We start from the raw sequence: 922,746 nt of genomic DNA on the forward strand, positions 1-922,746 counted from the left end.
AGTGAAAAAGGATTAAATAAGAAGTGAGTAAAGAGGCAAACCTGTGATGCAGGTTTGCCTTTTTGAGAAGGAAAAATACCTAAGGCCAGAAAGTTGTTTATTCTTTCTGAACTTAGGTATTTTGTTTGTTATCATGTACATAGAAATAAAAATTAATAATTTTTTACAAAAGTGATAGAAAATGAGAATGAAATGCCAATAGTAAGTAAACGCGGCATAATAGCCGCTTTTTATCGTTTTATTTAGTATTTGATTTGAAATATTTTCCTTATGAAAGAAAGATTATTGCTAATTGTAAACTGTCAATAAAGTTATTTAAGTTTTGATATGGAATACCCCGTCGGAAAATACAGCAATAATTTCGTTTGAACATATCTGTTATTGCACGATCTAAAGCATCTTCTATAACAAGTTCAAACTTTCAATAAGAAGATAACCCCCTGTACAACTTAAAAGAATGTACGTAAATATTTTAAAAATCCGTTGATTAAGCCATTTAAAAATAATTTGACCTATAAACAAACCTAAAAATACAATTGGAATGGCATAAAAACTTGATTCCCAAATGGTTTTGTTTGTGCCAGTAAAGAGTATTTGAGTTACTAGACTAATGAAATATATAAACAGATAAAAAGCTAATGTAGTTGCTCTTAACTTCTCTTTTTCAGTATTAGTTCCTGTAAAATAAAGTAACAGGGGTGGACCTGGCATACCGATACTTGTCGTTAAAAGACCAGATAATCCGCCAGCTATGAAATCTCTAGATTGTGTTGATCTAACCTTAACGTTGCATATTAGCAACAATGTTAATAGTAAGAGTAGGATGCTAACTGCTAATTTAAAAGTTTTTATGTTAACGGAAATGAAAATTAAAATGCCAAAAGGAACACCAACTATACTTCCAAAAATAAACCTTTTCAGTAGAACAAAATCAACGTCCATTCTTATTTTCCAAATGAGTGAAATGGAGATAATTAAAGATAAAATAATGTTTATTTGTATAGCTTCTTGTGGTAGAAATAACATAAGTAAGAAAGGGGTTGCCATTATGGAAAAGCCAAAACCTGTACTTGCTTGCAGAATAGAAGCCACTAATATAATACATATGAAAAAGAATGTGATACCCAAAACAGCCCTCCTATTTAATCAAGTTTAACTAGTTAAAGTCTATTATTTAAGTGCAATGTTTCACAAACTTATTTGTATTTTAACATAAATATCTAGTTTTTTCTCAAATAGTGTTGCCATATAAGGCTCTTTAACTAAAAAATCTGACTTGTGTTTTTAAACAATTTTATTATGGGGAAACAAATAATGAATGGGATAAAAATGTATTGATTATCATTAAATTATTCACTGAGATCCCCGCGATAAAACAAGAACAGCCATATAAAACTTACAAAAATACAGCATGTAGCTAATAAACAGCCAATCATTTGAGGGGAAAGAATTTCTAACAGCCCTCCTGTAAAAAACATCGATAACTGAATAAGAGATCCGTAAATGGAATAATGGAATGAAAAAACTTTACCTATCATATTTTCGTGTGTGTAAGTTTGAAGTAATGTCGTATCAAGTGGAACGATGATTCCTCCTGCTATGCGCATACAGAATAAAGTAATGATACCGATAATAAGTTGATCGGATAGAATGAATCCGAGAAAGAAAATTCCTTGTAATAAGTAGGCCCAACCGAATACTTTTTTCATTTTTTCTTTATTATGGGATATATAAAGATTAACGAGAAGGCTTCCTATCATAAGCCCAGCCCCTTGAACCGTATATAAAATCCCAATGTTCGTATGGAAAATTTTTTCGGCATAGATCGTTAGAAGTAGTTGATAAGCACCTCCAATAATCCCCCATGAAATGCCGACAAGAATTAATGTTAAAATGATTTTTGTTTGTAATATGTATGTATAACCACCTTTTATATCAGTGAAAAATGCTTTGTTCTTGTTACAAGTATCATGAGCAGGAATACTCATGTTATAAATAAAATAGGCTGAAATAAAGTATGATAGGCTATTTACTAAAAAAGCGAACTCAATATGTAAAGATTGTGCAATTACTCCGCCCAAAGAAGCCCCCATAATAGACATAAAACCATTAATTGTACTAGAAAGAGAGTTAGCAGTTACGAAATGATTTTGGTGTACGATATTTTTTAGGGTTGCTTGTTTAGCCGGTTCAAATAAACAAGAAAGTACAGATAAACATATATTAGCAATGAAAATAATCTCAATTTTATAGCCTGCGAGTAAGTATGTAAGGACTAGAATTCCCCGTGTAATATCGGTGAAAATCATAATATTCTTTTTAGAGAAACGATCTACAATTCCGCCTATGAATGGACTAAGAAGAAGCTGTGGTAAACTTTTACTTATAAAAGTAAGTGCGATCATAAACGGCGATTCCGTTATGCTGTAGACAAATGTTAATAAAGCTACCGTATGGAACCAATCCCCAAGTACACTTAATGTTTGCCCATAAAATAGTTTATTGAAGTTTTTATTTGTTTTAAGAAGTGTGGAATAAGAAACTGACATAAATAGATTAATCCTTATGTAATGACGATGTTTGAATTTGTTCTTTCCACTCACTTAAATACACTTTTTCCGCTGTGGGAAGTCCAACAGGTAATTGTGCAATCAATTCTAAACTATTTCCATCAGGGTCGTTAAAGTATACGGCTGCATGTGCTAATTCCGGAAAAACAATCGGCTCAATTGGTTCCATTCCAAAGTCTTTTCGTGCTGAAATTCCTTTTTGATTTAGCCAATGAATCGCATTTTCTAAATCATGTAAACTTACTTGAAAGGCGATATGTCGTAAAGAGGGGTGATAATTCACTTTGTATTCTGTGCCTTCCTAAAGGCCGAGCCAACTCTCATTTTCTTTAATCCAAAAGAAAGCAATATTATCTCCTCTTTTATATAATTTTAGCCCTAGTGATTCATAAAAAGGTATTGATACTTTTAAGTTGCGGACAGGTAAATGTGCTTCGTAAAGACCTCTAATCATTGTAATCCCCCTTAGTAAAAATGTTTCTTATTCCATAGTAAACAATATGTTGCTAGTTGAAATCGCAAATAAGAGGGATATAAATTCATACGAAAGTATGAAAAAAACAGCTCATATTTGAGCTGTTTTTCTATAGTTTTTAGTTCGTTTTTCAAGGATAGGATATATTAATATCCGTATCCGCCGCCACCCCAACAGCTACATCCGATGATGATTAGAAGGATGAATAGTACGATAAGCAAAGCAAATCCACCGCCGAAACCAGCGCAACTTCCACCATAACTCATATGTTTTCCTCCTTTTTAGTAAGTTAATCTATATGGTTCATGGACTACTATATACAGTATGTTTTTTGTATAGAAAACGAGCCAGTCTCATTTATAATTAGACAAATGCCTGTAGATTCATTAGGATTGCATGTTAGTGATTTGTAAATAAGCCTTTACGTAATTCATAATTTAGGCATAAAAAATAAAAAATTGTAAAAAAAACCATTTTCTTATTTTTTTATGAGAGAATATGTACTATAATTTTACAAGTAATATTATGGGAAAAGGGAGTTTTAGTATAGAGATGGAGATGGGACAATTAAAAAATAAAATAGAAAACAAAAAGAAAGAGTTAATTCAACTTGTTGCGAGACACGGATTGGCTCATGATAAAGTTTTGTTATTTAGTCGTGATTTAGATATACTTATTAATAAGTTTATGAACATAAAAGACAAAGTGCATAAATAAAAAATTTATAGTTTTTTATATTAAGATGTTTCACAGAAAGGAGAGGACAGTAATTGGAACATTTACAGGAAGAATTGTATAAACAAATAAAAGAAGAAAAAGGTACAGTTACAATTTTCTTAAAGAGTGGCGTTAGAATAGTAGGAGAAGTTGTTGGAGTGGATAAATTTACAGTTTTAATCTTAGTGGATGGAAAACAACAGCTTATTTATAAGCAGGCTATATCAACAATAATGAAATAAGACACTCTTGTTGAGTGTCTTATTTCATTATTGCTTGCATGCCTCAACATCAATGCCGGCAGCAATTAACTTCTTTTCTCCATCTTGTTCAATAATTTTTTGTAATTTAGATAAGAAAGAATCAAAGTTTGTATGCTTTGCTACTTGGAACGTCATTTTATGTTCAATTGGTAGCCACGTATCAATATCAGCTTCGTTATGCTGGATTTTCACCTCAAGTTTATCGAGTGCATTAGCAACTTTTGCTTCGTACGTTTCTTTCGCTTCAAACTCCATCCATAAGTCATATAATTCCTCGCCGAGAGAACCTGTTAACGTTTGTTTAATATTTAAAATAGCCTCCAGTTCATTTTTTTGTTTTTGTAGCTGTAATTCGTGACTATTCATTGTATCAAAAGCAGGAATATCACCAGCTTCGGCTTCGACTAGGTCGTGAATAATAACCATTTTAAGTAATTTCTCAATACTTACTTTTTGATCCAAATAAGGTTCAACTAAAATGGCCATTAGAGACATCCGCCATGTATGTTCGGCAACACTTTCTTGACGTCCGTTGGAAAGCCAGCTATGTCGCATTTCATATTTTAGTTTTTCTGCTAATGCAATGACTTGTAAAATGTTGTGTTCCATCGTGATCCTCCTCATTTATTCATACCATAATTCTAATATAGAAATGAAATGTGTCAATTTTATGAGTATATTGCGATAAACAGATGATAAGCGTATAATACATGTTATATGTGAAAACGTATTATTAAAATAAAAAAATGTTATATAAAAATGGAAAGGAAAGGGCAGAAATATGGGAGAGAAAAATCAAGTATTAGCTAGACCACAAAGAAGAAAAAGGAAGTTTGATATTTCTAGCCCAGTGGGCATTATAGTAGGTTTCATTATAGTGATAGCGGCAATTATGCTTGGTGGCGGTGGAATAAAAGCTTTCAAAAACTTTTTAGATATTTCATCTATTTTAATTGTCATAGGGGGAACAACAGCGACAATTGTTGTGGCATATCGATTTGGAGAAATAAAAAAATATACGAAAAGCATTTTTACTGTTTTACATAGAAGAGAAGAAGATTTAGAACAGTTAACGGATTTGTTTGTCGATTTTTCGAAAAAGTCTAAAAAGAATGGCTTGCTTTCTTTAGAGGTAGATGGAGAGCAAGTAGACAATCCTTTTATTCAAAAAGGAATTCGATTAATGTTAAGCGGTTACGATGAAGATGAATTAAAAGAAGTGTTATTGAAAGATATTGAAACGGAAGTGTATGAGTTAAGAAAAGGAGCAGCATTATTAGATAAAATTGGTGATTTTGCTCCAGCTTGGGGAATGATTGGTACGTTAATCGGTCTTATCATTATGCTCCAAAACTTACAAGATACATCGCAAATTGGTACAGGAATGGCAGTTGCGATGTTAACGACATTATATGGGTCTGTACTTGCGAATATGATTGCAATCCCTCTTGCGGAAAAAGTATATCGTGGTATTGAAGATTTATATACAGAGAAGAAGTTTGTAATAGAAGCAATTTCAGAATTGTATCGTGGACAAATCCCTTCTAAATTAAAGTTGAAACTGGATACATACGTATACGAAACAAAGGTAAAAAAGGTAAAAGGAGCAGCCTAATATTTCAAGGAGTGGTATGATGAGTAAAGGACCGCAAAAGGGGTCGCCTCGTTGGATGACGACTTTTACAGATTTAACGATGTTATTATTAACTTTCTTTGTATTACTAGTTGCTACATCAAAGCAAGATGCAGTAAAATTGTCAAAGATGCTTGAAAAGTTTAGTGATACGGGGCAAGTAGATGCAAAAGTAATGGAAAATACAATACCGGATATTTCACATGAAAAAAATGATGAAAAAATGATTTCAAAAAAGAGAATGGATGAATTATATAAGAAGTTAAAAGCATATGTAGATAATAATGGTATTAGTCAAGTGAATGTATATCGAGAGGATACAGGGGTAAGCGTCGTTATAGTAGATAATTTAATATTTGATACAGGCGATGCGAACGTTAAGCCCGAAGCGAAAGGGATAATAAGTCAATTAGTTGGATTTTTTCAATCCGTACCTAACCCAATTGTTGTAGAGGGACATACAGATAGTAGACCTATTCATAACGAGAAATTCCCTTCTAATTGGGAGTTATCTTCAGCACGAGCGGCAAATATGATTCACCATTTAATTGAAGTGTATAATGTGGACGATAAAAGGCTAGCTGCGGTAGGATATGCAGACACAAAGCCAATTGTACCAAATGATTCACCGCAAAACTGGGAAAAAAACCGTCGCGTTGTTATTTATATAAAAGAGTAGTATATTATTATTTTAATAATAAAATAATAAAAACACGAAAATTCTTTTAAAAAAATATTAAATTTTATCATTTTATTTTGTATAATGAGTGAGAATGATAAGGTGAAATATTAAGATATATTTATACATAGAAGGAGAGAATTAAAAAGAATGGCACATAAAATTTTAGTAGTAGACGATGCGATGTTTATGCGAACGATGATTAAAAACTTATTAAAAAGTAATGCTGAATTTGAAGTTATTGGCGAAGCAGAGAATGGGGTAGAAGCAATTCAAAAGTATAAAGAACTTCAACCTGATATTGTAACATTAGATATTACTATGCCAGAAATGGACGGGCTTGAAGCATTAAAAGAAATTATTAAAATTGATTCAAGTGCAAAGGTTGTTATTTGTTCTGCAATGGGACAACAAGGTATGGTATTAGATGCAATTAAGGGCGGGGCAAAAGACTTTATTGTAAAGCCATTCCAAGCGGATCGTGTAATTGAAGCTTTAACAAAAGTAGCAAATAGTTAATATAGAAGGGGTGCCACAAGGAATCAAAACAGTGATAGCGGATCGACGTGTGGCCCCCTTTTTTCTCATTGTAAAACACTAAATTGTTATACATAAATGAAATGTTTGTTAGACAGGTAGGGGATAAAAATGCAAACAGATCTATTAAATATATTTTTCGAAGAGTCAGAAGAACATTTACAGTCGCTAAATGAAAATGTGCTAGTGTTAGAACAAAATCCTGCTGATATGGATGTTGTAGGAGAAATATTCCGATCCGCTCATACATTCAAAGGTATGTCTGCGAGCATGGAATTTACGGAAATGGCTGATTTAACGCATAAGATGGAAAATGTGTTAGATGAAATTCGTCATGGAAATATAGTTGTAAATGCGGATATTATTGATGTGATTTTTGAGTGCATTGATAATTTGGAGAAGATGGTTGCAGATGTGCAACAAGGTGGAATGGGCAATATTGATGTAGCCTCAACTAAACAGAAATTAGAAGCATTATTGAACGGCAATGTAGAAACTCCTACGGAACATATAGAGCAAAATCATATAGACACCGATGATGCAGTTTCGCATGAAGTGCATATAACAGTTGAACAGCAAGCAATTTTAAAAGCGGTACGTGCTATTATGTGTATTGAAGCATTGCAAAATGTAGGGAATATACAAAAAACAGCTCCGAGTATTGAAGAAATTGAAGCAGATGCTTTCGGATTTGAATTTACAGTATTTATGGATACGGATTGTAGTATAGAAGAATTGAAACAAGTAGTACTTCATGTTTCTGAAATTGAGAAAGTGGAAGTAAAGCAAGGAGAACCTATAGCGAAGGAAGTAGCTTCTAAAAAAGTCGTTACACAAGAAGTTGTGCAAGTAGAAGGAAAGCTACAACCAGCTGTGGCTACGCAGGTAGAATCACCAATAGAGGCAACGAATCAACCTTCAAGTGCTATGCCAGCTAAAAGTACTACAAAAACGAAAAATGCTAAAGTGGAGAATCGTTCAATTCGTGTTCAATTAGAGAAAATCGAAAGATTAATGAATATGTTTGAAGAAAGTGTAATTGAACGTGGGCGCATTGATGAATTGGCTCAAACGATTCAAAACAAGGAGCTAATTGAACATTTAAATCGATTAGGCGATATTTCAAAAGATATTCAAAATGTACTATTAAATATGCGTATGGTGCCGATTGAAACTGTGTTCAATCGTTTCCCGCGTATGGTACGTATGTTAGCGAAAGATTTAGGGAAAAAAATCGATTTACAAATTACAGGTGAAGATACTGAAGTAGATAAAATTGTTATTGATGAAATCGGTGATCCGCTCGTTCATTTAATTCGAAATGCAATCGATCACGGTGTTGAAACTGTTGAAAAACGACGTGATGCAGGTAAAAATGAGACAGGTACGATTAAATTAGAAGCCTTTCATAGTGGAAATCATGTCGTTATTCAAATTACGGATGATGGAAACGGTATTAATAAAGGGAAAGTATTAGAAAAAGCGATTAAAAATGGCGTTGTAACTGAAGCGGATGCGAATAGATTAACAGATCGTGAAGTGTTTGATCTTATTTTCCAACCAGGATTTAGTACAGCTGAAGTTGTATCAGATCTTTCTGGACGCGGTGTCGGATTAGATGTTGTAAAACATACGATTCATAGTTTAGGTGGACATTTAATTATTGATTCTGAGGAAGGAAAGGGAAGTACATTTAGAATTGAACTTCCATTAACGTTGTCTATTATTCAATCTATGCTTGTTCAAACGAATGATAAGCGTTATGCTTTACCTCTTGGAAATATCGTTGAAGCAATTCGAATTAAGAGAGAAGACATCCAATCCTTACAAGGAAAAGATGTGTTAAATTATCGTAATCAAATTATTGAAGTGAAACATTTAAGTACTGTATTTGGTGAAAAAACAGTAGATGAGGCGTTTGCGTCATATGATGGTCAAATGGTTCCTGTGTTAATTGTTCGTAACACACATCGCAGCTATGGACTTATTGTAAACACAATTATCGGTCAAAGAGAAATAGTCTTAAAGTCATTAGGTGACTTCTTTGCAGAGAGTTCTAACTATTTCTCTGGTGCGACGATTCTCGGTGATGGACGAGTGGTCCTCATTTTAAACCCAGAAGGTTTATAATAGGAATGAAGGAAAGCTCCCCACTTGTATACAATTGGGGAGCTTTTTGGCTAATCGTTACGAATCTAATAATGGATACATAGTAACGTTTTATACTAATGAGTTTGCTAAAATAAGAGTTTATATTATTTGATAGAAAAACAGAAATGAGGAGGCAGGAAAAATGCCTGAGCAACACACAAAAGGGGATACGAGCACGATTGTGCTAGAAAAAGAAAATGAGCATTTAACGCCTCAAGAATGCGATATTCTTGGCGAAATTGCAAATATATCATTTGGTTCAGCTTCGACTGTATTATCAACAATTTTAAATAGGCAAGTAAGCATTACTGCTCCTCGTATAGAGTTGGTAGATTTATATGATTCAAGAGATGTCGAAGTTCCGCATGTTGTATTAAACATTCATTTTACAAAAGGATTAGATATGGAAAACCTCCTTGTCCTTAAGCAAGATGTTGCATTGTCCATTGCTGATTTAATGATGATGGGAACAGGTGAAGTGGAGGACGGAAAAGAACTTGGTGAATTAGAGCTAAGTGCTGTACAAGAAGCGATGAATCAAATGATGGGATTCGCAGCTACATCTATGTCGGAATTCTTCCAAGATACAGTAGATATGTCTCCGCCGACGATTAAAGTTGTAAAGTTATCAGAAGAAATGGAGAAAATCTCTGAAATCGATGGGAATCATACGATTGTTAAAGTATCGTTTGATTTAAAGATAGATAATCTTGTAAACTCTAAACTTGTACAAATTGTTTCAGTTGAGCATGCGAAACAAATGGTAAATAAATTAATGCAATTATCTGGTGGAGTAGAAGAAACAGACGAACCAGCAGAAGTAGTGGAAACTGAGATTGTAGAAGAAGTTGAAAAAGAGCATTTAACACAAGAAGAGAAAGATGTGCTTGGTGAAATTGCAAATATTTCAATTGGCTCCGCTTCAACAGTATTGTCAACGCTTTTAAATCAGCCAGTTACAATTAGTACACCAAATGTGGAAGCAATCAATGTTCGTCATTATGATGGAGTACCAGTACCATTTGTTATTTTAAATGTCGACTTTGTTGAAGGGCTAAAGAATGAGAATGTATTTGTATTTACGAAAGATGTTGCCTTAACAATGGTAGATTTAATGATGATGGGAACAGGGGAAGTTGACCCAGAAAAAGAGCTTACTGAATTAGAACTGAGCGGTATTAAAGAAATTATGAACCAAATGATGGGTCATGCTGCTACGGCGATGTCAGAAATGTTTCAAGAAAAAATGGACATGACGCCGCCAAATGTTAAATTTGTAACGTTAAAAGAAGAAATGGAATATTTGGGAGAGTCAATGGAAGTGGACGAACTCGTTCAAATTACGTTCAATCTTGAAATTGGCGATCTACTTCAATCGAAGATGTATCAAATTTTGCCAATTTCCGAAGCGAAAGAAATGGTAAGGCGACTTCTGTATCCGATGGTGGAAGAAGAAGAGATTGCCACAGAAGAAATTGAAGAAGAAAAAATTGTAGAACCAGTTGTGCAACCTATTGAATTTAAAGAAGTAAAACAAATGGAACCAGTATATATGGACACGTCCATTCTACAAAATGTAGAAATGAACGTGAAATTTGTATTTGGAAGTACAGTGAAAACGATTCAAGATATATTAAGTTTACAAGAAAATGAAGCAGTTGTACTAGATGAGGATATTGATGAACCGATTCGTATTTATGTAAATGATGTATTAGTGGCGTATGGTGAACTTGTAAATGTAGATGGATTTTTTGGAGTAAAAGTGACGAAATCACTATAAGGCATTGAAATAGGAGTTTGAACTAGTAGATGAAAAACGTAAAGTTTTTTCTAATGAGTTGGCTATGCATACATGTGTGCTTGTTCTTCCCCTTGCAAAGTCAGGCTGAGGAACAAATTGAGTCAGATCAAAAAATAAATGAAGTGAATGTACAAGAAGAAAATAAGGAATCTCAAGAATCGTCAGAACAAGTGGAAACGAAGCAAGATGAAGAGAAACAAAAAGAAGCAGAGCAACAAGAAGTAGCAAATAAACAATTGAATGAAAGAAAGATAGAAACGGAACAGGGAATTATTACAGTAAATAAGCCGGAGCTTAAAGTTGGCGAAGAAGTGCGAATTGCTGTAGAACCAAATGGGAAAAACATTCAAAGTATGAAAGGTATATTGCAGCTACAAAAAAATGGCGAGCAATATGCGCAAGAAAGAATACTATCTTTTGAGTATGATGAAGAAACGAAGAGCTGGGTTGCTAACTATAAAGCAGGGAATTTTGATTTGCAAGGTGATTGGAATCTTCAGCTCGTTCAAAGTTACAAAGAGAATGAGAAAGAAGAAATCGTAAAAAATGAAGTGAAAGTCCCGCTCATTCGTATTAAAAATGAAACGCCAACTATAGATAAAGAATTGCCAAAGTTACAGAAAGTTACTATTGATGAAGTAAAAGAGAACTTAGTTGAACGAAAACAGGGAGATTCTATACATATACGAGTAAAAGCGTCAGATATAGAATCGGTTGTAAAAGAAGTGCGCGTTACATTAAAAGGGAAAGAAAATAAAGAGCTTTCGTTTTTGTTAGACTACAACAAGCATGATATGGATTGGCAAAAAGTATTTGAAATAACAGAAGCATTGCCGGCTGGGCCATACGAATTACTTGTAGAGATAATAGATGCAGCAGGTAATAAACTTGTTGAAGAAAGTGAATATACCATTTCTGTTTTGGCGCCAAAAAACGAAGATGATAAAAAGATAGAAGAGAAAGAGAAAGAGAAAGAAGAGAAATTAGATAATAAACTAGAAAATGAATTAGAAGATAAGAAAGAAAATGAGAAGCAAGAAGATTTGAAAATCAAAAACCCGCTTCTAGAAGAAAAATTGCCGGTTGTTCAAATTCCGAAGCAAGATGAGAAAGTAAATAAGTTTATAAAAGAACCGTTGAAAGAGAAAGAGAAATTTACTTACGTTATAAAAGAGCCGTTCGAAGACAACAAGGAAGTACATAAGGCGAAGGACCAAAAAGAGAAAAATAACAAACAAGTTGTCTCTAAAAAGAAAGAACAAAAAGAAGAAACGAAAGACAAGGAAGAAGAAAAAGGTGAACAGGGAGTACAAGCTTCGGATGTATTTACTATCATGTCAGGTTTGTTCGTACTGTTTTTAGTTTTAAAGAGTAATAAAGAATGGGGCTAATTATTTCATAGTAGTGGAGGCGCTTAAATGGAGATTAAACGTACGACAATTGAAGATAAGACGCTACAACCATTAAAACAGCCTGCAGCTATTTCGGAACATGAAATCCAGAAAGAACGAAAGCGTAGCAATTTAGTGTTTACTGGACAGTCTAAAATTATTTCGAAAAATAATGAGATAGGTATTTTACTTGCAAGTTTAAGTGATGGAAAGATTATGAAGGAAATGCTTTCTAAAGAGATGGATACAGTGTTACAACTTTTTAAAAAGTTACATACGTTATCTGAAGAAGGAAAGCAATCAGAAAAAGTGTTTGAACAAGTAATTAGAAGCCTGCAAGGACTTATTAAGCAGGCGCATATAAAAGAACTTCCTTTGTTAGATGGAACATATGATTTCGCTGAAGTGCAACTATCATTTGGTAGAAAAGTACATATTCCTTTACTAGATGTAAGTGCACTCATCTCTAGAGTGGAAAGTGATTCTTCAGAAGGAAATATAAATTTGATGGTAACGGTTATTACTGCTTATATAACGAAATTGTCTAACGAAACGATTTTAATTAGCGTTACAGACCGCATTGCTAAAGATCGGGATGTAAGTGTATGGAGAGCGCTTGCGGAAATGAACATGACACAATTATCACAGGCATTGAAACAAACGATGCAAGAACATAAATGGTCTATGACGTTTCTTTTTCTCTTCATATGGATTGTCGGTATTATTTTAATTCGAGTTATGTAAAAAGGTCGTCACTCCATTGTGACGACCTCTTTTATATTTTTTCGTAGAAGAATGTATCAAATCGCTGAAGATTGTAACGTTCGGGTGTTAAAATTTGTTCCGTACTACCAACAAATAGTACACCGCCTTTTCGTAAAGAACGACTAAATTTTTCGTAAAGTTTTATTCTTGCTTCTTCTGTGAAATATATCATTACATTACGACAAATAATCAAATCATAATTTGTATCGAATGACTGCATTAAAAGGTCATGTTGTTTAAACGAGACGTTTTGTTTAATGTTTTGATGCAATGAATATAGACCATTCTCTTTTGTGAAATGACGTTCTTTCAAATCAGTAGGTAATTCCTTTAACGAACGTTCTGTATATTGACCGCGTTTTGCAGTTTCTAAAATATGAAAATCAAGATCTGTTGCTTGAATTTCAAAACGGAATGGAGCTAGATGCTTTGATAAAATTAAAGAGAGTGTATACGGTTCTTCACCAGCAGCGCAAGCGGCACTCCATACCTTTAATTTTCCGCTATTTTGTTCGAGTAATTTTGGTAGTGCTTTCGACTCTAAAGTTTGCCATCGTTCTTTATTTCTAAAAAACTCTGAAACGTTAATTGTAATATAGTCAATAAAATTTAAAAATAAATTTTGATCAGCGCGTAATTTGTTTAAAAAATTAGTGTAGTTTTCGAAGCCTTTTCTCGAAATGAAAGCATCGATTCTACGGCGCATTCTATCTTGTTTATATGAAGCGATGTCCATATTGAATTGTTGTTTAAAACTCGCGATAAAATGATCATAATCTTGTTCAATTATCATATTTACAATGGGCACAATAATGGTATTGTGCCTCCCCCTTTACATCATACGAATTTTTTGTTCAAAGCTTTTTTTCATTTGCTTTTCATGTAATCCTGGTAAATCATAAATGACAGCATCAATACCTGCTTCTTTTGCAACATCGACAGGGATGACAGATGTATGTTTGTCACCATTATAAAAACAGAGAACTAAATCAGTGTCTTCAATAATTTGTTTAACAAAAAACATATAATCTGATCGGTAAATGGAGTCGGAAGGATGATCAAAAGCAACATATTCGGCTCCGTGTTTTTTTAAGTAATCAACGACTTCTTGAAATTCATCTGTTATTGCTGGCAATGGTTGCAGCGTGTAAAGGCATAAATTTTGAGCGAGTCTTTCATTCTCAACGAAAAAACGAAGAACCTCATTTTCAATAGATTTATAACATAATATGTAAATTTTATGTTTGTGAGCATAGTCAGTTAAAAATTTTTTAATTTCTTCTTGATCTAATGCTGTTAATTGATTTGAACCACAAAGGAAAATATTCATAGAATTGTGCCACCTCATGCTAAATTGTAACATATCTTTTATAAAAAATAACTGCAAAATATTACTGTTCAGAGTATAATTATAAATAACTGGATTTTACGATTAAGTTTAGGAAGAAATAAAAAAATAAATAGGTGATATATATGCTACGTTCTATCTCGCATAATCCAATTTTATCGCATATACCGCCTGCTACTCAAATGCCGAAAGAAGCAAATGTCAGGACAGGACTTGCATTTTCGGATAATTTGCATGCAGATCCGAAAAAAGATAAATTACTAGAACAAATGGAAGCTTTTGTCGATAATATTGGAGAAATTAAAGAGAAAATTGAAATGGAATTAACGCTTGATAATGTAATGGAATACAAAAATACAGTAAAATCATTTTTGAATTTTTACGTGGATAATGTATTGCAGTATAAAGATGTCATGTCTCGTCACCCGCGTTACGGATATTCACAGAAAATGACGATTGTGAAACAGGCAGAAATGGGATTGAATGAATTAGAAGATGTTATGAATTTAATTAATACGAAAACAGGACATTTAGAAATGTTAAATCAAATTGGAGAAATCCATGGTTTAATTGTGAATTTAGTCTTGTAAAAGAAAGGAAGCTATATGTACATACAATTATATGAAAAACTCGTTATTATTCAAAAAGCGTATGAAAATATTCAAGCGCTTGGAGAGCAAATATATGAGAATTTAAAAAATAAAAATGTAAATGCAGTTCAAAAGTTGCAAGTAGAGCAATTGCAGTACATTGATGGTTTAAAAGGGTTATCAAGCTCATTTGAAGAAATGGTTGTTCAGTTCTGTAAAGAACAAGGGGTTGAATCGTTTCGTGTAAGTGCGTTATTTTCGTATTTTTCTCAAGAAGAAATTGAAAAAATGGAAGAATTACAAAAAAACGTAACTGAATTAGAAGAGAATGTAAAAATGATTCTTTTGAAAAATCAATATTACTTAAACGTACTATTAAAAACTACAGAAAGTATTGTGGATTCTGTTTCTGAATATAACTTAGAGCGAAACAATAATTCGCAAATCTTTATGAATGAACTATTGTAAAGGAGAAGTGAAGCTTTATGAGATTATCTGATTATAATACACCGCTATCGGGTATGTTAGCGGCTCAAATGGGGTTACAAACAACGAAACAAAACTTGTCTAACATTCATACACCAGGTTATGTTCGTCAAATGGTGAATTACGGATCTGCTGGAGGAAGTAAAGGGTATGCACCAGAACAAAGAATAGGGTATGGTGTACAAACGTTAGGTGTTGATCGTATTACAGATGAAGTGAAGACAAAGCAATATAATGATCAAATGTCACAGTTCTCTTACTATGCATATATGAATTCTACTTTGTCGCGAGTAGAGTCTATGGTAGGAACGACAGGTAAAAATTCATTATCTAGTTTAATGGATGGGTTTTTCAATGCTTTTCGTGAAGTTGCAAAAAATCCGGAGCAATCAAATTACTATGATACATTAATTGCTGAAACGGGGAAGTTCACAAGTCAAGTAAGTCGTCTTGCGAAAAACTTAGATACAGTGGAAGCACAGACGACAGAAGATATTGAAGCGCATGTTAATGAATTTAATCGACTTGCTGCTAGTTTAGCAGAAGCGAACAAGAAAATTGGACAAGCTGGTACACAAGTACCAAATCAACTATTAGATGAACGTGATCGTATTATGACAGAAATGTCTAAGTATGCAGATATAGAAGTATCGTATGAAGCTACAAATCCTAATATTGCAAGTGTTAGGATGAATGGTGTTTTAACTGTAAATGGTCAAGATACATACCCACTTCAATTACAGAAGGATAAAAAGCCAATGTCTGTACAAATATCTGGAACAGATATCCCATTAAGTGGTGGAACAATTTTATCGGCAATTGATACGAAAGCAAAGATTACAAATTATAAAGATAATCTGAATGAGTTTGTAAATTCGTTAAAAAAACAAGTGAATAATACTATGAAGAAAGAGCTTTTTGTAGGAGAAGATGCGAAGAAGCTTGAATTGAACCCTGATTTTATAAAAGATATTTCAAAAATGAAAATTTCGGCTGAAACTGCCAACAACCTTGCGGCTATTACAGATAAAGGCTATAAGGATGGACTTACATATAAGCAAGCCTTAGATCAATTTTTAGTTGGTGTAGCCTCTGATAAAAGTTCAGTAAATGCATATCAAAATATTCATAAGGATTTATTAGAAGGTATCCAGCAAGAAAAGATGAGCATCGAGGGCGTAAATATGGAAGAAGAAATGGTTAATTTAATGGCCTTCCAGAAGTACTTCGTGGCGAATTCTAAAGCTATAACTACTATGAATGAAGTGTTTGATAGTTTGTTTTCGATTATTAGATAAGGAGTAGTCATGTATAGTTGGTAATTGGAAATATTTAAGGAGGAGATAGAAATGAGAGTATCTACATTTCAAAATGCAAACTGGGCAAAGAATCAGTTGATGGATTTAAATGTGCAACAGCAATACCACCGAAATCAAGTAACCTCAGGGAAGAAAAACCTTCTTATGAGTGAAGATCCACTTGCAGCAAGTAAATCATTTGCGATTCAACATTCATTGGCAAATATGGAGCAAATGCAGAAAGATATAGCGGATTCGAAAAATGTATTAACACAAACTGAAAATACTTTACAAGGTGTTTTGAAATCTTTAACAAGAGCAGACCAATTAACAGTACAAGCATTAAATGGGACAAATAGTGAAAAAGAATTGCAGGCTATTGGTGTAGAGATTGATCAAATTTTAAAACAGGTCGTTTATTTAGCGAATACAAAAGAACAAGGTCGTTATATTTTCGGTGGTGATAGTGCAAAAAATCCGCCATTTACAGAAGATGGTACGTACCAAGGTGGAAAAAATGATGTGAACTGGCAATTAAATGACGGTTATGAATTCAAAGCGTTCCGTAACGGAGAAGCATTATTATCCCCGGTTATAAAAACGTTAAAACAGATGAGTGAAGCGATGAAAAACGGTGACCAAAAAGCATTAAAACCGTTATTGGAAGGAAATAAGCAAAACTTAGATGGCATCATTAACCGTACAACTGAAGTTGGTTCGACAATGAACACAATGGAGACGTTTAAAACAATTTTAAACGAGCAAAATGTAGCACTTCAAGAAAACCGTAAAGAAATTGAGGATGTTGATTTAGCTGTCGCAATTTCTGATTTAGCTTATATAAACGCAACATACGAAGCAACATTAAAAGCTGTTAGTACGATGAGTAAAACGAGTATTTTAGATTACATGTAAATGATAAGGAGTGAAAAATATGGCAGGGACAATATCTAATTATGGTGACAGACAGCAAATATGGAATTTAGGAAATAACATAATAGATACAAAGAAGTTAGTAGATTTAGAGTTACAAGCATTGGAAATGAAAAAATCACCATACACTACACAAAAACAAACGTTAACAAATGAAAACAAAGTTTATGCGAGCATGAAAAAAGAGTTTGCAAATTTTGTGCAAGTATTCAAAGATTTAAACACATTTAAAGGTGATGAAAAGAAAACAACTTTATCCAAAGATGGTTTTATGACAGCGCAGGCGGATGCTGCTGCAATTCCTGGAACATATACAATTACAGTAGAGCGAGTAGCAGAAAGGCATCAAATAACTACAGCTCCACTTACTCCCCCAAAAACTCCTGAAGGTACGGAGCAAAAATTTAGTTTAGATTTAAAACTTGGAGTAGATGATGTATTTCAGATAAATGGAAAAGAAGTTAAAATCTCAAAAGATATGACGTATAAAGACCTTGTCAATAAGATAAATAATGGGAATTATGGTGCATCAGTATATACATTAGGAGATCAACTATTTTTCACATCAACTACTGCAGGAAAAGAGGGAGAGCTGAAATTAACAGATGGTGCCAATGGCTTCTTACAAAATATAGGGCTAGTTACTTCTGCGAAAAATACGGATGGAACGAATGCCATTGCACATCAAGTGACAGGAGCAGTAAATGCAGAGTATACAATAAATGGAATTAAAGGGACTAGTAAAACAAATAAGATTGATACAATTCCAGGATTAACTATTAACTTAGAAAAGGTAACTACAGAGCCAATTAAATTAACTATCGAAGATTCAGATATAAAAAATTCAATAGATTTAATCAAAAAAATGAAAGATGAGTATAATAACGCTGTTAAAAGTTTAGATTTATTTTCTGGTGAAAATGGAGTAATGCAAGGGAATAATGTTTCATTTGCTATCAGTAATGCAATGACAAGCATTTTTAGATTTTCACAAGATGATAAGTATTTATTTTCTTTTGGGATTCAAATTGATAAAACAGGAAATATGACTCTTGATGAAGAAAAATTGAAAATAGCTTTTAAAGAGAATCCAGAAGCTACAAAACAATTTTTCTTTGGCTTTAATGGTATTGGTCATGATATAGATAAAAAGCTCGAGGGAATCTTTGGGGATGAAGGGATTATCGGAAAACGCTCTAAAAGTATTGAAAAGCAAGTGACTGATTTAGAGAGAAAAATTCAAGATATTGATACAATTAATAAGAAAAAACAAGAATCAATTATTGATAAATATGCAAATTTGGAAAAACAGCTAGCATTGCTTGATAGTCAGCTGCAGACAATCAAAGCAATGACAAAAACCAAAAGTGATGATTAATGAAAGTTGAGGAAGTGATTATATGCAAGCATGGCAACGTTATATGCAAAATGATATTATGACGAGTAATCCGATTAAAAATACAATATTTATTTATGAAAGATGTATCGTAGAGTTTCGTAAATTAGAAGAACTTTTAAATACATTTAAACTTCAAGAAGGAGACGACCTTCTTGAAAAGTTAGAACGTATATTTGAAGAGTTGAAGCTTCAATTAAATCCTGATATTTCAAAAGATTTATATGACAGTCTATTTGGTTTATACGATTGGATTAGCATTCAAATTCAAACGATGAAAGTAACGCGTGAAGTAAAAGATATTGATGCCATTGTGCAAGTGCTACAGGATTTAATAGACGGTTACCGTGGAGCGCTCGAAAATGAACAATGATATTTATCGAACGTTTGTAGGCTGTTTTAATGAAATCGGTGAATTACAAGTGTCAGATGAAGAGTTTGCTGAGAAGAGTGAGATGTTAAATCGTTGGATGATGACACTAGATGAAGAAAGACGTGCACAAGTTGCAGCAGAAGTAAGCCCATTCATTATTAAGGCAGCGCAGCATATTCGAGATAAGCAAAAGATTTTGGAAGAAATGATTATGGAAAATGATGGGCGAATGAAGGCTAATTCATTTTACGGTAAATATTAATAATAACGTCTGGAAACAGATTCCCCTTTTAAAAGGGGGTCTATTCCTTCGGTTACATAAAGAACTCCGCTGATTGAGGTTTCATTTTATGACTGTGATGAAATAATAATTGTAATCTAAATAATAGAAAAATGGACTTTAGTTTGTAGTTTATATATTGAAATGTTCTATAGATTACTATGTGTATACAGTTTTTTGCATTCTTTTTTTATATTTTTGTATTTTTCTAAAGACAACAATGAAAAAATGGAATAAAATATGTAAGGGTACATAATAGTAAATATTTTAATAAACGCATATAAGAAAATAAATAATGAAGTGAAACTTCTATCAGTGGATCATTACGTTAGAAAAGGAAGGGTGTGGAATATGCCAGATTTAGTGAGTGATGTAAGCCATTATATGAATTATTTAGTGACGAAACGAAATACTGTTTCTAGTAATATTGCAAATGCGAATACACCTGGCTATAAAGCACAAGATGTAACATTTGCTGAGCAGATGAATAAAAGTAGTGCGTTATATAAAAATAATGCGGCTGATTTAAAGAGCAATCCAGATTTATATCAAACGAATGAAATGCACTTACCGACAGTAAATACGAAAAATACATATGCAAAGATTCAAACAAAATCAATGCAAACGAATAAAGACGGAAATAGTGTGGATGTAACGACAGAAATGCTAGATTTAATGAAAGCAAATCAGTTATACGGTATTTCAATTAACGCAATTAATACACAATATGCAATTAACCAAGCGGCACGCGGACGTTAAAAGTAGAAGGAGAGACAACGGATGTTTCAGGCAATTAATGCAAGTGGCTCAGGGCTAACGACAGCGAGAAAGTGGATGGAAGTTACTTCTAACAATATTGTAAATGCGAATACGACGGCGGCTCCGGGGGCAGATTTATATGAGCGTCGTAGTGTGGTGCTAGAATCAAACAATAGTTTTGCAAGTATGTTAGATGGGGCTCCTACTAATGGAGTAAAAATAAAAAGTATTGAAGCAGACAAAACGGAAAATTTAGTGTATGATCCGACGCATCCGCACGCAAATGAAGAAGGATATGTACGTTATCCAAATATTGATGTAACTGCTGAAATGACGAATGTAATGGTTGCTCAAAAAATGTATGAAGCGAATACGAGTGTATTAAATGCAAATAAAAAAATGCTTGATAAAGATTTAGAAATCGGCCGAGGATAAGGGGGAAGATAATAATATGAAAATCCAACCAATGTTACATACACAACCATTTGGAGCAATTCAGTCAATTGGTGCACCGAAGACTTCTCAAACATCTGTAGTTGAGGGGAAAAAGTTTATTGATTTATTGGAAGATATGAATCAAACGCAAAACAATGCGCAAACAGCAGTATATGATTTACTAACTAAAGGGGTAGGAGAAACACATGACGTTTTAATTCAGCAAAAGAAAGCTGAATCTCAAATGAAAACGGCTGCTCTCGTACGTGATAATCTTATTGAAAATTATAAGTCACTAATTAATATGCAAATTTAGGAAAGTGGACGGGTGTGTTTAAATGGAAAAGATGAAAAATGTTATCCAATCGTTAAAAACGTGGCATAAGTTAGTAATCGGTGCTGCGCTTTTAGCGATTGTAACAGGAGCACTTTTATACTTCACCTTGCCAGATAAATATGTTGTTGTATATCAAAATTTAAATGATGCAGATAAACAAGAGATTACAGCAGAATTATCGAAGTTAGGTGTCGATTATCAATTAGCGGCCGATGGTTCGATTCGTGTGCAAAAGAATGATGCTCCATGGGTTCGAAAAGAAATGAATGGGATGGGCTTACCGTTTAATTCGAAAAGCGGTGAAGAAATTTTATTAGAAAGCTCGCTCGGTTCAAGTGAGCAAGATAAAAAAATGAAGCAAATTGTCGGTACGAAGAAGCAATTGGAGCAAGATATTGTAAGAAACTTTGCGACAGTTGAAACGGCAAATGTTCAAATTACATTGCCTGAAAAAGAGACAATTTTTGATGAAGAAAAAGCAAAAGGAACAGCGGCGATTACGGTTGGAGTGAAGCGTGGACAATTGTTAACAGCTGATCAAGTTGCAGGTATACAGCAAATGATTAGTGCAGCGGTTCCTGGTGTGAAAGCAGAAGAAGTAAGTGTTATTGATAGTAAAAAAGGTGTTATCTCAAAAGGAGCAGATGAAGCACATTCTAGTAGTTCCTCTTCTTATGAGAAAGAAGTTGAGATGCAGCACCAACTTGAAGGTAAATTAAAGCAAGACATTGATGCAACATTAATGACGATGTTTAAACCGAATGAATATAAAGTGAATACGAAAGTATCTGTAAACTACGATGAAGTTACACGTCAGTCAGAGAAGTATGGTGATAAAGGTGTACTTCGTAGTAAACAAGAGCAAGAGGAAAGCTCTACTGCGCAAGAAGGGGCAGATACGAAGCAAGGTGCTGGTATTACAGCGAACGGTGAAGTGCCAAACTACGGTACGAACAATAATCAAAATGGTAAAGTTGTCTATGATAATAAAAATGGTAACAAAATCGAAAACTATGAAATAGATAAAACAGTTGAAACAATTAAGAAACACCCAGAATTAACGAAAACAAATGTTGTTGTATGGGTAGATAATGATACGCTAGTAAAACGTAGAATTGATATGACAACTTTTAAAGAAGCAATCGGAACAGCGGCAGGACTTCAAGCTGATCCGAACGGTAACTTTATAAATGGTCAAGTTAACGTTGTAACTGTTCAGTTCGATCAGCCGAAAGCCGAAAAAGAGAAAGAGCCAGAAAAAAGTGGTATGAACTGGTGGTTATTCGGTGGAATTACAGCTGGCTTATTAGCGATTGGTGGCCTAGTATGGTTCTTATTAGCAAGACGTAAGAGAAAGAAAGAAGAAGAGGAATATGAAGAATACTTAGCAGAAGAGGAAATTGCTGCAAGTAATGAAAGTATCTTGGAAATTCCTGAAGAAAAAATAGTGCCAGAGCCAAAACCTGAACCAGAAGAACCGAAAGAACCAACGTTAGATGAACAAGTGCAGGATGCTACGAAAGAACATGTAGAAGGAACTGCAAAAGTAATTAAAAAATGGTTAAACGGACAGTAAGGGAGGAACAACGATGTTAGATGAAATCTCCTCCAAAGAAAAAGCTGCCATCCTTATTCGTACATTAGAAGAAGGGGTGGCAGCAAAAGTCATTGAATATATGACAGCTGAGGAAAAAGAAGTATTACTTCGTGAAATCGCAAAGTTTCGTGTATACAAACCAGAAACGTTAGAAAATGTACTAGGAGAGTTCTTATATGAACTAAATGTAAAAGAATTAAACTTAGTCACTCCAGATAAAGAATACATTCGTCGCATATTTAAAAACATGCCAGAAGATGAACTGGAAAAATTATTGGAAGACCTTTGGTATAACAAAGATAATCCGTTTGAGTTCTTAAATTCACTTACAGATTTAGAGCCACTTCTTACCGTGCTTAATGATGAGTCACCACAAACAATTGCAATTATCGCTTCTTATATTAAACCGCAACTTGCGTCTCAATTAATTGAGAGATTGCCAGATCATAAGCGCGTTGAAACGGTAATGGGTATAGCGAAACTAGAACAAGTTGATGGTGAGTTAATTAATCAAATTGGTGAGTTGTTAAAATCGAAATTAAATAATATGGCATTTAGTGCAATTAATAAAACTGATGGCTTGAAAACAATCGTAAATATTTTAAATAATGTTTCACGAGGTGTTGAAAAAACAGTCTTTCAAAAGCTGGATGAAGTCGATTATGAGTTATCTGAGAAAATTAAAGAAAATATGTTTGTCTTTGAAGACTTACTTGGTCTTGAAGATCTTGCGCTTCGCCGTGTATTAGAAGAAATTACAGATAACGGTGAAATTGCGAAAGCACTTAAAATTGCAAAAGAAGAAATTAAAGAGAAATTATTTACATGTATGTCTTCAAACCGTAAAGAGATGATTCTAGAAGAATTAGATGGCTTAGGACCGCTTAAGATGACGGATGCTGAAAAAGCGCAGCAAACGATCACTGGTACAGTGAAAAAGCTAGAGAAAGAAGGAAGAATTATCGTTCAAAGAGGTGAAGAGGATGTCCTTATTTAAAAACAGAATTCCGAAGAATTCTGTTTCTTTTTCTGAAGAAACGTATGAATTACAATTTCCAAAACCAGCTTCAATTCAAATAGAAGAGGAAGAATTACAAGCTGATCATGCAGAACTTCGCGCCCAGCAAGAATCGTTACATATGGAAATGAATCAGCTAAGGCAAGAGAAGCAAATGCTAGAACGAGAGCGGCAGCAGTTATTACAAGATAAAGAACAATTTCAAATGCATATTCATGAGCAACTGGAACAGATGGAAGCAGCGCGTGTGCAATTTCAAAAAGAACAACAAGAAACAGCATATGAATGGACAGAGTTATTATGGGATCAATCATTTCATTTAGCAGAAAAAATCGTGAATCAAGCGGTAGATTCACGATTGCTTGATGTGTTACCTATTTTAACTGGCATCGTGCAAACATTGCCAACCTCGTTTGAAAAATTAATCATTACAGTACATCCAGAAACGTTTGAACGTATTCAAGAAGAGAAGGAAAATACGAAAGAATATTGGTTACTACAATTAGTAGAATGGAAATATGATTTTTCTCTGCAGTTTGGTGAATTTGTTCTGGAAGAAGAGAAAGAGTTCTTTGAATTTAAATTTGCACCTATATTTGCGAAGCTTCGTCAGAAATGGGAAGAAGAGAAGTTATTTGAGGAGCAAAATGTATGAGCCGCCTGTTAATGAATGAGAACGAAAAATGGAATAAGTTCATTGAAACACCGCTGTATACGAAAGTAGGCAAAGTTCATAGTGTACAAGAACAGTTTTTCGTAGCGAAAGGGCCGAAAGCGAAGATTGGTGATGTTTGCTTCGTTGGAGAACATAACGTCTTATGTGAAGTGATTGCCATTGAAAAGGAAAATAATATGCTACTTCCATTTGAACAGACAGAAAAAGTATGTTATGGAGATTCAGTGACATTAGTTTCAGAAGATGTTGTTGTACCACGTGGTAATCACTTGCTCGGAAAAGTGTTAAGTGCAAATGGTGAAGTGTTAAATGAGGAAGCTGAAAACATTCCATTACAGAAAATAAAACTAGATGCACCACCTATACATGCATTTGAACGTGAAGAGATTACCGATGTATTTGAAACAGGAATAAAATCAATTGATTCTATGCTAACAATTGGTATCGGTCAAAAGATTGGTATTTTTGCTGGGTCAGGTGTTGGTAAATCAACTTTACTTGGAATGATAGCAAAAAATGCAAAAGCTGATATAAACGTTATTAGTTTAGTAGGGGAACGTGGCCGGGAAGTAAAAGACTTTATTCGAAAAGAGTTAGGCGAGGAAGGTATGCGAAAAAGCGTCGTTGTTGTAGCGACGTCAGATGAAAGTCATCTTATGCAACTTCGTGCAGCGAAACTCGCAACGTCTATTGCTGAATACTTCCGTGATCAAGGTAATAACGTATTACTTATGATGGACTCTGTTACTCGTTTTGCCGATGCACGAAGAAGTGTTGATATTGCTGTTAAAGAGTTACCGATTGGTGGTAAAACACTGTTAATGGAAAGTTATATGAAGAAGTTGTTAGAGCGGTCCGGAAAAACACAAAAGGGATCTATAACAGGTATTTATACGGTGCTTGTTGATGGGGATGATTTAAATGGTCCTGTACCAGATTTAGCACGTGGTATTTTAGATGGACATATCGTATTAAAGCGTGAGCTTGCAACGCTTAGTCATTACCCTGCAATTTCAGTATTAGATTCAGTAAGTAGGATTATGGAAGAAATTGTTTCGCCACATCATTGGCAACTTGCAAATGAAATGAGAAAGATTTTATCAATTTATAAAGAAAATGAATTGTATTTTAAGCTAGGAACGATTCAAGAAAATGAAGAAAATGCTTATATTTTTGAATGTAAAAATAAAGTAGAAGGCATAAATACATTTTTAAAGCAAGGTCGATCGGATAGTTTCCAATTTGATGATATCGTTGAAGCGATACAGCATATAGTATAAGGCCTCTGCATAAGAGGTCTTATTTTTTTGTTTTTTAATATTTCACAGATTTTTTTGGAAAAAAACTATATAATAGAAAAAGAGAACGTTATAATAGAAAGGGGTTATGAAAACAGGTGGATAAACAGCAGTACGACACAATAAAATTGCAAATAAATCAAGAAAAAGAACATATTTTAAAAGAAGTGTATGAATTAACAGCTGAAAAAAGAAAAATAGAACAAAAAAAAGAATATGATTTATATGTTGTGAAATCGCGTAGTAAAGTCGTACAAACTGGGCAACGTATTATGGCTGGTATGCTTTCTTCACATACGTTTTCACCTGAAAGAATAGAAGAATGGAATCGGAAAATTAAAAAAACGGAAGGTTTTATTCAAAAAAATGAAAGTCTTTTAGAGCAAGTAAAAGAAAAAGAACGTGTCATTGATGAGATGTATCAAGAAGATTGCAAAAAGCTTGCGAAAGCACAAGAAAAGCTGGAAGAAAAAATGCTTCTGGATTTGAAAATGTGTATGAATGGATGAGGTGAATGTAGTGATACAGTCTGTATTACCGGTGCAACAAAGTTTACCTCCGCAAAAAGAAAAAGGGCTAGAAGTACAATCGAAAAATGAAGATTCTTCATTTGATCGTACGATGAGAATGGAAAATAAAAAGCAGCCGAAAACGGAGAAAACGAAACGAGAAGAAGCACCAAAAGAAGAGAAAAAAGAATATAACCTTTCTAAACCATCGGTAACGAAAGAAGAACCAATTGTAAAGAAAGAAGAAAAAAAAGAGACAGAACAGTTGTTATTAGCTGTATCTGAGCAAATGGTTGCAATTGAGCAATTACATGTGCAGCCGGAATTGTTATATCAATACATACAAAAAATACAAGAGCTATATAAAGAATATGGCAATATTAAACTTAATGAATTACCTGCAGCTGAATTACAACAATTACAAGAACTTCTTTCAAATATGAATATCAAAAATGCTATATGTTTAGAAGATACAATGCAAATGGTATTAGACAAAATGAAGATGCCAGAGCAAACGATGCAAGCATTGAAGGTTGTAGAAACAGAAACTTGTAATATTGCAAAGAAACAAGAAGAATTTAAAGATGTAGATCTTTCGAAAGCTGAGAGCGATGATGCAAAGGTAGAGTTGCCAGAAGGTGATGCATTAAACGATTCGAGCTCTGCAGGTGCAGAGTTATTAAATAAAACGACGAGTACCGAACAAATAGGGAAATCGAATAGTGGTGCTGAGAAAGTTTCATTACCTGACTTAGGAAAGAAAATGGAAGCGCAAGTAGAAGCCTTGCAAAAATTTGTAGTGAAACAAGAACGTGTTTTATTTCAGTTAAATCCAGAAAAACTTGGTACATTAACAGTGTTTATGAAAAAACATGGAGATCAAATTGACGTTCACGTAGAAATGGAAAAACACGATGCGAAAAAACGTGTTGAAATCATTTTTGATGAATTGAAATTAAAGTTAAAAGAAAAAGAAATCAATATTCAAATTAGCTATTCAGATAAAGATGAAAATCGTAAAGAACAGCGAGAACAAGAGCAAAGGCAAAAACAGAAATTAGCAAATACAAATCATGAAAAACAACAATCAACAGAATTTGCGGGATTATTGGAGGAATAACGCGTGCCAACAGTTGGATTAAATACAACGAGTACAAATCATATTCCGTTACAAGCAGGGGCGCAAACAAAAAACGCATCTGTAAATGGTGTGCAATCGCCAGTTCAACAAACAAACGGAGTATCAGCAAGTAATCAAAAAACACCCGGTATTATGGATAAAGATGATTTCCTGAAACTTTTTTTAGCGAGCTTTCAACATCAAGACCCGTTTAATGCGATGGATATGAACCAAATGATGAATCAAACGGCTCAACTATCGCTTATGGAGCAAGTACAAAATATGACGAAAGCAGTAGATAAACTACAATCAACGATGTATACGACAGCTCTTGATGGTGGGATGAAATTTTTAGGGAAGTATGTTAGAGGTATAAACAATAAGGGGGAGCAAGTGACTGGTCAAGTGGAAACAGTTCGACTTGCCGAAAATAACGATGTACAACTTATTGTTGATAATCAAGTTGTCTCACTTCGTTTTGTAGAAAGGGTTTCAGATAAACCGATAGCAGAAACAAATCCAGAAGATGAGAAGAAAGATGATATAGAGAAAAATGAAGAGGTTAAGCAAAATTAATAAAAGGAGTGTATATAGGTTATGATTAAAGCGTTATATACGAGTATTACAGGGATGAATGCGGCACAAAATGCATTAAGTGTTACTTCAAATAATATTGCAAATGCACAAACAGTTGGATATAAAAAGCAAAAAGCTATTTTTGATGATCTGCTATATAATAATACGGTTGGTTCACGTGGGGATGGTGCTTATGCTGGTACGAATCCAAAGAGTATCGGTAACGGTGTAAAGTTTAGTGGGACATCTACAGATTTTAGTGATGGTTCTATTACTTTAACTAGTGATAAGATGGAGACAGCTATAGAGGGAAATGGTTTATTTTTAGTTGGCGATCGTAATAGCGGAAATGTAGAGTATACGAGAAAAGGGTCTTTCGGTGTATCGAAAGATAACTATGTTACAAATACAAGTGGTCAGTATGTGCTAGGGTATGGTGTGAAAACAGGAACTCAAGAAATAGATTTTTCTTCACGACCAAGTCCAATTCATATTCCAATGGGATCAGCTGTTGGTGGGATTCAAACAGATAAAGCAACAATAGGTGGAAACCTTCCTAGAAATCAAAATGCATTATCTCACGAATTCACAGTTTTTGATGAGGAAGGGAACTCGTTAACGTTACGTGTAAATATTAAACAAAAGACTACAAAAGAGACTGTAGATGGTAAAGAAGTTGAAAAGCCTGTGCCAGGTGAATATACGTATACAGTTTCTATAAGAAATGATTCTAAAAACGAAAAAGAGTTTAAGCCGGTTGAAGGCATGACGGGCGAAAAAAATCTTAAATTTGATACATTAGGAAATCTAAAGGAGACAGATGAAGCTGTACAAAAAAATCCAGTAACTGGTGAAATTACTAAAGGTGGAACGGTTAAAATTCCTTTTGGTAAGGGACTGACACTGGACTTAAGTGGTTTAACAAATTATCCAACAGGGAAAACTATTTCTACAACAGAAGTAACGGGGCGTCCAGCTGCAATTGCAAATGACTATTCAATTTCTGACGGTGGTTTTGTTATGATGAGATATTCGGATGGTAGTATGAAGGTTGTAGGACAACTAGCTGTAGCTACATTCCCTAATTCAGGTGGATTAATGAAAACTGGGAATGGCAATTACATTGCCACACCATCAGCAGGGATTCCAGGGATTGGTGTGGCAGGTGAGAATGGTGCAGGTAATGTAAGAGGTTCAGCAAAAGAAAGTTCAAACGTAGATTTATCTGTAGAATTCGTTGACTTAATGTTATATCAACGTGGATTCCAAGGAAATGCGAAAGTAATTAAAGTGTCAGATGAAGTATTAAATGAAGTTGTAAACTTAATTAGATAATGTATTATAAAGAAAGATCGTAATGTAGTAGAAAGGGTTTTTATTCGTATGACAAGACAAGAACGAATTTTACAATTGCCATTTTTCGAGAATAAACGTGAACTTGCTGAGCAAGTGCTAAAAATGGAACGAGAAGAGCATGTATATTTACCAGATCAATTTGAAATTAAGCAAGTGCCCCCGTATTCATTTGCTGAAAAGAAAGCGATTATTGGTCGTATTCATGAGTTTTATTTCGTCAGTGTTGGTAATGATGGCGCATGGAAGTATCAACTGTTTAAGGACGAGATGAAGTGCCGTGAGTTTTTTGTTACATTATCAGGCATTACAGATCAGCAAATTGCGTTTTGGTTCAACAATATTGAGTTGCTTAAAGGCGCTTAAAAGTGTTTTTAGTCTTAGGTGGCTCGGAGCTGTAAGAAGAGAACTATAGAAATCTACTGGAATGGTTGAACAATAATCTCTTTATAGCAAGCCAGTATTTTTTTATAGTCTGTGAGTTGTGACAATAGGGCAATGAAATGAGAGTATGCTAGTTTCATTTTATATGTTTGTGATGATAGATTTTTATAAAAGGAGAGGTGAGGAGGATGGCGCAAAATAAGTATCGCGTTACATTCATTTCGCCGAGTGAGGTTGAGCAGCGGACTGTAATGGGGGCGAATAGTTTGCCAGATTTAATTCGTAAAGTAGAAAGTATTATCGCAGATCCAAATGGTTATTTTGTAAATGATAAAAAAAATAATTGCTATTTTAAAGTAATTAAAGAAAATGTTACGTTTATTCAATATGAGTTACTATTTTCGGATAAGGAAATTCATATTGAAAAATTAAAACATGTAGCACCGGTAGTATTAAAGCGATTATTCGAAAAAATAAATGACCCGGAATTATATGCACTTGCGCTACTTGATGTTGATATAGCAACGAAAGAATATGTGTTAACAGAAATGAATTCTGAGCTAAGAATAAGAGTAGAGACGGAGCTTTCGAAAAAATGGGAAGCAATGCCGACAGAAATTGTAGGGGCGCAAGAAGTGTTATTAGAAGCACTTGCTTCTTTTATACAAGATTAATTGTTTTTTAATAAAATGAATCGATCGACTATCTATATTTTTTATATAGGTAGTTGACTTTTTCTCTTTTATAAAGCTTAATAATTAGATATACGGAATTAATGGAAGGGGAGCGACACCTTTATGTCACAAGCACAAAGTATTTTATTAGAAAGCGGAACAAATGAATTAGAGATTGTTACGTACACTGTTGGTGAAAACCTATTTAGTATTAATGTAATGAAAGTACGTGAAATCATTAATCCATTTCCTGTTACAACTGTGCCAGAATCTCATCATGCAGTTGAAGGTGTTGTTCAAGTACGTGGTGAAATTTTACCTGTTATTAACTTGGCAATGGCTCTTAATTTAAAGTCAACAAAGCCACTTGATCAAACGAAATTTATCATCTCAGAATTAAACCAAATGAAAGTTATTTTCCGCGTGGATGAAGTGCATCGTATTCAACGTATTTCGTGGGAACAAATTGATGAACCAGCTTCATTATCTATGGGACTAGAAGAAACGACATCTGGTATTGTAAAACTAGATGGAAAAATCATCTTATTATTAGATTATGAAAAAATTGTATGTGAAATTAGCGGCACTGGTTATGACAATAAATCAATTGCAGGGTTAGAACAAAAAACAGATCGAGCTGAAAAAGTAATTTATATTGCAGAAGATTCAGCGATGCTTCGTCAAATATTAGAAGAAACATTATCATCAGCTGGATATACGAAAATGAACTTCTTCAGCAATGGTGCAGAAGCGTTAGCGCAAATTGAAAAATTAGCGAAAGAGCAAGGCGAAAAAATGTTTGAACATATTCACTTGCTAATTACAGATATTGAAATGCCAAAAATGGATGGACATCATTTAACGAAAGTGGTTAAGGATAGTGAAGTAATGAATCGTTTACCAGTCATTATTTTCTCTTCATTAATTACAAATGAATTATTCCATAAAGGTGAAGCTGTAGGAGCAAATGCTCAAGTAAGTAAGCCAGATATTCAAGAGCTAATTGGCTTAGTTGATAAGTTAGTGTTGTAAGAAAAGCACTTTTTTAGCTGGAATAGAGGAACTAGCTATGTGTGGCAGCGGTCAGTGCCTAATAGAGACCCATGCGATGTAAGACCAGAGATATGGAGTGTTTTTTAGGTAAATGGGACGAGATAGCCGCCGAGATAGCTTTAGAAGAAGCGAGACTTCAATTGAGGTTTTGAAGACTGGGTTTATAACTCTATTCTGTTAGAGAGAGGAAGGAATTAGCCAATGCTACATATGGCTAATTCCTTTTTAGTATTCTATACTTTAAACTGGTAGAAAAATGAAAGGTTTCTTGGGTGTTTGTCGCTGTATGTGTGAATAATCTTTATTTAGAGATTTTTGATTTAAAAATATAAGCAAACGTATTTTCGATTGTTATTTTAGTAATATTTCGTGGTAACGCAAATTTTTTCGGTGAAAAAACATTCAAAATACCATATAATATAATTAAATGTAATTAATATGCAATTTTGCATATTAATAAAAAAACATTTTCCAAATTTTTATACTTTCTATACATTTTTGTATGTTTATTATTTGACAGATAATTTCGAACTGTTATAATATGGATATGTAAAAATTGCTATTTTCTTAAAAGACATGGGAGTCAGATGAGAATTGTGAAAGGATGAGGGGGGAGTGGCACAGATTATGTATCACCACACAGCAATTAATGTATTAGGTCTTTTACAAAACATGTCAAATAATAAAATGAACGATATGCAACTAGAAGCGGAATTAAAAAAAATAGAAAAAGAATTCCAAGTAAAGTATGAAGAGTTAGTTGATTTACATAATAGAATGGTATTATTTCAAATAGATATAGAAAAAAATGGCGGGATGCGAGCATATGAAAAATCAGCAATTACATGGCTGAAGTCTGAACTAGAGCTACTGTATGAAGTGTATCAATTTTGTCAACGTCACGGTTTAAACATTTTAAATATTTCAAAATACGTAAGTAAAAATGAACTAAATCTTTTTCCAAAAACAGAAAGTCAATTGCAAAATACGTATTATAAATTGAAAAAACGTGAAATACCGTTTGAAAATATTGAAAAACAAAAACCAGGACGAAAGCGAAAATATATACCAGTAAAAGAGACAATCGTTGCAAGAAAACAAGAAAACGAGTACGAATTAAAAGAAGAAATCCAGCATAAAGAGGATGAAAAAAATCTTGTAACAGTTATATCTGGTATCGTTGATAACTTTGAAACAATTAATCAATGTAGTGAAAGGAAAGAAGACGAACTACATCAGTTTATGGAAGGTATTTATAAGCTTTCTAGCATGGCAGCAGGGCGTTCTAGAGAAGCAAAGAACACACGTAGTCTAGAAGGTGAATTGCAGTCGTTACAACTGGAAAATGAAAGGCTAAAAGGAGAGAAAGAAGAGCTTGTACAAGATATTAAAGGTATGACGCAGCTTTTAATTCATTTCATTACAAGTTCGGATATTGATCAAATACGTAAATTACCAACTTTCGTACAAGATTGTAAAATGGAATTACATAAACTAGGTCTATATAATGCACAAGACGGTAAAATGAAAATAATGGTTGACCGTAGCGGACAAGTTATGACGGTAACACAGTAATAAAATTTGGGTACAAAATAAAAGGGAGATACATAGTTTATATGTATTTCCCTTTTATTTTGTATGGAATCGTTCCAAAGAAGGAAGATTAATTTTTATGATTGTAGTAGTTTAGAGACCATTTGTGGAATTTGGTTCGCTTGTGAAACCATACTAAGTGCAACTTCAGTCAATAATTTGAACTTTAAAAAATCACTCATCTCCTGCGCCATGTCTGCATCTTCAATTAGAGATGCAGCATCTGTTAACGCCATACTTTGATTATTTAAATTTTCAATATTGAACTGTAAACGATTTATCATAGCTCCAAGATCAGCGCGATGAAGTGATACATTTTGTAAAGCCTCTTCAATTTTACGGATAGCCGTTCTTGCTTCTTGTTCTGTTGAAATCTTGATGTCATGTTGTGTAGGGGAAGGGGGAATATGTTTCGTCATATTTATTGTATGACCGATATCGTCTAATGTAATAGGACGGTTTTGACCGTCAAATACGGATAAATCATTAAACTCAGTCATCTCGCCAATATAGCCACTTTGTTCTATTAAAGACTGAAACTCTTTGCTCAGTAAATCACGATTTTTATTTGAATTTGTACCATTAGCAGATTGAACAGCTAAATCAAACATACGCTGCAAAATATTCGTCACAGTTTGAAGAGCAGCTTCTGCCGTGCGAAGCATCGATATCGCATCCTCATTATTACGAATCGCCACGCGCATACCACTTGCTCTCGCATACATACGAGTCACAATTGCAACATTAGCGGGATTATCCGAAGCGTGGTTTAACTTCTTACCAGTCGCCAAATGCTCCATTGCAACATTCATACGTTTCTCATTCTCATACAACGACTGCCTAGCATTCATACTTAAAACATTCGTACCAATACGCATAATAGACACTCCTTATAGATTGATATAGTTAGTATATTTTAATCTAATAAACAGTTATGGAAGGATAGAGGGGCTTATGCTTATTTACTGTTTGTGTTTTAACATAAGAGGGAATCAAGATAAGCACTGACCCCTTCTATGCACCGCAGATGCTCTCTTCCACATAAAAAAGAAAGTTTTATAAATAATCTATCTATATAGAAAAAATAAACCTCTCCGCAAGCAGAGAGGTTTATTCATGAAATTAATTCAAATGGCTTATTGTAATAATTTAGAAACCATTTGTGGAGTTTGGTTAGCTTGAGAAAGCATGCTGATGCCTGCTTCGTTTAAAATTTTGAATTTTGTCATGTTAGACATTTCTTTTGCCATATCAGCATCTTCAATTTGAGAAGCAGAAGCTGCCATATTAGTAGCTTGGCTCGTTACGTTGTTTAAGTTATGGTCTAAACGGTTTAATTGAGAACCGAAAGTTGCTCTAGCGTCAGCAATATTTTGAATAGCATCGTCAAGTTTTGTGATTTCATCTGCTGCAGTTGTAGCATCTAAAGCCTTACCTGTTCCTACTGCTAAAGTAGCAGTTGTTAATTTCTTTGTTTCAATAGCTGCGATTGTCATTGTATCACTTGAAGCATCAGAAAGTTGAATCGTGATATCTTTACCATCAGTACCTTTATTTAAAAATGCATTACCATTGAAATTTGTTTTGTCAGCGATATGATCAATTTCTTGTGCTAATGCTTGATACTCTTTGTCCATAGATGCGATATCTTTATCGTTGTTAGTACCGCTTGATGCTTGTGTTGCAAGATCACGCATACGAAGTAAGATGTTTGAAACTGAACCTAATGCAGCGTCACCAGTGCGTAAAGCAGACATAGCGTCTTGTGTGTTACGTGCTCCAACGTTTAATCCGCCTTCTTTCGCACGCATACGAGTAGCGATAGCTAAGCCAGCTGCATCGTCAGCGGCACTGTTGATTGATTTACCGCTAGATAAACGGTTCATAGATGTATTCATTTTGTCTTGGTTTTGTCGCATGTACTCTTGTGTACGCATGCTGTTAATGTTTGTATTAATTCTCATGTTAAGAACCCCCATTAATTTTTAATTATTTAAAAGAAAACTCTTTATATACTACAGAGAGTATATGTTCAAATGGTTTATTGTAATAATTTAGAAACCATTTGTGGAGTTTGGTTAGCTTGAGAAAGCATGCTGATGCCTGCTTCGTTTAAAATTTTGAATTTTGTCATGTTAGACATTTCTTTTGCCATATCAGCATCTTCAATTTGAGAAGCAGAAGCTGCCATATTAGTAGCTTGGCTCGTTACGTTGTTTAAGTTATGGTCTAAACGGTTTAATTGAGAACCGAAAGTTGCTCTAGCGTCAGCAATATTTTGAATAGCATCGTCAAGTTTTGTGATTTCACCTGCTGCAGTTGTAGCATCTAATTTCTTTGTTCCATCAGTTGCTAGAGTATCAGTTGTTAATTTCTTTGTTTCGATAGCTGCGATTGTCATTGTATCACTTGAAGCATCAGAAAGTTGAATCGTGATATCTTTACCCTCACCAGGATTAGTGCCTTTATTTAAAAATGCGTTACCATTGAAATTTGTTTTGTCAGCAATATGATTAATTTCTTGTGCTAATGCTTGATACTCTTTGTCCATAGATGCGATATCTTTATCGTTGTTAGTACCGCTTGATGCTTGTGTTGCAAGATCACGCATACGAAGTAAGATGTTTGAAACTGAACCTAATGCAGCGTCACCAGTGCGTAAAGCAGACATAGCGTCTTGTGTGTTACGTGCTCCAACGTTTAATCCGCCTTCTTTTGCACGCATACGAGTAGCGATAGCTAAGCCAGCTGCATCGTCAGCGGCACTGTTGATTGATTTACCGCTAGATAAACGGTTCATAGATGTATTCATTTTGTCTTGGTTTTGTCGCATGTACTCTTGTGTACGCATGCTGTTAATGTTTGTATTAATTCTCATGTTAAGAACCCCCATTAATTTTTAATTATTTAAAAGAAAACTCTTTATATACTACAGAGAGTATATGTTCAAATGGTTTATTGTAATAATTTAGAAACCATTTGTGGAGTTTGGTTAGCTTGAGAAAGCATGCTGATGCCTGCTTCGTTTAAAATTTTGAATTTTGTCATGTTAGACATTTCTTTTGCCATATCAGCATCTTCAATTTGAGAAGCAGAAGCTGCCATATTAGTAGCTTGGCTCGTTACGTTGTTTAAGTTATGGTCTAAACGGTTTAATTGAGAACCGAAAGTTGCTCTAGCGTCAGCAATTTCTTGAATAGCAGTGTCAAGAGCTGTGATTTCAGTTGCTGCAGTTGTAGCAGTTAAATTCTTAACTGCATCATCGGGATCAGCTCCAACTGCTAACTTATCAGTTGTTATAGACTTTGTTTGAATAGCTTTGATTGTCATTGTATCACTTGAAGCATCAGAAAGTTGAATTGTGATATCCTTCCCACCAGTACCACCTAAAAATGCATTACCATTGAAATTTGTTTTGTCAGCAATATGATTAATTTCTTGTGCTAATGCTTGATACTCTTTGTTCATAGATTTGATATCTTTATCGTTGTTAGTACCGCTTGATGCTTGTGTTGCAAGATCACGCATACGAAGTAAGATGTTTGAAACTGAACCTAATGCAGCGTCACCAGTGCGTAAAGCAGACATAGCGTCTTGTGTGTTACGTGCTCCAACGTTTAATCCGCCTTCTTTCGCACGCATACGAGTAGCGATAGCTAAACCAGCTGCATCGTCAGCTGCACTGTTGATTGATTTACCGCTAGATAAACGGTTCATAGATGTATTCATTTTGTCTTGGTTTTGTCGCATGTACTCTTGAGTACGCATGCTGTTAATGTTTGTATTAATTCTCATGTTAAGAACCCCCATTTTTTTATATTGATTTTTCTGTTAATTGTTAAACGTAAATATGCAAAAAAATCAATTTCGAGATTAATTGTAATCCTTGGTGTATATCGTGTCAACGAATAATTGTAATTAATGAATATAAAAAAATGATAATTTCCTATTTGTTCATTTTTTTATTACAATATTATCAAAAGGATTATTGCAAACTTTAAAAAAAAACTCTAATATTAGATTATCTTTGTTTACCGAAAAGGTGATATTATGTTAGTTGGAAATATAGTAAAAGAAGTGCTTGCATATAAAAAAGGACAAATTCAGCAAAAGCTAAGTAGTCCACAAGCATTTGTTAGTAGTCGTTTTCAAGAGAAGTTGCAGAGTGAACCTGCGAGGGAGACGAAGGCTACTACGCAGCCGGCAAAAATAGAAGATATGAGTCAGCCGGAACAATCTACGAAAATAGAAACGGTTGTTAATAAGCCGGAACAATCTATTAATAAAGTAGATGAAGCGAGTAAGCCCGAAGAAAAGGGTGAAACGAAGAAAGCAGATGAAGTGCAAGTTGCGCAAAAAGAGTTTGAACGACGTTTCCCAGAAACGAAAAATGAGGCTGCTGATACGTGGGGATTAACGAAGAAGTATAATATTCAAAAAATACGTTCTTCCAATGAAGGGAAGTATGAGGATATTATTGATCGAGTAAGTCGTACATACGGAATTCCAAAAACGTTAATTCAAAAAATGATTGAAGTAGAGTCTAATTTTAATCCGAAAACGGTGTCACATGCAGGTGCGATGGGTCTTATGCAGCTTATGCCAGCGAATGTGAAGGAGATGGGTGTGAAGAATCCATTTTCACCAGCTGAAAGTATTGAAGGTGGCGTGAAAGAGTTAAGCGGTTATTTAAAGAAAAATAACGGCGACTTAGTATTGGCGCTTGCTTCTTATAATGCTGGTCCTGGTAATGTGAGAAAGTACGGAGGCGTACCGCCATTTAAAGAAACGCGAGGATATATTAAAAAAATATTAAATATCGACGTTTCAAAATAAGAAGTTTCATATATAGAGAGAACATGAAATTTTCGTGAACATGATATGGGAGTTGGCTAGATTTGAAATTACAAGATGATATTCCGTTAACAATTTATTTTGAAATCGGAAATACGAAAAAGAAAATTGAAGATCTGCTTCATATTACGAAAGGTACATTGTATCGTCTTGAAAATTCAACGAAAAATACGGTGCGTCTTATGCTTGAGAATGAAGAGATTGGAACCGGAAAGATTTTGACGAAGAATGGGAAGATGTACGTTGAAATCGTTGAATTGAAAAGGTAGGGAAGGGGATTGTCATGAGTGGCGAAAAATTAAGCCAAGAGCAAATTGATGCCCTGCTGAAGGCGGTAAATGAAGGCGAGGAAATGCCAGCTTTCGCACAAGAAGCAGGAAAGCAAGAGAAATTTCAAGAGTATGATTTTAATAGACCAGAGAAGTTTGGTGTTGAGCATTTACGTAGTTTGCAAGCTATTGCTTCTACGTTTGGAAAACAGACGTCACAGACGTTATCAGCGCGTATGCGTATTCCAATTGAACTAGAGCCTTCGACAGTTGAGCAAGTTCCATTTACGAGTGAGTATGTGGAGAAAATGCCGAAAGATTATTATTTATATTGCGTGATTGATCTCGGTTTACCAGAGCTTGGAGAAATTGTTATTGAGATTGATTTAGCATTCGTTATTTATATTCATGAATGTTGGCTTGGCGGAGATAGTAAGCGTAACTTTACGATGCGCAGACCGTTAACAGCGTTTGAGTTTTTAACGCTTGATAATATATTCTTGCTTCTTTGTAAAAATTTAGAGCAATCATTTGAAAGTGTTGTTGCGATTGAACCGAAATTTGTAACGACGGAAACAGATCCAAATGCATTAAAGATTACGACAGCGAGCGATATCATTTCATTACTTAATGTAAATATGAAAACAGATTTTTGGAATACGACGGTGCGTATCGGGATTCCGTTCTTATCTGTTGAAGAAATTATGGATAAGTTAACGTCTGAAAATATTGTCGAACATTCTTCGGACAAACGTAGGAAGTATACGTCTGAAGTGGAAGTGAAAGTAAATCAAGTGTACAAACCTGTTCACGTTGCGATTGGTGAGCAGAAAATGACAATGAGTGAGATTGAACAAATTGAAGAAGGCGATATTATTCCGCTTCATACGAAAGTTTCGGATGAATTACTTGGTTATGTAGATGGAAAGCATAAATTTAATTGTTTTATTGGAAAAGATGGAACGCGTAAGGCGCTCCTATTTAAAAGTTTTGTAGAGTAGGAGGATCCATATGAAGCATGAAGTATCTCCTGTGTCATTAATGGGATTAGAAGATTTTGCAGGAAAGCGAAATGAAGCAGGTAAAGCACATATTGATACTGTTTCAGATATTTCGATTGAACTTGGTGTAAAGCTTGGAAAGTCATCTATTACACTTGGTGATGTGAAGCAGTTAAAAGTTGGCGATGTTCTTGAAGTAGAGAAAAACTTAGGACATAAAGTAGATGTGTATTTAAGTAATATGAAAGTCGGCATCGGTGAAGCAATTGTAATGGACGAGAAATTCGGTATTATCATTTCTGAAATTGAAGCTGATAAGAAACAAGCGGCGCTTATGAAAGCGCAAAGTCAAATGCAAGATAAAGAGTAGAGGAGGAGTCATATGTCGTATATGACGACCTTATTTCAAGTCGTTTTACTGTTTGGTGCGCTCGGCTACGGTGCATATTATATGACGAAAAAGACGCGCAAACAGCAGTTTTTTAAGCAGGGTGAAAATGGCCATATTCAAGTAAAAGACGGCGTGTATTTAAATCATCAAACGAGTGCCTTTTTATTTGAAGTGGACGGAAAGCAAGTGTTCACTGTTATTAGTAATAACGGTGTACAGTCTGTGCAATTAACCGGAACAGGAAATCAGTTTCAACAAGCGCTAGAAGACGCGGTGAAGACTGAAACGAAAAAAGTAGAGGATCCATCATGAGAATAAAGAAACAGTTATCATTATTAGCCGTTATTTTCGTATTTTCTATCGTTTTTTCAATTATTTTTGTAAATCCAGCGTATGCAGCCCCGAACGGTTTTATTAATTTCGAAAATGGAAAAGAGTTTACGAGTAATTCAAGTGTACAACTATTTGCGCTCGTTACCCTTTTATCATTATCTTCTTCTATCGTTCTATTATTTACACATTTTACTTATTTTATGATCGTTCTAGGGATTACACGTCAAGGACTTGGGGTAATGAATTTACCACCAAACCAAGTGCTTGTTGGACTTGCATTATTTTTATCACTCTTTACGATGCAGCCTGTACTCGGGCAACTGAAGAGCGATGTGTGGGATCCGATGACGAAAGAGAAAATAACAGTAAGCCAAGCTGCGGAAACGACAGCTCCTATTATGAAAGAATATATGTCAAAGCATACGTATAAGCATGATTTGAAAATGATGCTGAAAGTACGCGGAGAAGAGTTGCCGAAAGATTTAAAGGATCTATCCTTATTTACACTCGTACCATCCTTTACGTTAACGCAAATTCAAAAAGGTTTACTAACAGGGATGTTCATTTATTTAGCGTTTGTATTTATAGATTTGATTATTAGTACACTTTTAATGTACCTCGGGATGATGATGGTACCGCCGATGATTTTAAGTTTACCGTTTAAAATACTCGTTTTCGTATATTTAGGTGGGTATACAAAAATCGTCGACATTATGTTTAAAACGGTCGCCTGAAGCGTTTGATGCTATGTGATAGGAGTCATATAAATGAATACGTCACCAATTATAGATATTTTTCAAACCTTTTTTTATAAAGGGGTTATGATTTTAATGCCGGTTGCCGGCGTAAGTATGATTGTCGTTATTATCATCGCTGTCATTATGGCGATGATGCAAATTCAAGAGCAAACGCTGACGTTTTTACCGAAAATGGCGAGTATTGTCCTCGTTATTATCATTTTAGGTCCGTGGATGTTCCAAGAGTTAACGACACTTATTTTAGATTTATTTGATAAAATCCCATCGCTATTGCGTTCGTACTAAGATAGGTGAACTGAAATGAATATGGAATTATGGGCGGCAACGTTTTTTGCGTTTTGCCGCATTACTTCATTTTTATATTTTTTACCGTTTTTCTCAGGACGATCCATTCCAGCAATGGCGAAGGTTACAGTTGGACTTGCTCTTTCAATTACAGTGGCTGATCAAGTGGATGTCTCTCACATCAAGACAGTTTGGGACGTTGCAGCTTATGCAGGAACGCAAATTGTAATTGGATTATCACTTTCAAAAATTGTAGAAATGCTGTGGAACATTCCGAAAATGGCCGGGCATATTTTAGACTTTGATATCGGTTTATCACAAGCAAGTTTGTTTGATGTAAATGCGGGCTCACAGTCTACTTTACTATCAACCATTTTTGATATATTTTTTCTCATTATTTTTATTTCACTTGGCGGCATTAATTATTTCGTTGCCACGATTTTAAAGTCGTTTCAATATACAGAGGCGATTTCAAAATTGTTGACGACTAGTTTCTTAGATAGTCTACTCGCAACGCTATTATTTGCGATCACATCAGCGGTTGAAATTGCTCTTCCGCTTATGGGAAGTTTATTCATCATTAACTTTGTTCTAATTTTAATTGCAAAAAACGCTCCGCAATTAAACGTTTTTATGAATGCATACGTAATTAAAATTACGTGCGGTATTTTGTTTATTGCGATGAGTGTACCGATGCTCGGTTATGTGTTTAAAAATATGACGGATGTATTACTTGAAGAGTATACGAAACTATTTAACTTTTTCTTAACGAAGTAGGGGGACGCGCATGGCAAAGGATAATAAAACAGAAAAGGCCACCCCGCAGAAGCGTAAAAAATCGCGTGAAGAAGGGAATATTGCCCGGAGTAAAGATTTAAATAATTTATTTTCCATTCTCGTATTAGCAGTTGTCGTTTATTTCTTCGGAGATTGGCTAGGGTATGAGATTGCAAATTCCGTAGCGGTGCTGTTTGATCAAATTGGAAAAAATACAGATTCAACCGAGTATTTTTATTTAATGGGGATTTTATTACTGAAAGTATCGGCTCCGATATTAATACTCGTATACGCTTTTCATTTATTCAATTATATGATTCAAGTCGGCTTCCTATTTTCTTCTAAAGTCATTAAACCGAAAGCGTCACGTATTAATCCGAAAAACTATTTTACGAGACTGTTTAGTCGTAAAAGTTTAGTAGATATTTTGAAATCACTATTTTATATGGGATTAATCGGTTACGTCGCTTACGTTCTCTTTAAAAAGAATTTAGAGAAAATTGTCAGTATGATTGGATTTAACTGGACTGCATCACTTACTGAAATTATTAGGGAAATTAAATTTATTTTCTTAGCAATTTTAATTATTTTAATCGTTCTTTCTATTATTGATTTCATTTATCAAAAATGGGAGTACGAGCAAGATATTAAGATGAAAAAAGAAGAAGTGAAACAAGAGCATAAAGATAATGAAGGGGACCCGCAAGTTAAAGGGAAACGAAAAAACTTTATGCATGCAATCTTGCAAGGAACAATTGCGAAGAAGATGGATGGCGCAACGTTTATTGTAAACAACCCGACTCATATTTCGGTCGTACTTCGTTACAATAAACACGTTGATGCAGCACCAATTGTCGTTGCAAAAGGGGAAGATGAGCTCGCATTATATATACGAACGCTTGCCCGTGAACAAGAAATACCAATGGTGGAAAACCGTCCGCTTGCTCGTTCTTTATATTATCAAGTCGAGGAAGATGAGACGATTCCAGAAGATTTATATGTAGCTGTAATTGAAGTTATGCGCTATTTAATTCAGACGAATGAACTTGAAGTATAATAGCGCGTTTGGAGGAGATCTCTTTGTTTAAGATAGATTCTGCAAGAACCTATTTTTCTATCTTTTTAGCAGCGTCATTCGTAGTGGCGCTCTTAATTCCACTTCCACCATTTATACTTGATATCATTATCGTTTTTTTACTAAGTATGTCAGTGCTTATTTATATGCGAGCGACAAGTATTAACGAGTGGGATGAATTAAAGTCATTTCCAACGATGTTGTTATTAATCGGGATTTTCCGCGTATCGATTAACGTTTCGACGACGCGAGCGATTTTGACAGATGGAAATGCAGGTCATGTTATTGAAGAGTTCGGCCAGTTCGTAATTGGCGGAAACTTATTAATTGGTATCGTTATTTTTACAGTATTAATCATATTCCAGTTTATCGTTGCAAACGGTGCGTCTCGTACAGCTGAAGTTGCAGCTCGTTTTACACTTGATTCTTTACCAGGGAAACAAATGTCTATCGATGCTGATTTAAACCAGCGTATTATTTCAGAAAAAGATGCACAAGCAAAACGAAAAAAATTAAATATGGAAACAGAGTTTTACGGGGCGATGGATGGTGCCGGAAAGTTCATTAAAGGGGACGTTATTTTCGGGATTGTCATTTTATTCGTAAACATTATTTTCGGTTTAATTGTCGGAATGATGCAGCAAGGGATGAGCTTTGCGGATGCGGCTCTTCATTATACACAGTTAACTGTCGGTGACGGAATCGTAAACCAAATTGGATCGCTTATGCTTGCAATTTCAACAGGTATTATCGTAACGCGTGTATTTGACGGTTCACCGGATACAGTAACAGAAGGTATCTTTAAAGAGTTATTAGCGCATGAAGTCGTTGTATATGCGCTCGGTGGTTTATTTATCGCAATGGGTATTTTTACTCCGCTACCGTTTCTACCATTCGCACTCGTTGGCGGAACAATTATCTTCTTAGGAATTCGTAATAAAAATCGAATAAAGAAAGAAAAAGAAGACGAGCTTCAAAAAGAAATAGAAATGATCCAAGGCGAAGATGAACAACTGCAACAAGTGGAAGATTCATTTGGAGTATTTACGGATAAATATCCAATTATAGTAGAACTCGGTTTAGATTTAGCAGCACTTGTAAAGCAAAAAATTAACGGGGAAACAGCGCGTGATAAAGTTGTTCTTATGAGGAAGTCAATTATTACTGACCTTGGTATTAACGTTCCTGGAATTAACTTTAAAGATAATACGAGCTTTAGGCCACGCGGACGTTACATTATTCGAATTAAAGGTGCGAAGGCGGCTGAAGGTGTTTTAAAATCAGGTTATTTATTAGCACTGAAAACACCAAACGTAATGGCTGATTTAGATGCAGAACCAGCGAAAGATCCAATTTTCGGTGAAGATGGATATTGGATTTTAGAGCATATGGTGCAAGATGCACAAATGAAAGGCTATCAAGTTTTAGAGCCACTTAGCATATTAATTACACATTTAGATGTTGTCGTTAGACGTAATCTTCATGAATTAATTCAGCGCCAACATGTAAAAGACTTAATTAACTCGCTTGAAAATGATAATGGCGTTCTATTAGAAGAGATTAAGAAAAAAGAAATTGATTTATCACTTGTTCAAAATGTTATTAAACAACTTCTAAAAGAAGGTATTTCTATTCGTGATTTACCAACAATTATTGAAGGTATTATTGACGGCAAAGAAATTTATCAAAACCACGTGGATGGTGTAACATCATTTGTTCGTGAATGTATTTCAAAAGTTATTTGTGAAAATGCGAAAAATCCGGACGGAAAAATATATGCAGCGCTCTTCTCTGATTCAATCGAGTTAGATGCGGATGTTGTGAATAATTCATATCAAGGTTACTTATTAAACTGGGATTTAGATTTAGAAACACGTGTCGTTGAGCAAGTGCAGCGCGTCTTTAAGCAAGCACGTTTAATGGGAAGAGAACCAGTGTTATTAACACGTAGAAAAGATTTTAGATTTGCGATTGTAAGACTGCTAGAACGTTATCAAGTGGAAGCACAAGTACTTTGTATTAGTGAATTAGCACCAGAAATTGTTGTGGATCAAATTGCCTATATTGAATAGTAGGGGGTGAAGTAATGGAAAGTACAGAAAAGAAAGAAGCGTTAATGCGAATAAAAGCAGCTTCGAAAAATGAATTGTATCGAAAGTTATTTGACCAATATGGTACAGATTATTATTATGTTGTCGATGAAAGTGTAAAACGAAATATACCGTTTTTTTGGAAAAAGGATTATGAAATGTTAGTTGCTTTTCCAGAAGAAAAACAGGAAGAAGTGAATGAAGGTACAGCTCAATTTCATGAACAGTTAATGGATGTTGTGAATGATCCTTCAGAACAAATTGTGAAGGCGAATGGAATTCAATCAGTACTGCACAATTTAGAAAACGTAACGACTTCTATGTCATACGCGGCGATGCAAACAGGAAATAGTGAAGAATGGGCAAGAAAAAAAGAGAAACTATTAAAGCTGTTTGAAAAAGGAATCGTCGTTGTGAAACCGATGAAAGAAACGGAAGTAACGAAAGTAACGAAAAAGAAAAAAGTTGTGAAACAAGTCGTTCCAGTAAAGAAAGAAGAAGTAGTTCCAAAGAAAGAAAATCAAGAATCTGTACCGTTTATTATTCAAAAAGTAATTCGGATGCTAGAACAAAACGATGTGGAACAATATTTCATTCATGCATATGCTGAAAAGTTAAAAATAAAGTTTGAAAATGCAACGATGATTACGGAAGAAGAAGTTATCAGGTACATATTGGAAGATATGAAATCTCATTTCAATACGGAAAACGTCTTTGAAAAAGAAGTACAAACAATTGCATTAATCGGTCCAACTGGCGTTGGTAAAACGACGACACTCGCGAAAATGGCATGGCAATTTCACGGTAAGAAAAAAACAGTTGGTTTTATAACGACAGATCATTCGCGCATAGGAACAGTACAGCAATTGCAAGATAACGTAAAGACAATTGGATCTGAAGTAATTGCTGTGCGTGATGAAGCTGCAATGACAAGAGCGCTTACGTATTTTAAAGAAGAAGCACGCGTCGATTATATTTTAATTGATACAGCCGGAAAAAATTATCGTACGTCAGAAACAGTGGAAGAAATGATTGAAACGATGGGACAAGTAGAACCAGATTATATTTGTTTAACGTTATCAGCTTCAATGAAAAGTAAAGATATGATTGAAATTATTACAAACTTTAAAGATATTCATATAGATGGTATTGTGTTTACGAAATTTGATGAAACAGCAAGTAGTGGCGAATTGTTGAAAATTCCAGCAGTATCATCAGCTCCTATTGTATTAATGACAGATGGCCAAGACATAAAGAAAAATATACATATCGCTACAGCTGAACATTTAGCGAAACAAATGTTACAAACATCGTAGAAAAGAGGTGAAGAATAAGGCGCTTGCCTTATTCAAACGAATATGAACGGTCTTTATATAGGTTCTATGGGCATGATGAATTACATGCAGCGCATTAATGTTCATTCGAATAACGTTGCAAATGCTCAAACGACAGGATTTAAAGCAGAAAATATGACGTCTAAAGTATTTGATGTACAAGACACATATCGCCGCGGAGATGGGGCGGTAACAAATATCGGTTCGGTCGATTACGCTGTAGTACCAGCTGCAACGCATGTGAATTTAGTACAAGGAAATATACAAATGACAAATAGCGCTACAGATTTCTTTTTAGATGACGGCGCGGCCGGCACAACATCATTTTTCGTTACTTCTAAAAATGATGAAACGTTTTTAACGAGAGATGGTAGTTTCACATTAAATAGTGATCGTTATTTACAAACATCATCTGGTGCTTTCGTAATGGGAGAGAATAATGAGCGTATTCGTATTCCAGAAGGAGCAAAGGTTGCTGTACAAGCAGATGGTACATTATATGATGAGGTAACACAAAATAATATTGCTCGTTTGCAAACAAAAACAGTAGATGCCGAAACGAATGCACGTCTCGTGCAACGTGAAAACAAAAGCTTTACACTAGCAGAAGGAAACATTGCTAATTTACCGAACGGAACAGGAATAGTAAAAAATCATATGCTAGAAAATTCAAATGTAGATATGACGAAAGAGATGGCAGATCTTATGACAGATCAAAAGATGATTCAAGCATCACAGCGCGTTATGACGTCATTTGATAAAATTTATGAAAAAGAAGCGAATGAAATATTGAGATAGTGGACTCCTAATAAAGGAGTCTTTTATTAATTTTAAATTTCAGAATTATCAATTGACTTCACGGAGTTTCTTTTTTATATTAGTAGGTATAACTATAACTACTAAAGAGGTGAGAGTATGACAACGGCATTATATTTAGAAGATGCATACAAAACGAGTTGCGAAACAGAAGTGATAAGAGTAGAAGGGAATAAAGTATTTGTAAAAGAAACAGTTTTTTATCCAACTGGTGGAGGACAGGAATGTGATACGGGTGTCATTGTACAAGATGGGTCTGTATTTGAAGTTGAAAAAGTAAAGAAGGAGCAAGGAGAAATAGTTCACTATATAAAAGATGAAGCTCAAGTAAAGTTAGGTCCAGTTAAATTAGAGATAAATTGGGAAAGACGTCATAATTTAATGCGTCATCACTCTTTACTGCATCTTATCGGAGCTGTTGTTTATGAAAAGTATGGAGCTCTATGCACCGGAAATCAAATTTATCCTGATAAAGCACGTATCGACTTTAATGAGTTACAAGAGTTATCGAGCGTGGAAGTAGAAGAAATTGTTGAGGAAGTGAATAAACTTATTAAGCAAAATAAAGAAATTTCCACTCGTTATATGAGCCGCGAAGAAGCAGAAAATGCTGTAGGAATGATTAAAACAGCAATAAATCTCCTGCCAACTACTATCCAAGAAATCCGCATTGTTACAATTGAAAATTTAGACGAACAAGCTTGTGGAGGCACACATGTGAAAAATACGAGTGAAATAGGAACACTTGTTATTGATAAAGTAAAAAGTAAAGGGAAGCAAAATCGTCGTTTTGAAGTAAGAGCGATTTAGATTGTGAGGGGTTACCGATGGATGAAATTATAAAGGAATTACAAAAGTTAGGATTTTCCCAATATGAATGTAAAGCGTATATTGGATTGTTAAAACATTCCTCAGTAACAGGCTATGAAGTAAGTAAACAAACAGGAGTACCTCGTTCTATGATTTACGAGGTACTCGGTAAGTTAATGGATAAAGGAGCGGTGCATATTGTACCTTCTGAACCAGTTAAATATGTACCAGTACCAGCTACGGAATTAATGAATCGAATGCGAAAAGACTTTGAGAAGTCCTTTGAGTTTTTAGACCAGAAATTAAATGGTTTAGAACAAGAAAGACAGATTGATGTAATTTCGCATATTCGCTCAAATGATCGTGTTTTAAAAGAAATATGCAATATAATTGGTAGAGCAAAGGAAGAGTTATGGATTTCTGTATGGGAAGATCAAGTGCATGAAATTGAGCCATACATACATCAAAAGGAAGAGGAAGGTGTGAATATATTCTCAATCTTATTTGGAGCTCCAGAAACAAAGATAGGAGCGACATTTCACCATAATTATATGACGCCCCACGTTGTTGAAAAGAGAATGGGTGGTCATTTAACTGTTATTGCTCGTGATGGAGAGGAAGTATTAATTGCGAACTTTTCAAATGATAGCACTTCATGGGCCGTTACAACGTATGACCCAGCGCTAGTTCTCGTTGCTACAGAGTATGTGCGGCACGATATTATGGTTGAAGAAATCACGAAGGAATTTGGGGCGGATAAGTTAGATACGTTATGGCGTGAAAATATAGATTTAGTTCATGTCGTAACAGGAAAACGAACTTTAGAAGGAATGGAGGATGATAAGGATGAGTAAAGCTCAGACACATGTAGCTTTGCAGAGCGATGATACATTTCAGCAAGGAGTAAAAGATTGTTTACCAACTGTATTTGGTTACTTGAGCATCGGTATAGCAGCTGGTGTAATTGCAAAAACAGCTGGTTTCTCTATCATTGAAATTGCGTTTATGTCCACTTTAATTTATGCAGGTTCTGCCCAATTTATATTAGCTGGTATGTATGCAGCCGGTGCTCCTGCTTCTGCAATTATTTTTACTGTATTTTTTGTTAACTTGCGCCACCTTCTTATGAGTGCTGCACTTGCGCCATACTTTATGAAACTGCCTCTATTTAAAAACTTACTAATCGGTTCTCAAATTACAGATGAAACGTTCGGTGTTGCAGTGCAGCATGCAGCGCAAAAAGGATATTTAGGCGAAAGATGGATGATTGGGCTAAATGTAACGGCTTATTTAAACTGGATTCTTGCTACTATTATCGGCGGGCTATTTGGTGAGTGGATACCAGATCCACATACATACGGGATGGATTATGCATTACCAGCAATGTTTATCGGATTATTTGTACTTCAGCTCATAAGTAGTAAACCAAAGCTAGCAATTCATTTAAGTGTTGCAATTGTAGCGATTATTATCGCATACGTTTCACACTTATTTATGCCAGATAGTATAGCGGTTATTATCGCAACATTACTAGCTGCGACGATTGGAGTGGTGATTGAAAAATGGAAATGAGATTAGACGTATTATTACTTTTATTAGCAGCAGGAGCTGTTACACTCGTGCCACGTATTTTACCTCTACTCGTATTTAGTAAACTACAAATTCCAGACTGGGGTTTAAAATGGTTAAATTACATACCAATTGCAATATTAGCAGCACTTTTAGCACAAGTTTTATTTATGCACGAGACGATGCAGTGGGATTATCTTATTGCAGCAATTCCAACATTTCTTGTAGCGATATATACTCGTAGTTTATTAGGTACAGTATTAACAGGAGTGATTGTGATTATTTTGTTACGTTTCTTTTTCTAAAAAGGATTACGCTCATATCATAGCGAAAAGTGTAATAACATAAAAAATATAGGGGTGGTGTTATGATACTTTTAACGATAGGAGCAATTTTGTTAACGTTGTTTATTTTCTTTATTATCGGTTTCGTTACGTTTATGATGTTTGTTGATAAGGCAACACCTCAAATATATTATACACCTTGTGAATCAGTGACAGTGAAAACTAAAGGTAAACATAGAAGGAAGAAAAGTTGAACGTTAGCTTTTCTTCCTTCTTCTATTACATCCCGGAAAGAACTAACAACAATAATCCAAATAAAAAACTAGTCAAGGAAAGAAAACCGATACATATGGAGAATACACGATTATTTCCCCATTCACGCCAGAAAGTTATAAAACCTAAAATACAAAGGAAAAACCAAATGGGTAAGAATATGAACTCACTAACTTTCTCGGGGAGTAGCGAATAAAAAGTTGTTACATATAAGATCCAATTAGTAAAAAATAAAATGCAAACGATAATAGATTGTAAGTAGGGGCGGTTGAAAAATCCTCCTTTTTTTACGGTTATAAAAATGATAGTTAGCGCTGAGATAAAGGCAATGAGTATGAAAACAAGTAAGAGTAATGTCAGCGTCATTTGAGTCTCCTTCATAAGCTTGTTTTTATCCTGCATTAACGGGCAGTAAGACCCCCGCCTCAAAATTCAGCGTAAGAAAAGAGGTTATGTGGGATGAACAACCCCCACTGATTAAAGTTTCACTTTACAAGAAATGAATCTATTAAATTGTATGCTTGTTTTGTAGAGTGCTCGTTATATTTTTCAGTGTACGGATTTAGAAATCCATGTTCACCGTGTAGTTGTTTTATTTCTAATAAAGGGTTATTCTGTTGCTGCAATGTTTGAATGAAAGAGGATACTGAAAAACTAGCTTCTTTTTCAGGGAATATAAGTAGTGTAGCGCATGTAGGCTTTATGTGAACATAGTCGCGTATACGAGAACCATAACATCCGATAATAAAATTTATTTTCGGATTGTTACTACATAGCCATGAGATGGTAGCTCCAACACTAAAGCCGATAAGTCCAATATGTGTATAACTACTAGAAAGATGAGAAATGAATTCTTCAATTTGCTTTTTTCCATCATCAAATCCAATATGATTTACAAAATGTTCATATGCCTTTTCTTCATCACGATAATGAAATGCATGTTGTAAGTGTAGAAGATTAGGACAGAATACGTCTATATGAGATGAAGTAAAGTGCTGGGTAACGTGATGCATATGGTCGTTCACACCATATATTTCATGAACAATAACGAGAGCTAATTTTTCCTTCATAGTTATAAAGTACCTCTATGAAACTTAAATTCTTTCTCAACAAGACAAATACGCAGGTGGAAGTTTTCATACCATTGCTCACGACCTCTTTTTTTCGCTTCTTTATGTAAGGTGTTCTTCTTCCAATTTTCAATCGCATCAAGTGATTCCCAATAAGAAATTGTTATTCCGAGTCCAGAATTATCTCGTGCACTTTCTACACCTAAAAATCCAGGTTGTTGCTTTGCAAGTTTCTCCATTTCTTCGGCAACGGTATTATAGTCAGTTGTATTATTTGATAAATTAGAAGTGAATATAACTGCATAATAAGGCTGGTTTTTTTCTAAATTAGATGCCATTATTTTTCCTCCTTAATGTATAGTACGAATAATTAATCCATAGTTTGTATTTTAGCAGGTCACAAAAAGAAAAGAAGTAGAAAATTCTTATTTTTTCAGCTCATGTAAAATAAAGAGTTGAAGAAATTTATAATAAGTAATCTGAAAGAAGAAAAATGCCACTTCAAAAGAGAAGTGGCATTTCTTATATTTCCTCTAAGCTATTAACTGGAACAGTTAATTCGCGTCCTGGGTTTTTTACTTCATATATGCGGGCGGTTTCATTGCTTTCATCGACGTGTTGAATCATAACAGGCATGCCTTGAAAATTGACATTGGCTTGTTCTGCTGACATAGAAAGCTCTATTGCACGTTGTATATTCATTTATATTCCTCCCATCATTATTATCTTTGCTAAAAAAGAGGAATAATATACCATTTAGAGACATTCTTAAAGTTTTTGTATTGTTTGTAATGTTTCTTTAATAAATGAAGTGAAGATGGAATCAGGATAGGCCTGTACGATTTCATATGCTTCTGTTACTTCTTCAAGAGCTCTTTTTTTATCATTAAGTTTCACATAACAAAGAGCGCGATATGCCCCAGCTGTTGTAAGCCGTGCGTGATCAAGTGGATGGTTTATATAATCTGGTATGATAGCGCGTTGCAATGTTTTTAAAGCTTCTTCGTATTGTTTTAAACCATACAAAGCTTTTCCTTTTTCAAGATAATATGATCCATCATCTTGAAAAATTGGCTCATCTTTTAATTTTTCTCGAAATTGTTCTAAATGTTCTAATGCAATTGTATATTCATTAGCAATTGTGTTGTAGTAGAAAGCTTTTAAAAGATCAATAACCGCTGCAGAGAAATTATCTTCTGTAAAAATGGCGAATTGCTCTGATTTTTTTATGTAATGTAAATATTGTTCTTTATCAGCCGTGATTACTTTTTGATAAGATAAAATACGATAAAATTCATCTGTTTTATAATACACTTGATGTTTTTTTGAAAATGCAAGTGCATCTAAAATGACACTTTCACATTGTTCGTAATCACCACATGCAAGAAAAATAATTGCTTCATATAAATATAATTCGATATGTATAATGAGATCCATTTCTAAATGTTTCTCTTCATAGTCATTTCGGATACTAGCTATAAGTTGTAAACATTCAGCATATTTTTTACGTGTGAATATCGTAAAGGATAATTTTAATTTTGTTTCCGTACTATCCCGGTATAACGTATATTTCTCAAAAATAGAAGTAGCCTTTTCAACGTAATATTCAATATTGTAATCTTTCATTTTAGCCGCAGCTGTTACAAACTGTTTATATAAACGAGCAGTATTCAAAGTGGGAGGTAGCTCTTTTTGAACGATCGGTAGTAAAACCTCATATACTTCATCGTACTTGTTTGCTTTTATTAGTTTCTCCGTTTGTTGAATGAGTTCTACAATTTCTACATCATCTTCTTCTAATAAAAAACTCGTTTCACATTCAAGTTTGTCAGCGATATATTGTAGTGTTTTCATAGAAGGTGTAGCTTTTCCATTTTCAATTTGACTTAGCATACTTTTTGTGAGTTCTGAACCTGCTAGATCAGTTTGAGTAAGCTTTTTTTCTTTTCGTAACGTTTTAATTTTTTCACCGAGAGTAGCCATACAATTGCTCCTTTATAGTTAGAAAGTTAAATGTCATTAAACTTTTTGTTGTAAAAATTGGAAAGTTAATTATATAATAAGTTTAACACAATTTAACTTTTAAGGGGAGAGTGTCAAAAATGGGGGATATAAGTATAGGACAAAATGATTCAAGAATGAAGATTGCAACGAGAAATATTATTTTAATGATGATTGGGAAAATGACGTCTTTGCTAGGAGCCGGTATTTATACGTTTGCAATGGGGTTATACGTATTAAAGACAACGGGTTCAGGAATGGGGTTTGCAACTACGCTTATTTGTGGATCGATTCCAAGGCTAATCTGTGGACCAATTGCTGGTGCTGTAGCTGACCGCGTCAATCGAAAATGGCTTGTCATCGGTACCGATTTGTTAAGTAGTTTAACAATGTTTATTATGTTTATCCTTGCAACTACTTTTGGGCCATCACTTCTGTTTATTTATGTTTCAGCAGCATTATTATCAATTTGTGCGAGTTTTTACTCTGTTTCATTAACTTCATCTATTCCAAGTTTAGTAGATGAAGGACGTATTCAAAAAGCGAGTGCCTTGAACCAGACGGCAGCATCTTTATCAAATATTTTAGCACCGATTATTGGCGGAGTTGTATTTGGTTTCTTTTCAATTAAATCGTTTTTCCTATTGAATAGCATTACATTCTTTTTAGCGGTTGTTGTGCAATTGTTTATCGTATTTGATTTATACAAAAAAGAAAAGGCTGAAAGTAAAGAGCATTTCTTGACGAGTATAAAAGAAGGGTTTTCATATGTGAAAAGACAGCATGAAATATATGGTTTAATGAAAATTGCAGTAGGGGTAAACTTTTTTGCGAGTGCACTTTTCGTTTCACTTCCATATATTATTGTTCAAAATTTGCATCTATCTTCGAAACAACTCGGTGTTGTAGAGGGAATGTTAGCAGTTGGGATGTTAATTGGTGCAATTGCGTTATCAGTACGTAAAGAAGTGAATAATCCGTTTCGCTCTGTTTATATTGGGTTGTTTTTATTTGCGAGTTTGAGTTTATGTACAGTGTTTCCATTAGTAGTCACCATCCCGAAAGTAGCAAGTTTTATTTACTATATCGCTTTTATGATGTTAACTGGTATATCAATGATGGTTGTAAATATCCCGATGCAAGTACATTTGCAAAAGACGACAGATCCAAGTTATTTAGGACGCGTTTTCGGCTTACTTGAAACAATTTCTACTGCAATCGCACCGCTCGGTATGATTGTGTATGGATTATTATTAGATATGTTGCCAACTAGCATTGTTATGATGACATTAGGCGTAGGTTTATTGTTAGTTGTATTAGTAGGAGTAAAGAAGCATGTAATGAAAAAGCAAGTGGATGTGTCTGTCTAAAAGGAAATGTGACTTAATAAAATAAAAATGACTAAATTAGTATTTTAGTTTTTGAAACTCTTTTTCATGTATGTTAAAGTAAAGTGAGCTTGCAAAGAAAAGGAGACAACAGCATGAAAAAATTAAGTTTTGTTATGCTTTTTCTATTAGTCGTAATGGCTGGATGTAGCAATTATGACACATATATTGAAACAGGTATGCAATCATTGAAAGATGAAAAGTATAGTGATGCAACAATGTGGTTCGAAAAAGCAGAAAAAGAGAAATCAGGAAATGAAGCGAAATCATATAAAGAAGTTGCTGAGAAAATGGATCATGGAGCAACAGCATTAAAAGACGGTAAGTATTTAGAAGCGAAAGACATTGCAAATGAAGTGTTACAAAAGAAAAAAGATGATGAACTTGAAAAAGCTGTAACATCAAATGCAGAGAATATGCTTCAAAAAGCAAAAGATGTGGAAGAGAAAGTAAATGAAAGAGTGGCAAAGCGTAGAAAGGTAGAAGAAGAAGGAATCGATAAAATTATTAAAGCTGTCGATAGTATAGATGAAGTGAAAGAAAAAGAGAAGAAAGTATCAGAAGCATTAGATAAGGCTGAAGAGGCGCAAGCAAAAATTGAGGCAAAGAAAAATAAATAGATTTATAGTTTAAAAGGCTGTCGTGCATAACGACAGCCTTTTAATTTTTTGTTGCAAATGAAGTGATGCTCTGTAATAAAAAAGAAATGATTTTAGAATTCCATCTGTCCTCATGATGAATCGTATAAATATTACGCTGAAATTCAAATTCAGGGATTGGTATATAGCATAGCTCATTTCGTTGTATTTCTTGTTCGATAGCAAGTTTAGAAATCAAGGCAATTCCATTACCATATTTTAAAATTTGTTTCATCGTTTCTAATGAATCTAATTCAATTTCTGATTGGAATGTAATGTTGTGCGCTAACGCCCATTGTGTAAGTAAATCTCTCGTTGTAGATGGGTTACGATGCAATAGTATGCGTTCCTTTTCTATATTTTGTAACGATACATTGTCTTTCTTTGAAAAATGATGTTCTTTGGAAAAAGCAAGAACAAGTGTATCGGGCATTATATTCGTTTGTTTTAAAAGTGGTTCATCAAATGGAGCAGCGGAAATTATCCCAAGATCGATTTCGTGATTTTGTAGCATCATTCGAATTTCAGGGGCTGTTTTCACTAGTAGCGTTATTTTTATATTGGGAAATTCACATTGAAATTGATGAACGACTGCTGGCAAAAGATAAGTCGCTGGTACATAACTAGCGCCGATTGTTATAGCACCTTTATGAAAATCTTTAAACTCTTGCGTGACACGTCTAGCTTCTTTCATAAGTGCATCTATTTTACAAGCATAATGGTGCAAAGCCTCACCAGCCTCTGTTAAGAAATACCTTCCAGAACGTAATTCGAATAAAGACACACCGAGTTCTTCTTCTAAGCTTTTTATATGAAATGTAATAGTTGGTTGTTTAACGCCAAGTTTTTCTGCAACGATTGTAAGCTTTTTGTATTTCTTAATAAGTACTACAATTTCTAATTTTAAGAGATTCATTATGAATTGCCGCCTTTTTTATCTTAACTATAGAAAAAATCTATAGAAATAAATAGTTTATTAGAAGTTTTTTAATTTAATCTTTACAGTACATTAACATTCAGTATAAATCTTCCATATAGAATGAAAGCAGGTTAAGAATGAGGGGAGAGAGGTGAAACGATGGATATTATAATTAGTGGATTAGAAAAAACATTTGGAAAAACACAAGCGTTAAAGCCGTTGCAGATTGTAATGAAACAAGGGGAATTCACTACACTTTTAGGACCTTCGGGATGTGGGAAAACGACTTTACTTAGAATGATAGCAGGACTTGAAGAACCGGATAAGGGAGAAATATATTTTGGAGACCAGTGCATGTATTCTGCTACAAAAAAGATAAAGACATCTCCTCATGAACGGAATATCGGTATGGTATTTCAAGATTTTGCTTTATGGCCGCACATGACTGTTTTTGAAAATGTTGCATTTGGTTTAAGAGCTACAAAGCAAACGAATCATTTACGAGAAAAAGTAGAGGATGCGATAAAGCGAGTTCGCCTGCAAGGTATGGAGAAAAGGTATCCACACGAACTTTCTGGTGGACAGCAACAACGTGTCGCATTCGCTAGAGCAATTGTAACAAAACCTCATTTTATTTTGTTTGATGAACCGCTAAGTGCACTCGATGCAATTTTGCGAGAAGAAATGAGAATAGAGCTTATGGATATCGTTCATTCCATTGGTTTAACTGCACTGTATGTCACTCACGACCAAACAGAAGCAATGTCAATGTCAGACCAAATTATTGTCATGAAACAAGGAGCAGTATTACAAAAAGGAACACCCGAAGATATTTATGTGAAACCGTCTCATAAATTTGTTGCCAAATTTGTTGGTAAGGCGAATTGGCTTGTAGAGGGTAAAAAAATGGTTCGTCCAGAGCATGTGAGCTGGACGAAAAATGAAGTGTGCGAAATGTATACAGGTGAAATTAAGCACGTTACATATGTAGGAGAACGGTATGAAATAAAAGTAAACATGGGGGCACTCGGAATATGGACAGCTTATCACAATAGTAAATTAAGCATCGGTAAACCAGTATCGTTATATGTGCCAAAAAAATGTATTCATCATATAGGGGGAGAATCGTATGAAGAAATTCAGTTCGCTTAAGTCTTTATTTGTATGTACTTTATTATTTTCGGCTGTAGTAACAGGTTGTAGTTCAAAGACAGGTAATGCAGACGCAAAAAGTACAAATACGAATGAAAAGAAAATTGTTGTATATAGTGCAGGGCCAAAAGGGTTAGCAGAAAAAATTCAAAAAGACTTTGAAAAGAAAACTGGTATAAAGGTGGAAATGTTTCAAGGGACAACTGGTAAAATTTTAGCGAGAATGGAAGCTGAAAAGAAAAATCCAGTCGTTGACGTTGTCGTACTCGCTTCCTTACCAGCGATGGAAGGATTAAAGAAAGAGGGTCAAACGTTAGCTTATAAAGAGGCGAAACAAGCTGATAAGCTGCGTTCTGAATGGTCAGATGATAAAGGACATTATTTCGGGTATAGTGCTTCAGCATTAGGGATTGTGTACAATACAAAAAATGTGAAGACAGCGCCTGAAGATTGGAGCGATATAACGAAAGGAGAATGGAAAGGGAAAGTGAATCTTCCAGATCCAGCACTTTCAGGTTCAGCTTTAGACTTTGTAACAGGATACGTGAAAAAGAATGGACAAGATGGATGGAATTTATTTGAGCAGCTTAAGAAAAATGAAGTTACAGTAGCAGGAGCAAATCAGGAAGCGTTAGACCCAGTTGTAACAGGTGCGAAAGATATGGTCATTGCGGGTGTTGATTATATGACGTATAGCGCAAAAGCAAAGGGTGAACCTGTTGATATTGTATATCCAAAAAGCGGAACAGTTATTAGCCCACGTGTAGCTGGGATTATGAAGGATAGTAAAAATGTTGAAGGTGCAAAAGAGTTTATTGATTATTTATTATCCGATGATGTACAAAAACAAGTTTCTAAAGCGTATTTATTGCCTGGTAGAACAGATATAAAAGCTGAAAATAGACCAAATGTAGAAGAGATTCCAGTATTAAATATTGATTGGAAAACAGTTGAGAAAGAGCAAGATGAAATAGGAAAACAATTTAAGAAAGTATTTCAATAAGATGGTGATTCCATGGTAAATCGATTCGTATCAGTAAGAAAAGTTGGAATGACGGTAGCGTTATTACTTGTGGCGATGTTAATCGTCATTCCACTTTTTCTTATTTTATTTTCTAGTGTATATGAAAATAGCAGTTGGAATTTTTTAAAGCCTTTTGAAGTGATGCAGAGTGGTGGATTAGCTGGGATTTTTCTAAATTCGATGCTTCTAGGTGCACTCGTTGTAATAGGTGCTACAATATTTGCATTTCCATTGGCATTTATTATGAGCAAAACAGATGTAGGAAAGTATAGTAAGTTAGATATTGTTTTTATGATTCCATTTATGACACCGCCGTATATTGGATCGATGGGCTGGATTTTGTTCATGCAACCTAACGGCTATTTTGAACAATTTTTCCCGATGTTAAAGACAGTTTCATCATCGTTTTTTAGTTTAGGAGGTATGGTATTAATTATGAGTCTGCATTTATTCCCATTCCTTTATTTCATGCTGAAAAACACGTTACTTCAGATTGGGAGTAGTAAAGAAGAAGCTGCAGCAGTTCATGGCGGAAGTTTTTTCTATCGCTTAAGAAAAATAATATTGCCGTTATTAGTATCAAGTTATGTAATGGGTGCTTTACTCATTTTCGTAAAGACGATTGCTGAATTTGGAACACCGGCTACATTCGGACGTAGAATAGGATTCCACGTGTTAACATCAGAAATTCATAAATTTATTTCGAGTTGGCCAATTGATTTCAGTAGTGCAACAGCATTATCTTCTTTATTACTTAGTGCTTGTATGCTCATTTGGTATATGCAAAATGTATTGAATCGAAAGTATTCATATGCAATGGTTAGTGGAAAAGGTGTGAAATCTAAAAGATATACTTTGTCTATATTTACGCGCGTTGTAGCATGGATGTATGTAATTGGTTTATTAATCGTATCAATTGGAATTCCATACTTTTCTATACTTATTGCTTCTTTTTCAAAATTAAGAGGCGGCGGTTTACATGTAAATAACTTTACAACAAGTCATTATGAGGCATTGTTTACAATGGGGTCTCCGGGATTAGAGGCTTTATGGAATAGTTTTCTTTTTTCACTCGTAACAGCGATTATTGCGGTAATTATTGGAGTCTTTTTGGCACTTATGATTCGAAAGGGGAAAAAAAACTCTGAAAAATGGCTTGATATGTGCGGTATGTTACCGAATATGGTACCAGGAATCGTTATGGTTGTAGGTCTTATTCTATTTTGGAATTCACCATATATGCCTATGTCAATTTATAATACACCAATCATGGTTATCATAACGTATGTTGTTCTGTTTTTACCTTACACGGTGCAATATGTAAAATCATCACTCGGACAAATTGATGATTCTCTCGTGCAGGCAGGAAGTATTTTTTCGGGAAATTATATTTATATTTTTAGAAAAATAATATTGCCTCTTATTATCCCAGGCATTCTTGCCGGATGGGCGATGACATTTACAATTTCAATAAGAGAGTTAGTAGCATCACTTCTCGTATTACCTCCATCAGTAGAAACGTCAGCAACGTTTATTTTTGCTCAATTTGAACAGGGTGAAGTATCTATAGGAATGGCGATGGCCGTTGTTTCTGTTGGACTTACAACAATGTGCTTATTACTGCTGCAACATATGGAGCAAAAACGAAAAGGGGTAGCATGATGAGAATGGAAGTATGGGGAGGAGCAGGGGAGTACGGTCGCTCCTGCTATTTTGTAAAAAATAAAGAGACGAAAATAGTATTTGATTGTGGTATTAATCGATCATATGAGAATAGTTATCCAAAAATAGAGGGAGAAGTTGTTCCATTTTTAGATGCGGTATTTTTATCACATATTCATGAAGATCATACGATGGGTTTACCTTTATTGGCGAAGTATGGATATAAGAAAAAAATTTGGACGACTCGTTATACGAAGGAGCAACTGCCGTTATATTATGAAAAATGGAGAAACTATAATGTGATGCAAGGGTGGAATTTACCTTATAGCGACCAACATATAAAAGATTTAAATTATGTATGTATTGATGAGATTAGTAATCCAAATGAATGGATACAAATTACTCCTACATTGCGGTTTCAGTGGGGGTATAGTGGGCATGTATTAGGAGCTGTTTGGTTTTTAGTTGATATGTGTAATACATACGTATTTTATTCAGGCGACTATTCAGCAGAGTCTAATATACTACGAGCTAATTTACCTGAGAAATTGGGCCACAATATAAAAGTTGCAATTGTAGATGCCGCTTATCACACAGATGATGTTTCGCAAAATGAAAGATTAGACGATCTATGTGCAGAAATTGAACGAGTTATGCAAAATAAAGGAATAGCATTATTACCGCTGCCACAACTTGGTAGGGCGCAAGATATAGTATTGTATTTATATGAACGATATAAAGAATTTCCGCTTATAGTAGATAAAGAAATTTTGGCTGGATTTGAAGAGATGTTCATATATAAAGGTTGGATAAAAAATAATGAAGAACTTAAATGGATTATGGAGAGTTTAAAAAGAAACATAATAGTTATGGATAATAACATTAGTATGCAAAATAGTTACGGAATAGTTGTAATGAGCGATGCGAATATGCAAACGAAACGAGCACAGTTATACTATGAACAGCTTCGGAATGAAAAACGGAATGCTATTATTTTTACTGGGCATATTGCGAAAGGGAGTTTTGCAGAAAGAGTTATGAAAGAACATGTAAGGAGTACATGTAGGGTGAAGCGAGTTCCGTATAAAGTTCACCAAAGTATAAGAGACGTTAAAGAGATGCTAAATACATTATTACCAGAACATACGGTGTTAGTGCACGCTTTGAAAGAGGATACGGATCGATTACAACAAAAGCTAAGTACAGCAGGATATGAAAATGTATATTCACTTGCAATGGAACGTATAGAAGTCATTTGAAATGTAAAGGGGATAGGTATATGAAAAAAGTATTTGTATTCGTAAGCATTTTCTTTTGTTGTTTCCTTTATAACGTTAAGGAAGGGTTTGCAGCTAGTCCAATGAAACCTAGTTTTGAAGTAAAGTTATTATTGAAGCCAGAACAAGTATTAGGTGATAACAAAGAGATGAAGCAAGAGGTGCTAGAATATTTCCAGGCTGGTACAAAATATGAAAGAATACAAGTGCAATTTTTAGATACTGCAAATAAAAGTTTAAGCGAGGAAGGTTGGTTTGCTAGAATTCGAAAGAAAGAATTTAGTAAAGATTTTGAATTAACATATAAAAAAAGATATCCTATTCCAAATGGTGTAATTCAAGATGCACTAGAAGTAGCTAAAAAAGAAGGATTCGATAGTAATACGGATAGTTATGAGGCGGAAATAGATTGGGGATTTGAGAAGAAAACATTAAGCATTTCAAATAAGAAAAGTTACAGCGCTAAAGGATATGGGATACTTGATTTACCAAATGAACAAGCTGCTCAAAACATGTTAATAGAAAAATTACCAGGGAAAATGAACAAATGGTTGTATACAAATTGGGGAGAGGAAATGTTAAAGAATTCCCGTATTTACGGTCCTGTATTAATGAAACGATATACAGGAGAGTTTGAAAACATAAAAGAAAATATTGAAATTTGGCCATTAAGTAATACCGGAAAATTAGAAGATGACTTCGTAATAGAAGTGTCATTTAAAACAAATGAAGAAAGTATTGCGACAAAACAAAGGGAATTATTAATGGCGAGTTTAGAGAAAAAAGGCTGGTTGTTACCGAAAGATAGTTTGAAGACAGAGCTTATTTTTCAGTAAATGAGAAAAAAAGGAATCCATATTTCTTGGATTCCTTTTTCTAATATATGAGTATTAAGCTAAGTCAGCTGACACGAACATATCACTATTTTGAAGGTTTTTAGAGCGTAAACTATAAGCAACTACCTTCTTTTTATATTGTTTTACAACATCAACATGCTCTTCATGACTGTAAATATAAAATGTGAAATCTTTTTTACCCCGTTTTGCATTGATAATTAAAGGCGTACCCTCATTGTGTGGTGGTGCATAATAGCGATCTAAAAATAAACCTTCGTTAAAATCATGAATAATTTTTGATTTCTGTTCGCCTTCTACGTTATTTCCGTGAATTGTAATAGTCACATTCTCTTCTTCAAGTTGTGGATGTGTTTCGTACTTGCTAATAATGGATTCAATAACAGTGTTAGGAAGGCTAGAAACGATAATTTTAAATGCCCCAAATACAACTAACATTACAATAAACCAAGTCGTCATAGTATATCATCCCCTTTATTCTATTTAATAATATAACTCATATGGTAATAGTACATATGGTGAAGTTTTGTATAATTTGTGAAAAATATGCCATTTTTACGAGCGAAATGTTAGAAAAATCAATTTTGTTACAAAAAGTTGAAATCGAAGTATTTTAAAAGAAAAAGGTTTATAATAAAAATATAACTAATAACCACATTACTAATTATAAGGAAGTGTAACTATGAGTACTGTAGCAATCGTATATGGTATTATTCTTTCCACAATTATTGTTTTGTTTTTCGTTGGGGTTTCACGTTATATTCATAAATGGAAAGAAGGCGTTGCGAAATTAAATCACATTGAAGAAGAACTTAGTGATTTAATGTTACATCATGGTAAGTAAACATTTATTTTTTAACTAAACAATGTGAAGAATATCACAAAACGTGCTTTCCTAATGAAGGCATGTTTTTTTGTTGTTTAAGAAAAGAAGTATTTTTGTATAAATAATCTAATTATTACTTAAAAAGGGAAATTTATTTAGTATAATATATAATATGTTTATTTTAGGGGGAGTATCATGAGGGGATTAAAAGTTGTTGGAATTATAGTTGGAATTACTATAGTAGGCTGTATAGCTTTCTTTTCAGTGAAGGAATATGTCAATTCCAAAGAAGACTCTAATTATGTGCTAAATTACATAAAAGAACATAAGGATGATAAAACAACTTCTTTAATTGTTAAAAGAAATGGTGAAACATTGACATCAATAAATGAAAAAGAAAAATTACCGCTAGCAAGTATGTCGAAAATCGTTATAGCAATTGAATATGCTAAGCAAGTAGCTGAAGGGAAAATAAGAAAAGACGAGAAAATTTCATTGAAAGAATTAGAAAAATACTATGTGAAAAATACTGATGGTGGTGCACACCCTGCATGGCTAGATGATGTAAAAGGTAAAGAGTTAGTGAAGGGTGGTCAAACTTCTTTAGAAGAAGTAGTGAAAGGAATGATCCATTATAGTTCGAATGCGAATGCATCATATTTATTGGACAAGCTTGGAGCAGCGCGGATAAATGAAAGTTTGAAAGAGTTAGGCTTAAATAGTCACGATGAATTTTATCCAACGTATACAGGGGCATTATATATGAGGGGCTATGTTGAAAAAGAACTGCATATTCCTCAAAATAAAGCATTGGACAAGCTACGTAATATGTCTAATGATGAATATGTTAAGCATGTATGGCAAATACATGAATGGATGAAAGACGAGAAAGAATGGACAAAACGCGAGATATCGTTAAAAGCCGATATGGATTTTCAGCGTATTTGGTCAGATCGGTTTATAGGTGCAAATGCGGAGGATTACATGAGTTTATTGGAAAAGATAAATAGCAGAAATTATTTTACACCACAAATGCAAGGTGAGGTTGAGAATATATTTAAAGGAACCGTAGGAGAGGGTATATTCGAATTTGCTGGACAGAAAGGTGGTTCTACGGCATTTGTATTAACAAATAGTTTCTATGGTACTGATAAAAAAGGGAATAAGATTGAGATTGTCTTTATGATGAACAATTTGAGTGAAAAAGCATTTGAAAAACTTCTAAGTAATATGGATTACTTTATTCGAGATATTGTCATAAGTGAGGAATTCAGAAATAAATTATAATGAAATAATTTTATTATGTAAACAAAGGGGCACTTATGAAAAGTGCTCTTTTGTAATACAGGATTTTCCAATCTTATTATTGAATATAGATGGAAAATAAGAAAGGAGGTTGAAAAATGACAACAATATATTTCGTTCGCCATGCCCATTCTACATATACAAAAGAAGAACGGGAACGACCTTTATCTGAAAAAGGGCACTGTGATGCAGAAAATGTAACGCATTTATTAAAAGATAAACATATTGATGTTGTTATTTCTAGTCCTTACAAAAGAGCAATCCAAACTGTAAAAGGAATTGCGAATACATATAAATTATCAATACAAACTGAAGAAGATTTGTGTGAAAGATTATTGAGCACAGAGCCAGTATCAAATTTTAATGATGCTATACAGAATGTGTGGAAAGATTGGAGTTTTGCATACGAAGGCGGAGAATCGAATACTGTAGCACAAAAGCGCGCTGTAATATGTATACAAAATATATTAAAAAAATATGAAGGTAAGAATATTGTAATAGGTACGCATGGAAATATTATGGTATTACTAATGAATTATTTTAATTCGAAATATGATTTGGAGTTTTGGAAAACACTTCATATGCCTGATGTGTATAAATTAAATTTTGATAAAAATCGTTTCATTTCTGCTGAAAGAATAGAGAAAACAGGTCATCGGTTAAATATTTTGTAAAAGTTTATCAAAAAAAGAGGAAAGAGAGAAGTTATTGTAGAAGTATGACTTTGTAACATAAAAATTATATGTTAAAGGAGGCTGTTTACATGTTTGAGAAAGAGAAAGAAGGGCTTATTGAAGTTCACAACGTATATGAAATTGCACCAGCAGATGGAACAATTATTGGTATGGCAACAGAAGAAGAAATGGAAATTGCTGCTGAACTAGAGCTGCAGTACTATGCCCATTCTCGTTTGCTAGAAGCAAATATTCAGTTAGACGGTTCCTCCTATAAAGAGTTACTTCAGGAGTTCCAGGAGTACGAAAGAAAATCAATGAGCTTTTGGCGAGCAATACATAAGCGTTTAGCTGTGCCATGGGCATGGGTATTACGTATTGATGTTGCGAATGGTCCTATTTATGTAAGTAATGGGAATGCTTATTACGAAGAAATCGATGATGAAGAAGATTATGAATAGATAAGTAAGGAAGCAACTTTAGTTGCTTCCTTTTTTTATTTATAGAGATTGAACAGCCCCAATAATAATGTCAGGCCGATCAATTTCGATTCCGTGACCAGCATGTTCGGCAAGTATATATTGGCTATGTATTGAGAGTTGTAATTGTTCATGGATCAGTTCTTGCCACATTGCTTCAAGTTGTGTTGCTTCCTCTTTTGGCATGCCACCATTAGTCAATTGAGTAATAGAATATTGAGGATCTCTACCGATAACGATTAATGGTATTTCTAATGTTTTACATAGCTCTTTTAGTGAGAGAGCACAGTTTTTCCACTCTGATAGTTCAGAAGCTGTCGCTTTATATAATGAAGGCGAGGTAGAGAATCCAATTTGCTGTTTTGATTGATCGGTGAGAATAGGTTTTAGTTCATTATAAAGTGTGTCTACATCCATTTTGGAATATATATTATATTTTTGAAACCAAACATCATCAGAATCAGTTTGATCAGAAATTGGTAAATGAAGTTCATCTAAACGGTGTAAGTTCATCGAAGTAGAATCAACTAAAATAAGTGCTTGCAGCTTATCTTCATGTAACATCGCAAAATGTTGTGCACATAATCCTCCATAGGAATGACCGATTAGAATAAATGGCTCTTGAATAGCTAGTTTGTTTAGTAACATATGTAGCTCTTTTGTAACTTGCCTTATTGTACGTGGCTGATTTCCTAGCTCACTTTTCCCGTAACCTGGGCGATGGTATGAAACAACTGTAAAGTGCTTTGAAAGCTTTTTTATAATAGGAAACCAATCATAAAATGAGCAACTCATTCCGGTTTGAATGACTACAGTTTGTTTACCACTTCCTTTTATATATACTTCTATATTTTGCCCCATTATTTCTACAAATTTATGAATGTTAATTCCTCCTAAGCTTGAAATAATTTTTGACAAGCAAAAACGATACACCAAACACCTATACCGAGTAGGACAGATGTACTAAGTGTAAATGAATTTTTTAAACCAATATAGACAATAAATAATAGTAGTGCTGATGCAGGGAATCCATATAATACCCCTAAAGCAAATTGACTCAATTCTTGTTTATTCCCGCCTTCGAATGAAATCCAAAATAGACTAAGTAAACTCACGAGAGGAAGGGCAGCAATAAAGCCACCTATCGTACTGTAGTGTTTAGCGACTTCAGTGATAACGCCGATAATAAGTGCCGAAACGATTATTTTAACGAGGAAATGCATATTTTGCCTCCTTCGCTAATAACGAAAATGCTTTTTCAATTAATTGTTGTTCTTCTTTTGATAACTGTGATTCTAATATTTTTATCTTTTCTTTATCTAGTAAAGTATGTTTTTCTAATACTTCAATTCCTTCAATTGTTAATGTAAGGTTTACCACTCTTTCATCTTTTTTATTTCTCTCTTTAACGATGAAACCCTTTTGAATAAGGCGCTTTATATGTTCAGACGCTGTGTTATGAGAAAGGCTAAGCTCAGTAGCGACTTTTCCAATTGTTATATCTTTCTCACGAGAAACGATTTGTAAAATACGAATTGCTTGGTGGGAAAGGTTGTCCTCGTATTCGTATCGTAAGTGATAATAAATGCTCTCCCAATGTTGATTAATGTTGTTCATAATAATAAATCCCCTTTTTTATATCGTATAGTAAGATATATTCGTCATTTTAGAAATAAAATCCTTTTATTTGGATAAAAAATGTTGAAAAAGTTTATTTTTATTGAAATATAAGGTAATCTATGTGTAAAGGTATACATTTAGCAAGAGAGAGGATGATAGCTGTGAATACATTCAAATGGATGAGTCATGAACAGATGTATGTAGATGAAATACATGTTGAAAAATGTGGTCCTCTTTCAGTCGGCGTATATGGGGGAAATCAAGAAAGTGATGCATATGAACGAGGAGATGCGGTACTTGCTTGGTGGGACCCTGAATTACAATTTGAATTTGTTATGATTTTTGATACACACCACAAAACAAAAAATATTGATTATATAATAGAAGCGATTTCAGAAAGAAAAGAGAAATTAAAAGAGTTATTTTCCTATCCAATACATTTAGCTTTTCATCATACACATATGTACTTATTAGCGTTATTTACAGATGAGTTATTTATTAAAAAGTGTGATCAAGATGATGAGGAACTCGCTTGCTTAATTTGTTTACGAAAAGGCGAATTTTTATATTGGTTATCAGTTGGTGATTGTTTCGCGTATTTATTCCATTCTGAGAAAACGAAAAATGGAAAAGGACGATTAAATAAACGGAAAAATTACGAATATATTGGCAGGAAAAATATTTTTGCAGCAAATACACCTTGCTTTACGTCAGGTGTAAGGGGATTAGAAAAAGGAATGAATCACATTGTAATGGTAACAGATGGTATTTTAGAGTGTGACAAACGAAGGTTTGATGATGATCAATCTTTAGTAGAAATATTACATGACGGGAATAGCTTACAGATTGAGCCAGTATTAACAAATGTACTGCAGTGGAAAGGTAGAGACTGTGCCACGATTATTGGATGGTCTATTGATACTGATAATAAACAATGTGCTAATTAATATAAAAGGAGTTCAAGGCTTTTATCCTTGAACTCCTTTTTGTTAAGCAATATGGATGTGATATGTTTTCAACCATTCATTTACTTGTAGCATATACTCCATGGCACTTCTTGCTTCAAAATTGTTAATCACTTTATTACTTTGATCAGCAATTGAAAGTAAGATGGAATGGTTAATAAGTGAGAAAATAGGGTTGTTTTTATTGTTACACATATCAAGTGTTAAATTACGGATTGTTTGTAAGTAGTGTGGATCTTGTGAAGTTGGATAAGCGCTTTTTCTTCTATTGCGTACATCGTCAGGTAAAGCTGGTTGTAGTGCTCTACGTAAAATGCCTTTTTCAATATTATCAATACTTTTTATGTTGAAAGGAACATTCCATAAATATTCAACTAATCTATAATCGCAAAACGGTACACGAACTTCAAATCCAACAGCCATACTCATACGATCTTTACGGTCAAGTAAGAAAGGAAGGAATCTTGTTAAAAATAAATAAAACATTTGACGTTGTTTCGCGGATTTTTTACTTTCGCCTTCAAGAGTAGGTACTTCAAGTATCGCTTCTTGGAATCGTGTATCAATATAGTCTTCTAGATTACATTGGTTACTTACTTCATTTAGTAGAAGAGGAGATGTATTTTTCCAATTTGTTAGCCAAGGAAACTTATCTACATATAGTAGTTCTTCTTGATGAAACCAAGGATATCCACCGAATACTTCATCAGCCGATTCGCCGGATAAAGCTACGGTCGCATCTTTTTTCATTTCGCAAAATAGTAAATATAGTGAAGTTTCCATTTCACCAGCACTCGGTAAATCTTTTGCATGAAGGGGAACGAATAAGTGATTTGCTAATTCTTCAGCATTCACAATGATATCATGATGCGCTGTCCCGACATGTTCAGAAACGCGTTTTACCCAAGGAGCGTCTAAACCAGTGCGAGCAAATGTCAGTTCGAAATCTTTTGCGCTATTTACAAAGTCAACAGAATACGTATGAAGTGTTTTATTTTCAGCAGCAAATTCTTTACCCGCAAGTGCAGTAATACCGCTAGAGTCTAATCCGCCTGATAACATACAAACGAGAGGAACATCGGCAATTAATTGTCTTTTTACTGTATCTTGTAAAATAGATAGAATATGCGAAGATGTATCTTCTATAGAGTCTGTATGGAACTTACTTTCTAAATTCCAATACTTCGTAACTACTTTTTTATGACGTGTAAATGTTATAGAATGTCCAGCACGTACTTCTTGAATATGTTTAAAGACGCCACATCCTGGAGTGCGAAATAAGCCTAATCCAAATATTTCATTTATTCCACCCGCATCAAGTTCAGCAGGGACAGATGGATGCGCTAATAATGCTTTAATTTCAGAACCGAAAATAATACTGCCATTTCTTTCTGTAAAAAAGAGTGGTTTTACACCTAAATGATCTCGTGCTAAAAACAATTGTTGCTTCTGATCATCCCATAAGGCAAAAGCGAAAATTCCGTTTAAATGTCGTACGCAGTCTTCTTTCCATTCTAAATAAGCATGTAGTAATACTTCTGTATCTGAATGGGTTTCAAATGCATGCCCACATTTTTGAAGCTGCTCTCTCAGTTCACGGAAATTATAAATTTCTCCATTATAAGTAAGAGCATACGTATAATCACCAGCACGAAATGTCTTAGGCTGTGTCCCGCCTTCTGGATCAATTACAATTAAACGCCGGTGTGCAAAGGCCGCATGAGGTGAAAACCAAAATCCTTCAGCATCCGGACCACGATGCTCAATACTATTTGCCATCTTTTTTAAAATAACATGTTGATTTGAAAGGTCTTCTTTCCAATCTACCCAACCTGTAATTCCACACATACACATCTCATCTCCTAATTTTTAAAATAGATTAATGAAATAAAATGTACACTAAATTAAAGAGTGACTATATAAATAGTGTACTACATGAATTAAATTACAGACTTGAGAAAGTTTTCTTTGAATGCATAGTTATGTGAGAAAATGGCTAAGGGAAAGTATTCCATTACATACAAAAAATAAAAAAGATGAGAGAAAAAATTTTCTCAGACGTTATATAGGGTGTAAAAGCTTTTACAAAACAATAAGGGGAATCGCTACATGAAATCAAATGAGAAAAATTTTATAAAAAGATTACAGCGGCAAAAAGAAGACGCGTTAGAATTCGTTGTCGATACATACTTACCACTCATAAAGGGGATCACGCATAAAGTTCTACTTCCCATTCAAAATGATGGACTCATAGAGGAATGTATAAACGATATATTTCTTTCCATTTGGAATAACGCAAATAAATTCCATGGAGAGCCGAGTGATTTTAAAAAGTGGATTGCAGCGATTGCGAAGTTTAAAGCAATTGATTATTACCGGAAATCGACTAAAACAGTAGAAATCATTTCAGATGAGTTTCATATCAGTACAGAAAAATCAGCAGAAGACGAATTAATCGTTATGGAAGATAGGGAAGAATTATTGAAGCTCATTAATCAATTAGAACCGCTAGATCAAAAGGTGTTCATTATGAAATATTTACTTGGTATGAAGACAGAGGAAATAGGTGACAAGTTAGGATTAACTCGGGCAGCAATTGATAATCGAGTGTACCGGGGGAAAAAGAAACTACAACAAAATGCTACGAATATTAGTTTTGGAGGTAGTGCAATATGAAAGACATTTATGAACTATTAAATGATATTGATATAGATGAAAAAGAACTAGAAGAAATTGAGGCTTCTGAAATTGAAAAGGAAAAAGTAAAACGAAATGTAAAACAATCGATACGTACGAAGAAAAAGATGAAAAGTTGGAAAAAAGGTGTCGCTGCTGCATCAATTTTAGTAGGGTTATCGGTTGCAACTCTTGGTATCGGTTTTCCTACATATGCCGGGGGATTGCCAATTGTAGGTGACATATTCCGATTTTTAGATAATGGTAGAACGGGATTATATGAAAATTATAAGGAATTTTCGACTGAGTTGAATATGACAAAAGAGAGTAATGGGGTTAAGGTTACAATTAATGATGCTGTATTCGATGGTAGAACAATTACAATTACATATTCTATTGAGAGCGAAAAAGATTTAGGAGAGAAACCGTTCCCATTTGGAAGTCCGCAAGTTATGGGCTTTGATGGCGGAGGAGGTAGTTCGAACGTTACAAAAGTTGGAGAGGGAAAATATGTAGGTATGACTACGATGAGTGGTCATGGTAGTGAAAGGTTAGATGTCGCAAATGTTTGGTGGGATATAGAGGCAATTGAGTTGGATTATGAAGGTAATGTAATAAAGGGAAACTGGAATTTCGCACTTAGTTTAAAAGCAATGGATAGTAAGGAAGTAAAGGTTAATGGGGTTTCTGAAAATGAATTAATAAAAGTAAATATAGACAAAATGGAAGTAACCCCGATGTCATTTATCGTTTTTTTCAATCAGGAAGAATCTAAGGTATTAAGAAGCATATGGGATAGTGCGGATGTTGAGTTAGAAATAAAAGATGATTTAGGAAATCATTATGCTGGTGAAGGAAATGGCGGAAGTAGTACAGTAGCAGAGCCACATAAAAGTAGTTGGAGTGCCACCTTCCAAAAACTAAACGAAAATGCAACAAAGCTTATCGTTACACCTCGCGTGCACTTGCGAGTACATACACCTGAAAATCATGGTGGAGTAGAGTATGTGAATGGGAAAGAGAAGAAAATAGAAGTGCCGAAAAAAGAAGCGAAGAGCAAAGATATTGTGTTAGATGATATTGTCATTGATTTAAAGAAATAAAAGAGAGACTGCCTAAAATCATTTAGGCAGTCTTTTTTCGTTAAGAACTAGTGACGAATAGTGCATGCGGATGCTGCGTTTTATACTCATCTTTCCACGGAATGTTTAGTTGTTCCCACGATTCGCCGCTATCATTGGATTGAAAGACGCCATTGTTATTTAACGTGTAGAACGTATGTGGTTCGGCTTCGTTTGTAGCAAACATCGAAATGACTGTACCGATTGCAGATGGTAGTCCTTGTTGTACTTGCTGGAACGGAGTATCTTTCGTTTTTCGATAAATATAAGATTCATAAGGGATACGATGATGAGCGAGATCAGCACTTGGCGCAGCAGAAACGAGAATCGTATCACAATCAGCTGGATCGATAGCCATGCTGTATAAATAATGATGTTCAAGTCCTGCACTACATGAGATCCAACTGTTTCCATTGTTATAACTCTCAAGATAAGCACGATCAGGTCCGCCCATAAATCCGTCACCACATGATGCATAAAGGCGATTTGGTGCTTTAGGGTGCATAAGTAATTGATGAGCATCGATAGGAGCACCGAATTTTTTATCAATCCATGTATGCCCTTTATCGTTACTTTGAATAACAGCACCAGCTTCGATTGAAACGTGTATTGTATTAGGGTTATTTGGGTCAACTGTAATCCAGCGTACGTGATGGGTAAAAGGTCTAGGCGGAAATGCCCACGTATAAGAAGATAATAATGATTTCATATTTTTAAGTTCAGTCCACGTTTCACCACCATTTTCAGAGCGAAATAAAGCGCTCGGTTCTGTGCCGACATAAACGACACCATATCCGTTAACTTGTTCATTTGAGCTTATTGTTATGGAAGTGATAGAGGAGTGCAAAATACCATCTTCTTTAGGGAAATCAAAGTAACGATAAGAATCTCCAATTGGTCTCCATGAATCCCCACTATCGTCACTTAACCATAGACCTCGTCCAAATGTTCCGCAATATACACGATTCTTTTGAAATGGATCAACAGCGATACAGGTAGGTTGCATATTTTGTAAGTGATAAGTCGTTTCATAGTTATCATTGTGTTCTTTCACTACAACAAGTTCACGTTCCATACAGAGAAATAAACGTTTCATTTAAGTAACCTCCTTAAAAATTCTTTCATTAGTAAACAATATGAAAATAAAAAAGAAGTAGTCTTGTTTTATTTGAGAAAAAGGGATTGTTTAAAAAATAGCGAAGTGTGTATACAGAGGAAGCGGGCGTTTACAATCAGTCAATTCGGGATAAAGATGGGGAGTTTGTTTCATACTAACATACAGATATTGTACTTAAAGGAGTATAAGTATGGGACATTCGCATGATCATGGTCATTCAAAAAATAAAAAGGCGTTACTAATTGCCTTCCTACTAACAACAAGTTTTATGATTGCAGAAGTTGTTGGTGGATTTGTAACAAATAGCTTAGCACTACTATCTGACGCGGGGCATATGCTAAGTGATGCAGTATCTTTAGCTTTAAGTTTACTTGCGTTTAAACTCGGAGAAAAAACAGCAACAACTGCGAAAACATACGGGTATAAGCGAGTCGAAATGTTAGCAGCATTATGTAACGGTGTCGTTCTTATTGTCATTTCGGTATACATTTTTATTGAAGCAATCCGTCGTTTTAAAGAACCAGTTGAGATTGCTAGTAATGGGATGCTCATTATTGCAGTCCTTGGTCTGCTTATTAATATTTTATCAGCTTGGATATTAATGAGAGGCGGAGATGTGAAAGGTAATTTGAATTTAAGAAGTGCTTTCCTGCACGTACTAGGCGATCTATTGGGTTCCGTCGGAGCGATTATTGCTGCGTTACTTATTAAATTTTTCGGATGGACTGCTGCAGATGCGATTGCTAGTATTCTTGTGTCTATTTTAGTCATTATTAGTGGATGGCGTGTAACACGTGATACGGTTCATATATTAATGGAAGGTGCACCACAGCACATAAATGTTGAAGAGGTAAAAAGTACGTTATTAAATATTCCGATTGTCAAAGAAGTTCATGATTTGCACATATGGTCTGTCACATCAGATTTTCAAGTATTAACATGTCATCTTATTATTAAAGGGAATGAAACGCAAAGTGTATTAAAAGAGGCTACGTATGTATTAAAGGAGAAATTTCATGTAGAACATGTCACCATTCAAGTAGAAATAGATGGTGAATTTAATCATGATGAGACAACTTGCAAAGTATGAAAGAAAAAGGATAAGAAAAAGTGTCATAACATTTTTCGCACGGCATACATATATATAATGTGGCCACAAGTACTTTGCAAGGTAAATATTTCATGAAATTACTTTACTTATAAAGAGTCATCTTTTATAATCAAAAGTGGTAATTGATAGAGATTATCATTTTCAATGATCGTAGAAAGGAGTTTTTTAAAAGATGAGTAGTCAACTCCGTTTTGCTGTTGAAAATCGTAAGAGGCATTTAATTGATGAGTTAATTGGAGCAGGTGTGTTTAAGATTCGCGACCGACAATTATACGAGCTGTCTTTAGAGGAATTGGAAAAAGAGTACGAAGATATGGAAGATTATGCGAATATTCAGGCGTAGCTATATAGATTAGTAAAAAGAGAGCTGGTTACGATTTTGTGTAACCAGCTCTCTTTTTATTTCGTAGAAATTATTTTTTGTATTTCTTTCATGGGACGGAGCCAGTTTTGGGTCATTATTTGTTCCATTTGTTTTTCGTCCTGCTTCTGTAATGCTTGAATGATAGAGTGATGTTCTTCAATAGATTGACTTGCTGGAACAAAGTTTTGGAAAAACAAATATTCAAGACGTAAAACGTGAAGTTGCATATTTTCTAGAAAGGGTTCAATATATTGGTTTTTAGCAATAGAAGAAATTGTATTGTGGAATTGTATATCTAATTCTAAAGCTTGTTTTGCGTTTTTTTTCTCTATAGATTGCTGAAAATGCTCATTTATTTCAGAAAGTAGTTGAATATCAGCGTTTGTAATGTTTTGAAGAGCTTGCTTTCCTATAATAGAGTGAAGACCAGCCATCGTTTCATAAATGATAGATACGTCGTCTAACTTAATAGGAGCAATTTTCGTTTTTTGCCCTGGTACCATTTCCACTAATCCAGAAAGCTCTAATATTTGAAGTGCTTCTCTTACAGGTGTTCTGCTTACTCCTAGTGCCTCAGCCAATTCCCCATCATTAATTTTTTCATTGGGCTTCAGTACACCTTCAATAATCCAATTTTGTAGTTGATTTAAAACGAGTGATTTTGCTGAAACTCTTCCTGGTTTTTTATAATTTTGAGGGACAGGCATAGTGAATTCAATCCTTTCATTGTATATTTTCCTTTTTTGCATGAACAAGCTTTAATTTTTGTTTCCCTTCATCCGGCTTTTGGCTTAAGATGAGCACCATTACAATGACACAAAAAGCGCCTAATAACTGAAAAGATTGAAATGGCACGTGTAATATAAGTACAGAAGAAATAATAGCTGCGAGTGGCTCTGTGCAACCAAATAATGTTGTTTCTTTCGGAGTCAGGTATCGTATGCTGTCTAAGTATAAATAAAAGGCAATAAGTGTCCCGAAAATGACGACAAATGTGATGAGCGGTAGGGTACTTAGTTTTACATATTTCATAGTTGATAATAAAATGAATTCGTTTGTAGAAATAAAGTGTACAATCGTTACACCAATACCCCCAATAATCATGCCCCATCCAACGATAACGGAAGAAGACCATTTTTCTAACAATTCCTTTGAATATAAACTATAAAAAGCGAGAGATAATCCAGATAAAATCCCCCAAATAATAGCTGGTGTAGAAACAGCCAAGTTATGAACAGACCCGTTTGTTAGTAAGAGAAAAGTGCCTACTAATGAAAGGGTAATTGAAATGAAATCAATTTTTGATGGACGAACGTTCCATTTGAAAAGTAAGTATACAGTGATGAATATAGGAGCTAAATATTGTAATAATGTTGCGACGGCAGCATTTCCTTCTTTAATTGAAGCGAAATACGTATACTGTACAGCAAGCATACCGAATAGACCAAACAAAATCATTTTAATAGCATCAGATTTTTGTTTCCAAATGCTAAATATCTCTTTTTTTCTCGTTCCGAATGAGGAAATAATGAGCAAAATAATTCCAGATATAAGTAAACGGATCGTAACTAACCATTCGGTTGAAACATTGTCATATTGAAAAAGTTGTTGTGCAGCTGTACCAGACAAGCCCCATAAACAAGCACCGATTATGACCATTATAATTCCTTTTAATCGATTTGAATCCATATGATCTAAAATTCTCCTTTCTAAAAATACAAATTGAATACAATATGCAATATATCACAGAATGACTTGTTAATAAACTGAAATTTCTAATTTTTTATGTATAGTAAAATATTGTAGAGGAGGGGGAGTATATGTTAGCTGGATGTTTAGTTTGTTTATTTGTTGGGTTACTTATCATTTTTTTAGGGTATCAAATACATGTGAAAAAGAGGTTGTTTTTGTTAGCAGGATATCAAGAAGAAACGTTTGTTGGAGATAAAAATAAATTAGCGAAGCTTTCAGGAGCATTTTCTTATATAGTTGGAGTTGCTACTATAATATTACCGCTTGGATTGGAAAAAATAGGTAATTTAGTTGGTATCGTATATGCTATATTAATTGTTTTAGGTACAATTGTATTCATAATTAAAGCAAACTTATTAAATAAGAGTACTATAAAGTAAAAAGGCTTCATTCTACTGAAGCCTTTTATTAATTGTTATGAAGTATAAGTAAAAGCCGGGATAGGATCAATAAATGTATTCCAGTTTTGTTGCATTTCTTTTTCTGTTAATAGACAATCATCTAATGATTGTTCAATTAACGAACGGTTCATATCAATTCCAATAAATACGAGTTCGGTTATTCGATCTCCATATTGTTTATCCCAGTTTTTCAATACTTCTGGTTCTTCTGTAATCATTTGATTTCTTTCAGTTTCAGGTAATGCCGCTATCCACTCACCGGCTCCTTGAATTGTAATAGAGGAACCTGCTTGAGATAGAAGCCCTATCATATTATTACGAGATGCCAGCCAGAAGAATCCTTTCGCTCTTACAACATCTAAAGGCCATCTTTCTAGCCAATTCATAAGGCGCTCGGGATGGAAAGGATATTTGCGGCGGTAAACAAAGGAATTGATACCGTATTCTTCCGTTTCTGGTGTATGATAGTCACTATTTAATTCTTGTATCCAGCCGGCCGATTGACTGGCTTCTTCATAATTAAATAGATTTGTGTTTAAAATTTCTTGTAATGGTACTTTGCTAAACGAAGATTCAAGAACTTTTGCATTAGGATTTAATTTTTTTAGTAAATGATGAAGCTCTATCACATCTTCTTTTTCTAGCAAATCTATCTTATTAAGAATAATTACGTTTGCAAATTCAATTTGATCTATTAATAAATCAATAACTTCTCGGGTATCATTCTCATCGATGGCTTGTTTTCGGTCTAATAAACTTTCTCCATCTGCAAAATCATCCCAAAATCTATTTGCATCTACAACTGTAACCATCGTATCGAGGCGACAATTTTTCGTTAAATCAATGTTAAGGACTTCGTCTGTATAAGTAAACGTTTGAGCAACTGGAATAGGCTCACTTATACCAGAAGATTCAATAATAATATAGTCAATATCACCATTTTCCACAAGACGATTCACTTCTATCATTAAATCTTCTCGTAGTGTACAACAAATACAGCCATTTTGAATCTCTACTAGTTTTTCCTCCGTACGTGAAAAACCACCCTTTTTTATAAGAGATGCATCAATGTTTACTTCGCTCATATCATTAACGATAACAGCTACTTTTAAGTTATTCTTATTAGTCAAAATGTGATGTAGTAAGGTAGTTTTTCCAGATCCTAAAAAACCACTTAATACAGTGATAGGTACTTTTTTCATGAAATGATCTCTCCTTTAAATCGTAATGATTACGTTTTATATTAAACGATAGGAAAAGAAAAATCAATAATAAATCATAATGATTACGATTTAAGAATAGAAATAGACTATAAAATTTGTGCTGTAGTATGAAGCATTTGGACAAGCACATGTTTACATGTAAATAAAATGGAGGCGAGAAGCTTGGTCTTTAATAGAGTTTCAAAAGAATTAGTAGGCATAGCTCTTATCGCTATGTTTCTCTTTTTATTATTTTTTGTAGATTTTACAAGTCTAGTAAATTTGCACACAAATATACCGCAGGAATGGCTGAATGTGAATACGGTATTTTTAAGTATCATTTTTGAAGCAATACCTTTTATTTTATTAGGGGTAATTGTTTCTTCATGTATTCAAGTGTTTGTGACGGAAGATATGATTCAAAAAGTAATGCCGAAATCTCCAATTGTTGCAATGATTCCAGCAGTATTTGTGGGAGTTCTTTTTCCAATGTGTGAATGTGTCATTATACCAATTGTAAGAAGGCTCATTCAAAAGGGGCTACCACTTCATGTAGGCATTGTTATTTTATTGAGTGCATCCATTATGAATCCAGTTGTTCTTTTATCTACTGTATATGCGTTTCCAAAAAATGATTACGTTGTATATGCACGCTTTGGGATAACAATTCTAGTTGCTCTATTCATAGGTCTAATTGTGTATTATTGCTATCGCGAAAGAAATGTTTTAAAAGACGTAGAGGTTTCAGTTCAAATAAGCAAAAAAAAGAGTTGGAAAGATGTTATGAATCACACTGTAGATGAGTTTTTTGATACTGGTAAGTATTTATTGATTGGTGCTTTTTTAGCAAGTGTATTTCAAACGTTTTTTGATCGGAATGTACTGGATGCAGTAGCACATAACGAAGTAATTGCTCCCATTATTATGATGGGGTTTGGTTATGTTTTATCAATTTGCTCTGCAGCCGATGCTTTTATAGCTGCGTCTTTTGGACATGTTTTCTCGGTAAAGGCACTTCTCGCATTTCTTGTGTTTGGGCCTATGCTTGATATGAAAAATACGTTAATGCTATTTGCGTATTTTCAAAAGAGATTTGTATTCTTTTTGATGGGAATTGTCATTGTATCTGTGTATACCATCGTGCAAATCATAATGTTATAGGAGGTGAGAAAGAATGGAGAAAGAGGAGCAGAAGGCATATCATCACTATATTCGTGGCATTATTTTAATTGGTTTAGCAATGCTCTTATTTAAACTACTTGTAACAGGGAATATTTATAATTTTATCGCTCCAAAAATGATCAAATTTACGTATATAGCTTTTGTAGTAATTTTAATTTTTGGTATTGTACAAGTTTGGGGAGATGGAAGAGAAAAACAGCATGATTATAATTGTTGTAAACATCATACAACATCAAAATCAGGGATAAAAAGTTTCTTTGTATATGTTTTATTTGTTGTTCCGATAGTTAGTGCTTTTCTCTTTGGAAGTGTAACAATTGATGGAAGTTTAGCAGGAAAAAGGGGTATGAATCAAAGTGTACAGGCGAGAAGTCTGGAAAGAAACGAAAAAGAGGGGAAACAGGTTAATTTTGATGGGCGAGAAGTATCAGTTGATTCAGAAGAAACATCAAATTTATTAACGACTTATAAAACGGAAGAGCAAGTAGTAAAAAGTATGTTAGGACAGCGTAAACTACAAGTAAAGGATAAGGATTATGTTCAAACAATGAATGTAATTGGTCAAAATGTTAATTGGTTTAAAGGGAAAGAAATTACATTCTTAGGGTTTATATATAAGGATAAAGATGTGACGGGGAATAAAGTAGTAGTGGCTCGATATGGCATAACTTGTTGTATTGCGGATGCATCAGTCTGGGGGATGATTGTTACCGGGAAAAATATTGAAAAAATTCCAGAAGAAACATGGGTAAAAATAACAGGATTATTAGATGAAACGACATATAAAGGAACAGTCTTTCCACTTGTAAAAGTAAACAAAATCGAAAAAATTAATAAGCCAACTGACCCATATGTATATGATGTTTTACCTCAATAGAAAAGAATAAATTCTTCATATTTTCATGAAATAGAATCATAATCAAGACGATAAAAAAATAAAGATAAGAGTAATTTGGTTTGTTAAAAATATGTGCAGAAGGAGTTATGCGATGAACTGGGTTACTCATAAACCATCATTTGAATTTGAAACATTTAGTCCTATTATTCGGTCACAATCTGCGTGGAGTGGACATTTAGATTTTGCATATGACTTAGTACGATTTGAAAAACCAGAAACTTTAGTTGAGTTAGGTACACATTTAGGAGCTTCCTTTTTTAGTTTTTGTCAGGGAGTAAAAGATGGAGGGTTATCGACTAAATGCTTTGCAGTAGATACTTGGGCTGGAGATGGGCATACAGGTCCATATGGAGAAGGGGTTTTTCAAATAGTAGAAAAAGTAGTGAGCGATAACTACCTTAATATAGGAAATTTAATTCGATCTACTTTTGATGATGCTGTAGACCGGTTTCAAGATGAAACGATAAATCTTTTGCATATTGATGGCTATCATACGTATGAAGCTGTTTCTCACGATTATAATACATGGCTACCGAAAGTCGCGAAAAACGGTATTGTATTATTTCATGATATTGAAGTTAGAAGTAGTGATTTCGGCGTATATAAGTTTTGGGATGAGGTAAAAGCGAAGTACCCTCATTTTCAATTTGCGCATTCATATGGACTGGGAGTGTTATTTCCGAAGGGTTGTAGTGATAAGTTTGAGGAAATACTTAAAAATAAAGAAGAAATACAAAATATGTATAAATAAAGATAGGGCATACATCATTTTTATGATGTGTGCCCTATTTTTTATGTAGAAAATAATGGTGTGAATTAAAAAGCGAAGATAGTTGTAAAAAGTTTTATTGCAGCAAATATTAAAAAAGTTAGTATGGGATTTTTCTTTGTAAATAAAGTGAAGCTTTAATACGTTCATATCAATTCGGAATTTTACAGTAGTTAATTTCTTACCTAAGTGCTTTGCACTTACTGAATTTTGAGACGGGGGTCTTATTGGCCGAAAATATCGGGATAAATAAAAATACAACATTTTTTATATTTTTCATTGCGAAAAACGTAATCTACTTTTACAATAGAAAGGGTTGTGAATATATTATACTGGAAAAATAAATCGAAATAATATGAAAATTTTGTTTTGTCTTCGCTAATTGTATATTACATACATGTAAGACGACATACGTCATGTTATCGACTTGTAAGGAGAGAAAAAAATGAAAAGTGTAAGATTACCATCGATGCTAGAAATCATAGTTCTTTTATTACTATTTCTTGCTGTTGTCTTTTCCTTCCAAACGATTTTTGATCTCCCAATTCAATTAGCGCTATTTATTTCATGGTTTTTAGTAATTGCGCTTGGATTAAGATTAGGATTTCGTTATCAAGAATTGCAAGATGCAATTACGAAAGGGATTTCTAACGGATTAGAAGCGATACTGATTTTAGTTGCAGTAGGTGCTTTAATTGGAACATGGATTGCTGGTGGGGTAGTACCAACATTAATCTATTATGGATTAGAATTTATTCACCCTAGCATATTCCTATTAGCAACATTAATTATTTGTTCTATAACTTCTATCGCAACAGGAACGTCTTGGGGAACAGTGGGAACAGCAGGTATTGCTATGATGGCGATTGGTGAAGGACTTGGTTTACCACTTCCGCTTGTTGCTGGTGCAGTTCTTTCAGGAGCTTATTTCGGCGACAAATTATCACCACTTTCTGATAGCACAGTTCTTGCAGCTTCTATGGCGAAAGTAGATGTTATTGCTCACGTTCGAGCTATGCTCGTATTAGATGTTCCAGCTTATATTATTACTAGTATTATGTTTACTGTAGCTGGTTGGATGTATGGCGGCGATAATGTAGATTTGAATCGAGTAGAATTTTTAAAAGAAGCTTTATTAAAGCAATTTGATATTAAAATATGGATGCTTGTTCCGGCGGTCATTGTTATCGTTCTATTAGCGATGAAGAAACCGTCTATGCCAACAATTGCAATGGGAGCTTTAATTGGTGCAATTTGGGCAACCCTTTTCCAAGGGATGAACTTTGGAGAGGCGATTGGAACAGCTTATAACGGATTCTCAATTCAATCTGGTGTTGAGTTTGTTGACAAGTTATTAAACCGTGGTGGAATTAACGGCATGCTTGGCTCAGTAGCCGTTATTATTTTCGGTTTAGGATTTGGTGGATTACTTGAAAAACTAGGTGTTTTAAAAGTAATCGTATCAAAATTTGAGAAGAAATTAAATTCTGCAGGTAATGTAACATTGTCTACATTAATCGTGGCATTCTTAGCTAATATATTTGGTTGTGCGATGTATGTATCACTAATTTTAACACCAAAAATTATGGAAGATAGCTATGATAAATTAAAAATAGACCGTCGTGTATTAGCGCGTAACTCAGAAGTAGGTGGAACGTTAACTTCAGGTATGGTTCCGTGGTCTGATAATGGTATTTTTATGGCTGGCATTTTAGGTGTAGCAACGTTCTCATACGTTCCGTTTATGTGGTTAAGCTTCGTATCGTTAATTTTAGCAGTTATTTACGGATATACAGGCAAATTCATCTGGTATGTAGATGATGCAGATAAAGGAAAGCAAGCATCATAAAATAAAAATCACCTTCTACAATATGTAGAAGGTGATTTTTTTATTTTTTAATAGCATTTGCTGAAGTTATTTCATTCTCATATTTAGCAATTTTTTGTTGTATCTTTTTTAAGTTTTTTTCAGTGTCTTGAATGAGCTGTAAGACATTGGTCTCCTGTTGTTTCATTAATTCTAACCTTTGAAGGATAGTAGATTCTCCTTCCATAGACCAGTCGATAAATTGTTTTATTTTTTGAATTGGCATACCAGTGTTTTTTAAACACAAAATCATCTCTAAATATTTCAGTGCTTCTTCATCAAAAACTCGATCTCCTTTTTCGTTTCTTTGCAGAAAAGGAAACAGTCCTTGTTTATCGTAATAACGTATTTGAGAAATAGTTAAGTGTTGCATTTTGGCGACTTGCCCAATTGTATAATACATATCATTCATCCTTTTATTACCAAGGTATAATGCCATCTTTGTTAAGTATTTTACCATTATAGTTTGTTTCACTTAATGCATATTTAATAATAATTTTAGCACTTTCAGTGGTTGTATGGCCACCGGGGGAATTTCCATTAAGATCCGTAGTTGTAAAACCAGGAGTTACCCCAAATACTTCTGGACCGTTAGTAGCAAATTCTTTACTAAAAGCTAATGTTAAAGCATTAATAGCTGTTTTTGAAGAATTATATCCTAGTGTATTAATTGGATGTGTTTCACCATTAGCAAACATTGTTAGTGAGGCCATGTCAGTTGTTACATTTATTATTTTACTGTTGCTTGAATTCTTTAATAATGGTAAAAAGGCTTGCATCATTTGGAAAGTTCCAAAAAAATTAACTTCAAATCCTTGGCGTAAAGTTTCAATATTTAATTCACTAGGTAGCATATTGAAGTCTAGCGCTATGCCTGCATTATTAATTAATAAATGTAAGTGATCAGTCGTTTCGTAAATTTTCTTTGTTGCTTCTTGAATGGATTGTGAATTTGAAATATCTACTTGAATATAGGAAACGTTTGAAACATTTAAAGATTCTACGGCTTGTTGTCCAAGTTGTTCATTACGAGCACCTAAAAATACGTGATAATCTTTTTCTGCTAATTGACGAACAAGTTCATATCCAATTCCTTTATTCGCACCTGTTATAAAAGCATATTTTTTCATATTGAATTCCTCCAGTAATGTTATAGTAGGTTACAATGGAAAGGATACAGCCTAAACTTAAGTTTAGGTCAAGAGGAATTTTTTTAAATAAATATAGAATATCTATATATAAGAGTGAGAATTCTTATCATTTAAGAGAAAGTCTGTTATTATAAGAGATGTAGGTATTATATTTTCAAGGGGATGAAAACATGGAGTACAGAATTGAAAGAGATACATTAGGAGAAATAAAAGTTCCAGCTGATAAATTATGGGCAGCACAAACACAACGTAGTAAAGAAAACTTTCCAATTGGAACAGAGCAAATGCCGCTTGAAATTGTAAAAGCATTTGCAATTTTAAAGAAGAGTGCAGCGCTTAGCAATCAAAAATTAGGAAAGCTATCAGAAGAAAAAGCAGAAGCAATTGTAGAAGCTGCGGATGAAGTGATTGCAGGGAAATGGAATGAACATTTTCCGCTTGTCGTATGGCAAACAGGTAGTGGTACACAGTCAAACATGAATGTGAATGAAGTAATTGCAAATCGTGGGAATCAAATTTTGAAAGAGAAGGGATCTGACGTACATATTCATCCGAATGATGATGTGAACATGTCACAAAGTTCAAATGATACATTTCCAACGGCGCTTCATGTAGCTTGTGTAATCGCAGTAGAAAATCACGTATTACCAGCAATTACGAAATTAAAAGAAACTTTAGCAGAAAAAGTAACTGCATTTGAACATATTATAAAAATTGGTCGTACACATTTACAAGATGCAACGCCGTTAACTTTAGGGCAAGAAATTAGCGGATGGCACCGTATGCTTGAAAAAACAGAGCGTATGATTGCAGAGAGCAATACATATATGAAAGAGTTAGCAATTGGTGGAACTGCGGTTGGAACAGGTATTAATGCTCATCCTAAATTTGGTGAGATGGTATCAGAGGAAATTAGTCAATTTACAGGTAAACAATTTGTTTCTGCACCAAATAAGTTCCATGCATTAACGAGCCATGATGAAGTTGTATATACCCACGGTGCATTAAAAGCATTAGCTGCGGATCTAATGAAGATCGCTAACGATGTACGTTGGCTTGCAAGTGGTCCACGTAGTGGTCTTGGAGAAATTATTATTCCAGCAAATGAACCGGGAAGCTCTATTATGCCAGGTAAAGTAAATCCAACGCAAAGTGAAGCGTTAACGATGGTTGTAGCGCAAGTAATGGGGAATGATGCAACAATCGGATTTGCTGCGAGCCAAGGTAACTTTGAGTTAAATGTATTTAAACCTGTTATTGCTTATAACTTCTTACAATCAGCTCACTTATTAGCGGATGCAATTGTTTCGTTTAATGACAATTGTGCAGTTGGTATTGAAGCAGATGAAGAAGTAATTAATGAAAATGTGAATCGCTCACTAATGCTTGTAACAGCGCTAAACCCACATATCGGATATGAAAATGCAGCGAAAATTGCGAAGCATGCTCATAAAGAAGGATTAACTTTAAAAGAAGCAGCATTGCAATCTGGGCTACTAACAGAAGAGCAATTTGATGAAATTGTAGATCCAAAGAAAATGATTGCTCCAAAAGAGTAATAGAAAAAGCCAGGGTTCTTAGTATAGAATCTTGGCTTTTTTGATGTTCATTTTTATGTTTCATCTACTTGCAATACTACAAGCTTCAAAATATATTATTTGTTAGCAGGCGTATTCATTACTTTCATCTGTGGGCAGTTCTCTTTTAAGAGTGAAATGAATTTTTCTTCTTCTAGTGGTATGAAAGTGGTCACTGAGTCAAATAAATTGTAATGGATTTCTAATTGTTGTCTAGTCCATTTTTTTGAATGAAGTTTTTTACCAGAGTATTTAACGTGACGAATATCTTCAAATGGAATTTCAGTATGAAAAATGAAACCGTGTTTTACAACAAGAGATGATTCCGTTACGTTGTAGTGAGAGAAATAGAATGAAGAAAGATTCACGATATTTAGCAGCATCATGAGAGTGAAAAAAATAGAATTTTCATTTTGGAAGAATAACGAAACGAAAAAAATAATTATAAATAATGTAATGAAAATGACGTGGAATGGATTTTTTTTCGCTTTAAATTTCAAGTTAGTCACCTCGGTATACTTGTTCTTTAAATAAATTAAATCATAACATTGTGATAAAACGTGTGAATATGCAGAATTGCATATTCACACGTTTTATTATTCATGTAAAATTTCTTGATGGGATAAATTCAAAAGAAGTTTTGTAATAGTGGAGTGGCATAAAGTGACTTACAAGAATAGAAAGATAGCGTTAGTCATAATTAGTTGTATGATGATTATGAGTAGTTGTGCTAATAAATTTGTTGAAGATAGAAATCGAAAGCATACATTTGTACAAGCAAGTAAGGTTTTAGTAGAGACTGTAAATAGAATATATAAAAAGTAAAGGATGTTTTCTTATACGAAAACATCTTTTTTGTAGTTAAAATTGAATACTGAAGTTTTGTAATGAGTGAATACCAGTTCCATATTCACTAATCGCATATGCGTTCTGTGCAATTTACTTAACGGTAAACCAAGGGTCTTGAAGAATATTCATGTTCTATTTTACATCCTATAAAATGAATTTGTATAAACATATTCGCTTTTCGTTGTATTAAATCCTTTCGATAGATGTTTTTATAAAAGTTTATAAAATGGGCAAACGAAACGTTGAAATGTTTGTTTGTGTTGTGATAAGATGATGAAGTAATAATAAACGATATAGCGATTTGTTTGGTTTTTAAATAAACATTTTGAAGGAGTGTTTAGTATGAGCGATATTTCAGAGAAGTTTTGGGATGCGTCAATAGAGGAATTAAAGAAAGGGTATGTGTTTGATGAAGAAAAAGAGGGGTACATTTGCTTAGCTTGTGGTGAAACATTTATTAAAGGTGTTATTTATCAAGATAATCAAGTTTTGTATGAAGCAGAGAAGTTCGTCCAATTGCATATTCAAAATGAGCATACGTCTATGTTTGATTATTTGCTAAATATGGATAAGAAATTTACTGGATTAACGGATTTACAAAAGAAAATGGTTCAGTTTTTCTATATGGGACTGAATGATAAAGAAATTGTAAAAGAGATGGATGGCGGAAGTACATCAACAATTCGTAATCATCGATTTACACTGCGAGAGAAAATGAAACAAGCAAAAGTATTTTTAGCGCTAATGGAATTATCAGAAGAAAAATCAAAAGTACAAACGAAATTTGTGCCAATTCATAGAACAGCAACGATGGTAGATGATCGATACAATATTACGGAAGAAGAAAATGATGAAGTATTAAAAGCTCATTTTACAGAAGGGTTAGATGGACCTCTCTCTAAATTTCCGAAGAAACAAAAGCGTAAATTAATTATATTGCGCCATTTAGTGAAGAAGTTTGATAGTAATAAAAAGTATACTGAAAAAGAAGTAAATACAGTGATAGAAAATGTATACCCTGATTTTGTAACATTAAGAAGATATTTAATCGAATATGGATTTTTAGATCGAACAGCCGATGGAAGTCAATATTGGGTGAAGTTATAATCATACGAAAAGAAAATGAATAGAAGCACAGTATTATAACAACTATACAAAGAGATAGAGATTGAAAATAGATGTTTAATAAAAGGAGAAATGAAATTTGAAACCACCTGCAGATAACAATAAAGAAGGTGCGGAGTCACATAAGTTGGAAAGTGAGAGTAAACCGATTTGGAAATCGATGTCGATGTTTTTAGTACCGTTATTATTAAGTAATGTACTACAATCAGTTGGACAATTATTTGGTATGGTAGTAGTAGGAAGATGGCTTGGAGTTAATGATTTAGCGGCTATATCAGCATTCTTCCCATTATTTTTCTTGCTCGTTTCATTTGTAATTGGTATCGGTTCAGGAAGCTCTATTTTAATTGGTCAGGCGTTTGGTGCTAAAAACGAAGATCGTTTAAAAGCTATCGTTGGTACGACGCTGACATTTACCTTTATTATTGGAGTTGTGTTGGCGATAATAGGAAGTATTTTTGCGATGGATATTATGCGTCTAATGGGAACACCAGAAAATATTATTGAAATAAGTGTACATTATGCACGGATTTTATTTATATCGATGCCAGTATTATTTTTATATTTCGCATATACAACATTTATGAGAGGTACAGGAGATTCTAAAACGCCATTTTACTTTTTAATTGTAAGTACAGCACTAAATATGATTTTATTACCAGTTCTTATTTTTGGATGGTTAGGAGCTCCGAAATTAGATGTGTATGGAGCAGCCTATGCATCTGTTATATCTACAGTTATTACGTTTATTGTCATGCTTGTGTATTTAAAGAAGAAAAATCACCCATTACAACTAGATGGAACGGTTAGAAAATACCTTCGAATGGATGGGGAGTTATTAAAGCTATTGCTAAGGCTCGGTATACCGGCAAGTATAAATATGATATTAGTTTCATTATCTGAGATTGCCGTAATCGCATTTGTAAATCGTTACGGTTCGGATGCAACAGCTGCTTACGGCGTTGTGAATCAAGTTGCAAGTTATGTACAAATGCCAGCAGTTAGCCTTGGTATTACAGTTTCTATTTTTGCAGCACAATCAATTGGGGCGAATCAATTTGATCGATTGCAGAAAGTTGTGAAGGCCGGAATTATTATGAACTACGTCATCGGTGGTGTGTTAATATCTCTTATTTATTTATTCTCAAGAGACATTTTATCACTATTTTTAACGAGTCAAACTACAATTGAAATTGCTCATAGCTTAGTTATGATTACGTTATGGAGTTATTTAATTTTCGGTCATGCACAAATTATTAGTGCGACAATGCGAGCGAGCGGTACAGTACTTTGGCCAACTGTTATTGGAGTTGTTTCAATTTGGCTTGTAGAAGTACCCGTAGCATATTATCTTTCTTACCATACAAGTCTTGGAATAGAAGGTATCTGGATTGGGTATCCAGCAGCATTTATTGTCAGCTTACTATTGCAGTATGCATATTATAAGCTTTCATGGCAAAAGAAACGAATTACACGATTAGTTAGTTAAATAGAAAAAATGTCCCTAAGTTATTAGACTTAGGGACATTTTTTCTTAAGTGCAGGTTTACAAATAGCTTTTTAAAGTTATATCAAAATGTTGTCTAATGAGAGTTTTATCACTCATATAAAACTCCCACGCTTTTTCTGATTCACCGATAATCTCAAAGGATTCCTCTGTAATATATAAAGCGCAATTATCCTCCAGTGCAATTCCTTCTATATTCCCTTGATGATTTTGTAAAAAGGAATGGAAGGCGTTCATTCTGTTTAATTGATTATAATGTGGACAAAATCTTTTATTAACAATACCCCATCCGTTACTCTCTATGTAACCAGAACCTTCATAATCTGATCGGATACTAGACGTGAACCAACACATAGCACCAGCGCTATAACCAGCAATAAGTGTTCCTTGTTGCAGAGCCAATAATAATTTTTTATCAAGTCTATGTTCTTTCCATTGCGTAAGCATGTGAATATAGTTTCCGCCACCTAGATAAATTAAATCGGCTGAATGAATCATCTCCTCTATTTCATACTTAGAAGGTGAATCTGTTGTAATGCGTAAAATTTGTACTTCACAATGTAATTGTTTTTCAAACGTGTCTAAAAATAATTTTATATAGCTTTCATCATCATGACTAGCCGTTGGAATAAACAATACTTTTGGATACTGTTTATTTGTTAATTCTATAAGGCGTTCATTAATAGGCAAGTGATTTGAATCTTGTAAATCACCGCCACCAATGACAGCTAATTTCATAGTAAAGCACCACCTAATTATTTTTGTTATATAAAAATTCGATAGAAGAGAGTTACATTCCTTCTCTATATGTAATGAATAAGTAGAAAATGTAGTTTAAGTATATCGGGATAGTAAAGAAACTACTGACTATATATACCAATGAATTAGAAACCATTCATTGATATATAATATTTCATACTAATGTTTCAAAAAATGGAAAAAATATGTTTAAATAGATGTAATGAAGCATTCATTCATATTGAATTTATACTTATATTTTAAAAGGGTATCGGAAATAATAGCGATTTTCTAAAACAGTTTTTACTTTTAATAGGAAGTTGTATTACAATATGGTAAAATTATTTCAATATATTTATTTAATATGAAATACAAAGAAGGAGCGTGAAAAAAGTGGATTTTCGATTTGAATTTACAACGAAGCTGAAAGAATACTTAGACGATGAGAAGGATGAAAAAATAATAAAAGATGGACATAGAGATGTAATTTTTCACTATTTATATGCGTTAGAGACTGAAATTGGCGTTGTTAAAAATCCTAATTTTACTTTTTTTGCATCAGGAAGACGTTCACATATAGTGTTAGAAAACGTTGAATTTAAAACAGAAGTAAATGTAAAAAGTAATATAATTGAAATTACAAAAATAGTGGATAATGTAGTTATTCCGTTAGATACTATCGTAGCGAAGGATCGGGAATTATTTGCCCTTGGGCGTAATGAGAAGTTTAGTGTACAAATATTAGAGCAGTATCTCTTTGATACATTTGGAGATAAGTTAGGCTTATAATGAATAGAATGAGGTACGTATTTATAGGTAGTGAATTTTAGTTTGTATTACTTGCGTTTGACCTCTCATTTAATTTGTACTACAATTCGTAGTGTGAAAGGAGTCATACGATGTTTACGCAAAACTATAGGTTAAATGAGCAAGGATTAAATCATTTCTTTGGACCGCTTGAAGCGAAGATTATGGAGATTATTTGGTCTACTGAAGGTATTACTATTAAAGAAGTCCAGCAGAAATTAAGTGAAGAATCGCCTGTGAATTTTAATACTGTTATGACAGTTATGAACAGGTTAGTAGAGAAATTACACTTAGAAAAACAGACTGTAAAAAGAAGTGGCATATATCGTGCTATACAAACGAAAGAAGAATTCTTATCCAATCAAACGAAGAAAATGACACAGGAATTAGTGGGGGAATTTGGAGATTTAGTTATAACACATATGATAGATGAGTTAGAGCAGGCTGATCCGAATTTAATAAAAAAATTAGAAGACAAATTGAATCAGTTAAAAAAAGAGGATCGATGAAATGAAATGGCAAATGCGTAAAATCGTATTGTTAGCGCTCATTGTTAGTACCCTCTTTTTCAGCTTGTTATTGTATTATGTTACATATCCATTTCTCTTTCAAAATAAGGCATTCTTCCTTTCAAAGTTTTGCTTGTTTCAGTTAGAAAAACATATGAAAGAACTATCAATGGTTCGTATTATAGTAGCGGGGTTATTATTAATTACTGTATTGATTGTGTGTAAAAGAATTTGGCGGCAATTTTTCTATAGTAAAAAAGTACAAAAAGTACTTATCCCATTTATTAGAAAAGGGAAACAAATATATATACTGCCGACTGCGGAAGTTGCAGCGTTTACAATTGGATTATTCCGTCCGAAAGTTGTCATGTCAGAAGGTTTGCTTCAGACGTTTTCAGATGAAGAGATTGATGCGATTATTTTCCATGAAGAATATCATCAAAATAATTGGGATCCGCTAAAATTATTTTGTTTTACGTTATTAGCAGAAGGAATGATGTACATCCCGATATTAAAAGAATTGTTACAACGATATCATACGTATCAAGAGTTAGCAGCAGATAAATATGCGATGCAAAAAATGGAATCTTCATTTGAGTTAGGTAGCGCGTTATTAAAATTAATTAAAATAAAGACAATGGAGAATCGATGTGTTACAGCTTCATTTGCAAAAACAGCAATAAATTTACGAATCGAGCAAGTGTTAAATGAAAAGGTTGCTAAGCTTACTATTCCGTTACATACGAACTCGGTATATGTAACAATAGGGTTATTCTGTGTGTCGATTGTACTTATTGTCGGAGAGTGCATATAGCCTCTTTTTTTAGGGTAAACACTACTCTATGTAGTGTGGATAGAGTGTTGTCATTTATATCATTATACTTTTTATCGCTATATATATCTTATTTATCATATATTACAGGTATTTTATTGTATACAAATCAAATGACGAAAATTACAGCACTCTTTATTCGTCTATTCGGTGGATTTACAGGTTTTTAAAAATGAGGAGGAAGAAAAGTGAAGAAACTAATTGCTATTATACTAGTAGGTGCTCTCGCTTGGGCGGGGGTTAACTTTTATAATTCAAAGAAAGAAGAAAAGGAAAGAAAAGCAAAGCAAGCAGAGTTACAAGAGAAAGAAGTATTACCACAAGTAGGTTTTAAAGCACCTGGCATCACATTAAAAGGATTAGACGGAAAGTTGCAGTCGTTAAATGATGCCAAGGGAAAACCATATATTATTAATTTTTGGGCATCATGGTGTGGGCCGTGTGAAATGGAGGCACCTGACTTAGTTCATATGTATGATAAATATAAAAAGGATGTTGAAATTTTTGCGGTGAATGCAACTGTTAGTGACCCAGTACAAGAAGCAAGCGCATTTGCTAATCGCTATGGGTTTGAGTTTCCTGTTCTATTAGATATGGACGGAGTAGCTGGACTAGATTATAAAGTATTCTCTTTACCGACGACATTTTTTGTTAATAAAGATGGAATTATAGTAGATCATGTACGAGGTGTATTACCACCAGATCAATTAGAAAAGAAATTTAAGAAATTGATTGAGAGCTAAAAGGGGATTTCGTGATGATGGAGTGGATCGTGAGATTACAACCCGTATCTCTTATAATTGGAAGTCTATTTGGATTTATGTTGATGAAACGAAAGATGAGGCATCAAAATGCATCATATGAAAAAATGATGGATGCCGTAACAAATGCGTTTATTATCATCGTATTTGTATGGAAGTTTGCACCAGCAATTTTAAATCCTGTATGGGCTTTTAAATCGCCATTGCAAGCATTATTAGCTATAGGAAGTATGCAACATATTGTAGTAGGATGCGTAATTGCTAGTGTATACATTGTTTGGAAAAGTAAAAAGGAACAATTTTCGCTTCGCATTTTACTTGATGTACTCCCTTTTGGATTGTGTGTGTGCATTATCTTTTATTTTCTATTACATCATGAAGTAGGTGTACAAACGACACTACCATGGGGAATGAATATATACGAATCTAAATTTTTGTATCATCCTATTTTTGTATATGAGATTATCCTCAACCTTTGTATAATGGGTTTGTTATGGATGAAAAATGAAAGGCTCGGAAATGGAAAGAATATAAGTATTTTTCTAATTGTTGAGGGGTTTGCTCAAATTATTATTTCGCTTGTTAGTGAACAAAATTCGGTACAGTTTGGTCTATCAGCACAGCAAATAATGAGCTTTTGTATTATTAGTTTAGGGATTTTGTTGGTGCCGAAAAAATAAAAGATATCCATGTACAGAGAGTATCTGTGTATGGATATCTTTTATAAGCGTATTTCTTCATCATATGCTAAATCATTATATTGTAGAAACCTAAAAACCCCTTTATTAGGGGTTTTTAGGTTTCTACAGGTCTGCATGTGTTTCTTGTTTATCTGTATCCCATTTTGGAAGTTGTTTTGCTTGTTGATTTTCAGTGAAATTATTAAAGCCAAAAGCAAGTATGCATGTAAAGGTTAAAATAGCTAAACTAATCTTTTTCATTATCTTAGTGCCTCCTTAGTTAATAATTTTTGTTTTGCTTCGTAAGTTTTGAAAAAATATTTTTGAGATTTCTCTATTTTATTCACTTTATGAAATTCTACTGCTAATAATTCGTAATATTCTTGTGCATAATCGTATAATTCTTTACTGTTAAAATATGTGGTGCCTGCAATGATTGCGTTTTCTAAGTCGTCTAGAATACCAGTGTGTTGTGTTTTTAAGATAGTGAAATGGTGTTTATATTCTTGATTATTTAATTCATTACAAATTTCTAAGCCTTTTTGAACCCAATCGTTTGCAAGTTCTTTTTCATTTAAACTAAAATGTTCTTTGGCTTGTAGAAAATTGGCTTTTAGGTGTTTAGGTAATTTGTTTGTAACTATTGTAAGATGTCTAATAGCAAGGGTTGATAGATTTTGAGAAGAGTAGAGCCAACCTAAGTTATTTCGAACTTTTAAGATTAGTGTATCGTCTTTCAGCTTTTGTAAAATATTGATTGCTGAATTATAGTTCTCTTCGGCTTGTTCGAATTGTTTTAAATAAACAGAACATGAGCCTAAAATGTTTTCGCATAGAGCTATTTTAATTTCATAACGTGGATATTTTGAGAAAATCTCTTTCGCTTGATTTGCATAATTGATTGCTGTAAGTGGTTTGTTTGTATGGTGATTAAATATAGCAAATTTATATTTATATTCAGCTTCTTCTAGTTCACCTGGTACATGTTTTAAAAGGGATTCAGCTTTTTCGTATTCTTTTTTTGCTTCATCATAATTTCCAATAATGGTAGCATGTTCAGCTTTAAAAAAGTGATAATAATAAGTAATAAAGTCTTCAGTTATTGGATTGTCTAAACGAACAATTTGACTAAAAGTATCATACTTAATGTTTGTCCAATCGGTTAGGACCTTATATTTAAAGTTTAGTAGGGAGTAGTAAAGCGATAGATTTTGATCAGCTTCAATTTTATTAATCTGTTTCTCTATTTTTTCTTTTAATTGTTTCGCTTCAATTAATTGCTCCGCTACCATTACTTGATATAAAATGTTTAATTCGTTGACAATCTGTTCATGCCCTTTTAATAACACACTCATTATATATTCCCCCATCCGATAAAAGTATTCTAATTTAATTATTTCTATAATAGCAAAATAGAAGAAGTATAAGAGTAATTTTACCATATTTTTCAACAAAATTCTGAAAAAACAATTAATTTTTACGTGTTTCTTATTTTTATGTGAATATTACAAGTGCCTCTGGTAGTGGTGGGATGAATCTGACTCATGATACGTTAGCATCAATGGGAGGGATAGCTTCACTTGTAAATATGTTTTTAGGAGGATTGTTCGGATTGGGTCCAACTGTTAAGTTTTTAACAAAAATTTCACTTTCTTATTTAATAAAAACAGGATAATCCGCATTTTATAAGAATCATCCTGTTTTTATTGATACATTAAAAAATCGGCGGAGTAACAGAAAATAAGACTATCGCATTTTTCTCAAAATGATTCACCCATTTATGTTTCAAATAAGCAGGTATCTTTACACTGTCGCCAGTTTCTAATACGTATTCTTCCTCGTTTAAATATAATGTGATTTTCCCATCTAAGACAAATGCTAATTCTTCTCCTTTATGTTCTAGCACATTTTCTGATGAAGCTGTATTAGGCGGGACGGTCATAATTGCTGTTGCTAAATTTCCAGTGAAATCAGGTGAAAGCATTTCATATGATAAATTATCGATAATCATTTTCTTTCGTTTATGGGAACGTACAATTAAATCGTCTGTATTTGTATCTTCAAGTAAAAAGCTAAATGTTGGCACATCAAGAGCTTTAGCAAGCACTTTTAATGTTTGAATAGAAGGGTTAGCGGACCCACGCTCAATTTGACTTAACATAGATGGTGTAATATCGGCCATCTTTGCTAGTTCTTTACTAGTTAAACCTTTTTCTTTTCTTTGTTTTTCAATTTTTTTACCAATATCTATATTTTCCATAATGAAAATCTCCTTAAGGGTTATTAAATTATATTTAAATAAATTAAATTAAATTAACTAAAGTTAACGATTTGTGTTAAACTATATTAAAATTAATTTAATTATAATTTATTATATGGTGAGCTACAAGGATATAAGGAGGAAACAAAATGAAAGAAATAGGGGCATTACAAGCAGAATACCCATTAGTGAATAAACTTATTGCAACAGAAGAAGTATTTTGGATAAATCCAAACATAGAAAAGTATGAAAGGGCAATAAAAGATTCACCACTTAATGAAGAGAATGTAAAAGATGCGGAAGAGAGATTAAAGCGTTTTGCACCATATATTGCGAAAGTTTTTCCTGAAACGAAAGGGACGAACGGCATAATCGAATCATCTTTAGTGAAAATACCTTCTATGAAAGAAGCTTTAGAGACAAATTACAAGCAACCTATTTTAGGAGAATTATTATTAAAATGTGATAGTCATCTTCCGATATCAGGATCAATTAAAGCTAGGGGCGGCATTTATGAAGTGTTGAAACATGCTGAACAACTAGCATTGCAGCATGGTATGTTAACAGAAGAAGATGATTATTCCATTTTAGATAGTGATACATGTAGAGAGTTTTTTGCCAAATATTCAATTGCGGTCGGTTCAACAGGAAATTTAGGGCTAAGCATTGGGATTATGAGTGCGAAACTAGGTTTTAACGTAACGGTTCATATGTCAGCAGATGCGAAACAATGGAAAAAAGATTTATTAAGAAGTAAAGGTGTAAACGTTATTGAGTATGAAGCTGATTATAGTAAAGCAGTAGAAGAGGGGCGTCAGCAAGCAGATGCCGATCCTAGCTGTTATTTTGTAGATGATGAAAATTCCCATGATTTATTTTTAGGATACGCAGTAGCAGCATTGCGATTACAAAAGCAATTAGAAGAGTTAGAGGTTGTAGTAGATGAAAATCATCCTTTATTTGTTTATCTTCCGTGCGGAGTAGGAGGAGGACCTGGCGGGGTAGCATTTGGTTTAAAGTTATTGTATAAAGACAACGTGCACTGCTTCTTTGCGGAGCCTACGCACTCTCCATGCATGTTACTCGGTTTAATGACAGGACTTCATGATAAAATTGCTGTTCAAGATATCGGGATTGATAATGTAACAGACGCGGACGGACTAGCGGTAGGAAGACCGTCTGGATTTGTCGGTAAAACGATGGAACCATTTTTGAGTGGGAATTACACAGTAAGCGATGAAGAGTTATATAGATTGTTAAAAGAACTAGCTGACACGGAGAATATTTATTTAGAGCCTTCTGCACTAGCAGGTATGATAGGGCCAGTGAAAGTATGTAAAGAAGATGAGTATTTACAAAAGCAACAGTTAACAGAGAAGGTGAAAAAAGGTACTCATATTGTGTGGGGAACGGGTGGAAGTATGGTTCCAAAAGATGTAATGAATGAATACTATAGGAAAGGTTTGGAATTAACGATATAAGAAAAATGAGGCTAGTTGTAGCCTCATTTTTTCATGTACATAAAAATCTTTGTTATTTTCACAATAGTTCTTTATAGTATATATAAAGGATAACTAATATTGAATAAATACAACAAAAAAGCTTTATTTTACATAATAAGAGGATGTGTATACGATGTCATTACAGACTAAATATATAGCGGGTATTTCGCTTGGGGTTATGGGTGTTGGCTTTGCGGCTTCTATCCCTTTTCAAGGAACGGTAGCAGGAGAGATTATACAAGGGGGGTTTGAAGCTGGATTGGTTGGCGGGCTTGCAGATTGGTTCGCGGTTACTGCTTTATTCCGTCATCCGATGGGAATACCAATTCCGCATACAGCTTTGTTACCTAAAAACCGTAAACGGGTAACGAAAGGGCTCATCAATACGTTAGAAAATGAATGGCTGACGAAAGAAAGTATTACGAATAAAGTAAAAGAGATGCAGTTAGCACAAATGGTACTGCAAATTGCTGAGAGAGAAATGCAGTCTGATGCTGTGAAAAAAGGCATTGTAACGATTGCTGAGAAAGCGATTGTTTCAATCGATACGGAAAAATTAGCGGTTATTATTGAAAAAGAATTAAAGACGTATTTACATACAATTAATACAAGTAACATTTTACAAGTGCTTGTTGATCAATTAGTAGTGCAAGAATATGATGAAAAGACACTTGATTACATATTAGTAAAAGTGAAAGAATGGACAGCGCAAGATGAAGCTCGATACCAGCTCGGAAGCTTAGGTATGAAGGCGATGGAAAATATAAAAGTAGATGGATTCTTGCAGTTTACATTGAAATCGTTTATGAATATTGTAGATGAAGATAAAATTGGCGGCATTTTGCAGAAATTTATTATTAGCAATATTAACAGCTTACAAGATGCAGATAATAGTACGAGACAACTTATTTTATCGAAAATTCGTCAAGAAATTATAAATGTAAAAGAAAATGAAGCGTTACTACAAGAATTAGAAAATTGGAAAGAAAAATGGATTGCCAATTGGAATGCTACTGACAAAATAAAAGAGATGCTAGAGCAAGTACAGCAAAGAGCAGTTTCTTTTGTAAATAATGAAGAATTTGCTGATAAATATGTTATTCCATTTTTACAAAAACAAATGAATAAAATAAAAGAAGATGAACAAACTGTTCAAAAAATAGAGAAGTGGTTACAAAAGCAAGTTGTCACACTTGTGGAAAAGAACCATTCGAAAATTGGTAAGCTTGTACAAGAAAACCTTGATAAGTTAGATGATAAGACGTTAATCGAAATGATTGAAAATAACGTCGGTAAAGATTTACAGTGGATCCGAGTGAACGGGGCGGTTTGCGGATTTATGATTGGATTAGTGTTAGAAGGAATTAAAGCGATTATATGAGAAAAACCTTCCGCAATTGCGGAAGGTTTTTTATTTTTCGAGAACACTCATATTCAAATTATAAGCTTTCTCAATATTTAACTTGTACGTCCCATTTCCAGTTTTAATCGAATTTTTATACCAATGTTCTTGGTTGTTTAATTCTGGATGTTCTTCTGAAGAAGTATTTTCGTTTTTCGTTAAATCTTCTACTTGTTCCCAAGGTGTACTTCCATGTGTTTCTTTTTGATTCGTTACTGCTGTTAAAGATACATCACTTTCTTTTGCAAGATGGACAGACACTCTTGAGCTTTCCTGTACAAACCAATTATTTTGTAATTGACCTGGATAAAGAGATAGTTCGTTATTTGAAGCACGGATTTCCACATTTTTATTTTGCGGAAGAACAAGCGTTGGTTTCACCTGTGGTGCTGAATTAAATAATGTATGCTGAACAGGTAAAGATTTTAAAGTGATATACATCGTTTCTCCAGCCGTTTGAACTGAAAGGAAATCATCTCGTTTTAAATTGAGTTTTTCATTTGCTTTCGTTGTCATTTCATAAGTTCCCAAAAGATGAATTTGATTTGTATTATTTCCCTCTATCGTTAGAGGCTGATGTCCTGCATCTACTACGATTTTTTTGATAGATTCAGGTATATCAAATTGTCCGTCTGGAATATTACTCGTTTGCCTCGTTGTGTTAATAGAGTGACGAACTTCTTCTAGTAATCCAGTTGATAATAAACAGTAAAAAGCAATTCCGACGCTTCCTAAAACGCCGATAAAGAAAATACTAAAAATATCATATTTAATAAATGATTGTTCCTTCTTAGAAAATAGAAGGTATAGTAAAACTTCGGCTCCAAGTATGATGAGTAAAACTGGCCACCATGCAGTTAGTGTATCTAATACTTGAATTCCTTTTACGACTGAAAATAGTAAAAAGCATCCTAACGATATAATAGAAAGCCCCATTGAGAATGTTCCAACACGCCAAGTCCTCATTCGCTTGTCCCACCTTTGTTTTCTTTATTTCCAAGTAACAATTTAAAGCCGCCGCCAATTAAAAGGAGCGCAACGATAGATGTTTGGAAATAGCGATAATATAGTTCACTAAGATGAATATTAAATATAGTTACAAAATAATCATTCAAAATAGGAAGGACTGTTTGATTTAATAAATAATAACCACCGAGTGTAATTAATCCGATACCGATCCATCTTTGATGATTTATAAAATAATCGATAATGGGTTCGTCTTGAACTCGTTCTTTTCCGTATTTTGCTGTTTGCTGTAACGCATCAAAAAAGCTATAGAACCAAATGATTGGTACTAAAAATAAAAACGCAGAAAGTCTTAATAAGTCGAGTAAATAAATAGATAGTAAGAAGGCTGCCATAAGCTGAAGACCACGGCGTTGTAAGCCTAAATACATATGACCTGCTCCAGGGAACATCGCTAAAATAGAAGCAAATGTTTTACTTTTCTTTCCCTGCTCTCGATGTTCTTCAAAATCTTCGAAAATAGTACGGTCAATTAATTGCTCGCCACGTTCTTTTTTCTGTAGTTGCTGAACAACGTCAAAGAAATTATAAATCCATAAAACAGGTAACGTAATAAGGAAGATAAGAAAACTTTCTTGCGATGTTAAAAGTGCAACGAAAATGATCATACTTCCGATTCCTGTGCAAGCTACTAAAAATGTAAGTCCGCGTTGCATAAGTCCTAATTGGAAATGGCCAAGTCCAGGGATGATGGATAAGAGAATGATATAAAATCGTTCGCTCTCTTTAGAGGAATTTATCACTTCTCCAGCTTCTTGCTTTTTCGTTTGGTTTATAATGGTGATAACTAAATCTAGTAAGTTAATTACCCATAGAACAGCTAGTAAAAATAGAGAAAGAAAAGCAATATCACGTTCTCTTACTACTATGGTACAAAATACTGCAAAGGAGAATAGAAATAGTGATCCTCCGCTATATAAAATAAACCGTCCTAGCTTTTTTAAGTATAAATGTCCAAGCCCAGGAATTAGCCCTAATACAAGTGCTAAAAAGGGATTTTTATTCATGCTTTGAACCTCCGTCCTTTTTCGATGTGTCTACCGATTTGTTTACAATTTGTTGTGAAATAGAAGACTCGTTATGTTTTGAAGATTTCTCTAAATTTGATGTCGCTGTAAAAATATACTGAAATAAACCACTTACCATAAAAATAATTGTAGCCGCAGTCGCAATTATGTAATGAATGATCGTGCGCTTTAGTGAGGTTGTTTTTATATTTTCATTAGACTGTAGTGTTTCAAAATTAATTTGCGTCATAACTTCGTTCGTAAATGAATCATCATTTATCATTGGAAGGTTTTCATGTTGTTCATCAATACTTTCCATATAAAGTGCTAAACAATGATCACATTCATAAAGATGTTCTTCCATAGATTCACGTTCATTACTTTCTATAAAATCTAATGTATAATTGCGCCAATCTTCTTTTGAATAATGCATCATAGAAACTCTTCCTCCTTCCAATGTTTTTTAATCCATTTTCGTGCTCGATACAGTTTCATTTCGACTGTTTTTACTTCGATGTTTTCCTGTAAAGCAATTTCTTGATAGCTCTTTTCTTCTAAGTAATGTGCGAGAACAACGTCACGGTAATTTTCGGGAAGTTCTCGCAGTTTTTGAGCAATGAGTAATTTTTGCTCTTTCGTCAATAATAAAGCCTCAATATTATGAGAGGACTGTATATTTTCCTCAGCTTCTTTACATAAGGAGAGTTCTTCACTTTCTCTAGCTTTCTTTCTCTTATAATCAATAGCGTGATTGGTGGCAATACGTGCCATCCACGTTTTTAATCCGCGAAATTGATAATTTGGGAGAGAGGTGTGAATTTTTACGAATACTTCTTGTGTAACATCTTTCGAATCTTCTTCATGTCTTAAAATAGAAAAGATAACTTGAAAAATATAATGACGATATGTTTGTACAAGGATACGAAAAGCATGCTCGCTTCCTTGCTGTGCTTTTTCAATTAATTGTTTTTCCTCAATCGGTCTCTCCCTCCTTTTTGACGCATTCTATTATATAGACGTAAAGAATGATAAGTCACCCTACACATTTTGTAAAAAAAGAATAATATATTTTTTGCGGGAGAGCTAGATGAAAAAAGGTGTGAAAAAATGGTAAAGAGAAGTATATAATGAGCAAGTAGGAAATGTTACACGGAGAAAGGATGTGAATGTTAGTAGGGAAAGGTCCATACTAACAAACATGAAAATTAAAATATTAATAGCAGATGATAACTCTTTTATTAGAGAAGGCATGAAAATTATTTTAAATACATACGAAGAGTTTGAAGTAGTAGATACTGTAAATGATGGGGAAGAAGCTGTAGCGTATTGTAAAAAGCATGAAGTTGATATTGCTCTTTTAGATGTTCGTATGCCAAATATGAACGGTGTAGAGGCGACGAAGTTCATTTGTGAAGAGACGAAAACAAAACCGCTTATTTTAACGACGTTTGATGATGATGAATATATTTTGGATGCAGTAAAAAACGGAGCGAAAGGTTATTTATTAAAAAATAACGATCCGGAGCGTATTCGTGATGCGATAAAAGGAGTATATAACGGTCAAACTGTTATGCAAGATGTTGTCCTCGATAAAATTAAGTCTAATTTAATGGAAAGTAAGGAGGAAGAATGTAAAATTGATAAGAGCCTTTTCACAGAAAGGGAGCTTAGTATTATCGCATTAATTGCAAAAGGTTTCTCAAATAAAGAAATTTCGAAACAGCTTTTTATATCTGAGGGAACAATTGCAAATTATATTACGTCAGTTTTAGGGAAAACTGGACTTGAACATCGCACACAAATTGCGATTTATTACTTAACAGGGAAAGTAGATTAATGATATGGAATTTTGGTTAACTGTAAGTAAATTAATTGTCTTTTTATATATTGTGTTCAGTTATATTTACGCAAATGTAGCAAATTTACCGTGGGTTATATTTACTTTACTTATTTACCTTTCTGTAAACGTAATGATTTCTATATTTAAAAAAGATACGTATAAAAAAATATTAATCTGTATGTCCATTGGCGTAGTTATGTTATTTACATGGAGGGTTCATCCATTTTTTATTTTGTTTTTACCTTTGAACTTATACGAAATTACATTCTATTACATAGAAAAGAATTGGCCAAGCTTTGTCGTTATGATGCTCCCAATTACGATTGCAGATGAAAGTATTCGAATGACTTATGGATTAATTGTTGCATTTTCTTTTCTCGTTTTAACTATTGCAGATCGATATATATCGCGTGTAGTAAAGCTTGAATCGCAAAATGATAAGATGCGAAAAGATATGCAACGACTTACGAAAAGCTTACATGAAAATAAAGAGTACATAAGACAATCTGAATACACATTTAAGCTAGAAGAGAGAAATCGGTTATCGCAAGAAATTCATGATAAAATTGGTCACTCGATGACGGGTGCACTTATTCAAATGGAGGCAGCAAAGAGGTTAATGGAAATAGATAAAGAAAAATCTGCGGAGTTATTACAAAATGCAATTCACATTTCAAAAGATGGAATTGAAAGTATTCGCATTACATTGAAAAATATGAAGCCACCAACTGAGCAAATTGGTATTCATCGTATGAAATTATTCATAGAGGAATTTGCCGGTAAGAATGATGTGAATATTCCTTTCGTTTATAAAGGGAACTTAGATATGATTTCTCCGATACAGTGGAAAATTATTGGTGAAAATGTTATGGAGGCATTAACGAACGCGATGAAGTATGCTGATGCGACAGTCATCTCAATTGATATTCATGTACTTAACAAGATGGTGAAAGTACAAGTGAAGGATAACGGAAAAGGTGCGGTTCTCGTTAAGAAAGGTCTCGGGATTATGGGGATGGAGGAGCGAACAGCGTCAGTAAACGGAAAAATTATTGTAGATGGAACAAGTGGTTTTGCAGTAACAATGTTGTTGCCGATATGAGGATGAATCATCTCATATGAAAAAAGTGAATAATCTCATGTGAAAAGAATGAACTTCTGCACTGAGCAGGTTCATTCTTTTTGTTTATACTAAAAGCAGAGAAACCGAAATAGGGGTGAAATGATGAATACATTAGAAATTAAAAATTTAACGAAAAAATTTGGTGATTTCATCGCAGTTGATAATATGTCTTTATCTATTAAAGAAGGAGAAATATTTGGCTTTTTAGGATCGAATGGTGCTGGTAAGAGTACAACGATTAATATGATTGCTGGTTTGTTAAGAAGTAATGAAGGCGAAATTAGCATACTAGGAAAAAATATAAAGAAACATAACCGATTTGCGAAGATGAATATCGGTATCGTTCCGCAAGATATTGCGATTTATGAAGAGTTAACTGCCTATGAAAATGTGAAATTCTTTGCTGGGTTGTACGGATTAAGAGGAGTTGAGCTAAAAGCGAGAGTGGAGGAAGCACTGCAATTTGTGGGGCTTAGCGATAAACATAAAAGTTATCCGAAAAACTTTTCTGGCGGGATGAAACGAAGATTGAATATTGCTTGTGCAATTGCACATAGACCGAAGTTAATTATTATGGATGAACCGACAGTTGGAATTGATCCGCAGTCAAGAAACTATATTCTTCAGTCTGTCCGGAAGTTAAATGAAATGGGAAGCACTATTATTTACACGAGCCACTACATGGAAGAAGTAGAAGAGATTTGTACGAAAATCGCAATTGTCGACCATGGTAAAGTGATTGCAGAAGGTACGAAAGAACAGTTAAAAGCGATTATTACAGATACGAAAGATATTTGGATTGAAGTGAAGTCAGTAGAAAATTTAGATGTAGAAAAGTTAAAAGAGATAAACGGTGTGAAAGCTGTTCAAATTGAAGAGAACGTAATCAAGGTAAACTCGGATGCAGGATTAAATAATTTAAATCAAATTATTCAGCATTTCATTAATCATGACATTGAAATTCGTTCGTTAGAGGAGCAGGCTCCAAACTTAGAAACAGTATTTCTTACGTTAACCGGAAGAAACTTACGAGATAAATAAAAGGTAAATGAAGAAAAGGTAAAGGGAGGTTCATCAATTGAACATCTTCAATATTGCAATTATGCATATTAAAAGAGATTTCAGAGACGTAAGAACTTTAGTTTTTATGTTAGCATTTCCGATTGTACTTATGCTTGTGTTAGGAACAGCGTTAACCAACGCATTTAATAGTGATAGTCATTCGATTAAAGATATACAAGTGCTATATAAAGATGAAGCGAGTAGCACGTTTTCTCAATCATTTGCAGCATTTACGAAAGAAGTGGATAAATCAGGTATTCATTTTAAAAAAGCTTCCGGCAGTATAGATGGGAAAGAAGAAGTGAAGAAAAATAAATATGCTGCTTATGTAGAGTTAAATAAAGATGGTGCAAAATTTTACGGAAGTGACAAAAGTAGTATTGAGGGGAGTATTGTGGAAGGAATGCTTACAACATTTGTTGATAAGTACAATGTAGCGGTCGAAGTTGCAAGAGTAGATCCTACTAAGGTGAGCACAGTTATTTCAAACGGAAACCATAATGATTATATAAAAGAAACATCTTTACAAGCTGCGAAAAAACCAGGTTCTATGGATTACTACGCGGTTGTAATGACAACGATGATTGCACTGTATGCTGCGATGGGAGCGAGTTCTTTAATTCGAGGAGAACGAATACGTAAAACAGGAGATCGTCTCATTGCTGCACCTATAAGTAAAGCTGAAATATTCATTGGAAAAGTACTTGGTAGCCTAGTAGCAAATGCCCTGTGCATATTACTCGTCATGTTATTTAGTAAATTTGTTTTTCAAGCGAATTGGGGCGACCATCTTGGAATCATATTTCTTATTTTATTAACACAAGTCTTTCTAGCAATTAGCTTCGGTTTAGGAATCGGATATATCACGAAAACAGCTGAAGCGTCTAGGGCAATTATTATGGTTGTTGTGCAATTAGCTTCTATTTTTGGAGGTGCATATTTCGTAGTAGAAGAAAATTTCGTTACGAATTTATCGCCATTAACTTGGGCAAATACAGCTGTTATGAAAATTATTTATGCAAATGATGTAGGGGCAGCACTACCAGTCATTTCTTTAAACATTGGAATTTCAGCACTCTTTTTATTAATTGCAATTATTGCATTACGTAGACGGGAGGGGCTATAGTATGAAGGATATTTTATGGCTCATACAAAAAACGTTATCTGTGCTTTTGAAAAATAAAAAAAGTTTACTAATTATAATTAGCTTGCCGATAATAGGGACGCTCATTTCCTTCTCGATATACGGAAATGCAGGGCAAGGAACGTTAAATATCGGGATTGTAAATAAAGAAAATGAGCCGATAGCAAATGATACGATAAAGTTTTTAGAAGGATTAAATCATGTGAATGTGAGTAAGGTTAAGGAGTCTCAAATAGAAGATAAACTCACTTCCAAAAAACTTGATGGAGTTATTACATTAGATTCTGGTTTTTCAAAAAGTGTTCGAGAAGGGAAACCAGAGCATATTGAAATTTCATCGATTAAAGGTGATCAAGTAACAGGATTTATAAAATCATATTTATATAATTATATTGATAATATAGCAGCTATTAGTAAAGTAGCCGGAACAGATCAAAGCACATTCGACAATATGTACGCAGGGTATCAAAAAAGTTCATTTAAAATGAAAACTGAGACGCTAGAAGATACTTCGAAAAATAAAGATATGACAAATCAAACGATGGGTTACCTTATTATGTTTATGCTGTTTTCAGCAGCGAACTTATCAGGTCATATTTTAAAAGAAAAAGAGAATAGAACGTACTTTAGACTATTATCAACGCCGATAGATGGGAAGAAGTTTATATTATCTAATGTCGGAGTAAATATCATAATACTAACAGTACAAATTTTGATTACAATCCTATTCCTAACGAATGTTTTTCATACGAATATCAATATGCCTTTCATAGTGATGATGGGCGTACTAATGCTATTTGCATTAATCGCAATTGGAATATCATTAGTCCTTGTAGCTTTTTCGAAAAACTCAGCATCGGCAAATGCGATGCAAAATATGATCATTGTACCAACATGCTTACTTGCTGGATGTTATTTCCCATATGACATTATGCCAAGTGCAGTACAAAAAGTAGCTAATTTTCTTCCGCAGCGCTGGTTGTTAGATACGATATCAAAACTACAGCAGGGAATACCATTCTCGGAGTTGTATTTAAATATTTTAATTTTATTCGCTTTCGCAATTGCATTCTTCTTAATTGCTATTTATAAGTTTGGAAGAAATAATGACGCGAGAAATTTTGTTTAATGTGAAAAGGTGTGGCTTAATGCCATACTTTTTTGTTTGAAACTTAGAGTATCTTTTGTAGTATAGGAATGCTTTTGTAGAGCACTTCGTTATGTGAAGCATGCAAAACATATTTATTTCCCTCTAGAAGAAAAACGCTATGTAGAACAGCGTTACCGTCACCATGTTTTGTAAGTAAATCACCGACGACTTTGCCGTCTGTCCATTTCAGTTTGGAATGTGAAGGGACGACTTGTAAATATTGAGTTGTTTCCTCTCCATCTCCGGCAATGAGTGTCGTTTCAATATTTCTTTTTTGTATAATAAATCTATTTGTATTTAATATATCGAGGAAAGGGTTTTTCATTTTCATCTTACTATAAGGAAGAAATGTAATAGAAGAGTCGGATTTTATAAATAAATAATTTCCGTAATCTTTACAAGGAATAACATCTTGTAATCCTGGAAAGTAAATGTGTATCGCCTCAACTTTATTGATTTTATGTAAGATGCTTAAGTAACAAATATATTGTTCCATATAAAAATGAACGATATTTATTTTAGAAGAGGCATGGATAGGGAGACTGCCTCCAGTCCAATAACTATAATTTGGTGGAGATCCAGCGTTTGGTGTGCAGAGTATTATAAGTTGATTCACATCATTTTTATATTCGTCACTTTGAACGTAAGAACGTCCAAGAAGGCCGCCCATACTATGACAAATTAAATTTAGTTTATCGCAACCTGTAATCTTTTTAGCATAAGCAATCGTTTGTAATAAATATTTTTGTGTAGAAAGAACAATACGCTGCCGCCAGTCATAAAAACAGATGAACAAGTCTTTATTTCGTTCGTACCCCATACTTTCTAGCATCATGATGAATGGTTCGTAAACAAATGCAGAAAGTCCAAAACTCCAATTACCAGTGCCGGGAATAATAATATTGCTCATTGAACCGAAAAGACCTGGGATAAAAACAATAGGAGTTTTTCCTTTTCTCATATTCGTATCTCCTTTAACTGTTTAGTATCAATAAAAATAAGAAATACATTTCGTATGAAAACATATTTAAATGAAACACTACGAAATAGTAAGGAATATGATTGGAAGGAAACCAAAATGATTAAAAAAATATTAAGAGTTACTTCTATTATTATTGCTATTTTCGTTTTTATTTTAATTTGTATGCATATCGATGTTACCTTAGGTAGGAAAATGGAAGCTGGAAAAAACATGCCGACAGAGTATGCGCCTCATTATAGTGATTTTCAATTATATGTAGAAGGGAAATCATTATATGAGCAGCTATTTGAAGATATTAAAAAAGCGAAAAGCTCCATCTACACTTATTTCTTCATTTTGTCGGATGATAAAAGTAGTCATACTTTTTTAAACTTATTAAAAGAGAAGGCAAAAGAAGGAGCAAACGTCTATTTATCAGTTGATCGCATGAATGATTTATCATTTGAAAGAAAGATGATAAATGAATTACGGGAAAGTGGTGTGCATTTTACATATAGTAGAAAACCTGCATTGCCATTCGGATTTTATTCACTTCACCATCGTAATCATCGCCGTATTACGACGATTGATGGGGATATTGGCTATACAGGCGGATTTAATATAGGAGATGAGTACTTAGGGAAAGATAAGCGATTTGGATATTGGCGTGATTATCATGTACGGCTTAAAGGAGAAGGAGCAAAAGATTTAGAACAGCAATTCGCTTTAGATTGGAAACGAGATACGAAAGAAGAGATAAAGAGGAGTACGAATAAAGCTAGTAAAGGGAATACATTACATACTATGACTAGTTACAATGGGCATTACGTTGCTGAAAAATATATAGAGCTCATAAAACAAGCTCAGCACTCCATTGTAATTGCAACGCCGTATTTTATAGCAAAAAATAAAGAGTCCATGAATGCTTTAATCGCAGCACAAAAGCGTGGTGTTACAGTAAAAATACTTTGGTCATATAAACCAGATCTACCTCTTATAAAAGAAGCGGCGTATCCATACATACGTCAAGCTGTTAATAATGGGATTACTGTATATGGGTATAAAAAAGGAATGTTCCATGGCAAATTAATGCTTATTGATAATGAATTAACCGTTATTGGTACAACAAACTTTACTTCGCGTAGCTTCAATATAAATGATGAAATGAATTTTTATATTTATGGTGGTCCTATTGTAGGACAAGTTAATAAGGCGTTAACAGAGGATTTTCATGATTCGAAAGAAATGACGAAAGAGTTTTTTGAAAAGTTATCTTTTTGGGAGCGTTGTAAGGAGAAAGTGGCGGGATTGGTTGAGTTCTATTTGTGATGATGGATTAGGAAAGGGTGCCTACAAAAGGCACCCTTTTTGGTGGGAAATCATTATTTTTCATGCACCAGCATCGTAACATCATCATTAATCAACGTCCCCACATGTTCACCTAAACATATTTTTTTCATCACTCCAGGCTCATCAAAGTTAAAGACATGTGCTGGTAAATTATAGTCCCGGGCAAGCAGTAATGCCGCTTGATCCATGACTTGTATATTTTGTCTAACGACATCATTATAGTTTAGTTTGCTGTACATTTTTGCTGATTTGTTATGCTTTGGATCACTTGTAAAAACACCATCGACACCTTGTTTTGCGACTAATATGGCATCACTATTCATTTCAATAGCCCTTTGTACACTTGGATAATCTGTTGTCACGAACGGTTGCCCGTTTCCGCCTCCAAAGATAACGATATAGCCGTTATCTAAATGGTGGACTGCACGTAAGCGAATGTATGGTTCAGCTACTGCATTAAATGGAATGGACGTCATAACGCGTACTTCTCTATTTGTTTTACTTGTTAAAACACCGCGAAGCATTAAGCTGTTAATGATTGTACCTAGTGTACCGATATTATCAGCTTCTACGCGATCAATTCCCCACTCTTCAGCTAGATGCCCCCTAAAAATATTACCGCCACCGATGACGATGGATACTTCGATACCTAAATCAACAATGGATAAAATTTCGTTTGCGATATGTTCTAATCGTTTGGAGTTAAAGCTATTTCCAGTTTGATCGGCAAGTGCACCGCCGCTTAATTTAATTAAGACACGTTTATATGGCCTCATAACAATTCCCCCTATATAGATCGCAATAAAAAAGGAACAAAGGCGAATGCCTTTGTTCCTTTTTAAGAAAATGAAAAAGAAAAGAAGAAGATAGGACGAATTGCTTTGTATAGTTTTTCATAACATCCACTCCTTTTCATTTTGATTTGTTTTAAGTATATATCTTTTTGATTATACGAAACAATCTGATTACTTATCAAGTTTATTTTATCGTTTTTTAACAAAATGGTGTCAATGAAAAAAAGAAGAAAAATATTTGAATTTTTTGTGACGAACTTGTAGGTTTTTGTATGATTTTGTAGGTTCGCTTATAAGATGTGTGAGTAGCTTTTATAAATTCAAATTGAAAGCGTTCGCATGAAGGGGATGAACATAAATGAAAAAATTCGGATTGGCAACACAAATTTTTGTCGCGCTTGTTTTAGGGATTGTAGTAGGGGCAGTCTTTTATGGCAATAAAACGGCGATTTCTTATATCACACCAATTGGGGATATATTTATTCACTTAATTAAGATGATTGTAGTACCAATTGTTATTTCAGCATTAATTGTTGCAGTAGCTGGTGTAGGAGATATGAAGAAGCTTGGGAAACTGGGTGGTAAGACAATTCTTTATTTCGAAATTATTACGACGATTGCTATTTTAATGGGATTACTTGCAGCGAATATATTCCAACCAGGTACTGGTGTTGATATGAGTAATTTACAGCAAAGTGATATTTCTTCTTATAAACAAACTGCAGATGCAACAGAGAAGAAAGGTTTCGCTGAGACAATTGTTCACATTGTACCGAAAAACGTATTTGAATCGATTGCACAAGGTGACCTATTACCGATTATATTCTTCTCAGTATTATTCGGCTTAGGAGTTGCGGCAATTGGGGAAAAAGGAAAGCCTGTCTTTAACTTTTTTGAAGGCGTACTCGAAGCCATGTTTTGGGTTACAAATCAAGTTATGAAATTTGCACCATTTGGTGTATTCGCATTAATTGCCGTTACGGTTGCAAAATTTGGTGTAGCAACACTACTTCCGCTAGGAAAACTAGTGCTAGCTGTATACGTAACTGTTATACTATTCGTTGTGATTGTATTAGGTATTAATGCACGAATGGTTGGAGTAAACATTTTTACATTAATAAAAATTTTAAAAGAAGAATTGATTCTTTCATTTACGACAGCAAGTTCAGAAGCTGTTTTACCTAATATAATGAGAAAAATGGAAGAGTTCGGTTGTCCAAAGGCAGTTGCCTCTTTCGTAATTCCGACAGGTTATACATTTAACTTGACTGGATCGGCTATTTATCAAGCGTTAGCGGCATTGTTTGTTGCACAAATGTACGGTGTGCACATGTCACTAACGGAGCAAATAACGTTATTATTCGTTCTCATGTTAACATCCAAAGGTATGGCGGGAGTTCCAGGTGCATCGTTCGTTGTTGTATTAGCAACGTTAGGTTCAATGGGGTTACCACTAGAAGGTATCGCATTAATTGCGGGAATTGACCGCATTTTAGATATGATTCGCTCATCTGTCAATGTATTAGGAAATGCATTAGCGGCCATTGTTATGTCGAAGTGGGAAGGCGAATTCGATAATGAGAAAGCAAAACAATATGTAGAAACAGTCAAAGAAACAAAAGCAGCATAAGAAATCGTTAAGGAGTGAATAATCATGGCAACATTAACTGAAGTTAAAAATGGTGTTCGAATTGAAAAAGATTTTTTAGGTGAAAAAGAAGTACCAAACTATGCATACTACGGCGTACAAACAATGCGTGCAGTTGAAAACTTCCCAATTACAGGATACAAAATCCATGAAGGTTTAATTAAAGCGTTCGCAGTTGTAAAAAAAGCTGCAGCGCTTGCGAATACAGATGTAGGAAGATTGGAATTAAACAAGGGCGGTGCGATCGCAGAAGCTGCTCAAGAAATTCTTGATGGAAAATGGCATGATCATTTCATCGTAGATCCAATCCAAGGCGGAGCGGGTACTTCAATGAACATGAATGCAAATGAAGTCATTGCCAATCGTGCTCTTGAATTATTAGGAATGGAAAAGGGAGACTATCATTATATTAGTCCAAATAGTCATGTAAATATGGCCCAATCAACAAATGATGCATTCCCAACGGCGATTCATATCGCAACGTTAAATGCATTAGAAGGCTTATTACAAACGATGGGTTATATGCATGATGTATTTGAATTAAAAGCCGAACAGTTCGATCATGTGATTAAAATGGGACGTACACATTTACAAGACGCTGTGCCAATTCGCCTTGGACAAGAATTTAAAGCGTACTCACGTGTACTTGAACGTGATATGAAACGCATTCAGCAATCACGTCAACACTTATATGAAGTGAACATGGGAGCAACTGCAGTTGGTACAGGCTTAAATGCAGATTCAGAATATATTGAAGCAGTTGTAAAACATTTAGCTGCAATTAGTGAATTACCGCTTGTTGGTGCAGAAGATTTAGTAGATGCGACGCAAAATACGGATGCTTATACTGAAGTATCTGCAGCGCTTAAAGTATGTATGATGAATATGTCTAAAATTGCGAATGACCTTCGCTTAATGGCATCAGGTCCGCGTGTTGGTTTAGCGGAAATTATGTTACCAGCTCGTCAACCAGGTTCATCTATTATGCCAGGGAAAGTAAACCCTGTTATGCCAGAAGTAATTAATCAAATTGCGTTCCAAGTAATTGGTAATGACCATACAATTTGCCTTGCTTCAGAAGCAGGACAATTAGAATTAAACGTGATGGAACCAGTACTTGTTTTCAACTTACTTCAATCGATTAGCATTATGAATAACGGTTTCCGTGCCTTTACAGATAATTGCTTAAAAGGAATTGAAGCGAATGAAGATCGCTTAAAAGAGTATGTTGAGAAAAGTGTAGGAATTATTACAGCCGTGAACCCTCATATCGGTTATGAAGCAGCAGCTCGCGTTGCGAAAGAAGCAATTGCAACAGGCCAATCCGTTCGAGAACTTTGTGTGAAAAATGGTGTATTGTCACAAGAAGACTTAGAGTTAATTCTAGATCCATTCGAAATGACACATCCAGGGATTGCAGGAGCAACTCTTTTAAAGAAAAATTAAAAGAAGAGGGGGGACAATCCCCTCTTTTTTGTTTACAATATAGAAATGCTATATATGAATAGAGGTAGGGATGTTATGAGCAAGTTTACAGTAGCTTCTAATGGTGCATTAGAAACAACATTAAGAGGAGCAGAAGTATTATCAACACCACTTTTAAATAAAGGGGTAGCTTTCACACAAAATGAAAGAGAAGAGTTAGGTTTAAAAGGGTTATTACCGCCAGCGGTTTTAACGTTAGAAGAACAGGCACGCCGAGCATACGAACAATTTAGTTCTCAGCCGGATGATTTATTAAAGAATGTATACTTAACTGCGTTACATGATCGAAATGAAGTATTATTTTATCGTATATTAACAGATCATTTACGTGAAATGTTACCGATTGTATATACACCAACTGTCGGTGTAGCAATTCAAAGATATAGTCATGAATATCGTAAACCACGTGGTGTTTATTTATCAATTAACGATCCATCAGGTATCGAAGAAGCATTCACGAATATCGGTGCAACAGCTGAGAACATTGATTTAGTCGTTGTAACAGATGGAGAAGGCATATTAGGAATTGGTGACTGGGGCGTTGGTGGTATTAACATCGCAATCGGAAAATTAGCTGTTTACACTGCTGCAGTTGGAATCGATCCTAGTCGTGTATTACCGGTAATTTTAGATGTAGGTACAAACCGTGAGGAGCTATTAAACAATCCATTTTATATTGGAAATCGTCACCCTCGTATAACAGGTAAAGCTTACGATGAATTTATTGATACGTTTGTACAAGCGGTAAACAAACAATTCCCGAAAGCACTTTTACATTGGGAAGACTTTAGCTCTCGTAACGCACGAAAAATTTTAGATAAATATCGTCATGATGTTTGTACGTTTAATGATGATATTCAAGGTACAGGTGCAGTTTCACTTGCGGCAGTATTATCGGCAGTGAAAGCTTCTGGTGTACCGCTAAGTGAACACCGCGTTGTTGTATTTGGTGCTGGTACGGCTGGAATCGGTATCGCAGATCAAGTTAGAGATGCGATGGTCCGCGTAGGCGTATCTGAAGAAGAATCATATAAGCGTTTCTGGTGTATTGATCGTAACGGGTTAGTTACAGATAATATGGAAGATCTTCTTGATTTCCAAATTCCGTACGCAAGAAAAGAAGTAGAAGTAAGTGGGTGGAAGCAAAATGATGTGATCGGACTTGCTGAAGTTGTGAAACATGTAAAACCGACAATTTTAATTGGTACATCTACTGTTGCAGGTGCATTTAAAGAAGAGATTATTAAAGAAATGGCTTCTCACGTAGAAAGACCAATTATTTTACCAATGTCGAATCCGACGCCACTTGCTGAAGCAAAACCAGCAGATTTAATCGAGTGGACAGAAGGAAGAGCGTTAGTTGCAACAGGAAGTCCATTTGAACCAGTTACATATAACGGTGTAACTTATGTGATTGGACAATCAAATAATGCACTGATTTTCCCAGGTCTTGGTCTTGGAACAATTGTAGTACGAGCAAGCGTCATGACGGATGGAATGTTCGCAGCAGCAGCTGAAGCAGTTGCAAGTATGGTAGATACAAGTCAGCCAGGAGCACCTATTTTACCAGAGGTCGAAGAATTACGTAATATCTCAGAAATGGTTGCAATTGAAGTAGCTAAAGTTGCAGTTGCAGAAGGTGTTGCAAGAGTGAACTTAAGTGATAACGATATCAAGATGGCAGTGAAAGAAGCAATGTGGAAGCCAGAGTATCGCCAAATAAAAGCGGTAGAAAAGGTTAGAATATAGAAAAAAAGCCCGTTTATAACAATAAGCGGGCTTTCGCTTTTACTACTGAAAAAAAGTATAGGAAGTGTCACCTTTGAATTGGAATCAATTATGGAAGAAAGATATGTCCCTTTTAATTATATTAATGGTCGTTGTTCCGATTGCTGGGGAGCTGAACTTTCATCCCTTTAATGATACGTTTCGAGTTAGCTTCGGTACACCGCTATTCTTCTTTTTATTATTATTTTTAAGAAGAGTACCAGCAGGAGTTGCAGGTATTCTTGTTGGTATATCTGTAGTCTTATTCCGAGTATGTCTTGACTGGATCATGCAAGGTTCATTTCATATGACAGAATCATTTTATTTGCGTTATCCTGTGTTCTTCTATTATTTTATTTATGGCAGTTTTTTTTCGCTTTGCAGGGTAAATAAGTTCCATCAGAAACCAATCATTATTGGATGCCTTGGAATTTCAATTGAAATTGTTGCAAGTATGTCAGAACTTGCGTTTTATCACATGTTAGTACTAGGTACAATAATAACGATTTCTGAAGTAAATAAACTCATCATTATTGCTATTTTTCGTAGTTTCTTTGCACTTGGTTTTTTAAATATGATGAATTTATATGAAACGAAATTAAAAGAATCGCAAGTTCGAAAAGAAAATGAAAATATGTTAATGCATCTTTCTAATTTATATGTGGAATCTGTTCATTTGAAAAAGACGTTACAAAATGCGGAGTTAATTACACAAGAAGCATATCAACTATATCGAAATTTACAAGTAAGCGCTGATTCAAGTAGTAAAACAGCATTGAAAATAGCGGGGGAAGTGCATGAAATAAAAAAGGATAATCAAAGGATATTTGCAGGATTATCTAAACTGTTATTAGATAAAAATGTGGCTGAATATGTAGAAGGACATGAGTTAGCAGAAATGATTGTTAGAATAAACGAGAAGTATGCTGAAATGCTAGAAAAGGATATACGTTTTTCTAAACATATAGAAGGTGAGCATGCTGCATATCACGTGTATACAGTTCTATCAATTTTTAATAACCTCGCTGCAAATGCAGTTGAAGCAATTGAAGATAAAGGTGTCGTTATTATTAAGCTATATAAAAGAGATCAACATATATTTTTTGAAGTAATTGACGATGGACCTGGTATTGCACAAAAGTATAAGAAATTAGTATTTAAGCCAGGGTTTACTTCCAAGTATGATCAAACGGGAACACCGTCAACTGGTATTGGGCTTTCTTACATAAATGAAATGGTAACAGAGCTAGGCGGAGAAGTGAGATTAGAAGGCCGAGAAAATAAAAGAGGATGTAAGTTTATCGTTTGTTTACCGGAGGGTAGTTTAAAGCGGGAAGGGGAATAGATTTGTTTTATTATATCGTAGACGATGATGAAGTTTTCCGTTCGATGCTTTCGCAAATTATTGAAGATGGAGATCTTGGAGAAGTAATTGGTGAGGCGGATGACGGAGCTTTTATTGAGGCGGATCAACTAAATTTTAAAAAAGTAGATATTTTATTTATTGATTTGTTGATGCCGATGAGGGACGGAATTGAAACAGTTCGTCACATTGCGTCAACTTTCACGGGGAAAATCATTATGATTTCTCAAGTGGAATCGAAGCAGCTTATAGGTGAGGCATATACACTTGGTGTAGAATATTATATTACAAAACCATTAAATAAAATCGAAGTTGTATCGGTTGTACGCAAAGTGATGGAGCGTATTAGATTGGAGCGTTCTATACACGATATTCAAAAATCATTGAATAACGTGTTTCAGTGGGAAAAACCGCAATTGCGTACTGAACCAGTGCAAGAAGGAAAAAAGATAGGGGATTTAGGGCGCTTTTTACTATCAGAACTCGGTATTGCGGGAGAGAATGGAAGTAAAGATTTACTTAGTATGCTGGAATATTTATATGGTCAAGAAAAGGCACAGACATTTGAGTTTGGCTTTCCTGCGTTAAAAGAAATTTTCCATCATATTACGATAAGAAAATTAGGGGATTTAGCTTTAGAGGCGGATATTGATAAAGAGAAAAAAGCGTCTGAACAAAGAGTACGTCGAGCTATTTATCAGTCGTTAAATCATTTGGCTTCTTTAGGATTAACAGACTTTTCAAATCCAAAATTTGAAAGCTATGCTCCAAAATTTTTCGATTTTACCGTAGTTAGAAAACGGATGACAGAAATGACGAAAGATGAACTCGCATCTTCTGGTCATACGCGAATTAATACGAAGAAGTTTATTCAAGTATTGTATTTTGAGGCGAAGAGGTTGATGGAGATAGAGTGAAGAAGATGCTTATAAATAAGCATCTTCTTTTGTTAAATCAACATTTTATATTTTCTCGTGGAGCATGTAAAATGTTAAGTAAGAGAAAATGGTTTTATATTAAGGAAGTGTCAAAGCGATGAGTTTCACATTGAATAAATCGATTATTAAAGAAGTGTGCGGAGAGACCTCATATAAAAGAGGTGAAGCCTATTATAAATCAAATAAAGTGATAATAGATCAGTACGATGAAAATAAAGAAATTTGTGAGGCGACAGTAAAAGGGAACGAGGATTTCCATGTTACAGTAGCAAAAGCCAAAAAGGGTGATGTTGTTGCAAAATGTAGTTGTCCTTCATTAGCGTCTTTTCAAACGTACTGTCAACATGTTGCAGCAGTATTAATACAAATAAACTATAATCAACAAACAGGTGGAATGAGCTCCACTAGTAGCAGAAATGATCAATTGACAAGTGGTATGTTTCAGCTGTTTGCAGACAAACCACTGAGGCCAAAAAGTAAACAACACCGTTTTGATACACGTGAAATATTAGATATTGAGTTTATATGTACACCAGTAGCTACGAGAAGTGGTGGGGCTCTTCTTGGAATTCAATTGAAACTTGCCAAAGTGTATTTCATAAATCATATTAGAGAATTTCTTTCTAAGGTGGAGAAAAGGGAATTTTTTCATTGTTCAAATGAATTTACATATACACCAGATGTACATAGTTTTAAACAAGAAACGGATGCAATTATTCAGCAGCTCATTAAAATGTATCATAATGAAAAAATGTATGAAGATACGCTAGAAGTACATGCGAAACAAGATGAAAGTATGATATTTATACCGCCAGCTTCGTGGAAGGATATGCTCTCTTCACTTTCTAAAGTTGAATATGTACAGCTGAAACAAAATGAACAACTGTTTCAGGGATTACAAGTTTCAAAAGGTTTGTTGCCGTTACACTTTGAATTTACGAAGGGAAATAATGGCGGATTTACACTTCATATAGATGGTCTAAATCGTGTACAAGTTATGGATATGTATAACAATGCACTTTACGATGGGAAATTATATCACTTACACATTGAAGATTGTATGCGACTTATTGAATTACAAAAGATGATGAGTCGCTCAAATAGTAATCAGTTTTATATTCCAGAAAGTAAGATGGAACATTTCGTCGCGAAAGTTGTACCAGGATTAATGAAGCTCGGAACTGTACACATTGATGAAGTAATATCGGATCGTGTTGAAACACCTTCGCTAAAAGCGAAATTGTATTTAGACCGCGTGAAAAGTCGCTTATTAGCAGGTCTTGAATTTCACTATGGGAACGTCATGATTAATCCGCTAGAAGAGGATGGACAGCCGTCTGTTTTTAATCGTGATGAGAAAAAGGAAAAAGAGATTTTAGACATTATGAGTGAAAGTGCCTTTGCAAAAACAGAAGGCGGTTACTTTATGCATAATGAAGAAGCTGAGTATAACTTTTTATATCACGTCGTGCCAACATTAAAAGGTTTAGTTGATATTTATGCGACGACAGCAATCAAATTGCGAATTAGTAAAGGGGATGCAGTTCCTCTTATTACAGTGAGAAGAAAAGAAAGAATTGATTGGTTGTCATTTCGTTTTGATATAAAAGGAATACCAGAAGCAGAAATTAAAGGTGTATTAGCGGCCCTTGAAGAGAAACGTAAATATTATCGATTGGCGAACGGTTCGTTTTTATCGCTAGAGAGTAAAGAGTTTAATGAAATTAATCAGTTTATAAAAGAATCAGGTATTCGGAAAGAATTTTTACATGGAGAAGAGGTAAATGTTCCACTTATTCGGAGTGTAAAATGGATGAACGGACTTCATGAAGGCAATGTTTTAAGTTTAGATGATTCTGTTCAAGAGTTAGTAGAAAACATTCAAAACCCGAAAAAATTAAAGTTTGCTGTGCCAAATACTTTAAATGCAGAAATGAGAAAGTATCAAGTATATGGGTTCGAATGGATGAAAACACTTGCTCATTACCGTTTTGGCGGTATTTTAGCAGATGATATGGGACTTGGAAAAACGTTGCAAAGCATTGCTTTTATAGATTCTGTTTTGCCTGAGATTCGAGAAAAGAAACTACCTATATTAGTCGTTTCACCATCATCTCTTGTTTATAATTGGTTTAGTGAATTGAAAAAATTCGCCCCGCATATTAGAGCAGTTATTGCAGATGGAAACCAAGCAGAGCGCCGGAAAATTTTGAAAGATATAACGGAATTTGATGTCGTAATTACGTCATATCCATTACTGAGAAGAGATATAAGATTATATGCAAGACCATTTCATACACTATTCCTTGATGAAGCGCAGGCGTTTAAAAACCCTACAACGCAAACGGCAAGAGCTGTGAAAACAATTCAAGCTGAATACCGTTTTGGGCTAACGGGTACACCTGTAGAAAATTCATTAGAAGAGCTATGGTCTATCTTCCATGTCGTCTTCCCAGAATTATTACCAGGAAGAAAAGAGTTCGGTGATTTAAGGCGTGAAGATATAGCGAAGCGAGTGAAACCATTCGTATTAAGACGATTAAAAGGGGACGTATTAAATGAGTTGCCAGATAAAATAGAGCACTTACAATCATCGGAGTTATTACCCGATCAAAAGAGTCTCTATGCTGCTTATTTAGCGAAGCTAAGGGAAGAAACGTTAAAGCATTTAGACAAAGATACGTTACGTAAAAATAAAATTAGAATTTTAGCTGGTTTAACGAGATTGCGACAAATTTGTTGTCATCCTGCTTTATTTGTTGATGATTACAAAGGAAGTTCAGCTAAATTTGAACAACTGTTAGAGATTTTAGAGGAATGTAGAAGTACAGGGAAGAGAATATTAATTTTTTCTCAATTTACGAAGATGCTTTCCATTATTGGTCGTGAGTTAAATCGACAAGCAATTCCATACTTTTATTTAGACGGGAGTACACCAGCACAGGAACGTGTAGAGCTGTGCGATCGGTTTAACGAAGGAGAAGGAGATCTATTTCTCATTTCTTTAAAAGCTGGTGGTACCGGACTTAATTTAACTGGTGCAGATACAGTAATATTATACGATTTATGGTGGAATCCAGCTGTTGAACAACAAGCGGCCGATAGAGCGTATCGAATGGGACAAAAAAATACAGTGCAAGTTATAAAGCTAGTAGCTCAGGGAACAATTGAGGAGAAAATGCATGAACTGCAAGAAAGTAAGAAAAATTTAATCGCTGAAGTGATTGAGCCGGGAGAAGGGAAATTGTCCTCAATCACAGAGGAAGAAATTCGAGATATTTTAATGATTTAATATAAAAAAGCTATGCCTTCAAATTTATGAGGGCATAGCTTTTTTGTTGTAATAATTATATTTTGTTTTGTACAAAGTAAAGAAATCAAATGTTATTTAAATTACTTCTTTGTACCTTTACTTTTGTATGGTTTGGCAGCTGCCTTTTTCTTTGCACTTGATTGCCAACGGTTCCATCCTTTACTTCCTGTACCTTGTCCTACACCTTTTTTCGGTTTTGCTTTCGTTTTACTCATATGATCACTCCGTTATATAAAAATCTTATTTGATAATAGTCAATGATTTAGAAAATACTCTTTATAAATGACTATGATTGCTTTAAGTAAAAATAAACTGCTTGAATGCTATAGTATATCATGAAATTGCAAGTAAACTGAAAGGAATTATAAAGAAAATGAAAATAATAAGAAATACTGCGGATTCTATATTCCGAACGATCACATTAATTATTGTGTATACGTTAGTTTCGGTCAGTGAAACATTTTTTGGATTGACGAGGCAGAAAAAGTAAAGATGTTAAATTAACAACAATCAATAAAGCCGTAAAATAAAGAATTGAAAAATATTTTAAAACTTTTTGTTGACTTTCTTTATTTTTTGTATAGAATAATCATTAATAAAATGTTTCAGAGATGTGACAACAAAACGACTATGAAAGGACGAGTAGTAGTAGGACGTAGTTTAAGCGAGTCAGGGGTGGTGTGAGCCTGATACGAAGCCTATTATGAAGAACCTCCTGGAGTTGCTAACCGAAATCCTTTATAGGAAAGTAGACTTAGCCGGGAACTTCGCCGTTACAAGAAGAACAGTATCGAGATATTTCATCTCCGTATTGTATAAGTGAGCAACCTCTGTTGCTAATTTGGGTGGTACCGCGGAACCAAAGCCTTTCGTCCCAGTTTTTTGGGAAAGAAGGGCTTTTTTTGTTGGCTTCTTTTCACAACATCCAAACATTTTAGGAGGAAACCACCATGTATCAATCATTAATGACAGTAAGAGAGACTCAAATTGCAATTAAGGAAGTTAAAACATTTTTCGAGGACCAATTAGCAAAACGCCTTGAACTATTCCGCGTATCTGCACCATTATTCGTAACGAAAAAATCAGGATTAAACGATCACCTAAACGGTGTAGAACGTCCAATTGAATTTGATATGTTACATTCAGGAGAAGAATTAGAAATTGTTCATTCACTAGCGAAATGGAAACGATTTGCATTACATGAATATGGATATGAAGCTGGTGAAGGTTTATATACAAACATGAACGCGATTCGTCGTGATGAAGAACTTGATGCAACGCATTCCATTTACGTTGACCAATGGGATTGGGAAAAAATCGTTCAAAAAGAATGGCGTACTGTCGATTACTTACAAAAAACAGTACAAACAATTTATGGAATATTCAAAGATTTAGAAGGTCACTTATTTGAAAAATATCCGTTCCTTGGAAAGTATTTACCGGAAGAAATTGTTTTCGTTACTTCTCAAGAATTAGAAGATAAATATCCAGAATTAACACCGAAAGATCGTGAACATGCAATTGCGAAAGAACATGGTGCAGTCTTCATTATCGGAATTGGTGATGCACTTCGTTCAGGTGAAAAGCACGACGGACGCGCAGCTGATTATGACGATTGGAAATTAAACGGTGACATTTTATTCTGGCACCCAGTACTACAATCTTCATTTGAATTATCATCAATGGGAATTCGTGTTGATAGTAAATCACTTGATGAGCAGTTAACGAAAACTGGTGAAGACTTCAAACGTGAGTATGATTTCCATAAAGGTATACTAGAAGACGTACTACCATTAACAATCGGCGGTGGTATTGGACAATCAAGAATGTGCATGTACTTCTTACGTAAAGCACATATCGGTGAAGTTCAATCTTCTGTATGGCCTGACGATTTACGTGCAGCTTGTAAAAAAGAAAACATTCATCTGTTTTAATAGAAGTGAGGGAATAGCTTAAATATAGAGCTATTCCCTCTTTTTTATAAAACATTACTTATTTATTACCGAGTTCTTCCGCTAAACCGATTAAAATTCCTTCGACTCCACGAATGTAGCAGAGACGATACGAGTTCTCATACTGAACTACTTCACCAACGAGCTCTGCACCATGCTTAGTGAGTCTCGATACCATTTCGTCAATGTCTTCAACGGTGAACATGACGCGTAGATAACCGAGGGCGTTTACAGGAGCATTTCGGTGATCTGATATAGTAGGTGGGGTGAGAAATCGCGAAAGTTCAATTCGGCTGTGGCCATCTGGAGTGACCATCATAGCGATCTCTACGCACTGAGAACCGAGTCCAGTTACGCGACCAGCCCATTCACCTTCGACATTGGCTCGACCTTCGAGATTCAAGCCAATCTCCTCAAAGAAAGAGATTGTGTTATCAAGGGATTCTACAACGATGCTGACATTGTCCATTCGTAGTAATTTGTTTTTTGCCATAGTCTTATCTCCTTATGTATAAAAGTCTATTATTTAATTATCCTCATAATTATACTACTAAGTAGTTACAAATTCCTTTCAGTCAAAAACACCTTGTCACAGTATAGGAAAATGTGACAAGGTGTTTTTTAATATGTCATATAGCATCGTGTTAACGAACAGCTTTTTATTTAATAGGAAGGTAATACATTAATATGATTTTTTTAGCATTACTAAATATATCAGATTAGCTCATTTGCACTAAAGGCTCAATTTTCGCCATAAATGATTGATGCAGCGCCTCAACGCCTGTTACTAAATGAAGGCGGTCAATAACGACAGACACTTTAATTTCTGATGTACTTACCATTTTAATATGAATATCTTCTTCTTTTAAAGTAGTGAACATATTTGCAGCGACACCTGGGTTAGATACCATGCCAGATCCTACGATTGATACTTTTGCTAAGTGATTTTCATGTTCTACAGATTCATAGTGAAGAGTTTCTTGATTTTGTTCCAAAACTTCTAAAGTTTCTCTTAAATCATTCGAATGAATGGAGAAGGAGAGGTGTACAGTTCCTTCATTTGTAATACTTTGAATGATGATATCTACATTAATGTGTGCTGCTGCTAATGTAGAGAAAACTGTTGAAAGGGAGCCTTGTTCTAATCCTTTAATTGTGACACGTGTAATGTTATCCTCAAATGCAATACCTTTAACGATTGATTGTTGTTCCATGTTACATTCTCCTTTTACAATTGTTCCGTTTTCTTGTTCCATACTTGAGCGAACTTCTAAAACTACATTATGATTTTTAGCAAACTCAACAGCGCGCGGGTGTAATACGCCAGCACCGAGATTAGCAAGCTCTAACATTTCGTCATAAGAAATTTCGTCTAATTTGTAAGCATCTTTTACAACTCGTGGGTCCGTCGTATATACACCTGTCACATCCGTATAAATATCACATTTTTTTGCTTTAAGTGCAGCAGCTAATGCGACAGCAGTCGTATCAGAGCCACCACGGCCAAGCGTTGTAATTTCATTTTCTACACTTATACCTTGGAAACCAGCTACGATAACAATCGTACCTTCAGCAAGATAAGATTGAATACGATCTGTATGAATGTCAGTAATCCGTGCACTACTATGTACAGATTCTGTCGTAATACCTGCTTGCCACCCTGTTAATGAAATTGCATGATAGCCTTTTGCTTGCAGTGCCATTGTTAATAATGAAATAGTTACTTGTTCTCCTGTAGATAGAAGCATATCCATTTCACGTTTACTTGGATTTTCTGTGATAGCGTTAGCGAGTGCGACAAGTTCATCTGTGCTTTTTCCCATTGCTGAAACGACAGAGACAATGCTATGACCTCGTTCATATTCTTCAATAATTAAATTTGCTACATGTTGAATGCGTTCGACGCTTCCGACAGAAGTGCCACCGAATTTTTGAACAATTGTTTCCATTACAGATTCCTTCTTTCGTCTATTTTTAAGAATAGATTAGGAAATATATAAATCCCAATACTCCTGTAGTTACCAGAAAGACAAACAAAAAACACCATCTCAAATAAGTGAGGATGGTGCTGTTACAGGAAAAGGGAAACAGAAAACGGAGCTAATAAAAAAACCGCCAAAAAAGGAATATCATAAAAAATGATATCTCTTTTTTGTAGATAGCTCTTCATACGTACACGTCTGTACATATGACAGTTCTGTTTCTATTCGAAAACAGCCCCAATTGATAAATGCAGAGAAATTTATCAATTTCGGCAATACTTCCTTTCATCTAAGTTCATAGACATCTCTGTGTCTCCATTAGAATACTCATAAGTATCGCAACCTCTATCTCACGTTTTAGGCGAGAGTGTTTGATTTATGAAGTTGTTGGTAACATTTGTTTTATAATAATTTAAATTTTTCGGGGAATCAAGTGTTTTATATATATTTTAAAAATTCTTTCTTTTCCTTAGAAAGTTTGTGAAAAATGTAGCAAAATAAATTCAATGCATGTACATTAAACTTATAGTGCATTGGAGGGGGAAGAATGAAGGGGAAAAAGCCTATTTATGTTTCGGCAGAAATGAACACAACAATGGAGAAATTATGGGAATACACGCAAGAACCACACATACATACAGAATGGGATGCTCGCTTTACTGAAATTTCGTATTTAGAGAAAAAAGAAGGAGAACCACAGAAGTTTTTATATAAAACAAAAATCGGATTTGGACTTGAAATAGCTGGAGAAGGTGAATCGATAGGTGAGATAAGAAAAGAAACAGGAGAACGGATTTCTTCTTTGAAATTTTGGACGGATAATACATTATCTCTTATTCAAATAGGGCGTGGTTATTGGAAGTATACACCCCGTAAAGAACACATTCATTTTGAGACGCAATATGATTATGATACGAGGTTTGGTCGTGTAGGGAATGTAATAGATTTCTATATTTTTCGGCCTTTATTAGGCTCTGCGACTGCTTGGAGTTTTGATGCTTTAAAATTATGGTTAGAAAAGGGGCTTCATCCTAGGTTGCTAATTAGAAGAACAATGACGTATTGGCTCGTATGTTCTTTATTTGCTTTTGTATGGATATATCAAGGGATAGTGCCAAAACTACTGTTTACTCATTCAGAAGAAGTAAAGATGCTTTCTTTATTAATCGGTTCAAATGAAAGTAGTGTATGTATACTTAAAATAATTGGGGGGTTAGAAATAATTTTCGGTGTCGTATGGCTGTTGCCACTAACAAAACGAAAATTATTTATACTGCATATTATTGTATTACTAGTTTTAACGTTAGCGGCAGGATTTACGAATATCGCAAGCTTTACAGGACCGTTTAATCCGATTACATTAAATGTTCTTTTAATGGGGTTATCAATTGTCGGTTATATAAATAGTTTCGATTTACCAAGCGCGAAAAATTGCAAGAGGGCGAGAAAGGGATAAGTATATGGCTAATATGTATGAACGATTATTAGGGGATACCTATAAAAATCTTCATCCTGAATTGCAGAAGCGTTATGCGATTACAGAAGAGAATAGTTTTACAGGGGAAGGAAAGATGGATGAAATTTACGGTGGCTCTTTTTTCGTGAAATTTATATTGAAAATTGCATCGAAGTTTCGAATGTTTTTCTCGGAACGAGGAGAGGAAATTCCATTTACGATACAAAACATAGCTGAGCGAGATGAATATGGACAAGAATTAGTAAGGTGGAACCGTACTTTTTATTTTCATAATAAGAAAAGATATTTTAATGCAGTTATGCAGTTTGATGAAAACGAAAATGAAATTGTAGATTATTTTGGTGAACCACATTTACTCGTTTCTACACTGCATTTTCATATCGATGAGTTAGGGGCAATGCATATTTCTTCAAAGAAACAATGGTTTTATATGTTTGGAAGAAAAATGCCGTTACCAAAATTTTTGTATGGTGAGGTAAAAATTGTTGAAAGTTATGATGAAACACTTCAGTGTTTTCGAATTCATGTACAAGTACGAAACCCGTTAATTGGTTCGCTTTTTTCATATAAGGGAACATTTGTGGAAAGGGAATAAACGATATGAAAAATATAATATTTGGGCTTGCTTGTTATGTTGTTTTTCTAATATGTGAGTGGTCGAATATAAATCCTGTTGAAGCAATTATATTATTATCTGTTTTATTATTTATACCAATGTCATTTTGTATTATTGATAAAAGAAAAAGAGATGGATCGCAATTATTATTTTATAAATTCGTATCATTTTTATATCCAATCGCAGCAATTTGTGCAATGCTAGCTTTCGTCACAAATCACTATTTATTTGCGCTAGTTTGGTTTGTATATACAGGAATTGTTGCGTTATTTGGTGTAAGTAGATTGCTAGAAAGAGGATGGAAGCCGTTAGAAGAGATCGCCATAGATAGTGCGTTTATTTATTTGTTTTTAGGTGGTTTTTGGTTTTCTGCTTCAGTAGCAAAACTTTCAATTATGCATTTTAGCTCTGACATTGTTTTACTCACAGCTGCACATTTTCATTATTCGGCGTTTCTATTGCCATTATCAGCTGGTTTAATAGGGAGAAAAAGAGAAAAGAGAAGTAAAGTGTATGATGCTATTATGTTTATCATCATGATTTCACCTATGACAGTTGCAATAGGAATTACATACTCAAGAATATTTGAATTTTTTGCAGTGTTCCTATATTTATGTGCAATTTATGGGTATGGATTTTACGTTTGGAGAGCAAAATTTAATGCTATCAGTGCAAAGATTCTTCTAATCGTTTCGTCTAGTACACTCATGGTTACAATTATGTTCTCACTTATATATTCATATGGAAATTTGAAGTATGTAATGACGATTACAATTGCTCAAATGGTTTGGATTCATGGTGTTGTCAACGGAATTGGAGTAGCTTTACCGGCATTTATCGGCTGGGTGATTGAAAAGAGTGTTCCGAATTATAAATACTATGGGAAACCAATGAGTAAGTTAAGAGGAAATGTGGCAATTGGTGAGGCTTATTTATATAGCAGCAATTTAGTAGACAGTAAGGAATACAACGGTTTAGTCGATAAAGTAAATGACTTTCATAGTGAGGCATTTGATGTGACGAAGGTTCCTTTAAGTATGATTCATTTTTATGAAAATACAGCAGAGTATGAATTGCAATCGAATATTAAATGGACTCGTTGGTTCCGTCCGTTAGCACTTTGCTATGAGAAAATGAGTAAGCGTGTAGAACAAATACATTTAGGGATGGGCGGCAATTGGGAAACGATGCATGGCTCTATCATTAGTGTAATAGATGAGAAAGATGGAAGAGAGAATGTAAGGGCTTGGATAAGGAAAAATGAAGCAGGTGAATCTATTTTTGTAGCTCTTTATTCAAAGCATACAAATAAGAATGAGACATATATGAATATCGCCTTACCTTTACCTTATTCGAATATGACTGGTATTTTGAAACTATATAATGATAGTCATGATTTAATCATTACTAGTAAGTTAAGAGAAAATGGTCAGGGAGATGAGGGGATTTATTTACATACTCGGTTCTTAACAATCCGTTTACCATTAGCAGAGACTTTTATTATAAAAGAGCGCACGGATCATATACTAGAAGCTAATCATAGAATGTGGATATTTGGAGTTGAGTTTTTAGAAATTGATTATAGGATTAAGAAAGTAGAGGAGAAGTAAGAAAAGCTTGGAAAAATTCCAAGCTTTTTTACGTATGTGTAATTGTTATAGCAACTTGTTTATCTAGCTCATTATCCCAAACACGTTGAATTTCAAAAGTGCCTGTTTCAAAAAATAATGGGAATCTTTCTTTAAACCAATCTTGCATAGGAAGCTTTAGTGCTGTATCAATTGGTATCCATAATAATTCGCCCTCAGGAGGGTTCAAAAGAAATTCACCTTCAAATGAGTCTGTCCAGTAGTTGAATACCATGTACCGAACATTCCCTTTCGGATTTACATATTCATCTAATCCCTTAAAAATTAAATCCGAAACAAGTAATCCGGTTTCTTCTTTTACTTCCCTTATAGCGGCTTGAACGATACTTTCGGGGAAATCTACTTTGCCGCCAGGAGCGATGTAGCCAGGGAAACCTCGATGGTTGGGGCGTTTTATGAGTAAAACTTCATTGTTGCGCTGGATCATACACATTGTATAGATCTGGTGTTCGATGTTATGTGAATTTAGAGGCATAATGATGTATTCTCCTTTGTATTTTTTTGATAATTTTACCATAACATAATTGTTTCTTATATAATTAGAAATATAATATTATAAATTTTCAGTCATATATTATGTATTCTATAGTCATTTGAAAAGAGGGGAGAGACATGCAAGGGGAAATACAAAAGGAGAAAAGTTTAGGTTATATTGGAAAATTATTATTACCAGTTAAAGTATCAACGCACTTTAAGTTTTTATGGATTGGACAATTACTCTCGGCCTTAGGTAGTTCGATAACTATGGTCATACTTCCAGTTGTTGTGTATTCATTAACTGGTTTAACAGTTGTAATGGGGATGACGATGGCAATGTACATGCTACCTAATATTCTTGCTTTACCGTTTGCGGGTTTAATTGTAGACCGAATTGATCGGGTTAGGTTAATGTTATTTACGGATATAATCCGCTGTATATTAATGCTATTACTTGCATCGCTTATATTTATGGATTTATTAACAATTACGATTTTATATATTCTCGTTGCCATATACGGGCTTATGGAAGGGATATTCCAACCAGCATATTCTGCTGTAAGGGCGAAAGTATTCGTCCCTGAAATTCGTAATGCAGCTAACGCACTCACTCAAATGAGTAATCAAGGTATACGATTAATTGGGCCAGCACTTGGTGGGTTAATCGTATCGGTTGCATCTGCAGGGATAGGTTTCGGACTAGATGCAGCAACCTACTTATTATCATTTTTATGTTTATTATTTTTAAAAGAAATTAAGTTTAAAAAAGTAAAACCCATTGAAAAGAGTAAGCTTAATTACAAACAAGAGTTTATGGAAGGTGTTTTAGTTTTAAAAAGTCATCCGTGGCTGTGGATTACAATTTTAGTTTTTTCTTTTATAAATATTTGTTATGCCGGCATTATCGTCGTATTAATTCCATGGTTATTTAATGTTCATCATCATTTTGAAGCTTACGTGTATGGACTTGGCATGGCCTTTTCTGGTGGTGGGGCTGTAATTGCCGCATTAATATTTGGTGGGAAAGAGCTGTGGCATAAAAGAGGATTACTGGCTTATGGAGGTGTTTTAATGAGTGGCATTGCTTTATTAATTATGCCATTCATTTCTTGGGCACCCGCTTTAATATTCTTAATGGCAATTGAAGGATTTGGCATGATGATATTTGGACTCATTTGGGAAACGAGTTTACAGGAGCTTGTACCAGAAGAAGCATTCGGAAGAGTGGCAAGCCTTGATATGTTGGGTTCTTTTGCTTTATTGCCATTAGGATACGTAGTTGTAGGCTGGTTAGCTACTGTCATAGGTGGCGAGATAACTATTATAACACTAGCTAGTTTAGTAATTTTAACAATTGGAATCGCATTGTCTGTACCGAGTATTCGTCGATTTAATTGATTATATGGGAAAAGAGGGCGATATGCATGACTATAGAAAACTTGAAAGATATAGTAACAAGGCAATTAGAGAGTAAATATATTTTGGAAGAAAAGGTCTTTGAAGCGAAAAATTTTACAGTCTATATCGCTACCAAAATAGAAAATAACTTAGCATATAATCAATTAGTATTAATAAAACATCTTTGTAATGAAAAACCGTCCATACATATTTGGCACAAAAAGATTAGTATGGAAGCAACAAAATTAGAAATCACAAAAGAAGTGACGGAAGCGATACAAGCAGGTTTCAAAAATGAAGAATAAGCCCTAAAGAAATTAGGACTTAGTCTTCATTAAATACAAATGTTTCTTTCATTTTTTTACCTTCATTTACCGGATGGCCGTTATAAGAGAAATTCTTTTCTTCCCAAGTGATCACAACTTTAAAATTATGACTATTAAAGTCTAATGGGAATACCATGTAGTCAAAGCTTGTATGACTTTTAGAAATATTTTCATTAGGTGTAGTAGGTTTAAAGGTAGCTTTAGAGGTAGGGTTGTTATCAAGTATTTCCACAGATACGTTTGATACATCATGACCGATGTTTTTTACGAGTAAACTATACGTATCAAATACACCTTGCTTTGGCTGGATTGCTTGCTTGTTTGAGTTATGAGATTTATCGATTTCGACATACCATTGTTTAGACTTTGACGCAATCGGTAGTGACTGAAATGTGTAAGCACTAGCTTGTATTGGTAGTGCTAAGCATAAAAGTGTAAAGAGAGTTAATATTTTTCGTTTCATTTTTTGAGTGCTCCCATTCTTTAATGGATTTACTTGTTATTATCTTCTTTTTACGAGTAAATATACCATATAATGTAAATTTGCTATAAGAGTAGTGAATCAATATCTTATTCAATACTCTTATAGCCGGCATAATTACGTATGTAGTAAGAAAGAATAAATTTGTTTTTCTATACTTAGATTGCTGCCCTTTTTAAAAGGGCTATTTTTACGTTTTAATAAAAAGAATATACTAAGAGTTCAGTATAAATTATTTATTTTAATGTAGTTAAATGTGCTTATATATGTGAAATTAGAGAAGGAAGCTGTGTAGAGATGTTTCTACACAGTTTTTTTAGGATATGAAAAAATTACCAAAAATATGTTAAAATAACATTGTCATACAACAAGGGGGATTTGTTTTATGGAAAATGGACATCTTGCTAAAGTAGACTTAACGAAAAAAATTGAATCAAAATCTAAGTACAACAAGAAACTCGAAAAATATCAAAGGCGCTTATTAACATTACAGCAAATTTTGAAAGAAGAAAAAATCGCGGTTATGCTTGTTATGGAAGGATGGGATGCGGCTGGTAAAGGTGGGGCAATTAAGCGGGTGACGGAACATCTTGACCCGCGTGGGTTCCAAGTAAATCCAATTGGAGCGCCTGTACCTCATGAAAAACGTTACCATTATTTGCAACGTTTCTGGCGCAAAATTCCACAGTACGGGCAAATCACCATTTTTGATCGCTCATGGTACGGTCGTGTGTTAGTTGAGCGTGTTGAAGGATTTGCTACAAAGGAAGAGTGGATGAGAGCATATGATGAGATTAATGATTTTGAAAAACTACTAACAGATGACCATTACATAATAGGGAAGTTCTTCTACCATATAAGTAAAGAGGAACAGTTAAAGAGATTTAAAGATAGAGAGAAAAATCCTTTGAAAAGATGGAAAATTACAGACGAAGATTGGCGTAATCGTGAAAAATGGGATGAGTATGTTGAAGCAATGGAAGACATGTTTGAAAAAACAAGTAAGCCAAATGCGAAGTGGCATATTATTGAAAGTAACGATAAATTGTATGCCCGTGTGAAAACGTTAAAAATCATTATTTCATTCATTGAGGATTATTTCTTAGAACATGGTATAGAATTGCCTTCTTATTATTATGAAATGAAAGAGGATATTGAAGTTTTGCAAGATGTAGGTGTTAAAGAGTAAAAAAGAAAATGGTCCTGTGAATTGGTGAAACCAAATTATGGGGCTTTTTTATTTAGAAACATTTTACAATTAACAGAATAAGGTATATAATCAATAATCATATTAACAATGTTAATATGATTATTGATTATATACTATGTGGGGGTTTTACTTTGAAGGGAAGAGATGTTGTTTTAGGTTTATTAATGGAAAAGGAATTGTCTGGTTACGATATTAAAATTGTGTTTGAAGACGTATTTACTCATTTTTTTGATGGAAGTTTTGGAATGATTTATCCAACGTTACGACAATTGGAGAATGAAGGGAAAATAAAAAAAGAGGTTGTCATGCAAGAGGGGAAGCCGAATAAGAAAATGTACTTTATTACGGATGAAGGACGTGAAGAGTTTTATCAATACATGCAGACGCCTATAGAGAAGGATGTTTTACGTTCGGATTTTTTAATGAGAATGTATTTTGGCAACTATAGTGATGATGTGAAAATAAAAAAATGGATTAAAGATGAAATTGAAAGAAAAGAAGCGTACATTGCAGATCTTCGATTGAAATATGAAAAGTGGAGAGTAGGTATTACTTTCGTTGAAGAAATTTCACTAGATGTAGGTATTGCATCGTATAGTGCACAAGTGGAGACTTTGAAGAGAAAATTAGAAGAGTTAGAGGCGAAAGAAAACAATAAAACAGAAGAATGAAAAACGCATTCACAATAAATAAAGGGGTATATAAAGATGGAGCAATCAAAGGGTATTAAGATTGTCTTTTTAATGTGTTTAGGTATCTTTCTTTGTATGATTGATACGACAATTATGAATATAGCTTTACCAGCAATACAATCGAGTGTAAATACTTCATTAGAAAAGATGTCCTGGGTATTAAATGTTTATACAATGACGATTGCAGTGCTTGCCATTCCGTTAGGGCGGATAGCTGATATCTTTGGAAAAGCAAAGATGTATATTTTTGGTCTGGTGATTTTTGGTGGTGGATCGGTACTTTGTGCTTTTGCTAATACAGGTGATTTTCTTATTTTTTCTCGTTTTATACAAAGTATTGGGGCAGCAATTTTATTTCCAACAAGTATGGTAATTGGTGTATCAGCTATGCCGTTAGCTAAAAGGCATGTTGCGCTTGCAATTTTAGGAGTAACACAAGGATTGTCAGCTGCTATGGGGCCAGTAATAGGTGGAATTATTACGCAAAATTTAGGATGGAGATGGGTGTTCTTCGTTAATGTTCCGGTTTGTATAATAGGAATCGTGTTATGTTGCATCATGCTACAAATAAAAAATGAAGAACGTATTATCTCAAAAATAGATTGGATAGGACTACTATTAAGTAGCACAGCAATTTTTTCATTTACTCTCATATTAGTAAAAGGTAATACATGGGGATGGCAAAGTAATATTGCTTTGTATTGTTATGCAATTAGCACTATTTCTCTTATTCTATTTATTTTAGTAGAACGAAAGATTCATAACCCAATGGTGAATTTAAAGTTATTTCAAGATCGAATGTTTGTCGGAGCGTCAATCGTTGTTATATTGAGTAATTTATTTTTAATTGGAGTTACTGTATTGCTTCCAACGTTCTTGACGAAACTACAAGGTCGAACGGAAATTGAAGCGGCTTTTTTAGTGACACCTATTTCAGCGATGATATTTTTTGTCTCACCAGTTGCAGCAACTTTAATTAAAAAACTCGGAAAAGTAACTATTATTTTGTCAGGGTTTCTTGTTATGGGGCTATCCTACTATTGGTTGCAAATGATTGATGTTCATTCAATAAATATAGAAATTATTATTCCATGTATGATATTAGGTGTCGGATATGGCTTAGTAGTGGGGCCAATTACAGTTTTAAGTGCGTCTTCGTTTGAAGGAGAATTATTAACTGCTTCTCAAAGTGTTGTATCAATGTTACGACAGGTTGGAATTGTATTGGCGGTCGCAATATTTGTCTCTAACTTAACTCATAATTTAACTATAAATAAAGAAAAAGTATATCATTATGCAGAAGAAAAGGTGCGGAATATTCATGTGAATAGTACTGAGCAAACTGAAATTTTACAAATGACTAAAGAAAAAATAGAGAATCAAAGTTTAGAGTCGAATATAAATAAGAAACAAAATGCAATGACAATGGGATTAAGTAAAGAGAAAAAGGAAGAATTGATTCGCGACAAGACGGATGAAATATTAAGAAAAGTTCCAGTAGAATATAGGGATGTAAAAAGAGAAGAAGTTATGAGGCAAGTAACAAAAGAAGTTGAAAAACAAGAGGAAAGTATAAAGAAAGAGGTACTCACATTTTCGAATGATGTGAATCATTATGCCAAGAATCAGATGGCAATGAGTTTTACAGATTTATATAAAGCAAGTGTGCCAATTATTTTAATTTGTGCTTTCGTAAGTTTGTTGTTTTGGGAAGGAAGAGCTTTGAGTAAAAAGAGCAGGGGAAGGATAGTAGAAGAAGTGTAAAGGGAAACAGGCTGCTATTAGCCTGTTTTTTCATTGTTTTCTCCTTGCATATTGTGAATAGTAGTATTTTTAATATAGCATGGGATAAGTCGAGTATGATTAGAAAGTTTTTTAGAATGAAAGGGATGAATGGAAAATGCCATTGAATATGTAACGTTATACATAGTACATTAACAAGAGGGATTAATTTTAAAAGGAGGATGGGGAATTGCTAGATAAGGCAGGGGCTTTAATAGATAATCATGTGTACACAGAAGAAGAGCAACAAAAACTATACAAACGAACGTTAATAATCGTCAGCATTTCACAAATGTTTGGCGGTGCAGGACTAGCTGCTGGTATTACAGTGGGAGCACTTCTTGCGCAGCAAATGCTTGGAACAGATGCATTTGCAGGATTACCAACTGCTATGTTTACATTGGGATCAGCATTAGCAGCTTTCATAGTAGGGAAGCTTTCGCAACGATATGGACGCCGGATAGGTCTTGCAACAGGGTTTATAGTAGGTGGATTTGGAGCAATTGGTGTTGTAATGGCAGCTTTAACGAATAGCATTATTCTTTTACTTATTTCTTTACTCATATATGGTGCCGGTACAGCCACGAATCTACAAGCTCGTTATGCAGGTACAGATTTAGCAGATAAGAAGCAGAGAGCAACGGCTGTTAGTATTACGATGGTAATGACGACTTTCGGTGCAGTTGCAGGACCAAATTTAGTAGGAGTAATGGGTAGTTTTGCGCATTCAATTGGAGTTCCTAAACTTGCAGGTCCGTTCATACTATCGGCAGCAGCATTTATACTGGCGGGTCTAGTTCTTTTTGTTATGCTTCGTCCAGATCCGTTAATTATTGCTAACATAATAGAAAGATATAAACAGGAACATACATATAAAGGGCAACCAATAACAGAAGAAGTGAAAGAAAATAAACGAGGTATTACAGTTGGAGCAATCGTAATGATACTTACGCAAATCGTGATGGTTGCGATTATGACGATGACGCCAGTTCATATGGGACACCACGGTCACGGTTTAAGTGCAGTAGGACTTGTGATAGGTTTTCATGTAGGTGCAATGTATCTTCCATCTCTCGTTACAGGAATGTTAATTGATAAAATTGGCCGAACTACAATGAGCATAGCTGGTGGAGTGATTTTACTTGCAGCGGGTGTCATAGCTGCGATAGCGCCAAGTGATTCTTTATTACTATTAATCGTTGCTCTGTCTTTACTTGGGCTAGGATGGAACCTCGGATTGATTAGTGGTACAGCACAAATCGTTGATTCCACAACACCGTCTACACGTGCTAAAACACAAGGGAAAATAGATGTTTTTATTGCGCTAGCTGGAGCTTCTGGTGGAGCGATGTCAGGTATGGTAGTAGCGAATTCAAGTTATGCGGCATTGTCATTGGCTGGAGGCGTGTTAGCGTTATTACTTATTCCTGTTGTGATATGGTCTCGAAAAGGGGCAAGAAATTAAATGAAAAAGAGGTTCTAGTTACTGACTAGAGCCTCTTTTTATACACTTAAATTAAATTCCACTCTACAATAAGCCCTAAATGTGTAAGACCACCACCGAATCCGTATAGTAAAAGTGTGTCTCCATTATTTAACTTTCCTTCTTTTATAGCTAAATCTAGAGCGAGTGGAATGGTGACTGAAGAGGTATTCCCCATATATTCCACGCTCGTTAATGTTTTTTGTATTGGAATTTGAGATTTTTCGCAAATAGATTCAATCATTCGTAAGTTAGCGCTGTGGGGTATGAACCAGTCTATATCATCCCCTTGCATATTTGCGTTATGTAATAAATTTTTTATGCCTTTTGGCACTGTTCGTGTTGCCCATTTATATACTTCTCTTCCATTTTGAACGATTTTTTCATTTGTTTGCAGTGGTGTGCCATTCATAGTAGTAGATAAGTTTGTTCTATATAGATGAATGCCGCCATCACCGTTTGTTCCCATGTGAGCAGCGATAAAGCTTGGGGTGTCTTCATCTCTTTCTAATAAAATAGCTCCAGCACCATCACCGAATAAAATACAGGTCGTTCTATCGGTATAATCAGTAACTTTAGATAATGTCTCTGTCGCTACGACAAGTATTTTTTCATGTGATCCAGAAGTGATTAAGCTATTACCGACGTGTAGTCCATATGTAAAACCAGCACAAGTTGCATTTAAATCAAAAGCTAGTGTATGAGGTATGTTGAAGTATTGTTGTATTTGGCAAGCAACACTAGGGAAAACGTAATCAGCAGTAGTAGTAGCGACAATGATACAGTCGACATCTTCTAAGTTTTTCTTATATGTTGTACATAAATTTTTAATTGCTTTAATGGCTAAGTTTGAGGAATATTCTTCTTCGCTAGCGATTCTTCTTTCCTTCATTCCTGTTCTTTGTACAATCCATTCATCATTCGTATGGACCATCTTTTCTAAATCGTTATTAGACAATATTTGATCTGGAACATAAGTACCAATTGCAGTAATACGAGATTTAGAATGCATAGGAACATCTCCTAATTTTTATTTTTATAACCTGATACTGATATTAGGTTATAAAAATGTCAATATAGATTTTTGTTGTATTAAAACGATAATACTTAACTTACTATGAAGGAATTTGGCGAGTGCTGTAAAAATAATATACGAGAAGTTTCTAAAATTGATAATTGCTTTTGTTATTTTTATTGTGAGAAAAACTCGCAAAAAATGACGATTTTCTTTAGTGTGATATAGGTTGTTAAACCTTGTGAAAGCGAATTACTTATGCTACACTTTATGTAACTTAAAATGAACGGAGGGGCTTCCTTTGATCTTAATCAGATTACGTCTCAATACTTTGTGCCAATAATTGAATAGCGCTCAAAGGCTCTGTCTGTGTACAGAGTGAACGGGATTGGTCTGCCTATTTTAAAGGAACCCTTTATTAAGCTTATATGTGAAAAAGAGGGAGGGACGAATACGCCCTCTTTTTGTTTTGCCTTTATAAATAGAATGGGATTGTATAGGTGAACGCTTATTGTGTATACGTATACGATCTTGGGACTTTTTGACTATAAAATAGGATGAAAGCATAGCTTTCTTCTATTTCTTTGGTGAACCCTTATCCGTTTACGAAAACACAGGCAGCGACCTGTGTTTTTTATTTTACGTAATCGAAATGGAGGAATAAATATATGGAAGAAGTATTACAAAGAGCAGTTTTAGTTGGAGTAAATGTAGGTAATGAAGATGATTTTGCATATTCGATGGAAGAGTTAACAAATCTTGCGGAAGCCTGTGATGTAGAGGTAATTGGGCAAGTAACGCAAAATTTACAACGAGTAAATCCATCGCATTATATCGGAAAAGGAAAGATTGAAGAAGTAGCAGCGTATGTACAAGAAATAGATGCGAATATGGTCATCTTTAATGATGAATTATCTCCTTCACAAATTCGAAATTTAGAAGAGGATTTAGATTGTAAGGTAATTGATCGTACCATTTTAATTTTAGATATTTTTGCGCAACGTGCAAAAACGAAAGAAGCACAGCTACAAGTAGAAGTAGCACACCTTCAGTACATGATGCCTCGTTTAATCGGTCTTCGTGAATCGTTAGGGAGACAGAGCGGCGGCGTTGGTACGAAAAATAAAGGTGTCGGTGAGAAGAAGTTAGAGTTAGACCGTCGTAAAATTGAAGAACAAATTTCAGTTTTGAATAAAGATTTAGAAGCGCTCGTTGCCCAGCGTCAAACGCAGCGAAAGCAACGTAAGAAAAATGAAATACCTGTTGTAGCATTAGTAGGTTATACGAATGCAGGAAAGTCAACGACGATGAATGCAATGCTTGAAATTTATAATGGTACAGAAGAAAAACAAGTATTTGAAAAAGATATGTTATTTGCGACGTTAGAAACATCTGTACGAAATATTGATTTGCCAGATAATAAATCATTTTTATTAACAGATACAGTTGGATTTGTAAGTAAATTACCACATCATCTTGTGAAGGCGTTCCGTTCAACGTTAGAAGAAGTAGCGGAAGCAGATTTACTTATTCACGTCGTAGATTACGCAAATCCAAATTATGAACAATTAATTGATATTACAAATGAAACGTTAAAGAAAATTGGAGTAGAAAATATTCCAACGATCTATGCTTATAACAAATCAGATATGGTGGATGTTGAAATTCCGAAAGTACAAGAAGACCGCGTGTATTTATCTGCGAAGAAACATGTTGGAATTGAAGAGCTTGTAGAAATGATTCGTTCCCATATTTATAAAGAATATACGAAATGTGAAATGTTAATTCCGTATGATCAAGGACAGGTAGTTTCGTATTTCAATAATCATGCGCACGTTTTATCAACGAGTTATGAAAATGAAGGTACGAAACTAGAAGTGGAATGTAAGACGAGCGATTATGAGAAGTATAAGCGTTTTGCAATTTAATGTAAGAGGCAACCCAGTTTGTGATTGGGTTGCCTTTTTCTATAATGTTTTACTGCTGAAAGTTACAAGGATGCAAGTCAATGATGGGAGTTAAGTTATATTTCTGGAAAAAGAAATGAAAGCAGTATAGAATAGAAATGTTTCAAAAGTCAGAATTTATTACACCTACTGTAATAAATATATATTTTGTACAGAAAGGAGCGATTCACATATGCAGGCAGTTTCACAAAAAAACACAGTAGAAACACCGACAATATATCGAATATTATTTGCGATTAGTTTCGGACATTTTTTAAATGATTCGATGCAAGCAGTTGTGCCGGCGTTGTTTCCTATTTTGGAAAAAACGATGAATTTATCCTATATGCAAGTGGGGTGGATTGCGTTTGCGTTAAATATGACGTCATCGATTATGCAACCGGTGTTTGGTATGTATTCAGATAAGAAGCCGTCACCATTTTTATTACCACTCGGTATGTTTTCAAGTATGCTTGGAATGATTGGACTCGCGTTTGCACCAAACTTTATTATTGTTATTATTTCTGTTTTATTTATTGGCTTAGGTTCCGCAGTCTTTCATCCAGAAGGCGCTCGTGTTGCGTATATGGCGGCAGGTGCAAAACGAGGGTTAGCGCAAGCGATTTATCAAGTTGGGGGAAACACGGGGAATTCTTTAGCTCCTATTTTTACAGCGCTAATTTTCGTTCCACTCGGTCAAATTGGTTCATTAGGTTTTACAGCATTTGCAGCAGTAGGAATTGCATTGTTAATTTTCGTATCGAATTGGTACAAAAATGAATTAGCAACCGGCGCTGTAAGAAGGAAGAAGAGAGCTGCGCTTGAGGCGGAAAATGCAATTGTAAGTACACACATTAAATTTGTTATTATACTTCTTGTTTTTCTTACTTTTGTGCGCTCTTGGTACGGTGCCGGTATCGGGAATTTCTATCAATTTTACTTAATTGAGCATTATGGTTTATCTATAAAAAATGCCCAGTATTTCGTATTCGCATTTATGATTGCTGGTGTGTTAGGCACTTTCTTCGGGGGACCGTTAGCAGATCGATTTGGTAAGAAAAACATCATCGTATTTTCAATGTTAGGTTCAGCGCCACTTGCGCTGTTATTACCACATGTCTCACTTGTGTGGGTCGTACCTTTATTTTTATGTATCGGTTTTATTAGTTCAAGTAGTTTTAGTGTAATTGTTGTATACGCGCAAGAGCTTGTTCCGGGAAAAGTAGGGATGGTATCAGGTCTAATTGTAGGTCTTGCGTTCGGCCTTGGTGCTCTAGGTGCTGTAGTACTAGGAAAGTTAGCTGATATATATAGCCTTCAGTTCATTATGATATTATGTAGTTGTTTACCGTTAATTGGACTTACTTCATGGTTATTACCAAGTGATAAGAAAACGATAGAATAGGGGATGCACTATGAAATTATGTGAAAACGTAACAGAATTAATAGGAGATACACCTGTCGTCCAATTATCTAAATTTATTCCGGAAGACGCAGCGGACGTGTATGTGAAACTAGAAATGTTTAATCCATCACGTAGTGTGAAAGACCGTGCTGCTTATAATTTACTTCACGTTGCAGAAGAAAATGGTCTCATTAAACCAGGGGATACAATTATTGAACCGACAAGCGGGAATACAGGAATTGGTTTAGCGATGAACGCAGCAGCTAAAGGGTATAAAGCGATTTTAATTATGCCAGACAATATGTCAAAAGAGCGTATTAATTTATTGAAAGCATACGGGGCAGAAGTAGTTTTAACACCAGCAGAACAAAGAATGCCAGGAGCAATTGCGAAGGCGTTAGAACTGCAAAAACAAATACCGAATAGTTTTATCCCGCAACAATTTGAAAATCCAGCTAATCCGAATATTCACCGTTATACGACTGCACTTGAAATTTACGAACAAATGGATGGAGAACTTGATGCTTTTGTTGCAACGGCAGGAACAGGCGGAACGATTACAGGGACTGGTGAAACGTTAAAAGAGAAATTGCCAAACTTATATATTGCAGTAGTGGAACCGAAAGGATCTCCCGTTTTATCCGGTGGTGTACCAGGTCCTCATAAACTAGTAGGAACAAGCCCAGGATTTATTCCGAAAAACTTAAATACAGAAGTGTATAACGAAATTATTCAAATTGCAGACGAAGAGGCTTTAACGATAATGAGAAACTTAGCTAGACAAGAAGGATTATTAGTTGGGCCATCTTCTGGAGCATCTGTTTACGCTGCAATCATGATAGCGAAACGTCTAGGCGTTGGTAAAAAAGTTTTATGTATTGCGCCTGATACAGGTGAACGTTATTTGAGCATGGGGTTATTTGAATAAAAAGGATAGAAACACCTTAATAGTGAATAGCTGCTATTAAGGTGTTTGTTTTATGGAATGAAGAGGGGGAGAAGAACAATGAAACTATTAAAACCAATCCATGAATATAGTGAGCGTATTACAGCGTATAGACAAGCGTTTTTACACTCAGGGGAACAACCACATGGAAGTAGTTCTTTACAAAACTTTGATTCTCTTGATGAATGGTTTGAAAAAGTGAGTAAACAAGAACTAGGAGAAAATTTACTAGCTAATCGAGTGCCATCTAGTCAGTTTTTAAGTTTTGAAAAAGGGGAACTTATAGGTTTTGTGAATATTAGACATAGATTAAATCCAGAATTATTACGGGAAAGCGGTCATATTGGATATAGTGTCCATCCGAATAAACGTCGCCACGGTTACGCTACGAAACAACTACAACTTGCATTAGCTGAAGCGCAAAAATTAGGATTGCAGAAAGTATTAATAACTTGCGATAAATCCAATATCGGTTCTGCTAAAACGATTCAAAAGGTTGGAGGTGTGTTAGAAAATGAAGTAGTTTCTTCTCGTACTGGTGAAGTTATTCAGCGCTATTGGATAGAAATATGATTAAGTAGGAATTTGAAAAGGTAATGCAAGCTGTAATATCGAAATAGATAAATGAAATATAGGGGATTACTGCAATTTTAGGGGGAAATGAAATGGGATTAAAAGAGAGAGCGATAGAGATGTCAGAGATTTATAGGCAAAATCCGAAAGTAGAAGCTATTATTTTAGCGGGTTCAGTAGCTAGAAAGCTTGAAGATGAACATTCAGATATAGAATTACATATTTTATGGTCAACACCGCCGGAAGATGAGGATCGTAGGGCCCCTATTTATCATATTGATGGGAAAATATTATCGTATCATCCGTATGAGGAAGAAGAATGGTCGGAAACGTATTTAACGAAAGAGGGAATTAAATTAGAGATTAGTAACTTTTTAACAGAGACAGTAGAGAAAGTAATTTCGGATGTGGTGGATCAATATGATATAAATTATGAAAAACAATGTATTGTATCATCCATTCATGATGGTGTTAGTTTGTATGGAGAAGGGAAAGTGAATGAATTAAAAGAAAAAGTAGCGGCATATCCAGATGAACTAGCAAAACTGATGATTTCAGAAAATCTATGGTTAAGTAATCGTTGGCACAATCGAAAGGCGCTTTTAAAACGGAAAGATTGGCTTATGCTTTATGACGTTATTTGCGAAGTACAAAGGAACGTATTCGGTGTTTTATTTGGTTTGAATAAAATGTACGTACATCATCCAGCGTTTAAATGGATGCCTAATAATGTGGAACGAATGACTATTAAACCTGAAAAATTATATGAACGTATGGCGGACACATTAATAGGGAATCCAGAAAAAAGTGTGCAGGAGTTAGAGTTGCTAATAGAAGAAGTGTTGCAACAAGTTCATACATACGCGCCAGGAGTAAATGTGGATGAGCAAGAAAAATCTATTTTTTATTTTGTGAAATAGAAAATAGTAATAAGGGGGAAGTTATGGGTTTTTTTAATAGGTTTTTTAAAAAAGTTGAAAAAGTAAATGAGCAAGAAGCTACTCTTCATGAATTAAGTGAAGAATTGTATGTTGAATCACCGGTAGAGGAAGCGACTAGTTACTGGGTATCAATGGCACAAAATATAATTGTTAATGCTGTAAAAGCGGCTGACAATGATGTGGAACGTGCCTTCGTGTTATTGAATTTGAAGAAAGGTGAGGCTTCATTTGATATTTTTTATCAAATAAATGGGCAATTGTATTTCTGGGATCAGCTAGAAAATGAGACGATAAGAAATAGAATTCAGAACGAGTTGTTACCGCAAGCTCCAGAAGTTTCAAATGCAGTAAATGAGCAATTTCGTGGAGCTGATCACCCTATAATTTCGTTCGCACAATTGCAGTTTGAATGGGAAACGAAAGCCTGGTTCTCACATATAATTTGGGAAGATAGCCTTGCTGCTCAATTGCCCAAAACTCAAATTCTAAATGAATGGTTTCGTGTAATTAAAGAAGAAACAAAAAATAGACCACTGGATAGTGATGCGAAATTTTCTTGGTATCCATCAAACTCTTAAAAAATGAATACAGAGAGACAGGTTATGTTTCTAGATGATTTGTATTATTGAATAAGTATCAATAATACGTAATTCTTTTTCTATTGCCTGTTAGAATTCGTTATGTACTAAGCTACTTGTTTTCTAAACTAAAACTTATATTTCGAATTTTTAAATAGATTGTAATACATAAAAATTCGAAATATAAGTTGACACTATTTTTAATGTGTGATAAAAATGATAGTAATCAATTCGGAAAATAATATTTGGGCAATGAAAGGGTATAGTAGTGAATATCTCCCTATTTCAGAGAGCTGATGGTTGGTGTGAATCAGTATATAGATTATTCATGAAGTTCGTCCTGGAGCATCTTTCATAAATCTCATATTTTGAGGAAATGAAAGACGGTAGTTTATACCGTTATCAAATAAAGTGGTGAAGATTTTTTCACAACTAGGGTGGTACCGCGATATTTATCGTCCCTACGTATTTACGTAGGGACGTTTTTTATTTAGGTCCTAACTTTGGTGTGGCTTCATAACTAGGGTGGTACCGCGATATTTTATCGTCCCTACGTTTTTGCGTAGGGGCGTTTTTATTTAGGTGGTTTCTTAGTGTTCTTCACAACTAGGGTGGTACCGCGATATTTTTGTCGTCCCTACGTATTTACGTAGGGGCGTTTTTTTATTATTAGGGAGGAAGTGAACGTATTAGAAAAGAGTATTGATAGAACAATATAAATACCGAATTGTAACAAAGAAAAAGAGATAGAGAGGAGATTAACAAATGAATTCACAGCAATGGACATCGAAATTAGGTTTCGTATTAGCTGCAGCAGGTTCGGCAATTGGTCTTGGGGCGATTTGGAAATTCCCATATATGGCCGGCATTGGAGGAGGCGGAGCGTTCTTCCTAATTTTCATCGGTTTCACATTATTAATTGGTTTACCGCTATTATTAGCTGAATTTGTTATTGGAAGAAGTACACAAAAAGAGGCTGTTGATGCATATAGAGAGATTGCTCCTAAAACGTTATGGCCTTGGTTAGGTAAATTAGGAATTGTAACATGTTTCATATTACTTTCTTTCTACAGTGTTGTAGGAGGCTGGATTTTATTATATTTATGGAATGCGATTACAGGTAGACTATGGGAAGGAAATGGAGCATACGAAGCTACGTTTGGTGAAATCATTTCCAATCCATATTTAGCAGTTGGATCACAGCTATTATTCATCCTTATTACTATTTTTATCGTAAGTAAAGGTGTACAAAATGGTGTTGAAAAAGTAAATAAATATTTCATGCCAGCACTATTCGTTTTATTCTTTGTATTAATCGTTCGTGCACTTACGTTAGATGGTGCTGGAGAAGGAGTTCGTTTCTTTTTACAACCTGATTTCTCACATGTAACATCAGAAGTTATTTTATACGCAATGGGGCAATCGTTCTTCTCATTATCTGTTGGGGTAGCCGTTATGGTAACGTATAGCTCATACTTACCGAAAGAAGAAAGCTTACCACGTTCAGCATTTTCTATCGTAGCCTTAACTCTTGTTATTACATTACTTGCAGGACTTGCAATTTTCCCAGTTGTGTTCGCATTTGGAATGGAACCATCTCAAGGACCGGGACTATTATTTATCGTATTGCCAGCTATTTTCAGTAAAATGGCATTCGGAAAATTATTCTTCATCGTTTTCTTATTATTATTCTTCTTCGCTACGATTACATCAGCAATTTCGATGTTAGAAATTAGTGTCGCATCGTTAACATCAAAAGGTAAAGGGAAACGTGAAAAAATGGCCTTAATCGTAGGGTTATTAATCTTCGTTGTTGGGGTACCATCAGCATTATCATTCGGTATATTAAGTGATCTGAAGATTTTCGGGAAGACAGTCTTTGATTTAGCGGACTATGCAGTAAGTAACGTATTAATGCCACTTGGTGTATTATTAGTTTCTATCTTTGTTCCTTTAAAAATGAAGAAAGATGTATTAATGAAAGAGCTAGGTGTAAGTAAAAATAAAGGTTATAAACTATTCGTATTATGGTTATTCTTACTTCGTTATATCGCACCAATTGCGATTATTATCGTATTCTTAAATGTACTTGGCATTATATAAACAGAAAGGTAGCGTATCATACAAAGATACGCTACCTTTTTATTTTGCTCTTTTTTGCAATTCATTTACTGTTACGAACTGATAGCCCTTCTTAGATAAAATTTCGTGCTTTAAGAAGGGTGTGGATGCAAGGAGAAGGAATTTATCATATAATAAAATGCAAAAGGTATATTAGGAGGTGTTTATATGGCGATTATAATTCAATTGCCAGACACTGCAACGTCTCATGCAAAGCCAAGTATGGAAATGGCGATACTTTGCGTGAGGTAGACAAGTAATATACAATCGCCTATATGAGCTCGTATCATTTTTTATATTTGGCTTTGCACCTTATTGAAATGAACCATAAAAAATAAGGGGCGAGCAGAAATGAAATACGTAAAAGCTAATGCTGTTTTACCGGAGAGTTTAATTACTGAAATTCAAAAGTATATACAAGGTGAAACAATTTACATTCCGAAACAAGAAACGAAACATTATAAATGGGGTACACGATCTGGCGGAAGAAAACAATTAGATGAAAGAAATAAAGCAATTAAAGAAGCGTTTAAAAGTGGGATTGCTATTCATCAACTTGCAGAAGAATATTTTCTTTCTGGGGAAACGATTAAAAAGATTGTGTATTCTAAATAAGAGGAAAAGAGTCTGATTCATATATTACTTTGAATCAGACTCTTTTTGTTTTATATGTATTGGATATATGAAGTGTGAACGGGCATGATAATAGAAAAAATGTGCCGTTTTTTTATTAAATGCTATACAGAACATTTGAAGAGTAGAAAGGTGAACATATATGAATCATATTGGACAAATAACGATAGAGCTTTTAATTGGTTTTTTTGTTCTATTAATTGCTACAAAAATATTAGGGAAAACACAAATATCTCAGCTAACGCCCTTTGATTTTATTTCTGCAATCGTCCTAGGTGAGCTCGTTGGAAATTCAATATATGATCCTAAAATTAAAGTATGGTCTATTTTATATTCAGTATTTGTTTGGGTAATTTTAATTTATACTATTGAAGTGATAACACAAAAAGTAAGAGGGACAAGAAGGTTTTTTGAAGGATATCCTTCAATTATTATTCGTAATGGAAAGATTGATCGTGAACAATTAAGCGTAAATCATTTGGATATAAACCAATTACAACAAATGCTTAGGCAACAAAAAGATATATTTTCAATCCGAGAAGTTGAATATATGATATTGGAACCTAACGGAAACATAAGCGTTTTGAAAAAAAGTAAATACGAATCTCCTACTGTAAATGATTTAAGTTTAAAACATAAGCCTGTATACTTACCAATTTCATTAATTAGTGATGGGAAAGTAGTTAAGGATAATTTGAGGGAAGCGGGATTTGATGAAGGGTGGCTTTATAAACAAATAAAGCAAAAAGGAATTACTAAATTTGAAGACGTATTATATGCGGAATGGAAAACGGATGATGGCTTCTTTTGTCAGGAAATGCAGCGGTAGAGAATAAGTGATATATGTAATGTTTGTTTCTAAGTTATCTTTTACATATCAAAAAACGTAATCATTGTATACAATAAAACTAGATCAACAATTTGTATGGAGTGATAAAGATGGAAGCGTTTATTAGAAGTGATCAATATAATTTTATAAAATCACAAGCTTATATTTTAGCAAACGGGCATGCAACGGCAAATGATAGAGGTGTAATTCAAGCGTTAAAATCGCTTGCGATTGAAAAGATAATACATGTATTTGAGAATTTAACGGATGAACAGAAAGAGTTAATTGATACGGTATTAACAGTTCAAAATAGAGAAGATGCAGAATCATTTTTAATGAAAATAAATCCGTATGTAATTCCGTTTCAAGAAGTTACAGCACAAACATTAAAAAAGTTATTTCCTAAGGCGAAAAAGTTAAAACTTCCTGATATGGAAGAAATAGATATGAAAGAAATATCTTATTTAAGCTGGATTGATAAGGGATCAAGCAGGAAATTTATTATAGCGAAAAATGATAAAAATAAATTTGTTGGTCTGCAAGGAACGTTCCAAAGTTTAAATAAAAAAAGCATTTGTTCATTATGTCATGGGCATGAAGAAGTAGGAATGTTTTTAGTTGAAATTAAAGGCGATGTACCAGGAACTTTCGTTAAAAAGGGAAACTACATTTGCAAAGATGGTGTAGCTTGCAATCAGAATATGAAATCGCTAGATAAATTGAACGATTTTATTGACCGCTTGAAGAAATAACGAGAAAACCTCTAGTATTTAAACTGGAGGTTTTTATTTTTTGAAGAAGTAAAATAAACTTTCTTTGTAAATGTAGATTTATAATGAAATTTGATAAAAATATCTATTATGATACAGTTGCTTATATGCAAGGAGGTAAAACATGGATTACCTTTTATCGAAAGAAAAAGTGAAGCGATGGCCCAAAGATATGATAGCGGCGGGGCGTTGTCATACTGTTGGCCTTAAATCGGATGGCACGGTAGTAGCGGTGGGCCGGAATAAAGAAGGGGAATGTAATGTAAGTGGCTGGCGAGATATTGAAGCAGTCGCAGTGGGCAATGTTCATATGGCAACGAACACGGGTAATGCTCATACAATCGGTCTTACATGTGACAGTACTACGGTAGCAGTGGGTTGGAATAAGCATGAACAATGTGATGTAAACGATTGGCATAATATTGTAGCGGTTGCGGCAGGGTGGCGTCGTACTATTGGCCTTAAATCGGATGGCACGGTAGTAGCGGTGGGCCGAAATAAAGAAGGAGAATGCAATGTAAGCAGTTGGCAAGGTATTGTGGCAGTCACAGCGGGTGACTGGCATACAGTCGGTCTCAAATTGGACGGCACATTGACGACTGTGGGGAATAATCGATATGGTCAATGCAATGTAAGTAGCTGGCGAGGTATTGTAGCGGTCAAGGCTGGGTATTTTCATACTGTTGGTCTTAAACGAGACGGTACGGTGACAGCAGTGGGGAATGATAAACATAACCAGTGTGATGTAAGTGGCTGGATAGATATTGTAGCAATAGCGGCTGGTACGAATCATACAATTGGACTAAAATCAGACGGTACCGTGGTGGCAGTGGGCTGGAATGAGTATGGTCAATGTAACGTAAGCGATTGGCGCGATATTGTAGCGATAGCGGCTGGTTGTGCACATACAGTCGGACTAAAATCAGACGGCACGGTGGTCGCGGTAGGTAATAATGAATTTGGCCAATGCGATGTAGGTAGCTGGCGCGACATTCGGTTGCCTGGCAAATAGTCAATTTACAATAAATGATTAGTAATATTATTCTATTTTAGGAGTAATTATGGAATAGGATATGTAGAAAATAATTAAACTTAAATCTACTGAATAAGAATCTCTTTTGAAAAGGGATTCTTATTATTTTTCATAAAATGAGGGTCTAAATGGAATTTTTGAACAAACTATATTTCAAAATTACAGTAGAAGATATAAATAAAGTATAGAGGAGATAAAGAAACGCTTAAAAAGTTTTTGCTTTCTTTACCGGATATTTTACTTATATGTATCGTTCTCTACATAACGTACACAAATTCTTTTAGTTTTGGACAGATGTTAGTAATTTCAATTGCAATCGGAATTATTGGTGGTCTTGTTATAAGGATTGGTAAGGATGTATTTATGTATATAAGGTGGACAATGAAACAGAGGAAATCTTGAATACGTTGTATTGCTATTAGGAGGAGATGAAATGACTAAGAAAAAGAGTAGAGTGAAAAATGAAGTAGCGCTTTGGGCATTAACAGCGGTTGTTCTCATCATTGTATGGTACTTTTATCAAAAATAAAAACGCATCGTATTAAAAAAGCACGATGCGTTTTTATTATTTTTTTTGCCAATTTTCTTTAATAAAGTCTTCACGACCAGATTCCTTTTGCTCAGTAGCATATTTCTCTGGATTCTTTTTATAGAAATGTTGGTGGTATTCCTCTGCTGCGTAAAAAGGTGCAGCAGGACGAATTTCAGTCACGATTGGATCTTTAAACATACCGCTTTCTGTAAGAGCTTGTTTTGATTTTTCAGCAAGCCCTTTTTGTGTTTCGTTATGATAAAAAATAGCGGTACGATAAGATGGACCACGGTCAAAAAATTGTCCGCCATCATCAGTTGGATCGATTTGTGGCCAATATAAGTCTAGTAATTTCTGATAAGGAAAAATAGAAGGATCGAATGTAATTTGAACAACTTCTAAATGTCCAGATGTTCCAGCTTTTACTTGTTCATATGTTGGGTTTTCTACATGACCTCCTGCATAGCCAGAAAGTACTTTATGAATACCAGGAAGTTCATCAAATGGTTTTACCATGCACCAAAAGCAACCGCCTGCGAAGGTTGCGAGTTCGTATGTTTTTTCGGACATTGCTGTAATCCTCCTAAATGTATATGTTTTATATAGTATTATATAAATTGTTTTATTGCGCAATAAAAAAGATTTGAAAATATATGTTTTTTATAAACAAGATCCTCCGCTCACATCAATTAATTGTCCAGTTACCCAGCGGCTGTCTGGAGAAGCAAGGAATGCAGCAGTATCGGCAATGTCTTCTACTTCACCTAAGCGATTGAAAGCGGAAATAGTAGTAGCGTACTGCTTCATCATCGGGTCGCTCAAGAGTTCTGCATTCATATCTGTTTTAATAAATCCTGGAAGTATTGCATTCACCGTTATTCCTCGTGCTCCAAGCTGTTTTGCTAGCGTAAAAGTCATTGTATTAATAGCGCCTTTCGTCATACTATATGCAACAAAATCAGGTAAAGAAATGCGGGTGGCAGCGGATGAAATATTAATAATTTGGCTATTGTCACGTAAACGTGGCAGTGCTTGTTGAATGATAAAGAATGGTGCTTTTGCATTTACTGAAAACATTCTATCAAAAAATTGTTCAGTCGTTTCTTCAATAAAAGCACCAGGATCAATGCCAGCATTGTTTATTAAAATATCAAATTGTGTTTCACCAGTGCGCTTTTGTAATTCAGTATCTAAAGCGTTATAAAGGTTTTCTACACCGTGTAAGGATTCTAAATTTGCGCCGATAGAAAAAGCTTGGCCACCATCTGATCGAATTTCATGAACAGTTTCTTCAGCGTCATCTTTTCGATTACCGTAATGAACAGCAACCAATGCACCGTCATTTGCTAAACGTTTAGCGATCGCTCGTCCAATTCCTCGGCTTGCTCCTGTAACTAACGCTACTTTCCCTTTTAACATAGTTTCCTCATCTCCTCATAAACTTTATAAGTTTTTCTTTATGTAGTAATGCAAACATACTTAAGTAATATATGAGTGTATGTAAGTAATGCATTCCAATTTTGATTTGAGAAAAAATAAATAGAATGAATTTTGATTTTTTTGAGAAAACATGTTGACAACGAAAAGAACAACGTCCTATAATACGTGTAACAAATAAAAGTTAATTAAGAATTTTCTAACTTTATATGTTGTATATGCAAAGAAGAGGAAAGTAGATGATTATGATCGTTTCAGAGAGCTACTCCAAGGCTGTGAGGGTAGTAACAATCGAATCATTGAAGATCACCTCGGAGCATCGCTTGCGAAAGGGAAACTGAGTAGAGGGCGGCGGCATCGTCTCCGGTAAAAGGACGGAGGTCTGATTGGACCTACAAAGCTTATATTTCGTGAGAAGTATAAGGAAGCTGAGTGGTAACGCGAAACTCTCGCCTCAGCAATCAAAGCTACTAAATTGTAGTAGTTGATTGCTGAGGCGAGAGTTTTTATTTTTAAAAATAGAAGAAGAGAATGCGTAGAAGAGGAGAGTAAATGATAAAGATTGTTTCAGAGAGCTGCCCCGAGGCTGTGAGGGTGGTAACAATTCACTCATTGAAAATCACCTTGGAGCACTACTTTTGAAAACTAGTAAAAAGTAGCGGGGTTGTTCCCGATAGAAAAACAAAAGTCTAATTGGACTTGCAGAGCTTATATTTCGTGAGAAGTATAAGGAAGCTGAGTGGTACCACGATTCCCTCGTCTCAGCAATGGATTGCTACAAGTATGTAAGTAATCGATTGTTGAGACGAGTATATTTTTAAGGTTTATATACTGAATATTCTGTTGAATTTACTCATCTCAGCAATCGATGTAGAAATAGATTGCAAAAATAGAGAAAAAAGAGGAGCGATGTGAGATGGGAAACCAGTACATTTACATGAATGGGGAATTTGTAGAAAAAGAAAAGGCAGTTGTTTCAGTGTATGATCACGGTTTTTTATACGGAGACGGTGTATTTGAAGGGATTCGTAGTTACGGAGGAAATGTATTTTGTTTAAAAGAACATGTGAAACGATTGTATGAATCAGCGAAATCTATTTTACTAACAATTCCAATGACGGTAGAAGAAATGGAAGAAGCAGTTTTACATACACTCCAAAAAAATGAATACGCTGATGCTTATATTCGCTTAATTGTCTCAAGAGGAAAAGGTGACTTAGGACTCGATCCGAGAAGTTGTGTGAAGCCGAGCGTAATTATCATTGCAGAACAATTAAAGTTATTCCCACAAGAATTTTATGATAATGGGCTAAGCGTTGTATCTGTTGCATCAAGACGTAATACGCCAGACGCGTTAGATCCACGTATTAAGTCAATGAATTATTTAAATAACGTACTTGTAAAAATTGAGGCGGCACAAGCAGGAGTGTTAGAGGCTCTTATGTTAAATCAACAAGGATATGTTTGTGAAGGTTCTGGCGATAATGTTTTCGTTGTGAAAGATGGAAAAGTATTAACCCCGCCATCCTATTTAGGGGCATTAGAAGGTATTACGAGAAATAGTGTTATCGAGCTATGTGAACGACTGAGTATTCCGTGTGAGGAAAGACCATTCACTCGCCATGACGTATATGTAGCGGATGAAGTATTTTTAACAGGAACAGCAGCGGAGTTAATTCCAGTTGTAAAAGTTGATTCGAGAGAAATTGGAGATGGGAAACCAGGAAGTGTAACGAAACAATTGACCGAAGAATTTAAAAAATTAACGAGAGAAAGAGGAGTACGTGTTCCCGGGCTGACGGAAAGCTTAGCATAAATAAGGAGAGGAGTTAATTGAAATGAAGCAGCAGTATACAGCGTATGAGAAGTTACAGTGTGAAGAAATGACAGGCGCTGGGCACGTGATTCAAGGTTTGAAGAAATTGGGTGTAACGACCGTTTTCGGCTATCCAGGCGGAGCGATTTTACCAGTATACGATGCGTTATACGAAAGTGGTTTGAAACATGTTTTAACTCGTCATGAACAAGCTGCCATTCATGCGGCTGAAGGATATGCGAGAGCTTCTGGGAAGGTCGGGGTAGTCTTTGCTACCTCTGGCCCAGGGGCGACAAATTTAGTTACGGGCTTAGCAGACGCTTATATGGATTCGATTCCTTTAGTTGTCATTACCGGCCAAGTTGCAACGCCTTTAATTGGTAAAGATGGATTTCAAGAAGCGGATGTTGTCGGAATTACAGTACCTGTTACGAAGCATAATTACCAAGTTCGTGATGTAAATCATGTATCACGAATTGTGCAAGAAGCTTTTTACATCGCCAAAAGCGGACGACCGGGACCAGTATTAATCGATATTCCAAAAGATGTTCAAAATGCAAAAGTCACCAGTTTCTTTAATGAAGAAGTTGATATTCCGGGGTACAAACCAGAACTTGTACCAGACAGCATGAAACTTAGAGAGGTGGCTAAAGCAATTTCAAAATCAAAGCGTCCACTTCTTTATATTGGAGGAGGTGTCATTCATTCAGGTGGATCCGATGAACTCTTCGAATTCGCAAGGGAGAACCGTATTCCAGTCGTTTCAACTTTAATGGGACTTGGTGCATATCCACCGGGAGATCCATTGTTTCTAGGGATGCTTGGTATGCATGGGACATACGCTGCTAATATGGCGGTAACAGAATGTGATTTACTACTTGCATTAGGTGTTCGCTTCGATGATCGTGTAACAGGGAAATTAGAACTTTTTTCTCCGCACTCGAAAAAAGTACATATTGATATTGATCCTTCTGAGTTTCATAAAAATGTAACTGTAGAGCATCCGATTGTTGGTGATGTGAAAAAAGCGTTACACATGTTGTTACATATGTCTATTTATACACAAACAGATGAATGGCTTCAGAAAGTAAAGGCATGGAAAGAAGAATATCCACTTTCTTATAAGCAAAAAGAATCTGAGTTAAAACCACAGCATGTGATCAACTTAGTAAGTGAATTAACGAATGGTGAAGCGATTGTCACAACAGAAGTAGGACAGCATCAAATGTGGGCTGCTCATTTCTATAAAGCAAGAAAACCTCGGACGTTCCTTACCTCTGGAGGATTAGGAACAATGGGGTTTGGGTTCCCAGCGGCAATTGGTGCTCAGCTTGCAAAAGAAGAAGAACTCGTCGTTTGTATTGCAGGTGATGCTTCTTTTCAAATGAACATTCAAGAACTACAAACAATTGCTGAAAATAACATCCCTGTAAAAGTATTTATTATAAATAACAGATTTTTAGGGATGGTAAGGCAATGGCAAGAAATGTTTTATGAAAATCGTTTATCAGAGTCAAAAATTGGCTCACCAGATTTTGTGAAAGTGGCAGAAGCTTATGGAGTGAAGGGATTAAGGGCGACAAATTCAACAGAGGCGAAACAAGTGGTGTTAGAAGCATTTGCTCACGAAGGTCCTGTCGTAGTTGATTTTTGTGTAGAAGAAGGTGAAAACGTATTTCCGATGGTTCCGCCAAACAAAGGGAATAACGAAATGATTATGAAGAGGTGGGAAGAATGAGTCATACTTTTTCACTCGTTATTCATAACGAGCCAAGTGTCTTATTACGTATAAGTGGAATTTTTGCTCGGCGTGGCTATTATATTTCTTCTTTACATTTAAACGAAAGAGATACGAGTGGCGTTTCTGAAATGAAACTCACAGCAGTTTGTACTGAAAATGAAGCGACATTACTTGTTAGTCAGTTGAAAAAATTAATTGATGTACTGCAAGTAAATAAATTATAAGGGGTGTATGGAGTATGAAAACGTATTATGAGAAAGATGCAAATGTAGAGTTATTACAAGGGAAAACAGTTGCGGTAATTGGTTATGGATCTCAAGGGCATGCGCAGGCACAAAATTTACGTGATTCAGGTGTGGAAGTTGTAGTTGGTGTTAGACCTGGTAAATCGTATGAAGTAGCAAAAGCAGATGGATTTGAAGTAATGTCTGTTTCAGAAGCGGTTCGAACCGCACAAGTTGTACAAATGTTATTGCCAGATGAACAGCAAGCACATGTATATAAATCAGAAGTAGAAGAGAATCTCCGTGAAGGACAAATGTTACTTTTCTCACATGGATTTAACATTCACTTCGGCCAAATTAATCCGCCAAGTTACGTAGATGTAGCAATGGTTGCGCCAAAAAGTCCAGGTCATCTCGTTCGCCGTGTATATCAAGAAGGAAATGGTGTTCCGGCATTAGTCGCAGTGCATCAAGATGCGACGGGAACAGCGCTACATGTAGCATTAGCGTATGCAAAAGGTGTAGGTTGTACACGTGCGGGTGTAATTGAAACGACATTCCAAGAAGAAACCGAAACGGATTTATTCGGTGAGCAAGCTGTACTTTGCGGCGGGGTAACTGCACTTGTGAAGGCCGGGTTCGAAACGTTAACGGAAGGTGGATATCGTCCTGAAATTGCATACTTTGAATGTTTGCATGAATTAAAGCTAATTGTTGACTTAATGTACGAAGGTGGATTAACGAATATGCGCCATTCTATTTCAGATACGGCAGAATTTGGAGATTATGTAACAGGATCGAGAATTGTTACAGATGAAACGAAGAAGGAAATGAAGCGTGTTCTGACAGAAATTCAGCAAGGTGGATTTGCGAAGAAATGGATTTTAGAAAATCAAGCAGGGCGTCCGACGTATAACGCAATGAAAAAAGCAGAACAAAATCATCAATTAGAAAAAGTGGGAGCAGAGCTTCGTGAAATGATGAGTTGGATTCATGCACCGAAAGAATTAGTAAAGAAATAGAGTGAGAGAGTATAAATGAAAAATATGTAAGAGGGGATTTGACAAGATGAGAAGTGACATGATTAAAAAAGGTTTTGATAAAGCGCCGCACCGTAGTTTATTAAAAGCAACTGGTTTGAAAGATGAAGATTTTGATAAACCTTTCATAGCGATTTGTAATTCTTTTATTGAAATTATTCCAGGGCATAAACACTTGAACGAGTTTGGGAAACTTGTAAAAGAGGCAGTTCGTGCGGCAGGTATGGTACCATTCGAATTCAATACAATTGGAGTTGACGATGGTATTGCGATGGGACATATCGGTATGCGTTATTCTCTTCCGAGTCGTGAAATAATTGCAGATTCAGTAGAAACGGTTGTAAATGCACACTGGTTTGACGGCATGATTTGTATTCCAAACTGTGACAAAATTACACCAGGTATGATGATGGCTGCACTACGTATTAATATTCCGACTGTGTTTGTTTCAGGCGGCCCAATGGCAGCAGGAAAAACATCTAAAGGAGAAGTTGTTGATCTGAGTTCCGTTTTTGAAGGAGTAGGAGCTTATCAATCTGGGAAAATTTCAGAAGAAGAATTAAAAGATATTGAAGATCATGGCTGTCCATCTTGTGGCTCTTGTTCGGGTATGTTTACCGCGAACTCTATGAATTGTTTATGTGAAGTGTTAGGTTTAGCTCTTCCTGGTAACGGGAGTATTTTAGCAATTGATCCAAGACGTGAAGAGTTAATTAAACAAGCAGCAGAGAAATTGAAAATTTTAATTGAAAGAGATATTAAACCAAGAGACATTGTAACGGAAGAAGCAATTGATGATGCGTTTGCGCTTGATATGGCGATGGGCGGTTCAACAAATACAGTGTTGCATACATTGGCGCTCGCGCAAGAGGCTGGATTAGATTACGATATGAACCGTATTGATGCCGTTTCAAGACGTGTACCACATTTATGTAAAGTAAGCCCTGCTTCCAATTGGCATATGGAAGATATTGATCGTGCGGGCGGGATTAGTGCAATTTTGAAAGAGATGAGCCGGAAAGAAGGAGTACTTCATCTTGATCGAATAACTGCTACTGGGCAAACATTAAGAGAAAATATTGCTGAGGCAGAGATTAAAGATAAGGAAGTTATTCACTCTCTTGAAAACCCTCATAGTGAGGAAGGAGGATTGCGTATATTAAAAGGCAACCTTGCGAAAGATGGAGCGGTTATTAAAAGCGGTGCAACAGAGGTAAAGCGTTTTGAAGGACCTTGCGTTATTTTTAATTCACAAGATGAGGCACTTGCTGGCATTATGCTTGGGAAAGTGAAAAAAGGAGATGTAGTTGTCATTCGTTACGAAGGACCAAGAGGTGGCCCTGGTATGCCAGAAATGTTAGCACCAACATCAGCAATTGCTGGAATGGGATTAGGTGCTGAGGTTGCATTATTAACGGATGGACGTTTCTCTGGAGCTTCACGTGGAATTTCAGTAGGACATATTTCACCAGAAGCAGCAGCTGGTGGAACGATCGCACTTCTTGAACAAGGGGATATTGTATGTATTGATGTTGAAGAACGCTTGCTAGAAGTAAGAGTGAGTAATGAAGAATTAGATAAGCGTAAAAAAGAATGGAAACGACCAGAACCGAAAGTGAAAACTGGCTGGCTTGGACGTTATGCACAAATGGTAACATCGGCGAATACAGGGGCTGTTCTGAAAATCCCACATTTTGATTGAGCCAATTTAAAAAAGATAAGGATGATATATAATGGTGCAAAAGGTAAAGGAGAGAGTGAAAATTGAAGATATCTTAATGGCTCATAATTGCATGAAAGATATCGTTATTAAAACACCGTTACAACGTGATACAGTTTTATCTGAGAAATATGATTGTGACGTTTATGTAAAACGAGAAGATTTACAATTAATTCGCTCTTTCAAAATTCGTGGTGCATACAATTTGATTCAAAGTTTACCGAAAGAAAAGTTACAAAACGGTGTTGTTTGTGCAAGTGCTGGTAATCATGCGCAAGGAGTTGCTTATACATGTAATTTATTGAAGATTCCGTCGAAAATATTTATGCCCACAACAACACCGAAACAAAAAGTATCACAAGTACAATTTTTCGGTGGTGATTTCGCAGAGATTGTATTAGTTGGTGATACATTCGATAGCTCTTTCCAAGAAGCACAGTGTTATTGTGAAGAAAATAGAATGACATTTGTTCATCCGTTTGATGATCCGTATGTAGTTGCTGGTCAAGGGACAGTGGCAGTTGAAATTATGCATGATATGGAGAAACCGGTTGATTATATCTTTACGGCAATCGGCGGTGGTGGATTAGCATCAGGTGTTGGTACATATGTAAAAGGTGTTAGTCCTACTACAAAGGTTATTGGTGTAGAACCGATGGGAGCTGCCTCTATGAAAGAGGCTTTTCTTCAAAATGATAATGTCGCATTAGAGAAAATAGATAGTTTTGTTGATGGGGCAGCGGTTAAAAAGGTAGGAAAGTTAACTTTTGAAACTTGTAAAGATGTAATTGATGACATCGTTTTAGTACCAGAGGGGAAAGTTTGTACGACGATTTTAGAACTGTATAAGAAAAATGCGATTGTAGCTGAACCGGCTGGTGCACTCTCTATTGCAGCACTTGATTTATACAGGGATGAAATAAAAGGTAAAACAGTTGTATGTACGCTAAGTGGTGGAAATAATGACATTGATAGAATGCAAGAAATGAAAGAACGATCTCTCATTTACGAAGGGTTAAAGCATTATTTCATCATTGAATTCCCACAGCGTTCAGGCGCGTTAAGAGAATTTCTTGATAAAGGATTGGGGCCAGAAGATGATATTACTCGTTTTGAGTATATTAAGAAACATAATAAGGAAAATGGTCCAGCATTAGTCGGAGTAGAGTTAAAACATAAAGAAGATTATGAGCAATTAATTACTCGCTTTAAAGAAAATAATATTCAATTTATGGAGCTTAATAAAAACCCTGTTTTGTTTGATTTGCTTATTTAATAGAAGGGAAGAATAAGCATCTAAATAAAAAAGATAGATACAAGCAAAGAAATATAGTGCTTGTTCTATCTTTTTTATAGTTAAACTAGATACTCATTAAATTCAAGAAGAATAAAGCTAGTTAACCAAAAAAATATCGCAATGCGAATAATTACATACATAGTAAATTCAAAGGTAGTAAGTTTTCGTTCGCGTTTTATTTTTTTTAGAAATCTAACAGAAAAAACTGAACATAAAAGTAGAACGGCTATAGACATTTTATAAATATTTTCTAACAAACTTACATTTTCTAATAAGTTTTTCAGCATGTTTATCACCTATTCTGTAAAGTAGATTACAGAGAAATAGATCTTGAGCTGTCTAGTTTCGTTTATTTTTTATTTTCCCTGTATCATCAATTTCTACATCAGTTGAAATTGTTTGTAAATATTGAAGAGCTTTTTTCTTTTCTTCCTCATTTACAGGGGAAACTTGGTTGTTGCGAATGATATAAGGATTGAATGACATTTGGACATCCTTTCCTTTAAAAGTTAAAGTTAATACGCCAGTTTCGGCGCTTTTTCCATTCACATAACTTGGGAATAAAAAGTTACCTAATGAGTAAGCGATAGGAACTTTATTATAATACTCAAACCCTTGTAACCAATGTGGATGGCTTCCGACAATCGCGTTAGCTCCTGCTTCAACCATTTTAGGTACATATTGCTTTTGGTATTCTACCGGACGGTTTGATTTTTCAACGCCCCAATGCATATAGACGATTAAATAGTCTGCATCTTGTTTTTGTTCTTTAATTGTTTTTGTTACAAGATTTAAATCATAGCCATTCGCAACGCCAGGTTTATTCTCACCAGCTACCCAATTAGAATCAGGCATAAATCGAACGAAGGAAAGAAATTTAAACTTTTTCCCTTTTACGGTCATTTCTCGTGCTGTATATGTATCTTTCGCATTTTTTCCGGCTCCAATGTAAGGGAACTTTAATTTTTCTACGTGAGAAATCGTATCTAATAATCCATCTTGCCCATAATCAAGTGTGTGGTTATTCCCAATATTTACGATGTCATATCCAGTGTTTTTAATAGCTTGTAGTGTAGATGGATCACTTTTAATCCAAAACAGTTGCCCAGGTGCTTTCTTTTCTTTCGTTGTAAATGCCGATTCTAAATTCACAAAAGAAATATCAGCTTTTTTTATTTCTTCTTTTACATGTTGGAATGGGTAATCAGCCCCATTCTTTTCGATTATAGGACGTAATTGCCAATCAAACATTGTATCACCAGAGAAGGTGAGTGTGATTTCTTGGTCTTCTATTTTCTTTTCGCTTTTTGAAGCGGTTTTACTAGATTTGTTTTGTAAATCGGGTTTGTCTTTTGCTTTTGAAATAAAAGAGTAATTGATTAATAAAACAATCGGTGTAATGAAAAAGGCTATTAACAAAAATCGTTTTAGTAAAGTTTTCATATATACCTTCCCTTTTAATATTATCCCGCAATTAAATTAACAATGAATCTATTAAAGGTAATTAAAGTTACAAAAAAACAGCGGGTTATGTAGTGGAAAACATTTGTTAATATTCTCAATATTAAGTTAACATATAGATAACCTGTAAATCAATGTATAAACCAAAATATAGAAATAAAGAATTCGAAGGGTGAAGAATGAGAAATGGTTATATTAGGAGCAGTTGTAAATGGAATTTGCATTATATTTGGTACTTTACTTGGTAAATTATTTAGTAGGATTCCAGAAAGTATGAAAGGAACGATAATGCATGCAATCGGTTTAGCGGTTACTGTGCTTGGGCTTCAAATGGCATTAAAAAGTGAAAACTTTCTTGTTGTTATACTGAGTTTAGTGATTGGTACGGTAATTGGAGAATGGTTACAATTAGAAGAAAAGTTAAAAAATTTAGGGGATTGGCTAGAAAATAAAGTTGGATCGAAGGGGAAAGGAAGCATATCAGAAGGTTTTGTAACAGCTACTTTAATTTTTGCAATTGGTGCGATGGGGATACTTGGTGCACTTGACAGTGGGATTCGCGGAAATCATAATATTTTATTTACCAAGGCAATTATCGATGGATTTATTTCTATTATATTAACGACAACTCTAGGAATTGGCGTAGTATTTTCGGCGATTCCAGTTGTTTTATATGAAGGTGGTATTGCAGTTTTTGCAACACAAATTAATAGTTTTGTCCCGGAAGAATTAATGAACCAATTTATAGTGGAGATGACGGCTACGGGCGGCATTATGATATCTGCTATTGGATTGAACTTGCTTAGTATTATTAAAATCAAGGTGGCAAATTTACTTCCAGGTATATTGGTAGTAGGTGTAATTGTTTCAATTATTTATGGTTACGGTTTGTTAGTAAATTAGTAGAGGGTGGAAACACATATGGAGGAATTTCAATTTACAAAACGTGTGCATAAAATATTGGAGATTGCAGCAGAAGAGAGTGAGTATAACATAATTCAACCAGTCCATCTGTTCATAGGTATGTGTAAAGAAGGTACAGGAGTTTGCGCTGAGTTATTTATGTATTTGTTTCATAAAGTCGGTCCAGATTTTTTAGAAAAACTTTCGTTACGAAAACGATTCGATTTACATCATCAAGAGTATAAAAAAATAGGGCAATATAAACTATCTTATAAGGCGATAGAAATTTTACAAATAGCGAAGAAACGTATGGAACGCTTTCAGCAAGTAGTAATCAATGAAGGACATGTTATGTATGCATTATTTCGTGTAGATACAGATATTGGTGAATTTATACATACACAAATGCAAAAAGATATATTACGTATTACAGCTGCACCGAGAGACTTAGCGGTTGATTTAAATAGTTTTAAATCTATTTATAATACATTATTTTGTCATGTAAGAAGAGCTAGTCCTTCTGATTTTGATAAGTTATCACGATTTGTGGCGGCTGAATTTGGTGAACGGTGGTTACAGTCGGTTGATTACGGATTTCGGACATATAATGAAAAGTTACCTATCTATATTGCACAGCAGGAGGAAGTAATAGTTGGTTTCGCCTGTTACGATGTAGTGAGAGGAAAGAAAGGATTGTTTGGTCCAATGGGCATAGCGAAACAAAATCGTGTGAAAGGTGTAGGAAAAGAATTATTGTATCATTGTTTATATAATATGAAGCAAGATGGATATGAATATGCGATTATTGGACAAGCAGGTCCCATTGAGTTTTACGAGAGAAATTGTAATGCTCGTTTAATACCGATAGATAATAAGTAACCAACTTCATATAGAGGAGTTGGTTTTATTATGAAAATGATGTAGAGATGTAGTGGTTTTTACTAGAAAATAGCGGGTTTTGTAGTAAATCTTGCATAAAAAGCAAATTACTAAACTTTTTACAAGAAAGGGTGTAGAATGGGTATCTAAAGAAAGAAGGTGTGAAAATGGCCAGCTGGAAACGAAATTTAATGATTTGTTGGCTAGGTTGTTTTACCACTGCAGCCGGTATGAGTTTAGTAATTCCTTTCTTATCTTTTTATATTGAGGAATTAGGAGTAACTGGCACTTCAAGTATTGCACAGTGGTCGGGACTTGCATTTGGTGTAACATTTTTAATGGGTGCGATCGTATCGCCAATATGGGGAAAGCTTGGTGATATACATGGACGGAAACTGATGCTTATTCGTGCTAGCCTCGGTATGGCGATTATTATGACGCTTATGGGGTTTGTAACGGATGTATATCAATTAGTCGCACTAAGATTTTTAATGGGAGCAGTATCTGGTTTCCTTTCAACCGCAATGACATTTATTGCAGCAGAAACTCCGAAAGAACATTCAGGTTGGGCAATTTCTACAATTTCAACTGGTGGCGTGAGCGGTTCTTTACTTGGTCCATTACTTGGTGGATATTTGTCTGAGTTAATTGGAATGCGTCATGTCTTTCTTGTTACAGGAGCTTTTTTATTCCTTTCCTTTCTCATCGTTTTTTTCTTCTTGCATGAAGAAAATCACTCTGCTCAAGCAAAAAAAACACAGCCGAAAAAAGTATGGACGATGGTCCCAGCGAAGCATTTAATTATTAGTTTATTTGTAACAACATTTATTATTCAACTTGCTAATATGTCAGTTCAACCAATTGTTACATTGTACGTGAAAAATTTAGTAGGTCCTCATACTGCACATATTGAAACAATTGCGGGAGCAGTTATGTCAGCAACAGGATTAGCCGTTATTTTGGCAGCACCAAGACTAGGAAGATTATCAGATCATATCGGTCCTCAAAAAACGTTAGTTGTAGCGTTATTTGCTGCAGGAATTATTTTTATCCCGCAAGCATTTGTAACCTCAGCTTGGCAACTATTAATTCTTCGATTTTTATTAGGTATCGCACAAGCAGGATTATTACCTTCCGTACAAACTCTACTAAAACAACATACACCAACCCATGTTACGGGACGGATATTTGGATATAATCAATCATTTCAGTTTTTAGGAAATATGATTGGTCCAGTGCTCGGGGGGCAAATTGCAGCACATGCAGGCTTCCAATATGTTTTCCTCTCTACATCATCACTATTATTTATTGCGTGTATCTGGGTTTATTTTCATAATAAGAACGAAGAGGTATCAGAGAAACAACATTTGGAAGTTAGTTAACTTAGTGAATAAAAAAAGGGTGAAGCAATGATTGCTTCATCCTTTTCTTTAAAATTTAAGACATAGATAGCTTAATGTACCAAGCTCATAACTACGGTGAATGACTTCACCGCTATTTTCACCACTTCCCATAGCGATAAATAAAGGAACAAAATGTTCTGCTCTTGGTACTGCTAATTGTGCATGAGGAGCATTTTTCTCCCAATTAAACAATGCATCTTTATCGTTATGCTGCATATGTTTAATAATCCAATCATCAAATTCAATTGCCCATTTTTCAGGTGTAGTTTGATTCCATTTCAAAGCTCGTAAGTTATGGACGGTAACACCACTCCCGATTACTAAAATATCTTCTTGTCCGAGTCCTTTAAGTGCTTCTCCAATTTCAAATTGTTCTTTTGCAGAAAGGAATGGATTGACTGATATTTGCACGACAGGAATATTTGCTTCTGGATACATGCGGTGCAGGAGTGTCCATGAACCATGATCTAAACCTCTCGTCATATTATGATGGACTGAAATACCTTTGTTCTTAAATTTTGTTTCTAACATAGATGCAATGCTAGAAGAGCCTTTCGCACGATATTTGATTTCGTATAACTCAGGGGGAAAACCTCCAAAATCATAAATTGTTTCATACTCGTTATCTGATGAGGAAATCGTTAATACTTCACTTTCCCAGTGAGCAGTGAAAATAACAATTGCTTTCGGTTTATATGTTTCTCCAAGTGTTTTTAAAAATCGTGTATAGTCTGTATCTTGAATAGCGAGCATAGGCGAACCATGTGCTAAAAATAATGATGGCATCATAATAGTAGAAACCTCCTAAAAATTATATAGTTACTTTATGTAAGTAACTATATAATTTTATTTTCGGTTCGTCAACATAATAGTTATTGAGCTAATTGGAAAAGTGAGTCATTTGTCATAATGAAGGCAATTGCATATAATACATAGTAAGAAAAATGAATCGATATTCATTTTTTAAGATACATAATAGAGTTGGGAGCTGACGAAATGAACGTACAGGAAAGTTTCGTTACGGCATTGGATGGATCAGAAATTTATTTACGCAAGTGGTTGCCAGAAGGTAAACCGAAAGGGATTATTCAAATTGCACATGGTATGACAGAACATGCAGGTGTTTATACAGACTTTATTGCTGCGTTATTAGAAGCAGGGTATGGTGTTTATGCACATGATCATAAAGGTCATGGGAAAACAGTGAAAAGAGAAGAAGATTATGGTCATTTTAAACCAAATGTAGGTTGGAATGAGGCTGTGTCTGATGTTATTTTTGTATCAGAAACGGTAAGAAAAGAGCAGACATGCCCGTTATTTTTACTTGGCCATAGTATGGGTTCTTTTTTATCAAGACGTGCTGTGCAACTTAGAGGCGAATTATATGATGGATTTCTGATTTCAGGAACAGGTGGAAATCCAGGGCTTTTAGGAGCTATTGGTCATAAAGTAGCAACAATCGAAATGAAATTGCGCGGGGCAAAAACGAAAAGTCCAATGCTAAACTTTTTATCTTTCGGAAACTTCAATTCGAACTTTAAGCCAAATCGTACAAAATTTGATTGGTTATCTTCAGATAATAATCAAGTTGATAAATATATTGCGGATCCGTTATGTGGTTTCATTTGTACGACAAGTTTTTACCGAGAATTATTTTCTGGTGTATTAGAAGTAAATAAACTAGAAGAATACAAGAAGACGCCAAAGAATCTTCCAATACATATATTTTCTGGTGATCGTGATCCTGTTGGCGATATGGGGAAAGGTGTAAAAGAAGTATATGAAAACTATAAAAAATGTGGTGTGAAAGACGTGACACTACGTTTATATGAAAATGGTAGACATGAAATGTTTCATGAAGTAAATAAGGATGAAGTATTTAAAGATTTAATTTCTTGGTTAGATGCGCATAATAAATGAGAAAGATAATCCCAAACTGTTTGTAGTTTGGGATTATTTATTTTACAGAAATACGGGCAATAAATTCTTAAATTCACTTTACTTAATAAAAAATAAATCTTATTCTATAGTCGTTAAAAAATAAAGAAATATTGTATGAGAGGAAACCTCACTTTTCTGAAGTGAGGCTTTTTGTAGTAACGAAGTAATAGTGAATAAAACTAATTTTAAAAGTAACTTAAAATCAAACTTTTTATAAAGCAACAGATGCTCGTTCATAATAGTAGTATAATAGTGAATGAGGTGTTAATAGAATGGAAGATAGAACATTAGGTTTATTACTAGATGTTGTTGGTGAATTATTTTCAGATGAAATTTCAATTGCTGTTTCGAATACGAAAGAATATATTTACTATCGGCCAAGTAAACGAATTGATTTAAAGATTAGCGCTGGGGATTCTATAAAGGAAGGAACGATTGCTCATAAAGCGATGGTGATGAATCAAAAAACATCTGAGTTTATGAATCGGGATGTTTTTGGTATTCCTTATCATGGAATGGCTGTACCATTTTCAAACAATGGAAAGCTTGAAGGGTGCGTAACGGCAATTTATCCAGCTTTAACGGATGGAAAGTCAGTCGTTACTTTAAAAACAACAGATGGCTGGATTCCGGTTCCTTTTTCAAAGGTTATGTATTTAGAGGCTAAAGATAAAAAGACGTACGTGAATTCAGAAGAGTTATCAGGAACACATAAATACTCTCTGCAAGAATTCGAATACTTGCTTCCTAAAGATTCATTTATTAGATGTCACCGTTCATTTATTGTAAATGTTAATCATATTAAAGCGATTTATCCTGATACCCATTCTACTTTTGTACTTTCGATGGATAATGGTGAGAGAGTACCAGTTAGTCAATCATACGCTAGTTATTTCCGTAAGCTTCTAGGATTCTAAATTTTTCTGCTTTAGAACCTAAATTTGCTGTTCTGTCTGAATTTTCGGCATTGTATACTAAAATCCCTATTTTGATAGTGTAAATGTGTAAAATAATTATGAATATTCAATGAGAGAGGGATTACATATGGAGAATAATTTAGATAGAATCAGAGATCAACGTCTAAAAGATCGGGTAGTTACACCTGAAGAAGCAGCTTCCTGGATTCAAAGTGGAATGACTTTAGGCTTAAGTGGGTTTACACGTGCAGGTGATGTAAAAGCAGTCCCATTTGCGCTTGTAAACCGAGTTAAGAATGATGAATCTTTTAAAGTAAATGTTTATACTGGGGCTTCTTTAGGCTCGGATGTAGACAAATTATTTGCTGAGGCAGGAATTTTAGGGAAAAGATTACCTTTCCAAGCTGACGCGACGATGCGAAAAGGAATTAATAACGGAGACTTTTTATTTGTGGATCAACACTTATCTCATACAGCAGAGTTACTCCGCGCTGACGTTCTGGATATAGATTTCGCTATTTTGGAAGCGGTTGCGATTACAGAGGACGGAATGATTATTCCAACCACTTCAATTGGAAATTCCTTAGCGTTTTCCTTAAATGCTAAGTCTATTATTATTGAAATGAATATGGCTCAATCCACGCAATTAGAGGGACTACATGATCTATATGAACCAGGTAAACAAGGGGAGAGGCTTCCAATTCCGCTTGTGAAAACAGATGACCGAATTGGAACAATCGGTATTCCAATTGATCCTGAAAAAGTAAAGGGAATTGTGTTTACGAATCAATTGGATTCGCCATCGACAATTGTTCCTCCGGATGAAGAAACGGTCATTATGGCACAGCATTTAATAGAATTCCTTCGAGAAGAAGTTAAAATAGGGCGATTAACAAATCGTTTAGCGCCGTTACAATCAGGAATTGGTTCAGTTGCTAACGCAGTATTGCATGGAATGTTAGATTCAGAATTTGAAGATTTAGAAGTGTATTCTGAAGTTTTACAAGATGCAGTTTTTGATCTTATGGATGCTGGAAAAGTCAATTTTGCTTCTTGTTGTTCTATCACGCTTTCTGAAGAGAAAATGCAACAAGTATTTTCTAACTTTGAAAAATATCGTGACAAATTAATGATGCGTCCGCAAGAGATTTCCAATCATCCTGAAATCATTCGTCGCCTTGGATTAATCTCAATTAATACTGCATTAGAATTAGATATATACGGAAATGTTAACTCTACTCACGTTTTAGGTACAAAAATGATGAATGGAATTGGTGGGTCTGGTGATTTTGCAAGAAATGCACGCCTAGCTATCTTTGTTACTAAATCGATTGCGAAAGGTGGTAACATTTCAAGTATTGTTCCTTTCGTTTCTCATGTAGACCATACTGAACATGATGTAGATGTTATTGTTACTGAACAGGGGTATGCCGACTTAAGGGGACTTGCGCCAAGAGAAAGAGTGGAACTTATTATTGAGAATTGCGCACATCCAATGTATCGTGATCAACTACGTGCTTATTACGAAGAAGCAAAAACAAGGGGTGGACAAACTCCTCATATTTTAGAAAAAGCTTTTTCTTGGCATACGAATTATGCTAAAAATGGAACAATGCTTGAAGCGGTAGTAGAAACTGTATAGGTTTGTATCGTACGAAATAGTAAAACGAATGAGTGAGTTTGAAGATTAAATTTTAGAAAAAGAGAACACCAACTTTTAGGGATGGTGTTCTTTTTCTTTAAAAAAATTGTACTGGTTATAATAAAGATTTATAAAAATAACCTCTAATTTATGAAAAAAAGGTTTTTTGAAGTGCTTTCCGAATCAATTTAGTAGTTTACATATCGAAGGTGAGGAGAAAGAATCATGAAGATAAGAGAAGCGTTATTAAGTGAAGCAAATGAATTAAGTGAATTCGCACTACAATCAAAAGCAACGTGGGATTATAGTGAAGAATTCATACTTGCTTGTAAGGAAGATTTAACAATTACAGAAGAATACATAAAAAATAATTTTGTATATGTTTTAGAAAACGATAATGCGAAGATTGGTTTTTTCTCATTTTTACGTAATGATAAAGCTCTCGATTTCTTGTACATTCATCCTGATTACAAAGGAAAAGGTTACGGGAAAATACTTTGGGAGTACGTAATAGAAAAAGCCAATGAACTAGGATTAAAAAGTTTTACAATTGATAGTGATCCGAATGCAAAAGGATATTACTTGAAAATGGGGGCACAGTTAATAGGAGAGACACCATCAACTGTCTTTAAGGGTCGTGTACTGCCTCTTTTGAAATATGATGTGTAAAACTATTAATAGTAGGGGAAGATTAGAATGGATGATGTAAAGGAAAAAAGAATATATGAAGCACTAATAAAATCGTGGTCGATTGAAACGAGTTCAAAGTGGACAATTGAAAACCCAGCAAAGGGACAGTGTGGTGTAACGGCTCTAGTCGTTCAAGACATATATGGAGGAGAAATTAAAAAGGCAAAAGTAAGAGAGGTATGGCACTTTTATAACTTTATAGATGGGCAGAGATTTGATTTTACAGAGACTCAATTCAATGGGAAATTGAATTATATGGATGTGGAATCAAATCGGAAAGAAGCATTTGCAGATACAAATGAAAAACAATATAGCATTTTGAAGGAAAAAGTAACGAAAGAATTCAAATTATCTTTTGACTCTTAATCTTTAATAAGTTACTATAATGGTGGTAACTTATTAAAGGGAACTTCATAGAGTTGAAAGGGGAAATACTTTTGAAAACAACTTATGTAAACGCTACAATTGTAACGATGAATGAACAAAACGAAGTGATAGAAAATGGATATATCATTGTAGAAAATGATCAAATTATAGATGTAAAGAGCGGAGAATTCGCTAATGATTTTGAAGTAGATGAAGTAATTGATATGAAAGGAAAGTGGGTTTTACCAGGGCTTGTAAATACACATACACACGTTGTAATGAGTCTCCTAAGAGGTATTGGCGATGATATGTTATTACAGCCGTGGCTTGAGACGAGAATTTGGCCACTGGAAAGTCAATTTACTCCCCAAATTGCGGTCGCTAGTACGGAATTAGGATTACTTGAGATGGTGAAAAGTGGTACAACATCATTCTCTGACATGTTTAATCCAATTGGAGTAGATCAAGACGCAATTATGGAAACGGTATCAAGGAGCGGGATGCGAGCTGCTGTTTCAAGGACTTTATTTAGCTTCGGAACGAAAGACGATGAAAAGAAAGCGATTGAAGAAGCTGAGAAATATGTGAAGCGTTACTATAACGAAAGTGGCATGTTAACTACGATGGTTGCACCACATAGTCCATATACATGTAGTACAGAATTGTTAGAAGAGTGCGCACGGATTGCAGTAGAGAATCAAACGATGGTTCATATCCACCTTTCTGAAACAGAGCGTGAAGTACGTGATATTGAAGCACAATATGGAAAACGTCCAGTAGAATATGCAGCGAGCTGCGGATTGTTTAAACGCCCAACAGTTATTGCACACGGTGTAGTATTAAATGACGATGAGCGTGCATTTTTAGCAGAACATGACGTTCGAGTAGCTCATAATCCGAATAGTAATTTAAAACTAGGTTCTGGTATAGCGAATGTAAAAGCGATGCTAGAAGCAGGAATAAAAGTAGGAATTGCAACAGATAGTGTTGCATCTAACAATAATTTAGATATGTTTGAAGAAATGCGCATAGCGACTTTACTACAAAAAGGTATTCACCAAGATGCAACAGCTTTACCAGTTGAAACAGCTCTTACACTTGCGACAAAAGGAGCTGCTGAAGTAATCGGGATGAAACAAACAGGATCACTTGAGATTGGAAAATGTGCTGATTTCATTACAATTGATCCGTCTAATAAGCCTCATTTACAACCAGCGGATGAAGTGTTATCACACCTTGTATATGCTGCTAGTGGAAAAGATATAAGCGATGTAATTATTAACGGAAAACGTGTCGTTTGGAATGGCGAATGTAAAACGTTAGATGAAGAGCGTATTATATTTGAAGCAAGTCGTTATAAACGAGGTTTGCAAAGATAACTAATTATGTGGCAGTTGAAAAAGCTATCCTTTTAAAAGGATAGCTTTTTTCTTGAACGAATAAATATTCAAAAGAATGTCGCATCTTTCTGTTCATATTTCTGCTATAATATATAACGCTTTATAATATTTTATACTTAAGGAGAACAACTCATGAAGCGAAAAAAGAGCCATTTAATGGTAATGGCACTTGTTACATCTTTATTATTAACAGCTTGTAATAATAAAGCGAATAAAAGTGATACAGAGGTTAAAAAACAAGTGTTAAATGTAACAGTATCAGAAGAAATTCCTTCTCTGGACACTGCGAAAACGATGGATGGTACATCAGCACACGTTATGCAAAACATATTTGAAGGGTTATATGTATTAAATGATCAAGATCAGCCTACTCCAGCAGTAGCAAAATCGTTTAAAAGAAGTGAAGATGGTAAGAAATATACATTTAACTTGCGTAAAGATGCAAAATGGTCAAATGGAGATAATGTAACAGCAAATGATTTTATATTTGCGTGGAAACGTGCAATTAACCCTGAAACGGCATCTCAATATGCATACATGCTCTTTTATGTGAAAAATGCGAAAGAGATTAATAAGGGAACAATGCCTCTTGATGCACTTGGGGTTAAAGCAATAAATAATTATACGTTAGAAGTTGAACTCGAACAGCCGGTTCCGTATTTTTTACAGTTGTTAGCACTACCTATATACTTACCACAGCATGAATCATTTTTGAAAGAACAAGGAAACAATTATGCATTGGAACCTAGTAATCTCATATATAACGGGCCATTTGTATTAGAAAAATGGAAGCATGAACAAGAGTTTCAATTAAAGAAGAATTCTGCATATTGGGATCGAAAGAAAGTGAAATTAGACGAAATAAACTTTCATATCGTAAAGGATACAATGACAGCTGTAAATTTATATGAAGCCGGAGATTTGGATCGAGTACCTATTAATTCGCAAATTGTAGACAAGTATAGAGGGAATAAGGAATTACATATGTCGAGTGATCCTGGAATTGCCATGCTTCGTTTTAATGAAAAAAATACCGCGTTAGCAAATAAAAAAGTGCGTCAATCTATTTCATTAGCGTTAAATAAAGATGATTTTGTTGCTCACTTTATTAATAACGGAGCAAAACCTGCAAGCGGGCTTGTACCAGTTGGTCATGTAAATGAAGTGACCGGTAAAGATTTTAGAAAAGAAAACGGAGATCTTTCTTCATATGATTTGCAAAATGCGCAAAAGATTTGGAAAGAAGCGAAAAAAGAGCTTGAAGTAGAGCAAGTAAACCTCGAGTTTTTAACGTTTGAACAAGATAATGCAAAACGGATGGCAGAATATATAAAAGGTGATTTAGAAGAGAATTTGCAAGGAATCGCGATACAAATTAAACAACAGCCATTTAAGCAAAAATTACAGTTAGAACAAGCAGGTGATTACGATATAACTATGGCAAATTGGGGGCCTGACTATAAAGACCCAATTAGTTATTTAGAGTTATTTACGACAGGGAATCCGAATAATAAAATGAATTATTCTAATGTTCATTACGATGAATTAATAAAGAAAGCGAAAACGGATTTTGTACTAGATACGGAAAACCGATGGGAAGCGTTGCGAGAAGCCGAACAGGTATTATTAGAAGATGCTGCGGTAGCGCCGCTTTATCATATTGGCTCAGCATATGTACAAAAGGATTATGTAAAAGGAATTGAAAAGCATCAATTTGGTGGTATTTATACTTATAAGAATGCTTATATTGCTAATGAATAAATACAAAAAACCTTACTTTTTAAAAGTAAGGTTTTTTACACATGAATTCTATTAAACCGATTTTAATAAAGCGTAAAAATTCGTATCATATGGGACATCATCTTGATACATATAATTTTTTAGAACGCCTTCTTTTTCAAAGCCTAATTTTAATAGTACTTTATTGGAAGCTTCATTTTCAAGAAATACAATTGCTCCAATCCGCTTTAAATGAATCGTATGGAAACCGTATGATATAACCTCAGAAACAGCTTCAGTCGCATATCCTTTTCCCCAGTGTTCAGGCAAAAAGGCATAACTTATATTGGCTCGTTTATGCTCAGAAGACCAATCGTGAAAACCAATGGTACCAATGAGTTCTTTCGTGTCTTTTAATTCGATTCCCCATTTTATACCGCTTCTTGCATTGTAACTCAACTTAAAATTATGAATGATTTGCTTCACTTGATCAATATCTTGTAACGGTTTTTGGCCATAATAGCGCAGTACATTAGTATTAGAAAAGCATTGTAGTATACGCGGTGCATCTTCTTCGGTAAGTTCTCTTAAAATGAGTCTTTCAGTTTTTAATAAAGGAAACATATTTTCGCTCCTTTTCACATGAAAATAGAATGTATTTGTTATTATATAATTTAATCTGAAAATAAAGATTATTCAAGGCGTAAGGAAGTTATTGGCTGGAAATAGATTATAAAATTTATTTTAAAAAGACTTTATAGGATTAATACAAATAATGAAAAAAGGGTATTCCAAATTAAAATTGGAATACCCTTTTTCATTATCCTACAAATGTTTGATACAGTAAGAAGATATTTAAAATGATAACGAGTGCTGCAATTATCCAAGCGATAAATGTTGTTATACGGTGGTTAACGAGTGCACCCATAATCTTTTTGTTACTTGTAAACATAATAAGTGGTACTAGCGCAAATGCAATACCGAATGATAAGACGACTTGGCTCATGACTAGAGCGTAAGTTGGATTTACACCTAAAGCGATAATAACTAATGGTGGAATCATTGTAATAAATCGGCGTAAGTATAACGGAATATGCATGCGAATGAAACCTTGCATAATAATATCACCCGACATTGTACCGACAGAAGAGCTAGATAGTCCTGCTGATAAAAGTCCAATCCCAAATAATGCAGCCGATACAGGACCTACTAAATTGGTAAATTGAGTGTAAGCAACATCTAAATCTTCAACGTGCAAGCCGTTTTTAAAGAATAGTGCAGCAGCAACAATTAACATACTTGCATTAATTGCTCCAGCAATAACCATTGCAATAATAATATCGATAAATTCGAAACGAAAAATCTTTTTCTTTTGTTCGTCAGTTGTTCCGACCACGCGGCGTTGTGTTAATGCAGAATGCAAGTATATTGCATGTGGCATAACTGTTGCACCTAAAATCCCTGCTGCAAGTAATATACTGTCTACACCTTGGAATTTTGGAATAAATAGTCCTGAAAGAAGGGGACTTAATTCTGGTTTTGCATAAAAAACTTGAATCCCAAAAGCAATTACTACAATGAAAATCATTCCTGTAATAATAGCTTCTAGTGGACGAAATCCTCTACGTTGAAACTCAAGAATAATAAATGATCCGGCTGCAGTAATTAAAGCGGCAGGTAGCATCGGGATTCCAAATAGTAAGTAAAGCCCCAAAGCAGCTCCAATAAATTCCGCTAAATCTGTAGCCATAATAACTAGTTCACCTTGTATCCATAAGCCGATAGACACAGGCTTTGGAAAGTTTTCACGAGCTATTTCGGGTAAATTGTTTCCTGTAGCAATTCCTAATTTAGCTGATAAAGTTTGGATTAATACAGCCATTAAGTTAGAAGCGAGTATAACCCATAATAGTAAATATCCATATTGTGAACCAGCTGCGATATTTGTAGCAAAGTTGCCAGGATCAATATAAGCAACGGACGCGATAAAAGCGGGTCCTAAAAATGGTAACAGTCTTTTCCAGCCTTTTGTTTCTCCACTTAAAGCTAAGTGAGCTGATTGTACAGTTGTACTTTCAGAAGGGAGATGTTCATCTTTTGTTATATCTTTATTCATAGTAGTTTTCCCCTTTAAAATGTTAACTTGATGAAATTATTGTATTTATTCTTACTCATTATTTCAATACATTTAAATATATTATATGGTAATTTCATTTGAACACGAAAGTTTCCTTAATGCAAATTATATGCCTTTATGCAATGGATGGTGTGATAACGTAAAATGAATTGGGAGTTTATGGTGTGATGACGTGGGGAAACATAGTGAATTAAAGGGCTGTTTTTGAAATTTATGTGAACATAAAGCCGATAATACAGCATATTAATTGATGGAATTGCATTTGTATGATATATAATATATTGGGATTACAACATAACCATAGTGTTTTGGTGTGTAATCTTGTTTTTTATTTTTGTTAACTGATAGAAAATAGTATAAAGAAAAGAAAATGGGATTCATTTTCTTATTATATATGTTTTGATATGAACGTTAACTTATACATGATTTAAAAAATTAGATAGGTGGTAGAAATACATTGGCAACTACAAAACCATACAGAGTATTACTATATTACATGTACACAACAATTGAAAACCCAGAAGAATTCGCGGCAGAGCATTTAGCATTTTGTAATTCACTTGAATTAAAAGGAAGAATTCTTGTAGCAAAAGAAGGTATTAACGGAACTTGTTCTGGAACTGTAGAACAAACAGAGAAATACATGGAAGCAATGAACAATGATCCACGTTTTGACGGTATCGTATTTAAAATAGATGAAGCTGATGGTCATGCATTCAAGAAAATGCACGTGCGTCCTCGTCCAGAGTTAGTTACACTTCGTCTAGAAGATGACATTAACCCGCACGAAATAACTGGGAAGTATTTAGAGCCAAAAGATTTTTATGAAGCAATGAAACAAGAAGATACAGTTATCATTGATGCACGAAATGATTATGAATTTGATTTAGGTCACTTCAAAGGTGCGATTAAACCTGATATCGAATCCTTCCGTGAATTACCAGATTGGATTCGTGAAAACAAAGAAGTACTTGAAGGTAAAAAGATTTTAACTTATTGTACAGGCGGAATTCGTTGTGAGAAGTTTTCTGGTTGGTTAGTTCGTGAAGGCTATGAAGATGTAAGTCAGCTTCACGGCGGAATTGTAACGTACGGAAAAGACCCAGAAGTACAAGGTGAGCTTTGGGATGGACAATGTTACGTGTTCGATGAGCGTATCGCTGTACCAGTAAACCAAAAAGAACATGTTATCGTTGGTAAAGACCACTTTACAGGTGAACCTTGTGAGCGCTATGTAAACTGTTCAAATCCAGAATGTAATAAGAAAATTTTATGTTCTGAAGAAAACGAAGCGAAATATTTACGTGCATGTTCTCATGAATGTCGTGTAAGTCCACGTAACCGCTACGTAATACAACATGAATTAACGGAAGAGCAAGTAGCTACTGCATTAGAGCAAATCGAAGCAGGGAAATAAATTGAATTCGTATAATAAAAAGGGGTACTCCAAGTTTTATTTTGGAGCACCCTTTTTTTATTATACGGTTCTGTCATTTGTCGGTTTTTGTCGGTAAGTCGATATATCTTGAAAATCGCTGATATATTTTGAGTTGCGCTGATATATCTTAAAAATCGCTGATATATTTCGAGTTGCGCCGATATAATCGGAAAATCGCTGATAAAAATTTCACTTACTGCAGCGCACCAAGAATTTGAAAATAACTTTCTTTAATTTTTATCTTCTTTCTCTTTAACGGCAGAAAGTACAGTTTGTTTTACCCAAGCTTTTCTTCGTTTATGCTGTAAACCCCATTGGTATAAACTTTGGGCTCCTAAAATAAGTGAAATGACAATGCCGCTAATCGCGATTAATAGAGCGAAAAATTCAAGAGGTGACGATATTTTGTTTGAATCGGTGTTTCTTAAAAGGTCAATCATAGTAAACCCTAACATTTGGCCCACTACAGAGTAGAGCGTTAAAATTAATAATAAAAGGCTATCTTTTTTAGAGGCGACATTTTCTTGATATTTAAACAAACTATCAAGATTTTGTTTCGCGTTCGAGTATAGAACCTCAATATTAAAAAGTTTTCTTAAGCGGAAGAAAATATCTTCACTTTGTGATTGGGATACTAATTCTAAAGAAAAATAATTAGCAGTGAACGAATTGATCGAATAAATTAATTTCTCTATTTCATTAGTATCTTTTTCAATGTTTAGCTCAGCATAGGCGTTTGCCATTTTTAATAAAACAATTTTATGGAATAGGTTTAATAATAAAGCGTAATAAAATTCTCCATACATTTGACTAGCAAGTTTAGCGATTTCGCGTTCTCCTTCATTTGTTACACATGTAAAAATATGTTCTTCCATTATGAAATAACGATTTGGAGCCCATCTCTGGTAAGCGTGTTTTTTTAAATAGTCATGAATGTAAGGAAGGTTATTTGCACTCACATATGGCTTACCATCACTTGTTAATCCGGAAAGACTAGAAGTACGATAAACATCCACTTCATTAAGTTCCATACCTTCTTTTAGTGACAATAAAGTTTGGACGTACATTCTTTGGTCTTCGAAGAATGGGAAGGTTTGAAAGTATGAACTTCTTAATCTCTTCTTTTCAAAGAAATCAGTTACGCCATGAAATAAATAACCAAAAATGAATTTTTCAACTTGGGAATACTTTTTTCCGTTACATTCAATACAAATAGTCTCATTTGTATCATTTTTAGTTTCAAGTACACGGAAGCGAGCAGCGAATTCGATTGCTTCAGATAAAGTCATGCTTGGAGCAGTGTTTACTTCTGTTCGAATTGTTAAGAAGCCAAGTTCATAAGGACAAAGTGTTACATCAATAGAGTGTATCTTGAATGGGATTGAAATAAGGTTTGTTGTTAAATGTCCAGTTAAGTTAAGGTCCTTTGAATAACGTTGCAAGCCCTTTTGATGCTCTGAGTGAGGAAAGAGAATTTTATTTGTAAATGAAAGATAGTATGCTTCCATATTTTGATGTGAAACTTTAAACTCCCCATAATATGTATTTTCATCATAGAGATGATCGAGCCGAAAAGGACGGAAATCGTTTTTTTGTAAGAAAGGGAACATATTTTGTTCATATCCAGCTTTAAACGAAAACGGGAATATAAATTGAAATATAGCTGTTGCTACATCTTTTTCCTCAATTGCTTGTATTGCCTCCATCTACATTGTTTCCTTTCCATATATGCTATAGAAACAACATGCCCAAATTTATTTGAAAATAACCACTGTTTTATACTCGATTGAGAGTGAAAATTCAGCTTATTTAGCAGAGGACATGTATAATGTTATGTATACTAAAAGTTATAAAATTGTATTTTGAAAAGGGGGATGCTGTATGCGGATTTTAGTATTAGGCGCTGGTGGAGTCGGAGGATTTTTTGGTGGCAGATTAGTCGAAAAGGGAGAAGATGTTACATTTCTTGTTCGTAGTAAACGGAAAAAACAATTAGAGGAAAGAGGACTTGTAATCCGAAGTGTTAACGGGGATTTCTCTTTCCAACCGAATTTAATAACGAAAGAAGAGAGAACTTCTCCATTTGATGTCATTTTATTTTCAACAAAAGCGTATCACTTAAACGAGGCAATTCAAGATTTGAAGCCGTTTGTTGGCGAAAATACTGTAATCATTCCATTGTTAAATGGTATCGCTCATTTATCGCTATTACAAAAAGAATTCGGCGAAGAAAAAGTACTTGGCGGTTTATGCTTTATCGAGACGACGTTAAACGATCAAGGAGAAATTGTACAAACTAGCGCTGCCAACAGACTTGTGTTTGGAGAAATTAAGTCTCAAAATTCAGAGAGAGTAAAGCATATTTCTAAAGCATTTGCAGGTACGAAATCTAGTTTTGTTTTAAGTGAAAATATCACGCAAGATATGTGGCATAAATATTTATTTATTACTGTAATGTCCGGTGTGACAACGTTAATGCGTGCACCAATTGGACCAATTCGTGAAAGTGAAGGCGGCCGTGATTTTATCCGTAATGTATTTGAGGAATCTGTACAAATTATGAAAGTATTAGGAGCTCCAATAAAGGTTAATATTGCCCAGGAACATATGAAAACAATTGATAAAATTTCGTATGATATGAAGTCATCGATGCAACGTGATATGGAGAAGGGTTCGTTTATTGAAGGGAAGCACTTGCAAGGATATTTACTGGATGTAGCAGAGCAATTTTCTATAGCGGCACCATTATTAGGCACTATATATCAAAATTTAAAGGTGTATGAAGAGATGACCTTTAACAGATCTGTAATAGAATTAGATGTATGAAAAAATAAAAAAGATAGCAATATATAAGTGTATTGCTATCTTTTTTATTTTTTTGTATGACAAATTATTTATTTCTTTTCGTTCTATCTGTCAAATTTATTTCCTGTTCACGTTTACCATATAACTGATTAATTTCATTTGCTACTGCATCTAAATATGAATCGGAAAAAATAGGCTTCTTTTCTTTAGACATAGGGGTCTCCTTTGCGGATTTTTTAGTATTCATTATGTATATTTCTCAGTGGATTATGCACAATCATTTTAATTTTTTTCTTATTAAAAATTTTTGTTTACTTTTTGAAAATAAAGGAGTATTATAATCCACAGTTTCAATTTTCTAAATCGCTGAAACCGCATGGTACGGGGGACCCGTTTTTACGGATTAGTACATAATCCGATGGGGTGAATCCTTAAAAAAGGTAGGGCTACTCATAGGCCCGAATCCGACAGCTAACCTCGTAAGCGTTATATTGAGAAGGAAGGTGGAGCTTGTGCGACAAAAAAAATAATGTCTACAAGTCTATTTCGCTATGGCTTGTAGACATTTTTTGTTTTCTGAGTAAATAGTTTACTGGCTGCAACAAGCAGAAAAGTTCGTACAAAATTATTGGAGAGTGGACAGCATTGGTTTCATCTATTAAAAGATTTTTAATTGGAAGACCGTTAAAATCAACGGAGCTTGGAGAACAAAAGCTTAATAAAACGAAAGCTTTAGCTATTTTATCTTCTGACGCATTGTCATCAGTTGCTTACGGTCCAGAGCAAATTTTAATTGCTTTAGCAGGTGTTGGAGCGATCGCTTATTGGTATTCCATTCCGATCGCTGTTGGGGTATTAGTATTATTGACAGCCCTTATTTTATCTTATCGTCAAATTATTTTTGCTTATCCGCATGGCGGGGGAGCGTATGTTGTATCAAAAGAAAATTTAGGGATGAATCCAGGCTTAATTGCTGGAGGATCTTTATTAGTTGACTATATTTTAACTGTTGCGGTAAGTGTGTCCGCTGGTACAGATGCAATTACGTCTGCGTTTCCTAGCTTACATGCACACAACGTAATTATTGCGGTTATATTTGTTATATTAATTACGATATTAAATTTAAGGGGAGTAACGGAATCAGCTTCCGTTTTAGCATATCCTGTTTATTTATTCGTTTTAGCACTATTTATATTAATTGGTGTGGGCATATATAATATTTTAACTGGTCATGTTTCACCCACTTTACATGCGCCAATTGGTACACCAGTTGCAGGGATTAGTTTATTTTTATTACTAAGAGCATTTGCATCAGGTAGTTCTGCTTTAACAGGTGTTGAAGCAATTTCAAATGCAATTCCGAACTTTAAAGATCCTGCGCCAAACAATGCTGCAAAAACATTGCTTGCAATGGGTGCATTACTTGCTGTGTTATTTTCAGGAATTGTATTTTTAGCTTATTATTACGGAGTGACTCCGAGTAAAGAAGTAACAGTTGTTTCTCAAATTGCTGAACAAACATTTGGACGTAATTTCATGTACTATTTCATACAAGGTACAACAGCTTTAATATTAATTCTTGCTGCTAATACAGGTTATTCTGCATTTCCTTTATTAGCGGTTAACCTTGCAAAAGATAAATTCATACCGAGAATGTTTACGATTAGAGGAGACCGCCTAGGTTACTCAAACGGTATTATTATACTTGGAGTTGCTTCGATTATTTTAATTGTAGCTTTCCAAGGGCAAACAGAACATTTAATTCCACTATATGCAGTAGGTGTATTTATTCCATTTACACTTTCTCAAACAGGGATGGTATTAAAATGGCTTCGCGAAAAGCCTGAAGGATGGGCTTTAAGATTAACGGTTAATTTAATTGGTGCAGTTATTAGTTTTATCGTAATGAGCATGTTCTTTTTAACTAAATTTGCACAAGTTTGGTCGATTCTTATTTTCTTACCAGTTATTATCTTCTTATTCCATCGAATTAAGAAGCATTATGATGCAGTGGGTGATCAATTAAGTTTAAAAACTTGCGAGCCTCTTATTCCAATTGAGGGGAATGTAATTGTCGTTCCTGTAGCAGGTATGACGCATGTAGTAGAAAATTCATTGAACTATGCGAAATCGCTTTCGGCAGATCAAGTTATCGCAGTATATGTTGCTTTTGACAGAGAAGAGGAAAAGAAATTTGAGGAGAAATGGAAGAAGTGGCAACCTGAAGTAAGGCTTGTTACATTACATTCTCATTATAGAAGTATTATTCAGCCGCTAACGAAGTTTATCGATACAGTGCAATATAAGGCAAGTGAATCGAATTACCGTGTTACGGTCGTTATACCACAGTTCATTCCGAAAAAAGGTTGGCATAACATTCTTCATAATCAATCCAGTTTACTTATACGTGCGTATTTACTTTATAAAAGAAATGTTGTTATTACGACAGTTCCATATCATTTGAAAAAATAAGAAAATTTTTTAAGGATAGCTTCGCGAAAATGAAGCTATCCTTTTTGTGTATATGCTATGCATAATTGCATATGGGGTTAAAAATTATACTAATATAACTTCATTGGTTATTTGAAAGTAGTGTTTTCTGTTGTGATATGTAGATATTTCAATCGATAAAGTGAATCGGATTATATTTTGAAATAAGGACATGAAAGCTTGAAAATAAAGGGAATGAAAATACTTCTTTACGATATATAAACAGCTGTGTTTAAATGACCTTACAGTACAAAACTTATATGAAAACAAAATGAAATTTCATATTTACGTATGTTGTTTAGTTTAAAATGAATAATATTTTTATGTAATATATTCACTGTGTGAATGTGGGAATTTCGATGAAATAGAAAATTTATACAATATTATTCATACTAAACACATATGAAAAATAATGAAATGTTTTGTGACGATAAGTAAGTACTGTAGCAATACGAGAGAGGTGGTTCATACATAGATCACGTTGAGAACGTTCTCTATTTTAACCATCTCAAATTATGGGCAAGAAAATAGAATAATAAAATGCGATAGTAATAGTTGCTAATACATAGGAGGAGTTAAAGTGAAAAAGACTTTAATTACAGGGTTATTGGTTACAGCGGTATCTACGAGTTGCTTCATTCCTGTAAGCGCTTACGCTAAGGAGGGGCAAACGGAAGTGAAAACAGTATATGCGCAAAATGTAATTGCTCCAAATACATTATCCAATTCAATTAGAATGTTAGGATCACAATCACCGCTTATTCAAGCATACGGATTAATTATTTTGCAACAGCCAGACATTAAGGTAAATGCGATGAGTAGCTTAACGAATCATCAAAAGTTTGCAAAGGCGAATGTACGAGAGTGGATTGATGAATATAATCCGAAGCTAATTGACTTAAATCAAGAGATGATGAGATACAGCACTAGATTCAATAGTTATTATAGTAAGCTCTATGAACTAGCAGGAAATGTAAATGAAGATCAGCAAGCAAAAACAGATTTTATGAGTGCATATGGAAAATTACAATTGCAAGTACAGAGCATCCAAGAGAGTATGGAGCAAGATTTATTAGAGTTAAATCGATTTAAAACAGTATTAGACAAAGATAGTAACAACTTATCAATTAAAGCCGATGAAGCAATAAAAACACTGCAAGGATCAAGTGGAGATATTGTGAAATTAAGAGAAGATATTAAAAGAATTCAAGGGGAAATTCAAGCTGAACTAACTACTATTTTGAATAGACCTCAAGAAATAATTAAAGGTTCTATTAATATCGGTAAACAAGTATTTACAATCACAAATCAAACTGCACAAACGAAAACAATCGATTTTGTTTCTATCGGTACTTTAAGTAATGAAATTGTAAATGCTGCAGATAGTCAAACGAGAGAAGCAGCTTTTCGCATTCAGCAAAAGCAAAAAGAGTTATTGCCACTTATTCAAAAGTTATCACAAACTGAAGCAGAGGCGACTCAAATTACATTCGTTGAAGATCAAGTAAATAGCTTTACAGAATTAATTGATCGTCAAATTACAACTTTAGAAACGTTATTAACGGATTGGAAAGTTTTAAATAATAATATGATTCAAATTCAAACAAATGTTGAAGAAGGCACGTATACAGACAGTAGTTTACTTCAAAAACATTTTAATCAAATTAAAAAAGTAAGTGATGAAATGAATAAGCAAACAAATCAATTTGAAGATTACGTTACAAACGTTGAAGTACATTAAATAGAAAAATAATTAGCGATATAGGGAGAGAAGAAAAATGACAAAAAAACCATATAAAGTAATGGCTCTATCAGCACTTATGGCAGTATTTGCAGCAGGAAATATTATGCCGGCTCATACGTATGCAGCTGAAAGTACAGTGAAACAAGCTCCAGTTCATGCGGTAGCAAAAGCTTATAATGACTATGAAGAATATTCATTAGGACCAGAAGGCTTGAAAGATGCAATGGAAAGAACAGGTTCAAATGCTTTAGTAATGGATCTGTATGCTTTAACAATTATTAAACAAGGTAATGTTAACTTTGGAAATGTATCGACTGTTGATGCAGCTTTAAAAGGAAAAGTGATTCAGCACCAAGATACAGCTAGAGGAAATGCTAAGCAATGGTTAGATGTATTAAAGCCACAGCTTATTTCAACGAATCAAAACATCATTAACTACAATACAAAATTCCAAAACTATTATGATACTTTAGTTGCTGCGGTAGATGCAAAAGATAAAGCGACTCTTACGAAAGGCCTAACTAGATTATCAAGTAGTATTAATGAAAATAAAGCGCAAGTGGATCAGTTAGTAGAAGACTTGAAAAAATTCCGAAATAAAATGACGTCGGATACGCAAAACTTCAAGGGTGATGCAAATCAAATTACATCTATATTAGCTAGTCAAGATGCAGGGATTCCACTTCTGCAAAATCAAATTACAACGTACAATGAAGCAATTAGTAAATATAATGCAATTATTATCGGTTCATCTGTTGCGACAGCTCTAGGACCAATTGCAATTATTGGTGGTGCAGTAGTTATTGCTACGGGCGCAGGAACACCGCTAGGAGTCGCATTAATTGCAGGTGGTGCAGCAGCTGTAGGCGGTGGTACAGCTGGTATCGTATTAGCGAAGAAAGAACTTGACAATGCACAAGCTGAAATTCAAAAAATAACTGGACAAATTACAACTGCTCAATTAGAAGTAGCTGGGTTAACGAACATTAAAACACAAACTGAGTATTTAACAAATACGATTGATACTGCAATTACAGCGTTGCAAAACATTTCAAACCAATGGTATACAATGGGATCAAAATACAATTCTTTACTTCAAAATGTGGATTCAATTAGTCCAAACGATCTTGTTTTCATTAAAGAAGATTTAAACATTGCGAAAGATAGCTGGAAAAACATTAAAGACTATGCAGAAAAGATTTATGCTGAAGATATTAAAGTAGTAGATACGAAAAAAGCATAATCGAATACGAATCGTTAGGGCGTTAAGTGTTGATGAATGATTTGAAGCTCCTGTTCAGTTGTGAGCAGGAGCTTTTGATATCCTTATAAAGAGAATAGGTGAAAAATATGCAGAAACGATTTTATAAAAAATGTCTTTTAGCGGTAATGATTGCTGGGGTGGCAACGAGTAACGCATTTCCTTTACATCCTTTTGCAGCAGAACAAAATGTAACGGTGCTACAAGAAAATGTGAAAAACTATTCTCTTGGACCAGCAGGATTCCAAGATGTAATGGCACAAACGACATCAAGCATATTTGCAATGGATTCATATGCAAAATTAATTCAAAATCAACAAGAGACGGATTTAAGTAAAATAAGTTTGATTAATAGTGAATTTAAAGGGAATATGATTCAGCATCAAAGAGATGCAAAAATTAATGCAGCATATTGGTTAAATAATATGAAGCCTCAAATTATGAAAACAGATCAAAATATTATAAATTACAATAATACTTTTCAATCGTATTATAATGACATGTTAATAGCGATTGATCAAAAGGATAGTGGAAAATTAAAAGCGGATTTAGAAAAGTTGTATGCGGATATTGTAAAGAATCAAAATGAGGTAGATGGATTATTAGGAAATTTGAAAGCTTTTCGCGATAGAATGGCGAAAGATACAAATAGTTTCAAAGAGGATACAAATCAGTTAACAGCGATATTGGCAAGTACGAATGCTGGTATTCCAGCTCTAGAGCAACAAATAAATACATATAACGATTCGATTAAAAAGAGTAATGATATGGTCATTGCTGGTGGCGTACTTTGCGTAGTTCTAATAACATGTCTTGCTGGCGGGCCGATGATTGCGGTTGCGAAAAAAGATATCGCAAATGCAGAAAGAGAAATCGCCAATTTAAAAGATAGAATTTCAGGAGCACAAGCAGAAGTCGTAATTTTGACTGATGTAAAAAATAAAACAACAAACATGACAGAAACAATTGATGCAGCAATTACAGCACTACAAAACATATCAAATCAATGGTATACAGTAGGTGCAAAGTATAATAATTTATTACAAAACGTAAAAGGAATTAGTCCGGAAGAGTTTACGTTTATAAAAGAAGATTTACATACAGCGAAAGATAGCTGGAAAGATGTAAAGGATTATACAGAAAAATTACATGAAGGTGTGGCAAAGTAAACAGTGGACTAGTTCTGCTGTTTATTTTTTATCCTGTTTTTTGTGAGAGTTGAGCTTGCAATTATATATAAGTTTGTCATGTGTTTTATCAATGTGGCTATTGGGTAATAGTTAATCAAATTGATACGAATAACCTAAATAAATTTCTGATCAAGTCTTTTATATGTAATGTTTTAATGAAAAAAGCTATACTGTAAGCAAAACTAAAAATTGGAGAGGAAATACTACAACATGGAAAATTATTTGTTATTTATCCTTACAGCAATGTTAATCATAATCATGCCTGGTCCTGGTTTTGCGCTAGTTACAAAAAATACTATCTCGCATGGTAAAAATGGCGGGATAAAGACTGTTTTAGGAACGATATCTGGAATGATGATTCATACAATAATGGCTACGTTAGGACTTTCTGCTATCTTAATGAAATTTGCTATGTTATTTACATTTATAAAATATGCTGGGGCTGTTTATTTAATTTATTTAGCTGTAAAGTCAATTAAAAGTGCCTTACATAAAAAAGAAGATATGTCAGGTTCAGCAGAAATGGACTCTAAGGATATTGGGGCAATTAAAAGCTTTAGACAAGGATTTACTACGGCAATTTTAAATCCAAAAACCGCTGTATTTTTCCTTAGTTTTTTACCCCAATTTATTGTGAGTAATCAAAATCATTTCTTCCAATTTCTTTTGTTAGGACTCACATTTACGACTTTGACAGCAATATGGTATTTACTTTACATCTCACTCATACGTCAATTAAGAACTTTTTTAAGAAAAGAAAGAGTGAACCGTACAATAGAGGGTATTACAGGCGCCGTATTATTAGTATTTGGAGTTAGATTGTTTTTCCAAAAATAAATATGTAGATAAAACGAGAAATAAAAAAGTTGATTATTTCTCGTTTTATTCTTTAAAATCTGCAACAGAATCAGGATTTCCCCTCAAAGTATAAATTCCAAGAGGAACCGTTTTTTTATTTACTTATATACGTACAGCTGTACCACTGACAGCAACCATTAACATTCCATCACGAACAACTTCGTAATCTACGTCAATACCAACGATAGCGTTCGCACCCTTTTCTTTTGCAAGTTCTTTCATTTCGCCCATTGCAATATCACGAGCGTCTTTTAGTTTACTTTCATAAGCACCAACACGGCCACCGACAACATCACGAACGGAAGCGAATACATCGCGGACAATATTTGCACCCATAATAGCTTCACCATTTACAATATCAATATACTCAATAATCTCTTTACCTTGAATTCCAGAAGTTGTTGTTACAATCATGACTGACACTCTCCTAATATTTTATAATTTTTGATTAGCTTTCTTATGTCATAGAAAAAGTAGTTCTGGTGCCAAAAATGCTTGATAGAAACATAGAATATTTTTGGCATCAGAAACAAGTCTAGTTTCTTACAGAATGAAAGCAAGGCAATTGTTTAACATGTGTATCGCTATAACATATGCAATGGATCTTTTAGAAATAAGATAAGCCGCAGTAAGTATCAACGATCCAGGTAAATAAATAGCAATATCCGCAAGTTGGTTCGTATGAAGAAGTGTAAAAATCATAATCGAAATGATAGATGCAATAGCAGTACCAATATGGTAAGAAAAACGATTTATTAATATGTGGCGAAACACAATTTCTTCAAGTGTTGGACCCAGAATACCAAATACAAGCAATGTAAATACAAGAGGTACCTCTGCACCCGTTTCAAGGAGCTGCTCTTGGTTCTCTGGTTGACCAGTTGCTAGAAAATGCATAACACATTGTTCCACAATTAACGTAAATAAAACTACCATAGGAATACTTACTATTTTCAAAATTGTCTTCTCTTTAAAATAAGTAAAACTTTCAATAATTTCTTTCCTAAAGCAAATGATTCCTACAATAGCAGGTACAGTAAAACCGATGGCACTAAGAACAAATTCTGATTCAACTAAATTGACATTAGCTAAAAGTGATATGCCAAATAATATGTACAAGCCAATTTGAAATGGTACAAACAGTGTAAAGATTATTAGCATAATGATTTCTTTTTTATTCATTTTTATAAAGTTCACTGTATTGCCCCCATAATTAAATTACCTATAATTTTTGATTTTTCTTTCTGCATAACGCTCTCCTTCTAAATATATTTATATAAGATTATAAACCGGACGGTTCGGTCCGAATCGAAATCTAATGATACTACAAGTTTCTAGTTTTTTAAACCCTTTTTATAAAGTATTAACAAAATCAAAATGGAAAAAAGCAAATATATTTATATTTTAGTTGCTTTGTTACAATTTAATTCCAGTAATCATTAATGGTTAATCTTTTATAGAATGAAGTGAAAGTGGGAGTAGTTCAAACACTTTAGCTAAACATATTGATAAAAATTATATATAATAATCATATGTCTATACATTAAAATTAACTATATATTTTTACACCTCTACGATTTTAGATAAAATTAGTTGTATAATATGACTGAATTAAACAATTGGTCATGTTGTTTTAACGGAAAATTCACTTAATTTATGTAGGTAATACAATTTGATTAACTTCTTTTCAAACTGTATTCTTTGAGGTTTCCATAAGATAGGGATTGATAAGATATTTCTGTTCCAAACTTATTTATACTTACAAAAAAATTAAGAAAATAGAGGGTAAACATTACCTAGAATATTAGGATCGTTTTCATTAGGAGGATTACAAAGCATGACTAAAGTTGATAAGGTTAAAGAAAAAATTATTGAAACATCTTTATATTTATTTAATACTAATGGGATAACTCGCACATCCATTCAGGATATAATGACAGCTACTGAACTACCTAAAGGATCTATTTATCGTAGATTCAAAAGTAAAGAAGAAATTGTCCTTGCTGCCTACGACAAAAGTGGTGAGATTATGTGGAGTCATTTTCATAAAGCAATGGAAAATAAAAAGACAGCAATTGATAAAATCCTTGCAATTTTCCTTGTATATCAAGATGCAGCTAATAATCCTCCTATTGCTGGAGGCTGTCCATTACTTAATAGCGCAATCGAAAGTACTGGAGTATTTCCAGAATTACAAAAAGCAGCAGCAAAAGGTTATGATGATACAGTAATGTTAATGGCTTCTCTCATAAAAGAAGGAATAGAGAAACAAGAATTTAAAGAAGATATAGAGGTTATATCACTCGCTTCCTTTCTTGCCTCTGCAATGGAGGGGGCTATTATGGCAAGTCGAGTATCTAACGATAATATACACCATCATTATTTTATTGAACAAATAAAACATCATCTTTTCACTTATTCTAAATAAGTGAGAACTTGCATTGTTTCCATCCAATTTTTATAAAATTAAATTGAGTAAATACCCCTTATAAATAGTAACTTCTGTTTATAAGGGGTATTTGAATAGTTTTTAGATGATGTTTCATGTTTCTTATTGAACGGCTTTGTTATCGTTACTACAGAAAAAATGTGAATTAAATGTTAATTGATTTACATGTTTCAAGCGTATCTATATTGAGTTTGTAAATCTACACAATAAGTTTTCATTATATATTAAGTGTAGTAGAAGTTCAGATAGATAAAATTCGGTAGTCGAATTTTTTTGCATAAAGCTGTATAATGCTTGTAACGAAAGGGAAATACAGGAAGGGATTTGTAATGAGTTACTATGGAAAAAGATAAACAACAATTAAGCGTTGAAGTTGCAAGATTATATTATCAATCAGATTATAGTCAGCAAGAAATTGCTAACAAATTAAATATTTCAAGACCAACAATTTCTAGATTGTTAAAGTACGCGAAAGAAAAAGGGTTTGTTCAAATTAGCATCGCTGATCCATTTGCGGATTTAGATAACGTCGGGAATTTACTGAAAGAAAAGTATAACTTATTAGAGGCACATGTTGTATTTTCTCCAGTTCCGGAATATGCAACGATTACAGAGTATATTAGCAAATATGCAGCTGAGTATATGGAAAAGACGGTTAAAAACGGTGATATTGTTGGTGTAAGCTGGGGAATGACGATGTATGAAATCGCTAGAAAAATCGTACCGCAACATGTAAAAGGGGTAGAGGTTGTTCAGTTAAAAGGTGGTATTAGTCATTCGAGTGTAAATACATATGCGAATGAAACAATCGCTTTATTTGCAGATGCTTTTCAAACGACGCCAAGAAATCTCCCCCTTCCAGTTATATTTGATAATGCAGTGACGAAAGAATTAGTAGAGCAGGATCGACATATTCATCACATTATCGAAATGGGGAAACAAGCGAATATTGCAATTTTCACTGTAGGAACAGTTCGAGACGAAGCGCTATTATTCCGATTAGGTTATTTCGATAAGGATGAAACGAGTTTACTCAAAAAACAATCGGTCGGTGACATTTGTTCACGATTCTTTGATGGGGACGGAAATATTAGTAGTGAAGAAATTAATAAGCGGACCATTGGAATTGAGTTAGAAGAACTGAAATTAAAGAAACGTTCTATTTTAGTTGCAGGTGGTAATAGAAAAATAAAAGCAATTGATGGTGCGTTACGTGGCGGGTATGCAAATGTATTAATTATCGATCAGCATACAGCGAAAGAATTATTACATTATCAAAAAGATTAGAAATAAAAGGCGTTCTCAAGATGTTAATTTTGAGAATGCCTTTTATTTTGTTATGTATGAATGATAGGAGTTTTTTTGAACACAAATTGCCTTTTTAAAAATAATTATGGATATGGAGATACATACTACCATTGTTAACATAAAAATTTTGATTATATATCTGAAATGTTCTTTGTTAGAATGCGCTTTATTTACTACAAGATGATTCCTTTTAAAAAAGAATGAACAAAATTTCAAAAGTGTATTTACATTTGTTCAACTAAGAGTTAGAATGAAGTTGTTAAAAGATATGAGGAGTGAAGATAATGAACATTGCAAAGTTAATTGACCATACAATTTTAAAAGCTAATACTACTAGAGAAGATGTTATGAAAGTAATCGAAGAAGCAAAGGAATATAAATTCGCTTCTGTTTGTATTAACCCAACATGGGTAAAATTAGCGGCTGATGAACTAGCTGGACATGATGTAGACGTTTGTACTGTAATCGGTTTCCCATTAGGAGCAAGCACGACTGAAACAAAAGCATTTGAAACAAAAGATGCTATCGCAAAAGGTGCAACTGAAGTTGATATGGTAATCAACGTAGGCGCTTTAAAAGATGGCGACAACGAACTTGTTGAAAAAGATATTTATGAAGTAGTACAAGCAGCAAAAGGAAAAGCTCTTGTAAAAGTAATCATTGAAACTTGCCTATTAACAGATGAAGAGAAAGTACGCGCTTGTGAATTATCAGTAAAAGCTGGTGCTGACTTCGTAAAAACTTCAACTGGATTCTCAACTGGCGGAGCAACTGCTGAAGATATCGCATTAATGCGTAAAACAGTAGGACCAAACGTTGGTGTAAAAGCATCTGGCGGTGTTCGTACACGTGAAGATGCAGACAAAATGGTAGCTGCTGGAGCTTCTCGCGTTGGAGCAAGTGCTAGTGTTGCAATCGTATTAAATGATGCAAAAGGTGCTACAGATAACTACTAATCATTAATGAAGTGAAGAGCAATAGATACACAAAGTAAAGTGTATCTATTGCTTTAATAATTGAAAAAATGTAAGCGGATACGAATGGGAGGAGACGGCTTATGAAATACTTAATTGGTATTTTTGGCCTCGTATTGATTTTAGGTATCGCTTGGCTTGCTAGTAATAATAGAAAGAAAGTCAAATATCGCCCAATCATAACGATGGTTATATTACAATTTATTTTGGGGTTTTTATTATTAAATACAAGTGTAGGGAATATATTAATTAGCGGAATAGCAGATGGTTTTGGAGAGTTATTAAAATATGCCGCTGATGGTGTGAATTTCGTATTTGGTGGATTAGTAAATCAAAAAGAGTTTTCGTTCTTTTTAAGTGTATTAATGCCAATCGTATTTATATCAGCTTTAATAGGTATTTTGCAACACATTAAAGTATTACCTATTATTGTGAAATCTATCGGTCTAGCATTAAGTAAAGTAAATGGAATGGGGAAACTAGAATCATATAATGCAGTTGCTTCTGCGATTTTAGGACAATCTGAAGTGTTTATTTCAGTTAAGAAACAATTAGGGTTATTGCCAGAGAAAAGAATGTATACATTATGTGCATCTGCAATGTCTACCGTTTCAATGTCTATCGTCGGATCATATATGGTGTTATTAAAACCGCAATATGTTGTAACCGCTTTAGTGCTTAACTTATTCGGTGGCTTCATCATTGCTTCTATCATTAACCCGTATGAAGTTACTGAGGAAGAAGATATGTTAGAAGTACAAGAAGAAGAGAAAAAGACTTTCTTTGAAGTATTAGGGGAATACATTATTGATGGATTTAAAGTTGCGATTACAGTAGCAGCTATGTTAGTCGGTTTCGTTGCTCTTATCGCATTCATTAATGCAGTATTTAAAGGTGTAATCGGTATTTCATTCCAAGAAATTCTTGGTTATGCATTTGCACCATTTGCATTTATTATGGGTGTACCTTGGCATGAAGCAGTTAATGCCGGAAATATTATGGCAACAAAATTAGTATCGAATGAATTTGTCGCTATGACAGATTTAGCACAAGGAAACTTTAATTTCTCAGATAGAACGACAGCGATTATATCTGTATTCTTAGTTTCATTTGCAAACTTCTCTTCAATTGGGATTATTGCAGGGGCGGTTAAGAGCTTAAATGAAAAGCAAGGGAATGTAGTCGCAAGATTTGGTTTGAAATTACTATTTGGTGCAACATTAGTAAGTTTCTTATCAGCAACAATCGTTGGCTTATTATTTTAATAGATTCGTATCATATAAAAAGGAATGGTGATTGTAATGAGAATGGTAGATATTATTGCAAAAAAACGTGACGGCAAAGAATTAACGACTGAAGAAATCAAATTCTTTATTAATGGATATACAGACGGAAGTATTCCTGATTATCAAGTGAGTGCGCTTGCAATGGCAATCTTCTTTAAAGATATGACAGATCGCGAACGTGCAGATTTAACGATGGCGATGGTTGAGTCTGGTGAAACGATCGACTTGTCAGCAATTGAAGGAATTAAAGTAGATAAACATTCAACTGGCGGTGTTGGTGATACGACAACATTAGTATTAGGACCATTAGTAGCTGCTTTAGATGTACCAGTAGCAAAAATGTCTGGTCGTGGTTTAGGACATACAGGCGGAACAATTGATAAATTAGAAGCGGTAGAAGGATTCCACGTTGAAATTACGAAAGAGCAGTTCATTGATATTGTAAACCGTGACAAAGTAGCTGTTATTGGACAAACAGGAAACTTAACACCTGCAGATAAAAAGATTTATGCATTACGCGATGTAACAGGAACGGTTAACTCAATTCCTCTCATTGCAAGTTCAATTATGAGTAAAAAAATTGCAGCAGGTGCTGACGCAATCGTACTTGATGTAAAAACAGGTGCTGGTGCATTTATGAAAACAGAAGAAGATGCAAAAGAATTAGCACATGCAATGGTACGTATCGGAAATAATGTAGGACGTCAAACTATGGCTGTTATTTCAGACATGTCACAACCGCTTGGTTTTGCGATTGGTAACGCTCTAGAAGTAAAAGAAGCGATTGATACGTTAAAAGGTGAAGGTCCAGAAGATTTAACAGAATTAGTACTTGTATTAGGTAGCCAAATGGTCGTACTTGCGAAAAAAGCAAATACGTTAGAAGAAGCTCGTGAAATGCTAATTGAAGTGATGAAAAACGGAAAAGCAACTGAGAAGTTTAAAGAGTTCTTAAGCAATCAAGGCGGAGATAGCTCAATTGTAGACAATCCAGAAAAAATGCCACAGGCGAAGTATGTAATTGATGTACCTGCAAAAACTTCAGGTGTTATTTCTAACATTGTTGCAGATGAGATTGGTATTGCAGCTATGTTACTTGGTGCAGGTCGTGCAACGAAGGAAGATGAAATCGATTTAGCAGTAGGATTAATGTTACGTAAAAAAGTTGGCGATGCAGTAAAAGAAGGCGAGCCATTCGTAACAATCTACGCAAATCGTGAAAATGTAGAAGATGTAAAAGCAAAAATTTATGAGAACATCTCTATCGCTGAAACAGCAGTGGCTCCTAAATTAGTTCATACAGTTATTACTGACTAATCATCATTTCGTTTACTTTGAGGGGGAAATAATATGGGTAAGAAAAAATATATTGAAGAAGCAAACAAGATGTTATCGAAAGCGTATATTCCGTATTCTAAATTTCCTGTTGGCGCAGCGTTAGTTACGAAAGAAGGGAAAATCTATACTGGTTGTAATATAGAAAATGCTTCTTACGGTTTATGTAACTGTGCAGAAAGAACAGCAATATTTAAAGCAGTATCAGAAGGTGAGCGCGATTTTAGTTACTTAGTTATTACAGGAGAAACTGATGGACCGATTTCACCATGTGGTGCGTGTAGACAAGTAATTGCTGAATTCTGTGATCCGAAAATGCCTGTATTATTAACGAATGTAAAAGGTGATGAAAAAGAAGTGACTGTTGAGCAGTTACTGCCAGGTGCTTTCTCAATAGAAGATTTAAAATAAATTGAAAAGCCATTCTACAATTATTATTTGTGGAATGGCTTTTTTATTTTCAAAAATTGAATGTAATATTTTGTTCATACTCCGTTCATAAACTTTGCTTAAAATAATTGCAGCGAATATAGAAAGTTTACAACAGGAGGAATAGAATGAAGAAATTATATAATGCGGCATTTATTTACTTAATTATTGGTTTATTATCAGGTGTATTTGCAAGAGAGTATTCGAAAGCACAAGGAATTAAAGGATCCACAATGTTGCAATTAGTGCATACACATGTATTAGTGCTCGGTTTTGTATTCTTTTTAATTGCTTTAGCCTTATGTAAAGTGTTTCATGTACAAGAAACAAAGAGCTTTTGTGCATGGTTTGTTGTTTATAATGTAGGAGTAATCTTTACTATTGCTACAATGCTATGGAGAGGTCTTCTACAAGTAAATGGAACTGACTTTTACGGTTTAAGCCATATGGCTGGATTAGGTCATGTTATTATAAGTGTCGGGCTCGTTTGGTTTATGATTTTGCTCAAAAAGTCTTTTAAATAGATAGGAGTGGGAAGAGTATGATAGCACTTTTATCAAGTATTTTAGCGGTTTGTATGGCTGTTGGTGTCATGTTTCTGCGCTTTAAAGCAGCGAAAAAGCCGGTAACGAAAAAGAAAATTATATTGCCGCCAATTTTTATGAGTACAGGCGCAACGATGTACTTTTTACCAGAGTTTCGATTAACATCGTTAGAAATAGTTGAGGCAATTAGTATAGGGCTTATCTTTTCTATTTTTCTTATTAAAACAACTAAGTTCGAAATAAAAGGCGAACATATATTTATGAAACCGTCAAAAGCATTCATATTTATTTTAGTAGGCTTATTAGCTGTACGCGTGGCATTAAAGTCATATTTAAGCCAATCAATTGATTTGGCAGAGTTAAGCGGCATGTTTTTCTTACTTGCATTTGCGATGATTGTGTCGTGGAGAATTGCGATGTATCGCTCGTTTACTAAATTAAAAAAGACAATAAAAAGAGCTGGAATTTCTATATAGGAAATCCAGCTCTTTTTATGTTTTATTAGAATTCTTTAGCGCGGAACTCATTTGCTTAATTTTAAACGTATTTGAGCATCTTGTAATGCAGCAGGTGTAACGTTAAGACCATTTTGATCAACAATTTTTGTGTTTAATAAAATGGAATCTAGGCTTCCACGAAATGTTTGTGTATAGTTTTGGCGCAACATTTGTTGTTCTTGTTTTTCATCAACTGTTAATCCATTCGCTTTTTCTTTTTTTGACAATTCGTTAATACGGAATAAAATGTTTTTCATTTGTTTCACCTCTAGTTAGATGTAATTACATTAGCTACTTACTAATGTATAGTTATTGTAACCTATCTTTTAATAAGTGTCAATGTCTATAAAATGCTTTGTTTTGTATGTGTATGGATGAGAGAGGATGTAAATGAATATTAATACTTGAAATAGAAAAGATGCTAATATACAATACTATGGTAGGGTATAAAGAGTTGTTGTTTTACATTATGAAAGTAATAAGTAAAAAGGAGTATGCAATAATGAATGCAGTAATTTCAAAGAAAGAAACAATCATCTCATATACGATTGCTATTTTATTTATTTTAGCTATGGTAACAGCTGGTGTGTTATTAAATGATCCGGAAGTCATTTTGCCGGAAATAGCAGCGATGGCAATTGCTTTATGGGCGTATCGCGAGCCAGGATGGTTAAGACAACCAGAAAAAATCTTTATTGCACCGTCAATAACAGCTGTTATTGGTTTTGCAGTGAATCAAATGGATATTTCCTATATAGGAAAAGTTAGCTTAACACTTATATTAATGATGTTGTTTTTATGTGTTATTCAATCCAATTTAGCACCATCCATTGCGACAGGTTTATTACCGTTAGTAACAAATGCGACGGAATGGTCATTTGTTATCGCGGTATTTGCTTTAACATTTATTTTAATGATAGGTGTTCTTATATTTAAATTGAACAACGGTATTGAGCGAAAAGTGCAAATACAGTATAAATATATGACTGTATTTCTAATACTAAATTTCGTATGGATCAGTTTATGCTGGATAACTGGTTATGAACAATTAGCAGTTATTCCACCAATATTAGTTGTTGTGTATGAATCACTTCAAAAGCCGATGTATAATGAAAAAATGGCTTTTAAACAAATATTAGTATTAACTGCATCGGCAACTGTTGGAACTTTATTGTATTTTGCAATTGATTCATGGATTGTAGTCACGTTATTAAATATGATATTAATGGTTATTTTATTAAAAATCGTTGGAGTACGTATTCCAGCAGCGTATGCATTTCCATTATTGCCACTCGTATTTCCTGATGAAATGATAAAAATGTTACCAGTAGCTTCATTTGTTGCGGGAGTATTTTTATTTGGTGCAGTACTACTGTATAAAAAGTGGGAGATGAAGCAAAAGGACATGTAGAAGAGTTAAATATAATTTTTAAAAAAGGTAAGTTCAAATGAATTGAACTTACCTTTTTGTATGTATTACCAATATAGAGCAGTATCATAAAGTCCGATTAAAATAAGGAGAACACCGGCTATACGTTGAATGTTTTTTCCTATTTTTCGGCTCTTTTTAAGTAGTGCCCCATTTAATCCTAGATAGGAGATGATGGACATTAATACGACGATAGGCAGAGCAGTTCCTATCGAAAAGAATGTAGGAAACAAGTACCCGTAATTATAGGGTAAAGATAAAGGGAGTAACGTTCCGAAAAATAGCACAAACATAGTCGGACAGAAAGCTAAAGAAAAGAAAAAACCAAGTAAAAATGAGCTGACTTCATTTTGTTTTCGAATAAATTTAATAGGGAAAAGGGTAGAGAAGAAATTTCTTCCTCTTATAATATCTGATAATATTAGACCTATTATTATTAATAAAGGTCCGATCAGTTTGCGTAACCATGGGAAATACAAAGTTAATGTTTGTTGAATTTCTTTTCCTAATAACCAGACTAAAAGTCCAAGTGTCGTAAAAGCTATTACTTTTCCTAAAATGAATAACAGTATATGTTTCCAGGTATGTCCCTTTTGTAAAGATTGATTTCCATAAAGTGTAATAGCGCTAATGTTTCCTGTTAATTGGCAAGGAGCAAGTGTACCTACAATGCCTAATAAAAATGCAAATAAAAGAGGTACAGATTTCGTAGCATTCGCGACATCTATTAAAGGAGACATGAGTTGATAGCTCCATGCACTAATTGTTGAAAACACGTCATATTCACCTTTCTAATTTAATTGTAATGTTCCCTCTTTAGTAATCTGTTTCCACGTTTTACCCTCATCGGTAGAAAGGAACACATTTGCTTTCATTGTAGCAAATACGATTTCAGCTGGATTTTGAGGGTTTTGTGATATATACATAATTGTATCTTTAGGATCTAAAGTTGGAATTTGTATGTTTGTCTCCTCATTTGTAGCAATTGTTTTCTTCGTTACGATTTGCTTATTGATAGGGGCGTAAATAACATCTTCATTACTTAATGTAATTGCGGTCGATTCAAGTGATTTAGCGAATAGTTCAAACTTATTTCCATAATCCGTAGATAAATATACACCGTCTTTAGCACTTACCACGACTACACTAGATTGATCCGGATGTACTGAAAAGGAATGAATCGTACTTGAAAGACCTTTTAACTTACTGTTTTTCCAATCTTGTCCGTTGTTCGTACTGAAATAAAAACCTTGTTGTAATTTAGAATTTGGACGCTCATTGTATAAATAAATTGCTTCCGTATTATATCCGACAGCAAGGTTATGAAAATCAGATTCTCCGTAAAACGCTAGCTTTTCAAGTGTATTACCGCCATCAGAACTTTTCATTAATCCTAAAGGATTTTTTAAATCTGCTCCTGGTTCAGGATGACCGCTGGCAAAGAACCCGTTCTTCGTTGCCTGAAACCCCATATAATCATGTAATCCAGTCTTAGTTTCAAGCCATTTTCCATTTTGATAAACTTTTATCCCGCTATGAGTGGCGATAGAAACCCCAGATATATTTCCTGCATAGCCAATTCCGTGAATGTGCTCGATTTTTCCAGATGTAATTTCTTTATAGAAGTCTTGCGGACTCGTATTTGCTGTTTCTATATTTTTTGATTCAGATTGCACCGTTTCTTTCTTCACGGGTGCTGTTTCGGTGTTGCTAGAACATCCAGTAATTATGAATAAGGAAGTAATTGCTAACCCTGTTGCTACATAATGTTTCAAAGTTGTGGCTCCTTTCCTATATATGAGATTTTAAGTATATGGAATAAATGTCAAGAAATTGTGGAGTGGTATGCATAATGTAGATTAGATGGGCACTAGTAAGGGGGGATTTTCCTTTTTCTATGAGTACTATTAATTGACGAAAAATTGTAACAATAATAAAATGAATTGATTAGATCATTAGTTTTTTAATCATACATAGAACGCTAGGGGGATTATCATGAAATCAACATTTTTTGCTCAAAATAGAGAACGATTTGCAAACACATTACCAGAGGGATCTATTACGATTTTATTTGCGGGACAAGCACCGCATATGTCAGCTGATGCACATTATAAATTTGTACCGAATCGTAATTTTTACTACTTAACGGGAATCGATGAACCAAATGTTATTTTTATGCTGAAAAAGGTTGGAAGTAGTGTTGAAGAAACACTTTTCATTGAAAAGGCAGATCCAGTAATGGAAAAATGGGTCGGTAAAACAGTTTCTAACGAAGAAGCAGAGAAAATTTCAGGTATAAAGAAAGTTATATATTTAGATAGCTTTGAAAAGACAATGTCAAATATACTTTTTACAGAAAATGCGAAGCATCTATATTTAGATATAGAACGTCGTGATTGGAATGGTACGGAGACAAAAACATTAGCATTTGCTAAACATGTAAGAGAAAAATACCCACACGTAACAATTGGTAATGTATATCCGAACATTTGTGAATTACGAGTATTTAAAACAGAGGAAGAAATTGAAATTATTAAAGAAGCGATTGCTATAACGAAAGACGGTATTTACAACGTACTTAAGCATGCAAAAGCAGGCATGATGGAGTATGAATTAGAAGCACAATTTGATTTTACACTGAAGTCATCTGGCATTAAGTACCATGCGTTCAATACAATTTTGGCGAGTGGGAAAAATGCTACAGTTCTTCATTATGAAGATAATGATGCACAAATTCAAAATGGTGACTTAGTATTACTAGATTTAGGTGCTCAAAAAGACTACTATAACGCTGATATTAGTTATACATTCCCGGCAAATGGAACATTCTCTAGTCGCCAAAAACAAATTTATAATATTGTATTAAAAGCATTAAAAGAAACAACAGAGATTATTAAGCCAGGATTAAAGTTCGCTGCATTAAATGAGCATACAAAAAAGGTACTGGCAGAAGAGTGTAAAGCAATTGGTTTAATTCAAGAAGATGAAGAGTTATCAAAATACTATTATCATGGTGTCAGCCATTTCCTTGGTTTAGATACACATGATGTAGGAACATATAAGGATAGAGTGTTAGAAGAAGGTATGGTTATAACAATTGAACCTGGTCTTTATATTGAAGGAGAATCAATTGGAATTCGTATTGAAGATGACATTCTTGTAACGAAAGACGGGTATGAAAACTTGTCAAAAGATATCATTAGGGAAGTTGAAGAAATTGAAGAATTTATGAGTGTAAATAATGAACATGTAAAAGGAAACCAAGCTGTAGTTAAATAATAAAAGAGTCATCACTAATTTATTTGAACTTTATCTCGAATCGTGGACAATTAAAAAATCCATGATTCGGGATAGGGTTCTTTTCTTCGAAATACTAATCTTTAATTATTAATCCTAATAAAGTAGCAAACTGAACAGCTTGATATGTCGATACTTTACATCCTCTTAAATCGTTCACTGAAACTGTAAGTGTATCAAAGGTAGAAGAACTAATATCTATCCCCTTCAGTGATGTCTGATCAAAATTAGCTTCATCAAGACTACATAATTGGAATTCAACTTTTTTAAGTTTACAGTCAAAAAAATCTGCATTATTTAATGAAGTTTCATTGAAGATGATTTTTTCTAGTTTAGAATTTCCAAATGCCGCTAAATTCAAAATTGAATTCTCAAATTTAACATTTCCTAAGCTAGATCCTGTGAAATTTACTCCGATTAATTTACTGTTTTTAAATTCGACTCTGTGAACAGAAGAATTGCTTAAATTAACATTTGATAAATCACAGTTTTCAAAACAAACATCTGTAATATCAATATTGCTAAAGTCTGTATTAGTAAACTTACAGTTTTTTATCACCGCATCATATAACCGCACTCTATCTACAGATTCATTTTCGAAAGTGGAGTCTATAATTTCACACACTTCCAATGTTGGATCTTCTTCATAAAAAATATCTTGAAAATTCTTTGAAGATAACTCTGGTGAAATTTTTGGTCTATCAATTTTCATCGTATATCAATCCTCTTCTATTTGATATATTTGTGTAATTTGAGTCCATTGTCTGTGAGGAACATTAGTTCTTATTATACAAAAATCTAAGTTCTTTTGTGAAGAGCATTTTAGCTACATTTTTCTTATTTAATAATAGCAGTGTTATTGTTTCTTAAGAAATAACGTCAAAACAAATACGAGAACGGCTAATATAGTCGCTACAAGGAAAGCATTTTGTATTACTAAAATATTCGTCTCTTGTAATGTCTCCGCTTTTAGTAATTTTCCAATTAGCTTACGTAAGATCTAATTACATCTCCTTATTTTCTTGAAAATCAACTTCTATAATGATTTTGAAAAAGAATAAGGAGGGATTGTCCATGAAGCGATTTGTATTAGCAGCCGTTACTGTCTCTGTAATATTTTTAATTGCTGCCTGTTCTGTGACGACAAATACAACAAATGATCATAAAAATATGAATGATAACAAAACACTACAGACTGAAACAGCTACAACACCATTGAAGGTTGAAAAAGGGCCAGAAGTTACTTTAATAGCGAAAGAAGAAAAGCAAAAATTAAGTAACGGTGTTATTGTTCCAGTCTGGACATTTAATGGCTCATCTCCTGGTCCAGAAATTCGGGTGAAAAAAGGTGAAAAGGTGAAAGTGACATTAAAAAATGAATTATCTGCACCAGTATCTATTCATTGGCATGGATATCCTGTCCCAAATAACATGGATGGAATTCCGGGCGTGACACAAGATGCAGTTGAACCAGGAAAAAGTTTTACTTACGAATTTGAAGCGAACGTACCAGGAACGTACTGGTATCACTCGCATCAAGATTCTGTAAATCAATTAGATAGAGGTTTGTATGGAGCGCTCATTGTAGAGGATACAAAGGAAAAATATGATAAAGATTACACATTACTGTTGGATGAATGGGTTACAGATAAAGAAGAAATTAAAAAGCAGTTAAAAGAAATGACAAAAGGGCAAATAGGTAATAAATCTAAAGGTGATGAAAATACGAAAAAGAATGATGATAAGAACGGCATGGATCATTCTGGTATGGACATGGGCAGTGATCAAAAAGACTCTGGCAATATGGCAGGAATGGACCATGGAAATATGAAGATGGAAGGTCATGATATGAGTATGTATGATTTATTCACAATCAATGGAAAAAGCGGTGATTTAGTAGTGCCATTGAAAGTGAATAAGGGAGATAAAGTTCGTCTTCGACTTGTTAATGCTGGTTATCTATCACATGATATACATGTTCACGGTCATGATATAAAAGTAATTGCGACAGATGGTCAACCAATAAACAATCCAAAAGTTATAAAGGATAAAGTAATTTCAATCGCACCGGGTGAACGTTATGATATTGAATTTACTGCTAATAATCCTGGGAAGTGGTATGTTGAGGACCATTCAAAAAATAAAGGTGCAAAAGGAATGAAAGCTGTTATTGAGTATGATGGCAGCAAAGAGATGAAAGATAAAGCAGATGAAAAGGGAAAATTAGCGAAATTAGATATGACGAAATATGGTGCTAAAAAATTAGGTAGTTTCACGTTAAATCAAGAGTATACTGCCACATATAATATGGACTTAAATACGCAAATGAATGAAAATGAAATGGTATATACAATTAACGGAAAGGTATTTCCGGATATTGACCCAATTCAAGTGAAAAAGGGTGATTTAGTAAAAGTGAAATTGGTAAATCGTTCTAAAATGGATGATCACCCAATGCATTTACATGGTCACTTCTTCCAGGTGTTGAGTAAAGATGGAAAACCGATAGAAGGTTCTCCAATTGTAAAAGATACATTGAACTTAAAACCAGGAGAAGAATATGAAGTAGCCTTTGTAGCAGACAATCCCGGTGAGTGGATGTTCCACTGTCACGACCTACATCATGCTTCAGCAGGGATGGTAACGGAAGTGAACTATACAGATTATAAATCTGACTATGTTCCAAACCAAAACATTCCTAATAAGCCAGAATAATAGGAAGCAGTTATCCTATGGATAGCTGCTTATTCATTTTTGTTGCAAGTACTAATGTATATGTTGATTATGCCCAGGTGAAGGTGAAGGTGAAGGTGAAGGTGCAGGAGTATGATCTGGGAATGTCGCGAATACGGCAACGATAATTACTACACTAATTGAAAGGAATAACAAAAAACGACGTTGGATAAAAGTAGAAAAGTTCTCCGATAACAATTGAATCACACAGGACATAGTAATCGTTATAGTAAGTAAAAGGCTAATGAACAATATACTATGAGCTTGTTGAGCGTTTAACATTTCTGTAATCATTGCTCCCATCATACTTGCCATTAATCCAGAGAACATTCCTTCTAAAGCAGTATATAGGTGAAAACGTAGACCCACTAAAAACCGATAAAACCACTAATTAAAATAGCAAGTAAAGTAGAATATAGTAATTCCCCCTTAAAGAGAATGCCTAAATAAAAACCAATACTTAAACCGATACTCATACTAAAAGACATAATAAATACCATATACTCCATTAGGGTACCCTTACGTTTAGAAATATTGGATACAATAAGAATTGAGGTACAGCAAAGTGTTAAGGTAGTTAACGTATAAGCAAACATTATGATACCTCCTTGTCCTATCGTTCATTTCATCATATGTGTACTTATGATAATTTATATCTGCATATTATCTGCACAATTTCATAGATGTAAGCAAAGGAACGCTTGATTTTTTAGGGCGTCTTTTTTAATTGTAAGCATGTGAAAGAAATTGTTATATTATGAGTTTCTATTGTGAAGCCATAAAGAATAAGCGTATAATATTATAGGTCTCCCATTTGCGAGACAAACCGCGAATGATAAATAAGATTGTTGTTTTATCATCGCTTCTAAACATATAGACAATGAAAGTAACACTGGAATACAGATAGGGAGTTATAAAATGAAATTAATTATTGCCGAGAAACCAGATCAAGGGTTGGCTCTTGTTTCACAGTTTAAATATCGCCGGAAAGATGGATATTTAGAGGTAGAAGCGAATGAGTTATTTCCAAATGGAGCGTACTGTACATGGGCAATTGGTCATTTGACGCAGTTATGTAATCCAGAGCATTATCACGCAGAGTGGAAAAAATGGTCACTTAATACATTACCGATGATTCCAGAGCGTTTTCAATTTGAAGTAACAAAGTCAAAGTATAAGCAATTTAACGTTGTGAAACAGCTGTTACATAATCCACAGGTAACAGAAATTATTCACGCAGGCGATGCTGGTCGTGAAGGGGAACTAATCGTACGAAATATTATTAATCTTTGTAATGTGCAAAAGCCTATGAAGCGTCTATGGATTTCGTCTTTAACGAAGCAAGCTATTTATCAAGGGTTTAAAAATTTACTTGATGAATCAGATACAATTAATACGTATTACGAAGCATACACAAGATCTTGTGCTGACTGGGTTGTTGGCATGAATGCATCACGTGTGTTTAGTATTTTGTTAAAGAAAAAAGGAATGAATGATGTATTTTCTGCTGGTCGTGTCCAAACACCAACGTTAGCATTGATTGTAAAGCGTGAGAAAGAAATTGAAAACTTTAAGTCAGAGCCTTTCTGGGAAGTGTTTGCAACCTTTAATATAGAAGGAAAGAAATATGACGGGAAATGGGAGAAGGATAATGAATCCCGCTTAAAAGACCCTGATATGGCGAATAAAATTGCGGCATTTTGCCAAGGGAAACCGACTGTTGTGAAGGAAATGAAAACGGAGCGTAAAGAGTTTCAGCCGCCGCTTTTATTCAACTTATCATCACTGCAAGCAACGGCAAATAAAGCCTTTAAGTTTTCACCGAAAAAGACGCTTGATATAACGCAAGCACTCTATCAAAAAGGGATTGTTTCTTATCCACGTTCAGATTCTAACTATGTTACTCAAGGAGAAGCAGCGACTTTCCCTGATATTTTACAGAAGTTAAGTCAGTTTGATGAATATAAAGGTTTATTACCGGCTCCGGTTGAATCCATTATGAACAATAAGCGTTATGTAAATGAAAAGAAAGTAACAGATCACTACGCGATTATTCCGACAGAGCAAGTTACAAACCCAAGCAGACTATCAGGTGATGAAAAGAAAATATACGATATGATCGTAAGAAGGCTTATTGCAGCTCATTATGAAGTTGCAATCTTTGACTATACAACGATTGTAACGCTTGTAGATGAACGTGCTGAATTCATTTCAAAAGGAAAACAGCAAATTCAAGAAGGTTGGCGTAAAGTTATTTTCCAAGACGATAAAGATGACGAAACCATTCTTCCAATTGTAGCTGAAGGTGAAGAAGGAAAAGTTGTAAAGGTGAAAGTGAAAGAAGGAAAAACACAGCCACCGAAGCGTTATACAGAAGGACAACTTATTACGTTAATGAAAACAGCCGGTAAGTATTTAGAGAATGAAGAGCTAGAGAAGGTATTGAAGAAAACAGAAGGTTTAGGTACGGAAGCGACCCGCGCGGGTATTATTACGATGCTGAAGGACCGTAAATATATAGATGTAAAGAAAAACCAAGTGTATGCGACTGATAAAGGAAAAGTATTAATTACCGCAATTGGTGACAAAATACTAGCTTCACCGGAAATGACTGCGAAATGGGAACAACGTCTTGCGGAAATTGGTGAAGGTACAGCTTCACCAGCTACATTTATGGAACAGACGAAAAAGCTATCAGCTAAAATTATTGAAGACGCAGTGGAAATGTCTGAGAAGTGGGATTTCACGGGACTACATGTTGAATCGATTGAACGAAAAGGATCGAAATTTACAACGGGTAAAAAGGTTGGTAGCTGTAAAAAATGTGATGGCGATGTAATTGATAAGTCAACGTTTTACGGTTGTTCTAACTATAATACAACGCAATGTGATTTCACCATTTCAAAGAAGATATTAAGTAAAACAATTTCGCAAAAGAATATGACAAAGCTCTTAAAAGGTGAAAAGACTGATTTAATTAAAGGTTTTAAAAAGGGCGAGAAAACGTTTGATGCGAAATTAGAGTGGAAAGATAATAAGATTAATTTTGTATTTGAGAATTAATTTGTTAAAAGAGCATGACATAAAACTGTCATGCTCTTTTGTTTTTTCTTTTATATAAAATTTAACAATAAAAAAAATCCTTTAAATAATAATTTTTTATTGTAAAACGATAAATTTTGTATTAAAATCATAATAAATGAGTGAGGTGCTTTTGTTAAAAGGTAACAACCTTATTTTTAAAATTAGAGGAGGTATAACTATGAATATTAACAATTTGATTGTTAAACATATGGATAACCCCCATGAGTTGGAGAAGATGTATAGAAAAGATCCGAAAGCTTTTAAAAAAGCATTCTCACAAGCATGGGCCCAAAACCCTGATTCTCAAATTCTAGGTGCTTGGTATGAAAGGTTGCATTTCAAGGAGAAAGTAAATAAAGAAAAAACATCTTTGTTTCAAAAAGGTTTCTTATTCATGGGCCTTTTAGCTATTTTGGCCGGCATAAGCACCAGGATCATTTTCCACTTTGTTGAGCAGGAAGCAATTGCTCCAATAAACTTGGCTTTTGGTGTAATTCCCTTTATTGCTGCTTATTTTGTTTACAATAATAAGCCGAAAAAAAGTATTATTTATTCCCTTATAGCGTTATTCCTAGTTTCCGGGGTGTATCTTAATACATTGCCAATAAATTATAAAGACAGTACCATACTTGCTTATTTACATCTTCCTATATTTTTATGGGTCTTAGTAGGGCTTGCATTTACAGGAAATGAATATTCAAAAGGCAGTACAAGATTAGCCTATATTAAATTTAATTTAGAATATTGTCTTCTCTACGGGAGCATGGCAGTGAGCGGAATGATACTAGCAATATTCACCATGCGTTTATTTAGCTTTGTTGACTTAGATATAGGAGAATTCTATTTTAGTAATGTTGTTTTATTTGGAGCAGCGGCTCTCGCTATTGTGGCTGCATACTTAGTATCAATGAATCTTAAGCTTGCTAAAAATATTACACCATACATATCTAAAATTTTTAGTCCTCTCGTCCTGATCACGTTGCTTATCTATCTTATAACGGTAATTTGGGTCGGGAAAAATCCGTTCTTGGATCGCAATTTCCTAATGGCTTTCAACGGAATACTCCTTGGTGTATTGGCTGTTACTATATTTTCTATCGTTGAAAGTGACTCGGACGAGAAAAAGAACATTTCAGATTATATAAATTTTTCCTTAATTGTTCTGGCACTTATTATTGACACTGTCGCATTGTCAGCCATAGTATTCAGACTTTCTTCTTACGGGATTACGCCTAATAGACTTGCTGTTTTAGGAGTAAATGTACTGATTTGGGCAAATCTCATTTGGATTATGTTTTCCTATATGCGTTTCTTGCAAAACAAATCAGGACCAAAAGCTATCCAAGATGCCGTTACGAAGTATTTGCCAATATACGGACTTTGGGCAGCTTTCGTTATATTTACGTTTCCTATCATTTTTAATTAGAAAGGATCTGTTAATGTAACGAAAGGTTAATTCTCTATAACATATAAAATTTTTAGAGCCCATCGTTTTATAATTGGTAGTATTATGTTTGTAGTTTCGGTAATTTCATTTGTAATGATAAATAAGAAATAAGTGTTGTATGTAATCTTTCCATAATAAAAAACGTCCCAAAATGGGACGTTTTTTATTATGCGTATTGCCGTTTTTTCTTAATAAGCAACAAAACTTGTGACACACAAGCTAGTACCGGTAACTCAATCAATGGTCCAATAACGAGTGCAAGTGCGATAAGAGGTTCGTCTGGAAAAGCGGTTACAGCGATAGCGAGTGCAACAGGTGAGTTTCTTGCTAACGTTGTTAAGCTTAGACTTACTGTATCTTTGTAAGATAAATGCATCATGCGCCCGATAAATTGTCCTAGTAAAAAATTGATGATGAAGAACAATAGAACAGGAACGAGTAATAATAAAACAACATTCATATTTTGTAGTAAATATTTACCTTGTGATGCAAACATCGCTACTATTGCTAAACTTAAAAATACAATTTGAGCAGAGCTAAAAAACGGAATGAGTTTATTCTCGAGAGGTTCAGCTTTTTTCATTTTATTCATAATGAATTTTGTAGCGTGTGCAAGTATAAATGGTAAGACGATTACGATAACAATACTTTCTACTAAAACAGAAACCGCTACAGTTTTCATGACACCAGCAAATAAAAATAAATAAATGGGAAGGAGCAGTACTTGCAAAATTAAATTTACAGGTAAAATTGCAGTAGAAAGTGCTACATTACCTTTCGCTATTTCAGTAAAGATTAAGTACCAATCTGTACATGGAGTAACCATTAACATTATAAATCCAACCCAAAGTGCTGGATGATCGGAAAGAAATAGTGCCCCTAACCCCCAAGCGAGTAAAGGTGTCCATAAGAAGTTAATAGTAAGACTTGTTCCAGCAAATTTTAAATTGCGAAATCCTTTTTTTATTTCTTTTAATGGGATGCTGAGGAATAATCCATATAGCATGAAAAATAAGAAGGGGACAATAAATTTGTCTGAATACGTATGTATCATATTAAATTGTCCGAGTACGATGCCGCATGTAACAGCAAAAAGAATAATAAAAGTTTGAATCTTTTCTATAGTGCTCATGAATAAATCCTTTCTATATATGAATTTTCCTCTCTAAGTTTATTATACAAGTAATAAAGATGTATTTGGTGTTCAATTGTATCTCGCTTAATATTTTTAAGTCGAGATTTTATTTTTTATTAAAAGTTACTTGACTAAAGTAAGTGGCTATATTACAATCACTTACATAAGGTAATTAAATAACAAAAAGTTGCAACGGCGTAACTTAAGGTATCTATTGGAACTTTTTCTTAGAATAAGAATTTTTATGATGATGAATAATGAATATGAAAAGAAAGATTAGGTGAAGAAAATGGGACTATTTAGCTCATTATTTGGTAAAAAAGAAGAAAATAAGAATGTAGAGGGGAATAAAAAAATGTCAAAAGTATTATTTGTAAAAGCAAACGATCGTCCAGCGGAGCAAGCAGTTAGTTCAAAAATGTATGAAACATTTGTAAGTACTTATAAAGAAGCAAATCCAAATACAGAAATTACGGAATTAGATTTATTTGCATTAGATCTTCCTTATTACGGAAATATCGCGATTTCAGGTGGATATAAACGTAGCCAAGGTATGGAGTTAACAGCTGAAGAGGAGAAGGCAGTTGCTACAGTAAATCAATATTTAAATCAGTTTTTAGAAGCTGATAAGGTTGTATTTGCATTCCCATTATGGAACTTTACAGTACCAGCACCATTAATCACATATATTTCATACTTATCTCAAGCTGGAAAAACGTTTAAATATACAGCAAATGGCCCAGAAGGTTTAGTTGGTGGTAAGAAAGTAGTTGTGTTAGGTGCTCGTGGTTCAGATTACTCTTCAGAACAAATGGCTCCTATGGAAATGGCAGTTAATTACGTAACAACTGTACTTGGATTCTGGGGAATTACAAATCCAGAGACAGTTGTAATTGAAGGACACAATCAATATCCAGATCGTTCACAACAAATTGTTGAAGAAGGTCTAGAAAACGTTAAAAAAGTAGCAGCAAAATTTTAATTCATGATAGTAAATGGAAAAACCAACATGGATGACCATGTTGGTTTTTTAGTCTATTTTTCATGTTAAAAAATGTATATTTATAAAATAAAAGAAAAGTTCGAAAATAGTATTGCAAAATATTATATAGCAAACTATAATGAATTCAAGAATAGTTGATACTTAAATTAAATATTCAGAAAATTCAATTAGTTAAAATTGGAAAATGAGATAAGGAAACTTGAATGGGGGTTATATTATGGCGAATAAAGTACCGTTTTCGTTCATAGTAGTTATTGGATTAATGTTATTTGCACTATTTTTTGGAGCGGGAAATTTAATTTTTCCAGCGATGCTTGGTCAATCAGCTGGAGAGAATGTATGGATTGCTAACGCTGGATTTTTAGTAACTGGTGTTGGATTACCATTACTAGGTGTACTAGCATTTGGTTTTTCAGGTAAAGATGATTTGCAGTCGTTAGCTAGTCGTGCTCACCCAGTGTTTGGGATTGTGTTTACAACAGTTTTATACTTAGCGATTGGTCCGTTATTTGCAATACCAAGAACAGGAAATGTTTCTTATGAAATTGGTCTTAAGCCGTTTATGCCAGAAGGAGTAGGTTCTACACCTTTAATTCTTTTCACAATTATATTCTTTAGTATCACTTGTTTTTTTTCGCTAAATCCCGCGAAAATTGTCGATATTGTTGGAAAAATCTTAACGCCAATTAAGTTGACTTTCATCGGTATTTTAGTAATCGTTGCTTTTATACATCCGATTGGAGATATGCAAGCACCAGTGGAAGCTTATACATCACATGCATTCTTTAAAGGATTCCAAGAAGGATACTTAACGATGGATACGCTAGCATCATTTGTATTCGGGATTATCATTATCAATGCTATTAAAGAAAAAGGTGCGAAAACGAAAACACAAATTATGGTCGTTTGTGCAAAAGCGACAATTATTGCAGCATCTATTTTAGCAATTATCTATACAGCACTTTCTTATATGGGTGCTTCAAGTGTTGCAAAGCTTGGACATTTAGAGAACGGCGGAGAAGTATTAGCGAAAGTTTCTAACTACTATTTCGGATCATATGGCGGAGTATTATTAGGATTAATGATTACAGTAGCTTGTTTAACAACTAGTGTGGGACTTGTATCAGCATGTTCTTCATTCTTCCATAAGTTATTCCCAAATGTTCCTTACAAAGCAATTGCAATTACGCTATGTGTATTTAGTGCAATTGTTGCAAACGTAGGATTAACACAATTGATCGCAGTTTCTGTTCCAGTATTAACAGCAATTTATCCACTAGCAATCGTATTGATTTTCTTAACATTCTTCCATTCATTATTTAAAGGAAAAGCTGAAGTTTATCAAGTAAGCTTAATCGTAACATTTATCATCAGCTTATTTGATGGATTAAGTGCAGCTGGAGTTAACATTGAAGTAGTAAGCCAAGTGTTCACTAAATTCCTTCCGATGCAGGAAGTAGGATTAGGCTGGATCTTCCCAGCGATTATCGGTGGATTTATCGGATATGGCATTAGCATTTTAAAAGTGAAAAACCAAGTTCAACCAGCAACTAGAGCGGATAAGAAAATAGGTTAAATAAAAAAAGTTATAGACTTGTTTCTATAGCTTTTTTTGTTACTATTAATAATGAGAAAAAATAAAGTAGTAGGGGAAATAAAATGAAAAAAACAATTGATCATATCGGAATCGCAGTTCGAGATATAGATAGTACGATACGTTTTTATGAAAATGTGTTACTAGGAACTTTAATAGATCGTTACGTAAGTGAAGCTCCTGGTGTGGAAAGTGAAGTAGCCATTCTTGAAGTGGCTGGAGATAGAATTGAATTACTTGCACCGACGAATAATACGACATCTCCAATTGCCCGTTTTATTAAACAAAAAGGTAAAGGTGTTCATCACGTTGCGTATCGTGTCGATGATTTAGATGTGGCTCTAGAAGAGTTAAAAGAACAAGGTATTCGGACATTAGAGCATACACTACGCATTAATAAGCATGGTAGAAGGTTAATTTATCTTAACCCAGCGGATACAGAAGGAACGATTATCGAGTATTGTGATTATCCGGAAGAGAAATAGAAGAGGGATATTTTTTTAAAGGTGTTACGCAATAACGTAACACCTTTTTATTTATGTATTTCACATTTTCTTCACAAATGATTCACGATAACTTTTCTTCTTTGATAACTTACATAAATATATTTTATGATATAATAACAATCGACTTTAAAAATGTAAGTTGTATCTATAGTGATAGTTACTATTATATTAGAAGTTTAGGGATGGAAGAGAAATAAGAGTTATACTTTATAGAAGTTTATATTTAATCAGGTTAATATTTCGCCCGAGAATCAAACTTCGGAAGTTAAAGTAATGAAAATAGAGCAATGAGGAAGAAAGAAGTGAAATGAGTGTGAAAGTAATGAGAAGATTAGGGACATGGCTATTACTTGTGTGTGTGCTTATCATATTGATACCGCAAAGTGCATCTGCTCATGCGTACGTTGTGAAATCAAACCCTACTGAAAATGAAACATTGAAGAAAGCACCATCTGTTGTAAAAATCGAATTCGATGAGGACATACAAGTTTCAAGTTTTAATACATTGTACGTGAGAGATACATCAGGTAAAAGGGTCGATTTAAAAGATGCTCATATTGATAAAAAAAATAAAAAGCTATTAGAAGCTGGATTAAAAGACAATCTCAAAAATGGTCTTTACTCTATTCAGTGGAAAGTGATTTCAGCTGATGGACATCCAATTCAAGGAGTTATCCCGTTCCGGGTTGGATTAGCGGAAGCGGAAACAGACGATATACAAGTGGAAGAGATGGGCTACGTCCCGCAAATCGATATGATTATGGAACGTGGAATTTTATATGCGAGTTTCTCGCTATTTTTAGGAGTTCTCTTCTTTAATCTTATTATGTATAAAGGGAATGCAACCTCGGTTCGATCAAGGAGTAAGAACATAATATGGATCTCTTTATTTGGGATATTGATTAGCTTGTTATTCAATCTACCACTGCAAGCGAAAATAAATGCTGATGTTTCATGGCTAGAAGCATTCAATCCTTTACTATTAAAAGAAACATTACAGCTTTCTGTTTTTGGTTATGTATGGATTACTCAAATGGTTCTCATTAGTACGCTTATAATTGTTACGTATTTTGCGGTGAAGCATGAGAAGTTTTCGTCGTTTAAAGTATGGAGTATTCCAATACTATTGTTTATAGGGCTACTTGTTATGAAGGCCTTTAATAGTCACGCATACGGTTTAAAGTTTAAAGACATTGCTGTCGTTATGGATTTTCTACATTTATTAGCAGCTTCATTATGGGTTGGTGGTTTATCATCTATTATTCTTCTTTTATGTAAAGAGGATAATAAGTGGCATATGTATTGGGATATGATTAAGCGTTTTTCACCGTGGGCAACAGGTGCTGTCATTGTGATTTTAATAACAGGCCTTTTTAATAGTACATTTTTTATTCCAACAATCCACTCGTTATTTGATACGAAGTATGGATTGGCTTTATTAGCAAAGATACTATTATTTATTTTCATGGGGATATTGGGAATTATTCATTATGTGAAAGGGAGAATAAGAGCGCAGCAAGGATTAGGAGCTACGGTGAAAGTAGAGTTTGTCATTGGAATTATCATTTTCGTAATCGTAGCTTTTATGACAAACGTACAAACACCACCGATGCCTCCTACTGGACCATTTACAGAGAGTAAGCAATTAGATAATGGATATGAACTTACGCTAAATGTAAGTCCGAATAAGGTAGGACAAAATAAATTCCATATTACACTAAAGGACGAAAAGGGACAGCCTGTTACTGATATGGAACAAATGATATTGACGACTCAATCATTAGATATGAACATGGGAAAAGGTTCATTTAAAGTTTCAGTAGTTTCACCAGGAGAATATGAAACAGAAGGTATGTATATTAATATGACAGGAAACTGGAATATACATGTTCATGGATTAACAAAATCTCTTGATAGTCTCGATACAGATTTTAAATTTATTGTCGGTGGCAGATAAAAAGAAGCTATGTATGAAAAGGAGCTAATAGAAAATGAAACGTATAAAAAAATTAGGAACAACAATGATCGCAACAATTATTGCAATGGGAATGTTTTCGTTACCTGTTAGTGCGCACGTCACTGTAAAACCAGCAACTTCTGACGTTGGTTCTTGGGAGACATATACGATAAAAGTACCAGCTGAAAAAAATGTAGCAACAACAAAAGTTACACTGAAAATACCGTCTGGAGTAGAGTTCCAGCAGTATGAACCAGTGCCAGGATGGAAAGTTGAGGAGCAAAAAGATACAGCTGGAAAAGTTAAAACTGTAGTATGGGAAGCAACAGGAGAAGGGATTTTACCCGGTCAGTTCCAGCGATTTACTTTCGTCGCTAAAAATCCGGATAAAGAGCAAAAAATAGCTTGGGACGCATATCAACAATATAAAGATGAAGAAATTGTTGAATGGACAGGCGATGAAAAAGCTGAAAAACCGCATTCACTTACTACAATTGCAAAAGGTACGTCATTAACAGGAGAACATGGTGAAGTGTCTAGTGTAGAAAAAAATGAAGGTACTAGTAATATGCAATTGATAGCAATTGTCTTATCTATTTTTGCCATAGTATCGTCGGTAAGTGCGTGTGTTTTTGTAGTACGTCGTAAAAAGTAAGACGTAAGAAAGAGCCTACAAACAGTAGGCTCTTTCTTACGTTTATTTCAATTCAACTTGCTGCCTTACAGCAAGTGTTTTCGGTTTTATATTTACAAAACAAATACTCACAACAATAAATAATAGTCCGATGAATAAGCTAATGGTAATAGCCTCATGTAAGAAAATTGAACTTACAATAATAGCTATTAGTGGAATGAGGAATGTATAAGCCCCAACTTTACTTGCTTCACCAGCTCCAACAAGTGTGAAGTATGCAAGCCACCCCATTGCAATAACAAAGAATGAAATAAAGAGAAGTACGCTAACAAATGGCATACTCCAAGCGATACTAGACCAGCTTTCAAACTCTGAACCAAATCCAATTAAGCAAAGACCACCAATAATAAGCTGAAGTGTTACCATCCAAATGGCATTAACACGGTGACCAGTCTTCTTAATGAATACTGTGCCAAGTGCCCAGCCAATAGCGCATCCTAACGCGAGAAGGATTCCAATAACAGAAATATGTCCTGTTAAACTGCTTGAGCTAATAACGCCTACACCAATAAATCCGAGAACAAGCCCGAAAATTTTCAAGCCGTACATTGATTCTTCAAGCCATATCCACGAGAAAATACCGAGTAAAACTGGTTGTAGAAATACAATGGCGGAAAATAACCCAGCAGGCATATATTGAAGGCCGACAGTTTGTAATCCGTAAAATATAATGATGTTAAGTAAGGAAGAAATAACGTATAAATGCCACGTTTCTTTTAAATGTAACTCTTTGTATTTCGGTAATGCGAACAGAAGTAAAATGAATCCTCCAATTAAAGTTCGAACGCCTGCAAATAAAACAGGTGGTGTATAATGCAGGGCAAACTTTGATAAAGGCCAATTGATTCCCCACATGAAAACGAGAAAGGTAAGGATGATGGCCGTCTTAGTTCGAGAAAGCTGTGTCACTGAAAGACCTCCTTGTTGTTATTCATTTCACTATGATATGATATCGACTGTAATAAATAAAATGAATCTTTTTTATGAGGAGTATAAGTGATTAGTTATGACCATTACACAACTGCAAGTATTAATAAAAACTGTTGATTTAGGTAGTTTTACGAAGGCTGCCAGGGTGTTAAATATGACGCAGCCAGCTGTTAGTCATGCGATTTCAAGTATTGAGTCAGAGTTAGGAGTTACTATTCTTATACGTGATAAACGAAAAGGGCTACTCGTTACGGATGTAGGAAATAGGATTCTTGTACATATTAGAGAGATTTTGAACGGTGTAGCGAAGATTGAACAAGAAGTTGCGATGGAGAAAGGACACGAAGTTGGGACGATTCGAATTGGGAGTTTTCCGAGCGCTTCTGCACATTTCTTACCCAAAATGATAAACCTTTTTAAGGAAAAGTATCCGAACTTAGAAGTAGTTCTTTGTGAAGGGACGATTAAAGAAGTTGAAGATTGGTTAGTATCGAGGGTTATTGATATAGGGATTGTTATTTTGCCTAATAAAGATATGGAGATTGTTCCATTAACGAAGGGGAAAATGGTTGCTATCTTAAGAGAGGATCATCCTCTCTGTAAGAAGGACGCTCTTACAATTTGTGATTTAGAGAATGAACCGATCATATTATGTAAGGGTGGATACGAACCACCCATTATTGATATGTTTAAACAAGCAAACGTACCACTTCGGGCTGAATATGTAATTTCGACAGTTACTACAGCTTTAAATATGATTCAAGAAGGATTGGGCATTGCAATATTAGCTGAATTATCTTTAACGAATTTACCAAAAAATGTGCAAACGAGAGAATTGGAACCACAAGTATGGAGAGAAATTGCTTTAGCTGTTCCTTCATTAAAGGATTCTTCAATCGCTGTGCAGCTATTTATTGAAGAATTTCAATCGCTATTTGCAGAATAAAAAGAGGTGTCTCATATATCATAATGGGACACTTTTTAATTTACTTATAAAAAATCTATGAAAAGGATTGACTTATTTTTTAGTTGTAACTATAATGATTACATCGAGGTGGTGATTACGATGAAAATTAGTAGCCGCTTTTCCATAGCTGTTCATATTTTATCTATTTTGAAAAACAATCCATCTTCACTTTGTACTTCAGACTATATGGCTGAGAGTGTTAATACAAATCCAGTAGTCATTCGTAAAATCATGTCGTACTTGAAACAAGCTGGCTTTGTTTACGTAAATCGTGGACCGGGTGGCGCGGGATTACTAAAGGATTTATATGAAATCACATTGTTAGATGTGTATCATGCAGTGAACGTAGTCGAAGAAGACAAGCTATTTCATATTCACGAGAAACCGAATCCAGATTGTCCAATTGGTGCGAATATTCAAGCGGTGTTAGAAATTATTTTAATTCAAGCACAATCCGCGATGGAAGAAGTTTTGAGAAATATTACAATGGGGCAGTTGTTTGAAACTTTGCAAGAAAAAATGAATGCTTAAATCATATTTATATTTTTTTGTCATTAATGTAACCAATTTGATTACAACAATAAAGGTAAGGTGTAAAAGTTATGACTGTAAAAATGAAAGTATACTCAGATTTTATATGTCCGTTTTGTTTTTTAGCAAAAGGTCCATTAGATGAGGTAGCGAAAGAGAAAGATGTAGAGATTGAATGGATGCCATTTGAATTACGTCCAAGTCCATATTCAAAAATAGATCCATGGAATGAACCAGAAAAATTAGGTTCATGGGATGCTTTCATTCTTCCGACAGCGAAGAAGTTAGGAATTGATATGCGCTTGCCACGTGTTTCACCGCATCCATATACACATTTAGCTTTCGAAGGATGTCAATTTGCGAAAGAACGTGGACTAGGTAATGAGTATCATCACCGCGTATTCACAGCATTTTTCCAAGAAGAGCAAAACATTGAAGATATTGATGTGTTAACAAAATTAGCGGTAGAAGTAGGACTTCCTGAGGCGGAATTTAAAGATGCTTTAGTAACTCGTAAATATAAAGAAAAGCATCAAGAAGCAATTCAACACGCATATGATGAAGCGAATATTATGGCTGTTCCAACTGTCATGATTGGAGATGAAGTCATTCAAGGGCTTGCTAGTAAAGAAACACTAGAAAGGGTCATTGATAAAGAAATTGAAAAGGATAAAACAAATTCATTTGAAGGTATGCAATGTAATACCGATGGATATTGCTAATTCGCTTGTTATGAAATAACAAAATAAATTATAAAACAAACATTTGGAGGAATTAAAATGTCAGCAACTACAACAAACTTAAAAGAAGCAATCGTGAACCGCCGTTCAATTCGTAAAGTAGCAAAAAACGATGCAATTACGAAAGAAAGAATTGAAGAAGTGTTAAAAACAGCTTTACACGCACCAACATCTTTCAATATGCAAAGTGGTCGTATGGTTGTATTAATGGATGGAGAGCATGAAAAGTTTTGGGATATCGTTAAAGAAACACTAAGAGCCCGCGTACCAGCAGAAAACTTTGAAGCGACTGTAGAAAGACTAAAAGGCTTCCATGCAGGTGTAGGAACAGTTCTATTCTTTGAAGATCAAGCAACTGTAGAAAAAATGCAAGAAAATGCGCCATTATATAAAGATCAGTTCCCATTCTGGTCTCATCAAGGAAATGCGATGTTACAACATACTGTGTGGATGCTATTATCTGCTGAAGGAATTGGAGCGTCATTACAACATTACAACCCAATCGTAGATGCTGAAGTGAAAGAAACTTGGAACATTCCGGCAGAGTGGAGCTTAGTAGGTCAAATGCCATTTGGTGAACCAAACGAACAACCAGCAGAAAGAACGTTCTTACCTACTGAAGATGTAGTGAAATTTTATTAAGAAATACAATATGTAACGAGAAGGAAGCTGTGCTTAAAAACAGCTTCCTTTTTTGTAGTGGTGTTAATTTATGCGTATTTAGGGAAGAAATATAAGAAATAATACGGTGAGAAGGGAATTAGAAAAATGAATGATGAGAAAAAATATACAGTGGTAGGTACTGATGTTGAGGAAGTAAAGCGTTTAAATAAAAATTCAGGGTTAACGTATAATCAAGTGAAAGAAATGTTAGCAAAGCAAATGCAAAAAAAGAAGTAATTAGATTGAAATCTTTCATTTTTTCATTTAGCATTTTGATTGGAGAGAGTTAAGTAAAAGGTAACTCTCTTTTTTGTATAGCTAAGCATCTTATAGAGTGGAGGAAGCAACATGAAGAAATGGGTAAAGGTAACGCTGTCTATCACTGGAGGCATTGTCTTATTAGCGTGTGCTGGTGGATATTACGTGTATAAAAATTATTTTCCAAAGGAACCTGAGCGTATTGTATATGATAAAGAAAGAGTGCTACAACCGATACATAATCAGCTTAAAGGAATCAATATAGAAAATGTAAAGATAAAAGAAAAAGAAGTCGTAAATGCGACTGTAGATGAGCTTCAAAAAATGATTGATGATGGAAAGTTGTCATATGAAGAATTAACGAGTATTTATCTCTTTAGAATACAAGAACATGATCAAAATGGAATAACATTAAATTCTGTTACAGAGATAAATCCTAATGCGATGGAAGAAGCAAGAAAGTTAGATCAAGAGCGGGGTAGAAACAAAAATTCGAATTTATATGGTATTCCTGTCGTTGTAAAAGATAATGTACAGACGGAAAAAGTGATGCCGACTAGTGCAGGAACTTATGTATTAAAAGATTGGATTGCAGATCAAGACGCAACAATTGTGAAGCAGTTGAAAGAAGAAGGAGCATTTGTTTTAGGAAAAGCGAATATGTCTGAGTGGGCGAACTATTTATCTTTTACAATGCCAAGTGGGTATAGCGGGAAGAAAGGACAAAATTTAAACCCGTACGGTCCGATTACATTCGATACTTCAGGATCAAGTTCAGGATCTGCTACAGTAGTTGCAGCAGATTTTGCACCGCTTGCAATTGGAACAGAAACGACGGGATCGATTGTTGCACCCGCGGCGCAGCAATCAGTAGTTGGGTTACGTCCATCTTTAGGTATGGTAAGCAGAACAGGAATTATTCCGTTAGCTGAAACTCTTGATACAGCAGGACCTATGGCAAGAACGGTAAAAGATGCAGCAACATTATTTAATGCAATGATAGGTTATGACGAAAAAGATGTTATGACAGAAAAAATGAAAGATAAAGAAAGAATTGATTATACAAAGGATTTATCGATAGATGGATTAAAAGGGAAAAAGATAGGGCTTCTTTTTTCTGTAGACCAACAAGATGAAAATAGAAAAGCAGTAGCAGAAAAAATTAGAAAAGACCTTCAAGATGCAGGTGCGATATTAACTGATAATATCCAGTTAAGTGCTGAGGGTGTAGATAATTTGCAAACATTAGAATATGAGTTCAAGCATAATATAAACGACTATCTTTCACAGCAAAAGAATGTACCGGTAAAATCGTTAGAAGAGATTATAGCGTTTAATAAAAAGGATAGTAAAAGACGAATAAAATACGGACAAACATTAATTGAAGGGTCTGAAAAATCTGTTATAACGAAAGAAGAGTTTGAAAACGTAGTGCAAACGAGTCAAGAAAATGCAAGAAAAGAGCTAGATAGGTATTTAGTAGAAAAAGGTTTGGATGCTCTAGTTATGATTAATAACGATGAAGTTCTTCTATCAGCTGTAGCTGGTTATCCGGAATTAGCGGTTCCTGCTGGATATGATAAAAATGGAGAACCAATCGGTGTAGTGTTTGTAGGGAAACAGTTTGGTGAAAGAGAGCTTTTCAATATGGGATATGCGTATGAACAGCAGTCTAAAAATAGAAAATCACCTAGTTTATAAAAAGATTATATGAAAAATAACTGGAGTCCACCGAAATATGTTGGTGGATTCCAATTAAACGAATCTAACAATATGAGAAGAAAAAAAGGATTCTTCTTAATTAGTAAGAAAGATTGTCTATAGGAGTTCATAAAATGTAATATATTCAATTTCCATCCATTGAAGGGGGAGGTTAATTCTTAATGAATGAAGTAAAGAGTTTTTTTCGAAGTAGAGGGTTTCAACGGTTTCTCGTTTTAATAATAGTAGCGCTTGTATTATATGCATTAAAAAGTATGATCAATTTAATATTAATTACGTTTATACTGACGTTTTTAATGGATCGATTTCAACGTTTTATTTCAAGGAAATTGAAAGTAAACCGGAAAATTGTTATTGCATGTTTGTATATAATACTAGTTTCCTTTATAGGCACAACGTTATATAAATATTTACCTGTGCTGACGATACAAATTTCACAATTAATTTATCAATTTAAACTATTTTTTCAAAATCCACCTGATAATGAAATCGTTAAATATGTACTTTCGACAATTAATGGGATGGAAGTATCAAAATATATAGAACAAGGTGTAGATGTTATATATCAATCAATAGCAAATATAGGGAAGGTAAGTTTACAAATATTATTATCTCTAATTTTAAGCTTATTTTTCTTATTAGAAAAAGAGCGTATTATTACATTTACATCTAAGTTTAAAGATAGTAAGTTAAAAATCTTTTATGAGGAAATTGCATATTTTGGTGAAAGATTTGCAAGATCGTTCGGAAAAGTAATTGAAGCTCAGTTTTTAATTGCCGTTGTAAATTGTATTCTTACTGTCATTGCATTAATTGTTTTAGGATTTCCACAGCTACTTGTATTAGCTGTTATGGTTTTCTTACTAGGGTTGATTCCTGTTGCAGGTGTGATTATTTCTTTGTTTCCACTTTGTATCATTGCTTACAACGTAGGCGGAGTTATGTACGTAGTATACATACTTGTGTTCATAACAGTAATCCACGCTCTTGAAAGTTATTTTTTAAATCCGAAGTTTATGTCTGCAAAAACAAATTTACCAATCTTTTATACATTTATGATTCTCATCTTCTCAGAGCATTTCCTCGGAATATGGGGGCTTATTATCGGGATACCAATCTTTATCTTTTTATTAGATGTACTTGATATAAATAATGAGGATGCGACTAAAAAATAAGAAATGATAGAAAATCACTAAAAAGTCATAGGAGATAATGAAAATAAAAAGCAATCCAAAATAAATTGGATTGCTTTTTATCTTAATTAAAGAACCGGAGCCATTGTTTCTTTCAATACTTGAACAGAGTGGTCGAATTTTAATTCTTCATCTTCACTTAATTCAACCTCTAAAATTTCACGAACACCGCCGCGATTTAAAACAGCAGGTACCCCGATATAAACATCTTTTTGACCGTATTGACCTTCTAAGTAAGCTGATACAGTTAATACACTATTTTCGTCGTTTAAAATTGCTTTTGTAACACGTAGAAGTGACATACCGATACCATAATAAGTTGCGCCTTTACGCTCAATAATATGGTAAGCTGCATCACGGACGTTTATGAAAATTTTGTCTAAATCTTCTTGATTATACGTGTTGTCTTTTTCAAGCAGTGTTTGTAGTTTTTGGATACCAACGGAAACATGGCTCCAAACTGGAAGTTCAGTATCGCCGTGTTCTCCGATAATATAAGCGTGAATGTTGTGTGGACCAATATCGAAGTACTCACCTAACATATAGCGGAAACGAGCAGAATCAAGCGTTGTACCAGAACCGATTACACGTTCTTTCGGTAAACCAGATTCTTTCCAAGTTACATAAGTTAAAATATCTACAGGGTTTGTTGCGATTAAGAAGATGCCATCAAATCCGCTACCCATAATACTGCGAACGATTTGTTTAAAGATTTTGGCGTTTTTCTCAACTAAATCTAAACGTGTTTCGCCTGGCTTTTGTGGTAATCCAGCTGTAATAACTACAAGGTCAGCATCTTTACAATCTTCGTAGCTGCCTTTCCATACTCTAGTTGGAGCTGGGGCGAATGGAACAGCATGACTTAAATCCATTGCTTCCCCTTCAGCTTTTGCTTCATTTACATCGACTAAAACAAATTCTTCAGCTACGGCTTGGTTAATCATGCAGTAAGCATAACTACATCCAACTGCTCCTGTTCCTACTAATACAACACGGTTAATACCTTTTTTCATTTCAAAATTCCTCGCAATTTCATTGGTTTTGTTATGTAAGATAATACGTCTTACTTCTATAGAGTCATATCTAGTTTATTACATTTTATAAAAGATATTCAAGTATTTGAAAATGTATCCGTGCAAATCTGCGAACAAAACATAGGAATTCAGTGAACCGAATATAATTCAGTAAAATCCTTTGTAAAAGGGGAAATGGTATGGGGAACCCATTAACAATGGAAGAAATGCTTCATATTATTCATGCAGGGCTTGTTAAAAAGAATAACCCAAAACGGATTACGATTGCAGGTGCAGGGATTTCTGGATTAGTTGCAGGTTCTTTATTAAAAGAGGCTGGGCACGAAGTAACGATTATAGAAGCAAATAACAGAATAGGTGGCAGAGTGTATACGATTCGGGAACCATTTAGTGTGGGTTTATATTTTAATGCGGGACCGATGAGAATCCCTGACACCCATAAGTTAACCTTAGCGTATATTCATAAATTTAAACTACCTTTAAACCTTTTTATAAATAAAACTTTTGCAGATATCATTTATACGAATAACATTCAAACGAGATTGAATGTGTTTGAAAATGATCCAAGTGTACTTGAATATCCGGTTTTGGATAAAGAAAGAGGAAAAACGGCAGAAGAGCTAATGATTGAGGTATTAGAACCAATACTAAATTATATTAAGAAGGATCCTGATAAAAACTGGCTTATCGTTGAAAAAAAGTATAAAACGTATTCGCTTGGTTCATTTTTAATGGAGTATTATTCAGATGGTGCAATAGATATGATTGGGGTACTTCTTGATATGGAAGCTTATATGGGAATGTCCTTAATTGAAGTATTACGTGAAATGATTTTCTTTACTTCAACAACGAAATATTATGAAATAACTGGTGGAATGGATAAGTTATCGAATGCATTCTTACCACAATTAAGGGAACATATTTTAATGCAGTATAAGGTTGATAAAATTATACAAGAAGATAATAAAGTAATGTTACAAGGAAATCATGAACAAACGTTAGAGCAATTTACAATAACAAGTGATTTTGCTATTATTACAATTCCATTTTCAGCGTTAAGGTTTGTAGAAGTTCAGCCATACTATTTATTCTCTTATTTTAAAAAAAGAGCAATTCGTGAATTAAATTATATTGCTGCAACTAAAATTGCAATAGAGTTTAAAAGTAGATTTTGGGAGAAAGCGGGACAGTGTGGAGGTAAATCTATTACTGATTTACCGATACGTTTTACATACTATCCGAGTTATGGCATTCATACTCCAGGACCAGCTATCGTTATAGCAAGTTATACGTGGGCAGATGAGGCGTTAACATGGGATAGTCTCCCGCAAAGAGATCGTATTCGTTACGCATTAAAAAATTTAGCGGAAATATACGGTGACATCGTCTATAGTGAGTTTGTCACTGGAACATCTTTTAGCTGGAGTAAAAATCCGTATTCTTGCGGTGCATTTACAGCTTTCGAACCAGGCCAAGAGCTCGAGTTATTTCCGTATATTACACCACCATCTGGAAAAGTACACTTTGCAGGAGAGCATACGACATTAACACATGGGTGGATGCAAGGGGCAATTGAGTCTGGAGTTAGAGTTGCATATGAAGTAAATGAACAGTGAATCTCTTATATTTACAAATGGTCATTCTTTTAATAAAATAATAAGTATAAATCGTAATTATTACGCTTTGAATACATTTGAAGTAAAGAAATGGATGGTCGGTTGAATGAATAAAGTGGAGATTCATATATTAGGTGGTTTTTTAGGTAGTGGAAAATCAACATTATTACAAAATTTATTGTTAGCAGAGAAAAAGAAGAATAGAAAAGTTGCAGTATTAATGAATGAAATTGGTGAATACTCAGTAGATACAGATATTATTGGAAAAGAGAATGTTTTAAGAGAACTTCTTAAAGGATGTATTTGTTGTACGTTAAAAGAAGAGCTCGAAATACAATTACATTCGTTATACCAACAAGAAAGACCAGATGTAATTTATATAGAAACGACAGGTGTTGCGCATCCAATTGAAGTGTTAGACGCGTGTGTCTCGCCAATTTTAGCTCCTTTTCTGGAAGTGAAATCAATTGTAGTCGTTTTAGATGCAGTAAGGTGGTTAAACCGAAGTATATTAAGTGCAAATGTACAACAGCTATTGCATGAGCAACTGAAATTTGGTAGTCACATTCTTGTTAATAAAGCAGATTTACTAACAGATGAAGATAAGAACACAGTATTTGAAGAAGTAAAGGCAATAAATGATCATGCGAAAATGTATGAGACAAAGTATTGTAATATATCTTTAAAAGATATAGAAGAAGCAGAATTTCCAAATGATGAGGAACATGAGACACTACATGTCAAACAGCATTTACATATACAAACGATGACATATCAATTTACGAAACCGATTGATCAAGACAAATTATATGAATGGCTTTCGAATTTACCAGATAGTATTTATCGAGTGAAAGGTTTTGTGAAATTCCGTGGAGATAAATACCCTCACCTATTCCAATATTCGTTCGGAGTACCAACTTTATTAGAACAAGACTTCGGTTTCCCGACAAACTTAGTAGTAATAGGAGAAGGACTAGATAAGAAACAATTGGCTGAAGGGTTAGAGAAAGTAGAACTTAACTCTAATTAAGGGGAAAAGACTAACTTAAAAATAAGTTAGTCTTTTTGTATGGTCATTACTGAAATGAAACAGTATTTTCAATTGGATTGCAGAATATATATTGATTGTATGTCCGTTTCCATTACATAGGAAGGTGATTATATATTTGTGCCGAATGTAGAGGGTACTACAAGAGTTTTCCATTATCTATCGAATTAGTTAGTCATGATTACGGACAGGGGATTTTGGCGTGTTTGATTCTATCAGAAAGTAAAGTATGGGGAGGATCACAATGTCGATGAAAAAACGTAAGTGGCTAAAGACAATGTTTACTGGTTGTGTTTTAGGTTCGTTATTAATAACGGCAGCTTGTTCAGGAAAGAAAACAAGTACAGAGGATGAAAAAACGATTAAGGTAGGAGTTCTTGCTTCTTTAACAGGACCGCTAGAATCGTATGGAAAACAAACAGTGAACGGATTTGAATTAGGGTTAGACTATGCAACTGGTGGAACTGGGAAAGTAGATGGGAAAAAGATTAAGTTTGTTGTAGAAGATACAGAAACGAAAGCTGATGTAGCAGTTAAAAAAGCTACGAAGTTATTAGAAGAAGAGAAAGTTGATTTTTTAGTTGGATCGTCTAGTTCAAGTGATACGTTAGCGGTTTTACCACTGGCCGGGGAATATGAAAAGATTATGGTTGTAGAACCGGCAGTTGCGGATAGTATTACCGGGAAGAACTGGAATAAATATATTTTTAGAACTGGAAGAAGTTCCTCACAAGATGCGATTGCAGGAGCAGCGGCAATTGCGAAAAAAGGTGTAAAGATTGCGACATTTGCCCCAGATAACGCTTTTGGTCGTGAAGGGATTGCTGCATTTAAAGCGGGTGCGAAAAAATTAGGTGCGAGCATTGTGAATGAGCAATACGCGGATACAAATTCAACAGATTTTACAGCGAATATTCAAAATATCATTAGTTCAAAACCAGATTATTTATTTATCGTTTGGGCAGGGGCAAATTCACCTTGGAAACAGTTGAAAGATATGAATGTGGAAGCGCAAGGTATTAAAATTTCTACAGGTGCGCCAGATATACCAGCATTAAAAACAATGGATGCATTAGTAGGTATGCAAGGTTTTTCTGTATATTATCACACACTTCCAAAAAATAAAGTGAATGATTGGCTAGTTGAAGAGCATAAAAAACGTTTTAATGGTGTAGTGCCAGATTTGTTTACAGCGGGAGGAATGTCAGCAGCAATTTCTATTGTAGAAGCCTTAAAGAAAACAAAAGGTGATACAGATGTAGATACCTTGATTAAGAAAATGGAAGGAATGGAATTTGATACACCGAAAGGAAAGATGAAGTTTAGAGAGAAGGACCACCAAGCGATGCAGACGCTGTATTCTATCACATTGAAAAAGCAAGATGGTGTTGATTATCCGGTGCCAGTGTTAGAGCGAGAATTAACGATGAAAGAAACAGAACCACCAGTTCAAAAAAATAGACTGAATTTTCTGTTGTTTTTGTATAAAGAGGGGGGACCCTCTTTATACATATTTCCTTCATACTCACGGCTTTAAAGGGAGGGATTTCGTGACACATTTGCTAGAGACGAAAAATCTTAGTGTATCTTTTGGTGAACATCAAGTTATTAAAGATGTAAATTTAACTGTCCAAAAAGGAAAGCTCATTTCTATTATCGGGCCAAATGGTGCGGGGAAGACAACATTATTTAATTTACTAAGTGGACAGATTTCACCTACAACAGGTGAAGTGTATTTTAAAGGGCAAGATATTACAAAACTATCGATTTCAGATCGAACACGCTTAGGAATCGGTCGCTCTTTTCAGCTTACAAACATATTCCCAGAATTAACGGTACTTGAAAATGTCCGTTTAAGTGTTCAATCATTCGTACAAGATTACTATAGTTTTTTCCCGAGTTCAGCAAAATTAAAGCAACAAGTTGGAGAGGCGAGACGTTTCTTAAAAACAGTATTACTTCACGAGAAAGAGAACATATTAGCGAAAGATTTGGCACATGGAGAGAAAAGAAAGCTAGAACTTGCGATGTTATTGGCTTTAAAAACGGATGTGTTATTACTTGATGAGCCGACGGCAGGTATTTCGGTTGAGGAAGTCCCTGCTATATTACAAGTAATTGAAAATATTAAGAAACATCCAGAGAGCACAATTGTACTTATCGAACACAAAATGGATATGATACTAGGTTTGTCAGATCATCTTATCGTTTTATTTCATGGAGAGTTATTGGCTGAAGGATTGCCAGAAGAAATTATGAAAGATGAGCGTGTACAAAGTGCTTATTTAGGGGGATTATATAGTGGCACTATTACAAGTGAATAATATAGAAACGTATTTAGATCAGTTTCATATTTTGCAAGGAGTATCTCTTGCTGTTGAGAAAGGGACGATTACTGTACTGTTTGGTAGAAACGGGGCAGGGAAAACAACGACATTACGTTCAGTTATGGGATTTCACCGCATTGCAGATGGTGAAATTTATTATGATAGTGCAAAAGTAAGTGGATTACCTACACATTTAATTTCAAGGAAAGGAATAGGGTATGTACCAGAAAATCAAGGTATTTTTCATGATTTGACAGTAGAAGAAACATTCGCTCTTGCTAGGGGAAAAAGTGAGGAAGTAGAAGGGAAAATAGAGTGGATGCTGGAACTATTTCCGGATTTAAAGCAGTTTTGGAATAAGAAAAGTGGGCTCTTGAGCGGAGGGCAAAAGCAAATGTTGGCTATTTCAAGAGCGTTTATTAATAGTGATGGATTATTACTTATTGATGAGCCGAGCAAAGGGCTATCCCCGATAATGGTGGAGAAATTAATGGTAGCTATTTTGAAGATGAAAGAGAAAACAACAGTTTTACTTGTTGAGCAAAATTTTATGATGGCTAGTCAAATTGGTGATTATTTTTACATTATGGATAACGGACGAATTGTTCATAACGGTTTTATGAATGAATTAAAAAAGGATAAGGAAATGTGTCATAAATATTTAGGAATCTCTTAACATGAATCCGAGGTGAAAAGGATGGATGTGTTAATCAATTTATTTGTAAATGGGATTTCAACAGGGATGCTCATTTTTTTGTTAGCATCAGGTCTTTCACTTATTTTCGGTCTAATGAGCGTTTTAAACTTTGCACACGGTGGTTTATTTGCATGGGGAGCATTTACAGGTGTTTGGTTATTTAATATGACAGGAAGTTATATATTAGCTTTAGTTGGAGCAGTAGCCATGGGAATGTTCCTAGGATTTATTTTAGAAAGGTTTCTTATTAGACCGGTATATGGAAATCATGTTCGACAGCTGCTCGTTACGCTTGGAGGAATGCTCGTTCTTAGTGAGTGTATTAAAATATTTTGGGGGCCAAACCCTATTAGTGCAAAATTACCGTTATGGTTACAAGGAAGTTTTACATTCGGAGGTATTATATTAATTAAATATCGTCTATTTGTTATTTTGATTGGGATAATTATTTACATCGCACTACTACTATTACTCAAAAAGACGAAGATAGGTCTTATGATCCGTGCAGGTGTAATGGATAAAGAAATGGTTCAAGCGCTTGGTATTAATGTAAAAGCGATATTTTCTTTCGTCTTTTTATTAGGAGCAGGGATGGCAGCTTTGGGAGGATTCTTATTAGCACCGTATTCGGGCGTTATTTTCGCCGAGATGGGCATGCAGTATGCAATTTTAGCTTTTATAGTAGTAATTATCGGTGGATTAGGAAGCGTACAAGGTTCAGCTATTGCTTCTTTAATTGTCGGATTAGCTGGTGCTTTTACAGCGTATTTTATACCAGATTTATCACTTGCAATTAATATGTTAATGTTACTATTTTTCTTAATAGTGAAGCCAACTGGACTTGTTGGTGAAAAGGGGTGAAATGGTGAACAACACATCGGACCGAATTAAAGTATACTTCGGAGTATGTATGCTCATTTGTTTAAGTGTATTTCCGTTCGTAAATGATTCACGGAGCCTGTTAATTTTGTTCACTCAAATCTTCATCTTTGCTATTTTTGCAATGAGTTTTGATGTATTGCTTGGGTATACAGGAATTGTATCGTTCGGTCATTGTATGTTCTTTGGGATAGGAGCATATGGGGTAGCGCTTTTATTTGATCGACAAGGCGTATCAATAACGAACTTTTTAATTGGAATAGTAGCTGCAATTATCGTTTCAGCAATCGTTAGTTATATAATTGGTTTGCTTTCTTTACGATTGAAAAGTCATTTTTATGCAATGTTAACACTTGCTATTTCACAGTTGTTTTTCGTCCTTGCTGAAAAATGGCGTGGGCTCACTCACGGAGGAGATGGTTTTACATTTGGGGTACCAGAAATATTCCGTGATCGTTTTACTTTTTATTATGTATCACTTGTATGTTTATGCTTCATTTTTATTCTATTACGTCTTTTTACAAAGTCTTCTATTGGGAAAGTATTAAAGGCAATTTCACAAAATGAACAACGTGTTGAAGCACTTGGATATAAAGTCCTCCATTATAAAATAATCGCAAGTGTAGTGGCAGGAATAGTAGCTGCAATTAGCGGTGGTTTATTTGTTATTACATTACGCTTTGTCAATACGACTGTATTTTCAATTGAAATGACACTAAATGCACTCTTGATGACAATGATTGGAGGAGTCGGAACATTAATTGGAGCTATTGCTGGATCTGGGATTATTGAATCCCTAAAATATTATTTATCAGAACTAGCGACGGAATATCCGATTTTTGAAAGGTGGACGATTATTCTAGGTTTATTGTATATTATCGTGCTACTCGTTTTTCCGAAAGGATTGGTTGGGACGGTTAAGGGACTGAAGAATATGAAACGGAATAAGAAGGAGAAAAGTGCAGAAGTGGAGCAAAATGTGTGAAAAATCAATTGTATACAAAATAAAAATCCCTCTTTTATACTCGTAAAAGAGGGATTTTTATTTTGAAAAAAGTATGTAATCAAAGTCATTTTATTAATCAAATAGTTCATCAGGGATATGCTTTATAAAGGTTTGATTCGTAAAAAAATGAACAGCTAAATTCTCAAGGGGAACATCTTCAATTATTACTAATGTATCATTTTTAATCGGTAAAAAAGCTATTCCTTTTCCATCATCAATAAACTCTTCTATAAGCGAATAAGAATCCAAATGTTGAAGTTGTCGCTGAGATAGATTGTTTTCTTTTAGAAATTGTATTGTCTTATTCCTAAAAGGGCACTTTTTGTCATTGCTAACGAAGAAAATTTCTTTTGAATAATCAATGGTACATTTTTCTTTCGCTGTTAATAAGCCTACAGAAATTGAGGTTGTGAACACTTTTTTAAACGATGCGTCAGGATAATCCTCATAAGTTATGACCATATCAACTTTTTGTTGCTGAAGTAATTTTTGCAAATGACTACTACTTTCTACATATATTTGATAATTTCTGAAGTTTTCTTCAATACGCTTACTTAAATAATTTGTCAAAATAGATTGTGACGTCGCTATTATATAAGAAGAACCACTCGTTTTAATTTCATCTTTTACTTCTTCTAATAGAGTTAATATTTTATTCGTGTAATCTAATAAAATGTCACCAGCAGGTAACAAGGAAACGCCTTTGTTATCTCTATGTAGTAAAGGCGTTTCTAATTCTTGTTCTAATTTTTTGATTCGCTCAGTTACGTTCGGTTGAACATATCCTAACTCTTTAGCAGCTTTACTAATAGAACCCTCACTGGCCACAGTTTTGAATATAATAAGATCATTTATTTCCATGTATCTCAGCCCCTTATGCACTATCATTATAAATGATACCAAACATAATTTATACCTATTTTACGTTAGTCAATCATCGGTTTATCATTATGTATATAGGATAGAAAGTGAGTGATAAACATGATTGGAATGCAATATAAGGTCATTTTGCCAAAGGATTATGATATAAAGATTATTAGGAATAGGGTAAAGGATAATGGGCATAAAACTGATGGTTTTCAAGACCTGAATTTTAAAGCTTATTTAATTACTGAGGTAGGTAAGGACGGGAATTTCTATAACTGTTATGCACCTTTATATATTTGGAATGGCCATGAAGGGATGAATAAATTTATCTTTGAAGGGTATTACGATAACATTTTACAATCTTTTGGATGGCAACAAATACATATAGGTGTTCCATTAGTGGTTAATCTAAGTGATGGATTTAAGAAAAGTAGATATGTTGTTGAATATGCAGGAAGTATTTCTCAAAGTAAAACACTGATTGGGACTCAATTAAGCACTATGAATGAAGATGTACAAAACAACGAAAAGTGTTTAGGGAATGTAATCGTTTATAATCCGGATAAATGGGGGTATAGTAGGTTTAATTTTTATGAGGAGAAGCCTGAAATTGTAGTGAATAAAGGTGTTACAGTATATGAGATTTTACACATTTCACGATGAAATTTTGTTGCATATTAAAAATAAGAAAAGGAATGAAAGTCTATGCCTTTTGTGAAGATTTATTATCCTGAAAACATATTAAATGAAGAAGAGTTGGAAAAAATGGGTGAATGTATCCATCTTTCATTAATTGAACATTTTAACATCCCTGAAAATGATTATTTTCAAATGTTCTTACCTTACCAAGAAAACAAATTTTTATATAATCCATATTATTTGTTGGAAAGAGGAGAAAAGAGAACAGAGAATATGATTTATGTTTCTATTACATGTGGACCGGGAAGAACAGTGCAACAGAAAAAAGATTTGTATCAATCGGTATCCTTAAAAATTACGGAATATTCCGATGTTAAAACTTCGGATATTTTTATTACATTAAATGAGACAGCTGCTGAAAACTGGTCATTTGGTCAAGGAATAGCAAAAATGGTGAAAATAAAGGGAGAAAAAAATGAACTTATTGAAGTACATATTAAAAAGAAAATGAGAGAAATGTCACCTGCATTTGCTCATTATAGTGAAAAGATATTATTTGAGGAAGTGTGGCGGGATGCCACTTTAACATTAAGAGAAAGAAGCTTGTGTACTGTGTCAGCACTAATCAGTCTCGGTAATACAGAACAATTACAATTTCATCTGAAGCTAGCTAAACAAAATGGGGTTATGGAGAATGAATTGGTTGCATTAATAACACATATGGCTTTTTACGTTGGTTGGCCAAAAGCTATGGCAGCTTTAAATATAGTAATGAATGAAAGGCAAAGTTAAGAATAATGATAAGTAAGAATTCATGTTTATATGAATTCTTACTTATCATTATTTATGCAATACTCTATCGATATATTTATTACATTTTTTCTTGCTTTTTTATCACTTGCGTAGTAAAGTGATAGTAAGATGAACGCTAGGAAGTGACAAAACATGCGTGATAATACGATAGGATCATTAATATGGTTACGTTTAATACGATTTGCGAACCAAAGTAATCAAATGTCAAATGAGTTTTTAAAACGTTTTGATTTAACGACAGCTCAATTTGATGTGCTTTTGCAAATACGTACGTATCAACCACTAACACAAATGGAGTTAGCTGAAAAGGTAACTGTTACACAAGGTGGCATTTCTCGAATGTTAACTCGTCTTGAAAAAGAAGGATATATTGTACGAAAACAAGATTGGAAAACGAAAACAATTAGTCTTACAGAGCAAGGAGAAGCAGCTTTAGAGAGAGCATTGCCAGAGCAACTTGCATTTCAATCTTCGTTTTTTGATGATGTATTAAATGAAGAAGAGCAGAAAATATTATATGAGCTGATGACGAAAGTTCATAAGCATAGTGAGAAAAAAGAATTACCGCAAGAGTAATTTTTTTTACACTATCAATTGACTAATCAAGTGAAGGCGTAGGTAATACGGAGATATACCTGACTTACCAACGTTTTTAGAAAAAAACTAATACTACTTTATTAAAGGGGAGAGTAACTATGGAAAAATACCGTATAGATATAAGAAAAGGAATTGAGTTTGGATTATATTCAATTGGTGATCATGTTTTAAATCCACATAATGGGGAGAAAATTACGCCAGAGAAAAGAATTCACGAACTAATTGAAACAGCTAAGTTAGCAGATGAGGCAGGGCTTGATGTGTTTGCTGTCGGTGAAAGTCATCAAACGCATTTTACAACACAAGCTCATACAGTTATTTTAGGAGCTATTGCACAAGCTACGAAAAATATAAAAATTGCAAGTTCAGCAACGATATTAAGTACATCTGACCCAGTTCGAGTATATGAGGATTTCGCTACAATTGACTTGATTTCTAATGGACGTGCAGAAATTGTGGCTGGTCGTGGATCTCGTATTGGGGGATATAGTTTACTTGGTTATGACGTGAATGATTATGAAGAATTATTCGAAGAGAAGATGGATCTTTTATTAAAAATTAATAACGAGGAACATGTAACATGGAATGGACAGTTCAGAGCACCGCTCGCACATGCATCGGTTATTCCGAGAGCGAAAAATAATAACTTACCAATTTGGCGTGCGGTTGGAGGTCCACCAGCTAGTGCAATTAAAGCGGGACGCGCGGGTGTACCAATGATGATAACAACACTTGGTGGTCCAGCAATTAACTTTAAAGTGTCAGTAGATGCTTACCGCGAGGCGGCTGTACAAAGTGGATTTGATTCAGCTAGTTTACCAGTTGCGACAACGAGTTTATTTTATACGGCAAAAAATTCACAAGATGCACTTAGTGAATATTACCCTCACATTAATGCTGGTATGCTTACACTGCGCGGTGGTGGGTATCCGAAACAGCAATTTACAAATGCAATAGATTACCGTGATGCTTTAATGGTTGGTAGCCCACAACAAATCATTGAGAAAATGCTGTACCAATATGAATTATTTGGCCAACAACGCTTTATGGCACAAATTGATTTTGGCGGTGTACCATTTGATAAAATTGAGAAAAATATTGAATTAATTGCTACTGAAATTTTACCAGCCGTTAGAAAACATACAGCAAAATAAATAAAAAAACTGAGAGTCTAATCGACTTTCAGTTTTTTTTATTTGTTCTGGAAAAATGACAAAAAAATGAACATTTAGTCGAGGAAGAGGGAAGTTATTTTCTATTTTTGAATAACATTATTTCGAGTTTGAATTTTAAAAATACATTTTTCACTTGACAAAAAACAAGCGTTTATCGAGGGTAGTTTCGAGGACATTTTTTCGGGTGAAAGTCAAGTGTATGAAGAGAAAAACGATTGTTTTATAGATATAAAAGTAAGAAGTATATTGAAAAAACACATTTTGCTAATGAGAAAAATCTGATTCAAAAAAATGACAAAAGACATATTTCGGACAAAATGATGTCAATAATACGTCAAAAATAACCTGAATTTACTATGCAGGTATATTATACAATTCGATTAACGAATAAAACACTACAGAAATAGTGAAAAGGTAAAAAATAGCATTACAATAGTTTGAAAAACTGAAACTTCATATTTTTCGACAATACATACAAAATGTTTTTGTCTTTTCGTATTTCTTAATAATTGAGTTTGATAAGATTGCTCAATTAACTTTTATTATAAAAACTATGAAGGAAGTGATTTTAGTATGGAAACGCTCGAATTGGCACGAATACAGTTCGCATCAACAACGATTTTCCATTACTTTTTTGTTCCGCTGTCAATTGGTTTAGCTTTTATTATTGCGATCATGCAAACGTTGTATGTGGTAAAAGGGCAAGAAGTATATAAGAAGATGGCAAAGTTTTGGACGCAATTATTCCTTATTAACTTTGCAGTAGGTGTAGTAACAGGTATTTTACAAGAATTCCAGTTTGGTATGAACTGGTCAACGTATTCACGTTTTGTAGGTGATGTATTTGGTCCATCACTTGCGATTGAAGGATTACTGGCATTTTTCATTGAGTCTACATTCCTGGGTTTATGGGTATTCGGTGAGGATAAATTACCGAAGCGAATTCACTTAATGTGTATTTGGCTCCTTTCAATTGGAACGATGTTATCAGCATTCTGGATTTTAACTGCAAGTGCATTTATGCAGTCACCTGTCGGGTATGAAATGGCAGCTGATGGTCGTGCGCAAATGAATGATTTCTTAGCCATTATTCAAAACCCACAACTATGGGTACAATTCCCGCATACAATTACAGCGGCAATTGCAACAGGTGCATTCTTTATTGCTGGTGTAAGTGCATGGAAAATTACAAAAGGACAAGAAACTGTAGTATTTAAAAAATCTTTCCGAATTTCTATCATTGTTGGAACAATTACAACGGCGCTTGTATTATTCTTCGGTCATGCACAAGCGCAACAATTAATTAAGACACATCCAATGAAGATGGCGGCAGCTGAAGCGCTATGGAATACAAGTGAGGATCCAGCACCATTTACAGTATTTTCGAAAATTGATACAGAGAAGAAAGAAAATTCGTTTGAAATTCAAATCCCTTATATGCTAAGTCTATTATCGTATGATAAGTTTAGCGGTCAAGTTGAAGGGATGAATCAAATTCAAAAACAATATGAGGAAAAATATGGACCTGGAGATTATATTCCTCCAGTGCATACAATGTTTTGGAGTTTTAGAGCGATGGTAATGAGTGGAACATTCATGCTTCTTCTAGGAGCTTACGGATGGTTCTTATCAAGAAAAGATCGTTTAGCGGAAAAAACGTGGTATTTAAAATTAATGGTGTATGCAATTTCTCTTCCATTCATCGGTAATACAGTAGGGTGGATTATGACTGAAATGGGTCGTCAACCTTGGGTTGTATTTGGTGTAATGAAAACAGAAGATGCTGTATCACCAAATGTAACATTCGGTGAAGTATTATTCTCACTTATTTCATTCACATCAATGTATTTAATTATGGGTGGAATTTGTGTGTACTTATTTGTTCGTACCATTAAGGGCCACAAGAATAAGAAAACGAAAAAGGATTATCAAAGCCATGATCCATTTGATAAGGAGGAAGAGTATGTTATCTCTTAATGAGTTATGGTTTTTAGTTATTGCAATCTTATTTGTTGGATTCTTCGTACTGGAAGGTTTCGACTTTGGGGTAGGAATGGTTTCGAGGTTTTTAGGAAAGAATGATTTTGAAAAACGAGTTTACTTAAATACAATAGGACCGTTCTGGCACGCGAATGAAGTATGGCTTGTTTGTGCTGGTGGAGCCATGTTTGCGGCATTTCCGCACTGGTATGCAACTTTATTTAGTGGTTTTTATATTCCATTTGTATTTATGCTTCTTGCTTTAATTTTAAGAGGTGTTTCCTTTAAATTTCGTGCGAAAATAGATAATCATAAATGGAAGAGTGCATGGGATTGGGGGATGTTTATTGGAAGTATGTTACCTCCTATCCTTTGGGGAGTTGCGATTGCAAACTTTATGGTAGGTGTACCTATTGATGAGAGTAAAAATGTTGTAGGGGGATTCCTGCAATTACTTCATCCATTTGCGTTACTTGGAGGAGTAATGTTTCTCCTACTATGTATTGTTCACGGATTACAATTTCTTACGATACGTACAACTGGTAAATTGAGAGAACGTGCACGAATTGCTGCAATAAAAATTGCACCATTTTCATTAATTACACTTCTTGTTTTTGCTGGTGTGGGGTTATGGAAAACCGACATTTTCACTGCTCATGGAACAGAATGGATTATGGTGCCAATCGGAGCTTTTGTAGCACTATTAGTGTCCACTTTATTAAATAAAAGAAGAAGAGATGGTTGGGCTTTCTTTATGACGAGTTTAACAATCATTTTACTAAGTGCGAGTGTATTTATCGGTATGTTCCCACGTGTTATGATTAGCTCTTTAGGAGCAATGAATGATTTGACAATTTACAACGCAGCATCAGGAGCTTATGCATTAAAACTTATGACTTACTTTGCGATTGCTATTTTGCCTTTCGTTATCGGAAGTCAAATATGGAGTTATTATGTATTTAGACAACCTGTTAAGTCAGACAACGATTTGGAGTACTAATGAAAAGAAAAAGAGGACTTCCGTCTTATCCCGGTAGCCGTATTTTATATGTAGCGTTAACGATTATTAGTATTTTAGAAGCTTTTAGTATTATTGCGCAAACAATCTTTTTAGCACGAGCTATTACGTTTTTATTTCATGGAGAGACAGTACAAACAATATTAAGTGAAATTGTTTATTTTGGTATCGCGTTTGCAGCGCGTCACATAGTAGTTCGAACATCACAAATATTAGTGGAACGTTTTGCTGAAAAAACAGGGTCGTTACTAAGAAAACAACTAATAGAGGCATATTTCACATTAGGTCCAAGGTATGTTCAAACTGTTGGAACTGGTCATCTGGTTACCTTATCAATTGAAGGGATTGAGAAATTTAAAACATATATTGAATTAACGATTCCTAAAATGATTAGAAGTAGCATCGTTCCAGGTCTAATTGTACTATACGTTTTTACGCTAGATATTGAGTCTGGAATCATTTTAGTTGTAACGATTCCTATCGTGATCATATTTATGATTCTTCTCGGATTAGCAGCGCAAAAAATGGCAGATAGTCAGTACGAGATATATCGTGTACTTTCGAACCATTTTGTAGATACGTTAAAAGGTTTAGAAACATTAAAGTATTTAGGAAAAAGTGAACAGCACGAAGCAAAGATTGAAAAAGTAAGTAAAAGGTATAGAAAAGCAACGATGCGTACTTTGCGAGTTGCTTTTCTTTCTTCTTTTGCATTAGATTTCTTTACGAGTTTATCAATCGCGTTTGTGGCAGTTGGATTAGGGATACGTTTAATAGATGGAACGATTATACTATTACCAGCCCTTACAATTTTGATTTTAGCTCCGGAATATTTTCTGCCGATTAAACAAGTGGGAGCAAATTATCATGCAACATTAGATGGACAAATTGCGATGGAGCAAATAGAAGAGATTTTGCAACAACAAAAAAGAATACAAAAGAAAGATTTAAATGAAGATATAGTATGGAATGCCTCTAGTAGCTTGAAATTACAAGACATCAAAGTTAATAATACTGAATCTGAAAAGGCTATATTAGAAGGAATTAATTTTACTTGGGAAGGTAACGGTGCTATTGGTGTTATTGGTGAAAGTGGTGCAGGCAAATCGACGTTAATCGACGTATTAGCAGGTTTTTTATCTCCTTCGAGTGGAAAGATGTTAGTAAATGGTGTAGAAGTTGATGGATTTACTCGTGAAGATTGGCAAAAAAATATCGCTTATATTCCGCAGCAACCTTATATTTTTCCGCTTTCATTAAAGGATAACATTCGTTTTTATGAAACAAATGCAACAGATGAAGAAGTTGAAAGAGTTATTAATGAAGTCGGCCTTCGTTCACTCGTTACATCACTTCCAAATGGGATGCACGAAAGAATTGGGGAAGGTGGACGTATGCTAAGTGGCGGACAAGAACAGCGTGTTGCTATGGCGCGTGCGCTTTTAAGTAAAAAACCAATCATTTTATTAGATGAGCCTACGGCACATCTTGATATTGAAACCGAATTTGAAATAAAGCAAGCGATGTTACGTCTATTTAATGGAAAGTTAGTATTTTTAGCAACCCACCGTCTACATTGGATGAAACAAATGGACCATATTCTTATTTTAAATAAAGGGGAAATGAAAGAAAGTGGGACGTATGAAGAATTTTTAGAGAATGAGACATTACATTTTCATAGGGAAGAGAGGGGAGAGAAATGAGTAACTGGGTTAAACCTTATATAAAACAAAATAAAGGTAGAATGACTTTAACTATTTTCCTTGGTCTTCTTGGAGTTAGTTCAGGAGCGATGTTACTTTTTATTTCAGGTTATTTGATCTCAAAATCTGCCCTTAGACCAGAAAATGTAATGGCTGTATATGTTCCTATTGTTGCAACAAGAGCGTTTAGTATAGGGCAAGCTGTATTTCATTATATAGAGCGCTTAGTCGGACATGATGTCGTACTACGTATATTAGAAAAAATGAGAACGAGGCTATATAGAATAGTAGAACCACAGGCGTTATTTTTCCGTTCTCGATTTCAAACGGGTGATATGTTAGGAGTGTTATCCGAAGATATAGAGCATTTGCAAAACCTATATTTACGTACAATATTTCCTAGCATATTAGCGCTAGTTGTTTATAGTATCTTCGTACTTGTTATCGGTGCATTTGATTTTGTTTTTGCACTTATTGTAGGTTGTATGTTAGCTATTATCGTTTTTCTTCTTCCGTTTGTATCATTACTTTTGATGAAGAAACATCATGTTACTTTAAAGCAAGGAAGAAACCGTTTGTATCAACAACTGACAGATGCTGTTTTTGGATTATCTGATTGGCAAGCAAGTGGTCGTAAAGATGAATTTATTAATGAGTATGTAAAACAAAATGATCAGTTGTTAAAAATCGAAAAGAGAGTGAAACGCTGGTATCATATTCGGGACAGTATCATTCAATTAGTAGTAGGTATTGTAGTTATTTCGATGATCATATGGACTGGGAATGAAGCGGCAAGTGAACAAATTGCTCCTACAGTTATCGCAGCTTTCGTATTAATGACTTTATCTGTAACGAACGCGCTTATTCCTATTGCAGATGCCATCGATCGAATACCGTCGTATGTAGAATCTACCCATCGTCTTAATGGCGTAGAAAGTGATAGTGTTTTACATGATGAAACGGATTTGCATGGAGAGAAAGATTATATTGAACCAAAACATGTAGATATTGAACTGAATCACGTATCGTATAGTTATCCAGATAGTAATGAGATTGTATTAAAAGATGTATCATTACAAATAAAAGCAGGGAAGAAAATTGCTATTTTAGGGAGAAGTGGGACAGGGAAATCTACTTTACTAAAATTGTTAACAGGGGCGTTAAGCCCAGTAAATGGCCAAGTTGTACTAAATGGTGAACGAGCTCATACGAATCTTTTATCTAAATATATTTCTGTATTAAATCAAAAGCCGCATTTGTTTGATACGACAATTGGAAATAATGTACGAATTGGCAAACCAGAGGCGACGGATGAAGAGATATGGAAAGCTTTAGAGAAAGCACAATTAGCTTCACATGTTACTTCTCTTCCAGCCGGATTACAAACAAAAATGCATGAAATGGGAAAGCGGTTTTCTGGTGGGGAAAGACAAAGGGTTGCTTTTGCTAGAACTCTTATGCAAGAAACACCAATTATTGTACTTGATGAACCGACTATCGGTTTAGATCCAAAAACAGAATTGTCTTTAATTGAAACAATGTTTTCTGCAACGGAAGAAAAGACGGTTATTTGGATTACGCACCATCTTGTAGGAATAGAACATGTAGACGAAGTTATATTCCTTGATCGTGGCCAAATTGTCATGCAAGGTAGTCATAAACAACTTCTGAAAGAAAATGAAAAGTATCGTAAACTTTATGAGTTAGATAAAGGAATATAATTTGAATAAGCAATAATTGTAAAAATAGCTACGCCTAATGGTGGAGCTATTTTTTTTGTTAGATTGCAGGTGTATATGATTGTTACGAATTAAAAATGAATTTCATATTATACATATAATGGAGGGGATGTACATGAAGGAGCAATATAAAATCATTGTTTTAAGTGATGAATTATCAGGGGATAGGATTCGAAATACGTTAGACAAAAATAAATGTAAAACAATAGTTCATGTTGTGGACGTTTCAGATGTTGTTCGTATAGAAAGTTCTTTTCAATATATAGTCATTTGGAGAGGGGACGCAGAAAAACTTACAAATGACTTGATAAATAGGGGCGTGCAAAGTTCAAAAATTATTAATTTAACAAAATACATGTATGAATGGAAGGATAAATTAATTTCTATCTATCAAATAAATCCGGATCTTATGTCTTTATACATTTCTATGAAAAAAGCAAAGAGTGATCCGACGTATGAATTGTTTGCTACCGGTTTGTCTTATCCGCATTGTGGCATAAGTACGGAGCTTCTCTCAAAAAAATCAATAAAATTAACACTTCCATCGCAAGATCTATACTATGATTATTTAATAGCGTCACAACTTTTATCAAACAATCATTCATTTCAATATTGTTTAATAGGAATAGCCTATTTCTCGTTTTACTTTGATATGTCGTTATCATCTGAATCATATAGAATTCACAAAGTATATTATCCATTGTTTCAAGATGGTCATCATACTGTAGTTCACTCTCCTCTACCCACTGATGGATTCTCCCATCTAAATACTCCGAAACCACTTCTTTCTATTTTTAATTTGCATTTTGAATATATTTTATTAGACGAACTAAAAGATGAATCATTGACGCTGCCTTGGATAAATGCTGAGTGGAATACCACTCCTCTTCACATTCCTTTTGAAGAACACGGGAAAATAAGAGCAACTTCACATGCTAAACTGTCGTACCCTCATACTTTAGTTGAAAATAAAATGATTTTTAAAAAATATTTAGATTTACTGTTAAAAAATGATATAAAGCCACTAATTGTTGTGTTCCCTGTTACTTCACATTATTTCAATTGTAGTAGTAAGAAATTAAAAGAAGATTTTTATAAAGTTATAAATGATTTTCAAACTCAATATTCTTTTCAAATCATAGATCTATTTGATTCGCCATTATTTTGTGACGATGATTTTTATGATAGTGATCATATGAATAAAAAAGGTGCAAATAAAATGTCCGCATTATTAAATATGTTTATTCAGGAACGAAAAGTATGATAATTTGTTTCATGTTTGCATAAAAGTATATAGGCTCCATACAGTTAAAGTAATGTGATTTTTGTGTCGCGTATATAAATAATATGCGAAGAGGTGAGAGAGTTAAAATGAGAACTCGTATTGAAAGAACTGAAGAGGTGGTAGAGCAACTTCCGTTGGTAAGTGTATTAATTCCTACGTATAATCGTCCTCGTTACTTTGAAAAGGCGCTATGTAGTGTGTTAGAACAAACGTACCCTAATATAGAAATTATAGTTGGAGATGACAGCACGAATGATGAAACAGAAAAAGTGTTACAAAAATACTTATGTGATCATTCAAATATTATTTATATAAAAAATAGATCAACTCTCGGACAATTTGAAAATGCGCTAATGTTATTTAATGAAGCGAACGGTGAATATATAAATTTTTTAATGGATGATGATGTATTTCATGTGAATAAAATTGAAAAAATGATGAAGTATTTTTTCGAGGATTTAGATAATGAAATTAAGCTTGTAACATCTCATCGTCAAGTCATTGATGATAAAGGGAAAGAGCTACGACATATTTATTCGACTGTCCGTTTATTTGAAGAGGATACCATTATAGCGGGAACAGAATTAGGAAATAAGGTAATTGTGGATCAAAAAAATTATATTGGAGAACCGACAACAGTTTTATTTCGTAAAAATGATTTACAAGAACCGTTTGGGATTTTTGATAAGAGGCGGTATTTATGTAACGTAGATATAGCTTCATGGTTATCTTTATTAAGTAAAGGAAAAGCTGTATATATAGCAGAGACACTTAGTTACTTTCGATTACATCCAGATCAACAGTTAAATGAATCTAATAAAATGATGGATGGGTTAGAAGATTTTTCACACAGTATTATAGCAGGAGAACAATATGGTTTCTTATCCACTGAAAAAGAGTTAGACAAAGCGATAACTAATTTTCTAGATTATGCAAGAAGGATAGTTCCATCATCAATATTATATACATTAGACTATTACCAAAAAATTAGAGCGAAGAAAATAAACATAGAAAAGAAAAAACAACATATAAATAATAATTCTTCTTTACCGAAAGTAAGTATACTTATTCCTGCATACAATAGACCTTATTACTTGGAATTAGCACTCAACAGCGCTTTGAATCAAACATATGAAAATATTGAAATTATTATTTCTGACGACAGTACAAATAATGAAGTCAATGCTATGATTCAACCGTACTTACGTGAATATGAGTGTATTACATATGTAAAAAATGAAACGCCGTTAGTTGCCGAAAACTTTAATAAGTGTGTAGAACTTGCGAATGGGGACTATATAAACTTTTTATTAGATGATGATTTATTTCATCATGAAAAGATCGAGAGAATGATGAAATACTTTTTGGCGTTAGAAAATATTTCATTTGTGACGTCATATCGTGAACTGATTGATGAGAATGGAGAGATATTACCACCTTCAACATTAAATATGAAAATCGCGAAAGAAACTACACTTTTTGAAGGAAAAGAATTAGGGAATTATATGTTAAAAAACTTGAAAAATGTAGTTGGTGAGCCGACAACTGTTTTGTTTAATCGGAATTTGTTTGACGGGAAGTTTGGATATTTTAAAGGAAAGGCTTATTCTGCTATTAATGACATTGCAACTTGGCTAGATATGATGAGGAAAGGAAAAGTAGTTTATATACATGAACCTCTTAGTTATTTTAGACAGCATAGTGGACAAAATCAAAAACAAATGCATTTTATTTTAATGACAATTGAAGAGTGGATTGAATTAATTATAGATGCATATAATAGTGGGTTTTTAAGCTCCGAAAGTGAGTATAAAGAGAGTTTATCTTATTGTTTAGAAAATGCGGGATTTATAGTTAAGGATGCAGTAAGAAATGGCGAACTAGATCAAATTTATAATGAAAAGATAAAAAAAGGCTTAAACAAGTTAGTTGCTCATATGTTCGAGAAAGAATGTTGTTATTGTCAATATTGCAATCAACAATTTGAAAAATTTTCACCTTGGCCAGCACATTATGATTTTCCGAAATATAAATTTGAAATGTGGAATAAAGATACAGGGATATGTCCAGTTTGTAATTCGATGGATCGTGAAAGATTGTACCGTGCGTACATTGAAACGGAAACGGACTTGTTAAATAGAAACTATACAATGCTTCATATTGCACCTGAAGCAAAGTTAAGAGATTGGTTTAACGAGTATAAAAATATTACGTATGTATGTGGTGACTTAGAACCAAAGGATCCATTAATGAAGGGAATTGATGTTACAAGAATTACATATGATAGTAATACTTTTGATGTAATATTATGTAGCCATGTGTTAGAACACGTTCCTGATGATGACAAAGCAATGCGAGAGTTATATAGAGTGTTAAAGCCAAATGGATGGGGAATTATTCAAGTACCAATCGTAATGAATGTAGATTTTATTATAGAGAATGAATTAATTGTAACACCACAATTGAGGAAATTAGCTTTTGGTCAAGAAGATCATGTGAGAATTTACAATCAATCGGGATTTATTCAACGATTAATGAATGCAGGATTTAAGGTAGAATTATATAACATAGCGGAAAAACAAGGAATGAAAAGTGCTAGGAAATTTGGATTATCTGAAACAGATATGCTCTATATTGTCCGAAAATGATAGGAAGGAATAGATAGATATGGAGAATATTCCTTTTTTACGTGCTTCAACTGTACCTGTAAGTGAGTATTTGGACGAATTGAAGGAAATTGATACATCTCACATATATACGAATTATGGACCTATAAATCAACGTTTTGAGGAAACAATTATGTCGTCATTTTTTCAAAACAGGGGAGCTGTTACAACAGTAGCAAACGCAACGTTAGGGTTAATGGCGGCTATTCAACTAAAGAAAAGAAGAAAGGGAAAGTATGCTCTCATGCCTAGCTTTACATTCCCTGCGACTGCCTTAGCCGCTATTTGGTGTGGATTGGAACCTTACTTTATTGATATTTCAATAGATGATTGGTATATGGATAAAACCGTACTTTTGGATAAGATAGGAGAATTAAAAGAAGAGGTTGCGATTGTTGTCCCGTACGCCACTTTTGGATCATGGATGAACTTAGAAGAATATGAAGAATTAGAGAAGAAGGGGATTCCGGTTGTCGTAGATGCGGCGCCGGGATTTGGATTAATGAATGGAGGGATGCATTACGGTCAAGATTTTAGTGGAATGATCGTATATAGCTTTCATGCAACAAAGCCATTCGGAATTGGTGAAGGAGGGCTCATATATAGTAAAAACGAAGAAGATATACAACGTATTAAAAGAATGGGGAATTTCGGATTTGATAAAAATCGTGAATGTACGATGATGGGGTTTAATTGTAAAATGTCTGAATACGCAGCAGCTATTGGGATTGCGACTATAAAAAAGTGGGATCAAAAATTAAAAGAACGTACCCGTATTTCTGAATGGTATAAACAGTTGTTACAAAATACTGGGTTAATGAAAAAAGGGTGGAAAGTCCAAAAGACAGAAGCAGTTATTCACCAATTTATGCCTATCATTTGTCCAGAAGAAGTTCGCAACATACAAGTAATTGAAGAACTGAAAAAACAGAAAATAGAAGCTAGATTATACTTTTCACCATCTTGCCACCAACAAGTTCTTTTTAAAAACTATAAGTCGACAGATTTAACAAAAACGAATAAAATAGCAAAACGAATCGTAAGTTTACCTTTATGGGAAGGAATGACGAAAGAACTAGTAGAGCAAATTGTAATCTGTTTAGAGCAGAAGGTGGTGTCGGTAGATGAATAGTTTTTATAGTCAAGAAGAACTAAAGGAAATTGGATTTTTATCTGTTGGGAAAAATGTATTGGTTAGTAAAAAAGCAAGTATATATAATCCGAGTGCTATATCAGTTGGCAATCATGTAAGAATTGATGATTTTTGCATTTTAAGTGGTAAAATCACAATTGGAAGTTATTCGCACATATCAGCGTATACAGCGTTATATGGAGGGGAAGTTGGGATTGAAATGCATGATTTTGCAAACATCTCAGCTAAAACAATCGTATATGCAGTACTTGATGATTTCAGTGGAAATACATTAATGGGGCCAACCGTCCCGAATCAATATAGGAATGTGAAAGCAGAAAAAGTTATTTTAAAAAAACATGTGATTATTGGTGCTAATTCTATTATTTTTCCAAATGTAATTGTAGGAGAAGGTACGGCAGTCGGCGCGATGAGTATGGTAAAAGAGAGTTTAGATGATTGGTATATTTACGCTGGAGTTCCCGTAAGGAAAGTAAAACCTCGTCAAAAAAAGATGCTAGAGTTAGAAATTGATTTTTTAAAAAGCATTTATTCTTAACAAAAAAGAATGAATGCTTTTTATTTTTATCCCGCTATTTGCCGATAAAGAGTCGACTTGTGAGGGCTAATTAAAGTTTCACTTTATGATAGAGCAGAGTGTATCTTAACTTATTATGTTTTAAATTTTGCTGACCAAGGCAATACTGAGCCATAGTGAATGTAAAGTTGGAGGGCGAGCGTATATGTTTGATGAGGATGGGATTGTTTTAATTATGGAACCAGCTGATGAAAGAAACTTGAGGAGATTTATTTTTTCAGTGCCAAAGTCAGTGTATGAAAAGAAGGGGCTTACATTACACTATGGAACAGCTATAGGACAAGGGTATATGGATATAATTGAAGATATTATAAGCGTACATATAGAAATAGATGTTGTAACGATAATAGGGCATGTAAGAGGGTAAATAGCTATTTGAAAAAGGTTATAAACAATTTAGCTAGAAGTTATGTATAGAGAAAATTACAGACAATTATAAGGACGAAGGGGGTCTAAAATGAAAATAAAATCAATTGTATTAGTATTCATAGTTTCAATTGGTTTAATGGGATGTTCAATAGTGGAAGAAGGAAAGAACTCCATAGATTATGCTCAAAAGGCGACAGACTATGTAAATGAAATAAGTGCATTTGCAAATGATGCACCAGCATTAGCAGAAAAGGCCGTTAATGATAGCGAGGCTCGAAAAGAATTAGAAACGAAGCTTAGTGAAATTAAACAAGATATACCCGCATTCAATGAATTAACGCCACCTGATGTAGCAAAGGATCTTCATCAACAAATCGTCGGATATAACGAAAAGTTAAATACGTTAATTGATACGGCGAAGACAAAGATAGAAGAAGGCAAAGTGGATGTAGAGCAATTTAAAAACTCTGAGCTTATGCAGACGGTAGATCAAGTTCGAGATTTGAAAGATAAAGTGCAAAATTTAGGTCAATAGTAAAAAGCTCCGTTTGTGATAAACGGAGCTTTTTGTATAAGTGATTACTTAATAAAATACACCACAACACCCATTAAAATGATAGTATTCCCAATTACTTTTCTTTTCGTTACTTTTTCACCTAAAAAATACCAACCGAAAATTAATATGATGATATAACTTAATGATTCTAATGCAGAGACTTGATTTATTGTCAGTCCCTTTAAGGCGATAATATTGAATCCTGCGTTAAGTACAAATAAAGAGTAACCGATGATTACATATGGATTTACATATTCTTTTAATTTAGAATCATATTGCTGTAAAGTAGCCTTTTTTAATAAAATTTGTGAGTAATTGGCCAATACGATTCCAAAGATCAATAACAACATATAACTATTCATCTTTTGTCACCACCACAATTCCGACGATAATAATAGCCGCACCAAGTAAATGATTCCACTGTATCGTATCTCCAAATAGAACTACTGACCAAAGCATTGACCACAGTATAATAATTCCGCGATGTGAATATGCTTTCGATATTTCGAAATGCTTAATTACTTGTTGCCATAAAATTGCATATCCGAATAAAAGTACAACTAGTCCGAAATAAGCAATAAAAAATGAGATGGAAGCAATGGGAAACTTAGCTGCCCATTTCATGTAAACCACAATGATAGAATATATCAAAAAAGCTACATGTAAAAATACGTAATTTTTAATAGTTGGTTTCATTTATTCACTCTCTTTTACATATAAATATATATTTATATCTATCTTTTCCTAATAATAGATATTGGAACGTATTTTGTTTAATCTTTCACATTCCAAATTATATAGTATCATGGCTTTTATTGTAAAACAATAGAAGCTATGCATTCATTTTTTCCAAGGTTCTACAACATGTATCGTTTTATTTGTTGCATCCAACTTTACTTGAATACCGATAGGCATGGTAATCATGGGATGTGTATGACAACAATCGAAGTCAGCTAGAAAAGGAATTCTTTGATTTTGAAGTACTTCTAATAGTATTTCAAAAGGTTTTCGATTTGTACCACAATCATCAAATTGCTCATGTTTTCCAAGAATGATACCTGAAATTTTATCGAATACACCGTTAATTTTAAGTAATGAAAAGCTTCTTTCAATAGTAGCTGCATCTTTTGAACTGTCCTCAATAAAGAGAATGTCGCCTTCTTGAATATGTGGCATATAGGGGCTACCCAAAATTCCTTGTATCGTGTTTAAATTCCCGCCAATAATACGCCCAGTAGCTTTTCCATCAATTACTGAAATCCAATCGTTTGGTCGAAGTTCTTTCTCCTTCGTCTTTTCTTCCCAATTAATAAATTCATCTGACCAAAATAATGGTTGTTTTATATGATAAGGAAGAGAATGATCATGTAGTAAAGTTTCAGCAAAATATTTGTATGTGCAATCAACAAAAGGTTCAAATTCGCCAAAGGAAGGGACGAGAGCTGGTCCATAAAATGTAGGGATTCCTGTTTTGGCGTAAATTCCTAGTAATAAAGCAGTTGCATCTGAATACCCAATCATTATTTTAGGGTTCTTTAGAAAAGCATCATAATCAATATAAGGTAATATTGAATTTGAATTCATCCCACCAATTGTTGACATAATACAAGAAACATTAGGATTTCTTATCAAGACATTTAGTTCCTCAGCACGCTCTTGTATACTACCAGAACGATAAAAATCATATCGACCTGTTAATGAACCTTCTAATATATGAAACCCTTTCTGTTGTAAGTAAGATTTTGCTCGTTCAAATCTTTTTGGAGAAGTGTAGGTTACTGGTGAAGAAGGGGAGTAGATCCCAATTGTGTCTCCGTATTTTAATGATTTTGGAAGTAGCATTTGTATGAATCCCTTCTATTAAATAGTTTATCTCGCTATTTGACGGGTAGCCCGATTGGGGGGCTGATTAAAGTTTCGCTTTATTTACGAGAATTTATTATTGAATATTCTTACGTTTCAATATTGTAAGTTTAACATAAATAAATTAAAATAATCATTGCTGTACTATGAATAAATATACCTTTTACCTTGACTATATAAAGGAATTGTTGTTAAGGTTAAATGTGAGTGTATAAAAGGTTTGCTAAAGGAGTTTTGAAATGAATCGGTTAAAATGGGGAAGGATGACAGTCCTATTAGTTATTATTTTAGGGATATGTTGGTTCTTATTCCAAGGAAATCAAAAGAGCATAGCGAATGTAGAGGGACAACCTTTGCAAGTGGCAGAACTACCTAAAGCAGGATTTACTGAAAAAGTAGTCCCGCCAAAGTACATCCCACCAGAAATTAACGCAAAAGCAGCTATGATTATCGATGCGAGTGATGGAGATATTATTTATCAATATAATGAAAATGAAGCTTTTGCACCGGCTAGTATGTCTAAGATGATGACAGCGTATCTCTTACTAGAGAGTATACATAACGGGAAAGTTCGCTGGGAAGATCCAGTAAAAATGAGTGCGAAGGCGGCACAAACAGAAGGAGCGAGAATCCCAGTACAAGTTAATGACACATTAACTGTTAAAGATTTATATCATGCATTAATGATTGAGTCAGCTAATAATTCGGCTGTGGCTTTAGCAGAACATATGGCAAAATCGGAGAAAGATTTCGTTCAGCTTATGGATGCAAAAGCGAAACAGTTAAAAATGTCGGAACATGCTAAATTTGAAAATGCTTCTGGATTACAAGAGCCAGATGGAAGTGAAACAAAAATGACGGCTGGTGATGTAGCACAATTGGCGTATCATCTTATAAAAGATTATCCGGAAATATTAGAAGTGACTCACTTACGTCAAAGTCAGCTAGCATTTAATAATATTAATGTTATAAGCACAAACGACATGTTAAACAAAAATAATAAAAGTTTATATATAGAAGGAATGGACGGACTAAAGACTGGATTTACAGATAGTGCAGGATACTGTTTTACTGGGACTGCAAAGCAAGGTGATAATCGAATTATTACAGTGGTCATGGGGACATCAAGTAAAACAAAACGTTTTACAGAGACAAATAAGTTAATGTCGTATGCATTTGGATTAGTTAATTAAGTAAGTAAAATACGAATCTAGATCGCTACATAAGTAAGACTGTTTGTTGTTACTAATTTTAGATAACAACAAACAGTCTTTTTATTTTTATTTTAAAAAGGAAAAATCTTCTAAATATAAGTGTTATTATTTGAGTTTGTTTGTTGCTGTGATATTATAAAGTTATAAGCTTATTAATAATAAGTTTGAGGGGCGTAATATGATATATACATATAAAATAGCCTCAATTGAAAATTGGAGGGAATTATGATGGCAAAAGATTTTTACTCAGCAATTGAAGACAGAAGATCTATTTATGCAATTAGTAAAGAGCAAGTAGTTTCTGATGAGAAAATTCAAGAAGTGATTTATCATGCTGTAAAACATACACCTTCAGCTTTTAATTCTCAAAGTGCTCGCGTTGTTGTTTTATTAGGAGAACAACATGATAAATTATGGGATATTACGAAAGAAACGTTACGAAAAATTGTACCTGAAAATAACTTTGCACCTACTGAAGAAAAAATGAATGCATTTAAAAGTGGTTATGGAACGGTTTTATATTTTGAAGACAGTGAAGTAGTGGAAAGCCTTCAAGCTAACTTTGCATTATATAAAGATAATTTCCCAACTTGGTCTCAGCAATCATCAGGAATGTTACAATTTGCAATTTGGACAGCTTTAGAAATTGAAGGGTTTGGTGCTACGTTACAGCATTACAATCCGCTAATTGATGAAGAAGTGAGAAAAGAGTGGGATGTTCCAGAGAATTGGAAACTTATTGCGCAAATGCCATTTGGTAAACCGGTAGTACATGCTGGTGAAAAAGAATTCCAACCGCTAGAGGACCGTGTGAAAATTTATAAATAATTTAAAAAGGTGAACAGGAATATAACCTGTTCACCTTTTTTATACGTAATAAGGGTTTTTTTGTCCTGCATTTTTCATCTGATTTTTTAATTCGTTTTTACGTGTTTCAATAGCTGATACTTTTTGTAATGTTATCATTGAAACGAATTGAATAAAAGCATAGTATAGCTCTATGTTTTTTTGTATTGGATCATCTATTATATTTCTCACAAATATGCCTCCTCTTTTTATTCCAATAAAACTCCGCATTAATGGGCAGCCCGAGTGGTGAGGGTTAATAATTAGCGGAGGATGTATAAAACCCTTCCTGATTAAAGTTTCATTTTATAAGGGAATGAAACTTTAATCAATTCGCTAAAATTCTTGTTTATTAAGATATGTATATAATACTATAAATATCCTATAAATTCCATTATAGGAAAAAGAGAACAGTTGATATAGTGTGTGTTTTCTTTAAAGGAGAAATGGCTTTTGTGAAATAAATCTTACAATTCGTCAAATTATTTCAAAATTGTAGATAGTATAGAAATTTAGTTTTCTAAAAATATTATACTATTGATAAATAGAGTGATTTTTGTCATGATGAAAGTATACGTCATGTAAGGAGCTTTATAAGGAAATACATACTTGAGTTTGTATTAGGTTAATAGAGTTTTTTATAATAGATAGAAAAGGGATATTTTATATTAAAATATTAAATAGAATGTCGAATTTTCATGCGATATATAAGAAATTTGAAAAAAACATTGCAAAAACACTGTGTTTAATGATAAAGTTCACATGAAGTTCACACGGATTTCACTTTGTTCATTTAAAATGAACTCTGTGTGAAAAATAAAACTCTTGCTAAAAAATGGAACTGGATGAATATTTTACTTTGATAATATTGTAAAGTATTAAAGTTTTAGTTTTTTTTAAGAGGATAGTAGGGAAAGGAAGTAAAGACAACTTATGAAAAAAGTAATTGCAGGTTTAGCAGCAGCTTCTGTAGCTGGCGTTGCAGTTCCAGGAATGGATTCTGCTCATGCACAAGTTTCAAATGAAGCGCTAAAAGAAATTAATGGACAAACTCAAACTCAAACTCAAACTCAAACGACTGTAACTGAAACAAAAACTGTAGAAACAACTTCTGAATTAAAATACACAGTAACTGCTGATGTATTAAATGTTCGTTCAGGTGCTGGTACAGGACATAACGTTATTTCTAAAGTAAAATCAGGCCAAGTGCTACAAGTAGTTGGACAAGAAAATGGTTGGTTCAAAGTAAACGTAAATGGTCAAACAGGTTATGTAAGTGGTGACTTCGTAACGACTGGTGGCAAAACAGGAACGACTGTTCAACAAGGAACAGGTACTTACACAGTAAACGTTTCTTCACTTAACGTACGTACAGGCCCAAGTACATCTCATACAGTATTAGGTTCTGTAAACAAAGGTAAAACAGTACAAGTTGTAGGTGAAGTACAAGATTGGTTTAAAATCAACTTCAATGGTGGAACTGGATACGTAAGCAAAGACTTCGTAACAAAAGGTGGTTCTGCTGTATCTAACGAAACACAACAACCAACTACAAACAACAATACTACAACAGTTCAAACTGGTGGTTCTTATGTTGTTAACACTGGTGCTTTAAAAGTACGTACAGGCCCAGCTACATACAACGCTGTAATCGGTGGAGTAACAAATGGTAAAGTATTAAACGTTACTGGTGCTGAAAATGGTTGGTACAAAATTAACCATAACGGCCGCACAGGTTACGTAAGTGCAGACTTCGTTAAGTTTGTAAAAGGCGGAGTAAACAACGTTACAAATAACAATAATGTTACAAATAACGTTCAACAACCAGGTAAAGACGTACAAAAACCAACAACAGGTGGAGATACATCTTCAATCGCTGGATTCGCTAGATCTTTAAATGGTTCACCATACAGAACTGCTGGTACAACACCTGCTGGTTTTGACTGCAGTGGATTCATTCACTACGTATTAAATCAAACTGGTCATAAAGGCGCTCGTCAAACAGTTGCTGGATACTGGAGCTCTAAAACAAAAACTAGCAATCCACAACCAGGTGATTTAGTATACTTCCAAAATACTTATAAATCAGGTCCTTCTCACATGGGTGTTTACTTAGGAAACGGTCAGTTCATTAGTGCAGAAACAGATGCAACTGGTGTACGTATTAGTTCTGTAAGTAACTCTTACTGGAGCAAGCACCTATTAGGTTACACAAAAGCATACTAAGAAAAAGTAGTTTTATATACTTTTCGTATAGAGAAAAGGCTTTCCAAGGAAACTTGGGAAGCCTTTTTATAGTTGAATAAATTGGAAGTTTAATAGTTTTTATTTTAACTTTCCATTTAAAAATCGATCATATAAGTCATGGAAATAGTTAGGACGAAATAAGTTCGCTGCATGTCCCGCTAACGGTATTTCCTTATATAGAACGTTAGGCAAAATAGATTTCAAATCAAATAGACAAGATTTATAGAGATGATCATGCTCTCCCATTACCCATAGTATAGGGTGAGGAAGTGATTTTAATTTAGATTTTAAATCGAATTCTAACCGATGTCGTAATGACTGGGCAATTATGGATGAATGTAATTGTAATCCGAAACGGTAGTAAATATTTCTTGAAATGACTGCGAACGGATTTGCTTTTAATATACCGCTTGGAAAAATAGTATTTGCGTATTGAGAGAGCCATTTAGAGTATTCATCTCCTCGCTTCTCCCAAAAATTTTGAAATACATTATATAAACGAGAAGGGTTATTGTAATGTCCTCCAATATGACAAATACTTAATACTTTTTCTGGATGCATTTGTGCAAAAATTGTAGAGATGTAACAGCCGTAACTTAGCGCACAAATATGTGCTTTTTTAATACCTTCTTGTTCATATAAGTTTAATAATTGATCTACGAGGCGCTGTAATGAAAAGTCGATTGCTTCTCCTTTATCATCACCGTGACCTAATAAGTCATAAGTTATAATGTTGTAGGAGGCAGAAAATCGTTTTTGCTCTTTTTTGAAGGCGCGACGATTACCAACTAATCCATGAATAAAAATAATTGTTTCCTTTTCAGAATGTATATTTGTTTGCAAAAAGGATACTCCTTTCACTAACTGGAGATTTATATCGTGTTTTAAATTATTTATCTATAATTTACATAGAATAATATTAAGTACCAGGTAATAATATCAGATGTTTATATCTGTTGTAAAGATGAGTTTTTATGTATATTTTGTAAAAATAGAAAAAGTGTGTTTACATTCAGTTTACATTTGTATCGTATTCTAATTTTAGAAAGAACAGTTTTGTTTAACGTGAGGAGATGAACAGGAATGGAAGTTAGAAATGAAATAAAGAAAAAAGGGAGTTGGAGGCAGTTTTTACGCCTTATTCAAGATACAAATCCTCCGAAAGGAATTTTAGTTTTTGCGTTGTTAATGAGTTTGCTTTCTACGGGAGCGAGTTTATTTATTCCTATGCTGACAAAAGGATTAGTAGATAATTTTTCGCTTTCTTCAATTAGTGCAGGACAAATTGTTGGGTTAATTGCTTTCTTTGTAATGCAAACTATTGCGGCAGGGTTGTCTATATATTTACTAAATTATATTGGGCAGAAGATTGTAGCGGGACTAAGAGAACGTTTGTGGAAAAAGGTACTTATCTTGCCGGTATCTTATTACGATCAAAATAGAACAGGTGATACGATTAGCCGTATGACGAATGATACAGGTGTTGTGAAAACGTTAATTTCTGAGCATTTGTCAAACTTATTAACAGGTGGTATTTCAATTGTTGGATCGTTAATTGTATTATTTGTTTTAGATTGGAAAATGACTGCGTTACTTTTAACGGTTATTCCGTTGTCTGTGTTAATTTTAGTTCCACTTGGACGAAAAATGTATAAGATTTCAAAAGCGCTTCAAGATGAAACTGCATCTTTTACAAGTGTGTTAACGCAAGTGTTATCAGAAATTCGTTTAGTGAAATCTTCAAATACAGAAAAGAGAGAATATGAAACGGGTAATACAGGTATACAAAAGTTATTACAATTTGGTTTGAAAGAAGGAAAAGTGCAAGCATTAATTTCGCCAGTTATGTCGTTTGTTTTAATGGCACTACTTGTTATTATCGTAGGGTATGGCGGGATGCGAGTTTCTAGCGGTGCATTAACAACCGGTGAACTTGTAGCGTTTATTTTGTATTTAGTTCAAATTGTAATGCCAATGAGTCAATTATCTATGTTCTTTACACAATTCCAAAAGGCAATTGGTGCAACGGAAAGAATTAGTACGATTTTAGAATATGAAGTAGAAGATCATGAAACTGGTGTGAAAGTGACAAATGCTAAGCAACCGATCGTTCTTGAAAATGTACATTTTGAGTATAACGAAGAAGAGCAAGTTTTGAAAAATATTGATTTCACAATTGAATCTGGAAAAGTGACAGCGATTGTAGGACCAAGTGGTAGTGGGAAAACAACGTTATTCTCATTACTGGAACGTTTTTATGAGCCAACTAGTGGCGCCATTAAATTAGGGGAAGAATCAATTACGAGTTATTCATTACAGTCATGGCGACGTCAAATCGGTTACGTATCACAAGATAGTCCGTTAATTGATGGAACAATTCGTGATAATATTTGTTATGGCGTCGAGGGCGAAGTAACGGATGAAGAAATTGAAAAAGTAGCAGCAATGGCATATGTTGATGCATTTATTCATGACTTACCAAACGGTTATGCAACAGAAGTTGGAGAACGCGGTGTGAAGCTTTCTGGGGGACAAAGACAGCGAATTGCCATTGCCCGAGCGTTACTTCGAAATCCGCAAATTCTTATGCTAGATGAGGCGACTTCAAGCTTAGATAGTAAATCTGAGTCTGTCGTTCAAAAAGCGTTAAATAACTTAATGAAAGGCAGAACAACGTTAGTGATTGCGCATAGACTTTCTACTGTTGTAGATGCAGATAAAATTGTCTTTATTGAAAAAGGGAATCTTACAGGTAGTGGTACGCATGATGAATTATTACAGACGCATGATATGTATCGTGAGTTTGCAACGCAACAATTGAAAATTAAAGAGGGTGCATTATAAAATATATTAGATGCTAAGTAGAAAGGAAATGGTTCCTTTGATACCTAAAATTTTAATAGTAGATGACGATCCACACATTAGAGAACTCGTTTCGGTATTTTTAGAACGAGAAGGTTTTCAAACATATGAGGCAATTGATGGAGTAGATGCACTTCAGAAAATGGATGACGTAAAAGTTGATATGGTTATTCTTGATATCATGATGCCAAATATGGATGGATTTGATGTATGTTTTGAATTAAGAAAATACTATGATATCCCGGTTCTGATGCTAACTGCCAAAGGGGAAACATCACAAAAAGTAAAAGGATTTCACCTTGGGACAGATGATTATCTTGTAAAACCATTTGACCCTATAGAATTAGTAGTGAGAGTAAAGGCATTATTGAAACGTTACCAAATTACAGTTTCCCAATCGATTCAAGTTGGAAATGTATTATTAAATCGTAAAACATTCGAAGTTACATCTGGAGAACAAACGGTTACATTACCGTTAAAAGAATTTGAGCTGCTCTTTACTTTAGGGTCTAAATCGGGAAGAACTTGTTCGAGAGAGCAATTAATTGAAGAAATATGGGGATATGATTTTGAAGGGAATGAACGTACACTAGACGTTCATATTAATCGGTTACGTGAGAAGTTTCAAGAAGAGCAGTCGAAATTTAGTATTAAAACAATAAGAGGATTAGGGTATCGCTTAGAGGTAAGTAAATGAGAAAAAGAAAACGAATGAGTAAGTTGAAGATGCTGAAAGTATTTGGAGCGGTATTAGCGCTCTTTTCTTTTCTTACTATAATTTGGTCTATCGCATTTTATGTAGCAACTAGTATATTGAATGCTTTTGACGTAAACGTATCGCCGTTTGTTGCTTTTCTAATTAGTGATACGGTCGGTTTTGTCTTTATTATTCTTATTTGGACATTGATTGGAATATTAATGAGACCAAAACGAGAGGCGATGATTTGGACTATTATTGAACCGATACAAAAAATTGCAAAAGGAGACTTCTCCGTAAAAATAAGAAATGAAGAAAAGTATGATGGTGAAATTGGCGTGCTCGTAAAAAGTATAAATGATATGACAGATGAACTGAATACGATGGAGAAAATGAGACAAGAGTTTGTATCGAATGTTTCTCATGAAATACAGTCACCGTTAACTTCTATAAAAGGATTTGCTAGAGCACTACAAGACGATAATCTTTCTGAGGAAAAAAGAAAGCATTATCTTACCATTATTGAAACTGAAACAACGAGATTATCTAAACTAAGTCAAAATTTACTAAAGCTAACTCTTTTAGAATCAGAAGAGTATACACCAGAAAGAGTGAGCTATCGATTAGATCAACAATTAAAGCAAATTGTGTTAAATAGTGAACCACTCTGGGCTGAAAAAGAAATTGAGTTAGAACTAGATTTAGAAAAAGTATATGTTATTGCTGACCAAGAAAGTATGAGTCAAGTGTGGATTAATTTAATTCATAATAGTATTAAATTTACTCCAAGCGGTGGTACGATTACTATTCAGTTAAAGGAACATGAGACAGTAGTGGAAGTGCGTATCCGTGATTCAGGAATTGGTATATCAGAAGAACAGAAACAACATATTTTTGAGCGTTTTTATAAAGCGGATTCTTCACGAAATCGTGCCTATGGAGGAAGTGGCTTAGGTTTAGCTATTGTAAAGAAAGTACTCGACCTTCATCAAGGAGAGATAAAAGTGGAGAGTGAGGAAGGAAAAGGTACTGAATTTATTGTGCGTATGCCGAATCATGAAGAGAAATAGTGTTAGAAGGAGAACCTTCTAACACTATTTCTCTTTAAAAATGCATTTACCGTTACTGCAATTATATTGAAAAGCTTTTCCTTCGCTTTTCATACTCATACACTCCCCTATGCTGGATTTGTTTTTATTTTACATGAATAATGGTAAAAAAATGAAACTTATAAATAAAAACTTTCTATAGTTACCTACAAGTAACCTACGCACATGAAAGTGCATCATTGCCTTTTTACATAAACATAGATACAATTTTAATATAATACATAACTGAGATGATTAAGGAGTGTTATACTTGGCAGAATTATTACAAGGTAAAAATGCTTTAATTACAGGAGCAGGTAGAGGGATTGGTCGCGCTGTAGCAATCGCATTAGCGAAAGAAGGCGTAAATGTAGGCTTATTAGCTCGTTCAGAAGAAAACTTAAAAGCTGTAGCAAAAGAAGTAGAAGCAGAAGGTGTAAAAGCTGTTATTGCAACTGCTGATGTTTCTTCATGCGAAGAAGTAACAACTGCGATTGAAACGTTAAAAAATGGTTTAGGATCTATCGATATTTTAATTAATAACGCTGGTATTTCTAAATTCGGTAAGTTTTTAGAACTAGACGTTGCTGATTGGGAAAAAATCATTCAAGTAAACTTAATGGGTGTATACTATGCAACTCGTGCAGCTTTACCGAGCATGATTGAACAACAATCTGGTGATATCATTAACATTTCATCTACAGCAGGACAAAAAGGTGCACCTGTAACAAGTGCATATAGTGCTTCTAAATTTGGTGTCCTTGGCTTAACAGAATCGTTAGCGATGGAAGTTCGCAAACATAACATTCGTGTAACAGCTTTAACTCCAAGTACAGTAGCAACTGATATGGCTGTAGATTTAGGATTAACTGATGGAAACCCTGATAAAGTAATGCAAGCAGAAGATATTGCAGAATTTATCGTAGCGCAGCTGAAATTAAATAAACGTACATTTATTAAATCTGCTGGGCTTTGGTCTACTAATCCATAGGAATTAAATTTAACTTTAAAAGAAGGGATATCTATTCTGTAAGGGGTAGATGTCCTTTCTTTATTTTTTGTATTCGAGACAGAATTTTCGGTATAATTAAAAGTGAATGGTAGAAAGCATTGGGAAATTGAAAGGGATGGCAGTTGTAAAAGAGTGATGTAAGGAGGAAAAAGGGATGAAAAAGAAGTTTCAAAAATTATAACATGTATCGTGTATAACGAGATTAGCTCGTGGACCTCCAATATACATAACACTATATTATATATTAAAAAATTGGAGGATATAAGTAGATGAGAACTGAAAAAGAAATGTTAGACGTAATTATAAATATAGCAAAAGAGGATGAAAGAATTCGAGCAGTTATCATGAATGGATCGCGTGTAAATCCAAATGTGAAAAGAGATTGTTTTCAAGACTATGATATTATGTATGTTGTAAATGATATACAATCTTTTACGTCTAATCATAATTGGGTTCATAGATTTGGAGAAATAATGATAGTACAAATGCCAGAAGAAATGTCGTTAGTTCAACCAGATGAAGATGGGAAGTTTCCATATTTAATGCAGTTCATGGATGGGAATCGGATTGATTTAACGCTAGTTCCAGTTGAGTTAATAAAAAAGTTCGTTGGACAAGATAGTTTAAGTAAACTGCTTCTTGATAAAGATAATTGTATGGAAGGATTCCCGCCAGCAAGCGATAAGGATTACTTAATAAAAAAGCCTACAGAAAAAGAGTTTTTGGATTGCTGTAATGAATTTTGGTGGTGTAGTACAAATGTGGCAAAAGGGTTATGGAGAGAGGAACTTTCTTATGCAAAAGGAATGCTTGAAGGACCAGTGCGAGATATGTTCATCGTAATGCTAGAATGGCATATTGGTATGAAAACAGACTTTACAGTTAATACAGGGAAGTTTGGAAAGCATTTCGAGCAATATATTGAAGAAGATATGTGGGAGCAATTTAAAAGGACATTTTCTAATGCTGAATATGAAAACATATGGGAGTCATTCTTTGTCATGAGTGATTTATTTAGGGAAGTGGCGAACGAAATCGCTAACACGTATGAATATCAATATCCGCAAGAAGATGATGATAAAGTGACGAACTATTTAAAACATGTGAAAACTTTGCCAAAAGATAGTACATCAATTTATTAATAATATAAAGCAGTAAGACTGTCCTAATTAAGGACAGTCTTATTTTTGTTTATGAATAACAATTTCTCTAACAAAGTGCAGATGAATCACATATGAAAATTTAGGGAGGTTTTTTATCATGTATTATTTTTATTCGCCACAAATGTTTACTCCATATCAATGGGGACTAGAACGAGATGTTTCGTATGCTTATATGCCATATAACTCACTTTATTATGGAGAATATATAAGCGCATTGCCATACGCATATATCCCTCAAAGCTATGAAGTACAAATGAAAGCAGATGATCGTGGATCGTGGACACCATTTTCATGGGTTGAAAAATATGCGTACGCATTTTCCGGACCGTATAATAAAGCGGAAGTAGCTCTTACATTTGATGATGGACCAGATTTAGAATTTACGCCAAAAATTTTAGATAAGTTAAAACAACATAATGTAAAAGCGACTTTCTTCTTACTTGGTGAAAACGCAGAAAAATTTCCGAACGTAGTAAAGCGTATTGCGAATGAAGGGCATGTAATTGGTAATCATACGTATAGTCATCCGAACTTAGCGAAAGTAAATGAGGATGAGTACCGTAATCAAATTATAAAAACGGAAGAAATATTAAATCGTTTAGCTGGTTATGCACCGAAGTTTATACGTCCGCCATACGGTGAAATACTTGAAAATCAATTAAAATGGGCCACAGAGCAAAATTTTATGATTGTACAGTGGAGTGTTGATACGGTTGATTGGAAAGGTGTGAGTGCTGATACGATTACAAATAATGTGTTAGGGAATTCATTTCCTGGAAGTGTCATCCTCCAACATTCAACACCAGGTGGGCATTTACAAGGATCTGTAGATGCACTAGACAAAATCATTCCGCAGTTAAAAACGAAAGGGGCACGTTTTGTAACACTTCCAAGTATGTTCCAGACATCAAAAGAAAGAAAGTAAATGTGTTATAAATTGGAAAAATAAGGTTTGTGTCGTATAATGAAAGTGTAAGTTAGGGGGGATATAATTGATTTATGCACTAGTAAACATAGGAATAAGCATATTGATTAGTATTATTTTTATACTTGCGGCAATTATTCTTCAAAAGAATCCACCGACCGATATTAATGCGGCATATGGTTATCGTACGAAACGATCTATGAAAAATAAGGAATTATGGGGTGCGGGTAACAGGTATAGTGCAGAAGTGATGAAGCAAAATGGATTCATCATGATGTTAATTGGAAGTGTTATTAGTATACTGTTTAGATACTCCCATACAACGTTAGCTATAATGATCTTTATGCTAGTACTAATCATTCGCTTATTCATACGAGTAGAGAAAAGATTGAAGGCACTTGAGCAATAATGAAAAATAGGACTCCACGCAATATAATGCTAAGAGTCCTATTTTATTTATAAACTATTATTTTTTAATAATTCTTTTCCTTTCTCTATAACAAATTCATAGTATGCAAGATCATACGGATAAATATCTTCAAATGTTATTGTAATTGGTTTATTGTTTAAAACAGAAATAGCTGTAAAAGATGAAATTTCACCATTTAATAGTTGTAGAAAAGAAGTTGCATGTACTTTCATCACATCGTCTACTTCTTCACCTGGTGCGAATGGAAGTGGATTGATGACATTGTGAAAATACATATGACAAAATTCACGATCAGTAAGATTTGAAATTTCATAATCTATTTTAAAGATTCCTTTGTATACTAAATCAGTAGTTTGAAAGGAAAGCCCCAATTCTTCTTCGATTTCACGAAGACCACCAATTTGTACATCTTCATCATGCATAATATGTCCAGCTGAAGTAATATCCCATATAAGTGGAGCTTCTTTTTTATTTTTAGAGCGTAATTGGAAATATAAGAATATATCTTTAGCATCTTTTTCTACAAACCAACAATGAAATGTTTCGTGCCAATCACCGTCACGATGCACTTCATCGCGTAATTTCTTCCCAAGTGTATTTCTTTCAGAATCAAATATTGTTAACCACTCTGTCATTTTAATTCCCCTTTCTGCAAATTTTATTATACAATATTCGTATTGAATTTTGGGAAAATAAAGAAAAAGGGGCGATTATAAGTGGAGATAGAGCGTATGGAAATAAAATCGATTATTTCAACAGAGGAAGAGTTACGGAAAATATTGGGGAAACCAAGTGAGCGAGCATTGAAAAAAGTTATTTCATCATTAGACCACCATTGTGTAGATTTCCTTTCTAAATCTCCTTTTCTAGTATTATCTACTGCAAATAAGTTGGGGGAGTGTGACGCCTCGCCGAGAGGAGACGCACCTGGATTTGTATACGTGCTCAATAATAATAAAATTATCATTCCAGAAAGGCCAGGAAATCGTCGTATAGACTCCATTTTGAATATTATTTCAAATCCACGTGTAGGACTAATCTTTTTTATTCCAGGTCTTGGGGAGACACTCAGAATAAATGGCCGAGCGTATATTACAAACGACGAAGAAATTTTGAAAGAAATGCAGGCGAATGGACGTAATCCGTTGCTTGGAATTGTTGTTGAAATAGAAGAGTGTTACATTCATTGTGCAAAAGCGTTTATTCGTTCGAAGATATGGGATCCAGAATCTTGGTTAAATAAAAAAGAGTTACCTTCAGCAGCAAAAATGTTGTTAGAGCATGCGAAAGTGAATGCTTCAGAAGAAGATGTTGCACGTTCTTTAGAAGAAAGTTATACAAAAAGATTGTATTAAAAATTTTATTGATATAATTTTGTAAGGTGAGTATGTACGGGTTTTAGAATGGGGATTTATCCCGCATTAACGGGCAGTAACACCCCTACCTCAAAATTCAGCGAAAGCAAAGAAGTTAGGTGGGGATCAACTGCCCGTAAAAGCCCGATTGGTGAAGGCTAATAATCAGTGGGGATGAACAAAATCCTCACTGATTAAAGTTTCACTTTATATATGAACCGTTGATTTATAAACTGGAGAAATGACAAAATAGGTAAATTGAGTGGCAGTTGCATAATGCTATTGTGAAATATAATAAAAAATTATTTTGAAAATAGTTAGTAAAAATAGGCTTGCTTTTTAAAAATTTGATAACTATAATAAGTTAACAAATAGACATGAATGAAAAAGTAATGATAAGGACACGAAATCATTTTTACGGTTTACAGAGAGGGAAGCCAAGGGTGTGAGCTTCCTAACACGAGAAATGATTTTACCACCTTTGAACTTCAATAGTGAACGAGTAATCTAGTAATTATTGGCGGTATCAGCCGTTATCTGAACTTGAGCAATCTAGAAGGAGATACGTCTAGATTGGAACAAGGGTGGAACCACGAAAACACATTCGTCCCTTTCCTAGGGATGAGTGTGTTTTTTATGGTATAAGAGATTGAAAATTTAAAATAATTAAAAAATAGTATTGATTTTGTTTTTTATGCGAGTATAATGAGTTAACAAATAAACATGAACGAAAAAGTAACGATAAGGACACGAAATCATTTTTACGGTTTACAGAGAGGGAAGCCAAGGGTGTGAGCTTCCTAACACGAGAAATGATTTTACCACCTTTGAACTTCAATAGTGAACGAGTAATCTAGTAATTATTGGCGGTATCAGCCGTTATCTGAACTTGAGCAATCTAGGAGGAAATACGTCTAGATTGGAACAAGGGTGGAACCACGAAAACACATTCGTCCCTTTCCTAGGGATGGGTGTGTTTTTTTACTTTGAAAGGAGGTGCGGTAATATGAAACGATTTATAAGTACGGAAATAACCACCACCTGCATGACAAAAAAGCAGAGTAAGGTGATTTATAGATGTAACAATTAAACTTTTAGGAGGAGATTAGAAGATGAATAACGTTATAAATGTTGGGGTATTAGGTTTAGGTACGGTCGGAAGTGGTGTTGTTCATATTTTGAAAGAACATTATAAAAAAATCGCACTTGATACAGGATACGAAGTGAAAGTGAAAACAGTCGTTGTACGTGATTTGGAAAAAGAACGCGATGTTTGTATTGATGGAATTGCAGTAACAAGTCATGCAGATGAAGTTCTAAATGATTCAAATATTGATATTGTAGTAGAGGTAATGGGCGGAATTGAAGAAGCAAAACAGCATATTGTTAAGGCTTTACGAAATAAAAAACATGTCGTAACAGCAAATAAAGATTTAATGGCTGTATATGGTGCAGAGCTTCTTCAACTGGCGAACGATAATGATTGTGATTTATGTTACGAAGCGAGTGTAGCGGGCGGTATTCCAGTGTTAAGAGGACTAACTGATGGGTTAGCATCAGATCAAATTGAAAAAATAATGGGAATTGTAAATGGTACAACAAATTATATGTTAACAAAAATGAGTCAAAATGGATGGTCTTATGAAGAGGCTTTACAGGAAGCACAAAAATTAGGCTTTGCAGAATCGGATCCGACAGCAGATGTAGATGGACTAGATGCGGCGAGAAAAGTAGCAATTCTTGCAAACTTAGGTTTTTCGATGAATGTTTCATTAGATGATGTGCAAGTAAGAGGGATTCGAAAGGTCGAAAAAGAAGATTTACAAATGGCTGAAAAGTTAGGATTTACTATGAAGTTAATTGGTAAAGCTGAAAAACAAGGACCAGCCATTCATTTAAGTGTAGAACCGACGCTTTTACCGAGCCAGCATCCATTATCAAATGTGAATAATGAATTTAATGCGGTGTATGTCCATGGCCAAGCGGTAGGAGAAGTGATGTTTTATGGACCCGGAGCTGGGAAGTTACCGACTGGTTCTGCTGTAGTAAGTGATATTATTTCAATCGTTAAAAATATGAATCAAGTTCCGAAAAATAAAAGTGCGTTAAAAGAACCAGTTCCTTATGAATTACAAGGTGATGAAGAAGTAGTTTCGAAATATTTCTTACGCATTTCATTACAAGATGAGCCTGGGATGTTACAAAAAATAACAGAATGTTTCGTTAATTATTCTGTAAGTTTAAAAGAGGTTATTCAATTACCTTTAAACCGTGAACTGGCAGAAGTCGTTGTTGTGACACACCGAACTTCCAAGTATCAATTTGAACGAGTTTTAGAAGCGATAGAAGCTGTCGCAAGTGAAATAAACAGTTACTACATTATTGAGGAGGAAAAACAATATGTATAAAGGACTATTAAAACAATATGCGTCTTATTTACCGGTGAATGAAAATACACCTGATGTCAGCTTAATGGAAGGAAACACACCACTTATTCCATTATTAAATATATCAAAACAATTAGGGATTCAGCTATATGGTAAGTACGAAGGAGCGAATCCGACAGGTTCTTTTAAAGATCGTGGTATGGTCATGGCAGTTGCTAAGGCGAAAGAAGAAGGTTCAGAAGCAATCATTTGTGCATCAACAGGTAATACATCAGCGTCAGCTGCAGCATATGCGGCACGTCTTGGGATGAAATGCATTATCGTAATACCAGAAGGAAAGATTGCACATGGAAAATTAGCGCAAGCGGTCGCTTATGGAGCTGAAATTATTTCAATAGAAGGGAATTTCGATGATGCGCTTAAGGCTGTAAGAAATATTGCTGCAGAAGAGCCGATTACGTTAGTAAACTCAGTAAATCCTTATCGAATTGAAGGGCAAAAAACAGCAGCGTTTGAAATTTGTGACCAATTGCAAAATGCACCAGATGTTCTAGCTATCCCTGTTGGGAATGCAGGGAATATTACAGCGTATTGGAAAGGCTTCTGTGAATATGAGAAAGAAAAAGGTTATAAAAAGCCAAGAATTCATGGCTTTGAAGCGGAAGGAGCAGCTGCAATTGTAAAAGGGCATGTAATTGAAGAGCCTGAAACAATTGCAACAGCGATTCGCATCGGTAACCCAGCAAGTTGGTCGTATGCAGTAGAGGCTGCCGAGCAGTCTCGTGGTGAAATAGATATGGTATCAGATGAAGAAATTTTACATGCGTATAGGTTATTAGCAAAAACTGAAGGAGTTTTCGCTGAACCAGGATCAAATGCTTCATTAGCCGGCGTAATTAAACATGTTCAATCTGGGAAAATCAAAAAGGGAGAAACAGTTGTTGCGGTATTAACTGGAAATGGTTTGAAGGATCCTGATACCGCTATTTCTTCAAATCAACTAGACATCGCAAGTGTGTCAAATGATATAGAACAAATTAAAGATCATATTAAAGGGGTGATTATGTCGTGATACCATTTAGCGTTCGTGTCCCTGCTAGTACGGCGAATGTTGGTCCTGGATTTGATTCAGTTGGAATAGCTTTGTCATTGTATTTAGGTGTGGTGGTTAAAGAAAAAGCTGATAAATGGCAAGTAATCCATTCCTTTGAAGAATCAATTCCGACAGACGATAAAAATTTAATCGTTAGCACGGCATGTAAAGTATGTCCTTCTATATCACCCCATATAATAGAAGTTACTAGTAATATCCCATTAACGAGAGGGCTAGGAAGTAGTGCATCAGCGATTGTAGCTGGGATAGAGCTTGCGAATCAACTAGGCAATTTGAACTTAACTGCTGATCAAAAAGTTCAAATTGCTACAAATTTTGAAGGACATCCTGATAATGTTGCTGCTTCTATATTAGGTGGAACTGTAATTGGAGCACTTGATGGAAAGGATGTTTCCGTCGTAAGAATTGAGAGCAAGGAATTGGGTGTAATTTCTCTCATTCCGAATGCAGAATTAAATACAGATGAAAGTCGATCTGTATTACCAAAGATGTTTCCGTTTCATGAGGCAGTTAAAGCTAGTGCGATAAGTAACGTATTAGTAGCTGCATTATGTCAAAAGCGGTGGGAAGTTGTAGGTGAAATGATGGAGAGAGACCATTTTCACGAACCATATCGTTTAGAACTCGTACCATTATTACCATCTATTCGTAAATGCGCAAAAGAATTTGGTGCGTACGGCACAGCACTTAGTGGTGCGGGGCCATCTATTTTTATATTAACGCCATATGAGAAGCGTCAAGAAATCGCTGAGCAATTAGCGAGAGTATTTACAGATATGAAAGTATGTGAGCTTGAAATCGACCATAAAGGTATTATTGTAAATAAGGAAGAGCATATTGGATCGTAAAGAAAGCTGGCATGGCTAGCTTTCTTTACGTTGCAAACCTATTTTAAATTAGGTTTTTTCGGAAAAATATAAAACAAATGTTGATTTTGAATAATGTAAGTAAAGAGTGCATTCATTTTGGAGGTGATTAAATGAATAAAGAGTCACCAGAAGAAAAAAGAGAGCGTATGAGACAAAGTGAATTAAAAAGTAATCCTACGGGTTCTTTACGTGACGGACTCAATAGAGCGGAAACGGGTAGTCCAGTTGATATAGCAGGCGGTATGAATTGGAAAGGTACAGGAATAATCATTTTAGTACTACTTTTAGGATACATTGTATACACTTATTGTTTCAGTTGAAGAATGCTTGTTAAAATTTTGATTTGTTTAGTTTCATAATTGTTGAGAAAAAATGTAGTTACTGTATTACATATCTTCTAAGCGAATTATAGTTGTTCATATCAACTTTTAATACTCCAAACAGAGCTAGCAAAATGCTAGCTCTATTATTTTTTGCCACATTCCTGTAACAAAGCATCTGTATATTCATTGGTGGAGGTGCAGAGGATGAAAAAAATGATAGCGATATGTCTTCTTACAACTATGTCGTTTTCGACTTTAGTCGGTTGTGACGTAAAAGGTAGTAATGCTGTACAAGAGTCTAAAATAAAGAAAGCGACGTATAAAGATTTTACTTATGATGTAAATCCAGAAACATTCACATTAACTGTAGAACATGAGGGGGCAAAGGAACAGGCATCACAACCCCTACCGAAAATGAAGGTATCGAATGTAAAAAAAGAAAAGGATCGTACATCGTGGGAATATCCAGATCAAAAAGTAAAAATAAAATTAGAAAAGAAAAAAGACCACTTAAACATTGAAGTGGAATCGACTGGTGCAGAAAGCTTTACATGGCCGAAAGTAGAAGCTGAAAATTATACACTTCCGTTATGGGAGGGTAAGCAAATTCCGAGCAATGATGAGAATTGGAAGAAGTTTTTAAAGGATGATGCATATTCATTTGCTGAATCATTTTCTATGAAGTTTTTCGCATTAAATGGTTCGAAATATTCAATTGTATATATTGCAACGAATATGTTTAATAATGAATTGAAATTTCATTCGGATCCGAAAATAGGATTTGATTTTACACATGAATTTCCGAGCATAAATAAAAATAAAACATATGGATTTCAATTATATGTGACAAATAATGATGCGGTAAGCATTGCTAAACTGTATAAGGATGATATTGTTCGAAAAGGTGAATTTAAAACATTACAAGAAAAGGCTAGAAAAAATAAAGAAATCGAAAAGTTATATGGAGCGGCGCATTTTTATTTTTGGAATCAAAATGGTTTATTAGAAAATAATATAAATTGGCCAAAACTAAGGGAGCAAATAAATAGCCCGCTGTTTAGTCATATAAAAGAACTTATTCAAAAGAATAGTTCCGAGCCTGGGGAACTGAATGTATTGGATCAAGTAAGTAAACAAGATTTCATTGATAAGTATCAAAAAAATGTTATTTTACGTTATATAAACGAAGTATTATCGATGAAGGAATTTTATAAAGAGGATATTTTTCAAAACGTTAATCAGGAAGCTAGTGTGCTATTAAAGAAAGGTGTAGGTCACTTAACGAATACAGAATTGTATAGCTTAAATAAGCATTTATTAAAGTCGCTACTTGGTGATGCGGTTGAAGAGGTAAGTAAATGGGGTAATGCAGATGGAACGGATATATTAAAGGAAATGAAAGAGGCAGGAATAGAAAAAGCGTGGATTGGTGTGCCGAACTGGGAACAAGGATTTATGCAACCTAATTTCGTGACAAAAGCTAAGGAAATGGGGTATTTAGTTGGTCCGTATGATTCGTATCATTCCATTCACGAAAAAAGTGATAAAAATTGGAACACAGCATCCTTTAATGACCCGTCATTATACGAAGAGGCTACTGTAACGAAGAAAAACGGAGAAAAGGTGCAAGGCTTTTTAGGAAGAGGTCGCAAGTTAAATCCGACTTTATCGCTGCCTAGTGTAAAGGAACGCATGAATGATATATTACAAAATGGTCCTAAATATAATTCATGGTTTATTGATTGTGATGCGACAGGTGAAATTTACGATGACTATTCAGCGAAACATATAACGACGCAAGAGCAAGATTTAAAAGCACGTTTAAAACGAATGGACTACATTGCGCAAGAAAAGGGTATGGTCGTTGGTTCTGAAGGCGGAAATGATTTTGCTAGTAGTACGATTGCATTTGCACACGGAATTGAAACACCTGTTATTAAATGGGACGATGAAGATATGCGGAAAAATAAAACAAGTCCGTATTATGTCGGTGGATATTGGTCACCAAATCAAAATGTGCCTGAAAAATATGCAAAACAAGTACCATTGAAAGAAGAATATAAACAAGTATATTTAAACCCAGTATATTCGGTACCATTATATAAATTAGTATACAATGATTCCGTTATTACAACGCATCATTGGGAATGGGGAAGTTTAAAGGTAAAAGATGAAGTTGGAAATCGAATGCTGTCTGAATTATTGTATAATGTTCCTCCGTTGTACCATTTAGATGAAGTAGAGTGGAATAAGCATAAAAAAGAAATTACAGAGCATCTAAAAGTTTGGAATGAAGTTCATGAAAAAGCAGTAAAAGAAGAGATGACGAATTTTGCGTATTTGTCAGAAGATAAGCTAGTACAATCTGTTTCTTATGGAAAAGATATTAAAATCATTGTGAACTTCTCAAATGAAGACATGGAAGTAGAAAAAACGAAAATAAAAGCAAAGTCGGCTTACATTGATAATCAGGGGAAGAAAAGTGTGTATACGCCGTTTGAGAAATAATAAAGTTAAATATACTGTATTCATAGAGATTTTATAATTAGCTGGATTCTTTATTCATATCGTTTGTTAGGAAAAAGACATTCTAATTTAAAATGAAAGAGTTAATAAATTTGTAAATCCGTATGTTGCGAAGTGCTAAATTTTTGAAATTGGTAAATAGTGACTTGCCAAAAATAAGTACGAGAGTATAATGTGAAATGGAATACGTATTGGGTTTAAGTAGTAACCTTACAAAATTGTAAGGTTAGTGAAAGGAAATTCAATATGAAGATAAATAGACTTACATTATACTTGGTAAAGAGAAAGAGAGGCGAATGGGTATGAGCTCTGAATTAGAACAAAATACGAGAAGTAATAAAAAGCGTTCTAAAAGAAAGTCAATAAAATGGTTCATATTAATTCCATTTTTCCTACTTATTTTTGGAGGAGTAGGATATGGTTCGTTTATATATAATAAAGCAAAAGCTGTTGTAAATGATGCGTATGCAAAAATTGATAAGTCATCAAAGCGTGATAAAGAAGTTGAACCTTTAAAGGATAATATTTCAATATTAATCATGGGTGTAGATGGAAGTGAAATGAGAAAAAGCCAATATGGCGAAGCAGTTCGAACAGATGCACTTTTATTAGCAACAATTAATAAAGATGATAAGTCTGTTAAGCTAGTAAGTATTCCACGTGATTCACGTGTTTACATTCCAACTAGAAAAAAATTAGATAAAATTACTCATGCTCACGTATTTGGTGGCGTAGAAAGCACACGTGATACGGTGGAAAGATTTTTAAATGTCCCTGTTGATTATTATGTGAAGTTTAACTTTGAATCATTCGTACAAATTGTCGATTCAATTGGTGGTATTGATATTGATGTACCAGTTACTTTCACTGAACAAGATAGTAAAGACCAAGCTGGTATGATCCATTTAGAAAAAGGTTACCAACATTTAAATGGAGAACAAGCACTTGCACTTGCAAGAACGCGTAAAATTGATAGTGACGCAATGCGTGGACAGAGACAGCAACTTGTAATAGAAGCAATTGCTAAAAAAGCGATGTCTGTTCAATCAATTAGCAAAATGGGCTCTTTACTGGATGCGGTTGATAAAAATATGAAAACGAACTTAACATTTGACGATATGCTGGCCATTACAAAAAATATGGCAGGATCTAATTTGGAAATGGAAAAAATGCAAATAGAAGGTACAGATAAACGTATCGGTGGTATTTATTATTACATTCCAAATGAAAAAAATGTAAAAGACATTTCCAAAAAATTAAATGATCATTTAGGTGTAACGCCAAAATCAGTCCGAAACGAATAATAAAAAAAGATTGGCTTTTGCCAATCTTTTTTTATGGGAATGTATTTGTAACTTTTTTGTAACGATTTTTTAGTTTAGAAAAATTATACTCATATGTATGAGTATAATGGATAGGTAAAAAAGTAAAAGGACATATTCAAAATTTGTGGTAAGGAAAGATATCATATGCAGAAATGGTTAAGCATGATGGGAATTATCTTTATATTGACTGGATGTAAAATGTCTGAGGCTCCAACAAGTCTAATGGAAGCTCCTACAAATGAAAAATGGATTAATGAATTAAAGGAACAAATTGATAAAGATTTACCTGTTAATTATCGCTTACTTACTCCAATGTCTAACAAAGATAAACAGATGATTTGGTCAATGAATTTTAAACAAGATAATAAGAAAGAAGCCATCTTATTTTATAAATTGCCGAATGAAGATCATAGCGTATATTTAGCCGTATATGAAGAAATCGGAAATGGCTGGAGAATAAAGTCCACACATAAATTTGATGGAGGAGATGTAGATATCGTTGAAGTCGGTGATTTTACAGGGAACGGGAAGAGAGAGTTGTTAATCGGAATCTCTGTAAATCGTGAATCGTTAGAACATGTTATGTATGTTTTTTCGGAAGAAAATGAAGAGATGAAGGAAATATATAATCGAAGTTATACGAAGTTATTCATAGAGGATCTAAATGAAAATGGACTGAAAGATATAAGCCTTGTTACATTTGAAAAAGATGAGAAGCTGACAGTTGAGTTCATGGAACAATTTAAGACTTTATCTGAAGTGTCATACGATCCATTTATAAATAGTATTCAAAGAATACAAATGGGTCGTATATCTAAATCACTAAAGGCGGTAGTAATTGATGCAGGAGTTGGCGCTCATTCAGGTATAACTTATGTAGCAAAATTTGATCAGGATCATTATGAAGTATTACCTATAGATGGGAAAGAAGATTTATTTAATGAATATGTTGTAGAAAGTAAAGATGTTAATGAAGACGGCATTATTGAATTTGTTCGTACTGTACGTCCAAAAGGTTGGGAGGATAAATCACATGGCGATAGTCCGCTTTTTGAACGTTACATACAGTGGAGTGAATCTGGAATTAAACCAATTGAAGAACGATATATAGATATAGAAAAAGGATATTATGTGAAAATTCCTAAAGAGTTAATAGGGAAAATTACAATACCAGATCAGCAAAAAGAATCAAATTCTCAAAAGTTTTTGGATACAAGAACAAATGAAATATGGCTTGAAGTTCATATTTTTAAGCGGAAAGAATGGTTCAATATAAAAGGCTACAGCGCAGCAATTAAAACAGCTTCTCACGTATATGCAGTACCGAAGCAATCGAAATTTGAAAAAGTGAAAGAATATATAAAACCGCTAGCGGATTATCAACAAGAGTAGGAGGTGGGAATTATGTCAAAAATTTTAGTTTTAGAAGATGAATTAACAATCCGTAGCTTTATTGTTTTAAATTTAAAACGTGCTGGATTTTATGTAATAGAAGCTACTACTGGAGAAGAAGCGTTACAGATTTTGAGTGAACAAACTGTTGATATAGCACTGCTGGATGTTATGTTACCGGGAATTGATGGTTTAGAAGTTTGTAAGGCTATCAGGAAAGAAAATGAAAAAATGGGTATTATTATGTTAACCGCACGTGTACAAGATGAAGATAAGGTGCAAGGACTAGGAATAGGGGCAGATGATTATATTGCAAAACCGTTTAGTCCAGTAGTATTAACTGCACGTATACAGTCTTTATTAAGAAGAATAGAAGTACATGAAGAAAAAACGAATATTGTTACGTCAGGTCCATTTTCGTTAAATATTATAGAAGAAAGATTGTATAAAGATGGACAATTAGTCGATTTAACACCTACAGAGTATATGATATTACAGTATTTAATGAATCAGGCTTCAAAGCCAGTTTCGCGTGATGAAATTTTAAATATGATTTGGGGAACCAATTACGTAGGTGAAACGAAAGTAGTAGATGTAAATATGAGACGGTTACGTCAAAAAATAGAATGTAATCCATCAGAACCTGAATTTATTCTTACGGTGTGGGGAAAAGGATATGTGTGGAAGGAAAGTATAAGATGAAACGGAAAGTGACTCTATATTTTATGACGGTCATTACACTTATGCTTGTATTATTTGAAGTTGTATTTTCAGTTTCAATTTATCGATACTATTATAATGGTATTGTGCAATATATAGAGTCTCATGCGAAAACGAGTACACGTTTTTTTTCAGAATACAATTCACTATACTTTATTCGATTACAAGAATATAGTGGTGACATAATTAGTAGCTTTCAATTAGAAGGAACAGAATTACAGTTAATTGATCGTCACGGCTCGGTTATACAATCTTCAAGTGGTGAAAAGGTAGAAGGTAAAGTGAATATTCCACAATCATTATTAGAAGGTGAAATGTATAATCAAGTTACTACGAAAGGTAATAAAAAACAACTAGAGGTGCTAAGCCCACTTATACATCAAGGACAAACTATTGGTGTTTTAAAATACACGACTGTTTTAATAAATGTAAATAAAAAGATTATTGAAATTATTACGTTTACTATTTCTGTAGGTATTGTTATTTCAGGAGTTGCCTTCTTAATTAGTAGACGTTTGGCAAATTCATTTGTTGAGCCAATTGAATCCATTATTCAAGCCTCTTCACAAATTGCAGAAGGCACATTAAAGCAAAAAATTAAAGAAGATTATCCTGGAGAATTAGGTGACTTGGCACATAGTTTAAATTATATGGCCTATAAAATAGATAAGGCTGAGCAGATGAAAAATGAATTCATTGCTTCTATTTCGCACGAAATACGAACGCCTTTAACAGGAATTAAAGGTTGGAGTGAGACGTTAAAAACAGTAGATCATTTAACAGAAGAAGAAATAAAGCAAGGTATGGGCATTATTTCAGGTGAGACAGATAGGTTGATTCATTTAGTAGAAGAATTGCTAGATTTTTCAAGATTACAATCAAATCATTTTAATTTATATAAACAAAAGGTGCAATTGTACGATATACTAGAGGAGACGATTTGGCAATTAACTCCTAAATCGGAAGAGAAGGAAATTCAATTTATTACTACTATAGACCGAATTGAATTGATGGGAGATCGAAATAGGCTAAAGCAAGTTTTCTTGAATATTGTTCAAAATGCAATTAAGTATTCACATGAAAAAAGCACAATACACATTGAAGCGACTAAAATAGAAGGACAAGCAGTGATTAAGGTAAGAGACGAAGGGATTGGAATTGCTAAAGAACATTTACCATATATTGAGCAATCATTTTACCAAATTAATAATCATGCTGCAGGTGCAGGTATTGGTTTAGCTATCGTTAAAAAAATGGTAGAGCTTCATGGCGGTGCGCTTAGTGTTACAAGCAAAGAAGGAATAGGAACAACAATTTTGATAAAACTCCCATTATAATACAAATAAAATCTATTTATATGGTGAAATAAAAATAAATAGATGTATAATTATATTGGGCGATTTATATATAAGATTAATAGGGAGAGGAATTCGATAGAATGGAAAAAGCTTTAAAAATTAAACAAATAGTAGTCGTTTTAATAGCGATTGCCGCAGTAGCTATTGGGTATTACATGTTTCAATCAATTACTTCACCAGCAAAAGCTGTTGCGAAACAAGAAAATGTAGTGCAGCTTGCAAGTGAACAGCCGAAAGTTGAAATGAATAAAACGGCACCAAGTCGTTTTAATGGAAAAGAAAGAAAAGTTGCTTATCTTACATTTGACGATGGGCCAGGGAAATATACGGCTGAATTATTAAATACGCTAAAACAACATGATGCGAAGGCGACGTTCTTTTTAATTGGAGCGAATGTAAAAGAATTTCCTGATTTAGTGAAACGTGAAAATGCTGAGGGTCATTATGTAGGCATGCATAGTATGACACATAATTTCGCAAAGTTATATAAAAATGGCGAGTATGTAAATGAGATGAAAGAAGATCAAGGTTTAATCGCTAATATTATTGGGAAATCACCTAAATTAACACGTCCTCCATATGGTTCGATGCCTGGATTAAATGAAGGTCTTCGAAATAAAGTGGTAGAAGGCGGATTTAAAGTATGGGATTGGACAATTGATTCATTAGATTGGAGATACAATAAAATGCCAGTTGATGCAGCTGCAGCACAAATTGCTCAAAATGTATTAACAAACGCAACAAAACCACAAGAAGTAATTTTAATGCATGATATTCACCCGCAATCAGTTGCTGCTGTGCCAGCAATTTTAAAAGGGCTAAAAGAAAAAGGTTATGAGTTCGAAGCTTATCATGAAGAAAGTCACTTCCCAGTGAACTTCTGGCATGATAACCGTATGTAATGGAGGAATGAACGTTGAAGTATGGAAAAGTTGCAGTAGTTGGAGCATTATCAGTAGGACTTTTAACAGGTTGTTTCGGTGAAAAGCCAGAAGAAAATCTATATACAGCTTTTGAAACAGCAGCAACACAAGAAAAATCTTTAGTGGATGAAGCAAAAAAATTAGAGCAGTTAGAGAAACAAGGGCAAGAATTATATGCTCAAATTTTGCAAGAAGGTAAAGATCATAATGAAGCAGTTGTGAAGAAAATAGAGCAAGCTACTGCAAATGTAGATGATCGTGAAAAAGTATTGAAAAGTGAGAAAGAAATGCTAGAAAAAGCACAGAAGGAAACGAAATCTGTTCAAAGTAATATAGAGAAGATTGAAGATAAGAAGTTACAAAAACAAGCAAAAGCAGTAGAAGAGTCGTATAAGAATCGTTATGATGCATTCCAAAAGATGAATGAAAATTACACGAAAGTGTTAGCGACTGAAAAAGAACTGTATGAAAAATTAAAAGTAAAAGAAACGAAATTAAAAGAAATCGGTGAAAAAGTTAAAACTGTTAATGAATTAAATGTGGAAGCACAAAAGTCGAAAGAGCAGTTTAACAAATTTACAAAAGAGTATAATGACAGTAAATTAGCATTCTACAAAGATGCAGAAATTAAGATTAAAGATCAGAAATAAAGAAGAATCTAAAGTGTAATAAAAAGCCGGAGAAACATCGTTATAAATGTTTTTTCGGTTTTTTACGTTAAATGAATAGAAAAGACTGGAATTGATATCATAAAAGAGTTATAGTGAGTTATTCTAAGGGAAACATTGTAAAGTAAGGAGAATGGGAATATGTCATATGAATTTTTACTCAAATTAGGTTTAGCACTCTTTTTAGGATTATTCATCGGGATAGATAGGCAGCTAAAGAATAAACCACTGGGTGTGAAAACAAGTATGGTTATTTCTGTAGCAAGTTGTTTAATTACGATGGTTTCAATTGAATCTGTGCATGTATATTCTGTTCCAGGACATACAAATATGGATCCGATGCGACTGGCCGCTCAAATTGTTAGTGGAATTGGTTTTCTTGGCGCAGGTGTCATTTTACGAAGAAGTAATGACGTTATTTCTGGATTAACAACAGCTTCTATGGTGTGGGCTGCTTCAGCTTTAGGGATCGCAATTGGTGCAGGATTTTATTTACAAGCGACAGTTGCTATGGTTTTAATTATTTTAGCGATTAATGTACTTCCGCAACTTGTGAAAATTGCAGGACCGTATTCATTAAGACAAAAGGATTTATCTATAAAAATTACTGTTAAAGAGCATCATGAGTTAGATGGTATATTTAAGCAAATTAAAAATTTAGGCATGCATGTGAAACGCGTGAAAATTAAAGATATAGATAGTGGAGCATTTCAGCAACTGGAGATGGTTATTTTAGCTCCAGAAGATTTATATACAACAGAGTTATATAGTTCCCTGAAAGAGATAGATCGAGTAGTTTCAGTTGAAGTGGAAAGTAGATAATTGTGACAAAAAAGAGTGAAGTTCAAATTCACTCTTTTTTATTTGGATTTTTAAGGAATGAAATTGATATAATGATGAGTAATAAGGGGAAGAGAAATGATGGGAATACATATTAGAAGAGCAATAGAGGATGATATACAAGGTATAGCAAAGGTGCATGTCGATAGTTGGAAAACAACGTATAAAGGGATATTTGCTGACGAAATTCTAGATAATATAGCATATGAGAAACGAGAAAAACAATGGGAAGATATTTTTCAAAAAGAAGGTAATCATCGATTTAGATTTGTAGCAGAGAATTTAAATGGAGAAATAGTTGGATTCATCGATGGGGGAGTAGAAAGAACTGGTACATATAATTGTGATGGAGAATTATATGCAATCTACCTTTTACAAGAGTATCAAGGAATGAAAATAGGACAAAAGTTATTTCAAACTTTATTATCGGATTGTATAAACAATAACATGCAATCACTTTTAGTTTGGGTTGTTACGAATAATCCTTCTAAAAAGTTTTATGAAAAATTTAACCCTGAAAAAATTGATACGAAATTTTTAGAGAGAGTAAGGGTAGAAGAAACAGCGTATTGTTGGAGAGATTTGAATTTGTTACAAAAACAAATAGCTATATAGATTGATACATATAATAATATTATGTAAACATATCATAGGGAAAGGTATACCTCATTTGGTGTACCTTTTTATTAATCCATCAAAAAATGGATTAATAAAAAATAGTAGGTAATTAGTTTGAAAGCAAGAATTTTTCTAGTGTACTTTTAACTAGATTAAAGAAAAGAAAGAAAAAAATAAAAATTTAATTTGATAAAAAATTCTGAAATATACTCTTGAATTGAATATCATTATCAATTAGAATCAGAATTGATAACGATATTCAATTATCGTTTATTATATAAAATTTCGATAGCTTTAATATAAAGAGGAGGACCAACATGCAGCATGCGAAACAAATCGCAGAACATGCAACATTACAAAGCTTTTTAAACTGTTATTTAAGAGAAACAGGGAGTGGAGAATGGATTACAGAGGATGAAAGAATGAAAAGTATCTTCAGTAATACGTTGAATAGAGATACAGTCCCCACATATTTATGTTGTCGGCTATCGGCACAGAACGTTACTTTGTATGGAGAAGTTATATATAAATCATCAACAGATCGCCATTTGTTTGGAGAACAATTTTATTATCAAATTGGAGATAGTAATTCCGTTATTACAGCAGATTACGTTACAGTTATTACGTTTTTAATAAAAGAGATGTCGATCAACTACGGAGAAGGAACGAATCCTGCGGAACTTATGCTTCGAGTTATCCGTAGTTGTCAAAATATTGAGGAATTTACAAAAGAGAGAATAGAAGATACATCCGCATTATACGGTTTCCATACAACTTTTATAGAAGCGGAGCAGTCTTTATTATTTGGGCATTTAACTCATCCTACACCAAAGAGTAGACAGGGAATATTGGATTGGAAAAGTGCAATGTATTCTCCAGAATTAAAAGGGGAATGTCAGCTTCATTATTTTCGGGCACATAAAAGTATAGTAAATGAAAAATCATTATTATCAGATTCTACAACAACGATTATAAAAGAAGAATTAAGTAATGATGAGATGGTTAGTAAGGAATTTATAGCGAAGTACTGTAAGGAAGATCAATATGCATTAATTCCAATTCATCCGCTTCAGGCAGAATGGCTCTTGCATCAAGCTTACGTACAAGATTGGATAATTCAAGAATTGCTTGAGTATATTGGTCCTGTAGGTAAGTATTATATGGCAACATCATCACTAAGGACGCTATATCATCCCAATTCGAAGTATATGCTTAAGTTTTCATTTCCGGTGAAAGTAACGAATTCAATGCGTATTAATAAACTGAAAGAACTTGAGAGTGGTCTTGAAGGGAAGGAAATGTTAAATACGGCTATTGGTGAAGTACGAGAAAGATTTCCAGGATTTGATTTTATTTGTGATCCGGCCTTTATTACATTAAATTATGGAACACAAGAATCTGGATTTGAAGTGATTATTCGTGAGAATCCTTTTTATAGTGAACATGCAAACGACGCAACATTAATTGCTGGGCTAGTTCAAGACGCTATACCTGGGGAGCGTACGCGGTTATCGAATATTATTCATCGCCTAGCAGATTTAGAAAGTAAAAGCTGTGAAGAAGTAAGCTTAGAGTGGTTTAGACGATATATGAATATTTCTTTAAAGCCAATGGTATGGATGTATTTACAGTATGGTGTTGCATTAGAAGCTCATCAGCAAAATAGCGTTGTTCAGCTAAAAGATGGTTATCCGGTCAAATATTATTTCCGTGATAATCAAGGATTTTATTTCTGTAATTCAATGAAAGAGATGCTTAATAATGAATTAGCTGGTATTGGAGAACGTACTGGAAATTTATATGACGACTATATTGTGGATGAGAGATTTCGTTACTACTTAATTTTCAATCATATGTTTGGCCTCATTAATGGTTTTGGCACAGCAGGATTAATTAAGGAGGAAATTCTTCTCTCGGAATTAAGGTCTGTACTTGAATCATTCCTTCCATATAACCGGGAACCTTCTACATTTTTAAGAGAATTATTGGACGAAGATAAGTTGGCGTGTAAAGCAAATTTACTAACGAGATTTTTCGATGTCGATGAGTTAAGTAATCCATTGGAGCAAGCTATTTATGTGCAAGTACATAATCCACTCGTTAGAGAAGTGGCTGTTCGTTCATAAATAACGTTAAAATTTCACGTAATACAAATAATGGTATTTTGTCATAAGGTGGAGGGTTTTATGAGAGTGGACATGTATCATACGAAAGTATTGAAGGCGCTCGAATCAGAAGATTACATTTCAGTACGAAGAAGAGTGCTACGTCAATTAGTAGAATCGTTAATTTATGAGGGGATTATTACACCGGTTCGCATAGAAAAAGAAGAACAACTTCTTTTTCTAATACAAGGACTTGATGAAGAAGGCAAAAGTGTCACGTACAAATGCTATGGCAGGGAACGGATGACATTTGGACGTATTTCGTTAGACTCATTAATAGTAAGAGTTCAAGATGAACAGCAAGAAATACAATCTGTCTCGCAATTTCTAGAAGAAGTTTTTCGGGTTACTAGTGTAGAACAAGCTAAATTAGATTCTTTTATACACGAATTAGAACAAACAATATTTAAAGACACGATTGCACAATATGAAAGAAATAATAAGAGAGAATATACTCAAAAATCTTACGATGAGTTTGAAAGCCATTTAATAGACGGCCATCCATATCATCCTAGTTATAAAGCACGTGTTGGATTTCGATATCGTGACAATTTTCAATATGGATATGAATTTATACAGCCAATAAAACTCATATGGATTGCAGCGCATAAGAATTATGCGGCTGTAGGTTATGAGAATGAAGTGATGTATAACAACCTTTTAAAAGAGGAGATTGGCGATCGTAAATTAGAAGAGTTTATGGAGCGAATTCGTAATAAGGGATGTAATCCAAAAAAGTACGTGTTTATACCTGTTCACCCATGGCAGTGGGAGAATTTCATCATTTCAAATTATGCGGATCATATACAGGGTAATTTTATTATTTATTTAGGAACATCAGAGGACGATTATTGCGCGCAACAGTCAATGAGAACGTTAAGAAATATTACGAGTCCAAAGAAACCGTACGTTAAATTATCGATGAATTTACTCAACACTTCAACACTCCGTACACTGAAGCCATACTCTGTTGTGAGTGCACCAGCAATATCAAATTGGTTAAATGATGTTGTAAGTAATGACGCCTATTTAATGGATGAAGCACGTTTAATCTTGTTAAGTGAGTTTTCAAGTGTAACGTATGACACGAATAAGAAAGCTATATATGGTTCATTAGGATGTATTTGGCGCGAAAGCATTCATAAGTATTTAGATGCAAAAGAGGATGCAATTCCTTTTAATGGTTTATACGCTAAAGAGAAAGATGGTACACCAATTATTGATGCGTGGTTGAACAAATATGGAATGAAGGATTGGCTACAATTACTTATTCAAAAAGCGATAATACCAGTTATACATCTTGTTGTAGAGCATGGTATCGCACTGGAATCACATGGACAAAATATGATTCTAGTCCATAAAGAAGGGGTGCCTGTTCGTATTGCGTTAAAGGATTTTCATGAAGGGCTTGAGTTTTATCGTCCATATTTGAGAGAAGTTGACAAATGTCCCGACTTTACTAAAATGCATAAAACATATGCGAATGGAAAAATGAATGATTTCTTTGAAATGGATCGCATCGAATGTTTGCAAGAGATGGTGTTAGATGCACTATTCCTGTTTAATTTAGGAGAATTAGCATTCGTACTTGCGGATGAATATGGATTGAAAGAAGAACATTTTTGGATGATGGTTGTTGAAGAAATTGAAGATCATTTAAGAATATATCCACATTTGAAAGGTAGATTTGAAAATATTCAATTATATGCACCTACATTCTATGCTGAACAATTAACGAAACGTCGATTATATATGGATCTGGAATCGCTTGTTCATGAAGTTCCAAATCCATTGTATAGAGTAAGAAAACTTATGAAACAAAAATCAGTTGTTACAGGGGGAAATTATGCTAATCGTTAATAAACAAGAGTATAGCAAAAGTGATTTTGAATTGAGATTACAAGTTTATGAGGAAATGGAACAATTTAAAGAAGCAGAAGGGAATAGATTTGCACTTTGTCTGAAAGATCCATTCGATATTATTACGATTGTGTTTTTCTTAAAAGAAAAGAAATCATCAGTATTACTTATACATGAAGATACACCAAAAGAAACAGCTATTGAAATGGCAAAGCGTGCAAATTGTGTAGGAATTTTATATGGAGAATATGGCGATTTTACAAAATTAGAAGTAGGGAACTTTTTACTAGAAGAGCCTTCTTTATTGCAATATAGTTCTGGAACTACAGGGGAACCGAAACTAATTCATAGAGCATGGACGGAAGTTGATACGGAAATTACCGCTTATAATGAAGCTTTAAACTGTGAAGTAGATGAAGTGCCAATCGTTATGGCTCCTGTTTCACATTCATACGGACTAATATGTGGTACTTTATCAGCAATTAAGAGGGGGAGCCAGCCTGTAATCATTACGAATAAAAATCCTAAATTCGCATTAAATATAGTTCGCAATACAGAAAAACATATTATATATGCAGTACCACTTATGTTACACATTATGGGGAGTTTTCCATTAGGAACGTTCCAGTTTCATAAAATTATGACATCAGGATCGCCTTTGCCAGAAGCACTATTTTATAAACTAAAAGAAATGACAACATATATGATGCAGCAATACGGTTGTTCTGAAGCAGGTTGTATTAGTATATGTCATGATATGAAAAGCCATTTAGATTTAGGAAACTCTCTACCTCATGTGAGTATAAGCATAGGTTCAGATGAAAAAGCACCGGAAGAAATCGTCGTGAAAATGAATGATAAGGAAATCTTCACGAAAGATTTAGGGTATAAATCTGAGCGTGGCATTCATTTTATGGGGCGTATGGACGATGTAATTAATGTTTCGGGATTAAAAGTCTTTCCTATAGAGGTAGAAGAAACGATGCTTCGATTGGAAGGTGTTGAAGAGGCAATTGTATATCGAGGGAAACATCCTGTCATGGGCGAAATAGTTAAAGCGAAAGTGATTTCTCATGTTGATCCAGTACAAATAAGAGAATGGTGTATTCAGCACTTACCTTCTTATAAAGTTCCGCATGAAATTGAAAGTGTAAATGAAATTCCTAAAAATAAAACTGGAAAAGTAAGTAGAAAGTTACTAGAGATGGGAGAGGTTACAACATGAGACGGGAAGCGTTAAAGAATGCCGTGTTAAAAATTATGATAGAAAAAATGGAACTGAAAAATGTAACGCATTTAGAAGAAACGATGCGCTTAAATCAAGATTTATATATAGATTCGGTAATGATGTTACAGCTTATTGTATACATAGAAATGGATGTAAAGCTATGCGTTCCAGAGGATGAGGTAGATCCAAAGGCATTTCTTACTGTAGGATCTTTGCTTGATTTTATGGAGGAGTTACAAGAAGTAAATGTGAATAACTAACCTTTAGGGAAGTGGATGAGAGTATGACTTCAATTAAAGTGCACTGTTTAGTGAGTTGTTTTTGTGAAATTATAAAAAGGCGTAGCGACATTGATTTTCGTCCATTTTATTTTGGACTATGGGATGGAGATTTTGATATAACAGAAGGCGGGATTATTTCATATCACTCTGAAAACATTAACCATGATCATTATTTACTTTGGTTTGAAAAATTGTACGGTATTAAAGTAAACGAATGGTATGATCATGCACAAGATAAAGATAGCAATGTAGAAACGTTTTTAGAATTAGTAGAAAACAAGCCGGAAAATCGTTATGTCATTGTAATGGTTGATATGTCTCTATTACCAGAGAGGGAAAATAAATTTCATCAAAAACCGTTTCCACATTATTTAATGATATCAAAAACAGAGAAAGAAGAAGAGTGGTTCATGCTAGATCCTGATTTTCGTTGGGAAGGAAATATGGAAAGAGAAAAAGTACTTCACTCTATTCAAGATAACCCATTTGGTGGAGGGTATTTCATTGATATAGAAGGAATTGGGGAGCCAACGCAAGAAACAGTAGCTAGTTATTTCACAGAAACATTCAAAAAGAACGACAATGAACTGACTATGGAGCTGAAAAATTTAATTGTAAAAATGGCAAATGAGGAAGAAGGATATGCGCTTTCTGGACTTGTAGCAGCAGTAAAACAAATACCAGTACTTGCAATTCGTAAATATAGTTATGAGCATGCCTTTGCATACTTCCGTGAAACGTTGCAATATTCGGAGCAAGAATTTGATTATTGGTGTGATCGGGTAGAGGATATTGTACAAGGATTTACAAATGTACAGTATCGTGCAATTAAAATGGCAATGACGAATAATAAAGGTATGCTAGTATCGATTATTGAAAAACTGGATGAAATGAATGCAATTGAACTGCAAATTAAGAAGGAATTAGAGAGACAGTTTCTATCATGGAAAGGTATGAAAACAAATCAGTCTGTCGCAACTTTTTAATAAGCTAACTGAATTTAAGATAGGGGAGTTTAATGCTATGAAATATTCGCTATGTACCATTTCATTTCGTCATCAATTAATTTCATTTACTGATATTGTTCAATTTGCATATGAAAACGGTTTTGAAGGAATTGAATTGTGGGGGACTCATGCACAAAATTTGTATATACAAGAACGCGAAACGACAGAACGAGAATTGACTTTTCTAAAGGATAAAAACTTAGAAATTACGATGATAAGTGATTACTTAGATATATCATTATCAGCAGATTTTGAAAAAACGATAGAGAAAAGTGAACAACTTGTAGTACTAGCTAATTGGTTTAATACGAATAAAATTCGCACGTTTGCTGGGCAAAAAGGGAGCAAGGACTTCTCGGAACAAGAGAGAAAAGAGTATGTGAAGCGAATACGTAAGATTTGTGATGTGTTTGCTCAGCACAATATGTATGTGCTGTTAGAAACACATCCCAATACACTAACAGACACATTGCCTTCTACTATAGAACTATTAGAAGAAGTAAATCATCCGAATTTAAAAATAAATCTTGATTTTCTTCATATATGGGAGTCTGGCGCAGATCCAATAGACAGTTTCCATCGATTAAAGTCGTGGACACTACATTACCATTTTAAGAATATATCTTCAGCGGATTATTTGCATGTGTTTGAACCTAATAATGTATATGCTGCAGCAGGAAGTCGTATTGGTATGGTTCCGTTATTTGAAGGTATTGTAAATTATGATGAGATTATTCAGGAAGTGAGAGGTACGGATCTTTTTGCTTCCTTAGAATGGTTTGGACATAATGCAAAAGAGATATTAAAAGAAGAAATGAAAGTATTAATAAATAGAAAATTAGAAGTAGTAACTTCGTAATGTGAAATGATGTGAGAGTCTCGTTTTAGAGGCTCTTTTTTTATGGTAAAAAATAACCAAAAATTTCCATGTATTTTAATTTGAATTTAACACAATTTATATATAAATAAGGAGGTGATTGGTAATGGCTAGAAATCGTAATTCTAATCAATTAGCATCACATGGAGCACAAGCAGCTTTAGATCAAATGAAATATGAAATTGCACAAGAGTTTGGTGTACAACTTGGCGCTGATACTTCTTCACGTGCAAACGGTTCTGTAGGCGGTGAAATTACAAAACGCCTTGTAGCGATGGCAGAACAACAACTTGGTGGCGGATATACTCGCTAATTGTAGAAGGTTATAGGAGAAAGGAAGGATTCTTCCTTTCTTTTTTTTTCAATTAATTGGTATGGATATATTGTGAACTGGATTCAAAGAATAGGAATAATACTATAATTTCCCCAATTTCTTTTGTTGTGAATGGGAAGTAGTAAAGATGTAATAGCCCTGGTGGAATGAAAAGTTACGTTCCAGCGGGGCTATTATATGGTAAGAAATATATGATGAAAGGTTTCGAAGCCAACATGTTAAAAAAAGAAAACTGTTGTTTAATTGCGCTTGCATCAGTTCCACTTGTTATGACATTAGGGAATTCAATGCTCATCCCAATTCTGCCGACTATTGAAAAGAAATTACATATTTCATCGTTTCAAGTATCCATGATTATTACAATTTACTCTATCGTAGCCATTCTACTTATACCGATTGCTGGTTATTTATCAGATAGATGGGGACGAAAGATGGTAATGGTTCCGAGTTTGCTGATTGCAGCTATAGGAGGAGCGATAACTGGTTGGGTATCTTGGAAAGTTGATAATCCCTACAATTGGATATTGATTGGTAGAGCGATTCAAGGTATTGGTGCTGCTGGTGCAATGCCAGTTGTTATACCGTGTGTTGGTGATTTATACAAAGACGAAAAACAAGTTAGTACAGGTTTAGGAATCATAGAAACATCCAATACATTTGGGAAAGTGCTGAGCCCTATTTTAGGGTCTGCTCTTGCTGCCGTTGTATGGTTCTTACCATTTTGGGCGATTCCAATTTTATGCGTAGTATCAATTGTTTTATTACTTGTTCTAGTAAAGGCAAAGAAACAAGAAGGAGAAGTACCACCACTTAAAGAGTTTATAAAATCTATTCTGTCTACGTTTCGAGAAAAAGGAAGATGGTTAATTGCCATTTTTGCATTAGGTGCAATTATTATGCTTATTTTATTCGGAATTCTCTTTTATTTGTCGACTATACTGGAATCAAAGTATGACATTCATGGTATATGGAAAGGGTGTGTGCTTGCTATCCCGTTACTTGTACTGTCACTTAGTTCATATATGGCCGGTAAAAAAATTGGAGATAATCAAAATGTTATGAAGAAGTGTATCTATATTGGTTTTTTAATGGCAGCTGCATCAGTCATCATTCCTTTATTTATAAAAGGGATTTATTTACTACTTCTTTGTCTCGTTATTATGGGGATAGGGATTGGTATGGCACTCCCATGTTTAGATGCCCTCATTACACAAGGAATTGAAAAGGAGCAAAGGGGAACAGTTACGTCATTTTACAGTTCAATGCGATTTATCGGTGTAGCAGCTGGACCACCTTTATATTCTTTTTTCATGAAAGGGGCGGACCATGAAGTGTTTTATTTGACTAGTATTTTCGCTGCCATTGGTGCTGTCATAGCAATCATTTGGATTAAACCAGCAAAGGATGCAAAGGCGGTAAAACAGAAACCGGAACCTACTTCATAATTTGTAAGAGAATTGCATGATGTTTTGAGTAACATGCAATTCTCTTTCGTTCATTAAGAATAAATAACTTGTTTTAACATATAAAGTGCGACACCCCATATGATGAGACCAGAAAATTTATTTAATAATAAAATTGTCTTTCCGGTTGAGTCTAGTCTTTTTAGAAATTTCCCCGCTAAAGCTAAGCTTATAAACCAAATCCAAGAAACGATAATAGTTGCAAGTGTGAAAGCCCATTTTTCACTTCCTATGTATTGAATAGAATTTGTTCCAATTACACCGATTGTGTCTAAAATAGCATGTGGATTTAATAACGAAACTGATGCTGCGAAAAGGATTTGCTTTTTTAAGGGCATACTTTTTTCTTGTGTTACATCGTTGGAAGGGCTACTTCTCCAAATAACAAAGCCCATGTATAGGAGAAAGAAAAATCCAATTATATATAATGAGTTAGTTAGCCAAGAAAAAGTAAGGAGTACAAGGGAGACACCTTGCACTGCAATCAATATGAGTAACGTATCACATATAGAGGCAGTTAATACTACAGGGGCTGCCCTCCAAATGTTTGGTTGGCTCGCACCTTGGTTAAAGACAAAAACATTTTGTACACCTAATGGAATGATAAGTCCAAATGCAAGAATGATACCATGAATAATTGCTTCACTCATCATATTACCTCCTATTTTAATTCATTATGATAGTGTATATTGTATAGAAGAAATGAAAATTTGTATCCATCCATATGGTTGGGGAGGTTACCAACCAAAAAGAATATAAGGTGATATGATGGAAAGATTCGTTTGGAAACCGGATATGTCTCTAGCGACGCCGCTGTATAAACAAATAGAAACGTATATAAAAGAAAGGATCGTTAATGGAGAATGGACCGTTGGAACGAAATTACCTTCACAAAGAGATTTGGCCCATACATTTGGTGTGAATCGAAGCACAATTGTAATGGCTTTCGATGAACTAGTTGCGAAGGGATATATTGAAGGGAATGGCAGGAAAGGAACAATTGTTGTAAATAATAATGAGAATGTTTCAACTTACGCACCCCCGCCTAATTGGCAGTCTTATGTAGAAACAGGACTTCATTATCCGAATCTCCCAGCTATTCAAGAGATTAATCAAGCTGAATTTTACCCACATGTAATTCGGTTAGGAACAGGTGAGCTCGCGCCGAGTCTCTTACCTGAGAAAAAGATGAAAGAAATTATGAATAACCTTTTAAAGTCAAATGTGACGCTTGGGTATGAAGAGCCGAAAGGAAATCTTTATTTAAGGGAAAAGATTTCCGAATACTTAAAGGAGCATGGCGTATATGTATCTCCTGACTCTATATTAATTGTTTCAGGAGCAATTCAAGCGCTGCAACTTATTTCTATGGGGCTTCTTTCGAAAGGGGCATCAATCTTATTAGAGAAACCATCCTATTTATATTCGCTTAATGTTTTTCAATCAGCAGGAGTACGTTTAATTGGAATCCCAATGGATGAAAGCGGGTTACATACATCATATATTAAGAAATATAAGAAGCAATTTAATGCCTCTATTTTATATACAATCCCGTCTTTTCATAATCCAACGAACTTTAGTATGAATGCGAAGAAACGAATAGAAGTGATGGAAATATGTAATGAAATTGGATTACCTATTATAGAGGACGCAGTGTATCAAGACTTATGGTTTGATGCACCTAGTTCGAAACCTTTAAAAGCCTATGATAAAAATGGAATCGTACTACATATTGGAAGCATGTCCAAAGTAATTAGTCCAGGTTTAAGAATTGGATGGATTGTTGGACCCGAGCCAGTAATTCAAAGATTGTCAGACATAAAGATGCAAACAGATTATGGTTCAAGCACTATATCCCAGCAAATTGCAGCAGAGTGGTTTACAAATGGTCTATATGATGAGCATTTGCGATTTGTAAGAAGTGAATTGAAAAAACGAAGAGATTTTATGTTACTAATGTTAGATAAATATCTTCGTGAAATAGCAACTTGGCATGAACCAACAGGTGGGTTTTATATATGGGTACATATAAAAGTACCCATTTCATATCGCAGTTTATTTGATAAAGCTCTGCAAGAAAAGGTTTTATTAAACCCAGGTACTTTATATGATAGAAGTGCAAATCAATTTTTGCGCCTATCGTATTCATACGCAACGTTAGAAGAAATTGAAATAGGTATAAAAAAACTTGCACAACTAATGAAAAAGTAAGAGGAGAAAGTAATGAAACAATATGTAATTTGCCAAATGATCAATGGAGAAAAATATTTAGCTGCTTATGCGGAGACGAAGCAAGAGGCGATTGAAAAAGCAGAACTGTTAGGATTAAGAACGGGAAATCGTTACATAGTTATAACTGCAGAAGAAGCCGAAGGCTTAACGTATCCTTAAACAATGTATGAGATTATATAGGAAGTAAATAAGTCTAGTAATATAAGAATTTACTAGGCTTATTTACTATTAAGTTGTTAAACGTTCTCGTATTTATACGCAAAGTAATAATATTATGAGTCAAGTTGACGAAAAAATCGATTTGTCTTTCGGTCTTGATTTCCTTTTCTATACTCATCAATATATTGCCTAAAGTTCCAAGCTTGTAAAAATTTATTAGCAGAGTTATAACCAGAATTGTAAAGCCAGTCTTTTTCTTCCTTCGTCAGTTCAAAATTAGTACTTGTAATCGTTCCTGTTGGAATTGTAATCGTTCTTGCTTTTGATTCCTTATCTAAATGACGTAAATCATGAGCTTGCATCATTGTTTTAAATAGTCCTTTGAACATAGAAATAGGCTCGTTATAGTGAGCAGGGTCAGCTTGAATCTCATCTTTTACAAAATGAAATCCGAAAGTCGGCCAGCGAGGAGCGGTAGGTGAATCGAAGATCCAAATTGGATAATTACTTAGAATTCCTCCGTCAACCATATAACAAGGCTGCTTCCATTTTGGAGTTCTCCATTTTACGGGTTCAAAGAAGAAGGGGATTGTACTACTCATTCTTACCGCTTTAGCGATAGAGAAGCGATAATTTAAAAATCCATAGTTTGGTAAGTCGTCAGGAAAGACAACCATTTTACCATTACTAATATCAGAAGCGATGATTTTGAGTTTGTTTAGATCCGGTAAATCAGTAAATAAATGAACACCTTTTTTTCGAAGTAATTCTTCAATCCATTCTTCTATAAATACATTAGAGTATATACCTAGAGTAGTCCATGCACTTAGTCCTTTTCCGATAAAGGGGATTTTGTCAATAAAGGTTTTCTTCGTAAATTTGTTATAATCGATATCAGTTATAATGGTTTTTAGCTCTGAACAAGAATATCCTGCAGCTAAAAGTGCCGCGATAATTGCACCAGCTGATGTTCCAGCTACACGTTCCCATTCATAACCTTTTTCGGCTAACGCGCAAATTGCCCCAACATGCGCAATACCGCGCACACCGCCTCCTTCAAAAACACCATCAATCTTCATTAAACATACTTCCTTTCAAATAAAAGATTTGGAAATGGCAAAAAAGCACGTATTGTACGTGCTTTTTTACAATGGTTTTTAAGTTTACTAGCAGCCTACAAAGCCGCCCCAACAGCTAGCTCCGATGATGATTAGAAGGATGAATAAAACGATTAATAAAGCGAAACCTCCGTAACCACAACCACCACAGCTACCGCCGTAACCGTAACCGCCGCAACTATATCCGTAACCCATGTGGAATTCCTCCTTATATTAAAAATAAAAATGAACGAGGGGAAAATGTACTGGAAGAACTAAAGAACTATCGTGTTTGTAGGAACAATGTATAGTATGCTTTTTTAAACTTGTTCGCGTACGAAGGATAAGCCCGTTTTTGGAGGCTTGTTGATTTTGTAAAGAATGAAGTATAATCTTTGTACTATGATATAAATAAGTATGTAAATGTAAGGAGAATTTATGAATAAAAAAATTGAAGTATTAATTGATAAATATGAACTAACACACTTGAAAGAGGAACTTATTAATACTGTATTTCCTTGTATAAAAGTTGTGCCAAAGCAGCAGGAAACTGTTGCGATAGGTAGTTCGAAAATGGGAGGAGTTCCTGATTTACCAGCTTTATTTGAATATCCAAAGCATAAAGGAAATCCACTACAATTTATCGCGCAATTTAACTTAAGTGATTTACAAAACGTTGGTATGGATCACAATCTTCCTAAGACGGGGATGCTGTATTTCTTTTGCATTGAAAATTATTTTGAAGAAAATGTGAAGCTAACAGAGGCTGGGCGTGTACTTTATTATGATGTTCCTGTAGAGCAATTACGAAGAGGAAATGAAGTACAAGCGAAATATAACCAGTGTGCAATTACTTTTGAACTGACATACAAATTACCAGAACTTTTCATTGAAGATGAGGCTGATTCAGATCGTTTCTTGCAATTACTTGAAGAGCTAATTCCGGATAACTACGATAACCATCAAATGTTTGGTGAGCCATTCTCTGTACAAGAAGAAGTGTTATATGAGACGGGAGAATATATGGGAGTAGACCCGCAGCAAATGACTCTTTTATTCCAAATTGATTCAGATCATAAAAATTGTAATATGGTTTGGGGAGAACTAGGGATGCTATATTTCTGTATTAGTAATGAAGATTTGAAAAATCAACGTTTTGAAAATACATGCTGCGTATTACAAACATGCTAATGAAAAAAGGTTGTTCTTTTAAAAAGAACAACCTTTTTATGTGAATTAGTTAATATGCATAATCTCATATGACCTATACGAAAAAGTATTGTATACTCTGAAACTATACGATACTTTTTCGTATAGTTATAGAATATAAGGAGTGACAAGATGGGAAAGACAAGTAAGTATGTGACAGCTGCCGCACTTTGTTCAACTATAGTAATGGGAGGCTTACAAGCGTCATCTGTATCTTATGCAGCTACAAATCCGACTACAGTGACAGCACAATCAGATGTAAAGTTATTAGATGATTTCAGAAAAGAATTAAAAAAACAGATTGATAATCGAGAAGAGAATATTACAATCACATATAAAACAAAAGATAGAAATGCTAGAAATATTATGGATCAATTGTATGGTGAGTTTAATAAAATTGTAGATGCTGATGAGTATGTAAAATATAATGTAGCGTCTACTAGATATTCTATTAAAGGAATGCCAGGGGACTATACGTTTACACTGCAAGTAAAATACCGTGAATCAAAAGAACAAACTCAATATGTAAAAGCTCAGGCGAAATCAATTGTTGGATCAATTGTAAAACTAGGGATGGATGAGCATGAGAAAGTAAAAGCTATTCACGATTACGTTGTTAAGCATGTGTCTTATGATACGTCTTATCAAGCGTATACAGCATATGAAGCATTAGCGAATCGTTCTGCCGTTTGCCAAGGATATACATTATTAACGTATGAGTTGTTAAAAGAGGCAGGTATTCAAAATCATATTGTAACAGGCACAGGAAATGGACAAGCTCACGCGTGGAATTTAGTGAACATTGAAAACAAATGGTATCACCTAGATACTACATTTGATGATCCAGTACCAGATAAAGCAGGGCGTGTAACTTACTCATATTTTAATATGTCTGACGAACAGTTAAGTAAAGATCATGAATGGGATCGTAGCAAATATCCAGCGGCAACTACAAGTTATTTTGGTGAATTAACAAATAAAATAAAAGCTGGTAGCTCAAAAACTGTCGTATATGAGCAGATGTTAAAAGAAACAAATTTACAATACTTATCTGCAGAATACGGAGCAGAAAATTATAATGAATTTAAGAAAAAGTTGCAGCAAAAGTTTGCAGCCAAACCAGAAAAAGTAGAAGTACGATATAAGCAGTCCATGGATGGGACGATGCAAGATATAAAGAAAGTATTAAATGAAATAAATTGGCCAAAAGGTGCAAAGCGTGTGTCTTATCAAGTAGCGCCTTACAGTGCATTGGCGGGTTATTCATTAGCGACAATTACATTTACGTATTAAGCAATGGGAAGAAGCATCTGTAAAAGGTGCTTTTTTTATTAATTGATTGCTTTTAAATATTAAGAATTGTGTGATAAAATAAAAGGATAAGGATGTGAATGTGGAATGAACTTGTTCGAAAGCAATATTTTTACATTGATATATACTTGTTTAGTAATCGGACTTATCGTTTTGTTTTTCATATCATTTACTTTGTTTATTAGAAGAGTATTACAAAGCAGTGCTGCAAAGAAACACCACGTGATTAATATGAACCAGAAGCTAGATCGAATCATTGAATTGCTTGAAAAAGATAAGAAATAGCGATAGAAGAAGTATGAAAAGGGGGAAAGAGAATGGCGAATTATATAAAAGAATTACGTGAAAAAGTAGGACATGATTATGTTTTTTTAAACTTTGCCGGTGGTTGTGTATTTAATAAAGAAGGAGAAGTATTACTGCAAAAAAGAGGAGACTTTAACGCTTGGGGATTTCCAGGTGGCGCAATGGAGATAGGGGAATCAGCTGCGGAAACTGCAATCCGAGAAATAAAAAAAGAAACCGGGTATGATGTAGAAATAAATGAGCTTATTGGAGTGTATACAAAATATTTTCAATCATATCCAAATGGAGACAAGGCCCAGTCAATTGTGATGTTCTTTTCATTCACAATAGTTGGAGGTGACAAAAAAGTAGATGGTGATGAAACGTTGGATTTGAAGTTTTTCCCGTTAGACGACATGCCACCGTTATTTTGTAAACAACATGAAGATTGCCTGCAAGATTTATTGGAGAAAAGAGTAGGGGTATATCGTTAACATATAAAAAAGAAGCTAAATGAAGATTAGCTTCTTTTTTATGTTTCATTTATTTCCACCAATCATCAAACATTGACGCTGGTACTTGTCTTTTATGCTCACTCACTGTGTAACGTTTTTCAATTTTCTCTGCAACGTCAGCTGGAACTGCTTTACCTTCTAAATAATCATCTAATTGATCATAAGTAATACCTAACTCTGTTTCATCAGCTTGACCTGGTTTTTCATCTAATAAATCAGCTGTTGGCATTTTTAAGTACAGTCGCTCGTCTGCGCCTAACTCTTGTAATAATGCACGTCCTTGGCGCTTCGTTAATCCCGTTAATGGTAATAAATCTGCACCACCATCTCCGAATTTTGTAAAGAACCCTGTTACAGCTTCTGCAGCGTGATCTGTTCCGATAACAAGTAGCCCTTTTTGTCCACCAATTGCATATTGAGTAACCATACGGATACGTGCTTTCACGTTACCTTTATTGAAATCTGTTAATGATTCACCCAATAAGTTTTCATATTGATTTGAAAAAGCATCAACAGTTGAAGCAATATCAAATGCAACAGATTGATCTGCTTGAATGAATTGTAATGCTAATTGTGCATCATCTTCATCTTTTTGTACTTTATAAGGAAGACGCACGGCGATAAACGTTGCATTACCACCTTCGTTACGAATTTCTTCAACTGCAAGTTGTGCTAAGCGTCCTGCTAATGTAGAGTCTTGTCCGCCGCTAATACCAAGTACAAATCCTTTTGCACCTGTTTTTTTTACATAATCCTTTAAGAAATCAACTCGTTTACGAATTTCAATTTTTGGATCAATTACAGGCTGAACATGTAATGCTTTCATAATCTGTTCTTGTAATGTCATTATGTTTCCTCCTATTCATATTAAAGCGGTAATTAAGTTTATATGTATAATGGTACATACTTCTATCCTTTATTATTTCGCAAAATTAACGAATATACAATAGGATGTGTGTATGAATATGAATGTAGTCATTATAAATAAAGTACTACGTATAAGCAATTTTTTTAAACCTTTCAAAAATGTAAGGTTTTTGTCATTTGAATCGATGGAAGGTATTTCCGCACTTTACTAATATAAAAACATAGATAGTAGAAGGGCGGAGAAGTAATATGAACATTAGAGAACTAGCATATCGGAATGTAACCCGAAATAGACGGACATACTCAGCCTATTTTTTGAGTAGTGCATTTGCAATTATGGCCTTTTTTGTGTATTCATTTTTTGCGTTTCATCCGGCATTAAGTGCAGGAGAATTAGGTCAGTACGTATTCGTAAGTATGTCTTTTGCACAGTCTATTATTTACTTATTTACATTCTTCTTTATTTTATATTCGATGGGAATGTTTTTAAAAACGAGAAAGCGTGAACTAGGGATTTTAATGATGTTAGGTATGACGAAATATCAATTAAAGCGTCTAATCTTTTTTGAAAATATTATGATTGGAATAGGGGCAATTATTTTTGGTATTCTTTCAGGTATGTTATTTTCAGGGGTATTACTATTTTTCGCTCCGATGATATTGAAACTAGATATCTCCTTATCCTATTACATACCGATGAAAGCAATTGTTGTAACGAGTATTATGTTTTTTATTTTATTTATGATCATATCATTGTTTAGTGCAGGAATGATTCGTAAAAATAAGATTATGAAGTTGTTTAGAGGATCGGCAGAGGCGAAACCTGAACCGAAAGCATCAATCATTTCTTCCATATTAGCAGTAGTATTGCTTAGTGCTGGCTATGTAGGAGCTCTTCTATCACATGGAGCAATGGTATTTATTATGATGATTCCTGTTACAACGGTAGTTATTATTGGGACGTATTTGTTGTACAAGCAGCTGAGTGTCTTTATTATTCGATTATGTAAAAAAAGTAAACGTTTCTATTGGACACAGACTAATATTATTACGTTATCAGATTTAGCGTATCGCATGAGAGATAACGCAAGAATGTTCTTTATTGTAACCATTATTTCTACTGTAGCATTTTCCGCAATAGGGACATTAGTTGGCTTCGCATCCATGACGAAAGGGATAATGGAGAGACCGATTTCGTTTCATTACCATTCTAAGCAAGGGAATAGTAACGAATCACAGCATATACAAATGATTGACAAAGGATTAAAGAAACATAGTATAGCAGCTTCAAAAACTAATATTTCGACAAAGAAAACGGAGGAACAGTCGTTAAGAAGCGCCATTTTTATAAAAGAATCAGACTATAAGAAATATGCAAAGTTAACAGGAGAACCATTTAATACTGTAGCAAATAAAGAAGTTGTATTTTTGTCAGCTAATATACCAGGGCCAACGATGAAAGAAAGAAAAGAAATTACTTTACCTAATATGAATGAAAATTTAAAAGTGAAAAAAGTTACTTCATCTTCATTGGGGAAAATATTAAGAGGAAATGTTTATGTAATCTCTAATAATCAATATGATTCATTACAAGATGGGTTTATAGAGACAAAAGATTATATGTATAAAACTGAAAGAACGAAAGATGAGATTGAAATTGGTAAAGAGCTTACGCATCAAATTAAACCGTATCAAGAATATTCAACGTTTAGTGCGGAAGAGTACGAGCAAAACCAAAGTTTACAAATTGCAGGACCGATTTTATTTGTAGGTTTCTTTATTGGTATAGTATTTTTCGTTTGCGCAGGAAGTTTCCTTTACTTCCGTTTATTCTCCGATTTGGAGGATGATGTTCGTTTGTTCGAAATGATTCGTAAAGTTGGATTGACAAGTAGGGAATTATCGAAGGTAGTTACAATTCGATTGGCGCTTTTATTCTTCGTTCCAATTGGTGTTGCAACATTACATGGAGCAGTAGCCTTAACGGCGTTAGGGCAAATGTTTGAGTACTCATTGTTTAAAGAAAATACAGTTGTATTAAGTATTTTCATAGGTATTCAAGTTGTATACTTCTTACTTATAAGATCCCGTTATGTAAAACAATTGAAAGAGAGATTACGTATGCATTAAATGTGTTTTTTTAACTCGAGTACAAAATTTTCTAAAAAGAGGCAAGTATTGTCAAAAAGTGATAAAATGGAAAAAGCGAGGTGAAAAAATTAATAGAGAGTAAGGGGGGGAGAAATATGAAAGCAACAGGAGTTATTCGAAAAGTAGACGAATTAGGACGAATTGTTATCCCTAAAGAATTACGCGATGTATTGGGAATACAAATCAAATCACCGCTTGAAATTTTTGTAGAAGCAGATAAAATCATTTTACAAAAATATCAACCTTACAATGCTTGCCAAATCACAGGTGATGTTTCAGGGCAGAATATTACATTAGCAAATGGAAATATTACAGTTGGCATAGAGGGAGCGGAATATTTAGTAAAAGAAATAGAAAAGTTTTTAAACAAGAGTGAGGTTTAGTCTTAATTTATATTATTTTTCAAATACATATCATTCTTTTAAAAGACTGTAAGAGGACCATTAATTGGTCCTCTTATTTTGGTTATTAGTTGAACGACTCGGGTTGTTACTTCCTACAAATCATAGGGAAAATAAAGAAGTATTATAGAGGTAGTAAATGATGTTGAGAAATATTTGAAAAGAAGGAAAACAAAAAGAATAAAACGAATGTTACATTTACACGTATTCAAAAGTGGTCTGAAATGAAAATAATACATTTTCAGGAGGGATTACGATGAGTAGTACAGTGAATAAACAAAAAGGTATACAATTGATTCCGTTTACCGTAAATAAGGTGGTAGAACAAGTAAATGAAATTCCACCAGGTGTACAACTGATTCACGCTCCGCAAGTATGGGAAAAGAGTGTGAAGGGGCAAGATGTAGTCGTTGCCGTATTAGATACAGGGTGTGATACTAATCATATAGATTTAAAAGATCGTATTATCGGCGGAAGAAATTTCACAAAAGATTATGAAGCTGATCAAAATGTGTATCTTGATAATAACGGACATGGTACTCATGTTGCGGGAACGATTGCCGCGACTGAAAATGGTGTCGGTGTATTAGGAGTTGCACCACTTGCTAAAATGTTAGTATTAAAAGTTTTAGCGGGAGATGGTTCTGGAAGTTATGAGCAAATTATTGAGGCAATTCATTATGCTGTAAATTGGAGAGGGCCGAATCAAGAGAAAGTGAGAATTATTTCAATGTCACTTGGTGGTCCGCAAGATGTTCCAGAATTACATGAAGCAATTCAAAATGCGGTAAAGCAGGATGTTCTCGTTGTATGTGCTGCTGGAAATAATGGAGATTGCGATGATGAAACAGAGGAACTAGACTTTCCGGGTGCGTACTCTGAGGTAATTGAAGTTGGTGCCGTTAATTTAGAGCGGAAGATTGCATGTTTTAGTAATTCAAATCAAGAAATTGATCTAGTAGCGCCAGGTGATGAAATATTATCTACGTATCCAGAAGGAAAATATGCTGTGTTAAGTGGAACTTCCATGGCGACGCCGCATGTTGCTGGAGCGCTCGCCTTGCTCATTAAACAGTGTGAGAAAGAATACGGTCGAAAGTTATCGGAGCCGGAAATATATGCACAACTCATTAAAAGAACTGTACCTTTAGGGTACGAACGTACATCTGAAGGGAATGGATTAATAGATTTATTAAAAGAATAGCCATATTAAAAAACATCTCATATTCATATGAGATGTTTTTTAATATGGCTCTGTCGTATGTAATAATTCCCTATTTAAAGAGTCTTATTGTTGTTGAATACTTTTTCTTTGTTTTATTTTTTGTGACAGGAATTTTGTTTGTATTAATGATGAGGCACTTACAAAACATGTCTAGTGTAGCAAGAGGAACAGGAGCCGCGCTTGCAAATGCTTCTATGTACATTGGTCAAATGATTGGTGCGGCAATAGCTGGAATGTTATTTGCAATATCTCACAATTTTATACTTATAGGTAGTTTTACTGCGTTACTATATATAGGAGCTTTATTTTTGTTTAGAAAAAGTGAAAAAATTACTGAAAATAGTGAAACAGGAATTGCATCATAAAGCTTGTATAAATATTTCGCAAATCAGAATTAATAAGAGTGTGAATACATGAATGTGCTTTTAATTAAAGTGGTTACTAAAAGTATAGAAATAGTAGAAGAAATGTATTGTAACAAAGTTATGAGGAATCAAAAAATAAAAATCCCTATAAAGATAGGGATTTATATATCGGCATATAGTTCCTTGGAAAAGGATATACTTAGTTTAACATATAGGAGTACTTATAATTGTGAAATAGATGTGAAAGTAATGTGAAAAGTATTGTAATAAAAAGCACTGTTTTAGCTAATGTAGCTAAAACAGTGCTTTTCTCTTTGATTGAACAGTTGCAGCATTTTCATCATGTATACCTGCATCTTTTATAATTCGTTGTTTTGCTTTATTTAATAGATGGTTTACTGCTTCGCCAAAATAGTTAGCTTCGCTTTTTGTGCGGGCTTCTCGTAAACATTTATAGTTTTCTAGCAGTTCCTCTTTTTCGGAGTTTGTTAAGAAATCTTCTATTTTCTTTTTTGTCATACGAAACACCCTTTCTCCTGACAAACGACGCAATAGAAAATATTTATTTCTCATTATAACAATAATTTTAAAAGAAAGTATACACTAACGTCGCAATAATTTGTCAATTTCTTGAATCTTCTCATCAGCTTTCCCAATTTGCGTATTTTTAGCCTGTTCGCCACCAAGAGCTTGATGTAGTAAAAAAGTTTGACCGGAAATAGCAGTTACAATGGATACTTTTATAATTTCTTTTATTGCGGTGACATCGAATAAAACGAGCCCAAGAAGTGCGGCTAGGCTACCAGTAAAAATATCAGTTAAAAATCCAAAATGAAAAAATGTTTTCAAACGGCGTGGAAGCAATAACTTACCTTGGTTATTGATTAGATGGGAAACGAAGCCGGTAATGCCACCAACGAGAACAGCGGTTAGCCATTGATACATCTCCATCGAATCCACTCCTTTTAGTGAATAAGATTCGATTATTTTATATTGATTCCTTTTAATATTTCATATAAGCATATTGAGAAAGTTTGTTTGGGTATAATTTGTATTCAAATTAATTGTAACAGAAAATTTAGATATATTTCAGTCTATTATATGAATCATTTTTACAATAATATGAATGCAGAAAGGGGTGCGTGATATGAATATAGATTATCGAATAAGAAGTGTAGATGGTTATACAAAAAAAATAGGGGAATTAGTAAGCCTGCTTGAGCATACGAGAGCTGTAACATTAGGCGAAGTAAAAAATTTATCAGTTGAGCAATTAGATTTAATTATGCAAAGCAGCGGAAATTCAATTGGCGCCTTATTAAAGCATATAGCAGCTATTGAAAAAGTTCATCAGCTTATTTCATTTCAAGATCATGACTTTACAAAAGAAGAATTAGAAATATGGGAAGATGCACTGTATTTAGGGGAAGCGGGTAGAGCAATCCGTGGTCATGAAATACAATATTATGTACAACTTCTACAAAGTGTTCGAGAAGAATCTCTGAAGTATTTAAGTGAACAAGGTGATGAGTGGCTCATGTTAGAAAGAAAGTGGCCTAACTATGGTTTCATGTGCTAGAAGATGAAATTAGTCATCGAGGACAAATTAGAATGCTCAAAAACAAGTTATTTGAAAATTACGTAAAATAATGTAGCTTTTTATAGGAGAATTCCATATAATGAGAATAATTAAAATAAGAACGGGGTGATGTATTATGGCGAAAATAACTTATATGAATAATCAACCAAATACAAAGGTGGATGGAAAGGGCGATATTATATAAGGTAATTCGCAATCCTTCCACTTAGTACAAACTAGGGAGGATATTTATTTGAATCAAAATATTTTAGAATCTTTCGGCTGGGATTCATTTTTTGAAGAACAAGTTACAGAGAAAAATTATGAAGTAGGTCGTATTTTACTTGAGCATAAGCATATATATCGCATTATTTGTAATGATGGTGAATATATGGCAGAACTGTCTGGGAAGTTTCGGCATGAAGCGATTACGAAAGGCGATTATCCAGCAGTTGGTGATTGGGTGTATATAAAGAAAATAGAAGATGAAAAGAAAGCGATTATTCATCGTATTTTCCAGCGAAGAAGCTCTTTCTCAAGACAAGAGGCTGGAACAAGAACAGAAGAACAGATTATAGCAGCAAATGTAGATTATTTATTTTTAGTGAATGCACTTAATCATGATTTTAATGTTAGAAGGATGGAACGTTATTTATTATTAGCGTATGAAAGCGGCGCTATGCCAGTTATTGTTTTAACAAAGAGTAGTATATGTAATGATGTGGAAGAGAAAATTGTAGAAACGGAAGCTATAGCAATTGGTGTTCCTATTTTCGTTGTTGATAGTTTAGAGCATACAGGTATAGATTCGTTGAAACAATTCGTTTCTTCAGGGAAAACAATTGCTTTAGTTGGATCATCAGGGGTAGGAAAGTCAACTTTGTTAAATGCTCTAATAGGAATTAATGTAGCAAAAACGGGAGATATACGTGAAGAGGATAGTAGGGGGAGGCATACGACAACGCATCGAGAATTATTCCAATTGCCTAGTGGCGCTCTCGTGATTGATACGCCTGGCATGAGGGAATTGCAACTTTGGGAAGGCAGCGAAGCGATTCAAACAGCATTCTCTGATATTGAAGAATTTGCGACAACATGTCGTTTCCGTGATTGTAAGCATGAGAATGAACCAGGATGCGCGGTGTATAGTGCAATTGAAAATGGACTTATTACGATAGATCGTTTGAAAAGCTATAAAAAATTACAAAGAGAACTGGCGTATTTTATGAGGAAACAAGATGCAATCCTTGCCAGAGCAGAGCGTGATAAATGGAAGAAAATTTCTAAACAACATAAAAAAATGTAAAAACCAAAGGGGCCCCTTTGGTTTTTTCTATTTGTAAATTTTATAATAATATTATTCGTATATATAGACAAAAGGAAATTAATTGTTTAAACTTTACAAAGTATTCACCATAATAGGTTATGAAAATAATAATTAGGGAACGGGAAATATTCATAATTAACTCAATTTAACTTTTAAATTTGAAAATTAGGAGGTTCATAATGGGTAAACTATTAAATTTGTTTCGTGATATGAAAGTAGCAAAAAAGCTATTAATTTCATTCTTTGTAATTTTAATTGCAGCCGTTTCTATAATCGGGGGTATGTCTTATCAAACTGCTAAAAAGAATTTTGAATCACAAATTACGAGTAGTGCTAACGATAATATAAAAATATTAGATAATTTAATCAATCAAATGATTGAAGCAAAATTTAACGATGTGAATAACTTTGCACGAGTAATTCAAGGGAATATGTATCAAGGGGATAATCAGGATGAGCTAAGAAAGACATTATCTCAGTATATCAATTTGAATATAGATGTTGAACAAGTGTATGTTGCCGGTAATGATAAGAAATTTGTACAGGAACCAAATATACAAATGGCAGCAGATTATGATCCAACAACACGACCTTGGTATAAAGATGCAGTGGCAAAACAAGGTGGTATTGTTGTTAGCGAGCCATATAAGGCAAAAGGAAATGGACATATTGTCGTAACGATTGCAAAACAAACAGAAGATAAAAATGGGGTTGTTGCGCTAGATTTAAGTTTAGACAATTTATTAAAAACAACAAAGTTAATCAATATTGGTAAAAAAGGATATGCCTTCATTTTAGATGGAAAGCAAAAAATCATTGCTCATCCACAAGAAAAATCAGGGGATAAAGCAGCTGATTCTTGGGCAAAGAAAATTTATGAAGATAATCATGGTGCTTTTACATATTCTTATGGTGGTAGTGAAAAGAATATGGTATTTGCTACAAACGTAAAAACAGGTTGGAAAATTGGTGGGACGATGTACGCAACTGAAGTAATTGAAGCTGCTCAACCTGTATTTTATAATATGTTAATTGTTATGCTTATTTCGTTAGTAGTAGGTGGAGTACTTATTTATTTTGTGACACTTTCAATTACGAAGCCTTTAAAGAGATTAGTTATCACTTCTAAAGAAATAAGTGAAGGGGATTTAACGCAAACAATTGAAATTCATTCTAATGATGAAATTGGTCAACTTGCGAAAGGTTTTAACGAGATGACAAATTCATTACGGACGTTAATTGGAAGGATTAACACTTCGGCAGGACATGTTGCAGCAGCATCAGAAGAACTAACTGCAAGTGTAAGACAAGCGAGTGAAGCAACTGAGCAAATTACAACAGCAATGGATGAAATATCAAGTGGGGCAACGACGCAAACAACAAGTGTAGAAAATGGTGCTATGTTACTGTTTGATGTAACGGAAGGAATTCAGCATGTAGCAAATAGTTCATCATCTATTAATATCGCTTCTGCTCATACTCGTGAAAAAGCAGAAGATGGTGGGAAACTAGTAGGAAGAACAGTAAACCAGATGCAGTCTATTGCAGAATCGGTTTCACAATCAGATGCTGTTATACAGTTATTAAATAATAAATCAAAACAAATTGGTGATATATTGGAAGTAATTCAAAACATTGCAGATCAAACAAATCTTCTAGCTTTAAATGCGGCAATTGAAGCGGCAAGAGCTGGTGAACATGGAAGAGGTTTTGCAATTGTTGCAGATGAAGTACGTAAATTGGCAGAGCAGTCTAGCATATCTTCCAGTGAAATTAGTAAATTAATAGGCGAAATACAAGACGATATGGGTAAGACAGTCAAATCAATGAATCATGTAAATGAAGAAGTTCAATCTGGACTTGTTATTGCAAATGAAACGAAGCAAAATTTTGCTGAAATTTTACAATCTACAAATGAAATAGCTAATCAAATTAAGACGATGGTTGAAACGGCTAATGGAATGTCAAAAGGGGCAAATGAAGTATCTATTTCAGTAGGACAAATTGCAATGACAGCACAAAATAATGCGACAAGCACACAAAATGTTGCGGCTTCAGCTGAAGAACAGCTAGCTTCGATGGAGGAAATTGGATCAGCGGCGGGTACGCTATCTCAAATGGCTGAAGAATTGCAAGTATTAATTGAGAGATTTAAAGTTTAATAGAGAACAGACTCCCCCTAGTAGCATTATGACACTAGAGGGTAGTCTGTTTTATTATGTAAAATCAAATGGAGATGTAAACTTCCTTTATGACGTTTAAAATGGTATTTTGCATAATATTTGTCGAAAAATAGAGGTGTTTGTTAGCTTTGTGTATAATTATTAACCTATAGAATACAAATAAAAGGAGAGTATTATGGGAGTGTATTGGGGGACAAAAAGACATTCTTGGCTTAGTTACGTCTCATTTTGGCTAAGTATTTCATTTTTTATTGTTTTTCTAATTGAAGTGTTTATATTAAAAACACTTTCGAATAGCTCGGTGCAAATTGTTAAATATTTTTATTTTATACTTGTACCAGTAAATATTTTTCTTAGTTTAAAGTTACTATTTAAGAAGAATGAAAAGAAAGCGTTACCTATTTTTAGTTTCATTGTCTCATTATTATTTGCAATTTTAATAATCGTATTAGTTTTAGCAGCTATAGGGAAGTTCTTTTAAGGGGAGTGGTATAAGTCACTCTCCTTTTTTATTTGTGGTAGTCTTACTATATGTAAAAGTGTGAATGCTGTGAGCTAATAAAAGCGGAGAGTAGACAATATTTGCATGGATTAAAGTCTGTCGTTATTTGAACTTGTAAGAGTGTATGGAGTAATGAGGTAATATACATAATAATGGAGATAGAATTAGTTATTTTATAAGTGTGTATGAAGTAAATGAATACGGTAAGAACGGTGATATATGGTACAATAGCTATGGATAGTGATAGAGATAAAGGGTATATAAAATACTCATCGTTTTTTAGTAAGAGAGGGGTTATCTTATGCTATACGAGGATTTGGAGACATTATTTCAAACAGCTCCGAAAGAAGATAGAGGCGGATGGAAATATATAATCCAAGAACAAAATGATACATTTAAAATTGGTGATGAAATACTGAAAAATCAAATGAGTGTCGAATTGTATTTTAATGAATACGATGAGGTGAAAATCACTTTATATAAAGATGGAATTCCCATTACGACTATGCAAAAAATTACGATTTCAAAAGTTGAATTAGACGAAGATGAAGAAGGTATTCAATTTGTTTTAGAACGCATGCCTAGTCGAATGATTCGGTTGCAGTTAAAGCCGTATTTAGCATTAGAAATGGGACCGTACTGGGAAGTATGTGATGATTGTGAATGAACATAAAAAAGCATCCAATAACATGGATGCTTTTTTATGTTTTTTGAAGTTGTTTAAACGCAATGATTGGAAGTATAACAATACTTACCCATCCGATGATAGGATATAGAATGTGAAGTAAGTCACTGTAACCGATGTAACTAAAGCAATAACTAATTAGTAAAATGAAGAAAATAATATTGTGATTTTTCCACCCAGTAATAGATTGCATCTGTTTTGTCATTCCGAACACATTACCAACTAAAGTTGTGAAAACTTCACCGAAAATAATGAGAACGAAGAAGAAGTGAAAAGTTGCATTAAATCTTCTTATGACTTCAGCCATTGGGATATTATATTGATAAAATTGATCGACTGATAAGATTGCTAAATGGCTGCATAATAAAATTAAAGAAAGTCCAGCACCACCTAAAATCCCACCCCAAAAAATGGCTTTTCGATCCTTTACTTCACTGGCTAATGGGACGAGAACACTTTGGGCGAGAGAAAGGTTTAAGGCGACATATGTAATAGGGCTAGTAATCCATTTCATATTCCAGCTCTCTGCAGGAATAGTGTTATTAATAGGAGGTGTACCGTGAAAAAAGGTTGTAATAGCAAGTCCGATAATAAAAATCATCATAATAGGTACGACAAGTGTATTTACTTCAAAAACACCTTGTAACCCGCGGCTACTTATAATGAGACAAGCGATAACTGTAATGAGAATACCGAGTTGTCTTGGTAAGCGAAGTTGCTCTTCAAATACTGCACCGGCCCCTGATAACATAACGCTCGTTACGCCGAATAAAACGAGTAATAATAATGTGTTTACAACATTCCCAAATACATCCCCAAATAAATATTTGTTAAAGTCTTGCGCTGAAAATGCCCCGATTTGTGATGAAAGTAACATCATCTTTGTGCCAAGCCAAATAAAAAAAAATCCACTTACACATATGCCAATTGTCCCGTATAATCCATTCACTGTGAAAAATTCAACAATTTCTCGTCCAGTAGCAAATCCAGCTCCAACGACAGTTCCGATATAAGTAGCAGCTACTTTCTTTGCTACTTGCCATTGTTGATTGTCCATGTTATCCCTCTTTCTACTATGATGAGCTTGATGTACTATTATGCATATGTATGAGCTTGGACAATTAGACGCATGAAGTGGTTGAAAAAATACATGAATTAAATGATATTAGGGAAGCCTTAAAGGTGTTAAAACTTTGTTACATATAAGCCAATTGTTCGAAAGGAAAGGGAATGTATGGTAAAATGTAATTAAGTTATTAAAAGATAAACATTACAAAATGATAAGAGGAGTGATTGTATGAGTACGAAAACAAATGTTGTTGAAGTATTAAACAAGCAGGTAGCAAACTGGAATGTGTTATATGTTAAATTACATAATTATCACTGGTATGTGACAGGGCCACACTTCTTTACATTACATGAGAAATTTGAAGAGTTTTATAATGAGGCTGGAACGTATATTGATGAGTTAGCAGAACGTATTTTAGCTTTAGAAGGTAAACCATTAGCGACAATGAAAGAATATCTCGCAACATCTAGTGTCAGCGAAGGGACAAGCAAAGAATCTGCAGAAGAAATGGTGCAAACATTAGTGAATGATTATTCTGCACTTATTCAAGAATTAAAAGAAGGTATGGAAGTTGCGGGTGAAGCTGGCGATGAAACATCAGCTGACATGCTGTTAGCAATTCATACAACATTAGAACAGCATGTATGGATGCTAAGTGCATTCTTAAAATAACGATAAATATATAGAAACCCATTGAAAAATTATTTCAATGGGTTTTTTTATGATTTTTCAGTTTTCTTTTATGCTATAATATAGTAAAAAGGAGGCGATGCGATGTTTCGCTTTTTCAGAACTGGAAAAGAAGAGCGGGAAATTACGAAAGATGAATTAGAACAAGCGATGGCTCAGTTTTTAGAAACGAATGCTAATATCGTTTATACAGTATTAGTAAATGATGATTATACAGTAAATTATGATTTGCTAAAACCATATTTACCTGCATTTCCAACAAATGTTTTTCTCATAACGAAGGAAACGCTTGAGGTATTTGAACATACAGCAGAAAATTTAAACCTAGTGAAAGAAATTGATGTCGTACAAAAAGCAGTAGATCAATACGTAACAGAAAAAGAAATGTTCCCAATTGTTGAAGGTAGCGAAGATCGCCTCATATGTGGAATGAAATTAGGACCTTACTTAAATCGTAGCTTAAAAAGAGACTTATATATTTCAGAAAAACATTATTTAGTTTCAAGTAAACCAGATAGAAAAAAACAAAAGAGTGGGTAGACGTAATGAAAACAACAATACATATATTGTTGTCTTTTTTTGTTTGTTAAAATATTGATTTTTCAGTCTATTCTTATTTATACTAAATGTATTGGACAGGGAAGAGCAACTATTAAGCATCATTCTGAGAATAAGGTATTGTTAGCGTGGGTTATACAAAGTGGTATAAAGATTCGCAAACAAATATTATAAAAGGTTTCGGGGGAATTGGTACATGAAAAATAGTATGACTTACATTCAATTATTAAATGAAACGTTACGTTGTTATGCAAATAAAGGAAGTTTTGAAGCGTACAATTATATAATGGAAAACGCTACAGGTGTAATAGGGAATGAGGCGCAAATATATAATTTTAAGTATGCACTCGCAAGTGCATCGGGACTTGAAAAAGAAGCATTACATTTAATGAGAGAGGCCATTATAGAAAAGGGATTCTGGTATGGAAATGAGTATTTAATTTCCGACGAAGATTTAAAATCACTACATAAATTTGAAGAATTTCATACAATGGTGCAATTATGTAAAGAAAGAGAAGAATTAGCACATAAAAAGGAAAGACCAGATGTGAAATATATATACAGTAAGAAAGAGGGAAATCTACTACTTACATTGCATGGTAACCAAGAAAATATACAAATAGTAGAACCATATTGGAAATCTGTTTTGATACAAGATTATATGTTAGCTTTACCACAGTCTTCACAAATTGAGTTTTCAGATGGATTTGTTTGGGAGGATATAGAGAGAGGGAAAGCGGAATTAAAAGAGCATTACAATAAGTTTATAGAAAATCATACAGTAGAAAGTGTAATCATTGGTGGTTTTTCTGCAGGGGCGAGAGTAGCTTTATATACGATTTTACAACAAGATATAAATGTAGATGGTTTTGTTTTTATGGCACCATGGATTCCCGAGATTGAAGAATGGGATGAGTTGCTAAGAGTGCTGAAGAATAAACATATAAAAGGATATATAGTATGCGGGGATCAAGATGAAGATTGTTTCGAATCCACGCAGCAATTTGTACAACTATTAAGAGAGAAAAATATAGAACATAAGTATAAAGTTGTGCCTGACTTAGATCATGATTATCCTATTAACTTTGAAGAGCTATTAAAAGAAGCTATTGAATATATAGGAAATGAAAACAATAAGTAGTAAGAAAAAGAGATGCATCACATGTGATGCATCTCTTTTTAGAATTATAAATTAAAAGCATTTGCTAGTAAGCGATAAGACTTTAATTTATGTTCAAATTGATGGGTAATCGTGACAATCATAAATTCGTCAGTATTGTATGCTTTGCTTAAGTTTATTATTTTTTCTTTTACAGAAGACGGATCACCAACAATCATACGTTGACGATTTTCTTTTATACGGAATAAATCATAAGCACTGTATGAATAATTTTGAGCAGTTTCAATAGAAGGTGTACCAGTAGTTCGTTTTCCTTGCTCTAATAATAAGATTGATAAATCTAAACTAGAAGCAATTTTTTCCGCTTCTTCATTTGTTTCTCCGCATATAACAAAGATGGCAACGATTGAATCAGGCTTATCTCCTAAAAATGAAGGCTCATATTGTTCTTGGTAAGCCCTCATAACTTCAGGGCCTCCGAAGCCATTAATAAATTGTGCAAATGCGAAAGAAGCTCCGTTGTTTGCAGCAATTTTAGCGCTCTCTCCGCTAGAACCGAGCATCCACATTTCAGGAGATGTTGGGATAACTGGAGTGGCTTTTAAGTTTGCATAGTGATGGTTTTCTGGTATTTGATCATGTAAGTACATTGCAACGTCTGCAATTTGTTCTGGATATTGATCAAGTGAGACCATTTTCCCTTCTTGAAGTGCGCGAGTTGCTATTGGCATACCACCAGGTGCTCTACCAACACCGAGATCGATGCGGTTCGGATACAATGCTTCTAGAACACGGAAATTCTCAGCAACTTTATATGGGCTATAATGCGGTAACATAACACCACCTGAACCGACTCTAATACGGTCCGTTTTTGCGGCAATATGAGAAATAAGTATTTCTGGACTTGAACCAGCTAAGCTTACGGAATTATGATGTTCGGATACCCAAAAACGTGTGAATCCGAGTTTTTCAACTTCTTGTGCAAGCGTAACTGTATGTGAAAAAGCTTGGGCTGCTGTGCTACCATCTGAAATAGGTGATTGGTCTAATACACTTAACTTGATCATAGAATATACCTCTCAATCTTAATGTACATCCTATTATATATTTACTTATGAAAAATGCGTAGTGAAATGCTCAAAATGAAAAGCGGATAATCTTATTTCCGCTTTTAACGAGAAAATCCGCGTTCATAATGATTCATTTCGACTAGATTTAAAATATATTCATAGTTGTCAATTTCACGCTTTAGTTGTTCACGTTCTTTTTCAGATAGTGTCATATTGCTAAATTTTTTACATAAGTTTTGTTTCTTTAATTCTAAATGTTTTTTTGTAGCATCGTAGTCATAAGTATGTTTCATTTTTAACCACTCCTTCTTTGTAGTTGCTATATTATACGAAGTATAAAGAAAAGTGAGATCTGTCTCTTATGTACTTTTAGTGAATATTCAAATTGCAATGGTGTTATGTTTATGGGGATTTATGAATAAAATGCACTAAACCACTAACGTCCATTTGATGAAGTAAGGGGTGGAATTGTGCAGAAAGATATAATGTATAACACTGAAATGGATGAAGCGTTAAAAGTTATAGATAAAGGATTGAAGAAGACGATAAGCCCAAAACAGATTATTGTAGTGGGAGCTGGTATGGCTGGGTTAGTTTCAGCATCTTTATTAAAGGCTGCAGGACATGATGTGAAAATTTTTGAAGCAAATAACCGGGTAGGTGGCCGTATAGAAACAGTGAGAATGGAAGATACCGGATTATATTTAGATGTTGGAGCAATGAGAATTCCGTATTCGCATACATTAACGATGGCATATATAAGAAAATTTGGGCTACAGGTGAGTCCTTTTATTAATAGGAATGAGACGGATATTATATACGTAAATGGACGGAAAACGACGTTAAAACAATATGAAAAAGATCCAAGTATTCTAAAATATCCTGTGGAAATGAATGAAGTTGGAAAAACGTCAGAGGAATTATTATTGTTAGCGGTACAGCCCATTATAAATTTTATAAAAAAGAACCCAGAAAAAAATTGGGATATTGTTGTAAAGGATTTTGGGAGATACTCTACTGGACAATTTTTAAAGTATCATCCTTATCAGTATAATACTTACTTTTCGCCAGTAACAATTGAGATGATTGGTGTTTTATTAGATTTAGAAGGTTTTTTGGAACGGTCGTTTGTAGAGACTTTACGCTTTCTATACATTATGCAAGAGGAGAGCGGATTTTGTGAAATTGTGGGCGGGAATGATAGATTGCCAAAGTCATTTTTACCGCAATTAGAAGAGAATATTATATATAATCAAAAATTAATGAAGTTACATCAACACGATAATGGTGTGACAGCTTTCTATCGGAACGAGGAAACTTTTGAATATAGTAGTATTACAGGAGATTTAGTTATTGTTACCATTCCGTTTTCGACAATGCGTTTTGTAGAAGTAGATCCGTTTGATTCTATATCTCATGAAAAATGGAAAGCAATTCGTGAATTACATTATATGCCTGCGACGAAAATAGGAATTCAATTTAAAAGCCGATTTTGGGAAGAACAAGGACAATTAGGTGGCAGAATTATAACAGATTTGCCAATTCGTTATGCCTATTATCCAAGTTATGGAATTGGGGGGGGAGGACCGGCTATGATGTTAGGTAGCTATACATGGTCTTATGACGCGTTGTTATGGGATGGTTTATCAAAAGGGGATCGTATTTATTACGCATTACACAACTTAGCAACAATATTAGGTGGTCAAGTGTATGATGAGTTCATATCTGGAATTTCAAAAAGCTGGACATTGGATCCGTATGCGCTTGGAGGATTTGCACTTTTTCAAGCAGGTCAAGAATCTGAGCTGCAACCAGCGATTGTCAAACCAGAGGGGAGAATATTCTTCGCTGGAGATCATACAACGCTATATCATGGATGGATTCAAGGTGCGATTGAATCTGGAATTCGTGTAGCGGTGGAAGTGAATGAGTAAAAGGTTTTCAATTCAGAAAATTCTTTACTATATAACTTGAGATGGATATTATTATATATAAAAGAAATATAGGGAGTGTTTACAGTGAATCCGTTATTATTCGATTTTCCTTCTGAATTTTATACTGACAGGCTTTTTATTCGAATGCCGAAACCAGGAGATGGTAAAGTTGTATATGATGCAATTCAGGCTTCAATACAAGAACTAAAACCTTGGATGGTGTTTGCACAAAAAGAGCAAACAGAGCAAGAAGTAGAAGAAAGTATTAGAAAATCACATATTCAATTTTTGCAACGTGAGGATTTAAGATTACTAGTATTTTCGAAAGAAACAGGTGAATTTATTGCTTCAGCCGGATTACATCGTATTAATTGGGATATACCTCAATTTGAAATCGGATATTGGATTGATACAAGGTTTAGCGGAAAAGGCTATATGGTAGAGGCTGCGAAAGGTATAACGGATTACGCTTTTTCTGAATTAAAAGCAAATCGTGTAGAAATTCGTTGTGATTCTTTCAATAAGAAGAGTAGAGCGATACCTGAGAAATTAGGTTTTAAGTTAGAAGGTACGTTAGAAAGTGCGAGTGTTGCGGTAGATGGAAACGGATTAAGGGATATGTGTGTATTTGCCATGACTAGAAATACATATGAAAAAGAAGAGCTGTAAAAAAACAGCTCTTCTTTTTATGCATTATGGTACAGGATGTCCATTAGAGCTTTCGAAAATTGTAAACCATTGTTGACGGTCTAAGTTAACTTTTGTAGCAAGAGCGGCAGTTTTTACGCGATCTAATTTACCAGAGCCAACGATTGGCATCATATTAGCTGGATGAGCAAGTAACCAAGCATACATAACCGTATCGATACTAGAAACACCTAGCTCAGTAGCAACTTTTTGCACAGTTTCACGTACACGTACGGCGCGTTCTGATTGACCAGTAAAAATCTCCCCACCAGCAAGAGGTGACCAAATCATTGGATTGATTCGTTTTTCTTGGCATAAATCAATTGTCCCTTTTTCAAAATGCTCAAGCTGTAATGCAGAAACTTCAATCTGGTTCGTAATAAGTGGGAAATCTAAGTACGAACTTAACATATTAAATTGTGAAGGTAAGAAGTTAGATACACCGAAGTGACGAACTTTTCCTTCTTGTTTTAATTGTGAAAATGCTTTTGCCACTTCATTTGGGTCCATAAAAGGATCGGGACGATGAATAAGTAATACGTCAATATAATCTGTATGTAAATTTTTAAGTGATGCTTCTACACTTTGCATAATATGCTCTGTACTAGTATTGTAGTGAGCAACATATCGCTCTGGAAATTTCGGTGATGGGGGAGCGATTCCACACTTTGTAATAATTTGCATGCTTTCTCGTAAGGAAGGCTTTAATTGTAAAGCTTCGCCAAATAACCCTTCACACGTATATGCGCCGTAAATATCAGCGTGATCAAAAGTAGTAATTCCCATATCCATACAATCTTCAATGAAAGAAAGTAATTCTTGTTTCGTCATATTCCATTCTGCTAAACGCCAAAATCCTTGAATAATACGAGAAAATTCTAGCGTCTCAGCCATTTGAACTCGCTCCATTATAAGTACCTCCTAGAAGAATAATAATGTTTTGAAAAGGCTTTCTTACTACATGTTATTATATAGTTAATTAGGTGTACAGACAATAAATATGTTTTGCTACAAAAACGATTTTCTCTATATGCTATAATGTAGAAACATATAGCTATAAGGAGATGTACGAAATGATTCCAGTAACAATATTAACTGGTTTTCTTGGATCGGGGAAAACGACATTATTAAATCGTATTTTATCAGAAAATCACGGTAAGAAATTAGCGGTGATTGTAAATGAAATAGGGCAAATTGGCATTGATAATCAGTTGATTATGAATGTGGAAGAAGAAATTATGGAAATGACAAATGGCTGTTTATGCTGTACTGTACGTGAAGACTTACTTGTTGCTTTAAAACAGTTATTGGACGTAAAAGCAGAAGGGAAAATGGATTTTGATGGTTTAGTAATTGAAACGACTGGCCTTGCAAATCCAGGGCCGATTATTCAAACATTCTTTTTAGATCCAGTCATCCAATCTGCTTACCAAATTAACGGTGTTGTAACGGTGGTAGATAGTTATCATATACATAAACATTTTGAAAAAGGATTAGAAGCAAAAGAGCAAATTGCGTTTGCTGATGTCGTTTTAGTAAATAAATTAGATTTAATTGAAGAGAATGAGAAAGAAAATCTCTTGCATGAAATTCAAGGAATTAACCCGACTGCAAAGTTAATTGAGGCGACTAACTGTGAGGTAGATATACCATCTTTATTACAAATCCAAACGTTTAAAACGAAAGATACGTTGCAAATTTACCCTCATAAAGAACATAACCACTTAGAAGGTGTGAAATCATTTGTATTACGTGAAGAACGTCCGCTGGATTTACAAAAGCTTAATGAGTGGATGTCAGCTGTCGTTCAAGAGCTAGGGGAATATTTATATCGTTACAAAGGAATTTTATCGATAGATGGAGTAGATAAACGTATCGTTTTCCAAGGTGTACATACGTTATTTGCTGCTTCGTACGATAGAGAGTGGCAAGAGGGAGAAGAGCGAGTAAGTGAAGTAGTTTTTATCGGAAGAGATATTAATAAAGAGTGGTTCCAAGAACATTTCGAGGAGTGTGTGAAATAAGTCTGCGTAAATTGCAGGCTTATTTTTTATGAGCATTCTATTAGATTGCAAAACAGAATTAAATAAGGGAGAGAAACTAAAAATTGATAAATGTATAATAAAAAGCCTGTTTTCACAGGCTTGTATTTTCGTCTATTAGTAACTCCATTACAACACCTACAACTGGACCTTCATCATCAATATCCCCATTTAAGCGGAAACCAAATGATTCATACAGTCCCATTGCAAGTTTGTTGTCTGGATGTAAACTTAAGTAAATTATTTTGCATTCAAATTTTTCTTGTAAGAATTGAATGAGTAAGCGAAGGAAACGTTTTGCGTATCCTTTTCCTTGATATTGTTGGTCAATCATAAAGCGATCGAGCCATACACTTTTATGTTTTACTGAATACCATCCATACATTGCGTATCCTACAAGTGTTTCTCCATCATATAAACCTACTGACGTTCCGTTTCCTTCATATAATGATTCTGCTAAAGAAAACGCGTTACTTTCAATAAATTGTTGCTGATCTTTTGCGACGTCTAAAGCAACTACTGAACGCCAATTTTTTGCTGTTACTTCACAAATGTGAAGATTCATAATTCCAACTCACCTTCTAAATTAATATAGCTTTAAAGCTAATATGGATAATTTTACTTGTTATTTTGGTCAAGTCAAGGATAAATACATAAAAAGGCAGCTGAATAACAAATTCAGCTGCCTAGAAAGTGTAATGGATTAGTTTGTTGCTTCTTTCAATGTGTTTACGTTTTCTTCCATTAAAGTAAAGTAATCTTTATTATTTTTTGCATCATCTTCAGAAATAGTAGCTAAGTGATTTAAGCGTAAAACTTTTGTACCAGTTTCTTTTTGAATTACGGATGCTACTTTTGGAGTAGAGAATGTTTCGAATAAAATATATTTTAGATTATGTTCTTTTACTGTTTTTGTAATGTCAGCAAGCTGCTTTTGAGATGGTTCATCAGAAGCTGAAATTCCAGCGATAGGAATTTGTTTTAGGCCGTATCGTTGTTCCCAGTAACCATAGGCAGCATGAGAAACTAAAATTTCTTTCGTTTTTGCGTTCGCTACAGCTGCCTTAAATCCATCGTCTAAATCAGTAAATTTAGTTTGAAGTGCTGCAAAGTTTTTTTCGAATTCTTGTTTATGTTCAGGTTGTAATTCTACAAGTGCATTTTTAATTTTTTCTGCCTGTTTCATTGCTAGAGTAGGATCTAACCAAACATGCGGGTCTTTATCGTGATGATGTTCATCTTCTTTATGGCCATCTCCATGATCATGATGTTCTTCTTCAGTAGAAGCACGAAGCTCAATACCTTTAGATGCATTTACAATTTTAACATTTTCTTTTTGTAATGTTTTTTCCATTTTTTCAGCAAATGGTTCTAATTCAGCGCCGTTATAAACAAATAAATCGGCTTTTGCAACTTGTACCGTTTGTTTTTGACTTGGTTCAAATGTATGTGAATCTGCACCAGGTGGGTAAATCGCTTCAACATTTACATAGTCGCCACCGATTTTCTTTGCGAAATCAGCAAGTGGGAAAATCGTTGTATAAACTGTTAGCTTTCCATCTTTCTTGGCATTACTTTCTTTTTTATTTGAGCAGCCAGCGAAAATTAAGGTAAAAATAAGTAAGAATGAAAATATAGTCAATCTTTTAGGCATGAAGTTCTCCTCTTTTCTTTTTTACGGATATATTTTCCCCAATAATAGAAGAAAAATATCATTTTAATACAAAACGGAATAATTACGTTTTAGTTTGCGAACTTAGTATAATACATCTTTAATAAAGTTGCAATAAATAATAATCATTCCGATTTGTTTTTGTTATAAAGTTGTCAAATATAGGGGTATTATTTTTGCAAATGCATGCATATGTGACAACGCTGTTTTCATATATTGAAAAGGAGGTAAAGAGGGGGATGAGCGCTTGGGTTACTTAATGGAAGCTATTTTATTAATATTAGCGGTAGTATTGCCATTATCTTTCGTATTAATTTTTTTAAGAAGATTAATAAGTAATTTAGGGGACGCTACAACAATAACGAAATTACAAGAGAGAGATGAGAAAAAAGAGTGAGTAAAGCACTATGCGTACGCATAGTGTTTTACTTGTGGTAAAATAAGAGCAGGAAACTCCTAAAGGTTGTATTTTACTAAAGGAGAGAAAAGTAAAATAAGAGGTATATGCATATATGAATAAGCGAACAGCGTTAATACTCGGTGCAAGTGGTTTAGTTGGACAAGAGATAACGCGTCTATTACTTGAATCAGATTACTACGATTCGGTTACTATTTTTGTAAGAGAGCCAATGCAATTGCAACATGAGAAGTTACAGCAGAAACAAGTTGATTTTTCGGTATTAGAGGAATATAAAGAGTTCTTTGCTGTGGATGATGTTTTTAGTTGCTTAGGAACAACAATAAAAAAAGCAAAAACAAAAGCAAATTTTAAAAAAGTAGATTATGAATATACGTTACGAGCTGCTTGTTTAGCTGAAAAACAAGGGGTACAAAATTTCCTTGTCGTGTCTTCTATGGGAGCGAATCCTAAATCATTCTTCTTTTATTCACAAGTGAAAGGAAAAATGGAAGAAGAATTGCAAAAGTTAGTGATTGGTGGTATTCACATTTTTAGACCATCATTATTAGTAGGAAATCGACAAGAATTTCGTTTCGGCGAACGAATGGCTGAAAAGTTATCTCGTATTATTCCGTTTATCTTTAAAGGAGCTTTCAAAAAATATAAACCAATTTCAGCTAAAGATGTGGCGAAAGGGATGTATATAACCGCGCTGCGAGAAGAATCGGGTATCCATACTTATAATTCAAATGAAATTACAACGATAGAATAAATAAAACCGAGAAGAATGACTTCTCGGTTTTATTTATTCGTATGAATTTTTCCTGGTGCTCGCTTATATTGGTGAGGTTCTTGCAATTCAAAGCCAAGTTCATTGGCCGCTATTCTCGGAAAATACGGATTGCGAAGTAATTCACGTCCGATAAAAATTAAATCTGCTTCGTTATTATTTAAAATTTGCTCTGCTTGTACTCCGGTCGTAATTAATCCAACTGCACCAGTTGCAATGTTAGCATGCTCTTTAATATGTTTGGCATATTGTACTTGATAACCAGGATACACATCAATATGTGCTGGTACAACTGCGCCAGAACTACAATCGATTAAATCTATTCCCTGTTCTTTCATCCACTTTGTATACTGAACGTAATCTTGAACCGTTAGCCCGTCAGGATGATAATCATTTGCTGAAATACGGACAAATATTGGTCCGTCCCAAACTTCATTTACAGAGTCGATGATTTCGCGTAAGAAACGATAGCGGTTTTCAGGTGAACCACCATATTCATCAGTCCGCTTATTGGAAAGCGGAGAAAGAAATTCATTAATAAGATAACCGTGAGCACCGTGTATTTCAATAACATCAAATCCAGCTTGTTTTGATCGTACTGCAGCTTGCTGAAAAGCTAATACAGTATCTTTAATTTGGTGTTTGCTCATTTCTATTGGCATTTTCATTGTTTCATTAAATGGAATGGCTGAAGGAGCTAACGCATCTGTTTCTAATTCTGCTTTTCTTCCGGCGTGAGCGAGTTGAATGGCAGCTTTTGCACCATTATCATGTATAAAAGTAGTCGTTTTATGTAAGCCTTCAATTAGGTTGTCATCCCAAATGCCTAAGTCTTTATTTGAAATTCGACCTTCAGGTAACACGGCTGTTGCTTCAATCATAACTAAACCAACTTGACCGGCAGCTCTTGTTCCATAATGAATGAGATGGAAATTCGTTACTTGGCCATCCCCGTTTTCCGATGAATACATGCACATAGGTGACATAACAATCCGGTTTTTTAATGTAACGTCCTTAATTGTATAAGGTGAAAAAAGTTCGGAATTCATCCAATAGCCTCCTAGATTGAATTTTCTTACATTGTATCATTCTCTTTTTTGTTTCTCTAATAAAACGCTTATACGAAAAATTTTGTATATTCGTGTTACAATGACTAATATGAACTGAATTGGAGGATGGCATATGTACCAGGCTTATTATGAAAGCGAAGTAGGTTTGCTTGAAATTACAGCGAATCAAGAAGGAATTACGTCTGTTATATTTGTTGATGAACGACAAGAAGAAAATAAAAATGAAATGATAGAACAATGTATAAATGAGTTAGATGAATATTTTAAAGGGAAAAGAAAAGAGTTTACGGTCCCGCTGTCTGCGGAGGGAACAGCATTTCAAAAAAATGTATGGGATGCACTTTATACTATTCCATACGGCGTAAGTGCTTCATATTTAGATATTGCAGAGAAAGTTGGAAATACAAAAGCTGTACGGGCAATAGGAGGGGCAAATAGTCGGAATCCAATTTCAATAATTGTTCCATGTCACCGTGTAATAGGGAAGAGTGGAAAGCTTGTTGGATATGCTGGTGGTTTATGGAGGAAAGAGTGGTTATTAAAACACGAAGGTATTTTGAAATGACGTATGGATGGGAAGAGGGATTGTTTTGAAATGTATAAATTGTGGGCAACCTTGCGAGGAGGAACAGTTAAATTGTGCAAGTTGTCAGCGAAACTTGGATAATGAACAAGATGAAGGTAGCTCGTTAATAGATAAAGAACTAGAAGTATATGTAGGGAGACAATATCCGTATTACAAAAGGAAATGGGAGCTTGAGAATAAGCGGATTGCTAGGTGGAGCTGGAATGGTTGGGCTGCTATTTTCAATATAGGCTGGCTAGGATATCGTAAGTATTATGTACCAGCTGCTTTATTTATGTTGTTATTAGTAGCGTGTGATGCATTTTCGTATTATATGGGATTTAATGTAGCGTTGCCAATCATTAATATGGTGCCTCTTACGTTTTTATTACTCATTTTTATTCTGTTTGGAATGGGGATTTTTGCAAATGGATTGTACTATCAATTTGCGGAAAGACGTATATACCGAATAAAAGCAAGAGAAATAAAAGATAAATCAGTTGAAAACTATCTAATCAATGATAGCGGCGGAACGAGCAAAATGGGAGCGACAATTGTTACTATTTTAGCAGTTGCTAGCATATTTTTTAGTCATTTCTTTTTTCCGACTGATCGAGACGTTATTCAAAAGGTTCGTACAAGCTCGCTTTATGAATATCCTTTCTTTTCAATAGGTGAATCTTTCGAAAATTATTTTCAAAATTCAGGTTGGATATATTATCGTGGAACGGAAGGGTTAGAATTAGTAGAATTCCAAGGATATAACACCGGAACGCCAAGACAAAAGGTGAAGATTCAATTTGTTGTCGATTATAAATTAGGTGAAGTGGAACCATACTCATTTATGGTTAATGGTGAATCTAAAACTGAAGAAGAGTTTTTGAAGCTAATGGAAGAAATATTTAAAGTTCAAAATCCATTTGATATAGAGGATGGATTACAAGTAAATGCTATTCAAGAAAGCGGCTGGAAAGAAATTTCCGATCGCTTTTTTCTATGTTTGTTAAAATAAATATTTAAAATAATCAGAATCTTTTGTATAATGAAATATATTATATAGGATTTAACTTATACATATAGATTGGGGGAAGGAAGAATGAAGAGAAAGACAACAACAATTGCTGCACTTGCGTTAACGACGAGTGTATTGGTTGCAGGATGTGGGAATGGTGAGAAGGCTTCGACAACGAAGAAAGAATCGAATAAGGGAATGGCCGATAAACAAGTTTTAAATTTGCTAGAAACAGCTGAAATTCCTTCAATGGATACATCTAAATCAACGGATTCTGTATCTTTCCGTGTATTTGTAAATGCAATGGAAGGTTTATATCGTCTAGATAAAGATAATAAACCAACACCAGGTATGGCAAAAGATGTGAAGATTAGTGAAGATAAAAAGACATATACATTTGAATTACGTGATGCGAAATGGTCAAATGGTGATCCAGTTCGAGCACAAGATTTTGTATATGCATGGCAACGTACATTAGATAAAGCAATAGCGGCAGAATATGCATTCATTTTATTTGATGTGAAAAATGCACAGAAAGTAAATAAAGGTGAATTACCAGCAGATCAATTGGGTGTTAAAGCGAAGGATGATAAAACGTTGGTAGTAGAATTAGAGCAACCAGCACCTTATTTTCTTGAGCTTACGTCGTTCCCTACATTTTTCCCATTAAATGAAAAATATGTGAAAGAGCAAGGAGATAAATACGGATTAGAAGCAGATAAATTAGTATATAATGGACCATTTACAATGAGTCAATGGAAACATGAACAAAATTATCAGTTAAAGAAAAATCCTAATTATTGGGATAAAGATACTGTAAAGTTAGACGAAATTAATGTAAGTATTGTGAAGGAAACAAGCACGGGAGTAAATTTATATGATAGTGATCAAGCAGATCGAGTTATTTTAACTTCTGAATTTGTTGATAAATATAAAAAGAATAAACCAGATGAATTTAAAACGAAGTTAGATCCACGCATATATTTCTTACGTTTTAACCAAAAAAATGCAACATTTAAAAACCAAAAAGTACGTGAAGCGATTGATTTAGCATACGATAAAAAAGGAATTGCTGATGTCATTTTAAATGACGGTTCATTGCCAGCATATTTCTTAGTACCTGAAAAATTCACGACAGGTCCGGATGGAAAAGATTTCCGCTCTGTAAATAAAAACTTCCGTGATAGTAAAGATAACGCAGAGAAAGCAAAAAAATTATGGGAAGAAGCGAAGAAAGAGCTTGGTCAAGATACAATTACGGTTGAATTACTAAACGATGATAACGGTAGCCGTAAAAAAGTAGGCGACTTTATTAAGGAAGAACTAGAGAAAAACTTGCCTGGTATTAAAGTGAATTTGAAACAGCAACCATACAAACAGAAGCTAGATTTAGAAAAGAAATTCCAATATGAATTCTCATTATCTGCATGGAGCCCTGATTATCCGGATCCAATGACTTATATTGATATGTTTGTTACTGGAAGCTCATTTAATGAAATGGATTATTCTAATCCGAAGTATGATGATTTAGTAGCGAAATCAAAAGGAGAGCTATTAAAAGATGATAAAGCACGCTGGAATGCACTTGCGGAAGCTGAAAAAATCTTAATTGGTCAAGACGCAGCAATTTCTCCTACGTACCAACAAAGTACAGCTTATTTAGAGAAGCCATTTGTAAAAGGCATTGCTAACCATACGTTTGGCGGGGACTTCAGTTATAAATGGGCATATATTACAAAAAAATAGTATAATAAAAGATGAGTGAATTTTCGCTCATCTTTTATTTGTATAAGGAGGAATTATAGTTGTTAAGGGGAATCAATCACATTTGTTTTTCGGTATCTAATTTAGAAAACTCTATTATGTTTTATGAAAAAGTATTAGAAGGAGAATTACTAGTTAAAGGAAGAAAATTAGCTTATTTTAACATATGTGGAGTATGGATAGCGCTTAATGAAGAGACGCATATTCCGAGAAATGAGATTCATCAATCTTATACGCACATTGCATTTTCTGTTGAACAAGAAGACTTTAAATGTCTAATACAGCGATTAGAAGAAAATGATGTTCATATTTTACAAGGAAGAGAACGTGATGTAAGAGATTGCGAATCTATATACTTTGTTGATCCTGACGGTCATAAATTTGAGTTTCACTCAGGGACACTGCAAGACCGTTTAAATTATTATAGAGATGAGAAACCTCATATGACATTTTATTAGGGAGGGATAGCATTTGCATGCACTTGTAATTGGTGGAACAGGAATGCTAAAGAAAGTTTCTATGTGGTTTTGTGAGAAAGGATTTTATGTTTCTATTATCGGGCGAGATGAAGTGAAATTAGAAAATGTTAAGCGAATGAGTTCTGCACCAGAAAATATTACATGCCTTTCGTTAGATTATCATAATGATGAAGATGTAAAGCTAGCTATTAAAAGTACAATTAAGAAAAATGGCCCGATCACATTAGTTGTTGCATGGGTACACACAAGTGCAAAGCATGCACTATCAAATATTTGTAAAGAACTAGATTTGTCGTCTAAAACATATAGTTTATTTCATATTTTAGGTAGTAAAGCATCACGTATGCCTGCACAAAAAATAGGGAGTACGCGATGTATTTATCATAGAATTATTTTAGGTTTTATTTTAGAAGATACATATGGAAGATGGCTTACTCATGAAGAGATAGCTGATGGAGTTATAAAAGGGATTGAAAGTAAACGAGCGGAGTGGATTGTAGGGAGAGTTGAACCGTGGGAATTACGACCAACATGGTGAGGGGGAGTAAGAAATGAAAACAACTATATATGTAACAAGGCATGGTGAAACAGAGTGGAATGTAGCGAAGCGAATGCAGGGACGGAAAAATTCTGCTTTAACTGAAAATGGTATAGTTCAGGCGAAACAATTAGGGAATCGAATGAAAGATTTACCAATCCATGCGATTTATAGTAGTCCGAGCGAAAGAACACTTCATACGGCAGAGTTAATAAAGGGGGAACGTGATATACCTATTATAGCGGATGAGCATTTCTATGAAATCAACATGGGTATATGGGAAGGACAAACAATCGCGGATATAGAAAAGCAATTTCCAGAAGAAGTACATCTGTTTTGGAATGAGCCACATCTTTTTCAGTCAACATCAGGCGAAAATTTTGAGGCCGTTTATGAAAGAGTAATTGAAGGGATGCAGCTTCTTTTAGAGAAGCATAAAGGACAAAACATATTGATTGTTTCTCATGCGGCAGCAGCAAAATTACTTGTAGGGCATTTCGCGGGAATTGAAATAGAAAATGTGTGGGATGATCCATTTATGCATAGTGCCAGTTTGAGCATAATAGAATTTGAAGAGGGTATTGGTAAAGTGAAACAATTTGCAGATATAAGTCACTTTCAATAAATGTAAAAAAGGCCGCAAAACGGCCTTTTTTGGGTGGTATAAAAACTAGCAGTTACGTTTTTTATACCAGAAGTGATCGAATTTCTTATTTTTGCAAGATGGGAATTTATGTCCGCCTTTGCAATCATTCCATTTGTGTCCGCTATCGTGACAGTCTTTACCATGATCACATGAATCATCGCAAGAGTGACCGTGTCTGTTAGGGAAGAATTCGCATTTTTTACAGAAACTTCGTTTTGTCCAGAAAAATTTCTTTTCAAAGCGTATGCATTTTGTAATGAATGTACAATGTTTTCTGCGAGTACGTTTTGTAACTAATACGCATTCTTTTCTACGCGTTACTTTCGTAACGAACGTCCATTTTTGAACACGTACACGTGTACATTTCGTAACAAATGTCCATTTTTTTACATGCGTACATTTTGTAACGAACGTACAATGTTTCACGCGAGTACATCTTGTTCTAGGACATTTACCCCCAGTTGTACATTTACATCCAGTTGTACAATGATGATGAGTGAATTTATCATCATCGCACTCAAATGTACTTGGATCTTGGTGTAAGAAATCCTCCATCCCAGCACTTTTGATTTCTTCGACAGCTTTTCTAATATCACGTTTCATAGAAATCCTCCTTATCATGTATTAAAGTGAAAAGGTATTCTTTTTCCTTAACATGATATGTATGTAGGCATCTTTCTGAACAGGACAAGAGTGTAATTTTATATAAATAGATGATTGCGGATGTATGGACAAGACAAGGCGCATACATTGAATGAAGAGAACTGAGAAGGGATGAGAAAACATGCTGCCTTCATATGATTTTTTTGTTCATCCAATGTACTTAGTGGAATTGAAAAAGGACATTTGGTCAGATAGTCCAGTACCAGCAAAATTGACTTATGGAAAAAAGAAGTATGATATTGATATCGTATACAGAGGAGCTCATATTCGCGAATTTGAGAAAAAGTCTTATCATGTTATGTTTTATAAGCCTAAAAAATTTCAAGGTGCGAAAGAGTTTCATTTGAATTCGGAGTTTATGGATCCGTCTCTCATACGAAATAAATTATCTTTAGATTTTTTTCATGATATTGGTGTACTTTCGCCAAAATCACAACATGTATTTATAAAAATTAATGGTCAAATTCAAGGTGTGTATTTACAGTTAGAATCGGTTGATGAAAATTTTTTAAAAAATAGAGGATTACCGAGTGGTTCTATTTATTATGCGATAGATGATGATGCGAATTTTTCATTAATGAGTGAACGAGATAAAGATGTTAAGACAGAGCTCTTTGCGGGTTATGAATTTAAATATTCGAATAAAAATAGTGAAGAACAGCTGAGTGAATTTGTATTTCAAGCGAATACTTTGACGAGGGAAGCCTATGAAAAAGAGATTGGGAAGTTTCTACATGTAGATAAATATTTACGATGGTTAGCAGGAGTTATTTTTACGCAAAACTTTGATGGTTTCGTTCATAACTATGCACTATATCATAACGATGAAACAAATTTATTTGAAGTTATACCGTGGGATTATGATGCGACTTGGGGGCGAGATGTACAAGGGAGACCACTTAATCATGAATATATTCGCATTCAAGGGTATAATACGTTAAGTGCAAGATTGCTAGACATACCTGTATTTAGAAAGCAGTATCGAAGTATTTTGGAAGAAATATTAGAAGATCAATTTACAGTTTCGTTTATGAGGCCGAAAGTAGAAGGGTTGTGTGAATTGATTCGTCCATATTTACTACAAGATCCATACATGAAAGAAAAATTAGAAACATTTGATCAAGAGGCTGATATGATTTATGAATATATAAATAAGAGAAGAAAGTATATACAAGACCACTTACATGAATTGGATTAATTTTGAAAGAGATTGAAACGTTATCAATCTCTTTTTTTTTTGTATAATAAAGATGTATCAATAAAAATGAAGTAATATATTTGATAGAGAATGGGGATGCGGATATATGACGATTAAATGGATTGATTGGGTAAAACAAATACAATCTATAGCTCAAGCAGGTTTAACGTATTCTAAGGATGTGTATGATATTGAACGTTTCCAGCAATTACGAGATATTTCTATTTCAATGATGTCACATTACACGAAAACAGATTGGGAAATCGTAGAGAAGTTATTTGCAAGTGAGACAGGCTATCAAACACCTAAAGTTGATATAAGAGCGGTTGTTTTTCAAAATGAAAAGTTATTATTTGTGAAAGAAAAAAGCGATGGGAAATGGGCATTGCCAGGTGGATGGGCTGATGTCGGTTATACGCCAACCGAAGTTGCAGCAAAAGAAGTTTTCGAAGAGACTGGTTATGAGGTAGATCATTTTAAGTTACTAGCTATATTTGATAAAGAAAAACATCAACCATCTCCATCGGCGACGCATGTATATAAGATTTTCATTGGATGCGAGATTATTGGTGGAGAAAAGAAAACTAGCATTGAAACAGAAGAGGTGGAGTTTTTTGGTGAAAATGAATTGCCTAATTTATCAATTGCTAGAAATACAGAAGACCAAATTAAAGAGATGTTTGCCTACATGAAAGACCCGCAGAAAGAGAAATTAATAGATTAATCCTGCTTGAATTGTACATATTGTTAAAATGAAGATATTGGCAGATTGCAGCCTTTATGTAATAATAGGATGGTATGTGAAGAAAAAAGGAGATAAAAAAGAACATGTTAGCAAACATAATAGATCAGTTATTGCAATTTTTTGCAAGCTTAGGTTACTTTGGAGTAGCTCTTGCTTTAATGATTGAAGTAATCCCGAGTGAAATTGTACTTTCGTATGCTGGCTTTTTAGTAGCAAATGGTAAAATTAGTTTTGTGGGTGCAGTTATCGCCGGAACGATTGGTGGTACTTTAGCGCAAATCTTTTTATACTGGCTTGGATACTACGGAGGGCGTCCGGTTGTAGAGAAATATGGGAAATATCTACTTATTAATAAACATCATTTAGACATAGCGGAAGGTTGGTTTAAGCGTTATGGAGCAGGTGTAATATTTTCTGCGCGCTTTATCCCAGTAGTACGTCATGCGATCTCTATTCCAGCAGGACTAGCTAAGATGCCATTAAAACTATTTACACTTTATACGGTTGTAGCGATCATTCCATGGTCAATTCTATTTATATACTTAGGTGAAAAACTTGGTGGGAATTGGCGACAAATTAAAGAGTATGCATCTGATTACACACATTACATAATTATAGGAGCTGTTCTTTTTATTGCTCTATACTTTGGTTTAAAGTATTTCAAAAAGAAAAAAGCAGCGCGTTAAAGTCAATGATTTTTCATTGGCTTTTTTTGTTTGTTTCGGTTCTAAAGAAAAGGAGTTGTCCATAATGTGTAATAATAAAGCGTAGCGGAGGAATGTGATGAAAGGGTCACCGTTTATACGTGGAACGATATTTTTAACGATGGCAACGATGATATCAAAAATGTTAGGGTTTATATATGTTATACCATTTACAGCGATGGTCGGTACGAGTGGTTACGTTCTATACACATACGCATATCGTCCTTATACCATCATGCTCAGCATAGCAACAATGGGATTACCGCTAGCTGTTTCAAAGATGGTATCAAAATATGATCAACTGAATGATTATCATACGGTTAAGAGAGTGTTGAAAAGTGGAATCGTGTTTATGTTTATAATGGGAGTCATTTCGTGTTTTACGTTATATATGCTAGCTCCGCATTTAGCTAAACTTGTCATCGATGGGAATGATCAAACGGGGAATAGTGTAGGAGCGGTTACTACTAATATTCGAATTGTAAGTTTTGCGTTAATACTTGTGCCAGTAATGAGTTTATTAAGGGGCTTCTTTCAAGGATTCCAATCGATGGGGCCTTCTGCATTAAGTGTCGTTGTAGAGCAATTTTTTCGGGTTTTAACCATTTTAATAGGAAGCTTTGTCGTTTTATATGTTTTAAAAGCTTCTGTTTCGCTAGCAGTTGGTATTTCAACGTTCGGTGCCTTTATGGGAGCTGTAGGTGGATTAACTGTTTTAAGTGCGTATTATATGAGAAGGAGAAGGCACTTAAAGAAAAAAGAAATGGCAAGTATACCACAAACAACGAAATCTTTTTTCTCGCTTTATAAGGAGCTCTTTACATATTCTATTCCTTTTGTTGTAGTAGGCTTAGCAATTCCGTTGTATCAGACGATTGATACATTTACAATTAATAAACTACTTATACAGATAGGGTATATGCAAGGCGAAGCGGAAAAAATTAATGCGATAATTGGCCTTGTTCAAATGGTTGTGCTTATCCCGGTATCCGTTGCGACAGCTTTTAGTATGTCTCTCGTACCAGAGATGACGAAAGCTTACACAGCAGGAAATACGAAGCTATTGTACAAACATTTTACGAGAACAAATGTATTAGTAGTAGCAATTACGGTACCGGCGGCAATTGGAATGATGGTGTTAGCCAAGCCTGTATATACCCTTTTATTTGGTGCTGGAAATGATCCAGAGATGGGGAGAATCATTTTACAGTATTATGCTCCTGCTTGCATACTATTTTCTCTTTTTACAGTAACGGCTGCTATGCTACAAGGAATCAATCAACAGCAGAAGACGGTGCTAGGACTAGTGATTGGAATTATTGTGAAGATAGTTTTAAATATTGTATTGCTTCCGTATTTCGATTATGTAAGTTTTATCATTTCAACATACGCGGGCTATACGATTTCAGTCGGGTTTAACTTGTGGATGCTTTCTAAATATGTTATAAAGGCAACATAAGCTTTTAAGGCAGAGAGCACTCTGTCTTTTTCTATGTTTATCCCGCTCTAACGGGCAGTAAGATCCTCATCTCAAAATTCAGCGAAAGAAAAGAAGTTTGGTTGGGGGCGGGCAGCCTGTAAAAGCCCGATTGGTGAGGGCTGAAAATCAGTGGGGGGATGAAGCCCCCACTGATTAAAGTTTCACTTTATAATATTTTTCTTATAAAAACGTTTTCAAAATAATTTTTCTATTGAAATTTAAACGTATGTTTCATATGCTGAGAATGGCGGTTTAAAAACTGTGATTTAAGAGAGGTAGATTCCTACATGTAAAAAGAATCGGGGTGATAGTATGTTAAATATATATTTAACAGACCGAAACGGAAAACTACAAGAGATTGAGGAAATGCAAAAGGGGTGCTGGATTAATGTACTTCATCCAACAGAAGAAGAAATTCAATATCTAGTACAAACTTTAAATGTAGACTTAGATTTCATTAAAGACCCTTTGGATGATGAAGAACGCTCTCGTATTGAAAAGGAAGACAATAATACTTTAATTATCGTCGATATTCCGACAGTTAGACATGACGAAGAAGGAAATTCGATTTATGACACGATTCCAATAGGTATGATTGTGATGCCGGATTGTTTTGTTACAATCTGCTTAGAAGAGAATCCAATTTTTGAACGTTTTATTAATCAACGTATTAAAGAATTTTATACGTTTAAGAAGACGCGCTTTGCACTTCAGCTCTTATATACAATTTCTACTTATTATTTAAGATACTTAAAGCAAATAAATCGAAAAACAATTGATTTAGAGCATCAATTAAATCAGTCAATGAAAAATAAAGAGATTTTCACATTGTTAGGCCTTGAGAAAAGTTTAGTATACTTTACAACGTCATTAAAGGCTAATAAAATTGTAATTCAAAAGTTAATGCGTAATAGTACATTTTTAAAAATGTATGAAGACGATCAAGATTTATTAGAAGATGTATTAATTGAAAATAAACAGGCTATTGAAATGGCGGAAATATATAGTCACATTTTAAGTGGAATGATGAATACTTTTAGCTCCGTTATATCAAATAATTTAAATAGTGTTATGAAACTGTTAACGTCAATTACGATCATTTTATCTTTACCGACGATGGTTTCTAGTTTCTTTGGAATGAACGTAAAGGTTCCGTTTGAAGGAGAAGCCCACGGTTTTGTAATTGTACTCATCATATGTGTAACACTATCTTTCACGTTAGCTTTTGTTTTTTGGAAGAAACGTTACTTTTAACGATAAGAAAGCTGCTCTAGCATAGTTATACAACTACGCTAGAGCAGCTTTTTTGCTATGAAATCTCAAATTTTGAATAGAATATAACTTGTACAATGTAATGTATATAAAGGGTATGTATTCCATATAAGCCTTGTTCAATTAATGAAATGGGGTTAAAATTACATATTGTTAATGAAAAGTTGGAGGAAATACATCATGGAATTGTTTCAATTACCGAAAGCATTCCTGCAAATGAATACAATTTTTATCTCCATATTGATCGAAGCACTTCCTTTTGTGCTCATTGGTGTATTTATTTCAGGATTCATTCAAATGTTCGTGACAGAAGATATGGTGGCAAAATGGATGCCGAAGAACCGATTTCTGTCTGTTTTATTAGCTACTTTTTTAGGTATGTTGTTTCCAGGTTGTGAATGTGGAATTGTTCCGATTGTAAGACGATTAATTGGAAAAGGCGTTCCACCATACGCAGGGATTGCATTTATGTTAACTGGACCTATTATTAATCCAGTTGTATTATTTGCTACTTATGTTGCCTTTGGGAGTAGTATGCACATGGTATGGTATCGTTCTATTGTAGCGATTATCGTAGCCATTATCGTTGGAATTATATTATCCTTTATGTTTAAAGAACATCAATTAAGAGATGATCACTTCCCAGAAGTGAATAATAAGCGTCCACTGCGTAAAAAAATGTGGGATGTATGTACACACGCTGTTGAGGAATTCTTCTCAATGGGAAAATATTTAGTACTAGGTGCGTTAATTGCAGCAGCAGTACAAACGTTTGTACAAACTTCAACACTTCTTGCTATTGGACAAGGTCCGTTTTCTTCATCAGCTGTTATGATGGGACTTGCTTACATTTTATCACTTTGTTCAGAGGCAGATGCATTTATCGCTTCTTCGTTCCAAAGTACGTTTTCAACAGCTTCACTTGTCGCGTTCCTCGTTTACGGACCGATGGTGGATATTAAAAATATGTTTATGATGCTTGCGACATTTAAAACGAAATTTGTAATTGTTGTTATAGTTACAGTTACTCTTGTTGTTTATGCAAGCTCACTACTCATTTATGCGATGGGGTGGTAGGTTATGTTTCGAGCATATATATTATTAGGTTTTACAATATTAATTGCGCAGCTTCATATTTCCGGTAACATTACGAAGTATATCAATATGAAGTATGCCTATTTATCAACAACAGCAGCAATTATTTTAGGTTTCTTAACGATTGTACAAATTATCGTCGTTTTCCAAAAAGAACACCAAAAGGAAAAAGAGAAAAATGATTGTAGTTGTGACCATGGTCATTGCGGACATGATCATTCAAAAGATGAGAATACATGGTGGAAAAAAGCATTTTCGTACTCATTGTTTTGTTTTCCAATTATCTCAGGGTTATTTTTCCCAATTGCGACGCTAGATTCGGATATTGTTAAAGCGAAAGGGTTTCACTTTCCTGTTGCACAAGCAGAAAGTAAGGATCCATTTATGACAAGACAATTTCTAAGACCTGATACGAGTATTTATTACGGGAAAGAAGGATACCGCGGTGTAATGGAAAAAGGGAAGAAAGAGTTTGTTACGAAAGATAATATTAATTTGAAAGATGAAGACTTCCTAAAGGGTATGGAAACAATTTATAATTATCCTGGCGAGTTTACTGGAAAAAAATTATCTTTTAAAGGGTTTGTTTTTAGAGATGATTCTTCTAAAAAAGAACAATACTTCTTATTCCGTTTCGGTATTATACATTGCGTAGCAGATTCTGGCGTGTATGGTATGTTAGTGAAAAAGCCAGAAGGCGTAGAGTGGAATAATGATGACTGGATTCAAGTAGAAGGAGAGATAACTACTGAGTTTTATCAGCCGTTTCATGCGAATATTCCTGTATTAGAAGTAACAAAATGGAATAAAGTTGAACAGCCGAAAGAACAATATGTATTTAGAGGAGCCGATTGATAAAATCGGTTCTTTTTTGTGGACTAAAAGTTCTGAATGTTGTTAATATTAAACGTGTAGTTCATTTAGTATAGTGATTATTGAAATATTAGGGATAGATCATTAAAGGGGTGATAACAATGACAGAAGTAAAGGGGAAAACAGCCAATGAGTCAAGGGTGTTCAAAACGAGCCGAGTCTTCCCAACAGATTTAAATGATCATAACACGCTATTTGGTGGGAAGATATTAGCGGAGATGGATATGGTTGCTTCTATTTCAGCATCCAGACATTCAAGAAAGGAATGTGTCACAGCATCTATGGACTGGGTCGATTTCTTACATCCTGTTCGTTCTTCAGATTGTGTTAGTTATGAATCTTTCGTAATTTGGACGGGAAGAACTTCGATGGAAGTGTTTGTGAAGGTAGTGGCTGAAGATTTAATTTCAGGTGAGAAGCGTATAGCGGCAACGTCATTCGTTACTTTTGTGGCACTTAGTAAGGAAAATAATCCAGTTCCTGTACCGCGTGTTATCCCTGAAACCGAAGAAGAGAAAGAATTACATCGTATTGCTGTGTTACGTGCAGAACAGCGTCATATACGTAAGGCAGAGAGTAAGAAAGTAGCCACATTGTTAACCTTTTGAGATGAATATTTAGCCATTTAAGTTACTATAGCAGTCGTAAATGGTTTTAAAATGAAAAGCGGACACCTAAAATAGGTGTCCGCTTTTATAGTTTTTTCATCCACATATCATATGACAGTAGCTACTTAGCAGAAGCAAGCAGCACCGACGATGATTAAGAGGATAAATAATACGACTAATAGCGCAAATCCATTACCATGTGCGAAGCCCATTGTTATTTCCTCCTTTTATTTTAAGATACAACATACAATATGCAAATGAGCTATTGTTTGATATGGACATATATCATGCAATGACATATTTTCTTGAATGATAATGTAATAAAAAAGGGAAGATATAGAAATAACAGTAAGTGGAGAAAGGAATTTATCCATGAAGCACTTTTTCGCTATAATCCTTTGTTTAATAGGTGTATTCATTTGGATGAACATCGATGTGGAAATGGGGAAGGAAATGGCTAGTGAATATGAATTAGGACAAGTTCGATTAGGTGAATTTCAACTATATACGAACGGTGAAGAGTTATATAGAAAATTATTTGACGATATAAACGATGCAGAAAAGTATATATATATCCATTTTTATATTGTAGGAAAAGACGAAATAAGCCAAGAGTTTTTACAGTTATTAGAGAAAAAAGCATCTAGCGGAGTAGAAGTGAAATTGTCAGTCGATCGGGTAGGCGGATATAAGCTGAAGAAAAAGGTAATTAGCCGATTAAAAGAAAACGGTGTGAAGTTTACATTTAGTAAAAAACCGAAACTGAAAAATATGTTCTATTCTTTGCATCAACGAAATCATAGACGTATTGTTACGATAGATGGAAAGGTATCATACGTCGGTGGCTTTAATATCGGAAAGGAGTACCTTGGACAAAATCCAAAGTTTGGGCCATGGCGTGATTATCACGTGCGTATCCATGGTGAGGGTGCAGCGGATATGGAAAGAAAGTTCGCCGAAGATTGGAAAGAAGATACAGGAGAAAAAATGCCTATACATGAAAGTATACCTACATTAGGGAATATAAAATATCAATATTTATTTTCAAATGGAAAAGGCTTATGGGAAAAGTATGGGGCACTTTTAAAAAAAGCTAAAAAGTCTTTAATTATCGCTACACCATATTTTGTACCAAGTAAAGAAATGGTGAAAGAGTTAAAAGCTGCATTAAATCGTGGTGTTAATGTGAAAATTCTCGTGCCATTTAAAAGTGATGCCATATTGTTAAAACAAGCTGCCTATCCATATTTGAAAGATATGTTACATGCTGGAGCGGAGATTTATCAATATCGAAATGGATTTTTTCATGGGAAAGTAACAATCATTGATGGAGAAATTGTTGATATTGGGACAGCGAATTTTGATAATAGAAGTTTTTATTTAAATTGCGAGTCTAACTGTATCATATATGATAAAACAGTTGTTGATGAAGTATGGAGTCGATTACAGGTAGACTTTCATAAATCAAAACGATCTTCTGAAGAAGATTTTGAGAAAATTAGTAGATGGGATTGGTTTTTAGCAAGAATAGCGAATGTTTTAGCATCATATTTATAGTATATGGACAAAAGAGAAGGGAGGCGCTTTAATGGACTGTATGAAAGAATTAATGAGATATAGTTATATGCTAATATACAAGGTTGGAGAGTATGCTGGAAAGGTCAGAGACGAAGAATTAAAAAATCTATTACAGCACCATTTACCATATATGTTACAAGCATATAATGAACAAGTAAATTTTCAAGAAGGAGAGAATGTGCAGCATATAACCTGTGAAACAACGGAGTTTGATTTGCATGAAATGGAAAAGGAAACAGTTAGTAAATATACAGGGGATATTCATATTGCAACCAGTTATATTGCGCACTTGAAACGATTAGCTTTAAAGTTTGCTCAAGTTGCAGTGGAAGTTGCTAATCCAGAGTTTCGCTCATTTTTGGAAAATTGTTTCCTGAAAATGAACCGTTACGCTTATAGTGTGTGGCAATATGTTATGAAGAAGGAATATAAGATTACACATCTATATGAAAATGAAAAGTTTGCATGAGAAACTAAGGCGAAATGGTATGCGCCTTAGTTTTTTTACGTCCATTGAGAGAAAAAACTAGTTTTATTGTGTATCGATTGGAAATGAAATATATAAATTAAAATTAGGATTTGTTATCAGAAGATTTACAAAAATTTACCGTATATTTACTGTTTTTCAATCTCTCCTTTAAAAATAGAGAGTAATATGAGGTTGTACATATTCTATCACAAGGAGGAAACGCAAATGAATAAATGGGTTAAATCATTAACTGCTATGGCACTTGCAAGTTCTTTATTAATGGTAGGTTGTAGTAAAGGTGAGGACAAGAAGAAAGAAGACGACACAACAACACAACAAGAGGATAAAAAGGATAAAGAAACAAGCGGAACCGAGAAGTCTACTGATTCTAAAGAAAAGAAATAAAGTAATAATAAAGCTTCCTCTCATATATGAGGAAGCTTTTTTGTTGTAAATTGACTGAGATTATTGAAAAATAGAAAGAGAATGAAAGAGGGGGAAAACAAATGAAAGTATGTATATTGGGAGCAACAGGACGAGTAGGTTCAAACATAATTAATTTAGCATTAAAGGATTCAGCTGAAGTGACTGCATTAGCGCGTGATTTAAATAGAATAGAAATACAACATGAAAGGCTACGAGTGATAGAAGGTAATGTATTGAACGAAAATGATATAAAGAAAGTGATAGAAGGAAGCGATATAGTAATTAGTGCACTTGGAACGGATCAAAATGGAACATTAGGGAAGAGTATGCCACAAATCATTAAGCAAATGGAAGAAGAAGGGGTTCGTAGAATCATAACAATAGGAACAGCTGGTATTTTACAAGCAAGAACAGATCTAAATTTATATCGTTTTCAATCAACGGAATCAAAAAGGAAAACGACAACGGCAGCGGAAGATCATTTGGCTGCATATAAAGTACTAAGTAATAGTAATAATTTATGTTGGACAGTTGTTTGTCCGACACATTTAATAGATGGTGAGGCGACAGAGGTATATCGAACTGAAAAAGATATATTGCCAGAGGGTGGATCAAAAATTACAGTGGGTGATACAGCACACTTTGCATGGGATCTATGTAAGAAAAACATATATGAAAATAGTCGAGTAGGTATTGCATATTAAAAAACCATCCCGAAGTCGGGATGGTTAAAAGATGATATAACACAAGAAGATGATAATCATAATGATTTGGAGAATTGCTTTCGCTACTGTACTGCTTAAAAAACCAACTACAGTAGCGACTCCAACTAGAAAGGCATCTTTTGGCGCTTTTTTATGCACTAGTTCTGTTATAAATACTGATAAGAACGGTATGATAATAAGTCCGAATGGTGGGAAGAAGAACGATCCGACAATGATAGAAATCATTCCGACACGTTCGCCCCATTTAGAACTACCGTATTTTTTTAAGAAATATCCATTTGCAATAAAATCAGCAACGAAAATGAAAAGAGTAAAAATGACTTGAATAATCCAAAAAGAAGTTGTTAATTCGCCTCCATTTATACCGAAATGGTAAATCAGATATCCAGCCCAGACAGCTAGTATGCCAGGGATAATTGGATAAATAAAGGCGAGAAATGAAACAACGAAACAGGCAATGATACAAATTGTTAATAAAACAGTCACTTTATAGCTCCTTTTTAATATCTAGTTTATGTACAGCAACTTTTTTGACTTGATGTCCATCAAGTTCTAATACTTTAAATTGAAAACCAGCATATTCAATGGAATAGCCAGCTTCAATATTTAAGTCAACTGCTTGAGAAAGAAGCCATCCTCCGATTGTATCTAAATCACTATCATCAATATGTAGGCCAAACATATCATTTACTTCAGAAATAAGCACCTTTCCATCTAAAACAGTAAGCTTAGGTGTACGCTTTTCAATCATAGGTGATTCATCCGCATCGAATTCATCTTGAATTTCTCCAATGATTTCTTCAAGAATATCTTCCATCGTTAAAAGTCCGGCAGTACCACCATATTCATCCATAACGATTGCCATCTGAACGCGATTTTTTTGAAGATGGACTAACGTTTTACGAATTGGAACTGTTTCAAATACAGTTAGAACAGGATGTATATAAGATTCAAGTGGCTTATAAATACCTTTCGTTTGATCATGGAATACTTCTTTCGTATTGATCATCCCAATGATATCATCTTTATCTTTTTCGATAATTGGATAGCGTGTATATTTTTCAGTAGCGACGATATCCATATTTTCTTCTAACGTATTTTCAGTAGATAAGCAAATCATTTCGGTACGAGGAACCATAATTTCTTTTGCAACTCGATCATCAAATTCAAAAATGTTATTTACATATTTATATTCGGTTTGGTTTATTTCACCGCTTTTAAAACTTTCACCTAAAATGAGTCGCAATTCCTCTTCAGAATGAGCAAGTTCACTTTCTTTCGCAGGTTCTAATCCGAGTAATTTTGTGAAAAATATAGCTGTACTATTGAGTAGCCAAATGAATGGGTACATAATTTTATCAAATAAAATAAGCGGTCTTGCAAATTTGAGTGTGATTGCTTCTGCTTTTTGAATTGCGAAAGACTTTGGAACTAATTCACCTAATACAACGTGGAAAAATGTAATAACACTAAAAGCAATAACAAAAGATAAAGTGTTAGCCATTGTTCCAGTAATATTAATTTTTTCAAAGAGCGGTCGTAGTATATGTTCCACAGTCGGTTCACCAAGCCAACCAAGCCCTAAAGAAGTGATTGTAATTCCGAGCTGACAAGCTGATAAATAAACATCTAAATTAGATAGGACGCTTCTTGCAGCTAAAGCTTGTTTATTACCTTCATTTGCAAGTTGGTCAATTCGACTTTTTCGTACTTTTACAACAGCGAATTCTGATGCAACGAAAAAGCCAGAAATAAGAATAAGTACAAAGATGAGAAAAATATTTAATATGTCCAAGCGTGTTCTCCATTCCAAGGTTTGGAATAAAGATGTCACCTCCTGCAATTATGTTATACTTTTATAATAAATCCAAATGAAAAGAATAGTCAAAGGAAAAGGGTAAATATTGGTATGTTTCTGTAATAGTTTTTGAATTTGCTGTTATTTTGTCCGCTATACAAAAGGAATAACCCCCTACTTTTAGATTATAGAGGGTTATTTTAAATTAAGGTTTTGGAACACTTCTCGTTAAAGTGTATGACTGTTGCTTGGAGTAGTTTGTGGTCCATAGTGTTTGAAGGAAAGAAAGTATGCTATATGGGATATAGAGTAGTAATAAGCCGATTGTAACAATTATGGGTGAATTTCCGCCAAATTGAACGATAAATTGTAACAGTCCATTTGCATGAAAAACGCATTCCATAAAAACGAATGAAAGAATAATGGAACCTAAAATTGATTTATGATTCGAAGTAAGCGCCAAAAACAATGTATCCACAAGAAAAGAATCATGTTTTATTTCATATTCATTTGTGTTTTTTAAGAAAGGAATCCATTTTTTTACTGCTTGCATAACGATAATCATGGAAGTACTACATACGATGATAAATGATGAGTAGTAAGGAAGGTTTATAAATTGTGCGATGTATAGAAGTAGTAATAAGACTGAACATTGTAATACTACAGTGCAAAAAGAGTAAGGAATCCATTTCAATACAGTAGTAAACTTTTTAAACGAGTTAGGTACTTTGAAAAATAAATGGCCGATACCCAAACTTATGAAAAATCCGATCGCAAGGGTAAAAGTAAAACGAACAATCGATATAAAATATATTTCCCATATGTAAGGGAATAATGGTGTTGAATGATTAGAAGTATGTATCATTTGGTTTGCTGAGAAAAAGATAGATTCATGCATCCAATCAACCTTTGGAATTGATATAGAAGAAAGCTGTGCGAAGTTTTGAAAAATGCTAATAAATCCATTTTGATAAGAATAATTGTGTGTAATAAAAAGAGCTGGAATAGGACTTATGGCAAAAATAACAATAATGCCAATTATAAATTTACATATATGTGAGCGTAATAAGGACATATAACCACCTACTCTTAGAATATTCAGAAAATTCTTATTCTTATTTTAGCTTTTTTTGAAAGAAGTTACAATATATTTTTCATTCAGTAATTCAGAGAGAAGATTTGATAGCAAAAATATGCAAGTGAAGGATTCATGAATAAATTATGACAAGAAAATGGATAATTTTCAGAAAAATAAAAATAAATTATTTATTTTTTTCTGAAAATATAATATAGTTATGGCACAGAAAGTATTTTAACATAAGGAGGCTTTTTATGAGGATTAAAGGGAATTACGTGCCGAAAAGGGAAGTTTTACTGTGCTCAAGTTCGATTACGATAGGGGAAGCGTTAGAGCATTTAAATAAAACGGGGTATCGTTGTGTACCAGTTTTAGATGAAAAAAAAGAGAAATTTTTAGGGAATATATATAAAGTAGATATTTTAGAATATAAAGGATCACTTGATGAGAGTGTAATACAATTATTAAACGATAAAGAAGGATTTGTGAGAGAAGATTCATCTTTCTTTAAAGTATTTTTTACAATAAAAAAATTGCCTTATTTATCAGTAGTTGATGAAAAAGGGGTTTTCCTTGGAATTTTAACGCATAAAAAAGTTTTTGAGTTATTAGAGGATGCATGGGGTGTTCACTCTAGTAAATACTCTGTCATGATTGGAACGCAAGACTATAATGGAGCAATCCAAAAGTTATCGACAGTTTTAAAGAAATACACTGGTATTCAAAGTTTGATGACTTTTGATAATGATGCCTTATTAGTTCGTAGAATTATGTTTACATTAGGAGAAGAGTTTAACGACGGTGAATTAGAGACATTATTGAAAGATTTAGAAGATCACGGATTTAGAGTTGTGTATGTGGAAGAGATGAAAAATCCACGTGAAGTTGAAACGATAGAGTAACATACAAAAGCCATCTAAATTATATTAGATGGCTTTTGTATGTTACGTGTATAAAGTTATTTGAAAATAACGATCGAATAATAGGTGAGATTATAACAATATTTGTGTAAGAGAATAAAAAATGTAGATAATTTCGATTTTCAAAAAAATCAATTTGAAAATATGTTTTTATTTTGCAACTAAATATGTTACTATATGTGTGATAAAAACAAAGAGGTCTGACATCTACACTCCACGTAATAACACTCTAATGATTTAAAAATTCAAAAAAATCAAAAATTAAAATAATAATTATATTAATGATTAGAGTAAAAATAAGGGGAATGGAGAAATTATGGAGAAAGACACTGCTTTGTAAGGGGCATATTTTATCATCTTGAGCAGAGAGGAGGATGCATAGCATATTGTAAAATATAGAGATAAACAATGAAAAAGTGCTATGCAAATGAAGAGCATGAAGGGACGTTTAAGGCCAGGTGATACGGTAGCAATTGGTTTAATGCTATTTGCATTATTTTTAGGAGCAGGAAATTTAATTTTTCCGCCAGTTTTAGGTCAACAAGCAGGAGAGAATGTTTGGATTGCTACAATAGGATTCCTTGTAACGGGAGTCGGATTACCCCTACTAGCTGTAACAGCTGTCGCGTTTGTAGAGGGGGACTTGAAAGCGTTATCTTCTAGAGTCCACCCTATATTTGCGTTTATTTTCCCATTGATTAGTTATTTAGCAATTGGACCATTTTTCGCGATTCCTCGTACTGGAGCTGTTTCGTTTGAAATGGGTATGAAGCCGTTTTTATCAGAGGCAATGGTTTCAGAGTGGTACATGCTATTTCTTTTCACGATAGTTTTCTTCGGAATAACGTGGTATTTATCATTAAATCCATCTAAATTAGTGGATTGGTTCGGAAAGTTTCTTACACCATTATTAGTATTAATTGTCGCTGTTATTGTCGGAAAGGCAATTATTGATCCAATTGGAGAGCCAGCTGCGCCGTTAGCTGCTTACAAAGAAAATGCTTTCTTTGGTGGATTTATTCAAGGATATTTAACGATGGATGCAATTAGCGCGCTCGTATTCGGAATTGTCGTTGTACAAGTTATCCGCTCTAAAGGGATAAAAGAGAGTAGTCAAATTGCAAAAATAACAGTAGTATCAGGTATTATTGCTGTACTTGGTTTAACGTTAATTTATTTATCACTTGCTTATCTTGGTTCAACAAGTACATCACTTGGTATCTCAGAAAACGGTGGTCTTATTTTAACGAATGTTGTAAATGAGCTATATGGGACGAGTGGTAAAATTTTATTAGGGCTTGTTATTATACTCGCTTGTTTAACAACTTCTGTTGGGTTAACATCTGCGTGTGCGGGTTTCTTTACAAACTTATTCCCAAAACTTTCGCATAAAACGATTGTAACAATGGTATGTGTATTTAGTTTAATTGTATCTAACCTAGGTTTAACACAATTAATCGCAGTAACATTACCTGTGTTAATGATCATTTATCCAGTTGCAATCGTATTAATTGTACTTTCGTATTTCCATAAGTGGATTGGGAAGCGTAATACAATTTATATTGGAGCTATTTTAGGTGCATTGTTAATTAGTTTCTTTAACGGTTTAGAAAGTGCGAAAATTAAAATTGACGCGATTTCTAATGTACTACAAATGTTACCGTTATATAACGAAGGAATCGGATGGTTAATTCCATCATGTATTGGCGGGATTCTCGGTTTCTTCTTCTATAAATCAAATGAATCAAGTGAATTACAAAAGAAAGGTGCTTAGGCACCTTTCTTTTTTTTGAAGGGGATTTTTGTATTTTGTCTAAGTAATAAGTGGGGGGAATGATAAATGGCTAATTTTGAAGATTTTTTAAATTTGGATTTGAGAATTGGAACTGTAATACATGCAGAGGAATTTAAAGAAGCGAGAGTACCAGCGATTAAACTAGCAATAGATTTTGGAGAAATCGGGATAAAGCAGTCAAGTGCTCAAATTACGAAAAGGTATAGTCCAGAAGATTTAATCGGTCAACAAATCGTTGCTGTTGTAAACTTTCCACCAAAGCGTGTAGCTGGATTCAAATCAGAAGTACTTGTGCTTGGTGGTGTTCCTGAAGCTGATGATGTTGTGTTACTTCAGCCTAATATGGAATTGCCAAATGGAACAAAAATTAGCTAGGGTGAAGGTAGGGGCTAATATGGATATCGGACGAGAATATTTGCAATGTGCGATTTCGAACTTTAAAGCAACAAAGAAACAAGGGGAACGGGCACTTTCTCAATTATCATATGAACAAATACAATGGTCTTCTCATGAAGAAACAAATAGTATAGCGATTATTATTAAGCATCTGCACGGTAATATGCGTTCTAGATGGACGGATTTTTTAACGTCTGATGGTGAAAAAACAGATCGTAATCGAGATGGTGAATTTGAAGGATGCTATCACTCAAAAGAAGAAACCCTTATAGCTTGGCAAGAAGGATGGAAATATGTTTTTAATACGATGAATACTTTAACGCCGGAACACTTATTGAAGACGGTATACATTCGCGGTGAAGCACATACTGTCATGCAAGCAATTGAAAGGCAAATTGCTCATTATGCATTGCATATTGGTCAGATTATTTACATTGGGAAGATGTTAAAAGAAAATGAGTGGGAATGTTTAAGTATTCCGAGAGGTCAGTCTACGCGTTCTGTAGAGAAAAAACGTTCAACATAATAATAAGAAAGAAACCGATAAAAAATGGGAAAAAAGAAAGTCAGCCAAATAATAGATGGTTCTGTAATCATAAGAATACTGCCAAAAATAAGTCCAAATATAATAAGAAAGAAATTGAAAAGTGTATTCACAGGGAGAAATCGTGAGATAAACACTTGCTGTCGTTTAAAACAATCACTGTGAAATAAATAAAAGCGGAAGTACCATGTGGCTGTAATAAGGTCTTTCTTTCTCACAATTCTTTTTTTGCATGTATGACAGATAAATGGTGGTTGCATTTCATTACGCTCCATTTTTTATTTTCATAATAATGTGAGACAAAAGTAGGTACAAAGTGTATGTTCCTATATACGCTCCTGCAATAAGGAAAAATGGATTCAGTAAAATTCCATGAATGCTCGTCATGAAAACTAAATCTTGTATTAAAACATCGTATATATTAATGGAAATAATTATACCGAGTACATACAGTGCCAAGTACGCAGAAATATGTAGCACAATAGCGATTTTTGGTTGCTTAGCGGACAAATAAAAAATGAATGATAGAGCGATTGGTAATATTCCTATTAATAGCTTCAATTCATTTCACCTCATTAACAATATAGCCGAAATTTTAACGGTCTATTCTCTAGGGCTTGTACATAACTTGAAATAGAGAGGTGATAGTATGAATCGGGGCTTTTTTTTTATGAAGTTTACAAGTATGCGTAAGTTAGTTTTATTTGTTATTACTACAATGCTAGCGACTTTTTTTCTTATTAGTATGATGGTAACCTCTATGAAAGAGACAAAGTCAACGTATTTATATAATTGGTTAAATGAGTTATCGATGAATGGTTACATGTATGTACTTGGAAAAGAGAATCATTATTTTACACAGGAGTATCGAAATTTGAATCAAGATTTTTCAATTTCTTCTTTTCTCTTTTCTATGGCTACAAATATTCGCTTTAATGATGTACGCAGTTTCGTCGGGAAAGAGCTCCCGGGGTTTGGTAAGTACGATACAGAAATTGTTATTGCGGGTGAGGGTACAAATTATTCTAACTTACCGATAGAGTCGAGTGTTCCTCTTGAAGAAGTGGTGAAGGAACGGACTAGTGGAACTGGACAAGTACCTAAACAAGATACGAGTAAAGAGAAAAAACAGCCGTCCCAAACGACTGGGAAGAGACAAGTTGCGTTTATTTATCATACACATAGCTGGGAATCTTATTTACCTTTACTTAACTTAACGAATGACCCGAATCCGAATAAAGCAACGAGTTCTGTATCGAATATTTCTATATTAGGAGATCGTTTCCGTGAACAACTAGAAGGTGAAGGGATTGGAGCTACTAACGATAAGAGTGATGTTGGTCAAAAGTTAATAAGTAAAGGTTTAAACAGTAATAGTTCGTATAAAATGTCACGAGAAATTGTGCAGCAAGCTATGGCTGGAAATAAAGATCTTCAATACTTTTTTGATTTGCATCGTGATAGTGCCCGAAAGAATGTAACGACAAAAACAATTGGAGATAAGTCATATGCAAAGCTTGCATTTGTAGTAGGGAAAGGAAATAAAAACTATGAAAAAAACTTACAATTAGCGACAGCTTTACATGAGGCGATTAATAAGAAATATCCAGGAGTGAGTCGTGGGGTCATTCAAAAAGGGTTCCAGACAGGAAATGGAATCTATAATCAAGACCTATCAGGACAAGCAATATTAATTGAAGTTGGCGGTGTAGATAATACAGAGGAAGAATTGAATCGATCAATTGATGCACTTGCTAAAGCATTTGGTGAATATTTTTGGCAGGCAGAAAAAGTGAATGGATAAAGTGAAACGTGAATTAGCCAGGACATCTATCGATAATTATTAGCGCACTTCAATCTTGAAAAAACGTAAGTGTAATGCTTGCGTTTTTTCTTTGTAATGGTGAGACGTCACAGAATAGACATAATTTGTCGTTGTTATAGTAATATCGAAATTTGTCAATTTATAGTAGGAGATTTACAAAGGAATTTTCGGGAAAGTAGAGAAAATCTTTTTATAAGGAAAACTTTTTATTATGAAACTGGTAGGGTGATTGAAGTGATTAGGGAAATCGAAATAGAAGATGCAGCATCATTTTTGCAATTAAGTAAGCAATTAGATGAAGAAACGAAGTTTATGCTATATGAACCAGGAGAAAGGAAAACTACAGCTGAGCAACAAGAAAAAATGATCCATCGATTTATGGAAAATGAATATGCAACAATATTTGTAGCAGTTGAAGATGAGAGAATAGTAGGTTTTATATTAGTGAATGGAAATAACATTCAAAGAAAGAGGCATGTGGCAAGCATTGTAATTGGTATTTTGCAAGAGTATAGCGGGCGAGGTATTGGGACGAGATTGTTTAAAGAGGTTGAGAAGTGGGCAAAATTACATGATGTATGGCGTTTAGAATTAACAGTAATGGCCCACAATACAAGAGCTCAGGCACTATATAAAAAAGCTGGATTTGAGAAAGAAGGTGTCAAAAAAGCTGCTCTTATTATCGATGGAAAGGGCATCGATGAGTATGAAATGGCCAAATTATTAAAATAAGAGGTCGTTATATGAAAAAAAGATGGGCACTACTTGGTATTGTAGCTGCAATAATTATTATTGGAGTAGCAGGAATCAATTATAAAATGTATAAGGATAAGCAGGCGCGGGAAGTAAGTGTAAATAGCATATTTCCGAAAGCGAAAGAAACGATTGCTAATATGGATGGGGATATTGCGGTAATTAATAATCCGAATTCAATGCTTGTACTTGTAAATAAAAGTAGGCGTTTACCAGATGGGTATAGACCGCCAGATTTAGTTATTCCGAAAGTGCGCTACTCTAGTGAAGGTGATCAAGAAAAGAAAAAGATGAGAAAAGAGGCAGCGAGGGCGCTTGAGGATATGTTTCAGCAGGCTGACAACGAGCGTATTTTTCTTTTTGCAGTTTCTGGATTTAGATCTTTTGATCGACAAAAAGCATTAAATACGATGTATAAAAAACAAGACGGGGAAGCAAAAACAGCAATGTCTAGCGCGGTTCCTGGCACAAGTGAGCATCAAACTGGACTAGCTATGGATATTACGTCTCAATCTGCTAAATTTCAGTTAGAGACGGTTTTTGGGGAAACGAAAGAAGGTCAGTGGCTTTCTGAAAATGCCCATAAATTTGGTTTTGTTGTTCGATACACAAAAGCGAAAGAAACGATTACGGGTTATCGGTATGAACCATGGCACGTAAGGTATGTGGGAAATCCACAAGCTACATATTTGTATGATAATCAACTGACGCTTGAAGAAGTAACAGAGTAAATGATTGAGGGGAGAGACGTATAATGACGATGTTATATAAGAAAAAAGTACATGCATATATTACAAGAGAAAAAGAGGGGGTTATGCAATTACTTGTTTTTAAACATCGTGATATACATGAAGCTGGTATTCAAGTGCCAGGAGGAACGGTTAATGAAGGTGAAACGTTAGAAGCGGCTATATTGCGTGAAGTACAGGAAGAATCCGGATTGCGTCATTTATGCATAGAACGTTTTTTAGCAGATTACATCATACATATGAAAGAAAAACAGGAATATGAAAAACGCCACTTTTTTCATGTAACTTTACTAACAGATGTAAAGGATACTTGGGAACATATTGTAAGTGCTGGTGAGGAAGATAAAGGATTAGTATTTTGCTACGAATGGGTTGATATTGCAAAATGCCCTGAATTAGCTGGGAAACAAGGTGAGTTTTTACATTTGTTAGATGAAGTATACGCACAGTAATGTAAGAGTCTGAAGCGAAGTTTAATCCGTTTCAGACTTTTTTTATTTTTCGGGAAATTAAAGGTGTTTAAATAAGGAAAGTGAATTTCTTTAAAGGAATATTAATTTAGGATGTGTTGAGGTGAAAAAAATGAAAAAGTAAGGGGTATACGCTAAAAAAGTTCATATAAGGGAGAATATAAATGGAAATTCAGTTTAATCCAATCTTAAAAAAGGAATTAACAATTCAAGATATTCAAAATGAAATGGAATCAGGAAAGTTAACTTCAAAAGAGCTAGTGATGTATTATCTTTATAGAATCGCAAAGTATGATCAAAACGGACCGAAAATCAATTCAATTTTAGAAATCAATCCAGATGCAATTTTTATTGCAGAAGCGTTAGATTATGAAAGAAAGACAAAAGGTATAAGGGGTCCATTACATGGAATACCTGTTTTGCTTAAGGATAATATTGAAACGAATGACTCCATGCATACAAGTGCAGGTACAATAGCTCTAGAACAAAATATAAGCAGTGAAGATGCATTTCTCGTTACTCAACTGCGAGAAGCAGGAGCGGTGATAATAGGAAAAACAAATATGACAGAATTAGCAAATGCAATGTCTTTTGAAATGTGGGCTGGATATAGTGCAAGAGGTGGTCAAACAATCAATCCATACGGAACGGGCAAGGATCCTATGTTTGTTGGCGGATCTAGTACAGGATCTGCAATAGCAGTTGCTGCTAACTTTACAGTAGTATCTGTTGGAACAGAAACCGATGCTTCTATTTTGAGCCCCGCTGTTCAAAATTCTGTAGTAGGTATTAAACCGACTGTCGGTTTAATTAGTCGTAGAGGAATTATTCCATTTACTTATTCGCAAGATACAGCTGGACCATTTGCTAGAACGGTAACCGATGCTTCTATTTTGCTAGGGAGTTTAATTGGGGTAGATGAGAAAGATGTTGCTACTCATAGAAGTGAAGGTAGGGCAGAGCATGATTATACAAAATATCTTGATGTTAATGGCTTAAATGGAGCGAAGATTGGTGTGTTTAACGCTGCACCAAAAGATTATTACGAAAATGGTGAGTATGATGAAATCTTGTTTAAGGAAACGATCCAAGTATTACGTAATGAAGGAGCGACAGTAGTAGAAAATATTGATATTCCTTCTTTTCATAGGAAATGGAGTTGGGGAGTTCCGCTTTATGAACTGAAGCATAGTTTAGATAACTATCTTTCTAAATTACCTTCTACTATTCCGGTACATTCTATTTCGGAGTTAATGGAGTTTAATAAAAACATAGCAGAAAGAGCTTTAAAATATGGACAAACCAAGTTAGAGGGAAGAAAAGACTTTCCAAATACGTTACGAAATCCAGAATATTTAAATGCGAGATTAGAAGATATATATTTTTCTCAAGAACAAGGCATTGATTTTGCATTGGAAAAATATAATCTTGATGCGATACTGTTTCCTTCCTATATAGGTTCTACTATATGTGCGAAAGCGGGTTATCCGTCTATAGCAATACCAGCAGGGTATATGGAAAGCGGGAGACCTTTTGGAATTACGATTGCAAGTACTGCCTTTAGTGAAGGGATATTAATTAAGCTAGCTTATGCTTTTGAACAAGCGACAAAGCATAGAAAAATCCCTAACTTATCATGAATAGAATAAACAAAGAGGACAGGAATCCCTGTCCTCTTTGTTTTAGTGATTAAAGTGAAATATCGTTCTGCTCTGTCTTATGATATTTTAATAAACTAAAAGATAAACAAGCGGAACATAAAATAAGAATAGAAGCGATGATATAAATTGTACGAACACCGAACATATCAGTGATAATGCCAATGCTAAGCATAGATAGTCCAGAGGCTGTTGAAAGAAGTGCACCATGTGCTGTATACATTTTGGATAATAAAGCAGGGGCGACACTTGATTGTAAAACAGTCGTTTGGGAAATATCTCTAATTTGATAACATGGTCCCATTAGAACACATAGAAAAAGCGCAATAAATCCGCTACTTGTCATACCGTATAAAAATGTAAGAATACTAAACATAAGAGAGCCAATCGACATAGATCGTATTAAATTGTTTTGAATATAGGAACTCATTTTCCAGGCTAATAGACCACCGATTAACGTGCCAACATAATAACTTGTATTAATATATCCCCACCATTCTTCGCCCTTATGAAGGATAGTCGTAACGTATGCCATCGTAATAGCACCAATCCATATTGTCCCTGCGAAAGTTTCGATTAAGTCCATATATGTAACGGTACGGAGAGAAGGATTTTGAAATAGGAGTTTCCAACCTTCCAATAAAACAGTACTTTTGGAAGAGGGAGAATCTGCTATTCTTTCAGTATGTATGGAACGTAATGAAAAATGTAATGCAATGCATCCGAAAATCATTAAAATGTTATTAATCATGAGTGTAGAAGTAGCGCCAATGAGAAGAACGACAATACTCGTAAATGAATAAGCAACGGCTTGCACAATTTGTGTTGAAAAGGAAAAGATACTATTTACTTTTACTAATTTTTCTTTCGGTGTAAGGCGCGGGAGAATACCGTATAATAACGGAGCACTCCACCCACTACATAATGAAATGACAAAAATAAAAGTTAATAGAGCTATAATGTTTGTGGATAAGACCGGGAACAAAATCATTAATAATAGTAAAAAGACTGTTTTCAGCCATTGGAGCGTATATAACAGCGTATAAGATGGAAAACGATTTATTATAAGTGGTGCAGAGATGTTAGCAATTAGATTTGTGATAACTTGTAATAATGGAAAAAGAGCAGTAATAGTAGCTGATTTAGTTGCTATATAAATATGAGTTGTAATAATCATTACATATACGATGTCAGCGAGAGTAATGCATATTTTGGAACCTAAATAGTAGATTAGTGACAGGTTTCTCAATAAGATTATCACCTCTATAAAAAATAGTATTTAGTAATTAGAATAATTGTAATTTAAAAATTAAAATTTTTAAAGAATTTAATTTTTTGTCACTTTTTGAAAGGGATTTTCATGTATAATGAAGAATATATCGATATAGTATTATATTAATGATCATTGTAACAGTGAGTATGTACAATAGCTTGTAGCAAACGCCCAAGTGTAAGAAAGGGCGGATAAACCATTCTTTTCTTCATATACATATAGAAAATGAGAAAGAAAGTGAGGGTTGCATATGGCTGCTTGGGTAATTTGGTTTATAATAGCTGGTATTTTATTTATCGCAGAAATGTTGTCGATTACATTTTACATGCTTTGGCTTGGAATTGGAGCTGTTGTCGGAGGTCTTATTGCTTTGTTTGCTCCTGATGCACTACTGTTACAAGTTACTGTTGGTGCAATTGTAAGTTTAACTTTGACATTCTTTACGAAAAGAATTTCAAAAAATTTTCGAGAAGCAAAAGGTTTTACTGATACAGTAGATATGCTTGTTGGTAAAAAAGGGATTGTTATGCAAGCGATTACAAATGAAGCGAATGGTATTGTGAAGGTGGATGGAGATACTTGGACAGCTATTGCAGATTCTTCAATTGATGCTGGAGAAAAAGTCGTTGTTATAAAGAGGCATAGTACTATATTACAAGTGAAAAAGGAGAGTGAATAAATATGGTAGCATTAACGTTAACGATTATATTCGCACTAATTGTAGTTACATTTATCGCATTAACAATTAAAATTATTCCTCAGCAAAAAGTTGGGGTTGTTGAAAGATTTGGTAAGTTTCAACGTATCATGCACCCAGGGTTAAATATTTTAATACCAATTGTAGATCGTGTTCGTGTATATCATGACTTACGTATTCAACAAACGAATGTACCACCGCAAAAGGTAATTACGAAAGATAATGTTCAAGTAGAAATTGATACTATTATTTTCTATCAAATTGTTGAACCAGAACTTGCGACATATGGTATTTCAAACTATGAATATGGTGTTCGTAATATTACTTCAGCAACGATGCGTCAAATCATCGGTAAAATGGAACTGGATGAAACGTTATCTGGTCGTGAAAAAATTTCAACAGAAATCCGTTTAGCGCTTGATGAAGCAACAGAAAAATGGGGCGTACGTATTGAACGTGTCGAAGTTGTTGATATTAACCCGCCAAAAGATGTGCAAGCATCAATGGAAAAACAAATGAAGGCTGAGCGTAATAAACGTGCGATTATTTTAGAAGCTGAAGCAGCAAAACAAGATAAAGTCCTTCGCGCTGAAGGGGAAAAGCAAAGTAAAATCTTGATGGCTGAAGGGGATAAAGAAGCGCGTATTCGCGAAGCTGAAGGTATAAAAGAAGCAAAAGAATTAGAAGCACAAGGGGAAGCACGAGCAATTGAAGAAATTGCAAAAGCAGAACAAAATCGTATTGAATTGCTTCGTGAAGCGAATTTGGATGAGCGTATACTTGCTTACAAATCATTTGAATCATTAGCTGAAGTTGCAAAAGGACCAGCAAATAAAGTCTTTATTCCGTCTAATGCAATTGAAACACTTGGTACTCTGGGGGCAATTGGAGAAATATTTAAAGAAAAACAAGCGAAGAAACTACCTTCAAATGATACAGGAAAAGAACAATAAAAGTGAGGAAGAGAAATGGGATACCATTTCTCTTTTTTTTGCGTATATTCCAAAAAGCTTGTACATATCCATGTATAAAGAAGGTGATGCAGTGAAAAAGTATGCAACTCGAATACATGGGAAGAAACTGATTTCGTTACTCCTTTTATATGGGCTAATAGTAATTATGATAGCGTCGATTTTGACGTCATTTTTACATACAATGAAATCGAATTATGCAAATCAATGGTTTGGAAAAGTATCGATGCAAGGTTTTGTTCAAATGATAGAAAGTGAGAATCGCTATTACGGATTTGATTATTTTAAGCAGAATAAAAGAGAGTCAGTTGGGAATTTAATGTTCTCTATTGCGACAGATTTGAAAATTAAAGATTTAAGAACATTCGTCGGTAAAGAAGTACCTGGTATGTCAAAGTATTATTCTAATATTATCGTAGCTGGGGAAGGGACAAACTTGACGAATATCCCAAATGAATCTAGTGTACCGATTGAAGAAGTAACGAAAGAAAGGGAAGTAGCAAAAGATAAAGTTACAGAAGCGGAAAAGAATAATCCGGTTCAGAAAAAGAACGGAGCGAAAAAAGGTGAAAGTGCAGTATATATTTATCATACACATAGCTGGGAATCCTTCTTTCCATTATTACCAGGGGCTACGGATCCATCAAGTCCAGATGTAAATGTGTCCTTACTAGGGAAACGTATGAAAGAGCAACTTGAAGGACAAGGAATTCCGGTAGTTCACGATAAAACGAATATGGGTGATTTATTAGCGAGTAAAAAATGGAAATGGCCGCAATCATATAAAGCGTCTCATGAATATGTAAAAGAAGTATTAGCACAAAATAATAAAATTGCGTTTCCAATTGATATACACCGTGACGATCAGCGTAAGAAAGTAACAACAAAAGTAATTAACGGAAAATCGTATGCAAGATTATATTTTATAATTGGGATGGAAAATGAAGGCCGTGCTGAAAATGAAAAAATTGCAAGAGCCATCAATAGTTATTTAGATGAAAACTACTACGGATTAAGTAGAGGGATTTTTCCAAAGTATAAAAAAGATGGAAATGGTGTTTATAACCAAGATTTATCGAAAAATGCGATGTTAATTGAAGTTGGTGGTGTTGATAATACGTTAGATGAATTATATAACACAATTGATGTGTTAACAGAAGCGTTTAGTAAATATTATTGGAATGATGCGGAAAAAGTGAATGGATGAGGGACGGGAGACCGTTCCTTTTTTATTTTGGAATCTTAAAAAGTGATATAATGGAATTTTATGAATGTTAAATAAAGGGAGAGAGAAACATGCAAATACTACTAATACGCCACGGAGAATCAGAAGCTGATATTTTACATGTGCATGAAGGTCGAGCTGATTTTGAGTTAACTGACAAAGGGAGACAACAAGTACAAAGACTTGTACAGAAAGTGAAAAAAGATTTTGCGCCAGATTTCATTTGGGCAAGCACATTAAAACGCGCTCGTGAAACGGGTGAAATATTAGCAGAAGCAATTGGTTGTCCAATTCAATTAGAAGAGGAATTAATGGAGTTTAATAATGGAGTGCAAGCAGGCTTATCATTTGAAGAAGCAAAGAAATATCCAGAGCCAAAGTTTCTTCATGACCGTTTTGAAAACGGAGAATCATTTATTGAGTTTCGAATGAGAATAGAAGGAATCTTTTCTAAAATTATGATAGAGAATACATATGATCGAATTGCAATTGTTGCCCATGGAGGCGTAATTAATAGTCTATTACGTGCATTTTTCAAAATGCCAATTTCAATGGACTACTATTTCAAAATGGGAGATACGGGAATAAGTTTAATTGAAATTGAGGGTGAACAAAAAACGGTGCATTTCATTAATGATACGAATCATTTGGACGGGATGTAAAGACTTATGTACAAAGTTGTATTTTTCGATGTTGACGGTACGTTATTAAGTGAGATTGATAGAAGCATGCACGAAAGTACAAAAGAAGCGATACGAAGGTTAATAGATAAAGGAATTCACGTAGTTGTTACAACTGGAAGACCGTATAGTTTATGCTCACAATTTAAGGAACTAGGTATAAATACGTTTATTTCAGCAAATGGTGCACATATAAAATGTGGGGAAGAAGTTATACATAAATCAGTACTTTCAAGCGAAATCGTTCATGATATTTCAAATTTTGCTGAATTACATGGTCACAGTGTTTCTTACTTTACAGAAGAATTTGCAATGAATAATATTGCTTCCAAAGATGAACGTGTCATGCGAGCGTTAAATGAAACTTTAAATTTAGAGCGGTATCCTGACAAAGTTAGAAACTTATCAGATGAGATGTATTGCATATGTCTGTATGCTGATGATACAGAAGCTCAAAAATTCATTGAAAGATATCCAGCACTTACGTTTGAGCGTTTTCATGGTTACGTTATAAATGTATTGGAAGATAGTAAAGTATCGAAGCTAACTGCAATTCAAAAAGTATTGGAACATTTAAACATTAGTAAATTAGAAGCCATTGCTTTTGGCGATGGTGGAAATGATATTGAGATGTTGCAGTATGTAGGATTAGGAGTTGCGATGGGAAATGGTGGAGAGGAGTTGAAGAGATGGGCTGATTTCGTTACAACGAAGGCGAGTGAAGGCGGAATTTCTTATGCCTTAAAGAAGTTGCGAATTATTTAAAACTAATAGTTAGTCAGTGTGAAAAATCCTGTTTTAATAATGGCTTTTGTTAATATGTATACTGTTTTAGGGAATTATTTGAGCTCTCCTACTTACAATTTAACTGCAGAACAAATCCTTTATTTTCGCTTAGCAGGGCTGTTTGGTATGTTGCTGTCACCACTTGCAGGTCGTTTAACAAAGAGGTTTGAAGTAAGAAAGGTTCTTCAAGGAGGATTGTTGATTGCTATTTTTAGTCTAAGTTCAATGGGCTTTGTTTCGGATCTATCTCTACTTGTAATGATGAGTGTCTGTTTTGTAATAGGTATTGCTATATCCGTTCCGTCTTTAGTTTCTCTTGTAGGTCAATTAGGAGGGAAAGCAAGGGGAATATACTTTTATTTTATTTTTAGGTACTAGTATAGGACCTATCATTTCTATTTATCTTATGAAAATAGGAGGTTATGCTCAAACATTTATTTTATTAGGAATGATACTTTTTATTGGTTTTGTAGCTTCTCTATTTATAATTAATGAATGAGTGGAAAATCACTCAAATAAAGGAATGCGAGGATCTTTCATATGCTCGCATAATAAAATATGAATTTGTCCACGATGATGATAAAAGTGTGCAACGATTTCAAGTAACCATTCAAAGCGCGAATAAGAAATCCCCCAATAGGCAGTCATAACTTCTGCTAATTCTATTTGGGAGTAGGAAAGAAATGTTTTAGAGAGAAGGTTGTATCCTTCAATCATCGTTTGTTGCATGTGAGCAACTGTTACGGGCGTATGTTCTATATAAAAGGTATGTAATTCTTTTTCTGAAATACCATTTAAAATGAGTAAATCAGCATGACAAATAAGAGAAAGATGTGCACACATTTCAAATAATGATCGTTTTGAGTGAATCGGTTGTATTTTTAAATCGTTTTCACTATATTGGTTAAGCATATAAATAGAAGTATCAATAGCAACTTTTAGTTGATGCAATGCAGATTGAACAAACATTGTAATTCTCCTCGTCTCCGTATATAATAGTTTCTTGAGGATATTATATCATACTCAAAATTCCGAAAATTCTAGTAGTTTGACTAGCATAATGAAAAGTATTATATTGTAAAAGGTCATATGAAACGTGAAATAGAATGGAATGCAATTATTGAGTTAGGAGTTAGACCAATGAGTTTGAAATATGGAAGAGATACAATTGTAGAAATTGACTTAAATGCTGTAAAACATAATGTAAAAGAATTTAAAAAACATGTAAATGATGAAGAAATTAAGATGATGGCTGCTGTAAAAGCGAATGGGTATGGCCATGGGGCAGTTGAAGTTGCCAAAGCTGCAATTGAAGCGGGAATACATCAACTTGCAGTTGCATTTGTAGATGAAGCAATAGAATTAAGAGAAGCAGGAATTACTGTACCAATTTTAATTTTAGGATACACACCAGTAGCGGCTGTAGAAGATGTAATTCAATATGACGTTATGATGACTGTTTATAGAGTAGAAGATTTACATGGTATAAATGAAATTGCAAACCGTCTTCAAAAGAAAGTACAAATTCAAGTGAAAATTGATACAGGAATGAGTCGTATCGGTTTACAAGAAGAAGAAGTTAAACCATTTTTAGAAGAATTAAACCGTATGGAGTATGTAGAGGTAGTAGGGATGTTTACGCATTACTCTACGGCAGATGAAATCGATAAATCATATACGAATATGCAAACAAGTTTATTTGAAAAAGCTGTTAATACAGCGAAAGAATTAGGAATTCAAATACCATATATTCATAGTTCAAATAGTGCGGGATCAATGGAATTAAGTAACACATTTCAAAATATGGTACGCGTTGGAATAGGAGTGTACGGTATGTATCCATCAAAAGAAGTGGATCATTCAGTCGTTTCTTTACAGCCTGCGTTGTCGTTAAAATCAAAAGTAGCTCATATTAAACATGCGAAGAAGAATCGTGGTGTAAGTTATGGGAATACGTATGTAACAACTGGTGAAGAATGGATTGCGACTGTACCAATTGGTTATGCTGATGGTTATAATCGTCAATTATCTAATAAAGGCTATGCGTTAATTAATGGGGTTCGAGTACCTGTTATTGGCCGTGTTTGTATGGATCAGTTAATGTTGGATGTTTCAAAAGCGATGCCAGTACAAGTAGGAGACGAAGTAGTATTCTACGGTAAACAAGGTGAAGAAAATATCGCAGTAGAAGAAATAGCGGATATGTTAGGTACAATAAACTATGAAGTTACATGTATGCTAGATAGAAGAATTCCGCGTGTCTATAAAGAAAATGACGAAACAACTGCAGTTGTAAATATATTAAGAAAAAACTGAATCATTTCGATTCAGTTTTTTTATTCATATCAAATGCGAATATACCCTCGTTATGTAATACGGAGTAAACTTTGCGAAACACACTTTTTAGTTCAACTAAATTAAACTATCACCGGCAGAGATGACCAGTCCCGCAACAAAGATCTAATATACGAGAGTAGGGAAGAGCATCTTGTAAAACGAGGCTGGATAGGAGTATTCAACAAAATGTCCCCAATGTTTATTATAGATGTCTGCTAAAATATCATAATTAGAATAAATTGTTTTTTTAACATATGTATTCACCTAAAAATTAATTAAATTATAATAGTCATGCCTCGTGTTAATTTCAAAACCACATTGTGTATATAGTTTTAAAGCGTGGATATTTTTCGTTTCGACGTCTAACTCAATTGTTGAAACTCCTTCTGTAATAAGAGTATGTACTATATTACAAAGAATATCTTTTCCGTATCCTTTACCTTGATAAGAAGGATGAACGGCGAATCCTGATAGTGTAGTAGATTGCTCTTGTTTAGAAACTGTAATTGTTCCTATCACTTTTCCAGCAATAAGGGCACTGTAAACTTGATGGGAAGATGAATTCATCATTTTTTGTAACCATGTAGCCGTATTTTCTACTGAATCACCAAAAGCTTTACTAGAAATTTCAATAAGATCAAGAAGTGATTCTGAAGGTGCAAGAGTAAGCTGTATATTATTATCTGTTGTTTTTTGAATTTCGTTTGTTTTGAACTCCATACTATATTCACTATATAAATATGGTAACTTCATATGTTTTACAAATTCATTCCCAGAAATAGAATCCCCATTAATAATAAGAAGAGCTTCATCTGTCTCTCTATTTTGTATTTCTTTCATTGCAGTTTGTAAAAGGATAGTTCCGAAACGTTGTTTTCTAAAATGAGGATGTACAAAGCCTATTAGTTCAAGCTTTGTTGGTCTTTCGAAATCATACATATTTAAAGCGCCAATTAATTGAGTACCGTTATAAAGAAGAAAATCGTTTATATAATCTTCATTTCGATTTTTTAAAAAGTTGATATGTAAATCTGAAGAGTAATCAAGATTGTCTTGTTGCCCACAAATATAAGCCAAATCCTTCATTTGCTGTATTTCACTTTCTGTTACATAACGCTTTTTCTGAATATCCATTGTATACTCCCTCTCATTTGTATTTAAAAATAGGATGGGTGACTTAACCATTTCTTTAATTCCACATTACCTTGCACAGATAACAGTCGGTATAAATAACGATAAGGCTGTCTATATTCTTCTAATTGAGGAATAGACATAATTGTTTCGTAACCACTTTTAAAGGCATGTGCTTCTTTTTCGGTAAGTACATATTCTAGTCCGATAAAATCAAGTTCTCGCGGAGCAACAGCGTAAGCTTCACTATCTACTAAACCCGTAATAGTTGTACCGTCAGATAAAAATTGAGTAGGATCCATATCAATTAAGACGAGTGTAGATTCCTTTGGTACGGACAGGGAAGAAAGTTGTGATTCAAAGGTAGGGAATGCATTTTTTATGCTTTCATCATTGGAATAAAACATATTCGCAAGCTCTTTACTCACGTTTAAAATATGTGATTGGAATTCATCTAGTGGAACTTGGAACGTGCCTGACGGATTTCCTATGAAATCGGCTTTAAATTTATGTATTTCTGCAAGTCCTTTTCCTAGGCTGAATAAAATAGAATCTGGTTGCTCGATAAAAGATTGAACTGTGTTACCTACTAACTTTTCGACCACCACAAATTCACGGCTATTTAAAACATGTTTTTCTAATATTGTTGGGATAGGAAGATTCGTATGTTCTTGCAGCAATGTATGTACAGTTTCTAAATGATGGACGTTCCTTGGATCAATTCCAAATAGATTTTTACATCCCCACCAAAAATCATTATTTGGTTCTTCATTCATTTTAGAAGCACGAACGATAACTTCTGTATCTTCTGTTTGAACGAGAAAAACATCACTTGCATGATCTTCATAACCTGGGTGCAAGGCTTGAACGGATAGAATAGGTGAATTGAATAGTTGTTGTAACATGAAAAGACTCCTTTTTCTGTAAATTCCATAAATTCATTATATAACAGATGATGTGTTATGAGGATAAAGATAAAAAGATTGAAAGCATACTTACATTTATAGTGAAAATTCATTAAAAATATTATATTTCTCTATTTTTGTATGAATTGTCTAAAAATAATGGTGGTAATACTTGAATGTAAGACTGGTATCTTTAAATCTATGAAGAGTAAAAGTAAAATTAAGCATTCATTTATAAGATTGTGAATCACAATAATGTAGACTATAGAAAATATTTCTCAATAATAAAATGAAGAGAAAAGCATGAAGAAGTAGAATGCATTCATTTATAATAGACTTAAATTAATTAATATAATTAATTGTTAATTTTATTATATTAATTGGATAGGAGAGAATGTTATGGCAAATGTACTCGTAATAAATTTTCCTGGGGAAGGTCATATTAATCCGACTTTAGCTGTTGTAAGTGAGTTAATTCAGCGAGGGGAAACAGTTGTTTCTTATTGTATTGAAGATTATAGAAAGAAGGTTGAAGCAACAGGTGCGGAATTCCGAGTGTTTGAGAATTTTCTCTCTCAAATTAATATTATGGAACGAGTAAATGAAGGTGGGAGCCCTTTGACGATGCTATCTCATATGATTGAAGCATCAGAGCGTATTGTTACTCAAATTGTAGAAGAAACAAAAGGGGAAAAATATGATTATTTAATATATGATAATCATTTTCCAGTAGGACGTATTATAGCGAATATTTTACAATTACCAAGCGTTTCATCCTGTACAACGTTTGCTGTTAATCAGTACATTAATTTTCATGATGAGCAAGAAGCGAGACAAGTAGATGAAATGGATCCATTATATCAATCTTGTTTAGCGGGAATGGAAAGATGGAATAAGCAGTATGGAATGAAATGTAATAGTATGTATGATATTATGAACCATCCTGGTGATATTACGATTGTATATACTTCAAAAGAATATCAGCCACGTTCAGAGGTATTTGATGAATCGTATAAATTTGTAGGTCCATCAATTGCTACTCGAAAAGAAGTGGGGAGTTTTCCTACCGAAGATTTAAAAAATGAAAAAGTGATTTTCATTTCTATGGGAACAGTTTTTAATGAACAACCTGCTTTGTATGAAAAATGTTTTGAAGCGTTTAAAGATGTTGATGCGACAGTCGTATTAGTCGTTGGTAAGAAGATAAATATAAGTCAATTTGAAAATATCCCGAAAAACTTTAAGTTGTATAATTATGTCCCGCAATTAGAAGTTTTACAGCATGCTGACGTATTCGTGACACATGGTGGTATGAATAGTTCGAGTGAAGCGTTATATTACGGTGTTCCATTAGTTGTAATTCCGGTAACAGGAGATCAGCCATTCGTTGCAAAACGATTGACTGAAGTAGGGGCAGGAATAAGACTTAATCGCAACGAGTTAACTTCTGAATTGTTACGTGAGACTGTAAAGAAAGTAATGGAGGATGTGACGTTTAAGGAGAATAGTCGTAAAGTGGGAGAGTCGCTTAGAAATGCCGGTGGATATCAAAGGGCAGTTGAGGAAATATTCAAATTAAAAATGAAGCCGTACGTAAAGATTAAATAGATGTTAAAAACACACTTACTTTTAATTTGTAAGTGTGTTTTTAGTATTACGCGTTACATGTGTTACATAAAAATAGCGATAAAGGAGAAACTTTTGTGTATATAAATCGATACCTTTGAATTAGTAGTAAAATTACGTTAAAATAATACTAAGAAAATATATAAGTTTTGGGGGTAATGAATGAAGAAAGTATTTGAATACGTATTATTAACAATTGGCTCAATTATAGTAGCAGGTTCATTAGAGCTTATTTTAGCACCTAATGGATTAGTAGATGGCGGGGTAACGGCTATTGCTATTATGGCAAATAAAGTCGCAGGATTGCCGCTTTATGGTGTGTTCTTAGGAATTAATATCCCAATTTTATTATTTACTGCAAAAGTAATGGGAAAGAAATTTTTTATCCGTACATCTTATGCGAATGTAGTTACAACACTCGGATTAATTTATTTAAAACCATTTCCAGCAATTACGACTTCTGAGTTATTAATTGTACTTTATGGTGGAGTACTGTTTGGAATTGGTGTTGGGATTGTTGTTAAAATGGGTGGAGCAATTGACGGTTCGGAAATGTTAGCAGTTTGGATGAATAAACACTTTAATGTACCGATTAGTACATTTTTACTTGCAGTAAATGCAGTTATTTTCATCTTTGTTGCCATTTTATTTTCAATCGAACAAGCGATGTTCTCATTAGCAATTTTCTATATTGTTACGAAGATGATTGATTTTATATTAGATGGTATTAATCAAGGTAAGAGCGTTATGATTATTTCTGGTAAGAATAAAGAAATAGGCGATTTACTTATGAAAGAATTGCAACTATCTGTTACGTATCTACATGGAGAAGGTGGTTTTTTAGGGGAGCATAAGAGAATCATTTATTGCATTACAAACCGATTCATTTATCCGAAAATGAAAGATCTCGTTCTCTCTGTAGATCCAGCCGCTATAATCGAAGCTTCCTATTCAACAGAAACGACTGGTGTGAAACGTCCGGGAAGGAAAGCTAGGTCAGGTGAATAACTAGAAGAAGGCTGTCCAAAAAGTTATTTTGGAACAGCCTTCTTTTTTATTTTGTTGAATTGTTAACATGTTACAAGTTAAATCCACTGTTAAAAAGTTTCCTTGCAACTAGGAAACCAAGCGTCTTTTAATAATGTAGCCAACGTTTCAATTTTATTTTCTGGAATACTACCAAAGCCGAGTAATACGTATGATTCCTTACGTAAATCATTCACGAAATCATATGGAGAAAGTGGGTATAATTTAACGCTTTGTTTTTTAGCGGATTCAATCAGTTCATTTTCATTCATACTGTTATGGACACATAAAACAATATGAAGTCCGGACTGTTCGCCAAGAATTTGAACATTAGCCCCCATTTCTTTCATAATGGATTTTACTAACGCATGATGTTTTCTTTTATATAGTGTACGACTCCGATTAAGGTGACGTTCCCAATTCCCGCTTTGTATAAAGTTAGCAAAAGCAAGTTGTTGTATTGTAGCGACTGTTTGTTTGAAAATTCCATGCAGTTCTTGATATGTTTTTAAAAGGTGTGGTGGTAAAACAACATATCCCATTCGTAAAGAAGGTAAAAAAGATTTTGAGAAAGTCCCCATATAAATAACGCGTTCATTTGAATCAAGACTTTGTAAAGAAGGAATCGGCTTACCAGCGTAGCGAAACTCTCCGTCATAGTCATCTTCAATAATGTATCCGCTGCAATCATTAGCCCACTTTAACAATTCTAATCTTCTAGATAAAGGCATAATAATCCCGAGTGGAAATTGGTGTGATGGTGTAACGTATGCGACATTGGAATTTGTATTGTATAAACTAGAAATATCAATCCCTTTTTCATCCAATGGTATGGGATGAATTTGTCTATCACAGCTTTTAATGATTGCGTGTATACGGTGAAATCCAGGGTTTTCAATGCCGTATTCTTTTGTAGGGCCAAGCAGTTGAAGTAGTAGCCAGAGAAGTGGCTGCGTTCCGGCGCCAATCACAATTTGATCAGGTGAAGAATGGACACCGCGAGAATGATATAAATATGTTGATATATGCTCTCGAAGAGCGAATTCACCTTGAGGGTCTTCTTTGGCAAATAGTGCATTTTCGTATGTAAGTATGGATTCTTGTAATGCTCGTTTCCAATTTGTAATCGGAAATGCATTTTGATCAATAAGTCCTTGGCTACAATCATATTCAAATTTTTCGTCTATCAAATTGCTCGTCTTCTTTTCTGCATTTCGTTTTTTATTTGGGATAACGTCAATATCGAAATTTGCTACAAAAATACCACGTTTCGGTTTACTTTCTGCATAACCTTCAGCTAATAATTGTTGATAAGCTGATTCAACAGTAATGCGGCTAATATTAAGTTGTGATGCTAAATTTCTGTGTGAGGGTAGACGTGTGCCAACAGGAATAGTCCCTTGTATAATTTCAGCTTTTATATATTCGTAAATTTGCAAGTAAATAGGTGTGTTACTTTGTAATTGCAATGGGATAGTAAAATCCATATAAAACTCTCCTTTAAAACTGGCCTTATAAAAAACACTTAAACTGCCACTTAAGTAAAGGGCAGTTACTTTCTATAATAATGATATAACATTTAGAAAATTATTTAAATAGTTAAGGGAGAGTTAAAAATGAATGTTAAAGAAGTAGTAACAGAAGAGCAATTACATGAAGTATTACCTGTTTTACAGCAATTAAGAACGAAACTTTCAAAAGAGGAAACAAGCTCTTTATTTCGAAATATGAAAGAAGAAAATTATAAACTATTTTCGCTGCGTAATGAGAATGGTGAAGTTGTTAGCCTTGCAGGTGTAGCGATTTGTACGAACTTTTATAATAAGAAACACGTTTTCGTATATGACCTTGTAACAGCAGAAGCACATCGTTCAAAAGGACATGGGAAAGTATTACTTTCGTATATAGAGAACTGGGGAAAGGAAAACGAATGTGAGTCTATTGTCCTCACGTCAGCATTTTCAAGAATTGATGCTCATCGTTTTTATGAAAGAGAAGGGTATGATAAGGTGAGTTATTCTTTTCATAAAGAATTATAAAAAATAAGAAGAAGTTGTCCCGCAAAAGTTGGGAACAGCTTCTTCTTATTTTTTAAGTTATTATTGAACCGTAAATAGGTTGTAAGTTATGGTATATGTATTTGAAAAGGTTATATAGTGTATTTTGTCGAATTGTTTTAATTTAATAAAGAGGATGATTGGAGCGCTTATACTTGAAAAAAATAAAGAAACTATCAATCCCTAATGATGCTAGAGTTATTGTCATATCTGATATTCATGGAGAATTAAATCTTTTAAAAGAAGCACTACATAAAGTTAACTTTAAAGATGAAGATTATTTAATTATTAATGGAGATCTTTGCGAGAAAGGACGAGATAGCGTAGGCGTAGTAAACTACGTTATGAATCTTGTAAAGAACAATTCAAAGGTTCACGTTGTTGAAGGGAATTGTGAAGTTTTAGTTGATGCTCTTCTAAATGAAAATCCTGGTCTTATTAATTATTTATGTACGAGGAAGCATTCAATTTTTAATGAATGGCTAGAGCAATTGGGTTTTTCAGTTCATGAGGGCACTTCAATTCGTGAAGTGAAAGAAGCATTGTTAAGTGAATTTTCACAAGAACTATATTGGCTAACAGAGTTGCCAACAGCGATTGAAACAGAAGATTATATTTTTGTGCATGCCGGTCTAGAAGATAGAGTAGATTGGAAAGAAACTGAGCGCAAAAATGCGATAGCAATGCCGGAGTTTTTCAATCAATCACATAAAGCAAATAAGTATGTAATAGTCGGTCATTGGCCTGTCGTGAACTATTCTGAAGAAGCACCGTCTAATAATCCAGTTATTGATAAGGAGAAAAAAATTATTGCAATTGATGGAGGAAATGCAATTAAAGAAGCAGGGCAATTAAACGTATTTATTATTCAGAGGAAACAAACGGGCGATACGTTTTCTTATACATATGTAGACTATTTTCCAGAGTACGAAGTAATAGCGGATTTTAATGCGAATTCAGAAATGCAGGGCGGAGTGACATATCCGTATTATTACATAGAGCCTATCGAGAAGATGCAAGATTACACCGTATGTAAACAAAAGGAAACGAATAATGTGCTCACTGTAAAAAATGAATATATGAAACAACTTAAGTCAGGTGAATATACAGTGAAAACCGATATTTCTTGTGCGCAAATAAGCGTTAGGAAGGGAGATATCGTTTCTCTCATTGATGATAGCTGTTCAGGATATGATTTAATTAAAAAAGATGGCGTAGAGGGTTGGATAGAGAAAGGGATTTTAGTTGAGATAGAAAAAGTGAAAAATAAAACATTAAGCTGAAATAGGAGTAGATTGCTTGCTGTCTTTAATAAGTAAATAAATCGTACTCGGCAGAATGATAAGCGTCATTCCTAAAAGAATTGCTAGTATAGCATAACCTCTATAGGGAGCAGAAACGATAAAAGGAAGTATCGCTAAAAAAATACCTGCTATCATCATTGAAATACTACTAATATTTGAAGCTCTTTTTTCAAGGTGCTTATCATTCCATTCTAATGAAACGGTTGATTTAGTCGTATCAATTTTGGAACTGAAATAACCTATTAATATAAATAAAAGCCCTAATGCTAAAAATATGAAATGATCAAGAGGAAGTGAAAAGCCAAGAGCGATGAGGGCGATGACAATATCGACAAAAAATAAGAATAGTAACATTGTGTTGCCGATCCAATGGAGAAATTTTTGGTTACTCGCTGCTTTAGATAAAGCTAAAAATACAAAGAATAAGAAGGAACATATAATTATATTTACGATTACAAAAGTGCTTTTATCCATTGTTGATGTAGGCGTTCCATTAAAGTTCCATTTCGTAACAATACTTAATGGTAAGAAGAAATAGAGAATAATATTTGTCGTAACAATAGTAAGAAATAAAGCAATACTAAATCGTTTATTCATTGAATCACCAGCTTTCTACATGAATAATTCGTACCTTATAACAAAATTATACAATATAATAAATGATATTTGTTTTGATTTTTCAGAAAAAATATTATAATTATATATGAAATAAAGAGGAGTGTAGGAGGAAATTATGAATAGCGTAATAGTAAAAGGGGATAAAGTAACAATTCGTACAATTGAAGAATCAGATATAAAAACATTATGGAATCTCGTGTTTAAAGAAGAAAATCCAGAATGGAAAAAATGGGATGCACCGTATTTTCCGTTTTCAATGCAAGAATACTCATCCTATAAGGAAAAGATGCAAACTCGTTTGCAAGAAGAACCACTGTCAAATTTAATTATAGAAAATAACGGTCAAATTATAGGGACGGTCGGATTTTATTGGGAGCATAAACCGACGCGTTGGTTGGAGATGGGAATTGTTATTTATAATCCAACTTACTGGAATGGTGGCTACGGTACAGAAGCGTTAACGTTATATCGAGATTTATTATTTGAAAAGATGGAAATTGGTAGAGTAGGGCTCACGACTTGGTCTGGTAATGAACGAATGATGAAAGTAGCGGAGAAAATAGGAATGAGCTTAGAAGGTAGAATGCGAAAGTGTCGTTATTATAACGGAACATACTATGATTCTATTCGAATGGGCATGATTCGTGAAGAATGGGAAGCGCTATGTGTAACGAAGGGGTGAGAAAGATTGTACGCTATTATTGCTACATTTGATCGTGTGTTTACTAATAAAATTACAGAACTGCAAAATGAATTAACAAATGTAATTGGAACAAATCAACTAGCTGGAGTAGAACCTCATATAACGATTGCGGATTATAATGAGTTAGATGTTCATTTGTATACTGAGAAACTAGGGGAGTTTGTAGCTATTCAAGAAAATATGGACGCAGTAACTTTTCTTTCTGTTGGAATTTTTCCTACTAATGGAACGGTCTTTCTAGCGCCGACCGTTACCGATGAATTGTTAAAACTTCATTATTCTTATCATGATTATTTTAAAACTTTTCATGACAACCCAAATTCATATTACGTACCGGGAAAATGGGTTCCGCATTGTACAATTGCAAATAGATTACATACAAAGCAGTTTTTAAGTGTAATGGAATATATTTATGGAAAGTTTGATTTTGCAACAGCTTCAATTGAGAAATTAAAATTAATTAAGGTGAATTATGAAAATGGTTTTGCCGTTTCTTCTAGTATATTAGCAGAATATAATTTAAAGAGAATGGAGACATCGAGATGACATATATAATTAGAGAAATGAAGCAAGAAGACATTCATGCTGTACAATCAGTAGCAAAAATAGCTTGGCATGATACATATGAAGGCATTATTCCAAGAGAAATTCAAGACAGTTTTTTAGACGAGGCATATTCTGATGAAAAAATGAAATATCGTCTTAAAAATACGCATTTATTCGTTGCGGAAGAAGAAGGAGAAGTAATAGGGTTTGCGAACTTTTCACCTGTTAGACTACAAAATGAAGCGGAATTAGGTGCGATTTATTTGTTACCAGATCAGCAAGGAAAAGGGATCGGAAGTGCTTTATTACAAAAAGGAATTAAAGCATTAAATGGGATACGGAAATTGTACATACATGTAGAAGCAGCAAATGAAAAAGGAAAACGCTTTTATGAAGCGAAAGGTTTTGCTGAATTAGAGCAATTTGAAGAAGACTTTGAAGGACATATGATGCAGACAGTAAGGATGGTTTTATACGTATAAGGAGAACTAGTAATGAAAATTTTTGATTTTAGTGAAAAAGTAGGAAAGCACCTATCAGTATTTCAATCTAATTTCATCATGTCGAAAATAGTAAACCATCGAGGAAATATACATATCGGTGCTATGCATTTACACGAGAATGGAATCATCGGTAATCATGAAGCAGTTGTATCTCAACTGCTTCTTATTGTGGAAGGAGCTGGATATGTATGTGGGGTAAATAAAGAAAAGATAAAGATAGAGGCGGGACAAGCTGTGTTTTGGGAAAAGGGAGAGCTCCATGAAACAAGTACAGAACACGGATTAACAGCAATTGTTATGGAAGCGGAGAATCTTGAACAAGCGATAGTAATGCCTATTATTCAAGGGGAGTTGTAAAAATGATAATTAAGGCGAATCAAGAAGATACCAATGAAATATTAAAATGTGCGGCTCAATCGCTTTTTGAAGGGACGAGAGGCAATTGTCAATTAAGTACCGAGAAAGCGATTGAAATTACAAAGCCGATTGTAGAAAAAGGAGCATACTATTTAATCGTTAAAGAAAAAAATAAAGTAATGGGATGGATATTAATAGGGGAAAATACAGACTATTTTTCTCGTGAAAAACTTGGATTTATATATGAATTGTACGTTTTCCCAGAATATCGCGGGAGAGGATTATCGCGAGAACTGATGGAAGCTGGTATTAAGGAATTAAAGGAGAAGTATTTAGAAATTCGGTTGAATGTATTTGCTGGGAATTTTGCAAAAGAGATGTACGAAGAGTTTGGGTTTGTTGAAAGGCAGGTAATTATGACTTTGAAGTGAGTATTATATTCTGAATGGGAGAAAACAATGATTTAGTGGCTACTTTATCGCTGGAATTTAAAGCGATAAAGTATAAAATAGATGGTTTGCCTTTATTTTATAGTCGATTTATAGAGTGTGCTTAAAAAACAAGTAAATTAGTATTATACAATATATCGTTATTATAGTAAAAGAGAAATTTTGGAAAAATATCATTTTTTTGTTTAGAAATTTTTAAATTATTGATATAATCAATTTGTAGAATTGATTATTGGTTAATTTTACTATTTTTTAATTTTAAGGGGGATTTAATAATGGCAGGACAAATTCGTATGTCACCAGAGGAGCTTAAATCGAAAGCGACTCGATATGGACAAGGTGCAAATCAAATTGAGGACATTTTACGTCAACTACAAAACTTACAAAATGAATTAAGAGGAGAATGGGAAGGTCGTGCTTTCGAAGGTTTTGACCAACAGTTCAATCAATTAAAGCCAAAAGTACAAAACTTCGCACAGCTATTACAAGAAATTAATATGCAGCTTAATAAAACTGCAGAAGCTGTTGCTAGACATGACGAAGATCTTTCTCGTAATTTCGGTCTACAATAAGACAGATAAAAAGAAATATATAATTTAGCCATGCAACCATACGTTGTATGGCTAAATTACTTTAAAACTAGAGTAAGATACGAAGTCTTTCATTAGATAGACTCGCAGTCGCAGGAGTGATAAGTAGTGAAAAAGTTCAAATGGAGCATCTTGTTGTTTATTATTTTAGCTCTTGTACTATCGACAGGGGTCTCCTATTTAGCATTAAATCAAAATGTTAAGAAAGCTAATGAGAATACTACACCAAAAATGACAGTTGCGTTGGTAAATGAAGATCAGGGCACTGTATTTGAGGGCAATAAAATAGCGTTTGGAGATCAATTTGTTAAAAATGTAAATAAAAATACGAAACAAGAATGGTACGTAGTTAGTCGCGGGGTAGCGGAAAATGGATTAAAAAATAATAATTACAATATGATGATTGTTATTCCAAATGATTTTTCTAGGAAGGCAGTTGCGATTGATTCAGAGATTCCAGAGAAATTAACGTTAAACTACAAAGTAAATGCAACTGGGAATAAGGATTTGAAAGCTGAGGCAGAAAATACAGCTTCTGTTATTTTAGAAGATTTCAATAAGCAAATAATTGACGTTTATTTTGCGAGTATTATCGGTAAGCTACAAGGTGCACAAGATAATATAGGTAAAATAATTGAAAAAGGAAACGTTCAAACAACTATGTATAAAAAAGATATACATAGTCCGTTAGCAAATTACACAAATCAATTTAAAACAGTACAGGATTATACAGGTGTTTCTGTTAATAGTTTCAAAGGATTTCAGGATGTTTTAAAAGGTTTCGGTCAAGCGTTAGATGAAGGGAATAAATCTAACAGTACGTATTTAGATGGTTTTAATAACTTTCAAAAAATGCAAACTGATAACAATTTGTTAGCGAATAATTTCACAAATCAATTCAATCAATATATGAATGATATGAATACAGGCGATGCTTTAAAGCAATTAAGTGCATTGGAATCCGCTAATAAAATTATTTCAAATCAATTTACGTTTTCAGAGAAAGAACCGAATATTTTAACTGATGCTGCAGCGATTCAAAAATATTTAGCAGATGTAAAAAAACAAGTGTCTGAATATGATACAGAACTTGCAGGAAAGTTAGAAAGTGATATTCAAGAGACGGTAATTAAGAAGTTAAAGCAATCTATGTCGAATGATGGAAAGCAAGAAATCTTCATAAATACATTAATGAAACAACCAGATGCTCGAATAAAGAAACAAATCGAGAATTTAATTGCGAAATTACCTAGTTTAAACATGGAAGAAATCGGTCAAAGTGATTTGCCAGATACAACGAAATTACAACTGCAAAATGTAATTCAATTTACAAAAAAATATAATAAAGAAAATAATTTTTATTATGATCCTGTAAATAAAATATCTTTAGGAAACGCTATTAAAGAAGTAAAGGATAGACTTTATACAGAGGGAATTACATTTAGTGATACTGCGAAAGTAATTAAAATGGAATCTCCGCAAATTTTGAAGATAAAGATTCCAGAAGAATTTAAACTAGATGGAAGTACAGGATTCTTACATATTGATGGTGAGGATCGTACAAGTGATTTTCTTCAAAGCGAAGCAGGAGAAATTACAATAGCTCCTCGTAATGAAGGGGATATAAAGATTGATCTGCATGTGAAGTTAAAAGATCCAAACATCAATATAGATGTTTTCTCTCCTGTAATGTGGCAGTGGGAATTGAGTGGGACTCATAAAAAAGAAACTAGTCCTGAAAAAGAAAAACCTAACAAAGAAGATAAAGGAACACAAACGGAAAATAGCAAGGTGGAAAATGTGGTTCATAAATCACAGTATGGCATAATGCCGTTAGTACACAATGCTAAAACGCCTATTATCAAAAAAATGGAAAACACAACAGGCAATAATGAAGGAAGCCAAGGAGGCGGAACAGGGAAAGATAACGGAACCGGAGGAAACCCAGGAGGCGGAACGGGAACAGACAACGGAACCGGAGGAAACCCAGGAGGCGGAACGGGAACAGACAACGGAACCGGAGGAAACCCAGGAGGCGGAACGGGAACAGACAACGGGACCGGAGGAAATCCAGGAGGCGAAACGGGAACAGATAACGGTAAAGTTACTGAAAGTACAACGAATCAAGTAGTACATCAAAAAGCAGAAGTATTAACAAAAAATATATCTAGTGTATTAATAAAAGAAGCAGTAGATACAGTCGAAAGTTATCAAGGTTTAATGAGCCTTTACGAAATGTATTATGGGATTGATTTAAGAACGAAAGATGTAGGTCCTAAGTTAGAAGAGGGAAGTTTAGATGCAATTGCGACGGATCAATCTTTGTACTACGTATTAAATAAACAAAGTTTAATTGATTTAATTTCAAATCTTGTTTCATCAAGTATTACTACAGAAATAAAGCAAGATATGTCAGGTTTAAAACAAAAAATAAACTCTTATCAACAATCTATTACTAGTGCGGATCAAAATTCTATGCTACTAGCGGAGAAATTAAATGGAACGACGCAACAAGCAACTAGTATGAATGAAAATTTAGGAGAGTATTTAAAAGGTTTAGCGAAATGGCGTGAGAATAGCTTAAAGCTAGTTGAAGAGCAGCAAGTATTAACAACAAATCATGCTGGTGAGCAAACAGCTATTTTATCGTTAGATTCTGGTATTAAATCATTAATGATGCAAAGTCAGTCATTGGTCGAAAGTTCGAAGCATAGTTTAGCAACTTCAGACGATGTATATAAAACATTTGATCAAATTAATGGACAAGCAAAAGAAATTCAAGACAGCGGAACGACAATTGTTTCAAAAGCTGATCTATTATTAAATGACTTTACGAAGAAAATGGAAGATGATAAATCATTCTCCAAAAACTTTACGAAAATTTTAGCGAATAGCCGTATTGGAGATCGTCAAAATGAGATGCTATATAACTTTTTAGCTAGTCCAGTTCAAAAGCAAAATGATGGAGTAATTGTAGCAGGAAATGCTTTTACACCGTACTTAATTGTATTAACTTGTTTCATTGTTGCATTATTTACAGCATACGCAATTGCGAATCAAGAAAAGAAACGAATGCAATCAGATCATTTTGAAGAGAAATTCTCATTAATTGATATGAATGTACCAACTACAGTAGTAGCTTTCGGTATATCAATTGTGGAAGGGATTAGTATAGGTATCATTTCTGGGCGTCTTTTAAAGTTCGGTCAGGATCAAAGTTTACTATGGATTGCGTTCATCACATTTATTATGATGGCGTTTGTATTGGTCTCAACCTACTTATTACGACAAATAAAAATGGTAGGAATGTTTATACTATTAGTATTTTTAAGCATGTACCTATTTTTAACTGAGGCAGTTGGAAGTAAAGTAGATCAAATGTCGTCTGTCGGAAAGATACGTCAATTCTCACCGCTTCAGTATATAGAAAGTTTTCTAAATGATTTTATTAGTGGTAAAGATACTGGGAAAGTTATTTTTGTCGTATTGTTTGTAATTGCCATTATTGGATTGGTTAGTAATCTATTTGTATGGCATAAGAAATGGGAGGAAAAAGAAGTAAATGATCAAACAATGGAGCATAGTGGCTAAGTTATCATTTCTCTCTATCCTTTTACTGTTTGTCGCGCTACCGATAAGGAGCGCGGCTGACAGTTATCTTGGTGATGATGGGAAGATTAAGTTTAAAGTGGATCGACTTGAAGAAAGCGACCAAGAAAAAAATAAAAAGGAACATAAAGAAACAGAATTAGATAAAGCATCGATTGAGTTATTTAACAAAGATATTGAGGAAGAAATTGAGAAAAAGAAAAAGAAAGAACAAAAAGATATGGAAGCTTTGCGAGATTCTCTTTTTACAAAAACAAAAGAGAATAATAGTGTTAAAGATACGAAAAATAGTTTGTTTAGCAGTGAATACATTGTCAGAAAAAGTGCAGATGAAGTAGCGAGTAATGAAACAATGAATGAAGAGCCAATTAGTATAACAATAATATTATTATTTGGCGGCGGCATTCTACTTATTTGCATCGGTATTTATACAGTTCTTCGTAAAAGTTGGAGGTAAAGCGATGGCAATACAAACACATATCAATGTGACAGTAGATTTTAGTAAATGGAATGGAAATACATATGATTTGCGTATTCCGAATCATCAATCTATTAAATATTTATTAAAAAACTTATTAGATACGCTAAAGATTGATAATCATGAAGGTTCACATTTTGTAATTAAAGTGAAAAATAAGTCAATTGTTTTAACAGATAATGATCGTTTAATTGATCACCAAATAACAGATGGAGATATTTTGCAAGTTTTATAAAGAATATTTTTTACTTTTAGTTATTTGAAAATAAGTTATTACGGGTTATAAAGAAAAGGAGAAGAGGATAAACATGACGGAAAAAATAATTCAAATTGATGCAATGAACTATCAATTTCAAATAGAAAAAGAAAATTGGAAATTGGAGATGACCAAATCTCAAACACGTATAAAAGACTTCCGTCAATTCGATATAATTACGGGCGAATCATCTGAATTTGTACCATTAACAATAGAAGAAACGGATGATATGTTTACGTTTCTATATCAAGTAGATAAAAAATTATATAAGTGGGACGATCTTAGCCGTTTTGGAAGAAATGAGAAATTAAGACTACTTCGGAATGTTGCGCAGTTTCGTAAATATTTAAATAAACGAATCACGTTCTTTTTACATCCAGACAATATAGTTTTTAATGCTAATTTAATACCAAGTATTATACATAGAGGAATTCGAGATATTGTTCCGCCAACCCCGTTATTAGAAGAGCAATTTTTAACACAATATAAGTGTCTAATTATTGCTTTATTCTCCCAAAAACATAACTTTGATGATTTGTATGCTGGGTTACTAAAAGATGCAAAAGAAACAACATTTGAACAGACCGTTGCTCAAATGGAAAGCTTAGATGCATTACTGCAGTTTCTTGATGACAGCTTTGAGAAGGAACAAACAAAAACAGAAAAAAATATGCAGTTAGTACCTAAAAAAAGCTATAAATCGTTTAAATACTTAGCTTTTTCCTTCATAGCGGCGACAGTTATTTTAGCTGCTCCTTTAATATATTTCACTTTTATAAAATTTCCTTACCAAAATAAATTGTTAGAAGCAAATGCAAGTTTTATAGCAACTGATTATGACAAAGTCATTACGCAATTGAATGAAGAGGAGTTTGAATCATTACCGATTGCATCTAAATATGAGTTAGCATTTGCATACATTACAGCTGAAAAACTAGGTGAAGCTCAAAAGAAATCAATTATGAAAAATATTAGTTTGAAAAGTGATGAAAAGTATTTGCTGTATTGGATGTATAACGGAAAAGGTAATTTTGATAAATCATTAGATTTAGCTAAGACACTTGATGATCCTCAGCTTATTATGTACGGCCTTGTTAAACAAATTGAATCACTGAAAAATAATCCAGATTTATCAGGGGAAGAACGTGATCAAAAGTTAAAAACATATGAGCAACAATTAGATGAATATAAAAAGAAATATGGCAATTCATCAAACGATAAAAATTTGTCGGACACAGAGAAAAAAGAGTAAGCAATTGATGAGACAGTTGAAAAGGAGCAGTGAACACGGATGGAGCAACTATTAGTATTGACTTATGGAGACAAAATATATAAGTGCACATTACATCCAAATGAGCAATCAATAGTGTCGATTGGAAAAGAGTGGACAAATGATATTACGAATCCAAGTTTAGAACAAGAAGTAGAGTTAAAGTGGAATAATGAAGTAAATGCTTGGATGGTACAGGATCAATTAATAGAATTCAATAAGGAAATTGAGATTGGGAAAACAAGAGATGTGAGCTTGAAAATCTTTATATCTATTGTTGGCACAACTAAAGTGTTTGATATTGGAACGAAACATTCTCTTACAGTGAGTCAAAACGATTACGATGATATTTCTATTACCGGGACTAGTGTAGATTTAATGCTATCTCGCGAAACGTTGTACGATTCTTTTAAAGTGAACGTGTATGGCGGGGATGTATTTCATAATTATACGAAGTTAAAAGATAGCGTTATGTTGGAATCAGGAGACGTATTATATTTTGATGGTATTTTATTGGAGATTGGTAGTGAAGACATTCAAGTACTTTCTTCAGAAGATAAAGTGAAATCTGCGTTACCTATTTTAGTAGAATCAGAAACGAATTATCAAAGTGGTTATCCAGACTATCATCGTTCACCACGTATTATTTACCGTGAACCAGAAGAGAAAATGACAATTGCAAAGCCTTCAAGTATGCCATCAAAACCAACGGAGCATTTAGCAAGAATCATTGCACCTTCACTTGTCATGATTGTCGTAACTGTATTACTTGCTATTTTCATGAAATATGGAATGTTTATTATCGCATCGATTGCGATGACATTAGTAACAATCATTGTTTCTGTCACATCGTATATTAAAAATTTGAAGCAATATAAAGTCGACATTGTTGAACGAGATAAAAGCTATAGAGAGTATATAAAACAAAAAACGAAAGATTTACATGCAGAAAGTGAAAAACAGCGTCACGCATTACATTATCACAATCCAAATGTAGAAGTAATACGTAATATGGCAGTTCAAGTAAATCCTAGAATTTATGAAAAAACAATGTTACATCATGATTTCTTAACATTTAGCGTTGGAACAGGACAAGCTAATACGAGTTTTGAAATTCAATTTAATGAAGAAGAATTTAGTCAAACGAAAGATGAATTAATCGATATAGCACGTGAACTAAGACAGCGTTATCTATCATTGGAAGATGTACCAGTTGTAACAGATTTAATGAATGGACCAGTCGGTTATATTGGCCAACGCTCTTTAGTGTTAGAGCAATTACAATTATTAGTTGCACAAACGGCTTTATTCCATAGTTATTATGACTTGCAGTTTATTACTATTTTTCCGGAAGAAGAAAAAGAAAAATGGGATTGGATGCGCTGGTTACCTCATGGAAGTGTTCGCGATATAAATGTACGTGGATTTGTATACCATGATCGTAGCCGTGATCAAGTGTTAAATAGTTTGTATCAAATATTGAAAGAACGAAAATTAAAACTAGATGAAAAAAGTTCTACTAATGAAAAAATGTACTTTGCACCGCACTATGTCGTTCTCATTACAGATGAAAAACTAATATTAGACCATGTTGTTATGGAATTCTTTAATGATGATCCGAGTCAATTAGGTGTATCACTTGTATTTGTACAAGATGTTATGCAAAGTTTACCGGAGCATGTGAAAACGGTAATAGATATAAGAGATGCAAAACAAGGGAACATCATCTTAGAGCAAGGAGAGCTTGTTAACCGTCAATTTAAACTAAATCACGTACCGAAAGGGTTCAATTTAGAAGATATTTCACGGGCATTAGCACCATTAAATCATTTGCAAAACTTAAAAAATAGTATTCCAGAAAGCGTAACATTTTTAGAAATGTACGGCGTTGAAAAAGTAAAAGAACTGAATATCACAAGTCGTTGGGAGAAAAATGCAGCGCATAAATCTTTAGCTGTACCACTTGGATTACGTGGGAAAGAAGATATCGTAAACTTAAACTTACACGAAAAAGCACACGGACCACACGGATTAATAGCAGGTACAACCGGTTCAGGTAAATCAGAAATTATACAATCGTACATTTTATCTCTAGCAGTTAATTTCCATCCGTACGAAGTAGCCTTTTTACTAATTGACTATAAAGGCGGCGGTATGGCGAATTTATTCAAAAACTTACCGCATTTATTAGGAACAATTACGAACTTAGATGGAGCACAAAGTATGAGAGCGCTCGCATCAATTAAAGCTGAATTACAGAAAAGACAACGATTATTTGGTGAAAATGATGTAAACCATATTAATCAGTATCAAAAACTGTATAAAGAAGGCTTAGTAAGTGAGCCGATGCCGCATCTATTTTTAATTAGTGATGAATTCGCGGAATTGAAGTCAGAACAACCAGAATTTATGAAAGAGTTAGTTTCAACAGCGCGTATCGGTCGTTCACTTGGGATCCATTTAATATTAGCTACGCAAAAACCAAGTGGTGTTGTAGATGATCAAATTTGGAGTAACTCGAAATTCAAACTAGCACTAAAAGTTCAAAATACGTCAGATAGTAATGAAATCTTAAAAACGCCAGATGCCGCTGAAATTACATTACCAGGACGTGCTTACTTACAAGTTGGGAATAATGAAATTTATGAACTATTCCAATCAGCCTGGAGCGGAGCAGACTATGTAGAAAACAAAGAGGATAAAGAACATTTAGACGCAACAATCTATGCAATAAATGATCTAGGACAATATGAAATATTAAGTGAAGACTTAAGTGGACTTGGTAGCAGTAAAGAAGTAATAAGCGTACCATCTGAACTGGATGCTGTTATTGACTACATTCACGATTACGCAGAAGTAAATGAAATTGAAGCGTTAGCTAGACCGTGGTTACCACCACTTCCAGAAAGCGTATATTTACAAGACTTACATGCTATTCAGTTCAAAGAAGCATGGACGAAAGAAAAGAAACCATTAAAAGCAACAATTGGTCTACTAGATCAGCCTGAATTACAATCACAAACACCATTAACACTAGATATTAGTAAAGACGGACACGTAGCGATCTTCTCAAGCCCAGGCTACGGAAAATCAACATTCTTACAATCAGTCATTATGGATGTAGCTCGTCAGCATAGTCCGGAGCATTTGCATGTGTATTTAGTGGACCTTGGAACAAATGGTCTTCTACCTTTAAAAGGATTACCTCATGTAGCGGATACGATTACAATTGACGAATCAGAAAAATGCTTAAAGTTTGTAGAAAGATTAACTCAAGAAATGAAAAATCGTAAACGATTATTAAGTGAATATGACGTTGCGAGTATTGAAATGTATGAAAAGGCAAGTGGGAAAGAAATACCACATATTATTATTGCAATCGACAATTATGATGCAGTAAAAGAAGCGAAGTTCTATGAAAGCTTTGAAATGCTAATTATGCAAATTGTCCGAGATGGTGCAAGTTTAGGAATTCATACCTTAATTAGTGCAGGGCGACAAAATGCACTTAGAATTCAATTGTACAATAATATTAAAATCCAAACTTGCCTATATATGATTGATCAAAGTGAAGTAGCTAGTATTGTAGGGAGATCTGATATAAAAGTGGAAGAAACAGCAGGAAGAGCGTTAATAAAACTAGAATCTCCTACATTATTCCAGGCTGCATTGCCTACGAAAGCAGAAGATGAACTACAACAAATTCAATTATTACAACAAGAAGCAAATGATATGGACCGAGAATGGGATGGAGAACGTCCGAAGGCAATTCCAATGATGCCAGAAATTATTGATATTGCTACTTATCGTAAAAATAAAGACGTTACAAAAGCTCTACAAGCAGCAAGAATTCCAATGGGGCTTGATTTTGCAAACGTAGAAGTTGTAGCTCATGATATTGCAGTGAATGATCATTTAATGATTTATAGTGTAGATGATAGTATGAGAAAACAAATTGTATCTAGTATCCTATCTCAATTGAATAAAGATTATTTTGAAAGTGTGACGTTGGTGGATACAGCAGAGTATAGTTTCGTTCAATATAAAGACGATGTGACGCACTACATTGTAGACGAAAATGAAATAAATATGCATGCAAAGTATTGGATGGAAGTAATTCGTGAACGAGCTCTTGAATTAGCACAAGCAAGACAAGAAGGTAGAGAAATTCCTGCATTCACAAAACAACTCATTATCATGACAAATGTTGAAGAGTTTAGTAAATTTGTTTATTTAGAAATGGAAGATGCAGCAACTTTAATTGATCTATCTCGTACAGTGGGCATTTACTTTGTATTAGCAGGTCACCACGACTACATGGACCGAAATCGTGAAGCTCTACCTATGAAAATGAGAAGTAAGCTAACAGCAGCAATTATCGCAATGCCATTAAATGATCAAAGTATCTTCAACATAAAATATATAAGCAACGAAGCGCCATTAGGTAAAGATGAAGTGTATTACTATCAAAAAGGGAACATAATGAAACTAAAAATGCCTAGAGTAACTAACGAGGTGACAGTATGAAATTAAAGAAGAAAGCTAAGGTGATGATAGTCGTGTCAATAGTGGCAAGTTTATTAAGTGGATGTGGTTTTGGAGAGACAAAGATAGAGTATGAGAGATTAGTAAAGGCGTTGGATGAAGGGGATATGAAGACAGTTATGTCTGCGAGTGATGATGGGTATGCGTATGTGAAAGAAGAGGTTAGGGATAGTACGTTTTGGGCGGAAAATGATAAACGCATTAACGTCGTATATCAAACGACAGGAGCGGTATACAATATCAAAGAAAAAAGGTTCTATGGGACAACTTTACAAGAAATTGCTAGTTCATTAAATAATGAGCAAAAAAAAGAAGAAACTATATATAGAACTAGTATTAAATATGAAGATAATCAATTGAAAAGTCCAGATCAAAGTTTGGATGTTTCGAATGTTCATTTTATATTTGATAGATTGAAGGGAATAGATAGTTTAAAACCCAAAAAAGATAAAAAAAGATTTAGTGAACCATCCAAGGTAACATATTACTTAACTGAATCGGAATTTCAAGAAATAATTAATGATAAGTTAAAGGTGGACTATGATAAATTTGATGAAGCAATATTATTATTGGAATTTAATTCGGCAAAAGATACAAAAGAAAATCCTATGGAATTCACTACGATAAGCATAACGATGGGGTATGAAAAAAAGAATAAAGAAGGTCAATTAATAAGACATGATCAAAAAATAGCAATCTATTTAAATACTAAAGAAGATAATAATGAAAATTCTAAAAACAAATATGAGGAGTATGAAAGACAATATATGAATAATAGGTAATGTATAAAATAGGAGGGAATAAGTGTGGGGAATAGTACAAATGATCTCCAAAGATTTAAAATAAACAGTGATGTAGGAAAATTAAGATTAGCAGCAGCTGATATTTATGCTTTTAATGAAAAAGAAGATGATTATAGTAATCCAGACTCAGGAAAAAATAAGAAAAGACTAGAAGATAACTTTGATGCCGAACTAATAGCAGAGGATGATCAACATCCTCAGACTGGTTTTGGGGCATACGCTCTAAAAGACAACCATACAGGTGAAATTTTTATAGTTTACGTTGGAACGCAACCGAGTCAAATAGGCGATTTAGCAACCGATGGAGCAATTGGACTGCATAATTTAACTAATTCACCTATATTTGGGTCATTAGCGGAGTTTCAGTATAGTCAAGCGGAAAGATTTTATGAAAAAGTCAAAGCGGATAATAAAGGAAAGAAGATAACTTTACTAGGGCACTCTTTAGGTGGCGGAGCAGCGAATACAGTTGCATTAAGACATCAAGAAGATAATATAAACGTATTAGCTTTAAATCCTGCGCCTGTTTTAAATAAAGATGTGGTTAAGTACGGATACGGGACCAATATGAAAAATTGCCGCAGTCTTATAAATGAATATGATCCTTTGTATGGCGCCATTAAAGCCGCAGATTTTGTAATACCTGGACAGGTTTATAAAATGGAAAATGGGGAAGGGCATTCTTTTTTATATGATCCAAAATTTTATTCTGGGAATGGGAATGTAGCAATAGATAAATTGAAAAAGGTTAGCGAAACAGGATTTGATTGGAAATTTGGTTTTTTAGAAATATCAGAATCTGCTGGGGACCTATATAAAGGAATCACTGGAAAAAAAACATTAAGTACAACAGAAGAAGTTGTAGTGGATTTAGTGGTAAATGGAACCCCAGTCAGTGCAATTCTAGTTGCAATAACAGTAGTGGGAGATACTAGTGCTCTAGCAACAAAAATAGCAAGTATAGGTGTAGAAACAGGAAAAAAAGCTTTGAAATTTAGTAAGGAAGTTATACAAGAAGTTAGAAATCAGGTGAATGCGGCTGTGGATTGGATAGAGAATAAATTAGCAAAATGTAAGGAAAAGGTACTTGAAGTGTTAGAATCAGTATTTAACGCAGCTGTAGATTTTTTAGTAGGATGCATCATTCTTTATTTATCCCGTGATGAAATTATAGCAATTGCAAAAGAAGTAGCATCTTCTCTTGTTCAAGATATTTTAGATGTATTTAAAGGTGACTTTGAAATTGATACAAATATTGCTTCAATTGCTGGAGATTATGTAAGAAGCCATCGCCAATCATTATTAAACTATTTTATGAATGATGGTAGTAGAGGGTTAAATCGTTCATTATTAGTAGAGATTTCTAGAGATGTGAACGAACTTTCAAATGATTTAAAAGAGTTAAGTCAAGATGTAACAGATGCGGTAATTTCTATGATAGCAAAAGATGAAGAGTTAGCTTCAGTTTCTTATTATTGATAAATGTTAAGGAAGGGGGTATGAGGATGGATTTACATATGATAATGTCGAGGGTTCATAGTACATTTCCGGACAGTGGTGGGCGAGATCAAATTATTAATGTTGTTATGCAACTTGAAAAAGCAGCTGTATCTTTGACCGGAGATATTAGAAGATTAGAAAATAGTATTGATAATAGTTTACAAGGTAAAACACGTGATGCTTTTATTGATCGTATCCGCCAATTAGAAAAAAGGCGACAAAAAATAGAAGAGAAAATTATCGTGTTAAAAGGATCGGTGAATTAATATGAAAGATTATATGGAGAAAGTTTTGCCTTTAGGAAGTGTAGTGAGGTTGAGTACTGAGGAAGAAAAAGATGTAGAGTATGTAATTACTACAAGAGGAATACTTCTCGATGAAGACACTTTCTATGACTATGGTGGGGTATTACACCCAGTAGGTTTGACGGGAGAGACATATAAATTATTCAATGACTTTGATATATCAGAAGTGAAATTTGAAGGGTATAAAAATTCTATTGAAGGAAATTTTGCTCATAATTTTAAAATATGGCGAAATGAATTTGTAAAAACGATAAAGAACAAGGCTGAAAATAATAAGTAACAATTATTAATAAAACAAAGGCTATAATATATTTGGAAATAAATAGACTTTCCTCTTCCAAAATGGAAAGAGGAAAGTCTATTTTTGATTGAATAAGAATCTAAATATCTAATATTACGTGGGAACAATATGAAAAAGAGCGCCAAGATGAAGTGACCCCTAAAAGTTAGACACGGTTATTTCATTAGGCAGCTTGATAAAAGTGAGTCCGGTATTGTACCGGGCTCATTTTTAATTTTGCCTTAATCCGTTTCATATTATAATAATCTATATATTTTTCTAATTCTATTTTAAAGTGCTCTACATTTTCAAATTCTTTTATGTAGAGGAACTCCGACTTCATAATCCCAAAGAAATTTTCTATTACTGCGTTGTCGTAACAGTTGCCTTTTCGAGACATACTCTGGACGATAGCTCTTGATTCAAGTGTCCGGACGTACTGTCTCATTTGATAATGCCATCCTTGATCCGAATGCATCAGTAGCTGGTGGGTTTCAGGTAAACGTTCCAATGCTTTCTCTAACATGTCTGAAACAAGCGAATACGTCGGTCTAGAACCAATTGTATAGGTAATAATTTCACCATTATACAAATCTAATACAGGTGATACATACAGTTTTTCTCCAAACAATTTAAACTCTGTGATGTCTGTTACCCACTTTTGATTCGGTGCATCTGTATGAAAATTACGCTCTAAAATATTAGGTGCGATTCTACCGACTTTTCCTTTATAGGATTTATATTTCTTCATACGCACGACACACTTTAACTCAAGCTCTTTCATAATGCGCTGAACCTTCTTGTGGTTCACTTTCTGGCCACGATTCGTTAATTCATCACGAATGCGACGGTAACCATAACGACCTTCATTTTCCTCATAAATCGCTTTAATCTCAGCTTTCAAATCGGCATCTACATCTGGACGATTCATTTTCTTTACTAAATCATAATATGTGCTTCGAGGAATAGTAGCTAGCTCCACAAGTGCCTTCACCGAATATTTATGCCTTAATTCATAGACTACTTGCGCTTTGTCTTGTTTTGTGATTTTTCCTTGTTTTGAACTAAGGCATTTAACTTTTTTAAGTACTCATTTTCCATCTCAAGCTGTTTAATGCGTGCTTCAAGTGCTTCGACTGACCCTTCAGCTAAAGGTTGTTTTAATTGTTTATTTGAATCTTTTTTCATGGATGGACGCCCCTTTTTCTTAGATTGAAGGGCATCAATTCCTTGTGTTTCGAGCTGTTTTTTCCAAACAGAAACCGTTGAAGGGGCAGGAATATTAAAAATAGCTGCCGTCTCAAATAAGGACATACCGTTTTCAATCATAAAGTTTAGTACGTCTAGTTTAAATTGTTGTGTGTAATTTGTACATCGTTTTAGAAAAGCTTCCAGACCATTCTGTTTATATTGGTTTACCCAATTCAAAATGATTGTGTCACTTATACCGAGCGATCTACCCATTTCTCGATAACTTTCATTCCCGTTCAAATAACGTAGAACGATTTGTATTTTTTCATCAGCTGTAAATTTAGCCATAGAAAAACTGCACCTCCAATTGTTAGACTGTGTCTAACAATTGGGGTGCAGTTCAAGAATTTATAGCGAATAGAAAAAGAATAAGAGAAAAAGAGCAAAAGCTGAAATAATATTTGTAAATAATAGTCATAGACTGTTTTTTATGGTGAAAATCTATCTGTGAAGAAATAAATCATTTTATACTGTACGATGAAAATGGGGATATTTCGGTATTTTTATAGTTAGGAAAAAGTTATTCTAAAAGGAGTATGTTGGGTGAATCATAGACGCAAGAAAAAGAAACCGAAACAAATAAGAAAAGAATCTGTTCAGATAAAATCGATAGTAGAAGAAAAACCGCTAAAGAAGAGTAGCAACAAGTTGGTCGATATTCTCCTAGGTATTCTTCTTTTTCCAATTCTTATATGGGCTGTCTTGGAAGGTTGTACAACACAAGTAAGCAAAGGGAAGACTTTCCTTATTATCGTTTTCTTTCTCTTAATTGCAATAGGGTTATCTATGATAGGAAACAAATAAGGGGGAGTTCAGATGTTTAAGAAGAAGGAGAAAAAAAAACATTTACGTTAGATTGGTAAACACACAAGGGGAAATCATTCGAGAGTTTAATTGTACAGAAAAAGACTTGCGAAAAGTAAAAGAAAATGGTACTGAAATTCGTTTGGTTGGAGATAACTCATATGAGATGGTAGCAACCGATGAACAACTAGAAAAACTAGCAAGAGCTGAAGCAGAAATCGAAGCGGAAGTTAAGGCATGGGAAGATGCTTTAAATGAGAGTTTGGATGAACGCGAAGAAAGAGAAGCGAGACAGAAGGAATTGAAAGAAAAGAATAAATGGAGTACAAAGAAGAAAGTAATCGTATTTGGACTGATATTCTTTGTATTTATTGGATTACCTATTATCGAAGGGTATCAAAATAGTAAACTAGTTGAAGAAGGTACATCATTACATGCAGAAATTGTAGGTAGGCATGTAGAGAAGGAATTCATGTTTACACACCCCACATTAGTAGTTGAGGTAGATGGTAAAAAGCATAATGTATGGGTAAGTGAAGAGACATATAACGGAGCAGAGTGGTTAGGTAGACTAAAAGTCATCAAAACAAAAGATGGTAAAGTTGAGAAAGACCCTAGATATGAGGGTGAAGACTTAATTACGAGTTATTAAGCAGTAGGTTTTTAATGTTTGCTCCTCAAATTAAACAACATTATTATTTGCAAAAATCGAATCCATTAAAATAAAAAACAAATTTTAAATAACTGTAATAACCTCCTAGCATATTGTCGATGGGAGGTTATCACCTTTCTGAAGATAAAATTAAAGAGCTATATTATCTCGATACAATTGTGATGACAGTAACGTTTTTACTAAGTGAGTGGAGTTTCAGGGAGTATGAGGGATATGCTTAAGTGAAAGAGAGAAGAATATTTAGAGCTTTTGAGGAGAAAGAAGGCTATTTGAACTATCAAAAGCATTCTGATTATGTACGGTAATTAATGTAGAGATAATATTATCTGAATATAGTTACGCAAAGATGAATGTATTTAAAAAGTTAGGAATGTAATGGGATGTTATTGAATGAAAATTATTTAAGCTGTATAGAGGTGAAACGTCAGGATGTGGAATATAAAAGAAGAAGATTTAGATAAGTTTAGGATGACATGTAATGATCGTTTAAGTCCTGAGGGTGCTACAGGATTTATGTTTGGAGGAATACTTTATAGTTCAATAGCCGTCTTTTCTATTATTGTATCAGGTGATTGGGATTACTGTATGGTTCTCCTTAATATAGGAATTGTTAAGCTGGAAGTGTTGTTATATGCTCTGCAAGTAATTTTTTTCATTTTATATTTATTTCCAAAAGCTCAATTTAAATTTCAAAAGCTACAAACACTTGTCGTATTATTATACGCACTTCAAATGGCTACTATATTACTTACAGTTTTAGTTGTTTCTGAAATAGCTAATAATTCAATGGATCGTATTACGTTGAATTATGTATGTTTGCTATATTTAGGAGCAGTAATTTTTCATATTGTAACAACAATAGATACATTTAAATTGGCAAGTGAAGGTGCGTTTAGTATGGATGAAAGATCCGTATCCTTTTTTAGTAAAACAAAAGGAACTATGATGAAAGTTGCTTCAATATACGCATTAATCATTCTTATTTTGATTTATTTTCATAATGATTATGCGTTTGATACTTTTATTGGATATGTAATAGGAACTGTTTTAATGTATACGATAGCCATAGGAGCAGCTGAATTTCAGCTATTAGCATATTGCAGATTTAAATTTCCATCATTTAATAAAACGTGGGAGCAACATAAAAGAGAGACTCCAAGATATCGAAAGAAAAATAAAAAAGGTAAAACGAAACGTAAGGCATAAAGAAAGTGCGTATTGTACGTTTTGATGATAGAAAAGTAATTATTTACAAGAGAGTATTTTAACTTCTAAAAGAAAATTTAATTATGTAAGGTGATTAAAGTGATTAGAAGGTTATCTGATCGAAAATGTAGAGTGGGTAGTGTGATGATGAAATGAACATAAAAAAGGTTTCTAAAATGATTACTATCATAATAACAATCAGCCTACTACAAGCATGCAGTTTTTTTGAAGAAAAGGTAGAGTATGAGCCATTTATTAAGGCATTGGATGAAGGTGACATGAAAAAGGTTATGTCTGCAAGTGATGATGGGTATGCTTTTGTGGAACAAAGAGGTATTTATAGTACGTTTGAGCAAAAAGAAGATGGAGAGCATAGTAAGACAATTCGTCAAACTACGGAAGGTGTATATAATACAAAAGATAAAAGTTTATATGGAGAGGCGATACAAACAGTTACGACTGATATAGAAAAAGACAAGGGAAAAAGGACAAATGAGAATTATAAAAAAGAAACTATTTATAGTACTCATGTTAAGTATGAAAATGGACAGGTGAAAAGTTCGGATTCAAATCTAGATGTTTCATACGTAAACTTAATTGTAGATCGTTTAAATGGGATAGGGAAACTAAAAATGAAGCCTGAAGATGATATGAAAAAGTTTGATCAGCCTAATTCAGTGGGATATCGACTAACTGAATCTGAATTTAAAAATATTATTAATAATAAATTAAAGATACAATACGATGAATTTGATGGAGCAACAATCGTATTGTACCTGGATGCCCCAAATAATCCAAAACAAATTTTGCAAATGAGGATAGATATAGATTTTAAAGAAAAGAATGAGGATGGAAAATTAATAGAAAATATGTTCCAAATAATAACGTATTTTAATAGAAAACAGGATAATAACCAAGATGCGAGACAGGAATATTTAAAATACAAGGCGCAGTACAACAAAAGAGATTGTTAAGAGTTGCGATGAAAATAAAAAGGTATAAAATCAGTGACTAAGAAAATTGCATCTTTATTTTGGTAATATACTATAGTTCGGGGAAAGGTGGAGTTAACAAATGTGGAACATAAAAGAAGAAGATTTAGATGAATTTAGAATTACATGTAGACATCGTTTAAGCCCTGAAGGAGCTATGTTGTTTATGTTTGGTGGAATGCTTTATAGTTCGTTATTGATGCTTTTTATTTTTGGAGCATTAATTAGATTTGGCTGGGATTACTATCCGACTCTTTTTGACACAGTAATAGTCAGAATGGAATTGTTGTTATATAGCCTACAAGTAATCTTTTTTATTATATATCTGATCCCTAAGGTACGTTTTAAATTTCAAAAACTCCAGACATTGGTGATATTATTATATGCGTTTCAGTTAGGTACTATAGGTCTTACGGCATTTGTTCTTCCAGGGATGAGTAATTATTCTATTAATTTTATTACGCTTATTTATGTAGGTTTACTAGTATTAGGAGCAATACTTGTTCATGGTGTAACAACAGTTGATACTCTTAAACAAGCAAGTAAAGGTGCATTTAGTATGGGAGAAAGATCTACTTCATTTTTTAATAAGGCAAAGAAAAATATAATGTTTGGTGTGGTAATTTATGTACTAATTCTTCTTGTTTTAATTTATATACAAAATAATTACTCATTGAGCATAATGTTTGGTTACTTTATATTTACGTTCATCATGTACGCGGTAGCCATAGGTGCAGCAGAGTTCCAATTATTAGCCTATTGTAGATTTAAATTTCCATCATTTTATATTTCGTGGGAGGAACATGAAAGGGAACGTCAGAAAAGACTAAAGCTTTATGAAGAGAAGGAAAAAAGAAAACTAAAGAAATAAAATAAGTTTTGGTTTCTGAAAATTCGAATAGAATATATAAACAATTAAGGATTGTATATAAATTAATGCTATTAAAAATTAAAGCATCTTCAATATAATCTGTATGAGTAAATAAATAGCAGTAAGTAAAGGTGAAATGTATTAATTTCCAAAAAGGAACATAATGAACTTAAAAATGCCTAGGGAAATCAACGGGGTGTCAGTATGAAGTTAAAGAAGAAATCTAAGATGATGATAGTTCTGTCAATAGTATCAAGTTTATTAAGTGGATGTGGTTTTGGGGAGACGAAGATAGAGTATGAGAGATTAGTAAAGGCATTGGATGAAGGTGACATGAAAAAGGTTATGTCTGCGAGTGATGATGGATATGCGTATGTGGAACAAAGAGGTATATATAGTACATATGAGCAAAAGGAAGATGGAGAGCATAGAAAAACAATCTATCAAACTTCGGAAGGGATATATAATACGAAAGATAAAAGTTTATATGGAAATACAACACAAGAGGTTACTTCAGCAGTAGACAGCAAAGATAATAAAGAAGAAGTTGTTTATCGTACCAATATTATGTATAAAAATGGACAGGTACAAAGTCCGGAATCGAATCTGGATGTTTCATATGTGAACTTAATTGTAGATCGTTTAAAAGGGATAGGGAAACTAAAGATGAAGCCCGGGGATGATATAAAAAAGTTTGATCAGCCTAGTACTGTTGGATACAAACTAACTGAATTAGAGTTTCAGAGTATCATTAATGATAAGTTGAAAATACAATATGATGAATATGATGGTGGATCAATCGCATTGCATATTGATTCTAAAAATGGTTCAAAGCAGATATTGGAAGTAAGTATTGTAATAAATTATAAGAAAAGAAATGATGAAGGCAAGTTAGTAAAATACATATCACAAATACATACATCTTTTGATAGTCACCAAGGTAATAACAAAGATGCGAAACAGGAATATATTGATTTTAAAGCAAAGTATAATAAGACGCAGTAATATTTAGAAGGGCATTTGTACGTAAAGATAATAGCGACATAAGTGTGATAAATGTTTCATAAATATAGTGGAAAGAATTTGAGGATAAACGCCCCAATTGCTGGAGTAGATGCAACAACTGGGGCGTTTATCTGTCTAAATTTAGCTTGAATACATGACATGTTTTAGTTAGGGGCACGGCTTTACAAGTAGTTTCTCCATCTTCATAATAACGGTGTGAGTTATTTTGTAATTTGCTTGTATTACTAAGTTACGACTATTTCCTCTTATAGAGTTACTTCTTATTATCGATACATCGTCCACATTCCAATGTCTTTAAATCCTAGTCGTTTATAAATTCGTCCAGCAACTGGATTGTTATAAAATAAACAAAGTGTTCGGCTTTCTTTCGTAAAGTCTTGAATCATTTTTTGTAATATGAGTGAAGCAAATCCATTTCCACGATAATTCGGGTGTGTACATACACCAACTACCATAGCGGATAATGAATTTTCAGCGGAAGTAGAGGTGGATGCGATGATCACGCCGTCTTTTTCAATATAGTATGTGCGTCCTGTATTCGTTTCGATAGCCTGCCTTAATATTTTCTCTGATTCATTGGTAGTCGGAAATTCAGCAATGTCACTTCGTAATTTCATAATTCGTTCTATATCATCGAGTGACGCAAGTTTAATCGTTTCATGAATAGGCGTGTCAGGTAAGTTGTTGTCATTTAGACATTCACAAAAATACATTTCATTTTTGACGCCTAATTGTAGAGTTGGAGCAGTTTCAAACTTTTCTACAATGGTTGACTTACCAGAGAGTTTAAGTGGCTTATATGCGGAAAGAAGTGCCTCATAATCAGTGGTAACAAAGTCTTCTTTACTATATGGTATAAATGAATCGTGGAATCGGAGTAAAATTGATTTTAATGTTCCATTCTCTTTAAATACTCCCCATAGTTCTTGAAAATCTGTGTCATAACCGAAAGCTTCAATATCTCCAATAATAAACAAGTTAAGGGCTGCTTCTTCTTTTAGATAAGCGAATACTTGTTCATGATCTTTCTTTGTTAATTTTCGCATCATAACGAATCGACCTCTTTTTTATTTTTCTAAATATTACAACTTAAGTTTTTTGAAATCAATATAAAATTTTATGTTTAGTTCACAAACTTTCGGAAAAACTAGGAAAGATATGACAAAGGAGGTTATGAACGGTGGATCATCCAATTCAAGGGTTAATGAAAGCAGCAATGGAAAATTTAAAAGAAATGGTTGATGTAAATACGATTGTTGGAGAGCCTGTTCAAACGGCTGACGGTGGTGTGGTGTTAACGGTTTCTAAAGTAGCGTTCGGTTTTGGAGCAGGAGGTTCTGATTTCCAAACGAATGATGGACAAAGAGCAAACGGTAACGCTGCATTTGGTGGCGGTAGCGCGGGTGGTGTTTCTATTACACCAGTAGCATTTCTTGTGGTGAATAAAGATGGAGTAAATATTCTTCATTTACAAAATGCGACACATTTAGCAGAAAAAATGATTGAATTAGCTCCACAAACAATTGATAAAATTCAATCGATGTTCCAAAAAGAAGAAAAGAAAGAGGGAAATCATCATCCTCAAAACCCTGATGAAATCCTTTAAAAACGCCTGCTTATGAGCAGGCGTTTTTTCTTGTAATCACTATGTAATAAAACACATGAAATTGTAAATAGTTTTTGAAGTTTTTTCTATGTTTCTAAAATTTTTCATGTTAAAATATGCTATAGAATTGAAACATATAAAACGAAGGTGGCTAGGTGCTTTGTCTGGAGGATCTGACCAAGTAAAGAATATGATATATATTAATGGTAATCGTCGAGGTCATTGTTTTATTACATCAGGAATTACGTTTAAAGAGTTTGCGAGTAACATCCCTTCACCGCTTCATCAAGTGTTGCTTTTGAAGCACAACTTTGAATGGACGGATTTTCATTATCATACTTTATTTGAATATGTTGAGGAAGAAAATATACATAAGTTAATTCAAGCAGAGATTGATGAATTTGATGAATTTTGTTGGGTAGATTTTGATGATGCAAGCGATTTAGATGAATTAGAGCCGAAAGAAATTGCAGAATTATTATATTTGGCTCACAAAAAAGAACCACTTGCAAGAACATTCTTTCCGCTGTTGAAAAATCGATTTGTTTATTTTTCACATGATGACGGATGGTACAACAAAGTGTATTATCGTAGAATTGCTGATTTTGTAGGAATGTTAAGTAAAGTCATTCCGTATAAACTCGGTGCTTTCGGTAAGAAACGTTTTTCTTTCTTCCAAAAATCAAAAATTTTCCCAGCAATTTCAAAAGAATTGATCATGGGACTGATTCCACTAATGGAAGATGGTCTTTACATAGATCTAGCAGGGAAGATTGAGTCAAGAAGAGGTCTTGAAATTCCGGTATATGTAGTTGGTTCGTATGAAAGTACGGATGAGGTGTTAGATAATATCGATGAATTGAAAGAGGAAGCAACAGAAACAGGTTGGCTCATTTTTGATAAGAAAGAACAAGAGTGGCAATGGGTTGTTGACTAAGAAAACTTGGCGTATGAAGTCAAGTTTTCTTGTCATTTGAAAGGAGTACAAATGAAGAAATATTATACAATTGTGGGTATTATAAGTATTATTCTCGTGGCAATATTACTTATAACTTGTCCGAAAGAATCAGATTTTAAAGTGTATGTAGAGGATAAGTATGCGTTGAATTGTAATGAGAGTAGTTTTGAATGCACGCAAAATGTAGATGGTAAAAAAGAAAAACTACAATTTGAAAGTACAGATGCACGAAATGGTGTATTCTTTATGACTGTAAAGCAAACATTTAAAACAGAAGCTGGTGTTTCAAAAGAATATAGCGGAGTAGGAATGTTTGGTACATTTCTTTTTGTTTCAGAGAAGACTTTCTAGTAATAGAAGGTCTTTTTTTTATGCTTATGTTCATATAGATGAAGTAAGACAAGCATAGGAGGGGTAGCGATGAAGAACACATGTATCGTTTGCGGTGGTGAGGAGTTTTTTTCCTCAACGTTATATGCACGTACGAAACAAGATTGGGCATATGCACCAAACATGTATCGATTTGAAAAAGTATTTATTGAGCATCGAGATGAAGAAAATTATCCAGTGTTTCAAGAAATTACAGCGAAACATTGTTGTGGATGCGGTCATATTATGTTGTATCATGAATGAACACACCAAGTATAACTTGGTGTGTTTTTTTAAAACGCTGACAAAGCAAGCGGATAAAGTAAAGTAAATAAAACAGAAAAACTACCAAAACCAATTGCTGTATATCCAAGTGTTCTTGCTCCGAAATTGACAGCTAATAGGCCAACTAAAATTGCTAGGGAGCCGAGCGTAACTGGATAAAAAGCAATGGAGAATAACGAAAGAAATAAAGCGACATAGCCTACCATTGTGCCGGTATTTGTACCTTCTATCTCATTTGCAATTTCTTTACGCTTATGTCTAATTGGAATGCCAGCTGGTGATATTTCAGCAGCATACTCTTCGTTTTTTTCACCACTTTTAAAATGATGATTTCTCTTTCTTCGCATGTACATCCCTCTCTTTCAATTGGGTGTATCTATAGTATCTTTCAAAATGAGAAGAGCATGAGTATGAGTTAAACCCAAGTAAAGCAAAAATTGGAGAATACGCATTCCATCGTTAACATATCCATCTCCTATTGAAGATAAAGTGTGGGATTTTTTCCACTAGGACTGATTATCAGCCAGCAACAATTGGATTTTTATGAGCAGTTCTCTCCCATTAACTGATCCGCATCCATTGAATTTTGAGGTAGGTGTCTTACTGCAAGCGGGATAAAACAGGAATTTTGGAAAATGATGTAGAATGAAATGAATGATAATACGTGAAGGTAGGGGAATGTATGACGAAATTTAATTGGCACGAGTCAGCGGAGAAGAAATGGGATAGTAGCGCAGAGTTTTGGAATCAAAATAGTCAAGAGATGTGGGACAGTGGTAGCAGAAGTACAATTATTCCGTTTTTTGAACAATACGTGAAGAAAGAAGCACAAGTGCTCGATGTTGGTTGTGGTGATGGCTACGGTACATATAAATTAAGTCGCGCAGGCTATAAAGCAGTAGGAGTAGATTTATCGGAAGTGATGATTCAAAAAGGTAAGGAACGCGGAGAAGGACCGAATTTATCTTTTATAAAAGGAGATCTTTCTGCATTACCATTTGAAAATGAGCAATTTGAATCAATTATGGCAATTAATTCTTTAGAATGGACGGAAGAGCCATTACGAGCGTTAAATGAAATAAAGCGTGTGTTAAAGAAAGATGGATATGCATGTATTGCAATTTTAGGACCGACAGCAAAGCCACGAGAGAACAGTTATCCTCGCTTGTACGGAAAAGACGTTGTTTGTAATACGATGATGCCTTGGGAATTTGAACAGTTAGCGAAAGAACAAGGTTTTAAAGTTGTAGATGGCATCGGCGTATATAAGCGCGGAGTAAATGAGAAGATGTTAGGTCAACTACCTACAGAGCTACAACAATCGTTAACATTCTTATGGGTATTTATGTTAAAAAACGTATAAAGAAATGAAAGAATTTTTAGGAGGTAAATAAGTGCAGAAAATACAAAAAACTGATACAATATCATCAGAACCAATTAAAGGGGGACTAGGGTATATGATAACTACTACAACAGTGAAATCCGATATTGAAATCGCACAAGAAGCGAGTATGAAGAAGATTCAAGAAATTGCAGCTGATTTAAATATTTTAGAAGATGAATTAGAGCCATACGGGCATTATAAAGGTAAGTTATCTCTTGATATTTTTAAGCGCTTACAAGATGAGAAAGACGGTAAAGTTGTTTTAGTAACAGCAATTAACCCAACTCCAGCTGGAGAAGGTAAATCAACAGTAACAGTTGGTTTAGGTCAAGCTTTTAACAAAATTGGTAAGAAAACAGTAATTGCACTTCGTGAACCATCTCTTGGACCGACGATGGGATTAAAAGGTGGAGCAGCAGGTGGCGGTTTTTCACAAGTCGTACCAATGGAAGACATTAACCTTCACTTTACTGGAGATATCCATGCGATCACAACTGCCAATAACGCATTAGCAGCGTTTATTGATAATCATATCCAACAAGGAAACACACTTGGAATTGATACGCGTAAAATCGTTTGGAAACGCTGCGTTGACTTAAATGATCGTGCCCTTCGTAACGTAGTAATTGGTCTTGGTGGACCTGTACAAGGTGTACCACGTGAAGACGGTTTTGACATTACAGTAGCATCTGAAATTATGGCCGTGTTCTGCCTTGCAACAGATATTCAAGACTTAAAAGCACGTTTATCTCGCATCGTAGTTGCCTATAACTTTGCAAATCAACCTGTAACGGTTAAAGATTTAGGTGTAGAAGGTGCGTTAACACTATTATTAAAAGACGCATTAAAGCCGAACTTAGTACAAACGTTAGAAAATACACCAGCTATCATTCATGGCGGACCATTTGCGAATATCGCTCACGGTTGTAACAGTGTTATCGCTACAACAATGGCAGCAAAATTAGGTGATTATGTTATTACAGAAGCTGGATTCGGTGCTGATTTAGGCGCTGAGAAGTTTTTAGATATTAAAGCTCGTGCAGCTGGCATTAAACCAGAAGCAGTTGTTATTGTTGCGACGATTCGTGCGCTTAAAATGCATGGTGGCGTTGCAAAAGATCAATTAAAAGAAGAAAATGTAGATGCATTAGCAAAAGGTATGGAAAACTTACAGAAGCATGTTGAAACAATTCAAAGCTTCGGTGTGCCTTTCGTAATTGCAATTAATAAATTCATTACAGATACAGATGCAGAAGTTACATACTTACAAGAGTGGTGTAATGAGCGTGGCTATGCAGTATCCTTAACAGAAGTTTGGGAGAAGGGTGGCCAAGGCGGAGTTGACCTTGCTGAAAAAGTACTAAAAGAAATCGAAAAAGGTGAAAACAACTACGCACCACTTTATGAATTAGAATTACCCTTAGAAGAAAAAATTCGTACAATTGCTCAAAAGGTATATGGCGCAAAAGATATTGAATTTGCTCCGAAAGCACGTAAGCAATTAGCTCAATATGAAGGAGAAGGTTGGAGTAACCTACCAGTTTGTATGGCGAAAACACAATACTCTCTTTCTGACGATGCAACAAAATTAGGTCGTCCATCTGACTTTATCGTTACAATTCGTGAGTTAAAACCATCTATCGGCGCAGGCTTTATCGTTGCGTTAACAGGTACAATGTTAACAATGCCAGGTCTTCCAAAACAACCAGCAGCACTTCAAATGGATGTAAATGAAGATGGAAAAGCAGTAGGTTTATTCTAAAAGGTTGTAATTCATCTCGTTTATCTGTAAACTATATATACATCAAGTGGCGCCTTTCCATCGAAAGGCGCCTGTTTTTTGGAGGAAATTATGTTTGATCCAACTGCTTTTGACAATTTAAAAGTAATCGTAGAAGGTGCTGTGTATGATTTTGATCTACATGGAGATATTCTTGTAACAGATCGAAAAGATATGATGGATCTTGCTTCATTAAGTCGTATATATCATATCTCATTTCAATTAACAGAACCGTTTGAACCATTAGTAGAAGCAACATTTTCATTATCTGTGGATGCAAAGAACTTGTCTGGTGAAATACTAGAAGTGCCTCAGTTTACACCAGGTTGTGAAATGAAGCTAGCATTTTTATTCCCGTTAGAACAACCAGAAGTAAAATGCGAAGGAATTGAAACATTAATGCGTTCTATATGGGGAAAAGAAAGAATGATTATGCAGAAAGTTTCATACGAATATAATAAGCAAGCGATTTCATATCATAATAAGGTAGAGGTTCTATTTCAAAAAGCGATTACAGAAGACCATGTTGATGATTTAATAGCTGTTATTTCACACATGATAGAAACGGTGCGAACAATACAGCATTTTCTTCAAAAATAGAGATAAAGGAGAAAAACAAATGATAAAAGATATGCAACCATTTTTACAACAAGCTTGGGAGAAGGCTGGTTTTAAAGAGTTAACTGAAATTCAAAAACAAGCGATTCCAACTATTTTAGAAGGACAAGACGTTATAGCTGAATCTCCAACTGGAACAGGAAAAACATTAGCGTACTTATTACCACTTTTACATAAAATTAATCCTGAAGTAAAACAGCCACAAGTTGTTGTTTTAGCGCCAACACGTGAACTTGTAATGCAAATTCATGAAGAGGTTCAAAAGTTTACAGCAGGAACTGAAATTTCAGGTGCATCTTTAATTGGTGGTGCAGATATTAAGCGCCAAGTTGAAAAATTAAAGAAACACCCAAGAGTAATTGTCGGTTCACCAGGCCGTATTTTAGAATTAATTCGTATGAAAAAGCTAAAAATGCATGAAGTAAAAACAATTGTATTTGATGAGTTTGATCAAATTGTAAAGCAAAAAATGATGGGCGCAGTGCAAGATGTAATTAAATCAACGATGCGCGATCGTCAATTAGTATTCTTCTCGGCGACAATGACAAAAGCGGCAGAAGATGCGGCACGTGATTTAGCAGTGGAACCACAATTAGTACGTGTAACACGTGCAGAATCAAAAAGCTTAGTTGAGCATACGTATATCATTTGTGAGCGACGCGAAAAAAATGATTACGTAAGAAGAATTATGCATATGGGCGATGTAAAAGCAGTTGCTTTCTTAAACGATCCATTCCGTTTAGATGAAATTACTGAGAAATTGAAATTCCGTAAAATGAAAGCGGCGGCTCTTCATGCAGAAGCAAGTAAACAAGAGCGTGAAGCGACAATGCGTGCTTTCCGCGGAGGGAAATTAGAAATTCTACTTGCTACTGATATTGCAGCGCGCGGTATCGACATTGACGATTTAACACATGTAATTCACTTAGAATTACCAGACACAGTAGACCAATACATTCACCGCTCAGGACGTACTGGACGTATGGGTAAAGAAGGAACTGTCGTATCTCTTGTAACTCCACAAGAAGAGCGCAAATTACTGCAATTTGCGAAAAAACTAGGCATCGTATTTACGAAGCAAGAAATGTTCAAAGGATCATTCGTAGAAACGAAACCGAAAGCACCAAAGAAAAAGAAACCAGCATTTACTGGGAAGAAAAAGCCTAGATAAATGATGGAGAAGGCGTAACTATTTGTAGTTACGTCTTTTTTGTTTGTAAACAAGTGATAATGGGAATTGTATTAGTGTTTTTAATGTGCCTATCATATATATGCTTCTACTGGGAGTATCGAAAAAAGGGTAGTTTATTTATTTGGTTTATACGAGGAAATAATATAAAAAAGTCGAATATTAAAATGATGCGAAATAATAAAAAGAAGGTACACATATGGATAGGAAATTAGGAATGTTTTTGAATACAAAATATATTGAAGTAAACGAAGGAATACAAAAAGCAAGGGAATGGGATTTAGAATATATTCAATTATATGCTATGAATCCGACTTTCAACTTAGCTAACATCTCAAAGATACAATGGAATACATTAAAAGAAAACTTATCTTTTAATGAGATTCAAGTCCCGTCATTAGCAATTAGCTTCGGAGAAAATGGAATAATAGGAACTGAAGCTGAATGTGTAATAGAGAGTTTTAAATATATTACTGATAAAGGGTTAAGGTTAGGAGCTAACATAGTAACAGCCCATATTGGGAAAATCCCTGATGATGAAAATAGTGAGTACTATGATAAAATGCTACGTGTTTGTAATGAAATAGGGGACTTAGCGTTCAGATTTGGAGGATTCTTCGCCATTGAGACGGGATCTGAAAAAGCAATAGTATTAAAACGATTTTTAGAAACTGCAAACTCGAAAGGACTAGCTGTTAACTTTGACCCAGCAAATTTAATAAGTGATGTAAATGAAAATCCGGGAGAAGGTTTATTACTATTAAAAGATTATATAGTACAAACTCATATTAAAGATTGTAAAGAAGTGAAAAGTGATCGTTCAACTAAGTATATAGAAGTCGCAGCAGGGAATGGTGAAGTAGATTTCGATATATTCTTCAAAGTATTAGATAAAATTGGATTCGACGGATATAACATGATTGAAAGAAATGATTATTTTGATGAACTGGATGGGATGAGTCAGTCGATAAATTTTGCAAAGAAGTACATACCAACTCAAAAGGAATAACGATAGTATTTGTAGAAAGCTACATAGAATATAAAAACCATTAGGGGGAAATGTAATGATCCATAAAGTAGGACAAATTATGTTATATGTAAATAATCAAGATGAGGCAGTAAATTTTTGGACGGAGAAGGTAGGGTTTCATGTAGTTGCAGAGGAAGATAATAAGCAAGGAATGAGATGGATTGAAATCGCTCCGAAAAGCGGTGCGGAAACGAGCATTATATTACATAATAAAGAAGTTATTTCGAAAATGAGCCCAGAATTGAATCTTGGTACACCGTCTTTAATGTTCTTCTCAGAAAATCTTGATCAACTATATACAGATTTAACAAATAAAAATGTTACTGTTGGAGAAATGGTAACTATGCCTTCTGGTAAAGTGTTTAACTTTGCTGATAGCGAAGGGAATTATTTTGCGGTTATGGAGAAGAACCAATAATAATATTGCTATGTGAAAATCCCCCTCAAATATATTTGAGGGGGATTAAATTTTTGAAGTGGATTTTTCATTAGAGAGTTGTTTAATAAAAAATACTCCTTTTTCAATAGCTGTCTCAATATAGCCAACGATTTGATCAAACGTAAATACTTGTAAGTCTTCATGCAAATGTTGCTTTGGATACAACATATCTTCAAAAAGATACTTTCGAAAAGCTAAAACGTTTTCTTTAGAAACCTCTTCAATATCCACAATGTGAGCCTCTTGATTGAGAAGAGAGAAAAGCTGTTGTTCTTGATCGTAATGATGAAGCAACTTTGCATTTAACAATTTAAAATCGTTATAGTACAGGGGTGCGATAGTTTCGTCATTCTCTATTCTATTTTTTAGCCAAGGTAGAAAAAATCCACTTAGCCAATTATCATCGGCAATGAGGTGGGTATAATAGCCTAAAATAAATGGGGAATCTATATGTGATTCATATTTATGAAAAAATGAATCATAATCTATTCTTCTCGTATAGTTCTTCGTTGTACCGGCATAAAAATGTGAGGTTCCTTTTTCTTTTTTTGAATGAACAGCATCAGGGGCTACAGCTCCAAGTAAGAAAGAAGTCTTATCGTGAATTGATAGTTTCTCAGCAATACCACTAGCGATAATAACATGCATAATTCGTGATCCCATGAATGCCACCTCTGTTTCCAGTATTCATTTCAGGAAGAGGACTAAACAGTTAGTATTACTTTCCCTGTACTTTTTCTACTTTCGACCCATTCATGTGCTTTCCCTGCATTTTGAAGTGGAAAAGATTTCGTAGCCTTAATTTGTAAACGTCCGTCACGCAAATAACGGAAAACTTCATTTGCAGTTTCTTGGAGCAGTTCAGGACGCTTTTTTCGTGTGGTTCCAAAGCTAAAACCGAGTATAGAGCGGCAACTTGCATGTAAATCTTTCGTTTGAAAGTTACCAATTTCACCGCTAGCATTACCGAAATGAACGAGGCGACCGTAATAAGCAAGGCAGTTTAAACTTCTTTCAGAAACCGTTCCAGAAATAGAGTCTAAAATTACATCAACCCCTTCACCATTTGTCAGTTCATTGACTTTCTCTACAAAATCTTCATCTTGATGACAAATAACATAATCAGCTCCAGCATCTAAAGCAATTTCTTTTTTTGCTTCACTTCCGACAGTGCCTATAACTGTTCCAGCCTCTAATAGTTTAGCAAGTTGAATAGCAGTAGTGCCAATTCCGCCAGCAGCCGCATGAATGAGTACAGATTCACCTTGTTGAAGCCTTGCAACATTTGCGAGTAAATTATAGCTTGTAAAAGATACGATTGGACAAGCGGCTGCAGTTTGAAAGTCAACTTCATGGGGTAATACGAAAGTAAGATTTTTATTTGCAACAACGTATTCTGCGTAAGATCCATTTTGAGGAAAAGCAATGACACGTTGTCCAGGGTGAATATTTTTCACATGAGAACCGACACGTTCTACAATACCAGTGGCATCTATACCTGGAATAAAAGGTAGTGCTTTATTTCCTTTTTTACCATAACGTGATTTAATATCAGCGAAATTTACACTAGTAGCAACAACGCGAATTAAAACTTGATCTTCTGAAATAGACGGTATATCCAAATCTGTATATTTCATCACTTCAGGACCACCGAACGACGTTACAACGATAGCTTTCATCATATATCCTCCTAAATTTGACTATATAAATTATTTTAAATCTTTATCAGAAATTGGAAAAATATATAATAGTTATGTGTGGTTATAAGTGAAGCTTATGAACTCAATGAATCATAATATTAATTTATATAAAAAAACTTTAAAAAAATCGAACGAAATATGAATTACCTGCCAATATATAGTGTAAGACAAAGGAGGGCTGGAATATGAAGGGTGAAATAGATTACGCACATTTAATCCAATTAACTTTATCAGGAAATAAAGAAGCATATAGCAAGTTGTATGATAAAACGATTCAAGAAATATATAAAACAGCACATTTTTTAATAGAGGATAAAACGGATGTAGATGATGTCGTTCAAGAAATATACATACAACTATATGAATCGCTTCGTAAGTATGATAGCGAGAAGCCATTTCGTCCTTGGCTAATTGGACTTGCGATTAAACAAATTCACTCTTATAGAAGAAAGAGGTGGATACGACTACGAATTATAAAAAAAGCAGAAGAGCAAAGAAAGTCAGTGCAAATTGATTTTTCTAACGATGTTGTAAGTAAAATATCAAACCAAAAACTAATTGAACTCATTCATAAATTACCGTATAAATTGAAACAAGTTATTATCTTAAGATACTTACATGATTATTCACAAGAAGAAGTAGCACAAATATTACATATTCCAATTGGTACTGTGAAATCTAGAATTCATGCGGCATTAAAGAAACTACGTCAAAAAGAGCAAGTAGAAGAAATCTTTTTAGGAGAGGTAGGGAATGTGAAATGAGTTTAGATTGTAGAGTTAGAGAATCTATACAAGAAGAATCGAAGGGAATTGTTGCCCCGCCGGAGTTAAAAGAAAAAGTAATTGTTCAGATTAAAATGAATCGCGGAGGGAACAAAAGGAAGAAGCGTCTTAGTGCAGGAGTGCTTGCAGCAGCTCTTTTAATCCCGACGACTGGTTTTGCGTATCAATCTATTATGGCGGATGGTATATACGGATCTTTCGAGAATTTAAAAAAACATGCCGGAACGATGACATTAGAGGCGTATATGCGTTTTAGTGCAAAATTATCAGAGGCGAAAGATGAAATGGGTACGAAGGAATATGAAGAGTTTACAAAAGAACTAAAAAAATTAACAAATGCAAAACTTACGTACGGAGATTCGAACGGTAATATTGATTATGATCAATTATTACCGGCTAAAAAAGAGGAATTGAAAAAGGTGGTAATGGAGCTTCATCCGTATTTTGATAAATTAAATGGCCATAAGTCTAGTAAAGAGGTATTAACTCCTGAAGAGTATGAACAATATATGGAAGCATTAATGTCATATCAAACCGTTTTAGTAAAAACGAAATCGAGTGGGGGGATAACAATAGAAGAAGTACCTGAAGCGTACAAAGAAAGATTTATTAAAGCAGAGCAGTTTATGGAATATGTAAATGAAAAGGTGCAATAATTAGAAAAGCTCATAGCCTTAGCTTTGAGCTTTTTTATTGAAACAAAAAAGAGTGTTCAATTATACTTTTTCATATTTGCATTATCTTTTTGTATAAAACAATCTAAAAGGGAATAACCAGCTATTAAACTAATTATCGTAACAAAAGTTGTATTTATTAGAATAATATTAACTAAATAAGGTAGGTATTCTGCAAGTGGTGAAAAGAGTAGTGCTGGGGAAAAGGAAATGAATAGTGTAGGCACTGTAATAGCAATAAATTTATCCGGTTGAAAGCTCCAGTTTTGTTTACTTGTTTCGCGATTAATAGATTGAAGGAATCGTAATAAAATGCCAACTATAAGAGGGAAGAGTGTAAAGTAGAATAATCTTGGATAAACGTTAAAGTTCACTTGCGTGTCTGTATCTAAATAAAATTGAATTTTTACTCCTACAAATAATAATAAGACGATAAATAATGTAAAGCAGAGGTATAGCATCACTTTTTGCATTATATTCCACCATCCTTTACTCAAAATATATTCAAAAAAAGAAGAGATATACAATAACTACTGTTGTATATCTCTTCTTTTACTGTTAGTTAATAGTGGAGTTTGCTTTTTCTTGCTTCGTGAAATAATCAATAATGCCCATTGCACTAATTTCTATATCTAGATGTAAAATATTATAAACGGAATGATCTGATGGAACGTTTAACTTTGTAAGATGAGAAGAGATTTTATCCATTAACAAAGTTTGTAAAGCTTTAGTCGCTTCATCGAAATCATTATACTTTTCAAAGACTTCCTTACCAGTCTGAACGAAAATAGGTAGCCAATGTTCCAGTTGATTGTATACTTCTGTAACATGAGAGGATGCGCCGTAATGACCGAAATAAATAGTATCTACATCCATACTTTGAATATGATTTTTAGAAGCAATCATCGCATCTGGTTGGAATTGTGAAGGGGACGTTGATGGTAGATATAACTCTACACCAACGTTTGCGAGTTCTCTATAATAAATTCCAATTGTATCACCAGTGAAAATCCCATTTGTTAATGAATCATGAATGCTAATATGGTGCTTCGCATGTCCTGGTGTATCATAAAATGTAAGGGTGCGGTCTTTTGCAATTTTTAACGTATCACCATGTTGTGCAATATGAACACGTTCTTCTTCAATTGGAAGAATTGGATCGAAGAGTTTATCGAAATCTTCTTTGTAGACAGCTTTTGCACCCAAAATAAGTTTTGTTGGATTAATCATATGACGAGCACCACGAGAATGCACATATAACGTAGCATTTGGGCACTTTTCCATCATTAAACCAGCAGCCCCTGCGTGATCTAAATGAACGTGTGTAACGATAATGTTTTTAACTGCGTTTAAATCAATATGTAATTGTTGTAAGCCTTCTAAAATATACGGAAGAGAAGGGGCTGCACAAGTTTCAATTAAAGTAATATCGTCACCTAATAAAACGTACGTACCAGTTCGTTCATTATGTTGTAAATCGAAATCATCAATCAGATATAGGTGAGAAGATAATTGCTCTACTTTTTTCATATTTACCACTCCTTATATACTGCATGTTTCTATTATACGCTAAAATAGAAAAAAGGCAGAAAACGAAGCTCGTCTTCTGCCTTTTTGTAATATTATTATTTCGTTTGTTGTTTATTAATAGACATAATGAACAGTCCAACAATCCCGCCTACTAATGGAAGCATAATTTCTCCTGCTAAATTAAAGTAGGAGCTTAAGAATAAACCATTTACATCGATTACCCAGCCAGTAACATACAATAACATCATATATAGTACGAAATAAAACTCGCGATTTGAAATCGTTTCATGTTGTGCAGTTTTCATAATGGACACCATCCTTTTCTTTTATAATGGAATATAAACTGTCACATTTTGTTCACATTTCAATTGTAAAACTTTCCATCATAAAAGTCTAGTAGTATGTGTCGAATTTTGAACGGAAATAAAGCGTTATCATTATATCTTATAAGTACGTAATAAGAGATGTATATTCACGAATGTAGTATAGTATAAACATAGAATGATAGTGAAGAGAGGGGCAAAGACAATGACAGTTTATGATTTTTCAGCTAAAACAATTACCGGTGAAGAAAAATCGTTAAAAGATTACGAAGGAAAAGCACTTCTTATTGTAAATGTAGCTAGTAAATGTGGTTTCACACCGCAATATAAAGGATTACAAGAGGTGTATGATAAATATAAAGACCAAGGACTTGAAATACTCGGATTCCCTTGTAACCAATTCGGAGGACAAGAACCAGGTACAGAAGCGGACATTACTAGTTTTTGTGAATTAAACTACGGTGTAAACTTCCCAATGTTTGCAAAGGTTGATGTGAAAGGTGATAAGGCTCATCCTTTATATACATACATGACAGAACAAGCACCAGGTTTACTCGGTATGAAAGCAGTGAAATGGAATTTTATGAAGTTTTTAATTGGAAAAGACGGGAAAGTAGTAGGGCGTTTTGCGCCACAGACGAAGCCGGTAGATTTAGAGGTTGAGATTGAGAAGGTACTTGGAGAATAATTAGGAGTTTCACTTTATTAAAAAACGTCTCAAAGAACAATGTAGTTCTTTGAGACGTTTTCTTTAAACTCACATTTTCAAGATTAAATAACTGTATCAAAGCCATCTGATTTAGGTAGAGAACCTGCTTTTTTCATAAGCACTTCCCATAAGTGTACGGATTTCTTCCATTCTGCTGCAGCCTGCCCCTGTTTATACATAGCGTTCTCATAACTGGCAGTAAGTTGTTGCATATCGGCCGAGTTGTAAAGTGTATCGATATGGAGAGCGTATTCTCGGAATGTTTGACTTTCACCCCGTGGTATGCCAATTCTCGCAAATTGTTTTAAAAGTGCACCGTAAGCTTTTTGATAAACAGCATCATCTTTTCGGTATTTATAGAAATGAATAATAAGAAATGTCCTCCATATCATTCTAGTGGTGAAGAGAATGTATCCCATAATACTAATTAGTATCGTAGAGAGGAATACGTACCACCAAGAAAAACTAGTTTGAGAATTTGTGACCTTTTTAGTAGAAGCTTCTTCTGTATTTTCTATTAAACTTTTAAGTTTTGCTTCATTATTTCGTTGTTGTATTTGCGTGTTATTAGAATTATTTGCTTCGCTATTTTGTGAAATAGGAGCAGGCGTATTATTTATAAAATTATAGGGATTAGTAAATCCTTTTGTTGGTTCGAATGGAATCCATCCGTATCCTGGGAAATATACTTCGACCCAAGAGTGTGCGTTATCGTTCGTGATTGTATAAACATCCTCACCTTCTGCAGAGGCAAGTGTATTGTCAAGAGTTCCTTCTGTATAGCCTTTTACCCAGCGAGCAGGAATCCCGGCAGAACGAAGTAGTACAATCATAGACGTCGAAAAATTATTACAGTAGCCGCTTTTTGTATCGAAAAGGAATTGATCTACATAATCTTGGCTTTTGGCAGGGAATAAGACATTCGTTGATTCGTATGTAAAAGAGTTGTCTGTAAAGTAATTTTCAATAGCTAATACTTTATCATATCGGTTGTCTTTATCATTTGTAAGATTGACAGCCAAGTCTTTTACGCGCTGTGGTAATGACTTGGGAAGTTGTGTGTACTTTGTCATAAAATAAGGATTTGTTTCTTGACCTTCATTTGTTTTTACAGCTTTCAAGTTTTCTATGGAAAACTCAGGGATCTCATATGTTACTTTATACGAATGTAAAGTAGTAGAAGAGTCTCCATTCATTGTATAAATTTTTTCTGAAAACGGGTCAACACTGTATGATACATCAGAAGCAGCCTCAACTGATACTAATCCTGCTGGATAGGTAAGATGAGGGTAACTTTTTTGCATGGTAATTGTTGCCTCAGTCGTTTTCATTTTTGTATTTTGTTCGTACCAGCTTACGACGTCGTTTTTATTTTTAAAAGAAATCTTTTTCGGATTTTCAGAAATTTCCCAGCCTTTTCCTGTATAAAAATCTTTTGTTTCTACTCTCCAATATTGTTTGTTTTGCGTTCGTGCTGTGAAAACAATTGTAGGATCCGCCTTAAAAGGACCGCCTAATCGCGAGTCATCTAAACCATACCCAATTGTAGAAACTTTTTGCTCTTTACTTGCTTCAGATGTGTTGAATTTTAAAAAATCCATTGGGTTTGGCCATTGAGGGCCAAATTTTGGAGCAAAGTATGCAATGGTTGCTAATAATACGATAAATATTGTAAGTGGTCTAAGTAATTTTGAGATTTCTCTAGCATAATTTTGTAAGTGTTCACGTTCTTTTATTCGTTCTACTTGAAGAAGACTAAGCATAAAAAAGCCGATGACAACAGTACGAATAATAGCGTAGTTTGCATTGTATAAATGTAAGTTATGAAAAGTTGCGATATAAATAATAGTCAATACAAGGAATAGAAACCCACGTTTTTTATGAATAATCCAAAATGAAGTGAAAGAACTCAAAAACCAAAATGAGAGAAAAAATAAAACCGTCGGAAAAACTGGAGAAATATCTAGTAAATTCCCTTGGAAAAACAGGGAGGAATTTCGAAACATATCAGAAAAGAATGTTGTTAGCCAAGATGGATTTATAAAAGCATTTTTATAATATAGGGAATGAATGATAAATAAGACTGTGACAATTTTTATAGGAATCTGCCACCTCGTTTGAAAAAAAGAGAGAGCGAAGCAAATTCCTATAAATGTTACGAAAATATCTAATCTACCTACATTTGTAATACCTATAAGAGGTCTTAGCCATTCTAGTAAAAGAAGAAATACACATGCATGCATGAAGAATCTGTTCGTATCCCACTTGTATTTTGCTTGTAATATCATCATTTGCTCACCTCAAAAAACACGTTTGTATACCGGTTTTCATAAACCGTGTTTACAAATATTTGTCGTTTTTTTAGAGTTTCTAGTATACTGAGTTCTCGGTGTGAAAGTTGATTCGCTTTTTCTTTCACGACAAAAACCATACATTTTCTATTTCTTATAGCAGCACAATCAGCCGCCTTTTGAATATCGGGAGAAAGATTACTGGTCACGAGTATAACCGTGACGGGCTCATAAATTTTTCTTAGTTCCATGTCTACACTCTGGGAGAGCGGAAATACACTGTCTGCTTGTACTTTTGCTAAATGACAAAGGATTTGTTGTAACTGCGTATCTCCATTGTCTAAAGGGAAAATAGTTTGTTCTTTTCCGATAGACACGAATGATGCTGGTGAATTTTGTTTCAAGACAGCCCTTACGATAGAGGCAGTAAATGTGACGACTGATTCGAATAGAGGAGACTCGGTTCTGTCTATGAATATCATGATATTATGGCTGCGCTGTTGTTCAAACTCTTTTGTCATAATATTGTTTGTTCGTGCAGTTGCTTTCCAATCGATCCATGAAAAGCGATCGCCAGGTTTATAGTCTCTGACACCGACCGAGATTGTAGAGTCTTTTGCTGAATTTATATTTGCTGAAAGCGCTCCTTGTTCGAAATGATTTTCCAATTGTCGATACGCTATATCTACATACTGAGGATAGACTAAAAATGTATTTGGAACTGAAAAAGTTACTTCTTTCTCCATCATGCCGAATAAATCGCCAGTTTTGACACGAACGCTTGAAAAAGTGTGCTCGCCTCTAGGGATTGTGTCAATAACATATTGAAACGAAATATTTCGTTTCAATCCTGGGAAGAGTACTACCTTATTCATCTTTATTTGTTTACAACTTATAAATTGTGGTGGCAGTTCATCTTCTATAACTAAATAAAGTAAGGGAAAAGGAAATTTTCTTTTTATTGTAATCGTGCTTACAAATTGTTCTCCTACTACATATCCATTTTGGTTTGTTATACGCTTTACTTCAGCGTCCCGTAAAGCGTAGAAGGGGAGTAGTAGTGAATAAAGAGCAATGGGAATTATGCTGTAAAATAAAAACCAACTGACAAACCCTCCTTGAAACATAGCGTACACAAATGTTAAGACTAGGCATAAAGGGAGTAGCAATAACTTCATAACGTGATATAGCGCTCGCAGCATTCGTTTCATCAAGGGTTCATTGTCCTTTGAGTAGGCACGGTAGTTCGTGCAACGATTTTTGCGATAACTTGTTCGCCAGTTATTCCTTCAAATTTTGCTTCCATTTTTATAATGAGTCTATGTGCTAAAACGTAAGGGGCTAAAAGTTTAACATCGTCTGGAATAACATAATTCCTGCCATGGATAAATGCATAAGCTTGTGAAGCTTTCATTAAAGCAATCGAACCACGTGGACTTGCACCTAACTGTATAGAACTGTACGTACGAGTCTGATTAACAAGCTTTACAATGTAATGCTTAATTGCTTTGTCCATACATACTACCCGTACGCTTTGTTGTAAATAAATTAATTCTTGTATTGTAGTAATGGTCTGTAATTGAGAGAGTGGATTTGTTTTTTCCATCCGGTTTAAAATTTCAAATTCTTCTTCTGGTGTAGGATATCCCATTTTTAGTTTCAATAAGAAACGATCGAGCTGAGCTTCTGGTAGAGAATATGTTCCTTCATATTCGACCGGATTTTGTGTAGCCATGACAAAGAACGGCTTTGGTAAAGGTCTTGTAATACCATCTATTGTAATATTGCCTTCTTCCATACATTCAAGTAAAGCAGATTGTGTCTTTGGAGATGTACGATTAATTTCATCAGCAAGTACAAGATTCCCCATAATTGGTCCAGGCTTGAACTCAAATTGGAGCTCTTTCGGATTATAAATAGAAACTCCTGTTACATCTGACGGCAATAAATCAGGTGTAAATTGAATTCGCTTATAATCAGCATCAATGGATTTAGAAAGAGCACGTACTAGCATTGTTTTTCCGACACCAGGAACATCTTCTAATAGCACATGACCTTCAGCTAAGAGAGCTGTCAAAACTAAGATGGTTTCTTTTCGTTTTCCGACCATTATTTTTTCAATATTATTGATTATTTTTTCTACAGTGGGATGTAATGAATCAAGCTGGGGCATCGTAATCCTCCTAATGTTATTATCGTTTTCTAATCTATTTAGTGGACATATTTCTAATTCTATTTGTAGATAGTAAAACTTCTACCTTTAATTCTGAGAATATTCAGATTATTTATTTTGATTATATCTAGTATAATTGTTTCCGTAACTAAGGGCAATACAGTAAATAATGATTTGTAGTTTTATGTAAAATCAGACTCGATATAAAATAATAACATTGGGAAAAATTTTTTTACATACAATTTATACTCTTTTCCTTATAGCAGTTTTGAAATAATATCAAAACTCTTTTTCTTTTGCAAAATAGTCGATACCTCAAAATACCATTCTCCTAATAATCACGATTAACCATAACCTTCACAACGGAACAAAAGGTTTTCTCACAAACTTATTCTCTAATAAATTTTTGACAATCTCTTGAACTGTGCGAAATGTCACATCTGTATTTTACAACCTCTCTTATAGTAAGGGTATGTAAGAGAGACGTATTAAAGGAGTGAACAGTATGAAGAAAAAAACTTCAGCACTAATGAGACGTTTAAAATATTTTTCACCAATAGATCGTTATAACGATAATCATACACAAGAAACATATGAAGATCGCGAATGGGAAAATGTGTACAGAAAGCGTTGGCAGCATGATAAAGTAATTCGTTCTACACACGGCGTGAACTGTACTGGTTCATGTAGCTGGAATATATATGTGAAAGATGGAATTGTAACTTGGGAAGGGCAGGAGCTTAACTATCCGACTACAGGTCCTGATATGCCAGATTTTGAACCGCGAGGATGCCCACGTGGAGCAAGTTTTTCTTGGTACATTTATAGTCCACTTCGTGTGAAATACCCGTATGTACGTGGTGTTCTTTGGAATATGTGGCAAGAAGAATTGCAAAATAACGAGTCACCATTAGAGGCTTGGAAAAGCATTGTGGAAAACCGTGAAAAGGCACGTACGTATAAGCAGGCGCGTGGTAAAGGGGGATTCATTCGTGCGAATTGGGATGAAGTGTTACAACTCGTTTCAGCTTCATTACTGTACACAGTAATGAAATACGGTCCAGACCGAAATGTTGGCTTTTCACCAATTCCAGCTATGTCGATGCTAAGTCATGCTGCTGGTAGTCGCTTTATGCAACTTATGGGTGGACCGATGCTTAGCTTCTATGATTGGTATGCGGATTTACCACCAGCTTCTCCTCAAATTTGGGGTGATCAAACAGATGTACCAGAAAGTAGTGACTGGTATAACTCTGGTTACATTATGACATGGGGTTCAAATGTACCAATGACGAGAACACCAGATGCACACTTTTTAGCAGAGGTTCGATATAAAGGAACGAAAGTTGTTTCTGTCAGTCCTGATTTCGCTGAATCAACAAAGTTTGCGGATGATTGGATTAGTGTGAAACAAGGTACAGACGGTGCACTTGCGATGGCAATGGGGCACGTAATCTTACAAGAATTTTACGTAGATAATCAAGTGGAATATTTCACAAAGTATGCGAAGCAATATACTGATTTTCCTTTCTTTGTCACATTGAAACAAAAAGGAGATCAATTCGTTGCTGATCGGTTCTTAAATGCTTCTGATATTGGACGAGAAACGAAGTTAGGGGAATGGAAACCTGTTCTTTGGAACGAGAATACGAATGATTTTGCAACACCTCACGGCACAATGGGGTCACGTTGGGATAATGAAAAGAAATGGAACTTGCGTTTAGAAGATGAAGAAACAGGTGAAAAGATTGATCCACGTCTTTCTTTACTTGGAATGGAAGAAGCGATTGGAACTGTACAAATTCCGTACTTCTCTGATGATGGAAACAAAGTATTAGAACGTACGATTCCAGTGAAAAAGGTTATGACAGAAGAGGGCGAAATGTTCGTTACAACTGTATACGACTTAACGTTAGCAAATTACGGTGTGAACCGAGGGCTTGGCGGACAAGAACCGAAAGACTTCAATGATGATATACCGTTTACACCTGCATGGCAAGAGAAAATGACAGGAGTAAAACGTGAGCTTATTATTCAAATCGCTCGTGAGTTCGCACAAAATGCTGTTGATACGAATGGTCGCTCAATGATAATTGTCGGAGCGGGTATTAACCATTGGTTTAACTCTGATACGATTTATCGCGCCGTTTTAAATCTTGTTCTTCTCGTTGGAGCACAAGGTGTAAACGGGGGTGGTTGGGCTCATTATGTTGGTCAAGAAAAATTAAGACCAGCAGAAGGATGGCAAACAATCGCGATGGCAAAAGATTGGCAAGGTCCACCGAAATTACAAAACGGTACATCCTTCTTCTATTTCGTAACAGATCAATGGCGTTATGAAGATACACCTGTTGGACATTTAGCGTCACCAGTTGAAGGTAACTCTCGTTATCAACATCACGGTGATTACAACGTATTAGCCGCACGACTTGGCTGGTTACCTTCTTATCCAACATTCGAGAAAAATGGAATTGAATTATATAAAGAGGCTGTTGCTGCTGGTGCAACAACGCAAGAAGAAATCGGAAAATATGTTGCACAAAAATTAAAAGAAAAAGAACTGAAATTTGCGATTGAAGATCCAGATAACAAAAACAACTTCCCGCGCAACTTATTCGTATGGCGTGCGAATTTAATTTCGAGTTCTGGTAAAGGACATGAATATTTCTTAAAACATTTATTAGGTACAACAAACGGGTTAATGAATGACGACAGTGATTCATTACGACCAGAAGAAATAAAGTGGCATGAAGAAGCGCCAGAAGGAAAGCTTGATTTACTCATTAATTTAGATTTCCGTATGGCTGGAACAGCACTGTATTCTGATATCGTCTTACCTGCTTCAACTTGGTACGAAAAACACGATTTAAGCAGTACAGATATGCATCCATTTGTACATCCATTTAATCCGGCAATCGGTTCACCGTGGGAAGCGCGCTCTGACTGGGATATTTTCACTTCACTTTCTAAAGCTGTGTCAGATTTAGCGAAGAAAATTGATCTTGAACCAATGAAAGAAGTTGTTGCAACACCACTTCTTCATGATACACCGCAAGAATTAGCGCAACCACTTGGCAAGATTAAAGATTGGAGTAAAGGTGAATGTGAACCAATCCCGGGTAAGACGATGCCACAAATTCACGTTGTTGAAAGGGATTATAAAACGATTTATGACAAAATGACTGCGCTTGGACCAAATGCCGGAAAACAACCGATTGGTACGAAAGGGATCTCTTGGTCAGCAGAAAAAGAGTATGAGCAATTAAAGAGCAAATTAGGAGTCGTTCGAACGGATTCTATCGCGAAAGGTTGTCCAGACATCAAAGAAGCAATCAATGCTGCTGAAGCGGTATTAACACTATCTTCTACAACAAACGGTCATATGGCAGTAAAAGCATGGGAAGCACTTGAAAAACAAACAGATTTAAAACTACGTGATTTAGCAGAAGAACGTGAAGAAGAATGCTTTACATTCGAACAAATTACAGCACAACCGAAAACAGTAATTACTTCTCCGGCCTTTACAGGTTCAGAAAAAGGTGGACGACGTTACTCACCGTTTACAACAAATGTGGAACGTCTCATTCCTTGGAGAACGATAACTGGTCGACAATCTTTCTACTTAGACCATGACATGATGAAAGAATTTGGTGAAACGATGGCAACATTTAAACCAATTCTGCAACATAAACCGTTCCGTAAATCACGACCTGAAGTAGAAGGGAAAGAAATTACATTAAACTATTTAACACCGCATAATAAGTGGTCGATTCATAGTATGTACTTCGATTCATTACCGATGTTAACGCTATTTAGAGGTGGTCCAACTGTTTGGATGAATAAAGAGGACGCTGCTGAAGCGGGTGTTGCAGATAATGATTGGATTGAGTGCTTTAATCGTAACGGTGTTGTTGTAGCGCGTGCTGTTGTAACGCACCGTATACCGAGAGGAATGGCATTTATGCATCATGCGCAAGATCGTCACATTAACGTACCTGGTACGAAATTAACAAGTAATCGCGGGGGAACGCATAATAGTCCAACTCGAATTCACGTAAAACCGACACATATGATTGGTGGATATGGTCAATTAAGTTATGGATTTAACTATTATGGTCCAACTGGGAACCAGCGCGACTTAAACGTTGTAATTCGCAAACTGAAGGAGGTAGATTGGCTTGAAGATTAAAGCACAAGTCGGAATGGTAATGAACCTAGATAAATGCATCGGCTGTCATACTTGTAGCGTAACATGCAAAAACACCTGGACAAATCGTCCAGGTGCTGAATATATGTATTTCAATAACGTAGAAACGAAACCAGGTATTGGTTATCCGAAACAATGGGAAGATCAGGAGAAATATAAAGGCGGCTGGGAATTGAAAAATGGTGAAATTCAGCTAAAATCCGGTTCGAAAATGAAACGTCTTATGAATATTTTCTACAATCCAGATCAACCAACGATTGATGATTACTTTGAACCTTGGAACTATGATTATGAAACGTTAACAAATAGTCCGCAGCGTAAGCATCAGCCAGTTGCTCGTCCGAAATCAGCAATTACAGGCGAATTTATCGACAAAATTGAATGGGGTCCAAACTGGGAAGATGACTTAGCAGGCGGACATATAACTGGATTGCAAGATCCAAACGTAAAGAAAATGGAAGAAGAAATTAAAACAGATTTTGAAAACGTCTTTATGATGTATTTACCACGCATATGTGAACATTGTATGAATCCATCTTGCGTATCATCTTGTCCATCTGGTGCGATGTATAAGCGTGAAGAAGATGGAATTGTTCTTGTAGATCAAAATGCATGTCGCGCATGGAGATTCTGCGTATCATCTTGTCCATATAAAAAAGTGTATTTTAACTGGCAAACGAATAAAGCTGAAAAATGTACAATGTGCTTCCCACGTATTGAAGCTGGTATGCCAACAATTTGTTCAGAAACATGTGTAGGACGTATCAGATATATTGGAGTAATGCTATATGACGCTGACAAAGTAAAAGAAGCAGCTTCTGTTGAAGACGAAAAAGATTTATATGAATCTCAGCTTACTGTTTTCCTAGATCCAAATGATCCAGAAATAGCAGCTGAAGCGAAAAAACAAGGCATTCCTGAAGAATGGATTAAAGCAGCACAACAGTCACCTATCTATAAAATGATTATCGATTGGAAAATTGCTCTGCCTCTTCACCCGGAGTATCGTACAATGCCGATGGTTTGGTATATCCCTCCGCTTAGCCCAATTATGAACATGGTGGAAGGGAAAGGTAGTAACTGGCAAGCAGAAGAGGTTTTCCCTGCAATTGATAATATGCGTATTCCAATTCAATATTTAGCGAATTTACTCACTGCAGGGGATGAATCACACATTCGTCTTACATTGAAAAAAATGGCTGTTATGCGAACACATATGAGAGCACTGCAAATTAATAAAGAGCCAAATGAAGCTGTATTAAAAGAACTTGGTTTAACGAAACAGGATGTAGAAGATATGTATCGTCTTCTTGCCATCGCGAAATATAAAGATCGCTTCGTTATCCCGACATCTCACCGTGAACAAGTGGCAGATTTATATAGCGAACAAGGAAGCTGTGGTTTATCATTCACAGGTGGTCCAGGCTCTTGTATGACAATTTCTTAAATAAAGGGGGCAGAAAATTATGAGACAAAGTTTACAAACAGCTTTTTCTTGTTCTTCTTTTCTTCTCTCCTATCCTGAACTAGGGTGGAGAGAAGCTTTAACTGAATTGCAAGAAGAGGTTGAAACAATAGAACAGGAAGACGTTAAAGCGTCACTTACAGCCTTTATAAAGCAAGTGCTAGATAAAACGAATGATCAACTCATTGATAGTTACGTATATACATTCGATTTTGGTAAGAAAACAAATATGTATCTTACTTATATGAACAATGGTGAACAACGAGAAAGAGGTATTGAATTACTAGAGTTAAAACAACATTATAAAAAATCAGGTTTTAGCGTAACAGATAAAGAACTACCTGACTATTTACCACTTTTACTTGAGTTTTTTGCAAATGCAAATGAGCAAGACAGTGAACCAATTATGAGTAAATACACGGAAAATATACAAGCATTACACGTTCAATTAAAAGAAGCGGGTAGTATGTATGAACCAATTCTTGCGTCTGTGCTACTCGCTATCGAAACATGGGGTGTACAGACAAATTAGAAAGGAGCGTTGTCAAAATGATGGATCAATTTCTATGGGTATTGTTTCCCTATATCATTTTTGCAATCTTTATCGGTGGACATATTTTTAGATACAACTATGATCAATTTGGATGGACATCAAAATCTAGTGAACTATTAGAAAAGAAAATGCTCCGACTCGGAAGTCTATTATTCCACTTTGGGATCATGTTCGTAATTGGCGGCCATGTTTTGGGGATTTTAATTCCAGAAGCTGTATATCGTTCAATAGGTATTTCTGAGCATATGTATCATGTAGTAGCAATTAGTTTTGGGCTTCCGGCAGGTGTTGCTTCTATTATCGGTTTAATTATATTAACGTACCGCCGTGTAACAGTAAAGCGTATCATTGCAACGAGTACAAAGGGAGATTATATTGCGCTTATTTTATTACTTATCGTAATGCTAGCAGGACTTTCTTCAACATTTTTAAATATCGATTCAAAAGGATTTGATTATCGTACAACGATTGGCCCTTGGTTCCGAAGTCTCTTTATTTTCCAACCGAAAGTTGAATATATGATGGAAGTACCAGTATGGTTTAAAATTCACATTCTCGCAGGGATGGGGCTTTTCGCGGTGTGGCCATTTACAAGACTTGTACATGTATTTAGTGCCCCAATTAAATATGTAAGCCGTAGTTATGTGATTTACAGAAGACGTATTCCTAATGAGTTGAAAAAATAATACTGCTGTAAACGGATAGGAGCTAATGGTTAAAACGAAACGAGGTCTAATATGGAAGGCCTCGTTTTTGTTTACATAGGGAATAAACGTTAATAAGTAGTTTAAATTGAAAAAAGATTAGCATCTAAATAAGATGCTAATCAATGCTACAAACAGAAGCAGAGCAATCTTCACAAGCAATTTCACATTTTAAAAATTGTAAATCGTGGATTGTAATCTTTCCTTTATGAATTGAAATTGTACCTTGCTTTTTTAATTCATTTAACATTCGATTTACACTTTCACGTGAAGTTGCACAGAAATTAGCGAGTTCTTGATTCGTTAATGGTAAATCGATGAGAATACCATTTTCTTTTAATACACCGTAACTATTTGTCATTCGTATAAGAGTAGAGTACAGGGCACCTTTTTTGCCGTGTAATACTAAATCTCGGAACTTCGTTTGCATTCTTCTTAAATGTTCACTAATCCATTTCATAAATTCAAATACAAGAGCGGGTTTTTGGAGTAATGCTTTTTCTAACGCTTCACGTTTTATTACACCTACTTCAACATCTTCAAGACATTTTGAGTTTAATAAATATTTTGCATTATCTGTGAACAATGTTAATTCTCCAATAATGTCATATTCCGAACAAATTCGAAGTGTTAATTCTTGTCCGTCAGCACTAAGTTTACTAATTTGTACTTTCCCTGAGTGAATGATATAGAGTTCTGTTGCCTCCATACCTTCTTGAAAAATAAAACTACCTTTTTTTATCTGCATTTTATATTCAACAGATGCAAGTAATTCTTTTAAATCTTGAGATAATGTCATACTGTTTGCCACAGTGATCACCTTTCTTCTTATAAGCAATACATTTCCTATTTTGAGTGTAAGTATGATGAAAATGCAAGAGCTATTTAAAAATAAACTGAAATTTCAATGACCGTAAGGAGGAGTGGCTAAAGATGTGAACAAAATGCGAACGGATTTGTGAAAATTTTTTGAATGGGGAAAGTGATGTGAGAAAAGTCACATTGAATATGTAGCTTCTTTTTTATAATGAAGGCAAATAAAAAAATGAAAGCTTACTAAGGATTGCAGCAGAAAAGAAGGGATAGAGATGCACGAGAATATGAAAGATTCTTTAAAGCGGCCACTTCAAGATTTACGCATTTCAGTTATTGATCGTTGTAATTTTAGGTGCATATATTGTATGCCTGCTGAAGTGTTCGGACCTGATTATGCTTTTTTACAGGAAGAGTGTTTATTAACATTTAATGAAATAGAAAGGTTAGCGAGATTATTTATAAGTATGGGAGTTAATAAAATTAGGCTTACTGGCGGTGAACCTTTATTGCGTAAAGACTTACCGAAGTTAATTGCAAGACTTACAAATCTAGAAGGCTTAAAAGATATTGGACTCACAACAAACGGAATTCATTTAGCAAAACAAGCTAAGGCGCTAAAAGACGCGGGATTAAAACGTGTAAATATTAGTTTAGATGCGATAGAGGACCATGTCTTCAAAAAAATTAACGGAAGAAATGTAAGTACAAAACCTGTACTGAAAGGAATAGAAGCAGCAAATGCTGCTGGATTAGAAGTAAAGGTAAATATGGTCGTAAAAAAAGGGATGAATGATAGTCAAATTCTTCATATGGCGCGTTATTTTAAAGAAAAAGAAATTCAGCTCCGTTTCATTGAGTTTATGGATGTAGGCAGTACAAACGGATGGAATTTTGAAGAAGTCATTACGAAGGAACAATTAATAGAGAAAATTAATCGTGTATATCCAATTGAGCCCGCTCAGCCTCGTTATTTTGGAGAGGTTGCGAAATTGTATCGATATGTAGGGAGTAATGCAGAAGTTGGATTTATTACTTCTGTTTCTGAGTCATTTTGTTCTTCTTGTACGAGAGCTCGTATTTCGGCAGACGGCAAGTTTTTCACATGCCTATTTGGAGCGAAAGGAACGGATTTGCGAACGCTTCTTCGAGAAAATATTTCTGATGCATCACTATTAAAAATTTTAAATGATACATGGCGATATAGAACAGATCGATATTCAGATGAAAGAACGGTTGAGAATACAAGTAAACGTCCAAAAGTTGAAATGTCTTACATTGGTGGATAGTGAAAGGAGGATTTCTTATGCAAGAGCGTTATTCAAGACAAGTGTTGTTTTCTGGAATTGGTGAAATGGGACAAAGAAAAATAAGAGAAAAGCATGTGCTCCTAATCGGTGCGGGTGCGCTAGGAGCTGCGAATGCAGAAGCACTTGCTAGGATGGGAATTGGGAAATTGACAATTGCTGATCGTGACTACGTCGAATGGAGTAATTTACAGCGGCAGCAGTTATATACAGAAGAAGATGCGCAGCAGTGTAAACCAAAAGCAATTGCAGCAGCAGAACATGTAAGAAAGATTAATTCTGAAGTGGAAATTGTACCAGTTGTAACAGATGTCACAATGCGAGAAATAGAAGAGTTAACAAAAGATGTGGATCTCATATTAGATGCGACTGACAATTTCGATACGCGTCTACTTATAAATGACATTTCACAAAAAGAAAATATACCTTGGATATATGGCGGATGCATTGGGAGTTACGGTGTAACGTATACAATTCTTCCTGGGAAAACACCATGTTTTCGCTGTCTAATGGATCATCCTATGGGCGGTGCAACATGCGATACAGCCGGAATCATTCAGCCAGCTGTACAAATGGTTGTTGCTCACCAAGTTACAGAGGCGATGAAAATATTGGTGGATGATTATGAATCATTAAGAGGGACGATGTTGTCATTTGATATTTGGAACAATCAATATCTCTCATTAAAAGTAAATAGACAGAAGAAAAGTACATGTCCTTCTTGTGGGAAATCACGAACGTATCCAAGCTTAATATTTGAAGCGCAAATGAAAACGGAAGTGTTATGCGGACGGAATACAGTTCAAATCCGTTCAGGAATAAAGAGAAATCTTAATTTAACCGAAATTCAAAAACGATTACAAAAAAGTGTACATGTCAAAAAAACGCCTTACTTACTATCATTTCTAGTTGATGAATATCGTTTTGTTTTATTTATAGACGGTAGGGCATTTATTCATGGGACAAATGATGTGAAAATAGCAAAACGATTATACGCCAAGTATATAGGGTGAACAGAAAAATCGTTTTTTCCTTATTAAAACGAGGTGAAAAAAGAATGTTAGATAAACGTATACCAATTCCAGTAGCAGAAGCAGTTGCTCGTGTAATGAAATATGCCTACCAAGGTGAAATGGAAAAGGTTTCTCTTATAGAAAGCTACGGTAGAACACTTGGAGAAGATGTTATTGCAGATCATGATGTTCCGCATTTTGATCGCTCTCCGTACGACGGGTTTGCGATTCGAGCGGAAGATACAAAAGAAGCGAGTAGTAGTAACCCCATTCAGTTTGAAGTAATTGGCGAAATTGGAGCAGGCTTTGTTTTTACAGAAGAAGTGAAAGAATTTCAAGCTGTCCGTATTATGACAGGTGCCGCAATTCCGGAAGGGTGTAATGCGGTTGTTATGTTAGAGCTAACGGAAGGATTTGAAGAAAACGAAAAGATTTATATGGTATTAAAACGCTCTTTCTCTTCTGGCGATAACATTTCTTTTAAAGGAGAAGATGTAAACCAAAATAGCATCCTTGTGAAAAAAGGGACTGTTATTAATCCTGGAGTAGCAGCGCTTCTTGCTACGTTTGGTTATAGTACGGTATATGTTGTAAAACAGCCAGTCATTGGAATTGTAACGACAGGAAGTGAACTGCTTGAAGTACATGAACAATTAAAGCCAGGGAAGATTCGAAATAGTAACTCTTATATGATTGCTGCTCAAATTGAACGAGCCGGCGGAGTTGTACAGTATTATGGGCAATTCGCTGACGATTTAGAGACGTGTTATAACACTGTAAAAAAAGCGATGAAAGAAGTCGATATTTTAATTACAACTGGTGGCGTTTCGGTAGGAGATTATGACTATTTACCTGCTATTCATAAGAGGTTACAAGCTAATGTACTTTTTAACAAAATAGCGATGCGACCAGGAAGTGTGACAACTGTAGCTGAGGTAGAAGGAAAACTACTATTTGGTTTATCTGGTAATCCTTCTGCTTGCTATGTCGGTTGTGAATTATTTGTTCAGCCAGTTATTCGAACATACTTGTATAAGAAAAATCCGCACGTATTTCGTGCAGAGGCAATATTACAAAAAGACTTTCCGAAAGCAAATCCGTTTACTCGTTTTGTAAGAGGGAGAGTGGAATTTGTAGATGGTCAATTACAAGTTACACCAGTTGGTTTAGATAAATCTAGTGCAATTTCTTCACTTGCAGAGGCGAACGCATTTATCGTCCTGCCAGGAGGAACGAGAGGATTTGAAGCAGGAATAACTGTTTCGGTACTGTTATTAGAATCAAACGCTGGAAGTGAGTGGCCGTGGGAAGAACCACTTCGATCATACAAATAATAGAAAAATAGATTACTAACTTATACAAAGATAAGAGGTGCAAAATGATACAAACGTATTATGAAGTAATTGATACACCTATTTCAATTGAGGAAGTTACAAACAAAGTAATTCGTCGTGAGTGTGGCGCAGTTACTACTTTCGTTGGTACTGTTAGAGCATTTACGAAAGGGCGTCGTACGCTACATTTAGAGTATGTAGCATATAAAACAATGGCAGAAAAACAACTTGAGAGAATTGGTACTGAAGTAGGAGAGAGGTGGCCTGGGACATTTGTCGCCATTACACATCGCATTGGTACATTACAAATTTCTGATCTTGCTGTTGTCGTCGCTGTTTCTACACCACACCGGAAAGCTGCATATGAGGCGAACGAATATATTATGGAGCGTATAAAACAAATCGTTCCAATTTGGAAGAAAGAATTTTGGGAAGATGGTGAATCATGGATTGGTGATCAGTTAGAGAATGTAGCATATGAGAATGGTGAACCTGAAGAGGAGATGAGAATATGATTGAAGTACTATTATTTGCACATTTACAAGAAGAAGTAAGTAAGCCAGCATTACAAATCGATTGTGAAAATATTACAGTTGCTGAACTAAAGAAGGTACTCATTAAGAAATACAACGTAGCGATTTCAAATGAAATCATGGTAGCTATAAATGAAGAGTATGCAAATGAGAATGACATCATTCAAACTGGTGATACTGTGGCGATGATTCCGCCAGTAAGTGGTGGTTGATTCTTTTCGACCTAATCATGTTACGACGTGATTAGGCTGGAGAGAATGAATATAACTATGCATACATAGGAGGGAACAGGATGAAAAGTCCTAATTTTCAATTAAGTTTACAAACTTCTAATCTAATTATAGGTTTTATGGTATGGGTCATTTTATCATCATTAATGCCCTATATTAAAGTGGATATCCCATTAACTGCGGGGCAAATTTCTATAGTAACAGCAGTACCGGTTATTTTAGGTTCTGTTCTTCGCATTCCAATTGGTTATTGGACAAATCGTTTCGGAGCAAGAAAATTATTCTTTATTAGTTTTATTCTATTATTACTTCCTGTCTTTTATATTAGTGTTGCCAATTCTATGATGGATTTAATTATTGGTGGATTATTTGTAGGAATCGGTGGTGCTGTATTCTCTGTAGGAGTAACTTCTTTACCAAAATACTTTCCGAAAGAGAGTCATGGTTTTGTAAATGGTATTTACGGTGTCGGTAACGCCGGAACAGCAATTACTTCATTTTTAGCGCCTGTTATCGCAACTTCAGTTGGCTGGAGAACGACAGTACAATGTTATTTAGTTTTACTTGCAGCATTTGCACTTATGAACTTTTTATTAGGTGATCGTAAGGAGAAAAAGGTGAATACACCATTAATGGAACAAATAAAAGGTGTATATAAAAATGAGAAACTTTGGTTTTTATGTATCTTTTACTTTTTAACATTCGGATCATTTGTCGCATTTACAGTATACTTACCAAACTTTTTAGTATCTCACTTCGGATTAGAGAAAGTAGATGCTGGTATGCGAACTGCAGGATTCATCGTACTCGCAACAATTATGCGTCCGATTGGTGGTTGGCTCGGCGATAAGTTTAATCCATTTAAAATATTAATCTTCGTATTTATCGGTTTAACACTTTCAGGTATTATTTTATCATTCATGCCTAGTATGAACGTGTATACATTTGGTTGCTTACTAGTCGCATTTTGTGCAGGCATTGGTAATGGTACAATCTTTAAACTCGTTCCAATGTACTTCTCAGAACAAGCAGGTATTGTAAATGGACTCGTTTCAGCTTTAGGTGGACTAGGAGGGTTCTTCCCGCCCCTAATTTTAACATTACTATTCCAACTAACAGGCCATTATGCAATTGGATTTATGGCATTATCAGAAGTCGCACTTGCTTGTTTAATCATTACAGTGTGGATGTATAGTCAAGAAAAGCTGTTAGTGATGTTAAAGAATCATTAATAAGGAAAAAGAACCATCCCAAAGTATTTTGGGATGGTTCTTTTAGTAATAGGCTTCAACATGTTTTTATTGATCTCTCAATAAACGCTTATTTTCTATAAGAATGTGCTTTTAAAATGAAGATGTCAAAAGTTATTCAATTAAAGGGCAGATTAGTTAAGGAAATCTTAAATCTATTCTAAAGATCGAACTCATTTTTAGAATGCAAATATTTAATTGAATCGGGATGTTTAGATGAAAAAAATATAAGTCCACTCAAGATAAACAAGTATCAGGTGTGTTAGGTAGTTTAAGCGACAAGTATAGGATTGATGCAAGTATCCTTCGCATAGTAACTGCATTATCAGATTTTTTTAGGGCCAAATTTTTTGGTAAGGTTAATGGATATTGTGAAAAAGTATACTTAAAATAAAGAAGATAGTTTAGGTCAATAAGATAAAATTATGAATTTGTATAAATAATCCATAATTTTCTTTATGAGTTATATTTGGTATGTTAAAGAAAAGAGAGGAGAGGAGAAATGAAATAAGAATTTTTGATGCACATTTTCATATTATCGGTTTAAGTTTTCTGATTATTGGGAATTGAAGGGGTTTCCGACTAATTAAATGTGATTCATATTTAGTAAAGTGTTTAATCCAACTAAAATATATTTAGAATGAGGTTTTAAATGTTTGTTTTTATTATACTAGACGTAATATTACCAATATTAATATTAATGCTGATTGGTGCAATCTTACAAAGAAAGTTCCAATTTAACTTAAAGCAGCTTTCTACACTTATTACTTATTGCTTAATGCCAGCGGCTGTATTTGTGAATATATATGATATTAGTATAGAGACAGGTTTGTTGCTCCAAATAATATACTATTTAATGCTTTATAGTCTGAGTCTGATCATAGTAAGTCATTTCATTTCAAAAACATTAAAGTTAGAAAAAGGAGAAAGTGCAGCTCTAAAAAATAGCATTTCGTTAATGAATTCCGGTAATTATGGGTTACCAGTAAGTCAATTGATTTTCAGTCACAATCCAGTGGGGGTCTCCATTCAGATTTTTATTGTGATTTTCCAGAATCTTTTAACTTATTCATATGGGATATATAACTTACTATCAGCAACAAAAACAATCGGAGGTATTATTCAATCATTTCTAAGACTGCCTGTATTTCATGCGCTCGTATTAGGGGTTCTCTTTCAATCTTTTAAAATTCAAATACCTAATTCTATCTTGCTACCTCTTAATCAGCTTGCGAATGGTTTTGTTGCAATAGCACTCATATTGCTAGGGGCGCAATTATCCAACATTAAACTTAATTTTTTCCATCGAGTCATAACATGGGCTTTAATTGGAAGGTTACTGATGGGACCATTATTAGCACTTGCTGTAATATACATACTAAACATCGATGGTATTGTTGCACAATCGTTATTTATTGCAAGTTCTTTTCCTACTTCAAGAAATACATCAACCATTGCTATGGAATATCAAATAGAGCCTGAATTACATGCACAAATCGTTTTATTTTCAACACTTTTCAGCATTATTACAGTAACTGTCGTTATTTATTTGTCATATATTTTGTTTTGAATATACGTGCAAAAACGAATAGATTTGAGGCGGTAAATGATGGACGGAAATCCAATCGATATGAGAAGAAAACAGTCTATGATATATTGGGGAGGGTTTACAATTGTACCGTGTCTGATAATCAAGTGGCTTAATTCAAAAAAAGGAAACTCGTTACGGGTTATTTCGTATGAAAATCTTTAAAGCATTTGCATATAGACTTGCGAAAAAAAGACACAATCTCGCTTATAATTAAAGTTATATGAGCTTAGGGTGATAGCGATGGGGTGGGAGTGTCAAGTAAGAATTTTATGCATAATTGCCACTAAGGGAGATGATTAAAAGTTGAGTAAACAGAATATCAGCACAATAGTTTCAGGAGATTTGATTGTTACCCATCTAATTGGCCAGATTAATACAGAGGATGTGTATGAATGGTTTAATGATTTTGAGCAGGTTTGTCAGCAATTTATTTCTGAGGGTCGGAAATACAAATTGTTGGTGGATAGAAAAGGGTATACCCCAAATCATTTTTCTGTTCAAAAAGTATGGAAAGATAAGTTCTTCAATGAAACCATTTTGAATCATAGTAAGGCAATTGCATTTCTTCTTGAAGAAGGAGAGATACTGAAGTATTTACAACAATCCAATACAAAAGAATCCGTGGAGTTTTTTGATGATTATGAACAAGCGCTAATTTGGTTGAATGAATATCCAATATAAAAACTGAATAGAAAGAGTTGCTCGTAATGTTACACTTGTCATGAAATTTATTTGTTTACAAGTTGCAAACACCATTTATTTTCTTCATAGATTGCTTGTGAAATAAAAGAACGGAACTACAACAAAAAGAACAAACGTCCCCTAAAAAACGTTTGTCCAAAGGTAATTACTATTTTAACTAAGAAATAGATTACAATTTATGTGTACGAGAAATCTTTTTTATAAGTTTAGGCAATATAGATGTTAGTTCTTGCTTCAAACGCTTCGTAAATGATGGATCTTTACCAGAAGTTGAAATAGTGACAACATAATCATTATTTCTTATAACGCCAGGTGTGTGAAAAGATGATTCTGTACCATCACTTACAACGTTAACCCACTGGAAATCATGAGCGGCCTGTTTGACCCTCATATTTACAGCGTGTTGATTTGTAGCTGCATAAATAAGGTGAGCATCTTTAATATCATCATTACTAAAAGCTTTTTGCTTCCAAGTAATATAAGAAAGTTCCTTCATTTCCTCGCAAATTTCTGGGCTGACAACAGTGACGAAAGCGCCTGTATCTTTTAATCCAGACGCTTTTCGATATGCAATTTTACCTCCACCAATGATAACAACCACTTTATTTTGTAGATTAAACATAAGAGGGTACATGTTATACATATATGCATTCCTCCATTCGTTCTAACAATGTTAGTTTCATATATGTATCAAACTGAAGACAGTTACAAGTCGTAACATGATTGTATTTTTTTGTATGCAATTCAATTTTTTGAAGTAATAATCCGGTAAAGAGAAGGTATGGCATGACATATACATGGGACGCAGTCGATGTTATAGCCTTGAGCTCAACAGCAAAAGAGGGAGTTCCTTTCGTTAAAAAGGAACAGGATACTGGCATACCAAGTTTTCGTTCGATGGCTGCTCCGATTTGTTGTAACTCATGTATCGGTTGTGTATCACTACTGCCTCGTCCTACGAGTAAAATACTACTATTTTGCATTGGCATAGCTTCACGTATTCTTTTCACTACAAGTTCCACCATATGTGGATGTGTACTAAAAGGAGGTACAACTGAAAATGTTATTTGTGGATATTTCTTTTGTAGTTGTTCTATTTCAAAAGGAATATCACGTTTATAGTGAGCTGCTGCAAATAATAAAACAGGTACAATCATTATTTCAGTTGCGCCCTCTAGTAATGTTTCTGTAACTGCATCCGAAATGGTAGGTGTCGTTAGTTCTAGGAAAGCAATTTTTTGAATTCTTTCGTTACGTTCTTTTATAACAGATTGAACAAAATGAATGAATTGTTCATTACCTTCTTGTAGCCGGCTCCCATGCCCAACATATATAATTCCTTTCATCGCAGCACCAAATCTTTCTTCATAATCATGTTTTGTAATTGCTCATCTACATGATGAAATCCAACTTTATTCGCATAGTGTAAAGTTGGAACGTCGGTATACGAGAAAGGGAGAGTAAGGATATCGATAAAGCCAAGTCGTTTTATTTCTGATAAAAATGTATCAATTGAGGCACGCCCTTCAAACACAATGCTTCCCCATGAGAATTCAGAAAGCATACGAGAATGAACTTCATCGAAGCGATCGTCAATAGTATATGCATGAGTCATCATATAAGAACCGGCACCAATTTTTTCTTGAATAACAGCAATTCGGTTAATGTTTCGTCCTAAATAAATCGTTGAATTCGAAGAAAATTGCGCAGGTTTACTTAACAATCCATATTGCATGAGCTTTTCTTGAATAGAAAGATTCATATACTGAAGTTCTGCCTGTAAGGAACGAATATCTTTATGATATTTACTGCATGATTGCATTAAGATGTCTACACTGTCAGCGGAACAAAATACAAGACGATCAACGGTAAAAATCATATTGATTTGTTCAGAGGTTAATGTGTATTCTTTCTTTTTGAAAGTTGGAATTTGATATATTTCTGCACCGGACTCTTGTAACATTTGCTTTATTGCGCTTTTTTTATTTGTTGCAGATGCAAATAAAACTTTCTTGCCGTGCAATGGCTTGCGTTCTTTCCAAGAGATTTGATCCCGTAAGGAAACGACATCACCAACAATTGTCATAGAAGGATTAGAAATATTTTCGTTTTTGACAATAGAAACAATGGTAGACAGTGTCCCTGTGACAACGCGCTGTTTACCAGTTGTACCCCATTCAATGACTGCTACTGGCGTATCTTCTTTTTTTCCTGCTTGTAGTAAGTTTTCACAAATTGTAGGTAAGTTTTTTATACCCATGTAGTAGGCAATCGTGTCGCTATTGTAAGATGAATTATATTTTCCATGATCGGTTAAAGGACCTTTTGCATGTCCGGTTAATAAAGTGACACTATTACTGTAGTCACGGTGGGTGAGGGGAATACCTGCATAGATACTAGCGGCGATGCTAGATGTAATACCTGGTACAATTTCATATGGAATATTTGCTGATGCTAAAGTTTCTGCTTCTTCACCAACACGGCCAAAAATAGATGGATCTCCGCCTTTTAAGCGGACTATGATTTTTCCTTCTTTCGCAAATTGAAGGAGGTGTGAGTTAATCATTTCTTGACGCATAGTATGATTCTTTGGCATTTTTCCGCAATAAATAAGTTCACATGTTTCTTTTGTATAATTAAGAAAGGAAGGGTTTAATAAGCGGTCATATAAGACGATATCTGCACGATTTAAGCACTCTATCGCTTTTTTTGTAATAAGCCCTTCATCACCTGGTCCTGCACCAACTAAATATACATATCCGTTCATATTCGCACCTCGTCTATTTTTATTTAAAAGGAAGCCAGGGGAGGCTTCCTTTTTTAAATTACATGTATATATAAATATCCCCGTCAATAACTTCTACTTCATACGTTTGAATACAACCGTCATCAGGTTTTTGAACTTCACCTGTTAGTAGTGAAATTTTCCAATCATGTAGGGGACAAAAGACGAATTCTCCAGATACAATACCTTCCGCTAATGGCCCTTTTTTATGAGGACAACGATTTTCTACAGCTCGAATATCGCCATTTGAAAGGCGGAATAGGGCGAAAGACATACCTTTCATTTGCACCTCTTTACCGATTTGAATAGGAAGGTCTTCTGCACGCATAACTTTTATTTTTTCTTTCGTTTGTATCATATAGATCACAGCTCCTTATTTCACAGTTTCTACTTCATACATCGCTTTTAATGATTTCGTTTCTAGTGCTTGTCCCCATGCTTCTTTATATGTGCCACGAGCTTTTTGGAAACGTTCATTTAACTTAGTGACCATATTTGCATCTTGCAGTATTTCCTTTATGTGATCGAAGCCTAATCGTTCTGTCCAGTAGGCAGTACGCTCTCCATAAATACCAGTTTCACGATAATATTGCATGTAAGCTGTAGCGATGCGAAGGACATCATCTTCAGTAGGGACAATCATTACAAAATCAGCTTCGCGTACTTCAGTACCACCATTTCCGCCAATATAAAGTTGGTATCCATTTTCGACACAAACAACGCCAAAATCTTTCGTCAGTACTTCCGCACAGTTACGTGGACAGCCCGTTACACCCATCTTCATTTTATGAGGTGTATCTACCATTTCTAATGATTGTTCAAGCAACATACCAAGTCCTAATGAATCTTTCGTACCGAAACGGCAGAAACGAGAGCCAACACATGATTTTACATTACGAAGAGATTTTGAATACGCATATCCAGAAGCCATATTTAATTCAGCCCATACGTTAGGTAAATCTTGTTTCTTAACACCGTATAAGCCAATTCGGCTCGCACCTGTAATTTTCACAAGTGGAACATCGTACTTTTTCGCAACTTCAGCAATTTTCATTAAATCATCTGCTGTTGTAACGCCTCCGTACATACGTGGAATAACAGAGAAGGTACCATCGTGCTGGATGTTACCATTCATTCTTTCATTCACGAAACGGGATGATTTATCATCTTCATATTCTTCTGGAATCGCCATACGTAAATAGTAGTTTAAAGCAGGACGACATTTCGAACATCCATCTTCATGTACAAAACCAAGAACGTTTCGTACTTCTTTTGGAGATTTTAAACCTTTCTCATGAATGGCCGCTACGACTTCATCACGTGATAAAGGTGTACATCCGCACATACCGGTAGACTGTGCAGAAGCATCAAAAGCATCTCCAAGTGTATGAGATAAAACTTGTTCTACAAGCGGACGACATTTACCACAAGACCCTGCGGCTTTCGTACAGGCTTTAACTTCTTCAAAAGTCTTTAACTCCTGTTCTAAAATGGCGTGAACGATTGTGCCTTTCGTAACACCATTACATCCGCAAATTGTGTCATCCGCACTCATAGTAGCAACGTCAAGTTCACATTCTTCACCAGCTTTGTGAAGAATGGAAGCTGGTGTATATTCTTGTATATCTTCTTCTTTCTTTAATATGCTAAAGAGGCGGGTACCGTCAGCTGTATCACCGTATAAAACGATACCGACGACTTTATTATCACGAATTAATATTTTTTTATAGGAACGTTTACATTCATTAAAGATGGATATTGCTTTCGTTTGATCATCTTCATAAATTTGGCCAGCAGAGAATAAATCACAACCAGCAACTTTTAATTGTGTACCGACGATACTGCCCGAATATCCATCAGTTTGTAAATTTGTTATATGTTTTGCTAATATCGCACCTTGTTCATAAAGAGGAGCAACAAGTCCATATGCGATACCGTCATGCTCTGCACATTCTCCAACTGCATAAATGGACTCATCATTTGTTAGCATATAGTCATTGACTACAATACCGCGATTTACAATTAGACCAGCATCTTTTGCTATTTGCGTATTTGGCCGTATTCCGACAGCCATTACGATTAAATCACAATCTACAACTTCACCGTCTTCAAATTGAATGCCCTCAACATGGTCTGTACCAAGAATTTTTACAGTTTTCTTTTCCATTAAAAACTTCATGCCTTGTGCTTCTAAATCTTCACGCAGAAGAGCAGCTGCTTTCGTATCTAGTTGTTGCTCCATTAAGCTAGGCATTAAATGAACAACATGTACGTCCATTCCTAAATCAATTAGACCTCTTGCGGCTTCTAAACCGAGTAACCCGCCACCAATGACAACGGCCTTTTTCTTTTCTTTAGCGGTATCTATCATAAATTGTGTATCTTCAATAGTTCGAAATCCTGTTACACCAGAAAGTGCGGAACCTTCAACAGGTAAAATAAAAGCACTAGAACCTGTTGCGATAATGAGCTTGTCGTATGTAAGAGTACGCTTCTTTTCTGTAATAATAATTTTTTCTTCTCGGTTAATACTTTGAACTCTTTCATTCGTATACAAAGTTATTTCGTTTTCTTCATACCAACTGTATTCATTCATAATGATATCTTGTATATTTGTTTTGCCTTGTAAAACATGAGAGAGCATAATGCGGTTGTAGTTTGGATGCGGTTCATCTCCAAAAATAGTAATCTCATATGAATCACTATCATGTTTTAAGATTTCTTCCATACAGCGAATGCCAGCCATACCATTTCCGATCATAACTAAACGTTTTTTCATTTTCGTTTCCCCTTTTTATGTGAAATATTGAACAAAGGATTATATTTTTATTATAGAAAATCAAATAAGGGGGAGATGTGATATTTATCACATCTTTATAATGATTCACAAATTGTTAAAATTCGGTTTTATGTGAAGGGGATGTGAATATTTTTCGCGAAACGAAAAAGCAGGCCATAAGTATTTACACTCATGTCCTGCACTTGATTTATGCTTTCGTAATGGCACGCGGAAATAAAATATTATTTTCTAAATGAATATGCTCAAATAAATCAGACTCTAGCGCTTCGAGGCGTTGGTAAACAAGTCGATAAGTACCGCAAGCACCTTCTGGAGGAGTAAAGTCATTTGTCACTTTACGAAGTTCTTTTATAATATTTCCAGCATGATTGTGCTCATTTTCTAGTTCATTTACTACTTTACGTAACTTAGTATAGTTTTCATTAGTTGGATTTTGTTCAAATTCTAAAATTAATGGAAAATCTTCCATTTCTTCTTTAATTAAATGCTGTTCTAATTCCATTCTAAGTTCATGAAATAGCTTATGAATTTGAGCAAAATGAGGCTGACTTGCCCCATGAACACGTAATACTTTTGTCACATATGGACTTAACTGTGGTAATTCTTCATTTAAATAGCGGTGATGCTTATTTATGACATAATCAATCAATTCACGATAAGAAGCATTTTTCCAATCAATTTCCGATTCATTTAATCGTTTCGTATTATGATAAAGCGTATTTAACTCTGTAAGCACTTCAGTAGCTGATAAATTTCTTTCATGAATTGCATCAATAAGTGGCTTATTACCGCCACAACAAAAATCTATTCTATATGATTTAAAAAGATCACTAGCTTTCGGAAATTGTGTAACAATCTCACCAACAATTGAAGTTTCAGTAAATGTATGTTCCATATGAATGCCTCCATAAAATTTTAATGTAATATCTGAATTAAGAATAGCGATAAATTAAAATCTATGTAGTGATTGAAATCACTTATTCTGTGTCGTTTTTGAGAATAATAAGAAGAATGTTATTAAAATAAGGGGGAAAGTAATAAGTGGTAATATTTTACGTTAATAAAAAAGAAGCTTAGTAAAAGCTTCTTTTTTATTACTATTTTTCACATGCAATTCCATCGCCATCACGATCAAGATGAGAGCTATAACCTGGTTGCCCTTTATGTAAAGGAGCTTTCCCAGCTGCTCTAACTGCAGCACAATTTTTGTAGTATGCACTATCAGTATTACCATTAGCTGGTTGTGTTTGAGCTTGCTGTGCTTTTTGTTCTTCTTGTTGTTTACGAGCTTGTTCATCAGCCTGACGTTTTTCATCCTCTTGCTTACGAGCTTGTTCATCAGCCTGACGTTTTTCATTCTCTTGCTTACGAGCTTGTTCATCAGCCTGACGTTTTTCATTCTCTTGCTTACGAGCTTGTTCATCAGCCTGACGTTTTTGTTCTTCTTGTTGTTTGCGAGCTTGTTCATCAGCCTGACGTTTTTCATCCTCTTGCTTACGAGCTTGTTCTTCGGCTAGACGCTTCTCATCTTCTTGCTTTTGAGTTTTTTCGTCCGCCTCTTTCTTTTCTAGCTCTTTTTTCTGTTCGCTATCTTTTGGCTCTTCATTATTAGAGGCAACTTTTGTACTAGTTGCTGTCGTTTTTTCAGAAGAAGGAGCTGAAATACCTAATAACGCAACAAAAATGACAAATAATACAGCTGTAATAATAAATTGTTTTTTCGCTATACCTGTTTTCTTAATAACAGATAAGATTGCTAGAACAAGGAAGAATATAAATAGAATGAAACTTAAAGTAGAAAAAAACTCGACGACGGGGTGTTCCGATTTTGTTGTACCGGCCGTTATTAATATAATAGAAATCATAAAAAGAATAACGGTAGGACGTCCATATTGTTTTGCTTTTCCATTTTTCTTAAAGAATGAAATGATACATAAGATTAAAAGAATAAAAGCAATAAAAAATAAAGCTGCACCAATATTACTTAAAATTGACATTTTCATACCTCCATTTGTAAGATTCTTCTTATTGGTTATATAGGAATTTATTGGATATTACACGTTTTGTATAAATTTAGAAAATTAATATTTTTAATAGACTCATAAACATTTATTTTATATATAAGGAAAAATGGATATATTTCCTATTACTTTTTGAAAGAGATTTCATAAATTATAGTATATCGATTGAAAGGAGGAGATTTGAATGGAATTTCAATTGTTGGTAACTTGTATATTACAAGAAGGTAATGCTTACTTTTTAGTAACGAAGGTAGATGATGTTATTACGTTAAAAGTACCGATTACTGCGGGAGTAGCAGGTTTATTTTTAGCTTTAGGTGTACCAAGATGTTCTTAATTTAAATCTCTATAGTAGAAGAGGAAGGGACATGCCTTCCTTTCCTACTATCACATAATATAATTATGCAAACTTAAATATCATATTTGTGATAGCACGTTTGAAATGGACATGCATATACTATAATGTTTCATTGGATGTTAGCGGTGAAAGGTAGTTTTAATAAGTGCATCCAGTGATATTTTTAAGCTATGAAAATAAAAGAGGTGCTATTATATATGAAAAGAAAAACATTGGATATTCCAGTTACATTGCGAAGAGAGTGGTTTTTAATAGAGTTAGCTCATTTAACGAAAAAATATGGAATTGAAATTGCAACTAGTAAAATGGATGCTGCACCGTTTTTAAGAGATCAAGTTACGGAGTCAAAGATAGGGAAAGGGCTACAATACGATAAATATGATGATGAGTATATAATTGAAAATTAAAGGGTAACAACAAAATTAAATTAATTTATAACAAAATATAAAATAAAGCAGATTCTAAATATAGAATCTGCTTTATTATGAAATACTTGTAGTCAACTAGCCTCTTTCTAGTGTTTTTCCTACATATTTCTCTTGCGTTATTCCAAAAGAGTCACGAAGAATGCGAGCATAATCTTTAGATTCTATTGGTCGTTTATTTTTGGTGCCTTTAAAGGTTTCTGTATAATTTTTATTTGTTAATGATATGTGACCATAAGTAGTTAATTTACAAGTGATAGCTCCTTTATTAAAAGGAGATTCTTTATGCTCTACAATCACTTTTTGAATCTTATTCACTTTTTTCTCATCTATTGGATCTACAGTGAAAGCATAGCCTATTTTCCATTCGTTTGAAGGTTCAGACTGTAAGAAACTTGTAGATTCCCCGTTAGCTCCTTTTCTCATTTCTAAAATATGCGTACCTTTTCGAGTATTTCGCTTACGAATTCGATATTCTCCTGTTTGAGAGGAGATGACTTCTCCGTTAAAAGGGACTGGATGTAAAGGGAGATGAGATGCAAAACCTGCATCCACAACATAATCTTTATCCTCATGACTTAATATGATAATGACATGACCATCATCGGGTTTCCATTTATTATCGTAAAGGTCATAAACAGTACCGGCTACTTTGTATACTTGAAACCCACAATCAATTAAAAAATAATACAATAGGGAGTTTAATTCATAACAAAGTCCACCTCGTTTTTGAATAAGTAACTTTTCTATTAAGTTATCTTTTGAGATATTTTTAATAGTACCAGCCATAATATCAAGATTTTCATAGGGGAGAATCATTCCCATTTTCAAGAGAATTTCATCTAAATCATCAAATGTTATTTCTTTTGCAGGAATTTCTAAGCGTTTAAAAAACTCCTTTTGTAATTTGGTCATCATAAAGTATTCTCCTTTCTTTTTACAGAATTTTCTTCTGTTCACCGATAGGTTAGTACTTCTAAAAAGTTAATTCAAGTGTGCGGAAATTATCATAATATATGTTTCTGGAAATATGATTTTCTATTCGGAAATTTCAGTTTAATTTTTAATCGTAGGAAAGTCTTATAATACAAGCTCCTTTAAAATTAGTTTGTATTTAATGAAAAGAAAGTACATATCTTTATTATATTTTTAAATAACTAACTAGTAATAAAATGTTTTTTTACTAAAATTTTTTCAAGATTTGTATGCTTTATATAAACAATAATGATTTAAAAAATATCTGGGTGTAGCGAAGGTAACAATTATTGAGAAACTTTTTTGTCGTATTCTATCAAAAGGAAGAGGTAGAAACAAAGAGAATAACGAGAGTTAAGGAAGAGGGTATACAACTAGTAACCTTCTAAAAATAGGGCTAACATCTTTTAAAAATAAAAGATTAGCTATTATTAAGGAAGGGAAAATATAAAATATTATAAAGAACACCTTCTTTCAAAAAAATAGGGGGAGTAATATGCGACTGATGAGAAGATGTGTGGCCTTACTAATTGTATTTTTTATCATGGCTCCAACGATTAGCACAAATGTACAGGCAGAAGTTATAAAAGAGCTTGGAAAGGGGTTTCCTGATACAGAAGTATTCACACCTGGAGAATGGTTTTTAGGCCAAAAACCTGCTAATTATGATGAGAATAAACCGCCAATTCTCTTTGTACAAGGAAGAAATGGTAATGCTGATAGTTGGTATGGAAAGACAGTATATCATGATATAAATGATATGTATGATTATGCTTTAAAAGCAGGCTATCAAACAGTGTTTATACAATTGTATGATGCTGCAGGGAAAGGTTCGGCTAGTCAGTGGGATAACGGAAAATTGTTAGCACAAAAACTTGAAGAAATATATAATCATTTCGGTAAAAAAGTTAATATTGTAGCGCATAGTAAAGGTGGTATTGATACACAAGCCGCATTAGTTGAATATGGTGCGAATCGATTTGTTGGTAATGTTATTACACTTGCTACACCGCATCACGGCTCAAATTTAGCAGATTTGTCATATAGTTGGTGGGCAGGTTGGCTTGCTTCTATATTAGGTCAAAAAGATGATGGTACGTATTCGTTACAAATAGGTGAAATGGCAAAGTTTCGTTCAATAATAGATAACAACCCAGCAGCTAAATTAAACCGTTACTATACGGCTACTGGAACTAGCTGGGGGCCAACATTTTCTGCATTATCTATGGGCGGGTTATATTTATCATCGTACGGTTCAAATGATGGACTAGTAAATGAATGGAGTGCGAAGCTATCGTACGGTACACATTTATTTACAGATTCCAGATTTGATCATGACAATATAAGAAAAGGATCAGCTGTTTTTGCACGAATTGAACCATATTTACGTACGACAAATGTGGGATTACCAGCTTTAGTAGCATCCAGCACTAGTTCAAATGAAGATCTAGAACAATTAAATACAACTTCAAATCAAAATATTTTAGGAGGCGAATTACCACAAAATCAGTGGATAGAGCAAAGTATTTCTGTTGATAAAAAGGCTGAAGGAATAGTTTCTGTACTAACTGCTTCTTCTGATGTAGAAGTACAAATGGTATCTCCAAAAGGAAAAATCTATGCAAATAAAGATAGCGCTATAACTACTGGTGAAGGCGAATCTTTCTTTAATGGGGCGACAATTAGAACATTTAAGTTTGATAAATTGGAAGTAGGCGAATGGAAAATCAAAATGATGGCGAAGCAGTCGAAAGATGCATATTTAGTTGTAAGCGATTACAAGGATGACGCACCATTTGTTCTTCGAATGCCTACAAAAGTTAAAGTAAATAAACCTGAGTATAAACTGAAAAAATCACCTGTAGCACCTGAAATGAAAGGGGATCTTTCCATAACAGTAAGAGTCGTTAATAAAGAAGGTAAGTTAGTCTCTGAATTTAATGAATTACAAAATGTTAATACGAATACATTTACAGGTGCTTTGAAAGATATAAAACAACCGGGAGTATATAACGTTACGATGGATATAAAAGGGATGAATAAAGAAGGAAAACCATATAATCGTACGATTGTTAAGTCGGTTTATGTAGAGAAATAAGGAAGAATAAATAAGTATAATAAAAAAGTGCAGAAATCTTGTGTTAGAAAGAATTCTGCACTTTTTTATGTGGGGAGAGATAATAAAAGTTGAAAAAACTGTTATTCAATAAAAAAAGATGCTGAAATAGCATCTGAATGTGAAGAAATAATTTTAACTTAGTTTTGTAACTGTTAATTCAACTGAATTTATACCATTGTCACAAGTTACAATACTTTGACGATTAAAACCACTATTATTTCTAAGTTGAAGAGTTGAATTAGCAGGCACTGTAACAATCGTTTCGCCAACGAGTTGAAGACATTCGTTATTTGATGAAGTATTCATTTGAATAGCGAAGTCACCTTGACTATTAGCAAGTGGATTGTTATTTAAAAATATAGTTATGACTGGGATATGTGGAAATACAGGATTTAAAGTAGTATTAATACTGGAAATGAACGAAACTCTATAATCACCAGCTTGTCTAAAGTGTATAGTAGTAGGATTTAGTAAGGAAACACCTCCTGCTAAAGGTCCAACGTGATTAAATGGAAAAGGATCTCCAAAAGGAACAGTTATAAATTCAGTTTGCCAAAAAGTTCCGTATGCAGGACAGCTTCGTTTATGTGAATGGTCACATGAACATTTTTTATTTGAACTGGAAGAAGATTTGCATGAGCATTTTTTATACGAGTTTGAAGAATGATAGTATGAACCCAAAATATTACCTCCTATTCTTAATAAATTTAAACCACATAGTAGTTTATGAAGATGAATCACAATTGGCGTGTATGCTTGTACTATAAAAGGAAATAGATTTGGAATATAAAGTGGTCAAATGATGAAGTGTAGTATTTGGGTATTACCTGTAACACCTTTTGAAGATGATAAGGTTTATAATTTGATAGAAAAATAAATGGAATTTCTAAATAGATTGAAGTAACGAGGAAACGTTTATCCCGCTATTTTCCGAGCAGTAAGACTCCCATCTCAAAATTCAGCGAAAGCAAAGAAGTTAGGTGGGGGATGAATTAAACCCCCACTCATTAAAATTTCACTTTACTATATTTATTTAGTCTGACAAAACAGAAATATTACCTTTAGCTGTATGGATGTTATCATTTGGTGAAGTTATAATATTTAGCTATATTTATATTAGGTTATTCAGTTTATTTTTTATTTGCGTAGCTGAGCAGGAAAAAGTCAGAAAATATAGAATAATATACATATGAAGCATCGTTTGTTTTTGGTGTGAATAGTAATTAAAGATACGCTAAAATATTTAAAATTGTAACGAAAGAGAGATTAAATAATAGAGGGAGCAACTTACATGGAAAATATATTAAAGGTATCTTCAAAATCAAGCCCAAATTCAGTCGCAGGTGCAATAGCAGGAGTACTAAGAACAAGTGGTAATGTGGAAATTCAAGCGATTGGGGCTGGAGCTATAAATCAAGCGATTAAAGCAATTGCGATTGCAAGAGGGTTCGTCGCTCCAAGTGGTATTGACTTAGCTTTTGTTCCAGCGTTTCAAGAGATTTCTATCAATAATGAAGAAAGAACAGCGATTAAATTAATTGTAGGCCCTAGAAAGAAAAGGTCTTAGTAGAAGAGAGCGTTACTATAAGGGAAAAAGGCCAATAGACTTCCCAGGTTAGATACGCTATTTTATGTAACCGATCCTTGGGGGTGGACACGGCATTATACCGGACTCATGTCTGTTAATTTCTCCTTAAATTTAGCGCGTGTTCTAGATACTTAAAAATGCCAAATCCTTTGTGATATAAGGGATTTGGCATTTTTGATGTTTTTAAAAATAAACAACCTTAAAACTGCTCATTTAGAAGATTTAGTTTTAGTAGCGGCCATTGAACGTTTTTATGATAGTTTACCTGATAAATGGTCTTTCTAATTCTTGCAGCTATAGACTGTTCGTGTTGGTATCTATTCAAGTCAATTTTATTACGCTCCATAACCTTTGTTTTAATTTGATTCAGTGTTCCTGCTCCATCTAGTTCGGTTAATATTGCTATAATTTCATCTAGCCATGAAGTGCTGTTGGACATACATATACCTCCTAATAAAACATGTGTACTTATTTTTATTTTAATCTTTTAAATTTATATATTCATATATTGATTCAATAAAATTAGCAAAATATAAATCTATTGATAATATTATTAAAGCGTTGAATGAGAGCTTTATTCTTTCTGAGGATGAGCAAGAGGAAGATATGTATCAGGCTAATATTGATTCGGATTTTAGTAAAGTAAAGATTGCAGAAGAAGAGAAACCGGAAAATCGAAAAAAAACTAAAATGGAATCTGGTAGGGAAGTATGGCCTCGTGATCCGAAAAAAGCTAAACAAGCTATTAAACAGGCAGAATTTAAATGTGAAATAGATGACACACATGAAACATTTGTATCGGAAGCCAGCCGAAAAAATTATATGGAGGCCCATCATCTAATACCGTTAAGAATGCAACATGATTTTGAAAATAGTTTAGATGTTGTTGGAAATATAGTTAGTATATGTCCGAACTGTCATAGGTTGATTCATTATGGAAGAGACAAAGATAAGAAAAAAGTTTTAGAACTTCTCTTTGAACAAAGAAAAGATTCTTTGAAGAAGTTCGGTATTGAGGTATCTCTCAAAGAGCTATTTGGATACTATGGAATTCTAAAATAAGAATATTCATAGCTATAGTGAAGGTAGAATGTTTCATACTTAAACATAGCTATTATTGTGATGGAAATTTAAATTTCGTCTTTTGAAAGTATCAATAATTTGTATTATTTTTATAGGGTTATATATTTTTCTTTTGCTCTGCTGTATAGCAGAGCTCTTTTTTTTTGTCGTACAAAAGCCACCTATATATGTGAAGTGCACCCCAATTGTTAGGCTGTGTCTAACAATTGGGGTGCACTTCAGTCCTGTCGGGCGGCTTCTTTTAATTTATATTCACCAATTCATCAAACTTAAACTTAGTATTCAAACCAAAGGCATCTGTACAATATATAGTTTTCGTCATCGGTTCAATATGTAATACATTTATGTACATGTCTTGCACCATTCCATCACGATAGTATGAGATATGTATTTCTTCTTCCTCGTGAAAAGATTGCATTAACGCTCTTTCTATTCGTTCCATAGTATCTTGTGTTAAAAAAGGTTTAGGTACTTTATATTGTTCCTCAAACATTCTATGTATTTCCTCGTATTGCTCCGGTATTGAAGCAAACGGATTCCATTTCACCATACCTCTTCCACGTACTACAGGAAAGCTGTTATATCCCATGATGTAATACCTCACTTTTGTTTTTTTAACGCCACTACAAACAAACATGTGTTCTTTTTTAAGGTTTGAAAAGGGACCATTTTGTTAACATGAATATTCAAAAATAATTTTTTCAAGTTAGAATATTCAAAAACTTATTTATGCAAACAAGCATGTCATGATAACATTTAACAAAAGGGGGTAGAAGTAGATGAGTGTTGACATTATTTCTAAAGAAGAAATCACAAAATTATTAAACGAATGGTATCAAGCTATGATTTCACAACGTGTATTACAGTCTCAGAAAATAAAAGAAGATATTGCAAATAAAATCAATAATATTAAGGAAGACCAAACAATATTAGTCTACTACGCTTTATTGAATGCACGGTATAAACTGCTAATTCGGGATATGGATAGTACAAAAGATATTCTGGACAAAATCGAGCCTTTACCAGAGTCTACAGAAACATTTTTAGAGTACTATCATCATTTATTTAAAGCAATTTACGCTATTAATAAAGCAAACCATAGTGAAGCAAGAATGCAATTTGAAAAAGCTGGAACGTTTTTAGAGTACATGCATGCTGAAATTGAAAAAGCTGAATTTAATTATTGGCTTGCAGTCCATTACTATCACGTATTAAAACCGATCCTAGCAGTTCAATTTGCTACAAAGGCGAATGAAGTATTTTCAATTAGTCCAGGGTATGAATTAAAAACTGCAGCATGCTTAAATACTTTAGGAATGGCACACATTCGACTAAATGAATTCGAAAGTGCAGAGGAATATTTACTTTCAGCACTAGGTACCTTCCAAAAATCTAATGATGAACTTCTTATTAAACGAGTTAAGCATAATTTAGGACTTTTATACGCAAGTCAAAACATGCCAGAGTTAGCAATTAAACACTTAGAGGATTCATTAGAAAATAACGCTAAAACTATGTTTCTTTTAGCAAGAGAACATTTTAAGTTAGGTTATAGTCATATCGCTAATGAATATATTGAGAATGGCTATAAGATTAGCGACTTATGTTATCGTCATCATTTCCGAATTTTAAAAGCAGTACATAACTATGTACCGCAAGAAGAATTAGAAAATGTGGTTATAGAAGGTATTTCGTATTTTGAAAAAGAAGAATTATATGATTGGGTAAAAGAATATGCTTCTCTTTTAGGTGAAAGATTCTATGGTTCAGAAAATCACAGAAAAGCAAGCAAGTATTTGCACATCGCTTTAGATGCAGACAAAAAGAGCATAGAAAGAAGGGCGCTAAAATGAAAAAAGCAATCTTATTAATGATGATGTTATCCGCTGTTTTTACTTTTGGTCTTACTAATGTAAAAGACATACCACAAAACGAAGCAATTGAAGTGTTTATGGATCATGGAGAACATATTTAAAACCTAAGGAAGAGGGCGCTTATAGTGTCCTCTTTTTAATATCTATTATTTATATGATGAGGTTGCAGGTACGTCTTTTGGTTATTGTTTGATAAACGTAAGATGTTTCTAAAAATGTGTATACAAAGGTGTAATTTTGTACTGTATATGTTCACGTACTATATAAAAAAGTATGAAAATCTATAAAAATAATTATTTCAATAAAATTTGTTTTAGATATTAAAAAGTGCCAAAACCCTTGTGGTATAAGGGGTTTGGCACTTTTGTGTTTTTTATATTTTATCAAATAAACAATTCTAAAACTGTTCATTCTTCTCCCAAGATTCAACGATATAATGTGCGATCGTCGGATTGAAGCCTTTACCAACTAAAAACATAATCGCAGCAACTTCTGTTAATGCGTGTTCATGTGATGTATGTTTTGCTTCATTTAAACCGTAATCTACCCATGGTTTTACGAAATCTAGTACGGGTTTCTTGAAAGGTAAAAACTGTGTACCGACAACTTGTTGAATTTGTTGTTGTGTTGGTTCAGTAATTGGTCCAGGTGGTAAGATTTGTGGTTGTGTAATGTCTAGTGTTGGTCCAGGTGGTAAGATTTGTGGTTGAGTTGGATCTATTGTTGGTGGTTTAGGTGGTGAGACACGTACGTCGTAGTTTGGTTGATACATTTGTTGTTGGTATTGCGGTTGTTGTGGTTGAGTTGTGTATGGATTTTGTTGATATTGTTGTTCTTGGTTTTGTGGTGCTACATATGGATTTTGTTGATATTGTTGTTCTTGGTTTTGTGGTGCTACATATGGATTTTGTTGATATTGTTGTTCTTGGTTTTGTGGTGCTACATATGGATTTTGTTGATATTGTTGTTCTTGATTTTGTGGTGCTGCATATGGATTTTGTTGATATTGTTGTTCTTGGTTTTGTGGTATTACATATGGATTTTGAGGATATTCATAATTTGGACGTGTTTCATATGGATTTTGTTGAAATTCAGTTTCTTGATTTTGCGTTGTTGCATATGGGTTTTCGTCATATTGTGGTTCTTGCTGTTGTAACTCTTGTTCTTCGTATTGTTCTGTGTATCTCTGTTCTTGTTGTTGAGGATACAATGGTTGCCTTGGATAAGGCGGTTGATTATTATAGAACATGTTTATTCCTCCTTCATGATGATGCCTACCACCTAGTGTATGGGCGGACAAGAAAATATGTGATGAAAAAATGCGGGCGTGTTACAATAAGTAACTGGGTGAAGATAAAATGACAAAACAAGAAAAAATTCAAAAAACAATTACTTTTGTAAAACATATTTTAGAAAAAGATGCGAGTGGGCATGATTGGTATCATATTGAACGTGTACATAAAATGGCGATTTCTTTATCTGAGCAAGAAGGTGGAAATCGTTTTATAATTGAAATGGCAGCATTACTTCACGATGTGGCAGATGAAAAGCTAAATGAAAGTGAAGAAGCAGGAATGAAAAAAGTTTCTGATTGGTTAGAAGAGCTACGTGTTGAAGAAAAGGAAAGTAAACATATTCTTCATATCATCGCCAATATGTCTTATAAAGGTGGCCATGGCGGTAAAGTGGATTCACTTGAAGGGAAGCTTGTTCAAGATGCGGATCGCTTAGACGCCCTTGGAGCAATTGGAATAGCTCGTACCTTTGCATATGGCGGGGCGAAAGGGAGATTAATGTATGACCCAACTATTCCGCCGCGTGAAGAAATGACGAAAGAAGAGTATAGAAAAAATAATGATCCATCTTTAAATCATTTTTATGAAAAACTTTTGAAATTAAAAGATTTAATGAATACGAATGCAGCAAAACAAGAGGCTGAAATTCGTCATCGTTATATGGAACAGTTTATTGAACAATTTATGAAAGAGTGGAATGCACAAATATGAAAATGTTAACTGTGGAGAACTTATCAAAATCATATGGAGAAAAGCCGTTATTTGATGGATTATCATGTAGTATTACAGAAGGACAACGTGTCGGAATTATCGGTGTAAACGGAACTGGTAAATCGACATTATTAAAAATAATTGCAGGATTAGAAACTCCTGATACAGGTGATATGACGTATTCACGTGGGTATACAATTAGTTATTTATCACAGCAACCAGAGTTTGATGAAAAACTAACAGTATTAGAGCAAGTGTTCCATGGTGATACACCTTTAATTCGTCTTCTTCGTGATTATGAAAAAGCACTATTAAATATTGAAAAAGATCCAAGTAATGAAAAAGTACAGGAACAATTATTTGCAGTGCAGCAACGTATGGATGCAATGAGTGCATGGGAAGCAAATGCAAGTGCGAAATCTCTTTTAACGAAATTAGGAATTACAGATTTCACTGCAATTGTTGGGAATTTATCTGGTGGACAGAAAAAACGTATCGCAATGGCACAATGTTTTATTGAAACACCTGATTTATTAATTTTAGACGAGCCTACGAACCATCTTGACCATGAGACAGTTGAATGGTTAGAAGAATATTTAGCAAGATATACAGGTGCGGTATTACTTGTAACCCATGATCGTTATTTCTTAGATCGTGTGACGAACCGTATTTTTGAATTAGATAATGGTAAATTATATAGCTACGAAGGAAACTATAGTACATTTTTAGAAGCGAAAGCACTTCGTGAAGAGCAAGAATTGGCACAAGAATCGAAACGCCAAAATTTATATCGTCGTGAACTTGCTTGGATTCGTCGTGGTGCAAAAGCCCGTTCTACGAAACAAAAGGCGCGTATTCAGCGTTTTGATGAGCTAAAGGAACTAGAAGGACCAGCTGCAAAACAGTCAGTTGATATTGCACTTAGCGGTAGCCGTCTTGGGAAAAAAGTACTTGAGTTAAAAGATGTAACGAAAAAATTTGGTGATAAAACGGTATTAAACAACTTTAATCATATTGTGAAACCAGGCGATCGCATCGGAATTATTGGAGCGAATGGAAGCGGGAAATCTTCGCTATTAAATATGCTTGCAGGTAAGTTATCTCCTGATAGTGGTGAAATTGAAGTTGGGCAAACTGTAAAAGTTGCTTATTATACGCAAGAAAATGAAGAGATGAATTTAAATCAGCGTATGATTGAATACATTAAAGAGATTGCAGAAGTTATTCATACGACAGATGGAAAAGTAATTGGTGCATCTCAAATGTTAGAACGTTTCTTATTCCCGACGCATTCACATGGTACACCGCTTGGTAAACTATCTGGTGGTGAAAGAAGACGTTTATATTTATTACGTATTTTAATGGGAGAACCAAACGTACTTTTACTTGATGAACCTACGAATGATCTAGATACACAAACATTAACAGTACTAGAAGATTATTTAGAAGATTTCCCAGGTGTCGTTTTAACTGTATCGCATGACCGTTACTTCTTAGATAAAGTAGTAGATGAACTGTTCATCTTTACTGGCGGAGGCGAAGTGCGTGAATTCCTAGGTAGTTATACAGATTATTTAGAAATGGAAAAAACGAGAGAACTTATGGAGAAAGCGGAAGTTCAAAAAGAGAAAAAAGTAGTAGAAGAAGCTCCAAAACAACAACGTAAACGTAAACTTTCATATAATGAGCAGCGTGAATGGGAAACGATTGAAGATACAATTGCCGAACTTGAAGAAAAAATTGAGTCAATTGGAGAAGAACTTGCGAAAGTTGGATCTGACTTCACAAAGGCACAAGAATTATCTGAAGCACAGCAGAAAACAGAAGAAGAGCTAGAAAAAAAGATGGAAAGATGGAGTGAACTATCAGACATCGTTGAAGGATTAAAATAAAAACAAGCTGCATATATTGAAAAGTAAAGAGAAAAACTTTACACTATTGGTAGAACCTATTTTAGGAGGGAAAAAATGAGAACATCTAATCCAATGTTGAAAAAAGAGGCATTCCGTAAAGAGGGAGCAAGCGCTTCTGCGATGACGATTGGCGGAACAGTAGGCAAAACGTTCATTATGCTTATCTTGCTACTTGCAACGTCTGTCTATTCATACATACAGATGATGCAGGGGACGATGAAGATGCCAGTATTAATTGGTGCTTTAATCGTTGCGGCAATCATCGCATTCGCGTCTATGTTCTTCCCGCGCATTTCACCTTTTGGTGCACCAATCTATGCAGCGGTAGAAGGGGTTGTGTTAGGAAGTATTTCAGCAGTTTATACAATGAAATTTGGCGATTCTATCGTTTTAAATGCTGTATTACTAACAATCTCAATTCTATTTGCAATGTTAGTGTTATATGCAACACGCGTAGTAAAAGTAACGGATAAATTCCGTACAGGCGTTATGGCAGCAACACTTGGAATTATGGTTATGTATTTAGTCGTATTCCTACTAAATATGTTTGGTGTAACTGTTCCATACATTCACCAAGGTGGTACAATCGGTATTATTATTAGTGCAGTTGTTATTGTAGTTGCTGCATTAAACTTATTACTAGATTTCGATTTAATCGAAAATGGTGTACGTAGTCAAGCTCCGAAATATATGGAGTGGTATACTGCGATGGGACTAATGCTTACATTAGTATGGTTATACTTAGAAATTCTTCGTTTCGTTTCTTACTTTACGAAAAATGACTAATAAAAAAATCCTGCATGAAAAATGCAGGATTTTTTTATTTTCAAAGATATATTGAATGTATGGTATAATATGGATGATAGCAACTTGAAGTGAAGGAGATGGAATATGATGAAAGAGAAGAAGGGGATTATGAAAAAATTATTTTCTAAAAGTTTTTTCATAGAACTAGATGAAGCTTTAACGTATCCATCATCAAAAGTTATTACTTCAGCGATTGAAGGATATGCAACTGAATGCAATGAAAGACTAAAATTTGAGAGTAAAGTTAAACCGATTACTTTCTACTTAGAAAATGCAATGTACCGTGCTGAAATAAAGATGGCTCGCGGAGGATATTACATATCTTGTACTGAAGTGTAATAAATTTTGAAACCATACATGTTTGAACTATGTATGGTTTCTTTTTTTGTTTTGTAAGGTCTAAAATAATACTTTTTACTTACGGATATATCATTTTGTACTTTTTACCATTCAAACATTTCTCCTTACAATGAAGAAAAACATGTGAGGTGGTATAACTTATGATGAATCGAGTTGTATTAATCGGTAGATTGACAAAGGAGCCAGAATTATACTACACAAAACAAGGCGTCGCTTATGCACGAATATGTGTTGCGGTGAATAGAGGATTTCGAAATAGTTTAGGTGAACAACAAGTCGATTTTATTAATTGTGTCGTTTGGCGCAAATCGGCTGAGAATGTAACTGAATATTGTAAGAAGGGATCACTCGTTGGGATTACAGGGCGTATTCAGACTAGTAATTACGATGATGAACAAGGCAAGAGAATATATAGAACTGAAGTTGTGATTGAGAGTATTACCTTTTTGGAGAGAAGGCGGGAGGGGGCATCGTAATAAAAGGTGATTTTAAGTAATAGCTTCGGAAAAAATTGTGGAAAGTATTTTAATAAACTTAAAGAGGGGATACCGCCAGCTTTTTTGAAAAAACAAGTAAAGAGTATACAAAATTTTATAACGTTTTTTGGCTAATCCAGTAACAAACGAGAACCATAAAACCCATCACAGGATAGGAATGTATAAAAAGATGAATCGAGTGATAGAAAATAAAAAAAGGGATTCCTTCTGAGAGTAAGGAATCCTCCTTTTTGTTGCAACCGATAATAGGACGTTATGTTAATTAGAAATGTATACGATATTCATAAAATCCGAACTGTTCAATTTGTTAAAAAAAACTATAGTTGAAATTCTTTCTTTATAATTTCAGCTACTTCTGTAGCATTTAAATTCGTATTATTGATCCTTATATAATTTTTCTCTGTAATTTCTCCTTCTCTTGAATTTAATCTAAAATTTTCAAATGTGCTTAATAAATTTTGTTCAGATTGTTCAATCTTTCTTTTCGTTGGCTTATGTTCAAGTCGATGAGGTGTTTTATTTCGTTGAAGTCTTTCTTCTACATCAGCTTCTAATTCAACAAAATAAATATCAACCCCTTGGGAACGAAAAATATTACATATACTTTCAACATCATCCCAATCTTTCTTTTCATTAAACGCCCATACGTATGTAAAAATCATTCCATAATGTTCACTCTTTGAAAATGATTGAAATATTTCCTTTCGGAAAAGATGGGTTAATCGCCACATTTCCGAAGAGAATCCATACAATGGCTCCAATAAATCAATTGTCATATGGTTATGAAATAATTTTAAATCAGTCATCTTTGCTAGTTCTTGTCCAACTGTCATTTTCCCAACTGCTTGTGGCCCAAATATCAAAACAAACTTTTTCATCGAATTCCCTCCAAAAAATAATAAGACATTAATTATAAAATAAGAGATTCTGTAAATGTATCACAATCAAAATATTTTGTAGAATCTATATACTTTTCTGCCTTTTGTATTTATAAAAATAGTTGTCTTCCAATAACGAAAATTATGTAAATAAGCTATCCATATGGATAGCTTATTATATTTTTTTGCTTAGCGTGTTTTTTTCAAAAATACTGGCGGTACCTCAAGAAATGGATAAAAAATAAAAATCATCGGAAACGAAAGCTTTTAAAATCCCGTTCCTAATTTAAAATGTAAAAAGAATGAAATAGTATGGTAGGGGGAAGAAAGTAGTAAAATTAAGCATCCGAGTAGGAGTATAGAGTGATAACATGTTACAATACAGCTAAGAACATGCAATAAAGGAGAGTTTTTTACGTGAAGATTAAAGCAATTGAACCGACGCCAAGTCCAAACACAATGAAAGTTATTTTGAATGAAGTATTACCATCAGGAGCACGTAATAATTATACAAATGAAAATAAAGAACAGGCACCAATGCAAGTGCAAGAAATTTTGAAAATTGAAGGCATTAAAGGTGTATATCATGTAGCCGACTTTTTAGCAGTGGAGCGAAATGCGAAGTATGACTGGAAAGTTTTATTACAACAAGTTCGTGCTGTTTTCGGCGAAGAAGTAGTGGAAGAAAGTGAAGAACAACAACTTGCTCATTTTGGAGAAGTGAAAGTGTTTGTTCAAATGTTCTTTACAATTCCAATGCAAGTAAAGTTAACAGATGGAACGACGGAAGAACGTGTTGGTTTACCTGATCGTTTTAAAGAATCAATTATGAAAGTGCAAATGTCTGCACCAAATGTTGTAAAAGAGCGTAAATGGGTGGAACAAAGTACACGTTACGGTAACTTTGAAGAAATCGGGAAAGAAGTAGTAGAAGAGATTGTTGCTGCTTATTCAGAAGAACGTGTAAATGAAACGGTTAAAGAATTATTAAATCAAGCAGGTGCTGTTGAAGTAACGATCCAAAAGCGTGAGCCATATAAAGTAACAGAAGAGATGATGAAAGATTCTGACTGGAAAAACCGTTTTGCAGCATTAGAACAAATGGATCCTACTGAAGAAGATATTCCAGTGTTGAAGATGGCGTTAGATGATGAAAAAGTTTCAATACGCCGTTTAGCAACAGCGTATTTAGGTATGGTAAAAGGTGATGAAGTATTACCGTTATTATATAAAGCTTTATTAGATCGCTCTGTAAGTGTTCGTCGTACTGCAGGAGATTGTTTATCAGATGTAGGTGATCCGGCAGCGATGTTCGTTATGATTAAATCTCTGAAAGATCCAAGTAAATTAGTACGCTGGCGTGCAGCTATGTTCTTATTTGAACTTGGAGATGAAAGTGCGATTCCAGCATTAAAAGCAGCGCAAGATGATCCAGAGTTTGAAGTAGCTATGCAAGCACGTCTAGCATTAGAACGTATTGAAGGCGGAGAAGAAGCAAAAGGTTCTGTATGGAAACAAATGACGGAGTCTCGTAAAGGGGAATAATATATGATTGTTTTCTATGATAGTTGGTGTCCGATGTGTACGGCGGTTGCAGAACGTACGAAAAAATTAGATAAAAAGGGTAAGATGAAATTTGTTTCATTTCGAGATGAAGATGTAGTTGAGAAGTATGAGCTTTCTCAAGAACTACAAAGTAAGATGGAACAAAGATTGTATATTTTTAAAAATAATAAGTGGTATGACGGCATTCATAGCATACATGTATTAGCAAAGGCCGTTCCATCTTATTGGTTTGCCGTTCCTTTTATAAAGCTATCTATCGTACTTGGTTTTGGAAGTAAAGTATACGATTATATCGCTAACAATAGAAAACTTGTTCCAGTGGGGCATTGCCGCGGTGGGGTTTGTGAAATCCCTACAAAAAAATGAAATCATCGTTATCTTTCTTTTGCACCTATTAATAGAGCGTGATATGATGAATTTGGAATGAAAGTTGAAGGAGAGATTACAAGATGTCAAATGCTTATGAAGAATACATGCGCCAAATGGTAATCCCAATGCGCCAAGAGTTAGTGCGTTCTGGGTTTGAAGAGTTAACTACAGAAGAAGCTGTAACAGAATTTATGGAAAATACATCAGGTACAACTTTAGTAGTTGTAAACTCTGTTTGTGGTTGTGCAGCTGGTTTAGCACGTCCATCAGCAGGTCAAGCGGTTGTTCGTGCTGAAAAACAACCTGATCATCTTGTAACTGTATTCGCAGGTCAAGATAAAGATGCTACTGCAAAAATGCGTGAATACTTCGGAGAAATTCCTCCATCTTCACCATCTATGGCATTATTAAAAGGAAAAGAAGTTGTTCACTTCATTCACCGTCATGAAATTGAAGGTGCAACTATGGACGAAATTATTACGAACTTAGAACAAGCTTTCGAAAAGAATTGCTAAAGAAGGGGGAGAGTAAATCTCCCTCTTTTCTTTATATAGAGGTGAAACAATGATCGTAACAACGGCAGGAAGAACGAATAAAGAAATGACAGATTATGCAAAGCAGGTAGCCGCAGAATTAAATCGTTCATTCGTTAAACGTAATGACATACCAGTACATAAGCTGCATGAGCAGTATGAACAAGATGTGCTTGTCGTAGGGAAGAACCGATTAGCTATTTATCCAAAAGGTACGGAAGAATCGTTTTTCTTTCATCCGAACTCAGCGATGTTTCGTGTGAAAAGGTTAATGCGTGGAGAACACGATCCGTTTGTACAAGCCACGCAATTAGAGAGAGGAATGACAGCGTTAGATTGTACGCTCGGGATGGCATCAGATAGTATTGTAGCTAGTTATGTTGTTGGTGAAAGCGGAAAAGTAACAGGACTTGAAGGCAATGAGTATATGGCTTATATTATGGAAAATGGTTTGAAAACATGGTCTTCATCCGTTTCTGAAATTGATGAAGCAATGCAAAGAATTCAAGTAAAGCAAACGGAGCATTTTTCATTTTTAGCGCAATGTGAAGACAATAGTTACGATGTCGTTTACCTTGATCCGATGTTTGAAGAAACTGTCATAGAATCCGACGGAATTAAAGGATTAAAACACTTCGCTTTGTATCATGATATTACTGACGAAACAATTGCGGAGGCAAAACGAGTGGCGAGAAAACGTGTCGTTTTAAAAGATCATTTTCGTAGTTCTAGATTTGAAAAACACAATTTTTATGTATACAAAAGAAAAAGTGCTAAGTTTCACTTTGGTGTAATTGACCCTTGCTAATTGTTTGAAAAGATGTATAATAAGCAATAATTAATTAAATATACTGTCTGTGATGAAGAAAGTAGTCTTTTTTAGAAGGAAAGCGAGCTAGGGATGGTGTGAGCCTAGTACGGAAGAAAAAGATGAAGCGCACTTCGGAGATGCTTCTTGAACGAATAGTAGAGAAAGCCGAGGCCCCCTGTCCTCGTTATAAACGGGAAAGTGGTTCGTAACGAACAACAAGGGTGGTACCACGGGTTAAAACTCGTCTCTTTTTTAGAGACGAGTTTTTTGTGTTTTAAAAAATAAGGAGGTTGTATCATGGATTATAAAATGCAGTTTGTGGAAAGTTTATCTAATATTTTCACGAATGAATTAACGCAAAAACAAATTTTAGATTTAATTGAAACACCGAAACAAGATGAATTTGGAGATGCAGCGTTCCCATGCTTTTCATTAGCGAAGCAATATAAAAAAGCACCAGCTCTTATCGCAAAGGAAGTTGCTGAGAAATTCAATGATCCGTTTTTTACGAAAGTAGAAGCCGTTGGTCCTTATGTAAATGTATTTTTCAATCGTGAAACTGTAAGTGATGCAGTATTAAAAACAGTTTTAGCGGAGAAAGAAGAGTTCGGTCAAAGCCACTTTGGCTGTGAAAAAACAGTAGTAATTGATTATTCCTCTCCTAATATCGCGAAACCTTTTTCGATGGGGCATTTACGTTCTACAATGATAGGAAATTCGCTGAAACATATCGCTGAAAAATGTGGCTATGAAGTTGTAGGGATTAATTATATAGGAGATTGGGGAACACAGTTTGGAAAGTTAATTACGGCTTATAAAAAATGGGGAAATGAAGCAGTAGTTAAAGAAGATCCAATACGTGAGCTATTTAAGTTATATGTCCAATTCCATGAAGAGGTAAAAGACGACGAAGAACTAGAAGAAGAAGGACGTGCTTGGTTTAAGAAATTAGAAGAAGGTGATGAAGAAGCGGTAGAGCTTTGGAATTGGTTCCGTCATGAGTCCCTTAAAGAATTTTCTCGCATTTATGAACTTCTCGGCGTAGAATTTACTAATTTTCAGGGAGAAGCATTTTATAATAATTTAATGGAAGATTTTATTGGGATTTTAGAAGAACATGAGTTGCTTGAAGAATCAGAAGGTGCATTAGTCGTTAATTTAGAAGAAGAAGGAATGCCGCCTTGTTTAATTAGAAAATCAGATGGTGCGACGATTTATGCAACGCGTGACTTAACGGCAGCTTTATATCGTCAAAACACTTATGGGTTTGATAAAGCGCTATATGTTGTTGGTCCAGAACAAAGCTTACATTTCAATCAATTTTTCACCGTATTAAAAAAACTTGGCTATACTTGGGTTGATGGTATGGAACACGTACCGTTTGGCTTCATTTTAAAAGATGGTAAGAAAATGTCGACACGTAAAGGAAGAGTTATTTTACTTGAAGAAGTACTCGAAGAAGCAATCGAACTTGCAAAACAAAATATTGAAGAGAAAAATCCAAACTTAAAACAGAAAGAAGAAGTAGCAAAGCAAGTCGGTGTTGGTGCAGTCATCTTCCACGATTTAAAAAATGAGCGTATGCATAATATCGAATTCTCATTAGAAAATATGCTGAAATTTGAAGGAGAAACAGGACCTTACGTACAGTACACACATGCACGTGCTTGTTCTATTTTAAGAAAAGAAAGTGTAGAATTTGAAACATGTACATTTGCTTTAAAAGACGATCATAGCTGGAGTGTCGTAAAATTACTTAATAAATTCCCTCAAGTAATTGAAGCGGCTTTCAATAAAAATGAGCCATCTATTATTTCGAAATATATATTAGATGTAGCACAATCATTCAATAAATATTACGGTAATGTTCGTATATTAGAAGAGAGCAAAGAAAAAGACAGCAGACTCGCATTGGTTTATGCTGTGACGGTTGTATTAAAAGAAGGATTACGTTTACTTGGGGTGGGGGCACCTGAGGAGATGTAACATAGTAGTAAACTGACAAACTGGGTCTAGTATAAACCTGGTTTGTTTTTTATTGGATATATATTTTTTTTGCAAAATCAATTAAAATCTTTTTAGAGAGGGTGATTCATATTGATTCGAACTTTTATTTTACAAATTCCTTGTCATAGAAGATTAGATAGGAGTTTTTTTAAACTACAAAAGTACATACCTTTATGTGCGCGTTGTACAGGCATGCTTATTGGTATTTTAATGTTTCCAATTTATTTTTATATGACACCTTCATTTCTTTTGGCAATCATACTATCATTTTTCGCTCAAATTCCGTTACTTATCGATGGGTTCACCCAAAAGTGGAAATGGAGAAGTAGCTCAAATTTGCTAAGAATAACTACTGGTGTATTAAGCGGTAATGGTATGGGATTATTCATTTCCTCTAGTGTTACATGGATATTATCTTAAGATATATAGTAATGGAGGTATTTACATAGATGTTCTGGATTTACTTAATTCTAATTTTTATTTCAGGCGGAAGTGGAATTGGTTTTATGACTCAAAATAAGTATACAGAAGCAATAATAGCTTTTGTTATTTGTATACTATTGTTTGGGCTACTGTATTATTATCTTAAAAGAAACAAAAGAAAGAGAAAAGCAGATTGTGACGATTTAGACTGTACGGATTGTTTTGATTGTGATTGTACTTGTTAAATTTTTATTCCAAATAAAAAGCTAGTGTATTATTAAAAATACACTAGTTTTTTTGCTTTGAAATTTTAAGAAAAGTGTAGGAATACGGCTATTATATAGAGAACTTTAGTTTTGTATATAAAAGGAGGCGGGAAAATAATCTGTTTTGAACCACATTGGATTTCTAATATGGCTTCTTATTTACTAGATGGGGAGAAACAATCGGAATTTATTCAGCTAGGTGTTTTGCAGAAATTATTTGAAAGTGATACGCAAAGAAATGGTAAAGATGGCAATATAGGCATGAAAATACCGATATATTTAAGTGAATTAGGTGTGAAAAATATTGAATGTAGAGTAAGCGATAAAGTGAACTTTTTAGATTCAAATATGCATCACAATGATAAAAACGATTTGTATCAATCATTAAAAGAAGAGGGGATTGCAGGTGATCCGGGTGATAAGCAACAATTTGTAGAACGTTTAATAGCCAGAGGATTAACATATGATAATGCGCTAGCTCAATATGAAGCTGAACTACGATTTTTTAAAATATTTCATGTGTATTCTTCTTTTGTATACGCTCCCAATATGAAAATTACATTTGGTGACATAGTTTGTTAAAAGGTATGATGTATAAGGCTTGTCGTTTAATGTCGATAAGTCGATATTCGACATATAATCGCTGATATATGTTAAGAATCGGTCGATATAATTTGAAAATCGCCGATAAAATGAAAGAATCGCTGATATATTTGAATTATCGCCGATATAATTTTATGTACTAATTTCAGCTTCTACAAGATTAAAACCGCATGTTACGTTATTCCATATAATTAAACAAAATACGGAGAAAAACAATCATTTTTACTATATTTTGTTATAAATTTGAATAATATTAATTAATAACATCTATTATAAGAGATTTTAGTTGAATACATACTATATGGTGTGTAAAATCTAAGCAAGTAGCAGTTTAAATATAAATTCGAGGTGAATGCATGCTAGATTTTAAGCAGTTAGAAACTTGTTTAAAAGACAAGAGATTTGTAGATGGATTACAGGAAATAAATAATGAAATTGCATATATAAAAGAAACGAATACTTTATCCTCTGTGAAGAATTGGCTTGCCAATATTCCTTCGCATAAGGAGTTCGATATATTAATTCGCCTTACTGATGAAGGGCTTATGCACCAATACAGTTCATTCCTCATTCGTTACGCTTATAAAAAATCCCCAAATATGAGAACGCTCTCTTTATATTGTGATGAGTTAATTGATGAGCGGAAAATTCTTGAAGCGGAGCAGTTGTTAAAATCTTCTTTAGAAGAGTTAAGTAAAGAAGAAATAGATGCAGATTTTTTAGCGAAAACATATTTTACGTTAGTACGATGTCTTTTAGAAATGAAACGAAACGAAGAAGCGTTAATGTATATGCAAAAAGCAGAGGAGTACAGTGCACGCGCAGTGTTTGATAAATGGGGCTACGTTTATATGCATACAGGTGAATGGGAGAAAGCGGAAAAACAATTTATTGCTGGCATGCAGCATGAAGATTGTGAAGAGTTATCTACCTATTTATTATCACAATTGTATGCGAATAAAGGAGAACAAAAACGCGCGATACAGTTAATCGATGATGCGATTGTAAAATTCCCACAAGTACCATATTTTCATTTTGAGAAGATAAAGTATTTATTAGATTTAGAGCAATATGAAGAGATGTTAGCGGTAATAGATAACATAAATACTCAGCTGCCATATCATGCCTATAATACTTACTTTGTACATTTACGTGCAGAAGCGCTGTACAAAATGAATAAATTTGCAGATTTACAAAAACTATTAAAAGAAGAAAAGAGTTTAAAAGAATCTTTATATCATAATTTAGAAAAAAATCCGGATGGAAAAAAGGTTCACTTGCCGATAGTTCCTATTGTACAAAAGGATAATTATTGTGTTCCGACAAGCTTAGAGATGATGTTGCGTATATGGGGAGAGAAACGTACACAAGATGAAATAGCAGAGTTTATTTTTGATATGACAGGTTCGAAGTTTTCAGATACTGTTTCTTATTTAGAAGAATTAGGTTATGAATATCGTTATTTTAAAGGGAATGAAGAGAATTATAAGAGACTGATTGACGAAGGAATTCCTGTTTTATTAAGTATAGATATTGAGCATGCTTCACACGTACAAGTTCTATCTGGATATGATGATACATTGCAAGCTTTCTATGTTCAAGATCCAAACTTTATAGAACCAGTTCTTGTGGAATATAGTAAATTACAAGAAAAATATCGTTATACAGGCTGTTTAGCAATCACGTTTGTTCCGAAAGAAAAGAAGGAGCAACTAGCGTTTCTAAGTGAAGAAGAAGATCGTTATTTTAAATCTATTTTTTCTCTTACGGATCATTTAGATGAACATGACAAAGAGGGAATTAGTAACTTAGTACAATTTTTAAAAGAAACGAGTGATAATCCAAATACGTGGTTATATACGATAAAGCACTTAGATGTTGAAGTAGATAAAGAATTTATTTTATATTGTATCGATAAGTTAATGGAAAAGTTTCCGAACTCGGACTTTGTTAAATTGCATGGTGCACAGTGTTTTATTCGTCTTCAGGAAGTAGAGAAAGCGGAGCAAATGCTGACAAGCGTTGAGAAGAAAAATAATCGTGCTTTATATCATTTAATAAACGGAAGATATGCGTTTGAACAGGAAAGTTATCTAGAAGCGATTTCAAGCTTTCGTTCATCGTTACAATTAGACGCAGATCAGCCTATTGCTTGGAGTTTTCTCGCTTTATCCTATATGTATATTGATCAATCTGAAAAAGCATTGCAATACTCTCAAGTTGCGTTAGAGCGTAGTCCTGAAAGGTTCACTTTAACAAATCACGGTTTAATATTAATAGATTTAGAAAGATATGAAGAAGCATATGAAATCTTTAATGACTTGTTAAAAGAGTATAAATATGAAGCGCATGTATGGTATGAACGAGCGAGATGTGCACATCAACTAGGGAAATTATATTTAGCAATAAAAGGGCTTAAAGTAGCGATTCATTTGGATAGTAATGCACCTTACATTTATACGAAACTTTCGGAAATATACGAATCTGATTTGAAGGATGAGGAAAGTGCGAAAGAAATTTTATTAAACGGTATTGAGAATTGTGATGATAAAGCACCTCTTTACGTAAAATTAGGTGACTATCATTTTCAAAATGATAGCTTGGAAGAAGCAGAAGTATTGTATAAGCGTGCTTTAGAAGAAAATGATGAGGATGTTTATTCTCACTTCGGACTTACACAAGTTTATATGGCAAGAGAACAATATAAGGAAGCAAAAGAATATATTCTTGGTCTTGAGAAGCAAATTGAAAAGAGCCAAGATTTCCTCATGAATGCAGGAATGGTTTTATGGGATGCTGAAATTGAACTTGGTGGAAATGAAGAAGGATTTAAAGTAGCGCTATCTAAGTTAGAAAATGGTATAAAGAAAAGTGATTATAATGTAGCAAGTGCGTTAGATGAATATGTGAATCGAATTAAAGGAACGGAATTTGTACAACGAGGTATAGCATTTTTAAGAACGTTACACAAAGAAAGAAATGAAGTAAGTGAGTACGGTTGTTATGCAGGTATTTTGTATGAATCTATTGGACAGTACGGCCAAGCGATGAAAAGATATAATAAGGCGATAGAACAAATGGAAACGGCATTACCGTATTACCGAATTGGCGAAACACTTATGGCATTAGGGCAATTGACGGAAGCAAAGCAGGCGTATGAAACATGTTTAGAGCTTGATGGGAATTTCGTAGGTGTACATTTACAGCTTGCGGAAATATACGAAAAAGAAGAAAACCGTTCTAAAGAACAAAGTCATATGGTTCAGGCGATGAAAGAAGAGCCGTTGCATATTAATATGGAATATTTGGCACAGCTTTCAGTAGAAATGAACCTTCAGGAAGAATTGCTGATTGAACTAGAACAATTAGCGGACGAAGTACCTGAAATATGGCGTTTAGATGCGATTGCATATGTGTACGGAGCGATGAATGAAACAGATAAAGAACAAGCACAGATTGAATACGCGCTACAATTAGATGGTGAGCATATAGAAGTACTATATCATTATGCAAAAGTATTAGTGAAAAAAAGAAATGTAAAAGCAATTGAAGTTGCAATGAAAGTAATACAAAAAGATTTTGATAATGAACGTATATTTGATGTTTATGTAAAAGCAGTAGAGCAACATAAAAAATTGTCTAACATACGAGATTTTCTTCATACGTTAAAGGTGAAAAAAGCAGAAAGAAGTGCAGCATTCATGTATGCTGCAGCTGCGGTTACGGAAATATGGATTGAACGCCAGCTGCATGAACAGCCGAAACGATCTATCATTACGAGAGCTTTTTATCATATGAAAAATCGTGCGAAAGAAATTTCAATGGTTACTATGATAATTGATTTATATGAAATCTCTTTAAAGTTAAATCCGAAAAATAGTATGGCAGCACAGCGATTTGCGCTATTTTATGAGAATGTAGAGATGAATAAAGAAGCAATAGAGATTCTGCACACGTCACTAGAAAATAAATGGGATTATGACGTAGCGAAGCAACTTGTAAATCTTTTCGTTGAGTGCGAGGAAGAAGATATGTTAAGAGATGCTTTGGAATTAACGAAACAAATGGTTCGAGAACTACCAGATGATTATGATACTCTTCTTCTGCAAGCACAAGTATTCTTTAAAGCAGGGGAAGAAAGAAAAGCAGAAAAGATTATCTTACAATTAACAGAGCAAACACCGTTTGTAAGTAGAGCATTTCTTGCTTTAGGAGAAATATATCAAAGTCAAGAAAGGTTTGAAGAGGCAATTCAAGTATTAGAAAATGCTTCTATACATCATCCAAATGAAACAGTAATTCTTCTTTCTTTAGCGTCTTCATATCATGGTGCCGGCCAAACACTAAAGGCAGAAAAAATAACAAATGAAGTATTAACAATGGATGCAAGTGATTTGTTAGCAAGATATGATCGTGCTTGTTATTTAGCACAGTTAAATAGAAATGAAGAGGCGAAGGAAGAGCTTGAAATTGTCCTTCGTGAGGATGACTCGGGATTCTTTGTTGAACTTATTGAGGATGATGAAAATTTAGCAGCATTGCGAGAATTTGAAAAGTAATTGTATAAGAATAGGGGAAAAAGATAAGGATATATTTTGAATTAGTTGACAATTAGTTGCTAAATGGCATAAAATAACTTTTAACAAAGTATACAAATCTGAAGACGAGAAAGAGTAAAATAGTGAGCTGTTCTCCAGAGAGCCGGTATATTGCTGAAAGCCGGTGTGCAGACGTTATTTGAAAATCATCTCCGAGGAGCTGAGGCTGAAAGTAAGTAAGCCCGGACGGATGTCTACCGTTACAAAGAACACGTATGATAGTACGTTGCTAAGTGCTATTAGTGAAAAAGCTAATAGAATTAGGGTGGTATCGCGGGTAAACCCGTCCCTACTTTATAGGGACGGGTTTTTTGTGTGCTTTAAAATATTCAAAGGAGTGATTGTATATGGAAAAAGTAGATGTAAAAGAATCAGCTGTAGGAAGAGAAATGCGAATTCGCAAACAGTGGAACGAACAAAATATTTTCGAACAATCAATTCAGAATCGAGAAGGCGCACAGTCTTTCGTATTTTATGAAGGACCACCAACGGCGAACGGACTACCGCATGTAGGTCATGCACTTGGACGAACAATTAAAGACTTAGTAGCAAGATATAAAACGATGGCTGGTTATAAAGTGTTAAGAAAAGCGGGATGGGATACACATGGTTTACCTGTAGAATTAGGCGTTGAGAAGCAACTTGGTATTTCTGGTAAACATGAGATCGAAGAATATGGCATTGAACCATTTATTCAAAAGTGTAAAGAGAGTGTTTTCACATATGAGAAGCAGTGGCGTGAATTCACTGAAAGTATTGGTTATTGGGTAGATATGGATGATCCATATGTAACTTTAAAGAATCCATATATCGAAAGTGTATGGCATATTTTGGGGACAATCCATGAAAAAGGATTGTTATATAAAGGACATAGAGTTTCACCATACTGCCCAAGCTGCCAAACCTCATTGAGCTCACATGAGGTTGCACAAGGGTATAAAACAGTAAAAGATTTAAGTGCAACTGTGAAGTTTAAAGTGAAAGATAGTGAAAATGAGTATTTCTTAGGTTGGACCACAACACCTTGGACACTTCCAGCAAACGTTGCGCTTGCTGTCCATCCAAATATGGAATACGTTAAAGCAAAACAAGAAAGTCATGTATACATTGTTGCGAAAGAACGTGTACAAGAAGTATTAAAAGAGAACTATGAAGTATTATCTGTTCATAAAGGCGAAGAATTATTAAACACATCTTATACAGCGCCATTTCCGATGAAAGAAGTTACAAATGGTTACCGCGTTATTGCAGCAGATTTTGTAACGGGAGATAGTGGTACAGGACTTGTTCATATTGCTCCAGCATATGGAGAGGACGATTATAGAGTCGTTCAAAGTGAAGGATTGTCATTCTTGCACGTTGTAGATGAAAAAGGTGAGTATACAGAAGCGGTACCATTTTTGAAAGGGAAATTTGTAAAAGATTGTGACGTGGATATCGTTCGTTATTTAGCGAAGGAAGGTTTACTGTATCATAAAGAAAAATATGAACATAGCTATCCGCATTGCTGGCGTTGTGATTCACCACTACTTTATTATGCAGGAGAAAGTTGGTTAATCCGAACAACTGCAATTAAAGATACATTTTTACAAAATAATGATTCTGTTACTTGGTATCCGGATCATATGAAACATGGACGTTTTGGTAAGTTTTTAGAAAATATGGTGGACTGGAATATTAGCCGAAATAGATATTGGGGAACACCATTAAACGTGTGGGAATGTGAAAGTTGTAATCATCAGTTCGCACCGAAGAGCATTGCCGAATTAAGAAAGCATAGTACGAAAGAAACACCGGAAGATTTGGAATTGCATAAGCCGTATGTAGATGAAGTGCAAGTCTGCTGCGAGAAATGCGGAGGAACAATGAATCGTACACCAGAAGTAATTGATGTTTGGTTTGATAGTGGTTCTATGCCATTTGCACAATATCATTACCCATTTGAAAATAAAGAGTTATTTGAAGAGCAGTTTCCAGCGGATGTTATTGCAGAAGGAATTGATCAAACACGCGGCTGGTTTTATAGTTTATTAGCAGTATCAGCACTATATACAGGAAAAGTACCGTATAAACGAGTGTTATCACTAGGGCATGTTTTAGATGAAGAAGGGCAGAAAATGTCTAAAAGCAAAGGAAATGCACTAGACCCAGTTGATTTAGTAGATAAATTTGGTGCAGATGCGCTAAGATGGGCTTTACTTGTTGATAGTGCCCCGTGGAATGCGAAGCGTTTTTCTGAAAGAACAGTACTGGAAGCGAAATCTAAATTTGTAGATACATTAGTCAATGTGTATAGCTTCTACGTTTTATATGCAAATTTAGATGAGTATAATCCGAAAGAAACGTATGATGTAAAGCTTACGAAATTAGACGAATGGGTATTATCAAGATTGCATAGTACAACGAAAAAAGTGAGAACGGCACTTGATGATTATCAATTTACGAATGCAGCTCGTGAAATTGCAGCACTTGTAGATGAAGTGAGTAACTGGTATGTAAGACGCTCACGTAATCGTTTCTGGGAATCTGGTATGAACGCTGAGAAAGCAGCTGCGTATGAGACACTTCATGAAGTACTTGTAACAATTAGTAAATTAATTGCACCATTTACACCATTTGTCGCGGAAGACATTCATCTGAATTTAGAAGGAAGCAGCGTTCATTTAGCCGATTATCCAGTTGTAAATGAATCACTACTTCAGCCGAAATTAGAAGCGGAAATGGATGCTGTTTTACAAGTTGTTGAACTTGGAAGAAGTAACCGTAATCAGCATTCTTTAAAAGTAAAACAGCCGCTAGCAGAACTTGTATTACTTGAGCATAACGAGAATGATATGGATTGGGAATCTTATCGTGATATCGTTATGGATGAGTTAAATGTAAAAGCGTTCCATGTTGAACTCGATGAAACAAAATACACATCATATCAATTGAAGCTTAATTTTAAAACAGCGGGGCCGAAGTTCGGTAAAAATGTGAATGCAGTGAATGGTTGGCTAAAACAATTATCACAAGAAGAAGTGCAAAACTTTGTATCAACAGGAAGAGCAGTTTACGAAGCAACACCAGGAGAAGAAGTAGTTGTAACTGCTGAAGATGTGTTAGTTGAGAAAGTTGCAAAATCAGGATTCTCTAATACGACTAACGGACAATATACAGTTATGTTAGATACGAATGTAACGGAAGAATTGTTGCAAGAAGGAGTAGCGCGTGAATTCATTCGTGCGGTTCAAGAATATCGTAAACAGTTGAATTTACCAGTTAATTTACGAGTCGATGTTATTCTTGATACAGAAGTAGAGCTACAGCGAACGTTAACGAACCATAAAGATTTATTGGAAGAAAACTTACTCGTTAAACAATTTACATTTGGTCACTTAACGAACGAAGACGATGAACTTTCTTTAGGTGAAACAAAACTTAGAATTAAATTAAGTGCAGCTAATTAAAGAAAAAAGGAAGTTGGAATGATTCCAACTTCCTTTTTGTATGATGGAAATTTATCCGGCTAATTTCCTCATAATCCATTCGATAGGACCTCTAGAAAATTTCTTTCTCCATAACACACTAATTAAAATGCTGAAAATGAAAAATGCAGTAGCAAATAATAAAACGAATAGTAGTGATTGATTTTCCATTCTATTTAATAGAATTAATGTCCCAATACCGATAAATACATGACTGACATAATGAGTTAATGTTAATTGTCCTGTTTGCACAATGGAAGTGACAAACCAATTATTTCTATATTTTTCAGCGATATAGAGGCAAATGATTAATATAGCAATAGAGGATCCTGTAGCAGATAAAATATATAATACATTTGGTAAGATGGGTCCTGTATTAAATAAAAATGTGGCGGTCTCTCTGCCGATGTATGGAATAAAAAAGTGTGTAAGTCCTTTTGATAAAAGTTCTGTCAATATTGTGATTGTAATACCGAGTAAGAGTAATCTTTTTTTTATTTTTTTATTATGAAGATCTAACCTGCCAATTAACATACCGATTAAGAAGAACGAGAACCAAGGGAAAATAGGGTGATAGCCATTAAAGAATAAGTTGCGAAGAAAACCCTTTATTGTCCAGAAGTCTACATAATTTATAAATGGAGTTGGACCTACCCAACCCTCGAAAGTATTGAAAGTAAGCTGAAGAGATTGTGCGAACAATAAAATAATGATAGAAAGAAAAAGTAATAGTTTTTTGCGTACTGTCATGAGTAATGCAGCAACGAAAAGGTAAACACCATAGTAGTGTAATATATCCCCAGTCCACTCCATTACATATAGTAGTAATCCTAAAATAAATAAGAAAAGTGATCGTTTCCATATGGTCTTTCGGCTATTAGAAATTTTTATTTGTTCATTGCTAGCAACGGCTGACCTAGTCATTAAAGTTATACCGATGCCAGCAAGTATAACAAACAAAGCAGAGGCTCTACCTTCAAATAGTGACATGAAGGTTATTAAAAAAGGGGGACCATTTCCTTCTGCACCTGTTATCACCATGAAATTAACAAGTAGCATACCAAACATCGCCCAAGCTCTAGCAAAATCTAAGCCGATAATGCGTTTTTTTGTATTCACTTCAACCCCTTCTTTCAAAAATGTTATTTACAGCTTCAATCCAAATTTGTTTATAATCTATCTTTGCATCAATCATCATAAAATTTCCGATATTATCAAGCACTAATGCTAACATATGAGCTTTTGAAACTAGATTTTTATTTTCAATTAATTGAAGTTCATTTGCTTTTATAAGGAGTACTTCAAATCCATGTAAGTATTCTGTTTGCACAGTTAGTAATCGATCTTTGTACATCTTGTTTCTTGAAGATAGTAATACATATTCTTGTAACACTCGGTTAAAATAAGGGTCGTTTCGCTGTTCATCAATTATTTTAAGGCCAATTGCAATACATTTTTCAATAAAATTTGATTTTGTAAACTCTTCTGTATGGAAATAAGAAGAGAACTGCATAGCTTTACATAATTCAGTAAAAATACATTCAATTAAAGCATCTTTAGACTTAAAGTAGTAATATATAGATGGTTTTGCGATACCAACCTCCTCACCAATCATCGTATAAGTTGTTTTAACAATACCGTACGTAGCAAAAAGGCGATAACTTGCTTCCATTATTGAAGAGAGTGTTTCTTCACTTTTACTCATATAGATCCTCCTAAAAAAAGGTTATTTAAATCGTATCACTTACAAGTGATTTTTTCAACCTACCGTTAGGTAAAAAAATAGTCTATTTTTTTAAACAGTAATATGAAAAGCTTTAGGGATAAGGAATGGATTTAGAAATTTCTTTCTAAAGTATTGTGTTCACTTTACACATAAATATTGAGAAAATTTCACTTACCCTAAATGGAAAGGTAATAGAAGTGTTCATAGAGAATTACTCGTAGATTCAATTTTTATCCATCCGTTTTGCGGGGAATGATTGCCTAGTGGTAATGGGATAAGGTTGAGCTACTTTATTAGGGGGAGTGGTTCTATGTTTAATAAAAAAATGGTGGCAATGGCAATGACCGTGCCGTTAGTAATGGGGACGATTTCTACGGTTTCGGCATTGGAAAAACAACAGCAAGTAAAGTTAGAAGCTTATTCGCCACAGAAAAAAGCAACTGAATATTTAAAAGAAAATGCTGCGCAGTATGGATTGAAAACAGATCTTTCAGACTTGCAATATATTTCTACAACAGAAACATCAGTAGCTTCATATGTTAGGTTCCAACAAGTTGTTAATGGTGCACCTGTATTTTCAAAACAAATAACAGTTACGCTTAACGGAGAGGGAAAGGGAGTACTCGCTGTTTCTGATTATCAGCCTGTTACAGGTGTGAAGGAAGTAACGACAAAAATTAGTGAAAAAGATGCAATACAAAAATCAATGGCGTATGTTGGAGAAGCAAGTGAGCAAAATTTATGGGCTCCTACAGATAAAGAGTTCGGATATATTGTTGAAGAAGGAATTGCTCGTCCAGTATATAAAGTTGTAGTCCATTCTAATAATCCATTTGGTGCATGGGAAACATTTATTGATGCAGAAAATGGAAAGTTAATTAAAAAGGTTGATATAAACCGAAAAGCTGAAGGGTCAGGAAAAGTATTTTTACCTAACCCAGTCGTATCTAGCGGTAGTAAAGTAGGCTTAAAAGATAATAACGATGCAGATTCAACAGCTCTAACGAACCAACTGAAAACTGTTACGTTAAAAGGTTTAGATGGAACAGGATTTTTAATTGGAGAATATGTAACGATTTCTTCAAAAGCGAAAACAAAATCTACGAATTTACAATTTAACTATACACGCGCAAATGATAGCTTTGAAGATGTTATGTCGTACTATCATATCGACACATTGCAACGTTACATTCAAAGTCTAGGTTTTAAAAATATTAATAACCGTTCGATAAAAGTGAATGTTAATGGTACAACTGATGATAACTCATTCTATTCTCCATCAACAAAAGCTTTAACTTTCGGTACTGGCGGTGTTGATGATGCAGAAGATGCTGGTATTATCGCACATGAGTATGGGCATTCGATTCAAGATAACCAAGTTCCTGGCTTTGGTAGTTCAGCAGAAGGTGGAGCGATGGGAGAAGGATTTGGCGACTTCTTAGGTGCTACATATGAAGATGCAGTATCGACTACTGGATATGGTAAAGCATGTGTTGGAGAATGGGATGCGACAGCTTATTCTAGTTCAGATCCAACATGCTTACGCCGATTAGATACGAATAAAGTATATCCGAAAGATATAACGAATGAAGTGCATGATGATGGTGAAATTTGGGCTCAAGGCCAATACGAAATGGCACAAGCTTTTGGCCGTGATGTAGCAACGAAAATTATTTTACAATCGCACTGGTCATTAACACCAAACTCTAAATTCAGTGATGGAGCGAAAGCGATTAAGCAAGCGGATGCTCTTTTATATGGCGGACAACATGCTGCTGATATCGATCGCATTTGGGCAGCGAGAGGCATTAGTACGAATTAATATAAAAAGTCGTGGCATTTATAAGCCACGACTTTTTAATTTGCTTAAGAACTGGTACTAGTAAATAAAGCTATATCAATGATAGTGTGAATATATCCGTATCGCATTTACTTTTTAGCTTCTTTAAAAACAAAATGCTCTTTAAATTTTCTAGATTCAACTTTTTGACCATTTCGCATCGATCGGAATGGGTGTTCTTGCCATGTAATAATAACATCAACTTCATCTGCTTTTGTAGCAACGGGTAAATTAGCGTGTTCAAATCCAGTTTTTCCGCTTGCCAAACGACTTTCCTTTAGGGAAAAGAGTTCATATTTCGTTTTCTTATTTGGTTCGTTGCGGAATACTTCGACGTTTACATTATATACTTCACTATTCCCGACATTCTTTACTGAAAAATGATATGTTTGAAATTCATCTTTTTTAGCTTGAAGCATATTCTTGTTTGTTTTTTTCGGTTTATCAATATTCACTTGCCATTGATCAGAGTTTTGAGAGATTGGTAAAGATTTTGGTGAATAGGCATACGTTTCGTTTACTACAATTAAGCAAAACAAAAGGAGAAAGAAACTAATTGCTTTTTGCATATACACACCTCGCTTTAAAATTTTTATTAATATGCGTAAATGAATTAGTTTTTATGTGAAAATTGGAAAATATTAAAGGTGTAATTTTGGATGTAATACATAAGAATATGTATTACAAAATTAACTTTTCACACTTTAGAAGAAGTTAGGAGTTATAAAACCAGAATGTTTCAAAAAAAGCTTGCGTTTTATAAGGCGAGGAGTTAGAATACTCTGTAAATATAAAAAGTGATGATCAGGAAAAGTACATGGTGCAAAGGTCTACAGAGAGCAGCCAGTTGCTGGGAAGGTTGCGATACCGCATGATGGAAAGACACCTGTGAGTGTTGCTTTGAACGTGATTATTAGTAAAAGCAAACGGTACCTACCGTTATCAGGGCTAAGATGGTCAGTATGACAATTTGGGTGGTACCGCGGAAAAAATCCGTCCCTATTTATAGGGGCGGATTTTTGTATTCTTTGAAAGGGGGTGAGTGACCGTGGATGATGACGATGACAACAATAACGTAAATAAATATAAAATTACTGGAGGGAAAAATAATGGATTCAATAATGAAGCGTTCACTCACAAAAGAATGTAAAAAGCAAAGTGGAAAGGTTGTATTACTTCAAGGATGGGTAAAAAAGATTCGACATCTTGGAAATGTTAGTTTTTTATTATTACGGGACAGAACAGGAGTAATTCAATGTGTATTAGAAAATGAATTGGCTGGATATAAAGTTGATGTAGAAAGTGTCGTCCACGTAATTGGTGAAATAGTCGAGACATCGAAAACAGAATTGGGTGTTGAAGTACTTGCTCATGAAGTGAAAGTAATAAACGGTGCAGAGCCACTTCCATTTGAAATAAATAAAAAGAAGTTACAAGTTGGCTTAGATCAACTACTTAATGAGCGAGTAATATCATTAAGGCATGAGCGAACCGCAGCGATTTTTAAAGTGAAATCTACACTCGTTCAAAGCTTTAGTGAATTTCTTATAGAGAACGATTTCACACGAATATTTACGCCGAAAATTGTTTCGCAAGGGGCAGAAGGAGGAGCAAATGTTTTTAAGCTTCCATACTTCCAAAAAGAAGCTTATTTAGCACAATCACCACAGTTCTATAAGCAAATGATGGTGGCAGGTGGGTTAGAACGAGTTTTTGAAATTGCACCTGTATATAGAGCGGAACATCATAATTCCTCCCGTCATTTGAATGAATATATATCGTTAGACGTAGAGCTTGGTTTTATTCATGATTTTTATGAAGTGATGCAACTAGAAACGGATGTTTTACGATATATGTTTCAACAAGTAGCGAAAAAATGTGAAATAGAACTACAACTATTACAAATAGAAGTACCTGTTATTACTGAAATACCTAAAATTACATTGTTAGAAGCACAAGAAATTTTGAAAAGTAAGTATCGTAAAGAATCTCCTGTAGGGGATTTAGATACAGAAGGTGAAAAGTTACTAGGGAAATATATGAAGGAAATATATAATAGTGAATTTGTTTTCATTACGAATTATCCGAAAGAAGCGAGACCGATGTATACGATGCCGAATAAAGAGAATCCAGCTATTACTGATTCATTCGACTTATTATATAAAGGATTAGAAATAACGTCAGGGGCACAGCGAATTCATAATTATGAAATGTTACTCGCTTCGTTTAAAGAAAAAGGATTACACCCAGATAAATTTCAATCTTATTTAAATACATTTCGATATGGTTGTCCACCACATGGAGGTTTCGGAATTGGGTTAGAAAGGGTTGTATATAAACTTTTAGAATTAACAAATGTACGAGAGGCGAGTGCTTTTCCGAGAGATTGTACTCGTCTCATACCGTAAAAAGAATCTTCGCGATTATCGCGAAGATTCTTTTTTTATAGTTCGTTTGAAAAGGTGAAAATATAGACTCTTTCTTTCTCTAATAAGCTTAGTAAAAGTCAGTTGAAATATGAACCATTTTGACAAAAAAATCAATATACCCTTGACAGTTACAAATATAACAGATATACTTCATATTAATTTCAAAAGAAAATATATTCTAAATATTAAAATGTGTTGAATAGGAGTAGTAAGGTCATGTATTTGTACAGAGAGCTATGGGTTGGTGTGACATAGTCAAATAACATCCTGAACTCGCCTAGGAGCAGTAAGGTGGAACGGAATCACATTCTTAGTAAATCTTAACGGTTAACCTTCGATATTAGGTTTGTAATCAAACGATTACTACTAAGGTGGATTCATAATGGAATCAATAAGGGTGGTACCGCGTTAAGTAAATGGCTTAGCGTCTCTTTATATAGAGATGCTAGGCCATTTTTTATTATATGGAAGAAGAAATGGAGGGTTTAATTGGATAGGTCTATAATATTTATTCATTTATATAAAGTGATTTAATTAGGAGGAAAATGAGATGAAACAGACGGAGCAATGGACTTCGAAATTAGGTTTTATAATGGCAGCAGCCGGATCAGCAATTGGACTTGGTGCGATATGGAAGTTTCCTTATATCGCTGGGAAGAGTGGGGGAGGAGCGTTCTTTTTAATCTTTATATTATTTACTGTTTTAATTGGACTACCGCTACTTATAGCTGAATTTATGATTGGACGCAGTACGCAGAAACAAGCAGTTGGAGCATTTAAAAGCATCGCACCAAATACAGGATGGCATTGGATTGGACGCCTTGGTGTTGGAACTTGTTTTATACTACTTTCGTTTTATAGTGTTGTAGGTGGATGGGTATTAATTTATTTATTCAGAGGAATAACTGGACAACTGATTACTCCAGGACAAAATTACGGTACATTATTTACTGAAACAATTGGGAATCCCGCTTGGGCTATTATGGGACATTTTGCTTTTATGTTCATTACGATATGGGTTGTATCAAAGGGGGTACAAAACGGAATTGAAAAAGCAAGTAAATATATGTTGCCAGCATTGTTCGTTTTATTTGTCGCTCTTATTATTCGTTCGTTAACACTTGATGATGCAATGAAAGGTGTGAAGTTTTTCTTACAACCAGATTTCTCAAAGATTACTTCGGAAAGTATTTTGTTCGCAATGGGGCAATCATTCTTTGCAATTAGTATCGGGATTTCAATTATGGTTACGTATAGTTCCTATTTAAATAAAAAAGAAAGTTTACCAAAATCAGCAATAACAATTGTTGGATTAAATTTATTTGTTTCATTATTTGCAGGTCTTGCTATTTTTCCAGCCGTATTTTCATTAGGAATGGAGCCAACAGAAGGACCTGGATTACTATTTATCGTATTACCATCTGTATTTAGTCAAATCCCATTCGGTGGATTTTTCTTAACAGTATTTCTTGCACTATTTACATTTGCGACATTAACATCAGCATTTTCTCTACTAGAAACTGTTGTTTCAGCATTAGCAAATGGTGAACAAGAAAAGAGAACGAAATTATCATGGCTGATCGGTTTCGGCATTTTCTTGGTAGGTATACCATCAGCGTTATCATTTGGAGTATGGAGTGATATTACGATTTTCGGAAAGAATATTTTTGATGCAGTAGACTTTTTATCTAGTAATATATTAATGCCACTTGGAGCACTATTTATTAGTATTTTCGTTTCATTCAAAATGGAGAAGAAGGTACTAGAAGCAGAGTTTTTTGTAGGTGGAAATTATGGAAAGAAAGTATTTACTTGTTGGGCATTTTTACTTCGATTTGTAGCACCACTTGCAATAATTATCGTCTTCTTAAATGTAATAGGAATTATTTAATATTAAATGTTATAATATTCAGTAAAAAAAGGGGGGTGGTGATCATAAAGGAAAATTTGATAGAAGCAGGGAAATACATGAATATTAGAGGGAAAAAGCTATACGTTGAAACACATGGAAATCCTAAAAATAAGCCAGTCTTATACTTGCATGGTGGACCAGGAGAAAGTTGTTATGATTTTTCATTTCATCAAGCGGAACGTTTAAAAGATTCTCTATATGTAATTATGATAGATCAAAGAGGTGTTTGTCGCTCAGAAGAAATAACTGAAGACGAAGCTTTTGGATTAAATGATTTGATTGAAGACTGTGAGGAATTAAAAAAAGTATTACAAATTGAGAAGTGGTCTATAATTGGACACTCTTTCGGTGGATATGTAGCATTGCTTTATGCGTCGATATATCCAAGTTCAATAGAGAAAATAATATTTGAAGGACCAACTTTTAATTTTGCATTAACAAGTAGGGCTTTGTTACAAAAGACAGGGCATTTATTAAAAAAGTATGGAAAAGAAGAAATTGCAAAAGAATGCTTTGCTTATTCATCTAGCGATGCTAGTTCAGAAGAGTTGTTAGAAGCTTATATAAGATTAAGCGCTGAATTAGAAGAAAAAAGAATGGAGATTTACAATAATAAGGAAAATAGGACAGATGAGAGTTTATACAGTGATGAAGAGTGGGAAATATTTTCAAATCGCTCCAAAATTCACTTTGATAGATTAAAATTAGAGGGAGCATGTCATACATCATTATTATCAAAAATAAAAGATGTACAAAATCTAATGTTATTAATAGTAGGAAAACATGATGTAGTAACGTGTGAAGAACAAATTAAAACATTTAATAAAGATGCCCGAAACGGCAAGTATATCGTATTTGAAGAGAGCGGTCATTCACCTCATTATGAGGAAGCAGATAGATTTGCAGAAACAGTCATACATTTTTTGAAATGAAGAAAAGGGTGCTTCTATAAATGAGAGGCACCCTTTCTAAATTTCTGGATATGTGATTGTGATGTTAGGCCACTTACTTTGCCAATTCTTTTTTATAACTCTGTTTTTGTACATATGTAATCGTTCTTTCGATTCAAGAAAATGAGCTGTTGGTTTCACTTGTAAGGAAAGGACATCTTCAATACCACATGGGGCTGTTAAGATAACGTTGTTTAGTTCATCAAGTGTAACTCCTAAAGCCGTTGCTGTTTCAGGGAATTTAGAAATAGCATTAACAGAAGAAGAATATGGTGGCATATTATTCACTACATGCATACGAGCTTGATTTTTTACAGACCAAGGGATAGTAGCATCAATATTCATTAATTTCGTTTCTAATGATTGTTCGTATATCTCATCTTGATGTAGACTATCATAATAAATCACATCAACATCAGGCATAGCCGTTTTAGCTTCATAGTCATGTAAAGTATCCCAAATTTTAGAACGAACAAATCCGGCACAAATCCACCAATCAGGTAGCTCTAGTGATTTTGCCATTTGTAATACATTCATCATCCATTCGTCGTTTTCTATTAAGCGAATTATATCTTTCTCTGTTTTGATCTTCATTGATAAATTCACCTTTCTAGTAAATTAATGCATCAGTTCAATAATCCATAAAATCCAGTAAGCACCTGGTACAAATAGCAGTTGTGCTAATAATGTGCCGAGAAGTCTAGAAATCATTAGCCAACCATACATTTTACTCATAGATTCAGCACCGCTTTCTGATTGTAGAGCACGTTCTGTTAAAAGAGCAATGCGTGGATCGAGTAATACAGTTAATAAAATAGTGGCGAAACCATTTACAAGGCCAGAAGCTGTACTTGCATTTGTTGCATAATCTGGATTTAAAAAAGAAGCGTAAAGGGCTGAAAGTACCCCTGCTGTATAAATAGCAGTAGCAAACATGTTAATAAGCATAATACGCTTTGGAATACCACCGATACGCAGTCTATGAATCATTTCTAACTTTGGAAAACGGACATATTTTTTTGTGTACTTTAATTTTTGAATGTTATTCGTTTTCATCATTCGAATGAAAGAACCGTCTGTTTCAAAGTTTTGAATGACATATCCAAATAATTTTGTCAAAGTTGGATAAAGAATGATCGCGATTAATGTACCGATAGAAGCCGATAATAGTACGAGTCGTATAATATGCTCTAAATTAATAGAAGAATCTAGTTTTGCTTCATCGACAATACCACCGATTAAAAAGGCTTGTAGTAAGTTTGATGTTCTTGAAATAAGTAACACCATTCCTACAACAGACAAGGCAACCGCAATCTTCTTTAAACGTACTCCAGCTAATCGAATACTATAAGAGCTTGTTTCAACTGCGTGGATCACAATTGTGAAAGCCATTATAAAAATTAACGTAATTGACATTTGTTTCACCAGTTTCTATTAAAATAATTGTAACTTTTTTACTGTATCATATCTATCGTATTTTGTAACTGAAAGTATGTGACATATGGAAATTGATTTTTCGAAAAAATAGATAATAATAGTATAATAGGTAGAAGTGGAAGAGATGTTAGCACTTATTTATACAGCAAATTAAGTGGAGGAATGAAGCATGTATAAAACATTTCTATTTGATTTAGATGGAACTTTAACGGATCCGAAAGAAGGGATTGTAAACTCGGTTTTATATGCATTAAAAAAAGTAGGAATTGAAGAAGTACATATAAGTGAGTTAGATTCATTTATAGGTCCTCCTATTCAGCAATCATTCATAGAGAGATATAATATGAGTGAAGGAGAGGTTGAACGTGCTGTTTTTTACTTCCGTGAGTATTTAAAGCAGCGTGGATTGTTTGAAAATAATGTATACGAGGGGATTCTGAAGCTCTTGCAACAATTAAAAAGTTCAGGGAATCGCATATTCGTAGCAACTTCAAAGCCCACTGTATTTGCGAAACAAGTTATAGAGCATTTTCAATTAACGAATTATTTCGAAGACATCATTGGAAGTAATTTAGATGGTACGAGAATAAAAAAAGAAGAAATAATTGCTCATATTTTACAAACACATGAAGAACTAAATAAAGAAGAAATGATAATGATTGGTGATAGAAAGCACGATATAATAGGTGCAAATCAGAATGGAATTGCTTCAATTGGTGTTTTATATGGCTATGGCTGTGAAAAAGAACTGACTGAAGTTAGTGCGACCTACATAGTGAAAGATGTTGAAGAACTGTATCATTTTTGTGTAGAGAAAAATTTAATACAGCAGTAAATATAGATTCTAGCAATCCCTTTATAACGTATGACGATGAATTCGTTTCTGTTTAAAGGGATTTTTCATATGTAATCGAATAATTATAATTAGACATTTTTAGCATAAAAATTTGTATGAATAAGAGGAGGGATGTCAGAATTGAAAGGTTAGTAGAAATTTATCAATAAAATTTAGAATATTCTGTTTAATGGAGGGGTAAAATTGGAGTTAGTTATTATATTATTAGCACTAAGTTTACTTATGTTCGTAGCATACAGAGGTTTTTCTGTTATTTTATTCGCGCCGATATTTGCATTATTTGCAGTATTTTTGACAGAACCTAGTTATGTATTACCTTTCTTTTCTAATATCTTTATGGAGAAAATGGTTGGATTTATAAAATTATATTTTCCTGTGTTTTTATTAGGAGCAATATTTGGAAAAGTAGTGGAAATGTCAGGAATTGCAGATTCTATCGCAAAAACAATTATTGAGTTAGTTGGTGAAAAACGTACTATATTAGCGATTGTATTAATGGGGGCTATTTTAACGTATAGTGGTGTTAGTGTGTATGTAGTAGTGTTTGCTGTTTATCCGTTCGCAGCTAAGTTGTTTCGACAAGCTAATATTCCAAAGCGTTTAATCCCTGGAACGATTGTTCTTGGAGCAGTAACGTTTACAATGGATGCGCTACCTGGATCACCACAAATTCAAAATGTAATACCTACAACATTTTTTAAAACGGATATTTATGCTGCACCGATACTTGGGATTGTAGGAGCAATTTTTGTTCTTACATTAGGTTTACTATATTTAGAGAGTAGACGTAAGAAGGCAAAAGCAGCAGGTGAAGGATATTTTGGTTTTAATGATGGAAATACTGAAATGGCAGCATCTTTGCAAGTAGAACAAAAAAATATGCCATTAATTAATAACATTGAAATCACAAGAGCGCAACAACTTATTGCATTTATACCACTTATTTTAGTAGGTGTAATGAATAAAGTGTTTACTATTATGATACCGAAGTGGTATCCAAGCGGTTTTGATTTTTCTGCAATTGGTATGAAAGCATTTGGAAAAGTAGAATTAAGTGCAGTAGTAGGAATTTGGTCTGTAGAATTGGCACTTATTATAGGGATCTTAACAACGTTATTATTATATTGGAAGCGAGTAGTAACAGGTTTCCAAGCTGGATTGAATACAAGTATTGGTGGAGCGCTACTTGCAACGATGAATACAGGAGCTGAGTTTGGATTCGGTGGTGTCATTGCAGCACTTCCAGGCTTCGCAATTATGAGAGATGGCATCTCTGCTACTTTCACAAATCCGTTAGTGAATGGTGCAGTAACGACGAATATTTTAGCTGGAATTACAGGCTCGGCATCAGGAGGAATGGGAATAGTATTAAGCGCAATGGGAGATAAATTTATTGCAGCGGCCAATCAATTTGATATTCCATTAGAAGTTATGCACCGTATCGTATCAATGGCATCAGGAGGAATGGATACACTACCACATAACGGGGCTATTATTACTATTCTTACAGTAACGGGATTAACACATAAACAGTCATATAAAGATATATTTGCTATTACTATTTTGAAAACGGTTGCTGTATTTTTAGTTATCGCATTCTATACTTTAACAGGACTCTATTAAAAAATTTGAATCGTAAAGATTCATCAAATCGATAATTTATATTATAAAATATTAATTAGGATAAGAAGGGGTGGGGGACTTGCAAGAGGTTTCTGAGTTTCGTATGCCAAAGTCGGTATTATATGGAAGGAATTCGCTTGAAAAACTGGGAGAACAATCAAAAAAGTTAGGGAAAAGAGCTTTTATAGTTACTGATACAATTATGGAGAAATTAGGATATGTTGAAAAGTGTATGCAACAACTAAATAAGAAAGGTATTATTGTTAGCACATATAATAAAGTGGATGCTGAGCCTACAAATATACACGTATTAGAAGCGTTATCTCTTTGTAAAGAGGAAAAGTGCGATTTTATTATCGGTATTGGTGGTGGAAGTTGTATTGATGCTGGGAAAGCGGTAGCGGTTTTATATACAAATGGTGGAGAAGTTGAGGATTATGTCCAAAAGGATATTGAAATAGAAAACAATCCACTACCACTTATTGCAATTCCAACAACTTCTGGTACTGGTTCGGAAGTTACAAGTGTAGCAGTAATTACGAATAAAAAAACAGATGTAAAAATGATGATGAAGCATCCTAGTTTTATACCGAAAGTAGCAATTATAGATCCAGTTTTGACAAGTTCGTTACCACCACAAATTACGGCAGCAACAGGAATAGATGCGTTATGTCATGCGATTGAAGCTTATATTTCTAAATTTTCACAACCACTTACAGATGTACTTGCTCTTTCAGCTATTGAAAGTATTATGAAATATTTACGTATAGCATATGAAGATGGACATAATATGGAGGCAAGAGAAGCGATGATGATTGCTTCCTTACAAGCTGGAATTGCATTTTCGAATGCATCAGTTACATTAGTTCATGGAATGTCAAGGCCAGTGGGAGCATTATTTCATGTACCGCATGGAATATCAAATGCCATACTATTACCTACAGTGTTAGAGTTTACAAAAACAAGTGCAGTGAAAAGGTTAGCAAAAATTGGACGTAACTTAAATAAGGATTTGTATTCGAATTCTGATGAGGAAGTAGCAGACTACACGATTGGGGAAATAAAAAAGCTTTGCTATGATCTTCGTATTCCAAATTTAAAAGAATACGGTATCGATGAAATTGAATTTGAAAATGCTATCTCTAAAATGGCATCAGATGCAATTGAAAGTGGTAGCCCAGCTAATAACCCACGTGTTCCATCATATGATGAAATCAAAGAGTTGTATCGAGAGTGTTTTAATTATAAGTATAAAGAATTTATAAAAATATCAGATTATTAATTTCAGAATATTCTATAAAAATTTCCTTGGAAATGAAAGTACAATTATTCTATATTTTACGTTAAAACAAGACTTTATATTCCAAACTTAAAGTCTTGTTTTATTGTGTATAATATACATAATAAAATGTTGTTATTAGTTTTATAAAAAAAGTTTAGGTAGGTGTTTATATGAAAACGATAGGTCTTATAGGTGGTATGAGTTGGGAATCAACTTCTGAATATTATCGAATTATTAATGAAGAAATAAAAGAGAGATTAGGAGGGCTACATTCAGCAAAATGTTTGATTAATAGTGTGGATTTTGAAGAGATTGAACGATGTCAGTCTAGCGGAGATTGGGATGGTGCTGGAGAAATTCTAGGGAATGCGGCATATTCATTACAAAAGGGAGGAGCAGACTTTATAATCATTTGTACAAATACAATGCATAAGGTAGTTGGAAAAATAAAGGCCAAAATTGATATTCCAGTCTTACATATTGCTGATGCAACTGCAAAAGAAATTAAAAGAAAAGACATTCAAAAGGTTGGTCTGCTTGGAACTAAATATACAATGGAGCAAGATTTCTATAAGTCACGTATTGAAGAGCATGATATAAAAGTAATAGTACCATCAGAAAAAAATAGAAAAGAAATAAATAAAGTAATATATACAGAATTATGTTTAGGAAAAATAGTATCTCAATCTAGAGAATATTATAAAAGAGTCATCGAAGAGTTAGTGCAAAAAGGAGCACAGGGAATCATATTAGGTTGTACAGAAATAGGGTTATTAATAAAGCAAGAAAACGTATCTGTCCCGATATTTGATACAACTCATATACATGCAATTGAAGCAGTCAAGGTAGCTCTAGATAGAGTATAATTATATTATGTAAACTTTATTCGTATATATGGAAAACATTCAGAAAATATTTTATAATGTAAGTGGTTACATTTAAGGGGGAATGCGTATGTTTTCAGTTCAACCAATCGCATTTGTACATAATGAAAGAAAGGAAATAAAAGATGATGAGTGGGGAGAAGTAAGATCTCGTATAACTTTAACTGAAATGTATGCAGAAGAGAGTATACAAGGGGTTGAAGATTTTTCTCATATTGAAGTTGTTTTTTATTTTCATAAAGTAACTGACGAGCAAATTCAGTATTTTGCTAGACATCCTAGAAATAATAAGGATTATCCTGAAGTAGGTATTTTTGCACAGCGCGGGAAAAATCGCCCAAATCGCATAGGTGTAACAATTGTAAAGGTGATCAAAAGAGAAGGTAAATCAATTATTGTTGAGGGATTAGATGCTATTGATGGCACTCCTATATTGGATATAAAACCAATAATGAAAGAGTTTATGCCGACAGAAGAAATACACCAGCCTAAATGGGCAACGGATATAATGAGACAGTATTGGAAGGGGAATGGAGTAAAATGAGAATATATGAGGCAACAATTGCAGATTTAGATGGACTAGCATCAGTTTTTAATAACTATCGCATGTTTTATAGGCAAGATTCTGATTTAGAAGGGGCAAAAGTATTTTTACGAAATAGAATTGAGAAAAAAGAGTCTGTTATTTTCGTAGCAGTTGAAGACGGCGAATATATTGGGTTCACGCAACTATATCCATCATTTTCTTCTATTTCAATGAAAGAATTATGGATTTTAAATGATTTATTTGTACAAGCGGCGAAGCGTGGAGCCGGAACAGGTAAAAAATTATTAGAAGCTGCTAAAGAATACGCATTAGAAAATGGAGCAAAAGGTGTAAAGCTGCAAACGGAGATTGATAATTTATCAGCACAACGATTATACGCTGAAAATGGTTATTTGAGAGATAATCGTTATTTCCATTACGAATTAACGTTTTAAAAAATTAAGTTGAAAGAGACATTTTCAAGAAAAAGAATTTCTTTGTAATGAGAAATTCTTTTTTATTTTTGCCTAAATTAAAAAACATGACGAAAATAAAACGATATTTATTTATTGTTAAACAATAAATATTGTGATAAAATTATGTTGCCATTAAATAAGTGAGGTATTGTAAATGAATCTTAAACGAAGTTCAACAACGTTCTTAAAAGTAATTATTTTTCTTGCTGGAATTTCAGTACTTGCTTTATGCATATTTTTAGTGCCGGAAATGGCGAATTTCGCAGCAAATTTGTATCCTAATATTGCTCCGATGAAATATCTTGTTTTCATTGTGATGTATGGAGCAGCTGTGCCTTTTTACGTTGCTCTTTATCAGGCTTTCAATCTTTTACAGTACATTGATGAGAACACAGCGTTCTCGGAATTATCAGTAAAGGCGTTAAAGAATATAAAGCGCTGTGCAATTACAATCAGTGGTTTGTATGTATTAAGTTTACCACTTTTTCATTTTATAGCGAAAAAAATGGACCCTCCTATTGGGCTAGTGGGACTCATTATCGTTTTTGCTTCGCTCGTTATCGCCGTTTTTGCTGCTATCCTCCAACGACTTCTACAAGAGGCAATTAACATAAAATCAGAAAATGATTTGACGGTCTGAGGTGGCGGATATGACAATCATTATTAATATTGACGTCATGTTAGCAAAACGAAAAATGAGTGTAACGGAGCTTTCGGAGAGGGTTGGAATTACGATGGCGAATCTTTCTATTTTGAAAAATGGGAAAGCAAAAGCGGTTCGTTTTTCAACATTAGAAGCGATATGTAAAGCTTTGGAGTGTCAGCCAGGGGATATTTTGGAGTATAAAAACGATGAGAATACTCAATAAAAACAGATAACAAATGTAAATAATAGAAGTCAATAAAGAAGGGATAGCCACTAAGCTATTCCTTCTTTACGTTAATTGCTGTTACTAATAAAAAATATAATTTGAATTGCAATGTTTGCGTATCAAAAGGGAACTTGCTACCTTTTGAGGTGATCCGTTTTGTGGAATACAATTATTTGCCAAAAAGGCTATTTTAACTATGTTTTAAATTATTTCGGGTGAATCAAAATTTTCATTTGTATTATAGTTGATTTAAAACCCAGTTTGTTGCATCTTCAAAGTTATCTGCAATGTAGTTTGGTTCAATATGTGCCCATTTGTCTCGGTACGTATGCAAAGCATCATACCCAGCGCCTGTTCGGACTAGAATCGTAGTCGCATTTACTTTTGCTCCTGCAACAATATCAGTCCAGCGATCACCAACTACAGCACATTGTGTTAAATTAAGTCCATGTTTTTTTGCTGCTTTAAGCAGCATGCCTGTACTTGGTTTACGGCATTCACAACCATCACCGTGTTTATGAGGACATACATAAATATCATCAAAACCGAAGCCTTCTAATTCTTGTACAAAATCGGCTACAGTTGCAATTCCATCTGCGATACCAGGTTGATTTGTGAAAGAGAAAATTTTTATATTTTTAGCTTTTAGTTTTTGCAAGGATGTTTTTGTGAATGGAAATAATGAAAAAGATCCTGGATAATGTATTGTAGTGTCACCACCAATTGTACCGTCACGATCAATGAAAATTGCTTTAATGTTTGTCATAGTTATAGTCCCTTCAATTTATAAGTAGTTTAAAAATGTTTTACAAATCTGTAGCCATTTACTTCATATCCTAATTTTTTGTAAAAAGGATGAGCTTCTACTCTTTTTGTTCCACTAACTAGCCATGTGCCAATGCAATTATGTTTCTTTGCTAATTGCTCGGCATAATCCATCAACACTTGTCCAATGCCTTTCCGTCGTATGTTAGAATCAACGCTAATAATTGAAATCTCTCCATAACGTGTTACATCTTCTAAATTTTCACGTATACGAAATCCAAGTAATCCAAATATAGCTTCTTCTTCCTCGTAAACATATAAAAAATCAAACGGACTCATTTGTACGAATTGTAATCGGTTGTTCATATCTTCATAGGAAATAGAGGAACCTTTTAATTCTTTCGTTAAAGAACAAAGTGCGTCTATATCATCTATCGTTGCTTCACGAATTTGAAAAGACATATTATCCACTCCAATAAAATGTAATCAAACATTTAATATTCTGTTAAAAAATGTTTTTTCCTGCTATGAAAATAAATATTTTATAATGATATATAGATAGTTATATGTTATTCTTTTCCTTGATTGTATTAGAAATGGAAAGAAGGGGAATGCATGTTAAAAGTAAATATCCGCTCAGCTGGATATGAAATAGGCGAAAAAATAATTCATGATATAGCTTTTTCTATCGAAAAAGGTGAACTAGTTGCTCTTATTGGAGCAAATGGTGCTGGGAAGAGTACGACGATTAAAACGATACTCGGATTACTTGTAAATATGGACGGTGAAATATCATTCGGTGAAAAGAAAAATCCGTATGCATACGTACCAGAACATCCAACATACTATGATTACTTGACGCTCTGGGAACATATTGAATTATTAATGGCAGCTCGTGGAAGTGAAATGGGAAGTTGGGAAGAACGAGCGGAACAATTATTACATACTTTTCGAATGAATAAGTATAAACATGAGTATTTATCAAAATTTTCAAAAGGCATGAAACAAAAATCGATGCTAATATTGGCGTTTTTAACTGAGCCAGATTTTTATATCATTGACGAACCTTTTATTGGTTTAGATCCGGTAGCTACGAAAGAGTTTTTAAATTATTTATATAAAGAAAAAGAGCGCGGGGCAGGAATTTTACTTTGTACGCACGTATTAGATACTGCTGAAAAAATTTGTGAAAGATTTTTACTCATTTCACAAGGTACATTAGTCGCAGATGGACATTTAGAATCTATTCAAATATTAGCGGAAATGCCGGGTAGTTCATTATTAGACTGCTTTGATGTAATTGTAAGGCGTGAACAACATGATTAAACAACAATTTTATAAGAGATTACGCCATGAACTTGAGCGGAAATGGAAGTCTATACGTTCGGTAACAGATTGGACAGTCGCATTATATATTATTATTCCAGCACTTATATTTATGGGAATCTATTATCGATCGCTATGGATAAATGAATTATCAACGGAAGAGACGATTTATTTCGGATTAGGATTACTCGCATTTTATCTAGTAACATATCCAAGAGGAGTTCGTTCATTTTTTGAGCAAGCGGATAGTTTATTTTTAATTTCGTATGCAACACATATGCGAAAATTAGTCCAGTATGGCATGATGTACACATTTGTTCGAATAGCGATAACGAATATAATAGTAGTCGTTATTATGTTACCGGTGTTGATGAAAAGTATCGAAGTAACAGAGATACAAGTCCTATTATTTTGGGTATTCTTTACTATATTTCGATTTATGTTGTCGTTGTTAACGAGATTTGTTCATGTACATGTGGGGAAACGATGGGTTTTATGGATTGTAAAAAATGTAGTATTTTCTATGAGCGTGTCCTTTTTTGGAATTAGTTTATTTTTTATTTATAAAAATCCGTTGTATTCAATTTTATTTATCGGTCTAGTAATTTTCTTAAGTAGTGTATTAGTAAAAGAGAAAATGAATTATAAAAAGTTCTTTTTTAAAGAAATCGAGAAAGAAAAGGAGGAAAGCATGCGCTGGACGAGCGGAATTATGCAAGTTGGTGGTCATGCGGCTAAACCGAGTAGTTCGAATAAAAAACCGTGGATGTTTCCGCGCTCTAAAAGACTTTTAGGGAAAAAAGCTGATTCTCGTATTGTCGAATCTTTTTTGAAAGAATTTTTCCGTACAAGTACTGCACGAATATTTTATATTCAAATTGTATGTATCAGTACTGCAAGTATAATTATGACTCCAAGGTGGATTGCAGCTATTGTTCTCGTATTTGCTGTAGTTGCAATTTCTCGCTATGCACGTGATTATTGGAATGAATTTACGAATAAGATGTTTCTTCGTTTATATTGTGATGAAGGGAAATTACTATTGTTAAGATGGAAGGCAGATCGTTATTTACTACTACCAGCAATACTTTTATATGGAATAGTTATACTTTCACAGTTTTATTTATTGCCAGCTGTGGTAGGCAGCGTTGTTTTTATTTTATTAATTGTATGGATTGTATTTCTACCATTAAAAAAGAGCCATTGACGGCTCTTTTTCTAGTCTGTAACACATTGATAAATAAAATATACTAAAACGAGTATGCTTGCGGCGGAATACATGACATCTAAAGTCATTCAAGTGCCTCCTCAATATCGTGGTATTAATATTGTATGAAATCTTACAATTTCATATTCAAGTGAAAAATATGTGAACGTTAACAAAATTGTAAAGTGCAAAAATTACAATCATTTTGTATAATAGAAGAAACCACCGTTATATAAAAAATAATGAGTGAAAGGGGAGGGAACATAAATGCCAAATTGGTTTAGAAAAACCTTAGTCGCATTAATTACCGTATTTACATTTGGTTTAGTGACGCCTCCTTCCATATTGCTTGATAATGCCAAAGCTGCGGACAAGCCTACGAGCACAGCTGGGCAACAAAGTTTGGAGAGTACGTCCTATACATATGAAGAAACGAATGACAGGTTAACCACCGATACTTTTATTACTTATGCGATGCAAGAAGCAGAGAAGCAGTCGATGCAAAAGTTTGGTACTAAAATTGGTCCAGTAATTGAAGATGAATTTAAAGATGTAATATTACCAAAGATTGAAGAGGCAATTGCTGAGCTTGCTAGTGATGTACCAGAAGATTCACTACAATCATTAGCGATTTCTCAAAAACCAGCTGGTGGGAATAATGAAAAGATTTTTCATGTCTACGATACGAAATCAGGAAATGATTTATTGCGTTTCCATGTAAGAAGAGATCATCCACCGCAAGATGGTTATTATTTTAATTTCCATTATCATCGTTTTGATGATGGATACTCAGGACATCATGAGTTAGGAAATATTTATTGGAATACGAATGTACCGCCGAAATGGCTTTCTTAAAAAGAACAAGAGAAAATCTTGTTCTTTTTTATTTTTATAGAAGGGACAGACAACCATGTTGTTGAATAACATAGGTTTAGAAAAAAGAAGCAAAGGGAGTATGGGAATGCAAAAATATATTGTTTTTGACTTTGATGGCACATTAGTAGATTCACAAAATATATTTGTACCAATTTATAATCAAATTGCTGAAAAGCACGGATATAAAACGGTAAGAGAAGAAGAAATTGAGTATTTACGCAAGTTAACGATGGCGGAGAGATGTAAACAACTCGATGTACCACTGTATAAACTACCGATATTAGCGCTGGAGTTTTATAAATTGTATCAACCTGCTATAAAAGATCTTATTTTGTTCCATGGGATGAAGGAAGTATTAGATGAACTACATAAAAAAGGCTACGGAATTGCAGTCATATCATCGAACTCAGAAGAGCATATTCGGGCGTTTTTACAAAAGAATGATATAGAAAATATACAAGAAGTGTATTGTTCTAAAAATTTGTTCGGTAAAGACAAGATGATAAAAAGATTTTTAAAATCGAAAAAGATAACAGAGAAAGATATGTTATATGTCGGTGATGAACAGCGAGACGTAGCAGCGTGTAAAAAGGCTGGAGTGAACGTAATTTGGGTATCTTGGGGATATGATGTTATTGAAACAGTGAAAAAAGATGCACCAGATTACATGGTTCATAAGCCGATGGAAATTGTGCAAGTAGTACAAGGAGCGTATTCTTAATATGAATACACTGCGAGCAGGCATTCATCATATTGAATTTTGGGTAGCAAATTTAGAGGAGTCCATTTCTTTTTATAATAAGTTGTTTTCCATAATTGGGTGGAGAAAGTTAAATGAAGTAGCATATAGCACAGGAGAAAGTGAAATATACTTTAAAGAAGTAGATGAGGAAATTGTAAGGACGTTAGGGCCTAGACATATTTGTTATCAAGCTATTCATAGAGAAGTAGTTGATGAAGTAGCAGATTTTCTTTCTAGTACGAAAGTGAAGGTAATACGTGGTCCAATTGAAATGAATCATTATTCGGAAGGTTACTATACGATTGATTTTTACGATCCGAATGGATTTATTGTAGAAGTTGCCTATACACCAAATGCAGAAATGTAAGGGGAATAGATATGAAGATAATTACAGCACGGCAAAGCAATATACAAATAGTAAAAGATGCAGCGAATATTGAAGAAATTTCTAAAGGTTTCTCTCCAGATAAGAAATATATAATTACGAATGCAAATAATGAAAAATATTTATTTCGGACAGGCGATATAAAAGAGTATGAAAGAAAGAAAATAGAGTTTCAAATTTTAAATGAAATAGTAAAACGTAACGTACAGGCACAAAGGCCAATTGAAATAGGTATATTGGAAGAAGAAGGTGTATGCTATAGTATTTTTTCATATTTAGAAGGGGAAGATGCGAAGAAGCTATTGCCTACGTATTCACCAAAAGAACAATATGATATTGGTATAGAGGCAGGAAAAGATTTAGCAAAAATGCATACATATGAAGCTCCTAATAATATACTTCCATGGTATGAAAGAGCTATGAAAAAACATAGTAAATATGTAGAGGCATATAAAACATGCGGAATAAACATAAAAAATGATGATAAAATCATAAAGTTTATTGAAGAAAATGAAATATATTTAAAGAACCGCCCGAATCGATTTCAACACGATGATTTTCACTTAGAAAATATAATTGTACGTGATGCGAGATATGTAGGTGTTGTTGATTTTAATGGCTACGACTGGGGCGACCCAATTCATGATTTCGTAAAAATTGCACTGTTTGCAAGGGATATTAGTATTCCGTATTCAATCGGACAAATAGAAGGATATTTTAATGGGAGAATACCAGAGGAGTTCTGGAATTTATATGCGGTGTACGTTGGCATGACAGTTTTCTCCTCAGTTGTCTGGACATTACTAGCAGCGCCGCATATGTTAGATGATATGTTAGAGCGTCTTACTATAGTTTTAGAGGATCATAATAACTTTGAGTTATCGAAGCCAATTTGGTTTCAACCAGATAAGATTGATATGACATAGAAAAGGTAGGTGTGATTCGCACCTACCTTTATTTTTTACCATCAAAATACTTATTTAATTTTCTTAAATGTAAGCGGCTGAGTACTTAATGTAGCTGGTACATGTAACTGAAGGGATGGGAATTCACCACTTACATTCATTTCATAAGCGAATAATAAGCTCATTTTCATTTGGAATAAGTCAACTTTTGTGGAGAAGATGTCGTAATGATGATGCCCTAATTGAATATCCATTTCCATAAATTGTACATATAACGAATCATCTCGTTTGTATACTTGTAATGTTCCGTATGCAGGATGTTCAAAAGTACCAGTATAATCCTCTAACTTGTGCGAAGGTGTAGTCCCTTTAATTTGTTCAGGGAGGGATTCAGTTGCTTCTTTCATCATTTCCTTCATTTTTTTAGTATCTTCTACAGCACGTTTATGCCAATCAATGGATTCTAATTCAAGTAGTTCGTCATAAATTTGATTAGCGAGATAAGTAGGAAGTAATGTTCCTCCAGCATTCGTTAAAATGACAAGGCCTATGTTTTCTGTTGGTATGAATGAAACAAGCGCTGAAAATCCATCGATATTACCGCCATGATGAATCACTTTTTTACCACGATAAGCGCTAATAAACCAACCAAGACCGTAACTATTTAATGGAGATTCAGGGAGTGATAAAACCGGTTGGTCTGGAATTGAATTGTGTGGTGTATACATTTGTTGTAATAATTCAGAGGAGATTAATTCATGATCTCCAAATTTTCCTTCATTTAAGTGGAGAAGTACCCAATTTGCCATATCTTCAATTGTGGAATTAATACACCCAGCAGCGCCAACTGTATCGATGTTACGGAATGGAACTGCTTTTATTTCACCGTCATTTTCAATGTAAGGTAAAGCGTAATCATCTGTAATTTGTGAATCGTTAACAGAGAAGTTTGTATGCCTCATATTTAAAGGTTCTAAAATATGTTCTGTAGTGTATTGCTCCCACGTTTGATTTGTAATGTTTTCAACAATGTAGCTAATTGTTGCATACATTAAGTTGTTATATAGAAATGCAGTCCGGAACGGTGCATCAAGTGGTAAATGTTTTATTTTTTCAACGAGATCTTTTCGAGATAAGGAAGAACTGTACCAAAGAGCCTCATGACGACTCACTCCAGTTCGATGAGAAGCTAAATCCCGTCCTGTAACTTGTGAGCTAGCAAGTAGTTCAGATAAAGTAAAGTTAGGTATATAAGACGGGACAGGAGCATCCCAATTAAACTTTTTTTGCTGTGCTAACAAGCTTAATGAAAGTGTACCAAACGCTTTCGTTGAGGAACCGATTGCGAATCGAGTATTCGGTGTAACAGCCTCTTTTGTTTCTATATTACGATAGCCGAAACCTTCTGAAAGAATAACTTCACCGTCTTTTATAACAGCGACAGCAACACCAGGAACATTTAAATCCTTCATCATTTTTTCAACCGTGGTTTGTAAAGAAGTCATAACAGGTGTTTCAATTTTAGACATATTTCTAACCTCCAAATATAAATTTTGATCTACCGCACTATACTTTCGGTAATAGAAAATGAAAACCTTTTAAAATATGGAAAGTTAATAATTTTGTAAGAATTAGCATAAGAAATTTTATTAATTAAGATTATTAAATTTACCATTTTTCATGTTATGATAAATTCCATATACGATTGAAAGAAGGTTTTCCTACATATGAAACATGCTGAAAATGAATACTTAAATTTATGCCGCCATGTAATGGAACATGGTACGAAGAAAGAAGATCGTACAGGGACAGGAACTGTATCTGTATTTGGATATCAAATGCGTTTTGATTTGAGCAAAGGATTTCCTTTATTAACGACAAAAAGAGTACCATTTCGCCTTGTAGCAAGTGAACTACTTTGGTTTATGAAAGGTGATACAAATATTCGCTATTTATTGCAGCATAATAATAACATTTGGAATGAATGGGCGTTTAAGAGCTGGGTAGAAAGTGATGAGTATACTGGTCCTGACATGACTGATTTTGGTCTTCGCTCACAACAAGATGAAGAATTTAAAGTACAGTACGATGAGCAAATGGAATTGTTTAAAAAGAACGTTTTAGAAGATGATGAGTTCTCAAATAAATATGGTTATTTAGGAGACGTTTACGGTAAACAATGGCGTGCTTGGAAAACGACAGCTGGTGAGACACTTGATCAATTAAAAGATGTAATTGAAATGATTAAAAAAACACCAGACTCACGTCGTTTAATCGTTTCTGCTTGGAATCCTGAAGACGTACCGAGTATGGCATTACCGCCTTGTCATACATTATTCCAATTTTATGTAGCGGACGGAAAACTTTCTTGTCAGCTATATCAAAGAAGTGGTGACATATTCCTTGGAATTCCATTTAACATCGCAAGTTATTCACTACTAACACATTTAATTGCACATGAATGTGGTCTTGAAGTAGGAGAATTTGTTCATACAATTGGAGATGCACACATTTATACAAATCATTTTGAACAAGTAGAAAAGCAATTGGCACGTGAACCACGTCCATTCCCGAAACTTACATTAAATCCAGATGTGAAATCTGTGTTTGATTTTGAAATGGAAGATTTAACGATTGAAGGATACGATCCGCATCCAGCAATTAAAGCACCGGTTGCAGTATAATTGTAGAGGAGATGAAAAAATGATTGTTTCATTTATGGTCGCGATGGACGAAAATAGAGTAATTGGTAAAGATAATAATTTACCTTGGCGTTTACCGAGTGAATTACAATACGTGAAGAAAACAACGATGGGCCACCCGCTTATTATGGGAAGAAAGAACTATGAAGCGATTGGTAGACCACTGCCTGGAAGACGTAATATTATTGTAACTCGTAATGAAGGGTATCATGTTGAAGGCTGTGAAGTTGTTCATTCTGTAGAAGAAGTATTTGAACTATGTAAAAATGAAGAAGAGATTTTTATTTTTGGCGGAGCGCAAATTTACGATCTCTTTTTACCTTATGTAGACAAGTTATATATGACAAAAATCCATTATGCATTTGAAGGAGATACATTCTTCCCAGAAATGGATATGACAAATTGGAAAGAGATTTTTGTAGAAAAAGGTTTAACGGATGAAAAAAACCCGTATACGTATTATTACCATGTATATGAGAAGCAACAATAATAAAAAAGATTGATGTGAGAATTCACATCAATCTTTTTATTTGTATTCACCAATATAAGTTTATAGATGAGATTCGATAGTGCTATAATGATAGGTAGCATGTAAAAATGCTAAAATTTTCAAAAGTACTAATATAGAAAGAGGAGGAGAATCGATTGAGAAAGATATGGGGGATTCTTTTTCTTTGCTTAACATTCATGTTAGTTGGATGTGGTAAAGAAGAAAAACCACAAGAAGCGTTTGATACATATGTAAAAGCGTGGAATAAACAAAAATTTGCAGATATGTATGATCAACTATCAAAAAATGCAAAAAAAGATATTTCAAAGAAAGAGTTTACTGAGAAATATGAAAAAATTTATTCTGGTATCGAAGTGAAAGACTTAAAGGTAGAAACAGGGGAAGTAAAAGAAGATAAAAAAGATGAAGGTCCTGTTCCTTTTAAAGTAAGCATGGATACAGTTGGTGGTAAAATCACATTTGGTCATGAAGCAAAAATGGTGAAAGAAAAAGATGGAGATAAAGAATCTTGGAAAATAGATTGGACTCCTGATTTTATTTTCCCTGGCATGACGAAAGATAGTAAAGTGCGTATGCAGACAACACAGCCAAAACGTGGTGAAATATACGATCGTAATGGAAAAGGTCTTGCAACGAATGGGAAAGCTTCTGAAATCGGATTGATTCCTGAAAAGTTAGGCGATACTGCTCCGCAAACGAAAGAAACAGTAGCGAAGTTATTAAATATGTCTGTAGAAGAAATTGATCAAAAATTAGCTGCTAAATGGGTAAAACCAGGGTATCTCGTACCAATTGGAATTTTGCCTGAAGGGGCAACACAAAATACGTACATTGATTTACCAGGTGTTTCAACAAAACCTGTAAATGTTCGTACATATCCGTTAGGGGAAGCGGCAGCTCATCTGACTGGTTATATTGGAAAGGTAAATGCTGAAGATTTAAAAACGCTACAAAAGAAAGGCTATCAAGCTGATGACCCAGTTGGTAAAGCTGGCTTAGAGCAAGTATTAGAGGAAAAGCTACGCGGTAAAAAAGGTGGCCGTGTCTTTGTAGAAGATGCGCAAGGAAAAGAAATTAAAAATTTAGCAAAAACAGATGCTGTTGATGGAGAAAATGTAACTTTAACTATTGATAGTGTTGTTCAAGAAAAAACGTATAATGAAATGAAGGGCGAAGCTGGTTCAAGTGCAGCAATTAATCCGAAAAGTGGAGAAACAATTGCACTAGTAAGTAGTCCAGCATATGATCCTAATATAATTGCACGAGGGACATCGAAGGCACAACGCGAAGCTTGGAATAATGATCCGAAAAAACCAATGACAAATCGCTTTACACAATTGTCGGTACCAGGTTCTGTATTTAAACCTATTACAGCTGCAATTGGTCTTGAAACGAAAACGATTGATCCAAAAGAAGAGTTGAAAATTGAAGGATTAAAATGGACAAAAGATTCTTCTTGGGGTAATTACTATGTAACGCGTGTGAAAGATGCAAATCCGATTGATTTTGATAAGGCGATGAAATACTCGGATAATATTTACTTCGCACAAGAAGCTTTAAAAATCGGAAAAGACAAGTTTATGAGTGAAGCAAAAAAATTCGGATTCGATGAGAAACTACCAATTGAATATGGATTCCCTGCTTCTAAAATTGCAAATGACGGCATTAAAAATGATATTCAAATGGCAGATACAGGATATGGACAAGGACAAGTATTAATGACTCCTCTTCATTTAGCTTTAACGTATGCGCCAATTGTAAATGATGGAGCGATTCCGTCACCGTATATTATTAAAACAGATAAACAACCAAAAGCTTGGAAAGAAAATGTAATTTCTAAAGGAAATCAGGATATATTAAAAACTGCAATGACGAAAGTAATTAATGATCCAGATGGTACAGGGAAAATTGCTAAAATTGATGGTATGACTCTTGCTGGAAAAACAGGTACAGCGGAATTAAAAGTATCAAAAGAGGCCGAAGGAAAAGAACTAGGTTGGTTCGCTGCATTTGATTTAAATTCACCAGATATGGTCATTACAATGATGATTGAAGATGTAAAAGGTAGAGGCGGAAGTAATATTCCAGCTGAAAAAGTAAAACATGTATTTCAAAAATAATATGTAATAGAAGGCTATCTCTATAAGTTGTAGAGGTAGCCTTTTTATATGAAAGAGTTCTTAATATCTGTATACTAAATTTTAAGGAAACAAAGTAAATCATTAACTTACGAAAAAAAAGTAGCTATTTTTTATTGACATTGATTAAAACTTTTTGTATTATACTTACATAAGGTAAGTTGTTAACTTTTAAAAAATAAATCTTGAATTAAAGATAAAGAGAAAAAAGGGAGAGAATACAATGACAAAAGTACTATTTATTACAGCAAATCCAAATTCAGCAGAAGGTTCTTTCGGAATGGCAGTAGGGGAAGCTTTCATCGAAGCTTATAAAAATGAACATCCACAAGACGAAGTTGTAACAATTGATTTATTCAATACTACAGTACCAGCAATTGATGCAGATGTATTTGCTGCTTGGGGTAAATTTGCAGCAGGTGAAGGCTTTGAAGCTTTAACTGAAGTTCAACAACAAAAAGTAGCAGCAATGAACACAAATTTAGAAACATTTATGAATGCAGATCGTTATGTATTCGTAACTCCAATGTGGAACTTTAGCTATCCACCAGTAGTAAAAGCATACTTAGATAACGTAGCAATCGCAGGTAAAACATTCAAATATACTGAAAATGGTCCAGTCGGCTTATTAGAAGGTAAAAAAGCACTTCACATTCAGGCAACAGGTGGCGTATATTCTGAAGGAGCATACGCAGCTGTAGACTTCGGTCGCAATCACTTAAAGACTGTATTAGGATTTGTCGGTGTAAATGATACTGAATATATCGCAGTTGAAGGTATGAATGCAAACCCTGAAAAAGCACAAGAAATTAAAGAAGCAGCAATTGCTAATGCTCGTGAATTAGCAAAACGTTTCTAATATAGAATGCTTAAAAAGTCCAAACACTTGCTGTTTGGACTTTTTTTCTTCTTTTTCCTTCGTTTGTCTAGTATAATGAAGGTCGGAATGATAATAGGTGGGGGTTCTGTATGATTCAAACGTTTTTTAAAATCTTTTATTTAATTTTAATCGTAATTGCGATTACACCGAGAATGTGGCGTCTTAAAAGACAAGTAAATACGATGGCGCCAAAAGAAAAAGATAATGCTGTGTATAAAACGACAAATTGGTTTGGTAAGAAAATGGTACGTGTAGCTGGAGGGGCAGTAGAAGTGAAAGGACTTGAAAATGTTCCGAAAGACAAGCCAGTACTAGTTGTAAGTAATCACCAAAGTAATATGGATATCCCTGTTTTACTAGGTTACTTAAATAAACCAATTGGATTCGTTTCAAAAGCAGAGATTAAAAAGTTCCCAGTTGTACCAACTTGGATGGAACTTATGAATTGTGTATTTATGGATCGTAGCGATCGTCGTCAATCTCTTCAAGCGATTAAAGATGGAATTGAACTATTAAAGAATGGACATTCTATCGTAATTTTCCCTGAAGGAACGAGAAGTAAGGGTGGCGAAGTTGGAGAGTTTAAGGCTGGTAGTTTTCATCTGGCAGTAAAGTCAGGTGTAGCAATTTTACCTGTAACGTTAGATGGTACATATAAGATGTTTGAAGCGAATGGAAATCGTATGAAGCCAGCTCATGCAACAGTAACAATTTCTAAGCCGATTACACCTGAAGATTATGCGAATATGGATATTAAAGAATTAACGAAGCATACACAGGAAGTTATCGCATCACAATTACATAAGTAATAAAAAAGGATTCAGCTTATAGTAAGCTGAATCCTTTTTTATTATGCTGTAGGTAAGACATAAAAGAGTACACAGAAGAACATCATCGCACTACCACCTAAAACGAACAGGTGCCATATGGCATGGTTGAAAGGTAGCTTTTCCCAAAGGAAGAATATAGCTCCGACAGAATATAAAATTCCACCTGCTAAAAGTAGTGAAAAACCATGTCCAGTTAGATTTTCATAAAGTGGTTTAATGGCAACGATTATGAGCCAACCCATAATGATGTAACATAAAGTTGAAGCCTTTATAAAGCGACGTACAAAGAAAATTTTGAAGACGATACCTCCGATTGCTAGTGTCCATATTATAGCAAGCAACGTCCATCCTAATGGGCCACGAAGTGTAATAAGTAGAAAAGGAGTATACGTGCCAGCAATCAATAAGTAAATGGCTGAATGATCTAAAATAGTAAATATTTTTTCTACTTTAGGATGATGAATGCTATGTAGCAATGTTGAAAACAAGTACAGTAAGAACATGCTTACACCATAAACAGTAAATGCAACTACAGCTGATGCGGTACCGTGCTTAGAAGCATGAATAATCAATATGATTAAGGCAGGGATGCTTAAAATGGCACCGATACCATGTGTAATTGCATTTGCAATTTCTTCTTTTACAAATTGGGTCATTCGTGTCATTTTTTCAGTCATAATGCAAATCCTTTCTACTATCATAAAATAATATGTCATTTCCCTTACCATATCATACACAAGAGCAATAGAAAATGAAATTTGTATAATTGATTATATTTTTGAATTTTTTTGACAAAAGACAATGGATTTGTTGACGTTTTCAAACTTTTTTGACAAAATAAAATTATGTAATAGTAGGACAAGGAAACTACTAATAAAGGGGATGGGGAAATGTTTTCAAATATTGGCTTTCCAGGGTTAATTTTAATTTTAGTAGCAGTACTCATTTTATTTGGACCTAAAAAATTGCCGGAAATCGGGAAGGCTTTAGGGGAAACGTTAAAAGAGTTTAAAAAATCAACGAAAGAATTGACAGATGACGCATTTCAAGAAAAGGAAAAGAAAGAAAAAATGTAGTGTATTTTCCTTGTAATGGATAAATAAAGTGTGGTGAACGAGATGGAAGATCGGGAAATGAGCGTAGTAGAACATATTGTTGAGCTTCGAAAAAGAGTAATATATACGGTGTTATCCTTTGTACTATTTTTAATTATTGGATTTACTTTTACAAAGGATATTTATTTTTGGCTTGTAAAAGATTTACCAATGAAATTAACTGTTCTCGGTCCAAGTGATGTATTGTGGATTTTTTTCTCGATTGCTACAGTATTTGCTATCGTTTGTACAATTCCTTTTGCTGCTATACAAATTTGGTTATTTGTAAAACCGGGTTTACATCCAAATGAACAAAAGATGACAATAATGTATATACCGGTATTGTCTATATTATTTCTCGCAGGTTTATGTTTTGGATATTTCATTGTAATGCCGTTTCTATTTCACTTTTTAACTACGATAGGTAATGAAATGTTTAATACGATGTTTACGACAGAAAAGTATTTTCATTTTGTACTTAATTTAACAGTTCCATTTGCTGTGATTTTTGAATTGCCAGTCGTTGTAATGTTTTTAACTAGTATTGGAATACTTACGGCGGAATTTTTAATAAAAATAAGAAGGTATGCTTACGTAGCATTAATTATCATTGCATCTTGTATATCACCGCCAGACTTTTTATCTCATAGTTTAGTTGCAGTGCCGCTTATTTGTATTTATGAAGTAAGTATTGCGTTATCAAAGGTTGTTAGTAAGAGGAAAAAGAAAAGAGAAGAAATGCAGTCGAAAAGTGCCTCGTTATAAAGGCACTTTTTTATTTATTTGTTATACTATAGCTATAAACGTATACAATATATAGAAGAAAAAAATTATAGAATCTCCAAAATTTAGACAAACTTTGCGCTTTTATAAGCTTATACTAAATGTATTAAACAATTGATGGATAATGAGATTCCCGTCTCAGAGATATTTAGGACGGGAAGGTGAATTAGGTGGAGATGAATAGAGTATAAATCTTCTAGCCATAAGGACTACAGAAATCATATAAGTCTGATTTTACTCCACTTTAAACAACGTGTTACAGCGCAAAGTAGAGGAAGTTCAAAAATCCAATGAAAAAGAGGATTGATATTGTGATTACGAAAAGTTTTTATTTCACTCATTCAACAGGGGATTGCATTAAAATATTCGAAATCCCTGTCCTACAGGCACAGCATCCATTATCGTTTCTAATTCAGTCTCGTCTTCAATTATTTATTGCAAAAATTCAAAGACAAAAACACCCAAGATTTTCGTATTCTTTCCGTGAATATTTACAAAATTGTTTGAAGTGGAATGATTATTTAAATGTATATAAAACAAATACCCTTGAAAAAAATGCATGATACGAAGTACGGACAGGGTTAGTAAACTCTGTCTTTTTCATTTTAGATATGAAAATATAATTAATTTGATGAAATTTCGTTCCAAATTGTTGAAAGCAATGGGAATACTAGTATAATAACAAGGAGAGCGTATTGGAAAGGGAAGAAGTATAGTATGCAAAAAATTAAAATTGTAACAGATTCAACGGCAGATTTATCACAAGACGTAATCGAAAAGTATGACATTCATGTTTTACCATTATCAATCTCTGTAAATGGACAAACATATTTAGATCGCGTTGATTTACAACCTGACGAATTTATTGAAGAAATGATTAAATCAGAGGAATTACCAAAAACATCACAACCAGCTATGGGTACATTTGTAGAAATGTATGACAAGCTAGGGGAAGATGGAAGCGAAGTCCTTTCTATCCATATGACAAGTGGAATGAGCGGTACTGTAGCAACTGCAAATAGCGCTGCATCAATGACTGATACAAAAGTAACAGTTGTTGATTCTCAATTTATTACACATGCTTTAGCATATCAAGTAATTGAAGCTGCAAAAATGGCAAATGACGGACGCTCACTAGAAGAAATTTTAAAACGTGTAGATGAAGTAAGAAAGAATACTCGTTTATATGTAGTAGTGGATACATTAGAAAACTTAGTGAAGGGTGGACGTATCGGTAAAGGAAAAGCGTTTATCGGTTCGCTACTTAATATAAAGCCAATTGCTAGTCTTGAAGAAGGTGTTTATAATCCTGTAACGAAAGTTCGTAGCCAAGGCCAAATTGTAAAAACATTAGCTAAGTTATTTGAGCAAGATACGGCTGGAAAAGTCGTAAAAGCTGTTGCAATTCCGCATGCGAAAGCAATTCCTTTAGCTGAAAGTATGAAAGCGGCGGTTGAAAAAGTGAGTGGATTTGCTCAATCAGAAATTTTCTATACAACGCCTATTATTAGTACTCATACAGGTCCGGGCGCAATCGGATTTATGTATTTAGCAGAGTAATAAAAAAGCTACTTGAAAATATATTTCAAGTAGCTTTTTTATGTAAATAGAAAGTAAGAAATAAGAAGAGCTACACAGGCACTACCGCTAATGATATAGCGAGTCTGTAAATATTCATTCATAGAAAACACCCTTTATCCCGCTATTTGCGGACAGTAAAACTCTCTACCTCAAATTTAGCTGGAGCAAAGAGGTTAGGTAGCGGGCTGCCCGTAAAAGCTTGATTGGTGAAGGCAAATAATCAGTGGGGATGAAGAAATCCCACTAATTAAAGTTTCACTATAGGATTTTCTATATTATATGTTGGATATAGAAAATCAGTCATTACGTTACACATGTAAAGTTTCAATTTTTTCGTTTATTTGCTTATCATTTGTTGCGTTACTATAAATAAAAGTTTGACCTAAAAAGAGTACATGCAGTTGTTCCCACGGTAACATGCGCAAATTCCAATTATTTCGAAGTCTAGTTATTGCTTCACGAGGTGTTTCATCGGCGAGTGCAAAAGCTCCGTAATGCATTGGTATAAAATGTGTAGCGTTTAAATCTAAATAAGCTTGCACGGCCTCTTCAGGTGAAACATGAGATACTTTCATAAACCATTCTGGTTCATAAGCGCCAATGGGCATAAGAGCAATATCAATTAAAAAGCGTTCACCAATTTCTTTGAAACCTTGGAAATAGCCACTGTCGCCACAAAAATATATGGTTTCCATAGTCGTTTCATTATCAATAATCCATCCGCCCCAGTGAGACGTATTCATATCAAATAAGGATCTTCTCGTCCAGTGCTGAGCAGGTACGAAGTGAAAAGAAACTTCGTTAATTATCGTACTTTCCCACCATTTATACTCTTCTACATGTTTAAATTTCTTACGAGTAAATAATTTTTTTAATCCAATAGGTACAAGATATAGAACATCATCATTCAACTGACGAAGAGTTGAAAAATCTAAATGATCATAATGACCATGTGAAATAAGGACAATATCAATTTTAGGTAGTGCTTCTATAGAGAGTCCAGGTTCTGTAAGTCTTGGAACTAGCTTTAATTTATTAGCCCATACTGGATCTGTTAATATATTAAGTCCATTCGTTTGGATAAGAAAAGTGGAATGCCCAATCCATGTGATAGTCGTTTTTTCAACATTACTTTGCAAAAATGCACTTTGTTTAACGGGTGATTGTTCTACTAAGAAAGAAAAATCTTTTTTGTTTTGCTTTCGTTCTTTACGCCAGCGTAAAAAAGAGCGAATTGATTTTTTTGTACTAACATTATCCATATTTTCATAGCGCTTTGCCATGAACATCACCTCATTTAAAATCGTTGTATTTGTATTGTACCGAAATGTTGTTAAGGAATACAGTGTAAAACATGGATTAATGTTTAAGGAATTGTTAAAAAATAGGGAGAGGTATTTACAAAAGTAACAATAAAATTAGTTTTATCACTTTTATTTAGAGAAATAATAGTAAAAAAATATATTTTGTCTAGTAATTCGCTTGAAATAAAGAAGTAACATACGTAAATTCGTACGATTTCGTGAACAAATGTAGTAAACAATTTTCTCGTAGTGTTAACTTTTGTTATTATAAACATAACCTATTTAAATTTAGGATAGAGAAAAGAGGTTTATAAATGAAGCGTTATCAAAAAATAATTGGTCTTATGGTTGTATTTTGTCTCTTTGTACTTGCTGGATGTAGTGAATCAGGTTCAAAGCTTCGTAAACCATTAAATTGGGATTTAGAAACCTTCCAATTTACAAATCAAGATGGAAAGCAATTTGGTACAAAAGATTTAAAAGGGAAAGTTTGGGTTGCAGATTTTATGTTCACAAATTGTCAGACAGTTTGTCCACCAATGACTGCAAATATGGCCAAGCTTCAAAAGATGGCAAAAGAAGAGAAATTAGACGTTCAGTTTGTTTCATTTAGTGTAGATCCAGACCTTGATAAGCCAGAAAATCTGAAAGCTTTTATTCAAAAGTTTACAGAGGATACTAGTAACTGGAATTTATTAACGGGGTATTCGTTAGAAGATATTACAAAGTTTTCAAAAGATAATTTCCAATCACTTGTAGATAAGCCGGAGAACGGTCAGGTCATGCATGGTACATCATTTTATTTAATTGATCAAAACGGAAAAGTAATGAAAAAGTATAGTGGCATTAGTAATACGCCATACGAAGACATTATACGTGATATGAAGCGATTAGTGGGTTAAAAATAAGGGTGCATAGCACCCTTATTTTTTTGCATTAGTCTATCGATAAAATGTCATGTTGCTGGGGAAGTTTCGGCGCCCGAATTTCTAATACGCCGTTTTGATAAGAAGCTTTTGCCGCTTTTTTATTAATTGAATACGGCAATTTAATCAATCTTGATGCTTCTGAAATGGAACGTTCTCGGCGATAATAGTTATGGGATGTTTGTTCTTCTTCCTCTTCAAGTATCTCTTCTTTTACAGAGACTTTTAAGTATTCACTTTGTATTTCAATTTGGATTTGTTCTTTTTGTATACCTGGTAGTTCAGCTGTAACAACGAGTTCTTCACCAACTTCATATAAATCTACAGGGAATGTTAATAAACGGTTTCCTTTTTGGAAAAAATGATTTAAATCAGCGATTACATTGCGAAGAGGTGTTTGCTCGAAGAAATCATCAATTTGCTTTAAGTAATTACGAACCGGTGGGCGAGAAGAATCTTTTTTTTCTTCACTCATGGTATTCCCTCCTAGAAATCAATTTGCAATATCATATGACAAAAGCGGAGAAAGGTGAGTGCCTAGTTTTCATGTTTTCATAAAAAATTGTTAAAAATGTGAAATGGAGTGATTTTTTTATAGTTTTTGGTCGCCATATTCAGTTGATTATGCTAGTATAAATAGGGTTGATATAGTAGTATAGAGACAGAATGAAAACTGAAAGAGGGTAAGAAGTATGTGTGGTTTTGTAGGATGTTTATGTGAAAACCCTAGAGAGTTTTCAGAAACAGAAAAACATCAATTTGAAAATATGAACACGATGATTTTCCACCGTGGTCCAGATGACGAAGGATATTTTCGTGATGAACATGTACAATTTGGCTTCCGCCGTTTAAGCATCATTGACTTAGAGGCAGGACATCAGCCGCTAACTTATGAAAATGATCGATATGTAATTATTTTTAATGGTGAAATTTACAACTATGTAGAATTACGTGAAATGTTACTTGAAAAAGGTGCAACGTTTGCAACGCAATCTGATACAGAAGTTATCATTGCATTGTATGCACATATGAAAGAAAAATGTGTAGACTACCTTCGTGGTATGTTTGCATTTATGATTTGGGATCGTGAAGAAAAGAAACTTTTCGGTGCACGTGACCACTTCGGTATTAAACCTTTATACATCGCACAACAAGGTGATACTACATTCTTCGCATCTGAGAAGAAAAGTATTATGCATGTGATGGAAGATAAAGGCGTTAATCCAACGTCACTACAACATTACTTTACGTACCAATATGGTCCAGAGCCAGAAACTTTAACAATTGATGTTAATAAAATCGAGCCTGGTCATTATTTCGTAAAAGAAATCGGTAAAGAGATGGAAATCCATCGCTACTGGAAACCTTATTTCAATGCTTCAAGTGCAACGAAAGAGGAGCATATCCAAGCAATTCGTGATGTGTTATATGATTCAGTAAAAGTGCATATGCGTAGTGATGTACCAGTAGGTTCATTCTTATCTGGTGGTATCGATTCATCTATCATCGCTTCTATCGCAAGAGAAATGAATCCAAATCTTTTAACATTCTCTGTTGGTTTTGAGCAACGTGGTTTCAGTGAAGTTGATGTTGCGAAAGAAACTGCTGAGAAATTAGGCGTTAAAAACCATAACGTATTCATTTCAGCGAAAGAATTTATGGATGAGTTCCCAAAAATCATTTGGCATATGGATGATCCTTTAGCTGATCCAGCAGCTGTACCATTGTACTTCGTTGCGAAAGAAGCACGTAAACATGTAACAGTTGTTCTTTCTGGTGAAGGCGCAGACGAGCTATTTGGTGGTTATAACATTTACCGTGAGCCAAACTCACTAAAAATGTTCTCTTACATTCCTAGCCCAGGTAAGAGCGTTCTAAAAGCATTAAGTGGTGCTCTTAAAGAAGGATTTAAAGGTAAGAGCTTCCTAGAGCGTGGATGTACACCAATTGAAGAGCGTTACTATGGAAATGCTAAAATCTTCCGTGAAGAAGAAAAAGCTGAATTAATGAAGTATTACAATGAAAGTGTTAACTATATGGATATCACGAAACCATTGTATAACGAGATTAAAGATTATGATGATGTAAGTAAAATGCAGTACATTGACATGTTCACATGGCTACGCGGTGACATTTTATTAAAAGCTGATAAAATGACAATGGCAAACTCATTAGAACTTCGTGTACCGTTCTTAGATAAAGAAGTATTCGATGTTGCATCTAAAATTCCAACTGAATTTAAGATTGCTAACGGAACTACGAAAGCTATTTTACGTGAAGCAGCACGCGGAATCGTTCCAGATCACGTATTAGATCGTAAAAAACTTGGATTCCCAGTACCAATTCGTCACTGGTTAAAAGACGAAATGCATGATTGGGCTATAAATATTATAAACGAAAGTAAGACAGAGCATTTAATCGACAAACAGTATGTATTAAACTTACTGGAAGCACATTGTGCAGATAAAGGCGATTATAGCCGTAAAATTTGGACTGTACTTGCGTTTATGGTATGGCACCAAATTTATGTTGAGCATAAATACGATACGAATAAGTTCCATGAAGAAACAAAACGTGCGTATAGCTTAGTTTAATTAGAAAAACCTTAAGATTGCATACGGTCTTAAGGTTTTTTTCATAAATAGGAAGTATTATTGATACAATAATAGTAAAAGGATGGACAACATATGATTACGTTTGAGAAAGTTACTGTAGAAAATGAAAGCGTTGTTAAAGAAATGTTTAAATCGCATAGTTTAGGTGAGAAAAAGGTACAGTACTGTGTGAAAGTTGATGATACATATATTGGTGTAATAGATTATAGTGTACAAGAGGAACGGGCTGTTTTATCACAGCTAATTATTCATTTTGATTACCAAGGTTACGGTTATGGTACAAATACGTATTTTACATTTGAAGAAATGATGAAACAAAGAAATGTGAAAGAAATAAAAGTGCTACAAGAGAAATTAACAGAAAAGGCGAAGTCTTTCATAGAGAGTTTTGGTTTTGCTTCAGAAGATGAAGAGTATGTAAAGAAAATATAACGATGATTATTTATGCGATACAATAAATATAAGGCAGGTGGATGTATGACGATGACTTCTGGTCTTGTATTAATTGGAGGGTGCTTTATAGTAGCAGAATTATGTCATATAATCATTCGGAAAAGAATGAGTAAGAAAAAAAAGCCGTATGAATTACAATACATCCCTGTCTTTTTCATTATGTTTTGTATGCTTAGTACATTACAAAATTTAATGAACTTTTCACCACTTGTAAATGTTTTTTTAAAGTTTGGTTTACTTTATAGTGGTGTTGGAATAGCACTTTTATTTATTTTATTTTGCATACGTTATGTTCACTATCAATCGTATATATTTATTTTAAATTGGTTAAAGCAAGATGATAGAAACCGCCTTACATAAGGCGGTTTTTTTATTTGCAATTGTAACAGAACCTGTACATTTCACATAAAATAGGACGAGTAGAAATGCAAACATATTACAAGAAAGGGGCGGGGCAATAAAATGAAACTTGTTATAGACGCAGGGCACGGTGGATATGATTCTGGTGCTGTTGGTAATGGTTTAGTAGAAAAAAACTTAACACTTCAAATTGCTAGACGCGTTCGAGACATTTTAACGGTAAATTACCCAATTACAATTAAAATGACACGTGATAGTGATGTGTTTATTTCTTTATCTGAACGTGCTAATATTGCTAATGCTTTCAGTGCGGATTATTTTATTTCATTTCATATTAATAGCGGCGGGGGTACAGGTTTTGAAAGTTATATTTATAATGCGTTATCCAATAGCAGCACTGCATATGCAAAGCAACAAAAAATGCATACAGCTGTCAATCCTGTATTAACAAAATATGGTCTTCGTGATCGAGGAGCAAAAAAAGAAAATTATGCGGTATTAAGAGAAACCACAATGGATGCAATTTTAACTGAGACTGCTTTTATTGATACAGCGTTTGATGCAAATTTATTAAAAAATCCACAATTTATTGAAGATCTAAGTCAAGCGTATGCAAATGGAATAGCAGCTATTTTTGGAGTAGCTCCAAATCCACAACCCCCTAACCCACAACCGACACCTCAAACGAAGGGAATCGCTTATATTCTTGGGAAAAATGTAAATTTAAGAAATGGTCCATCAACTTCTTCCTCAGTTATTCGTCAATTAAATTCTCCAGAATCTTACGTTGTATATCAGGAAAGTAACGGATGGCTAGATTTGGGGAATGGGCAATGGGTGTATAATGATCCTTCGTACATTAATTTTGTAAAGACAAGCAATAGTGATGGAAGCCCGATTGGGGTTGCATATATACAAGGGATGAATGTAAATTTAAGAAGTGGTCCATCAACTACATCTGCAGTTATCCGCCAATTAAATTCTCCAGAATCTTATTTAGTATATATAAATGAAAATGGTTGGTTAAACCTTGGTGGAAATCAGTGGGTATATAATGGCCCAGCGTATATTAAATATACTCAATATTAGGAATTAAAATGATAATGCAATATGGATGCGTATCCTTGTTATGTATAACAAGGATACGCATTTTAATAACAACATTTATTTTCATACTTATGCACTATGTTTTAAAAAGAAACATTAGAAAAGCGGATAGAATCTAAATAGTATATATTAAAAAAGTTTTCTTATATACATTGACAATGTATATAAGATACATTAATCTTTAAATGTTAATGATAATCGATTTCATCTAGGGAGGACATATGATACATACTAAAAAACTAATTATGTTCTGCATTATGATACTCATGGTTGTAATTGCAGGATGTAGTAAAGAAGAGAAAAAAGAAAATAATATATCAGCGAAAGCAAAAGATTCATATACGGTAAAGCATGCAATGGGTGAAACGACAGTAAATGGTACACCTAAAAAAGTTGTTGTTTTAACAAATGAAGGCGCAGAGGCTCTCCTAGCTGTGGGCGTAACGCCAGTGGGGACTACGAAACCACGTGCTGGTGATGAATGGTATCCTCATTTAGCGAAAGAGTTAAAAAACACGGAAGTTGTAGGAACTGAACGTGATATTAATTTAGAGGCTGTAATGAAGCTTAAGCCAGATTTAATTATCGGAAATAAAATGCGTCATGAAAAAATATATGATCAGCTAAAAGAAATCGCACCAACTGTTTATGCAGAAACATTACGCGGTGATTGGAAAGAAAACTTTACACTTTATACAAAAGCTGTAAATAAAGAAAAAGAAGGGCAAAAAGCTCTTGATGATTATAAAAAACGCATTGAAGGAATGAAAGAGAAGTTAGGCGATAAATTGAATTCTAAAGTTTCTATTATTCGTTTCGTGCCAGGTGATGTTCGTATTTATCAAAAAAACTCATTCTCGGGTGTTGTTTTAAATGATATTGGATTTAAACGACCACCATTACAAGATAAAGATGATTTTGCGATAAAAGGAATTACAAAAGAGCAGATTCCAAATATGGACGGAGACTACTTATTCTATTTCACGTCTGATAAAGATGCAGATAAGAATAATGAAGGAAATTCGTTAGCGAAGGAATGGACAGAAGATCCACTCTTTAAGCAACTACAGGCTTCTAAAAATAATAAAGTATTCCAAGTAGATGAAGTGATTTGGAATACAGCAGGTGGTATTGTAGCTGCAAATCTTATGTTAGATGATATTGAAAAATATTTTCTGAAGTAAATGAATAGTCGAGTGCATCCCTTTAAATAAGTGATGCACTTTTTTGTTTGTTAAAATACAGAAAATTCCTTCTTTTGAGTGTAGATAAGTTGTACAATTAAAACAATCATGTGATAAAGGAGTGGGGAAGAATGAAAGCTACTCATAAAGATTGGATTTTATTTAACGGAAGAATTGTAAATACGAAGGAAGAACAGCCGATGATTCCATTAGAGGAGAGAGGCTTTCAATTTGGTGATGGTATATACGAGGTATTCAGACTATATGACGGGAAGCCACATTTATTAGATTTACATTTAGAACGATTCTTTAACTCTATGGCAGAAATAAAACTAATTCCACCATTTACGAAGGAAGAATTAGTAGAAGAGTTATATCAAATGATTGAAAAAAATCAGTTTCAAGAAGATGGGAATGTATATTTACAAATATCAAGAGGTACACAACCGCGCAATCATGTATATGAATCAGATTTACAACCGACATATTTTGCAAATCTTGTTTCGTTCCCAAGACCAGTTGCTTCAATGGAGGCAGGGATTAAGGTGACAGTAGAAGAGGACATCAGGTGGAAGTTTTGCCATATAAAATCTTTAAATTTGCTTCCTAATATCATGATCAAAAACAAAATAAATGAACAAGGGTATCAAGAAGCAATATTAGTACGAGATGGTATTGTGACCGAAGGGTGTCATTCCAATTTCTTTATCGTGAAGAATAATAAGTTGATTACACATCCAGCGGATTATTTCATTTTACATGGTATTACACGTCACTACGTAATTACATTAGCGAAAGAGTTACATATCGATGTAGAGGAACGAGAGTTTTCATTACAAGAAGTATATGACGCTGAGGAGTGCTTTTTTACAGCGACGCCACTTGAAATATTCCCAGTCGTTCAAATTGGTGATGAACAGTTCGGGGCTGGTGAAAGAGGACCAATTACGAAAAAACTACAAGCTGCATACGAAGAGAGTATTCGTTTGTTTAAAGTGACAAATTAATCATGAAGAAAAAAGCTGGTATTCTTCCGGCTTTTTTTCATGATATAATTCAAGCATAGGACAAGTTTTGAAAACGCTGTAAAAAGGGGATTTAATATATGAATTATGAAGATTTTAAAGAAGTAATTCACGGAAGACGAAGTGTTAGAAAGTTTACAGATCAAGAAGTATCTACTAATGATATAAAAGAAATAATTGATTGTGCTCGTTACGCACCGAGTGATACGAATTCACAAACGTGGGAATTCTTAGTTATCATGAATCGAGAGAAGATTAAAGAAATTGAACAAATGACATGGGATGCATTACATAAACTTGCGGCAAAAGCAGCAGAAAATGGAGAAGAGAAAGCAGGGAAATTACTTACACGTTCTTTCGGACCATATGCAACAGCTTTCTCGGAGGCACCAGTATTAATTGTATGTTTGGCAACACCATATGAATCAAAGTTCCGTGAAAAGATATTTGATCCAATTGCTTTTGTTCCAGATTCCGTTTGGGAAGAAGAAGGCATTAAGAGTAGCTGTTTAGCGGCACAAAACTTAATGTTAGCTGCACATGCAAAGGGACTTGGTACTTGTCCAATGACAGGGCCAGTATTGCTAGCTCAAGATGAACTGCGCCAATATTTACAAATTGCGCCTGAAAAACAAATAAATATGGTTATTTCACTCGGATTTCCGAAAGATAAACCGAAGAAACTTCCAAGAAAAGAAGTAGATGAGATTACAACGTTTGTTTTTTAATTGCTGTATAGAAAAGACATTGAACTAACAATGTCTTTTTATTTTTGAGGGTATGTAATTCATATGTTGGGCTAAAATGATAGATAAGAGGGAATTACTATTTATTTCATAAAAAAAATTAATGTTCTATTAAGGAAAGTATGATACATTAATCGTGAGCAAGATTCTATTTGTTCATGAAAGTGTTGAAAGTAGTCTCAAAATTTAAAAGTTATTTTTGTATAATAAATTATAATGAAGTTACAGGGGGGATGAATTTTGAAAAAATTCATAATCACTGGATTGTCTGTATTGTTATTAGTTGGTTGCGGTGCTCCACAGGAAAAAGAGGACGCGCAATCAAAACAGGAAGAACAAGTTGTAAACGCAAGTGATGAGAATATGGTTGTATTTCCTGAAGGAGCAATGTCAATTGGAGAAGGGAAAGTAAAAGTTATTACTCCAGATGGTACTTCTGAAAACGGCAATATACCGACTGTATTCATCAAAAAGGATACGTTAATTCAGCAAGTTGAATTAGAACTTTCTAATTTTCAAAGTGATAAAGAAACATTCGTATTTGTAGATCAAATGTATACAGATAAACATCAAGTAACTAGTACAACGCAGACAACAGTGCAGTTAAAAGAAAAAACGCTGGAAACAGGTAGTCATACAATTACTGCAGTTCAGTATGAAAACAATGACCCGAAAGGAAAGGTTATTAGTTTTAATCAAGCAACATTTGAGACAAAACCTGCGTCTTAACAAGAATAAAAAGTACATTACTCAAAAAGTAGTGTGCTTTTTTGTTTGGACTAGAGTGTGCAAGAGTGAATAACTTATTTCATTTTCTAATACGATTAAATAGGAAGTAATCACTTGTTACTACTATGACAGAGAAAGAGGTTGAAGATGTGAATCGGTGTATTCGTATCGTCTTGATTAGTATGATGATGGCAGTATTTTGGTTTACGATACAAGAGATGATTCAAGCTACGCTCAATTATCAAATTCATGACTTATCAATAGGAGCTATTTGTTTTACCATTGTTTATCTATTATATCCCGCACTAACGGGCAGTAAGACCTTACCTTAAAACTCGGTATAGGTGAGGAGATTAGGTGGGAGATCAACTGCCTGTAAATGCACGATTGATGAGGGCTGATAATCATTGGAGATGAACAAACTCTCCAATGATTAAAGTTTCACTTTATGATAAACTCGGATTAAGGTGAGTTTTGCAAGAAAAATGTAGGTATTTCATTTGAAATGTCGAATAGTACATACGATGTCGTAATAACAAATTTTCTATTGTTTACTGTGAAACAGGAGAAGGAGAGATAGTAATGAAACGAGCTCTTATAAATATTGATTATACATATGATTTTGTAGCTGAGAAAGGCGCTTTAACATGCGGGAAACCAGGACAGGAAATTGAGAAGGAAATTGTACATATAACGAAGCAATATATTGAAAATGGAGATTACGTTGTCTTTGCTATTGATAAACATGAAGAAAATGATGTATATCATCCAGAATCAAAGTTATTCCCGCCTCATAATATAGCTGGTACAAATGGAAGAGATTTGTTTGGTGAATTACAAGATGTGTACGAAACATATAAAAATGCAGAGAATGTATATTACATGGATAAAACACGGTATAGTGCATTTGCAGGAACAGACTTAGAGATGAAGCTAAGAGAAAGAGGAATAGCAGAAGTTCATCTTGTAGGTGTTTGTACTGATATTTGTGTTCTTCATACAGCAGTAGATGCTTATAATAAAGGGTTTAAAATTGTAGTTTTTGAAAAGGCGGTTGCATCTTTTAATGCACAAGGGCATGAATATGCACTTGGACATTTTAAGTCATGCCTACATGCAGAAGTGAAGTGAAAAAAGAGGCCTTTAAAAAAGGTCTCTTTTATTTGTCCTTGTTCATTGAAAACAGCTACCGCAACGCCTAATAAATTGAGTGGTCTTGATCCGACAACTTCTCTAATTTCTTCGATATACCCCATTGTAGGTAACCTCATTAAGGAAAAATAAGAGCATATAAACTATTCGTTATTATATAAATATATTCCTCTTTATAAATGTAAGAGATGTCAAATATCTCATGTGTTTTATTTGGTAAAATATACATCAAAAAAGGTCAAACAAAAACTTTGACCTTTTTTGACCAAATGTTATAATAAAGGCAGAAAGAGATAATCTTTCATTCATAAATAATAAGGAGGAAAAAATATGCGTAATTTATTTCCAGAGATAACAAAACGTCAAAATGGTATTTTTGATTTTGGGCCTTCTTTATTAGAAGGGATGACAGATGCTTTCTTTAAGCCACTGAACATGGATACTTTTAAAGTAGATGTTCATGAGCAATCTGATAAATATACTGTGAAAGCAGATTTACCAGGTTTTCAAAAAGAAAACATTCAAGTTGATTTTGAACAAGATGTATTAACGATTCAAGCAACTAATCATAATGAAGTAGAAGAAAAAAATGAGAATGGCACATATATTTGTAAAGAACGTTCTATAGGTTCTGTAACTCGACGCTTTAGTTTTAAACAAGTTGAGGAAGAAAATGTTAGAGCAAATTATAAAGATGGCGTACTGACAATTGAATTGCCAAAATTGAAAGAAGAAAAAAGTAGTAAGACAACAATTAATATCGAATAAAAGAGCTGATAAATTCAGCTCTTTTTTTACGTAGTTAATGAATAAATGAGTTGAAATCGTAATGAGATGAATAAAGTTTTAACGTATAAAAAAATTTCACGATTTGCTCCCCCTTAGGTTATTAAAAAGGGTATATTTAAAGGGAAAGGAAAAAGAACAGCTAGACATACTGTTTAAAGTGAATTAGTAATAGAGTCAAAATACATAGTAAGGGTAGCGGCATTTTAGATTAGGATAATAGATTTTTCTGGAACAAACTTAGGCGATTATGAATTTTTTAATTAGTAAGGAAGTGGTTAAATGAGCTTATTAACGTATACGGAAGAATTTTTTAATTATGTAAGAGAGTTTTTACTTTTAAGATTTTTACTATTTGCTTTCGTTTTAATCATTATTTCTTTTGTAATAAACCGTATTATTGATTGGTTTTTTAGGAAATCAAGCTTTTTTGATGAAGAGATAGAGCAGACGATTCAAAGTGTAATTCGATCTATTTTTAGATATATCATTATCATCAGTCTTATCATATATTTAATTAGCCAATTTGTAGATATAAAAAGTATTATTGCAGGTGCAGGGATAGCTGGAGTTGTCATCGGTTTTGCTGCACAACAGATGCTAAAAGATGTTATATTAGGCTTTGCAAGATTAGCGGACAAAGAGTTTCGGGTTGGTGATTTTGTAACTTTTAACGGAACAAATTCAGGAACTATTGAAGAGATTAGTATTCGTTTTATGCAAATTCGTGAATGGTCAGGAAAACTACTTACCATCCCGCACGGAGAGATTAGAACGATACAAAATTTTAATAAAGGATGGATGCGTGTAATTGAACGCATCACGGTAAGTTATCAGGAAGATCCAACAAGAGTGAAGGAATTGTTAGAAGAAGTATGTGTTATATGCAATGAAAAATTGAATCAAACTCTTTATAGAGTAGAGGATGAGGCTGTTGAACCATTTAAATACGTCGGTGTTACAGACTTAAATCCTAACTTGAAATATGTTGGCTATGAATTTTGTATTACAGGTTTAATAAAGCCAGAAGATTATTTTGAAACTTCTAGACAAGTAAGATTTGAATTAATGTCTATGTTCCATAAAAATCAAGTGCAAATGCCAGCAGCGAATATGGTTGTTACTACTGAAGGTTTACAGCATATCCATGGTGGACAATCTTTATCGGACAGCTAAAGTAGAATCGTTTGTTAACAAAAATTCTGCTTCCAACATTGGATAGAATAACAATAATAAAATGATTGATATAAAGAAAGGGCTGAAGGAATTCGGTTCTTTTTTTATTTATAGAATTTAGAAATTTCTTAATGTTATAATTGTAGTTGGTGATGAGAATGAACTTTGAAGAAAAAGAGATGCGTCGTTTAGAAGCATTAAAAGAAATTGCTGAATTATTAAATGAAGCAACAAACTTACAGGATATGTTAGAAAAAGTGTTGCATACATTGTTACAAGTAATGAATTTACAAACAGGGTGGATATTCTTTATTGATGAAAGTGGAAAGCACAGTATGCTTGTAGACGAAAATTTACCAGAGGCTCTTACGTGGCAAAAGAAGAAGCCGATGTGTGAAGGAAACTGTTGGTGTGTAGAACGTTTTGTAAATGGGAGATTGGAAAAAGCGACTAATATTATTGAATGTAAGCGAATAGAAGATGCAATTGAATGTAATTGGGGAGAGACAGAAGATGTTACACATCATGCGACAATTCCGCTTAGGTCTGGATCAGAAAAATTTGGTCTACTAAATGTGGCTGCACCTCATAAGACTCATTTTTCTGAGGAAGAGTTAGCATTATTAGAATCAATTGCATTTCAAATTGGAACGACAATACAACGTATTCAATTAGTTGAGAAAGAACGTAAATATGTAGTGGTAGCGGAAAGAAATCGACTTGCACGTGATTTACATGATTCAGTAAAACAATTGTTATTTTCTATTATGCTAACAGCGAAAGGTACTCTGAATATGACGCAAGATAGAGAATTGCAAGAGATGTTAAGTTATATTGGGGAATTATCACAAGAAGCATTACAAGAGATGACGCTATTAATTTGGCAATTAAGACCTGAAGGATTGGAGAAAGGATTAGCAGAAGCAATTCAAAATTACGGGAAGTTATTAGGAGTTCAAGTGGAAGTTCGAATTGATGGGATGGTTTCAATGGGGGATGAAATAGAAGAAGTTTTATGGCGTATTAGCCAAGAGGCGCTACATAATTGTAAAAAGCATGCTTCGTGTGAAAAGGTACATATTCTTTTGAAAATAGAAAATAACCAGTTACATTTTTACATAGAAGACAATGGAATAGGATTTATACAAGAACAAGTAAGGGAATCAGCACTTGGCCTGAAAAGTATGAAGGAACGTATTCAGTTAATGAAGGGATCGTTTCAAATTATAACAGAGCTGAAAAAGGGTACAAAAATAGAAATTCAATTGCCGATTTGAAGGGGAGAATAAGGTTGAAGATTAAACTGCTACTAGTTGAGGATCATCATATCGTTCGAAGAGGACTTGTATTCTTTTTGAAAACGAGAGAAGAATTTGAAATTATTGGGGAAGCGGAAAATGGCGAAGAGGCATTACATTTCGTGCAAAAAGAAAGACCAGATGTCGTACTAATGGATGTATCGATGCCGAAAATGGATGGAATTGAGGCAACAAAACGTCTAAAGCAATATGATGAGACAATAAAGGTACTTATATTAAGTAGTTTTTCAGAGCAAGATTATGTTATACCAGCACTTGAAGCTGGAGCAGATGGTTATCAATTAAAAGAAGTACAACCTGAGCAACTTGTCGCTTCTATTATTGCAGTACATCAAGGAAATGCGAATTTTCACCCGAAAGTAACACCTGCATTAATGGGGCGTTCTGCAGTAAAGAAGGAAGTAGAAAATCCTTTTTCAATGTTAACGAAAAGAGAGCAAGAGGTACTTCGCGAAATTGCGAAAGGAAGAAGCAACAAGGAGATTGCAGCAGAACTTCATATTACAGAACAAACTGTGAAAACACACGTTTCAAACGTTTTAGCTAAATTGGAAGTGGATGATCGTACGCAAGCCGCATTATACGCAGTGAAACATGGAGAGAATTATTCATAAGCATGAATAATTCTGTTATATCGTATGACAGAATACATAGGAGCAATTAAAAATTATAGTAATCCCTAATATAGGTTTTTCTTCTTTCGATAATTAGGTACAATAAAGTGAAACTCTAATCAGTGGAGGACCATCCCCACTGATGATTAGTTCAACTAATCGGTTTTTACAGGATAAAGCTACGATGGAAGGGGAGGATATGCTATGCCTGGTACAAGAAGTGGGATTGGAAAGATTCAGGCTTCGTTAAATGGTTTATCACCGAAATTGCGAAGTATTGCCGAACATATTTTGAAACATCCACAAGATGTTGTACATAAATCTATTACAGAATTAGCTGAAGTTACGAATAGTTCCGAAGCTACGATATTCCGCTTATGTAAAAACCTTGGTTTGCAAGGTTTTCAAGATTTAAAGATTACATTAGCTCGTGAAATTGTACATACACCGATGCAAAATATCCATGAAGAGGTATCAGCAGAAGATAGTATGGTAACTGTTGCTAAAAAAGTTTTTCATTCGCATATTACAGGACTGCAAGATACTTTACATTTGCTTAATGAAACGGCACTTGAGCAGGCTGTACGAGCCTTACAAGAAGCAAGTCGAATTGAGTTTTATGGAAATGGTGGCTCTGGTATTATTGCAATGGATGCGTATCATAAGTTTATGAGAACGGGTATTTCTTGTATCGCTCATACTGATTCGCATTTTCAAATTATGGGGGCAGGTTTACTCTCGGAAAATTCAGTTGTTATTGGTATTTCTCATTCTGGTAGCAATAAAGGATTACTTGAAGCGTTAGAAGTAGCGAAAGCAAGAGGAGCCAAAATTATTGCGATTACGAGCTATAAGAAATCAGCATTAAGTCAACTTGCTGATATAACGTTATATACATCAACACGTGAGACTGAATTCCGCACAGAAGCAAGTTCATCACGATTAGCACAGTTAAGCTTATTAGATACTTTGTATGTAGGGTTGTCGTTGCAGCGACAAGAGGAAACTCTAAAAAATTTACAAAGTATACGTGAAACGATTTCGATGAAGCGAATATAAAAAAAGCTCTTCAAATGAAGAGCCTTCAGACTGTAGACAAACTATTTTTGGAGAGTTCAAATGCTAAAAATAGTTTGTTTCTTATTTTAGGGATAATTTATCCAATGGAATTTATATGTAGTGCTTTCTATACTATAATTTACTATAAGTGAGGAAGGTGTCTTATGAAAATATCTGTTTATGTTGCAAGTGCATTTAGCAAGGATCATAAAGGCGGAAATAAAGCAGGAGTGGTATTTATTGAGAATACATTGACCACTACTCAAAAAATGGAAATAGCCAAACAACTGGGCTATGCGGAAACCGCATTTATATCAGAATCTGAAATTGCTGATTATAAATTTGAGTATTTTACACCAAAAGAAGAAGTTGATTTATGTGGTCATGCCACAATTGGCTCTTTCGCGATACTGATGCATTTAAATAAACTTTTCAGGAATCGCTATACGATTGAAACGAACAGCGGTGTTCTTACTATTACTATAAAAGATGACATCATATTCATGGAACAAAATAAACCAATATTCTATGATGTTGTATCTCCAAACGAGTTCATCGACTGTTTTGATAGTAAAGATATAGAAAATAAATACCCAATTCAAATTGTCTCCACGGGCTTAAAAGATATTTTAATTCCTATAAAAAGCGAAACACAATTACATGCACTGCAACCTAATTTTGAAAAAATTAAAGAAATCAGCAAGTATCATAATGTTGTCGGGATGCATCTATATACTTTTAATGACAATCGAATTATATGCAGAAATTTTGCTCCGCTATACGACATCAATGAAGAAGCAGCGACTGGAACTTCGAACGGTGCATTAGCTTGCTACCTTTATGAACAGGACTACTTGAAAAAAGAAGTCTATGTATTTGAACAAGGTTATTCTTTACACTCGCCTTCTGAAATATTAGTTAAATTAGCAACCAATAGCAAAAATAAAATAGAAAAAGTTTATGTTGGTGGCAAAGGATATTACTGTGAAACTAAGTGTTTACATGTAGAAAATATTGAGTGAAGAGCTTTTTTATCGGTGAGAAGTTTGTTAATTTATTTTGTTTTAGAAATATGTGACTTACTTATAGTCAATGATAAACTCTCATTTTTAAAAATTTAAAATAAAGACCGATTTGTGTAATAATTCAAATATTGTTCATAATTTCACAAGTTGTTTATGAAGTGTCATGTTATGATGAAGATGTAATGATGATTGAACACTTAAATTTGGTAGAATAACTAGCCAAAGTAGTGAAGAAAGTAGTTGTGAGATAAACTCATTAAAATGCTAAAACACTAAAGGGGAGATCACATATGAAAGCAGTAGTGGTTAATAAAAACAGCAAAGCAAACATCGAAGTGATTGACAAAGAATTACGTCCGTTACACTCAGGTGAAGCGTTAGTAGATGTAGAGTATTGTGGAGTTTGCCACACTGATTTACACGTTGCGAATCATGATTTTGGTAACACTGATGGCCGTATTCTTGGTCATGAGGGTGTAGGTATTGTTACGAAAATAGCTGATGATGTTACTTCACTAAAGATAGGTGACCGTGTAAGTATTGCATGGATGTTCCAATCTTGTGGACGTTGTGAATATTGCGTAACTGGTAGAGAAACATTTTGCCGTGAAGTTAAAAACGCTGGTTATTCAGTGGATGGTGGTATGGCTGAACAATGTATCGTTACAGCTGATTATGCGGTAAAAGTACCAGAAGGATTAGATCCTGCTCAAGCATCATCAATTACTTGTGCTGGTGTAACTACATATAAAGCTATTAAAGTATCAGATATTAAACCTAGTCAACCTATTGTAATCTATGGCTGCGGTGGATTAGGTAACTTAGCTATCCAATATGCTAAAAATGTATTTGGTGCAAAGGTAATCGCAGTAGATATTAATGACGACAAATTAGCCTTAGCGAAAGAAGTTGGTGCTGATATGACTATCAATCCAATTTCTCAAGGTCCTGCTGATAAAATTGTGCAAGAGGAGTTTGGTGGCGCTTATGCTGCGGTAGTAACAGCAGTCTCTAAAGTAGCCTTTAACTCAGCAGTTGATGCAGTACGTGCTTGCGGTAAAGTAGTTGCAGTAGGGCTACCAGTAGAAACAATGGACTTAAACATCCCACGACTTGTACTGGATGGAATTGAAGTAGTTGGTTCTCTAGTTGGTACTCGTAAAGATTTGGAAGAGGCGTTTATGTTCGGGGCAGAAGGAAAAGTAGTGCCAGTTGTTCAAATTTGTTCTCTAGATAAAGTACAAAATGTATTCGAAGAAATGGAACAAGGTAGAATTCAAGGGCGTATGGTAATTGATTTTAAAAAACATAATTGTGATTGCAAATAATTCACTTTAAATATAAAAAGCATGAGTCTAGCAAATACATGTAAAAAAGTTAGACAGCATAAGAAGATGATCCCTGTATTTAATAGGAATCATCTTCTTTATTTTCTATAATATCAATGCCAATTAATACTTGATTAATGAGAAATGATTAAAGGTTTACTTTATTTGCAAACGAAAAGGAATCTTTATGTTTAACGAATTTTTTATGATCTGGAACGTTTTGAATTGCTACAATTTGCGAATCTCTTGCTTTCAGTGCATCTTGAATCCCGATGGTCATAAGCTTAATAAATAGAATCGTAATAAAGAATGAAGCGAGAGTATAAAAAATAATCCACCATGAAAGATTCATTTCATTACGATTTAATCCAATAAGACCTGCCCAATCATTAGATAGAGAAACAGGTTTGAGCACTCCGTCATAGAGTTCACGCATTTGTATGCCGCCAATTACAATGTTAAGCAACGCTAAATGGATAACGAGTATGAGTGTTTGGACGATATGTTCCATAAATAATACAAATAAGCGGTCAAGTAATAAGACTCGTAAGTGTTTTTTTATAATATGAAAACGACTAGCCCCCAGTAATTGTGAACTTAAGATGTAATCTTGTTTCATAAATTCATCAACTTCTGAGGATATGTATAAAGAAAGTGTAGGCAGAGCGACGAAAATAAGTACGAGTACTTGATAAAACGTAAATGAAATATTTGGATCTACCCCATCAGCATTTGATGTGATTATAATATTAACGGGCGTGATGAGTATGAATGCGATAAATAGAGTTGGAATATAATAAAAAACTTCTGAGCATGACTGGAAAAACCTCTTGAGTTTTGGAGCAAATAAACTTAAGAGGATTCCTATACATGTTCCGCATAAAATTCGAAAGAAGCTAATTGCCATGGCCAATAAAATAGTGAATTTTGCTCCTTCTACAATTTGTAAGAAAACAGACTCTCCAAAACGATCAGATCCAAAAGGTGGAATTAACGATGGCGGAAAGGGGGCCTTTCCAAGTAATTCGTTATTGTCATTGTAAAGTAACTGAGGAGGTTTTGGGATGTTATCTTTAAAGAACCAACTATAAATAAAACTAGCTGAAATAAGTATGAATAGATAAGTAAAGCCGATTAAAAAGCGTTTTGATTTCCAAATAGATTTCATAATGATACTCCTTTCAATTGCTTTTTCCATCTATTCATCATGAATGAGACTATTTGGAAAATGGCGTAAAATGGTAAAACAATCATAACAAGTGTGATAAATGCAGCTGGAGGTGAAACAAACGCCTTATTAAATAAAAATTGAATAATGCCTTCCATATTAAAAACAAATTCTAAAATGAATAAATTAGAAAGTAAGAAAACAAAAATCGTTTTTAAATGGTGGAAGAAGTGGATAGATATATTTTTGAATAAATGAATGCATAGTATATAACTTGATGAAAGGCCTTTTCCATATGCAACCTCTACGTAATGTTTTCCTTGCTCTTCTTTTATGTATAACACCATCATCCGAAACATTTGTAATGTAGGTAAGACAGCTAATGATAAAATAGGGAGTAAATAAGCTCGATTTTCATTAAAAGAAATAATAGTGACAGGAGATTCCCCAAATTTCTGAAGTACCCATATGAAAAATATTTGCAAACAAATCATCATCATCATATCAGGGACAGCTTCTAATATGAACACAACTCGGTTTATCCATTTTTTTATATAATCTTTTGCTAAAAAATAAAAAAATGCCATGCTAGATGATAAAAAGAGAGCAAGAAAAAAGGCTAAAAATAATATAGTAAATGAATATAGGTAAGGTTCTAAAACAGTTGGAAATAATGGTGTTTTTTTGAAATGGCCAAGCTTCGGGTCTGATCCTATAATCACTAATGATTCAGGGGAAAAAACCTGTTTTAACATAGTAACGGTCTGATTAAAAAAATAAATTGGTTGAAAGGTAAATCCTTGTTGAGTGATAAATAAATAAGGTAAATTTAATAATAGTAAGAGTGATAAAAGAATTGATGAAAGCTTAATTGTGAATTGAGATATTTTATTTAACATTAAATCCCTCCGACATCTTTTTACAACATTATACAATAAATTTCGTGTTATTGTTTTTATTTTTCTGAAAAATAAAAATACTTTTCGGTTTTATAGTATGCAAGATATATTTACAAGATAAAAAAGTGATAATAGGGGGCCACGCTCTATGTTTATCAAGATAAAAGACTAGTGAACCTAAAACAATAAATAAGAGCAAAATGCACAGAATTCTCATTCTGCGGTTAGTTACTTTTCTTGGCTTGATGGTGATGTTACGTGACCGCTAAAAATGAATATTGCTTTTCAACTCTTTCTTCAAGCAAATAAGTAGAACGTATGGAGGACTATGTATGTGTTGTTAATGAGAGGAAAGAGTGTATTGCGTAACGAATATAACGTAATTTTACCCCATGGAAAAGCTAAATGTAGTATATAAGTGAAATGGAATGAGGGGATTTATTTTTTGATATGAAAAAAATTTTCTTTTTATAACTTGATAAACGAAAAAATATTTTATATACTAATTCATGTAAACGGTTTACTAAATCGTATTTTGCTAGAAATGAAGGGAAGATTCGCATGGAAACAAGGGGGAGAGTAATCGGGATTGATATCGGTACCACAAGTACAAAAACGGTTGTGTTCACAGAAAAAGGAAAAGTCATTGCATCACATGCAATCGATTACCCAATTATTCAACCGAATGTAGGATGGGCTGAGCAAGATCCTGATGTAATATGTGCCGCTGTATACAAAAGTGTAAGCGTTGCCATTGAAAAAGGTAATGTATTACCAGAAGATATTTCTTCAATCGGTATTAGTACAGCTATGCACGCATTAATTGCAGTAGATGAAAATGGTGCGCCATTAACGCGTTCTATCATTTGGGCAGATAATCGAAGTACGAAGCAATCAGAAAAATTATTACAACAAATGAATGGGCATGAAATTTATAGACGTACAGGTACACCGATTCATCCGATGTCACCACTTTCTAAATTGTTATGGATGAAAGAAGAGGAACCAGAGTTATATACAAGTGCCTATAAATTCATTTCCATTAAAGAGTATGTGATTTACCAATTATTTTCACGCTACGTAGTTGATTATTCGATTGCTTCTGCTACGGGGTTATTTAATTTAGAAACATTAAACTGGGATAAAGATGTTTTAACTATGTTACATATGTCACCAGAAAAATTATCAACCCCTGTACCAACTACATATATTTTATCAGGTATGAAGCCAGAATTAGCACAGAAGATGGGGATAAGTGCAGAAACACCAATTGTCATCGGAGCAAGTGATGGGGTTCTTGCAAATGTAGGAGTTGGTGCGATATCACCGGGTGCGGCTGCAATTACGATTGGAACGAGTGGTGCGGTTCGAACAATCTCATCAAATATAAATACAGATGAGAAAGGGAGAACGTTTTGTTACGCATTAACAGATGAGCACTGGGTAATCGGTGGTCCAACGAATAACGGCGGAATATTACTGAGATGGTTACGTGATGAATTTGGTAGTCCAGAGCAAGAAGTAGCAAGAAAGCTCGGCATTGATCCTTATGATTTATTAATTAAATATGCAGAAAGCGTACCAGCTGGAGCGGATGGGCTATTGTTCTTACCTTTCTTATCTGGAGAACGCGCACCTTACTGGAATGCAAATGCTCGTGGTACATTCTTTGGAATCAATCTTCAGCATAAGCGAGAACATTTTATACGTGCAGTGATGGAAGGTGTTTGTATGAGTGTATATTCAGTAGCACTCGCAATCAGGGATTGTACAGGGCCACTTACTGAAATACGAGTTTCAGGAGGGTTTGCAAAATCTGCATTTTGGAGACAAATGTTGTCCGATATGATGGGAAAAGAATTGCTTGTACCTGAAAGTCATGAAGCATCTGCGCTTGGGGCAGCGGCAGTTGCTTTGTATGCTGTAGGAAAAATTGATTCTCTTGAAGAGGTAAAGGATTGGATTGATATTGTCCATCATCATGTACCGAATAAAGAAAATACGGCTATATATTTAGAAATGTTTTATATGTATGAACGACTTTACAATCGCTTGAAAGAAGAATTTGATTGTATAGCTGCTTTCCAACGTAAAAAATAGGGGGATTGGGAGAAATGGTAGTTGGGATCGTACTAGCGGCAGTTGTCATACTACTTTTACTTATTACGGTAGTAAAATGGCATCCATTTGTCGCATTAATTTTAACAGCAATTGGTGTAGGATTAGCAATGGGAATGCCTTTAATTGGAACTTCACCAAAAGATCCAGGAATTATTGATTCTATTAAACTAGGACTTGGTAATACGTTAGGATTTTTAGCAATAGTTTTAGCACTAGGAACGATGCTTGGAAAAATGATGGCCGAATCTGGTGGTGCTGAACGTATCGCTAACACATTAATTAATCGTTTTGGGAAGAAACGAGTTCACTGGGCGATGATGTTCGTTGCATTTTTAGTAGGGATTCCGGTATTTTTCCAAGTTGGATTTGTACTATTAATTCCGTTAGTATTTACAATTGCATTAGAAACAGGGGTATCACTTATTACAATCGGTATCCCGCTAGTAGCAGGACTATCCGTTGTGCACGGACTAGTGCCGCCGCATCCAGCGGCAATGGCGGCAGTTGGTATTTTTAAAGCAGATGTAGGGAAGACAATTTTATATGCATTAATTGTCGGACTTCCAACTGCTATTATTTCAGGTCCACTTTACGGGAAATGGATTGGTGCTCGTATACATAAGGAAGTACCATTAGATATAGCGGAGCAATTTATTGAAAAAGATAATAAAAAAGAGCTTCCAAGCTTTGGGAATACATTGTTTACAATTTTACTTCCAGTATTTCTTATGCTTGGTGCATCAATAGCAGAAGTTGCATTAAATAAAACGAGTCAACTAGCACAAGTATTACACTTTATTGGAGATCCGATTGTGGCTTTATTAATTGCAACCATTTACTCTTTCTTTAGTCTTGGATATGCAAAAGGTTTCTCAAAAGATAAAGTGTTACAATTTACAAATGATTGCCTTGGACCTATTGCAAACATATTGTTAGTGATTGGTGCAGGCGGAGCATTTAATAAAGTATTATTAGATTCTGGAATTGGAACGACAATTGCAGATATGGCGAAAGAATCACATATTTCACCGATATTATTAGGGTGGGGAATTGCGGCACTTATTCGAATTGCAACTGGATCGGCAACTGTTTCTATGATGACAGCAGCTGGTATTGTTGCGCCGATTGCAGCAAGCACACCAGGTGTAAATGTTGAATTATTAGCACTTGCAACTGGTGCAGGGTCATTAATTTTATCACACGTGAATGATTCAGGATTTTGGATGATTAAAGAGTATTTCGGAATGACTGTGAAAGAAACATTATTAACATGGACTGCAATGGAGACTATATTATCTGTAGTAGCACTTGGGCTAATTTCGATATTAAATATATTTGTATAGAATAGGAGATTGATTAATATGAAACTAGGTTTAATTGGATTAGGAAAAATGGGATTCCCATTAGCTGAACACTTATATGAAGACAAGCATGAAGTAGTTGTATACGATGTAAATAAAGAGCTTGTTGAAAAGGCAGGAAAACTAGGAATTACTGCACGTCATACATTAAAAGAAATGATCGCTGAACTAGAAGCTCCTCGTACAATTTGGGTAATGGTGCCTGCAGGAGAAGTTGTAGAGTCAGTACTAAAAGATGTTTATCCGTTATTAGATGAAGGTGATATCGTTATTGAAGGCGGAAATTCATTCTATAAAGATACGTTACGCCGTGCTGAAGAAGCAAAAAGCTTCGGATTACATTATGTAGATATCGGTACATCAGGCGGTGTAGAAGGAGCTAGATACGGTGCTTGCTTAATGGTTGGTGGAGAAAAAGAAATTTACGACCAATTAGAACCTTTATTTAAAGATTTAGCAGTAGAAAATGGCTATTCTTATGCTGGCCGTGTTGGTAGTGGTCATTTCTTAAAAATGGTTCATAACGGTATTGAGTACGGCATGATGCAAGCAATCGCTGAAGGATTTGAAGTACTAGATAAGAGTGACTTTGATTTCAATTATGAAGATGTTGCAAAAGTATGGGCGAACGGATCAGTTATCCGTGGTTGGTTAATGGACTTAACTGAAAAAGCATTTGCAGAAGATCCGAAACTAGATGGCATTAAAGGTGTAATGAACTCTTCAGGAGAAGGAAAATGGACTGTTGAAACTGCACTTGAACTTCAAGCTGCAGCACCAGTAATCGCTATGTCATTATTTATGCGCTATCGTTCTCAGGAAGATGATACATTCCATGGAAAAGTAGTTTCAGCACTACGTAATCAGTTCGGTGGACATGAAGTTGTGAAAAAATAAGGATGTTTTTGAAAAGAAACTTGTGCATAAGCGCAAGTTTCTTTTTTATAGTTTAAGAAACTACTAATTTAAAAATACCAATCAATCATTGTTTTTTTGTCACAAATGACAATAACCTCCTCTTAGACTTTGAAATGTACGGATTCCCGCATTATGTTTTTTTGTATTGATTGTATCAAATATAAAGCGCTGCATGAAATATATCTCAACATAAAAGTAAGAATAAATAAAATGAAGTTTTCATAAATAGTAAAAGGGTGCTTATGTCATCAGTATAGCTAAGAAATGTTGTTACATATGAGAAGAGCGTGTTAATAAAATATGAGGTGGTTAAATGGGAAATGAGCAAGTGAAGTCTGTAAAGGAAGAAAAAAAGTTATGTCTTTGTATGATCGTCAAAAATGAGTCTAGAATTATGGAAAGATGTTTAAATGCAACAAAATCAATTGTAGACTTTGTTTCTATTTGTGATACTGGATCGACGGATAATACGCCTGAAATTATTGAAAATTGGTGTAAGGAAAATGAGATACCTGGGACGGTTCATCATGAGCCGTTTAAAAACTTTGGTTATAACAGAAGCTTAGCTGTTTCGTTAGCGCAAAAAACATACCCAGAAGCAGATTATTTGTTAATATTAGATGCGGATATGATTTTAGAGGTTGATCCGAATTTCGATAAAACGAGCTTAACGGAAGATCATTATCTTACATTACAATATGATGTTCATATTAAATATTGGCTTACACGTCTTTTAAAAGCTTCTTTACCATGGAAATCTGTCGGTGTTACTCATGAGTATTGGGATATAGATCGTTCAAAAGTTGGAGCGAATTACAATACGAGGGTAGCTCGGTTAGAGACTCTTGTCGTGAATGATCCCGGAGATGGCGGGAGCAAAGCTGATAAATTTGAAAGAGATGAGAGGTTGTTGTTACAGGGAATAAACGACCCAGAAACAACGCCAGATTTGCATATAAGATATTTATTTTATTTAGCTCAGACTTATTTTCATTTAAGTCAATTTGAGAATTCAATTAAATGGTATAAAAAACGAGTGGAAGCAGGAGGATGGGTTGAAGAGGTATTCTATTCGTTATTGCGAATAGGATTTTGTTATGAGCAGTTAGCAAATCGTTCAGCAAATAAACAAAATGAAGTGACAGATGCTGATGAAAAAGAAACTGTTAAAGGGCAAGAAGAGCAATATTTAGCATTAGCTGTTTTTTATTTTCAAAAAGCTTGGGAATATAGACCAACCCGGGCTGAACCATTATACCAACTTGCAAGGTTGTATCGATTACGATCTCAAAACAATATTGCTTTGATGTATGCTCTGCAAGGGAAGGAAATTCCTTTTCCAAAGGATGATCTACTATTTGTAGATTATCATGTGTATGATTACTTATTTGACTATGAAATTTCTATTAGTGCTTTCTATATACCTCATAAAAAACATTTAGGGGCGGTGTCGCAAAAGTATTTGGAATCGATAAAAGAAAAGATTCCATTTCATATAGCAAATATAGTAGAGAATAATGCGAAATTTTATTAAATACATTTTCGATTAAAGGAGTAGTGGAGTAATCATGGAATTAATGCGATGGGCGATTGAACTAGGAGAATCGGTGCATGGAAATACGTATGAAGAATTGATGCCACTACTAGACTATTATTATGATCGTGATCATTTAAAAGCGTATTGTATCGCAAATCTTCTTTTAAACATGGATGTATTAGATGAGGACCGGGAAAGAATCGAATTAAGAAGATGCATCGCTGCTTATTATGCTGGATTATATAAAGTAGCAAGAAAACATGCAAATGAGTTGGTACTTAAACATCCAGATGTAGATTTATATAAAAATAATTTAAGATTAATGGAAGTTTATTTGAATAAAGAATATGATTATTGTCTTTTTATATGCCCAAAGACATACGGTAGTTTCATAGATGTTGCGCGAGCTTTAAAGTGGCGGTTGGAGCAGGAGGGAAATACAGTAATTATATCAGAAACAATACTGGAAAATGCAAAGAATACAGTTGTTTTTGGAGCACATACATACGCATATAACCCGAATCTTCTTCCGAAAGATGCAATTATTTATAATTTAGAACAGCTATACGAAGGAAGTCCATATGCGCATCCCCTTTATTTAATATTATTAAAAGATAGAGTGATTTGGGATTATAGTAAACAAAATATAGAATGGCTTCAACAAAAAGGGGTAGGAAAAGAAATAAAGCATGTAGAAATGAACTATGCTCCAACTTTGGAAATAAAAAAAGATGCGTTTGAAGATGAGATTATTGAAGATATTGATATTCTGTTTATAGGTGCTCTTAATCCGAGGCGACAAGCTATTTTTGATCATCTAAAAGCGATTGCCCCGAATTTAAATATAGTTTTTAAAAATAATGCGTGGGGAATTGTTAGAAATGAATTGATTGCTAGAGCTAAAATTATATTAAATATTCATTTTTACTTATCAGGAATTCTTGAAACACCTCGCGTGTCTTATGCAGTCGCGAATAAGAAATTTATTATTTCCGAAAATAGTAATCCAGAAGATGAGGTAGAGTGGCCAGGAATTGTATTTACTCCGTACGAAAAAATAATTGAAAACGTAATGAAATATATAGAATTACCAGAAGAACGGAAAAGATTAGCGGAAAAGGCATATAATCATTTTGAAGCAAATGAAAGTTTAGGTACATTGAGCATGAGAGATGAAACAAAGTAATTGTACGAAACTCATACGAAAGTATGAGTTCTTTTTTGTTTATCATACTATTTTATGAAACAAGTTAACTCTTTATATTGTATTTTGTATAGAAATTTCTGATAATATATAAGTAGAACTTGAAAACAAAGGGGAGAAATAATCATGAAACTAGTCGTTATTAACGGTACACCAAGAAAATTTGGTAGAACTCGCGTGGTGGCAAAATATATTGCGGATCAATTTGAAGGGGAATTATATGATTTAGCAATTGAGGAGTTACCTTTATACAATGGAGAAGAGTCGCAACGTGATTTAGAGGCAGTAAAAAAATTAAAAACGTTAGTGAAAGCTGCGGATGGGGTTGTATTATGTACACCAGAATATCATAATGCGATGAGCGGTGCGCTGAAAAACTCTTTAGATTACTTAAGTAGTAGTGAATTTATTCATAAACCAGTTGCATTGTTAGCGGTTGCTGGTGGCGGTAAAGGTGGAATAAATGCATTAAACAGCATGCGAACGGTCGCTAGAGGTGTTTATGCAAATGCAATTCCAAAACAAGTTGTGCTTGATGGATTACATGTGCAAGATGGTGAACTTGGGGAAGATGCAAAACCATTAATTCATGATGTAGTTAAAGAATTAAAAACATATATGAGCGTATATAAAGAGGTGAAAAAACAACTAGGAGTGGAGTGATATGTCCTCACTTTATCATGATTCTCGTTTGTATTACATTCTAGGAGCCAATAGTCTATCTGCTATTGGTTCCGGAATTGTTATGATAACGATTCCTTGGCTGTTAATTAAAGAGAGTGGAGGAGAGACAACATTTGGTTATGTTTCTATCATTGCAACCCTCATTATGTTTTTATTAACACCATTCATTGGGCAAAGTATTGATCGTTTTTCAAGAAAATCTTTATTGCTATGTAACGAAGGAATCGGAATAGCCGTAATCGGAATAATGGTTATATGGGGATTTGCTGGGCAACCTTATCATTCTATTCACTATATTCTTATTTATATAGCCGGATCATTCTACTATTTATTATTTTATCCTACAATATTTGCGTTCAACCAAGAGATATTTCAAGCAGAACATTATAAAAGTTTAAGTGGAACGATGGAAATACAAGGACAGTTAACACAAGTTATTTCTGGAGCGGCCGCGAGCTTCTTAATTGAAATTGTATCTTTGAAGTGGATTTTGTTAGTAGACATGTTAACTTTTGCTGGAGCATTTTTTCTTTTCTTATGTATACCGTACGTAAAGAAAAAAGAAGTGAAAAGAAAAATAACATTTAAGAAGCAATTGTTTGAAGGAATTCACTTTATGAAAAAACGTCCTAAGCTCTTTTGGTTCTTACTGGCCACTTATATGCCGTTTATAGGTGTTATGATGGCAAATTATTTAATACCAGTTTATATTTCGGATATACTTAAAGCCAATGCCTCTGTATACGCAATAGAGGGGATGATGTACGGTGTTGGAGCGGTTGTTGCAGGAATCTGTATTCCACTCATAATGAAATATGTAAAAACAGAAGTTTCAATCGTTATGACGATGTTCATTTATGTAATTTCAATTACCGCAATGATTATTGAACCTTCCGTAATTTTCTTATATGGACTTGCAATTTTTCAAGCAGTTGGAAATGCGGGTACAAGAGTGGCGAGAAATGTATTGATGATGGAGGAAATTCCAAACGAAGTAATGGGACGTGTAGACAGCTTATTTCGCCTAATTGGTACTGGAATACGAATTGTATTATTAATGCTGTTTACAGCGGGTGTATCTAAAGCCGGAGTAATGCTTCCGTTTTACGTATTAAGCTGCATATTGATCTTCTCATTAGGAATCGCTATTTATTATGTACTATCACAACGTAAAGTAGCGGCGAATGTTTCTAATAAATCAATCGTTTAAAAAAACACTTCTGCCTCCCTTTCTTTTTCTATATAATAAAAAGAAAGGGAGTGCAAACTTATTTATGAACAAATGGATCTTTCTTATCATTTTATTATTACCGCCACTATACATCATTTATATGACGTTTCGAATGAACAAAGTTGCTCGTGAAAAGTTGAGCTATCACTCTCCGTACGTTCTTATACTGGGTGCAAAGTTATTTGGAGATAGACCGTCTTTATCTCTTCAAAATCGTTTGGATGTAGCGTTGGAATATTTATTTTCCCATCCTGAAGCGAAAGTAATTGTTTCAGGTGGTCAAGGAGAAGATGAAGATATACCGGAAGCTCACAGCATGAGAAACTATTTAATGGTACACGGTATAGATGAGAGTCGTATTTTAATAGAAGATCAATCTACAAATACGTATGAAAACTTAAAGTTTAGTATGGATTTATATAATGTGAAACATGCGGTAGTTGTAAGTAATACGTATCATTTATATCGAACGAAAATAATTGCAAAGCGTTTAGGCATGAAGATGGAGGCACTAGCTGCTGAAACACCAATTCGTTCTAAGAGAAAAATGTATGTTCGCGAATATGCTGCTATTATGAAAACAATATTGTTCGACCGTTAGAGCTCAAATGTGAGCTCTTTTTTAATTTAAAAGCGTATCATTTGAAATGAATGCCATATTCCATCAAAATAAAGGAAACAACAGTAAAGGAGTTGTATTTGTGATTCAATTTAATCATGTGTCAAAATCGTATGAAGATGGCACGAAAGCAGTGGATTCATTGCATTTAGAAATTAAAAAGGGAGAATTTTTTGTTCTCATCGGTCCGAGTGGTTGCGGGAAAACAACGACAATGAAGATGATTAATCGTTTAATCGAAACGACTGAAGGATCGATTTTAATCGATGGAAAAGATATTCAACAATATAATATAAACGAATTACGTTGGGATATAGGATACGTGTTGCAACAGATTGCTTTGTTTCCTCATATGACAATTGCTGAAAATATTGCAGTTGTTCCTGAAATGAGGCAATGGAGCAAAAAAGAAATTAAAGCACGCGTCGATGACTTGTTACATATGGTTGGATTAGATCCGGATATTTATCGAAATCGTATGCCTGATGAATTGTCAGGAGGACAAAAACAACGTGTCGGTGTCGTGCGAGCATTAGCTGCAAACCCGAAAATCGTTCTTATGGATGAACCATTTAGTGCGTTAGATCCATTAAGTAGGGAACAGCTTCAGAAGGATATTGTACAGTTGCAAAAAAAGATTCAAAAAACAATCGTATTCGTAACACATGATATGCAAGAAGCATTATCACTTGGAGATCGCATTTGTATTATGAAAGAAGGAAAAGTTGTTCAACTAGATACACCAGAAGGAATTATACATAATCCGAAAAATGAATTTGTAGAGGAATTCATTGGAAATCGTGGGCGAACTTGGTATCAGGGGAAAAGTATAGCAGATGTATTGCCACTTGATCAAAGTGTGCAATTAGAAGGGCAGGCGCTATCATTACATTCTTCTTTACAAGAAGCGTTAGTTCGTGTGCGTGATGAGGAGGTCGTTCCAGTTGAAAAAAACGGTCAATATATTGGAGCGTTAACAAGTCGTCACATTGTCAATTACATTGTTGAACAAATGAAGGAAAGAGGCTAAACAGTGACTAATTTTATACAAACGTTCCAAGAACGAAAAATAGAATTACTAACTGCATTAAGTGAGCATTTACAAATATCACTTATTTCATTATTTTTTGCAGTAATTATAGCGGTGCCACTTGGCATCTTATTAACAAGAAAAGAACGAATGGCTGAATTTATAATAGGAACTTCTGCAGTAATGCAGACAGTGCCATCACTTGCATTACTCGGACTATTAATTCCATTAGTAGGAATCGGAAAACTTCCAGCGATTATCGCATTAGTTGTGTATGCACTATTACCTATTTTACGAAATACATATACAGGAATAAGGGAATTAGATGAATCTTTAATAGAAGCCGCGAAAGCTATGGGGATGAATAGTTGGAGAAGATTGTGGAAGGTAGAACTTCCTCTTGCATTGCCTATCATTATGACTGGTATTCGTACAGCGATGGTATTAATTGTTGGAACGGCTACATTAGCAGCTCTCATTGGTGCAGGTGGGCTCGGTAAGCTTATACTATTAGGTATAGATCGAAATGATCATGCGCTTATCATTTTAGGGGCCGTACCAGCCGCGTTACTCGCTTTATTCTTTGATATAGTACTTCGCATACTTGAACGACCGAAACGCTCTTCTAAGCGTGTTATATTGACGATATGTATTGTTTGTATAATGATTGCTTCTCCATTTCTTTGGAGTACAGAAAAGAAAGATATTGTTATTGCGGGCAAACTTGGATCAGAACCTGAAATTTTAATTCAAATGTATAAGCAGCTTATTGAACAAGATACAGATTTACACGTACAATTAAAACCAGGTCTTGGGAAAACAGCATTTGTATTTGAAGCGTTGAAATCAGGAGAAGTAGATATATACCCAGAATTTTCAGGAACAGCTTTATCTACTTTCGTGAAAGAAGAACCAAAGAGTACAAATCGTGATGAAGTATATGAGCAGGCTCGCATTGGAATGGAAAAGAAATATAATATGATTATGTTGAAGCCAATGGAGTATAACAATACATATGCACTAGCTATGCCGAAAAAAATAGCAGATCAAAAGAATATAAATACAATTTCTGATTTAGGGAATGTTGCGCAGGAAGCCAAAGTAGGATTTACATTGGAATTTGCTGATCGTGAAGATGGTTATAAAGGAATGCAAAAATTATATAACTATAAGTTCTCGAATGTTAAAACGATGGAGCCGAAGCTGCGTTATAGCGCAATTGAATCTGGAGATGTTAACGTAATTGATGCATATTCAACAGATAGTGAATTGGAGCAATACGGACTGAAAGTGCTAAAAGATGATAAAGGGTTATTCCCACCTTATCAAGGAGCACCATTATTAAGAAAAGAAACGTTACAGAAATATCCTGAACTTGAAAAGGTATTAAATAAATTATCTGGAAAGATTACAGATGAAGAAATGCGAAAAATGAATTATGAAGTTAACGTAAATGGTAAAAGTAGTGAAGAAGTCGCAAAACAATTTTTACAAAAAGAGAAGTTACTTCGTTAAATTTACAAGAAATATACAAATTTATATGTTTGAAATGGCCGTTCATTACAAAATGAGCGGTTTTTTTGTGCATACTTATACATTTTTTCAAAAAAGTATTCCATTTTTGCTCATTTTCTTTTAGAATAAGTAATGTTTTCCTGAAAAAATATAAGAGAAACGTCTATTAGAGAAAAAGGTGACTTTAATAGTTGAACGAACATAACACCTAGAATGACAGATGGGGTGGTACAAATAGAAAAGAAGTTAGGATTTTTTCCATTAATCGCATTAGTAGTTGGAACAATGGTTGGTGGCGGTGTTTTTAGTTTACCGCATGATTTAGCAGTAGGAGCAAACAGTGGTGCAATAATAATTGGCTGGTGTATTACAGCGATGGGAATGATTCCACTTGCGCTCGTATATCAAACGTTAGCAAGACAAAAACCGGAACTTGAAGGTGGAATTTATAGTTATGCACGTGCTGGTTTCGGTGAATATATTGGATTTAATAGTGCTTGGGGATATTGGCTAGCAGGAATCTTAGGTAATGTCGCAACAATTATGTTACTGTTTAGTACATTAGGTTATTTCTTTCCAATTTTCAAAGGAGGAAATAATGTTGCGTCTATCGTTGGGGCATCACTTTTATTATGGACACTTCATTTTTTAATTTTATTTGGAATTCGTGAAGCTTCTATTATGAATGTGATCGCAACAATAGGGAAGTTAGTTCCAATCGTTTTATTTATTGTTGTAATGGTAACAGCCTTTCGCTGGGACACATTTACACATGATTTTTGGGGAGAAGGAACGATCTCACTTTCCGCTATACTTGGTCAAGTGAAAAATACAATGCTTGTAACACTTTGGGTTTTCATTGGAGTTGAAGGAGCAGTTGTATTATCTGGAAGAGCGAAGAATAGTCGAGATGTTGGAAAGGCAACAGTATTGGGACTTATTTTAGTAATGTCCATTTATATTTTAATTTCTGTCCTGTCAATGGGAGCTATGACAAGAGGCGAACTTTCTGTGTTAGAAACCCCTTCAATGGGGCATGTATTAGAGCACGTTGTTGGTCCATGGGGTGCAGTTGCGATTAACATCGGATTAGTTGCTTCACTTGTCGGTACATTAATTGGTTGGTTTTTACTTGTTTCTGAAATTTCTCATGTGGCAGGAAAAGATGGCGTATTTCCGAAAGTCTTTACGAAAACAAATAAAAAGCAAACACCGCACATGGCATTATGGATTTCAAATGGTGTTGCCCAAACTATATTTATCATCGTTTTGTTTTCGGAATCAACATATCAAATTATGTATTTCATTGCCTCAACATCAATTTTATTACCATATTTATTATCAGCGTTATTCCAATTTAAATTAGTCATTACAAACGAGCTAAAAGACGCTAAATTAAAAAACGGAGCGTTAGCTTTAATTGCTTCTATTTACTCTGTATGGCTTCTTTATGCAGCTGGTTTAAAGAATTTACTACTCGTTTCAATTGTGTATGGAATTGGAATTATTGTTTACACATTTGCAAGAAAAGAACAAGGGAACCGTTGCTTTGTAGGTGCAGAGAAGTATGTGATGTGGGCAATTATTGTTGCGGCTATCACATCCATATATATGTTATTAACTGGAAATATAAAAATGTAAAAAGTCCTTTTCATTTAAAGGGCTTTTTTCTTTGTTTAGAGAATATTTACTACATAAGATATTCAGGAGGGATGAGAATGGAAGAAAAAGAACAGTTGTCTAGAATAATTGATTTAGCTAGTGAGTTAAGGAAAGTATTAGTGCAAGAATCTTTTTTTAATCATCATCCTGAACTAAGAGGAGTCATTGAAAATTTAGCAAGTTCTGTTGAAAATTTGGCGGAATTACAAATAAGTAAAGATGAAAACGCTGAAGATCGATTACGTTACGTACTTGCGAAAATGAAAATTGCTCATAATGCAATTTTACAGGAGAAAAAAGCATTTCCTTCTCATTAATATAAGTTTTTATTTTGAACCTGGCGGATAACGTCAGGTTTTTTATTTCTAGTTTTTCGTTTCTTTCATACACTAAGAATAGTATGAAAAAAGAAGGTGACTAAGGTGAAATTACATAAAGCTCTTCAGCCAAGTTTTATAAAACGAATGTACTATATGAGATTTTTAGGGAAATTTACAAAAGCTGAGAAAGAGAAGAGTGGAGAGAATTTCTTTGTACAATGCTTATCGCCAATACCATTCACTTTACAGGAACAATTTACAAATGAACCATATGTATTTGAAGGGTTATGTAGCAATAAAAAGAATGAAAAAATCTTTTCGGAATTAAAGAAGAGGAAATTAGAAAAGCAACTAGTAATGTTTCGTCTTTATTATGAAAGAGGAAATGTATACGTGGAGTTAATATGTACAGAAGAACCGAAAGAAATAGCAAGCAGCTATAAAATGATTCCGGCACCTAAAGTTACAAATAATAAAAAAAGAGAATCTTTAGAACGAAAACTTAGCAACGGTTATTTATCATTTCTTATGCCAAAATTTCCGAAAGACTTTGAGCCTCCCGAATTATTGTGGCACGATGGAAGACTTTACGGAAACATATCCCTAAAGTCATCAATTAGCTCAATCGCCTATTTTGAACAGAAACGTGAGTGTAAATATATAAACTGCAGTGACTGGACGAAGTATGTAGAAATAGCGGTAGAAGATCAATTATATTTTGTAAGTGATTATGTGTATGAGCAATTAAAAAAACGAATGCATGAAGAAGGTAAGCTAGTTGAAGTAGAGGATATAAAAGTACAAAAAGATGAATGGGAATGGGATGAGCGTGAATCGTCTTTTTTACAGTATGTACAAAGTATGGTGCATAATAAAGGGTTATATTTGGATGAAACGGATATTTATAATTTCCATATAAGTGTAAAAACAAATATGTTAACGATTCTTGGTGGTATACCGGGCGTTGGGAAATCACGGTTTGTGCAAACTTATGCAGAAGCATTAGGGTTACAGTATGGGGAAGAGTTGGTTTGGATTCCGATTTCGCCATCGTATCAAGAACCACATGATTTACTTGGTTACCTTCATCCAAATGGTACTTTTATTGAAAGTGAAACGAAGTTAGTTAGGACGTTAATGAAGGCGAAAGAAAATCCAAATCAACTGTATATAATCGTTTTTGATGAAATGAACATGTCTCATATTGAGCATTGGTTTACTCCGTTTCTATCTGTTCTTGAACTTGAAACAAAAAATCGTATTTTAAACTTGTATGAGGGTGTACAGGATATAGAGAATTCAATTCCATCAACAATTGAAATTGGAGAAAATATTATATTTGTAGGTACTGTGAATTTTGATGAAACAACAAAAGAGCTCTCTGATCGATTATTAGATCGAACGAACCTAATAACGTTACAGAAAATTCCGTTTTGTGAGATGGACATGGAACAGGGGAAAGTCGTATTACATCCACCTTTGAAAGTAACAGCGGGAGAATTTCGGATAAATTGGATGAGAAATAAAGCGATGATTGAAGTGTTTTCTGAAGAAGAATTAGAGCTATTAGATAAGTTGCATGTCGTATTGTCATCACATGACGCGTCTAAGGGAATTTCTTTCCGATGTGCAAATGCAATTGCGACTTATTTGCAAAACATACCGTTCCAAAATAATCATACCTATATGATCAGTAGAGAAGAGGGGTTTGATTTACAAATAAAGCAGCGTGTATTGACGAAAATCAGAGGGACCGAAATGATGGTTGGGCCTTTACTTTCTGAAGAAGCAAAAAGGGGAGCGACCTTAGTACCTCTTTTGCAATCTGCACTTGCAAACAGAGTATCTACATTTGAACACTCTTTAGCATATATACGAGAAAAACGTAGAGAACTGGAGCTGTATGGATATGCAAAATGAAGGGCGTTACGAAACAAAAATCGTTGATACGAATGAAACGCTCCCTTTTGTATTAAAGTTAATCATTGGAAATGAGGGGAAAGGAGATTATATTTTATTAAATCGTCTTTGTACATCTACTACAGCATTAGTTCAATGTATTTATAAAGTACAAGAATTAAAACCAATAAGATTGCAGTACAATTATGAAATTCCAATGAATATTACTTTTATATGGAATAAAGTATATGAGGGACAGAAAAATATAAAAGAGGCTCAATATGAAATAAATGAAAAAAAACAAAGAGTATTAATATATGAACATGGGAAAACAGAATTCTTTTATCCATGGCGCTGTGGTTTATACCATTTTGAAGTGCGTATAGAAGATACAACGTATTATGGCGCATTTCAAATCGTACCGAAAAACTTTTTTGATGATCAATTTGAAATGATTCAAGACTATGTGAAGTCAATTTTAAATGAGTTGATTTTGGATAGAGGTTACTATAAAAAGACCTTCTCTGCACTTAGCGATATTGAGGATTCTTCTTATTTAGTGTTACTTAGAAAGTTACCCCAAAAAATGAAAATGATAAAGCAAATCTTTAAGAAAATAGAATCAAGCTCAAAATTTATAAATGAATATAAATGGGAAGGAAAAGAGCGAAGGCCAACAAGAAAAGGAACTATAGTGGCAGAACGAAAACCTTATGCCAAACATTATAATCGTAAGTTTATGGAACAAAAAAATAGTAAGGAAAATGCATTTCTTAAATATAAAGCGATGCAATTTTATCATTATTTAATTGAAGCAAAAAGTTTTTTACGTCAAACAATTGAAATCTTAGAAAGAGAAAAAAAGAAAAAATCAGAAGAGTTTCAAGCCGTAAAAACGATTATACAAACAATTGAGCGTAATGGATCGGTAACTGATAGAGAGAAGCAAAAATATAAAAATATACATTTACTAAAAGAAGCCGATTTACGAAAGAGCTCAATGAAAATACAAGAATATAAAATATTGGCGCATATTGTGCGTGAAAATGTACAATACTTTCAAATGTTAATGCATTCTTCGTTTTGGAGGGAAGTTACTGAAACAAGTAACATGAACTTACATGATTTACCGATACCACATCAACAATTACTACATCATTTAGAAGTACTCCCGCAATATACGGATCAATCTCCATCGTTATTATTTGTTTATAAGCCAACGTTTTTAGTGTATGAATATTACGCTTTTTTTATCGTTATTTCAATTTTAGAGCAAATTGGTTTTGAAGCTAGAAACTCTATCCGTGAACAAATACAAGAACATTTTTATGTAGATGGATTACAAGATGGAACGACAGTAGTTTTAGAACGAGATGATATAAAGGTGCATGTTGCATTTAATGACTTAATTGAAACACATCCTCTTATTGCATTAAGTAAAGGTAGTAATTTTTACAATGGTGAGGATACGAAGAAGCCAGATATTCGCTTAGACTGTTATGTAAAAGAAGATGGGAAATACGTATATAAATCTTCTATTATTATTGAAGTGAAGTATAGTCCAATGTACAATATTTTTCAGCACGTCGGAAATACGAAAGCAACTGAGCAAATGTATAAGTACTGGTCTATAAAGTATGTAGAAGAACAGGATGGAAAGCGAGTCTATTATCGAAGGTCAATTTATGAAGTCATTTGTGTATATCCAGGAAGCCATATGCATAGTAAAAAAATTGAGTCTGGATGCGGTGTTTTCTTGCAGTTATATCCATATAAGACGAAACAAGGGGAAGAGAAATTAGCTGGAAAACATGGGATGGTACAAATTTTTGAAAAATGGTTAAAAAGCATTAAGAAGTAAAAGAAATCCTTTTTCATAAAGGATTTCTTTAGATTAAGAAGAATTATATGCTGAATGGAAAGAAACATAATGTAATTTAGATTTGAAAAGTGATACAAATGTGTTATTAAAAGGAATGTGAGCGCGGGATAAAAGTCGATTAAATTGGAATCTAATTCATTTTGCAGAATATAATAAGTCATAAATATTTTTAGTTGCATACGAAGATTTGTTCTTATATGATAGATAGTGAAAGCGTTATCAAAAACAGAGCGACGATGGGAAAGGCGGTTAAATATGTTCCAGCGTGTTCAAACAAAGGAAGAACATTTTGGGTTCGAGCAACTATGGGGAGATTTTTGTGAAGAAAGAAACTTAATGTTCGTAGAACGTAATTTAAATCCATCACGATTTTTATTAATAGAAGATGAACATCCTATTGGTACAGTGGAATGTATTAAGTATACGGTACCTGAACAATCAAATTCTGAGTTTTTCTATCCGTTTTCTAAAAATGATTTAGTAAAAGATTTGAAGAATGTATATGAAATAGGCAAGTTAAGTATTTCGAAAACGTCTCGTGGGAGAGGACATTTCAAAAGGCTAACAGCTATTTTATTTATACATGCGTTAGAAACAAAAGCTGAATGGTACATTGCAGCAGTAACAAAAAGAATGTATATGTATTTACTTACACTTGGTTTTCCAATTGAGCCAATAGATAATCCATTTCAGTTTCATGATACTTTACAAGGTGTACCAGTAAGAATTCATGCTCGAAAAGGGGTTACGCATTTGTATTCTTTAAAAGAATTTCGTGATGTGATTCAAGGGAATGCTCATGCACAGGCATTAATTGCAGAATACAGTAAAAATATTATGTTAACGAAATAAAGCGAAGTGAATATGTATAATAAAGAGAATAATATTTGTATAGGATATAACTCTTCATTAAAAAAGACCCTTATTATTTTAATAAGGGTCTAAAAATTATAATCCAAATATACTAAAAATCATTTTGCGGCGCTTCGGTTTCTTTTCTCGTTCATATGTTGGTTTTGAATCAGGAGTAATATAAATGGGTTCTTCTTTCGTTAGGGCAGCTTCTAACTTTTGAATTCGCTCTAACATTTCCTCCATTTCACGACGGTGTTGTAAAAGTTGGTACGTGACGACATCATTTGCCTTATCTTGCATTTGTTCTTCCATTCGATCAAGTCTTCTCGTAATAGTGTTTAATTGATCAGCTAATTGCTCAAAATCATTGGGTAATATGTTTTGAACAATTGTATTAACTTGAGTTTTTAATTCCTCAACTTCATTTGAGGAAGCCTTTTGAGTAGATTGAGAATTTTGAGATTGCTCTATTTGAAATCGATGGTGTTCTAACATTTGATCGACATCCTCTTGTGTGAAAATAAAGTGGCCATATTTGTTTTTCTCTATCGTAAGATTTAATTGTTGTGCGATCCGGACAACAGCCTTTGGGCTAACACCTAATTTCTTTGCGATAAATGGTGTTTTATATTCCAAAATAATCCCTCCTATATATATCCTGTTGAATGATTTCGAGCTATGAAGTAAGTTCCCTTCTAGTGCGACAAAAGAAGTGTGGAATCGGCAAAGAAAGTGTTTTTTCACGAAATTGAGTTGAGAAGAATAGTTCGTTTAAATAAAAATGTTTTATCGTAACATTTAGAATAATTTGACGAGTGTAAATGAATTAGATTATCATAATGATAAATATCTTTTTTATGTATGCATATAATATATAAAAAGGTGGTTGCTAATGTAGAATTTTGTTAGAGTATTAGAATGCTTACTTCACTTGAATAAAATTAAGTAGGAGGTGGCTTCCTTGCTTACAAAGTAAGTAAGGAAAAGTATTTGGACATATATAGTATAAGTATAGTGATTGTTTTAATTGCTTTAACGGCATTTTTCGTTGCAGCAGAATTTGCAATTGTTAAAGTGAGAAGTTCACGAATTGACTATTTAATTGCAGAAGGAAATAATCGTGCAACATCGGTCAAAACAGTCATTACAAACTTAGACGAATATTTATCTGCTTGTCAGCTGGGAATTACTGTTACAGCTTTAGGAATTGGGTGGTTTGGTAAACCTGCGTTAAAGCAAATGTTTGATACGCTTTTTGCAAATTGGAATATCTCTACTCAACTAGCAGACATTTTTGCTGTAATTTTAGTGTTTTTGTTAATTACTTTTTTACATGTTGTAATAGGTGAATTGGCCCCAAAAACATTTGCAATTCAAAAATCTGAACAAGTGAGTTTACTTGTTTCTAAGCCGTTAATTTTCTTTTATCGTATTGCATTCCCATTCATTTGGCTATTAAATGGTTCAGCTCGAATCATTACGAAGCTGCTAGGGCTGAAACCGCCGAAGGGACATGATGAGGTTCATTCAGAAGAAGAATTACGGTTGTTAGTTTCAGAAAGTTATAAAAATGGTGAGATTAATCAATCTGAATATAAATATGTGAATAAAATTTTTGAATTTGATGATCGCATTGCAAAAGAAATAATGGTACCTCGAACTGAAATGAATATTATAAGTAAAGAGATGCCTGCTGAAGAAGCTTTGCAAAAAATGTCTCGTGAAAAATATACAAGGTATCCAGTTGTTGATGGCGACAAAGACCACGTAATAGGTTTTGTGAATTTTAAAGATATTTTTACTGAATTTGTACAACATAAAGCTGTTAATAAGAAGACAGTAGAGCAATATATGAGACCAATTATTTTAGTTATCGATTCTATTCCAATTCATGATTTGTTTTTAAAAATGCAAAAAGAAAGAACGCATATTGCTATATTGATAGATGAATATGGTGGAACATCTGGACTTGTTACTGTTGAAGATATTCTGGAAGAAATTGTTGGAGATATTCAGGATGAGTTTGATACGGATGAGCAGCCAGAAATTCAAAAGGTTAGTGAAACGAAGACGATACTAGAGGGAAAAGTACTTGTTAGTGAAGTGAATATGTTATTTGGTTTAGGGATTGATGATGATGGTGTTGATACAATCGGTGGTTGGATTTTAACGAAGAATATAGAGATTGCTGAAGAGGATTCCATTGAAATTGAAAATTATAAGTTTTGTGTGAAAGAATTAGATGGACATTATATAAAAAGATTAGAAGTTACAAGGATAGTAGAATCGATTGTTATTTTAGAAGATGAAAAACAAATTTCGTTACAAGAGCAAATTAGCTCGTAAACTCTGCTATATAGCAGAGTTTTTTTGAGCATAATGTTTTTTGAGGGATAAGGGCTATGATACAATGACATAAGTCAAACCTTTCACTAGGTGAAGTATTGTTGTATACATATATTTGGAAGGAGAAGAAGTATGAAAAAGCATTTATATATAAATGGAGATTGGAAATCTGTAAACACGTATAAACCATTATATGCACCATATTCTGAAGAAACATTAGCGGAAATTGCACAAGGCACGGAAGAAGATGTAAAAGAGGCTGTTACCGCTGCAAAAAATGCAATGACAAAAATGAATACATTATCTGCATATGATCGTGCGACTATTTTAGAGAAAGTTGCACAAAAAATGGATGAAAGAAGAGAAGAATTTGCAGAGATTATTGCAAAAGAAGCTGCAAAACCAATACGTGCTGCAAGGGGAGAAGTAGATCGTACTGTTCAAACATACAAATTTGCAGCTGAAGAAGCGAAGCGTATATATGGTGAGACATTGCCATTAGACGCCGCACCTGGTGCAGATGGGCGTATTGCATATACAATCCGAAAGCCGATTGGGGTTATAGGGGCTATTACACCATTTAATTTCCCATTAAATTTAGTAGCGCATAAAGTTGGACCAGCAATCGCTGCCGGAAATACAGTTGTATTAAAGCCAGCTGATCAAACGCCATTATCATCTTATGCATTAGTTGAGTTATTTGAAGAGGCAGGATTGCCAAATGGAGCTTTAAATATCATTTCTGGTCCTGGCTCCACGGTTGGTGAGGCAATCGTCAAAAATGATTACGTTGCTTCTATTACTTTTACCGGAAGTCCAAAAGTTGGAATCGGAATAAAACAAAAGGCTGGGCTAAAACGAGTTACGTTAGAACTAGGCTCAAATGCTGCTGTTATCATTGATGAAGATGTAGAGTTAACAGATGAAATAATTGAATGTGTAAAATGGGGAGCATTTGTTAATAATGGGCAAGTTTGTATTTCAGTACAACGTGTTTTTGTACATGAAACGAAAATGCATGAATTTCTTTCGAAGCTAAAGAAAGCGATGGAATCAGTTGTTGTTGGTGATCCACTGCTTGAGGAAACGGATGTATCAGCTTTAATTTCAAAAAGAGATGTAGAGCGAATTGATATGTGGGTTCAAGAAGCAATTAAGGAAGGAGCAACTGTTTTATGCGGTGGTAAGAAGCGGGATGCAAGAATTTTTGAACCGACTGTATTAACAAATGTTCCAGATCATGTATCTGTGCAGTGCCAAGAAGTATTCGGTCCACTCATGACAGTAAATACATTTAAAGAATTTGATGAAGCGATTGAACAAGTAAATAATTCGCGTTACGGCTTACAGGCAGGTGTATTCACAAATAATTTATTTAAAGCAATGCGTGCAATTGATGAGCTAGAGGTTGGTGGTGTCATGATTAATGATATCCCAACGTTCAGAGTAGATCATATGCCTTATGGTGGTGTGAAAGAAAGTGGTACGGGGCGTGAAGGAATTAAATATGCAATAGAAGAAATGACAGAAATGAAATTAGTATGTATTAAAAAATAAAATAGAAAAACTTAAAACTTGCACTAAAAAACGAGTAGGAAATGTTTACGATTCCATACTCGTTTTTTACGCTTCTAGTAACTATTTAATTAAGTGTAACTTTTACTTCATTTCTTGTTTGAAAATAGTATCTTCTACATAAATTTGTTCTTTATCTACAGCAGTAGCATGAGTTAATACTAAACCGATTGGTGTTTTTGTATCTTTATTTTGAACAATTGTAAAAGGAACATTTTTTTCGTTTGCTAATTTAATGTATTTTGATAAATGTGGGTAAGCAATGCCACCATTTAGGAGGAGTTGTAATGATTGAGAAGGGCGCATGCTACCCGCCACTTCAGAGTATACATTACTTTGCATTACTTGACCGATCGTTAAAGCGATTTCCACACGCTCACGTAATGTAGTTAAATACATATTACGTTCTTCTGGTTTGTTTTGCTTTTGGCCGTAAATGCCTTCTTGGAGATAATCTTCCACATTTTTATTTACCATATTTTTCACACCTTTCATTTTCTATTGTACGCAAGAATTAAAAATGATGCAAAAAAAGTCGTTTTGACTACGGAAATAATGAAAATATGTGAAGGAAAAAGGGGATTTGCATACAATTAGTTAAATAAGAAAGAAAAAATAATTTTATCAACAGAAATTAACAAAATGTGACAAAAATCTATTAACGAATCGTATTTTTTGTGTTAATATTCAAAATATAAAGGGTATTCGTCGTATGGAAATGGAGGGAATGGAGGTTTTTCCAATCGATAAGGATATTAAAGAAATATTTTGTTCACACTTGAAAAACAATAGGCACCAATTCGTAGAGAACTGGAAAAACAAAATGATAATTTCCGAAAAAGATCCATTTAAACTAGAAGTAGTTCAAAATGGAGAGGATTTACTAGAGTTAATTATCGAACTTACTATGGAAGATAAAGATATAAATTATCTTCAACCGTTATGTGAGAAAATTGCTATTGAACGTGCTGGAGCAGATGCGAATATTGGAGATTTTGTTTATAACGCAAACGTGGGAAGAAATGAACTTTTCGAAGCGATGTGTGAATTAGATGTTAGCGCTCGTGAATTGAAACCAATTATGGCAAAAATACATACTTGTTTTGACAAATTAATTTATTATACCGTTTTAAAATACTCGGAAATTATATCGAAGAATTTAGAGGAAAAACAGCAATATATTAACGAAACACATAAAGAAAGACTGACGATTTTAGGACAAATGTCAGCTAGTTTTGTACATGAATTTCGTAATCCGCTTACTTCCATTATGGGGTTTGTCAAATTATTAAAGGCAGATCATCCGAGTTTATCGTATTTAGATATTATTTCGCATGAATTAGATCAATTAAATTTTCGTATTTCGCAATTTTTACTCGTATCAAAAAAAGAAATGTGGAATGAATCGGAACGGTTTTGGCTTAATGACTTGTTTCAAGACATTATACAATTCTTATATCCGAGTTTGGTCAATGCGAATGTTTTGATTGAAAAGAATTTACCGTATCCAATTCCGCTTGTTGGTTATCGGAGTGAAGTGAGACAAGTATTTTTAAACATATTAATGAATTCAATTGATGCTCTTGAATCAATGAAAGAAGAACGAAAAATTATCATTGATGTATTTGAAGAAGATCAAGCTATTCGAATTGTGATAAAAAATAATGGACCAATGATTCCAGCTGAAAATGTAGAAACGATTTTTGAACCATTTGTAACTACTAAAAAGTTAGGAACTGGTATTGGATTATTTGTATGTAAACAAATTGTGGAAAAACATAATGGATCCATTATGTGTCGATCAGATAACGATTGGACAGAATTTCAAATTGCATTTCAAAAATAAACAGTCTACACCAAATGAATGGTGTAGACTGTTTTAATTTGTGAGTATAACGGCTTCTAATTTAGGATCTTTAGTTGAATAACCTACTATTGAAATTGTATAAATAACATTTGGTTCAACATTGAATTTCGGTATAGTCAATAAAACGTTTTTATTATCTGCGAGTGAAATTTCAATATCTGCTGTACCAGGGCTAACTTGCAAAAAATCGGTTATTTGTTTAAAGAGTACATTTTCAAATAAATGATCTCCATCTTTTAAATCTACATTTACAACAGGGGTATCTGGAGAGAAATGTGCAAAGCGTATTTTTGCTTGACCAGCTGGTAAATGTGTATTATCAAGTATAGGTTGTAATTGTAGGTGATTATCACTATTTATTGCAGCAAGAGTATAAGTATGATTTCCCATTATTGGTACCAACGCTGAAAAGATTGGAGTTTCATTTCCGACAGGAACAATATCTATACGGTATTTACCTTGCACTAATGATAAATAAGGGCTGAATTGCTTAAATGAAATATTTTTAATAACCTTTTGTCCGTTTACTAAAATGTCAACCGCCGGTATATTTGGATCGGCATGAAAAATTCTTATATGTGATGGTAAAGCAGCTTCTTGTGAGTCTCTTGTTTCATACGCCTGTACAAGTTTTGATAGTGCATCGTAATATTTCATATATAATTCTATATATTTTTTAGGGTTACGAAACTGATAGTAACGTGCGAGCTGTTCGTATTGCGTAACTTCTTGTCCATATTTTTCGATTTCAGATTGAGACATGAACATTCCTCCTTTGTCATCATTAAAACTATATGCGAAGCAAGAAAGCGGTTATGCAAAAAAAATGATTTTATAAAGGGAAAATTAAAAAGTGACAACAAATATGTTTTCATAAAGAGGTGTTGGTGCTTACGAGAATTTCACAGAGTAAAGCAGTACATATGACTGTACGAAAGTAAAATAAATGCCAAATTGAAAGTGCATTTCAATTAACATATTGAATACATGTCCAAAAATCGCTAGAAAACTAGGGATTTTTTTAATTATAGGCAAATACACATACAAAGTGATAATTGTCCTACATAAATTATAAAGGAAAGATACTTTGAATCTGAGGAAAGGAGTGCCACTTCGGGATAGGGATATCCCGATAGTAATTGTGAATGAAGTTATGAAAAGGTTTTGTGTTATAGACTGTAGGATGAGTTTGTAAACTTCATTTTTCTATTTATTTTAGCAATTGACAGTATTAACCCATAAGAGAGCGTCATGACGAACTGATTAGTGTGGTTAATCGGTTCTTTTTTTATAGTTTAAAAATGAAAAGTTTACATAATGAATAGGAATCTGAATTGATTAGTAAGGTGGGTGTCGAAATTTGTTTTAAAATATGCAATTTAAAGTAGGATAATAGGAAGGAGTTTAACGGGAGTTCCGTCGAAGTGTACAGAATGTCGGTATTTAAGGACAGCTGGCATTATGCTATAAAAACATTTGGTGATGCAGTCATTTCATATAAAAAGGAGGGTCATTTGGGCGTATAGAAAAGGGTTGGTCTTCGGTTTTTTAGTTCTGAATTTTCTGTTTTATAAAATTTTTTAAGCACTCATTTGTATATTTTATAATAGTTTTTTGATAAATTCACTGCTTTTGCAGAGGATTCTTTTTTATGAAAGAAACGTCAATTTTCTTCATATATATACAAATTGGAGAAATGGGGGAGCGCTATGCGCGATTACTTAATTAAACCACTTGTTGGTCAGCCGTATCCAATGATTTCACATGGAAAAGGTGTTTATTTGTATGATCAAAATGGCAATAAATATTTTGATGGTTCGTCAGGAGCAATTACGGCAGGTATTGGGCATGGCGTAAAGGAGATTGCAGACGTTATTAAAAAGCAAGCTGAGGAGATTGCTTTCGTTTATAGATCACAGTTTACGAGTGAACCAGCTGAAAAATTAGCGAAGAAGTTAAGTGATTTAAGTGTAGGAGATTTGAACTGGAGTTTTTTTGTAAATAGTGGTACGGAAGCGAATGAAACAGCTATGAAAATTGCAATTCAGCATTTTCAAGAGCGAGGTATTCAAGGGAAACATAAAATTTTATCAAGATGGATGAGTTATCACGGTATTACGATGGGTGCTTTATCAATGTCTGGGCATCCACTACGTAGACAACGTTTCGTATCTATTTTGGAAGATTATCCGACTATACCAGCTCCATATTGTTTCAGATGTCCTGTTCAAAAGGTATATCCAACTTGTCAGCTGGCATGTGCGACTGAACTAGAAAGATCAATTGAAAGAATTGGTGCAGAGCATATTGCTGCTTTTATTGCTGAGCCGATTATCGGAGCAGCTGGAGGCGCGGTTGTTCCGCCGAAAGACTATTATAAAGTCATTAAAGATATTTGTAATCATTACGATATTTTATTTATTGCGGATGAAGTAATGACTGGGCTTGGTCGTACTGGAGCATGGTTTGCGATGGAGCATTGGGGCGTAGAGCCGGATATTATGACACTTGGTAAAGGGTTAGGAGCGGGATATACACCGATGGCAGCGACAGTTGTAAGTGATCGTGTTATGGAACCAATATTACGTGGATCACGTTCAGTAATGAGCGGTCATACGTTAAGTGCAAATCCATTGTCTGCAGCAACGGCTTTAGCTGTTATTGAATATATGGAGAAACATAATCTTCCTGAGAAAACAGCAGAAAAGGGAGAGTATTTAATAAAAGGCTTACAGAAAGTTCAACAACAATCGACAATCATTGCTGATGTGCGCGGAAAAGGGTTGCTAATCGGAGTAGAATTGCAACCGTTTACAAAAGCGTCGGAGCTTATTTCAGTTGCAGCTAAAAACGGCCTGCTTTTATATCAAGCAGTTTCAGGGCAAGCAGGAAAAGAAGATAGTGCGCTGCTTGTAGCACCGCCAATGACAACTACATATTCCGAGTTAGATGAATTACTTTCAATTTTCTCTAAAAGTGTGGAAGAGATGATGCAAAAAGGAGGGCATAGTATCGCATGACAACTATTACAAATACATTCGGTAAATTAAAAGAAATTGAGGAAGTAATTTCTTTGTTCCATGATGATATGACATTAATGTTTGGGGGATTTGGAGGGATTGGATCCCCTCCATCTTTAATACAGGCAATTTTAGAAAAAGGCGTTACAAATTTAAATTTGATTGGAAATGACACTGGATTTCCTGATGTAGGTATCGGTCGTCTTGTTACAAATGAAAGAGTTAAATCAATAATTACTTCTCACATTGGCTCCAATCCAAATGCAGGAAGGCAACTAAACGAGGGAAGATTACAAATTGAGTTTTCTCCGCAGGGAACATTAGCAGAGCGCATTCGCGCTGGTGGCGTTGGTCTTGGTGGTGTTTTAGTTGATGTTGGTGTTGATACGATTGTGGAAGAGGGAAAACGAACAGTTGAAATGAATGGTAAGACCTACTTAGTTGAAACAGCATTAACTGCTGAAGTTTCAATTGTATATGCAAAAAAGGCAGATCCGTTTGGTAACCTTGTATTTGACAAAAGTGCACGAAATATGAATCCTCACGTAGCGATGGCTGGGGATATAACAATTGTAGAAGCGGAAGAAATAGTCCCGCTTGGAAGTTTAGATCCAGAGGAAATTGTCGTTCCAGGTGTTTTCGTAAATTATATTGTACCGTCGGAAGGAGTGAACTGGAAATGGGTATGGGCGTAGAAGTGAGGGATAAGATTGCTAGGCGTGCGGCGAAAGAAATACAAAATGGTATGATTGTAAATTTAGGTATTGGCATACCATCGCTTGTACCAAATCATTTGCCTGACGATATAAATGTTATGTTTCATGCGGAAAATGGAATCGTGGGCATGGGACCAACGCCAAGTAAAGGGAATGAAGACGAAAATTTGTGTAATGCAGCAGGTTTACCAACTTCTCTTATAACAGGAGCGAGTTATTTCGATAGCTGCACAGCGTTTGGGATGATTCGAAAAGGTTTGCTAGACATAACGATTCTTGGTTCATTACAAGTAAGTGAAAATGGCGATTTAGCAAACTGGATTGTACCTGGAAAACGTGTTCCAGGTATTGGTGGAGCAATGGATTTAGCACAAAAAGCGAAGCGGGTCGTTGTTGTGATGAATCATGTTGATAAGTACGGAAATGCAAAAATTGTTTCAGAGTGTACATTGCCATTAACTTCAAAGAAATGTGTAGATTTAATTATTACTGATATGGCAGTCATGGAGGTAACTCCGAGTGGACTTATATTACAAGAATTAATGAGCCCATACACAGTAGAAGATGTAAAACGACATACAGAAGCTGATTTTCAAATTAGTTCTAACTTACTAGTAATTGAATGAAGGGAGATGTAATATATGGAGCAATTAAAAAAGCAAGTTTGTGATTATATTGAGAGCCATGAAGAGGAAAGTGTGAAATTTTTAAAACGATTAATTCAAGAAAAGAGCGTATCTGGTGATGAAAGCGGTGCGCAGGCAATTGTGATTGAAAAATTACGTGAATTAGGTTTAGATCTCGATATATGGGAGCCCTCCTTTTCTAAAATGAAAGATCATCCTTATTTTGTATCACCCCGTACAAGTTTTTCAGATAGCCCAAATATTGTAGCAACTTTAAAAGGAAGTGGCGACGGGAAATCTATGATATTAAATGGGCATATTGATGTAGTTCCAGAAGGGGATGTGAATCAGTGGGAACATCACCCTTATAGCGGTGAGAAAATAGGGAATCGTATATATGGCCGTGGAACGACGGATATGAAGGGCGGAAATGTCGCACTTATGCTTGCGATGGAAGCGATCATTGAATCTAGTATTGAATTAAAAGGAGACATCTATTTTCAAAGTGTAATAGAAGAGGAAAGTGGTGGAGCAGGGACATTAGCAACTATATTACGAGGATATAAAGCAGATGGTGTCATTATTCCAGAGCCTACTAATATGAAGTTTTTCCCGAAACAACAAGGTTCCCTGTGGTTTCGTCTACGTGTAAAAGGGAAAGCTGCACACGGTGGAACGCGCTATGAAGGGGTTAGTGCAATTGAAAAAAGCATGTTTGTTATAGAACATGTAAGAAAGCTAGAGGAGAAAAGAAATAGTCGAATTACAGATCCGTTATTTAAAGGAATTCCAATTCCAATTCCAATTAACATTGGCAAAATTGAAGGAGGGAGTTGGCCAAGTTCTGTTCCCGATGAATTAATTTTAGAAGGAAGATGCGGTGTTGCACCGAATGAGACTATAGAGGCGGCAAAAGAAGAGTTTGAGAATTGGATTGTTGAATTAAATGATGTGGACAATTGGTTTGTTGAAAATCCGGTAGAAATAGAATGGTTTGGAGCGAGATGGGTTCCTGGTGAATTAGAAGAAAATCATGAACTCATTACAACACTTCATCATAACTTTGTTGAAATCGAAGGGAACGAACCAATTATTGAAGCATCTCCGTGGGGGACTGATGGAGGTTTATTTACACAAATTGCAAACGTACCAACAATAGTATTTGGTCCAGGAGAGACGAAAGTAGCACACTATCCAAACGAATATATAGAAGTTGATAAAATGATAGCTGCCGCAAAAATTATTGCATGTACATTACTAGATTGGTGTGAGGTGAAAAAATGAAATACTATGAATCTTTTAGAGAACAGACGAATTGTTATACAGTAGAAGGCGTTTTAGATTATTTTAATAAACGTATCCGGGTAGATCACTATACAGGAAATGTTGAAAGTATTATACAGACAATTGACGAACTAGCAGAGAAACATTCTTTCACTAAATGTATTATTAAAGGAAAGGGAGAGCATGTTTCAACATGGCTCTCTTTCGGTTTTTTGTTGGAAGCAACGATACCTCATTATTTTCAAGGACACGATGCATACTTTTTTGTGAAATATAATAATGATGAAAGACGAAATAGTATGCATTGGACTGAGGAAGATACTATATTAAGCGGTGTAAAAGGAAAAGAAATAAAAGAAAAAGTAGTTCCAGAGAAATTTTTGCTGAGAAAAGCGACTGAAGAAGATGCAGAAGAATTAGCAACTGTCTTCGGAAAAGTATTTGAAGTGTATCCGACACCTTTAAATGAAGCGAGTTATGTATTACAGACGATGAAAGAAGACGATACAATTTACTACGTGTATGAATTTGAGGGGAAAATTATTAGTACAGCATCTGCAGAAATGAACATAAAGGAAGGAAATGCAGAATTAACGAATTGTGCTACTTTACCTGAATATCGTAAACATGGATTTATGAAAAGTTTACTAATTAAATTAGAGGAAGAGCTTCGAGAAAGATCTATTTTCTGCTCCTATACAATTGCTCGATCGCTTTCTTTCGGAATGAATGCTGCCTTTCATCAATTAGGCTATACGTATACAGGAAGACTGGCGAATAATTGCTACATTTTTGATAAGTTGGAAGATATGAATATATGGGTGAAAGATCTATCTAGTTATTCGAAAGCAGTAAAACTTCCGTCTCAAAATTTGGTTGTAAAGCAAAACAGTTAGGTGGAGCTGGGTGTTCGAAAAGCTGTACTAATTAGAGTTTCGAGTTATCTAATTAAAATATAAAATTGGTCAAAATTATAGAACGGAATCGCCATGCTTACAATCGCACATAGGTGTGCCGAAAATTCGGCATGTAATTGCCGGATTTTCGGCAAGAGGGGGGATGACATTGCTAGCAGTTTCGACACAAGAAGTCATTGAAGCGATTTTGGGCAGTATTGATGAGGCTATACACGCTGTAGATGAAAATGGAATTACAATATTTTATAATTCTGTAGCTGCAAAACACGATGGATCCAAGATTGAAAAAGTGTTAGGGAAACATCTGTTAGAAGCGTTCCCGTCTTTATCAAGGGAAACGAGTACATTGATGAAAGTACTAGATACAAAAAAACCTATCGTACATCAGGTACAACATTATCAAAATTTAAATGGTGAAGATGTTTGTACAGTAAATACGACGTTACCTATTTTTATAGATGGGAATATTGCTGGGGCTGTTGAAATTGCAAAGGATTACTCTACAATTCAAAAACTTACTGACACAATTGTTGACTTACAGTCGAAAATAAAGCGATCATCTAGAAAAAAAGTGATTAAAAAGCACGCTGCATTTGAGACGATAGTGACAAATGATACGCGGTTTAAACAGACGAAAGAGTTAGCACAAAAAGTAGCACCAACAGACGCGAATGTTTTAATATATGGTGAAACAGGAACAGGAAAAGAACTGTTCGTACAAGCAATTCATGAAGCTTCTAAAAGAAAAAACAAGCCATTTATTGCACAAAACTGTGCAGCTTTACCAGAGTCGCTATTAGAAAGTTTATTGTTTGGAACGACAAAAGGAAGCTATACGGGAGCGATTGAAAGAGCTGGGCTATTTGAACTTGTTGATGGTGGTACATTATTTTTAGATGAACTGAATTCAATGCCTCTTGATTTGCAGGCAAAAATGTTACGAGTGTTAGAAGATGGAGTCATTAGAAGAATTGGTGATAATAAGACGAGAAAAGTAGATGTTCGTGTTATTACTGCAATGAACCAGCCTCCAGAAATATGTTTACGAGAGAATAAAATTCGCACTGATTTATATTATCGCTTAAACGTATTTTCATTATATATCCCACCGCTTCGTGAAAGAACTGAGGATGTACTATTATTAGCATCTTATTTTTTGAAAGAATATAATAAAAGTTATAAAAAAGGTGTACTTCAAATTGATGAGGAAGCGAAAGATAGACTGCAAGCTTATCAGTGGCCTGGAAATGTCCGGGAGTTAAAACATACGGTTGAACATGCTGTTATTATTGCAGAAGGGAATACATTAACAGCCAATTGTTTACCACGTACATTTCGGAAAGAGAAGTTTTCGAAGAAGAAGGGTATAATGCCACTTAGAGAAGCACTTCATCAAACAGAAAAAGAATTAATAGATCAAGCGTTGATTGAAACGGAAGGGAATATATTACAAGCCGCAAAAATGTTGGGTATCCCTCGTCAAACGCTTCAATATAAACTGAGCAAGTACGACAAAACCGCCGAATAATCGGCGGTTTTTGTGTGTTTGCACCAATAAAAGAGCGTTTACATATATAAAAAGTAATGAATATGATGTTAAGTATTGATTTCATACAACGCTTAAAAATATTTTTTCGCTTATGTAATAGGGTTCTCCGCACATTTACTTATCAACAATGTAAAGTTGGCATAACTATTGCTTATATAAAGGATGAGCGTATAAAAAGGGGGAATAGCAATGTTACATGATGTATACAAACCAAATCGTCACTGGAAGGATATCGAATTATGGAAAGATGTTACTGAAGAGCAATGGAATGATTGGGTTTGGCAATTAACGAATACGATCAAAACGTTAGATGACTTAAGAAAAGTGATTAACTTAACACCTGAAGAAGAAGAGGGCGTTAAAATTTCAACGAAAACGATCCCGTTAAACATTACACCGTACTATGCTTGGCTAATGAATCCTGATGATCCACGCTGTCCGATTCGGATGCAATCAGTACCGATTTCGGAAGAGTTATATAAAACAAAATATGATTTAGAAGACCCACTTCACGAAGACGAAGATTCACCAGTTCCAGGGCTAACACATCGTTATCCGGACCGTGTACTATTCTTAGTAACAAATCAATGTTCTATGTATTGTCGTTACTGTACACGTCGTCGTTTTAGTGGACAAATTGGAATGGGTGTACCGAAGAAACAATTAGATGATGCAATTGCTTATATTCGTGAAACGCCACAAGTACGAGATGTATTAATCTCCGGTGGTGACGGACTTCTAATTAACGATAAAATTTTAGAATATGTATTAAAAAATTTACGAGAGATTCCGCATGTTGAGATTATTCGTATCGGAACGAGAGCACCAGTAGTATTCCCACAACGTATTACAGAAAACTTATGTAACATTATTAAAAAATACCATCCAGTATGGTTAAATACACATTTCAATACATCTATTGAAATTACTGAAGAATCGAAAAAGGCATGTGAAATGTTAGCGAATGCTGGTGTTCCAGTCGGAAACCAAGCAGTAATTTTAGCTGGTATTAACGACAGCGTTCCAATTATGAAAAAACTTATGCATGACTTAGTAAAAATCCGTGTACGTCCATACTACATTTATCAATGTGACTTATCTGAAGGTATCGGTCACTTCCGTGCACCAGTATCTAAAGGTCTTGAAATTATTGAAGGTTTACGTGGACACACATCTGGTTATGCTGTTCCGACATTCGTTGTTGATGCGCCAGGCGGAGGCGGTAAAATTGCACTTCAACCAAACTATTTAATCTCACAAAGTGCAGATAAAGTTGTACTTCGTAACTTTGAAGGTGTTATTACGACGTATCCAGAGCCAGAGAGCTATATTCCAGGAAGAGCGGAAGGATACTTTAAAGAGATTTATCCGAACTACGAAGAAAAACGTTCAGATGTTGGTATCGCAGGTCTTATGAGCGATAAGAAATTTAACCTCGTTCCAGACGACTTACAGCGTATGAACCGTCGTAAAGACTACGAAGATAATGATACTCATGCATCTTTAAAAGATAAACGTGATAAGCGCGATCAATTAAAAGATAAAAAATATCAAGCACAAATGGCTAAGTTAGAAGAAAACGACAAAAAAACTGAGGGTGATGCAGTATGAATTGTATGTGGTGTGACAGTACAGAAGCGAAAGAAAGCTTGAATACTGTATATTGGGAATTACCAGATGGTACGAAAGCCATTGAAATCCAAGAGACACCATGTATTTCTTGTTCCTCGTGCGGGATGGACTATCAATCAGACCATACAGTAAAAGAAATTGAAGATCAATTATTCTTAATTTACACGAAAGATTTACCAAAACAACTAACATATGAAGAATTAATGGGAAGACCGCGTCTATTAAAAAGAAATTATTTCGACTTTTAACCAGCTTTTATGCTGGTTTTTTTCTTTTTTGCCTTGTATAATGTACCCAAGTTAGAAAGGTAGGGAATATTTTTGAAAAAGACATTTTACCATTATATGATGAAGCATCGTGCAGCTTTATTTAGAAATGAAATTTCAGATTTAGCAGAGGCGATGTATGATGATTTAAGTTTTCCGAAGCAATCTGAAGACTATGATGAAATTAGTTCATACTTAGAGTTGAGCGGAATGCTAGAAAGTATGTCTATATTTGATGAAGCCTGGGATTTATACATACAAGATAGATAAAAACTATTTGAAAACATACAGAATACATTACTTTATTTAAAGTGAAGTATTCTGTATGTTTTTTTATTATGAAATTTGTTGATTTGAAGCTAGTCTAGTTACTAGCTTTTGTTTGAGTGTAATGTAAATTTTATAAGATTATATTTTTTATTGAAAAAATTTATGAATATAAGCTTCTGTGATAAGCGTTTTTATGTAGGTTGCATATACTGATATCAAAATCACGACGTCAAAAAAAGGAGAGATAGAGATGGCAAGAAAAAAACAACCTAAATACAACGTAGGGGACATAGTCGTGATTACGCTATATGGAACCGTTGGGAAAATCACAAATATGAAGGTTTTAGATGGAGTTTATGTATACGAAGTCAATAATCACGATGGATTTTACGTAGAGCAAACTTTGCAGCACGTTACAGAGCAAGATATGAAAAAGGGCGATACGGAGTGGATTGAATTAAATTATAATTTCACGTTTGGTGATCTTGTGCAAGTAACTGGATATGATAAAGATGTTTTCCGTATTGTTGGTTTTCGTACAGAAGTATGGAGATATAAGAATGACGCATGGGAAGATACAATTTATGAATTGTCACGGATTACGGATGGTGAATGGTTAGAAGCGGATGAATCAGATTTAACGTTACTCGCCAATGCTCAAACGGCAAATGCAATTTTGAAGAAAATGAAACAAGATAAAGCAGGTATGAATAAATTAGATTTAGGAAAGTTAAAGTCAATTAACAACTCGAAAAAAGTGAGTGTTAAGACGAATCGTCAAGAAATCATTGATGGATTACTTGACATTTATAACGATTATCAATTATTGTTCGATACATTTAAAGATGAAGAATATAAAATTGTAATGGATGTTGTTCATAATTATTTAGTTAAATTGACAGAGAAAAAATAGTTAACTAGAAAGAGAGAATAAATTGAACAACAACATATGCAGTATAAGGTATGCCTACAACTATTAAAAAAATAAAAAGCCACTTTATAAGAGAGTCTGCCCATTGATCTTCATGCATGAACTCTTCTTTTGTTTGTCCTACTTCATATTGATTTTCCATTATTATTTCCCCCTTTGAATAGCTTGTACTACAATCGTATGCATCTCGTCCAAAGCTTATGACCTATAAAAAAATAAAATCTATTTTTCTAATCTCATATACATAATTTTGAGATTTTTTCATAAAACAGAAATAAAGGAGTGATGCTCATGAAGGAAATTGAAGTCGTGATTGATACGGAAGAGATTGCGGAGTTTTTTTATGAGCAACTAATTGAAAGAGGGTACGTCCCAAAACGAGAAGAAATTGAAGATCTCGCAGATATTACATTTGAGTATTTATTAGAGAAATGCATGATTGATGAAGTTTTTGATGAAGAGGATGAATGAAAGTAACGACGGGCATAACTCGTCGTTTTTTACTCTTTACAAACCTGTCACAAGTATAGTCAATAATTATTGATATAATGAAAAGGAAATTTTACTCAAGAGGTGAAGGAATGTTCAAAAAAATTATTGATTCTTTATTAGGAAAGAAAAAATATCGTTCGTATTCAAGTAGTGATTATCGTCGTAGAGGGCGCTCGTATTCAAGTAGCGATTATAAACGACGTTCATCTGGTTATGGACATCAACATTATAAAAGAAAACGTAAAAGCCGTAGCTTCTTTTCAAGTAGCTGATGAAATGGCGTCGTGTACTAGCATTATTTGATAGACCACTGCGAAAAAATACAATTGTTGCAGAGCATTATAAAATTGAATCAGTAATTGGAATGGGCAGTTATGGGGTTACATATGTCGTTAATGATTTGCAAATAAATAGATATAAAGTCTTAAAACAATTAAGACAAAGTAAACAAAGATATGAGTCTGGTAGAAAATCATTTGAACAAGAGAAAATGATTTTACAAACATTAAATCATCATGCAATTCCTAGTCTATATGATCATTTCATATGGGAGAAAAAGAGCTTCTTTGTGATGGAGTACATGTCTGGTAAAAATTTTGAAGATTATATTTTCATAGATGGGTATGTATATACAGAACGTGAAGTTTTTGAGATTTTATATGAAACATTAGAAATTGTATCGGTGTTTCATAGTGAAGGCATTATTCACCGAGATTTACGCATTCCAAACATATTAATGAAAGAAAATCAAATTAGTATTATTGATTTTGGATTAGCTAAATGGAAAGGTGAGGATGATGAGCGAGCTACAACTTACGAAGGTGAACAAGCTTTGATGCGAGAAGTTCAATTTCGTAGCGACTTTTATGCGCTCGGTCATTTCTCATTATTTTTATTATATGCAGGATATGAATCTAATGAAAAACAGGAAAAACCATGGTACGAAGAATTAACTTTGGAAAATTATAATCGCGAAATGCTTATGCGAATGTTACAAATAAAAACGCCGTACTATGAGAATGTACAAGATTTAAAACAAGATGTAGCTTCTGCTTTAGAAAGGATGGAGACTCCATGTTTCAAAAGTTTTTAGCAAGCGTTGGTATTGGAAGTGCAAAGGTAGATACTGTTCTTGAAAAAGATGAGTATATTGTTGGGGAAGAAATAGTTGGAAAGGTTCATATAACTGGAGGTTCAGTTAGCCAACAAATTGAAAGCATTTACTTAACATTATCGACGTCGTATGTACGAGAAGTGGATGATAAAAAAGTAACAGCAACATATGATTTAGAGCGAGTACGCTTAACCGAACCTTTTTCTGTAGAACCAAATGAAACAGTTGACATTCCATTTTCTTTTCCAATGCCAATTGAAGCACCACTTACACTTGGTATGAAAACGGTATGGATTCATACAGGTCTTGATATTAAACGTAGTATAGACCCAAGTGACCGCGACTACGTTCAAGTGTTACCTAATGCATTATTAAGTAGTGTTTTAGATAGTGTAAATGAATTAGGGTTTAAAGCACGTCATATAGAATGTGAAGAATTACCGCACCGATTACGTAAACAAGTTCCATTCGCACAAGAATTTGAGTTTATTCCGGTTTCTGGAGAGTACTACGGCAGATTAGATGAATTAGAATTATTAATTTTGCCACGTGCATACGACCGATTAGAAATAATTATGGAAGTAGATAGAAAATCACGTGGATTAGCTGGTTTATTCGCTGAGGCACTTGATCTTGATGAGAAGGTTATTCGCTTCACTGTAACAAGAGAAGATATCCCTGAGATGAAGCAAAAAATTAATAATTATATTTTTTAATAAACTATGCATAAAAAAGAAATGGAGAGGAAAACTAAAACAACCGCTCCATTTTTTTGCATAGTGAGGTTATGTATGTGAAACGATATCGACATTTATACTTGCTAAGTTTTACGTTACTCATTTGTTTTGTCGTATTATCACTTTCGTATCATACCGCTTGTATTGAGAACTTTGACAATATAGTCGCACATTTTATTCAAAGCTTTCGAAACGATTATTTGACGACCTATTTTACTTGGGTGTCTTTTATCGGTTCCAAAAGAATATATTTTCCATTACTCATTATTCTTGTAATGTATTTTCTCGTTAGAAAAAAGTTGCTTAGTGCGTTACTTCTAACAATTAATTACTACGGATCTCGTTATTTAAACAGTATGCTTAAACTATGGTACGAACGAGCAAGACCTGATGTCACGCAGCTTGTTACTGCAACTGGATATAGTTTTCCGAGCGGTCATACGATGAATGCTACTGCTTTTTTAGGATTTATTGCATACGTCACAATTACTGAAGAGCGTATTTCGTTGCATAAAAAATTGTTAATTATTCTTATAGCAAGCTTTGTTGTATTATCTATTTCAGTTAGCCGAATATATCTTGGCGTGCACTATCCATCTGACATATTAGCAGGATGGGCAGCTGGTGGTAGCTGGCTCGTTTTATGTGTTATATTCCATAAAACGTTCATAAAAAAAGAACCTATGTCATAATAGGTTCTTTTTTCATTGGCTCAACATGAATGTGTGCATGGTAAATTCCAAACTTTTTGCGAAGCATAGCTTCGATGTTGTCGGTAATACAGTGACTTTCTCCAACATCCATGCGAGCATCTACTTCAATTGTAATATCAACGTACGTTTGATTCCCATACATACGTGCTCTAATATCTACAATGTTTTCCACACCGCCAATATGCTCAATAGCATCAGCGTATTCTTCCATTTTATCAGGATCAATTCCATCTGTAAGCATATGAGAAGATTCTACGAAAATCTCCCATGCAGTTTTACAAATAATAAGACCGACAATTAAAGCGGCAATAGGGTCTAAAATAGGCATTTGGAACTGAGAACCGACAATACCTACTACGGTACCAATACTTACGAGTGCATCTGATAAATTATCCTTTGCAGCGGCTTCTAATGATTTACTTTTTGTTCGTGCTGCAATTTTTTTCGTATACAAATACACGCAGTACATAACGACAGCAGAAAATAAAGCAACCCATGCAGCGAGTATATTAGGCGCTGCTTGTTTCGGATTTAAGAAAGATTGAATGGCACTAATAACAACTTCTAATCCGACTGTTGCCATAATGAAGGACGCAACAAGTGATGCGATTTGTTCGGCCCGCGAATGCCCATACGGATGATCTGGGTCACGAGGTTTACGAGATATTTTTAGACCAATTAATATCGCTAAAGAAGCACCGATATCCGTTAAGTTATTTAAACCGTCAGCACGTAATGCGCTAGAGAGGGTAATATAACTGATGATGATTTTCATAGAGGATAAAAATATGTAGGCCATAATGCTGACAATAGCACCTTTATCAGCTTCTTTATGAGAAAGAGTATCCATTTTAATCACTCACCTTTCTTTAAAGGAATTTCTTTCTATAAATAGAGTATCAAACGAAAGTCGTGTGGGTCTATACAAACATTGTTGACGTTTTATAGCTTTTTAAGAAGGGGATAACAAAGTTTCGTGAAGGAAAAATATGTTGAAAAGTACAAAGTTAGGGTGTGAACCTAATTAGAGTTTATTTACTAAAGAGATAGGAGGGTAGATGGATGAGGAAACGAGTACTTTTCTTACTACGTATTATTCTTATCATGACAAGGTGTAATTCATTAAACGATGAAAAACGTCAAAAGATAATTATGAAAACAGATGAAAGCCCTCTGAAAAATATTTTCCAGAGGGCTTTCAACTTAGTATGCTTCTAAAAACTCAGTAACTTGCTCTTCAGTTTTTGCATTAGCACTATGTAAGTGGCCTAGCTTCTCACCGTTTTGGTATACAAGTAAACTTGGAATACCCATTACTTGATACTCTTCAGCGATACTTGGAAACTCATCTTTATTAATAGAATACCATTCAAATTTATTGAACTCTTCCATTACATCTCCGATAAAGTTGTCCATACGTACGCAATCTGGGCACCATGTAGTAAAGAACTTAACAACTACTGGCTCCTCGCTTGCGATGATGTCTTTGAATTCTTGTTCTGTTTTAATTTCTTTCATAAGTAAAACTCCTTTCAATATCACACGAATTTATATGCAAAATTCGTATTTGCAAACATGTTGCAAACTTATTATTTGTTTTTTAGTTTTGTAGTTCGTTCACACTTATAAAATTGTATGTAACATGACTGCGCTACTAAGTGTGAAAATAACGGAACCTCACTTTTCTTTATAAGCTTTTTCCAGGATTGTGTCAAACTTTTGAATTTTATACAGAAATTAAAGAAGCCCAAACTTTGATTGAGTATGGGCAGAGTGACTAAAATTAATTGCTTATTAATTTCGAATAAATATTTAAATCGATAAGCTTTCCAGCTGATTTTTCGCTTTTTCTCAGAGTACCTTCAAAAGTAAAGTTTAATTTTTCTAATACTTTTATGGAATTTACATTTGCTGGTTTAACTTTTACAAAAATTGAATTAGGTTAGAAATTATATGGTTGTAATGGGAATTGAGGGATATGAATAAAAAAATTGTATCCCGCATTAACGGGCAGTAAGACCCCCACTGATTAAAGTTTCACTTTATTAGGGATTTGCCTTAAACATTTATTACAGTCAAGAATATTTATAATAATATGAACTAAAAAAGGTCCAATTTTTGTAATGTTGGAGGGGAGTATTGTGGACATAACTCAAAGCGTGGCAAGAATAGTGGTTAATGGGAAAGACCTTTCTTTCACTTCAGTTCAAACCTCTGCATGGAATCATGGACCTGTAAATGATTTAATCATTACGACGAATCAGAGGGTGAATGAGCTTTTTCAATTCATGTGGTCACAAGTACCGGTTACGATGTCGATATATTTTCTTCAAGGGGCGGATTTACTTAGGTTCGTTAGGGTTGCTGGAATCGATGAGCGTGTAACCGGAGAATATGTATATCATTTCATTTGGTAATAAGAAGAATTCAAAGTAGTCTAGCAGCTACTGTTTTATTTTGTCATTTGAATATAAGCGAGCGGACTAGCTTATAGTACCTACTGAAATAAAGAATCATAATATAATTTGTAATAAATTATACGGAAGTGAGTTGAAGATCATGTTTTATTCATATTTTAATTCTGAAGCTGGCATACGACCAGCGTATGGTACGTCTATAACGTATAGTGGAGCACAAAGTACAGTCCAAGCTATTCAACAAGCATTGCAAATGCAACAACAAATGCAAATGCAGCAGCAAGGAGTACAACCATATTACTCATCCGTAGAGTATTTTTATCCAGTACATCATGTTACACCGTACGGAAGTTCTTTTCTTACTATTCCATATGGAACTATATACAACTTATAACTAGTAAGGAATGAAGTGGTTTATATAAATAAGGGTGTAGATTAATAGCGCCCTTATGAATAAGAAAAATAGCTAGTCCAAACCTTATAAATCAATCTTACATAATATGTAGTAATAAGTTTGAAAGGGGAATTAGTATGTCTTGTTATTACTACTGTAAGTATTGTAAGGAGTATAAAAAGAAGCATCATGATTGTTGTAAGAACACTAGTAAGTGTCATGATAATAAGGACAATCTTGTTAGAGCATCGGCATTTAGAGCTAGAAATACTGTGAATCAAAATGTTCCTGCTAATACTTTTGTGAAAGTGTTATTTCAAAATGAACAATTTGATTTAGCGAATGAGTATAATCCAGCAACATCTATTTTTACGCCGAAGACTAAAGGTGTATATTCTATTATTGGAACGATTGGTTTCTTTCCAAACGATCCAACTTTAAATTATAGAGCGCGTGTAGAAATTCGTGTGAATGGAAACGCAGCGATAGCTATAGATAATGACTTTTTTGGTCCAATAAGTTTTGGAAATGTCGTAAGTGTTTCGACGATTGTTCAATTGAATGCAGGGGATGAAGTTGAGATTTATGCACAAAGTAGTATAGATGGGGTTTTAAGTCCTTTAGAAGATGGGGCACATTTTGAAGCAGCAAGATTTCCTTCTCCAATTAAATAAAACAGATCATTAAATGCTTTTTAGTAGGTTTAGTTAATCCCCTTACCAAATGGTGGGGGATTATTATTGTTTTTCTAAAATATATAAGTAAATAGGTAAAGCGTAGTTTAATTTGTAGGGGCTTCAACCTTCTTCAGATAATAAACAGAATAATAAGTAACATGCTTGTGAAAACTCATTGTTAGTAAGTTTACTAGTTTTCTTATAGAACAAGAAAGACGGAATACATAAAAGATCGTATCATTACGTTTTTTCTTTACTATATAGAAATTATATATTGAACATAGATTTGTGTAGGGAATGCTAATACACTGAAAAGAATAGCGTAAAGGCGATTACACTATATAAAAACAAAATCAATCCTAAGATGAGTAGTATCGGATGCAGCTTGAACATATTTGACCTCCTTGAGTATATAAAGAATTTTAATATATTGTTGGCCAATTTAGAAGGGGGACGGTTACATAAAAAAAGAGCATACATAATAAGTACGCTCCAAAGAAAGATAGGTTTTATGAGTGGATAATCTCCATACGATAATATATGTTCTTTTAATAAAAACGTGTAAAAAATCAATGAATTATCAATGGAATATCATAAAATGAGTAATTTTAGTCTAGGAATGCAGTTATTTTCTTTCTCAGTTATTTTTAGGTAACAAAGTTGTGAAAATCGTGCATTATGCGGACTAACAACGGGATAACGATCGTACTTCAGTTACATATTTCTTAAAGTCTGGATATTGCGTGATAGTTTGACATTTAGGGGTGCATAGTTGATTAATTATAGACACATTTGTAATTACTTCGTTACAAGGACCGAAAAATGTAACTTTTAGTTTTGAATTTGGTGGAATTTTAAACACGATAGGTTTTTTTTCCATGAAATCAGCTCCTAATATTGAGTATTATAATTTAAAGGATATAGAGTCGTATTAGTATAATATGAAATTTCAGTGGATTTGCTTATAATAAAGAATTTCATAGTAGTAAAAGTGCTTAAAGATGTAAAGGGGAAATTGAGAATGTGAAATAAAATGTTTAATTAATATAACTAATGCATTTTTTAGTTTGTTACATATTATGTTAGTAAGAATGGTATAAGGAGGTAGTATAAAATATTGGAAGAAAATGTACAAGTTCAGCTTTCGCCACCTTGGATCACAAATTTTAATGAATTAAAAAATTCAACATTTGACTTAATAATATATAGAAAATGAGTAGTGATTTTTATTAACTGAAAGGGAATTGATACTGGAAGTTTTAAGTTAATAATATAAGAGGATTTTTTCTAATATCTATAAAAATGTTCAATACCTAAATTGATAGGATGAGACTACATAACAAATAGTAAGGTATATTTCGAATATGAGAATATTTTTTGTGACATACATGTTAAAGCTAATAGAAATATTTCTGAAAGAGAATATATTTTGAAAAACAGTAAAGATTCTTTTTACTTATATTATAGATAGCTAGTTTTAGAGAGAGGAGGCTTACAATAAAACTAGCTATGAATAGGACATTCAAAAGGAGCTGGAATGTATGGGGTATATTGTAGATATTTCAAAATGGAATGGAACTATCAATTGGGATATTGCAGCATCTCAGCTAGATTTAGTGATTGCTAGAGTTCAAGATGGCTCTAATACGGTGGATTTTATGTATCAAAATTATGTTAGTGAAATGAAAAAGCATAGTATCCCATTCGGTAATTATGCTTTTTGTCGTTTTATATCTATTGCTGATGCAAAGAAAGAGGCACAAGATTTTTGGAATCGTGGTGATCAATCTGCTAAGTTTTGGGTAGCGGACGTAGAAGTTCAAACGATGGTAGATATGCAAGGCGGGACACAGGCATTTATTGATGAATTACGCCGTTTAGGTGCGGAAAAAGTAGGATTATATGTAGGGCATCACACGTATCTATCATTTGGAGCACGTAATATTGAAGCTGATTTCGTATGGATCCCTCGTTATGGAGGGAATAAGCCAGCATATCCATGCGATATGTGGCAATATACGGATTCAGGGAATGTTCCTGGGATTGGGAAATGTGATCTGAATCGATTAGTAGGAAATAAGTCACTTTCTTGGTTTATAAATTCGAACAAAGCAAATCAATCTAACATAGTGTATACACAGCAACCGAATGGCATTGGTATTGCAGTTTCGAAATATCCTGATGGATATGGAATAAATTTATATGAAAACCCCATGAATCCTCAATTTACAGGTACACTCACTCAAAAAATTCCATATTTAATCTTAGCAGGTTATTGGGGAGGCGGTGAGCAAGATATGATTTGTTTAGGGAACGATAAGCAGTGGGTATATTTAAAACATTTTAATGTGAAATGGTTTTATGCAACTTCAAAATATCCTGTCGGTTACGGAGTAAATTATTATGAAGAGCCTGAATGTATGAATTATAAAGGAAACATAGATGGATCGACATCTTTTCGAGTGTGGGGTAGAGTGGGAAATGCGGTAGATATCGGACAGAATAGTTGGATACCTGAAAAACATGTAATTATTAAGCAACTATAGAAGCTATATTTTTTTGAGAATTATATAAAGAGCCTTCTTACTATGCATAGTAAGAAGGCTCTTTATATTTAAAAATGAAAATACATGATACATAGTCAACTCATATGAAATGAATTACATGTAGAAAACACACTGTTTTCACAATGACTGTGTATAGTTAATTTGCATAATGATAAAAGTGAGGTATTTGAATTGAAAAAGAAGAAAATATTTATTGGAACAATTATTTCATGCATGATGCTAGCATTATCTGCATGTGGTTCCTCAGACAACGTAGTAACATCAAAAGTAGGAAATGTTACAGAGAAAGAATTAAGTAAAGAATTACGACAACAATATGGAGAAAGTACTTTATATCAAATGATGTTAAGTAAGGCATTGCTAGATAAATATAAAGTTTCAGATGAGGAAGCAAAAAAGAAAGTAGAAGAAGCAAAAGATAAAATGGGTGAAAACTTTAAATCGACTTTAGAACAACTTGGGTTGAAAAATGAAGATGAATTAAAAGAAAAAATGAAGCCAGAAATTGCATTTGAGAAAGCAATTAAAGCAACAGTTACAGATAAAGATGTGAAAGATAACTATAAACCAGAAATGAAAGTAAGTCACATTTTAGTGAAAGATGAAAAAACGGCTAAAGAAATAAAGGAGAAAGTAAATAATGGTGAAGATTTTGCTGCCTTAGCAAAACAGTATTCAGAAGATACTGGTTCAAAGGAACAGGGCGGGGAAATATCTGGTTTTGCCCCTGGACAAACAGTGAAAGAATTTGAGGAAGCTGCGTATAAATTAGATGCAGGCCAAGTAAGTGAGCCGGTTAAAACAACTTACGGTTACCATATTATTAAAGTGACGGATAAAAAAGAATTGAAGCCATTTGATGAAGTAAAGGATAAAATTCGTAAAGATATAGAACAACAAAGACTACAAGATACGACAGGTAAATGGAAACAACAAGTAGTCAATGATTTATTGAAAGATGCTGATATTAAAGTGAATAATAAAGAATTTAAAGATACATTTAAATTTCTAGAAAAGAAATAATGACTGTAATCATAATTAGAAAAGGGAACTCATATAGAGTTCCCTTTTCTAATTAGTGTGTGAGTTATAAATAGATAGTAAGACAATACAATATTACATTTAAATATTAAGAATTACAATGGAAAATTATGGATTATAATTATTTCAACGAAAGTGGATATTCTACGGTTTTCATTATGCAAGTTTATTACATATATTTACTCTTTAATAATGGATATCGAACATAATTTAAAAAATAATACATATAATGTCTTTGAATAAATATTTAACATGGATAATTAGTAAAAAGCTGAGCATTCGATTGGAAAGGATGTTCTTTTTCATATGAAAATTTTAGGATAAAGAATGAATCGTTTTAAACGCGTCATTTACCACATCAATAAATTAAGGTGGTGGAGAATATATGAAAGTAATCTTTCAAGGAGAGGGCGGCGCGAAAATTTTTGAGTCATATGATGAAAATGTAAGTGATTTATTAGCTATATTAAAAGAAACGAAAGGGATTAAAATCGGGATGGTTGAGTATAAAGTGTTAAAGTACGAACTTAATTATTTTCGTCATCCGAAAAAAGCGGATACAGAGAGAGAGTTACATATAATAGTACAACCTAAGTATATGTAATAAAATATAATAATAAAAATCATTGATTCAGTTTTGTAAAGTTCCATAGAGTATGTAAGAAAAGAGAGTGTTGTAAATGCTCTCTTTTCTTATGCTTTGTGAGTTCGTTCATCATAGTATATGTTTTCAGTTATAGATGGTTAATAAACGATAAAAATTTAAAACTTTTTCGTTTAGGCAGGGATTTTATATTTAAGTAAATAAATATACTATGAAGTATTTTTTATACGAATACTGGAGGAGTATAAAATGAGTTTAGCAAGTTACATAGGCTGTAATGTAGAAATTCCGTTAACGGATCCGGATTCTAATAATCTAATTGTTTTTGGACCGTGTTTTTCAGATGAAAGTATGCTTGAAATTGTACAAGATTATCAATTCCAAACAAATTACACATATGAGGTTTCAACTAGTTGGGGAATTGAACTTGTCGAGTGGCAAAATGTAAAGGAAAAAAAGAAGCGAAAGAAAAACTTTTAACTTTATGGAAGGTTATTTGGAAGATAGAGACTATTTCGAATTATTTAGTTGTTGGGTTGGTGATGAAGATAAGGAACGAGTAGGGGAATTGAACTTAAAAATAAATCATTTTAATATAGATGAATTATGTATTCCAGAAAGAACATTAGTTAGGATAGAAAAATAAGCTTTGAAATATTTTTTAGAAAAAGGCGATTTCACTTTGGGTGAAGTCGCCTTTTAGTTGTTATATGCATGTTATATAAGAAATGAGAAGTTTATTTGATAAAGGAAAAAAGTATGGAGATAAATAAAATTATGTTTTTTGTTAAGAAATAATAAGTATGGCTCTTCTCAAAAGAACGTAAGTTCGTGTATGATAGGAACGAATGTTCTTTTAAGAAGTAACCTAATTATAGTTTAGAAGTAAATCCGAGTTTAGTGAGTATTAAAAATAACTAAGGGATAGTATGGCTAAATAAATGTATAAATGATCAAGGAGATAAAAAATGAACGATGTAAAGATACAAAAAGAAGAAAGAGAGTGGGTTCCGTTTACAGTAATGTCCGAACAACTTTTAAATATGAGAAAGATTATTGGAGAGAAATTAAAAGTACAAAAACCGCTTTTAACAAATGAAGCAAAAGAGAGAATTTCTGATAAATTATTAACGTCATTATTGTCTGAGAAAGAAATATTGGTAACATATTTTGAAGATGGTTACATACTAACAAGCTACATGACTGTTGTACATATCAATCCGGTAAAACAAATTGTAATTTGTACAGACGCCTTTTATAAAACTTACGTATTTAACGCTATGGATATTATTGAAATAACGTAAAAGAAGCTGAATATTAAATGGCAGCTTCTTTTATTTCTGATTTATGAGACAAATAATACAAGAAAAAGCAGCTAGCTTCGTGCTAGCTGCTGAGCCCCAGGGAAAGGGAGAAAAAGATAGGGTACTCCAAAATCAACAAGAGCTGTCAAACAGCCTGATTATAGTATAGACAAATTAAAATTTTCTATACAGAAAGTTGAACATAAGATTAGGCTGTACCCACTTGGTTTTGATCTGCAAGGTCAGAATCAAATGTATTGGTCGCGCTAACACCGTTAAAAGTATTAACAACAAAACCAACGTTTGATGCGCCGGAACCATTATAAGCTTTCGTATTTTCTTTCGGAGATACGTTGTAGAAATCACCTAAGTTAAATGATCCATTGCTATTTTGTACAACTAAATTTCCTACAACTGATGGCATAATTTTCACCTGCTTTATAATAAGTTGTTAACATTACTATATGGAGTTATAGTCCAGATGGTTCATACAATAAAAATTGTGGAATAGTAAAACGTTTGGAGCGTGGATTTCAATAAAAGTGTGTTAAAATTAATATAATAAAGTTGAGTAATTTTTTTAAAAAATTTGTATAATTGATATATATGAAAATAAAGGAGGCAAAATGTAATGAAAGATATTATGAAAAAAGTTGATTTAACAGATGCCAAATCAAGTAATCTTGTTGCATTAATTTATAGTAATGAAGTTATATTAGTTGAAGACGCATTTTGTCCAAATGAAATAAAATTAAAGTTTAATGAAATTGCAATTTTATCTGCAATTAAAACAGCCCATATTGCGAAAGTGTCTATTAGGAAAGAACTTGAAGCGCTTTTTCATGACACGGGTGTTATATTAGTGAAACAAAATGTTGATTATGGCAGTAGCCAATCTATTACCATGCATTTTGAGCAATTTAAAAAATTGCAAGATGAGATTGAACATTTAAATAAAAGTATGTAATAAAGCAGCTAAATAAAGGTTCTATCATAAAGGTGGAATGTGTTGTGTTGAAAAAGTGGTTTAAAAATTATTTGGGTGAATCGCATTGTAAACATAAATATATTTTTATTAAGATGCAGGATAATGAGGATTTTAAAAAAGGTATATTAGGTGTAGTTTATATTTACCAGTGTGAGAAATGTGGAAAAGAGAAGTTGAAATGTAAAAACAATAATGAAATAAACAATGAATTTTTAGATATATAGCAAAAAGTAACCATGATGGTTACTTTTTTTGCTTATGTATGCAATATCAAAACCATTACTAAAGTATGAGTTGAGTTGATACTATAGTAAATCGCTGAATAAAAATGAAGAGAGTAAGATATAGGGAAGGAGGATGAGAGAAATGAAGCGAAAAGAAATTAGTAAATCTGTAATTATTACAGGTGTGACACAAGGGTTAGGACGTGCGATGGTTGATCGATTTCATGAATTAGGGTGGAACATATATGGTTGTGGACGTTCAAAAGATAAAATTGAAGAACTAAAAAAACAGTACAGTAAAATACATGATTTCCAAGTAATTGATGTTTCAGATTCTCAGCAAGTTGATAACTGGGCAAATTATATATTTAATAGACATACGGCTCCCGATCTGATAATAAATAATGCATCGATTGTAAATCAAAATGCACAACTTTGGAAAATTACGGCTCAAGAATTCGAAAATGTAATGAATGTAAACGTGAATGGTGTAGTAAATGTAATAAGAGCGTTTGTTCCCGCAATGGTAGCTAGGAAAGAAGGAATTATCATTAATATGAGTTCTAGTTGGGGGAGAGAAGGTGAAGCTGAGCTTGCGCCATATTGTGCCTCGAAATTTGCAATTGAAGGTATCACTAAATCTATGGCCCTGGAATTACCCCATGGCATGGCTGTAGTTGCTTTAGATCCTGGGGGGAGTATTAGTACTCCAATGCTGAAGTCATGTGCGCCACAATATATAAATGAATCGCCTACACCTGAAACTTGGTCACATAACGCAATTGAATATATATTGAATATAACAATAGATAAAAATGGAGATTCATTGACATGCCCAGCATGCGTATAAAAAGCACCTTTAAGGTGCTTTTTATATTAGTAGCACATTAGATCATTCACAAAATTACATCTGAAAAATAAAATAAAAGATTAAGGGTGAGATTTGTTTGTTTTGAAAGCTTTAGAAAATATTTGAATAGGTGATAAAAATGAATCCAAGCAGTTTAAAAGTGACAGGGGCATGGTTTCAAGTAGGGGGGAATCTTACAGCTGCTATTGGAACGACAAGAGGATTTATTGGAGAAGAGAAAGTTGAATCGGAACTTGTTATTGTAGGAAGCTCATTACAAGCCCTCGGGTATATATTACAAATCATTGCGAGCAATTATGATGATGGGGAAGAAAAAAGAGAGAATCAAAGTAAATTACTTGATCAAATAGGAATTGAGTTATTAGCATTAGGAAATATATCAAATGTAATAGGAATATATTTTAATATAAATGAACAATTGAAAGAAAATGATTATCTTATCATTACAGGGAACAGTTTACAATCGATTGGTGCTTTTTTAGGAGTAGAAGCAGCTTTGGTGGATATAAATGTATTACAGAAAATTATTATACTGGGTAACTCCATGCAAAGTTTAGGAGCTGGATTACAAGCGTATCAAGGTGTTTTAAATGTATTGAAAGATGAGAAAGAAAATAAAGATAGTATTTTTGATAAGAAGGATGAGAGAATCATTGCACTCATTGGTATTTGGATACAAGCGATAGGAACGTTAATTTCCGCAATTGGAATAACTGCAATAGAGGAAGAAAATAGGCTAGAAAACAATGAAAAGTCTGAAATACTTATATAAATAGAAGGAGATACATTGATTTTAGAGGCAGGTTAAGATTAAAATGGTAGTAGGTTTTTTTGCGTATATTTTGAAAAGTGATATATAAAATACAAAATAAGGAGTTTTCAAGGGATGATGTATTTATTAGCAATTTTTCTTCCACCTGTTGCTGTATTATTTTGTGGAAAACCAATTCAGGCAATCATAAATTTCATATTAACATTAATATTTTGGGTTCCAGGAGTTATACACGCAATTCTTGTAGTGCATGATAAAAAAGCTGATCAGCGTTTGAAAAAACAAATTCAAGCATATGATGAAATTAATAAGAGAAATCGAAGATAATTCATCTGCCAAATGTTTTTAAAAGAAAGGAGGATTAACCTCCTTTCTTTTTTTAGTGGGTGTTAAGTTTAAATTTTTGTGTGGCGGAAAGAATTTTTAATGTAAGTATTATGATAATAACTTTTAGATTGTGCATGTAATAGGCCAGTATAAATGCTTTCTGGTACATTAAAGAAATCATACATACCATGCTTTAATTGGATTCGCAAAATCATAGAAAAAGGATTATAACCAACAGCAACTATATTTTTTGAGGTAACCGGAGATAGCTTCATTATTATGCAACTCCTTATTTTTCATTTTTAATAATTCTTTGTAGGTAACGGTATTGTGGTGTTGAAATCTTTATAATTAAAGAGGTATTATACCTATATTCAATATATTTAATATTGGTTATACGTAATTATAAGTAAGTTCACACGAAGTTCATATCGATATGCTATTTTTATTTCACCTTTGATTTATTAATAAGAAAATATTGACCATTTGAAAAAAAGGTATATTATTTATACGAGGTAATAAAAATTCACTTCTTTCATTATTATGCTAAAAGGGGCAGCATTATTAGAAAATTAGAAGTGAAAATAGTATGTATAAGAGCCATTCTAAAATTTGTAATCTGTGAATTAGGAAAATATTGAATGCTCCAGGTCAGTACACTTTCTTGCCTAAACGTATTTACGAAAGTGACCTCAATATTTTTAATTAAATCAACGGGAGAATTGAAAGGCAGGAGAAAGTAACATGTCAGAAAATTATCGTTCTCGCGAGGAGCGACGACAAGTTAAAAAGAAAAAACAACCAGCTTCTAAAACACAAAAACCAAAAGGTAAAACATCATTTTTCCGCAAGTTTTTAATTACTTGTTTATTACTTGGTATTGTAGGTTTAGTGGCGGGGGTTGCTACCTTTTTCGTAATGATTAAGGACGCACCAAAACTGGAAAAAGCAAAACTTGTTAATCCGTTATCCTCAAAAATTTATGATAAAAACGGGGATTTGGTATATGAATATGGAAAAGAAAAAAGGACGAATGTTACGTATGATCAAATACCTAAATTAGTAGAAAATGCATTTTTAGCGACAGAAGATTCACGTTTTTATGAGCATAGCGGAGTAGACTTTAAAGGTACTGCCCGTGCTGTTTTAGTGAGTCTTAAAGGAGATTATGGCTCTCAAGGTGGAAGTACGATAACGCAGCAAGTTATTAAAAACTACTTCTTATCTATGGATAAAACACCAAAGCGTAAGGCGCAAGAAATATATTTAGCTTATAAGCTAGAGCAACAGTATTCAAAACATGAAATATTAGAGATGTACTTAAATAAAATTAACTTAGGTAATCGTTCATATGGTATCGCAACAGCAGCACAAAACTACTATGGTAAAGAATTGAAGGACTTAACATTACCAGAAGTTGCGATGCTTGCAGGTTTACCGAAAGCACCGAATAACTATGATCCAACGAAAAAAGAAAATGTTCAAAAAGCAACAGAAAGAAGAAATGTTGTTCTAAACTTAATGAATCGACATGGATATATAACAAAACAGGAAATGGAAGAAGCAATAAAAGTTGACGTAGAAAAGGGACTCAAGCCTGCAGCTCAACTACAAACAATGCCATACCCTGCATTTATGGATGCAGTTGTGAAAGAAGTAGAAAAAGAATTGCCAGATGCTAATATTGGTTCTGACGGTTTAGAAATTTATACAACGTTAGATCCGAAAGCACAGAAACTTGCTGATAATATTTTAAATAATAATATCATTGATTATCCAAACGATAAATTCCAAGGTGCATTCACATTTATGGATACGAAAACAGGAGAAGTTCGTGCTATAGGTAGTGGCCGTGGAGAAAATAAAGCTGTATTTAAAGGGCATAATATGGCAATTGAATTAGATCGTGCAGCTGGTTCAACGATGAAGCCAATTTTCGACTATGCTCCTGCAATTGAATATTTAAAATGGGCTACGTATCATCAAATCGATGACTCTCCATTTAAGTATTCAACGGGTCAAGAAGTTCGAAATGCAGATAGAAGTCATATGGGTCCAATTACGATGCGTGAAGCATTAAAAATGTCGCGTAATATTCCTGCAATTAAAACTGCAAAAGAAGTAGGGATTAGTAAATCAAAAGAATTCTCTGAGAAACTAGGTATTACATTTAATACAGCACCGACGGAATCGACAGCGATTGGTACAAATGAAGTATCGCCAACTGAAATAGCGGGTGCTTATGCGGCATTTGGTAATGAAGGTAAATATACGAAACCGCATTTTGTTAAGAAAGTCGTTTATCCAGACGGTAAGTCACAAAGTTTTGGACAAAAACCAAAACAAGTTATGACAGATTCTACCGCATACATGATTACTGATATGCTTCGTTCTGTAGTTACATCGGGTACTGGTACATCGGCAAATGTAGGCTCTTTAGATGTAGCTGGTAAAACGGGTACGACAAACTATTCATCAAAGCAATTAGCTCAATATAAAATTCCAGAAAGTGCAACTCGTGATAGTTGGTTTGCTGGATATACACCGCAATATACGATGGCAGTATGGACTGGGTATATGAAAGATGGTAAAGACGAGTATATTAGTAGTAAAAATACGAAAATTGCACAGTTGATCTTTAAAGAAATGATGAGCGAAATGGCTACAGATAAATCACGCTTTAAAATGCCAAGTAGTGTTATTCAAGAAGGTAGTGAGCTACGTATAAAAGGTGAAAAACGTGATTCATCGCCAAATACTAGCGTACCGGATACAACGGAGCAACCAAAACAAGATCAACAGCAAAAAACTGAAGAAGAGAAAAAGCAAGAAGAATTAAAGAAACAAGAAGAACTGAAAAAACAAGAAGAACAAAAGAAACAAGAGGAACTTAAGAAGCAAGAAGAACAAAAGAAACTAGAAGAGCAAAAGAAACAAGAAGAAGAAAAGAAACAAAATGAACAAAATAACGGAAATGGTCAAGGAACGACACCTCCAGCAAATAACGGAGGAGGCCAAGGAACGACACCTCCAGCGAATAACGGAGGAGGCCAAGGAACGACACCTCCAGCGAATAACGGAGGAGGCCAAGGAACGACACCTCCAGCAAATAACGGAGGAGGTCAAGGAACGACACCTCCAGCGAATAATAATGGAGGTCAAGGAACTCCAACCCCACCTGCAACAGTACAACCAAATAATGGTGGAAATGCAGGAGAGGTTCCTGCCAATAATGGACAATAAGAAAAATTTATAAAAAATATTAAAAAGCACTTAAGATTTGTGAAAATTACAATCTTAAGTGCTTTTTTCATTTTGCTACAGAAAATGTAATGTTAAGGGCTAGATAGAAGAAAAAGAGTGAATTAACGTAAAGAGAGAAAAGTCTACTTGCAAATGATGGTATGTGTTGGTTATCCCGCAAAGGGACTAACTATGATGAATCATATAAAGTATTAAATAAGTAAAAATTATATTCAAATCTTTAATAAATGTCTTTCTTTAACGGTTACTTTAGTTTGGAAAACAATTAAAAAGTCGAATTTCTTATTTAAGGAATTCGACTTTGTTATGTTGAAACTGGATTAAAGGTTCGCCTTATTAAAATGTAGGGGTAATACAGTGATAGCTATTAAATGTTAAACGTACCATGAAAATTTTGAAAAAAAATTGAAGGGAAATGATAAAAGACTTGAGTCGGAGGTAGTGGAGGATAACTATGGCTATGAATGGGAGTACTACTGGGGTGTGTACCATGATGCCAAAATGATGGGGTAACTTGACCGGGAATTTGATATTGCTGCCAAGTTGCGGGAAGTTCAATTCCTACATCGGAGCTAGCTGTATGAACTGCAGGAACATGTATCCCAGGAGTCGAAGGAACTACGGCAGTTACTCTTAATAATACCCACATGAAATATTCACTCCTAAGTTGAGTTAATAAATTAGTATATTCTTTTCACACGTATAAAGGTACATATATAGGACTTTCGTTTAAAACATGCGTACAAAGTCTTAAGACTAATGTAAGCTGATGGTGGACTATTTAATATGAAAAGATACGTCTATTTGCGGAGGGAAAAGAGATAAAAAAAATATACAATGAGGGTGTTAATCGTAATATTTTACGAGTGTATGGAGGTATTTTTATGGAACGATTATGGACGAAATCATTTATTCAAATGACTTTCGCAATGTTATTTTTATTTACAGGATTTTATTTACTTGTTCCAACGCTCCCGCTCTTTATTAAAGAGATAGGTGGCAATGAATCGCAAGTTGGACTTATGATGGGGATGTTTACAATAGCTGCTGTTGTAATACGACCGATTATTGGAGGAATGTTAGATCAATATGGTAGAAGATCCTTTATTATTTTCGGACTCATCTTTTTTGGCTTAACGATGTACTCCTATAATATAGCATCGTCTATTGTCCTTTTAGCTGTTTTACGTGTTATTCACGGAGTAACATGGGCTGTTTCTACAACAGCTGTTGGAACAGCAATAACGGATATTATTCCAGATTCACGCCGCGGTGAAGGTATGGGTTGGTATGGGATGGCGATGACAATTGCAATGGCGATTGGACCTATGATTGGATTATGGGTTGTGCAAAATTATTCATTTGATGGTCTATTTTTATTAGCGACGTTGTTATCTTTTATGGCAGTTGTATTATCATTAATAACGAAGATCCCATTTACGCCACAAAAAGAAAAAGGGAAAATTCAGCTATTTGAGAAATCCGTATTAACAATCACGATTGTAGTATTCTTTTTATCGTTTGCATATGGAGGAATAACAACCTTTTTACCGTTATTTGCATCATCAATTCATGTAAACCCGGGAACTTTCTTTCTTGTATATGCAATTGCATTAACAATTGTAAGACCAATTTCAGGGAAACTATTAGATAAGTATGGAGAAGTATTCATCATACTTCCAGCATTATGTATTACTATTTTAGCTATAGTTGTTTTAACTATCTCAAATGGTTTGATAGGTGTAATTATCGCAGCAACATTATACGGTATTGGATTTGGTTCAGCGCAGCCAGCTTTGCAAGCGGCAATGCTTACAATTGTCGATCCGAGTAAAAGAGGAGTTGCAAATGCTTCATTTTTTACAGCGTTTGATTTAGGAATCGGGTTAGGTGCTATTTTACTTGGAGTTGTTTCACAAATGTTTGGTTATCGTATTTTATTTTCAGGGAGTGCAATTTCAGCATTGATAGCCTTAATTATTTTCGTCTTCTTTGTAAAACAACGATTAGGAAAAAAAGAGTTTGCGTAAACTGGAGGAATAAAGATGAGAATTTCAATTGATCGTAAAGCTCTGCAATGGTTCCAGGAAGAATTACGTATAAAGCACGGTGAATCTGTACGTTTTACTGTAAGGTACGGAGGGGATAGTTCAATTCAGCCCGGATATTCTTTAGGGGTTGTTGCTGAGAAACCCGATGGCGAAATAGTGTCAGTTGAGAAGGAAGGTATTATATTTTTTGTAGATTCTGATGATCTTTGGTATTTTCAAAACTATGATTTATTTGTAAGTTATCATGAGGAAATGGAAGAAATTCAATTTAATTATGTAAAATAATAACTTTATTAAAAATGAATAAGTTTTATATAAAAATTATATTTAAGAGATAGTGAAATAAATATCATATAGTAACGAGCTGTATTTATGTACAGCTCGTTTTTTCTATTTCTCAAATAAAATTAGAATAATTGTATATTTGGCGGTGTTATATGAAAAATCTTTATATTTTGTTTTTGAAAATACGCAAAGAAGTCTATCCTTTCTTTATAAAATATAAGAATTATTTTCAAAAAATTGTATTGTTACAGTAAGAAAAGTGTAGGAAACTTATCATTATAAAATAAATTGAAATCTTCTAAAAACTCTGATACATTGAAATAGAAATGTAGTTTCACAATATTGTAAAGGCTTACAGTTATGTGCACGAAGATCTATTAGGATTGGAGGAAATAATGATGAAAGCTGAAGAGAAATTTTCCCCGGGATTAGATGGTATAGTGGCAGCGGAGACGAAAATCTCGTTTCTTGACACAGTAAAAGGTGAAATTGTAATTCAAGGGTATGACTTAATCGAACTCTCAAAAACAAAAGAGTATTTAGACATTGTGCACCTTTTATTGGAGGAACATCTACCGAATGAAGATGAAAAAGCAACACTTGAAAAGAAATTAAAAGAAGAATATGCAGTACCAGAAGGTGTGTTCAACGTACTAAAGGCATTGCCTAAAGAGACGCATCCCATGGATGGATTACGTACAGGTGTGTCAGCGTTAGCTGGTTACGATAATGATATCGAAAACCGCTCGTTAGAAGTGAATAAAAGCCGAGGGTACAAGCTGTTAAGTAAAGTGCCAAACATTGTAGCGAATAGCTATCATATTTTAAATAATGAGGAGCCAATTGAACCTCTTAAAGAATTATCTTATAGTGCGAATTTCTTCTATATGTTAACTGGTAAAAAACCAACTGAACTTGAGGAAAAGATCTTTGATCGTTCCCTTGTTTTATATAGTGAGCATGAAATGCCAAACTCTACATTTACAGCTCGCGTTATTGCATCAACACAATCAGATTTATACGGTGCTTTAACAGGTGCAGTTGCATCTTTAAAAGGAAGTTTACATGGCGGTGCAAATGAAGCGGTTATGTACATGCTTTTAGAAGCTGGTAATGTTGAGAAATTTGAAGAGTTATTACAGAAGAAACTATATAACAAAGAAAAAATTATGGGCTTTGGACACCGTGTTTATATGAAGAAGATGGATCCAAGAGCATTTATGATGAAGGAAGCTTTAAAACAGTTATGTGATGTAAAAGGTGATTATACACTATATGAAATGTGTGAAGCTGGAGAAAAGATTATGGAGAAGGAAAAAGGAATTTATCCAAATCTTGATTATTATGCAGCTCCAGTATATTGGATGCTAGGTATTCCAATTCAACTTTACACACCAATCTTCTTTAGCTCTAGAACAGTGGGGTTATGTGCGCACGTTATTGAGCAACATGCAAATAATCGTTTGTTCCGTCCACGTGTAAATTATATTGGCGAGCGACATGTACTTAGTAAATAAGAACAACTGGGGAGTTGTTAGCGCCGCCCGCCAGATGGGTGTTTGACCGACACCCATCATTAATAATAACGAATTTTCGACAGAAAGGGAAGGATAGCATGATTAAAACAAATGAAATTAAGCAAAAAGATGCATTATTAGAAGAGATTACCGATTATGTATTAAATAAAGAGGTTACTAGTGCAGAAGCATTCAGTACAGCCCGTTACGTATTACTTGATACACTTGGATGTGGAATTTTAGCACTGCAATATCCAGAATGTACGAAATTACTAGGACCAGTTGTGCCAGGAACAATCGTGCCAAATGGTACACGTGTACCAGGTACGTCTTATGTACTAGATCCAGTAAAAGGTGCATTTAATATCGGATGTATGATCCGTTGGTTAGACTATAACGATACTTGGCTTGCAGCAGAGTGGGGACATCCATCTGATAACCTAGGCGGAATTTTAGCAGTTGCAGATTATATTAGCCGTGTTCGTATTTCAGAAGGAAAAGAAGCTTTAAAAGTACGTGAAGTATTAGAAATGATGATTAAAGCACATGAAATTCAAGGCGTGCTTGCTTTAGAAAACAGCTTAAACAGAGTTGGTCTTGACCATGTATTATATGTAAAAGTAGCAACAACTGCAGTAGTTGCGAAAATGCTTGGCGGAACACGTGAAGAAATCTTTAATGCATTATCACATGCGTGGATTGATAATTCTAGTCTTCGTACATATCGTCATGCTCCAAATACGGGCTCACGTAAATCATGGGCTGCAGGTGACGCAACGAGCCGCGGTGTTCATCTTGCAATGACTGCTCTAAAAGGTGAAATGGGTTATCCAACAGCATTATCTGCGCCAGGATGGGGATTCCAAGATGTATTATTCAATAAACAAGAATTAAAATTAGCAAGACCACTAGAGTCATATGTAATGGAAAATGTATTATTTAAAGTGTCATATCCAGCAGAATTCCATGCACAAACGGCTGCAGAATGTGCAGTGAAGTTGCATCCGGAAATTAAAGAGAGATTAGATGAAATTGACCGTATTACAATTACAACTCATGAATCAGCAATTCGTATTATTGATAAAGAAGGTCCATTAAATAACCCAGCTGATCGTGATCATTGCTTACAATACATTACGGCAATTGGTTTATTAAAAGGAGATATCGTTGCAGACGATTATGAAGATGCAGTAGCAAACGATCCACGTGTAGATGAATTACGTAATAAGATGGTTGTTGTTGAAAACAAACAGTACAGTTTAGATTACCTTGACCCGAACAAGCGCTCAATCGCCAACGCTGTTCAAGTTCACTTTAAAGATGGCACAGTAACAGAAAATGTGGAATGTGAATATCCACTTGGTCACCGCTTCCGTAGAGACGAAGCAATTCCAAAAGTTGTTCAAAAATTCACTGCAAATATGGCAGGTCATTATTCTAGTAAGCAACAAGAACAAATTCATGAAGTTTGTTTAAATGAAGAAAAACTAGAAAATATGAATGTAAACGAATTTGTAGATCTATTCTTAATTTAATAATAGGGGGAATTTAGAATGGCTTGGGTTGTGAAAAAGCAGTCAACACAAGAGGAGCTTGCGAATCGATTCCGAGCTTTAGTAGAAGCAAATGAAATTTTGCAAATTCCAGGTGCTCATGATGCAATGGCAGCTCTTGTTGCAAAAAATACAGGTTTTTCAGCTCTTTATTTATCAGGAGCTGCTTATACTGCAAGTAAAGGCTTACCAGATTTAGGTATCGTGACGTCTACTGAAGTGGCTGAGAGAGCAAGAGATTTAGTAAGAGCTACAGACTTACCTGTTCTTGTTGACATTGATACAGGATTTGGTGGTGTACTAAATGTGGCGAGAACAGCTGTAGAAATGGTGGAAGCGAAAGTAGCAGCTGTCCAAATTGAAGATCAGCAATTACCAAAAAAATGTGGACATTTAAATGGTAAGAAACTTGTTACTACAGAAGAATTGGTTCAAAAAATTAAAGCGATTAAAGAAGTTGCACCGAGCTTATACATTGTAGCACGTACTGATGCTCGCGGCGTTGAAGGATTAGATGAAGCAATTGAAAGAGCAAATGCATATGTAAAAGCAGGTGCAGACGCAATTTTCCCTGAAGCGCTTCAATCAGAGGAAGAATTCCGTCTATTTAATAGTAAGGTAAATGCACCTTTGCTTGCGAATATGACTGAATTCGGAAAAACTCCATATTATAGTGCAGAGGAATTTGCGAATATGGGCTTCCAAATGGTTATTTATCCTGTAACTTCACTTCGCGTTGCAGCGAAAGCATATGAAAATGTGTTTGCTTTAATTAAAGAAACAGGTTCTCAAAAAGATGCACTTTCTAATATGCAAACGAGAAGTGAATTATACGAAACAATTTCATATCATGACTTTGAAGAGTTAGATACTGGTATTGCAAAAACAGTATTATCAGAAGATCAATAGATAAAGCAGCGAAGGCGATGAAAATACATCTTTGGCAAAATAAAATGCTTGATGTGAAAAATCATCGCCTTCTATTTTCAAAAAAGATATTCCACTCATCGTAGACGAGCATAAGCAAAAAGCTATGAAAGCCGAATGATAGGGGGATACATATGGAGAAAACGAAGTTACCATGGGATGAATTTTTTTCACATAATAAAGATATAAATCATACTTACTTTACACCAGAAGATTTTTCAGGTGATGAAGATTTAATCGCAAAAACGACAGAACAATTCGTTAAACAAGAAATTGTTCCACAAATGGAGAATATTGAACAACATAACTATAAAGTTTCTCGTCAATTATTTGAGAAAGCTGGGGAACTTGGATTATTAGGCATTGAGGTACCAGAAGATTATGGCGGGTTCGAGTTAGGAAAGGCTGTCTCAGGTCTTGTAGCAGAGAAAATGGGTTACGCTGGTGCGTTTAGCGTTTCTTTTAATATACACGCTGGTGTCGGTACATTGCCTTACATATATTATGGAACGAAAGAGCAAAAAGAAAAATATTTACCGAAAATCGCATCGGGAGAATGGATTGGGGCTTATGCTTTAACGGAGCCAAATGCTGGTTCGGATGCATTAAGTGCAAAAACAAGCGCCGTATTGAATGAAGAGGGAACAGCTTGGAAGTTAAATGGTGAGAAGCAATGGATTACAAATGCTCATATGGCAGATGTATACGTTGTTTTTGCGAAGACAAATAAAGGAATGACAGCGTTTATTGTCGAAAGAACATGTGAAGGTGTATCTATTGGATTAGAAGAAAAGAAAATGGGGATTAAAGGTTCTTCAACAGCGACTCTTATTTTAGAAGATGTTGTCATCCCTGCTGAAAATGTTTTAGGGGAAGTTGGGAAAGGGCATCACGTAGCCCTTAATATTCTTAACTTTGCTAGACTTAAACTTGCTTTTGGAAATATTGGAACAGCAAAACAAGCAATTGGTTTGTCGGTTCAATATGGAAAAGAGCGAAAACAGTTCCAAACGGAATTAGTAGACTTTACGATGATTCAAGAGAAAATTGCAAATATGATTATTGCTACATATGGAGCCGAAAGTGCAGCTTATCGTACAGCAGGTGTAATCGATGAAGCAATTCATGAGAGCGATGAAGATCTTATGAAGAAAATGTCCCAATTTGCAATTGAATGTGCACTGAATAAAGTAAATGCTTCTGAAACACTTGCTTATATCGTAGATGAAGCTGTACAAATTCATGGTGGTTACGGTTATATGCAAGAGTATGAGGTAGAACGATTATATCGTGATGCAAGAATTAGTCGTATTTTTGAAGGAACGAACGAAATTAATAGATTAACAGTTGCTAAAATGTTAATGAAGCAAATCGAACAATTAGAAGACACTGAAGTAGAAAGTGATGTAGCAAATGTAGAAAGAAACCATCGTTACATTTTATTAGCGAAAAAATTGTTGAAACAATCTTTGAAAACGCTCTCTAAAACTCCAGGTCTAAAAATTGACCAAGAACAAGAATATTCACGTGTAATATCAAATATGTTGACGGACGTGTACATCATGGAATCAGCGTTTTTACGTACGAGAAAAGCAGTACGTAAAAATGGAGAGGAAAAAGAACGTACGAAGCAACTCATAACGGATGTTATTTGTGAAGAAGGATACCGTAAAGTAGAAGAAGCGGCGATTTCTGTACTTTCAGCAGCTGTCACAGAAGAACAAGATAGAAATGTGATTTTAGCTGAAATCCGTCAATTATTAGTACCTTTATACACGAACGTATTTACGAAGAAGAGAGAAATTGCGAAAGCTATTATAAATCGTGGGAAATATATTGTGTAAATAGGAGGAAAGCGATATGAAAAAGATTGGTTTTATCGGTTTAGGTAACATGGGTCTTCCAATGTCAAAAAATCTAGTTAAATCAGGTTACACAGTATATGGCGTGGACTTAAATAAAGAGGCGGAAGCGTCCTTTGAAAAAGAAGGCGGAATTATCGGTCTATCAATCTCAAAACTAGCAGAAACATGTGATGTAGTTTTTACAAGTTTACCTTCACCTCGCGCTGTTGAAGCGGTATATTTTGGAGCAGAAGGATTATTTGAAAATGGTCACTCGAATATAGTTTTCATTGATACAAGTACGGTATCGCCGCAGTTAAACAAACAATTAGAGGAAGCTGCAAAGGAAAAGAAAGTAGACTTTTTAGCAGCACCTGTGAGCGGTGGTGTAATCGGAGCCGAAAACCGAACATTAACGTTTATGGTTGGTGGATCAAAAGAAGTATATGAGAAAACGGAATCTATCATGGGCGTACTAGGCGCGAACATTTTCCACGTTAGTGAGCAGATTGATAGTGGTACAACTGTTAAGTTAATTAATAACTTATTAATTGGTTTTTATACAGCTGGTGTGAGTGAAGCTTTAACATTAGCGAAAAAGAACAATATGGATTTAGATAAAATGTTTGATATTTTAAATGTAAGTTACGGTCAAAGTAGAATTTATGAACGTAATTATAAAAGTTTTATAGCACCTGAAAACTACGAGCCAGGATTTACTGTGAACTTATTGAAGAAAGATTTAGGATTTGCAGTTGACTTAGCTAAGGAAAGCGAACTCCATTTACCGGTAAGCGAAATGTTATTAAACGTATATGACGAAGCGAGTCAAGCTGGATATGGTGAAAACGATATGGCTGCTTTATATAAGAAAGTTAGCGAGCAATTAATTTCTAATCAAAAATAAATTATACAAAGGAGAGAATACAATGATTACAACTGAAATTAAACGAGTAAAAAATCACATTAACGGTGAGTGGGTTGAATCGACAGGTACGGAAGTAGAAGCAGTTCCAAATCCAGCGACTGGAAAAATTATCGCTTACGTTCCACTATCTCCAAAAGAAGATGTTGAAAAAGCTGTTGAAGCGGCAAAAGCAGCATTCGAAACATGGTCTAAAGTACCAGTTCCAAATCGTTCAAGAAATTTATATAAATATTTACAGCTATTACAAGAAAATAAAGATGAGCTTGCAAAAATCATTACGCTAGAAAATGGTAAGACGCTAACGGATGCAACAGGTGAAGTGCAACGTGGTATTGAAGCGGTAGAACTTGCAACATCTACGCCAAATTTAATGATGGGTCAAGCACTTCCGAATATCGCTAGCGGAATTGATGGATCGATTTGGCGCTACCCAATCGGAGTTGTTGCTGGTATTACGCCATTTAACTTCCCGATGATGATTCCGTTATGGATGTTCCCACTTGCAATTGCTTGCGGTAATACATTCGTATTAAAAACATCTGAAAGAACGCCACTTTTAGCGGAGCGACTTGTAGAATTATTCTATGAAGCAGGTTTCCCAAAAGGCGTATTAAATTTAGTACAAGGCGGAAAAGATGTTGTAAATAGCATTTTAGAAAATAAAGATATTCAGGCTGTTTCGTTCGTTGGCTCTGAGCCGGTAGCTCGTTACGTATATGAAACAGGTACGAAACACGGAAAACGTGTACAAGCGTTAGCAGGTGCGAAAAACCATGCGATTGTAATGCCAGATTGCAATCTTGAGAAAACAGTACAAGGTGTAATTGGATCTGCATTTGCAAGTAGTGGAGAGCGCTGCATGGCATGCTCAGTAGTAGCAGTAGTGGATGAAATTGCTGATGAATTCATTGATGTATTAGTAGCAGAAACGAAAAAATTAAAAGTAGGCGATGGCTTTAACGAAGAGAACTATGTTGGACCATTAATCCGTGAATCTCATAAAGAGCGCGTTTTAGGCTACATTAATAGCGGTGTAGCAGATGGGGCAACTTTATTAGTAGATGGCCGTAAAATTAATGAAGAAGTTGGAGAAGGTTACTTTGTAGGTGCGACAATCTTTGATGGCGTGAATCAAGAAATGAAAATTTGGCAAGATGAGATTTTTGCTCCAGTATTAAGCATTGTACGAGTTAAAGATTTAGAAGAAGGTATTAAACTAACAAATCAATCTAAATTTGCAAATGGTGCAGTTATTTATACGTCAAACGGTAAACATGCACAAACGTTCCGTGATAATATCGATGCTGGTATGATCGGTGTAAACGTAAATGTTCCAGCACCAATGGCATTCTTCGCATTTGCAGGAAATAAAGCGTCATTCTTTGGTGATTTAGGTACAAATGGCACAGATGGCGTTCAATTCTATACACGTAAAAAAGTTGTAACTGAGCGCTGGTTTTAATATAAAATAAACAGCCAAATTAGTTATTAAATGAAAACCACCACTATTAATAGTGGTGGTTTTCATCTTGTTAATTACTTTTTTCAAAAGCAAGTTTAATACCAAAACCAATTAAGACGACTCCCGTTAACCCTTGAATATAACGCTGCGTCTTCGGTTTTTTCATAAAAGCACTAATTTTATCAATTAAAAATATATAAAAAGCGAACCAAATGGCTGTTAAAACGAGGTAAGTAAGGCCCATTACGAGTAGTTGGATAAACGTATTATGATTTGGATTTAAAAATTGCGGTAAAAACGTTAAAAAGAATACTGCAACTTTAGGGTTTAATAAATTCGTAAGAAACCCTTGTCGAAAGCAAGAGGTGTGTTCATCTTCATTATTTAAAGATATATCGTTCGTATCAATGCCTTCTTTATTTCTTACTGCTAAAAGGGCTTTAATACCAATATAAATTAAATATAGAGCCCCAACGTACTTGAAAATAGAAAATAAAAGAGCTGACTTTACAATAAGTGCAGAAAGACCAATTACAGCAGCTAAAGTATGAATTAATAGTGCAATACATGTACCAAACACTGTTTTCACTCCACCGACTTTACCAGCAACCAATGTATTTTTCGTAGCCATTGCTGTATCTGGACCAGGTAAAATGATAAGGCAAATAGACATAATGATGAAAAGAAGATAATTTTCTATCATAGCCGCCCCTCCTTTTTATTTTTAGAATATTTGATTAAAATCAGTGTGGCACAAAAATGGATTTAATAAAATTAAATTTTGTTAAAAATAATTAAATAAAAAAGGCTATATAGTAGCTGTAATTACACTACTATATAGCTTCGATTTTATCCCGCTATTTGCGGGTAGTAAGATTTTCACCGCACAAGATTTAGCTGAAGCAAAGAAGTTAGGTAGGGGATGAACGAAACACCCCCTCATGACAATTTCATTTTATGCATTAAGTAAGTTAAAGAAACGATTCACATCTTCTTCTGAAACGTCACTTAACTGTTTATATTTATAATTCGGATTTTGATCTTTATCAACGACAACGGAGCGTACTCCTTCGAAGAAATCTTCATGTCTCATGAAATTTTTAGCAAGTATAAGGTCCGTAGCGAAACATTCTTCAACGGATTTATCTTTTCCATCAATAAACTGTTTTAATGTTACTTTTAGTGAAATAGGGGATTTTGATAACAGTGTTTCTTTCGTTTTTAGAGCAAAGGAACTTTCATCTTTCTCCAATGAATGGATGATTTCTTCAATTGTATCGAAAGCAAAATGTGAATTGATTACTTCTAATGAAGGAGCGAGCTCGCTTTCTAAGTTTGGAGCAGTTGCAAATGTACGAATAACTTCTTTTAAATTAGTATGTACATCATCTTCTTTATGCCAATTTACACTTTCAAGTTCAGTAAGAAACTCTGGTAATGAATCAGATGTCATAAAGTAATCAGCAGCATTAATAAATAATACGTCAGAAGCTTTTAAAATAGATGCTGTTAAAGCAACGAATCGTCCTGTATATCCAGGCGCTTTATTTAAGAAATATGCAGCTCCGACGTCTGGGAAGAAGCCAATATTCATCTCTGGCATTGCCCATTTCGTACGCTCAGTTACAATGCGATACTTCGCACCATTTGTAAGACCGACACCACCGCCCATTACAATTCCATCTAAACAAGCAATAATCGGTTTTGTATATTGATAAATATATGTATCAATTTCATACTCTTCTTCAAAAAAACGTTCTGCATGTTGCAATGCCACTTCATTGGAACGCGCTTCATAAAGAGTTTTAATGTCGCCGCCTGCACAAAAACCTTTTGTGCCAGCTCCTTTTAACACGATAAGTGCAATACGCTCATCGTGTTCCCACTCTTTAAGTTTTTGTCCGATAGGTTGTAACATGTCATAAGATAAAGAATTAAGTGCTTTTGGACGGTTTAAAGTAATTGTCGCAACGCCGTTTTCACTAACAGAAAATAAAACTTGTTCAGTCATAATGCATCCTCCCTTACATATCTTCTTATTCTTAATTCTTGATATGTACTGAAATGTCCTTTATAAATTTTGTCAAAAGTTGACGGTAAATATTAATTTGGTCACTGCATATTTTGACGAGTTATCTTTGCAGGATTTCAGAGACTGAGGGGGAATATTACAACATTACTGTAAGTGTAATTATTTGAAGTTATAATGATAAAAGCGCTATTATATAGGTGTGAAATGTTCATTATCAATTCTAAAAGTGTGTTTGAAGAAAAAATAAATCGTACAATTGTAATAAAAAATTTTACACTGAATTAGAAATAGAGAAAGGAGAAATCGGAATGCCAGGACCTTTACTATTGTCGGTTATTATTTTATCTTTTTTAATGATAGGAATAACGCAGTATTTTCATCATACAGATACGACAGAAGAAGTGAAGGATAAAGTACGTCTCGTATTTCCGATTTTTATAATATCTATTTCATTCTGTATTTTATTAAATAAAGATGGCTACATTGTCGCAGTGGTCTCATTTTTCGTCGCAATCGTCTTAATTACCGTTTTATATTATGTAATGAAAGACTTTATACAAAAATAAAGATGTCATAATAGACATTTTTATTTTGGGGAAAATATAAAATTTCACATACCGTATTTTATATAAAATACATAAAACATATAACAATAGAAAAGTGTGTACTTTGCTGTGTATGTACTTGTCAATCTTGCATAGCCACTATACTATTAAAATGTAGAGATTATAAAAAGGGGTTGTATCTATCATGAAATTTGAGATGCACACAAAAATTATTTCAAATGAAAAAGAAGTAAGATTACATATTGAAGAAAATATATTTCAATTAATATTGGATGGTTATCACTTATTTACAGTTCAAGAAATATTGCCTTTATATAAATCAAATGAAGAAAGAATTGGAAGTGCAACGATATTGAAGCTAGAGTGGGAGAACGGAAAAACTACAATAAACTATCAACTCGTTTCACTAAAATCAGTAAATTAAAAGGAGTAGAAAAATATGAAGTTATTTCATACAGCGGATTGGCATTTAGGTAAGCTTGTTCATGGCGTGTATATGACTGAAGACCAAAAGATTGTATTAGATCAGTTTGTACAGGCTGTTGAAGAAGAAAAACCAGATGCTGTAATTATTGCAGGGGATTTATATGACCGAGCAATTCCACCTACAGAAGCAGTAGACTTATTAAATGATGTGCTGCAAAAAATAGTTATTGATTTGCAAACACCAGTTATTGCGGTAGCTGGTAATCATGATAGTCCGGATCGTATCCATTTTGGAAGTAGTTTAATGAAAAAACAAGGATTACATATTGCAGGTCAATTTCAATTCCCGTATGAACCTGTTGTACTAAATGATGAATATGGAGAGGTTCACTTCCATCTAATACCGTATGCAGACCCAAGCATAGTGAGGCACGTGTTGAAAAATGAAGACATACGTTCTCATGATGATGCGATGCGCATTTTTATGAATGAGCTCTCTGAAACGATGGATAAAGAAGCTAGACATGTATTTGTTGGACATGCATTTGTAACTTCTTCAGGAGAAGCGGAGGAGAATACAAGTGATGCAGAACGACCACTTTCAATTGGTGGTGCTGAATATGTAAATAGTCATTATTTTGATAAGTTTCATTACACAGCGCTTGGACATTTACATCAAGCGCATTTCGTACGTAATGAGACGATTCGATATTCAGGTTCACCACTTGCCTATTCAATTTCTGAAGAGAAACATAAAAAAGGCTATTACATTGTACAACTGAATGAAACTGGTGAAGTAGCAATTGAAAAAAGGTTACTTTCACCACGTCGTAAAATGCGAACAGTAGAAGCGAAAATAGATGAATTATTACAGCACCCAGTAAGTGAAGATTACGTATTTGTAAAATTATTAGACGAAAACCCTGTCTTACAGCCAATGGAGAAAATACGATCTGTATATCCAAATGCAATGCACGTTGAAAGAGCGATGCAAAGGCGAGAACTCACAGATACAAATGAAGTAACTGTTTCAAGACATAAAACGGATGATTTATCTCTTTTAAAGGCTTTCTATAAAGAAATGAAGGGGTTAGATTTATCAGAAGAGAAAGAACGCCTATTTATAGATGTATTACAAACAGTGCAAGAACGGGAAGGTGAACGAGGATGAGACCGATTCAGCTTATTATGACAGCATTCGGGCCATATAAACAGAAAGAAATAATCGATTTTGAAGATCTTGGAGAACATCGTATTTTCGCTATTTCTGGGAATACAGGAGCTGGAAAAACAACGATTTTTGATGCGATTTGTTATGTGTTATATGGTGAGGCTAGTGGAGAAGAACGTAGTGATACGAGCATGCTTCGAAGTCAATTTGCTGATGATAATGTTTATACAAGTGTTGAATTAACCTTTCAGTTAAAAGGGAAACGCTATGAAATAAAACGACAACTTGGACATAAAAAACAAGGGAATAAGACTATTACAGGACATGCAGTAGAATTATATGAAGTTATTGATGGAGAAAACGTTCCAGCCGTCGATCGTTTTCATGTAACAGACGTAAACAAAAAAGTGGAAGATTTAATTGGGTTAAGTAAACATCAATTTAGCCAAATTGTTATGTTACCCCAAGGGGAATTCCGAAAACTATTAACATCTGAGACGGAAAACAAAGAAGAGATTTTACGTCGTATTTTTAAAACGGATCGTTATAAATTAATGCGTGAGTTACTTGATCAAAAGAGAAAACAATGGAAAGACGTCTTACAAGAAAAACAAAAAGAGAGAGAGCTCTATTTCCGTAATGTTTTTAAATTACCAATCCGTGATGGAGCATTATTAGAGACATTAGTGGCACAAGAACATGTAAATACGCATCAAGTAGTAGAAGCGTTAGAACAAGAAACAACCGTGTATAAGGCAGAGGTTGAGCAATTACAAGTAGAACAAGATGTTCAAACGAAGCAATTAAAGGATGCAGAAACACGTTTTCATGCAGCAAAATCTGTAAATGAGAAATTTATAGATTTACAACAAAAGAATGAGAAATATAACACTTTACAAGAGAACCGTGCAGCAATTGAAAGGAAAGAAAAATTCTTTAAACGTGCGGAACAAGCAAAGCACTTATTACCATTTGAACAATGGTATGAAGAAGCGATGGAAAATGAGCAGAAAGCTGAAAGTTTGTTAAAACAGATAATCGTCAAACAAGAACAGATAATGAATAGCTTTGAACTTGCTCAGGAGAAGTATGAAGTAGTAAAGAATAAAGAAGCTGAACGAGAAGAGGCTAAAAAACTTGTTCAAAGATTAGAAGAGTTACAAGCGATTATTGAATCATTAGCTGAGAGAAAGCTGAATTTACAAAATGCCGAAATTCAAATAGGGAAATTAAAAGAAAGTATGCAAAAGTTAGATCAACAACTAGAAGAGCATACAAACCAAAAACAGAGAATGTCTGATGAATTGCAGCAATTAGAACAAGCACTTGAGCAATATGTAGCTAAAGTGGAAGAACTAACGAATATGCGAGAAGATGCAAAAGTTTTAAAACAAGCATATGATGTTTGGCAAGAAAAACAAAAATTCGAGCAAGAAAAAGAAGCGGCAAATAATAAAATGCAAGTGGCAGTTCGTGCATATGAAAACATGGAGCGCCGCTGGTTAAGTGAACAAGCTGGTATATTAGCTCTTCATTTACATGACGGTGAATCTTGTCCGGTATGTGGTAGTACGAGTCATCCACAAAAAGCTACAGAGCAAAGTAATGCGATCGATGAAAAAGAGTTAAACGATTTAAGAGATAAGAAGAACATTGCTGAAAAATTCCATGTGCAAGTAGAGGAGAAATGGAATTTCTATCGACTACAATATGAACAAGTGATAGAAGAAGTTGTGAAGCGCGGCTACAATTCGGAAAAATTAGCTGAAACATATAGTGCACTTGTTCAAAAAGGAAAACAATTAGCTGCAGATGTTAATACGTTAAAAGCAAGTGAAGAAACACGTAAGCAGATTGCTGCGAACATGAAAAGCGTAGAAGAAAAAATAGAAGAACTTCAGAAACAAAAACGAGAATTGGAAACAATGCAGCACCGTACAGAAATGGAGTGTATGCAACTTCGTACGTCATATGAACATGATAAACGAAATATTCCAGAAAACTTACAAACAGTACAAGCTTGGAAAGCACAGTTTGACCAAGCTATGCAGGAACTTAGGTTAATGGAGGACGAATGGAAGAAAGTGCAGGAAGCGTATCAGCATTGGCAAAATGAAAATATACGTATTCAAGCAGAACAAAAAGGTGCTTCTAATCAATTTGAAAGTGCAAAATTAAAGAAAGAAGAGACTTTCGCACGCTTTATGAAAGAGCTAGAACAAAGCGGGTTTACAGATGAATTCACGTATAAAAAAGCCAAATTAAGCGATCCCGAGATGGAGATGTTACAAAAAGAAATTCAAGGTTATTATTCATCGCTTGAAGTGCTTGCAAAACAAATTGAAGAGTTAAACTCAGAATTAAAAGATAAAGAGTATATGGATATTACATCTTTAGGTGAACACATAAAAGAACTAGAAATTAATCTCGATATCATTAAAGAAAAACGTCAACGTGCGCAAAATGCGGTAACATATATTTCTGATTTACATGAAAACATTAGACGTATTGACGAACAAATTCACGAGGAAGAAAAAGCCTTCCAAGAACTTGTTGATTTATATGAAGTAATGAAAGGTGATAACGAAAGTCGTATATCATTTGAACGTTACATCTTAATTGAGTATTTAGAACAAATTGTTCAAATCGCAAACGAACGACTACGTAAATTATCAAATGGACAATTTTATTTAAAACGAAGTGAGCGAGTTGAAAAAAGAAACCGTCAAAGTGGATTAGGTTTAGATGTGTACGATGCATACACTGGCCAAACACGCGATGTAAAAACACTATCCGGTGGAGAGAAATTTAACGCATCACTTTGCCTAGCGCTAGGAATGGCAGATGTCATTCAAGCATATGAAGGCGGTATTTCCATCGAAACGATGTTCATCGATGAAGGGTTCGGTTCATTAGATGAAGAATCGTTAACGAAAGCGGTAGATGCCTTAATTGACTTACAAAAATCAGGCCGATTTATCGGTGTCATCTCACACGTTCAAGAGCTGAAAAACGCAATGCCAGCTGTATTAGAAGTAACGAAGCAGAAGGATGGGTGTAGTCAGACTAGGTTTGTGGTGAAGTAAGCTTAGAAAATGGAGTAGGGAATCTACCGATACTTTTAGTGTCATATGTATGAATAATAAAACGTCGTCTCTTCATATTGGAGGCGACGTTTTATTTTATAAAATATCTATGAATTATCTGTAGAAGGCGGCGTATTCTCCAAACGATTATAAGTTTTAAAGGCTGAAATTGCTGAGATAACCCCGCCTACTAAAAATAAAGCGGATCCTCCAACTAAGATGATACGACTGACATATGTTTCCCGTGCTTCTTCGACTTCTTCTTGTAACGCTGTAGGCATATGAATCCCCCTTTATAAAAGTTGTTTTATAAATAGTATATACAAACGCCTAAAATGTGTTAAAATAACTGATGATTTTATGCAGTGGGTAATTAGATGAGTAGGATGCGAGTGGCTAAGTAAATCTTCATCATAAATTTATGTGAACTTCACATAGAGCACATATTAACATTGTATTATGTATATGTACCAAATAAATAAATAAATAAAGTGAATGTAAGTTCTGTTTTCAAAAATTTAAAATCCTTTTATTTCTATATAAAAGTTTTAATCAAGGGTTTTAAAAAATTTGGAAATAGATCTTATGAATATGGAATTCATATAAAAGGGGAATGTCTTATGACAACATATACGAGTGAAATGAGAAAAACTTTAGTTTCAGAAGAAGATGTAGATATTTTAAAAATTATGGCGCATCCAATCCGACTGCAAATTGTAAATGAATTAAGTACGAGAAAAACTTGTAATGTAACACAATTAACAGAGTTACTGAATATTCCGCAATCTACTGTTTCACAACATTTATCAAAAATGAAGGGTAAAGTGTTACGAGCAGAGAGAAGAGGTTTAGAAATTTATTATCATATTAACAATTTAAAAGCGAGTAAGATTGTTAATGTTTTAGGGTATATAAACTAGTGAAATATTTTTATATAAAATAGCCCCTGCTGTTGAGCAGGGGCTATTTTGTGTTGTTTTATGTATTTGTATTTAAAACTTTATAGTTTTTATGATTTACAATTGTTCGATCAAATTCAAAAGTACCACCGCTTACATTTGTAATTTCAACTAAGACCGATTCAGTATAAAGTTTTAATACAGATCCTGTAATCTTTAAATTATTTCGTTGAAAAAGTATAGTATCCCCTACGTTTGCTTTCATAGTACCTCCTCATTAAAGACAAAAATATTTTTTTATTATATATATTAAACCACGGATAGATATATTAGTGAATATTTAGTTTTATTTATTGGAAAAAAATTTGTGATTTTATAAAAAATAAGGTGGATTGAAGTATAAAAAATTTTTCTATTGTATTTAATCAGTAGTTTTTTGTATTTCATCCTTCGTTTTTTGTAACTGATTCCATGTTTTTGACGCTCTATCTTGTAAGTGCTTACATAAACAAAAACATCTTATACAATGAAGGTGTCAAATCAAAAGAGGTGACCAAAATGAACATAAAAAAAGTAAATTTAGCGAATAGCATTGAAATAGAAAGAGGAGGCGGAAAGGTATGAAAAAATCAACTATTAATCCATGGCTTGTTGTCCTTGGCACAGTTATAGTACAAATGGGGCTTGGGACGATATATACATGGAGTTTATTCAATCAGCCTTTAGTTAGTAAATATGGTTGGAGTCTTAACGCTGTTGCGATAACTTTCTCAATTACTAGTCTTTCTTTAGCATTTTCAACTTTATTTGCGAGTAAATTGCAAGAAAAATGGGGACTTCGTAAACTTATTATGATAGCTGGATTAGCATTAGGACTAGGATTAATACTTAGTTCACAAGCATCCTCACTAATATTACTTTATGTACTAGCGGGAGTTGTTGTAGGTTATGCAGATGGTACAGCATATATCACTTCACTATCAAATTTAATAAAGTGGTTTCCAGAGCGTAAAGGTTTAATTGCTGGTATTTCTGTCTCTGCATATGGTTCAGGTAGCTTAATCTTTAAATACGTTAACGCACAGTTGATTGAATCAGTTGGTGTATCCCAAGCATTTATATACTGGGGTTTAATTGTTACAGCTATGATTGTAATTGGTGCTTGTTTAATCCATCAAGCTGCAGATCAAGGAGCAGTTCATGAAACAAAAACTGAGGAATACACAACGAAAGAAATGTTAGGCACAAAACAAGTATACTTATTATTTATCATGTTATTTACATCATGTATGAGTGGCTTATACTTAATTGGTATGGTAAAAGACATTGGTGTTCAACTTGTAGGACTTAGCGCAGCAACAGCAGCTAATGCGGTTGCTATGGTTGCAATCTTCAATACATTAGGTCGTATCATTTTAGGACCGTTATCGGATAAAATTGGGCGTTTAAAAATCGTTACTGGTACTTTTGTTGTTATGGCGAGTTCAGTCTTAGTTCTAAGTTTTGTAGATTTAAATTATGGTATTTACTTCGTATGTGTAGCAAGTGTAGCGTTTTGCTTTGGTGGAAATATCACTATTTTCCCAGCTATTGTTGGTGATTTCTTCGGTATGAAAAACCATAGTAAGAACTACGGAATTGTGTATCAAGGATTTGGATTTGGGGCGCTTGCAGGTTCCTTTATCGGTGCACTTCTAGGTGGATTCAAACCAACGTTCATGGTAATAGGTGTATTATGTGTCGTGTCATTCATTATCGCAATTTTAATTCAAGCACCTAAGCAGAAAAAAGAAAAAGAAGAAGAGTATCGCAGCGTAGCATAAGTATATAAATCTTCTATAACAATATGATTACGAAAAAGCATCCTATTCTATTAATTAGGATGCTTTTTTTATGAGTTATTTTAACAAGGTTAAATTACTTTTATGATTTTCATAGATGTAAAAGTGAGTGAAATGCCTATTTGGATTATATTGAAATACAATAAATTGATACATCGTATTCGAAATATATATTAAATCTTAAATGACAAAAAAGACATTCATTAGTATTTGTAAGATATATTTTCAGAAAAATATTGAGAAAATATATACTTGAGTTTTTCATAAAGCATTGTAAATGAACGTATCTCTAGTTTAGTTTCTTCAATTTTAAAAAGAGGACTTTGAATTTTATTTATAATATAAGTACTTTTAATGCGTTTACATATGATTTTATTAAGAAGCATTAAAATGGTTTATCTGAAAAATAAAAAAAGATTGACAAGTTTATTGAGAAACATTATCATTTCGGTGTAAGATGGTAAATGAAAAACATTATCAATAAAATGGATTTTAAAGTAATGCGCACTTGACCAATTAGTTTAGTAAGTGTATTATTTTTTACAACACAACTGATAATGAAAATCAATATCATCTGTGTTACTTAATGAAATTAATGTTTATGTGAAAGGATAGAGAAAATGAACTTAGGGGAATTTGATGGGAAAACAGTTTTAGTAACAGGTGCAGCACAAGGCATAGGCAGTGTCGTTGCCAAAATGTTTTTAGAAAGAGGAGCCACAGTTATTGCGGTTGATCAAAATGAAGAGGGGTTAAATGTACTCTTAAATCAAAATGAATTAAACAATACACGTATGAAAACGTTTCGTTTAGATGTGAGTGATAGCGCCGCTGTTGAAGACATGGTAAATCATATTGCAAATGAAATAGCGCCAATAGATATTTTAATAAATGTTGCAGGGGTTTTACGTATGGGACCAATTCATTCGTTAAGTGATGAAGATTGGAATAAAACATTCTCTGTAAATACGACAGGGGTTTTCAATATGTCCCGAGCGGTAAGTAAAAATATGATGTTAAGAAAATCGGGGGCAATTGTTACAGTCGGTTCAAATGCGGCAAATACGCCAAGAATGGAGATGGCTGCGTATGCTGCGTCAAAGGCCGCAACGACGATGTTTATGAAATGTTTAGGACTAGAGCTTGCGGCATACAATATACGCTGCAACTTAGTTTCTCCAGGTTCTACTGAAACTGAGATGCAAAGATTACTATGGGCTGATGAGAATGGAGCTAAAAATATAATTGCTGGTTCTCAAAATACATATAGACTCGGAATTCCATTACAAAAAATTGCACAACCTTCAGAAGTTGCTGAAGCAGTGTTATTTTTAGCCTCAGATAGAGCAAGTCATATTACAATGCACAATTTATGTGTTGATGGCGGTGCTACGTTAGGAGTTTAATAAAAATTCAGGAGGTTATTATATTATGAATGAACATATAGCTGTAAAGGAATTGTCAGAAAAACTTTTAGAAGATTATAAGACTGAATCTTCATTCTTTTTCGCTTCACCAACTCGAACGATATTAGCAGAAGGAGAGTTTACTACAGTAAAGCATCGTGAAATTGAAAGTTTCCCAGAGCTTGTGCAAGCGACATTAAGTAATGCGAAACAAGCTGGAAATCCAAATCCTATCGTTGTGGGTGCTTTGCCATTTGATCGTAGAAAAGAAGTCCAACTCATCGTACCAGAATATAGCAGAATTTCTGAGCGTTTACAATTGGATACAACAAATCAGCTTGAAACAAATGAGAATGTAACATTTGAAATGACACCAGTGCCAGACCCTGAAGTTTATATGAATGGTGTGAAGCAAGGAATTGAAAAAATACAGGACGGTGATTTAAAGAAAATCGTTCTATCCAGATCGTTAGATGTTAAATCTTCCGAAAAGATTGATAAGCAAAAACTTCTTCGAGAATTAGCAGAGCATAATAAGCATGGTTATACATTTGCTGTAAATTTACCGAAAGATGAAAAAGAGAACAGTAAGACGCTAATTGGAGCAAGCCCTGAATTACTTGTTTCACGTAATGGTATGCAAGTTATTTCTAACCCGTTAGCTGGTTCAAGGCCACGTAGTGAGGACCCAGTAGAAGATAAAAGAAGAGCAGAGGAATTACTTTCTTCGCCAAAAGATTTACATGAACATGCGGTAGTAGTTGAAGCGGTTGCCGCTGCACTTCGTCCGTATTGTCATACATTACATGTTCCAGAAAAGCCATCAGTTATTCATAGTGAAGCGATGTGGCATTTGTCTACAGAAGTGAAAGGTGAACTTAAGGATCCAAATACTTCTTCTTTACAATTAGCAATTGCCCTTCATCCTACGCCAGCAGTTTGCGGAACTCCGATGGAAAAAGCAAGAGAAGCTATACAGCATATTGAGCCATTTGACCGCGAGTTCTTTACAGGAATGCTAGGATGGAGCGATTTAAATGGAGATGGAGAATGGATTGTTACAATTCGTTGTGCTGAAGTACAAGAAAATACACTTCGTTTATATGCAGGAGCTGGAGTTGTTGCTGAGTCAAAACCAGAAGATGAGTTAGCAGAAACATCAGCTAAGTTCCAAACAATGCTAAAAGCTTTAGGGTTAAGAGATAGTTCACTTAATGAAAAATAGGGGGAAGAAAGAATGCTAGTAGGTTATACAGAATGGCCAAAAGAATTTGCCGATCGTTACCGAGAAGCAGGATGTTGGCTTGGTGAAACATTTGGAGGAGTGTTAAGAGAGCGGGCTGAGAAATATGGAGATCGAATCGCGGTTGTAAGTGGTAAGAAGTATATAACATATAGTGAACTTAATAAAAAGGTAGATCGTTTAGCAGCAGGTTTACTGAATTTAGGAATAAAGAAAGAGGACAGAGTTGTAATCCAGTTACCTAACATTATCGAGTTTTTCGAAATATGTTTTGCACTATTTCGAATTGGAGCGCTTCCTGTCTTTGCACTACCTTCACATCGAAGCAGTGAAATTAGTTATTTTTGTGAGTTTGGCGAGGCGAGCGCTTACGTTATTTCAGATAAGGCTCTCGGTTTTGATTATCGAAAATTAGCAAGAGAAGTGAAAGAGAAAGTGCCAACATTACAACATGTAATTGTAGTGGGAGAAGAAGAAGAGTTTGTGAACATAAATGATCTGTATATGGATCCCGTCTCATTACCAGAAGTTCAGCCAAGTGATGTTGCATTTCTCCAATTATCAGGAGGCACAACAGGTCTTTCTAAATTAATTCCTAGAACACATGATGACTATATTTATAGTTTACGTGTTAGCGCTGAAATTTGTAATTTGAATGCAGAAAGCGTCTATATGGCAGTTCTTCCAGTAGCACACAATTACCCAATGAGTTCTCCAGGGACATTTGGAACTTTCTATGCGGGTGGAAAAGTGGTATTGGCAACTGGTGGTAGTCCAGATGAGGCCTTTGCTCTTATCGAAAAAGAAAAAGTTACAATTACAGCGCTCGTTCCGCCATTAGCAATGATTTGGCTTGATGCTGCATCTTCTCGTAATGCCGATTTATCAAGCCTAGAGATTATTCAAGTAGGTGGTGCTAAGTTTAGCGCTGAGGTTGCAAAACGTATACGTCCTACATTTGGATGTACGTTACAGCAAGTGTTCGGTATGGCGGAAGGATTAGTGAACTATACAAGATTAGATGATCCGGAAGAATTTATTATTTATACACAAGGTAGACCAATGTCTGAACTCGATGAAGTACGAGTTGTTGATGAAAATGACAACGATGTACAACCTGGCGAAGTAGGTAGTTTATTAACAAGAGGTCCATATACAATTCGTGGTTACTATAAAGCCGAAGAGCATAATGCACGATCATTTACAAAGGATGGATTTTATCGCACAGGTGATCTTGTAAAAGTAAATGAACAAGGATACATCATTGTAGAAGGAAGAGATAAAGATCAAATTAACCGCGGTGGTGAGAAAGTTGCTGCGGAAGAAGTTGAAAATCATCTATTAGCACACGATGCGGTCCATGACGTAGCAATTGTATCTATGCCTGACGATTATTTAGGTGAACGCACCTGTGCTTTTGTTATAGCTCGCGGACAAGTTCCAGCAGTAAGTGAATTAAAAATGTTTTTAAGAGAACGTGGTATAGCGGCTTATAAAATTCCAGATCGAATTGAATTTATTGAAGCATTCCCGCAAACAGGAGTCGGAAAAGTCAGCAAAAAAGAACTACGTAAAGTCATTGCTGAAAAGCTTATTACAGTAAAACAATAATAAAAACCGGAAGGAAGTGATTAGATGGCTATCCCATCTATTTCAGTATATAAAATGCCAATTGAATCAGAACTACCAAAAAATAAAGTGAATTGGACACCAGATCCGAAACGTGCAGTACTTTTAATTCATGACATGCAAGAATATTTTCTTGATGCATATAGCGATAAAGAATCACCAAAAGTAGAACTTATTTCAAATATTAAAATGATAAGAGAAAAATGTAAGGAACTTGGTATACCAGTTGTTTATACAGCACAACCTGGTGGGCAAACGTTAGAACAACGAGGTTTATTACAAGACTTTTGGGGTGACGGTATACCTGCTGGACCAGATAAAAAGAAAATTGTTGATGAACTTACTCCTGATGAGGATGATATATTCCTCACAAAATGGAGATATAGTGCATTTAAAAAGACAAATCTATTAGAAATTTTAAATGAACAAGGAAAAGATCAACTCATTATTTGCGGTATTTATGCGCATATTGGCTGTCTTTTAACAGCTTGTGAAGCATTTATGGATGGTATAGAGCCGTTCTTTGTAGCAGATGCAGTTGCTGATTTTTCACTAGAGCATCATAAACAAGCATTGGAGTATGCATCTAATAGATGTGCAGTAACGACATCAACAAACCTACTGTTAAACGATTTACAAAGTGTAAAAGATGATGAGAGTGAAGGAATCACTATACAGGAAGTGCATGAACTAGTTGCACAACTACTTCGTGAGCCAGTAGAGAGTATTGATATTGATGAGGACTTATTAAATAGAGGGCTTGATTCGGTCAGAATTATGAGTTTAGTAGAGAAGTGGCGTCGTGAAGGGAAAGAAATCACTTTTGCACATTTAGCAGAACGTCCAACTGTTGCAGGTTGGTACAGTTTACTATCTTCACAAACAGCACAGGTGCTGTAACAAATAGACTACATAATAAAGGGGTAGTAAAGAATGCCTAACAGTCAAAAGATTCGTCATTCGTTATCATCTGCGCAGTCTGGTATGTGGTTTGCGCAACAATTAGATCCGCTTAATCCGATATATAATACTGGGGAATATGTAGAAATAAACGGGAATATTCATCAAGACATTTTTGAATTAGCTGTACGTAAAGTTGTAATGGAAGCAGAAGCACTTCACGTTCGCTTCGAAGAGGATGAAATTGGCCCATGGCAAGTTATTGAAGAATCACAGTTTCATATGCATTTTATTGACGTTCGGAAAGAAGAAAACCCTGAAGAAGCTGCTAAAGTATGGATGAAAAATGATTTATCTATGCCAGTCGATTTGAAAAAAGATACTTTATTTACTGAAGCACTTATTCAAGTTGAAAATAATCGTTTCTTTTGGTATCAGCGCATCCATCACATTGTGATGGATGGCTATGGATTTTCACTTCTTAGCCAAAAGGTAGCGAATGAGTATACATCACTTATAGAAGAAACAAATAAGAATGAAAAGCCATTTGGTTCTCTTGCAAAAGTTGTGCAAGAAGATATTGAGTATCGTGAGTCTAAACAATTTCAGGAAAATCGTACTTTTTGGTTAGAAAAGTTTGCAGATGCCCCAGAAGTTGTAAGTTTGGCAGAACGAGCACCGAGAACATCAAATGGATTTTCACGAGAAACAGCTTATTTATCTAGTTCTAGCACGAAAACTTTACTAGAAGATATCAATATTTCGTTAACAAGTTGGCCGGAATTCATTGTCGCTGTAACAAGTATTTATATGCATAAGTTAACAGGTGCAAATGATATTGTTTTAGGTTTACCGATGATGGGACGTCTAGGTTCGGTATCTATTCATACACCAAGTATGGTAATGAATTTAGTGCCACTTCGTATTACAGTAACTCCAAATATAACTCTTGCGGAATTATTGCAACAAGTTTCTAAAGAAATCCGAGATGTACGTCGCCATTATAAATACCGTCATGAGGAATTAAGAAGAGACTTAAAGTTACTAGGTGAAAATCAAAGGTTGTTTGGACCGTTAGTGAATGTTATGCCTTTTGATTACGGGCTAAATTTTGCTGGAAATCGTGGTATTACGCATAATTTATCAGCAGGACCTGTCGATGATTTATCAATAAATGTATATAAACGTTTTGATCAAAATGAGCTAATGATTCATTTTGATGCAAATCCTGAAGTATATAATGGCGCGGAGCTAGCATTGCATAAAGAAAGATTTATGAATCTATTTGAATTAGTAGTAAATAATTATGAGAAAAATGAGTCGATTGGAAAAATAAACATTACTCTGCCTGAAGAAAATCATAAAGTTTTATTGGAATGGAATGAAACGAAGGAAGACGATGAGTTAATCAGTCTGCCTATATCATTTGAAAAACAAGTGCAAAAAAATCCCAATAAACTAGCCATTACTTGTGACGGTGTAAACCTTACGTATAAAGAGCTAAATGAACGAGCGAATGAACTAGCACATTATTTAGTAGAAGAAGGAATACGACCAAACCAGTTTGTAGCTTTAGTATTCCCTAGATCAATAGAAATGGTAGTTAGTATGCTAGCAGTCTTAAAGGCTGGTGCAGCGTATTTACCAATAGATCCAGAATACCCAGCAGAAAGAATTAATTATATAGTAAATGATGCAAAACCAGTTTGTATCATAACACATTCATCTGTTTCATCTAAGTTAGTTATAGAAAATGATATGAAAAAAATTGTATTAGATGAAGAAGAAACGAAACTAGCGTTACATACATATTCTCGTATGAATATAGCATGTAAGAATGATGTATCACTTTTAAACCCAGCCTATACAATATATACTTCAGGCTCAACAGGAAACCCAAAAGGTGTAATTGTTCCTATGAGAGGTTTAAGTAACTTTTTAATGGCTATGCAACAAAAGTTTTCATTAAATGAAAATGATCATTTATTAGCAGTTACAACGTTTGCGTTTGATATTTCTGCTCTAGAAATTTATTTACCTCTTATTAGTGGTGCAAGTTTAACAATTGCGCAAAAAGAAGACATACAAGAGCCATCAGCATTAACGACACTTTTACAAGAAGAAAGAGTGACCATTATGCAGGCTACACCGACGCTTTGGCAGGCGTTAGTAACTGATTATCCAGAGAAGCTACAAGGGCTAAATATACTTGTTGGTGGTGAAGCTCTTCCAGCGCATTTAGCAAATAAATTAAAAGAATTAGGTTGCTCAATAACTAATTTATATGGACCAACTGAAACGACGATTTGGTCTACTTTCATGAACATTGATGAAGGTGAAAAGGGTATACCTCCTATTGGAAAGCCAATTTGCAATACAGAAGTGTATGTATTGGATGCAGGGTTACAACCAGTTCCACCTGGAGTTATTGGGGAATTATATATTGCAGGGGAGGGACTTGCAAGCGGATATTTAGGAAAACCGGAGTTAACAGCTGAACGGTTTATTGCAAATCCTTATGGAGAATCAGGGAAGCGCATGTACCGTACAGGAGATCTCGTGAAATGGCGTAGTGATGGTGCGTTAGAGTACATTAGTCGCGCAGATCATCAAATTAAAATTCGTGGATTCCGAATTGAATTAGCTGAAATTGAAACGGTATTACAACGACATAAAAATATTCAACAAGCGATAGTAATGGTACGAGAAGATCGTCCAAATGATAAGCGCATCATTGCGTATATCGTTGCAGAAGAAAAGGAACCGATTAATCTTTCAGAAATTCGTTCTTATGTTTCAGAAAGTTTAGCGAATTATATGATACCATCAGCATTTGTTGTGCTAGAAGAATTACCATTAACGCCAAATGGTAAGGTGGATAGAAAGAAATTACCTGCTCCTGATTTTAATGGAATGGACAATGAGAGGGTTGCTAGAAATCCGAAAGAAGAAATATTATGTGATTTATTTGCAGAAGTACTTGGTGTTTCTCGAATTAGCATTGATGATAATTTCTTTGAAATGGGTGGACATTCACTTCTTGCATCTCGTTTAATGGCAAGAATTCGTGAAACGTTAAGTGTGGAATTAGGAATTGGGAAACTATTTGAATCACCAACTGTTGCCGAACTGGCGAAACAATTAAACCATGCAAAAAGCGCAAGACCAGCTATTCAGAAAGCAAGTAGGCCAAATGAAGTTCCACTTTCATTTGCACAGCGCAGGTTATGGTTCTTAAATTGTTTAGAAGGTCCAAGTCCTACTTATAATATTCCGCTAGTCATTCGTATGAATGGAATATTGAATCGGGAAGCATTACAAGGTGCTTTTTATGATGTAGTTGAGAAACATGAAACACTTAGAACAATTTTCCCTAACGTATTAGGTAGTTCCTATCAGAAAATTTTAGATATGGAAAACTTAAATCTAGAAATGGTTATAACTAATACATGTAAAGATGAATTAGAAAGTGTACTTTCAGAGGCGGTAAGATATAGCTTTAACCTCGATTTTGAGCCGGCAGTTCGTTTGCAACTTTTTACAGTGAGTGAAAACGAACATGTATTATTAATTCTATTACATCATATTGTAGGTGATGGCTGGTCATTACAGCCGTTAACGAGAGATTTTACAGCGGCGTATAAAGCGCGATGTCAAGGTGACAGAGTTCAGCTGGAGTCACTTCCAGTTCAATACGCAGATTATGCACTTTGGCAACAGCAATTGCTAGGTGATGAAACGACACCAGAGAGTCTTATTTCAACACAATTAGATTTTTGGAAAGAAGAACTTAAAGGTTTACCAGACCAAATGGAGTTACCTACAGATTTCCAGCGTCCAATTGAGACGAGTTACCGCGGGGAAACAATTCATTTTCATATAGATGAAGGTATGCATAGTAGGTTAGTAGAGCTTGCACGTAAAAATGGAGTTAGTTTGTTTATGGTATTGCAAGCAGGGCTTAGTGCACTATTTACAAGATTAGGTGCAGGCACTGATATACCAATTGGAAGTCCGATTGCTGGAAGAAATGATGATGTACTTTCAGATATTGTTGGTTTATTTGTAAATACATTAGTGTTACGTACAAATACTTCAGGAGATCCAAGTTTTAAAGAATTATTAAATAGAGTGAAGCAGGTAAACCTTGCAGCTTATGAAAATCAAGATGTTCCATTTGAAAGGTTTGTTGAAGTATTAAATCCAGTACGTACTCGAAACAGCCACCCGTTGTTTCAAGTTATGTTAGCTTTTCAAAATACACCAGAAGCAACGTTTCATGTACCAGGTTTAGAAGCGAGCCTTGAAATTCAAAGCGTCGGTTCTGCAAAATTTGATTTAACATTTGAAATTAGTGAGAGTAACGGGGTTGATGGTACTCCGAACGGTTTACATGGATTACTAGAGTTTAGTACCGATTTATATAAACGTGAAACGGTTCAAAAACTAATAGAACGATTCATTTTGTTATTAGATGATGCAGCTACAAATCCGGATCAATCAATTGGCAGATTAGAAATATTAACTGTAGCAGAGAAAAATACAGTGTTAGAAAAGTGGAATGGTGGTTTTCAAATTGCACCAGAAATGACATTGCCACAATTGTTTGAAAAGCAGGTTCATATAAATCCAAATTCTATTGCTGTTGTCTTTGAAGATAAGAAATTAACTTATGAAGAGTTAAATAGAAAAGCAAATAAAATAGCTCGATTCCTAATAGCAAAAGGGATTGGTCCTGATCAACTCGTTGCTTTAGCGATGCCAAGATCATTAAACATGGTTGTAAGCTTATTAGCTGTTCTTAAAGCTGGTGCTGGATACCTTCCGTTAGATCCAGATTACCCAGCAGACCGCATTTCATTTATGCTACACGATGCGAAACCAACATGTGTTTTAACGAATTCAGAAGTGGAAATTGAATGTGATGAGGCACTAAAAGTTTTAGTTGATGATGTAAAAGTAATAGCAGAAGTTGAGAAATATAGTGAAGAAAATATTGATGAAGTGGAACGCATTAAGCCATTATCTCCATCACATATTGCTTACGTTATTTATACGTCAGGCTCAACGGGTAGACCGAAAGGCGTTATGATACCTCATCAAAATGTAGTAAGACTTTTAGGAGCAACTGATCATTGGTTCCAGTTTGGCGGAAACGATGTTTGGACGATGTTCCATTCATACGCTTTTGATTTCTCTGTTTGGGAAATTTGGGGACCTTTATTATACGGAGGGCGTTTAGTTGTAGTGCCACATACTGTAAGTCGCTCACCGAAAGAATTTTTACAGCTTCTTGTTAAAGAAAAGGTTACGGTTTTAAACCAAACTCCATCAGCGTTCTATCAATTGATGCAAGCAGATCGTGAAAATGAAGAGATTGGCCAAAAATTATCTTTACGATATGTTGTTTTTGGAGGAGAAGCACTTGAGCTAAGTCGCTTAGAAGATTGGTATAGTCGACATCCTCATAACGCACCAAAGCTTATTAATATGTACGGTATTACGGAGACGACAGTACATGTTAGTTATATTGAATTAGATGAAACTATCGTCTCTTTACGAGCAAATAGTTTAATTGGGTGCAGTATACCTGACCTTAAAGTGTATGTGTTAGACAACTATTTACAACCAGTGCCACCTGGAGTAGTTGGAGAAATGTATGTTGCAGGTGCAGGGCTTGCGCGTGGATATTTAGGAAGAGCAGGATTAACGGCTGAACGCTTTATCGCAGATCCATTTGGCAAGCCAGGTACAAGAATGTATCGTACAGGAGACTTAGCTCGCTGGCGTAAAGATGGGACGCTAGATTATATAGGACGTGCAGATCATCAAATCAAAATTCGTGGGTTCCGAATTGAATTAGGAGAAATAGAAGCAGTCATAATGAAGCACCCTAAAGTTGAGCAAGTAGCCGTTATTGTACGGGAAGATCAACCAGGGGATAAACGGTTAGTTTCTTATATCGTTGCATCAAATAATGAAGCGATTGATACGAATGAAATGCGTCAGTTTGCTAGTGGTAGTTTACCAGATTATATGGTTCCATACGCTTTTGTAGTAGTAAATGAGTTACCTTTAACTCCAAACGGTAAATTAGATAGAAAGGCATTGCCAGCTCCAGAATTTATCGCATCATCTTCTAGTCGTGGTCCAAGAACACCGCAAGAAGAAATGTTATGTGACTTGTTTACAGAAGTGCTAAGTGTACCTCAAATTGGAATTGATGACGGATTCTTTGATCTTGGTGGCCATTCACTCCTTGCAGTGCAGCTTATGAGCCGCATGAAAGAGGCGCTTGGAGTGGAACTAAATATTGGCACTTTATTTGCAGCACCGACTGTTGCAGGGTTAGCTGAAAGACTTGAGATGGGGAATGGTCAAAGTGCACTTGATGTGTTGCTTCCATTACGAGCAAGCGGGGATCAATTACCACTATTTTGTGTACATCCAGCAGGTGGATTAAGTTGGTGCTATGCAGGACTTATGAAATCTTTAGGAACAGATTATCCAATCTATGGTGTACAAGCACGTGGTATCGCTAAAAATGAAGAACTTCCAAAAAGTTTAGAGGAGATGGCGGCGGATTACTTGAAACACGTTCGTGAAGTACAGCCTCATGGACCATATCGTTTATTAGGTTGGTCGCTTGGAGGAAATGTTGTGCATGCAATGGCAGCGCAACTACAAAATGAAGGGGAAGAAGTAGAATTACTCGTTATGCTTGATTCTTATCCTGGACACTTCTTACCGAATACGGAAGCGCCTACTGAAGAGGAAGCGTTAATCGCATTACTTGCTTTAGGCGGATATGACCCAGATAACATGGATGGTAAACCACTTACAATGGAAAGTGCAGTTGAAATCCTTCGTAAAGATGGAAGTGCATTAGCAAGTCTTGAAGAAGAGACTATATTGAACTTGAAAGAAACATATGTAAATTCAGTAGGGTTGTTAGGGAAATATGTACCGAAAGTTTATAACGGAGATATCTTATTCTTTAGATCTACTGTTATACCAGACTGGTTTGATCCTATTTCTCCAAATACGTGGCTAAATTATTTAGACGGGCAAATTGTGCAGCACGATATTGATTGTAGACATAAAGATCTATGTCAGCCAGGTCCACTTACGGAAATTGGGCAAGTATTAGCGAAATATTTGCAGAATAAGAAAGGGGTAAGTAGAGTATGACGAATCCATTTGAAAATGATAATTACACATATAAAGTATTAATAAATGAGGAGGGCCAGTATTCTCTCTGGCCTGCTTTTCTCGATGTACCTATTGGCTGGAATGTCGTATATGAAGAAGCTAGTAGGCAGAGCTGCTTAGAATATGTTGAATATAACTGGAAAGATTTGAATCCACAAGGTAATCAAGTTCGCGAAAAAACATTAGTAGGAAAACGATAATGAAAGAAAAACTAAATCCAAAAGTAGTTGTAAGTATCGTTTATATAACTGCGATGTTTATGGCTGCGATGGACGCAACGATTGTAAATGTAGCACTGCAAACGATAAGTAGAGAACTACAAGTACCTGCATCTGCAATGGGGACGGTGAATGTTGGGTATTTAGTTAGTTTAGCTGTTTTCCTTCCGATTTCTGGTTGGTTAGGAGATCGTTTTGGTACGAAAAGAGTATTTTTAATTGCTCTTTTCGTATTTACAATTGCATCTGCTTTATGCGGAATGGCTAACGATATTACTTCATTGAATATTTTCCGTATTATTCAAGGTGCTGGCGGAGGGCTTTTAACACCGGTTGGAATGGCGATGTTATTTCGAACATTTTCACCCGAGGAAAGACCGAAGATTTCCCGGTTCATTATACTTCCAATTGCTGTAGCACCAGCAATTGGTCCTATCATCGGTGGTTTCTTTGTAGATCAAATGTCTTGGCGTTGGGCATTTTATATTAATCTACCGTTTGGAATCGTTGCATTGCTATTTGGACTTCTATTTTTAGCAGAACATGTTGAAAAATCAGCTGGTCGCTTTGATTCGCTCGGCTTTATTTTATCAGCACCAGGATTTGCGATGCTCATATATGCACTCAGCCAGGGACCATCAAAAGGGTGGATTTCTCCAGAAATTATGAGTACTGGGATAGCTGGGGTTGTATTCATTACATTGTTTATAATTGTAGAACTGAAAGTAAAGCAACCGATGTTAGATTTACGCTTATTAAAAGAACCAGTCTTTAGAAAGATGAGCATTATATCATTATTTTCATCAGCTGGTTTATTAGGAATGTTATTTGTTTTTCCTCTTATGTATCAAAATGTGATAGGAGTTTCCGCACTGGAATCAGGACTTACGACATTTCCAGAGGCGATTGGATTAATGATTTCTTCACAAATTGTGCCATGGTCATATAAGAAATTAGGAGCTCGAAAGGTAATTTCTATTGGATTAATATGTACGGCGGTTATATTTGTTTTATTGAGTTTTGTAAATCACGATACGAATCCGTGGCAAATCCGGGCATTATTGTTTGGTATCGGTATTTTCTTAGGCCAATCTGTCGGTGCGGTTCAATTTTCTGCCTTTAACAATATCACGCCGCCTTCTATGGGGAGAGCGACTACTATATTCAATGTGCAAAATCGACTAGGTTCAGCAATAGGAGTAGCGGTTTTAGCTAGTATACTAGCTGGTTTTGGAGGTAATAACGTTCAATCCGATTTTTTACCATATCAAGCAGCATTAATTGGGTCAGCAATATTTTTGCTCATAGCACTACTATTTTCTTTACGTATTTCCGATAAAGAGGTAATGTCAAAGAAGAAAGAAAAAACATTATCTGTATCAGAAAAAGAGAAAGTACTTGTCAATGAATAACAATATACGCATGCTTTCTTATGAAAATTGATATTCGTTGAATAAAGGAGAGTTTACATGATAGAAAGTAAAGTTGTAGATTCTATTCCAACTTTGAATGAGAATGATTGTCAAATATGGTGGGCAAGAATTTCAGATTTACAATCATGGCATTACAATTTACTAAATGATATAGAGCGAGAGAAAGCAAATTCGTATCACCATTCGGCAGATCGAGCTCGTTTTATAATAGGTTGCGTAATAAGTAGATTAGTTCTCGGTAAGATACTTTCTATGTCACCAGTCCAAGTACCAATTGATCGAATGTGCTCAGTATGTAAATTGCAGCATGGAAGACCACAATTACCAGAAGGTATGCCGCAATTATCCGTTTCACATTCAGGTGAGTGGGTTGTCGTTGCTTTTACAAAATCTGCACCTGTTGGCATAGATGTAGAACAAATGAATCCAAATGTAGATGTTATGAAAATGGCAGAAGGTGTATTAACAGACATTGAAATAGCGCAAGTTATGAAACTGCCAAATAAACAGAAAATAGAAGGTTTTTTAACATATTGGACTCGAAAAGAAGCGGTGCTGAAAGCGACAGGTGAAGGACTAATGATTCCGCCAGTACATATTACAGTATCAGCTCCAAATGATCCTCCAAACTTGTTGGTTTTTAAGGATAGACAAGAGTTAGCAAGTAATACAATGATGGAAGATGTAAGGCCTAGTTTAGATTATAGGGCCTCTGTTGCAATATTCAGTAAGGAAGTGACTGAAATTACGCAATTAGACGCGGCAGCACTTTTAAATCTTAAATAAAAAAATTATAGAAGAGGTGTTCCTCATGTTAGTAGCGGAAAATAGAAAGAATGAATTCACTTATAACGTACAAGCAATTAAAAATATTTTATTTTCTGGAGATACATCATCCATTCATGCTTTAGAAAAGCTTTTAAATGATACAGTTCAGTTTGATGTTCTTGAACAAGAGGCACTTGGTAGACAGTACATTCCGAAAGAAGCAAAGAATTTCTTTGATAAAGATGGAACATTTCTTTACCGTGTATCTAATGTTAGTTATAAAGGAAAGGTGTTATCTGAAAATCTAATTTTTGCAGACACTTCGTTTTTACCGGACGCAATAAAGAGTGAATTAGAGAGTGGAAATATTCCTGTTGAAAAGCTTATAGAAAAGATGGAAGTAAGAAGAAACGTATTATATGAAGGATATCAGCCATCTGGAAATATTATTGAATTGTTTGATGGATGTTCTGTTACAGCGAATGTGTATCCAACTAGAAAGTATCAAATTGTAAGTAACTGCAAATGTGTATTTTATATTTGTGAAGTGTATCATGCAGAGAATATAAAGCAATTGCTTAAATAAAAACAAGAAACCAGCCTATAAAATGGCTGGTTTCTTGTTTTTATTTAACAGCTTCTTTTAATTCTTTACCTGCTTTAAATGCAGGAACTTTACCAGCGGCGATTTGAATTTCTTCGCCAGTTTGCGGATTACGTCCTGTACGAGCAGATCTTTCGCGTACTTCAAAAGTTCCAAACCCGATTAGTTGAACTTTATCTCCAGATTGTAATGCATTAGCAATTGTGTCAAATACGGATTGTACAGCTGCAGAAGCGTCCTTTTGAGAAATATCAGCTGATTGAGCTACGTTTTTAATTAATTCTGTTTTGTTCATGTTTTCACCTCATAAAAAAATTTTTGGAATGAATGTTTTAGTATAATAGATAGTAAAGATAAAGCTATCACTATGATTAGAAAGAATACTATATAATTATGTTAATTTCGTTGCAAGAGACTGAATCCCTTCTATTATTTAGGGATTAATTAAGAATCGATGCATATAAAAAGCTTTAATATGAGGATGAGGGGGAGTATACGAATGATTTTTCGTGAAAAAAATGAGAAGGAAAGTATTTTAATTCGTCAACATGATCATGGTTTTTTGGCTGGAGAGATTGCAAAGCATATAAAAGAAGACTTTTTTGAAGATAAAACATATTTAAAAGAAACAGTTGATGCAATATATGAGCATGACAGAGGATGGATAGAGCTTGATAAAGTACCAATTTTGAATGATGCTAAAAATATTCCATATACATTTATGGATTGTCCAAGCCCATTACGTTTTGTTTTTTATACGATTGGATTGAATGAAATTGAAAATTCTAATCCATACGGGGCATTGCTTTGTAGTAAACATTTTTTATCATTTCCACTAAACGAGGAAGATGAAGAGATGATGTCATTTTATAAACATGAATTAGAACGACAAAAAAGAATTTTGAAAACGTTAACAAAGAAACAGTTTGCGATGTTCGATAAGCATTATAGATTATTAAAGTTTTGTGATGAACTTTCTTTATACGTATGTATGAATAAGCCTGGTGTCAAAAAGAAAGATGAAATTGACTTATTTAAAGATGGTTTTGAAGAAACAGAAATGTTTAATAGTAAAGAGGAGAAACTTATTCAAGCTGAATGGGTGGACGAGGAAACAATTCGGATTACACCATTTCCATTTCAAACAGAATTTTATACGTATGTAAAATATAAAACGATAAATAAGCATGAAATGAAAGAAAAAGGGATTGCAAAGGCTGATAGAGAATCAGAAATGAAGAAACAAACCATTCGTTTCATACAATAAGGAGGTAATATAAATTGAAAGATTATATATTAAAACAGTGTGATTATCATGCTTGGGCTAATACTAGATTATTCAATCGATTAAAAGAGTTACCAAACTATGAGACAATTTTTAATGAGCAGATACAGAGTGTATTCCCATCCATTAAGGATACTTTTGTGCATATTTATATTACAGATCAAGTGTGGTTACATATATTGCATGGTAAAAGTATGAATGAAGCAATACAAGACCGAGAAGATTTACGAAAACAAATTGAAACTAAATCGTTACATGAATTAGAAAAAATGTTTGAAAACATGGCAAATCAATATAAAGAGTTTTTAATTACAATACAAGATGTGAATGCTGTATTTGTTATTGAGAATCCATACGTAGGGAAATTAGAAACTTCGATTTTAGAATTAGTGCAACATGTCGTAAATCATGGTACATATCATAGAGGAAATATAACAGCGATGATTCGTCAACTTGGTCATTCATCGACAATGATGGATTTTGTACTGTATTTACATATGGTTAAAAAGCAGGGAGAGTAATATAGTTTGTAAGAAGGAGAGGCTTTAATTATAGAAGTCTCTCCTTCTATTTTATTCTGCATTCATGGTAGATCGACTGATTAAAGTTTTCTTAAGAAGCTTTATTTTCTTGTAATTGCTTAGCGTATTGTACAGCCTTATATGCATTGACTCTACCGTTTTTCCAGTACGTACCTGTACCACTAATTTTATCAGTAGTAGACTCAATAATTTGGCGGATTTGTGTATTGCTATATCCTTGATTTGCTAAAAGAGCTGCGACTCCTGCAACATGAGGTGTTGCCATAGATGTACCACTTAATGATTGATACGTGCTTCCTTTATATGTTGAATATATATTTGAACCTGGTGCTGCAACATCTACCCAGCTACCATAAGTAGAGAATGAAGATTTTCTATCTGATTGATCTGTAGAAGCAACTGCAATTACTTCGCTGTAATAAGCAGGGTAATTAGCTTTTGTATTTCCAGCATTTCCAGCAGCTGCAACTATAACAGAGCCTTTATTCCATGCATATTGAACGGCTTGTTGTAATGCAGTACCACCATTTGGAGCTCCTAAACTTAAACTAATTACTTTTGCACCCGAATCAGCAGCTTCTCGAATACCTTGCGCTACAGCATCAAGAGTACCACTTCCTTGATTATCTAATACGCGGACAGCATAAATTGAAGTTTGTGGGGCAACACCAGCAATTCCGACGCTGTTATTCGTAAGTGCTCCAGTAATTCCAGCGCAATGTGTACCATGACCATTACCATCATCAGATGTATTGTCGTTATCAACATAATCATGCCCATAAATTACTTTCGAAGCCAGGTCAGGATGTGAGCCTTGAACTCCTGTATCAATTATAGCTACTTTTACACCAGGATCACTTCGTTGGCTATCCCAAGCTTGTGGAGCTTGAATCTTTTGTAACCCGTATTGATTATTAAAATATGGGTCGTTTGGAGTCCAAAAGGCGTGAACGTAATAATTCGGTTCTGCATATTCCACATCTGGATTATTTTTATAGCTCTTTATTTTTTCTTTTACAGTACCTTTTGAAAATTGTACGACTTCAAAACCTAACTTATCATCTTTAGATAAGACATTAGCTCCGACAGATTTATGAAAAGATTGCACATTACTTAAAGATGCATTTTGTTTGAACTTAACGATTAATTGGTTAGGAACATAATCAGTAGATGATGCTTCAGCGCTTGAAGTATTCGTGTTAAAGAAGAAACCACCAATAATAAATGACAAAACAGATAGGAAAACGATGATTTTGTTTTTCAAAAGATTTTTCCTCCCTTTTCTTGGATGAGTTTTTCAGTGACACCTTAATGTCGCATTCCTTTTCAACTATATAGTTAGACCATACGATTTATGACATTTATGTGAAAAACTTTTGAAGGAATAAAAAGGAGTAAATATTGATATAAATATATTTTTAATGATAGTAATTAAGTAAAAGAGGAGATGAAAAAAGGAACGCTCATCATGTATGAGTCATTCCTTTTTTCATAGATTAACTTGCCTGTTTTTTATTATTTTCTTTCAATTTCTCTGCTTGTAAAAAGCGATTCGTTTCAGCAACAACAATACTACTTAATCCAATTAGACCAATCAAGTTTGGAATTGCCATAAGTCCATTTGCAATATCAGCAAATGTCCATACGATTCCTAGCTTTAAATTAGCACCAATTGCAATCATAACAATAAAGATTGCTTTATAATATTTAACTGCACTTTCTCCGAATAAATAAGCTACACATTTTTCTCCATAATACGACCAGCCTAAAATAGTAGAGTAGGCAAATAAAATAATTGCGATACCGAGAATCATACTACCAGCAGTACCAAATACAGATTGGAATGCAAGTGTTGTAGCTTCAACGCCAGTTTTACCAGATCTCCAAGCACCTGTAGTAATTAATACTAGTCCTGTAATTGTACATACAATAAACGTATCTAGAAAAGTACCAGTCATTGAAACTAAAGCTTGCTTTGCAGGCGAATCAGTTTTTGCCGCCGCCGCGGCAATAGGGGCACTCCCTAAACCAGCTTCGTTCGCAAATACACCACGCGCCATTCCGATTTGAATAGCTGATGCAACTGTTGCCCCAATAAAACCACCAGCAGCTGCTGTACCATTAAATGCACCAGAAAAAATAAGTGAAAAAGCTTCTGGAATTTGGTCGTAGTGATAGAAAATAATTATAAGACCAGCAATTATATAAAAGAAAGCTTTAATAGGAACGACATATCCCGTCACTTTCCCAATTTTTTTTACACCGCCTAAAATAACAATTGCGATTAAAAATGACATTACTATACCAGTTAAAGCAGGAGGGAAAGAGAAATTAATTCGCATTGCCTCTGCAACTGAGTTAGATTGCACCATATTACCAATACCGAAAGAAGCAGTTGTGCCGAATATAGCGAATAATACTGCCAGCCATTTCTTACCTAAACCACGCTCTAAATAATACATTGGTCCACCTGAATATTCACCATTTTCATTACTAACACGGTATTTTACTGCAAGTATTGCCTCGGCATACTTTGTTGCCATACCGAATAAAGCGGTAATCCACATCCAAAATATTGCACCAGGACCACCAATTGTAACAGCTGTTGCAACACCGGCTATATTTCCCATACCAATCGTTGCGGCCATAGCTGTCATAAGTGCTTGGAAGTGACTAATATCTCCAGAAGAAGAGGTATCTTCTGATTTTTTAAATGCTAGTTTGTGAGCGTATAATAGTTTACTAAACTGTAAACCTTTTAAACGCACTGTGAGAATGATACCTGTTCCAACGAGTAGCAACAAAGTTGGTAATCCCCACACGTATTGATTCATTTGTTCTAATACTTTACTTACTGTCTCCATCTTTATTCTCCTTTATTTAGAAAAAATAAAAACCACTTCAAGTAAATGAAATGGTCTCTGGAGAAACAAGGGATAGAAAAATAAACCGATACAAATCGGCATTTTCTTTCGCTTGTCTCTGTCCTTTTACCTGAGAGATTATCCGCTATAGTAGCGGATTTGCTCCTTCGGTGCTCGTTTTCCTCCACGCTCTATGAAAGCGAGAGGGAGTCTCTCCAGAGATTCGTCCCCATGCAGTTCTACTTGTAACCAAGACCTGAGAGTTTCAAAGCTGGTATAACAACTTTTTGCCCCGTCGGTAGATCAATAGACCTTCTCCTGAATGGTTCATCCGAATTATAAAATTTATAAACACATTGATTGTAAATCAATAAAAACATTATAGACATACAAATTGTGAATTGCAATCATTTTTTATTTTAAAATAGTAAATAGTTTTATTTTTTTGTAAGTCCTAATTTATCTTCAACTTCATTTAAAGTAGATAAAGCGATGACAATATGTTGATCCGCAAGTCCTAAAGCTTGTTTTGTTTTTTCAATAGTTTCATCGGTTGGAGTAGAGTTATTTGCTCCATCTATAATTAAATTTGCTGCATTTTTCATGAAATTTGATGCGGATTTAAACTGAGTTGTGAACTGAAGTAGTTGTTTTTGTATATCTATATCTGTTATGTTTTCTTCAATTTTAAGCGTGTCTATTTCGTTCATAATTGTTTCGTACTGCTTGGAAACAGCACTCATTGTAACTAATAGTTTATTTCGATCTACTGAATCTCCATTCGTGTTAATCTCTTCCCAGGCAGGTAACCAATCTTTTTCGATGATGTCATTATAATGAGTAGTCAATTCATTAATTTTAGGTTGTAATTTAGTTTTGAAAGTTTTTGTCTCCGCTGTTTCTACAGTTGCTTTTTCGTGGTTATTTTTAACATTAGTAACGTAGAAAATTGTACCAAAAATGATGAAAATAGAAATAATAACTGTCCATTTAGTAAAAAGTAATTTCTGCAATATGTAACGCCTCCAAAATTTAAAAACTTATAATTATAATATATAATAATGATGTTGTTTTAAGTAGAGAAAATAGGTTAGAAATGATTTAAAATATATCTTTTCTATACATAAATAATTAAAGTTAGTAAAATGATGAAAGTTATATGTGAGAAAAGAGGGTTTTTAGTGAAAATGAATAGAAGAAAACTAGTTTCAAGTATTTCAATGGTTATGTTATTAGTTGGTGTAGTTGCATTCATATTTATGAATAAAGAATCTAAAATTAAAGATTTTCCAGTGCCAATGTCAGCAATCCATATTAACGATGATAAGGAAGAGGACTATCAATATATAAGTGTAATGCCAATTACAAAGGCGAGTGGATGGGAGAACTTAGGGGAAAACGGGCATACTGTTAGTTTTAAAAAAGGGGAGCGGAAGGTAACGGTATTACATTATCCAGGAGACATTACGTATTATTTATTTGAGAAAAAGATGAATAAGGGAGATTAGCTAAAGATGTAATTCATTAAGAGTTACATCTTTTTCGTTCTGAATTATTTGAAATTAAATTCGATAGATGTTTTGATAGATGTAGTGATAAATATGATTAGTTCTATATGTCTATAAAGAGTATTAGGGTGATTATAAAAATATTATGCGAACTAATTATTGTGAGAAGAAGATAAATTATATGCTAAAGGGGGAATTAAAAATGCTACTAAAAACAATCTACTGTAAGGTGGAAGAAGAGAAAAAGGAATTGTTTTCAAATGCGCAAGGAAAATGGCGTGATATACGGCACCTAGATGGTTTTCATGGACAATTTGGTGGATGGTATGAAGATGAGGCATGTGTATTTACTTTATGGGAAGATAGAAGTACATATCAATCATTTATGAATGGTGCTCACGATACAATTTATTTAAATAGTAATCAAGAGGATACGTTTCTTTCATGTGAAATTGAATTATTTCAAACGTTGTATGATATAACTGATACGCATTTGAAAAACGTTTTTACAGAAGGATCATTCGTAAGAGTTGCTATATGTGATGTAAAGATGGAAAAGGAAAATCATTTTTTACATAAGCAAGAAACAATTTGGAATAAAGGAATGGAAAAAGCAAAAGGCATGTTAGGTGGAGTAGTTGGGAAGTCTTTAAAAAATAAAAATCGTTACATAGTGTTAACGTATTGGAAAGATGAAAAGACGCATCAACATTATGTGGAAGAGATTTTCCCAGGTTTATATAAATTAGCTAATATTCATGAAGAGATAGAAGAGATAAAAGGAAAACAAGCTGTATGTAAGGAAGAATGGCTTGTATATTAAACGCTGAAAAAGTGCATAAATGAATGTATAATAAAGATATTTTCTTATAAACAAGTAATTAATAGAAGACGTTATATACCCTTTCATGTTAATATATTTAAGTTATAATAGGAGGCTTACCCTTTTGTATTGTACGGTAGAAGCAGTGTGAGCTTGAAATTTTTTTTAGAAAAGGATGTGCCTAATTTGCGTATCAATAAATTTATTAGTGAAGCTGGAAAAGCGTCTCGACGTGGAGCGGATAAACTAATTAATGAGAGAAGAGTAATTATTAACGGTAAGGTTGCAAAAATTGGTGACCAAGTGAACCCAGGTGATGATGTACGAGTAAATGGAGAGCAGCTTCGAATTGCTCGAGATCACGTATATATCGCTTTAAATAAACCAGTAGGTATTACATGTACGAGTGAAAAAGCTGTAAAAGGTAATATTATCGATTTAGTGAACCATCCTTTACGAATTAGTCACATTGGACGTCTTGATAAAGACTCAGACGGTTTAATTTTGTTAACGAATGATGGTGATATTGTTAATGAAATTTTACGTGCTGAAAACAAACATGAGAAAGAATATATCGTTTCAGTAGATAAGCCAATTACACCTGATTTCTTAGAGAAAATGGCAGCGGGTGTTAAAATTTTAGGAACAAAAACGCTTCCTTGTGAGGTTACACAGTTATCAAAATATGAGTTCCAAATTATTTTAACACAAGGGCTAAATCGTCAAATTCGCCGTATGTGTGAAGCTTTAGGTTATCAAGTATACACGTTAAAACGTACGAGAATTATGAATATCGAATTGAATAATTTACCAGTTGGGCAGTGGAGAGATTTAACGAAGAAAGAGAAAAGACGTCTATTTGCAGACTTAAATTACGAACCACAAGATTGGTAAAATTGTGAAGTGAAACCAAAAAAAATTGGTTTCACTTTTTTAAATTAAATAAATAATTTTTTTAAACACTTGCAAAAATAAAATGAATAAGATATATTAAATAACAATAAATGGATGTTTTACAAAAAGCAAAGAAAAGGACACGAGTTATTTTACCCGGTTATACAGAGAAGGAAGGAAAGCTGAGAACTTCCTAACGCAGAAAAATAACTTACCACCTTAGAGCTGCACTAGGGAAATGAAGTATCTAGTGCCGTGTATGCGACGTTATCGCAAAAGAAGCCATTATGTTTTTTGTGATGGGAATCTGGGTGGAACCACGGATATAAGCATATTCGTCCCTATATTTAGGGATGAATATGCTTTTTTGCATTCAATTTCATAATAAGCGAAGAAAAGGACACGAGTTATTTTACCCGGTTATACAGAGAAGGAAGGAAAGCTGAGAACTTCCTAACGCAGAAAAATAACTTACCACCTTAGAGCTGCACTAGGGAAATGAAGTATCTAGTGCCGTGTAAACGACGTTACCGTAAATGAAGCCATTGTATATTTACAATGGGAATCTGGGTGGAACCACGGGTAAAAGCACGCTCGTCCCTATTTTAGGGATGAGTGTGCTTTTTATTATGAAATGGAGAGATGAAAAATGAAAGAACAAATGATTGAAATTAAATTTCCAGATGGTAGCGTTAAAGAATTTGTAAATGGAGTTACTTTAGAAGAAATTGCTGGATCCATTAGCAGTAGTTTGAAAAAGAAAGCAGTCGCGGGGAAAGTAAATGATGGATTATATGATTTACGCCGAAATATTGAAGAAAATGCGGAAGTGGAAATCATTACTATAGATTCAAATGAAGGGGTAGAAATTGCAAGACACTCCGCGGCACATATTTTAGCGCAAGCTGTAAAAAGATTGTATGGTGATATAAATCTTGGAGTAGGACCTGTTATTGAAAATGGATTTTATTATGATATGGATCTTCCAAGTAGTGTAAACATAGAAGATTTACGAAAAATCGAAAAAGAAATGAAAAAGATCATAAATGAAAATATAAAGATAGAACGAGTTGAGGTTTCTCGAGAAGAAGCAGCTAAACTGTTTCAAGAAATGAACGACCGCTTGAAATTAGAACTTTTAGAAGCAATTCCTAGTGGGGAAAGTGTAACACTATATAAACAAGGTGAATTTGTAGATTTATGTAGAGGACCACATTTACCATCTACAGGTTATTTGAAAGCATTTCAATTAACTCACGTTTCCGGTGCATATTGGCGAGGTGATAGTAATAACCAAGTGCTTCAGCGCATATATGGTGTTGCATTCTCTTCTCAAAAAGAATTAGAAGAGTATTTACATTTCGTTGAAGAAGCAGCAAAAAGAAATCATCGTAAGTTAGGCAGTGAGCTTGAGTTATTTATGTTTTCTGAAGAGGCTCCGGGAATGCCGTTTTATTTACCGAAAGGACAAATGATTCGTAACGAATTGGAAGCATTTTTAAGAGAAATTCAAAAAGAGTATAAGTATCAAGAAGTACGCACTCCGTTCATGATGAACCAAGAAGTATGGGAGAGATCAGGGCACTGGGGACATTATAAAGATAATATGTATTTCTCTGAAGTAGATAATAAAAGTTTTGCATTAAAACCGATGAACTGCCCAGGGCACATGCTTATGTTTAAAAATAAATTGCATTCTTATCGTGAATTACCGATTCGTATGTGTGAATTTGGTCAAGTACATCGTCATGAATTTAGTGGTGCGTTAAACGGATTATTAAGAGTACGTACTTTCTGCCAAGATGATGCACATTTATTTGTAACTCCAAAACAAATTGAAGATGAAATTAAATCAGTAATGGCGCAAATTGATTACGTATATAAAACTTTTGGATTCGAATATGAAGTAGAGCTTTCTACTCGTCCAGAAGATTCAATGGGTGATGATAAATTATGGGAGCAAGCAGAAGCGGCATTAGAAAATGTATTACAATCGCTAAATTATAAATATAGACTAAATGAAGGTGACGGTGCATTTTACGGGCCGAAAATTGATTTTCATATTAAAGATGCTTTAAATAGAAGCCACCAGTGCGGAACAATCCAGCTTGATTTCCAAATGCCAGAGAAATTTGATTTAAATTATATAGATGAAAATAATGAAAAGAAAAGACCAGTTGTTATTCACAGGGCAGTTTTAGGGTCATTAGATCGCTTCTTAGCAATATTAATTGAGCACTTTGGAGGTGCGTTCCCGGCATGGGTGGCACCAGTTCAAGTGAAAGTAATTCCAGTTTCAAATGCAGTACATGAACAATATGCCAATGAGATTGCACATAAATTAGCACAAGCTGGAGTTCGTGTTGAACAAGATGCACGAGATGAAAAATTAGGATATAAAATAAGAGAAGCACAAATGCAAAAAGTACCGTATGTTCTTGTTATTGGTGATAAGGAAATGGAAAACGGAGCTGTAAATGTACGTAAATATGGGGAAGAGAAGTCAGAAGTTATTGCGCTAGACGTATTTGTGGCAACTATTGAAGAGGAAATAAAGAATAGAAAATATTGATTGTAAAGAAAACACACTATTAGCAATTAGTGTGTTTTCTTTTTTATCTTACAAAAATGTAAGGTAAATGTAAGCGAAATCGAGGGAACGAGTTGTAGAAAAATGAGAATATGAAGTAGGAAAAAGGTTCATGTTACAGGTGTAACTCTTCTTGAATGAATAATTAAAAAATTCTTAAGAATTCACATGACAAAATAATAAGAAATATGTGAGAAATTAATTTTATACAAAAGGGATGGAGTGAAAGAGATGTCAACAAATGTAGTTACTGTAGAAAGTGTAGAAAAAACGTACGGGAAAAGAAATGAGAATCAGTCAAAAGCATTAAGGGGTGTATCGTTAAGTATTAAAGAAGGAGAATTTGTCGGGATCATGGGACCTTCTGGGTCTGGAAAAACGACTTTACTTAATGTGATAAGTACACTTGACCAAGCGACAGGTGGTAGTGTGACGATAGCTGGTACAAATATTACTTCTATGAAGGGCAATGCGTTATCTGATTTTCGCTCTCAAAAATTAGGTTTCATTTTTCAAGATTTTAATCTTCTAGAAAACTTATCAATTTATGAAAATATAGCTTTACCACTTTCTTTGCAAGGCGTACCGTCAAGTGAGATTACTGGAAAGGTAAATGACGTTGCGAAGAAATTAGGCATCACCGAAATTTTAACAAAATATCCGACGGCTGTTTCTGGAGGACAAAAGCAAAGAACAGCGGCGGCAAGAGCTTTAGTACATAATCCAGCAATTGTATTAGCAGATGAACCGACAGGTGCGCTTGATAGTAAAAACGCAAAAAGTTTATTAGAAGCGATGCAAGATTTACATGAAAATCACAATGTAAGTATTTTGATGGTTACACACGATGCATTTAGTGCAAGTTATTGTGAGCGTATTTTATTTATTCAAGATGGTCTTCTTTATAAAGAATTAAACCGTCAAGGTACTCGAGAGAATTTCTATCAAGACATTTTAGGTGTGCTCGCTCATATGGGCTCAGCTGCTGAGTCTAAGTAGGGGGTGAAACTATGTTATTTAAATTATCACGTCATAGTATGAAAAAGATGTTAAAAGATTATATGGTTTTACTTATTGGCCTCGTTATTAGTATTAGTATTTTCTACATGTTCCAAACGATGGCGATGAATAGTGAATTTACAAAAGATAATAGTCTAATTAGTAGTATAAGGCTCGTCTTCTGGGTAGGTGCAATACTATTATCCTTCATTACTGTATTTTATATTATATATGCCAACTCTTTCTTGCTCACGTTAAGAAGAAAAGAACTCGGTATGTACATGATGCTTGGTGCGAAAAAGAAAAAAGTAGCACAGTTATTATTTATTGAAACATTCGGTATGGGTATTGTCAGTATTATTATCGGTATTTTAGTAGGGATGTTACTTGCAAGTGTAGCAGGGAACTTTTTAATGAATGGAATGGAAATTTCAGCAAAAGGTAGTTACGCATCTGTATACACACCAGCAATTTTAGTTACAGCTATTTTCTTCTTAATATTATTTTTCATTACTGGCATAATGAACAGTGTCCGATTGTTACGAAAAACTGAACTAGAGTTAATTCGTGAAGATGAAACACTAGATGAAGTGAAGAAAAGTAAAACTCGCATTATTATAATGACAGTACTTGGTGTATTACTAGTAAGTACAGGGTACTATTTTATGATCAATGTAAAAATTTATGCTGAATTAGGTTTTATTATAGCAACCATCGTTACAACACTTGGAACATATTTTATCTTTAGTTCATTACTCCCATTTTTTGTGATGAAAATTAAGGGGAATAAAAAACGAAATGAAACTGGTCTAAATAGTTTTACATATGCACAGCTACGCTTTCGAGTAAATAGTTTATCGAGAGTATTAGGTACTGTAGCAATGTTAATTGCATTAGGCGCAGGTGCGATGACGGCAGGTATGGCGTTCCAAAAAAATGTAGGTATTATGACAGACTTTTCTCGTGTATATGATGTTGTAATTCATGATCCGAATGATCAAGACAAAGCTGCCTTAAAAGAAATGGAAATTGTTGAAGAAAGCAAGTACAAATATAAAGTAGATGGAGAAGCGGTTTATTATTTACGTAACGACTTAACTGCGAAACCGCCACTTGTTTCAGACCATTTTGATACAAAAACTTTAAAAGAGCCTGTTCGCAAACGTGTGACTGAACCTTTAACTGAACCTGTATATTCAGCTTTAGAGGCTCCTGAATTAGCAAAATTCCCTCAAATGCCAAAGGATTGGGAAGACGCAGTTGTAAGAGAGATACAAATTACGCATAATCAATTTAGCGGAAAACCAGTAAGGATTGCAGACGAAGAGCATTATAAAGGGATTCAAGGAACAGAACATACTGTAACATTAGCAAAAGTAGATGATATGAAAAAATATAAACCGTTATTGATCGAAATAGACAAGAGACAAAAAGCACAAATTGAAAAAGCAACAGGTGAAAAGGTAGACTTATTTACGAAAATGACAATTTATCAGTTTATGAACAGCTTCATGAGCGGAACAATGTTTATGGGATTTTTCCTCGGAATTGCCTTTTTAGCAATGATGGCAAGTTCCCTTATGTTCAAAATATTAACAGGTGCTTCTCGCGACGTACGCCGTTATGAAATGTTACGAAAAATTGGTGTGAGACGTAGTATGTTAACGAAAAGTATATATAAAGAAATTTCGTATTTATTTATCTTCCCAGCGATCATTGGCATTTCTCACGTTTTAGTTGGGCTTAACTTATTCAGCTTTATATTAGTTGACCCGTTTGTGAAAGTGTGGGTGCCAATAGGAATCTTCTTAGTCATTTATTTCATGTATTACTGGATAACTGTTCAACTTTATAAAGGTATGGTAATGCCGAAAAAAGAGGTAGCTAAATAGTTTATGAAAAGAGTCCTTGTGTTGAAAGCAAGGGCTCTTTTCTATGTGTTTTTATAAAAATGTGTATGCGAGATGTTTTCAAATCTTTCTGTAATGAATATAACTTGTTAGACGTAATTCGTTATAACGTTGGATTATCACATTCTCAAACTGTCTTATTAGAAAAGGATTTAAAAAATCCATTGCCTACTAAGCTTCATTCCATGCAGCGAAAACATATTTTGATAAGATAGAAGCAGATCAAAAACAATTTATTACTTTTGAGAAATCAGCTCATTATCCACAATTTGAAGAGAAAGAAAAATTCTATAAGTGGATGTGCGATACATTCATAAAATAAAGTATATCCGAACTTTAGAGAATTGAAATAGTTAGCGAGATGTATAAAGATTTTTAGATGCATAGTATTACATAGTATTAACTGAAGCGAAATTAAATAAAAAGACTCTTGATAAAAAATAAGAGTCTTAAGTACAACCAACTATGAATGACTTTTCTTTTTATAAAGAGATACAAAAATAAAAAAAGATAGCTGAAGACAAATTGTTTTCAGCTATCTTTTTTCGCCTAAAGTGGAGGTAAATCAATCTTACCTTCTTCAAATAATTCTTTTATCATATGCTTCGTATAACCAGCGGCTTGACCAAATGTGATTTTTGCTGGCATTGGTGCTTCGTTAGCATCTACAACTACATCAATAATACACGGTTTATTTTGTTTTACTGCATTTTCGAAAGCGGGAAGGAGTTCATCTAAATTCTCAACACGGTATCCAATACCTCTACACGCCTCTGCATATTTTGCAAAATCAGGGTTCGTTAAATCTGTTTCGAATTCGATATTACCCATGACTTCTTGCTCGAATTTAATCATCGCAATTTTATTATTGTTTAATACGACGACAACGATTGGTAATTTATATTTTACAGCTGTTACGAAGTCATTCATCGTCATTCCAAATCCGCCATCACCACAAACTGCAAATACTTGTTTATCCGGGAATGCAATTTTTCCAGCAAGAGCACCAGGTAAACCGCAACCAAGTGTTGCGAGCCAGCTAGAAATGACAAATTGCTGGTTTGTCATACGGAAGTGTCTTGCGGTCCATACTGTTACATTTCCGACATCGACTGATAGAATTGCGTCATCATGTGCTACTTGCTGCAGAGCATGCATAACGCGTTGTGGTTTAATTGGAATGGAAGAGTCTTCTTCTTGCTCGTGTAATTTTTCTTCCCACTTTTTCATCATTTCTTGGTGATGTTCTAAGAAGGAATGGTCTGTGTGTTCTTCAACATTTTCAATTAACCATCGTAATGTTTTATCAGCATCACCAGCTAAACCAATATCTGTCGCATAACGTTTCCCGATTTGGGCAGGATCTGTATCGATATGAATTGTTTTTGCTTTTTCAGGTAAGAAGCCGGTGAACGGATAAGAAGTACCGACCATAATTAAAGTATCTGCATGCTTCATTGCTTCATAAGAAGGTTTCGTTCCAATTAATCCTAATCCACCAATACAAAGAGGGTGTTCATCAGGAATAATTCCTTTAGCTGGTAATGTAAGTACGATTGGAGCACCAATTTGTTCTGCCAATGCAAGTAAAGATTCTCTCGCATGTTTTGTTCCTTTTCCAGCTAAAATCACAGGCTTTTTCGCTTCATTTATTGCGAGTTTCGCTGCATCTAAATCTTCTTTTTGTGGAAACAACTCAGGCAAAGTAAAAGAAGTATTTGTAACACGGGCACCATTTTTCATTTCGAATTTTGGGACATCATCTGGAATAGTAAGAACGGATACACCTTTTTTCGTATAAGCCATTCGAATTGCTTGATTCACTACGGCAGGTAGTTGCTCTGCTGACATAATACGCTGGTTATAAACCGCAACATCATCAAACATTCTTTCTAAATTTACTTCTTGGAAAAAGTCCGTTCCAAGTAAATCGGTTTCTACTTGACCTGAAATTGCTAGAACAGGGGCTTTATCGAGTTTCGCATCATATAAACCATTTAATAAATGAATAGCACCAGGTCCTGCAATTGCCATACAAACGCCAAGTTTTCCTGTTAATTTCGCATAGGCAGCCGCTGCTAATGCACCAGCTTCTTCATGGCGAACTTGAATGAATTTAATTTGATCTTGTTTTTTTCTTAAAGCTTCAATGATAGAATTAATGGAATCTCCAGGCATACCGTATATGTGCTCTACTCCCCAATCAATTAATAAATCAACTAATGCTTCACCTGCTGTTTTCCCAAACATAATTGTTCCTCCTTATAATAGGTAGATAACATTATGTTTTGAATAAAAAGGAAAAATATACAAGTAAGAAATTTATCTAGTTATTTGTAATCCAAGAATCAGTGTGGGAGGAACAAAAGTTTCGCTTTAGCAACTTTAATGATGACCAGCGAATAAAGTGAACACTGTTATTAGTAAAAAACCACTAGTTGCCCACATTAGAAATGTAAGGAAAGAGAGCTGTTTCTTAGCTTTCCAAAGCATTTCATGAATTGTGACATATCCAAGTGAACCGATAGCACTTCCCATAATGAGGCCTTGCAGGTGAAGAGCTTTTCCTTCCATCAAAATGCCAAAAACTGTGCCAGTACCGAGAATAAGAGAAAGTAATAAAGTCGTTAATAAAAAGGAAATATATTTATGTTTTGTAAAAAGAAATGGAATAATTAAAGCTAATCCTTCTGGAATATGGTGAACGACAATTGCTATTAAAAAGGGAATGGCAGAGTCATTATGATTTATAAAAGCTGTACCTAACGCAAATCCACTCGGTATATTATGAATAAATATAGCGAAAGAGAGAAAAAGGAAGGTTTGCCATGCTTGTTGATCTTTTTTATGTATCATTGGATGGTGACAATAGTTATCTAATAAGCTCATAACTAAAATACCGATAGCTATACCAAGTATAGGCCCAACCATTTCGTAGCTTGAAAATGTTTCAGGAATAATTTCAAGGGATAAAAGCCCAAGTAAAATACCACCACATAATGCGTATAAACGATGCATCTTTTCTTCAATAAGTTGGCGTGTTGCTACTCCAACAGCACCTCCCAATAGTAATCCACCGAACGAAAAAAATGTTACAATCATTGGAATCCATAAACGTTCCATAGTATCACACTCCGATTCTATTCCCTTATTTTTAGCTTACGAAAAGGAAAGTTAGATTAGTCCAAGTAATTGTGTTTGATTATAGAGAAAAAAGTAGTGATTCGTTATAATTTATATATTAATTTCAAGTGAGAAAATGAAAAGGGGAATTGGTTATGCAACAAATTAAAAAAATAGGAAACTCATTTTGGTATATGACACCTGTTTCTGAAACAGATAGGCCTATCTTAGGAATGGTCGTTGGACAAGAAAAAACGTTAATGATTGATGCAGGAAATTCAGAAGAACATGCACAATTATTTTTAGAAATGTTAAAAGAACAAAATGTATCGAATCCTAATTTTGTAGCATTAACGCATTGGCATTGGGATCATATTTTTGGATTATCTGTATTACAGAATGCATTAACTATTTCGCACGCTGAAACGAAAAAAGAAATGCAGGCAATAGTATCTTATGAATGGACAGATGAAGCGTTGGACGCACGCGTAAAAGAGGGTACTGAAATTGCATTTTGTGCGGATTGTATCAAGAAAGAGTTTGAAGAAAAAGCGAGAAATATTAACATTATTCCTCCAACCTTAACGTTCCAGGATCAAATGGAATTAGACCTTGGTGAAGTGACATGCGTATTAAAACATGTGGGCGGAGATCATGCGCATGATTCAGTTGTTATGTACATAAAAGAAGAAAAGATATTGTTTGTAGGAGATTGTATATATGCAGATATTTTTTCTTCAAAGTGGAACTATACGACGAAAAGAACGTTTAAATTGATAGATGAATTAGAGAAATTTGATGCTGAGACATATATTCTTTCTCATGGGGAAGCGATAAATCGAGAGGAGTTTTTACAAGAGATTCGCATGTTAAAAGCAGTAGGAACTTATACAGAAGCTCATAAGGGCGATGAAGAGAAGATAAAGGCAGCGTACAAACAAGAACTAGATAGAGAATTAAATGAAGATGAGTTAGAAACAATAACGTATTTTGTCAATGGTTATGAAATGCATAATCTGTAAGACACTACATTAATCAAATATAATTAAATTGCACAAAAAGAGTATTGAAATTTAATTCAATACTCTTTTAAATATTAAGTCCCAAGCAATTTCTAAATTTTTTGGCTGGTTCATCATCTGGATTTATACCACTTTCAAAACTGGTAGTGAAAGGTAACCACTGCCAATCTTCGCATCCTACAAAAGCTACTTTTGACCAATTCTCAATGAATTCAATGAAATTATTCGCAATCTTATACCCATGTCCTTCTCCATCGTCGTGGCTTAGGTAAATTATTGGAGCATCTATATCATCTTTCATATCAAATGCTAAATAATCTCCATTTCCCACTTCACAAAATGCTAATTTGTTGTGCCAAACTACATCATATTCATCATCTAGATTTGAAAAAAACTCGTCAACCAAGTCTTTACGTTCTTTTTCGAATTTAGAAAGACTTTCTAAACTCCAGTGGGGTGTTCCGCAAAAAATATCAGTAAATTCATTTGGTAGCTCTACATCGTCAGGTAAAAACCAGCGTAAGCTAAAATTTCCTGAGAACTCTAAAAGTACTTTTTTGAAGCTATTTGGTAGTTTAATATCCAGTTTTTCTTCTACTTGGATTATTTGTTCAAGGGAAGATGGTTCATCTATACAAACTTCTTGAACTTCACCACCTATGTATTTAATTCTAGAAGTTATAATTTCTATTCGTTCTTTTAGTAACTCATAATCCATCTTATCACCTCATGTTATATTAATTAAAGTATATCATTCTTAATAAATTTTTTTCGTGTTATTGAGGTTTCAAGTAGCAGCTTTTTTAGCTAATTTAGTAATATATTCAAAGAAAACATCGTGTTTTACATCGTAAACGACATTTACAGGTCGTCCATCAGCAGTTTCCTCTGTACGTCCTTGGCTTGGTCCGTATGTATGAACGATACTATTAATCGTTTCAGTTTTTGCAAGGCTAGTGTTTCCGACAAAAGCGGTAGTTAGTACATCCCATAAATAGTAAGTAGAGTTCGTTGAGAAGTGAACGAGAGGAGGGACCATTGCATAGCATTGACCAAGGAAATCCATACCAATATACTTTCGCTCTTTTGCCCACTGTTCACGTATGTTTATAGTTAACGGAACTTGGTTTGTACTTTCTAGTGTCACTAAGTCGATTTTAATTTTTGCATCCCATACACGAGCCACTGCTTCAGGGTCCCAAAACGAATTCCACTCAGCTGTTCCATCATGCTCTGGTTCATGTACATTGCCAGCTTTAAGAAATGTACCACCCATCCAAACAAGGCGTTCAATTTGATCTTCGATTATGGGAGCTTCATATAATGCACGAGCAAGGTCAGTTAGGGGCCCAGTAAATAATAAAGTTGTTTTTTCTTCCGTTTGTAGAAGCGTTTCTATTAAATGATGATGCGCAGGTTTTGCCGTCACGGGTGTTACAACTTTTCCAGACTCATTTAAAATTGGTAAAGCATCTACATAAAATGCATGCATCCGCCAGTCTTTCGGAAACGGGTTTTGCCCGCGAGAGTTTGAAGCGGCTACGGCAATATTACCTTTGCCGAAGCGATCGATAATTTTACGACTGGCAGACATTGCGGGTTCTAAATAGCAGTCTGCTGGGATAACAGATACACCGATAAGCTCAACGTTTTCCATTTGAAGTAATAAAAATAATGAAATTAAATCATCTACACCGCCATCATGATTGAAGTACACTTTTTTCTTCATTGTAATCTCCATCCTATATGATTTAGTTAGAAATTAAATATGAATTGAGGAAAAGTCATCAATAATTTCCACCACTTCAATTTCTCCATTAATCAGTAGCTCAGGAAGCTCATTTCTAATATTTCCTTTCCAATACTCTCTAGCTTGTTCGATTTTTTGAGAAAAAGGAATTCCATCTTCTTTCGGTAAAAGATTCCCGTCACCTTCAAAAGAACTTCCGATCACTCGTAGTTTAACAATCTGTAAAACTTCTCGATTGTAAGAATCAAATAGCGCTCTCCATTTCAAAGCATCCTCATAGCTTTTAGCAGCATATAAGCAAGATAATCTGGAAGGGTATTCAGGGAATTCTTGTAGTCTAACCATTTCTACAATTGTTTCTCTAACTGCTCTAATTGTTTGATCCATATAACTCATAACTACTTTAGTATTTTCATTATTTATATGTAATTCGTCATTTTATAGTGTTTATTTAAAATTTGTATGCCATCTTCACCACTAGCATTTAATTGTTCTCTTTCAAAAAAGAAGTGATATAGAGTATTGTGTTGATTTTTGTTAAAAGGAATGATTTGTCCGATATGCATTTTTTTCCTTGTTACGATGTGATATGCGTAAAATTCTGCTTCATTCATGGTTATCCTCCTAGTAATAGTGTAATGCAATGTTAAATTTAGTAATTCAACATTGCGATATATATAACCTCTATAAGTAAAAGTGAGAATTTGAGTAGAAAGGAAAAATGAAAACGCTTTAAATTTGTTCACAAAATGTTCACTTACGAAGGGGTTTCCAATGTCGATATAATGACAAAGACTCAAAGAGAAAGGATGATGAAATTTGCCAACAACAAGAAAGGAAAACCTCCAATTTGGCATGATGATGTGCCTTGGGATGGTTATCGTAATGACGTTTTACAATTTACTAATGAATGAAACAGGAGGACAAATTTATATTAAAGAGATTGCAGTAGAACTATTAATTGGCTTTATTATTGCACTATTAATTGAAATATGTATCGTTGGACCTTGTGCGAAAAAAATTGTATTCATATTGCCATTTGATAAATCTAAAAAAATAAATATTATCGTTGCAATGGCGACAACTATGGTAATTGGAATGGTGTTCTTTATGTCATTTTTCGGTATGGCTATGATGTATTTACATGGTGGACTACAAGGAGATTCATTTGTTTCCATTTATTTTTCGATTTTTATTAAAAATTTCATAATGGCATATCCATTACAATTAATTATTATGGGACCGCTTGTACGTTTCTTATTTGCAAAGTTTGTTATGAAAAAGAAATCTTTTAATGTAGCGTAATTTTAATTTATAAAACATTATATATAAATAATAAAAAAACACATCTCGCATTTTTGAGGTGTGTTTTTTTGTTCATTCCAAGTTATTTTCATAGTGATGTGACATTTGTCCTTTTGCCATTATAGGATGATGGTTTTTAATTAAGTCAGAAATAAAGGATGAGGAGATGATTTTTTGAAAGGTATTATATTTGCTATTTTTGCGGGGATATTTATAACACTTCAAGGAACCTTTAATGCGAAACTTAGTTCACATATCGGTATATGGTCGACGAGTATTATAACCCATTTAATTGGATTCAGTATTGCAACAACTGTATTTTTGTTAAAGAAAGAAGAGAAAATAACGGATTTAAAGAGTGTGAAAAAAATATATTTAGCAGCGGGTGCATTTGGTGGATTCATTATTTGTGCAGAAACTATGGCGATATATGCACTAGGAGTTACATTGACAGCTGGCACACTTATGGTTGCTCAATTGTTAACGGCAACAGTTATTGAAATGAAAGGACTATTTCATATAAAAAAGATACAGATGGAGAGATATCATATTGTGGGAACAATAATAATGATTATAGGTATTGTTGTATTTAATATGTAAATGAAAGGAGAAATGAATATGGAGGATAGATCAGGTTTAATTACGCATTATTTGAAAACCAATAAAACGCTCGAGGTTTTTTCAGAAATAGATACAGCTTATTTTCAATTAAATCACTTTGAAAAAGGCGAGCTCATTTGCAATATAGATGACGAAATGGATCGTTTATATTTTGTTGTTAAAGGTAAAGTAAAAGTTTATACGATTACACCTGAAGGGAAGAAACTAATTCTTCGCTTTATCAATCCATTGGCCATTGTTGGTGATATTGAACTAATTCAAAATAGCAAAGCACATAATGTCGTTGAGGCTTGTTCAGATGTTGTAGCAATCTCTATTTCTAATACGGTTATTAGAAACAAGTTATTACATGATCCTATATTTATAAAGTTCTTGCTTGAAAACATTGCGAACACGTTAAAAATATCGACTCGTTTTACTGCTCTTAATTTACTTTATCCTGTAGAAGTACGTGTAGCTAGTTATTTGCTTTCAATTTCAACAGATAGTAACGGGAATATGTATAAAGAGGATTTGTATGCAACTTCGGTAACGAGTATTGCGGATTTTATAGGGGTAAGTTATAGGCACATAATACGGGTATTACAAAGATTTTATAATGAAAAATTAATTGAAAAGAGTAATGGAGTTATTGTAATTAAAGATTTTTGTAGAATGAAGGAAGTCGCTAAAGATAATATATATGAGCAATGAAAGGGAGGGGTAGATTTTGATTGGATTTAGTTTAGCTATATTAGCAGGAATATTAATTAGCTTACAATCTGTTTTTAATGCAAAAGTAAATGAAAATGTAGGACAGTGGTTAACGACTACATGTGTCCTTGGAATAGGTCTCATTAGTTCTATTCTATTTTATATCATTACAGAAAACAGTATTAACATTAAAGTGTATACTACAAATTATTTGTTTTATGTAAGTGGACTGTTTGGCATCGGGTTAATTATTTGCATAATGGGTGCAATAAAGAGCTTAGGTCCAGCATATACAGTGCTAATTAGTCTTATTACTCAATTGGTTGTTGCGTTATGCATTGATACATTTGGATTATTTGGAATGGAGAGCATTCCATTACAAATAAATAAATTAGTTGGTATAGGTTTATTAATTGTGGGAGTAGGAATTTTTAAAAATCTATTTTTGAATAAGAAAGCTATTCATATAAATGAGGATAGTGTCTAAAGGATATAAAGGGGAAAAGTGTGAATGGTCAGAACTTATACATTTAGATAGTAATAAGTGAGCGATGAGGAGAGAGGATAAATGAATCAGTTAATGTTGCAAGATGGTGTACACTATTTGAAAATCAATGGGGTATTGCATTGGTGTAAAGTTGCAGGGGCAGCTCATAATACAGTTCCTCTCATTATTGTACATGGTGGTCCAGGTGGCAATCATTATGTATTCGAAAGAACACTTGGGTTGAGGTTAGAAGAAAATATGACTGTTGTTTATTATGAACAAAGAGGATGTGGTAGAAGTGAGGCACCACAAGATGACGGTGAGTACTCAATCAATACTCTAGTCGAAGATTTAGAGGAATTAAGAAAGCAATTACATGTAGAGAAGATAAATTTGTTAGGATATTCTTTTGGTGGACAACTTTGTTTAGAGTATGCTTTGAAATATCCGAAAAATGTTGAACAAATGGTATTACAAGCACCATCGTTAGATGATTTAAATGATATGTATACTGTGCAGATAGAAGGTTTTCTACAAGTAACGAAAGGAGAAATGAAAGAAGAAATATTGATAATAAGTAAGTCAGAAATTCCTTTAAAAGAAAGGTATAATCAAGTTTGGAGTATAGTTGATACAAAAGCTGTAGATCGATTATTGTTTAAAAATGAAGAATTTGCAAAGCTAAATCGGAGTCTTTGGGAGGAAAGTCAGTTAAGTAATACAGGGAAGATGAGCAAAGTTATTTTTGGAACAAAATCATCTTTACCGCTTATTGAGCGTATTAAAGGTTTAGAAATTGATACGTGTGTCATAGTTGGAGCGCATGACTATAACACGGGTGTAGGAATGAGTTATAGAATAACGAGACAATTGAAAAATGGTAAACTTGTTATATTTGAAAATAGTGGACATTTCCCAGATATCGAGGAGACGGATAAAGTATGTGAAACAATTATTGAGTTTTTGGAATAAAAGGGGGATATTAAGGTCGAACCGAATTAATAGAGTTGAATTGGTTATTGGGATATTAAATCATGTAATATGCTAATTGTTTACTTGTAATTGAGGAAGAATCAATTAGTGTATTTGGAAAATAAGTAAAAAAGACCTCGTAAGGTGGAGGTCTTCTTGATTTATTATTTAATATTTTGAACTTATATGAACTGAAGTAGAAGAGTATGATAAGCAATTTCAGGGAACGAGAATATAACCGAATATAAAATATTACTAAACGTATATAACTAATGAATACAATGTCTTTTTCAGTTATTAAGTTGTAAATCATTTTATGATAAAATCTTTTACATAATTTAATAAAGGGGTAGTATTCAATGGGTTATTTCTCAAATGGTTTATTAGTTTTGTTTGTGCTAATCGTATGCAGTTGTATATTTTTTGGTTGATAATATAATGAGAGTCTTATATAAAAGAAGTTATCTTAAGTGAGATAACTTCTTTTTATTTTATATTGAGAAGGAATTCTATCTCTCTTATTGAAGTTTGTTCTAGTTATTTTTACATCGATCAGATTTGTGTAAAGGGAATTTTATGAAATATAAACAAGCCAGAGAATAGGGAGTATTTACATGGAAAATAGTATACGCTACACAAGTGAACATCCTACAGATTTTAATGGATTATTATCCTTATACGAATCTTTAGGATGGAATTCTCTTAAATTAACGGTTAACGAGTTAGAACGAATGTGTAAGCAAAGTTGGTATGCAATTTATGTTTTTGATGATAAGAGGTTAGTAGGGATGGGGCGTGTCATATCAGATGGAGTAATAACAGGCATTATTTGTGGAGTTGGTGTATTGCTAAAATATCAGTCTAGTGGCATCGGAAAAGAAATAGTGAAACGATTAATCCAGCACTGTGAACAAAACAAGGTTATTCCACAACTTATGTGTGTAGAAAAATTGCAATCTTACTATGAATCTATAGGGTTTGAGGCATTCTCTATTGGGATGACAAAACATATTATAAGATAGAGGTGCTTTATCCTGCTATTTGTCGGGTAGTAAAACCCCACGGATTAAAGTTTCACTTTATATTTTCAGTTTACTTGTACATATTTTCAAACTTCAACATAAAGGAGAATGGCTGTATGGAGATTGCTAAAGGAGTAGAAATGTTACAACTTGAATTTCAAGAATTTGTTATTCATCCAATTCTTTTATGGAATGATGAAATGGCAGTATTAATAGATACGGGTTTCCCAGGACAAATTGAAGATATACAAGTAAAGATGGAAAAGGTTGGGGTATCATTTGATAAGTTAAAAGTCGTGATTTTGACGCATCAGGATATTGATCATATAGGTAGTCTTCCAGAATTGTTGCAGCGCTGTCGAAGTAATATTAAAGTTTATGCGCACGAACTAGATAAGCCATATATCGAGGGGGGATTTACCTTTATTGAAGGACGGAAATGTAGAGAACCGACCAAAAGGAAAAGTGAGTGATACTGTGATTGACGGGTAAGAACTTCCGTATTGCGGTGGAATACTAATTCTTCATACTCCAGGGCATACTCCGGGTCATATTAGTTTATATTTGAAACAAAGCAAAATTTTTATTGCAGGAGACTCTATGTATAGTGTGAATGGGATGTTAGGAGGAATTCACGCCCCAACAACTATAAATATTAAGGAAGCAAAGCAGTCTTTGAAGAAGTATTTAAATTTACATATTGAATCTGTAGTTTGTTACCATGGGGGATTAAGTAAGGAGAATATAAATGTTCAACTTCAAAATTTGTAAAGTTAAAATGGAGTTTTTTGTTAAGTGACGTTGAAGTATAATCTGGTTATTAGTATATAAATAAATTATAAAAGAGCATGTTTGAAAAAATTCAAACATGCTCTTTTATTAAAGCAAATCAGTTTAATATGAATGACCTAATCCGTTCCAATAAAAAGAAACGATTTCTTGTGCCAATTCATCTATATTTGCAAGAATAGGATTGTGATTTTCATCTTTAAAATTCCCAATTGATAATAAAGATACGAAAGCATGAGCCGCAAATTTAGCGTTTCCTTTCGGAATTTCTCCGATGTGCATCGCATTATCGAGTGCTTTTTCTAGTACTTCATACATATTATCTTCAGCATTTTTTAATTGTTTCAATTGTTCTTCAGATAACGACAGTTTTGCATCTTTCATAAAATTTTTCATATCAATATCCATCGTTGCGTGTAAGTAAACTTTAGCGAAGTCTAATAATCTTTCTTCTAAAGTTTTGTTTGTAGAGAGTATTTGAGACATATTCTCACGTATACGTACCATCATTTCGATCATAGTAGCGGTAAATAAATCGGCTTTTGTTGAATAGTAATAGTAGACAGTTGCTTTCGTAACACCACAAACTTTTGCGACCTCATCCATAGAAACGACTTGATAATTTTGTGTAAGAAATAAGCGGGTTGCTACTTCTAAAATGGTTTCTTTTGTAGATTTTGTATTTTTATTTTGACGCGGCCTTCCGAGAGGACGTTGTTTTTGTTCCAAATACATTCGCTCCTGACATTTATGATTGAGATAATTATAACATAATTTTCAATCATTCTTGATTAATTAACCGACCAGTATATATAATTAATAATGGAGGAAAAAAGGAAGGTGGGTTTTTATGAAAAAGCACCCGTTACATATGTTAGGGAGGCTTGTAGCAGGGAGAAATACGCAGTGGATCACTTTATCGGTGTGGGTTCTTATTACATTATTACTTTCATTTACGTTACCACAAGTAAACAGTACGAAAGAACCGAATCCGAAAAATTTACCTGAAACAGCTATGTCACAGCAAGCGGAAGCGCTTATGAAAAAAGAGTTTCCGAATAATGCAGGGAATCCATTGTTAGTAGTATGGTATAGAGATGGTGGATTACAGTCACAGGATTATAAACTCATACAAGACGTTTATAAAGAGTTAAAAGCTAGTCCTTTAAAAGAACAATCAACGTTACCACCATTTGATACAATCCCAGAGCAAGTATTATTAAAAAGTGCGTCAAAAGATGGTACATCATTTGTTACACCGGTATTTTTTAATAAATCTGCTGGTACGGATATATTAAAAGGAAATCTTGAAGAGTTTAGAAAAATAGTGAATAGTAAGGTGGATGAAGATCCATTTAAACAAAAAATAAGTGAATCTGGTTTACATGTTCGATTATCAGGGCCTGTAGGTATTCAAACGGATGCAGTTAGTTTATTTAGTCAAGCAGATGTGAAATTGTTAGTGGCTACTGTACTACTAGTGTTAGTTTTGTTAATTTTACTGTATCGTTCACCAATTTTAGCGATTTTACCTATACTTGTTGTTGGCTTTGCATACGGTATTATTAGTCCTACACTCGGTTTTTTAGCTGATCACGGATGGATTAAAGTAGATGCCCAAGCGATATCAATTATGACAGTATTATTGTTTGGCGCTGGAACGGACTATTGTCTATTTTTAATTTCGAGATATAGAGAGTACTTGTTAGAAGAAGAAAGTAAATATAAAGCATTGCAACTTGCGATTAAAGCATCTGGCGGTGCAATAATAATGAGTGCGTTAACTGTTGTACTTGGATTAGGAACATTACTACTTGCTCATTATGGTGCCTTTCATCGATTTGCAGTACCATTTAGTGTTGCTGTATTTATAATGGGAATCGCGGCTTTAACGATTTTACCAGCACTATTATTAATTTTCGGTAGAATTGCATTTTTCCCGTTTATACCGAGAACAACTTCAATGAATGAGGAGTTTGCAAGAAAGAAAAAGAGGGCTGTAAAAGTTGGAAAATCAAAAGGCTCCTTTAGTAAAAAACTTGGAGATGTAGTAGTACGAAGACCGTGGACAATAATTATGCTAACTGTGTTTGTATTAGGTGGATTGGCTTCGTTCGTACCACGTATTCAATACACATATGACTTATTAGAATCGTTTCCAAAGGATATGCCTTCTCGCGAAGGGTTTACGTTAATTAGTGATCATTTCTCGGCTGGTGAACTAGCACCAGTAAAAGTGGTTGTTGATACGAAAGGAAAAGAGCTTCCTATTAAACAAGAACTAGAGAAATTTTCTTTCATAAATACAGTGAAAGAGCCAAAAGAGGGGAAAGAAAATAAGCAAATACAAATGTATGAAGTTTCTTTAGCGGAAAATCCATACTCAATTGAAGCGTTAGATCAAATTCCTAAATTGAAAAGTAATGTAGAAAAAGTATTAAAAGATGCTGGGATTAGTAATGCTGAAGAGCAATTGTGGATTGGTGGAGAAACAGCTTCATTATATGATACAAAGCAAATTACTGAACGTGATGAATCAGTAATTATTCCAGTAATGATTAGCATTATCGCTTTACTATTACTTGTCTACTTACGATCGGTTGTTGCGATGATTTATTTAATTGTAACTGTCGTTTTATCATTCTTCTCAGCGTTAGGAGCAGGATGGATATTGCTTCATTACGGTATGGGAGCGCCGGCCATTCAAGGTGCAATACCGTTGTACGCATTCGTATTTTTAGTTGCTTTAGGTGAAGATTATAATATCTTTATGGTTTCAGAAATATGGAAAAACAGAAAGACACAAAATCACTTGGATGCAGTAAAAAATGGTGTAATACAAACAGGTAGTGTTATTACATCGGCAGGTTTAATTTTAGCAGGAACTTTTGCAGTGTTAGGTACACTTCCAATTCAAGTATTAGTTCAATTTGGTATTGTAACTGCAATTGGCGTATTACTAGATACGTTTATCGTAAGACCGTTACTTGTACCCGCAATTACAGTTGTGTTAGGCCGATTTGCTTTTTGGCCAGGTAAACTTTCAAGAAAGAGTGAAGAAATACAAAAGGTGGATGCATAGTTAAAAAAGCCAAGGGTATTTTCCTTGGCTTTTTTCAATGTAGTTAATTAATTTTTTGAAGTCAAATCATCAGCTGCAGCGTGATCAGCATCTTCAATTGTTGTTTCAGGTATTCCGTATAAGCCGTTCATTGCTTGTTCTTCAATAGTAAGGTTTGCAGTATTATTATTTTGAATAGATGTAGTATTTTCAGTAACATTTTCTTTTTTATTCATATTTTTGTTATTCATGTATGTATCCTCCAAATTTCATTTGATTTATCTATAGTATGTGGATGGATTTCAAGAAATATGTGAATTGATTCTTACATATGTTATATAATTAAATAAATAATTAGGGTGAAATGTAAACTGTTAGGAGTGAACAATTATGGTGAAAGCAAGGGAAATAGCCTTCTAAAATAAAAAGAAAATTTTAGGAGGCTATTAGAATGAAGTTTCATGTAATTGATAGAGAAGATTGGAATAGAGAGCAGTATTTTGAGCATTATTTAAAGTTGAAATGTACATTTAGTATGACTGTTAATGTTGATATCACGATGTTATTAGAGGAAGTATATCAAAAGGGAATAAAATTTTATCCCGTTTTTATATATTTAATTTCTAGAGTAGTAAATAATCATAAAAAATTTCGAACATGTTTTAACGATGAAGGAGTTTTAGGCTATTGGGAGGAAATGATACCGAGTTATACAATCTTTCATAAAGATGATAAGTCTTTTTCAAGTATATGGACGGATTATTCAAGTGATTTCCGCACTTTCTATAAAAATTATGAAGACGATATGAGATGCTATGCTAGTGTTCATGGTCTTTTCACGAAAGAAAATATTCCTCCTAATGTATTTCCGATTTCTAGCATACCTTGGACTAGTTTTACTGGATTTAATCTTAATATTAATAATGATGAAAATTTTCTATTGCCAATTATAACTTGTGGGAAATATTTTAACGAAGGAAATAAGGTTATGTTACCAGTTTCATTGCAAGTACATCATTCGGTTTGTGATGGATATGATGCGAGTCAATTTATAGAAGATTTACAGCAGTTAAGTAACACTTGCAACGATTGGCTTAAGTAATATCTAATTTTTAATTATATAAAGTGAAACTTTAATCAGTGGGGTGTCAGCCCCCGCTGATTATTAGCCCGACCCCCACCTAACTTCTTTGCTTTCGCTGAATTTTGAGATGGGGGTCTTACTGCCCGGCAAATAGCGGAATAAAATTGAAAATGAATAAAAGAAGAGACCATGTTGATATTACATGGTCTCTTCTTTTATTCATTAATACTAAGTAATTGTGGAAAATATAGGATGATTTGTAGTTTAATAGTAAAGAGAGTGATTAGTATTAATTTTCTTTGTTTTTAAAATTTTAAGTATGTAAATGTTTAACAGGGGGGAATAAAGTGAAATTCGTAAGCATTGAAAAAGATGAAATCTTAATTGAGGATATGGCAAAATTGTATTGTAAAGTATTTGAGAAAATAAATTTCAATGAAATGATCGAGCGAATGAATAGGCATATAGAATATACAGGTTTTAAAGGTATAGTAGCAATAAATGATGAAAATGAAGTAGTTGGCTTTACTTATGGTTACCGCTCAATCGAGGGACAGTACTATAATCAATTAATGAGAGAAGCATTACATCTAGAGCAAGTAGACGAATGGTTGCAAGATTGTTTTGAATTTGTAGAGTTAGCAGTTCACCCACAATATCAAAATAAAGGTCTTGGAACGAAATTACATAATGAATTACTAGAAGGGCTTTCAAATAGAACGAGTGTTTTAACAACACAAATAAACAATGAAAAAGCACGTTCGTTATATGAAAGATTAGATTGGGTAAATGTTTTAGAGCCATTTCATCCAAGTAAAAATGATGTTCCATATGTAATAATGGGAAAAGTATTAAAAATAAAAGTGAATTGATAATTATGGCATTCACAAAATGGTTGGTTTGTAATAATGAAGGGGAAAACGAAAATGACGAGAATATCTATAGAAAAAGCTACAATTTTAGATGCTGAGAAATTAACAGAAATAATGAAAAGAACATTTGATGCAGAAGCAAAACAATGGCTATACGGCCAAGATGATGTCATTGATTATAACATTCAACCGCCAGGGTACTCTTCAGTTGAAATGATGGAATATTCCATTGAAGAATTGGATTCTTTCAAAGTTGTAATGGATAAAGAAATAATTGGAGGGATAATAGTTACGATTTCTGGTAAGTCGTACGGTCGAATTGATCGTATTTTTGTAGATCCTGTTTATCAAGGAAAAGGAATTGGATCACATGTTATGAAATTAATAGAAAAGGAATATCCAAACATAAAGATTTGGGATCTCGAAACATCTAGTAGACAAATTAATAATCATCACTTTTATAAAAAGATGGGCTACCAAATGATTTTTGAATCGGAAGATGAGTATTGTTACGTGAAAAGAATAAAAACAAGCTCAAACAAAGAGAGTGTAGTTACAAATAAAGATATGAAAAATAGTCAATACGAAAACTGTAATTTAGCGAATACAGGGTATTATCAAGTGAATTTAAAAAACAGTTCATTTGTTGGTAGCAATATAATAAATATGAATATGAGTAATTGTAATGTAAGTCAATCAAAGTTTAGAAATATAAATTTTAGATGGTCATCATATGCAGATTTAAATCTTTCTGGCAGTAAATTTAATTTGGTGACTTTAGGTGGAGTGCAATTTAAAAATACAAGTCTCGGAGATGAGAAGGAACCTATTGTATTCGATAAATGTGATTTGGAAGGCAGCACTATAAGTAATAGTAATCTGAAAAATATTGAAATAGAAAATTGTAATATAGTCGGCATGAAACTAAATGGTATTCCAATTGAAAATTTGCTTAATTTATATAACGAGGCGAAAAGTTAACCAAATCCATATAGTTGTTAATCTTTTTGGAAATTAAGTATTATATCGAAATAATTATGTAAAAATGACATAAAGAAATACGAGTGAGAAGGTCATTCATACACGTTTCTAGAATACACACAAACAAATATATTGTTATTTATATGGAGGAGAGAAAGATGGGGATCAACGTTAGAGCAGTAGAAATACAAGATGCTAGAGCAATTCATCGTATATGTATACAGGATGACGTTTTACCGTATATGGTTTTCTTACCTAGCATGCGTGTAGAAGCTATGGAAAATAGAATTCGAAATTTAGCACCAAATCAATTTGAATTTGTTGCAGAATATGATGGAGAAGTTGTTGGATTTGTAGGTTTAACACAAAGTCCGGGCCGAAGATCTCATTCAGGCGATTTATTCATTGGGGTAGACAGTGAATATCATAATAAAGGAATTGGGAAAGCACTTCTTATGAAGATGCTTGATCTGGCTGATAATTGGTTAATGTTAGAGAGAGTAGAACTAGGTGTGTTAGAAACGAATCCAAAAGCAAAAGCTTTATATGAAAAATTTGGATTTGTAGAAGAGGGAGTAAAGATAGGGAATTTGAAAGCTCACGGAAAGTTTATTAATGAAATTATGATGAGTCGTTTTAGACCGAATGGTTTAATTGTACATAATGAATAGTTAAAAGCATGACAGTATACTGTCATGCTTTTTCATTAGAATTTGGCTGTAATAAAAATAATACTAAACCAATAAAAATAACGGTAATTCCTAGTCCTTGTTGTAAAGAAATAGTCTCATGTAATATAAAGTACGCTAGCATACAAGTGCCAATTGTTTCACCTAAAATACTCATTGAAATTACAGTAGCACTCATCCATTTTAATAACCAATTAAAAATGGTTTGTCCTAAAATTGTAGCAATGAAAGCTAATCCAATAAAGCACAACCAAGTTTGTGTAGAGTAATGGATGAAAGATTCTTGTTGCATGAAAGCAAATATGCTAAGAAAGCCAGCACTACTTCCATAACTAATTACCGAATATGGTATAAGTGACAAATCTTTACGAACGTGTTGGCTAATGAAAAAATAAGCAGTAATGATACCGGCAGCGATAAATGCTAAAATATCTCCATATAAAGCTTCTCCACTAATTTTGAAATCTTGCCAGCCAATGATGATACTACCTGAAATAGCGATGAGGCAACCAATAACCGCTCCTTTCGTAAATCTCTCCTTAAATAAAAAATAACCACCAATCATTGAGAACAAAGGTTGTAACGTTACGATAACTGTAGAGCTTGCTACAGAAGTATATTGTAATGATTCAAACCATAGTACATAATGTGCAGCTAAAAATAGCCCAGATGTGAATCCGAATGTCCATTGTTTTTTCGTTAAAGTTTTTAGCTCATTTCGACTATTTTTATTAAATAGTAATAACGGTAACAGGATCAGTGTGGCAAAGAATAATCGGTAAAAAGCAATGATTGTCGCAGGAGCATCTGCCAATTTTACAAAAATTGCTGAAGTTGATAAGGCGAATACACCAAAAAATAAGATGAAATATGAAAGAATAGGTGATTTCAAAGTTTGTCCCTCCGATAGAATGTTTATTATAATAAACTTAATGCGATATAATGTACAAAAGTAAGTATATAAGTCCCGGAGATAATAGGAAAGGATTATTTGCCTTTGTTTAGTATGTCAGCACAAAGACAATGAAATATGCATTATGATGGACGAAAGGAAGTTTTACTATGATACATGATAGGCTTGGACAAACAGTATTAAGTTATCGTAAGAAAAATAATATGACAATTCGTGAATTTGCTGATTATGCAGGGATTAGTACATCACTAATTAGCCAAATTGAAAGAGGACATGCTAATCCTTCTTTAAATGTTTTGGAGTTAATTGCAAAAGCATTAAATGTACCGCTGTTTACACTTTTTATTAATGATATCGATACAGATTCGCTCATTTCTAAGAAAAAAGATCGAAAAAAAGTATATCGGGAAAACAATGATCACATTGTATATGATGTATTAACACCTGATTTTATGAAAGCACGTATTGAAATGTTAATGATGGATTTAAATAAACAAGCAAACACAACAGAAAGTCATTATTCCCATGAAGATAAGGAAGAGATTGCTGTTATTATGAAAGGGGAAGTGTACGTAGAATTGGAGGGAAAAGAATATTTTTTAGAAGAAGGCGATGTTGTACGTATTCCACCAAATGTGAAGCATCGATTTTTGAATAAAAGTGATGAATCGAATCACATTTTATTTGTACTGACACCATCTTTAGGGTGAAAATATAGTGATTTTAACTAGAGGAGAAAGAAAATGGAAAACAAAAGTATTTTAAAAGGCGGCCTTTCAATTATTTCTCAATGTAAAAAAGAAACAAATGATATTTGGCATGCGCATTTTGGAGCAGCTGCAATTGCCAGTTATTTTAATCATATAAAGAGAGCTCCAAATTATAAAGATATAACATTAGAAAAATTATTCATTCTTAATGAACGTCAATAATCTGTAAAAGAAAGCTTAATCTAGTTTCTTTTTTTGTTAGTAGTATATTATTTTTTCAAATATGTAAGATTTTACATGCGTATTTTACTTTTACTAATTATGTAAGTAGGCTATACTGAAATACATACATTTTATTTTTGGAGAGATGTAAAACGACATGGAATTAGCGAAATTGGAAAAAGTAATTGAAATAAAAAAAGAAGAACTTTTATATTTAGTATCGGATTATGGAATTCAACATGAAAAAGTATTGGCATTGAGTCAAGAACTAGACAAATTAATCAATTACTTTATGTTTTTAAAATAAAGAGAACTATGACGTGGTTTGTATATGTTATAGTTCTTTTTTATTAGGTAATTTGAAAATATATTCAAATATATTGTCTAATTTCTTACAGAATGCGCAACTTGCTAGTCGAATATAAGGACTTTTGGTTATAATAAAAAGGAATTATTAATTGTATCGGTTAGGAGCGCAGCACATATGAAAACAGTTGTTGTTATCGGTGGAGGTATAACGGGACTTTCTACTATGTTTTATTTAGAAAAATTAAAAAAGGATTATAATATCGATTTAAATTTAATTCTTATTGAGAAAGAAGAGTATTTAGGTGGTAAAATCCATAGTGTGGAAGAAAAGGATTTCATTATGGAGTCAGGAGCGGATTCAATCGTTGCTCGTAATGAATATGTTATGCCACTTGTAAAAGATTTAAATTTAGAAGATGAAATGGTATATAATGAAACGGGTATTTCTTACATATATTCTGAAAACATGTTACATCCGATTCCTTCTGATACTATATTTGGGATACCGATGAGCGCCCAGTCTTTGTTTAGCAGTACGCTAGTCTCAACGAAAGGGAAAATCGTAGCTTTAAAAGATTTCATAACGAAAAATAAAGAGTTTACGGAAGATACATCACTTGCTCTATTTTTAGAAAGTTTCTTAGGGAAAGAGTTAGTGGAAAGACAAATTGCTCCTGTACTTTCAGGCGTATATTCTGGTAAGTTGAATGAGCTTACAATGGCATCTACATTACCGTATTTACTGGATTATAAAAATAAGTATGGAAGTATTATTAAAGGTTTTGAAGAGAATAAAAAACAATTTCAATCAGCAGGAAATAAAAAATTCGTATCATTTAAAGGTGGATTATCTACGATAATTAATCGCTTAGAAGAAGTGCTCACTGAAACTGTCGTAAAAAAAGGTGCTATAACGACGGCTGTAAGTAAACAAGAAGATCGATATGAGATTTCTTTTGTAAATCATGAAACAATACAAGCTGATTATGTTGTTTTAGCAGCTCCGCATGATATAGCACAAACTTTATTACAGTCTAATGAGTTAAATGAGCAGTTTAATACATTTAAAAACTCATCTCTTATAAGTATTTACTTAGGATTTGACATACTAGATGAACAACTACCAGCTGACGGCACAGGGTTTATTGTAACGGAAAACAGTGATTTACATTGTGATGCTTGTACATGGACAAGTCGAAAGTGGAAACATACATCGGGTAAACAAAAATTATTAGTAAGAATGTTTTATAAGAGCACCAATCCGGTATATGAAACAATCAAAAATTATAGTGAAGAAGAATTAGTACGAGTAGCTTTATATGATATTGAAAAGAGTCTCGGAATTAAAGGTGAGCCAGAAGTAGTCGAAGTTACAAATTGGAAAGATTTAATGCCGAAATATCATTTAGAACATAATCAAACGGTTCAAGCATTGCAAGAAAAAATGACGAATCTTTATCCAAATGTATATTTAGCTGGTGCCTCATATTATGGTGTCGGAATTGGTGCGTGTATTGGAAATGGAAAGAATATAGCCAATGAAATAATGGCTACATTAAATAAATAATACTGTAGAATAAATAAAAACTGTTCCTTCAGCAAAATGGAGGAACAGTTTTTATTTATTTTATTTGAATGGAAATTGTATTGTTTTTTACATTGTTTTCTTTTAATGTTAATGTTATTTCTCCAGACTCTTTAAATGAATACGGTGATAGTTGATAAATATCTTTTATATCATGTTTTTCTTGTAATTTATTTACCGGTATTGATACGATATTTGGCTTCCATGTTTCTTGTTTTCCTGAAGGATATTCTATAAGTATTACCGGATTTTTTAACTGTATTGTTTTCCAAGAGACGAAATATAGTTGTACTTCTGTATCTTTTTTTAATAATTCTTCGGAGAAATAACCGAATTCGCCTACATTACCGAAAACAGTATAGTTTTGATTTTTTAATTTAATATCTAAATAACTAGGTTTATATGTTACCGCATGATAAGTTCCATATGAAAGTGAGAGTATGGCAGCGATTAAAATACCGATTGAAAATGTCCTAAAGCTATTACCTTTAAAGCTAGTCATCATGAATGAGTTTGGTGTGAATTTTTTTGCGAATAAAAAAATAAGTAATATGAGTAAGAGGGATAAGCCGATGAATATATACATAGGAAATCTTCACCTCCACAATAAAATAATATATTAACTATATTTTACCATAAATGTATGAGGTAGGTTGGTTGTTGAGAAGGAGAAAATGAAGAAACAATTTCTTTACAGTTCTTGATAATTTAAAATTCGATTTATGGAAATTATAGCGTCATGTTTGAGGTGCAATCAGAAGGTATCTAATTCGTGTATATAGAATTAAGAGAGAATGTGCCATTAGAAATGTTTGATTTATGGAACAATAAGGACTTTACTAATTATACATATTTTTTCTGATATAATGAATGAGTAGAGAGAAAGGAGTGATCCTATGGCATTTCCTATACTAGAAACAGAACGCTTACGTTTAGTTGAAATAGAACAATCTTATTGTCAAAAAATATATGAAATCTTTTCATTGGATGAAGTGACGTGTTACTACGGTATGAATTCTTTTACGGAGTTTGGACAAGCTTCACGTATGATCGAATCTTTTTCAAAAAATTACTTTAAGAAAAAGGCAATACGATGGGGAATTGTGTTAAAAGAAACGAACGTTTTAATAGGAACAATTGGACTAAACAATTTACAATTATGGAGTAAACGATCTGAGATTGGATATGATCTGCATCCTCGCTATTGGGGAAATGGTTATGCTTCAGAAGCAGCTGGAGAAATTATTAATTATGGATTTAAAGATTTAGGTTTGTTTAGAATTGGAGCTATTACATATCCTGAAAATGTTACTTCTTGTAGAATGTTATCTAAAATTGGCTTCCAAAAGGAAGGGCTATTGCGCGGATATATTCATCAAGGAAATAAGCAACACGATGCATTATTGTATTCTATAGTGCGAACTGATGTTGAGGACATAAATTTATAATAAAAAAACCTCTTAATTAAAAGAGGGTTTTTTTATTATAAATTAACCTAATTTAGGTAATAAACGTTCTCCGCTTTTCATGCTACTTTTACATAAAGGGCATTTAGGCTCTTCTTCAAATGAAAAGTTCTTTCTCATCCATCCTAAACAATCCTCTGATTCACATTCCCAAACAGGGGTTTGTTCTGGTGGTACTTCTGCTACATCGTTCTTTCGATTGCGATACATGTAACCACTCCTTTTATGTAAAAAATTTTAGTTATATATTAAAAAGGTTGTTAACCTTGCTGGTAACAACCTTTTTATTGTTTGAATTATAGCTTTACAACGTTTTTAGCTTGAGGTCCGCGGTTACCTTCTTCAACTTCAAAGCTAACTTCTTGACCTTCGTCAAGAGACTTGAAGCCGTCGCCAGTGATAGCTGAGAAGTGAACGAATACATCGTTACCGTCTGCAACTTCGATGAAACCGAAACCTTTTTCGCTGTTAAACCATTTTACTTTACCTGTTAATGTCATGGTAATGCCTCCTAAAAGTAGAAAAATTACAATATGATCGGCCTTATTTGAATGAAAATAAAATTTCACATATTATCAAAAACCCATAAGGAGTACAAACTGTCCCCGATTGATACTTGATAATATGCAAAGAAAATATAGTGTTAAATTGGCCTTAATTACTATTTTACAACAAATGGTGGGAAATAGCAAGTGCTGGTAATACCACTGAGTAATCTGGGTGATAATAGTAAAGGCACAAAGGCACCTCTTTTATTTATATATTATTCCTAATTGGGATTTATGCAAAATCATGTAAGAAAAACTTAGAGTAAATATTAATAATATATTTTTCGTGGTAAAATATGGTTGGTTACTGTTGGTAGTTAAATATTATAAAAGGAGAAAAGAAAGTGAAAAATAATTCATTTATAATAATTGAAGCAGCAAAAGCAGGGAGAAAAAAGGTCCATCCAGTCTTTGCTGTAATATTAGCCATTATATTTTTGACTTTAGGCGAACTTTTTATGTTATTTATGTTATTTTTACCGAAAGCTGAAACGATATTCATGAAAGGTATTTATGACAATGTTAGAATGGTGTTAACGTTTGGCGGAGCTATATTTATTTTATTTATATGGGTTCGTTTTGTAGAAAAAAGACCTTTTTCATCCATTGGCTTTTGGAAAGAGAAATGGATGAGAAAGTATTTAAAAGGTGCGTTAATAGGGTTTTTATTTATTTCAACGCCAGTTATTCTACTATTATTAATGGGGAGTGTGAAATTGCAAGTACAACATATTACCTCAACAGTGATAGTAGGAATAGTAGGATCTCTAGTTGCATTTTTAATACAAGGGGCAACGGAAGAAATTATTGTACGAGGTTGGTTATTCCCGGTTCTTTCTGTTAGAAGTCGTATATGGGTTGGAATAATTGTAACTTCATTTTTATTTGGATTTCTTCATCTACTTAATCCAGGAATTACAATATTATCTATATCGAATATAATATTAGTGGGTGTTTTCGCAGCTTTATATGTATTGAAAGAAGACGGTCTGTGGGGAATATGTGCATGGCACTCAATTTGGAACTGGGCTCAATATAATGTATATGGTTTTGCAGTTAGTGGCACAACTGTATATTCTACTCCAATTTTTAAGTCTATAACAAATGGACCAGAAACATTGCATGGAGGCACGTTCGGAATTGAAGGTAGTATCATTACAACAATCATGCTCACTGTCGCTTCAATTGTTTTATGGAGAAAGTTATGGGGAAGAAAAGCGAAACAACGAAATTTTAGTTAATGAAAGAGGGAGAAACTATGGGGATAATAGCATTTGAGGGAGCAAGCGCTGTTGGTAAAAGTACCACGTGCCGTGAATTAGAAAAGAATTATGGTGCTTATATAATACCTGAAGTGAATTCTTTATTTGAAAGGCCAAAAAATGAACATAGAACATGGTATTTTGAAAAACAAGTTGAGCGCTGGAATATAGCTGTTCAGAAGTCAAAGCAATATGAATTAGTAATACTCGATGGCGATATTTATCAGCCACTTAGTTATAATTGGTGTTTTCATTTTGATATATTTAATCAGCCATTATCTTTAATAGAAAATTTTTATAAAGAAAAGATGATAAATAGGGAAATTGGCTTTCCGGATCAATATTTTTATTTATATACGAACGATGAAGAACTTAGAAAACGGAAAGTATCTGATGAAACGAAAAGAAGGAGAAACTTTGAAAAACATTTACATATATCAAAATCGTTTCAGCGTTATTATGAAAATTTAAATACTGTTACAGATGGGTATTGTAAATTAATTGAGGCAAAAAGTGTAAGAAATAATGAATTAGAAATAGTGAGAAACTCACAAAATTTGAACGTGTGTGAAGAAAGACGTTTTGATGTTTCGAAGTTAGATGCTATTACGAAGTGGTTAAAAGAAAATCGTGCATAAAGTAAAAACAACGAGTGTTGTAGAACGCGCTCGTTGTTTTTTTGTTTCTTTATAAATATAAAGGAAAAATTTGTAGAATATTTTCATTATTTAACAGAATAATCTTTCAATTTTAAAGAAAAAGAAATACAATATGAGGAAGTATATATAAATAATATGATAGGGGATGGGATGCGATATTTTGAATGAAGTAACAGTTTTTATATAAGAAATAATTAGGTAGTCAGAACGGAGATATTTGGGAGGAAACAAGCGAGATGAAAACATTTTTGAAAATAATAGGTGTTATAGCTGGTATGGCGGTAATTGGAGTAGGTTTAACATATGGTATGCTGCATTATTTAAATAATAGTAAACCAGCTGCGAAAAAGGCATCACCAGCTGCTCCAGCAGTAGAAGTATTAGCTGATAGTAACGTAAAAGCAGAAGATGCAAAGCTTTTAGAAAATGGAAATTATTCATTGCCGAATAGTGGTTTTAATAAAAATTTTAAATGGACAGATGAGAACATACAGACAGCATTACATGAAATGGCACATCAAAAAGCGAAAGCTGATCAAAAGTGGGGCTATATTTTTATTACACAAGAGCGGATTGAAAGCTTAATTGATATTGTAAAGAGTAATGATCTTGTACAGGGAAGTACATATGTAGAAATTTTAGAACGATGGAAACAAGGAAAATATGAAAAGGTTGATGGGGATCATAATAAGATTTGGAAATTACAAAGTGGGAATTTAGGAGAAGGAAAAGGAGTAATGTCGGAAGCTGAGCAAAAAGAATTAATTAATCAAGTGTTTATGAACAAAGGTACATATTCAGGTAGTAAATTAATTGCAGGTGGGGGACAGACTAATAAATAGTATACTAATTAATGAAAGAGAGTAATTGCTTATTAGGCAATTACTCTTTTTCTATGTACGTCTTAATATTTTAGTCTCGTTCAAGTAAGGAAAGGAACGATTGTAATACCGGGGAAATCCATCTAGATTTATGATAGATTACATAACTTTGAATAACTGTTGGAGTTTCGATAGGTTGAAAACATAGTTGTCCTTTTTGGCAACTTTCTTGTACAACGATATAAGGAAGAATTGAAATGCCTAACTCACACATAACGGATTGTTTAATGACTTCAACATTGGAAGTTTCAAATGTTTTAGCTGGAATATTTCCACTTTGACATAAAAAACGATCTACCATTGGCCTATAGCCGCAGCTTTGTTCTGTAAAAATGAACTGGGTGTCCTGTAATAACTGGAATGGATTTGTATGTGCAGCGGAATGATCTGGTAAAATCCATCCAAATATTTCATTACTCAAAGTACGCGTAATAAAATCATTATGTTCTATACTTTCTCCAATTATGAAGATAACGTCTGTTTCTCCTTCACGTAATTTTTGTAATGCTTGTTCATTTGTGTTTGTTTCAAGTACGATATTTACTTTCGGATTTTTCTGTTTGTAAGTACGTAATAATTGTGGTAATCGGTATACCGCTAATGATTCATTAGATGTAATACTTAATGTACCTTCTAAATAATCTGTATTTTGGGGGATTTCTTGCGCTTTTTCATATATTGAAAGTAATTCTAATGCATAAGGATGAAATTGATGACCTGCTTTTGTAAGTAGCACTTTTTTCCCTAACCGATCGAAAAGAGGAATATGTAAATCGTTCTCTAAAGCTTTCATATGTGCTGTAACAGTAGATTGCGCATAACCTAGCGCATGCGCAGCCTTAGAAAAATTACCATACTTCACAATGGCGCAAAATGTTTTAACATGTCTCATTTCCATAAGCGATCCCTCTTTTATTATCATGATTTGTGAATGATTATATCATGTATTTTAATTTTCCAAATGATTAAATTCTGTATAAAATGAAATTGTAGAAATATTCATTCAGGTAATATTGGAGGAGAAAAGATGATCAAAAAGGGCTATCATGTAGCTGTTGTTGGGGCTACAGGTGCGGTAGGACAAAAAATTATTGAACTGTTAGAGAATGAAATGAAGTTTAATATAGTTGAAGTTACATTGCTTTCGTCAAAACGATCCGCCGGTAAGAAAGTAAGATTCAAAGGACGAGAGATAATTATAAAAGAGGCAAAAACAACTAGCTTTGAAGGTGTAGATATTGCCTTTTTTAGCGCTGGGGGAGAAGTATCTAGACAATTTGTAACTCATGCAGTTTCTAGTGGTGCGATTGTAATTGATAACACAAGTGAGTACCGAATGGCGCAAGATGTACCGCTCGTTGTTCCGGAAGTGAATGCGCATACTTTAAAGCAGCATAAAGGTATCATTGCAGTTCCAAATTGTTCAGCATTACAGATGGTAACAGCACTTCAGCCGATTCGAAAATCATTCGGTTTAGAAAGAATTATCGTTTCAACATATCAAGCCGTATCGGGTTCTGGCATTCATGCGATTCATGAATTACAAGAGCAGGCTAAGTCTATGCTTGCTGGCGAAGAAGTGAAAAGTAATATATTACCGGCGAAAAAAGATAAAAAACATTACCCAATAGCGTTTAATGTACTGCCTCAAGTAGATATATTTACAGACAATGATTTTACTTTTGAAGAAGTAAAAATGATTCAAGAAACGAAGAAAATATTAGAAGATGAAAACCTGAAAATGGCAGCTACTTGTGTACGTGTTCCAGTTGTATCAGGGCATTCAGAATCGGTTTATATAGAACTGGAAAAAGAAGCAACCGTTACGGAAATTAAGGAAGTATTAATGGATGCACCAGGTGTTATTTTGCAGGATAACCCTAGTAAACAGCTGTATCCAATGCCATTATATGCAGAAGGGAAAATAGATACATTTGTCGGAAGAATACGTAAAGATCCTGATATGCCAAACGGATTCCACCTCTGGATTGTTTCTGATAACCTATTAAAAGGTGCGGCTTGGAATTCAGTTCAAATCGCAGAGACTTTAGTAGAAAAGGGAATACTTTAATCTAGTTTGAAAAACCGGGGAATCGATAATCATTTTCCGGTTTTTATCCCGCTATTTGCTGGGCAGTAAGACCCCCACTGATTAAAGCTTCACTTTATTTAATAATTGTTTTCTTTATTTCGCCCAACTTTAATTTAAATTAGTCGTTATTGAATTTTTATAAATATCTACTTTATGTGCAGTGAAGCGTAAGGTTTTGGATTCTGCATGAATTGTTAGGTTAATAATAATCGATAACGGCATTTCGACCGTTTTCACAATATCTTCTATAGCAATATACTCATTTTCTGCCTCGTTATTTTCAATGTCAATTTCACACATCATAGGGAATTTTTCACCATTATGTAAGAATAGTTCGCCTAGTACGATTGAACCGTTTAGCTCCTCTGTAAAATTAGTAGTTGCTGCTGGTTTTACCCATGTTTCGTCATGTTCTTCGTTTTCCTCTTCATCTATTGCCCATTCCCAAATGGGGTTTTGTTTTAGGTCTTCAATAGTTAATTCATCAATTGGTTTGCAATTGCTCATACATAAATCCTCCTTTTGCTTTGATAAATAAGTTTCTTAATCTCAAAAATTAGATGATTGCTTACGAGTAAGTTCAATATAGTATTTTGCTCATTTGATATTAAACTATTTTATTTTGAAGTAAAGCTTCTATAGCGATATTAACAAAAAAATAATTATTTAGTAAATAATTATTAGTGGAGGTTTTAAAGTGGCATGGAGTTAAGGTAGTAAAAAACATCAAGAATGAATGGGATTCATTTGGTACGATATGGATATGTTTAATAAGAGGGGGAATTTGATGTATCAAGTAAAGGGGTATTTTTCATCGCTCAAAGGAAGTCATTATGAAATTGGTAAGCAACAAGGTGAATTTGTGAAACAACATTCTTATCTTATTCCGCAATTTATAGAGCAAGAAAACTTAATATCGCATAACCATTGGACAGAATCTAGAAATATATTAAATCAATATTGTTCTGGAATTAATGAAGAAATTGAAGGTTTTTGTGAAGTGTTAAAAATTCCTTCAAAAAATATGATGTATTACTATCAAACACTATTGAAAGCAGGTTGTAGTCATTGTGCAGTATTACCTAAAAAGACAGATTCAACTCACACTTATGTATTAAGAAATTATGATTTGTCACCAGTAATAGATGATATGCGTTTTTGCTCGACGCATGTTGAAGGTGCGTATGCACATAGTGGCTTTTCTACTCAATATTTTGGTCGAACAGAAGGGGTTAACGAACATGGATTATCTGTTACATTTTCAGCATGTGGTCAACCAGTAGGAAACATTGCAGGTTTAAGAAAGCCAATGGTAAATGGTTTACAGTGTTTTGCGGTAATTCGATTGTTGTTGGAGAAATGTAAAAATGTGCAGGAAGCTAAATCACTAATAGAAGAAATACCAATTGCTAGTAATATTAATTTAATAGTAGCTGATCCTTTAAACGCAGCACATATTGAAATATTTGACGGTCATAAATCCACAACAACGATTGATGGTGACAACCAAGCTTTTATTGTATCAACAAACCATGCAGTTAGTTCATCAATTCAGAAATTAAATAATAGAAAATTAGAACAATCTACAAAGAGATATCATGTTTTACATGAGCATTTAAATGGATATGAACAAGTGAGCATAGAGTCTTTAAAAAAGTTAGTAGAAGAAGAATATCCTGATGGACTGACTGTACATAACTATGAAGAATGGTTTGGAACTTTACATTCTGTATTATTCGATTTACATGATCGTACAATGAAGATTTGTTTCGGATCACCACTTTTAAACGACTGGTACTCATTGAAAGTTGGAGGAAGTATGCCGTTTTCTGAGGTGAACGTGAACTTTAAAAATAAAACTTATACTGACTTTTGGAGGGAAGATAAGAATGAATTGATGCCTAAAAGATAAATGAGATAAGATGATAATGAAGAGAGTGCATTTACACTGGAGGGATTACCAATGCTAAAAGTTATGTTACTATTTGTTCTTATCTTTTTTCTTGTCATTGCGATGTATATTGCTTATCAAAAGAGAAAAAAATCTGGGATAAAAGGATTGAAAAGTGCGTTAACTTCTATTTGCTTCTTTTCACTCGCAATTTTAAATATGTTTGCATATTGGTTTCACTTTGGCGTTGCTTTTACTTGGTTATTTTCAATTGTATTATTGCTAGTTGGTGCATATTTTACTAAATATATTCCAATATCTAAAAAGGTACATTAAAATCTATAAGAGTTTAATATAATGTTTACTTTGTTTTGAAAAGAGATTATCCTATGAAACGGTTTCATAGGATAATCTCTTTTGTTTAGTTTTGGAAAGAACGTACTGTGCTTTTTAGTTGTTCAATAAATTCTTGAGTTGCAGCACACATATATTTATCTTTTCTATAAATTAACCCTATTTCAATTGTTGGAGTAGGGTTTTCTATTTTAATAGCTTGAATGTTATTATTTTGTAAAAAGTCTATATATGGTTTGGGTAACACTGTAATTCCCATTCCTTTGGAAACCATTTGGATTAAAGATTCCATCGTGCTAATTTCTAAAATTGGTCTTGGTTTAAAGTTGAATTTTTGACAATGAGATGTAATTAGTTCGGTTAAAAAGAAATTTTTAGGTAAAAGAATTAAAGGATAGTTCTGTAATTCAGCAATAGATACATGATTACGTTCAGCTAATCGATGACCAGTGGGCACGACTAATGTAAGATCGCTTTTGTATAGAGGGATAGAGATAATCTCTTTATCTTGCACCGGGAGAAATGTAATTCCAATATCTAGTTCGTTTCGTAATAATTTTTCACGAATATCTCCTGTGCGAAGCCCTAATACAGAAAGCTCTATATTGGGATATAAATTATTGAAATTTAAAATAGCTGGTGGTAGTAAATAATTTACGACGGTTAACAAAGCCCCTATTGTTAAGGAACCTTGCTGTAATCCGTTTAGATCTTGAATAGCTGAACGAGCTTGTTCGACTTCATGAAAAATGGTTTTACTATGTGATAATAAAATCTTCCCTGCTTCAGTTAAAGATATTTTTTTACCAATTCGATCGAAAAGTGGCATTCCTACTTCATGCTCTAATGCACGTATTTGTTGACTTAGAGAAGGCTGTGAAATATTTAATTTCTCAGCTGCTTTTGTGAAATGTAATTCTTTTGAAACAGCTAAAAAGTATTCAAGTTGTCGTAATTCGATTGGAATCACCTCAAGTATAATAATAGGTTATACCTATCATTATTATATAAATAATTGAATTGAACAATGATTTTAAAGGTTTTATAATCATCTTTATATAGCAGAGAGGGTTGTAAAAATTAATTGAGAGAAAATACATGTAACACCTTTAAAGGAGGAAATAGAATGGCTAATGAATATCAATTATTATCTTTAAATATAGGATTACCAAAAGAGGTTACATACGGTGGAAAGGTAGTTCATACAGGCATAAATAAGAAACAAGTAAAGGAACCGGTATATTTATCCTTTGTAAAATTTAATGGGGATGGACAAGCTGACTTAGTTCATCATGGAGGAGTAGATAAAGCAGTTTGTGTTTATACTGGTGATCACTATCCATACTGGGAAAAAGAATTGAATCAAGATCTTGTATATGGGGCTTTCGGAGAAAATATAACAGTTAGTGGTATGAGCGAAGAGGATGTTTGTATTGGTGATACATTTGAGCTAGGACAGGCAATCGTACAGGTAACACAACCAAGGCAACCTTGTTTTAAATTAGCAAAAAAATATAATATTCCAAAGTTACCACTATATTTTCAAGAAACAGGATATACAGGATTTTATTTTCGTGTATTAAAAGAAGGATGGGTATCATCAGTCGACACCTTAAAAAGACTACAGTCTGATCCAAAAGGTGTTTCAGTAGCATTCGCTAACCGTATTATGCATAAGGAAAAACAAAATATTGAAGGGGTAAAAAGGATATTAGAAGTAAATGCACTTTCAAATAGTTGGAGAAAGTCTTTTGAAAAGCGTATAAGTGGAGAAGAAATTAATACGAAGGAAAGACTTGAAGGGATAAAAGAATAAAAATATTTTATTATAAATAGTGTATTTCTATTAGTAAAAGCTAATTAGAAAGCGCTATTTTTATAAAATAAACTAATTAATATCCGAAAATCTTAATATTTTTTTATTCGACTTATTTTCAAATAGTCGAAACATAAAATTAATTAGACTTTTTTTCTATGTTTTATGATAGTATATTGATTGGTAAGACCTCTATTTTTAAGAGTAGGTCATATAAGTATATCTAATTTAATGGAATTTAACATTTGGAGGTACAACATGGGGAATGTTGAAAAATTGGCAAGTCTTCTAATAGAAGAACCGAAAAGAGAGCAGTTATTTCCTTTATTTGAAGAAGTGTTTGGAATTACAACTCAAACATTGAATGATTTTTCGGATAAAGGATATTGGGATGATACATATAAAGCTTTATCATTTTTACAAGAAGATAAAGTGATTGCAAATGTTGCGGCATTTTCACTCCCATTATTAATTAATGGTGAAAAAATAAATGCGGCGGGTATTCAATCAGTAATGACACACCCTAATTTCCGTAGACAAGGGCTAATGACACAATTAATGAGTAAAATGATAGAAGAAATTGATAAGAAATGTGAATGTGCATTATTGTTTACGGAAAAACCTGAACTATATACAGCATTTGGATTTAAAGTTGTGCAGGAATATTTGATGACTATACCATATGATAAAAATATTAATAATAACCATTCACTACTTAAAAAGTTAGATTTCTATAATATAGAGAATAGACAATTAATACATGAAACTATTGATAGTAGCCAAAGACTTTCAAATAGTTTTTCAACTTTAAACTTCCATCCTTCATTTTATTTGAATATGTATGATTCGGAATGGAATGAGAAATTGTATTATTCAGAGAAACTAGATGCTCTAATCGTTTATGAAGTAGACAATGAAAAGTTGAAATTATTTGGAGTATTTGCGCCAGTACTTCCGGTTTTAGATGAATTATGTGGAGAAATCAATGAAAGGTTTACGGAAATCGAATTTTATTTTTCACCGGATCAATTAGGGGTTGAGGATGTACAGTTTACAGAATTACAGTCTAGCAAGTATTTAATGGTTCGAAGTGATAAAGAGTTAGATTTTAAAGGTTATAAATTCCCAGTATTAGCGGAGTTTTAAATATTTGTATAAAGGTTTTATTATGGAGGAACTATGAATATATCATATATACCTAAACATGTTGAGCAGCTCACTATAATGAATGTCCCTGAATATTATAAAATTAATGACAAGCAGGCGTTTATTGTCCGTTCGAAAGCAGAAACAGATTTTTGGCTTAAAACACATTATGGTTTTGAAGTCATGAATGGTCATGTATTTTATAATGAAATGATGACAGACTTTCAAGCTGAAGTACAATTGTGTATGAATCCAAATTCAAAATACGATCAAGCAGGTCTTTTTGTTATGATTTCGGAAAAGTGTTGGTTGAAAACTTCATTAGAGTATATTCCAGATGGCCCTTCTCATTTAGGAGCTGTCGTAACGAATAATGGATATTCTGACTGGTCAACGCAAGATTATCCAACTGAAGCAGCTAAGCAACAACTTCGTTTTCGAATTATTCGAAAACGCGGTGATTATACAATATATGTGAAAAAGAGCCATCAATGGGAACGAATAAGAATCGCTCATTTAATGGAGGATATAGGGAATGAGCCTATTAAAATAGGTTTTTACACGTGTAGTCCTTCTAAAAATAAGGGATTTGAGACTGAGTTTTTAAATTTTACAATTGAAGAAATATAGATGAAAAAACCGTATTCTTTTCATTAAGAATGCGGTTTTTGTATTTACATAATATAAAGCACATTTATTGACCAGAAAGTCATTAATACTTATCATTTAATAATGTTAAATATTAATTTGCATAATATAATAAAAGTAATGAAGAAATTACAAAAAATATCAATTAAATAAGGAGGGATATGAATTATTCAGTGGTAATTTCATGGGAAAAGGAGATTATGTATGAAATCATTTCGTAAGTTATTACAGTATTTAAAACCATACATGTTCTTCGCTATTATTGGACCGCTATTTATGGTACTTGAGGTTGCGATGGACTTAATTCAACCGACTATTATGCAACATATCATTGATGTTGGGATTGCAAATCGGGATTTAAATTATGTAATAAAAATGGGGCTTCTTATGATAGGAGCAGCAGCACTCGGTTTAGTTGGAGGGCTTGGGTGTATGATGTATTCTACAAAAGCAGCTGTTAATTTCGCTACTGACATACGAAAAGATGTGTTTGCGAAAATAGAAACATTTTCTAGTAATAATCGTGATTCATTTGGAACAGGTAAATTATTAACGATCGTGACGAATGATATCACTTCCATTCAATCAGCAATGACAATGACATTACGTGTTCTCGTTCGTGGTCCGCTGTTATTTATGGGAAGTATAATTATTGTTTTTGTAACAGCAAGAGAGTTATTTCCAATATTACTTGTAGTTGTTCCGATTTTATTACTTGCGATTATTTTAATTGCAAGCAAAGCAAGTGGTACATTTAAAAAGGTGCAAGAGGCATTGGACAAAGTGAATACAAAGTTACAAGAAAATTTATCTGGTGTACGTGTTATAAAAGCGTATGTAAGACAAAAATATGAAATCGCTCAATTCGGAAGTGTAAATACAAATTTAACGAAGATAAATATTCGAGCTGTGCAACTTATTTCTTTAATGATGCCAATCATTATGCTAGTTGTAAGTGGCGGGATTGTCGCAACATTATGGATTGGTGGAGAAAAAGTATTCAATGGAACGCTTCAAGTAGGAGCGATTTTGGCATTTATTAATTACTTGAATATCATTTTAATGTCACTTATGTCGATTAGCATGGTATTTATTCAAATTGCGCGAGCTTTTCCATCTGCGGATCGTGTACAGCAAGTGTTAAATACCGAGGTTGATATTATAAGCGCAGCTAATGCAATCGAACCTGAGAAAATCGAGGGGGATATCGAATTTAAAAATGTTAGTTATAGCTATACGAAAAATAATGAATACGTTTTAAAAGATATTTCGTTTAGCATACAAAAAGGTGAAAAAGTAGGGATTATTGGATCAACTGGAAGTGGTAAATCTACCTTAGCGAAACTGTTACCACGTCTATATGATGTGGATCAAGGTGAAATATGTATAGATGGAATAGATGTTAAAACATATGATTTGCAAAAACTCCGTGCTTCAATAGGGTTTGTACCTCAGAAGGCTTTGTTGTTCTCAGGTAGTATAGAAGAGAATTTACGTTATGGTAAAGAAAATGCAACACATGATGAGCTGGAAGTAGCAGCTGCATCAGCTTGTGCGACTGAGTTTATTAATAAGCTGGAAGAATCTTATCAATATAATTTAACACAAGGTGCGACAAATCTATCAGGTGGACAAAAACAACGTGTATCAATTGCAAGGGCACTTGTGAGAAAACCACCGATTCTCATATTAGATGATTCTACATCAGCAGTTGATGCAAAATCAGAGGCTACTATTCAAACAGCTTTAAAAACAAAATATAAAGGCACAACGACTTTATTAATTGCGTCTAAAATTTCTTCCATAATGGATGCGGATAAAATACTTGTATTAGATAATGGTGAATTAGTTGGCAATGGTACACATGAACAATTGTTAGAACGAAGTGAGGTTTATCAGGAAATTTATCTTTCCCAAGGTGGTAATTTGCATAAAGAAGGTGGGGAAGAACATGCGTAATTTTCAAGGGCAATTTGCTAATAAAGGTGGACGAAACACACCAAAGATGGGAAAAGCTAAAAATGCCCAAGGAACTGTAATGCGGATATGGAACTATATGGGCTATCAAAAAGCTGCTCTAATGTTTGTTATATTTCTAGTCGTTGTTACTACTTTACTTGGATTATTAGGTCCCTATTTTATGGGAGTCATTATAGATCAATATATTGTACCGAAAGATTTAAGTGGTACAGCAAGAATGTGTATGTTACTTATCGCGATTTACGGTGTAACTGTACTTTTAACATGGTTACAAACATTTGTCATGATTAACGTTGCATTAAAAACAATTCAAAAAATACGACAAGATATTTTTGAGAAAATCCAAACGCTTTCTTTACGGTTCTTTGATGTGCGTTCTCAAGGTGATTTAATGAGCCGTGTGACAAATGATATAGATAATTTGAACCAAGCTTTGACACAAAGTGTTGTACAAATTATTTCATCAGCGCTAACTTTTATAGGTGTAACGATTGCGATGTTCGCCTTAAATTGGATTTTAGCAATTGTAACTTTAATTACAGTACCTATTATGTTTTACGTTACAAAAAAACTAGTTGCATATAGTGGTAAAAACTTTGCGAAGCGTCAAAAAGATTTAGGTGAATTAAATGGATTTATTGAGGAAGCAATTACAGGTGCGGATGTTACGACGTTGTATGGAAAAGAAAAAGAAACTGTACAAAATTTCAATAAAATTAATGAACAGCTAAGAGTTTCAGCTACGAAGGCTGATACATTTTCAGCTTTTATTTTTCCAAGTATGAACTTTATTAATAACTTAGGTATGGGGCTTGTCATTGGGACTGGATCAGTTATGGTCTTAAACGGAATGACAACAGTAGGTGTTATTGCGGCTTTTATTAATTATTCTCGTCAATTCTCAAGACCGTTAAGTCAATTTGCGACTTTAATGAATACAATTCAAGCGGCAGTTGCTGGTGGAGAACGTGTTTTTGAGATTATGGATGAGGTACCAGAAATTCAAAATAAAAAAGACGCATTTGTTGTACAAAATTTACAAGGGCATGTTGCACTTGAGAATGTTTCATTTGGCTATGCAGAGAATAAAACGATTTTAAAAGAAGTGAGTCTTAAAGCGCAGCCAGGAGAGACAATTGCTTTAGTTGGCCCGACTGGATCAGGGAAAACAACAATCATTAATTTGTTAACTCGCTTTTACGATATACAGCAAGGACAAATTCATATTGATGGAAAAGATATAAAAGATTATGATATTAATTCTTTACGAAGTAAAATAGGAGTAGTTTTACAGGATACGTATTTATTTGCTGGTTCGATTATGGATAATATCCGTTATGGACGCTTAGATGCTACTGATGAAGAAGTTATCACTGCAGCTAAGGCAGCATCTGCACATTCTTTTATTAAGCATTTGCCAAATCAATATGAAACAGAAATTGCTTCAGAAGGATCGAATTTAAGTCAAGGACAAAAACAACTTCTTGCGATTGCACGAGCAATTTTAGCAGATGCAGATATATTAATTCTCGATGAAGCGACATCTAATATTGACACAAGAACAGAATTACAAATACAAGCAGGGCTAAATAATTTAATGAGAGGTCGCACAAGTTTTGTGATCGCTCACCGACTTAAAACAATTGAAAAAGCAGATCAAATCCTTGTTATAAAGGATGGAAGAATTTTAGAAAGAGGGAATCATGAGTCTCTTATGGAAGATAGAGGGTTTTATTTTGATCTGTATACGAGTCAGTTTAAAATTTAATAAAAAAAATGAGGTTTCTCTAGAAAAGAGAAGCCTCATTTTTTTATTTGTAAACTTTATGAATTACTTTTCTAACCAAATTAATTATCCGACCTGAAAAATACTTATACTTGCAGATACATTTGTTAAAGAGCCACCATCACTATTTGAGAGAGTGATAGTACCTGCTGAAGAGGTGTTATTTATTAAAGTCAATGTTGAAGGAACAACTGTTACGGTAAAAGCAGCAGTACCTTGATTTATTGTATGTGGTGACCCCGTACCAAAACGTCCACCTGAAATTGGTGTACCATTTAGTTGGAGGGAGAATTGGTTTTCGCGAGAAGCTTGTAATTGAAACTCTGCTACATATGTTCCTAGTGTATTAATTATAATATTTCCAGTACCTGTGATGTGGCTAAGGGCAGTTCCTGTTATAGGTCCATTTGTGTTAAAAGTAACACTACTTCCTACTGCAATTGATTGGTTAGTAGTATCAAAAACATATAGATAGTTTGTTAATCCTACACTAGCCGCCCCGGTAGGCCCAGTGGAGCCAGTAGAACCAGTAGGCCCGGTGGAACCAGTGAAGCCAGTAGGCCCGGTGGAACCAGTGAAGCCAGTAGGCCCGGTGGAACCAGTGAAGCCAGTAGGCCCGGTGGAACCAGTGAAGCCAGTAGGCCCGGTGGAACCAGTGAAGCCAGTAGGCCCGATGGAACCAGTGAAACCAATGGAGCCAGTAGGTCCAGTGGAACCGGTAGCTCCAGTAGTCCCAGTGGAACCAGTAGGTCCAGTGGTCCAGTAGGTCCAGTGGAACCGGTAGCCCCGGTAGCTCCAGTAGCCCCGGTAGTCCCAGTAGCCCCAGTAGATCCAGTGGAACCAGTAGGTCCAGTAGGTCCAGTGGAACCGGTAGCTCCGGTAGCTCCAGTAGGTCCAGTGGAACCGGTAGCCCCGGTAGCCCCGGTAGCTCCAGTAGGTCCAGTGGAACCGGTAGCCCCGGTAGCCCCGGTAGCTCCAGTAGCCCCAGTAGCCCCGGTAGTCCCAGTGGAGCCAGTAAGTCCAGTGGAACCGGTAGCTCCAGTAGCCCCGGTAGCTCCAGTGGAACCAGTAGGTCCAGTAGGTCCGGTAGCTCCAGTAGAGCCAGTAGGTCCGGTGGAACCGGTAGAGCCAGTAGGTCCAGTAGGTCCGGTGGAACCGGTAGAGCCAGTGGAGCCAGTAAGTCCAGTGGAACCGGTAGAGCCAGTAGGTCCAGTGGAACCGGTAGCTCCAGTAGGAGAATGTGGGAGAATAATACGGTTAATATCTAAAAGTGAAAAGTTAATGAACATATCTTTGTTTTGATAATCTATCGAAATCACCTCACTAGCATGTTTAAAGAAATAGTAAAGTAATAATTTTTATAGGTATTTCATTTCTATATTATTAATGCAACTTATTTTGGAAACAGTAAATAGCTATTATGACTATAGGGTATTAATTTTTAACCTAAATTTTAATAAAACCTTTATTAAAGATAAAGAGCGCTTTTAAAGGCGCTCTGAGACAAGTTTCATGTTGAAAAAGGGAATGGAGGATATTATGTGCATACTGTTTTAGAATGTTGTAAATTTTTAATTAAAAATAAAAGGATCTTATAAAAATTTAAAATTTGTATTATTAGATAGTCACCATACAATAAAATATGCTTGTTTGATATAAATGTGTGTCAAATTTACCAAAATATATTTTGGCATGCATAAGAAAATTAAAATACTTTATTAGTAAATAATAGCGGCTTCAGTGACAGATGGTAGAAAGAGTTTATGTGGTATTGTAATAATTTCAAGCGCAATTTGCGCTGAATATAGGAGTATTTGAGTTAAATCTAAAGCGAGTGTTAAAAGTATTATGAAGCTTGTAAGAATTACAAAACTACCCCAAAAGAAACTTTTTGAAGTGTTGCGGAAATCTTTTATTAAGGAAAAGAAAGAAAAAGATGCGGTAACAATAAGAATGAAAATTTTATACTTATCAGACATTATAACCCTCCCAAAGAACAGTAATTTATATTATACTGTATTTTTCAATATTATTATAAAAAGATTTTAAAGTGAATAATAAGAAAAAAATAAAGCCATAACTTAAGACATTAGTTTAGGTTCTATTGTTTGAATACTTTGTTTTAGAAGGTATATAATCTGAAATTGAAAATTTTCCAAATGAATTGCCATTTTTTATTTCTAATCCAACATCAGGTACTCAATGAAATGGTATGAAAGATTATAGGCTGGTGATACGACATTAAATAAGAGGAATCTGCGCGCAGCAAGAGTCCTAGCTCAGATTTCTACTAGAGAAAAATATTTAGTTGGAGTTGATATGTTAATAAAAAACGGATGGATGTGGAAACTAAATATTCATGACATTAAGGATAAAGGTCAGGAAATATAATTTGGTATTCTGGGAATAACCGGAGGTCCGTAGTTAAAGTTGCATAGAATTTGTATTTTGTTTCTAATTTTTCAATTGTTGTTAAGTGATGAGAACCTAGTCCACGCTGTACACTATGTTGAGAAAGAGTCGGCCCAATTTGTAATTTTCGTTTTTTCATTGCATCGTTCCATGGACTATAAAAAAATTTAAAAATAAAAGCAGGTTCCATGTAAATGATATAAGGATAATGCGAACCATGTCTCCCGACTCTATAGTTCCCGTGCGAATTATTGTGAATTAATCTACCGTTAAGATATAGTTGGTTTGGATTAGGTTGAATTATTATGCCGTGATAACGTTGTTTAACAAGCGGAGAGCTATATCTTGGATTAGTGTAGCCATGAGTCGGTTCGTCAATCATCATAATCATTCTTATTGAAAACATATTGCCACCCATAGTGCTAAGTGATTTGAAAAATTGTTCTTTATTATAACAGCACAGGAATTCTGTCGTATTCAATACCATTTTCCATCCTGTAATTTCTCTTTCAATTTCCATAACTTCTTGATCAACTAAATAAGCATCAAATTCGAGTGATTTTGAGTTTCGTATTTCCCAATTAGGAGCGAATGTTTTACAGATTTCAACTGAACGATCAGTGGATCCACGATTAATAAGAATGCCATGATCAAATAGCTTTGTATGGTGCATTAACCACCATGGAAGTAAATATTCTTCATTGTAAAAATGAGAAATTAAAGTAGTCTTAATCAAAATCACCTCCGTATTTAACCTGCTTCTTATTTAATATGATATGGAAGGAAACCTATTGTTAGAAGGTTTCCTCTTAAAAGTTTTAAACCACATAGGGTATGTGGATGGATTAGTATATAAAGTAGTCTGATTGATAAAGAGTGGTATTAAAAAGTACAAAATCTAAAATGAGCATCGAATTAGTGTATAACGATTGAAACGGCACTGAAAACTAATAAAACAGCCATAATGATGTTGAATAATTGGTTATGTTTTACTAATATTTTTTGGAATATTGAACCAAATAAACTCCAACTAAATGTACTTAGTAAACCGACTATACCTAGAAATAATGAGAAAAGCAGAAAACTTGAATATGAATTGTAGTAGGGGAGTATGAAAGTCGATACTACAGTCAGTCCGAATAATATCCCTTTAGGATTAACGAATTGAAGAGAAATCCCCACAGTGAATAAGTTTTTATTATCTTTTTCAACGGGATTCGTACTGCTTTTACTAGTAAGTATTTTAATAGCTAAATATAACATATACGCTACACCTAAAATTTTTAAAGGGAATTCGATTATGGGTAAGATATTAAGTAGTACAACATTAAAGAAACTACATAAAGAAGTGAGGATGAAAAAACCAAAAGCTACTCCGAAGCAAAAGTTTATGCTTCTCTTTAATCCATGTTGATTTGCGTATGTCATAGCTAAGAAATTGTTAGGACCAGGTGTGAAGCTACTTATAAATACAAATAACAAAAAAGAAAATATAGGCATTTGAACCCCCCTAATTATTTTTGTATGTTATAATGACCGAAAAGAACAATATAACGTGCGCTTTTTATTATACATAACGGTCGTTATATTGTATATAGTGTGGGAGTGTTTTTTATGGAAGAAATTCAACTTATACTAGCGAAAAATTTAAAAACTATAAGAGAAAAAGAAAAATTAAGTTTGGAAAAAGTTTCCCAATTAACAGGTGTGAGTAAAACGATGATTGGACAAATTGAAAGAGGAGAATCAAGCCCGACACTAACAACAATATGGAAAATTGCAAATGGCTTGAAAGTTTCTTTTACCTCTTTAATCAACAATCCTCAGCCTGATACGAAAGTGATTTTAAGAAAAGATATTCAAGCATTGTCTGAAGACAATGGAAAATATAAAGTGTATCCTTCTTTTCCTTTTCAAGATGATAGACATTTTGAAATGTATACAGTAGAAATAGAAACAGAAGGGAAATTAAGTTCAGAAGGGCATAAAGAAGGCGCAGAAGAATTTATTACGGTATTTGAAGGTGAATTGACAGTAGAAGTGAATAACTGTCAATATACATTAAATAGTGGAGATTCAATTCGTTTTAAGGCCGATAGATCACACTCTTATTATAATTTAGGGGAATCTTTGACTCGATTAAGCATGACAATTTATTATCCAACTGCATAAGTTTACATTTATAGTAACAAAAGATAAAACCATCTTTAAGAGATGGTTTTTATTTTTTATTACTCACAAAAAAAGACACTCATCTGAGTGTCAACATAGTATTGCTCTCGCGTATAGGATTGGAGTACGTTTCTCAAATACGTATTGAGATGGTTCGTAAAAAAGAAACTGTCTTCATATTTAATGTAACATCGGTGGAAGTCAGTGTAAATTGATAATATATATACGGAAAATTTAGTATAGATAGTTTCTACTATGAATATAGTGCAATTTGTTCTTTAATGCGCCATCACTTTTATGAAATAATTGGGAGGTTCTTATCATGACAGACTTAGTATTTAATAATGTTTATTAGAAAAAGAATGAATCATTTTTAAATCGATTCGTATAATTGTTAGAGAGGCACCTGTTGAACCACCTCCAACCAAATTAACGATGTATAATACGCCGAATAATTGAAGTGAAATTGTAGTATCGGCAATTAAATTATTGTTATAATTTGAAGTTGATATAGCGGGAGAAAAAATAGAACCAGGAAGTGGAGTAGAAGCGTTTAATAGTGTTTTGTTCCAGCGAGTAGAGCAGTTGTCGTATTAACTTGATAGGTTAAATGATATCTTCTGGTTACAGGAATTGTAAATATATCGTTTGAGGCGTTAACTGTAAAATTACCGAGGCTTTGGTTATTAGAAAGAGGAATATTAGTTCCGCCTAATATCACAGTGATGGGATCACCTAATGTATTATTAGCGAACATAGAGTTTGTTGTAACTATTGACCCAGTATTTCTGGTAGGTTCAGTAAGTCTGTATGGAAGAATAATTTCAAGAGCCATTGATACTAGTTTTTCTATTCTTTTTTCATTTTTATCTTGAGTATAAATTACCTCATTTTTAAATTAGAATGCAATAAGTTTCGTGTTTTTGGAATGGAACTATCATTTTATTATATTAACAGGAGTTATAGCAACGGTAAAATGTTTAATAACTGTATGAATCATTTGGAAAGAAAAAAGAATAGTTATGAAAGCATTTCTTAATAATAGACTCATACTTATGTAAGTTAATTAAAAATATGTGGAATGAGGAATTAAATTGAAGCGGAATGATAAATTATCAATAAATAAAGGTAAGATAGAACCTGAGAATATTGGACCTACATTTTCAGCTCTTCCACCAATATATATTCCAACAGGAGCAACAGGAGCAACAGGAGCAACAGGAGCAACAGGAGCAACAGGAGCAACAGGAGCAACAGGAGCAACAGGAGCAACGGGAGCAACGGGAGTAACAGGAACAACGGGAGTAACGGGAGCAACAGGAGCAACAGGAGCAACAGGAGCAACAGGAGCAACGGGAGCAACAGGAGCAACAGGGACAACAGGAGCAACAGGAGCAACAGGAGCAACAGGAGCAACAGGGAAGTACGTGGAGACAACAGGAGCAACAGAAGCAACAGGAGCAACAGGAGCAACAGGAGCAACAGGGAGCAACAGGAGCAACAGGAGCAACAGGAGCAACAGGAGCAACAGGAGCAACAGGAGCAACAGAACAACAGTAACGGAGCAACGGGAGCAACAGGAACAACAGGAGTAACGGGAGCAACGGGAGCAACAGGAGCAACGGGAGCAACAGGAGCAACGGGTGTAACAGGAACAACGGGAGTAACGGGAGCAACAGGAGCAACGGGAGCAACAGGAGCAACAGGAATAACGGGAGTAACAGGTCCTACTGGGGGGATTGGCCCTATAACAACAACTAATTTGCTATATTACACTTTTTCAGATGGAGAGAAACTTATATATACAGATGCAGATGGCATAGCTCAATATGGTACAACGAATATACTATCACCTACTGAGGTTTCATATGTAAATTTGTTTATCAATGGAATTCTGCAACCACAACCATTCTATGAAGTTAGTACTGGTAAACTAACTTTATTGGATAACCAACCACCATCGCAAGGTTCTTCAATTATTTTACAATTTATTATTATTAATTAAAAAAGACAGATTCTTAATGTGAAAAGGAATCTGTCTTTTTTGTTCTGAATTACATTCGGTAACATTAAGTGACGATAAATTCAATTGTAATTGGAATTCCGCCGTCTAATGCATCCCCACCAGGAATTGTAATAGCACCAGTAGGACCAGTAGTAACACTGGAGTTCACGCTTGGTTGAAGAATACCGTTCACATATAAGTTGTAATACGTGAAAGTCGGAAAAGCGGTTGCAGTAGTACCCGCATCGTTTAAACAAGCTGTGGCAGCAATTGCAAAAGCTGCACCTGTACCTGTGCCGGCTCCTAGTGTAGATGTAAATCTTCTAGATGCCATAAATGGTTGAATGATAGGCAATTAATTTTCACTCCTTACAATATTTTATTAGAACGAAGTATAAAATAACTTGTCCACTATATTGTATGAGAGTTTTTTATAATAGAAACGGCTTCACCTTTATAAGGTGAGCCCAATTTTAGTAAGGAAATGTTCTTTATTTATATGAAAAAATGATGTTGTTACTTGCGGAATATATGTAAATCGTAAATTCGGTTTTTGTATTCAAATTAAAATGTGTCTTTGAACCTAAGAGATAAACGTGGAAAAATAAAATAAACTCTTAAGTTTAGGTATTTAATCTAAGCAGTCAATTATTAAAAACATATAATTAATATGTGAGTCATGAACATAATTAAATGACGTTTTCAAGTTTGATTATCATTCATGTTTCCTATTTTAAGAGAAACATATAACTCAACTACATTTTTCAATGGCATCTTTTATAGTACTTAGAATAGGAAAACACTCAACTATAAGAAAAGTAAGGAGGAAATAAATGAAACATAATGATTGTTTTGATCATAATAACTGCAATCCGATTGTTTTTTCAGCAGATTGTTGTAAAAATCCACAGTCAGTTCCTATTACTAGGGAACAATTAAGTCAATTAATTACTTTACTAAACTCATTAGTATCAGCTATTTCAGCATTTTTTGCAAATCCAAGTAATGCAAACAGATTAGTGTTACTCGATTTATTTAATCAATTTTTAATTTTCTTAAATTCCTTATTACCTTCCCCAGAAGTTAATTTTTTGAAACAATTAACTCAAAGTATTATAGTTTTATTACAATCTCCAGCACCTAATTTAGGACAATTGTCAACATTATTGCAACAATTTTATAGCGCCCTTGCACAATTCTTCTTCGCTTTAGATCTTATCCCTATATCCTGCAACTCAAATGTTGATTCTGCAACTTTACAACTTCTTTTTAATTTATTAATTCAATTAATCAATGCTACTCCAGGGGCGACAGGTCCAACAGGTCCAACAGGTCCAACGGGCCCAGCAGGAACCGGAGCAGGGCCAACGGGAGCAACAGGAGCAACAGGAGCAACAGGAGCAACAGGTCCAACAGGGGCAACGGGCTTAACAGGAGCAACTGGTGCAGCTGGTGGCGGAGCTATTATTCCATTTGCTTCAGGTACAACACCATCTGCGTTAGTTAACGCGTTAGTAGCTAATACAGGAACTCTTCTTGGATTTGGATTTAGTCAGCCTGGTGTAGCATTAACAGGTGGAACTAGTATCACATTAGCATTAGGTGTAGGTGATTATGCATTTGTAGCACCACGTGCAGGAACTATCACGTCATTAGCAGGTTTCTTTAGTGCAACAGCTGCATTAGCTCCAATATCACCTGTTCAAGTGCAAATACAAATATTAACTGCACCTGCAGCAAGCAATACGTTTACAGTACAAGGCGCACCTCTTTTATTAACACCAGCATTTGCCGCAATAGCGATTGGTTCTACAGCATCAGGTATCATAGCTGAAGCTATTCCAGTAGCTGCTGGAGATAAAATACTACTGTATGTTTCATTAACAGCAGCAAGTCCAATAGCTGCAGTTGCTGGATTTGTAAGTGCAGGTATTAATATCGTTTAATTTGTTACAATGTTTAGTAGGAAATTAAACAGGGGTTTGTATATAGTCCTTCCTAATAAATTTAGGAAGGACTATATTTTTTGGGGAAATAAGTAATAAATCAATTGAACAATTACTCTTTGTTAAGTTCGTATAAAAAAGTATAATTTACCCTTTCTCATTTTAGTAATAAGTTATGTAACTTTAAAAATTTCCGGTCAGTAAAAAAAGATGAATTCTTTTAAAAAAGAATTCATCCATAAAATAAACTATTTATTTTTATTACAGTTACATCCTTTTTTCTTTACATAGCCTTGCTCGGCTAATTCTCTTTGCGATTGGGAATTGGAAGATTGAGAATTGGAAGATTGAGAGGATGCTGAAGAGCTACTATTTTTATTATAAGAGTAGTTTTTTCGATAGTTATAATTACTCATAGTACTATCACCTCCAATTTAATATATAAATATTATATGTATGTACACTATCAATTGTTACTATTTTTAATAGGAAGAGAAGATACAATAAAAAAATCTCCTCGGTATTTTCCTAGGAGATAAATGATGATTCTTTTGAAAATTTACAAATTAATAGCCCCAGTAAAGAGGAAAGTAATAAGAATCTTGGTGATACAGATTATGTTGTTGAGCGAGGGGCTGGGTTGGATAATTTTTCATTTCACGGTTTTGATTGCAGTTTGCCGGAGGACCAATTACAGTAGTTGATTGAATAGGGGAAACCGCTTGTTTCCATTGTTGTTCATTGAGACAGTAAGTATGGGCCATCATATGAGCTGGAGTTAACCTTAAAATGTCAGAACCGAAAATAACTTCTGGAGTTGGAGCATTGAAAATAGCTAATAAATGAGTATTATTTGCTGTAGCAATTTCGTAATGCCACCACGCTTGTGGAATGTTGGCAACTTGCCCGGGTTTTATCGGTAAGTTTAATATTTGATTCGTAAATGGATTAAGTAAAGAAACAACAGCAGACCCTGAAATACAATAAACAAGTTCAGCTGCATTTTGATGAATATGTGGTTCTACAACATTTCCTGTACTTAAATAAATATCTAATAAAGAAGTATTTTCTAAAGTATTTAATTGTTTAATACCAAGTACATTTATATAATTTTGGGCATCTTTCCGAAAAAAATTACTTTTATTTACATCATAAGTAAAATTGGTTGTGGGGGAGGTATAGTCGATGTTGGCAGTCAATTGTATTACCCGCCTTTCTATAGGTAAGTTAGGTTACAAAATTAGGATATGTGTCTAGTCTTTGTTTTGTGCTGTTGTCGGTAGCTTAATAAATTCACTTATTCCATAAAGAATAAGGTGTTAAGACCAAACTATATTCGTATTCCCATTCATACTTTGGATTGATGGAAAAAAGTAATGAAAATGTTAATTTAAAATTACATCAATCATTTATAAGGAGTGAATGTTCATGTCATTTAGTGAAATGATTAGAAATGAAGTACTCAGCTGGGCGGGTGTTTCTGAAAAACCGCATCGATTTGGTGGTATTGAAATAAATTATGGCAAGAAAGAACTTGGCCATCTTCATGGTGATAAATTAGCTGATTTACCATTTCCGAAGTTAAAGCGAGATGAATTAGTGAAGCAAGGCTTGGTAAAACCACATCACGTATTACCTGAATCAGGATGGATCAGTTATTATTTAAAGAGTGAAGAGGATATTCCATTTGCAATTGAGTTATTTCGTATGCAATATGATCGAATTAAAAAGTAATGAAATAAAGTAGGATAATAAAAATTTATTTTTATGTCACATCCCTCCTTAATCGTTCGTCTTGTATGTAGAACGATTAAGGAGGGATTTTATTATGAATACATTTGATATAGCAATTGTTGGCGGTGGGCTTGCTGGATTAACAGCATCTATATATTTAGCGAAAGCTGGAAGGAAAGTGATTGTATTAGAAAAGTCCAGTCAATTCGGTGGCCGAGGGATGACTACAAATAAAAATGGAATCTGCATGAATCTTGGTGCACATGCTTTATATAGAGGCGGGGCAGCGTTTATAACTTTTAATGAGCTTGGTATGACTCTTCCAGGTGGAATACCATCTACAAAAGCACATGGAATATGGAAAGGGGATATATTCACTATCCCAACAGATTTTTACTCAATTTTATCAACACCACTACTTTCTTGGTCTGCAAAAGTACAATTCTCACGTCTTATGATTCGTTTAGGAAATTTAGATGTAGGAGAAGTTCCGAAAATGAGTCTAACTACATGGGCAGAAAATGAAATAAAAGATCCAATGGTTCGCAATATATTTTATGCGCTATGCCGAACAACAACATATACGTTTGTTCTTTGGGATTGCACAACGATTGACAGAAGAGTACACTGTTGATTTCAAAATGGTCAATGGTATACCAGGAGTTATAGTTACAATAAACAATAAAGTAACTTATGTTCTTTCGTTTGCATTTGAGGATGAGAAAATTTCAAATATTTATATGATGGTTAACCCTGAAAAACTTATGCATTTAAATGTAAAAATATAAAAAAGCGCATTTCTTCAGAAATGCGTTTTTTATTATTTTTCCAACATTTCAAGAGGTACATCTTTTTCGCCAGCTACCTCAAATTTAATTTCCCCGTCTTCTTCATAAATACGTGTAATAATCGGTATAGTAATCATTAATTTTTTATGCTGCTTTCGTTTTCGAGCAGCATCTAAGCTAATCACGTTCATTTGTAAGCATCCTTTCTTCTGGAAATATATAAACAAAGAAAATGCGTCCGAAAAGGGCGCTTAATTGAATTTGAAATACCGATTCATTTAAATGGGGTTTATATAATTTAATAACTGCAATTTTAATATGAAATAATATGAATGGAATAATTGCACGTAGAAATTAACTTTACCAAAAAACGAAACAATATGCTATAAAAAAATTCAAATCTTTGTCATATAATAGGAAAAAGGTCTTTGTTTCGCATATAATGAAAGTAGACGGGCAGCAAGAGCTTTTTCATCATATTGCTTTGGAAAGGCGATGAAAAAAATGGATACGTTAGATTCATTATTATTTCAACTTGAACAATATGGAGAAGAGCATGATCGAAATAAAAAAACACGGGAAGAAAAATTACGGAATATTACTCGTGAGATGGGGCAATTTTTATCAATTTTAGTAAAAGGGTGTAGCGCAAAAAACATTTTAGAAATCGGAACTTCTAATGGCTATTCTACATTGTGGTTAGCTAATGCGGTAGAAGAAACAAATGGAAATGTAACAACTGTAGAGCTTTCTTCAGAACGAGTTGGAGAGGCACTTGTCAATTTTGAAAAGGCAAACCTTTTACAAAGGATTGATGTTCATAATCAAGAAGCAGGGGCATTTTTAGATGCGCAATTAGATCATTCATTTGATTTTATTTTCCTAGATTCAGAGCGTACGCAATACATGTGGTGGCTTGAGCATATAAAACGCATTTTACAACCAAAGGGTTTTCTTGTTGTTGATAACGCAACCTCTCATGCAAATGAATTAGCCGAGTTTAAAAAAATGATAGAAGAAGATGAAATGTTTGAAACGGTGTTATTGGCATTTCAAAATGGAGCATTCGTAGCGCGCAAGAAGAAATAGGAGTGAGCGCAATATAATTATCACATTGAAAAAGGGTGTATGTCAAAAGATTGAGTACAGAAGGATAGGAGAACATAATTTATAGTAACATACGAAGAATCCGCCTTCAGCATGTCGTTCTCTAGGTCTTAAGTCTGAGGAAAATTATGTTGTTTACAGGTATACTTATAGTAAGAAACAGGGAATGACTGCATAAACAGGCATTTCTAAAAAAATCGATTTCAAGCAATCAGAATGTATATGAAATACGATATAATAGATGAAATATAGTGCATATAAATTCGCACATATAAATAAAGGAGCGATTTTGTTGACTGAACTCGAGAAAAAAGAACCTGTATCGATCGTGAAAGATAATAATGTAGAAGTAGTGGTTGATACAGTTATAAAAGATGCAGAATTAGAGGAACTGAATAAAGAAGCTGATCTTTATGTACAAAAGTTAAATAGCGAGCAAAATACAGATTTATCAAAAGTATTGTCTCAGCTAGGAGATTTAGGAGATAAAGAGCAACAAGCAGCAGGACAAACGTTGTCAGCATTAAAACGTCCTGTAACAGCGATGATGAATGGAAAGAACGAAGAAATTCCAAATACATTGTTAGAATTACGAAAAGTGGTATCAGAACTTGATCCGAATTCATTAAAAGCAAGTGGTATGAAGAAAATTATGTTTAAAGTATTCAAGAAAAATCCACTTGAAACATACGTGCATAAATATCAATCTATAGATAAGCAAATTGAGGAGATTATAAGATCCCTTCTAATTGGTCGTGACAACTTACAAGAAGATACAGTTGGTCTTGAAATGCTTAAAGAGCAATCGCATGATAAAATTCACGCTCTTGATAAGCAAGTATACTTAGGGAAAAAACTTGCTGGCATGCTGGAAGCTGAGAAACAAAATCCAGAACGTCAAAGAGATATTCCATTAATTAACGATGCGTTAGAAAAGATACTTGTACGTACACGTAATATGCAGCAAGCGAAAAGTGTTTTATTACAATCTATCGCATCTGTAGACATTATTAAGAAAAATAATGAAAAGTTAACAGAGGCAATTCGTAATGCAATTACGATGACGCAAAACGTTGTAACGGTTTCAGCTGCTATTCAGTTAGCGTTAACAAATCAACGGAAAACAATCGATGCAGTGAATGCGACAAATGAAGCAATTGAATCGATGGTATTAAGTAATTCTCAAGCGTTAAAACAAAATACAGAAGAAACGACAAAATTGCTTGAAAACCCTGCTATTAGCATGGATAAATTACGTGAATCATTCCAAAATGTGTTCGCTGCAATTGAAGCATCTGAAAAATCGTCAGAACGTATTATCGAGTCAAGTAAGAAGTTCGTTATTGAACTAGACACATTTAATGATGAGATGAAGCAGAAACTCATTCAGCGTCCAAGGAAATAACGGATTATTAGAGGAGGTGAACAAATGAGTTTCATTCAAACAGTATTATTACTACTCGGTACATTGCTTTTAATAGCATTTACTGTCGTTGTTTTAGTCGTATATTTCGGACGGAAGCTGTATTTTTCATGGACGAAGCCATATAAAAGAGCGCAAGATTCTTTAGACAAGTTATCAAACAAATCAATACCGTTTCTACAAGAATTTACACAACATCCACTGTTTTATCGCTGGATTCGCACTGAAGGAAAGAAAGAACAAAATACATTAAATACTCTATTTTGTGCATCAGGTCAACGTACGAGAGAACAAGTCTTCTCGATGTTACCGAAAGAAAAGCAGAAAAAAGTGCATGTAATGGCAAAAACTACGAAAAAGCTTACGAATGAAGATATTGATGTAGCTGCGATGAAAGTGAAAGATTTCTTAAGACAAGAGACACAGCAAACTGTAAAACCGACAGACTTATCATTTTACAAATTGTATTTTTATGACCGTTATCCAGACGCATTAAATACAATTCAAGCGTATAAACGCTCAATAAATCCTTCATTACAAAGAACGGTTGATGATATTACAATTTCAGTATTGAATGCACTTCCGTACTATCAAGAGCAACGCATGTTTGAACAACAACATAAACTTGAAACGTTCTTAATGAAAGATTTAACGGCCATGTTATCGTTGGTAGTACAATTACCACCTTCACAAAGACCAGAGAAAGAAGAAGAACTGAAAATCTACTTGGAAAATTTCCAAAAAGAAATGGAAGTAGTAGAGCGAGATATTCGCGACTCAATTGATCACGATTTAAATGTGAAGATGAGAGCAGCGACTGAGAAGTTTAAGAATAAATAACAAAAAGCGCCTTAAAAGCTAAGTATCACAGCTTTAGGGCGCTTTTTGTTATGAGATTTTATTTTGCACTAACGGTAGTATGACTAGAAGCCACACTTTCATTATGCAATCGATCAACTGCAGTTACGACATACGTATACGTTTCTCCAGAAATAACGGTTTTATCTACATAAATTTCTCCAAGTTTTGTTTTTCTTACAGTAGTAAGTAAATTTTTCGGATTTTGTATATCCACTTCATTTTTCCCATTCGCGCGGTAAATAGCGTAATAAGCAGAATCATTATCTCTATTGTCAATGATGCCAATTGCAATACCTTCATTTCTTGGAATGGCACCTTTTAAAGTCGGTTGTTTTGGTGGATCATGATCAATCCAAGGCATAGGCGGGATTAATGCAGGATGTTTATATATGTCTTTTGAGAGTCTATCTTTAACTCCAAGTGGATTGTTATTAATATCTTTTAAGCTAAAATGCATACTACCTTTTATTTCAGGATATAGCCGGTTTAATGCAATTTGTCTTGGATATTCTTCTGGATCAGACCAAGCAGGGACGGAGTTATTATTAATTTTATAGGCCGCTTGACCGATGTATAGGTGAATCGGTTTGTTATTTGTTTCTTTAACCCACCAATCTACTAATATGTCATATGCAGCTGGGGTGAAACCTATATTCCAATATATTTGCGGTGTAATGTAGTCAATATATCCTTTTTGTATCCACTCACGTGTGTCAGCATAAAGGTCATCATAGTTTCTTTGGCCTGCGGTTGTGTTAGAGCCAGTCGGATCGTCAGCTATATTTCTCCATACGCCGAACGGACTAATGCCAAACTTTACATATGATTTTTCTTGTTTTATAGCAGTATTTAAATCTTTTACAAGTTCATTTACATTGTTACGTCGCCAATCTTCTATATTTGTAAATCTACCGTTATTATATGTTTCGTACGTTTTCTGATCTGGAAATTCTTCACCGGCTACTTTATATGGATAAAAATAATCATCCATATGCAGCGCATCAATATCGTAATTTTGCACGATTTCTAAAGCACCTTCTGTTATAAATTTTTTCACTTCTGGAATACCGGGATTGTAATATAACTTTCCGCCATAAGGGACAACCCAATTGGGATGTTGCCTTGCAGGGTGATTATTTGATAATCGATTTATATCGGTGTGATTCATCGTTATTCGGTATGGGTTAATCCAAGCGTGGAATTCTATATTTCTTTTATGAGTTTCTTCAATCATAAATGCAAGCGGGTCATAACCAGGATCTTTTCCTTGTGTTCCTGTAATGTATTCAGACCAAGGACCGTAATTTGAAGGATAGAAAGCATCAGCGGTTGGTTTAATTTGTACAACAACTGCATTCATACCAGTGCTTTTTACATCGTCTAATAATCTTATAAATTCTTGTTTCTGTTTTTCAATGGGTAAGCCAGTTTTTGAGGGCCAATCAATATTCAGAACAGATGCAATCCATACAGCACGTAATTCATGTTTTTTGTATGCAGTATTTACTTCAGCATAAGTAGAGTGAGGGGGAATGAAAGAGAAAGGGATGAACAAGATGACGATACAACATATCATTAATAAACGTTTAACGATCATTTATACGCCTCCCTATCATATGATTATTTAAAATAATATAGGAGGCGAGGTTGACTTTGCAATAGAGAAAATTGCATATTGAAACATTAATTTAATAGGAAAAATATTTTTAATGAAATTTACTTTCATTATAACTAAATTCATTTACTACTTCATATGCTTGTTAGTAAAGTGAAACTTCCTTTCATTTGAAGGGTAATAAATTATAAGTATAGGAGGATTAATAAATGAAAGTTTTGTTCGTCTGTTCTGGAGGAATGTCCAGTGCAATTGTTGTAAACGCTTTAAAAAAAGAAGCGGAGAAAAATGGTGTGAACATGGAAGTGCATGCAATTGGAACGAATGAGGTAGAGGAAGAAGTAAAGAATGGCTGGGATGTCGTAATGGTGGCACCTCAAATAAGACACCGATTTGACTCTGTAAAAAAATTTGCAGAGGAGGAATCTATTCCGTGTGGCATCATTCCACCGCAAGCATACACGCCACTTGGAGGCCCGACTTTATTAAAAACTGTAAATGAATTAATTAGTTAGGAGGAAGCGTTATGAATAAGTTTGTCACGTTTCTTGATAAAAACTTATCTGGCCCGATGGCAAGGCTTTCTGAGCAGAGGCATCTACAAGCAATCCGTGATGGAGTTATTTCGGCGTTACCATTTATTATAGTAGGAAGCTTTTTTTTAATAGTAGCATTTCCACCACTGCCGAAAGATAGTTTCATATCGGTTTGGGCATTAAAGAATCAAACAAGTATATTGATACCATATCGTTTAACTATGTTTATTATGTCCTTATATATAGCATTTGGAATAGGATATAATTTAGCGAAAAGTTATAAATTAGATGCTTTATCAGGAGCACAGCTTGCGGTATGTTCACTACTTTTAACATTAACGCCTGAGTTAATTGATAAAAAAGGATTCATGCTTCCGATGACAAATCTTGGAGGTCATGGATTATTTGTGACGATGATCGTCTCTATTTTATCAGTTGAGATTTTAAGGTTTTGTAAGAAGAATAACGTAACGATAAAAATGCCAGAACAAGTACCACCGTCAGTATCACGTTCATTTGAAGCACTTATACCTGCAGCATTCGTTATTATTATGATGAGTCTTATTACAGTCGTTTTTAAAGTTGATTTACATTACGTTGTAGATAAACTAGCCGCACCGTTAGTAAAAGCTGGTGATAGTTACTTTGGCGTTATTATACCTGTATTTTTAATTACGTTTTTCTGGTCTTTCGGGATACACGGAGTATCAGTTGTAGGTACTGTGGCAAGGCCACTTTGGGATGTGTATTTAGGAAAGAACGGTGAAGCTGTAGCAAGTGGAGCGAGTCATTTTCCGTTTATTGCACCAGAACCGTTTTATCAATGGTTTATTTGGATTGGTGGTTCGGGTGCAACGTTAGGGCTTGTGTTAGCTATGATTATATTTGGTCGATCAAAATATTCAAAAGCATTATCGAGAACATGTATTGTCCCTGGGATTTTTAATATAAATGAACCGGTTATATTCGGTTTGCCGATTGTATTAAATCCAATTTTAATTATTCCTTTCGTCATTACCCCGTTAGTAACAGCTACTATAGCGTATGCTGCAACCGCAATGGGATTTGTAACACCAACGCATATTATGCCGCCATGGACATTACCTGCTCCAATTGGTGCATATTTAGCAACAGGTGGAGATTGGCGTGCGATTGTATTAGTTTTTATAAATATAACAATATCGTTCCTTATTTATTTACCATTCTTTAAAATGTACGACAAAAATATGCTTGAAATCGAAAAGAATGGTGACGGAGAGTCGGTTAATCCTTAATCTACATGCTGTTATTTTGAGTGATAGACTTTTTGTCTATCACTTCTTTCACATTAAAACTAGAAAGGGGGAAATAGAATGAATATAAAATTTAGTTATAAAGGTGTGTTTTTATTACTATTTGGAGTGATTTGTGCAAATTTACTTTTTGTTCCTTTATTAGGCATGCTAAATTTATCACAAATGCATAGTATTTGGCTCGTTACAAGTATTGCGGCAAGCGTTTTGCTTACGGTAGTTGTTTCTTTCATTGATGGATCGTTTGCATCGAAAGCTCAGTTGTTTTTTAGATTTATATTGTTTTCGATTGGTTGTACGTTGGTTACTTACATGATTGTTTTTTAGTAAATAGGAGGTCATGCATGTTATGTATGTTGCAGGGGTAATGTCCGGTACTTCGTTAGACGGAATAGATGTAGCACTCGTTCATATAGATGGAAGCGGTGTAGATTCTAAAGTTGAACTCATCCATTTTACTACTGTGCCATTTTGTAATGATATGAAAAATGATATCCAGCAGGCATTATCAATAGAAAATTCAAATGTACAACTTATATGCAGTTTGAATTTTAAACTCGGTTTACGCTTCGCAAACGCTGTAAAGGAAGTTTGTAAAGAGGCCAATTTTCCTTTGAGACAATTAGATTTAATTGGTTCTCACGGACAAACGATTTATCATCAGCCACAGCAAGATGGAGGTATGATTCCTTCTACATTACAAATTGGAGAACCAGCAATTATAGCGTATGAAACGAATACGACGGTTATTTCTAATTTTCGAACGATGGACATGGCAGCTGGAGGACAAGGAGCACCACTTGTACCATATTCAGAGATTATTTTATATCGTCACCAAACTAAAAATAGACTACTACAAAATATCGGCGGGATTGGTAATGTGACTGTAATACCAAGTCAACTAAGTGAGAAAAGCGTTATAGCATTTGATACAGGTCCAGGTAATATGGTAATGGATGAAGTATGTCAAAGGTTGTTTCAGTTGTCATATGATCAAAATGGTAACATTGCAAAACAAGGAGTAGTTGTAGAAGAGGTTTTGACATATTGTATGAATCATCCATTTTTGAAAATGAATCCACCGAAATCAACTGGTAGAGAACAGTTTGGAGAAGAATTTGTCAGTGAGTTATTAAAGCGGTTTGAAAAGCATAGTAAAGAAAATATATTGACGACTGTCACAAGGTTTACAGCAAGTTCAATTGTTTATCATTATAAGGAGTTTATTCTGCCGTATTATGAAATCGATGAGGTAATTCTAGGTGGTGGCGGAAGTTATAATGATACACTTGTAGAAATGATACGGCATGGATTGAAAGAAGAAAAATGTGCATTATTCCTTCAAGAAGATATAGGCTATTCTTCAGAAGCGAAGGAAGCAATCGCCTTTGCCATTTTAGCAAATGAAACATATCATCGTAATCCGAGTAATGTGCCGAGCGCAACAGGTGCTAAGAATTCCGTAATTTTAGGGAATATAACATTCCCTCCATACGCAGATGAAAATGAGGCGAACATATGAAGTATATGATTGGAGTAGATGGCGGGGGAACGAAGACAGAGGCAATTGCATTTGATCAAGATGGAAATGAAGTTGTAAGAGGTACGAGCAGATTTGGAAATGTATTAATAGATTTTGACCAGGCACTTTTGCATATTATGGAAGCAATTAATCAATGCCAGAAGAGTTTAATGAATGAGCATTGCGTTTGTATTTGTTTAGGATTAGCTGGTATAAGCGGAGGGAATACAAATGAATTAACATTACGTTTAAAAAAGAAATACGGAACAAAAATTGAAATTTTTAATGATGCAATGATCGCGCATGCAGCTGCTTTAAAAGGTAAGGAGGGAATATTAACTATAGGTGGTACAGGTGCAATTTGTATCGGAAAGAAAGGGGAAGTATATCAGTATAGCGGTGGATGGGGACATATTTTAGGAGATGAGGGGAGCGGATATTGGATTGCATTACAAGCTTTAAAGAGAATGGCAATTCAGTTCGATCAAGGAATCAGTCTTTGTCCATTGAGTTTGAACATTCAAAGGCAGTTTCAACTTTTGACACCGTCTCATATAAAAAGCTTAGTATATACTTCTTCTAAAGATAAAATTGCAGCAATCGCGCCATTAGTTATTCAGGAAGCGAGAAATGGCAATGATGATGCGTATGAAATTATGATGCAAGCTGGAAAGGAATTGGCAAGGATTACAGTAAGTGTTTATAACAAGTTGAACTTTAAGCACTCAACGCCAATTGCAGTAAGTGGCAGTATATTGCGTTTAGTTCCTGAAATATTTGCTGTATTTAAGAAATGCTGTGAAGATAGTATGAAAGAAATTACATTCGTATCACAAGCAGAAATGGCAGTGAAAGGAACATATTATTTAATGAGGGATATATATTTTTAAAAATAGTGTATGAGAATTTTTGTATGATTTGTAAAAATATGATGTTAAAATGTATAAAGGGATGTATGTTAAAAACGTACAATATACGTAATAATTGAATATTGTATATGTAATCCCATGTAGAAAGTGAATGATTACATGATTAATAGTATGCAGTTTTTATATTTGGTGGCTTCTTATTTAATTGGAAACATATTGACCGCTTATATAGTAACAAAATTGAGACATAACGTTGATATTAGGGATGAAGGAAGCGGAAATCCTGGCGCAAGAAATATGGGGCGCGTATATGGAAAAGGGTATTTCATCGCTACATTTTTAGGGGATGCGATTAAAGGGGCAATCGTTGTTGCTGTAGCAAAATATCTTTTTGAAGATCCTACATTCGTAATGTTAACATTATTGTCCGTTATTATTGGACATATTTACCCAGTTTTATTTAAAGGCAAGGGCGGTAAAGGTATTTCAACATTTATAGGAGGACTAATCGCATTTGATTATTTGATAGCGCTTACCCTCTTAGGCATTTTTATTGTATTTTATTTAATATTTAAAGGGTTTACGAAGCCAGGACTAATTACAATTGCTTGTTTACCAATTTGTATGATTCTTTATTCTTATTCTATTGTTACCACTATATTAAGTGGAATGATTATTGTACTTATTCTATATGTGAATCGAGAATAAAATGAATGTTTAATAAGTGGGGATAATCTCCACTTATCATTTTTTATTAAATAGATAAAGGAGATAAGGCATGGGGTTAATTTATAAAGTTGCTGATCAAGATTGGGAATTTGAAAGTATACATAAATTAAATTATAAAACTTTTGTGGAAGAGATACCACAACATGAAGAAACGAAAGACCGGTTTCGTATAGATCGGTTTCATAAAGAAAATACATATTTAATTTGTTTAGATGAGGATAGATTAGTAGGTATGGTCGCAGTGCGGGGAAAACGACCATTCTCGTTAGATTATAAAATCTCAAATTTAGATGTTTATTTGCAAGAGCATGGAGAAAAAATGTATGAAATTCGTTTACTTTCAGTAGAACGTGAATATAGAAATGGAAGAGCGTTGTTAGGATTAATTCGTTTTCTACATCGTTATTTGCTTCTAAATGGATATGAATTAGCACTCATTTCTGCAACAACACGTGAACTAGCTTTATATGAGCAAATGGGATTCAAATCTTTCCATACGTTAGTTGGTGCAGAAGAAGCAGCCTTCCAGCCAATGTATGTTACCCCTGCTATGTTTGAAGAGTCGAGTGTTGGGGGGATTATGACGAAAGAATATACGTTTTTACCTGGTCCAGTAGATATTGAAGAGAACGTTCGAAAGGCATTTTCTACGCGGCCTATTTCGCATCGCTCTAAGTCATTTCAAGTGATGATGGACAATGTGAAAAAACGGTTACTTTATATGACAAAAGCAAAACATGTACAGCTTATGTTAGGAACAGGGACGTTAGCAAATGATGCGATTGCTTTACAGTTACGTTCTTTAAAAGGGAAAGGACTAGTATTAACAAATGGGGAATTTGGTAATAGATTAGTTGGACATGCAAAACGAGCACAGTTACATTTTGATACGTATAAAAAGGAAATGGGAGATCCATTTATTTATACCGAATTAGAAGAAATCATGACAACTGGAAATTATGAATGGATTTGGTTTGTTCATCATGAAACATCTACTGGAATGTTAAATGATTTAAACGAGCTAAATACTCTTTGTAACGAGAATCAAATAAAACTATGTGTAGATTGCATAAGCTCAATTGGAGCAATACCATTAGACTTGAAGGATGTGTATTTTGCGAGTGGTGTTAGCGGTAAAGCGATTAAATCATATACAGGAATTTCTTTCGTTTTTTATAACCACATTGTAAAAATAAACGAGGCTGTGCCAGCCTATATGGACATTGGCATGTATGAAGAAAATGAAAACATTCCATACTCACAATCATGGAATTTAATTTATGCATTGCAAGAAGCGTTGAAGAGATTTGAAGATGAAAAGGTATTTGTAAAAATTAAAGAGACATACGAATATGTTGAAGAAGTTATTACTGATATGGGCTTAAAGCTTGTTTCACCTAAAGAACATGCCGCGCCAATTATACTTACTATTGTATTAAGCGAAGACCATTCTTCTAAAGTAGTAGGCGATGCATTAGCATTACAAGGATACATCGTTCATTATGAGTCATCTTATTTACAAAAGAATAATTGGATCCAAATTGCATGTTTAAATCATTATAAAGAACGCGATATGAAGAGGATGTTAAATTGTTTGCAAATGTGTTTATTTCAGAGTGGGGTACATATATAAAGATTTTTTCTTTTCGTATAAAGGAGCTACGACTTACGAAAACTTAGAAATAGAACTTTGGAAGAGGTGTCAGTATGATAACTAGAAAACTACCATTACATATAGACGATATTAAAAAAGCTCACAAGATTCTAGATAGAAATGCTCGTAAAACGCCATTAGTAAAATCTTTTTATTTGACTAGTAAAACGGGCGGAGAAATACATTTGAAATTAGAAAATATGCAATTAACGGGTTCTTTTAAATTTCGTGGCGCATTTAATAAAATGTCACGGCTCACGGATCAAGAAAAAGAAAGAGGTGTAATCGCATGTTCAGCAGGTAATCATGCACAAGGAGTTGCATTATCTGCTCATTTACTCGGTATTAAGAGTAAAATTGTTATGCCAATTTCTGCACCTCAGGCAAAAGTTGAAGCAACAAAAGGATATGGATCTGAAGTGATTTTACATGGTGAAACCTTTGATGATGCAAAGGTAAAATGTGAAGAAATTATAAGGGAAACAGGTGAAACATACTTACATCCATATGATGATGTAGAGGTAATGGCTGGTCAAGGTACAATTGGATTAGACATTCTTGATGATATGTGGGATGTAGATACTGTCATTGTACCAATAGGTGGAGGCGGAATTATTTCTGGTATTTCTGTAGCATTAAAATCTTTTAATCCATCCATTAATATAATTGGTGTCCAAGCAGATAATGTTCATGGAATGAAGGCATCTTACGATAAAGGCGCAATCGTAGAACATTATGAGGCCCCTACTATTGCAGATGGTTGCGCAGTTAAAATACCAGGAGAATTAACATTTGAAATTGTAAAAGAATTAGTAGATGATATTGTAACTGTATCAGAAAAAGAGCTGGAAGTAGCGATGAAAGATTTATTACAACGTGGGAAAGCTGTTGTAGAAGGTGCAGGTGCATTAGCAACTGCTGCACTTCTTGCGGGAAAAGTTGATAGTTATATAAAAGGGAAAAAAGTAGTGGCTGTTATATCTGGTGGGAACGTGGACTTACAGCGCATATCAAGTGTATGTGAGCACTTTTTTGTCGCTAATGAAGTGAAATAGTTTTATGAAAGAAGAGCTAAGAGAAATGATCTTAGCTCTTACTTTTTGTCTACCATTTACTGTAAGTAGTAATAAACTTGCAGAATTTGCTGTCTAATGAATTGTTTTATTTAAGCGCCTATTTTTACACATATCTTTAATGTTACAATAATTATTTCAATATTGTCGAAACGTAAGCAGAAATTTAATATAATAGTTTTAATGTGCTAATGAGCGGTGAGGAGGGCAGGTCATGAATAAAGAAGAACAGGTCATGAACGGTTTCAGGGAATTATATAATAAGCTGGTTTGGCTTAATAAAGATAAGATGGAAGAAGGTCTTAAAGGGTTTAAGTCTTCTGAAGTCCACTGTATTGAATATATTGAAAACAATGCAGATTCTAACGTGACACAACTCGCAGAGGCTTTTTATGTGACTCGCGGTGCTATAAGTAGAATGACTAAGAAGCTCATACAAAAAGGCCTTGTTGAAAGCTACCAAAAGTCAGAAAATAAGAAAGAAATTTATTTTAAGCTTACCGAACAAGGGAAAGAAATTTATAAAATCCATGAAGATCTGCACAAAGAGTTTCAAGAGCGGGATAAAGCTGTATTTGAGCAAGTAACTGAAGAAGAATTCGACAGTATAATTAGCTTTGTGGAAAAGTATAGTAGACATTTGGATGCAGAAATAAAGAAACAAGGTATACATATTAAATCGTAATACATTTTAATAATAAAATGGCAGCCTTACTCTAATATGAGAATAGGCTGCTTTTTTATTATTTTATCTTTGTTGACTAATCAACAAAACAGGGTTATCATTTTGTTGACAAAGCAACAAAATATTTTAAGGAGAGAAGTTAAATGTCTATATTTAGATCACAAAATGAAAGGGAAACTGAAAAAAGCATAGATAAACATGCTTTACTATTCGGACTTATTTCTGTATTTCTTTGTGGTATAGGTTTCAGTATCATCATGCCTGTAGTCCCATTCTTAGTACAGCCATATACAAGTAATCCGGAAGAACAAGCATTAGTTGTTACACTACTAACTTCCGTATATGCGGCCTCCGTGTTTTTAGCTGCTCCAGCACTCGGGGCTTTAAGCGATAAGTATGGCCGTCGTCCATTACTTTTAATATGCTTATTTGGTTCTGCAATTGGGTACTTAGTTTTTGGCATAGGAGGAGCTTTATGGGTATTATTTGCTGGACGCATAATAGAAGGTATAACAGGTGGGAGCATAAGTACTATCTTCGCATATTTTGCAGACATCATTCCGAAAGAGCAGAGAACGAAATACTTTGGATGGGTGAGTGCAGTTGTAGGTGTGGGAACTATTATTGGACCAACTCTTGGGGGCTTACTTGCAAAGTTTGGTCATTCTGTACCTTTATACTTTGGAGCGTTCATAACTTTATTAAATGTTTTATATGGTATGAAATACATGCCTGAGAGCCTTGACAAAAATAACAGGTTAAAAGAGATTACTTTTGTAAGGTTAAATCCTTTTGCACAGCTAGCAAATATACTTTCCATGAAAAATTTAAAATGGTTACTTATCTCAGCGTTTTTACTTTGGATACCTAACGGATCTTTACAAGCAATTTTCACGCAATTTACAATGGATACTTTCAGTTGGAAACCTGCATTAATCGGACTTATGTTTTCAATTTTGGGCTTTCAAGACATTGTTTCACAAAGTTTTATCATGCCAAAGCTTTTAATCAATCTTAGTGATAAACAAATAGCAATTCTTGGGATGGTTTCGGAGATTATAGGATACAGTTTTATTGCAGCATCAGCTGTATTTTCACTCTCTCCACTACTTATCGTTGGAATGCTAATGTTTGGTTTTGGGGATTCAATTTTCGGGCCTTCATTCAACGGGATGCTTTCAAAGTCTGTCAATTCTAATGAACAAGGAAGGATTCAAGGTGGAAGCCAATCTATTCAAGCTTTAGCAAGAATGATTGGTCCGATTATTGGAGGACAAATCTATGTATCACTTGGTCATGCCGCACCTGCTTTTATGGGTATGATTCTTATAGTAGCGGCAATAGCAGTTTTGTATAAGGGAACGTATGAAACTGTATAACAGATAGATATAAGAACAAATAAAAGGGAGTCAGAACTTAGGAACAAGTGCTGATTCCCTATTTGTTTACGGTTTGAGAGCTAAGAGAAATGCTTTTGTTTAGGAATTTATTCTGCTATGCTCTCATGGTGAAGGGTAATATTCAGTGAGGTGGAACTATTATTAATTACAGTTAGCTTTATTTGAAAGTAAAAAGGTAGGTAAATGACTAGATAATTTCATTATGCTTGTGCTGAAGTAAATAATGATTCCATCTTTACTTTGCTCTTCTCTCGAATTTCAGCATCTGCATGGCGCATCACATATTTATGCGCTACAGCGATTGCTAAAACATCATCTAATAAGCCAATCCCAATAATAGCAGCTATATCTGGAATGAAATCGATTGTTAATACGTAATAAGATAAAGCGGCTAATATTATGAATTCCGCCTTAGTAGGTAATTCTTTCTTTTTCATTGTGTAGAATAAAATAATACTTTCATATACGCTAGATTTACCGAGGTTTACAGAGCTTTTTTTGAACTTTTTCCAAAGTGTCTGTTTCTCCATATAAACACTCCTTTTACAAAACATAGATTTTTTAAAAGGATGGACAAAGAAGTGAGAGATTAATCAATTTTATTGTTTTTCTTAATTATATATTTCCATAAAAATAGGGGATTACCTGTTTAAAATAATATAATGTGGATTATGTAACGATTCATAGTGTTCCGTTACATAGTATATATATTGTAAAATGTATGTGGATGATTTAGTTATTATTATGCATTTTATAAGCGGTATGGGGGAAGCAAAATGAAAATAATAGAACTACCAATTGAATTCGAATTTAACGGGCAAAAACAATGTGTTTATCCAAGTTTAATTATAGTACATAATGAATTAACATTAGTCGATACAGGATATACAAGTTTTTTACCTTTAATTGAAAATGCAATATTAAAACATGGATATGAGATGAAAAACTTAAAAAATATAATTATTACTCATTATGATGATGATCATCTAGGGGCTTTATATGATTTTAAAGTGAAATATCCTCAAATTAATATTATTGCTAGTGAAATTGAATCTAACTATATTAGTGGTGATATAAAATCAGAGAGGTTAGTTCAAGCTGAAGTAATGTTAGAACGTATGCCAAATGAAGAAAAAGAATTTGGTAAATGGTTTATACAACAGTTAAAAAATATAAAACATATTTCCGTCGATGAAAAAGTGCATGATGGTCAAATGATTTTGAATAATGAATGTCAAATAGTAGCGACGCCAGGACATACTTCGGGGCATATTTCATTATATTTTCCGAATTTAGATTGTGTAATTACGGGAGATGCGGCTGTTCAAGAGAATAGTGAGTTAGTAATAGCTAATCCGAATTTTTGTTTAGATATAGAAAAAGCGAAACAGTCTTTAAATAGGATTAAAAGTTTTAAAGCAGCAGAGTATTATTGCTATCATGGAGGAAAGCTTACTGTATAAACTAATGAAAACCGGTCTTTCCTAAATCGAAAAGATCGGTTTTTTAGTTCATATATTTTGCGATTTCAACCAAATCAGTAACATTATATTTCGGTAAAATTGAAATATATATGTAAAGAAGAATATATATAATTTGAGCAAGGGTATAGGGGGGAGAAGATGGGTTCGTTATTTGCTGTAATAGCAAAATTAAGAAGTTCATTTTGTCTTCTACTAACATGGAAGCATTAATAAAATCTGAGAAAAAGCAAAAAGAATTTGTTCATCTAGTACAGGATGAATATAAAAAAAGAAGATAAGAATTTTTTTATTTTTCATATTTGGCGAAACAAATGGTACAATGAAAGCTAATGTGAAAAATAAGGAAAAGAAGTGGTCTATTTGAAAAACTTTTTAGAATTAGGAATTAGTGAAACTTTTAATCATACATTACGTGAAAATGGAATTACAGAAGCAACACCAATTCAAGAGAAGGCAATTCCTGTTATTATGTCAGGTAAAGATATTATTGGGCAGGCGAAAACAGGAACGGGTAAAACGTTAGCATTCGTGTTACCGATTTTAGAAAAAATCGATCCAGAGTCTAGTGATGTTCAGGCCTTAATTGTTGCACCAACAAGGGAACTAGCTCTGCAAATTACAACTGAAATTAAAAAAATGCTTGTTCAAAGAGAAGATATTAATGTACTAGCGATTTATGGTGGGCAAGATGTAGCACAACAATTGAGAAAATTAAAAGGTAATACACATATTGTTGTTGCAACACCAGGACGATTATTAGATCATATACGACGTGAAACAATTGATTTAAGTAATCTTTCAACGATTGTACTAGATGAAGCGGATCAAATGCTTTATTTCGGTTTCTTATATGATATTGAAGATATTTTAGATGAGACACCAGGTAGTAAACAAACGATGTTATTCTCAGCAACGATGCCAAAAGATATTAAAAAATTAGCGAAACGTTATATGGATGAGCCGCAAATGATTCAAGTACAAAGTGAAGAAGTAACGGTTGATACAATTGAGCAGCGTGTCATTGAGACGACAGACCGTGCAAAGCCAGATGCACTTCGTTTTGTTATGGATCGTGATCAGCCATTTTTAGCTGTTATTTTCTGTCGTACAAAGGTTAGAGCAAGTAAGCTTTATGATAATTTAAAAGGATTAGGTTATAATTGTGCTGAACTTCATGGTGATATACCTCAAGCGAAACGTGAAAGAGTTATGAAGAGTTTCCGCGAAGCTAAAATTCAGTACTTAATCGCAACGGATGTAGCAGCTCGTGGACTTGATGTAGATGGTGTAACGCACGTATTTAACTTTGACATCCCTGAAGATGTAGAAAGTTATATTCACCGTATTGGCCGAACAGGACGTGCAGGTGGATCAGGTCTTGCAATTACGTTCGTTGCAGCGAAAGATGAAAAACATTTAGAAGAAATTGAAAAAACGCTTGGTGCACCAATACAAAGAGAAATAATCGAACAACCGAAGATAAAACGTGTAGATGAAAACGGAAAACCGGTACCAAAGCCAGCTCCGAAGAAATCAGGTCAAAATCGTCAAAGAGATAGCCGCGAAGGTTCAAGAAGTGAATCAAGACGTGATTCAAGAAATAGCTCAAGAAGTGATTCAAGAAATAGTTCTAGAAATGAAAATAACCGATCATTTAATAAGCCAAGTAATAAAAAAGGTAGTACAAAGCAAGGTCAGCAAAGACGTGGCCGTTAAATAGTTATAATTGTAAAAGAGTCGCAAAATATTGTGGCTCTTTTTTGTTTGTATACAACAAGGATGATGGCAAGAAAAAAACAAAATTTCATTCACCGCATTTGAAATTTATAAAGGAAATTTTATAGTCCAAAACCATTAGAGCAAGGGTATTACTATCATTCAGCAGAACACTTTGATTAAAAGAAAAGGTATTGAAGCGAGCGAGTATTTTCATTACACATTCCGCAATTATCGAAATAGAACAAGAGAAGTTTATGAAGGATTAAACTCGTATTGGTGTACGATCGTTGGAAACTGGAAAACTAATTTGTTAGTTTTGATCAATGAGGAACTCGAGAAGTACCACTGCCATCCTTATGGGGAAATTGCTTATGACGATGAAGGTAATGTAGTGATAATATGCGAAATAAGAAAAAAGGACTAGCAGTCGTACCTGCCGTCCTTTAATAGGAGAAAAAGTAATCTTGTTTAGAACTACGCATAAACAGAAAATCTGCTTGTAATTAGTTTTACCCTAAATATACGTGTCTATACAAAAAAGGGATAAGTAAAAAATACTTATCCCCGGAAGGGAAATCCCAAGTACCAAAATGGCTCGTATTGGTCTGCAGGTTCAAAAGTAGTATATGTAAAACGAAAAATCTCATACAAAAAGCAGACAACGATTTTGGTTGTCTGCCAGTGAGTTCAATGAGTTAGCTAATTGTGATAATTTGCATCCCCATTGCGAGAAGAGTGAAGCTGCTAGTTCAAACAGCTTGTTGGTATTATTTTCGATTTCTTAAAAAATATACATCAAAAGAAAGAGGTATTAGCCATGGACACGGCGGCTTGAAAATAGTATGTATTTTTATTTGAAAAATATTCAAGGGGTGAAGAAACATGGAATGTTTAATAAAGGTGTTTGTTTTATTAATCAGTTAATTAATAAAACAAAATAGTTATTTGGGAGAAAGGGAAAATGAATATGAGATGAATTGAAGCTGTTGAAAAATTACTTGAAGTGATGAAAGAATGCTTTTGGAACGGAACATCTTTAAAGGGTGAAGCTAATGATTTTAATATTGTATCTTGGCTGATTGAAGAAGCGACGCGTAAAACAAAATAAAGATTTCATTTTGTAGCAATGGAGAATAGATATGTGTACTTATTGGGGGAAAGTAGATAAAGAGTTCTTTAAGAGGCAAGAACCGGAACAAAATAAAAGAGCGGCTAGCAAAAGCTAACTGCTCAATACAAGGAGATACAGAGAAGACTACTTTAAATGAATGTTGGCATACAGCCCACATTCAGTATTGACCGAATATTTATTTTAAATTCAATTTATTTAAAGTAAACATCCCAACAGATAAAATGGTTGCGCCTGCTACAGAACCTAGCCAGTCTCTCCAGCCTAATGTATTTAAAGATGCATCTGTTAAATCCGTAATTAAGAAGATAGCAAACATTAATACACCAAATGCTAAGCATCCCCAAAATGTTTGCAAATATTTAATCATCTTCTTTCGGAACTTGCTCATATAAATCACCCTTATTAATAATTTATATTTTTATAAATAAATTATCACATATACAAAAATTAAAAGTGCGAAATATGCAATATTACATATTGGAACTCAACAAAATACTCCATTGATAAGTACATAGATCGAACGGAGGCGTCGTTCTTTTCCTAAAATGAAAGGTGACGATAAGAAACATGAGATACGTTTTAAACAAATTGAGCGGACGTTAAAAAATAAAAATTTATAAAGGAAATAGAAAGTATGGTGTTGTATATGTACGATAACAGGAAACTTTTTGCAAACTAAACATATAATTTTAATAGACCGACAGTCGGTCTGATGGGAAGGAGAACTTGAATGCGAATTGTAAAGGAGTATGAGGAGCGTAGAAAGGAAATTTTAGAAACAGCTGAGCGTTTGTTTCTTACGAAAGGTTATACGAAAACAACCGTGAATGATATTTTAAAAGAAATTGGTATAGCAAAGGGGACGTTTTATCATTATTTTAAGTCGAAGGAGGAAGTAATGGATGAAATCATTATGAGGATTATTAAAGAGGATGTCACTAAGGCGAAAAGGATTGTCTCCAATCCCGATATCCCCGTTTTAGATAAGTTATTTAAAATTTTAATGGAACAATCACCAAAATCAGGAGATGTCAAAGAAAAAATGATTGAACAATTCCATCAACCAAATAATGCAGAAATGCATCAGAAAAGTTTAGTGCAATCCATTATACATTTATCTCCTGTATTAACGGAAGTTTTAGAGCAAGGAATAGAAGAAGGCATATTTTCTACTCCATACCCACAAGAAACAATTGAATTATTACTCTCTTCAGCACAAGTCATATTTGATGATGGTTTATTCCAGTGGAAACCGGAAGAAATGATGAGAAGAGCTAAGGCTTATATTAAAATGATGGAAGTATCTGTTGGAGCGAAAGAAGGGTCCTTTGATTATATGATCGAGGTTTTAATGAAACAGAAATAGCTTTTTTCTGTTTGGGTGTTATAGACCGGCAGTCGGTCTAGACTAAATGAAGGATGTGATGAAGATGCCAGCAAGTATTCAATCTTCCTTGAAAGATTTTCACTTAATGGTAAGTGGTCAAATTATTACTATTTTAGGTTCAACACTATTACGTTTTGCACTGTCTTTATATGTGCTAGATATAACAGGACGTGCCGATATATTTGCAGGGTTATATGCCATAACGAGTATCCCGTTTTTGTTAGCTCCTCTTGGCGGAGCGATAGCAGATCGTTTCAACCGCCGTAATGTAATGGTCATTTTGGATTTTATAAACGCTGCTATTGTATTAAGTTTTATAGTTTTGTTATTAACTGAATCGGTATCTATTTTATTGATTGGAGCAATTATGTTTTTACTAGCAGTCATTAGTGCAATGTACTCACCAGTTGTTATGGCAAGTATTCCGCAATTAGTTCCAGAGAAAAAGTTAGAACAAGCAAACGGTATCATAAATGGTGTGCAAGCATTATCTAATATAGTTGCACCTGTACTAGGAGGAATATTATATGGCATAATTGGTTTGAAAATGCTCGTAATAACAAGTTGTCTTGCTTTCTTTTTATCTGCAATTTTAGAAATGTTTATTACAATACCTTTTATAAAAAGAGCGCAAGAAAGCCATATCATACCGACAATTGTAAAAGATATGAAAAAAGGTTTTCTTTATGTTTTAAAGCAACCTTTTATTTTGAAGGCTATGTTACTTGCAGCTTTACTAAACTTAATTTTGACACCGTTATTTGTTGTTGGAGGACCTATTATGTTACGAGTAACTATGCAGAGTAGCGATACGATGTATGGAATTGGAATGGGATTAATTGATTTTGCAACCATATTAGGGGCATTGTCAATCGGTTTCTTTGCTAAAAAGTTACAGATGAAAACATTATATAATTGGATGCTTATCATAGCTTTATTAGTAATGCCAGTGGCACTATCAGTTACACCGTTTATTCTTAATTTAGGATACTATCCACCATTTATCCTCTTTATACTTTCTTCTCTTCTAATCGCAATGATTATGACAATTGTATCCATTTATGTGATTACTGTAGTCCAAAAGAAAACACCAAATGAAAATCTAGGAAAAGTGATGGCATTTATAACAGCGGTATCTCAATGTATGGCACCAATTGGGCAAGTCGTATATGGTTTTATGTTTGAAGGATTCAGTACGAAAATTTATTTACCTATATTTGCTATTAGTTTCATAATGATAATAATAGCGGTGGTGACGAAGAAAATATTAAGAAATGAAGGGAACTAGCTTCATATGCTTAGAGTATTAGCGAAACCCAATCCTAATCAATTCTTCATCATTTATTTCAATTACGAATCTATATTCTTTGTCTAATAGCCAGTAATAAAAACTGACTGCATCAACGTCAACTAGTGATTGGAATACTTTATCAAGATTTGTACTTACTACAGGGATTTCATAGTTATCCCGTATTATAAAAATCTGTTCGTCAAAATCTAGTTGGTTTGCTCTAATAAGGGAAATTAGTTGTTCTTTGTTCGAAGCTATGAATTGATTATCTATCTGTTCCCAATCTATTCTTCCCGAGACAATTATAGGAAATGAATTCATTAAAATAGTAGCAATCTGCTGGCTTTTTTCTTGGGAGAAAATGAGAGTTTCGTTTCCTAGGGATTCAAGGCATTCACTAAACAAAGGGTTTGTGTCATTGTTGTTTTTGGTTTTCAGTGCTCTTAACTTTTGTCGCAATTTCCATTGTCTTGACGATCTATCATCCATTTTTAACATTCCTTATACAATTACTTAAGAATGAGTATAGCATATAAGGGAAGTCTTTATGAAAAGGAACTTTTTAAATATAAATTAAACAAAAGCGTTATTTGAAAAAAGCCTTTTAAGGAAAGATAAGAGGCCATCAAAAAATATAACAACATGAAAATTTTATATTATGTATATACAATTTAAAGAGTTAGTGGAAATAATAAAATGTATAAAATTCTTATAAAAAAGCCCTAGGATTAGGGGATCTAGGGCTTCCTCTGTTGGTATATCTCACACGACATTATAAAAAGAAAAGAACTTAATGAAGATAACACATGAATGTTTCGTAAATGTATCAAAAAAGTGAACAAAAACGTTATTTTATTAGAAAAATATGATTGTATGAAATATCATGTATGAAAGAAGAGGCGTTAGCAAAAATATACCTTAACGAAATCGACTTTATTTTTCAGCAAAGTATTCTTCTTAAGTGACTCATGTTGTAAAGGTAGCAGCGAAAACAGAAAGAGTTCTTTTTTTGCAGACTGAGAAATTGTTAGTGAAATACGGATGGGGAAATATGAACATGATTATTTGAAAGTACGGGAAGAGAAATTGCTAAAATGGCAAGATGTACTTGGATTTTAAAGAAAAAACTCCTATTGAATGTAGGAGTTTTTTCTTTGTTTGAAAGTTCAAAAAGATATATAATAATTTTCTGACTATTAATTTGTGGAGGGGTATTAATGAAAAATGAAACGTTACACACACAAGAAGACATTTTAAAAATGCTTGATTCATTATTAAGACCTGCAGAACCATTTTGGAATGAATTTTATGAGAATAGAGAAAAGGATGTTCCGTTTTTTGGAAATGTCCCAGATGAGAACCTAGTTTCGTATATACAAAAAGAGAGAGTTTCAAAAGGGAAAGTATTAGAACTTGGGTGTGGTCCAGGTAGAAATGCCATTTATTTAGCGACTCAAGGATTTGATGTAACAGCAGTGGATTTATCTGTAGAAGGCATTAATTGGGCTAAAGAAAGGGCATTGGCAAAAGAGGTAGCAATTCATTTTATTTGTGATTCAATTTTTAATTTAGAGGTTCAAAACGAATTTGATTTTGTATACGATTCGGGCTGTTTGCATCACATTCCACCGCATAGAAGAATAAATTATGTGGATTTAATTAAAAACTCATTAAAATCGGGTGGTTATTTCGGATTAACATGTTTTGCGGCAGGTGATTTAGATGAGCGAAATGGATCGGAAATAACAGATTGGGACGTATATAGAGGGTGGAGTCTACAAGGTGGTCTTGCATACTCGGAAGAAAAGTTAAGAGAGATATTTAAAGAATTTGAGGTAATTGAGATTAGAAGAATGAAACAAATGAAACAACCGAAAGAAATGTTTGGAGAATCATTTCTTTGGACAGCATTATTTAAGAAGAAATAATAAAGTAGATAATTGACAAACTCATCGTTTTTATAGACAATATATTAAAAGGAACGTACGTTTGGTTTTGTTGGCGTATGTTTTACATAAATACATAACAAGGGGCTGTCTCCATATGAGTAACGCAAATCAAAAAATTACTACGTTTTTAATGTTTGAGGGCAAAGCTGAGGAAGCAATGAATTTTTATACGTCACTATTTGATCAATCAGAAATTGTAAGTATTTCTCGCTACGATGAAAATGGACCTGGTAAAGAGGGAACTGTAATTCATGCAACTTTTACGCTAAATGGCCAAGAGTTTATGTGTATTGATAGTTATGTAAATCATAATTTTACATTCACTCCAGCTATGTCTCTTTATGTAACTTGTGAGACAGAAGAAGAAATTGAAACGGTCTTTCATAAACTAGCGCAGGATGGAGCGATTCTTATGCCTTTAGGTTCTTATCCGTTTAGTAAAAAGTTTGGCTGGTTAAATGATAAGTATGGTGTATCTTGGCAGTTAACTCTTGCTGAATAAAAAAGAAAAAGCGTAGCTTATTTGTTTGTAAAAGATGTTCATCTTGTATGGAATGAAGTTTCTAGGGTTTTAAAGAATAAAGGTGTTCTTATTGCTGGATTTACAAATCCGTTACTATGGATTTTTGATGATAACCAAGAGCAAAAAGGTATTCTGGATGTTAAACATTCAATTCCTTCATCAACATTGGATTATTTACCAGAGGATGAAGTTCAAGATTACATCGATTCAAATCAAACAATAGAATATGCGCATACTTTAGAAGACCAAATCCAAGGCTAAATTGATGCTGGTTTTGCTATAACAGGTTTTTATGAGGATGATTTTGGTGGAACAAGGATATTGGATAAGCATATTAAAACATTTATTGCGACAAAAGCTATAAAATTAAAGATGGATTAAGAATTTTTGCTTGTCGCACGGGGCGTTAGTCGAAGAAGGCTCTTAAAATAGAAAAGGATGGTACTTTCCATCCTTTTCCTTATGTATTTTGAGTGTCGAAACGATTCTCAAAACAAGTTTTACACTACTAGTTGTATAATTAGGTTATGCTTTTATATTAAGAATTTTGCTGACCGAATCTTTTCCCGAGTTTAGCTAACAATTCAGGTTGATCGCTTTGGCTCATTATAACTTCAATAAAGATAAGTTGATTCTTATTAAAAATTATATTTGTTAAGACTTCTGCTAATTCTGCTTCATTTTCTACTTTAAATGTTAGACTTTTTTCTTCTGATCCAAATATCATTGATAGTTTATTGTAATCCCACATCTGTATGTCATTATAAGGTTGGTTTTGTCCGTGAATGGCACGTTCAACAGTGTATCCGTTGTTATTGATTAAAAATATAATCGGTTTTAAATTTTGACGTAGTATAGTTGATAACTCTTGGGCAGTTACTTGGAAAGAACCATCACCAATAATTAAAATGTTGCGCCGTGATAAATTGGCGAGCTGTGTACCAAGTAGAGCGGGCAGTGTATATCCGATAGATCCCCATAACGGTTGTCCTACATATGCAGTGTCATTAGGTAGAGGGATAGCAGCACTACCAAAGAAAGGTGTTCCTTGCTCTACAATTAAGACGTCGTTTTCTTGTAAGAAATGGTACATTTGCTGCCAAAAACGTTTTTGTGTGACCATTTGTGCTTTTGGATTGAACTCTTCAGTAAAAGGTGATGATTCTAAAATAAATGGCTTAACGTCAAGGGTATCTTTATTACGATGCTCAATTGAATCACTTAAATGTTGTAAAACATCCTGCATTACAACTGGACCGTATTTTTTATCTATAATTTTCACAGTGTAGGGATGGATTTCTATAACTTGTTCTTTTGTAAAACCTTGTGTGAAGCCGCCTGTAATAGTATCAGTTAACTTCACACCAATACTAATAATACAATCAGATTCATCAATTCTTTTTCGCAAGTACGGAGAACTTACATCACCAGTATAAACCCCTATAAATTGAGGGTGTTTTTCTGGGAATATTCCTTTTCCCATACTGAACGTCGCGATGGGAAACCCAGTTTTTTCTACGAATTGATGTAAATTTTCTTTAGCGTGAAATCGATCTACTTCAAAATCAGCTAAAATAACAGGTTTTTTGGCACTATTTATTTTTGAAATGGCATGTAGAAGCATTTTATTTAATGCTTCTTTATTACTTAAAATAGGTTTATTTATAATAGGTTCTGTCGGTTTATTAATTGGTTTATTATATACATCAATCGGCAAATTAATATGAACAGGGCGTTTTTCATTCCAACATGCACGTAAAACACGGTCAATTTCCTCAGCAGCATGCTCAGGTGTTACATTTGTTTGTGCTATAGTGATTTCTCGATACATATTGGAAAAGTGATCGAACTTTCCATCTCCTAACGTATGATGGACGATTGCTCCATTTTCCATTACTTTTGTTGGTGGCGTACCTGTAATTTTTATAACTGGCACGTTTTCCGCATATGAGCCAGCAATACCGTTAATAGCGCTTAATTCTCCAACACCGAAAGTAGTAATAAGAGCGGCGATTCCTTTTATGCGAGCGTACCCATCTGCTGCATATGCAGCATTTAATTCATTACAATTGCCAATCCACTTTAAATTTTTATGTGCTACCACATCATCTAAAAAGGCAAGATTATAATCACCAGGAACCCCAAATATATGTTCAATTCCTAATTCGTGTAGTCTATCCAATAAATATGTACTTACAGTATATTGTTTTTTCAAATGAATCATCTCCTAATTATGCAATGAATGTTTCAATAGACTGAACAAGTTCTAATGCGTTGATTAAAATATTCATTACTAGATTGTGGTATAATTTACATACAGGGGGAAAGTAGATGACACAACATAAAGAAGAACAGATGAATGAGGCATTAGCATTATTTTATTTTGCATATAAAACATTTACTGAAAAGCCAGATGAAATTATAAAAGAATATGGCATTCAACGAGTACATCATCGAATTTTATTTTTTATCGCACGTTTTCCAGGGATAAGTGTAAATGAGTTATTATCACTATTAGAAATAAGTAAGCAAGCGCTCCACGGACCGCTACGTCAACTTGTGGAAAAGGGCTTAATTGAGAGTAATGAAGCTATGCATGATCGACGTGTGAAACAGTTGTCTTTAACAGAAAAAGGTACAGATTTAGAGAAAAAACTGAGTGATGTACAAAGACAACAAATGGGTGCTATTTTTTCAAAATTTGGTGAATCATGTGAGGACAATTGGCACCAAGTTATGAATGAAATGGCAAATAGCCGATCAGGTTTTGATGCTTGGATATCGAAACGTGAAATACCAGTCGATCAAAAATAATGAAAAAACTTCTGTTTTTATCGTTTGAAAAAGAACAAATTTTATCCATACATTTGGCAACTATCGATTGGTCATAGAGTGAATGGATAAAAAGATACATTACTAGATACTTTATACGTGTACGCAATGGAACAATAAAATTCACATTTCCGAAAGGGGAATTATAATGATAAAACTTGTACTTATTCGTCACGGACAAAGCTTATGGAATCTTGAAAATCGCTTTACTGGATGGACAGATGTTGATCTATCAGAGAATGGATTAAGTGAAGCGAGAGAAGCAGGAGCAATATTAAAGAAAAACGGATATACTTTTGATGTGGCTTATACATCTGTATTAAAACGCGCAATTCGGACGTTATGGATTGTACTTCATGAGATGGATCTTACTTGGGTCCCAATACATAAATCTTGGAAGCTAAATGAAAGACATTATGGTGCATTGCAAGGGTTGAATAAAGATGAAACCGCTCAAAAATATGGTGAGGAGCAAGTTCATATTTGGAGAAGAAGTGTTGATGTAAGACCACCGGCTCTTACTGAAGACGATCCTCGATATGAAGCGACCGATCCAAGATATAAAACACTCAAAAAAGGTGAATTTCCATTAACTGAATGTTTAGAGGATACGGAGAAGAGAGTACTTGCTTATTGGCATTCAGAAATTGCGCCGACATTAAAAAGTGGTAACAAAGTAATTATTTCATCACACGGTAACACAATTCGCTCGCTAGTAAAATATTTAGACAACCTTTCAAGTGATGGTGTAGTTTCATTAAATATTCCAACTAGCATTCCGCTTGTTTATGAATTAGACGAAAACTTATGTCCGATTCGTCATTATTATTTAAGTATGGATGGAGAAGTACCTGAAGGGGAAATTCCGAAACATATTTCTTTTTAATACGAAAATTTGAAATGAATGCTTGTCTACATATACAATATAGACTCATGGTAAAGTGAAATTTTAATCAGTGGTGTCTTACTGCCCACAAATAGCAGGATAAAAGACGTGGTACCTTCTAATATATATGCGATGTAGCTAATTTTAGAAGCTTGTCCACGTCTTTTGTCATAAAGAGAGCAGCTTGCGCATGTAATGATATCGTGAGTAGTTTTTGAATGGAGGGTGATGTGATTAATGATCTCTAACATTCGAATTGGCTTATTTGTTTTAGCGATTGTCTTTGTAGTCCTTGTTTTCTTTTATTGGAAAAATGAAGAGTTGTACGAGGAGAAGAAGCAACGTATTAGAAAGACTTGGTATGGTTTGTTTATCATATCTGTCACCGTGTATTTCATGATAAAAGGAATCGATTTAACCCTCTGGAAAAATCTTTTAATGTTTACTGCAATGGTTATTTTTGTTGATATTTCGTTCATTTTAACGCCTAATATTTCAGAAATATGGGGTGCAAAATTTAGCGATATTGGCAAGACAGTTCAATCCATAAAACGATCATTAATTGCATCTAAAGCAAGAGGAGAAATATACACGACAATTATTCAAAATGTTAATCCAGCAGTATTCGGTACGATGGAATGGCATACGGAAGAGGAATATACAAAGAGCTTAAATGCATTTTTAGATTCATATGGGGAAAAGATTGGCGCGAAAATTGTTGTTTTTGAAGCTGCGAAGGAATTAAATACAAACTTTCGTGGTATTCGCTCACAATTTAGTATTATCGTCCCGTTAGAACATATCGAGCAATTGAATGAGCAGAAAGCGGTGCAAGTAGAAAATGTCGGGATTATACCAGCAAAAATAGTAAGTGACGTTTTCATTGTTATTGATGGAAAGAAAAATAACCTGCAAGATCGGGATTTTGAAAATGTATATAATTTAACAATACATCATAGTTATTTTAGTAAATAAGGACAGAATCTTTTTCTGTCCTTTTCTTCTATACATAAATTAAAAACAAAATCCGACAAAGTTGAATAAAATTGGACAATCATTCCTACACTAGCATGTAGAGGTGATTGTAGTGGTAAAAGATTATGACAATGATTTTTTTAAAGAAGATAACGAAGATACAACAGATTTCTCTTTAATAAAAGGGGATACGTTGCAGCAAGTAGAAGAATTAGAAGAAGAATTAAAAAGAAAATCATAAGTGTACACTCTTTCTACATTTGCTATATAATATAAATAAAAGGTTGTATCTTTTTGAAAAGGGGGAGAAGAGATGGCTGAAGTCAATGTACAAAAGTCTTCGTTTTTTAAAGAAAAAAAAGAAGAATCCAATACAGATTTCTCTCTTGTGAAAGGTGCATTAACGGAGAATATAAATCGGTTAGAGAAACTGATGAATAATAGTAGTTCAAAATATATACAGGTGAAAAGAACAAAAGAAAATGCATAGAGCATTTTCTTTTGTTTTTTTATTTAATAGTAAACTTATCTTTTACTTTTTTAGGTAAATCTGTTTTCTGAATCTCTTCATAGGACTTTACTTCAATTGATGATATTTCATTGTTGCTATTATCATCTTGATCTACATAAAGGCGTAAAAACGCGTCTTCATTTAATTTATGATTGTTTTCTTTTTTTGTACTTCTAAATGTAATTTGTTTTTTGACGCCATCTTCATCAAATGCGGACAGCGTATAGTTTCGTAAGTTTCTATGATCTACTTTTTCGATAGTTCCTTCGCCTTTTATCTGCATGTAATATACATCTTTACCAATTCTATTTAGTGACGCTCTCTCACAGCCAATAGTAAAACTAAAAAATAATAAACATAGTGTAATAATTGCTAAAAACTTTTTCATTTTCTTTATCTCCTTTAATGTGTTTCTTTAAAAAGTATACGACTATTATTAAATGAGAAAAATCGATGTAGATTACAACGCCCTTACAATGTTGTAAGAGTGTTGTACATAAAATGAACAATAAAAGTTAAAAGAAAGATAAAATAATGAATCATGGTATAATGATATGAGACTTACATATTATTTTTTCATTTTGAGAGGAGCTTGAAAAATGTATTCTACTTTAGAACAATTAACAAAGCACCCTGTATTTTTTCATTTTGCAGAAATTTCAAAGATTCCTAGAGGATCAGGTAATGAAAAGGAAATTAGTGATTATTTAGTGGGCTTTGCAAAAGAGCGTAACTTAGAAGTCATTCAAGATGAAGCATTAAATGTCATTATTAAAAAAGAAGCAACAGCTGGTTATGAAAATGTACCAGCTATTATTATTCAAGGTCATATGGATATGGTTTGCGAAAAAAATCAAGCAACAGTACATGATTTTGAAAAAGATCCAATTGAATTACGAATCATTGGGGACATGTTATATGCAAATCAAACAACTTTAGGTGCTGATAATGGTATTGCAGTTGCGTATGCATTAGCTTTATTAGATTCAAAAGAAATTCCGCATCCAGCACTTGAAGTCGTTATCACTACTGAAGAAGAAACGACAATGGGCGGAGCTTTTGCTATTGATCCAAATCATTTTGAAGGAAAGATATTTATAAATATTGATTCTGAAGAAGATCATAAATTACTTGTAAGTAGTGCAGGTGGTGCGAAAGCTGTTGAAACAATTCAAGTAATTTGGGATGAAACGCCAGCGAATATGGATGCATACCGTATATATGTTGGTGGTCTAAAAGGCGGCCATTCTGGTATGGAAATTGATAAACAACGCGGTAATGCGAACAAAGTATTAGGACGAGTATTACGTGATTTATCAGTACATACGGAGTTTTACATAAGTGAAGTTCACGGCGGATTAAAAACGAATGCAATTCCGCGTGAAAGTGTAGCTACAATTTTAATTCGTACAGAAGATGTAGGACAAGTAGAAGAAAAACTAGAATCATGGACACGTGTATTACAAGAAGAAATGCGTGCTGTTGATCCAGATGTTCATGTTACACTGACAAAATTGGATGAAAAAGTTGAAAAAGTATTTGCTAAAGAGACACAAAAGCAGCTTATTTCATCATTATTCTTAATTCCAAATGGCATTCAAAGTATGAGCATGGATATTAAAGGTCTTGTAGAAAGTTCAACAAATTTAGGCGTTATTGAAACGTTGCAAGATGAAATTAAATTACGTAACGAAGTGCGAAGTTCTGTAAGTAGTTTAAAACAACATGTTGCAGAAGAAATCAAATATATTGCTGAATTAGTTGGTGCTACATTTGAAATAGAGTCAGAGTATCCAGAATGGCCATACAATCCAAACTCACAAATTCGTAATTTATTTGAAAAAGTACATCAAGAAAAATACAATAAAGAAATTGAAATCTTCGCTGTACATGCGGGGATTGAGTGTAGCGCATTCGTTCAAAAGATGCCTGAGTTAGATGCAATTTCATTCGGACCAGACATTTTCAACGTCCACACTCCAGATGAACATATCAGTATCTCTTCTGTAGTGAATAACTGGGGATTCTTCATTGATGTAATGAAGGGTACGAAAGAATTAGCTAAGTAATAACGACGAAATAAAAAGGAGTCTATAAAAATTTATAGGCTCCTTTTTTGTATTGGAATTTATCCCACTATTTGCCGGGCAGCTCGATTGGTTCAACTAATAATCAGTGGGGGATGAATAAAACCACTACTGATTAAAGTTTCACTTTATGAGAAGTCATTTTTCGTTAGTATGTAATATTAAGCTTGAACAATTAATAAGGATGAATTGTTGATGTTTTTTAGTACTGATAAAGGGGTGGAGAAATGAAGGGAAGAAATCATTTTATTGTTTGTATGTTTTTATTGTTTTTCACATTTAGTTTTATTGGTGTTCAGAAAATAATAGCAGAAGAAGTTGAATTTTCAGGAACAACAGCTCCATTGAATGTAAATGTTAGAGAGGCAAAAAGTTTAAATGCAAATATTGTAGATGTGATTCCCGGAAATACAAAAGTATCTTTTAAAGGATGGGAGTATGGTGAAGCGGTTAAAGATTACTGGACAGGAAATTTAGATAATCGTTGGTTTTATTATTTTAAAGATGGAAAAAAAGTATATGTAACGTCAGCGTATATTAATGGAAATCCCCCAAGTACACCAACAGACCGTAAATTATCTGTACCTAACATATTACAAGAAAGATCAAATTGGTGTTGGGCAGGCACTTCGGTTTCGGTTTTAAATTATTTTGGGAAAACTCCTTCACAAGATCAGTACGTTAGGTATGTTAAGGGTGGATCATATAATAATCCTGCAACTTCACGTGAAATACAATATGGATTATCGGGATATGGTGTTAGCTCAGCTATAAGTTCTGGAGCAAAATCTTATGATTGGTTCAAAAGTCAAATTAATAGTAATCAGCCGATGATTGCACTCATTATGTGGCAAAATGGAGCTAACATCGGACACTTTCTAGTACTTGATGGATTTTATAAAGGGACAAATGGAACAGATTATATAACATACATGGACCCTTGGTATGGTGATCATTATAATCATAATTTCAGTACGTTCCATAACAATAATAATTTTTGGTGGAGTGAAACTGTTTATAATATCCATGCAAACTAATAATATTAAAAGCGGGGGTTCATAAATGGGAAAACTACTTAAGCTTGTGATACTGTGCATGTGCTTAATGACCGTTATTATTTTCGCTAGTAAAATTAGTTATGCATCAAAAAATAAAAGTGAATCAGTACAATCGATCGCATTAAAAGATTATCAATATAGTAAGGGAAGTTCTTCTGAAAATTTAAGTTTTGAAAAAATAACAACATCTCCATTTTCGTTACCAATCTATGAAACAATTCCAGCACAGCAAATTTTAAATAGCTCTGAATTTAAGAATTTACTATTACCAACAAATGAAAAGCTGTGGTTTATTATGAAGGGTGAGCAGCCAGAAGGACTAATTGTTGCGAATGATACTGAACCGATTCGAACGGGCGGAGAAAATAGAAGTAAAGATTTATATGGATTATATAAAGCAATAAAAAATAATACAAATGAAACAAAAGATATTAGTTATTTCGAATTTGAAGGGCAAGGAATATTGGTAGTAAATCAAAATAATGATCAAGAAATATACCTTAGTAAAGGTGCCGCTGCCATATTAAAACTTCCTGCTGGTCAAAAAGTATTGAGCAGTGAAGTAATACAGAAAATGAAAGAGAGAATTGTAACTGGTTTTGAATAGTGATAATATCTGATTTTTTTGTTTATACAAGGTTGAATAGGGAACAGGATCAATGGTAGCATTAGGGCATCTTTACTGTTTGAAACCTAATAGTGTATATAAAAAGGTTAGAGAAGTTAATTCTCTAACCTTTTTATATTAATGTCTGAAATTTAAAAAGTGATGGAGTAAACCAAATAATAAAAGTTTGTCTGCTCTTCTATTTTTATTTGCAATTTAAACTCGTTATATTCAGCTATCTATTGTACAACCTTTTTACATAGCTGAATTTTTTTATTTGAAAATAAGGGTGCATCTATAAAACCATAATGATAAACTAAAATACCTAATTCCACTCTAGAATTAATATGCCATTTTTCTTTAATATGATTAATTATCGTTGAAATTCTTCGAGGGGTAACATATATTTTTTTTGAAATTTCTGCATCTGTGTATCCTTTTGCTACATAAATAGCCACTTCTAACTCTCTTTCGGTCAACATTCTTTTCATAAAATACGCTCCTTCGAAATTATTTATATAAAAATCAAAAGAAACTATTAAAAGAAATAAAGGTGAAAAATCATATTTATTTTAATCCGGCTATTTGCGGGTAGTAAGACTCCGACCTCAAAATTTAGATGTGGCAAAGAAGTCGGACTCCCTGTAAAAGCCTGCCTGGGGTGGACTAATAATCAGTGGGGGTGAATAAAACGCACATTGATTATTAGTGAACCATATTTTAATAATTTCTCGTATTGTGATACAAGTTTGTAAAAGAAACTATAAATCCATATAATTAGTAATTGTAACTATATCAATTTTACATTACATTAAAAGTTGGAAAATATTCTTATACTCATAAAGTGTTACATTTGAGGGAGGAAAGATGGAATTCTACAATCTTGGTATTATTATTAAAGAACTTAGAAAGAAAAAAAACATGTCACAATCTGAATTATGTCATGGAATATGTTCACAAAGTCAAATTAGTAAGATAGAAAAAGGTATTATTTATCCATCTAGCATATTGTTGTATCAATTATCTGAAAGACTTGGTATTGATCCAAATTATATATTCGCACTAACCAAAAATAAAAAAATAAAATATATTGAAAATGTAAAATGTGTAATGAGAGATTGTGTAAAACAAAAACAATATAATGAGCTTTATGAAATAGTGAAAAAAGAGAAAAATGATAATAATTTCCAATCAAAAGAGGATAAACAATTTTTATTATGGCATGAAGCGATTGCTATATATTATGTAAATGGAGCAACAAGTAATGCTTTTGACATTTTAAATAGAGCACTAAAACAAACCTTAAGTAGTACTAACTTTTTATCAGAAAAAGAAATAAGCATAATGAATTCAATTGCTATAATACATGCAGAAAATGAAGAGTATGAGAAAAGTATAAATATATTAAAACAAAGTTTAATTAATTTTAATAAGATAGAATTTCCTAGAGAAAAAGAAATCAAATTAAGACTCATTCATACGTTAACAAAATGTTTACACCTTGCAAATCAATATGAAGAAGCAATAAAGTATAGTGAAATAGGTATAAAATTAGCCATAAATATGAATACTTTATACTTATTAGGTGAATTGTTTTTTGAAAAAGGTGCAATTTTATTGAAAGTTCAGCACTCTAATGAAGTTGGTTTAACAGACATAAAAAAAGCATTATTTATATTTGAACTAACTGAAAGAAAACAATATATAAAAATGATCAAGGAAAAATATATTAAAAATCAAGAATAAACAAGAAAGAATTTTAACATAAACTATTCCTAATTGTTATTTATTTCTAAAAAAAGTACTGTAATACGAACTATTCCTAATTGTTGTTTATTGCTAAAATGAATACCGTAATATTAGATAAATATAAAGGGTGGCATTTTATGAAATCAAGAGGAATTACTCGTAAAGCAGATAGTATGGGGCGTATTGTTATTCCAATGGAAATAAGACGGAGTTTAGGAATTGTAGAAAAAGATTCTCTTGAAATGTTTATAGAAGAGGATCAGATTATTTTACGAAAATATCAATCTCCAAGAGCTTGTGCACTTACAGGAGTTATTTCAGACAGCAATGTTTCGTTAGCGAATGGGAAGATTATCGTAAGTCCAAACGGGATGGAACTGTTAATAAAGAAGTTACAGCAATATCTTTTAAAGTAAAAGATAAGTAAGAACTTTAAAATAGAATATACTTGGAAAAAGTCCTCTATTCATTTAGGGGGCTTTTTTATTGTTATCAATAAAATTGAGAGGCCGTAGTTGGTTCAATGGAATACGGATTACCTTATAAATAGTCTGACTATTTTTTATAAAAAAACTATTTATTTACATTTTTTTGTTTCGTGTTATATTTTTAATGTTAACATAGTTGTATTGAAAATTCTGATTTTAAAATTAGGAAAACTTTAGAAAATGAAATACTCTTACTTGAATTGAAAATCATATAAACATAGTTTGAAAGTAAAGTATGAAAATGAATCAGATTTTCAAATTAAATTTGCCAAATCAATGGAGGTTCGTGGGGGAAATGTAACTAAGAAGAAATCTCTTATACTCCATGTTTTTTATTTGTAAATCGGTAATTCTAATAGCTCTGACGAAAAGTAAAGGAGTAAAAAAGAAGTGGATAGTTTGTTTAATAGAAGATAGGGTGTAAAAAATAAAACAACGGAGGTTTTATAATGAATAAAGGAATACTGCAGATTACAGAAATTGAAGAAATTACTATTCCGAATCTATTGAAGGATAAAATGAAGAATCTGATAGAAAATGAATTAAAAACTCATAATCCTTATACTTGTGATCAAGAAATAGCAGCATATTTTTCAAAAGAGTGGCTTAATTGTTTGATTGACTATTCAAAGAAAACTCCGAATTCAGACATGAAAAATCTACTACATATGATAAAAATAGCGAATTGTGGTGGGAGCGTACCGCCTATCCTTATTAAAAATACTCCATGTGATCCTATAGAAACACTATTACCTGGGGAAAATCGCAGAGGTTTTAATTATGGTGAAGACGAACACGATAGAATGAAAAAATATTTTTATGCAGAATGGGTCACCTGGCTTTTTGCCACACTTTTTAATTATGATGCTTTAATTCACCCATCCGAACATGCAGGGAAAAATAGATTTCATCTCATTTCACCTTTAAACAACGATGAAGTTTTGCGAAATGTCGGTGCAAGCACCGGTGGCGGGAACTTTTATCAACATAACGATGCCACAGTGTATACAGATATGAAAGACCAATCAGATATTGAAGCAAGATTGAAAACATTCAATACGAATTTAGAAATTGTATCAAATAGACTTAATAAATCCGTGGAACGAATAGTGTCTGAAATTACTTGTGGAAAATTTACTAGAGTTGATGCTCTTTTATTAAAAGGAGTGTTAAATTTAAAAACTCAAACTCATATTGGAACGCCAAAATTACTTCAAAAGCATCTTGAAGAAAATTTCTTCAGTAAAGATGACATATTGGCGATAAGTAAAATGCCTATTGCTCATATCGCAGGAATGGCTGATGGTGAAATATCGGGATTTGTAGGGGAAATAAACCAAATTATATTTTTAGATGATAATGGTGATATTATTGCAACTTGTTTAAATGGAGCAGAGAATAGATTGATTTATGTAGGAGAAAGTGAAGAAGAAAAATTGAAATTTGACATGTTTTTAGAACTCTTACGAACAACGCCTACTTATAAGGTTCCACTTACATCTGAAGATTTATTAATTATCCCAAATTCATACTATGGTAAACAAACAAATGTAACTCATGGTAGAGAAAGGTTATCTGAGGAAGAATATAAAATCCCGATTGGAAATAATAAATACGGAAGAAGAATTGTTTGCAGGCAATACGTTTCCAGCCGATTACGTGATCAGAAAGAAAGTTACTTTAAAGATTTAATTAACTAGTTTAAAGAGAGGAGGGAAGATGGGGAGGTTTGGGGTATAATAGCTCAAGCCTTCCCATATTCTTTGTATGGATTTTACTATTGAATTACTCATACTACTATTTTTAGTAGCTGTATTAGCAGGATGGATAGATACGATTGCTGGAGGCGGTGGTATGATAACTATCCCGATAATGTTATTAGTAGGTATGTCTCCTTCTGTAGCGATAGCAACTAATAAACTGCAAGGGAGTAGCGGAACTCTCATGGCAACAGTGTTTTTTATTAAGAAGAAAGAAATTAATCTTAAAGAAATGCGTTTGTCCATCTTAATGACCTTTTTTGGATCAGTTTTCGGTGGATGGCTTGTTTTACAGATACGAGCAGAATATCTAATTATGATATTACCTTTTTTACTTGTTTTTATTGGCATTTATTTTCTATTATCTCCAAATATAGCAAACGAAGATCGACCGAGAAAAATAAGTATGTTGTTGTTTGCGTTAACAGTGGCTCCGTTACTGGGATTTTATGATGGTTTCTTCGGCCCAGGAACAGGTAGTTTAATTGCTTTAGCGTTCATTCTTTTATGTGGATATAGTGCTACACGGGCGACTGCAAATGCTAAGATTTTGAACTTTACAAGTAATTTCGCTGCTTTGTTGTATTTTATTATTTTTGGCCAAATCGATTGGACAATTGGATTGATTATGATGCTTGGTCAAATAATAGGATCATATATTGGGGCGAAGATGGTGCTTACAAAAGGGACGGCATTAATACGACCAATAGTGGTTATTGTTTGCTTTGTCATGACAATTAAGATTTTTTTACAAAATATGAACTAAATGTAATCAATATATTATTTGTATCAAAGTTAGAGTGTTTTCATGTTCCTATTGCAGTATTACGCTGTTTAAGATGTGTTCAAAATTACACAATTTGACTAGTGTAATGTATTGCGTTATGCTTTTTTATAGTATAAAAGAAAGGCTTGAAGATAATGATTCGTCGTTTGAGAAAGCTAAAAAATGTAGCAGTCGTAGTAAGCTTCTAAGTAAATAGCAATATATATAATACTTAGAAGCGAGGAATAAAGTTATGAAGCATCCATTATTTAATCATTGGTCAGAAACAAAGTATATAAAAGATATAGTAACAAATCCACTCATTGAAGTAGGAGAGTACTCCTATTATTCAGGCTATTATAGTCATCAAAATTTTGAAGATGGCTGTGTAAGGTATTTGTGGGGAGATGCTAAGTCCCAAGCACTGTTCAATCCAATTGAACAGATGGGATGGCACCTTGACAAACTCATTATTGGGAATTATGTTTGCATAGCAAGCGGGGTAGTCATTTTAATGGGTGGTAATCATAATCATCACTCAGAATGGATTACAGTATATCCATTCGCTGAGCAAATTAAACAATCATATGAACCTAAGGGAGATACAGTCATTAAAAGTGATGCTTGGATTGGAATGAATGCTATAATAATGCCTGGCGTTACTATTGGTGAAGGTGCAATTGTTGCTGCAGGATCAGTCGTAAGTAAAGATGTTCCGCCGTATACAATAGTTGGTGGAAATCCTGCTAAGGAAATAAAGAAACGATTCACTGATACAGAAATAAACATGTTAATGGAAATGCGTTGGTTTGATTGGGATAGGAAATTGATTGAGAAGGCAATTCCGCTGTTATCTAGTCCATCCATCGAACCATTATTTGCTTTTTATAAAAATGAAGTGAAAAATAAATAAATCAGTTAGAAAAACTACATCCAGTATAGGGTGTAGTTTTTTATTTTTTGTAAATGTGGAACAAATGTATTATTTAGATTGTCTATTAACTGTAATCCTAAAAAAATATGAAAGTGTGAATCATTTTGAAAAATATAAGGGGATTAAAAATAAGGATATGTGTGGGAATACAAAGTATTAGCGCACCTAAAAATGTCGGATGAGATGGTCTATATGAAAGCGATTCTAACGTTTTATATGTATATACAATTTGAGAACACTTTCTATTTTTTTGCGGGATTATGTTAGAATAACGCTTTTTTTAAGTACAAAGAAATTGGAGGTAACAGAAGTGAAAGGTATGTTTTGCAATAGAGTTATTGCAATAGTAACAGTGCTTACAATATTTTGTAGCATGGTCGTTACAATTGGAAAAGCAGCAGCGGAAACAGATCCTGCTATAGACGTTGAAGCAGGGTCAGCAATTTTAATAGAAGCAAATTCTGGAAAAATTTTATATGAAAAAAATGCAGATGAATCATTGGCAATTGCTAGTATGACAAAAATGATGAGCGAATACTTAGTTCATGAAGCGGTGGATAAAGGAAAACTTAAATGGGATCAAAAAGTTAAAATCTCTGAATATGCACATAAGATTTCGCAAGATCGTTCACTATCAAATGTTCCATTAGAAAATGGTGGCTCTTATACGGTAAAAGAGTTATATGAGGCAATGGCAATTTACTCTGCAAATGGTGCAACAATTGCTTTAGTTGAACAGATTGCTGGTAAAGAGGTCAATTTTGTAAAAATGATGAACGATAAGTCAAAAGAGTTTGGTATGAAAGATTATAAGTTTGTAAACTCTACTGGCTTAACAAATCAAGATTTAAAAGGATATCATCTAGAAGGGACAACTCTAGAAGAGAAAAATAAAATGTCTGCAAGGGATTGTGCAATTTTAGCACAACGTCTTATTCAAGATTTCCCCCAAATATTAAATACAGCAAAAATTCCTAAAAAAACATTCCAAGAGGGTGGTAAATATCCAATTGATATGGCGAACTTTAACTGGATGTTAAAAGGCTTAATTAAGCAATATGAAGGTGTAGATGGTTTGAAAACAGGAACGACTCCAGAAGCGGGAGATTGTTTCACTGGTACAGTAGAAAGAAATGGTATGCGACTAATTTCTGTAGTGATAAAAGCAAAATCTCATACGGCACGTTTTGATGAAACAAAGAAATTATACGATTATGGATTTGCGAATTTTGAAGTGAAGAATGTCTACGGAAAAGATTCAGTAATAAAAGGACATGAAACAGTTCGAGTGGCAAATGCAAAAGACAAAGATGTAGTAGTTCAAACGAAGCAAGCTGTTTCACTTCCAATGCCGAAGGGCAATAAAGACATTTATAAAAAAGAATTTAAAGTATCGAATAGGGAACAAGAAGCGCCTATTAAAAAAGGTATAACAATTAGTAAAATGATTATCTCGTCTAAAGATAATACAGATCCTGGGTTCTTATCAGGTAATTCATTACAAATAGACCTTGTAACAAAATCTGATGTGGAACAAGCAAATTGGCTTACACGTTTTATACGTAAAACAGGATCTTTTTTTAGTGGTATGTGGGATCGTACGATTGATACAGTAAAAAGCTAATTTTATAGGATACAACTAAATATTAGTTTGAAACAAAAGGTTTACAAGCACTATAGATTCTTATGTGGATAGCTTGGAATGTCAGGGTGTAATTTTTTCTTCTTACTTTGTGCATTGCAATGACACTACTTTTTTCTATAGTTTCGTATCATTTAATCGAAAAGAAATGTATCAACTGGGCAAAACAAAGAACAACAAATTTTTTGAAAAAAGTATAATTCCTAGAGGGATTTTATTTCTTTAGTAAATATACGAATATGACCGATTCCTTAGTATACTTGGGAATCGGTCAATTTTGGATTCTAAATGTAAATATAGTAAAGTGGAATATAATTGAAATCGAAAACCACTTAGAAATAACAATTACGGTGTGAGCTATTGTATAGTATAGATATGTTTAAAAATAAAGGGGGAATACATATGTGGAAGCGATTTGTAGCAATTGGTGATAGTTTTACAGAGGGGATAGGGGATGAAGTTGAGGGAATTGCATTAAAAAGCTGGGTAGATCATTTTGTTCAACTGTGTGAAAAAGATATAGAATATGCCAATTTTGCAAAGCGTGGGTTAGTAACTGAAGAAATTCGCTTGCAGCAATTGGAAAAGGCGTTAACTTTTAATTCAGATTTGGTTAGTCTCATTGCAGGGGCAAACGATGTTTTAAAAGGACGTTGGAATCATGATGCATATAAGAACGATATGGAATTTATGATAGATACATTAAGTAAAGCAGGGGCTGATATTATTATAGCAAACCTTCCAGATTTTACAGTTAGGCTCCCTTTTGCTTCTGAAAAAAAACAAGTAATAAAAGAACAATTATTAGAGGCAAATGAAGTTATACATTCACTGAGCAGAGAGTATAAGCTTCATCATGTTGATTTTTGGAATCATCATTTAGTTAACGACAATACGCTTTGGTCTAAGGATTTAATTCATCCAAACTCAAAAGGATATGTAAAAGTTGCTGAATTAATTTTTAGTAGTTTGCCTGTACAGAAGACAAAATAATAGTTTGCAATGTAACGAATATGATATTAAGTGTATGAAGCTATGTTTTTTAGTAAATGGAAAGAACTAAACATTTAGCAAACAAAGCGTTTCTACGATATATTTCTACAGTAGTGCACAAATACAGAATCACAAAGAAAGATCACTTATGGAAATAGGTGGTCTTTAAATGTTTTTATAACTAAATTAGTATATACTGTATTACTAACAGTTTCGTACTACAAAAAAATTAAGTTCTCTTATAGAAAAACTGATATTATCTTAAAATATAATAACATGTTCAAATCATATTTTAGGTATGTATCCTAATTGTGAATGATGTGTAATTTTTTTGAAGTATAAATATCCAATAAATAAAATAGGTAGTAGGTGCAGAAGTATTAATACTATATTATTTAATTCTTGTTATGAGTACATTAGTGATTAGTAATATTATATTTTTTTATTATCAACTTTAGTTATTGGAATTAATTTGAATAGAAAATATGTAGGATAGGGAAAGGTACATATACTTTAATGTATATGTACCTTTTTTAGTAAGGATTTATAGTCTCTATAAACTATTATATTAATAAAATTAAAAAACTTTATTCTTAATATTCCTATGGTTAAAGCTATCTATAAAATGAAAATATAACCAAATAATAGTTTTGTTATGATTTGTGGATTTGGTTTTTTTATCCGAATTTTCTGATTCAAATATTTCAACTTTATGAATATAGTAGGTGAAATATTTGTGTGATAGTATTTGAGATAGAAAAAAGCCAACTTTAAAAAGGATGTGAATTGAATGTGCAAACGACTGTAAAGGGTTATATTAAGGCAACGTTTAGCTGTTATTAGTGTAAGGTAAAGATATATTTTGTAACAGTTGATATAAAAATGAAGAAATAGGTACGCTTTCGCTTGTCTGACTATTTTAAATATATGAAAAATAAGAGCGGTTTGAGTTTTGACGAAGTTAAATTCTAGGTGAGATGTCAATAATGATTAATTAAGTTTAATAAAGAGGTACCTTATACGCAAAAGCGTTTATATTAGTAACCTAAGGAGCTTGCTTTTATGAAAACTACTGATTCAAAAGGCCTATTAGGAAATAGGGTTTATTTACAAGTTTTCTCTGCCTATTCATTGCTTATGCTTGGTGTTTTTATTGATATGTTAGCGATTATGACTATAGTTGGGTTTGAATGGGAAGTAGATCCTACTATGATTGGATTGATTCCTGTTGCATATGCACTTCCTGGAATTATTTTTGGCTCATGGGCAGGTGTTATTGCAGATCGTTTTAGAAAAATTCCAATTATGATGTTCTGTAATCTAATGGTTGGTCTAATAACAATTGCTCTTTTATTTGTACAAGATATCCACTGGCTCTTAGTGGCATTAATGATTCGTTCCATTTTTATTGTTTTCTATTATCCTGCACAGCAAACACTAACAAGACAGATTGTATCCCCGGACTTGCTTACTAAAGCAGTAAGTATCAACGGAATAGTAGAGCAGGGTACAAAGATAGTAGGCCCACTTATAGGGGGCATGTTGTTGAGCTGGTTTCAACCAGAGTTCTGCCTCATTATAAGAGCTATAAGTTGTTTATTAGCTACTTTAGTTTTGATACCCACAATAAAATTTAAAGAAACTATATCGAAAGAATTTGTTGAAAAGCAAAAACAAAGTACTTGGACCGCTTGGGTACAAGGGTGGGGTTATGTGTTATCTAATCGGATAATATTATCAACCATGATTTTCGTTACAATAGCCATGGCGGTATTACAATTAGTAGACTCACAATTCCCAACTTTATTTAAGAGCTTATTCCCACATGATAAAAGTAAAATGGGATATATCATTTCTATTATTGGTCTTGGCGGAATACTTGGTGCATTACTAACTCAGAAATTAAAACAATTTCAATATGGCTGGGTAGTATGTGGAGGTATGGTTTTAATGGGAATTGGTTTTGGGGGGATTGGTTTGATAACGCCCGGTACGGTCTTCGTTTTAGCCTATTTAATTAGTTTTATCGCTGGTATCGGAAGTGGGCTGATGCTTGTATCTAATCAAGTCATTTTACAAATAGAATCGGATCAAGATCAAGTAGGAAGAGTATTTGGTATACAAAGCAGTTTAACAAACGCAGTTCTAATTATTTCTCCTGCTATGAGTGGTCCATTAGTGCATTTGTTTGGAGTAACTCAACTCTATGTTTATGGAGGGATTGGGCTTGTTATTATTGGAGTAATTGGAGTTTCACTGCAGAAATATTTATGGGCTAAACATAAACACGAACCTATAAGAGCAAATAATTTTTGAAGGGAAGATTTTTATGACCAATGAGGAATGTTATCCATTAAGCCATCCGCAGCGAAGAATATGGTATACAGAAGTTATTCATTCTGATAAAGGAATATGTAATTTAAGATTTTTATTTAAACTTCATCGAAAAATGAACTATTCAAAATTAAACCAAGTTGTGAATCGCGTTATCAGTGAAAATGACGGTCTGTGCATTAGGTTAAAAGAAAATGGGCATCAAGAACCTAAACAATATTTTATTAAACATGAAGAACAAGAATTTGAGTTTTTTGATTTCAGTAATGTGGAGAATACAAATTTGCTTGAGGAATGGATTGAGCAGAAAACAAAAGAAACGTTTACATTATTTAATTCGAATTTATACTATTTCGCTTTAATAAAATTAAACGATAATGAATGTGCGGTCTTTGGAAATGTTCATCATATTATTATGGATGGTTTATCAATTCAAATATTTACTGAGCAGATTGCAAAATATTATTATGACATGCATAACGAGAATGAGGAAGGCGAAATTAAAAATTCATATGTTCAATTTCTGACTAATGAACAAACATACTTGAATAGTAGTCGTTTTCAAAAAGATCAAAAATTCTGGTTAGAGGAATTTAAAACACTGCCATCTGTGACCGGGTTGAAGCCTTATAATACGTACCAAGTTAGTACCAAAGCATCACGTGAGACGTTTATATTAACGGAGCATTTGAAGAGAAAGATAGAAAAATTTTCTGAAGATTACAAATTTAGTTTATACACCCTTTTTGTTGCTGCTTTCTCGTTGTCCATGTATCGGTGGACCTCATCGCTTGATATTGGTTTAGGAATGGCTTACGGCAACCGTATGACTAAAATGGAACGAAAATTGATTGGAATGATGGTGAGTACAGTTCCTTTAAGAATGGATATTGATCCAGAAGAAGAAGTACTTTCATTTATTAGTAGGGTGTCCAGAAAACAAAGTAAATCATTAAGACACCAGAAATATCCATTTGATTTGTTATTAAAGCAGATTAATAAAGAGAATAACAGTAATGTGAGACTTTTCGGAACTACGATTGATTATAGGGATCGTGATGAAAGTGGTGACTCACTATGGATTCCAAACCGTGAAGAAGTACAAGATTTTGCAGTGCATATTGAAAATCTAATTGATATAGACTCTTTACATGTACATATTGATTATCGTGAGGAGCTATTTTCTAAGGAAGAGATAGAACGATTCTTTAACGTTATGCTAGTGATACTGGAAAATATTTTTGAAAACCCAAAGCAGAAGGTGGCTGAAATAGAAATCATTTCTGAGGAGGATAAAAGAAAAAGTTTAGTTGAGTTCAACAATCCTAAACTGGATGTCCCGCCTCAAGTAACTATTCATGAAATGTTCGAACGGCAAGCGATGATTTATCCAAATGCTATTGCAGTTACGTATGAAAAAGAAAAAATTACTTATAAGGAGCTTAATGAACGTGCAAACCAGTTAGCTCATTATCTGCAGAAAAAAGGAGTAGGACCTGATACTTTAGTTGGACTGTGCGTTGAACGTTCCCACGAGATGATTGTAGGTATTTTAGGGATTTTGAAGGCTGGTGGGGCTTATGTCCCACTTGATCCAACATATCCAGAGCAACGACTTCAATATATTTTAGAAGATGCTAGCATTCAGTTATTCGTAACGCAAGAAAGTTTAAAAGAATTGAACTGGTTACCAGAAAATGTTGAGTCGATTTGCCTGGATCGTGATCAAGATGAGATTGGGAAAGAAAGTAAGACTTTGCCGGTTTCTGGTGTCGGTCCCCAAAATCTGGCATATGTAATCTATACTTCGGGATCAACGGGAAATCCAAAGGGCGTTATGATAGAGCATCACAATGTCATTCGGTTATTTAAATCGACGGATTGTTGGTATCAGTTTAATGAAAAAGATACTTGGACGCTTTTTCATTCGTATGCATTTGATTTCTCAGTATGGGAAATTTGGGGAGCATTATTATATGGTGGAAAATTAGTTGTTGTTCCGTACTGGATTAGTCGATCACCTAAGGATTTTTATCAATTATTGGTGGAGGAAGAAGTCACAGTTCTAAATCAGACACCTTCCGCATTTCGACAATTAATACAAGTGTGTGAACAAGAAGATGAGAATAAAAATTTGCAGCTGCGTTATGTCATATTTGGCGGAGAAGCGTTAGAACCTACTAGCTTGTTACCGTGGTTTCAAAGGTATGGGGAGAAAAACCCACAGTTAATTAATATGTATGGAATTACAGAAACTACAGTTCATGTTACATATTATCCAATTACTTTAGATGATGTGCAGCAGGCTTCAAGAAGTAATATTGGAAAGCGGATTCCCGATTTAGAAGTGTATATACTAGACGCTTATCAACAACCTGCTCCTATAGGTGTTGATGGTGAACTTTATATTGGCGGAGCAGGGCTTGCACGTGGGTATTTAAATAGACCTGAATTAACAGCAGAGCGTTTTATATCTCATCCATTTAGTAGTGATCTGAAAGCAAGATTATACCGGACAGGAGACTTAGCGAGGTATTTGCCAGATGGGAATCTAGATTATCGTGGAAGAATTGATCATCAGGTTAAAATACGTGGTTTCCGAATTGAGATTGGGGAAATTGAGTCTACTTTACATACATATGCATATGTAAAAGAGGTAGTTGTAATTGTAAGAGAAGATCAGCCAGGCGATAAACGATTAGTAGCATATGTTGTAGGAGATGGAAATGTAGATGCGTGGAGAGAGTATCTTAAAGCGAAACTACCAAGTTATATGGTTCCTTCGGGATTTGTGGCGATGGAAGCTATTCCACTTACAGCTAACGGTAAAGTTGATCGTGAGGCCTTACCTATGCCGGAGGAAACGCAGATTAATAGTGAATGTGTTGGCCCTCGGAATAGTAACGAACAGATACTAACTACCATTTGGAAGAGAGTATTAGGTGTTAAAAAGGTGGGAATCTATGATAATTTCTTTGAAATTGGTGGCGACTCGATTCTCAGTATTCAAATCATATCTCAAGCAAGTCAAGTGGGGTTAAAACTTACTCCAAAGCAAATGTTTGAATGCCCAACTATCGCTGAGCTGGCACAAGTGGCTATAGAAACGCAGGGAGTACAAGCGGAGCAGGGAATTGTGATAGGTGATGTGCCTCTTACTCCAATTCAGTGCTGGTTCTTCGAGCAAGAACATCCACATACAGAGCATTGGAATCAATCAATGCTTTTAAGAGTAAAAGAAAGATTGGATGTGAAATTACTAGAGGGAGCGATATTAAATTTACTGAAACATCATGATGCTTTACGTTTCCGGTACGAACAGTTACCAAACGGAACGTGGAGGCAGAGAAATGAAGGGACTGATGAGCTGTCAGTACTCCATGTTGTAAAACGGAATCAAGTTAATGAAAAAGAGTGGAATAAAATAATACAAGAAGAGATGAATATTCATCAAGCTAGTTTCAATTTAATTACTGGTCCGTTAATGAAAGTAGTGTACTTTGAAGATAACTTGATTGAAAATGATCGAATATTCTGGGTGATACATCATTTATTAGTAGATGGAGTGTCATGGAGGATTCTATTGGAAGATTTACAGGTGGTATATAACCAGATGAAACAAGGTCAAGAAATTCGCTTACCTGCGAAAAGTACATCTTTTAAAGAATGGTCTGAACGACTTCAGACATACAGTGATTCGGGTATTTCAAAAGAAGTAAAGGATTATTGGAATGAACAAGTAGAAAAAGAAACGATGAAAATTCCAATGGACTATCCAATACAAGAAACGACAGAAGAATCGATTGATCAAGTGACGAGGACTTTAGGAATAGAAGAAACACAAGCATTGTTTCACGAAGTTCTAGTCACTCATAAGACAAGGATTGATGAGGTACTATTAACGGCATTAGGACAAGCTATCGTCGATTGTACAAATCAGCAAACCGTTTCTATTCATCTAGAAGGACACGGGAGAGAAGAGATGATTGAAGGTATTGATTTATCAAGGACAGTGGGCTGGTTCACGAGTATTTATCCCGTTCATCTCAATTTTCAAGGAACTCAGACACCTATTGAAGGGTTAAAGGCAGTCAAAGAGCAATTGCGTCGAATCCCAAATCGCGGAGTTGACTATGGTATTTTACGTTACTTGAATAAAGGATTACTTCCGTTTTATCAGCAAAAGCCTTCAATAAGCTTTAACTATTTGGGCCAATTTGATCAGGTGTTTTCAAGGGACTCTTTGTTTATGCAAGAGACAGGATTTACATTTTTAGATCATGCTCCAGATTCCAAACCATCTCATCTAATTGATGTTATCGGAATGGTGAAAGATGAAAAGTTACATTTTATTTGGATGTATAGTAGGGAACAGTTTTCTAAATTAAAAATTCAAGTGATAGCAGATGGTATGTTGAGGCATCTTCGTCAACTTATAAATAAACCAACAACAGAGTCTGCTTTTACGGTATCAGATTTTGCTGATGCAGAGGATCTTACGGAAGAAAGCTTGAGCAAAGTATTACTTAAATTAACAAAGAAGAGGGTGTAAAAATGGGAGACGTTATTGATATATATGGTTTATCACCTTTGCAAAAAGGAATACTGTTTCATACTTTATACGATCAAGATGATGAACATTCTTTTTCCTATATTGTACAAGTAGGTTTCTTGCTCGGGGGGCAATTGGATGTTGATACTTTTGAAAAGGCTTGGGAATATGTTATTAATCGACATGAGGTTTTACGTTCAGTATTTGTATGGGAGGAAGTAGAAAAGCCACTACAAGCGGTTTACCAACGTCTTCCTTTTACTATTCATCAAGAGGATTGGAGCATCTATCCACATGAGGAAAGGGTGAAGAAATTACAACAGTTTTTGAATGTAGATCGTAGAAAAGGATTTTTATTGGATGAAGCACCATTGATGAGAGTCACTGCGATTAAAGAAGCAAAAGAGGAAACGAGAATTATTTGGACACATCATCATATTTTGCTAGATGGATGGAGTGTGTCATTGGTCTTTAGTGAAGTGATGGAAGTTTATCTCAAGATGATAAAGGGAGAATTATTGACTCTTCCTAAATCTCTTCCTTATAAAAAATATATCCAGTGGATAAATAAACAAGATCAAAGTCAAGCAGAGGAATTTTGGAAAGAAGAATTAAAAGGGTTCTATGCACCTACGCCATTAGCAATGGAAAGAAAGGATCAAGGACAAGAGAAGGGCTATGGAGAGTGTGTTTATCAAGTATCTGAGAAACTTACTGAGAAGTTACAAGAGTGGGTACGAAATAGTCGATTAACGTTGAATACGTTAGTACAAGGTGCATGGGCTTATTTGATGAGTAGGTATAGCGGTGACAGTGACGTCGTATTTGGCGTAACTAGCGCTGGACGTCCTACTGATTTAATGGGAGCAGAGAATATGGTGGGGCTATTTATTAACACATTACCTACCAGAATTCGATTAACGGATAATACATCAGTAGTAGATTGGCTTCGTAAAATACAAATGAAAGAAATGGAACGAAGACAGTATGAGTATAATTCGTTGATAGATATTCAAGGCTGGAGTGAGGTTCCGCGAAATAGCTCCTTATTCCATACCTTGTATGTGTTTGAAAATTATCCAATTCAAGGTGAGAGAAATGATGATTTAAGATTACTAGATGTTACAAGCACGGAACAAACAAATTATCCTTTAACACTCATTGTAATGCCCGGTAAGAAAATTACTTTAAAGTTGATGTATGATCGAAGCTATTTTAATGAAGAAACAATAAATCTGATTCAGAATCACTTATTGCAAATATTAATTCAGATGACGAAGAGCCTAGATTCAAAACTATTTGAAATTACTCATTTAACAGAAGAAGAACAGATACAGTTACTAGAGGAATGGAATCATACTCAATTTAATTATTCGGCTGAAGGCATGATTCATACGATGTTTGAGGAGCAAGTTAAAAAAACACCGGAAGCAATCGCGGCTAGTTACGAAAATGAACAAATTACCTATAAAGAGTTGGAGAAGCGTGCAAATCAGCTAGCTCATTATCTACAAAAGCATGGTGTAGGCCCAGAGTCTCTAGTTGGAGTATATATGGAACGTTCATTACAAATGATGATAGCGTTATTAGGTATTCTAAAATCAGGAGCAGCGTATGTTCCACTTGACCCTACTTATCCAGAGAGTCGACTTCGATATATATTAGAGGATGCTGGAATCGAAGTACTAGTGACGGAAGAGGATTCTAAAAATTTGTTTGTATCTGAAAATATAGAAACGATTTGTATGAATAAAGATTACACTGCAATTGAAAAAGAAGAATCAACCCCATGTATAAGTGGTGTAACAGGAGAAAATTTAGCGTATGTTATGTATACTTCAGGATCTACAGGGAATCCAAAGGGAGTAATGATTGAGCATCATTCAGTAATTAATTATCTAGAATGGATGCAACATAAATATCCGCTTTCTGAAAAGGATGTGGTCTTGCAGAAAACGCCATTCTCATTTGATGTCTCTGTTTGGGAATTGTTTTGGGGCATTCACGTTGGTGCAAGTGTATCTTTCCTACCTCCAGGTGGAGAAAAAGATCCTTCTATTATAGCTGAAGTGATTAAACAACATCAGGTTACTATAGTTCAATTTGTACCTTCGATGTTATCTGTTTTCTTAGACCACTTCAATCATATTGAATTGAACATGAATTGTTCGTCCGTACGCCATGTATTTTCTGGTGGAGAAGAACTAAGTTCAGGGTTGGTTAGACGATTTCAACAGAAATGGAATTATAGTGGACAAGTGAAATTAACCAACTTTTATGGGCCAACTGAAGCCACTATTTATGTGAATGCATTTGATATTCAGCCTAATCAAGAATTTGTTTCTATTGGGCAGCCAATACAGAACACGCAATTATATGTATTAGACCAAAATCAACGCTTGCAATCAATAGGAATTGAGGGTGAGTTATATATTGGTGGTGCTGGTTTAGCACGTGGATACTTAAATCGTCCGAATCTTACTGCTGAAAAATTCGTTTCGCATCCATATCGATTTGGGGAACGACTATATCGAACAGGAGATTCAGTAAGATATTTAACTGATGGGAATTTAGAATTTATAGGTAGAATGGACCACCAAGTCAAAATGCGTGGTTTTAGGATTGAATTAGGAGAAATTGAAGCGACTTTAGAAAAATGTTCGTTTATTAAAGAGGCTGTCGTATTAGTTAGAGAAGATCGTCCAGGTGATCAACGATTGGTTGCATATGTAATAAGCGATGGAAATACCGAGGAGTGGAGAGAGTATTTACAAAAACAATTACCAAATCATATGATTCCAGCGCACTTTATAGATTTAGAACACTTCCCGCTTACTCCAAATGGGAAAATTGACCGAAAGGCCTTGCCAGCACCTGATGAGCAAGCTATTGAAGATTTAAATGTGCTACCTCGGACGCCATCGGAAGAGCTTATTGCCTCGGTTTGGAGTCAAGTGTTAGGAACAGAAAATATTGGCATTCAGGATTCCTTCTTTGAACGTGGTGGGCACTCACTACTTGCTACTCAAATTGTCTCTCGATTGCAAGAACTGTTCCAAATTAAAATTCCATTACGTGAACTTTTCAAGCACGATACAGTGGAAGCATTGGCGAAACGAGTGGATCAGTTACGAAAAGAAGATAAAAAACGAGAGGTTGCTCCTCTTGTACCTATGAAACGAGAAGAAGTTATCCCACTTTCCTATGCGCAGAAACGTCTATGGTTTATTGATCAATTAATGCCAAATAGTGCTATGTACAATATCCATGCAGCGTGTCGCTTAACAGGTGAATGGTCAATTGAAGCATTGGAGGTCGGATGGAATCAATTGTTGGAGCGTCATGAATCATTAAGGACGACAATTCTAGAACAAGAGGGTGAACCTTTTCAACAAGTTCAATCTCATGTGTTCAGGCATATTCCTCAAACGAATCTAACAGATCTTTCTTTGGAAGATAGGGAAAGAGAAATGAAACGCCTTATTCAAAACGAGGCGGAGGAACCATTTCATTTTGGACAAGGTCCTCTGATTCGAACACGAATATTGAAAGTGGACAGGGAAGAATGGGTTCTCATTTGTACGATGCATCATATTATTTCAGATGGATGGTCAATGGGAATCTTACTTGAAGAATGGATGGCTTTTTATGAAGGAGCACTAACCGGAAAACCAGTGGAATTGAAGGAGTTATCTATCCAATATGCAGATTTTGTTATGTGGCAGAAGGAATGGCAAAAAGAGGAGAGTTTGAATCAGCATCTTCAATATTGGAAGGAAGAATTATCTGGGGAACTACCGGTTTTACAATTACCGATGGATCGTCCTCGACCTGCAGTTCAAACCCATCGTGGTGCAAGTCAGTCCTTAATAGTGGCGAATTCCTTACAGGAAAAGCTCAAAGATTTAAGTTTGCAAGAAGGATGCACTTTATTTATGACATTGATGGCAGCGTATCAAAGCTTCCTTTCTCGTTATACAGGACAGGACGACATTATAGTTGGAAGCCCCATCGCTAATCGAAATGTGAAAGAGATTGAGGGATTAATAGGATTCTTTGCAAATACGTTAGTTTATCGAGCTGATTTCAGTGGAAATCCGACGTTCCAAGAACTATTGTCGCAGATAAGAAAAAAAGCACTAAAAGCATACGAGTATCAGGACATCCCATTTGAGAAAGTGGTAGAATCCGTAAAACCTGAACGGAATACAAGTCATTCACCAATATTCCAAACTATGTTTACTTTACAGAATACGAAACAAGAGTTTCTTCAGCTATCCGAAAGACAAATGGAACTCATGGAAAGCCATGTTTCTGTTGCCAAATTTGATTTGAGTTTATTTGCTTCTGAGACGGAAGAAGGATTATCACTAACCTTTGAATATAATACTGATTTGTTTAATGATACAACCATTAAACGTATGGTAAATCATTTTGAACATTGGTTAAATCAAATTGCCTCTTATCCAAAATGTTTATTATCAGAATTGAATATGTTATCGAAAGTGGAATATAAGCAACTACTAGAGGAATGGAATGAATCAGCCGTTATAGATATAGAAGATAGTACGATTCATACAATGTTTGAAGAACAAGTGGAAAAAACACCAGAAGCAATTGCAGTAGTGTGCGAAGATGAAGAACTAACATATCGAGAGTTGGACGAACGCTCGAATCAGTTGGCACATTATTTACAAAAAAATGGTGTAACATGCGAAACATTGGTTGGGATTTGCGTTACACGTTCATCCGAGATGATTGTCGGTCTCTTAGGAATTATGAAGGCGGGAGGAGCATATGTCCCAATTGATCCAGCGTATCCGGAAAGTCGACTGCAGTACATTTTAGAAGATGCTCAAATAAAGGTACTGGTGACACAGGAAAAGTTACAACAAAAAATGGTTATACCTACATTCGTTAACGTCATTTGTATTGATCGTAATCGAGCAGAAATAGAACAAGAAGTTACTACGGTATGCACGAGTGAAGTGACGGGTGATAACTTAGCCTATATTATCTATACTTCAGGTTCCACGGGAAATCCAAAGGGAGTAATGATTGAGCACAGGAATACAGTAACAATGATTCATTGGGCGCATCATACGTATTCTCGAAAGGAATTAGCGGGAGTATTAGCTTCAACTTCACTATCTTTTGATTTATCCGTTTTTGAAGTATTTGTTCCCTTAACGATGGGTGGTAAGGTGATTGTCGCTGAAAATGCTCTACATCTAGACAAGTTGTCTACCAAAGGTGTGACTTTGGTTAATACTGTGCCATCGGCAGCAAAGGAACTGGTTCGAGCAAAAACAATTCCTTCTTCAGTAAAGGTAATGAATTTGGCTGGAGAACCGTTACCATATCCGCTTGTTCAAGATTTATACGAGAGAAGTACGATTGAGAAGGTGTTCAACTTATATGGACCGTCTGAAGATACTACGTATTCCACGTATCTGGAATTAGAAAAGGGTGTCATGCATAGGGTACCACCAATTGGTAAACCAATCTTCAATACAGAAGTATATGTATTGAGTGCTGAACAAAAAATGGTTCCAATTGGTGTAGTTGGTGAGTTGTACATTGGTGGATCAGGGTTAGCACGTGGATATTTAAAACGCCCTGACTTAACGAAAAATCGATTTATACCGCATCCGTTTAAAGAAGACGAGCGAGTATACCGGACTGGAGATCTAGTAAGGTATTTGCCGGATGGAAATTTGGAGTATGTTGGACGAATTGATCATCAGGTGAAAATTCGTGGGTTCCGGATTGAACTAGGAGAAATCGAAGCGGTATTACAAAAGCATACATTAGTTAACGAAGCTATTGTGATGGTGCGGGAAGATTATCCTGGCGATCCACGTTTGATTGCCTATGTTGTAGGAGACGGTGATTCTCAAAAGTGGCGTGATTATCTCAAGGACCAACTACCAAATTATATGATTCCATCCTATTTTGTTGGATTAAATGCATTTCCACTCACTCCTAATGGAAAAATTGATAGGAAGGCTTTACCAGCACCAGAGAAGCAGGAGATAGCGAGTTGTTATATTGCTCCTCGTACGTCTACGGAAAAAACAATTGTTTCGATATGGCATGAAGTTTTAGGCATGGAAAACATCGGAATTCAAGATTCGTTTTTTGAAATTGGTGGACATTCATTACTTGCTACGCAAGCTGTTTCCAATCTTAAAGAGGCTTTTGGAATCGAGATACCATTGCATGATTTATTTATGTTTCATACGGTGCAGCAATTGGCAGAACAGATTGATCAATTGCTCGATAACAAAAATCAAGAAATGCAGAATGATAGTAAGGAGAATATAAGCCTTCAAGATTATATTCAAAAAGAAGCAGAAGTGAGTAATGATGAAGAATTACTGGAACTGCTTAAGCAATTAGAAGAGTTATCAGAGGAAGAAGCACAAGGGATATTTGAGAGTAATTTGATTGAGGAAGGGGTAAAAAAATGAGAAGTGATTTACTTGCAAAGCTGAGTTCACTTTCTCCTGAGAAGAGAGCATGGCTTCAGAAGCAAATGCAAAAAAAGGAGAATAAAGAAGCACTCCCGTTGTCTTATGCACAACAACGTTTGTGGTTTATGGACAGATTTAACCCAAACAGTTCTTTATATAATATTCCAACAGTATGGCATCTAAAAGGAAATTGGATACCTGAAGCATTAGAGAAGGGATTCAATAGACTCATTGAACGTCATGAATCATTACGAACTGTTTTTAAAGAAATAGGAGAACAGCCTGTGCAACAAATTGTCGAATTCCTTCCTAGAGCATTACCTGTAAGGGATTACTCTCAACTTCTTCTAGAAGTAAAAGAAAAAGAGGTAGATAGTTTAATTGCGAGAGAAGCGCAAGAACCATTTGATTTAATGAATGGTCCTTTAATTCGTAATCAGCTTGTTCAATTAGAGAAGGATGAATGGTTATTACTGTGTACGATGCATCATATTATTTCTGATGCTTGGTCCATTGGTATATTCATGAATGAATTCCTTGCTTTCTATGAAGAAGAAACGGGCGGAAATCCTGCTAAATTAAGTTCATTATCTATTCAATATGCAGACTTTGCGAAGTGGCAAAAGGGGTGGTTGCAAGGTGATGTGCTAAATCGTCAGCTTACGTATTGGCAGGAAGAATTGTCTGGTGAGCTTCCTATCTTACAACTGCCAGTGGATCGACCTCGACCGGTTAAGCAGACTTACTCTGGGGCTGCGCATCATGTGATTTTTCCTTATAAATTGCTCAGTCAATTGAAGGATATAAGTCGACAAGAAGGATCTACTTTATTTATGACTTTAATGGCCGCATACCAGAGCTTTCTTGCTCGTTATACGGGACAAAAAGATATTCTAGTTGGTAGCCCGATTGCAAATCGGAACCATAAGGGAGTAGAAGGATTAATTGGTTTCTTTGTTAATACGTTGGTTTATCGATCAGATTTGAGTGGCACCCCTACTTTTCGGGAGATTTTGAACCAAACAAAGAAAAAGGCGTTAAAAGCTTACGAATATCAAGATATACCATTTGAAAAAGTGGTAGAAGCCGTGCAACCTGAACGAAGCATGAGTCATTCCCCTATATTTCAGACCATGTTTACGCTACAGAATATAAAACAAGAACGACTAGATTTGCCTGATAGAAGTATTGAAATGGTAGAAAGTAATATGTCTATTGCTAAATTTGATTTGAGCTTAACTGCCTATGAAGTGGAAGAAGGTCTATTCGTCTCATTTGAATACAACACGGATTTATTTGATAGTAGTACCATTGCACGTATGGCAGGACATTTTGAGAACTGGCTAAATGAAATCACGTATCATCCAGATGAATCATATACAAAGCTGTCAATGCTATCGGATACTGAGCAAAATCAACTCCTAGAAGAATGGAATGATACGGACGTAGTTTATGGTCATGATTGTATGATTCATGAGCTATTTGAGCAGCAAGTTGCACGGACGCCTGATGCAGTGGCGGTAGTTTATGAGGGTGGAAAGCTAACGTATCAAGAACTAAATGAAAAATCGAATCAATTGGCACATTTTCTACAAAAACGAGGTATCGGACCTGAATCATTGGTTGGTATATGTATTGAACGTTCTCCTGATATGATTATCGGTCTCTTTGGGATTTTGAAGGCAGGTGGGGCTTATGTCCCACTGGACCCAAGTTATCCTGAAAACCGCCTGAGATATATTTTGGAGAATTCACAAATTCAAGCGCTGTTAACAAAAGAGGCACTACAGGACTGGTTACCTAAAGATATTCAAGCAATTTGTTTAGACCGGGATCAAGTGATGATTTCTAAAGAGAGTAATTTAGCTCCGGTAAGTGGAGTAACAGCAAATAACTTAGCCTATATTATATACACTTCGGGTTCGACGGGAAATCCAAAGGGGGTAATGATTGAACATCATTCCGTTATCAACCGCCTACAGTGGATGCAGAAAAAATACCCATTGTCCGAGGAGGATACAATCCTACAAAAGACACCGTTTTCATTTGATGTTTCTGTATGGGAATTATTTTGGTGGTCATTTGTAGGAGCACGTGTTTGTTTACTTCCACCAGGAGGAGAGAAAGATCCTGCGGTGATTGAGGAGTATATTGAACGATATCGCGTGTCCACCATGCACTTTGTTCCGTCGATGTTATCTACTTTCTTAGATTATATGGAACTATATAATTCGAAAAGGGATGTATCGTCTTTAATTCAAGTTTTTACTAGTGGAGAAGCGTTAAACACTGAGCAGGTTCGCCGGTTTAAGGGGATCTTTTACAATGTTCAGCAAACAAAGTTAATTAACTTGTATGGTCCTACTGAAGCGACTGTGGATGTGACTTATTACGATTGTGATTTAGAAAAAGAAGCAATGCTTATTCCGATTGGTCGTCCGATTGATAATACAGAGTTGTATGTGTTAGATCAATATCAACAAGTGGTCCCGATTGGTGTGGCAGGGGAACTTTACCTTGGAGGAGTAGGATTGGCACGTGGCTACTTCAATCGACCGGATTTAACTACTGAACGTTTTATTCCGCATCCTTTTAAGGACGGGGAACGATTATATCGAACGGGTGACTTGGTGAGATATATGAATGATCGTAACTTGGAATATATTGGAAGAGTAGATAACCAAGTTAAAATTAGAGGATTCCGAATTGAATTGGGAGAAATTGAAGCAGCTTTACATGATCACTCATCTGTAAAAGAGGCAGTCGTGTTGGTGAAGGAAGATCGACCAGGAGATAAGCAGTTAGTAGCTTATGTAGTGGGTGAAGGGGATACTGGGGAGTGGCGTGAATATCTCAAGAAGCAATTACCACATTATATGGTTCCCGCATACTTTTTCCAAATTGAAGGTATGCCACTCACTCCAAATGGTAAAGTGAATCGGAAAGCATTATTGGAATTAGAAGAACAGTTCATAAGTGAAGATATTACTTCATCACGAACACCAGTGGAGGAGCTCATCGTTTCCGTTTGGAGCCAAGTGTTAGGAATAAAAAATATTAGTGTTCAGGATTCCTTTTTTGAAATCGGTGGTCATTCACTACTAGCTACTCAAGTAGTGTCACGTTTACAGGGAATTTTTCAAATCGAATTACCAGTACGTGAACTATTTGAATATACAACGGTGGAGTCACTGGCAAAGCGATTAGAACAGTTACGTAAAGGAGATAAAAAACGAGAGATTCCGCCACTAATACCAATGAAACGAGGAGAAGCTATTCCACTATCTTATGCCCAACAACGTTTATGGTTTATTGATCAATTTACACCTAATAGTGCCCTTTACAATATGCCAATGGTATGCCGTCTTACAGGGAATTGGCTACTTGAAGCATTGGAAACGGGATGGAATCAACTAATAGAACGTCATGAATCACTGCGGACGGTCTTTCAAGAAGTGAATGGTCAACCCGTACAGCAAATTGAACCGTATGCTTTTCAATCAATTCCGAAAACGGATTTAACTATGCTTTCTCCTGAAGACCGAGAAGAAGAAGTTAAACGTTTAATTCAACAAGAAACAGAAGTGCCATTTGTTTTAACAGAGGGTCCATTAATCAGGACAAGTATTTTGCACGTGGGAGAGGAAGAATGGATACTCCTTTGTACTCTACATCATATCATTTCAGATGGATGGTCAATGGGAATCCTACTTGAAGAATGGATGGCATTTTATGAGAAAGCAACGGATGGAAAGGTAGCGGAACTTGAACCATTACCGGTTCAATATGCCGACTTTGCTCAGTGGCAAAAAGGATGGCTAAAGGAGGAGGTGCTTGATCAACAACTCCAATATTGGAGGGAAGAATTGTCTGGGGAGCTTCCTGTACTCCAACTTCCTGTGGATCGCCCGCGTCCCGCAATACAAACTCATCACGGATCGACATACACTATGGTTCTGCCAAGCACGCTACATGATAAATTGAATGAACTTAGTCGAAAAGAAGGGGCTACGCTCTTCATGACGCTTTTAGCTGCATATCAAAGTTTTCTATCTCGTTATACGGGACAAGAAGATATTCTGGTCGGAAGCCCAATTGCGAATCGGAATTATAGAGAAATTGAAGGACTAATTGGTTTCTTCGTTAACACGCTGGTTTATCGAGCTAATTTGAGTGGTAGACCGACATTTCAAGATGTACTGTATCAGGTTCGTCAAAAGGCATTGAAGGCGTATGAATATCAAGATATTCCATTTGAAAAAATTGTAGAAGTTGTGCAACCGGAGCGAAGTACAAGTCATTCGCCAATCTTCCAGACTATGTTCATCTTGCAAAATATGAAACAAGAGTTACCGGTGTTATCTAGTAGAAGTATTGAAATGATAGAAAGCCACAGTCCAATTGCAAAGTTTGATTTAAGTGTAATGGCAGTTGAGACGGAAGAGGGATTACTTTTTACTTTTGAGTACAATAAGGATTTATTCAATGCTACTACTATTGAACGGATGGCAGGACACTTTGAGAAATGGCTACATGAAGTTTCTCATCGCCCACAAAATCCGTTGCATAACCTGAGCATGCTATCAGAAACCGAGTGTACTTTGTTATTAGAAACATGGAATGACACTGTAATAGAAATGTCTCATCAGGGTCTTATTTGCGACAAATTTGAGGAGCAAGTAGCAAGGCGTCCTGATGCGATTGCGATAGTTGATCAAACAAAACAGTGGACTTATGGTGAATTGGATACACAAGCAAATCAGTTGGCAAATGTTTTACAGCGAAAGGGAGTAGCCCCAGAGTCAGTGGTAGGGGTTTATCTTCCGAGATCAGCTGAGCTGATGGTAAGTTTACTAGGCATTTTAAAAGCTGGTGGAGCTTATGTCGTTTTAGATCCGTTGTATCCAAAATCAAGGTTAGAATACATGATTGAAGATGCAGGAATTCAATTTGTAGTGACGGCGGAAGGACAAGACGGACATTTCGCACACGTCGAAATGGTGAGGTTAGAAGAATTAACGGTGGAAAGCGTAATCGCACCTACACGTCAAATAAATCCAGAGAACTTAGCCTATATTGTTTATACCTCTGGTTCTACAGGAAAACCGAAGGGTGTAATGGTTGAATATCGCTCATTAATGAATATGGTTTCTTGGCATCAGGAAGTTTATCATATTTCAGCAGAGGATCGTGCGACTCAGATTGCAGGGGTTGCTTTTGATTCGGCTGTCCAGGAGATCTGGCCGTATCTAACTGCTGGCGCAGCACTCTACTTGTCAACAGAGGAACTGAGAATTAATCCAGAAGCACTAAGGGACTGGCTCATTGATTCACGAATAACAGCTAGCTTTGCACCTACGCCTATTCTGGAAAGGCTCTTGAAATTATCTTGGCCAGATAAAACGGATCTTCGTTTTATCATTACTGGTGGGGATCAATTAACGCAGTACCCATCTAACGATATTCCTTTTGCGGTAATTAATCAGTATGGTCCATCGGAAAATACCGTTGTTACCACAGATTGTTATGTACCTGTAGGAGTGACAACAGGTACGCCATCGATTGGTCGACCGATTGCAAATACAGAAGTTTATGTGTTAGATTCTCATCTTCAGCTAGTACCAATTGGCGTAATTGGAGATCTCTATATTGGAGGGAAGAGTCTTGCACGTGGATATGCTAATCGTCCGGATCTTACAAAGGAAAAATTTATTCCACATCCTTTCAAGTCAGGAGAACGTCTCTATTATACAGGAGACAAAGCAAGTTATCTTTCTGATGGTAATCTCCAGTTCCATGGACGTATAGATGACCAAGTAAAAATTCGTGGTTTCCGGATTGAATTGGGAGAAATAGAAGCTGTTTTGCAGGCACATTCTTCTGTGAAAGAAGCAGTTGTATTGGTACGAGAGGATAATCAAGGTGATAAGAGATTAGTAGCTTATGTAGTTGGTGAAGGAAGTGTCCATGAATGGCGAGAACATCTACAAACACATTTACCAAATTACATGGTTCCAACAAACTTTATTGAGATGGAATTTTTATCACTTACACCGAATGGAAAACTTGATTTGAAGGCATTGCCTATACTTAGTGAACAATCCGCTGAAAATACTGTATACCCAAGAACTCCGCTGGAAGAACTTATCGCTTCAGTGTGGAGTCAAGTGCTAGGAATAGGAGACATTGGTGTTCAGGATTCTTTCTTTGAGCTTGGTGGTCACTCTCTACTTGCTACACAAGTGGTCTCACGCTTACAGGAAGTCTTTCAAATCAAATTGCCAGTACGTGAACTGTTCGAATATTCAACGATCGAGGCATTAGCGAAACGAATGGATCAGTTACGTAAGGGGAATGAAAAACGAGAAATTCCACCATTGGTGCCGATGGAACGTGGAAATAATATTCCACTATCTTATGCCCAACAGCGCTTATGGTTTATTGATCAATTTGCACCTAATAGTGCACTTTATAATATGCCAATGGTATGCCGTCTTACAGGGAATTGGTTACCTGAGGCATTGGAGTTGGGATGGAATCAGTTGATAGAGCGTCATGAATCTTTGCGGACTGTATTTTATGAAGAGGATGGCCATCCTGTGCAGCAGATTCAACCGTACGTTTTCCGTCCGCTTCTGCAAATGGACTTAACTAAGCTTTCATTAGAGGAGCGAGAAAGAAAGTTGGAGCAATGGATTCAAACTGAAGTCGAATCTCCATTTGATTTAGAACAAGGGCCATTATTCCGTGGGAAACTCATAAGAATTTCAGAAGAAGAATGGGTTCTTCTGTGTAATATGCATCATATTATCTCGGATGGGTGGTCGATGGAAATCTTGCTTCAAGAATGGATGGCATTTTATGAGAATGCGATTGGTGAAAAACAAGCAGAGCTGCAACCACTACCAGTTCAATATGCCGATTTTGCTCAGTGGCAAAGAGACTGGTTGAAAGATGAAGTACTATATCAACAGCTTGCATATTGGAAGGAAGAATTATCTGGTGAGTTACCAGTCTTAATGTTGCCAATGGATCGTCCGCGTCCGCCAGTGCAAACCCATCATGGATTAACTCATAATGTTTTGTTGTCACGCTCATTACTGGATAAATTAAACGAACTAAGTCGTCAAGAAGGGGCCACACTTTTCATGACCTTATTGGCATCGTATCAAAGTTTCCTTGCTCGTTATACGGGACAAACGGATATTATTGTTGGTAGCCCAATTGCAAATCGAAATTATCGAGAAATTGAGGGGCTAATTGGTTTCTTTGTCAACACTTTGGTTTATCGAGCTGATTTAAGTAATGCACCGGCATTTCAAGAGTTGTTATCTCAAGTACGGATAAAAGCATTGAAGGCGTATGAGTATCAAGATGTTCCGTTTGAGAAAATTGTAGAGGTTATCCAACCTGAACGAAATACAAGCCATTCTCCGATTTTTCAAACCATGTTTACTTTGCAAAATACGGGACAGAAGCTACCAGAACTACATGGAAGAAATATAGAAGTAATGGAAAGTAATGCTCCGATCGCTAAGTTTGATTTAAGTTTAACTGCTGCAGAAGTGGAAGAGGGTTTATTACTTACTTTTGTTTATAGAACTGATTTATTTGACAGCTTAACTATTGAATCCATGGCTGAACATTTTGGGAACTGGTTGAATGTAATCGTGGAGAATCCTGATAAATCATTAGCTAAGTTGCCTATATTATCAGGATTACAGCAAAAACAGTTGGAGGAGTGGAATAATAATACTGTAGCATATCCACAGGAAAGTACGATTCATCAGCTGTTTGAAGAGCGAGTAAATCGTACACCTGATGCGGTAGCAGTGGTAGATGAAAAACAGCAGTTAACATATCGAGAGCTGAATGAAAAAGCTAATCAATTGGCCCACTATCTTCAGCAATGTGGGATTGGGACTGAATCATTAGTTGGAATTTGCTTTGAGCGTTCAGTTGAGATGATTGTTAGTATTATGGGGATCTGGAAGGCTGGAGCAGCCTATGTTCCATTGGATCCATCATATCCAGAAAGTCGCCTACGATATATTTTGGAGGACACTGGAATTCAAGTATTAGTTACGAACGAGTCATTGGAAGATTGGATACCTAAAGAAATCAAGATAGTTTGTCTAGACAGGGATCAAATAATGATTTCACAAGAAAGCATTCTTTCACCAAAATGTGAAGTAACAGGAGAAGACTTAGCGTATGTTATCTATACTTCAGGATCAACGGGGAATCCAAAGGGTGTCTCGATACAGCATCATTCTGTACTAAACTTGTCGTATGGTTTACAAAAAGAGGTTTTCGAACATGAGATACCATCTAACATGCATGTCGGTTTAAATGCGTCAATTGCCTTTGATGCATCTATCCAGCAATTACAAATGCTGCTTTATGGTTCAAGTTTGTATATTATTCCAAGCGAAGTACGAAGTGATCCGGAGCAGTTTGTAGCTTATATTAGGGAGAACAAGTTAGAAATCTTTGATATAACACCTTCATTGCTTCAATTACTTATAGATGTCGGATTGTTAGAAACGTGCGATGGCGTTCATGTTCCAAGTAAGGTACTGGTTGGTGGTGAAGCAATTATGCCGTCATTATGGGAACAGCTAGTAGAGACTGATAAAATCCAGTTTTATAATGTATATGGTCCTACAGAATGTACGGTTGATGCAACATGCTATCATATCAAGAAAGGTAGTAAGAGAGTAACAATTGGACGTCCATTGCCTAACATCCAAACTTATGTATTAGATAGAAATAGGTTGTCAGTTCCAGTTGGTGTAATGGGGGAACTTTATATCGGAGGAGCAGGTCTAGCAAGGGGGTACTTGAATCGTCCAGAGTTAACATCCGAACGATTTATTTCTCATCCATTCAAAGAAGGCGAGAGGTTATATAGAACAGGTGATCTAGTGAGATATCTTCCTGATGGTAATATAGACTACTTAGGAAGAATGGATAATCAAGTGAAGATTAGAGGATTTCGAATTGAACTTGGAGAGATTGAGTCGACTTTACAAGAGCATGACTTAGTAAAAGAGGCAGTTGTAATGGTTAGGGAAAATCAGTCGGGAGATAAGAGGCTGGTAGCTTATGTAGTGGGCGAAGGCAGTTTAGAAGAATGGCGAGAGTATCTTAAAACAAAACTGCCAATCCATATGATACCTTCCTACTTTGTCGAAATGAAAGAATTACCGCTAACCATAAATGGAAAGATTGATCGGAAATCGTTACCTATACCAGATTATCAAGGAACACAAGAAGGATACGTGGCCCCAAGAAATGAACGTGAACATAAGCTTTCTATCATTTGGGAACGTGTGCTAGGTTCAAAACGTATTGGTATGAATGATAACTTCTTTGAAATTGGTGGAGATTCAATTCTTAGCATTCAGATTGTCTCGCGCGCGAAGCAAGTTGGTTTACAATTGACACCAAAACAAATATTTGAACACCAAACAATTGCTGAGTTGGCGCAAGTAGTCAAAGAAGAACAAGGTGTACAAGCTGAACAGGGAATTATAACTGGAGAGACGATACTTACACCTATTCAGCAAAGGTTTTTTGCACAAAATCATCCTAACCCACATCATTGGAATCAATCCATGTTCTTTAGAACGAAAGAGAAATTGGACATAGGATCACTGGAAAAGGCGGCAGGTAACCTTCTACTTCATCATGATGCTCTGCGTTTAAGATATGAACGTTTACCTAATGGGGTTTGGAAACAGTGGAATGAAGGAATAGAAGAACAATTGATGCTTACTGTCATTTCATTAGACGAAGTGCCGGAAGCTGATTGGCATCAGGTTATTCAAAAAGAGATTAATATTGCACAAGAAAGTTTGAATTTACATGATGGTCCGCTAATGAGAATGGTGTATTTTGATGAAGGTGAGCACGCTGGCCGATTATTTTGGACAATTCATCATTTAGCCGTGGATGGTGTTTCTTGGCGAATTTTATTGGAAGATTTGCAAACAGCATATACGCAAGTAGTCCAAGGGCAGAAAATTCAATTACCTATGAAGAGTACATCTTTTAAAGAATGGTCGGAGAAATTACATCATTACGCTGAAACTGGCCTATCAAAAGAAGTGCTACATTACTGGGAGGAGCAGGCTGAACAAGACGTAGTTAAATTGCCGGTAGATGGTACTATAAGTAATCCAGTAAGCGCAGTAACTGAGGAAATTACTGTGGTGTTAAATGAGAATGAGACCCGTATGTTATTGCAAGAGACTTTAAGCACTCACCGTGTCCAAATCAATGAAGTATTATTAGCAGCATTAGTACAAGCTACGGCAGCATGTACGGGGCAGCCGATATTGAGCGTAGATTTAGAGGGACATGGTCGAGAAGAGATTATTGAAGATGTTGATTTATCGAGAACTGTGGGATGGTTTACAAGTATTTACCCAGTTCATTTAAATATTACTAGTGCTAATACGCCAATTGAAGCATTAAAAGCAGTTAAAGAACAAGTTCGCAAAATTCCTAATAAGGGTGTTGATTATGGGGTGTTGCGTTACATGAACGCAACAATGTGTGAGCAATTAAGCTCCCAATATACACCGTCTATTAGTTTTAACTATCTTGGACAATTTGACCAAATGTTTTCTAGCGATGCAATGTTTATTCCGGAGAACGAATTTAAGCGTTTAGATCATGCTGCCGGTTCCAAGCGATCGCATGTAATTGATGTAATTGGGGTTGTAACGGATGGAAAACTTCAATTCACTTGGGTATACAATGTTGGACAATTTGCCAAATCAACGATTCAAAGTATTGCACAGAATATGCTATATCAACTGAGTACATTGATTCAATTTTCAGATAGAGAATCTGCACTGACCATTTCGGATTTTGCAATGGCTAATCTTAGCCAAGAAGGTTTGACAAATGTACTAAACAAAATGCATCGCGGAAAGAACAATCAGATTACTGATTTATATCCACTATCACCTTTGCAAGAAGGTATGATTTTCCACACATTGCATGACCAAGGGGATGAACATGTTGCACCGTATATAGTGCAATTGAGTTTTATGATTCGAGGAAAAATGAATATTCCTACATTTGAGCAGGCGTGGAAATCTGTAATTCAGCGGCATGAAATTTTTCGTACAGCATTTGTATGGGACGAAATTGAAGAACCTGTACAAGTGGTGTATGAAAATATCCCATTTAAAGTGAATAAAGAAGACTGGCGTACAATGACAAGTGAAGAGATAGAGGAAAAAAGAAAAGTCTTTTTGGCATTAGATCGAAAACAAGCCTTCCAATTTGATGAAGCACCATTGATGCGGGTAACAGTCATTCAAGAAGGTGAGGAAGAATATCGGATTGTTTGGACCCATCACCATATTTTACTGGATGGATGGAGTTTACCATTAGTATTTAATGAATTACTTACAGTCTATCAGAAGAGAATGAATGGAGAAGCTGTGAAGTTACCTAAGTCCTCACCATATAAGAAATATATCCAATGGTTAAGAGAGCAAGATAAGGAGCAGGCGGAACAATTCTGGAGAGAGAAGCTAAAAGGTTTTACTGCGCCAACTTTGCTGGGCTTAGAAAGTAAAGAGGAAGAAAAAGGTTACACAGAGAAGGTTACGTATTTATCAGAAGAGCAGACTCAAGCGTTACAAGGATGGGCGAAACGCAATAAACTTACTTTGAGTACAGTAATTCAAGGTGCATGGGCATATCTCATGAGCCGATATAGTGGAGAAAATGACATTGTTTTTGGTGTAACAAGCTCAGGGCGTTCTACGGAGATTATTGATGTTGAAAACATCGTAGGTCCTTTCATTACAACGTCACCGACGCGAATTCAATTGATGGATGATATAAAATTAATAGATTGGTTGCAGAAGATACAAGAGGAAGAGATAGAAAGAAGACAATATGAGTATGCTTCTTTGACAGAGATTCAGGGGTGGAGTGAAGTTCCTAGAGGAATACCGCTGTTCAATAGTTTATATGTGTTTGAAAATTATCCAGTGAAAGAGGAGTCTTCAGAAAATCTGGAAATTGGTGAATTGGAAGGGGTAGAACAAACCCACTACCCATTAGGGTTAGCTGTAGTTCCAGGAATCCAGTTATCGTTAAAGTTAATGTATGACCGTAGTAAGTTTAATAGAGTAACCATTGAACGAATGCTGGGTCATTTACACAAAGTGTTAATGCAAATGCTCAAAAACATTGATCAAAATCTATCGGAGCTAGTATATATTACGGAAGCTGAACAAAGAAAGCTATTGGAAGAATGGAATAATAATACTATATCCTATCCACGTGAGAATGCAATCCATCAACTATTCGAAGAGCAAGTAAATCGTACGCCTGACGCGTTGGCAGTGGTAGATGAAAAACAGCAACTAACATATCGAGAGCTGAATGAAAGAGCTAACCAATTAGCCCATCATTTACAGAAATGTGGAATTGGGACAGAGTCATTAGTTGGCCTTTGCTTTGAGCGTTCAGTTGAGATGGTTGTTGGTCTCATGGGAATTTGGAAGGCCGGAGCAGCCTATGTTCCATTAGATCCATCGAATCCGGAAAGCCGCCTACAATATATTTTAGAAGACACAGGAATTAAAGTGTTAGTTACAAATGAAGTATTACTAGGCTGGATTCCTAAAGACATTAAGACAGTTTGCCTAGATAGGGACCAAGCAATGCTTTCTCAAGAAAGCAAACTTTCACCAATATGTGAGGTAACAGGGGAAAACTTAGCGTATGTTATCTACACTTCTGGTTCGACAGGGAATCCAAAGGGAGCTTTAGTACAGCACCATTCTGTAATAAACCTATCATATGGTTTACAAAAAGAAGTTTTCTCACATGAGATACCTAGTAATATGCGCGTTGGTTTGAATGCATCAATTGCCTTTGATGTATCTATTCAGCAATTACAAATGCTGCTTTATGGTTCAAGTTTATATATTATTCCAAGTGAAGTTCGCACTAATCCAGAACAATTTGTGTCCTATATTAGGGAGAATAAATTGGAAATGTTTGATATGACACCTTCATTACTTCAATTACTAATAGATGGAGGATTGCTAGAAATAAGTGCTGATGTTCATGTACCAAGCAAGATATTGGTCGGTGGTGAAGCAATCATGCCGTCATTATGGGAACAGCTAGTAGAGACTGAAAAGATTGATTTTTATAACGTATACGGTCCTACAGAATGTACGGTTGATGCAACATGCTATCATATCAAAAAAGATAGTAAGAGAGTAACAATTGGACGTCCGTTGCCGAACGTTCAAACTTATGTATTGGATAAAAATTTGTTACCTGTTCCAGTTGGTGTAACAGGTGAGCTATATATTGGGGGTGCAGGTATAGCGAGAGAATACTTGAATCGCCCAGAATTAACAGCAGAGCGATTCATCTGTCATCCATTTAATGAAGAAGAGCGTTTATATCGTACGGGAGATTTGGTTCGTTATTTACCTGATGGTAATTTAGATTACTTGAGAAGAATTGATAATCAAGTGAAAATTAGGGGCTTTCGTATTGAACTTGAAGAGATTGAAGCGAGTATAGAGAGGCATCCATTGGTAAAAGAAGCAGTAGTTTTGGCAACAGAGGATAAATTAGGAGAGCAGAGATTGGTTGCTTATGTAGTTGGAGATGGTAGTATGCATGAGTGGCGTGAGTATCTCAAGACACAAGTACCAAATTATATGGTTCCCGCACACTTTATTAAGGTAGACGAGATTCCTCTTACAACGAATGGCAAAGTTGATCGAAAGGCATTGAACAATTTAACTATTCATAGAGAAAATAACTTCTCTACACCAATCATTCCAAGGGATGAAATTGAATATCAGTTGATTAAAATCTGGCAGGATGTGTTACAGATAGAAGATGTCTATGTAAATGATGATTTCTTTAATAGAGGAGGACACTCTCTCCTTGTAATTAAATTAGTTTCAAAAATTAGGGAGAAGTTTGGAAAAGAGATTAAGGTTTCAACATTGATTAAGAATCCAACATTGGAAGGAATCGCATGCCTTATTCGTGATAAGCATGATATGACGAAATCAGTAGCAGCGCTAGTTCCACTACAAGAATCAGAAAAAAGCCCTTTCTTCTGTGTTCATCCGTTTATGGGGAATGTATTCTGTTACATTCAACTAGCAAGATTACTTAAGAACCATTGTTCATTTTATGGTTTACAGAATCCTCTTATAGAAAAGGGAGAAATTGATGAATTGACCTTGCCGGAACTAATTCAACTTTACATTGAAGAAATCAAACGTGTTCAGCCAGAAGGCCCATATCGTCTTGGAGGATGGTCTTTAGGCGGTGCAATTGCTTATGAAATCGCAACTGTGCTAAAGAATCAAGGTGAGGAAGTTGAGTTGTTGATACTAATGGATACTAAAGTACCTTCAGAGCAAGATCGTAAAACAAGGGAGGATATGCTCTCATATATATCTGAACATTTCATTCCTAGAGATCTTACTGAGCAGGGGGAAGGCCTCTTCCATGAACAAGATATGCTTGTAGAGCGACTAATTATGGAGGGAGTACTCCCGCCTGATGCAGATCTTATGAATTTGAAGCAAGTTATCAATGCTCATAGGAAATGCCTGAACTTAATGGCAGAGCATGATTTAATACCATACTCTGGAGAAGTTCTCTACTTTAGTGCTGAGGAAGGAAAAGAGTTGTTTACAGATTGGGGACCTTTATTAAAAGGTAGAGTAAATAGGTATTCAGTCCCTGGATCACATGAAGAAATAGTGGATTCACCTGCAGTTGAAAAAATAGCTATGTATCTACTAAATGATTTTGAAGGAATAAAAGAAAGATCCATTTTATTAACGGAAAAGTAGAGAGTATAAAAGATGCAACGCTATGAACGAAAAGGGGAGACCAATACCTGCATATCAAGTGTAGGGAATAATGAATATATTAAGAGCATTACTTTTTAAGGGGATAATGTAAAAAGTAATTGGTAGAGACATAGAAATCTTTGTAATAGAAGCGAATGCCTGATGATATTACTGAGGAAAGGTGCATATTTTCATTGATATGTAAATATGCACCTTTCCTATTGTATATGCAATTTAGTAATGTGAATTTGAATTTATGTAACGTTCATATATGAAGTAATTCTTAAAAAAAGGAAGTGATTTATCATACAAATTCAAGCTGTGAAAATACCAAAGAATATTGAAAGTCATTTGTTTAAGCAACTTAGTAACTTAGTTTCAAATGAGAAGAAAGAACGAATGAAGCGTTTATTAAATTCATGCGACGTTAATAGGACCCTGATAGGGGATTTACTAATCCGATCTCTAATCTGCCAAAAGTATAAAATTAATAATGAAGAAATTAGATTTAAATATAATGAGTATGGAAAACCTTTTGTTGAAAATTTTTCTGACTTTCATTTTAATCTGTCACATTCAGGAGAATGGGTGGTTTGTACTACTGCTAATTTTAATGTGGGTATTGATATAGAAAAGATTTCAGAGATAGAGGCTCTTAAATTAGCAAAAGAATTTTTTTCAGCGGATGAATTTTATGATATATCTAATATGAATTCTGATGAACAAATTAATTGTTTTTTTGATTTATGGACATTAAAAGAAAGCTATATAAAAACGATTGGAAAAGGGCTTTATACCCCATTAAATTCATTCTCTATAAAAAAAGAATCACGAACTTTAATTTCATACAAGAATATACCTAAAAACTTTTACTTTAAACAATATAACATTGATCCAAATTATAAGTTATCTGCTTGTGCAACAAGGGATGAATTTCCGCAAGAGATAATAATTAAAGACATTTATGCAATTTGCCAAAATATATACAAATTTGAAAGTAAGGAGAAAATCAATGCAGAAGACTAAACTTTTTTGCTTTCCACATGCTGGGGGATCTGTGTTTAGTTACGCAAAATGGAAAAATCACTTTAATCCATATATTGAGGTAGTCCCGATAGAGTTAGCTGGTAGAGGATATAGAATTGAAGAAAACTTGTACCAAAGTATGGAAGAGGCAGTAAATGATGTCTACAATAAAATAGTTATGCAGATAGATGATTCGCCCTACATTCTATTCGGGCATAGCATGGGAAGTTTGATCGCCTATGAATTAGCCAGAAAAATAAAAGATTCTAAAAACGTATCGCCTGAATTTCTTGTTTTGTCCGGTAGAAATCATCCAAATAGTAAAATAAAAAATATCCGACATAATCTTTCTAATGAGCAATTTAAAAGAGAAGTTATTGCAATGGGAGGTACACCATCTGGGGTACTGCAATCAGAAGAATTAATGGAGATTTTTCTCCCTATTCTAAGAGCAGATTTTAAAATCGTTGAGACGTATATTCATGACAAAAATACACAACCATGTGATATTGATTTTCTTATATTTAATGGGGAAAATGATGAATTTACTACATATGATCAAGTAATAAAATGGGAACGATACACAAGTAAAACGTGTACTTTTCATTCTTTTGAAGGTAATCATTTCTTTCTAAATGAAAATATTGAAGAAATAGCAAATAGTATTAAAAGAAAGTTAGATTCTAAAAGATTATCAAATAGTTTTTAGTTTTTTAAGTATACTCATAGCTAACAAAGAAAAATATGAAAGATGAAAAATACAGGCATTGCTGAAATTTTATTGAATATATGCAGAGAATCCTAAACGAACTGTTTAAAGGCAGAGACTCTAAGCAAAATGTATATGAATTAACTTTAGTTTAAGTTGGCTTTACCTATAATACCATTTAGAGTCTTTATTATACTTAGTACAAAGTACATAACAGTTAGGGATGCTGTATGTAAAGCTAATGAATATGTGAAGTGAAAAGGCCGACTCTTATAATTATGAGTGGGCCTTTTGGTTTTATGGATATCAAATTAGTGAGCAACATTTCAAAGGGTATCTTGTGATATAACTAAGTAGATTTTTTTAAACAAGGGGATGATGAGATGAATAAATTGAAGGGGAAAATTGCATTAGTAACAGGGGCTAGTAGAGGGATAGGTCGAAGTATTGCCTTACATTTGGCACAGGCTGGTGCGTTAGTCGTTGTTCACTATAGCAAAAGAAAAGAAGAAGCAGAAAGTGTAGTGGATAAAATTAAAAAAGATGGCGGTTCCGCATTTGCGATTCGTGCAGACTTAAGTACTTTTAATGGCATTAATAAATTGTATTCAATGATGGATCAATCTCTTCAAAAATATATAGGTGATACTACATTTGATATCCTTGTAAACAACGCTGGAATTGGGCAGGTGTTAACGTTAGAGGAATCTACGTTTGAAATATATGTAATGTTTAGATACCTAAAGGAGTCTACGTTTTTTTAGTAGGCTCTTTCTAGCTAATGATAAGGTACCAGCAAATAAACTATTTTGTCTAATTGACAAATAGAAAGTTTACATAACGTTTTTCTGGTAAACAATTCTGAGTCAAATAGTGTGATCAATTAATTTATTTAGTCCTAAATCATAAGATTTTAATACAAAATACTATAATTTGATTAATAATAGTGGTGAAAAAAATATTAAATATATCTAAGTTTTAAAGCGAATATTAGAAGCTGGTGTACCGCATTCTTATTTCAATAGCACATATGCAAGTATTAAAGTCCAGAACTCATCTGGTAGCGTTATGTACAATAAGGAAATTATGGGAAATAGACAACAAAATGCTGAAACCCAAACAGTACCTGTAAAAGAGGGAGATTATATAGAATTTACTCATATAGAAGGGGAAGCAGCAAAGGAAAAAACACGCGCGACTTTAACTAACCTTGAGAATGGAAAACAGGAATATATCGGAAAGAAAAGAACATATCGGGTTACATCTACAGGATTAATAAGACAATAAACGTATAAAAAAGTTGGGGGAATCCCCAACTTTTTTATCGTTTTAGTCAAGAAGATTCCTTCTTCAAGGAATGCGAAGTGAGTAGGTAGAGGTAAATTGGCTTCGAATAAGGTATGGCAGGAAGCTTTATCAATAAGTATGCAAATATTTTAAAAACTAATTTTTATACAAAAAGTGTATACTTACGACAAAAAAATTTGCCTTAACCAACAATTTTGTTTTTAGTAAATTTAAGGTGTGTAATTAATATACATTTTTCGAGGAAAACGCAGAATTCTGTCAAATTATCTTCATTTACATGACTGTGAACGTGGTATAAAAATGAAGCATATCCAAAATTATTAAAGGGGCTGAAAAAATGATTAAAAAACTTATTATTGGTTCTATTGTTTTAGGAACAGCAATAGGAGTAAGTAAACCTACATTTGCTTCAACAAATTATTCTCCATCACAGTTTCAAGATAGGGGAGATGCCCAAGTTCAATCAATACCATCGCCATGGCAGTATTTAGGGCAAACCTCTAGGGAACTTCAAATTAAAACTAAGGATCCAAAAGTGCTTGCTTTTGAATTAGCAAAAGAAGCTCCATTTTACGAAGATGAATTAGTGGATGTGTGTTTTGCAATCTTAAGAGAAAATGTAGATGTAGTATATTGGACAAGTAAGGAATGGGCTAGATTTGAAGTAGGAAATTACGAGTTTAAACATGAAATGAAAATTTATAGAGATAAAGAACGTCAGCAATTAATTACTTCAATAGAATCATAAAAAAAGAAGCTATCTTTAGTAAGATATGCATCCAATAATGTAGACAGGAAAAGAGAGCACATAAAACTGTTGCGATATTGGAAAGTAAACTAAAAAAACAAGTATAATTACTTGTTTTTTTAGTTACAGTAATTATTTAGAAGGCTTAGCTTGTATATGTTCACATATATTTATTGGATAACCATAATCCTCTCTATACTATGATTGGGATACAAAAGCTAGAAATGTATCAATCCATTTATTCTTAAATTGAATTAACATTCCTCCGTCATGGTAGGTTTCGTTATATTTTGAAAAAAACACTTCACAAACAATATGTATTACTTTATGGGAACATTATTAAATTTGAACGATATTAACAATGCTTTGTTGATAATTAGCTAAAAAAGTATTGTACGATTAAATGTATTGTGTTACATTTGTGTTACAGGTTTGTTACGAAATGTTATAATTATTTCTATATCATTTCCTTTTGTTTCCTTAATGTTACGAAAGGTATAGATGTTTTATGTGTATAGGAGTGTGTGTAGTAAAGAGTCTGAGTTGAAAATACGTGCACACTTTAAATTTCCTTTCTGTCTGAATGAAGAAGACTACCAACTAATTAAAGGGTTCAAAGTAACAACTTTAAATAAAATGTGCTTCCTTTCCCACACACAATTGAGTACATATTTAAAGTACAGCCTAGTTGCTACACAGACTCTTGTACATATAAACATTAAGGTGAAATAGAGATAAGGATTTATTACATAATAAGCATTACTTAGCTAAACGTAAAAATATTATCTGTGCATTTTTATGAAATGTTAAAATGTCTAGATGATATTTTTTGAAGATTTCTTGGATGTGTTTATGAATAACAATTTCTAATACTTAATGATTCTCTACTACTGCAATATCCAATAATTTATGTAATAGGATTTATAAGGTGTATGTACATTCACTTATATAGGGAAAATGAGGTTTTTCATATGAAGTATAGTTATAAAGTGTTTATATTTATTTGGACAATTATTTTATTGTTTTTTCTGCTTTATTATGGTTACAGTGAAATTTCCGAAAACGAGCAAGTGCCAGTCATAACAATCAAACAATAAAAATAAGAAATACTACAAAAGCAAAACATAATAAAAATAGATACCCGAAAATGTTTAAGAACAGGAACAATTACATGCATAAACAACCTTACGATTTCCATGCATACCCCACGTCATTTGGGCAATAGGGGAAAAGTATTATTATTTGGCGTGCGCAATCTTCCATCACTAGTAGAAACGGAAAGTTCCGTATCCCTGCTGAAGGAGGAAGATGTCTACCTGCCAGGGGGCGGATCTATTCAGCATCTAGAAATATTGGAATTAAAAGTGTAGAAAACAAATAGTGAAAAGGGAACATATCTTGTGTTTCCTTTTTTATTCTTGTAGATAAGTCTGGGGAGAAAACGGGGATTTCTGCACGTAACATAGATCTCATCGGTATACTAATTGTGTTTTACGTATAGCTGGGAGTTGGTGTGATGGTATTTGCAATGGATGTGAGATTCCGTCATTCTTTTCATGAAATTGAATCATTAGACATTCCAAATATATTGTTTCCGAGTCAGTGCAGGAAATTGTATCAAGTGATTGGAATCGGCATTCAAGAAGAATTCCGCAATCCCTATGTCATTATAAAAGAGCAACATGGTTCCGTTACATTCCGATTACCAGAAGAATTATCAACATGGGTGCAGAACAAATTATTACTTGTTAAAAGGGGGCCAGTTTGTTTCCATACTGCATTTCAATTAGCCATGCGAAGTTTTGTGCCATTTTTTGATCTCGGATATAAAAAGAATAGTCTGTCAGGTTAGGTGAGGAGATGCCACCTCTGACTTTCACATCATACGTAGGATGTGGTGTAACTTGAATCAATTCAGATTTATGATTCTGAATAAACATTCTAACCTTTTCAAACTTGTTAATTACGGGCTGTATCTCCATTTTAAACCGATCATAGGGATATGTTTTATTTTTATTGTAATACCTATCCAGTTCAATCAACTCTGACACTGCTGTATCAAATTCACTCTTTACTTCAGGATTTACTTTTTGCAACCATTCTTTTGCATAAGAGCGGAATGAAGATTTATAAAACAAATTCATATCAAAACCAGCTAATGTGAGTGGCTTTCCTTTTTCTTTTTGTTCTTTCATATAGGTAAATAATTGTTCAAGTTCCTCAGTTTTCCATACAGAGTATAAGGATTGTTTCATCGCTTCTGTAGCGGTTGAGTTATCAAAATTTTGCTGAACAGCTGCTGCTTCCCAAAGCCCTATTTCAAATGCAATCACATCATATTCAAGGTGTAACAGCTTGGGAGGAAGTGCTGGAAGACGGGATCCCTAAGAAAGCAAAAAAACTTGGTGTGAAATAATCAGTTATTTGTGATGGTGGATTCTCCTAGGTGGAGGGTTCGCCGTTTTTTATTATATGTTATGTTGTGGTTTTTATATAAAGCATATTGAAAAGATGGATTAAATCTTCTGGAATGATGTCTCCATAATTAATAACTTGTACAATAACCTTTCAATTATCACTAAATCCATTCATATCAACAAGTTGTCCCATATATCCCTTTGTAGCAATATCTTTTAAAGTACGCTAAAAAATATCCTTTATCTTATCTTTATCTTATCTTTACCTTATCTTTAAATTTTTATATTAAACTTAAAACCTTAAAGTATTGATGTTTGAGTCTAAAAAGGGCGGGAGATAGATGTTCATTACATAGTTTGTAAATAACCAATTACCTTTGAAAAATTAAATTTTTTATACGAGGAGGAATATATGAAGGATACAAGTAAAAAACAAATTATAAAAGTGTTCCTTATTAGTATTTTAGGCTTAGGAATAATACTTGGAATGCTATATTTTAATCATAAAACCAATATTCAAAAAAATAAAGCGCTAGCCACCGAAAAACGTGTATTGCAATATGAATCTACCTTGAAGAAAGAATTAGAAAAATATAATTTAGGAGAGAAAACAGCAGTTTTATTAGGAATTATGTACCAAGAGAGTAGAGGTGAGGGAAACGATCCTATGCAGTCATCCGAATCACTTGGATTAAAGCCAAATGAAATTCAAGAGACAAGCTTGAGCATTGAACAAGGGGTAAAACACTTTGCTAAAATGTACAAATATGGAACGGACAAGGATGTTAGCATGGATACAATTATTCAAAGCTATAATATGGGGCCAGGTTATATTGATTTTGTTGCTAGTCAAGAAGTTAAACAACACTCGGAGGATTCAGCCAAAAAGTTTTCTAAGATGAAAGTTGATCAAAATCCAGCGATGTATACTTGTGGTGGAAATAAAAATAATTTTAGGTATCCATATTGTTATGGTGATTTCAAATATGCCACAAAGGTAAATGAAAAAACAAAACTTATTGAAGAACTTCTTCGAAATGTACATAGCGCTTCTAAATAAGTTGCAGAATGAAATATAATGATACCGTCAGTTAATAATAATAATAGCTAAGAAAAAACTACTTCCTTTCTTAATTCACATAATTTTCAAAAATAAATCCTGTGGATGTTAATATTTGTTATATAATATATTTGTCAAAGCATTACCCCTAAAGTTTCTACAGTCAATCTGTAAGATAGTTTGTTTGGCTCGTATATTCACCTTAAACTAAAAAGAACTTGTAGAGAGTCCTACAAGTTCTTTTTGTTTTAAGGGTTAAATGTGGATTTCAAATATAGTTGCAATTTTTTGAGGGGGAAAAGTAAATGTTTATAAAAACAGAAAGATTATTAATACGGAAATTTGAGTTCAAAGATTGGCAAGCTGTTCATGAGTATACATCAGATATCAATGTTATGAAATACATACCTGAAGGGGTTTTTACTGAAGAAAATACAAGAAACTTTGTGAATGAAAACATTGGTGAAAACGCTAAGAACTTTCCTGTAGTATTAATTGATAAAGATATTCTGATTGGTCATATAGTTTTTCATAAATATTTTGGTGAGCATACATATGAGATTGGTTGGGTGTTCAATCCTAAATATTTCAATAAAGGATATGCTTCTGAAGCAGCACAAGCTACATTGGAATATGGCTTTAAGGAAATGAAATTACATAGGATTATAGCTACATGTCAACCACAAAATACCCCATCATATCGAGTAATGGAGAAGATTGGAATGAGAAGAGAAGGCTATTTCAGGAAGTGTATACCACATGGGAATGAATGGTGGGATGAATATTATTACGCTATTTTAGAAGAAGAGTAGTGTTTCAGAATGCATCATTTAAATTGACACTCTTATTCCTAAATAGGCAAGTTGACTATCTTTATTGGGGATTCTTGCTACTAAAGGCGAAGTTTATTTTCAGTATCGCTGACGTGCAAAACTTTGTATAATCTGATCTTATCTCTAAATCACAACTGTTACCCCATCACCATCAAGTTAAAGTTTCATTTTATTTTGCTAACTTGATCGTGATGTGACGTAACCTTAATTATTTAAAAATTTTAAAAAGGCCCCTTAGTCATGTTAAAGGGACCTTGATCACGCAAATGATCTGTAAACCAATTCATTTTATATATATAGATCATTTGTATAATAATTTTTATAAATAATTGCTAAATAGTGAATTTACATAAATGCTTTTAGTAGTTCTTGAATTAATGGGATTGCTCCACCTATAAATTTTAAAACTGCCATTGCGATTTCCATATTATTCTCTCCTCTTTTTCGTATTAAGATGTAATAAATCTTTATAACCTTATTATAGTAAGCGCTTACAATTATAACAATACATTTTCGTATGCAATATTGCATATTTATACATTAGATCTCTATTATTCATTTTTTAATGGTACTATAGCGAGGTGAGAGTCTTTAAGGGTTCTGCTTAATAGGAGGAAATATGGAAAGAGTGCAAGCGATTTACAGTAATCAAAAATTTAAGAGTTGGGTTAAACAGGTATTAGCTGTAGGAGGAGTAATAGGGTGCTGTTATTTGGTGTTATATGTTTTCTGTTTCTTAGTTATCATGTAAATAGTATACAACTAAACTAGTAGAGTCTTGCCTAGAAAGGTAAGGCTCTTTTATTGTAGTACCTGGAGATGAGCAAACTACATACAATATCTCTCAGGTTTTTCAGATCACTTTGTACGGTTTCTTGTTTAGAACACTAATTCCTAGCATTGAAAACAGAATTCTATGGATAAAAAATATGTTTTTACTAGATACATATTAAAAAGACAAGCATAAATTATATTAGATTTTGACAAAGTCTTTTTGATTTCGAAAAGGATTTAAATCTTACTTATAGATTTGATTCCTTTTTATATAATATAATCCTTATATTGATACGTAAATATAATACAGTAATAATGATTTAAAAGCAAGAATTTTAGTAGCGGTACATTCACACATCCATCAACTTAAGATTTTAAAGTAGCTCTTAAACAAAAAAATTCTTTTTTTAATTAATTAATAGTAAACAAGAAAGATTGGCAAATTAACAACTAAAGAGATTTATTCAGGTAAAATCTATCAAAAGGTCCTTTACAAAATTTATACATAATTCAATTACAAAATAATGTAAAAATTATTCATTTTTGTAAAATAAATTCATTGACACTTGTGTATATAAGTAACTATACTCGTTACATCAAATTGGATGCGTGTTAATACGATTTCATTATTATGACAAACATGTAAATATAAAAATAGAAAATCTCAATTTGATAAATACAATGGTAGAGGTGTTTATTTTAATGAAGCACAAATTAATTGCAACAGGTATCCTTGCAGGAGCTATATTATCCTATTCTTCTAATATTTTAGCAGATACTCATAAATTCCCTGATGTTCCTACATGGGCTGATAAATCCGTTAATTATTTAGTTGATAAACAGGTATTAAATGGTTATCCAGATGGAACTTTTGGTTCAAATGACTCATTAGACAGAGCTTCGGCTACAAAAATTATGACAAAAGTTTTAGGTATACAAATTGATCCTAATGCAAAACCATCTTTTACAGATTCACAAAACCACTGGGCTACTCCTTATATTGCTGCTGCTGAAAAAGCTGGGATTGTTAAAGGTGAAGGTAATGGAATCTTCAATCCATCCGGAAAAGTAACTCGCGCTGCTATGGCTACGATGCTAGTAAATGCATATAAACTACAAAGCACACCAAATCATAATGATCAGGTTAGATTTGAAGATTTAAAAGGGCATTGGGGAGAAAAATATGCCAATATTTTAATAGATTTAAAAATCTCTAATGGTACCGAGAACGGTTGGCAACCAAATAGATTTATAACACGTGCTGAAGCTGCTCAACTTACTGCAAAAACAGATATGTTACAACAAAATTTAAACGATGAAAAAGAGGTTATTACTGCTACCTCATATGAAGATTTAAATTTAACAGTGGCTTCGAAAATTACAGCTCAAGAGATTGATAGTTTTATTGCGAAATATCACTCGGATAGTCCTTTAGTTGGACATGGGCAAGATTTTATCAATGCGCAAAATCAATATGGCGTGAGTGCTCATTATTTAGCAGCGCATGCGATTTTAGAATCTGGATACGGAAAATCAGAAATCGCATATCAAAAACATAATCTATTCGGTCTACGTGCATATGATGGAGATCCGTTTAAATATGCAAAATATTTACCAAGCTACGGGGATAGCATTGCTTATAACGCTAATTATGTACGAGAAAGATATTTAGAAGAAAGTGGTATGTATTATAACGGCCCAACATTAACTGGCATGAATGTGAAATATGCATCAGATAAAGGCTGGGCTAAGAAAATTGCGGGTATTATGGAACGTATTAAACCGTTTCATGTAGAAGACTATACATATGCAAAAAAATTACCAAAGAATCCTGAAACATTAGATGTCGACGCGTTATCGAATGAAATTCCATATAAAATGTATGCAGACGGTTCAAGCTCAAATGTTGTATCATCAGCTGCTTACTACCAGGTACCTTATCCATTTAATTTAAAAATTAAAAGTAGACCAGATGTAGCTGTCGAGGAGAATAAAGTTGGTACAGTAACCCCTGGAACAACCATCTTTATTTATCGTGAAGATCCAAATGGATGGGTAGAATTCTCTTTTGAAGCTAATGGAGAAAAATATTGGACATTAAAAAATAAATTAAGTATGTAATTAAAAAGATCTATTTCATTAGTTTTAATCGTTTAGATTTTAATCTCATATAATTGGGAGACAAGTTTTTTAATTTCTTAAAATAAAATTAAGTATACAAGAAAAGTTAGAGAATTATTTTCTCTAACTTTTCTTCGCTAGTATTTGAAATTAAAAAGATGGTGGAGTTACCCCAAATATAACAGTGACTTTGTTTAAAGAAGTGTTTTCCCATTTATGCTTTGTATAAGGTGGGATTTTAACACTATCACCTGTATTGAGAAGTAAAACCTCATCATTTAGATATAGTTTTACTTGTCCCTCCATAATAAATGCTATTTCTTCCCCTTTATGTGCCACAGGCTCCATAGATGAAGCAGTTTCAGGGAACAGATTCATTAAAGCCAATTCTAGTGCTCCATCTAAATTAGGAGATAATAACTCATATGAAACATTGCCGCTTTCAGGAAAAGTTATTTTTTTCCTTTGGTTAGCTCTTACAACTAATTCTTCTGTATTGGTATCCTCTAAGAAAAAGTTAAACAATGGAATATTTAGTGCTACAGAAATTAATTTTAGTGTTTGTAATGAAGGATTTGTGATTCCTTTTTCAATCTGACTTAACATGGAAGGTGTTATATCAGCTAACTCTGCTAAACGTTTACTGGTTAATCCGGCCCCTTTTCTAAATGCCCTAATTTTGTGACCAACATTAATATCGTTCATATATGTAATCCCCTTTAAATAAGTAAATAAAATTAAATTATTATTAATTTTATTTACTTATACTTAATATATTGTTAATATATACTTAATTATAATAAATTATTATTAATTTTAAAACATCATATGTACATATGGCAGCAGCTGCGAAAAAATGGGAAAAAGATTTAATTAGAAACAAAGGGGTTACTATTTTTAAATATACAGCGGGCTATAGTAAAGCAGTAGAAGAAGGAAGAATACAAGTTAATAAGAATCAAATGTGCTATTTGATTGACGATGAAAAATCAAAGCATTTATTTTAAGGTTATGCAGTAGCTGATACTCGTCTGAATAATTGATATACAAATAAAAGTTGGTGAATGGCATCCTCTATTTGTATATCTACCATGTGGAATAGGATTTGGTGGAGTTTCATTCAGTTTAAAAATTATGGTATGTGATCATGTACATGTAATTTTTGCTGGGCCTACCCATTCTCCGTATATGCTATTAGGTATGATGACCGGATTATATGATGGGATTTCCATACAAGATTTTTAATGAAAAGGAATCTAATAAGTAAAGGACAACTTAAGAGTAGACTTCAATGCTGTATTGTAAAATTTTTAAGGAAGTGAAAATAGTATGAAATCAGCTTTAAATAGTATTATGATCTCTTCGATTCTTGCAGTAGGAGGGATCATTGCGCTTTTGTTTAATTTAATGGGGGATCAAGATTGGATCTGGAATTGGGTAGGGCTATTACTGGCATATCTATCTTTGGGCATTTTAATCGGTTTATATAATAAAACTGTGGATCACAAAACATTTCCTAAAATACTAAAAAGAACTTTGTTTATTTCCTTTAATGCTACTATATTAGGGATAATAATAGGGGTAACATACCAACTATTAGGAAAGTGGAATCTTACTATAATGATGTATTATTGGTTGATAATTTTATTACTACATTTAATTACTATAATAACATTAGTCATCCTAGTATTTGAAAACCGTAATAGTAAAAATTATAGCTTACTATATAGTTTTATTATAATTTTAAACATTGTCCTTACCTTAGGACCAGTATTATTTCCAGTAGTTCTGACTATTATAGGAAATGCCATGAACGCTAGTGCAGGGCACTAATTTTCACCTATACAGATTATTATTAAGATAGAAAGAAGATTATAATATGAAAATTAAGCTTAAGAAAAAGAGAATTATAAGTGTATTGTTGGCTATTACTTTAGTAGCAATAGGGTATTACGTGTTTCAATCTATTACGAATCCTAAGCTGGTAAATGCGGAAGAGGCAAATAGTGTTCAGCAAGTGAGCAGTCTACCTAAAAATGAATTAAAAAAATTGATACCTAATCGTTTTGATGGTAAAGAAAGAAAAGTTGCATATTTAACTTTTGATGATGGACCTGGAAAATATACAGCTAATCTATTAGATGTACTAAAGAAAAATGATGTGAAAGCAACATTCTTTTTAATTGGCGATAATGTGAAAAGGTTCCCAGATTTAGTGAAACGAGAGCATGTAGAAAACAATTATGTGGGCATGCATAGTATGACACATGATTTTAAAAAGCTATACACCAATCAGGAATATGTGAAGGAAATGAAAGAAGATCAATCTTTAATTAGAAATGTTATTGGATACACACCGAAATTAACACGTCCACCATATGGATCAATGCCTGGCTTAAATGAATCACTTCGAAATGAAGTGGTAGGAAATAATTTGAAAGTATGGGATTGGACAATTGATTCTTTAGATTGGAAATACAATAAATTACCCGTTGATGTAGCAGCTGCAAAGATTGTTCAAAATGTCTTAGCAGGTGCGACGTCTTCAAAGGAAATTGTTTTAATGCACGATATTCATCCACAATCTGTCGCGGCAGTTCCAGCAATTATAAAAGGGTTAAAAGAAAAAGGGTACGAATTTGAAGCTTATGATGAGAACAATCATTTTCCAATAAACTTTTGGCATGATAATCGTATATAAAGAGATATATTAGTTAAAAGAAAATCAGAATGGAATAAGCAATTCATATAGGGTTTAAATATTTGTAAGAGCGTGTTTAGATAGATGAAAACACGCTCTTTTTACTGAACTATTTTATTGTAGATTTAAGTATAGGCTTTCTAATTTTAGAAAAATTTATATGATTTTTTCATTCATTTCTACATAAGCGTTGGATATTTCGTATGTTTGGCCAGAATGAAAAGAGTTTATTAAACCATTCATTATTCACGTTCTTCTTCATATATTTGTACCACAATTATTTTTTTGTTGCTAAAACTAGTTTTTAAGAAGCATATGTTTTAGCAACTGCAGAAATTCTGTATCACTTTTATCATTTTTTATATAATCCTGTTCGTAGTTAAAAATCATTCGTACTAACATAAAAGCTGTAAGCGGTAATGGTACCTTATGCAAAGCTCCTTGCTGATAACCTTTTTCGAGCAAATTACTTATCATGTTAATTGCTTCTTCTTCAGATTGTTTAAAACAAGTTGTAATTTCAGGTGAATGGTACTCTTTATATTCTTGAAAGAGTGTAGAAACAAACGGATCTTGATGATATTCTAGGCTGATATAATGAAGAATTTTTTGTATTCGAAGTAAAACATCTTTTTCTTCTTTATATAAATTAAATAATTGTGAGCGTTTGAGCTGAATATGACGCATATAGCAGTCACATAATATTTCAGTTTTATCTGTATAGTAATAATAAATAGTACCTTTACCAACTTTAGCTGTCTTTGCAATTTCATCAACCGTTGTGTTACGGACACCACGCGTAGAGAACAGTATTGTGGCAGATTGAATGATTTTCATTTTTTTATTTTCTTTTTCTAATTTGATCATTGTCTACACCCTATCCTTGAAATATTTAGCGAAGTTTTCTATCTTTACATTCTGTATTAGTTCATTTGTAATTTTGTAACTCCTAATAGAAAGTCCTCTATTTGCTTCTTATAGAATAACATACACCATTCTTATTTCTAGTATATAACTATAATAGAATGCAACTGTATCACTTAAGATAAAAATGAAAGTTTAAGGTAATAATTTTTTAATCGGACGATGATTTCTTTCTTGATTGAATTATTTGATTTTTTATTCAATTCATTTTATTATATAAACATGACTAAAAGATGTTTTTAGTCGGATTTTTTACGGAAAACCGACTGATATTCGATTTTAGTCGGTTTCTATACTATTTGAGAGAAGGTAGACACTATGTGTGGAATTGCAGGGTGGATAGACTGGTCTAAAGACCTGTCTAATGAACAAGAAACGTTAAAAAAAATGACAGATGCTATCATTCACCGAGGGCCTGATGCAGAGGGGCATTGGTTTTCAAAACGAGCGGCATTAGGTCATCGACGTCTCATCGTCATTGATCCTGAGGGTGGCCTTCAACCTATGCTGTATAAAGATGGAAATGATACGATTGGCCTTACGTTCAATGGAGAAATTTATAACTATCAAGAATTACGTAAAGAACTTGAGGAGAAAGGTCATGAATTTCAGACCAAGTCGGATACAGAGGTATTACTACACGCTTACTTAGAATGGCAAGAAGATTGTGTTCAACACTTAAATGGGATTTTTGCTTTTGGTATTTGGGATGAAAGATTTGGGAAATTGATGCTCGGTCGTGACCATCTAGGCGTGAAGCCTTTATTTTTCACTCAAAGGGGAAGCGCAATTCTCTTTGGTTCAGAGTTAAAAGTTTTACTTTCGCATCCATTTGTAGATGCTGAGGTAGATAAAGAAGGACTTTCTGAAATATTTTGTCTTGGACCAACACGTACTCCTGGTCATGCTATTTTCAAGGATATACATGAAGTGCGTGCTGGGCATTACATGACGTTTACCTCTAATGGCTCGACTACGACACAGTATTGGAAACTTGAAAGTAAAGAACATGTAGATGATATTGATACAACAGTTGAGACAATCCGTTCCATTTTACAAGATACGGTAAAACGTCAGTTAATTGCTGATAAACCAGTGGTATCTATGCTTTCTGGAGGTTTAGATTCCAGTGGTTTAACAGGTTTAGCAGGAAACGAATTTGGGAATAAAGGGGAACGTCTTCATACATATTCCCTGAATTTCATCAATGATGAAAAAGACTTTGAGCAAGACTTCCTTCGTTTTGATCGTGATGAACCTTGGGTGAAACGTGTGGCTGAATATGTAGGAACAAAGCATCATTCTATAGAGTTAGGATCAGATAGTTTAATAGAGCATTTATTAACTCCAATGCGAGCACGTGATCTACCTGGAGTTGGAGAATTAGAAACGTCTCTTTATTTGTTATTTAAGGAAATGAAAAAAGATGCAACAGTTGCACTTTCAGGCGAATCCGCAGATGAGGTATTCTCAGGATATCCATGGTTCCATCAAGAGAAGTTTCTAGATGCAGAGATATTCCCTTGGAGTGTTAATTTATGGTATAGTACAGAAATTTTATCAGAGGATTTTAAAGCGAAGATTAGCCCTGAAAAATATCAAAAACAAAAATTTGAAGATGCAGTTGCTGAGGTTCCCTTTTTAGAAGGTGAAAGTGATCTGCAAATGAAGCAACGTCAAATGTCTTACATGTTTATTACACGTTTCTTGCCATTTATGCTAGAACGAAAAGATCGCACAAGTATGATGAATGGCTTTGAAGTACGAGTTCCATTTTGCGATTACCGGCTTGTAGAATACCTATGGAATGTCCCATTCGAAATGAAAAGCATAGACAATATTGAAAAAGGTATTTTACGTAGAGCTTTTGAAAATGTACTTCCAGAGGATGTACGTTATCGCAAAAAAAGTGCATATCCAAGCACTAAGGATGCCTCTTATCTACAAGGTATTAGTGATTGGATGTTACATGTGTTGAACAATCCTGAATCACCTATTTTGCCATTAATTAATGTAGAAAGAGTTCGTGCTATTGCAGAAGGAAAAGACGAAGTAATTTCAGGTAATGATGCAAGAGGTATAATAGATTATTTACTTCAAGTTAATAGTTGGCTAGAGGAATATAATATTAAATTAATATGGTAGATGTAATTTTCAAATAAAGAGAATAGCTGAAACATCAATGACCTAAGTGAACCGCACCTCCAATGTATTAGATAGTTATCTAATAATTGGAGATGTGGTTTTATTATTTTGATTTGCAATAACCCTAATCAGTTAGTTAATTAGAATCAAATAAGAAACATAGAAATAGGGGTAATAATATGAATTGGAGGTTCCTTCCTGAGAATAGGGAGTCTCTTTAATCTCGCTACCGATAATTAAATAATATGTTAATTAGATTTGATTATTGTATGCATCGCCTTTTCTTCAATAAATATTAAGTGATAAACTTCATATATAGTATATAAGGTGATTATCTCATGGGTTATTTGTAAATATTAGATGGGGAGTATTTGACACATACATAACCTAAAGATTTAGATGAAATTAATATAGATAAGTATTTACTACGATTGCCTTCCTATTTTTCTTAGAATTTTTTTAGTGAATCAAAATTTAAATTGCGTATACATCTTTTGTACTAGTAGACCTAAGTCTAAAAGTATGTACAATTACACCATTTGACTAATGGGTAAACTTCACAAACTGATATATACTAGTATTGTGTCTTGCCTTTTTAGGTGTAGTACACAGCCGGTGATTGGCTAGTGGATGTTCTTCCATTTTGCCAGTGCCGGTTTTTTGTTGGATAATAGAGAAAATGAAGTTTTTATAAGGAAAGAAGGGGTTGTTTTGAAAGATGTAAATTCTATCTTTATGAGAGAAAAGATTGCTAGTTTTTATCTTTATTTTATTTCTTTTCTTGGTTTGGTTACTATAACTATATCTTTACTTGAAATTAAAATCCCTTCTCATCTAACAATACTAATATTGTTGTTACTTTTTATGGGGATTGCAGAGTATTTTCCTGTAAGATTTTGGAGAGGAACTAGTTCGCTTACCTTTCCGATAATTTACGCTATGAGTTGGCAGTTTGGAATCCATATAACTATTGTTGCTATTGTACTTGTGACGCTAATTATTCACCTGCATCGTCGTTCACCGATACAAAGAATGTTATTTAATAGTACTCAACATGCACTTAGTTTGATCTTTGCCAAATGGTTTTCAGACAAATGTATGTCCTTAATAATTAATAAGATAGGTATGTCAGTTCTGTATGAGAATTTAATATCTTTGTTATTATTTTGCATGTTTTTTTGTTTTTTCAACAATCGCTTTTACGATTTGTTAATGATACTTCTTCCGCAGCCATATTCAATTTATCAATGGTATAAAAAAACTATTACGGTATTTCTTTGCGAAACTTTTGGTTTCTCTTATGCGGCACTGATGCATGTACTAATTAGTACATATAGTGTGGAAGTAAACGAAGTTACAGTGCTGTTTTTCTTTTTTCCACTTGTAGCAACTTCCGTTATTAGTTCTTTTTCTGTACGGATAAGGATGGAGAAAGAACGATTATATGAGTTATTTCTTATTACGACCGAAATTAGTCGAGGATTAACTGGAGGAAACTTGAAGCATATTAAACAAGCACTTAAAGGTTTTTTTGGCATACAAGCATATGTAATATGGACAAAAGATGATGGAAACTGGAATATTCTATTAAAAGATGGGAAAGTTCGCCCTGATATTTCTGATCATTTAGAAAATTACGATGCGTTTGAGGGACTTTCTAAAAATCTTGTATTTAATGATTGGAAAATTGGTACGGCTCCTGGAGATGAAATATTTGAAAGTGTCATACGCTCACTTGTATATTTTCCTCTTATTGTTAATGATGAACTAGTCGGAATGTTTGTTGCAGGGAAAAGTAGAAATGCGGGCTTCTTTCCAGAAGATGTACAGTCGTTAGCTACATTTTCTAACCAATTAGCTAACGTAGTTAAAACAAGGATATTAATTTCTGAACAGGAAAAAAGAATGATTTTAGAAGAAAGAAATAGAATTGCTCGAGAAATTCACGATGGTATTGCGCAAACATTAGCCGGGGTGATATTCCAACTAGAATCCGCGCAGAAAAAATACCGTGATAAACCAAAAGATATGCAGCAAGTAGTAGAGAAAAGCATAAAAGATTTAAGAGGAAGCCTAGGAGAAGTTCGCTATTCTATTTATGCTTTAAAACCATATCCGACACAACAATTGGGACTTAAGCAGGCGATAGCAAGTAAAATAAAATCTTTAAGACAAGAATATGAACTAGACATTACATATCATGAAAGAGGTCATGCACGTGCGCTTAGTTTTTCAAAAGAAAGAGTTATATTTGATACATTACAAGAGAGTTTGCAAAACATTGTAAAACATGCACAGGCAAAAAAGGCTGATGTTTTACTCAGCTATCAAAGTGAACACGTGCTTTTAAGGGTTAAGGATAACGGAGTTGGCTTTTCACTATTTGAGTCTATGGTTAAAACGAAGAATGAGCCACATTATGGTATATTACATATGAATGAACAAGCTGACCAATTAGGGGCTACTTTACAGATTGATAGTTCTGTAGGAAAAGGGACAGAAATTACACTGTTAATTCCAGATTCACAAACAAGGGGTGCGTAAAATGATTAAAATATTAGTAGTAGATGATCATGCTTTTTTACGGGATGCAATTCGGAGCATACTAGAGGATGAATCTGATATGAAAGTGGTTGGAGAAGCTAGCTCTGGGGATGGAGTATTGGGAAAAGTAGAAGAATGCCGACCAGATTGTATTTTGATGGATATTAATCTTCCAGAGAAAAATGGGATTGAAGCTACAGAGTTAGTGAAAAAAAAATATCCGAGTTGCCGTGTACTTGTGTTTACAATGTATGAACATGACGAGTATTTAATGGATGCACTCCAGGCCGGTGCTGATGGTTATTTATTGAAGGATTCATCATCAGATCAGGTAGTAGCAGCAATTCGAATGTTATATCGAGGCGATTCAGTCATTCATCCGCGTATGACTAAAAAATTAATTACATATCATCAGCAAAAAATGAAAGTAGAATCAAATGAAAATGAACTGACGGAACGTGAAAAGGAAATTCTCTTTGAACTAGTAAAAGGACTTAGTAATAAAGAAATTGCTGAAGTTTTATATATTAGTGATAAAACAGTTAAAATTCACATCAATAAAATTTTTAAAAAGCTAAATGTGAAAAGTCGATCGCAAGCAGTGATTTATGCAGTCCGAAATCAATTAGTTCCGCTAGATTAAATAAGAAATCTATCAAAGAACTATCGTGTCGCTTTATTCTGTATTACAAAGAATAAAGGACAAGGTAGTTCTTTTGTACTATGTAGGCATAGAATCCTTAGAGAAAAGATACTCCTTTTGTTTGATTTTCAGAATAATCAAAATGTGAAATAATAAAAATAGAATTACATTTTAATCTTGTTAATAATTCATTTTGTGAAAATCTTTTGTTGGAAATAAATGACGGAGGGCTCTTATAGAAAGAGTAAAGTGAGTGGTTAGCTATGTGAGGTATGGGGATGGTAGTAGTGTTGGAAATCTTTCATGATACAAAAGATTAAGATTAATAGAGTTTCCAATGCTACATGGGAATTTAAGAATCAATTTGTTTCAAAAAATAATATTAATAATGGGGAGATGTAATATGAAACGAGGGAAATTTGGAAAGATTCTTATTGGAACGTTAACAGTTGGAATGTTATTGTCTCAAGGAATTCCATATAACGTATTAGCGGAAGAGGTAAATACATCTACTTTAACTGGAATTGATGATGCAAATGCTATCTTAAAAGGTCTTACAAAGGAACAACGTAATGCCTTAAAAACGTTAGATACAAAACCAGGTTTTGTTATTTCGCCAGGTATCAATACAACAAGTCCTAATAATGTGAATGTGATTATAGAATTTAAGCAAGCGCCTAGCAAAATAGAGGTATTAAAACAAGCGGCTAAAGGGAAAAAATTAGCTCTTTCAAATGCGGAACAAAAGGTAGAGGCATCACATAAAGGATTTAAAGCAGAGCTTGAGCAGCTTCAAAAGAATAAAGAGAAAGGGACAAATGTAAAATCTGCAAAAATAACAAGAGAATATAAGAATGCTTTTAATGGTGTAGCGATTTCTTTACCAGCAAATATGATCGAAGACTTAGTTCGTACCGGTATCGTTAAGCGCGTATGGGAAGATCATGAGGTTAAAATTGATTTGCCGAAAGAAACAACTAAGACTGTTGTTGAACCGAAAATGGCGGATAGTGTACCGCAAATTGGTGTGGACAAGCTGCATGATGAAAAAATAACAGGGAAAGGAATTAAGGTAGGTGTACTGGACACAGGTATTGATTACAACCACCCGGATTTGAAAGATGCATATAAAGGATATCGTGCAAAACAAGGTGAAGATCCAAGTAAAATAGATCCGAACTCCATAAAAGGATGGGACTTTGTTAATAATGATGCTGATCCAATGGAGACAACGTATAAGGATTGGCAAAATTCTGGAGGATATCCAGAGATTTATGAGGGGAGTGCATATTATACATCCCATGGTACGCATGTAGCTGGGACAATTGCTGCAGACAAACAGAATAGTGTGGATTATGCAGTGAAGGGTGTTGCTCCAGATGTAGATTTATATTCATATCGCGTATTGGGCCCATATGGAAGTGGACAAACAAGCGGTATTCTTGCTGCGATTGATAAAGCAGTGAAAGACAATATGGATGTTATCAATTTATCACTAGGTGCGTCTATTAATGATCCTTTATATCCTACTTCTGTCGCAGTGAACAATGCGATGTTAGCTGGTGTTGTTACAGTTGTAGCAGCAGGTAATAGTGGTCCGGAAGAAGGTACCATTGGATCACCTAGTGCAGCGGCACTTCCGATTACAGTTGGAGCCAGTAACGCTGCAATGAAAATCCCAACGTTTTCCGTCGATGCAGGTGATTTACATGTGGATAAGATGATGCTACTTGGAAAAAGCTTTACTGATAAGATTGAAGATTTGAAAGGTCAATCCGTATCAGTTGTATATGCAGGGCTCGGGAAATCAGATGATTTTACAGGAAAAGATGTAAAAGGAAAATTAGCTCTTATCCAACGCGGTGAGATTACATTTGATGAGAAAATTAAGCATGCTAAGGAAGCAGGCGCAAAGGCGGTAATCGTATATAACAATGTAGATGGTGAAATTACAAGTTATCTTGGGGAAAGTACTGCATCTATTCCATCGTTCCGCTTAACAAAAGTAGATGGTGAGAAATTACAAGCAAAAGCTGTACAAGGAGATGTGTCGTTAGCGTTTGGGGAACTAAGTAATATAAAAACAGAGGGAGATCACTTAGCTGATTTCAGCTCCCGTGGTCCTGCAACTAAGACAGATGATATTAAGCCAGATATTGTAGCACCAGGTGTGTCTATTTTCTCAACTGTTCCTGAATATATTAATGATCCAAAAGATGGAGAAAATTATTCGATAGCGTATGGACGTATGTCAGGTACCTCTATGGCAACTCCTCATACTACAGGGGTAGCGGCACTCATTTTACAAGAACATCCAAATTATAGTCCATTTGAAGTAAAAGAAGCACTCATGAATACCGCAGTTGACTTAAAAGAAGAGCGTTCTGTATTTGAGGTGGGCTCAGGACGAATTGATGCATACCGTGCAGTTCATGCAGATACATCAATCGAGGTTGTTGATAAAACATCAAACGTTGTAGATGATGAAGAAGTAGAAATTGAAGAAAAAACAGGTTCTATTGCATTTGGGTATAAAAATCAAATTGAAAATGGGCCTATTAAAGATAGTCGAAAAGTTTTAATTAAGAACAGCAGTAAAACAGATGGGAAAGAGTTTAAATTAGAGGTGAAATTTTCACCTACAAGTGTAGGTGTGCAAGATGCAGCGAAGAATGGTGTGAAGCTAAACGTACCAGATTCTATTAAAGTAGCTCCTGGTGCATCAGAGGAAATTAGCCCTGAAATTACCATTCCAGAAAACGCTGAATTTGGTAGATATGAGGGCTATATTCATATTTCAAATAAAAACAATGAAAAAGAAGTATATCAAGTACCATTTGCAGTTAAATTCACAGAAAAAGGGATTGCGTCTGTAGATTTACTGAGAGATGCAATGGCAACAGATGCTTCTAAATTCCATCCATTTATGGAAAGACCAAGTTCGCCGTTGACATTTAAATTAAATAGTCCTCTCGAAACCATTGATGCAATTGTAAAGGACCGAACGACAGGGAAGGCATTAGGAGTCGTTGGTACACTTAATGCAAGTAGTCTAACACCGAATGTTGAATATATGATGTTTTCTGGTATGGGAGGGTATGTACTTCCATTCACAGGAGATCCAGCTCATCCAATTGCGGATAAACCTGTTATGTTGCTTGATGGAGATTACGAATTGAACTTCGTTGGATATGATAAAGAAGGAAAATCTTATACAAAAGGCGATAGCATTATCATTGATAATGTAATACCTGAAATGAAATTTAAGGATGTACAACCTGGTATACACGAAGTCAATGATTCTATGTTTAAAGAAGAAGACGGCCAGCGTGCATTATGGGTGCATGGTAATATTTATGATTCTACAGTAGATGCATTAAAGGCAAAAGGCTTGCAATATGATCAAAAAGCGAATCAAATTGTATATTATCAAAACTCAGCCTTCCCATCAGGATGGTTGAATACAATTCAAGCAAATGGTGATTTTAAATTTGGAGTACTTCCAGAGGAAATAAATGAGCCGTTAAATTTAAAATTATTTGGATATGATCTTGCAACTGCCGGGAATATGGCAACTGGATATAAAGATTACGTCTTTGTAAAAGAAGGGACAGAATACGCTGTTCCAAGTTATGACAAAGATAAAATCAAATTAGGAGAGAAAATTACATTAACTTTGAATCTTAATAATGTAAAACAGCTTATGTCAGGTACATTTGAAATTCCTTATTACAAGCAGCTATTTAAATTTACAGATGTGAAACCAAATCCAGCACTTACGGAATATGTAGAACAACATGGATTGAACCTTAAATTAGAAGATCCGAAGATAAGTGAAGCAGGAGCTTGGGAAAACAAGGTGAAAGTTGGCGCATCATTGGAGGGAAAAGAATTTAAAGGATTGGATGGAGATAAACCATTTTTAGATGTTACATTCGAGATGACGAACGATGAATACTTTAATGATTTGACTGCATTTGGAGTAGATAAGTTCTCTTATACAAAAGTTGGTGCATCAGAAGGCATTGAGATTCCTGCGTTTAAAGATAAATCTTTTGCTATTGTTTCGAAACATTCAACGGTTACAGGATATATTGGCCCAGAAGCTTTCTTGAATGAAGAGGGGTATTTAGGTAAGAAAGACTATACAAAACTAGGAGCAAAAGTGTACGCAGTTGGCAAGGATGGAAAGAAATATACAGGAACGATTGGTGATAACGGACAATTTGAAATTCATAGTGTTCCAGTAAGCGATAAGGAATATGATATTTTCGTAGAAATGCCAGGTCATTTAAATAGTAAATTAACAACAAAAATAGGGAAAATGCAGGATGGAGAATTAGTGGGACAAAACTTTAGAGCTGACATGGATGATAACCTTGCAGGTGATGTAAACGGCGATAAAATGGTAGATATTCAAGATGCTAGAATAGCAGCTTTATCGTATGGAAAAGGAAAAGTATCTGTAAAAGATGGAGATATAAATCAAGATGGTGTTGTAGATGAAACGGATGTTCGTTTAATTGAGAAAAACTTCTTGAAAAAGGGCCCAGATGCTAAAGGAAACGAGAAACCGAAAGAAAATGTAGGGCCAGTGACGTTAGAGAAAATTTTACGCTCTATCGGTTTAGAACCAAAAAAATAAGTGGACAAACTTCTAGAGTAAATAAAGGCATCAGACAATGGATATTAAATGAAATGGATTGGTTAACAAATGACCGGTAATGATTTACGGTAACATTACCGGTCATTTTAAGAGTCATAGTCGTTTGGGTACATGAAGTAACTAGTTTAAAGTAAGTTCGCTTTCATTATGGGACAAGGAAGTTGCTTAATTATTATTGTTGTTTGTGGGATGGAAATAAGGTTTGTAGTTTAAACTTTAACAATAGGGGGACTTGTGAAATGGGTATGAAGAAAAAACTTGGTATGGGTGTTGTAACTGCAGTGCTTGGTTTATCCTTAATTGGCGGGGGAACATATGCATATTTTAGTGATAAGGAAGTATCACAAAACACGTTTGCAGCGGGTACTTTAGACTTGAGTGTGAATCCAGAAGTTGTTATTAATGTCGACAATCTGAAACCAGGTGATGAAATGGAACGTGGTTTTCAATTAGTAAACAAAGGAACCTTAGCAATAGGAGATGTGAAACTCCTGACAGATTACAGTGTAATCGATGCGAAAGGGGATAATGGAAATGCTGATTTTGGTGATCATATCCGTGTTGATTTCTTGTGGAACTTGGATAAAAATGAGGTTCCAATTTGGTCTACTACATTATCTGAATTAAAGGTAGCTACGCAAAATGGAAATATTCCTAATCTTGTAAAGAACGGTATTGTAGATCGAGAAGGAAATGGACTTGCTCCAGGTGATGATGATACATTTTATGTAATGTTTACATTCGTAGATAACGGTGAAGAACAAAATGTATTTCAAGGAGATGCGTTGAAATTAAATTGGACTTTTAACTCCATGCAAGCAAGCGGTGAAGAAAAGTAAGTGTAATAATTTGTATACTATATGTGTGAGACATATAGTATACAAATGAAGGCGTTTATCCTCAATGGTAAAACTCCTTATAAAAATATGGGTGAAAAACTTGATGATGATTTCCCTTTTAAAACACATCGTAAACATATTTTGCGATGTGTTTTGTTGTAAGTTGGAGAGTACAGAAATATTAAATGATTATCCAGCTTTTGAGATACTTTGAGGGAATTTAGCACCTTACGCTAGCTTAGCAGCTTTCCTGTCCCCTTTATCCCCAAGAAGACGTAATCCAGTTATGATGAGCATACATCCTCATACGCGAAATTGAAAGTAACAACTAGTGCATGCTCACAAAACTTTTCATCCTATGGCAGAGAAGTTCTAGAAAATCAAGAACACCCTGCAGAGAATAAGCTGAGGGACTTACTGGCTCATGTAAAAGAGAAGTATATGAAAGTGAAGGGCTAAATTTTAAAATTCTAAAAAGGGTGAATGGATGATGTTAGGGATAGGGTTGATTGTATTAAGTATTTTACTTGTCAGCATTGTATTTTTACCATGATGCTTTATTCCAAGTGAGACAGAAAACATGTAGTATTTTTATTCGTAATCATCCAAAAAAGAAAGAGGGATATTTGTTACAATCACGGCATTGTAGAAGAAATAGAATAAAAGAGGAAAATATATACTGTTACAAATTAATATTCCATGTGCTTTTTGAACATACATTACTTATCTTTAATGTATATATTGAATATATAAATATATTGTGTTATGATGTGAATTAGAAACTCGCGTGTTTCAAATACAACATTTTTATCTTTTTGATGACCTCTTATCTTTCCGTAAGAGGTCCTTTTTTTATCCCTCCGTATTGTATAGCCGCTAAAATACTATGAAAAGATACTAGAGACTACTACACTGTGATATCCTCTAGTATTTTTTCTTTATCTATATTATCTATTGTTAGGTAAACGACGAATTAGTACTTTTTGTATAATTTTCACAAAATAACTTTGAATCATTATTTATTTCAATATAAAGTAATGAAAGGACATATTTGACTATCGTCTTTAATTTTTCCGACAGCAAGCAAAGTTAGCATGTTTAATGCATAATCAGACGCCTGTAAATGAGCATTACTATTTAAATTTTTACCAGAGAGTAATTTAGTTAATTAGTAGAAAAAGGAAGGGGCCTATTTGGCTCCTTCCTTTTTCTCATACATACATAACGCTTGTTGACAACTTATGAAATAATAGCATTCATCGCTATTAAAATATAACATTAAAAGCAATTAATTAGATATGTAATTTTGCATATATTGTACTATTTCATGAATAGGAACAAAACTATTTATTCCTTTCTGTATGGAGACAAATAGATTTAGGTTTACTTAGGGTAAGAAGACCTGATCATTGATTGCTGGTTAAACCATATTTCTACGTATTTGAAACAAATTATTTCACTGAATTGTATGTTAAAGAGAGTGCGGGATTTATGAAATGTAGATTATTCCTTGATTTCTTACTCGTGATTTTACTTGGACATCGGAAAAGAAGTTACGTTATATACGATTTCAAAAGGGGATATTATTCAGTGCATCCAAAGATGCACTCCGTTTCCTGTTTCCTATCCTACTAAATTACCATTCCAAGCAAATTTCTTCTCTTTCAAACAATTCATCCATTGAATAAAGATAATTCGGCCATACGTATCGGAGGACATGAAACTTTCTTAATACCATTTGGAATATATTTCAATATACTTCCGATACTATAACAGATCGAAAATTTCTTTATTGGAGGTATATAATGGCATATCCATTTCGTAACTTAGTATTTGAAGGTGGCGGGGTAAAGGGAAGCGCTTATATAGGTGCCATCCGTGCACTAAATGAAGAAGGGATTTTACCAGAAATACAACGATTTGGAGGGACTTCAGCAGGAGCGATTACTGCATTACTTTTAGGTCTTTCCATTCCATTCGCAGATCTTGTAAAAATCCACAAAGACATGAATTTCAAAGCGTTTAAAGATGATGATTTTTCGATTGTACAAGATAACATTCGTTTGTTTTTTGATGGTTTTGGTATCTATAAAGGGGATTTCTTCACTGAGTGGGTAGGAAAGATCGTTGAAAAGTGGACAGGGAGTAAGGACACAACTTTTCAGCAGTTGTATGACAAAACAGGAAAAGACGTGTTTTTCCAAGGAACGAACGTTTCTACACACCAGCTTCGTACGTTTTCTCGCGAAACGACACCTGATGTCCCGTTAGTAGTTGCTGTGCGGATTTCGATGTCCATCCCATTCTTTTTTAAATCTGTGGAATGGGATAAAGATTATTATGTAGACGGAGGTGTACTCGATAACTACCCAATTCGTTTATTTGATCGGAAAAGTTTTGTGAATAAAGAAGAACACTTCACGACCACAGATACGATTGACGAGGTTAATAAACTGATAAGCAATATAGAGGATCATTCTACACTAAGAAGCTTACACACGAAATACAATGCATCTTTCTTTGATCCTACAGATGAAATTGTCTACAACAAAGAAACACTTGGTTTCCGTTTAGAATCTCAGGCGGAGGTTGCCATGTTAAAACATATCGCAACCTCAACAGAACATCATATTGGCCATTCTCTTATTCATTTTGCATGGAATTTGTCTCAAACCATGATCAAAGGTCATGAGAGCGGAAAAACCACCAAAGAAGATGCTGCCCGCACTGTATTTATTAATACATTCTTTACGTCGTCGTTTAATTTTGATATCACAGAAGAAGAAAAGAAAACACTCATGAATTCAGGTTATACTTCTACTAAAGACTATCTACATCAGTTTAATACGTCTGAAGTAAAATTGTTTAATCGACCATAAAGCCGAGTGCAATGCACTTGGCTTTTTTTTATCGTCCTGTAAATTCTTTTTTTAGTAGCTAATAAAAATTTAGATAGACTATGCATAGAACAAGAGAGAGGAGATAACAGAAAGTAATAAATATAAGTTTTGATGACTTCTTATTTTGTAAAACTAGGGTGTAGAAAGGGTGAAACAGGTGGAAGAAAAACGAATTATGATTTATACAATTTTTCGGCTAACACAGTACAAAAGAGAAGCCTAAAACGGTGGATAGGAATGTATCAAAAAATGAATAGAGTAGCAAGGCGGATTTATTGTGAAAGTAGGGATTTTCCTTTTCTTTCTACTGATAATAAAGCGTTATGTAGACTGGGAATGTATAAGGTATTCATTGCTATTCCTTCAAAATGCTGATGTTACATCATATTAAAATAACCTCTAATTTAAGTATTGAAATTCTCTAAATCTCGATGTATTATATTCTTGTATTTTCTCACTTTGCTAAGCCTAGAAAACATCATCACTTCTGAAAGAACTCGAACTCCAGCGGGTTCTTTGAATTTACTTGAACTTATTTTTGAATCATTGTATTATATTTCCGAGTCTTACTCATATAAATCATTATCAGGAGAATCTGCAAATTTGCAGGTTCTTTTTTATTTTATTGAAAGTAAAATTTTAGCCAGTCGTTTATTTTCATATTGTTGGTTTTTATACGTGTTTGGTAAAAATCAATGAGTTGCAAAAAAATACTATGCTGAAATCTAGTTCGGTATAGCAATGTGCATATAAAAGATCCCACTTTGCTATATCCCCTAAAAAGAGTCATAAAAATCTATATTTTTTTAATTCAGTTGCATACTACAAAACTTCTTTTAAAAGAAATGTATGTACATACACATTATATTTTGTTCCATAACTCTCTAACTTTCGTTCACGATAGTCTGTTAAGTACAGGATTATTGGCGGGTGGTGCAATAGGTGCAGAAGATGTGAAAACAAATGAAAAAGTACAAGTTGCTGTTGCAGGTAAAGAGGGAAATGTAACGTATAAAGAAATTGATAAAGCAGAATCTCCATTGTTATTTGGAATGTATCCTTTATGTTAAGATCCTAATAAGAAGTTAGTTTTTTTTGATAATTAATATTTATACAAAATGTATAATTAATATACTAAAACGTTTTTAAATTTTATAATGTATTCCTTTTCATATGAATGAATTATTTATTGCAACAGGTTTCCCGTTCAAAATAAGATGTTCAAACAAAAGACAATATAAGTATCTTTATAATGATTTTTCAATATAATCAATGTGTTTATGAAAGGAACTCTGTGTTATTTTTGCTTTTTTACTAACTAATACAGCTTCAAACAAAGGACACAATTGCTACATACTAAGTGTAATTTATTACCTATTCAAAATTCTGTCTATTCAATCTTTCTAAAAATAAAAAAAGATTAAACTTATAAATATACAAGTTATAATGAGGGCGTCGAGACACAATTTATTACCTCTAGAGAAAATATCAAACCTCGTTTTGGATTAAAAATTCTAAAGAACTTGCCAGTAATTTTTTAAAATTGGACATACTGATATGATTACTATACGGAGGATAGCGGATTAGAAGGGAAGTTTATTCAACTCAATAAAGAAAGCGTTATCAAATGAAACTTGTTTTGAATCGATCATTCTAATAACTTAGATTCAACTACAGCTAAAAATAATAAATTATGGGGGTGCTTATATGAACATGAATGTAGCATCTATTAAAGAAAAAAAGATTGTTAAATACAAAAGTTGTTTTGATGTGATTGGGCCCATAATGATAGGCCCTTCAAGTTCACATACTGCAGGTGCTTTGGCTATTGGAACAGTTGCTAATAAATTATTTCAAGGTCTTCCTAAAAAAGTTGTGGTAAAGTATTATGAATCATTTGCTGAAACCCATAAAGGTCACGGAACTGATTTTGCAATTATTGCTGGTATATTAGGCTTAGCTGCTGATGACAGCAAAGTGCCAGATGCTATTAAAATAGCAGAGTCTAAGGGAATTGACATTACCTTTATTGAACAATTGGGTAATAGTCCTGCTGGTCATCCAAATACGGCAGATGTATATGCAGAGGATGAAAGTCGAAGTATTAGAGTAATGGGTATTTCGGTCGGTGGTGGGTTGATTGAAGTCAAAAATGTTGAAATTGATGGATTTAGCTTAAATCTGCAGGGGCCATTGCCAGTTGTTATTGCGATTTCAGAAAGAGCTGACTTTGAATTTGTTTTACGCAGGATCTTTAAACAATATGATGTGGAAATTAACAACTTTCATAGTTTGGAAGATAAAACAAAATATTTATATGCATTCGCTTTGGATTCGATATTGCCAGGTAATGCTCAGAAGGAATTAGGAGATTTAAGCAATATAGCTAATCTTATTATTCTTTAGTCACATTAAGGAGTGAAAAATATGTATATGGCCATAAAAGAAATTGTGGATGCAGCTAATAAAAGCCAAAAGCAAATTTATGAATTAGCAATCGAACAGGAAATCAAACAAACTAAAACTTCTTATGAAGAAGTATGGAGTAAAATGGAACGAAATTTAGCGACTATGCAACATGCAATAAATAAAAGTATCGAGGGCGACGGTGTATTTTCTCCAACAGGTTTGACCGGAGGGGATGCTGTAAAAATTAAAAACTATCGAGAAAATAGGAAAACTCTTTCTGGAGATTTGATGGTGTTAGGGATTCAAAGTGCTATCGGTGTTAATGAAGTAAATGCTGCATTAGGAGCTATTTGTGCAACTCCAACAGCAGGTGCGAGTGGGACGATTCCGGGAGTCCTATTTAGTATTAAAGATACGTTGCAGTTAAGTCATGAAGATATGATTCATTTTCTATTCACTTCAGCGTTATTTGGAACGATAGTCGCAAACAACGCTTGTATTTCAGGAGCGTATGGAGGATGTCAAGCTGAAGTAGGAAGTGCCTCAGCGATGGCGGCTGCAGCTGCGGTAGAAGCTGCGGGTGGAACGCCACAGCAATCTTCTGAAGCTTTTTCGATTGCATTACAAAATTTACTCGGTTTAGTTTGTGATCCGGTCGCTGGTTTGGTAGAAATTCCTTGTGTAAAGAGAAACGCCATTGGAACGGCAAATGCTTTAGCAGCAGCGGACATCGCATTAGCTGGCGTAAACAATCTCATCAATGCTGACGAAGTGATTGAAGCCATGTATAGAGTTGGAAGACAGATGCCTCGCGAATTAAGAGAGACAGGTTTAGGTGGTATTGCAGCTACACCTACAGGAATTTCCATTAAAAATAAAATCTTTGGGGAGAAACAATCAAATCAATAAGTTATCGAATATATTGTGAAGTTTTTAACAATCTTTACTCTATTGTTCGCCTAAGGATGTCTGTATATTGGGGGAGTTATCAATAAAATATACTACTATATAATTAAAATATTTTATAAGTGGTAACAAACCCTTCAGGTTGATGCTTCGCTAATTTTTTGATTTTTATTAACCTAGAAGGGGGATATTCGTTGTGGGGCACTATATAAGCTATTCATTTTTCAAGAACGGTCTATATTCCTATATCTTAAAAAGAGAATTAAGAATAGGACACAAGGAGGAATTATTATATGGATGGGAATACTGCAAAAAACATAGAATTTCAAGCTGATAACACTGCAGTAAAAAATGAGAAATATCTAGACCCTAAAAAGTGGCATAAACAGGATACTACCTGGGCATTGAGCCTTTTTGGAACAGCAATTGGAGCAGGAGTACTCTTTTTACCGATTAATGCAGGTTCAGGTGGTTTATTATCATTGCTGTTAATTACCATACTTGCATATCCTGTTATGTATTATTCACATAGGGCGCTTGCTAAAATGATTTACGCTTCGAACTCTGCCGATGAGGGGATTACAGGTACAATAAGAGAGTATTTTGGAAATAAGGCAAGTATCATTTTTAATATTGTATATTTTGTCTCCATTTATACGATCGTGCTGATGTACTCGGTCGCACTTACAAATACCGCTAGTAGCTTTATCGTGCATCAATTGCACATGTCGGAGCCTCCAAGGTCCATTTTATCGCTTGTTTTAGTACTCGGTCTTATCGCTATACTAAATTTTGGTCAAGATATAACTGTAAAGATCATGAGCATGCTAGTGTATCCTTTTATAGCTTCTCTACTTTTTATCGCAATATCTTTGATTCCACAGTGGAATACGTCAATGCTTAGTTTTTCAGCTGTTTCTACTGCTTCAACAGGAACAGGATATTTAGGAACGATATGGATGATACTTCCAATCATAGTATTCTCGTTTAATCATTCGCCTATGATTTCGTCATTTGTTATGAAACAGAGAGCTACGTATGGAATAGATGCTACTGATGCTAAATGTGCTCAAATACAAAAAGTTTGTTATATTATGACATTCGTAGTTGTTATGTTCTTTGTTTGGAGCAGTACCTTAAGTTTGACTCCAAATGATCTTAAGGTGGCAAAAGAACAGAACTTGTCAATCCTATCATATCTTGCTAATGAGCTTAATTCGCCAGTAATCACTATTGCAGCTCCTATCATTGCATTTGTGGCTATTACAAAGTCTTTCCTTGGTCATTATATAGGAGCGTATGAGGTAATGCGTGACATGATTATCAAGTCCAGTAAAAAACGCGGGAAAGATATAGGAGAAAAAACAGTTAAGACAATGATTCTTACTTTTGTCGTATTAACATGCTGGTATGTTGCTTATACAAATCCAAGTATTCTTGGAATCATTGATGCCCTTAGCGGTCCGCTAGTTGCTGCTATCTTATGTATACTACCAATGTATGCAATCCATAAAGTATCAGTACTTGCTAAATACAAAGGGAAATCTAGCAATGTATTTGTCATTATTATAGGTATTCTTACTGTCCTAGCAAGTATTAAGTCATTATTCTAATCCACTATTGTTAGTATCGATGCAAAAACCGTGGGATATGGAAAAAAGAAAGATTCTTATCGGAACTGAATTCTATATTGTTAAACTAAAGAAATCATGGTTTTGGACAAACTCCTCACATTGGAGAGTTTGTCTTTTTTTATCATTTTAGCCAAGAAGACCCCTTCCTCAAGGAACGTAAAATAAGTAGGTGGGAGATGAATTGGCTAAAATGATAAACTGGTGACCCCGTATGTAGAAGTAAAAAAGGGGGAAACTATTGTATAATTATCGATAATTTAGGGGGCGCCAAATGAAGCATAATAAAGAAGTAACACTTGGGGATTACGTTCAATTTTCATATCGTAAAAATCCTAATTTGCAATTAATGGGATTTGTGGTGAATGTTTTACAAAATACAATTGTTGTAGATATTGCCGAAAGAATGGATATCCAGGTAGATGATTTTAGGCAAGTTGTAAAGCATGGTTATTATAATAAAGTGGTTCATAAGGAAATAAAGAATAGTGTTTCATAAAAAAGTGCTCCTATATAAATTTAGGAGCACTTTTTATGGAGAGAATTTCCGCAAAGATTTTTTTCTGAGGTATAAAATTTTCATATGAAAATACGTTTTGAAGATATTTTCTTATTTGTTAATTAATAATTTTTTCAATCTTTATAGCTGTTATGGATTTAAAATATTATTCATAAAGATTTCACATAATTTTATTAAAAAGAAAAATACTAATACTTGTTTTAATACTTTACTTCGAGTCATTAAAACAAATTTACTAACTACGAAACAAGGAGGCATCACTGTGGACATTCGTGAAGGATTAATTCCAACAGCTTTAGGTACAGCAGTGACAGCAGCAGGTTATGCTCTTAAACAAACTCGTGGAACTAATAAAATGATTGCAAATACAGTATTTGGTTTTGGTTTAGCACACGTCGTTTTAGGTGTAATCGATCTTGTTGAACATCGTCGTTAGAACGAAAGGCAAGCATTGATATATGCTTGCCTTTTTGGGAGTACATTTATTATTCATTTTTCAAAATATGTTTGTATGGCGTAATCATTATCAATGTAATTAAATAGTTACACTACAAGGAAATTAGAAAGTAAAACTGTGAGCATTGAATTTTATGAAATGAGATGGTGATGGAATGGAATTTTCTTCTGAAAGTAATACGTATCATGCTGGTGACATTGTCTATATTTTTTACCGAAATCCTCATACTCAAGACGTAGCTAACATACAAGCTGCAGCAGTTGTAAATAATCCTGAAAGACCTAATGAATTAGCACTATTTCTTTACGAAACGTATTATCCACTAACAAATGAGATGGCTATATATGCTACCGAAGATGAGGCAAACCAAGCGTACACTTACTATTATGGTGATATTTCAGAGGGGATGTTAGAATGAATAAGCCATTTATGCCTAAGCTCGTATATTTTGAACCTAAAGCATTAGATTATCCTTTGGGGAAAGAGCTGTTTGAGAAGTTTTCAAAGATGGATGTTGAAATTCGACATACTACTTCCCATAATCAAGTAAGAGATTTGCCAGGGGATAATGATTTTCAAAAGTATCGAGTAGCAAAATCCACGCTGGTTGTTGGTGTTAGAAAAACACTGAAATTCGATACTTCCAAGCCTTCAGCAGAGTATGCAATTCCTTTTGCAACGGGATGTATGGGACATTGTCATTATTGTTATTTACAAACAACGATGGGAAGTAAGCCTTATATACGAACGTATGTAAATGTTGAAGAAATTTTAGATGCTGCTGATAAATACATGAAAGAGCGTGCACCTGAAGTAACAAGATTTGAAGCGTCGTGTACTTCAGATATTGTAGGAATCGATTATTTAACGCATACCCTTAAACGGGCCATTGAGCATTTTGGAGAATCTGAATATGGGAAATTGAGATTTGTTACGAAATTCCACCATGTAGATCATTTACTTGATGCTAAACATAACGGAAAAACAAGATTTCGCTTTAGTGTAAACGCTGATTATGTGATTAAAAACTTTGAACCAGGAACTTCTCCCTTAGCTAAACGAATTGAGGCAGCAGGAAAAGTAGCTAGAGCTGGATATCCTCTTGGTTTCATTGTAGCTCCTATTTACCTGCATGAAGGCTGGAAGGAAGGATACTATCATATGTTTGAACGCCTAAATGCTGAATTACCTCTTGATGCACGGGATGATATTACATTTGAATTTATTCAACATCGTTTTACAAAGCCAGCTAAGAGAGTAATTGAAAAAAACTACCCGATGACAAAACTAGAATTAGATGAAGAGAAAAGAAGGTATAAATGGGGGAAATATGGAATCGGAAAATACATTTATCAAAAAAGAAGAAGAAGGATATAAAAAACTATCTGTATTCCTATATGAAACAGTTCTTTCCTAATGCAAAACTAGAATATTTTACATAAAAGAAACGAACAAAATTCATTACATCATCAATCTAAAAAATTACTCACTCAAAAAAGTGATATTGGTCAACAATTCGCTAATAAATCATTTGAAAAATTTATATACGAAAGTCTTTTATGTAAAAATATGTTTCATTATGAACTGAATCCCAACAGTTAAACAGAAAAATACAGCGGTTGTATGAATATAAGTCCGGTATTGTACCGGGCTCATTCTTTTTAACGTTGCATCAATTCTTTTGTGAACATATTAATTTGAACATGTTTAAAAACGAACCATCTTTTGACAATGGTATTAGCGCTTTAGAAAGAACTTTCATAAAAAATGGTACTAATAATCCCTCCAAGTATTACTCCCATAGTAGAACCTAATAACAAAAATCTAATTGTTTAATTAGTAATTCTAATCTACCATTTTTTGCTGTACTATCAACTAAAGAAACAGTAAATGGTTGTTGAAACATATTAGAAAATCGAGCAATTAAAGACATAATATTATATTTAGCAAAAGCCGATGCAACTAAAGCTAATTTCGCCCCAACAAGTTGAACTCCATATCCTAAAACTTCTATAGAAGTCATAAGCATTAAAAATAAAAAGATACAAATTACTTTAAAAGTAATAAACTCCATAATCATACCCCTTAAGTTTCTATAAATACATAACTCAATAATTATATTAAAAATATTCAATATTTTCATTAAAATATAAATCAATTTCTATTTTATAATCAAAAACTATACTCCTTTATTTTGAATGATGGCATCACCTTTTATTAGAATTGTCCCTTGGTTTAGCAAATGTTTTTTTGTAAATAATATATTTGTTAAACCATTAATTAAGGGGGACTAGTATGCCGCAGGATCGAAAAGAAGAAGTGCAAAACGATACATATGAAGGAAAAGAGGTTATGCCAGATAATCCACAATATCTACCGCGTCACGTGCAAATGGAGCTGCCTCCCGAATTTTCTATAAATCCTCTTTTTGCCCGCAAAGGAGAATCAGTCGTTCCGCGCTTTCACATGCCTGATGAAGGCATGTTACCAGAAACAGCGTATCAAATCGTCCATGATGAAATGACTCTTGATGGCAATGCACGCTTGAATCTTGCAACATTCGTTAGTACATGGATGGAACCTACCGCAGAGCACTTATATGCTAAAGCATTTGATAAGAACATAATTGATAAGGACGAATATCCACAGACAGCTGAAATTGAGGAGCGGTGTGTCCGCATTTTAGCCAACCTCTGGCATTCCCCCAGCCCCCTTACAACTATGGGCGTTTCAACAACTGGATCGTCGGAAGCCTGTATGCTCGGGGGGCTTGCGTTAAAGAGACGCTGGCAAAATGCACGAAAAAGAGAGGGTAAGCCGGTGGATCGGCCTAATATTGTGTTTAGTTCTGCTGTTCAAGTCGTTTGGGGAAAATTTGCGAACTATTGGGAGGTTGAACCACGCTATGTGAAGGTTAGCCCTGAGCATCCCCGATTAGATCCTCAAGGGGTCCTTGCAGCCGTGGATGAAAATACGATTGGTGTGGTACCGATTCTCGGTGAGACTTATACCGGACTTTACGAACCGGTTGCCGCCATTGCAAAAGCGTTGGACGATTTACAGGAGAGGACGGGACTCGACATTCCTATGCATGTAGATGCGGCTTCGGGCGGATTTATAGCACCGTTTCTTCAACCAGATTTAGTCTGGGATTTTCAGTTGCCGAGGGTGAAGTCCATCAATGTATCGGGACATAAATATGGATTAGTCTATCCTGGCTTGGGTTGGATAATTTGGCGGGAAGCTGATGATCTCCCCGATGATTTAATCTTCCGCGTCTCCTATTTAGGCGGAAACATGCCGACTTTTGCCCTGAATTTTTCACGTCCTGGCGCACAAGTGCTCCTACAATATTACAATTACCTGCGTTTGGGGAAAAGTGGGTACTATGATGTCCAAAGGGCTTCTCAGAAGGTCGCTCTTTTTCTTAGCAAGGCGATTCAGGAGATGGAACCGTTCGAACTTTTGTCCGATGGTTCGGATATTCCGGTTTTCGCTTGGCAACTGAAAAAAGGTTACACATTAAACTGGAACCTTTATGATTTATCTCGACAATTGCGTGTGTTCGGCTGGCAAGTACCCGCATATCCATTGCCTCCAGATCTAGAAGCAGTGACGATTATGCGCGTTGTGGTTCGAAACGGATTTTCTATGGATCTCGCGCATTTATTTTTGAGGAACCTCAAACAGGCCGTTGCCTTTCTGGATTCCTTGGATGGACCTATGCCACATGATACGAAATGTGATAATGGGTTTCATCACTAATTAGGGAGCAGCTCTCGTCGTCGTTAAGTTGAGCTCAACACCCATAACTTTTCGAGCTATCGACTGGGAAGTGGTACAGAAAAGCTGATGGTTTCAACCAAGGGATACATGATGATAGGTGATGAACAAATTGATGCCTGAGGGCTTTACAATATCAAATCATACGCCTAGTTTTCAGAAATCTATTGGCTTTTCTTCTGGTTTCAAAAGACACAATTCAAATCTGTTGAAGAGTTAAAGAAATTTGTAGCTAGTATTTCCTTTTGGGAGGTACCATTAGCTGCTTTAGGAGTTACTCCACCATTACATTGGATTTTAGCGGATAAATGGGGTAAATCTATTGTATTAGAATCGACAAGGAGTAGTGACTAATAGTCCTGAGTTTAATTGGCATTTATAAAATTTAAGACAATATATAGGTCTTAAATCGCAGCCATGCGCGGGGGATGTACCATTAAGTGCTTTTGGACAAGGTTCAGGTTCAATGGGACTTAATGGAGATTTCACCCCACCATCAAGGTTTATACGGGCAGCGTATGGTAAACAAAATATTCAGGGTATAGATAACGAAGAAGAGGGTATATCGGTCATTTTTCTTATTTTGTAAAATTGTGAGGTTCCAAAAGGAGGAGTAATAACGGAAGAAGATACATTAGATAATACTATTTATACAAGCGCAACGTGCATGGAGTCTGGTACATATTATTACCATATCTATGATTGTAGATAAATTATTGCCCTTCGATATTAGTAACAGGATAGCTGCTTAACGATAAAAATGAATTTGCCAATTTTCTTGCAAAATGTAACGGGTGCTCTACCGATTGGATATGAATATACATAATTAAGGGATTCATGTATAACCAGTGATTATGTAAAGCACTGACAATAATTCCTTGTTGTACAATTGATTTCATAAATGCAGGGATCTCTTCTTGTAGAACCGCGATTTCTCCTAAATTTAATGCATTGCCATTTTGATCCAACGATTCAAAACTTACTCCGACGGGAACTACATAGGCACTTGGTTTTCCTTGAACCAGGACCTTAAAATTGCGGTGAAAAGACACCGAACAACCACCTTGATTTATTTTACTCTTTCCTTTAAGAATTGCAGCAAATTGATCAGAAATGAAATTTAAATTAGACATAAGTTCAATTCCTTTCTCGTGCTAAATTTATTCATTTAGAAATTTAATTTAAAAAATGTAGTTCCTTCTTTTAAAGAAAAGAACTACTTATAAACAACTTTTCTCTAAAATAAACAGGCCGATATGTGCAATTTGTACCCTGTTTATTTTAGAAGAAATATAAATGCTATTTCCCAACAAACATAACTTAATGAACCCTTTCTATATATCATTATAAAGAACTCATAAAGTAGGCAATTGTACATCTTTATTTTATGTAGGTTAGATAAATATGTGCCTTAATAAGTCTGTGCTTTCTTTATGAAATTCTTATTGGTAATTAAACAATAAATTTAATATATTTTAATGATTGTATAGGGTAAAACTTAATTTGTTTTTTCATTGAGACTATTCGTTTTTTCCATATTTCATATGGGAGTAAAGCACAAATTATTAATCCTATTGTTCCTAAAAGTAGCTTTGTTAATTGAGCATCAACAAAATGTCTACTGTTATAACCGTAATGTTGGACAGCGACAATGGATGGAGGTTCTTCTGCTACGCTATATTTAGGAGGAAAGGTTATAAATTCACCGTCTACATTATCCCATGAAGATCGTTATTTACCGAACGCTTGGGTGGTAACAGCAAACCAAAAACAAAAAATAAAGATGACAATTGATGGGAGAAAAATAGATACCAAAACATCAGATGAATTTGATGCGAACATTTCAACGAATTTATGAATTATTAAAAATAGAACAAATACATGATTTTTATCTCGTTAGTTGGAAAATTAAAATTATTTTTTAAAATTAGAAATTATTATTTCATATTCATGATTTGCACAATATCAAACGAGAGTGATGAGGATTCCAAATTTACGGAATTCTTATCACTCTTTTTTAGTTTTTTGTAAATATGGAACAATATCCTTACTTTCACTGTCTATTAAGCGTTAAAACATTTTTTATTAAATAAATTAAGAAAGGAATCATCATTTTTAACTAAGGGAGAAGATTGAATTGAAAAAATTATGGATGCTGCTTTTCGTTTGTTTCGCGGTTATGTTGGTAGGATGTAATAAAAACGAACCGCCAAAACAAGCATTTGAAGAATATATCAATTTATGGAATGATAGAAAATTTACAAATATGTATGATCATTTATCAGATCATGCAAAAAAATCAATTTCTAAAAAAGAATTCACAGAAAAATATCAAAAAATCTATGAGGGGATTGGAGCTAAGAATTTAAAAGTTAAAATGAAAGGAGAGAATACGAAAGATAAAGAGCTTTTTCTTTTTGAAGTTAAGATGGATACCGATGTAGGATCAGTTTCATTCATCCATGAAGCAAAACTTGTGAAAGATAAAGAGTCTTGGAAAATAGATTGGACGCCAGACTTCATTTTTCCAGGAATGAAAAAAGATTACAAAGTACGTATGCAAATAGAGCAAGGAAAACGCGGAGAAATATATGATCGAAATGGAAAAGGGCTTGCAACGAATGGTAAAGCGACTGAGGTTGGAATTATTCCAGAGAAACTAGGCGAAACAGCAGCGCAAACGAAAGAAATAGTAGCACAATTACTTGATATGTCTATAGAAGAGGTCGAACAAAAGCTCACAGCAAAATGGATAAAACCAGACTCCTTTGTACCAATTGGTATTTTAAAAGAGGGAACCAGACAGAATGATTATATTGAATTAGAAGGAGTTTCATCTCACCCAGTAAATATTCGTACGTATCCATTAGGTGAAGCAGCGGCACACTTAACTGGATACATAGGAAAGGTGAATGCGGAGGAGTTAAAATCACTTCAAAAACAAGGTTATCAAGCAGATGATTTAGTAGGTAAGACCGGTTTAGAGAAAGTGTTAGAAAATAAATTGCGTGGTGAAAAGGGTGGACGCGTATTTATAGAAGATGAGAAGGGGAAAGAGATTAAAAACGTAGCAAAAAAAGAAGCAAAAGAAGGAGAAAATGTTACGTTAACAATTGATGCTGCAATTCAAGAAAAAATCTTTAATGAGATGAAAACTGAAGCAGGGTCTAGTGCAGCGGTCAATCCTAAAACAGGTGAAACAATCGCACTTGTAAGTAGCCCTGCTTATAATCCAAATATAATAGTTAGAGGAGCATCGAAAGCCCAGCGAGAAGCATGGAGTAACGACTCGAAACTACCAATGACGAATCGCTTTACACAAGCATTTGTACCAGGTTCCGTATTTAAAACGATCACAGGTGCAATTGGTTTGGAAACAAACACAATAAATCCGAAGGAAGAATTTAAAATTCAAGGATTGAAGTGGACAAAAGATTCGTCTTGGGGAAATTACTATGTAACGCGTGTAAAGGATGCAAGTCCAATTGATTTTGATAAGGCAATGAAGTACTCTGATAATATTTATTTTGCTCAACAAGCTTTGAAAATGGGAAAAGATCAGTATGTAAATGAATTTAAAAAGTACGGATTTCATGAAAAATTACCAATCGAATACGAACTTCCTATTTCAATCATTGCAAAAGATGGGATAAAAAACGATATTCAACTTGCAGACACGGGCTATGGACAAGGACAAGTATTAATGACACCACTTCATTTAGCATTAACATATGCACCGATTGTAAATGAAGGGAATATTCCGTCGCCACATCTTTTAAAAGAAGCAAAAGTAGCGGGGAATTGGAAAGAAAATGTGGTTTCTAAAAAGAATCAAGAGATATTAAAGAGTGCATTAATCAAAGTCATTAATGACCCTGATGGCGCAGGGAGAATTGCACAGGTTGATGGTGTGACGCTTGCTGGTAAAACTGGTACAGCAGAACTGAAAGAGTCGAAAGAAGCAGACGGAAAAGAACTGGGATGGTTCGCAGCTTTCGATGCAAATGCGCCAGACATGATTGTTACAATGATGATTGAAGATGTAAAAGGAAGAGGAGGAAGTAACGTTCCAGGTGAAAAAATAAAACATGTATTTCAGAAATAATACTTAATTATAAGGTGAATTTTTCACTAAATTTATTACATGTTTGCTTAACTCAAAGATATAAATTGGGGGAAATATAGAACAATTAAATTTCAAAAAAGCATTCTTTCTAATCGAGAATGCTTTTTTGCTGTCATTCTAGAAAAGTTGACATTGTTAATGGTAAATAGAAGGGAATAGCAAATTGAAATGGACAAGTAGAGTGTTACGTTAAATTCAAAAAATAGATTATTGTGAGTGGATTTTTATCATTGTATGCTTTACTTGTTTTTTAGTAGTATTATTCTGCCTGAAAAAAGATAAACAATGGAACAAATGAAACTTGTATTTTGTCTATATATTGAAACCATAATAAAAAAGTGAGGGCAGTTTTATGTTTATTCAAATAAGTTTGAGGTGTGGAAATGGAACAGACGTTTATTGAAAAGTGTAATCATGATGAGCTGGACTATGTTATAAAAGACTATTGGCAAGATGTATGGAATTATTCATTTATTATTACGAAAGATCCACACTTATCAGATGATATCACGCAAGATGTATTTATAAAGGTGTTTAAAAATTGGAATTCATTTCGAAAGGAGTCATCTATTAAAACGTGGATTTTAAAAATCACAAGAAATACGGCAATAAACTATTTGAAATCCTCCTATTTTAAAAGGATATCTTTAATAGGATTTTTTAGTGACGATAAGCAATCCCTGTCAGCAGAACAAGAATTTTTTAAGCAAGAAGAAATGAATGATGTGTGGAAGGTGGTATTAGAACTACCTAAAAAGCACCGTGAAATAATTATATTGGATGCAAAATATGAATTATCTTATGAAGAAATGGCTGAAACATTAGGAGTATCCATTGGAACTGTAAAATCGAGATTAAGTAGAGCGAGAAGTAAGGTTTCAAAATTAATAGGGGAGGGTAGTAGTGATGAACAATAAACAAAATCCTGACTGGTATAGAAAAATAAAAAAAGGCCCAATGGAGAATCGTAAAGATGAAGAAGAATTTATTTCTAAAATAAAGCAGTCTATATATGAAAATAATGAAGTGGATTTTGAAAAACATAAAAGACCATTTCGTAAAAAAGCATTACCTATTGTAGTTGTTTTGGTTTGTACAATGTTATTTTTCATTGTTCAACAACCTTGGCTTGATGATAATAAATCGCCGGTACAAAGTAGTACTCAAATTAAGCCTAAAACAAAAGATGAGTCTGCTCAAGATCCATCATTAAAACAATTTATGAATGAACTATATCAAAGTACGAACTCAAAAAATGAAAATAACTTGTACAAAGCGTTAAATGATGAAGTTCTATTTAAAGGAAAGAGTTATAGGAAGGATGAATTGAAGTTTGATGAAGATATCTTTCATGAGTTGCAAGTCGCCCTTACAATGGGAGGAGAGTTTGCAAAAGATACAAAGCAAGTATATAAAGTACCAAGTGGATTGACAGAAAGTAACCAACCAAACCAAGCGCATTTTATATATGCAACTGTTACTGGAAATAAAACGAAAATTTTAGCTGAACCAAAGCGAGAATCACAAGTTTTATATGAAGTATCTAATGAAATGGTAAAAGCTTGGATTCCAGAAAAAGTACAGAATAATGGATATATAAAAATATCTATAATTAACGGTAATACTGGATATGTACAGAAAGAGTATGTTTTAACTGATATTAAATATTCATTTATGTTCGAAAAGAATAATGAAGGTATATGGAAAATAATAAATATAGATTCTATATGGTAAAAGAGGAAGGTTCATTAAAGTGAACCTTCCTCTTTATTTTTATTTTCGTTTTGAAGAGTATTCCAGTACTCTAAAATTTCTGATGTAACGAGAGCGGCAATGTTTTTTTCTGAATTACTACCAGGGATAACGACAGAAACGGCAATTTGTGGATCTTCCGTAGGAGCATACGCAATGAAAAGAGAGTGATTTATCATTCTTGCTTGCTCATTCGGAAAACCTGTAATACCTGTTTTACCTGCGACGTCAAAGGGCAACTTTTTAATTTCCTCTATATTTTGACTCATCCCACCTTGCACGACACTCCAAAAGTTCATCGGGTAACGATTTGAACTTTCTAAAATGGGTTTAAACTTTTTGGTTTCCTTACCATCTTGACCAATAATCGCACTTACGATTTGAGGCTTATATTTGTCGCCTTTACTTGCCAAAGTTGCTGCATATTGAGCGAGTTGAAGAGGAGTATGCACTTCATTTCCTCCCCAAGAGGCATTTAATAAAGCTGAAATCCCATTTTCAAATTTATTAGATGGATGGAATTCATATTGTCCGTCTTCTTCAAAGGGTAAATCAATCCCAGTTTTAGAACGTAGGCCGAATTGCATTAAATAATCTGTCCATATATGTGCCACTTTTTCTATATTTCCATTATTTTGGTTGAATAAGGGCAGAGCTACTTTTGCTGTCATAAATGTGTTAGATGAATTAATGATAGCCTGCCTCGGTGTAATCTCCCCTGTTGGTGTTCCAGGCGCATTCGTAATGTTATTTTGATTATCATACTGAAAAGTACCTTTATCTAAATAAGTATCTTCTGGTTGGAAAAGCTTTTCATTTAATCCAATTAAAATAGTGAGTGGTTTTATAGTAGAAGCCATATTTACATAAGATTCACCATACTTTAATTTTTGAATTGCTTTATTTTGCGAAAGAGATTTAATGTTTTCTTTTCTAGAAGATACATGTGTATTTAATATATTTGGATTAAAAGCTACCGAGTTGGCCATAGTTAAAATTGCGCCAGTTTTTGCATCGCTCACTATAGCATAACCAGCTTTAGCATCAGGTGTTTTCTTAATTTGAGATTTTAATGCTTCTTCTGCCTTTTGCTGCAACTCAGAGTCTAAAGCTAGCCGCACATCTTTTCCTTTTTGTACTTTTTGAATGTTCCATAAGAACTTTTTATTATTCAATTTAAAAATAAGAGTTTTGCCTGGTTTTCCTTTTAAATCATTTTCATATTGCAGCTCAATCCCGCTTTTTCCAACAGCCATATGCTTGGACTTAAGGTCATTTTCTACATACCCAATTACTTGTGAACCAATTTCGTGTTTAGGGTAATATCGAATCCATTCATCTTTAATTATTACATTATTGGGTTTGTTTTTGTTTATGAATGCAAGTTCATTCTCATTTATATCAGAGTATAACGGTATATCATTCATAGTCTTCTTTTTACAAGATTGTTGTAATTGAGATTTTATGTTCTCTGTAGAAATATCATGTTGAAACTCGCTTGAAAATTGGTTAAAAAAAGCTAATGTGTTTGATGTATCTTGTTTCGATAGCTTTTCATCATTAGAAGTGCAATATAGAGACTTAACTTTCTTATTTGTAGCTAGCATTACACCATTTTTATCAAAAATCTTTCCTCTTTCAGCTGAAGAAGTTGCGATAGTAATTGAAAAGAAGTTGATTTTTAATAAAATTAGTAAAATCAAACCTACAATAGAAAGAACCGCAAAAAATCTCCATCTTCTTGTATGTAACATATAACCCTCCCTTATGTAGCCTATTTCATCTTATATTTAATTATTTTTTTTGTAAATGTGGAACAACTTTATTGTTTAGGTTGTCTATTAAGTATTACAGCATGAAGAAAGGAATAATTAGCATGAAAATTTACTAGCAAGTTTATATGTAAGTTTAATAAGAGTTATTATACAGTTTAGCACTTCTAATGCAAGTGGCAAAAAAAATAGAGAGAAAACAAGAAGGGAGAGTTATTAATTCCGTAGCTAAACGAAAAGGAATGGTTGCTTACAAGGATTAAGCAAAAAATTGAGGCGATATTTATAACCGATTATCGGTATCTAATATATAAGGAATGCTTTTAGTATTTGTAGCAATTCCTGAAAGGATTAAATGGAGGATTTATGAAAGGACAAAAAGGCAAGAAGCAGAAGACATATATATCTATTCGATTAAATATAATGTTCCTTTGCATATTTGTACTATTCTCAGCTATTATTATGCAGCTAGGAAAGGTACAAATCGTTGAGGGAGAGGCTTATAAGAACCAAGTGGAAAGTAGTCAAAATGCAATAACTAGTATTCCAGTTCCACGTGGACAAATTTTAGATCGAGAAGGGAAAACAGTTGTTAATAATAAATCTCTTCGCACAATTACGTATACAAGGGTGAAGGGAATTACGAGTGAAGATATTTTAAAAACAGCAAAAGACTTGGCGAAAGTACTTGAAATGCCTGAACAAGATATAAATAAATTAACAGATATCGATAAAAAAGATTTTTGGATGCAGTTGAATTTGAAACGTGCGGAGACAAAGATTACTAAGAAAGATATAGAAAAGTTTAAAGAAAAGGGTATAGAGGGAAAAGAGTTAGATAAAAAAATAGAAGACTTAAGACGAGGTCGTGTTACAGAGGTAGAATTAGCAGAATTAACAGCACAAGATTTAAAGGTGTTAGCTATTAAAAGTAAAATGAGTTCAGGTTATCAACTAACACCACAAATTATTAAAAAAGATGTAACAGATGAAGAGTATGTGCGGATAAGTGAAAACCTTGCGAATTTTCCAGGAGTAGATGCAACTGTTGATTGGGAACGTAATTATGTAAATGGTAATTTATTTCGTTCTGTATTAGGAAATATTACGAGTAGTGAAGAAGGATTACCGAAAGAAAATTTAGATTCTTATTTAGTACGTGGATATAACCGTAATGATCGTGTTGGAAAAAGTTATATTGAACAACGATATGAAGATGTATTACACGGCACAAAAGAAGAAGTGAAAAATATTACTGATAAATCAGGAAACATTGTTAGCACAGAAATAATCTCTAAAGGAAAAAGTGGTAATAGTTTAACATTAACGATTGATATGGAATTACAAAAGAAAGTGGAAGAAAGTATAGAGAAAAACTTGAGAGCTTTTAAGAGTTCAGAGCCACTGCTCGATCGAGCTTTTGTTGTCATGACGAATCCAAATAACGGACAAATTTTATCAATGGCAGGCAAAAAGATTGTAGAAAAAGAAGGAAGAATAGAGGTTGAGGATTTGGCATTAGGTAACATGACAACTTCGTATGAGCTAGGGTCAGCTGTAAAAGGTGCTACTTTATTAACTGGATATGAGACAGGGGCAATACATCCAGGAGATCAATTTTATGACGCGCCGATGAAATTTAAAGGTACACAAGCTAAGAAATCGTGGAATGTATCCGGATTTGGTAATATTAATGATTTACGGGCTTTACAAGTATCTTCGAATGTATACATGTTCCAAACAGCTTTAAAAATTGCGGGAGTCAATTACGTACCAAATGGCTCATTGGATATTAAACAAGGAGCATTTGATACGATGCGCTATTATTTCAAGCAATTTGGTTTAGGTGTCCCAACAGGTATTGATTTACCGAATGAAATAATTGGACAAACGAGAAAAGTAGATAGTCAACCTGGGTTTTTACTAGATTTTTCTATCGGTCAGTATGATACGTATACGCCGTTGCAATTAGCGCAATATATTTCAACGATTGCGAATGGTGGTTATAGAATGCAACCTCAAATTGTACAAGAAATACGAGAACAATCAATAAAAGAAGAGGTTGGCAAAGTTATACGTTCCATAGAGCCTGTCGTATTAAATCGAATTGATATGAAGAAAGAACATATTGATCGGATAAAAGAAGGGTTTAGATGGGTATTCCAAGAAGGTGATGGAACTGGCGTGAAATATTTCAAAAACGCGCCATATAAACCAGCAGGAAAGACAGGAACAGCCCAAACTGTATATGGTGGAGATGACCCGATTGGTAGAAATGCAAAAGGAGAACGTATGGAATGTTACAACTTAACGTTAGTTGGATATGCTCCATATGATAATCCAGAAGTAGCATTTTCCGTAGTAGTTCCATGGCTTCATGATGATAAAAATGGAATTAATTCTATAATTGGAAAGGAAGTATTAGATGTATACTTTGATTTGAAACAGCAACGTATACATGGTGAAGCTACTAGTACAGGTAGTTCTAAGCAAAATTAGAGTACTTTTCTCAGGGAAGAGACCCTGTTCATATAAAGCCATTTATAAGTAAAAAAATGAAATATGAAATAAGAGATAGAGGCGTCGTAGCTACTATCTCTTATTTTGTTAATAACTCTCATACTAGCTATAATTTTTTTAGTTTGTGGAACAAATTTGGTTCGGTGATTGTCTATTATGTGTACGTATAAAAAGGTGCTAAAAATTTGGAAGGAATGATGATTTTGAAAAATAAGAGGATGCTAAAAATAGGAATATGCGTTGGTATATTAGGTTTAAGTATTACAAGCCTAGAAGCTTTTACAGGAGGGGCACTGCAAGTTGAAGCGAAAGAAAAGACTGGACAAGTGAAACATAAAAATCAGGCGACGCATAAAGAGTTCTCACAACTTGAGAAAAAATTTGATGCTCGAGTAGGTGTATATGCGATTGATACTGGTACAAATCAAACAATCTCTTATCGATCTAACGAAAGATTTGCCTTCGCATCAACCTACAAGGCTTTAGCAGCAGGAGTATTACTACAGCAAAACTCAATTGATACATTAAATGAAGTAATCACATTTACGAAAGAAGACTTAGTGGATTATTCACCTGTTACAGAGAAACATGTAGATACTGGAATGAAACTAGGAGAAATTGCTGAGGCTGCTGTTCGTTCAAGCGATAATACTGCAGGGAACATTTTATTTAATAAAATAGGAGGACCGAAAGGATATGAAAAAGCGCTTAGGCATATGGGGGATCGGATTACTATGTCTGATCGCTTTGAAACAGAATTAAACGAAGCTATTCCAGGAGACATTCGTGACACTAGTACAGCGAAAGCTATTGCTACGAATCTTAAAGCTTTTACGGTCGGAAATGCACTTCCAGCTGAAAAACGTAAAATTCTTACAGAGTGGATGAAAGGAAATGCTACAGGGGACAAACTTATTCGTGCAGGCGTACCAACTGAATGGGTAGTTGGAGATAAATCAGGTGCTGGTAGTTACGGGACAAGAAATGATATTGCTATCGTTTGGCCTCCAAATAGAGCACCAATTATCATCGCAATTTTATCTAGTAAAGATGAGAAAGAGGCAACCTATGATAATCAACTCATTGCAGAGGCAACTAAAGTTATAGTTAAGGCTCTTAAATAGTATTTTAGTTTTCGCATTTTTAACATGAAAGTATTAAAAGTATAAAGTTAGAAAACGACTCTTTTCTTGTGATAAGAGTCGTTTTTGTATTCTTATTATTAAAAAGGTAAAAGTAAAAATATAACGAATATATATGACATATCTCATACGAAATTTCATGTACTGTATTATTATATTGATTTAAATAAATTTCAAGAAAGTATAATATAATTCAGTTAGCATATAGAAGTGTTTGATGAGAATGTAAAGGAGAAAATATGAAAAAGAAAATTAATAGAATTGTAATGATTATTTGTATATTAGTAGGTTTTACAATCTTTTTATATTTACAGAACAATTTAATAAGTATAACTGAGGTTAAAATAACCTCTAGTAAAATACCATCCTCTTTTAAAGGGTATAAAATTCTACAAATTTCAGACTTACACAATAAAAAATTTGGCGATAATCAAGATGTGTTAATTCAAAAAATAAAAAGTATAGACCCAGATATTATTGCGATTACGGGTGATTTAATTGACAGTAAATCATACGATGCAGAAGTGAGTATGCAATTAATACAAAAAATGGTAAATAAGTATCCTGTATATTTTGTGACAGGAAACCATGAACAATGGTCTGGAAAGTATAACAGTTTAGAAAAAGAGTTGAAGAAATATGGTGTCAATGTTTTAAGGAATGAACATGTAGGCATTCGAAAGGGTGAGCAAGAGATAAACTTGCTAGGTATTGATGATCCAGAGTTTGTTACTGGAAACCGTGATGAAGGAAATATTATAATAGATGAAATTAAAAAAGCAAAAATTGAAATGCAGCCAGATAGATATAATGTATTATTATCCCATAGGCCTGAATTTATAAAGGAATATACGAATGAGAGGTTGGATTTGGTTTTATCGGGACATGCTCATGGAGGGCAAGTTAGATTGCCATTTATCGGTGGATTAGTTGCTCCAAATCAAGGTGTTTTACCTAAATATACAGCAGGTTTATATGTAGAACAAAATACATCAATGGTAGTGAGTAGAGGATTAGGAAATAGTATCATTCCGCAAAGAATTTTGAATAGGCCAGAGATTGTAGTCGTGCAGTTAAATTAAGCTGTACGATTTTTTTATACAAAAGTGAGTAAAGAGATTTTATGTATTTTGCAGGAGTTAACATTACAATTTTGTTAAAAATTTTCTACGTTACATAAAGTAACAAAATTTGACCCTGATTGTTTGTTATAGTGTAAATAATCAAAAAACTTAAAATTTGTCGAGTGAAAATTGTGATAAGTAATTCATGTAAAAAACTTAAAGGGGTGTACACATGCATAAAGAATATGAAATTGAAGAATACACAGCGATTGAGGAACAAATACATTATTATTGTAAATGTTTATTAGTAAGTCATCCTGATCAAATAATAAAGTATTTAGAAAAAAGGTTAGAAAAATATGCAGAAACATTACAATATGCACATTTATATCCTGACACAGTTATTTTACCGTTACAGCAATTAGTTATTGAATATTCTTTAGATGTTGCTAGAATTCGGAAGTATATGAATTTAAAAACGTAAAGTGAAATTTATAGTTTAAATGAAACAGAGTCGACTTTAGGAAATGAAATTCTAATGTCGACTCTGTTTCATTGTTTAATATCGTTGATTGAACATACATACTAATCAATGAAGTTTGACATATAATTAAGCAAGGGTAAAATAAAAGTGAGTACTCACTCATTTTATTGGAAAAGGAGGATGAAACGTGCAACAACCTTCCATTATTTTACGGACTGTATCAAAAAGTTTTGGGAAAAAAGAAGTGTTACACAATCTTTCATTGCAAGTTGAAAAAGCAGAAATTTTTGGTTTTGTTGGACCTTCTGGATCGGGGAAAACAACGCTCATTAAAATGATTGCAGGTATTAATGAGGCAACGAAAGGTGAAGTGCTTGTTAATAATACTAATATGCCTAATTTAAATGAAATGAAAAGAATTGGTTATATGGCCCAGGCGGATGCATTATACGAAGAATTGTCAGCATATGAAAATGCAGATTTTATAGCAACGATGTATGGACTAAAGGGAAAACGTAAAAAGACAAGAATTGCAGAGGTTTTTGAACTTGTACAATTGTCTCAGTATATGAAAAAGCAAGTACAACAATTTTCAGGTGGAATGAAAAAACGCTTATCATTAGCAATAGCGCTCCTTCACGAACCAGAAATATTAATTTTAGATGAGCCTACAGTGGGGATAGATCCGCTTCTTAGAAAAACGATTTGGGAAAAATTTTATGATCTTAAAAAGAAAGGCACAACGATTATTGTAACGACGCACATTATGGATGAAGCTGAATTTTGTGAGCGTCTAGGGTTAATTAGAGAAGGGAAACTAGTTGCGGTTGGAACAACTGAAGAATTGAAAAAACGCGTGTCATCTGGACGGATTGAAGATGTCTTTTTGCTAGAAGAGGTGGTGCCATCATGAGAGTTACTGGTGTAATTATACGTATTATTCGTCAATTTTTTCGAGATAAGCGTTCGTTAGCAATGATGTTTGGAGCACCGATGTTATTACTTTGGCTTTTGTCACTAGTGTTTACACAGAAAGACTATATACCGCAAATTGCTGTTGTTGATATGCCCGCTCAAATAGTAAAAATGATGAAAAATCAAGAAGCGTCAATTTATGAATACAGTAAGGAAAAGGCGATTTCTGAGTTGGAAAAACAAAAAGTAGATGCAGTATTTCGTATAGAGAATGGAAAAATGAAACTTCTGTTGGAAGGTAGTGATTCGTCAAAAAATCGTGCTGTACTTCAAGTATTGCAAAAAAGCACAGAGAAGAATGATGTATCGATTATGAAACCTGAAGTAAATTATTTACATGGCTCTAAAGACTTTACGATGTTTGATGGGCTTGGTCCTGTATTAATTGGTTTCTTTACATTTTTCTTTGTATTTATATTATCAGGTGTATCTTTCGTAAGAGAACGTTTAAGTGGTACGCTAGAAAGGTTATTATCCACCCCAGTAAGAAGATGGGAAATAGTCGCAGGTTATATTATTGGTTTTGGAATCTTTGCCTTTATACAATCCATTATTATCGTAAGCTTTTCCGTTTATATTTTAGATTTATACGTAGCTGGCTCCATATGGCTAACGCTACTTATTACATGTATGCTCTCTTTAACTGCACTAACATTAGGTACGTTTTTATCAGCATACGCAAATAATGAATTTCAAATGATTCAATTTATACCGCTTGTTATTGTGCCACAAATCTTCTTTTCTGGATTGTTTCCAATGGAATCTATGAATAAGTGGCTACAAATGTTAGGGAAAGTATTTCCACTCACATACGGCGCTGACGCAATGAGACAAGTGATGATTCGGAATCAAGGGTTTACAGAGATTGCATTAGATCTTACTGTATTATTACTTTTTTCACTATTATTTGCAGTAGGAAATGTATTTGCTTTAAAGAAACATCGCAAAATATAATAATGACAAAAAGGAGCTTTATAAATGCAGAAGGATTGGCTGGAGGAATTAATAGCTGCAACTAATACGGATAAACGAAATGAACGTCAAATGCGAATATTAGAGGCGGCTGTTGATATGTTTGGAGAAAAAGGATACGCTTCAACTTCAACAAGTGAAATTGCAAAGCGTGCTGGTGTAGCGGAAGGAACCATCTTCCGCTACTATAAGACGAAAAAAGATTTATTACTAGCGGTCGTAATGCCAACTTTAACTAAGTTCGTTGCACCATTTTTCGTACAAACCTTTGCAAAAGAAATATTTAAATCAGAGTATGAATCGTATGAAGGACTTTTAAGGGTTGTAATTCATAATAGATTTAAATTTGCTCAAAAACACTTTCCTATGATAAAAATATTAATTCAAGAAGTACCATTTCAACCAGAACTAAAAAATGAAATACAGCAATTAGTAGAAACAGAACTGTTTTCACATTTCAAAAAGTTGATTGTGAAATTTCAAGAAGAAGGAGAGATTATTGAGATACCACCATCTTCCGTACTACGTCTTACTTTATCAGCTGTATTAGGTTTATTATTAACACGATTTTTATTATTACCTGAAGAAAAATGGAATGATGAAGCAGAAATTGAAAATACGATTCAATTTATATTGTATGGATTAACTCCACGAATTTAATCGTCGAAGTGTGAATTACATATATTACTTTTTAAGTAAAAATAAATCGCCTTTAAAAAGGCGATTTATTTTCGTTATATATTTTTGATAAATAAGTACTTGTTTATTAAAAACATTCTAAATCAGCGTGTTTCTTTGTCTCTTCTTCTAAGACCTAATAATCCTGCTAGTCCTAATAAACCAAGCCAAGCCCAATTATTATTTCTATCACGATTATCATTTAAATCATTTGTTGTATTTACATTTCGAGTTCTTACATCATTATTAACTCTGTCTAAATTATTGTCATTTACTCGAGTTGAAATATCAGTGTTATTCACTCTATTCATATTATTTCCATCGTATTCAGCTTGCGCAGATGTACCTAAAAACATAATAGAGAGTGCTAAAACACTTAAAATAGATGATAATTTCTTTTTCATAACAATTCCCTCCTTTCTTAATCATTAATTTCTCCGGAGCATCTGTGTATTATTCATTTCACAATATCTAAACCAGTATAATAGGGCGCACATTTATTGAAAATAGAGTTGAATGATTGTTAATATATTATTGGATATATATTTCTCATAAAAATAAATGAATCAAACTTTGCTTAAAATGTTAATCTTAGTACAATTTATAGTATACGGACTAGCACTAAGGAGGTAATGAGATGCGACAATTTGCAAAACCTACAATCGTCGTAAGTAAATGTTTAGAATTTGATGCTTGTCGATATAATGGAGAGATGATTCCAGATGTAACAATACGAAATTTGCAGCCATTTGTTACATTTATACCTGTTTGTCCAGAAGTGGAGATTGGATTGGGAACTCCTCGTGAAACGATACGAATTGTAGAAGAAAATGGTGAGAACAGACTTGTGCAACCGTCGACACGAGAAGATGTAACTGAAAAAATGGAGCAGTTTTCAAATGACTTTTTACAAACAATATCGGATGTGGATGGTTTTATTTTAAAGAATCGTTCACCAAGTTGTGGTACGCGTGATGTGAAAATTTATTCTGGTTTTGAAAAAGCGCCAGCAAAGGGAAAAGGATCGGGCTTATTTGGCGGAGCAGTAGTAAAAAAATTTTCGCATCTTCCTATTGAAGAGGAAGGCAGATTGTCGAATTTTATTATTAGAGAGCATTTCTTTACAAGACTATTTACAATCGCATATTACAAAATGATTAAACATAATAAAAATATGAAAGACCTTGTATCGTTTCAGTCGGACAATAAATATTTATTTATGGCATATAATCAAGTGAAACAAAAGGAATTAGGGCGTATAATTGCAAATCACAAAAATGAAAAGATTGAAGTTGTATTTGAAAACTATGAGAAGACTTTATATGAATTATTTATGCGCACCCCCCGCTATACATCGAATGTAAATGTATGCGAGCACATTTTTGGATACTTTAAAACAAAGCTAAAAAAACAAGAAAAAGATCATTTTATAGAACTGTTACAAAAGTATGCAGAAAAGAAAATACCACTTAGTAGTTTACTTACAATTTTAAAATCATGGGCCATTCGATTTGATGAAAAGTATTTATTAAGACAAACGTATTTCGAACCATACCCTGAAGCATTAGTAGAAATTTCTGATTCGGGAAAAGGTAGAGATTATTAAACAATAAATTACATAATTCGACACAAAATATCCTATGTTGTTGTAGAACAATGTAGGAATTTTTTTGTGCATTAGTACAGAATCTGTTTTAAAATTAAGTTATGACAGAATTATAGCAATTGTCTAACTAATATTCTTGTCTTTTAAGTTGTTATGTTTGTAGTAGAAACTCGCACGCTGTCGAAACTCAATATTCGATAAGGGGTGTGTAGCGGAATGGAATTTACTCTAACTCGCGAAAAACAAATGATTAAAGAAATGGTACGTGACTTTGCTGAAAAGGAAATCGCACCGAAAGCTGTATATTATGACAAAACTGCAGAGTTTCCATATGAAACATTTCAAAAAATGGGCGAACTAGGATTATTAGGCATCCCATTCCCAGAAGAGTATGGAGGTTCAGGTGGCGATACTGTATCGTATGCGTTAGCAGTTGAAGAAATTGGTCGCGCTTGTGGTGGCACTGGTTTAAGCTATGCTGCAACAATTTCATTAGGTGCTTCTCCAATTTATTATTTCGGTACAGAAGAACAAAAACAAAAGTATTTAGTTCCAATGGCGTCAGGTAAAACATTAGGTGCCTTCGGATTAACGGAGCCGAATGCTGGATCAGATGCAGGTGGTACTCAAACGAAAGCGGTACTAGATGGCGATGAGTATGTAATCAGTGGTGAGAAGTGTTGGATTACAAACGCAGAGTATGCAAATACCATTATTGTAACCGCTGTCAACGGTGTTGAAGAGAATGGTAGAAAACGCATTTCAGCATTTATCGTACCTACTACTAGTGAAGGATTAACGATTTCTAGTCCTTACGATAAAATGGGCGTTCGCGCTTCTAATACTTGTGAAATCGTACTTGATGGTGTTCGTGTACCGAAAGAAAATATTCTTGGTGATGTAAATAAAGGTTTTAAACAATTTTTATATACACTTGATGGAGGACGTATTTCAATCGCAGCATTGGCAGTTGGTATTGCGCAATCAGCCTTTGAACGTGCATTGCAATATGCGAAAGAACGTCAACAATTTGGAAAGTCAATCTCTAATTTCCAAGCGATTCAATTTAAATTAGCTGATATGGCGACTGAAGTAGAGCTAGCACGCAATTTAGTACATAAAGCAGCTTGGTTAAAAGATAACGATAAACCTTTCGGTAAAGAAGCGGCAATGGCAAAACTATTTGCATCGGAAGCGGCAAGCCGTATTGCGAATCAAGCAGTACAGATTCATGGTGGATATGGCTATATGCGTGAATATGAAGTTGAACGACATATTCGTGATGCGAAACTATTAGAAATTGGTGAAGGAACTTCTGAAATTCAACGTCTCGTAATTGCTAGACATTTAGGATGTAGATAAAAGGGAGGAATCACTATGTTTCAAAAAATATTAATTGCGAATCGCGGGGAAATCGCTGTTCGTATTATGAAAACTTGTCAAAAACTTGGCATTCGCACTGTTGCTATTTATTCTGAAGCAGATGAAAATGCCCTTCATGTGAAAATGGCAAATGAAGCTTACTTAGTAGGTGGACCGCGTGTTCAAGAAAGTTATTTAAACCTTGAAAAAATTATTGAAATAGCTAAGAAGACAAATGCAGAAGCGATTCATCCGGGTTATGGTTTATTATCAGAGAATCCGTCTTTTCCGGTTCGCTGCAAAGAAGAAGGAATCGTATTTATCGGTCCTTCAGAAGAAATCATTACGAAGATGGGAAGTAAAATCGAATCACGTATCGCAATGCAAGCAGCAGATGTCCCAGTAGTCCCAGGTATTACTACAAATATTGAAACTGCTGAAGAAGCAATTGAAATTGCAAAACAAATTGGTTATCCATTAATGCTTAAGGCATCCGCAGGCGGCGGAGGCATTGGTATGCAGTTGATGGAAACTGAGCAAACGCTCACCAAAGCGTTCGAAAGTAATAAAACAAGAGCGCAAAACTTCTTTGGTAACGGAGAAATGTATTTAGAGCGATATATAGCAGACGCGCATCATATTGAAATTCAGCTTTTAGCAGATACACATGGTAACACAGTGTATTTATGGGAGCGTGAATGTTCGGTACAGCGCCGAAATCAAAAAGTAATCGAAGAAGCACCTTCACCATTTTTAGATGAAGGTACACGAAAGGCGATGGGAGAAGTTGCTGTACAAGCTGCCAAAGCACTTGGTTATACAAATGCAGGTACAGTTGAGTTTCTTGTAGATGATCAGAAGAACTTCTATTTCTTAGAGATGAATACGCGATTACAAGTAGAGCATCCAGTGACAGAAGAAATTACGGGATTAGACCTTGTAGAACAGCAACTCCTTATCGCAAGTGGAGAGAAACTATCATTTACTCAGGATGATGTAAAACGTAGTGGTCATGCCATTGAAGCTCGTATTTATGCAGAGGATCCGAAAACATTCTTCCCATCACCTGGGAAAATTACAGATTTAACACTACCGTCAAATGTACGGATTGATCACTTCTTAGAAAATCATGTAACGATTACACCTTTCTATGATCCAATGATTGCGAAAGTCATTGCACATGGCGAGACTCGTGAAGAAGCAATTTCAAAATTACATGATGCTCTAGAGGAATTAAAAGTAGAAGGTATTAAAACGAACACACCAATGCTACTGCAAGTTTTGGAAGACGAAGTGTTCAAAGAGGGTATTTATACAACAGGCTTTGTAACGAAACAACTCGTTAAAAAATAAGATTTAACAATATTAAGGGGGAAAAAATGATGACGAAAGTATACGCATCGATGGCAGGAAACGTTTGGAAGATTGTTGTAGGAGTAGGAGATACAGTAGAGGAAGAGCAGGATGTCGTCATTTTGGAATCTATGAAAATGGAAATTCCAATCATTTCAGAAGAAGCTGGCACAGTTATGAAAATTAATGTGCAAGAAGGCGATTTTGTAAATGAAGGAGATGTATTATTAGAAATTGAATAGGGAGATATAGGGGGAAGCGAATTGAAACTACCTAATTTTGCTGTCATTAAAGAAGTCGGGCCACGTGATGGCTTACAAAATGAAAAAAAGATTGTTGGCACAAAAGATAAAGTAAAATGGATTCAACTACTTACAGAAGCGGGATTGTCGTATGTTGAAGTTTCCTCATTCGTTCACCCAAAATGGGTCCCTGCATTAGCGGATGCAAATGATGTATTTTCTGAGCTGAAAAGGGATCCCGATGTTACATATGCTGCGCTTGTTCCGAATCAAAATGGTTTGGAACGAGCTTTTTTGCAAAATGTAGATGAGGTGAATGTTTTTTTATCAGCAAGTGAATCTCATAATAAAAGTAATATTAATAAATCGATCAAAGAAGCATTAGTCGTAATTGAAGATATAACAAAACAGGCATTATTCGAAGGGAAAAAGGTAAGAGGCTATGTTTCTACTGTATTTGGATGTCCTTATGAAGGGAATATAAGTCTCGCAGCAGTTGACGAATTATGTAATCAACTATTTTCATACGGTATTTATGAAGTTTCTCTAGGGGATACAATCGGTGTAGCGAATCCATTACAAGTAGAACAAGTATTAGAACACCTATTAAAGAAGTATGATGCTTCGCAGTTTGCAATGCATTTTCATAATACGTATGGAATGGCTCTAGCGAATGTAGTTAAATCATTAGAATACGGTATTACAACGTTTGATAGTTCTTGTGGTGGACTCGGGGGCTGCCCTTATGCACCAGGAGCATCAGGTAATGTTGCTACTGATGACCTAGTACATATGCTCCATAAATTAGGAGTCCAAACGAATATAGACGAAGAAAAGTTATTGAGAGCTAGTCAATTTATTCAAAGTAAGTTAAATATCCAATTACCGAGTCATGTGTATAGAGCGCTTCAACATAAAACGATAAGTAGGTGAGAAGATGCTACAATTACAAAACATTTCAGTTGATTATGTAACACCTCACGTTGTAAAGATTTCGTTATATCGTGAAAGACAAGCAAACTCATTATCTTTAGCGTTATTAGAAGAGTTACAAAACATATTAACTCAAATAAGTGAAGAGTCCAATACGCGTGTAGTTATTCTAACAGGTGCTGGTGAAAAAGCGTTTTGTGCTGGTGCAGATTTAAAAGAGCGTGCCGATATGAATGAAGAACAAGTTCGCCATGCTGTTAGTATGATTCGCACTACTATGGAGATGGTTGAACAATTACCACAGCCAGTTATTGCTGCTATAAATGGAATCGCACTTGGTGGTGGTACGGAATTAAGTTTAGCTTGTGATTTTAGAATTGCTGCTGAATCTGCAAGTCTTGGTCTTACTGAAACGACACTTGCAATTATACCAGGAGCGGGTGGTACACAGCGCTTACCGAGATTAATTGGTGTTGGTAGAGCGAAAGAATTAATTTATACAGGTAGACGTATTTCAGCGCAAGAAGCAAAAGAATATGGTTTAGTAGAATTTGTTGTACCAGCTAATTTACTTGAAGAGAAAGCGATTGAAATAGCAGAGAAAATTGCTAGTAATGGACCTATTGCTGTTCGATTAGCAAAAGAGGCAATTTCAAATGGTATTCAAGTTGATTTACATACCGGATTACAAATGGAAAAACAAGCGTATGAAGGTGTAATCCATACAAAAGATCGAATAGAAGGATTACAGGCATTCAAAGAAAAACGCAAACCGATGTATAAGGGGGAGTAAATATGTTAGACCAAAAACAACAATCTAATTCATTTGAAGAACGAGTTGAAACAATTAAACAAGGCGGGGCACCGAAATATCATGAGCAAAATAAAGCAAAAGGAAAATTATTCGTTCGAGACCGTTTAGCGCTTCTATTTGATAATGGCGAATATGTAGAAGATGCATTATTTGCTAACTGTGAACAAACAGGCTTACCTGCGGATGGCGTTGTAACGGCAACGGGTAAAATACATGGTCGTACTGCGTGTGTAATGGCCAATGATTCTACTGTAAAAGCTGGATCATGGGGATCACGCACAGTTGAAAAGATTTTACGTATTCAAGAAACAGCTGAAAAACTACGTGTTCCGTTATTTTATTTAGTTGACTCTGCTGGAGCGCGTATTACAGATCAAGTAGAAATGTTCCCAGGGCGCCGCGGTGCAGGAAGAATCTTCTATAATCAAGTGAAGTTATCAGGTAAAGTTCCTCAAGTATGCTTGTTATTTGGACCTTCTGCAGCTGGTGGTGCGTATATTCCAGCCTTTTGTGACGTTGTAATGATGGTAGAGGGAAATGCATCTATGTATTTAGGATCTCCTCGTATGGCTGAGATGGTTATCGGTGAGAAGGTAACTTTAGAAGAGATGGGCGGAGCTCGTATGCATTGCTCTGTATCAGGATGCGGAGATGTTTTATGTAAGACAGAAGAAGATGCGATTACACAAGCAAGACAATACATTTCATATTTTCCAAACAACTATTTAGAAAAGACTCCATTGGTTACACCTCAAGAACCGAAACAATTCGATAAAACGTTAGAACAAATCATTCCAGAAAATCAAAATGCTCCTTTCAATATGAAAGATCTCATTAATAGAGTTATTGATGAAGGTTCATTCTATGAAGTGAAAAAATTATTTGCTCAAGAGCTAATTACAGGCTTAGCACGTATTGATGGTAAGCCAGTTGGTATTATTGCAAATCAGCCGCGTATGAAGGGCGGCGTATTATTCCACGATTCAGCTGATAAAGCTGCTAAGTTTATTAATTTATGTGATGCATATCATATTCCATTATTATTCCTTGCGGATGTACCAGGATTTATGATTGGCACAAAAGTAGAGCGTGCTGGTATTATTCGCCACGGTGCAAAAATGATTTCTGCAATGAGTGAAGCAACTGTACCGAAGATTTCTATCGTTGTTCGTAAAGCATATGGTGCTGGTTTATATGCGATGGCAGGTCCAGCATTTGAACCAGATTGCTGCCTGGCATTACCGACAGCCTCTATTGCGGTAATGGGTCCAGAAGCTGCGGTTAATGCTGTATATGCAAATAAAATTGCAGCTTTACCAGAAGAAGAGCGTGCTAGCTTCATTGCTGAAAAACGTGAAGAGTATAAGAAAGATATTGATATTTATCATTTAGCATCAGAGATGGTGATTGATGGTATTGTTCATCCAAACAATTTACGTGAAGAGTTAAAAGGACGTTTCGAAATGTATATGAGTAAATATCAAGTATTCACGGATCGTAAACATCCTGTATATCCAGTTTAAAAGCCCTATTTAGGGCTTTCTTGCTCAAAAAGTTAAGGAGGGGAAAACATTGAAACAAGCAGTTTGGTTTCCAACAGAAGAGTACAAGGAAAAAACACGTTTATATGGTTGGATGAAATCATTGGGATATGAAGACTATGAAATTTTTTATAATAAATCTATTGAGGAAACAGCTTGGTTTTGGGGAGAGGCAGAAAAAGCAGTAGGCTATCAATGGATGAAACCTTATACAGAAGTGTTAGATTTAGAAAATGGTACACCGTTTGCACAGTGGTATAATGGCGGAACATGTAACGTTGTAGAATCAGCTTTATCCCGCTGGCTTGCGGATGAAGAGACGAGAATACAGCCAGCACTTCAGTACGAAGGGGAAAATGGAACTTCAAAATCATTTACATATGAAGAGCTTGACAACTGGGTAAGCCGTGTTGCAAATGGTTTGAAACACGCGGGTATTGAGAAAGGTGACCGTGTAACAATTTATATGCCGATGATTCCAGAAACAGTTGTTGCGATGCTAGCTGTAATGAAAATCGGAGCAATTATTTCACCAATATTCTCAGGCTTTGCGTCTGATGCAGTTATGACACGTGTGCAAGCGGCAGGTTCAAAAATGATTATTACCGCAGATGGATTTTCACGTCGCGGTAAAATTGTTTCTTTAAAAGATGAAGTAGATAAAGCTTGTGAACATTGCCCAACTGTTGAAAAAGTTGTTATCGTTCGTCATGCAGGAAATGATTTTACACCACATAACTATGATTTTTCGTGGAGTACGCTAGAAAAAGAAAAACCATTCATACATGCCGAGGAAATGCAAAGTGATGATCCATTAATGCTCATTTATACATCAGGAACGACTGGTAAGCCGAAAGGAACAGTACACACGCATGCAGGATTTCCTTTGAAAGCAGCTTTTGATGCAGGATTTGGAATGAATATTAAACAAGGTGATCGTGTATTATGGGTAACTGATATGGGCTGGATGATGGGGCCGTTTCTATTATTCGGTTCACTCATTAATGGAGCAACGATGGTTATGTACGAAGGTGTTCCAGACTTCCCAGAAGCAGACCGGTTATGGGAGACAGTTGATAAATATGAGATTACTCATCTAGGTATTTCGCCAACGTTAATCCGAGCATTAATGGCAAAAGGTGATGAGTATGTCAATAAACATTCTTTAAAGAGTTTGGAAGTATTCGCATCAACAGGAGAACCTTGGAATCCTGATCCATGGATGTGGCTGTTTGAAACAGTTGGAAAAGGAAATGTTCCAATCTGTAACTACTCAGGTGGAACTGAAATCTCTGGTGGGATTTTCGGTAATGTTCTTATTAAGCCAATCGCACCGATTAGTTTTAACGCATCTTTACCAGGAATGGCAGCTGTCGTACTGGATGATCAAGGTAAACCAATTCGAGATGAAGTCGGAGAATTATGCTTAGAGAAACCTTGGGTAGGTATGACGAAAAGCTTCTGGGAAGATGATGAACGTTACGTGAACACATATTGGTCACGTTTTGAAAATAAATGGGTCCACGGTGACTGGGTCATTTACGATGGTGAACAATATATCATCACAGGGCGTTCAGACGATACGTTAAATATTGCAGGTAAACGTATTGGACCTGCTGAATATGAATCTATTCTTGTGAAACATAACGATGTAATTGAAGCTGCTGCAATTGGTGTACCTGACGAAGTAAAAGGTGAAGTTTGTCATTGTTTTGTAGTATTAAGAGATCATGTAACATTCACAGGAGAATTAAAGAAAGAATTAATGAGTTTAGTAAACTCTCATATTGGAAAAGCGTTGTGTCCTAAAGACATCCACGTTGTAGAAGATTTACCGAAAACACGTAACTCTAAAGTAATGCGCCGTGTTATTAAAGCAGCTTACTTAGGAAAAGAGTTAGGTGATTTATCATCGCTTGTAAATCCTGAAGTAGTTCCGTTTATTCAGGGGTTACAGTCTAGTAAATTATAAAGTTAGAAAGGATCTCTGTATAAATAGAGATCCTTTTTTATGTTTATAAAAAGAAAAGAAGTGAATTTGATGAAGAAGAAAAATTCTACTATTAGTGTTAAGTATGTCTGTTTTATAGTTTTTATTAAAATACGATACTGTGGCATGTTTATTCATTGGAGTAATTAAATTTTGTTAAGGATGAAATTCAATAAAAGCGTTATTTTAATAGGCTGTTACGAAATTTAATTTGAAAGGCACATCCAAATGATAAAAAAAGAGCACTATAAAATCAGTGCTCTTTTTATTAGAAATTGCTTAGTTCTTAAAAATAAAATCATTACGGACAATTCACAATGGTAATAATGACGCTAGCCATTGTTCCAGGAGAATCAAGAAGTGAAGCAGTAACGGTTACTGTTCCAGGCCCATTAGCGGCTAGAAATACAGCGGTAAAGTTACCTGAGGCATTGGTAATGACAGCAAGAGGAACCATGAAAGCAAGAGATGGGTTACTAAACGAAAAACTGACCACTACCCCTGGAGTAGGAATACCGTTTACTAATACTTGACCCGAAAAAAATAAAGTATTATTTCCTTGAGTGGATACACATGCTGTGGTTTCGTTAGAAGTCAAGGTAATAGATGCAGGTCCAGCAGGAAGATTAAATCCAGTTGGTCCAGTTGGTCCAGTTGGTCCAGTTGATCCGGTTGGCCCAGTCGGTCCAGTTGATCCGGTTAATCCAGTAGCTCCTGTAGCTCCTGTAGAACCGGTGGGACCGGTAGGGAATTGAAAAGGTTGAACAGTTGGAAGTGTAGGTCCAATAGAACCCGGATTAAGTGCAGCAAAAGATAAAAACTCGTCCATTATTTATCACCTCTAAAAATCGTATTACTAATAGTAAATGTAATGATAGAGCAAAGTGAAACGGACAAGCGGTTTTATTTTAACAAATTAAACAAAGTAGTTATATGATAGAAAGAGAGATTAGTATGATTCCTTTAGAAATTAAATATAAAAAGGCGATTATCTTCAAATCGCCTTTTAGGTAATGCCGTGTAATTTTATTCAGTTATTTGAAATATAGTTTCATTCGGTTTGGAAAATCCATACAGTTTCCTTGCGGATTTTAAAATTTCTTCTTCACTACTTGTTAAAGCCTTGACATCCTTGTTAAGGGAATGACCATCCTTCTTTACAGAAGATAATTTTTGTTGTTCCGTATTAAGTGTGATTTGTTTTTCTTTAATCATTTCTTGTTGGTTATTCAGAGAATATTGAAGGACAAAAATTATAGGTAATATAAAAGCCAAAGTAGTTATAATACGGCGTCTTGTTTTTTTAATACTACCTTGTTGGGTATTAGGATTCACTTGCTGTGAGGGTATATTAGGATTTGATTGGTGTGATGATACTTTTGGGATGTTTCCCATTAAAATGCCTCCATTACTGATTGTCGAATTTAAACCGTTTAATAGTATTATAAATGTTCAATAAGGATTTTAGAAGATATTTTAATATAGGTGAGTTTTGTAAAGTTTAAACAAAATCTTTATTTAAATAAAAGAAACCCCGCTTGTCTCTGGGGTTTCTGAAGGCAATGAAAGTACTCGACTAATTAAAGATTCCATGAATTTTTTGCTGAAAATACTGGTGAATTCGTCTGAAGTAATGAGGGCATCTAAAGCTTTATACGTACGTGAAGTAATTAAAAATCGATTTATAAGAGTTAGCTTGTTTTTTCTTAATAGCCCACCTAATCAGTAAATACATATGTCTGTTGAAATCTTTACGTGTTCATTGATAAAAAGCTGATTATATTCAGTCAGCTTTTTGTATAATACATTCTAGTATTTATCGGTTCCAAAAGACATATTCTTTCCTTTAAGTTGGCATCGAAAATATTACCAATTTTTCCTTTTACAATGGCAACAAATAAAGAAACATTTACAACGACACTTATTTCGTTTAGAACTCCAATCATCATCACAATGACAGTTTTCTTTAGATTTCCACCAATCATCATTACAATGTTTTTTCTGAGAACTCCAATCATCATCACGATGACACTTTTCTTTAGATTTCCACCAATCATCACAACAATGCTTTTTCTGAGAACTCCAGCAATCATTTTTCCAGGACATTCATTTCTACCTCCTTTTAATAGTGTTCATATTATTCTATGTTTTAATAAAAAAATGGCTTGTTTATTAACCTACTATTTTATCTTTATATGATAGAGTGTTTTCTACTCGATATAGAGTTTATACAAACTATGCAAATTTTTAAGATATAGTGGAGAGAACTACTACTAGTTATGGTATTTTTCAATAAACATTTGTTGAAGAAAGCGTTTTGATTACAAATAATATCTTATTTCGAGTACGCTTTTTTGAATGTATATTTCACAATAACAAAGGAAAAAACCGCAAATAAAGTCTATGGATATGTGAGCTAATGGGAAAATCTAGTGCGTTTTTAAGAAGCGTCTTATTTAAAAGAAAAAAGATTTGTTTTAGAGAATGGTGTCTAAACATTAAATGAAGTAGGACTAAATTCACGGCCCCTCATTAAACAAGCTTTTAATTAGGGGAGGTCTGTTTTTATAATGAATAATGAAAAGAAAGTTTGGTACAATGGTTTGTTTTTTTCTTTTTATGTGTTTGCCTCGTACCCTTTTAAGCTAGTGGACATACTTTACTAATAGAAATGATTAGGGGGTGAGGTATTGGGTTCTCGATTTAATAATTGTAAAAAGAAGTGTACATGTAAACAGGATGATTGTTGGGAAGTATTCGAAGAGTGTAAAAAAGAACAGCATGAGAAATGTGATAATTCTTGTGTACAAGGAATTAGAGATGAACTTAAGAAATTAATTAATCGAACAGTTCAAATTAACACAGAGGGACGTACTTATGTAGGTACTGTTTCGTCTGTAAGTTGTGATGTAGTTAAGCTTGCGGCTATTCCTGGATCGGTTGGAGTAATTATTTCCATTTGCAAAATTGAAGCAATTTTCCCACCTGTTACAACGGTTACGGCTGACTTTGATTTTAATGGTATTGATGTAGCAAACAAGGCATAATTATGCTGCTTTTTTGTAAAGCCATTCACATGAATGGCTTTATTTTAATTTCATATAAAAGGAGAATATATTCTTTATATAGAAATAAGTTTGAGGTTATAAAGCAAGATGTACGAAAGGAGCAAGGAAGTGATTAAACTAGAAACCTTTAAAAAATCTGATTTTAAACAATTAATAAATTGGATTAATTCCGAAGAATTTCTAATACAATGGTCAGGTAATGCCTTCACATTTCCTTTAGACGAACAGCAATTAGAGAAGTATATAGAAAGTGCAAATACATTCGCTTTCAAAGTGGTAGATGAAGAGACTTCAGACGTTATTGGTCATATTTCGCTTGGGCAAATAGATAATATTAACAAGTCCGCTAGAATTGGAAAAGTATTAGTTGGTAATACGAAGATGAGAGGACGTTCTATAGGAAAACATATGATGAAAGCAGTACTTCATATTGCTTTTGACAAATTAAAACTACATAGAGTAACTCTTGGTGTGTATGATTTTAATACATCGGCCATTTCATGTTACGAAAAAATAGGGTTTGTAAAAGAAGGCTTATTAAGAGAGTCAAAAAGAGTAGGAGAAACGTATTGGAATTTATGGGAAATGAGTATGTTAGAATATGAATGGAAGAAGTAGCAACAATAGTAATTTATAATTATATTATGTTAATAAGAGAGGCTTGGTGGGTATAGTGGATAATAAAACAAAAATAATTTCAATTGCAGCTGTTTCAGGGGAGAGCTAGTATATTAAAACTGAGAAAGAAACCATTTTTGAAAAAGGCCCACCTGCATTGTTTCTGAGGAATAAGAGGGCGAGCCCTAATTAAACGAAACTGAATGAATCTGTAAAAATTGTAACTAAAGTATGCATCAACAAGGTATTGAAAGGGATGAATAGTAACCTTTACAGATTATTCCATATATAACAAAACTGGTTAGCTTCTGATTTAAGCGCTACTAAATGATTATTATTAATAGAGTTATTCGTATACATTCTGTTCTTTTGGATGTTAAGTACCGTATAATTCACATCGTTTCGTTCATTTGAAAATGTTGATTCATTTAATAGTGTAAGTGTCGAGTTAATGTTGTATTTATCAATTCGCTCTTTTTTTCCTTTGAAAAACAGTTTGATAAGATGTGGCTCATTATTAATGAATAAGCCAAGTTCAGGCGATGAACGGACGATTAAATCATCTGATTTCCAATATGATTTACCTGGATCAAACCAAGAGATTTCTTTATTTTTAATGAATTTTTTGTATTGCTTTATGACATCAATGTAGTTTTGTTTTTTTTTCTGATCAACCGTTTGTACTAATGTTTCAAAACATTCAAAAGGTAGTTTGTTTTGATGAAATTTAATAACAGTTTCTCGTAATTGTTTCCAGTAATCAAAAGCTGGTTGATATTCAGGTTGGGATTTTAGATTTTTTATAAAGGTTGTTTTAGCTGTACTACCTTTCAGTGTGAAGTCTAAAAATTGTGTAAGCCCTACTTTAATTTCTGTCATATTACATCACCCTTCCAAACATTATTCATTTAATAATAGACGAAAAACCCTACATTTTTAAAGAAATGAGCTAGATGCTAGAAAACCTAATGTCCATGCACAATAGATACGGGAAAGCCAATCCGTAAGTATAAATGATGGACCATCCAATTGAAGATAAATTAGATAATGATTACCAGGTGATAGGTTATTAATATAATCGGATAGTGAGGCGAGTTTAAAAGATAACAATATAGATTATTTAGCTTGGATTTGAGAAAAAAGTGCATGGGAATAAAGAGGGATATAGGGAAATGAGCCCTCATCAAAAAATATAAGTTGGTATCAGTATACCGTAGAGAATGAGTGTATAGAACATACAAGTAAAAGTATTGGCTAGCACACTTAAAATAAGCCGTATAAAGAGTTAATCATTGTGTGCTTTGATTATATAATGTCGCGAAATAAATAGTGTGAAGGACAGCTATCTTAGCAAGTGTTTCATGTAACGTTCATATACTTTAATTTTTTATAATTAATTAAATTTGAATTTTGTTTGTTGTTAAGAAAAGGTGGGAAGAAAATAAAAAAAGAGGGCTAATTGGTCATCTTCCTGTCAAGTAGACAGTAATAAAAAGAGTATTATGCCACGGCCTTTTCCCGATATTCTATCGGGGAAAGGCCGTGAAGTTTTTCTTGGAATCTTTCTGTATTATAAAATTGAATATATTCTTGAATTGCTCGGTAGGCCATTTCATATGTTTTTGGGCACACTAAATACAACTTCTCTGTTTTTAAATGTGAGAAGAATGATTCGATACACGCATTATCAAAACAGTTTCCACGTCTAGAATGACTACCGACAAATCCTAATTTCTCTAACTGTTTTGCGTAGGATTTAGATGTATATTGAAACCCTTGATCTGAATGGAAAAGGGGCTTAGTAGTTAATGACTTCCCTTCTAATTGACGTAATGTAGTTAAAACCAAATCTAAATCATTTCTTGAAGATAGCTTCCAGGCAACAATTTCATTGTTGTATAAATCTAACACAGCTGACAAATAGGCAAATTGTTCTCCGATTCGTACATAAGTAATATCTGTTACGAATTTTTGATTTTGCTTTTCAGCTTGAAACTCTCGATTCAAATAATTTTTAAATACCACAGATGTTTTTCTTCCATAAAACGGACGTTTTTTTCGAATGATAGATTGAATACCCAGCTCTCTCATAAGACGACGAACACGTTTATGATTCATTACCATTCCTTCTGAGCCAAAGCACGAGTCATACGTTTATACCCATAGTAAGGGTGCTGACGATGAATAGATAAAATATGTTCTTTATGCCACATATCCCTTTTCTGACGTAAACGCTGCACGTTATGATATTTCCGCCATTTATAGTAGCCAGCCTTAGAAACTTCCGCGATTTGAAGCAACCATCGGAGTGGATAGGCTTGGCGTAATGAATCGATAAGAGAAAATCGTTCTTTCTTTAGGACCATTCCTTCCCGTGTAGATTTGGATTGCGCTTTTTTAAATACTCAACCTGTGCCTTCAAATAAGCATTTTCTTCTTCTAGACTATTAAAATTCTTTCGATTCCAGACACCACGTTGATCATCAAAGGACTCCCCTTGTTGCGCACGTTTTACCCACTCAATAATCTGGGCATCGCTCTTCACACCGAGTTGTTCACGAATTTCTCGCAATGACTTTCTCTCTTCTAATCGAAGACGAACTGCTTCTCGCTTTAGTTCTTCTGTATATTTTTGAAATGATTGTCCTTTTCTTGCCATAAAAAAATCCCCTCCAGATAAAACAGTATTGAGTCCATCATATCAGATGGACTCTTTTTTTACTGTCTACCTATAGGGGATAATACCAAATGCCCTCTTTTTTTATTAATTTGGTAATTAATCACAGATTGGTATCCCAAGCACTCTTAGAGCTAATGCTACTTGAAGGGAAATCTCTAATCTAGCAATTTCAATACCAGCTACTGAAAGAACTAAAAAAGGTTGTCCGTTTACAAATACAACGCAACTATCCATAGTTAAGCCTCCTTTCTAGTAATCTACTATAGTATATGAATAGAACTTTAATATGTAATAGTTCAATTGTTGGATTTAATAGAATTAATAGATTAACCCATTTATACAAACAAAAGAATATAACGAAAGGAAACAGAGATGGATGTATGCCTCGAAAAACATAGGTTTTAAGACATGTAATGGGATATGAAATTCATCATATTGGTCAGCTATCTATATGGGCGAGGGAGTTAAACTTGCAATCTGTTTCAGCAAATTTGATTGGACGAGGATGATAGAATTAAAAACCGACTTGCATCTCAAACGCAAGTCGGTTTTTATATATAAGAAGATTTCTTAATTGAAATCCTCGGATTTTTTCTGACGTATATGTAAAAACATTAAGGTGGTAATGATTAAAAAAATCATTATAGTTTGTATAATTAAATTTTTAAACTGAAGCAATATTGTCCAAGATGTAAGGGCGTCTTTAAAAGCTTGGAGTGCAGAGTACGAGGAAGGATCAAAACCATACTGTAGCAACTTTTTTGTTTCAATAAATGAAATGTTTTCTTCATCTGCATCTAATATTACTGAAATTAGTCTAGTATCTCCAAGTTTTGCTGTACTGACAAAACTATAATTACCGTTAGTTGAAAAACTAGTTTGTAAGCCATCAACACCTTGAAGTTTAATGTTTTCATTAAGGGAATATATCATTTTATTCGTATTGAAAACCTGGGAATCTTTGAAGGTAAATTGGTAAGAGGTTAGTTTCGTAATATTCAATACATCTGGAAAATCTTTTACTAATTTTGCTGCTAGTTTAGCTGCGTCTATCGCTGTTGTAGTTGATTGTTTATCTGTATCATTATTAATTCCAGTAGAGTTTAGAAATGGAGATGGTTGTAATAACTTTAGTTCTTTTGCTTTTTTATTCATTAATACTGTAAAGTTATCTTCATTTCCAGCAATGTGTTCTGCTAGAGCGAGTGCAGAACGATTATTCCCTGCCAGTAGCAATGCATTAAGTAAATCACGAACCGTTGTTTTATCATTCGATGTTACTTGTATAGGGCTTGTTTCTACTCGGAAAACTTCGTTACTTATTTGTACTAAGTCATCTAACTGTATTTTTCTATCATTTAGTTGCTCCAATACGATATATTCTGTCATTAATTTAGATAAAGCAGCTGATTGTACCGGAGTTTCTTCATTTTTTTTATAAACAATTTCACCTGAATTAGCATTTATTAAAATAGCTGATTTAGCTTGAATAATCGGACCATTTACATAAAGATAAAAATATAAAACGATAAGTGCAGTAATAAAAAAAGATAATAATAAAATAGCGAATTTCTTTAAGAATTGCATAAGCGATCCTCCTATTATGACATCAATACTAGTATTGTAAAAAGGAATGCTTAATTAGGAAGAAAGAAAAGGTAAAGAATTTCTAAAGAATTATAAAGGATTATTAAATTTTGGGTATTAATGGAAAAAGTTCAATTTCTTATATGATAAGAAATTGAACTTTTTATTTATAATATTAACATTTGTATGGGAGTAGTTTTACAGTGAATGTTGTTTTTTCATCATCACTATATACTTCAATTGTTCCTTTATGCAATTCGACTATACTTTTTGCAATAGCTAATCCAAGTCCAGATCCACCAGTGTTTGTAGAGCGAGATTTCTCAACGCGATAAAAACGCTCAAAAATATGAGGTAAATCCGTACTAGGAATAGGTTGTCCGTAATTTGTTATATCAATTGTAATCATATTATTGCTTTCATAAGCAGTAAGGTCAATATAGCGACCTTCGCTTCCATAAGCGATAGCGTTTATAATAAGATTTTCAAACACACGCACTAATTTTTCACCATCAGCTAATACCATGAGCTTTTGAGATGGGAAAGAAGGTCGACATTCTATATTTGCTTCTTGAAATTGTATACGGAATTGAACAGTTAATTGCCCAAGTAACTCTACTATGTCAATAGGGACAGAATACAAGCTTAACTCTTTATTTTGAACACGTGTATATTCGAACAGGTCATTCATTAATGCATTAAGACGAGTGACTTTATCGTAAATGACTTGAATATAGTATCGCAATTCTACTTCATCTCTATAATTATCATGATGGATTAAATTTACGTATCCAACTATAGAAGTAAGGGGAGTGCGTAAGTCATGTGATACATTTGTAATAAGCTCACTTTTTGCTTGTTCCGCTTGTCTTTCTTCATCAATTGAGACTTTTAATTGTTCAACAATTTCATTGACCCCGATTGCTAACTCTTCCAGATAATTATGATTTACAATAGAAACTTTATGATTGAAGTTTCCATTTGCAATATAACGAATTTCTTCTATCATTTTTTTAATACAAGTTTCATAATAAAGTTTTTTCTCGTGACGATAAAAAATGTAAAGATAGGATGAAAAAATAGAAAATAAAAACAAATAAGATACAATCATCATCCATAACGATTCTTTAATCCCTTTATACTTTTCATAACCAAAAATTCGAATGAATTCTTTACCAAGTTCAGTTAGAGTAAGTGAACTCTCAATTACACTCGTAACGAGGCGATAAATAATTAACTCAGTAATAGGCGTGAGTGTGATAGCTAATAAGAGCCAAAAAATAAGTTTCCATTTAGGGATATCTTTTAATATATCAAATGCTTCATTTCTCAATTTTATAGCCAACTCCCCAAACAGTGTGAATAAATTTTTCTCCATTTATTACTGTTTCAAGTTTATCCCGTAAGTTGCTAATATGAACCATTACAGTCTTATTTGAACCGTAACCATCTTCATTCCAAACGCGTTCGAAAATTTCTTCTGAACTAAATACTCTTCCTGTATTACTTGCAAGTAAATATAAAATATCGAACTCAATAGAGGTTAATTTAATATACTCTCCATTTACTTTAACAGTATGATTATGTTTGTGTATTTCAACAGAGCGAATACGAATAATACCATCTTCATTCTTTTGCGAAGTAGCGTTTTGGAAAGAGGATCTTCGTAATAAAGCTTTCACTCTTGCTACTAATTCTAATGGATTGAATGGCTTGATCATATAATCATCGGCACCTGTCATAAGACCTAATATTTTATCCATATCTTCTGCTTTTGCACTAAGCATTAGAATTGGTACAGTATTATTTTCACGCACTTCCTGACAAACTTCTAATCCGTTTCGTTTTGGCATCATAATATCCAAAATCATAAGGTCAACTTCATATGTAGAAACTTTTTGCAATGCTTCATCGCCATCATAAGCTTTATAAATGTTATAGCCTTCATTTCGCAAATAAACAGCAAGTAATTCAACAATTTCTTTATCATCATCAATAATTAATATGTTTTTATTCATTGTGTAGTTCCTTTCCTTACAAATCATCAACATTACTATAATATCAAACATTTATGTACTTGTAGCGATGATTCTGTATAAAATTTCATGTAACGTATTAAAAAGGAGTAAAAAGATTAATAACGAATATAAAATAACAAGGATATTTAGATTCTACATTATAATGAAAGGTAGTTATAAGGGGATTTTCTATTTTATGTAATGATATATATTCATTTACTCAAACTGGAAAAATAGAAAATGATATTAAAGCTTTTCTACTAAAATATAATAAAGAGTTTACATATAAACATTCAATTTGTGTAGCAAATGAGGCAAAAAAGATTGCAGAAAAGTTTCACGTAGATAAAGAAAAAGCAGCAATTGCAGGATATTTACATGATATTAGTGGCATTTTTCCGAACGAGGAGCGGATTGCAGTTGCTGAAGAATTTGGGATAGAAATAGTGGAAGCAGAAAGAAAGTTTCCTATGATTATTCATCAAAAACTATCGAGAGTAATCGCAAAAGAAATATTTAAAGTAGAAGATGAAGAAATTTTAAATGCAATTTGTTGCCATACAACGTTGCGTAAACATGCAACGAAGATGGATTTAGTATTATTTGTTGCAGATAAAATAGAATGGGATCAAAACGGGACACCACCATATTTAATAGAAATAAAAAAAGGATTGGCAAAATTTTTGGAAAAAGCAGCTTTTGTATATATTTCATATTTGTGGGAAAGGAAAGATACATTTAAAGTTATACATCCGTGGCTAGAAGAAGCATACTGGGATTTAAAAGGAATTGTACAGTAGAAAGGACAAGGAAATGCAATTAAAAGAATATATGACTCAAACATTTCCAGGAGTTACATTAGGACCCTACTTATATTCTCAGTGGGGAAATCATTTACATTTTGATTTCGGAAAAGATAAATATCAAATTGTAGAAGGAACCGACGATTTAAATATGGAATACTTTTCTCAACTATATACATATAATAAATTCTTATTTGAAGACATATTTTCAAAAGAAGATGTAGTGTTTGTAGTGACAAATGTTTATAGATTTAAAAAGGAAAACATAAAAACTCCACAGAAAATAAATGTATACAATAAATATAGTAAGAAAAGAGATTTAAGATTTCATATAAGACAAGAAACGTTACCGTTTCTATTTGAAGATGAAGAAGCAGATTTATATTGTACATATCAATTTTCTTTAAAATGTCTTGCGGAAGATATTAAGTATAAATTGCTTATACAAGCTGCTAATCATGAGGATTTCTCTGCTCTGTATCCTCGATTTGGACGAAAAAAAGAAATTTCTTATCCAAATGTATTTCTCATAAATGCAACGAAAGATATTGTCATGTTTATGTATGATGATAGAGGAAGTGAAGTAATTGCGAAGAATAAAGAAATAATACGAGATTTATATAAGAAATATAAAGAATGGATTCTAGATTATGAATGAGAAAGTATAGATAACTCATTTAAATGACAATAGGGGAAGTGAAGCGTGTAATGAAACGTATTGCAATTGTCTCTGCATGGGAACCAGAACTGACGTATTTGCATCAACATTATCCAAGTGAACGTGTTGAAAAAAGAGCAGCTTGGGAATTTCATTTTCATACTATTAATGAGCTGGAAATTATATCAGTTGTTACTGGTGTCGGTAAAGTAAGCTGCGCTAGTTGTGTACAATTGTTAATTAGTGAGTTTCAGCCAGATGAGTTGTTTATGACAGGAATATGCGGAAGTTTATCAAACAAGGTGAAAAACGGTCATATTGTAGTCGCACTAAACGCAATACAACATGATGTTACTGCTGCTGGTTCAGGGGAAGATGTTTTTAATTTATATAACGGTAGAACAGCACCTATTGAAACAACAAAATCACTTGTAAGAAGAATAAAAAAAATACGATCGTATGATCCGATACATTTCGGCACATTTTTATCAGGAGATCAACGTATTCGTAGTTCGGAAATGAGATATTTACTCCATACCGTATATGGAGCATTGGCAGTTGATCAAGAAGTAGCAGCTTTCGCCTATGTGTGTCAAATAAATAAAAAACCATTTCTATGTTTAAAAGCTGCTTCAGATCAGGCTAATGATAAAACGAAAGAAGAACAAAAAATCTTTAAAATGCTAGCATGCGAAAGAGCATGTGAGCATTTAATTGCTTTTTTGCGTGTTTATGAGATTAATGTAGTAAATAATAGATAGTTTGTTATAAAACAAATTAAAAGTGAGTTATATGTAGGGAAATGTCCGTTCATTTCAAATTAAGAGCTGAAATTTATAATAGATGGAATATATTATATGGGTACACGTTGAGGTTAATACAAGCAATTGGAGGGCAATTTTATATGATTCAATATAAAAGGTGTAGTGAAGTAAATATTGATTTAGTATATGAAGCTTTTAAAGATGGATTTTCCGATTATATTATTAAGATGGAAGTTTCAAAAGGGGATTTTATACACCGTTTTTTGGGACCAGAAGGTAATTTGCTAGAACATTCTTTTCTTGCTTTAGACGGTGACAAATCAGTTGGCGTAATATTAGGTGGTATAAAAGATTATGAAAGTATAAAGACTATGCGCTGTGGAACATTAGCGGTTCATCCTAATTACCGCGGTATTGGTGTGAGTCAAAAATTATTTGAACTGCATAAAGAAGAGGCGATTCAACATGGATGTAAGCAACTTTTTCTCGAAGTCATTGTAGGAAACGACCGAGCGATTCATTTTTATAATAAGTTGGGCTATGAAAAAGTGTACGATCTTTCTTATTATAATTTAAATGATTTGACTAAAATAATGAATAAAGATTGTAAGGATATTGAAGTAAAACAATTAGAATTTCCAACTTTTAAAGATGAAATTCAGAAATGGTTAAACTTCCATATAAATTGGCAAAATGATATTGATTATATCGAACAAACAAATAATGTATTTTATGGTGCATATGTCGATAATGACTTAAAAGGCTCTCTATGTGTAAATGAACAAGGTAAAATTAGTTTTATTTTCGTAGACAAAAATTATAGAAATATTGGTGTTGGGATGAAATTATTACAAGTAGCAAGAGAAGAATTACATTTATCAAGTTTATCAATTGGGTTTCCTAACAATAATTTATTGGAGGGTTTTTTAAAGAAATGTGGATTTGAAAAGAATTCTTTAGCGCAATATGAAATGTATTTATTACTCTAAGAGCGGAAAGATTTATTCTTTTCGTTTTTTATTTTGCTGTTATGTTGGTAAATGCTCCGCAACTATAATTTATAATGAGAGGGATTTTGTTTATCCTTAAGTTATTTTTTAAATTGTCAATTTTATGCTAATAATTTTCTTTGTATAATATTCTAATTTTATGTAGAATAGATACGATGGGAGGGGATGAAATGAATAATGGATTAAAGTTTAAGATTTTTGAATTGCATTGTCTCGTTCAAAAGACTTATTCTGATATTAAAATAGCATGTGATATTGCTATTTATCAAGAAAACACTTCTAAATATTTAATTTCATTAGGATTTTTAAATAAATCATATATGACTTATATAGAAGCAAAAAGATTCTATCGCGAAAATGAAGAGCTTGTAAGTGTAGAATTTGATAATTTTTTTGATATGTATGATAAATTAGAAAATGAATTAAAACAAGTTATTTCAACTGAAGATAAAAATCCTTCATCGCTACATAACAGATTTGATCAGTTTCAGCAGAAAGTTGAAAATATAAATGACCTAATAAAAGTATTGCAAAATGCTCGTTAATGAATGCTTTTTTCTTTTTTGTATAGAAATTATGTATTAAAAACATTTTAGGGATATTATATATTGAAGAGGTGGCTTTTGTAGATTACAAAAGTCATCTTTTTATGTTAGGAATAGATTGTATACATTTTAGCAGTTTCATATAAATAATAGAAATTTATACGAGGTAAATACCATGGGAAATAAAAAAGAAATAGCTATAGTTGCATTAACAACAGGATTTGTTTTAACAAGTGTAACACCATATGGAGTAGGTCATGCAGAGGAACCTGGTCAAATGCAAGTTGAAATTCAAGAGGATTCGTTCCGTACAGGTGATCTTACACAACCATCAAAAAAGGCGCCAGAGAATGTAGTGAAAGATGCACTTAAGGAAAATACGGAGCATGCTTTGTCTCCAAAACAAGTTAGTGCAGAAACAGGAGTAGATTACAAGGTTCTTCAAAAACGTGGTTCTTATGATGGAACTACACTTGTGCGCATGCAACAAATATATGAAGGAAAAGAAGTGTATGGCCACCAGTTAACTGCTCACGTAGATAAAAAAGGTATTATTAAAAGCATTTCAGGAGCTAGCGCACAAAATTTAACACAAGAAGATTTAAAGAAACCTATTAATTTATCAAAAGAAGAAGCGAAACAATATATTTATAAAAAGTACGGAAACGACATTAAATTTATTTCTGAACCAGAAGTTAAGGCGGTTATTTTTGTTGATGAAAATCATGGGCAGGCTAGCAATGCATATCAAGTTACATTTGCTGCTACAACACCAAATTATGTATCTGGAACTTATTTAGTGAATGCTCATAATGGCGATATGTTAAAAGATATGGTACAAGAATCAAGTTTGAAAATAAGTGAAGAGTATGTTGAATCCGTTAAGGAAAATAAAACTAGCAATTTCACATCATTAACTGGAACAGGAAAAGATGATTTAGGCGTAACTCGTACATTTGGTATTTCTAAACAGACCAGTGGGAATTATGCGCTTGCTGATTACACAAGAGGGCAAGGAATTGAGACATATGATGTAAATTATAGAGATATTACAAATGAAGAAAGTTATTATCCTGGCATACTAGCAACTAGCGCTTCAACAACATTTAATGATCCAAAGGCGGTAAGCGCTCATTTCTTAGCAACAAAGGTATATGATTTTTATAAAGAAAAATATAATCGTAATAGTTTTGATAATAAAGGAAAAAAAGTAGTTTCAGTTGTACATGCATGGGATTCTGGAGGAACAAATGATCCTGAAAATTGGGAGAATGCATTTAGTACTAATATTAATAACATCAGTATGCTTTTATATGGAGATCCTATGGTAAAAGCGTTCGATATAGCCGGTCATGAATTTACACACGCAGTTACATCAAGTGAATCTAACCTTGAATTCTCAGGAGAATCTGGGGCAATTAACGAGGCATTATCGGATATTATGGGAACGGCTATAGAGAAATACATAAATAATGGGGAATTTAACTGGACAATAGGAGAGCAAACTGGATCGACTTTTCGTAATATGAAAAATCCAACTGCAATTAATTTTTCAGAAGGACTACCGTATCCCGATGATTATAGTAAATATAATGATTTAAATGGAGAGGATTATGGAGGCGTTCATTTTAACTCAAGTATTATTAATAAAGTTGCGTATTTAATTGCACAAGGTGGTACTTATAACGGTGTAAATGTAAATGGTATTGGTGAAGATAAAATGTTTGATATTTTCTATTATGCAAATACTGATGAATTAAACATGACTTCTAATTTCTCTGAATTGAAATTGGCATGCCTTAAAGTGGCAACTAATAAATATGGAACGAGCTCAATTGAAGTTCAAGCAGTCCAAAATGCTTTTGATGCTGCAAAAATTACCGGAACAGTGAAAGAAAACGAAAAAACAGCAGAAAACCAAGCTCCAGAGTTAACTGTGCCGTTTACGATTACACTACGTGTAGGTGATACGTTTGATCCAATGAGAAATGTAAAAGCTGTTGATAAAGAAGATGGTGATTTAACAAATAAAGTAAAGCATAAAGGCGATGTAGATACTTCAAAACCAGGTACATACATTGTGGAATACTTGGTCGTTGATTCCCAAGGGAGAACTACAACGGCTACACAGACTGTAATTGTAGAGGGAAATGGAGAAATATTAGATTTAGAACCTAAATTAACAGTGCCTGTTGGAGCGACAATTCATGTAGGAGATTCATTCGATCCAATGATAAAAGTAAAAGCTATTGATAAAGAAGACGGCGATCTTACTTCTAAAGTAAAAATTGCTGGTGGAGTAGATACATCTAAAGTCGGTACTTACGTATTAACGTACACGGTTACAGATTCTAAAGGTCATGAAGTAACGGCGAAACAAACTGTAACGGTTAAAGTTAGAGAAGAAGTTACAAATGAAAAACCAATACTAAAAGTACCTGCTACAACTTCAATTACTGAGGGTGATCAATTTGATCCGTTGGTAGGGGTATCAGCTACTGATAAAGAGGACGGTGACCTTACTTCTAAAATAGAGTATGAAGGAACTATAGATACAACTAAAGCTGGTACTTATGAAATAATATATAGTGTCAAAGATTCCATGGGTAATGACGTAAATACAATACAAAAAGTATTAGTGAAAGATAAGGAAACTAGCAAAGCTAATGGCCTTGCTAATAAGGCAAATAAGAGTAATATCTCTAACAACAGTAATAGCGATAAAAAAGAATATACATATAAGGAGCTTCCAAAGACGGGTGTAAGTACAACTAACAGTGCAGCAATCGGCATATTGATGATTATTACAGGCACAGTACTCACTTTTGTTCGCAAATTTAGAAAGATACAAAAATAATAGTAGGGATCATTCGTTTGAAGAAAAGAGTTCATTATTCAAAAGAAATAAAGTAGAAAGTAAAACAAAATATGGATTTTTTACTTAATAAGATTTTAGTAGTTAAGCGGTGCATTTGGCTTCTATAAAAATTTGTAGTTGGATCATGTTCTGTCTACAAAACTACATTACATAAAAAACACGTTACTATTCTCATTAAAATAAAAGAATAGTAACGTGTTTTTTGGTTTGGAAAAAGCATAAATCCTATAGCTCATGAATATAGGAGTACTTCTAATTTGCCATTGATAAGTTACTGAAAACATTTTGTTTTAATGGAAGTTTCACTCTAAATGACAACATGAGATTTTCGATATTTACCAGGTGTTTCATTGGTGAATTTTTTAAAAATTTTAGTGAAATAACTTTGATCGCTAAAATTAAGCGAAGCACATATGTCTGATAAAGGATCGGTGGTGAAAGTTAATAATTTCTTTGCTTCTTCGATTCGTTCACGTTGAATGTACTCAATTAATGAAATACCAACCTCTTTTTTAAATAATATAGATAAATAATCTGAATTCACATTTGCAAATTTAGCAAGTTGTTTAACAGATATTGGATTGTAAATATTTTTAAAAATGTAGTTTTTACAAATAGCAATAGTCTGTGAATATTGCTGTGTTTTTTGTGCCTTTACACGGTCTGCAAAGGTACAAAAAGCATTTTTTAATAAATCCCAAACAGATTCTTTGTCTTTTAAATCTTCTGTTCTTTGAATATGTAAATCATAAATTTTGTAAGCAATCCCAGATGGAAGTCCCCCTTTTATCGCATATCTAGTAGCGAGCGTGATGGATGAAATACAAATGTTTTTATGACGTCTTAATTGATGGAATGAAGATAAAGATGAAAGAGTCTCTTGTTGGAATTCGTAATAATATTTGAGTACGGTTTCTTTATCCCCGTCTTCTATAGAACTAAGTAGTTGCTGCTCTATATATAAATTATGATAAATGGATTCGTCTTTTTGCATTGAAATATATACATCTTCGTTTAAGATGCTGCTATGACTTATATGAAGTGAGTCACTGTTATTTGAAAAGGTGCTTACATCTGAATTTTTTTTATAGAGAATGTTATAGAACAATATCGCTATATTTACAAAGAAATTTTGATCTTTGACTGACAATGAAAAATAATGGTCTCTTGTTCTTTTATAATTTGGAATAAAATTAAGGTTACTATCCGCTTTACTTGTAGAAAAATTTACATGTGTCAAGGGCCCAATAATAACAGTACCGTTCACCATATAATCGCTCTTTATGTGAATTAAAATAAAGTGCCCTAGATATTCGTGAGTTCTGAAGATGGGAGAATTATATGTATCATTTCTCTGAAAAAGCATATGTAACTGTTCTATTTTTGATGTATATAACGAATGTGAATCATTTTTGGATTTAAATTCTAAAAGAATATTTTTGTTACAATCTAAAAAACAAACTGGAATTTCGAAAGATTGAAAAAACATATTGCAAATGTACTCTATCTCAACTAGACTGAGCTTTTTAGTCATATTCTTCCTCCTTACAGTTATGCGTCATAGTTAAATAAACATATATTCCTTTTTTCATAAGTAGAAACGGAAAACTTTTATTAATAAAAAAATATAAATAAAAGTTATAAACTTCTAAGAATAATACCATAATTTAACATGGATAGCACATATTATTTGAATATACAGGTAATAGTTTTGGACAGTAGCGTAAAATATGAATCGTCACACTTATTTGTTGGTTATTACTTATATGTATCAAAAAAGGATTAAGATTGGATTTTAAATAGGGATAGGAAGGGAGAAATGAATGGATTGACAGTAAGTGATTAGTCGAAATTAGCAGTGAAAGCTATTATGTAACAAATGTAATGATTCTTGAAATAGGGATATACGTGTAATTTAGGGGAGAAAATTACATATATCATGTGGAGAGACAACGTAATAATAGAAGATAAGAAAAGTGAATAAGTGATTGTAAACAATGGATTGTTGGACGGCTATGTTTTATGTTATTTGTTTAAATCTAATACTTGGCACACTATTGCTTTTAAGAAGGTAATAGTAATAAAGAAATTTTTAAAATGATAGAAGTAGTAAAGGGGATAAGAGAAATGAAAAAAATATTTAGTGTGCTTTTAGTGTTATTCTTAACATTTTCTACATGGTCTAGTGTATTAGTAAAGGCAGACTCACCATCTAAAGGTACTTTAACGATCCATAAGTATGAACAAGAAAAAGATGGAGCGCAGGGACTAGAAGGTAATGGTTCTGCAAATCAAGAGGTGCCAAAAGATGTGAAACCATTAAAAGGTGTAACGTTTGAAGTGAAAAGGGTTGCTTCTTTTGAAAAAATTTCAAAAGATGGGAAAATCGTAAAAGAAGACGTGAAACCTGTAATGGGAGCCACTCCAAATCAAGTAGTAACAGATGATAACGGACAAGCTGTATTAAAAGATCTTCCGCTAGGACGTTATGAGGTGAAAGAAGTGGCAGGACCTCCACATGTTAATCTAAATCCCAATACGTATACAGTGGATATCCCATTAACGAATAAAGAGGGTAAGGTGCTAAACTATGATGTTCACATGTATCCCAAAAATGAGATTAAACGTGGTGCAGTGGATTTAATAAAAACTGGTGTAAATGAAAAAGCATTAGCAGGTGCAGTATTCTCTTTATTTAAAAAAGATGGTACAGAAGTGAAAAAAGAGTTAGTAACAGATGCTAATGGTCATATTCGCGTGCAAGGATTGGAGTATGGTGAATACTATTTCCAAGAAACAAAAGCTCCGAAAGGCTACGTAATAGATCCAACTAAACGTGAGTTTTTTGTTAAGAACTCCGGAACAATTAATGAAGATGGAACTATTACTTCTGGTACAGTAGTTAAAATAGAAGTGAAAAACAATGAAGAACCAACAATTGATAAAAAAATTAACGGAAAATTGGAAGCGTTACCAATAAATCCGTTAACTAATTATAATTATGATATTAAAACATTAATTCCAGAAGACATTAAGGAATACAAAAAATATGTGGTAACAGATACTTTGGATAATCGTTTAGTGATTCAAGGAAAGCCAATCGTGAAAATTGATGGAGCAGAAGTAAATGCAAACGTTGTTGAGGTAGCTATAGAAGGTCAAAAAGTAACAGCTACAGTAAAAGATTTCACAAAATTAGATGGTAAAAAAGAATTTCATTTGCAAATTAAATCCCAAGTAAAAGAAGGAGTACCATCTGGTTCGGAAATTTTAAATACAGCAAAAATACATTTTACAAATAAAAATGATGTAATTGGAGAAAAGGAATCTAAACCTGTAGTTGTTATTCCGACAACTGGAATAATTGAGTTAACAAAAATTGATAGTGCTAATAAGAATAAATTAAAAGGTGCAGAGTTTGTACTTAAAGATAATAATGGAAAAATAGTTGTCGTAGCAGGAAAAGAAGTAACAGGTGTATCAGATGAAAATGGTGTTATTAAATGGTCTAACATTCCATATGGAGACTATCAAATTTTTGAAACGAAAGCACCAACATATACAAAAGAAGATGGTACAAAAGCATCTTATCAATTATTAAAAGACCCCATTGATGTAAAGATTAGTGAAAATAATCAAACGGTTAAATTGACGATTGAAAATAATAAAAGTGGATGGATTCTTCCGGTAACGGGTGGCATAGGAACGACTCTTTTTACTGTAATAGGCCTTACGTTAATGCTTACAGCGGCATTTGTTTTCTTTAGAAAAAAGTTTGCTAGAAATTAAGATTTTTAGGAACATGTAACTATGGGAAAAGGGGAGAAGCAAAATGCTTCCCTCTTTTCGATATTTAAGCATATACAGAGGTGGAAATATGAAACGAAATCTTGTTTTGGGGGGTATTTTTTTATTTGGATTAGGTATTTTTTTATATCCTACTATTAGTAATTGGTTGGCGACTCGTGCACATTATTCTGAGATTAGCTCTTACGATAAGAAGATCAAAGCGCTACAAAAGAAAGAAGTCGAACGTAGGGAAAAAGAAGCAGCCGAATATAATAAACAAGTTCAAACTTCTGCGAAAACATTTACAGATCCATTTTCTGAAAAAAAAAGTAATCATCAAGCGTATGCTGATGTGTTAAATTTAGGAGATGTAATGGGGTATATTGAAATATCGAAAATTAATATAAAACTGCCAATCTATCAAGGGACTTCTGAGGAAGTATTGGGTCGCGGGATAGGTCATTTAGATTTTTCTTCGCTCCCGGTAGGTGGAGAAAGTACGCATACTATTTTAACAGGGCATCGTGGTTTACCATCAGCAAAATTATTTACAGATTTAGATAAGTTGAGCAAAGGAGATCTTTTTTATATTCATTCTTTAGACAAAGTTCTTGCTTATAAAGTAGATCAAATTAAAGTAGTGTTACCACACGAAACGGACGATCTACAAATTGTACAAAAAAAAGATTATACAACTTTAATTACGTGTACGCCTTATGGAGTAAACACCAATAGATTGCTAGTTCGAGGTGTGCGTGTGGAGTTAAACGAGAAAGAAAAACAAAAAGTGAGTACAGAGATATTTATATTTAATAAGTGGACTGTAATAGTTCCAATCCTATTGTTATGTGTGTTTCTAGTCGTAATTTATAAGAAAAGGTTAACTAGATAGAATGTATTTATTTATTTATCCTGCATTAATGGACAGTGGGACCGGAAATTCAGAGATAAGTAAAGAAGGTATATAGGGAATGAAGTAAATCCTCATTGATAAATATGTCATTTTATTCGACTATAGAAAAAATACGGTAAAGGTGGGAACAAAGGAATTGAGGCTACGATTCAAGCTGGTAAGTATTCATTTTATTGTTTTGTTAATGTTAAGTGTAAGTTTTGTCGTATATGTACCAAAAGAAGTATATGGATCCACGACAAACTTAGAAGGTCTAGGTGATATATCGCGTTATAATGCAGTTGTCTTTGGTAACCATAAAGCAATAGGTGGCGACATTGAAGGAGCAATTGCAGTTCAAGGTGATATGGATGCATCGGGGTATACGATTGTAGGTGCTGCAGCGGGAACATCTAATATAGTAGGTGAAAAATGGGGTGATGAGGGATATCCGTCCTTGTTATTGTCTGGAAAATTTAAGAAATCAAGAGAAGAATCTTTTATCATTCAAAACGGAATAGTCGTAATGACAAAAGAGAGTGATCCAGATCGCATCATACAATCCCCTTATGATCGTATCGTTTATAAAGAAAAACTAGAAATTGACGCGAAATTTAATGAATTTCGCAATATAGTGAACCAAGTCAGTAAAAATGCAGGTCAATATAAAACGAATACCCCAATTCCAAATATGAGTCATGGAATCGGAAAAGATATAAACAATCCTAATATTTATGTTTCATCAGAATTGACAGGGAAAATTAATTTAGATATAAGAGATGTATTTTTACCAAATGCTAAGGACAAAGATTTTATTGTAATGTATTCAGATGCAATAGAGGTTACATTTAAAAATGGGTCTATTCTATATGACAAGAACAATATTGGAAGGGCTACGGATATAATTCCCACATCACAACCCTATTCTCCTAATTCACCATTTACTGAGCTATACAGTAAAATGATTTGGGTTTTTCCTAATGCGAAAAAGATCACAACAGAAGGATATGGTGTTGTTGGGAGTGTGTTTGCTCCCAATGCTGTATTAGAAACAAAAGGCGGTTCGATTAATGGACAAGCATTTGTCGGTGCGGTACAACAAACTGGTGGATTTGAGTTTCACAATTTCAAATTTAACTGGAAACATTGGAACAAGCCTAGTACAGGAAAAGTAAAAATAAAAAAGGTTGATAGTAATAATGATAATAAAAAATTGGTGGGAGCAAAGTTTAAAATTGAAGATTTAAATGGGAAAATAGTTGGAGAACTAGTAACAAATGAAGAAGGAGAAGCGATATCAAAAGACTTACCAATAGGAAACTATACTTTAGTGGAAAAAGAAGCACCTAAAGGTTACGAATTATCAAAAGATAAAATAGCTGTAAAAGTAGAGAAAGATGCAGAAGTAGAAATTAAAATAGGAAATAAGAAATTGCCAGATCCAATGGGAAAAATGAAGCTTGTGAAAGTAGACATAAGTGATAAAAATAAAAAGCTAGCAGGAGCAAAGTTTAAAATTGAAGATTTAAATGGGAAAATAGTTGGAGAACTAGTAACAAATGAAGAAGGAGAAGTAATATCAAAAGACTTACCAATAGGAAACTATACCTTAGTGGAAGTAGAAGCGCCAAAAGGCTATGAATTATTAAAAGATAAAATAACTGTAAAAATAGAAAAAGATGCAGTAGCAGAAATTAAAATAGGAAATAAGAAATTGCCAGATCCAATGGGGAAAATGAAGTTAGTGAAAGTAGATACGGGAGATAAAAATAAAAAGCTAGCAGGGGCAAAGTTTCATATAGAAGATTCAAATAAAAAAGTAGTTGGGGAGTTAGTAACAGATGAAAAAGGAGAAGTAATATCAAAAGACTTACTAATAGGAAACTATACCGTAGTGGAAATAGAGGCACCTAAAGGCTATGAATTATTAAAAGATAAAATAGCTGTAAAAATAGAAAAAGATACAGTAGTAGAAATTAAAATAGAAAATAAGAAATTGCCAGATCCGACTGGGCAATTTGAAATTGAAAAAGTTGATGATAAGGATAGTGAATTAAAGCTAAAAGGCGCTGTATTTCAAGTGTTAGATAAAGAAGGGAAAGAAGTTAGTAGATTAATAACGAATGAAAAAGGAAAGGTAATTTCCAACCAATTAGCAATTGGAAAGTATACGATTAAAGAAATAAAAGCACCGAACGGATACATGTTACTTAGAGATCCAATAGAAATAGAAATTACAGAAGCAGTAAAGACACAAAAAATAACAGTGAAAAATGCGAAGAATAATTGGGTAATTCCTAATACTGGTGGGAGCGGAACAACAATTTTTTACGTAATTGGTATTATGCTAATGTTTGCTGTGCTATATTTCTGTAAGAAAAATCGTATATTATGAACTAATTTTATAGAGTTAGACAGATTGTTGCGTTAGAGAGTTTTTAGGGCATGAGTTCGGTATTGTACTGGACTCATGGTACTACATTTGTTGAAGGAGGAAGGATAATAGTAAACATAGAATATATTAATGAATTAAAATGTTTAAGAGGTGAACATGGTGGCAATAAAACAAGACGAAATTAAAGTAGTTGTCGGAGCTGGAGCGTTTAATAATAATTCAGGCTGGATTCAAACACAAGAAGATGAACTTAACTTACTAGATAAAGCTAGGTGGGAAGAAAGATTTGAATACAACTCTATTTCAGCTATTTTAGCTGAGCATGTATGGGAACACCTTACTTTTGAAGAAGGTGTAAGAGCAGCTGAAATTTGTTATGAATTTTTAAAAGCATCTGGTCATATTCGATGCGGAGTCCCTGATGCATTCTTTCAGGATGAGGCATATCAAAATATAGTTCAAATAGGGGGACCCGGTCCGAAAGATCATCCAGCAGCAAGTCATAAAATCGTTCATAATTATAAAACATTAACGAAAATGTTTGAAACTGCTGGATTCAAGGTAGTTTTACTTGAATATTGTGATGAAAATGGTCAGTTTTATTACAACGAATGGGATGCAAACGACGGTGTTATTTTCCGTTCGAAAAGGTATGATTCTAGAAATAAAGGCGATAAACTTGGTTTTCCATCGCTAATTGTCGATGCGATTAAGCGCTAATCATTCAACCAAAAAAGGAGTTAATCCTATGATTTCATAAGTCGCAAATGCGGCTTTTTTATTTGTACGTAAATCTATATTTAATTTTCAATACTATATAACTCGATTTAGAAAATATTTAAGTTTTTCTCAGCGTCATTCACTTTAAATTAACACTTCATTGACATAAATATTTATTTTATATTTATATTCGTGTAAAATGAAATGAGAACATATATTCTATATAAGGAGGCAATCAAAATGATAGCTGAAATTGGGAAACTAACTGGTGGATATATAGTAAAATTTGAACGCGAATTTCCATATACGGTAGAGGAAGTTTGGTCTGTATTAACAGAAAACAGTAAGCTGAAAAAATGGATGTCCAATTTACAGATTGAAAGCCTTAAAACTGGTGGAATAATAAAGTTCGACATGATGGACGGTTCATTCATAAACATTGATATTTTAGAGTGTCAACTAAACTCAGTACTTGAATTTACTTGGGATAAAGACCGTGTCCGATTTGAAATACATAAAGAGGAAAATAGTACTCTTTTATTCCTTAAAGAGTACATTAATGAATTAACAGATCATACACCGAGAGATATAGCTGGTTGGCATATTTGTTTAAATCTTTTTTCTTACGTTTTAGAAGGAGAAGAGAAAGAATTTTCTAAAGATGAATGGCAACAGTGGTTTGAAATATACAAGGATAAGATTCATGAAGTGAGAGAATAATTGCATAATAGGTAATATTCATTATGTAATTATTATATTGCAAATATGTTTTTAATGAGAAATAAGAATAGAGGTTCATATGAAGGTAAATCAATTGATTGCTAGTCGCGATCGAATCAATTAGTGAATTTTTATAACCTAAAGAAGGAAGAGGATATAAAAGTAAATAGAGAAATATAATTCAAACGTTATAAACAGTTGACTCTCACACAATGTCATTGTTTAAGATAAAGTTGAGCTTCAAAGTAGATGTAACTTATAGGAGGAAATCATGTTTAAAATAGGGGATTTTTCAAAACTATCTTCCATTAGTATACGAATGTTGAGACACTACGATAAAGTGGAATTACTACAACCAGTAAAAGTCGATGAGCAGAGTGGATATCGATTTTATTCAGCAGACCAATTAAAAAAAGTAAATCAAATTCAAACGTTAAAAGCTATGGGGTTTAATATTGCTACCATCAAAGAAATAATAGAATGCGATAATATAGATACCATAAAAGAGCAATTTTTAAATCGTAGTGCTCAAATTAAAGAAGACATGAATAACCTCCAAAAACAATTACGTCTCCTCGAAGACTCAATGAAAACGATGAGAGAGGATGTTGTTGAGATGAATTATCATGTTTCAATAAAAGAAATTCCAGAAAGAACTGTAGCTAGTGTTAGAAAGATTATTCCATCGTATAATTGCGAAGGTGATTTATGGAGTGTATTAATGCAAGAAATTCAAATGGAAAATATTAGTATTTCCCAACCAAGTTATAGTATTGCGGTTTTCCATGATCGTGAATACAAAGAAAATGATGTAGATATAGAAATACAGCTAAGTATTCTAGGTAAGCACGAAAATACAAAAGACGTTACATTTAAAAATATGGAATCGACTAATGTAGCTTCTATAACAGTTAATGGAAGTTATGAACAGATGACAGCTGTAAATGAGGCTGCGGCAAAATGGATTGAGACAGAGGGTTACAAATTAGCAGGCCCGATGTTTAATATTTATCATGTGAGCCCAGCGATGGAATCCGATCCTAATAAGTGGGTTACAGAAGTTTGTTATCCAGTTAAATGAAGATAAAGAAAAAAGGCATTATTTATATGCCTTTTTTCTTTATAAACTTATCCATAAATATCAAGATAAATTACTTCTTGATTTGATTCGTCAACTACTAGCACAATTTTATTTGCAAATGTACAAAATGAGCGGATTATAATGGATTCCTTTAATGAATCTTCTAAAAACCAACCTGTTGGTAATAAAGAAACGCAACCATCTTTTTGGAAATTTCAGCAATGTTTACATTAGCAACAAAAGCCACCGTAATAAGGGGCTTTTGTCTTAAATAATTTAATGATATGTGTACCCTCCATCTGGAAATAATACATTACCCGTAGTAAAACTATTTTGCATTAAATATAGAACAGTATGTGCAATTTCATTATTATGGCCAGGCCTTTTTACAAGAGAAAGAGATTTATAAGATTCATAAGCAGCTAGTCTATTTTCGTTTTGTTCATTCTCTCTTTGTATCGTTCCAGGAGAAACAACATTAACTCTTATAGGAGCTAATTCAACAGCTAAAGCTTTCCCTAAGCTTTCAATAGCCCCATTACAAGCTCCGTAAGCAGGCGCACCTTTAATTGGTCTTTGACTAAAGGCACCGGACATTAACACGATCGATCCAGAGTTTGAAAGAAAAGGGATGGCATATTTTACGGCATAATATTGAGGCCAAAACTTTCCGATGAAGCTACTTTCAGCAATTTCCTCTGTAGAGGTAATTGGTCCAAGTGTGTAAGAGGCTCCGGGTGTGAATAAATGATCAAAGTTCCCAACTGTCTTGAAAAAATTTTGTAATTGCTCTTTATTTTGATTATCCAATACGTAAGTGTGGAGATGATTGCTATTTATTAATTTTTTAGCAATCTTTAATTTTTCTTCCGAACGCCCTGCAATAATAACATGTGCACCTTGTTTAATTGCTTGTGTTGCCGTTGCTAATCCAATACCAGAACTCCCGCCAATGATAACAATACGCTTATCTTTTAATGTAGTAATAGACATATTTTAGCCACTCCTTTAATAAAAAACTTTAGAATATAACTTATGCTTTTATTATTCGCTAAAAGGGATCAAGTGAAAAGTACGCACTTTGTATGTACATAGTCGCAAATTTCGTACTAATCGCTATTTACGCGGATAAGTAATAAGAAAAATTGCTAAATATGGTTTATCTCGCATTAACGGGCAGTAAAACTCTCACCTCAAAGTTAGGAAAATGCGAGGAAGTTAGGTGAGAGATCAACTGCCCGTAAACGTCCGATTGGTTCAACTAATAATCAGTGGGGGATGAATAAAACCCCCACTGATTAAAGTTTCACTTTATGATATCAGTGGAGAGGTGAGAAAAATGGATTTACAAGAACCGAAGTTAAAAGGGGTAATAGCGACATTACAAATAATCGGTGGGAAATGGAAGCCACTCATTTTGTTTATTTTGCTAACAGATGGGACGAAACGTTTTGGTGAATTAAAGAAATTAATACCAGATATATCTCAAGGAACGTTAGCAAAGCAATTACGTGAATTAGAGCAAGATCAACTAATAAAACGCGAAATTTATCAAGAAATACCACCTAAAGTAGAATATAGCTTAACTGAACATGGAAAAACAGTCAGTACTGTTTTGGATAGTATGTGTAGTTGGGGAAGAGGACATTTAGAACATATAGATAAAGGTGAACTATAAAATTGTTATGTAAACTTAGCGTCGTACGAAGTGGAATGGTGTTTTAATAATTTGTATTTTATAATATATAATTAAATAGTGTTGTAGGTTATTATACATATTTAATTCGTTTTTACAAAGGGGAGTTATAAGGTGAATGAATTAGAGTACAAAAGCTTTTATGATAAAGTAGGAAGATTAAATGGATGGGATTTTAGTAAAATAAAATGTGAAACTGTAGGAGAAATATGGGACTTTTATGGAGAAGTGAAAGAAAGATGTAAATCATCAGACATTCTACTTGATGTTGGTACAGGCGGAGGAGAAAATGTACTTAACATAGCATCATCAGCTAAATTGTTGATTGGAATTGATAATTCTAACGGCATGATTGAAACGGCACATTCTAATTTGAAAAAATCAGGTGTACAAAATGTTGAGTTTCTTCAAATGGGTTCTGAAGCTTTAACGTTTCCACATGCGCATTTTGATATCGCTTCAAGTTGTCATGCTCCGTTTCTAGCATCTGAGTTAGCAAAAGTAATGAAAAAGGGTGCCTTTTTCTTAACACAACAAGTAAGTGAGAATGATAAATTAAACCTGAAAGAAGCATTTGGCAGAGGACAATGCTTAGGTGAACGAGATGGCACTTTAAAAGAAAAGTATATGGATAAACTTATTAGTGCAGGATTTGATCTCGTGCAAGTACGCGAATATGATGTTACTGATTATTACAGTACGCCTGAAGATCTTATTTTCTTATTAAAACATACACCTATTATTCCTAGATTTGGAGAAGAGGAAGAGGATTTTACTATTTTACAAAAGTTCATTGAAACAAATAGTTCTGAAAAAGGGATTCGTACGAATTCAAAAAGATTTATGATTATTGCTGTAAAATCTTAATGTATTTTATTGTAAAAGCTGCTTTTCGTTTAAGGAAAGGCAGCTTTTTTATATGGAAATAATGCAGGGGAAACTTAAAAAAATAAAAATAAGTAAAGTGTTAATCAAAAAAATGAAATATGGAGCATAATTGTTTTGAAACATTACTGTACTAGCAATGAAAGAAGCTAACATATTCATACTAAAGTTGTAGTTTCTATATAAAAAATCCATTCTTCCGTTTGATTTTATCTATTTATAAGTGTAATACAATACGAATAGATAATAAGAAATGAGGGGGAATGTAAAGTGATTACACATATATCAGATATAAAACTACAAACGGTTTCCATAGAAGGGGTAAAACAAGTTTATAAGGACATATTATCTCTTCCAATAAAAAAAGAAACAGCATCCTTCATTCAATTTGAAGTAACACCTTATACAACAATTAGTTTTCAAGAAGTGTATGAACCAATTGCACCTGCACATTTTGCTTTTGAAATCCCATATTCAAAATTTCATGAAACAGCAAGATGGCTTGAGGAGTCTGGATTACTCATTGCGAAATGGAAAGATGGTCATACAATTGATGAAGAGGATGGTCGATTCAATTTATACTTTAAAGACGGAGATGGAAATCTACTCGAAATTATCGCGCATAGTTATGTTAAAGAAGATGTATTAGTACCGCAGTCACCTTTAAACATTTTATATGTAAGGGAAATTGGTCTTCCTGTTAAAAGTGTACCTATTTTTAGGGAATGGCTGAAATCAAATCTAAATATGAAAACGATGGAAGACGGGGATATTTTTAACTTTGTAGTTGGTGGCACTGCTTATGTCGTCGCAACTTGGTGGCAGCGACCTTGGATTCCAATCGCGATGAAAGCTTTACCACCGAAAGTTCATGTTTCTTTCGGAACAGCGGATCTCGCATTTTTACAGCGAATCCAAATTAACTTTAAGAAAAATAATGTGCCATTTGAATGTAAACATAATGAAGTGTCATTTATTGTGCAGGGATATTCATTTTCTATTGTGTATACACCAGAGTTTCATTCCAATATTCCTAGCAAAATAAACTTACCGCTTTCTATATAGTTATAGAAAGCGGTAAGTTTATTTTGTTTTAAGGAAAATTAAAGTCTAGTTATTATGTTGATTTAACATTTGAGCTATTCCTTGACCAAATGACCAATTCTCCATAGGTGTCTCGTGTAGTGTAATGAAAACATCAGCAGTAGAGATTTGTAAAGTATTAGCTGTACTAGTGGCTATAGCTTTATATAAATCTTTTTTTTGATTAATTGTTCTCCCAGGTCCACATGTAATAGAAATATAAATCATATTATTGGATCGTTTTAATGAACCTTCTAAAAGATAAGATGAATTATAAAAAAGTTGATGAGAAGGATAAGGTAAAAACATTTGAAAATAATCATTTTCAGGAATATTGAAATGTTCAATTAACGAATGGTGAATTTGATTGCTTACATTTTTTAATAACTTATTATCGGATAATTTTTCAGGATGATAAACAGTGACAAATGGCATAATAGAGGACTCCTTTCCTTTTGATTTTATTTTACTTCCAATATTTCCATTTGTATAATTGAAAATATATTAACGAATTATCAATAAAATCGATGAAGGTGGTGTATGAAATGGAAATGAAAGAGTTACTTATATTTAAAAAAATTATTGAAGAAGGAACGTTTTCACAAGCTGCTAAACAATTAAACTATGCACAATCAACAGTAACAACACATATAAAAAAGCTGGAAAATGAAATTGGTTTTCTGTTATTTGAAAGAGGATGGGATGCAAGATTAACAGAAGAAGGAAAACTTTTTGCAGAGGAAGTAGAAAACTTAGTAACACATTGGGAATATTCTATAACTCAAGCACAACGTATTAGTAATGAAGAAAAAGGGAGTTTGAGAATAGGCCTATTAGAATCCGTTGCTAAAAGGTTAATACCAATAATATTAGAGTTTTTAAATGCTGAAAAACCATATATACATTGTGATTTTGTAGTGGGAAATACAGCACTTTTATCAGAAATGATAGAACATAATAAGATTGATTTTGCGGTGTGCGGAAATAATGAAAATAAATCAAAGGTAAAATTCATCCCAATATGTGATGAACAGATTGAATTTATAGTGAATAATCCCGAGCATCCTTTGTTACAAAAAGAATCCGTTGAAGCATTTGATATTATAGATTATCCAGTTATTGTAGGAGAAAGTAATTGTTATTCGTATCAATCTGTAAGTTCTCTCCTAGCGAAAAATAATTTATCTTTTAAAAGAGTTTATAATTGTAGTGCTTTAAACCTCATTCCAGAAATGCTTTTTGAAAATGCGATAGGAATTATCCCGAAAGGTACAATTTTGAATGAAGAAATACTATCTTTTAAGATTAAGGACTTTAATTCTAAAATCCCGATTGGTATATTAATTTCTACTAAAAATAACAATTATTTAAGTCAAACGAAACAAAAAATTATCAACATCATTAAAGTCGCCCTATAATTATGCTAAAAAATTATAGGACTGTTTTCGATACGTACTTTTCTTTTAGCATTTCAGAGATTTTTGTAATAATAGGATTTATGTGAGTAGAAGGATTTCCTAACATTGCAGTGAATTTAAAATAGGGGTGTAGAATACTATATGGTTTAAGGAGGGTGAAACTTGAACTTAGGTGAGCCAATGGCTAAAGGAAATACAGCGGAAATTTATCTGTATGATAATAAGATTGTGAAGTTATTTAAAGAATATCTTCCAGGTACAGAGTCTATGAATGAAGCAAAAAAACAAAAATATGCTTATTCATGCGGGCTGCCAGTTCCAAACGTATTTGAAGTGACAAAGATACACGATAGACAGGCAATTATTATGGAATACGTAAAAGGTGTCAGCTAATAACAATGAATTGCTAAATAAATTAATGCTTCAGTATTGTAATTAAATGAGTAAAATTATTGGATTTTGCTTACAGAGAATATAGTAGTAAAAAAGGAGTCTGTTTTATGAAAACTGATGAATCGATTTCATTGAATACCGAATTTGAGAAATCCACTCCTGCGCTACAACTTTCGAAATTACATAAGCGATTCGGTGAATTTATTGCAGTAAATCGTATTGATTTAACTATTCCAAGTGGTTCTTTTTATGGAGTTGTTGGACCTAACGGAGCAGGAAAAACTACATCTTTATCAATGGCTGTTGGTTTGTTAAGGCCGGATGGCGGAAACGCTAAAGTTTTTGGGATTGATGTTTGGAGTAATCCAAAACAAGCTAAAACGTTGATTGGAGTATTACCAGATGGATTGGCTTTACCAGAAAGACTTACTGGTCGCGAATTATTAACATATATGGGGTTGTTAAGAGGAATAGATGCCAATGAAGTTGCTCAGCGGGCAGAAGAATTACTTGCAGTATTAGAGTTGAATAATACTGAGGGGACTTTAGTTATTAATTATTCTACTGGTATGCGTAAAAAACTCGGCCTTGCACTTGCACTTCTTCATGCGCCAAAATTACTCGTTCTCGATGAACCGTTTGAGGCGGTAGATCCCATTTCTGCAACTACTATTAAAAAGATTTTACAGAAATTTGTTAGTTCAGGTGGTTCTGTAGTATTTTCTAGTCACGTCATGGCATTAGTTGAACAACTTTGTGACCACGTTGCAATTATTTCGAAAGGGGGAGTACTTTCATCCGGAAAGATGGAAGATGTTTGTGGTGAAGAAAAACTAGAGGATATTTTCATTCGATTAGTAGGTAAATCCGCCGCTAAAGGAGGGGAATTGTCTTGGTTAATGTTTTAATTCAAATGAAGTTATCAATACTTAAACATTTAATGAATCGTGGCAGGGCAGTTCTATTTATTATGACAGGATTAGTTGGTTTGTCGCTAGCGATTGGAACTATTTTACTTTTTTCTTTTTATCCGACAGAACAAAATATATCAAAAAGCATTCTATATGTAACATTCGCCATTTGGACAGTAGGATGGATTATAGGTCCGATGCTTACTGGAGGAGACGAAATATTACGCCCTGAATATTTTGTGTTGCTTCCGCTCAATTCTTATAAACTAGCTAGGATGCTTCTCGGTATAACTTTTATAGGAGTAGGACCACTGGTTAGTTTTTTAGCTTTTATAGGATTATTAATTTATGCAGCTAGAATTAGCATATATGCGATTATAGTAGCAGTTCCAGCAATTATTTTGCAGTTAGTTTTTGTAGTATTGTTATCCAAAGTAATAGTTAGTATTATGGGTGAGGCGATGAAATCAAGAGTCGGTATGGAAATGGGAGCGATGTTCATTGGTTTCATCATTGCATTTCTAAATGTCGGCTGGTATGCACTTCCTGTAATCAATAGAATCGTATTTAGTGATACTACGCTATTTTACATGATTCCATCTAGTTGGACGATACTTGCTGTAGAGTACGCTAGTCAATCTAATTGGTTATTAGCTTTTATTTTCTTAGGTACAATAACAATATTTTGTGGGTTTCTTTTATTTATATGGACTATATTATTGACTAGACGTAAAGAGATAGATTCAAAAAAAGTTCAAGTGAAGATTATTAATAAGCATTATAGAAAGGCTTTTAAAATCTTTTTTGAAACTAAAATAGGAGCTGTTATAACTAAGGAACTTAAAAGTTGGAGAAGAGATCCACAACGAGGCCGTTTCCTGCGAATGGGCATATGGATAGGTGTATTTTATGGGGTTTTAGTTACGATTGCTAATATACCTTACTTAATGCCTTGGGCGGGGGGAATTATGGTTGTATTTACAGGTATGTTTGCTTGTAATTTATATGGTTTCGATGGAAGCGCGTTATGGTTAACGTTGGTGACACCTGGTGCAGAAAGGATTGACGTGCGTGGCCGCCAATTAGCTTGGTTGATAGCTATTGGTCCTGTGGCAATTTTAACTACAATAATTTTCACTTTTTCTAGCGGACTTACTTTCGTTTATCCATGGGTATTTGCAGTAGTCCCAGCTTTACTTGGTGGGACAGTCGGCCTTATTGTCTTATTTTCTGTAGTTAATTTAATTCCAATTACTGATCCACATCGCCGTGGAAGAGGAACGATAATATCTGCTGACGATATGAATGCGAGTAAAATGTTTATAACCACGTGGCTCATGCTGTTGATGGTGCTAGTAACAACGATACCTTCGTTACTAGTTATATGGTTGGGGACATCATTACATATACAATTCATACAATGGTTAGGTGTACCGACTGGGGTTTGTACGGGAGTGTTTTTAGCATGGCTATTTGGGCGCATCGCTTACAAAAAACTTGAAAGAAATGGCCCTGAGTTGCTATTTGAAATGAAAAGTGGGATGAAAATTAACAGTGATAATTACAAAAAGAAAATTCGTAATAAAGAAATGGAATTACCAAAGAAAAAACTTACCGTTGTTGTTCTTCTTGTGTTTATGGGAATCTTTTTCTTGGTGCACCAAAGTATAGTGCCGATTGTCTTTGAAATATTTGATGTGGATGAAAGAGTCCGTCTATTTTTTCTTTCGCGCTACCTTCCTCATATTGCCCGCATTCCTGTAAGTATCATTTTCGCTGTACTAGGTATAGTGTTTTTGTATAAAGCAATATTAATTAAGAAACAGCACGTAAAAGAATCACAACTAATAAAAGATGATATGTAAAACATTCCTAATCAATCAAGTTTTTAGCGGATGTTGTTCAACTATAGTTACGTAGTTAAACAACATTCGCTTTACATATTTATTAAAGAATAATTATTTTCAAGTTTTAACCTATAAAGATTCATTATCCGTATTTGTTCCTCCGTTAATTCTTCTTTATCCCAATACATATGCATTAAGCTATATTCAAAAATCTCCTTTAATTTAATAAATAATGGAAACTTGTCTATCATCTCTTTTGGTAGTTCATTTTCCTCTTGGTAGCCTTCAAATAGTGCTTTTGTAATAGAATGTTCATAGTCAATGATATTCCCATTTCCAGAAAATGAATATTCTATCGCACTATAAATAGGAACGGCTAAATCGAATATGTAAAAATATTTTTGGAATGAATCCAAGAGAATACCAACGAACAACATGCCTATTCAATCATTTGTTAAACTCAATATAAATAAAGAAGGGGAGTTCAAAATGAATATTTCTAGAAAATTAGAGGTTGAACAGTTACGTAATAAGAATAGTGAGCTATTTGATAAAGATGTACTTAACATATTAAATGGTCAAATGATGTATGAAGAATTTAAAACGGAGGAGCTAATGGGTGAGTCTGATTATGCCCCATTTAACGAGGCCATGTGTGTAAATAGCGCTACTGCACAAGTTTTTGATGAAGAGTTTATTAAAATAAGAGCAGAAGGTCATAACAGTTCAGTCGAAAATTATGCAAAAAAAGTTATAGATCCGTTAGAAAATCTATTTGCGAAAAAGTATAAATGTATTGTTTTATGGTTCGGTGAAGATATGTTTTGCCAAATGAATCTACTTACTTTACTTTCATACCTTGAGCAGTCGTGCTATGAAGGGAAAGTATACTTAAATAGTTTCAGGGAGGATGAATTTAAAGTAAATCAAATTGAACTTGAATTGGGGGATTATTCTACTATATACAATGAAGTATTAGTAAACCATAAAAAGACTTATCATAAAGTACCACCTGTAATGTATCAAGCTATAGATTTATATTTAGAAATGCTAAAAGAAGATAATATCGTAATGAAATTCATCTCTAAAAATAAAGGTTTATCAAATCAAGAATTATTAACAAAGTTGTTTTATCTTTTTCCAACAATCGGATATGGTGATACTCAGTACATAGAACTGATTAATAAAATGAAGAAGAAAACTACACCTAAAATATAGGTGTAGTTTTCTTCTTATAATTGCTCAAGTAATTCTAATTCTTTTTCTACAAATAGCATTAGTTCTTTAATGGTTTCACCAGAGAAATCAAAACGAATACCGGCTGCATCATATACTTCTTTTATAGATTGCGAGCTTCCTAGTGATAATGCCTTTTTATAATTTTCTAGTGTTTGCTTAGGATCCTCTTTATATTGTTTATACATTTGTAATGCCCCAAGTTGGGCAATCGCGTATTCAATATAATAAAATGGTACTTCAAAAATATGGAGTACAGGTAACCAACTCGTTGCTATCCAGTTTTCGTAGCCATCAATATGTATGACGCTAGATTGATAATGTTTTTGAAGTTGTAAGTATTTTTCATTTCTTTCTTCAGAAGTATGAATTGGATTTTCATACAGCCAGTGTTGAAATTGATCAACAATAAGCATGACAGGTAAATATGAAATAACACCTTTAAAGAAGTTAATTTTTGCTTGTTTTAAATCTCTTTTGTCTGTATAGAAGGTATCCCAATAATTAAGCGAGAATAACTCCATTGTCATACTGGCTAGTTCAGCTGTTTCAGCTGGAATTTCTATATACTGTCGTAATTCTAATGGTTTTATGAGTTCGTTATGAATACTATGACCCATTTCATGTATAAAAGTGATAATATCATCTTGTGTATAATTTAAGTTCATAAAAATAAAAGATAATTGTGAAGCTGGTAAGTACTCACAAAAGCCACCAGCTGCTTTTCCTTTGCGGCTTGTTAAATCAAGACAATCGTGTTTATACATTTGATTTAAAAGTGCTGAAAATTCAACATCTAGTTTATTAAAGATATGAGTGCTCTTTTCAATTAAATCATTTTCATTTGCAATAGGTTTAAGCACTTTTTGATCTGGAGTTACAGCTGATACATCCCACGGGCGAAGCGTATCAACTTGCAGTTTTTCTTTTTTCTCTAGCATTATTTTATCTTTAAGAGGCACAACATACTTACGTATGGATTCGGCTAGTTCATAGCAATCTTTCGCTGAATAATCAAAACGCTCGTATTTTTTGAACATATAATCGCGATAATTCTCTAGTTGAATATTTTTTGCTTTTTGATGGCGAATTTCAATTAATTGATTTAATATGTTTTGGAGTTCTTTTTCAACAGATAAAAATTGTTCAGAAATAATAGTTTTTGCCTTTTTACGGATGTCACGATTCGAATCTTGTAAATAGGATTGTAATTCTGTTATCGTTTTTTCTTCTCCGTCCCAAATTCCACTTAATCCTCCAGTGATTTCAAAGTACTCTGTGACTAATTTATCTTCCTTTATTTCTAATTCGATATTTTCCTCACAAAATAACTTTTGAGCATTTTTTATTTTTGCATCTAACAAACCATATACGTTAGAATCTAATTCCATTCGAAAAGGTGACTCTAAATATTTATTATCCAATAAATTTTGGTACCGCTTTAAAAGAGGCTTTACAAATTGTTGATCATGTTCAAAAGTATCCTTTATTTCTTCATCATCCGTATTACATTGAAAGGCGATGTAATGTGATCTTAATTGTTCTTCGATTTCCCAAATTACTTTTGACTGCTCTTTTAACCAATTTTCAAGGTCTAGTTTTGAAGAAATCATCTTATTTAATAAAGTCGAAAGAGTTTTTTCCAATTGTAGTACATTACTAATATCAATCGTATTTACACGTTGCATTATATATCCCTCACTTTTTATTTATTCATGGAGATATTCTATTTATTAATTGTAATTCCCTTTTTAAGAGGAGAAAATGTGAAATAATGTTAAATTATAGAAGGTATTTATATGTGAAAGTAAAAGTTTATCGTAAATGAAAATTTACGGAGGGAAGTGCAATGAAAAGAGGAAAGAAGTTGATTTTATTTATATTTTCAATTGCTGTATTGTGTGCTTGTGAGCCTGAAATGGAAGAATCCAAAAGTGAAGATTCTATAGTGATGGATATTGCTACAGCGACAGTCAAGGAGGAATCTTTTTTTAGTGCTGCTATATGGGATGAAAAAGCAAGAATAGTAGATTTAGAAATTGCTGATAGCGAAAATGCTAACGAAATAAAAAAAGAAATTAATAAAAGATTGCAAATTCAAGGTATTATGTCCTATAAAGTAAATATATCTCAAAGAAACAAGGAAATTGTAAATGCAGAACATAGATGGGAGTTAGTTTTTGGACAGATATTTGATGACGTATTCAGAAAAAATGGATATGAAGGGTTTGGTATTCAGCAAATAAATTATAAAAAGAATCAACCTGTTACCATTGATATAAAAACTAAGATTAGCGATGGTGAAGTAAGGGCGAGAGAACTTGGACAGAAAATAGAAAAAGAAGTTGAAGGGGTACTTAAAACAGTAGCAGTAAAGAAATGGATTGAAAATGATTCATATGATATTGGGATTTACGATATAGATGATCGGAAAATTAACTAATTGAGGAATGAATGCTATGTGAATATAAAATTACTGAAGGAGGTGTAATATGTATAAGTATTTACATATTTTAAACGACATAGAAAATATGATTCAAAATGGAGGAATAAATGAAGGAAAGAAATTACCGTCTATACGGTCACTCGTTACGCAATATGAATGTAATAAGGCGACAGTTATACGTGCGCTTCATGAATTAGAAAAGCGTCATATTATATATTCTGTCCCTCAAAGTGGATATTACGTTGTTAAGAAATCTGGGAGTACTATAGAAAATAACGAGATAATTGATTTTGCTTCCTCAGCACCAGATCCAGATGTTTTTCCGTATTTAGATTTTCAACATTGTATTAATAAGGCTATTGATACGTATAAAAATGATTTGTTTGTATATGGAACGCCGAAAGGGTTACCATCTTTAATACCAGTTATTCAAAAACAACTAGCAAATTATCAAGTCTTTACAAAAGAAGAAAATATTTTTATAACGTCAGGTGTTCAGCAGGCACTTGCTATATTAACTTCCATACCATTTCCGAATGGAAATGAAACTGTATTAATTGAACAGCCAACATATCATCTATATATTGATTATCTAGAAATAAATAAAGTTCCTGTAATCGGTATTAGACGTACGAATGAAGGTATCGATTTGAATGAATTGGAGCAAATATTTCAAACTGGAAAAATAAAATTCTTCTATACGATACCGAGATATCATCATCCGCTTGGAACGTCTTATTCTAAAGATGAGAAAGAAAAAATCACACTATTGGCTAAGAAATACAATGTATTTATAGTGGAAGATGATTATTTAGCAGATTTAGAAACGGATTCGAAAGCTGATCCGTTATATAGCTTGAATCATGATAATCATGTCATATATTTGAAAAGTTATTCGAAGATTATTTTTCCAGGTTTACGAGTTGGTGTAGCAGTTATTCCACCGATTATTGCGAATGCTTTTTATACATATAAAAAAATTTTAGATATTGATAGCCCAATGATATCTCAAGCTGCTTTAGAAATTTATATAAAGAGTGGCATGTTTGAACGTCATAAAAGTAAAATTAATTCTTCCTACTACAATAGATCAATAAAACTAGCAGAAACATTAGAAAAAGTGCAAAATGAAAATTCATCATTATTTACATATAATAGACAAAACACACTTGGAATACACACTTGTTTAGAAATGCAGAAAAACATAGTTACAGAAACACTTATACAAAAATTAGGTGACATTCAAATAAGTGTCGATACTATTGATAAGAATTATATGAGGGATTTTCCTAAAGAAAAACTATTAAAATTAAATGTTTCGAATGTAAAAGAAGATAAGATTGAAGAAGGTATTCGTAAAGTAATTGAGGAAATCAAGCAATCAAGACAGTTGGATTTTCAGTTTAGAAAGGAATAATTTGAATTAGGAGGTTTGTTGTGAGATTGTTTTACAATTAGTTACTCCAGATGGAGAAGCCTATATGAGGAAATATGATAGGAAGCATATACCAGAGGTTATAAAGCTGAATTATAAAAGTTGAATAAAATGAAACGATTACGGAGAAAAGTAGCAGTTGTGGCCGGAGCAACTATATATGTAACTGAATAACTATATGTTTTTTAAGAGCACTCTTAGCAAAAAGTGCTCTTTTTCATTAATGTAAATATTTACTTAGCATCTTTTTAAAATGATTTTTATCATAATTTACATATTGCGTAGCTGTATTTCGTATTGAATCTCCCGCGTAAAATCTTTCGTACAATTCGTGTCTAGATCCTAATGGGCTTCCGATGATATCCCAGGCTAACTTAAATAATTTTGTACGTTGTTCGGCATCTATATTCGTTCCATTAAAGTATTTTTTCAATAAATCAGCTATCGGACTCTGGAAGTCATTCGAGCTCGAAGGAAGTTGAATGAACCCACCTGCTCCAATTAATTGTAAAATTTCTATTGCACGGGGATAATATTTGGAACCAAGATTCCTTGCAGTTTCAATATATTTAAAGTTCGGCAAATAAGTTTTTGTTTCATTTGTAGTACCTTCAACTTCTGCAGCAATTAAAAGTGCGCGAATTGTTTCGATTTGCATAATTAATTCCCCAAGCTTCTCTTGAACATGCAAATAAGTAGTAGCACCAATCGCTTCAGCAATTTCATAAGCAATTGCAGTTATAAATTCTAGCTTTACTACTAATCGTACAATTGCTTGGTGATAAGCTAAACTACTAGAAGCTATATCTGACTTTATTGCCCATAACGCTTCAGGGTTGTTATATAGTAAGACACGTTCCCATGGTACAAATACATTATCAAAGATTAATAGTGCATCCATTTCATCGTACTGTGAGCTAAGAGGGGAATCAACTATAATTGAATGTGTATTCGCAAATGGTTCTCTACAAACCATATGTAATCCAGGAGAATTGGCTGCCACAATGAGAAAGTGAGCTAAATCTTTTTGAGTATCAGTCAGTTTTGCTAATGGATAGATTAATAAATCATTTGAATAAGGAGAAGCAGTACCAATCATTTTAGCACCACTTAAATAAATTCCGTCAGAAGTTTTCTTCGTAACTCTTAGTAATCCTAAGTCATTTGTATTCAACATTGATTCTGTAGATCGATTTATTTGTGGATCACGTTGAACTACGCTTAAGAACAAGTGATTATCTCTCGCTTCTTCATAATAAGATGTAATTTTATCTGGAAACTGTACATCGAATTTTTTATAAAAATATTTTGATACGTACCAGCCGGTAAGTCTCGATCTTGCGTAATCAGATAGTCTACTCATTACACCGTCTGTAGCATAACTCCACGTTTCAAAAGCGGTTCTCCTCATTAATAATTCGTTATAGGAATTCGGAATTAAAAAGGCTGTATGGACAAATTCTTTCGTTTTTGGGCTAACATATCCAACAGAATCTCTTCGTATTGGATCATCAAACAATGAAAATAAATTAGAAATGGTACTTAATGTTCCTGCAAAATGTTTGTCTGTAGTTACATCTACTTTTTGTCCATAGAGCCAAACGTTACGACCATCTTGTAAGCTCTTTATATAGTATTCTTTCAAATTTTGCATATTTCCTCCTTCTAAAGACTATTCATATATTTGGACATCTTTTAATGGTGGGGAATATACGTGGAAAGTTATTACTGCCGAATCTGTTATACATTTTATGCACAGTATCTTTTTTTACTGTGAAAATATTTCCCTCTGTAAACTCTTCAATCCGCTCGCTATTATTTTCGTACGTTATATTTTGTAGCGTACCATTGACTATTAGTATACATCCTACAGATATTCCGTGATCGTGCACAAAAGTCTTTGCTTTGCTGGGGAAATTTAATACTAAAATCTCTACAAATTCAGACTGATAGATAACGTTCCGTCCGTATTCAAGATTAACTGGTGAAGTAATAAAAGGAGATATTTTATGAAGTGAAATATTTAATGATTGAATAACGTGTATTAAATTGACCGTATCGTAGTTACATAGGTTATTAAACGTTTTTTTGTATGTTATGAATCAATTGCATGTAAAACTTCCTCCTAAGCATGTACAGTAAAAGAAAACCTAATCTAATATTATATAGAGCGTATTGAATTACATAATATTGTATTGAAACATTTCCAAAAAGTTACTTCTTTTACTTAGGAAGTTCATTTAATTTGAAAATTTCGTTAATTATTTCCGTTAAAATGATATGCTTGAACTATATATTTTTTATCCCGCTAAATCCCGACTGGTGAGGGCTGATAATCAGTGGAGGATGAACAAACCCCCCACTGATTAAAGTTTCACTTTATTGGAAAGGTGATGAAATAAATGGCAGTTCTTTTAGTGGAAAATCTATATCAAATGTCTATTGTTTTACTGATTTTATGTTCATTTTGTTTTTATAGATATTTAAAGAAAATAAAAAGGGAAAGAAAGCTTACAGGTTTTGAAATTACGATGTATATCGTGACACAACTTGCGTATTTCATTTGGGCGGCAACAACTTTTCTTAAAATGTTATCAGAATAATAATACTGTTAAACAATAGTGAAATAGAATAGGTTATCTATATTTTTCTAATAAAGAAAAAAGGGGGAGTATTTATAACTTCTACATTTAAAAGATTGGTTTTTAAGTGTTCTGATTTTGAATATTAAGTTTCCTTCTTTTTAATTAGAAATTATGAGCATCTTCTGATTTTAAAGACATCGATTATATTTGGATGAGATTACACATTCGTAATCTCTTATATTGTCTCTACCCCAATAATATACTTATTGAGAAGGGCAGAGATAAGTTTGTATTTAAGACTGATGGTTGGCTAGTTAGAATGACCGATTGAGATTCTTTTAGTTTACTCATTATAAGGAAAAGCTTTAAGATTCTGCATTAAATATATAATATTCGGATTCACTATGTTGGTTGTAATATGAGATTTTAATAAATCCTTGATAAAAGAGCACATTTTTATATGTGCTCCATCCCATTTAATTAGCGTGTATATTCTGAATATATAAATTCAAGAAATTATATATTTTAAAGTGGCGTAAAGGGGTATTTGTATATGGTAAAATCTGTTTTAAATATGTCTTCAACTAATTGAGTAGTTTCGGCGTCATAAAAACTATCATATGTTGGGAGCCGTGGAAATAAGGGGTCTATTATGTTAGCGTCTGCGTAGTCCCCTTTAAAAATAGCATAGTCGTTCTGATGGTGCCATGATTTTTCCAATAAATCTAAAGGAGATTTTTTTAATCTATATTGATCTTCTAGTTTCGCGATTTCCTTAGAATAGTTTTCTAGGTAGATATAATTAGTTACAAAACGTTCTTCATCTTGTATATATTGTGGAGTATAGTGCGGGTTTATTATGTCTGAATTAGAATCAAAAGATTTTAAATAATATAGATAAAGTTTAAAGGAGATTTTCTTATTACAATTCTCATCCCTGTACAGAAATTGACGAATAGGTCTCCATTCCGGATGTTCTATATGGGGTGGTGAAAGGAGTGATAAGAAAGAACTGACAGCTCGTTTATAAGGGTTTCTAACAAGTTTGTACGCGTGTTTTTGTTTAAGCCTTAATTCTGTAGCTACTTGTATATAGTAAAAAAAAGAATTTTTGTATATATCATACTCGTAGTTATGAATAAACGGATCGTAATTAATCGCTTCTTCATATAATCCAATTTGATAAAAGAACCAATTTGCTAGTGAAGTGCAGCCACTTTTTTGGCTCCAGAATAAAATTAACGGAAATTCATCGTGGAAGTGTGGCATACGTCCATGTTTAATCATAAAGTTATAAATATCCGTCATTGTCATATACAACCACCCTCTGTTTTCTTTTATCATTATTTATTACTGTATGAAGTAGGCATTTAATATATGAAAATTGGCAATGATGCGGATTATACGTTTTTTTATTTAAACGTTAATTGAAAATAAAAAAAGAGTGTACAAATGAGGAGGTTCTGAGAAAAAAATAGGTTTTATTAGTGTTTAATTACTATATAGTGTAGCTCTGTATTGCGTAAGTGTATAAATATGAATATTCATAAATCCTTGTCACCTCCAGGGATATTGGGATTTTAATTCACATTTACATGAAAATGAATACACAGATTAAATAATTGTCACATACCTCACAAATGTTTCGTCACATTTATGATTACTAAATGAGGAGGAACATATATGAAAATATTTGTAGCAGGTGCAACTGGTGTAATAGGACGTTCTTTATTACCACTGTTAATAAAAAATGGGCACACGGTGTTTGCGATGATCCGTACTACTTCGCAAGTAGAAGCAATGAAAAAGGTTGGTGCCATACCAGTAATAGCTGATGTATTTAATAGAGAGTCTGTATTTTCTGTATTAGAAGAAACAAATCCCGATATAGTTATTCATCAATTAACGTCATTGTCATCATGGAATTTTGAGGATAATGCAAAAATTAGAACAAAAGGCACTCGTAACCTTGTCGATGCAGCTAAAAATGTAGGGGTACAGAAAATAATCGCTCAAAGTATTTCATGGGCGTATGAACCAGGGGATACATTTGCGACTGAAAAAGATTCACTACATATTACTGCTTCCGCGCCTCGGCAAGTCACTGTTAATGGCATATTAAAATTAGAAGAAGCTGTTACTGAGTTACCTGAATCGGTTATACTTCGTTATGGCACATTATATGGACCAGGAACATGGTATGCGGAAAACGGATTAATAGCAAATCAAGTTCGTAATAATGAGATTATCGCATCAGACGGGATAAGCTCGTTTATACATGTCGAAGATGCTGCAAGAGCTACTATGCTAGCCCTTAATTGGCCTTCAGGAATCGTAAATATTGTAGATAATTATCCAGCAACTAGTAAAGAATGGTTACCAATATATGCAGCAGCGATAGGGGCACCTAAGCCTAAAGTTCAAGATGGGAAAAATAGTTGGGAAAGAGGAGCTTCCAATAATAAGGCACGTAAAGAGTATGGTTGGATACCTTTATTTCCATCATGGTCTGAAGGATTTAACAACTTAATAGGTAAGTAAAACACAACTTTAATGGGAATGATAGTAAAATACACCATTAAAGGATTGGGTTATTATGAATATAATTTGGGAAAGTATTATATTAACTTTTACTGGAATAATTGTCTTGAAAATGACAGGTAGTGCATCTGTCAGCCAAATGACAAGAGCTGAAATCATTATAGTTGTATCAATCGGCCGTATTATTGTAGAACCTGTATTAAGTAGAAAAGTAGTCCCATCTATATTTGCGGCCATCATATTTGCAAGCATACTACTTATTATTCATTTCTTTGAATTGAAATCAAAGAAGGTGGAACAATTTCTAAATGGAAGTAGCATTATAATTGTTGAAAACGGAGAGATTGTAAAAGAGAATTTGATGCAGGCAAAAATGTCGGAGCAACAACTATATATGCAATTAAGAGAAAAAGGGATCCATGATGTAAAGAGTTTACAGCAAGTTACAGCGGAACCGAATGGGCGTATTGGTTATCGATTAATAAAAGAAGCAGAACCAATAACTTTAGAAATGTTAGAAAAAGTATTAGATAGGTACAATATAAAAAGATAATTTCTCGTGAGAAAAAGCCAATTTTTTAACGATAAAATGTAAGAGAGAACTATAATTAAAAGTTATTAAGAATTATTAAAGATGTTTATATATTGATTATGCACAAATAAAAAGGACAAGCATATAATAGAAGTACCTATTAACTTTAAGTAACCTTAACTTTCTTTAATAGGATATCTCAAAATCCCCAAAAAGAGCACTTGCGGAAACAAGTGCTCTTTTATTTGGAATTTTAAACCATAAATGTTGAATAAAATGTTAAACTGAAAAGAGCAATTTTTGTAATTAAAACTGTAGTATATGAATGGAGTGTTATTGAATGCAAACAAGAAAAGCCTATCTATATGTATTTGACACGATGTCTGATTGGGAGTACGGACATTTAATTGCTGAACTTAATACAGGGAGATATTTTAAAAAAGATGTAGCGCCTTTTAAAGTAGTCACAGTTGGAATAAATAAAGAAATGGTTATTTCAATGGGGGGCTTGAATATAAAGCCGGATATTTCCCTAGATGAATGTATCCTTGAGAGTAACGATCTATTAATTTTACCTGGAGGGAATACTTGGAGTGAAGAAATACATAAACCTATTTTGCAAAAAGTTGATGAGGCTTTAAAACTTGGTACAATTGTGGCTGCCATTTGCGGTGCAACTATAGGTCTTGCAAATTACGGTTACTTGGATTCTATAAATCACACAAGCAATAGTTTAGAGTATATGAAAATGGTTTGTCCTACTTATAAAGGAGAAAATTTTTATAAAGAGGGACCTGTATCATCCAGTGAAAACCTTATTACCGCATCGGGTGTAGCTCCTCTAGAATTTGCCATGGAGGTATTGAGAAAATTAGATGTATTTGCGCCAGATACACTTCATTCATGGTATAAATTGAATGAGACTCATGAAGCGGAATATTTCTTCCAGTTAATGAATTCAATTAATAGCTGATTAGTATTTCGAATGAAAATTATATTTTAGATGATACGAAAACTAATAACGAAATAATATTATGAAGATAAAAGGTAAGGGTATTCCTATGAATATATGAGAAAATATCCTTACCTTTTATAGTATTATTTCTGAAAGGCAAAAGTAATAGCATTTGTTTTTAATTGAATGTGTCTTTCATTACGAACTATATTATAAGCTAATTCTTTTATTTCAACTTTTATTTCTTTCCATCCTTTATAAATGCTTTTTAATAGACGTATCATTTCTTCGGTTGGGAGATTAATTTCAATTAAAGCTTCTAATTCTTCATTCGTTTTTAAATCAATTTCTTGTATGTTAGAGTTAATAATCAAACAATTAATACCACTGTTTTTTGTCCCTTTTTTCATAGAATGAAGCACGTTTTTAAAATCTTTTTCTGATTTGACATGTTCTAAACTTGATACTGCAACGATATAATCATAAGCGTTAGAGTCAATATGATAGTTTTCAATTGCTGCTTGTTCTGTTTTTATAACCTCGAATACATCATGTTCTTTGCTATAAGTTTGTAGCTTTGTTAAAGCGGAATTAAGTAAATCAACACATGTAACAGTGCCGCTAGTATTTCTTATCTTTTGTGCAATTGGAATGCTATTTCTACCGACGCCAGAGCCAAGATCAAGTACTTGTAAGTTGTTTTGTCCTTCAAAGTGATCCATCAAGTCCATAACTGTTTTAACCGGTTTGTACAGCCAAGAGCCAATTTCAAATAGTTTATATTGTTCATAGCAAAGGTCGTGATATTTCTTTTCTTCTTGTCTTATGTAATCGATACGGTTCACATTGTTTCAGCTCCAATATTTTTATTGCAAAATGAATAGGTGGGACAGCCTTTAACATTTGTTTGAATTCGAAAAATACCACCAGCATGTGGATACTCTTTTAATTCGTCATCAGTCATTCTTGTTCTGGCTGTTGTAATATATAAATCTGTTAAATTAGGCCCTCCAAATGTACATGATGTTACATATAAAGCTGGAATTGGAATGCTTAATATTTTTTCTCCAGTAGAGGGATTCCATCTAGTTATTTTTGAACCTCCCCAATGTGCAATCCATAAACAGCCGTCTTCGTCAATTGTCATACCATCAGGTAGACCATCATTTTCAGAGAAAATGATTACATCAATTGGATTATGAATGTCTCCAGTACGTATATTATATTGATAGCGAACCACTTTTTTAGTAGGTGTATCTATAAAGTAAAAGTATGTATGATCAGGTGACCAAGCAATTCCATTTGATGTATTTACATGTGAAACTTTTTTCTCTACACTTAAATTATGATGTAAACAATACAAGGAACCTGCAGCATTCATACCGTATGTATCTGTAGAACCTGCCCAGAAACGACCAGCTGGATCACATTTTCCATCATTGAAACGATTTTCTATTAAATGTGGTTCAGGGTCAAAAATATGTGTCAGTTTTTCTGTATTTACATTAATAGAATAAAAACCGTTTTCCATAGCTAAGAGTAGTGTATCCTCTAAATATGGAACAACACAGCCGATTTGTTGATTGAGTGCAATTACTCGGTTCGTATTAGCGGTAGGATTGTATATGCATAATTTTCTCTCCGTAATATCAACCCAATATAAAAGTTGCTTTTTTTCATTCCAACATGGTCCTTCAGCTAAACTTGCTTTAGCATCTAAAACTAATTCTATATTACTGAACAAGATGTTCACCTCGCGTTATAAGATATTAATATAATTCGATAAGAATAGAGGTAAACCTTTTAGTCAAAGGATATTAAAATTTATGCTGTAGAAAAATGACCTTCTCACAAGTGATTAAAAAAGTGTATAAACAAGGAGAGGAAAATGCATATGATGTTTTATGAGATTGTTTGCTTTTCTTGTAAGAATATATTTCGTGTTTACGAAGGCAGTGAAAAATATAAGCGATTTAAAGAAAAACCAAACGGGGCATATTGTTGTGATGAGTGTAGTCATAAAATTCAATTAGAAGCGATAAAGAATTTTTTTAGGTAATTAAACTAAAATTCCGGAAATCATAACTTAATTTTTATTTAGAAGATTTTTTAAGAATAATGTCTAAATATAGAATGTAAATAAATATGAAGTATACACAAAACAATTCGTTTAATCGATAAGTATATATTATGAAAATTGAGTTAGAAATAAAAACGGCAAGCTAGAATTCGCTTGCCGTTTTTTTATAGTTTTGTATGTATTTGTATACCTTTTGCTTTTTCTTTTTCGTTCTTTACGCGTACAATTAAATTATAAGATCCAGATTTTGGTACTTCAAAAGAAAGTAAACCTTCTTTTTGAGAAGTGACTTCTTCTTCGTAAATGATCTTATCGCCTTTAGTGATTTGTAATAAAATTGTACCCTCTTCAACGGTTGCATCAAAAGGAAATTGTACATTTCCTTGTTCAGTTTTGATCGTTTGTACATCGTAATACCCTTTCAGGGAGCCAATGTTTAAAGTTGTTTCGCCGTTTTTTTGAACCTTGGTGACTTTTACTGCTGTATTACCACATGCGCTTAATAATACAACAAGAGTTAGAATGAGAAATAAACGTAGTAATTTCATAGTGATCCCCTTTTTATCATTATAAAATTTTTCCAATGCGTAAATTAGTTTATCATTTTTTTATAAACAAATATATACATTAAAACTAAAAATTGTTATTTAGTGATAACCTCTTATATACCATTTGGTTTCTATTAGTCTAAGAAACTTCAGTACATGTTGAATATTCGATTAATAAAATGTTATAGGAGTTAAATATTTTATCTTACTATTAGATTACTTGAATGAAAAGAAAACACCGAAAGTATATATAAAAGCAGGTACTTTCGGTGTTTTCTTTTTTACTATCGTGAATACATTTTTGGACATTCATCACCACTTGGTTCATAAAAACAATGGCTTTTAAACTGTCCTACAAATGGCTGATTATACCATTCAGGTGGACAAGCTCCAACTGGACGGAAATACCAAAGAGCCCATCGTGCAGGCCAGCGCCATTCACCTTGTAAAACTTTTCGTGCAATTTCTTTTTCTGATTCACGAGCGCGTTGATAAAAATATCCATATTGTACTGCTTCAAATCCGCCGGGGCTTTGATATACAGCGTCGCGTACGGTACGGAGTTGTTTAAAATCTAAGCAATCACAAAATACACGGTTTACTACAACGCATCCAACTAACTCCTCACCTTGGCGACCTTCGCCTTCAGCTTCAGCACGAATTAAACGAGCTAGTAAATCAACATCACTTTCGTTGTATGGAATAAGGGGCATAGTGATACCACCTTTCTGTTATAGTAAAGAGTGTATGTTATAAAACAATCTGCGTGCTTTTTTACATAAAAATAACATTTAATTTTAAGAGGAGCTTGTATAAAAAGAGCTAATTAGTAATAGTAGATAAATATAAAAGGGAGAGGTATTATGTATCGAATTCATAAAGACCATATCATTTACTCAATGTCACCAGAAAATAAGCCTTGTATGGAAGTGGAAATTGGGAGCAATCTTATATTTGAAACATATGATTGCTTTGAAAATCAAATCGATTCTGAAGATGTTGTGTTTCAAGAATTAGATTGGAACCGAATTAATCCAGCGACTGGACCTGTATATGTTAAAGGAGCAGAACCTGGCGATATATTAGCCGTAACGATTGAAAAGATTAAAATTGCAGAGCAGGGTGTTTTAACTACAGGTGCAAACCTTGGTGTAATAGGGAATGAGTTAAATGAAAATACAGTGAAAATTGTCCCAATACATAATGAACATGTTTTGTTTTCAAGTGAACTACAAATCACGATTAATCCAATGATTGGGGTAATTGGTACTGCACCGAAAGAAGAGAGCATTTCATGTGGCACACCGCATGATCATGGCGGGAATATGGACTGTAAAGAAATTAAAGAAGGAACAACATTACTACTACCAGTTAATGTCCCAGGAGCACTATTAGCGTTAGGTGATTTACACGCAGCAATGGGTGATGGTGAAATTGGTGTTAGTGGTGTAGAGGTTGCTGGTGAGGTAACGGTAACAGTTCAAATTATAAAAGAAAAGAAATGGCCGTTACCAATGGCTATTCAAAAAGAAAAAATGATGACGATTGCTTCAGAGAAATTGTTAGATGATGCAGCAAGTCGTGCTGTACATAATATGGTGACATTTTTACATGAAGAATTAGCAATGTCTAAAGCTGATGCAACTCTTTTATTATCGGCAGCAGGTAATTTAAAAGTTTGCCAAGTTGTGGATCCGTTGAAAACGGCGCGTATGGAATTAGGGATGGATTATGTGGAGAAACTAGGATTTACTTTTAGTAAATTTCATATTAAATAGATAAGGGACGAAAAAGGATACTTTTGTATAAAAGCATCCTTTTTTAATTTACGGATTTTGTGAAAAGAGGTAGTATTTATTTTATATAAGTATATTTGAGAATGTGGATTAAAAAGGAGTTCAATAATGGTCAAAATTATGATTGTAGAAGACGATATGAAAATTGCAGAACTATTATCAACACATGTTGCAAAATATGGTTATCAAGGAGTTATTGTATCGGACTTTCAAAATGTATTAGACATTTTTTTAGATGAACAACCAGAGTTAGTTTTATTAGATATTAATTTACCGAGTTTTGATGGGTACTTTTGGTGTCGTCAAATTCGCGGTGTTTCTACATGTCCGATACTATTCATTTCGGCTCGTGAAGGAACGATGGATCAAGTTATGGCGTTAGAAAATGGTGGCGATGATTTTATTCCGAAGCCTTTTCATTATGAAGTTGTAGTGGCGAAAATTCGTAGTCATTTAAGACGTGCATATGGAGATTATGCACCGAAACTAGAAGAGCGAATGATTGAGCAACAAGGCCTTTGTTTATATCCTGAAAGACTTGTATTGAAACTTAGAAACGAAGAGATTGATATAACGAGAAACGAAGCTATTTTATTAGAGACATTAATGAAAAATTATCCGCGTGTTGTGAGTAGGGAAGTGTTGTTAAATAAATTATGGGATAGCGAATCTTATGTTGATGATAATACATTAAGTGTAAATACAACACGTGTGCGTAAAAAGTTACAAACGTTACATATAGAAGGTGCGATTGAAACGATTCGTAGTGTTGGATATAGATTGCATATTACTTGGGATACTGGTATAGAAAAATGATAAGGTTGTTTATACGTGATCATATACCACTTATTTGCTTTACTATAATTCAACTACTAGCTATATTTCTCGTATATTGGTTTGATGGGCATAATCATATTACAACGGCGTTATATGCAATGTTTCTAGGGGCTTTCTTTATGGGAAGTTATTTAGTGTTTCGTTATTTTACACATCGTTCTTTTTATGAGCGCTTAGCAAACCCGATGCAATCTTTGGATGAATCTGTTCAAAAATCTGATTTTGCAGCTGTATCGGCTGCTCTTCAAGAACTACTTGAGGTGCAATATCGACATTATCAAAATCAGCTGCAAATGCAAGAGAGAAAAAATAATGACCATTTAACCTTTATGAATCAGTGGATTCATCAAATGAAAACACCTTTATCTGTAATAGAATTAATTACACAGGATGAAGTAGATTCACGTTTTGAAAGTATAAATGAGGAAACTGATCGATTAAAAAAGGGATTAGAAATGGCTCTGTATGTCGCACGTTTAGAAGCATTTACACAAGATTTTTATGTAGAAAGAGTACAACTACATAAAATAGTGAATGATTCGGTACATGAGCATAAACGGTTCTTTATCCGGAATTTTGTATATCCAGAGCTTGAAATTGATAAGGACATTACTGTAGAAAGTGATGCGAAATGGTTACAATTTTTAATTGGGCAAATACTATCGAATGCGATTAAATATTCATCAGGTAGTAGAGAAAAGATTAAAGTGAAAGCTTGTAAGGAAGGTAATACCGTTATACTTGAAATTGCTGATAATGGCGTAGGTATACCGAAGCAAGATTTACCAAGAGTCTTCAAACCTTTCTTTACAGGAGAAAACGGTAGAGATTTTAAAGAATCAACAGGAATGGGGCTATATCTCGTATATGAAATTACGAAGCAATTAGGACATAGTGTAGAAATCCATTCAGAAGTTGATAAAGGTACGGTAGTACGAGTAATATTTTTTAATGTGTAAAAAGTGATCAAGGCTAAAGAACGTTGGAGATAAGTTTTTTAGCCTTGTTTTGTATTTTTTAAAAAGTTTTCATATGAATAAATGATACAAATTAGTAAAAATTAAAGATATGAGCACATGAAATTGTAAAAATAAACTTGAAGAAAAATAATTGCTTTTGAAGTACAAATAATAATATTTACGCATACAGTATTATCATGGTACAATATGGTTATTAATGACAGAAAGGAATGATGGGTGGACGATGATTAACTAATCTTATTTTTAAATGTTGAAATTCAATAAATTTCAATTTCTAAAAAATAGGATTAGTCTGCCCAATTTCCATAGAACGGTATTGCTATTTATGTTACGTAATAGCTTATTTGGGTGTAAATATTTTAACGACTAATCCTGCCAAATTTATTTGGGAGGATTTTTTTATTCTCCCTTAATGAAAGGGATCGGTATTATGAAAGAACTATTAAAATTAAATGATGTTTATGTTGAAATAAAAGAAAATATGTTGTTAGAGAAAATGAATGTGACAGTAAAACAAGGGGATGTTATCGGATTAATTGGTAAAAACGGTGCTGGTAAATCAACGTTACTTCAATTAATAAATGGAAAGATTGAGCCTTCAAAAGGGATTGTTGAATGGCAGCAAATGAATATGACAACCGCATATGTTGAGCAAGAAATAGAATCTTTTATTAGTAATGATGTAATTGCAAAAGAAGCAGAACTTCTTGCGAAATGGGGCGTGCCAACGAACGATTTTCATACTTTAAGTGGTGGTGAAAAGCTGAAAATTCGATTAGCAAAAGGATTTGCTGAAAATCCTAATGTCTTAATATTAGACGAACCGACAAATCATTTAGATGAGATCAGTACGGGATTTCTCATTAAACAAATAAAAAACATGAAAGGTACAGTTATCGTTGTATCACATGATCGATATTTTTTAGATGTTGTCGCAACAAAAATATGGTCAATTGAGGACAAAAAATTAATTGAGCATAGTGGTAATTATACGATCTACATGAAAGCACGTGAGCAAAAAAGAAAGTCGCAGCAGCGTGAATATGAAAAGCAGCAAAAAAAGATAGAACAAGTAGAAACACATATAAAAGAATTGAGTTCATGGTCACAAAAGGCACACGCGCAGTCTACAAAACAAGAAGGTGTGAAAGAATTCTATCGTGTAAAAGCGAAGCGAATGGATGCACAAGTGAAGTCAAAACGAAAACGACTTGAAAAAGAGCTGGAGAAAGTGAAAGTAGAACGTGTGAAAGAAGAGTATTCAGTTGAGTTTTCTATTCAAGCGAACAAAAAAGTAGGAAAACGTTTTTTAGAAGTGAAGCAATTAAAAAAAGACTTTCATGGGAAAGTATTATTTGAAAACGTTAATTTTACAATTCAGCACGGTGAGAAAGTTGCGATTGTTGGACCAAACGGTAGTGGGAAAACAACATTACTGAAGATGATTATGGGAACGGAAACTGCTGAAGGAGAAATATGGATTTCACCATCTGCAAACATCGGCTATTTAACACAAGAAGTTTTTGATTTACCGCTTGATAAAACACCAGAAAATTTATTTTTTAAAAAGACGTTTGAAGAAAGAGGAAAAGTCCAAAATTTAATGAAACATTTAGGGTTCCAAGCTTTTCAATGGAAAGAGCCGATTGAGCATATGAGTATGGGAGAAAGAGTAAAATGTAAGCTAATGGCTTATATTTTAGATGAAAAAGATGTACTCATTTTAGACGAACCGACGAATCACTTGGATCTACCTTCACGTGAACAACTTGAAAATACATTAGCTGAGTATAACGGAACATTAGTAATTGTATCTCACGATCGATATTTTCTGGAGAAAACAACTAACACAAAACTCGTGTTTTCAAACAATACGATACAAAAGCAGCTAGAAGAACCTACTAAAACAAGAGATGATATTGAAGAGCTACGTTTAACGTTAGAAACAGAGAGACAAGAAGTATTAGGGAAATTAAGCTTTTTAACTTCTAAAGACAAAGAATATAAAGCACTGGATGAACGGTTTATGGAACTTACGAAGCAGATTAAAGAGCTATAACGTAAGTAAGGGGGATTAACATGGGAGAAGAGAGATTCACTAAGTTATTTAAAATAGATTGTGGAGATATATACTTGCAAGAATTTACGGTCAAAGATGCAGAGAGTATTTATAAAATAGCAAATCAACCGGAAATAGCAAAATTTTTACCAGACTGGAAATCAACGAAAGAACAAAGGGTGGATTGGATTGCAGATTATGAAATACCAGCAAACAAAGCATTTCTTGATGCAGTGAAAACTACGAATAACATAGATAATCATACGTTAAAGCTAGGAATATTTAAGAAAGCTACAAATGAACTCATTGGATGGTGCTGCACAGGTATGAAAGAAGAACTCCCTTCACCAAACAGAGAGATAATGTATGCTATCTCAAATGAATATCAAAATCATGGCTATGCTACAAAAGCGACTAAAGGTTTAATTGACTATTTGTTTAAAGAAACAAATTTAAATGTCCTTAACGCAATTGCTTTAATTAACAATGTAGCATCAAATAAAGTTATTGAAAAATGCGGGTTTATTTATAAGAGCCAACAGAGGATAGAAAATCAAATATATAATCATTATATATTGAGAAAATCTGAGTGGATAAAAATATAACGTTTGGTAGTAAAAGACCGATAGCAATCGGTCTTTTCTCATTTATATAATAAAGATTTATTATACATTATATTTCCTACTACTATACAATTATTATAAGATAGTTATGCGTTAATTTTAGTTTGAAATAATTATGTTGTCAGTTTTTTTAGAAATCTTACAAGCGTGTAAGGTAAATGAAAGATGAATCAATATGAGCTGTAAGATAATTCATTTACACTCTATAGTGAGCAGTGGAAATGAAGGGAGAATATACATGGAAATTTTACATGCAAAAAGTATTAGTAAAGTATATAAAGGGAAAGTACCTTATAAAGCATTAGTAGATATTGATTTATCAATTCAAGAAGGTGAATTTGTAGGAATTATGGGTCCATCAGGTAGCGGAAAAACAACGTTATTAAATATGGTATCTACTATTGATTCTCCATCATCGGGAGAAATATTTATTAATGGCACAAATCCTTTTCAATTATCATCAGAAGAATTAGCGTTATTCCGCAGAAAACAATTAGGATTTGTTTTTCAATCATTTAATCTTCTTAGCACACTTACTGTAAAAGAAAACATCGTATTGCCGATGACTTTAGATGGTGTTTCCGTGCAAGAAATGAACAAGCGATTGGAAGAGATTGCAGAGAAGTTAAATATTACAGATATATTGAATAAAAGAACGTTTGAAATATCAGGGGGACAAGCTCAAAGAACAGCAATCGCTCGTGCAATTGTTCATAAGCCGCAATTATTACTTGCAGATGAACCAACAGGGAACTTGGACTCTAAATCTTCAAATGATGTAATGGAGATGCTGGATACTCTAAATAAAGAAGAAAAAGCAACGATGATGTTAGTTACACATGATCCGTATGCAGCGAGCTTTTGCAGCCGAGTAATCTTTATTAAAGATGGTCAACTATATAACGAAATTTATTGTGGTGAAAGTAGGCAAACTTTTTATCAAAAGATTATGGATGTCCTTTCTTTGTTAGGAGGGAAAAGGCATGACTTTTCGTCAGTTCGCATTTAATAATATTTTTCGCAATAAGCGTACATATGCTGCCCATTTTTTAAGTAGTGCATTTTCTATTATGATTTTCTTTACGTATGCTCTTTTATTATTTCATCCCGATTTACAAGGTGAGTTGAAATCGACAAGTGCAACAATAAGTGCATTTGGTACATTGGGATTTTCAGTTTCGCAAGGATTGATTTTTGTATTTTCATTTTTCTTCATTTTATATTCAGTTAGTTCGTTTTTAAAAACGCGTAAGAAAGAATTTGGCATTTTAATGATGCAAGGTATGTCAATGAGACAGCTTAAGAAATTATTATTAATTGAAAATATGTTGATTGGACTTGGTTCAATTTGTATAGGGATTTTCATTGGACTCATATTTTCTAAACTAGTCTTATTGATAAGTGCAAGTGTATTAATGATTAATAATGGTTTACCTTTTTATATACCAGTGCGGGCTGTATTATTAACTGTTATCACATTTCTTTTCTTGTTTTTAATTGTTTCATTATTTACATTTAAAATGATAAAAGTAACGGAACTTGTGGAACTTATTCGAGCAGAGGAAAAGCCAAAACCTGAACCGAAATCTTCAGTTTTATTATCGCTACTTTCTTTAATTAGTATAGGGTATGGATATTTTTCAGTATTTCGCTTCATACCAAGTACCAATTTTATTACGCTTGGAATAGGTGTGCTCCTAGTAATTATAGGAACGTACTTTTTATATACACAGTGTAGCGTGTATATATTGCGCCTTGCTAAAAGGAGAGAATCTTTCTTTTTAAAGAGAACAAATATATTAACATTTTCTGAATTAATTTACCGTATGAAAGATAATGCAACGATGTTTTTTATAGTATCTATTGTTTCAGCAGTTGCATTTACAGCAATTGGTACAACAGCCGCAATTGGAAATAGGGATTTAGTAAGGATGACAAATCCCTATACATTTTTGTATGGAAGTCTTGAAAATGACAAAGTATTGAATAAAAATCTTTCTATTATAAAAAAGCACCTTTCTGATGCTAATATTCCGTATCGAATGGCTTCATCTTCATATATATACACAGAAAATGGCGTAAATGTAATGAAGTTAAGTGAATACAACGATCTTGCTAAAGCACTAGGCTATCAACAAGAAAAAATTGAAAAAGAAGATGAAATTTTATTAATTCCTGGAGTCGTATCACAAAAACAAGAATTTAAAAATGGCGAGTATAAAAAGAATATAGAAGTCATTCAAGGTGACTGGACAAAGACATTTCATGTGAAAAAAGCTGTAGAAAATTTAGTTTTACCACACGATTCTAGAACTATTTATATCGCTGTTCAAGATCAGGTATATGATGGAATGCCTCTTACTAGTGACCCAGTTAATAAAGAAATTCCATATCGTACTTACGGATTTGTTGTAGATGATTGGATAAAAACGAAAGAGATTTCCAATCAATTAAAGAGTATATTCGATAAAGATCTTAGGGACAGAGATTTCTACTTTGAAGCTTTAACATTAAACTTGTTGGAAGCAAAGCAAAAGAATGGTTTATTACTTATGGTAAGTATTTTAGTCGGAATCGTCTTCTTTACATTCGCTGCTAGTTTTATTTATTTCCGATTATATACAGATTTGGATCGCGATCAGCAGCAATATAAAATGATTTCGAAAATGGGATTAAGTAAAGGTGAGTTAAAAAAAGTTGTAACGAGACAGTTATTATTAATGTTCTTTTTACCAATTGTCGTTGCAGTGATTCATACTGTAGTCGCTTATATAGCATTACAGCAATTAGTCGATTTTTCTATCATAAATAGCTCTATCGTTATTTTAATTTCATTTATATGTATACAAGTTTTATATTTCTTTATAACCCGTTGGCGTTATCTGCAAAAGCTTTATAAGGTTATGGAGCAATAGAATTTATTAGCTTGTAAGACTACAATAAAGTATGTAGAAAAATGAACTGTATGATGAAAGGAAACGAGATGAAAAGAACTTTAACTATTTTTATGTTAACGATACTATTATTAATAAGTTTTAGTGCATGTTCTAAAAAGGAAAATCCATTTCCTGCAAACGGTGTATTAATTATTGGAGATGAAAATAATATTTCACCAATTATTAATCGTTATCAGGAAATTACGGAAGAAAATGAAGTGTTTTCTGTGAAAAAAGGGGAAGTTGGAAATGGAAATGTCTTAATTTTAAATGAATCTACAGCACAAGCATTGATTAAAGAAAAACTTTTTCGAAAACAAGATAATGGCTCCAATTATATTATAGATACGTTACCGAAATTCCCAAAAGAAGGGGCGCTATTATTTACAAGTGAAGACAATAAGACTATGAAAAGTATTAAAATAGGAGAGGTAGAGATTCCTGTTACATACGATAGTGATGCTTGGATAGGTAACAATCGTAAATATTCAACGGAATGGTATATGATTGTAGCAAAAAATAGTGTTTATAATGAAATAAAGGCAAATGAAATGAAAATGCATCTTCTTCATTTGAAAAAATCACTAGGTGACGAAAAACCTAAAATGTCGACAGATAATACATTGGTTAATGAAAATGTCAAAGTAAAAAAGTTAATTAAAGGTTTGGAAGGAGAAGTATCTTTTCACTTTGTAACGATTGGCGAAAAACCTTAAAAAAGAGTTCGAAGTTGATAAAAATTTCATCAGCTTCGAACTCTTTTTAGTTTATAGACAAATCAATTATTATGCTTTACATTACTTCATTTAATCGAGTCTCGCTTGTTTCCTCAATCCCATTTGAATTTTGAACTGAATTATTTTGGGCTTCTTTTTCTTTACGAGCCTTTTGTAGCATTTCAAGGATGATCCATAAGGGAACACCTTTATCCTTTAACATCTTCCATAAATCTAATTCATTAAATTTATGCTCAGGCTGTTTCATTTCTTTTTCAGATGAACGAATATCAAACTTGATAGGATCATTTACTTTCGTACTTTCAAGTTTAGTAGAAGAGATAGTATTATGCTCAAGAGTAGATGGAGTTATTTTAGTAGGTTGAGATAATGTATGAATATTTGATCCGATTTGCATGCTTTTTCCTCCTTTTCAAGCAATGAGATTAGTTTTCTTATGGTTTTTAAATCTTTTTAACATGAGGAAACTATATCTAATTATAGATTCAAATAAACAGATTTACAAGTTGTATTGTAAAAAGTAAATATTTACTTGAATTAATATTTATCAACATTTGTATATGTTTTCTATATATACAACGTATATAAAATACTTTACATTATGTTTAAGTTATTAAATTATTCTGTTAATTTTTTTTTAAAAAGAAAAATGTAAACGTTTTATTAGGGGGAGAAAGTATGGGGAAGTTATTTTTAAAAATATGTTTTTTCGCATTAGTGACCGTATGTTCATTCGCAGCGAAAATATCATACGCTGAAGAGAGGCAACAAAATAATTATCCAATCATATTGGTGAATGGATTTGCTGGATGGGGTAGAGAAGAAATGCTTGGCGTAAAATATTGGGGTGGTGTTCATGATATACAGGAAGATTTGAAACGCAATGGTTATACGGTACATACCGCAGCTGTTGGACCTGTTTCTAGTAACTGGGATCGTGCATGTGAATTGTATGCACAAATTAGCGGTGGGACAGTAGACTATGGTGCCGTACATGCTGAGAAACATGGACATAATCGTTTTGGCAGAACTTATAGTGGTTTTGCGCCGAATTGGAGTGAAACAAATAAAGTTCATTTAGTTGGACATAGCATGGGTGGACAAACGATTAGAACATTAGTACAGCTATTAAAAGAAGGTAGTTTTGAAGAAAAGAATTATGTGAAAAATCACCCAAACACCAAAATATCACCACTATTTGAAGGCGGAAAATCGTATGTTCATAGTGTTACAACATTAGCAACCCCTCACAACGGTACAACACTGGCGGATGGTAGTCTTCTGCTACCGTTCGTTAAAGATTTACTCATTACAGCTGCGAGCTTTGGAGAAAACAATAATTTATCGTTATATGATTTCAAATTGGATCAATGGGGGATAAAGAAGAATGCTGGAGAGTCCTTTTTCCAATATAGTAATCGTATTCTAAATAGTTCACTTTGGAAAAATACAAAAGATATAAGTCAATGGGATTTAAGTACAGATGGTGCAAAGGAGTTAAATAATTGGGTAAAGACGCAACCGGATGTGTATTACTTATCGTATAGTGGACATGCATCACAAGCAGCACCTATAACAGGTTTACATTTGCCGCATATAACGATGAATAAAGTGTTGATGGGGAATGCATTTTTCTTAGGTTCCTATGCGAGATACGAAGAAAACCGTCCATTAATCGATACTTCTTGGTGGCAAAATGATGGTGTAGTAAATACGAATTCTATGATTGCACCAACTTCTAATGTTGCTGTAAATAATAATGAGTCATTACAGATTGGAAAATGGAATCATATCGAAACGAAAGCGAATTGGGACCATCTGGACATGGTAGGGTTAAGTGTTTCAGACTCGTTAGGTTTTTCTAGCATTCAAGAGTTTTATAGAACAATTGCTGAAAAGCTATTACGTTTACCGAAATAGGTAATAATAAAGCGCTCTCGATGGAATTCGAGAGCGCTTTATATTATATTGAAAGAGGGATTTGGTAGAAAAATATGGGGGGATATTATGAAAATTCAAGTTGTATTATCAGGATACGGAACAGTAGGCAGAGAGTTTATAAAATTAATAAATGAAAAATATTCATATATATATGAAACATATGGGATTCAATTAGTTGTAAGTGGCGTATTAGGGAGAAATATTGCAATACATAATGAAGACGGCTTATCACTTCATCATTTATTGATGTATGGTGGCGGTACCGCTGCAATTGAAAAATATTTAGAGTATCATCCGGAGGAACGTGCAACAACTAGCATAAGTGGTACTGTATTGGTAGAATCAACAGTTACAAATCTTAAAGATGGAAATCCAGGGAAACAATATATGAAACAAGCGATGGAGAAACAGATGGATATAGTAGCAATTTCTAAAGGGGCGCTCGTTACAAACTGGAGAGAAATAAATGAAGCAGCAAGAGGCGCAAATGTACGAATTCGATATAGCGGTGCAACAGCCGCTGCACTACCGACCCTAGATATCGGACAATTTAGTTTAGCCGGTTGCAGTATTGAAAAAATAGAAGGAATATTAAATGGAACAACTAATTATATTCTTACGAAAATGTATGAGGAAGATATGACATTTGAAGAAGCACTGAAAGAAGCACAAGATAAAGGAATTGCTGAGACAAACCCTATATTAGATATAAGTGGTTCAGATAGTGCGTGTAAATTGTTACTTTTGACAAACAGCTTAATGGAAACAGAGAAAACACTTACTGATATACATATAAAAGGAATCGAGCACGTTACAAAACAGCAAATTAGAAATGCTAAGGAACAACATAAAATTATTAAATTAATAGCATCAACATATAAGGATGAGGGTGGCAATGTCAATTTAAATGTTGAACCGTGCGAAATAGAGAAAGATCATCCGTTAGCAAAAGTAAATGGGACCGAAAAAGGAATTACGTTCTTTACAGATACGATGGGACAAGTTACTACAATTGGTGGGGCTTCTAATCCACGAGGCGCTGCAGCTGCAGCTTTAAAAGATGTAATTAACTTATATCGAAAAGATTTGTAAGACCGTACCGCCCTTTATAAAAAATACATATGTCGTGGACCTTTTGAGAATGAAATAAATATGCAAAAATGATTGCAGGGGGTAAGGAATTGTTTAAGGATTTTAAAGTTGTTAAAGATCGTCCTGTTTATATTCAATTGAAAGATTATTTGAAGAAGATGATTATGAAAGGGCATTTGCTCGGGGATCAAAAAATCCCATCAACAAGGGAACTAAGTGAATTACTAAGTGTGAGTAGAAACACTGTACTCGCTGCTTATGCAGATTTAGAGCAAGAAGGACTCATTTATGCAGTTAAAGGAAAAGGGAACTTTGTTGCGAAGGTGGATATATCTAACACTTCATCTGTTGAAATAGATTGGAAAAATAAACTTAATACAGTGACCGCATTAGCGGATGAATTAGATTTAATGAAACATGGTGTTCGTTGGGAAAAGGGAATGATTGTTTTTAATAGTATAGCCCCAGATGAGAAGCTATTTGATGTTGAAAATTTCAAAAGAGCTTTTCTTACTCGTATGTCCATTGAAGGAGACATCGTATTGAACTACGGATATGCAAAGGGATATAGACCGTTAATGAATTATTTACTTCATTACATGGAAATGAAAGGTGTAGACATTTCGAATAAAGATATTCTAATTACAAATGGATTTACAGAAGGATTGGATATTGTACTCTCTTCTTTATCAAAAAAATCCGGTCGTGTCATTTGTGAGAATCCAACTCACCACGCTGCACTTAAGCTTTTCCGTTTACATGGACTTGAAGTTCATGGGATTGATATGCATGAGGATGGTATTGATACGAATGAAGTTGAAAAAAGTTTGCGTGAAAAAGATTTTGATTTTGCTTATTTAATTCCTTCTTATCATAATCCAACCGGTATTGTTACGAGTTCAGAGAAAAGAACGGAATTGATGAGGTTATTCTCAAAATACAACGTTCCTATTATAGAGGACGGATTTAATGAAGAATTACGTTATTCAGGTTCACATTTAGCTCCATTATTAACTTTTGCGGGAGCTGGCAATAATGTGATTTATATTAGTAGCTTTTCAAAGGTACTTTTCCCTGGTTTACGTGTAGGCTGGATTATTGCAGATAAAGAGCTGATTCATTATTTAGAAAGCGTAAAAAGAGCAAGAACGATTCACACATCTACGCTAGATCAAGCTGTTCTGTTTCAATATTTACATGAGGGATATTTTGAGAAATATTTAAAAAAGGCAAGATCTGTTTATAAGAAAAAATATGAGTTAGCTGTCGGGGCATGTAACCAGTACATTCATTTCAAAAGAATGACTGGAGATGGTGGACTTCATTTATTTATAGAACTAGAAGAGCATATGAATGCCCGCACACTTTTACAAAAGTGTTATGAGAAAGGCGTTACGTTTTCACCTGGAGATGTTTTTTACTCTGATGGAGAAGGAGCGAACACTTTCCGATTAGGGTTTTCGCGCTTGAAAGAAGAAGAAATAGTTCGGGGAATTAAAATAATTGGTGATACATTAAAAAATGAAATTTGGAGTTGAGAAAATGAAAATCGGTGTTATTATGGGCGGGGTATCGTCTGAAAAACAAGTTTCAATTATGACGGGGAATGAAATGATTGCTCATTTAGATAAAAATAAGTATGAAATAGTTCCAATTACATTAAATGAAAAAGTGGATTTAATTGAAAAAGCGAAAGACATTGACTTTGCGTTGCTCGCGTTACACGGAAAATACGGAGAAGATGGGACAGTTCAAGGAACACTGGAGAGTTTAGGGATTCCTTATAGCGGAAGTAATATGTTATCTAGCAGTATATGTATGGATAAAAATATTTCGAAAAAGATTTTACGTTATGAAGGTGTAGAAACACCAGATTGGATTGAACTTACAAAAATGGAGGATCTAAATCTTGATGAGTTAGATAAGTTAGGATTTCCATTAGTAGTAAAACCAAACTCTGGCGGATCGAGTGTCGGAGTGAAAATCGTTTATAATAAAAATGAATTGATCTCAATGCTAGAAACTGTATTCGAATGGGATTCTGAAGTAGTAATTGAGAAGTATATAAAAGGTGATGAAATTACATGTTCAATTCTGGATGGAAAACAGTTACCTATAGTTTCAATTCGACATGCAGCCGAGTTCTTTGACTACAATGCAAAATATGATGATACTAGTACAGTTGAGGAAGTTATCGAACTTCCAGCAGAAATTAATGAACGTGTAAATAAAGCGTCACTCGCTTGTTATAAAGCATTAAAATGTAGTGTTTATGCAAGAGTTGATATGATGGTGAAGGACGGAGTTCCATATGTAATGGAAATTAATACATTACCAGGGATGACACAATCAAGTTTATTGCCAAAAAGTGCAGAAGCAGCGGGAATTAGTTATAGCAAACTATTAGATATGATTATTGAAACATCATTAAAAGTTAGAAAAGAAGAAGGGTTTTAAGGGAATTATATAACTAATTTTTTTGACAGTTTCACGAAGTATGCTATGATGAATACATTATAAAAACAAAATATTTATCCACTAGAGGGGCCTTTTATAGGCTGAGATCAAATGTGATTTTGAGACTCTTAGTACCTGATCTGGTTAATGCCAGCGTAGGGAAGTGGGAAAGACGTTGCTATTTAATGAGTAAATAAATACTGTCAATTTCACTTTCTTTACGCCTGTAAAGAAAGTTTTTTTATTTTAAAGCGTTAATAGCTGTGGATAAATATCTATATTTTATATATTATTGGAGGGATTTAAATGACTTTTTCACAATCGTTACGTAAAGAAGTAGATTCAATTTGGGAAGCGAGTTTTAACCATCCTTTTGTAAAAAAACTTGGTGAAGGAACGTTAGATTTAGCTAGTTTTCGTTATTATGTGCTTCAAGATTCATATTATTTGAGCCATTTTGCTAGAGTACAAACTTTAGGAGCTGCGAAAGCTCTTGAATTAGAGACGACAGCTCGTATGGCACATCATGCTCAAAATACATATGAGGCAGAGTTATCTTTACATGAGAATTTTGCGAAGAAATTAGGGATAACAAAAGAAGAAAAAGATAATTTTATCCCTGCTCCAACTGCATACGCATATACTTCACATATGTATCGTGCTGCGTACGAAGGACATTTAGGCGATATCATTGCAGCAATTTTACCTTGCTATTGGTTGTATTATGAAATTGGCGAACGCTTAAAAGAGTGCCAGCCGGAAGAGCAAATTTATAACGAATGGATTTCTGCTTATGGATCTGATTGGTTCCGTACGCTAGTTGAAGAGCAAATTACACGTTTAGATACTATCGCTGAAAAAGTAACAGAGACAGACCGCAAGCGTATGAAACAGCATTTTATTATTAGCAGTCAATATGAATATTCATTTTGGGAAATGGCTTATACATTAGAAAAGTGGCCAGTGGATACAGACGTAAAAGACGTAATTGGATAAAGAATAGAAGTAATGTTATAGCTAGGTATGGATCATACCTAGCTATATATTTTTTCTTGTCAAATTTGCGTAAAGTCATTAGTGCTACGGATATGGCGAAATAGAATATCGATAATTTAGCTCATTTACTTGTCTACGCATTAACTGGATAAACTTCTGTCACATTTATTTTACAATCAAAGAACGTAAATGTTGGTGGTATGAAGTTAAATAAGAAAAGAAACCCGAGCTGTTAGCTGTAACGGAGTTGTTTTTTCTTTGCAGGAATTTCTAAATTATCATGGAGTGTTGTTAATGCGATATGCAAATATGCATATCGTATTTTTTTGAGTTCTTTATGTGTTAAAATTAGATATAGAGATATGGAAATATAAAGAAGCAAAAGCAGGAATATCCAATGAATTTTGAGAGGTGTTATATGTTTACAAATAAGAAATTAATTCGATTTGGTTTATCGTTGTTTGTATTTTTAGGGATAATTAATTTTACAATCAGCTATTTCCAAACATATCTTGAAACAGCAGCAGATATTAAATGGGTAATTCCAGAAATTTGGAAAACTATTTTGCTAGATGTTCCTCAAGGGATACTTGTTCTTTTAGGCGCAATTGCTTTATATGATTTCACAAAAGAGGCATCAAAAAAAAGACGCATCAATCTAAATGTGTCTTTTTTCAATTAGCAATTTCATATAGAGATTTGCTGGAGAAATAGAATGAAAAGCCCTAATTAGGGCTTTTTTTTGTTGGAATTTCTTAACCGTCATAGAAACCGGTCACTTGGAGGTGTTATAGCGAAAGCCATTTACAGTACAGAAAAATCTAAGCAGCAGACGGAAATATATAGGATATGGCATCATAATTGTTGAGAAATTAATTGAACTTAGTAAGTATGAAGATATGACGCTAGAATTCATATTTTTTAATTTTTATTTATCCCGCTATTTGCCGGGCAGTAAGCCCCCCACCTCAAAATTCAGCGGAAGCAAAGAAGTTAGGTAGGGGATGAACAAAACCCCACTGATTAAAGTTTCACTTTATAAAAATGAGCCCATAGTAAAAATAGGTATATGAACAAGGTGCATCATCTAGTGATAAGTCATACTTTGTTGGTGTACGTATTGAACTTAGTTTATAGCGCTATTTCTACTTAGATGTAACGAACAGGAATATAGGGAAGTATCGATGAGGTTGTATTTTATAAACGGAGGTTATGAAAATGAATCAGTTTCAACAAGAACTACAAGCGTTAAGCCTTAATGATTACCGGTCTGGAAATATTGTCTATTGGGACCAGCAAAACCAATATCCATATTACTATATTGAAGATGCTGCTCGTCGCTGTGGCGGTTGTGGTCGTTGTGGCGGTTGTGGTGGAGGTCGTTGTGGCGGCTTCCGTTGTGGTGGCTTCCGTTGTATTGGTTGCTTCGGTTGTTTTGGTTGCGGAGGCTGTGGCGGTTGTGGCGGCTGTGGTGGTTGCTCTAACTGTTTTGATGGTTTTACTGATACTACCGGTACTATTGTAACGTATGAATATTGATAACATCTATCTTGCTAGTTGCGGGCAGTAACATCCCCAAAAAAATTCAGCGAGAGCAAAGAGAAGTTAGGTGGCGGACTGCCCATAAAAGCCCGATTGGTGAGAGCTGATTAAAGTTTCACTTTATCAATTAAAAAACATTAGTTATATGTACGTGCCGACAAAGAATATAGCCATTATTAATGGATATATTCAATGATTCAAGTGAAAGAGTAACAATAAGATATATAGATGTAATCAAGATGTGATGGATAAAGCAATGACTAGATTTAAAATCTAATCATTGTTTTTTTCTTATGGTTTTATCATTAAATATCTGTCTAGTTTGGGCATTGCTTCCTTCTAGCTAATGATTTTATTACAACCGTGTAAGGTTAATGTAATGTTAATCGATAGTAAAATAAGTTGCTTAAGTGTATTTTAAATAAGATTAAAAAGTACTGTTTATCTACAAAATAATAGGGTAAATACTATGTAATTAGGAAGTGTATGAATATGGTTGAACTAAAATCTATTTTCCATTCGTATAAACTAAAGAGAAAAATAGCTAAAGATTTATACGGAAAAAGAGATGAATTATCACTGTTATTAAATGAATTTAATAATATGAAATGTACAGTAACATCTGAAAAGAAGAAAAATAATATATTATCTCGTTTGCAACTAATTTATCAAAATATGAAATCGGATAAGCAGTACCCTCTAGCAGTTGCTTTTGATAGTAAATTATTGGAGCGATTAGAAAAAGAATCTGTACATACTATTGAGGATGGTGTAACATGTCTACATTTAATGTTAGATATGAATTATGAGAAGATAAAACAATATGGTTCGGGTACAAGTAGGTCATTCGTTCCATTATCGCAGTCTTCTATTTGTCTTGCTGATTGTATTTGTTTAACAGGATTTGTAGTAGGTTTACTAGGAACAATTTCATTTGGAGGATTACTGTTATCTATATGTTCAATTACATAACGCTTAATATTTGTAAAGAGAGCGCCGATTTAAGGTGTTCTTTTTTAGTTTTTTGTAAATTTTTTGTAAATGATAAGTACAATACATTATATAAATTGTATAATTTAAATGTATTGAAATATAAATATAATGAGGTGCTGTATATGATAATTACTTTTAATTGTTAAAAGAGTCGATTTGATAATGTTTTATTCAGATAAATAGTTTTTACTTTTCTTTTAAATACTTGATTTAAATGGATTAGATTAAGTAACTATTGTTCTAGCTTTTTGATAATCAAGACAACTGAAGAAAGGAAGGAATCATTTTATGAAAAAATTAAGGCTGCTAACATTTGAAAATATAGTAGAACCCCTTTTAAATGAAAAGGTATCATTTATATACTTTCCTATTGAATGGCTGGACATCGTAGAGATACATTATAAGACATTTTTATTAACGAGTAAGTTGAAACGTTTGAATGAAAGATTGTATGATATGTTTTCAGATATATTGTTTATTCAGCATAATCCGTACGTATTAAATGAAAATACACCATGGATTGTATCAAAAGAACCTATTAAACAAGAGCAGCTCGATTATATTTTTCAAAGTTGGTATGAGATTATTCATGATTGGAAGCCAAATAGATTAGTAGAACCACCAAAATATGAATGGCAATCCGATTTGATTTCTAATTTGCCAGTACTACATGATAATGAAACGTATTCTAAGTGGATACCCGCTTTAATCTCACATATTTTTTGTGAGCGTCCTATATATTTAGAAAATACAAATGAAGAAGAATTCTATTTTTCTCCTCTTAGATCACAAAATATTTGTGAGGCGATGTCAGAGCCGATAAAAGATGAAAAAACACAAGATTTTTTCTCCTATGTATATCGATTTCAATGCATAACCCGCGGTGGTGAGAACGCTCCATTATTAAATATTTCAATAGGGATTCGGAGATTTTATCAAGAATATAAGATGATAGGTCAAACAAACCTTGATATGACAACGTTTGTTTGACTTTTTTTGATGAAGTGCAAACATTTTGCAAACATAGGTTATCCAAAGATACTTTTACCGAAGTTTTTAACTGCTTCTTCCTGCATATTCGGTAAAACATGAGAATAGACACTTAATGTCATTGAAATATCTGTATGACCTAATCTCTCACTGATGATTTTTGGGTTAACTCCTTGTTTCAATAGTATAGTTGCGTGTGTATGTCTTAAATCATGGAATTTAATTTCTTTTATACCTACTTTGTGTGTCGCCCTAATGAAACTTTTTCTGAAATGTGCTCTTTTTATGATTCTTCCAAACTCATCACAATTTATTAAATCTTGATCTAGATAAGCAGAACCAAACCTTAATTTCTCTTTATTAATTAAAGTCTTATGTTTTTTTAAGGCTACTATTGTTTCATTAGGTACAGGAATGGTACGCTTTGATGAATTTGTTTTTGCTGTTTTTTTGATTTTATTGTCATGGCCAGATGTTTGGTTTATTGTAACGGTGTGTTTTTCAAAATCAACGTCCTGCCATCGTAAGCCTAGAACTTCTCCCATACGCATACCTGTAGTTATTGCAAGTAGATACCCAATGTGATATCTTGATTCTTGTGAATGCAAAAGAAACTTTTTTACTTCTTCCTCTGTCCAAGTTTGGATAGAGGTTCTTTCTTTTTTCGGTATCTCAGCAAAAGCAGCTGGATTTCGAGAAATAATATTTTGTTTTACAGCTAGGTTTAAAGCGCTCTTTAATATTCTATGCATAAGCAGAATAGAATTGTTTGCAATACCTTTATCTATCGCAGTTTTATAGCATTTTTGAATGTGCATAACATTTAATTTATGGAGTGTGACCATTCCAATACTAGGTATAACATGTTGGTTGATAAATGCCCTATAACCAACAAAAGTACTTCTTTCTATACTCATACTTTTAATTTCTAGCCAATGATTTAGATACTCCTTTAATGTAACTTTTGACGGCTCTATAAAAGTTCCTTCATTTAATTCTGTAATCTTCTTCGCAACATCAGCCTGTGCTTCTTTTTTTGTCTTATACCCAGAAAACCACTTTTGTCTTCTTTTTCCTGTCTCTGGATCAGGTCCAATGTCGACCACAATACAATATTTATTTCCTCTTTTTCGAATATGTCCTTTCACTTAAAACACTCCTTCATTTTGTTTTGAATCATGTTGTATAAGTCTAGTTGTAATTTTGCTGTTATAAAAATTACCTAGTTGGACATATCAGCGATGGATACATTTTACCATAAATGAACAAATTCGGTTATAGGATGTAATTGTAAGTGATTTCCTATTTTGTTTAAAAATCATTGTGATTCATATTTAAAAAACAAGAGGAGGGACGTAATTTATTTGAGTTAAAATAAAGGTTTGATAGAATTTTATTTAAATATATATTATAATATATAATAATTAAAAAAGAGTAATAGAGTAATGGAGTGTAGTGAGTTTATGAATTTTGAATGGTTATCTATAGACACAAATTGGCTCGGATTCTGGGGAGGAGTCTTAGGCGGTTTCGTTAGCGGTGGACTTACTTATTTAGGAGTAAGAAAAACAATTAAAAACGAAAGAAAGACCTTTTTTACAAATAGAATTTGGGAAGAAAAAAAGGATATTTTAAAAAATTTGATGGAACATCGGATTTGGCTCGTAACTGGTGATAGGACTGGAGAAAACTACTTGGAATTTATGAAAGCTTTGAATTCAGTAATGATAGTTTTTAGCGATAGTCCAGAGGTTTTGAAAAAATTAGTGGATTTTCATGATTATGTTAATGGCAAACGTAGTGGGGACGCTAATGAACTATTAATAGAATTGTTTAAGGCAATGTATATAGAACTTGATTTGGAGTTTGATGAACAACTTAAAGACGTTCTCTTGATTACTTTTCATTAACATTAAAATTAAAAAGGAGCCCATTGGCTCCTTTTTGGTGTATTCAAGTATAGAAAATTAAAATCGTTTTATAGGCAGCTGCCATAGTACACATTGTCGCAATCACACTAGCTAACTGTTTTGGAGCATGGATTTTTAAAAGCATGTAGTAAACTAATCCGCCAGTAACGCCCATGGCAAGAAACATAATAGCTGCTTGCATAGCGAGATGATTAACGGGTGATTGTATAGAACTAAAGTCAATTTGATTCATATATTATACTCCTTATAATCGTTTTATAAATATATTAATATATTTAATTTATTAATGGAAGTATATATTCCTACAAAATACCAAAATAGTTAATTCACAGATGCAGAACGTATGAGCTAAAATAATTGTAGATTCAAATTAAGAAGGAGGGAAGAAGTCATGAGAAAAACATATACAAAAGATCCAGGCGGATGGAACTACGCTCAAAAGAATAATGAAGCAGGTCCTGGAGGTGGTGCAGGATATGCCGATCCAGGAACGGGAATATAAAGAGAGAAAAAAGCACAGTGCTTAATGCTACTGTGCTTTTGATTTACAGAAATTTATTTTTCATTTTTTTAAGTAACCAATCTTGAACTTCGTCTTTCAAATCAATTCCTACAGTTATAACTCCTAAGATAACGCCCTTACCTATAATGTTAAGGTCTACACTCATAGATTCTTTTACAAATTGTAAACGGCAAATGTTTGACGTTTACTGACAGAGTATAGTTCATAATTTATATACTTGCTAATAGTGTTGAGACATAGACTATTAGAAAAAACTTTCTCAACATGAATTGACTTTAAGTGGAATGAAGATTCTTAATCTTGTGATAAACTGATTTTAAGAAATCAAACGGAACAAAAAAGACCCATAGTGTGTGTAAATATGTTGGGAACACGTTTACACCGTTTAGCCCTAATTGAAGTAGGGAAAACATTTGCCATGAGCCTTTCGTTTACGAGTTTTCGTAACGTATACGGCTAGTTATAACACAGCTTTTTGATGTAATTCAGCATTAAGGTGCGTGTTCATGATAGGGAAGTGTGTCTTGTTCCAATAAGGGGGACAAAGCATGTGGAAAGCTCTAGGTCAAATTGAAAAAGAATTATGCGTAGCTGGTATAAGAAAAAATAAACTAGCAGATTATTGGGGTGTTAAGCCAAGTACTGTTACAAAAGTATTTAAAGGTAACACAGATATTAGTTTTGGTTTTCTTTCTAAAACAATTATTCTATTAAATAAAGGCATACAGGTACAAGGGAATATATTAAAGGATTATATTGATGTCACAAATCCGAAATCAGAGAATTTACGTGAAGCGATGGAGGACTTAGCTTTAAGAGGTAAGTTCAATCTTTTGATTGAAGTAATAAATAGTGAATTACAGTCTAAGGTGTCTGAAAATAAAGAATTTGCTAGTGTGTATCTGATTATTTATAAACGATATATCGGTGAGTTGAATGCCAAACTATATTATAAAGCGTTGCATATAGCAAGTAAATCAGTGAAAACAATTGAGATGGAATTGTTAACTGAAATTTTATTATGTCAAGCGCAATATCAAACAGGAAATTATACGACTTTAAATGAGCGTCTGAAATCAATAGAAACTAAAATTGATAAAATTAGTAATAAATATCTTCGTGAGTGCTTCAAATTACGTTACAGAGAAGCGATTGCTGTTACTTCATTGCAAGGAGGAGAAGTAGATGAAGCAAGAAACGTTTGTATTAAATTAATAGATGATCTTGAGTGGGATAACTATTTTTCTTTTCCAAAAGTAAATGCGTACTTAAAGCTAGGTGAATCGTATGTTTTCTCAGTAGGTGAATATGAGAACTCAAAATATTACCTAGAGAAAACATTACAAGTGATTGGTGATAGAAAAGTTGAAGCTGTAGAGAAGAAGAAAGAAATGGTGCAACATACATTATCATTTTTAAAGATTCACCATGACAAAGAAATTAGTGATACAGATGTTGTACATCCAAGTGAGCTGGCATATTTAATGATTAAACAAGGTAATACAATAGGAGCGAGGGAAATATTAAATCAAATAAAAAGTTCTACAGGTGAATTAACAGACATACAGACCGCTTATTTAGCTTTAACATATGAGGGAGCTAAAAGAGAAGAGTTAATGAAACAATCTCTTCTAATGTGTCAAAAATCAGGAAATATATTTTATTCGAATTTACCGAAAATTCACTTGGGTTTAATTTGAATATTTGTTATAATTAGCATCGGAAAGAGGTGATTAGATGAAAAAATTAATTACAATTATTCCTGTACTATTATTAGCAACTACACTAGTTGTTAACACTGATTCTGCGAAAGAAAAGCCTAGTACAAATGACTCAAAACCAGTAGTTCAGCAAATGATGGTTGATCCTGGTGGCGGTTGGTAAGATACAAAATATAGGTTTACATATATAAATTTAAAATGACATCGTCTTAATTGACGGTGTCATTTGTAGTTTTAAGTAAGATTTCCTTTTTAGGTTTATGAACAAAAAAGAAATTTATGTAAAAAAATAACAAAAATGATAAGGGGATAAGAGAAGATGAAAAATAAAGATGGGGAAGTTAATCTGATAAAAAAAGCGCTTTTACTTCTGCAAGAAGAAGATAACCCAAAAGAAATATTATTATCTATCTGTTTAAGTGGACATGAAAGAGACAAAGTAATTTAAAAAAGACTATCTAATTTTTTCCGATAGTCTTTTTTCATTAAATATTCCCTTTAGCTTTTTCGTAACTCACAAACATTTCTAGTTGTTCTAATGCTTTTTTTCGTTGTTCTTCAGGTAGATCATTTATGATTTGAAGAATTTCTTGAGCTTCTTTTGTAAGTTGTAGATCTTGGTCTGCTGTTAAATCTGGCGAATCAGATAACCCAAGTAGATAATCAGTAGTAACATTAAAATGATTAGCTATTTTTTGAAGTGTACGTGTACCTGGTGATTTTTTTCCTTCAACGTAGTTATAAACAGAAACATGACTAACACCAATTGCATCAGCTAATTGTTGTTGAGTAATCCCTCTTTTTTCAATTAACAACTTTAACCTTTCATGACTAAACATAATTAAAACACCCCAAGTTTATTTTATCTATTTTATATGAAGTTATTTCTTCTTTATCACTGTTATAGTGTGACACACGGCACTTTGCTACACTGTCATTATATATTAACTATCAGTTAAGTGGAAAGGTAAAGTTTTTGAAAAAATTATTATAAAACACTTGAACTTAACTTGAGGTTAAGTTACTATGTAATTAACAACAAAAACGGAAGAGAGGAGTTGCATATGAAAACTCTAAAACAGCTACGTGTAGAACAAGGATATACATGTAAGGAAGTAGCTGAGGCCGTTGGTATTACGGAAGTGTACTATTGGTACATAGAAAACGGCAAACGCCGTCCTTATTATGACTTAATTGTAAAAATTGCTGATTTCTTAAAAGTGAAACTAGAAGCAATTAAAATTTTTTGCCCTTGACTTAACTTATAGTTAAGTCAAGGTTGGTTAAGTTAAATAGAAGGGAGCAAAACAAAATGGGATTAGATCAAATCATTAAAGAGTCAATCCGAGAAGTTGTTCGTGAAGAAATTCAAGCAGCTTTAGCTACATTCCAACAACAAGCGCAACCAAACAAAGTAATGCGAGTAAAAGAAGCGGCAGCTTACCTTAACATCGCGGTTTGCAGAGTATATGAACTTGCAAACCATCCGCAGTTTCCGGTTATCCGAGAAGGGCGCAAATTACTCTTCTTACAAAAAGATTTGGAAGCATGGCTAGAAGCCCAAAAGGAGGAACCAAACTTTGGTTGAAAGTACATTCAGCCTTTTGGTTACAGCGGTGGTTATTGTATCATTCATGGGTGGTGTAGCACTTTTAGATGCATTTGAAAAACTTATCAGCGAGAATGAACAGCTAAAGCAAGAAAATCAGCAATTAAGAAAGGTGAAGAGAATATGAGCATAACAGCACCAGTTCTACAAAAGGACATGCAAAAGAAACAGGTGTTAGATGAGTTCTTAAAATATTGTAATCAAATGCAAATCCAAGCATTAAGAACACATGATGAAAAGTTATTGCGTGAATGGGTAAAGGAAGCACGACTAGCAAGAAGGGAACTTGCAGCACTATATCGAGCGAAAGAAAAGCACGATGTGGAACGTGAAAAAGATCGTAAAAATATTCTTAAGGTTATTAAGCGGTTAAGAAGCCAGGGAGTTAACGCGGATTTGGTAGAGAGAGCACATTACATAACTCTTTGTGAGGAGGTGAGTTAGATGATAGAAAATCCAATTGTAATAGGAAATCACCACGATTCATGCAAAAAACAATTCGAACATTATTGTAGCGATTGTGAAGGTGAATTGTACTTTGGGATGACGTATTACGAATTCGAAGGAAGTTTAATTTGTGAAGAATGTGCCGAAAAGTTTTTAGAGCGGCATGCAACGAGGTTTGTTGCAGGGGAATAAAAAAAGAACCCACGGCAATGGGTTCCCTTAAAAAAATCATTTGAAGGTAGTATACCATGGAAAAGGAGTGGATGGAATGAAATTTATAAAAGTCTCTCTAACACAAGGGCAAGTAGCGATTGTTAGTTCTGAAGATTATGAATTGATTAGTCGATATAAATGGTGTGCAAATAAAAGAAAAACAAGATTGTATGCGGTTGGATACGTAAAAGGAACAGGTCGCAAAAATTGTAAGGTGATTTATATGCATCGTTTAATTACAAATGCTCCAAAGGGTGTAGATGTAGATCATATAGATGGCAACGGGCTTAATAACACTCGTGAAAACTTACGCTTAGCTTCAAGAACACAAAATATGCAGAACGAAAGAAATATTCGCAAAGGAACTTCTAGGTATAAAGGAGTGTGGTTTTCTAAACAAAAGTCGAAGTGGATTGCTGAAATTAAGGTTAATAAAAGAAAAATCCATCTTGGTACATTCGCTAATGAAGAAGAAGCTGGGAGAACTTACGATGCGGCGGCTATACAGTATTTCGGTGAATTTGCACATACCAATTTTGGAAAAGGAGGTAATTAAATGATTGCAAAACAGTTAGTTGCTACAACAAGTATTTCAAAAATCGAATGGTTGAAATGGAGAAAATCGGGCATCGGCGGTTCAGATATTGGGGCAATCGTTGGAATCAGTAAATACAAATCGCCAATTGGGGTGTATTTAGAAAAAACAGGTTCTGCTCCGGATGCAAAGATTGAGTCGGAAGCGACGTACTGGGGAACGGTCATGGAGGATGTTATTGCGCAAGAATTTGTAAAACGAACTGAAATGAAGGTTAGAAGAAGAAATGCAATTTTGCAACACCCTGAGTATGAATGGGCCCTAGCTAATGTAGATCGAATAATTATAGATAAAGAACGTGGTAACGGTATTTTAGAAATTAAAACTGCTAGCGAGTATTTAAAAAAAGAGTGGGAAAGTGACGAGATTCCTGAACAATATATTGTTCAAATACAGTGGTACTTTTTTGTAACGGGTTTACAGTGGGGATATTTCGCTGCATTAGTAGGTGGTAATAAATTCGTTATAAAAGAGATTGAAAGAGATGATGAATTGATTGGTTATCTAGCAGATATAGCAAAAGATTTTTGGCTCAACAATGTTGAGAAGAACGAGCCACCGATGTTTGATGGTTCAGATGCATCAACAGAATTACTTAAACATCTATATCCAGAATCTATTGCAGACAGTTTTGTAAGTTTAGGGAAGCAAGAAGAGCTTCTGATTGAAGCGCGTGATCAAGTGGACCGAGAAATAAAAGCCCTGCAAGAACAAAAGGCAGAGTATGAAAACAAAATCAAAGCAAAACTCGGTACCAATGAAGTTGGTGGAACTGAGAACTACAAGATTTATTGGAAGTCATATACAACTAATCGGTTTGATAGCAAGCGATTCAAAGTGGAACACCCAGATTTATTTGAGCAGTATGTTAAAGAATCTAAATCAAGAAAATTCACAGTTAAATAAGGGAGGAAATAAACAATGGCAACTAATAAAGATGTAAAAAATCAATTAGCAAATCGTAAGGCAAGCGCACCAGTAACAACTGAACAAACAGTCGAAGCGTATATGAAGAAAATGGGTCCTAAAATGGCTGAGGTATTACCAAAGCATATGGATATGGACCGTATGAGTCGGATTGCTCTTACAACAATTCGTACAAATCCTAAATTGCTTGAATGCAGCGTGCCGTCGTTGATGGGGGCCGTCATGTCAGCCGTACAATTAGGGCTTGAACCTGGATTACTAGGACATTGCTATATCTTACCGTATAAGAGTGAAGCGACTTTCATTATTGGATATAAAGGCATGATTGATTTAGCAAGACGTTCTGGTCATATTCAAAGCATTTATGCACATGCAGTATACGAAAATGATGAATTTGAATACGAATTAGGTTTACACCCTCAACTAAAGCACAAACCGTCATTTGGTGATCGAGGTGAGTTTATTGGAGCGTATGCAGTCGCTCATTTCAAGGATGGCGGACACCAAATGGAATTTATGCCAAAGAGTGAAATTGAAAAGCGTCGCGGTCGTTCAGCTTCAGCAAATTCAAACTATAGCCCGTGGAAAACAGATTATGAGGAAATGGCGAAGAAAACAGTGGTTCGTTACATGTTCAAATACTTGCCAATTAGCATTGAAGTGCAGTCACAAGCGCAGCAGGACGAAGTGGTTCGAAAAGATATTACGGAAGAACCAGAATTCATTGAAGTGGAACAACAAACCGAAGGAGACGGACAAGGTGATTTCGTGATTGAAGGTGAGTAACAAGTCAAAGGTGCTTCTCTCTCGCAAATTGTGGGAGAGAGCACAATCAAAAGATGAATTAAAGCAGTCGATTGCACGTTATATACAAACTGGTTATCCAGGTTATCGGATAGAGAAAGTCATTAAGGAAAATGGAGCTTACATCGCGATTTGCACAAGGGGGTCATAAGATGGGCATCTTTCGAGTTAAGAAGGATACAAATTACTCGGTGATACACAACACGCCTTTACGTGATGAAAATCTGAGTTGGCGAGCAAAAGGATTATTAGCATACATGCTATCTTTGCCAGATGATTGGACTTTCCATGTAACAGAGCTAAGTCAACATGCCAAAGATAGCGAAAAAATAACAACAAGTACTCTCAAAGAATTAAAGGCTGCAGGATATTTGAAACGTTATCCAGTTCAAGATCCAGAGACAGGGAAAATATCACATTGGGAAACTGCTGTTTATGAAGTGCCAACCATAGATAAGGAAAACCACTCTATGGAAAAACCACCTAGTGGTAAAACCAGTGACTGGAAAACCACCCGCATGGAAAACCACTCGGTGGAAAAAGGCCAACTACTAAATACTAATGATTTACTAAGTACTGAAATACCAAGTACTAATCTAACTAATGATGATGTAGATAAGCATCCTCTAATTGATGAAGAATTTCAAAAAAGTTACAACTACCTTTTACAGAACAACATTTCATTAAGTGAAACAGCAATGCAGGATCTTGGAGAGTTCAGTGATGTATTAGGTAGCCAAATCATTATGGAAGCTGTCGATAGAGCGGTGGATCAGAATGCGAAACGATGGAAATACATTAGCGGTATTTTATTAAACTGGCAAAAAAGCAACGTAAGAACAATAGCAGATGTAATCAAGCTCGACGAGGATTATAAAAATCAAAGAGGTGGTGTAGGCAATGCAATACGTAGGGCACGCACTGGCAGAGGTTATGGTACGAGCAGAAGCTATGAGGAAGAAAATGCAAGCCGAGAGCGCAACATGCCAAGCTTCATTAAACGAGTATAGATGTTTAAAATGTCAGGATTCAGAAGTAGTTTTTTACGAAGAAGTGAATGAATTCGGTATGAGAGTATCTATGCAAAAAGATTGCGAGTGCAAAGCGCAACGAGTAATGGAGCGTAGATTGAAAAACGCGATGATTCCAGAAGAATTTACAGATGCTCGGTTTGATTCGTACAAACGAGAAACAGAAGAACAAAAGCTTTTGTATAGCACAATGGGAAATTACTTGCAGAACTTCAAAGAAATCAAGGATACCAAACAAAATAGCCTGGGCTTCATCGCAACTTTTGGAGAGTTACGAATTAAGCAATTGGAGTCAGCAAAGCGAGCACAAGCCAAGAGAGAACATAACAGTTTCGGACTCGGTAAAACACATCTTCAAGTAGCTGCAGCAAAGTATCTCATGAAGCGAGGGTATAGCGTACTGCTTATATCAGACGGAACTTTCATGGATGATCTCATTGCAGCCAAGATGATGAACGATGATAAGAAAGAATTTAACCGATTGTTAAACCACGCAAAACAAGTAGAGGTCCTCATATGGGATGACCTAGGTAAGTCAAAACGGTCAGAAGCGAAAGAGAATCTCTACTATCAAATCATTGATTATCGATATCGACATAATTTGCCCATTTTATACAGCTCGAATGAAGATGATGAAACATTACCTGAAAAGATTGGTTATGCAGCAAAGAGCCGCTTGTTTGGAATGAGTAAACATTACTTAATCGCTGTAGAAGGAGAAGATTATCGTGAGAAGGAGTGAAGAAAATGTGCATGATATGCAGTAACACGGGCGTAGTTCATAAAGAAATTTATCCTGGGATGATAGCAATTGAGGGTTGTAATTGTGAGGTAGCAAAGCAGCAGGAAGCTTCATACCAAGAGCATTGGGATGCTTGGATTCAAAAGTTTGAAGGGTGGAAAAGGGGGTTACTGCATGAGCGATGTGTCGGTTGAGAAAAAGCGTGAGTTTATGCAATTTCTTTTAAATCATATCTTGCCCCGAAGACATGAGGGTTTTCCGTTCATCTACACATTTCGTAAGCATTTAAGGTTTGTAACGAGAATCCACTTTGTTGAAAATGCAAAGAAGTATCCGTATGGAATTGAAATTTCTGCAGAGTTTTCAGAAGGTCAACTGTTCGCGTTTTATAAACCAAATTTAACTGTTACAGATGGGATGTCAGCATATCATCATTTCAATGTGAATGATGCACCGATATATATTCAAATCAATTTTAAAGGTAAATACAAGGAACCTTTGTACATGGAAGTACTTGAAGATGATGAGTGCTCACTTGAAACGCATATCGACGGAGAAGATCATGATGAAATTGAAAAGTTAATAAAATACCAACTCATTAATCATGCACTAGACACAAGAAATAAAGAACTGTTCCACCAGTTGATTGCAAATTAAGGGGGAGGTGAAAGGATGGTGGTTCTTTACAAATTTAAACTCACTACCATTTTCGAACAATGGCCGAATGAAGAATATGTGGTAGCGGAAACTGAAGGAAAGGCAAGATTTCTGTACTGGCAAAAGTTCAGAACAAAGCTTCTAACGATGCCAATGGCTGAATTCATGAAGTTTGTAAAGTGTGAGAACGAAGGGGTTTTTGATATCAAGCGGATGTACAGCACAGAACAAGCGTTTAAGAAAATGCAAAATTTTAGAAACCTACATTTTGCTTACATGGGTATGCGAGTAAACGTAGCTGGCATGTGGGGTACGATCGTTGGGAACTGGAAAACTAATCTGTTCGTTTTGTTCGATGGAGAAATTGAAAAGCACAACTGCCATCCTTATTGGGAAATTGCTTACTACGATGATGTGGGCAATGTGGTTCGAAATTATCAGAAGGGAGAGTATGCGGTATAAGTAAAAAAGGACGAGCAGTCGTACCTGCCGTCCTTTATAGGAGAAAAATTATTCTGGATTAGAACTACGAATAACCAGAAAACGCGCTTTAAAACAGTGTTGTCAAAGATGTGATAATCTATGCAACAAAAAGCTTAGTCGGAATTCAAAACACCAAATGGCTTGCATTGGCAACAGGCTCAAAAGTAGTATATGTAAAATGAAAAATTCCATACAAAAAGCAGACAACATTTTCGGTTGTCTGCCAGTTAGTCGAATGAGTTAGCTAATTGTGATAAATTGCATTCCCATTGCGAGAAGAGTGAAGCTGCTAGTTCAAACAGCTTGTTGGTATTATTTTCGATATTTTTAAAAATATACAGTAAGAATTAGAAAAGTGATGAACCAATCTGCCTCTTACTGTAAAAGAAGGAAGTACCAGCCGTGGATTAAGCGGCTTGAAAATAGTATGTATTGATTTTTGAAAAATATTCAAGGGGTGAAGAAACATGGAATGTGCACAAAATGCTGTATATGAAATCACTCAGTTAATTAGTGAAGCGAAAGAGAAAAGTTATGAGTAAATATAACAATAAAAAAGCTGAGCTAGACGGCCATGTATTCGATAGTAAGGCTGAATCGGATTATTATTCTGGTTTAAAGGTTCGCCAAGCTGCAGGTGAAATTAAAAGCTTCGAATTACAACCAAGATTCACCTTGCAACCAGCGTTTACAAAGAACGGTAAAAGTTTTAAGGCAATTACATATATCGCAGACTTCATGGTTTATTTGCCAAATGGTGATGTAGAAGTCGTGGACATAAAGGGTATGGTGACGGAAACATTCGCGGTGAAAAAGAAGATGTTCGAATATAAATATCCACACTTACAACTCATTCTTTTAAAGCATGTTATCAAATATGGCGGATTCATCACACTTGATGAGTACAACAAATTAAAACGTGAAGAGAAAAAACTAAAAAAGGCTAAATAAAGGGAGCGGATCATATGTCATATATCGAATTCAAACCAACTTTAAAGAAAGTAAATCTTAAACCTGATGGGAAGAAAGAAATCGTTTTGGAAGTAACGGATAGCTCATTAAATGGAAAGTTAGATGCACTTTCTGAATTAATCGATATTAAAGTGGCTGTATCATTGGAGTCTCTTATCGTGAATTATAATGTGTTGCTAAATGTAAAAACGAACAAACCGTTAACTGAATATGAAGTGGATGAAAAAGGTTTTGTGCAAGAAGTTAAACAGGTGTATGAGCAAATGGAAGCGGACTTCGATATTCCAGAAGAGAAAATCCTAACTCGCGAAGAAAGAGAGCAAGCGGATCGTGAAACCGTTGATGCATTTATCATTAGCGGGCTTGCTCCAGGCTTAGATGATTTACCACATGACTTTGCTTACATTGTAAAACGAAAGCTTGAAGGAGAGTCTTATCTAAAATTAGCAAATGAGCTGAAGATTTCTAACGTGAAGCTAATTGAAATGATTGATGATTACCGTGCTCGCATTGCACCGATGGCGATTAAATGGCACGAATGGAAAGAGAAACAGCCGGATGTAGGAGAGCAGTCAAAGGTAGAAGAGAAACCGAAGGAAGAAACAGTTGTAACGGTAGAAGAACAGGTGCAAGAAAAAGAATCGCAATCTTCTGAAGAAATTGAAGTCACTGATGAGGACAAGCCTTTTGATGAAACATTAGAAGACTAATAAAAACAGGTTGGTAGTATGACAATTTCGTTGTACTACTTGCCTTCCAATCTCATATGGGGTGATGGATTGAGCAAAGTTGAGAAACGTCATATCCGACTCAAGATTCTAAATTTACAAGATGAACACTGTAAAGCGTGTAAAACTGTTCCAAAATCGATTGGAAACAATTATGAAATAGCGCGTTGGTGTTCAGAGAACTGTGAAATCGGTAAAAATCTAAAAAGCTTAGGGGAGAGTCTACTCGAGGGGAGAACGGAACATATGGCTGAACAAAAAAACTGGGATCAAATTTGTGTAACTGCTGAAAAATTACGTGCTTCTGATGAAAAGAAATGGACTTGGGGGAAAATCGGAGCAGAGTTCGGAGTAACAGAAGGGAATTTATATTATCACGTTGCAAAAAGACGCGAGGCAAATGCAACGCCTGATAAGCGTGTAGGTACACCTAAGAAAGCTCAGGGTACAAAACCATTACTACAGCCTCAAAACAAAGAAAAAGCGAAATCTGAACCACCAAAATTAAAACCTGTAGTTATTGAGCATATCGAGAAAGTAGAAACCCTAGATGTTTCTTGGAAAGAGCAATTAAATAACATTTTTGATGAAAAAGATGTACTTCTAAAAGAGTTGAGTGAAGTAACGGAAATATACGAAGAATTAAAAAATATAAAAGAAAAACTAGCTCAAGATCTGATTGCAGAAACGAAAGCACGCTTGGAAGCAGAAGATGCACTAAAGCTATCACAAGAGCAGCTACAATATCGTGATGAAGATTACAACACATTACTTAACGAGTTTAATACGATTACGGAAAAGAATCATGAATTGGGGCATGACCTTCAAAAAATGCATATCAATGTACGTGCCGCAGAAGAGACAGCTGCGAAAGAACGTGAACATCGCCTTGAGTTACAAGGCAGATCACAAGCGCTCGGTTTAGCGCTCAAAGCAGTCTTGTAGGTGGATGCTATGAAACTGACAAAAGAAGAACGAAAAGAGCTCACATACCAAATTGGTGATATTATCGAACAGAAGTGTAGACATTGTTATTATAATAGTTCATCCAACGAAAGTTTTAGTGTTAATGAGTGTAAAGCATGCCCGACTGGTGAAGAATTACGCCAGTTGGGTAGATACTTGGATACACAGCCGAAAAAGAACGGTGGACCGAGAAAGAGAACGCCAATTGGATTAACCCCTGAAATTGTAAGAGGTTTGAATATACAAGGTATTCCAGATACGGAAATCAGCATTATGTATGAACGCAGTTTTACTTACGTTGGAAAGCTCAAGAAGAAGTGGGTACGTGAAGGGAAATGGGAAGGCACAACTGATATGAGAGAAATCAAAAAAGGCTAGGATTTCTCCTAGCCTCAACATAAGTCGTATGGAAAACAAGTATTGCGCAAATCGGTTATTTGCGAGTTCATTATATAACGTTTTTGGGGGTGGACAGGCTGAGTCATAGCAATCTTTACGTAAACTTTACATGGTATTGAAGATTTTGATAGAGATCAAATTTGAATTTTATAAAAATAAATATTGAGGATAATCCTTATAAATAAAGGCTCACTCTCAAAAGGATGAGAGTGAAGCCTGTGGATGAAATTACTGAGTTCTTGGGATGGTGAACATCAGCACATATATAATAGCATGAGTATTCAGAAAAAACATTGAGTAAATGTTTCCGATTTTTCAAATTATAGTTAATTGATTTTCATTAAACAAAAGCGTTATTTTGTACAAGAATTTTTACACCTATAAACAAACATAGCAGGTAACTGACTAGATTACCCGCTATGTTCATACACTGCACGGAGGAGTGCCTTCCGTTTTGAAAGAGCGAAGCCCAGGGAGAGAGCGCTCAGATATAGTATGTGTAATGAAAAAAAGATTATTCGTAAATGAGAATGAAAAATTATTTTATAATGACTGGCATTCTTTTAGTTTCAAATCTTTCAAAGTCTATAGGACAATATGCAAACGTTGCTATAGGTTCTGAAGTCTCGTTTGTAAAAAAAGTGTGCTTAATTACTTCACCAGAAGAAGAATAAAAAATAATTTTGGTTTTTGATATAGGAGGAAGCGTTATTACTAGTGGTTTACTTGTCATACTAATCAGCTCCTAAATTATTTGGTTTTATATGAACTTAATATGTATTCAATAATGTATATGAATTCATTTTATAAAGTTAGTACTTTGTGAATTGAGAAATTTAGCAAAATAGTTATTGTATTGAACAAAAAAACATGCACAAAAATTGTGCATGTATAGTAAAAGCTATGTCTTGTCTATGTAAATATATGCGTAGTTTATATAAATCGTGTGTATGTTTGAACGAAATGGTTATTTACAAATATAAAGAGCACCTTTTAAGGCACTCCATGACCAAAACTAAAATTGAAAAAGAATACCACATGATATTTTATGTATGTTCTTAATAAATGTGCAGTTTTAAAAAAATTTCTTTTGCACAACAAAGCAGCTAGTTAACAAAACTAACTGCTTGTTGTACAAAAGAAACGCTGCGCTTACAGAAATAGTTTGTAACTTTAAGTTACAAGAATAGTATGAACAGAGTTGAAAATGTTATTCGGAAATGTAAGAAAATAAAATAAAAAAGAGCACCATGCATAAGTGCTCTTTAAGATAGGAGGTAACACTTTGAGCTTGGCCTAGGTTAGAAATATATGGTGTAAAAAAGAAATAAGAACAAGATTTTATTAACTTAGTACAAAAAGCAGCTAGCAAAAGCTAGCTGCCCTTCACAAGCACTGCTAAAAGGAACTACTTTGGGGAAAAAGTAGGTTGTACTTAGTGTTACCGGAAAATTGGAATTTATTTAAGAAAATGAAAAGTTTAATTACTAAATAAAGTCCATATAAAGAGCAGCTAACAAAAGTTAACTGCTCGAGCAAGAAATTGGAGAAAAAGATTACCGTGTCATCTATAGTATTGACGAAATATTGAGTTTTATACAGGGGGTAGAGTGAAATGAAGAAAAAGCTTGGGAACATCATTTGGCATATCGAAAATAACCGTGGAGTTATAGGTGATACACAAGTATTGAATCAAGTACTTAAGAGCTTAAAAGGAATAGAAAGTGAGTTACCAAAAGATATGAGAGAGGCTGGGAACTTCATTTCTACAAGTTTTATGGATGGTATTCGTGCACAGGCAAGCGCTCCAGTAACTGTAAATGAATCACTTAAACGTACAAAATACGGTGAATATAAAGGCTATAATCAATGGGATTTAGCAAAAGATTATTTTCAAATGTCAAATGACGAATTCTTTAATCGGTACGGATTTAACTTTGTTCCAAAAGATCGATTGTTTGATGATGCAAAAAGATTTTTAACGAATCAGTCTTAATAATAAAATCGTTATTTGATTAAAAGAAAAAAGAGCACATATTGATATGTGCTCTAAGATAATCATTTTAATATCTATTCAATCGTCTCTTTTGTATCAGGTGTATCAAATTTATCAATCAGCTTAAACATTGCTTCTAAAAGAATTGTAGATAAAATTGCGAAGGTTAATACAGCATGTGGTGATAATTGCACTGCTGTGAAATTAAGTTTTGCTAGCCAAAAATATCCGACATACATTGTCAGGAAGGTACTAACAATTGAAATTGTAAATCCTAAGAAACCTAATTCTTTTAGCTTTTCTTCAGATAATTTAAATACGCGTAATATGAAAGAGAAGATGATCCCAACTATGAAAAATCCAATACATAAAGTCAATAGTGACATTATACTCGGGTATTCAACGTCATCAGGCATCCATTGTTTCATTCCTACAATTATGGCTGTAGGGAGCACGATAGGCATTAATAGTGGTGATACTATTAGAAAAATTGCCAATACTCTATTGATGTTGTTTGTTTCATTGTTGTTTTGATTATTCATAAAGCCTCCAAACATAATTTAAAAATAATATCCTAGTGGATTCTAGCACAAAAGTGTTAGTAAAGCCACAGTTAAAAAAATCGGATCTAAACAAAAACGCTATTTTAGTAGAAAACATTAAAAAAGGACCTGATTAGGGGTGCGGGTCCTTTAAATGGAACAATAGAACTTTATGGGATTACCAATAAGTTACCATAAAAGGCAATTATTTTCCGGTATATAAGCGTTGAGAAAACTTTTTATAAAAACTTCATTTTGTAGAAAAGGATGTGCATTTTGAAATCTGAAGAAGTTAAACAGCGTATCACTGATTTAAAAAGAAGAGCATCCAATTTAAAACGGGTCCGAAATGGCTTTTCAAGAATTCATAGTGAAGAATATCGTGATGGTGTTAATAATCAAATAGTCATCTTGGACCAGGTACTTATGACATTGAATTGGATTATGAGGGATGAAAGTAATTAGTATAAAAATTTCATTTTATATTAATTCGGAACACAAAAAGAGCACTTAGTAAAGTGCTCTCGTGACGAGATCCATTTTATAACGACTATTTTATAAAGAAAGGAACTCAGAGTATTATATGTAAGTTCAGTTAATTGGGTTCTTTTTACAATTAAAGAGCAGCTAGCAAAAGCTAACTGCTCGGCTCAAGGTAATAGACATAGAGTGGGTATTAGTAAAATTGGCTATTCACGAGCCTGTTTACAGTGTAACCAAGATTTTTAAATGTATTCCCTCTTTAAAGACCTTCTTCAAACGACGCCCTTTAAAGAGGGAGTGGAGTAATGAAAAAGAATACTTTTCCTTTAATACAAAATCATATTTTGATTCTCAATAATATATGGGTATTAAGACAAAAACGTGCAATTAAAAGAGCAGCTAGCAAAAGCTAACTGCTCTCCAGAAAAGCATTAAGAAGGAAGTTCAGAACTCAAGTGCATTTATAGTATGGATCAAAATATCAAGTTTATGTAACAAAAATAAAAATCGAGCAGTTAATGGGGAAACTACTCGATTCGATACAACCTGGGTAAGAAGCAGATTGTATTGTGATTAATATTAACGGAATATTGAATTTTATTCAGCTTTTAACAAATTCGTTATTTGAAAATTAAAGAGCGCCTTGAGAGGAAGGCGCTCTGACCAAAACTAATGTTGAAAAAGGATACCCAAGATATTGTATGTATGTTTTTTATATAGGTGAAATTTTATAACAAAATCTTTATTTGGCGAAGAGAGGTGATTAATTGATAACTCGAATTTTAATAGCTTATATAATCATCTCCTTAATTTTTTCTATCGGAAATATGAGAGACAGTTTTAGCTGGGGAATAGAGATTAAAGGAATGAAAAAGAAAGAAGCTTTTATATGGGGTTTTTTAGCGATACCTCTTGGTGTATTGGGTGCAGCAATTGTTGTTGGTGGAGTGATCCTAATAGGTGGATTCTTACTTATGGTTATCCAATGGATTTATGAGAACATGCCTTAGATTAAATTAAACAAAATCGTTATTTGATATTAAAATTTAAAATCAAAAAGAGCACCATTAAACAGTGCCCTTTTCAAGCGTGAGTATAAATTCCTATCATTCTATACTAGTATATGCTTACAGTAATTAATTGTGAAAAAATTGAATATAACTAAGTTACGATAAATTCAATAGTAACTGGGATTGCAGGATCAAATGTATCGCCACCTGGAATTGTAATCGCTCCAGTTGGGCCGGTAGTAACACTTGATTCTCCGCCTGGCTGAAGTACACCATTTAGGTAGAAATTATAATACGTGAATTTTGGGAATGCTGTAGCAGCAACACCAGCATCATTTAAGCAAGCTGTAGCAGCAATTGCAAAAGCAACACCTGTACCTGTACCCGCACCTAGTGTAGAAGTAAATCTTCTAGAAGCCATAAATGGAGGTATGATAGCCATTGGTATTCACCTCCTTCTCAATTTTATTAGGACTAGATTAGGAGAAACCTTGTCCTATATTGTATTCTATGACGTACTTAAATACTAGAAACGGCTTATGTATTAGGATTTAAGTGCAATTATTAAATTAGATACATTGATGTTGAATAAAAATGCTATTTTGCACAACAAAGCAGCTAGCTGAAGTAGCTAACTGCCTGCTGTAAATACTATTCCACATGGATACGCAAATTGTAACCACAAGTTACATTTATAGTATAAACAGATTTGAAAATGTTATGCAGGAAAGTAAATTAAATAAAAACTTTCTTTTGCACAACAAAGTAGCTAGCTTAATGAGCTAACTACCAGTTGTACAAAAAAACTAGGCCCTACAAGTAAATGATATGTAACTTTAAGTTACAGCTATAGTGTAAGCAGAATTAAAAGTATTATGTGGAAATAATAATGACCTTAATAAAAATTTCATTTTATAGAAATAAGGAAACTAAAAAAGAGCACCATGCATCAGTGCTCTTTAAGATAGGAGGTAACACTTTGAGCTGGATACTTAGGTTAAAAGTATATGGCGTAGAAGTGAAATAAGACCTGAAATTAATAACTAACTCAATGCAAAAGAGCAGTTAACAATTGTTAACTGCTCGGCCCTCAGAGAAAGGGGAAAGAACATTACAGAGATCACTGTGAATTCAAGCTGTATCAGCCCATTTATAGTATTGAACATAATTTAGAATTTTATTCGAACAAATTCAAAAAAAGCAGCTAGCAAAAGCTAACTGCCCTGGTGAATAAGAAGAACACAATGGTCATTCGTATTCAACCTTGGTGTACTTATATTGTTAACACTTTTTAGAAATTTATTCAATAAAAGAGCAGCTAGCAAGAGCTAACTGCTCGACTCTCGACCAAGAGAGCTAGAGTGGGAAGAGTTTAAAGCTGACTTTTTAAAGTCCTATATAGTATCGGATGAATTTAGAGTTTTATTCGTATGAAATATAAAAAGAGCAGCTAGTAAAAGCTAGCTGCAAGCCTTCGGGTATGAAGGGGAATCAGAAACTGTATATACATTATTAACGGAATGTTGTGTTTTATTCAGGAGTAGCCTAATTTGCTACTACTTGATCTTGATCTGCAACATCAGAATCAAATGTATTCGTTGCACTAACACCATTAAAATTATTAACGATAAAAGCGGCATTGGAACCGCCCGAGCCATTATAAGATTTTGTATTTGCTTTTGGAGAAACGTTATAAAAATCACCTAAGTTGAAAGAACCGTTACTGGTTTGTAAGACAAGGTTTCCAAGAATAGCTGGCATAGCTTTCACCCACTTTCTTAGGGAGTATTTAAATTAGTATATGGTGTATGTGTCTAGAGGTTCATTTGAAACGGAGAATTTTGAAATGAAGTTTGATTGAAAACTCAATAAAATAATCACTTGAATAGAAAGCGAGGTTTTGAAAATAGAAGATAACGTAAAGCTTTTAGGTGATGATGGGATGTTAGGGATGGAGTTTAAGGAAAGAACGATTCGTGTTTATAACACAGAAGGTAATGTGATGGAATTACTCTCTATAAGAGTGTAGACTCAAGAAGTTATCGATTTTCTTGAAGAATGTAAAAAGGAAATGAAGTAAAAGTTCAACAAAGCAGATCGAACGGAGGGGAACCGTATCGTATGAATCAATTGTCATTTTTTGAAGACATCGATGAAAAGGAGATGCGAAGACTTGTGGTGAAGGAGTTGAAAAACTACAAAGCATTGTGCGTCCGGATGAAGAATCAAGAAGAACAGGCTCAAGCTGGGTGTGTTGTTCTTTTTCCTAAAATGAAAGGTGACGATAAGAATCACGAGATACGTTTTAAACAAATTGAACGGACGTTAAAACATGCTCTTGATGAAGATGAACGCAGGATAATTGAGATGAAGTACCTTGGGAATCGAAGGGTTAAAGATTCGTTTGTGTACAACGAATTAATGATAAAGCGTGATCCGTTTTATCAGAAGAAAAAAAGCGCTATTCAGTTGATTGCTACGGCTTTGGGGATTATATAAAACAAGTTTTTGAAGCAATAGAAATGGGATTCTAGCATTTTGTGCTATTGATATAGATGAGGTTATTCTATTTTACATGTTGTATCATCTTCTTTCCCTGCCTGATGGTGGGGATATTTGTGTTTCGGAAAAAACACGAGGTAGAATTCTGTTAATATAGAAATATTTTTTATTGATTAGGATGATTAAATTTACTATTGTTCATGTTATGATAAATTTCATAGGGAGGATAAAAATCCCAATATAAAAGCCAATCGTATTACAGTACGATTGGCTTTGAAAGGAGGAGAATTATTATATTCGCCCCAATATCCATATCGGATGTTTGCCAATTAGTTCTTCTATTAATTCTTTTAATGGATAGAAGAAATAGCAAACAGTAATCTTTGAAGCTTATTTGTGTTACAGCACAAATAAGCTTTTTCCATACCTATTATATCCGATTTTATTGACTATAGTACATAAAAATAATTTGGTTTTTTATAAATTAATGGATTAACAGGAGGCTTTCCTTTTCAAGTTTATCAGAAATACGTATTTATTTTGTTAAATCTTTTTGCAGGTACTGGGGGTTTGATGAGTGACGTTTATCGACAAAAGAAGGGACAAACTGGGGGACGTTTTCGGGGATTTTTCAAAACAGAATCAATATTACGCTATACCTATACAGTTCTTTGAAAGAAGAATAGTGTGGGGATAGCGTCGCCCCTTTATCAAAACGTTACCGGAGAACGGGCATGGGCGGTAAAAATCCGCAAAAAGGATGAAAAGACCAATTGAATTTATATATTCAGCCGCGATGCGTGAGTGTCGTGGCTTTTGTGTTTCTTATTAAGTTTAGTATTTTGATGTTAGCTTTAATAAGAAATATAAATAGTCCCCTTTTAGGAATTGGTCTTCAAAGGTTATGTTTTTTATATCTCCATACATAAATGTAATATAATGATTTGTGTCAAGAGTAAAGAAAGAGGGATTTTGCATTAACATGGCGGAAAGAATAAATTATGGAAAATGTAGCAAACTTTTTAATGAAAATAAAGTAGAAGTATCAAAATAGACGTTTTTTCTTTGTTATATAGAAATTACTCATTAAACGTATTTAAATACTGTTTTAGGTATAACATGAATTGATCATCAATGGTACAGATAACGGATATTTTTCTATTTAGATTAGATGTTAAATGTACCGTGAAACTCTTGGAAATACAATGCTGGAAAAATATAATGATATTGGTATATTACAGGAGAAGGCGCAATTGTAGGAGTAAAGGGGATATGCCCAGGTTGCATACCATATTGACCATATGAAGGATGGTGAAGTAAATGTTGCCAAGTCGAAGTTGGAGCTACAACAATCCTCATCGGGAAAGGATTCATAATATAATCACTCCTAAAGTAGTATTCATGTAATAGGGTATGCACTTACTGAATATAGATGTGCATAATCTAGGTCTATAAACATAATAATCAACGGACAGAAAATAGGGTTACTAATCTTATGATATGTTCATTATGGGTGTTTTATTTTACTATGTAGATAGAACAAACATGTGTATAGCAATTATCGTAGGCGCTACCATGATCTGGGTGGCGTCTTGTTTGTTGTTAAGGAAAGATAAGGGGTGAGATAGACTTTCAAATTGAAATATTATTAGTCTGAAACATAGACTAGTAAACAAACTATTTCTACCTTTTAATCATAGAATATGATGAATTCTATTTTTAGAGGAGGGAATCATATCTATGGGATGGGATAATAATTTTGGACATTCTCGAGATTGTAATAGATTTTGGGATGATTTAGTATTTTGCGGATGCGGTCGTAGACGCAGAAGAAACGATTTTAACGACTGTCATTGTAGACGTGACTGCGATTGTGATGAGTGTCGTCGTAGACGTAATCACGATGATCGTCGAGATTGGTAAAGTCTTTTGAAAGAGTGTGATGAAGAAACGCACTCTTTTTTGTTATGTTTTTAATTGGTACTTATTAACTCGAAGGACGCAGTTTCAATTGGATTTAACATTTTACAAAACAAACGAACACAATGAATAGAAAAAGCAAGAATCAAATGATTCCTGCTAGGTGAAGAGATTTGACTAACATTCCAATAGCGCTAATAAACTCTGGAGAAATGTAAAAATCTGATTTAGATCCGTTTGGTCTCTTGATTTTTAGTTTCATGTTTCTACTCCTTTATATTTAGTTTTTACATGGGTATATACAATTCAGAAGGGAGTTTGTAACAAATAAATGAGAAGTATTTTTAAGTAAGATTCATTTAGCGATTTGTGTAAGTAGCGAATACGCTGCTTTTTTATTTTACATAGAAAAAGGAACCGTAATAGGCTCCTTAATTCGATTCAGAAGTTGTGTAGTTTTTCTTGATGATATCTTTTATGTTGGTAATTAAGGATATAAGAAATCCAGCAGCTAGGATACCGTTTACCCAGTAATATGTATTCCCTGATGTAAATTTATTATAAAAGGAATTGACATTATAAAATACTAGGAGAGCTGAAAAGACAGTGGAGATTACTAACATACCAAAACTTTTCATTGTGTTCACCTCGATTCAAAATGTTAGAACTTATTTACAATTTTACATTTAAATAAATAGATTTATAAGAAGAGGAATAAAAAAAGAACCTGCAAACCTGCAGATTCTCCTGATAATGATTTATGGAGCAAGACCCGAAAATATAATACAATAATTCGAAAATGAGTTCAAGTAAATAAAAAGAACCCGCTGGAGTTCGGGTCCTTTTCAGAAGTGATGATGTATTCTCGATTAGGGAACTGAGAAAATACAAAAATATAATACATCGAGTTTTAGAGAATTTCAAGAATAAATTAGGAATTATCATAGGGAGGAGTTGGACAAATGAAACTAACTAAACAAGAACAAGCGGTTGCAATAGGTACATTCATTTCAATGTTAGGACAAGATCTTGTAAATGAGCGTTTCGATAAACAAAAGTTAGAAAACGCAATTCCAATCTTTAATGAGTTGGAAGATAACACAACACCAAAGCAAAAGAGAGAAGCAATGATTAGTTTGCTTTGGTAAAACGGTAGATGAATTCTTAAAACAATAGACATAAAAAAAGGAAAAGCAACTCGCTTGGGGGGCGAATTACTTCTCCAGATGGCAATGTTAATTTTATTATAGCAACTTGGACATATTTATGAATATATATTTTGAATTTTCTGCGAAATAATTTAGGAATTACCGTGAGGTGGTGAATATGGCTAGGCAACGAAGCCCGGATCGTGACAAAGCATTTGAAATATATAAAGCAAGTAAAGGAGAGAAGCCATTAATTGATATTGCGGCTGAGTTAAACCTCAAACCTTCGCAAATTAGAAAGTGGAAATCACAAGATAAATGGGACGAACAATTAAAAGGTAACGTTACTATTGCGAAAAGGAGCGTTACCAATGTTAAAAATCCCAAGACAAAAGCCAAGTTAAAAAAGATGCTAGATGATGAAGAGCTGACAGAACAAGAACGGCTCTTTTGTTTGTATTACATGAAGTATTTTAATGGTACACAAGCTGCACTGAAAGCTGGCTATGCAAAGAGTAGCGCGCATGTTACGAGTAGCCGGTTACTGAGAAGAGAACGTGTAGCATCGTATATTCGAGAGATTAAAGGTGAAATGGTTGAGAATATATTTGTAGAAGCGATGGATGTATTGAATGAGTACATCAAAATTGCTTTTGCTGATATTACAAATTACGTAACCTTTGGTCAAAAAGATGTAGAAGTGATGGGACCGTTTGGGCCTGTAAAAGATGAAGATGGAAAGCCAGTCATGAGAACCATTAGTTATGTTGATTTTAATGAATCAGATATGGTTGATGGCTCTATCATTGCGGAAGTGAAAAAAGGCAAAGAAGGCGTTTCTATCAAGCTTGCTGACAAGATGAGAGCACTTGATAAATTGGCGATGTACTTTGATTTAGTGCCTGATAACTTCAAGCGAAAAATTGAAGAAGAACGTCACAAGATGCATATGGAAGTACAGAAAGCGAACATAAAGAAAGCTAATGCTGAAATTGCAAATTTAACTGGTGATGAAGATGATGATAATGCAGAAGCAATTCAAGATTTTTTACAAGCAACTGCTCCTGATTCAGAAAAGATGAAAGAAGTATTTGGTGATGCAGATGGCGAGGATTAAAAAGCGGAAAAACAAATCGTTTAAGTTCCAGCCGTTTTCAAATAAACAATTACAATTATTGTGGTGGTGGCGAGATGGTTCGCCATATAAGAATCATGACATCGTTATTGCAGATGGAGCAATTCGTTCTGGTAAAACAATTTCGATGATCTGTAGTTTCTTGCAATGGTCACAAGAAAAGTTTAAAGGTGAGTCATTTATCATTGCTGGTAAATCAATTGGCTCATTAAAACGTAACGTAATCAACCCAATGATACAAATACTTACAGCATGGGGATGGCGATATGATTATAACCGTTCCGAAAACTATCTGCAAATTGGATGGAATACGTACTACTTGTTTGGAGCTAATAAAGAGAACTCACAGGATACGTTACAAGGTTTAACCGCTGCTGGCTCATTAGCTGATGAAGCTGCTCTATTTCCTAAATCATTTATAGATCAAATGATTGGGCGTTGTTCTGTTGATGGTGCAAAGATATTTATGAACTGTAACCCTGGTTCGCCATATCACTTTGTAAAAACAGAGCTTATCGATAAGAAAAAAGAGAAGTTAGTTTGCCATTTAAAATTCACAATGGATGACAACTTATCTCTTCCTGAAAAAGTGAAAGACCGCTTTAAACGTATGTTTAGTGGTGTGTTCTATCAACGCTATATATTAGGTTTATGGGTAATGGCGGAAGGTTTAATATATAGTATGTTTAATGAAGATGAACATGTTGTACCGTCGCATCCAAGAAAATACGAACAGTACTATATATCCTGCGATTACGGTACACAAAACCCTATGGCTTTTGGTTTATGGGGCTTATGTGGTGGCATTTGGTATAAGGTGAAAGAATACCATCATGACGCTCGTAAGAAGAATTTACAAAAGTCAGATGAACAATATTATGCTGATTTAGTTGAGTTTGCAAACGGTCTAACCAAGTGTATTATCGTAGACCCATCGGCAAGCTCATTTATTATTTTATTGAAACAAAAAGGTTGGAAAGTAAAAAAAGCAAAGAACGATGTATTAGATGGAATACGAAATGTAGCAACTGCATTAACAACGGAATTAATTAAATTCTGCGATTGTTGCAAAGAAACGCTGCGTGAGTTCTCTTCTTACGTATGGGATGAGAAGGCAATGGAGCGCGGTGAAGACAAACCGATTAAGCAGAATGACCATCAAATGGATAGTGATCGTTACTTTGTGAATACCGTAATTATGTCTAATAACAAAGCAAAAGCTGTTAAGTCAATTTATTAAGAAGGTGAGACGATGTTTGAACACTATATCCCATTACTGGATGAAAACAATGGGGAGCCTACACCCAAGCTGCTCAAAAAGATTATTGATGAATTTGAACCGTTAAAACAACGCATGATTAACAGGTACGAGCGATACAAAGCAAGTGAGAAAGGTGTACCTATCTTTACTCGTGAGTTTAAAGGTGATGGGAATAAGGATAAGGTTAACAACAAGCTGAACAATGACTTCTTCTCTGAAATTATTGATACAAAGATAGGGTATATGTTTGGATTACCTGTTTCATATAGCTTAGATCATGAAGATGAGGAAGTATTAAAACGTATCCAAGATTTCTTAAAGGCAAATCATACTGAAGATGCTGATGCGGAAACAGGAAAGTTTGCTTCTATTTGTGGGTATGGGGCAAGACTGCTTTACCATGATAAGGATGGTGAGGAAAAGGTTATGAATATCAAACCTTATGAAGCTATATTCCTTACTAATTCAAGCATTGCTGAGCCTAAATACGCTATCCGCTGCTATCCAATCAAAGTAATTAACGGTGATGACTTTAAAGATGGATATAAAGTTGAATTTTACAATGGTACGCAAATCATTGAGTACACTGGTGAAGATTTAGATAAGCTGAAAGAAACAAATCGAATCACTAATTTATACAAAGGTGTACCACTTATCGGATTTCCTAACAATGAAGAATTGCAGGGGGATGTTGATAAAGCTATTGCGCTTATTGAAGGGTACGACAGAGCACTTTCTGATGTGAACAGTGAAATTGAGCAGTTCCGCTTGGCTTATATGATTTTTAAAGGTGTTGATATAGATGATGATACTATCGAGAAGTTAAAGCAAACTGGAGCTCTTGATGTAGGTGAGAATGGCGAGGCTACATTTTTAACTAAGGATCTTAATGACAACATCTTGGAACACCATCTAGATAGATTAGAAAAGAATATATGCCGTTTTACAAAGCATGTTAATCTTTCTGATGAATCATTCGGTGGTAACCTCACTGGGGTTGCGATTCGCTACAAACTTTTATCGTTAGAAACGAAATCCGGTACATTAGAAATGAAATTCACTAAGTCGCTGCGACAACAGTTTAAGTTACTATTCGACGCTTGGAATTTACGCTCAAATAAAGAAGAATTAGATTACCTTTGCATGACGTTTCAATTTACTCGTAACCTTCCAGCGAACTTATCTGACGAAGCAGATGTTCAGTCTAAATTACAAGGTTTAATAAGCGAAGAAACACGATTATCTATGTTATCTGTTATTCCTGATCCGAAGGCAGAATTAAAAAAGATGAAGGAAGAAGAGGTTGATTCTATCGATTTAGACACTGTACATAAAGGCGGTGAAAACGATGGAATGGGACAAGAGGCAGAAACACCTCCAAAAGATAGAGGACGAGCTGGAAAAGGCGATTCTCTATATGTATAAAGATGCTTTGGAAGAAGTCAGAGGAATACTGGCTTTTTATTATGCCAAATATGCGGTAAATGAGCAGTTAAGTATGCAGAAAATGCTTCGATTTAATCGATACAAGAACCTGCAAAGTGAACTACAGCAAGTTATTAATGAAATAACTTATGAGAAAAAGAAAACTCTCAATGAAACACTCTCCACTCAATATGGGGAGTCTTTTTATTATACGAGTTATCTTATCGAAAAAGAGGTTGGTGTATCTCTTTCATATGGGCTAATTGACCCAAACGTCATTAAACGTGCGGTACAAATGCCAATCGATAAAATGACGCTCAATCAAAGATTAAGTATACATCGAGCACAGATAATTAGCCGAATACGTAAAGAACTATCCATTGGCCTTAGAAAAGGTAAAGGGTATGCGGTAATGGCTAATCGTATTAAGCCTATTCTTGATAGTGATGCGAAGAAAGCACAAATGGTTGCTTGGACAGAAAGTGCTAGGGTGCAAAACTTAGGTACTTATGACAGTGCATCTCATGCTTTTGACGAAGGTGTATCAATGGAGAAAATTTGGATTTCTACATTAGATAAACGTACAAGGCCAACGCATCAAGCTGCAGATCATCAGAAGGTACCGTTTAAAGGATTATTTAAAGTCGGTGGTTATAGTTGTGAATATCCACACGACAGCAATTTACCTGCTAAAGAGGTTGTACGCTGCCGCTGTACTTTTATTACCGAAGTAGCGGAAGTTAGCCCATTTATTGAGAGGAGGGCTAGAAACCCGACAACAGGCAGGAATGAAGTTATTACAGCAGTTAGTTATGAAGAGTGGAAAGACTCTCTCAAATAAAAATAAAACACTTGAGGGCTTATAGATTACGAACTAAACAGGGCGTATTCATAGGAACTCAAAGGAGGAAAAATGATGACACAATATTTAGTTAAAGATTTGCCAGTAAAGTTTGTTAAAGAAACAATAAAAGCGCCATTACGCTTGAAAGGTATGCAGTTCTTCTCTGATCCTAATACACCACCACCAGCAGAAGATACACCACCGACCGAACAAACGCCACCTGCAGATGATAAAGAGGAGGTGCCAATTGATGGACAGAAAGAGCCGAAATTAGATGATGCAACAAAAACATTTATTGAGAAAATGGTGCAATCAGCAGAAGATAGAGTTCGTTCGAAATATTCGAAAGAACTTAATGCAACCAAGAAGGAACTAGAAAACTACAAAACCGCTTCTATGACCGCTCAAGAAAAAGCTGAGTATGAGATGAAGCAACTTCAGGAACAGCTAGAAGAGCGGGAAAGAATACTTCATCAGAAAGAAATGCAAAGTGCGGCAGCAGATGGATTATCAACGATTGGATTAGATCTTAAGTTTGTAGATTTTGTTATCGGTTCAGATGTAGAGGATACTAAATCTAGAGTATCAAAATTTAATGATTTGTTCTCTTCGGCGTTAGAAGCAAAAGTAGTCGAAAGATTTAAAGCTGCTGGCCGAGAAATTCATGTTAGTGGCGGAACTGGGACTGGATTTACAAGAGAACAAGTAAATTCAATGAGTCAGGATGAAATTAATGCGAACTGGGCACAAATTCAGAAAGATATGCGCAGTTGGGGTAAGTAATAATAGAAAAGTTAAGTAGTATAATTAAAAAAATTATAAAACGAACAAACGAGATTGCTATTTTAGTGGTCTCTTTTGTTATGGGAAAACATTAAGGAGGAATTAATATATGTCAGTAGCAACTTTTATTCCAACAATTTGGGAAGCTCGTTTAATGGCGAATTTCCACAAGCGTTCAATCGCGGATTTAATCACAACAAAACCAGCTAAAATTGAAGGTAACAAAATTATTTTTAACCGTGTCGGTGCAGTAAATGTAAAAGACTATTCTGGTTCTGTTGAATGGGATGACACAAACCCTTCTAAAGTAGAAATCAATATGGATCAGAAAAAGTATTTTGCGTTCAAAGTAGATGATGTAGATGCTGTTCAAGCTGCTGGAGATTTAATTGATCCACATACACAAGAGGCAGGTTCAGTACTTCAAGAAACTGTCGATACATTTACATTAGGACTTTACACAGGTGCTCATAAGGATAATGTAATCGGTACAGATTCCGCAGCAATTGAATTATCACCTAAGAATGCATACGACTACATTGTTGATCTCAATACAAAGTTAAACGTGAAAAAGGTACCTAAAACTGAACGTTTCACAATCATCAATTCTCAAGTTCTTGGATTACTATCTAAAGATGACCGTTTTACAAAGCAACCTGTCATTTTAGAAAACGGGGTTGTAGAAGGACAAATAATCAACGGTTCGCAAATTGTTGTATCTGAAGAGATTCACAATACATCCGGTAAATATAAAATTCTTGCTCTTCATAAGTCAGGTATCGGTCATGGTAAACAGTTAAATGAAACAGAAGCGCAACGCCTTCAAAATTCATTTGCAGATGGAGTTCGTGGTCTTATGGTTTATGGGGCTGGTGTGCTTCGCCCAGAAGCGTTAGCAGTACTTACAGCTACAATCGCACCAACTACACCACCACCAGCAGGAGGAAAGGCTTAAGCCTTTCCTCTTTCTTCTTGAAAGGAGAGATAATATGCCTTGGTTTTTAAATACAGACACAGATGTCACCTGGGAAGTAACGGATGCAGATCACGTAAAACGTTGTAAGAATGACCCTGTATATGAAGAAGTAGACGAACCGAAACAAGAAACGGTTAAGAAGAAAAGACAAACACCTGCAAAGTCGAGTGAGTAAATGGATATGAAAGCAGAAATTCTAAAACGTGTAAAATTGCAAGTGCCTAATATAAGTGATGAAAACTTGTTAATAAGCATCGAAGATACAATATTAATGGTTGCTGAGTACACGAATAGAACTATTCTACAATTCCCTCCTGCTTATCCTGGTATCATCGCAAAGATGGTAGTTTATGAGTATAAGGAGCAGGAAAGAGAAGGGAAGAAAAGCGAGTCATTAGGAAACTACTCTGTTACTTATGATGACGTGGGAGATTATCCAGCAAGCGTCACGAAGGGGCTGAAAGTGAGGTTACGTGTTCGATGATTCAGTCAATGATACGCAAGTTTGGAAAAGATGCTACAGTACTTCGCAACGCTGGTTCTGATGATGGACCATATCCAGCAGAAGAATGGAAAGAAATCAATACTGTTAAAGGTGTATTGGATGCTATCCAAGGGACAAAGGATGCTCGCAATAAAAAAATAGAAGAGAAAAGCACACATTTCTTTTACTGCATGCTTTTCGACGTAATTATTCAAGATAGATTAGTTATTGATAAGAAGATATACAGCGTTACCTATCCTGGTGATCCGATGAATGCAGGGAGATTTTTTCAAATAGAATTGGAGATGTTGCCTTATGAGCATGAAATTCCAATCGAATAGGGCTGCTGTTATGGCGAGACATTTGGCTGCAAAGAAAGCAGCTCATACTGCTATTGGTCAATTTGTATCCTCTAAAGCTAAATTACTTGCTGCTGTAGACACTGGCAATCTAAGAAGAAGCATTAGTTCTAAAGCAGAGCAAGAAAAAGTTGTTATCGGTACTTCTGCTGATCATGGAATTTATGTTGAGAAAGGAACAGGGATTTATGCTGTAGACGGTGATGGGCGTAAAACTCCTTGGATGTACCGTGACCCTAAAACAGGGAAGATGGTTAAAACTCAAGGGCAACATGCACAGCCTTTTCTTAGACCAGCAGCAGAGAGCAATAAACCGCAAATTACACAAGTTGGCACGCGAACCTATTCGTCGTTAATGAGGTAGATAGCATGAATGACTTTATAAATATATTACACAGTAAATTAAAACAGATTCATAAAGAAACGTATTATGAAATCGCTAAAACAACGGCTGAAATGCCTTATCTGGTATTCACGGTAAATGATGACAAAGAACCATGGGGACGAAAGAATATCATGCTTACAATTGATATTTACGGCACTTCCGCTCATCTTAGTAAAATAGATGAACTGATTATGAAGCTAGAAAACAATCTTCATAGAAAAAGGTTAAGCAGTGCTGAATTTGGTGCTGCTATTTCTTATCTTTCGAGTCAGAAAGTACCTGATCCAGACCCGAATATCAGACGTAAAGAAGTGCGGTTCATTTTAAGAACTTATTTTAAACAATAGAAAGGGTTGATTATATGGCAGCTCCACAACCAAAACCAGAGAATGTCCTATTCGGAGATTGGGGTGCATTCTTCTTTAATTATGGAGAAAAAGACGAACTACCTGTAGGTGCTACACAAGGCGGTGGCTCATTTAAATACGAACCAGAGTTTAAAGAAATTGAATATGATGGTTCTCCTGGTGACACTATGGGGATGAAACGTATTACAAAATCAAAAACTCAAATTAGTTTTAAGACACTTGAATTTTTGGATAAAGAAAAAATCAAAAACTTTATTGCTGGTTTAAAAGTATCAGAAGAGACTGTTACAAAAGACGGGAAAACAATTAAGTACGACGTGATCGAAGCTACAGAACGTCTAACAAAAGATAGCTATCTTAAAAACGTAGCATGGGTTGGCGAAACTTTAGGTGGAGATATCGTTGAAATTATCGTATATAACGCATTATCTGACGGTTCATTAGAGCTAGGATTTGAAAACGAAAGTGAAGTTGTTCCAGAAGTGACATTCACAGGACATCGTGATCCAGAAAACATTCGAAAAGTACCATGGAAAAAACGTATTTTAACAGCAACAGAAGCAGCTAAATTAATACCAGCAGGTTAAAGAGCAGGGATAATCCCTGCTCTTTTTATTTTAAGGAGGAATAAATATGACTATTGCAATTCAAGAAAAAGAATATAAAGTGAGACACATTCATGGTGGAGATTTATTTTCTGTAGTTCGTATTTTGAAGAAATCGAAATTCAAGGTTGATATTAATTTACTTAAAGATTTAATGATGGGCGTACGAAATAAAGAAGGAGCAACTCAAGCTGATGTATTAGCTGCACAAGAGACTTTCGGGTATGACATTATCATGAAGTTTATCTTCGGATTAGAAGAAGTAGAACAGGAATTTTTTGAGTTTGTAGCCGGACTTTTAGTTCATGAAGATGAAGGTGGCAAAAAAACATCACCAGGTTGGGAAACGATTCGAACTTTAAATCTAGAAGAGTTGGTTCGATTATTTATTGCAATTAAAGATTCAGAAGTTGGGCTGGTTAAGCTTTTTTCCAATGCGGTGAACTTGATGAAATAGACTTCATCGATACGTTAGCTTCTCGCTATCCAAATATGGAGTATATAAGGAGTTTGGATGCAGAGATAGTTATTAACTTGTATCTCACCGCAAAGAAGAAACAGATGGACCGCATGTTATGGGAGGAATGGTGTGCCCTACAACCGTACTGCGATGAAACATTTCCTCAATTTAAACATAAGCGCGAAAATCCAACGCAAGAACAGGTAAAACAATACAACGATTCAATCGAACAAACACCGAAGCAGAAACTTACAAAAGAAGAAGTGTTTGCTCGAGTTGCAAAAATCCGCGGAAAGGCGGGTGAATAAATGGAACTATTTCGTATGTTTGGTTCAATATTCTTGCGTGATGATGAATTACGAGGTGGATTAAACCGAGCAGAACAGCACGGTCAACGAACTACAGGGATTTTAAATAGAGGTTTTAGTAGCGTCGGTAGAATGGCTGGTTCAATGGGGGCAGCTGTCGGGACTTCCGCTATAGCTATTGGTGGTATGGCAGGTATGGCATTAGGGGCAGGAGCCGCACTTGTTGGTATTGTTTCCGCAGGTGCTAACTTTGAACAAATCATGTCAAAAGTAGCAGCTGTTTCCGGTGCTTCCGGAAGTGAAATGAAGCAATTGGAAGCTCAAGCTAAAGAATTAGGTGCAACAACTCAATTCTCTGCTACACAAGCTGGGGAAGGGATGATGTACCTTGCGCAAGCTGGTTTTAAAACTGGCGATATTATGAAAGCAATGCCTGGCATGTTAGATTTAGCCGCGGCAGGTGCACTTGATTTAGGTACAGCAGCAGATATAGCGTCTAATATCATGAGTGGTTTTGGATTGTCAGCTGATAAAGCGACCCATACAGCAGATGTATTAGCGTTGGCTGCTTCTAACTCAAATACAAATGTAACACAAATGGGCGAAGCGATGAAATATGCTGCTGGAACTGCCCATACTGTCGGTTTCAGTATGGAAGAAACATCAGCGGCAATTATGGCGATGGCAAATAGTGGTTTGCAAGGATCAGTTGCAGGACAAGCTTTCGCTACATCTTTAGGGCGTTTAGCTAAACCGACAAAAGAAATGCGAAAAGTTATGGATGAGTTGAATTTATCTTTCTTTGATCAGCAAGGTAAAATTAAACCTTTACCAACGATTATAAAAGAATTAGAAGATAAAACAGGTAGTATGACAAACCAACAAAAATCAGCTACATTAACAACGTTATTTGGTGCAGAAGCATATAAAAACTGGGCAGCTTTAATGCAAGAAGGTAGCGAGAAATTAGAGAAAAATACAAAAGCATTAGAAAAAGCTGATGGTGCAGCTGCGAAAATGGCTAAAACTATGAATGACAATCTAAAAGGAAAGTGGATTGAATTCACATCTGCGCTAGAAGGTTTAGCTATAACGATTTTTACACTTATCGCTCCTGCATTAGCTGCTATTGTCCTTGGATTAACTCAGGTGGTTCGGTGGGTTGACGGTACAATTAAAAGATTTGTAGATTTAAACAATTATATAGGTAATATCCAGTTAATAACCAAAGCAATTCAAGATTTTTGGCTCGCAGCTTCTGGTGATAGAAATGCCATGGTTGAGGGATATGACATTCTTACTAAACTTGGTTTCTCTGCTAATTCAATTCAGTTTATACAAGAAACTACAGCGGCAGTGCAGTATGGTGTAGAAACTATGAAAGCCCTCGTATCTGGCGATTGGGGAGCTGCTAGTAATTTCTTAGATAAGTTAGGTTTTTCGCCTGAGAAAAAGGCTGACATTATTATGTTCGTTCAGGATGTACATGCCCAATTAAGTAGTTTTATAGAAAATGTACAATCTCTAATCTCAGCTGCTGCTCCTGTAATTATGGGAATAATCGGGGCTACTTGGGATTTTATTAAAGGTGTATTCAATACAATAGCTCCTTACTTAATGCCTTTATTAACAGATGTGATGTCATTTGTGAACGGGATTATAGAAAAGATTGCAGCATTTTGGAAAGAAAACGGGGATCAGATTGTCCAAGCTGTAAAAAATGCATTTGATCTTATAAAGGGCATTATTGAATTTGTAATGCCTGTTGTTCTATTCATCATTGAAGATGTATGGGGAAACATAAAAGGCGTTATAAATGGGGCCTTAGATATCATCTTAGGGACAATTAAACTATTTTCTTCCTTGCTGACTGGTGATTGGACCGGCGTATGGGATGCCATTAAACAGATTTTATCAGGAGCATGGGAATTCATTTGGAATTTCATTCAAATATGGGGAGTTGGAAAGGTACTTGGCATCATTGGCAAAATAGGCAGCAAAATGAAGGGACTGTTTGGAGAAGCTTGGGAAGGTGTAAAGAAAGTATTTTCTGATATGTTCGAGGGTATTTTTAAAAGCTCAGGTGACACCCTTACAGTGATAAAAGAAGTATTCGGAAAAGTGAAAGATGCAATCGCAACCCCATTTAAAAATGCTTGGGAAGGTGTTATGGAGTGGATTGATAAAATCAGAAAAGGCGTTTCGAATATGTTTAGCGGTGTGCATATACCTGTTCCGAAAATCAGTGTGAACGGTTCGTTAAACCCTGTTAATTGGGCGAGCGAAGGCCTACCATCTTTCGATGTTAAATGGGCTGCAAATGGCGCGTTAATTAAACCTGGGAATCCTACATTAATTGGGGTTAAAACTAGCCCGGCTGTTGAGAAATCAGCAGCATAAAACATTGGGTGAATTCATGGAAACCTAAGTTTATGTAAACGAATCATAAATATGGCAATCATGAGCCAAGCCTGTACGGAAACGTCAGGAAGGTGCAACGACTAGATAAAGTAAGCTAAGTAATTAAGGCGATCAAAAAATGGTCTTTTTTATATGCCAAAATATCCACGAGCGCCCAACACCCTAACGTAAAGTCGAGGGTGATGATATAGTCTGATACCTAAAGTTTTTCCATCGAGTGTCGGTTATATATGATATGATGATAATATAAATAACTCGGTGGTGAATTTTATGTTATATAAAGACAAGAAATGGTTTTGTGAACAAGTAAATCAAGGTAAAACTGTTAATATCGTCGCAGAAACATTGGGTGTTTCAAAAAAGACTATTAACAATTGGGAAAAAATACATGGGGTAAAACTAAAACGAGAAAAAAGAAAGTATCAAAGCAGTTGTGACGAAACATTTTTTAACAATATTGATACAGAAGAGAAGGCGTATATTTTAGGATTTATAGTAGCTGATGGTTGTATTGGCACTAGTGGTAAAACAGGTAAAGGAAAATATGTGGATATCACAGTGAAAACTGTTGATATCGATATATTAGAGAAAATAAAAAAATCCACTAGACTTCTTTCTAATATAAAAGATAAAAAGAATGGAGAACAAAAAAGAATTTACCTAACTTCTACTAAACTATGTGACCGATTGGAAAAATATGGAGTTGTAAAAAATAAGACTCGAACTGTTTTTTTACCTACGTTTAAAAAATCTGAAATGTATCGTCATTTCTTTAGAGGGTTATTTGATGGAGATGGATACATTGGGGAAAGACAATTCGTTTTAGCAACTGGTAGCGAACGTTTAGTTGAAGATTTAATATCTTTTACGAGAGAACAATTTAGTTTAACTCCTAATATAAAGACAGATAAAAGTGGTAAAAACTACTTAGTTACTTTCAGTAAAAAAGATAAAAGTTTTATAAATTACATGTATGATAATTCTCAGATTTACCTTGATAGAAAATTTGACACTTACAACCGTTATTGGATTTAAATAAACATAGCGAAAGCTTAGGAGTTAAGGATAAAGAGCCTTAATATAACAAATGTGGTGATGCGCGAGGATATGATGAAACAGTTCTTCCTTTACGTAAACAAACATTCGATGCGATTGCCAATGGAATAATGGGATCATTACCATTAGCACAACAAGTAGGAGCGCGACAATATGCATCACAAGGTCCAACTGTTTTACAAATTAATTTAAACGGAAGAGAAATAGCGAAGGAAATTTACTCAGATGTCAATGAATTTCAAGAACGCGAGAAAGAAAGACTCAAAGTATTTTAGGTAGGTGATGATATGGCGGGAATTAGCTTCTTTAGTTTTAACGGGAAAAGGAATCCAAATGTAATTCCACTGCAGGGTAAAAAGCGCCCTGCATGGGCTCCTTTGGATCGTATGTTTCTTGAAGTCTCGCATTATCCAGGAGGTAGGTTACTACGCACACAAACTAAAATGAGAAAGATTTTAGTTCCTATTGCACTATTATATGATTCAGCTGAAGAAGCTGAAAAACTAAAAGAAGAAATAGCAGATTGGCTCGTTACGGATCAACCGTGCGAGCTTATTTTTGATGATGAAAAAGATCGTACGTTTTTAGCTGTCGTAGATGAAACTTTAGATTTAGACCAGTTAGTTGGTCTAGGTGAAGGTACTTTAACTTTCATTTGTCCAATGCCATATAAGTTAGGAAAAGAGCAAACGGTTGACTTTAAAAAAGATGTTAGTGGGTTAGTTGCTAATGTCCAAAATAAAGGAACTGTTCATTCTAACCCTATCATTGAGATTGATATTACGAAACCAAATACTTTTTTAGACGTATGGTTCGGCGAGACATCTTTAAATGATCGGGATTATTTTCGTATCGGAATGCCGTTAAAAACTGTGGAAACACCTGTAGAAAGAAATCAAAGGCTTATATGGGATGAAATGGCTACCACTGTAGGATGGAGTAAGGTCAGCTCGATGGAAGATGGTGAACCGGTGGGTGAAATGAAATCAGATAAATACCAATTCTATTGTTCTGATTTTGGTACTTCGGGTAAAGGTTGGCACGGCGCAGCTGTTAAAAAGAGTATCCCTGGCGGTCCAGTACAAGACTTTATTATGCAAGCCTACGTTACATGTAAGAGTAATAAAATCAATGAAATGGGACGAGTTGAGATAGCGATACTGGATGAAAATAGCAAGGTACTTTCAAAAATTGCTATGAACGATCTCTTTTGGCAAGCTGAACAAAATTTCGGGACAATGGTAATTGGATATGACAATAAGCCAGGGAAAACAGGTTTAATTTATGAGAGTGGCGATTATCCGAATACATGGAATCAGTACTTTGGTCGATTGTGGATAGCTAGGACAGGAAATGTATGGGAAGCGTATATTTCAAAATTCCTTCCAGGTACAGAAAAAGATGATTCAGAACGATTTGCACGTTGGACGGATGAAAAAAACTATCATATGGAAAAAGCAGCACAAATTCAGATTAGCATCATGCAGTTTCAAGACGTTCCACCAGTAGAAGCGATGTCAGTTAGTGATTTGAAGTTTTGGAAAGTGAATTTAAATACGAAAAATACACCGCCTTATATAGTAGATGTTGGTGATAAAGTCGTAATCGACACAGAAAATAGTCATGTAACAATTGAAGGAAAGAATGCGATTAACATTAAGGACATTTTCAGTAATTTCCCTGTTATCAATAGAGGCACTAATAAACTTGAGATTATGCCTTCTGATATCGGAACAGCAAGGGTCAAATACAGGGAGCGATTCAGATGAGAACACCAAGCGGAATTTTGCATGTCGTGGATTTTAAAACAGATCAAATCATATCAGCTATTCAACCGAAAGACTATTGGGATGATATTCGTCACTGGGAACTTAAAAATAATATAGACACATTAGAATTTAAAGTATTTGACGGAACGCCTCACGCCATTTCTTTGCAACAACAGAATTTAATTGTAAAAGAGGTTCGTGATGGCCTAATGGTTCCATACGTGATCAACAATGAAGTGGAAAAAGACTCTAACGATCGGTCGATTACAGTTCATGCATCTGGTGCGTGGGTACAAATAGCGAAAGACGGTTATATTATGCCGCAACGTATAGAAGGTAAAACCGTTAATGAGTTTATCGATATGGCTCTCGTAGGGATGAAATGGAAGCGTGGAATAACAGAGTACGCTGGATTCCACACGATGACAATTGACGAAATTATAGATCCTCTTACATTCTTGAAGAAAATCGCTTCGTTATTTGATTTAGAAATTCAATATCGTGTGGAAGTCGTGGGGTCACAAATTACTGGTTGGTACGTTGATATGATAAAGGAACGTGGTAGGGAAACCGGTAAGGAAGTAGTTTTAGGCAAGGACTTAGTTGGTGTAAGGCGAATCGAACATTCCCGAGACGTTTGTACAGCTCTAGTAGGTTTCGTTAAAGGAGAAGGCGATAACATTATTACGATAGAGAAAATTAATAACGGCCTTCCTTATATTACAGATAGTGATGCATTCCAGTGTTGGAATGAAAGTGGGAAACATAAATTCGGATTCTACACACCGGAAACAGAAGACCAGAATATGTCTCCTGAGCGACTTATGACTTTGATGAAAACAGAGTTTAAAAAGCGTGTAAATACATCTGTTTCTTATGAAGTAGAAGCTGCATCTATAGGGCGTGTATTTGGATTGGCGCATGAATTGATTAATGAGGGCGACACAATCCGAATTAAAGATACAGATTTCACACCTAAGCTATACCTTGAAGCACGGACTATCGCCGGTGATGAATCCTTTACTGATCCTAAACAGGATAAATACGTATTTGGTGATTATCGTGAAATTGTTGATTCGAATGAAGAATTAAGGAAGTTATACAATAAAATTCTTGGTTCTTTAGGAAATAAGGCTAATAAGGAACTGTTAGAACAACTAGAAAAGTTGGTGGAAGAGAATGAAAAAACAATCGAAACTATACGAGAAGAGTCTAAAGCAGTTAAAGAGTTAGCTGAAAAAGTCCAGGAAAATTTAAAAAATAATACGGTAAATATTATTGAAGCTAAAAATCCACCGATCGATAACCTTATAGTAGGTAAGACGTTATGGCGAGATATTAGTAACGGTAAACCTGGTATTTTAAAAGTATGGAACGGGAAAGATTGGGAGCTTCTTATTCCTGATGTGGAGTCAGTTAAGAAAGATACACTGGAGCAGGTTAATAAGGATATTCAGTCCACAAAAGAAGAATTAGATAAAAAAGTAGAAGAAGTCCAAAAAGAGACAAATGGACAATTCAAGGAAATAACAGAAAATCTTCAGGAAGTTTCTCTAACTATTAAAAATATAGAAAACTCTCAAGATGAAATTGACAAAACTGTCTCTGAAATGAAACAGACCAACGAAGGTTTTATCAAATCTATTGAAACTTTAACAAAAAAAGACGGTGAAATCACTGAAAAATTAAATACAGTGGTAGAGACTGCTGAAGGTACGAAAATGACAATCTCTGAGGTGCAGCAAACAACTAATAATCTAAAGAAAACCACAACTGAAATTACAGAAAAAGCTGGCCAGATTAGTGAGAAGTTGGAGAGCGTAGAAAAGAAAGTTAATAACGATAAAGCTGGAGGTCGTAATCTGTTATTAGATTCAAATACTAAATACGAAAAAACAGATTATCTAATCAATCCATATTCTCTAACTGAAAATTTTGTTGCAGGTGAGGAATATACTTTTGTAATTAAAGGAAGTGTCCCACAAGGCCAACAATTTGGAATTTGGCAGAATGGTGGTTCAAATAATGTTGGATATGCAACAAGTGTCTATGCTAACGGAATAACTTATGTAACTTTCAAAGCTGTTGCAACTACAAGCGGGAATGAACGAAGATTAAATTTATATAATTATCCAAATAATGCTACAAAGGCAACTGTAGAATGGGTTGCTTTATATAAAGGTAATAAGCCACAGGATTGGACACCAGCTCCAGAAAATCAAGTAACGAATGATGAATTCACTAAAAAAACAACCGAGATTGAAAAAAATGTGAATGGTATTAAAGAAAATATTAAAACGGTAGAAAAAACACAACTCGATTTTAGCGAGCGTGTGACTACTGTAGAGAAAACAGCGGACGGTATTAAAGAAAAAGTTACTAGTTTACAAGAGATACAAACTAAACAAGGTACGCAGTTACAGGAGGCTAAAGCAGGTTGGGAAACTACTGCAAAAGCTTTGGAAGGAAAAGTTGAAATAAAAGATGTTGAAGAGTATGTTGGTGGAATCGGTAATCAAACTGTATTACGGAATGTTCTTTGGAAGAATGATACAAAATATTGGATTCTTCAATCAGGCACAACAAGAGATACAACCGTTTTATATAAGGGTTGTAATACACTTCGTACAATCTCCACGGGAAATACAGCAGACGTATACAGAGGTGCTTCACATGAAGTTATAAATGCCGGACCTGGTTGGAATTACGTTTTTTCTGCATACTTTTATACAGATAATAAGTCTAGCATTGATAATGGTGCGAAAATGGAGCTGAAATGTTTAGATGCAAATGGAAATGTATTAAAGCAATACGGACAAGAGATTACGTTAACACAAGGAATGTGGGTAAGATATCATGTGTTTGGTCTACTTGTAGAAGGAACGAAAGAAGTACAAGTACAATACTGGCTGCGTAGAAATGGAAGACTGTGGACAGCGCAACCTATGTTGCAGATCGGCGATAAACCTTCTTCATTTATGGAGAACCCCGTTGATATTGTAGATAAAGATAAAATCATGGAAGAAGTGGCCGATAAGATAGCAACTGAAGATTACACTAAAAAAGTAACTGAATTAGAAAGAAGTATTAGTGCTACTGAAAAAGGCGTTTCAATCATCTCTGGAAAACAAGAAACGTTTATAAATGAGACTTATAATGCCTATGTAAAGAAAACGGAATCTAGGTTAGAAGTGTTAGATGAAGGGATCTTAGCACAAATTTTAAAAGACGGTATCATTACTTCTATCAATATGTCACCTGGTAAGATTACAATCGACGCTGAGAAACTGAATATTAATGCCGATACAATGGTCAAATGGTTAACAGCAAAAGGCATTGACACAAATCTTATTAGAATTGATGGTGATAAGATAACCATTGATAAAGATGGTGTAACTGTTAAAATGCTAGATTTCCTATTCCAAGACGAATGGGGTACAAAAACAACTGCGGTATCAAGACGAAACCTAATAGCTGATCCAGACTTTTCTAGTGTTACAAAGAAAAACATTGGCAATTCAGATTATTATGGGTTTGAAGGTGGATACGGTCTTACTTGGAAGTCCTGGGGAAATGTCGTAATAGAAAAGAATACACATATATTCGATTACGAGCAAATGGTGAATGCTGCAAGGGTAGATATGTATAACTATCCAGAAGCAATCGTGAATAACGGTATACATCCTGGTAACGAATATACAGCATCCGCACACTTTAGAACTGCCATGATAAATGGCGTGCGAAAGACAGGAAAACCGAGAATACACGTGTGTTGCGTTAAATTCCGAGACAACGTTAGTTACGACATATTGAGTGAACAAAAGATGGACTTCCCTGAGCCGTCTACATTTTACGGAGAAATCAGAAGGTATTCTTTTACTTTCAAAGTCCCGACAAACTATATTCCACAAGAACACGCATTGATTATTAAAGTTTGTTCTGGAAATGCTGACATGAGACAAGGGACAGCGATTTGTGTAAGTGGTGTAACGTTATACAGTGGCAAATATGCATCTATGTATAATTGGGATCGTGCTGCAGCAGAAAGAGCAGATGGTATTCAGCCGTTTAACGCACTTGCTGTAGGTGGTGTGAATAATAATATATCTCCAGCACCAGACGGACAAACGTTTGATATAAGTACTGAAAAAGAAGTGAAAATCTTTAGGAATATACGAGCAATGCAGGGAATTAACTTAGGTGGTGGTGGATTCCAACAATGGGGGCATATTCGTTTTACAGACGGAAATGCTGGAGCGGGTTTTTATGTGAGTACTCCAAGTGGTTGGAAATTTAACGCACTTGGATAGAGAGGAAGGATTGGACATGGACATTAACTATATGATGCCTTTTCAGGAAGGCGAAATGCTTCCTTATATGGGAAGAATAGTAGATGTAAAACGAACAGAAACAGGAGTTTTTATACAAGTACCTGCTGACATGTTAGATAATGCAGGGATTGCCAACGATACAAGTAAAGTTGAGGTATGGAGGGACATGGCTGACGGGACTATTGGTTTTAGAGTTTTAACGAAATGTGAGTTATGTGGTTGTGGAGCCAAATTATATGAATTGAACTTAGGAGTTGCTAAAAGGCGCATTTGTGCAAATGATTATTTTAAACTTACAGGTGAATATCCTCCACAAGAACCGCCAACATCAACTAATGAAAATAACACACAAACAGAGCAGGAGCAGCCATAAGCTGTTTTTTATTTTGCACAAAATACGGCTTTTGTTTTGGAATTTCTGCGATGCATTCACCATAAGTAAGGTTGTCTCATATTATGTAAAGATTGCTTTATTAAGATTTTAAAAGGATGTGAATACAGTGGAAGATGTATATGTAAAAATCGACAGTTTAAAAGCAGAACAAAAAGAAATTATGCGAGATATTCGTAGTTTAGAAACTCGCACAACAATTAATGAGAAAGACATTGCTACAATTCATAAGCAATTAGAAAAGATTAGCATGAATACAACTTGGATTTTACGAATTATTATTAGCGCAATTACTATGTCAGTCTTGGGTTTAATACTAAAAGGGATGATTTAATATCCTAAAATAAAAGTACTTATTGAGAGAGGGACAAGCGTCTCTCTTTTTTATTATAAATAAGGAGATGGAAAGATGGATCGTATTGATATATTAATGAAAGTATTTATAGCTACATTTGGAGGCTTTTGTGGGTATTTTTTGGGAGGATGGGATGCAACATTGAAAATCTTAGTAACGATGGCAGTTATTGATTATCTAACTGGCATGATTGCAGCAGGATATAACGGAGAATTAAAAAGTAAAGTTGGTTTTAAAGGCATCGCCAAAAAGGTGATGCTTTTTCTTTTAGTTGGAGCAGCAGCTCAATTAGATGCAGCGCTAGGAAGTAACAGTGCCATTCGTGAAGCAACAATTTTCTTCTTCATGGGTAATGAATTACTTTCACTTTTAGAAAACGCTGGACGAATGGGGATTCCACTTCCACAAGCTTTAACAAATGCAGTGGAGATTTTAGGCGGAAAACAAAAACAAGAAAGTAGAAAAGGAGATGTTAAGTAATGGGACATATTATCGATATTTCAAAATGGAATGGGGACATTAACTGGCCTATAGCAAAGCAATACATTGATTTCATCATCGCTCGTGTACAAGATGGTTCAAATTATGTAGATCCACTGTATAAAGGATATGTACAAGCCATGAAGCAACATGTTATTCCTTTTGGTAACTATGCATTCTGTCGTTTCGTTTCTGAAAATGATGCACGTATAGAAGCACGGGACTTTTGGAACCGCGGAGACAAGAGCGCAACAGTCTGGGTTGCTGATGTAGAAGTAAAAACAATGGATGATATGAGAACAGGAACACAAGCTTTTATTGATGAATTACGACGATTAGGTGCTCAGAAAGTTGGTTTATATGTAGGCCATCACATGTATGCTCCGTTCGGAATGGCAAATGTAAAGGCTGACTTTGTATGGATTCCTCGTTATGGTGGGAAGAAACCTGATTATCCATGCGATATTTGGCAATACACAGAAACAGGAAATGTACCTGGCATTGGAAAGTGTGATTTGAACCAATTAATTGGCAGCAAGCCATTATCTTGGTTCACAGAAAAACAACAACAAGAACAAACTGTTTCTAATGGTGGCTATCAATACGTTAAATCTGGTGGATTTGGCGTTTCATTAGTTCCAGAAGTATTAAATGCCATGAATGAGCGTGGAATTAAAGGAAAGGTTATATCTGATCCTTTTACTGGCGTAGCTTACCTGGAAACGGAAGTATTACCTAATACTGAATTAGATAAAATCACTTGGTGGATGGATAATCGACCAGGTGGAAAATGGTTTTACGAGTATTTTAAGAAATAAAACAAAAGAATAGTTTGATAGGAAAAATAGGAGCCGTCCTGTTTGAAGTGCACCCCAATTGTTAGACACGAAAGAAAATTGGAGGTGTACTTTTTTATGGTTAAATTTTCACCAGAAGAAAAGAAGCGTCCGATAAACGAACGCCCCAAACACAAGGAAGGTAAAATCATTCCTATTCGCATATTCTATTATAACCTTAAAACCCAATACATATTAATATAAGGTACACAATAGCAAAGGTAAACCATACTATGTAAAAGCTATGAAGCCTATGTATATGTGAAGTAAAAGTATATTGTCTTGTATTTGTATTAAAATTACTTAGTATTAGGAAGCATCCTTCTTCAGTATCTTCCTGGATAACAACATTTTGTGGTTGCTGATTTTATGAGACAAAATATTTTATATTACAGGGATTTTATTTTTTTGCTAATTTATTTAAGGTGTTTAAATCTTCTGCTAAGCGTTCTTGAGCTCTTTGGATTTCTTCAGATGTAAGGTCACCATTTTTCATTTTATATTCAAGCCATTCAATATAGCCATTTCCTTCAGTTGGGGTAGGACAAATGTTATCAGTGGTTTTACCTATTGATATAATTGTATTATACGATTTACTGTTATTATCTTCTAGCTCTTGAGCAAATAAATACAGATTTCCTAATTTATCCATAGATAAAGAATTATTATTAGAAAATGCAGCTTGTGAAGAAGAAAGGTCAACTTTCCATTTTAATGAACCATCAGGATTTAATACGTGTATCCCATCGTTTTTCACCCCAGTATAGATTATCCCGTTATTATCTAGAAGTGGTGAAAGAGTAACCAAGTCTTTAGTCGGGTATTTCCATTTGATAGATCCGTCTATGTTTAATGCGAATAAATTTTTAGTACCACCAACATATATTACTTTATCTTTTTGGGATATGATAGGAGTTCCGTATAAATTTTCATTTAAGTCCCATTCAGCTTGTATCGTCCCAGATGGGGAGACAACAAGTAGTTTTTCAGAAAGGGTAATATAAATTTCTCCGCTTAAACCTATAGAATAGTTACCTTTTATCTCTTCAGGCAGTTTAAGCTTCCATTTTTCTTCACCGTTATTTTTATGTGCATATATATAACTTCCAGTTAGGGTATAGATTGTTCCGTCAGCAGCAATTAAATTTCCTGTAGAATATAAAGTGCTTCTCCCTAACATACTATTAGATTTCCATTTAAGTGAACCATCAGGATTATATGCTTCTAAACTAGAACCATAAGTACTATAAACATAAATAGTCCCATCTTTTCCTATAGCAGGAGTTTGATAAAACCCTTTATTTTGAGACTTCCATTTAAGTGAACCGTCAGAATTTAACGCATACAAGGGGCCAGCAGAGAAATAGATAATATTATTTACACCAATAGATGCTGGGGATTTTATATTAGATTCTTGAGATGTATATTCCCATTTAAGTGAACCATTAGGGTTTAACGCATATAATTTGTGATTCATATTCCCAGCATAAATAGTTCCGTCATTTCCTATTACAGGTTGTCCTAGAAATGAATTCATACCAGTTATCCTATATTTCCATCTTATGTTATTTACATCCGTACCGTTATATGGTGAGTTGTTGGACCAATTATAAGCTAAAGGTTGATGTGCTCTAGAATCATATTCTCCTTGTTCATATTGAGAACCTTGTGGGAAAAAATTCTCGTATTTTTCTTTTTCGGCACTAATATTAGAAGAATGCGTAAAAGAAGTAATTAGTACCATTACTAAGCTTAGTAATATAAATTTTATTTTTTTCATTAATATACTCTCCTTTTTGTTTTAATTTTTACATTTTAACATTTTTATATAGAGATTTAAATAAGAGAGAAATTAATGAGAATTTTATTTTTTAACTGTACCGCAATTTTAATAAAAAAAGTGCTAACAAACTTGCTAACACCTATAAGAAATAGACATAAATTATCGCTGATATGTCTTCTTTGAAAATAGCTTTAATCAGTTAAATCACACTTATACGAAATGTTCATAAAAATCGTCTTAATATCTTGTTGTAAAAGATTCTTTAAAGCTGGATCTTGGGCGACACTGGCCATTACAGCAGATTTCTTCATACAAACGTTTTTAAAAGTTAACATTTCGTGTAATTCATTTATTTCATGAACGCCTTTTACTTTTTCCTCCAAGGTTTTCACGCCTCTTCTTTTTTGTTACAAAGGGAGATAGGAGTGAAGTAATCAAAGTAAACAAGTTCCGTTATGAAAGGAATCAATCATTCTTTCTCCTATTTCCCTCTGCCATATTATGAGGTTAAAACTAGAACTTATCCCTCGAAAATAAATTACCATAAAATGGTATATATATTTTTCTGTGATTCATAGCATATTAAAACCATAGGAGGTGAAACGATATGGCAAAAAATAATAGTAAAAGCCGTAATGAATTATTAGTTCAAGGTGCTGAGAATGCACTTGATCAAATGAAGTATGAGATTGCACAAGAGTTTGGTGTACAACTAGGTGCAGATACAACTTCTCGTGCAAATGGTTCTGTTGGTGGTGAAATTACAAAACGTCTTGTAGCTTTAGCAGAACAACAACTTAGCGGTGGAATTACTCGTTAATTTCATTTCAAACTAAGTGATTACAATTATCCAAATCAATTGAGCAATAGAACAATAAAGTAAATCCTTATAATAATTGCATTTGTACTCAAAGGTTGTGAATAAATTTCAGTAATAATCTTTGAGTATTTTGTTTTGCTTTCAAAGAACAGAGTATGGGAAGGCGTTTCTCATGAACAGCAAGCGAAATGTTGTACGAAGAAATATAATTCATAGTTTGTTACTCATATTGAAAAGCATATTTATGATGTTTTTTTTGAAAGGAAGGTATTTAAGAATGGGTATATTAAGTGGAAATCCTCAAAATGAACCTTTACATTATGGAGAAGTTTTTGATATTTGGAGTGCTCTTCTTACAGTGCAAGGTTCCATTGCCGGATATCAAGTATACATAAATCATACTGGTGATGAAGATTTAAAGAAATTCTTAGATAATTTAATTGAGAATGATATGAATTCAGAAGTAGAAGAATTAAAAGCTCTCTTAAAGGTAAATGGGGTCGCTTTACCACCTGCCCCTCCAGAACGACCGAATGCATCAATTGAAGATATTCCTCCTGGAGCACGCATTAATGATGCGGAAATTGCGGCTGCTGTTTCAGCAAGTTTAGCAGCAGGGCTTGTGACATGTAGTCAAGTGATGGGAAAATGTCTTCGAGAAGATGTAGGGATGCTATTTGGACAATTCCATATGAAAAAAGCACAGGCAGGTGTAGCTTTGCTACGTTTAAGTAAGAAAAAAGGATGGATAGTTTTACCTCCATTACATGTGAAAAACTCTGATCAAGCGTAATATAAAATAAAGAAGTGGCCTATGCCACTTCTTTATTTTTCTTTATTGGATAATTTCTCGGATTGGGATTTTTTTATTGTAGAAGAATCTATATATTCATCTGACATTTCCATAGCATAGTTATCATGGTGAATTTGATTATTTTCGCTTGATGTATCCTCTTCATGTAGTACTACCTTCTTCATATAAATATGGAAGAAAACTTCTATCCCACCTATAATCAAAGCAGCTACAAATGAAGAAAAACCAATATTACGAGTGAAATCTGAATTAGTTAATAGGTATGTTAGAAACCAGATTCCAACAAAGCTTAAGCCAAAATCTGCAATTGTAGCAATCATGTTTCCATACTTAGGTAAAATAAAGAGATCTCCGATTAAATAAGCAGCTCCTGTAAGGAGAAGAGAAATCAGTAATACCCTAGGGATTGAAATGTCTTGAAAAATACCAAGTATAATTAGTAATACTGCAGTAATAGCTGTGTATTTAATTAATAAGGCAACAATATGTTTCATTATTTTCCTCCATTATTTGAAAAGTATATAGAATGAAATATTTCATTAAAAACGGGTTATGCTTTTATAGAGCGTAACCCGTTTTACATTGTAATGGAGGCCTATTTATGATATCCCATGGCACGTATGTTATATTTCGTTCTCCTATACACTATTATTTTGAGCTTAAAGAGCATCAATTATACCTTTGAATTCGTGGTCGTAATTACCAATTAATTAACTATATATTTTATCATGTAATTTAACATATTAAAGAAAGAAGGAGGTGAATTAACATGTCAAACAATAACAGTGGAAGCAGCAACCAATTATTAGTACGTGGCGCTGAACAAGCTCTTGATCAAATGAAATATGAAATTGCTCAAGAATTTGGAGTGCAACTTGGTGCAGATGCAACAGCTGGTGCAAACGGATCTGTTGGTGGTGAAATTACAAAACGTCTTGTATCATTAGCTGAGCAACAACTTGGCGGTGGCGTTACTCGTTAATTTTATATACGAAATGGATATAGAGGAGAGGCATGCTGTCTCTCCTTTCTCATACATTTTTTTAGTAAATAAGCTTAGTAGCGTTAGAATTTTTTTAGATTTACAACTATAATTCGAATTTATTTTTTTAACTTTTAGACTGACGAGGTTTTAAATACATAATTAATTTTTGCGAAATAAAAGGATAAAAGATGAGAGGTTGTATTTGATTCGAAAGGAGCAGAAAAAATGAAATATGAAGCGTTATTTACAGTTGAGATTTCTGTAGGAAGTGAAAGAGTAGCAAATCACAAAATAAAGGCTCATGATGTCAATGATGTTGTTGAAAAGCTTGCTGAGAAGTATTTAAGTAATCATGAGGGACATTCTCGAAATGAATAAAGGAGAATAGTAATATGACCTGTCATGATGTTAATAATGAAACGAAAGAAAAAAAAGATTTAAAATGGTGGCAACTCTCACTTATTGGGATTGGTTGTACGATAGGGACGGGCTTTTTTTTAGGATCTAGTATAGGAATTAAAATAGGTGGTTCTTCAATTATTCTTATTCTTATTTTAACTGGATTCACTACATATATTGTATTTGAGGCATTGGCAAAAATGGCTGTAGAAGATCCACAAAAAGGATCTTTTCGCATTTATTCAAGAAAAGCTTTTGGAAATTGGGCGGGTTTTAGTCATGGATGGACATATTGGTGTTCTGAACTGCTTATTATGGGTAGCCAGTTAAGTGCGTTAGGAATCTTTTCACGCTACTGGTTTCCTAAAATACCATTATGGATATTTGCTACTATATATGGAGTAGCGGCTATATTAATTATTTTTATAGGGGTAAAGATATTCGAACGTTTAGAGAAATGGATGGCTATTATAAAGATCGCTGCTATTATGGGGTTTATTGTAATTGCTATTTTGGTTATTTTAGGATTTATAAAGGGTGGTTTATATAAAGCACAAATTCCGCGGAATTTTAAAGATTGGTTTCCAAATGGATTAAAAGGCACTTGGTCTTCTCTAATTTATGCATTTTATGCATTTGGAGGAATTGAAATTATGGGGTTAATGACAATAAGGCTTAAAGACCCTAAAGATGCAAAGAAATCAGGAAGAGTAATGTTAATGATTTTAACGATTATTTACGTAGTTTCTTTAGGGTTGGCAATTATGATGGTTCCATTAAACCAGTTTAATACGAAAGAAAGTCCTTTTGTAATAGCATTACAAGATTATAATTTGCCGTACGTGCCATTTATTTTAAATGTGGTATTAATTTTAGCGGGTTTTTCAACATTAGTTGGTTCATTATTTGCAGTTACAAGTGTATTAATGAATTTAGCTGAAGAGGGAGATGCACCTGCAATGTTTGCTAAAAAAAATAAAAAAAACATCTCTTTTCCAGCCTTAATTCTTATTATAATTGGACTTGGTGCTTCTATCCTTAGTGCTTTATTCCTACCCAAAAATATATATGAATATGTAACAACTGCAGCTGGATTAATGTTGTTATATACATGGAGTTTAATTCTTCTTTCATTTTGGAAATTAATGAATCCAAAAGGTTGGATGCAGATAAAAAGTATTATTGGTCTTATTATGATTGCATTAGCTGTTAGTGGAACATTATTGCAAAAAACAACCCGTTTCGGTTTCCTAGTGAGTTTGTTGTTTTTAGGAATAGTTATTCTTGTTACTATAATTGTTCATTTTATCTCAAGAAAAAGAAATACAGCTATATGAAGTATCTTTCTTTTCACAATAGGAATAGTATGTCAGAAATAAATAATAGAAGTTATTGAAAAATAATTTGGTAAGTTTGAAAACCAAAATATAATCCATAAATAATAAGTGATATGCCAGATACTGCCGTTATAAGAGACAATATACGAGCATTCAAAATTTTCCGAAACATACTAGATGTACTTGCCATCGTAATATCCCATATAAAAATACCTAAAATAATCCCTAAGCTATATAACAAAAGCTGCTCTTTATTATAAGAAGAAGCGGCTTTTGCTAATATCGAGCCGAAAATGCCAAGCCAAAATAGGATTGTTAATGGATTAGATAAAGACATAAAGAAACCAGAAAAGAAGCTTTTAATAATTGAATCGTCATTTCTAGTATTACTAATGCTAATTTGTTTCGCGTTTTTTAAACTTTCGATGCCTGTATAGATTAAAACAAAAGCTCCGAAAGACCATAAGAAAAGTTTTATAATATCTTTTTCAAGGAAATGAATTACCCCTAAATAAATAAGTGCCATGTAGATAACATCTGCAAGTAAGGCTCCTATGCCGAGAATCCAAGCGTGAAAAAAACCACTTCTAATACCCTTTTCTAACTGTGCAGCATTTATAGGCCCCATTGGAGCAGATAATGATAAACCCAAGAAAACATAGCTTAAAAATATCCCCACGTATAACATGCTCCTCCCACTAAATTTGATCTATATTAAATCTATTCAGTGGTTAAAGTTTGTACAACTAAATAATAAAAAGCAGAGGGGATTACTTATTTTTATGCAAGTATTTTATTATTCGAGAAAATGGACATTTTGATGGAATTGTCTCATCATCACGTAAAAAATATTGCTGCCATTCATAATTATCTTTTTGACCATAATCTTTGAGAGAAGGATGAATAGGAGCTTTATCATAAGCGGCTAGACGTTGGCGTATTAAGTTTTTTAGTTTTCTATTGCGTTTCTCAGAGCTCATAATCCCCTGTAAAACCCATCTAGGGGTTAAAGCGAGCATCATACATGAAAAATGTCTACTTTGTCTATTGACATGGGCGGGTGTAGCGCAGTAAACGAAATATGATTCATTATGAAAGCAAAATTCCCAAGTGTTTTCCATAGGGTCATTTGGAATGTGTGTAGGCCATTCCATCTCGTCCAAACGGCTAGTTGTATTAAGGAGAGACCAATAAATATGTTCAAAATCTTCAACTGTAGTTTCTCGCTCTAAATCTATTGGTGTATGAATAAAAACAATAAATGAGGCGTATTGACCTGTTTCTCTAGAACATTCAGTATATTCTTTAAGTAATGCAGCAAAATCCGCACTAGTACTCATATCTCTAGGATCACCAATGAATCCGTATCTGAGGTGATTGGCTGTAAAACCGTGTTGGGCTGGTATACAAGGGAAAGGTTTATTTTTATCTGTCATTTTCAATTTGAAAGAACGAAAAGCTTCTTGTTGCCAATGTGGAAGGTTAGTAAATTTTTTTTGTAAAGAGTCTTTATCATAAAGTATAGTCATCTTTTTATCCCTCCTAAGTCATAATATATAGCCTATTAATTACTTAAGAATGGGTGACTAACACAGCAAGAATAATTATTTTTCGATTTATTAAAATGAAATAATTTAATGGGTAACCCCTGCAACGAGTTACTTTAATATCTAATAATGTATAAATTTAAGTAACTATAAAATTTGAAAAAATATGTAGGTACAATGTTCACATTTATATTTTCTAACTAGTATGGTTTATAACGAAATAAGAAAGGATGTATTATGATGTGGATTTTTAAAGAAGAAAAAATTAAATTTATAGATTGTAAAGGCGAAGAAGTCATTTTGAAAATCAAAATTAAGGATATAAAAAAGTAGGGAAGAGGAATTAGGTCTATTTTATTGTGATTAACATAGAAAAATGGAAAGAAATGATAAATTAGGTTGAAATGAATTCATATAGTATAGGCCCTTTTTGAATTTTTTTGCATAATGTAGAATGAATGCATATTAAGGGGGAACATCTATGTCTTATCCTAATCAATTAGCTTGGCATGAAACATTGGATTTACATGAATTAGTAGCATTCCAAGCGAATGGTTTAATTAAATTAAAAAAATCAGTTAGAAATGTACCAGATCAAGCACTTCAATCGTTATATATTAAAGCTATAAATGCTATACAAAACAATTTACAAGAGTTAGTACAGTTTTATCCATATGCTCCTGGATTTCAATCGCAACATCGTGATGACACTGGATTTTACGCTGGAGATTTGCTTGGGTTAGCAAAGACATCTGTTCGAAATTATGCAATAGCGATTACTGAAACTGCAACACCGCGACTTAGAGAAGTTTTAACCCGTCAAATAAATGGTGCTATACAATTACACGCACAGGTTTTTAATTTTATGTATGAACGTGGTTACTATCCAGCTTATGATTTAAAGCAGCTATTAAAAAATGATGTGCAGAATGTGCAAAAGGCGATACAAATGCAATATTAAAATGGAGATATGGAAATTATCTTTAGAGGAAAACTATAGTTTATATAGGGTCAAATAGTTAAGACTAAATGGTAATTTCCATTGTTAACAAATTGATTAAATTCTACAAATATAAATTCATTCCAAAATATTTAAGAAATTATACAAAGACTATTTTAGAATGCGAGAATCCATATTTAAGAACTTGTTAGAGAATTACTTTTTAAATAGAAATAGATGTTTGTATAATACGTGGTGATGCTTGGTAAAAAAGTTATTATCGGGAATCTCGTGAACTAGAATTTTTAGTACAAGCTATAACGGATGTTTGTACATGTTTTAAACAGGAGAGTCATTCATTTTGAATTAACTTTGTTTAGTTTTCATTTGAAAAACAAACAAAAAATAAAAAAGTAGAAATAAAATATATAAATTCCAAACACTTGGAATTGTAGATATTCCGAAATAGATTCCTCCAGGTAATAACCAAATACTGCAAATTAAAATCAAAATATTTTCTCTTTTAACTATTGAAATGACCGCCCAAAAAGAGGGGAGTAATAACATGAAAAGAACCGTGATGAAAAATT

Annotated in this window: 897 protein-coding genes, 41 pseudogenes, 4 riboswitches and 11 other annotated features (2 of these 953 running past the window's edge); of the genes and pseudogenes, 705 read left to right on the forward strand and 233 right to left on the reverse strand. The window is 34.0% G+C overall.

Going from position 1 to position 922,746, the window contains the following annotated elements; all coding sequences use genetic code 11:
• Positions 1 to 27: the final stretch of an oxygen-insensitive NADPH nitroreductase gene (gene nfsA, locus DN407_RS08015; protein ID WP_098365151.1), read on the forward strand. It extends 708 nt beyond the left edge of the window; 27 of the gene's 735 nt are visible here — the last part of the coding sequence; the start codon falls outside the window, past its left edge; the stop codon is at positions 25 to 27.
• A 375-nt stretch (positions 28 to 402) separates the two neighbouring features.
• Here the strand turns inward: nfsA and DN407_RS08020 are convergent, their stop codons facing one another.
• The 4 genes and pseudogenes from DN407_RS08020 to DN407_RS08035 form a co-directional block, all read right to left on the reverse strand.
• Positions 403 to 1,128, reverse strand: a complete 726-nt coding sequence (locus DN407_RS08020; RefSeq protein WP_149216156.1) for a sulfite exporter TauE/SafE family protein — start codon at positions 1,126 to 1,128, stop codon at positions 403 to 405.
• A gap of 221 nt (positions 1,129 to 1,349) precedes the next feature.
• Complete coding sequence (locus DN407_RS08025) at positions 1,350 to 2,549, reverse strand: MFS transporter (RefSeq protein ID WP_000117065.1); 1,200 nt, start codon at positions 2,547 to 2,549, stop codon at positions 1,350 to 1,352.
• Between the two features lie 7 nt (positions 2,550 to 2,556).
• Positions 2,557 to 3,024 (reverse strand): annotated as a pseudogene (locus DN407_RS08030) (VOC family protein).
• A gap of 167 nt (positions 3,025 to 3,191) precedes the next feature.
• Positions 3,192 to 3,311 carry a YjcZ family sporulation protein gene (locus DN407_RS08035; protein WP_000120179.1) on the reverse strand — a complete coding sequence of 40 codons (120 nt, stop codon included), beginning with the start codon at positions 3,309 to 3,311 and terminating at the stop codon, positions 3,192 to 3,194.
• A 232-nt stretch (positions 3,312 to 3,543) separates the two neighbouring features.
• Between DN407_RS08035 and DN407_RS08040 the strand changes: the two genes are divergently transcribed.
• Positions 3,544 to 3,762 carry an aspartyl-phosphate phosphatase Spo0E family protein gene (locus DN407_RS08040; protein WP_000291685.1) on the forward strand — a complete coding sequence of 73 codons (219 nt, stop codon included), beginning with the start codon at positions 3,544 to 3,546 and terminating at the stop codon, positions 3,760 to 3,762.
• Positions 3,763 to 3,815: 53 nt separating this feature from the next.
• Positions 3,816 to 4,004: an RNA chaperone Hfq gene (gene hfq, locus DN407_RS08045; protein WP_000400665.1), complete on the forward strand. Its 189-nt coding sequence runs from the start codon at positions 3,816 to 3,818 to the stop codon at positions 4,002 to 4,004.
• Positions 4,005 to 4,031: 27 nt separating this feature from the next.
• On the opposite strand, the gene DN407_RS08050 is transcribed toward hfq, so the two are convergent.
• Positions 4,032 to 4,634 (reverse strand): HD domain-containing protein, encoded by a 603-nt coding sequence (locus tag DN407_RS08050; protein ID WP_000400780.1) that lies wholly within the window; start codon positions 4,632 to 4,634, stop codon positions 4,032 to 4,034.
• Positions 4,635 to 4,806: 172 nt separating this feature from the next.
• Here DN407_RS08050 and DN407_RS08055 point away from each other — a divergent pair, with 172 nt between their 5' ends.
• From DN407_RS08055 to DN407_RS08085, 7 genes are all read left to right on the forward strand, one after another.
• A complete protein-coding gene (locus DN407_RS08055) occupies positions 4,807 to 5,640 on the forward strand; it encodes a flagellar motor protein MotP (protein WP_000504185.1) in 834 nt (277 codons plus the stop codon).
• 19 nt (positions 5,641 to 5,659) lie between these two features.
• Positions 5,660 to 6,337 carry an OmpA family protein gene (locus tag DN407_RS08060; protein WP_000033627.1) on the forward strand — a complete coding sequence of 226 codons (678 nt, stop codon included), beginning with the start codon at positions 5,660 to 5,662 and terminating at the stop codon, positions 6,335 to 6,337.
• A 150-nt stretch (positions 6,338 to 6,487) separates the two neighbouring features.
• Positions 6,488 to 6,856, forward strand: a complete 369-nt coding sequence (locus tag DN407_RS08065; protein ID WP_000940568.1) for a response regulator — start codon at positions 6,488 to 6,490, stop codon at positions 6,854 to 6,856.
• A gap of 129 nt (positions 6,857 to 6,985) precedes the next feature.
• Positions 6,986 to 9,004 (forward strand): chemotaxis protein CheA, encoded by a 2,019-nt coding sequence (locus tag DN407_RS08070; RefSeq protein ID WP_149216157.1) that lies wholly within the window; start codon positions 6,986 to 6,988, stop codon positions 9,002 to 9,004.
• 163 nt (positions 9,005 to 9,167) lie between these two features.
• Positions 9,168 to 10,805, forward strand: coding sequence for a flagellar motor switch protein (locus DN407_RS08075; protein WP_001115014.1), 1,638 nt, complete (start codon positions 9,168 to 9,170; stop codon positions 10,803 to 10,805).
• A 29-nt stretch (positions 10,806 to 10,834) separates the two neighbouring features.
• Complete coding sequence (locus DN407_RS08080) at positions 10,835 to 12,217, forward strand: transglycosylase (protein ID WP_149216158.1); 1,383 nt, start codon at positions 10,835 to 10,837, stop codon at positions 12,215 to 12,217.
• 27 nt (positions 12,218 to 12,244) lie between these two features.
• Positions 12,245 to 12,961, forward strand: a complete 717-nt coding sequence (locus DN407_RS08085; RefSeq protein ID WP_000403962.1) for a hypothetical protein — start codon at positions 12,245 to 12,247, stop codon at positions 12,959 to 12,961.
• A gap of 31 nt (positions 12,962 to 12,992) precedes the next feature.
• Here DN407_RS08085 and DN407_RS08090 read toward each other — a convergent pair whose 3' ends face one another.
• Complete coding sequence (locus DN407_RS08090) at positions 12,993 to 13,775, reverse strand: CheR family methyltransferase (protein ID WP_000582880.1); 783 nt, start codon at positions 13,773 to 13,775, stop codon at positions 12,993 to 12,995.
• 39 nt (positions 13,776 to 13,814) lie between these two features.
• Positions 13,815 to 14,312: a hypothetical protein gene (locus DN407_RS08095; RefSeq protein ID WP_001020105.1), complete on the reverse strand. Its 498-nt coding sequence runs from the start codon at positions 14,310 to 14,312 to the stop codon at positions 13,815 to 13,817.
• A gap of 143 nt (positions 14,313 to 14,455) precedes the next feature.
• On the opposite strand from DN407_RS08095, the gene DN407_RS08100 reads away from it, so the two are divergent.
• The 22 genes from DN407_RS08100 to DN407_RS08210 all read left to right on the forward strand — a co-directional run bounded on the left by DN407_RS08100 (position 14,456) and on the right by DN407_RS08210 (position 33,050).
• Positions 14,456 to 14,920, forward strand: a complete 465-nt coding sequence (locus DN407_RS08100; RefSeq protein ID WP_000946323.1) for a YaaR family protein — start codon at positions 14,456 to 14,458, stop codon at positions 14,918 to 14,920.
• Between the two features lie 15 nt (positions 14,921 to 14,935).
• A complete protein-coding gene (locus DN407_RS08105; protein ID WP_000275878.1) occupies positions 14,936 to 15,388 on the forward strand; it encodes a hypothetical protein in 453 nt (150 codons plus the stop codon).
• A gap of 17 nt (positions 15,389 to 15,405) precedes the next feature.
• Positions 15,406 to 16,704 (forward strand): flagellar hook-associated protein FlgK, encoded by a 1,299-nt coding sequence (gene flgK, locus DN407_RS08110; RefSeq protein ID WP_016109692.1) that lies wholly within the window; start codon positions 15,406 to 15,408, stop codon positions 16,702 to 16,704.
• Between the two features lie 51 nt (positions 16,705 to 16,755).
• Entirely contained in the window at positions 16,756 to 17,619 is an 864-nt protein-coding gene (locus tag DN407_RS08115) for a flagellar hook-associated protein 3 (protein ID WP_001266411.1), read from the forward strand.
• A 19-nt stretch (positions 17,620 to 17,638) separates the two neighbouring features.
• Complete coding sequence (locus DN407_RS08120; protein WP_016109694.1) at positions 17,639 to 19,015, forward strand: flagellar hook-associated protein 2; 1,377 nt, start codon at positions 17,639 to 17,641, stop codon at positions 19,013 to 19,015.
• 22 nt (positions 19,016 to 19,037) lie between these two features.
• Complete coding sequence (locus tag DN407_RS08125; RefSeq protein WP_016109695.1) at positions 19,038 to 19,406, forward strand: flagellar export chaperone FliS; 369 nt, start codon at positions 19,038 to 19,040, stop codon at positions 19,404 to 19,406.
• Positions 19,396 to 19,668 carry a hypothetical protein gene (locus DN407_RS08130; protein WP_016109696.1) on the forward strand — a complete coding sequence of 91 codons (273 nt, stop codon included), beginning with the start codon at positions 19,396 to 19,398 and terminating at the stop codon, positions 19,666 to 19,668. The genes DN407_RS08125 and DN407_RS08130 overlap by 11 nt, the downstream gene beginning before the upstream one ends.
• A gap of 318 nt (positions 19,669 to 19,986) precedes the next feature.
• Positions 19,987 to 20,445, forward strand: coding sequence for a flagellar basal body rod protein FlgB (flgB, locus tag DN407_RS08135; RefSeq protein WP_370445031.1), 459 nt, complete (start codon positions 19,987 to 19,989; stop codon positions 20,443 to 20,445).
• A gap of 21 nt (positions 20,446 to 20,466) precedes the next feature.
• Positions 20,467 to 20,880: a flagellar basal body rod protein FlgC gene (gene flgC / locus DN407_RS08140; protein WP_000484680.1), complete on the forward strand. Its 414-nt coding sequence runs from the start codon at positions 20,467 to 20,469 to the stop codon at positions 20,878 to 20,880.
• A 16-nt stretch (positions 20,881 to 20,896) separates the two neighbouring features.
• Entirely contained in the window at positions 20,897 to 21,196 is a 300-nt protein-coding gene (gene fliE / locus DN407_RS08145; RefSeq protein ID WP_000701672.1) for a flagellar hook-basal body complex protein FliE, read from the forward strand.
• Positions 21,197 to 21,218: 22 nt separating this feature from the next.
• The gene (locus DN407_RS08150; RefSeq protein WP_053514213.1) at positions 21,219 to 22,793 is read left to right on the forward strand and encodes a flagellar M-ring protein FliF C-terminal domain-containing protein; all 1,575 of its coding nucleotides are present in this window, start codon (positions 21,219 to 21,221) and stop codon (positions 22,791 to 22,793) included.
• A 13-nt stretch (positions 22,794 to 22,806) separates the two neighbouring features.
• Positions 22,807 to 23,811 carry a flagellar motor switch protein FliG gene (gene fliG / locus DN407_RS08155; RefSeq protein ID WP_016109698.1) on the forward strand — a complete coding sequence of 335 codons (1,005 nt, stop codon included), beginning with the start codon at positions 22,807 to 22,809 and terminating at the stop codon, positions 23,809 to 23,811.
• Positions 23,798 to 24,487, forward strand: a complete 690-nt coding sequence (locus DN407_RS08160; RefSeq protein ID WP_098329766.1) for a FliH/SctL family protein — start codon at positions 23,798 to 23,800, stop codon at positions 24,485 to 24,487. The genes fliG and DN407_RS08160 overlap by 14 nt, the downstream gene beginning before the upstream one ends.
• Positions 24,484 to 25,788: a flagellar protein export ATPase FliI gene (gene fliI, locus DN407_RS08165; RefSeq protein ID WP_000088693.1), complete on the forward strand. Its 1,305-nt coding sequence runs from the start codon at positions 24,484 to 24,486 to the stop codon at positions 25,786 to 25,788. The genes DN407_RS08160 and fliI overlap by 4 nt, the downstream gene beginning before the upstream one ends.
• Before the next feature lie 116 nt (positions 25,789 to 25,904).
• Entirely contained in the window at positions 25,905 to 26,315 is a 411-nt protein-coding gene (locus tag DN407_RS08170) for a hypothetical protein (protein WP_000360855.1), read from the forward strand.
• Between the two features lie 10 nt (positions 26,316 to 26,325).
• Positions 26,326 to 27,435 (forward strand): flagellar hook-length control protein FliK, encoded by a 1,110-nt coding sequence (locus DN407_RS08175; RefSeq protein ID WP_119780552.1) that lies wholly within the window; start codon positions 26,326 to 26,328, stop codon positions 27,433 to 27,435.
• A 3-nt stretch (positions 27,436 to 27,438) separates the two neighbouring features.
• On the forward strand, positions 27,439 to 28,011 hold the full coding sequence (locus DN407_RS08180; protein ID WP_001143477.1) for a flagellar hook assembly protein FlgD: 573 nt from the start codon (positions 27,439 to 27,441) through the stop codon (positions 28,009 to 28,011).
• Between the two features lie 21 nt (positions 28,012 to 28,032).
• A complete protein-coding gene (gene flgE, locus DN407_RS08185) occupies positions 28,033 to 29,346 on the forward strand; it encodes a flagellar hook protein FlgE (RefSeq protein ID WP_119780414.1) in 1,314 nt (437 codons plus the stop codon).
• Positions 29,347 to 29,394: 48 nt separating this feature from the next.
• Entirely contained in the window at positions 29,395 to 29,730 is a 336-nt protein-coding gene (locus DN407_RS08190) for a DUF3964 family protein (protein ID WP_063675178.1), read from the forward strand.
• Between the two features lie 206 nt (positions 29,731 to 29,936).
• Positions 29,937 to 30,422 (forward strand): LysR family transcriptional regulator, encoded by a 486-nt coding sequence (locus DN407_RS08195; protein WP_149216159.1) that lies wholly within the window; start codon positions 29,937 to 29,939, stop codon positions 30,420 to 30,422.
• Positions 30,423 to 30,545: 123 nt separating this feature from the next.
• Positions 30,546 to 31,454, forward strand: coding sequence for a chemotaxis protein (locus tag DN407_RS08200; protein WP_000075943.1), 909 nt, complete (start codon positions 30,546 to 30,548; stop codon positions 31,452 to 31,454).
• Between the two features lie 648 nt (positions 31,455 to 32,102).
• Positions 32,103 to 33,050: a DNA-binding domain-containing protein gene (locus tag DN407_RS08210; RefSeq protein ID WP_063675179.1), complete on the forward strand. Its 948-nt coding sequence runs from the start codon at positions 32,103 to 32,105 to the stop codon at positions 33,048 to 33,050.
• Between the two features lie 95 nt (positions 33,051 to 33,145).
• Here the strand turns inward: DN407_RS08210 and DN407_RS08215 are convergent, their stop codons facing one another.
• The 4 genes from DN407_RS08215 to DN407_RS08230 form a co-directional block, all read right to left on the reverse strand.
• Positions 33,146 to 33,946, reverse strand: a complete 801-nt coding sequence (locus DN407_RS08215) for a flagellin N-terminal helical domain-containing protein (RefSeq protein WP_098329769.1) — start codon at positions 33,944 to 33,946, stop codon at positions 33,146 to 33,148.
• Between the two features lie 258 nt (positions 33,947 to 34,204).
• Positions 34,205 to 35,032, reverse strand: a complete 828-nt coding sequence (locus DN407_RS08220; protein WP_061883965.1) for a flagellin N-terminal helical domain-containing protein — start codon at positions 35,030 to 35,032, stop codon at positions 34,205 to 34,207.
• Between the two features lie 77 nt (positions 35,033 to 35,109).
• The gene (locus tag DN407_RS08225; RefSeq protein ID WP_149216160.1) at positions 35,110 to 35,946 is read right to left on the reverse strand and encodes a flagellin N-terminal helical domain-containing protein; all 837 of its coding nucleotides are present in this window, start codon (positions 35,944 to 35,946) and stop codon (positions 35,110 to 35,112) included.
• 77 nt (positions 35,947 to 36,023) lie between these two features.
• A complete protein-coding gene (locus DN407_RS08230; RefSeq protein ID WP_149216161.1) occupies positions 36,024 to 36,863 on the reverse strand; it encodes a flagellin N-terminal helical domain-containing protein in 840 nt (279 codons plus the stop codon).
• Positions 36,864 to 37,118: 255 nt separating this feature from the next.
• Between DN407_RS08230 and DN407_RS08235 the strand changes: the two genes are divergently transcribed.
• The 17 genes from DN407_RS08235 (at position 37,119) to DN407_RS08315 (ending at position 49,968) form a co-directional block, all read left to right on the forward strand.
• Complete coding sequence (locus DN407_RS08235) at positions 37,119 to 37,904, forward strand: lytic transglycosylase domain-containing protein (protein WP_149216162.1); 786 nt, start codon at positions 37,119 to 37,121, stop codon at positions 37,902 to 37,904.
• 62 nt (positions 37,905 to 37,966) lie between these two features.
• Entirely contained in the window at positions 37,967 to 38,191 is a 225-nt protein-coding gene (locus DN407_RS08240; RefSeq protein WP_000775712.1) for a flagellar motor switch protein FliN, read from the forward strand.
• A 14-nt stretch (positions 38,192 to 38,205) separates the two neighbouring features.
• Complete coding sequence (gene fliM / locus DN407_RS08245; RefSeq protein WP_000012361.1) at positions 38,206 to 39,192, forward strand: flagellar motor switch protein FliM; 987 nt, start codon at positions 38,206 to 38,208, stop codon at positions 39,190 to 39,192.
• 10 nt (positions 39,193 to 39,202) lie between these two features.
• Positions 39,203 to 39,562 (forward strand): flagellar motor switch protein FliN, encoded by a 360-nt coding sequence (gene fliN, locus DN407_RS08250; RefSeq protein ID WP_000680010.1) that lies wholly within the window; start codon positions 39,203 to 39,205, stop codon positions 39,560 to 39,562.
• A gap of 12 nt (positions 39,563 to 39,574) precedes the next feature.
• On the forward strand, positions 39,575 to 39,895 hold the full coding sequence (locus DN407_RS08255; RefSeq protein ID WP_000121178.1) for a hypothetical protein: 321 nt from the start codon (positions 39,575 to 39,577) through the stop codon (positions 39,893 to 39,895).
• On the forward strand, positions 39,892 to 40,650 hold the full coding sequence (locus DN407_RS08260; protein WP_001220582.1) for a flagellar type III secretion system pore protein FliP: 759 nt from the start codon (positions 39,892 to 39,894) through the stop codon (positions 40,648 to 40,650). Before DN407_RS08255 ends, DN407_RS08260 begins: the two co-directional genes overlap by 4 nt.
• Before the next feature lie 33 nt (positions 40,651 to 40,683).
• Positions 40,684 to 40,959 carry a flagellar biosynthetic protein FliQ gene (locus DN407_RS08265; protein ID WP_001098085.1) on the forward strand — a complete coding sequence of 92 codons (276 nt, stop codon included), beginning with the start codon at positions 40,684 to 40,686 and terminating at the stop codon, positions 40,957 to 40,959.
• A 15-nt stretch (positions 40,960 to 40,974) separates the two neighbouring features.
• The gene (locus DN407_RS08270) at positions 40,975 to 41,736 is read left to right on the forward strand and encodes a flagellar biosynthetic protein FliR (protein ID WP_001055718.1); all 762 of its coding nucleotides are present in this window, start codon (positions 40,975 to 40,977) and stop codon (positions 41,734 to 41,736) included.
• Between the two features lie 10 nt (positions 41,737 to 41,746).
• A complete protein-coding gene (gene flhB, locus DN407_RS08275; protein ID WP_001030111.1) occupies positions 41,747 to 42,793 on the forward strand; it encodes a flagellar type III secretion system protein FlhB in 1,047 nt (348 codons plus the stop codon).
• A gap of 23 nt (positions 42,794 to 42,816) precedes the next feature.
• On the forward strand, positions 42,817 to 44,883 hold the full coding sequence (gene flhA, locus DN407_RS08280; protein ID WP_000472534.1) for a flagellar biosynthesis protein FlhA: 2,067 nt from the start codon (positions 42,817 to 42,819) through the stop codon (positions 44,881 to 44,883).
• Positions 44,884 to 44,897: 14 nt separating this feature from the next.
• Positions 44,898 to 46,217 (forward strand): flagellar biosynthesis GTPase FlhF, encoded by a 1,320-nt coding sequence (gene flhF / locus DN407_RS08285; protein WP_000446174.1) that lies wholly within the window; start codon positions 44,898 to 44,900, stop codon positions 46,215 to 46,217.
• Between the two features lie 42 nt (positions 46,218 to 46,259).
• Entirely contained in the window at positions 46,260 to 47,033 is a 774-nt protein-coding gene (locus DN407_RS08290) for a flagellar basal-body rod protein FlgG (RefSeq protein WP_001013934.1), read from the forward strand.
• Between the two features lie 117 nt (positions 47,034 to 47,150).
• Positions 47,151 to 47,861, forward strand: a complete 711-nt coding sequence (locus tag DN407_RS08295; RefSeq protein WP_000205398.1) for an alanyl-tRNA editing protein — start codon at positions 47,151 to 47,153, stop codon at positions 47,859 to 47,861.
• 17 nt (positions 47,862 to 47,878) lie between these two features.
• The gene (locus DN407_RS08300; protein ID WP_149216163.1) at positions 47,879 to 48,715 is read left to right on the forward strand and encodes a TrmB family transcriptional regulator; all 837 of its coding nucleotides are present in this window, start codon (positions 47,879 to 47,881) and stop codon (positions 48,713 to 48,715) included.
• Positions 48,708 to 49,433: an AzlC family ABC transporter permease gene (locus DN407_RS08305; RefSeq protein ID WP_098021418.1), complete on the forward strand. Its 726-nt coding sequence runs from the start codon at positions 48,708 to 48,710 to the stop codon at positions 49,431 to 49,433. Before DN407_RS08300 ends, DN407_RS08305 begins: the two co-directional genes overlap by 8 nt.
• Positions 49,424 to 49,735: an AzlD domain-containing protein gene (locus tag DN407_RS08310; protein ID WP_000425942.1), complete on the forward strand. Its 312-nt coding sequence runs from the start codon at positions 49,424 to 49,426 to the stop codon at positions 49,733 to 49,735. The genes DN407_RS08305 and DN407_RS08310 overlap by 10 nt, the downstream gene beginning before the upstream one ends.
• A 62-nt stretch (positions 49,736 to 49,797) precedes the next feature.
• Positions 49,798 to 49,968, forward strand: a complete 171-nt coding sequence (locus DN407_RS08315) for a DUF3951 domain-containing protein (RefSeq protein WP_000602244.1) — start codon at positions 49,798 to 49,800, stop codon at positions 49,966 to 49,968.
• Between the two features lie 25 nt (positions 49,969 to 49,993).
• On the opposite strand, the gene DN407_RS08320 is transcribed toward DN407_RS08315, so the two are convergent.
• From DN407_RS08320 to DN407_RS08340, 5 genes are all read right to left on the reverse strand, one after another.
• Positions 49,994 to 50,353, reverse strand: a complete 360-nt coding sequence (locus tag DN407_RS08320; RefSeq protein WP_002100887.1) for a hypothetical protein — start codon at positions 50,351 to 50,353, stop codon at positions 49,994 to 49,996.
• Positions 50,354 to 50,472: 119 nt separating this feature from the next.
• Positions 50,473 to 51,057 carry a dienelactone hydrolase family protein gene (locus DN407_RS08325; RefSeq protein ID WP_000660115.1) on the reverse strand — a complete coding sequence of 195 codons (585 nt, stop codon included), beginning with the start codon at positions 51,055 to 51,057 and terminating at the stop codon, positions 50,473 to 50,475.
• 2 nt (positions 51,058 to 51,059) lie between these two features.
• Positions 51,060 to 51,395, reverse strand: a complete 336-nt coding sequence (locus tag DN407_RS08330) for an antibiotic biosynthesis monooxygenase family protein (RefSeq protein WP_149216164.1) — start codon at positions 51,393 to 51,395, stop codon at positions 51,060 to 51,062.
• 184 nt (positions 51,396 to 51,579) lie between these two features.
• Positions 51,580 to 51,759, reverse strand: a complete 180-nt coding sequence (locus tag DN407_RS08335; protein ID WP_001025731.1) for an H-type small acid-soluble spore protein — start codon at positions 51,757 to 51,759, stop codon at positions 51,580 to 51,582.
• Between the two features lie 66 nt (positions 51,760 to 51,825).
• Positions 51,826 to 53,040 carry a transcriptional regulator gene (locus tag DN407_RS08340; RefSeq protein WP_000212384.1) on the reverse strand — a complete coding sequence of 405 codons (1,215 nt, stop codon included), beginning with the start codon at positions 53,038 to 53,040 and terminating at the stop codon, positions 51,826 to 51,828.
• Positions 53,041 to 53,159: 119 nt separating this feature from the next.
• Between DN407_RS08340 and DN407_RS08345 the strand changes: the two genes are divergently transcribed.
• Both DN407_RS08345 and DN407_RS08350 read left to right on the forward strand, forming a co-directional pair.
• On the forward strand, positions 53,160 to 54,428 hold the full coding sequence (locus DN407_RS08345; RefSeq protein WP_000502490.1) for an MFS transporter: 1,269 nt from the start codon (positions 53,160 to 53,162) through the stop codon (positions 54,426 to 54,428).
• Between the two features lie 113 nt (positions 54,429 to 54,541).
• On the forward strand, positions 54,542 to 55,066 hold the full coding sequence (locus DN407_RS08350) for a COG3014 family protein (RefSeq protein WP_000736437.1): 525 nt from the start codon (positions 54,542 to 54,544) through the stop codon (positions 55,064 to 55,066).
• Between the two features lie 40 nt (positions 55,067 to 55,106).
• On the opposite strand, the gene DN407_RS08355 is transcribed toward DN407_RS08350, so the two are convergent.
• On the reverse strand, positions 55,107 to 56,000 hold the full coding sequence (locus DN407_RS08355) for a LysR family transcriptional regulator (RefSeq protein ID WP_098207232.1): 894 nt from the start codon (positions 55,998 to 56,000) through the stop codon (positions 55,107 to 55,109).
• 162 nt (positions 56,001 to 56,162) lie between these two features.
• On the opposite strand from DN407_RS08355, the gene DN407_RS08360 reads away from it, so the two are divergent.
• Genes DN407_RS08360 through DN407_RS08380 form a run of 5 tightly spaced genes read left to right on the forward strand, consistent with a single transcriptional unit; the run spans position 56,163 to position 61,954 of the window.
• Complete coding sequence (locus tag DN407_RS08360; RefSeq protein WP_149216165.1) at positions 56,163 to 57,155, forward strand: ABC transporter ATP-binding protein; 993 nt, start codon at positions 56,163 to 56,165, stop codon at positions 57,153 to 57,155.
• On the forward strand, positions 57,133 to 58,158 hold the full coding sequence (locus tag DN407_RS08365) for an ABC transporter substrate-binding protein (protein ID WP_088066890.1): 1,026 nt from the start codon (positions 57,133 to 57,135) through the stop codon (positions 58,156 to 58,158). The genes DN407_RS08360 and DN407_RS08365 overlap by 23 nt, the downstream gene beginning before the upstream one ends.
• Positions 58,159 to 58,170: 12 nt before the next feature.
• Positions 58,171 to 59,841, forward strand: coding sequence for an ABC transporter permease (locus DN407_RS08370; protein ID WP_149216166.1), 1,671 nt, complete (start codon positions 58,171 to 58,173; stop codon positions 59,839 to 59,841).
• A complete protein-coding gene (locus DN407_RS08375; protein ID WP_141536699.1) occupies positions 59,838 to 61,100 on the forward strand; it encodes an MBL fold metallo-hydrolase in 1,263 nt (420 codons plus the stop codon). The genes DN407_RS08370 and DN407_RS08375 overlap by 4 nt, the downstream gene beginning before the upstream one ends.
• Positions 61,101 to 61,120: 20 nt before the next feature.
• On the forward strand, positions 61,121 to 61,954 hold the full coding sequence (locus DN407_RS08380) for a hypothetical protein (protein WP_098395591.1): 834 nt from the start codon (positions 61,121 to 61,123) through the stop codon (positions 61,952 to 61,954).
• A 54-nt stretch (positions 61,955 to 62,008) separates the two neighbouring features.
• On the opposite strand, the gene DN407_RS08385 is transcribed toward DN407_RS08380, so the two are convergent.
• The gene (locus DN407_RS08385; RefSeq protein ID WP_000214603.1) at positions 62,009 to 62,431 is read right to left on the reverse strand and encodes a YfmQ family protein; all 423 of its coding nucleotides are present in this window, start codon (positions 62,429 to 62,431) and stop codon (positions 62,009 to 62,011) included.
• Positions 62,432 to 62,472: 41 nt separating this feature from the next.
• Between DN407_RS08385 and DN407_RS08390 the strand changes: the two genes are divergently transcribed.
• The 5 genes from DN407_RS08390 (at position 62,473) to DN407_RS08410 (ending at position 65,238) form a co-directional block, all read left to right on the forward strand.
• On the forward strand, positions 62,473 to 62,589 hold the full coding sequence (locus DN407_RS08390) for a multidrug transporter MatE (protein WP_088349691.1): 117 nt from the start codon (positions 62,473 to 62,475) through the stop codon (positions 62,587 to 62,589).
• A gap of 65 nt (positions 62,590 to 62,654) precedes the next feature.
• Positions 62,655 to 62,816, forward strand: coding sequence for a hypothetical protein (locus DN407_RS08395; RefSeq protein WP_000108701.1), 162 nt, complete (start codon positions 62,655 to 62,657; stop codon positions 62,814 to 62,816).
• A 177-nt stretch (positions 62,817 to 62,993) separates the two neighbouring features.
• Positions 62,994 to 64,085 carry a serine hydrolase gene (locus DN407_RS08400; RefSeq protein WP_149216167.1) on the forward strand — a complete coding sequence of 364 codons (1,092 nt, stop codon included), beginning with the start codon at positions 62,994 to 62,996 and terminating at the stop codon, positions 64,083 to 64,085.
• Between the two features lie 116 nt (positions 64,086 to 64,201).
• The gene (locus DN407_RS08405; protein WP_149216168.1) at positions 64,202 to 64,777 is read left to right on the forward strand and encodes a histidine phosphatase family protein; all 576 of its coding nucleotides are present in this window, start codon (positions 64,202 to 64,204) and stop codon (positions 64,775 to 64,777) included.
• Positions 64,778 to 64,866: 89 nt separating this feature from the next.
• On the forward strand, positions 64,867 to 65,238 hold the full coding sequence (locus DN407_RS08410) for a hypothetical protein (protein ID WP_000461766.1): 372 nt from the start codon (positions 64,867 to 64,869) through the stop codon (positions 65,236 to 65,238).
• A 39-nt stretch (positions 65,239 to 65,277) separates the two neighbouring features.
• Here the strand turns inward: DN407_RS08410 and DN407_RS08415 are convergent, their stop codons facing one another.
• The 3 genes from DN407_RS08415 to DN407_RS08425 are packed head-to-tail and all read right to left on the reverse strand — an operon-like array spanning position 65,278 to position 66,873.
• The gene (locus DN407_RS08415; protein ID WP_141552441.1) at positions 65,278 to 66,189 is read right to left on the reverse strand and encodes an alpha/beta fold hydrolase; all 912 of its coding nucleotides are present in this window, start codon (positions 66,187 to 66,189) and stop codon (positions 65,278 to 65,280) included.
• Positions 66,150 to 66,479: a DUF3147 family protein gene (locus DN407_RS08420; protein ID WP_000545608.1), complete on the reverse strand. Its 330-nt coding sequence runs from the start codon at positions 66,477 to 66,479 to the stop codon at positions 66,150 to 66,152. Before DN407_RS08420 ends, DN407_RS08415 begins: the two co-directional genes overlap by 40 nt.
• Positions 66,463 to 66,873, reverse strand: coding sequence for a MarR family winged helix-turn-helix transcriptional regulator (locus DN407_RS08425; protein WP_001059785.1), 411 nt, complete (start codon positions 66,871 to 66,873; stop codon positions 66,463 to 66,465). The genes DN407_RS08420 and DN407_RS08425 overlap by 17 nt, the downstream gene beginning before the upstream one ends.
• 122 nt (positions 66,874 to 66,995) lie before the next feature.
• Here DN407_RS08425 and DN407_RS08430 point away from each other — a divergent pair, with 122 nt between their 5' ends.
• The gene (locus tag DN407_RS08430) at positions 66,996 to 67,823 is read left to right on the forward strand and encodes a PP2C family serine/threonine-protein phosphatase (protein ID WP_149216169.1); all 828 of its coding nucleotides are present in this window, start codon (positions 66,996 to 66,998) and stop codon (positions 67,821 to 67,823) included.
• Between the two features lie 42 nt (positions 67,824 to 67,865).
• Here DN407_RS08430 and asnB (DN407_RS08435) read toward each other — a convergent pair whose 3' ends face one another.
• Positions 67,866 to 69,689: an asparagine synthase (glutamine-hydrolyzing) gene (asnB, locus tag DN407_RS08435; protein WP_061655890.1), complete on the reverse strand. Its 1,824-nt coding sequence runs from the start codon at positions 69,687 to 69,689 to the stop codon at positions 67,866 to 67,868.
• Positions 69,690 to 69,950: 261 nt separating this feature from the next.
• On the opposite strand from asnB (DN407_RS08435), the gene DN407_RS08440 reads away from it, so the two are divergent.
• Together DN407_RS08440 and DN407_RS08445 are read left to right on the forward strand one after the other, a co-directional pair.
• Positions 69,951 to 70,517, forward strand: coding sequence for a sigma-70 family RNA polymerase sigma factor (locus tag DN407_RS08440; protein ID WP_000840007.1), 567 nt, complete (start codon positions 69,951 to 69,953; stop codon positions 70,515 to 70,517).
• Positions 70,514 to 71,620 (forward strand): DUF4179 domain-containing protein, encoded by a 1,107-nt coding sequence (locus DN407_RS08445; protein ID WP_000653122.1) that lies wholly within the window; start codon positions 70,514 to 70,516, stop codon positions 71,618 to 71,620. The genes DN407_RS08440 and DN407_RS08445 overlap by 4 nt, the downstream gene beginning before the upstream one ends.
• Before the next feature lie 40 nt (positions 71,621 to 71,660).
• Here DN407_RS08445 and DN407_RS08450 read toward each other — a convergent pair whose 3' ends face one another.
• Complete coding sequence (locus tag DN407_RS08450) at positions 71,661 to 72,734, reverse strand: WD40/YVTN/BNR-like repeat-containing protein (protein ID WP_000825303.1); 1,074 nt, start codon at positions 72,732 to 72,734, stop codon at positions 71,661 to 71,663.
• A 211-nt stretch (positions 72,735 to 72,945) separates the two neighbouring features.
• Between DN407_RS08450 and DN407_RS08455 the strand changes: the two genes are divergently transcribed.
• Together DN407_RS08455 and fbpA are read left to right on the forward strand one after the other, a co-directional pair.
• Positions 72,946 to 73,845 (forward strand): cation diffusion facilitator family transporter, encoded by a 900-nt coding sequence (locus DN407_RS08455; RefSeq protein ID WP_000510035.1) that lies wholly within the window; start codon positions 72,946 to 72,948, stop codon positions 73,843 to 73,845.
• Between the two features lie 193 nt (positions 73,846 to 74,038).
• Positions 74,039 to 74,209: a Fur-regulated basic protein FbpA gene (gene fbpA, locus DN407_RS08460; protein WP_000098302.1), complete on the forward strand. Its 171-nt coding sequence runs from the start codon at positions 74,039 to 74,041 to the stop codon at positions 74,207 to 74,209.
• Positions 74,210 to 74,265: 56 nt separating this feature from the next.
• Here fbpA and DN407_RS08465 read toward each other — a convergent pair whose 3' ends face one another.
• Together DN407_RS08465 and DN407_RS08470 are read right to left on the reverse strand one after the other, a co-directional pair.
• Positions 74,266 to 74,937 (reverse strand): GntR family transcriptional regulator, encoded by a 672-nt coding sequence (locus DN407_RS08465; protein WP_001987091.1) that lies wholly within the window; start codon positions 74,935 to 74,937, stop codon positions 74,266 to 74,268.
• A gap of 16 nt (positions 74,938 to 74,953) precedes the next feature.
• Complete coding sequence (locus DN407_RS08470) at positions 74,954 to 75,919, reverse strand: DMT family transporter (protein WP_000378086.1); 966 nt, start codon at positions 75,917 to 75,919, stop codon at positions 74,954 to 74,956.
• A 131-nt stretch (positions 75,920 to 76,050) separates the two neighbouring features.
• On the opposite strand from DN407_RS08470, the gene DN407_RS08475 reads away from it, so the two are divergent.
• Positions 76,051 to 76,362, forward strand: a complete 312-nt coding sequence (locus DN407_RS08475; protein ID WP_149216170.1) for a DUF3784 domain-containing protein — start codon at positions 76,051 to 76,053, stop codon at positions 76,360 to 76,362.
• Between the two features lie 35 nt (positions 76,363 to 76,397).
• Here the strand turns inward: DN407_RS08475 and DN407_RS08480 are convergent, their stop codons facing one another.
• The gene (locus DN407_RS08480) at positions 76,398 to 77,585 is read right to left on the reverse strand and encodes a GTP-binding protein (protein ID WP_149216171.1); all 1,188 of its coding nucleotides are present in this window, start codon (positions 77,583 to 77,585) and stop codon (positions 76,398 to 76,400) included.
• A 168-nt stretch (positions 77,586 to 77,753) separates the two neighbouring features.
• On the opposite strand from DN407_RS08480, the gene DN407_RS08490 reads away from it, so the two are divergent.
• The 4 genes from DN407_RS08490 (at position 77,754) to nhaC (ending at position 82,283) form a co-directional block, all read left to right on the forward strand.
• Positions 77,754 to 78,746: a permease gene (locus DN407_RS08490; protein WP_179955812.1), complete on the forward strand. Its 993-nt coding sequence runs from the start codon at positions 77,754 to 77,756 to the stop codon at positions 78,744 to 78,746.
• A gap of 13 nt (positions 78,747 to 78,759) precedes the next feature.
• On the forward strand, positions 78,760 to 79,644 hold the full coding sequence (locus tag DN407_RS08495; RefSeq protein WP_149216173.1) for a TIGR03943 family putative permease subunit: 885 nt from the start codon (positions 78,760 to 78,762) through the stop codon (positions 79,642 to 79,644).
• Between the two features lie 112 nt (positions 79,645 to 79,756).
• Positions 79,757 to 80,416, forward strand: coding sequence for a class I SAM-dependent methyltransferase (locus DN407_RS08500; RefSeq protein ID WP_001104673.1), 660 nt, complete (start codon positions 79,757 to 79,759; stop codon positions 80,414 to 80,416).
• Between the two features lie 463 nt (positions 80,417 to 80,879).
• Positions 80,880 to 82,283: a Na+/H+ antiporter NhaC gene (nhaC, locus tag DN407_RS08505; protein ID WP_000843992.1), complete on the forward strand. Its 1,404-nt coding sequence runs from the start codon at positions 80,880 to 80,882 to the stop codon at positions 82,281 to 82,283.
• A gap of 40 nt (positions 82,284 to 82,323) precedes the next feature.
• Here the strand turns inward: nhaC and DN407_RS08510 are convergent, their stop codons facing one another.
• Entirely contained in the window at positions 82,324 to 82,704 is a 381-nt protein-coding gene (locus DN407_RS08510; protein WP_000291861.1) for a MerR family transcriptional regulator, read from the reverse strand.
• A gap of 16 nt (positions 82,705 to 82,720) precedes the next feature.
• Entirely contained in the window at positions 82,721 to 83,431 is a 711-nt protein-coding gene (locus DN407_RS08515) for an SDR family NAD(P)-dependent oxidoreductase (RefSeq protein ID WP_000759549.1), read from the reverse strand.
• Positions 83,432 to 83,622: 191 nt separating this feature from the next.
• On the opposite strand from DN407_RS08515, the gene fumC reads away from it, so the two are divergent.
• Positions 83,623 to 85,011: a class II fumarate hydratase gene (gene fumC, locus DN407_RS08520; RefSeq protein ID WP_000456608.1), complete on the forward strand. Its 1,389-nt coding sequence runs from the start codon at positions 83,623 to 83,625 to the stop codon at positions 85,009 to 85,011.
• A gap of 95 nt (positions 85,012 to 85,106) precedes the next feature.
• Here fumC and DN407_RS08525 read toward each other — a convergent pair whose 3' ends face one another.
• On the reverse strand, positions 85,107 to 85,529 hold the full coding sequence (locus DN407_RS08525; RefSeq protein ID WP_000669070.1) for a PH domain-containing protein: 423 nt from the start codon (positions 85,527 to 85,529) through the stop codon (positions 85,107 to 85,109).
• A 163-nt stretch (positions 85,530 to 85,692) separates the two neighbouring features.
• Here DN407_RS08525 and DN407_RS31570 point away from each other — a divergent pair, with 163 nt between their 5' ends.
• The 3 genes from DN407_RS31570 (at position 85,693) to DN407_RS08535 (ending at position 88,492) form a co-directional block, all read left to right on the forward strand.
• The gene (locus DN407_RS31570; RefSeq protein WP_000221432.1) at positions 85,693 to 85,854 is read left to right on the forward strand and encodes a hypothetical protein; all 162 of its coding nucleotides are present in this window, start codon (positions 85,693 to 85,695) and stop codon (positions 85,852 to 85,854) included.
• Between the two features lie 366 nt (positions 85,855 to 86,220).
• Positions 86,221 to 86,985, forward strand: coding sequence for a DUF2087 domain-containing protein (locus DN407_RS08530; RefSeq protein ID WP_001280278.1), 765 nt, complete (start codon positions 86,221 to 86,223; stop codon positions 86,983 to 86,985).
• A 97-nt stretch (positions 86,986 to 87,082) separates the two neighbouring features.
• On the forward strand, positions 87,083 to 88,492 hold the full coding sequence (locus DN407_RS08535) for an MATE family efflux transporter (protein ID WP_000804128.1): 1,410 nt from the start codon (positions 87,083 to 87,085) through the stop codon (positions 88,490 to 88,492).
• A gap of 57 nt (positions 88,493 to 88,549) precedes the next feature.
• Here DN407_RS08535 and DN407_RS08540 read toward each other — a convergent pair whose 3' ends face one another.
• Positions 88,550 to 89,248, reverse strand: coding sequence for a peptidase E (locus tag DN407_RS08540; protein ID WP_000762123.1), 699 nt, complete (start codon positions 89,246 to 89,248; stop codon positions 88,550 to 88,552).
• Positions 89,249 to 89,641: 393 nt separating this feature from the next.
• Between DN407_RS08540 and DN407_RS08545 the strand changes: the two genes are divergently transcribed.
• The 5 genes from DN407_RS08545 to DN407_RS08565 all read left to right on the forward strand — a co-directional run bounded on the left by DN407_RS08545 (position 89,642) and on the right by DN407_RS08565 (position 92,837).
• A complete protein-coding gene (locus DN407_RS08545) occupies positions 89,642 to 90,037 on the forward strand; it encodes a DUF3942 family protein (RefSeq protein ID WP_000347526.1) in 396 nt (131 codons plus the stop codon).
• 110 nt (positions 90,038 to 90,147) lie between these two features.
• On the forward strand, positions 90,148 to 90,564 hold the full coding sequence (locus DN407_RS08550; protein WP_000495075.1) for a BlaI/MecI/CopY family transcriptional regulator: 417 nt from the start codon (positions 90,148 to 90,150) through the stop codon (positions 90,562 to 90,564).
• A 1-nt stretch (position 90,565) separates the two neighbouring features.
• Positions 90,566 to 91,378 carry a M56 family metallopeptidase gene (locus DN407_RS08555; protein ID WP_000871931.1) on the forward strand — a complete coding sequence of 271 codons (813 nt, stop codon included), beginning with the start codon at positions 90,566 to 90,568 and terminating at the stop codon, positions 91,376 to 91,378.
• A 206-nt stretch (positions 91,379 to 91,584) separates the two neighbouring features.
• Positions 91,585 to 92,139, forward strand: coding sequence for a TlpA family protein disulfide reductase (locus tag DN407_RS08560; RefSeq protein WP_000733174.1), 555 nt, complete (start codon positions 91,585 to 91,587; stop codon positions 92,137 to 92,139).
• Positions 92,140 to 92,156: 17 nt separating this feature from the next.
• Positions 92,157 to 92,837 carry a prolipoprotein diacylglyceryl transferase family protein gene (locus tag DN407_RS08565; RefSeq protein ID WP_033667336.1) on the forward strand — a complete coding sequence of 227 codons (681 nt, stop codon included), beginning with the start codon at positions 92,157 to 92,159 and terminating at the stop codon, positions 92,835 to 92,837.
• Between the two features lie 123 nt (positions 92,838 to 92,960).
• Here DN407_RS08565 and DN407_RS31580 read toward each other — a convergent pair whose 3' ends face one another.
• Both DN407_RS31580 and DN407_RS08570 read right to left on the reverse strand, forming a co-directional pair.
• Positions 92,961 to 93,098, reverse strand: a complete 138-nt coding sequence (locus tag DN407_RS31580; RefSeq protein WP_000724010.1) for a hypothetical protein — start codon at positions 93,096 to 93,098, stop codon at positions 92,961 to 92,963.
• The gene (locus DN407_RS08570; protein ID WP_000114846.1) at positions 93,098 to 94,192 is read right to left on the reverse strand and encodes a response regulator aspartate phosphatase; all 1,095 of its coding nucleotides are present in this window, start codon (positions 94,190 to 94,192) and stop codon (positions 93,098 to 93,100) included. Before DN407_RS08570 ends, DN407_RS31580 begins: the two co-directional genes overlap by 1 nt.
• A 143-nt stretch (positions 94,193 to 94,335) precedes the next feature.
• Between DN407_RS08570 and DN407_RS08575 the strand changes: the two genes are divergently transcribed.
• The gene (locus tag DN407_RS08575) at positions 94,336 to 94,512 is read left to right on the forward strand and encodes a hypothetical protein (protein WP_002061098.1); all 177 of its coding nucleotides are present in this window, start codon (positions 94,336 to 94,338) and stop codon (positions 94,510 to 94,512) included.
• Between the two features lie 39 nt (positions 94,513 to 94,551).
• Here the strand turns inward: DN407_RS08575 and DN407_RS08580 are convergent, their stop codons facing one another.
• Positions 94,552 to 95,097 (reverse strand): helix-turn-helix domain-containing protein, encoded by a 546-nt coding sequence (locus tag DN407_RS08580; RefSeq protein ID WP_000427637.1) that lies wholly within the window; start codon positions 95,095 to 95,097, stop codon positions 94,552 to 94,554.
• Positions 95,098 to 95,246: 149 nt separating this feature from the next.
• Between DN407_RS08580 and DN407_RS08585 the strand changes: the two genes are divergently transcribed.
• Together DN407_RS08585 and DN407_RS08590 are read left to right on the forward strand one after the other, a co-directional pair.
• Positions 95,247 to 96,578, forward strand: coding sequence for a D-serine ammonia-lyase (locus tag DN407_RS08585; protein WP_098507690.1), 1,332 nt, complete (start codon positions 95,247 to 95,249; stop codon positions 96,576 to 96,578).
• A gap of 154 nt (positions 96,579 to 96,732) precedes the next feature.
• Complete coding sequence (locus tag DN407_RS08590) at positions 96,733 to 97,980, forward strand: DUF445 domain-containing protein (RefSeq protein ID WP_098295621.1); 1,248 nt, start codon at positions 96,733 to 96,735, stop codon at positions 97,978 to 97,980.
• A 30-nt stretch (positions 97,981 to 98,010) separates the two neighbouring features.
• Here DN407_RS08590 and exsE read toward each other — a convergent pair whose 3' ends face one another.
• The 4 genes from exsE to DN407_RS08610 are packed head-to-tail and all read right to left on the reverse strand — an operon-like array spanning position 98,011 to position 101,012.
• A complete protein-coding gene (gene exsE / locus DN407_RS08595; RefSeq protein ID WP_001261427.1) occupies positions 98,011 to 98,967 on the reverse strand; it encodes an exosporium protein ExsE in 957 nt (318 codons plus the stop codon).
• Positions 98,964 to 100,034: a hypothetical protein gene (locus DN407_RS08600; protein WP_001039124.1), complete on the reverse strand. Its 1,071-nt coding sequence runs from the start codon at positions 100,032 to 100,034 to the stop codon at positions 98,964 to 98,966. Before DN407_RS08600 ends, exsE begins: the two co-directional genes overlap by 4 nt.
• Entirely contained in the window at positions 100,027 to 100,470 is a 444-nt protein-coding gene (locus DN407_RS08605; protein WP_000972351.1) for a hypothetical protein, read from the reverse strand. The genes DN407_RS08600 and DN407_RS08605 overlap by 8 nt, the downstream gene beginning before the upstream one ends.
• Positions 100,467 to 101,012, reverse strand: coding sequence for an RNA polymerase sigma factor (locus DN407_RS08610; RefSeq protein ID WP_306302920.1), 546 nt, complete (start codon positions 101,010 to 101,012; stop codon positions 100,467 to 100,469). The genes DN407_RS08605 and DN407_RS08610 overlap by 4 nt, the downstream gene beginning before the upstream one ends.
• A 220-nt stretch (positions 101,013 to 101,232) precedes the next feature.
• On the opposite strand from DN407_RS08610, the gene DN407_RS08620 reads away from it, so the two are divergent.
• The 5 genes from DN407_RS08620 to DN407_RS08640 all read left to right on the forward strand — a co-directional run bounded on the left by DN407_RS08620 (position 101,233) and on the right by DN407_RS08640 (position 106,332).
• The gene (locus DN407_RS08620) at positions 101,233 to 101,871 is read left to right on the forward strand and encodes a response regulator transcription factor (RefSeq protein WP_000694093.1); all 639 of its coding nucleotides are present in this window, start codon (positions 101,233 to 101,235) and stop codon (positions 101,869 to 101,871) included.
• A 4-nt stretch (positions 101,872 to 101,875) separates the two neighbouring features.
• Positions 101,876 to 102,976 (forward strand): sensor histidine kinase, encoded by a 1,101-nt coding sequence (locus DN407_RS08625; protein ID WP_058839109.1) that lies wholly within the window; start codon positions 101,876 to 101,878, stop codon positions 102,974 to 102,976.
• A gap of 123 nt (positions 102,977 to 103,099) precedes the next feature.
• Positions 103,100 to 104,038 (forward strand): ABC transporter ATP-binding protein, encoded by a 939-nt coding sequence (locus DN407_RS08630; RefSeq protein WP_001093830.1) that lies wholly within the window; start codon positions 103,100 to 103,102, stop codon positions 104,036 to 104,038.
• 37 nt (positions 104,039 to 104,075) lie between these two features.
• Complete coding sequence (locus tag DN407_RS08635) at positions 104,076 to 105,185, forward strand: ABC transporter permease (RefSeq protein ID WP_098434624.1); 1,110 nt, start codon at positions 104,076 to 104,078, stop codon at positions 105,183 to 105,185.
• Position 105,186: 1 nt separating this feature from the next.
• Complete coding sequence (locus tag DN407_RS08640) at positions 105,187 to 106,332, forward strand: ABC transporter permease (protein WP_000651885.1); 1,146 nt, start codon at positions 105,187 to 105,189, stop codon at positions 106,330 to 106,332.
• 43 nt (positions 106,333 to 106,375) lie between these two features.
• On the opposite strand, the gene DN407_RS08645 is transcribed toward DN407_RS08640, so the two are convergent.
• The gene (locus DN407_RS08645) at positions 106,376 to 107,314 is read right to left on the reverse strand and encodes an esterase/lipase family protein (RefSeq protein ID WP_058839106.1); all 939 of its coding nucleotides are present in this window, start codon (positions 107,312 to 107,314) and stop codon (positions 106,376 to 106,378) included.
• Positions 107,315 to 107,431: 117 nt separating this feature from the next.
• Between DN407_RS08645 and cls (DN407_RS08650) the strand changes: the two genes are divergently transcribed.
• Positions 107,432 to 108,643: a cardiolipin synthase gene (cls, locus tag DN407_RS08650; RefSeq protein ID WP_097842585.1), complete on the forward strand. Its 1,212-nt coding sequence runs from the start codon at positions 107,432 to 107,434 to the stop codon at positions 108,641 to 108,643.
• A 53-nt stretch (positions 108,644 to 108,696) separates the two neighbouring features.
• Here cls (DN407_RS08650) and pyrH read toward each other — a convergent pair whose 3' ends face one another.
• Positions 108,697 to 109,440, reverse strand: a complete 744-nt coding sequence (pyrH, locus tag DN407_RS08655; RefSeq protein WP_001248059.1) for a UMP kinase — start codon at positions 109,438 to 109,440, stop codon at positions 108,697 to 108,699.
• Between the two features lie 376 nt (positions 109,441 to 109,816).
• Here pyrH and DN407_RS08660 point away from each other — a divergent pair, with 376 nt between their 5' ends.
• The 6 genes from DN407_RS08660 to DN407_RS08685 all read left to right on the forward strand — a co-directional run bounded on the left by DN407_RS08660 (position 109,817) and on the right by DN407_RS08685 (position 119,951).
• Positions 109,817 to 111,088, forward strand: a complete 1,272-nt coding sequence (locus tag DN407_RS08660) for a cation:dicarboxylate symporter family transporter (RefSeq protein WP_000713291.1) — start codon at positions 109,817 to 109,819, stop codon at positions 111,086 to 111,088.
• A 24-nt stretch (positions 111,089 to 111,112) separates the two neighbouring features.
• The gene (aspA, locus tag DN407_RS08665) at positions 111,113 to 112,552 is read left to right on the forward strand and encodes an aspartate ammonia-lyase (RefSeq protein ID WP_086423778.1); all 1,440 of its coding nucleotides are present in this window, start codon (positions 111,113 to 111,115) and stop codon (positions 112,550 to 112,552) included.
• Between the two features lie 75 nt (positions 112,553 to 112,627).
• Positions 112,628 to 114,340: an oxaloacetate-decarboxylating malate dehydrogenase gene (gene malS, locus DN407_RS08670; protein WP_002100899.1), complete on the forward strand. Its 1,713-nt coding sequence runs from the start codon at positions 112,628 to 112,630 to the stop codon at positions 114,338 to 114,340.
• A gap of 64 nt (positions 114,341 to 114,404) precedes the next feature.
• On the forward strand, positions 114,405 to 115,703 hold the full coding sequence (locus tag DN407_RS08675) for a sensor histidine kinase (RefSeq protein ID WP_074595886.1): 1,299 nt from the start codon (positions 114,405 to 114,407) through the stop codon (positions 115,701 to 115,703).
• 2 nt (positions 115,704 to 115,705) lie between these two features.
• Entirely contained in the window at positions 115,706 to 116,638 is a 933-nt protein-coding gene (locus tag DN407_RS08680; protein WP_000500302.1) for a response regulator, read from the forward strand.
• A 118-nt stretch (positions 116,639 to 116,756) separates the two neighbouring features.
• Positions 116,757 to 119,951: a DEAD/DEAH box helicase gene (locus DN407_RS08685; protein ID WP_098507692.1), complete on the forward strand. Its 3,195-nt coding sequence runs from the start codon at positions 116,757 to 116,759 to the stop codon at positions 119,949 to 119,951.
• A gap of 101 nt (positions 119,952 to 120,052) precedes the next feature.
• Here DN407_RS08685 and DN407_RS08690 read toward each other — a convergent pair whose 3' ends face one another.
• Complete coding sequence (locus DN407_RS08690; protein WP_000047588.1) at positions 120,053 to 120,187, reverse strand: DUF3934 domain-containing protein; 135 nt, start codon at positions 120,185 to 120,187, stop codon at positions 120,053 to 120,055.
• A gap of 406 nt (positions 120,188 to 120,593) precedes the next feature.
• Positions 120,594 to 120,852, forward strand: a binding site (T-box leader).
• Positions 120,853 to 120,922: 70 nt separating this feature from the next.
• On the opposite strand from DN407_RS08690, the gene asnA reads away from it, so the two are divergent.
• Positions 120,923 to 121,906 carry an aspartate--ammonia ligase gene (asnA, locus tag DN407_RS08695; RefSeq protein WP_097813828.1) on the forward strand — a complete coding sequence of 328 codons (984 nt, stop codon included), beginning with the start codon at positions 120,923 to 120,925 and terminating at the stop codon, positions 121,904 to 121,906.
• A 58-nt stretch (positions 121,907 to 121,964) separates the two neighbouring features.
• Here the strand turns inward: asnA and DN407_RS08700 are convergent, their stop codons facing one another.
• Together DN407_RS08700 and DN407_RS08705 are read right to left on the reverse strand one after the other, a co-directional pair.
• Positions 121,965 to 122,417 carry a VOC family protein gene (locus DN407_RS08700; protein WP_097813829.1) on the reverse strand — a complete coding sequence of 151 codons (453 nt, stop codon included), beginning with the start codon at positions 122,415 to 122,417 and terminating at the stop codon, positions 121,965 to 121,967.
• 226 nt (positions 122,418 to 122,643) lie between these two features.
• The gene (locus tag DN407_RS08705; RefSeq protein WP_000448032.1) at positions 122,644 to 123,873 is read right to left on the reverse strand and encodes an aspartate kinase; all 1,230 of its coding nucleotides are present in this window, start codon (positions 123,871 to 123,873) and stop codon (positions 122,644 to 122,646) included.
• 202 nt (positions 123,874 to 124,075) lie between these two features.
• Positions 124,076 to 124,262: riboswitch (Lysine riboswitch) on the reverse strand.
• A 191-nt stretch (positions 124,263 to 124,453) separates the two neighbouring features.
• Here DN407_RS08705 and DN407_RS08715 point away from each other — a divergent pair.
• Genes DN407_RS08715 through DN407_RS08725 form a run of 3 tightly spaced genes read left to right on the forward strand, consistent with a single transcriptional unit; the run spans position 124,454 to position 127,609 of the window.
• Entirely contained in the window at positions 124,454 to 125,362 is a 909-nt protein-coding gene (locus tag DN407_RS08715; protein ID WP_097813830.1) for a DoxX-like family protein, read from the forward strand.
• Positions 125,363 to 125,366: 4 nt separating this feature from the next.
• On the forward strand, positions 125,367 to 125,978 hold the full coding sequence (locus tag DN407_RS08720; RefSeq protein ID WP_149216174.1) for a DUF4166 domain-containing protein: 612 nt from the start codon (positions 125,367 to 125,369) through the stop codon (positions 125,976 to 125,978).
• 5 nt (positions 125,979 to 125,983) lie between these two features.
• A complete protein-coding gene (locus DN407_RS08725; protein ID WP_098281006.1) occupies positions 125,984 to 127,609 on the forward strand; it encodes a YndJ family protein in 1,626 nt (541 codons plus the stop codon).
• Positions 127,610 to 127,637: 28 nt separating this feature from the next.
• On the opposite strand, the gene DN407_RS08730 is transcribed toward DN407_RS08725, so the two are convergent.
• The gene (locus DN407_RS08730; protein WP_098281005.1) at positions 127,638 to 128,123 is read right to left on the reverse strand and encodes an 8-oxo-dGTP diphosphatase; all 486 of its coding nucleotides are present in this window, start codon (positions 128,121 to 128,123) and stop codon (positions 127,638 to 127,640) included.
• Between the two features lie 137 nt (positions 128,124 to 128,260).
• Between DN407_RS08730 and DN407_RS08735 the strand changes: the two genes are divergently transcribed.
• The gene (locus DN407_RS08735) at positions 128,261 to 129,523 is read left to right on the forward strand and encodes an MFS transporter (protein WP_149216175.1); all 1,263 of its coding nucleotides are present in this window, start codon (positions 128,261 to 128,263) and stop codon (positions 129,521 to 129,523) included.
• 26 nt (positions 129,524 to 129,549) lie between these two features.
• Positions 129,550 to 129,828, forward strand: a complete 279-nt coding sequence (locus tag DN407_RS08740; RefSeq protein WP_098281003.1) for a hypothetical protein — start codon at positions 129,550 to 129,552, stop codon at positions 129,826 to 129,828.
• A gap of 19 nt (positions 129,829 to 129,847) precedes the next feature.
• On the opposite strand, the gene DN407_RS08745 is transcribed toward DN407_RS08740, so the two are convergent.
• On the reverse strand, positions 129,848 to 130,312 hold the full coding sequence (locus tag DN407_RS08745) for a hypothetical protein (RefSeq protein ID WP_058839102.1): 465 nt from the start codon (positions 130,310 to 130,312) through the stop codon (positions 129,848 to 129,850).
• 403 nt (positions 130,313 to 130,715) lie between these two features.
• Between DN407_RS08745 and DN407_RS08750 the strand changes: the two genes are divergently transcribed.
• From DN407_RS08750 to DN407_RS08765, 4 genes are all read left to right on the forward strand, one after another.
• Positions 130,716 to 131,519 carry a polyphosphate kinase 2 family protein gene (locus DN407_RS08750; RefSeq protein ID WP_088065589.1) on the forward strand — a complete coding sequence of 268 codons (804 nt, stop codon included), beginning with the start codon at positions 130,716 to 130,718 and terminating at the stop codon, positions 131,517 to 131,519.
• Between the two features lie 152 nt (positions 131,520 to 131,671).
• Entirely contained in the window at positions 131,672 to 132,211 is a 540-nt protein-coding gene (locus DN407_RS08755; RefSeq protein ID WP_098295642.1) for a PadR family transcriptional regulator, read from the forward strand.
• A 36-nt stretch (positions 132,212 to 132,247) separates the two neighbouring features.
• Entirely contained in the window at positions 132,248 to 133,996 is a 1,749-nt protein-coding gene (locus DN407_RS08760; RefSeq protein WP_149216176.1) for an MDR family MFS transporter, read from the forward strand.
• A gap of 208 nt (positions 133,997 to 134,204) precedes the next feature.
• Complete coding sequence (locus tag DN407_RS08765) at positions 134,205 to 135,479, forward strand: MFS transporter (RefSeq protein ID WP_000884517.1); 1,275 nt, start codon at positions 134,205 to 134,207, stop codon at positions 135,477 to 135,479.
• A gap of 46 nt (positions 135,480 to 135,525) precedes the next feature.
• Here DN407_RS08765 and DN407_RS08770 read toward each other — a convergent pair whose 3' ends face one another.
• Positions 135,526 to 136,509: a ketoacyl-ACP synthase III gene (locus DN407_RS08770; RefSeq protein ID WP_000555756.1), complete on the reverse strand. Its 984-nt coding sequence runs from the start codon at positions 136,507 to 136,509 to the stop codon at positions 135,526 to 135,528.
• 671 nt (positions 136,510 to 137,180) lie between these two features.
• Here DN407_RS08770 and hflX point away from each other — a divergent pair.
• From hflX to DN407_RS08830, 12 genes are all read left to right on the forward strand, one after another.
• A complete protein-coding gene (gene hflX, locus DN407_RS08775; RefSeq protein WP_000393282.1) occupies positions 137,181 to 138,440 on the forward strand; it encodes a GTPase HflX in 1,260 nt (419 codons plus the stop codon).
• A 211-nt stretch (positions 138,441 to 138,651) separates the two neighbouring features.
• Positions 138,652 to 139,863, forward strand: a complete 1,212-nt coding sequence (locus DN407_RS08780; protein WP_001149411.1) for an MFS transporter — start codon at positions 138,652 to 138,654, stop codon at positions 139,861 to 139,863.
• 10 nt (positions 139,864 to 139,873) lie between these two features.
• On the forward strand, positions 139,874 to 140,791 hold the full coding sequence (gene cysK, locus DN407_RS08785; RefSeq protein ID WP_149216177.1) for a cysteine synthase A: 918 nt from the start codon (positions 139,874 to 139,876) through the stop codon (positions 140,789 to 140,791).
• Between the two features lie 78 nt (positions 140,792 to 140,869).
• On the forward strand, positions 140,870 to 141,382 hold the full coding sequence (locus DN407_RS08790) for a GNAT family N-acetyltransferase (protein WP_000771279.1): 513 nt from the start codon (positions 140,870 to 140,872) through the stop codon (positions 141,380 to 141,382).
• Between the two features lie 92 nt (positions 141,383 to 141,474).
• The gene (locus tag DN407_RS08795) at positions 141,475 to 142,302 is read left to right on the forward strand and encodes a DUF4037 domain-containing protein (RefSeq protein WP_000523213.1); all 828 of its coding nucleotides are present in this window, start codon (positions 141,475 to 141,477) and stop codon (positions 142,300 to 142,302) included.
• Between the two features lie 23 nt (positions 142,303 to 142,325).
• On the forward strand, positions 142,326 to 142,901 hold the full coding sequence (locus tag DN407_RS08800) for a hypothetical protein (RefSeq protein WP_000505545.1): 576 nt from the start codon (positions 142,326 to 142,328) through the stop codon (positions 142,899 to 142,901).
• Positions 142,902 to 143,144: 243 nt separating this feature from the next.
• Positions 143,145 to 143,367, forward strand: a binding site (T-box leader).
• 299 nt (positions 143,368 to 143,666) lie between these two features.
• A complete protein-coding gene (locus DN407_RS08805) occupies positions 143,667 to 145,004 on the forward strand; it encodes a sodium-dependent transporter (RefSeq protein WP_001088187.1) in 1,338 nt (445 codons plus the stop codon).
• Positions 145,005 to 145,373: 369 nt separating this feature from the next.
• On the forward strand, positions 145,374 to 145,637 hold the full coding sequence (locus DN407_RS08810) for a CD3324 family protein (RefSeq protein ID WP_000878325.1): 264 nt from the start codon (positions 145,374 to 145,376) through the stop codon (positions 145,635 to 145,637).
• 160 nt (positions 145,638 to 145,797) lie between these two features.
• On the forward strand, positions 145,798 to 146,484 hold the full coding sequence (locus DN407_RS08815; RefSeq protein WP_001015535.1) for a DUF421 domain-containing protein: 687 nt from the start codon (positions 145,798 to 145,800) through the stop codon (positions 146,482 to 146,484).
• A 110-nt stretch (positions 146,485 to 146,594) separates the two neighbouring features.
• Positions 146,595 to 147,236 carry a FusB/FusC family EF-G-binding protein gene (locus DN407_RS08820; RefSeq protein ID WP_000387064.1) on the forward strand — a complete coding sequence of 214 codons (642 nt, stop codon included), beginning with the start codon at positions 146,595 to 146,597 and terminating at the stop codon, positions 147,234 to 147,236.
• 142 nt (positions 147,237 to 147,378) lie between these two features.
• Positions 147,379 to 148,266: an RCC1 domain-containing protein gene (locus DN407_RS08825; RefSeq protein ID WP_149216178.1), complete on the forward strand. Its 888-nt coding sequence runs from the start codon at positions 147,379 to 147,381 to the stop codon at positions 148,264 to 148,266.
• 198 nt (positions 148,267 to 148,464) lie between these two features.
• Positions 148,465 to 148,689: a hypothetical protein gene (locus DN407_RS08830; RefSeq protein ID WP_149216746.1), complete on the forward strand. Its 225-nt coding sequence runs from the start codon at positions 148,465 to 148,467 to the stop codon at positions 148,687 to 148,689.
• A gap of 163 nt (positions 148,690 to 148,852) precedes the next feature.
• Here the strand turns inward: DN407_RS08830 and msrA are convergent, their stop codons facing one another.
• Together msrA and DN407_RS08840 are read right to left on the reverse strand one after the other, a co-directional pair.
• A complete protein-coding gene (gene msrA, locus DN407_RS08835) occupies positions 148,853 to 149,389 on the reverse strand; it encodes a peptide-methionine (S)-S-oxide reductase MsrA (RefSeq protein WP_001291887.1) in 537 nt (178 codons plus the stop codon).
• 90 nt (positions 149,390 to 149,479) lie between these two features.
• A complete protein-coding gene (locus DN407_RS08840; protein WP_149216179.1) occupies positions 149,480 to 150,238 on the reverse strand; it encodes an SDR family oxidoreductase in 759 nt (252 codons plus the stop codon).
• Positions 150,239 to 150,783: 545 nt separating this feature from the next.
• Positions 150,784 to 151,023: a binding site (T-box leader), on the forward strand.
• Between the two features lie 149 nt (positions 151,024 to 151,172).
• Between DN407_RS08840 and ilvE the strand changes: the two genes are divergently transcribed.
• The 6 genes from ilvE to ilvA are packed head-to-tail and all read left to right on the forward strand — an operon-like array spanning position 151,173 to position 158,073.
• Positions 151,173 to 152,072, forward strand: coding sequence for a branched-chain-amino-acid transaminase (gene ilvE, locus DN407_RS08845; RefSeq protein WP_000528156.1), 900 nt, complete (start codon positions 151,173 to 151,175; stop codon positions 152,070 to 152,072).
• Positions 152,073 to 152,094: 22 nt separating this feature from the next.
• Positions 152,095 to 153,810 carry an acetolactate synthase large subunit gene (ilvB, locus tag DN407_RS08850; RefSeq protein WP_000813474.1) on the forward strand — a complete coding sequence of 572 codons (1,716 nt, stop codon included), beginning with the start codon at positions 152,095 to 152,097 and terminating at the stop codon, positions 153,808 to 153,810.
• On the forward strand, positions 153,807 to 154,037 hold the full coding sequence (locus DN407_RS08855) for an ACT domain-containing protein (RefSeq protein ID WP_000019916.1): 231 nt from the start codon (positions 153,807 to 153,809) through the stop codon (positions 154,035 to 154,037). The genes ilvB and DN407_RS08855 overlap by 4 nt, the downstream gene beginning before the upstream one ends.
• A gap of 14 nt (positions 154,038 to 154,051) precedes the next feature.
• Entirely contained in the window at positions 154,052 to 155,059 is a 1,008-nt protein-coding gene (gene ilvC, locus DN407_RS08860) for a ketol-acid reductoisomerase (protein ID WP_149216180.1), read from the forward strand.
• Between the two features lie 46 nt (positions 155,060 to 155,105).
• Positions 155,106 to 156,779: a dihydroxy-acid dehydratase gene (gene ilvD / locus DN407_RS08865; RefSeq protein ID WP_001255818.1), complete on the forward strand. Its 1,674-nt coding sequence runs from the start codon at positions 155,106 to 155,108 to the stop codon at positions 156,777 to 156,779.
• A 31-nt stretch (positions 156,780 to 156,810) separates the two neighbouring features.
• Positions 156,811 to 158,073 carry a threonine ammonia-lyase IlvA gene (ilvA, locus tag DN407_RS08870; protein WP_000250323.1) on the forward strand — a complete coding sequence of 421 codons (1,263 nt, stop codon included), beginning with the start codon at positions 156,811 to 156,813 and terminating at the stop codon, positions 158,071 to 158,073.
• 80 nt (positions 158,074 to 158,153) lie between these two features.
• Here the strand turns inward: ilvA and DN407_RS08875 are convergent, their stop codons facing one another.
• Positions 158,154 to 158,381 (reverse strand): hypothetical protein, encoded by a 228-nt coding sequence (locus DN407_RS08875; protein ID WP_000916802.1) that lies wholly within the window; start codon positions 158,379 to 158,381, stop codon positions 158,154 to 158,156.
• A gap of 52 nt (positions 158,382 to 158,433) precedes the next feature.
• Positions 158,434 to 159,537, reverse strand: coding sequence for a CapA family protein (locus DN407_RS08880; RefSeq protein WP_000854542.1), 1,104 nt, complete (start codon positions 159,535 to 159,537; stop codon positions 158,434 to 158,436).
• A 204-nt stretch (positions 159,538 to 159,741) separates the two neighbouring features.
• Here DN407_RS08880 and DN407_RS08885 point away from each other — a divergent pair, with 204 nt between their 5' ends.
• From DN407_RS08885 to DN407_RS08895, 3 genes are all read left to right on the forward strand, one after another.
• Complete coding sequence (locus DN407_RS08885) at positions 159,742 to 160,458, forward strand: DUF554 domain-containing protein (protein ID WP_000236039.1); 717 nt, start codon at positions 159,742 to 159,744, stop codon at positions 160,456 to 160,458.
• Positions 160,459 to 160,476: 18 nt separating this feature from the next.
• The gene (locus DN407_RS08890; RefSeq protein ID WP_047385911.1) at positions 160,477 to 161,337 is read left to right on the forward strand and encodes a GNAT family N-acetyltransferase; all 861 of its coding nucleotides are present in this window, start codon (positions 160,477 to 160,479) and stop codon (positions 161,335 to 161,337) included.
• Between the two features lie 167 nt (positions 161,338 to 161,504).
• Positions 161,505 to 162,719, forward strand: a complete 1,215-nt coding sequence (locus DN407_RS08895; RefSeq protein WP_000179301.1) for a multidrug efflux MFS transporter — start codon at positions 161,505 to 161,507, stop codon at positions 162,717 to 162,719.
• Positions 162,720 to 162,767: 48 nt separating this feature from the next.
• On the opposite strand, the gene DN407_RS08900 is transcribed toward DN407_RS08895, so the two are convergent.
• The gene (locus DN407_RS08900; RefSeq protein ID WP_000982910.1) at positions 162,768 to 163,529 is read right to left on the reverse strand and encodes a DODA-type extradiol aromatic ring-opening family dioxygenase; all 762 of its coding nucleotides are present in this window, start codon (positions 163,527 to 163,529) and stop codon (positions 162,768 to 162,770) included.
• A 207-nt stretch (positions 163,530 to 163,736) separates the two neighbouring features.
• On the opposite strand from DN407_RS08900, the gene DN407_RS08905 reads away from it, so the two are divergent.
• The 7 genes from DN407_RS08905 (at position 163,737) to DN407_RS08935 (ending at position 171,457) form a co-directional block, all read left to right on the forward strand.
• Positions 163,737 to 164,660 carry an alpha/beta hydrolase gene (locus DN407_RS08905; RefSeq protein WP_001102598.1) on the forward strand — a complete coding sequence of 308 codons (924 nt, stop codon included), beginning with the start codon at positions 163,737 to 163,739 and terminating at the stop codon, positions 164,658 to 164,660.
• 293 nt (positions 164,661 to 164,953) lie between these two features.
• Positions 164,954 to 165,598 carry a LytTR family DNA-binding domain-containing protein gene (locus tag DN407_RS08910; RefSeq protein WP_000390208.1) on the forward strand — a complete coding sequence of 215 codons (645 nt, stop codon included), beginning with the start codon at positions 164,954 to 164,956 and terminating at the stop codon, positions 165,596 to 165,598.
• Between the two features lie 127 nt (positions 165,599 to 165,725).
• Positions 165,726 to 167,240: a succinyl-CoA:acetate CoA-transferase ScpC gene (locus DN407_RS08915; protein ID WP_000429821.1), complete on the forward strand. Its 1,515-nt coding sequence runs from the start codon at positions 165,726 to 165,728 to the stop codon at positions 167,238 to 167,240.
• Between the two features lie 225 nt (positions 167,241 to 167,465).
• Positions 167,466 to 167,909, forward strand: coding sequence for a GNAT family N-acetyltransferase (locus DN407_RS08920; RefSeq protein ID WP_000701894.1), 444 nt, complete (start codon positions 167,466 to 167,468; stop codon positions 167,907 to 167,909).
• Between the two features lie 27 nt (positions 167,910 to 167,936).
• A complete protein-coding gene (locus DN407_RS08925; RefSeq protein WP_061654549.1) occupies positions 167,937 to 168,296 on the forward strand; it encodes a YunG family protein in 360 nt (119 codons plus the stop codon).
• 53 nt (positions 168,297 to 168,349) lie between these two features.
• Positions 168,350 to 169,675 (forward strand): bifunctional S-methyl-5'-thioadenosine deaminase/S-adenosylhomocysteine deaminase, encoded by a 1,326-nt coding sequence (locus DN407_RS08930; RefSeq protein ID WP_141539857.1) that lies wholly within the window; start codon positions 168,350 to 168,352, stop codon positions 169,673 to 169,675.
• A 153-nt stretch (positions 169,676 to 169,828) separates the two neighbouring features.
• Positions 169,829 to 171,457, forward strand: a complete 1,629-nt coding sequence (locus DN407_RS08935) for a peptide ABC transporter substrate-binding protein (RefSeq protein WP_149216181.1) — start codon at positions 169,829 to 169,831, stop codon at positions 171,455 to 171,457.
• Positions 171,458 to 171,508: 51 nt separating this feature from the next.
• Here DN407_RS08935 and DN407_RS08940 read toward each other — a convergent pair whose 3' ends face one another.
• Positions 171,509 to 172,039, reverse strand: a complete 531-nt coding sequence (locus DN407_RS08940; RefSeq protein WP_000484219.1) for a GNAT family N-acetyltransferase — start codon at positions 172,037 to 172,039, stop codon at positions 171,509 to 171,511.
• 196 nt (positions 172,040 to 172,235) lie between these two features.
• A complete protein-coding gene (locus DN407_RS08945; RefSeq protein WP_001030677.1) occupies positions 172,236 to 173,531 on the reverse strand; it encodes an Nramp family divalent metal transporter in 1,296 nt (431 codons plus the stop codon).
• 478 nt (positions 173,532 to 174,009) lie between these two features.
• On the opposite strand from DN407_RS08945, the gene trhO reads away from it, so the two are divergent.
• Positions 174,010 to 174,969, forward strand: coding sequence for an oxygen-dependent tRNA uridine(34) hydroxylase TrhO (gene trhO, locus DN407_RS08950; RefSeq protein WP_000246215.1), 960 nt, complete (start codon positions 174,010 to 174,012; stop codon positions 174,967 to 174,969).
• Between the two features lie 251 nt (positions 174,970 to 175,220).
• On the opposite strand, the gene DN407_RS08955 is transcribed toward trhO, so the two are convergent.
• Positions 175,221 to 176,696, reverse strand: a complete 1,476-nt coding sequence (locus DN407_RS08955) for a hypothetical protein (RefSeq protein WP_097999014.1) — start codon at positions 176,694 to 176,696, stop codon at positions 175,221 to 175,223.
• Positions 176,697 to 176,871: 175 nt separating this feature from the next.
• Between DN407_RS08955 and panE the strand changes: the two genes are divergently transcribed.
• A complete protein-coding gene (panE, locus tag DN407_RS08960) occupies positions 176,872 to 177,816 on the forward strand; it encodes a 2-dehydropantoate 2-reductase (RefSeq protein ID WP_001221910.1) in 945 nt (314 codons plus the stop codon).
• A gap of 64 nt (positions 177,817 to 177,880) precedes the next feature.
• Here panE and DN407_RS32055 read toward each other — a convergent pair whose 3' ends face one another.
• Positions 177,881 to 178,009, reverse strand: coding sequence for a hypothetical protein (locus DN407_RS32055; RefSeq protein WP_000031873.1), 129 nt, complete (start codon positions 178,007 to 178,009; stop codon positions 177,881 to 177,883).
• A 140-nt stretch (positions 178,010 to 178,149) separates the two neighbouring features.
• A riboswitch (cyclic di-AMP (ydaO/yuaA leader) is annotated at positions 178,150 to 178,296 on the forward strand.
• A gap of 144 nt (positions 178,297 to 178,440) precedes the next feature.
• Between DN407_RS32055 and DN407_RS08965 the strand changes: the two genes are divergently transcribed.
• The 5 genes from DN407_RS08965 (at position 178,441) to DN407_RS08985 (ending at position 185,317) form a co-directional block, all read left to right on the forward strand.
• Positions 178,441 to 180,267, forward strand: a complete 1,827-nt coding sequence (locus DN407_RS08965; protein WP_000254887.1) for an APC family permease — start codon at positions 178,441 to 178,443, stop codon at positions 180,265 to 180,267.
• 598 nt (positions 180,268 to 180,865) lie between these two features.
• Complete coding sequence (nheA, locus tag DN407_RS08970; protein WP_000751832.1) at positions 180,866 to 182,026, forward strand: non-hemolytic enterotoxin NHE subunit A; 1,161 nt, start codon at positions 180,866 to 180,868, stop codon at positions 182,024 to 182,026.
• A 37-nt stretch (positions 182,027 to 182,063) separates the two neighbouring features.
• Entirely contained in the window at positions 182,064 to 183,272 is a 1,209-nt protein-coding gene (nheB, locus tag DN407_RS08975) for a non-hemolytic enterotoxin NHE subunit B (RefSeq protein WP_000162975.1), read from the forward strand.
• A 107-nt stretch (positions 183,273 to 183,379) separates the two neighbouring features.
• On the forward strand, positions 183,380 to 184,459 hold the full coding sequence (gene nheC, locus DN407_RS08980) for a non-hemolytic enterotoxin subunit C (RefSeq protein WP_149216182.1): 1,080 nt from the start codon (positions 183,380 to 183,382) through the stop codon (positions 184,457 to 184,459).
• Positions 184,460 to 184,690: 231 nt separating this feature from the next.
• Positions 184,691 to 185,317 carry a LysE family translocator gene (locus DN407_RS08985; protein WP_000432986.1) on the forward strand — a complete coding sequence of 209 codons (627 nt, stop codon included), beginning with the start codon at positions 184,691 to 184,693 and terminating at the stop codon, positions 185,315 to 185,317.
• 123 nt (positions 185,318 to 185,440) lie between these two features.
• On the opposite strand, the gene DN407_RS08990 is transcribed toward DN407_RS08985, so the two are convergent.
• Positions 185,441 to 185,752, reverse strand: coding sequence for a heavy metal-binding domain-containing protein (locus tag DN407_RS08990; protein ID WP_000637518.1), 312 nt, complete (start codon positions 185,750 to 185,752; stop codon positions 185,441 to 185,443).
• Positions 185,753 to 185,881: 129 nt separating this feature from the next.
• The gene (locus tag DN407_RS08995) at positions 185,882 to 186,535 is read right to left on the reverse strand and encodes a CPBP family intramembrane glutamic endopeptidase (protein ID WP_001009295.1); all 654 of its coding nucleotides are present in this window, start codon (positions 186,533 to 186,535) and stop codon (positions 185,882 to 185,884) included.
• Between the two features lie 640 nt (positions 186,536 to 187,175).
• Here DN407_RS08995 and DN407_RS09000 point away from each other — a divergent pair.
• The 8 genes from DN407_RS09000 (at position 187,176) to DN407_RS09035 (ending at position 194,140) form a co-directional block, all read left to right on the forward strand.
• Complete coding sequence (locus tag DN407_RS09000) at positions 187,176 to 187,766, forward strand: TetR/AcrR family transcriptional regulator (RefSeq protein WP_000169647.1); 591 nt, start codon at positions 187,176 to 187,178, stop codon at positions 187,764 to 187,766.
• 360 nt (positions 187,767 to 188,126) lie between these two features.
• Positions 188,127 to 189,074 (forward strand): DNA-binding transcriptional repressor DeoR, encoded by a 948-nt coding sequence (locus DN407_RS09005; RefSeq protein ID WP_000409782.1) that lies wholly within the window; start codon positions 188,127 to 188,129, stop codon positions 189,072 to 189,074.
• A gap of 305 nt (positions 189,075 to 189,379) precedes the next feature.
• Positions 189,380 to 190,051, forward strand: coding sequence for a deoxyribose-phosphate aldolase (deoC, locus tag DN407_RS09010; RefSeq protein WP_001017452.1), 672 nt, complete (start codon positions 189,380 to 189,382; stop codon positions 190,049 to 190,051).
• Positions 190,052 to 190,152: 101 nt separating this feature from the next.
• Complete coding sequence (locus DN407_RS09015) at positions 190,153 to 191,334, forward strand: NupC/NupG family nucleoside CNT transporter (RefSeq protein WP_000876171.1); 1,182 nt, start codon at positions 190,153 to 190,155, stop codon at positions 191,332 to 191,334.
• Positions 191,335 to 191,370: 36 nt separating this feature from the next.
• Positions 191,371 to 192,672, forward strand: a complete 1,302-nt coding sequence (locus tag DN407_RS09020) for a pyrimidine-nucleoside phosphorylase (protein WP_001983022.1) — start codon at positions 191,371 to 191,373, stop codon at positions 192,670 to 192,672.
• Between the two features lie 33 nt (positions 192,673 to 192,705).
• The gene (locus DN407_RS09025; RefSeq protein WP_000516778.1) at positions 192,706 to 193,101 is read left to right on the forward strand and encodes a cytidine deaminase; all 396 of its coding nucleotides are present in this window, start codon (positions 192,706 to 192,708) and stop codon (positions 193,099 to 193,101) included.
• 146 nt (positions 193,102 to 193,247) lie between these two features.
• Entirely contained in the window at positions 193,248 to 193,643 is a 396-nt protein-coding gene (locus tag DN407_RS09030; protein ID WP_000737863.1) for a DUF2871 domain-containing protein, read from the forward strand.
• A gap of 17 nt (positions 193,644 to 193,660) precedes the next feature.
• A complete protein-coding gene (locus tag DN407_RS09035; RefSeq protein ID WP_000561046.1) occupies positions 193,661 to 194,140 on the forward strand; it encodes a CcdC family protein in 480 nt (159 codons plus the stop codon).
• A 47-nt stretch (positions 194,141 to 194,187) separates the two neighbouring features.
• Here the strand turns inward: DN407_RS09035 and DN407_RS09040 are convergent, their stop codons facing one another.
• Complete coding sequence (locus DN407_RS09040; protein WP_000789773.1) at positions 194,188 to 194,418, reverse strand: DUF896 domain-containing protein; 231 nt, start codon at positions 194,416 to 194,418, stop codon at positions 194,188 to 194,190.
• Positions 194,419 to 194,663: 245 nt separating this feature from the next.
• Here DN407_RS09040 and DN407_RS09045 point away from each other — a divergent pair, with 245 nt between their 5' ends.
• Positions 194,664 to 195,572 (forward strand): HPP family protein, encoded by a 909-nt coding sequence (locus tag DN407_RS09045; RefSeq protein ID WP_000994720.1) that lies wholly within the window; start codon positions 194,664 to 194,666, stop codon positions 195,570 to 195,572.
• Between the two features lie 65 nt (positions 195,573 to 195,637).
• Here the strand turns inward: DN407_RS09045 and DN407_RS09050 are convergent, their stop codons facing one another.
• Both DN407_RS09050 and DN407_RS09055 read right to left on the reverse strand, forming a co-directional pair.
• On the reverse strand, positions 195,638 to 196,366 hold the full coding sequence (locus DN407_RS09050) for an urease accessory protein UreH domain-containing protein (protein ID WP_238143103.1): 729 nt from the start codon (positions 196,364 to 196,366) through the stop codon (positions 195,638 to 195,640).
• 15 nt (positions 196,367 to 196,381) lie between these two features.
• A complete protein-coding gene (locus tag DN407_RS09055) occupies positions 196,382 to 197,365 on the reverse strand; it encodes a F510_1955 family glycosylhydrolase (protein WP_098567671.1) in 984 nt (327 codons plus the stop codon).
• 220 nt (positions 197,366 to 197,585) lie between these two features.
• On the opposite strand from DN407_RS09055, the gene DN407_RS09060 reads away from it, so the two are divergent.
• Entirely contained in the window at positions 197,586 to 198,869 is a 1,284-nt protein-coding gene (locus DN407_RS09060; protein ID WP_149216183.1) for an aminopeptidase P family protein, read from the forward strand.
• A 94-nt stretch (positions 198,870 to 198,963) separates the two neighbouring features.
• Here the strand turns inward: DN407_RS09060 and DN407_RS09065 are convergent, their stop codons facing one another.
• Positions 198,964 to 199,599 carry a pentapeptide repeat-containing protein gene (locus DN407_RS09065; protein WP_000687273.1) on the reverse strand — a complete coding sequence of 212 codons (636 nt, stop codon included), beginning with the start codon at positions 199,597 to 199,599 and terminating at the stop codon, positions 198,964 to 198,966.
• Between the two features lie 362 nt (positions 199,600 to 199,961).
• Between DN407_RS09065 and DN407_RS09070 the strand changes: the two genes are divergently transcribed.
• The gene (locus DN407_RS09070) at positions 199,962 to 201,602 is read left to right on the forward strand and encodes a multicopper oxidase family protein (RefSeq protein WP_098280981.1); all 1,641 of its coding nucleotides are present in this window, start codon (positions 199,962 to 199,964) and stop codon (positions 201,600 to 201,602) included.
• Positions 201,603 to 201,653: 51 nt separating this feature from the next.
• Here the strand turns inward: DN407_RS09070 and DN407_RS09075 are convergent.
• Positions 201,654 to 202,216, reverse strand: a pseudogene (locus DN407_RS09075) (hypothetical protein).
• Between the two features lie 322 nt (positions 202,217 to 202,538).
• On the opposite strand from DN407_RS09075, the gene topB reads away from it, so the two are divergent.
• Both topB and DN407_RS09090 read left to right on the forward strand, forming a co-directional pair.
• Positions 202,539 to 204,683: a DNA topoisomerase III gene (gene topB, locus DN407_RS09085; RefSeq protein WP_149216184.1), complete on the forward strand. Its 2,145-nt coding sequence runs from the start codon at positions 202,539 to 202,541 to the stop codon at positions 204,681 to 204,683.
• 199 nt (positions 204,684 to 204,882) lie between these two features.
• The gene (locus DN407_RS09090; RefSeq protein WP_001024706.1) at positions 204,883 to 206,130 is read left to right on the forward strand and encodes a DUF4153 domain-containing protein; all 1,248 of its coding nucleotides are present in this window, start codon (positions 204,883 to 204,885) and stop codon (positions 206,128 to 206,130) included.
• Between the two features lie 187 nt (positions 206,131 to 206,317).
• Here the strand turns inward: DN407_RS09090 and DN407_RS09095 are convergent, their stop codons facing one another.
• Positions 206,318 to 207,283: an arsenic resistance protein gene (locus DN407_RS09095; RefSeq protein ID WP_000103805.1), complete on the reverse strand. Its 966-nt coding sequence runs from the start codon at positions 207,281 to 207,283 to the stop codon at positions 206,318 to 206,320.
• Positions 207,284 to 207,575: 292 nt separating this feature from the next.
• Between DN407_RS09095 and DN407_RS09100 the strand changes: the two genes are divergently transcribed.
• From DN407_RS09100 to DN407_RS09125, 5 genes are all read left to right on the forward strand, one after another.
• Positions 207,576 to 208,268: an FMN-dependent NADH-azoreductase gene (locus DN407_RS09100; RefSeq protein ID WP_149216185.1), complete on the forward strand. Its 693-nt coding sequence runs from the start codon at positions 207,576 to 207,578 to the stop codon at positions 208,266 to 208,268.
• Between the two features lie 238 nt (positions 208,269 to 208,506).
• Positions 208,507 to 209,865 (forward strand): branched-chain amino acid transport system II carrier protein, encoded by a 1,359-nt coding sequence (gene brnQ / locus DN407_RS09105; protein ID WP_001284781.1) that lies wholly within the window; start codon positions 208,507 to 208,509, stop codon positions 209,863 to 209,865.
• A gap of 83 nt (positions 209,866 to 209,948) precedes the next feature.
• Positions 209,949 to 210,368 carry a VOC family protein gene (locus DN407_RS09110; RefSeq protein WP_000750846.1) on the forward strand — a complete coding sequence of 140 codons (420 nt, stop codon included), beginning with the start codon at positions 209,949 to 209,951 and terminating at the stop codon, positions 210,366 to 210,368.
• A 328-nt stretch (positions 210,369 to 210,696) separates the two neighbouring features.
• Positions 210,697 to 212,346 carry a copper resistance CopC/CopD family protein gene (locus tag DN407_RS09120; RefSeq protein ID WP_149216186.1) on the forward strand — a complete coding sequence of 550 codons (1,650 nt, stop codon included), beginning with the start codon at positions 210,697 to 210,699 and terminating at the stop codon, positions 212,344 to 212,346.
• 34 nt (positions 212,347 to 212,380) lie between these two features.
• Positions 212,381 to 213,001: a YcnI family copper-binding membrane protein gene (locus tag DN407_RS09125; RefSeq protein WP_149216187.1), complete on the forward strand. Its 621-nt coding sequence runs from the start codon at positions 212,381 to 212,383 to the stop codon at positions 212,999 to 213,001.
• Positions 213,002 to 213,043: 42 nt separating this feature from the next.
• Here DN407_RS09125 and DN407_RS09130 read toward each other — a convergent pair whose 3' ends face one another.
• Entirely contained in the window at positions 213,044 to 213,949 is a 906-nt protein-coding gene (locus DN407_RS09130) for a DMT family transporter (protein ID WP_000192814.1), read from the reverse strand.
• Between the two features lie 97 nt (positions 213,950 to 214,046).
• On the opposite strand from DN407_RS09130, the gene DN407_RS09135 reads away from it, so the two are divergent.
• The 7 genes from DN407_RS09135 (at position 214,047) to DN407_RS09160 (ending at position 220,026) form a co-directional block, all read left to right on the forward strand.
• Entirely contained in the window at positions 214,047 to 214,916 is an 870-nt protein-coding gene (locus DN407_RS09135) for a LysR family transcriptional regulator (protein ID WP_000156749.1), read from the forward strand.
• A 120-nt stretch (positions 214,917 to 215,036) separates the two neighbouring features.
• Positions 215,037 to 215,468, forward strand: coding sequence for an Rrf2 family transcriptional regulator (locus DN407_RS09140; protein WP_000704082.1), 432 nt, complete (start codon positions 215,037 to 215,039; stop codon positions 215,466 to 215,468).
• Between the two features lie 71 nt (positions 215,469 to 215,539).
• Positions 215,540 to 216,190, forward strand: a complete 651-nt coding sequence (locus DN407_RS09145; RefSeq protein WP_000216673.1) for a DsbA family oxidoreductase — start codon at positions 215,540 to 215,542, stop codon at positions 216,188 to 216,190.
• A gap of 57 nt (positions 216,191 to 216,247) precedes the next feature.
• Positions 216,248 to 216,850, forward strand: a complete 603-nt coding sequence (locus DN407_RS09150) for a nitroreductase family protein (protein WP_001277011.1) — start codon at positions 216,248 to 216,250, stop codon at positions 216,848 to 216,850.
• Positions 216,851 to 216,976: 126 nt separating this feature from the next.
• Positions 216,977 to 217,108, forward strand: a complete 132-nt coding sequence (locus tag DN407_RS32060) for a hypothetical protein (protein ID WP_000997344.1) — start codon at positions 216,977 to 216,979, stop codon at positions 217,106 to 217,108.
• A 111-nt stretch (positions 217,109 to 217,219) separates the two neighbouring features.
• Complete coding sequence (locus tag DN407_RS09155; RefSeq protein ID WP_098286662.1) at positions 217,220 to 218,830, forward strand: amidase family protein; 1,611 nt, start codon at positions 217,220 to 217,222, stop codon at positions 218,828 to 218,830.
• Positions 218,831 to 219,012: 182 nt separating this feature from the next.
• Positions 219,013 to 220,026: an AI-2E family transporter gene (locus DN407_RS09160; RefSeq protein ID WP_001006602.1), complete on the forward strand. Its 1,014-nt coding sequence runs from the start codon at positions 219,013 to 219,015 to the stop codon at positions 220,024 to 220,026.
• 86 nt (positions 220,027 to 220,112) lie between these two features.
• Here DN407_RS09160 and DN407_RS09165 read toward each other — a convergent pair whose 3' ends face one another.
• Positions 220,113 to 221,057, reverse strand: coding sequence for an L-lactate dehydrogenase (locus DN407_RS09165; protein ID WP_149216188.1), 945 nt, complete (start codon positions 221,055 to 221,057; stop codon positions 220,113 to 220,115).
• 200 nt (positions 221,058 to 221,257) lie between these two features.
• Here DN407_RS09165 and DN407_RS09170 point away from each other — a divergent pair, with 200 nt between their 5' ends.
• The 7 genes and pseudogenes from DN407_RS09170 (at position 221,258) to DN407_RS09205 (ending at position 228,630) form a co-directional block, all read left to right on the forward strand.
• Positions 221,258 to 222,694: a flavin monoamine oxidase family protein gene (locus DN407_RS09170; RefSeq protein WP_000528025.1), complete on the forward strand. Its 1,437-nt coding sequence runs from the start codon at positions 221,258 to 221,260 to the stop codon at positions 222,692 to 222,694.
• Positions 222,695 to 222,800: 106 nt separating this feature from the next.
• Complete coding sequence (locus tag DN407_RS09180) at positions 222,801 to 223,724, forward strand: CobW family GTP-binding protein (protein ID WP_001044941.1); 924 nt, start codon at positions 222,801 to 222,803, stop codon at positions 223,722 to 223,724.
• Positions 223,725 to 223,986: 262 nt separating this feature from the next.
• A pseudogene (locus DN407_RS09185) lies at positions 223,987 to 225,195 on the forward strand (substrate-binding domain-containing protein); the annotation flags it as partial.
• A gap of 97 nt (positions 225,196 to 225,292) precedes the next feature.
• Positions 225,293 to 226,066 (forward strand): ABC transporter ATP-binding protein, encoded by a 774-nt coding sequence (locus DN407_RS09190; RefSeq protein ID WP_000149337.1) that lies wholly within the window; start codon positions 225,293 to 225,295, stop codon positions 226,064 to 226,066.
• Positions 226,044 to 226,745 (forward strand): ABC transporter ATP-binding protein, encoded by a 702-nt coding sequence (locus DN407_RS09195; RefSeq protein WP_149216189.1) that lies wholly within the window; start codon positions 226,044 to 226,046, stop codon positions 226,743 to 226,745. Before DN407_RS09190 ends, DN407_RS09195 begins: the two co-directional genes overlap by 23 nt.
• A gap of 21 nt (positions 226,746 to 226,766) precedes the next feature.
• Positions 226,767 to 227,627 (forward strand): branched-chain amino acid ABC transporter permease, encoded by an 861-nt coding sequence (locus DN407_RS09200; protein ID WP_000382787.1) that lies wholly within the window; start codon positions 226,767 to 226,769, stop codon positions 227,625 to 227,627.
• Between the two features lie 49 nt (positions 227,628 to 227,676).
• Entirely contained in the window at positions 227,677 to 228,630 is a 954-nt protein-coding gene (locus DN407_RS09205) for a branched-chain amino acid ABC transporter permease (RefSeq protein ID WP_002102967.1), read from the forward strand.
• Positions 228,631 to 228,723: 93 nt separating this feature from the next.
• Here the strand turns inward: DN407_RS09205 and DN407_RS09210 are convergent, their stop codons facing one another.
• Positions 228,724 to 229,512, reverse strand: coding sequence for a LysR family transcriptional regulator (locus DN407_RS09210; protein WP_149216190.1), 789 nt, complete (start codon positions 229,510 to 229,512; stop codon positions 228,724 to 228,726).
• Positions 229,513 to 229,632: 120 nt separating this feature from the next.
• On the opposite strand from DN407_RS09210, the gene DN407_RS09215 reads away from it, so the two are divergent.
• The 15 genes and pseudogenes from DN407_RS09215 (at position 229,633) to DN407_RS09280 (ending at position 245,767) form a co-directional block, all read left to right on the forward strand.
• On the forward strand, positions 229,633 to 230,181 hold the full coding sequence (locus tag DN407_RS09215) for a DUF4865 family protein (RefSeq protein ID WP_149216191.1): 549 nt from the start codon (positions 229,633 to 229,635) through the stop codon (positions 230,179 to 230,181).
• 42 nt (positions 230,182 to 230,223) lie between these two features.
• Positions 230,224 to 230,637, forward strand: a pseudogene (locus DN407_RS32065) (tautomerase family protein); the annotation flags it as partial.
• A gap of 27 nt (positions 230,638 to 230,664) precedes the next feature.
• Positions 230,665 to 230,949, forward strand: a complete 285-nt coding sequence (locus DN407_RS32070; RefSeq protein ID WP_223272771.1) for a carboxymuconolactone decarboxylase family protein — start codon at positions 230,665 to 230,667, stop codon at positions 230,947 to 230,949.
• A gap of 153 nt (positions 230,950 to 231,102) precedes the next feature.
• Positions 231,103 to 231,546, forward strand: a complete 444-nt coding sequence (locus tag DN407_RS09225) for a MarR family winged helix-turn-helix transcriptional regulator (RefSeq protein ID WP_149216193.1) — start codon at positions 231,103 to 231,105, stop codon at positions 231,544 to 231,546.
• Positions 231,547 to 231,665: 119 nt separating this feature from the next.
• Entirely contained in the window at positions 231,666 to 232,721 is a 1,056-nt protein-coding gene (locus tag DN407_RS09230; RefSeq protein WP_000417538.1) for an LLM class flavin-dependent oxidoreductase, read from the forward strand.
• 594 nt (positions 232,722 to 233,315) lie between these two features.
• Positions 233,316 to 234,719, forward strand: a complete 1,404-nt coding sequence (gene cydA, locus DN407_RS09235; RefSeq protein ID WP_000448869.1) for a cytochrome ubiquinol oxidase subunit I — start codon at positions 233,316 to 233,318, stop codon at positions 234,717 to 234,719.
• Positions 234,706 to 235,722: a cytochrome d ubiquinol oxidase subunit II gene (gene cydB / locus DN407_RS09240; protein ID WP_000950083.1), complete on the forward strand. Its 1,017-nt coding sequence runs from the start codon at positions 234,706 to 234,708 to the stop codon at positions 235,720 to 235,722. Before cydA ends, cydB begins: the two co-directional genes overlap by 14 nt.
• On the forward strand, positions 235,722 to 237,443 hold the full coding sequence (cydD, locus tag DN407_RS09245; protein ID WP_098507704.1) for a thiol reductant ABC exporter subunit CydD: 1,722 nt from the start codon (positions 235,722 to 235,724) through the stop codon (positions 237,441 to 237,443). Before cydB ends, cydD begins: the two co-directional genes overlap by 1 nt.
• On the forward strand, positions 237,440 to 239,164 hold the full coding sequence (cydC, locus tag DN407_RS09250) for a thiol reductant ABC exporter subunit CydC (protein WP_053512680.1): 1,725 nt from the start codon (positions 237,440 to 237,442) through the stop codon (positions 239,162 to 239,164). Before cydD ends, cydC begins: the two co-directional genes overlap by 4 nt.
• Before the next feature lie 133 nt (positions 239,165 to 239,297).
• Positions 239,298 to 240,446: a hypothetical protein gene (locus DN407_RS09255; RefSeq protein WP_000664252.1), complete on the forward strand. Its 1,149-nt coding sequence runs from the start codon at positions 239,298 to 239,300 to the stop codon at positions 240,444 to 240,446.
• Positions 240,447 to 240,553: 107 nt separating this feature from the next.
• Complete coding sequence (locus DN407_RS09260) at positions 240,554 to 243,115, forward strand: glycosyltransferase (protein ID WP_149216194.1); 2,562 nt, start codon at positions 240,554 to 240,556, stop codon at positions 243,113 to 243,115.
• 19 nt (positions 243,116 to 243,134) lie between these two features.
• Positions 243,135 to 244,265: a DegT/DnrJ/EryC1/StrS aminotransferase family protein gene (locus DN407_RS09265; RefSeq protein WP_098507706.1), complete on the forward strand. Its 1,131-nt coding sequence runs from the start codon at positions 243,135 to 243,137 to the stop codon at positions 244,263 to 244,265.
• On the forward strand, positions 244,258 to 244,824 hold the full coding sequence (locus tag DN407_RS09270) for an acyltransferase (protein WP_001084165.1): 567 nt from the start codon (positions 244,258 to 244,260) through the stop codon (positions 244,822 to 244,824). The genes DN407_RS09265 and DN407_RS09270 overlap by 8 nt, the downstream gene beginning before the upstream one ends.
• A gap of 184 nt (positions 244,825 to 245,008) precedes the next feature.
• A complete protein-coding gene (locus tag DN407_RS09275; protein ID WP_000459099.1) occupies positions 245,009 to 245,230 on the forward strand; it encodes a hypothetical protein in 222 nt (73 codons plus the stop codon).
• Positions 245,231 to 245,320: 90 nt separating this feature from the next.
• Positions 245,321 to 245,767 carry a DUF6376 family protein gene (locus DN407_RS09280; RefSeq protein ID WP_000695229.1) on the forward strand — a complete coding sequence of 149 codons (447 nt, stop codon included), beginning with the start codon at positions 245,321 to 245,323 and terminating at the stop codon, positions 245,765 to 245,767.
• 44 nt (positions 245,768 to 245,811) lie between these two features.
• Here DN407_RS09280 and DN407_RS09285 read toward each other — a convergent pair whose 3' ends face one another.
• From DN407_RS09285 to DN407_RS09295, 3 genes are all read right to left on the reverse strand, one after another.
• Positions 245,812 to 246,150, reverse strand: a complete 339-nt coding sequence (locus DN407_RS09285; RefSeq protein WP_001089876.1) for an EamA family transporter — start codon at positions 246,148 to 246,150, stop codon at positions 245,812 to 245,814.
• Complete coding sequence (locus DN407_RS09290; protein WP_000805132.1) at positions 246,143 to 246,484, reverse strand: EamA family transporter; 342 nt, start codon at positions 246,482 to 246,484, stop codon at positions 246,143 to 246,145. Before DN407_RS09290 ends, DN407_RS09285 begins: the two co-directional genes overlap by 8 nt.
• Positions 246,485 to 246,628: 144 nt before the next feature.
• The gene (locus DN407_RS09295) at positions 246,629 to 247,630 is read right to left on the reverse strand and encodes a S66 family peptidase (protein ID WP_000926325.1); all 1,002 of its coding nucleotides are present in this window, start codon (positions 247,628 to 247,630) and stop codon (positions 246,629 to 246,631) included.
• Positions 247,631 to 247,890: 260 nt separating this feature from the next.
• On the opposite strand from DN407_RS09295, the gene DN407_RS09300 reads away from it, so the two are divergent.
• Together DN407_RS09300 and DN407_RS09305 are read left to right on the forward strand one after the other, a co-directional pair.
• The gene (locus DN407_RS09300) at positions 247,891 to 248,844 is read left to right on the forward strand and encodes a D-alanyl-D-alanine carboxypeptidase family protein (protein WP_001080872.1); all 954 of its coding nucleotides are present in this window, start codon (positions 247,891 to 247,893) and stop codon (positions 248,842 to 248,844) included.
• Between the two features lie 246 nt (positions 248,845 to 249,090).
• Positions 249,091 to 249,693 carry a nitroreductase family protein gene (locus tag DN407_RS09305; protein ID WP_001987122.1) on the forward strand — a complete coding sequence of 201 codons (603 nt, stop codon included), beginning with the start codon at positions 249,091 to 249,093 and terminating at the stop codon, positions 249,691 to 249,693.
• Positions 249,694 to 249,732: 39 nt separating this feature from the next.
• Here the strand turns inward: DN407_RS09305 and DN407_RS09310 are convergent, their stop codons facing one another.
• Positions 249,733 to 249,903 (reverse strand): hypothetical protein, encoded by a 171-nt coding sequence (locus tag DN407_RS09310; RefSeq protein WP_001244279.1) that lies wholly within the window; start codon positions 249,901 to 249,903, stop codon positions 249,733 to 249,735.
• A 741-nt stretch (positions 249,904 to 250,644) separates the two neighbouring features.
• Here DN407_RS09310 and entFM point away from each other — a divergent pair.
• The gene (gene entFM, locus DN407_RS09315) at positions 250,645 to 251,937 is read left to right on the forward strand and encodes an enterotoxin EntFM (protein WP_000755498.1); all 1,293 of its coding nucleotides are present in this window, start codon (positions 250,645 to 250,647) and stop codon (positions 251,935 to 251,937) included.
• 99 nt (positions 251,938 to 252,036) lie between these two features.
• Here the strand turns inward: entFM and DN407_RS09320 are convergent, their stop codons facing one another.
• Positions 252,037 to 252,801, reverse strand: a complete 765-nt coding sequence (locus DN407_RS09320; protein ID WP_001194306.1) for an alpha/beta fold hydrolase — start codon at positions 252,799 to 252,801, stop codon at positions 252,037 to 252,039.
• 240 nt (positions 252,802 to 253,041) lie between these two features.
• Here DN407_RS09320 and DN407_RS09325 point away from each other — a divergent pair, with 240 nt between their 5' ends.
• The 3 genes from DN407_RS09325 to hitS are packed head-to-tail and all read left to right on the forward strand — an operon-like array spanning position 253,042 to position 256,587.
• Positions 253,042 to 254,802 carry an ABC transporter ATP-binding protein gene (locus DN407_RS09325; RefSeq protein WP_000453861.1) on the forward strand — a complete coding sequence of 587 codons (1,761 nt, stop codon included), beginning with the start codon at positions 253,042 to 253,044 and terminating at the stop codon, positions 254,800 to 254,802.
• Between the two features lie 37 nt (positions 254,803 to 254,839).
• The gene (hitR, locus tag DN407_RS09330) at positions 254,840 to 255,517 is read left to right on the forward strand and encodes an envelope stress response regulator transcription factor HitR (RefSeq protein WP_000612414.1); all 678 of its coding nucleotides are present in this window, start codon (positions 254,840 to 254,842) and stop codon (positions 255,515 to 255,517) included.
• Positions 255,514 to 256,587 (forward strand): envelope stress sensor histidine kinase HitS, encoded by a 1,074-nt coding sequence (gene hitS, locus DN407_RS09335; protein ID WP_001231624.1) that lies wholly within the window; start codon positions 255,514 to 255,516, stop codon positions 256,585 to 256,587. Before hitR ends, hitS begins: the two co-directional genes overlap by 4 nt.
• Before the next feature lie 24 nt (positions 256,588 to 256,611).
• On the opposite strand, the pseudogene DN407_RS32915 reads toward hitS, so the two are convergent.
• Positions 256,612 to 256,680: pseudogene (locus tag DN407_RS32915) on the reverse strand (DUF3139 domain-containing protein); the annotation flags it as partial.
• 196 nt (positions 256,681 to 256,876) lie between these two features.
• Between DN407_RS32915 and DN407_RS09340 the strand changes: the two are divergent.
• From DN407_RS09340 to DN407_RS09355, 4 genes are all read left to right on the forward strand, one after another.
• Entirely contained in the window at positions 256,877 to 257,596 is a 720-nt protein-coding gene (locus tag DN407_RS09340; protein ID WP_000818979.1) for a 3-ketoacyl-ACP reductase, read from the forward strand.
• Between the two features lie 290 nt (positions 257,597 to 257,886).
• Complete coding sequence (locus DN407_RS09345; protein WP_001258541.1) at positions 257,887 to 258,759, forward strand: aminoglycoside 6-adenylyltransferase; 873 nt, start codon at positions 257,887 to 257,889, stop codon at positions 258,757 to 258,759.
• Between the two features lie 118 nt (positions 258,760 to 258,877).
• Positions 258,878 to 259,705: a peptidoglycan-N-acetylglucosamine deacetylase gene (locus DN407_RS09350; RefSeq protein WP_097999030.1), complete on the forward strand. Its 828-nt coding sequence runs from the start codon at positions 258,878 to 258,880 to the stop codon at positions 259,703 to 259,705.
• Positions 259,706 to 259,775: 70 nt separating this feature from the next.
• Positions 259,776 to 260,114 carry an SdpI family protein gene (locus DN407_RS09355; protein ID WP_058839918.1) on the forward strand — a complete coding sequence of 113 codons (339 nt, stop codon included), beginning with the start codon at positions 259,776 to 259,778 and terminating at the stop codon, positions 260,112 to 260,114.
• Between the two features lie 47 nt (positions 260,115 to 260,161).
• Here DN407_RS09355 and DN407_RS09360 read toward each other — a convergent pair whose 3' ends face one another.
• Positions 260,162 to 260,770: an NUDIX hydrolase gene (locus tag DN407_RS09360; protein WP_097999031.1), complete on the reverse strand. Its 609-nt coding sequence runs from the start codon at positions 260,768 to 260,770 to the stop codon at positions 260,162 to 260,164.
• Between the two features lie 81 nt (positions 260,771 to 260,851).
• Between DN407_RS09360 and DN407_RS09365 the strand changes: the two genes are divergently transcribed.
• From DN407_RS09365 to bcbE, 22 genes are all read left to right on the forward strand, one after another.
• Complete coding sequence (locus tag DN407_RS09365) at positions 260,852 to 261,490, forward strand: pyridoxamine 5'-phosphate oxidase family protein (RefSeq protein ID WP_061457078.1); 639 nt, start codon at positions 260,852 to 260,854, stop codon at positions 261,488 to 261,490.
• Positions 261,491 to 261,873: 383 nt separating this feature from the next.
• Positions 261,874 to 262,105 (forward strand) — a binding site (T-box leader).
• A 114-nt stretch (positions 262,106 to 262,219) separates the two neighbouring features.
• Positions 262,220 to 262,451, forward strand: a binding site (T-box leader).
• Between the two features lie 151 nt (positions 262,452 to 262,602).
• Entirely contained in the window at positions 262,603 to 263,898 is a 1,296-nt protein-coding gene (locus DN407_RS09370; protein WP_001066899.1) for a homoserine dehydrogenase, read from the forward strand.
• Positions 263,891 to 264,949: a threonine synthase gene (thrC, locus tag DN407_RS09375; RefSeq protein WP_074553849.1), complete on the forward strand. Its 1,059-nt coding sequence runs from the start codon at positions 263,891 to 263,893 to the stop codon at positions 264,947 to 264,949. Before DN407_RS09370 ends, thrC begins: the two co-directional genes overlap by 8 nt.
• A complete protein-coding gene (gene thrB / locus DN407_RS09380; protein ID WP_000612105.1) occupies positions 264,946 to 265,839 on the forward strand; it encodes a homoserine kinase in 894 nt (297 codons plus the stop codon). Before thrC ends, thrB begins: the two co-directional genes overlap by 4 nt.
• Positions 265,840 to 265,970: 131 nt before the next feature.
• The gene (locus DN407_RS09385; protein WP_098295654.1) at positions 265,971 to 266,180 is read left to right on the forward strand and encodes a DUF6366 family protein; all 210 of its coding nucleotides are present in this window, start codon (positions 265,971 to 265,973) and stop codon (positions 266,178 to 266,180) included.
• A gap of 207 nt (positions 266,181 to 266,387) precedes the next feature.
• Positions 266,388 to 268,691, forward strand: a complete 2,304-nt coding sequence (locus tag DN407_RS09390; RefSeq protein ID WP_149216195.1) for a glycoside hydrolase — start codon at positions 266,388 to 266,390, stop codon at positions 268,689 to 268,691.
• Positions 268,692 to 269,011: 320 nt separating this feature from the next.
• Positions 269,012 to 270,013 carry an LCP family protein gene (locus tag DN407_RS09395; RefSeq protein WP_001987131.1) on the forward strand — a complete coding sequence of 334 codons (1,002 nt, stop codon included), beginning with the start codon at positions 269,012 to 269,014 and terminating at the stop codon, positions 270,011 to 270,013.
• Between the two features lie 165 nt (positions 270,014 to 270,178).
• Positions 270,179 to 271,426, forward strand: a complete 1,248-nt coding sequence (locus tag DN407_RS09400; protein WP_001174863.1) for a hypothetical protein — start codon at positions 270,179 to 270,181, stop codon at positions 271,424 to 271,426.
• A gap of 12 nt (positions 271,427 to 271,438) precedes the next feature.
• Positions 271,439 to 272,128 carry a response regulator transcription factor gene (locus tag DN407_RS09405; RefSeq protein ID WP_000036068.1) on the forward strand — a complete coding sequence of 230 codons (690 nt, stop codon included), beginning with the start codon at positions 271,439 to 271,441 and terminating at the stop codon, positions 272,126 to 272,128.
• Positions 272,125 to 273,483 (forward strand): sensor histidine kinase, encoded by a 1,359-nt coding sequence (locus DN407_RS09410; RefSeq protein ID WP_149216196.1) that lies wholly within the window; start codon positions 272,125 to 272,127, stop codon positions 273,481 to 273,483. The genes DN407_RS09405 and DN407_RS09410 overlap by 4 nt, the downstream gene beginning before the upstream one ends.
• 101 nt (positions 273,484 to 273,584) lie before the next feature.
• Positions 273,585 to 274,406, forward strand: a complete 822-nt coding sequence (locus DN407_RS09415) for a peptidoglycan-N-acetylglucosamine deacetylase (protein ID WP_000409484.1) — start codon at positions 273,585 to 273,587, stop codon at positions 274,404 to 274,406.
• A 14-nt stretch (positions 274,407 to 274,420) separates the two neighbouring features.
• Positions 274,421 to 275,077 carry a YkyA family protein gene (locus DN407_RS09420; RefSeq protein ID WP_000873565.1) on the forward strand — a complete coding sequence of 219 codons (657 nt, stop codon included), beginning with the start codon at positions 274,421 to 274,423 and terminating at the stop codon, positions 275,075 to 275,077.
• Positions 275,078 to 275,236: 159 nt separating this feature from the next.
• Entirely contained in the window at positions 275,237 to 275,917 is a 681-nt protein-coding gene (locus tag DN407_RS09425; RefSeq protein WP_000119510.1) for an MgtC/SapB family protein, read from the forward strand.
• A 96-nt stretch (positions 275,918 to 276,013) separates the two neighbouring features.
• On the forward strand, positions 276,014 to 276,550 hold the full coding sequence (locus DN407_RS09430; RefSeq protein WP_098022553.1) for a GNAT family N-acetyltransferase: 537 nt from the start codon (positions 276,014 to 276,016) through the stop codon (positions 276,548 to 276,550).
• Between the two features lie 320 nt (positions 276,551 to 276,870).
• On the forward strand, positions 276,871 to 278,679 hold the full coding sequence (locus tag DN407_RS09435; protein WP_001163356.1) for an IucA/IucC family protein: 1,809 nt from the start codon (positions 276,871 to 276,873) through the stop codon (positions 278,677 to 278,679).
• Between the two features lie 60 nt (positions 278,680 to 278,739).
• A complete protein-coding gene (locus tag DN407_RS09440) occupies positions 278,740 to 280,578 on the forward strand; it encodes an IucA/IucC family protein (RefSeq protein WP_141524876.1) in 1,839 nt (612 codons plus the stop codon).
• A complete protein-coding gene (locus DN407_RS09445; RefSeq protein ID WP_098022554.1) occupies positions 280,565 to 281,803 on the forward strand; it encodes an AMP-binding protein in 1,239 nt (412 codons plus the stop codon). Before DN407_RS09440 ends, DN407_RS09445 begins: the two co-directional genes overlap by 14 nt.
• Positions 281,800 to 282,066: a petrobactin biosynthesis protein AsbD gene (gene asbD / locus DN407_RS09450; RefSeq protein ID WP_086409199.1), complete on the forward strand. Its 267-nt coding sequence runs from the start codon at positions 281,800 to 281,802 to the stop codon at positions 282,064 to 282,066. The genes DN407_RS09445 and asbD overlap by 4 nt, the downstream gene beginning before the upstream one ends.
• Before the next feature lie 23 nt (positions 282,067 to 282,089).
• A complete protein-coding gene (locus DN407_RS09455) occupies positions 282,090 to 283,073 on the forward strand; it encodes a DUF6005 family protein (protein ID WP_141524877.1) in 984 nt (327 codons plus the stop codon).
• A 37-nt stretch (positions 283,074 to 283,110) separates the two neighbouring features.
• Positions 283,111 to 283,953, forward strand: coding sequence for a sugar phosphate isomerase/epimerase family protein (locus tag DN407_RS09460; RefSeq protein ID WP_149216197.1), 843 nt, complete (start codon positions 283,111 to 283,113; stop codon positions 283,951 to 283,953).
• Positions 283,954 to 284,077: 124 nt separating this feature from the next.
• Positions 284,078 to 284,284: an alpha/beta-type small acid-soluble spore protein gene (locus DN407_RS09465; RefSeq protein WP_000113545.1), complete on the forward strand. Its 207-nt coding sequence runs from the start codon at positions 284,078 to 284,080 to the stop codon at positions 284,282 to 284,284.
• Between the two features lie 236 nt (positions 284,285 to 284,520).
• Entirely contained in the window at positions 284,521 to 285,750 is a 1,230-nt protein-coding gene (gene bcbE / locus DN407_RS09470) for a bacillibactin exporter BcbE (protein WP_033667350.1), read from the forward strand.
• Between the two features lie 53 nt (positions 285,751 to 285,803).
• On the opposite strand, the gene DN407_RS09475 is transcribed toward bcbE, so the two are convergent.
• Positions 285,804 to 286,418: a LysE/ArgO family amino acid transporter gene (locus DN407_RS09475; RefSeq protein WP_001287305.1), complete on the reverse strand. Its 615-nt coding sequence runs from the start codon at positions 286,416 to 286,418 to the stop codon at positions 285,804 to 285,806.
• A gap of 118 nt (positions 286,419 to 286,536) precedes the next feature.
• Here DN407_RS09475 and DN407_RS09480 point away from each other — a divergent pair, with 118 nt between their 5' ends.
• On the forward strand, positions 286,537 to 287,979 hold the full coding sequence (locus DN407_RS09480; protein ID WP_000439399.1) for an aminotransferase-like domain-containing protein: 1,443 nt from the start codon (positions 286,537 to 286,539) through the stop codon (positions 287,977 to 287,979).
• Positions 287,980 to 287,991: 12 nt separating this feature from the next.
• Positions 287,992 to 288,159, forward strand: coding sequence for a DUF3933 family protein (locus tag DN407_RS09485; protein ID WP_000816389.1), 168 nt, complete (start codon positions 287,992 to 287,994; stop codon positions 288,157 to 288,159).
• Positions 288,160 to 288,272: 113 nt separating this feature from the next.
• Here the strand turns inward: DN407_RS09485 and DN407_RS09490 are convergent, their stop codons facing one another.
• The gene (locus DN407_RS09490; RefSeq protein ID WP_000686789.1) at positions 288,273 to 289,238 is read right to left on the reverse strand and encodes a patatin-like phospholipase family protein; all 966 of its coding nucleotides are present in this window, start codon (positions 289,236 to 289,238) and stop codon (positions 288,273 to 288,275) included.
• 87 nt (positions 289,239 to 289,325) lie between these two features.
• Positions 289,326 to 289,472 (reverse strand): YjcZ family sporulation protein, encoded by a 147-nt coding sequence (locus DN407_RS09495; RefSeq protein ID WP_000540425.1) that lies wholly within the window; start codon positions 289,470 to 289,472, stop codon positions 289,326 to 289,328.
• 222 nt (positions 289,473 to 289,694) lie between these two features.
• On the opposite strand from DN407_RS09495, the gene DN407_RS09500 reads away from it, so the two are divergent.
• The 4 genes from DN407_RS09500 (at position 289,695) to DN407_RS09515 (ending at position 292,555) form a co-directional block, all read left to right on the forward strand.
• Positions 289,695 to 290,447, forward strand: coding sequence for a YwqG family protein (locus tag DN407_RS09500; protein WP_001034836.1), 753 nt, complete (start codon positions 289,695 to 289,697; stop codon positions 290,445 to 290,447).
• 150 nt (positions 290,448 to 290,597) lie between these two features.
• The gene (locus DN407_RS09505; protein ID WP_098295027.1) at positions 290,598 to 291,758 is read left to right on the forward strand and encodes a transglutaminase domain-containing protein; all 1,161 of its coding nucleotides are present in this window, start codon (positions 290,598 to 290,600) and stop codon (positions 291,756 to 291,758) included.
• A gap of 105 nt (positions 291,759 to 291,863) precedes the next feature.
• Entirely contained in the window at positions 291,864 to 292,061 is a 198-nt protein-coding gene (locus tag DN407_RS09510; protein ID WP_001048102.1) for a DUF4083 domain-containing protein, read from the forward strand.
• 32 nt (positions 292,062 to 292,093) lie between these two features.
• Positions 292,094 to 292,555 carry an NUDIX hydrolase gene (locus tag DN407_RS09515; protein WP_149216198.1) on the forward strand — a complete coding sequence of 154 codons (462 nt, stop codon included), beginning with the start codon at positions 292,094 to 292,096 and terminating at the stop codon, positions 292,553 to 292,555.
• A gap of 49 nt (positions 292,556 to 292,604) precedes the next feature.
• Here DN407_RS09515 and nadE read toward each other — a convergent pair whose 3' ends face one another.
• Positions 292,605 to 293,423: an NAD(+) synthase gene (nadE, locus tag DN407_RS09520; RefSeq protein ID WP_000174891.1), complete on the reverse strand. Its 819-nt coding sequence runs from the start codon at positions 293,421 to 293,423 to the stop codon at positions 292,605 to 292,607.
• 269 nt (positions 293,424 to 293,692) lie between these two features.
• Between nadE and DN407_RS09525 the strand changes: the two genes are divergently transcribed.
• From DN407_RS09525 to DN407_RS32735, 5 genes and pseudogenes are all read left to right on the forward strand, one after another.
• Positions 293,693 to 295,573 (forward strand): ABC transporter permease, encoded by a 1,881-nt coding sequence (locus DN407_RS09525; protein WP_098295026.1) that lies wholly within the window; start codon positions 293,693 to 293,695, stop codon positions 295,571 to 295,573.
• 116 nt (positions 295,574 to 295,689) lie between these two features.
• A complete protein-coding gene (locus tag DN407_RS09530; protein WP_000648325.1) occupies positions 295,690 to 295,977 on the forward strand; it encodes an AbrB/MazE/SpoVT family DNA-binding domain-containing protein in 288 nt (95 codons plus the stop codon).
• Between the two features lie 274 nt (positions 295,978 to 296,251).
• Positions 296,252 to 297,199, forward strand: coding sequence for a serine protease (locus tag DN407_RS09535; RefSeq protein WP_098295024.1), 948 nt, complete (start codon positions 296,252 to 296,254; stop codon positions 297,197 to 297,199).
• A gap of 47 nt (positions 297,200 to 297,246) precedes the next feature.
• A pseudogene (locus tag DN407_RS09540) lies at positions 297,247 to 297,585 on the forward strand (MFS transporter permease); the annotation flags it as partial.
• 48 nt (positions 297,586 to 297,633) lie between these two features.
• Positions 297,634 to 297,840: a hypothetical protein gene (locus DN407_RS32735; protein ID WP_001101742.1), complete on the forward strand. Its 207-nt coding sequence runs from the start codon at positions 297,634 to 297,636 to the stop codon at positions 297,838 to 297,840.
• Positions 297,841 to 297,879: 39 nt separating this feature from the next.
• On the opposite strand, the gene DN407_RS09550 is transcribed toward DN407_RS32735, so the two are convergent.
• Together DN407_RS09550 and DN407_RS09555 are read right to left on the reverse strand one after the other, a co-directional pair.
• Complete coding sequence (locus DN407_RS09550; RefSeq protein ID WP_000162602.1) at positions 297,880 to 298,104, reverse strand: hypothetical protein; 225 nt, start codon at positions 298,102 to 298,104, stop codon at positions 297,880 to 297,882.
• Between the two features lie 84 nt (positions 298,105 to 298,188).
• The gene (locus DN407_RS09555) at positions 298,189 to 298,536 is read right to left on the reverse strand and encodes a DUF4257 domain-containing protein (protein ID WP_000426317.1); all 348 of its coding nucleotides are present in this window, start codon (positions 298,534 to 298,536) and stop codon (positions 298,189 to 298,191) included.
• A gap of 196 nt (positions 298,537 to 298,732) precedes the next feature.
• Here DN407_RS09555 and DN407_RS09560 point away from each other — a divergent pair.
• The 5 genes and pseudogenes from DN407_RS09560 (at position 298,733) to DN407_RS09580 (ending at position 303,843) form a co-directional block, all read left to right on the forward strand.
• Positions 298,733 to 299,235 (forward strand): annotated as a pseudogene (locus DN407_RS09560) (DinB family protein).
• A 182-nt stretch (positions 299,236 to 299,417) separates the two neighbouring features.
• Positions 299,418 to 300,470: a ribosome small subunit-dependent GTPase A gene (gene rsgA, locus DN407_RS09565; RefSeq protein ID WP_098507711.1), complete on the forward strand. Its 1,053-nt coding sequence runs from the start codon at positions 299,418 to 299,420 to the stop codon at positions 300,468 to 300,470.
• Positions 300,471 to 300,670: 200 nt separating this feature from the next.
• A complete protein-coding gene (locus tag DN407_RS09570; protein WP_000517294.1) occupies positions 300,671 to 302,653 on the forward strand; it encodes a methyl-accepting chemotaxis protein in 1,983 nt (660 codons plus the stop codon).
• 196 nt (positions 302,654 to 302,849) lie between these two features.
• Positions 302,850 to 303,155: a hypothetical protein gene (locus DN407_RS09575; RefSeq protein WP_000539571.1), complete on the forward strand. Its 306-nt coding sequence runs from the start codon at positions 302,850 to 302,852 to the stop codon at positions 303,153 to 303,155.
• A gap of 322 nt (positions 303,156 to 303,477) precedes the next feature.
• Positions 303,478 to 303,843 (forward strand): DUF3979 family protein, encoded by a 366-nt coding sequence (locus tag DN407_RS09580; protein ID WP_000965059.1) that lies wholly within the window; start codon positions 303,478 to 303,480, stop codon positions 303,841 to 303,843.
• Between the two features lie 34 nt (positions 303,844 to 303,877).
• Here DN407_RS09580 and DN407_RS09585 read toward each other — a convergent pair whose 3' ends face one another.
• The gene (locus tag DN407_RS09585) at positions 303,878 to 304,918 is read right to left on the reverse strand and encodes a YkvI family membrane protein (protein ID WP_149216199.1); all 1,041 of its coding nucleotides are present in this window, start codon (positions 304,916 to 304,918) and stop codon (positions 303,878 to 303,880) included.
• Between the two features lie 240 nt (positions 304,919 to 305,158).
• On the opposite strand from DN407_RS09585, the gene DN407_RS09590 reads away from it, so the two are divergent.
• The 3 genes from DN407_RS09590 to DN407_RS09600 all read left to right on the forward strand — a co-directional run bounded on the left by DN407_RS09590 (position 305,159) and on the right by DN407_RS09600 (position 307,319).
• On the forward strand, positions 305,159 to 305,602 hold the full coding sequence (locus DN407_RS09590; RefSeq protein ID WP_000105199.1) for a Dps family protein: 444 nt from the start codon (positions 305,159 to 305,161) through the stop codon (positions 305,600 to 305,602).
• 102 nt (positions 305,603 to 305,704) lie between these two features.
• Positions 305,705 to 306,160: a DUF3939 domain-containing protein gene (locus DN407_RS09595; RefSeq protein WP_000488206.1), complete on the forward strand. Its 456-nt coding sequence runs from the start codon at positions 305,705 to 305,707 to the stop codon at positions 306,158 to 306,160.
• 214 nt (positions 306,161 to 306,374) lie between these two features.
• A complete protein-coding gene (locus tag DN407_RS09600; RefSeq protein WP_098507712.1) occupies positions 306,375 to 307,319 on the forward strand; it encodes an alpha/beta hydrolase in 945 nt (314 codons plus the stop codon).
• A gap of 44 nt (positions 307,320 to 307,363) precedes the next feature.
• Here the strand turns inward: DN407_RS09600 and DN407_RS09605 are convergent, their stop codons facing one another.
• Together DN407_RS09605 and DN407_RS09610 are read right to left on the reverse strand one after the other, a co-directional pair.
• Entirely contained in the window at positions 307,364 to 308,365 is a 1,002-nt protein-coding gene (locus tag DN407_RS09605) for an LLM class flavin-dependent oxidoreductase (RefSeq protein WP_098507713.1), read from the reverse strand.
• Between the two features lie 104 nt (positions 308,366 to 308,469).
• Positions 308,470 to 308,661 (reverse strand): DUF3896 family protein, encoded by a 192-nt coding sequence (locus tag DN407_RS09610; protein WP_000683354.1) that lies wholly within the window; start codon positions 308,659 to 308,661, stop codon positions 308,470 to 308,472.
• Between the two features lie 177 nt (positions 308,662 to 308,838).
• On the opposite strand from DN407_RS09610, the gene DN407_RS09615 reads away from it, so the two are divergent.
• A complete protein-coding gene (locus DN407_RS09615) occupies positions 308,839 to 310,302 on the forward strand; it encodes a flavin monoamine oxidase family protein (RefSeq protein ID WP_141537357.1) in 1,464 nt (487 codons plus the stop codon).
• An 84-nt stretch (positions 310,303 to 310,386) separates the two neighbouring features.
• Complete coding sequence (locus tag DN407_RS09620) at positions 310,387 to 310,971, forward strand: GNAT family N-acetyltransferase (RefSeq protein WP_001068749.1); 585 nt, start codon at positions 310,387 to 310,389, stop codon at positions 310,969 to 310,971.
• A gap of 24 nt (positions 310,972 to 310,995) precedes the next feature.
• Here the strand turns inward: DN407_RS09620 and DN407_RS09625 are convergent, their stop codons facing one another.
• On the reverse strand, positions 310,996 to 311,898 hold the full coding sequence (locus DN407_RS09625) for an aldo/keto reductase (RefSeq protein ID WP_097796798.1): 903 nt from the start codon (positions 311,896 to 311,898) through the stop codon (positions 310,996 to 310,998).
• 164 nt (positions 311,899 to 312,062) lie between these two features.
• Here DN407_RS09625 and DN407_RS09630 point away from each other — a divergent pair, with 164 nt between their 5' ends.
• Positions 312,063 to 313,013: a CobW family GTP-binding protein gene (locus tag DN407_RS09630; protein WP_000613422.1), complete on the forward strand. Its 951-nt coding sequence runs from the start codon at positions 312,063 to 312,065 to the stop codon at positions 313,011 to 313,013.
• A gap of 112 nt (positions 313,014 to 313,125) precedes the next feature.
• Here DN407_RS09630 and DN407_RS09635 read toward each other — a convergent pair whose 3' ends face one another.
• Together DN407_RS09635 and DN407_RS09640 are read right to left on the reverse strand one after the other, a co-directional pair.
• Complete coding sequence (locus tag DN407_RS09635; protein ID WP_001048677.1) at positions 313,126 to 313,596, reverse strand: GNAT family N-acetyltransferase; 471 nt, start codon at positions 313,594 to 313,596, stop codon at positions 313,126 to 313,128.
• 138 nt (positions 313,597 to 313,734) lie between these two features.
• Complete coding sequence (locus tag DN407_RS09640; RefSeq protein ID WP_001126151.1) at positions 313,735 to 314,685, reverse strand: metal ABC transporter substrate-binding protein; 951 nt, start codon at positions 314,683 to 314,685, stop codon at positions 313,735 to 313,737.
• A gap of 265 nt (positions 314,686 to 314,950) precedes the next feature.
• Here DN407_RS09640 and DN407_RS31585 point away from each other — a divergent pair, with 265 nt between their 5' ends.
• Entirely contained in the window at positions 314,951 to 315,100 is a 150-nt protein-coding gene (locus DN407_RS31585) for a hypothetical protein (protein ID WP_000540932.1), read from the forward strand.
• A 115-nt stretch (positions 315,101 to 315,215) separates the two neighbouring features.
• Entirely contained in the window at positions 315,216 to 315,875 is a 660-nt protein-coding gene (locus tag DN407_RS09645; protein WP_001042736.1) for an oxidoreductase, read from the forward strand.
• Between the two features lie 29 nt (positions 315,876 to 315,904).
• Here the strand turns inward: DN407_RS09645 and namA are convergent, their stop codons facing one another.
• Positions 315,905 to 316,942 (reverse strand): NADPH dehydrogenase NamA, encoded by a 1,038-nt coding sequence (namA, locus tag DN407_RS09650; protein WP_048567425.1) that lies wholly within the window; start codon positions 316,940 to 316,942, stop codon positions 315,905 to 315,907.
• Positions 316,943 to 317,075: 133 nt separating this feature from the next.
• On the opposite strand from namA, the gene DN407_RS09655 reads away from it, so the two are divergent.
• The 6 genes from DN407_RS09655 to DN407_RS09680 all read left to right on the forward strand — a co-directional run bounded on the left by DN407_RS09655 (position 317,076) and on the right by DN407_RS09680 (position 321,946).
• Positions 317,076 to 317,528, forward strand: coding sequence for a methylated-DNA--[protein]-cysteine S-methyltransferase (locus tag DN407_RS09655; RefSeq protein ID WP_000283913.1), 453 nt, complete (start codon positions 317,076 to 317,078; stop codon positions 317,526 to 317,528).
• A gap of 7 nt (positions 317,529 to 317,535) precedes the next feature.
• The gene (locus DN407_RS09660; protein ID WP_002196418.1) at positions 317,536 to 318,540 is read left to right on the forward strand and encodes a DUF2628 domain-containing protein; all 1,005 of its coding nucleotides are present in this window, start codon (positions 317,536 to 317,538) and stop codon (positions 318,538 to 318,540) included.
• A gap of 84 nt (positions 318,541 to 318,624) precedes the next feature.
• Positions 318,625 to 320,286, forward strand: a complete 1,662-nt coding sequence (locus DN407_RS09665; protein ID WP_000824273.1) for a peptide ABC transporter substrate-binding protein — start codon at positions 318,625 to 318,627, stop codon at positions 320,284 to 320,286.
• Between the two features lie 59 nt (positions 320,287 to 320,345).
• Positions 320,346 to 320,762 (forward strand): FosBx1 family fosfomycin resistance bacillithiol transferase, encoded by a 417-nt coding sequence (gene fosB / locus DN407_RS09670; protein ID WP_000943769.1) that lies wholly within the window; start codon positions 320,346 to 320,348, stop codon positions 320,760 to 320,762.
• A 13-nt stretch (positions 320,763 to 320,775) separates the two neighbouring features.
• A complete protein-coding gene (locus DN407_RS09675) occupies positions 320,776 to 321,321 on the forward strand; it encodes a short-chain dehydrogenase (RefSeq protein ID WP_000543107.1) in 546 nt (181 codons plus the stop codon).
• A 13-nt stretch (positions 321,322 to 321,334) separates the two neighbouring features.
• On the forward strand, positions 321,335 to 321,946 hold the full coding sequence (locus tag DN407_RS09680) for a phosphoserine phosphatase 1 (RefSeq protein ID WP_000858827.1): 612 nt from the start codon (positions 321,335 to 321,337) through the stop codon (positions 321,944 to 321,946).
• A 45-nt stretch (positions 321,947 to 321,991) separates the two neighbouring features.
• Here DN407_RS09680 and exsB read toward each other — a convergent pair whose 3' ends face one another.
• Complete coding sequence (gene exsB, locus DN407_RS09685; RefSeq protein WP_000817498.1) at positions 321,992 to 322,570, reverse strand: exosporium protein ExsB; 579 nt, start codon at positions 322,568 to 322,570, stop codon at positions 321,992 to 321,994.
• A gap of 181 nt (positions 322,571 to 322,751) precedes the next feature.
• On the opposite strand from exsB, the gene cotH reads away from it, so the two are divergent.
• From cotH to DN407_RS09725, 8 genes are all read left to right on the forward strand, one after another.
• Positions 322,752 to 323,828: a spore coat protein CotH gene (cotH, locus tag DN407_RS09690; protein ID WP_000937999.1), complete on the forward strand. Its 1,077-nt coding sequence runs from the start codon at positions 322,752 to 322,754 to the stop codon at positions 323,826 to 323,828.
• Between the two features lie 106 nt (positions 323,829 to 323,934).
• Positions 323,935 to 324,552, forward strand: a complete 618-nt coding sequence (locus DN407_RS09695; RefSeq protein WP_000153576.1) for an NUDIX hydrolase N-terminal domain-containing protein — start codon at positions 323,935 to 323,937, stop codon at positions 324,550 to 324,552.
• A 104-nt stretch (positions 324,553 to 324,656) separates the two neighbouring features.
• Positions 324,657 to 325,259 (forward strand): undecaprenyl phosphate transporter UptA, encoded by a 603-nt coding sequence (uptA, locus tag DN407_RS09700; protein ID WP_000880691.1) that lies wholly within the window; start codon positions 324,657 to 324,659, stop codon positions 325,257 to 325,259.
• Between the two features lie 97 nt (positions 325,260 to 325,356).
• Positions 325,357 to 326,736, forward strand: a complete 1,380-nt coding sequence (locus DN407_RS09705; protein WP_000678847.1) for a putative polysaccharide biosynthesis protein — start codon at positions 325,357 to 325,359, stop codon at positions 326,734 to 326,736.
• Positions 326,737 to 327,069: 333 nt separating this feature from the next.
• A complete protein-coding gene (locus tag DN407_RS09710) occupies positions 327,070 to 328,011 on the forward strand; it encodes a magnesium transporter CorA family protein (protein WP_000932389.1) in 942 nt (313 codons plus the stop codon).
• Positions 328,012 to 328,209: 198 nt separating this feature from the next.
• Positions 328,210 to 329,106: a permease gene (locus tag DN407_RS09715; protein WP_000418716.1), complete on the forward strand. Its 897-nt coding sequence runs from the start codon at positions 328,210 to 328,212 to the stop codon at positions 329,104 to 329,106.
• A gap of 3 nt (positions 329,107 to 329,109) precedes the next feature.
• Positions 329,110 to 329,979, forward strand: coding sequence for a TIGR03943 family putative permease subunit (locus tag DN407_RS09720; RefSeq protein ID WP_000488057.1), 870 nt, complete (start codon positions 329,110 to 329,112; stop codon positions 329,977 to 329,979).
• A gap of 119 nt (positions 329,980 to 330,098) precedes the next feature.
• Positions 330,099 to 330,605 carry an acyl-CoA thioesterase gene (locus DN407_RS09725; RefSeq protein WP_000141164.1) on the forward strand — a complete coding sequence of 169 codons (507 nt, stop codon included), beginning with the start codon at positions 330,099 to 330,101 and terminating at the stop codon, positions 330,603 to 330,605.
• A gap of 125 nt (positions 330,606 to 330,730) precedes the next feature.
• Here the strand turns inward: DN407_RS09725 and DN407_RS09730 are convergent, their stop codons facing one another.
• Complete coding sequence (locus DN407_RS09730) at positions 330,731 to 330,817, reverse strand: YjcZ family sporulation protein (protein WP_000505094.1); 87 nt, start codon at positions 330,815 to 330,817, stop codon at positions 330,731 to 330,733.
• Between the two features lie 160 nt (positions 330,818 to 330,977).
• On the opposite strand from DN407_RS09730, the gene cls (DN407_RS09735) reads away from it, so the two are divergent.
• The 4 genes from cls (DN407_RS09735) (at position 330,978) to DN407_RS09750 (ending at position 333,782) form a co-directional block, all read left to right on the forward strand.
• Positions 330,978 to 332,162 carry a cardiolipin synthase gene (cls, locus tag DN407_RS09735; protein ID WP_149216200.1) on the forward strand — a complete coding sequence of 395 codons (1,185 nt, stop codon included), beginning with the start codon at positions 330,978 to 330,980 and terminating at the stop codon, positions 332,160 to 332,162.
• A gap of 31 nt (positions 332,163 to 332,193) precedes the next feature.
• Positions 332,194 to 332,652, forward strand: a complete 459-nt coding sequence (locus DN407_RS09740; protein WP_000340542.1) for a spore coat protein — start codon at positions 332,194 to 332,196, stop codon at positions 332,650 to 332,652.
• A 225-nt stretch (positions 332,653 to 332,877) separates the two neighbouring features.
• Positions 332,878 to 333,057, forward strand: a complete 180-nt coding sequence (locus DN407_RS09745) for a hypothetical protein (RefSeq protein WP_001045960.1) — start codon at positions 332,878 to 332,880, stop codon at positions 333,055 to 333,057.
• 101 nt (positions 333,058 to 333,158) lie between these two features.
• Positions 333,159 to 333,782: an NAD(P)-dependent oxidoreductase gene (locus DN407_RS09750; protein ID WP_058840114.1), complete on the forward strand. Its 624-nt coding sequence runs from the start codon at positions 333,159 to 333,161 to the stop codon at positions 333,780 to 333,782.
• Between the two features lie 24 nt (positions 333,783 to 333,806).
• On the opposite strand, the gene DN407_RS09755 is transcribed toward DN407_RS09750, so the two are convergent.
• The 3 genes from DN407_RS09755 to DN407_RS09765 all read right to left on the reverse strand — a co-directional run bounded on the left by DN407_RS09755 (position 333,807) and on the right by DN407_RS09765 (position 336,676).
• The gene (locus tag DN407_RS09755; protein WP_000217338.1) at positions 333,807 to 334,289 is read right to left on the reverse strand and encodes a DUF456 domain-containing protein; all 483 of its coding nucleotides are present in this window, start codon (positions 334,287 to 334,289) and stop codon (positions 333,807 to 333,809) included.
• Position 334,290: 1 nt separating this feature from the next.
• The gene (locus DN407_RS09760; RefSeq protein ID WP_000353738.1) at positions 334,291 to 335,598 is read right to left on the reverse strand and encodes a hemolysin family protein; all 1,308 of its coding nucleotides are present in this window, start codon (positions 335,596 to 335,598) and stop codon (positions 334,291 to 334,293) included.
• Between the two features lie 208 nt (positions 335,599 to 335,806).
• Positions 335,807 to 336,676 (reverse strand): hypothetical protein, encoded by an 870-nt coding sequence (locus DN407_RS09765; RefSeq protein ID WP_000055260.1) that lies wholly within the window; start codon positions 336,674 to 336,676, stop codon positions 335,807 to 335,809.
• Positions 336,677 to 336,933: 257 nt separating this feature from the next.
• On the opposite strand from DN407_RS09765, the gene cbpA reads away from it, so the two are divergent.
• The 4 genes from cbpA (at position 336,934) to DN407_RS09785 (ending at position 340,316) form a co-directional block, all read left to right on the forward strand.
• A complete protein-coding gene (cbpA, locus tag DN407_RS09770) occupies positions 336,934 to 337,581 on the forward strand; it encodes a cyclic di-AMP binding protein CbpA (RefSeq protein ID WP_001220526.1) in 648 nt (215 codons plus the stop codon).
• A 454-nt stretch (positions 337,582 to 338,035) separates the two neighbouring features.
• Positions 338,036 to 339,373: a branched-chain amino acid transport system II carrier protein BrnQ4 gene (gene brnQ4 / locus DN407_RS09775; RefSeq protein WP_011110049.1), complete on the forward strand. Its 1,338-nt coding sequence runs from the start codon at positions 338,036 to 338,038 to the stop codon at positions 339,371 to 339,373.
• Between the two features lie 66 nt (positions 339,374 to 339,439).
• Positions 339,440 to 339,769 (forward strand): chaperone CsaA, encoded by a 330-nt coding sequence (gene csaA, locus DN407_RS09780; protein WP_001263015.1) that lies wholly within the window; start codon positions 339,440 to 339,442, stop codon positions 339,767 to 339,769.
• Entirely contained in the window at positions 339,750 to 340,316 is a 567-nt protein-coding gene (locus DN407_RS09785; RefSeq protein ID WP_000435829.1) for a DUF1572 domain-containing protein, read from the forward strand. Before csaA ends, DN407_RS09785 begins: the two co-directional genes overlap by 20 nt.
• On the opposite strand, the gene DN407_RS09790 is transcribed toward DN407_RS09785, so the two are convergent.
• Both DN407_RS09790 and DN407_RS09795 read right to left on the reverse strand, forming a co-directional pair.
• On the reverse strand, positions 340,277 to 340,594 hold the full coding sequence (locus tag DN407_RS09790; RefSeq protein WP_149216201.1) for a permease: 318 nt from the start codon (positions 340,592 to 340,594) through the stop codon (positions 340,277 to 340,279). The genes DN407_RS09785 and DN407_RS09790 overlap by 40 nt on opposite strands.
• Before the next feature lie 4 nt (positions 340,595 to 340,598).
• Positions 340,599 to 340,895 carry a hypothetical protein gene (locus DN407_RS09795; RefSeq protein ID WP_000770734.1) on the reverse strand — a complete coding sequence of 99 codons (297 nt, stop codon included), beginning with the start codon at positions 340,893 to 340,895 and terminating at the stop codon, positions 340,599 to 340,601.
• A gap of 88 nt (positions 340,896 to 340,983) precedes the next feature.
• Between DN407_RS09795 and spoIIP (DN407_RS09800) the strand changes: the two genes are divergently transcribed.
• From spoIIP (DN407_RS09800) to DN407_RS09820, 5 genes are all read left to right on the forward strand, one after another.
• Complete coding sequence (spoIIP, locus tag DN407_RS09800) at positions 340,984 to 342,138, forward strand: stage II sporulation protein P (protein ID WP_001079280.1); 1,155 nt, start codon at positions 340,984 to 340,986, stop codon at positions 342,136 to 342,138.
• Positions 342,139 to 342,393: 255 nt separating this feature from the next.
• Positions 342,394 to 342,891, forward strand: coding sequence for a GNAT family N-acetyltransferase (locus DN407_RS09805; RefSeq protein ID WP_000617574.1), 498 nt, complete (start codon positions 342,394 to 342,396; stop codon positions 342,889 to 342,891).
• An 11-nt stretch (positions 342,892 to 342,902) separates the two neighbouring features.
• The gene (locus DN407_RS09810; protein ID WP_000747647.1) at positions 342,903 to 343,643 is read left to right on the forward strand and encodes a M15 family metallopeptidase; all 741 of its coding nucleotides are present in this window, start codon (positions 342,903 to 342,905) and stop codon (positions 343,641 to 343,643) included.
• A gap of 23 nt (positions 343,644 to 343,666) precedes the next feature.
• Complete coding sequence (locus DN407_RS09815) at positions 343,667 to 344,113, forward strand: NUDIX hydrolase (protein WP_000178289.1); 447 nt, start codon at positions 343,667 to 343,669, stop codon at positions 344,111 to 344,113.
• 182 nt (positions 344,114 to 344,295) lie between these two features.
• On the forward strand, positions 344,296 to 345,771 hold the full coding sequence (locus DN407_RS09820; protein ID WP_000405402.1) for an amidase family protein: 1,476 nt from the start codon (positions 344,296 to 344,298) through the stop codon (positions 345,769 to 345,771).
• Positions 345,772 to 345,820: 49 nt separating this feature from the next.
• Here DN407_RS09820 and DN407_RS09825 read toward each other — a convergent pair whose 3' ends face one another.
• Positions 345,821 to 347,038: an MFS transporter gene (locus DN407_RS09825; protein WP_001245230.1), complete on the reverse strand. Its 1,218-nt coding sequence runs from the start codon at positions 347,036 to 347,038 to the stop codon at positions 345,821 to 345,823.
• Between the two features lie 274 nt (positions 347,039 to 347,312).
• Between DN407_RS09825 and DN407_RS09830 the strand changes: the two genes are divergently transcribed.
• The 6 genes and pseudogenes from DN407_RS09830 to DN407_RS09855 form a co-directional block, all read left to right on the forward strand.
• Entirely contained in the window at positions 347,313 to 347,741 is a 429-nt protein-coding gene (locus DN407_RS09830; RefSeq protein WP_000741974.1) for an NfeD family protein, read from the forward strand.
• Between the two features lie 2 nt (positions 347,742 to 347,743).
• Positions 347,744 to 348,712, forward strand: coding sequence for an SPFH domain-containing protein (locus tag DN407_RS09835; RefSeq protein WP_000226252.1), 969 nt, complete (start codon positions 347,744 to 347,746; stop codon positions 348,710 to 348,712).
• Positions 348,690 to 349,937: a stage II sporulation protein P gene (spoIIP, locus tag DN407_RS09840; protein ID WP_347402778.1), complete on the forward strand. Its 1,248-nt coding sequence runs from the start codon at positions 348,690 to 348,692 to the stop codon at positions 349,935 to 349,937. Before DN407_RS09835 ends, spoIIP (DN407_RS09840) begins: the two co-directional genes overlap by 23 nt.
• An 89-nt stretch (positions 349,938 to 350,026) precedes the next feature.
• Positions 350,027 to 350,617, forward strand: coding sequence for a histidine phosphatase family protein (locus DN407_RS09845; RefSeq protein WP_001166433.1), 591 nt, complete (start codon positions 350,027 to 350,029; stop codon positions 350,615 to 350,617).
• 6 nt (positions 350,618 to 350,623) lie between these two features.
• The gene (locus tag DN407_RS09850; protein WP_098507717.1) at positions 350,624 to 351,400 is read left to right on the forward strand and encodes a Cof-type HAD-IIB family hydrolase; all 777 of its coding nucleotides are present in this window, start codon (positions 350,624 to 350,626) and stop codon (positions 351,398 to 351,400) included.
• A gap of 30 nt (positions 351,401 to 351,430) precedes the next feature.
• Positions 351,431 to 351,920, forward strand: a pseudogene (locus DN407_RS09855) (MFS transporter); the annotation flags it as partial.
• An 8-nt stretch (positions 351,921 to 351,928) separates the two neighbouring features.
• Here the strand turns inward: DN407_RS09855 and DN407_RS09860 are convergent.
• On the reverse strand, positions 351,929 to 352,390 hold the full coding sequence (locus DN407_RS09860; RefSeq protein WP_000498002.1) for a DinB family protein: 462 nt from the start codon (positions 352,388 to 352,390) through the stop codon (positions 351,929 to 351,931).
• 171 nt (positions 352,391 to 352,561) lie between these two features.
• On the opposite strand from DN407_RS09860, the gene alr reads away from it, so the two are divergent.
• Complete coding sequence (alr, locus tag DN407_RS09865) at positions 352,562 to 353,737, forward strand: alanine racemase (RefSeq protein WP_021727885.1); 1,176 nt, start codon at positions 352,562 to 352,564, stop codon at positions 353,735 to 353,737.
• A 22-nt stretch (positions 353,738 to 353,759) separates the two neighbouring features.
• On the opposite strand, the pseudogene DN407_RS09870 reads toward alr, so the two are convergent.
• The 3 genes and pseudogenes from DN407_RS09870 to DN407_RS09880 all read right to left on the reverse strand — a co-directional run.
• Positions 353,760 to 354,022: pseudogene (locus DN407_RS09870) on the reverse strand (class I SAM-dependent methyltransferase); the annotation flags it as partial.
• The gene (locus tag DN407_RS09875; RefSeq protein WP_000354431.1) at positions 354,023 to 354,892 is read right to left on the reverse strand and encodes a GNAT family N-acetyltransferase; all 870 of its coding nucleotides are present in this window, start codon (positions 354,890 to 354,892) and stop codon (positions 354,023 to 354,025) included.
• Positions 354,893 to 354,915: 23 nt separating this feature from the next.
• Positions 354,916 to 355,794, reverse strand: a complete 879-nt coding sequence (locus DN407_RS09880) for a nitrate reductase (RefSeq protein ID WP_087967974.1) — start codon at positions 355,792 to 355,794, stop codon at positions 354,916 to 354,918.
• Positions 355,795 to 356,193: 399 nt separating this feature from the next.
• Between DN407_RS09880 and DN407_RS09885 the strand changes: the two genes are divergently transcribed.
• On the forward strand, positions 356,194 to 357,402 hold the full coding sequence (locus DN407_RS09885) for a macrolide family glycosyltransferase (protein WP_098435056.1): 1,209 nt from the start codon (positions 356,194 to 356,196) through the stop codon (positions 357,400 to 357,402).
• 180 nt (positions 357,403 to 357,582) lie between these two features.
• Positions 357,583 to 358,428 carry a YitT family protein gene (locus DN407_RS09890; RefSeq protein ID WP_000755125.1) on the forward strand — a complete coding sequence of 282 codons (846 nt, stop codon included), beginning with the start codon at positions 357,583 to 357,585 and terminating at the stop codon, positions 358,426 to 358,428.
• An 89-nt stretch (positions 358,429 to 358,517) separates the two neighbouring features.
• On the opposite strand, the gene pdxR (DN407_RS09895) is transcribed toward DN407_RS09890, so the two are convergent.
• Complete coding sequence (gene pdxR, locus DN407_RS09895) at positions 358,518 to 359,933, reverse strand: MocR-like pyridoxine biosynthesis transcription factor PdxR (protein ID WP_149216202.1); 1,416 nt, start codon at positions 359,931 to 359,933, stop codon at positions 358,518 to 358,520.
• A 129-nt stretch (positions 359,934 to 360,062) separates the two neighbouring features.
• Between pdxR (DN407_RS09895) and DN407_RS09900 the strand changes: the two genes are divergently transcribed.
• Together DN407_RS09900 and DN407_RS09905 are read left to right on the forward strand one after the other, a co-directional pair.
• Positions 360,063 to 360,485 (forward strand): GNAT family N-acetyltransferase, encoded by a 423-nt coding sequence (locus DN407_RS09900; protein WP_058840366.1) that lies wholly within the window; start codon positions 360,063 to 360,065, stop codon positions 360,483 to 360,485.
• A 173-nt stretch (positions 360,486 to 360,658) separates the two neighbouring features.
• Positions 360,659 to 361,786: a metallophosphoesterase gene (locus DN407_RS09905; protein ID WP_000721385.1), complete on the forward strand. Its 1,128-nt coding sequence runs from the start codon at positions 360,659 to 360,661 to the stop codon at positions 361,784 to 361,786.
• Here the strand turns inward: DN407_RS09905 and DN407_RS09910 are convergent.
• A complete protein-coding gene (locus tag DN407_RS09910) occupies positions 361,778 to 362,404 on the reverse strand; it encodes a DUF1648 domain-containing protein (RefSeq protein WP_149216203.1) in 627 nt (208 codons plus the stop codon). The two genes, DN407_RS09905 and DN407_RS09910, sit on opposite strands and share 9 nt — an antisense overlap.
• A gap of 136 nt (positions 362,405 to 362,540) precedes the next feature.
• On the opposite strand from DN407_RS09910, the gene DN407_RS09915 reads away from it, so the two are divergent.
• The 16 genes and pseudogenes from DN407_RS09915 to DN407_RS09985 all read left to right on the forward strand — a co-directional run bounded on the left by DN407_RS09915 (position 362,541) and on the right by DN407_RS09985 (position 378,619).
• A complete protein-coding gene (locus DN407_RS09915; RefSeq protein WP_084064600.1) occupies positions 362,541 to 363,107 on the forward strand; it encodes a GNAT family N-acetyltransferase in 567 nt (188 codons plus the stop codon).
• Positions 363,108 to 363,113: 6 nt separating this feature from the next.
• On the forward strand, positions 363,114 to 363,674 hold the full coding sequence (locus DN407_RS09920) for a 2'-5' RNA ligase family protein (RefSeq protein WP_000270885.1): 561 nt from the start codon (positions 363,114 to 363,116) through the stop codon (positions 363,672 to 363,674).
• Positions 363,671 to 364,156: a GNAT family N-acetyltransferase gene (locus DN407_RS09925; protein ID WP_000221048.1), complete on the forward strand. Its 486-nt coding sequence runs from the start codon at positions 363,671 to 363,673 to the stop codon at positions 364,154 to 364,156. The genes DN407_RS09920 and DN407_RS09925 overlap by 4 nt, the downstream gene beginning before the upstream one ends.
• 12 nt (positions 364,157 to 364,168) lie before the next feature.
• Complete coding sequence (locus DN407_RS09930; RefSeq protein WP_000688082.1) at positions 364,169 to 364,534, forward strand: cupin domain-containing protein; 366 nt, start codon at positions 364,169 to 364,171, stop codon at positions 364,532 to 364,534.
• Positions 364,535 to 364,536: 2 nt separating this feature from the next.
• On the forward strand, positions 364,537 to 364,965 hold the full coding sequence (locus DN407_RS09935) for a GNAT family N-acetyltransferase (protein WP_000584232.1): 429 nt from the start codon (positions 364,537 to 364,539) through the stop codon (positions 364,963 to 364,965).
• A 293-nt stretch (positions 364,966 to 365,258) separates the two neighbouring features.
• A complete protein-coding gene (locus DN407_RS09940; protein ID WP_000918601.1) occupies positions 365,259 to 365,555 on the forward strand; it encodes a WXG100 family type VII secretion target in 297 nt (98 codons plus the stop codon).
• 126 nt (positions 365,556 to 365,681) lie between these two features.
• Positions 365,682 to 369,164 carry a type VII secretion protein EsaA gene (gene esaA, locus DN407_RS09945; protein ID WP_149216204.1) on the forward strand — a complete coding sequence of 1,161 codons (3,483 nt, stop codon included), beginning with the start codon at positions 365,682 to 365,684 and terminating at the stop codon, positions 369,162 to 369,164.
• Positions 369,136 to 369,639: a type VII secretion protein EssA gene (gene essA, locus DN407_RS09950; RefSeq protein WP_000595658.1), complete on the forward strand. Its 504-nt coding sequence runs from the start codon at positions 369,136 to 369,138 to the stop codon at positions 369,637 to 369,639. Before esaA ends, essA begins: the two co-directional genes overlap by 29 nt.
• A 4-nt stretch (positions 369,640 to 369,643) precedes the next feature.
• Positions 369,644 to 369,895 carry an EsaB/YukD family protein gene (locus DN407_RS09955; RefSeq protein ID WP_001007571.1) on the forward strand — a complete coding sequence of 84 codons (252 nt, stop codon included), beginning with the start codon at positions 369,644 to 369,646 and terminating at the stop codon, positions 369,893 to 369,895.
• 73 nt (positions 369,896 to 369,968) lie between these two features.
• Positions 369,969 to 371,168: a type VII secretion protein EssB gene (gene essB, locus DN407_RS09960; protein ID WP_000136611.1), complete on the forward strand. Its 1,200-nt coding sequence runs from the start codon at positions 369,969 to 369,971 to the stop codon at positions 371,166 to 371,168.
• Positions 371,169 to 371,207: 39 nt separating this feature from the next.
• Positions 371,208 to 371,489, forward strand: a pseudogene (locus DN407_RS32920) (FtsK/SpoIIIE N-terminal domain-containing protein); the annotation flags it as partial.
• A pseudogene (gene essC, locus DN407_RS09965) lies at positions 371,484 to 375,713 on the forward strand (type VII secretion protein EssC); the annotation flags it as partial. The pseudogenes DN407_RS32920 and essC, both read left to right, overlap by 6 nt.
• Entirely contained in the window at positions 375,710 to 376,513 is an 804-nt protein-coding gene (locus DN407_RS09970; protein ID WP_061673126.1) for a DUF3952 domain-containing protein, read from the forward strand. The pseudogene essC and the gene DN407_RS09970, both read left to right, overlap by 4 nt.
• A 24-nt stretch (positions 376,514 to 376,537) precedes the next feature.
• Entirely contained in the window at positions 376,538 to 378,013 is a 1,476-nt protein-coding gene (locus DN407_RS09975; protein ID WP_061673125.1) for an alpha/beta hydrolase family protein, read from the forward strand.
• Between the two features lie 26 nt (positions 378,014 to 378,039).
• Positions 378,040 to 378,300, forward strand: coding sequence for a hypothetical protein (locus DN407_RS09980; protein WP_000363090.1), 261 nt, complete (start codon positions 378,040 to 378,042; stop codon positions 378,298 to 378,300).
• A gap of 1 nt (position 378,301) precedes the next feature.
• On the forward strand, positions 378,302 to 378,619 hold the full coding sequence (locus DN407_RS09985; RefSeq protein WP_000656388.1) for a DUF4176 domain-containing protein: 318 nt from the start codon (positions 378,302 to 378,304) through the stop codon (positions 378,617 to 378,619).
• Positions 378,620 to 378,803: 184 nt separating this feature from the next.
• On the opposite strand, the gene DN407_RS09990 is transcribed toward DN407_RS09985, so the two are convergent.
• A protein-coding gene (locus DN407_RS09990) for an IS3 family transposase (RefSeq protein ID WP_149215967.1) occupies positions 378,804 to 380,158 on the reverse strand; the annotation gives its coding sequence in 2 pieces (ribosomal slippage) (positions 378,804 to 379,705 and positions 379,705 to 380,158; 1,356 coding nt in all).
• A gap of 255 nt (positions 380,159 to 380,413) precedes the next feature.
• Here DN407_RS09990 and DN407_RS10000 point away from each other — a divergent pair.
• The 6 genes from DN407_RS10000 to DN407_RS10025 all read left to right on the forward strand — a co-directional run bounded on the left by DN407_RS10000 (position 380,414) and on the right by DN407_RS10025 (position 385,421).
• Positions 380,414 to 380,674, forward strand: coding sequence for a hypothetical protein (locus DN407_RS10000; RefSeq protein WP_001016553.1), 261 nt, complete (start codon positions 380,414 to 380,416; stop codon positions 380,672 to 380,674).
• Positions 380,675 to 380,726: 52 nt separating this feature from the next.
• Positions 380,727 to 381,326, forward strand: coding sequence for a hypothetical protein (locus DN407_RS10005; RefSeq protein WP_149216206.1), 600 nt, complete (start codon positions 380,727 to 380,729; stop codon positions 381,324 to 381,326).
• A 450-nt stretch (positions 381,327 to 381,776) separates the two neighbouring features.
• On the forward strand, positions 381,777 to 382,553 hold the full coding sequence (locus tag DN407_RS10010) for a hypothetical protein (protein WP_000267128.1): 777 nt from the start codon (positions 381,777 to 381,779) through the stop codon (positions 382,551 to 382,553).
• A gap of 176 nt (positions 382,554 to 382,729) precedes the next feature.
• Complete coding sequence (locus tag DN407_RS10015) at positions 382,730 to 383,527, forward strand: DUF3952 domain-containing protein (RefSeq protein WP_415483719.1); 798 nt, start codon at positions 382,730 to 382,732, stop codon at positions 383,525 to 383,527.
• Positions 383,528 to 383,627: 100 nt separating this feature from the next.
• A complete protein-coding gene (locus DN407_RS10020; protein ID WP_063245854.1) occupies positions 383,628 to 384,416 on the forward strand; it encodes a hypothetical protein in 789 nt (262 codons plus the stop codon).
• A gap of 204 nt (positions 384,417 to 384,620) precedes the next feature.
• Positions 384,621 to 385,421, forward strand: a complete 801-nt coding sequence (locus DN407_RS10025) for a DUF3952 domain-containing protein (protein WP_063245853.1) — start codon at positions 384,621 to 384,623, stop codon at positions 385,419 to 385,421.
• A 284-nt stretch (positions 385,422 to 385,705) separates the two neighbouring features.
• On the opposite strand, the gene DN407_RS10030 is transcribed toward DN407_RS10025, so the two are convergent.
• Entirely contained in the window at positions 385,706 to 386,491 is a 786-nt protein-coding gene (locus tag DN407_RS10030; protein ID WP_149216207.1) for a GNAT family N-acetyltransferase, read from the reverse strand.
• A gap of 131 nt (positions 386,492 to 386,622) precedes the next feature.
• Between DN407_RS10030 and ytfJ the strand changes: the two genes are divergently transcribed.
• From ytfJ to DN407_RS10050, 4 genes are all read left to right on the forward strand, one after another.
• Positions 386,623 to 387,048 carry a GerW family sporulation protein gene (gene ytfJ, locus DN407_RS10035; RefSeq protein ID WP_000349986.1) on the forward strand — a complete coding sequence of 142 codons (426 nt, stop codon included), beginning with the start codon at positions 386,623 to 386,625 and terminating at the stop codon, positions 387,046 to 387,048.
• A 160-nt stretch (positions 387,049 to 387,208) separates the two neighbouring features.
• Positions 387,209 to 387,985, forward strand: coding sequence for an oxalate:formate antiporter (locus DN407_RS10040; protein WP_000014087.1), 777 nt, complete (start codon positions 387,209 to 387,211; stop codon positions 387,983 to 387,985).
• 51 nt (positions 387,986 to 388,036) lie between these two features.
• Positions 388,037 to 388,357, forward strand: a complete 321-nt coding sequence (locus DN407_RS10045) for a hypothetical protein (protein WP_000761171.1) — start codon at positions 388,037 to 388,039, stop codon at positions 388,355 to 388,357.
• A gap of 69 nt (positions 388,358 to 388,426) precedes the next feature.
• Positions 388,427 to 388,639 carry a hypothetical protein gene (locus tag DN407_RS10050; RefSeq protein WP_000798747.1) on the forward strand — a complete coding sequence of 71 codons (213 nt, stop codon included), beginning with the start codon at positions 388,427 to 388,429 and terminating at the stop codon, positions 388,637 to 388,639.
• Between the two features lie 29 nt (positions 388,640 to 388,668).
• On the opposite strand, the gene DN407_RS10055 is transcribed toward DN407_RS10050, so the two are convergent.
• On the reverse strand, positions 388,669 to 389,007 hold the full coding sequence (locus DN407_RS10055) for a hypothetical protein (protein WP_001253202.1): 339 nt from the start codon (positions 389,005 to 389,007) through the stop codon (positions 388,669 to 388,671).
• 335 nt (positions 389,008 to 389,342) lie between these two features.
• On the opposite strand from DN407_RS10055, the gene DN407_RS10060 reads away from it, so the two are divergent.
• From DN407_RS10060 to DN407_RS10085, 6 genes are all read left to right on the forward strand, one after another.
• Entirely contained in the window at positions 389,343 to 390,023 is a 681-nt protein-coding gene (locus DN407_RS10060; RefSeq protein ID WP_000160044.1) for a class I SAM-dependent methyltransferase, read from the forward strand.
• Between the two features lie 94 nt (positions 390,024 to 390,117).
• Positions 390,118 to 391,806 carry a formate--tetrahydrofolate ligase gene (locus tag DN407_RS10065; protein WP_149216748.1) on the forward strand — a complete coding sequence of 563 codons (1,689 nt, stop codon included), beginning with the start codon at positions 390,118 to 390,120 and terminating at the stop codon, positions 391,804 to 391,806.
• A 90-nt stretch (positions 391,807 to 391,896) separates the two neighbouring features.
• On the forward strand, positions 391,897 to 392,424 hold the full coding sequence (locus tag DN407_RS10070) for a hypothetical protein (protein WP_000460206.1): 528 nt from the start codon (positions 391,897 to 391,899) through the stop codon (positions 392,422 to 392,424).
• Between the two features lie 19 nt (positions 392,425 to 392,443).
• Entirely contained in the window at positions 392,444 to 393,613 is a 1,170-nt protein-coding gene (locus DN407_RS10075) for a DEAD/DEAH box helicase (RefSeq protein WP_000588613.1), read from the forward strand.
• A gap of 217 nt (positions 393,614 to 393,830) precedes the next feature.
• Positions 393,831 to 394,640: a sugar phosphate isomerase/epimerase family protein gene (locus tag DN407_RS10080; RefSeq protein WP_000375221.1), complete on the forward strand. Its 810-nt coding sequence runs from the start codon at positions 393,831 to 393,833 to the stop codon at positions 394,638 to 394,640.
• 55 nt (positions 394,641 to 394,695) lie between these two features.
• The gene (locus tag DN407_RS10085; RefSeq protein WP_000581467.1) at positions 394,696 to 395,079 is read left to right on the forward strand and encodes a VOC family protein; all 384 of its coding nucleotides are present in this window, start codon (positions 394,696 to 394,698) and stop codon (positions 395,077 to 395,079) included.
• A 45-nt stretch (positions 395,080 to 395,124) separates the two neighbouring features.
• Here the strand turns inward: DN407_RS10085 and DN407_RS10090 are convergent, their stop codons facing one another.
• Both DN407_RS10090 and DN407_RS10095 read right to left on the reverse strand, forming a co-directional pair.
• Positions 395,125 to 395,763: a zinc dependent phospholipase C family protein gene (locus DN407_RS10090; RefSeq protein ID WP_000535630.1), complete on the reverse strand. Its 639-nt coding sequence runs from the start codon at positions 395,761 to 395,763 to the stop codon at positions 395,125 to 395,127.
• A 41-nt stretch (positions 395,764 to 395,804) separates the two neighbouring features.
• Complete coding sequence (locus tag DN407_RS10095) at positions 395,805 to 396,779, reverse strand: quinone oxidoreductase family protein (protein ID WP_149216208.1); 975 nt, start codon at positions 396,777 to 396,779, stop codon at positions 395,805 to 395,807.
• A gap of 206 nt (positions 396,780 to 396,985) precedes the next feature.
• Between DN407_RS10095 and DN407_RS10100 the strand changes: the two genes are divergently transcribed.
• Positions 396,986 to 397,564, forward strand: coding sequence for a sigma-70 family RNA polymerase sigma factor (locus DN407_RS10100; protein ID WP_061655337.1), 579 nt, complete (start codon positions 396,986 to 396,988; stop codon positions 397,562 to 397,564).
• Positions 397,561 to 398,241, forward strand: coding sequence for a DUF3600 domain-containing protein (locus DN407_RS10105; protein ID WP_098348036.1), 681 nt, complete (start codon positions 397,561 to 397,563; stop codon positions 398,239 to 398,241). The genes DN407_RS10100 and DN407_RS10105 overlap by 4 nt, the downstream gene beginning before the upstream one ends.
• Before the next feature lie 56 nt (positions 398,242 to 398,297).
• Here DN407_RS10105 and DN407_RS10110 read toward each other — a convergent pair whose 3' ends face one another.
• The 3 genes from DN407_RS10110 to DN407_RS10120 all read right to left on the reverse strand — a co-directional run bounded on the left by DN407_RS10110 (position 398,298) and on the right by DN407_RS10120 (position 400,094).
• Positions 398,298 to 398,732, reverse strand: a complete 435-nt coding sequence (locus tag DN407_RS10110) for a hypothetical protein (RefSeq protein ID WP_001174543.1) — start codon at positions 398,730 to 398,732, stop codon at positions 398,298 to 398,300.
• 85 nt (positions 398,733 to 398,817) lie between these two features.
• A complete protein-coding gene (locus DN407_RS10115; RefSeq protein WP_098330838.1) occupies positions 398,818 to 399,789 on the reverse strand; it encodes an MBL fold metallo-hydrolase in 972 nt (323 codons plus the stop codon).
• Positions 399,790 to 399,884: 95 nt separating this feature from the next.
• Positions 399,885 to 400,094: a DUF3925 domain-containing protein gene (locus tag DN407_RS10120; RefSeq protein ID WP_000844984.1), complete on the reverse strand. Its 210-nt coding sequence runs from the start codon at positions 400,092 to 400,094 to the stop codon at positions 399,885 to 399,887.
• A gap of 223 nt (positions 400,095 to 400,317) precedes the next feature.
• Between DN407_RS10120 and bsaA the strand changes: the two genes are divergently transcribed.
• Positions 400,318 to 400,800, forward strand: a complete 483-nt coding sequence (gene bsaA / locus DN407_RS10125) for a glutathione peroxidase (protein WP_149216209.1) — start codon at positions 400,318 to 400,320, stop codon at positions 400,798 to 400,800.
• Between the two features lie 83 nt (positions 400,801 to 400,883).
• Here the strand turns inward: bsaA and DN407_RS10130 are convergent, their stop codons facing one another.
• Genes DN407_RS10130 through DN407_RS10140 form a run of 3 tightly spaced genes read right to left on the reverse strand, consistent with a single transcriptional unit; the run spans position 400,884 to position 405,285 of the window.
• Positions 400,884 to 403,112: a transglutaminase TgpA family protein gene (locus DN407_RS10130; RefSeq protein ID WP_098286132.1), complete on the reverse strand. Its 2,229-nt coding sequence runs from the start codon at positions 403,110 to 403,112 to the stop codon at positions 400,884 to 400,886.
• A complete protein-coding gene (locus DN407_RS10135; protein WP_070180071.1) occupies positions 403,109 to 404,323 on the reverse strand; it encodes a DUF58 domain-containing protein in 1,215 nt (404 codons plus the stop codon). Before DN407_RS10135 ends, DN407_RS10130 begins: the two co-directional genes overlap by 4 nt.
• Positions 404,323 to 405,285 carry an AAA family ATPase gene (locus tag DN407_RS10140; protein ID WP_098286133.1) on the reverse strand — a complete coding sequence of 321 codons (963 nt, stop codon included), beginning with the start codon at positions 405,283 to 405,285 and terminating at the stop codon, positions 404,323 to 404,325. Before DN407_RS10140 ends, DN407_RS10135 begins: the two co-directional genes overlap by 1 nt.
• 505 nt (positions 405,286 to 405,790) lie before the next feature.
• Between DN407_RS10140 and DN407_RS10145 the strand changes: the two genes are divergently transcribed.
• The 4 genes from DN407_RS10145 to narI are packed head-to-tail and all read left to right on the forward strand — an operon-like array spanning position 405,791 to position 412,196.
• Positions 405,791 to 409,474 carry a nitrate reductase subunit alpha gene (locus tag DN407_RS10145; protein WP_087967938.1) on the forward strand — a complete coding sequence of 1,228 codons (3,684 nt, stop codon included), beginning with the start codon at positions 405,791 to 405,793 and terminating at the stop codon, positions 409,472 to 409,474.
• Positions 409,464 to 410,939 (forward strand): nitrate reductase subunit beta, encoded by a 1,476-nt coding sequence (gene narH / locus DN407_RS10150; protein WP_000692704.1) that lies wholly within the window; start codon positions 409,464 to 409,466, stop codon positions 410,937 to 410,939. Before DN407_RS10145 ends, narH begins: the two co-directional genes overlap by 11 nt.
• 19 nt (positions 410,940 to 410,958) lie before the next feature.
• Positions 410,959 to 411,489 (forward strand): nitrate reductase molybdenum cofactor assembly chaperone, encoded by a 531-nt coding sequence (gene narJ / locus DN407_RS10155; RefSeq protein ID WP_098522132.1) that lies wholly within the window; start codon positions 410,959 to 410,961, stop codon positions 411,487 to 411,489.
• Between the two features lie 17 nt (positions 411,490 to 411,506).
• Complete coding sequence (gene narI, locus DN407_RS10160; protein WP_149216210.1) at positions 411,507 to 412,196, forward strand: respiratory nitrate reductase subunit gamma; 690 nt, start codon at positions 411,507 to 411,509, stop codon at positions 412,194 to 412,196.
• A gap of 136 nt (positions 412,197 to 412,332) precedes the next feature.
• Here narI and DN407_RS10165 read toward each other — a convergent pair whose 3' ends face one another.
• Positions 412,333 to 413,025, reverse strand: coding sequence for a Crp/Fnr family transcriptional regulator (locus tag DN407_RS10165; protein ID WP_000013866.1), 693 nt, complete (start codon positions 413,023 to 413,025; stop codon positions 412,333 to 412,335).
• A 277-nt stretch (positions 413,026 to 413,302) separates the two neighbouring features.
• On the opposite strand from DN407_RS10165, the gene moaA reads away from it, so the two are divergent.
• The 9 genes and pseudogenes from moaA to DN407_RS10215 all read left to right on the forward strand — a co-directional run bounded on the left by moaA (position 413,303) and on the right by DN407_RS10215 (position 420,966).
• Positions 413,303 to 414,316, forward strand: a complete 1,014-nt coding sequence (moaA, locus tag DN407_RS10170; protein ID WP_097796429.1) for a GTP 3',8-cyclase MoaA — start codon at positions 413,303 to 413,305, stop codon at positions 414,314 to 414,316.
• A gap of 17 nt (positions 414,317 to 414,333) precedes the next feature.
• A complete protein-coding gene (locus tag DN407_RS10175) occupies positions 414,334 to 415,347 on the forward strand; it encodes a molybdopterin-synthase adenylyltransferase MoeB (protein ID WP_149216211.1) in 1,014 nt (337 codons plus the stop codon).
• 44 nt (positions 415,348 to 415,391) lie between these two features.
• Positions 415,392 to 416,681 carry a molybdopterin molybdotransferase MoeA gene (locus DN407_RS10180; protein ID WP_149216212.1) on the forward strand — a complete coding sequence of 430 codons (1,290 nt, stop codon included), beginning with the start codon at positions 415,392 to 415,394 and terminating at the stop codon, positions 416,679 to 416,681.
• 44 nt (positions 416,682 to 416,725) lie between these two features.
• Complete coding sequence (locus DN407_RS10185) at positions 416,726 to 417,196, forward strand: molybdenum cofactor biosynthesis protein MoaE (protein WP_149216213.1); 471 nt, start codon at positions 416,726 to 416,728, stop codon at positions 417,194 to 417,196.
• Positions 417,193 to 417,426 carry a molybdopterin converting factor subunit 1 gene (gene moaD, locus DN407_RS10190; RefSeq protein WP_000573682.1) on the forward strand — a complete coding sequence of 78 codons (234 nt, stop codon included), beginning with the start codon at positions 417,193 to 417,195 and terminating at the stop codon, positions 417,424 to 417,426. Before DN407_RS10185 ends, moaD begins: the two co-directional genes overlap by 4 nt.
• An 80-nt stretch (positions 417,427 to 417,506) precedes the next feature.
• Positions 417,507 to 418,676 carry a nitrate transporter NarK gene (narK, locus tag DN407_RS10195; RefSeq protein ID WP_149216214.1) on the forward strand — a complete coding sequence of 390 codons (1,170 nt, stop codon included), beginning with the start codon at positions 417,507 to 417,509 and terminating at the stop codon, positions 418,674 to 418,676.
• A gap of 238 nt (positions 418,677 to 418,914) precedes the next feature.
• Positions 418,915 to 419,043: pseudogene (locus DN407_RS10200) on the forward strand (PspC domain-containing protein); the annotation flags it as partial.
• A gap of 303 nt (positions 419,044 to 419,346) precedes the next feature.
• The gene (locus DN407_RS10210; RefSeq protein WP_149216215.1) at positions 419,347 to 420,264 is read left to right on the forward strand and encodes an AEC family transporter; all 918 of its coding nucleotides are present in this window, start codon (positions 419,347 to 419,349) and stop codon (positions 420,262 to 420,264) included.
• Between the two features lie 324 nt (positions 420,265 to 420,588).
• Positions 420,589 to 420,966: an STAS/SEC14 domain-containing protein gene (locus DN407_RS10215; RefSeq protein WP_000043362.1), complete on the forward strand. Its 378-nt coding sequence runs from the start codon at positions 420,589 to 420,591 to the stop codon at positions 420,964 to 420,966.
• Between the two features lie 190 nt (positions 420,967 to 421,156).
• On the opposite strand, the gene DN407_RS10220 is transcribed toward DN407_RS10215, so the two are convergent.
• The 7 genes from DN407_RS10220 to DN407_RS10250 form a co-directional block, all read right to left on the reverse strand.
• Positions 421,157 to 421,630: a precorrin-2 dehydrogenase gene (locus DN407_RS10220; RefSeq protein WP_087967923.1), complete on the reverse strand. Its 474-nt coding sequence runs from the start codon at positions 421,628 to 421,630 to the stop codon at positions 421,157 to 421,159.
• Positions 421,623 to 422,333: a sirohydrochlorin chelatase gene (locus tag DN407_RS10225; protein ID WP_087967922.1), complete on the reverse strand. Its 711-nt coding sequence runs from the start codon at positions 422,331 to 422,333 to the stop codon at positions 421,623 to 421,625. Before DN407_RS10225 ends, DN407_RS10220 begins: the two co-directional genes overlap by 8 nt.
• Positions 422,330 to 423,754 carry a uroporphyrin-III C-methyltransferase gene (locus DN407_RS10230; RefSeq protein WP_098283103.1) on the reverse strand — a complete coding sequence of 475 codons (1,425 nt, stop codon included), beginning with the start codon at positions 423,752 to 423,754 and terminating at the stop codon, positions 422,330 to 422,332. The genes DN407_RS10225 and DN407_RS10230 overlap by 4 nt, the downstream gene beginning before the upstream one ends.
• Positions 423,755 to 423,812: 58 nt before the next feature.
• Positions 423,813 to 424,130, reverse strand: a complete 318-nt coding sequence (gene nirD, locus DN407_RS10235; RefSeq protein WP_000616682.1) for a nitrite reductase small subunit NirD — start codon at positions 424,128 to 424,130, stop codon at positions 423,813 to 423,815.
• Positions 424,131 to 424,145: 15 nt separating this feature from the next.
• The gene (nirB, locus tag DN407_RS10240; RefSeq protein ID WP_000746918.1) at positions 424,146 to 426,551 is read right to left on the reverse strand and encodes an NADPH-nitrite reductase large subunit; all 2,406 of its coding nucleotides are present in this window, start codon (positions 426,549 to 426,551) and stop codon (positions 424,146 to 424,148) included.
• Positions 426,552 to 426,759: 208 nt separating this feature from the next.
• Positions 426,760 to 427,467: an iron-sulfur cluster repair di-iron protein gene (gene ric / locus DN407_RS10245; protein ID WP_149216216.1), complete on the reverse strand. Its 708-nt coding sequence runs from the start codon at positions 427,465 to 427,467 to the stop codon at positions 426,760 to 426,762.
• A 202-nt stretch (positions 427,468 to 427,669) separates the two neighbouring features.
• Entirely contained in the window at positions 427,670 to 428,569 is a 900-nt protein-coding gene (locus tag DN407_RS10250; protein WP_149216217.1) for an excalibur calcium-binding domain-containing protein, read from the reverse strand.
• A gap of 208 nt (positions 428,570 to 428,777) precedes the next feature.
• Between DN407_RS10250 and exsG the strand changes: the two genes are divergently transcribed.
• Together exsG and DN407_RS10260 are read left to right on the forward strand one after the other, a co-directional pair.
• Positions 428,778 to 428,930, forward strand: coding sequence for an exosporium protein ExsG (exsG, locus tag DN407_RS10255; protein WP_000395679.1), 153 nt, complete (start codon positions 428,778 to 428,780; stop codon positions 428,928 to 428,930).
• Between the two features lie 218 nt (positions 428,931 to 429,148).
• On the forward strand, positions 429,149 to 429,358 hold the full coding sequence (locus tag DN407_RS10260) for a hypothetical protein (protein ID WP_000824207.1): 210 nt from the start codon (positions 429,149 to 429,151) through the stop codon (positions 429,356 to 429,358).
• Positions 429,359 to 429,454: 96 nt separating this feature from the next.
• On the opposite strand, the gene DN407_RS10265 is transcribed toward DN407_RS10260, so the two are convergent.
• A complete protein-coding gene (locus DN407_RS10265) occupies positions 429,455 to 430,294 on the reverse strand; it encodes an arylamine N-acetyltransferase family protein (protein WP_000988427.1) in 840 nt (279 codons plus the stop codon).
• Between the two features lie 553 nt (positions 430,295 to 430,847).
• Here DN407_RS10265 and DN407_RS10270 point away from each other — a divergent pair.
• Positions 430,848 to 432,449: an esterase/lipase family protein gene (locus tag DN407_RS10270; RefSeq protein WP_149216218.1), complete on the forward strand. Its 1,602-nt coding sequence runs from the start codon at positions 430,848 to 430,850 to the stop codon at positions 432,447 to 432,449.
• Positions 432,450 to 432,602: 153 nt separating this feature from the next.
• On the opposite strand, the gene DN407_RS10275 is transcribed toward DN407_RS10270, so the two are convergent.
• Positions 432,603 to 433,151 carry a hypothetical protein gene (locus DN407_RS10275; protein WP_000536153.1) on the reverse strand — a complete coding sequence of 183 codons (549 nt, stop codon included), beginning with the start codon at positions 433,149 to 433,151 and terminating at the stop codon, positions 432,603 to 432,605.
• Positions 433,152 to 433,761: 610 nt separating this feature from the next.
• On the opposite strand from DN407_RS10275, the gene DN407_RS10280 reads away from it, so the two are divergent.
• Positions 433,762 to 434,037: a stage V sporulation protein S gene (locus tag DN407_RS10280; protein WP_000427801.1), complete on the forward strand. Its 276-nt coding sequence runs from the start codon at positions 433,762 to 433,764 to the stop codon at positions 434,035 to 434,037.
• Between the two features lie 220 nt (positions 434,038 to 434,257).
• Here DN407_RS10280 and DN407_RS10285 read toward each other — a convergent pair whose 3' ends face one another.
• Positions 434,258 to 434,497 carry a hypothetical protein gene (locus DN407_RS10285; protein ID WP_000071988.1) on the reverse strand — a complete coding sequence of 80 codons (240 nt, stop codon included), beginning with the start codon at positions 434,495 to 434,497 and terminating at the stop codon, positions 434,258 to 434,260.
• A 167-nt stretch (positions 434,498 to 434,664) separates the two neighbouring features.
• Here DN407_RS10285 and DN407_RS10290 point away from each other — a divergent pair, with 167 nt between their 5' ends.
• Positions 434,665 to 435,120, forward strand: coding sequence for an HNH endonuclease (locus tag DN407_RS10290; RefSeq protein WP_000283853.1), 456 nt, complete (start codon positions 434,665 to 434,667; stop codon positions 435,118 to 435,120).
• A 262-nt stretch (positions 435,121 to 435,382) separates the two neighbouring features.
• Here DN407_RS10290 and DN407_RS10295 read toward each other — a convergent pair whose 3' ends face one another.
• Positions 435,383 to 435,730 carry a YolD-like family protein gene (locus DN407_RS10295; RefSeq protein WP_000541073.1) on the reverse strand — a complete coding sequence of 116 codons (348 nt, stop codon included), beginning with the start codon at positions 435,728 to 435,730 and terminating at the stop codon, positions 435,383 to 435,385.
• Positions 435,731 to 435,920: 190 nt separating this feature from the next.
• On the opposite strand from DN407_RS10295, the gene DN407_RS10300 reads away from it, so the two are divergent.
• Together DN407_RS10300 and DN407_RS10305 are read left to right on the forward strand one after the other, a co-directional pair.
• A complete protein-coding gene (locus tag DN407_RS10300) occupies positions 435,921 to 436,994 on the forward strand; it encodes a Rap family tetratricopeptide repeat protein (protein ID WP_149216219.1) in 1,074 nt (357 codons plus the stop codon).
• Positions 436,991 to 437,116 (forward strand): hypothetical protein, encoded by a 126-nt coding sequence (locus DN407_RS10305; protein WP_000709202.1) that lies wholly within the window; start codon positions 436,991 to 436,993, stop codon positions 437,114 to 437,116. Before DN407_RS10300 ends, DN407_RS10305 begins: the two co-directional genes overlap by 4 nt.
• A gap of 296 nt (positions 437,117 to 437,412) precedes the next feature.
• Here DN407_RS10305 and DN407_RS10310 read toward each other — a convergent pair whose 3' ends face one another.
• Positions 437,413 to 438,264, reverse strand: coding sequence for a hypothetical protein (locus DN407_RS10310; protein WP_149216220.1), 852 nt, complete (start codon positions 438,262 to 438,264; stop codon positions 437,413 to 437,415).
• 109 nt (positions 438,265 to 438,373) lie between these two features.
• On the opposite strand from DN407_RS10310, the gene DN407_RS10315 reads away from it, so the two are divergent.
• From DN407_RS10315 to DN407_RS10335, 5 genes are all read left to right on the forward strand, one after another.
• Entirely contained in the window at positions 438,374 to 439,021 is a 648-nt protein-coding gene (locus DN407_RS10315; protein WP_000165969.1) for an HD domain-containing protein, read from the forward strand.
• Positions 439,018 to 440,913 carry an ABC-F family ATP-binding cassette domain-containing protein gene (locus tag DN407_RS10320; protein ID WP_086409292.1) on the forward strand — a complete coding sequence of 632 codons (1,896 nt, stop codon included), beginning with the start codon at positions 439,018 to 439,020 and terminating at the stop codon, positions 440,911 to 440,913. The genes DN407_RS10315 and DN407_RS10320 overlap by 4 nt, the downstream gene beginning before the upstream one ends.
• A 75-nt stretch (positions 440,914 to 440,988) precedes the next feature.
• Entirely contained in the window at positions 440,989 to 441,720 is a 732-nt protein-coding gene (locus DN407_RS10325; RefSeq protein WP_001260655.1) for a Bax inhibitor-1/YccA family protein, read from the forward strand.
• Between the two features lie 105 nt (positions 441,721 to 441,825).
• Positions 441,826 to 442,080 carry a DUF4318 domain-containing protein gene (locus tag DN407_RS10330; protein WP_000975138.1) on the forward strand — a complete coding sequence of 85 codons (255 nt, stop codon included), beginning with the start codon at positions 441,826 to 441,828 and terminating at the stop codon, positions 442,078 to 442,080.
• Between the two features lie 161 nt (positions 442,081 to 442,241).
• Entirely contained in the window at positions 442,242 to 442,577 is a 336-nt protein-coding gene (locus tag DN407_RS10335) for a single-stranded DNA-binding protein (protein ID WP_000982018.1), read from the forward strand.
• Positions 442,578 to 442,915: 338 nt separating this feature from the next.
• Here DN407_RS10335 and DN407_RS10340 read toward each other — a convergent pair whose 3' ends face one another.
• On the reverse strand, positions 442,916 to 443,476 hold the full coding sequence (locus DN407_RS10340; protein WP_000714950.1) for an AAA family ATPase: 561 nt from the start codon (positions 443,474 to 443,476) through the stop codon (positions 442,916 to 442,918).
• A 417-nt stretch (positions 443,477 to 443,893) separates the two neighbouring features.
• On the opposite strand from DN407_RS10340, the gene DN407_RS10345 reads away from it, so the two are divergent.
• From DN407_RS10345 to ileS, 10 genes and pseudogenes are all read left to right on the forward strand, one after another.
• On the forward strand, positions 443,894 to 445,021 hold the full coding sequence (locus DN407_RS10345) for a conserved virulence factor C family protein (RefSeq protein WP_000692580.1): 1,128 nt from the start codon (positions 443,894 to 443,896) through the stop codon (positions 445,019 to 445,021).
• Between the two features lie 3 nt (positions 445,022 to 445,024).
• Positions 445,025 to 445,408 (forward strand): thiol-disulfide oxidoreductase DCC family protein, encoded by a 384-nt coding sequence (locus DN407_RS10350; protein ID WP_000634873.1) that lies wholly within the window; start codon positions 445,025 to 445,027, stop codon positions 445,406 to 445,408.
• Between the two features lie 83 nt (positions 445,409 to 445,491).
• On the forward strand, positions 445,492 to 445,926 hold the full coding sequence (locus tag DN407_RS10355) for a BrxA/BrxB family bacilliredoxin (protein ID WP_000063706.1): 435 nt from the start codon (positions 445,492 to 445,494) through the stop codon (positions 445,924 to 445,926).
• A gap of 49 nt (positions 445,927 to 445,975) precedes the next feature.
• Positions 445,976 to 446,752, forward strand: a complete 777-nt coding sequence (locus DN407_RS10360) for a class I SAM-dependent methyltransferase (RefSeq protein ID WP_149216221.1) — start codon at positions 445,976 to 445,978, stop codon at positions 446,750 to 446,752.
• Between the two features lie 40 nt (positions 446,753 to 446,792).
• Positions 446,793 to 447,007 (forward strand) — a binding site (T-box leader).
• Positions 447,008 to 447,052: 45 nt separating this feature from the next.
• Entirely contained in the window at positions 447,053 to 448,741 is a 1,689-nt protein-coding gene (gene argS / locus DN407_RS10365; protein WP_149216222.1) for an arginine--tRNA ligase, read from the forward strand.
• Positions 448,742 to 448,852: 111 nt separating this feature from the next.
• The gene (locus DN407_RS10370; RefSeq protein ID WP_149216223.1) at positions 448,853 to 449,182 is read left to right on the forward strand and encodes a DUF2085 domain-containing protein; all 330 of its coding nucleotides are present in this window, start codon (positions 448,853 to 448,855) and stop codon (positions 449,180 to 449,182) included.
• A gap of 29 nt (positions 449,183 to 449,211) precedes the next feature.
• On the forward strand, positions 449,212 to 449,430 hold the full coding sequence (locus DN407_RS10375) for a hypothetical protein (RefSeq protein WP_000498604.1): 219 nt from the start codon (positions 449,212 to 449,214) through the stop codon (positions 449,428 to 449,430).
• Positions 449,431 to 449,547: 117 nt separating this feature from the next.
• Positions 449,548 to 450,033, forward strand: a pseudogene (locus DN407_RS10380) (class I SAM-dependent methyltransferase); the annotation flags it as partial.
• 377 nt (positions 450,034 to 450,410) lie between these two features.
• Positions 450,411 to 454,613, forward strand: coding sequence for a bacteriocin-processing peptidase family protein (locus tag DN407_RS10385; protein ID WP_149216224.1), 4,203 nt, complete (start codon positions 450,411 to 450,413; stop codon positions 454,611 to 454,613).
• A 92-nt stretch (positions 454,614 to 454,705) separates the two neighbouring features.
• Positions 454,706 to 454,946, forward strand: a binding site (T-box leader).
• A 53-nt stretch (positions 454,947 to 454,999) separates the two neighbouring features.
• Positions 455,000 to 458,101 carry an isoleucine--tRNA ligase gene (gene ileS, locus DN407_RS10390; RefSeq protein WP_149216225.1) on the forward strand — a complete coding sequence of 1,034 codons (3,102 nt, stop codon included), beginning with the start codon at positions 455,000 to 455,002 and terminating at the stop codon, positions 458,099 to 458,101.
• A 51-nt stretch (positions 458,102 to 458,152) separates the two neighbouring features.
• Here the strand turns inward: ileS and DN407_RS10395 are convergent, their stop codons facing one another.
• On the reverse strand, positions 458,153 to 459,238 hold the full coding sequence (locus DN407_RS10395) for a DUF418 domain-containing protein (RefSeq protein ID WP_001093123.1): 1,086 nt from the start codon (positions 459,236 to 459,238) through the stop codon (positions 458,153 to 458,155).
• 1 nt (position 459,239) lies between these two features.
• Positions 459,240 to 459,824: a TetR/AcrR family transcriptional regulator gene (locus DN407_RS10400; RefSeq protein ID WP_000045222.1), complete on the reverse strand. Its 585-nt coding sequence runs from the start codon at positions 459,822 to 459,824 to the stop codon at positions 459,240 to 459,242.
• Between the two features lie 331 nt (positions 459,825 to 460,155).
• Between DN407_RS10400 and DN407_RS10405 the strand changes: the two genes are divergently transcribed.
• Positions 460,156 to 461,667 (forward strand): M36 family metallopeptidase, encoded by a 1,512-nt coding sequence (locus DN407_RS10405; RefSeq protein WP_000482274.1) that lies wholly within the window; start codon positions 460,156 to 460,158, stop codon positions 461,665 to 461,667.
• A 107-nt stretch (positions 461,668 to 461,774) separates the two neighbouring features.
• On the opposite strand, the gene DN407_RS10410 is transcribed toward DN407_RS10405, so the two are convergent.
• Positions 461,775 to 462,254, reverse strand: a complete 480-nt coding sequence (locus DN407_RS10410) for a hypothetical protein (RefSeq protein WP_001167912.1) — start codon at positions 462,252 to 462,254, stop codon at positions 461,775 to 461,777.
• Between the two features lie 222 nt (positions 462,255 to 462,476).
• Positions 462,477 to 462,689, forward strand: a binding site (T-box leader).
• A 105-nt stretch (positions 462,690 to 462,794) separates the two neighbouring features.
• Here DN407_RS10410 and aspS point away from each other — a divergent pair.
• The 3 genes from aspS (at position 462,795) to DN407_RS10425 (ending at position 466,958) form a co-directional block, all read left to right on the forward strand.
• Positions 462,795 to 464,093 (forward strand): aspartate--tRNA(Asn) ligase, encoded by a 1,299-nt coding sequence (gene aspS / locus DN407_RS10415; RefSeq protein WP_149216226.1) that lies wholly within the window; start codon positions 462,795 to 462,797, stop codon positions 464,091 to 464,093.
• 207 nt (positions 464,094 to 464,300) lie between these two features.
• Positions 464,301 to 464,549: a binding site (T-box leader), on the forward strand.
• 115 nt (positions 464,550 to 464,664) lie between these two features.
• Positions 464,665 to 466,005, forward strand: a complete 1,341-nt coding sequence (locus tag DN407_RS10420) for a sodium-dependent transporter (RefSeq protein ID WP_000814537.1) — start codon at positions 464,665 to 464,667, stop codon at positions 466,003 to 466,005.
• A 77-nt stretch (positions 466,006 to 466,082) separates the two neighbouring features.
• The gene (locus tag DN407_RS10425; RefSeq protein WP_070757587.1) at positions 466,083 to 466,958 is read left to right on the forward strand and encodes an alpha/beta fold hydrolase; all 876 of its coding nucleotides are present in this window, start codon (positions 466,083 to 466,085) and stop codon (positions 466,956 to 466,958) included.
• A 36-nt stretch (positions 466,959 to 466,994) separates the two neighbouring features.
• Here the strand turns inward: DN407_RS10425 and DN407_RS10430 are convergent, their stop codons facing one another.
• Positions 466,995 to 467,570: a nucleotidyltransferase family protein gene (locus DN407_RS10430; RefSeq protein ID WP_000695357.1), complete on the reverse strand. Its 576-nt coding sequence runs from the start codon at positions 467,568 to 467,570 to the stop codon at positions 466,995 to 466,997.
• Between the two features lie 24 nt (positions 467,571 to 467,594).
• Positions 467,595 to 468,392, reverse strand: coding sequence for a lipid II flippase Amj family protein (locus DN407_RS10435; protein ID WP_000028915.1), 798 nt, complete (start codon positions 468,390 to 468,392; stop codon positions 467,595 to 467,597).
• Positions 468,393 to 468,582: 190 nt separating this feature from the next.
• Here DN407_RS10435 and DN407_RS10440 point away from each other — a divergent pair, with 190 nt between their 5' ends.
• The 8 genes from DN407_RS10440 (at position 468,583) to DN407_RS10475 (ending at position 474,929) form a co-directional block, all read left to right on the forward strand.
• Positions 468,583 to 469,248: an HAD family hydrolase gene (locus tag DN407_RS10440; protein ID WP_000278478.1), complete on the forward strand. Its 666-nt coding sequence runs from the start codon at positions 468,583 to 468,585 to the stop codon at positions 469,246 to 469,248.
• A gap of 204 nt (positions 469,249 to 469,452) precedes the next feature.
• Positions 469,453 to 470,892, forward strand: a complete 1,440-nt coding sequence (locus tag DN407_RS10445) for a GntP family permease (RefSeq protein WP_000424327.1) — start codon at positions 469,453 to 469,455, stop codon at positions 470,890 to 470,892.
• Positions 470,893 to 470,971: 79 nt separating this feature from the next.
• Positions 470,972 to 472,174, forward strand: coding sequence for an iron-containing alcohol dehydrogenase (locus DN407_RS10450; protein WP_149216227.1), 1,203 nt, complete (start codon positions 470,972 to 470,974; stop codon positions 472,172 to 472,174).
• A gap of 170 nt (positions 472,175 to 472,344) precedes the next feature.
• On the forward strand, positions 472,345 to 473,040 hold the full coding sequence (locus tag DN407_RS10455) for an aspartate/glutamate racemase family protein (protein ID WP_000848569.1): 696 nt from the start codon (positions 472,345 to 472,347) through the stop codon (positions 473,038 to 473,040).
• A gap of 88 nt (positions 473,041 to 473,128) precedes the next feature.
• The gene (locus DN407_RS10460; protein ID WP_000493255.1) at positions 473,129 to 473,602 is read left to right on the forward strand and encodes an SAM-dependent methyltransferase; all 474 of its coding nucleotides are present in this window, start codon (positions 473,129 to 473,131) and stop codon (positions 473,600 to 473,602) included.
• On the forward strand, positions 473,599 to 474,039 hold the full coding sequence (locus tag DN407_RS10465) for a GNAT family N-acetyltransferase (RefSeq protein WP_001223866.1): 441 nt from the start codon (positions 473,599 to 473,601) through the stop codon (positions 474,037 to 474,039). The genes DN407_RS10460 and DN407_RS10465 overlap by 4 nt, the downstream gene beginning before the upstream one ends.
• A 175-nt stretch (positions 474,040 to 474,214) precedes the next feature.
• Positions 474,215 to 474,700, forward strand: a complete 486-nt coding sequence (locus DN407_RS10470; protein WP_001050149.1) for a DUF2975 domain-containing protein — start codon at positions 474,215 to 474,217, stop codon at positions 474,698 to 474,700.
• A 10-nt stretch (positions 474,701 to 474,710) separates the two neighbouring features.
• The gene (locus DN407_RS10475) at positions 474,711 to 474,929 is read left to right on the forward strand and encodes a helix-turn-helix domain-containing protein (protein ID WP_000152538.1); all 219 of its coding nucleotides are present in this window, start codon (positions 474,711 to 474,713) and stop codon (positions 474,927 to 474,929) included.
• A gap of 241 nt (positions 474,930 to 475,170) precedes the next feature.
• On the opposite strand, the gene DN407_RS10480 is transcribed toward DN407_RS10475, so the two are convergent.
• The gene (locus DN407_RS10480) at positions 475,171 to 475,698 is read right to left on the reverse strand and encodes an HAD-IIIA family hydrolase (protein WP_000181772.1); all 528 of its coding nucleotides are present in this window, start codon (positions 475,696 to 475,698) and stop codon (positions 475,171 to 475,173) included.
• Positions 475,699 to 475,727: 29 nt separating this feature from the next.
• Positions 475,728 to 476,159 carry a GNAT family N-acetyltransferase gene (locus DN407_RS10485; RefSeq protein ID WP_000009776.1) on the reverse strand — a complete coding sequence of 144 codons (432 nt, stop codon included), beginning with the start codon at positions 476,157 to 476,159 and terminating at the stop codon, positions 475,728 to 475,730.
• A gap of 153 nt (positions 476,160 to 476,312) precedes the next feature.
• Between DN407_RS10485 and DN407_RS10490 the strand changes: the two genes are divergently transcribed.
• The 6 genes from DN407_RS10490 (at position 476,313) to DN407_RS10515 (ending at position 481,159) form a co-directional block, all read left to right on the forward strand.
• On the forward strand, positions 476,313 to 477,023 hold the full coding sequence (locus DN407_RS10490) for an ABC transporter ATP-binding protein (protein WP_149216228.1): 711 nt from the start codon (positions 476,313 to 476,315) through the stop codon (positions 477,021 to 477,023).
• Positions 477,016 to 478,230 (forward strand): ABC transporter permease, encoded by a 1,215-nt coding sequence (locus tag DN407_RS10495; protein WP_000595442.1) that lies wholly within the window; start codon positions 477,016 to 477,018, stop codon positions 478,228 to 478,230. Before DN407_RS10490 ends, DN407_RS10495 begins: the two co-directional genes overlap by 8 nt.
• 267 nt (positions 478,231 to 478,497) lie before the next feature.
• On the forward strand, positions 478,498 to 479,085 hold the full coding sequence (locus DN407_RS10500; protein ID WP_001134421.1) for a YpjP family protein: 588 nt from the start codon (positions 478,498 to 478,500) through the stop codon (positions 479,083 to 479,085).
• Between the two features lie 106 nt (positions 479,086 to 479,191).
• Entirely contained in the window at positions 479,192 to 479,827 is a 636-nt protein-coding gene (locus tag DN407_RS10505; RefSeq protein WP_001987851.1) for an HAD family hydrolase, read from the forward strand.
• 1 nt (position 479,828) lies between these two features.
• Positions 479,829 to 480,215 carry a VOC family protein gene (locus DN407_RS10510; protein WP_001094668.1) on the forward strand — a complete coding sequence of 129 codons (387 nt, stop codon included), beginning with the start codon at positions 479,829 to 479,831 and terminating at the stop codon, positions 480,213 to 480,215.
• Positions 480,216 to 480,226: 11 nt separating this feature from the next.
• On the forward strand, positions 480,227 to 481,159 hold the full coding sequence (locus tag DN407_RS10515) for an aminoglycoside phosphotransferase family protein (protein WP_149216229.1): 933 nt from the start codon (positions 480,227 to 480,229) through the stop codon (positions 481,157 to 481,159).
• Between the two features lie 50 nt (positions 481,160 to 481,209).
• Here the strand turns inward: DN407_RS10515 and DN407_RS10520 are convergent, their stop codons facing one another.
• Positions 481,210 to 482,667: a serine hydrolase gene (locus DN407_RS10520; protein WP_149216230.1), complete on the reverse strand. Its 1,458-nt coding sequence runs from the start codon at positions 482,665 to 482,667 to the stop codon at positions 481,210 to 481,212.
• Positions 482,668 to 482,865: 198 nt separating this feature from the next.
• Here DN407_RS10520 and DN407_RS10525 point away from each other — a divergent pair, with 198 nt between their 5' ends.
• The 5 genes from DN407_RS10525 to DN407_RS10545 all read left to right on the forward strand — a co-directional run bounded on the left by DN407_RS10525 (position 482,866) and on the right by DN407_RS10545 (position 488,178).
• The gene (locus tag DN407_RS10525; protein WP_000679609.1) at positions 482,866 to 483,822 is read left to right on the forward strand and encodes a thymidylate synthase; all 957 of its coding nucleotides are present in this window, start codon (positions 482,866 to 482,868) and stop codon (positions 483,820 to 483,822) included.
• A 19-nt stretch (positions 483,823 to 483,841) separates the two neighbouring features.
• Positions 483,842 to 484,330 carry a dihydrofolate reductase gene (locus tag DN407_RS10530; protein ID WP_149216231.1) on the forward strand — a complete coding sequence of 163 codons (489 nt, stop codon included), beginning with the start codon at positions 483,842 to 483,844 and terminating at the stop codon, positions 484,328 to 484,330.
• A gap of 155 nt (positions 484,331 to 484,485) precedes the next feature.
• Positions 484,486 to 486,471 carry a penicillin-binding protein 3 gene (gene pbpC, locus DN407_RS10535; RefSeq protein ID WP_001227246.1) on the forward strand — a complete coding sequence of 662 codons (1,986 nt, stop codon included), beginning with the start codon at positions 484,486 to 484,488 and terminating at the stop codon, positions 486,469 to 486,471.
• Positions 486,472 to 486,712: 241 nt separating this feature from the next.
• Positions 486,713 to 487,348, forward strand: coding sequence for an FMN-dependent NADH-azoreductase (locus DN407_RS10540; RefSeq protein WP_000170025.1), 636 nt, complete (start codon positions 486,713 to 486,715; stop codon positions 487,346 to 487,348).
• Positions 487,349 to 487,458: 110 nt separating this feature from the next.
• On the forward strand, positions 487,459 to 488,178 hold the full coding sequence (locus tag DN407_RS10545) for a lysophospholipid acyltransferase family protein (RefSeq protein ID WP_000616577.1): 720 nt from the start codon (positions 487,459 to 487,461) through the stop codon (positions 488,176 to 488,178).
• Between the two features lie 41 nt (positions 488,179 to 488,219).
• On the opposite strand, the gene trhA is transcribed toward DN407_RS10545, so the two are convergent.
• Positions 488,220 to 488,876, reverse strand: a complete 657-nt coding sequence (gene trhA / locus DN407_RS10550) for a PAQR family membrane homeostasis protein TrhA (protein WP_000136889.1) — start codon at positions 488,874 to 488,876, stop codon at positions 488,220 to 488,222.
• Between the two features lie 213 nt (positions 488,877 to 489,089).
• Between trhA and DN407_RS10555 the strand changes: the two genes are divergently transcribed.
• The 4 genes from DN407_RS10555 (at position 489,090) to DN407_RS10570 (ending at position 491,636) form a co-directional block, all read left to right on the forward strand.
• Positions 489,090 to 489,275 carry a twin-arginine translocase TatA/TatE family subunit gene (locus DN407_RS10555; protein ID WP_000492443.1) on the forward strand — a complete coding sequence of 62 codons (186 nt, stop codon included), beginning with the start codon at positions 489,090 to 489,092 and terminating at the stop codon, positions 489,273 to 489,275.
• Positions 489,276 to 489,317: 42 nt separating this feature from the next.
• Positions 489,318 to 490,058 carry a twin-arginine translocase subunit TatC gene (gene tatC / locus DN407_RS10560; protein ID WP_000390120.1) on the forward strand — a complete coding sequence of 247 codons (741 nt, stop codon included), beginning with the start codon at positions 489,318 to 489,320 and terminating at the stop codon, positions 490,056 to 490,058.
• Between the two features lie 329 nt (positions 490,059 to 490,387).
• Entirely contained in the window at positions 490,388 to 490,639 is a 252-nt protein-coding gene (locus DN407_RS10565) for a DUF2535 family protein (protein ID WP_000629013.1), read from the forward strand.
• Positions 490,640 to 490,793: 154 nt separating this feature from the next.
• Complete coding sequence (locus tag DN407_RS10570) at positions 490,794 to 491,636, forward strand: DegV family protein (protein WP_001169472.1); 843 nt, start codon at positions 490,794 to 490,796, stop codon at positions 491,634 to 491,636.
• Between the two features lie 329 nt (positions 491,637 to 491,965).
• Here DN407_RS10570 and DN407_RS10575 read toward each other — a convergent pair whose 3' ends face one another.
• On the reverse strand, positions 491,966 to 492,940 hold the full coding sequence (locus tag DN407_RS10575) for an MBL fold metallo-hydrolase (protein WP_001129631.1): 975 nt from the start codon (positions 492,938 to 492,940) through the stop codon (positions 491,966 to 491,968).
• Between the two features lie 335 nt (positions 492,941 to 493,275).
• Here DN407_RS10575 and DN407_RS10580 point away from each other — a divergent pair, with 335 nt between their 5' ends.
• Positions 493,276 to 493,863 (forward strand): SCO family protein, encoded by a 588-nt coding sequence (locus DN407_RS10580; protein ID WP_000833335.1) that lies wholly within the window; start codon positions 493,276 to 493,278, stop codon positions 493,861 to 493,863.
• 34 nt (positions 493,864 to 493,897) lie between these two features.
• Here DN407_RS10580 and DN407_RS10585 read toward each other — a convergent pair whose 3' ends face one another.
• Positions 493,898 to 494,362, reverse strand: a complete 465-nt coding sequence (locus DN407_RS10585) for an Hsp20/alpha crystallin family protein (protein WP_001288085.1) — start codon at positions 494,360 to 494,362, stop codon at positions 493,898 to 493,900.
• Between the two features lie 217 nt (positions 494,363 to 494,579).
• Here DN407_RS10585 and asnB (DN407_RS10590) point away from each other — a divergent pair, with 217 nt between their 5' ends.
• From asnB (DN407_RS10590) to DN407_RS10635, 10 genes are all read left to right on the forward strand, one after another.
• On the forward strand, positions 494,580 to 496,481 hold the full coding sequence (asnB, locus tag DN407_RS10590) for an asparagine synthase (glutamine-hydrolyzing) (protein ID WP_000333816.1): 1,902 nt from the start codon (positions 494,580 to 494,582) through the stop codon (positions 496,479 to 496,481).
• A 93-nt stretch (positions 496,482 to 496,574) separates the two neighbouring features.
• Entirely contained in the window at positions 496,575 to 496,934 is a 360-nt protein-coding gene (locus DN407_RS10595; protein WP_000627522.1) for a GNAT family N-acetyltransferase, read from the forward strand.
• Between the two features lie 51 nt (positions 496,935 to 496,985).
• Positions 496,986 to 497,315 (forward strand): hypothetical protein, encoded by a 330-nt coding sequence (locus DN407_RS10600; RefSeq protein ID WP_149216749.1) that lies wholly within the window; start codon positions 496,986 to 496,988, stop codon positions 497,313 to 497,315.
• Between the two features lie 102 nt (positions 497,316 to 497,417).
• Complete coding sequence (locus tag DN407_RS10605; protein ID WP_097796412.1) at positions 497,418 to 498,404, forward strand: N-acetylmuramoyl-L-alanine amidase; 987 nt, start codon at positions 497,418 to 497,420, stop codon at positions 498,402 to 498,404.
• A 239-nt stretch (positions 498,405 to 498,643) separates the two neighbouring features.
• A complete protein-coding gene (locus DN407_RS10610; protein ID WP_000581991.1) occupies positions 498,644 to 499,606 on the forward strand; it encodes an ABC transporter substrate-binding protein in 963 nt (320 codons plus the stop codon).
• 131 nt (positions 499,607 to 499,737) lie between these two features.
• Positions 499,738 to 500,613: a D-amino-acid transaminase gene (gene dat / locus DN407_RS10615; RefSeq protein WP_044584419.1), complete on the forward strand. Its 876-nt coding sequence runs from the start codon at positions 499,738 to 499,740 to the stop codon at positions 500,611 to 500,613.
• Positions 500,614 to 500,711: 98 nt separating this feature from the next.
• Positions 500,712 to 501,359, forward strand: a complete 648-nt coding sequence (locus tag DN407_RS10620) for a nitroreductase family protein (protein WP_001105283.1) — start codon at positions 500,712 to 500,714, stop codon at positions 501,357 to 501,359.
• 258 nt (positions 501,360 to 501,617) lie between these two features.
• A complete protein-coding gene (locus DN407_RS10625) occupies positions 501,618 to 502,106 on the forward strand; it encodes a putative periplasmic lipoprotein (RefSeq protein WP_000713496.1) in 489 nt (162 codons plus the stop codon).
• Positions 502,107 to 502,231: 125 nt separating this feature from the next.
• A complete protein-coding gene (locus DN407_RS32740; protein WP_000136534.1) occupies positions 502,232 to 502,438 on the forward strand; it encodes a hypothetical protein in 207 nt (68 codons plus the stop codon).
• A gap of 250 nt (positions 502,439 to 502,688) precedes the next feature.
• Positions 502,689 to 503,237 carry a cysteine hydrolase family protein gene (locus DN407_RS10635; RefSeq protein ID WP_000816757.1) on the forward strand — a complete coding sequence of 183 codons (549 nt, stop codon included), beginning with the start codon at positions 502,689 to 502,691 and terminating at the stop codon, positions 503,235 to 503,237.
• A 29-nt stretch (positions 503,238 to 503,266) separates the two neighbouring features.
• Here DN407_RS10635 and DN407_RS32075 read toward each other — a convergent pair.
• Positions 503,267 to 503,362 (reverse strand): annotated as a pseudogene (locus tag DN407_RS32075) (DNA mismatch repair protein MutT); the annotation flags it as partial.
• A gap of 226 nt (positions 503,363 to 503,588) precedes the next feature.
• Here DN407_RS32075 and DN407_RS10645 point away from each other — a divergent pair.
• The 7 genes from DN407_RS10645 (at position 503,589) to adhP (ending at position 510,565) form a co-directional block, all read left to right on the forward strand.
• On the forward strand, positions 503,589 to 504,026 hold the full coding sequence (locus DN407_RS10645) for an Hsp20/alpha crystallin family protein (protein ID WP_149216232.1): 438 nt from the start codon (positions 503,589 to 503,591) through the stop codon (positions 504,024 to 504,026).
• Positions 504,027 to 504,326: 300 nt separating this feature from the next.
• A complete protein-coding gene (locus DN407_RS10650) occupies positions 504,327 to 505,220 on the forward strand; it encodes a mechanosensitive ion channel family protein (RefSeq protein ID WP_000055415.1) in 894 nt (297 codons plus the stop codon).
• 158 nt (positions 505,221 to 505,378) lie between these two features.
• Positions 505,379 to 506,497, forward strand: coding sequence for a two-component system sensor histidine kinase CasK (casK, locus tag DN407_RS10655; RefSeq protein ID WP_001008467.1), 1,119 nt, complete (start codon positions 505,379 to 505,381; stop codon positions 506,495 to 506,497).
• Positions 506,498 to 506,511: 14 nt separating this feature from the next.
• A complete protein-coding gene (casR, locus tag DN407_RS10660; RefSeq protein WP_000694629.1) occupies positions 506,512 to 507,153 on the forward strand; it encodes a two-component system response regulator CasR in 642 nt (213 codons plus the stop codon).
• A 204-nt stretch (positions 507,154 to 507,357) separates the two neighbouring features.
• Complete coding sequence (locus DN407_RS10665; RefSeq protein WP_001119646.1) at positions 507,358 to 508,212, forward strand: MurR/RpiR family transcriptional regulator; 855 nt, start codon at positions 507,358 to 507,360, stop codon at positions 508,210 to 508,212.
• A 164-nt stretch (positions 508,213 to 508,376) separates the two neighbouring features.
• Positions 508,377 to 509,234 (forward strand): PhzF family phenazine biosynthesis protein, encoded by an 858-nt coding sequence (locus DN407_RS10670; RefSeq protein ID WP_098283547.1) that lies wholly within the window; start codon positions 508,377 to 508,379, stop codon positions 509,232 to 509,234.
• 293 nt (positions 509,235 to 509,527) lie between these two features.
• Complete coding sequence (gene adhP, locus DN407_RS10675) at positions 509,528 to 510,565, forward strand: alcohol dehydrogenase AdhP (RefSeq protein ID WP_149216233.1); 1,038 nt, start codon at positions 509,528 to 509,530, stop codon at positions 510,563 to 510,565.
• 148 nt (positions 510,566 to 510,713) lie between these two features.
• On the opposite strand, the gene DN407_RS10680 is transcribed toward adhP, so the two are convergent.
• Together DN407_RS10680 and DN407_RS10685 are read right to left on the reverse strand one after the other, a co-directional pair.
• The gene (locus DN407_RS10680; RefSeq protein WP_000836565.1) at positions 510,714 to 511,733 is read right to left on the reverse strand and encodes an ABC transporter permease; all 1,020 of its coding nucleotides are present in this window, start codon (positions 511,731 to 511,733) and stop codon (positions 510,714 to 510,716) included.
• The gene (locus DN407_RS10685) at positions 511,730 to 512,632 is read right to left on the reverse strand and encodes an ABC transporter permease subunit (protein WP_000932691.1); all 903 of its coding nucleotides are present in this window, start codon (positions 512,630 to 512,632) and stop codon (positions 511,730 to 511,732) included. The genes DN407_RS10680 and DN407_RS10685 overlap by 4 nt, the downstream gene beginning before the upstream one ends.
• A 561-nt stretch (positions 512,633 to 513,193) precedes the next feature.
• On the opposite strand from DN407_RS10685, the gene gntK reads away from it, so the two are divergent.
• The 3 genes from gntK to gnd are packed head-to-tail and all read left to right on the forward strand — an operon-like array spanning position 513,194 to position 517,011.
• Complete coding sequence (gntK, locus tag DN407_RS10690; RefSeq protein WP_000450004.1) at positions 513,194 to 514,732, forward strand: gluconokinase; 1,539 nt, start codon at positions 513,194 to 513,196, stop codon at positions 514,730 to 514,732.
• Between the two features lie 14 nt (positions 514,733 to 514,746).
• Positions 514,747 to 516,096 (forward strand): GntP family permease, encoded by a 1,350-nt coding sequence (locus tag DN407_RS10695; protein WP_000260202.1) that lies wholly within the window; start codon positions 514,747 to 514,749, stop codon positions 516,094 to 516,096.
• Positions 516,097 to 516,114: 18 nt separating this feature from the next.
• A complete protein-coding gene (gene gnd, locus DN407_RS10700; protein ID WP_000765995.1) occupies positions 516,115 to 517,011 on the forward strand; it encodes a phosphogluconate dehydrogenase (NAD(+)-dependent, decarboxylating) in 897 nt (298 codons plus the stop codon).
• 111 nt (positions 517,012 to 517,122) lie between these two features.
• On the opposite strand, the pseudogene DN407_RS10705 reads toward gnd, so the two are convergent.
• A pseudogene (locus DN407_RS10705) lies at positions 517,123 to 517,206 on the reverse strand (DUF2711 domain-containing protein); the annotation flags it as partial.
• Between the two features lie 139 nt (positions 517,207 to 517,345).
• Between DN407_RS10705 and DN407_RS10710 the strand changes: the two are divergent.
• The 12 genes from DN407_RS10710 (at position 517,346) to DN407_RS10765 (ending at position 531,467) form a co-directional block, all read left to right on the forward strand.
• On the forward strand, positions 517,346 to 518,566 hold the full coding sequence (locus DN407_RS10710) for a glycosyltransferase (RefSeq protein ID WP_000526219.1): 1,221 nt from the start codon (positions 517,346 to 517,348) through the stop codon (positions 518,564 to 518,566).
• Between the two features lie 34 nt (positions 518,567 to 518,600).
• Positions 518,601 to 519,755, forward strand: coding sequence for a CgeB family protein (locus DN407_RS10715; protein WP_000422325.1), 1,155 nt, complete (start codon positions 518,601 to 518,603; stop codon positions 519,753 to 519,755).
• A gap of 144 nt (positions 519,756 to 519,899) precedes the next feature.
• Complete coding sequence (locus tag DN407_RS10720) at positions 519,900 to 520,436, forward strand: NADPH-dependent FMN reductase (protein WP_149216234.1); 537 nt, start codon at positions 519,900 to 519,902, stop codon at positions 520,434 to 520,436.
• Position 520,437: 1 nt separating this feature from the next.
• Positions 520,438 to 521,667 carry an MFS transporter gene (locus DN407_RS10725; RefSeq protein ID WP_000097161.1) on the forward strand — a complete coding sequence of 410 codons (1,230 nt, stop codon included), beginning with the start codon at positions 520,438 to 520,440 and terminating at the stop codon, positions 521,665 to 521,667.
• A 64-nt stretch (positions 521,668 to 521,731) separates the two neighbouring features.
• A complete protein-coding gene (locus DN407_RS10730; protein ID WP_001045713.1) occupies positions 521,732 to 522,289 on the forward strand; it encodes a YdcF family protein in 558 nt (185 codons plus the stop codon).
• A gap of 100 nt (positions 522,290 to 522,389) precedes the next feature.
• Positions 522,390 to 523,337, forward strand: coding sequence for an ABC transporter ATP-binding protein (locus DN407_RS10735; protein ID WP_098207630.1), 948 nt, complete (start codon positions 522,390 to 522,392; stop codon positions 523,335 to 523,337).
• 3 nt (positions 523,338 to 523,340) lie between these two features.
• The gene (locus DN407_RS10740; RefSeq protein WP_149216235.1) at positions 523,341 to 524,852 is read left to right on the forward strand and encodes an ABC transporter permease/substrate-binding protein; all 1,512 of its coding nucleotides are present in this window, start codon (positions 523,341 to 523,343) and stop codon (positions 524,850 to 524,852) included.
• 213 nt (positions 524,853 to 525,065) lie between these two features.
• Positions 525,066 to 526,493, forward strand: coding sequence for a basic amino acid/polyamine antiporter (locus DN407_RS10745; RefSeq protein ID WP_000129448.1), 1,428 nt, complete (start codon positions 525,066 to 525,068; stop codon positions 526,491 to 526,493).
• 77 nt (positions 526,494 to 526,570) lie between these two features.
• Positions 526,571 to 526,831, forward strand: a complete 261-nt coding sequence (locus DN407_RS10750; RefSeq protein WP_000391445.1) for a hypothetical protein — start codon at positions 526,571 to 526,573, stop codon at positions 526,829 to 526,831.
• A gap of 105 nt (positions 526,832 to 526,936) precedes the next feature.
• On the forward strand, positions 526,937 to 528,754 hold the full coding sequence (locus tag DN407_RS10755; protein WP_000766197.1) for an AAA family ATPase: 1,818 nt from the start codon (positions 526,937 to 526,939) through the stop codon (positions 528,752 to 528,754).
• A complete protein-coding gene (locus tag DN407_RS10760; protein ID WP_001178734.1) occupies positions 528,744 to 530,594 on the forward strand; it encodes a hypothetical protein in 1,851 nt (616 codons plus the stop codon). Before DN407_RS10755 ends, DN407_RS10760 begins: the two co-directional genes overlap by 11 nt.
• 276 nt (positions 530,595 to 530,870) lie before the next feature.
• On the forward strand, positions 530,871 to 531,467 hold the full coding sequence (locus DN407_RS10765; RefSeq protein WP_000487795.1) for a hypothetical protein: 597 nt from the start codon (positions 530,871 to 530,873) through the stop codon (positions 531,465 to 531,467).
• A 96-nt stretch (positions 531,468 to 531,563) separates the two neighbouring features.
• Here DN407_RS10765 and racA read toward each other — a convergent pair whose 3' ends face one another.
• Positions 531,564 to 532,106, reverse strand: coding sequence for a chromosome-anchoring protein RacA (racA, locus tag DN407_RS10770; RefSeq protein ID WP_000456021.1), 543 nt, complete (start codon positions 532,104 to 532,106; stop codon positions 531,564 to 531,566).
• Positions 532,107 to 532,460: 354 nt separating this feature from the next.
• On the opposite strand from racA, the gene DN407_RS10775 reads away from it, so the two are divergent.
• Together DN407_RS10775 and DN407_RS10780 are read left to right on the forward strand one after the other, a co-directional pair.
• Positions 532,461 to 533,816, forward strand: a complete 1,356-nt coding sequence (locus DN407_RS10775) for a hemolysin family protein (protein ID WP_149216236.1) — start codon at positions 532,461 to 532,463, stop codon at positions 533,814 to 533,816.
• A 132-nt stretch (positions 533,817 to 533,948) separates the two neighbouring features.
• Positions 533,949 to 535,373 carry an aldehyde dehydrogenase family protein gene (locus tag DN407_RS10780; protein ID WP_149216237.1) on the forward strand — a complete coding sequence of 475 codons (1,425 nt, stop codon included), beginning with the start codon at positions 533,949 to 533,951 and terminating at the stop codon, positions 535,371 to 535,373.
• A gap of 102 nt (positions 535,374 to 535,475) precedes the next feature.
• Here the strand turns inward: DN407_RS10780 and DN407_RS10785 are convergent, their stop codons facing one another.
• Positions 535,476 to 535,868, reverse strand: a complete 393-nt coding sequence (locus tag DN407_RS10785) for a YueI family protein (protein WP_000247557.1) — start codon at positions 535,866 to 535,868, stop codon at positions 535,476 to 535,478.
• A gap of 235 nt (positions 535,869 to 536,103) precedes the next feature.
• Between DN407_RS10785 and DN407_RS10790 the strand changes: the two genes are divergently transcribed.
• Positions 536,104 to 537,237, forward strand: coding sequence for a BA2291 family sporulation histidine kinase (locus DN407_RS10790; protein WP_000425086.1), 1,134 nt, complete (start codon positions 536,104 to 536,106; stop codon positions 537,235 to 537,237).
• A 33-nt stretch (positions 537,238 to 537,270) separates the two neighbouring features.
• On the opposite strand, the gene DN407_RS10795 is transcribed toward DN407_RS10790, so the two are convergent.
• Complete coding sequence (locus tag DN407_RS10795) at positions 537,271 to 538,020, reverse strand: DUF4397 domain-containing protein (protein WP_000083284.1); 750 nt, start codon at positions 538,018 to 538,020, stop codon at positions 537,271 to 537,273.
• Positions 538,021 to 538,967: 947 nt separating this feature from the next.
• Here DN407_RS10795 and DN407_RS10800 point away from each other — a divergent pair.
• From DN407_RS10800 to DN407_RS10845, 10 genes are all read left to right on the forward strand, one after another.
• Positions 538,968 to 540,278, forward strand: coding sequence for an aspartate aminotransferase family protein (locus tag DN407_RS10800; protein ID WP_001205879.1), 1,311 nt, complete (start codon positions 538,968 to 538,970; stop codon positions 540,276 to 540,278).
• Positions 540,275 to 540,973, forward strand: a complete 699-nt coding sequence (gene atoD / locus DN407_RS10805) for an acetate CoA-transferase subunit alpha (RefSeq protein ID WP_000208102.1) — start codon at positions 540,275 to 540,277, stop codon at positions 540,971 to 540,973. The genes DN407_RS10800 and atoD overlap by 4 nt, the downstream gene beginning before the upstream one ends.
• Entirely contained in the window at positions 540,958 to 541,620 is a 663-nt protein-coding gene (locus DN407_RS10810) for a CoA transferase subunit B (RefSeq protein ID WP_000525278.1), read from the forward strand. Before atoD ends, DN407_RS10810 begins: the two co-directional genes overlap by 16 nt.
• A gap of 15 nt (positions 541,621 to 541,635) precedes the next feature.
• Entirely contained in the window at positions 541,636 to 542,904 is a 1,269-nt protein-coding gene (locus DN407_RS10815; protein ID WP_149216238.1) for a peptidase, read from the forward strand.
• Positions 542,901 to 543,800: a putative beta-lysine N-acetyltransferase gene (gene ablB / locus DN407_RS10820; protein WP_000878603.1), complete on the forward strand. Its 900-nt coding sequence runs from the start codon at positions 542,901 to 542,903 to the stop codon at positions 543,798 to 543,800. Before DN407_RS10815 ends, ablB begins: the two co-directional genes overlap by 4 nt.
• Positions 543,801 to 543,963: 163 nt before the next feature.
• Complete coding sequence (gene rocR, locus DN407_RS10825) at positions 543,964 to 545,349, forward strand: arginine utilization transcriptional regulator RocR (RefSeq protein ID WP_074643110.1); 1,386 nt, start codon at positions 543,964 to 543,966, stop codon at positions 545,347 to 545,349.
• A 210-nt stretch (positions 545,350 to 545,559) separates the two neighbouring features.
• Positions 545,560 to 546,981, forward strand: a complete 1,422-nt coding sequence (kamA, locus tag DN407_RS10830; RefSeq protein ID WP_000902142.1) for a lysine 2,3-aminomutase — start codon at positions 545,560 to 545,562, stop codon at positions 546,979 to 546,981.
• Positions 546,978 to 547,250, forward strand: coding sequence for a YokU family protein (locus DN407_RS10835; RefSeq protein WP_000995763.1), 273 nt, complete (start codon positions 546,978 to 546,980; stop codon positions 547,248 to 547,250). Before kamA ends, DN407_RS10835 begins: the two co-directional genes overlap by 4 nt.
• A gap of 72 nt (positions 547,251 to 547,322) precedes the next feature.
• Positions 547,323 to 547,538, forward strand: a complete 216-nt coding sequence (locus tag DN407_RS10840) for a YozE family protein (RefSeq protein WP_000750717.1) — start codon at positions 547,323 to 547,325, stop codon at positions 547,536 to 547,538.
• Positions 547,539 to 547,788: 250 nt separating this feature from the next.
• A complete protein-coding gene (locus DN407_RS10845; RefSeq protein ID WP_000101499.1) occupies positions 547,789 to 548,451 on the forward strand; it encodes a hypothetical protein in 663 nt (220 codons plus the stop codon).
• A 4-nt stretch (positions 548,452 to 548,455) separates the two neighbouring features.
• Here the strand turns inward: DN407_RS10845 and DN407_RS10850 are convergent, their stop codons facing one another.
• Positions 548,456 to 548,611 carry a DUF3930 family protein gene (locus DN407_RS10850; protein WP_000431486.1) on the reverse strand — a complete coding sequence of 52 codons (156 nt, stop codon included), beginning with the start codon at positions 548,609 to 548,611 and terminating at the stop codon, positions 548,456 to 548,458.
• A 149-nt stretch (positions 548,612 to 548,760) separates the two neighbouring features.
• On the opposite strand from DN407_RS10850, the gene DN407_RS10855 reads away from it, so the two are divergent.
• The 5 genes from DN407_RS10855 (at position 548,761) to DN407_RS10875 (ending at position 551,504) form a co-directional block, all read left to right on the forward strand.
• Positions 548,761 to 548,940, forward strand: a complete 180-nt coding sequence (locus tag DN407_RS10855; protein ID WP_000658451.1) for a YozD family protein — start codon at positions 548,761 to 548,763, stop codon at positions 548,938 to 548,940.
• A 110-nt stretch (positions 548,941 to 549,050) separates the two neighbouring features.
• Positions 549,051 to 549,233 (forward strand): hypothetical protein, encoded by a 183-nt coding sequence (locus tag DN407_RS10860; RefSeq protein ID WP_000473371.1) that lies wholly within the window; start codon positions 549,051 to 549,053, stop codon positions 549,231 to 549,233.
• Complete coding sequence (locus DN407_RS10865; RefSeq protein ID WP_149216239.1) at positions 549,233 to 550,054, forward strand: serine/threonine protein kinase; 822 nt, start codon at positions 549,233 to 549,235, stop codon at positions 550,052 to 550,054. Before DN407_RS10860 ends, DN407_RS10865 begins: the two co-directional genes overlap by 1 nt.
• Positions 550,036 to 550,791: a sporulation protein gene (locus DN407_RS10870; RefSeq protein WP_000486631.1), complete on the forward strand. Its 756-nt coding sequence runs from the start codon at positions 550,036 to 550,038 to the stop codon at positions 550,789 to 550,791. The genes DN407_RS10865 and DN407_RS10870 overlap by 19 nt, the downstream gene beginning before the upstream one ends.
• A gap of 77 nt (positions 550,792 to 550,868) precedes the next feature.
• On the forward strand, positions 550,869 to 551,504 hold the full coding sequence (locus tag DN407_RS10875; protein ID WP_000833370.1) for a phosphatase PAP2 family protein: 636 nt from the start codon (positions 550,869 to 550,871) through the stop codon (positions 551,502 to 551,504).
• Here DN407_RS10875 and DN407_RS10880 read toward each other — a convergent pair.
• The 3 genes and pseudogenes from DN407_RS10880 to DN407_RS10890 form a co-directional block, all read right to left on the reverse strand.
• Positions 551,494 to 552,375, reverse strand: coding sequence for a cation diffusion facilitator family transporter (locus DN407_RS10880; protein WP_000380380.1), 882 nt, complete (start codon positions 552,373 to 552,375; stop codon positions 551,494 to 551,496). The genes DN407_RS10875 and DN407_RS10880 overlap by 11 nt on opposite strands.
• A 353-nt stretch (positions 552,376 to 552,728) precedes the next feature.
• Complete coding sequence (locus tag DN407_RS10885; RefSeq protein WP_000658787.1) at positions 552,729 to 553,043, reverse strand: thioredoxin family protein; 315 nt, start codon at positions 553,041 to 553,043, stop codon at positions 552,729 to 552,731.
• 265 nt (positions 553,044 to 553,308) lie between these two features.
• Positions 553,309 to 553,464, reverse strand: a pseudogene (locus DN407_RS10890) (GNAT family N-acetyltransferase); the annotation flags it as partial.
• Between the two features lie 202 nt (positions 553,465 to 553,666).
• Here DN407_RS10890 and DN407_RS10895 point away from each other — a divergent pair.
• The 3 genes from DN407_RS10895 (at position 553,667) to DN407_RS10905 (ending at position 555,010) form a co-directional block, all read left to right on the forward strand.
• Positions 553,667 to 553,942 carry a hypothetical protein gene (locus tag DN407_RS10895; protein WP_000355689.1) on the forward strand — a complete coding sequence of 92 codons (276 nt, stop codon included), beginning with the start codon at positions 553,667 to 553,669 and terminating at the stop codon, positions 553,940 to 553,942.
• A gap of 142 nt (positions 553,943 to 554,084) precedes the next feature.
• A complete protein-coding gene (locus tag DN407_RS10900; RefSeq protein WP_000500091.1) occupies positions 554,085 to 554,336 on the forward strand; it encodes a DUF3947 family protein in 252 nt (83 codons plus the stop codon).
• Between the two features lie 137 nt (positions 554,337 to 554,473).
• Positions 554,474 to 555,010: a C1q-like domain-containing protein gene (locus DN407_RS10905; protein ID WP_002100961.1), complete on the forward strand. Its 537-nt coding sequence runs from the start codon at positions 554,474 to 554,476 to the stop codon at positions 555,008 to 555,010.
• A 688-nt stretch (positions 555,011 to 555,698) separates the two neighbouring features.
• On the opposite strand, the gene DN407_RS10910 is transcribed toward DN407_RS10905, so the two are convergent.
• Positions 555,699 to 555,893: a hypothetical protein gene (locus DN407_RS10910; RefSeq protein ID WP_000412557.1), complete on the reverse strand. Its 195-nt coding sequence runs from the start codon at positions 555,891 to 555,893 to the stop codon at positions 555,699 to 555,701.
• A gap of 661 nt (positions 555,894 to 556,554) precedes the next feature.
• Here DN407_RS10910 and DN407_RS10915 point away from each other — a divergent pair.
• The 5 genes from DN407_RS10915 (at position 556,555) to DN407_RS10935 (ending at position 560,529) form a co-directional block, all read left to right on the forward strand.
• A complete protein-coding gene (locus tag DN407_RS10915) occupies positions 556,555 to 557,559 on the forward strand; it encodes a glycoside hydrolase family 25 protein (protein WP_000540659.1) in 1,005 nt (334 codons plus the stop codon).
• 192 nt (positions 557,560 to 557,751) lie between these two features.
• On the forward strand, positions 557,752 to 558,603 hold the full coding sequence (locus DN407_RS10920; protein WP_000727342.1) for a peptidylprolyl isomerase PrsA: 852 nt from the start codon (positions 557,752 to 557,754) through the stop codon (positions 558,601 to 558,603).
• 403 nt (positions 558,604 to 559,006) lie between these two features.
• Complete coding sequence (locus DN407_RS10925; RefSeq protein WP_000864279.1) at positions 559,007 to 559,225, forward strand: hypothetical protein; 219 nt, start codon at positions 559,007 to 559,009, stop codon at positions 559,223 to 559,225.
• Positions 559,226 to 559,474: 249 nt separating this feature from the next.
• A complete protein-coding gene (locus tag DN407_RS10930; RefSeq protein ID WP_000050517.1) occupies positions 559,475 to 559,705 on the forward strand; it encodes a KH domain-containing protein in 231 nt (76 codons plus the stop codon).
• A 488-nt stretch (positions 559,706 to 560,193) separates the two neighbouring features.
• Positions 560,194 to 560,529 (forward strand): YolD-like family protein, encoded by a 336-nt coding sequence (locus tag DN407_RS10935; protein ID WP_001999741.1) that lies wholly within the window; start codon positions 560,194 to 560,196, stop codon positions 560,527 to 560,529.
• 208 nt (positions 560,530 to 560,737) lie between these two features.
• Here the strand turns inward: DN407_RS10935 and gerPF are convergent, their stop codons facing one another.
• Positions 560,738 to 560,953 carry a spore germination protein GerPF gene (gerPF, locus tag DN407_RS10940; protein WP_001141565.1) on the reverse strand — a complete coding sequence of 72 codons (216 nt, stop codon included), beginning with the start codon at positions 560,951 to 560,953 and terminating at the stop codon, positions 560,738 to 560,740.
• Between the two features lie 207 nt (positions 560,954 to 561,160).
• Between gerPF and DN407_RS10945 the strand changes: the two genes are divergently transcribed.
• The 5 genes from DN407_RS10945 to DN407_RS10965 all read left to right on the forward strand — a co-directional run bounded on the left by DN407_RS10945 (position 561,161) and on the right by DN407_RS10965 (position 563,711).
• Positions 561,161 to 561,496, forward strand: a complete 336-nt coding sequence (locus DN407_RS10945; protein WP_000651907.1) for a hypothetical protein — start codon at positions 561,161 to 561,163, stop codon at positions 561,494 to 561,496.
• A gap of 44 nt (positions 561,497 to 561,540) precedes the next feature.
• On the forward strand, positions 561,541 to 561,741 hold the full coding sequence (locus DN407_RS10950) for a hypothetical protein (RefSeq protein ID WP_000915140.1): 201 nt from the start codon (positions 561,541 to 561,543) through the stop codon (positions 561,739 to 561,741).
• Positions 561,742 to 561,883: 142 nt separating this feature from the next.
• Positions 561,884 to 562,591, forward strand: coding sequence for an SDR family oxidoreductase (locus tag DN407_RS10955; protein WP_149216240.1), 708 nt, complete (start codon positions 561,884 to 561,886; stop codon positions 562,589 to 562,591).
• Between the two features lie 139 nt (positions 562,592 to 562,730).
• The gene (locus tag DN407_RS10960; protein WP_001070041.1) at positions 562,731 to 563,384 is read left to right on the forward strand and encodes a DUF6944 family repetitive protein; all 654 of its coding nucleotides are present in this window, start codon (positions 562,731 to 562,733) and stop codon (positions 563,382 to 563,384) included.
• Between the two features lie 114 nt (positions 563,385 to 563,498).
• Positions 563,499 to 563,711, forward strand: coding sequence for a YqaE/Pmp3 family membrane protein (locus tag DN407_RS10965; RefSeq protein WP_000990218.1), 213 nt, complete (start codon positions 563,499 to 563,501; stop codon positions 563,709 to 563,711).
• 68 nt (positions 563,712 to 563,779) lie between these two features.
• On the opposite strand, the gene DN407_RS10970 is transcribed toward DN407_RS10965, so the two are convergent.
• The gene (locus DN407_RS10970) at positions 563,780 to 563,986 is read right to left on the reverse strand and encodes a KTSC domain-containing protein (RefSeq protein ID WP_000777843.1); all 207 of its coding nucleotides are present in this window, start codon (positions 563,984 to 563,986) and stop codon (positions 563,780 to 563,782) included.
• 469 nt (positions 563,987 to 564,455) lie between these two features.
• On the opposite strand from DN407_RS10970, the gene DN407_RS10975 reads away from it, so the two are divergent.
• Positions 564,456 to 566,954, forward strand: coding sequence for a transglycosylase domain-containing protein (locus DN407_RS10975; RefSeq protein WP_001293942.1), 2,499 nt, complete (start codon positions 564,456 to 564,458; stop codon positions 566,952 to 566,954).
• 388 nt (positions 566,955 to 567,342) lie between these two features.
• On the opposite strand, the gene DN407_RS10980 is transcribed toward DN407_RS10975, so the two are convergent.
• Positions 567,343 to 567,624, reverse strand: a complete 282-nt coding sequence (locus DN407_RS10980; RefSeq protein ID WP_000270088.1) for a hypothetical protein — start codon at positions 567,622 to 567,624, stop codon at positions 567,343 to 567,345.
• 235 nt (positions 567,625 to 567,859) lie between these two features.
• Here DN407_RS10980 and DN407_RS10985 point away from each other — a divergent pair, with 235 nt between their 5' ends.
• The 8 genes from DN407_RS10985 (at position 567,860) to DN407_RS11020 (ending at position 577,542) form a co-directional block, all read left to right on the forward strand.
• Positions 567,860 to 569,005, forward strand: coding sequence for an MFS transporter (locus tag DN407_RS10985; protein ID WP_149216241.1), 1,146 nt, complete (start codon positions 567,860 to 567,862; stop codon positions 569,003 to 569,005).
• A gap of 15 nt (positions 569,006 to 569,020) precedes the next feature.
• The gene (locus tag DN407_RS10990) at positions 569,021 to 569,311 is read left to right on the forward strand and encodes a HesB/YadR/YfhF family protein (protein WP_001222842.1); all 291 of its coding nucleotides are present in this window, start codon (positions 569,021 to 569,023) and stop codon (positions 569,309 to 569,311) included.
• Between the two features lie 395 nt (positions 569,312 to 569,706).
• On the forward strand, positions 569,707 to 570,828 hold the full coding sequence (mmgD, locus tag DN407_RS10995; protein ID WP_149216242.1) for a citrate synthase: 1,122 nt from the start codon (positions 569,707 to 569,709) through the stop codon (positions 570,826 to 570,828).
• Between the two features lie 98 nt (positions 570,829 to 570,926).
• Positions 570,927 to 572,363 carry a 2-methylcitrate dehydratase gene (prpD, locus tag DN407_RS11000; RefSeq protein ID WP_000598123.1) on the forward strand — a complete coding sequence of 479 codons (1,437 nt, stop codon included), beginning with the start codon at positions 570,927 to 570,929 and terminating at the stop codon, positions 572,361 to 572,363.
• A gap of 18 nt (positions 572,364 to 572,381) precedes the next feature.
• Positions 572,382 to 573,290, forward strand: a complete 909-nt coding sequence (gene prpB / locus DN407_RS11005) for a methylisocitrate lyase (RefSeq protein WP_000312639.1) — start codon at positions 572,382 to 572,384, stop codon at positions 573,288 to 573,290.
• A gap of 152 nt (positions 573,291 to 573,442) precedes the next feature.
• Entirely contained in the window at positions 573,443 to 575,152 is a 1,710-nt protein-coding gene (locus DN407_RS11010; protein ID WP_149216243.1) for an acyl-CoA dehydrogenase family protein, read from the forward strand.
• 16 nt (positions 575,153 to 575,168) lie between these two features.
• On the forward strand, positions 575,169 to 576,059 hold the full coding sequence (locus DN407_RS11015; RefSeq protein ID WP_000719408.1) for an NAD(P)-dependent oxidoreductase: 891 nt from the start codon (positions 575,169 to 575,171) through the stop codon (positions 576,057 to 576,059).
• A 22-nt stretch (positions 576,060 to 576,081) separates the two neighbouring features.
• Entirely contained in the window at positions 576,082 to 577,542 is a 1,461-nt protein-coding gene (locus DN407_RS11020) for a CoA-acylating methylmalonate-semialdehyde dehydrogenase (RefSeq protein ID WP_000633347.1), read from the forward strand.
• Between the two features lie 70 nt (positions 577,543 to 577,612).
• Here DN407_RS11020 and DN407_RS11025 read toward each other — a convergent pair whose 3' ends face one another.
• Together DN407_RS11025 and DN407_RS11030 are read right to left on the reverse strand one after the other, a co-directional pair.
• Positions 577,613 to 578,245 (reverse strand): LysE family translocator, encoded by a 633-nt coding sequence (locus DN407_RS11025; protein WP_000572358.1) that lies wholly within the window; start codon positions 578,243 to 578,245, stop codon positions 577,613 to 577,615.
• A gap of 252 nt (positions 578,246 to 578,497) precedes the next feature.
• Positions 578,498 to 579,553, reverse strand: a complete 1,056-nt coding sequence (locus DN407_RS11030; RefSeq protein WP_000139776.1) for an enoyl-CoA hydratase/isomerase family protein — start codon at positions 579,551 to 579,553, stop codon at positions 578,498 to 578,500.
• Positions 579,554 to 579,882: 329 nt separating this feature from the next.
• On the opposite strand from DN407_RS11030, the gene DN407_RS11035 reads away from it, so the two are divergent.
• The 4 genes from DN407_RS11035 (at position 579,883) to DN407_RS11050 (ending at position 584,823) form a co-directional block, all read left to right on the forward strand.
• On the forward strand, positions 579,883 to 580,140 hold the full coding sequence (locus DN407_RS11035; protein WP_149216244.1) for a hypothetical protein: 258 nt from the start codon (positions 579,883 to 579,885) through the stop codon (positions 580,138 to 580,140).
• 184 nt (positions 580,141 to 580,324) lie between these two features.
• Entirely contained in the window at positions 580,325 to 580,564 is a 240-nt protein-coding gene (locus tag DN407_RS11040; protein WP_000667346.1) for a DUF2584 family protein, read from the forward strand.
• 15 nt (positions 580,565 to 580,579) lie between these two features.
• Positions 580,580 to 581,737 carry an exonuclease SbcCD subunit D gene (locus DN407_RS11045; RefSeq protein ID WP_000765146.1) on the forward strand — a complete coding sequence of 386 codons (1,158 nt, stop codon included), beginning with the start codon at positions 580,580 to 580,582 and terminating at the stop codon, positions 581,735 to 581,737.
• On the forward strand, positions 581,734 to 584,823 hold the full coding sequence (locus DN407_RS11050; RefSeq protein WP_065704213.1) for an AAA family ATPase: 3,090 nt from the start codon (positions 581,734 to 581,736) through the stop codon (positions 584,821 to 584,823). The genes DN407_RS11045 and DN407_RS11050 overlap by 4 nt, the downstream gene beginning before the upstream one ends.
• Positions 584,824 to 584,930: 107 nt before the next feature.
• Here DN407_RS11050 and DN407_RS31595 read toward each other — a convergent pair whose 3' ends face one another.
• The gene (locus DN407_RS31595) at positions 584,931 to 585,104 is read right to left on the reverse strand and encodes a hypothetical protein (protein ID WP_001141667.1); all 174 of its coding nucleotides are present in this window, start codon (positions 585,102 to 585,104) and stop codon (positions 584,931 to 584,933) included.
• 339 nt (positions 585,105 to 585,443) lie between these two features.
• On the opposite strand from DN407_RS31595, the gene DN407_RS11055 reads away from it, so the two are divergent.
• Positions 585,444 to 585,743, forward strand: a complete 300-nt coding sequence (locus DN407_RS11055) for an ArsR/SmtB family transcription factor (RefSeq protein WP_000214801.1) — start codon at positions 585,444 to 585,446, stop codon at positions 585,741 to 585,743.
• Between the two features lie 58 nt (positions 585,744 to 585,801).
• On the opposite strand, the gene DN407_RS11060 is transcribed toward DN407_RS11055, so the two are convergent.
• Entirely contained in the window at positions 585,802 to 585,987 is a 186-nt protein-coding gene (locus tag DN407_RS11060; protein ID WP_000646793.1) for a YkvS family protein, read from the reverse strand.
• A gap of 355 nt (positions 585,988 to 586,342) precedes the next feature.
• Here DN407_RS11060 and DN407_RS11065 point away from each other — a divergent pair, with 355 nt between their 5' ends.
• From DN407_RS11065 to DN407_RS11110, 10 genes are all read left to right on the forward strand, one after another.
• Entirely contained in the window at positions 586,343 to 587,545 is a 1,203-nt protein-coding gene (locus tag DN407_RS11065) for an L-lactate MFS transporter (RefSeq protein WP_000749848.1), read from the forward strand.
• A 638-nt stretch (positions 587,546 to 588,183) separates the two neighbouring features.
• On the forward strand, positions 588,184 to 588,969 hold the full coding sequence (dhbA, locus tag DN407_RS11070; RefSeq protein WP_001048430.1) for a 2,3-dihydro-2,3-dihydroxybenzoate dehydrogenase: 786 nt from the start codon (positions 588,184 to 588,186) through the stop codon (positions 588,967 to 588,969).
• 25 nt (positions 588,970 to 588,994) lie between these two features.
• Positions 588,995 to 590,194, forward strand: coding sequence for an isochorismate synthase DhbC (dhbC, locus tag DN407_RS11075; RefSeq protein WP_001002075.1), 1,200 nt, complete (start codon positions 588,995 to 588,997; stop codon positions 590,192 to 590,194).
• A gap of 12 nt (positions 590,195 to 590,206) precedes the next feature.
• Positions 590,207 to 591,823 carry a (2,3-dihydroxybenzoyl)adenylate synthase gene (locus DN407_RS11080; RefSeq protein ID WP_149216245.1) on the forward strand — a complete coding sequence of 539 codons (1,617 nt, stop codon included), beginning with the start codon at positions 590,207 to 590,209 and terminating at the stop codon, positions 591,821 to 591,823.
• A gap of 24 nt (positions 591,824 to 591,847) precedes the next feature.
• The gene (locus DN407_RS11085; RefSeq protein ID WP_001007253.1) at positions 591,848 to 592,741 is read left to right on the forward strand and encodes an isochorismatase family protein; all 894 of its coding nucleotides are present in this window, start codon (positions 591,848 to 591,850) and stop codon (positions 592,739 to 592,741) included.
• A gap of 33 nt (positions 592,742 to 592,774) precedes the next feature.
• On the forward strand, positions 592,775 to 599,932 hold the full coding sequence (locus tag DN407_RS11090) for an amino acid adenylation domain-containing protein (protein ID WP_149216246.1): 7,158 nt from the start codon (positions 592,775 to 592,777) through the stop codon (positions 599,930 to 599,932).
• Positions 599,929 to 600,153: an MbtH family protein gene (locus DN407_RS11095; protein WP_000184059.1), complete on the forward strand. Its 225-nt coding sequence runs from the start codon at positions 599,929 to 599,931 to the stop codon at positions 600,151 to 600,153. The genes DN407_RS11090 and DN407_RS11095 overlap by 4 nt, the downstream gene beginning before the upstream one ends.
• A complete protein-coding gene (locus DN407_RS11100; RefSeq protein ID WP_000660192.1) occupies positions 600,153 to 601,583 on the forward strand; it encodes an MDR family MFS transporter in 1,431 nt (476 codons plus the stop codon). The genes DN407_RS11095 and DN407_RS11100 overlap by 1 nt, the downstream gene beginning before the upstream one ends.
• 57 nt (positions 601,584 to 601,640) lie before the next feature.
• Complete coding sequence (gene sfp / locus DN407_RS11105; protein ID WP_000572997.1) at positions 601,641 to 602,390, forward strand: 4'-phosphopantetheinyl transferase Sfp; 750 nt, start codon at positions 601,641 to 601,643, stop codon at positions 602,388 to 602,390.
• Positions 602,391 to 602,415: 25 nt separating this feature from the next.
• Entirely contained in the window at positions 602,416 to 602,958 is a 543-nt protein-coding gene (locus DN407_RS11110; RefSeq protein WP_000959126.1) for a hypothetical protein, read from the forward strand.
• A 40-nt stretch (positions 602,959 to 602,998) separates the two neighbouring features.
• Here DN407_RS11110 and DN407_RS11115 read toward each other — a convergent pair whose 3' ends face one another.
• Positions 602,999 to 603,271, reverse strand: coding sequence for an HU family DNA-binding protein (locus DN407_RS11115; RefSeq protein ID WP_001043905.1), 273 nt, complete (start codon positions 603,269 to 603,271; stop codon positions 602,999 to 603,001).
• Positions 603,272 to 603,475: 204 nt separating this feature from the next.
• Between DN407_RS11115 and DN407_RS11120 the strand changes: the two genes are divergently transcribed.
• Positions 603,476 to 604,243: a DUF3891 family protein gene (locus DN407_RS11120; RefSeq protein WP_149216247.1), complete on the forward strand. Its 768-nt coding sequence runs from the start codon at positions 603,476 to 603,478 to the stop codon at positions 604,241 to 604,243.
• 14 nt (positions 604,244 to 604,257) lie between these two features.
• Positions 604,258 to 604,782, forward strand: a complete 525-nt coding sequence (locus DN407_RS11125; RefSeq protein ID WP_000656270.1) for a DinB family protein — start codon at positions 604,258 to 604,260, stop codon at positions 604,780 to 604,782.
• Between the two features lie 91 nt (positions 604,783 to 604,873).
• Here DN407_RS11125 and DN407_RS11130 read toward each other — a convergent pair whose 3' ends face one another.
• The 3 genes from DN407_RS11130 to DN407_RS11140 all read right to left on the reverse strand — a co-directional run bounded on the left by DN407_RS11130 (position 604,874) and on the right by DN407_RS11140 (position 608,680).
• Complete coding sequence (locus DN407_RS11130) at positions 604,874 to 606,067, reverse strand: S8 family peptidase (RefSeq protein ID WP_000790924.1); 1,194 nt, start codon at positions 606,065 to 606,067, stop codon at positions 604,874 to 604,876.
• Between the two features lie 232 nt (positions 606,068 to 606,299).
• Positions 606,300 to 607,667 carry an alanine/glycine:cation symporter family protein gene (locus tag DN407_RS11135; protein WP_016109930.1) on the reverse strand — a complete coding sequence of 456 codons (1,368 nt, stop codon included), beginning with the start codon at positions 607,665 to 607,667 and terminating at the stop codon, positions 606,300 to 606,302.
• Positions 607,668 to 607,775: 108 nt separating this feature from the next.
• Positions 607,776 to 607,896: riboswitch (glycine riboswitch) on the reverse strand.
• A gap of 208 nt (positions 607,897 to 608,104) precedes the next feature.
• A complete protein-coding gene (locus tag DN407_RS11140) occupies positions 608,105 to 608,680 on the reverse strand; it encodes a hypothetical protein (RefSeq protein WP_030025569.1) in 576 nt (191 codons plus the stop codon).
• Between the two features lie 132 nt (positions 608,681 to 608,812).
• On the opposite strand from DN407_RS11140, the gene DN407_RS11145 reads away from it, so the two are divergent.
• From DN407_RS11145 to DN407_RS11175, 7 genes and pseudogenes are all read left to right on the forward strand, one after another.
• Positions 608,813 to 609,175, forward strand: a complete 363-nt coding sequence (locus DN407_RS11145) for a hypothetical protein (RefSeq protein WP_149216248.1) — start codon at positions 608,813 to 608,815, stop codon at positions 609,173 to 609,175.
• A gap of 202 nt (positions 609,176 to 609,377) precedes the next feature.
• Positions 609,378 to 609,998 (forward strand): YdbC family protein, encoded by a 621-nt coding sequence (locus tag DN407_RS11150; RefSeq protein WP_149216249.1) that lies wholly within the window; start codon positions 609,378 to 609,380, stop codon positions 609,996 to 609,998.
• 186 nt (positions 609,999 to 610,184) lie between these two features.
• Entirely contained in the window at positions 610,185 to 610,892 is a 708-nt protein-coding gene (rluF, locus tag DN407_RS11155; protein ID WP_001222162.1) for a 23S rRNA pseudouridine(2604) synthase RluF, read from the forward strand.
• 122 nt (positions 610,893 to 611,014) lie between these two features.
• Positions 611,015 to 611,238: a binding site (T-box leader), on the forward strand.
• A 36-nt stretch (positions 611,239 to 611,274) separates the two neighbouring features.
• Positions 611,275 to 611,497: a binding site (T-box leader), on the forward strand.
• A 44-nt stretch (positions 611,498 to 611,541) separates the two neighbouring features.
• Complete coding sequence (gene thrS, locus DN407_RS11160; protein WP_000663093.1) at positions 611,542 to 613,464, forward strand: threonine--tRNA ligase; 1,923 nt, start codon at positions 611,542 to 611,544, stop codon at positions 613,462 to 613,464.
• Between the two features lie 249 nt (positions 613,465 to 613,713).
• Positions 613,714 to 614,481 (forward strand): ABC transporter ATP-binding protein, encoded by a 768-nt coding sequence (locus tag DN407_RS11165; protein ID WP_000106426.1) that lies wholly within the window; start codon positions 613,714 to 613,716, stop codon positions 614,479 to 614,481.
• Positions 614,482 to 614,492: 11 nt separating this feature from the next.
• A complete protein-coding gene (locus DN407_RS11170) occupies positions 614,493 to 616,373 on the forward strand; it encodes an FtsX-like permease family protein (protein ID WP_044584440.1) in 1,881 nt (626 codons plus the stop codon).
• Between the two features lie 92 nt (positions 616,374 to 616,465).
• A pseudogene (locus DN407_RS11175) lies at positions 616,466 to 616,713 on the forward strand (hypothetical protein); the annotation flags it as partial.
• Positions 616,714 to 616,940: 227 nt separating this feature from the next.
• Here DN407_RS11175 and DN407_RS11180 read toward each other — a convergent pair.
• The gene (locus DN407_RS11180; protein ID WP_149216250.1) at positions 616,941 to 618,641 is read right to left on the reverse strand and encodes a pyruvate oxidase; all 1,701 of its coding nucleotides are present in this window, start codon (positions 618,639 to 618,641) and stop codon (positions 616,941 to 616,943) included.
• 135 nt (positions 618,642 to 618,776) lie between these two features.
• Positions 618,777 to 619,514, reverse strand: coding sequence for a ZIP family metal transporter (locus tag DN407_RS11185; protein ID WP_000440632.1), 738 nt, complete (start codon positions 619,512 to 619,514; stop codon positions 618,777 to 618,779).
• Positions 619,515 to 619,669: 155 nt separating this feature from the next.
• Here DN407_RS11185 and DN407_RS11190 point away from each other — a divergent pair, with 155 nt between their 5' ends.
• Positions 619,670 to 620,536, forward strand: a complete 867-nt coding sequence (locus DN407_RS11190) for an MBL fold metallo-hydrolase (protein ID WP_098450529.1) — start codon at positions 619,670 to 619,672, stop codon at positions 620,534 to 620,536.
• A 67-nt stretch (positions 620,537 to 620,603) separates the two neighbouring features.
• Here DN407_RS11190 and DN407_RS11195 read toward each other — a convergent pair whose 3' ends face one another.
• The 3 genes and pseudogenes from DN407_RS11195 to DN407_RS11205 all read right to left on the reverse strand — a co-directional run bounded on the left by DN407_RS11195 (position 620,604) and on the right by DN407_RS11205 (position 622,900).
• Positions 620,604 to 621,254: an SMI1/KNR4 family protein gene (locus DN407_RS11195; RefSeq protein WP_097999395.1), complete on the reverse strand. Its 651-nt coding sequence runs from the start codon at positions 621,252 to 621,254 to the stop codon at positions 620,604 to 620,606.
• Positions 621,255 to 621,323: 69 nt separating this feature from the next.
• Positions 621,324 to 622,277 carry a nucleoside hydrolase gene (locus DN407_RS11200; RefSeq protein WP_098295741.1) on the reverse strand — a complete coding sequence of 318 codons (954 nt, stop codon included), beginning with the start codon at positions 622,275 to 622,277 and terminating at the stop codon, positions 621,324 to 621,326.
• Positions 622,278 to 622,298: 21 nt separating this feature from the next.
• Positions 622,299 to 622,900: pseudogene (locus DN407_RS11205) on the reverse strand (DUF2441 domain-containing protein).
• Positions 622,901 to 623,105: 205 nt separating this feature from the next.
• On the opposite strand from DN407_RS11205, the gene DN407_RS11210 reads away from it, so the two are divergent.
• The 7 genes and pseudogenes from DN407_RS11210 (at position 623,106) to DN407_RS11240 (ending at position 628,157) form a co-directional block, all read left to right on the forward strand.
• Positions 623,106 to 623,591 carry a DUF2798 domain-containing protein gene (locus DN407_RS11210; protein ID WP_149216251.1) on the forward strand — a complete coding sequence of 162 codons (486 nt, stop codon included), beginning with the start codon at positions 623,106 to 623,108 and terminating at the stop codon, positions 623,589 to 623,591.
• A 174-nt stretch (positions 623,592 to 623,765) separates the two neighbouring features.
• On the forward strand, positions 623,766 to 624,191 hold the full coding sequence (locus tag DN407_RS11215) for a DMT family transporter (protein WP_044584443.1): 426 nt from the start codon (positions 623,766 to 623,768) through the stop codon (positions 624,189 to 624,191).
• A gap of 18 nt (positions 624,192 to 624,209) precedes the next feature.
• Positions 624,210 to 624,905, forward strand: a complete 696-nt coding sequence (locus tag DN407_RS11220) for a Crp/Fnr family transcriptional regulator (RefSeq protein ID WP_139848373.1) — start codon at positions 624,210 to 624,212, stop codon at positions 624,903 to 624,905.
• 16 nt (positions 624,906 to 624,921) lie between these two features.
• A complete protein-coding gene (locus DN407_RS11225; protein ID WP_098295744.1) occupies positions 624,922 to 625,392 on the forward strand; it encodes a DMT family transporter in 471 nt (156 codons plus the stop codon).
• 81 nt (positions 625,393 to 625,473) lie between these two features.
• Complete coding sequence (locus tag DN407_RS11230) at positions 625,474 to 626,364, forward strand: alpha/beta fold hydrolase (RefSeq protein ID WP_001072688.1); 891 nt, start codon at positions 625,474 to 625,476, stop codon at positions 626,362 to 626,364.
• Between the two features lie 614 nt (positions 626,365 to 626,978).
• Positions 626,979 to 627,386, forward strand: a complete 408-nt coding sequence (locus DN407_RS11235; protein WP_149216252.1) for a GNAT family N-acetyltransferase — start codon at positions 626,979 to 626,981, stop codon at positions 627,384 to 627,386.
• A 116-nt stretch (positions 627,387 to 627,502) separates the two neighbouring features.
• A pseudogene (locus DN407_RS11240) lies at positions 627,503 to 628,157 on the forward strand (MBL fold metallo-hydrolase).
• Positions 628,158 to 628,280: 123 nt separating this feature from the next.
• Here the strand turns inward: DN407_RS11240 and DN407_RS11245 are convergent.
• Positions 628,281 to 628,904, reverse strand: a complete 624-nt coding sequence (locus tag DN407_RS11245; RefSeq protein ID WP_000436025.1) for a TetR/AcrR family transcriptional regulator — start codon at positions 628,902 to 628,904, stop codon at positions 628,281 to 628,283.
• Positions 628,905 to 629,025: 121 nt separating this feature from the next.
• Between DN407_RS11245 and DN407_RS11250 the strand changes: the two genes are divergently transcribed.
• On the forward strand, positions 629,026 to 631,257 hold the full coding sequence (locus DN407_RS11250) for an MMPL family transporter (RefSeq protein WP_000716589.1): 2,232 nt from the start codon (positions 629,026 to 629,028) through the stop codon (positions 631,255 to 631,257).
• A 47-nt stretch (positions 631,258 to 631,304) separates the two neighbouring features.
• On the opposite strand, the gene DN407_RS11255 is transcribed toward DN407_RS11250, so the two are convergent.
• Positions 631,305 to 631,487, reverse strand: coding sequence for a DUF4021 domain-containing protein (locus tag DN407_RS11255; protein WP_149216253.1), 183 nt, complete (start codon positions 631,485 to 631,487; stop codon positions 631,305 to 631,307).
• 200 nt (positions 631,488 to 631,687) lie between these two features.
• Between DN407_RS11255 and catA the strand changes: the two genes are divergently transcribed.
• The 4 genes from catA to DN407_RS11275 all read left to right on the forward strand — a co-directional run bounded on the left by catA (position 631,688) and on the right by DN407_RS11275 (position 634,844).
• Positions 631,688 to 632,338, forward strand: a complete 651-nt coding sequence (gene catA / locus DN407_RS11260) for a type A chloramphenicol O-acetyltransferase (protein ID WP_000668532.1) — start codon at positions 631,688 to 631,690, stop codon at positions 632,336 to 632,338.
• A 329-nt stretch (positions 632,339 to 632,667) separates the two neighbouring features.
• Positions 632,668 to 633,192, forward strand: coding sequence for a GNAT family N-acetyltransferase (locus DN407_RS11265; RefSeq protein ID WP_000673961.1), 525 nt, complete (start codon positions 632,668 to 632,670; stop codon positions 633,190 to 633,192).
• A 36-nt stretch (positions 633,193 to 633,228) separates the two neighbouring features.
• Positions 633,229 to 634,173 carry a GNAT family N-acetyltransferase gene (locus tag DN407_RS11270; RefSeq protein WP_002061342.1) on the forward strand — a complete coding sequence of 315 codons (945 nt, stop codon included), beginning with the start codon at positions 633,229 to 633,231 and terminating at the stop codon, positions 634,171 to 634,173.
• Positions 634,174 to 634,331: 158 nt separating this feature from the next.
• Positions 634,332 to 634,844 carry a GNAT family N-acetyltransferase gene (locus tag DN407_RS11275; protein WP_000512617.1) on the forward strand — a complete coding sequence of 171 codons (513 nt, stop codon included), beginning with the start codon at positions 634,332 to 634,334 and terminating at the stop codon, positions 634,842 to 634,844.
• A 22-nt stretch (positions 634,845 to 634,866) separates the two neighbouring features.
• Here the strand turns inward: DN407_RS11275 and DN407_RS11280 are convergent, their stop codons facing one another.
• Positions 634,867 to 635,754: a DMT family transporter gene (locus DN407_RS11280; protein WP_000841812.1), complete on the reverse strand. Its 888-nt coding sequence runs from the start codon at positions 635,752 to 635,754 to the stop codon at positions 634,867 to 634,869.
• A 170-nt stretch (positions 635,755 to 635,924) separates the two neighbouring features.
• Here DN407_RS11280 and DN407_RS11285 point away from each other — a divergent pair, with 170 nt between their 5' ends.
• The 4 genes from DN407_RS11285 to DN407_RS11300 all read left to right on the forward strand — a co-directional run bounded on the left by DN407_RS11285 (position 635,925) and on the right by DN407_RS11300 (position 638,583).
• Entirely contained in the window at positions 635,925 to 636,485 is a 561-nt protein-coding gene (locus DN407_RS11285) for a helix-turn-helix domain-containing protein (protein WP_000581029.1), read from the forward strand.
• A gap of 33 nt (positions 636,486 to 636,518) precedes the next feature.
• The gene (locus DN407_RS11290) at positions 636,519 to 636,707 is read left to right on the forward strand and encodes a hypothetical protein (RefSeq protein ID WP_058839124.1); all 189 of its coding nucleotides are present in this window, start codon (positions 636,519 to 636,521) and stop codon (positions 636,705 to 636,707) included.
• Positions 636,708 to 636,864: 157 nt separating this feature from the next.
• Positions 636,865 to 637,014: an aspartyl-phosphate phosphatase Spo0E family protein gene (locus DN407_RS11295; protein WP_000417698.1), complete on the forward strand. Its 150-nt coding sequence runs from the start codon at positions 636,865 to 636,867 to the stop codon at positions 637,012 to 637,014.
• A 177-nt stretch (positions 637,015 to 637,191) separates the two neighbouring features.
• A complete protein-coding gene (locus tag DN407_RS11300) occupies positions 637,192 to 638,583 on the forward strand; it encodes a protoporphyrinogen oxidase (protein WP_149216254.1) in 1,392 nt (463 codons plus the stop codon).
• Positions 638,584 to 638,638: 55 nt separating this feature from the next.
• Here DN407_RS11300 and DN407_RS11305 read toward each other — a convergent pair whose 3' ends face one another.
• On the reverse strand, positions 638,639 to 639,187 hold the full coding sequence (locus DN407_RS11305; protein ID WP_149216255.1) for a hypothetical protein: 549 nt from the start codon (positions 639,185 to 639,187) through the stop codon (positions 638,639 to 638,641).
• Positions 639,188 to 639,497: 310 nt separating this feature from the next.
• On the opposite strand from DN407_RS11305, the gene DN407_RS11310 reads away from it, so the two are divergent.
• Positions 639,498 to 640,049 carry a GNAT family N-acetyltransferase gene (locus tag DN407_RS11310; RefSeq protein WP_074595818.1) on the forward strand — a complete coding sequence of 184 codons (552 nt, stop codon included), beginning with the start codon at positions 639,498 to 639,500 and terminating at the stop codon, positions 640,047 to 640,049.
• A 42-nt stretch (positions 640,050 to 640,091) separates the two neighbouring features.
• Here DN407_RS11310 and DN407_RS11315 read toward each other — a convergent pair whose 3' ends face one another.
• Positions 640,092 to 640,277, reverse strand: coding sequence for a cold-shock protein (locus tag DN407_RS11315; RefSeq protein WP_000286203.1), 186 nt, complete (start codon positions 640,275 to 640,277; stop codon positions 640,092 to 640,094).
• A gap of 86 nt (positions 640,278 to 640,363) precedes the next feature.
• Positions 640,364 to 640,567: a cold-shock protein CspD gene (cspD, locus tag DN407_RS11320; RefSeq protein WP_000176366.1), complete on the reverse strand. Its 204-nt coding sequence runs from the start codon at positions 640,565 to 640,567 to the stop codon at positions 640,364 to 640,366.
• A 392-nt stretch (positions 640,568 to 640,959) separates the two neighbouring features.
• On the opposite strand from cspD, the gene DN407_RS11325 reads away from it, so the two are divergent.
• The 3 genes from DN407_RS11325 (at position 640,960) to DN407_RS11335 (ending at position 643,378) form a co-directional block, all read left to right on the forward strand.
• Positions 640,960 to 641,856, forward strand: a complete 897-nt coding sequence (locus tag DN407_RS11325; RefSeq protein WP_000794817.1) for a CPBP family intramembrane glutamic endopeptidase — start codon at positions 640,960 to 640,962, stop codon at positions 641,854 to 641,856.
• Positions 641,856 to 642,515: a nucleoside/nucleotide kinase family protein gene (locus DN407_RS11330; RefSeq protein ID WP_002005064.1), complete on the forward strand. Its 660-nt coding sequence runs from the start codon at positions 641,856 to 641,858 to the stop codon at positions 642,513 to 642,515. The genes DN407_RS11325 and DN407_RS11330 overlap by 1 nt, the downstream gene beginning before the upstream one ends.
• 257 nt (positions 642,516 to 642,772) lie before the next feature.
• Positions 642,773 to 643,378 carry a PRK06770 family protein gene (locus DN407_RS11335; RefSeq protein ID WP_000846982.1) on the forward strand — a complete coding sequence of 202 codons (606 nt, stop codon included), beginning with the start codon at positions 642,773 to 642,775 and terminating at the stop codon, positions 643,376 to 643,378.
• 70 nt (positions 643,379 to 643,448) lie between these two features.
• On the opposite strand, the gene DN407_RS11340 is transcribed toward DN407_RS11335, so the two are convergent.
• Entirely contained in the window at positions 643,449 to 644,315 is an 867-nt protein-coding gene (locus DN407_RS11340) for a LysR family transcriptional regulator (RefSeq protein ID WP_000425894.1), read from the reverse strand.
• A gap of 129 nt (positions 644,316 to 644,444) precedes the next feature.
• On the opposite strand from DN407_RS11340, the gene DN407_RS11345 reads away from it, so the two are divergent.
• Positions 644,445 to 645,488, forward strand: coding sequence for an aspartate-semialdehyde dehydrogenase (locus tag DN407_RS11345; protein ID WP_000591702.1), 1,044 nt, complete (start codon positions 644,445 to 644,447; stop codon positions 645,486 to 645,488).
• Positions 645,489 to 645,617: 129 nt separating this feature from the next.
• Here the strand turns inward: DN407_RS11345 and DN407_RS11350 are convergent, their stop codons facing one another.
• Positions 645,618 to 646,016, reverse strand: a complete 399-nt coding sequence (locus tag DN407_RS11350) for a hypothetical protein (RefSeq protein WP_149216256.1) — start codon at positions 646,014 to 646,016, stop codon at positions 645,618 to 645,620.
• 280 nt (positions 646,017 to 646,296) lie between these two features.
• On the opposite strand from DN407_RS11350, the gene DN407_RS11355 reads away from it, so the two are divergent.
• A complete protein-coding gene (locus DN407_RS11355; protein ID WP_044584451.1) occupies positions 646,297 to 647,421 on the forward strand; it encodes a C45 family autoproteolytic acyltransferase/hydrolase in 1,125 nt (374 codons plus the stop codon).
• A gap of 51 nt (positions 647,422 to 647,472) precedes the next feature.
• Entirely contained in the window at positions 647,473 to 647,736 is a 264-nt protein-coding gene (locus DN407_RS11360; RefSeq protein WP_149216257.1) for a hypothetical protein, read from the forward strand.
• An 85-nt stretch (positions 647,737 to 647,821) separates the two neighbouring features.
• Here DN407_RS11360 and DN407_RS11365 read toward each other — a convergent pair whose 3' ends face one another.
• Positions 647,822 to 648,724: a LysR family transcriptional regulator gene (locus tag DN407_RS11365; RefSeq protein WP_097797608.1), complete on the reverse strand. Its 903-nt coding sequence runs from the start codon at positions 648,722 to 648,724 to the stop codon at positions 647,822 to 647,824.
• Positions 648,725 to 648,880: 156 nt separating this feature from the next.
• Here DN407_RS11365 and DN407_RS11370 point away from each other — a divergent pair, with 156 nt between their 5' ends.
• From DN407_RS11370 to DN407_RS31605, 7 genes are all read left to right on the forward strand, one after another.
• A complete protein-coding gene (locus DN407_RS11370) occupies positions 648,881 to 649,570 on the forward strand; it encodes an MOSC domain-containing protein (RefSeq protein ID WP_001263003.1) in 690 nt (229 codons plus the stop codon).
• A 258-nt stretch (positions 649,571 to 649,828) separates the two neighbouring features.
• Positions 649,829 to 650,716: a GNAT family N-acetyltransferase gene (locus tag DN407_RS11375; protein ID WP_000528676.1), complete on the forward strand. Its 888-nt coding sequence runs from the start codon at positions 649,829 to 649,831 to the stop codon at positions 650,714 to 650,716.
• Positions 650,717 to 650,749: 33 nt separating this feature from the next.
• Positions 650,750 to 651,346 carry a DUF1349 domain-containing protein gene (locus DN407_RS11380; protein WP_149216258.1) on the forward strand — a complete coding sequence of 199 codons (597 nt, stop codon included), beginning with the start codon at positions 650,750 to 650,752 and terminating at the stop codon, positions 651,344 to 651,346.
• 222 nt (positions 651,347 to 651,568) lie between these two features.
• On the forward strand, positions 651,569 to 653,323 hold the full coding sequence (locus DN407_RS11385; protein WP_149216259.1) for an ABC transporter ATP-binding protein: 1,755 nt from the start codon (positions 651,569 to 651,571) through the stop codon (positions 653,321 to 653,323).
• Positions 653,316 to 655,112: an ABC transporter ATP-binding protein gene (locus DN407_RS11390; protein WP_001243556.1), complete on the forward strand. Its 1,797-nt coding sequence runs from the start codon at positions 653,316 to 653,318 to the stop codon at positions 655,110 to 655,112. Before DN407_RS11385 ends, DN407_RS11390 begins: the two co-directional genes overlap by 8 nt.
• Positions 655,113 to 655,641: 529 nt before the next feature.
• Positions 655,642 to 655,896: a DUF4573 domain-containing protein gene (locus DN407_RS31965; protein WP_218954580.1), complete on the forward strand. Its 255-nt coding sequence runs from the start codon at positions 655,642 to 655,644 to the stop codon at positions 655,894 to 655,896.
• A gap of 5 nt (positions 655,897 to 655,901) precedes the next feature.
• A complete protein-coding gene (locus DN407_RS31605; RefSeq protein ID WP_179955814.1) occupies positions 655,902 to 656,432 on the forward strand; it encodes a DUF4573 domain-containing protein in 531 nt (176 codons plus the stop codon).
• Positions 656,433 to 656,848: 416 nt separating this feature from the next.
• Here DN407_RS31605 and DN407_RS11400 read toward each other — a convergent pair whose 3' ends face one another.
• The 3 genes from DN407_RS11400 to DN407_RS11410 form a co-directional block, all read right to left on the reverse strand.
• Complete coding sequence (locus DN407_RS11400; RefSeq protein ID WP_001281135.1) at positions 656,849 to 657,109, reverse strand: hypothetical protein; 261 nt, start codon at positions 657,107 to 657,109, stop codon at positions 656,849 to 656,851.
• Positions 657,110 to 657,495: 386 nt separating this feature from the next.
• Positions 657,496 to 658,278, reverse strand: a complete 783-nt coding sequence (locus DN407_RS11405) for a glycosyltransferase family 2 protein (RefSeq protein ID WP_149216260.1) — start codon at positions 658,276 to 658,278, stop codon at positions 657,496 to 657,498.
• 179 nt (positions 658,279 to 658,457) lie between these two features.
• A complete protein-coding gene (locus DN407_RS11410) occupies positions 658,458 to 659,042 on the reverse strand; it encodes a LysE family translocator (protein ID WP_001121281.1) in 585 nt (194 codons plus the stop codon).
• Between the two features lie 114 nt (positions 659,043 to 659,156).
• Here DN407_RS11410 and DN407_RS11415 point away from each other — a divergent pair, with 114 nt between their 5' ends.
• Positions 659,157 to 659,714, forward strand: a complete 558-nt coding sequence (locus DN407_RS11415; protein WP_000391308.1) for a helix-turn-helix domain-containing protein — start codon at positions 659,157 to 659,159, stop codon at positions 659,712 to 659,714.
• Positions 659,715 to 660,052: 338 nt separating this feature from the next.
• Here the strand turns inward: DN407_RS11415 and DN407_RS11420 are convergent.
• Positions 660,053 to 660,549: pseudogene (locus DN407_RS11420) on the reverse strand (BclA C-terminal domain-containing protein).
• A 259-nt stretch (positions 660,550 to 660,808) separates the two neighbouring features.
• Between DN407_RS11420 and DN407_RS32925 the strand changes: the two are divergent.
• A pseudogene (locus tag DN407_RS32925) lies at positions 660,809 to 661,719 on the forward strand (DUF4183 domain-containing protein).
• A 64-nt stretch (positions 661,720 to 661,783) separates the two neighbouring features.
• Here the strand turns inward: DN407_RS32925 and DN407_RS11430 are convergent.
• Positions 661,784 to 662,074 carry a DUF4183 domain-containing protein gene (locus tag DN407_RS11430; RefSeq protein ID WP_001121647.1) on the reverse strand — a complete coding sequence of 97 codons (291 nt, stop codon included), beginning with the start codon at positions 662,072 to 662,074 and terminating at the stop codon, positions 661,784 to 661,786.
• Between the two features lie 478 nt (positions 662,075 to 662,552).
• On the opposite strand from DN407_RS11430, the gene DN407_RS11435 reads away from it, so the two are divergent.
• The gene (locus DN407_RS11435) at positions 662,553 to 663,665 is read left to right on the forward strand and encodes an exosporium glycoprotein BclB-related protein (RefSeq protein ID WP_098518585.1); all 1,113 of its coding nucleotides are present in this window, start codon (positions 662,553 to 662,555) and stop codon (positions 663,663 to 663,665) included.
• Between the two features lie 566 nt (positions 663,666 to 664,231).
• On the opposite strand, the gene DN407_RS11440 is transcribed toward DN407_RS11435, so the two are convergent.
• A complete protein-coding gene (locus DN407_RS11440) occupies positions 664,232 to 664,864 on the reverse strand; it encodes a cupin domain-containing protein (protein ID WP_000126334.1) in 633 nt (210 codons plus the stop codon).
• A gap of 229 nt (positions 664,865 to 665,093) precedes the next feature.
• Between DN407_RS11440 and DN407_RS11445 the strand changes: the two genes are divergently transcribed.
• The 3 genes and pseudogenes from DN407_RS11445 to DN407_RS11455 form a co-directional block, all read left to right on the forward strand.
• Positions 665,094 to 665,399 (forward strand): luciferase domain-containing protein, encoded by a 306-nt coding sequence (locus DN407_RS11445; RefSeq protein WP_000010319.1) that lies wholly within the window; start codon positions 665,094 to 665,096, stop codon positions 665,397 to 665,399.
• Between the two features lie 94 nt (positions 665,400 to 665,493).
• Positions 665,494 to 665,988 (forward strand): annotated as a pseudogene (locus tag DN407_RS11450) (FAD-dependent oxidoreductase); the annotation flags it as partial.
• Positions 665,978 to 666,187 (forward strand): annotated as a pseudogene (locus DN407_RS11455) (RNA polymerase sigma factor SigJ); the annotation flags it as partial. The pseudogenes DN407_RS11450 and DN407_RS11455, both read left to right, overlap by 11 nt.
• A 32-nt stretch (positions 666,188 to 666,219) precedes the next feature.
• Here DN407_RS11455 and DN407_RS31610 read toward each other — a convergent pair.
• The gene (locus DN407_RS31610; protein WP_001100984.1) at positions 666,220 to 666,378 is read right to left on the reverse strand and encodes a hypothetical protein; all 159 of its coding nucleotides are present in this window, start codon (positions 666,376 to 666,378) and stop codon (positions 666,220 to 666,222) included.
• Positions 666,379 to 666,682: 304 nt separating this feature from the next.
• Here DN407_RS31610 and DN407_RS11460 point away from each other — a divergent pair, with 304 nt between their 5' ends.
• From DN407_RS11460 to DN407_RS11470, 3 genes are all read left to right on the forward strand, one after another.
• Positions 666,683 to 667,276 (forward strand): O-methyltransferase, encoded by a 594-nt coding sequence (locus tag DN407_RS11460; RefSeq protein WP_002005067.1) that lies wholly within the window; start codon positions 666,683 to 666,685, stop codon positions 667,274 to 667,276.
• A gap of 310 nt (positions 667,277 to 667,586) precedes the next feature.
• Complete coding sequence (locus DN407_RS11465) at positions 667,587 to 668,699, forward strand: toxic anion resistance protein (RefSeq protein WP_000137396.1); 1,113 nt, start codon at positions 667,587 to 667,589, stop codon at positions 668,697 to 668,699.
• Positions 668,700 to 668,723: 24 nt separating this feature from the next.
• On the forward strand, positions 668,724 to 669,557 hold the full coding sequence (locus DN407_RS11470; protein WP_000008378.1) for a DUF3974 domain-containing protein: 834 nt from the start codon (positions 668,724 to 668,726) through the stop codon (positions 669,555 to 669,557).
• A 58-nt stretch (positions 669,558 to 669,615) separates the two neighbouring features.
• Here DN407_RS11470 and DN407_RS11475 read toward each other — a convergent pair whose 3' ends face one another.
• Entirely contained in the window at positions 669,616 to 671,175 is a 1,560-nt protein-coding gene (locus DN407_RS11475) for a glycoside hydrolase family 10-like protein (protein WP_118414495.1), read from the reverse strand.
• 227 nt (positions 671,176 to 671,402) lie between these two features.
• Between DN407_RS11475 and DN407_RS11480 the strand changes: the two genes are divergently transcribed.
• The 10 genes from DN407_RS11480 (at position 671,403) to DN407_RS11525 (ending at position 680,932) form a co-directional block, all read left to right on the forward strand.
• Positions 671,403 to 671,708, forward strand: a complete 306-nt coding sequence (locus DN407_RS11480) for a PTS sugar transporter subunit IIB (protein WP_000865907.1) — start codon at positions 671,403 to 671,405, stop codon at positions 671,706 to 671,708.
• Between the two features lie 11 nt (positions 671,709 to 671,719).
• On the forward strand, positions 671,720 to 673,003 hold the full coding sequence (locus DN407_RS11485) for a PTS sugar transporter subunit IIC (protein WP_001032294.1): 1,284 nt from the start codon (positions 671,720 to 671,722) through the stop codon (positions 673,001 to 673,003).
• 78 nt (positions 673,004 to 673,081) lie between these two features.
• Positions 673,082 to 673,348: a hypothetical protein gene (locus tag DN407_RS11490; protein WP_001021966.1), complete on the forward strand. Its 267-nt coding sequence runs from the start codon at positions 673,082 to 673,084 to the stop codon at positions 673,346 to 673,348.
• Positions 673,349 to 673,370: 22 nt separating this feature from the next.
• Complete coding sequence (gene anmK / locus DN407_RS11495) at positions 673,371 to 674,543, forward strand: anhydro-N-acetylmuramic acid kinase AnmK (RefSeq protein WP_000289011.1); 1,173 nt, start codon at positions 673,371 to 673,373, stop codon at positions 674,541 to 674,543.
• On the forward strand, positions 674,540 to 675,433 hold the full coding sequence (locus tag DN407_RS11500) for a BadF/BadG/BcrA/BcrD ATPase family protein (RefSeq protein ID WP_000876620.1): 894 nt from the start codon (positions 674,540 to 674,542) through the stop codon (positions 675,431 to 675,433). The genes anmK and DN407_RS11500 overlap by 4 nt, the downstream gene beginning before the upstream one ends.
• Before the next feature lie 138 nt (positions 675,434 to 675,571).
• Complete coding sequence (gene plsY / locus DN407_RS11505; protein ID WP_000610873.1) at positions 675,572 to 676,120, forward strand: glycerol-3-phosphate 1-O-acyltransferase PlsY; 549 nt, start codon at positions 675,572 to 675,574, stop codon at positions 676,118 to 676,120.
• A 70-nt stretch (positions 676,121 to 676,190) separates the two neighbouring features.
• Positions 676,191 to 677,774, forward strand: a complete 1,584-nt coding sequence (locus tag DN407_RS11510; protein WP_149216261.1) for an aminotransferase class V-fold PLP-dependent enzyme — start codon at positions 676,191 to 676,193, stop codon at positions 677,772 to 677,774.
• Between the two features lie 74 nt (positions 677,775 to 677,848).
• Positions 677,849 to 678,850, forward strand: coding sequence for a bifunctional threonine ammonia-lyase/L-serine ammonia-lyase TdcB (gene tdcB / locus DN407_RS11515; RefSeq protein WP_000632959.1), 1,002 nt, complete (start codon positions 677,849 to 677,851; stop codon positions 678,848 to 678,850).
• Between the two features lie 232 nt (positions 678,851 to 679,082).
• Entirely contained in the window at positions 679,083 to 679,553 is a 471-nt protein-coding gene (locus DN407_RS11520; RefSeq protein WP_001030900.1) for a MarR family transcriptional regulator, read from the forward strand.
• 143 nt (positions 679,554 to 679,696) lie between these two features.
• Positions 679,697 to 680,932 (forward strand): MFS transporter, encoded by a 1,236-nt coding sequence (locus DN407_RS11525; protein WP_000021826.1) that lies wholly within the window; start codon positions 679,697 to 679,699, stop codon positions 680,930 to 680,932.
• 221 nt (positions 680,933 to 681,153) lie between these two features.
• Here the strand turns inward: DN407_RS11525 and DN407_RS11530 are convergent, their stop codons facing one another.
• Positions 681,154 to 681,483 carry a YkvA family protein gene (locus DN407_RS11530; RefSeq protein ID WP_149216262.1) on the reverse strand — a complete coding sequence of 110 codons (330 nt, stop codon included), beginning with the start codon at positions 681,481 to 681,483 and terminating at the stop codon, positions 681,154 to 681,156.
• Positions 681,484 to 681,729: 246 nt separating this feature from the next.
• Here DN407_RS11530 and DN407_RS11535 point away from each other — a divergent pair, with 246 nt between their 5' ends.
• Both DN407_RS11535 and DN407_RS11540 read left to right on the forward strand, forming a co-directional pair.
• Complete coding sequence (locus tag DN407_RS11535) at positions 681,730 to 682,416, forward strand: MBL fold metallo-hydrolase (RefSeq protein ID WP_000691175.1); 687 nt, start codon at positions 681,730 to 681,732, stop codon at positions 682,414 to 682,416.
• A 372-nt stretch (positions 682,417 to 682,788) separates the two neighbouring features.
• A complete protein-coding gene (locus DN407_RS11540; protein ID WP_002196494.1) occupies positions 682,789 to 684,153 on the forward strand; it encodes a DEAD/DEAH box helicase in 1,365 nt (454 codons plus the stop codon).
• Positions 684,154 to 685,463: 1,310 nt separating this feature from the next.
• Here DN407_RS11540 and DN407_RS11545 read toward each other — a convergent pair.
• Positions 685,464 to 685,676, reverse strand: a complete 213-nt coding sequence (locus tag DN407_RS11545) for a hypothetical protein (protein ID WP_000033159.1) — start codon at positions 685,674 to 685,676, stop codon at positions 685,464 to 685,466.
• A gap of 342 nt (positions 685,677 to 686,018) precedes the next feature.
• Here DN407_RS11545 and DN407_RS11550 point away from each other — a divergent pair, with 342 nt between their 5' ends.
• Both DN407_RS11550 and DN407_RS11555 read left to right on the forward strand, forming a co-directional pair.
• A complete protein-coding gene (locus tag DN407_RS11550; RefSeq protein WP_001223580.1) occupies positions 686,019 to 686,654 on the forward strand; it encodes a TetR/AcrR family transcriptional regulator in 636 nt (211 codons plus the stop codon).
• Between the two features lie 64 nt (positions 686,655 to 686,718).
• Complete coding sequence (locus DN407_RS11555; protein WP_001111715.1) at positions 686,719 to 687,963, forward strand: MFS transporter; 1,245 nt, start codon at positions 686,719 to 686,721, stop codon at positions 687,961 to 687,963.
• A gap of 18 nt (positions 687,964 to 687,981) precedes the next feature.
• On the opposite strand, the gene DN407_RS11560 is transcribed toward DN407_RS11555, so the two are convergent.
• On the reverse strand, positions 687,982 to 688,455 hold the full coding sequence (locus tag DN407_RS11560) for a CDI toxin immunity protein (protein ID WP_000342727.1): 474 nt from the start codon (positions 688,453 to 688,455) through the stop codon (positions 687,982 to 687,984).
• Between the two features lie 472 nt (positions 688,456 to 688,927).
• On the opposite strand from DN407_RS11560, the pseudogene DN407_RS11565 reads away from it, so the two are divergent.
• The 4 genes and pseudogenes from DN407_RS11565 to DN407_RS11580 form a co-directional block, all read left to right on the forward strand.
• A pseudogene (locus DN407_RS11565) lies at positions 688,928 to 689,085 on the forward strand (ABC transporter ATP-binding protein); the annotation flags it as partial.
• 98 nt (positions 689,086 to 689,183) lie between these two features.
• Positions 689,184 to 689,894, forward strand: coding sequence for a class I SAM-dependent methyltransferase (locus tag DN407_RS11570; protein ID WP_000787498.1), 711 nt, complete (start codon positions 689,184 to 689,186; stop codon positions 689,892 to 689,894).
• Between the two features lie 115 nt (positions 689,895 to 690,009).
• Positions 690,010 to 690,417, forward strand: coding sequence for a VOC family protein (locus DN407_RS11575; protein WP_000063589.1), 408 nt, complete (start codon positions 690,010 to 690,012; stop codon positions 690,415 to 690,417).
• Positions 690,418 to 690,429: 12 nt separating this feature from the next.
• Positions 690,430 to 690,819, forward strand: a pseudogene (locus tag DN407_RS11580) (SAM-dependent methyltransferase); the annotation flags it as partial.
• Positions 690,820 to 690,976: 157 nt separating this feature from the next.
• Here the strand turns inward: DN407_RS11580 and DN407_RS11585 are convergent.
• Positions 690,977 to 692,662 carry an alpha-keto acid decarboxylase family protein gene (locus tag DN407_RS11585; RefSeq protein WP_050552233.1) on the reverse strand — a complete coding sequence of 562 codons (1,686 nt, stop codon included), beginning with the start codon at positions 692,660 to 692,662 and terminating at the stop codon, positions 690,977 to 690,979.
• 107 nt (positions 692,663 to 692,769) lie between these two features.
• Here DN407_RS11585 and DN407_RS11590 point away from each other — a divergent pair, with 107 nt between their 5' ends.
• The 5 genes from DN407_RS11590 (at position 692,770) to spoIISB (ending at position 695,621) form a co-directional block, all read left to right on the forward strand.
• Entirely contained in the window at positions 692,770 to 693,252 is a 483-nt protein-coding gene (locus DN407_RS11590; protein WP_000191888.1) for a MarR family winged helix-turn-helix transcriptional regulator, read from the forward strand.
• 166 nt (positions 693,253 to 693,418) lie between these two features.
• On the forward strand, positions 693,419 to 694,156 hold the full coding sequence (gene gpmA / locus DN407_RS11595) for a 2,3-diphosphoglycerate-dependent phosphoglycerate mutase (protein WP_078187382.1): 738 nt from the start codon (positions 693,419 to 693,421) through the stop codon (positions 694,154 to 694,156).
• 237 nt (positions 694,157 to 694,393) lie between these two features.
• Positions 694,394 to 695,131 carry a type II toxin-antitoxin system SpoIISA family toxin gene (locus DN407_RS11600; RefSeq protein ID WP_000624983.1) on the forward strand — a complete coding sequence of 246 codons (738 nt, stop codon included), beginning with the start codon at positions 694,394 to 694,396 and terminating at the stop codon, positions 695,129 to 695,131.
• Between the two features lie 112 nt (positions 695,132 to 695,243).
• Complete coding sequence (locus DN407_RS11605) at positions 695,244 to 695,372, forward strand: hypothetical protein (RefSeq protein ID WP_000237818.1); 129 nt, start codon at positions 695,244 to 695,246, stop codon at positions 695,370 to 695,372.
• 72 nt (positions 695,373 to 695,444) lie between these two features.
• Positions 695,445 to 695,621 carry a stage II sporulation protein SB gene (gene spoIISB, locus DN407_RS11610; protein WP_000852629.1) on the forward strand — a complete coding sequence of 59 codons (177 nt, stop codon included), beginning with the start codon at positions 695,445 to 695,447 and terminating at the stop codon, positions 695,619 to 695,621.
• Positions 695,622 to 695,640: 19 nt separating this feature from the next.
• On the opposite strand, the gene DN407_RS11615 is transcribed toward spoIISB, so the two are convergent.
• Complete coding sequence (locus DN407_RS11615) at positions 695,641 to 696,030, reverse strand: YxeA family protein (RefSeq protein ID WP_000713865.1); 390 nt, start codon at positions 696,028 to 696,030, stop codon at positions 695,641 to 695,643.
• Between the two features lie 211 nt (positions 696,031 to 696,241).
• Here DN407_RS11615 and pepD point away from each other — a divergent pair, with 211 nt between their 5' ends.
• From pepD to DN407_RS11630, 3 genes are all read left to right on the forward strand, one after another.
• Positions 696,242 to 697,711, forward strand: coding sequence for a beta-Ala-His dipeptidase (gene pepD, locus DN407_RS11620; protein WP_000287515.1), 1,470 nt, complete (start codon positions 696,242 to 696,244; stop codon positions 697,709 to 697,711).
• Positions 697,712 to 697,956: 245 nt separating this feature from the next.
• Complete coding sequence (locus DN407_RS11625; protein ID WP_000678509.1) at positions 697,957 to 698,766, forward strand: C39 family peptidase; 810 nt, start codon at positions 697,957 to 697,959, stop codon at positions 698,764 to 698,766.
• A 25-nt stretch (positions 698,767 to 698,791) separates the two neighbouring features.
• Positions 698,792 to 699,394 (forward strand): hypothetical protein, encoded by a 603-nt coding sequence (locus DN407_RS11630; RefSeq protein WP_000517260.1) that lies wholly within the window; start codon positions 698,792 to 698,794, stop codon positions 699,392 to 699,394.
• Between the two features lie 239 nt (positions 699,395 to 699,633).
• Here the strand turns inward: DN407_RS11630 and DN407_RS11635 are convergent, their stop codons facing one another.
• Positions 699,634 to 699,885, reverse strand: coding sequence for a response regulator transcription factor (locus tag DN407_RS11635; RefSeq protein ID WP_000827560.1), 252 nt, complete (start codon positions 699,883 to 699,885; stop codon positions 699,634 to 699,636).
• 376 nt (positions 699,886 to 700,261) lie between these two features.
• Here DN407_RS11635 and DN407_RS11640 point away from each other — a divergent pair, with 376 nt between their 5' ends.
• The 17 genes and pseudogenes from DN407_RS11640 (at position 700,262) to DN407_RS11720 (ending at position 739,755) form a co-directional block, all read left to right on the forward strand.
• Positions 700,262 to 701,140: a helix-turn-helix domain-containing protein gene (locus tag DN407_RS11640; protein ID WP_000397984.1), complete on the forward strand. Its 879-nt coding sequence runs from the start codon at positions 700,262 to 700,264 to the stop codon at positions 701,138 to 701,140.
• A gap of 140 nt (positions 701,141 to 701,280) precedes the next feature.
• Positions 701,281 to 701,559, forward strand: coding sequence for an AbrB/MazE/SpoVT family DNA-binding domain-containing protein (locus DN407_RS11645; protein ID WP_097797147.1), 279 nt, complete (start codon positions 701,281 to 701,283; stop codon positions 701,557 to 701,559).
• 521 nt (positions 701,560 to 702,080) lie between these two features.
• Entirely contained in the window at positions 702,081 to 703,331 is a 1,251-nt protein-coding gene (locus tag DN407_RS11650) for a hypothetical protein (protein WP_097797146.1), read from the forward strand.
• 67 nt (positions 703,332 to 703,398) lie between these two features.
• On the forward strand, positions 703,399 to 704,157 hold the full coding sequence (locus tag DN407_RS11655; protein WP_149216264.1) for a TSUP family transporter: 759 nt from the start codon (positions 703,399 to 703,401) through the stop codon (positions 704,155 to 704,157).
• Between the two features lie 253 nt (positions 704,158 to 704,410).
• Complete coding sequence (locus DN407_RS11660) at positions 704,411 to 705,070, forward strand: CatB-related O-acetyltransferase (RefSeq protein WP_000682538.1); 660 nt, start codon at positions 704,411 to 704,413, stop codon at positions 705,068 to 705,070.
• A gap of 331 nt (positions 705,071 to 705,401) precedes the next feature.
• Positions 705,402 to 706,715 (forward strand): D-alanyl-D-alanine carboxypeptidase family protein, encoded by a 1,314-nt coding sequence (locus DN407_RS11665; protein WP_278000519.1) that lies wholly within the window; start codon positions 705,402 to 705,404, stop codon positions 706,713 to 706,715.
• 92 nt (positions 706,716 to 706,807) lie between these two features.
• Positions 706,808 to 706,933, forward strand: a pseudogene (locus tag DN407_RS11670) (acyltransferase family protein); the annotation flags it as partial.
• Positions 706,934 to 707,135: 202 nt separating this feature from the next.
• Positions 707,136 to 707,726 carry an SGNH/GDSL hydrolase family protein gene (locus DN407_RS11675; RefSeq protein ID WP_141528383.1) on the forward strand — a complete coding sequence of 197 codons (591 nt, stop codon included), beginning with the start codon at positions 707,136 to 707,138 and terminating at the stop codon, positions 707,724 to 707,726.
• Positions 707,727 to 708,788: 1,062 nt separating this feature from the next.
• Positions 708,789 to 710,042 carry an MFS transporter gene (locus DN407_RS11680; RefSeq protein WP_000858613.1) on the forward strand — a complete coding sequence of 418 codons (1,254 nt, stop codon included), beginning with the start codon at positions 708,789 to 708,791 and terminating at the stop codon, positions 710,040 to 710,042.
• Between the two features lie 13 nt (positions 710,043 to 710,055).
• Positions 710,056 to 714,612 carry a non-ribosomal peptide synthetase gene (locus DN407_RS11685; protein ID WP_149216265.1) on the forward strand — a complete coding sequence of 1,519 codons (4,557 nt, stop codon included), beginning with the start codon at positions 710,056 to 710,058 and terminating at the stop codon, positions 714,610 to 714,612.
• A gap of 2 nt (positions 714,613 to 714,614) precedes the next feature.
• The gene (locus DN407_RS11690; protein ID WP_149216266.1) at positions 714,615 to 721,085 is read left to right on the forward strand and encodes a non-ribosomal peptide synthetase; all 6,471 of its coding nucleotides are present in this window, start codon (positions 714,615 to 714,617) and stop codon (positions 721,083 to 721,085) included.
• Positions 721,082 to 735,964 (forward strand): non-ribosomal peptide synthetase, encoded by a 14,883-nt coding sequence (locus DN407_RS11695; protein ID WP_149216267.1) that lies wholly within the window; start codon positions 721,082 to 721,084, stop codon positions 735,962 to 735,964. The genes DN407_RS11690 and DN407_RS11695 overlap by 4 nt, the downstream gene beginning before the upstream one ends.
• A 321-nt stretch (positions 735,965 to 736,285) precedes the next feature.
• On the forward strand, positions 736,286 to 736,990 hold the full coding sequence (locus DN407_RS11700) for a 4'-phosphopantetheinyl transferase family protein (protein WP_000701216.1): 705 nt from the start codon (positions 736,286 to 736,288) through the stop codon (positions 736,988 to 736,990).
• Positions 736,977 to 737,699, forward strand: a complete 723-nt coding sequence (locus DN407_RS11705) for a thioesterase II family protein (RefSeq protein WP_097797143.1) — start codon at positions 736,977 to 736,979, stop codon at positions 737,697 to 737,699. The genes DN407_RS11700 and DN407_RS11705 overlap by 14 nt, the downstream gene beginning before the upstream one ends.
• A gap of 383 nt (positions 737,700 to 738,082) precedes the next feature.
• Positions 738,083 to 738,424: pseudogene (locus DN407_RS11710) on the forward strand (SDR family NAD(P)-dependent oxidoreductase); the annotation flags it as partial.
• 253 nt (positions 738,425 to 738,677) lie between these two features.
• A pseudogene (locus DN407_RS11715) lies at positions 738,678 to 738,986 on the forward strand (putative mucin/carbohydrate-binding domain-containing protein); the annotation flags it as partial.
• Between the two features lie 358 nt (positions 738,987 to 739,344).
• On the forward strand, positions 739,345 to 739,755 hold the full coding sequence (locus DN407_RS11720) for a hypothetical protein (protein WP_086392422.1): 411 nt from the start codon (positions 739,345 to 739,347) through the stop codon (positions 739,753 to 739,755).
• Between the two features lie 198 nt (positions 739,756 to 739,953).
• Here DN407_RS11720 and DN407_RS32745 read toward each other — a convergent pair whose 3' ends face one another.
• Entirely contained in the window at positions 739,954 to 740,058 is a 105-nt protein-coding gene (locus tag DN407_RS32745; protein ID WP_326039269.1) for a DUF2278 family protein, read from the reverse strand.
• A gap of 1,445 nt (positions 740,059 to 741,503) precedes the next feature.
• Positions 741,504 to 742,088: an erythromycin esterase family protein gene (locus DN407_RS11735; RefSeq protein WP_002062952.1), complete on the reverse strand. Its 585-nt coding sequence runs from the start codon at positions 742,086 to 742,088 to the stop codon at positions 741,504 to 741,506.
• 496 nt (positions 742,089 to 742,584) lie between these two features.
• On the opposite strand from DN407_RS11735, the gene DN407_RS11740 reads away from it, so the two are divergent.
• Both DN407_RS11740 and DN407_RS11745 read left to right on the forward strand, forming a co-directional pair.
• Positions 742,585 to 743,232: a lysozyme family protein gene (locus DN407_RS11740; RefSeq protein WP_097856332.1), complete on the forward strand. Its 648-nt coding sequence runs from the start codon at positions 742,585 to 742,587 to the stop codon at positions 743,230 to 743,232.
• A gap of 305 nt (positions 743,233 to 743,537) precedes the next feature.
• A complete protein-coding gene (locus DN407_RS11745; protein WP_000470144.1) occupies positions 743,538 to 744,044 on the forward strand; it encodes a GNAT family N-acetyltransferase in 507 nt (168 codons plus the stop codon).
• 366 nt (positions 744,045 to 744,410) lie between these two features.
• On the opposite strand, the gene DN407_RS11750 is transcribed toward DN407_RS11745, so the two are convergent.
• Positions 744,411 to 744,596 (reverse strand): hypothetical protein, encoded by a 186-nt coding sequence (locus DN407_RS11750; RefSeq protein WP_001987408.1) that lies wholly within the window; start codon positions 744,594 to 744,596, stop codon positions 744,411 to 744,413.
• 945 nt (positions 744,597 to 745,541) lie between these two features.
• Between DN407_RS11750 and DN407_RS11755 the strand changes: the two genes are divergently transcribed.
• Positions 745,542 to 746,960, forward strand: coding sequence for an S-layer homology domain-containing protein (locus DN407_RS11755; RefSeq protein ID WP_016090209.1), 1,419 nt, complete (start codon positions 745,542 to 745,544; stop codon positions 746,958 to 746,960).
• Positions 746,961 to 747,110: 150 nt separating this feature from the next.
• Here DN407_RS11755 and DN407_RS11760 read toward each other — a convergent pair whose 3' ends face one another.
• Positions 747,111 to 747,665 carry a helix-turn-helix domain-containing protein gene (locus DN407_RS11760; protein WP_000997924.1) on the reverse strand — a complete coding sequence of 185 codons (555 nt, stop codon included), beginning with the start codon at positions 747,663 to 747,665 and terminating at the stop codon, positions 747,111 to 747,113.
• 624 nt (positions 747,666 to 748,289) lie between these two features.
• On the opposite strand from DN407_RS11760, the gene DN407_RS11770 reads away from it, so the two are divergent.
• Both DN407_RS11770 and DN407_RS11775 read left to right on the forward strand, forming a co-directional pair.
• Positions 748,290 to 748,793, forward strand: coding sequence for a DUF3902 family protein (locus DN407_RS11770; RefSeq protein ID WP_000833545.1), 504 nt, complete (start codon positions 748,290 to 748,292; stop codon positions 748,791 to 748,793).
• 46 nt (positions 748,794 to 748,839) lie between these two features.
• A complete protein-coding gene (locus tag DN407_RS11775; RefSeq protein WP_000694605.1) occupies positions 748,840 to 749,661 on the forward strand; it encodes a peptidoglycan-N-acetylglucosamine deacetylase in 822 nt (273 codons plus the stop codon).
• 297 nt (positions 749,662 to 749,958) lie between these two features.
• Here the strand turns inward: DN407_RS11775 and DN407_RS11780 are convergent, their stop codons facing one another.
• Positions 749,959 to 750,528, reverse strand: coding sequence for a TetR/AcrR family transcriptional regulator (locus tag DN407_RS11780; RefSeq protein WP_000593070.1), 570 nt, complete (start codon positions 750,526 to 750,528; stop codon positions 749,959 to 749,961).
• 375 nt (positions 750,529 to 750,903) lie between these two features.
• Between DN407_RS11780 and asnB (DN407_RS11785) the strand changes: the two genes are divergently transcribed.
• The 14 genes and pseudogenes from asnB (DN407_RS11785) to splB all read left to right on the forward strand — a co-directional run bounded on the left by asnB (DN407_RS11785) (position 750,904) and on the right by splB (position 771,687).
• On the forward strand, positions 750,904 to 752,730 hold the full coding sequence (gene asnB / locus DN407_RS11785) for an asparagine synthase (glutamine-hydrolyzing) (protein ID WP_149216268.1): 1,827 nt from the start codon (positions 750,904 to 750,906) through the stop codon (positions 752,728 to 752,730).
• Between the two features lie 711 nt (positions 752,731 to 753,441).
• On the forward strand, positions 753,442 to 755,274 hold the full coding sequence (locus DN407_RS11790; protein WP_033667522.1) for a GAF domain-containing sensor histidine kinase: 1,833 nt from the start codon (positions 753,442 to 753,444) through the stop codon (positions 755,272 to 755,274).
• 1 nt (position 755,275) lies between these two features.
• Positions 755,276 to 755,917, forward strand: a complete 642-nt coding sequence (locus tag DN407_RS11795) for a response regulator (protein ID WP_000590674.1) — start codon at positions 755,276 to 755,278, stop codon at positions 755,915 to 755,917.
• 403 nt (positions 755,918 to 756,320) lie between these two features.
• A complete protein-coding gene (locus tag DN407_RS11800; RefSeq protein ID WP_149216269.1) occupies positions 756,321 to 760,562 on the forward strand; it encodes a S8 family serine peptidase in 4,242 nt (1,413 codons plus the stop codon).
• A 260-nt stretch (positions 760,563 to 760,822) separates the two neighbouring features.
• The gene (locus tag DN407_RS11805) at positions 760,823 to 761,422 is read left to right on the forward strand and encodes a TasA family protein (RefSeq protein WP_000525504.1); all 600 of its coding nucleotides are present in this window, start codon (positions 760,823 to 760,825) and stop codon (positions 761,420 to 761,422) included.
• 1,805 nt (positions 761,423 to 763,227) lie between these two features.
• Positions 763,228 to 764,301: a patatin-like phospholipase family protein gene (locus tag DN407_RS11815; protein ID WP_000331137.1), complete on the forward strand. Its 1,074-nt coding sequence runs from the start codon at positions 763,228 to 763,230 to the stop codon at positions 764,299 to 764,301.
• Between the two features lie 866 nt (positions 764,302 to 765,167).
• Positions 765,168 to 765,392: a hypothetical protein gene (locus tag DN407_RS11825; protein ID WP_170953980.1), complete on the forward strand. Its 225-nt coding sequence runs from the start codon at positions 765,168 to 765,170 to the stop codon at positions 765,390 to 765,392.
• A 637-nt stretch (positions 765,393 to 766,029) separates the two neighbouring features.
• Positions 766,030 to 766,728: a serine dehydratase beta chain gene (locus DN407_RS11830; RefSeq protein WP_001056999.1), complete on the forward strand. Its 699-nt coding sequence runs from the start codon at positions 766,030 to 766,032 to the stop codon at positions 766,726 to 766,728.
• A gap of 21 nt (positions 766,729 to 766,749) precedes the next feature.
• On the forward strand, positions 766,750 to 767,640 hold the full coding sequence (gene sdaAA, locus DN407_RS11835) for an L-serine ammonia-lyase, iron-sulfur-dependent, subunit alpha (RefSeq protein WP_000281779.1): 891 nt from the start codon (positions 766,750 to 766,752) through the stop codon (positions 767,638 to 767,640).
• A gap of 290 nt (positions 767,641 to 767,930) precedes the next feature.
• Positions 767,931 to 769,250 carry an aromatic amino acid transport family protein gene (locus DN407_RS11840; RefSeq protein ID WP_000348954.1) on the forward strand — a complete coding sequence of 440 codons (1,320 nt, stop codon included), beginning with the start codon at positions 767,931 to 767,933 and terminating at the stop codon, positions 769,248 to 769,250.
• Positions 769,251 to 769,542: 292 nt separating this feature from the next.
• On the forward strand, positions 769,543 to 769,767 hold the full coding sequence (locus tag DN407_RS11845; protein ID WP_000682219.1) for a DUF2187 domain-containing protein: 225 nt from the start codon (positions 769,543 to 769,545) through the stop codon (positions 769,765 to 769,767).
• Positions 769,768 to 770,050: 283 nt separating this feature from the next.
• Positions 770,051 to 770,224: a hypothetical protein gene (locus DN407_RS11850; RefSeq protein WP_000354585.1), complete on the forward strand. Its 174-nt coding sequence runs from the start codon at positions 770,051 to 770,053 to the stop codon at positions 770,222 to 770,224.
• 175 nt (positions 770,225 to 770,399) lie between these two features.
• Positions 770,400 to 770,663: a transcriptional regulator SplA gene (locus DN407_RS11855; RefSeq protein ID WP_000396091.1), complete on the forward strand. Its 264-nt coding sequence runs from the start codon at positions 770,400 to 770,402 to the stop codon at positions 770,661 to 770,663.
• Positions 770,660 to 771,687: pseudogene (gene splB / locus DN407_RS11860) on the forward strand (spore photoproduct lyase). Before DN407_RS11855 ends, splB begins: the two are co-directional and overlap by 4 nt.
• A gap of 368 nt (positions 771,688 to 772,055) precedes the next feature.
• Here the strand turns inward: splB and DN407_RS11865 are convergent.
• Entirely contained in the window at positions 772,056 to 772,319 is a 264-nt protein-coding gene (locus tag DN407_RS11865; RefSeq protein ID WP_000394421.1) for a lipid II flippase family protein, read from the reverse strand.
• A gap of 221 nt (positions 772,320 to 772,540) precedes the next feature.
• Between DN407_RS11865 and gad the strand changes: the two genes are divergently transcribed.
• Together gad and DN407_RS11875 are read left to right on the forward strand one after the other, a co-directional pair.
• Entirely contained in the window at positions 772,541 to 774,010 is a 1,470-nt protein-coding gene (gad, locus tag DN407_RS11870) for a glutamate decarboxylase (protein ID WP_097856541.1), read from the forward strand.
• 207 nt (positions 774,011 to 774,217) lie between these two features.
• Positions 774,218 to 774,737 (forward strand): annotated as a pseudogene (locus DN407_RS11875) (linear amide C-N hydrolase); the annotation flags it as partial.
• Between the two features lie 4 nt (positions 774,738 to 774,741).
• Here the strand turns inward: DN407_RS11875 and DN407_RS11880 are convergent.
• Entirely contained in the window at positions 774,742 to 775,161 is a 420-nt protein-coding gene (locus DN407_RS11880) for a DUF1259 domain-containing protein (protein ID WP_000067577.1), read from the reverse strand.
• 379 nt (positions 775,162 to 775,540) lie between these two features.
• A pseudogene (locus DN407_RS11885) lies at positions 775,541 to 775,684 on the reverse strand (cell division protein FtsW); the annotation flags it as partial.
• Here DN407_RS11885 and DN407_RS11890 point away from each other — a divergent pair.
• From DN407_RS11890 to DN407_RS11905, 4 genes and pseudogenes are all read left to right on the forward strand, one after another.
• Positions 775,680 to 775,886: pseudogene (locus DN407_RS11890) on the forward strand (phosphodiester glycosidase family protein); the annotation flags it as partial. The pseudogenes DN407_RS11885 and DN407_RS11890 sit on opposite strands and share 5 nt — an antisense overlap.
• 279 nt (positions 775,887 to 776,165) lie before the next feature.
• A complete protein-coding gene (locus DN407_RS11895; RefSeq protein WP_025966181.1) occupies positions 776,166 to 778,133 on the forward strand; it encodes a penicillin-binding transpeptidase domain-containing protein in 1,968 nt (655 codons plus the stop codon).
• A 404-nt stretch (positions 778,134 to 778,537) separates the two neighbouring features.
• Entirely contained in the window at positions 778,538 to 779,071 is a 534-nt protein-coding gene (locus DN407_RS11900) for an RNA polymerase sigma factor (RefSeq protein ID WP_000438327.1), read from the forward strand.
• Positions 779,061 to 779,888, forward strand: a complete 828-nt coding sequence (locus DN407_RS11905) for an SH3 domain-containing protein (RefSeq protein WP_149216270.1) — start codon at positions 779,061 to 779,063, stop codon at positions 779,886 to 779,888. Before DN407_RS11900 ends, DN407_RS11905 begins: the two co-directional genes overlap by 11 nt.
• A gap of 14 nt (positions 779,889 to 779,902) precedes the next feature.
• Here DN407_RS11905 and DN407_RS11910 read toward each other — a convergent pair whose 3' ends face one another.
• Positions 779,903 to 781,660: a peptidoglycan D,D-transpeptidase FtsI family protein gene (locus DN407_RS11910; RefSeq protein WP_061139277.1), complete on the reverse strand. Its 1,758-nt coding sequence runs from the start codon at positions 781,658 to 781,660 to the stop codon at positions 779,903 to 779,905.
• Positions 781,661 to 782,044: 384 nt separating this feature from the next.
• Between DN407_RS11910 and DN407_RS11915 the strand changes: the two genes are divergently transcribed.
• The 7 genes from DN407_RS11915 to DN407_RS11945 all read left to right on the forward strand — a co-directional run bounded on the left by DN407_RS11915 (position 782,045) and on the right by DN407_RS11945 (position 789,495).
• Positions 782,045 to 784,177, forward strand: coding sequence for a peptidoglycan D,D-transpeptidase FtsI family protein (locus DN407_RS11915; RefSeq protein WP_149216271.1), 2,133 nt, complete (start codon positions 782,045 to 782,047; stop codon positions 784,175 to 784,177).
• A 218-nt stretch (positions 784,178 to 784,395) separates the two neighbouring features.
• Complete coding sequence (bla, locus tag DN407_RS11920) at positions 784,396 to 785,322, forward strand: class A beta-lactamase Bla1 (protein ID WP_002098388.1); 927 nt, start codon at positions 784,396 to 784,398, stop codon at positions 785,320 to 785,322.
• Between the two features lie 257 nt (positions 785,323 to 785,579).
• The gene (locus DN407_RS11925) at positions 785,580 to 786,422 is read left to right on the forward strand and encodes a metallophosphoesterase (protein WP_000727188.1); all 843 of its coding nucleotides are present in this window, start codon (positions 785,580 to 785,582) and stop codon (positions 786,420 to 786,422) included.
• Positions 786,423 to 786,636: 214 nt separating this feature from the next.
• The gene (locus DN407_RS11930) at positions 786,637 to 786,888 is read left to right on the forward strand and encodes a hypothetical protein (protein ID WP_000548621.1); all 252 of its coding nucleotides are present in this window, start codon (positions 786,637 to 786,639) and stop codon (positions 786,886 to 786,888) included.
• 187 nt (positions 786,889 to 787,075) lie between these two features.
• Complete coding sequence (locus DN407_RS11935) at positions 787,076 to 787,801, forward strand: ABC transporter ATP-binding protein (protein ID WP_001187071.1); 726 nt, start codon at positions 787,076 to 787,078, stop codon at positions 787,799 to 787,801.
• Positions 787,798 to 788,817 (forward strand): ABC transporter permease, encoded by a 1,020-nt coding sequence (locus DN407_RS11940; protein ID WP_001266719.1) that lies wholly within the window; start codon positions 787,798 to 787,800, stop codon positions 788,815 to 788,817. The genes DN407_RS11935 and DN407_RS11940 overlap by 4 nt, the downstream gene beginning before the upstream one ends.
• Before the next feature lie 24 nt (positions 788,818 to 788,841).
• Positions 788,842 to 789,495 carry a TetR/AcrR family transcriptional regulator gene (locus DN407_RS11945; RefSeq protein WP_001168198.1) on the forward strand — a complete coding sequence of 218 codons (654 nt, stop codon included), beginning with the start codon at positions 788,842 to 788,844 and terminating at the stop codon, positions 789,493 to 789,495.
• Between the two features lie 122 nt (positions 789,496 to 789,617).
• Here DN407_RS11945 and DN407_RS11950 read toward each other — a convergent pair whose 3' ends face one another.
• Complete coding sequence (locus DN407_RS11950) at positions 789,618 to 789,917, reverse strand: WGxxGxxG family protein (RefSeq protein WP_000728151.1); 300 nt, start codon at positions 789,915 to 789,917, stop codon at positions 789,618 to 789,620.
• A gap of 233 nt (positions 789,918 to 790,150) precedes the next feature.
• Here DN407_RS11950 and DN407_RS11955 point away from each other — a divergent pair, with 233 nt between their 5' ends.
• From DN407_RS11955 to DN407_RS32090, 9 genes are all read left to right on the forward strand, one after another.
• Positions 790,151 to 791,119, forward strand: a complete 969-nt coding sequence (locus DN407_RS11955) for a YbgA family protein (RefSeq protein WP_001248645.1) — start codon at positions 790,151 to 790,153, stop codon at positions 791,117 to 791,119.
• Between the two features lie 216 nt (positions 791,120 to 791,335).
• On the forward strand, positions 791,336 to 792,481 hold the full coding sequence (locus tag DN407_RS11960) for an acyl-CoA dehydrogenase (RefSeq protein WP_000397282.1): 1,146 nt from the start codon (positions 791,336 to 791,338) through the stop codon (positions 792,479 to 792,481).
• A gap of 15 nt (positions 792,482 to 792,496) precedes the next feature.
• On the forward strand, positions 792,497 to 793,834 hold the full coding sequence (locus tag DN407_RS11965) for an acetyl-CoA carboxylase biotin carboxylase subunit (protein WP_000486742.1): 1,338 nt from the start codon (positions 792,497 to 792,499) through the stop codon (positions 793,832 to 793,834).
• Positions 793,835 to 793,860: 26 nt separating this feature from the next.
• On the forward strand, positions 793,861 to 794,076 hold the full coding sequence (locus tag DN407_RS11970) for an acetyl-CoA carboxylase biotin carboxyl carrier protein subunit (protein WP_001987345.1): 216 nt from the start codon (positions 793,861 to 793,863) through the stop codon (positions 794,074 to 794,076).
• Between the two features lie 21 nt (positions 794,077 to 794,097).
• Entirely contained in the window at positions 794,098 to 795,009 is a 912-nt protein-coding gene (gene mvaB / locus DN407_RS11975; RefSeq protein ID WP_149216272.1) for a hydroxymethylglutaryl-CoA lyase, read from the forward strand.
• A 4-nt stretch (positions 795,010 to 795,013) separates the two neighbouring features.
• Positions 795,014 to 795,802 carry an enoyl-CoA hydratase gene (locus tag DN407_RS11980; protein WP_000939816.1) on the forward strand — a complete coding sequence of 263 codons (789 nt, stop codon included), beginning with the start codon at positions 795,014 to 795,016 and terminating at the stop codon, positions 795,800 to 795,802.
• A gap of 2 nt (positions 795,803 to 795,804) precedes the next feature.
• Positions 795,805 to 797,346: an acyl-CoA carboxylase subunit beta gene (locus DN407_RS11985; protein WP_000886744.1), complete on the forward strand. Its 1,542-nt coding sequence runs from the start codon at positions 795,805 to 795,807 to the stop codon at positions 797,344 to 797,346.
• 49 nt (positions 797,347 to 797,395) lie between these two features.
• A complete protein-coding gene (locus tag DN407_RS11990; RefSeq protein ID WP_000806459.1) occupies positions 797,396 to 799,336 on the forward strand; it encodes an AMP-binding protein in 1,941 nt (646 codons plus the stop codon).
• Positions 799,337 to 799,671: 335 nt separating this feature from the next.
• Positions 799,672 to 799,887: a hypothetical protein gene (locus DN407_RS32090; RefSeq protein WP_000236250.1), complete on the forward strand. Its 216-nt coding sequence runs from the start codon at positions 799,672 to 799,674 to the stop codon at positions 799,885 to 799,887.
• A gap of 239 nt (positions 799,888 to 800,126) precedes the next feature.
• On the opposite strand, the pseudogene DN407_RS32750 reads toward DN407_RS32090, so the two are convergent.
• The 3 genes and pseudogenes from DN407_RS32750 to DN407_RS12005 form a co-directional block, all read right to left on the reverse strand.
• A pseudogene (locus tag DN407_RS32750) lies at positions 800,127 to 800,183 on the reverse strand (exosporium leader peptide-containing protein); the annotation flags it as partial.
• Positions 800,184 to 800,380: 197 nt separating this feature from the next.
• The gene (locus tag DN407_RS12000; protein ID WP_000526887.1) at positions 800,381 to 800,749 is read right to left on the reverse strand and encodes an FtsB family cell division protein; all 369 of its coding nucleotides are present in this window, start codon (positions 800,747 to 800,749) and stop codon (positions 800,381 to 800,383) included.
• Positions 800,750 to 801,141: 392 nt separating this feature from the next.
• Positions 801,142 to 801,447, reverse strand: a complete 306-nt coding sequence (locus DN407_RS12005; protein ID WP_098286711.1) for a hypothetical protein — start codon at positions 801,445 to 801,447, stop codon at positions 801,142 to 801,144.
• Between the two features lie 597 nt (positions 801,448 to 802,044).
• On the opposite strand from DN407_RS12005, the gene DN407_RS12010 reads away from it, so the two are divergent.
• The gene (locus tag DN407_RS12010; protein WP_000535573.1) at positions 802,045 to 802,401 is read left to right on the forward strand and encodes a hypothetical protein; all 357 of its coding nucleotides are present in this window, start codon (positions 802,045 to 802,047) and stop codon (positions 802,399 to 802,401) included.
• Positions 802,402 to 802,509: 108 nt separating this feature from the next.
• The gene (locus tag DN407_RS12015) at positions 802,510 to 803,040 is read left to right on the forward strand and encodes a GNAT family N-acetyltransferase (protein WP_149216274.1); all 531 of its coding nucleotides are present in this window, start codon (positions 802,510 to 802,512) and stop codon (positions 803,038 to 803,040) included.
• 270 nt (positions 803,041 to 803,310) lie between these two features.
• On the opposite strand, the gene DN407_RS12020 is transcribed toward DN407_RS12015, so the two are convergent.
• The 3 genes and pseudogenes from DN407_RS12020 to DN407_RS12030 all read right to left on the reverse strand — a co-directional run bounded on the left by DN407_RS12020 (position 803,311) and on the right by DN407_RS12030 (position 805,954).
• A complete protein-coding gene (locus DN407_RS12020; protein ID WP_098450430.1) occupies positions 803,311 to 803,919 on the reverse strand; it encodes a hypothetical protein in 609 nt (202 codons plus the stop codon).
• A 621-nt stretch (positions 803,920 to 804,540) separates the two neighbouring features.
• Positions 804,541 to 805,699, reverse strand: a pseudogene (locus DN407_RS12025) (IS3-like element ISBth8 family transposase).
• Between the two features lie 117 nt (positions 805,700 to 805,816).
• On the reverse strand, positions 805,817 to 805,954 hold the full coding sequence (locus DN407_RS12030) for a DUF3956 domain-containing protein (protein WP_000376554.1): 138 nt from the start codon (positions 805,952 to 805,954) through the stop codon (positions 805,817 to 805,819).
• A gap of 164 nt (positions 805,955 to 806,118) precedes the next feature.
• On the opposite strand from DN407_RS12030, the pseudogene DN407_RS12035 reads away from it, so the two are divergent.
• Positions 806,119 to 806,229, forward strand: a pseudogene (locus DN407_RS12035) (DinB family protein); the annotation flags it as partial.
• Positions 806,230 to 806,290: 61 nt separating this feature from the next.
• Here DN407_RS12035 and DN407_RS12040 read toward each other — a convergent pair.
• The 3 genes from DN407_RS12040 to DN407_RS12050 form a co-directional block, all read right to left on the reverse strand.
• Complete coding sequence (locus tag DN407_RS12040; protein WP_098283814.1) at positions 806,291 to 807,307, reverse strand: D-alanyl-D-alanine carboxypeptidase family protein; 1,017 nt, start codon at positions 807,305 to 807,307, stop codon at positions 806,291 to 806,293.
• A 175-nt stretch (positions 807,308 to 807,482) separates the two neighbouring features.
• Positions 807,483 to 808,640: a sensor histidine kinase gene (locus tag DN407_RS12045; protein ID WP_001243309.1), complete on the reverse strand. Its 1,158-nt coding sequence runs from the start codon at positions 808,638 to 808,640 to the stop codon at positions 807,483 to 807,485.
• Positions 808,630 to 809,325, reverse strand: coding sequence for a response regulator transcription factor (locus tag DN407_RS12050; RefSeq protein WP_001038807.1), 696 nt, complete (start codon positions 809,323 to 809,325; stop codon positions 808,630 to 808,632). The genes DN407_RS12045 and DN407_RS12050 overlap by 11 nt, the downstream gene beginning before the upstream one ends.
• A 191-nt stretch (positions 809,326 to 809,516) precedes the next feature.
• Here DN407_RS12050 and yqeK point away from each other — a divergent pair, with 191 nt between their 5' ends.
• The 6 genes from yqeK (at position 809,517) to DN407_RS12080 (ending at position 815,962) form a co-directional block, all read left to right on the forward strand.
• Entirely contained in the window at positions 809,517 to 810,125 is a 609-nt protein-coding gene (gene yqeK / locus DN407_RS12055; RefSeq protein ID WP_149216275.1) for a bis(5'-nucleosyl)-tetraphosphatase (symmetrical) YqeK, read from the forward strand.
• A gap of 13 nt (positions 810,126 to 810,138) precedes the next feature.
• The gene (locus tag DN407_RS12060; protein WP_149216276.1) at positions 810,139 to 810,786 is read left to right on the forward strand and encodes a DUF3885 domain-containing protein; all 648 of its coding nucleotides are present in this window, start codon (positions 810,139 to 810,141) and stop codon (positions 810,784 to 810,786) included.
• A gap of 23 nt (positions 810,787 to 810,809) precedes the next feature.
• Complete coding sequence (mtnN, locus tag DN407_RS12065) at positions 810,810 to 811,547, forward strand: 5'-methylthioadenosine/S-adenosylhomocysteine nucleosidase (protein WP_000151939.1); 738 nt, start codon at positions 810,810 to 810,812, stop codon at positions 811,545 to 811,547.
• A 143-nt stretch (positions 811,548 to 811,690) separates the two neighbouring features.
• Positions 811,691 to 812,539 carry a GNAT family N-acetyltransferase gene (locus DN407_RS12070; RefSeq protein ID WP_149216277.1) on the forward strand — a complete coding sequence of 283 codons (849 nt, stop codon included), beginning with the start codon at positions 811,691 to 811,693 and terminating at the stop codon, positions 812,537 to 812,539.
• Positions 812,540 to 812,730: 191 nt separating this feature from the next.
• Positions 812,731 to 813,105, forward strand: coding sequence for a hypothetical protein (locus tag DN407_RS12075; RefSeq protein ID WP_001059023.1), 375 nt, complete (start codon positions 812,731 to 812,733; stop codon positions 813,103 to 813,105).
• A gap of 175 nt (positions 813,106 to 813,280) precedes the next feature.
• The gene (locus DN407_RS12080; RefSeq protein WP_149216278.1) at positions 813,281 to 815,962 is read left to right on the forward strand and encodes a M4 family metallopeptidase; all 2,682 of its coding nucleotides are present in this window, start codon (positions 813,281 to 813,283) and stop codon (positions 815,960 to 815,962) included.
• A gap of 328 nt (positions 815,963 to 816,290) precedes the next feature.
• On the opposite strand, the gene DN407_RS12085 is transcribed toward DN407_RS12080, so the two are convergent.
• A complete protein-coding gene (locus tag DN407_RS12085) occupies positions 816,291 to 817,517 on the reverse strand; it encodes an AraC family transcriptional regulator (RefSeq protein ID WP_000162833.1) in 1,227 nt (408 codons plus the stop codon).
• Between the two features lie 593 nt (positions 817,518 to 818,110).
• Here DN407_RS12085 and DN407_RS12090 point away from each other — a divergent pair.
• The 6 genes from DN407_RS12090 to DN407_RS12115 all read left to right on the forward strand — a co-directional run bounded on the left by DN407_RS12090 (position 818,111) and on the right by DN407_RS12115 (position 825,580).
• Positions 818,111 to 819,772 (forward strand): LPXTG cell wall anchor domain-containing protein, encoded by a 1,662-nt coding sequence (locus DN407_RS12090; protein WP_179955815.1) that lies wholly within the window; start codon positions 818,111 to 818,113, stop codon positions 819,770 to 819,772.
• Between the two features lie 88 nt (positions 819,773 to 819,860).
• The gene (locus DN407_RS12095; RefSeq protein ID WP_179955816.1) at positions 819,861 to 820,664 is read left to right on the forward strand and encodes a class C sortase; all 804 of its coding nucleotides are present in this window, start codon (positions 819,861 to 819,863) and stop codon (positions 820,662 to 820,664) included.
• Positions 820,665 to 820,821: 157 nt separating this feature from the next.
• Positions 820,822 to 823,059, forward strand: coding sequence for a SpaA isopeptide-forming pilin-related protein (locus DN407_RS12100; RefSeq protein WP_149216281.1), 2,238 nt, complete (start codon positions 820,822 to 820,824; stop codon positions 823,057 to 823,059).
• A 156-nt stretch (positions 823,060 to 823,215) separates the two neighbouring features.
• Positions 823,216 to 823,779: a class I SAM-dependent methyltransferase gene (locus DN407_RS12105; RefSeq protein WP_149216282.1), complete on the forward strand. Its 564-nt coding sequence runs from the start codon at positions 823,216 to 823,218 to the stop codon at positions 823,777 to 823,779.
• Between the two features lie 240 nt (positions 823,780 to 824,019).
• A complete protein-coding gene (locus DN407_RS12110; protein WP_149216283.1) occupies positions 824,020 to 824,499 on the forward strand; it encodes an SRPBCC family protein in 480 nt (159 codons plus the stop codon).
• Between the two features lie 271 nt (positions 824,500 to 824,770).
• A complete protein-coding gene (locus tag DN407_RS12115) occupies positions 824,771 to 825,580 on the forward strand; it encodes a MerR family transcriptional regulator (RefSeq protein WP_149216284.1) in 810 nt (269 codons plus the stop codon).
• Between the two features lie 276 nt (positions 825,581 to 825,856).
• Here the strand turns inward: DN407_RS12115 and DN407_RS12120 are convergent, their stop codons facing one another.
• Positions 825,857 to 826,573 (reverse strand): SDR family oxidoreductase, encoded by a 717-nt coding sequence (locus DN407_RS12120; protein ID WP_053512864.1) that lies wholly within the window; start codon positions 826,571 to 826,573, stop codon positions 825,857 to 825,859.
• Between the two features lie 346 nt (positions 826,574 to 826,919).
• Between DN407_RS12120 and DN407_RS12125 the strand changes: the two genes are divergently transcribed.
• From DN407_RS12125 to DN407_RS12135, 3 genes are all read left to right on the forward strand, one after another.
• Positions 826,920 to 827,258 carry a winged helix-turn-helix transcriptional regulator gene (locus DN407_RS12125; RefSeq protein ID WP_016110039.1) on the forward strand — a complete coding sequence of 113 codons (339 nt, stop codon included), beginning with the start codon at positions 826,920 to 826,922 and terminating at the stop codon, positions 827,256 to 827,258.
• 132 nt (positions 827,259 to 827,390) lie between these two features.
• The gene (locus DN407_RS12130) at positions 827,391 to 828,143 is read left to right on the forward strand and encodes a class I SAM-dependent methyltransferase (protein ID WP_098294080.1); all 753 of its coding nucleotides are present in this window, start codon (positions 827,391 to 827,393) and stop codon (positions 828,141 to 828,143) included.
• A gap of 288 nt (positions 828,144 to 828,431) precedes the next feature.
• Entirely contained in the window at positions 828,432 to 829,226 is a 795-nt protein-coding gene (locus DN407_RS12135) for a VOC family protein (protein ID WP_149216285.1), read from the forward strand.
• Between the two features lie 45 nt (positions 829,227 to 829,271).
• Here DN407_RS12135 and DN407_RS12140 read toward each other — a convergent pair whose 3' ends face one another.
• Entirely contained in the window at positions 829,272 to 829,679 is a 408-nt protein-coding gene (locus DN407_RS12140; protein ID WP_001117408.1) for a tautomerase family protein, read from the reverse strand.
• A gap of 110 nt (positions 829,680 to 829,789) precedes the next feature.
• Between DN407_RS12140 and DN407_RS12145 the strand changes: the two genes are divergently transcribed.
• The 4 genes and pseudogenes from DN407_RS12145 to DN407_RS12160 all read left to right on the forward strand — a co-directional run bounded on the left by DN407_RS12145 (position 829,790) and on the right by DN407_RS12160 (position 833,831).
• Positions 829,790 to 830,662, forward strand: coding sequence for a LysR family transcriptional regulator (locus tag DN407_RS12145; protein ID WP_149216286.1), 873 nt, complete (start codon positions 829,790 to 829,792; stop codon positions 830,660 to 830,662).
• A 162-nt stretch (positions 830,663 to 830,824) separates the two neighbouring features.
• Positions 830,825 to 831,052 (forward strand): annotated as a pseudogene (locus tag DN407_RS12150) (aminoglycoside phosphotransferase family protein); the annotation flags it as partial.
• A 110-nt stretch (positions 831,053 to 831,162) separates the two neighbouring features.
• Positions 831,163 to 831,963 (forward strand): ABC transporter ATP-binding protein, encoded by an 801-nt coding sequence (locus DN407_RS12155; RefSeq protein WP_149216287.1) that lies wholly within the window; start codon positions 831,163 to 831,165, stop codon positions 831,961 to 831,963.
• Positions 831,948 to 833,831: a hypothetical protein gene (locus DN407_RS12160; RefSeq protein WP_149216288.1), complete on the forward strand. Its 1,884-nt coding sequence runs from the start codon at positions 831,948 to 831,950 to the stop codon at positions 833,829 to 833,831. The genes DN407_RS12155 and DN407_RS12160 overlap by 16 nt, the downstream gene beginning before the upstream one ends.
• 71 nt (positions 833,832 to 833,902) lie before the next feature.
• Here DN407_RS12160 and DN407_RS12165 read toward each other — a convergent pair whose 3' ends face one another.
• Complete coding sequence (locus DN407_RS12165; protein WP_149216289.1) at positions 833,903 to 834,250, reverse strand: aminoglycoside phosphotransferase; 348 nt, start codon at positions 834,248 to 834,250, stop codon at positions 833,903 to 833,905.
• A gap of 52 nt (positions 834,251 to 834,302) precedes the next feature.
• Between DN407_RS12165 and DN407_RS12170 the strand changes: the two genes are divergently transcribed.
• A complete protein-coding gene (locus DN407_RS12170) occupies positions 834,303 to 835,031 on the forward strand; it encodes a hypothetical protein (protein ID WP_001027427.1) in 729 nt (242 codons plus the stop codon).
• Positions 835,032 to 835,045: 14 nt separating this feature from the next.
• Here the strand turns inward: DN407_RS12170 and DN407_RS12175 are convergent, their stop codons facing one another.
• Positions 835,046 to 836,737 (reverse strand): M3 family oligoendopeptidase, encoded by a 1,692-nt coding sequence (locus tag DN407_RS12175; RefSeq protein WP_149216290.1) that lies wholly within the window; start codon positions 836,735 to 836,737, stop codon positions 835,046 to 835,048.
• A 161-nt stretch (positions 836,738 to 836,898) separates the two neighbouring features.
• Between DN407_RS12175 and DN407_RS12180 the strand changes: the two genes are divergently transcribed.
• From DN407_RS12180 to DN407_RS32100, 3 genes and pseudogenes are all read left to right on the forward strand, one after another.
• Entirely contained in the window at positions 836,899 to 837,492 is a 594-nt protein-coding gene (locus DN407_RS12180) for a DUF4030 domain-containing protein (protein ID WP_149216291.1), read from the forward strand.
• Between the two features lie 49 nt (positions 837,493 to 837,541).
• Positions 837,542 to 838,912: an aminotransferase-like domain-containing protein gene (locus tag DN407_RS12185; protein ID WP_000280127.1), complete on the forward strand. Its 1,371-nt coding sequence runs from the start codon at positions 837,542 to 837,544 to the stop codon at positions 838,910 to 838,912.
• 13 nt (positions 838,913 to 838,925) lie between these two features.
• Positions 838,926 to 839,036: pseudogene (locus DN407_RS32100) on the forward strand (carboxypeptidase regulatory-like domain-containing protein); the annotation flags it as partial.
• Positions 839,037 to 839,150: 114 nt separating this feature from the next.
• Here DN407_RS32100 and DN407_RS12195 read toward each other — a convergent pair.
• Positions 839,151 to 840,584: a 4-hydroxyphenylacetate 3-hydroxylase family protein gene (locus DN407_RS12195; RefSeq protein WP_097856475.1), complete on the reverse strand. Its 1,434-nt coding sequence runs from the start codon at positions 840,582 to 840,584 to the stop codon at positions 839,151 to 839,153.
• Positions 840,585 to 840,602: 18 nt separating this feature from the next.
• Positions 840,603 to 841,042: pseudogene (locus tag DN407_RS12200) on the reverse strand (cysteine dioxygenase).
• A 290-nt stretch (positions 841,043 to 841,332) separates the two neighbouring features.
• On the opposite strand from DN407_RS12200, the gene DN407_RS12205 reads away from it, so the two are divergent.
• A complete protein-coding gene (locus DN407_RS12205; RefSeq protein ID WP_000279697.1) occupies positions 841,333 to 841,533 on the forward strand; it encodes a hypothetical protein in 201 nt (66 codons plus the stop codon).
• Positions 841,534 to 842,040: 507 nt separating this feature from the next.
• Here the strand turns inward: DN407_RS12205 and DN407_RS12210 are convergent.
• Complete coding sequence (locus tag DN407_RS12210) at positions 842,041 to 842,829, reverse strand: sulfotransferase family 2 domain-containing protein (RefSeq protein ID WP_097856476.1); 789 nt, start codon at positions 842,827 to 842,829, stop codon at positions 842,041 to 842,043.
• A 369-nt stretch (positions 842,830 to 843,198) separates the two neighbouring features.
• Between DN407_RS12210 and DN407_RS12215 the strand changes: the two genes are divergently transcribed.
• From DN407_RS12215 to DN407_RS12225, 3 genes are all read left to right on the forward strand, one after another.
• A complete protein-coding gene (locus tag DN407_RS12215; RefSeq protein WP_000689417.1) occupies positions 843,199 to 844,056 on the forward strand; it encodes an NAD-dependent epimerase/dehydratase family protein in 858 nt (285 codons plus the stop codon).
• A 55-nt stretch (positions 844,057 to 844,111) separates the two neighbouring features.
• On the forward strand, positions 844,112 to 844,609 hold the full coding sequence (locus tag DN407_RS12220; protein WP_001021697.1) for a DUF421 domain-containing protein: 498 nt from the start codon (positions 844,112 to 844,114) through the stop codon (positions 844,607 to 844,609).
• Positions 844,610 to 844,928: 319 nt separating this feature from the next.
• Positions 844,929 to 845,561, forward strand: coding sequence for a type 1 glutamine amidotransferase family protein (locus DN407_RS12225; protein ID WP_001194774.1), 633 nt, complete (start codon positions 844,929 to 844,931; stop codon positions 845,559 to 845,561).
• Between the two features lie 125 nt (positions 845,562 to 845,686).
• Here the strand turns inward: DN407_RS12225 and DN407_RS12230 are convergent, their stop codons facing one another.
• A complete protein-coding gene (locus DN407_RS12230) occupies positions 845,687 to 846,388 on the reverse strand; it encodes a class I SAM-dependent methyltransferase (RefSeq protein ID WP_097856477.1) in 702 nt (233 codons plus the stop codon).
• Positions 846,385 to 847,287, reverse strand: a complete 903-nt coding sequence (locus DN407_RS12235) for an SMP-30/gluconolactonase/LRE family protein (RefSeq protein WP_070183878.1) — start codon at positions 847,285 to 847,287, stop codon at positions 846,385 to 846,387. The genes DN407_RS12230 and DN407_RS12235 overlap by 4 nt, the downstream gene beginning before the upstream one ends.
• A gap of 144 nt (positions 847,288 to 847,431) precedes the next feature.
• On the opposite strand from DN407_RS12235, the gene DN407_RS12240 reads away from it, so the two are divergent.
• Positions 847,432 to 847,602 carry a DUF2197 domain-containing protein gene (locus tag DN407_RS12240; protein ID WP_000551047.1) on the forward strand — a complete coding sequence of 57 codons (171 nt, stop codon included), beginning with the start codon at positions 847,432 to 847,434 and terminating at the stop codon, positions 847,600 to 847,602.
• Positions 847,603 to 847,787: 185 nt separating this feature from the next.
• Here DN407_RS12240 and DN407_RS12245 read toward each other — a convergent pair whose 3' ends face one another.
• Positions 847,788 to 848,171 carry a BA_1872 family lipoprotein gene (locus tag DN407_RS12245; protein WP_097856478.1) on the reverse strand — a complete coding sequence of 128 codons (384 nt, stop codon included), beginning with the start codon at positions 848,169 to 848,171 and terminating at the stop codon, positions 847,788 to 847,790.
• Positions 848,172 to 848,455: 284 nt separating this feature from the next.
• Complete coding sequence (locus DN407_RS12250; protein ID WP_001128398.1) at positions 848,456 to 848,884, reverse strand: cell wall hydrolase; 429 nt, start codon at positions 848,882 to 848,884, stop codon at positions 848,456 to 848,458.
• A 150-nt stretch (positions 848,885 to 849,034) separates the two neighbouring features.
• On the opposite strand from DN407_RS12250, the gene DN407_RS12255 reads away from it, so the two are divergent.
• From DN407_RS12255 to DN407_RS12290, 8 genes are all read left to right on the forward strand, one after another.
• Positions 849,035 to 849,949, forward strand: coding sequence for an acetamidase/formamidase family protein (locus DN407_RS12255; RefSeq protein WP_097856479.1), 915 nt, complete (start codon positions 849,035 to 849,037; stop codon positions 849,947 to 849,949).
• 126 nt (positions 849,950 to 850,075) lie between these two features.
• Entirely contained in the window at positions 850,076 to 850,783 is a 708-nt protein-coding gene (locus DN407_RS12260) for a response regulator transcription factor (RefSeq protein WP_000238990.1), read from the forward strand.
• Positions 850,780 to 851,763 (forward strand): sensor histidine kinase, encoded by a 984-nt coding sequence (locus DN407_RS12265; protein ID WP_002103134.1) that lies wholly within the window; start codon positions 850,780 to 850,782, stop codon positions 851,761 to 851,763. Before DN407_RS12260 ends, DN407_RS12265 begins: the two co-directional genes overlap by 4 nt.
• Before the next feature lie 451 nt (positions 851,764 to 852,214).
• A complete protein-coding gene (abc-f, locus tag DN407_RS12270; protein ID WP_149216292.1) occupies positions 852,215 to 853,843 on the forward strand; it encodes a ribosomal protection-like ABC-F family protein in 1,629 nt (542 codons plus the stop codon).
• Positions 853,844 to 853,863: 20 nt separating this feature from the next.
• Positions 853,864 to 854,448, forward strand: coding sequence for a GNAT family N-acetyltransferase (locus tag DN407_RS12275; RefSeq protein ID WP_000503529.1), 585 nt, complete (start codon positions 853,864 to 853,866; stop codon positions 854,446 to 854,448).
• 256 nt (positions 854,449 to 854,704) lie between these two features.
• Positions 854,705 to 855,475, forward strand: coding sequence for an ABC transporter ATP-binding protein (locus DN407_RS12280; protein WP_000404276.1), 771 nt, complete (start codon positions 854,705 to 854,707; stop codon positions 855,473 to 855,475).
• Complete coding sequence (locus DN407_RS12285; protein WP_000144153.1) at positions 855,450 to 857,381, forward strand: ABC transporter permease; 1,932 nt, start codon at positions 855,450 to 855,452, stop codon at positions 857,379 to 857,381. Before DN407_RS12280 ends, DN407_RS12285 begins: the two co-directional genes overlap by 26 nt.
• A 50-nt stretch (positions 857,382 to 857,431) precedes the next feature.
• A complete protein-coding gene (locus DN407_RS12290) occupies positions 857,432 to 858,118 on the forward strand; it encodes a lipoprotein BA_5634 family protein (protein WP_118043478.1) in 687 nt (228 codons plus the stop codon).
• 76 nt (positions 858,119 to 858,194) lie between these two features.
• Here DN407_RS12290 and DN407_RS12295 read toward each other — a convergent pair whose 3' ends face one another.
• Positions 858,195 to 858,536 carry a DUF3914 domain-containing protein gene (locus tag DN407_RS12295; protein WP_097856480.1) on the reverse strand — a complete coding sequence of 114 codons (342 nt, stop codon included), beginning with the start codon at positions 858,534 to 858,536 and terminating at the stop codon, positions 858,195 to 858,197.
• A 281-nt stretch (positions 858,537 to 858,817) separates the two neighbouring features.
• Between DN407_RS12295 and DN407_RS12300 the strand changes: the two genes are divergently transcribed.
• From DN407_RS12300 to DN407_RS12345, 9 genes are all read left to right on the forward strand, one after another.
• Positions 858,818 to 860,059, forward strand: a complete 1,242-nt coding sequence (locus DN407_RS12300; RefSeq protein WP_097856481.1) for an esterase/lipase family protein — start codon at positions 858,818 to 858,820, stop codon at positions 860,057 to 860,059.
• 87 nt (positions 860,060 to 860,146) lie between these two features.
• Entirely contained in the window at positions 860,147 to 861,172 is a 1,026-nt protein-coding gene (locus tag DN407_RS12305) for a homoserine dehydrogenase (protein WP_097856482.1), read from the forward strand.
• 89 nt (positions 861,173 to 861,261) lie between these two features.
• Entirely contained in the window at positions 861,262 to 862,710 is a 1,449-nt protein-coding gene (gene pdxR, locus DN407_RS12310) for a MocR-like pyridoxine biosynthesis transcription factor PdxR (RefSeq protein ID WP_000471610.1), read from the forward strand.
• A gap of 4 nt (positions 862,711 to 862,714) precedes the next feature.
• A complete protein-coding gene (locus tag DN407_RS12315; RefSeq protein ID WP_001987735.1) occupies positions 862,715 to 863,629 on the forward strand; it encodes a D-alanine--D-alanine ligase in 915 nt (304 codons plus the stop codon).
• Between the two features lie 73 nt (positions 863,630 to 863,702).
• Positions 863,703 to 863,808: riboswitch (TPP riboswitch) on the forward strand.
• Between the two features lie 127 nt (positions 863,809 to 863,935).
• Positions 863,936 to 864,625 carry a thiaminase II gene (tenA, locus tag DN407_RS12320; protein ID WP_000144514.1) on the forward strand — a complete coding sequence of 230 codons (690 nt, stop codon included), beginning with the start codon at positions 863,936 to 863,938 and terminating at the stop codon, positions 864,623 to 864,625.
• Between the two features lie 397 nt (positions 864,626 to 865,022).
• A complete protein-coding gene (locus tag DN407_RS12330) occupies positions 865,023 to 865,307 on the forward strand; it encodes a DUF3937 domain-containing protein (protein WP_149216293.1) in 285 nt (94 codons plus the stop codon).
• 536 nt (positions 865,308 to 865,843) lie between these two features.
• On the forward strand, positions 865,844 to 866,164 hold the full coding sequence (locus DN407_RS12335; RefSeq protein ID WP_001071364.1) for a heterocycloanthracin/sonorensin family bacteriocin: 321 nt from the start codon (positions 865,844 to 865,846) through the stop codon (positions 866,162 to 866,164).
• Between the two features lie 489 nt (positions 866,165 to 866,653).
• On the forward strand, positions 866,654 to 867,139 hold the full coding sequence (locus DN407_RS12340; protein ID WP_002063155.1) for a hypothetical protein: 486 nt from the start codon (positions 866,654 to 866,656) through the stop codon (positions 867,137 to 867,139).
• A gap of 309 nt (positions 867,140 to 867,448) precedes the next feature.
• Positions 867,449 to 868,150, forward strand: a complete 702-nt coding sequence (locus tag DN407_RS12345) for a pPIWI_RE module domain-containing protein (protein WP_000736195.1) — start codon at positions 867,449 to 867,451, stop codon at positions 868,148 to 868,150.
• 38 nt (positions 868,151 to 868,188) lie between these two features.
• Here the strand turns inward: DN407_RS12345 and DN407_RS12350 are convergent, their stop codons facing one another.
• Positions 868,189 to 869,298, reverse strand: coding sequence for a site-specific integrase (locus DN407_RS12350; protein ID WP_149216294.1), 1,110 nt, complete (start codon positions 869,296 to 869,298; stop codon positions 868,189 to 868,191).
• 315 nt (positions 869,299 to 869,613) lie between these two features.
• On the opposite strand from DN407_RS12350, the gene DN407_RS12355 reads away from it, so the two are divergent.
• A complete protein-coding gene (locus DN407_RS12355) occupies positions 869,614 to 870,060 on the forward strand; it encodes a hypothetical protein (RefSeq protein WP_001987382.1) in 447 nt (148 codons plus the stop codon).
• 43 nt (positions 870,061 to 870,103) lie between these two features.
• Here DN407_RS12355 and DN407_RS12360 read toward each other — a convergent pair whose 3' ends face one another.
• A complete protein-coding gene (locus DN407_RS12360) occupies positions 870,104 to 870,313 on the reverse strand; it encodes a hypothetical protein (RefSeq protein ID WP_149216295.1) in 210 nt (69 codons plus the stop codon).
• A gap of 839 nt (positions 870,314 to 871,152) precedes the next feature.
• Between DN407_RS12360 and DN407_RS12365 the strand changes: the two genes are divergently transcribed.
• The 3 genes from DN407_RS12365 to DN407_RS32105 all read left to right on the forward strand — a co-directional run bounded on the left by DN407_RS12365 (position 871,153) and on the right by DN407_RS32105 (position 872,773).
• Positions 871,153 to 872,304: an AimR family lysis-lysogeny pheromone receptor gene (locus DN407_RS12365; RefSeq protein ID WP_149216296.1), complete on the forward strand. Its 1,152-nt coding sequence runs from the start codon at positions 871,153 to 871,155 to the stop codon at positions 872,302 to 872,304.
• Between the two features lie 37 nt (positions 872,305 to 872,341).
• Positions 872,342 to 872,488: a complement C1q protein gene (locus tag DN407_RS12370; RefSeq protein WP_149216297.1), complete on the forward strand. Its 147-nt coding sequence runs from the start codon at positions 872,342 to 872,344 to the stop codon at positions 872,486 to 872,488.
• A 156-nt stretch (positions 872,489 to 872,644) separates the two neighbouring features.
• A complete protein-coding gene (locus tag DN407_RS32105) occupies positions 872,645 to 872,773 on the forward strand; it encodes a hypothetical protein (RefSeq protein WP_255446511.1) in 129 nt (42 codons plus the stop codon).
• A 37-nt stretch (positions 872,774 to 872,810) separates the two neighbouring features.
• On the opposite strand, the gene DN407_RS12375 is transcribed toward DN407_RS32105, so the two are convergent.
• A complete protein-coding gene (locus DN407_RS12375; protein WP_149216298.1) occupies positions 872,811 to 873,164 on the reverse strand; it encodes a helix-turn-helix domain-containing protein in 354 nt (117 codons plus the stop codon).
• A gap of 225 nt (positions 873,165 to 873,389) precedes the next feature.
• On the opposite strand from DN407_RS12375, the gene DN407_RS12380 reads away from it, so the two are divergent.
• The 19 genes and pseudogenes from DN407_RS12380 to DN407_RS12455 all read left to right on the forward strand — a co-directional run bounded on the left by DN407_RS12380 (position 873,390) and on the right by DN407_RS12455 (position 882,877).
• Positions 873,390 to 873,581, forward strand: coding sequence for a helix-turn-helix domain-containing protein (locus DN407_RS12380; RefSeq protein ID WP_000854267.1), 192 nt, complete (start codon positions 873,390 to 873,392; stop codon positions 873,579 to 873,581).
• Positions 873,582 to 873,637: 56 nt separating this feature from the next.
• Entirely contained in the window at positions 873,638 to 873,913 is a 276-nt protein-coding gene (locus DN407_RS12385) for a helix-turn-helix domain-containing protein (RefSeq protein ID WP_149216299.1), read from the forward strand.
• Positions 873,906 to 874,061, forward strand: a complete 156-nt coding sequence (locus tag DN407_RS31615) for a hypothetical protein (protein ID WP_179955802.1) — start codon at positions 873,906 to 873,908, stop codon at positions 874,059 to 874,061. The genes DN407_RS12385 and DN407_RS31615 overlap by 8 nt, the downstream gene beginning before the upstream one ends.
• Positions 874,058 to 874,378, forward strand: a complete 321-nt coding sequence (locus tag DN407_RS12390) for a hypothetical protein (RefSeq protein WP_149216300.1) — start codon at positions 874,058 to 874,060, stop codon at positions 874,376 to 874,378. Before DN407_RS31615 ends, DN407_RS12390 begins: the two co-directional genes overlap by 4 nt.
• Positions 874,379 to 874,573 carry a hypothetical protein gene (locus tag DN407_RS12395; RefSeq protein ID WP_098209496.1) on the forward strand — a complete coding sequence of 65 codons (195 nt, stop codon included), beginning with the start codon at positions 874,379 to 874,381 and terminating at the stop codon, positions 874,571 to 874,573.
• A gap of 76 nt (positions 874,574 to 874,649) precedes the next feature.
• Positions 874,650 to 875,150 carry an AP2/ERF family transcription factor gene (locus DN407_RS12400; RefSeq protein ID WP_071730504.1) on the forward strand — a complete coding sequence of 167 codons (501 nt, stop codon included), beginning with the start codon at positions 874,650 to 874,652 and terminating at the stop codon, positions 875,148 to 875,150.
• Positions 875,151 to 876,095 carry a YqaJ viral recombinase family nuclease gene (locus tag DN407_RS12405; protein WP_149216301.1) on the forward strand — a complete coding sequence of 315 codons (945 nt, stop codon included), beginning with the start codon at positions 875,151 to 875,153 and terminating at the stop codon, positions 876,093 to 876,095.
• Positions 876,096 to 876,110: 15 nt separating this feature from the next.
• Entirely contained in the window at positions 876,111 to 876,902 is a 792-nt protein-coding gene (gene recT, locus DN407_RS12410) for a recombination protein RecT (protein WP_149216302.1), read from the forward strand.
• On the forward strand, positions 876,895 to 877,071 hold the full coding sequence (locus tag DN407_RS31620; protein ID WP_172852407.1) for a hypothetical protein: 177 nt from the start codon (positions 876,895 to 876,897) through the stop codon (positions 877,069 to 877,071). Before recT ends, DN407_RS31620 begins: the two co-directional genes overlap by 8 nt.
• 1 nt (position 877,072) lies before the next feature.
• Positions 877,073 to 877,930 carry a DnaD domain protein gene (locus DN407_RS12415; RefSeq protein WP_149216303.1) on the forward strand — a complete coding sequence of 286 codons (858 nt, stop codon included), beginning with the start codon at positions 877,073 to 877,075 and terminating at the stop codon, positions 877,928 to 877,930.
• On the forward strand, positions 877,884 to 878,693 hold the full coding sequence (locus DN407_RS12420) for an ATP-binding protein (protein WP_255446520.1): 810 nt from the start codon (positions 877,884 to 877,886) through the stop codon (positions 878,691 to 878,693). The genes DN407_RS12415 and DN407_RS12420 overlap by 47 nt, the downstream gene beginning before the upstream one ends.
• A 5-nt stretch (positions 878,694 to 878,698) precedes the next feature.
• Positions 878,699 to 878,887, forward strand: a complete 189-nt coding sequence (locus tag DN407_RS12425; protein WP_149216304.1) for a hypothetical protein — start codon at positions 878,699 to 878,701, stop codon at positions 878,885 to 878,887.
• Positions 878,868 to 879,350, forward strand: a complete 483-nt coding sequence (locus tag DN407_RS12430) for a YpiB family protein (protein WP_149216305.1) — start codon at positions 878,868 to 878,870, stop codon at positions 879,348 to 879,350. Before DN407_RS12425 ends, DN407_RS12430 begins: the two co-directional genes overlap by 20 nt.
• Positions 879,351 to 879,365: 15 nt before the next feature.
• Complete coding sequence (locus tag DN407_RS12435) at positions 879,366 to 879,812, forward strand: MFS transporter (protein WP_255446512.1); 447 nt, start codon at positions 879,366 to 879,368, stop codon at positions 879,810 to 879,812.
• Positions 879,813 to 880,367: 555 nt separating this feature from the next.
• Positions 880,368 to 880,784, forward strand: coding sequence for a DUF1064 domain-containing protein (locus DN407_RS12440; RefSeq protein WP_000049835.1), 417 nt, complete (start codon positions 880,368 to 880,370; stop codon positions 880,782 to 880,784).
• A 14-nt stretch (positions 880,785 to 880,798) separates the two neighbouring features.
• Positions 880,799 to 881,515: a 2-methylcitrate dehydratase gene (locus DN407_RS12445; protein ID WP_149216306.1), complete on the forward strand. Its 717-nt coding sequence runs from the start codon at positions 880,799 to 880,801 to the stop codon at positions 881,513 to 881,515.
• A gap of 18 nt (positions 881,516 to 881,533) precedes the next feature.
• A pseudogene (locus DN407_RS32110) lies at positions 881,534 to 881,746 on the forward strand (hypothetical protein); the annotation flags it as partial.
• Between the two features lie 33 nt (positions 881,747 to 881,779).
• The gene (locus tag DN407_RS12450) at positions 881,780 to 882,478 is read left to right on the forward strand and encodes a hypothetical protein (protein ID WP_255446521.1); all 699 of its coding nucleotides are present in this window, start codon (positions 881,780 to 881,782) and stop codon (positions 882,476 to 882,478) included.
• 9 nt (positions 882,479 to 882,487) lie between these two features.
• Complete coding sequence (locus tag DN407_RS12455) at positions 882,488 to 882,877, forward strand: zinc-finger domain-containing protein (RefSeq protein WP_081366294.1); 390 nt, start codon at positions 882,488 to 882,490, stop codon at positions 882,875 to 882,877.
• Positions 882,878 to 883,436: 559 nt separating this feature from the next.
• Here the strand turns inward: DN407_RS12455 and DN407_RS12460 are convergent.
• Positions 883,437 to 883,631 (reverse strand): hypothetical protein, encoded by a 195-nt coding sequence (locus DN407_RS12460; RefSeq protein ID WP_088345966.1) that lies wholly within the window; start codon positions 883,629 to 883,631, stop codon positions 883,437 to 883,439.
• 882 nt (positions 883,632 to 884,513) lie between these two features.
• On the opposite strand from DN407_RS12460, the gene DN407_RS12465 reads away from it, so the two are divergent.
• The gene (locus DN407_RS12465) at positions 884,514 to 884,894 is read left to right on the forward strand and encodes a hypothetical protein (protein ID WP_149216308.1); all 381 of its coding nucleotides are present in this window, start codon (positions 884,514 to 884,516) and stop codon (positions 884,892 to 884,894) included.
• A 74-nt stretch (positions 884,895 to 884,968) separates the two neighbouring features.
• On the opposite strand, the gene DN407_RS12470 is transcribed toward DN407_RS12465, so the two are convergent.
• Positions 884,969 to 885,436: an epimerase gene (locus DN407_RS12470; RefSeq protein ID WP_149216309.1), complete on the reverse strand. Its 468-nt coding sequence runs from the start codon at positions 885,434 to 885,436 to the stop codon at positions 884,969 to 884,971.
• Positions 885,437 to 885,703: 267 nt separating this feature from the next.
• Between DN407_RS12470 and DN407_RS12475 the strand changes: the two genes are divergently transcribed.
• Together DN407_RS12475 and DN407_RS12480 are read left to right on the forward strand one after the other, a co-directional pair.
• Complete coding sequence (locus DN407_RS12475; protein WP_149216310.1) at positions 885,704 to 885,901, forward strand: hypothetical protein; 198 nt, start codon at positions 885,704 to 885,706, stop codon at positions 885,899 to 885,901.
• Positions 885,902 to 886,686: 785 nt separating this feature from the next.
• Positions 886,687 to 886,929: a hypothetical protein gene (locus DN407_RS12480; protein WP_255446513.1), complete on the forward strand. Its 243-nt coding sequence runs from the start codon at positions 886,687 to 886,689 to the stop codon at positions 886,927 to 886,929.
• A gap of 151 nt (positions 886,930 to 887,080) precedes the next feature.
• Here the strand turns inward: DN407_RS12480 and DN407_RS12485 are convergent, their stop codons facing one another.
• Together DN407_RS12485 and DN407_RS12490 are read right to left on the reverse strand one after the other, a co-directional pair.
• Positions 887,081 to 887,371 carry a DUF4183 domain-containing protein gene (locus DN407_RS12485; RefSeq protein WP_149216311.1) on the reverse strand — a complete coding sequence of 97 codons (291 nt, stop codon included), beginning with the start codon at positions 887,369 to 887,371 and terminating at the stop codon, positions 887,081 to 887,083.
• 1,103 nt (positions 887,372 to 888,474) lie between these two features.
• Positions 888,475 to 888,690 carry a spore germination protein gene (locus DN407_RS12490; protein WP_001110933.1) on the reverse strand — a complete coding sequence of 72 codons (216 nt, stop codon included), beginning with the start codon at positions 888,688 to 888,690 and terminating at the stop codon, positions 888,475 to 888,477.
• Positions 888,691 to 889,050: 360 nt separating this feature from the next.
• Between DN407_RS12490 and DN407_RS12495 the strand changes: the two genes are divergently transcribed.
• On the forward strand, positions 889,051 to 889,428 hold the full coding sequence (locus DN407_RS12495; protein ID WP_149216312.1) for an ArpU family phage packaging/lysis transcriptional regulator: 378 nt from the start codon (positions 889,051 to 889,053) through the stop codon (positions 889,426 to 889,428).
• Between the two features lie 1,170 nt (positions 889,429 to 890,598).
• On the opposite strand, the gene DN407_RS12500 is transcribed toward DN407_RS12495, so the two are convergent.
• A complete protein-coding gene (locus DN407_RS12500; RefSeq protein WP_098394576.1) occupies positions 890,599 to 890,805 on the reverse strand; it encodes a hypothetical protein in 207 nt (68 codons plus the stop codon).
• Positions 890,806 to 891,171: 366 nt separating this feature from the next.
• Here DN407_RS12500 and DN407_RS12505 point away from each other — a divergent pair, with 366 nt between their 5' ends.
• On the forward strand, positions 891,172 to 891,354 hold the full coding sequence (locus DN407_RS12505) for a hypothetical protein (protein ID WP_149216313.1): 183 nt from the start codon (positions 891,172 to 891,174) through the stop codon (positions 891,352 to 891,354).
• A 428-nt stretch (positions 891,355 to 891,782) separates the two neighbouring features.
• Here the strand turns inward: DN407_RS12505 and DN407_RS12510 are convergent, their stop codons facing one another.
• Entirely contained in the window at positions 891,783 to 891,989 is a 207-nt protein-coding gene (locus tag DN407_RS12510) for a hypothetical protein (RefSeq protein WP_149216314.1), read from the reverse strand.
• A gap of 324 nt (positions 891,990 to 892,313) precedes the next feature.
• Between DN407_RS12510 and DN407_RS12515 the strand changes: the two are divergent.
• The 24 genes and pseudogenes from DN407_RS12515 (at position 892,314) to DN407_RS12625 (ending at position 913,513) form a co-directional block, all read left to right on the forward strand.
• Positions 892,314 to 892,527: pseudogene (locus tag DN407_RS12515) on the forward strand (hypothetical protein).
• A 150-nt stretch (positions 892,528 to 892,677) separates the two neighbouring features.
• Positions 892,678 to 893,616 (forward strand): terminase small subunit, encoded by a 939-nt coding sequence (locus tag DN407_RS12520; RefSeq protein WP_149216315.1) that lies wholly within the window; start codon positions 892,678 to 892,680, stop codon positions 893,614 to 893,616.
• Positions 893,603 to 894,874, forward strand: a complete 1,272-nt coding sequence (locus DN407_RS12525) for a PBSX family phage terminase large subunit (protein ID WP_149216316.1) — start codon at positions 893,603 to 893,605, stop codon at positions 894,872 to 894,874. Before DN407_RS12520 ends, DN407_RS12525 begins: the two co-directional genes overlap by 14 nt.
• A 12-nt stretch (positions 894,875 to 894,886) precedes the next feature.
• Complete coding sequence (locus DN407_RS12530) at positions 894,887 to 896,320, forward strand: phage portal protein (protein WP_149216317.1); 1,434 nt, start codon at positions 894,887 to 894,889, stop codon at positions 896,318 to 896,320.
• Positions 896,321 to 896,393: 73 nt separating this feature from the next.
• Positions 896,394 to 897,161: a phage minor head protein gene (locus DN407_RS12535; protein WP_149216754.1), complete on the forward strand. Its 768-nt coding sequence runs from the start codon at positions 896,394 to 896,396 to the stop codon at positions 897,159 to 897,161.
• A 72-nt stretch (positions 897,162 to 897,233) separates the two neighbouring features.
• On the forward strand, positions 897,234 to 897,947 hold the full coding sequence (locus DN407_RS12540; RefSeq protein ID WP_149216318.1) for a DUF4355 domain-containing protein: 714 nt from the start codon (positions 897,234 to 897,236) through the stop codon (positions 897,945 to 897,947).
• A 109-nt stretch (positions 897,948 to 898,056) separates the two neighbouring features.
• Positions 898,057 to 898,902: a phage major capsid protein gene (locus tag DN407_RS12545; protein WP_149216319.1), complete on the forward strand. Its 846-nt coding sequence runs from the start codon at positions 898,057 to 898,059 to the stop codon at positions 898,900 to 898,902.
• Positions 898,903 to 898,936: 34 nt separating this feature from the next.
• A complete protein-coding gene (locus tag DN407_RS31625; protein ID WP_176536121.1) occupies positions 898,937 to 899,098 on the forward strand; it encodes a hypothetical protein in 162 nt (53 codons plus the stop codon).
• Entirely contained in the window at positions 899,099 to 899,407 is a 309-nt protein-coding gene (locus tag DN407_RS12550) for a head-tail connector protein (protein WP_149216320.1), read from the forward strand.
• The gene (locus DN407_RS12555; protein WP_149216321.1) at positions 899,404 to 899,748 is read left to right on the forward strand and encodes a head-tail adaptor protein; all 345 of its coding nucleotides are present in this window, start codon (positions 899,404 to 899,406) and stop codon (positions 899,746 to 899,748) included. Before DN407_RS12550 ends, DN407_RS12555 begins: the two co-directional genes overlap by 4 nt.
• The gene (locus DN407_RS12560) at positions 899,723 to 900,130 is read left to right on the forward strand and encodes an HK97-gp10 family putative phage morphogenesis protein (RefSeq protein WP_000061895.1); all 408 of its coding nucleotides are present in this window, start codon (positions 899,723 to 899,725) and stop codon (positions 900,128 to 900,130) included. The genes DN407_RS12555 and DN407_RS12560 overlap by 26 nt, the downstream gene beginning before the upstream one ends.
• Before the next feature lie 5 nt (positions 900,131 to 900,135).
• Positions 900,136 to 900,498 (forward strand): hypothetical protein, encoded by a 363-nt coding sequence (locus DN407_RS12565; RefSeq protein WP_149216322.1) that lies wholly within the window; start codon positions 900,136 to 900,138, stop codon positions 900,496 to 900,498.
• Between the two features lie 14 nt (positions 900,499 to 900,512).
• Positions 900,513 to 901,106 carry a hypothetical protein gene (locus DN407_RS12570; protein ID WP_000729988.1) on the forward strand — a complete coding sequence of 198 codons (594 nt, stop codon included), beginning with the start codon at positions 900,513 to 900,515 and terminating at the stop codon, positions 901,104 to 901,106.
• A 46-nt stretch (positions 901,107 to 901,152) separates the two neighbouring features.
• Entirely contained in the window at positions 901,153 to 901,581 is a 429-nt protein-coding gene (locus DN407_RS12575) for a hypothetical protein (protein WP_149216323.1), read from the forward strand.
• A gap of 53 nt (positions 901,582 to 901,634) precedes the next feature.
• Positions 901,635 to 901,892, forward strand: coding sequence for a hypothetical protein (locus DN407_RS12580; protein WP_033667315.1), 258 nt, complete (start codon positions 901,635 to 901,637; stop codon positions 901,890 to 901,892).
• Entirely contained in the window at positions 901,893 to 904,292 is a 2,400-nt protein-coding gene (locus tag DN407_RS12585) for a phage tail tape measure protein (protein WP_240678671.1), read from the forward strand. It begins immediately after the preceding gene.
• 291 nt (positions 904,293 to 904,583) lie between these two features.
• Positions 904,584 to 905,348 (forward strand): LAGLIDADG family homing endonuclease, encoded by a 765-nt coding sequence (locus DN407_RS12590; protein WP_149216324.1) that lies wholly within the window; start codon positions 904,584 to 904,586, stop codon positions 905,346 to 905,348.
• 56 nt (positions 905,349 to 905,404) lie between these two features.
• Positions 905,405 to 905,644: pseudogene (locus tag DN407_RS12595) on the forward strand (hypothetical protein); the annotation flags it as partial.
• 12 nt (positions 905,645 to 905,656) lie between these two features.
• On the forward strand, positions 905,657 to 907,138 hold the full coding sequence (locus tag DN407_RS12600; RefSeq protein ID WP_149216325.1) for a distal tail protein Dit: 1,482 nt from the start codon (positions 905,657 to 905,659) through the stop codon (positions 907,136 to 907,138).
• A complete protein-coding gene (locus DN407_RS12605; protein WP_149216326.1) occupies positions 907,135 to 911,448 on the forward strand; it encodes a phage tail spike protein in 4,314 nt (1,437 codons plus the stop codon). Before DN407_RS12600 ends, DN407_RS12605 begins: the two co-directional genes overlap by 4 nt.
• A gap of 16 nt (positions 911,449 to 911,464) precedes the next feature.
• Positions 911,465 to 911,842, forward strand: a complete 378-nt coding sequence (locus tag DN407_RS12610; RefSeq protein ID WP_000354139.1) for a hypothetical protein — start codon at positions 911,465 to 911,467, stop codon at positions 911,840 to 911,842.
• A gap of 127 nt (positions 911,843 to 911,969) precedes the next feature.
• Positions 911,970 to 912,194, forward strand: a complete 225-nt coding sequence (locus DN407_RS12615) for a hemolysin XhlA family protein (protein ID WP_149216327.1) — start codon at positions 911,970 to 911,972, stop codon at positions 912,192 to 912,194.
• Positions 912,195 to 912,269: 75 nt separating this feature from the next.
• A complete protein-coding gene (locus tag DN407_RS12620; RefSeq protein WP_098281123.1) occupies positions 912,270 to 912,695 on the forward strand; it encodes a phage holin family protein in 426 nt (141 codons plus the stop codon).
• Positions 912,695 to 913,513: a GH25 family lysozyme gene (locus DN407_RS12625; RefSeq protein ID WP_149216328.1), complete on the forward strand. Its 819-nt coding sequence runs from the start codon at positions 912,695 to 912,697 to the stop codon at positions 913,511 to 913,513. The genes DN407_RS12620 and DN407_RS12625 overlap by 1 nt, the downstream gene beginning before the upstream one ends.
• Positions 913,514 to 913,931: 418 nt before the next feature.
• Here DN407_RS12625 and DN407_RS12630 read toward each other — a convergent pair whose 3' ends face one another.
• On the reverse strand, positions 913,932 to 915,311 hold the full coding sequence (locus tag DN407_RS12630; protein WP_149216329.1) for an outer membrane protein assembly factor BamB family protein: 1,380 nt from the start codon (positions 915,309 to 915,311) through the stop codon (positions 913,932 to 913,934).
• A 194-nt stretch (positions 915,312 to 915,505) separates the two neighbouring features.
• Entirely contained in the window at positions 915,506 to 915,697 is a 192-nt protein-coding gene (locus DN407_RS12635; RefSeq protein WP_149216330.1) for a spore coat protein, read from the reverse strand.
• Between the two features lie 224 nt (positions 915,698 to 915,921).
• On the opposite strand from DN407_RS12635, the gene DN407_RS12640 reads away from it, so the two are divergent.
• Both DN407_RS12640 and DN407_RS12645 read left to right on the forward strand, forming a co-directional pair.
• Positions 915,922 to 916,134, forward strand: coding sequence for an alpha/beta-type small acid-soluble spore protein (locus tag DN407_RS12640; RefSeq protein WP_149216331.1), 213 nt, complete (start codon positions 915,922 to 915,924; stop codon positions 916,132 to 916,134).
• Between the two features lie 277 nt (positions 916,135 to 916,411).
• A complete protein-coding gene (locus tag DN407_RS12645; RefSeq protein WP_149216332.1) occupies positions 916,412 to 916,927 on the forward strand; it encodes a DUF3231 family protein in 516 nt (171 codons plus the stop codon).
• Between the two features lie 32 nt (positions 916,928 to 916,959).
• Here the strand turns inward: DN407_RS12645 and DN407_RS12650 are convergent, their stop codons facing one another.
• Positions 916,960 to 917,442, reverse strand: coding sequence for a YndM family protein (locus tag DN407_RS12650; protein WP_149216333.1), 483 nt, complete (start codon positions 917,440 to 917,442; stop codon positions 916,960 to 916,962).
• Positions 917,443 to 917,717: 275 nt separating this feature from the next.
• On the opposite strand from DN407_RS12650, the gene DN407_RS12655 reads away from it, so the two are divergent.
• The 3 genes from DN407_RS12655 to DN407_RS12660 all read left to right on the forward strand — a co-directional run bounded on the left by DN407_RS12655 (position 917,718) and on the right by DN407_RS12660 (position 919,669).
• Positions 917,718 to 917,930, forward strand: coding sequence for an alpha/beta-type small acid-soluble spore protein (locus DN407_RS12655; protein ID WP_149216334.1), 213 nt, complete (start codon positions 917,718 to 917,720; stop codon positions 917,928 to 917,930).
• A 228-nt stretch (positions 917,931 to 918,158) separates the two neighbouring features.
• Complete coding sequence (locus DN407_RS31630) at positions 918,159 to 918,311, forward strand: hypothetical protein (protein ID WP_170962689.1); 153 nt, start codon at positions 918,159 to 918,161, stop codon at positions 918,309 to 918,311.
• Between the two features lie 14 nt (positions 918,312 to 918,325).
• Entirely contained in the window at positions 918,326 to 919,669 is a 1,344-nt protein-coding gene (locus DN407_RS12660; RefSeq protein WP_118414568.1) for an amino acid permease, read from the forward strand.
• A 52-nt stretch (positions 919,670 to 919,721) separates the two neighbouring features.
• On the opposite strand, the gene DN407_RS12665 is transcribed toward DN407_RS12660, so the two are convergent.
• Both DN407_RS12665 and DN407_RS12670 read right to left on the reverse strand, forming a co-directional pair.
• Positions 919,722 to 920,348: a LysE family transporter gene (locus DN407_RS12665; protein WP_149216335.1), complete on the reverse strand. Its 627-nt coding sequence runs from the start codon at positions 920,346 to 920,348 to the stop codon at positions 919,722 to 919,724.
• A gap of 91 nt (positions 920,349 to 920,439) precedes the next feature.
• On the reverse strand, positions 920,440 to 921,198 hold the full coding sequence (locus tag DN407_RS12670; RefSeq protein ID WP_149216336.1) for a YqcI/YcgG family protein: 759 nt from the start codon (positions 921,196 to 921,198) through the stop codon (positions 920,440 to 920,442).
• A 499-nt stretch (positions 921,199 to 921,697) separates the two neighbouring features.
• Here DN407_RS12670 and cotF point away from each other — a divergent pair, with 499 nt between their 5' ends.
• Positions 921,698 to 922,177 (forward strand): spore coat protein CotF, encoded by a 480-nt coding sequence (cotF, locus tag DN407_RS12675; protein WP_065484273.1) that lies wholly within the window; start codon positions 921,698 to 921,700, stop codon positions 922,175 to 922,177.
• Between the two features lie 345 nt (positions 922,178 to 922,522).
• Here cotF and DN407_RS12680 read toward each other — a convergent pair whose 3' ends face one another.
• Positions 922,523 to 922,746, reverse strand: the 3' portion of a protein-coding gene (locus tag DN407_RS12680) for a hypothetical protein (protein ID WP_069604806.1). The gene runs 112 nt beyond the window's last position; the window shows 224 of its 336 coding nt (coding positions 113-336); the start codon falls outside the window, past its right edge; it ends in the stop codon at positions 922,523 to 922,525.

It is taken from the genome of Bacillus sp. JAS24-2 (genome assembly GCF_008274905.1).
Taxonomy (GTDB): domain Bacteria; phylum Bacillota; class Bacilli; order Bacillales; family Bacillaceae_G; genus Bacillus_A; species Bacillus_A cereus.

Excerpts from the sequence above, each read along its gene's own strand:
- sfp (WP_000572997.1), top strand. The coding sequence starts at position 601,641 with ATGATAGAAAGTAAAGTTGTAGATTCTATTCCAACTTTGAATGAGAAT.
- DN407_RS10435 (WP_000028915.1), bottom strand. The coding sequence starts at position 468,392 with ATGTCAATTACGTTAATTTTTATAATGGCTTTCACAATTGTGATCCAC.
- DN407_RS08890 (WP_047385911.1), top strand. The coding sequence starts at position 160,477 with ATGGAGGAATTTCAATTTACAAAACGTGTGCATAAAATATTGGAGATT.
- DN407_RS11760 (WP_000997924.1), bottom strand. The coding sequence starts at position 747,665 with ATGAACGATATTAATGTTGGTCACAAAATTAGGGCATTTAGAAAAGGG.
- argS (WP_149216222.1), top strand. The coding sequence starts at position 447,053 with ATGGATTATAAAATGCAGTTTGTGGAAAGTTTATCTAATATTTTCACG.
- DN407_RS12050 (WP_001038807.1), bottom strand. The coding sequence starts at position 809,325 with ATGAATAAAAACATATTAATTATTGATGATGATAAAGAAATTGTTGAA.
- DN407_RS08880 (WP_000854542.1), bottom strand. The coding sequence starts at position 159,537 with ATGAAAACTTTACTAAAACGATTTTTGTTAATAGCCTTTTTCATTACA.
- DN407_RS10285 (WP_000071988.1), bottom strand. The coding sequence starts at position 434,497 with ATGTCCAACAGCACTTCATGGCTAGATGAAATTATAGCAATATTAACC.
- DN407_RS12240 (WP_000551047.1), top strand. The coding sequence starts at position 847,432 with ATGCATATGATGTTTTATGAGATTGTTTGCTTTTCTTGTAAGAATATA.
- DN407_RS08055 (WP_000504185.1), top strand. The coding sequence starts at position 4,807 with ATGGGAGAGAAAAATCAAGTATTAGCTAGACCACAAAGAAGAAAAAGG.
- DN407_RS08410 (WP_000461766.1), top strand. The coding sequence starts at position 64,867 with ATGTTTGAGAAAGAGAAAGAAGGGCTTATTGAAGTTCACAACGTATAT.
- DN407_RS09745 (WP_001045960.1), top strand. The coding sequence starts at position 332,878 with ATGAATAAATGGGTTAAATCATTAACTGCTATGGCACTTGCAAGTTCT.
- DN407_RS11930 (WP_000548621.1), top strand. The coding sequence starts at position 786,637 with ATGCATAAAGAATATGAAATTGAAGAATACACAGCGATTGAGGAACAA.
- DN407_RS11185 (WP_000440632.1), bottom strand. The coding sequence starts at position 619,514 with ATGGAACGTTTATGGATTCCAATGATTGTAACATTTTTTTCGTTCGGT.
- DN407_RS09230 (WP_000417538.1), top strand. The coding sequence starts at position 231,666 with ATGGAAAAATACCGTATAGATATAAGAAAAGGAATTGAGTTTGGATTA.
- DN407_RS08025 (WP_000117065.1), bottom strand. The coding sequence starts at position 2,549 with ATGTCAGTTTCTTATTCCACACTTCTTAAAACAAATAAAAACTTCAAT.
- DN407_RS09600 (WP_098507712.1), top strand. The coding sequence starts at position 306,375 with ATGAAAAATAGTATGACTTACATTCAATTATTAAATGAAACGTTACGT.
- DN407_RS09215 (WP_149216191.1), top strand. The coding sequence starts at position 229,633 with ATGATTGGAATGCAATATAAGGTCATTTTGCCAAAGGATTATGATATA.
- DN407_RS11370 (WP_001263003.1), top strand. The coding sequence starts at position 648,881 with ATGGCTAATGAATATCAATTATTATCTTTAAATATAGGATTACCAAAA.
- cydA (WP_000448869.1), top strand. The coding sequence starts at position 233,316 with ATGGAAACGCTCGAATTGGCACGAATACAGTTCGCATCAACAACGATT.
- bla (WP_002098388.1), top strand. The coding sequence starts at position 784,396 with ATGATTTTGAAAAATAAGAGGATGCTAAAAATAGGAATATGCGTTGGT.
- DN407_RS11830 (WP_001056999.1), top strand. The coding sequence starts at position 766,030 with ATGAACATGAATGTAGCATCTATTAAAGAAAAAAAGATTGTTAAATAC.
- DN407_RS11485 (WP_001032294.1), top strand. The coding sequence starts at position 671,720 with ATGAATAAGTTTGTCACGTTTCTTGATAAAAACTTATCTGGCCCGATG.
- DN407_RS09980 (WP_000363090.1), top strand. The coding sequence starts at position 378,040 with ATGGATTTACATATGATAATGTCGAGGGTTCATAGTACATTTCCGGAC.
- plsY (WP_000610873.1), top strand. The coding sequence starts at position 675,572 with ATGATTAATAGTATGCAGTTTTTATATTTGGTGGCTTCTTATTTAATT.
- DN407_RS08385 (WP_000214603.1), bottom strand. The coding sequence starts at position 62,431 with ATGACGACTTGGTTTATTGTAATGTTAGTTGTATTTGGGGCATTTAAA.
- DN407_RS09205 (WP_002102967.1), top strand. The coding sequence starts at position 227,677 with ATGCTCATTTGTTTAAGTGTATTTCCGTTCGTAAATGATTCACGGAGC.
- DN407_RS10375 (WP_000498604.1), top strand. The coding sequence starts at position 449,212 with ATGTTCTGGATTTACTTAATTCTAATTTTTATTTCAGGCGGAAGTGGA.
- DN407_RS09265 (WP_098507706.1), top strand. The coding sequence starts at position 243,135 with ATGGAGAATATTCCTTTTTTACGTGCTTCAACTGTACCTGTAAGTGAG.
- DN407_RS09660 (WP_002196418.1), top strand. The coding sequence starts at position 317,536 with ATGGGAAGAGGGATTGTTTTGAAATGTATAAATTGTGGGCAACCTTGC.
- DN407_RS08905 (WP_001102598.1), top strand. The coding sequence starts at position 163,737 with ATGAACGTACAGGAAAGTTTCGTTACGGCATTGGATGGATCAGAAATT.
- DN407_RS11020 (WP_000633347.1), top strand. The coding sequence starts at position 576,082 with ATGATTACAACTGAAATTAAACGAGTAAAAAATCACATTAACGGTGAG.
- DN407_RS09020 (WP_001983022.1), top strand. The coding sequence starts at position 191,371 with ATGAGAATGGTAGATATTATTGCAAAAAAACGTGACGGCAAAGAATTA.
- DN407_RS12540 (WP_149216318.1), top strand. The coding sequence starts at position 897,234 with ATGATGACACAATATTTAGTTAAAGATTTGCCAGTAAAGTTTGTTAAA.
- DN407_RS10990 (WP_001222842.1), top strand. The coding sequence starts at position 569,021 with ATGAGAATTTCAATTGATCGTAAAGCTCTGCAATGGTTCCAGGAAGAA.
- DN407_RS11285 (WP_000581029.1), top strand. The coding sequence starts at position 635,925 with ATGATACATGATAGGCTTGGACAAACAGTATTAAGTTATCGTAAGAAA.
- DN407_RS12015 (WP_149216274.1), top strand. The coding sequence starts at position 802,510 with ATGTACGAAAGGAGCAAGGAAGTGATTAAACTAGAAACCTTTAAAAAA.
- DN407_RS12400 (WP_071730504.1), top strand. The coding sequence starts at position 874,650 with ATGAAATTTATAAAAGTCTCTCTAACACAAGGGCAAGTAGCGATTGTT.
- DN407_RS10510 (WP_001094668.1), top strand. The coding sequence starts at position 479,829 with ATGAATACACTGCGAGCAGGCATTCATCATATTGAATTTTGGGTAGCA.
- nheB (WP_000162975.1), top strand. The coding sequence starts at position 182,064 with ATGACAAAAAAACCATATAAAGTAATGGCTCTATCAGCACTTATGGCA.
- DN407_RS09900 (WP_058840366.1), top strand. The coding sequence starts at position 360,063 with ATGAATGTTAAAGAAGTAGTAACAGAAGAGCAATTACATGAAGTATTA.
- DN407_RS12465 (WP_149216308.1), top strand. The coding sequence starts at position 884,514 with ATGAAGAAAAAGCTTGGGAACATCATTTGGCATATCGAAAATAACCGT.
- DN407_RS10340 (WP_000714950.1), bottom strand. The coding sequence starts at position 443,476 with ATGAAAAAGTTTGTTTTGATATTTGGGCCACAAGCAGTTGGGAAAATG.
- prpD (WP_000598123.1), top strand. The coding sequence starts at position 570,927 with ATGATTAAAACAAATGAAATTAAGCAAAAAGATGCATTATTAGAAGAG.
- DN407_RS08795 (WP_000523213.1), top strand. The coding sequence starts at position 141,475 with ATGGGATTAAAAGAGAGAGCGATAGAGATGTCAGAGATTTATAGGCAA.
- DN407_RS12005 (WP_098286711.1), bottom strand. The coding sequence starts at position 801,447 with ATGATTGCTGGAGTTCTCAGAAAAAGCATTGTTGTGATGATTGGTGGA.
- narK (WP_149216214.1), top strand. The coding sequence starts at position 417,507 with ATGAAAAGTCCTAATTTTCAATTAAGTTTACAAACTTCTAATCTAATT.
- DN407_RS10800 (WP_001205879.1), top strand. The coding sequence starts at position 538,968 with ATGCGCGATTACTTAATTAAACCACTTGTTGGTCAGCCGTATCCAATG.
- DN407_RS09475 (WP_001287305.1), bottom strand. The coding sequence starts at position 286,418 with ATGAGTGAAGCAATTATTCATGGTATCATTCTTGCATTTGGACTTATC.
- DN407_RS10930 (WP_000050517.1), top strand. The coding sequence starts at position 559,475 with ATGAGTTTAGCAAGTTACATAGGCTGTAATGTAGAAATTCCGTTAACG.
- DN407_RS11780 (WP_000593070.1), bottom strand. The coding sequence starts at position 750,528 with ATGATCAAATTAGAAAAAGAAAATAAAAAAATGAAAATCATTCAATCT.
- DN407_RS12030 (WP_000376554.1), bottom strand. The coding sequence starts at position 805,954 with ATGGATAGTTGCGTTGTATTTGTAAACGGACAACCTTTTTTAGTTCTT.
- DN407_RS11585 (WP_050552233.1), bottom strand. The coding sequence starts at position 692,662 with ATGATTCATTTGAAAAAACAATATACTGTAAGTACATATTTATTGGAT.
- DN407_RS11065 (WP_000749848.1), top strand. The coding sequence starts at position 586,343 with ATGAAAAAATCAACTATTAATCCATGGCTTGTTGTCCTTGGCACAGTT.
- DN407_RS08325 (WP_000660115.1), bottom strand. The coding sequence starts at position 51,057 with ATGAAGGAAAAATTAGCTCTCGTTATTGTTCATGAAATATATGGTGTG.
- DN407_RS10685 (WP_000932691.1), bottom strand. The coding sequence starts at position 512,632 with ATGTTAAATAAAATATCTCAATTCACAATTAAGCTTTCATCAATTCTT.
- DN407_RS10720 (WP_149216234.1), top strand. The coding sequence starts at position 519,900 with ATGAAACTAGTCGTTATTAACGGTACACCAAGAAAATTTGGTAGAACT.
- DN407_RS12205 (WP_000279697.1), top strand. The coding sequence starts at position 841,333 with ATGGCAGTTCTTTTAGTGGAAAATCTATATCAAATGTCTATTGTTTTA.
- DN407_RS11965 (WP_000486742.1), top strand. The coding sequence starts at position 792,497 with ATGTTTCAAAAAATATTAATTGCGAATCGCGGGGAAATCGCTGTTCGT.
- DN407_RS11375 (WP_000528676.1), top strand. The coding sequence starts at position 649,829 with ATGGGGAATGTTGAAAAATTGGCAAGTCTTCTAATAGAAGAACCGAAA.
- DN407_RS10710 (WP_000526219.1), top strand. The coding sequence starts at position 517,346 with ATGGGAAATGAGCAAGTGAAGTCTGTAAAGGAAGAAAAAAAGTTATGT.
- DN407_RS10715 (WP_000422325.1), top strand. The coding sequence starts at position 518,601 with ATGGAATTAATGCGATGGGCGATTGAACTAGGAGAATCGGTGCATGGA.
- DN407_RS08225 (WP_149216160.1), bottom strand. The coding sequence starts at position 35,946 with ATGAGAATTAATACAAACATTAACAGCATGCGTACACAAGAGTACATG.
- DN407_RS10225 (WP_087967922.1), bottom strand. The coding sequence starts at position 422,333 with ATGAAAGGAATTATATATGTTGGGCATGGGAGCCGGCTACAAGAAGGT.
- DN407_RS10070 (WP_000460206.1), top strand. The coding sequence starts at position 391,897 with ATGTTTGATCCAACTGCTTTTGACAATTTAAAAGTAATCGTAGAAGGT.
- DN407_RS10515 (WP_149216229.1), top strand. The coding sequence starts at position 480,227 with ATGAAGATAATTACAGCACGGCAAAGCAATATACAAATAGTAAAAGAT.
- DN407_RS31630 (WP_170962689.1), top strand. The coding sequence starts at position 918,159 with ATGAAATATGAAGCGTTATTTACAGTTGAGATTTCTGTAGGAAGTGAA.
- DN407_RS09410 (WP_149216196.1), top strand. The coding sequence starts at position 272,125 with ATGAAACGGAAAGTGACTCTATATTTTATGACGGTCATTACACTTATG.
- DN407_RS12275 (WP_000503529.1), top strand. The coding sequence starts at position 853,864 with ATGGGAGAAGAGAGATTCACTAAGTTATTTAAAATAGATTGTGGAGAT.
- brnQ (WP_001284781.1), top strand. The coding sequence starts at position 208,507 with ATGGCGAATAAAGTACCGTTTTCGTTCATAGTAGTTATTGGATTAATG.
- DN407_RS10145 (WP_087967938.1), top strand. The coding sequence starts at position 405,791 with ATGAAGAAAAAAACTTCAGCACTAATGAGACGTTTAAAATATTTTTCA.
- DN407_RS11255 (WP_149216253.1), bottom strand. The coding sequence starts at position 631,487 with ATGAATAACAAAAATATGAATAAAAAAGAAAATGTTACTGAAAATACT.
- DN407_RS10905 (WP_002100961.1), top strand. The coding sequence starts at position 554,474 with ATGTCTTGTTATTACTACTGTAAGTATTGTAAGGAGTATAAAAAGAAG.
- DN407_RS10500 (WP_001134421.1), top strand. The coding sequence starts at position 478,498 with ATGCCAAATTGGTTTAGAAAAACCTTAGTCGCATTAATTACCGTATTT.
- DN407_RS10385 (WP_149216224.1), top strand. The coding sequence starts at position 450,411 with ATGCTAGATTTTAAGCAGTTAGAAACTTGTTTAAAAGACAAGAGATTT.
- DN407_RS09785 (WP_000435829.1), top strand. The coding sequence starts at position 339,750 with ATGGAACAAAAATTAGCTAGGGTGAAGGTAGGGGCTAATATGGATATC.
- DN407_RS09285 (WP_001089876.1), bottom strand. The coding sequence starts at position 246,150 with ATGAATAGTTATATGTTGTTATTGATCTTTGGAATCGTATTGGCCAAT.
- DN407_RS08790 (WP_000771279.1), top strand. The coding sequence starts at position 140,870 with ATGAAACTATTAAAACCAATCCATGAATATAGTGAGCGTATTACAGCG.
- DN407_RS09440 (WP_141524876.1), top strand. The coding sequence starts at position 278,740 with ATGAGAGTGGACATGTATCATACGAAAGTATTGAAGGCGCTCGAATCA.
- DN407_RS12505 (WP_149216313.1), top strand. The coding sequence starts at position 891,172 with ATGGGATGGGATAATAATTTTGGACATTCTCGAGATTGTAATAGATTT.
- DN407_RS08810 (WP_000878325.1), top strand. The coding sequence starts at position 145,374 with ATGAAATACGTAAAAGCTAATGCTGTTTTACCGGAGAGTTTAATTACT.
- DN407_RS09680 (WP_000858827.1), top strand. The coding sequence starts at position 321,335 with ATGAAAACAACTATATATGTAACAAGGCATGGTGAAACAGAGTGGAAT.
- DN407_RS09275 (WP_000459099.1), top strand. The coding sequence starts at position 245,009 with ATGTTTGATGAGGATGGGATTGTTTTAATTATGGAACCAGCTGATGAA.
- DN407_RS11945 (WP_001168198.1), top strand. The coding sequence starts at position 788,842 with ATGCAGAAGGATTGGCTGGAGGAATTAATAGCTGCAACTAATACGGAT.
- bcbE (WP_033667350.1), top strand. The coding sequence starts at position 284,521 with ATGTTAAAAAAAGAAAACTGTTGTTTAATTGCGCTTGCATCAGTTCCA.
- DN407_RS09385 (WP_098295654.1), top strand. The coding sequence starts at position 265,971 with ATGAATAAAGAGTCACCAGAAGAAAAAAGAGAGCGTATGAGACAAAGT.
- DN407_RS12020 (WP_098450430.1), bottom strand. The coding sequence starts at position 803,919 with ATGACAGAAATTAAAGTAGGGCTTACACAATTTTTAGACTTCACACTG.
- DN407_RS11335 (WP_000846982.1), top strand. The coding sequence starts at position 642,773 with ATGAAAACATTTTTGAAAATAATAGGTGTTATAGCTGGTATGGCGGTA.
- DN407_RS08770 (WP_000555756.1), bottom strand. The coding sequence starts at position 136,509 with ATGCATTCTAAATCTCGTATTACTGCAATTGGTACTTATGTTCCAGAT.
- DN407_RS11775 (WP_000694605.1), top strand. The coding sequence starts at position 748,840 with ATGAAAATTAAGCTTAAGAAAAAGAGAATTATAAGTGTATTGTTGGCT.
- DN407_RS09295 (WP_000926325.1), bottom strand. The coding sequence starts at position 247,630 with ATGCTACTTCCAAAATCATTAAAATACGGAGACACAATTGGGATCTAC.
- DN407_RS09580 (WP_000965059.1), top strand. The coding sequence starts at position 303,478 with ATGCTATACGAGGATTTGGAGACATTATTTCAAACAGCTCCGAAAGAA.
- DN407_RS09165 (WP_149216188.1), bottom strand. The coding sequence starts at position 221,057 with ATGAAAAAAGGTATTAACCGTGTTGTATTAGTAGGAACAGGAGCAGTT.
- DN407_RS09595 (WP_000488206.1), top strand. The coding sequence starts at position 305,705 with ATGTTTCGCTTTTTCAGAACTGGAAAAGAAGAGCGGGAAATTACGAAA.
- DN407_RS08585 (WP_098507690.1), top strand. The coding sequence starts at position 95,247 with ATGAAAGAAATAGGGGCATTACAAGCAGAATACCCATTAGTGAATAAA.
- DN407_RS12000 (WP_000526887.1), bottom strand. The coding sequence starts at position 800,749 with ATGGGAAACATCCCAAAAGTATCATCACACCAATCAAATCCTAATATA.
- tdcB (WP_000632959.1), top strand. The coding sequence starts at position 677,849 with ATGATAACTAGAAAACTACCATTACATATAGACGATATTAAAAAAGCT.
- DN407_RS08815 (WP_001015535.1), top strand. The coding sequence starts at position 145,798 with ATGAATCATATTGGACAAATAACGATAGAGCTTTTAATTGGTTTTTTT.
- DN407_RS32060 (WP_000997344.1), top strand. The coding sequence starts at position 216,977 with ATGAATGATGAGAAAAAATATACAGTGGTAGGTACTGATGTTGAGGAA.
- DN407_RS11745 (WP_000470144.1), top strand. The coding sequence starts at position 743,538 with ATGTTTATAAAAACAGAAAGATTATTAATACGGAAATTTGAGTTCAAA.
- flgC (WP_000484680.1), top strand. The coding sequence starts at position 20,467 with ATGTTTCAGGCAATTAATGCAAGTGGCTCAGGGCTAACGACAGCGAGA.
- DN407_RS09005 (WP_000409782.1), top strand. The coding sequence starts at position 188,127 with ATGGAAAAAGATAAACAACAATTAAGCGTTGAAGTTGCAAGATTATAT.
- DN407_RS09305 (WP_001987122.1), top strand. The coding sequence starts at position 249,091 with ATGATGGCAAAAGATTTTTACTCAGCAATTGAAGACAGAAGATCTATT.
- DN407_RS11010 (WP_149216243.1), top strand. The coding sequence starts at position 573,443 with ATGGAGAAAACGAAGTTACCATGGGATGAATTTTTTTCACATAATAAA.
- DN407_RS08780 (WP_001149411.1), top strand. The coding sequence starts at position 138,652 with ATGCAGGCAGTTTCACAAAAAAACACAGTAGAAACACCGACAATATAT.
- DN407_RS12115 (WP_149216284.1), top strand. The coding sequence starts at position 824,771 with ATGTTTAAAATAGGGGATTTTTCAAAACTATCTTCCATTAGTATACGA.
- DN407_RS12290 (WP_118043478.1), top strand. The coding sequence starts at position 857,432 with ATGATGAAAGGAAACGAGATGAAAAGAACTTTAACTATTTTTATGTTA.
- DN407_RS10505 (WP_001987851.1), top strand. The coding sequence starts at position 479,192 with ATGCAAAAATATATTGTTTTTGACTTTGATGGCACATTAGTAGATTCA.
- DN407_RS10765 (WP_000487795.1), top strand. The coding sequence starts at position 530,871 with ATGTTCCAGCGTGTTCAAACAAAGGAAGAACATTTTGGGTTCGAGCAA.
- DN407_RS08515 (WP_000759549.1), bottom strand. The coding sequence starts at position 83,431 with ATGAAAAAATATGCTTTTATAACAGGTGCGAATAAAGGAATTGGATAT.
- DN407_RS08660 (WP_000713291.1), top strand. The coding sequence starts at position 109,817 with ATGAAAAAATTCGGATTGGCAACACAAATTTTTGTCGCGCTTGTTTTA.
- DN407_RS08090 (WP_000582880.1), bottom strand. The coding sequence starts at position 13,775 with ATGATAATTGAACAAGATTATGATCATTTTATCGCGAGTTTTAAACAA.
- DN407_RS11840 (WP_000348954.1), top strand. The coding sequence starts at position 767,931 with ATGGATGGGAATACTGCAAAAAACATAGAATTTCAAGCTGATAACACT.
- DN407_RS12305 (WP_097856482.1), top strand. The coding sequence starts at position 860,147 with ATGAAAATTCAAGTTGTATTATCAGGATACGGAACAGTAGGCAGAGAG.
- DN407_RS32090 (WP_000236250.1), top strand. The coding sequence starts at position 799,672 with ATGGTAATAATGACGCTAGCCATTGTTCCAGGAGAATCAAGAAGTGAA.
- DN407_RS11950 (WP_000728151.1), bottom strand. The coding sequence starts at position 789,917 with ATGAAAAAGAAATTATCATCTATTTTAAGTGTTTTAGCACTCTCTATT.
- ileS (WP_149216225.1), top strand. The coding sequence starts at position 455,000 with ATGGAAAAAGTAGATGTAAAAGAATCAGCTGTAGGAAGAGAAATGCGA.
- DN407_RS10220 (WP_087967923.1), bottom strand. The coding sequence starts at position 421,630 with ATGTATAACATGTACCCTCTTATGTTTAATCTACAAAATAAAGTGGTT.
- DN407_RS12265 (WP_002103134.1), top strand. The coding sequence starts at position 850,780 with ATGATAAGGTTGTTTATACGTGATCATATACCACTTATTTGCTTTACT.
- DN407_RS09460 (WP_149216197.1), top strand. The coding sequence starts at position 283,111 with ATGAAATATTCGCTATGTACCATTTCATTTCGTCATCAATTAATTTCA.
- DN407_RS12565 (WP_149216322.1), top strand. The coding sequence starts at position 900,136 with ATGAATGACTTTATAAATATATTACACAGTAAATTAAAACAGATTCAT.
- DN407_RS11575 (WP_000063589.1), top strand. The coding sequence starts at position 690,010 with ATGAGTAACGCAAATCAAAAAATTACTACGTTTTTAATGTTTGAGGGC.
- DN407_RS10760 (WP_001178734.1), top strand. The coding sequence starts at position 528,744 with ATGCAAAATGAAGGGCGTTACGAAACAAAAATCGTTGATACGAATGAA.
- DN407_RS08130 (WP_016109696.1), top strand. The coding sequence starts at position 19,396 with ATGAACAATGATATTTATCGAACGTTTGTAGGCTGTTTTAATGAAATC.
- DN407_RS11235 (WP_149216252.1), top strand. The coding sequence starts at position 626,979 with ATGGAAAATAGTATACGCTACACAAGTGAACATCCTACAGATTTTAAT.
- DN407_RS09665 (WP_000824273.1), top strand. The coding sequence starts at position 318,625 with ATGAAGAGAAAGACAACAACAATTGCTGCACTTGCGTTAACGACGAGT.
- prpB (WP_000312639.1), top strand. The coding sequence starts at position 572,382 with ATGGCTTGGGTTGTGAAAAAGCAGTCAACACAAGAGGAGCTTGCGAAT.
- DN407_RS08290 (WP_001013934.1), top strand. The coding sequence starts at position 46,260 with ATGAACGGTCTTTATATAGGTTCTATGGGCATGATGAATTACATGCAG.
- DN407_RS09985 (WP_000656388.1), top strand. The coding sequence starts at position 378,302 with ATGAAAGATTATATGGAGAAAGTTTTGCCTTTAGGAAGTGTAGTGAGG.
- DN407_RS11910 (WP_061139277.1), bottom strand. The coding sequence starts at position 781,660 with ATGTTACATACAAGAAGATGGAGATTTTTTGCGGTTCTTTCTATTGTA.
- DN407_RS12425 (WP_149216304.1), top strand. The coding sequence starts at position 878,699 with ATGTGCATGATATGCAGTAACACGGGCGTAGTTCATAAAGAAATTTAT.
- DN407_RS11340 (WP_000425894.1), bottom strand. The coding sequence starts at position 644,315 with ATGGAAATGAGACATGTTAAAACATTTTGCGCCATTGTGAAGTATGGT.
- DN407_RS09940 (WP_000918601.1), top strand. The coding sequence starts at position 365,259 with ATGGCAGGACAAATTCGTATGTCACCAGAGGAGCTTAAATCGAAAGCG.
- casK (WP_001008467.1), top strand. The coding sequence starts at position 505,379 with ATGAACTTTGAAGAAAAAGAGATGCGTCGTTTAGAAGCATTAAAAGAA.
- DN407_RS08685 (WP_098507692.1), top strand. The coding sequence starts at position 116,757 with ATGAGTTTCACATTGAATAAATCGATTATTAAAGAAGTGTGCGGAGAG.
- DN407_RS10230 (WP_098283103.1), bottom strand. The coding sequence starts at position 423,754 with ATGAACGGATATGTATATTTAGTTGGTGCAGGACCAGGTGATGAAGGG.
- DN407_RS08570 (WP_000114846.1), bottom strand. The coding sequence starts at position 94,192 with ATGAGTGTGTTATTAAAAGGGCATGAACAGATTGTCAACGAATTAAAC.
- ilvA (WP_000250323.1), top strand. The coding sequence starts at position 156,811 with ATGGTGCAAAAGGTAAAGGAGAGAGTGAAAATTGAAGATATCTTAATG.
- DN407_RS08725 (WP_098281006.1), top strand. The coding sequence starts at position 125,984 with ATGAAAAATATAATATTTGGGCTTGCTTGTTATGTTGTTTTTCTAATA.
- DN407_RS08305 (WP_098021418.1), top strand. The coding sequence starts at position 48,708 with ATGAGTAAAGCTCAGACACATGTAGCTTTGCAGAGCGATGATACATTT.
- DN407_RS10120 (WP_000844984.1), bottom strand. The coding sequence starts at position 400,094 with ATGAAAACTGCACAACATGAAACGATTTCAAATCGCGAGTTTTATTTC.
- DN407_RS08105 (WP_000275878.1), top strand. The coding sequence starts at position 14,936 with ATGTACATACAATTATATGAAAAACTCGTTATTATTCAAAAAGCGTAT.
- DN407_RS09425 (WP_000119510.1), top strand. The coding sequence starts at position 275,237 with ATGTCATATGAATTTTTACTCAAATTAGGTTTAGCACTCTTTTTAGGA.
- DN407_RS09970 (WP_061673126.1), top strand. The coding sequence starts at position 375,710 with ATGAAATTAAAGAAGAAAGCTAAGGTGATGATAGTCGTGTCAATAGTG.
- gad (WP_097856541.1), top strand. The coding sequence starts at position 772,541 with ATGCCGCAGGATCGAAAAGAAGAAGTGCAAAACGATACATATGAAGGA.
- DN407_RS31595 (WP_001141667.1), bottom strand. The coding sequence starts at position 585,104 with ATGCCTACAGCGTTACAAGAAGAAGTCGAAGAAGCACGGGAAACATAT.
- DN407_RS08555 (WP_000871931.1), top strand. The coding sequence starts at position 90,566 with ATGAAATGGCAAATGCGTAAAATCGTATTGTTAGCGCTCATTGTTAGT.
- cydB (WP_000950083.1), top strand. The coding sequence starts at position 234,706 with ATGTTATCTCTTAATGAGTTATGGTTTTTAGTTATTGCAATCTTATTT.
- DN407_RS09515 (WP_149216198.1), top strand. The coding sequence starts at position 292,094 with ATGGCGAATTATATAAAAGAATTACGTGAAAAAGTAGGACATGATTAT.
- DN407_RS11250 (WP_000716589.1), top strand. The coding sequence starts at position 629,026 with ATGAAAAAGCACCCGTTACATATGTTAGGGAGGCTTGTAGCAGGGAGA.
- DN407_RS11680 (WP_000858613.1), top strand. The coding sequence starts at position 708,789 with ATGAAAACTACTGATTCAAAAGGCCTATTAGGAAATAGGGTTTATTTA.
- DN407_RS11550 (WP_001223580.1), top strand. The coding sequence starts at position 686,019 with ATGCGAATTGTAAAGGAGTATGAGGAGCGTAGAAAGGAAATTTTAGAA.
- DN407_RS10600 (WP_149216749.1), top strand. The coding sequence starts at position 496,986 with ATGACTTCTGGTCTTGTATTAATTGGAGGGTGCTTTATAGTAGCAGAA.
- DN407_RS10985 (WP_149216241.1), top strand. The coding sequence starts at position 567,860 with ATGGAACGATTATGGACGAAATCATTTATTCAAATGACTTTCGCAATG.
- DN407_RS08425 (WP_001059785.1), bottom strand. The coding sequence starts at position 66,873 with ATGAACAACATTAATCAACATTGGGAGAGCATTTATTATCACTTACGA.
- DN407_RS08295 (WP_000205398.1), top strand. The coding sequence starts at position 47,151 with ATGACAACGGCATTATATTTAGAAGATGCATACAAAACGAGTTGCGAA.
- DN407_RS10280 (WP_000427801.1), top strand. The coding sequence starts at position 433,762 with ATGGAAAATATATTAAAGGTATCTTCAAAATCAAGCCCAAATTCAGTC.
- DN407_RS12075 (WP_001059023.1), top strand. The coding sequence starts at position 812,731 with ATGAATAATGGATTAAAGTTTAAGATTTTTGAATTGCATTGTCTCGTT.
- nirB (WP_000746918.1), bottom strand. The coding sequence starts at position 426,551 with ATGAAAAAACGTTTAGTTATGATCGGAAATGGTATGGCTGGCATTCGC.
- DN407_RS10935 (WP_001999741.1), top strand. The coding sequence starts at position 560,194 with ATGAACGATGTAAAGATACAAAAAGAAGAAAGAGAGTGGGTTCCGTTT.
- DN407_RS10135 (WP_070180071.1), bottom strand. The coding sequence starts at position 404,323 with ATGAAACGAATGCTGCGAGCGCTATATCACGTTATGAAGTTATTGCTA.
- pdxR (WP_149216202.1), bottom strand. The coding sequence starts at position 359,933 with ATGGATTTTACTATCCCATTGCAATTACAAAGTAACACACCTATTTAC.
- pepD (WP_000287515.1), top strand. The coding sequence starts at position 696,242 with ATGTATTCTACTTTAGAACAATTAACAAAGCACCCTGTATTTTTTCAT.
- DN407_RS11815 (WP_000331137.1), top strand. The coding sequence starts at position 763,228 with ATGGCATATCCATTTCGTAACTTAGTATTTGAAGGTGGCGGGGTAAAG.
- DN407_RS08955 (WP_097999014.1), bottom strand. The coding sequence starts at position 176,696 with ATGGAGGCAATACAAGCAATTGAGGAAAAAGATGTAGCAACAGCTATA.
- DN407_RS11410 (WP_001121281.1), bottom strand. The coding sequence starts at position 659,042 with ATGCCTATATTTTCTTTTTTGTTATTTGTATTTATAAGTAGCTTCACA.
- DN407_RS10115 (WP_098330838.1), bottom strand. The coding sequence starts at position 399,789 with ATGAAAAAAGTAGAGCAATTATCTTCTCACCTATATCTGATTGATGAT.
- DN407_RS10635 (WP_000816757.1), top strand. The coding sequence starts at position 502,689 with ATGAAACGAGCTCTTATAAATATTGATTATACATATGATTTTGTAGCT.
- DN407_RS12450 (WP_255446521.1), top strand. The coding sequence starts at position 881,780 with ATGGCTGAACAAAAAAACTGGGATCAAATTTGTGTAACTGCTGAAAAA.
- DN407_RS09370 (WP_001066899.1), top strand. The coding sequence starts at position 262,603 with ATGAATAACGTTATAAATGTTGGGGTATTAGGTTTAGGTACGGTCGGA.
- DN407_RS10080 (WP_000375221.1), top strand. The coding sequence starts at position 393,831 with ATGGATAGGAAATTAGGAATGTTTTTGAATACAAAATATATTGAAGTA.
- DN407_RS11925 (WP_000727188.1), top strand. The coding sequence starts at position 785,580 with ATGAAAAAGAAAATTAATAGAATTGTAATGATTATTTGTATATTAGTA.
- DN407_RS10090 (WP_000535630.1), bottom strand. The coding sequence starts at position 395,763 with ATGGGATCACGAATTATGCATGTTATTATCGCTAGTGGTATTGCTGAG.
- DN407_RS08475 (WP_149216170.1), top strand. The coding sequence starts at position 76,051 with ATGTTAGCTGGATGTTTAGTTTGTTTATTTGTTGGGTTACTTATCATT.
- DN407_RS12550 (WP_149216320.1), top strand. The coding sequence starts at position 899,099 with ATGGATATGAAAGCAGAAATTCTAAAACGTGTAAAATTGCAAGTGCCT.
- DN407_RS10785 (WP_000247557.1), bottom strand. The coding sequence starts at position 535,868 with ATGGTAAATAAAAATGTGGAAGATTATCTCCAAGAAGGCATTTACGGC.
- DN407_RS08825 (WP_149216178.1), top strand. The coding sequence starts at position 147,379 with ATGGATTACCTTTTATCGAAAGAAAAAGTGAAGCGATGGCCCAAAGAT.
- DN407_RS10490 (WP_149216228.1), top strand. The coding sequence starts at position 476,313 with ATGTTAAAAGTAAATATCCGCTCAGCTGGATATGAAATAGGCGAAAAA.
- DN407_RS10645 (WP_149216232.1), top strand. The coding sequence starts at position 503,589 with ATGCGTAATTTATTTCCAGAGATAACAAAACGTCAAAATGGTATTTTT.
- DN407_RS09605 (WP_098507713.1), bottom strand. The coding sequence starts at position 308,365 with ATGATCAAGTTAAGTGTATTAGACCAATCACCTATTTCAGATGGTAGC.
- DN407_RS08070 (WP_149216157.1), top strand. The coding sequence starts at position 6,986 with ATGCAAACAGATCTATTAAATATATTTTTCGAAGAGTCAGAAGAACAT.
- spoIIP (WP_001079280.1), top strand. The coding sequence starts at position 340,984 with ATGAATCGGGGCTTTTTTTTTATGAAGTTTACAAGTATGCGTAAGTTA.
- DN407_RS12285 (WP_000144153.1), top strand. The coding sequence starts at position 855,450 with ATGACTTTTCGTCAGTTCGCATTTAATAATATTTTTCGCAATAAGCGT.
- DN407_RS12430 (WP_149216305.1), top strand. The coding sequence starts at position 878,868 with ATGAGCGATGTGTCGGTTGAGAAAAAGCGTGAGTTTATGCAATTTCTT.
- DN407_RS11805 (WP_000525504.1), top strand. The coding sequence starts at position 760,823 with ATGGGTATGAAGAAAAAACTTGGTATGGGTGTTGTAACTGCAGTGCTT.
- DN407_RS11750 (WP_001987408.1), bottom strand. The coding sequence starts at position 744,596 with ATGCAATATTGCATACGAAAATGTATTGTTATAATTGTAAGCGCTTAC.
- uptA (WP_000880691.1), top strand. The coding sequence starts at position 324,657 with ATGTTAGCAAACATAATAGATCAGTTATTGCAATTTTTTGCAAGCTTA.
- essB (WP_000136611.1), top strand. The coding sequence starts at position 369,969 with ATGACGGAAAAAATAATTCAAATTGATGCAATGAACTATCAATTTCAA.
- DN407_RS09835 (WP_000226252.1), top strand. The coding sequence starts at position 347,744 with ATGGTAGCATTAACGTTAACGATTATATTCGCACTAATTGTAGTTACA.
- DN407_RS10440 (WP_000278478.1), top strand. The coding sequence starts at position 468,583 with ATGTATAAAACATTTCTATTTGATTTAGATGGAACTTTAACGGATCCG.
- DN407_RS10050 (WP_000798747.1), top strand. The coding sequence starts at position 388,427 with ATGAAGAACACATGTATCGTTTGCGGTGGTGAGGAGTTTTTTTCCTCA.
- DN407_RS08400 (WP_149216167.1), top strand. The coding sequence starts at position 62,994 with ATGAGGGGATTAAAAGTTGTTGGAATTATAGTTGGAATTACTATAGTA.
- DN407_RS11145 (WP_149216248.1), top strand. The coding sequence starts at position 608,813 with ATGATGAAAGTTATATGTGAGAAAAGAGGGTTTTTAGTGAAAATGAAT.
- DN407_RS10290 (WP_000283853.1), top strand. The coding sequence starts at position 434,665 with ATGTATCAGGCTAATATTGATTCGGATTTTAGTAAAGTAAAGATTGCA.
- DN407_RS08490 (WP_179955812.1), top strand. The coding sequence starts at position 77,754 with ATGGAGGCGAGAAGCTTGGTCTTTAATAGAGTTTCAAAAGAATTAGTA.
- fumC (WP_000456608.1), top strand. The coding sequence starts at position 83,623 with ATGGAGTACAGAATTGAAAGAGATACATTAGGAGAAATAAAAGTTCCA.
- DN407_RS12345 (WP_000736195.1), top strand. The coding sequence starts at position 867,449 with ATGAAAAAATTAAGGCTGCTAACATTTGAAAATATAGTAGAACCCCTT.
- DN407_RS09395 (WP_001987131.1), top strand. The coding sequence starts at position 269,012 with ATGAGCTCTGAATTAGAACAAAATACGAGAAGTAATAAAAAGCGTTCT.
- DN407_RS32070 (WP_223272771.1), top strand. The coding sequence starts at position 230,665 with ATGAGAGAAATGTCACCTGCATTTGCTCATTATAGTGAAAAGATATTA.
- DN407_RS10815 (WP_149216238.1), top strand. The coding sequence starts at position 541,636 with ATGGAGCAATTAAAAAAGCAAGTTTGTGATTATATTGAGAGCCATGAA.
- DN407_RS12360 (WP_149216295.1), bottom strand. The coding sequence starts at position 870,313 with ATGAATCAAATTGACTTTAGTTCTATACAATCACCCGTTAATCATCTC.
- dat (WP_044584419.1), top strand. The coding sequence starts at position 499,738 with ATGAAAGCTACTCATAAAGATTGGATTTTATTTAACGGAAGAATTGTA.
- DN407_RS12375 (WP_149216298.1), bottom strand. The coding sequence starts at position 873,164 with ATGTTTAGTCATGAAAGGTTAAAGTTGTTAATTGAAAAAAGAGGGATT.
- DN407_RS11650 (WP_097797146.1), top strand. The coding sequence starts at position 702,081 with ATGAATAAAGGAATACTGCAGATTACAGAAATTGAAGAAATTACTATT.
- DN407_RS12180 (WP_149216291.1), top strand. The coding sequence starts at position 836,899 with ATGAAAAGAGGAAAGAAGTTGATTTTATTTATATTTTCAATTGCTGTA.
- DN407_RS09910 (WP_149216203.1), bottom strand. The coding sequence starts at position 362,404 with ATGAATAAACGATTTAGTATTGCTTTATTTCTTACTATTGTTACGACA.
- DN407_RS11560 (WP_000342727.1), bottom strand. The coding sequence starts at position 688,455 with ATGGATGATAGATCGTCAAGACAATGGAAATTGCGACAAAAGTTAAGA.
- DN407_RS08690 (WP_000047588.1), bottom strand. The coding sequence starts at position 120,187 with ATGAGTAAAACGAAAGCAAAACCGAAAAAAGGTGTAGGACAAGGTACA.
- DN407_RS09000 (WP_000169647.1), top strand. The coding sequence starts at position 187,176 with ATGACTAAAGTTGATAAGGTTAAAGAAAAAATTATTGAAACATCTTTA.
- DN407_RS11055 (WP_000214801.1), top strand. The coding sequence starts at position 585,444 with ATGACAACATATACGAGTGAAATGAGAAAAACTTTAGTTTCAGAAGAA.
- DN407_RS09350 (WP_097999030.1), top strand. The coding sequence starts at position 258,878 with ATGTATTATTTTTATTCGCCACAAATGTTTACTCCATATCAATGGGGA.
- DN407_RS09485 (WP_000816389.1), top strand. The coding sequence starts at position 287,992 with ATGAAACAATATGTAATTTGCCAAATGATCAATGGAGAAAAATATTTA.
- DN407_RS08945 (WP_001030677.1), bottom strand. The coding sequence starts at position 173,531 with ATGAATAAAGATATAACAAAAGATGAACATCTCCCTTCTGAAAGTACA.
- DN407_RS08430 (WP_149216169.1), top strand. The coding sequence starts at position 66,996 with ATGTGTAAAGGTATACATTTAGCAAGAGAGAGGATGATAGCTGTGAAT.
- DN407_RS10945 (WP_000651907.1), top strand. The coding sequence starts at position 561,161 with ATGAAAGATATTATGAAAAAAGTTGATTTAACAGATGCCAAATCAAGT.
- DN407_RS08390 (WP_088349691.1), top strand. The coding sequence starts at position 62,473 with ATGGTAATAGTACATATGGTGAAGTTTTGTATAATTTGTGAAAAATAT.
- DN407_RS10400 (WP_000045222.1), bottom strand. The coding sequence starts at position 459,824 with ATGAGTAAAAGTGAAGAAACACTCTCTTCAATAATGGAAGCAAGTTAT.
- entFM (WP_000755498.1), top strand. The coding sequence starts at position 250,645 with ATGAAAAAAGTAATTGCAGGTTTAGCAGCAGCTTCTGTAGCTGGCGTT.
- DN407_RS11625 (WP_000678509.1), top strand. The coding sequence starts at position 697,957 with ATGAAGGGAAGAAATCATTTTATTGTTTGTATGTTTTTATTGTTTTTC.
- DN407_RS09555 (WP_000426317.1), bottom strand. The coding sequence starts at position 298,536 with ATGGAGATGTATCAATGGCTAACCGCTGTTCTCGTTGGTGGCATTACC.
- DN407_RS11645 (WP_097797147.1), top strand. The coding sequence starts at position 701,281 with ATGAAATCAAGAGGAATTACTCGTAAAGCAGATAGTATGGGGCGTATT.
- DN407_RS11135 (WP_016109930.1), bottom strand. The coding sequence starts at position 607,667 with ATGGAGACAGTAAGTAAAGTATTAGAACAAATGAATCAATACGTGTGG.
- DN407_RS12245 (WP_097856478.1), bottom strand. The coding sequence starts at position 848,171 with ATGAAATTACTACGTTTATTTCTCATTCTAACTCTTGTTGTATTATTA.
- DN407_RS10585 (WP_001288085.1), bottom strand. The coding sequence starts at position 494,362 with ATGAGTGAAGAAAAAAAAGATTCTTCTCGCCCACCGGTTCGTAATTAC.
- DN407_RS08470 (WP_000378086.1), bottom strand. The coding sequence starts at position 75,919 with ATGGATTCAAATCGATTAAAAGGAATTATAATGGTCATAATCGGTGCT.
- DN407_RS11330 (WP_002005064.1), top strand. The coding sequence starts at position 641,856 with ATGAAAGAGGGAGAAACTATGGGGATAATAGCATTTGAGGGAGCAAGC.
- DN407_RS09505 (WP_098295027.1), top strand. The coding sequence starts at position 290,598 with ATGGGAAAGACAAGTAAGTATGTGACAGCTGCCGCACTTTGTTCAACT.
- asnB (WP_149216268.1), top strand. The coding sequence starts at position 750,904 with ATGTGTGGAATTGCAGGGTGGATAGACTGGTCTAAAGACCTGTCTAAT.
- DN407_RS11690 (WP_149216266.1), top strand. The coding sequence starts at position 714,615 with ATGGGAGACGTTATTGATATATATGGTTTATCACCTTTGCAAAAAGGA.
- DN407_RS12555 (WP_149216321.1), top strand. The coding sequence starts at position 899,404 with ATGATTCAGTCAATGATACGCAAGTTTGGAAAAGATGCTACAGTACTT.
- DN407_RS09465 (WP_000113545.1), top strand. The coding sequence starts at position 284,078 with ATGGCTAGAAATCGTAATTCTAATCAATTAGCATCACATGGAGCACAA.
- DN407_RS11220 (WP_139848373.1), top strand. The coding sequence starts at position 624,210 with ATGGAGGATAGATCAGGTTTAATTACGCATTATTTGAAAACCAATAAA.
- DN407_RS10085 (WP_000581467.1), top strand. The coding sequence starts at position 394,696 with ATGATCCATAAAGTAGGACAAATTATGTTATATGTAAATAATCAAGAT.
- DN407_RS08300 (WP_149216163.1), top strand. The coding sequence starts at position 47,879 with ATGGATGAAATTATAAAGGAATTACAAAAGTTAGGATTTTCCCAATAT.
- DN407_RS08255 (WP_000121178.1), top strand. The coding sequence starts at position 39,575 with ATGTCGTATATGACGACCTTATTTCAAGTCGTTTTACTGTTTGGTGCG.
- nadE (WP_000174891.1), bottom strand. The coding sequence starts at position 293,423 with ATGACATTACAAGAACAGATTATGAAAGCATTACATGTTCAGCCTGTA.
- DN407_RS08600 (WP_001039124.1), bottom strand. The coding sequence starts at position 100,034 with ATGAATAAAAATCCCTTTTTAGCACTTGTATTAGGGCTAATTCCTGGG.
- DN407_RS11535 (WP_000691175.1), top strand. The coding sequence starts at position 681,730 with ATGAAAATAATAGAACTACCAATTGAATTCGAATTTAACGGGCAAAAA.
- trhA (WP_000136889.1), bottom strand. The coding sequence starts at position 488,876 with ATGACTGAAAAAATGACACGAATGACCCAATTTGTAAAAGAAGAAATT.
- DN407_RS09695 (WP_000153576.1), top strand. The coding sequence starts at position 323,935 with ATGACGATTAAATGGATTGATTGGGTAAAACAAATACAATCTATAGCT.
- DN407_RS09935 (WP_000584232.1), top strand. The coding sequence starts at position 364,537 with ATGATAATTAAGGCGAATCAAGAAGATACCAATGAAATATTAAAATGT.
- DN407_RS10305 (WP_000709202.1), top strand. The coding sequence starts at position 436,991 with ATGAAAAAAGCAATCTTATTAATGATGATGTTATCCGCTGTTTTTACT.
- DN407_RS08720 (WP_149216174.1), top strand. The coding sequence starts at position 125,367 with ATGGCTAATATGTATGAACGATTATTAGGGGATACCTATAAAAATCTT.
- DN407_RS12095 (WP_179955816.1), top strand. The coding sequence starts at position 819,861 with ATGAAACGAAATCTTGTTTTGGGGGGTATTTTTTTATTTGGATTAGGT.
- DN407_RS10360 (WP_149216221.1), top strand. The coding sequence starts at position 445,976 with ATGATCGTAACAACGGCAGGAAGAACGAATAAAGAAATGACAGATTAT.
- DN407_RS11720 (WP_086392422.1), top strand. The coding sequence starts at position 739,345 with ATGATTAAAAAACTTATTATTGGTTCTATTGTTTTAGGAACAGCAATA.
- DN407_RS09575 (WP_000539571.1), top strand. The coding sequence starts at position 302,850 with ATGGGAGTGTATTGGGGGACAAAAAGACATTCTTGGCTTAGTTACGTC.
- DN407_RS10425 (WP_070757587.1), top strand. The coding sequence starts at position 466,083 with ATGAATATTAGAGGGAAAAAGCTATACGTTGAAACACATGGAAATCCT.
- DN407_RS09455 (WP_141524877.1), top strand. The coding sequence starts at position 282,090 with ATGACTTCAATTAAAGTGCACTGTTTAGTGAGTTGTTTTTGTGAAATT.
- DN407_RS08440 (WP_000840007.1), top strand. The coding sequence starts at position 69,951 with ATGAAATCAAATGAGAAAAATTTTATAAAAAGATTACAGCGGCAAAAA.
- DN407_RS09060 (WP_149216183.1), top strand. The coding sequence starts at position 197,586 with ATGAAATCAACATTTTTTGCTCAAAATAGAGAACGATTTGCAAACACA.
- DN407_RS09400 (WP_001174863.1), top strand. The coding sequence starts at position 270,179 with ATGCAGAAATGGTTAAGCATGATGGGAATTATCTTTATATTGACTGGA.
- DN407_RS12125 (WP_016110039.1), top strand. The coding sequence starts at position 826,920 with ATGGATTTACAAGAACCGAAGTTAAAAGGGGTAATAGCGACATTACAA.
- cotF (WP_065484273.1), top strand. The coding sequence starts at position 921,698 with ATGTCTTATCCTAATCAATTAGCTTGGCATGAAACATTGGATTTACAT.
- DN407_RS09525 (WP_098295026.1), top strand. The coding sequence starts at position 293,693 with ATGAACATTAGAGAACTAGCATATCGGAATGTAACCCGAAATAGACGG.
- DN407_RS10880 (WP_000380380.1), bottom strand. The coding sequence starts at position 552,375 with ATGGATACTCTTTCTCATAAAGAAGCTGATAAAGGTGCTATTGTCAGC.
- DN407_RS10470 (WP_001050149.1), top strand. The coding sequence starts at position 474,215 with ATGAATCTTAAACGAAGTTCAACAACGTTCTTAAAAGTAATTATTTTT.
- DN407_RS11045 (WP_000765146.1), top strand. The coding sequence starts at position 580,580 with ATGAAGTTATTTCATACAGCGGATTGGCATTTAGGTAAGCTTGTTCAT.
- DN407_RS10185 (WP_149216213.1), top strand. The coding sequence starts at position 416,726 with ATGATACAAACGTATTATGAAGTAATTGATACACCTATTTCAATTGAG.
- DN407_RS10610 (WP_000581991.1), top strand. The coding sequence starts at position 498,644 with ATGATACATACTAAAAAACTAATTATGTTCTGCATTATGATACTCATG.
- ilvB (WP_000813474.1), top strand. The coding sequence starts at position 152,095 with ATGAAGCAGCAGTATACAGCGTATGAGAAGTTACAGTGTGAAGAAATG.
- DN407_RS09150 (WP_001277011.1), top strand. The coding sequence starts at position 216,248 with ATGTCAGCAACTACAACAAACTTAAAAGAAGCAATCGTGAACCGCCGT.
- mtnN (WP_000151939.1), top strand. The coding sequence starts at position 810,810 with ATGACAATAGGGGAAGTGAAGCGTGTAATGAAACGTATTGCAATTGTC.
- DN407_RS09710 (WP_000932389.1), top strand. The coding sequence starts at position 327,070 with ATGTTAAATATATATTTAACAGACCGAAACGGAAAACTACAAGAGATT.
- DN407_RS11900 (WP_000438327.1), top strand. The coding sequence starts at position 778,538 with ATGGAACAGACGTTTATTGAAAAGTGTAATCATGATGAGCTGGACTAT.
- DN407_RS08510 (WP_000291861.1), bottom strand. The coding sequence starts at position 82,704 with ATGTATTATACAATTGGGCAAGTCGCCAAAATGCAACACTTAACTATT.
- DN407_RS11290 (WP_058839124.1), top strand. The coding sequence starts at position 636,519 with ATGGAAAACAAAAGTATTTTAAAAGGCGGCCTTTCAATTATTTCTCAA.
- DN407_RS11390 (WP_001243556.1), top strand. The coding sequence starts at position 653,316 with ATGCGTAATTTTCAAGGGCAATTTGCTAATAAAGGTGGACGAAACACA.
- DN407_RS11905 (WP_149216270.1), top strand. The coding sequence starts at position 779,061 with ATGAACAATAAACAAAATCCTGACTGGTATAGAAAAATAAAAAAAGGC.
- DN407_RS10795 (WP_000083284.1), bottom strand. The coding sequence starts at position 538,020 with ATGTCTCAATCTGAAATCGAAAAATATGGACAAGAAGTTACGCAATAC.
- DN407_RS10295 (WP_000541073.1), bottom strand. The coding sequence starts at position 435,730 with ATGGGATATAACAGCTTTCCTGTAGTACGTGGAAGAGGTATGGTGAAA.
- exsB (WP_000817498.1), bottom strand. The coding sequence starts at position 322,570 with ATGAAACGTGATATTAGAAAAGCTGTCGAAGAAATCAAAAGTGCTGGG.
- DN407_RS09640 (WP_001126151.1), bottom strand. The coding sequence starts at position 314,685 with ATGCCTAAAAGATTGACTATATTTTCATTCTTACTTATTTTTACCTTA.
- nheC (WP_149216182.1), top strand. The coding sequence starts at position 183,380 with ATGCAGAAACGATTTTATAAAAAATGTCTTTTAGCGGTAATGATTGCT.
- DN407_RS11770 (WP_000833545.1), top strand. The coding sequence starts at position 748,290 with ATGAAATCAGCTTTAAATAGTATTATGATCTCTTCGATTCTTGCAGTA.
- DN407_RS09570 (WP_000517294.1), top strand. The coding sequence starts at position 300,671 with ATGGGTAAACTATTAAATTTGTTTCGTGATATGAAAGTAGCAAAAAAG.
- DN407_RS11695 (WP_149216267.1), top strand. The coding sequence starts at position 721,082 with ATGAGAAGTGATTTACTTGCAAAGCTGAGTTCACTTTCTCCTGAGAAG.
- DN407_RS11115 (WP_001043905.1), bottom strand. The coding sequence starts at position 603,271 with ATGAACAAAACAGAATTAATTAAAAACGTAGCTCAATCAGCTGATATT.
- fliG (WP_016109698.1), top strand. The coding sequence starts at position 22,807 with ATGTTAGATGAAATCTCCTCCAAAGAAAAAGCTGCCATCCTTATTCGT.
- DN407_RS12650 (WP_149216333.1), bottom strand. The coding sequence starts at position 917,442 with ATGAAACATATTGTTGCCTTATTAATTAAATACACAGCTATTACTGCA.
- DN407_RS09160 (WP_001006602.1), top strand. The coding sequence starts at position 219,013 with ATGAATGAAGTAAAGAGTTTTTTTCGAAGTAGAGGGTTTCAACGGTTT.
- DN407_RS11165 (WP_000106426.1), top strand. The coding sequence starts at position 613,714 with ATGTCAACAAATGTAGTTACTGTAGAAAGTGTAGAAAAAACGTACGGG.
- DN407_RS12435 (WP_255446512.1), top strand. The coding sequence starts at position 879,366 with ATGGTGGTTCTTTACAAATTTAAACTCACTACCATTTTCGAACAATGG.
- DN407_RS12520 (WP_149216315.1), top strand. The coding sequence starts at position 892,678 with ATGGCTAGGCAACGAAGCCCGGATCGTGACAAAGCATTTGAAATATAT.
- DN407_RS08040 (WP_000291685.1), top strand. The coding sequence starts at position 3,544 with ATGTACTATAATTTTACAAGTAATATTATGGGAAAAGGGAGTTTTAGT.
- DN407_RS09390 (WP_149216195.1), top strand. The coding sequence starts at position 266,388 with ATGAAAAAAATGATAGCGATATGTCTTCTTACAACTATGTCGTTTTCG.
- DN407_RS11685 (WP_149216265.1), top strand. The coding sequence starts at position 710,056 with ATGACCAATGAGGAATGTTATCCATTAAGCCATCCGCAGCGAAGAATA.
- DN407_RS11600 (WP_000624983.1), top strand. The coding sequence starts at position 694,394 with ATGATCTCTAACATTCGAATTGGCTTATTTGTTTTAGCGATTGTCTTT.
- DN407_RS11170 (WP_044584440.1), top strand. The coding sequence starts at position 614,493 with ATGTTATTTAAATTATCACGTCATAGTATGAAAAAGATGTTAAAAGAT.
- DN407_RS11800 (WP_149216269.1), top strand. The coding sequence starts at position 756,321 with ATGAAACGAGGGAAATTTGGAAAGATTCTTATTGGAACGTTAACAGTT.
- DN407_RS10965 (WP_000990218.1), top strand. The coding sequence starts at position 563,499 with ATGATGTATTTATTAGCAATTTTTCTTCCACCTGTTGCTGTATTATTT.
- DN407_RS09290 (WP_000805132.1), bottom strand. The coding sequence starts at position 246,484 with ATGAAACCAACTATTAAAAATTACGTATTTTTACATGTAGCTTTTTTG.
- DN407_RS12380 (WP_000854267.1), top strand. The coding sequence starts at position 873,390 with ATGAAAACTCTAAAACAGCTACGTGTAGAACAAGGATATACATGTAAG.
- DN407_RS10665 (WP_001119646.1), top strand. The coding sequence starts at position 507,358 with ATGCCTGGTACAAGAAGTGGGATTGGAAAGATTCAGGCTTCGTTAAAT.
- ablB (WP_000878603.1), top strand. The coding sequence starts at position 542,901 with ATGAAATACTATGAATCTTTTAGAGAACAGACGAATTGTTATACAGTA.
- DN407_RS08370 (WP_149216166.1), top strand. The coding sequence starts at position 58,171 with ATGGTAAATCGATTCGTATCAGTAAGAAAAGTTGGAATGACGGTAGCG.
- DN407_RS11110 (WP_000959126.1), top strand. The coding sequence starts at position 602,416 with ATGTTAGTAGCGGAAAATAGAAAGAATGAATTCACTTATAACGTACAA.
- DN407_RS12185 (WP_000280127.1), top strand. The coding sequence starts at position 837,542 with ATGTATAAGTATTTACATATTTTAAACGACATAGAAAATATGATTCAA.
- namA (WP_048567425.1), bottom strand. The coding sequence starts at position 316,942 with ATGAATTCCGAACTTTTTTCACCTTATACAATTAAGGACGTTACATTA.
- DN407_RS10680 (WP_000836565.1), bottom strand. The coding sequence starts at position 511,733 with ATGAAATCTATTTGGAAATCAAAACGCTTTTTAATCGGCTTTACTTAT.
- DN407_RS09610 (WP_000683354.1), bottom strand. The coding sequence starts at position 308,661 with ATGAAACATACTTATGACTACGATGCTACAAAAAAACATTTAGAATTA.
- DN407_RS11400 (WP_001281135.1), bottom strand. The coding sequence starts at position 657,109 with ATGTCTGATAAGTATAAAATTTTCATTCTTATTGTTACCGCATCTTTT.
- DN407_RS12210 (WP_097856476.1), bottom strand. The coding sequence starts at position 842,829 with ATGACAATGACGGATATTTATAACTTTATGATTAAACATGGACGTATG.
- DN407_RS10480 (WP_000181772.1), bottom strand. The coding sequence starts at position 475,698 with ATGACAAACATTAAAGCAATTTTCATTGATCGTGACGGTACAATTGGT.
- DN407_RS12470 (WP_149216309.1), bottom strand. The coding sequence starts at position 885,436 with ATGAATAATCAAAACAACAATGAAACAAACAACATCAATAGAGTATTG.
- tenA (WP_000144514.1), top strand. The coding sequence starts at position 863,936 with ATGACTTTTTCACAATCGTTACGTAAAGAAGTAGATTCAATTTGGGAA.
- DN407_RS09415 (WP_000409484.1), top strand. The coding sequence starts at position 273,585 with ATGGAAAAAGCTTTAAAAATTAAACAAATAGTAGTCGTTTTAATAGCG.
- DN407_RS11015 (WP_000719408.1), top strand. The coding sequence starts at position 575,169 with ATGAAAAAGATTGGTTTTATCGGTTTAGGTAACATGGGTCTTCCAATG.
- DN407_RS10420 (WP_000814537.1), top strand. The coding sequence starts at position 464,665 with ATGAAACAGACGGAGCAATGGACTTCGAAATTAGGTTTTATAATGGCA.
- DN407_RS08190 (WP_063675178.1), top strand. The coding sequence starts at position 29,395 with ATGACAAGACAAGAACGAATTTTACAATTGCCATTTTTCGAGAATAAA.
- DN407_RS08540 (WP_000762123.1), bottom strand. The coding sequence starts at position 89,248 with ATGAAATTAGCTGTCATTGGTGGCGGTGATTTACAAGATTCAAATCAC.
- DN407_RS11315 (WP_000286203.1), bottom strand. The coding sequence starts at position 640,277 with ATGTATCGCAATCGAAAGAACGATGTAGCAGAAGTACCACCAGAACAA.
- DN407_RS10110 (WP_001174543.1), bottom strand. The coding sequence starts at position 398,732 with ATGCAAAAAGTGATGCTATACCTCTGCTTTACATTATTTATCGTCTTA.
- DN407_RS09590 (WP_000105199.1), top strand. The coding sequence starts at position 305,159 with ATGAGTACGAAAACAAATGTTGTTGAAGTATTAAACAAGCAGGTAGCA.
- DN407_RS11090 (WP_149216246.1), top strand. The coding sequence starts at position 592,775 with ATGCCTAACAGTCAAAAGATTCGTCATTCGTTATCATCTGCGCAGTCT.
- DN407_RS08345 (WP_000502490.1), top strand. The coding sequence starts at position 53,160 with ATGGGGGATATAAGTATAGGACAAAATGATTCAAGAATGAAGATTGCA.
- DN407_RS09360 (WP_097999031.1), bottom strand. The coding sequence starts at position 260,770 with ATGACAGAGTGGTTAACAATATTTGATTCTGAAAGAAATACACTTGGG.
- flhF (WP_000446174.1), top strand. The coding sequence starts at position 44,898 with ATGGAAAGTACAGAAAAGAAAGAAGCGTTAATGCGAATAAAAGCAGCT.
- DN407_RS08590 (WP_098295621.1), top strand. The coding sequence starts at position 96,733 with ATGTCATTACAGACTAAATATATAGCGGGTATTTCGCTTGGGGTTATG.
- DN407_RS09045 (WP_000994720.1), top strand. The coding sequence starts at position 194,664 with ATGAATGCAGTAATTTCAAAGAAAGAAACAATCATCTCATATACGATT.
- DN407_RS10460 (WP_000493255.1), top strand. The coding sequence starts at position 473,129 with ATGTTTTCAGTTCAACCAATCGCATTTGTACATAATGAAAGAAAGGAA.
- thrS (WP_000663093.1), top strand. The coding sequence starts at position 611,542 with ATGAAAGAACAAATGATTGAAATTAAATTTCCAGATGGTAGCGTTAAA.
- nirD (WP_000616682.1), bottom strand. The coding sequence starts at position 424,130 with ATGATACAAACGAAAGAAAAAATAAAAGTTATGCGTGCAGAAGACCTT.
- DN407_RS09810 (WP_000747647.1), top strand. The coding sequence starts at position 342,903 with ATGAAAAAAAGATGGGCACTACTTGGTATTGTAGCTGCAATAATTATT.
- DN407_RS11190 (WP_098450529.1), top strand. The coding sequence starts at position 619,670 with ATGCAACAAATTAAAAAAATAGGAAACTCATTTTGGTATATGACACCT.
- DN407_RS09040 (WP_000789773.1), bottom strand. The coding sequence starts at position 194,418 with ATGAAAAACATTTTATTCCGTATTAACGAATTGTCAAAAAAAGAAAAA.
- DN407_RS08210 (WP_063675179.1), top strand. The coding sequence starts at position 32,103 with ATGTATCACCACACAGCAATTAATGTATTAGGTCTTTTACAAAACATG.
- DN407_RS10745 (WP_000129448.1), top strand. The coding sequence starts at position 525,066 with ATGACAGATGGGGTGGTACAAATAGAAAAGAAGTTAGGATTTTTTCCA.
- DN407_RS09300 (WP_001080872.1), top strand. The coding sequence starts at position 247,891 with ATGAATCGGTTAAAATGGGGAAGGATGACAGTCCTATTAGTTATTATT.
- DN407_RS09170 (WP_000528025.1), top strand. The coding sequence starts at position 221,258 with ATGGGGAACCCATTAACAATGGAAGAAATGCTTCATATTATTCATGCA.
- DN407_RS10525 (WP_000679609.1), top strand. The coding sequence starts at position 482,866 with ATGAAACATGCTGAAAATGAATACTTAAATTTATGCCGCCATGTAATG.
- fliN (WP_000680010.1), top strand. The coding sequence starts at position 39,203 with ATGAAGCATGAAGTATCTCCTGTGTCATTAATGGGATTAGAAGATTTT.
- DN407_RS12560 (WP_000061895.1), top strand. The coding sequence starts at position 899,723 with ATGAGCATGAAATTCCAATCGAATAGGGCTGCTGTTATGGCGAGACAT.
- DN407_RS10960 (WP_001070041.1), top strand. The coding sequence starts at position 562,731 with ATGAATCCAAGCAGTTTAAAAGTGACAGGGGCATGGTTTCAAGTAGGG.
- DN407_RS12280 (WP_000404276.1), top strand. The coding sequence starts at position 854,705 with ATGGAAATTTTACATGCAAAAAGTATTAGTAAAGTATATAAAGGGAAA.
- DN407_RS10045 (WP_000761171.1), top strand. The coding sequence starts at position 388,037 with ATGAAGAAATATTATACAATTGTGGGTATTATAAGTATTATTCTCGTG.
- bsaA (WP_149216209.1), top strand. The coding sequence starts at position 400,318 with ATGACAGTTTATGATTTTTCAGCTAAAACAATTACCGGTGAAGAAAAA.
- DN407_RS08060 (WP_000033627.1), top strand. The coding sequence starts at position 5,660 with ATGAGTAAAGGACCGCAAAAGGGGTCGCCTCGTTGGATGACGACTTTT.
- DN407_RS09880 (WP_087967974.1), bottom strand. The coding sequence starts at position 355,794 with ATGTTACAACAACTATTCAATTCACCTATTCTATCCGTTCAAGCCTTG.
- DN407_RS10030 (WP_149216207.1), bottom strand. The coding sequence starts at position 386,491 with ATGATGCGAAAATTAACAAAGAAAGATCATGAACAAGTATTCGCTTAT.
- DN407_RS11435 (WP_098518585.1), top strand. The coding sequence starts at position 662,553 with ATGAAACATAATGATTGTTTTGATCATAATAACTGCAATCCGATTGTT.
- DN407_RS09490 (WP_000686789.1), bottom strand. The coding sequence starts at position 289,238 with ATGAAGATTGATGGTGTTTTTGAAGGAGGCGGTGTGCGCGGTATTGCG.
- DN407_RS09955 (WP_001007571.1), top strand. The coding sequence starts at position 369,644 with ATGGCAATACAAACACATATCAATGTGACAGTAGATTTTAGTAAATGG.
- ric (WP_149216216.1), bottom strand. The coding sequence starts at position 427,467 with ATGGAACATACATTTACTGAAACTTCAATTGTTGGTGAGATTGTTACA.
- DN407_RS08200 (WP_000075943.1), top strand. The coding sequence starts at position 30,546 with ATGTCACAAGCACAAAGTATTTTATTAGAAAGCGGAACAAATGAATTA.
- malS (WP_002100899.1), top strand. The coding sequence starts at position 112,628 with ATGAGCAAGTTTACAGTAGCTTCTAATGGTGCATTAGAAACAACATTA.
- hitS (WP_001231624.1), top strand. The coding sequence starts at position 255,514 with ATGAGAAAAAGAAAACGAATGAGTAAGTTGAAGATGCTGAAAGTATTT.
- DN407_RS11275 (WP_000512617.1), top strand. The coding sequence starts at position 634,332 with ATGGGGATCAACGTTAGAGCAGTAGAAATACAAGATGCTAGAGCAATT.
- DN407_RS11825 (WP_170953980.1), top strand. The coding sequence starts at position 765,168 with ATGTATGTACATACACATTATATTTTGTTCCATAACTCTCTAACTTTC.
- DN407_RS12315 (WP_001987735.1), top strand. The coding sequence starts at position 862,715 with ATGAAAATCGGTGTTATTATGGGCGGGGTATCGTCTGAAAAACAAGTT.
- DN407_RS12340 (WP_002063155.1), top strand. The coding sequence starts at position 866,654 with ATGAATATGGTTGAACTAAAATCTATTTTCCATTCGTATAAACTAAAG.
- DN407_RS08330 (WP_149216164.1), bottom strand. The coding sequence starts at position 51,395 with ATGGCATCTAATTTAGAAAAAAACCAGCCTTATTATGCAGTTATATTC.
- DN407_RS09035 (WP_000561046.1), top strand. The coding sequence starts at position 193,661 with ATGATAGCACTTTTATCAAGTATTTTAGCGGTTTGTATGGCTGTTGGT.
- DN407_RS11640 (WP_000397984.1), top strand. The coding sequence starts at position 700,262 with ATGGAATTCTACAATCTTGGTATTATTATTAAAGAACTTAGAAAGAAA.
- DN407_RS11475 (WP_118414495.1), bottom strand. The coding sequence starts at position 671,175 with ATGATCGTTAAACGTTTATTAATGATATGTTGTATCGTCATCTTGTTC.
- DN407_RS08630 (WP_001093830.1), top strand. The coding sequence starts at position 103,100 with ATGAATACATTAGAAATTAAAAATTTAACGAAAAAATTTGGTGATTTC.
- DN407_RS09820 (WP_000405402.1), top strand. The coding sequence starts at position 344,296 with ATGGAAATTCAGTTTAATCCAATCTTAAAAAAGGAATTAACAATTCAA.
- DN407_RS08125 (WP_016109695.1), top strand. The coding sequence starts at position 19,038 with ATGCAAGCATGGCAACGTTATATGCAAAATGATATTATGACGAGTAAT.
- DN407_RS12530 (WP_149216317.1), top strand. The coding sequence starts at position 894,887 with ATGTTTGAACACTATATCCCATTACTGGATGAAAACAATGGGGAGCCT.
- DN407_RS11180 (WP_149216250.1), bottom strand. The coding sequence starts at position 618,641 with ATGTTTGGGAAAACAGCAGGTGAAGCATTAGTTGATTTATTAATTGAT.
- DN407_RS32740 (WP_000136534.1), top strand. The coding sequence starts at position 502,232 with ATGACAGAGAAAGAGGTTGAAGATGTGAATCGGTGTATTCGTATCGTC.
- DN407_RS09635 (WP_001048677.1), bottom strand. The coding sequence starts at position 313,596 with ATGAATCTTCACATTTGTGAAGTAACAGCAAAAAATTGGCGTTCAGTA.
- fliE (WP_000701672.1), top strand. The coding sequence starts at position 20,897 with ATGAAAATCCAACCAATGTTACATACACAACCATTTGGAGCAATTCAG.
- DN407_RS08075 (WP_001115014.1), top strand. The coding sequence starts at position 9,168 with ATGCCTGAGCAACACACAAAAGGGGATACGAGCACGATTGTGCTAGAA.
- DN407_RS10780 (WP_149216237.1), top strand. The coding sequence starts at position 533,949 with ATGAAAAAGCATTTATATATAAATGGAGATTGGAAATCTGTAAACACG.
- DN407_RS09550 (WP_000162602.1), bottom strand. The coding sequence starts at position 298,104 with ATGACAAAAAAGAAAATAGAAGATTTCTTAACAAACTCCGAAAAAGAG.
- DN407_RS12575 (WP_149216323.1), top strand. The coding sequence starts at position 901,153 with ATGACTATTGCAATTCAAGAAAAAGAATATAAAGTGAGACACATTCAT.
- cls (WP_149216200.1), top strand. The coding sequence starts at position 330,978 with ATGAAGCACTTTTTCGCTATAATCCTTTGTTTAATAGGTGTATTCATT.
- DN407_RS10570 (WP_001169472.1), top strand. The coding sequence starts at position 490,794 with ATGCAAAAAATTAAAATTGTAACAGATTCAACGGCAGATTTATCACAA.
- DN407_RS09790 (WP_149216201.1), bottom strand. The coding sequence starts at position 340,594 with ATGCAACCACCATTTATCTGTCATACATGCAAAAAAAGAATTGTGAGA.
- DN407_RS09070 (WP_098280981.1), top strand. The coding sequence starts at position 199,962 with ATGAAGCGATTTGTATTAGCAGCCGTTACTGTCTCTGTAATATTTTTA.
- DN407_RS11490 (WP_001021966.1), top strand. The coding sequence starts at position 673,082 with ATGAATATAAAATTTAGTTATAAAGGTGTGTTTTTATTACTATTTGGA.
- DN407_RS12645 (WP_149216332.1), top strand. The coding sequence starts at position 916,412 with ATGGGTATATTAAGTGGAAATCCTCAAAATGAACCTTTACATTATGGA.
- atoD (WP_000208102.1), top strand. The coding sequence starts at position 540,275 with ATGACAACTATTACAAATACATTCGGTAAATTAAAAGAAATTGAGGAA.
- DN407_RS10575 (WP_001129631.1), bottom strand. The coding sequence starts at position 492,940 with ATGGCAAAGCGCTATGAAAATATGGATAATGTTAGTACAAAAAAATCA.
- DN407_RS09135 (WP_000156749.1), top strand. The coding sequence starts at position 214,047 with ATGACCATTACACAACTGCAAGTATTAATAAAAACTGTTGATTTAGGT.
- DN407_RS08625 (WP_058839109.1), top strand. The coding sequence starts at position 101,876 with ATGGAATTTTGGTTAACTGTAAGTAAATTAATTGTCTTTTTATATATT.
- DN407_RS10180 (WP_149216212.1), top strand. The coding sequence starts at position 415,392 with ATGTTAGATAAACGTATACCAATTCCAGTAGCAGAAGCAGTTGCTCGT.
- DN407_RS11615 (WP_000713865.1), bottom strand. The coding sequence starts at position 696,030 with ATGAAAAAGTTTTTAGCAATTATTACACTATGTTTATTATTTTTTAGT.
- DN407_RS08985 (WP_000432986.1), top strand. The coding sequence starts at position 184,691 with ATGGAAAATTATTTGTTATTTATCCTTACAGCAATGTTAATCATAATC.
- DN407_RS08465 (WP_001987091.1), bottom strand. The coding sequence starts at position 74,937 with ATGCCTGTCCCTCAAAATTATAAAAAACCAGGAAGAGTTTCAGCAAAA.
- DN407_RS12215 (WP_000689417.1), top strand. The coding sequence starts at position 843,199 with ATGAAAATATTTGTAGCAGGTGCAACTGGTGTAATAGGACGTTCTTTA.
- DN407_RS10620 (WP_001105283.1), top strand. The coding sequence starts at position 500,712 with ATGAATTATGAAGATTTTAAAGAAGTAATTCACGGAAGACGAAGTGTT.
- DN407_RS10545 (WP_000616577.1), top strand. The coding sequence starts at position 487,459 with ATGATTCAAACGTTTTTTAAAATCTTTTATTTAATTTTAATCGTAATT.
- DN407_RS11270 (WP_002061342.1), top strand. The coding sequence starts at position 633,229 with ATGAAGGGGAAAACGAAAATGACGAGAATATCTATAGAAAAAGCTACA.
- DN407_RS08405 (WP_149216168.1), top strand. The coding sequence starts at position 64,202 with ATGACAACAATATATTTCGTTCGCCATGCCCATTCTACATATACAAAA.
- DN407_RS10975 (WP_001293942.1), top strand. The coding sequence starts at position 564,456 with ATGTCAGAAAATTATCGTTCTCGCGAGGAGCGACGACAAGTTAAAAAG.
- DN407_RS12355 (WP_001987382.1), top strand. The coding sequence starts at position 869,614 with ATGAATTTTGAATGGTTATCTATAGACACAAATTGGCTCGGATTCTGG.
- DN407_RS10865 (WP_149216239.1), top strand. The coding sequence starts at position 549,233 with ATGAAATGGCGTCGTGTACTAGCATTATTTGATAGACCACTGCGAAAA.
- DN407_RS12660 (WP_118414568.1), top strand. The coding sequence starts at position 918,326 with ATGACCTGTCATGATGTTAATAATGAAACGAAAGAAAAAAAAGATTTA.
- DN407_RS08760 (WP_149216176.1), top strand. The coding sequence starts at position 132,248 with ATGGAGCAATCAAAGGGTATTAAGATTGTCTTTTTAATGTGTTTAGGT.
- DN407_RS11960 (WP_000397282.1), top strand. The coding sequence starts at position 791,336 with ATGGAATTTACTCTAACTCGCGAAAAACAAATGATTAAAGAAATGGTA.
- DN407_RS10900 (WP_000500091.1), top strand. The coding sequence starts at position 554,085 with ATGTTTTATTCATATTTTAATTCTGAAGCTGGCATACGACCAGCGTAT.
- dhbA (WP_001048430.1), top strand. The coding sequence starts at position 588,184 with ATGAACTTAGGGGAATTTGATGGGAAAACAGTTTTAGTAACAGGTGCA.
- DN407_RS08935 (WP_149216181.1), top strand. The coding sequence starts at position 169,829 with ATGAAGCGAAAAAAGAGCCATTTAATGGTAATGGCACTTGTTACATCT.
- DN407_RS09725 (WP_000141164.1), top strand. The coding sequence starts at position 330,099 with ATGACAGAAGTAAAGGGGAAAACAGCCAATGAGTCAAGGGTGTTCAAA.
- DN407_RS10580 (WP_000833335.1), top strand. The coding sequence starts at position 493,276 with ATGAAGCGTTATCAAAAAATAATTGGTCTTATGGTTGTATTTTGTCTC.
- DN407_RS11970 (WP_001987345.1), top strand. The coding sequence starts at position 793,861 with ATGATGACGAAAGTATACGCATCGATGGCAGGAAACGTTTGGAAGATT.
- DN407_RS08320 (WP_002100887.1), bottom strand. The coding sequence starts at position 50,353 with ATGACGCTGACATTACTCTTACTTGTTTTCATACTCATTGCCTTTATC.
- DN407_RS09630 (WP_000613422.1), top strand. The coding sequence starts at position 312,063 with ATGATTCCAGTAACAATATTAACTGGTTTTCTTGGATCGGGGAAAACG.
- DN407_RS09510 (WP_001048102.1), top strand. The coding sequence starts at position 291,864 with ATGAACTTGTTCGAAAGCAATATTTTTACATTGATATATACTTGTTTA.
- DN407_RS11385 (WP_149216259.1), top strand. The coding sequence starts at position 651,569 with ATGAAATCATTTCGTAAGTTATTACAGTATTTAAAACCATACATGTTC.
- DN407_RS08350 (WP_000736437.1), top strand. The coding sequence starts at position 54,542 with ATGAAAAAATTAAGTTTTGTTATGCTTTTTCTATTAGTCGTAATGGCT.
- DN407_RS09100 (WP_149216185.1), top strand. The coding sequence starts at position 207,576 with ATGGGACTATTTAGCTCATTATTTGGTAAAAAAGAAGAAAATAAGAAT.
- DN407_RS10350 (WP_000634873.1), top strand. The coding sequence starts at position 445,025 with ATGATTGTTTTCTATGATAGTTGGTGTCCGATGTGTACGGCGGTTGCA.
- DN407_RS12070 (WP_149216277.1), top strand. The coding sequence starts at position 811,691 with ATGATTCAATATAAAAGGTGTAGTGAAGTAAATATTGATTTAGTATAT.
- DN407_RS12460 (WP_088345966.1), bottom strand. The coding sequence starts at position 883,631 with ATGACAAGTAAACCACTAGTAATAACGCTTCCTCCTATATCAAAAACC.
- DN407_RS10475 (WP_000152538.1), top strand. The coding sequence starts at position 474,711 with ATGACAATCATTATTAATATTGACGTCATGTTAGCAAAACGAAAAATG.
- DN407_RS08495 (WP_149216173.1), top strand. The coding sequence starts at position 78,760 with ATGGAGAAAGAGGAGCAGAAGGCATATCATCACTATATTCGTGGCATT.
- fbpA (WP_000098302.1), top strand. The coding sequence starts at position 74,039 with ATGAGTAGTCAACTCCGTTTTGCTGTTGAAAATCGTAAGAGGCATTTA.
- DN407_RS08895 (WP_000179301.1), top strand. The coding sequence starts at position 161,505 with ATGGCCAGCTGGAAACGAAATTTAATGATTTGTTGGCTAGGTTGTTTT.
- DN407_RS08380 (WP_098395591.1), top strand. The coding sequence starts at position 61,121 with ATGAAAAAAGTATTTGTATTCGTAAGCATTTTCTTTTGTTGTTTCCTT.
- deoC (WP_001017452.1), top strand. The coding sequence starts at position 189,380 with ATGAACATTGCAAAGTTAATTGACCATACAATTTTAAAAGCTAATACT.
- DN407_RS09155 (WP_098286662.1), top strand. The coding sequence starts at position 217,220 with ATGAAGAAATGGGTAAAGGTAACGCTGTCTATCACTGGAGGCATTGTC.
- DN407_RS12440 (WP_000049835.1), top strand. The coding sequence starts at position 880,368 with ATGAGTAAATATAACAATAAAAAAGCTGAGCTAGACGGCCATGTATTC.
- DN407_RS08800 (WP_000505545.1), top strand. The coding sequence starts at position 142,326 with ATGGGTTTTTTTAATAGGTTTTTTAAAAAAGTTGAAAAAGTAAATGAG.
- DN407_RS12395 (WP_098209496.1), top strand. The coding sequence starts at position 874,379 with ATGATAGAAAATCCAATTGTAATAGGAAATCACCACGATTCATGCAAA.
- DN407_RS12585 (WP_240678671.1), top strand. The coding sequence starts at position 901,893 with ATGGAACTATTTCGTATGTTTGGTTCAATATTCTTGCGTGATGATGAA.
- DN407_RS09815 (WP_000178289.1), top strand. The coding sequence starts at position 343,667 with ATGACGATGTTATATAAGAAAAAAGTACATGCATATATTACAAGAGAA.
- DN407_RS08095 (WP_001020105.1), bottom strand. The coding sequence starts at position 14,312 with ATGAATATTTTCCTTTGTGGTTCAAATCAATTAACAGCATTAGATCAA.
- DN407_RS12260 (WP_000238990.1), top strand. The coding sequence starts at position 850,076 with ATGGTCAAAATTATGATTGTAGAAGACGATATGAAAATTGCAGAACTA.
- DN407_RS10025 (WP_063245853.1), top strand. The coding sequence starts at position 384,621 with ATGAAGTTAAAGAAGAAATCTAAGATGATGATAGTTCTGTCAATAGTA.
- DN407_RS11705 (WP_097797143.1), top strand. The coding sequence starts at position 736,977 with ATGCAGAAGACTAAACTTTTTTGCTTTCCACATGCTGGGGGATCTGTG.
- DN407_RS09225 (WP_149216193.1), top strand. The coding sequence starts at position 231,103 with ATGCGTGATAATACGATAGGATCATTAATATGGTTACGTTTAATACGA.
- DN407_RS08270 (WP_001055718.1), top strand. The coding sequence starts at position 40,975 with ATGAATATGGAATTATGGGCGGCAACGTTTTTTGCGTTTTGCCGCATT.
- DN407_RS12145 (WP_149216286.1), top strand. The coding sequence starts at position 829,790 with ATGGAAATGAAAGAGTTACTTATATTTAAAAAAATTATTGAAGAAGGA.
- essA (WP_000595658.1), top strand. The coding sequence starts at position 369,136 with ATGATCAAACAATGGAGCATAGTGGCTAAGTTATCATTTCTCTCTATC.
- DN407_RS11300 (WP_149216254.1), top strand. The coding sequence starts at position 637,192 with ATGAAAACAGTTGTTGTTATCGGTGGAGGTATAACGGGACTTTCTACT.
- hflX (WP_000393282.1), top strand. The coding sequence starts at position 137,181 with ATGGAAGAAGTATTACAAAGAGCAGTTTTAGTTGGAGTAAATGTAGGT.
- gnd (WP_000765995.1), top strand. The coding sequence starts at position 516,115 with ATGAAACTAGGTTTAATTGGATTAGGAAAAATGGGATTCCCATTAGCT.
- mmgD (WP_149216242.1), top strand. The coding sequence starts at position 569,707 with ATGATGAAAGCTGAAGAGAAATTTTCCCCGGGATTAGATGGTATAGTG.
- alr (WP_021727885.1), top strand. The coding sequence starts at position 352,562 with ATGAGTTTGAAATATGGAAGAGATACAATTGTAGAAATTGACTTAAAT.
- DN407_RS12445 (WP_149216306.1), top strand. The coding sequence starts at position 880,799 with ATGTCATATATCGAATTCAAACCAACTTTAAAGAAAGTAAATCTTAAA.
- DN407_RS08580 (WP_000427637.1), bottom strand. The coding sequence starts at position 95,097 with ATGGAAAATATAGATATTGGTAAAAAAATTGAAAAACAAAGAAAAGAA.
- narI (WP_149216210.1), top strand. The coding sequence starts at position 411,507 with ATGATGGATCAATTTCTATGGGTATTGTTTCCCTATATCATTTTTGCA.
- DN407_RS08450 (WP_000825303.1), bottom strand. The coding sequence starts at position 72,734 with ATGAAACGTTTATTTCTCTGTATGGAACGTGAACTTGTTGTAGTGAAA.
- DN407_RS08915 (WP_000429821.1), top strand. The coding sequence starts at position 165,726 with ATGGAGAATAATTTAGATAGAATCAGAGATCAACGTCTAAAAGATCGG.
- DN407_RS10015 (WP_415483719.1), top strand. The coding sequence starts at position 382,730 with ATGATTACTATCATAATAACAATCAGCCTACTACAAGCATGCAGTTTT.
- DN407_RS09405 (WP_000036068.1), top strand. The coding sequence starts at position 271,439 with ATGTCAAAAATTTTAGTTTTAGAAGATGAATTAACAATCCGTAGCTTT.
- anmK (WP_000289011.1), top strand. The coding sequence starts at position 673,371 with ATGTATGTTGCAGGGGTAATGTCCGGTACTTCGTTAGACGGAATAGAT.
- DN407_RS09740 (WP_000340542.1), top strand. The coding sequence starts at position 332,194 with ATGGACTGTATGAAAGAATTAATGAGATATAGTTATATGCTAATATAC.
- DN407_RS11360 (WP_149216257.1), top strand. The coding sequence starts at position 647,473 with ATGCTAAAAGTTATGTTACTATTTGTTCTTATCTTTTTTCTTGTCATT.
- panE (WP_001221910.1), top strand. The coding sequence starts at position 176,872 with ATGCGGATTTTAGTATTAGGCGCTGGTGGAGTCGGAGGATTTTTTGGT.
- cls (WP_097842585.1), top strand. The coding sequence starts at position 107,432 with ATGATTAAAAAAATATTAAGAGTTACTTCTATTATTATTGCTATTTTC.
- DN407_RS11355 (WP_044584451.1), top strand. The coding sequence starts at position 646,297 with ATGTATCAAGTAAAGGGGTATTTTTCATCGCTCAAAGGAAGTCATTAT.
- DN407_RS08420 (WP_000545608.1), bottom strand. The coding sequence starts at position 66,479 with ATGCATTTCCTCGTTAAAATAATCGTTTCGGCACTTATTATCGGCGTT.
- moaA (WP_097796429.1), top strand. The coding sequence starts at position 413,303 with ATGCACGAGAATATGAAAGATTCTTTAAAGCGGCCACTTCAAGATTTA.
- DN407_RS10730 (WP_001045713.1), top strand. The coding sequence starts at position 521,732 with ATGAACAAATGGATCTTTCTTATCATTTTATTATTACCGCCACTATAC.
- DN407_RS08315 (WP_000602244.1), top strand. The coding sequence starts at position 49,798 with ATGATACTTTTAACGATAGGAGCAATTTTGTTAACGTTGTTTATTTTC.
- DN407_RS08550 (WP_000495075.1), top strand. The coding sequence starts at position 90,148 with ATGTTTACGCAAAACTATAGGTTAAATGAGCAAGGATTAAATCATTTC.
- DN407_RS12570 (WP_000729988.1), top strand. The coding sequence starts at position 900,513 with ATGGCAGCTCCACAACCAAAACCAGAGAATGTCCTATTCGGAGATTGG.
- DN407_RS11445 (WP_000010319.1), top strand. The coding sequence starts at position 665,094 with ATGTCATTTAGTGAAATGATTAGAAATGAAGTACTCAGCTGGGCGGGT.
- DN407_RS12370 (WP_149216297.1), top strand. The coding sequence starts at position 872,342 with ATGAAAAAATTAATTACAATTATTCCTGTACTATTATTAGCAACTACA.
- DN407_RS10870 (WP_000486631.1), top strand. The coding sequence starts at position 550,036 with ATGTTTCAAAAGTTTTTAGCAAGCGTTGGTATTGGAAGTGCAAAGGTA.
- DN407_RS08640 (WP_000651885.1), top strand. The coding sequence starts at position 105,187 with ATGAAGGATATTTTATGGCTCATACAAAAAACGTTATCTGTGCTTTTG.
- DN407_RS09850 (WP_098507717.1), top strand. The coding sequence starts at position 350,624 with ATGTACAAAGTTGTATTTTTCGATGTTGACGGTACGTTATTAAGTGAG.
- DN407_RS10925 (WP_000864279.1), top strand. The coding sequence starts at position 559,007 with ATGAAAGTAATCTTTCAAGGAGAGGGCGGCGCGAAAATTTTTGAGTCA.
- kamA (WP_000902142.1), top strand. The coding sequence starts at position 545,560 with ATGTTACATGATGTATACAAACCAAATCGTCACTGGAAGGATATCGAA.
- DN407_RS11660 (WP_000682538.1), top strand. The coding sequence starts at position 704,411 with ATGAAGCATCCATTATTTAATCATTGGTCAGAAACAAAGTATATAAAA.
- DN407_RS11980 (WP_000939816.1), top strand. The coding sequence starts at position 795,014 with ATGCTACAATTACAAAACATTTCAGTTGATTATGTAACACCTCACGTT.
- cbpA (WP_001220526.1), top strand. The coding sequence starts at position 336,934 with ATGAGGATTAAAGGGAATTACGTGCCGAAAAGGGAAGTTTTACTGTGC.
- cydC (WP_053512680.1), top strand. The coding sequence starts at position 237,440 with ATGAGTAACTGGGTTAAACCTTATATAAAACAAAATAAAGGTAGAATG.
- DN407_RS09925 (WP_000221048.1), top strand. The coding sequence starts at position 363,671 with ATGACATATATAATTAGAGAAATGAAGCAAGAAGACATTCATGCTGTA.
- DN407_RS09120 (WP_149216186.1), top strand. The coding sequence starts at position 210,697 with ATGAGTGTGAAAGTAATGAGAAGATTAGGGACATGGCTATTACTTGTG.
- DN407_RS08100 (WP_000946323.1), top strand. The coding sequence starts at position 14,456 with ATGCTACGTTCTATCTCGCATAATCCAATTTTATCGCATATACCGCCT.
- DN407_RS12195 (WP_097856475.1), bottom strand. The coding sequence starts at position 840,584 with ATGCAAAATTTGAAAGAATACTATATAAAGAGCTTACAAGATGGTCGT.
- DN407_RS09280 (WP_000695229.1), top strand. The coding sequence starts at position 245,321 with ATGAAAATAAAATCAATTGTATTAGTATTCATAGTTTCAATTGGTTTA.
- exsG (WP_000395679.1), top strand. The coding sequence starts at position 428,778 with ATGGAATTTCAATTGTTGGTAACTTGTATATTACAAGAAGGTAATGCT.
- tatC (WP_000390120.1), top strand. The coding sequence starts at position 489,318 with ATGGAAGATCGGGAAATGAGCGTAGTAGAACATATTGTTGAGCTTCGA.
- DN407_RS08620 (WP_000694093.1), top strand. The coding sequence starts at position 101,233 with ATGAAAATTAAAATATTAATAGCAGATGATAACTCTTTTATTAGAGAA.
- DN407_RS10725 (WP_000097161.1), top strand. The coding sequence starts at position 520,438 with ATGTCCTCACTTTATCATGATTCTCGTTTGTATTACATTCTAGGAGCC.
- DN407_RS11150 (WP_149216249.1), top strand. The coding sequence starts at position 609,378 with ATGCTACTAAAAACAATCTACTGTAAGGTGGAAGAAGAGAAAAAGGAA.
- DN407_RS12600 (WP_149216325.1), top strand. The coding sequence starts at position 905,657 with ATGGCGGGAATTAGCTTCTTTAGTTTTAACGGGAAAAGGAATCCAAAT.
- DN407_RS08900 (WP_000982910.1), bottom strand. The coding sequence starts at position 163,529 with ATGATGCCATCATTATTTTTAGCACATGGTTCGCCTATGCTCGCTATT.
- dhbC (WP_001002075.1), top strand. The coding sequence starts at position 588,995 with ATGAATGAACATATAGCTGTAAAGGAATTGTCAGAAAAACTTTTAGAA.
- DN407_RS09845 (WP_001166433.1), top strand. The coding sequence starts at position 350,027 with ATGCAAATACTACTAATACGCCACGGAGAATCAGAAGCTGATATTTTA.
- DN407_RS10970 (WP_000777843.1), bottom strand. The coding sequence starts at position 563,986 with ATGAAGCTATCTCCGGTTACCTCAAAAAATATAGTTGCTGTTGGTTAT.
- DN407_RS11470 (WP_000008378.1), top strand. The coding sequence starts at position 668,724 with ATGAGTTTCATTCAAACAGTATTATTACTACTCGGTACATTGCTTTTA.
- DN407_RS12390 (WP_149216300.1), top strand. The coding sequence starts at position 874,058 with ATGAGCATAACAGCACCAGTTCTACAAAAGGACATGCAAAAGAAACAG.
- DN407_RS10530 (WP_149216231.1), top strand. The coding sequence starts at position 483,842 with ATGATTGTTTCATTTATGGTCGCGATGGACGAAAATAGAGTAATTGGT.
- DN407_RS09140 (WP_000704082.1), top strand. The coding sequence starts at position 215,037 with ATGAAAATTAGTAGCCGCTTTTCCATAGCTGTTCATATTTTATCTATT.
- DN407_RS12415 (WP_149216303.1), top strand. The coding sequence starts at position 877,073 with ATGGGCATCTTTCGAGTTAAGAAGGATACAAATTACTCGGTGATACAC.
- DN407_RS31580 (WP_000724010.1), bottom strand. The coding sequence starts at position 93,098 with ATGAAAAAGATTAGTTTAGCTATTTTAACCTTTACATGCATACTTGCT.
- DN407_RS12625 (WP_149216328.1), top strand. The coding sequence starts at position 912,695 with ATGGGACATATTATCGATATTTCAAAATGGAATGGGGACATTAACTGG.
- DN407_RS10095 (WP_149216208.1), bottom strand. The coding sequence starts at position 396,779 with ATGAAAGCTATCGTTGTAACGTCGTTCGGTGGTCCTGAAGTGATGAAA.
- DN407_RS09145 (WP_000216673.1), top strand. The coding sequence starts at position 215,540 with ATGACTGTAAAAATGAAAGTATACTCAGATTTTATATGTCCGTTTTGT.
- DN407_RS11035 (WP_149216244.1), top strand. The coding sequence starts at position 579,883 with ATGCCAGGACCTTTACTATTGTCGGTTATTATTTTATCTTTTTTAATG.
- DN407_RS11915 (WP_149216271.1), top strand. The coding sequence starts at position 782,045 with ATGAAAGGACAAAAAGGCAAGAAGCAGAAGACATATATATCTATTCGA.
- flgK (WP_016109692.1), top strand. The coding sequence starts at position 15,406 with ATGAGATTATCTGATTATAATACACCGCTATCGGGTATGTTAGCGGCT.
- brnQ4 (WP_011110049.1), top strand. The coding sequence starts at position 338,036 with ATGAAGGGACGTTTAAGGCCAGGTGATACGGTAGCAATTGGTTTAATG.
- DN407_RS08805 (WP_001088187.1), top strand. The coding sequence starts at position 143,667 with ATGAATTCACAGCAATGGACATCGAAATTAGGTTTCGTATTAGCTGCA.
- DN407_RS10810 (WP_000525278.1), top strand. The coding sequence starts at position 540,958 with ATGGGTATGGGCGTAGAAGTGAGGGATAAGATTGCTAGGCGTGCGGCG.
- DN407_RS08910 (WP_000390208.1), top strand. The coding sequence starts at position 164,954 with ATGGAAGATAGAACATTAGGTTTATTACTAGATGTTGTTGGTGAATTA.
- DN407_RS11080 (WP_149216245.1), top strand. The coding sequence starts at position 590,207 with ATGCTAGTAGGTTATACAGAATGGCCAAAAGAATTTGCCGATCGTTAC.
- DN407_RS11675 (WP_141528383.1), top strand. The coding sequence starts at position 707,136 with ATGTGGAAGCGATTTGTAGCAATTGGTGATAGTTTTACAGAGGGGATA.
- DN407_RS08260 (WP_001220582.1), top strand. The coding sequence starts at position 39,892 with ATGAGAATAAAGAAACAGTTATCATTATTAGCCGTTATTTTCGTATTT.
- DN407_RS09535 (WP_098295024.1), top strand. The coding sequence starts at position 296,252 with ATGAGTAGTACAGTGAATAAACAAAAAGGTATACAATTGATTCCGTTT.
- DN407_RS09090 (WP_001024706.1), top strand. The coding sequence starts at position 204,883 with ATGAATATTAACAATTTGATTGTTAAACATATGGATAACCCCCATGAG.
- DN407_RS12120 (WP_053512864.1), bottom strand. The coding sequence starts at position 826,573 with ATGTCTATTACTACATTAAAAGATAAGCGTATTGTTATCATTGGCGGG.
- DN407_RS08605 (WP_000972351.1), bottom strand. The coding sequence starts at position 100,470 with ATGATGCATTATTCAAAAGAAGATTGGCGCAATTATACATTAGATTTT.
- DN407_RS09065 (WP_000687273.1), bottom strand. The coding sequence starts at position 199,599 with ATGAAAATTGATAGACCAAAAATTTCACCAGAGTTATCTTCAAAGAAT.
- DN407_RS08455 (WP_000510035.1), top strand. The coding sequence starts at position 72,946 with ATGGGACATTCGCATGATCATGGTCATTCAAAAAATAAAAAGGCGTTA.
- DN407_RS12620 (WP_098281123.1), top strand. The coding sequence starts at position 912,270 with ATGGATCGTATTGATATATTAATGAAAGTATTTATAGCTACATTTGGA.
- DN407_RS11040 (WP_000667346.1), top strand. The coding sequence starts at position 580,325 with ATGAAATTTGAGATGCACACAAAAATTATTTCAAATGAAAAAGAAGTA.
- DN407_RS12420 (WP_255446520.1), top strand. The coding sequence starts at position 877,884 with ATGCAAGCCGAGAGCGCAACATGCCAAGCTTCATTAAACGAGTATAGA.
- narJ (WP_098522132.1), top strand. The coding sequence starts at position 410,959 with ATGAGACAAAGTTTACAAACAGCTTTTTCTTGTTCTTCTTTTCTTCTC.
- DN407_RS10105 (WP_098348036.1), top strand. The coding sequence starts at position 397,561 with ATGAGTTTAGATTGTAGAGTTAGAGAATCTATACAAGAAGAATCGAAG.
- DN407_RS09480 (WP_000439399.1), top strand. The coding sequence starts at position 286,537 with ATGGAAAGATTCGTTTGGAAACCGGATATGTCTCTAGCGACGCCGCTG.
- DN407_RS11295 (WP_000417698.1), top strand. The coding sequence starts at position 636,865 with ATGGAATTAGCGAAATTGGAAAAAGTAATTGAAATAAAAAAAGAAGAA.
- DN407_RS09345 (WP_001258541.1), top strand. The coding sequence starts at position 257,887 with ATGAGAACTGAAAAAGAAATGTTAGACGTAATTATAAATATAGCAAAA.
- DN407_RS12500 (WP_098394576.1), bottom strand. The coding sequence starts at position 890,805 with ATGAATCCTTTCCCGATGAGGATTGTTGTAGCTCCAACTTCGACTTGG.
- DN407_RS10835 (WP_000995763.1), top strand. The coding sequence starts at position 546,978 with ATGAATTGTATGTGGTGTGACAGTACAGAAGCGAAAGAAAGCTTGAAT.
- DN407_RS10210 (WP_149216215.1), top strand. The coding sequence starts at position 419,347 with ATGTTTGTTTTTATTATACTAGACGTAATATTACCAATATTAATATTA.
- DN407_RS08920 (WP_000701894.1), top strand. The coding sequence starts at position 167,466 with ATGAAGATAAGAGAAGCGTTATTAAGTGAAGCAAATGAATTAAGTGAA.
- DN407_RS09255 (WP_000664252.1), top strand. The coding sequence starts at position 239,298 with ATGAAGGAGCAATATAAAATCATTGTTTTAAGTGATGAATTATCAGGG.
- DN407_RS08820 (WP_000387064.1), top strand. The coding sequence starts at position 146,595 with ATGGAAGCGTTTATTAGAAGTGATCAATATAATTTTATAAAATCACAA.
- DN407_RS10300 (WP_149216219.1), top strand. The coding sequence starts at position 435,921 with ATGAGTGTTGACATTATTTCTAAAGAAGAAATCACAAAATTATTAAAC.
- cysK (WP_149216177.1), top strand. The coding sequence starts at position 139,874 with ATGAAATTATGTGAAAACGTAACAGAATTAATAGGAGATACACCTGTC.
- cydD (WP_098507704.1), top strand. The coding sequence starts at position 235,722 with ATGAAAAGAAAAAGAGGACTTCCGTCTTATCCCGGTAGCCGTATTTTA.
- DN407_RS11855 (WP_000396091.1), top strand. The coding sequence starts at position 770,400 with ATGGAATTTTCTTCTGAAAGTAATACGTATCATGCTGGTGACATTGTC.
- DN407_RS11755 (WP_016090209.1), top strand. The coding sequence starts at position 745,542 with ATGAAGCACAAATTAATTGCAACAGGTATCCTTGCAGGAGCTATATTA.
- DN407_RS12170 (WP_001027427.1), top strand. The coding sequence starts at position 834,303 with ATGAATATTTCTAGAAAATTAGAGGTTGAACAGTTACGTAATAAGAAT.
- DN407_RS12405 (WP_149216301.1), top strand. The coding sequence starts at position 875,151 with ATGATTGCAAAACAGTTAGTTGCTACAACAAGTATTTCAAAAATCGAA.
- DN407_RS12225 (WP_001194774.1), top strand. The coding sequence starts at position 844,929 with ATGCAAACAAGAAAAGCCTATCTATATGTATTTGACACGATGTCTGAT.
- DN407_RS08715 (WP_097813830.1), top strand. The coding sequence starts at position 124,454 with ATGAAGGGGAAAAAGCCTATTTATGTTTCGGCAGAAATGAACACAACA.
- DN407_RS10335 (WP_000982018.1), top strand. The coding sequence starts at position 442,242 with ATGATGAATCGAGTTGTATTAATCGGTAGATTGACAAAGGAGCCAGAA.
- DN407_RS10405 (WP_000482274.1), top strand. The coding sequence starts at position 460,156 with ATGTTTAATAAAAAAATGGTGGCAATGGCAATGACCGTGCCGTTAGTA.
- DN407_RS11845 (WP_000682219.1), top strand. The coding sequence starts at position 769,543 with ATGAAGCATAATAAAGAAGTAACACTTGGGGATTACGTTCAATTTTCA.
- DN407_RS09015 (WP_000876171.1), top strand. The coding sequence starts at position 190,153 with ATGAAATACTTAATTGGTATTTTTGGCCTCGTATTGATTTTAGGTATC.
- DN407_RS12220 (WP_001021697.1), top strand. The coding sequence starts at position 844,112 with ATGAATATAATTTGGGAAAGTATTATATTAACTTTTACTGGAATAATT.
- DN407_RS11795 (WP_000590674.1), top strand. The coding sequence starts at position 755,276 with ATGATTAAAATATTAGTAGTAGATGATCATGCTTTTTTACGGGATGCA.
- cspD (WP_000176366.1), bottom strand. The coding sequence starts at position 640,567 with ATGACATTAACAGGTAAAGTAAAATGGTTTAACAGCGAAAAAGGTTTC.
- DN407_RS09705 (WP_000678847.1), top strand. The coding sequence starts at position 325,357 with ATGAAAGGGTCACCGTTTATACGTGGAACGATATTTTTAACGATGGCA.
- DN407_RS10270 (WP_149216218.1), top strand. The coding sequence starts at position 430,848 with ATGCGACTGATGAGAAGATGTGTGGCCTTACTAATTGTATTTTTTATC.
- nhaC (WP_000843992.1), top strand. The coding sequence starts at position 80,880 with ATGAAAAGTGTAAGATTACCATCGATGCTAGAAATCATAGTTCTTTTA.
- DN407_RS08940 (WP_000484219.1), bottom strand. The coding sequence starts at position 172,039 with ATGTTTCCTTTATTAAAAACTGAAAGACTCATTTTAAGAGAACTTACC.
- DN407_RS12085 (WP_000162833.1), bottom strand. The coding sequence starts at position 817,517 with ATGACTAAAAAGCTCAGTCTAGTTGAGATAGAGTACATTTGCAATATG.
- DN407_RS12545 (WP_149216319.1), top strand. The coding sequence starts at position 898,057 with ATGTCAGTAGCAACTTTTATTCCAACAATTTGGGAAGCTCGTTTAATG.
- DN407_RS10885 (WP_000658787.1), bottom strand. The coding sequence starts at position 553,043 with ATGAAAGAAATTAAAACAGAACAAGAATTCAAAGACATCATCGCAAGC.
- ilvD (WP_001255818.1), top strand. The coding sequence starts at position 155,106 with ATGAGAAGTGACATGATTAAAAAAGGTTTTGATAAAGCGCCGCACCGT.
- DN407_RS09530 (WP_000648325.1), top strand. The coding sequence starts at position 295,690 with ATGAAAGCAACAGGAGTTATTCGAAAAGTAGACGAATTAGGACGAATT.
- DN407_RS12455 (WP_081366294.1), top strand. The coding sequence starts at position 882,488 with ATGAAACTGACAAAAGAAGAACGAAAAGAGCTCACATACCAAATTGGT.
- DN407_RS12250 (WP_001128398.1), bottom strand. The coding sequence starts at position 848,884 with ATGCCCCTTATTCCATACAACGAAAGTGATGTTGATTTACTAGCTCGT.
- DN407_RS32055 (WP_000031873.1), bottom strand. The coding sequence starts at position 178,009 with ATGTCTAAAGAAAAGAAGCCTATTTTTTCCGATTCATATTTAGATGCA.
- DN407_RS09180 (WP_001044941.1), top strand. The coding sequence starts at position 222,801 with ATGAATAAAGTGGAGATTCATATATTAGGTGGTTTTTTAGGTAGTGGA.
- DN407_RS10595 (WP_000627522.1), top strand. The coding sequence starts at position 496,575 with ATGATTACGTTTGAGAAAGTTACTGTAGAAAATGAAAGCGTTGTTAAA.
- DN407_RS10310 (WP_149216220.1), bottom strand. The coding sequence starts at position 438,264 with ATGTTCTATAATAATCAACCGCCTTATCCAAGGCAACCATTGTATCCT.
- moaD (WP_000573682.1), top strand. The coding sequence starts at position 417,193 with ATGATTGAAGTACTATTATTTGCACATTTACAAGAAGAAGTAAGTAAG.
- csaA (WP_001263015.1), top strand. The coding sequence starts at position 339,440 with ATGGCTAATTTTGAAGATTTTTTAAATTTGGATTTGAGAATTGGAACT.
- adhP (WP_149216233.1), top strand. The coding sequence starts at position 509,528 with ATGAAAGCAGTAGTGGTTAATAAAAACAGCAAAGCAAACATCGAAGTG.
- DN407_RS08840 (WP_149216179.1), bottom strand. The coding sequence starts at position 150,238 with ATGTTAAAAGGGAAAGTAGCGTTAGTTACAGGAGCAAGCCGAGGAATT.
- DN407_RS12255 (WP_097856479.1), top strand. The coding sequence starts at position 849,035 with ATGTATCGAATTCATAAAGACCATATCATTTACTCAATGTCACCAGAA.
- flhB (WP_001030111.1), top strand. The coding sequence starts at position 41,747 with ATGGCAAAGGATAATAAAACAGAAAAGGCCACCCCGCAGAAGCGTAAA.
- DN407_RS08885 (WP_000236039.1), top strand. The coding sequence starts at position 159,742 with ATGGTTATATTAGGAGCAGTTGTAAATGGAATTTGCATTATATTTGGT.
- DN407_RS08195 (WP_149216159.1), top strand. The coding sequence starts at position 29,937 with ATGGCGCAAAATAAGTATCGCGTTACATTCATTTCGCCGAGTGAGGTT.
- gerPF (WP_001141565.1), bottom strand. The coding sequence starts at position 560,953 with ATGCCATCAGTTGTAGGAAATTTAGTTGTACAAAATAGCAATGGATCA.
- DN407_RS11310 (WP_074595818.1), top strand. The coding sequence starts at position 639,498 with ATGGCATTTCCTATACTAGAAACAGAACGCTTACGTTTAGTTGAAATA.
- DN407_RS10020 (WP_063245854.1), top strand. The coding sequence starts at position 383,628 with ATGTGGAACATAAAAGAAGAAGATTTAGATGAATTTAGAATTACATGT.
- DN407_RS09110 (WP_000750846.1), top strand. The coding sequence starts at position 209,949 with ATGAAAAAAACAATTGATCATATCGGAATCGCAGTTCGAGATATAGAT.
- asnB (WP_000333816.1), top strand. The coding sequence starts at position 494,580 with ATGTGTGGTTTTGTAGGATGTTTATGTGAAAACCCTAGAGAGTTTTCA.
- DN407_RS09325 (WP_000453861.1), top strand. The coding sequence starts at position 253,042 with ATGGAAGTTAGAAATGAAATAAAGAAAAAAGGGAGTTGGAGGCAGTTT.
- DN407_RS08740 (WP_098281003.1), top strand. The coding sequence starts at position 129,550 with ATGACTATAGAAAACTTGAAAGATATAGTAACAAGGCAATTAGAGAGT.
- DN407_RS08310 (WP_000425942.1), top strand. The coding sequence starts at position 49,424 with ATGGAAATGAGATTAGACGTATTATTACTTTTATTAGCAGCAGGAGCT.
- DN407_RS09885 (WP_098435056.1), top strand. The coding sequence starts at position 356,194 with ATGGCAAATGTACTCGTAATAAATTTTCCTGGGGAAGGTCATATTAAT.
- aspA (WP_086423778.1), top strand. The coding sequence starts at position 111,113 with ATGGCAACATTAACTGAAGTTAAAAATGGTGTTCGAATTGAAAAAGAT.
- DN407_RS12535 (WP_149216754.1), top strand. The coding sequence starts at position 896,394 with ATGCAGAAAATGCTTCGATTTAATCGATACAAGAACCTGCAAAGTGAA.
- DN407_RS11095 (WP_000184059.1), top strand. The coding sequence starts at position 599,929 with ATGACGAATCCATTTGAAAATGATAATTACACATATAAAGTATTAATA.
- DN407_RS12655 (WP_149216334.1), top strand. The coding sequence starts at position 917,718 with ATGTCAAACAATAACAGTGGAAGCAGCAACCAATTATTAGTACGTGGC.
- DN407_RS11345 (WP_000591702.1), top strand. The coding sequence starts at position 644,445 with ATGATCAAAAAGGGCTATCATGTAGCTGTTGTTGGGGCTACAGGTGCG.
- DN407_RS08750 (WP_088065589.1), top strand. The coding sequence starts at position 130,716 with ATGGAAAATGGACATCTTGCTAAAGTAGACTTAACGAAAAAAATTGAA.
- DN407_RS11635 (WP_000827560.1), bottom strand. The coding sequence starts at position 699,885 with ATGAAAAGAATGTTGACCGAAAGAGAGTTAGAAGTGGCTATTTATGTA.
- DN407_RS08925 (WP_061654549.1), top strand. The coding sequence starts at position 167,937 with ATGGATGATGTAAAGGAAAAAAGAATATATGAAGCACTAATAAAATCG.
- DN407_RS10430 (WP_000695357.1), bottom strand. The coding sequence starts at position 467,570 with ATGAAGATCAAAACAGAGAAAGATATAATTCGCTTAATAGAAAACGAC.
- DN407_RS09260 (WP_149216194.1), top strand. The coding sequence starts at position 240,554 with ATGAGAACTCGTATTGAAAGAACTGAAGAGGTGGTAGAGCAACTTCCG.
- DN407_RS09765 (WP_000055260.1), bottom strand. The coding sequence starts at position 336,676 with ATGTCCTTATTACGCTCACATATATGTAAATTTATAATTGGCATTATT.
- flgE (WP_119780414.1), top strand. The coding sequence starts at position 28,033 with ATGATTAAAGCGTTATATACGAGTATTACAGGGATGAATGCGGCACAA.
- fliI (WP_000088693.1), top strand. The coding sequence starts at position 24,484 with ATGAGCCGCCTGTTAATGAATGAGAACGAAAAATGGAATAAGTTCATT.
- DN407_RS12140 (WP_001117408.1), bottom strand. The coding sequence starts at position 829,679 with ATGCCATTTGTCACTGTTTATCATCCTGAAAAATTATCCGATAATAAG.
- DN407_RS08120 (WP_016109694.1), top strand. The coding sequence starts at position 17,639 with ATGGCAGGGACAATATCTAATTATGGTGACAGACAGCAAATATGGAAT.
- DN407_RS08220 (WP_061883965.1), bottom strand. The coding sequence starts at position 35,032 with ATGAGAATTAATACAAACATTAACAGCATGCGTACACAAGAGTACATG.
- asnA (WP_097813828.1), top strand. The coding sequence starts at position 120,923 with ATGTATCAATCATTAATGACAGTAAGAGAGACTCAAATTGCAATTAAG.
- DN407_RS12090 (WP_179955815.1), top strand. The coding sequence starts at position 818,111 with ATGAAAAAAATATTTAGTGTGCTTTTAGTGTTATTCTTAACATTTTCT.
- DN407_RS11060 (WP_000646793.1), bottom strand. The coding sequence starts at position 585,987 with ATGAAAGCAAACGTAGGGGATACTATACTTTTTCAACGAAATAATTTA.
- DN407_RS12640 (WP_149216331.1), top strand. The coding sequence starts at position 915,922 with ATGGCAAAAAATAATAGTAAAAGCCGTAATGAATTATTAGTTCAAGGT.
- DN407_RS08080 (WP_149216158.1), top strand. The coding sequence starts at position 10,835 with ATGAAAAACGTAAAGTTTTTTCTAATGAGTTGGCTATGCATACATGTG.
- DN407_RS12335 (WP_001071364.1), top strand. The coding sequence starts at position 865,844 with ATGAATCAGTTTCAACAAGAACTACAAGCGTTAAGCCTTAATGATTAC.
- topB (WP_149216184.1), top strand. The coding sequence starts at position 202,539 with ATGAAATTAATTATTGCCGAGAAACCAGATCAAGGGTTGGCTCTTGTT.
- DN407_RS11880 (WP_000067577.1), bottom strand. The coding sequence starts at position 775,161 with ATGTCTAATTTAAATTTCATTTCTGATCAATTTGCTGCAATTCTTAAA.
- DN407_RS11230 (WP_001072688.1), top strand. The coding sequence starts at position 625,474 with ATGAATCAGTTAATGTTGCAAGATGGTGTACACTATTTGAAAATCAAT.
- DN407_RS10485 (WP_000009776.1), bottom strand. The coding sequence starts at position 476,159 with ATGTCTTTTCAAATTCGTGAAGCAACGATAGATGATATAGACGCACTT.
- DN407_RS09210 (WP_149216190.1), bottom strand. The coding sequence starts at position 229,512 with ATGGAAATAAATGATCTTATTATATTCAAAACTGTGGCCAGTGAGGGT.
- DN407_RS11740 (WP_097856332.1), top strand. The coding sequence starts at position 742,585 with ATGAAGGATACAAGTAAAAAACAAATTATAAAAGTGTTCCTTATTAGT.
- DN407_RS08360 (WP_149216165.1), top strand. The coding sequence starts at position 56,163 with ATGGATATTATAATTAGTGGATTAGAAAAAACATTTGGAAAAACACAA.
- DN407_RS08150 (WP_053514213.1), top strand. The coding sequence starts at position 21,219 with ATGGAAAAGATGAAAAATGTTATCCAATCGTTAAAAACGTGGCATAAG.
- DN407_RS09875 (WP_000354431.1), bottom strand. The coding sequence starts at position 354,892 with ATGGATATTCAGAAAAAGCGTTATGTAACAGAAAGTGAAATACAGCAA.
- DN407_RS08445 (WP_000653122.1), top strand. The coding sequence starts at position 70,514 with ATGAAAGACATTTATGAACTATTAAATGATATTGATATAGATGAAAAA.
- DN407_RS12670 (WP_149216336.1), bottom strand. The coding sequence starts at position 921,198 with ATGACTATACTTTATGATAAAGACTCTTTACAAAAAAAATTTACTAAC.
- DN407_RS09125 (WP_149216187.1), top strand. The coding sequence starts at position 212,381 with ATGAAACGTATAAAAAAATTAGGAACAACAATGATCGCAACAATTATT.
- gntK (WP_000450004.1), top strand. The coding sequence starts at position 513,194 with ATGGAAACAAGGGGGAGAGTAATCGGGATTGATATCGGTACCACAAGT.
- DN407_RS09095 (WP_000103805.1), bottom strand. The coding sequence starts at position 207,283 with ATGAGCACTATAGAAAAGATTCAAACTTTTATTATTCTTTTTGCTGTT.
- DN407_RS12300 (WP_097856481.1), top strand. The coding sequence starts at position 858,818 with ATGGGGAAGTTATTTTTAAAAATATGTTTTTTCGCATTAGTGACCGTA.
- DN407_RS11530 (WP_149216262.1), bottom strand. The coding sequence starts at position 681,483 with ATGGAGAAACAGACACTTTGGAAAAAGTTCAAAAAAAGCTCTGTAAAC.
- DN407_RS12510 (WP_149216314.1), bottom strand. The coding sequence starts at position 891,989 with ATGAAAAGTTTTGGTATGTTAGTAATCTCCACTGTCTTTTCAGCTCTC.
- DN407_RS09830 (WP_000741974.1), top strand. The coding sequence starts at position 347,313 with ATGGCTGCTTGGGTAATTTGGTTTATAATAGCTGGTATTTTATTTATC.
- DN407_RS09435 (WP_001163356.1), top strand. The coding sequence starts at position 276,871 with ATGCAGCATGCGAAACAAATCGCAGAACATGCAACATTACAAAGCTTT.
- DN407_RS11030 (WP_000139776.1), bottom strand. The coding sequence starts at position 579,553 with ATGACTGAACAAGTTTTATTTTCTGTTAGTGAAAACGGCGTTGCGACA.
- DN407_RS08160 (WP_098329766.1), top strand. The coding sequence starts at position 23,798 with ATGTCCTTATTTAAAAACAGAATTCCGAAGAATTCTGTTTCTTTTTCT.
- DN407_RS10555 (WP_000492443.1), top strand. The coding sequence starts at position 489,090 with ATGTTTTCAAATATTGGCTTTCCAGGGTTAATTTTAATTTTAGTAGCA.
- DN407_RS11195 (WP_097999395.1), bottom strand. The coding sequence starts at position 621,254 with ATGGATTATGAGTTACTAAAAGAACGAATAGAAATTATAACTTCTAGA.
- DN407_RS12385 (WP_149216299.1), top strand. The coding sequence starts at position 873,638 with ATGGGATTAGATCAAATCATTAAAGAGTCAATCCGAGAAGTTGTTCGT.
- DN407_RS11100 (WP_000660192.1), top strand. The coding sequence starts at position 600,153 with ATGAAAGAAAAACTAAATCCAAAAGTAGTTGTAAGTATCGTTTATATA.
- DN407_RS11050 (WP_065704213.1), top strand. The coding sequence starts at position 581,734 with ATGAGACCGATTCAGCTTATTATGACAGCATTCGGGCCATATAAACAG.
- DN407_RS08355 (WP_098207232.1), bottom strand. The coding sequence starts at position 56,000 with ATGAATCTCTTAAAATTAGAAATTGTAGTACTTATTAAGAAATACAAA.
- DN407_RS11955 (WP_001248645.1), top strand. The coding sequence starts at position 790,151 with ATGCGACAATTTGCAAAACCTACAATCGTCGTAAGTAAATGTTTAGAA.
- DN407_RS11120 (WP_149216247.1), top strand. The coding sequence starts at position 603,476 with ATGATTTTTCGTGAAAAAAATGAGAAGGAAAGTATTTTAATTCGTCAA.
- gpmA (WP_078187382.1), top strand. The coding sequence starts at position 693,419 with ATGATAAAACTTGTACTTATTCGTCACGGACAAAGCTTATGGAATCTT.
- DN407_RS12110 (WP_149216283.1), top strand. The coding sequence starts at position 824,020 with ATGATAGCTGAAATTGGGAAACTAACTGGTGGATATATAGTAAAATTT.
- DN407_RS10860 (WP_000473371.1), top strand. The coding sequence starts at position 549,051 with ATGTTCAAAAAAATTATTGATTCTTTATTAGGAAAGAAAAAATATCGT.
- DN407_RS08565 (WP_033667336.1), top strand. The coding sequence starts at position 92,157 with ATGGAGTGGATCGTGAGATTACAACCCGTATCTCTTATAATTGGAAGT.
- DN407_RS12330 (WP_149216293.1), top strand. The coding sequence starts at position 865,023 with ATGAATTTTGAGAGGTGTTATATGTTTACAAATAAGAAATTAATTCGA.
- DN407_RS08335 (WP_001025731.1), bottom strand. The coding sequence starts at position 51,759 with ATGAATATACAACGTGCAATAGAGCTTTCTATGTCAGCAGAACAAGCC.
- DN407_RS10100 (WP_061655337.1), top strand. The coding sequence starts at position 396,986 with ATGAAGGGTGAAATAGATTACGCACATTTAATCCAATTAACTTTATCA.
- DN407_RS08645 (WP_058839106.1), bottom strand. The coding sequence starts at position 107,314 with ATGAGAAAAGGAAAAACTCCTATTGTTTTTATCCCAGGTCTTTTCGGT.
- DN407_RS10065 (WP_149216748.1), top strand. The coding sequence starts at position 390,118 with ATGATAACTACTACAACAGTGAAATCCGATATTGAAATCGCACAAGAA.
- DN407_RS09930 (WP_000688082.1), top strand. The coding sequence starts at position 364,169 with ATGAAAATTTTTGATTTTAGTGAAAAAGTAGGAAAGCACCTATCAGTA.
- DN407_RS12040 (WP_098283814.1), bottom strand. The coding sequence starts at position 807,307 with ATGCAATTCTTAAAGAAATTCGCTATTTTATTATTATCTTTTTTTATT.
- DN407_RS08480 (WP_149216171.1), bottom strand. The coding sequence starts at position 77,585 with ATGAAAAAAGTACCTATCACTGTATTAAGTGGTTTTTTAGGATCTGGA.
- DN407_RS10850 (WP_000431486.1), bottom strand. The coding sequence starts at position 548,611 with ATGGAAAATCAATATGAAGTAGGACAAACAAAAGAAGAGTTCATGCAT.
- catA (WP_000668532.1), top strand. The coding sequence starts at position 631,688 with ATGAAGTTTCATGTAATTGATAGAGAAGATTGGAATAGAGAGCAGTAT.
- DN407_RS11085 (WP_001007253.1), top strand. The coding sequence starts at position 591,848 with ATGGCTATCCCATCTATTTCAGTATATAAAATGCCAATTGAATCAGAA.
- DN407_RS09585 (WP_149216199.1), bottom strand. The coding sequence starts at position 304,918 with ATGGACAATCAACAATGGCAAGTAGCAAAGAAAGTAGCTGCTACTTAT.
- DN407_RS09270 (WP_001084165.1), top strand. The coding sequence starts at position 244,258 with ATGAATAGTTTTTATAGTCAAGAAGAACTAAAGGAAATTGGATTTTTA.
- DN407_RS12590 (WP_149216324.1), top strand. The coding sequence starts at position 904,584 with ATGTTATATAAAGACAAGAAATGGTTTTGTGAACAAGTAAATCAAGGT.
- DN407_RS10010 (WP_000267128.1), top strand. The coding sequence starts at position 381,777 with ATGTGGAATATAAAAGAAGAAGATTTAGATAAGTTTAGGATGACATGT.
- asbD (WP_086409199.1), top strand. The coding sequence starts at position 281,800 with ATGAGACGGGAAGCGTTAAAGAATGCCGTGTTAAAAATTATGATAGAA.
- DN407_RS09890 (WP_000755125.1), top strand. The coding sequence starts at position 357,583 with ATGAAGAAAGTATTTGAATACGTATTATTAACAATTGGCTCAATTATA.
- DN407_RS12155 (WP_149216287.1), top strand. The coding sequence starts at position 831,163 with ATGAAAACTGATGAATCGATTTCATTGAATACCGAATTTGAGAAATCC.
- DN407_RS10650 (WP_000055415.1), top strand. The coding sequence starts at position 504,327 with ATGAGCTTATTAACGTATACGGAAGAATTTTTTAATTATGTAAGAGAG.
- DN407_RS10495 (WP_000595442.1), top strand. The coding sequence starts at position 477,016 with ATGATTAAACAACAATTTTATAAGAGATTACGCCATGAACTTGAGCGG.
- DN407_RS09500 (WP_001034836.1), top strand. The coding sequence starts at position 289,695 with ATGAATAAAAAAATTGAAGTATTAATTGATAAATATGAACTAACACAC.
- DN407_RS10325 (WP_001260655.1), top strand. The coding sequence starts at position 440,989 with ATGAGAACATCTAATCCAATGTTGAAAAAAGAGGCATTCCGTAAAGAG.
- DN407_RS08700 (WP_097813829.1), bottom strand. The coding sequence starts at position 122,417 with ATGGCAAAAAACAAATTACTACGAATGGACAATGTCAGCATCGTTGTA.
- DN407_RS12060 (WP_149216276.1), top strand. The coding sequence starts at position 810,139 with ATGCAATTAAAAGAATATATGACTCAAACATTTCCAGGAGTTACATTA.
- DN407_RS11525 (WP_000021826.1), top strand. The coding sequence starts at position 679,697 with ATGTCTATATTTAGATCACAAAATGAAAGGGAAACTGAAAAAAGCATA.
- spoIIP (WP_347402778.1), top strand. The coding sequence starts at position 348,690 with ATGATACAGGAAAAGAACAATAAAAGTGAGGAAGAGAAATGGGATACC.
- DN407_RS11940 (WP_001266719.1), top strand. The coding sequence starts at position 787,798 with ATGAGAGTTACTGGTGTAATTATACGTATTATTCGTCAATTTTTTCGA.
- DN407_RS11510 (WP_149216261.1), top strand. The coding sequence starts at position 676,191 with ATGGGGTTAATTTATAAAGTTGCTGATCAAGATTGGGAATTTGAAAGT.
- DN407_RS11570 (WP_000787498.1), top strand. The coding sequence starts at position 689,184 with ATGAAAAATGAAACGTTACACACACAAGAAGACATTTTAAAAATGCTT.
- DN407_RS08235 (WP_149216162.1), top strand. The coding sequence starts at position 37,119 with ATGTTAGTTGGAAATATAGTAAAAGAAGTGCTTGCATATAAAAAAGGA.
- DN407_RS10260 (WP_000824207.1), top strand. The coding sequence starts at position 429,149 with ATGAAAAGAAAAACATTGGATATTCCAGTTACATTGCGAAGAGAGTGG.
- msrA (WP_001291887.1), bottom strand. The coding sequence starts at position 149,389 with ATGTCCGAAAAAACATACGAACTCGCAACCTTCGCAGGCGGTTGCTTT.
- DN407_RS12080 (WP_149216278.1), top strand. The coding sequence starts at position 813,281 with ATGGGAAATAAAAAAGAAATAGCTATAGTTGCATTAACAACAGGATTT.
- DN407_RS08265 (WP_001098085.1), top strand. The coding sequence starts at position 40,684 with ATGAATACGTCACCAATTATAGATATTTTTCAAACCTTTTTTTATAAA.
- thrC (WP_074553849.1), top strand. The coding sequence starts at position 263,891 with ATGTATAAAGGACTATTAAAACAATATGCGTCTTATTTACCGGTGAAT.
- DN407_RS09495 (WP_000540425.1), bottom strand. The coding sequence starts at position 289,472 with ATGGGTTACGGATATAGTTGCGGCGGTTACGGTTACGGCGGTAGCTGT.
- DN407_RS10355 (WP_000063706.1), top strand. The coding sequence starts at position 445,492 with ATGTCAAATGCTTATGAAGAATACATGCGCCAAATGGTAATCCCAATG.
- DN407_RS09915 (WP_084064600.1), top strand. The coding sequence starts at position 362,541 with ATGAATAGCGTAATAGTAAAAGGGGATAAAGTAACAATTCGTACAATT.
- DN407_RS12475 (WP_149216310.1), top strand. The coding sequence starts at position 885,704 with ATGTGCATTTTGAAATCTGAAGAAGTTAAACAGCGTATCACTGATTTA.
- DN407_RS09625 (WP_097796798.1), bottom strand. The coding sequence starts at position 311,898 with ATGGAGCGAGTTCAAATGGCTGAGACGCTAGAATTTTCTCGTATTATT.
- DN407_RS10060 (WP_000160044.1), top strand. The coding sequence starts at position 389,343 with ATGACGAAATTTAATTGGCACGAGTCAGCGGAGAAGAAATGGGATAGT.
- DN407_RS08115 (WP_001266411.1), top strand. The coding sequence starts at position 16,756 with ATGAGAGTATCTACATTTCAAAATGCAAACTGGGCAAAGAATCAGTTG.
- pyrH (WP_001248059.1), bottom strand. The coding sequence starts at position 109,440 with ATGAGGCCATATAAACGTGTCTTAATTAAATTAAGCGGCGGTGCACTT.
- DN407_RS11545 (WP_000033159.1), bottom strand. The coding sequence starts at position 685,676 with ATGAGCAAGTTCCGAAAGAAGATGATTAAATATTTGCAAACATTTTGG.
- DN407_RS08365 (WP_088066890.1), top strand. The coding sequence starts at position 57,133 with ATGAAGAAATTCAGTTCGCTTAAGTCTTTATTTGTATGTACTTTATTA.
- DN407_RS10605 (WP_097796412.1), top strand. The coding sequence starts at position 497,418 with ATGAAACTTGTTATAGACGCAGGGCACGGTGGATATGATTCTGGTGCT.
- DN407_RS11200 (WP_098295741.1), bottom strand. The coding sequence starts at position 622,277 with ATGGAGATTACAATGAAGAAAAAAGTGTACTTCAATCATGATGGCGGT.
- DN407_RS08230 (WP_149216161.1), bottom strand. The coding sequence starts at position 36,863 with ATGAGAATTAATACAAACATTAACAGCATGCGTACTCAAGAGTACATG.
- DN407_RS09750 (WP_058840114.1), top strand. The coding sequence starts at position 333,159 with ATGAAAGTATGTATATTGGGAGCAACAGGACGAGTAGGTTCAAACATA.
- DN407_RS10320 (WP_086409292.1), top strand. The coding sequence starts at position 439,018 with ATGAAAATGTTAACTGTGGAGAACTTATCAAAATCATATGGAGAAAAG.
- DN407_RS11025 (WP_000572358.1), bottom strand. The coding sequence starts at position 578,245 with ATGATAGAAAATTATCTTCTTTTCATCATTATGTCTATTTGCCTTATC.
- DN407_RS10410 (WP_001167912.1), bottom strand. The coding sequence starts at position 462,254 with ATGCAAAAAGCAATTAGTTTCTTTCTCCTTTTGTTTTGCTTAATTGTA.
- DN407_RS11380 (WP_149216258.1), top strand. The coding sequence starts at position 650,750 with ATGAATATATCATATATACCTAAACATGTTGAGCAGCTCACTATAATG.
- DN407_RS10790 (WP_000425086.1), top strand. The coding sequence starts at position 536,104 with ATGGAAATGGAGGGAATGGAGGTTTTTCCAATCGATAAGGATATTAAA.
- DN407_RS08375 (WP_141536699.1), top strand. The coding sequence starts at position 59,838 with ATGATGAGAATGGAAGTATGGGGAGGAGCAGGGGAGTACGGTCGCTCC.
- DN407_RS10175 (WP_149216211.1), top strand. The coding sequence starts at position 414,334 with ATGCAAGAGCGTTATTCAAGACAAGTGTTGTTTTCTGGAATTGGTGAA.
- DN407_RS08065 (WP_000940568.1), top strand. The coding sequence starts at position 6,488 with ATGGCACATAAAATTTTAGTAGTAGACGATGCGATGTTTATGCGAACG.
- DN407_RS10075 (WP_000588613.1), top strand. The coding sequence starts at position 392,444 with ATGATAAAAGATATGCAACCATTTTTACAACAAGCTTGGGAGAAGGCT.
- DN407_RS09715 (WP_000418716.1), top strand. The coding sequence starts at position 328,210 with ATGGAATTGTTTCAATTACCGAAAGCATTCCTGCAAATGAATACAATT.
- DN407_RS09445 (WP_098022554.1), top strand. The coding sequence starts at position 280,565 with ATGCTAATCGTTAATAAACAAGAGTATAGCAAAAGTGATTTTGAATTG.
- DN407_RS10315 (WP_000165969.1), top strand. The coding sequence starts at position 438,374 with ATGACAAAACAAGAAAAAATTCAAAAAACAATTACTTTTGTAAAACAT.
- DN407_RS09655 (WP_000283913.1), top strand. The coding sequence starts at position 317,076 with ATGTACCAGGCTTATTATGAAAGCGAAGTAGGTTTGCTTGAAATTACA.
- DN407_RS10910 (WP_000412557.1), bottom strand. The coding sequence starts at position 555,893 with ATGGAAAAAAAACCTATCGTGTTTAAAATTCCACCAAATTCAAAACTA.
- DN407_RS12485 (WP_149216311.1), bottom strand. The coding sequence starts at position 887,371 with ATGGCTATCATACCTCCATTTATGGCTTCTAGAAGATTTACTTCTACA.
- DN407_RS11305 (WP_149216255.1), bottom strand. The coding sequence starts at position 639,187 with ATGTATATATTCATCGGCTTATCCCTCTTACTCATATTACTTATTTTT.
- DN407_RS08035 (WP_000120179.1), bottom strand. The coding sequence starts at position 3,311 with ATGAGTTATGGTGGAAGTTGCGCTGGTTTCGGCGGTGGATTTGCTTTG.
- DN407_RS08215 (WP_098329769.1), bottom strand. The coding sequence starts at position 33,946 with ATGCGTATTGGTACGAATGTTTTAAGTATGAATGCTAGGCAGTCGTTG.
- DN407_RS09030 (WP_000737863.1), top strand. The coding sequence starts at position 193,248 with ATGAAGAAATTATATAATGCGGCATTTATTTACTTAATTATTGGTTTA.
- spoIISB (WP_000852629.1), top strand. The coding sequence starts at position 695,445 with ATGGCTGAAGTCAATGTACAAAAGTCTTCGTTTTTTAAAGAAAAAAAA.
- DN407_RS10520 (WP_149216230.1), bottom strand. The coding sequence starts at position 482,667 with ATGTCTAAAATTGAAACACCTGTTATGACTTCTTTACAAACCACGGTT.
- DN407_RS11985 (WP_000886744.1), top strand. The coding sequence starts at position 795,805 with ATGTTAGACCAAAAACAACAATCTAATTCATTTGAAGAACGAGTTGAA.
- abc-f (WP_149216292.1), top strand. The coding sequence starts at position 852,215 with ATGAAAGAACTATTAAAATTAAATGATGTTTATGTTGAAATAAAAGAA.
- DN407_RS12105 (WP_149216282.1), top strand. The coding sequence starts at position 823,216 with ATGGTGGCAATAAAACAAGACGAAATTAAAGTAGTTGTCGGAGCTGGA.
- sdaAA (WP_000281779.1), top strand. The coding sequence starts at position 766,750 with ATGTATATGGCCATAAAAGAAATTGTGGATGCAGCTAATAAAAGCCAA.
- DN407_RS10250 (WP_149216217.1), bottom strand. The coding sequence starts at position 428,569 with ATGTCAATTTTAAGTAATATTGGTGCAGCTTTATTTTTTATTGCTTTT.
- DN407_RS12525 (WP_149216316.1), top strand. The coding sequence starts at position 893,603 with ATGGCGAGGATTAAAAAGCGGAAAAACAAATCGTTTAAGTTCCAGCCG.
- DN407_RS32735 (WP_001101742.1), top strand. The coding sequence starts at position 297,634 with ATGAATGTGCTTTTAATTAAAGTGGTTACTAAAAGTATAGAAATAGTA.
- DN407_RS08085 (WP_000403962.1), top strand. The coding sequence starts at position 12,245 with ATGGAGATTAAACGTACGACAATTGAAGATAAGACGCTACAACCATTA.
- DN407_RS08735 (WP_149216175.1), top strand. The coding sequence starts at position 128,261 with ATGCAAGGGGAAATACAAAAGGAGAAAAGTTTAGGTTATATTGGAAAA.
- DN407_RS09430 (WP_098022553.1), top strand. The coding sequence starts at position 276,014 with ATGATGGGAATACATATTAGAAGAGCAATAGAGGATGATATACAAGGT.
- DN407_RS10670 (WP_098283547.1), top strand. The coding sequence starts at position 508,377 with ATGAAAATATCTGTTTATGTTGCAAGTGCATTTAGCAAGGATCATAAA.
- DN407_RS08050 (WP_000400780.1), bottom strand. The coding sequence starts at position 4,634 with ATGGAACACAACATTTTACAAGTCATTGCATTAGCAGAAAAACTAAAA.
- DN407_RS10695 (WP_000260202.1), top strand. The coding sequence starts at position 514,747 with ATGGTAGTTGGGATCGTACTAGCGGCAGTTGTCATACTACTTTTACTT.
- DN407_RS11500 (WP_000876620.1), top strand. The coding sequence starts at position 674,540 with ATGAAGTATATGATTGGAGTAGATGGCGGGGGAACGAAGACAGAGGCA.
- DN407_RS08730 (WP_098281005.1), bottom strand. The coding sequence starts at position 128,123 with ATGCCTCTAAATTCACATAACATCGAACACCAGATCTATACAATGTGT.
- DN407_RS08340 (WP_000212384.1), bottom strand. The coding sequence starts at position 53,040 with ATGGCTACTCTCGGTGAAAAAATTAAAACGTTACGAAAAGAAAAAAAG.
- DN407_RS09720 (WP_000488057.1), top strand. The coding sequence starts at position 329,110 with ATGTTTCGAGCATATATATTATTAGGTTTTACAATATTAATTGCGCAG.
- DN407_RS10140 (WP_098286133.1), bottom strand. The coding sequence starts at position 405,285 with ATGCCCCAGCTTGATTCATTACATCCCACTGTAGAAAAAATAATCAAT.
- asnB (WP_061655890.1), bottom strand. The coding sequence starts at position 69,689 with ATGTGTGGAATTACAGGTTGGGTAGATTGGAAAGAAGACCTTTCAAAT.
- DN407_RS09200 (WP_000382787.1), top strand. The coding sequence starts at position 226,767 with ATGGATGTGTTAATCAATTTATTTGTAAATGGGATTTCAACAGGGATG.
- DN407_RS12175 (WP_149216290.1), bottom strand. The coding sequence starts at position 836,737 with ATGCAACGTGTAAATACGATTGATATTAGTAATGTACTACAATTGGAA.
- DN407_RS31625 (WP_176536121.1), top strand. The coding sequence starts at position 898,937 with ATGCCTTGGTTTTTAAATACAGACACAGATGTCACCTGGGAAGTAACG.
- DN407_RS10330 (WP_000975138.1), top strand. The coding sequence starts at position 441,826 with ATGATGAAAGAGAAGAAGGGGATTATGAAAAAATTATTTTCTAAAAGT.
- DN407_RS11480 (WP_000865907.1), top strand. The coding sequence starts at position 671,403 with ATGAAAGTTTTGTTCGTCTGTTCTGGAGGAATGTCCAGTGCAATTGTT.
- DN407_RS10955 (WP_149216240.1), top strand. The coding sequence starts at position 561,884 with ATGAAGCGAAAAGAAATTAGTAAATCTGTAATTATTACAGGTGTGACA.
- DN407_RS12630 (WP_149216329.1), bottom strand. The coding sequence starts at position 915,311 with ATGAAAAAAATAAAATTTATATTACTAAGCTTAGTAATGGTACTAATT.
- DN407_RS12490 (WP_001110933.1), bottom strand. The coding sequence starts at position 888,690 with ATGCCAGCTATTCTTGGAAACCTTGTCTTACAAACCAGTAACGGTTCT.
- DN407_RS11630 (WP_000517260.1), top strand. The coding sequence starts at position 698,792 with ATGGGAAAACTACTTAAGCTTGTGATACTGTGCATGTGCTTAATGACC.
- DN407_RS12605 (WP_149216326.1), top strand. The coding sequence starts at position 907,135 with ATGAGAACACCAAGCGGAATTTTGCATGTCGTGGATTTTAAAACAGAT.
- DN407_RS11590 (WP_000191888.1), top strand. The coding sequence starts at position 692,770 with ATGACACAACATAAAGAAGAACAGATGAATGAGGCATTAGCATTATTT.
- fliM (WP_000012361.1), top strand. The coding sequence starts at position 38,206 with ATGAGTGGCGAAAAATTAAGCCAAGAGCAAATTGATGCCCTGCTGAAG.
- DN407_RS08875 (WP_000916802.1), bottom strand. The coding sequence starts at position 158,381 with ATGCTGAAAAACTTATTAGAAAATGTAAGTTTGTTAGAAAATATTTAT.
- cotH (WP_000937999.1), top strand. The coding sequence starts at position 322,752 with ATGCTGCCTTCATATGATTTTTTTGTTCATCCAATGTACTTAGTGGAA.
- DN407_RS10855 (WP_000658451.1), top strand. The coding sequence starts at position 548,761 with ATGAAGGAAATTGAAGTCGTGATTGATACGGAAGAGATTGCGGAGTTT.
- DN407_RS08395 (WP_000108701.1), top strand. The coding sequence starts at position 62,655 with ATGAGTACTGTAGCAATCGTATATGGTATTATTCTTTCCACAATTATT.
- DN407_RS31610 (WP_001100984.1), bottom strand. The coding sequence starts at position 666,378 with ATGAACGTGATTAGCTTAGATGCTGCTCGAAAACGAAAGCAGCATAAA.
- DN407_RS11655 (WP_149216264.1), top strand. The coding sequence starts at position 703,399 with ATGGATTTTACTATTGAATTACTCATACTACTATTTTTAGTAGCTGTA.
- DN407_RS10465 (WP_001223866.1), top strand. The coding sequence starts at position 473,599 with ATGAGAATATATGAGGCAACAATTGCAGATTTAGATGGACTAGCATCA.
- DN407_RS08855 (WP_000019916.1), top strand. The coding sequence starts at position 153,807 with ATGAGTCATACTTTTTCACTCGTTATTCATAACGAGCCAAGTGTCTTA.
- aspS (WP_149216226.1), top strand. The coding sequence starts at position 462,795 with ATGGATTCAATAATGAAGCGTTCACTCACAAAAGAATGTAAAAAGCAA.
- DN407_RS08745 (WP_058839102.1), bottom strand. The coding sequence starts at position 130,312 with ATGAAACGAAAAATATTAACTCTCTTTACACTTTTATGCTTAGCACTA.
- DN407_RS09730 (WP_000505094.1), bottom strand. The coding sequence starts at position 330,817 with ATGGGCTTCGCACATGGTAATGGATTTGCGCTATTAGTCGTATTATTT.
- DN407_RS08500 (WP_001104673.1), top strand. The coding sequence starts at position 79,757 with ATGAACTGGGTTACTCATAAACCATCATTTGAATTTGAAACATTTAGT.
- DN407_RS11350 (WP_149216256.1), bottom strand. The coding sequence starts at position 646,016 with ATGAGCAATTGCAAACCAATTGATGAATTAACTATTGAAGACCTAAAA.
- DN407_RS10455 (WP_000848569.1), top strand. The coding sequence starts at position 472,345 with ATGAAAACGATAGGTCTTATAGGTGGTATGAGTTGGGAATCAACTTCT.
- DN407_RS11555 (WP_001111715.1), top strand. The coding sequence starts at position 686,719 with ATGCCAGCAAGTATTCAATCTTCCTTGAAAGATTTTCACTTAATGGTA.
- rocR (WP_074643110.1), top strand. The coding sequence starts at position 543,964 with ATGACATTGCTAGCAGTTTCGACACAAGAAGTCATTGAAGCGATTTTG.
- DN407_RS08530 (WP_001280278.1), top strand. The coding sequence starts at position 86,221 with ATGAGCGATATTTCAGAGAAGTTTTGGGATGCGTCAATAGAGGAATTA.
- exsE (WP_001261427.1), bottom strand. The coding sequence starts at position 98,967 with ATGAGGACTTGGCGTGTTGGAACATTCTCAATGGGGCTTTCTATTATA.
- DN407_RS10130 (WP_098286132.1), bottom strand. The coding sequence starts at position 403,112 with ATGATGATATTACAAGCAAAATACAAGTGGGATACGAACAGATTCTTC.
- DN407_RS10540 (WP_000170025.1), top strand. The coding sequence starts at position 486,713 with ATGACAAAAGTACTATTTATTACAGCAAATCCAAATTCAGCAGAAGGT.
- DN407_RS12365 (WP_149216296.1), top strand. The coding sequence starts at position 871,153 with ATGTGGAAAGCTCTAGGTCAAATTGAAAAAGAATTATGCGTAGCTGGT.
- DN407_RS11460 (WP_002005067.1), top strand. The coding sequence starts at position 666,683 with ATGAAAAAAATGGATACGTTAGATTCATTATTATTTCAACTTGAACAA.
- DN407_RS10750 (WP_000391445.1), top strand. The coding sequence starts at position 526,571 with ATGGAAGAAAAAGAACAGTTGTCTAGAATAATTGATTTAGCTAGTGAG.
- DN407_RS09860 (WP_000498002.1), bottom strand. The coding sequence starts at position 352,390 with ATGTTTGTTCAATCTGCATTGCATCAACTAAAAGTTGCTATTGATACT.
- DN407_RS10845 (WP_000101499.1), top strand. The coding sequence starts at position 547,789 with ATGGCAAGAAAAAAACAACCTAAATACAACGTAGGGGACATAGTCGTG.
- DN407_RS12165 (WP_149216289.1), bottom strand. The coding sequence starts at position 834,250 with ATGTTGTTCGTTGGTATTCTCTTGGATTCATTCCAAAAATATTTTTAC.
- DN407_RS10055 (WP_001253202.1), bottom strand. The coding sequence starts at position 389,007 with ATGCGAAGAAAGAGAAATCATCATTTTAAAAGTGGTGAAAAAAACGAA.
- DN407_RS12295 (WP_097856480.1), bottom strand. The coding sequence starts at position 858,536 with ATGCAAATCGGATCAAATATTCATACATTATCTCAACCTACTAAAATA.
- DN407_RS08705 (WP_000448032.1), bottom strand. The coding sequence starts at position 123,873 with ATGGAAACAATTGTTCAAAAATTCGGTGGCACTTCTGTCGGAAGCGTC.
- recT (WP_149216302.1), top strand. The coding sequence starts at position 876,111 with ATGGCAACTAATAAAGATGTAAAAAATCAATTAGCAAATCGTAAGGCA.
- DN407_RS10915 (WP_000540659.1), top strand. The coding sequence starts at position 556,555 with ATGGGGTATATTGTAGATATTTCAAAATGGAATGGAACTATCAATTGG.
- DN407_RS11865 (WP_000394421.1), bottom strand. The coding sequence starts at position 772,319 with ATGGAGTTTATTACTTTTAAAGTAATTTGTATCTTTTTATTTTTAATG.
- DN407_RS11520 (WP_001030900.1), top strand. The coding sequence starts at position 679,083 with ATGAATAAAGAAGAACAGGTCATGAACGGTTTCAGGGAATTATATAAT.
- DN407_RS09645 (WP_001042736.1), top strand. The coding sequence starts at position 315,216 with ATGAATAAGCGAACAGCGTTAATACTCGGTGCAAGTGGTTTAGTTGGA.
- DN407_RS12610 (WP_000354139.1), top strand. The coding sequence starts at position 911,465 with ATGGACATTAACTATATGATGCCTTTTCAGGAAGGCGAAATGCTTCCT.
- DN407_RS12495 (WP_149216312.1), top strand. The coding sequence starts at position 889,051 with ATGAATCAATTGTCATTTTTTGAAGACATCGATGAAAAGGAGATGCGA.
- DN407_RS10265 (WP_000988427.1), bottom strand. The coding sequence starts at position 430,294 with ATGATGACCAAATTACAAAAGGAGTTTTTTAAACGCTTAGAAATTCCT.
- ilvC (WP_149216180.1), top strand. The coding sequence starts at position 154,052 with ATGAAAACGTATTATGAGAAAGATGCAAATGTAGAGTTATTACAAGGG.
- ilvE (WP_000528156.1), top strand. The coding sequence starts at position 151,173 with ATGGGAAACCAGTACATTTACATGAATGGGGAATTTGTAGAAAAAGAA.
- DN407_RS32105 (WP_255446511.1), top strand. The coding sequence starts at position 872,645 with ATGAAAAATAAAGATGGGGAAGTTAATCTGATAAAAAAAGCGCTTTTA.
- DN407_RS09025 (WP_000516778.1), top strand. The coding sequence starts at position 192,706 with ATGGGTAAGAAAAAATATATTGAAGAAGCAAACAAGATGTTATCGAAA.
- DN407_RS10980 (WP_000270088.1), bottom strand. The coding sequence starts at position 567,624 with ATGTGGGTATTATTAAGAGTAACTGCCGTAGTTCCTTCGACTCCTGGG.
- DN407_RS11415 (WP_000391308.1), top strand. The coding sequence starts at position 659,157 with ATGGAAGAAATTCAACTTATACTAGCGAAAAATTTAAAAACTATAAGA.
- DN407_RS08990 (WP_000637518.1), bottom strand. The coding sequence starts at position 185,752 with ATGATTGTAACAACAACTTCTGGAATTCAAGGTAAAGAGATTATTGAG.